The 899,496-nt window shown below is 62.6% G+C and carries 861 protein-coding genes, 15 tRNA genes, 6 pseudogenes and 3 riboswitches (2 of these 885 cut by a window edge); of the genes and pseudogenes, 502 read left to right on the top strand and 380 right to left on the bottom strand.

Features of this window, described 5'->3' with window-relative positions; translation table 11 throughout:
• Both NN662_RS14745 and NN662_RS14740 read left to right on the top strand, forming a co-directional pair.
• Positions 1-108: the 3' end of a PIN domain-containing protein gene (locus NN662_RS14745; RefSeq protein ID WP_261930986.1), read on the top strand. 213 nt of this gene lie to the left of the window's left edge; only the last 108 of its 321 coding nucleotides appear in the window; its start codon lies beyond the left edge, outside the window; its stop codon occupies positions 106-108.
• Positions 109-174: 66 nt separating this feature from the next.
• Positions 175-1,131 carry a glycine--tRNA ligase subunit alpha gene (locus NN662_RS14740; RefSeq protein ID WP_261930985.1) on the top strand — a complete coding sequence of 319 codons (957 nt, stop codon included), beginning with the start codon at positions 175-177 and terminating at the stop codon, positions 1,129-1,131.
• Positions 1,132-1,156: 25 nt separating this feature from the next.
• On the opposite strand, the gene NN662_RS14735 is transcribed toward NN662_RS14740, so the two are convergent.
• Positions 1,157-1,378 (bottom strand): hypothetical protein, encoded by a 222-nt coding sequence (locus tag NN662_RS14735; protein ID WP_261930984.1) that lies wholly within the window; start codon positions 1,376-1,378, stop codon positions 1,157-1,159.
• A gap of 223 nt (positions 1,379-1,601) precedes the next feature.
• Here NN662_RS14735 and NN662_RS14730 point away from each other — a divergent pair, with 223 nt between their 5' ends.
• From NN662_RS14730 to glyS, 5 genes are all read left to right on the top strand, one after another.
• The gene (locus NN662_RS14730; protein WP_261930983.1) at positions 1,602-2,153 is read left to right on the top strand and encodes a LemA family protein; all 552 of its coding nucleotides are present in this window, start codon (positions 1,602-1,604) and stop codon (positions 2,151-2,153) included.
• A 46-nt stretch (positions 2,154-2,199) separates the two neighbouring features.
• On the top strand, positions 2,200-3,453 hold the full coding sequence (locus NN662_RS14725) for a 3-phosphoshikimate 1-carboxyvinyltransferase (RefSeq protein WP_261930982.1): 1,254 nt from the start codon (positions 2,200-2,202) through the stop codon (positions 3,451-3,453).
• A 293-nt stretch (positions 3,454-3,746) separates the two neighbouring features.
• Positions 3,747-5,627, top strand: coding sequence for a DUF2207 domain-containing protein (locus NN662_RS14720; RefSeq protein WP_261931987.1), 1,881 nt, complete (start codon positions 3,747-3,749; stop codon positions 5,625-5,627).
• Positions 5,628-5,633: 6 nt separating this feature from the next.
• The gene (locus NN662_RS14715; RefSeq protein WP_261930981.1) at positions 5,634-6,197 is read left to right on the top strand and encodes a hypothetical protein; all 564 of its coding nucleotides are present in this window, start codon (positions 5,634-5,636) and stop codon (positions 6,195-6,197) included.
• Between the two features lie 106 nt (positions 6,198-6,303).
• The gene (gene glyS, locus NN662_RS14710; protein ID WP_261930980.1) at positions 6,304-8,691 is read left to right on the top strand and encodes a glycine--tRNA ligase subunit beta; all 2,388 of its coding nucleotides are present in this window, start codon (positions 6,304-6,306) and stop codon (positions 8,689-8,691) included.
• 284 nt (positions 8,692-8,975) lie between these two features.
• Here glyS and NN662_RS14705 read toward each other — a convergent pair whose 3' ends face one another.
• The 3 genes from NN662_RS14705 to purD all read right to left on the bottom strand — a co-directional run bounded on the left by NN662_RS14705 (position 8,976) and on the right by purD (position 11,371).
• On the bottom strand, positions 8,976-9,485 hold the full coding sequence (locus NN662_RS14705; protein ID WP_261930979.1) for a plant virulence effector HPE1-like domain-containing protein: 510 nt from the start codon (positions 9,483-9,485) through the stop codon (positions 8,976-8,978).
• 137 nt (positions 9,486-9,622) lie between these two features.
• Complete coding sequence (locus NN662_RS14700; RefSeq protein WP_261930978.1) at positions 9,623-9,970, bottom strand: hypothetical protein; 348 nt, start codon at positions 9,968-9,970, stop codon at positions 9,623-9,625.
• Between the two features lie 129 nt (positions 9,971-10,099).
• Positions 10,100-11,371: a phosphoribosylamine--glycine ligase gene (gene purD / locus NN662_RS14695; RefSeq protein ID WP_261930977.1), complete on the bottom strand. Its 1,272-nt coding sequence runs from the start codon at positions 11,369-11,371 to the stop codon at positions 10,100-10,102.
• A gap of 135 nt (positions 11,372-11,506) precedes the next feature.
• On the opposite strand from purD, the gene NN662_RS14690 reads away from it, so the two are divergent.
• The 5 genes from NN662_RS14690 (at position 11,507) to ubiA (ending at position 16,910) form a co-directional block, all read left to right on the top strand.
• The gene (locus tag NN662_RS14690) at positions 11,507-11,752 is read left to right on the top strand and encodes a BrnT family toxin (protein WP_261930976.1); all 246 of its coding nucleotides are present in this window, start codon (positions 11,507-11,509) and stop codon (positions 11,750-11,752) included.
• On the top strand, positions 11,749-12,060 hold the full coding sequence (locus NN662_RS14685; protein WP_261930975.1) for a BrnA antitoxin family protein: 312 nt from the start codon (positions 11,749-11,751) through the stop codon (positions 12,058-12,060). Before NN662_RS14690 ends, NN662_RS14685 begins: the two co-directional genes overlap by 4 nt.
• Positions 12,061-12,153: 93 nt before the next feature.
• Positions 12,154-14,457, top strand: coding sequence for a Tex family protein (locus NN662_RS14680; protein WP_261930974.1), 2,304 nt, complete (start codon positions 12,154-12,156; stop codon positions 14,455-14,457).
• 186 nt (positions 14,458-14,643) lie between these two features.
• A complete protein-coding gene (locus NN662_RS14675; protein ID WP_261930973.1) occupies positions 14,644-15,900 on the top strand; it encodes an SAM-dependent methyltransferase in 1,257 nt (418 codons plus the stop codon).
• Between the two features lie 56 nt (positions 15,901-15,956).
• Complete coding sequence (gene ubiA / locus NN662_RS14670; RefSeq protein WP_410010939.1) at positions 15,957-16,910, top strand: 4-hydroxybenzoate octaprenyltransferase; 954 nt, start codon at positions 15,957-15,959, stop codon at positions 16,908-16,910.
• Positions 16,911-16,977: 67 nt separating this feature from the next.
• Here ubiA and NN662_RS14665 read toward each other — a convergent pair whose 3' ends face one another.
• A complete protein-coding gene (locus NN662_RS14665) occupies positions 16,978-17,544 on the bottom strand; it encodes a DUF6101 family protein (RefSeq protein WP_261931985.1) in 567 nt (188 codons plus the stop codon).
• Positions 17,545-17,842: 298 nt separating this feature from the next.
• Between NN662_RS14665 and NN662_RS14660 the strand changes: the two genes are divergently transcribed.
• Positions 17,843-20,020, top strand: a complete 2,178-nt coding sequence (locus NN662_RS14660) for a DUF1217 domain-containing protein (protein WP_261930972.1) — start codon at positions 17,843-17,845, stop codon at positions 20,018-20,020.
• Here NN662_RS14660 and NN662_RS14655 read toward each other — a convergent pair.
• The 3 genes from NN662_RS14655 to NN662_RS14645 all read right to left on the bottom strand — a co-directional run bounded on the left by NN662_RS14655 (position 20,017) and on the right by NN662_RS14645 (position 23,197).
• A complete protein-coding gene (locus NN662_RS14655) occupies positions 20,017-21,450 on the bottom strand; it encodes an FAD-binding oxidoreductase (RefSeq protein ID WP_261930971.1) in 1,434 nt (477 codons plus the stop codon). The two genes, NN662_RS14660 and NN662_RS14655, sit on opposite strands and share 4 nt — an antisense overlap.
• Positions 21,440-22,447, bottom strand: a complete 1,008-nt coding sequence (locus NN662_RS14650) for an L-threonylcarbamoyladenylate synthase (RefSeq protein ID WP_261930970.1) — start codon at positions 22,445-22,447, stop codon at positions 21,440-21,442. Before NN662_RS14650 ends, NN662_RS14655 begins: the two co-directional genes overlap by 11 nt.
• A 93-nt stretch (positions 22,448-22,540) precedes the next feature.
• A complete protein-coding gene (locus NN662_RS14645) occupies positions 22,541-23,197 on the bottom strand; it encodes a DUF6656 family protein (protein ID WP_261931984.1) in 657 nt (218 codons plus the stop codon).
• Positions 23,198-23,374: 177 nt separating this feature from the next.
• Positions 23,375-23,572, top strand: a riboswitch (cobalamin riboswitch).
• 106 nt (positions 23,573-23,678) lie between these two features.
• Here NN662_RS14645 and NN662_RS14640 point away from each other — a divergent pair.
• Both NN662_RS14640 and NN662_RS14635 read left to right on the top strand, forming a co-directional pair.
• Entirely contained in the window at positions 23,679-24,923 is a 1,245-nt protein-coding gene (locus NN662_RS14640; protein ID WP_261930969.1) for an aromatic ring-hydroxylating oxygenase subunit alpha, read from the top strand.
• The gene (locus tag NN662_RS14635) at positions 24,923-26,017 is read left to right on the top strand and encodes a hybrid-cluster NAD(P)-dependent oxidoreductase (RefSeq protein WP_261930968.1); all 1,095 of its coding nucleotides are present in this window, start codon (positions 24,923-24,925) and stop codon (positions 26,015-26,017) included. Before NN662_RS14640 ends, NN662_RS14635 begins: the two co-directional genes overlap by 1 nt.
• Before the next feature lie 22 nt (positions 26,018-26,039).
• Here NN662_RS14635 and NN662_RS14630 read toward each other — a convergent pair whose 3' ends face one another.
• The 5 genes from NN662_RS14630 to NN662_RS14610 all read right to left on the bottom strand — a co-directional run bounded on the left by NN662_RS14630 (position 26,040) and on the right by NN662_RS14610 (position 33,395).
• The gene (locus NN662_RS14630) at positions 26,040-27,410 is read right to left on the bottom strand and encodes a cytochrome-c peroxidase (RefSeq protein WP_261930967.1); all 1,371 of its coding nucleotides are present in this window, start codon (positions 27,408-27,410) and stop codon (positions 26,040-26,042) included.
• An 11-nt stretch (positions 27,411-27,421) separates the two neighbouring features.
• Positions 27,422-29,053 (bottom strand): phospholipase C, encoded by a 1,632-nt coding sequence (locus tag NN662_RS14625; RefSeq protein ID WP_261930966.1) that lies wholly within the window; start codon positions 29,051-29,053, stop codon positions 27,422-27,424.
• A gap of 269 nt (positions 29,054-29,322) precedes the next feature.
• Positions 29,323-30,660 carry a putative bifunctional diguanylate cyclase/phosphodiesterase gene (locus NN662_RS14620; RefSeq protein ID WP_261930965.1) on the bottom strand — a complete coding sequence of 446 codons (1,338 nt, stop codon included), beginning with the start codon at positions 30,658-30,660 and terminating at the stop codon, positions 29,323-29,325.
• 175 nt (positions 30,661-30,835) lie between these two features.
• Positions 30,836-31,588 carry a crotonase/enoyl-CoA hydratase family protein gene (locus NN662_RS14615; protein WP_261930964.1) on the bottom strand — a complete coding sequence of 251 codons (753 nt, stop codon included), beginning with the start codon at positions 31,586-31,588 and terminating at the stop codon, positions 30,836-30,838.
• 25 nt (positions 31,589-31,613) lie between these two features.
• On the bottom strand, positions 31,614-33,395 hold the full coding sequence (locus tag NN662_RS14610; RefSeq protein WP_261930963.1) for an acyl-CoA dehydrogenase: 1,782 nt from the start codon (positions 33,393-33,395) through the stop codon (positions 31,614-31,616).
• A gap of 395 nt (positions 33,396-33,790) precedes the next feature.
• On the opposite strand from NN662_RS14610, the gene NN662_RS14605 reads away from it, so the two are divergent.
• The gene (locus tag NN662_RS14605) at positions 33,791-36,118 is read left to right on the top strand and encodes an alpha/beta hydrolase (protein ID WP_261930962.1); all 2,328 of its coding nucleotides are present in this window, start codon (positions 33,791-33,793) and stop codon (positions 36,116-36,118) included.
• Between the two features lie 293 nt (positions 36,119-36,411).
• Here the strand turns inward: NN662_RS14605 and NN662_RS14600 are convergent, their stop codons facing one another.
• Positions 36,412-37,662: a class I SAM-dependent RNA methyltransferase gene (locus tag NN662_RS14600; RefSeq protein WP_261930961.1), complete on the bottom strand. Its 1,251-nt coding sequence runs from the start codon at positions 37,660-37,662 to the stop codon at positions 36,412-36,414.
• Positions 37,659-38,414, bottom strand: a complete 756-nt coding sequence (locus NN662_RS14595) for a TlyA family RNA methyltransferase (RefSeq protein WP_261930960.1) — start codon at positions 38,412-38,414, stop codon at positions 37,659-37,661. The genes NN662_RS14600 and NN662_RS14595 overlap by 4 nt, the downstream gene beginning before the upstream one ends.
• A 234-nt stretch (positions 38,415-38,648) precedes the next feature.
• Here NN662_RS14595 and NN662_RS14590 point away from each other — a divergent pair, with 234 nt between their 5' ends.
• Together NN662_RS14590 and NN662_RS14585 are read left to right on the top strand one after the other, a co-directional pair.
• Positions 38,649-40,595: a methyl-accepting chemotaxis protein gene (locus tag NN662_RS14590; protein WP_261930959.1), complete on the top strand. Its 1,947-nt coding sequence runs from the start codon at positions 38,649-38,651 to the stop codon at positions 40,593-40,595.
• Positions 40,596-40,690: 95 nt separating this feature from the next.
• On the top strand, positions 40,691-41,701 hold the full coding sequence (locus tag NN662_RS14585) for a DUF4424 domain-containing protein (RefSeq protein ID WP_261930958.1): 1,011 nt from the start codon (positions 40,691-40,693) through the stop codon (positions 41,699-41,701).
• Between the two features lie 10 nt (positions 41,702-41,711).
• Here the strand turns inward: NN662_RS14585 and NN662_RS14580 are convergent, their stop codons facing one another.
• The 3 genes from NN662_RS14580 to NN662_RS14570 all read right to left on the bottom strand — a co-directional run bounded on the left by NN662_RS14580 (position 41,712) and on the right by NN662_RS14570 (position 45,043).
• Positions 41,712-41,975: a hypothetical protein gene (locus NN662_RS14580; RefSeq protein ID WP_261930957.1), complete on the bottom strand. Its 264-nt coding sequence runs from the start codon at positions 41,973-41,975 to the stop codon at positions 41,712-41,714.
• Between the two features lie 130 nt (positions 41,976-42,105).
• Complete coding sequence (gene dxs / locus NN662_RS14575; protein ID WP_261930956.1) at positions 42,106-44,022, bottom strand: 1-deoxy-D-xylulose-5-phosphate synthase; 1,917 nt, start codon at positions 44,020-44,022, stop codon at positions 42,106-42,108.
• A gap of 97 nt (positions 44,023-44,119) precedes the next feature.
• On the bottom strand, positions 44,120-45,043 hold the full coding sequence (locus tag NN662_RS14570) for a pirin family protein (protein ID WP_261930955.1): 924 nt from the start codon (positions 45,041-45,043) through the stop codon (positions 44,120-44,122).
• A gap of 192 nt (positions 45,044-45,235) precedes the next feature.
• Between NN662_RS14570 and NN662_RS14565 the strand changes: the two genes are divergently transcribed.
• From NN662_RS14565 to NN662_RS14555, 3 genes are read left to right on the top strand one after another with little or no spacing between them, the layout of a single operon-like run.
• On the top strand, positions 45,236-45,688 hold the full coding sequence (locus NN662_RS14565; RefSeq protein ID WP_261930954.1) for a MarR family winged helix-turn-helix transcriptional regulator: 453 nt from the start codon (positions 45,236-45,238) through the stop codon (positions 45,686-45,688).
• Between the two features lies 1 nt (position 45,689).
• A complete protein-coding gene (locus NN662_RS14560) occupies positions 45,690-46,868 on the top strand; it encodes an HlyD family secretion protein (RefSeq protein WP_261930953.1) in 1,179 nt (392 codons plus the stop codon).
• On the top strand, positions 46,861-48,423 hold the full coding sequence (locus NN662_RS14555; RefSeq protein WP_261930952.1) for a DHA2 family efflux MFS transporter permease subunit: 1,563 nt from the start codon (positions 46,861-46,863) through the stop codon (positions 48,421-48,423). The genes NN662_RS14560 and NN662_RS14555 overlap by 8 nt, the downstream gene beginning before the upstream one ends.
• 19 nt (positions 48,424-48,442) lie before the next feature.
• Here the strand turns inward: NN662_RS14555 and NN662_RS14550 are convergent, their stop codons facing one another.
• From NN662_RS14550 to NN662_RS14530, 5 genes are all read right to left on the bottom strand, one after another.
• A complete protein-coding gene (locus NN662_RS14550) occupies positions 48,443-48,697 on the bottom strand; it encodes an exodeoxyribonuclease VII small subunit (protein ID WP_261930951.1) in 255 nt (84 codons plus the stop codon).
• Positions 48,698-48,699: 2 nt separating this feature from the next.
• Positions 48,700-49,629, bottom strand: coding sequence for a histone deacetylase family protein (locus NN662_RS14545; RefSeq protein WP_261930950.1), 930 nt, complete (start codon positions 49,627-49,629; stop codon positions 48,700-48,702).
• 130 nt (positions 49,630-49,759) lie between these two features.
• A complete protein-coding gene (locus NN662_RS14540) occupies positions 49,760-50,323 on the bottom strand; it encodes a biotin transporter BioY (protein WP_261930949.1) in 564 nt (187 codons plus the stop codon).
• Positions 50,324-50,355: 32 nt separating this feature from the next.
• Positions 50,356-50,961 (bottom strand): energy-coupling factor transporter transmembrane component T family protein, encoded by a 606-nt coding sequence (locus NN662_RS14535; RefSeq protein ID WP_261930948.1) that lies wholly within the window; start codon positions 50,959-50,961, stop codon positions 50,356-50,358.
• Positions 50,955-51,635 carry an energy-coupling factor ABC transporter ATP-binding protein gene (locus NN662_RS14530; RefSeq protein WP_261930947.1) on the bottom strand — a complete coding sequence of 227 codons (681 nt, stop codon included), beginning with the start codon at positions 51,633-51,635 and terminating at the stop codon, positions 50,955-50,957. Before NN662_RS14530 ends, NN662_RS14535 begins: the two co-directional genes overlap by 7 nt.
• Positions 51,636-51,735: 100 nt before the next feature.
• On the opposite strand from NN662_RS14530, the gene NN662_RS14525 reads away from it, so the two are divergent.
• From NN662_RS14525 to NN662_RS14515, 3 genes are all read left to right on the top strand, one after another.
• A complete protein-coding gene (locus NN662_RS14525; RefSeq protein WP_261930946.1) occupies positions 51,736-52,197 on the top strand; it encodes a DUF1284 domain-containing protein in 462 nt (153 codons plus the stop codon).
• 68 nt (positions 52,198-52,265) lie between these two features.
• Positions 52,266-53,459, top strand: a complete 1,194-nt coding sequence (locus tag NN662_RS14520) for a winged helix-turn-helix domain-containing protein (protein ID WP_261930945.1) — start codon at positions 52,266-52,268, stop codon at positions 53,457-53,459.
• Positions 53,460-53,583: 124 nt separating this feature from the next.
• A complete protein-coding gene (locus tag NN662_RS14515) occupies positions 53,584-54,366 on the top strand; it encodes a gamma-glutamyl-gamma-aminobutyrate hydrolase family protein (RefSeq protein WP_261930944.1) in 783 nt (260 codons plus the stop codon).
• Positions 54,367-54,370: 4 nt separating this feature from the next.
• Here the strand turns inward: NN662_RS14515 and ribB are convergent, their stop codons facing one another.
• The gene (gene ribB, locus NN662_RS14510; protein ID WP_261930943.1) at positions 54,371-55,462 is read right to left on the bottom strand and encodes a 3,4-dihydroxy-2-butanone-4-phosphate synthase; all 1,092 of its coding nucleotides are present in this window, start codon (positions 55,460-55,462) and stop codon (positions 54,371-54,373) included.
• Between the two features lie 10 nt (positions 55,463-55,472).
• Positions 55,473-56,570: a chorismate synthase gene (aroC, locus tag NN662_RS14505; RefSeq protein ID WP_261930942.1), complete on the bottom strand. Its 1,098-nt coding sequence runs from the start codon at positions 56,568-56,570 to the stop codon at positions 55,473-55,475.
• Between the two features lie 273 nt (positions 56,571-56,843).
• Between aroC and NN662_RS14500 the strand changes: the two genes are divergently transcribed.
• Positions 56,844-57,128 (top strand): DUF1344 domain-containing protein, encoded by a 285-nt coding sequence (locus tag NN662_RS14500; protein WP_410010938.1) that lies wholly within the window; start codon positions 56,844-56,846, stop codon positions 57,126-57,128.
• 105 nt (positions 57,129-57,233) lie between these two features.
• On the opposite strand, the gene NN662_RS14495 is transcribed toward NN662_RS14500, so the two are convergent.
• The 4 genes from NN662_RS14495 to NN662_RS14480 all read right to left on the bottom strand — a co-directional run bounded on the left by NN662_RS14495 (position 57,234) and on the right by NN662_RS14480 (position 60,604).
• A complete protein-coding gene (locus NN662_RS14495; protein ID WP_261930941.1) occupies positions 57,234-57,857 on the bottom strand; it encodes a histidine phosphatase family protein in 624 nt (207 codons plus the stop codon).
• Between the two features lie 87 nt (positions 57,858-57,944).
• Positions 57,945-58,763, bottom strand: coding sequence for an enoyl-ACP reductase FabI (fabI, locus tag NN662_RS14490; RefSeq protein ID WP_261930940.1), 819 nt, complete (start codon positions 58,761-58,763; stop codon positions 57,945-57,947).
• Between the two features lie 154 nt (positions 58,764-58,917).
• Entirely contained in the window at positions 58,918-60,039 is a 1,122-nt protein-coding gene (locus NN662_RS14485) for a DnaJ domain-containing protein (protein WP_261930939.1), read from the bottom strand.
• A gap of 181 nt (positions 60,040-60,220) precedes the next feature.
• The gene (locus NN662_RS14480; RefSeq protein WP_261930938.1) at positions 60,221-60,604 is read right to left on the bottom strand and encodes an RT0821/Lpp0805 family surface protein; all 384 of its coding nucleotides are present in this window, start codon (positions 60,602-60,604) and stop codon (positions 60,221-60,223) included.
• 125 nt (positions 60,605-60,729) lie between these two features.
• On the opposite strand from NN662_RS14480, the gene pdxH reads away from it, so the two are divergent.
• Positions 60,730-61,350 carry a pyridoxamine 5'-phosphate oxidase gene (pdxH, locus tag NN662_RS14475; protein ID WP_261931982.1) on the top strand — a complete coding sequence of 207 codons (621 nt, stop codon included), beginning with the start codon at positions 60,730-60,732 and terminating at the stop codon, positions 61,348-61,350.
• Positions 61,351-61,382: 32 nt separating this feature from the next.
• Here the strand turns inward: pdxH and NN662_RS14470 are convergent, their stop codons facing one another.
• Positions 61,383-62,426, bottom strand: coding sequence for a polysaccharide deacetylase family protein (locus NN662_RS14470; protein ID WP_261930937.1), 1,044 nt, complete (start codon positions 62,424-62,426; stop codon positions 61,383-61,385).
• A gap of 162 nt (positions 62,427-62,588) precedes the next feature.
• Here NN662_RS14470 and NN662_RS14465 point away from each other — a divergent pair, with 162 nt between their 5' ends.
• Positions 62,589-63,350: an SDR family NAD(P)-dependent oxidoreductase gene (locus tag NN662_RS14465; protein ID WP_261930936.1), complete on the top strand. Its 762-nt coding sequence runs from the start codon at positions 62,589-62,591 to the stop codon at positions 63,348-63,350.
• Positions 63,351-63,357: 7 nt separating this feature from the next.
• On the opposite strand, the gene NN662_RS14460 is transcribed toward NN662_RS14465, so the two are convergent.
• The 3 genes from NN662_RS14460 to NN662_RS14450 all read right to left on the bottom strand — a co-directional run bounded on the left by NN662_RS14460 (position 63,358) and on the right by NN662_RS14450 (position 65,807).
• On the bottom strand, positions 63,358-63,780 hold the full coding sequence (locus tag NN662_RS14460) for a bleomycin resistance protein (protein ID WP_261930935.1): 423 nt from the start codon (positions 63,778-63,780) through the stop codon (positions 63,358-63,360).
• Entirely contained in the window at positions 63,777-65,192 is a 1,416-nt protein-coding gene (gene tldD, locus NN662_RS14455) for a metalloprotease TldD (RefSeq protein ID WP_261930934.1), read from the bottom strand. The genes NN662_RS14460 and tldD overlap by 4 nt, the downstream gene beginning before the upstream one ends.
• 72 nt (positions 65,193-65,264) lie before the next feature.
• Complete coding sequence (locus NN662_RS14450; protein ID WP_261930933.1) at positions 65,265-65,807, bottom strand: invasion associated locus B family protein; 543 nt, start codon at positions 65,805-65,807, stop codon at positions 65,265-65,267.
• 477 nt (positions 65,808-66,284) lie between these two features.
• On the opposite strand from NN662_RS14450, the gene coxB reads away from it, so the two are divergent.
• The 7 genes from coxB (at position 66,285) to NN662_RS14415 (ending at position 71,954) form a co-directional block, all read left to right on the top strand.
• Positions 66,285-67,169 carry a cytochrome c oxidase subunit II gene (gene coxB, locus NN662_RS14445; protein ID WP_261930932.1) on the top strand — a complete coding sequence of 295 codons (885 nt, stop codon included), beginning with the start codon at positions 66,285-66,287 and terminating at the stop codon, positions 67,167-67,169.
• Positions 67,170-67,183: 14 nt separating this feature from the next.
• Positions 67,184-68,851, top strand: coding sequence for a cytochrome c oxidase subunit I (ctaD, locus tag NN662_RS14440; RefSeq protein WP_261930931.1), 1,668 nt, complete (start codon positions 67,184-67,186; stop codon positions 68,849-68,851).
• A 78-nt stretch (positions 68,852-68,929) separates the two neighbouring features.
• On the top strand, positions 68,930-69,886 hold the full coding sequence (locus tag NN662_RS14435; RefSeq protein WP_261930930.1) for a heme o synthase: 957 nt from the start codon (positions 68,930-68,932) through the stop codon (positions 69,884-69,886).
• The gene (locus tag NN662_RS14430) at positions 69,886-70,023 is read left to right on the top strand and encodes a hypothetical protein (RefSeq protein WP_261930929.1); all 138 of its coding nucleotides are present in this window, start codon (positions 69,886-69,888) and stop codon (positions 70,021-70,023) included. The genes NN662_RS14435 and NN662_RS14430 overlap by 1 nt, the downstream gene beginning before the upstream one ends.
• Before the next feature lies 1 nt (position 70,024).
• The gene (locus NN662_RS14425) at positions 70,025-70,660 is read left to right on the top strand and encodes a cytochrome c oxidase assembly protein (protein ID WP_410010937.1); all 636 of its coding nucleotides are present in this window, start codon (positions 70,025-70,027) and stop codon (positions 70,658-70,660) included.
• A 65-nt stretch (positions 70,661-70,725) separates the two neighbouring features.
• On the top strand, positions 70,726-71,604 hold the full coding sequence (locus NN662_RS14420) for a cytochrome c oxidase subunit 3 (protein ID WP_261930927.1): 879 nt from the start codon (positions 70,726-70,728) through the stop codon (positions 71,602-71,604).
• Between the two features lie 65 nt (positions 71,605-71,669).
• Entirely contained in the window at positions 71,670-71,954 is a 285-nt protein-coding gene (locus NN662_RS14415; protein ID WP_261930926.1) for a GNAT family N-acetyltransferase, read from the top strand.
• On the opposite strand, the gene NN662_RS14410 is transcribed toward NN662_RS14415, so the two are convergent.
• A complete protein-coding gene (locus tag NN662_RS14410; protein WP_261930925.1) occupies positions 71,941-72,585 on the bottom strand; it encodes a phosphotransferase-like protein in 645 nt (214 codons plus the stop codon). The two genes, NN662_RS14415 and NN662_RS14410, sit on opposite strands and share 14 nt — an antisense overlap.
• Before the next feature lie 91 nt (positions 72,586-72,676).
• Here NN662_RS14410 and NN662_RS14405 point away from each other — a divergent pair, with 91 nt between their 5' ends.
• The 6 genes from NN662_RS14405 to rnhA all read left to right on the top strand — a co-directional run bounded on the left by NN662_RS14405 (position 72,677) and on the right by rnhA (position 76,744).
• On the top strand, positions 72,677-73,078 hold the full coding sequence (locus NN662_RS14405; protein ID WP_261930924.1) for a DUF983 domain-containing protein: 402 nt from the start codon (positions 72,677-72,679) through the stop codon (positions 73,076-73,078).
• A gap of 16 nt (positions 73,079-73,094) precedes the next feature.
• Positions 73,095-73,820 carry an SURF1 family protein gene (locus NN662_RS14400; protein WP_261930923.1) on the top strand — a complete coding sequence of 242 codons (726 nt, stop codon included), beginning with the start codon at positions 73,095-73,097 and terminating at the stop codon, positions 73,818-73,820.
• Positions 73,817-74,182: a DUF1304 domain-containing protein gene (locus tag NN662_RS14395; protein ID WP_261930922.1), complete on the top strand. Its 366-nt coding sequence runs from the start codon at positions 73,817-73,819 to the stop codon at positions 74,180-74,182. Before NN662_RS14400 ends, NN662_RS14395 begins: the two co-directional genes overlap by 4 nt.
• Positions 74,183-74,193: 11 nt before the next feature.
• Positions 74,194-75,186, top strand: a complete 993-nt coding sequence (ispH, locus tag NN662_RS14390) for a 4-hydroxy-3-methylbut-2-enyl diphosphate reductase (protein WP_261931981.1) — start codon at positions 74,194-74,196, stop codon at positions 75,184-75,186.
• A gap of 152 nt (positions 75,187-75,338) precedes the next feature.
• Positions 75,339-76,304 (top strand): homoserine kinase, encoded by a 966-nt coding sequence (locus NN662_RS14385; RefSeq protein ID WP_261930921.1) that lies wholly within the window; start codon positions 75,339-75,341, stop codon positions 76,302-76,304.
• Positions 76,304-76,744, top strand: a complete 441-nt coding sequence (gene rnhA, locus NN662_RS14380; protein ID WP_261930920.1) for a ribonuclease HI — start codon at positions 76,304-76,306, stop codon at positions 76,742-76,744. Before NN662_RS14385 ends, rnhA begins: the two co-directional genes overlap by 1 nt.
• A gap of 15 nt (positions 76,745-76,759) precedes the next feature.
• Here rnhA and NN662_RS14375 read toward each other — a convergent pair whose 3' ends face one another.
• The 3 genes from NN662_RS14375 to NN662_RS14365 all read right to left on the bottom strand — a co-directional run bounded on the left by NN662_RS14375 (position 76,760) and on the right by NN662_RS14365 (position 80,438).
• Positions 76,760-78,736, bottom strand: coding sequence for an EAL domain-containing protein (locus NN662_RS14375; protein WP_261930919.1), 1,977 nt, complete (start codon positions 78,734-78,736; stop codon positions 76,760-76,762).
• A 311-nt stretch (positions 78,737-79,047) separates the two neighbouring features.
• The gene (locus NN662_RS14370) at positions 79,048-79,533 is read right to left on the bottom strand and encodes a peroxiredoxin (protein ID WP_261930918.1); all 486 of its coding nucleotides are present in this window, start codon (positions 79,531-79,533) and stop codon (positions 79,048-79,050) included.
• Between the two features lie 71 nt (positions 79,534-79,604).
• Positions 79,605-80,438 (bottom strand): protein-disulfide reductase DsbD domain-containing protein, encoded by an 834-nt coding sequence (locus NN662_RS14365; protein ID WP_261930917.1) that lies wholly within the window; start codon positions 80,436-80,438, stop codon positions 79,605-79,607.
• 168 nt (positions 80,439-80,606) lie between these two features.
• Between NN662_RS14365 and NN662_RS14360 the strand changes: the two genes are divergently transcribed.
• On the top strand, positions 80,607-81,212 hold the full coding sequence (locus NN662_RS14360) for a YqgE/AlgH family protein (RefSeq protein WP_261930916.1): 606 nt from the start codon (positions 80,607-80,609) through the stop codon (positions 81,210-81,212).
• Positions 81,213-81,249: 37 nt separating this feature from the next.
• Here NN662_RS14360 and NN662_RS14355 read toward each other — a convergent pair whose 3' ends face one another.
• The 4 genes from NN662_RS14355 to thrC are packed head-to-tail and all read right to left on the bottom strand — an operon-like array spanning position 81,250 to position 87,550.
• Positions 81,250-84,165: an EAL domain-containing protein gene (locus NN662_RS14355; RefSeq protein WP_410010936.1), complete on the bottom strand. Its 2,916-nt coding sequence runs from the start codon at positions 84,163-84,165 to the stop codon at positions 81,250-81,252.
• A 20-nt stretch (positions 84,166-84,185) separates the two neighbouring features.
• Complete coding sequence (locus NN662_RS14350) at positions 84,186-84,776, bottom strand: GNAT family N-acetyltransferase (protein ID WP_261931979.1); 591 nt, start codon at positions 84,774-84,776, stop codon at positions 84,186-84,188.
• 58 nt (positions 84,777-84,834) lie between these two features.
• Entirely contained in the window at positions 84,835-86,133 is a 1,299-nt protein-coding gene (locus NN662_RS14345; RefSeq protein WP_261930915.1) for a M16 family metallopeptidase, read from the bottom strand.
• 19 nt (positions 86,134-86,152) lie between these two features.
• Complete coding sequence (gene thrC / locus NN662_RS14340) at positions 86,153-87,550, bottom strand: threonine synthase (RefSeq protein ID WP_261930914.1); 1,398 nt, start codon at positions 87,548-87,550, stop codon at positions 86,153-86,155.
• Between the two features lie 277 nt (positions 87,551-87,827).
• Between thrC and NN662_RS14335 the strand changes: the two genes are divergently transcribed.
• On the top strand, positions 87,828-88,370 hold the full coding sequence (locus NN662_RS14335; protein ID WP_261930913.1) for a hypothetical protein: 543 nt from the start codon (positions 87,828-87,830) through the stop codon (positions 88,368-88,370).
• Positions 88,371-88,388: 18 nt separating this feature from the next.
• Positions 88,389-89,318 carry a diacylglycerol/lipid kinase family protein gene (locus tag NN662_RS14330; RefSeq protein WP_261930912.1) on the top strand — a complete coding sequence of 310 codons (930 nt, stop codon included), beginning with the start codon at positions 88,389-88,391 and terminating at the stop codon, positions 89,316-89,318.
• A 3-nt stretch (positions 89,319-89,321) separates the two neighbouring features.
• Here NN662_RS14330 and NN662_RS14325 read toward each other — a convergent pair whose 3' ends face one another.
• Complete coding sequence (locus NN662_RS14325) at positions 89,322-90,011, bottom strand: HAD family hydrolase (protein WP_261930911.1); 690 nt, start codon at positions 90,009-90,011, stop codon at positions 89,322-89,324.
• Positions 90,012-90,252: 241 nt separating this feature from the next.
• Between NN662_RS14325 and NN662_RS14320 the strand changes: the two genes are divergently transcribed.
• Positions 90,253-91,383, top strand: coding sequence for a site-specific DNA-methyltransferase (locus NN662_RS14320; RefSeq protein ID WP_261930910.1), 1,131 nt, complete (start codon positions 90,253-90,255; stop codon positions 91,381-91,383).
• A gap of 140 nt (positions 91,384-91,523) precedes the next feature.
• On the opposite strand, the gene NN662_RS14315 is transcribed toward NN662_RS14320, so the two are convergent.
• A complete protein-coding gene (locus tag NN662_RS14315) occupies positions 91,524-92,537 on the bottom strand; it encodes an acyltransferase family protein (RefSeq protein ID WP_261930909.1) in 1,014 nt (337 codons plus the stop codon).
• A 178-nt stretch (positions 92,538-92,715) separates the two neighbouring features.
• Between NN662_RS14315 and NN662_RS14310 the strand changes: the two genes are divergently transcribed.
• Positions 92,716-94,578 (top strand): hypothetical protein, encoded by a 1,863-nt coding sequence (locus NN662_RS14310; RefSeq protein WP_261930908.1) that lies wholly within the window; start codon positions 92,716-92,718, stop codon positions 94,576-94,578.
• A gap of 121 nt (positions 94,579-94,699) precedes the next feature.
• Here the strand turns inward: NN662_RS14310 and NN662_RS14305 are convergent, their stop codons facing one another.
• Both NN662_RS14305 and mutY read right to left on the bottom strand, forming a co-directional pair.
• Entirely contained in the window at positions 94,700-95,314 is a 615-nt protein-coding gene (locus NN662_RS14305; protein ID WP_261930907.1) for an HAD-IA family hydrolase, read from the bottom strand.
• Between the two features lie 9 nt (positions 95,315-95,323).
• The gene (gene mutY / locus NN662_RS14300; RefSeq protein WP_261930906.1) at positions 95,324-96,418 is read right to left on the bottom strand and encodes an A/G-specific adenine glycosylase; all 1,095 of its coding nucleotides are present in this window, start codon (positions 96,416-96,418) and stop codon (positions 95,324-95,326) included.
• An 83-nt stretch (positions 96,419-96,501) separates the two neighbouring features.
• On the opposite strand from mutY, the gene NN662_RS14295 reads away from it, so the two are divergent.
• From NN662_RS14295 to NN662_RS14280, 4 genes are all read left to right on the top strand, one after another.
• Positions 96,502-97,011, top strand: coding sequence for a DUF721 domain-containing protein (locus NN662_RS14295; RefSeq protein WP_261930905.1), 510 nt, complete (start codon positions 96,502-96,504; stop codon positions 97,009-97,011).
• A gap of 153 nt (positions 97,012-97,164) precedes the next feature.
• Positions 97,165-97,926 carry a DsbA family protein gene (locus tag NN662_RS14290; RefSeq protein ID WP_261930904.1) on the top strand — a complete coding sequence of 254 codons (762 nt, stop codon included), beginning with the start codon at positions 97,165-97,167 and terminating at the stop codon, positions 97,924-97,926.
• Between the two features lie 270 nt (positions 97,927-98,196).
• Positions 98,197-101,658, top strand: a complete 3,462-nt coding sequence (locus NN662_RS14285; protein ID WP_261930903.1) for a chromosome segregation SMC family protein — start codon at positions 98,197-98,199, stop codon at positions 101,656-101,658.
• Between the two features lie 274 nt (positions 101,659-101,932).
• Positions 101,933-102,307 carry an inhibitor of vertebrate lysozyme family protein gene (locus NN662_RS14280; protein ID WP_261930902.1) on the top strand — a complete coding sequence of 125 codons (375 nt, stop codon included), beginning with the start codon at positions 101,933-101,935 and terminating at the stop codon, positions 102,305-102,307.
• 110 nt (positions 102,308-102,417) lie between these two features.
• Here NN662_RS14280 and NN662_RS14275 read toward each other — a convergent pair whose 3' ends face one another.
• The 5 genes from NN662_RS14275 to NN662_RS14255 all read right to left on the bottom strand — a co-directional run bounded on the left by NN662_RS14275 (position 102,418) and on the right by NN662_RS14255 (position 107,540).
• The gene (locus NN662_RS14275) at positions 102,418-103,254 is read right to left on the bottom strand and encodes an SDR family NAD(P)-dependent oxidoreductase (RefSeq protein WP_261930901.1); all 837 of its coding nucleotides are present in this window, start codon (positions 103,252-103,254) and stop codon (positions 102,418-102,420) included.
• Positions 103,255-103,369: 115 nt separating this feature from the next.
• Positions 103,370-104,131 (bottom strand): ABC transporter ATP-binding protein, encoded by a 762-nt coding sequence (locus tag NN662_RS14270; protein ID WP_261930900.1) that lies wholly within the window; start codon positions 104,129-104,131, stop codon positions 103,370-103,372.
• On the bottom strand, positions 104,125-105,195 hold the full coding sequence (locus tag NN662_RS14265) for a FecCD family ABC transporter permease (RefSeq protein ID WP_261930899.1): 1,071 nt from the start codon (positions 105,193-105,195) through the stop codon (positions 104,125-104,127). Before NN662_RS14265 ends, NN662_RS14270 begins: the two co-directional genes overlap by 7 nt.
• Positions 105,192-106,343 carry an ABC transporter substrate-binding protein gene (locus NN662_RS14260; protein ID WP_261930898.1) on the bottom strand — a complete coding sequence of 384 codons (1,152 nt, stop codon included), beginning with the start codon at positions 106,341-106,343 and terminating at the stop codon, positions 105,192-105,194. Before NN662_RS14260 ends, NN662_RS14265 begins: the two co-directional genes overlap by 4 nt.
• A 57-nt stretch (positions 106,344-106,400) precedes the next feature.
• Positions 106,401-107,540, bottom strand: coding sequence for an ABC transporter substrate-binding protein (locus NN662_RS14255; protein WP_261930897.1), 1,140 nt, complete (start codon positions 107,538-107,540; stop codon positions 106,401-106,403).
• Positions 107,541-107,687: 147 nt separating this feature from the next.
• On the opposite strand from NN662_RS14255, the gene NN662_RS14250 reads away from it, so the two are divergent.
• The 5 genes from NN662_RS14250 to NN662_RS14230 all read left to right on the top strand — a co-directional run bounded on the left by NN662_RS14250 (position 107,688) and on the right by NN662_RS14230 (position 113,802).
• Complete coding sequence (locus NN662_RS14250) at positions 107,688-108,485, top strand: class I SAM-dependent methyltransferase (protein WP_261930896.1); 798 nt, start codon at positions 107,688-107,690, stop codon at positions 108,483-108,485.
• Between the two features lie 132 nt (positions 108,486-108,617).
• A complete protein-coding gene (ppdK, locus tag NN662_RS14245; protein ID WP_261930895.1) occupies positions 108,618-111,293 on the top strand; it encodes a pyruvate, phosphate dikinase in 2,676 nt (891 codons plus the stop codon).
• 90 nt (positions 111,294-111,383) lie between these two features.
• A complete protein-coding gene (locus NN662_RS14240) occupies positions 111,384-111,980 on the top strand; it encodes a HupE/UreJ family protein (RefSeq protein WP_261930894.1) in 597 nt (198 codons plus the stop codon).
• Positions 111,977-112,816, top strand: coding sequence for a hypothetical protein (locus NN662_RS14235; RefSeq protein ID WP_261930893.1), 840 nt, complete (start codon positions 111,977-111,979; stop codon positions 112,814-112,816). Before NN662_RS14240 ends, NN662_RS14235 begins: the two co-directional genes overlap by 4 nt.
• A 107-nt stretch (positions 112,817-112,923) precedes the next feature.
• Complete coding sequence (locus tag NN662_RS14230) at positions 112,924-113,802, top strand: DUF1499 domain-containing protein (RefSeq protein ID WP_261930892.1); 879 nt, start codon at positions 112,924-112,926, stop codon at positions 113,800-113,802.
• Positions 113,803-113,808: 6 nt separating this feature from the next.
• Here NN662_RS14230 and NN662_RS14225 read toward each other — a convergent pair whose 3' ends face one another.
• Complete coding sequence (locus NN662_RS14225) at positions 113,809-114,723, bottom strand: MBL fold metallo-hydrolase (RefSeq protein WP_261930891.1); 915 nt, start codon at positions 114,721-114,723, stop codon at positions 113,809-113,811.
• A gap of 17 nt (positions 114,724-114,740) precedes the next feature.
• Positions 114,741-115,037, bottom strand: coding sequence for a cupin domain-containing protein (locus NN662_RS14220; protein ID WP_261930890.1), 297 nt, complete (start codon positions 115,035-115,037; stop codon positions 114,741-114,743).
• Positions 115,038-115,217: 180 nt separating this feature from the next.
• Between NN662_RS14220 and NN662_RS14215 the strand changes: the two genes are divergently transcribed.
• Positions 115,218-115,292: transfer RNA gene (locus tag NN662_RS14215), tRNA-Gln, on the top strand.
• A 145-nt stretch (positions 115,293-115,437) separates the two neighbouring features.
• Here the strand turns inward: NN662_RS14215 and NN662_RS14210 are convergent.
• Positions 115,438-115,776 carry a hypothetical protein gene (locus NN662_RS14210; RefSeq protein WP_261930889.1) on the bottom strand — a complete coding sequence of 113 codons (339 nt, stop codon included), beginning with the start codon at positions 115,774-115,776 and terminating at the stop codon, positions 115,438-115,440.
• Between the two features lie 210 nt (positions 115,777-115,986).
• On the opposite strand from NN662_RS14210, the gene NN662_RS14205 reads away from it, so the two are divergent.
• Positions 115,987-116,063: transfer RNA gene (locus tag NN662_RS14205), tRNA-Pro, on the top strand.
• Positions 116,064-116,160: 97 nt separating this feature from the next.
• On the opposite strand, the gene NN662_RS14200 is transcribed toward NN662_RS14205, so the two are convergent.
• On the bottom strand, positions 116,161-116,814 hold the full coding sequence (locus NN662_RS14200; protein ID WP_261930888.1) for a YceI family protein: 654 nt from the start codon (positions 116,812-116,814) through the stop codon (positions 116,161-116,163).
• A 120-nt stretch (positions 116,815-116,934) separates the two neighbouring features.
• Positions 116,935-117,642, bottom strand: coding sequence for a hemerythrin domain-containing protein (locus tag NN662_RS14195; protein WP_261930887.1), 708 nt, complete (start codon positions 117,640-117,642; stop codon positions 116,935-116,937).
• A gap of 211 nt (positions 117,643-117,853) precedes the next feature.
• Here NN662_RS14195 and NN662_RS14190 point away from each other — a divergent pair, with 211 nt between their 5' ends.
• Entirely contained in the window at positions 117,854-118,327 is a 474-nt protein-coding gene (locus tag NN662_RS14190) for a hypothetical protein (RefSeq protein WP_261930886.1), read from the top strand.
• Entirely contained in the window at positions 118,324-119,673 is a 1,350-nt protein-coding gene (locus NN662_RS14185; protein ID WP_261930885.1) for a GAF domain-containing protein, read from the top strand. Before NN662_RS14190 ends, NN662_RS14185 begins: the two co-directional genes overlap by 4 nt.
• 10 nt (positions 119,674-119,683) lie before the next feature.
• Here NN662_RS14185 and NN662_RS14180 read toward each other — a convergent pair whose 3' ends face one another.
• Complete coding sequence (locus NN662_RS14180) at positions 119,684-121,297, bottom strand: sulfatase (RefSeq protein WP_261930884.1); 1,614 nt, start codon at positions 121,295-121,297, stop codon at positions 119,684-119,686.
• 131 nt (positions 121,298-121,428) lie between these two features.
• Here NN662_RS14180 and NN662_RS14175 point away from each other — a divergent pair, with 131 nt between their 5' ends.
• On the top strand, positions 121,429-122,355 hold the full coding sequence (locus tag NN662_RS14175; protein ID WP_261930883.1) for a YbhN family protein: 927 nt from the start codon (positions 121,429-121,431) through the stop codon (positions 122,353-122,355).
• A 14-nt stretch (positions 122,356-122,369) separates the two neighbouring features.
• On the opposite strand, the gene NN662_RS14170 is transcribed toward NN662_RS14175, so the two are convergent.
• The 3 genes from NN662_RS14170 to ribA are packed head-to-tail and all read right to left on the bottom strand — an operon-like array spanning position 122,370 to position 125,018.
• Positions 122,370-123,122, bottom strand: a complete 753-nt coding sequence (locus tag NN662_RS14170) for an FkbM family methyltransferase (protein ID WP_261930882.1) — start codon at positions 123,120-123,122, stop codon at positions 122,370-122,372.
• The gene (locus NN662_RS14165; RefSeq protein ID WP_261930881.1) at positions 123,113-123,901 is read right to left on the bottom strand and encodes a CDP-alcohol phosphatidyltransferase family protein; all 789 of its coding nucleotides are present in this window, start codon (positions 123,899-123,901) and stop codon (positions 123,113-123,115) included. The genes NN662_RS14170 and NN662_RS14165 overlap by 10 nt, the downstream gene beginning before the upstream one ends.
• Positions 123,902-123,911: 10 nt before the next feature.
• Positions 123,912-125,018 carry a GTP cyclohydrolase II RibA gene (gene ribA / locus NN662_RS14160; protein WP_261930880.1) on the bottom strand — a complete coding sequence of 369 codons (1,107 nt, stop codon included), beginning with the start codon at positions 125,016-125,018 and terminating at the stop codon, positions 123,912-123,914.
• A gap of 221 nt (positions 125,019-125,239) precedes the next feature.
• Here ribA and NN662_RS14155 point away from each other — a divergent pair, with 221 nt between their 5' ends.
• The 4 genes from NN662_RS14155 to NN662_RS14140 are packed head-to-tail and all read left to right on the top strand — an operon-like array spanning position 125,240 to position 128,481.
• Entirely contained in the window at positions 125,240-126,238 is a 999-nt protein-coding gene (locus NN662_RS14155; RefSeq protein ID WP_410010935.1) for a zinc-dependent alcohol dehydrogenase, read from the top strand.
• A 13-nt stretch (positions 126,239-126,251) separates the two neighbouring features.
• Entirely contained in the window at positions 126,252-126,650 is a 399-nt protein-coding gene (locus tag NN662_RS14150; protein ID WP_261930879.1) for a 6-pyruvoyl trahydropterin synthase family protein, read from the top strand.
• A complete protein-coding gene (locus NN662_RS14145; protein ID WP_261930878.1) occupies positions 126,647-127,690 on the top strand; it encodes a glycosyltransferase in 1,044 nt (347 codons plus the stop codon). The genes NN662_RS14150 and NN662_RS14145 overlap by 4 nt, the downstream gene beginning before the upstream one ends.
• Positions 127,687-128,481, top strand: coding sequence for a class I SAM-dependent methyltransferase (locus NN662_RS14140; RefSeq protein ID WP_261930877.1), 795 nt, complete (start codon positions 127,687-127,689; stop codon positions 128,479-128,481). The genes NN662_RS14145 and NN662_RS14140 overlap by 4 nt, the downstream gene beginning before the upstream one ends.
• Here the strand turns inward: NN662_RS14140 and NN662_RS14135 are convergent.
• The 12 genes from NN662_RS14135 to NN662_RS14080 all read right to left on the bottom strand — a co-directional run bounded on the left by NN662_RS14135 (position 128,437) and on the right by NN662_RS14080 (position 139,257).
• Positions 128,437-129,249: a RibD family protein gene (locus NN662_RS14135; protein WP_261930876.1), complete on the bottom strand. Its 813-nt coding sequence runs from the start codon at positions 129,247-129,249 to the stop codon at positions 128,437-128,439. The genes NN662_RS14140 and NN662_RS14135 overlap by 45 nt on opposite strands.
• 8 nt (positions 129,250-129,257) lie before the next feature.
• Positions 129,258-129,773 (bottom strand): cytochrome b, encoded by a 516-nt coding sequence (locus tag NN662_RS14130; RefSeq protein ID WP_261931977.1) that lies wholly within the window; start codon positions 129,771-129,773, stop codon positions 129,258-129,260.
• 220 nt (positions 129,774-129,993) lie between these two features.
• Positions 129,994-131,175: a S8 family peptidase gene (locus NN662_RS14125; protein WP_261930875.1), complete on the bottom strand. Its 1,182-nt coding sequence runs from the start codon at positions 131,173-131,175 to the stop codon at positions 129,994-129,996.
• Positions 131,172-131,795 (bottom strand): zf-HC2 domain-containing protein, encoded by a 624-nt coding sequence (locus NN662_RS14120; protein ID WP_261930874.1) that lies wholly within the window; start codon positions 131,793-131,795, stop codon positions 131,172-131,174. The genes NN662_RS14125 and NN662_RS14120 overlap by 4 nt, the downstream gene beginning before the upstream one ends.
• Entirely contained in the window at positions 131,788-132,387 is a 600-nt protein-coding gene (locus tag NN662_RS14115) for an RNA polymerase sigma factor (RefSeq protein WP_261930873.1), read from the bottom strand. Before NN662_RS14115 ends, NN662_RS14120 begins: the two co-directional genes overlap by 8 nt.
• 205 nt (positions 132,388-132,592) lie before the next feature.
• A complete protein-coding gene (locus NN662_RS14110; protein WP_261930872.1) occupies positions 132,593-134,359 on the bottom strand; it encodes a chloride channel protein in 1,767 nt (588 codons plus the stop codon).
• Positions 134,360-134,376: 17 nt separating this feature from the next.
• A complete protein-coding gene (locus tag NN662_RS14105; protein WP_261930871.1) occupies positions 134,377-135,297 on the bottom strand; it encodes an aminotransferase class IV in 921 nt (306 codons plus the stop codon).
• Between the two features lie 47 nt (positions 135,298-135,344).
• Positions 135,345-136,121 (bottom strand): amino acid ABC transporter ATP-binding protein, encoded by a 777-nt coding sequence (locus NN662_RS14100; protein WP_315972600.1) that lies wholly within the window; start codon positions 136,119-136,121, stop codon positions 135,345-135,347.
• A 25-nt stretch (positions 136,122-136,146) separates the two neighbouring features.
• Entirely contained in the window at positions 136,147-136,812 is a 666-nt protein-coding gene (locus NN662_RS14095) for an amino acid ABC transporter permease (RefSeq protein WP_261930870.1), read from the bottom strand.
• A 12-nt stretch (positions 136,813-136,824) separates the two neighbouring features.
• The gene (locus NN662_RS14090) at positions 136,825-137,490 is read right to left on the bottom strand and encodes an amino acid ABC transporter permease (protein WP_261930869.1); all 666 of its coding nucleotides are present in this window, start codon (positions 137,488-137,490) and stop codon (positions 136,825-136,827) included.
• 110 nt (positions 137,491-137,600) lie between these two features.
• The gene (locus NN662_RS14085; RefSeq protein ID WP_261930868.1) at positions 137,601-138,434 is read right to left on the bottom strand and encodes a transporter substrate-binding domain-containing protein; all 834 of its coding nucleotides are present in this window, start codon (positions 138,432-138,434) and stop codon (positions 137,601-137,603) included.
• A gap of 112 nt (positions 138,435-138,546) precedes the next feature.
• Positions 138,547-139,257, bottom strand: a complete 711-nt coding sequence (locus NN662_RS14080; RefSeq protein WP_261930867.1) for a GntR family transcriptional regulator — start codon at positions 139,255-139,257, stop codon at positions 138,547-138,549.
• A 394-nt stretch (positions 139,258-139,651) separates the two neighbouring features.
• On the opposite strand from NN662_RS14080, the gene NN662_RS14075 reads away from it, so the two are divergent.
• From NN662_RS14075 to NN662_RS14040, 8 genes are all read left to right on the top strand, one after another.
• A complete protein-coding gene (locus NN662_RS14075) occupies positions 139,652-140,839 on the top strand; it encodes a transporter substrate-binding protein (protein WP_261930866.1) in 1,188 nt (395 codons plus the stop codon).
• Positions 140,836-141,426: an ANTAR domain-containing response regulator gene (locus NN662_RS14070; protein ID WP_261930865.1), complete on the top strand. Its 591-nt coding sequence runs from the start codon at positions 140,836-140,838 to the stop codon at positions 141,424-141,426. The genes NN662_RS14075 and NN662_RS14070 overlap by 4 nt, the downstream gene beginning before the upstream one ends.
• 31 nt (positions 141,427-141,457) lie before the next feature.
• Positions 141,458-142,351 (top strand): proline iminopeptidase-family hydrolase, encoded by an 894-nt coding sequence (locus NN662_RS14065; protein WP_261930864.1) that lies wholly within the window; start codon positions 141,458-141,460, stop codon positions 142,349-142,351.
• A gap of 68 nt (positions 142,352-142,419) precedes the next feature.
• Positions 142,420-144,117, top strand: a complete 1,698-nt coding sequence (locus NN662_RS14060) for an ABC transporter substrate-binding protein (protein WP_261930863.1) — start codon at positions 142,420-142,422, stop codon at positions 144,115-144,117.
• A 186-nt stretch (positions 144,118-144,303) separates the two neighbouring features.
• On the top strand, positions 144,304-145,329 hold the full coding sequence (locus NN662_RS14055; RefSeq protein WP_261930862.1) for an ABC transporter permease: 1,026 nt from the start codon (positions 144,304-144,306) through the stop codon (positions 145,327-145,329).
• Between the two features lie 10 nt (positions 145,330-145,339).
• Positions 145,340-146,311, top strand: coding sequence for an ABC transporter permease (locus NN662_RS14050; protein ID WP_261930861.1), 972 nt, complete (start codon positions 145,340-145,342; stop codon positions 146,309-146,311).
• A 4-nt stretch (positions 146,312-146,315) separates the two neighbouring features.
• Positions 146,316-147,341, top strand: a complete 1,026-nt coding sequence (locus NN662_RS14045; protein ID WP_261930860.1) for an ABC transporter ATP-binding protein — start codon at positions 146,316-146,318, stop codon at positions 147,339-147,341.
• Positions 147,338-148,330 carry an ABC transporter ATP-binding protein gene (locus NN662_RS14040; protein WP_261930859.1) on the top strand — a complete coding sequence of 331 codons (993 nt, stop codon included), beginning with the start codon at positions 147,338-147,340 and terminating at the stop codon, positions 148,328-148,330. Before NN662_RS14045 ends, NN662_RS14040 begins: the two co-directional genes overlap by 4 nt.
• 64 nt (positions 148,331-148,394) lie before the next feature.
• Here the strand turns inward: NN662_RS14040 and NN662_RS14035 are convergent, their stop codons facing one another.
• The 3 genes from NN662_RS14035 to NN662_RS14025 form a co-directional block, all read right to left on the bottom strand.
• Complete coding sequence (locus tag NN662_RS14035) at positions 148,395-148,931, bottom strand: copper chaperone PCu(A)C (protein WP_261930858.1); 537 nt, start codon at positions 148,929-148,931, stop codon at positions 148,395-148,397.
• Positions 148,932-148,990: 59 nt separating this feature from the next.
• Positions 148,991-149,680 carry a helix-turn-helix domain-containing protein gene (locus NN662_RS14030; protein WP_261930857.1) on the bottom strand — a complete coding sequence of 230 codons (690 nt, stop codon included), beginning with the start codon at positions 149,678-149,680 and terminating at the stop codon, positions 148,991-148,993.
• A gap of 94 nt (positions 149,681-149,774) precedes the next feature.
• Positions 149,775-150,140, bottom strand: coding sequence for a hypothetical protein (locus NN662_RS14025; RefSeq protein WP_261930856.1), 366 nt, complete (start codon positions 150,138-150,140; stop codon positions 149,775-149,777).
• Between the two features lie 147 nt (positions 150,141-150,287).
• Positions 150,288-150,510, top strand: a riboswitch (cobalamin riboswitch).
• 47 nt (positions 150,511-150,557) lie between these two features.
• Here NN662_RS14025 and NN662_RS14020 point away from each other — a divergent pair.
• The 3 genes from NN662_RS14020 to NN662_RS14010 all read left to right on the top strand — a co-directional run bounded on the left by NN662_RS14020 (position 150,558) and on the right by NN662_RS14010 (position 153,071).
• Positions 150,558-151,238 (top strand): energy-coupling factor ABC transporter permease, encoded by a 681-nt coding sequence (locus NN662_RS14020; RefSeq protein ID WP_261930855.1) that lies wholly within the window; start codon positions 150,558-150,560, stop codon positions 151,236-151,238.
• 183 nt (positions 151,239-151,421) lie between these two features.
• The gene (locus NN662_RS14015) at positions 151,422-152,639 is read left to right on the top strand and encodes an NAD(P)/FAD-dependent oxidoreductase (protein WP_261930854.1); all 1,218 of its coding nucleotides are present in this window, start codon (positions 151,422-151,424) and stop codon (positions 152,637-152,639) included.
• A 171-nt stretch (positions 152,640-152,810) separates the two neighbouring features.
• On the top strand, positions 152,811-153,071 hold the full coding sequence (locus NN662_RS14010) for a PilZ domain-containing protein (RefSeq protein ID WP_261930853.1): 261 nt from the start codon (positions 152,811-152,813) through the stop codon (positions 153,069-153,071).
• 330 nt (positions 153,072-153,401) lie between these two features.
• Here the strand turns inward: NN662_RS14010 and cysN are convergent, their stop codons facing one another.
• The 3 genes from cysN to NN662_RS13995 all read right to left on the bottom strand — a co-directional run bounded on the left by cysN (position 153,402) and on the right by NN662_RS13995 (position 156,758).
• Positions 153,402-154,880, bottom strand: coding sequence for a sulfate adenylyltransferase subunit CysN (gene cysN / locus NN662_RS14005; protein ID WP_261930852.1), 1,479 nt, complete (start codon positions 154,878-154,880; stop codon positions 153,402-153,404).
• Between the two features lies 1 nt (position 154,881).
• Positions 154,882-155,832: a sulfate adenylyltransferase subunit CysD gene (gene cysD, locus NN662_RS14000; RefSeq protein WP_261930851.1), complete on the bottom strand. Its 951-nt coding sequence runs from the start codon at positions 155,830-155,832 to the stop codon at positions 154,882-154,884.
• A 176-nt stretch (positions 155,833-156,008) separates the two neighbouring features.
• Complete coding sequence (locus NN662_RS13995) at positions 156,009-156,758, bottom strand: phosphoadenylyl-sulfate reductase (protein ID WP_261930850.1); 750 nt, start codon at positions 156,756-156,758, stop codon at positions 156,009-156,011.
• Positions 156,759-157,016: 258 nt separating this feature from the next.
• Between NN662_RS13995 and NN662_RS13990 the strand changes: the two genes are divergently transcribed.
• From NN662_RS13990 to NN662_RS13970, 5 genes are all read left to right on the top strand, one after another.
• On the top strand, positions 157,017-157,457 hold the full coding sequence (locus NN662_RS13990; RefSeq protein WP_261930849.1) for an RrF2 family transcriptional regulator: 441 nt from the start codon (positions 157,017-157,019) through the stop codon (positions 157,455-157,457).
• 206 nt (positions 157,458-157,663) lie between these two features.
• A complete protein-coding gene (locus NN662_RS13985; protein WP_261930848.1) occupies positions 157,664-158,683 on the top strand; it encodes a sulfate ABC transporter substrate-binding protein in 1,020 nt (339 codons plus the stop codon).
• Between the two features lie 4 nt (positions 158,684-158,687).
• A complete protein-coding gene (gene cysT, locus NN662_RS13980) occupies positions 158,688-159,548 on the top strand; it encodes a sulfate ABC transporter permease subunit CysT (protein WP_261930847.1) in 861 nt (286 codons plus the stop codon).
• On the top strand, positions 159,541-160,425 hold the full coding sequence (gene cysW / locus NN662_RS13975) for a sulfate ABC transporter permease subunit CysW (RefSeq protein ID WP_261930846.1): 885 nt from the start codon (positions 159,541-159,543) through the stop codon (positions 160,423-160,425). The genes cysT and cysW overlap by 8 nt, the downstream gene beginning before the upstream one ends.
• 9 nt (positions 160,426-160,434) lie before the next feature.
• Complete coding sequence (locus NN662_RS13970) at positions 160,435-161,466, top strand: sulfate/molybdate ABC transporter ATP-binding protein (RefSeq protein WP_261930845.1); 1,032 nt, start codon at positions 160,435-160,437, stop codon at positions 161,464-161,466.
• A gap of 4 nt (positions 161,467-161,470) precedes the next feature.
• Here NN662_RS13970 and NN662_RS13965 read toward each other — a convergent pair whose 3' ends face one another.
• Both NN662_RS13965 and betA read right to left on the bottom strand, forming a co-directional pair.
• Positions 161,471-162,850, bottom strand: a complete 1,380-nt coding sequence (locus tag NN662_RS13965; RefSeq protein WP_261930844.1) for a chloride channel protein — start codon at positions 162,848-162,850, stop codon at positions 161,471-161,473.
• Between the two features lie 132 nt (positions 162,851-162,982).
• Positions 162,983-164,632, bottom strand: coding sequence for a choline dehydrogenase (gene betA, locus NN662_RS13960; protein WP_261930843.1), 1,650 nt, complete (start codon positions 164,630-164,632; stop codon positions 162,983-162,985).
• A 130-nt stretch (positions 164,633-164,762) separates the two neighbouring features.
• Here betA and NN662_RS13955 point away from each other — a divergent pair, with 130 nt between their 5' ends.
• Together NN662_RS13955 and NN662_RS13950 are read left to right on the top strand one after the other, a co-directional pair.
• Positions 164,763-165,008, top strand: a complete 246-nt coding sequence (locus NN662_RS13955) for a type II toxin-antitoxin system RelE family toxin (protein WP_261930842.1) — start codon at positions 164,763-164,765, stop codon at positions 165,006-165,008.
• A gap of 6 nt (positions 165,009-165,014) precedes the next feature.
• The gene (locus NN662_RS13950) at positions 165,015-165,365 is read left to right on the top strand and encodes a helix-turn-helix domain-containing protein (protein WP_261930841.1); all 351 of its coding nucleotides are present in this window, start codon (positions 165,015-165,017) and stop codon (positions 165,363-165,365) included.
• 20 nt (positions 165,366-165,385) lie between these two features.
• Here the strand turns inward: NN662_RS13950 and betB are convergent, their stop codons facing one another.
• The 3 genes from betB to betI are packed head-to-tail and all read right to left on the bottom strand — an operon-like array spanning position 165,386 to position 168,974.
• The gene (gene betB, locus NN662_RS13945; RefSeq protein ID WP_261930840.1) at positions 165,386-166,849 is read right to left on the bottom strand and encodes a betaine-aldehyde dehydrogenase; all 1,464 of its coding nucleotides are present in this window, start codon (positions 166,847-166,849) and stop codon (positions 165,386-165,388) included.
• Complete coding sequence (gene betC, locus NN662_RS13940; RefSeq protein ID WP_261930839.1) at positions 166,849-168,375, bottom strand: choline-sulfatase; 1,527 nt, start codon at positions 168,373-168,375, stop codon at positions 166,849-166,851. The genes betB and betC overlap by 1 nt, the downstream gene beginning before the upstream one ends.
• Complete coding sequence (gene betI / locus NN662_RS13935) at positions 168,372-168,974, bottom strand: transcriptional regulator BetI (RefSeq protein ID WP_261930838.1); 603 nt, start codon at positions 168,972-168,974, stop codon at positions 168,372-168,374. Before betI ends, betC begins: the two co-directional genes overlap by 4 nt.
• A 332-nt stretch (positions 168,975-169,306) precedes the next feature.
• On the opposite strand from betI, the gene NN662_RS13930 reads away from it, so the two are divergent.
• From NN662_RS13930 to NN662_RS13895, 8 genes are all read left to right on the top strand, one after another.
• Positions 169,307-169,561 carry a type II toxin-antitoxin system ParD family antitoxin gene (locus NN662_RS13930; RefSeq protein ID WP_261930837.1) on the top strand — a complete coding sequence of 85 codons (255 nt, stop codon included), beginning with the start codon at positions 169,307-169,309 and terminating at the stop codon, positions 169,559-169,561.
• A gap of 108 nt (positions 169,562-169,669) precedes the next feature.
• Positions 169,670-171,463, top strand: a complete 1,794-nt coding sequence (locus NN662_RS13925) for a bifunctional diguanylate cyclase/phosphodiesterase (RefSeq protein WP_261930836.1) — start codon at positions 169,670-169,672, stop codon at positions 171,461-171,463.
• Positions 171,464-171,549: 86 nt separating this feature from the next.
• Complete coding sequence (locus tag NN662_RS13920) at positions 171,550-172,548, top strand: NAD(P)H-quinone oxidoreductase (protein WP_261930835.1); 999 nt, start codon at positions 171,550-171,552, stop codon at positions 172,546-172,548.
• Positions 172,549-172,626: 78 nt separating this feature from the next.
• A complete protein-coding gene (locus tag NN662_RS13915; RefSeq protein ID WP_261930834.1) occupies positions 172,627-173,124 on the top strand; it encodes an antitoxin Xre-like helix-turn-helix domain-containing protein in 498 nt (165 codons plus the stop codon).
• Complete coding sequence (locus tag NN662_RS13910; RefSeq protein WP_261930833.1) at positions 173,121-173,615, top strand: RES family NAD+ phosphorylase; 495 nt, start codon at positions 173,121-173,123, stop codon at positions 173,613-173,615. The genes NN662_RS13915 and NN662_RS13910 overlap by 4 nt, the downstream gene beginning before the upstream one ends.
• A gap of 40 nt (positions 173,616-173,655) precedes the next feature.
• Entirely contained in the window at positions 173,656-174,132 is a 477-nt protein-coding gene (locus tag NN662_RS13905) for a DUF2127 domain-containing protein (protein WP_261930832.1), read from the top strand.
• Between the two features lie 102 nt (positions 174,133-174,234).
• The gene (locus NN662_RS13900; RefSeq protein ID WP_261930831.1) at positions 174,235-175,242 is read left to right on the top strand and encodes an asparaginase; all 1,008 of its coding nucleotides are present in this window, start codon (positions 174,235-174,237) and stop codon (positions 175,240-175,242) included.
• 296 nt (positions 175,243-175,538) lie between these two features.
• Positions 175,539-176,315, top strand: a complete 777-nt coding sequence (locus tag NN662_RS13895; RefSeq protein WP_261930830.1) for a hypothetical protein — start codon at positions 175,539-175,541, stop codon at positions 176,313-176,315.
• Between the two features lie 12 nt (positions 176,316-176,327).
• On the opposite strand, the gene NN662_RS13890 is transcribed toward NN662_RS13895, so the two are convergent.
• Both NN662_RS13890 and NN662_RS13885 read right to left on the bottom strand, forming a co-directional pair.
• Positions 176,328-176,993, bottom strand: a complete 666-nt coding sequence (locus NN662_RS13890; protein WP_261930829.1) for a glutathione S-transferase family protein — start codon at positions 176,991-176,993, stop codon at positions 176,328-176,330.
• A 107-nt stretch (positions 176,994-177,100) separates the two neighbouring features.
• The gene (locus NN662_RS13885; protein ID WP_261930828.1) at positions 177,101-178,468 is read right to left on the bottom strand and encodes a TIGR03808 family TAT-translocated repetitive protein; all 1,368 of its coding nucleotides are present in this window, start codon (positions 178,466-178,468) and stop codon (positions 177,101-177,103) included.
• A gap of 604 nt (positions 178,469-179,072) precedes the next feature.
• Here NN662_RS13885 and NN662_RS13880 point away from each other — a divergent pair.
• From NN662_RS13880 to NN662_RS13860, 5 genes are all read left to right on the top strand, one after another.
• Complete coding sequence (locus NN662_RS13880; RefSeq protein WP_261930827.1) at positions 179,073-181,331, top strand: EAL domain-containing protein; 2,259 nt, start codon at positions 179,073-179,075, stop codon at positions 181,329-181,331.
• Positions 181,332-181,398: 67 nt separating this feature from the next.
• Positions 181,399-181,977: a TMEM175 family protein gene (locus tag NN662_RS13875; protein WP_261930826.1), complete on the top strand. Its 579-nt coding sequence runs from the start codon at positions 181,399-181,401 to the stop codon at positions 181,975-181,977.
• 104 nt (positions 181,978-182,081) lie between these two features.
• Complete coding sequence (locus tag NN662_RS13870; RefSeq protein WP_261930825.1) at positions 182,082-182,273, top strand: hypothetical protein; 192 nt, start codon at positions 182,082-182,084, stop codon at positions 182,271-182,273.
• An 88-nt stretch (positions 182,274-182,361) separates the two neighbouring features.
• Positions 182,362-183,117, top strand: coding sequence for a GGDEF domain-containing protein (locus NN662_RS13865; protein ID WP_261930824.1), 756 nt, complete (start codon positions 182,362-182,364; stop codon positions 183,115-183,117).
• Between the two features lie 83 nt (positions 183,118-183,200).
• On the top strand, positions 183,201-183,614 hold the full coding sequence (locus tag NN662_RS13860) for a hypothetical protein (protein ID WP_261930823.1): 414 nt from the start codon (positions 183,201-183,203) through the stop codon (positions 183,612-183,614).
• Here the strand turns inward: NN662_RS13860 and NN662_RS13855 are convergent.
• Entirely contained in the window at positions 183,547-184,014 is a 468-nt protein-coding gene (locus tag NN662_RS13855; protein WP_261930822.1) for a MarR family winged helix-turn-helix transcriptional regulator, read from the bottom strand. The genes NN662_RS13860 and NN662_RS13855 overlap by 68 nt on opposite strands.
• A 128-nt stretch (positions 184,015-184,142) precedes the next feature.
• On the opposite strand from NN662_RS13855, the gene NN662_RS13850 reads away from it, so the two are divergent.
• Entirely contained in the window at positions 184,143-184,568 is a 426-nt protein-coding gene (locus tag NN662_RS13850; RefSeq protein WP_261930821.1) for an organic hydroperoxide resistance protein, read from the top strand.
• A 15-nt stretch (positions 184,569-184,583) separates the two neighbouring features.
• Here the strand turns inward: NN662_RS13850 and NN662_RS13845 are convergent, their stop codons facing one another.
• Positions 184,584-185,030: a MarR family winged helix-turn-helix transcriptional regulator gene (locus NN662_RS13845; protein WP_261930820.1), complete on the bottom strand. Its 447-nt coding sequence runs from the start codon at positions 185,028-185,030 to the stop codon at positions 184,584-184,586.
• Between the two features lie 198 nt (positions 185,031-185,228).
• Between NN662_RS13845 and NN662_RS13840 the strand changes: the two genes are divergently transcribed.
• From NN662_RS13840 to NN662_RS13830, 3 genes are all read left to right on the top strand, one after another.
• The gene (locus tag NN662_RS13840) at positions 185,229-186,017 is read left to right on the top strand and encodes a VOC family protein (RefSeq protein WP_261930819.1); all 789 of its coding nucleotides are present in this window, start codon (positions 185,229-185,231) and stop codon (positions 186,015-186,017) included.
• 122 nt (positions 186,018-186,139) lie between these two features.
• Positions 186,140-186,334 (top strand): winged helix-turn-helix transcriptional regulator, encoded by a 195-nt coding sequence (locus NN662_RS13835; RefSeq protein ID WP_410010982.1) that lies wholly within the window; start codon positions 186,140-186,142, stop codon positions 186,332-186,334.
• A gap of 285 nt (positions 186,335-186,619) precedes the next feature.
• Complete coding sequence (locus NN662_RS13830; protein ID WP_261930818.1) at positions 186,620-188,017, top strand: hypothetical protein; 1,398 nt, start codon at positions 186,620-186,622, stop codon at positions 188,015-188,017.
• A gap of 120 nt (positions 188,018-188,137) precedes the next feature.
• On the opposite strand, the gene NN662_RS13825 is transcribed toward NN662_RS13830, so the two are convergent.
• Positions 188,138-189,709: a helicase HerA-like C-terminal domain-containing protein gene (locus NN662_RS13825; RefSeq protein WP_261931975.1), complete on the bottom strand. Its 1,572-nt coding sequence runs from the start codon at positions 189,707-189,709 to the stop codon at positions 188,138-188,140.
• A 217-nt stretch (positions 189,710-189,926) separates the two neighbouring features.
• On the opposite strand from NN662_RS13825, the gene NN662_RS13820 reads away from it, so the two are divergent.
• Entirely contained in the window at positions 189,927-190,316 is a 390-nt protein-coding gene (locus tag NN662_RS13820) for a hypothetical protein (RefSeq protein ID WP_261930817.1), read from the top strand.
• Positions 190,317-190,383: 67 nt separating this feature from the next.
• Here the strand turns inward: NN662_RS13820 and NN662_RS13815 are convergent, their stop codons facing one another.
• On the bottom strand, positions 190,384-191,280 hold the full coding sequence (locus NN662_RS13815) for a DMT family transporter (protein ID WP_261930816.1): 897 nt from the start codon (positions 191,278-191,280) through the stop codon (positions 190,384-190,386).
• A 169-nt stretch (positions 191,281-191,449) separates the two neighbouring features.
• On the opposite strand from NN662_RS13815, the gene NN662_RS13810 reads away from it, so the two are divergent.
• The 5 genes from NN662_RS13810 to NN662_RS13790 all read left to right on the top strand — a co-directional run bounded on the left by NN662_RS13810 (position 191,450) and on the right by NN662_RS13790 (position 195,587).
• A complete protein-coding gene (locus NN662_RS13810; RefSeq protein ID WP_261930815.1) occupies positions 191,450-192,340 on the top strand; it encodes a LysR family transcriptional regulator in 891 nt (296 codons plus the stop codon).
• Between the two features lie 140 nt (positions 192,341-192,480).
• The gene (locus NN662_RS13805; protein WP_261930814.1) at positions 192,481-192,981 is read left to right on the top strand and encodes a YchJ family protein; all 501 of its coding nucleotides are present in this window, start codon (positions 192,481-192,483) and stop codon (positions 192,979-192,981) included.
• Positions 192,948-193,739 carry a YkgJ family cysteine cluster protein gene (locus NN662_RS13800; protein WP_261930813.1) on the top strand — a complete coding sequence of 264 codons (792 nt, stop codon included), beginning with the start codon at positions 192,948-192,950 and terminating at the stop codon, positions 193,737-193,739. Before NN662_RS13805 ends, NN662_RS13800 begins: the two co-directional genes overlap by 34 nt.
• Before the next feature lie 72 nt (positions 193,740-193,811).
• Positions 193,812-194,528 carry a winged helix-turn-helix transcriptional regulator gene (locus tag NN662_RS13795; RefSeq protein ID WP_261930812.1) on the top strand — a complete coding sequence of 239 codons (717 nt, stop codon included), beginning with the start codon at positions 193,812-193,814 and terminating at the stop codon, positions 194,526-194,528.
• A gap of 201 nt (positions 194,529-194,729) precedes the next feature.
• Positions 194,730-195,587 (top strand): class I SAM-dependent methyltransferase, encoded by an 858-nt coding sequence (locus tag NN662_RS13790; protein WP_261930811.1) that lies wholly within the window; start codon positions 194,730-194,732, stop codon positions 195,585-195,587.
• Between the two features lie 219 nt (positions 195,588-195,806).
• On the opposite strand, the gene NN662_RS13785 is transcribed toward NN662_RS13790, so the two are convergent.
• Positions 195,807-196,775 (bottom strand): nucleoside recognition domain-containing protein, encoded by a 969-nt coding sequence (locus tag NN662_RS13785; protein ID WP_261930810.1) that lies wholly within the window; start codon positions 196,773-196,775, stop codon positions 195,807-195,809.
• A 117-nt stretch (positions 196,776-196,892) separates the two neighbouring features.
• Here NN662_RS13785 and NN662_RS13780 point away from each other — a divergent pair, with 117 nt between their 5' ends.
• Positions 196,893-197,345, top strand: coding sequence for an Lrp/AsnC family transcriptional regulator (locus NN662_RS13780; protein ID WP_261930809.1), 453 nt, complete (start codon positions 196,893-196,895; stop codon positions 197,343-197,345).
• A gap of 70 nt (positions 197,346-197,415) precedes the next feature.
• On the opposite strand, the gene NN662_RS13775 is transcribed toward NN662_RS13780, so the two are convergent.
• Together NN662_RS13775 and NN662_RS13770 are read right to left on the bottom strand one after the other, a co-directional pair.
• Positions 197,416-198,531, bottom strand: a complete 1,116-nt coding sequence (locus NN662_RS13775) for an acyltransferase family protein (RefSeq protein ID WP_261930808.1) — start codon at positions 198,529-198,531, stop codon at positions 197,416-197,418.
• Between the two features lie 268 nt (positions 198,532-198,799).
• Positions 198,800-199,609 (bottom strand): pseudouridine synthase, encoded by an 810-nt coding sequence (locus NN662_RS13770; RefSeq protein WP_261930807.1) that lies wholly within the window; start codon positions 199,607-199,609, stop codon positions 198,800-198,802.
• Between the two features lie 132 nt (positions 199,610-199,741).
• Between NN662_RS13770 and prmB the strand changes: the two genes are divergently transcribed.
• Positions 199,742-200,662, top strand: a complete 921-nt coding sequence (gene prmB / locus NN662_RS13765) for a 50S ribosomal protein L3 N(5)-glutamine methyltransferase (protein ID WP_261930806.1) — start codon at positions 199,742-199,744, stop codon at positions 200,660-200,662.
• Positions 200,663-200,680: 18 nt separating this feature from the next.
• Here prmB and NN662_RS13760 read toward each other — a convergent pair whose 3' ends face one another.
• Positions 200,681-201,334 carry a haloacid dehalogenase type II gene (locus NN662_RS13760; RefSeq protein WP_261930805.1) on the bottom strand — a complete coding sequence of 218 codons (654 nt, stop codon included), beginning with the start codon at positions 201,332-201,334 and terminating at the stop codon, positions 200,681-200,683.
• Between the two features lie 188 nt (positions 201,335-201,522).
• Here NN662_RS13760 and NN662_RS13755 point away from each other — a divergent pair, with 188 nt between their 5' ends.
• From NN662_RS13755 to NN662_RS13725, 7 genes are all read left to right on the top strand, one after another.
• Positions 201,523-203,667 carry an EAL domain-containing protein gene (locus tag NN662_RS13755; protein ID WP_261930804.1) on the top strand — a complete coding sequence of 715 codons (2,145 nt, stop codon included), beginning with the start codon at positions 201,523-201,525 and terminating at the stop codon, positions 203,665-203,667.
• 188 nt (positions 203,668-203,855) lie between these two features.
• Entirely contained in the window at positions 203,856-204,737 is an 882-nt protein-coding gene (locus NN662_RS13750) for a branched-chain amino acid aminotransferase (protein WP_261930803.1), read from the top strand.
• A 128-nt stretch (positions 204,738-204,865) separates the two neighbouring features.
• Positions 204,866-205,465: a superoxide dismutase gene (locus NN662_RS13745; protein ID WP_261930802.1), complete on the top strand. Its 600-nt coding sequence runs from the start codon at positions 204,866-204,868 to the stop codon at positions 205,463-205,465.
• A gap of 182 nt (positions 205,466-205,647) precedes the next feature.
• Complete coding sequence (locus tag NN662_RS13740; RefSeq protein ID WP_261930801.1) at positions 205,648-206,094, top strand: c-type cytochrome; 447 nt, start codon at positions 205,648-205,650, stop codon at positions 206,092-206,094.
• A gap of 102 nt (positions 206,095-206,196) precedes the next feature.
• Positions 206,197-207,111: a cytochrome c gene (locus tag NN662_RS13735; protein ID WP_261930800.1), complete on the top strand. Its 915-nt coding sequence runs from the start codon at positions 206,197-206,199 to the stop codon at positions 207,109-207,111.
• A gap of 87 nt (positions 207,112-207,198) precedes the next feature.
• Positions 207,199-207,513 carry an addiction module antidote protein gene (locus NN662_RS13730; protein WP_261930799.1) on the top strand — a complete coding sequence of 105 codons (315 nt, stop codon included), beginning with the start codon at positions 207,199-207,201 and terminating at the stop codon, positions 207,511-207,513.
• Between the two features lie 25 nt (positions 207,514-207,538).
• Positions 207,539-207,772: a hypothetical protein gene (locus NN662_RS13725; RefSeq protein WP_261930798.1), complete on the top strand. Its 234-nt coding sequence runs from the start codon at positions 207,539-207,541 to the stop codon at positions 207,770-207,772.
• Positions 207,773-207,813: 41 nt separating this feature from the next.
• On the opposite strand, the gene NN662_RS13720 is transcribed toward NN662_RS13725, so the two are convergent.
• Both NN662_RS13720 and NN662_RS13715 read right to left on the bottom strand, forming a co-directional pair.
• Positions 207,814-208,314, bottom strand: a complete 501-nt coding sequence (locus tag NN662_RS13720; protein WP_261930797.1) for a GNAT family N-acetyltransferase — start codon at positions 208,312-208,314, stop codon at positions 207,814-207,816.
• Between the two features lie 264 nt (positions 208,315-208,578).
• Complete coding sequence (locus NN662_RS13715) at positions 208,579-210,672, bottom strand: S9 family peptidase (RefSeq protein WP_261930796.1); 2,094 nt, start codon at positions 210,670-210,672, stop codon at positions 208,579-208,581.
• A gap of 253 nt (positions 210,673-210,925) precedes the next feature.
• Between NN662_RS13715 and NN662_RS13710 the strand changes: the two genes are divergently transcribed.
• Positions 210,926-211,345 carry a DUF930 domain-containing protein gene (locus NN662_RS13710; RefSeq protein ID WP_315972599.1) on the top strand — a complete coding sequence of 140 codons (420 nt, stop codon included), beginning with the start codon at positions 210,926-210,928 and terminating at the stop codon, positions 211,343-211,345.
• Between the two features lie 45 nt (positions 211,346-211,390).
• Here the strand turns inward: NN662_RS13710 and NN662_RS13705 are convergent, their stop codons facing one another.
• Positions 211,391-212,674: an NAD(P)/FAD-dependent oxidoreductase gene (locus NN662_RS13705; protein ID WP_261930795.1), complete on the bottom strand. Its 1,284-nt coding sequence runs from the start codon at positions 212,672-212,674 to the stop codon at positions 211,391-211,393.
• Between the two features lie 260 nt (positions 212,675-212,934).
• On the opposite strand from NN662_RS13705, the gene NN662_RS13700 reads away from it, so the two are divergent.
• From NN662_RS13700 to NN662_RS13685, 4 genes are all read left to right on the top strand, one after another.
• Positions 212,935-213,345: a universal stress protein gene (locus tag NN662_RS13700; RefSeq protein WP_261930794.1), complete on the top strand. Its 411-nt coding sequence runs from the start codon at positions 212,935-212,937 to the stop codon at positions 213,343-213,345.
• A gap of 19 nt (positions 213,346-213,364) precedes the next feature.
• Complete coding sequence (locus tag NN662_RS13695; RefSeq protein WP_261930793.1) at positions 213,365-213,688, top strand: TraR/DksA family transcriptional regulator; 324 nt, start codon at positions 213,365-213,367, stop codon at positions 213,686-213,688.
• Between the two features lie 151 nt (positions 213,689-213,839).
• Positions 213,840-214,505, top strand: a complete 666-nt coding sequence (trhA, locus tag NN662_RS13690; protein ID WP_261930792.1) for a PAQR family membrane homeostasis protein TrhA — start codon at positions 213,840-213,842, stop codon at positions 214,503-214,505.
• Between the two features lie 43 nt (positions 214,506-214,548).
• Positions 214,549-215,049 (top strand): N-acetyltransferase family protein, encoded by a 501-nt coding sequence (locus NN662_RS13685; RefSeq protein ID WP_315972598.1) that lies wholly within the window; start codon positions 214,549-214,551, stop codon positions 215,047-215,049.
• Between the two features lie 12 nt (positions 215,050-215,061).
• On the opposite strand, the gene NN662_RS13680 is transcribed toward NN662_RS13685, so the two are convergent.
• The 3 genes from NN662_RS13680 to NN662_RS13670 form a co-directional block, all read right to left on the bottom strand.
• Entirely contained in the window at positions 215,062-215,736 is a 675-nt protein-coding gene (locus NN662_RS13680) for a spermidine synthase (protein WP_261931973.1), read from the bottom strand.
• Between the two features lie 179 nt (positions 215,737-215,915).
• Positions 215,916-216,428 carry a hypothetical protein gene (locus tag NN662_RS13675; RefSeq protein ID WP_261930791.1) on the bottom strand — a complete coding sequence of 171 codons (513 nt, stop codon included), beginning with the start codon at positions 216,426-216,428 and terminating at the stop codon, positions 215,916-215,918.
• 23 nt (positions 216,429-216,451) lie between these two features.
• Complete coding sequence (locus tag NN662_RS13670; RefSeq protein WP_261930790.1) at positions 216,452-216,901, bottom strand: cupin domain-containing protein; 450 nt, start codon at positions 216,899-216,901, stop codon at positions 216,452-216,454.
• A gap of 190 nt (positions 216,902-217,091) precedes the next feature.
• On the opposite strand from NN662_RS13670, the gene NN662_RS13665 reads away from it, so the two are divergent.
• Positions 217,092-218,006: a LysR family transcriptional regulator gene (locus NN662_RS13665; protein ID WP_261930789.1), complete on the top strand. Its 915-nt coding sequence runs from the start codon at positions 217,092-217,094 to the stop codon at positions 218,004-218,006.
• 75 nt (positions 218,007-218,081) lie between these two features.
• Here NN662_RS13665 and msrB read toward each other — a convergent pair whose 3' ends face one another.
• Complete coding sequence (gene msrB / locus NN662_RS13660; protein ID WP_261930788.1) at positions 218,082-218,498, bottom strand: peptide-methionine (R)-S-oxide reductase MsrB; 417 nt, start codon at positions 218,496-218,498, stop codon at positions 218,082-218,084.
• Between the two features lie 227 nt (positions 218,499-218,725).
• On the opposite strand from msrB, the gene NN662_RS13655 reads away from it, so the two are divergent.
• The 11 genes from NN662_RS13655 (at position 218,726) to NN662_RS13605 (ending at position 228,143) form a co-directional block, all read left to right on the top strand.
• The gene (locus NN662_RS13655) at positions 218,726-219,676 is read left to right on the top strand and encodes a DUF3405 domain-containing protein (protein WP_261930787.1); all 951 of its coding nucleotides are present in this window, start codon (positions 218,726-218,728) and stop codon (positions 219,674-219,676) included.
• A 112-nt stretch (positions 219,677-219,788) separates the two neighbouring features.
• On the top strand, positions 219,789-222,164 hold the full coding sequence (locus NN662_RS13650; RefSeq protein WP_261930786.1) for a putative monovalent cation/H+ antiporter subunit A: 2,376 nt from the start codon (positions 219,789-219,791) through the stop codon (positions 222,162-222,164).
• On the top strand, positions 222,161-222,580 hold the full coding sequence (locus tag NN662_RS13645) for a Na+/H+ antiporter subunit B (RefSeq protein ID WP_261930785.1): 420 nt from the start codon (positions 222,161-222,163) through the stop codon (positions 222,578-222,580). The genes NN662_RS13650 and NN662_RS13645 overlap by 4 nt, the downstream gene beginning before the upstream one ends.
• On the top strand, positions 222,580-222,957 hold the full coding sequence (locus NN662_RS13640) for a Na+/H+ antiporter subunit C (RefSeq protein ID WP_261930784.1): 378 nt from the start codon (positions 222,580-222,582) through the stop codon (positions 222,955-222,957). The genes NN662_RS13645 and NN662_RS13640 overlap by 1 nt, the downstream gene beginning before the upstream one ends.
• A gap of 19 nt (positions 222,958-222,976) precedes the next feature.
• Complete coding sequence (locus NN662_RS13635) at positions 222,977-224,542, top strand: Na+/H+ antiporter subunit D (RefSeq protein ID WP_261930783.1); 1,566 nt, start codon at positions 222,977-222,979, stop codon at positions 224,540-224,542.
• Position 224,543: 1 nt separating this feature from the next.
• Positions 224,544-225,017, top strand: a complete 474-nt coding sequence (locus NN662_RS13630; RefSeq protein ID WP_261930782.1) for a Na+/H+ antiporter subunit E — start codon at positions 224,544-224,546, stop codon at positions 225,015-225,017.
• A complete protein-coding gene (locus NN662_RS13625) occupies positions 225,017-225,361 on the top strand; it encodes a cation:proton antiporter (protein ID WP_261931972.1) in 345 nt (114 codons plus the stop codon). The genes NN662_RS13630 and NN662_RS13625 overlap by 1 nt, the downstream gene beginning before the upstream one ends.
• Positions 225,362-225,364: 3 nt before the next feature.
• On the top strand, positions 225,365-225,703 hold the full coding sequence (mnhG, locus tag NN662_RS13620) for a monovalent cation/H(+) antiporter subunit G (RefSeq protein WP_261930781.1): 339 nt from the start codon (positions 225,365-225,367) through the stop codon (positions 225,701-225,703).
• A 431-nt stretch (positions 225,704-226,134) separates the two neighbouring features.
• On the top strand, positions 226,135-226,563 hold the full coding sequence (locus tag NN662_RS13615) for a MucR family transcriptional regulator (RefSeq protein WP_261930780.1): 429 nt from the start codon (positions 226,135-226,137) through the stop codon (positions 226,561-226,563).
• A gap of 292 nt (positions 226,564-226,855) precedes the next feature.
• Positions 226,856-227,296 (top strand): helix-turn-helix domain-containing protein, encoded by a 441-nt coding sequence (locus NN662_RS13610; protein ID WP_410010934.1) that lies wholly within the window; start codon positions 226,856-226,858, stop codon positions 227,294-227,296.
• Positions 227,289-228,143: a DUF6456 domain-containing protein gene (locus tag NN662_RS13605; protein ID WP_261930779.1), complete on the top strand. Its 855-nt coding sequence runs from the start codon at positions 227,289-227,291 to the stop codon at positions 228,141-228,143. The genes NN662_RS13610 and NN662_RS13605 overlap by 8 nt, the downstream gene beginning before the upstream one ends.
• Before the next feature lie 22 nt (positions 228,144-228,165).
• Here NN662_RS13605 and NN662_RS13600 read toward each other — a convergent pair whose 3' ends face one another.
• A complete protein-coding gene (locus NN662_RS13600; protein WP_261930778.1) occupies positions 228,166-228,588 on the bottom strand; it encodes a SufE family protein in 423 nt (140 codons plus the stop codon).
• 190 nt (positions 228,589-228,778) lie between these two features.
• Positions 228,779-229,183, bottom strand: coding sequence for a DUF5330 domain-containing protein (locus tag NN662_RS13595; RefSeq protein WP_261930777.1), 405 nt, complete (start codon positions 229,181-229,183; stop codon positions 228,779-228,781).
• A gap of 507 nt (positions 229,184-229,690) precedes the next feature.
• Here NN662_RS13595 and NN662_RS13590 point away from each other — a divergent pair.
• From NN662_RS13590 to NN662_RS13575, 4 genes are all read left to right on the top strand, one after another.
• Positions 229,691-231,193, top strand: coding sequence for a sensor histidine kinase (locus NN662_RS13590; RefSeq protein WP_261931970.1), 1,503 nt, complete (start codon positions 229,691-229,693; stop codon positions 231,191-231,193).
• On the top strand, positions 231,165-232,166 hold the full coding sequence (locus tag NN662_RS13585) for a peptidoglycan-binding protein (RefSeq protein WP_261930776.1): 1,002 nt from the start codon (positions 231,165-231,167) through the stop codon (positions 232,164-232,166). The genes NN662_RS13590 and NN662_RS13585 overlap by 29 nt, the downstream gene beginning before the upstream one ends.
• A gap of 94 nt (positions 232,167-232,260) precedes the next feature.
• A complete protein-coding gene (locus NN662_RS13580; RefSeq protein ID WP_261930775.1) occupies positions 232,261-233,697 on the top strand; it encodes a methyl-accepting chemotaxis protein in 1,437 nt (478 codons plus the stop codon).
• 109 nt (positions 233,698-233,806) lie between these two features.
• On the top strand, positions 233,807-234,145 hold the full coding sequence (locus NN662_RS13575; protein ID WP_261930774.1) for a DUF1491 family protein: 339 nt from the start codon (positions 233,807-233,809) through the stop codon (positions 234,143-234,145).
• Between the two features lie 9 nt (positions 234,146-234,154).
• On the opposite strand, the gene NN662_RS13570 is transcribed toward NN662_RS13575, so the two are convergent.
• The gene (locus NN662_RS13570) at positions 234,155-235,168 is read right to left on the bottom strand and encodes a DUF2336 domain-containing protein (RefSeq protein ID WP_410010933.1); all 1,014 of its coding nucleotides are present in this window, start codon (positions 235,166-235,168) and stop codon (positions 234,155-234,157) included.
• A 311-nt stretch (positions 235,169-235,479) separates the two neighbouring features.
• Here NN662_RS13570 and NN662_RS13565 point away from each other — a divergent pair, with 311 nt between their 5' ends.
• Positions 235,480-235,641, top strand: a complete 162-nt coding sequence (locus tag NN662_RS13565; protein ID WP_261930772.1) for a hypothetical protein — start codon at positions 235,480-235,482, stop codon at positions 235,639-235,641.
• An 18-nt stretch (positions 235,642-235,659) separates the two neighbouring features.
• Here NN662_RS13565 and NN662_RS13560 read toward each other — a convergent pair whose 3' ends face one another.
• The 4 genes from NN662_RS13560 to NN662_RS13545 form a co-directional block, all read right to left on the bottom strand.
• On the bottom strand, positions 235,660-236,217 hold the full coding sequence (locus NN662_RS13560; RefSeq protein WP_261930771.1) for a DUF1254 domain-containing protein: 558 nt from the start codon (positions 236,215-236,217) through the stop codon (positions 235,660-235,662).
• Positions 236,210-236,797 carry a DUF1214 domain-containing protein gene (locus NN662_RS13555; RefSeq protein ID WP_261930770.1) on the bottom strand — a complete coding sequence of 196 codons (588 nt, stop codon included), beginning with the start codon at positions 236,795-236,797 and terminating at the stop codon, positions 236,210-236,212. Before NN662_RS13555 ends, NN662_RS13560 begins: the two co-directional genes overlap by 8 nt.
• Positions 236,798-236,981: 184 nt before the next feature.
• Positions 236,982-239,552, bottom strand: coding sequence for an autotransporter domain-containing protein (locus NN662_RS13550; RefSeq protein ID WP_261930769.1), 2,571 nt, complete (start codon positions 239,550-239,552; stop codon positions 236,982-236,984).
• A 179-nt stretch (positions 239,553-239,731) separates the two neighbouring features.
• Positions 239,732-241,894 (bottom strand): transglycosylase domain-containing protein, encoded by a 2,163-nt coding sequence (locus NN662_RS13545; protein ID WP_261930768.1) that lies wholly within the window; start codon positions 241,892-241,894, stop codon positions 239,732-239,734.
• A 172-nt stretch (positions 241,895-242,066) separates the two neighbouring features.
• Between NN662_RS13545 and NN662_RS13540 the strand changes: the two genes are divergently transcribed.
• The 38 genes from NN662_RS13540 to NN662_RS13355 all read left to right on the top strand — a co-directional run bounded on the left by NN662_RS13540 (position 242,067) and on the right by NN662_RS13355 (position 278,481).
• Positions 242,067-242,540, top strand: a complete 474-nt coding sequence (locus tag NN662_RS13540; RefSeq protein WP_261930767.1) for a YcgN family cysteine cluster protein — start codon at positions 242,067-242,069, stop codon at positions 242,538-242,540.
• A gap of 73 nt (positions 242,541-242,613) precedes the next feature.
• Positions 242,614-243,666: a hypothetical protein gene (locus NN662_RS13535; RefSeq protein ID WP_261930766.1), complete on the top strand. Its 1,053-nt coding sequence runs from the start codon at positions 242,614-242,616 to the stop codon at positions 243,664-243,666.
• A gap of 79 nt (positions 243,667-243,745) precedes the next feature.
• On the top strand, positions 243,746-244,795 hold the full coding sequence (locus NN662_RS13530; RefSeq protein WP_261930765.1) for a hypothetical protein: 1,050 nt from the start codon (positions 243,746-243,748) through the stop codon (positions 244,793-244,795).
• Positions 244,796-244,881: 86 nt separating this feature from the next.
• Positions 244,882-245,514, top strand: a complete 633-nt coding sequence (locus NN662_RS13525; protein WP_261930764.1) for a LysE family translocator — start codon at positions 244,882-244,884, stop codon at positions 245,512-245,514.
• 85 nt (positions 245,515-245,599) lie between these two features.
• Positions 245,600-245,962 (top strand): carboxymuconolactone decarboxylase family protein, encoded by a 363-nt coding sequence (locus NN662_RS13520; RefSeq protein ID WP_261930763.1) that lies wholly within the window; start codon positions 245,600-245,602, stop codon positions 245,960-245,962.
• Between the two features lie 256 nt (positions 245,963-246,218).
• Positions 246,219-246,491: a hypothetical protein gene (locus tag NN662_RS13515; protein WP_261930762.1), complete on the top strand. Its 273-nt coding sequence runs from the start codon at positions 246,219-246,221 to the stop codon at positions 246,489-246,491.
• Positions 246,492-246,605: 114 nt separating this feature from the next.
• Positions 246,606-247,250: a hypothetical protein gene (locus NN662_RS13510; RefSeq protein WP_261930761.1), complete on the top strand. Its 645-nt coding sequence runs from the start codon at positions 246,606-246,608 to the stop codon at positions 247,248-247,250.
• A gap of 428 nt (positions 247,251-247,678) precedes the next feature.
• Positions 247,679-248,251, top strand: coding sequence for a hypothetical protein (locus tag NN662_RS13505; protein WP_261930760.1), 573 nt, complete (start codon positions 247,679-247,681; stop codon positions 248,249-248,251).
• Positions 248,252-248,444: 193 nt separating this feature from the next.
• Positions 248,445-249,695, top strand: coding sequence for a DNA-packaging protein (locus NN662_RS13500; RefSeq protein WP_261931969.1), 1,251 nt, complete (start codon positions 248,445-248,447; stop codon positions 249,693-249,695).
• Positions 249,696-249,805: 110 nt separating this feature from the next.
• A complete protein-coding gene (locus tag NN662_RS13495; RefSeq protein WP_261930759.1) occupies positions 249,806-250,435 on the top strand; it encodes a hypothetical protein in 630 nt (209 codons plus the stop codon).
• 254 nt (positions 250,436-250,689) lie between these two features.
• Positions 250,690-251,838 (top strand): phage portal protein, encoded by a 1,149-nt coding sequence (locus NN662_RS13490; RefSeq protein ID WP_261930758.1) that lies wholly within the window; start codon positions 250,690-250,692, stop codon positions 251,836-251,838.
• A 366-nt stretch (positions 251,839-252,204) separates the two neighbouring features.
• Entirely contained in the window at positions 252,205-252,519 is a 315-nt protein-coding gene (locus NN662_RS13485) for a DUF6107 family protein (protein ID WP_261930757.1), read from the top strand.
• A 202-nt stretch (positions 252,520-252,721) separates the two neighbouring features.
• A complete protein-coding gene (locus tag NN662_RS13480; protein ID WP_261930756.1) occupies positions 252,722-253,420 on the top strand; it encodes an HK97 family phage prohead protease in 699 nt (232 codons plus the stop codon).
• Between the two features lie 21 nt (positions 253,421-253,441).
• A complete protein-coding gene (locus NN662_RS13475; protein WP_261930755.1) occupies positions 253,442-254,686 on the top strand; it encodes a phage major capsid protein in 1,245 nt (414 codons plus the stop codon).
• Between the two features lie 261 nt (positions 254,687-254,947).
• Entirely contained in the window at positions 254,948-255,517 is a 570-nt protein-coding gene (locus NN662_RS13470; RefSeq protein ID WP_261930754.1) for a head-tail connector protein, read from the top strand.
• 2 nt (positions 255,518-255,519) lie between these two features.
• Positions 255,520-255,855: a phage head closure protein gene (locus tag NN662_RS13465; RefSeq protein WP_261930753.1), complete on the top strand. Its 336-nt coding sequence runs from the start codon at positions 255,520-255,522 to the stop codon at positions 255,853-255,855.
• A complete protein-coding gene (locus tag NN662_RS13460; RefSeq protein ID WP_261930752.1) occupies positions 255,852-256,250 on the top strand; it encodes a DUF3168 domain-containing protein in 399 nt (132 codons plus the stop codon). The genes NN662_RS13465 and NN662_RS13460 overlap by 4 nt, the downstream gene beginning before the upstream one ends.
• Before the next feature lie 186 nt (positions 256,251-256,436).
• Positions 256,437-256,844: a phage major tail protein, TP901-1 family gene (locus NN662_RS13455; protein WP_261930751.1), complete on the top strand. Its 408-nt coding sequence runs from the start codon at positions 256,437-256,439 to the stop codon at positions 256,842-256,844.
• The gene (locus NN662_RS13450; RefSeq protein ID WP_261930750.1) at positions 256,844-257,212 is read left to right on the top strand and encodes a gene transfer agent family protein; all 369 of its coding nucleotides are present in this window, start codon (positions 256,844-256,846) and stop codon (positions 257,210-257,212) included. The genes NN662_RS13455 and NN662_RS13450 overlap by 1 nt, the downstream gene beginning before the upstream one ends.
• 14 nt (positions 257,213-257,226) lie before the next feature.
• Complete coding sequence (locus NN662_RS13445) at positions 257,227-257,436, top strand: rcc01693 family protein (protein WP_261931968.1); 210 nt, start codon at positions 257,227-257,229, stop codon at positions 257,434-257,436.
• A 189-nt stretch (positions 257,437-257,625) separates the two neighbouring features.
• Positions 257,626-258,198: a phage tail tape measure protein gene (locus NN662_RS13440; protein WP_261930749.1), complete on the top strand. Its 573-nt coding sequence runs from the start codon at positions 257,626-257,628 to the stop codon at positions 258,196-258,198.
• Between the two features lie 13 nt (positions 258,199-258,211).
• On the top strand, positions 258,212-258,853 hold the full coding sequence (locus tag NN662_RS13435; protein WP_261930748.1) for a TIGR02217 family protein: 642 nt from the start codon (positions 258,212-258,214) through the stop codon (positions 258,851-258,853).
• A complete protein-coding gene (locus NN662_RS13430) occupies positions 258,850-259,722 on the top strand; it encodes a DUF2163 domain-containing protein (RefSeq protein ID WP_261930747.1) in 873 nt (290 codons plus the stop codon). The genes NN662_RS13435 and NN662_RS13430 overlap by 4 nt, the downstream gene beginning before the upstream one ends.
• The gene (locus NN662_RS13425) at positions 259,719-260,162 is read left to right on the top strand and encodes an NlpC/P60 family protein (RefSeq protein WP_261930746.1); all 444 of its coding nucleotides are present in this window, start codon (positions 259,719-259,721) and stop codon (positions 260,160-260,162) included. Before NN662_RS13430 ends, NN662_RS13425 begins: the two co-directional genes overlap by 4 nt.
• A gap of 33 nt (positions 260,163-260,195) precedes the next feature.
• Positions 260,196-264,059, top strand: a complete 3,864-nt coding sequence (locus NN662_RS13420) for a glycoside hydrolase/phage tail family protein (protein WP_261930745.1) — start codon at positions 260,196-260,198, stop codon at positions 264,057-264,059.
• A 23-nt stretch (positions 264,060-264,082) separates the two neighbouring features.
• Positions 264,083-264,289, top strand: coding sequence for a hypothetical protein (locus NN662_RS13415; protein ID WP_261930744.1), 207 nt, complete (start codon positions 264,083-264,085; stop codon positions 264,287-264,289).
• 113 nt (positions 264,290-264,402) lie between these two features.
• A complete protein-coding gene (locus NN662_RS13410; protein WP_261930743.1) occupies positions 264,403-264,651 on the top strand; it encodes a hypothetical protein in 249 nt (82 codons plus the stop codon).
• Between the two features lie 68 nt (positions 264,652-264,719).
• Positions 264,720-265,406, top strand: coding sequence for a response regulator transcription factor (locus tag NN662_RS13405; RefSeq protein ID WP_261930742.1), 687 nt, complete (start codon positions 264,720-264,722; stop codon positions 265,404-265,406).
• A 5-nt stretch (positions 265,407-265,411) separates the two neighbouring features.
• The gene (locus NN662_RS13400) at positions 265,412-266,797 is read left to right on the top strand and encodes an ATP-binding protein (protein ID WP_261930741.1); all 1,386 of its coding nucleotides are present in this window, start codon (positions 265,412-265,414) and stop codon (positions 266,795-266,797) included.
• Between the two features lie 150 nt (positions 266,798-266,947).
• A complete protein-coding gene (locus NN662_RS13395) occupies positions 266,948-267,358 on the top strand; it encodes a hypothetical protein (protein ID WP_410010932.1) in 411 nt (136 codons plus the stop codon).
• Positions 267,359-267,479: 121 nt separating this feature from the next.
• The gene (gene ccmI, locus NN662_RS13390) at positions 267,480-268,619 is read left to right on the top strand and encodes a c-type cytochrome biogenesis protein CcmI (RefSeq protein ID WP_261930739.1); all 1,140 of its coding nucleotides are present in this window, start codon (positions 267,480-267,482) and stop codon (positions 268,617-268,619) included.
• The gene (ccmE, locus tag NN662_RS13385) at positions 268,616-269,068 is read left to right on the top strand and encodes a cytochrome c maturation protein CcmE (RefSeq protein WP_261930738.1); all 453 of its coding nucleotides are present in this window, start codon (positions 268,616-268,618) and stop codon (positions 269,066-269,068) included. The genes ccmI and ccmE overlap by 4 nt, the downstream gene beginning before the upstream one ends.
• Entirely contained in the window at positions 269,065-271,056 is a 1,992-nt protein-coding gene (locus NN662_RS13380; RefSeq protein WP_261930737.1) for a heme lyase CcmF/NrfE family subunit, read from the top strand. Before ccmE ends, NN662_RS13380 begins: the two co-directional genes overlap by 4 nt.
• Positions 271,053-271,508 carry a cytochrome c-type biogenesis protein CcmH gene (locus NN662_RS13375; protein ID WP_261930736.1) on the top strand — a complete coding sequence of 152 codons (456 nt, stop codon included), beginning with the start codon at positions 271,053-271,055 and terminating at the stop codon, positions 271,506-271,508. Before NN662_RS13380 ends, NN662_RS13375 begins: the two co-directional genes overlap by 4 nt.
• Before the next feature lie 162 nt (positions 271,509-271,670).
• Positions 271,671-273,221, top strand: coding sequence for a Do family serine endopeptidase (locus tag NN662_RS13370; RefSeq protein ID WP_261930735.1), 1,551 nt, complete (start codon positions 271,671-271,673; stop codon positions 273,219-273,221).
• 79 nt (positions 273,222-273,300) lie between these two features.
• Positions 273,301-274,050 carry a response regulator transcription factor gene (locus NN662_RS13365; protein WP_315972596.1) on the top strand — a complete coding sequence of 250 codons (750 nt, stop codon included), beginning with the start codon at positions 273,301-273,303 and terminating at the stop codon, positions 274,048-274,050.
• Positions 274,051-274,057: 7 nt separating this feature from the next.
• Positions 274,058-275,470 carry a sensor histidine kinase gene (locus NN662_RS13360; protein WP_261930734.1) on the top strand — a complete coding sequence of 471 codons (1,413 nt, stop codon included), beginning with the start codon at positions 274,058-274,060 and terminating at the stop codon, positions 275,468-275,470.
• A gap of 50 nt (positions 275,471-275,520) precedes the next feature.
• Positions 275,521-278,481 carry a bifunctional [glutamine synthetase] adenylyltransferase/[glutamine synthetase]-adenylyl-L-tyrosine phosphorylase gene (locus tag NN662_RS13355; RefSeq protein WP_261930733.1) on the top strand — a complete coding sequence of 987 codons (2,961 nt, stop codon included), beginning with the start codon at positions 275,521-275,523 and terminating at the stop codon, positions 278,479-278,481.
• Here NN662_RS13355 and NN662_RS13350 read toward each other — a convergent pair.
• Together NN662_RS13350 and pepN are read right to left on the bottom strand one after the other, a co-directional pair.
• Positions 278,426-280,810: a PAS domain-containing sensor histidine kinase gene (locus NN662_RS13350; protein WP_261930732.1), complete on the bottom strand. Its 2,385-nt coding sequence runs from the start codon at positions 280,808-280,810 to the stop codon at positions 278,426-278,428. The two genes, NN662_RS13355 and NN662_RS13350, sit on opposite strands and share 56 nt — an antisense overlap.
• A 241-nt stretch (positions 280,811-281,051) precedes the next feature.
• Complete coding sequence (gene pepN, locus NN662_RS13345; RefSeq protein WP_261930731.1) at positions 281,052-283,700, bottom strand: aminopeptidase N; 2,649 nt, start codon at positions 283,698-283,700, stop codon at positions 281,052-281,054.
• A gap of 298 nt (positions 283,701-283,998) precedes the next feature.
• Between pepN and NN662_RS13340 the strand changes: the two genes are divergently transcribed.
• Entirely contained in the window at positions 283,999-284,937 is a 939-nt protein-coding gene (locus tag NN662_RS13340; RefSeq protein ID WP_261930730.1) for a DMT family transporter, read from the top strand.
• 6 nt (positions 284,938-284,943) lie between these two features.
• On the opposite strand, the gene NN662_RS13335 is transcribed toward NN662_RS13340, so the two are convergent.
• Positions 284,944-286,182 carry an MFS transporter gene (locus tag NN662_RS13335; protein WP_261930729.1) on the bottom strand — a complete coding sequence of 413 codons (1,239 nt, stop codon included), beginning with the start codon at positions 286,180-286,182 and terminating at the stop codon, positions 284,944-284,946.
• Positions 286,183-286,547: 365 nt separating this feature from the next.
• Here NN662_RS13335 and NN662_RS13330 point away from each other — a divergent pair, with 365 nt between their 5' ends.
• Positions 286,548-287,483 (top strand): hypothetical protein, encoded by a 936-nt coding sequence (locus NN662_RS13330; protein ID WP_261930728.1) that lies wholly within the window; start codon positions 286,548-286,550, stop codon positions 287,481-287,483.
• A 52-nt stretch (positions 287,484-287,535) separates the two neighbouring features.
• On the opposite strand, the gene NN662_RS13325 is transcribed toward NN662_RS13330, so the two are convergent.
• The 7 genes from NN662_RS13325 to NN662_RS13295 all read right to left on the bottom strand — a co-directional run bounded on the left by NN662_RS13325 (position 287,536) and on the right by NN662_RS13295 (position 292,740).
• The gene (locus NN662_RS13325) at positions 287,536-287,691 is read right to left on the bottom strand and encodes a hypothetical protein (RefSeq protein WP_261930727.1); all 156 of its coding nucleotides are present in this window, start codon (positions 287,689-287,691) and stop codon (positions 287,536-287,538) included.
• A 45-nt stretch (positions 287,692-287,736) separates the two neighbouring features.
• Positions 287,737-287,919, bottom strand: a complete 183-nt coding sequence (locus NN662_RS13320; RefSeq protein ID WP_261930726.1) for a hypothetical protein — start codon at positions 287,917-287,919, stop codon at positions 287,737-287,739.
• 193 nt (positions 287,920-288,112) lie between these two features.
• Positions 288,113-288,994, bottom strand: a complete 882-nt coding sequence (locus NN662_RS13315) for a uracil-DNA glycosylase (protein ID WP_261930725.1) — start codon at positions 288,992-288,994, stop codon at positions 288,113-288,115.
• A 38-nt stretch (positions 288,995-289,032) separates the two neighbouring features.
• Entirely contained in the window at positions 289,033-289,227 is a 195-nt protein-coding gene (locus NN662_RS13310) for a hypothetical protein (RefSeq protein WP_261931966.1), read from the bottom strand.
• Between the two features lie 109 nt (positions 289,228-289,336).
• Positions 289,337-290,380, bottom strand: a complete 1,044-nt coding sequence (locus NN662_RS13305) for a diguanylate cyclase domain-containing protein (protein WP_261930724.1) — start codon at positions 290,378-290,380, stop codon at positions 289,337-289,339.
• A gap of 198 nt (positions 290,381-290,578) precedes the next feature.
• Complete coding sequence (locus NN662_RS13300) at positions 290,579-291,367, bottom strand: SDR family oxidoreductase (protein WP_261930723.1); 789 nt, start codon at positions 291,365-291,367, stop codon at positions 290,579-290,581.
• A 77-nt stretch (positions 291,368-291,444) separates the two neighbouring features.
• Entirely contained in the window at positions 291,445-292,740 is a 1,296-nt protein-coding gene (locus tag NN662_RS13295) for an Hsp70 family protein (RefSeq protein ID WP_261930722.1), read from the bottom strand.
• Positions 292,741-293,020: 280 nt separating this feature from the next.
• Here NN662_RS13295 and NN662_RS13290 point away from each other — a divergent pair, with 280 nt between their 5' ends.
• Complete coding sequence (locus NN662_RS13290; RefSeq protein WP_261930721.1) at positions 293,021-294,685, top strand: electron transfer flavoprotein-ubiquinone oxidoreductase; 1,665 nt, start codon at positions 293,021-293,023, stop codon at positions 294,683-294,685.
• Positions 294,686-294,727: 42 nt separating this feature from the next.
• Here the strand turns inward: NN662_RS13290 and NN662_RS13285 are convergent, their stop codons facing one another.
• Positions 294,728-294,874, bottom strand: coding sequence for a hypothetical protein (locus NN662_RS13285; protein WP_261930720.1), 147 nt, complete (start codon positions 294,872-294,874; stop codon positions 294,728-294,730).
• Between the two features lie 198 nt (positions 294,875-295,072).
• Here NN662_RS13285 and NN662_RS13280 point away from each other — a divergent pair, with 198 nt between their 5' ends.
• From NN662_RS13280 to NN662_RS13270, 3 genes are all read left to right on the top strand, one after another.
• Positions 295,073-296,179 (top strand): branched-chain amino acid aminotransferase, encoded by a 1,107-nt coding sequence (locus tag NN662_RS13280; protein ID WP_261930719.1) that lies wholly within the window; start codon positions 295,073-295,075, stop codon positions 296,177-296,179.
• 184 nt (positions 296,180-296,363) lie between these two features.
• On the top strand, positions 296,364-297,008 hold the full coding sequence (locus NN662_RS13275) for a hypothetical protein (RefSeq protein ID WP_261930718.1): 645 nt from the start codon (positions 296,364-296,366) through the stop codon (positions 297,006-297,008).
• Between the two features lie 161 nt (positions 297,009-297,169).
• Complete coding sequence (locus NN662_RS13270) at positions 297,170-298,123, top strand: AEC family transporter (RefSeq protein ID WP_261930717.1); 954 nt, start codon at positions 297,170-297,172, stop codon at positions 298,121-298,123.
• 19 nt (positions 298,124-298,142) lie between these two features.
• Here NN662_RS13270 and NN662_RS13265 read toward each other — a convergent pair whose 3' ends face one another.
• Positions 298,143-299,045, bottom strand: a complete 903-nt coding sequence (locus NN662_RS13265) for a DMT family transporter (protein WP_261930716.1) — start codon at positions 299,043-299,045, stop codon at positions 298,143-298,145.
• 142 nt (positions 299,046-299,187) lie between these two features.
• On the opposite strand from NN662_RS13265, the gene NN662_RS13260 reads away from it, so the two are divergent.
• On the top strand, positions 299,188-299,667 hold the full coding sequence (locus NN662_RS13260; protein WP_261930715.1) for an Lrp/AsnC family transcriptional regulator: 480 nt from the start codon (positions 299,188-299,190) through the stop codon (positions 299,665-299,667).
• Here the strand turns inward: NN662_RS13260 and mgtE are convergent.
• On the bottom strand, positions 299,664-301,034 hold the full coding sequence (gene mgtE, locus NN662_RS13255) for a magnesium transporter (protein WP_261930714.1): 1,371 nt from the start codon (positions 301,032-301,034) through the stop codon (positions 299,664-299,666). The two genes, NN662_RS13260 and mgtE, sit on opposite strands and share 4 nt — an antisense overlap.
• Positions 301,035-301,492: 458 nt before the next feature.
• On the bottom strand, positions 301,493-302,506 hold the full coding sequence (locus NN662_RS13250; protein WP_261930713.1) for a zinc-binding alcohol dehydrogenase family protein: 1,014 nt from the start codon (positions 302,504-302,506) through the stop codon (positions 301,493-301,495).
• A 104-nt stretch (positions 302,507-302,610) separates the two neighbouring features.
• On the opposite strand from NN662_RS13250, the gene NN662_RS13245 reads away from it, so the two are divergent.
• Both NN662_RS13245 and NN662_RS13240 read left to right on the top strand, forming a co-directional pair.
• Complete coding sequence (locus NN662_RS13245) at positions 302,611-303,030, top strand: winged helix-turn-helix transcriptional regulator (RefSeq protein ID WP_261930712.1); 420 nt, start codon at positions 302,611-302,613, stop codon at positions 303,028-303,030.
• Positions 303,031-303,148: 118 nt separating this feature from the next.
• Complete coding sequence (locus NN662_RS13240; protein WP_261930711.1) at positions 303,149-303,589, top strand: EF-hand domain-containing protein; 441 nt, start codon at positions 303,149-303,151, stop codon at positions 303,587-303,589.
• A gap of 43 nt (positions 303,590-303,632) precedes the next feature.
• On the opposite strand, the gene NN662_RS13235 is transcribed toward NN662_RS13240, so the two are convergent.
• Both NN662_RS13235 and NN662_RS13230 read right to left on the bottom strand, forming a co-directional pair.
• A complete protein-coding gene (locus NN662_RS13235) occupies positions 303,633-304,226 on the bottom strand; it encodes an HD domain-containing protein (RefSeq protein WP_261930710.1) in 594 nt (197 codons plus the stop codon).
• A gap of 81 nt (positions 304,227-304,307) precedes the next feature.
• Entirely contained in the window at positions 304,308-304,883 is a 576-nt protein-coding gene (locus tag NN662_RS13230) for a helix-turn-helix domain-containing protein (protein ID WP_261930709.1), read from the bottom strand.
• A 119-nt stretch (positions 304,884-305,002) separates the two neighbouring features.
• On the opposite strand from NN662_RS13230, the gene NN662_RS13225 reads away from it, so the two are divergent.
• The gene (locus NN662_RS13225) at positions 305,003-306,361 is read left to right on the top strand and encodes an aspartate aminotransferase family protein (RefSeq protein WP_261930708.1); all 1,359 of its coding nucleotides are present in this window, start codon (positions 305,003-305,005) and stop codon (positions 306,359-306,361) included.
• On the opposite strand, the gene NN662_RS13220 is transcribed toward NN662_RS13225, so the two are convergent.
• The 4 genes from NN662_RS13220 to NN662_RS13205 form a co-directional block, all read right to left on the bottom strand.
• Complete coding sequence (locus NN662_RS13220; RefSeq protein ID WP_261930707.1) at positions 306,358-307,863, bottom strand: glycosyltransferase family 39 protein; 1,506 nt, start codon at positions 307,861-307,863, stop codon at positions 306,358-306,360. The genes NN662_RS13225 and NN662_RS13220 overlap by 4 nt on opposite strands.
• The gene (locus NN662_RS13215) at positions 307,860-309,383 is read right to left on the bottom strand and encodes a glycosyltransferase family 39 protein (protein WP_261930706.1); all 1,524 of its coding nucleotides are present in this window, start codon (positions 309,381-309,383) and stop codon (positions 307,860-307,862) included. Before NN662_RS13215 ends, NN662_RS13220 begins: the two co-directional genes overlap by 4 nt.
• 54 nt (positions 309,384-309,437) lie before the next feature.
• Positions 309,438-310,433 (bottom strand): glycosyltransferase family 2 protein, encoded by a 996-nt coding sequence (locus tag NN662_RS13210; RefSeq protein ID WP_410010981.1) that lies wholly within the window; start codon positions 310,431-310,433, stop codon positions 309,438-309,440.
• Between the two features lie 177 nt (positions 310,434-310,610).
• The gene (locus NN662_RS13205; RefSeq protein ID WP_261930704.1) at positions 310,611-312,152 is read right to left on the bottom strand and encodes an ArnT family glycosyltransferase; all 1,542 of its coding nucleotides are present in this window, start codon (positions 312,150-312,152) and stop codon (positions 310,611-310,613) included.
• A 109-nt stretch (positions 312,153-312,261) separates the two neighbouring features.
• Between NN662_RS13205 and NN662_RS13200 the strand changes: the two genes are divergently transcribed.
• Complete coding sequence (locus NN662_RS13200) at positions 312,262-313,233, top strand: flippase-like domain-containing protein (RefSeq protein WP_261931965.1); 972 nt, start codon at positions 312,262-312,264, stop codon at positions 313,231-313,233.
• 119 nt (positions 313,234-313,352) lie between these two features.
• Positions 313,353-314,612, top strand: a complete 1,260-nt coding sequence (locus tag NN662_RS13195; RefSeq protein ID WP_261930703.1) for a D-alanyl-D-alanine carboxypeptidase — start codon at positions 313,353-313,355, stop codon at positions 314,610-314,612.
• Between the two features lie 43 nt (positions 314,613-314,655).
• Here the strand turns inward: NN662_RS13195 and NN662_RS13190 are convergent, their stop codons facing one another.
• Complete coding sequence (locus tag NN662_RS13190) at positions 314,656-316,137, bottom strand: multicopper oxidase family protein (RefSeq protein WP_261930702.1); 1,482 nt, start codon at positions 316,135-316,137, stop codon at positions 314,656-314,658.
• A 113-nt stretch (positions 316,138-316,250) separates the two neighbouring features.
• Complete coding sequence (locus NN662_RS13185) at positions 316,251-316,622, bottom strand: hypothetical protein (RefSeq protein WP_261930701.1); 372 nt, start codon at positions 316,620-316,622, stop codon at positions 316,251-316,253.
• Positions 316,623-316,815: 193 nt separating this feature from the next.
• On the opposite strand from NN662_RS13185, the gene gfa reads away from it, so the two are divergent.
• The 3 genes from gfa to NN662_RS13170 all read left to right on the top strand — a co-directional run bounded on the left by gfa (position 316,816) and on the right by NN662_RS13170 (position 318,738).
• Entirely contained in the window at positions 316,816-317,388 is a 573-nt protein-coding gene (gene gfa / locus NN662_RS13180; RefSeq protein WP_410010931.1) for an S-(hydroxymethyl)glutathione synthase, read from the top strand.
• A gap of 158 nt (positions 317,389-317,546) precedes the next feature.
• Positions 317,547-318,320 carry a hypothetical protein gene (locus NN662_RS13175; RefSeq protein ID WP_261930700.1) on the top strand — a complete coding sequence of 258 codons (774 nt, stop codon included), beginning with the start codon at positions 317,547-317,549 and terminating at the stop codon, positions 318,318-318,320.
• 139 nt (positions 318,321-318,459) lie between these two features.
• Complete coding sequence (locus NN662_RS13170; RefSeq protein ID WP_261930699.1) at positions 318,460-318,738, top strand: hypothetical protein; 279 nt, start codon at positions 318,460-318,462, stop codon at positions 318,736-318,738.
• Positions 318,739-318,757: 19 nt separating this feature from the next.
• Here NN662_RS13170 and NN662_RS13165 read toward each other — a convergent pair whose 3' ends face one another.
• The 3 genes from NN662_RS13165 to NN662_RS13155 form a co-directional block, all read right to left on the bottom strand.
• Positions 318,758-320,257: an AMP nucleosidase gene (locus NN662_RS13165; RefSeq protein WP_261930698.1), complete on the bottom strand. Its 1,500-nt coding sequence runs from the start codon at positions 320,255-320,257 to the stop codon at positions 318,758-318,760.
• A 72-nt stretch (positions 320,258-320,329) separates the two neighbouring features.
• Positions 320,330-320,500, bottom strand: a complete 171-nt coding sequence (locus NN662_RS13160) for a hypothetical protein (RefSeq protein WP_261930697.1) — start codon at positions 320,498-320,500, stop codon at positions 320,330-320,332.
• Between the two features lie 263 nt (positions 320,501-320,763).
• Positions 320,764-321,099 carry a DUF2147 domain-containing protein gene (locus NN662_RS13155; RefSeq protein WP_261931963.1) on the bottom strand — a complete coding sequence of 112 codons (336 nt, stop codon included), beginning with the start codon at positions 321,097-321,099 and terminating at the stop codon, positions 320,764-320,766.
• Positions 321,100-321,622: 523 nt separating this feature from the next.
• Between NN662_RS13155 and NN662_RS13150 the strand changes: the two genes are divergently transcribed.
• Positions 321,623-321,889 (top strand): sel1 repeat family protein, encoded by a 267-nt coding sequence (locus NN662_RS13150; protein ID WP_261930696.1) that lies wholly within the window; start codon positions 321,623-321,625, stop codon positions 321,887-321,889.
• A gap of 267 nt (positions 321,890-322,156) precedes the next feature.
• Here NN662_RS13150 and NN662_RS13145 read toward each other — a convergent pair whose 3' ends face one another.
• Positions 322,157-323,755 (bottom strand): hypothetical protein, encoded by a 1,599-nt coding sequence (locus NN662_RS13145; RefSeq protein ID WP_261930695.1) that lies wholly within the window; start codon positions 323,753-323,755, stop codon positions 322,157-322,159.
• Positions 323,756-323,854: 99 nt separating this feature from the next.
• Positions 323,855-324,835 carry a helix-turn-helix transcriptional regulator gene (locus NN662_RS13140; RefSeq protein WP_261931962.1) on the bottom strand — a complete coding sequence of 327 codons (981 nt, stop codon included), beginning with the start codon at positions 324,833-324,835 and terminating at the stop codon, positions 323,855-323,857.
• A gap of 302 nt (positions 324,836-325,137) precedes the next feature.
• On the opposite strand from NN662_RS13140, the gene NN662_RS13135 reads away from it, so the two are divergent.
• Positions 325,138-325,614: an HXXEE domain-containing protein gene (locus NN662_RS13135; protein ID WP_261930694.1), complete on the top strand. Its 477-nt coding sequence runs from the start codon at positions 325,138-325,140 to the stop codon at positions 325,612-325,614.
• Positions 325,615-325,719: 105 nt separating this feature from the next.
• Here the strand turns inward: NN662_RS13135 and NN662_RS13130 are convergent, their stop codons facing one another.
• The 5 genes from NN662_RS13130 to NN662_RS13110 all read right to left on the bottom strand — a co-directional run bounded on the left by NN662_RS13130 (position 325,720) and on the right by NN662_RS13110 (position 328,364).
• Entirely contained in the window at positions 325,720-326,319 is a 600-nt protein-coding gene (locus NN662_RS13130) for an ATP-dependent Clp protease proteolytic subunit (RefSeq protein WP_315972595.1), read from the bottom strand.
• A gap of 50 nt (positions 326,320-326,369) precedes the next feature.
• Positions 326,370-326,726: an SRPBCC domain-containing protein gene (locus tag NN662_RS13125; RefSeq protein ID WP_261930693.1), complete on the bottom strand. Its 357-nt coding sequence runs from the start codon at positions 326,724-326,726 to the stop codon at positions 326,370-326,372.
• Complete coding sequence (locus NN662_RS13120) at positions 326,723-327,037, bottom strand: ArsR/SmtB family transcription factor (RefSeq protein ID WP_261930692.1); 315 nt, start codon at positions 327,035-327,037, stop codon at positions 326,723-326,725. Before NN662_RS13120 ends, NN662_RS13125 begins: the two co-directional genes overlap by 4 nt.
• Before the next feature lie 156 nt (positions 327,038-327,193).
• Positions 327,194-327,937, bottom strand: a complete 744-nt coding sequence (locus NN662_RS13115) for an SDR family oxidoreductase (protein ID WP_261930691.1) — start codon at positions 327,935-327,937, stop codon at positions 327,194-327,196.
• A 31-nt stretch (positions 327,938-327,968) separates the two neighbouring features.
• Positions 327,969-328,364, bottom strand: a complete 396-nt coding sequence (locus tag NN662_RS13110) for a cupin domain-containing protein (RefSeq protein ID WP_261930690.1) — start codon at positions 328,362-328,364, stop codon at positions 327,969-327,971.
• A gap of 105 nt (positions 328,365-328,469) precedes the next feature.
• Here NN662_RS13110 and NN662_RS13105 point away from each other — a divergent pair, with 105 nt between their 5' ends.
• Positions 328,470-329,363 (top strand): LysR family transcriptional regulator, encoded by an 894-nt coding sequence (locus tag NN662_RS13105; RefSeq protein WP_261930689.1) that lies wholly within the window; start codon positions 328,470-328,472, stop codon positions 329,361-329,363.
• A gap of 38 nt (positions 329,364-329,401) precedes the next feature.
• Here the strand turns inward: NN662_RS13105 and NN662_RS13100 are convergent, their stop codons facing one another.
• Entirely contained in the window at positions 329,402-330,253 is an 852-nt protein-coding gene (locus NN662_RS13100; protein ID WP_261930688.1) for a LysR substrate-binding domain-containing protein, read from the bottom strand.
• 101 nt (positions 330,254-330,354) lie between these two features.
• Between NN662_RS13100 and NN662_RS13095 the strand changes: the two genes are divergently transcribed.
• Together NN662_RS13095 and NN662_RS13090 are read left to right on the top strand one after the other, a co-directional pair.
• Complete coding sequence (locus tag NN662_RS13095) at positions 330,355-331,254, top strand: DMT family transporter (RefSeq protein ID WP_261930687.1); 900 nt, start codon at positions 330,355-330,357, stop codon at positions 331,252-331,254.
• 123 nt (positions 331,255-331,377) lie between these two features.
• On the top strand, positions 331,378-333,405 hold the full coding sequence (locus NN662_RS13090; protein WP_261930686.1) for a hydantoinase/oxoprolinase family protein: 2,028 nt from the start codon (positions 331,378-331,380) through the stop codon (positions 333,403-333,405).
• Here the strand turns inward: NN662_RS13090 and NN662_RS13085 are convergent.
• The 12 genes from NN662_RS13085 to wecB form a co-directional block, all read right to left on the bottom strand.
• Positions 333,398-334,510 (bottom strand): pyridoxal phosphate-dependent aminotransferase, encoded by a 1,113-nt coding sequence (locus NN662_RS13085; protein ID WP_261930685.1) that lies wholly within the window; start codon positions 334,508-334,510, stop codon positions 333,398-333,400. The genes NN662_RS13090 and NN662_RS13085 overlap by 8 nt on opposite strands.
• A 123-nt stretch (positions 334,511-334,633) precedes the next feature.
• A complete protein-coding gene (locus NN662_RS13080) occupies positions 334,634-334,870 on the bottom strand; it encodes an Lrp/AsnC ligand binding domain-containing protein (RefSeq protein WP_261930684.1) in 237 nt (78 codons plus the stop codon).
• 138 nt (positions 334,871-335,008) lie between these two features.
• The gene (locus NN662_RS13075) at positions 335,009-335,383 is read right to left on the bottom strand and encodes a PilZ domain-containing protein (protein ID WP_261930683.1); all 375 of its coding nucleotides are present in this window, start codon (positions 335,381-335,383) and stop codon (positions 335,009-335,011) included.
• Between the two features lie 134 nt (positions 335,384-335,517).
• Entirely contained in the window at positions 335,518-335,799 is a 282-nt protein-coding gene (locus NN662_RS13070; RefSeq protein ID WP_261930682.1) for a MoaD/ThiS family protein, read from the bottom strand.
• The gene (locus tag NN662_RS13065; protein ID WP_261930681.1) at positions 335,786-336,865 is read right to left on the bottom strand and encodes a WD40/YVTN/BNR-like repeat-containing protein; all 1,080 of its coding nucleotides are present in this window, start codon (positions 336,863-336,865) and stop codon (positions 335,786-335,788) included. Before NN662_RS13065 ends, NN662_RS13070 begins: the two co-directional genes overlap by 14 nt.
• A gap of 143 nt (positions 336,866-337,008) precedes the next feature.
• Positions 337,009-337,158, bottom strand: a complete 150-nt coding sequence (locus NN662_RS13060; RefSeq protein WP_261930680.1) for a hypothetical protein — start codon at positions 337,156-337,158, stop codon at positions 337,009-337,011.
• A 145-nt stretch (positions 337,159-337,303) separates the two neighbouring features.
• The gene (gene iolB, locus NN662_RS13055) at positions 337,304-338,101 is read right to left on the bottom strand and encodes a 5-deoxy-glucuronate isomerase (RefSeq protein ID WP_261930679.1); all 798 of its coding nucleotides are present in this window, start codon (positions 338,099-338,101) and stop codon (positions 337,304-337,306) included.
• Positions 338,102-338,177: 76 nt separating this feature from the next.
• The gene (iolE, locus tag NN662_RS13050; RefSeq protein WP_261930678.1) at positions 338,178-339,095 is read right to left on the bottom strand and encodes a myo-inosose-2 dehydratase; all 918 of its coding nucleotides are present in this window, start codon (positions 339,093-339,095) and stop codon (positions 338,178-338,180) included.
• 105 nt (positions 339,096-339,200) lie between these two features.
• Positions 339,201-341,063 (bottom strand): 3D-(3,5/4)-trihydroxycyclohexane-1,2-dione acylhydrolase (decyclizing), encoded by a 1,863-nt coding sequence (gene iolD / locus NN662_RS13045; RefSeq protein WP_261930677.1) that lies wholly within the window; start codon positions 341,061-341,063, stop codon positions 339,201-339,203.
• Between the two features lie 50 nt (positions 341,064-341,113).
• Positions 341,114-343,048, bottom strand: a complete 1,935-nt coding sequence (gene iolC, locus NN662_RS13040) for a bifunctional 5-dehydro-2-deoxygluconokinase/5-dehydro-2-deoxyphosphogluconate aldolase (RefSeq protein WP_261930676.1) — start codon at positions 343,046-343,048, stop codon at positions 341,114-341,116.
• Positions 343,049-343,152: 104 nt separating this feature from the next.
• On the bottom strand, positions 343,153-344,019 hold the full coding sequence (locus NN662_RS13035; RefSeq protein ID WP_261930675.1) for a MurR/RpiR family transcriptional regulator: 867 nt from the start codon (positions 344,017-344,019) through the stop codon (positions 343,153-343,155).
• Between the two features lie 181 nt (positions 344,020-344,200).
• Positions 344,201-345,352 carry a non-hydrolyzing UDP-N-acetylglucosamine 2-epimerase gene (gene wecB / locus NN662_RS13030; RefSeq protein WP_261930674.1) on the bottom strand — a complete coding sequence of 384 codons (1,152 nt, stop codon included), beginning with the start codon at positions 345,350-345,352 and terminating at the stop codon, positions 344,201-344,203.
• A gap of 241 nt (positions 345,353-345,593) precedes the next feature.
• Between wecB and NN662_RS13025 the strand changes: the two genes are divergently transcribed.
• The gene (locus NN662_RS13025) at positions 345,594-347,486 is read left to right on the top strand and encodes a heparinase II/III-family protein (protein ID WP_261930673.1); all 1,893 of its coding nucleotides are present in this window, start codon (positions 345,594-345,596) and stop codon (positions 347,484-347,486) included.
• A gap of 27 nt (positions 347,487-347,513) precedes the next feature.
• Here NN662_RS13025 and NN662_RS13020 read toward each other — a convergent pair whose 3' ends face one another.
• Positions 347,514-348,956, bottom strand: coding sequence for a hypothetical protein (locus NN662_RS13020; RefSeq protein WP_261930672.1), 1,443 nt, complete (start codon positions 348,954-348,956; stop codon positions 347,514-347,516).
• 233 nt (positions 348,957-349,189) lie between these two features.
• On the opposite strand from NN662_RS13020, the gene NN662_RS13015 reads away from it, so the two are divergent.
• From NN662_RS13015 to NN662_RS13000, 4 genes are all read left to right on the top strand, one after another.
• Entirely contained in the window at positions 349,190-350,881 is a 1,692-nt protein-coding gene (locus NN662_RS13015) for an alpha/beta fold hydrolase (protein WP_315972594.1), read from the top strand.
• Positions 350,882-351,009: 128 nt separating this feature from the next.
• Positions 351,010-352,254, top strand: a complete 1,245-nt coding sequence (locus tag NN662_RS13010; RefSeq protein ID WP_261930671.1) for a glycoside hydrolase family 5 protein — start codon at positions 351,010-351,012, stop codon at positions 352,252-352,254.
• A gap of 131 nt (positions 352,255-352,385) precedes the next feature.
• On the top strand, positions 352,386-353,828 hold the full coding sequence (locus NN662_RS13005) for a polysaccharide biosynthesis C-terminal domain-containing protein (RefSeq protein WP_261930670.1): 1,443 nt from the start codon (positions 352,386-352,388) through the stop codon (positions 353,826-353,828).
• A 111-nt stretch (positions 353,829-353,939) separates the two neighbouring features.
• The gene (locus NN662_RS13000) at positions 353,940-355,286 is read left to right on the top strand and encodes a hypothetical protein (RefSeq protein ID WP_261930669.1); all 1,347 of its coding nucleotides are present in this window, start codon (positions 353,940-353,942) and stop codon (positions 355,284-355,286) included.
• On the opposite strand, the gene NN662_RS12995 is transcribed toward NN662_RS13000, so the two are convergent.
• The gene (locus NN662_RS12995; RefSeq protein ID WP_261930668.1) at positions 355,267-356,568 is read right to left on the bottom strand and encodes a VpsF family polysaccharide biosynthesis protein; all 1,302 of its coding nucleotides are present in this window, start codon (positions 356,566-356,568) and stop codon (positions 355,267-355,269) included. The genes NN662_RS13000 and NN662_RS12995 overlap by 20 nt on opposite strands.
• Before the next feature lie 191 nt (positions 356,569-356,759).
• On the opposite strand from NN662_RS12995, the gene NN662_RS12990 reads away from it, so the two are divergent.
• The 6 genes from NN662_RS12990 (at position 356,760) to NN662_RS12965 (ending at position 364,813) form a co-directional block, all read left to right on the top strand.
• Entirely contained in the window at positions 356,760-358,244 is a 1,485-nt protein-coding gene (locus NN662_RS12990; protein ID WP_261930667.1) for a GumC family protein, read from the top strand.
• A 6-nt stretch (positions 358,245-358,250) separates the two neighbouring features.
• On the top strand, positions 358,251-359,363 hold the full coding sequence (locus tag NN662_RS12985) for a glycosyltransferase (protein ID WP_261930666.1): 1,113 nt from the start codon (positions 358,251-358,253) through the stop codon (positions 359,361-359,363).
• A 548-nt stretch (positions 359,364-359,911) separates the two neighbouring features.
• Positions 359,912-361,246 (top strand): UDP-N-acetyl-D-mannosamine dehydrogenase, encoded by a 1,335-nt coding sequence (gene wecC, locus NN662_RS12980; protein ID WP_261930665.1) that lies wholly within the window; start codon positions 359,912-359,914, stop codon positions 361,244-361,246.
• On the top strand, positions 361,243-362,034 hold the full coding sequence (locus NN662_RS12975) for a WecB/TagA/CpsF family glycosyltransferase (RefSeq protein WP_261930664.1): 792 nt from the start codon (positions 361,243-361,245) through the stop codon (positions 362,032-362,034). The genes wecC and NN662_RS12975 overlap by 4 nt, the downstream gene beginning before the upstream one ends.
• Before the next feature lie 34 nt (positions 362,035-362,068).
• Complete coding sequence (locus tag NN662_RS12970) at positions 362,069-363,190, top strand: glycosyltransferase family 4 protein (protein WP_261930663.1); 1,122 nt, start codon at positions 362,069-362,071, stop codon at positions 363,188-363,190.
• A gap of 186 nt (positions 363,191-363,376) precedes the next feature.
• On the top strand, positions 363,377-364,813 hold the full coding sequence (locus NN662_RS12965; RefSeq protein WP_261930662.1) for a hypothetical protein: 1,437 nt from the start codon (positions 363,377-363,379) through the stop codon (positions 364,811-364,813).
• Positions 364,814-365,005: 192 nt separating this feature from the next.
• On the opposite strand, the gene NN662_RS12960 is transcribed toward NN662_RS12965, so the two are convergent.
• Positions 365,006-365,096: transfer RNA gene (locus NN662_RS12960), tRNA-Ser, on the bottom strand.
• 709 nt (positions 365,097-365,805) lie between these two features.
• On the opposite strand from NN662_RS12960, the gene NN662_RS12955 reads away from it, so the two are divergent.
• A complete protein-coding gene (locus NN662_RS12955) occupies positions 365,806-366,834 on the top strand; it encodes a porin (protein ID WP_261930661.1) in 1,029 nt (342 codons plus the stop codon).
• A gap of 162 nt (positions 366,835-366,996) precedes the next feature.
• Here NN662_RS12955 and NN662_RS12950 read toward each other — a convergent pair whose 3' ends face one another.
• Complete coding sequence (locus tag NN662_RS12950; RefSeq protein WP_261930660.1) at positions 366,997-367,893, bottom strand: alpha/beta fold hydrolase; 897 nt, start codon at positions 367,891-367,893, stop codon at positions 366,997-366,999.
• A 335-nt stretch (positions 367,894-368,228) separates the two neighbouring features.
• A complete protein-coding gene (locus tag NN662_RS12945; RefSeq protein WP_261930659.1) occupies positions 368,229-370,298 on the bottom strand; it encodes a lytic transglycosylase domain-containing protein in 2,070 nt (689 codons plus the stop codon).
• Positions 370,299-370,529: 231 nt separating this feature from the next.
• On the opposite strand from NN662_RS12945, the gene dapA reads away from it, so the two are divergent.
• Both dapA and smpB read left to right on the top strand, forming a co-directional pair.
• Positions 370,530-371,414 carry a 4-hydroxy-tetrahydrodipicolinate synthase gene (gene dapA / locus NN662_RS12940; protein WP_261930658.1) on the top strand — a complete coding sequence of 295 codons (885 nt, stop codon included), beginning with the start codon at positions 370,530-370,532 and terminating at the stop codon, positions 371,412-371,414.
• A gap of 103 nt (positions 371,415-371,517) precedes the next feature.
• Positions 371,518-371,997 (top strand): SsrA-binding protein SmpB, encoded by a 480-nt coding sequence (gene smpB / locus NN662_RS12935; RefSeq protein ID WP_261930657.1) that lies wholly within the window; start codon positions 371,518-371,520, stop codon positions 371,995-371,997.
• Here smpB and NN662_RS12930 read toward each other — a convergent pair.
• Positions 371,981-372,904: a DMT family transporter gene (locus NN662_RS12930; protein ID WP_261930656.1), complete on the bottom strand. Its 924-nt coding sequence runs from the start codon at positions 372,902-372,904 to the stop codon at positions 371,981-371,983. The two genes, smpB and NN662_RS12930, sit on opposite strands and share 17 nt — an antisense overlap.
• 113 nt (positions 372,905-373,017) lie before the next feature.
• Between NN662_RS12930 and NN662_RS12925 the strand changes: the two genes are divergently transcribed.
• Entirely contained in the window at positions 373,018-373,692 is a 675-nt protein-coding gene (locus NN662_RS12925) for a helix-turn-helix transcriptional regulator (protein WP_261930655.1), read from the top strand.
• Between the two features lie 7 nt (positions 373,693-373,699).
• On the opposite strand, the gene NN662_RS12920 is transcribed toward NN662_RS12925, so the two are convergent.
• Positions 373,700-374,278, bottom strand: a complete 579-nt coding sequence (locus tag NN662_RS12920; RefSeq protein ID WP_261930654.1) for an NYN domain-containing protein — start codon at positions 374,276-374,278, stop codon at positions 373,700-373,702.
• A 279-nt stretch (positions 374,279-374,557) separates the two neighbouring features.
• Here NN662_RS12920 and rpoZ point away from each other — a divergent pair, with 279 nt between their 5' ends.
• The 8 genes from rpoZ (at position 374,558) to era (ending at position 381,421) form a co-directional block, all read left to right on the top strand.
• Positions 374,558-374,965, top strand: a complete 408-nt coding sequence (rpoZ, locus tag NN662_RS12915) for a DNA-directed RNA polymerase subunit omega (protein WP_261930653.1) — start codon at positions 374,558-374,560, stop codon at positions 374,963-374,965.
• 143 nt (positions 374,966-375,108) lie between these two features.
• Positions 375,109-377,319, top strand: a complete 2,211-nt coding sequence (locus tag NN662_RS12910) for a RelA/SpoT family protein (RefSeq protein ID WP_261930652.1) — start codon at positions 375,109-375,111, stop codon at positions 377,317-377,319.
• Positions 377,320-377,468: 149 nt separating this feature from the next.
• Positions 377,469-377,621: a DUF3563 domain-containing protein gene (locus tag NN662_RS12905; RefSeq protein ID WP_261930651.1), complete on the top strand. Its 153-nt coding sequence runs from the start codon at positions 377,469-377,471 to the stop codon at positions 377,619-377,621.
• Positions 377,622-377,843: 222 nt separating this feature from the next.
• Entirely contained in the window at positions 377,844-378,431 is a 588-nt protein-coding gene (locus NN662_RS12900) for a DUF2062 domain-containing protein (RefSeq protein ID WP_261930650.1), read from the top strand.
• A gap of 55 nt (positions 378,432-378,486) precedes the next feature.
• The gene (gene acpS, locus NN662_RS12895) at positions 378,487-378,891 is read left to right on the top strand and encodes a holo-ACP synthase (RefSeq protein ID WP_261930649.1); all 405 of its coding nucleotides are present in this window, start codon (positions 378,487-378,489) and stop codon (positions 378,889-378,891) included.
• Positions 378,892-379,021: 130 nt separating this feature from the next.
• Entirely contained in the window at positions 379,022-379,768 is a 747-nt protein-coding gene (gene lepB, locus NN662_RS12890) for a signal peptidase I (RefSeq protein ID WP_261930648.1), read from the top strand.
• Positions 379,765-380,493 (top strand): ribonuclease III, encoded by a 729-nt coding sequence (gene rnc / locus NN662_RS12885; RefSeq protein ID WP_261930647.1) that lies wholly within the window; start codon positions 379,765-379,767, stop codon positions 380,491-380,493. The genes lepB and rnc overlap by 4 nt, the downstream gene beginning before the upstream one ends.
• Entirely contained in the window at positions 380,486-381,421 is a 936-nt protein-coding gene (gene era / locus NN662_RS12880) for a GTPase Era (RefSeq protein WP_261930646.1), read from the top strand. The genes rnc and era overlap by 8 nt, the downstream gene beginning before the upstream one ends.
• A 12-nt stretch (positions 381,422-381,433) precedes the next feature.
• On the opposite strand, the gene NN662_RS12875 is transcribed toward era, so the two are convergent.
• Positions 381,434-382,534, bottom strand: coding sequence for an AbrB family transcriptional regulator (locus NN662_RS12875; RefSeq protein ID WP_261930645.1), 1,101 nt, complete (start codon positions 382,532-382,534; stop codon positions 381,434-381,436).
• The gene (locus NN662_RS12870; RefSeq protein WP_261930644.1) at positions 382,531-383,106 is read right to left on the bottom strand and encodes a hydrolase; all 576 of its coding nucleotides are present in this window, start codon (positions 383,104-383,106) and stop codon (positions 382,531-382,533) included. The genes NN662_RS12875 and NN662_RS12870 overlap by 4 nt, the downstream gene beginning before the upstream one ends.
• Positions 383,107-383,230: 124 nt before the next feature.
• On the opposite strand from NN662_RS12870, the gene NN662_RS12865 reads away from it, so the two are divergent.
• Both NN662_RS12865 and recO read left to right on the top strand, forming a co-directional pair.
• Positions 383,231-383,851, top strand: coding sequence for a TetR/AcrR family transcriptional regulator (locus tag NN662_RS12865; protein ID WP_261930643.1), 621 nt, complete (start codon positions 383,231-383,233; stop codon positions 383,849-383,851).
• Between the two features lie 50 nt (positions 383,852-383,901).
• Complete coding sequence (recO, locus tag NN662_RS12860) at positions 383,902-384,660, top strand: DNA repair protein RecO (protein ID WP_261930642.1); 759 nt, start codon at positions 383,902-383,904, stop codon at positions 384,658-384,660.
• A 189-nt stretch (positions 384,661-384,849) separates the two neighbouring features.
• Here the strand turns inward: recO and NN662_RS12855 are convergent, their stop codons facing one another.
• From NN662_RS12855 to NN662_RS12845, 3 genes are all read right to left on the bottom strand, one after another.
• A complete protein-coding gene (locus NN662_RS12855) occupies positions 384,850-386,067 on the bottom strand; it encodes an MFS transporter (protein ID WP_261930641.1) in 1,218 nt (405 codons plus the stop codon).
• Positions 386,068-386,175: 108 nt separating this feature from the next.
• The gene (locus NN662_RS12850) at positions 386,176-387,024 is read right to left on the bottom strand and encodes an MOSC domain-containing protein (RefSeq protein WP_261930640.1); all 849 of its coding nucleotides are present in this window, start codon (positions 387,022-387,024) and stop codon (positions 386,176-386,178) included.
• Between the two features lie 10 nt (positions 387,025-387,034).
• On the bottom strand, positions 387,035-387,679 hold the full coding sequence (locus tag NN662_RS12845) for an HD domain-containing protein (protein ID WP_261930639.1): 645 nt from the start codon (positions 387,677-387,679) through the stop codon (positions 387,035-387,037).
• 395 nt (positions 387,680-388,074) lie between these two features.
• On the opposite strand from NN662_RS12845, the gene NN662_RS12840 reads away from it, so the two are divergent.
• Positions 388,075-388,869, top strand: coding sequence for an EF-hand domain-containing protein (locus NN662_RS12840; protein ID WP_261930638.1), 795 nt, complete (start codon positions 388,075-388,077; stop codon positions 388,867-388,869).
• Between the two features lie 108 nt (positions 388,870-388,977).
• On the opposite strand, the gene NN662_RS12835 is transcribed toward NN662_RS12840, so the two are convergent.
• The 8 genes from NN662_RS12835 to NN662_RS12800 all read right to left on the bottom strand — a co-directional run bounded on the left by NN662_RS12835 (position 388,978) and on the right by NN662_RS12800 (position 394,060).
• On the bottom strand, positions 388,978-389,898 hold the full coding sequence (locus NN662_RS12835) for a mechanosensitive ion channel family protein (protein WP_261930637.1): 921 nt from the start codon (positions 389,896-389,898) through the stop codon (positions 388,978-388,980).
• A gap of 109 nt (positions 389,899-390,007) precedes the next feature.
• Positions 390,008-390,526, bottom strand: a complete 519-nt coding sequence (locus tag NN662_RS12830; RefSeq protein ID WP_261930636.1) for a tyrosine phosphatase family protein — start codon at positions 390,524-390,526, stop codon at positions 390,008-390,010.
• On the bottom strand, positions 390,526-391,137 hold the full coding sequence (locus tag NN662_RS12825; RefSeq protein WP_261930635.1) for an HD family hydrolase: 612 nt from the start codon (positions 391,135-391,137) through the stop codon (positions 390,526-390,528). Before NN662_RS12825 ends, NN662_RS12830 begins: the two co-directional genes overlap by 1 nt.
• Complete coding sequence (locus NN662_RS12820; RefSeq protein ID WP_261930634.1) at positions 391,134-391,979, bottom strand: YgfZ/GcvT domain-containing protein; 846 nt, start codon at positions 391,977-391,979, stop codon at positions 391,134-391,136. Before NN662_RS12820 ends, NN662_RS12825 begins: the two co-directional genes overlap by 4 nt.
• A 95-nt stretch (positions 391,980-392,074) precedes the next feature.
• On the bottom strand, positions 392,075-392,848 hold the full coding sequence (locus tag NN662_RS12815; RefSeq protein WP_261930633.1) for a hypothetical protein: 774 nt from the start codon (positions 392,846-392,848) through the stop codon (positions 392,075-392,077).
• A 17-nt stretch (positions 392,849-392,865) separates the two neighbouring features.
• On the bottom strand, positions 392,866-393,075 hold the full coding sequence (locus tag NN662_RS12810; RefSeq protein WP_261931959.1) for a hypothetical protein: 210 nt from the start codon (positions 393,073-393,075) through the stop codon (positions 392,866-392,868).
• 151 nt (positions 393,076-393,226) lie between these two features.
• Positions 393,227-393,640: a TIGR02301 family protein gene (locus NN662_RS12805; RefSeq protein ID WP_261930632.1), complete on the bottom strand. Its 414-nt coding sequence runs from the start codon at positions 393,638-393,640 to the stop codon at positions 393,227-393,229.
• 9 nt (positions 393,641-393,649) lie between these two features.
• Positions 393,650-394,060, bottom strand: coding sequence for an NUDIX hydrolase (locus NN662_RS12800; RefSeq protein WP_261930631.1), 411 nt, complete (start codon positions 394,058-394,060; stop codon positions 393,650-393,652).
• 194 nt (positions 394,061-394,254) lie between these two features.
• Between NN662_RS12800 and NN662_RS12795 the strand changes: the two genes are divergently transcribed.
• Positions 394,255-395,439, top strand: coding sequence for a multidrug effflux MFS transporter (locus NN662_RS12795; RefSeq protein ID WP_261930630.1), 1,185 nt, complete (start codon positions 394,255-394,257; stop codon positions 395,437-395,439).
• A gap of 18 nt (positions 395,440-395,457) precedes the next feature.
• Here NN662_RS12795 and rpsU read toward each other — a convergent pair whose 3' ends face one another.
• Positions 395,458-395,679, bottom strand: a complete 222-nt coding sequence (rpsU, locus tag NN662_RS12790) for a 30S ribosomal protein S21 (RefSeq protein WP_261931958.1) — start codon at positions 395,677-395,679, stop codon at positions 395,458-395,460.
• Between the two features lie 484 nt (positions 395,680-396,163).
• On the opposite strand from rpsU, the gene NN662_RS12785 reads away from it, so the two are divergent.
• Entirely contained in the window at positions 396,164-396,958 is a 795-nt protein-coding gene (locus NN662_RS12785) for an SOS response-associated peptidase (RefSeq protein ID WP_261930629.1), read from the top strand.
• A 108-nt stretch (positions 396,959-397,066) separates the two neighbouring features.
• On the opposite strand, the gene NN662_RS12780 is transcribed toward NN662_RS12785, so the two are convergent.
• The 5 genes from NN662_RS12780 to NN662_RS12760 all read right to left on the bottom strand — a co-directional run bounded on the left by NN662_RS12780 (position 397,067) and on the right by NN662_RS12760 (position 403,330).
• Entirely contained in the window at positions 397,067-397,198 is a 132-nt protein-coding gene (locus tag NN662_RS12780) for a hypothetical protein (protein ID WP_261930628.1), read from the bottom strand.
• Positions 397,199-397,354: 156 nt separating this feature from the next.
• A complete protein-coding gene (locus NN662_RS12775; protein WP_261930627.1) occupies positions 397,355-398,203 on the bottom strand; it encodes a CDP-alcohol phosphatidyltransferase family protein in 849 nt (282 codons plus the stop codon).
• Between the two features lie 16 nt (positions 398,204-398,219).
• The gene (locus NN662_RS12770; RefSeq protein ID WP_261930626.1) at positions 398,220-398,918 is read right to left on the bottom strand and encodes a phosphatidylserine decarboxylase; all 699 of its coding nucleotides are present in this window, start codon (positions 398,916-398,918) and stop codon (positions 398,220-398,222) included.
• Between the two features lie 127 nt (positions 398,919-399,045).
• Positions 399,046-400,932, bottom strand: coding sequence for an ABCB family ABC transporter ATP-binding protein/permease (locus NN662_RS12765; RefSeq protein ID WP_261930625.1), 1,887 nt, complete (start codon positions 400,930-400,932; stop codon positions 399,046-399,048).
• Positions 400,933-401,077: 145 nt separating this feature from the next.
• Positions 401,078-403,330 (bottom strand): LysM peptidoglycan-binding domain-containing protein, encoded by a 2,253-nt coding sequence (locus tag NN662_RS12760; RefSeq protein WP_261930624.1) that lies wholly within the window; start codon positions 403,328-403,330, stop codon positions 401,078-401,080.
• A gap of 155 nt (positions 403,331-403,485) precedes the next feature.
• On the opposite strand from NN662_RS12760, the gene NN662_RS12755 reads away from it, so the two are divergent.
• On the top strand, positions 403,486-404,109 hold the full coding sequence (locus NN662_RS12755) for a TIGR00730 family Rossman fold protein (RefSeq protein WP_261930623.1): 624 nt from the start codon (positions 403,486-403,488) through the stop codon (positions 404,107-404,109).
• On the opposite strand, the gene rarD is transcribed toward NN662_RS12755, so the two are convergent.
• From rarD to alr, 15 genes are all read right to left on the bottom strand, one after another.
• On the bottom strand, positions 404,098-405,042 hold the full coding sequence (gene rarD, locus NN662_RS12750; RefSeq protein ID WP_261930622.1) for an EamA family transporter RarD: 945 nt from the start codon (positions 405,040-405,042) through the stop codon (positions 404,098-404,100). The genes NN662_RS12755 and rarD overlap by 12 nt on opposite strands.
• A gap of 80 nt (positions 405,043-405,122) precedes the next feature.
• The gene (locus tag NN662_RS12745) at positions 405,123-405,326 is read right to left on the bottom strand and encodes a hypothetical protein (RefSeq protein ID WP_261930621.1); all 204 of its coding nucleotides are present in this window, start codon (positions 405,324-405,326) and stop codon (positions 405,123-405,125) included.
• Between the two features lie 5 nt (positions 405,327-405,331).
• Positions 405,332-406,948 carry a citramalate synthase gene (gene cimA / locus NN662_RS12740; protein ID WP_261930620.1) on the bottom strand — a complete coding sequence of 539 codons (1,617 nt, stop codon included), beginning with the start codon at positions 406,946-406,948 and terminating at the stop codon, positions 405,332-405,334.
• A 23-nt stretch (positions 406,949-406,971) separates the two neighbouring features.
• Entirely contained in the window at positions 406,972-407,928 is a 957-nt protein-coding gene (gene pip, locus NN662_RS12735) for a prolyl aminopeptidase (protein WP_261930619.1), read from the bottom strand.
• A complete protein-coding gene (locus tag NN662_RS12730; protein ID WP_261930618.1) occupies positions 407,925-408,413 on the bottom strand; it encodes a GFA family protein in 489 nt (162 codons plus the stop codon). The genes pip and NN662_RS12730 overlap by 4 nt, the downstream gene beginning before the upstream one ends.
• Complete coding sequence (locus NN662_RS12725; RefSeq protein WP_261930617.1) at positions 408,410-408,886, bottom strand: GFA family protein; 477 nt, start codon at positions 408,884-408,886, stop codon at positions 408,410-408,412. The genes NN662_RS12730 and NN662_RS12725 overlap by 4 nt, the downstream gene beginning before the upstream one ends.
• Positions 408,887-409,213: 327 nt before the next feature.
• Positions 409,214-409,690 carry a GFA family protein gene (locus NN662_RS12720; RefSeq protein ID WP_261930616.1) on the bottom strand — a complete coding sequence of 159 codons (477 nt, stop codon included), beginning with the start codon at positions 409,688-409,690 and terminating at the stop codon, positions 409,214-409,216.
• A complete protein-coding gene (locus NN662_RS12715) occupies positions 409,687-410,055 on the bottom strand; it encodes an endonuclease domain-containing protein (protein WP_261930615.1) in 369 nt (122 codons plus the stop codon). The genes NN662_RS12720 and NN662_RS12715 overlap by 4 nt, the downstream gene beginning before the upstream one ends.
• Before the next feature lie 239 nt (positions 410,056-410,294).
• Positions 410,295-411,770, bottom strand: coding sequence for a cysteine--tRNA ligase (gene cysS / locus NN662_RS12710; RefSeq protein WP_261930614.1), 1,476 nt, complete (start codon positions 411,768-411,770; stop codon positions 410,295-410,297).
• 237 nt (positions 411,771-412,007) lie between these two features.
• The gene (locus NN662_RS12705) at positions 412,008-413,819 is read right to left on the bottom strand and encodes a methyl-accepting chemotaxis protein (protein ID WP_261930613.1); all 1,812 of its coding nucleotides are present in this window, start codon (positions 413,817-413,819) and stop codon (positions 412,008-412,010) included.
• 129 nt (positions 413,820-413,948) lie between these two features.
• On the bottom strand, positions 413,949-414,719 hold the full coding sequence (locus NN662_RS12700) for an SDR family NAD(P)-dependent oxidoreductase (protein WP_261930612.1): 771 nt from the start codon (positions 414,717-414,719) through the stop codon (positions 413,949-413,951).
• A gap of 70 nt (positions 414,720-414,789) precedes the next feature.
• Positions 414,790-416,280, bottom strand: a complete 1,491-nt coding sequence (purF, locus tag NN662_RS12695; protein WP_261930611.1) for an amidophosphoribosyltransferase — start codon at positions 416,278-416,280, stop codon at positions 414,790-414,792.
• A gap of 131 nt (positions 416,281-416,411) precedes the next feature.
• Positions 416,412-417,005 (bottom strand): CvpA family protein, encoded by a 594-nt coding sequence (locus NN662_RS12690; RefSeq protein ID WP_261930610.1) that lies wholly within the window; start codon positions 417,003-417,005, stop codon positions 416,412-416,414.
• A gap of 98 nt (positions 417,006-417,103) precedes the next feature.
• Entirely contained in the window at positions 417,104-418,507 is a 1,404-nt protein-coding gene (gene radA / locus NN662_RS12685) for a DNA repair protein RadA (RefSeq protein ID WP_261930609.1), read from the bottom strand.
• A 280-nt stretch (positions 418,508-418,787) separates the two neighbouring features.
• Positions 418,788-419,945: an alanine racemase gene (alr, locus tag NN662_RS12680; protein WP_261930608.1), complete on the bottom strand. Its 1,158-nt coding sequence runs from the start codon at positions 419,943-419,945 to the stop codon at positions 418,788-418,790.
• 115 nt (positions 419,946-420,060) lie between these two features.
• Between alr and NN662_RS12675 the strand changes: the two genes are divergently transcribed.
• From NN662_RS12675 to NN662_RS12665, 3 genes are all read left to right on the top strand, one after another.
• On the top strand, positions 420,061-420,918 hold the full coding sequence (locus NN662_RS12675) for an AraC family transcriptional regulator (RefSeq protein WP_261930607.1): 858 nt from the start codon (positions 420,061-420,063) through the stop codon (positions 420,916-420,918).
• Between the two features lie 133 nt (positions 420,919-421,051).
• Complete coding sequence (locus NN662_RS12670) at positions 421,052-421,705, top strand: AzlC family ABC transporter permease (RefSeq protein ID WP_261931957.1); 654 nt, start codon at positions 421,052-421,054, stop codon at positions 421,703-421,705.
• Positions 421,702-422,007 (top strand): AzlD domain-containing protein, encoded by a 306-nt coding sequence (locus tag NN662_RS12665; RefSeq protein WP_261930606.1) that lies wholly within the window; start codon positions 421,702-421,704, stop codon positions 422,005-422,007. The genes NN662_RS12670 and NN662_RS12665 overlap by 4 nt, the downstream gene beginning before the upstream one ends.
• An 8-nt stretch (positions 422,008-422,015) precedes the next feature.
• Here NN662_RS12665 and NN662_RS12660 read toward each other — a convergent pair whose 3' ends face one another.
• The 12 genes from NN662_RS12660 to NN662_RS12605 form a co-directional block, all read right to left on the bottom strand.
• Positions 422,016-422,675, bottom strand: coding sequence for an amino acid ABC transporter permease (locus tag NN662_RS12660; RefSeq protein WP_261930605.1), 660 nt, complete (start codon positions 422,673-422,675; stop codon positions 422,016-422,018).
• Positions 422,672-423,343 carry an amino acid ABC transporter permease gene (locus NN662_RS12655; RefSeq protein ID WP_261930604.1) on the bottom strand — a complete coding sequence of 224 codons (672 nt, stop codon included), beginning with the start codon at positions 423,341-423,343 and terminating at the stop codon, positions 422,672-422,674. The genes NN662_RS12660 and NN662_RS12655 overlap by 4 nt, the downstream gene beginning before the upstream one ends.
• Before the next feature lie 89 nt (positions 423,344-423,432).
• Complete coding sequence (locus NN662_RS12650; RefSeq protein WP_410010930.1) at positions 423,433-424,227, bottom strand: transporter substrate-binding domain-containing protein; 795 nt, start codon at positions 424,225-424,227, stop codon at positions 423,433-423,435.
• A gap of 272 nt (positions 424,228-424,499) precedes the next feature.
• A complete protein-coding gene (locus tag NN662_RS12645; protein ID WP_261930603.1) occupies positions 424,500-425,996 on the bottom strand; it encodes a replicative DNA helicase in 1,497 nt (498 codons plus the stop codon).
• Positions 425,997-426,335: 339 nt separating this feature from the next.
• Positions 426,336-426,935 carry a 50S ribosomal protein L9 gene (rplI, locus tag NN662_RS12640; RefSeq protein WP_261930602.1) on the bottom strand — a complete coding sequence of 200 codons (600 nt, stop codon included), beginning with the start codon at positions 426,933-426,935 and terminating at the stop codon, positions 426,336-426,338.
• A 25-nt stretch (positions 426,936-426,960) separates the two neighbouring features.
• Complete coding sequence (locus tag NN662_RS12635) at positions 426,961-427,935, bottom strand: DUF2232 domain-containing protein (protein ID WP_410010929.1); 975 nt, start codon at positions 427,933-427,935, stop codon at positions 426,961-426,963.
• A 167-nt stretch (positions 427,936-428,102) separates the two neighbouring features.
• Positions 428,103-428,348 (bottom strand): 30S ribosomal protein S18, encoded by a 246-nt coding sequence (gene rpsR / locus NN662_RS12630; RefSeq protein ID WP_410010928.1) that lies wholly within the window; start codon positions 428,346-428,348, stop codon positions 428,103-428,105.
• Positions 428,349-428,360: 12 nt separating this feature from the next.
• Entirely contained in the window at positions 428,361-428,810 is a 450-nt protein-coding gene (gene rpsF, locus NN662_RS12625; protein WP_261930601.1) for a 30S ribosomal protein S6, read from the bottom strand.
• Positions 428,811-429,162: 352 nt separating this feature from the next.
• Positions 429,163-431,040, bottom strand: a complete 1,878-nt coding sequence (locus tag NN662_RS12620; RefSeq protein WP_261930600.1) for a methyl-accepting chemotaxis protein — start codon at positions 431,038-431,040, stop codon at positions 429,163-429,165.
• A gap of 199 nt (positions 431,041-431,239) precedes the next feature.
• Positions 431,240-432,136 carry an RTX toxin gene (locus tag NN662_RS12615; RefSeq protein ID WP_261930599.1) on the bottom strand — a complete coding sequence of 299 codons (897 nt, stop codon included), beginning with the start codon at positions 432,134-432,136 and terminating at the stop codon, positions 431,240-431,242.
• Positions 432,137-432,268: 132 nt separating this feature from the next.
• Entirely contained in the window at positions 432,269-433,192 is a 924-nt protein-coding gene (locus NN662_RS12610; RefSeq protein WP_261930598.1) for a calcium/sodium antiporter, read from the bottom strand.
• Positions 433,193-433,237: 45 nt separating this feature from the next.
• On the bottom strand, positions 433,238-434,281 hold the full coding sequence (locus NN662_RS12605) for an aldo/keto reductase (protein WP_261930597.1): 1,044 nt from the start codon (positions 434,279-434,281) through the stop codon (positions 433,238-433,240).
• A gap of 176 nt (positions 434,282-434,457) precedes the next feature.
• On the opposite strand from NN662_RS12605, the gene fabD reads away from it, so the two are divergent.
• The 7 genes from fabD (at position 434,458) to gmk (ending at position 441,082) form a co-directional block, all read left to right on the top strand.
• Entirely contained in the window at positions 434,458-435,402 is a 945-nt protein-coding gene (gene fabD, locus NN662_RS12600; RefSeq protein WP_261930596.1) for an ACP S-malonyltransferase, read from the top strand.
• Positions 435,403-435,428: 26 nt separating this feature from the next.
• Entirely contained in the window at positions 435,429-436,166 is a 738-nt protein-coding gene (gene fabG, locus NN662_RS12595; RefSeq protein WP_261930595.1) for a 3-oxoacyl-[acyl-carrier-protein] reductase, read from the top strand.
• Between the two features lie 290 nt (positions 436,167-436,456).
• Positions 436,457-436,693 (top strand): acyl carrier protein, encoded by a 237-nt coding sequence (locus NN662_RS12590; protein WP_027675866.1) that lies wholly within the window; start codon positions 436,457-436,459, stop codon positions 436,691-436,693.
• Between the two features lie 224 nt (positions 436,694-436,917).
• Positions 436,918-438,180, top strand: coding sequence for a beta-ketoacyl-ACP synthase II (gene fabF, locus NN662_RS12585; protein ID WP_261930594.1), 1,263 nt, complete (start codon positions 436,918-436,920; stop codon positions 438,178-438,180).
• A gap of 119 nt (positions 438,181-438,299) precedes the next feature.
• Positions 438,300-439,490, top strand: a complete 1,191-nt coding sequence (gene mltG / locus NN662_RS12580; RefSeq protein WP_261930593.1) for an endolytic transglycosylase MltG — start codon at positions 438,300-438,302, stop codon at positions 439,488-439,490.
• A gap of 36 nt (positions 439,491-439,526) precedes the next feature.
• The gene (locus NN662_RS12575) at positions 439,527-440,414 is read left to right on the top strand and encodes a YicC/YloC family endoribonuclease (RefSeq protein ID WP_261930592.1); all 888 of its coding nucleotides are present in this window, start codon (positions 439,527-439,529) and stop codon (positions 440,412-440,414) included.
• An 8-nt stretch (positions 440,415-440,422) separates the two neighbouring features.
• The gene (gene gmk, locus NN662_RS12570) at positions 440,423-441,082 is read left to right on the top strand and encodes a guanylate kinase (RefSeq protein ID WP_261930591.1); all 660 of its coding nucleotides are present in this window, start codon (positions 440,423-440,425) and stop codon (positions 441,080-441,082) included.
• 60 nt (positions 441,083-441,142) lie between these two features.
• Here gmk and rsmA read toward each other — a convergent pair whose 3' ends face one another.
• The 7 genes from rsmA to NN662_RS12535 form a co-directional block, all read right to left on the bottom strand.
• Positions 441,143-441,970 carry a 16S rRNA (adenine(1518)-N(6)/adenine(1519)-N(6))-dimethyltransferase RsmA gene (gene rsmA, locus NN662_RS12565; RefSeq protein WP_261930590.1) on the bottom strand — a complete coding sequence of 276 codons (828 nt, stop codon included), beginning with the start codon at positions 441,968-441,970 and terminating at the stop codon, positions 441,143-441,145.
• A complete protein-coding gene (pdxA, locus tag NN662_RS12560) occupies positions 441,970-442,995 on the bottom strand; it encodes a 4-hydroxythreonine-4-phosphate dehydrogenase PdxA (RefSeq protein WP_261930589.1) in 1,026 nt (341 codons plus the stop codon). The genes rsmA and pdxA overlap by 1 nt, the downstream gene beginning before the upstream one ends.
• Before the next feature lie 18 nt (positions 442,996-443,013).
• Positions 443,014-443,961, bottom strand: a complete 948-nt coding sequence (locus tag NN662_RS12555) for a SurA N-terminal domain-containing protein (protein WP_261930588.1) — start codon at positions 443,959-443,961, stop codon at positions 443,014-443,016.
• Positions 443,962-444,122: 161 nt separating this feature from the next.
• Positions 444,123-446,480, bottom strand: a complete 2,358-nt coding sequence (locus NN662_RS12550) for an LPS-assembly protein LptD (RefSeq protein WP_261930587.1) — start codon at positions 446,478-446,480, stop codon at positions 444,123-444,125.
• Complete coding sequence (gene lptG / locus NN662_RS12545) at positions 446,480-447,568, bottom strand: LPS export ABC transporter permease LptG (RefSeq protein WP_261930586.1); 1,089 nt, start codon at positions 447,566-447,568, stop codon at positions 446,480-446,482. Before lptG ends, NN662_RS12550 begins: the two co-directional genes overlap by 1 nt.
• Entirely contained in the window at positions 447,565-448,743 is a 1,179-nt protein-coding gene (locus tag NN662_RS12540; protein ID WP_261930585.1) for an LptF/LptG family permease, read from the bottom strand. The genes lptG and NN662_RS12540 overlap by 4 nt, the downstream gene beginning before the upstream one ends.
• A gap of 69 nt (positions 448,744-448,812) precedes the next feature.
• Positions 448,813-449,832 (bottom strand): phosphatase PAP2 family protein, encoded by a 1,020-nt coding sequence (locus tag NN662_RS12535; RefSeq protein WP_261930584.1) that lies wholly within the window; start codon positions 449,830-449,832, stop codon positions 448,813-448,815.
• 317 nt (positions 449,833-450,149) lie between these two features.
• On the opposite strand from NN662_RS12535, the gene NN662_RS12530 reads away from it, so the two are divergent.
• Positions 450,150-451,640 (top strand): leucyl aminopeptidase, encoded by a 1,491-nt coding sequence (locus NN662_RS12530; protein WP_261930583.1) that lies wholly within the window; start codon positions 450,150-450,152, stop codon positions 451,638-451,640.
• Positions 451,641-451,648: 8 nt separating this feature from the next.
• Positions 451,649-452,098 carry a DNA polymerase III subunit chi gene (locus tag NN662_RS12525; protein WP_261931953.1) on the top strand — a complete coding sequence of 150 codons (450 nt, stop codon included), beginning with the start codon at positions 451,649-451,651 and terminating at the stop codon, positions 452,096-452,098.
• Between the two features lie 16 nt (positions 452,099-452,114).
• On the opposite strand, the gene NN662_RS12520 is transcribed toward NN662_RS12525, so the two are convergent.
• The 3 genes from NN662_RS12520 to NN662_RS12510 form a co-directional block, all read right to left on the bottom strand.
• Positions 452,115-452,705 carry a TadE/TadG family type IV pilus assembly protein gene (locus tag NN662_RS12520; protein ID WP_261930582.1) on the bottom strand — a complete coding sequence of 197 codons (591 nt, stop codon included), beginning with the start codon at positions 452,703-452,705 and terminating at the stop codon, positions 452,115-452,117.
• Entirely contained in the window at positions 452,705-453,220 is a 516-nt protein-coding gene (locus NN662_RS12515; protein WP_261930581.1) for a TadE/TadG family type IV pilus assembly protein, read from the bottom strand. The genes NN662_RS12520 and NN662_RS12515 overlap by 1 nt, the downstream gene beginning before the upstream one ends.
• A gap of 242 nt (positions 453,221-453,462) precedes the next feature.
• Positions 453,463-455,352, bottom strand: a complete 1,890-nt coding sequence (locus tag NN662_RS12510) for an ABC-F family ATP-binding cassette domain-containing protein (protein WP_261930580.1) — start codon at positions 455,350-455,352, stop codon at positions 453,463-453,465.
• Positions 455,353-455,717: 365 nt separating this feature from the next.
• On the opposite strand from NN662_RS12510, the gene NN662_RS12505 reads away from it, so the two are divergent.
• Both NN662_RS12505 and NN662_RS12500 read left to right on the top strand, forming a co-directional pair.
• A complete protein-coding gene (locus NN662_RS12505; protein WP_261930579.1) occupies positions 455,718-457,652 on the top strand; it encodes a methyl-accepting chemotaxis protein in 1,935 nt (644 codons plus the stop codon).
• 212 nt (positions 457,653-457,864) lie between these two features.
• The gene (locus tag NN662_RS12500; protein WP_261930578.1) at positions 457,865-458,656 is read left to right on the top strand and encodes a CPBP family intramembrane glutamic endopeptidase; all 792 of its coding nucleotides are present in this window, start codon (positions 457,865-457,867) and stop codon (positions 458,654-458,656) included.
• 26 nt (positions 458,657-458,682) lie between these two features.
• Here the strand turns inward: NN662_RS12500 and NN662_RS12495 are convergent, their stop codons facing one another.
• Positions 458,683-459,726 (bottom strand): GGDEF domain-containing protein, encoded by a 1,044-nt coding sequence (locus NN662_RS12495; protein WP_261930577.1) that lies wholly within the window; start codon positions 459,724-459,726, stop codon positions 458,683-458,685.
• A gap of 119 nt (positions 459,727-459,845) precedes the next feature.
• A complete protein-coding gene (locus tag NN662_RS12490; protein ID WP_261930576.1) occupies positions 459,846-460,358 on the bottom strand; it encodes a DinB family protein in 513 nt (170 codons plus the stop codon).
• 156 nt (positions 460,359-460,514) lie between these two features.
• Between NN662_RS12490 and NN662_RS12485 the strand changes: the two genes are divergently transcribed.
• Both NN662_RS12485 and ndk read left to right on the top strand, forming a co-directional pair.
• Entirely contained in the window at positions 460,515-461,204 is a 690-nt protein-coding gene (locus tag NN662_RS12485) for a glutathione S-transferase family protein (protein WP_261930575.1), read from the top strand.
• A 119-nt stretch (positions 461,205-461,323) separates the two neighbouring features.
• A complete protein-coding gene (ndk, locus tag NN662_RS12480) occupies positions 461,324-461,746 on the top strand; it encodes a nucleoside-diphosphate kinase (protein ID WP_261930574.1) in 423 nt (140 codons plus the stop codon).
• Between the two features lie 72 nt (positions 461,747-461,818).
• Here ndk and NN662_RS12475 read toward each other — a convergent pair whose 3' ends face one another.
• The 5 genes from NN662_RS12475 to NN662_RS12455 form a co-directional block, all read right to left on the bottom strand.
• A complete protein-coding gene (locus NN662_RS12475) occupies positions 461,819-462,289 on the bottom strand; it encodes a molybdenum cofactor biosynthesis protein MoaE (protein WP_261930573.1) in 471 nt (156 codons plus the stop codon).
• 133 nt (positions 462,290-462,422) lie between these two features.
• Positions 462,423-462,677: a molybdopterin converting factor subunit 1 gene (gene moaD, locus NN662_RS12470; protein ID WP_261930572.1), complete on the bottom strand. Its 255-nt coding sequence runs from the start codon at positions 462,675-462,677 to the stop codon at positions 462,423-462,425.
• Positions 462,674-463,270 carry a CDP-diacylglycerol--glycerol-3-phosphate 3-phosphatidyltransferase gene (pgsA, locus tag NN662_RS12465; protein WP_261930571.1) on the bottom strand — a complete coding sequence of 199 codons (597 nt, stop codon included), beginning with the start codon at positions 463,268-463,270 and terminating at the stop codon, positions 462,674-462,676. The genes moaD and pgsA overlap by 4 nt, the downstream gene beginning before the upstream one ends.
• Positions 463,271-463,372: 102 nt before the next feature.
• A complete protein-coding gene (uvrC, locus tag NN662_RS12460; protein WP_261930570.1) occupies positions 463,373-465,400 on the bottom strand; it encodes an excinuclease ABC subunit UvrC in 2,028 nt (675 codons plus the stop codon).
• A complete protein-coding gene (locus NN662_RS12455; protein ID WP_261930569.1) occupies positions 465,397-466,164 on the bottom strand; it encodes an SDR family oxidoreductase in 768 nt (255 codons plus the stop codon). Before NN662_RS12455 ends, uvrC begins: the two co-directional genes overlap by 4 nt.
• 359 nt (positions 466,165-466,523) lie before the next feature.
• On the opposite strand from NN662_RS12455, the gene NN662_RS12450 reads away from it, so the two are divergent.
• Positions 466,524-467,168: an outer membrane protein gene (locus tag NN662_RS12450; protein WP_261930568.1), complete on the top strand. Its 645-nt coding sequence runs from the start codon at positions 466,524-466,526 to the stop codon at positions 467,166-467,168.
• A gap of 98 nt (positions 467,169-467,266) precedes the next feature.
• On the opposite strand, the gene NN662_RS12445 is transcribed toward NN662_RS12450, so the two are convergent.
• From NN662_RS12445 to NN662_RS12435, 3 genes are read right to left on the bottom strand one after another with little or no spacing between them, the layout of a single operon-like run.
• Complete coding sequence (locus NN662_RS12445; RefSeq protein ID WP_261930567.1) at positions 467,267-467,863, bottom strand: glutathione S-transferase; 597 nt, start codon at positions 467,861-467,863, stop codon at positions 467,267-467,269.
• Between the two features lie 24 nt (positions 467,864-467,887).
• Positions 467,888-468,625, bottom strand: a complete 738-nt coding sequence (locus NN662_RS12440; RefSeq protein WP_261930566.1) for a ribonuclease T2 family protein — start codon at positions 468,623-468,625, stop codon at positions 467,888-467,890.
• A 3-nt stretch (positions 468,626-468,628) separates the two neighbouring features.
• Positions 468,629-469,489, bottom strand: coding sequence for a 23S rRNA (adenine(2030)-N(6))-methyltransferase RlmJ (locus tag NN662_RS12435; RefSeq protein ID WP_261930565.1), 861 nt, complete (start codon positions 469,487-469,489; stop codon positions 468,629-468,631).
• Between the two features lie 85 nt (positions 469,490-469,574).
• Here NN662_RS12435 and NN662_RS12430 point away from each other — a divergent pair, with 85 nt between their 5' ends.
• The gene (locus tag NN662_RS12430) at positions 469,575-471,716 is read left to right on the top strand and encodes a molybdopterin-dependent oxidoreductase (RefSeq protein ID WP_261930564.1); all 2,142 of its coding nucleotides are present in this window, start codon (positions 469,575-469,577) and stop codon (positions 471,714-471,716) included.
• On the top strand, positions 471,713-472,330 hold the full coding sequence (locus NN662_RS12425) for an NUDIX domain-containing protein (protein WP_261930563.1): 618 nt from the start codon (positions 471,713-471,715) through the stop codon (positions 472,328-472,330). The genes NN662_RS12430 and NN662_RS12425 overlap by 4 nt, the downstream gene beginning before the upstream one ends.
• Before the next feature lie 10 nt (positions 472,331-472,340).
• On the opposite strand, the gene NN662_RS12420 is transcribed toward NN662_RS12425, so the two are convergent.
• From NN662_RS12420 to purM, 4 genes are all read right to left on the bottom strand, one after another.
• Positions 472,341-474,200 (bottom strand): ABC transporter ATP-binding protein, encoded by a 1,860-nt coding sequence (locus NN662_RS12420; protein WP_261930562.1) that lies wholly within the window; start codon positions 474,198-474,200, stop codon positions 472,341-472,343.
• A 157-nt stretch (positions 474,201-474,357) separates the two neighbouring features.
• Positions 474,358-474,642 carry a BON domain-containing protein gene (locus NN662_RS12415; protein ID WP_261930561.1) on the bottom strand — a complete coding sequence of 95 codons (285 nt, stop codon included), beginning with the start codon at positions 474,640-474,642 and terminating at the stop codon, positions 474,358-474,360.
• 104 nt (positions 474,643-474,746) lie between these two features.
• Positions 474,747-475,367: a phosphoribosylglycinamide formyltransferase gene (gene purN / locus NN662_RS12410; RefSeq protein WP_261930560.1), complete on the bottom strand. Its 621-nt coding sequence runs from the start codon at positions 475,365-475,367 to the stop codon at positions 474,747-474,749.
• Positions 475,364-476,437: a phosphoribosylformylglycinamidine cyclo-ligase gene (gene purM, locus NN662_RS12405; RefSeq protein WP_261930559.1), complete on the bottom strand. Its 1,074-nt coding sequence runs from the start codon at positions 476,435-476,437 to the stop codon at positions 475,364-475,366. Before purM ends, purN begins: the two co-directional genes overlap by 4 nt.
• A gap of 324 nt (positions 476,438-476,761) precedes the next feature.
• Here purM and NN662_RS12400 point away from each other — a divergent pair, with 324 nt between their 5' ends.
• The 4 genes from NN662_RS12400 to ppx all read left to right on the top strand — a co-directional run bounded on the left by NN662_RS12400 (position 476,762) and on the right by ppx (position 482,402).
• Complete coding sequence (locus NN662_RS12400) at positions 476,762-477,895, top strand: AI-2E family transporter (RefSeq protein WP_261930558.1); 1,134 nt, start codon at positions 476,762-476,764, stop codon at positions 477,893-477,895.
• Position 477,896: 1 nt separating this feature from the next.
• On the top strand, positions 477,897-478,601 hold the full coding sequence (hdaA, locus tag NN662_RS12395; RefSeq protein WP_261930557.1) for a DnaA regulatory inactivator HdaA: 705 nt from the start codon (positions 477,897-477,899) through the stop codon (positions 478,599-478,601).
• Between the two features lie 90 nt (positions 478,602-478,691).
• Positions 478,692-480,866 carry an RNA degradosome polyphosphate kinase gene (locus NN662_RS12390; protein WP_410010980.1) on the top strand — a complete coding sequence of 725 codons (2,175 nt, stop codon included), beginning with the start codon at positions 478,692-478,694 and terminating at the stop codon, positions 480,864-480,866.
• A gap of 12 nt (positions 480,867-480,878) precedes the next feature.
• Complete coding sequence (ppx, locus tag NN662_RS12385) at positions 480,879-482,402, top strand: exopolyphosphatase (RefSeq protein WP_261930555.1); 1,524 nt, start codon at positions 480,879-480,881, stop codon at positions 482,400-482,402.
• Between the two features lie 9 nt (positions 482,403-482,411).
• Here the strand turns inward: ppx and NN662_RS12380 are convergent, their stop codons facing one another.
• On the bottom strand, positions 482,412-483,311 hold the full coding sequence (locus NN662_RS12380; protein ID WP_261930554.1) for an AraC family transcriptional regulator: 900 nt from the start codon (positions 483,309-483,311) through the stop codon (positions 482,412-482,414).
• On the opposite strand from NN662_RS12380, the gene NN662_RS12375 reads away from it, so the two are divergent.
• Positions 483,310-483,717: a DUF2000 family protein gene (locus tag NN662_RS12375; protein ID WP_261930553.1), complete on the top strand. Its 408-nt coding sequence runs from the start codon at positions 483,310-483,312 to the stop codon at positions 483,715-483,717. The two genes, NN662_RS12380 and NN662_RS12375, sit on opposite strands and share 2 nt — an antisense overlap.
• Before the next feature lie 41 nt (positions 483,718-483,758).
• A complete protein-coding gene (locus NN662_RS12370) occupies positions 483,759-484,304 on the top strand; it encodes a hypothetical protein (protein WP_261930552.1) in 546 nt (181 codons plus the stop codon).
• 10 nt (positions 484,305-484,314) lie between these two features.
• On the opposite strand, the gene rnd is transcribed toward NN662_RS12370, so the two are convergent.
• From rnd to NN662_RS12350, 4 genes are all read right to left on the bottom strand, one after another.
• Positions 484,315-485,460, bottom strand: coding sequence for a ribonuclease D (rnd, locus tag NN662_RS12365; protein WP_261930551.1), 1,146 nt, complete (start codon positions 485,458-485,460; stop codon positions 484,315-484,317).
• Positions 485,461-485,521: 61 nt separating this feature from the next.
• Complete coding sequence (locus tag NN662_RS12360; protein WP_261930550.1) at positions 485,522-486,781, bottom strand: MFS transporter; 1,260 nt, start codon at positions 486,779-486,781, stop codon at positions 485,522-485,524.
• A gap of 122 nt (positions 486,782-486,903) precedes the next feature.
• A complete protein-coding gene (locus NN662_RS12355) occupies positions 486,904-487,755 on the bottom strand; it encodes a hypothetical protein (protein ID WP_261930549.1) in 852 nt (283 codons plus the stop codon).
• Between the two features lie 3 nt (positions 487,756-487,758).
• A complete protein-coding gene (locus NN662_RS12350) occupies positions 487,759-488,190 on the bottom strand; it encodes an ABA4-like family protein (RefSeq protein ID WP_261930548.1) in 432 nt (143 codons plus the stop codon).
• 101 nt (positions 488,191-488,291) lie between these two features.
• Here NN662_RS12350 and NN662_RS12345 point away from each other — a divergent pair, with 101 nt between their 5' ends.
• Both NN662_RS12345 and aspS read left to right on the top strand, forming a co-directional pair.
• Complete coding sequence (locus tag NN662_RS12345) at positions 488,292-488,906, top strand: TetR/AcrR family transcriptional regulator (protein ID WP_261930547.1); 615 nt, start codon at positions 488,292-488,294, stop codon at positions 488,904-488,906.
• Positions 488,907-489,051: 145 nt separating this feature from the next.
• Entirely contained in the window at positions 489,052-490,842 is a 1,791-nt protein-coding gene (aspS, locus tag NN662_RS12340) for an aspartate--tRNA ligase (RefSeq protein WP_261930546.1), read from the top strand.
• A gap of 76 nt (positions 490,843-490,918) precedes the next feature.
• Here the strand turns inward: aspS and NN662_RS12335 are convergent, their stop codons facing one another.
• Entirely contained in the window at positions 490,919-492,124 is a 1,206-nt protein-coding gene (locus tag NN662_RS12335; RefSeq protein ID WP_261930545.1) for a hypothetical protein, read from the bottom strand.
• A 250-nt stretch (positions 492,125-492,374) separates the two neighbouring features.
• Between NN662_RS12335 and parC the strand changes: the two genes are divergently transcribed.
• Positions 492,375-494,621 carry a DNA topoisomerase IV subunit A gene (gene parC, locus NN662_RS12330; protein WP_261930544.1) on the top strand — a complete coding sequence of 749 codons (2,247 nt, stop codon included), beginning with the start codon at positions 492,375-492,377 and terminating at the stop codon, positions 494,619-494,621.
• A 46-nt stretch (positions 494,622-494,667) separates the two neighbouring features.
• On the opposite strand, the gene NN662_RS12325 is transcribed toward parC, so the two are convergent.
• The 4 genes from NN662_RS12325 to hemB all read right to left on the bottom strand — a co-directional run bounded on the left by NN662_RS12325 (position 494,668) and on the right by hemB (position 499,068).
• Positions 494,668-495,450 (bottom strand): arginyltransferase, encoded by a 783-nt coding sequence (locus tag NN662_RS12325; RefSeq protein ID WP_261930543.1) that lies wholly within the window; start codon positions 495,448-495,450, stop codon positions 494,668-494,670.
• Between the two features lie 30 nt (positions 495,451-495,480).
• Entirely contained in the window at positions 495,481-497,307 is a 1,827-nt protein-coding gene (locus NN662_RS12320; protein ID WP_261930542.1) for an SLC13 family permease, read from the bottom strand.
• A 212-nt stretch (positions 497,308-497,519) separates the two neighbouring features.
• A complete protein-coding gene (locus NN662_RS12315; protein WP_261930541.1) occupies positions 497,520-497,978 on the bottom strand; it encodes an RDD family protein in 459 nt (152 codons plus the stop codon).
• A gap of 76 nt (positions 497,979-498,054) precedes the next feature.
• On the bottom strand, positions 498,055-499,068 hold the full coding sequence (hemB, locus tag NN662_RS12310; RefSeq protein ID WP_261930540.1) for a porphobilinogen synthase: 1,014 nt from the start codon (positions 499,066-499,068) through the stop codon (positions 498,055-498,057).
• A gap of 120 nt (positions 499,069-499,188) precedes the next feature.
• On the opposite strand from hemB, the gene NN662_RS12305 reads away from it, so the two are divergent.
• The 3 genes and pseudogenes from NN662_RS12305 to NN662_RS12295 all read left to right on the top strand — a co-directional run bounded on the left by NN662_RS12305 (position 499,189) and on the right by NN662_RS12295 (position 501,895).
• Positions 499,189-499,626: a DUF6163 family protein gene (locus NN662_RS12305; RefSeq protein ID WP_261930539.1), complete on the top strand. Its 438-nt coding sequence runs from the start codon at positions 499,189-499,191 to the stop codon at positions 499,624-499,626.
• A 119-nt stretch (positions 499,627-499,745) separates the two neighbouring features.
• A pseudogene (gene ldtR / locus NN662_RS12300) lies at positions 499,746-500,270 on the top strand (transcriptional regulator LdtR); the annotation flags it as partial.
• Positions 500,271-500,569: 299 nt separating this feature from the next.
• Entirely contained in the window at positions 500,570-501,895 is a 1,326-nt protein-coding gene (locus tag NN662_RS12295; RefSeq protein WP_261930537.1) for a murein L,D-transpeptidase, read from the top strand.
• 85 nt (positions 501,896-501,980) lie between these two features.
• On the opposite strand, the gene NN662_RS12290 is transcribed toward NN662_RS12295, so the two are convergent.
• A complete protein-coding gene (locus NN662_RS12290) occupies positions 501,981-503,240 on the bottom strand; it encodes a glycosyltransferase (protein WP_261930536.1) in 1,260 nt (419 codons plus the stop codon).
• Positions 503,241-503,471: 231 nt separating this feature from the next.
• Between NN662_RS12290 and glyA the strand changes: the two genes are divergently transcribed.
• Genes glyA through NN662_RS12270 form a run of 4 tightly spaced genes read left to right on the top strand, consistent with a single transcriptional unit; the run spans position 503,472 to position 506,949 of the window.
• Positions 503,472-504,761 (top strand): serine hydroxymethyltransferase, encoded by a 1,290-nt coding sequence (gene glyA, locus NN662_RS12285; protein ID WP_261930535.1) that lies wholly within the window; start codon positions 503,472-503,474, stop codon positions 504,759-504,761.
• Between the two features lie 9 nt (positions 504,762-504,770).
• On the top strand, positions 504,771-505,247 hold the full coding sequence (gene nrdR, locus NN662_RS12280) for a transcriptional regulator NrdR (RefSeq protein WP_261930534.1): 477 nt from the start codon (positions 504,771-504,773) through the stop codon (positions 505,245-505,247).
• A gap of 4 nt (positions 505,248-505,251) precedes the next feature.
• Positions 505,252-506,343, top strand: a complete 1,092-nt coding sequence (gene ribD / locus NN662_RS12275; RefSeq protein WP_261930533.1) for a bifunctional diaminohydroxyphosphoribosylaminopyrimidine deaminase/5-amino-6-(5-phosphoribosylamino)uracil reductase RibD — start codon at positions 505,252-505,254, stop codon at positions 506,341-506,343.
• Positions 506,344-506,949: a riboflavin synthase gene (locus NN662_RS12270; protein WP_261930532.1), complete on the top strand. Its 606-nt coding sequence runs from the start codon at positions 506,344-506,346 to the stop codon at positions 506,947-506,949.
• A gap of 98 nt (positions 506,950-507,047) precedes the next feature.
• On the opposite strand, the gene NN662_RS12265 is transcribed toward NN662_RS12270, so the two are convergent.
• Positions 507,048-507,407 carry a hypothetical protein gene (locus NN662_RS12265; RefSeq protein WP_261930531.1) on the bottom strand — a complete coding sequence of 120 codons (360 nt, stop codon included), beginning with the start codon at positions 507,405-507,407 and terminating at the stop codon, positions 507,048-507,050.
• Positions 507,408-507,796: 389 nt separating this feature from the next.
• Between NN662_RS12265 and NN662_RS12260 the strand changes: the two genes are divergently transcribed.
• The 4 genes from NN662_RS12260 to NN662_RS12245 all read left to right on the top strand — a co-directional run bounded on the left by NN662_RS12260 (position 507,797) and on the right by NN662_RS12245 (position 512,305).
• The gene (locus NN662_RS12260) at positions 507,797-508,249 is read left to right on the top strand and encodes a 6,7-dimethyl-8-ribityllumazine synthase (RefSeq protein ID WP_261930530.1); all 453 of its coding nucleotides are present in this window, start codon (positions 507,797-507,799) and stop codon (positions 508,247-508,249) included.
• 2 nt (positions 508,250-508,251) lie between these two features.
• Positions 508,252-508,731, top strand: a complete 480-nt coding sequence (gene nusB, locus NN662_RS12255; RefSeq protein WP_261930529.1) for a transcription antitermination factor NusB — start codon at positions 508,252-508,254, stop codon at positions 508,729-508,731.
• Between the two features lie 35 nt (positions 508,732-508,766).
• Positions 508,767-509,990, top strand: a complete 1,224-nt coding sequence (locus NN662_RS12250) for an MFS transporter (protein WP_261930528.1) — start codon at positions 508,767-508,769, stop codon at positions 509,988-509,990.
• A gap of 179 nt (positions 509,991-510,169) precedes the next feature.
• Positions 510,170-512,305, top strand: coding sequence for a sodium-translocating pyrophosphatase (locus NN662_RS12245; protein WP_261930527.1), 2,136 nt, complete (start codon positions 510,170-510,172; stop codon positions 512,303-512,305).
• Between the two features lie 81 nt (positions 512,306-512,386).
• Here NN662_RS12245 and NN662_RS12240 read toward each other — a convergent pair whose 3' ends face one another.
• A complete protein-coding gene (locus NN662_RS12240) occupies positions 512,387-512,866 on the bottom strand; it encodes an outer membrane protein assembly factor BamE (RefSeq protein WP_261930526.1) in 480 nt (159 codons plus the stop codon).
• Between the two features lie 299 nt (positions 512,867-513,165).
• Here NN662_RS12240 and NN662_RS12235 point away from each other — a divergent pair, with 299 nt between their 5' ends.
• The 7 genes from NN662_RS12235 to NN662_RS12205 all read left to right on the top strand — a co-directional run bounded on the left by NN662_RS12235 (position 513,166) and on the right by NN662_RS12205 (position 517,674).
• Entirely contained in the window at positions 513,166-513,702 is a 537-nt protein-coding gene (locus NN662_RS12235) for a ubiquinol-cytochrome C chaperone family protein (RefSeq protein ID WP_261930525.1), read from the top strand.
• Between the two features lie 9 nt (positions 513,703-513,711).
• Positions 513,712-514,269: a YceD family protein gene (locus tag NN662_RS12230; protein ID WP_261930524.1), complete on the top strand. Its 558-nt coding sequence runs from the start codon at positions 513,712-513,714 to the stop codon at positions 514,267-514,269.
• 96 nt (positions 514,270-514,365) lie between these two features.
• Positions 514,366-515,415: a phosphate acyltransferase PlsX gene (plsX, locus tag NN662_RS12225; RefSeq protein ID WP_261930523.1), complete on the top strand. Its 1,050-nt coding sequence runs from the start codon at positions 514,366-514,368 to the stop codon at positions 515,413-515,415.
• A gap of 19 nt (positions 515,416-515,434) precedes the next feature.
• Entirely contained in the window at positions 515,435-516,406 is a 972-nt protein-coding gene (locus NN662_RS12220) for a beta-ketoacyl-ACP synthase III (RefSeq protein ID WP_261930522.1), read from the top strand.
• Positions 516,407-516,524: 118 nt separating this feature from the next.
• Positions 516,525-516,863, top strand: a complete 339-nt coding sequence (locus NN662_RS12215) for an integration host factor subunit alpha (RefSeq protein WP_261930521.1) — start codon at positions 516,525-516,527, stop codon at positions 516,861-516,863.
• A 122-nt stretch (positions 516,864-516,985) separates the two neighbouring features.
• Positions 516,986-517,516, top strand: a complete 531-nt coding sequence (locus NN662_RS12210; RefSeq protein WP_261930520.1) for a MerR family transcriptional regulator — start codon at positions 516,986-516,988, stop codon at positions 517,514-517,516.
• An 81-nt stretch (positions 517,517-517,597) separates the two neighbouring features.
• Positions 517,598-517,674 (top strand) — tRNA-Pro (locus NN662_RS12205).
• 144 nt (positions 517,675-517,818) lie between these two features.
• On the opposite strand, the gene NN662_RS12200 is transcribed toward NN662_RS12205, so the two are convergent.
• From NN662_RS12200 to NN662_RS12180, 5 genes are all read right to left on the bottom strand, one after another.
• Positions 517,819-518,076, bottom strand: a complete 258-nt coding sequence (locus tag NN662_RS12200; RefSeq protein ID WP_261930519.1) for a DNA-binding protein — start codon at positions 518,074-518,076, stop codon at positions 517,819-517,821.
• A 118-nt stretch (positions 518,077-518,194) separates the two neighbouring features.
• A complete protein-coding gene (locus NN662_RS12195) occupies positions 518,195-519,469 on the bottom strand; it encodes an O-antigen ligase family protein (protein WP_261930518.1) in 1,275 nt (424 codons plus the stop codon).
• Positions 519,466-521,019 (bottom strand): undecaprenyl-phosphate glucose phosphotransferase, encoded by a 1,554-nt coding sequence (locus NN662_RS12190; RefSeq protein ID WP_261930517.1) that lies wholly within the window; start codon positions 521,017-521,019, stop codon positions 519,466-519,468. The genes NN662_RS12195 and NN662_RS12190 overlap by 4 nt, the downstream gene beginning before the upstream one ends.
• A 138-nt stretch (positions 521,020-521,157) precedes the next feature.
• Positions 521,158-522,294: a glycosyltransferase family 4 protein gene (locus NN662_RS12185; protein WP_261930516.1), complete on the bottom strand. Its 1,137-nt coding sequence runs from the start codon at positions 522,292-522,294 to the stop codon at positions 521,158-521,160.
• A 6-nt stretch (positions 522,295-522,300) separates the two neighbouring features.
• Complete coding sequence (locus NN662_RS12180) at positions 522,301-522,873, bottom strand: polysaccharide biosynthesis/export family protein (RefSeq protein WP_261930515.1); 573 nt, start codon at positions 522,871-522,873, stop codon at positions 522,301-522,303.
• A gap of 268 nt (positions 522,874-523,141) precedes the next feature.
• Between NN662_RS12180 and NN662_RS12175 the strand changes: the two genes are divergently transcribed.
• Positions 523,142-525,568: an exopolysaccharide transport family protein gene (locus NN662_RS12175; protein ID WP_261930514.1), complete on the top strand. Its 2,427-nt coding sequence runs from the start codon at positions 523,142-523,144 to the stop codon at positions 525,566-525,568.
• A gap of 9 nt (positions 525,569-525,577) precedes the next feature.
• On the opposite strand, the gene NN662_RS12170 is transcribed toward NN662_RS12175, so the two are convergent.
• Positions 525,578-526,840 (bottom strand): GNAT family N-acetyltransferase, encoded by a 1,263-nt coding sequence (locus tag NN662_RS12170; RefSeq protein ID WP_261930513.1) that lies wholly within the window; start codon positions 526,838-526,840, stop codon positions 525,578-525,580.
• A gap of 115 nt (positions 526,841-526,955) precedes the next feature.
• The gene (locus tag NN662_RS12165) at positions 526,956-527,174 is read right to left on the bottom strand and encodes a DUF2842 domain-containing protein (protein WP_261930512.1); all 219 of its coding nucleotides are present in this window, start codon (positions 527,172-527,174) and stop codon (positions 526,956-526,958) included.
• Between the two features lie 110 nt (positions 527,175-527,284).
• On the opposite strand from NN662_RS12165, the gene NN662_RS12160 reads away from it, so the two are divergent.
• Complete coding sequence (locus NN662_RS12160; protein WP_261930511.1) at positions 527,285-528,385, top strand: COX15/CtaA family protein; 1,101 nt, start codon at positions 527,285-527,287, stop codon at positions 528,383-528,385.
• A 6-nt stretch (positions 528,386-528,391) separates the two neighbouring features.
• Here the strand turns inward: NN662_RS12160 and NN662_RS12155 are convergent, their stop codons facing one another.
• Positions 528,392-529,207 (bottom strand): DODA-type extradiol aromatic ring-opening family dioxygenase, encoded by an 816-nt coding sequence (locus tag NN662_RS12155; RefSeq protein ID WP_261930510.1) that lies wholly within the window; start codon positions 529,205-529,207, stop codon positions 528,392-528,394.
• 170 nt (positions 529,208-529,377) lie between these two features.
• Here NN662_RS12155 and NN662_RS12150 point away from each other — a divergent pair, with 170 nt between their 5' ends.
• Positions 529,378-529,659 carry a YrhK family protein gene (locus tag NN662_RS12150; protein ID WP_261930509.1) on the top strand — a complete coding sequence of 94 codons (282 nt, stop codon included), beginning with the start codon at positions 529,378-529,380 and terminating at the stop codon, positions 529,657-529,659.
• A gap of 2 nt (positions 529,660-529,661) precedes the next feature.
• Here NN662_RS12150 and NN662_RS12145 read toward each other — a convergent pair whose 3' ends face one another.
• From NN662_RS12145 to rplM, 8 genes are all read right to left on the bottom strand, one after another.
• The gene (locus NN662_RS12145) at positions 529,662-530,531 is read right to left on the bottom strand and encodes an aminoglycoside phosphotransferase family protein (protein ID WP_261930508.1); all 870 of its coding nucleotides are present in this window, start codon (positions 530,529-530,531) and stop codon (positions 529,662-529,664) included.
• Positions 530,532-530,541: 10 nt separating this feature from the next.
• Complete coding sequence (locus tag NN662_RS12140; RefSeq protein ID WP_261930507.1) at positions 530,542-530,931, bottom strand: VOC family protein; 390 nt, start codon at positions 530,929-530,931, stop codon at positions 530,542-530,544.
• A gap of 160 nt (positions 530,932-531,091) precedes the next feature.
• Entirely contained in the window at positions 531,092-532,024 is a 933-nt protein-coding gene (gene argC, locus NN662_RS12135; RefSeq protein WP_261930506.1) for an N-acetyl-gamma-glutamyl-phosphate reductase, read from the bottom strand.
• Between the two features lie 151 nt (positions 532,025-532,175).
• Positions 532,176-533,123, bottom strand: a complete 948-nt coding sequence (gene speB / locus NN662_RS12130) for an agmatinase (protein WP_261930505.1) — start codon at positions 533,121-533,123, stop codon at positions 532,176-532,178.
• 3 nt (positions 533,124-533,126) lie between these two features.
• Positions 533,127-533,459 carry an antibiotic biosynthesis monooxygenase family protein gene (locus tag NN662_RS12125; RefSeq protein ID WP_261930504.1) on the bottom strand — a complete coding sequence of 111 codons (333 nt, stop codon included), beginning with the start codon at positions 533,457-533,459 and terminating at the stop codon, positions 533,127-533,129.
• 23 nt (positions 533,460-533,482) lie between these two features.
• Positions 533,483-533,965 carry a hypothetical protein gene (locus NN662_RS12120; protein WP_261930503.1) on the bottom strand — a complete coding sequence of 161 codons (483 nt, stop codon included), beginning with the start codon at positions 533,963-533,965 and terminating at the stop codon, positions 533,483-533,485.
• Between the two features lie 125 nt (positions 533,966-534,090).
• Positions 534,091-534,564: a 30S ribosomal protein S9 gene (gene rpsI, locus NN662_RS12115; RefSeq protein WP_261930502.1), complete on the bottom strand. Its 474-nt coding sequence runs from the start codon at positions 534,562-534,564 to the stop codon at positions 534,091-534,093.
• A 2-nt stretch (positions 534,565-534,566) separates the two neighbouring features.
• A complete protein-coding gene (gene rplM, locus NN662_RS12110) occupies positions 534,567-535,031 on the bottom strand; it encodes a 50S ribosomal protein L13 (protein WP_261930501.1) in 465 nt (154 codons plus the stop codon).
• 409 nt (positions 535,032-535,440) lie between these two features.
• On the opposite strand from rplM, the gene NN662_RS12105 reads away from it, so the two are divergent.
• Positions 535,441-535,872, top strand: coding sequence for a VOC family protein (locus tag NN662_RS12105; protein ID WP_261930500.1), 432 nt, complete (start codon positions 535,441-535,443; stop codon positions 535,870-535,872).
• Positions 535,873-535,993: 121 nt separating this feature from the next.
• A complete protein-coding gene (locus NN662_RS12100; RefSeq protein ID WP_261930499.1) occupies positions 535,994-536,434 on the top strand; it encodes a CoA-binding protein in 441 nt (146 codons plus the stop codon).
• 18 nt (positions 536,435-536,452) lie between these two features.
• Here the strand turns inward: NN662_RS12100 and NN662_RS12095 are convergent, their stop codons facing one another.
• Positions 536,453-536,782: a hypothetical protein gene (locus tag NN662_RS12095; RefSeq protein WP_261930498.1), complete on the bottom strand. Its 330-nt coding sequence runs from the start codon at positions 536,780-536,782 to the stop codon at positions 536,453-536,455.
• A gap of 93 nt (positions 536,783-536,875) precedes the next feature.
• Here NN662_RS12095 and NN662_RS12090 point away from each other — a divergent pair, with 93 nt between their 5' ends.
• Positions 536,876-537,304: a CoA-binding protein gene (locus NN662_RS12090; protein ID WP_261930497.1), complete on the top strand. Its 429-nt coding sequence runs from the start codon at positions 536,876-536,878 to the stop codon at positions 537,302-537,304.
• 10 nt (positions 537,305-537,314) lie between these two features.
• On the opposite strand, the gene NN662_RS12085 is transcribed toward NN662_RS12090, so the two are convergent.
• A complete protein-coding gene (locus tag NN662_RS12085; RefSeq protein ID WP_261930496.1) occupies positions 537,315-537,725 on the bottom strand; it encodes a DUF6455 family protein in 411 nt (136 codons plus the stop codon).
• A gap of 160 nt (positions 537,726-537,885) precedes the next feature.
• On the opposite strand from NN662_RS12085, the gene NN662_RS12080 reads away from it, so the two are divergent.
• From NN662_RS12080 to NN662_RS12065, 4 genes are all read left to right on the top strand, one after another.
• Positions 537,886-539,169, top strand: a complete 1,284-nt coding sequence (locus NN662_RS12080; RefSeq protein ID WP_261930495.1) for an O-acetylhomoserine aminocarboxypropyltransferase — start codon at positions 537,886-537,888, stop codon at positions 539,167-539,169.
• A gap of 29 nt (positions 539,170-539,198) precedes the next feature.
• The gene (locus NN662_RS12075; protein WP_261930494.1) at positions 539,199-539,543 is read left to right on the top strand and encodes a cupin domain-containing protein; all 345 of its coding nucleotides are present in this window, start codon (positions 539,199-539,201) and stop codon (positions 539,541-539,543) included.
• A gap of 101 nt (positions 539,544-539,644) precedes the next feature.
• Positions 539,645-540,043 carry a MarR family winged helix-turn-helix transcriptional regulator gene (locus NN662_RS12070; RefSeq protein WP_261930493.1) on the top strand — a complete coding sequence of 133 codons (399 nt, stop codon included), beginning with the start codon at positions 539,645-539,647 and terminating at the stop codon, positions 540,041-540,043.
• A 61-nt stretch (positions 540,044-540,104) separates the two neighbouring features.
• Entirely contained in the window at positions 540,105-541,409 is a 1,305-nt protein-coding gene (locus NN662_RS12065; protein ID WP_261930492.1) for an MFS transporter, read from the top strand.
• Between the two features lie 161 nt (positions 541,410-541,570).
• On the opposite strand, the gene NN662_RS12060 is transcribed toward NN662_RS12065, so the two are convergent.
• Entirely contained in the window at positions 541,571-542,224 is a 654-nt protein-coding gene (locus tag NN662_RS12060; protein WP_261930491.1) for a glutathione S-transferase family protein, read from the bottom strand.
• Between the two features lie 112 nt (positions 542,225-542,336).
• On the opposite strand from NN662_RS12060, the gene NN662_RS12055 reads away from it, so the two are divergent.
• The gene (locus tag NN662_RS12055) at positions 542,337-543,323 is read left to right on the top strand and encodes a helix-turn-helix transcriptional regulator (RefSeq protein ID WP_261930490.1); all 987 of its coding nucleotides are present in this window, start codon (positions 542,337-542,339) and stop codon (positions 543,321-543,323) included.
• A 15-nt stretch (positions 543,324-543,338) separates the two neighbouring features.
• Here NN662_RS12055 and NN662_RS12050 read toward each other — a convergent pair whose 3' ends face one another.
• Positions 543,339-544,583, bottom strand: coding sequence for a cytochrome P450 (locus tag NN662_RS12050; RefSeq protein WP_261930489.1), 1,245 nt, complete (start codon positions 544,581-544,583; stop codon positions 543,339-543,341).
• 52 nt (positions 544,584-544,635) lie between these two features.
• Positions 544,636-545,898, bottom strand: coding sequence for a GGDEF domain-containing protein (locus NN662_RS12045; RefSeq protein ID WP_261930488.1), 1,263 nt, complete (start codon positions 545,896-545,898; stop codon positions 544,636-544,638).
• Positions 545,899-546,319: 421 nt separating this feature from the next.
• Here NN662_RS12045 and clpP point away from each other — a divergent pair, with 421 nt between their 5' ends.
• The 6 genes from clpP (at position 546,320) to NN662_RS12015 (ending at position 555,481) form a co-directional block, all read left to right on the top strand.
• Positions 546,320-546,949 carry an ATP-dependent Clp endopeptidase proteolytic subunit ClpP gene (gene clpP, locus NN662_RS12040; protein ID WP_261930487.1) on the top strand — a complete coding sequence of 210 codons (630 nt, stop codon included), beginning with the start codon at positions 546,320-546,322 and terminating at the stop codon, positions 546,947-546,949.
• 299 nt (positions 546,950-547,248) lie between these two features.
• Positions 547,249-548,526, top strand: coding sequence for an ATP-dependent Clp protease ATP-binding subunit ClpX (gene clpX / locus NN662_RS12035; protein ID WP_261930486.1), 1,278 nt, complete (start codon positions 547,249-547,251; stop codon positions 548,524-548,526).
• A 390-nt stretch (positions 548,527-548,916) separates the two neighbouring features.
• On the top strand, positions 548,917-551,340 hold the full coding sequence (gene lon, locus NN662_RS12030; protein WP_261930485.1) for an endopeptidase La: 2,424 nt from the start codon (positions 548,917-548,919) through the stop codon (positions 551,338-551,340).
• Between the two features lie 215 nt (positions 551,341-551,555).
• A complete protein-coding gene (hupB, locus tag NN662_RS12025; protein WP_261930484.1) occupies positions 551,556-551,828 on the top strand; it encodes a DNA-binding protein HupB in 273 nt (90 codons plus the stop codon).
• Positions 551,829-551,996: 168 nt separating this feature from the next.
• Positions 551,997-552,146, top strand: a riboswitch (FMN riboswitch).
• Between the two features lie 100 nt (positions 552,147-552,246).
• On the top strand, positions 552,247-553,140 hold the full coding sequence (locus NN662_RS12020; RefSeq protein ID WP_261930483.1) for a DMT family transporter: 894 nt from the start codon (positions 552,247-552,249) through the stop codon (positions 553,138-553,140).
• 139 nt (positions 553,141-553,279) lie between these two features.
• On the top strand, positions 553,280-555,481 hold the full coding sequence (locus NN662_RS12015) for an esterase-like activity of phytase family protein (RefSeq protein WP_261930482.1): 2,202 nt from the start codon (positions 553,280-553,282) through the stop codon (positions 555,479-555,481).
• 61 nt (positions 555,482-555,542) lie between these two features.
• Here the strand turns inward: NN662_RS12015 and NN662_RS12010 are convergent, their stop codons facing one another.
• Positions 555,543-556,529 (bottom strand): aldo/keto reductase, encoded by a 987-nt coding sequence (locus NN662_RS12010; protein ID WP_261930481.1) that lies wholly within the window; start codon positions 556,527-556,529, stop codon positions 555,543-555,545.
• Between the two features lie 166 nt (positions 556,530-556,695).
• Between NN662_RS12010 and NN662_RS12005 the strand changes: the two genes are divergently transcribed.
• From NN662_RS12005 to NN662_RS11985, 5 genes are all read left to right on the top strand, one after another.
• Positions 556,696-557,934, top strand: coding sequence for an exonuclease SbcCD subunit D (locus NN662_RS12005; RefSeq protein WP_261930480.1), 1,239 nt, complete (start codon positions 556,696-556,698; stop codon positions 557,932-557,934).
• 4 nt (positions 557,935-557,938) lie between these two features.
• Positions 557,939-561,400: an ATP-binding protein gene (locus NN662_RS12000; RefSeq protein ID WP_261930479.1), complete on the top strand. Its 3,462-nt coding sequence runs from the start codon at positions 557,939-557,941 to the stop codon at positions 561,398-561,400.
• A 280-nt stretch (positions 561,401-561,680) separates the two neighbouring features.
• Complete coding sequence (locus tag NN662_RS11995; protein WP_261930478.1) at positions 561,681-566,288, top strand: calcium-binding protein; 4,608 nt, start codon at positions 561,681-561,683, stop codon at positions 566,286-566,288.
• Positions 566,289-566,586: 298 nt separating this feature from the next.
• Positions 566,587-568,269, top strand: coding sequence for a PAS domain-containing methyl-accepting chemotaxis protein (locus NN662_RS11990; RefSeq protein WP_261930477.1), 1,683 nt, complete (start codon positions 566,587-566,589; stop codon positions 568,267-568,269).
• Between the two features lie 119 nt (positions 568,270-568,388).
• Positions 568,389-568,736: a VanZ family protein gene (locus NN662_RS11985; RefSeq protein WP_261930476.1), complete on the top strand. Its 348-nt coding sequence runs from the start codon at positions 568,389-568,391 to the stop codon at positions 568,734-568,736.
• A gap of 73 nt (positions 568,737-568,809) precedes the next feature.
• On the opposite strand, the gene NN662_RS11980 is transcribed toward NN662_RS11985, so the two are convergent.
• Positions 568,810-568,885 (bottom strand) — tRNA-Val (locus NN662_RS11980).
• Between the two features lie 292 nt (positions 568,886-569,177).
• Here NN662_RS11980 and NN662_RS11975 point away from each other — a divergent pair.
• The 27 genes from NN662_RS11975 (at position 569,178) to NN662_RS11845 (ending at position 594,284) form a co-directional block, all read left to right on the top strand.
• Positions 569,178-569,254 (top strand) — tRNA-Asp (locus tag NN662_RS11975).
• A gap of 24 nt (positions 569,255-569,278) precedes the next feature.
• Positions 569,279-569,355: transfer RNA gene (locus NN662_RS11970), tRNA-Asp, on the top strand.
• 111 nt (positions 569,356-569,466) lie between these two features.
• Positions 569,467-570,060, top strand: coding sequence for an AAA family ATPase (locus NN662_RS11965; RefSeq protein WP_261930475.1), 594 nt, complete (start codon positions 569,467-569,469; stop codon positions 570,058-570,060).
• 280 nt (positions 570,061-570,340) lie between these two features.
• Positions 570,341-570,706, top strand: coding sequence for an NADH-quinone oxidoreductase subunit A (locus NN662_RS11960; protein ID WP_261930474.1), 366 nt, complete (start codon positions 570,341-570,343; stop codon positions 570,704-570,706).
• Positions 570,697-571,281 (top strand): NuoB/complex I 20 kDa subunit family protein, encoded by a 585-nt coding sequence (locus tag NN662_RS11955; RefSeq protein WP_261930473.1) that lies wholly within the window; start codon positions 570,697-570,699, stop codon positions 571,279-571,281. Before NN662_RS11960 ends, NN662_RS11955 begins: the two co-directional genes overlap by 10 nt.
• 18 nt (positions 571,282-571,299) lie before the next feature.
• A complete protein-coding gene (locus tag NN662_RS11950; protein WP_261930472.1) occupies positions 571,300-571,902 on the top strand; it encodes an NADH-quinone oxidoreductase subunit C in 603 nt (200 codons plus the stop codon).
• 18 nt (positions 571,903-571,920) lie between these two features.
• Positions 571,921-573,111, top strand: coding sequence for an NADH-quinone oxidoreductase subunit D (locus NN662_RS11945; RefSeq protein WP_261930471.1), 1,191 nt, complete (start codon positions 571,921-571,923; stop codon positions 573,109-573,111).
• A 54-nt stretch (positions 573,112-573,165) separates the two neighbouring features.
• Entirely contained in the window at positions 573,166-574,206 is a 1,041-nt protein-coding gene (gene nuoE, locus NN662_RS11940; protein ID WP_261930470.1) for an NADH-quinone oxidoreductase subunit NuoE, read from the top strand.
• A gap of 10 nt (positions 574,207-574,216) precedes the next feature.
• The gene (gene nuoF, locus NN662_RS11935) at positions 574,217-575,521 is read left to right on the top strand and encodes an NADH-quinone oxidoreductase subunit NuoF (protein WP_261930469.1); all 1,305 of its coding nucleotides are present in this window, start codon (positions 574,217-574,219) and stop codon (positions 575,519-575,521) included.
• Between the two features lie 9 nt (positions 575,522-575,530).
• Positions 575,531-576,298 (top strand): helix-hairpin-helix domain-containing protein, encoded by a 768-nt coding sequence (locus NN662_RS11930; protein WP_261930468.1) that lies wholly within the window; start codon positions 575,531-575,533, stop codon positions 576,296-576,298.
• Positions 576,298-576,786 (top strand): DUF3291 domain-containing protein, encoded by a 489-nt coding sequence (locus NN662_RS11925; protein ID WP_261930467.1) that lies wholly within the window; start codon positions 576,298-576,300, stop codon positions 576,784-576,786. The genes NN662_RS11930 and NN662_RS11925 overlap by 1 nt, the downstream gene beginning before the upstream one ends.
• Positions 576,786-577,247, top strand: coding sequence for a DUF3291 domain-containing protein (locus tag NN662_RS11920; RefSeq protein ID WP_261930466.1), 462 nt, complete (start codon positions 576,786-576,788; stop codon positions 577,245-577,247). Before NN662_RS11925 ends, NN662_RS11920 begins: the two co-directional genes overlap by 1 nt.
• Before the next feature lie 34 nt (positions 577,248-577,281).
• Positions 577,282-579,363 carry an NADH-quinone oxidoreductase subunit NuoG gene (nuoG, locus tag NN662_RS11915; protein WP_261930465.1) on the top strand — a complete coding sequence of 694 codons (2,082 nt, stop codon included), beginning with the start codon at positions 577,282-577,284 and terminating at the stop codon, positions 579,361-579,363.
• Positions 579,364-579,375: 12 nt separating this feature from the next.
• On the top strand, positions 579,376-580,419 hold the full coding sequence (gene nuoH, locus NN662_RS11910; protein ID WP_261930464.1) for an NADH-quinone oxidoreductase subunit NuoH: 1,044 nt from the start codon (positions 579,376-579,378) through the stop codon (positions 580,417-580,419).
• Between the two features lie 40 nt (positions 580,420-580,459).
• Positions 580,460-580,951 (top strand): NADH-quinone oxidoreductase subunit NuoI, encoded by a 492-nt coding sequence (gene nuoI / locus NN662_RS11905; protein WP_261930463.1) that lies wholly within the window; start codon positions 580,460-580,462, stop codon positions 580,949-580,951.
• 136 nt (positions 580,952-581,087) lie between these two features.
• On the top strand, positions 581,088-581,702 hold the full coding sequence (locus NN662_RS11900) for an NADH-quinone oxidoreductase subunit J (protein ID WP_261930462.1): 615 nt from the start codon (positions 581,088-581,090) through the stop codon (positions 581,700-581,702).
• A gap of 32 nt (positions 581,703-581,734) precedes the next feature.
• Positions 581,735-582,043 (top strand): NADH-quinone oxidoreductase subunit NuoK, encoded by a 309-nt coding sequence (gene nuoK / locus NN662_RS11895; RefSeq protein ID WP_261930461.1) that lies wholly within the window; start codon positions 581,735-581,737, stop codon positions 582,041-582,043.
• A gap of 7 nt (positions 582,044-582,050) precedes the next feature.
• Complete coding sequence (gene nuoL / locus NN662_RS11890) at positions 582,051-584,042, top strand: NADH-quinone oxidoreductase subunit L (RefSeq protein WP_261930460.1); 1,992 nt, start codon at positions 582,051-582,053, stop codon at positions 584,040-584,042.
• Positions 584,042-585,553 carry an NADH-quinone oxidoreductase subunit M gene (locus tag NN662_RS11885; RefSeq protein ID WP_261930459.1) on the top strand — a complete coding sequence of 504 codons (1,512 nt, stop codon included), beginning with the start codon at positions 584,042-584,044 and terminating at the stop codon, positions 585,551-585,553. The genes nuoL and NN662_RS11885 overlap by 1 nt, the downstream gene beginning before the upstream one ends.
• Before the next feature lie 17 nt (positions 585,554-585,570).
• Positions 585,571-587,013, top strand: coding sequence for an NADH-quinone oxidoreductase subunit NuoN (gene nuoN / locus NN662_RS11880; RefSeq protein ID WP_261930458.1), 1,443 nt, complete (start codon positions 585,571-585,573; stop codon positions 587,011-587,013).
• A 1-nt stretch (position 587,014) separates the two neighbouring features.
• Positions 587,015-587,779, top strand: coding sequence for a biotin--[acetyl-CoA-carboxylase] ligase (locus tag NN662_RS11875; RefSeq protein ID WP_261930457.1), 765 nt, complete (start codon positions 587,015-587,017; stop codon positions 587,777-587,779).
• A 17-nt stretch (positions 587,780-587,796) separates the two neighbouring features.
• Positions 587,797-589,464 carry a ribonuclease J gene (locus NN662_RS11870; RefSeq protein ID WP_261930456.1) on the top strand — a complete coding sequence of 556 codons (1,668 nt, stop codon included), beginning with the start codon at positions 587,797-587,799 and terminating at the stop codon, positions 589,462-589,464.
• A 23-nt stretch (positions 589,465-589,487) separates the two neighbouring features.
• Entirely contained in the window at positions 589,488-589,892 is a 405-nt protein-coding gene (gene mce / locus NN662_RS11865) for a methylmalonyl-CoA epimerase (RefSeq protein WP_261930455.1), read from the top strand.
• Between the two features lie 74 nt (positions 589,893-589,966).
• Positions 589,967-590,251, top strand: a complete 285-nt coding sequence (locus tag NN662_RS11860) for a DUF1467 family protein (RefSeq protein WP_261930454.1) — start codon at positions 589,967-589,969, stop codon at positions 590,249-590,251.
• Positions 590,252-590,918: 667 nt separating this feature from the next.
• Positions 590,919-592,241: a proline--tRNA ligase gene (proS, locus tag NN662_RS11855; RefSeq protein ID WP_261930453.1), complete on the top strand. Its 1,323-nt coding sequence runs from the start codon at positions 590,919-590,921 to the stop codon at positions 592,239-592,241.
• 41 nt (positions 592,242-592,282) lie between these two features.
• On the top strand, positions 592,283-593,584 hold the full coding sequence (locus NN662_RS11850) for a lipoprotein-releasing ABC transporter permease subunit (protein ID WP_261931952.1): 1,302 nt from the start codon (positions 592,283-592,285) through the stop codon (positions 593,582-593,584).
• A 16-nt stretch (positions 593,585-593,600) separates the two neighbouring features.
• Positions 593,601-594,284: an ABC transporter ATP-binding protein gene (locus NN662_RS11845; protein ID WP_261930452.1), complete on the top strand. Its 684-nt coding sequence runs from the start codon at positions 593,601-593,603 to the stop codon at positions 594,282-594,284.
• 91 nt (positions 594,285-594,375) lie between these two features.
• Here NN662_RS11845 and NN662_RS11840 read toward each other — a convergent pair whose 3' ends face one another.
• Complete coding sequence (locus NN662_RS11840) at positions 594,376-594,984, bottom strand: hypothetical protein (RefSeq protein ID WP_261930451.1); 609 nt, start codon at positions 594,982-594,984, stop codon at positions 594,376-594,378.
• A 320-nt stretch (positions 594,985-595,304) separates the two neighbouring features.
• Between NN662_RS11840 and dnaE the strand changes: the two genes are divergently transcribed.
• Positions 595,305-598,805 carry a DNA polymerase III subunit alpha gene (gene dnaE, locus NN662_RS11835; RefSeq protein ID WP_261930450.1) on the top strand — a complete coding sequence of 1,167 codons (3,501 nt, stop codon included), beginning with the start codon at positions 595,305-595,307 and terminating at the stop codon, positions 598,803-598,805.
• A 104-nt stretch (positions 598,806-598,909) separates the two neighbouring features.
• On the opposite strand, the gene NN662_RS11830 is transcribed toward dnaE, so the two are convergent.
• The 3 genes from NN662_RS11830 to NN662_RS11820 form a co-directional block, all read right to left on the bottom strand.
• A complete protein-coding gene (locus tag NN662_RS11830; protein WP_261930449.1) occupies positions 598,910-600,091 on the bottom strand; it encodes an MFS transporter in 1,182 nt (393 codons plus the stop codon).
• A 247-nt stretch (positions 600,092-600,338) separates the two neighbouring features.
• Entirely contained in the window at positions 600,339-601,604 is a 1,266-nt protein-coding gene (locus NN662_RS11825) for a L,D-transpeptidase (RefSeq protein ID WP_410010979.1), read from the bottom strand.
• A gap of 137 nt (positions 601,605-601,741) precedes the next feature.
• On the bottom strand, positions 601,742-603,046 hold the full coding sequence (locus NN662_RS11820; RefSeq protein ID WP_261930447.1) for a DNA polymerase IV: 1,305 nt from the start codon (positions 603,044-603,046) through the stop codon (positions 601,742-601,744).
• An 80-nt stretch (positions 603,047-603,126) separates the two neighbouring features.
• Here NN662_RS11820 and NN662_RS11815 point away from each other — a divergent pair, with 80 nt between their 5' ends.
• On the top strand, positions 603,127-603,762 hold the full coding sequence (locus NN662_RS11815; protein ID WP_410010927.1) for a GNAT family N-acetyltransferase: 636 nt from the start codon (positions 603,127-603,129) through the stop codon (positions 603,760-603,762).
• Here the strand turns inward: NN662_RS11815 and NN662_RS11810 are convergent.
• Together NN662_RS11810 and NN662_RS11805 are read right to left on the bottom strand one after the other, a co-directional pair.
• Positions 603,707-604,378, bottom strand: a complete 672-nt coding sequence (locus NN662_RS11810) for a hypothetical protein (protein ID WP_261930445.1) — start codon at positions 604,376-604,378, stop codon at positions 603,707-603,709. The two genes, NN662_RS11815 and NN662_RS11810, sit on opposite strands and share 56 nt — an antisense overlap.
• Positions 604,375-604,677, bottom strand: a complete 303-nt coding sequence (locus NN662_RS11805; protein ID WP_261930444.1) for a DUF3572 domain-containing protein — start codon at positions 604,675-604,677, stop codon at positions 604,375-604,377. Before NN662_RS11805 ends, NN662_RS11810 begins: the two co-directional genes overlap by 4 nt.
• Positions 604,678-604,804: 127 nt before the next feature.
• On the opposite strand from NN662_RS11805, the gene NN662_RS11800 reads away from it, so the two are divergent.
• Both NN662_RS11800 and NN662_RS11795 read left to right on the top strand, forming a co-directional pair.
• Positions 604,805-605,176, top strand: a complete 372-nt coding sequence (locus tag NN662_RS11800) for a response regulator (protein ID WP_261930443.1) — start codon at positions 604,805-604,807, stop codon at positions 605,174-605,176.
• Positions 605,177-605,209: 33 nt separating this feature from the next.
• Complete coding sequence (locus tag NN662_RS11795) at positions 605,210-606,580, top strand: PleD family two-component system response regulator (protein WP_261930442.1); 1,371 nt, start codon at positions 605,210-605,212, stop codon at positions 606,578-606,580.
• An 810-nt stretch (positions 606,581-607,390) separates the two neighbouring features.
• Here NN662_RS11795 and rpmG read toward each other — a convergent pair.
• From rpmG to topA, 5 genes are all read right to left on the bottom strand, one after another.
• Positions 607,391-607,558: a 50S ribosomal protein L33 gene (rpmG, locus tag NN662_RS11790; protein ID WP_261930441.1), complete on the bottom strand. Its 168-nt coding sequence runs from the start codon at positions 607,556-607,558 to the stop codon at positions 607,391-607,393.
• Between the two features lie 93 nt (positions 607,559-607,651).
• Positions 607,652-608,833, bottom strand: a complete 1,182-nt coding sequence (locus tag NN662_RS11785) for an MFS transporter (protein WP_261930440.1) — start codon at positions 608,831-608,833, stop codon at positions 607,652-607,654.
• A gap of 220 nt (positions 608,834-609,053) precedes the next feature.
• On the bottom strand, positions 609,054-609,488 hold the full coding sequence (locus tag NN662_RS11780; RefSeq protein WP_261930439.1) for a DUF983 domain-containing protein: 435 nt from the start codon (positions 609,486-609,488) through the stop codon (positions 609,054-609,056).
• 11 nt (positions 609,489-609,499) lie between these two features.
• Positions 609,500-611,821 carry a ribonuclease R gene (gene rnr / locus NN662_RS11775; protein ID WP_261931951.1) on the bottom strand — a complete coding sequence of 774 codons (2,322 nt, stop codon included), beginning with the start codon at positions 611,819-611,821 and terminating at the stop codon, positions 609,500-609,502.
• Between the two features lie 28 nt (positions 611,822-611,849).
• Complete coding sequence (topA, locus tag NN662_RS11770; RefSeq protein ID WP_261931950.1) at positions 611,850-614,489, bottom strand: type I DNA topoisomerase; 2,640 nt, start codon at positions 614,487-614,489, stop codon at positions 611,850-611,852.
• A 358-nt stretch (positions 614,490-614,847) separates the two neighbouring features.
• Here topA and NN662_RS11765 point away from each other — a divergent pair, with 358 nt between their 5' ends.
• Positions 614,848-615,072, top strand: coding sequence for a hypothetical protein (locus NN662_RS11765; RefSeq protein ID WP_261930438.1), 225 nt, complete (start codon positions 614,848-614,850; stop codon positions 615,070-615,072).
• Positions 615,073-615,087: 15 nt separating this feature from the next.
• Here NN662_RS11765 and dprA read toward each other — a convergent pair whose 3' ends face one another.
• From dprA to NN662_RS11745, 4 genes are read right to left on the bottom strand one after another with little or no spacing between them, the layout of a single operon-like run.
• Entirely contained in the window at positions 615,088-616,242 is a 1,155-nt protein-coding gene (dprA, locus tag NN662_RS11760) for a DNA-processing protein DprA (RefSeq protein ID WP_261930437.1), read from the bottom strand.
• Between the two features lie 4 nt (positions 616,243-616,246).
• Entirely contained in the window at positions 616,247-616,846 is a 600-nt protein-coding gene (plsY, locus tag NN662_RS11755) for a glycerol-3-phosphate 1-O-acyltransferase PlsY (protein WP_261930436.1), read from the bottom strand.
• 38 nt (positions 616,847-616,884) lie between these two features.
• Positions 616,885-618,174: a dihydroorotase gene (locus tag NN662_RS11750; RefSeq protein ID WP_261930435.1), complete on the bottom strand. Its 1,290-nt coding sequence runs from the start codon at positions 618,172-618,174 to the stop codon at positions 616,885-616,887.
• The gene (locus tag NN662_RS11745) at positions 618,171-619,112 is read right to left on the bottom strand and encodes an aspartate carbamoyltransferase catalytic subunit (RefSeq protein WP_261930434.1); all 942 of its coding nucleotides are present in this window, start codon (positions 619,110-619,112) and stop codon (positions 618,171-618,173) included. The genes NN662_RS11750 and NN662_RS11745 overlap by 4 nt, the downstream gene beginning before the upstream one ends.
• Positions 619,113-619,260: 148 nt before the next feature.
• Here NN662_RS11745 and NN662_RS11740 point away from each other — a divergent pair, with 148 nt between their 5' ends.
• Positions 619,261-620,910 carry an acyl-CoA dehydrogenase family protein gene (locus NN662_RS11740; RefSeq protein WP_261930433.1) on the top strand — a complete coding sequence of 550 codons (1,650 nt, stop codon included), beginning with the start codon at positions 619,261-619,263 and terminating at the stop codon, positions 620,908-620,910.
• A gap of 7 nt (positions 620,911-620,917) precedes the next feature.
• On the opposite strand, the gene NN662_RS11735 is transcribed toward NN662_RS11740, so the two are convergent.
• On the bottom strand, positions 620,918-621,841 hold the full coding sequence (locus tag NN662_RS11735) for an AEC family transporter (RefSeq protein WP_261930432.1): 924 nt from the start codon (positions 621,839-621,841) through the stop codon (positions 620,918-620,920).
• Between the two features lie 87 nt (positions 621,842-621,928).
• Positions 621,929-622,426 carry an acyl-CoA thioesterase gene (locus NN662_RS11730; protein ID WP_261930431.1) on the bottom strand — a complete coding sequence of 166 codons (498 nt, stop codon included), beginning with the start codon at positions 622,424-622,426 and terminating at the stop codon, positions 621,929-621,931.
• A 152-nt stretch (positions 622,427-622,578) separates the two neighbouring features.
• On the opposite strand from NN662_RS11730, the gene NN662_RS11725 reads away from it, so the two are divergent.
• Genes NN662_RS11725 through NN662_RS11705 form a run of 5 tightly spaced genes read left to right on the top strand, consistent with a single transcriptional unit; the run spans position 622,579 to position 624,717 of the window.
• Positions 622,579-622,941, top strand: a complete 363-nt coding sequence (locus NN662_RS11725; protein ID WP_410010926.1) for an ArsR/SmtB family transcription factor — start codon at positions 622,579-622,581, stop codon at positions 622,939-622,941.
• Entirely contained in the window at positions 622,935-623,363 is a 429-nt protein-coding gene (gene arsC, locus NN662_RS11720; RefSeq protein ID WP_261930430.1) for an arsenate reductase (glutaredoxin), read from the top strand. The genes NN662_RS11725 and arsC overlap by 7 nt, the downstream gene beginning before the upstream one ends.
• A complete protein-coding gene (gene arsH, locus NN662_RS11715; RefSeq protein WP_261930429.1) occupies positions 623,356-624,078 on the top strand; it encodes an arsenical resistance protein ArsH in 723 nt (240 codons plus the stop codon). The genes arsC and arsH overlap by 8 nt, the downstream gene beginning before the upstream one ends.
• A 13-nt stretch (positions 624,079-624,091) precedes the next feature.
• Positions 624,092-624,439 carry a hypothetical protein gene (locus NN662_RS11710; protein WP_261930428.1) on the top strand — a complete coding sequence of 116 codons (348 nt, stop codon included), beginning with the start codon at positions 624,092-624,094 and terminating at the stop codon, positions 624,437-624,439.
• A gap of 8 nt (positions 624,440-624,447) precedes the next feature.
• Positions 624,448-624,717, top strand: a complete 270-nt coding sequence (locus NN662_RS11705; protein WP_261930427.1) for a type II toxin-antitoxin system death-on-curing family toxin — start codon at positions 624,448-624,450, stop codon at positions 624,715-624,717.
• Positions 624,718-624,832: 115 nt separating this feature from the next.
• Here the strand turns inward: NN662_RS11705 and NN662_RS11700 are convergent, their stop codons facing one another.
• Complete coding sequence (locus NN662_RS11700) at positions 624,833-625,687, bottom strand: urea carboxylase-associated family protein (RefSeq protein WP_261930426.1); 855 nt, start codon at positions 625,685-625,687, stop codon at positions 624,833-624,835.
• Positions 625,688-625,801: 114 nt separating this feature from the next.
• Here NN662_RS11700 and NN662_RS11695 point away from each other — a divergent pair, with 114 nt between their 5' ends.
• From NN662_RS11695 to NN662_RS11680, 4 genes are all read left to right on the top strand, one after another.
• Entirely contained in the window at positions 625,802-626,680 is an 879-nt protein-coding gene (locus tag NN662_RS11695) for a LysR substrate-binding domain-containing protein (RefSeq protein ID WP_261930425.1), read from the top strand.
• Between the two features lie 83 nt (positions 626,681-626,763).
• A complete protein-coding gene (locus NN662_RS11690) occupies positions 626,764-627,417 on the top strand; it encodes a TetR/AcrR family transcriptional regulator (protein WP_261930424.1) in 654 nt (217 codons plus the stop codon).
• A gap of 108 nt (positions 627,418-627,525) precedes the next feature.
• Entirely contained in the window at positions 627,526-627,696 is a 171-nt protein-coding gene (locus tag NN662_RS11685) for a hypothetical protein (protein WP_261930423.1), read from the top strand.
• Positions 627,693-628,070 (top strand): DUF6105 family protein, encoded by a 378-nt coding sequence (locus NN662_RS11680; protein ID WP_261930422.1) that lies wholly within the window; start codon positions 627,693-627,695, stop codon positions 628,068-628,070. The genes NN662_RS11685 and NN662_RS11680 overlap by 4 nt, the downstream gene beginning before the upstream one ends.
• Here the strand turns inward: NN662_RS11680 and ruvX are convergent.
• From ruvX to NN662_RS11665, 3 genes are all read right to left on the bottom strand, one after another.
• The gene (gene ruvX / locus NN662_RS11675; protein WP_261930421.1) at positions 628,021-628,494 is read right to left on the bottom strand and encodes a Holliday junction resolvase RuvX; all 474 of its coding nucleotides are present in this window, start codon (positions 628,492-628,494) and stop codon (positions 628,021-628,023) included. The genes NN662_RS11680 and ruvX overlap by 50 nt on opposite strands.
• A 22-nt stretch (positions 628,495-628,516) precedes the next feature.
• Entirely contained in the window at positions 628,517-628,819 is a 303-nt protein-coding gene (locus NN662_RS11670; protein ID WP_410010978.1) for an alkylphosphonate utilization protein, read from the bottom strand.
• A gap of 105 nt (positions 628,820-628,924) precedes the next feature.
• Positions 628,925-631,459: a methyl-accepting chemotaxis protein gene (locus tag NN662_RS11665; RefSeq protein WP_261930419.1), complete on the bottom strand. Its 2,535-nt coding sequence runs from the start codon at positions 631,457-631,459 to the stop codon at positions 628,925-628,927.
• A 226-nt stretch (positions 631,460-631,685) separates the two neighbouring features.
• On the opposite strand from NN662_RS11665, the gene NN662_RS11660 reads away from it, so the two are divergent.
• Positions 631,686-632,390, top strand: coding sequence for a metal-dependent hydrolase (locus tag NN662_RS11660; protein ID WP_261930418.1), 705 nt, complete (start codon positions 631,686-631,688; stop codon positions 632,388-632,390).
• 2 nt (positions 632,391-632,392) lie between these two features.
• Positions 632,393-632,773, top strand: coding sequence for an ACT domain-containing protein (locus NN662_RS11655; RefSeq protein ID WP_261930417.1), 381 nt, complete (start codon positions 632,393-632,395; stop codon positions 632,771-632,773).
• A 6-nt stretch (positions 632,774-632,779) separates the two neighbouring features.
• Here NN662_RS11655 and NN662_RS11650 read toward each other — a convergent pair whose 3' ends face one another.
• Positions 632,780-633,613 carry an arylamine N-acetyltransferase family protein gene (locus tag NN662_RS11650; protein WP_261930416.1) on the bottom strand — a complete coding sequence of 278 codons (834 nt, stop codon included), beginning with the start codon at positions 633,611-633,613 and terminating at the stop codon, positions 632,780-632,782.
• 140 nt (positions 633,614-633,753) lie between these two features.
• Between NN662_RS11650 and NN662_RS11645 the strand changes: the two genes are divergently transcribed.
• From NN662_RS11645 to gatA, 3 genes are all read left to right on the top strand, one after another.
• Positions 633,754-634,644 (top strand): LysR family transcriptional regulator, encoded by an 891-nt coding sequence (locus NN662_RS11645; RefSeq protein ID WP_261930415.1) that lies wholly within the window; start codon positions 633,754-633,756, stop codon positions 634,642-634,644.
• A gap of 134 nt (positions 634,645-634,778) precedes the next feature.
• Positions 634,779-635,066: an Asp-tRNA(Asn)/Glu-tRNA(Gln) amidotransferase subunit GatC gene (gene gatC, locus NN662_RS11640; protein WP_261930414.1), complete on the top strand. Its 288-nt coding sequence runs from the start codon at positions 634,779-634,781 to the stop codon at positions 635,064-635,066.
• Between the two features lie 58 nt (positions 635,067-635,124).
• Positions 635,125-636,606: an Asp-tRNA(Asn)/Glu-tRNA(Gln) amidotransferase subunit GatA gene (gatA, locus tag NN662_RS11635; protein WP_261930413.1), complete on the top strand. Its 1,482-nt coding sequence runs from the start codon at positions 635,125-635,127 to the stop codon at positions 636,604-636,606.
• Between the two features lie 20 nt (positions 636,607-636,626).
• On the opposite strand, the gene NN662_RS11630 is transcribed toward gatA, so the two are convergent.
• The 6 genes and pseudogenes from NN662_RS11630 to NN662_RS11605 form a co-directional block, all read right to left on the bottom strand.
• Entirely contained in the window at positions 636,627-636,875 is a 249-nt protein-coding gene (locus NN662_RS11630) for a BrnA antitoxin family protein (protein WP_261930412.1), read from the bottom strand.
• Positions 636,850-637,095, bottom strand: a pseudogene (locus tag NN662_RS11625) (BrnT family toxin); the annotation flags it as partial. The gene NN662_RS11630 and the pseudogene NN662_RS11625, both read right to left, overlap by 26 nt.
• Positions 637,096-637,212: 117 nt before the next feature.
• Positions 637,213-637,473 (bottom strand): YjhX family toxin, encoded by a 261-nt coding sequence (locus NN662_RS11620; RefSeq protein WP_261930411.1) that lies wholly within the window; start codon positions 637,471-637,473, stop codon positions 637,213-637,215.
• A 206-nt stretch (positions 637,474-637,679) separates the two neighbouring features.
• Positions 637,680-638,300: an SRPBCC domain-containing protein gene (locus tag NN662_RS11615; protein WP_261930410.1), complete on the bottom strand. Its 621-nt coding sequence runs from the start codon at positions 638,298-638,300 to the stop codon at positions 637,680-637,682.
• Positions 638,297-638,635, bottom strand: coding sequence for an ArsR/SmtB family transcription factor (locus tag NN662_RS11610; RefSeq protein WP_261930409.1), 339 nt, complete (start codon positions 638,633-638,635; stop codon positions 638,297-638,299). Before NN662_RS11610 ends, NN662_RS11615 begins: the two co-directional genes overlap by 4 nt.
• 101 nt (positions 638,636-638,736) lie before the next feature.
• Positions 638,737-640,065, bottom strand: coding sequence for a mechanosensitive ion channel family protein (locus NN662_RS11605; protein WP_261930408.1), 1,329 nt, complete (start codon positions 640,063-640,065; stop codon positions 638,737-638,739).
• 168 nt (positions 640,066-640,233) lie between these two features.
• On the opposite strand from NN662_RS11605, the gene NN662_RS11600 reads away from it, so the two are divergent.
• Positions 640,234-640,743 (top strand): GNAT family N-acetyltransferase, encoded by a 510-nt coding sequence (locus tag NN662_RS11600; RefSeq protein ID WP_261930407.1) that lies wholly within the window; start codon positions 640,234-640,236, stop codon positions 640,741-640,743.
• A 10-nt stretch (positions 640,744-640,753) separates the two neighbouring features.
• On the opposite strand, the gene NN662_RS11595 is transcribed toward NN662_RS11600, so the two are convergent.
• The 4 genes from NN662_RS11595 to NN662_RS11580 all read right to left on the bottom strand — a co-directional run bounded on the left by NN662_RS11595 (position 640,754) and on the right by NN662_RS11580 (position 643,806).
• A complete protein-coding gene (locus tag NN662_RS11595; RefSeq protein ID WP_261930406.1) occupies positions 640,754-642,199 on the bottom strand; it encodes an ArnT family glycosyltransferase in 1,446 nt (481 codons plus the stop codon).
• Positions 642,196-642,525, bottom strand: coding sequence for a lipid-A-disaccharide synthase N-terminal domain-containing protein (locus tag NN662_RS11590; RefSeq protein ID WP_261930405.1), 330 nt, complete (start codon positions 642,523-642,525; stop codon positions 642,196-642,198). The genes NN662_RS11595 and NN662_RS11590 overlap by 4 nt, the downstream gene beginning before the upstream one ends.
• The gene (locus NN662_RS11585) at positions 642,522-643,274 is read right to left on the bottom strand and encodes a glycosyltransferase family 2 protein (RefSeq protein WP_261930404.1); all 753 of its coding nucleotides are present in this window, start codon (positions 643,272-643,274) and stop codon (positions 642,522-642,524) included. Before NN662_RS11585 ends, NN662_RS11590 begins: the two co-directional genes overlap by 4 nt.
• A 175-nt stretch (positions 643,275-643,449) precedes the next feature.
• Positions 643,450-643,806: a DUF1294 domain-containing protein gene (locus NN662_RS11580; protein ID WP_261930403.1), complete on the bottom strand. Its 357-nt coding sequence runs from the start codon at positions 643,804-643,806 to the stop codon at positions 643,450-643,452.
• A 147-nt stretch (positions 643,807-643,953) separates the two neighbouring features.
• Between NN662_RS11580 and gatB the strand changes: the two genes are divergently transcribed.
• The 4 genes from gatB to NN662_RS11560 are packed head-to-tail and all read left to right on the top strand — an operon-like array spanning position 643,954 to position 647,541.
• Complete coding sequence (gene gatB, locus NN662_RS11575; RefSeq protein ID WP_261930402.1) at positions 643,954-645,456, top strand: Asp-tRNA(Asn)/Glu-tRNA(Gln) amidotransferase subunit GatB; 1,503 nt, start codon at positions 643,954-643,956, stop codon at positions 645,454-645,456.
• Complete coding sequence (locus tag NN662_RS11570) at positions 645,456-645,956, top strand: GNAT family N-acetyltransferase (protein WP_261930401.1); 501 nt, start codon at positions 645,456-645,458, stop codon at positions 645,954-645,956. Before gatB ends, NN662_RS11570 begins: the two co-directional genes overlap by 1 nt.
• Positions 645,957-645,976: 20 nt before the next feature.
• Positions 645,977-646,477, top strand: a complete 501-nt coding sequence (locus NN662_RS11565) for a GNAT family N-acetyltransferase (RefSeq protein ID WP_261930400.1) — start codon at positions 645,977-645,979, stop codon at positions 646,475-646,477.
• A 23-nt stretch (positions 646,478-646,500) separates the two neighbouring features.
• Complete coding sequence (locus NN662_RS11560) at positions 646,501-647,541, top strand: zinc-dependent alcohol dehydrogenase family protein (RefSeq protein ID WP_261930399.1); 1,041 nt, start codon at positions 646,501-646,503, stop codon at positions 647,539-647,541.
• 30 nt (positions 647,542-647,571) lie between these two features.
• Here NN662_RS11560 and NN662_RS11555 read toward each other — a convergent pair whose 3' ends face one another.
• The 5 genes from NN662_RS11555 to NN662_RS11535 form a co-directional block, all read right to left on the bottom strand.
• The gene (locus tag NN662_RS11555; protein ID WP_261930398.1) at positions 647,572-647,880 is read right to left on the bottom strand and encodes a hypothetical protein; all 309 of its coding nucleotides are present in this window, start codon (positions 647,878-647,880) and stop codon (positions 647,572-647,574) included.
• A 67-nt stretch (positions 647,881-647,947) separates the two neighbouring features.
• Positions 647,948-648,430, bottom strand: a complete 483-nt coding sequence (locus tag NN662_RS11550; RefSeq protein ID WP_261930397.1) for a hypothetical protein — start codon at positions 648,428-648,430, stop codon at positions 647,948-647,950.
• Between the two features lie 346 nt (positions 648,431-648,776).
• Positions 648,777-650,153, bottom strand: a complete 1,377-nt coding sequence (locus tag NN662_RS11545) for a virulence factor family protein (RefSeq protein WP_261930396.1) — start codon at positions 650,151-650,153, stop codon at positions 648,777-648,779.
• On the bottom strand, positions 650,150-652,771 hold the full coding sequence (mprF, locus tag NN662_RS11540; RefSeq protein ID WP_261930395.1) for a bifunctional lysylphosphatidylglycerol flippase/synthetase MprF: 2,622 nt from the start codon (positions 652,769-652,771) through the stop codon (positions 650,150-650,152). The genes NN662_RS11545 and mprF overlap by 4 nt, the downstream gene beginning before the upstream one ends.
• Positions 652,772-652,900: 129 nt before the next feature.
• Positions 652,901-653,329 (bottom strand): hypothetical protein, encoded by a 429-nt coding sequence (locus NN662_RS11535; RefSeq protein WP_261930394.1) that lies wholly within the window; start codon positions 653,327-653,329, stop codon positions 652,901-652,903.
• 150 nt (positions 653,330-653,479) lie between these two features.
• Between NN662_RS11535 and NN662_RS11530 the strand changes: the two genes are divergently transcribed.
• The 3 genes and pseudogenes from NN662_RS11530 to NN662_RS11520 all read left to right on the top strand — a co-directional run.
• The gene (locus NN662_RS11530) at positions 653,480-653,884 is read left to right on the top strand and encodes a GNAT family N-acetyltransferase (protein WP_261931948.1); all 405 of its coding nucleotides are present in this window, start codon (positions 653,480-653,482) and stop codon (positions 653,882-653,884) included.
• A 115-nt stretch (positions 653,885-653,999) separates the two neighbouring features.
• Positions 654,000-654,395 carry an NADH:ubiquinone oxidoreductase subunit NDUFA12 gene (locus NN662_RS11525; protein ID WP_261930393.1) on the top strand — a complete coding sequence of 132 codons (396 nt, stop codon included), beginning with the start codon at positions 654,000-654,002 and terminating at the stop codon, positions 654,393-654,395.
• Between the two features lie 146 nt (positions 654,396-654,541).
• Positions 654,542-654,976 (top strand): annotated as a pseudogene (locus NN662_RS11520) (DUF2155 domain-containing protein); the annotation flags it as partial.
• A 177-nt stretch (positions 654,977-655,153) separates the two neighbouring features.
• On the opposite strand, the gene aat reads toward NN662_RS11520, so the two are convergent.
• From aat to NN662_RS11500, 4 genes are all read right to left on the bottom strand, one after another.
• The gene (gene aat, locus NN662_RS11515; RefSeq protein WP_261930391.1) at positions 655,154-655,768 is read right to left on the bottom strand and encodes a leucyl/phenylalanyl-tRNA--protein transferase; all 615 of its coding nucleotides are present in this window, start codon (positions 655,766-655,768) and stop codon (positions 655,154-655,156) included.
• A 9-nt stretch (positions 655,769-655,777) separates the two neighbouring features.
• Positions 655,778-657,124 (bottom strand): acetyl-CoA carboxylase biotin carboxylase subunit, encoded by a 1,347-nt coding sequence (gene accC, locus NN662_RS11510; protein WP_261930390.1) that lies wholly within the window; start codon positions 657,122-657,124, stop codon positions 655,778-655,780.
• Between the two features lie 11 nt (positions 657,125-657,135).
• The gene (gene accB / locus NN662_RS11505) at positions 657,136-657,618 is read right to left on the bottom strand and encodes an acetyl-CoA carboxylase biotin carboxyl carrier protein (protein WP_261930389.1); all 483 of its coding nucleotides are present in this window, start codon (positions 657,616-657,618) and stop codon (positions 657,136-657,138) included.
• A 231-nt stretch (positions 657,619-657,849) separates the two neighbouring features.
• Positions 657,850-658,611 carry a DsbA family protein gene (locus NN662_RS11500; protein ID WP_410010925.1) on the bottom strand — a complete coding sequence of 254 codons (762 nt, stop codon included), beginning with the start codon at positions 658,609-658,611 and terminating at the stop codon, positions 657,850-657,852.
• A gap of 253 nt (positions 658,612-658,864) precedes the next feature.
• On the opposite strand from NN662_RS11500, the gene NN662_RS11495 reads away from it, so the two are divergent.
• A complete protein-coding gene (locus NN662_RS11495; RefSeq protein ID WP_410010977.1) occupies positions 658,865-659,977 on the top strand; it encodes a pyridoxal phosphate-dependent aminotransferase in 1,113 nt (370 codons plus the stop codon).
• Between the two features lie 141 nt (positions 659,978-660,118).
• On the opposite strand, the gene NN662_RS11490 is transcribed toward NN662_RS11495, so the two are convergent.
• Positions 660,119-662,908 carry a ribonuclease E/G gene (locus NN662_RS11490; protein WP_261930387.1) on the bottom strand — a complete coding sequence of 930 codons (2,790 nt, stop codon included), beginning with the start codon at positions 662,906-662,908 and terminating at the stop codon, positions 660,119-660,121.
• A 668-nt stretch (positions 662,909-663,576) separates the two neighbouring features.
• Between NN662_RS11490 and NN662_RS11485 the strand changes: the two genes are divergently transcribed.
• From NN662_RS11485 to NN662_RS11470, 4 genes are all read left to right on the top strand, one after another.
• Entirely contained in the window at positions 663,577-664,785 is a 1,209-nt protein-coding gene (locus NN662_RS11485; RefSeq protein ID WP_261930386.1) for an N-acetylmuramoyl-L-alanine amidase, read from the top strand.
• Between the two features lie 254 nt (positions 664,786-665,039).
• Positions 665,040-667,487, top strand: a complete 2,448-nt coding sequence (locus NN662_RS11480; protein ID WP_261930385.1) for a penicillin-binding protein 1A — start codon at positions 665,040-665,042, stop codon at positions 667,485-667,487.
• A 102-nt stretch (positions 667,488-667,589) separates the two neighbouring features.
• Positions 667,590-668,721 (top strand): peptide chain release factor 2 gene (prfB, locus tag NN662_RS11475; protein ID WP_261930384.1). Its coding sequence is split into 2 segments (ribosomal slippage): positions 667,590-667,658 and positions 667,660-668,721, totalling 1,131 coding nucleotides; the frame shifts between segments, so codons are not numbered across the junction.
• A 136-nt stretch (positions 668,722-668,857) separates the two neighbouring features.
• Positions 668,858-669,451, top strand: a complete 594-nt coding sequence (locus NN662_RS11470; RefSeq protein WP_261930383.1) for a LysE family translocator — start codon at positions 668,858-668,860, stop codon at positions 669,449-669,451.
• 6 nt (positions 669,452-669,457) lie between these two features.
• On the opposite strand, the gene NN662_RS11465 is transcribed toward NN662_RS11470, so the two are convergent.
• Positions 669,458-670,231: an NAD kinase gene (locus NN662_RS11465; protein ID WP_261930382.1), complete on the bottom strand. Its 774-nt coding sequence runs from the start codon at positions 670,229-670,231 to the stop codon at positions 669,458-669,460.
• 195 nt (positions 670,232-670,426) lie between these two features.
• Here NN662_RS11465 and NN662_RS11460 point away from each other — a divergent pair, with 195 nt between their 5' ends.
• The 4 genes from NN662_RS11460 (at position 670,427) to NN662_RS11445 (ending at position 675,024) form a co-directional block, all read left to right on the top strand.
• Positions 670,427-671,968, top strand: a complete 1,542-nt coding sequence (locus NN662_RS11460; RefSeq protein ID WP_261930381.1) for a glycosyl hydrolase — start codon at positions 670,427-670,429, stop codon at positions 671,966-671,968.
• 72 nt (positions 671,969-672,040) lie between these two features.
• Positions 672,041-673,102 (top strand): pyridoxal-phosphate dependent enzyme, encoded by a 1,062-nt coding sequence (locus NN662_RS11455; protein ID WP_261930380.1) that lies wholly within the window; start codon positions 672,041-672,043, stop codon positions 673,100-673,102.
• Positions 673,099-674,259 (top strand): M24 family metallopeptidase, encoded by a 1,161-nt coding sequence (locus NN662_RS11450; RefSeq protein WP_261930379.1) that lies wholly within the window; start codon positions 673,099-673,101, stop codon positions 674,257-674,259. The genes NN662_RS11455 and NN662_RS11450 overlap by 4 nt, the downstream gene beginning before the upstream one ends.
• Positions 674,260-674,277: 18 nt before the next feature.
• A complete protein-coding gene (locus tag NN662_RS11445; RefSeq protein WP_261930378.1) occupies positions 674,278-675,024 on the top strand; it encodes an Asp/Glu racemase in 747 nt (248 codons plus the stop codon).
• Between the two features lie 65 nt (positions 675,025-675,089).
• Here the strand turns inward: NN662_RS11445 and NN662_RS11440 are convergent.
• Positions 675,090-675,165, bottom strand: a tRNA-Thr gene (locus NN662_RS11440).
• A 270-nt stretch (positions 675,166-675,435) separates the two neighbouring features.
• Here NN662_RS11440 and NN662_RS11435 point away from each other — a divergent pair.
• From NN662_RS11435 to NN662_RS11425, 3 genes are all read left to right on the top strand, one after another.
• A complete protein-coding gene (locus NN662_RS11435; protein ID WP_261930377.1) occupies positions 675,436-676,680 on the top strand; it encodes an MFS transporter in 1,245 nt (414 codons plus the stop codon).
• Positions 676,661-677,077, top strand: coding sequence for a hypothetical protein (locus NN662_RS11430; protein WP_261930376.1), 417 nt, complete (start codon positions 676,661-676,663; stop codon positions 677,075-677,077). The genes NN662_RS11435 and NN662_RS11430 overlap by 20 nt, the downstream gene beginning before the upstream one ends.
• Positions 677,078-677,200: 123 nt before the next feature.
• Entirely contained in the window at positions 677,201-677,686 is a 486-nt protein-coding gene (locus NN662_RS11425; RefSeq protein WP_261930375.1) for a hypothetical protein, read from the top strand.
• Positions 677,687-677,728: 42 nt separating this feature from the next.
• Here the strand turns inward: NN662_RS11425 and NN662_RS11420 are convergent, their stop codons facing one another.
• Genes NN662_RS11420 through NN662_RS11405 form a run of 4 tightly spaced genes read right to left on the bottom strand, consistent with a single transcriptional unit; the run spans position 677,729 to position 681,327 of the window.
• Positions 677,729-678,952 (bottom strand): glycosyl transferase, encoded by a 1,224-nt coding sequence (locus NN662_RS11420; RefSeq protein WP_261930374.1) that lies wholly within the window; start codon positions 678,950-678,952, stop codon positions 677,729-677,731.
• A gap of 44 nt (positions 678,953-678,996) precedes the next feature.
• The gene (locus NN662_RS11415; RefSeq protein ID WP_261930373.1) at positions 678,997-679,770 is read right to left on the bottom strand and encodes an HAD-IIB family hydrolase; all 774 of its coding nucleotides are present in this window, start codon (positions 679,768-679,770) and stop codon (positions 678,997-678,999) included.
• Positions 679,767-680,654: a TrmH family RNA methyltransferase gene (locus NN662_RS11410; RefSeq protein WP_261930372.1), complete on the bottom strand. Its 888-nt coding sequence runs from the start codon at positions 680,652-680,654 to the stop codon at positions 679,767-679,769. The genes NN662_RS11415 and NN662_RS11410 overlap by 4 nt, the downstream gene beginning before the upstream one ends.
• Positions 680,655-680,706: 52 nt before the next feature.
• Positions 680,707-681,327, bottom strand: coding sequence for a TetR/AcrR family transcriptional regulator (locus NN662_RS11405; RefSeq protein WP_261930371.1), 621 nt, complete (start codon positions 681,325-681,327; stop codon positions 680,707-680,709).
• A gap of 163 nt (positions 681,328-681,490) precedes the next feature.
• Between NN662_RS11405 and NN662_RS11400 the strand changes: the two genes are divergently transcribed.
• From NN662_RS11400 to rpoC, 18 genes are all read left to right on the top strand, one after another.
• Positions 681,491-682,717 (top strand): multidrug effflux MFS transporter, encoded by a 1,227-nt coding sequence (locus NN662_RS11400; protein ID WP_261930370.1) that lies wholly within the window; start codon positions 681,491-681,493, stop codon positions 682,715-682,717.
• 195 nt (positions 682,718-682,912) lie between these two features.
• Positions 682,913-682,997, top strand: a tRNA-Tyr gene (locus NN662_RS11395).
• A gap of 26 nt (positions 682,998-683,023) precedes the next feature.
• Positions 683,024-683,097 (top strand) — tRNA-Gly (locus tag NN662_RS11390).
• 248 nt (positions 683,098-683,345) lie between these two features.
• Positions 683,346-684,521, top strand: a complete 1,176-nt coding sequence (gene tuf / locus NN662_RS11385; RefSeq protein ID WP_261930353.1) for an elongation factor Tu — start codon at positions 683,346-683,348, stop codon at positions 684,519-684,521.
• Positions 684,522-684,711: 190 nt separating this feature from the next.
• Complete coding sequence (locus NN662_RS11380; protein WP_261930369.1) at positions 684,712-685,344, top strand: LysE family translocator; 633 nt, start codon at positions 684,712-684,714, stop codon at positions 685,342-685,344.
• Between the two features lie 128 nt (positions 685,345-685,472).
• Positions 685,473-686,294, top strand: coding sequence for a class I SAM-dependent methyltransferase (locus tag NN662_RS11375; RefSeq protein WP_261930368.1), 822 nt, complete (start codon positions 685,473-685,475; stop codon positions 686,292-686,294).
• Positions 686,295-686,430: 136 nt separating this feature from the next.
• A complete protein-coding gene (locus tag NN662_RS11370; protein WP_261930367.1) occupies positions 686,431-687,324 on the top strand; it encodes an NAD-dependent epimerase/dehydratase family protein in 894 nt (297 codons plus the stop codon).
• 173 nt (positions 687,325-687,497) lie between these two features.
• A complete protein-coding gene (locus NN662_RS11365) occupies positions 687,498-688,187 on the top strand; it encodes a hypothetical protein (protein WP_261930366.1) in 690 nt (229 codons plus the stop codon).
• 176 nt (positions 688,188-688,363) lie between these two features.
• Positions 688,364-689,032: a hypothetical protein gene (locus NN662_RS11360; RefSeq protein ID WP_261930365.1), complete on the top strand. Its 669-nt coding sequence runs from the start codon at positions 688,364-688,366 to the stop codon at positions 689,030-689,032.
• Positions 689,033-689,188: 156 nt separating this feature from the next.
• A tRNA-Trp gene (locus NN662_RS11355) sits at positions 689,189-689,264 on the top strand.
• A gap of 174 nt (positions 689,265-689,438) precedes the next feature.
• Positions 689,439-689,639 (top strand): preprotein translocase subunit SecE, encoded by a 201-nt coding sequence (gene secE / locus NN662_RS11350; RefSeq protein ID WP_261930364.1) that lies wholly within the window; start codon positions 689,439-689,441, stop codon positions 689,637-689,639.
• 19 nt (positions 689,640-689,658) lie between these two features.
• The gene (nusG, locus tag NN662_RS11345) at positions 689,659-690,189 is read left to right on the top strand and encodes a transcription termination/antitermination protein NusG (RefSeq protein ID WP_261930363.1); all 531 of its coding nucleotides are present in this window, start codon (positions 689,659-689,661) and stop codon (positions 690,187-690,189) included.
• Between the two features lie 154 nt (positions 690,190-690,343).
• A complete protein-coding gene (gene rplK / locus NN662_RS11340; protein WP_261930362.1) occupies positions 690,344-690,772 on the top strand; it encodes a 50S ribosomal protein L11 in 429 nt (142 codons plus the stop codon).
• Positions 690,773-690,776: 4 nt separating this feature from the next.
• A complete protein-coding gene (gene rplA / locus NN662_RS11335) occupies positions 690,777-691,478 on the top strand; it encodes a 50S ribosomal protein L1 (protein WP_261930361.1) in 702 nt (233 codons plus the stop codon).
• A gap of 333 nt (positions 691,479-691,811) precedes the next feature.
• Positions 691,812-692,330: a 50S ribosomal protein L10 gene (rplJ, locus tag NN662_RS11330; RefSeq protein WP_261930360.1), complete on the top strand. Its 519-nt coding sequence runs from the start codon at positions 691,812-691,814 to the stop codon at positions 692,328-692,330.
• A gap of 57 nt (positions 692,331-692,387) precedes the next feature.
• Positions 692,388-692,768, top strand: a complete 381-nt coding sequence (gene rplL, locus NN662_RS11325; protein ID WP_261930359.1) for a 50S ribosomal protein L7/L12 — start codon at positions 692,388-692,390, stop codon at positions 692,766-692,768.
• A 259-nt stretch (positions 692,769-693,027) separates the two neighbouring features.
• Positions 693,028-697,170, top strand: a complete 4,143-nt coding sequence (gene rpoB, locus NN662_RS11320) for a DNA-directed RNA polymerase subunit beta (RefSeq protein ID WP_261930358.1) — start codon at positions 693,028-693,030, stop codon at positions 697,168-697,170.
• A gap of 187 nt (positions 697,171-697,357) precedes the next feature.
• Positions 697,358-701,569, top strand: a complete 4,212-nt coding sequence (gene rpoC, locus NN662_RS11315; protein ID WP_261930357.1) for a DNA-directed RNA polymerase subunit beta' — start codon at positions 697,358-697,360, stop codon at positions 701,567-701,569.
• Between the two features lie 116 nt (positions 701,570-701,685).
• Here the strand turns inward: rpoC and NN662_RS11310 are convergent, their stop codons facing one another.
• Entirely contained in the window at positions 701,686-701,979 is a 294-nt protein-coding gene (locus NN662_RS11310) for a transcriptional regulator (RefSeq protein ID WP_261930356.1), read from the bottom strand.
• 589 nt (positions 701,980-702,568) lie between these two features.
• Between NN662_RS11310 and rpsL the strand changes: the two genes are divergently transcribed.
• The 31 genes from rpsL to rplQ all read left to right on the top strand — a co-directional run bounded on the left by rpsL (position 702,569) and on the right by rplQ (position 721,758).
• Positions 702,569-702,940, top strand: a complete 372-nt coding sequence (rpsL, locus tag NN662_RS11305; protein WP_003507760.1) for a 30S ribosomal protein S12 — start codon at positions 702,569-702,571, stop codon at positions 702,938-702,940.
• Positions 702,941-703,019: 79 nt separating this feature from the next.
• The gene (gene rpsG, locus NN662_RS11300; RefSeq protein ID WP_261930355.1) at positions 703,020-703,490 is read left to right on the top strand and encodes a 30S ribosomal protein S7; all 471 of its coding nucleotides are present in this window, start codon (positions 703,020-703,022) and stop codon (positions 703,488-703,490) included.
• A 30-nt stretch (positions 703,491-703,520) separates the two neighbouring features.
• Positions 703,521-705,620: an elongation factor G gene (gene fusA, locus NN662_RS11295; RefSeq protein WP_261930354.1), complete on the top strand. Its 2,100-nt coding sequence runs from the start codon at positions 703,521-703,523 to the stop codon at positions 705,618-705,620.
• A 69-nt stretch (positions 705,621-705,689) separates the two neighbouring features.
• On the top strand, positions 705,690-706,865 hold the full coding sequence (tuf, locus tag NN662_RS11290; protein WP_261930353.1) for an elongation factor Tu: 1,176 nt from the start codon (positions 705,690-705,692) through the stop codon (positions 706,863-706,865).
• Between the two features lie 116 nt (positions 706,866-706,981).
• Positions 706,982-707,290 carry a 30S ribosomal protein S10 gene (gene rpsJ / locus NN662_RS11285; protein ID WP_003547547.1) on the top strand — a complete coding sequence of 103 codons (309 nt, stop codon included), beginning with the start codon at positions 706,982-706,984 and terminating at the stop codon, positions 707,288-707,290.
• Between the two features lie 162 nt (positions 707,291-707,452).
• Positions 707,453-708,094 carry a 50S ribosomal protein L3 gene (rplC, locus tag NN662_RS11280; RefSeq protein ID WP_261930352.1) on the top strand — a complete coding sequence of 214 codons (642 nt, stop codon included), beginning with the start codon at positions 707,453-707,455 and terminating at the stop codon, positions 708,092-708,094.
• A 13-nt stretch (positions 708,095-708,107) separates the two neighbouring features.
• The gene (gene rplD / locus NN662_RS11275) at positions 708,108-708,728 is read left to right on the top strand and encodes a 50S ribosomal protein L4 (RefSeq protein ID WP_261930351.1); all 621 of its coding nucleotides are present in this window, start codon (positions 708,108-708,110) and stop codon (positions 708,726-708,728) included.
• The gene (locus NN662_RS11270; RefSeq protein ID WP_261930350.1) at positions 708,725-709,018 is read left to right on the top strand and encodes a 50S ribosomal protein L23; all 294 of its coding nucleotides are present in this window, start codon (positions 708,725-708,727) and stop codon (positions 709,016-709,018) included. Before rplD ends, NN662_RS11270 begins: the two co-directional genes overlap by 4 nt.
• An 11-nt stretch (positions 709,019-709,029) precedes the next feature.
• Positions 709,030-709,866 (top strand): 50S ribosomal protein L2, encoded by an 837-nt coding sequence (gene rplB / locus NN662_RS11265; protein ID WP_261930349.1) that lies wholly within the window; start codon positions 709,030-709,032, stop codon positions 709,864-709,866.
• Between the two features lie 15 nt (positions 709,867-709,881).
• The gene (gene rpsS, locus NN662_RS11260) at positions 709,882-710,160 is read left to right on the top strand and encodes a 30S ribosomal protein S19 (protein ID WP_261930348.1); all 279 of its coding nucleotides are present in this window, start codon (positions 709,882-709,884) and stop codon (positions 710,158-710,160) included.
• 2 nt (positions 710,161-710,162) lie between these two features.
• Entirely contained in the window at positions 710,163-710,552 is a 390-nt protein-coding gene (gene rplV / locus NN662_RS11255; protein WP_261930347.1) for a 50S ribosomal protein L22, read from the top strand.
• Positions 710,552-711,265 carry a 30S ribosomal protein S3 gene (rpsC, locus tag NN662_RS11250; protein ID WP_261930346.1) on the top strand — a complete coding sequence of 238 codons (714 nt, stop codon included), beginning with the start codon at positions 710,552-710,554 and terminating at the stop codon, positions 711,263-711,265. Before rplV ends, rpsC begins: the two co-directional genes overlap by 1 nt.
• Positions 711,266-711,303: 38 nt before the next feature.
• Entirely contained in the window at positions 711,304-711,717 is a 414-nt protein-coding gene (gene rplP / locus NN662_RS11245) for a 50S ribosomal protein L16 (RefSeq protein WP_261930345.1), read from the top strand.
• Positions 711,718-711,729: 12 nt separating this feature from the next.
• The gene (rpmC, locus tag NN662_RS11240; protein WP_261930344.1) at positions 711,730-711,930 is read left to right on the top strand and encodes a 50S ribosomal protein L29; all 201 of its coding nucleotides are present in this window, start codon (positions 711,730-711,732) and stop codon (positions 711,928-711,930) included.
• A gap of 14 nt (positions 711,931-711,944) precedes the next feature.
• Positions 711,945-712,181: a 30S ribosomal protein S17 gene (gene rpsQ, locus NN662_RS11235; RefSeq protein ID WP_261930343.1), complete on the top strand. Its 237-nt coding sequence runs from the start codon at positions 711,945-711,947 to the stop codon at positions 712,179-712,181.
• A gap of 243 nt (positions 712,182-712,424) precedes the next feature.
• Positions 712,425-712,793 carry a 50S ribosomal protein L14 gene (gene rplN / locus NN662_RS11230; RefSeq protein ID WP_261930342.1) on the top strand — a complete coding sequence of 123 codons (369 nt, stop codon included), beginning with the start codon at positions 712,425-712,427 and terminating at the stop codon, positions 712,791-712,793.
• Between the two features lie 12 nt (positions 712,794-712,805).
• Entirely contained in the window at positions 712,806-713,117 is a 312-nt protein-coding gene (gene rplX / locus NN662_RS11225; protein WP_261930341.1) for a 50S ribosomal protein L24, read from the top strand.
• Entirely contained in the window at positions 713,110-713,667 is a 558-nt protein-coding gene (rplE, locus tag NN662_RS11220) for a 50S ribosomal protein L5 (RefSeq protein ID WP_261930340.1), read from the top strand. Before rplX ends, rplE begins: the two co-directional genes overlap by 8 nt.
• Positions 713,668-713,700: 33 nt before the next feature.
• On the top strand, positions 713,701-714,006 hold the full coding sequence (gene rpsN, locus NN662_RS11215; RefSeq protein ID WP_261930339.1) for a 30S ribosomal protein S14: 306 nt from the start codon (positions 713,701-713,703) through the stop codon (positions 714,004-714,006).
• 12 nt (positions 714,007-714,018) lie between these two features.
• On the top strand, positions 714,019-714,417 hold the full coding sequence (rpsH, locus tag NN662_RS11210; protein WP_261930338.1) for a 30S ribosomal protein S8: 399 nt from the start codon (positions 714,019-714,021) through the stop codon (positions 714,415-714,417).
• A gap of 42 nt (positions 714,418-714,459) precedes the next feature.
• On the top strand, positions 714,460-714,993 hold the full coding sequence (rplF, locus tag NN662_RS11205; RefSeq protein WP_261930337.1) for a 50S ribosomal protein L6: 534 nt from the start codon (positions 714,460-714,462) through the stop codon (positions 714,991-714,993).
• A 12-nt stretch (positions 714,994-715,005) separates the two neighbouring features.
• Entirely contained in the window at positions 715,006-715,368 is a 363-nt protein-coding gene (rplR, locus tag NN662_RS11200; protein WP_261930336.1) for a 50S ribosomal protein L18, read from the top strand.
• A gap of 158 nt (positions 715,369-715,526) precedes the next feature.
• Complete coding sequence (gene rpsE / locus NN662_RS11195; RefSeq protein WP_261930335.1) at positions 715,527-716,096, top strand: 30S ribosomal protein S5; 570 nt, start codon at positions 715,527-715,529, stop codon at positions 716,094-716,096.
• A gap of 14 nt (positions 716,097-716,110) precedes the next feature.
• Positions 716,111-716,314 (top strand): 50S ribosomal protein L30, encoded by a 204-nt coding sequence (rpmD, locus tag NN662_RS11190; protein WP_261930334.1) that lies wholly within the window; start codon positions 716,111-716,113, stop codon positions 716,312-716,314.
• A gap of 16 nt (positions 716,315-716,330) precedes the next feature.
• On the top strand, positions 716,331-716,804 hold the full coding sequence (gene rplO / locus NN662_RS11185) for a 50S ribosomal protein L15 (protein WP_261930333.1): 474 nt from the start codon (positions 716,331-716,333) through the stop codon (positions 716,802-716,804).
• 241 nt (positions 716,805-717,045) lie between these two features.
• Positions 717,046-718,386: a preprotein translocase subunit SecY gene (gene secY, locus NN662_RS11180; RefSeq protein WP_261930332.1), complete on the top strand. Its 1,341-nt coding sequence runs from the start codon at positions 717,046-717,048 to the stop codon at positions 718,384-718,386.
• Positions 718,383-719,033: an adenylate kinase gene (locus tag NN662_RS11175; RefSeq protein WP_261930331.1), complete on the top strand. Its 651-nt coding sequence runs from the start codon at positions 718,383-718,385 to the stop codon at positions 719,031-719,033. Before secY ends, NN662_RS11175 begins: the two co-directional genes overlap by 4 nt.
• Positions 719,034-719,274: 241 nt before the next feature.
• Positions 719,275-719,643, top strand: a complete 369-nt coding sequence (rpsM, locus tag NN662_RS11170) for a 30S ribosomal protein S13 (RefSeq protein WP_261930330.1) — start codon at positions 719,275-719,277, stop codon at positions 719,641-719,643.
• A gap of 136 nt (positions 719,644-719,779) precedes the next feature.
• A complete protein-coding gene (gene rpsK, locus NN662_RS11165) occupies positions 719,780-720,169 on the top strand; it encodes a 30S ribosomal protein S11 (protein ID WP_007766864.1) in 390 nt (129 codons plus the stop codon).
• Positions 720,170-720,275: 106 nt separating this feature from the next.
• Positions 720,276-721,286 (top strand): DNA-directed RNA polymerase subunit alpha, encoded by a 1,011-nt coding sequence (locus tag NN662_RS11160; protein ID WP_261931946.1) that lies wholly within the window; start codon positions 720,276-720,278, stop codon positions 721,284-721,286.
• A 49-nt stretch (positions 721,287-721,335) separates the two neighbouring features.
• Positions 721,336-721,758: a 50S ribosomal protein L17 gene (rplQ, locus tag NN662_RS11155; protein ID WP_261930329.1), complete on the top strand. Its 423-nt coding sequence runs from the start codon at positions 721,336-721,338 to the stop codon at positions 721,756-721,758.
• A 127-nt stretch (positions 721,759-721,885) separates the two neighbouring features.
• Here rplQ and NN662_RS11150 read toward each other — a convergent pair whose 3' ends face one another.
• The 3 genes from NN662_RS11150 to NN662_RS11140 all read right to left on the bottom strand — a co-directional run bounded on the left by NN662_RS11150 (position 721,886) and on the right by NN662_RS11140 (position 724,125).
• Positions 721,886-723,175 (bottom strand): RNA polymerase sigma factor, encoded by a 1,290-nt coding sequence (locus tag NN662_RS11150; protein WP_261930328.1) that lies wholly within the window; start codon positions 723,173-723,175, stop codon positions 721,886-721,888.
• Positions 723,176-723,239: 64 nt separating this feature from the next.
• Entirely contained in the window at positions 723,240-723,662 is a 423-nt protein-coding gene (locus NN662_RS11145) for a VOC family protein (RefSeq protein WP_261930327.1), read from the bottom strand.
• A gap of 46 nt (positions 723,663-723,708) precedes the next feature.
• Positions 723,709-724,125 carry a YciI family protein gene (locus NN662_RS11140; RefSeq protein WP_261930326.1) on the bottom strand — a complete coding sequence of 139 codons (417 nt, stop codon included), beginning with the start codon at positions 724,123-724,125 and terminating at the stop codon, positions 723,709-723,711.
• 228 nt (positions 724,126-724,353) lie between these two features.
• Between NN662_RS11140 and NN662_RS11135 the strand changes: the two genes are divergently transcribed.
• Complete coding sequence (locus tag NN662_RS11135) at positions 724,354-724,953, top strand: DoxX family protein (protein WP_261930325.1); 600 nt, start codon at positions 724,354-724,356, stop codon at positions 724,951-724,953.
• Between the two features lie 61 nt (positions 724,954-725,014).
• On the opposite strand, the gene NN662_RS11130 is transcribed toward NN662_RS11135, so the two are convergent.
• From NN662_RS11130 to NN662_RS11115, 4 genes are all read right to left on the bottom strand, one after another.
• Entirely contained in the window at positions 725,015-725,149 is a 135-nt protein-coding gene (locus NN662_RS11130) for a hypothetical protein (protein WP_261930324.1), read from the bottom strand.
• Between the two features lie 125 nt (positions 725,150-725,274).
• Positions 725,275-725,985, bottom strand: a complete 711-nt coding sequence (gene msrQ / locus NN662_RS11125; protein WP_261930323.1) for a protein-methionine-sulfoxide reductase heme-binding subunit MsrQ — start codon at positions 725,983-725,985, stop codon at positions 725,275-725,277.
• Positions 725,986-725,987: 2 nt separating this feature from the next.
• Positions 725,988-726,932, bottom strand: a complete 945-nt coding sequence (msrP, locus tag NN662_RS11120; protein WP_261930322.1) for a protein-methionine-sulfoxide reductase catalytic subunit MsrP — start codon at positions 726,930-726,932, stop codon at positions 725,988-725,990.
• A 153-nt stretch (positions 726,933-727,085) separates the two neighbouring features.
• Positions 727,086-727,490, bottom strand: coding sequence for an OsmC family protein (locus tag NN662_RS11115; protein ID WP_261930321.1), 405 nt, complete (start codon positions 727,488-727,490; stop codon positions 727,086-727,088).
• A gap of 271 nt (positions 727,491-727,761) precedes the next feature.
• Between NN662_RS11115 and ilvD the strand changes: the two genes are divergently transcribed.
• Complete coding sequence (gene ilvD / locus NN662_RS11110; RefSeq protein WP_261930320.1) at positions 727,762-729,597, top strand: dihydroxy-acid dehydratase; 1,836 nt, start codon at positions 727,762-727,764, stop codon at positions 729,595-729,597.
• Between the two features lie 249 nt (positions 729,598-729,846).
• On the opposite strand, the gene NN662_RS11105 is transcribed toward ilvD, so the two are convergent.
• Together NN662_RS11105 and NN662_RS11100 are read right to left on the bottom strand one after the other, a co-directional pair.
• A complete protein-coding gene (locus tag NN662_RS11105; RefSeq protein WP_261930319.1) occupies positions 729,847-730,695 on the bottom strand; it encodes a glycosyltransferase family 8 protein in 849 nt (282 codons plus the stop codon).
• 197 nt (positions 730,696-730,892) lie between these two features.
• Entirely contained in the window at positions 730,893-731,219 is a 327-nt protein-coding gene (locus NN662_RS11100) for a lysozyme inhibitor LprI family protein (protein WP_261931945.1), read from the bottom strand.
• A gap of 255 nt (positions 731,220-731,474) precedes the next feature.
• On the opposite strand from NN662_RS11100, the gene NN662_RS11095 reads away from it, so the two are divergent.
• A complete protein-coding gene (locus NN662_RS11095) occupies positions 731,475-732,869 on the top strand; it encodes a DegQ family serine endoprotease (RefSeq protein WP_261930318.1) in 1,395 nt (464 codons plus the stop codon).
• On the top strand, positions 732,866-734,179 hold the full coding sequence (locus NN662_RS11090) for a replication-associated recombination protein A (RefSeq protein WP_261930317.1): 1,314 nt from the start codon (positions 732,866-732,868) through the stop codon (positions 734,177-734,179). The genes NN662_RS11095 and NN662_RS11090 overlap by 4 nt, the downstream gene beginning before the upstream one ends.
• Positions 734,180-734,206: 27 nt before the next feature.
• On the opposite strand, the gene NN662_RS11085 is transcribed toward NN662_RS11090, so the two are convergent.
• Complete coding sequence (locus NN662_RS11085; protein WP_261930316.1) at positions 734,207-734,515, bottom strand: DUF1883 domain-containing protein; 309 nt, start codon at positions 734,513-734,515, stop codon at positions 734,207-734,209.
• A 330-nt stretch (positions 734,516-734,845) separates the two neighbouring features.
• Between NN662_RS11085 and NN662_RS11080 the strand changes: the two genes are divergently transcribed.
• A complete protein-coding gene (locus NN662_RS11080; RefSeq protein WP_261931944.1) occupies positions 734,846-735,418 on the top strand; it encodes a DnaJ domain-containing protein in 573 nt (190 codons plus the stop codon).
• Between the two features lie 556 nt (positions 735,419-735,974).
• On the opposite strand, the gene NN662_RS11075 is transcribed toward NN662_RS11080, so the two are convergent.
• The 4 genes from NN662_RS11075 to uvrB form a co-directional block, all read right to left on the bottom strand.
• Positions 735,975-736,538 carry a DUF922 domain-containing protein gene (locus NN662_RS11075; RefSeq protein WP_261931943.1) on the bottom strand — a complete coding sequence of 188 codons (564 nt, stop codon included), beginning with the start codon at positions 736,536-736,538 and terminating at the stop codon, positions 735,975-735,977.
• A gap of 1,860 nt (positions 736,539-738,398) precedes the next feature.
• Positions 738,399-740,741 (bottom strand): NACHT domain-containing protein, encoded by a 2,343-nt coding sequence (locus tag NN662_RS11070; protein WP_261930315.1) that lies wholly within the window; start codon positions 740,739-740,741, stop codon positions 738,399-738,401.
• Between the two features lie 211 nt (positions 740,742-740,952).
• Entirely contained in the window at positions 740,953-741,156 is a 204-nt protein-coding gene (locus NN662_RS11065; RefSeq protein ID WP_261930314.1) for a hypothetical protein, read from the bottom strand.
• A 586-nt stretch (positions 741,157-741,742) separates the two neighbouring features.
• Positions 741,743-744,679 (bottom strand): excinuclease ABC subunit UvrB, encoded by a 2,937-nt coding sequence (uvrB, locus tag NN662_RS11060; RefSeq protein WP_261930313.1) that lies wholly within the window; start codon positions 744,677-744,679, stop codon positions 741,743-741,745.
• A 213-nt stretch (positions 744,680-744,892) separates the two neighbouring features.
• Here uvrB and NN662_RS11055 point away from each other — a divergent pair, with 213 nt between their 5' ends.
• Entirely contained in the window at positions 744,893-745,939 is a 1,047-nt protein-coding gene (locus NN662_RS11055; RefSeq protein ID WP_261930312.1) for a potassium channel family protein, read from the top strand.
• Between the two features lie 695 nt (positions 745,940-746,634).
• On the opposite strand, the gene NN662_RS11050 is transcribed toward NN662_RS11055, so the two are convergent.
• Positions 746,635-747,075: an Ltp family lipoprotein gene (locus NN662_RS11050; protein WP_261931942.1), complete on the bottom strand. Its 441-nt coding sequence runs from the start codon at positions 747,073-747,075 to the stop codon at positions 746,635-746,637.
• 206 nt (positions 747,076-747,281) lie between these two features.
• Complete coding sequence (locus NN662_RS11045) at positions 747,282-747,632, bottom strand: cupin domain-containing protein (protein ID WP_261931941.1); 351 nt, start codon at positions 747,630-747,632, stop codon at positions 747,282-747,284.
• Between the two features lie 187 nt (positions 747,633-747,819).
• Here NN662_RS11045 and NN662_RS11040 point away from each other — a divergent pair, with 187 nt between their 5' ends.
• Positions 747,820-749,049 carry an endonuclease/exonuclease/phosphatase family protein gene (locus NN662_RS11040; protein WP_261930311.1) on the top strand — a complete coding sequence of 410 codons (1,230 nt, stop codon included), beginning with the start codon at positions 747,820-747,822 and terminating at the stop codon, positions 749,047-749,049.
• Here NN662_RS11040 and NN662_RS11035 read toward each other — a convergent pair.
• Positions 749,046-749,888: an RDD family protein gene (locus NN662_RS11035; protein WP_261930310.1), complete on the bottom strand. Its 843-nt coding sequence runs from the start codon at positions 749,886-749,888 to the stop codon at positions 749,046-749,048. The two genes, NN662_RS11040 and NN662_RS11035, sit on opposite strands and share 4 nt — an antisense overlap.
• Positions 749,889-750,130: 242 nt before the next feature.
• On the opposite strand from NN662_RS11035, the gene NN662_RS11030 reads away from it, so the two are divergent.
• The gene (locus tag NN662_RS11030; RefSeq protein WP_261930309.1) at positions 750,131-750,484 is read left to right on the top strand and encodes a DMT family protein; all 354 of its coding nucleotides are present in this window, start codon (positions 750,131-750,133) and stop codon (positions 750,482-750,484) included.
• Positions 750,485-750,498: 14 nt separating this feature from the next.
• Here the strand turns inward: NN662_RS11030 and NN662_RS11025 are convergent, their stop codons facing one another.
• Positions 750,499-751,056, bottom strand: a complete 558-nt coding sequence (locus NN662_RS11025; RefSeq protein WP_261930308.1) for an NADPH-dependent FMN reductase — start codon at positions 751,054-751,056, stop codon at positions 750,499-750,501.
• Positions 751,057-751,406: 350 nt separating this feature from the next.
• On the opposite strand from NN662_RS11025, the gene NN662_RS11020 reads away from it, so the two are divergent.
• Entirely contained in the window at positions 751,407-752,672 is a 1,266-nt protein-coding gene (locus tag NN662_RS11020; protein WP_261930307.1) for an MFS transporter, read from the top strand.
• 94 nt (positions 752,673-752,766) lie between these two features.
• On the opposite strand, the gene NN662_RS11015 is transcribed toward NN662_RS11020, so the two are convergent.
• Entirely contained in the window at positions 752,767-754,740 is a 1,974-nt protein-coding gene (locus tag NN662_RS11015; RefSeq protein WP_261930306.1) for a putative bifunctional diguanylate cyclase/phosphodiesterase, read from the bottom strand.
• A 236-nt stretch (positions 754,741-754,976) separates the two neighbouring features.
• Here NN662_RS11015 and NN662_RS11010 point away from each other — a divergent pair, with 236 nt between their 5' ends.
• Positions 754,977-756,446: a DUF1800 family protein gene (locus NN662_RS11010; RefSeq protein WP_261930305.1), complete on the top strand. Its 1,470-nt coding sequence runs from the start codon at positions 754,977-754,979 to the stop codon at positions 756,444-756,446.
• Positions 756,447-756,456: 10 nt separating this feature from the next.
• Complete coding sequence (locus NN662_RS11005; protein ID WP_261930304.1) at positions 756,457-757,626, top strand: DUF1501 domain-containing protein; 1,170 nt, start codon at positions 756,457-756,459, stop codon at positions 757,624-757,626.
• Between the two features lie 14 nt (positions 757,627-757,640).
• Here the strand turns inward: NN662_RS11005 and NN662_RS11000 are convergent, their stop codons facing one another.
• Positions 757,641-758,393 (bottom strand): competence/damage-inducible protein A, encoded by a 753-nt coding sequence (locus tag NN662_RS11000; RefSeq protein WP_261930303.1) that lies wholly within the window; start codon positions 758,391-758,393, stop codon positions 757,641-757,643.
• A gap of 251 nt (positions 758,394-758,644) precedes the next feature.
• On the opposite strand from NN662_RS11000, the gene wrbA reads away from it, so the two are divergent.
• Positions 758,645-759,244, top strand: a complete 600-nt coding sequence (gene wrbA, locus NN662_RS10995; RefSeq protein WP_261930302.1) for an NAD(P)H:quinone oxidoreductase type IV — start codon at positions 758,645-758,647, stop codon at positions 759,242-759,244.
• A gap of 42 nt (positions 759,245-759,286) precedes the next feature.
• Here the strand turns inward: wrbA and NN662_RS10990 are convergent.
• From NN662_RS10990 to NN662_RS10975, 4 genes and pseudogenes are all read right to left on the bottom strand, one after another.
• A pseudogene (locus tag NN662_RS10990) lies at positions 759,287-759,388 on the bottom strand (pyrophosphatase); the annotation flags it as partial.
• A gap of 83 nt (positions 759,389-759,471) precedes the next feature.
• A complete protein-coding gene (locus NN662_RS10985) occupies positions 759,472-761,718 on the bottom strand; it encodes a KAP family NTPase (protein WP_261930301.1) in 2,247 nt (748 codons plus the stop codon).
• Between the two features lie 207 nt (positions 761,719-761,925).
• A tRNA-Leu gene (locus tag NN662_RS10980) sits at positions 761,926-762,010 on the bottom strand.
• Positions 762,011-762,104: 94 nt separating this feature from the next.
• Entirely contained in the window at positions 762,105-763,130 is a 1,026-nt protein-coding gene (locus tag NN662_RS10975; protein ID WP_261930300.1) for a LacI family DNA-binding transcriptional regulator, read from the bottom strand.
• A gap of 101 nt (positions 763,131-763,231) precedes the next feature.
• Between NN662_RS10975 and NN662_RS10970 the strand changes: the two genes are divergently transcribed.
• Positions 763,232-764,425: a phytanoyl-CoA dioxygenase family protein gene (locus NN662_RS10970; protein WP_261930299.1), complete on the top strand. Its 1,194-nt coding sequence runs from the start codon at positions 763,232-763,234 to the stop codon at positions 764,423-764,425.
• Positions 764,422-765,243: an SDR family oxidoreductase gene (locus NN662_RS10965; protein WP_261930298.1), complete on the top strand. Its 822-nt coding sequence runs from the start codon at positions 764,422-764,424 to the stop codon at positions 765,241-765,243. The genes NN662_RS10970 and NN662_RS10965 overlap by 4 nt, the downstream gene beginning before the upstream one ends.
• Before the next feature lie 53 nt (positions 765,244-765,296).
• Here the strand turns inward: NN662_RS10965 and NN662_RS10960 are convergent, their stop codons facing one another.
• Positions 765,297-765,707 carry a GFA family protein gene (locus NN662_RS10960; protein ID WP_261930297.1) on the bottom strand — a complete coding sequence of 137 codons (411 nt, stop codon included), beginning with the start codon at positions 765,705-765,707 and terminating at the stop codon, positions 765,297-765,299.
• A gap of 71 nt (positions 765,708-765,778) precedes the next feature.
• Positions 765,779-767,233: a TrkH family potassium uptake protein gene (locus tag NN662_RS10955; RefSeq protein WP_261930296.1), complete on the bottom strand. Its 1,455-nt coding sequence runs from the start codon at positions 767,231-767,233 to the stop codon at positions 765,779-765,781.
• 113 nt (positions 767,234-767,346) lie between these two features.
• On the opposite strand from NN662_RS10955, the gene ilvA reads away from it, so the two are divergent.
• From ilvA to amt, 3 genes are all read left to right on the top strand, one after another.
• A complete protein-coding gene (gene ilvA, locus NN662_RS10950) occupies positions 767,347-768,609 on the top strand; it encodes a threonine ammonia-lyase (RefSeq protein ID WP_261930295.1) in 1,263 nt (420 codons plus the stop codon).
• 89 nt (positions 768,610-768,698) lie between these two features.
• Positions 768,699-769,019, top strand: coding sequence for an HlyU family transcriptional regulator (locus NN662_RS10945; RefSeq protein ID WP_261930294.1), 321 nt, complete (start codon positions 768,699-768,701; stop codon positions 769,017-769,019).
• A gap of 192 nt (positions 769,020-769,211) precedes the next feature.
• A complete protein-coding gene (amt, locus tag NN662_RS10940) occupies positions 769,212-772,358 on the top strand; it encodes an ammonium transporter (RefSeq protein ID WP_261931940.1) in 3,147 nt (1,048 codons plus the stop codon).
• 135 nt (positions 772,359-772,493) lie between these two features.
• On the opposite strand, the gene NN662_RS10935 is transcribed toward amt, so the two are convergent.
• Complete coding sequence (locus NN662_RS10935) at positions 772,494-773,111, bottom strand: FMN-dependent NADH-azoreductase (protein WP_261930293.1); 618 nt, start codon at positions 773,109-773,111, stop codon at positions 772,494-772,496.
• Between the two features lie 138 nt (positions 773,112-773,249).
• Between NN662_RS10935 and NN662_RS10930 the strand changes: the two genes are divergently transcribed.
• Complete coding sequence (locus NN662_RS10930) at positions 773,250-774,203, top strand: LysR family transcriptional regulator (RefSeq protein WP_261930292.1); 954 nt, start codon at positions 773,250-773,252, stop codon at positions 774,201-774,203.
• A gap of 33 nt (positions 774,204-774,236) precedes the next feature.
• On the opposite strand, the gene NN662_RS10925 is transcribed toward NN662_RS10930, so the two are convergent.
• A complete protein-coding gene (locus tag NN662_RS10925; RefSeq protein ID WP_261930291.1) occupies positions 774,237-776,225 on the bottom strand; it encodes a bifunctional 2',3'-cyclic-nucleotide 2'-phosphodiesterase/3'-nucleotidase in 1,989 nt (662 codons plus the stop codon).
• Positions 776,226-776,530: 305 nt separating this feature from the next.
• On the opposite strand from NN662_RS10925, the gene NN662_RS10920 reads away from it, so the two are divergent.
• Both NN662_RS10920 and NN662_RS10915 read left to right on the top strand, forming a co-directional pair.
• Positions 776,531-777,580, top strand: coding sequence for an NAD(P)-dependent alcohol dehydrogenase (locus NN662_RS10920; RefSeq protein WP_261930290.1), 1,050 nt, complete (start codon positions 776,531-776,533; stop codon positions 777,578-777,580).
• Between the two features lie 167 nt (positions 777,581-777,747).
• A complete protein-coding gene (locus tag NN662_RS10915; RefSeq protein WP_261930289.1) occupies positions 777,748-778,542 on the top strand; it encodes a hypothetical protein in 795 nt (264 codons plus the stop codon).
• A 3-nt stretch (positions 778,543-778,545) separates the two neighbouring features.
• On the opposite strand, the gene NN662_RS10910 is transcribed toward NN662_RS10915, so the two are convergent.
• Positions 778,546-779,007, bottom strand: a complete 462-nt coding sequence (locus NN662_RS10910; protein ID WP_261930288.1) for an Lrp/AsnC family transcriptional regulator — start codon at positions 779,005-779,007, stop codon at positions 778,546-778,548.
• Between the two features lie 158 nt (positions 779,008-779,165).
• On the opposite strand from NN662_RS10910, the gene ald reads away from it, so the two are divergent.
• Positions 779,166-780,284, top strand: coding sequence for an alanine dehydrogenase (gene ald, locus NN662_RS10905; protein ID WP_261930287.1), 1,119 nt, complete (start codon positions 779,166-779,168; stop codon positions 780,282-780,284).
• Positions 780,285-780,493: 209 nt separating this feature from the next.
• Positions 780,494-781,162, top strand: a complete 669-nt coding sequence (locus NN662_RS10900; RefSeq protein ID WP_261930286.1) for a PadR family transcriptional regulator — start codon at positions 780,494-780,496, stop codon at positions 781,160-781,162.
• 74 nt (positions 781,163-781,236) lie between these two features.
• Here NN662_RS10900 and NN662_RS10895 read toward each other — a convergent pair whose 3' ends face one another.
• Positions 781,237-782,094 carry a LysR family transcriptional regulator gene (locus NN662_RS10895; RefSeq protein WP_261930285.1) on the bottom strand — a complete coding sequence of 286 codons (858 nt, stop codon included), beginning with the start codon at positions 782,092-782,094 and terminating at the stop codon, positions 781,237-781,239.
• A gap of 115 nt (positions 782,095-782,209) precedes the next feature.
• Here NN662_RS10895 and NN662_RS10890 point away from each other — a divergent pair, with 115 nt between their 5' ends.
• The 4 genes from NN662_RS10890 to NN662_RS10875 all read left to right on the top strand — a co-directional run bounded on the left by NN662_RS10890 (position 782,210) and on the right by NN662_RS10875 (position 785,427).
• Entirely contained in the window at positions 782,210-782,614 is a 405-nt protein-coding gene (locus NN662_RS10890) for a tautomerase family protein (RefSeq protein ID WP_261930284.1), read from the top strand.
• Complete coding sequence (locus NN662_RS10885; RefSeq protein ID WP_261930283.1) at positions 782,614-782,925, top strand: YdhR family protein; 312 nt, start codon at positions 782,614-782,616, stop codon at positions 782,923-782,925. Before NN662_RS10890 ends, NN662_RS10885 begins: the two co-directional genes overlap by 1 nt.
• A gap of 186 nt (positions 782,926-783,111) precedes the next feature.
• A complete protein-coding gene (locus tag NN662_RS10880) occupies positions 783,112-784,176 on the top strand; it encodes an AraC family transcriptional regulator (protein WP_261930282.1) in 1,065 nt (354 codons plus the stop codon).
• Positions 784,177-784,365: 189 nt separating this feature from the next.
• Entirely contained in the window at positions 784,366-785,427 is a 1,062-nt protein-coding gene (locus tag NN662_RS10875; RefSeq protein WP_261930281.1) for an alpha/beta hydrolase family protein, read from the top strand.
• 76 nt (positions 785,428-785,503) lie between these two features.
• Here NN662_RS10875 and NN662_RS10870 read toward each other — a convergent pair whose 3' ends face one another.
• Entirely contained in the window at positions 785,504-786,709 is a 1,206-nt protein-coding gene (locus tag NN662_RS10870; protein ID WP_261930280.1) for an MFS transporter, read from the bottom strand.
• A gap of 83 nt (positions 786,710-786,792) precedes the next feature.
• Here NN662_RS10870 and NN662_RS10865 point away from each other — a divergent pair, with 83 nt between their 5' ends.
• The 3 genes and pseudogenes from NN662_RS10865 (at position 786,793) to NN662_RS10855 (ending at position 789,466) form a co-directional block, all read left to right on the top strand.
• On the top strand, positions 786,793-787,638 hold the full coding sequence (locus NN662_RS10865) for an AraC family transcriptional regulator (protein WP_410010976.1): 846 nt from the start codon (positions 786,793-786,795) through the stop codon (positions 787,636-787,638).
• A 179-nt stretch (positions 787,639-787,817) separates the two neighbouring features.
• A pseudogene (locus tag NN662_RS10860) lies at positions 787,818-788,678 on the top strand (MBL fold metallo-hydrolase); the annotation flags it as partial.
• Complete coding sequence (locus NN662_RS10855; RefSeq protein ID WP_261930278.1) at positions 788,675-789,466, top strand: sulfite exporter TauE/SafE family protein; 792 nt, start codon at positions 788,675-788,677, stop codon at positions 789,464-789,466. The pseudogene NN662_RS10860 and the gene NN662_RS10855, both read left to right, overlap by 4 nt.
• Before the next feature lie 28 nt (positions 789,467-789,494).
• Here NN662_RS10855 and NN662_RS10850 read toward each other — a convergent pair whose 3' ends face one another.
• From NN662_RS10850 to NN662_RS10830, 5 genes are read right to left on the bottom strand one after another with little or no spacing between them, the layout of a single operon-like run.
• The gene (locus NN662_RS10850) at positions 789,495-789,965 is read right to left on the bottom strand and encodes a DUF1203 domain-containing protein (RefSeq protein WP_261930277.1); all 471 of its coding nucleotides are present in this window, start codon (positions 789,963-789,965) and stop codon (positions 789,495-789,497) included.
• Positions 789,966-790,014: 49 nt separating this feature from the next.
• Positions 790,015-790,605, bottom strand: a complete 591-nt coding sequence (locus NN662_RS10845; protein ID WP_261930276.1) for a GNAT family N-acetyltransferase — start codon at positions 790,603-790,605, stop codon at positions 790,015-790,017.
• A 4-nt stretch (positions 790,606-790,609) separates the two neighbouring features.
• Entirely contained in the window at positions 790,610-791,464 is an 855-nt protein-coding gene (sseA, locus tag NN662_RS10840; RefSeq protein ID WP_261930275.1) for a 3-mercaptopyruvate sulfurtransferase, read from the bottom strand.
• Between the two features lie 18 nt (positions 791,465-791,482).
• The gene (locus tag NN662_RS10835) at positions 791,483-792,214 is read right to left on the bottom strand and encodes an alanyl-tRNA editing protein (RefSeq protein ID WP_261930274.1); all 732 of its coding nucleotides are present in this window, start codon (positions 792,212-792,214) and stop codon (positions 791,483-791,485) included.
• Between the two features lie 24 nt (positions 792,215-792,238).
• Positions 792,239-793,276, bottom strand: a complete 1,038-nt coding sequence (locus tag NN662_RS10830; RefSeq protein ID WP_261931939.1) for a cysteine synthase A — start codon at positions 793,274-793,276, stop codon at positions 792,239-792,241.
• A gap of 276 nt (positions 793,277-793,552) precedes the next feature.
• Between NN662_RS10830 and NN662_RS10825 the strand changes: the two genes are divergently transcribed.
• Positions 793,553-794,383 (top strand): SDR family NAD(P)-dependent oxidoreductase, encoded by an 831-nt coding sequence (locus tag NN662_RS10825; protein WP_261930273.1) that lies wholly within the window; start codon positions 793,553-793,555, stop codon positions 794,381-794,383.
• A 60-nt stretch (positions 794,384-794,443) separates the two neighbouring features.
• Here the strand turns inward: NN662_RS10825 and NN662_RS10820 are convergent, their stop codons facing one another.
• From NN662_RS10820 to putA, 3 genes are all read right to left on the bottom strand, one after another.
• Positions 794,444-796,351 carry a methyl-accepting chemotaxis protein gene (locus NN662_RS10820; RefSeq protein WP_261930272.1) on the bottom strand — a complete coding sequence of 636 codons (1,908 nt, stop codon included), beginning with the start codon at positions 796,349-796,351 and terminating at the stop codon, positions 794,444-794,446.
• Between the two features lie 187 nt (positions 796,352-796,538).
• Entirely contained in the window at positions 796,539-797,984 is a 1,446-nt protein-coding gene (locus NN662_RS10815) for a cryptochrome/photolyase family protein (RefSeq protein ID WP_261930271.1), read from the bottom strand.
• A gap of 127 nt (positions 797,985-798,111) precedes the next feature.
• Positions 798,112-801,813, bottom strand: a complete 3,702-nt coding sequence (gene putA, locus NN662_RS10810; RefSeq protein WP_261930270.1) for a trifunctional transcriptional regulator/proline dehydrogenase/L-glutamate gamma-semialdehyde dehydrogenase — start codon at positions 801,811-801,813, stop codon at positions 798,112-798,114.
• 128 nt (positions 801,814-801,941) lie between these two features.
• Here putA and NN662_RS10805 point away from each other — a divergent pair, with 128 nt between their 5' ends.
• On the top strand, positions 801,942-802,406 hold the full coding sequence (locus NN662_RS10805) for an Lrp/AsnC family transcriptional regulator (RefSeq protein WP_410010924.1): 465 nt from the start codon (positions 801,942-801,944) through the stop codon (positions 802,404-802,406).
• On the opposite strand, the gene NN662_RS10800 is transcribed toward NN662_RS10805, so the two are convergent.
• On the bottom strand, positions 802,403-803,296 hold the full coding sequence (locus NN662_RS10800; protein WP_261931937.1) for a LysR family transcriptional regulator: 894 nt from the start codon (positions 803,294-803,296) through the stop codon (positions 802,403-802,405). The two genes, NN662_RS10805 and NN662_RS10800, sit on opposite strands and share 4 nt — an antisense overlap.
• A 153-nt stretch (positions 803,297-803,449) precedes the next feature.
• Between NN662_RS10800 and bla the strand changes: the two genes are divergently transcribed.
• Positions 803,450-804,349, top strand: coding sequence for a class A beta-lactamase (gene bla, locus NN662_RS10795; RefSeq protein ID WP_261930269.1), 900 nt, complete (start codon positions 803,450-803,452; stop codon positions 804,347-804,349).
• Positions 804,350-804,398: 49 nt separating this feature from the next.
• Here bla and NN662_RS10790 read toward each other — a convergent pair whose 3' ends face one another.
• On the bottom strand, positions 804,399-804,650 hold the full coding sequence (locus tag NN662_RS10790) for a hypothetical protein (RefSeq protein WP_315972592.1): 252 nt from the start codon (positions 804,648-804,650) through the stop codon (positions 804,399-804,401).
• Positions 804,651-804,835: 185 nt separating this feature from the next.
• Between NN662_RS10790 and NN662_RS10785 the strand changes: the two genes are divergently transcribed.
• Positions 804,836-804,910, top strand: a tRNA-Asn gene (locus NN662_RS10785).
• 76 nt (positions 804,911-804,986) lie between these two features.
• Here NN662_RS10785 and NN662_RS10780 read toward each other — a convergent pair.
• Both NN662_RS10780 and NN662_RS10775 read right to left on the bottom strand, forming a co-directional pair.
• Positions 804,987-806,123 carry a hypothetical protein gene (locus NN662_RS10780; protein WP_261930267.1) on the bottom strand — a complete coding sequence of 379 codons (1,137 nt, stop codon included), beginning with the start codon at positions 806,121-806,123 and terminating at the stop codon, positions 804,987-804,989.
• A gap of 248 nt (positions 806,124-806,371) precedes the next feature.
• Positions 806,372-806,445 (bottom strand) — tRNA-Cys (locus tag NN662_RS10775).
• A gap of 234 nt (positions 806,446-806,679) precedes the next feature.
• On the opposite strand from NN662_RS10775, the gene NN662_RS10770 reads away from it, so the two are divergent.
• From NN662_RS10770 to NN662_RS10745, 6 genes are all read left to right on the top strand, one after another.
• On the top strand, positions 806,680-807,330 hold the full coding sequence (locus NN662_RS10770) for a protein-L-isoaspartate O-methyltransferase family protein (protein ID WP_261931936.1): 651 nt from the start codon (positions 806,680-806,682) through the stop codon (positions 807,328-807,330).
• Between the two features lie 403 nt (positions 807,331-807,733).
• Complete coding sequence (locus tag NN662_RS10765; RefSeq protein ID WP_315972591.1) at positions 807,734-809,062, top strand: TolC family outer membrane protein; 1,329 nt, start codon at positions 807,734-807,736, stop codon at positions 809,060-809,062.
• A gap of 213 nt (positions 809,063-809,275) precedes the next feature.
• Positions 809,276-810,256, top strand: coding sequence for a DUF2497 domain-containing protein (locus NN662_RS10760; protein ID WP_261930266.1), 981 nt, complete (start codon positions 809,276-809,278; stop codon positions 810,254-810,256).
• 120 nt (positions 810,257-810,376) lie between these two features.
• Complete coding sequence (locus tag NN662_RS10755; protein ID WP_261930265.1) at positions 810,377-813,304, top strand: valine--tRNA ligase; 2,928 nt, start codon at positions 810,377-810,379, stop codon at positions 813,302-813,304.
• Between the two features lie 364 nt (positions 813,305-813,668).
• Positions 813,669-814,877, top strand: a complete 1,209-nt coding sequence (locus NN662_RS10750) for an OmpP1/FadL family transporter (RefSeq protein WP_261930264.1) — start codon at positions 813,669-813,671, stop codon at positions 814,875-814,877.
• Between the two features lie 511 nt (positions 814,878-815,388).
• A complete protein-coding gene (locus tag NN662_RS10745; RefSeq protein WP_261930263.1) occupies positions 815,389-816,186 on the top strand; it encodes a tetratricopeptide repeat protein in 798 nt (265 codons plus the stop codon).
• A gap of 41 nt (positions 816,187-816,227) precedes the next feature.
• On the opposite strand, the gene xth is transcribed toward NN662_RS10745, so the two are convergent.
• The gene (gene xth, locus NN662_RS10740) at positions 816,228-817,013 is read right to left on the bottom strand and encodes an exodeoxyribonuclease III (protein ID WP_261930262.1); all 786 of its coding nucleotides are present in this window, start codon (positions 817,011-817,013) and stop codon (positions 816,228-816,230) included.
• 65 nt (positions 817,014-817,078) lie between these two features.
• Positions 817,079-817,411 (bottom strand): iron-sulfur cluster insertion protein ErpA, encoded by a 333-nt coding sequence (gene erpA / locus NN662_RS10735; protein WP_261930261.1) that lies wholly within the window; start codon positions 817,409-817,411, stop codon positions 817,079-817,081.
• A 161-nt stretch (positions 817,412-817,572) separates the two neighbouring features.
• Here erpA and NN662_RS10730 point away from each other — a divergent pair, with 161 nt between their 5' ends.
• The 14 genes from NN662_RS10730 to NN662_RS10665 all read left to right on the top strand — a co-directional run bounded on the left by NN662_RS10730 (position 817,573) and on the right by NN662_RS10665 (position 833,970).
• Positions 817,573-818,793 (top strand): deoxyguanosinetriphosphate triphosphohydrolase, encoded by a 1,221-nt coding sequence (locus NN662_RS10730; protein WP_261930260.1) that lies wholly within the window; start codon positions 817,573-817,575, stop codon positions 818,791-818,793.
• Positions 818,794-818,857: 64 nt separating this feature from the next.
• On the top strand, positions 818,858-820,615 hold the full coding sequence (gene argS / locus NN662_RS10725; RefSeq protein ID WP_261930259.1) for an arginine--tRNA ligase: 1,758 nt from the start codon (positions 818,858-818,860) through the stop codon (positions 820,613-820,615).
• Positions 820,616-820,677: 62 nt separating this feature from the next.
• Positions 820,678-823,608 (top strand): SPOR domain-containing protein, encoded by a 2,931-nt coding sequence (locus NN662_RS10720; protein WP_261930258.1) that lies wholly within the window; start codon positions 820,678-820,680, stop codon positions 823,606-823,608.
• Between the two features lie 82 nt (positions 823,609-823,690).
• Positions 823,691-824,704: a beta-N-acetylhexosaminidase gene (gene nagZ / locus NN662_RS10715; RefSeq protein WP_261930257.1), complete on the top strand. Its 1,014-nt coding sequence runs from the start codon at positions 823,691-823,693 to the stop codon at positions 824,702-824,704.
• A 58-nt stretch (positions 824,705-824,762) separates the two neighbouring features.
• Entirely contained in the window at positions 824,763-825,566 is an 804-nt protein-coding gene (locus NN662_RS10710; RefSeq protein WP_261931934.1) for a segregation and condensation protein A, read from the top strand.
• Between the two features lie 79 nt (positions 825,567-825,645).
• Positions 825,646-826,320 (top strand): SMC-Scp complex subunit ScpB, encoded by a 675-nt coding sequence (scpB, locus tag NN662_RS10705; protein WP_261931933.1) that lies wholly within the window; start codon positions 825,646-825,648, stop codon positions 826,318-826,320.
• 61 nt (positions 826,321-826,381) lie between these two features.
• A complete protein-coding gene (locus NN662_RS10700; protein WP_261930256.1) occupies positions 826,382-827,494 on the top strand; it encodes an ABC transporter ATP-binding protein in 1,113 nt (370 codons plus the stop codon).
• Positions 827,495-827,526: 32 nt separating this feature from the next.
• Positions 827,527-827,721: a twin-arginine translocase TatA/TatE family subunit gene (locus tag NN662_RS10695; protein ID WP_261930255.1), complete on the top strand. Its 195-nt coding sequence runs from the start codon at positions 827,527-827,529 to the stop codon at positions 827,719-827,721.
• A gap of 148 nt (positions 827,722-827,869) precedes the next feature.
• On the top strand, positions 827,870-828,577 hold the full coding sequence (gene tatB, locus NN662_RS10690; RefSeq protein ID WP_261930254.1) for a Sec-independent protein translocase protein TatB: 708 nt from the start codon (positions 827,870-827,872) through the stop codon (positions 828,575-828,577).
• The gene (gene tatC / locus NN662_RS10685) at positions 828,574-829,422 is read left to right on the top strand and encodes a twin-arginine translocase subunit TatC (protein WP_261930253.1); all 849 of its coding nucleotides are present in this window, start codon (positions 828,574-828,576) and stop codon (positions 829,420-829,422) included. The genes tatB and tatC overlap by 4 nt, the downstream gene beginning before the upstream one ends.
• Before the next feature lie 99 nt (positions 829,423-829,521).
• Positions 829,522-830,814, top strand: coding sequence for a serine--tRNA ligase (serS, locus tag NN662_RS10680; RefSeq protein WP_261930252.1), 1,293 nt, complete (start codon positions 829,522-829,524; stop codon positions 830,812-830,814).
• Between the two features lie 28 nt (positions 830,815-830,842).
• Positions 830,843-831,616, top strand: a complete 774-nt coding sequence (gene surE / locus NN662_RS10675) for a 5'/3'-nucleotidase SurE (protein ID WP_261930251.1) — start codon at positions 830,843-830,845, stop codon at positions 831,614-831,616.
• Positions 831,613-832,266: a protein-L-isoaspartate(D-aspartate) O-methyltransferase gene (locus tag NN662_RS10670; protein WP_261930250.1), complete on the top strand. Its 654-nt coding sequence runs from the start codon at positions 831,613-831,615 to the stop codon at positions 832,264-832,266. Before surE ends, NN662_RS10670 begins: the two co-directional genes overlap by 4 nt.
• 150 nt (positions 832,267-832,416) lie before the next feature.
• Positions 832,417-833,970, top strand: a complete 1,554-nt coding sequence (locus tag NN662_RS10665; protein WP_261930249.1) for a peptidoglycan DD-metalloendopeptidase family protein — start codon at positions 832,417-832,419, stop codon at positions 833,968-833,970.
• 85 nt (positions 833,971-834,055) lie between these two features.
• Here the strand turns inward: NN662_RS10665 and NN662_RS10660 are convergent, their stop codons facing one another.
• Positions 834,056-834,925, bottom strand: coding sequence for an ATP-binding protein (locus tag NN662_RS10660; protein ID WP_261930248.1), 870 nt, complete (start codon positions 834,923-834,925; stop codon positions 834,056-834,058).
• 211 nt (positions 834,926-835,136) lie between these two features.
• Between NN662_RS10660 and yajC the strand changes: the two genes are divergently transcribed.
• The 5 genes from yajC (at position 835,137) to NN662_RS10635 (ending at position 839,907) form a co-directional block, all read left to right on the top strand.
• Positions 835,137-835,484: a preprotein translocase subunit YajC gene (gene yajC, locus NN662_RS10655; protein ID WP_261930247.1), complete on the top strand. Its 348-nt coding sequence runs from the start codon at positions 835,137-835,139 to the stop codon at positions 835,482-835,484.
• A 77-nt stretch (positions 835,485-835,561) separates the two neighbouring features.
• Entirely contained in the window at positions 835,562-838,117 is a 2,556-nt protein-coding gene (gene secDF / locus NN662_RS10650; protein WP_261930246.1) for a protein translocase subunit SecDF, read from the top strand.
• A gap of 4 nt (positions 838,118-838,121) precedes the next feature.
• Positions 838,122-838,511, top strand: coding sequence for an Mth938-like domain-containing protein (locus tag NN662_RS10645; RefSeq protein WP_261930245.1), 390 nt, complete (start codon positions 838,122-838,124; stop codon positions 838,509-838,511).
• Positions 838,512-838,529: 18 nt separating this feature from the next.
• The gene (locus tag NN662_RS10640) at positions 838,530-839,384 is read left to right on the top strand and encodes a phytoene/squalene synthase family protein (protein WP_261930244.1); all 855 of its coding nucleotides are present in this window, start codon (positions 838,530-838,532) and stop codon (positions 839,382-839,384) included.
• Positions 839,385-839,469: 85 nt separating this feature from the next.
• The gene (locus tag NN662_RS10635; protein WP_261930243.1) at positions 839,470-839,907 is read left to right on the top strand and encodes a hypothetical protein; all 438 of its coding nucleotides are present in this window, start codon (positions 839,470-839,472) and stop codon (positions 839,905-839,907) included.
• A 47-nt stretch (positions 839,908-839,954) separates the two neighbouring features.
• Here NN662_RS10635 and trmFO read toward each other — a convergent pair whose 3' ends face one another.
• The 4 genes from trmFO to NN662_RS10615 all read right to left on the bottom strand — a co-directional run bounded on the left by trmFO (position 839,955) and on the right by NN662_RS10615 (position 842,616).
• The gene (gene trmFO, locus NN662_RS10630) at positions 839,955-841,391 is read right to left on the bottom strand and encodes a methylenetetrahydrofolate--tRNA-(uracil(54)-C(5))-methyltransferase (FADH(2)-oxidizing) TrmFO (protein WP_261930242.1); all 1,437 of its coding nucleotides are present in this window, start codon (positions 841,389-841,391) and stop codon (positions 839,955-839,957) included.
• A 108-nt stretch (positions 841,392-841,499) separates the two neighbouring features.
• Positions 841,500-841,643: a DUF1127 domain-containing protein gene (locus tag NN662_RS10625; protein ID WP_261930241.1), complete on the bottom strand. Its 144-nt coding sequence runs from the start codon at positions 841,641-841,643 to the stop codon at positions 841,500-841,502.
• Positions 841,644-842,088: 445 nt separating this feature from the next.
• The gene (locus NN662_RS10620) at positions 842,089-842,232 is read right to left on the bottom strand and encodes a DUF1127 domain-containing protein (RefSeq protein WP_261930240.1); all 144 of its coding nucleotides are present in this window, start codon (positions 842,230-842,232) and stop codon (positions 842,089-842,091) included.
• A gap of 240 nt (positions 842,233-842,472) precedes the next feature.
• Positions 842,473-842,616, bottom strand: a complete 144-nt coding sequence (locus tag NN662_RS10615; protein ID WP_261930239.1) for a DUF1127 domain-containing protein — start codon at positions 842,614-842,616, stop codon at positions 842,473-842,475.
• A 599-nt stretch (positions 842,617-843,215) separates the two neighbouring features.
• Between NN662_RS10615 and NN662_RS10610 the strand changes: the two genes are divergently transcribed.
• From NN662_RS10610 to NN662_RS10590, 5 genes are all read left to right on the top strand, one after another.
• Entirely contained in the window at positions 843,216-844,322 is a 1,107-nt protein-coding gene (locus NN662_RS10610; protein WP_261930238.1) for a DUF2157 domain-containing protein, read from the top strand.
• Complete coding sequence (locus NN662_RS10605) at positions 844,319-844,918, top strand: GDYXXLXY domain-containing protein (protein WP_261930237.1); 600 nt, start codon at positions 844,319-844,321, stop codon at positions 844,916-844,918. Before NN662_RS10610 ends, NN662_RS10605 begins: the two co-directional genes overlap by 4 nt.
• A gap of 185 nt (positions 844,919-845,103) precedes the next feature.
• Positions 845,104-845,188, top strand: a tRNA-Leu gene (locus NN662_RS10600).
• 202 nt (positions 845,189-845,390) lie between these two features.
• Complete coding sequence (tig, locus tag NN662_RS10595) at positions 845,391-846,887, top strand: trigger factor (RefSeq protein WP_261930236.1); 1,497 nt, start codon at positions 845,391-845,393, stop codon at positions 846,885-846,887.
• A 187-nt stretch (positions 846,888-847,074) separates the two neighbouring features.
• Entirely contained in the window at positions 847,075-848,784 is a 1,710-nt protein-coding gene (locus NN662_RS10590) for a PAS domain-containing methyl-accepting chemotaxis protein (protein ID WP_261930235.1), read from the top strand.
• A gap of 91 nt (positions 848,785-848,875) precedes the next feature.
• Here NN662_RS10590 and sthA read toward each other — a convergent pair whose 3' ends face one another.
• From sthA to NN662_RS10560, 6 genes are all read right to left on the bottom strand, one after another.
• Positions 848,876-850,294, bottom strand: coding sequence for a Si-specific NAD(P)(+) transhydrogenase (gene sthA / locus NN662_RS10585; RefSeq protein WP_261930234.1), 1,419 nt, complete (start codon positions 850,292-850,294; stop codon positions 848,876-848,878).
• 226 nt (positions 850,295-850,520) lie between these two features.
• The gene (locus NN662_RS10580) at positions 850,521-851,948 is read right to left on the bottom strand and encodes an aldehyde dehydrogenase family protein (RefSeq protein WP_261930233.1); all 1,428 of its coding nucleotides are present in this window, start codon (positions 851,946-851,948) and stop codon (positions 850,521-850,523) included.
• Between the two features lie 151 nt (positions 851,949-852,099).
• Positions 852,100-852,873 (bottom strand): amino acid ABC transporter ATP-binding protein, encoded by a 774-nt coding sequence (locus NN662_RS10575; protein WP_315972590.1) that lies wholly within the window; start codon positions 852,871-852,873, stop codon positions 852,100-852,102.
• 21 nt (positions 852,874-852,894) lie between these two features.
• Complete coding sequence (locus NN662_RS10570) at positions 852,895-854,049, bottom strand: amino acid ABC transporter permease (protein WP_261930232.1); 1,155 nt, start codon at positions 854,047-854,049, stop codon at positions 852,895-852,897.
• A 4-nt stretch (positions 854,050-854,053) separates the two neighbouring features.
• On the bottom strand, positions 854,054-855,250 hold the full coding sequence (locus NN662_RS10565; protein WP_261930231.1) for an amino acid ABC transporter permease: 1,197 nt from the start codon (positions 855,248-855,250) through the stop codon (positions 854,054-854,056).
• A 115-nt stretch (positions 855,251-855,365) separates the two neighbouring features.
• On the bottom strand, positions 855,366-856,391 hold the full coding sequence (locus NN662_RS10560) for an amino acid ABC transporter substrate-binding protein (protein ID WP_261930230.1): 1,026 nt from the start codon (positions 856,389-856,391) through the stop codon (positions 855,366-855,368).
• A gap of 383 nt (positions 856,392-856,774) precedes the next feature.
• Between NN662_RS10560 and NN662_RS10555 the strand changes: the two genes are divergently transcribed.
• On the top strand, positions 856,775-857,965 hold the full coding sequence (locus NN662_RS10555) for a cystathionine beta-lyase (protein WP_261930229.1): 1,191 nt from the start codon (positions 856,775-856,777) through the stop codon (positions 857,963-857,965).
• Between the two features lie 12 nt (positions 857,966-857,977).
• Here NN662_RS10555 and NN662_RS10550 read toward each other — a convergent pair whose 3' ends face one another.
• Together NN662_RS10550 and NN662_RS10545 are read right to left on the bottom strand one after the other, a co-directional pair.
• Positions 857,978-859,135 (bottom strand): FAD-dependent monooxygenase, encoded by a 1,158-nt coding sequence (locus NN662_RS10550; protein ID WP_261930228.1) that lies wholly within the window; start codon positions 859,133-859,135, stop codon positions 857,978-857,980.
• Positions 859,136-859,205: 70 nt separating this feature from the next.
• The gene (locus tag NN662_RS10545; protein WP_261930227.1) at positions 859,206-859,451 is read right to left on the bottom strand and encodes a zinc-finger domain-containing protein; all 246 of its coding nucleotides are present in this window, start codon (positions 859,449-859,451) and stop codon (positions 859,206-859,208) included.
• Between the two features lie 161 nt (positions 859,452-859,612).
• Between NN662_RS10545 and NN662_RS10540 the strand changes: the two genes are divergently transcribed.
• The 8 genes and pseudogenes from NN662_RS10540 (at position 859,613) to NN662_RS10505 (ending at position 866,482) form a co-directional block, all read left to right on the top strand.
• Positions 859,613-860,398 carry an alpha/beta fold hydrolase gene (locus NN662_RS10540; protein WP_261930226.1) on the top strand — a complete coding sequence of 262 codons (786 nt, stop codon included), beginning with the start codon at positions 859,613-859,615 and terminating at the stop codon, positions 860,396-860,398.
• Between the two features lie 108 nt (positions 860,399-860,506).
• Positions 860,507-861,331, top strand: a complete 825-nt coding sequence (gene cysE / locus NN662_RS10535; protein ID WP_261930225.1) for a serine O-acetyltransferase — start codon at positions 860,507-860,509, stop codon at positions 861,329-861,331.
• Positions 861,332-861,432: 101 nt separating this feature from the next.
• Positions 861,433-861,636 (top strand): DUF3126 family protein, encoded by a 204-nt coding sequence (locus NN662_RS10530; RefSeq protein ID WP_261930224.1) that lies wholly within the window; start codon positions 861,433-861,435, stop codon positions 861,634-861,636.
• Between the two features lie 299 nt (positions 861,637-861,935).
• A complete protein-coding gene (locus tag NN662_RS10525) occupies positions 861,936-862,277 on the top strand; it encodes a phasin family protein (RefSeq protein WP_261930223.1) in 342 nt (113 codons plus the stop codon).
• A 228-nt stretch (positions 862,278-862,505) separates the two neighbouring features.
• Entirely contained in the window at positions 862,506-862,859 is a 354-nt protein-coding gene (gene clpS / locus NN662_RS10520) for an ATP-dependent Clp protease adapter ClpS (protein ID WP_261930222.1), read from the top strand.
• 10 nt (positions 862,860-862,869) lie between these two features.
• A pseudogene (gene clpA, locus NN662_RS10515) lies at positions 862,870-865,302 on the top strand (ATP-dependent Clp protease ATP-binding subunit ClpA); the annotation flags it as partial.
• 95 nt (positions 865,303-865,397) lie between these two features.
• Positions 865,398-866,135: an AzlC family ABC transporter permease gene (locus tag NN662_RS10510; RefSeq protein ID WP_261931931.1), complete on the top strand. Its 738-nt coding sequence runs from the start codon at positions 865,398-865,400 to the stop codon at positions 866,133-866,135.
• Positions 866,136-866,137: 2 nt separating this feature from the next.
• Entirely contained in the window at positions 866,138-866,482 is a 345-nt protein-coding gene (locus NN662_RS10505; protein WP_261931930.1) for an AzlD domain-containing protein, read from the top strand.
• A 7-nt stretch (positions 866,483-866,489) separates the two neighbouring features.
• Here the strand turns inward: NN662_RS10505 and NN662_RS10500 are convergent, their stop codons facing one another.
• From NN662_RS10500 to NN662_RS10475, 6 genes are all read right to left on the bottom strand, one after another.
• The gene (locus tag NN662_RS10500; protein WP_261930221.1) at positions 866,490-866,810 is read right to left on the bottom strand and encodes a type II toxin-antitoxin system RelE/ParE family toxin; all 321 of its coding nucleotides are present in this window, start codon (positions 866,808-866,810) and stop codon (positions 866,490-866,492) included.
• Positions 866,797-867,042, bottom strand: a complete 246-nt coding sequence (locus NN662_RS10495) for a type II toxin-antitoxin system ParD family antitoxin (protein ID WP_261930220.1) — start codon at positions 867,040-867,042, stop codon at positions 866,797-866,799. The genes NN662_RS10500 and NN662_RS10495 overlap by 14 nt, the downstream gene beginning before the upstream one ends.
• A 91-nt stretch (positions 867,043-867,133) precedes the next feature.
• Entirely contained in the window at positions 867,134-867,562 is a 429-nt protein-coding gene (locus NN662_RS10490) for an HIT family protein (RefSeq protein WP_261930219.1), read from the bottom strand.
• 88 nt (positions 867,563-867,650) lie between these two features.
• On the bottom strand, positions 867,651-868,835 hold the full coding sequence (locus NN662_RS10485; protein ID WP_261930218.1) for a GNAT family N-acetyltransferase: 1,185 nt from the start codon (positions 868,833-868,835) through the stop codon (positions 867,651-867,653).
• Positions 868,832-869,560, bottom strand: coding sequence for a glycerophosphodiester phosphodiesterase (locus NN662_RS10480; RefSeq protein WP_261930217.1), 729 nt, complete (start codon positions 869,558-869,560; stop codon positions 868,832-868,834). The genes NN662_RS10485 and NN662_RS10480 overlap by 4 nt, the downstream gene beginning before the upstream one ends.
• On the bottom strand, positions 869,557-870,027 hold the full coding sequence (locus tag NN662_RS10475; RefSeq protein ID WP_261930216.1) for a RidA family protein: 471 nt from the start codon (positions 870,025-870,027) through the stop codon (positions 869,557-869,559). The genes NN662_RS10480 and NN662_RS10475 overlap by 4 nt, the downstream gene beginning before the upstream one ends.
• Before the next feature lie 108 nt (positions 870,028-870,135).
• On the opposite strand from NN662_RS10475, the gene NN662_RS10470 reads away from it, so the two are divergent.
• The 14 genes from NN662_RS10470 to lpxB all read left to right on the top strand — a co-directional run bounded on the left by NN662_RS10470 (position 870,136) and on the right by lpxB (position 884,368).
• Positions 870,136-870,990: a cell envelope integrity EipB family protein gene (locus NN662_RS10470; RefSeq protein WP_261930215.1), complete on the top strand. Its 855-nt coding sequence runs from the start codon at positions 870,136-870,138 to the stop codon at positions 870,988-870,990.
• Between the two features lie 204 nt (positions 870,991-871,194).
• A complete protein-coding gene (gene rpsB / locus NN662_RS10465; RefSeq protein ID WP_261930214.1) occupies positions 871,195-871,962 on the top strand; it encodes a 30S ribosomal protein S2 in 768 nt (255 codons plus the stop codon).
• 271 nt (positions 871,963-872,233) lie between these two features.
• On the top strand, positions 872,234-873,160 hold the full coding sequence (tsf, locus tag NN662_RS10460; protein ID WP_261930213.1) for a translation elongation factor Ts: 927 nt from the start codon (positions 872,234-872,236) through the stop codon (positions 873,158-873,160).
• Positions 873,161-873,261: 101 nt separating this feature from the next.
• Complete coding sequence (gene pyrH / locus NN662_RS10455; RefSeq protein WP_261930212.1) at positions 873,262-873,984, top strand: UMP kinase; 723 nt, start codon at positions 873,262-873,264, stop codon at positions 873,982-873,984.
• Positions 873,985-874,044: 60 nt separating this feature from the next.
• Entirely contained in the window at positions 874,045-874,605 is a 561-nt protein-coding gene (gene frr / locus NN662_RS10450; protein WP_261930211.1) for a ribosome recycling factor, read from the top strand.
• 48 nt (positions 874,606-874,653) lie between these two features.
• A complete protein-coding gene (locus NN662_RS10445) occupies positions 874,654-875,397 on the top strand; it encodes an isoprenyl transferase (protein ID WP_261930210.1) in 744 nt (247 codons plus the stop codon).
• Positions 875,397-876,233: a phosphatidate cytidylyltransferase gene (locus NN662_RS10440; protein WP_261930209.1), complete on the top strand. Its 837-nt coding sequence runs from the start codon at positions 875,397-875,399 to the stop codon at positions 876,231-876,233. The genes NN662_RS10445 and NN662_RS10440 overlap by 1 nt, the downstream gene beginning before the upstream one ends.
• A 21-nt stretch (positions 876,234-876,254) precedes the next feature.
• Positions 876,255-877,391, top strand: a complete 1,137-nt coding sequence (rseP, locus tag NN662_RS10435; RefSeq protein ID WP_261930208.1) for an RIP metalloprotease RseP — start codon at positions 876,255-876,257, stop codon at positions 877,389-877,391.
• Positions 877,392-877,583: 192 nt separating this feature from the next.
• Positions 877,584-879,914 (top strand): outer membrane protein assembly factor BamA, encoded by a 2,331-nt coding sequence (gene bamA, locus NN662_RS10430; protein WP_261930207.1) that lies wholly within the window; start codon positions 877,584-877,586, stop codon positions 879,912-879,914.
• A gap of 52 nt (positions 879,915-879,966) precedes the next feature.
• A complete protein-coding gene (gene lpxD / locus NN662_RS10425) occupies positions 879,967-881,031 on the top strand; it encodes a UDP-3-O-(3-hydroxymyristoyl)glucosamine N-acyltransferase (RefSeq protein ID WP_261930206.1) in 1,065 nt (354 codons plus the stop codon).
• Positions 881,028-881,498 (top strand): 3-hydroxyacyl-ACP dehydratase FabZ, encoded by a 471-nt coding sequence (gene fabZ, locus NN662_RS10420; RefSeq protein ID WP_261930205.1) that lies wholly within the window; start codon positions 881,028-881,030, stop codon positions 881,496-881,498. The genes lpxD and fabZ overlap by 4 nt, the downstream gene beginning before the upstream one ends.
• Positions 881,495-882,304, top strand: coding sequence for an acyl-ACP--UDP-N-acetylglucosamine O-acyltransferase (gene lpxA / locus NN662_RS10415; protein WP_261930204.1), 810 nt, complete (start codon positions 881,495-881,497; stop codon positions 882,302-882,304). Before fabZ ends, lpxA begins: the two co-directional genes overlap by 4 nt.
• Positions 882,305-882,312: 8 nt before the next feature.
• A complete protein-coding gene (locus NN662_RS10410) occupies positions 882,313-883,185 on the top strand; it encodes an LpxI family protein (RefSeq protein ID WP_261930203.1) in 873 nt (290 codons plus the stop codon).
• Between the two features lies 1 nt (position 883,186).
• Complete coding sequence (gene lpxB / locus NN662_RS10405; protein ID WP_261930202.1) at positions 883,187-884,368, top strand: lipid-A-disaccharide synthase; 1,182 nt, start codon at positions 883,187-883,189, stop codon at positions 884,366-884,368.
• 33 nt (positions 884,369-884,401) lie between these two features.
• On the opposite strand, the gene gltA is transcribed toward lpxB, so the two are convergent.
• Positions 884,402-885,691, bottom strand: coding sequence for a citrate synthase (gene gltA, locus NN662_RS10400; RefSeq protein ID WP_261930201.1), 1,290 nt, complete (start codon positions 885,689-885,691; stop codon positions 884,402-884,404).
• Between the two features lie 298 nt (positions 885,692-885,989).
• Between gltA and NN662_RS10395 the strand changes: the two genes are divergently transcribed.
• Positions 885,990-888,458: a ComEC/Rec2 family competence protein gene (locus NN662_RS10395; RefSeq protein WP_261930200.1), complete on the top strand. Its 2,469-nt coding sequence runs from the start codon at positions 885,990-885,992 to the stop codon at positions 888,456-888,458.
• On the opposite strand, the gene lexA is transcribed toward NN662_RS10395, so the two are convergent.
• Positions 888,452-889,162: a transcriptional repressor LexA gene (gene lexA, locus NN662_RS10390; protein WP_261930199.1), complete on the bottom strand. Its 711-nt coding sequence runs from the start codon at positions 889,160-889,162 to the stop codon at positions 888,452-888,454. The two genes, NN662_RS10395 and lexA, sit on opposite strands and share 7 nt — an antisense overlap.
• Positions 889,163-889,307: 145 nt before the next feature.
• Positions 889,308-890,990, bottom strand: coding sequence for an ArnT family glycosyltransferase (locus NN662_RS10385; protein WP_261930198.1), 1,683 nt, complete (start codon positions 890,988-890,990; stop codon positions 889,308-889,310).
• 158 nt (positions 890,991-891,148) lie between these two features.
• Between NN662_RS10385 and NN662_RS10380 the strand changes: the two genes are divergently transcribed.
• From NN662_RS10380 to NN662_RS10340, 9 genes are all read left to right on the top strand, one after another.
• The gene (locus NN662_RS10380; protein ID WP_261930197.1) at positions 891,149-892,048 is read left to right on the top strand and encodes a VOC family protein; all 900 of its coding nucleotides are present in this window, start codon (positions 891,149-891,151) and stop codon (positions 892,046-892,048) included.
• Positions 892,045-892,893, top strand: coding sequence for a 3-deoxy-8-phosphooctulonate synthase (gene kdsA / locus NN662_RS10375; protein WP_261930196.1), 849 nt, complete (start codon positions 892,045-892,047; stop codon positions 892,891-892,893). Before NN662_RS10380 ends, kdsA begins: the two co-directional genes overlap by 4 nt.
• A gap of 142 nt (positions 892,894-893,035) precedes the next feature.
• Complete coding sequence (eno, locus tag NN662_RS10370; RefSeq protein ID WP_261930195.1) at positions 893,036-894,310, top strand: phosphopyruvate hydratase; 1,275 nt, start codon at positions 893,036-893,038, stop codon at positions 894,308-894,310.
• Positions 894,311-894,472: 162 nt separating this feature from the next.
• A complete protein-coding gene (locus NN662_RS10365) occupies positions 894,473-894,793 on the top strand; it encodes an FtsB family cell division protein (RefSeq protein ID WP_261930194.1) in 321 nt (106 codons plus the stop codon).
• Positions 894,794-894,940: 147 nt separating this feature from the next.
• Positions 894,941-895,990 carry a pyruvate dehydrogenase (acetyl-transferring) E1 component subunit alpha gene (gene pdhA / locus NN662_RS10360; protein WP_261930193.1) on the top strand — a complete coding sequence of 350 codons (1,050 nt, stop codon included), beginning with the start codon at positions 894,941-894,943 and terminating at the stop codon, positions 895,988-895,990.
• Between the two features lie 18 nt (positions 895,991-896,008).
• A complete protein-coding gene (locus NN662_RS10355; protein ID WP_261930192.1) occupies positions 896,009-897,391 on the top strand; it encodes a pyruvate dehydrogenase complex E1 component subunit beta in 1,383 nt (460 codons plus the stop codon).
• A gap of 17 nt (positions 897,392-897,408) precedes the next feature.
• Positions 897,409-898,767, top strand: coding sequence for a pyruvate dehydrogenase complex dihydrolipoamide acetyltransferase (locus tag NN662_RS10350; RefSeq protein ID WP_261930191.1), 1,359 nt, complete (start codon positions 897,409-897,411; stop codon positions 898,765-898,767).
• A gap of 15 nt (positions 898,768-898,782) precedes the next feature.
• The gene (locus tag NN662_RS10345; protein WP_261930190.1) at positions 898,783-899,421 is read left to right on the top strand and encodes an SGNH/GDSL hydrolase family protein; all 639 of its coding nucleotides are present in this window, start codon (positions 898,783-898,785) and stop codon (positions 899,419-899,421) included.
• A 67-nt stretch (positions 899,422-899,488) separates the two neighbouring features.
• Positions 899,489-899,496 carry the start of a YdcH family protein gene (locus NN662_RS10340; RefSeq protein ID WP_261930189.1) on the top strand. 271 nt of this gene lie beyond the right edge of the window, so the window shows 8 of its 279 coding nt (coding positions 1-8); the start codon lies at positions 899,489-899,491; the stop codon falls past the right edge of the window.

Here is an 899,496-nt window from a genome sequence, read left to right as displayed (position 1 = left end):
TTCTACTCGGAGGACTTGCACAACGGCTTGCTGATCAGGGGGCGGCTGCGGATCCTGGATCCTTTCCAGTCGCCAGCAGGGCCCGCCTCGCAAAACGCCGCCCCTTGACCCCGGCGGCGGGCCATGGCACTGACCGCAGCCAGAATTTCAAGCCATAAACCACCGGTTTTGCCCATGTCCGCGACGTCCGATCTTCCCGACCACATGAACCCGAAGCGCTCGTTTCAGGCGCTGATCCTGACGCTCCACAATTACTGGGCGGACAAGGGTTGTGCGGTTCTGCAGCCCTACGACATGGAAGTCGGTGCCGGTACCTTCCATCCGGCAACGACGTTGCGTGCGCTGGGTCCGAAGCCGTGGAAGGCCGCCTATGTGCAGCCCTCCCGCCGCCCGACGGACGGCCGTTACGGGGAGAACCCGAACCGCCTGCAGCACTATTACCAGTATCAGGTGATCCTGAAGCCGAACCCGTCGAACCTGCAGGAACTCTATCTCGGCTCGCTGGCCGCGATCGGTCTCGATCCGCTGCTGCATGACATCCGCTTCGTCGAGGACGACTGGGAAAGCCCGACGCTCGGCGCCTGGGGGCTCGGCTGGGAATGCTGGTGCGACGGCATGGAAGTCTCGCAGTTCACCTATTTCCAGCAGGTCTGCGGCATCGAATGCGCGCCGGTTGCCGGCGAGTTGACCTATGGTCTCGAGCGCCTCGCCATGTATGTCCAGGGCGTCGACAATGTCTACGACCTCAACTTCAACGGCCGCGAAGGCGATGAGAAGATTTCCTATGGCGAGGTCTTCCTGCAGGCCGAGCAGGAATATTCCCGCCACAACTTCGAATTCGCCAACACTGAAATGCTGCACCGGCACTTCATTGATGCCGAAAAAGAATGCCAGGCCCTCCTTTCCGCCGGCAGCCCGTCGGAGCCCGGCGCTCTGCACAAATGCGTGCTGCCCGCCTACGACCAGTGCATCAAGGCGAGCCACGTCTTCAACCTGCTCGATGCCCGCGGCGTGATCTCCGTCACCGAACGCCAGAGCTACATCCTGCGCGTGCGCACTCTGGCTAAAGCCTGCGGCGAAGCCTTCCTGCTGACCGATGCCGGCGGCGCCAACTGGAACAAGGCTGCCTGATATCGGGCAGCCGGTGTTTGGCGGATCACAGGACCTGATCCGTCACCGTCACGGCGGGTTGCCATGAGGGTTTAAGCGTCGGATAGGCGCCAGTCGGCACCTGTTTCGACATGGTCCTCAGGCAGCGCCGCATCCCCATCGGCTCGACCTTCTGCATCGCGACCGCATAGTCGACAAACAGGATCATCAGCGCGGCGGCATTGATCGTTTTTACGAGCGACAGCATGTCCATGACCCCCTCGGCCATCCGCGTTTCCCGGCCTTTCTGCCGGATCGCGGAATTGATCTGAGGTGATCCTGGGCCCTCGCCCTTGAACCCGTGCTGAAGCGGCCGTTCATCCGGCGTTCGGGTTGCGGGTCTCGCGTCGCAGCTTTGCACTCGTCTCCGGCTTGCAAATGATGTATGCGGCATTCATACGGGGGCGATCGGCATGACAGGTGTCGGGCCCGATCCGAGCGGAGGGAATTCGATGTATGTGATTATTGCCATCATCGTTGTCGTCGGGCTTTACGTCATGATGACCTATAACGGCCTCGTGCGCTTCCGGCAGATGACGGAGGAGGCCTGGTCCGGCATCGACGTGCAGCTGAAGCGCCGCGCCGACCTGATCCCCAACCTGATCGAGACCGTCAAGGGCTATGCTGCGCACGAGAAATCGACGCTCGAAGAGGTCGTCGAGCTGCGCAACAAGGCACAGGCCATGCCGGCAGGCGATGTCGCCGGCCGCGCGCAGGTCGAAGGCATGCTCTCCCAAGCGCTTGGCCGGGTGATGGCGATCGCCGAGGCCTATCCGGATCTCAAGGCCAACCAGAACTTTCTGGAACTGCAGAAGTCGCTTTCCGAAATCGAGGGTGAAATCCAGATGTCGCGGCGCTACTACAACGGTGCCGCCCGCCAGCTGAACGTCAAGGTCGACAGCTTCCCGTCGAACCTGATCGCCAACCAGTTCGGCTTCCAGAAGGCCGGCTATTTCGAGATCGCCGATCCGGCCGATCGCGCCGTGCCGCAGGTGAAGTTTTAAGACAGAAGAGGCCGGGCTTGAGCGCTCGGCCATGCAAGAGAAGAGAATGAACAAGGACCGTCTGACCGTCATCCCGCCCGGCCATCCGCTTTCCGGCAAGGTGAGCCCTCCCGGCTCGAAATCGATCACCAATCGTGCGCTGCTGCTCGCCGGCCTCGCCAAGGGCACCAGCCGCCTGACCGGCGCGCTGAAGAGCGACGACACGCGCTATATGGCCGAAGCGCTGCGCGCCATGGGCGTTGCCGTCGAAGAGCCGGACGCGACGACCTTCGTGGTCACCTCGTCGGGCCGTCTGAGCGCGCCTGCAAATCCGCTCTTTCTCGGCAACGCCGGCACGGCGACCCGCTTCCTGACGGCCGCTGTCGCCATGTTCGACGGCACCTTCGTGGTCGACGGCGACGAACACATGCGCAAGCGCCCGATCAAGCCGCTTGTCGCGGCGCTGAACGCGCTCGGCGTTGACGCCGAAGCCCCGACAGGTTGCCCGCCGGTCACCGTCAAGGCCGCCGGCGGCTTCAGGGCCGACCGCGTCGTCATCGATGCCGGACTGTCGAGCCAGTACGTCTCGGCCCTCCTGATGGCGGCTGCCTGCGGCAGCCGTCCGCTCGATATCGAGCTCGCGGGAACGGCGATCGGCGCGCGCGGCTATATCGGCCTGACGATCGCTTCGATGGAGGCCTTCGGCGCCAGCGTCGAGCAGCCGACGCCATCCACCTGGCGGGTCTTGCCGACCGGCTACAAGGCCGCCGATTATCACATCGAGCCCGATGCATCCGCCGCCACCTATCTCTGGGCCGCGGAAGTGCTGACCGGCGGGCGGATCGACATCGGCACGGCCACAGTGGACTTCACCCAGCCCGACGCCAAGTCGCATGATTTCATGGCGAAGTTCCCGCATATGCCGGCGGAAATCGACGGCAGCCAGATGCAGGACGCCATCCCGACACTCGCCGTTCTCGCCGCCTTCAACGAGACGCCGGTGCGCTTCGTCGGTATCGAGAACTTGCGGGTCAAGGAATGCGACCGCATCCGCGCGCTTTCGACCGGGTTGAACAACATCCGCCCCGGTCTCGCCGTCGAAGAGGGCGACGATCTCGTCGTCAATGCCGATCCGGCCCTTGCCGGCCAGCGCCTGCCGGCCGATATCGACACCTTTGCCGATCACCGCATCGCCATGAGCTTCGCGCTGGCCGGCCTGAAGGTCGAGGGTATCACCATTCTCGACCCCGGCTGTGTCGCCAAGACCTATCCCGCCTATTGGGACGCGCTCGGCTCGCTGGGGGTCAAGTTCGAGGGGTAGGAGCATTTTGACAGGGCAGGGCAACCCGAACAGGGTGGGTTTTGCTCCAACAAAGGTCTGATGAGATGAGAGCAGGACGGTTCTACTGCATGATACGTCGCCTTTTCCCCTTGGGGAGAAGGTGGCCCGCAGGGCCGGATGAGGGGTTCCCATTCGGCATTTACGGGGGAACCCCTCATCGCCTCACTTCGTTCGGCACTTCTCCCCAGGGGGAGAAGGGGAAAAAGGCGACCATCCTGCGAGGGCTTCTTGCCTGTTTCGCACTGTTGTCGGCATTTCTGTCCGTCCCGGCTATGGCCAACGAGGTCATCACCAATTTCCATTCGGACATCACCCTCAACAAGGACGCAACGATGCTCGTGCGCGAGAACATCGACGTCATTGCCGAGGGCGATCAGATCCGTCGCGGCATATTTCGCGATTTTCCGCTGACATTCCTGGATGATCGGGGCCGCGAGGTTAAAGTCGATTTCGATCTGATTTCGGTCACCCGCGACGGTCACGACGAGCCGTTTCATATGGAATCGATCAGCGGCGGCATCCGCATCTATGCCGGCGATCCGAATGTCTTTCTGGATTTCGGTGCGCATTCCTACGTCTTCACCTACGAGACCAGCCGCCAGGTCCGCTATTTCGACGATCACGACGAACTCTACTGGAACGTGACCGGCAATGGCTGGATCTTCCCGATCCAGCGGGCGAGCGCCACCGTCACCCTGCTGGAAGGCGCCAAGGTGGAGGACACCGTCGCCTTCACCGGCGCCTATGGCGAGACGGGCAGGGATGCCCGCGCCTCCGTCTCCGGCAATGTGGTGGAGTTCACGACGACCCGACCGCTTGGAGCGGAAGAGGGGCTGACCATCGGCGTCAAGCTTCCCAAGGGCGTGGTCGCCGCGCCTTCGCAGGAGGAGCAGACCTGGTGGTTCCTCAAGGACAACCGCAATTACATCTTCGCCTTCGGCGGCCTCATCCTCGTCCTCGGCTTCTATTTCAAATCCTGGGCCAAGGTCGGCAAGGATCCGGAGCGCGGCGTCATCGTGCCGCGCTGGGACGCGCCTGAGGGCATCTCGCCCGCGCTCGTCAACTACATCGACAACAAGGGGTTCTCCGGCGCCGGCTGGCAGGCCTTTTCCGCGGCCGCCATCAATCTCGCCGTCAAGGGCTACATCATACTCGATGACCTGAAGAGCTCGATCATCATCCGCCGCACGGCAAAGCCGGTGGACGAGGTGCTTCCGGCGGGCGAGAAGGTGCTCTTGATGGGGCTGAGCCGCGAAGGGCAGGAATTCCTGATCAACAAGGCGAACGGTCCGGCCGTCCAGAGCCGCGGCTCGAGCTTCCGCTCGGCGATCGAGAAGGAGCATCGCGGCCGCTACTACAAGTTCAACACCGGCTACATCGCCGCCGGCGTCATCCTTTCCGTCCTGTCGATCGTCATCCTCGTCGTCTTCGGCACCTTCGATAGCGATACGCTCGGCGCCTTGTTCGGCCTCGGCATCGCCTCCACCGTCCTCGGCGTCTTTGCCACCGTTATCGGCCGCAACCTGATCAACGCCCGGTCGCTGGTCCAGAAGGTGGCCTCGGTCATTTCGCTCGCCTTCATCGGCATGTTCGGCCTCACCATGCTGACCGGCATCCTGAGCACGTTTTCCACGTCGTTCGCAGAGATGCATGAACTGCCGGTGTTCTTCGCGATCGGCGGCATCGTCGTCGCCAATGTCGTGTTCTTCTTCCTGATGGGCGCGCCGACCCCGCTCGGAACGAAGATGATGGACGGCATCGACGGGTTGAAGATGTATCTGACGCTCGCCGAAAAGGACCGGCTGAACATGCAGGGCGCGCCCAAAATGTCGCCGCAACATTTCGAAAAGCTGCTGCCCTATGCCGTGGCGCTCGGCGTGGAAAAGCCCTGGACGCGGACCTTCGACGCCTGGCTTGCCGCCGCCGTTGCCGCCGGCACCGCATCGGCCGCCTATCACCCCGCCTGGTATTCCGGCGGCAGCTTCGACGGCGGCCGGTTCGGCGACAGTTTCAGCCGCTTCCCCTCCGCCATGGCCTCGACGGTCGCCTCCACCATTCCCGCGCCGAAATCCTCCTCGTCGTCCTCGGGCTTTTCGTCCGGCGGCGGCTTCTCCGGCGGCGGCGGTGGTGGTGGTGGCGGCGGTGGCTGGTAAGGGCCGATGAGCCGACAGGCAGACAGGCTCCTGGCCGTCGTCTTTGCGATGCTCATCGTCGCGCTGCTCTTCGTGTTCTTCACCCATCAGCCGTTCTTCGACTGGGCCTTCGAACGCCATCGCAATACCGCCTCCTGGGCCGCCCGCCCGCTGCTTGTGCTGCCACTCTGCTATTTTGCCTGGCGTCGGTCCCTTGCCGGTATCATGGCCTCGGTGCTGGCAATCCTCAGTTCGATGTTCTGGTTTCCGCCGCCGGCCGAACCCAACGCCGAGGTGACGGAATTCCTGGCGATGGAACGGAGCCTGCTTTCTCAGGGCTGGACGGTGCAGACGGCATTCGGCGCCGTTGCCGTCATCACCTATTGCGTCGCGCTTGCCGCCGCCTTCTGGAAGCGTTCATGGCTTCTCGGCCTGATCGTTGCCGCCGCCGGTGCGCTTTTGAAAATGCTCTGGAGCGTCCTGTTCTCGCCGGAAGCAGGCCACGCGGTCTTTCCCTTCGCGCTCGGCGGTCTTGCGGTCCTCATTGTCATCGTGCTGGCCATCCGCCGCTTCGCCTCCCAACGTCGCTGACACCCCTCGAACCCGAGAAATCTCCGGCTTTTCTGGTGACAAGCCCGCGTCTCCTTGCTAAGTCCCGCGCACCTGCTTTTTCCGACAATCATGAAGTCTCATACCCATGCCCGATCTTCTGCTTGAACTCCGCTCCGAGGAAATCCCAGCCCGCATGCAGCGCAAGGCGGCTGGCGACCTGAAGAAACTCGTCACCGACGCACTGGTCGAGGCGGGCCTGACCTATGAGGGCGCACGCGAATACTGGACGCCGCGCCGCCTGACGCTCGATATCCGCGGCCTCAACGCCCGTTCCGCCGACAGCCGCGAAGAGCGCAAGGGCCCGCGCACCGACGCGCCGGAAAAGGCGATCGAAGGCTTCCTGCGCGGCGCCGGACTTTCCTCCGTCAGCGAGGCGCAGGTCGTCAGCGATCCGAAGAAAGGCGAATTCTATGTTGCCGTGATCTCAAAGCCCGGCCGGCCGGCGGAAGAGATCATCGCCGACGTCATGCCGGGCATCATCCGCAATTTCCCCTGGCCGAAGCCGATGCGCTGGGGCGCGGCCTCGGCCAAGCCCGGCTCACTGCAATGGGTGCGCCCGCTGCAGTCGATCGTCTGCCTGTTCGGACCGGAGCACGAGGAAACGCAGGTCATCCCGTTCGAGATCGACGGTCTCGTCGCCGGCAACATCACCTATGGCCACCGCTTCCATGCGCCCGAGCCGATCACCGTGCGCCGCTTCGATGATTACGTTGCCAGCCTTGCCGCCGCCAAGGTCGTGCTCGACGCCGAGCGCCGCAAGGAGATGATCGCCCAGGACGCCCGCAATCTCGCCTTCGCCAACGGTCTCGACCTGGTCGAGGACGAGGGCCTGCTTGAGGAAGTGTCCGGCCTTGTCGAATATCCCAACGTCCTGCTCGGCACGTTCGAGGAAGAGTACCTCACGATCCCCGACGAGATCATCCGCCTGACGATCAAGACCAACCAGAAATGCTTCGTCTGCCGCAAGCAGGGTGGCGAACGGCTCTCCAACCACTTCATCCTCGTCTCCAACATCGAGGCGAAGGACGGCGGCAAGGAAATCATGCACGGCAACGGCAAGGTCGTGCGCGCCCGCCTTTCCGACGCGCTGCACTTCTGGAAGCGGGACCAATCGGACCTGCCGGACCTCGGCGAACTGACTGCCTCGGCCGAAAAATTCGGCCTCGACCTGAAGAAGCCGCTCGACCAGCGCATGGCCAAGCTCGACCACCTGAACGTCACCTTCCACGCCAAGCTCGGCACGCAGGGCGACCGCGTCGCCCGTATCCGTGCGCTTGCTGCCGAACTGGCCAAGGCGACAGGCGCGGATAAGTTACTCGTCGACCGCGCCGTGGTGCTGGCGAAGGCCGACCTGCGCACCGAAGCCGTCGGCGAGTTCCCGGAACTGCAGGGCATCATGGGCCGAAAATACGCCCTCCTGCAGGGCGAGGACGATGCTGTCGCCATCGCCATCGAAGACCATTACAAGCCGCAGGGCCCAACGGACACCGCACCATCGAACGCGGTTGCAACCACTGTCGCACTAGCCGATAAACTTGACACATTGCTGGGCTTTTGGGCGATTAACGAAAAGCCAACTGGCTCAAAGGATCCCTACGCGCTTAGGCGGTCGGCCTTAGGCGCGATTCGAATTCTCCTAGCTCTAAAGAGTCGGTTGCCTTTATTGAAAGTTTTGGCGAACCACTACGGTTGGGTTGTCTTCGTGGGTGGGCTATTTTCGGTAGATAAGAAAAATTCCGCAGGCCAATCTGGCTTTGCTATGATTTCTTTGCCGACTCTTGGGCAAGTGCGCGCTATTTCTGGAAGTAACTCTCAGCTGGATTATTCAAGTAAATTGAATATTGAGTTTTCGCAGGCACAAACCAGAGTTGGTGCTTTGTATAGCTATCTCGCTGAAGGATATAAGTTACGACTTTCTGGTGACAACACAGTCATCGATCCGGATGCTACCATCCAAGATCTCCTCGCCTTCTTCCATGACCGCCTGAAGGTCTATCTCCGCGATCTCGGCGCCCGCTACGACATCATCGATGCCGTGCTGACGCCGGAATCCGACGATCTGCTGATGGTCGCCCGCAAGGCAGAAGCTTTGACGGCCTTCATTACCTCCGAGGATGGCATCAACCTGCTCGCCGGCACCAAGCGCGCCACGCAGCTTCTCGCCGCCGAGGAGAAGAAGGGCACGAAGGTCGCCGCCTCCGTCGATGACGTGCTGTTCACCGAAGAGGCCGAAAAGGCGCTGTTCTCGGCGATCAGCGTCGCCGCGCTGGAAGCCTCCGAGGCCGTCAAGCGCGAGGATTTCCGCGAGGCGATGGAAGCCCTGTCGAAACTCCGTGCGCCCGTCGACCGCTTCTTCGACGAGGTTCTGGTCAACGACGAGGACGAGGCGATCCGCGCCAACCGACTCGCGCTCCTGAAGCTCATCCGCGAAGCCACCGGCACCGTCGCGGATTTCTCGAAGATCAGCGGCTGATCGACTTCCCGGGTTGGCATGGAGGGCGGAGTTCTTAGGGCTCCGTCATCCCGGACTTGATCCGGGATCCAGCGACCCGGCGTCTGCCGGGTCTTGAGACTCCTTTCGGCCCAAGGACTTGGGCCGTCTGGATGCCCGATCAAGTCCGGCATGACGTCTGTTGGCAAGCACCCAAAGCGCACATAAGAAAAGCGCCCCCGTCTTCTCTCGGGAGCGCTTTTTTGTCGCCCAGGGACTGGCGACGGCCCGTCAACTCGTTGAAGTTGGTGGGGGCAGGGATCGGGTCACTTCATGCGAAGCTGGAAGTCGTCCGGGTTGATTTCCTTCACCGGCTGTTCAGCCGGGCCCGAAAGGTCGGCGATGCTGGCGGCGACCGGTTCTCCGGGAGCGATCTTCGGCGCGCCGACGGCGGTGGTCATCATCTCGTCGACACCGTCCTTGCCGGCTTCGGCCAGCGCCCGACCGTCGATCGGGGCGTTGCCAAGCGCAGCCATGATGTCCGGCGTCGGCGTGGAGACGAGCTCGACGGGCGAACCGCCCATCATCGCCTCGGTGCGCACCAGCTTCTTCTCGCCGTTGATTTCGCGGATCTCCAGCTTCTGCGCCGCGCCCTGAAGCACCGGCACCTTGTAGAGCATGTTGATCTGCGGATCGGCAGCCTGGCAGGTCGTGCAGGTGATTGCCTCGACGCTGCGGCTTTCCGCCAATGGCTTGGTCTTGATGTCCACGATGGAAGACGCCTGCGCCTGGAAGGCGAGGGCGGTCATGGCGGCGGTCAAAACGAAGTAACGCATAGGATCATCTCCCGTCATTCTTTAAGGGGAGAGTAGCGCGCGAATATTTCCATCCCGTCAGGGGATTAGGTAAAATTTGAATGAATCGCATCGTTTTCGTGCGATTTGTCCGGCTCAGCAATATTTTGAGGCCCTGTTCAAGGCCCCGTGGTACCATCTTTGGTCACTGTGGACTGTCCGGTTTGTATGATCGTCGTATCGCGCAGCTCTTTCCAAAGGAGATAATAGAAAGGGTTTCCTGTTCTTTCAAACCAGTCTGGGCCGGACGCATTGGAGATCATCGCTGTTCCCATCGATGCGAAAATTGAGAAGAAGATGAAAAGCCCAGCGAGGAAATTGGCGGCGAAAGCGGCTCCAAAGATCACCGCAAGGGGGCCTCCGCGGGCATGAAAATAGATGTCGGAGATATAGCCGAGAAGGCACAGACCGACAAATGTCAGAAGGAGAAACGGAACGGCAAGAAGGGTCTGCTTCTTTGTCAGCAATACGGGCTCTCCCGGCGGTAGCAATGCTCAGCCTGCAGCCCAACATTATCCATCGGACATGTGGACGGCAACCATAAATAGGACTTTATAAGCAATATTCGCGAGGGTTGCGTAAGCTGCCGACGCTGATCAGCCCTGTTCGCGGGCGATCGCGCGCCAGCCGATGTCGCGGCGGCAGAAGCCGTTGTCCCATTCCACCCGGTCGACCAGCGCGTAGGCTTTCGCCTGTGCTTCGGCGACGGTCTTGCCGGTCGCGGTCACGTTCAGCACGCGCCCGCCGGTTGCGACCAGCCGGCCGTCCTTGAGGGCTGTTCCGGCATGAAACACCTTGCCGTCGCTGCCGGCCGCGGGAAGCGAGGCGATCGGCGTGCCCTTGTCGTAGGAGCCGGGATAGCCCTTTGAGGCCATGACGACGGTCAGCGCCACGTCGTCGCTCCAGTCGGCCGTCACCTGGTCGAGCGTGCCGTTCGAGCAGGCGTAGAGGAGCGGCAGCAGATCGCTCTTCAGCCGCATCAGCAGCACCTGGCATTCCGGATCGCCGAAGCGGACATTGTATTCGATGAGCTCCGGACCCTTGTCGGTGATCATCAGTCCGGCAAAGAAGATGCCGGAGAAGGGATAGCCGCTTTCAGCCATGCCCTTGATCGTCGGTTCGATGATCTCCTTCATCGTGCGCGACACCATCTCGTCGGTCATCACCGGGGCTGGCGAATAGGCGCCCATGCCGCCGGTGTTCGGGCCGGTGTCGCCGTCGCCGACGCGCTTGTGGTCCTGCGCGGTGGCGAGCGCCAGCGCCGTCTTGCCGTCCGACAGGCAGAAGAAGCTCGCTTCCTCGCCATCGAGAAACGCCTCGACCACGACTTCCGCGCCGGCGTCCCCGAAGGCACCCTCGAAGCAATCGTCGATGGCGGCCAGCGCCTCGTCGACCGTCATCGCCACCGTCACGCCCTTGCCGGCGGCAAGCCCGTCGGCCTTGATGACGATTGGTGCGCCCTCTGCCCGGACATAGGCCTTGGCCTTCGGAGCATTGTTGAAGCGCTGATAGGCGCCGGTCGGAATATTGTAGCGCGCGCAGATGTCCTTGGTGAAACCCTTGGAGCCCTCGAGCTGCGCCGCGCCGGCCGACGGACCGAAGACGGCGATGCCGGCGTCGCGAAGTGCATCGGCGATGCCGGCGACGAGCGGGGCTTCCGGCCCGACGACGACGAAGTCGATCGCCTTGTCCTTGCAGAAGGCGACGACGGCGGCATGATCGTCGATGTTGATATCGGCGAGCGTCGCATGTTCGGCGATGCCGGGATTGCCCGGTGCAGCATAGAACTCTTCCATCAGCGGCGACTGCGCCAGTTTCCAGGCCAGCGCATGCTCGCGTCCGCCGGATCCGATCAGAAGAACTTTCATCGCCTGCTCCCGAAGTGTTTGTAAACGTGCCCCGCGCGTAGCGACCGAGGCCGGAAAGGTCAAGCAGAAAGCCGGTGTCGAGGCGTTGCATTTGCCGATAGCAGCGCCCAGATTAAATGTGCTACATTAATTGCCATGGAGATAGTCTTCGACGAGAACAAGCGCAAAGCGAACGTGGAAAAGCACGGGTTCGACTTCGCCGATCTCGATCTGGACTTCTTCGGTTCGGCAATCACCTTCCCGGTGGAAAAGGGTCGGTTCATGGCGGTTGGACTATTCCGTTCGACAGCGATCGCCGTCGTCTTTTCTGTGCTTGGCAGAGAGGCGATTTCGATTGTTTCCATGCGTCGCGCAAGCCGGAAGGAAAGGAGAGTACTATGACAGGCAAGCTGAAACCGCTTCGACCACTTTCGGACGACGAAGAGGCCGAAATTCAAAGAGCAATTGCGCTGGACCCTGATGCGCGCGAGGCTACGGACGAACAGCTAGCAAAGGCCCGTCCCTTCTCGGAAGTCTTCCCGGATCTCCACGAGAGCATTCAGCGCTCGCGCGGCAGGCCGCCGGTCGACAATCCCCGCAAGCATGTCTCGCTGCGGCTGGATGCGGATGTGCTCGATCACTTCAAGGCCACCGGCAAGGGCTGGCAGACGCGCATCAACGAGGCCCTGCGCAAGGCGGCGGGCCTGTAGGCGCATTTCTGTGGAATGCGGGACGCCTTTCTGTTGCCACGGTTTGAAGTCTCGTTATGGTCGCGCCTCTGATTTGCAGAAACCGGGAAGACCATGACAGCAGACAACAGGAAACTCGCCATCCTCATCGCCGCCGAGATCAGCGCCCGCCCCGAGCAGGTGACGGCGGCGGTCGACCTTCTGGATGGTGGCGCGACCGTGCCTTTCATCGCCCGGTACCGCAAGGAAGTGACCGGCGGTCTCGATGACGGCCAGCTGCGCACGCTGTCCGAACGCCTCGTCTACCTGCGCGAACTGGAGGGCCGCCGGAAGACGATCCTCGACAGCATTTCCTCGCAGGGCAAGCTGACCGATGAACTTGCCGGCAAGATCGCCAATGTGACCACCAAGGCAGAACTTGAAGACATCTATCTTCCCTATAAGCCGAAGCGGCGCACCCGCGCCGAAATCGCCCGCGAGCGCGGCCTCGGTCCGCTGGCCGATGCGATCCTTGCGGACCGCATGGCCGATCCGGCGAAGCTTGCTGAAGGCTACATCACCGCCGATGTGACGGACGTGAAGACGGCGCTCGACGGTGCGCGCGACATCGTCGCCGAAGGCATTTCCGAAAATGCCGACCTTCTCGGCAAGCTGCGCAACTACATGAAGGACAAGGCCATGCTCCGCGCCCGGGTGGTCGACGGCAAGCAGGAAGCGGGCATGAAGTTCTCGGATTACTTCGATCATTCCGAGCGCTGGGCGACCGCGCCCGGCCACCGCGCGCTGGCCATGCTGCGCGGCTGGAACGAGGAGTTCCTGACGCTGACCATCGACGTCGATGCCGACGATCCGGCGCCGATCAAGCCCGCCCAGCGGATGATCGCCGCCGAATATGAAATCCGCGGCGAGGGCGCCGGCAATCAGTGGCTGATGGAAGTGGCCGGCTGGACATGGCGCGTGAAGCTCTCCATGTCGCTGTCGCTCGACCTCATGCGCGAACTGCGCGAGCGGGCGGAAGAGGAGGCGATCCACGTCTTCGCCCGCAATCTGAAGGATCTGCTTCTCGCCGCTCCCGCCGGTTCCAAGACGACGATGGGTCTCGATCCGGGCATCCGCACCGGCGTCAAGGTCGCAATCGTCGACGGCACCGGCAAGCTGCTCGACACGACCACCGTCTATCCGTTTCCGCCGAAGAACGATGTGCGCGGCACGCAGGCCGAACTCGCCTCGCTCATCCGCAAGCACAAGGTCGAGCTGATCGCCATCGGCAATGGCACCGGCAGCCGCGAGACCGAGAAGCTGGTGGCCGACATGCTCGCTGCCCTGCCTGCGCCGAAGCCGACCAAGGTCATCGTGTCGGAGGCCGGCGCGTCGGTCTATTCCGCGTCGCAAACCGCTGCCACCGAATTCCCCGGCCTCGACGTGTCGCTGCGCGGCGCCGTCTCGATCGCCCGCCGCCTGCAAGATCCGCTTGCCGAACTCGTGAAGATCGAGCCGAAGTCGATCGGCGTCGGCCAGTACCAACACGATGTCGACCAGATGAAGCTTGGCCGCTCGCTCGATGCGGTGGTCGAAGACGCGGTGAATGCCGTCGGCGTCGATCTCAATACCGCATCCGTGCCGCTGCTCGCCCGCGTGTCCGGCCTCGGTCCGTCGATTGCGGAAGCGATCGTCCTGCACCGCGACACCAACGGTGCCTTCGCCAGCCGCCGCCAGCTTCTCGATGTCGCCCGCCTTGGCCAGCGCACCTTCGAGCAGTGCGCCGGCTTCCTGCGCATCCCGGACGGCAAGGAGCCGCTCGACGCTTCCGCCGTACACCCGGAAGCCTATGGCGTCGCCAAGAAGATCGTCGCCGCCTGCGGCCGCGACCTGCGCACGCTGATGGGCGACAGCGCGGCGCTGAAGGCGGTTGACCCACGCAAGTTCGTCGACGAGACCTTCGGCCTGCCGACGGTCAAGGACATCATCGCCGAACTGGAGAAGCCCGGGCGCGACCCGCGCCCGGAGTTCAAGACGGCTACCTTCGCCGACGGCATCGACGAGATCACCGACTTGAAGCCCGGCATGCTGCTGGAAGGTACGGTGACCAATGTCGCCGCCTTCGGCGCTTTCGTCGATATCGGCGTCCATCAGGACGGGCTCGTGCACGTGTCGCAACTCGCCGATCGCTTCGTCAAGGATCCGCACGAGGTGGTAAAGGCCGGTGATGTGGTCAAGGTCCGTGTCGTCGAGGTCGACGTCAAGCGCAAGCGCATCGGCCTGACCATGCGCAAGGACGATGGCGGCGTTGCCGCCGAGCGCTCGGCCCGGCCGCAACCGAATACAGCCCGGCCGGCGGCCCGCGACACCCGCAAGCCGCAGCCCGCCCAGCAGGGTAGCCTTGGCGCCGCCCTAGCCGAGGCCATGAAGCGCAAGTAACGGAAAAATCAGACGAATTTCATGTCTGGCGACGGCTGCATCCACGCTGGGTGATGCAGCCGTGCAACATCTGTGCTTTTCAGGTCAAAACGGGCAAAATCTGCCGCTTGCTTCTCCCGGCAAACGCGCTAGCTTTTCGTCATGCCAATTTTTTAGGCAGGGTTATTTGAGCGTGCGAGGGCGGCAATGGCATTGGATTTTAATGCTTTAGTCCGGCAGATCATACGTGTCGGCACTTTAAGAGTTCAGCATTCAGACGGATCAACTGAAATTTTCGGCGACGGTTCGGGAGCGCCGGTAGCAATCCGGTTTACGGACGACAAGGCGGCAGGGGAAATTGCCGCCGATCCCCCCTTGAAGCTCGGCGAAGTCTACATGGACGGCCGAATGGTCTTCGACGAAGGCGACATCTATTCCTTCCTCGCGCTGGTCAAGAGCAACACGGTCAACGAGGTCTTCAGCCCGCTGATGATGGCGCGGCTGTTCTGGCGCATGGGCCTGTCGCAGGCGCTGGCGCGCCTCCCGGTCAATCACAACCGGCAGAACGTGTCGCATCACTACGACCTGTCGGCGAAGCTCTTCGATCTCTTTCTCGACCCGGACTGGCAGTATTCCTGCGCCTATTTCGAGCCGGCCGACATCAGCCTTGAAGAGGCGCAACTGGCCAAGAAGCGCCACATCGCCGCCAAGCTCCTGATGGAGCAGGGCCAGAAGGTGCTGGAAATCGGGTCCGGCTGGGGCGGCATGGCCATGTATCTGGCCGAGGCCTACAACGCCGACGTCACCGGCATCACGCTGTCGCACGAACAGCTCGATGTCTCCCGCCGTCGCGCGGAGAAACGCAACCTTGCCGACCGCGTCCGGTTCGAGCTTCAGGATTACCGCTATTACAAGGACAAGACCTTCGACCGCATCGTCTCGGTCGGCATGTTCGAGCATGTCGGTGTCGCCAATTATGCCGGCTTCTTCCGCAAGTGCGCCGAACTTTTGGACAAGGACGGCGTCATGGTCCTGCATTCGATCGGCCGGCCGAAGCCCTCCTATGCGACCAATCCCTTCATCGAAAAGTACATCTTCCCCGGTGGTTATATCCCGTCGGTCGGCGAGGTGGCTCCCCACGTCGAAAAGGCAGGTCTTCTCGTCAAGGACGTGGAGATACTCTCCATCCATTATGCCGAGACGCTGAAAGCCTGGCGCGAACGTTTCCTCGCCCGCAAGGAAGAAGCGGTGGCGCTCTACGATGAACGCTTCGTCCGCATGTGGGAATTCTATCTCGCCGGATCGGAAATCGCCTTCCGCTATGACGAACTCTTCGTCTTCCAGATGCAGATCGCCCGGCAACAATATGCGGTTCCCAACAACCGCACCTACATCGCCGAACGGGAAGCCGGCCTGAAGACCTTTGAAGCAAGCCGAGCGCCACTGGAGAAGGTGGAATTCTGATCTCGCGGCGGGGGCACTGCTTGACCGGGCAGCCGTCCGGGCGGTAGTCCTTCGGCATGAGTGAGATGCAACATACGCAGCGCGTCTCGGATGCGCCTTCCGACAATTTCGTCTACCGGCTGCTGCCGCCGGGGCTCTGGCCCTATGCGCAGCTCGCCCGCTGGGACCGGCCGATCGGCTGGCAGCTCCTGATGTGGCCATGTTTCTGGTCGGCGGCGCTCGCCGCCAATGCCAGGGCTGCGGTTCACACCTTTTCCGGCAGCCAGCTCGTCTGGCATCTGCTGCTGTTCTTCATCGGCGCGGTCGCCATGCGCGGCGCTGGCTGCACCTACAACGATCTCGTCGACCACAAGATCGACGCCAAGGTGGAGCGCACCCGCTCGCGGCCGCTGCCGTCCGGCCGCGTGACACGCATGCAGGCGAAGGCCTTTATCGTCCTTCAGGCGCTCGTTGGTCTTCTGGTGCTGCTGCAGTTCAACTGGTTCACGGTGGTCCTTGGCGTCTGCTCGCTTGTGGTCATCGCGATCTACCCCTTTGCCAAGCGCTTCACCGACTGGCCGCAATTCTTTCTCGGGCTTGCCTTTTCATGGGGCGCCCTGATGGGATGGGCCGCCGCCTTCGGGTCGCTGTCGGCCGCACCGCTGGTTCTCTATGCCGCGGCCATCTTCTGGACGATCGGCTACGACACCATCTATGCCCATCAGGACAAGGAGGATGACGCCCTGATCGGCGTGCGCTCCACCGCCCGCCTGTTTGGCGAAAACACGCGTATCTGGCTTGCCGGCCTCTACGGCGCGACGGTAGTCCTGATTGCTGCGGCATGCATTCTCGCCGGCGCCGGCTTCGTCGTCTATCTCGGCCTGATCGTCGGCGCCGGGCTTCTCGCCTGGCAGATCGCCGTCATCGACATCGACGACGGCGAGCAGTGCCTGAAGCTGTTCAAGTTCAACAACAAGGTCGGCGCCGTCATCTTCCTCGGCATGCTGATCGCCATTCCCACCGCGATCTAGAACCGCGACACGGAAAAGCCCGGCTCCGTTTCCGGAACCGGGCCTCACCTCCCGATGGGGCGCCCGATCAGGTGCGGGCGATGATTTCCTTGCCGTCGATCTTCATCGTCACGCCAAGCTTGCCGGTCTGGCGGCGGACGAGGAAGCGCGGACGACGGTTGGCGAAGTAGGAGTGGCGGCGGCGCTGGCGTGGCGGGCCGACCTGGAAGCCGGTCAAATGGTCGTCGAGAGGACGAGCGACGCCGTCGGCCTCGACCATCAGCATCGGGATGCCGTAGGCCTGCGCCCAGCCGCGCCAGTCGGCGGCGATGTCGCAGAGGTCGTGGGCAACCAGCAGCGGAACGCAGAGTTCCGGATCGGAATGGTGCAGTTCGAGGGTCACGGTGACGTGGCCGTCGCCGTGGTCGATGGCACGGGCCGCGACGCCGGTGAAGACGCGTGAGGGGAGTGCTATGGAGATCGGCAGGCCGCTGCCCGGCAGGACCTTGCGCAGCACCGCGCCGCGCTCGTCCAGACTGATGGTCACGGTGCTTGTCGAACCCGAGGGGGCGTAGGTTACCTGCTGGGGAAAGCGCATCGGATCGAGCCGAAGCGTGGTGCCTGCCCAGATTGGTTTGAGAACCGTTGTTGTCATCGTCATTACTACCCTGTTTTATCCTGAGAGCCGGTTTTCCAGTCTTCTCTTCGGGACTTTTGTCCCTTGTTGTGAGGGTAGAGTACGGATTTTCCTTTCCGGACCGCTTAAGAGGTTCGGTTAAAAAAGGCTTGAACTGTCAGATGGTTATCAAAACCCAACGGAGCAGGGTTGCGAAAAAATGAACGGCGCACGCCAAGGTGTGTCATTGCCGAATAGGCGTTCACAGCCTGAGGCAAGGCTGGGCAGGGATAATCGGTGAAGCTCCGTCTACGCCTCCTGCCGATCGCGAATTGATATGATCTCGACCTTCCTCAGCTACAATCTCGTCACGCGCGACATGAAGGCGAGTCTCAATCGGGTCGCCGCCGACACCAATGTCAGCCGGGATGCGAAGTACTACGAGGAGAACATCGGCAAGGTCACCTCCGTCAAGGAGTTCATGGATGACTACCGGCTCTATTCCTATGCCATGAAGGCCCATGGCCTGGAGGACATGACCTACGCCAAGGCCTTCATGCAGAAGGTGCTGGAAAGCGATCTCTCCGACGAGAACAGCTATGCGAACAAGCTGACCGACGATCGCTATCGCAATTTTGCCGCCGCCTTCAACTTCACGCCGGATACCGCTGACGTCCAGTCCGATGCCCAGGAAGAGGACACGATCGGCCTCTACAAGCAATCGCTGGCTGACGAGGCCACCTCGGTCGCCGACGAAACGGCTTACTACAAGGATACGATCACCCGTATCAGCTCGGTAGACGATCTCCTCGGCAACACACGGCTGAAGAATTACGTCCTCGACGCCTTCGACATTGAGAAGGATCATTATTCGAACGACTATCTGCGCTCGATCCTGACCAGCGATCTGAGCGACCCGGCGAGCGTCGCCAACCAGACCGGAAAATCCAATTTCAAGGCGATGGCTGCGGCCTTCTCCTTCGACGCCAGCGGCAACATGACCGGGTCCGCGGTGCAGACGGACGAGCAGCAGCACACGGTCATCCAGGCCTACACCTTCAACGTGCCGTCCTACACGATCCCGGCCGCCGCCGAGATGAACAAGGAATATTTCGAGGAGCAGATCAAGAACATCACCTCGGTCGATCAGCTGACCTCGGACAGCCGTCTCTTCAGCATCGTCAAGACGGCGCTCGGGCTCGACCAGTACACGCTGAAGTCAACGTTCTCCAACATCGTGACCAGCGACCTGTCCGATCCGAACAACTACGCCAAGACGTTTGGCGGGGCGCAATACGTCCAGATCGCCCAGATGTTCAATTTCCAGACGGATGGCACGGTTGCGAGCGGCGAATTCGCCATGACCGACGACAACATCAAGGCGATCACCAACAAGTACATGTCGACCTATGACGACCAGGACCAGGCGACGCTCTCCGACCTGACGGACTATTATTCGAGCAACATGAAGCGCGTCGAATCCGTCGATGAGCTGATCAGCAACAAGAAGATCCACGACATGGTGCTGAAGGCCTACGGTTTCGGCGAGGACGAGATCTCCGACAGCGAGCTTCGCAAGATCCTGACGAGCGACCTGTCCGATCCGGCGAGCTTTGCCAACAAGGCCAAGGACGACCGTTTCGTCAAACTCGCGCGGGATTTCAACTTCGACACCAAGGGCGACGCATCGGCACCGCTGCTCGCGCAATCGGAAGCGGCGATCACCAGCACGGCGAAGGATTACATCGTCGCCAAGACGAAGTTCGCCGATGCCAAGGAGAAGGACCAGATCAAGAAGGACGCCGAGGCCGAGTCGAAATACTACCAGGAGACCATCACCAAGACGACCAGCGTCTCGGAGCTTCTGTCCGACAGCCGCATGGTCAATTTCATCCTGGAGGCGAAGGGCATCGACCCGAAATCGGTGACCACCGAAGACCTGAAGAACATGTTTGCGTCCGATCTCGACGACCCGAAGAGTTTCGTCAATCAGCAGCCCGACGAACGCTTTGCCGAGCTCGTGGCCTCGTTCAATTTCGATCAGGACGGCCAGTTGACCCGCGATACGCTCGGTACGATCCAGCAGCGCGGCGCGGTCAAGGAGACGCAGGATCTCTATCTGCACCAGTCGCTGGAGCAGGAGCAGGGCGATGACGATCCCGGCGTGCGCCTGGCGCTCTACTTCGAACGCATGGCGCCGACGATCACATCGGCCTACGACATTCTCGGCGACAACGCGCTGCTGGAAGTGTTCCGCACCGCCTATAACCTGCCAGCCGAAATCAGCTCGATGGACATCGACAAGCAGGCGGCGCTTGTAAAGAAGACGATGAAGCTGGAGGACCTCGACGATCCGGAAAAGCTCCGCAAGTTCGTCCAGCGCTTCATCGCGATGTACGATCTGCAGAACGACGACGGCTCATCGAATGCCGCCGTATCCGTTCTTTCCGGCACCGGCGGCTCGATCAGCGCCGACACGCTTTTGACCCTCTCCCAGTTGAATACCGGCGGCTAGTCGATCTTCACGACCTTGCCGGGGTTCATGATGCCGGCGGGGTCGAAGGAGCGCTTGATGCGACGCATCAGGTCCATCTCGATCTCGGAGCGCACGGCCGCGAGCTTGTCGCGCTTCAGCTGGCCGATACCGTGTTCGGCGGAAATCGATCCGCCATACTTCAGCACGATGGCGTGCACGGCGTCGTTGACCTCGTCCCAGCGGGCAAGGAAGGCGTCGCGGTCGGCGCCGATCGGTTGGGAAATGTTGTAATGGATATTGCCGTCGCCGATGTGGCCGAAACCGCAGATGCGGGCGCCGGGGATCATCTCGAGCACCTTCGCGTCTGCTTCGTGCATGAAGGCCGGGATCGCCGAAACGGGCACCGAGACGTCGTGCTTGATCGAGCCGCCCTCCGGCTTCTGCGCCGGCGACAGGCTCTCGCGCATGTGCCACAGCGCCTGTCCCTGCGCGTCCGAGCTGGCGATCACCGCATCCTCGACCAGTCCGTCTTCAAAACCCTTTTCCAGCAAAGCCTCCATCATGCGGGCCGCCGCCTCGCTGGTGTCGGAGGTTGAAACGTCGATCAGCGCATACCATGCATGGCTTGATGCAAGCGGATTGCGCACGCCTGGAATGTGCCTGACGGCAAAGTCCACCGCAATGCTCGGCATCAGTTCGAAGCCGGTCAGCGCCGCACCGCAGACCTCGCCGGCGATCTCGAAGAGGCGGAGCGTGTCTTCGACGGAGTTCAGTCCGGCAAGCGCCACCTGGTGGCCGAGCGGGCGCGGGAACAGCTTGAGCACCGCGCCGGTGATGATGCCGAGCGTGCCTTCGGCGCCGATGAACAAGTCGCGCAGGTCGTAGCCGGTATTGTCCTTCTTCAGGCGGCGCAACCCGTTCCAGATTTCGCCGGTCGGCAGCACCACTTCGAGCCCGAGGCAGAGATTGCGCATGTTGCCATAGGCAAGCACGGCGGTGCCACCGGCATTGGTCGACAGGTTGCCGCCGATCTGGCAGCTGCCCTGCGAGCCGAGCGACAGCGGAAACAGGCGGTCGACCTTTGCCGCGGCCGTATGCAGGTCGTCGAGCACGACGCCCGCATCGGCGACGACGACATTGGCCACCGGATCGATGTCGCGGATGCGGTTCATGCGCTTCAAGGACAGGATGATCTCGCCGCCGTCGGTCGCCGGTACCTGGCCGCCGACATGGCCGGTATTGCCGCCCTGCGGCACGATCGGCGTGCCGGTCTCGGTCGCAAGCTTCAGGATCTCGGAGACCTCCTCGATCGAACCCGGCAGCAGCACCAGCGGCGACTTGCGGAAATACAGGCCGCGGTCTTCGGTGATGAACGGCTGGATGTCGGAAGCCTCGGTGATCGCATGGCGCTCGCCGACGATGGCGGCAAAGCGGCTCAAGATCGCGGGCGAAAGGGGCTCACTGGTCATCGTGTTTCTGTCCTGTGGTTTCGGGCGTGCGCGGCGCTGCGGCGCGCGCCAGCCGGTCGTTGATCGCTTCGCCGAGTCCGTGGCTTGGGATGGCGGTGACGGCAATCGTCTTCGCGCCGGTGGCGTCCGCATCCTTCATCATGCCGAACAGGCTGGCCGCCGCTTCGGCCAGATCGCCGGAGGGGCTGAGGTCGAAGATGCCGAGCGCATATTCGATGCCGGGCAGGCGCTTGCCGCCGAAGGTCAGCAGCGCTTCGCCCGGCAGCAGCATGTCGGCCATCAGCCGCATGGAGGCGCCCGGCGCATAATGGGATACCAGCATGCCCGGCGCTTCGATTTCGGCATTCGTGCCATCGTGGCGCACCACCTCGAGGCCTGTCGCCGCGGCGATCTCGTCGGCACTGATGCCGCCCGGACGCAGCAGCCGGATGACGTCTCCGTCCACCTTGACGATGGTCGATTCCAGCCCGACCTTTGCGGGGCCACCGTCGAGGATCAGGTCGATCCGCTCGCCGAGATCCTGGTCCACATGGGCGGCGGTCGTCGGGCTGATCTTGCCGGAGGTGTTGGCGGAGGGGGCCGCAAGGGGCCGGTCGAAGGCCTTGATCAGCGTGGCGGAAAAACCGCGTGGCACGCGCACGCCGACGGTCTCGAGCCCGGCGGTCGCGAGCGGGTGGATGCCGGAACCTTCCTTCAGCGGCAGGATGAGCGTCAGGGGACCAGGCCAGAACCTATCCGCCAGTTGCGCCGAAACGGGATCGAATGTCGCGTAGCGCTCAGCCATCGCCTTGTCGGCCATATGGCAGATCAACGGATTGAAGCGCGGACGCCCCTTCGTCTCGTAAATCGCCGTCACGGCCGCCGGATTGGTCGCATCCGCAGCCAGTCCGTAGACCGTCTCGGTCGGCATGGCGATCGGCTTGCCGGCTTCAAGCAGAGGCAACGCGGCGGCTATCGCCTCGTCGGGATTCTTGGTGATGTCGATAATGCGGGCCATGGCTCACCGGACTTCGGATTGGCCCTGTCCTTAGCCCGGAACGCCCGGGTGTTCAACTGCGTCCGATCGGAGCAGGCGAGGGGCGCGAAGCGGTCAGAGCGCCTGGATGATGCGCCGCAGGGCCTCGTCGCGGGCGCCAAGCAGGAGGACGTTCTTGACCGCTTCCTTCTTCTCGTGCGTCTGGAACAGGATGCCGCCATTGTTGACGCTGCGGTCGATCTGCAGGCGGGGCGGGGGCGGCAATTCCGCAATCGACCTCTGCGGCTTGGTTTGCGCCGGCTTGTCGGCCGGCACCGGCTGGTTCTGGTTGACCGCCACGGCGAAATACATGCGCGGATATTTGAGGTTCAGACGTCCGAAGAAGGCGTCCGAGCCGCCGATTTCGGAGAAGAAGTTGGCGATGTAGAACGCCCAGATGACGTCGTTGAAGCGCGGATAGTTCGTCCGCGCCGCCGTGATGTGGCAATAGCCGAGATGCGGGCTCTGTTCGAAGGTACGATGAAAGATGATCTTCGGGAACTGGATCGATTTGTGAAACCGGTTCAGGCGCTCATGGGTGCGTTCGCCGGCGGCCGTCAGCATCTTGCCCGTGCGCTCTGCGACCTCTTCATAGGTGAGGTAGCGCCGCTCCTCTTCCAGCCAGTTTTCCTTGCCGCGCACGATGCGGCCGGTGCGCAGGAACTCGGTATGAACCGCCTGTCCGGGAAGCTTCGGCTTTTTCTCCGCTGCCTGGTAATATCTGGTCTTCATGGCTTCGGACACGTGCAGGGCTCCGCTATGGTCCATCATCGTCGCAAAACGTGGTTAACCGCCGGTTAAAGGGCCGCCGCGTGCCCTGTCCCTGTCCTGTCTGCGACTTGGTTGCGTGTCGTCAATTGTCGTGTCGCGTGTCGCTGGCAGCGTGTCTGCGACATCGGTTCCCAATTATAGTCTCCACAGGCTCAAGGTCTCGCCCTGATAGGGAGGGCGAAAAATTGGGAAAGCCGGTGAAAATCCGGCGCTGCCTAGCAACGGTATAAGAGCTTGAAATCGGCGAAAGAACCACCGGCAAGATCCGGAACTGCCGATGCCCCAGGGTCGGGGAGCTCTTAAGCCCGGAAACCAGCCTGAAGCATGGATTTTGAAACTTGGCCGCAGCAACCGGCCAGGGTCTCCAACTGTCGGTACTCCCAGCCGGCCGTGACCTCTCGGTTGTCTGCATCACTGATTTTTTGGCGCATGAGGATGGGTCATGGATATTCGTAACACTGTGCTGCGGCAATTGAACAACCGTCGCGAAGGCTTCAGCCTGGAGCAGGCCTTCTACACCGACCCCGACTATTTCAAGCTGGATATGGAGACGATCTGGTATCGCGACTGGCTGTTCATCGGCCATGACTGCGAGATCCCGAAGGCCGGCAATTTCTTCACCGTTCAGATCGGTGACTATCCGGTCGTCGTCGTGCGTGGCCGTGACGGCGTCATCCGCGCCCTGCACAATTCCTGCCGCCACCGCGGTTCGCGCGTCTGCAACACAGAGCGCGGCGCCTCCGCCAAGCTTGTCTGCCCCTACCACCAGTGGACCTACGAGCTCGATGGTTCGCTGCTGTTTGCCCGCCAGATGGGCGAAGACTTCGACAAGTCGCAATTCTCGCTGAAGAAGGTGCACTGCGAGTCCGTCGCCGGCTACATCTTCGTCTGTCTCGCCAATGTCGCGCCCGACTTTGCTCCGGTTCGCGCCATGCTCGATGCCTATGTCGGGCCGCATCGCCTGGCGGAAGCCAAGGTCGCCCACCAGTCGACCATCATCGAAAAGGGCAACTGGAAGCTCGTCTGGGAAAACAACCGCGAGTGCTACCATTGCGCCGGCAATCATCCGGAGCTCTGCCGCACCTATCCGGAAGCGCCGTCGGTCACCGGCACGCAGGGAGCGGGCGACGACCCGGTCATTGCCGCCCATTGGAAGCACTGCGAGGATGCCGGCCTGCCGAGCCAGTTCAAGATGCATGAGAGCGGCCAGTTCCGCGCCGCCCGCATGCCGCTGATCGAAGGCGCCGTCAGCTACACGATGTCCGGCAAGCCGGCGGTCAAGAAGCCGCTCTCGTCCGACGTCACGGTCGGCAACATCGGCACCATGCTGCTGTTCCATTATCCGACAACCTGGAACCACATGCTCGGCGATCATGCGATCACCTTCCGTGTGCTGCCGCTCGGCCCCGAAGAGACCATGGTCACAACCAAGTGGCTGGTCAACAAGGATGCCGTCGAGGGCGTCGATTACGACCTCGAGGAGCTGACTCACGTCTGGAACGAGACCAACGACCAGGACCGCCGCATCGTCGAGGAAAACGCCTTCGGCATCCGGTCTCCGGCCTATGAACCGGGCCCCTATTCGCCGGACCACGAAGGCGGCGTCATGCAGTTCGTCGAGTGGTACACCAATTTCATGATCGACCGCCTTGAAGGCGATCGCACCAAGCTGTCGGTTGTCGCGTGATGAGCAGCGTGAAGAAAGCCCCCTTCAAGCATGTCGACGAAATGCTCCCCTGGAGCGACAAGGAAGACATGCTGGAATGCGTTGGCTGGACGCCCGAGGCGCCGGACACGATGACCTTCACTTTCCGGGCAGACAAGGAGAACCGCTGGTTCCGCTACCTGCCCGGCCAGTTCGTCACGCTCGAACTGCCGGTCGGGCAGGAGACGGTGATGCGCACCTATACGCTGTCGTCGAGCCCGTCGCGGCCCTTCATGCTGGCCGTCACGGTCAAGGCGCAGAAGGACAGCGTCGGCACCCGCTGGATGCAGGAACACCTGTATCCGGGCATGAAGATCAAGGCGCACGGTCCGCGCGGCGACTTCTCCTATGTCCGCCATCCGGGTGAGAAATACCTGTTCATCTCGGCCGGTTCCGGCATCACGCCGATGATGTCGATGACCCGCGACCTCGGCGACCGCGAACCGGATAGCGACATCGCCTTCATCCATTGCGCCCGCTCGCCGAACGACATCATCTTCCGCTCGGAGCTGGAGTACAAGGCGCGCTACATGCCGAACTTCTCGCTCGGCCTGATCGTCGAGCAGCTGGAGCGGTCGCAGTTCTGGTCAGGCCTGAAGGGCCGGGTCGACAAGGCCAAGATCGCGCTTCTGGCTCCCGACTTCCTCGACCGCACGGTGTTCTGCTGCGGCCCTGAACCGTTCATGGCGACGGTCCGGGAATCGCTGGAGACGGCCGGCTTCGACATGAGCCGCTATCACCAGGAGGCATTCGCGACGGCCGCTCCGATCGCCGACATGCCGATCGTCGTCAACGAGGACAAGGACGCGGAACCTTCGTTCAAGGTGCGCTTCGCCGACAGCGGTAAGAACGTCGACTGCCAGCCGGGCTTCACCGTGCTGCAGACGGCACGCGCCAACGGCGTGCGCATAGGTGCCGCCTGCGAATCCGGCATCTGCGGCACCTGCCGGGTCAAGTGCCTGTCGGGCAAGGTCGACATGCAGCACAATGGCGGCATTCTCGACGACGAGATCGACGAGGGCTACATCCTCGCCTGCTGCTCGCGCCCGCTGACGGACGTGGAAATCGAGGCCTGACACGGGTCTCGATCCGGCGCGCTCATCTGGCCGCGGCTTCGCTCTTCGGATCGTAGCCGTCGGTCAGCGTTCCGAGAAACGCCACCAGATCCCTGATCTCCGCCTCGGTGAGAACCGGCGTGTCACCGGGTTTGCCGCCGAACGGCTTGTCGATCACGTCGATATTGCCGCGATAGCGCGGCGGCAGGTCGTCATATTGGTCGACCGTTCCGTCCGGCTTCCTGGGATAGATCGCTTCTGGCCGCGCATCCCGATCGACGTAGAACCGGACCGCATCCTCCAGAGTGTCGTAGACGCCGTTGTGGAAGAAGGTGTGCCGGGTCGCCACGTTTCGCAGCGTCGGCGTCTTGAACAGGCCGCAATTGCCCGGCTGCTCTGCATAGTCGTCGTTGCGGAACGGGCCGCAGATGCCGAGGTCGTGGTAATTCGGGTCGGCATTGGCGGCAAGATGCGGATTGCGCGGCACGCCGAGCGCCTCGTATTCGAAATCGGTGAATATCGGCGGCCGCCCGTCTGCATCGATCTGGTCCAGATGGCAGGCGGCGCAATTGCCCTTGTTCTCGTCGTCGAAGAGCTTCAGCCCGTGCGCCTCGGCCGGGGAAAGCGTCGCCTGACCTTTCAGGTAATAGTCATATTTGCTGGTGAAGGGATGGAAGGAAACCTCCTCCGTCTCGTAGCGGGCGATGGCGAAGCCGGCCTCGTCGACGGTCGCCTTCTCGTCGGCGAGAACGGTCTTGCCGAACAGCTTTTCCATTTCCGGCGCATAGGCGGCCGCCAGCTTCTCGTAGAGCGTATGCCGGTCGGGGAGCGCCATCTCAAAAGGGGAGTAGAGCGGGCCGAACACCTGTTCCTGCAGCGTGTCGGCGCGACCGTCCCAGAACATGCCGCCTTCCGGAACGATATCGTTGCCGTTGCCGGCCTTGGGCGCCAGATTGTGGGCTGCCGCGGTCAGCAGCGGCTGCGCATCGGCGGCATTTCCGGCCGCAACGGCCGCCACTTCGGCCATCGGCGTTGCTTCGTTCTGCTCGGTGGCTGCCGTCTCCGGCCCGACCTCGAAGGACGGCGTCAAATATTTGTAGGTGAGCGTCGGCACCGGCCGCATGCCCGGCTGGTCGAGATGCGGACCGCCGAGCTGGACCGACAGGGCGTTGGCGGGCGCATAGTGATGCGCCGGATCGTGACAGCTGGCGCAGGACATGCGACCGGACGCAGAGAGTGCCGTGTCGTAGAACAGCGACTTGCCGAGCGTCGCCATGGCGCTGAGCGGCTGCGTTCCCGCCGGAGAGGCGGTGTCACGATGTTCTGCCCGTGCGATCGGCGCGGATGCGCCCGCAAGCACGAGGCCCGCGAGCGCAACGGCCGGCACGAAAGGCGTGAGAGGGCGCCGTTTCATGCCGGTCCTCCTCAGCTCTTCACTTCGCCGGTCTTCGGGTCGAGCATCAGCGCAGGCGTGTTGCCCTTCGACCAGTCGAACATGCCGTTGAGCGAACCGGCAACGGCATCGAAGGATCCGCCGCCGAGACGCTGGCCGGCCATCCAGTTGTCCTCGATGAAGCGCATGACCGAGGTCTGGTCGGTCAGCGTGTGGTCGACGAAGTTGGACTTGGCATAGGGCGAGAGGACCATCAGCGGCTGGCGGGTGCCGTAGCCGCAGCGGCCTTGCGCCGGCAGGCCGTTGACGCCGGGCATCGGCGTGCCGGTGCCGCAGGCGTCGCCGTTCAGGACGTCGTAGCCCTTCACCGGAATGTTGGACGGATTGACAAGCGCATGAGCGTGGTCGTACCAGCCGTCGGAATCGTCATAGAGGATGACGATGGCGGTATCCTTCCAGAACGGCGACTTCTCGATCGCATTGACCGTTTCGGCGACGAATTCCTGCTCATCGATCGGATCGGAATAGCCGGCATGGCCATCCTGATAGGCAGGCGCCTTCAGGAAGCTGACGGCAGGCATGTTGCCGGCCTTCAGGGCGTCGGTGAAGTCGTGCATGTCGTACTGGTGGTTGGCGCCGCCGTCGTCGGACGTGCCGATTGCCGCGACGGAGGACGGACGCACATGCTGCGGATTGGCCGTCGACGGATAGTACTGGAACGGCTGATGGTGCGGGATGTAGTCGGCCTTGTGCTCGTTGGTGACGGTCGAGGTCGTGGCGCGGTCGCAGCCCGTCGTGCTGTCGGCGTTCTTCAGCGTCAGGTCGAAGCCGCCTTCGAAGAAGCCCCAGCTGATGCCGCGATCGTTCAGCATGTCGCCGATGTTGCGGCCGGTCATGAGTGCCGTCTGGCCGGTGGAACAGACGTCCCCGGTCGGATCGAGGTCGGAGATCATCGTCCAGTTGCCGTTGCCGTCCGGCACGACCCGGCCCTTGTCATAGGTGCCGTCCTTCTCGAGCGCATAGCCCGGCGGCAGCGAGAGGCCGTTCGTCTGACCGGACACGAGGTTGATCGCGCCGGGCGTCGAGGGACCGAAATTGGTCGAGAACGAGTTGTCGTTCATCGCAAAATGCTGGGCATAGTTCCACAGGGCCGTGACGGTGTTGCCGTCGTAGTAGCCCATGACCTGGCCCTTGGTGCCGAAAGCGCCGGCGCCGCCCTTGGTGGCGCGGCCGGTGCTGGCCGGAAACAGGTCCATCTTGAAGTCGTCATAGGCGGCCTGTTCGGCGGTGTAGCCATGGTTCTGCGACTGGGTCGCGGCCTGTGTGCGGTCGAGGCGGAAGGGAGCAGCTGCGTCGGCGCCGTTCTTGTCGTCCGTCTTGTTGGGGTTGTTGTCGAGCAGGCCGGCATTTTCCAGCGTGTTGATGTCCTTCGGCGTTCCGGCGGACGCGGCAAACTTCGGCTCGCCATCGGGATTGGTCGCCTTGGGATAGGTGGCGAAGTAGTGATCGAAGGAGACATTCTCCTGGAAGATGACCACCAGATGCTTGATCGGCGTTGCCGTGTTGTTGGCGGCAGGTGCGGCGCTGACGGCCGAAGAAAGCGACACGAGCAGCATGGCGCTGCAGGCCGCAAGTGCGGTTGCACGACGGGAAATTTCAGACATAGGCTTGTCCCTCGAAGTGTGGATGAAGACGCCCGGAAGAGCCGTTGGGGCGGACGGGCACGTCCCGGCTAGCAACGCCGCATGACACTTCCGTGAACCTTTTTGCGGTCCGGAACGGCAGCCGTCGACACGCCGCAAATCGGCAAGGATCTGTTTTTGCGGGTGTAATTTGATGGCAAGATCTGCCCGGCAGCGGCTCTTCGGGACATTTTGCCACGCGGTCCGTCAAATTGCCGCACCGGCTCGCGACGGCGACAGTCGAACCCGTTTCAGATGGTGGTCGGGAGGCGCAATTCGAAGTCGGCCAATGTCATCGGCCGTCCAAAATAATAGCCCTGCAGCGCGCTGCAGCCGCAGTCGAGCATGAAGCGGTATTGCGCTTCCGTTTCAACGCCTTCGGCCAGCACGTCGAGGCTGAGGTCGTGGCCCATCTGGACGATGGTCTTGGCCAGCGACGCGTCCGTTTCGTTTTCCGAAACGCCGCGCACGAAGCTGCGGTCGATCTTCAATTGCGTCAGCGGCAGTCGGCGAAGATAGCTCAAGGACGAATAGCCGGTCCCGAAGTCGTCGAGCGCGACGCCGATGCCGATATCCTGTAGGGCGGTCATCTTGGCGACCAGCCCCTCGACGTCGGCGACGAAGACGCTTTCCGTCAGTTCGAGCTTCAGCCGCTTGGGATCGACGCCGTATGTTTTGACGGTTCCTTCGACCAGCTGGACAAAGTCCGTCAGCAGGAACTGATCGGCGGTGATGTTGATGGAGAGCGTCAGGTGTTGCCTTGCGGTGTCGTCGTTCCATGCCGCCAGCGTCTGGCAGCCTTCCTTGAGCACCCAGCTGCCGATCTTCGGCATGATGCCGCTGCGCTCGGCGAGCGGAATGAACTCCGCGGGCGACACGTAGCCGCGCTTCGGATGATTCCAGCGCAGCAGCGCCTCGGCGCCGATCGTCCGGCCTTCCCGATCCACCTGCGGCTGGTAGAAGAGCTCGAATTCGCCGCGGCTGACACCCAGCAGCAGCTCCCGCACAAAACTGCCGTTATTGGCGGCGTCGGACTGGATGACGACGAAAATGCCCGAAAACAATGTTGCCAGGATGCCGGCATTGACGAGCGCGAAAGGTCCCCGGATCGTCCCGGTCAACGGCGTTTCGGCCGCCAGGGTGAAGTTGCTGCTGGCGAAGATTGCGAACCCGGCGAGACAGGCGACGATGATGCCGATCTGCAACCACGAGCGCTGCCGCTGATAATTGACGTAGCCGACAAGCGCGATCACCAGCAGATAGATATGCAGGATGCGCGGCGTGTCCGCGTCGGGAATGTCGAAACAGAGCGCGAAATTGCAGATGAAGAGAAAGCTCGTCACCTGCGGGAAAATCAGCCCCGCATGCACCATGCCCGCCTTCAGCATCATGAGCGAGACGATCATCGCCACGCCCATCATCCCGACGCTGACGGCGATCAGCGTGTATCCGGCAACGATATAGAACGCCAACCAGCCGGCGCACAGCGCGATCGCGATCCAGGTGAGGGCTTCACAGATCTGCAGGATGCGGGGCGAAGACAGCGATGTGATGCTTGGAGGTTTCGTGTTCAGCGACGGGCTGTGCATAGGTCCTTGCTCATTGTGCCGTGAACCGGAGGGCGGCGATCAGGTCGTGAACCGTTTCATTTGGCACAGCTTTGGCGAGCAAGGGTTAAGAATTGGCTGAGACGGAATCCGAAATGTGGCAATCAGAACCAGCCATGTCGCGTGCCGGTTCATGTGTTCCATCGCAGGACACCGGTCAGCGTCGCATGAAGGCCTCGAAGGCGGCGCGCGCCTCGGCGCTTCGCAGCCGTTCGCCGAAATGCCTGGCTTCCTCGTGGATGCGCCGCGACAGCGCCGTCTTGTCGCCGCGCAGCAGGGCGCGGGTAATCTTCAACGCTTCCGGCGGCTTGGTCGCCAGCTTGCCGGCGGTGGCGAGCGTTGCCGCTTCGATCTCGGCTTCCGGTACGATCTTCCATATGAGCCCCGCCGCATGGGCCTCTTCCGCCGAAAAGCCTTCGCCGGCCGCCAACAGGGCAAAGGCCCGCTGATGGCCCGCGACATTCGGCACGATGAGGCTGGAGCCTGCCTCCGGCACCAGTCCCAGGTCCACGAACGGCGTCTTGAACAGGCTGCGCGGAGTGGCAAGCGTCAGGTCGCAATGCAGGTTCAGCGTCGTGCCGATGCCGACGGCCAGTCCGTCGACGCCCGAGACGAGCGGCTTTTCCGAATGCAGGAGGGCAGCGAGGAAATCGAGCACCTCGGTCCCCATGTTGCCGCCCATGGCGACGGCCAGGAAGTCGGCGACGTCGTTGCCCGCCGAAAAGCAGCCTTCGGTGCCGAGAAAGGCCGTGACCCGGATGCGCTCGTCGCCGTTTGCCATGTGCAGCGCGTTGGTCATGCGGGCATACATGTCCCGCGTAAACGCGTTCTTCTTTTCCGGCCGGTTGAAGAGGATCACCTGGACGCCGGGATAGGCTTCGGGACGTTCGATCAGGATATGCTCGGTCATGGTCTTGTTGTCTCTGTCTTCCGTCTCAAAGGCAGGAACGGGCGGCGGCAAGGCTTGCCGCACCGGAAATCACCCGGTGTTTGAGCGTCGAGGTTTCGCCGATCATGTTTTCGGCGGCAAAGCGGCAGAGCGCGATGCGCTTGTCCTGCTTGCCGTCATCGGCCGCGGCAAGCCCGCCCGTGGCGAGGTAGCAGCCGGTCAGCGCCAGACCGAACAGCCGCTGGTAGGGCGTGGCGCCGGCGAGCGCGTCGGCTGTCCTGCCGGCGGCAAGCGCCGCAAGCAGCCAGTCGGTCGCCGCCTCCAGGTCGTCGAGCGCGGCGCTCAGCGCCTCCGCCGTATGGCCGAAGCCGCCGATATTGGAAGCCCGGACTGCCGACGCCGTCGTCCGCAGCTCGGCGATGAAGCCGCGCACCTGCTCGCCATCCGACAGCGGCAGCTTGCGGGTCACGAGGTCGATCGCCTGGATGCCGTTGGTGCCTTCGTAGATCGGCGCGATGCGGGCGTCGCGGTAGAGGCGGGCCGCCCCCGTTTCCTCGATGAAGCCCATGCCGCCATGCACCTGGATGCCGAGCGAGGCCGCCTCGACGCCGGCATCGGTGGAGAATGATTTTGCGATCGGTGTCAGAAGGGCGGCGCGCTCGCCCCAATGACTGGCATTTGCTCCCGACAGCCTATGCGAGAGGTCAATCGCATGCGCGCAGGCATAGCTGATCGCCCGGGAACCCTGTGTCAGCGCCTTCATGGTCAAAAGCATGCGGGCGACGTCCGGATGCTCGATGATAGGGCTCATGCCCGCTCCCGTCCACCCCGGAGCCTTGCCCTGGGTACGTTCGCGGGCATATGCGGTCGCCTTCTGGGTCGCCGCCTCGCAGATCGCCACCCCCTGCATGCCGACCGCGAGGCGGGCATTGTTCATCATCGTGAACATGCAGTTGAGGCCCCGGTTCTCCTCGCCGATCAGCCAGCCGACCGCGCCCTTTTCATCGCCGAAGCGACCGTCGCCATAGATCATCGTGCAGGTCGGCGAGCCGTGGATGCCGAGCTTGTGTTCCAGCGAATGGCAGAAGACGTCGTTGCGGGCCCCGAGCGAGCCATCCTCGTTGACGAGGAATTTCGGCACCAGGAACAGCGAGATGCCGCGCGAGCCGGCCGGCGCGTCGGGCAGGCGCGCAAGCACCAGATGGATGATGTTGTCGGTGAAATCGTGCTCGCCATAGGTGATGAAGATCTTCTGGCCGAAGATGCGGTAGGAGCCGTCGTCGCGCCGTTCGGCGCGCGTCTTCATGCCGCCGAGATCGGAGCCGGCGGAGGGCTCCGTAAGGTTCATTGACGCCATCCACTCGCCGGAGATCATCTTCGGCAGGTATCTGGCCTTCAGATCGTCCGAGCCGTGGGCGGCAAGCGCTTCCGCGGCGCCCTCCGTCAGCGTCGGGCCGAGCGTGAAGGCCATCGAGGCGCCGTTCCACATTTCCAGCGTCGCGACGTTCAGCATGTGCGGAAGGCCCTGGCCGCCATGCTCCGGGCTGCCGGTCAGCGAGTTCCAGCCGCCTTCCATCCAGTGGCGGTAGCATTCCTTCCAGCCGTCCGGAGTCTTCACGCTGGCGTCGTCCTGAAGCCGCGCACCCTGCCTGTCGCCGACCTCGCCGAGCGGCGCAAGTTCGTCGCTCGCAAAACGACCGGCTTCCGTCAGGATCGCGTCCACGAGATCGTCGGAAAGGTCATCGAACACGCCCTTGTCGATCGCCTCGCCAAGCCCGGCGACGTGTTTGAGGGTGAAGACGATCTCCTCGACCGGTGCCTTGTACATTCCGTTCCTCCTCCGAACAGACGAATTCGACGCTAGAGCCTTCCTCGCGCAGCCTGAGCGCGCACGGTGTCATTTCCATGGGCTAATTGATTTTTACGTAAACGTCAATTTGAAAATGGGGGGGTAGGGGGAGTGGAATAAGGTGGCACGTAAATCGCAATAGCAGGTATACCACTCGCACAGGTTTCGTCATTGCCAAGGTAACCGCACTACAACCAAATAATCGACATAACGGTCACGAATAATCGCTGCTTTCCGAATACGGACTGTCATATTCTCAGTAGAAATCATAAGCCTCGAAAGAGGCAGGCAGGTCATTTCATGATTTGAAAAACACTCGACATTCTGATCGAGTCAACTAAACTTCGCTCTTGGACACCTTAAGGGAGGCGCAAGTGCGTCTATCACGGTTCGCGATAGTACTGATTTTAATTTCAGTCTCCCCTTGCGGCTACGCGCAAGTTCAATCAATTGCCGTGCCGCCGGGATCTTCAGAAAATTGGAATAAGCAGCCAACGGCGCTTCCACCATCGGTTCTCGGCAACCTATCTCGGTTCAATGGGGGCTTCCAAACCACCAGTCCGAATTTATCTTCATTCCCAGACATGAAGTGGAACAGCCCGCAGAGCGTCGACCACCTAGTATTTGGAGATACGTCTGTCGATGTAAAGCAAAAAGGCATCGCCATAATAAGAGCGGAGGCTGCCGCTGGGGACGCGGAGGCAAAGCTGCGGCTAGGTGCAGCCTACGAATTCGGCCTTGGAACCGACAAAGATCCTTCTAGTGCGTTTGTCAATTATCTCGAAGCGGCCCGCGAGAACAACTCTGCCTCCCAGTACGCGGTTGGGCGAGCCTATCTCTCTGGGATCGGCACTGACCCGAACTTTCTCCAGTCGTTCACTTGGCTTAATTCGGCCTATGGCAACGGACAAACTGAAGCTGCTATGGAATTGGCAAAGGCATATCAGTTCGGAGTCGGAACCTCGGAAAATGTCGACAAAAGCGAGCTATATTGGCAAGAGGCACTTAGGCTCAATTCCCCCGACGTCTATTTGGGATATGCTAGTTTTCTTGTTGATAAAAAAGCAAAAAGCCCTGCTGATGATGCTGTGAAAAACCTAATCTGGAAGGCCGCTGACTTAGGCGACCCACTGGCCTTATCTGCAGCATTTGACATAGCGGTCAGCACTGACGACAAAGCGCGACAAGGCAGGTGGATAGACAAGTTGAGAGAGCAATCCGAGGGTGGCAACATCACCTCATCGCTCGAACTGGCTGACGCATATCTTACTCAAGGGAGTCCGCATTTCAGTCCAGTTGAGGCTCTTGGCCTTTACAAGGCCGCTGCAATGAATGGGAACGCCTACGCTCAGGCCAAGTATGGTGGGCTACTTCTGCGTCAGCCAGCGTTAGACAACACCGTACTCAAAGACGACGTTATAGCCATGATAAATCAGGCGGCAGCACGGGGCCAGCCGGACGCTCTGCTCGATCTTGCCGATATCGCAAGAGAGAAGCATGACTTGAGATCGGCTTACGCGTATGCCGCTTCCGCTTCGGAACTAGGGGGCGCGAAATATTCAGAAAGTGCAAAGAGAATACAACTTAGTGTCTGTGCGGAAATGGTCGATGAAGTGTGTCAGCCCGTTCCGGTATTTTACATTACTAATCGGGCAGAGCTAGGAAAAGAACCGCTGGCGTTTGCGAACCGGCTAGCGCCCGACCGGTCACTCACGATGGGCCATTCATTGGTCTCCATCCCCACGAAGCGCGCGGTGGAGACTGAACAGCGTTCGATGTGGAAAATCCTAGCGAGCTATATCGGGTTTGGTAGCAATAATCCAAGCCATAGTGGGCAAAGGCCTGCCAAAGGTGATGTCGCCAACTTTGCCTACGATGGATCGTTAGAGAGCTTCCTTGACTCTGTTCAGCAGGCTGGCGTCGACAACGGTCGCAATAAAATTATTGTGTTCATTCACGGCTTCGCAAATACATTTGAGGACGCCACCCGAAGAATGGCCATTCTGTCGGAAAGTCAAAAGTACCCTGGAATTCCAATAGTCCTCAGTTGGGCCTCTGCTGGTGAATCTTCCATTAGGCTTGGAAGCGGAGGTGGATACACAGGCCTCGGTTATAATAATGATCTGCTGACTGTTGGACAGAGCTGCCGAGGTTTCAAGAACGTTCTTGAAAAGGTAGTCGAGAGATTTGGAGCGGCGAATGTGACCGTGTTTGCCCATAGTATGGGCGCACAACTCGTCGACTATATGTTGTCTGGTTGCCCTAATTACCCTGTACCATGGTCAGGGAAGGACAAGATTGGAAATCTCGTGTTTGCAGCGCCCGACGTAGATCTCTCTAATTTTGTCGATCATGTCGATTCCCTGCGATCCGCAACCGATAGTTTTACTATCTACGTCTCTGCGAACGATATGGCTTTGCGGGCTTCACAAGAGGCAGTTGGAGGAAGGCGCCGTCTAGGTCAAGGTGGTTCAGACCGCTATGTTGCCGAAGAGATTGTGACAATCGACGCAACGACCGTCGAAGTAGAAGGTGGCTTAAACCACTCCTTCGTGTTTGACGTTGCACAGGTGAGACGAGACCTTTCTGACCTATTCCGAGGCAATACTGATCCCAGCAGCCGCGCCTGCCCGAAGGCATATCCGGACGAGCGGTCGCCTTCTCTAAAATACTGGATCATTCAGCCGAGTTGCACAGAGTAGGCAGAAAGGTGTTGGATGACGTGAATGCCTACCCGTAATCGTGCTCTCAGAATACCAACCGATTAATACCAATGAGTGCTCGATACATCCGTCTATCACGAGCGAATCTGATGCTGCCATACCCCGCGACTTAGTCTGCTAATTTAATGGTTTTTTGGATTTGCGGTATTCCGAACATCACCTATCCTGGCACAGGTCGGGGCCAGCAATGTTCGCTTTTGAAGCGCTGTGAAGATCGCAGGAGCATACAATTTCGGGGGGGCGCGAAGCCGCCCCCGCCATCATCCCCAAACCTACCTTCTCAATACCGCCACAGCCTCCACATGCCCCGACCACAAGAATTGGTCGATCGGCGTCACGCTTTCGATTTTATACCCGCCGTCGACCAGCAGCGCGAGGTCGCGGGCGAGCGTGATCGGGTTGCATGACACCGCGATCACCTCCGGCGTCTTGGCCCGGGCGAGCTCGCGACACTGGGCTTCGGCGCCGGCGCGGGGCGGGTCGAAGACGATGGCGTCGTAGCGCGACAGGTCCTTGGCAAGAAGCGGCCGGCGGAAGAGGTCGCGCCGTTCGGTGGTGATCGGCTTCAGCCCTTGCGTGTTGCGCATGGCCGCATCGAGCGCCTTCAGCGCCTTCTCGTCGCTTTCAACCGCATGCACCTTGGCCTTCTTCGCCAGCCGGAAGGTGAACGTTCCGGTGCCGGCGAAGAGATCGGCGACCTGCTTGGCCTTGCCGAGATTGTCGGCGACGAGCCGCGCCATCGCCTCTTCGGCGGCCCGCGTCGCCTGGGTGAAGCCGCCCGGATGCGGGCTCACGCCGGCGCCTTCGAAGTCGAGCAGCGGCTTGCGCATCTCGATCAGGATCTCGCCATTGACCGAAACGCGGGCGACCGGCTTGCAGGCCAGCGCGACATCGACCGTGCGCGCCCGGTTGGCATCCGATAGCGATTTCAATTCGTCGAAGGCGATGTCGAGGCCGGTCAGCGTTTCCAGCACGGTCACGCGGAAGGGATTGGCCCCTTGCGCCACCGCCGCCGCGATCTTGCGGATGTCGCCGAGATGGGCGGTGATGCCGGCGGATGCGACGGGACATTCGGCAATGGCGACGATGTGGTGCGAACCGGCCTGGTTGAAGCCGAGCAGCAGGCCCTTTTCGGTGGCGCGGGCGGTCATCACCATGCGCCGCCGCTCGCCGGCATGGGCCGGTACGAGGTCGTTGACGGTCGGCGTCAGCCCTTTCGATTTCAGCGCGTCGACGACCAGCTGGCGCTTGAAGGCGCGGTAGGGCGCGTCGGCGTAATGCTGCAGCGTGCAGCCGCCGCAGGTGCCGTTCTCGCCCTCCGGGCCGAAATGCCGGCAGACGGGCGCAATCCGGTCGGGCGAGGGCGCTTCCAGCGACATCACCGTCCCTTGCGTCTTCACCCGCGCGATGGCGACCGTTTCGCCCGGCAGCGCGAAGGGCACATAGACCGGCCCGTCCGTGGTATGCGCGATGCCGTCGCCCTGTGCGCCGAGCCTGCTGATGGTGACCGTTTCGGTGCTCATCTTTTCCGTCCTGCCAAGAGAAATTCCTGATTGCCGTCGCCGCCCGCAATCGGCGAGGGGATGACGCCGAGGCTTTGAAACCCCTGCTCGCCTTCAAGCCATACCTCGATATCAGCGGCGATCGTTGGCCCGAGCGTGGGATCCTTCAAAAGCCCGCCCTTGCCGATTGCCTGCTTGCCCGCCTCGAACTGCGGCTTGACGAGCAGGACGCAGAAGCCGCCCGGCTGGCAAAGCGAAAGCGCCGGCGGCAGCGCAAGCTTCAGCGAAATGAAGGAGACGTCCGAGGCGACAGCCTGCACCGCCCGCCCGCCAATATCGTCGGCGGAGAGGTTGCGGGCGTTCAGCCCTTCGAGGTTCGTCACATCGGGGTGGCCAGCGATCCGCTCGTGTAGCTGACCGTGGCCGACGTCGACGGCGGTCACATGCGCCGCCCCGCGTTCGAGGAGCACCTGCGTGAAGCCGCCGGTCGAGGCGCCGATGTCGAGACAGTGGAGCCCGGCCGGATCGAGGTCGAAATGGTCGAGTGCCGCGATCAGTTTCAGCGCGGCGCGCGAGACATAGCCATGCGCCGGATCGTCGATGGTGATGGTCGCGGAAGGGGCAACCGTCTGTCCCGGCTTTGCCGCCTTGCGGCCATCGACCGACACCGTGCCGCGGCGCACCGCATCGGCGGCGCGCGAACGCGTCTCGAAGTGGCCCAGCGTCACCAGAAGTTGGTCCAGGCGTCGCGATGTCGTGTCGTCGGCAGTCATGCCCTGTCCATGACCTGCATGGGGCGATTGCGCAAGGGGGAAATGGCGACCACGGGCGAAGGCGTGATTTCGCTATTCTTGACAGTCGTCAAGAATAGCGGGAGTGCCGACATCTTTATTCATCAGAAGTTGCAAATAGACGACTTTGTTAGGAGGGCGTTAACCGGCTTTTTCTTAACTGCGTGAAGTCGAATTTCAGCATGGTCCGGCTGTCCGGCCCGTTGGTTGCATCCCATGTTCTCATATCTCAAGCGCATTCCTCTCACCGTCCAGATCGTCTTGAGCGTCGTCGTCGTCCTGATGGTCGGCGAAAGCGCCAAGGTCGCCTACGACATCAGCCAGGACTGGACGCGCATTCGCGAGAGCGGCGAGATGCGCGGCAATGCGGCGCTCGATCTCCTGGAAGCGATGCACATCCAGGCGATGCTGAACCGCGGCCAGATCGAGGACGGCGACCCCGCCGTCATGACGCTCGACGGCGCCATGAAGCAGTTTTCCGAAGCCAATGACGACGTCGACATCTGGGTGGTGATGGCCGAAAAGATCGAGGCCTTCCAGAAGGAAAACGGCGGCACCATCCTGCCGCCAAAGGATACGGTCGATACGGCGGCTCTGACGTCGATGCAGCGCCAGTCGACCGTCGAGGGCGAGAGCCTGCGCCTGTCGCGCCCCGTGGTGCTGGGCCAGGGCGACGCCGCCGACGAGCGCTGCGCCGGCTGCCACACCGGCTTGATGAACATCGAGCCCGGCGAGATCATGGGCGCCTATTCCGCCTCCATCAATCTGGCCCCGCAGATCGCCAGCTGGAAAAGCCGCATCATGCTGAAGGTGCTGGCGGGGCTCGGGACGCTGACGGTCGCCGCCCTGCTGATCATCACGCTCCTGCGCTCCAACACGCTGAAGCCGCTGCGCCGTCTCAGCGAAGTCACCGAAAGGCTCGCCAGCGGCGATGCCGATACGGCGGTGACCGGCGCCGAGCGCAAGGACGAGATCGGCGCGCTGGCCCGTTCGCTCGGCATCTTCCGCGAGGCCGTGATTGCCAAGAAGCGGTTGGAAGACGAGGCCGAGGAGCATCGCCTGCACGCCGAGGAGCAGCGCCGCGCCGCCGAAGAGGAAGCCGAACGCCAGGCGGCCGAGCGGCTTCGCATCGCCACGTCCGGCCTTGCCACCGGCCTGAAGAAGCTTGCCGAGGGCGACCTCACCTATCAGCTGAACGAGCGCTTCGCGCCGGAATTCGAGGAGCTGCGCGGCGATTTCAACGCCTCCGTCCGCCAGCTCGGCGACACGCTTTCGGTGATCTACCGGAGCTCCGGCAACATCGACAATCACAGCCGCGAGATCGCCGATGGCATCGCGGACCTCTCGAAGCGCACCGAGCACCAGGCCTCGTCGCTTGACGTGACCACGGTGGCGCTGGAGCAGATCACCGGCAATGTCTCCGAATCCGCCAAGCGCGTCGATGAGGCCCGCGCGGTCTCCAAGCAGGCCAACGAGAACGCCCGCCAGTCGGCAAGCGTCGTCGTCAATGCCGAGGACGCCATGCGCCGGATCGAGGAATCCTCCGGCAAGATCGCCTCGATCATCTCGGTGATCGACGAGATCGCCTTCCAGACCAACCTGCTGGCCTTGAACGCCGGCGTCGAGGCAGCGCGTGCCGGCGATGCCGGCAAGGGGTTCGCCGTCGTCGCCCAGGAAGTCCGCGAGCTCGCCGGACGGTCGGCGAGGGCCGCCCGCGAGATCAAGGAACTGATCGACAATTCGTCCGCCGAAATCGAGGGCGGCGTCGCGCTTGTCCGTGATGCCGGTCAGGCATTGAGCGACATCGGCGAGCTGATCGTCTCGATCAACGGCTATATGGACGCGATCACCGCCAACACGCACGAGCAGTCGACCGGCCTCGGCGAAGTCAACAAGGCCGTCCGCAGCCTCGATCAGGTCACGCAGCAGAACACCGCCATGGTGGAGGAGGCGAGCGCCGCCAGCATGAGCCTTGCCAGCGAGGCGACAAGGCTGCGCGAGATGATCTCGCAGTTCAGGATTGCCGGAGCCGACAACGCACTGTCCGCCGCTCAGCCGGACGCACGCACCGCGCCGGCCGGCAAGGCGGCGACAGCCAGGCCGGCTGTACCCCCGTCCCGTGGCAATGCCGCCGTCAAGGTCGACGACTGGCAGGAATTCTGATGGCGGCAGGGCACTGAGCCGAAATTCTCCACCTTTTGCGAATGCCGGGAATTGGATAAGTTCCCGGCATTGTCTTTCGGGCGGGGAGGGGTTCCATGTGCGTTTTCGATTGCGCTCTTCTGGCCGGTCTGCTGGCGTGTGTGGCGCCGGCGATAGCCAATGATTCGATGAGCGAGCTCGGCACCGGCGGGCTGACCTTCGTGAAAAGCTACGACGTGACGATGGCCCGCGAGGATCTGTTCATCTCGCAGGAAGAGGTGCGGGTCGACTACACCTTCCACAACGGCTCCGACAAGGACGTCCGCGGCATGGTCGCCTTTCCGATGCCGGATATCGAGGGCGGTATCGACGCCAACATCGCGCTGAACGACACGGACGATGCCAATTTCCTGGAGTTTTCCGTGACCCAGGATGGCAAGCCGATCGAGGCGAGCCTGCAGCAGCGCGCCTATGTCGCGGGCATCGATATGACGGAGGAGCTACAGTCGAAAGGCGTGCCGCTTCTGCCCTTCGCCGATGCGACGTTCAAGGCACTGCAAGCCATGCCGAAGGAAACGCAGGAGGACTGGTTGGCAAAGGGCCTGATCGTGCCGGATGAATACGACAATGACGGCACCGGCATGAAGGTGCATCTGACGCCCAGCTGGACGCTGAAGACGGTCTACTGGTGGAACACCACGTTTCCGGCCGGTACCGATGTCCACGTGTCGCACCGCTACCGCCCGAGCGTCGGCGGCACGGTACAGGTCGCCTATCTCCATTATGACGGGACGCGCAGCGAAGAGTTCCGCCGCTATCAGGACAAGTACTGCCTCGACGACACATTCGAGAAGATCGGCCGCAAGTCGCTCGCCGACATGAATGCCGGCAAGCCCTTCTACACCGAGCAGTGGCTGTCCTACATCCTGACCACGGGTGCAAACTGGAACGGTCCGATTGGCACCTTCCACCTGACGATCGACAAGGGCGCGCCTGAAAATTACGTCAGCTTCTGCGGCGACGGCGTCAAGAAGACCGGGCCGACCACCTTCGAGATGACCAAGCAGGATTTCTATCCGGAGCGGAACCTCGATGTGCTGTTCCTGGTGCGCTCTGCGCAGCCCTGAAGGCCGCGCTTCAAAGCCAGGAAATGTGGCCGTAATAGGCGGGTTCGGCCTCCTCGGCCAGCGCGTGCAGGCCCGTCGGCTTGTGCTGCACGGCCGCGTGGACGAGGCGGGCGCGTTCATGAATGCCGAAGGTCGGCCTGAGCTCCGGCAGCTTCGGCTGCAGGCGTTCGATCATGATGCGCTCGAGCATCGGATCATGGTCCGGAAAGTCTTCGGCGAAGACCGGCGCGGCGACAAGCACCGCCGCGGCGATCAGCAATCCCCGTTTCAGCATGGTCTGATTTTCCCTGTCATTTCTTTTTGTTGACAGGGACAATACCCGGAAGAATTTCAGAAAATGCCAAGGAAACTGGTTAGTTGAAACCGAACGGCCTTGGTTTCCGATAGGTTAGTTTCTGGTGCCGTCAGGCACGCGAACCGCTCTCCACCCGGTCCTGACCAAGTGCCTTGAAGACGGTCGATACGATGCCGGCCTTGTCGAGCCCGGCGCGGCTGTACATCGTTTCCGGCTTCATCTGTTCCATCCAGATGTCCGGCAGAACCATGGAGCGGAATTTGAGGCCGGTATCGAGCAGGCCTTCATTGGCGAGGTAATGGGCGACATGGCTGCCGAAGCCGCCGACTGCGCCTTCCTCGATGGTGACGAGCACTTCGTGATGGGCGGCCAGCTGGCGGATCAGGTCGTGATCGAGTGGCTTGGCGAAACGGGCGTCTGCAACGGTGGTCAGCAGGCCGGAGGCATCCAGTTCTTCGGAAGCCAGCAGACATTCGGCCAGCCGCGTGCCGAAGGAAAGGAGGGCGACCTTGGCGCCCTGCTTGATCACCCGGCCCTTGCCGATCTCCAGGATCTGGCCGCGCTCCGGCAGTTCGACGCCGACGCCTTCGCCGCGCGGATAGCGGAACGAGATCGGGCCTTCGTCGAAGGCTGCAGCGGTGCGCACCATGTGCTTCAGCTCAGCCTCGTCGGCGGCGGCCATGACGACGAAATTCGGCAGGGTTGCAAGGAAGGTCGTGTCGAACGAGCCGGCATGGGTCGGCCCGTCGGCGCCGACGAAACCCGCCCGATCGATCGGGAAACGCACCGGCAGGCCCTGGATCGCCACATCGTGGACGACCTGGTCGTAGGCGCGCTGGAGGAAGGTCGAATAGATCGCCGCAAACGGCTTGTAGCCCTCGGCGGCGAGGCCGGCGGCGAAGGTCACGGCATGCTGCTCGGCAATACCGACGTCGAAACAGCGGGCAGGGAAGGCCTCGGCCAGCTTGTCGAGGCCGGTGCCCGACGGCATGGCAGCGGTAATCCCGACGATCTTGTCGTCGAGACCGGCTTCCTGCACCAGCGCATTGGCAAACACGGAGGTGTAGCTCGGTGCATTCGGCTTGGCCTTTGCCTGGGCGCCGGTGATGACGTCGAACTTGTTGACGCCGTGATACTTGTCGGCGGCCTCTTCGGCCGGCGGATAGCCCTTGCCCTTCTGGGTCACGACGTGGATGAGGACCGGGCCCTTCTGGTTGTCGCGCACATTGCGCAGCACCGGCAGAAGGTGATCGAAGGAGTGACCGTCGATCGGGCCGATATGGTAGAAGCCCATTTCCTCGAACATGGTGCCGCCGGTCACATAGCCGCGGGCGTGCTCGACGGCGCGCGTGATCGCCCGGTCGATGTTCTTGCCGAGATAGGCGGTCAGCTTCTTGCCGAATTCCCGGAAGCCCATATAGGTGCGGCCGGAGGCGAGGCGGGCGAGATAGGCGCTCATCGCGCCGGTCGGCGGCGCAATCGACATGTCATTGTCGTTGAGGATCACGATCAGCCGTGCATCCAGCGCGCCGGCATTGTTGAGCGCCTCATAGGCCATGCCGGCGGACATCGCGCCGTCGCCGATGACGGCGATCACCTTGCGGTCCTTGTGGTCCAGTTCGGCGGCGACCGCCATGCCGAGGCCGGCCGAGATCGACGTCGAGGAATGCGCGGCACCAAATGGATCGTATTCGCTTTCGGCCCTGCGGGTGAAGCCGGACAGGCCGCCTTCCTGGCGCAGCGTGCGGATGCGGTCGCGCCGGCCGGTCAGGATCTTGTGCGGATAACACTGATGGCCGACGTCGAAGATCAGCCGGTCGTCAGGCGTGTTGAAGACCTTGTGGATGGCGATCGTCAGCTCGACGACGCCGAGGCCAGCGCCAAGGTGGCCGCCGGTACGCGAAACAGCCTCGATCATCTCGTCGCGCACTTCGCGGGCGAGCTGCGGCAAATCCGCATCCTCCACCGATTTCAGGTCGGCGGGAATGGTGATCCTGTCCAGAAGAGGCGTGTCTATTTCGGTCAATTTCGGCGGTCTCGTTTAGCGTTATCTGGTGCGCCGGAAGCGATATTCAATATGACGGCTTAGCACAAGCCGCCCCGTGCCGTCTTGCTTTTCCTCGTCACCCCTGCGGCAATGGCACGAATTCCTCCTCGTCGCCCGGCACGATATCGAAGCGGCCGGTGCGCCATTCTTCCTTCGCCTGTTCGATGCGTTCCTTGGAGGAGGAGACGAAGTTCCACCAGATATAGCGCTTCGACGACATGGCCGCTCCGCCGAACAGCATCAGGTGGCAGCCGCGCTCGCCGGCTTGCAGGGTGATCGCGTCGCCCGGCCGGAAGACGAGAAGCTGGTCGCTGGCGAAACGGTCGCCGGAGACGATCAGATCGCCGGAAAGGATATAGGCGGCGCGCTCTTCCGCCTGCGCGGCAAAGGGAAAGCGTGCGCCGGGTTCGAGCGTCAGATCCACATAGAGCGTGTCGGAGAACACCTTCACCGGCGAGGCAAGGCCTTCGAGGCTGCCGATCACGACGCGCGCATGGGCGCCGTCGGCATTGATCTCGGGCATGTCGGCGCGGGTCGTGTGGGCAAAGGCCGGATCGATCTCCTCCATGTTGTCGGGCAGCGTCAGCCAGGTCTGCAGGCCGGAAATCGAGAAGGCATTGCCGCGCAGCTTTTCCGGCGTGCGCTCGGAATGGACGATGCCGCGGCCGGCCGTCATCAGATTGATGTCGCCGGGCTCGATGACCATTTCCGTGCCCAGGCTGTCACGGTGCTTGATCTCGCCGTCGAACAGGTAGGTGACGGTCGAAAGCCCGATATGCGGATGCGGCTTGACGTCCAGCGCGTCGCCGGCGCGCAGCACCGCCGGTCCCATGCGGTCGAAGAAGATGAACGGCCCGACCAGCCGGCGCCGGGCCGTCGGCAGTGCGCGGCGAACCTCGAAGCCGCCGATGTCGCTGGTGCGCGGGATGATCAGCTGCTCGATGGCGTCGCAGGCAAAGGCGTCTCCGGCAACCGGATCCTTTCCGGGAAAGAAGGACATGGGGCTCACTCCGTTCTGGATGTCGATGGCGAACGCTACCCTTCATCGGCGCCGAGGCATAGGGCGAAAAACCGAACGCTGTTCCTCCGAAAAATTGACAGTCTACCGCCCCGGACCACTTGCCAGATGCGAGGCCAATAATATATAGGTCTACTTATCATAAGGATGCTTACTTTTTCAGGACGTAAACGATTGGGTACCAATCCGACACTCGGATTTTTATTGCATGATGTGGCTCGCCTGCTGCGCAAGCATTTTGAGCAGCAGGCGAGGCACATCGGTTTGACGCGGTCCCAGTGGCAGGCGCTTGCCTACCTGTCCCGAAATGAAGGCATTCACCAGAAGGCTTTGGCCGAGATGATCGACGTCGAGCCGATTACCTTGCAGCGGATCATCGAAAAACTGATGGAGCGCGGCCTCGTCCAGCGCCGGCGCCACGAAACCGACCGACGGATCTGGCTGCTCTTCACGACCGAAGAGGCGCGCGACCTGCTTGGCGACATGCGTGTCATCGGCGACGCCACACGCAACGAAGCCCTGAAATCCATATCCCCGGCAGATCGTCAAAAGCTCTTCGAGATGCTCGAAACGATGAAGTCCAATCTCGTCGAGGCCTGCCGGTGCACGGCCGACAAGGAAAACTGACATGAGCGAACCGACCCCTTTGCGCCCGACCGCCAATGAAAACATCGAGACCGCCGAAGCGCCGGCAAAGGCCGCTGCGGCTCCGGCGCCCGAGCAAGGGCCCCCTGCGCAAAAGCCGCGCAGCAACACGCGCCGCCGTGTCCTGTTCTCACTGTTGCCGATCGCCCTTGTCGTCGGCGGCTATGTCTATGTGACTGGTGGCCAGGAGGTCAGCACGGACAACGCCTATATCGCCGCCAACATCGTCGGCGTTTCGACGGATGTGGCGGGCACGGTGCAGTCGATCGAGGTTCACGAGAACGAGACGGTGAAGGCAGGTGACGTTCTCTTCCGCCTGAAGCCGGACACGTTCCAGATCGCACTCGAAGGTGCTGAGGCAAAGCTCGAATCCGCCCGCAACGACCTTCTGACCCTGCAGGCAAGCTATCGTCAGGCGCAGGCGGAGATCGCCCAGGCCAAGGCGGATCTTCCCTATTACCAGTCGGCTTTCGACCGGCAGCAGAAGCTGGTGTCGATGAACACCGCCTCGCATGCCGAATTCGACCAGGCCAAGCATAATCTCGACGCGGCCAAGCAGAAGGTGATCGTTGCCGAAGCGCAGGCCGCCGAAATGCTCGCCAAGCTCGGCGGCGACGCCGATACGCCGGTCGAGCAAAATCCGGTCTACCTGCAGGCGAAGGCCGCTGTCGATGATGCCAAGCGGCAGCTCGACGATACGGTCGTGCGCGCGCCCTTCGACGGCATCGCCACCAATGTGAGCGCCGTCCAGGTCGGCAGTTACCTCGATGCCGCGCAGGCGGCTTTCTCGCTCGTTTCCACCGAGAACATGTGGATCGCGGCCAATCCTAAGGAAACGCAGCTGACCTATGTGAAGCCCGGCCAGCCGGTGACGATCAGCGTCGATGCCTATCCGGGCGTCGAATGGACCGGCAAGGTTGCCAGTGTGAGCCCGGCCTCCGAGTCGAGCTTCTCGCTGCTTCCGGCACAGAATTCGTCCGGCAACTGGGTGAAGGTCGTCCAGCGCATCCCGATGCGCATCTCGATCGATGACACCAAGGGCAAGCCGCCGCTGCGAGCGGGCATGAGCACGGAGATCGATATCGACACCGGCCATGCGCGCGGACTGCCGCAGTTCGTCGACAACCTCCTCGGCAAGAGGCCTGCTTACGCCAATGAGTAATGCCGCCACCATGGCAGCGGTGGACGAGCCGGTGGCCAATCGCGGTGCGATTGCCGCCTGCGTCATCCTTGCCGTCATCATGCAGGCGCTCGACACCACGATCGCCAACGTCGCGCTGCCCTATATCCAGGGCAGCGTCGCGGCCAGCGCCGACCAGATCAACTGGGTTCTGACATCCTACATCGTTGCCGCCGCGATCATGACGCCGCCGTCCGGCTTTCTCGCCGCCAAGTTCGGCCGCAAGCGGGTATTGTCGACCGCGATCTTCGGCTTCGTTGCCGCATCCGTCCTCTGCGGTCTGGCGCAATCGCTGACCCAGATCGTCGGCTTTCGCCTGCTGCAGGGCCTGTTCGGCGCGTCGCTCGTGCCGCTGTCGCAGGGCATCCTGCTCGACATATATTCCGTCGAGGAACGCGGTTCGGCGATGGCCATGTTCGGCGTGTCGGTCATGGTCGGGCCGGTCCTCGGTCCCGTCCTCGGCGGCTGGCTCACCGAGAATCTGAGCTGGCGCTGGGTCTTCTACATCAACGTCCCGATCGGCATACTTGCCTTCATGGGCATCGGCATGTTCGTCAAGGAAACCAAGGTGGACGCCAGGGCGCGGCTCGACTGGTTCGGCTTCGGCATGCTGAGTGTCGCCATCGGCGCGCTGCAGCTCCTGCTCGACCGCGGCCAGCAGCTTGACTGGTTCTCGTCAGGCGAAATCATCGTCGAGTCGATCGTCTGCGGCGGGGCGTTCTACCTGTTTCTCGTCCACACGTTCACGGCAGACAAAACCTTCGTCAATCCGAGGCTGTTTCTCGACCGCAATTTCGCGATCAGCATCCTGTTCATCTTCGTCATCGGCGTCACCTATCTCGCCTCGCTGGCGCTGATGACGCCTTATCTGCAGACGCTGATGGAATATCCCGTTATCACGGCCGGCATCGTCATGGGCCCGCGCGGGCTCGGCACGATGGCCTGCATGTTCCTCGTCGGCCGGCTGATCGGCAAGGTCGATACGCGCTATCTGCTGTTGACGGGACTCGGGGTTACCGCCTGGGCCATGTACGAAATGACCATGTGGACGCCGGACATTTCCCAGTGGACGATCATCTGGGTCGGTTTCGTCCAGGGCGCAGGTCTCGGTTTCCTGTTCGTGCCGCTGACCACGATCGCCTTCGCGACGCTGCCTGCCGAAATGCGCGGCGAAGGAACGGGCATCTACAATCTGTCGCGCAATATCGGTTCCAGCGTCGGCATTGCCGTGGTCTCGGCTCTTCTCGTCCAGAACACCCAGATCAACCACGCGCAGATCTCGGCCTTCGTCACGCCGTTCAACCACGCCTTCGACGCGCCGGCGGCGGCCGCACTCAACCCGCATACGGTGAGCGGCATCTCGGCGCTCGACGGCATCGTCTCGCTGCAGGCGACGATCATCGCCTATGCCGACGACTTCAAGCTCCTGATGCTGATGTCGATTGCGGTGATGCCGCTGATCTTCCTCTTGCGCAAGCCGGCAAAGACCGGAAGCAGCAGCGATCAGGAAGAGGCGATCGAAATCGCCTTGGAATAGGAAGGGGAAGGAGAACCGCTCACTCGGCGTCGAGCGGCTCGACGCCCTGCGGCTGGCCGGAACGGTCGAGGCGGATCTTCTCGATACGCTTTTCGGCGACCGTCAGCAGTTTCTCGCAATGCTTCTTCAGCGCCTCGCCGCGCTCGTAGATGGCAATGGATTCCTCCAGCGCCACGTCGCCGCGCTCCAGCCGGCCGACGATTGTCTCAAGCTCGGCGACCGCCTTTTCGAACGGCAGGCCCGCGATATCGTCGCCCTTGGTCTTGTCGCTCATGGTCATCCTTTCATCAGTCTCGAAATGTGCATTCCGGCGGACTCGGCGAGTCCCTCCAGATCATAGCCGCCCTCCAGGACGCTGACGAGGCGGTTTCCGGCATGCTTGTCGGCAAGCTCCATCAGCTTTGCCGTCGCCCAGTCGAAATCCTCGCCAACGAGGTTGATCTGCGCCAGCGGATCGCGGTGATGGGCGTCGAAGCCTGCCGAGACCAGAATGAGGTCGGGGGAGAAGTCGTCGACCGCCTTCAGCACGCGCGACCGGAAGGCCTCGCGGAAATGGTCGCTGCCGTCATTCGTGGAAAGCGGCGCATTGACGATGGTGTTGTGCGTGCCCGTCTCGTTCTTGGCGCCGGATCCGGGATAGAGCGGCATCTGGTGGGTCGAGCAGAACAGCACGTTTGGATCGTCCCAGAAAATGTCCTGTGTGCCGTTGCCGTGGTGCACGTCCCAGTCGACGATGGCGACCCGTTCGGCGCCGTGCACCTTCTGCGCATGCCGTGCGGCGATCGCCACATTGTTGAACAGGCAGAAGCCCATGGCCGTCTGCTTTTCCGCATGGTGACCGGGCGGGCGGCAGGCGACGAAGACATTGTCGGCGGCGCCCGAAAACACGTCGTCGACGGCGGCCATGGCCCCGCCGATACCGGTCAGCGCCGCCTGCAGGCTCTTCGGGCTGGCATAGGTGTCGGCTTCGATCTGGTGGATACCTTCCTCGGGGATCTGCCGCATGACCGAGAACAGGTGCGCTTCCGGATGGGCGAGCAGCACGGCGTCTTCGTTTGCCTGCGGCGCCTGCTTGCGGTCCAGCGTTGAGAAGAAGGGGTGTTCGAGCGCCACATTCAGCGAGCGCAGCCGGTCGATCCGTTCGGGATGGCCGGGCGGTGTCTCGTGTTCGAGGAAGATGGTGTGCTCGTAGAGGCGCGTCGTCATGTCCGGACCCTACTGATCGAGGAAACTGTCGTCCATGCAAATGGCGCATCGCGGTGTAATTTTCAACAGCGCATGGAAAAGCCCCGGTTTTGGACCGGGGCTTGAATGTGTCTGCTTGTGGCCGGTTGTATCAGGCGCGCGAATGCAGCAGCGGGTAGCCCGACAGCACGATACGGCCGGCAAGCGTTGCGATGACCGCCTTGACGAGGTCGCCGGGGATGAAGGTCAGGTTGCCGGAGATCAGCGCCATCAGGTCGGTGCCCGTCGACACCTTCAGCCAGGCGATGCCCATCAGGTAGACGACGCCGATGCCGCCGATGACGGAGGCGGCGAAGAAGGCGGCAAGCTGGCGGCCTTCCGACTGGCCGTCACGCACGAAGCGCTCGGCGATCAGGCCGGTGACATAGGTAGCGACGATCCAGCCGAAGATGTAGCCGGCGGTCGGGCCCATCAGGATGTTCATGCCGCCGCGTCCGCCCGACAGCACCGGCAGGCCGATGGCGACCATCAGCACGAACAGCACATAGGCAAGCGCCCCGCGCTTGGCGCCGATGATGCAGCCGGCCAGCATGACGCCCATCGACTGTGCCGTGATCGGCACCGGAATGAAGGCGAGCGTGATCGGCGGAATGAAGCCGAGCACCACGATGATCGCCGTGAAAAGTGCAATGAGAACCAGGTCCCTGCTGTTCATAGATGTGTCTCCCAACACGAAATGTCGCGATTTCATTGACCGCGAATGCCGCGGGCGTCAATGGCGGAGGCGATCATGTCCGCGTCTTTGAGCGTCAAAATGATCAGCGGGCCAAGGATCGTTCGTATGCGAACTCTGATGCCGCGAGCCTCATGCGCCTCCTTCAGCGTCTGGTAGCGGGCGAAGATGTCCGGCACGAATCGCAGCACCAGTCCCAGCGCCAGGCTGACGTCGCGCGCCTTGACGAGCCCGATGCGTTCCAGCGGTGTGAGCAGGATCGTGATCTCGTCCATGAAGGCGTCGATCGTCGTCGTGGCGGTCACCGCGGCGGCGAAGAGGACGACGGCGATCAGCCGGAAGGTCGTCGCGACGGCTTCATGCCACGGGCCGATATAGAGATTGACGAGCATTAGCACGAGGATGGTGAAGAGCACGAAGCCTATGCGCGACAGCGCGTCGCGGAAGGAAAGGCCGACGGTCAGATAAAGCGCCGCGGCGATGAGAAAGACGGGAACGAGCACCCAGAAACTGCTGATCGGAAACAAGACGATGCCGAGAAGGAGGAGAGCGATCAGCTTCACCCGTGCCGAAAGCCGGTGAAAGAGCGTGTCGCCCTCGACATAGAGGCTCTTCAGCATCCGGCGATCTCCCGGTAGCGGGCAATCACGTCGGCGGGCGCGCCGTCGGCTTCCAGTTGCCCTTCGTGAAAGAGCAGGACCCGGTCGAAATCCTCGATGAAGGGCAGGTCATGACTGATGACGACGGCCTGCTGGTCAAGCTTTGCGATCGTCTCCTTCACCAGCTTGCGGTTCTTCAGGTCGAGCTGGTTGGCCGGCTCGTCGAAGATCAGCAGGCCGGGACCGGTCACCGTCACGCCGGCGATCGCCGCCAGCTGCGTTTCACCGCCGGAAAGCTCGTGGACGCGGCGGTCCGCCAGATGCGCGATGCCGAACCTGGACAGGATGGCGGTCGTCCGCGCGGCGACATCCTCCTTGGCCACGCCATGGGCCTTCAAGCCGAAGGCGATGTCGTCTTTCAGGATCGGCATGATCAGCTGCTGCTGCGGGTTTTGGAAGATGAAGCCGACCTTGCGCAGCACGGCGCCGGCATCCTTGACCGTATCGAGACCGTCGACCGTCACGTGGCCCTCGGTCGGCTCGACGAGACCGTTGATCAGCTTGGCGAAGGTGGTCTTGCCGGAACCATTCAGCCCGACGATGCCGATGCGCCGCTCCGCAAGCGTCACCGTCAAAGGCTGAAGCGCGGTCCGGTTGCCGAAGGTGACAGATGCGCCGGAAAAGCGGATTTCCAAAGTTTTGCTCCGTATGCTACCGGCAGGCTCTATAGACCAAGCGCGGCCAAAGGGAAACGCACGGCAGCGGAGAAGCGAGAGGCAAGGGTAGGTGGATCACGTGGCTGGCAAAACGGTGGACGACCACCCCGCCATCGCTCTTCGCGGACATCATTTCCTCTGCCTGCTGACCTACAAGGGTTACGGCTATACGCCGGGCTTCGTCGACAACATGACTGCCATTGCCGGCGCCATCAATTCCGGCCGTCCGGTCCGGTTGGTCATAGGGCCGGACGACATTTGCGGCGCGCTCTCCGCCGACGACCGCATCGCCTGCGATCACGATTGCTTCCGGGCCGAGACGATGATGATCGACGAGCGGGCGCTCAAGGCGGTCGAGCCGTTCTTTCCGGACGGAATGGCGGGCGAGTTTTTCATCACCCCGGATATCGCCGCCCGCCTGCGCTCGGCCTTTGCCGAAGGTTCGATCCGGGCCGCCTGCAGCAACTGCCGGTGGAAGGTGTTTTGCGATGATATTGCCGCCGACGGATTTACCGGGACGCTGCTGCAGCCATCACCGTAATCCGGGCCATGGATCAGCAGCGAACGAAACACCCTTGAACAAATCAGGAACGTGTGCATGGATAGGTCATGGCGATTCCGGTTTCCAATTCGATCGCGCGCAGGATCTTCCTCGCAAAGCAGGGTCTTTCGGCCGCGCCGTCGCGCGCCATGTCGAAGGATGACCTGCTGCAGCTGATCCACGATATCGGTTTCGTCCAGGTCGACAGCATCCAGACCGTGACGCGTGCCCACGACCAGATCCTGTTTTCGCGCAACCAGACCTTCAAGCGCGAGCATCTGCGCGCGCTTCTGGAGAAGGACAGGGCGCTCTTCGAGCACTGGACGCATGACGCCTCCATCCTGCCGACGGCCTTCTTTCCCTACTGGAAGCATCGCTTCCGGCGCCGTGAAGCGGGAATCCGCGAACGCTGGGCCAAGTGGCAGGGCAAGGATTTCGACAAGGCGTTCGACGAAACCTACGAGCGGATTGCCGCCGGCGGCTCCATATTTGCCCGCGAGGTGAAGGCCGAGGACCACAAGTCCGGCGGCTGGTGGGAATGGCACCCGTCGAAGACGGCGCTGGAATTTCTCTGGCACACCGGCAAGCTTTCGATCTGCCATCGCGAGAATTTCCAGAAGGCCTACGACCTGACCGAGCGGGTCATCCCCGGCCACATCCTCAAGGCCGAGGTCTCGCACGAGGATTTCGTGGACTGGGCCTGCACGAGCGCGCTGGAGCGGCTTGGCTTCGCCACCCATGGCGAGATTGCCGCCTTCTGGGACCTGATCTCGCCGGAGGAAGCGCGCTGCTGGGTTGCGGCAAACCGCGACCGACTGGACGAGGTGGAGATCGAGACGGTGGACGGCGGCAAGCCGCGCAGCTCCTACTGCCTCATCGACTTCTCCGCCCATCCGGACGACTGGCCGGAGCCACCGGGCCGTGTCCGTGTCCTGAGCCCTTTCGATCCGCTGCTGCGCGACCGTAACCGCGCCGAACGCCTGTTCGGCTTCCGCTACCGCATCGAGGTCTTCGTGCCGGAGCCGAAGCGGGAATACGGCTACTATGTCTTCCCGCTTCTGGAGGGCGACCGGATGATTGGCCGGATCGACATGAAGACGGACCGCAAGGAGGGAAACCTGAACGTCCGCCGCCTGTGGCTGGAACCCAGGGTGCGCGCCTCGGCGGGCCGCCTCGAAAAGCTGGAAGCCGAACTCGCCCGCGTCGCCCGTTTCGCCGGCGTCGAGCGGGTTTGCTACGATGCGGACTGGATGGCGGGCTGATCGCGCCTGCCTTGCGCTTCATCAATATTTTTGATCATGAACCGGTTGCTCCTTCGAACCCCTTATGGGAATGTTGAATGTGCATTGCGCTGCAATATTCAAGGCAAGGGACGGCAGGATATTCATGAGAAAGCCCGTGATCGGCATCATCGGAAATGCCTTTCGTGTGGAGGACCGCTTCTCGGTGCAGATGGTCGGGGAGCGCAACATGCAGGCGGTCGCCGAAGTGCTTGGCGCCCTGCCGCTGATGTTTGCCGGCGATCCGGCGCTCACCGATATCGATGATCTTCTCTCCGTCGTCGACGGCGTGCTTCTGACTGGCGCGCGTGCCAACGTCCATCCGAGCCGCTTCCACACCGAGCCCAGCGAAAAGCATGAGCCCTATGACGAGGCGCGCGACGCCGTGGCTCTGCCGCTGATCGACGCCTGCGTCGAGCGCGGCGTGCCGCTCTTCGGCATCTGTCGCGGCTTTCAGGAAATGAACGTCGCCGGCGGGGGATCGCTGCATCCGGAGATCCGGGAATTGCCGGGCCGCATCAACCATCGCATGCCACGATTGGAGACCGGCGAAATCCATCCGGACCCCGAAGTCGTCTTCGCCGACCGGCATTCGGTCAAGCTCGAGACGGGCGGCGTGTTCGCGCGCATTTTCGGCAGTGACACGATCCGGGTCAACTCGCTGCACGGGCAGGGCATTCTCGCTGTCGGCGACCGCATCGTCGCCGAAGGCATTGCCGATGACGGCACGATCGAGGCGATCCGCTTCCGCGATGCCAAGGGTTTCGCGCTCGGCGTCCAGTGGCATGCGGAATACGATCCGGATCGCAATCCGGTCAATCGCGCGCTGTTCGATGCTTTCGGCGATGCCGTCAGGGCCTACAGGGACGGCACGGTCGCCGCCGCCTGAGGTCTCAGCAGACGATCGTCTCGCTGATCGTGATGCCGAATCCTTCCAGACCGACATAGTGTCGTTCGCGCGAGCTCAAAAGCTTGATCGATTCGACGCCGAGATCCTTGAGGATCTGCGCGCCGAGGCCGATTTCCAGCCATTCGCTTTCCCGGGACTGTGCCGTCTCATGGCTCTCGCGGCCCTTGCGTCCGGTGTCGTGATGGCCGACGCCGACAGACCCTTCGCGCAGATAGACGATGACCCCACGCCCTTCGGCGGCAATGCGCTGCATGTGCGGCAGGACCGCCGGCACCTTGCCGAAGACGTCGGTCGCGACGTTTTCCGGATGCAGGCGCACCGGAATGTCCGCGCCGTCACGGATATCGCCGAAGACGACGGCCATGTGCTGCATCGGATCCCAGGGCAGGGAATAGGTGTGCGCCTTGGCGCGGCCGACCGGGGTTTCGATGTCGAAGGAGGCGATCTCCTCGATCAGCCGTTCCTTGCGCTGGCGATGGGCGATCAGGTCGGCAACCGAAACCTGCTTCAGGCCGTGCGTCTTGGCAAAGCTTGCCACCTGCGGTCCGCGCATCACGGTGCCGTCGTCATTGACCATCTCGCAGATCACGCCGACCGGCGGAAGGCCGGCGAGCCGGCAGAGGTCGACGGCCGCTTCCGTATGGCCTGAGCGCATCAGCACGCCGCCCTCGCGGGCGATCAGCGGGAAGATGTGGCCGGGACGGACGAAATCGGCGGGTCCGACATTCGGATTTGCGAGATTGCGCACCGTCAGCGTCCGGTCTTCGGCCGAAATGCCGGTGGTCGTGCCGTGCTTGAAGTCGACGGTCACCGTGAATGCGGTCGTGTGGGCGCTGTCGTTTTCCGCCACCATGGCGTTGAGATTCAGCCGCTTGGCTTCCTCGCGCGGCATCGGTGCGCAGACGATCCCGGACGTGTGGCGGACGATGAAGGCCATCTTTTCCGGCGTGCAGTGGACGGCGGCGACGATCAGGTCGCCTTCGTTCTCGCGGTCGTCATCATCGGTGACGACTACGATTTCGCCCGCCTCGAAGGCGCGGATGGCGTCGACGACGCGCTTCTGATCGTATGCCATGGAAACTGTCCTAGCGTGTCTTGCCGGTCTGGCCCCGGTCCCTGAGATAATGGTCGGCGATGATGCAGGCGAGCATCGCTTCGCCGATCGGCACGGCGCGGATGCCGACGCACGGATCGTGGCGGCCCTTGGTGCGCACGTCGACATTGTTGCCGTCGGAATCGATCGACCGCCGTTCGGTCAGGATCGACGAGGTAGGCTTGATGGCGAAGCGGGCGACGACCGGCATGCCGGTCGAAATGCCGCCGAGAATGCCGCCGGCATGGTTCGACAGGAAGATCGGTTTGCCGTCATTGCCCATGCGCATTTCGTCGGCGTTTTCCTCGCCGGTGATCTCGGCGGCTTCGAAGCCGTTGCCGATCTCCACGCCCTTGACGGCGTTGATCGACATCAGCCCGGACGCGATGTCCTGATCGAGCTTGCCGTAGATCGGTGCACCTAGACCGGCGGGAACCCCCTCGGCGATCACTTCCACCACGGCGCCGACGGAGGAGCCCGCCTTGCGGATGCCGTCGAGATACTCTTCCCATACCGGAACGATCTCCGGATCAGGTGCGAAGAACGGGTTCTCGCCGACCTGATCCCAGTCCCAGTTGGCGCGGTTGATCTTGTGCTTGCCGATCTGGACGAGGGCGCCGCGGATGGTCACGCCCGGGATCACCTTGCGGGCGATGCCGCCGGCTGCCACGCGGGCGGCCGTTTCGCGGGCCGAAGAGCGGCCGCCGCCGCGATAGTCGCGAATGCCGTATTTTTCGTCATAGGTGAAATCGGCATGGCCGGGCCGATAGCGCTTGGCGATCTCGCCGTAGTCCTTGGAGCGCTGGTCGGTGTTCTCGATCATCATCGAGATCGGCGTGCCGGTGGAAATCATCGTCTCGCCGTCTTCGTCCAGCATGACGCCCGAGAGCACCTTCACGAGATCGTCCTCGCGCCGCTGCGTCACGAACCGCGACTGGCCGGGCTTGCGCTTGTCGAGCCAGGCCTGCAGTTCGGCAAGCGTGAAGCGGATACCCGGAGGGCAGCCGTCGACCACGCAGCCGAGCGCCGGCCCGTGGCTTTCACCCCAGGTGGTGACGCGGAAGAGATGACCGAATGTGTTATGCGACATGGTTCTGTCCGTAAGGCTTGGCGGCTGCCGTGACGGCCGTTTGTCTAAGGCGGGTCACTCATAGTGGAAAAACGGCGCAAGGCAAATTCCTTTGTGCTCCCTTGCAGCGTCTCTTTGCGACAACGGCCTTTTTCGGGTGCACGCCAAAGGGTCGCCAAAGTTTCACTTGCCAACCCTGGAAAAAAGATCATCAATCCTGTCGCAAATCCGCCCGGCAAGGGCAAAAAATCCGCCACATTCGACGTGCTCCATGGCCAGCGAAGGACGATGCACATGATAAAGACTGAAAGGCGTCACATGAATTATCTGTTTGCTGCGTTGATTGCTGTCGCCAGCCTCCTGTCTCCGCTCGCCTCTTTCGCGCAGAGCGCCGATGTCGAGGCAACGATCACCAAGGTCGACACCTCCGGCCTCACCCTGGCGCTCGATGACGGCAAGACCTATCAGGTGCCGTCCGAATTCGACTTCGACGGACTGGCCGCCGGCGTGAAGGTCACCGTGTTCTACACGGTCGTTGACGGCAAGCGTGTCGTCGATGATCTGGAAATCGAGCAATAGGCGCCTATATCCTTATATACAGGACATTTGTTCAGCCCCTGACAATTGCAACGGCCCCGCGGAAATCCGTGGCGGCCGTATTTTTTTGGCCGGTTTGATATGGGCCTAGAAGGGGGCGCGGAGCGACGGGGACGTCCCGCCTATCCACTCGATGACGTTCTGGCGCATAACGATCCTGAGGATACGGTCCTGCGGCACGCCCATCGTGGCGGCTTCTTCCTTGTCCGTGCTGGCGATCAGGCGGAACAGCGTCCGGATCACGCCGCCATGGCAGACGCATACCGTCGGAAGGTTGACCGATTGCAGCCAGGAGCCGATGCGCCACGACAGGATTTCGTAGCTTTCGGCGTGATCGCCCGGCGGGATGAAGTCCCATTTATTGTCCGCGCGGGCGGCAACCCTGTCGGGGGCTTTCTCCTGGAGTTCCCGCAGCGTAGAGCCTTCCCAATCGCCGAAGGAAACCTCTACCAGCCTCTCGTCGGTCCGGTAGGCATGCGGGTTCAGCCCCATCTCCGTCCGGAGCAGCTCCATGGTCTCGCGAGTGCGGCCGAGCGGACTGGAGACAAAGTCGAAGCTTGGCGCGTCATCCCCCAGAATGTCCTTCAGGGCACGTCCATTGCCGCGGGCCTGGGCGCGGCCCTTGTCGTTGAGCGGAATATCCTTCTGACCCTGCATGCGCAGTTCGGCGTTCCAGTCCGTCTGGCCATGGCGAACGACGTAGATGATCAAGAAATCAGCCTCGAAAAGAAATGAAATCGGCGCTTGAAATGCGAACGGAGCCAACCGGCTCCGCTCTTTTTGTCTGTCTTGAAGGTCTCAGTCCTTCGCGACGCTGATATCCGGAGCATCCACCGACTTCATGCCGATCGTATGGTAACCGGAGTCGCAATGGTGGACTTCGCCGGTGACGCCGGTCGACAGGTCCGACAGGAGGTAGAGCGCGGAATTGCCGACCTCGTCGATCGAGACCGTGCGCTTCAGCGGCGCGTTGTACTCGTTCCACTTCAGGATGTAGCGGAAGTCGCCGATGCCGGAAGCGGCCAGCGTCTTGATCGGGCCGGCCGAGATCGCGTTGACGCGGATGCCGCGGTCGCCCATGTCGACGGCGAGGTAGCGCACGCTCGCCTCGAGTGCGGCCTTGGCCACGCCCATGACGTTATAGTGCGGCATCACCTTTTCGGCGCCGTAATAGGTGAGGGTGACGATCGAGCCGCCATCGTTCATGATCCGCTCGGCGCGCTTGGCGACGGCGGTCAGCGAATAGACGGAGATGTCCATGGTCCGGGCGAAGTTTTCGCGGCTCGTCTCGATGTAACGGCCGGTCAGTTCGTCCTTGTCGGAAAACGCGATGGCGTGGACGACGAAATCGATCTTGCCCCATTCCTTTTCCAGCGTCTCGAAGACGGCGTCAATGGAGGCAAGGTCGGTCACGTCACAATGGCCGGCCATGACAGCGCCAAGCTCTTGCGCCAGCGGTTCGACTCGCTTCTTCAGGGCGTCGCCCTGCCAGGTCAGCGCCAGATCCGCACCGGCATCCGCACAGGCCTTGGCAATGCCCCAGGCGATGGATCGATTGTTGGCCACACCCATGATGACGCCGCGTTTGCCGCTCATGAGGCCGGTTACTTCAGCCATGCTATGCTCCCAAGATCAAGAATTGCGAATTTGCCTATGGCATAGCGTGACGGGCGGTTCAAGCTTCCCCGAGATCAGGAACTGTTAGGAACCGTAACAAACAGTGCGCCACCGGCGGTTGGCCGGTTGCCGGGGTCTTGGAGGACATGTCTGGCTAGAGATACAGGCCCTGACGCATGACGCGCATCAGGTCGGTGACCTTTTCATCCGGCTTCTCGCCGAGAAAAATGCGCAACCCCACGACGAAATCGCCGTACCCGCCATCCTCGGTCTTCAGGCCGTGGCCGGAAATCCGGATGGTTTTTTCCGAGCCGGACCAGGGTTCCACCGTGACCGGAACGGACCCCAGCGGCCCCTCCACTTCGGTTTTCAGGCCGAGCACCGCATCTTCCAGGGAGATCGGCAGAATTGTGTGGATGTCGAACCTGTCGACGGAAAAGGCGATGTCGCGGGCGACACGGAGCGTGACGAACAGGTCGCCGTTGCGCATGCCTGTCAGCCGCGAACCATGGCCCTTCAGTTCGACGACATGGCCCTCGGTCATGCCGGGCGTGAGGTAGAAGCCGACCTCGCGCTCGTCCGGCGTGGTGACGGTGGTCCAGCGGCCGGCAAGCAGGTCGCCGATGGTGACTTCCGTGTCCACATAATAGTCGGGCGCCTGTTCCGGCGGCGGTCGATAGCCGGTGATCCGGCGATAGAAGGAGACCAGCAGTTCGGCGGCCTGCAGCTTCAGCCTGTTGGCGGATGCGCTCGTGGTACCGGTTTCCGCACCGGCTTCCGGCAGGTCTTCGACGTCTGGCGAGGCGGCGTCGGACGGCTTGCCGGGCTGGCTTTCACTCTTGCCGGTCGAGCTGGCCTTTGGGGTGGCAGAACTAGCTCCTGATGGAGCGCCGGTGCTGGCCGCTGTTGCAGATTGGGCCGCGCGCGCGGCGGTATTGGCTTGCCTTGCGATTTCAGCCATTTCCTCGGCCTCGCGCGCCTGCCTTTCCGCCTCGCGTCTGGCCGCTGCGGCGCGTGCCTCTTCACGCTTCTGCATGAAGGTCGCTTCGCCGTCCTTGCCTTGGCGCGCGCCGCGCGCCTGATCGAGCAGATCGCGCTTCGCCGGGTTTTTCAGCATGTCGTAGGCCTTGCCGAGTTCGGCAAACTGCGAGGCCGCATCGGGATTGTCGCGATTGCGATCGGGGTGAAACGCCTTGGCGGCCGACCGCCAGGCCGACTTGATCTCTTGTTCGCTGGCATTGCTGTCGACGCCAAGCACTGCGTAAGGGTCGCGCATTCTTTTGAACCCGCTCGTGGACGGCCTGTCTTTCCCAGGCGCAAATGAAACCTCTGGCCGGTGCTTTGGGGCCACGGCAAAATTGTGAACAGCGATTATGCGCAAAGACTCGCTAATCAGTCGTTACGTTCGCCTGAAGGAAATCGGGAAAATTTGAACGGATGCGTGAAATTCGGACGGCTTACAGCTGTTCGAAGCGCAGCACGTTCCAATTGCCGTCGCTGCCAAGGCAGGCAAGCCCGGAAAATTTGGCGATGCCGGAATAGGAATGGCGCGTCGTCGTGAACTGCCGGCAGGTCATGCCCTCGGCCATCTGTTCGGCAATCGAGGTCACGACGCCGGAGCTGCCGGTGGCCGTGTTTGCCCAGGGCAGCGGATCGTTGCCGAGCTTGCCGAGGTCCGCAGACGTGACGGCATTGCTGACCGTCGTCTCGTCGGAATTGACCGTCTTGGCGCGCACATCGCTGATCGAGCGCGTGTTGATTGACGAGTCCGTCGCCGCGCTGGTGAGATAATCCTGTCCAGCACCGAAGCAACCGGATAGAACGACCGGAGCGGCCGCCATCACCAGAAGCAGAACGGATTTGCCAATCCGGCCTGTTTTCTTGAAAGATGGTCGTGCTGGATGAATCAAAACGAAACCTGTTACCTACGCGCTACAGAACCGGAAAAAGAGGCATTTTAATCAATATGTCGCACGATGAGTTAACAAGCGGTGACTTTACCGAGGCTGAACATCCTGTCGAATTGTTCGACAGCTGGTTGAAGGATGCGCAGGCCTCCGAAATCAACGATCCGAACGCCGTCGCGCTGGCGACGGTCGATGCCGACGGCATGCCCAATGTCCGCATGGTCTTGCTGAAGGGGTTTGATACCAACGGCTTCGTCTTCTATACGAATTGCGAAAGCCGGAAAGGGCAGGAACTTCTTGGCCAGAAAAAGGCCGCCATGTGTTTTCACTGGAAATCCCTACGCCGTCAGGTGCGCATTCGCGGTCCGATCGAGGTCGTGACCGATGCCGAGGCGGACGAATATTTCGCATCCCGCCCGCGCGGCAGCCGAATCGGTGCCTGGGCATCCAAGCAGTCGCGTCCGCTGGAAGGCCGCTTCGCGCTGGAGAAGTCGGTCGCCGAATACACGGCGCGCTACGCCATCGGCGACATTCCGCGCCCGCCTTATTGGTCCGGCTTCCGCATCCGTCCCGTTTCGATCGAGTTCTGGCATGACCGCAAGTTCCGCCTGCACGACCGCATCGAGTTTGCCCGCGAGACCCCGGAGGGTGGCTGGACCAAGACGCGGATGTATCCCTGACGGTTTTGGTGCGGATGAAGGCCGGCTGATCGTCAGATCAGGAACGGAAGGCCCGAGGCCAGCGCCGAAACATAGCGCGGCTTCTGGTAGTGGCCGTTCAGCGAAATGCGGGGCAGGGCGAAGAGATTGTCCCGCCCCTTGCCGCGCAGCAGGCCCGGCGACGTGGTGACGGCAAGCGAGAAGCCCGCTTCCGCCGCCAGCCTGTGTTCGCGGGCCGACACGGCCTTCGCAAAGCCGTAGGGATAGGCAATGGACGTCGGCCGGATGCCGGTGATCTTTTCCACATAGTCGGCGGATTCGATCATTTCGCCGCGCGCCGCCTCCTCGTCGAGCAGGGCCAGCGCCGGATGCGTAACGGTGTGGGCGCCGAGGCTGACGAGCGGATGAGCGGCGAAGCGCTTGAGCTCGTAGGCATCCATCGTCTCGTCATGGACGATGGATTGCGGATGAACATTGAGCGCGCGCGCCGCCTGGTCGATCTTGCGCACGAATGCAGCTTCGTTCTCCAGGAACGCCGCGTCCTCCAGCCGCTTGAACGCCGCCATCTTGCCGGCGACCGTCCTGATTTCCAGCGTCTCCCGGCCCTTGCCGAAATCGAACTGCAGCCGGTCGGCATATTGCAGCATGGCCGCCGCGGTCTCCCACCAGATCGTCTGGCGCCGCTCGGCAAAACCCTTGGTCACGAAGACGGTGAGGGGAACATCGGCGTCCTCGAACACCGGCAGGGCATACTGGGCGTTGTCGCGGTACCCGTCATCCAGCGTGAAGGCGGCGAAGGGCCTCCGCCGATTGCCGTCGGCGAGAAGGGCGGGAACCTCGTCGAGGCGGACGAAGTCGAAACCCTCCTGGCGCAGCCGGTCGATGGCATCGGCGAGAAAGTCGGGGGTGATGTCGAGATGCGCGTTCGGATTGAAGCCCTGCTCGGTCTTCGGCCGCACATGATGCAGCGTGAAGATCGCGCCGCGGGCGCGAACACGCGCTCCCAGACGCGCGGCAAGGGCTGCCGCCTCCAGCCCGCCTGTAATGGCCGCGCGCTTGATCGCCCGCTTGGCGCTGTTCCTGATGATCGTGAACAAGGCTATCCCCCGCCTGCATCCGCAATAAACTATAGGCTGCGGCCTGCAGCGCAATTGAAATAGAATGCCACTATATGGATAAAGTCTTAAGCATGTTTCATGCGGCGGTGCCGTCCTGGGACGACCAGAACGGTTTTTGCAAAGGAAAGCAGGGGATCGCTCATGGCGCTTCGTCAAAGAATGGCCGGCCGTGTCTGCCTTGTGACCGGCGGTGGCAGCGGTATTGGCCTCGCCACGGCCCTTCAGCTCGCCTCGGAAGGGGCCGATGCAGTGGTGATTGCCGGCCGCAGGCCGGAAGAGGGTGAGGCGGCCGCCGAGGCGTGTCGCCAGCGCGGCGCTCGCAGTGCGTTCATCCGCACCGACGTGACCGTCGAGGATGACATACGCGGCCTCGTCGAGGCGACGCTCGACCGGTTTTCCGTTCTCGACGTCGTCTTCAACAATGCCGCATTCCAGGAAAAGCGCGCACCGCTGGAAGAGCAGGACAGCCAGACCTATGCACAGGTCTTCGACACCAATGTCCGCTCCGTTTTCCTTTGCCTGAAGTATCAGCTGCCTGTCATGGCCGGGCGACCGGGCGCTTCGGTCGTCATAAACGCCTCCGTCAGCGGCATCCGCAATCCCAATCCGGGCTTCGCGCTCTATGCCGCTTCCAAGGCTGCCGTGATTTCGATGACCCGCTCGGCGGCGATGGAGTGGGCGCCGAAAGGGGTCCGCATCAATGGCTTTGCGCCGGGCCGGGTGTTGACCGAGATGATGCGCGGCTCGGGTGTCGATCTCGATACGGTGGCGGCGAATTTGCCCTTGCGGCGCATGGGAACGCCGGAGGAGGCGGCCGAGGCGGTCGTCTGGTTGTCCTCCGACGAGGCTTCCTACGTGGTCGGCCACATCCTGGCGGCAGACGGCGGCTTCCTCAGCGCCTGAGGCGATGTCAGGAGGCAGGTCGCTCGCCACATTCCTCGAACAGGCGCAGCAGATAGCCATCAGGATCGGCGACAATGAACTGGCGGTTGCCGACCTCATGATCGTTGCGTCGATACCACTTTTCTTCCAGCGGCAGGAAAAGCTCCACACCTGCCAGCCGCAGCCTTTCCAGGATTGCCGTCAGGTCTGTCACGAGAATCTGGAAATTGACGCCGCGGCCGAGCGGCGCAATGAAGGGCGCAGGTTCGAAGGTGCGGCCCTTGCCGATTTCGTCGATCATCAGTTGCGCATCGCCCTTGGCAAGGAAGGCGAAACCTTCCTCTGGGCGCTCGTAAACCACGGCAAAGCCCAAAAGATCGCAGTAGAAGGATAGGCTTGCGGCGCAGTTTGTCACCGCAAGCTCGGGAATGAGCGCGTTGTTGCCGCTCACGTCCTGGTGCCGCCGACCGTCACCTGATCCATCCTGAGGTGCGGCTGGCCGACGCCGACCGGCACCCACTGGCCGCCCTTGCCGCAATTGCCGATGCCGGTGTCGAGCGACATGTCGTTGCCGATCATCGAGACGCGCTTCATCGCCTGCGGACCATTGCCGATCAGCATGGCGCCCTTGACCGGCGCGCCGATCTTGCCGTCTTCGATCATGTAGGCCTCGGTGCAGCCGAAGACGAACTTGCCGGAGGTGATGTCCACCTGGCCGCCGCCGAAGGAGACGGCATAGAGGCCCTTCTTGACCGAGGAGATGATCTCTTCCGGCGTCTTGTCGCCAGACAGCATGTAGGTATTGGTCATGCGCGGCATCGGCACGGAGGAATAGCCCTGCCGGCGGCCGTTGCCGGTCGGCTTCATGCCCATCAGTCGGGCGTTCTGGCGGTCCTGCATGTAGCCGACGAGCCTGCCGTTCTCGATCAGGACGTTGTAGGCCGACGGCGTGCCTTCGTCGTCGATGCTGATCGAACCGCGGCGGTTCTCGATCGTGCCGTCGTCGACGACGGTGACGCCCGGCGCTGCGACCATCTCGCCCATCAGCCCGGCGAAGGCGGACGTCTTCTTGCGGTTGAAGTCGCCTTCCAGCCCGTGGCCGACGGCCTCGTGCAGCATGACGCCCGGCCAGCCATTGCCGAGCACCACATCCATGGTGCCGGCCGGCGCCTCGATGGCGTCAAGATTGACGAGCGCCTGGCGCAGCGCCTCGTCGGCGCCGTACTGCCAGTTCTCTTCCGTCAGGAACTCGGTGAAGCCCACCCGGCCGCCCTGGCCGAAGGAGCCCGATTCCTGCCGGTCGCCGTCGCCGGTGACGACGGAAATGTTGAGGCGGGTCATCGGCCGGATGTCGCGCACCCGGTGGCCATCGGCGCGCAGGATGTCGACCACCTGCCAGCTGGCGGAGACGGACGCCGTCACCTGGCGGACCTTCGGATCCTTGGCGCGCAGATAGGCGTCGATATCCTGCAACAGCTTCACCTTCTCCTCGAAGGTCGGCTGGCCGATCGGGTTCTCGTCGCCGTAAAGCTTCTTGTTGGTCCGCTGCGGGGCGGCGGCGTAAGTGCCGGAATAGCCGCGCGTCACCGCGCCGACCGCGTCGGCCGCACGTTTCAGCGCCGCAACCGACAGGTCGCCCGCATGCGCGAAGCCGACGGCCTCGCCGGCAACCGCGCGCAGGCCGAAGCCCTGGTCGGTGTTGAAGCTGCCGCCCTTGAGGCGGCCATTGTCGAAGGAAAGCGATTCCGCCTGGGCGTGCTCGATGTAGAGCTCGCCGTCGTCGGCATGCTTCAGCGCATCGGCGATGACGGCGCGAACCTCTGCTTCGTCTGCGTCGAACAGGGTGAGTAGATCGTCATTCATGGGCTGAAGCTCCGCAATTGGTGTTTGCACACGCATTTAGGACGCGACAGCGGTAAGAGCAAGGCAACGCCCTCAGGGCAGATTGTCGTAGCCTTCGCCGAAGCCCTTGAGATCGACAGGGATGCCGATGCCGTTTTCCTCGTCGATCGATTCCTTGACGGAGAAGACGGCGGTCTTGCCGTTGCGCAGCACCTTCAGGAGATCTTCGTCCAGGTTCACCTCGGCGTAACAGCCGTCGGAGAAGCAGCGGACAAACTCGGTGCGGCCGATATACTTGTCGTCGATCGTCAGGCCGAGGCCGCCGCGATAGGGCTCGAAGGGGCTCAAGAGCACGCCGAGCGGCGCCAGCACGCGCAGGATTTTCGACTTGCGGTCGGCCGTCTTCAGGATAGCGACGGACAGCCCGATCTCGGGCCTGTCTTCGGCCAGCACGTTCTGCATCAGAACGCACTGTTCGGCCTGCGCGCCGGCGGGCTTGTCGCAGAGCACCGACCAGGCGCCGTAGGTCGCCTTGACGGTTCCCGACTGTTGGGCGGACGCCGGCTGGGCGGCGAGGAGCGCAGTGGCGAGCAAAGCGGTGGACAGAGCCACGCACGACCGGGAGATGAGACCCATCAAAAACCCTCTAGCATTCGAATCAGTCAGGCCATTCTTGAAGCCTTCGCCTCCAAATGGAAAGCCCGAGTCGCCGCGCCTGCCTGCAGACGTTGCATCTGGAGCCGCATATTCAAGGCAATGCAGGCAAAATTGCGCCGCACGGCATGCCCCGGACAAAGTGGCCGCAAAAACCTTGGCATGATTGTCGCGCGCAAGCAAATCTCTTTGACGCGGGCGGGCAGACCATTAGAATGGAGCCGGATTGTGGACGCTCCCGCATGCCGTTGCCTTCGACTTTCCGGAAGGCCGACTTGCTGCTCTAGGAGGGTTTTGGGGAAAAGAAAAGGTCCGCAAGCGGTTTTGCGTGAATATGCCGCACCGGCATATCGGCGCAGGTGTTGCAGCCAGCGGGAAACTGTGATTTTAAGCAACACGAATAGCAGGATTCTGTTTTTTCTGTTTGACTTAGGTCAAACGCTGAGGGGAGATTTAATTGTGACAAAGAGGGCTTTTGCAGCGTTGGCCGGTCTGGCCTGTCTGCTCTTTGCTTCTGCTGGCTTTGCTGACCAGCCGGCGCCGTGGCAGATGGGTCTGCAGCCGGCCGCCACGCCGGTCATGCATGAAATTCGTTGGTTCGAGCAGTACACGCTGTGGTTCATCGTTCCGATCACGCTTCTGGTTCTGCTGCTGCTGATCATCGTCGCCGTCAAGTTCCGCGAGAGCGCCAATCCGGTGCCGTCGAAGACGAGCCACAACACGGCGATCGAGGTCATCTGGACCGTCGGTCCGGTGGTTATCCTTCTTTTCCTCGCCATTCCGTCGTTCAACCTGCTGTCGTCGGAACTCGTGATGCCGGCCAATCCGGACATCACCGTCAAGGCGACCGCCACGCAGTGGCAGTGGAACTACGAATACGAGATGGACAATCCGGTCTCCTTCGATTCCTACATGCTGAAGGACGGCGACCGCGCCGCCGCCGGCAAGGAAGACCTGAAGGCCTATCCGCGTCTCCTGGCTGTCGACAACGAGCTGGTTCTGCCGGTCAACAAGACCGTGCGCGTCCTCGTCACCGCTGCTCCGACCGACGTGATCCATTCGTTCGCCATGCCGTCCTTCGGCATCAAGGTCGACGCCGTTCCGGGCCGTCTCAATGAGACCTGGTTCAAGGCTGAGCGCGAAGGCATGTTCTACGGCCAGTGTTCCGAACTCTGCGGCAAGGACCATGCGTTCATGCCGATCGGTATTCGCGTCGTGTCCGAAGACAAGTACAATGCCTGGCTCGCCGAGGCTGCTAACGACCTCGACAAGGCGAACAAAGACCTTATGGCCGCTGTCGATGGTGTGAAGACCGTCGACGTCGCTGACAACGTTTCGAACTGAGGGGAGTGAGGACAATGGCTGGACCTGCCGCTGGCGAACACGTCGCCCATACCGATCACCACGATCACAAGCCGAGCTTCTTTACCCGCTGGTTCTTCTCGACGAACCACAAGGATATCGGAACGCTCTATCTGATCTTCGCGATCTTCGCCGGCATCGTCGGCGGAACGCTGTCCGTCTTCATGCGCATGGAGCTGCAGGAGCCGGGCATCCAGATTTTCCACGGCCTTGCATCCATGATGTATGGCGTCGACGGCGACTCCGCCATCGATGCGGGCAAGAGCATGTACAACATGTTCACCACCGCCCACGCCCTGATCATGATCTTCTTCATGGTCATGCCGGCGATGATCGGCGGTTTCGCCAACTGGATGGTGCCGATCATGATCGGTGCGCCGGACATGGCCTTCCCGCGCATGAACAACATCTCCTTCTGGCTGATCGTTCCGGCCTTCCTGCTGCTCGTGCTCTCGATGTTCGTCGACAGCGCGCCGGGCGCATGGGGTGTCGGTGGCGGCTGGACCATCTACCCGCCGCTGTCGACCACAGGTCAGCCGGGTCCGGCAGTCGACCTCGCGATCTTCTCGCTCCACATTGCCGGTGCGTCGTCGATCCTGGGAGCGATCAATTTCATCACCACGATCCTGAACATGCGCGCGCCGGGCATGACGCTGCACAAGATGCCGCTGTTTGCCTGGTCCGTTCTGATCACCGCATTCCTGCTGCTTCTGTCGCTGCCGGTTCTGGCGGGTGGCATCACCATGCTTTTGACCGACCGCAACTTCGGCACGACCTTCTTCGCTCCGGAAGGCGGCGGTGACCCGATCCTGTTCCAGCACCTGTTCTGGTTCTTCGGTCACCCGGAAGTGTACATCCTGATCCTGCCCGGCTTCGGCATCATCAGCCACATCATCTCGACCTTCTCGAAGAAGCCGGTGTTCGGTTATCTCGGCATGGCCTACGCCATGGTCGCGATCGGCGCCGTCGGCTTCATCGTCTGGGCGCACCACATGTACACGGTCGGCCTGTCGCTCGACACGCAGCGCTACTTCGTGTTCGCCACGATGGTCATCGCGGTTCCGACCGGCGTGAAGATCTTCTCGTGGATTGCCACGATGTGGGGCGGTTCCATCCAGTTCCGCACCCCGATGATCTGGGCGATCGGCTTCATCTTCCTGTTCACCGTCGGCGGTGTCACGGGCGTTCAGCTGGCCAATGCCGGTCTCGACCGCTCGCTGCACGACACCTACTACGTGGTGGCTCACTTCCACTACGTTCTGTCGCTCGGCGCCGTGTTCGCGATCTTTGCGGCCTGGTACTACTGGTTCCCGAAGATGACCGGCTACATGTATTCGGAAACGCTCGGCAAGCTGCATTTCTGGGTCATGTTCGTTGGCGTGAACCTGATCTTCTTCCCGCAGCACTTCCTGGGTCTTGCGGGCATGCCGCGCCGCTACATCGACTATCCGGATGCCTTCGCCGACTGGAACCGTATTTCGTCCTACGGCTCCTACATCTCGGCCGTCGGTGTCCTGATCTTCCTCTTCACGGTCTGGGAAGCCTTCTCCAAGAAGCGCGTTGCCGGCGACAATCCGTGGGGCGAGGGTGCCACCACGCTGGAATGGCAGCTGTCTTCGCCGCCGCCGTTCCACCAGTGGGAACAGCTTCCGAAGATCAAGTAAGCTTCGGTAGCAGGAACGAAATTGGGCCGCCCGCTGTTATGGGCGGCCCGTCCTGTCAGATTGAATGCGGAATTCGCAATGAGTGTCATGGATCATCACGACGGTGTAGCAACGGAAGCGGGCGTCCGCCTGTCCGAGGCCAGTGCCGGCGATTACTTCGCGCTTCTGAAGCCGCGGGTGATGTCGCTCGTCGTGTTCACGGCGCTTGCCGGCCTGGTGCTTGCGCCCGGCCACATCAATCCGGCGATCGGCCTGATCGCCATCCTGTGCATCGCGGTCGGCGCCGGTGCGTCCGGCGCGCTCAACATGTGGTATGACGCGGACATCGACGCCGTCATGAGCCGCACCGCCACCCGTCCCATTCCGGCCGGCAAGGTCATGCCGGAAGAGGCGCTCGCCTTCGGCATCACGCTGTCGGCCTTCTCGGTCGCCATTCTTGGCCTCGCCGTCAACTGGATCTCGGCCGGCCTGCTGGCCTTCACCATTTTCTTCTACGCTGTCGTCTACACGATGTGGCTGAAGCGCTCGACGCCGCAGAACATCGTCATCGGCGGAGCCGCCGGCGCTTTCCCGCCGATGATCGGCTGGGCCTGCGTGACCGGCGGCGTTTCGATCGAGAGCATCGTTCTCTTTCTGATCATCTTCCTCTGGACCCCGGCGCATTTCTGGGCGCTCGCGCTCTTCAAGATGCGCGATTACGGCGCCGTCGGCGTGCCGATGCTGCCGAACGTCTCCGGCGAGGCGACGACCAAGCGGCAGATCGCGCTTTACGCGGTGCTGACGGCGCTGACCGGCGTCGTGCCTGTCGTCATCGGCCTGTCGAGCGTCTGGTACGGTGCTGCCTCGCTCTGTCTCGGCCTGGCCTTCGTCTGGTATGCCGCCGGCGTGCTGCGGATGGCGGACGGCGACGAGCGCATGCTGCCGGCCAAGAAGCTCTTCGCCTTCTCGATCATGTATCTCTTCGTCATCTTCCTGGCACTGATGGTCGACCACCTGGCAATCGCCTACGGGCTGACGCAGGGAGGTCTCCTGTGATGGAAACCGTCGAACTCAACGAAAAGCAGAAGAAGTCGCGCCGCGGCCGCAACATCGCGCTCGGCCTCGTTCTCGGCGGTCTGGTCATTCTGTTCTATGTCGTGACGGTCGTTAAGATCGCCGGCGGCGCGCAGTAATATGGAGGACGATGTGGCTGAGGAGACGAACAAGGCACCGGCGGCAAGGAAGCCCCGCAACAACGGCGCGGTCGTCGCCGTCTGCCTGACTTTCGTGTTCGGCATGATCGGCATGAGCTATGCCGCCGTGCCGCTCTACAAGATCTTCTGCCAGGTCACCGGCTATGGCGGCACCACCAAGCGCGTCGAGCAGCAATATGCCGATCGCGTTCTCGAGCGGCGCATGAAGGTCACCTTCGACGCCAACATGGCGCCGGGTCTCGACTGGTCGTTCAAGCCCGTGCAGCGCTCGGTCGATCCGAAAATCGGCGAGACGGTCGAGGTGCGCTTCATCGCGACCAACAATTCCGGGAAAGAGCAGACCGGCCAGGCGACGTTCAACGTCACGCCACAGGCGGCCGGTGCTTATTTCAACAAGGTAGAATGTTTCTGTTTCACCGAGACCACGCTTGAGCCGGGTGAAACGCTGGAAATGCCCGTCGTCTTCTACATCGACCCCGATATTGTCAACGAGGTCGAGACAAAGGACATCGGAACGCTTACGCTGTCTTACACAATGTACCCGCACGAGAGGGAAAAGCCGGTTGCTTCGAAGGCACCGGTCAAGGGCGGGAAACAGGACGCAGCGCAACTGTAGTGGGAATGGGATGCCGCTTCGGCGGTCGTCTCGAGAGGAAAGTTTGACATTCGGGGATAGCTGATATGGCCGATGCGCATCAGAAAAATCACGACTACCACATCATCGACCCAAGTCCGTGGCCGTTCCTGGCTTCCGTGGGTGCCTTCATCCTGACCTTCGGCGGCGTGTGCTACATGCGCTACCTGAACGGCGGTTCGATCAAGCTGTTCGGTGCGGAACTCGCCAATCCGTGGCTGTTCTTCATCGGCCTTCTGCTGACGCTTTACACCATGTTCGCCTGGTGGGCCGACACGATCAAGGAAGCGCATGAGGGTGCGCATACCCGCGTCGTTTCGATGCATCTGCGTTATGGCATGATCATGTTCATCGCGTCAGAAGTCATGTTCTTCGTGGCATGGTTCTGGGCCTTCTTCGACGCCAGCCTGTTCCCGGCCGAGGCCATCCAGGCCGCCCGCGTCGAGTTCACCGGCGGTCAGTGGCCGCCGAAGGGCATCGAGGTTCTCGATCCCTGGCACCTGCCGCTCTACAACACGGTTATCCTGCTTCTGTCCGGCACCACGGTCACCTGGGCGCACCACGCGCTGCTGCACAACGACCGCAAGGGCCTGATCTCCGGCCTGACGCTCACAGTCCTGCTCGGCGTCCTGTTCTCCTGCGTCCAGGCCTACGAGTACATGCACGCTCCGTTCGCATTCAAGGAATCGATCTACGGCGCGACCTTCTTCATGGCGACCGGCTTCCACGGTTTCCACGTTCTGGTCGGTACCATCTTCCTCCTGGTATGCTTGTTCCGTGCCATGGGTGGCGACTTCACGGCAAAGCAGCATTTCGGCTTCGAGGCGGCTGCCTGGTACTGGCACTTCGTCGACGTGGTCTGGCTGTTCCTGTTCTTCGCCGTCTACATCTGGGGCGGCTGGGGCGCACCACTCGCGCACGGCTGATCGGGCGCTGATACATTCGGGCGGCGGTGAAATCACCGCCGCCTTTTTCTTTTGAAGGAAATGCAATGGATATTCGCGAAGACAAGGGCCAGTCGGGCGGACGTTACGTCGCCACGGTCGAAGGGCATGAAGGCGAGATGACCTATTCGCGGGCGTCCGCCCACCTGATCATCATCGACCATACCGGCATTCCGGACGCGCTTCGTGGCAAGGGCGTGGGCCAGGCGCTGGCCGTCCATGCGGTCGAAGAGGCGCGGGCAGGGGGCTGGAAGATCATCCCGCTCTGCCCGTTCTTCAAGGCGCAGCTTGCCCGCCACCCCGAATGGAATGATGTGATCAGCGGCCGCTAGCGCGCATCTGCGCGAGGCCAAGCGTCGGCGTGACCGCCACGCCCTGCAGCCGGTCCTCGATGATGGCGGCGCATTCGAGTGGGGTCAGCACGCTGGTATCGAGCGTCAGGTCGTAGTCGGCGGCGCGGCGGATATACTCCTGCCACCGCGCGACGGGCAGCGGCACCGGATCGTCGGCGCTGGCCTTGACATAGTGATGCGAAGGGTCGCTGTCGGCTGCGCGCCGCTTCATGATGTCGGCAAGCGGGCAGGTGACGCAGACGACGAGATGCGGCAGCCCCTCCAAAAGCTTGAGGCCATTTTCCATCAGGTGCAGCGATCCCGCATGACCGTCATGAATGCCGAAGTCGGCGACGACGTTGATGCCGCGGCGGCTGTGGGCGGCGATCGATTCGAACCAGGCGCCGTAGAGCGACGGCAGATGCTCTTCCAGATCGGGCCGCTCCCCTCCGGGGCGAAGCCCGATCCCGGGACGCAGACGCTCCGGCAGCATGTGCATGTGGCCGTCGACGCCGATGTTCATCCAGATGCCGTCCCAGTGGGTCTGGATCGCTCGGGCGATCGACGTCTTGCCGGATCTGGGGGCGCCGTTGAGGATGATGATCTGTCCAAGAGGCTCATGCTTTTTCATTCGTCACTCCATCTTTCTGCGGGGTCGAGGGAAAAATTTGCCTGCCAATTGCGGATATCCTAAGGAAGAATGATGGCGCGAGGAAACAGGCATGAGCGATAACTTGAACGAGCACGAAGACACCGCGCATTTTGCGCCGGTCGATCCCATCAAGACCGGGCTGCAGGGCTGCTGCCCGCGCTGCGGCCAGGGCAAGCTGTTTCAAGGCTTGCTCTCCGTCAAGCCGCGTTGCGCCAGCTGCGGTCTCGACTATTCCTTTGCCGATGCGGGCGACGGGCCGGCGGTGTTCGTGATCCTGATCGTCGGCTTCGTCGTGGTCGGTCTGGCCCTGTGGATGCAGGTCACCTACAACCCGCCGTTCTGGGTTCATCTGCTGCTGTGGGTTCCGCTGACCATCGGCCTCTCGCTCTATCTCTTGCGGGCCCTGAAGGGCGTTCTGATCTCCCTGCAATACAAGCACAAGGCCGCCGAGGGCCGCATCGACCGTGGTTGATATCGCTGGAAAACGGGTGAGGCCGGTAGCCGCGGTCTTGCTGCTGCTCGCGCTCGCCATCCTGCTCTCGCTCGGAACCTGGCAGGTGCAGAGACTGCACTGGAAGGAAGGCCTGCTTTCCGACATCGAATCGCGCCGCCATGCCCCGCCGGTCTCGATCGATGCGATCGAGACGATGGCGAAGGACGGCGAGGACATCGAATACCGGACGGTGACGCTGACCGGCACCTTCGACAACAGCCGCGAGCGCCACTTCTTCGCCACCCATGACGGCGCCAGCGGCTTCTATGTCTACACGCCGCTGACGATGGCCGATGGCCGCATCGTCTTCGTCAATCGCGGCTTCGTGCCCTACGACCTGAAGGACCCCGCCAAGCGCCCCGAAGGCGAGTTGCAGGGCGTGCAGACCGTCACCGGCCTGGCGCGCACCAAGCTTGCCGAAAAGCCTTCGATGATGGTGCCGGACAACGATATCGCCAAGGATATCTTCTACTGGAAGGATCTGGATGCGATGGTGGCGAGCACGGGCCTCGATGCGTCGAAGGTCCTGCCGCTGTTCGTCGATGCGGATGCAACGCCCAATCCCGGCGGCCTGCCGGTCGGCGGCGTCACGCAGGTCGATCTGCCGAACGACCACCTGCAATATGCCTTCACCTGGTATGGTCTCGCCGCCGTGCTGGTGGTCGTCACCGCAATCCGTTTTTTCGACGGCAAGCGCAAGTCCGAAAAGGAAGAGACATGAGCCTGCTTGCATCCGTTCTGGTGGCGCTCGTGGCGCTGCTGCACGTCTACATTCTGGTCCTGGAAATGTTTCTCTGGACGAAGCCGCAGGGGCTGAAAGCCTTCCGCATGCGGCCGGAACAGGCCGAGGCGACGAAGGTCATGGCCGCCAATCAGGGGCTCTATAACGGCTTTCTCGCCGCCGGCCTCATCTGGGCGCTCGTCCACCCCAATCCCGACTTTTCTTACCAGCTGAAGCTGTTTTTCCTTGGCTGCGTCTTCGTCGCCGCCCTATATGGCGCGGTAAGCGCCAACCGCCGGATCCTGTTCATTCAGGGATTGCCGGCCCTTGTCGCGGCAATTTGTGTTCTTTCTGCAGGATAGACGACGTGGCGATGGCGAAACCCGAACTGACAATCAGGCTGTGCGGCCCGCGCGGCTTCTGCGCCGGCGTCGACCGGGCGATCCAGATCGTCGTCCTGGCGCTGAAGGCCTATGGCGCGCCCGTCTATGTCCGCCACGAGATCGTCCACAACCGCTATGTCGTCGAGGGGCTGGAGGCCAAGGGCGCGATCTTCGTCGAGGAGCTCGACGAGATCCCCGCCGAGCACCGCGAGCAGCCGGTCGTCTTCTCCGCCCATGGCGTTCCGAAGTCCGTGCCCGCCGATGCCGAGGCCCGCAATCTCTTCTACCTCGACGCCACGTGCCCGCTCGTCTCCAAGGTCCACAAGCAGGCCATGCGCCACCAACGGCTCGGCCGCCACGTCGTGCTGATCGGCCATGCCGGCCATCCGGAAGTCATCGGCACCATGGGGCAGTTGCCGCAGGGCTCCGTGTCGCTGATCGAGACCGTCGAGGATGCCGAGGCCTATCAGCCGGCCGATCCCGACAATCTCGGCTATGTCACCCAGACGACGCTTTCGGTCGACGACACCGCCGGCGTCATCGCCAAGCTCGCCGAGCGCTTTCCGAACCTGACGGCGCCGGCGGCCGATTCGATCTGCTACGCCACGACCAACCGTCAGGAAGCCGTCAAGGAGGCCGCGCCCGGCTGCGATCTCTTCATCGTCGTCGGCGCGCCGAATTCGTCGAATTCCAAGCGCCTCGTCGAGGTCGCGCTGAAGGCCGGCGCCTCGCGCTCCATCCTCGTCCAGCGCGCCTCCGAGATCGACTGGGATAGCATAGGCGACATCCGCACGGTGGGCCTGTCGGCCGGCGCCTCCGCGCCGGAGGTGATCGTCAACGAGATCATAGAAGCCTTCCGCGAACGCTTCGACGCCAAGGTCGACCTTGCGATTACGGCGGAAGAAAACGAGCACTTCCTCGTCAACCGCGAACTTCGCGAGATCGAACTCACCCATCAGGACATGGCCTGGGTGAACGGCTGAGGGATTGTCTCATCATTTGAGACTTGCCAGTATCTTTGTTTCTCGGACGGGAAAGGCGAATTGCCGGTTGATTTCATCCGTCATTTTGCTGCAGTAAATGCCTCGACGCATTCACAAGATTTCCACCTCCGCGCACCGCAGGAAACCCGCCCTTGGCCGTCTACACCGATATTTCCGAGGATGACCTCCGGCAGTTCCTCGCTGCCTATGATGTCGGCGAGCTCTTGTCTTACAAGGGCATCGCGGAGGGCGTCGAGAATTCCAATTTCCTGCTGCACACCTCGAAGGATCCGCTGATCCTGACGCTCTACGAAAAGCGCGTAGACAGGAACGACCTGCCGTTCTTCCTCGGGCTGATGCATCATCTCTACGAGGGTGGCCTGAATTGCCCGCTGCCGCTGCCGCGCAAGGACGGCGAGCTTCTGGGCGAGCTCTCTGGCCGACCCGCTGCGCTGATCTCCTTCCTGGAAGGCATGTGGCTGCGGAAGCCGGAGGCGCGCCATTGCCGCGAGGTCGGCCGGGCGCTGGCGGAAATGCATGTCGCCGGCGAAGGCTTCGAGATCCGCCGCGAGAATGCGCTGTCGCTCTCCGGCTGGCGCCCGCTCTGGGAGAAGTCGGCCGCCCGAGCGGACGAGGTCGAGGAGGGGCTTGGCGCGGAAATCCCGGCCGAACTCGACGACCTCGAGGCCAATTGGCCGAAGGACCTGCCGACGGGCGTCATCCATGCCGACCTCTTCCAGGACAATGTCTTCTTTCTCGGCGACAGGCTGTCCGGTCTGATCGACTTCTACTTCGCCTGCAACGACCTGCTCGTCTACGACGTCGCCATCTGCCTCAATGCCTGGTGCTTCGAGAAGGACGGCTCGTTCAACGTCACCAAGGGCATGGCCCTACTGCAGGGCTATGAGAGCGTGCGGCCGCTTTCCGACGCGGAAGCCGCTGCCCTGCCGATCCTCGCCCGCGGGTCGGCGCTGCGCTTCTTCCTCACCCGTCTTTATGACTGGCTGACGACGCCGGCCGGAGCTCTGGTCGTCAAGAAGGATCCGCTCGAATATCTGAAGAAGCTGCGCTTCCACCGCCAGATCCGCTCTGCCGCCGAATACGGACTGACACGCTGATGAAACATGTCGATATCTTCACCGACGGAGCCTGCTCGGGCAATCCGGGCCCGGGCGGCTGGGGCGCCATCCTGCGCTATGGCGAAACCGAAAAGGAACTGTCGGGCGGCGAGGCGGAAACGACCAACAACCGCATGGAGCTCTTGGCGGCGATCTCGGCGCTCTCCGCCCTGAAGAGCGCCTGCGAGGTCGATCTCTATACCGACAGCAAATACGTCATGGACGGCATTTCCAAGTGGATCTTCGGCTGGAAGAAGAACGGCTGGAAGACCGCCGACAAGAAGCCGGTCAAGAACGGCGAACTCTGGCAGCAGCTCGATGCCGCCAACCAGCGCCACAAGGTCAAATGGCACTGGGTCAAGGGCCACGCCGGCCATCCGGAAAACGAGCGCGCCGACGAGCTCGCCCGCATGGGCATGGAGCCCTTCAAGCGCCGCTAGGCCGATGAGCCGCGATCAGACCGCCTCTTTCAAGGGGGCGGCACTGGCCTCTTCGGCGAGCACGCTCTGCAGCTGTGCGACCTGCTTGTCGATCATCCGCACATGTGCCGCATCGTCCGCGAGGATGCTTCTCATCGGGGCAGGGCGTCCGAGCAGATAGCCTTGCGCGGCGTCGCAGCCTTCGTGGTTGAGGATGTCCAGCTGGTTTTTCGTCTCGACACCTTCGGCGAGAATTGGAATTTCCAGGCTTTTGCCGAGTGCAAGGACGGCGCGGATGATGGCGCGTGCCTGCTGGTCGTTCTCGATTTCGTTCATGAAGGAGCGGTCGAGCTTGATCTTGTCGAACGGGAACGCCCGGAGCGTTTCCAGCGAAGAGTATCCGGTGCCGAAGTCGTCCAGCGCGATCGTGACGCCAAGCGCCTTGATTTCCTTCAGCATCTCCAGGGTGCGCTGACGATCCTGCACGATGGTGGTCTCCGTCAGTTCCAGTTCCAGCCTTTCGGCGGGAAGTCCCGTCTTTTGCAGAATGCCTGCGACGGTTGCCGGCAGCTTCCGGTCGGCAAATTGCAATGGTGAGAGGTTGACGGCGATCTTTGCCGCGGCCGGCCATGTGACCGCCTGCTGGCATGCCGTCAGGAGCACCCATTCGCCGATGGCGAGGATCATGCCGCTCTCTTCCGCAATCGGAATGAATTCGCTCGGCGGCACGTAGCCGCGTTCGGGGTGTTTCCAGCGCAGCAGGGCTTCGTAGCCCCGCACGGCGCCGGTCGAGACCGAGGTCTGGACCTGGTAGAAGACCTCGAACTGCTCGAGCTCGATGGCCTGACGCAGGTTGGCCATCAGTTCCTTGCGGTTGCGCACTGCCTCGTCCATGGAGGCGTCATAAAAGCAGATGGAGCGGGTGATGTCGGACTTTGCCCGGTACATCGCCAGGTCGGCATTGTTGACGAGATCATGGCTGTTGTCGCCGTCTGCCGGGTAGAACGCCGCGCCAAGGCTGACGCCGACCGACACCTCGCTGCCATCCGGCAGCCTGACCGGCTTGCAGATTTCAGCCTTCAGGTGCACCATGAAGTCGTAGGCTTGTTTCTGGTCGTCCAGTCGTCCGATGGCGGCAAACTCGTCGCCCCCGAGTCGGGCAATGAAGTGGTTTTCATCGACGAGCTTCTTCAACCTTTCGCCCAGCGCGCACAACAATTCATCGCCGACGGCATGTCCACGGATATCGTTGATTTCCTTGAACCGATCGAGATCGAAGGCGACGATCACAAAGCGCGAGCCCTCAATCTCCGCACGGTTGATCTCGGCGGCCAGATGGTCACTGAAATTCTGGCGGTTGGCGAGGCCCGTGAGGCTGTCGTAAAGCGCGAGGTGATGGAGCTTGCGGAAGGATTCGCGCCGGTTGCGGTCGTCCAGAACGAAGGTCGTCAGACCCGTGCCGACGATGGCCATGACCGCGAGGGCGACCGCGAAGGCCATGGCGATCAGCGTGCCGCCCTGCGCCGTGGGCGCGCGCAGCACCATCGGCGTCACTTCGAGCGCCGTCATGCCGGTGAAATGCAACGCGACGATCGCAATCACGAAGAGGCCAGAGGCGATGACGGTCTTCCGCGACAGGGTCTGAGAATTCGCAGCCAGGAAGGCAAGCGGGGAGATGGTGACTGCCAACACGATGGAGGCGATGACGTAGCTCATCTTCCATGCCAGCAGGCCATCGATGCGGTAGCCCATCATGCCGGTATAGTGCATCGCCACCACCGCGATGCCGGAAAGAACACCGCCGCAAATCGTCGCTGTCATTGATTTATTGGATGCCACAGTCAGTCCCACGAACATGCCGCAGATGGCGACAAGCAGCGAGACGATGGTCAGCACCGGCTCGAAGAAGATCGGACCGCCGCTCTTGTAGGCAAGCATGGCAATGAAGTGCGTCGACCAGATCGAGGAGCCTGCAGCCGTTGCCGCCAGGAATTGCCAGCCAATGTTCGGCAAGCCGCGGTCATCCGCGCCTCGTATGAACAAGCGAAAGGCAATGAAGCTGCCAAAGGCGCAAATTGCGGCCGCGAGCCCGACGAGCCAGAGATTGTGTTGACCCGTGATGCAACTGATGACGCTCAAGATGGTATTCCTCGAAGTGTGGCGAAGCGACGTTCGTACGGAATACGTTGAAATTGTTTGAATAGTTTGCCCGCAGGACCGCCGAACGTCAGGTCCGGAGATTTATTCGGACGCCATAGTTAAAAATGTGCGCACAGCTTCGACTTGAAGTTGTGCGCACAACAGTCGCGCAATCGGTGTTGGTCTCAAAGCTGTTCGAGGATCGCCGCGGCACCCGAGGTGACTGCCTGGCCGGGCTGTTCTTCGACATTCAGCTTCTTCACGACGCCATCGTCGACGATCATCGAATAGCGCTTGGAGCGCACGCCGAGGCCGCCGGCCGACAAATCCATGTCGAGGCCGAGCGCCTTCGTGTAGGAGGCGTCGAAGTCGGCGAGGAAGCGGATCTTGCCGGCGCCACCGGTCTTGTCGGCCCAGGCGTTCATCACGTGCCAGTCGTTGACGGAAACCACCATGATGTCGTCGATGCCCTTGGAGAGGATCGCATCGCGGTTCTCGAGGAAGCCCGGCAGATGGTTGAGCGAGCAGGTCGGCGTGAATGCGCCGGGCACGGCGAACAGGACGACCTTCTTGCCGGCAAACAGCTCATCGGTCGAGAGCTTGGCCGGGCCGTCGGGGGTCTTTTCCATCAGGGTGGCGGCGGGCAGCTTGTCGCCTTCGGCAATCGACATGTGTAACTCCTGGATTTATGGGGGCCTCAGTCCCGCCTTCGGCGGGGTTCGGTTTGGAATATATGGGCTACTTAGTGGAAGGCAAGCGATGACTCGATGGCCCTGTCGCCGGACTTGACGAGCACACGCCATTGACTGCCCTTGAAGTCGTAGCCGTTGGGCAGATAGTCGAGGTTGAGATCGCCCACATAGGTCGTGCCGTCGCGGTGGCCGTTGCGGAAATCGGCGAAGACGTACCCCGACGGTCCGGTGGCGATGACTTCAGGCGCGTCGTTTCCCACGGACGGAAGCGTCAGCGTCAGGTGCAGCGCCTTCCTGTCCGGGGACAACTCGTAGCTCGCTATATTGAAATCCGGACCGGCTGCGACGGGCACCTTCGCCTCGGCGTCGCGAATGATCGCCTCTTCCTCCGACGTGTCGTGGCCCGTGGCGGCAACGTCGATCTTGAACTCCGACTGGAACGGTACGCAGATCTCGCGGCAGACACCGATGAAGGCGCTGAGATCGATAGTGCCCGTCTCGCCGTTCAGTGCGATCGTGAACGGCAGCGTCACCGGCTGGTCATAGGCAATGTCGTCTATGTCTCCGAGCCTGATGTGCTTGGGTACGGGAAAATCAATGCCGGTGATCTCTGCCTTGCTGCCTGCAGCGGGGGTGATTTGCGGGGGAATGCCGCTGCCGCCCGGCTCCCGCCAGTAGGTGATCCATCCGGGATTGAGATCGACCTGCAGGGCTGCCGTTACGATGCCCTTGTCGTCGGGGGCAAGGGTGACGATCCGCATGCGGCCGCCTTCGCTGGTCGCCCAGTCGGTTTCGGCGGCGTGTGCTTTTGCACCCACCGATAGAACGGTGGCGACAAGGCAAGCAAGAAGAGCGGGTTGCGGGAAGAAGCGCTTGATTTTCATAGCGTCAGATCTAGTTGGACAAGGATGAGTTTTCCAGTCACGCTTTTCTGATCGCCATCATTTCCGGTTGATTGATCCGTGACATTGGCCCATCCTCTCTATGGTCAACTCAAATCCGATACCGTCATTTCCCCGCCCCGAGGACAATGGCGCGAGTGAGGAGGACGCATGACTATTTCGGCGCTGAGCAGTGACCGCGAACGCGGTTTTCTCGATGGGCAGTTCCTTATCGCCATGCCCGGCATGGCCGATACGAACTTCGCCCGGTCGGTGGTCTACATCTGCGCCCATTCGCCCGCGGGCGCCATGGGCTTCATCATCAATCGGACCCAGGACCTGGCTTTCCCCGACATTCTGGCCCACCTCGACATCATGGATGAGACCTCCCGCCTGATGCTGCCGAAGCCGGTGCGCGACCTGCCGATCCACACCGGCGGTCCGGTCGAGACGGGCAGGGGTTTTGTCCTCCACTCCGATGATTTTTCCTGCGGGTCCAGCATCCCGATCAGCGACGAGATTTCGCTGACGGCGACCCTCGATATCATCCGGGCGATCAGCCAGGGCTCAGGACCGAAGCGGGCGGCGCTGCTGCTCGGCTACGCCGGATGGTCACCCGGCCAGCTCGAAGAGGAAATCGCCAACAATGGCTGGCTCAACTGCCCGGCCTGCGAGGAACTGATCTTCGACGCCAATATCGACACGAAATACGAGCGGGCCCTGGCGCTGATGGGCGTCAACCCGGCCGCACTGTCGAGCGAGGCCGGCCACGCCTGAGGCGTGGCCCGACGGTCGCTGGCTTCCATCATATCCGTCAGGAGAAATTCGGTTCCTTGCTGATGCCGCGACGGCGGTCGGCGACGAACCGCTCCTTCAGGAGCTTCAGCACGGAATCAGATCCGATCGGCGGACCGAAGATGTTGGCTTGTCCAAGCTGGCAGCCGAGCTCGGCGAGGTGGATCGCCTGTTCCTCGTCCTGAACGCCCTCGGCCACCACCGTCATTCCGAGTTCCTGCGCCATGGCGAGAACGGACTTCAATAGTATTTCATGCTTGGTCGTGCTGCCGGCAATCAGCGAGCGGTCGATCTTCAGCGTGTCGAACGGCAAGTCCATCAGGTAGGACAGCGACGAGTATCCGGTACCGAAATCGTCGATCGCCAGGCTGACGCCGATCGACTTCAGCTTCTCGAAGATGATCCGCGACTGTTCCGGATTTTCGAGCATCGTCGATTCCGTCAGCTCGAGCTTGATGCGCGACGGCTCGCAATGCGTCTTGGCCAGGAGGTTGCGGACGTCGTTGAAGAACGTGTTGCCGATAAGCTGCGAGCTGGACAGGTTGATCGACATGAAGATCGGCAGCTTGGTGGTCCGCGTTTCCCAGTCCATCAGGTCCGTGGTCGCCCGTTGCAGGGCAAACAGGCCGAGCTGCTCGATCAGGCCGGTCTTTTCGGCAAGCTGAATGAATTCCGACGGCGGCACCTTGCCGCGCTTGGGATGATCCCAGCGCATCAGCGCCTCGAAGCCGGCGATTTCGCCATCCTCCAGCCGCACGATCGGCTGATAGACCATCGACAGTTCCTTGCGCTCCAAGGCCCGCTTCAGATCGGCATCGGTCAGGCGACGGTCGTAATTGGCGTTGCGGAAGGCGGGACGGAACGGCTCGACGCGATTGCCGCCGGCGCGCTTGGCGCGATACATGGCGAGTTCGGCGTCGTTCAGGAGATCGTTGGCGCTTTCCTTCTGGTCGGCCCAGGAGACGAGGCCGATCGAGGCGTTCAGGTTGATGTCATTGCCGGCAAAGCCGATCGGTGCGCTGATCGCGTGGCTGAGGCGTTCGGCAAATTCGGCGATCTTGGCCGGGTCGCGCTGCGATAGCAGGATCAGGCCGAACATGTCGCCGGAAATGCGGGCAAGCGTGTCCTGCGGATGCAGGAGACGACGCAGGCGACGCGTGAGCGCGATCAGCACATTGTCGCCGGCCGCAATGCCGAGCTTCTCGTTGACCAGCGCATAGCGGTCGATGTCGATGACGATGACCGTCGGCTGCACGGGCGAATTCGGCGCCGCAAGGGTCAGAGCCGTTTCCAGCCGGTCGAGGAACACCTTGCGGTTTGGAAGGCCGGTCAGGTTGTCGAACAGCGGATCGTTGAGCAGCCGCTCCATCGAATTGCGCTGCTCGGTGATGTCCTCGGCTGTGCCGACGCAGCGGATGATCTCGCCATTGGCGCCAAGCACGGGCCGCGCGCGGATCTGCAGCCAGTGATAATGGCCGTCTTCGGCGCGGATGCGGAATTCGTGGCTGAGACGTCCGCGCCGGTGTTCGACCAGCACGTCGAGCGAGGCGCGGAAGCGGTCGCGATCCTCCGCATGCAGTCGCGGCAGCCAGTTTCTGACCGGTCCGTGCATGGCGCCCGGCGCCAGCCCCAGCTTGTCGGAAATGTCGGGAATGGTCGTGACGCGGTCGCGTGCGACATCCCAGTCCCACACCGTATCGCCGCCGCCGATCAGCGCCAGCGCCTGACGCTCGAGATCGGAGAACAGTCCCAACTGGTAGGCGCCGCCGGAAAAGGCGTGCAGCATGACGGTGAAGGCAATCAGCAACACGAACAGCACGAGGCCGCCGCCAAGCGCCGACTGGATGATGTCGTTGTTCAGTCGCCCCGTGACTGTCAGCCATCCGCCGACGAGCCAGACGAGAATGACCGCCCAGGCGGGCACCAGAAGAATGGCGCGGTCGAACCGGTTGAAGCCGAGATAGATGATCAGGCCGGTGCCGGCGACAGCTGTCAGCGCGAAGGAGAAGCGGGCAATGCCGGCCGCCACCGACGGATCGTAGATCGCCACGCCGAACAAGAGCACGAGGCCGAGGATCCAGGCGAAGGTCGCATGCGCCAGATGGATGTGCCAGCGGTTGAGATTGAGGTAGGTGAACAGGAAGATCACGAGGCTCGACGCGAGCGCCACCTCCGCGCAGGCGCGCCATATTCGCTGGTCGGAAGCGGTAATGCTGATGAGCTTTTCCAGAAAGCCGAAGTCGACGCAGATATAGGCGAGCACCGCCCAGCCGAGCGTCGCCGTCGCCGGCAGCATGGACGTACCCTTGACGACGAAGAGAATGGTCAGGAACACCGCCAGCAGGCCGGCAATGCCGAGCATGATGCCGCGGTAGAGCGTGAAGGCGTTGACCGTGTCCTTGTAGGCGTCGGGTTCCCACAGATAGAGCTGCGGCAGTTCCGGCGAGGTGAGCTCGGCGACGAAGGTGATGACGGCGCCCGGATCGAGCGTGATGCGGAAGACGTCGGCCTCGGTGCTCTGCTGGCGGTCGAGCGCAAAGCCTTCGCTCGGCGTGATCGAGATGATTCGCTGCGAGCCGAGGTCCGGCCAGAACAGGCCCGAATTGACCAGCCGGAAATGCGGCGCGACGATCAGCCGGTCGAGCTGTTCGTCCGAGACGTTGGCGAGCGCAAAGACCGCCCAGTCGCCGTGATGGTCGGGTGACGAGGAGCGCACCTCGATGCGCCGGCGGATGCCGTCGGCACCGGCTGCGGTCGACACCTGAAAGGCTTCGCCCTGGTCGGAATAGATCTCGGTCGTCGCCGTCAGGTCGAGCGCCGTATCGTCGCGCGAAATCTTGACCGGTTCCGCGGCGAGCGCCGGAAGGCTCACGGCCGTGACGATGATCGCCATCAGTGCGGCAATCAGGGCGGCCGGGCGCAAACCCCGGTGCATTGATGCTTTGAGTGCGCGCATCATGATGTCGGCGTCGCCCCTGCGGTGCGCCGGTCGCTTTCCAGCAGCGAGAACATCACGTGGTCCTGCCACCGGCCATTGATTTTCAGATAAGCGCGCAAGAGGCCTTCCCGTTTGAAACCGGACTTTTCAAGCAACCGGATGCTGCGATGATTTTCCGGAATACATGCCGCCTCAATTCGGTGCAACCGCAGCTCGGAAAAGATATATTCAATAACCATACCAAGTGCGGCGAACATATGGCCTTGCCCCGCATGCTTCTCGCCCATCCAGTATCCGATCATGCAGTTTTGTGCGACACCGCGGCGGATCAGGCCGATGGTGATGCCGCCGAGCAATGCCATATCACTTTTCCGGAAGATGAATAAAGCGATAGCTTGTCCATTGGTAAACTCGGCCATGTTGCGGTCGACCCGCGAATGGAAGGAACGCTCCGTGAAGTCGCTGTTGTTCCAGGCCGGTTCCCAAGGCTCCAGAAAGCTGCGGCTGATGGTCCTGAGCGCCGCCCATTGCCCGAAATCCTTCCGCTCCGGAAGCCGCAGCAGATAGGTATCGTTCTCGACCAGCGCCCGCCGCTCCGGTCGCAGGATCGATCGGACGAATGCCGAAACTTTGGTGGTTCCCGGCGTACCCACCGGCGTAGGCGGCCTAGCCGACCGCCCCGGCTGAGACCGGAGCCTTCGTGGAAAGGGATGCCGCGATCTCGTCGAGCGATGCGAGGCTGGTCAGTGCCCCGACTGCCGAGAGCGTCGGAACCGTATCGAAAAACAGCCGCCCGGCGAGGTCGGTCAGCCGGTCTGTGGTGATGTTCGACAGCCGGTCCATCAGTTCCTGATTGGTGATCAGGTGGCCGTAGAGCATCATCTGCCGGGCCATCTGGCCGGCGCGGGCGGCAGGGCTTTCCTGTCCCATCAGAAGCTGTGCGCGGATCTGAGCCCGGGCGCGCTCGATTTCCTTCTGGTCGACCGATTCCGCGACGCGCCGCAGTTCCTGCAGGATCAGTGGCACCAGCTGCGGCAGCTGCTCGTCGCCGGTCGCGGCATGGATGCCGAAGATGCCGGTATCGGAGAAGCCCCAGTGGAACGAGTAGATCGAGTAGCAGAGGCCGTGATGCTCGCGCACTTCCTGGAACAGTCGCGACGACATGCCGCCGCCGAGCACATTGGCCAGAATCTGTGAGCAGTAGAAGTCGCGCACATGGTAGGCGCGGCCCTCGAAGCCGAGCAGGACCTGCGAATCCATCAGCTTGCGCGTCTCGCGCACTTCGCCGCCGCTGTAGATGGCCTTGGCCATCTGCGGCGTGGAGGAGGGCTTCTGCGGCAGGCCGGCAAAGCGTTCCTCGACCTGGCGGACGAACGCATCATGGTCGACGGCGCCGGCGGCAACCACGAACATGCGGTCCGTCGTGTAGTTGCGCGAAAGGTATTCGCGAATGTCGGCCGGCGTGAAGGACATCACCGTTTCAGCCGTGCCGAGGATCGAACGGCCGATCGTCTGGTCGCGATAGGCGGCGGCGGAAAACTTGTCGAACACGACATCGTCCGGCATGTCGTCGGCCGCGCCGAGCTCCTGGAGGATGACGTTCTTCTCGCGGGCCAGTTCCTCCTCGTCGAAGACGGAATCGGTCAGGATGTCGGCGAGAATGTCGACCGCCAGCGGCACATGATCTTTCAGGACACGGGCGTAATAGGATGTCGTTTCGGTCGAGGTGGCGGCGTTGACTTCGCCGCCGACATCCTCGATCTGCTCGGCGATCTGGCGCGCGGTGCGGCTGCGGGTGCCCTTGAACGCCATATGCTCGAGTAGGTGGGCTATGCCGTGCTCGTGTTCCAGTTCATTGCGGGAACCCGACTTGATCCACACACCGAGTGCGACGCTTTCAAGATGCGGCATTTTCTCGGTGACGACGGTAAGACCCGACGGAAGGCGGGTGCACTCAACTTTCATACTTCGCTCTTTCTGCGCCTCAGTCCTTTGCCCTGGCCCGTTTCTCGATAAAGGTCTGGAGGCCTTTAAGGTCGGCGGCAAGAATTTCGAAGCGCTCCTCCCTGTCCATCAGATCAGCAAGCCACGCCGGTAGCGCCGGGTCAAGCCCGCAGGCGGATTTAACGGCCGCGGGGAATTTCGCGGGGTGCGCCGTGGACAGCGTGACCATGGGACTATTGGACTTTTCATGCTTTTTTGCAACATGCATGCCGACGGCGGTGTGCGGATCTGCGAGATAGCCGGTCTCCGACAGCGTGTCGCGAATGGTCTTGGCGACCTGCGATTTCGTCGCCTTGCCGGCGCGGAATTCCTTGCGGATCGCCTTCAGCGCGCCAGGTGCGATCTCGAAGGCGCCGGACTGCTTCAGCCCGTTCATTGCCGAGCGCACGTCGGCCGCGTTGCGGTCGTAAGCTTCGAACAGCAGGCGTTCGAAGTTCGAGGAAATCTGGATGTCCATCGACGGCGAGGTCGTCGCCGAAACCGTCCGCATTTCGTAGCGGCCGGTCTTCAGCGTCCGCGCCAGGATGTCGTTCTCGTTGGTCGCGACCACCAGCTTGTCGATCGGCAGGCCCATGCGCTTGGCGACGTAGCCGGCGAAGATGTCGCCGAAATTGCCGGTCGGTACGGTGAACGAGATCTTGCGATCGGGACCGCCGAGCGAAATCGCGGTGGTGAAGTAGTAGACCACCTGCGCCATGATCCGGCCCCAGTTGATCGAGTTGACGCCGGAAAGCTTCACCGAGGTCCGGAACTTCGCATCGTTGAACAGCGCTTTGACGAGGTTCTGGCAGTCGTCGAAATTGCCTTCGATGGCGATCGCGTGGACGTTGGAGGCGGTCGACGTCGTCATCTGGCGCTGCTGCACCGGCGAGACTTTGCCATGCGGAAACAGGATGAAGATGTCGGTGCGGTCGCGCCCGGCAAAGGCGTCGATGGCAGCGCCGCCGGTGTCGCCCGAGGTGGCGCCGACGATGGTCGCCCGCTCGCCGCGAAGGTCCATCACATGGTCCATCAGCCGGGCGAGCAGCTGCATTGCCACGTCCTTGAAGGCGAGCGTCGTGCCATGGAAAAGCTCGAGGATGAAGGCGTTCGAACCGGTCTGCACGATCGGGGTCACGGCAGGATGGCGGAAGGTCGCATAGGCCTCGTCGATCATCGCCTTCAGGTCGGCGTCCGGGATCTCTCCGTCGACGAAACGGGAGGTCACCGCAAAGGCGATCTCCTGATAGGTCTTGCCGCGCAACGCCTTGATGTCCTTCTTGGTGAATGTCGGCCAGCTTTCCGGTACATAAAGGCCGCCGTCGCTGGCCAGGCCGGCCATCAGGGCATCGCAGAAACCGAGCGAAGGGGCTTCGCCCCGGGTCGAAATGTACTTCACGTGTCACCAATCCTGACTTTGACCGGCGGGGCTCGCCCCGTGGTCTTTGCTTTTGCGCTGCCGCTTCCGTCCGAAGCGCGCCGACGGCCCTATCAATCCTCAGTTTTCCGGAGAAAAATCTGACGTAACGTTAGATAGCTGATCGATTTTTTCTTGCGCGGCTGATATAGACCAGCCGGCATGGGCATGAAAAGGCCCAAATGACAGTTTGAAGCTGCGTTTTGAGCCTTTCGAGGCGTCACGCGCAAGGCGAGAAGATGAAGGGGAGGGAAGTTCCGTGTTCAAAGGTATTTCGCGCGGATTGTTCTCGGTTGTGGCCTTTGCAGCGATTGCAGGGTGCAATTCCACGGATGTCAACGGTCTGAAGCCCACCGGCGACCAGGCGCAGACGGCACAGCCGGCCGTCATCCAGGGGGCTTGCCCCCAGGTCTACCTGCGCGACGGAACCGCATCGCTCGACAAATACGCCAATGGCGGCAAGGGCGATCCCTCGAAGATCGTCTACCAGGCCTCGATCGCCGCGACCACGCGCCAGTGCACGCTTGGCCAGAACAGCATGACGGTGACCGTCGTCGCCCAGGGACGTCTCGTCGGCGGACCGCTCGGCAAGCCGGGCAAGATCGTGCTTCCGATCCGCGTTGCCGCAACCGACGGTGAGACGACGCTCTACTCCGAACTGACGAACTTCGAGGTCGAGCTTCCCGCGACCATGACCACGCAGTTCATCTTTACCAAGGCCGATGTGACGATCCCGGGCGGCGCCGGCAATCTGGCCAAGATCTATGTCGGCTTCGACGAAGGCCCGTACAAGACGAAGTAGCACCGGCGGAAGCGTGCGTTGCAGCGCATCGGCATAGTCGTCAATCCGAAGGCGGGCAGGGGCGCGGCGCGTCCGCTTGCCGAGGCGCTGGAGGCGTCCTTTCGAGGCCGCGCAATTGCCGTTGACCATCGCGAGACACGCGGCAACGGCGATGCCGCCCGTCTCGCCCGCGCATTTGCCGATGACGGTTTCGAGCTGATTGTGGCCGTTGGCGGGGACGGGACTGTCGGCGGCGTGGTCGACGGACTGATGACCTCCCGAAATCCCGACGCTGCCTTGTCACTGGCTGCCGCCGGCACCGGATGCGATTTCGCCCGGCAGTTCGCCATGCCGACGGCGCCCGACAGGCTGGCCGCTCACATTCTCGATGCCCCGATACGACGCTTAGATGTCGGCAGGATCACCTCGATCGGCCGCGACGGCGCGCTCTCGACCGTCCATTTCGTCAACGAGGCGACCGCCGGCATCTCTGGCGAGGTCGTTCGGTCGGTCAATGCCAGTCCGCTGCGCGGCATCCTTCCGGGACGGCATCTCTTCACCTTGCATTCCGTCACCAACATTCTCGCCTGGCGCTCGAAGAACCTGCTGGTGTCTCTCGATGACGGGGCTCCAGAGCGCATGACGGCCGATCTGGTGGCGGTCTGCAATGGCGCCTATTTCGGCGGCGGCATGCATGTCGCGCCCGGAGCGGAGCTTTTCGACGGCCTGTTCGACGTGGTGATCCTGACGGCGGGAAGCCGGATGAAGCTGGTGTCGCTGCTCGGTCAGATCCGTGCTGGCCGGCACCTGAACGATCCGTCCGTCCGGATCGTGCGTGCCGCAAGGGTGCGTGTCGAACCGGCAGCCGGTCCGACGGCCGGCATTCCCGCCGAGGCCGACGGCGAGGAGACCGGCTTCATGCCCGTCGAATTCGAGATGCTGCCGGGGGCGTTGAGCCTCAAGGTCTGACGGTCAGACGAGCCCGGCCCAGCCGACCAGTGCTTCGGCGACGCCCGGCAGGTCGCTCATTCGCGAGATCACCGTTTCGGCGCCGGCATCCATCAGCCGGTCGGCATGCGACGGATAGGTGTGCGAACCGCCGGTAAAGCCGATGACGCGCATGCCGGCGGCACGGGCGCCATGAATGCCGTGTACCGAATCCTCAATGACCAGCGTGTTTTCCGGCTTGGAGTTGAACTGCGAGGCGCCGTGCAGGAAGATGTCCGGCTTCGGCTTGACGCGGTCGGCGCCGAGATCCTTGGCGGAGAAGATGTGCGGGGCAAACAACGGCTTCAGGCCGGTCTTCGTCAGCATCATGTCCAGGCGATGGCTGCTGGAATTCGAGCAGATGCAGCGCGGACCGCTGAGCCGCATGATCGCCTGGCCGACGCCTTCGATGGCGCGCACGTCACGGGCCAGCCGGTCGTCCAGGAGCTTCTCGGACTTGTCGAGCAGCGAGGCGGAGAGGGGGATGCTGGCTTCGCTTTCGATGGCCAGAAGAATGTTCTTCCAGGTCATGCCGGAAAAGCGCTCGCCCATCTCCTCGACGCTGATCGGGTAGCCGGCTTCCGTCAGGAGCTTCGACTCCACCTGGGCCGCGATGATTTCGGAATCGACGAGCACGCCGTCGCAATCGAAAATGATGAGATCGAATCCGTTCATGGATAGGGGTCTTTCGAACGTCTTGGGAAGGGGCAGTCCCTATATGATCGCGGCCCTAAACGCAATCAATGGCGCTGCCGTGTATTTCAACGTTTCGGGGCAGGCCTTCATTATTTTGCGATTTCGCTCGCCCCTTTCAGCATTTGGTAACCAAGATCAGTAACCCTAATGCTCAGTTAAGCGTGTCTCCTTTCGGTGTGCTTGGCTGTCCGTACCGAGTAAGCGTATCAGTGAGTATCAGATGGCATCAGTATTTCCGCTTGCCGAGCTGAAGCGTGCCGAAGGCACGAAGGCCTGGATCAACACCATCATCAAAGGCGACTGCGTGGCAGCGCTCGAGGCACTTCCCGATCATTCGGTCGACGTCATTTTCGCCGATCCGCCCTACAATCTCCAGCTTGGCGGTGCGCTGACCCGTCCCGATCAGTCGGCGGTCGACGCCTGCGACGATCACTGGGACCAGTTTGCTTCCTTCCAGGCCTATGACGCCTTCACCCGCGCCTGGCTGCTCGCCTGCCGCCGCGTCCTCAAGCCGTCCGGCACGATCTGGGTCATCGGCTCCTACCACAACATCTTCCGCGTCGGCGCGATGATGCAGGACCTCAATTTCTGGATCCTGAACGACATCGTCTGGCGCAAGACCAACCCGATGCCGAACTTCAAGGGCCGTCGCTTCCAGAACGCCCACGAGACGATGATCTGGGCCTCGCGCGACCAGAACGGCAAGGGTTACACCTTCAATTACGATGCGATGAAGGCCGCCAATGACGACGTCCAGATGCGCTCCGACTGGCTGTTCCCGATCTGCAATGGCGGCGAGCGCCTGAAGGACGGTGACGGCAAGAAGGTGCATCCGACCCAGAAGCCGGAATCGCTGCTCGCCCGCGTCATCATGTCGTCGACCAAGCCCGGCGACGTCATCCTCGATCCGTTCTTCGGCACCGGCACCACCGGCGCCGTCGCCAAGCGTCTCGGCCGCAACTTCGTCGGCATCGAGCGCGAGCAGGACTATATCGACGCCGCATCGGCCCGTATTGCCTCGGTCGAGCCGCTCGGCAAGGCGGAACTGACGGTCATGACCGGCAAGAAGGCCGAAGTCCGCGTCGCGTTCAACGTGCTGATCGAAAGCGGACTGATCAAGCCTGGCCAGGTTCTGACCGACGCCCGCCGCCGCCATTCGGCGATCGTGCGCGCCGACGGCACTCTGGCTGCCGGCGGCGAGGCCGGCTCCATCCATCGGCTTGGCGCGAAGGTGCAGGGCTTCGACGCCTGCAACGGCTGGACGTTCTGGCACTATGAGGACGGCGGCGAACTGAAGCCGATCGACGAGTTGCGCGCAATTGTCAGGCGGGAGCTTGCCGCCGCCGGCTGACAAGAGATTGCGATATAGGCTCTTTCCGGTTTTTGTACCTCCAGTTACGGAAAGAGCTTGCTGATGATGCCCGGGGAAGGAGAAGGCCCCGGGCATCATTCTTTTGCGGTGCCTCGAATGCCGATGCACCGCGCGGGAACTCACCTTGGGCTCGCGACCGCATGGCGCTGTCTCAGCGCCAGGACCGGCCGTTCGATCAGCCGGTAGGAGAGCATCGCGGCGAGGATCGCAAAGGCCGAGGTGATGACGAATGTCACCAGCGGAGAGGTCTCCGCTCTCAGCGCCTTTGCGACCGGATAGTGCCAGAGATAGATCGAGTAGGAGATAACCCCGATATAGACGAGCGCCGGATGCGACAGCATGCGGTAATGGCGCGTCTGCTGCGTGGCGGTCAGCGACAGGATGAGGCCGGCTGCGGCGAAATCGGCCGTCAGGCTGCCCCATGTCATCGAGCCCGCCGTGCCGAATTGCAGCGACACGCTGAGCGCGACCAGCACGCAGATCGACAGGGCGCCGATGGCGCCGGCAAGCGGCGCTCGCGGTTTCCAGTCGACGAAGGCCATGAGGCTGCCGAGGATCAGGCCGCTCAGCCGCGTGTCGAAGCGGAAATAGGTCCGGTACCAGTCGTCCCAGATCAGCCGGTCGGCCATGCGCCAGCAGGTGGCAAAGAGAAAGCTCGCCGCCAGCAGGGCGATTGCGGTGCCGACCGAGACCTTCCGCAAGGCAAGCAGGGCGAGGGGCCAGAGCAGGTAGAACTGTTGCTCGACCGCCAGCGACCATGTGTGCGACACCGCTGAAGGCATGCCGAACAGGATGTGGGAATAGTCCGACAGGTACAGGCCGGCCAGCAGCACCTCGAGATTGGCGTCGTCCTTGGGAAAGAGGAATGGCGCCGCAAGATAGAAGGCCACGAGGAAGGCGATGAGCGGCGGCCAGAGCCGCATGAGGCGTCGGCCATAGAAAGTGGTCAGGGAGAGCGTGTCCTTCCGTTCGATTTCCTGCCGGAGAATGGCGGTGATCAGGAAGCCGCTGAGGACGAAGAAAATGTCGACGCCGATCATGCCGCCCGGAACAAGCGGCAGGTTGCTGTGGAAGGCGACGACGAGAAGCACCGAAATGGCACGCAGTCCGTCCAGCGCTGGATTGTATTTCATGGCTCTTTCCGCGTTTGATTGGTCCTTGCGCCGGCCGTGTGGCTGGCCGGTTCGCCCGAAAGTTGGTCGGGCGCTCTTATCGGCAACCGCAAGCGGCGCCATTTTGTTCCCGTTTGCAAACAGGCTCGGGCAAGACCGGTGATCTATGCCGGGCCGATCTTGGAATGGGATGACCAGTATGACGATGCTTCTGGCCAAAGCGCGGCGGGAATATGAAAGTGGCGACCACAATTCCGCGTTTCAGACCCTGAAAGCTGTGCTGGCAAGCGAAGAGGACAATGCGCAGGCGCTGATCCTGACGGGGCTCATCGAGGAGAAGCGTGGGCATGGCGAAGCCGCCGCGCGCCACTTCGTTCGCGCCGCCGATCTCGATGCCGGCCGCTACAAGTCGCTGATCTTCAAGGCCGTGGAAAACCTGCTCTCCGCTTCAAGACAGAACGAGGCCGTCTCGCTGCTGAAGTCCGCCGGCGACAGAAAGCCGGAAGACTATGATGTCGCCTACACGCTGTGCGCTCTCTTGCGCGAGGCCGGGCGCTATGACGAGGCGCTGCCCTATGCCGAGTTTGTCGCGCCGCGCGCCATGGACTTCAACGGCTGGCTGAATGCCGGCATCGTCCTCTCCGGCCTCGGGCGCTACGACCAGGCCTATCCGCTGTTGCTGAAGGCCTACGGCGCCAATCCCTCGGAACGGCTGGCGCTGAGCGAGGCCTTCTGGTGCGCGAGCTGCCTCTGCGATTTCGACATGGCCGACCGGCTGCAGGCGGAACTGGAAGCTGCCTATGCCGCCGAAGGGGCCGTCGCCGACATCCGTGAAAACGCCTTCCGCAATCTGGCCTGGTGCAGCGATGAAGAGATCAATGCCCGCACCAGCCGCCGCATGGCGGAGGTGCTTCTGCCGCCCGTTGCGCCGAAATGGAAATCGACGCGTGAGCGCACAGCGGACGAGCCGGTTCGGATCGGCTATCTCTCCTGCGACTTTCACGATCACGCGACCATGGCGCTGTTTGCCGGAGTCCTCGATCACCATGACCGCGAGCGTTTCGAGGTCTACGGCATCTGCCACACCGCCCGCAGCCGCCGGCACGAGAAGATGCACCTGCGCTTTCTCGACAGCGTCGACTACTACATCGATATTCTCGACATGGACGACGACGCGGCGGCAGCCGCCATCCGCGATTGCGAGCTGGATATCCTCGTCGACCTCAAGGGCTATACGCAGGGAAGCCGGATCGCCATCTTCTGTCGTCGTCCGGCGCCGGTGCAGGTCACCTATCTCGGCTTTCCCGGCAGCGTTGCCGGCGCCGGCATCGATTACGCCATCACCGACCGGATCGTGACGCCGGACTTGAGCGCGGCCTTCTATCAGGAAAGGCTCCTGCGCATGCCGGGAAGCTACCAGGCAAACGATGCGACCCGGCCACAGATTGTCCGAAAGGGCGCGCGCGCCGATCACGGCCTTCCGGAGCACGAGATTGTCTTCTGCTCGTTCAACCAGTCACAGAAAATCCGCGGCTCGGTCTTCCGTGGGTGGATGCGGATACTGCAGCAGGTCGAGGGCTCTGTTCTCTGGCTGGCGGCGCAGACGCCAGTGGCGGAGGAATTCCTGTGCCGGGCTGCGGAGGCGCAAGGGATCGACCGTTCGCGCATCATCTTTGCGCCTAAGATTTCGATGGCCGATCACCTGCAGCGCATCGCCATGGCGGACATCGCACTCGATACCGGCCCCTATAACGGTCACACCACCACGTCGGACGCGTTGTGGGCCGGCGTGCCCGTGCTCGGCTGGAAGGGCAGCAACTTCGCCGGCCGGGTGACGGAAAGCCTGCTCGCCGCCGTCGGCTTGCGCGAGCTTGTTGCCCCGGATCTGGACACATTCGTGCAAACCGCAGTCGAACTGGCAGAAAACGAGACGCGCCGGAGCGAGCTCAAAAAACATCTTGTGAATTGCCGCAAGTCTGCCCCGCTTTTCGACACGATTTCCTTTACACGTGACTTCGAAAATTGCCTTATGGGCGCCATGACTGACGTAGCGTCAGCTTGAGGCAAGTTATCGGGAATACTTGCATTTCCGTCGACAAGAATACCGGCCACCTCGCAATTGGTCGGCATGACGGAGGAAGGGAACCGCCTTCCCTTCCTCCGTCACAAACCATCCCGAATGGTCAGGCCAGAAGGCCGTATTTGCCCAATTCTTCCTTGAGAGTGTCAGCGCCGGTGAAGTGGATGGCGTTCCAGCCGTAAGCTCTCGCGGCCGCGATGTTGGCGGCGGAATCGTCGATGAAGAGCGTCGCCGACGGCGCCAGGCCGAAGTCCTTCGTGTGCCGGTCGTAGATCGCCACGTCGGGCTTGATCAGCCCGATATCGCCGGAGACGGTCACGCCGCGCGGCAATGTCAGAAAGGGGAAGATCTCCTGCGCCAGTCGGAACGTGTCGGAGGCGAAGTTCGTCAGCATGGTGACGTCGCGGCCCTCGTCGATAAAGCCTTTCATGATCGCAACGCTGCCGTCATAGGCATGCGGCACCATCTCGTGCCAATGCTTGCGGAACGCGCGGATACTGTCTTCATGGTCCGGATAGACCGCGATCAGGACGTCCTCCGCCTCTTCCCAGGTGCGCCCGCGGTCCTGTTCGACGTTCCAGTCATGCGTGCAGACATTGGCGAAGAACCAGTCGCGCTCCTGCGGATCGGGAATGATGCGTGAGAAGGGGATTTCGGCGTCATAGTGTATGAGCACGCGGCCGATGTCGAAGACGATGTGGCGAATGTCTGCGGTCATGCGTTTGTCCTACCCTTTGGTCTTGAAGGCGTCCGGTATAGCGGCGCTGACTGCTTTTTTCATGACCGTCGGCAGGGCCTCGGCATCAAGATTTGTAACCGGCGCCCACCATCCGTCATTTCGCTCCACGCGCGTGACATCGGCCCGGAAGACGGAAAGCCTGAGCTCGAAATGGGTGAAGACATGGGTGATTTCGCCGGCCGCCCGCCAGTCGGCGACAAAGGGGGCGGCATCCGTGCCGGTTTCGCCGTCCCGCCTCGATGTCCACTCGGTCGTCGGCACTTCCGTCATGCCGCCGAGCAGGCCGCGGTCTTCGCGGCGTTTGAGAAAGACGGTGCCGTCGCCGGCCACGGCGACAAAGGCCGCGCCGCGCCGCAGCGGTTTCGCCTTCTTCGCCGCCTTGACCGGATAGCGCTCGGGATCGCCGTCGGCGAGCGCAAGGCAGCTCTCCTTGAACGGACAGAGGATGCAGCTCGGCCGCTTCGGCGTGCAGGTGGTGGCGCCGAGATCCATCATTGCCTGGGCAAAGTCGCCGGGCCGGTTTGAAGGCGTCAGCGCCGCCACCTTCGCCTTCATCTGCGGCTTGGCGCCGGGCAGAGGATCGGAAATCGCGTAGAGCCTCGAAATCACCCGCTCGACATTGCCGTCCATCACCGCTGCCGGCCGGTCGAACGCGATCGCCGCGACGGCCGCCGACGTGTAGTCGCCGATGCCGGGCAGTGCCTTCAGCCCGTCCTCCGTATCGGGAAAGCGTCCGCCATGCTCGTAGGCGACGGCTTCGGCGCATTTCTTCAGGTTGCGGGCCCGGGCGTAGTAGCCGAGCCCGGCCCAAGCCGCCATCACGTCGGCGGTCTCCGCATCGGCAAGGTCGGTGACGGTCGGCCAGCGCGAGGTAAAGACCTCGAAATAGGCTTTGACCGCCTGCACCGTCGTCTGCTGCAGCATGACCTCCGACAGCCAGACGCGGTACGGATCCGGCTTGATGCCGCGCGCCGCCATCGGCGGCGAGACCCGCCACGGCAGGTCGCGGTGGTGCCGGTCGTACCAGGCGAGAAGGTCGGAAGACTTCGGGGAACTGGGGATTTCTGTTTTCCTGGGCGTCATTGTTTGCGGCGGATTCGCGAAAGTGCGATAGTTGTGGCCGAACGTGCGTCGCCGATCAAGGCAAAGACGTCGAACGGGATAACATGCGACCGCCGAAACAAAGTGGCAAATACGGAGCCAGACAGATCGCCGAGGCCGCCAACGGCATCATCGATCCGTTGCTGGCCAAGCGCGCCGGCATTTCGTCCGCGCTTCTGGCCGGCTGGGACGGCATCGTCGGCGAGGAGTTTGCCGATTGCACCCGGCCCGAGAAGATCGCCTGGGACCGCCGCGTCTCTGAAACCGGCAATGGCGGCGGCTATCAGCCGGGAACGCTGATCATCGCCTGCGAAGGCGCCCGCGCGCTGTTCCTCACCCATGCGCAGGGCGAACTGATCGGCCGGATCAACAGCTTCTTCGGTTTCCCGGCGATCCGCCAGATCCGCATCGTCCAGAAGCCGGTCTCGGCTGCACCGGTCAGGCGTCCGTTGCCGGCCCTGCGTGGCGAGGCCGCCCGCAAGCTCGGCGATATGATGGAAGGCATCGAGGACGACAAGCTGCGCCAGGCGATCGAACGGCTCGGCCGCGGCGTTCTGGCAAAACGCCGGCGTTGATCCGCGTTGCGGCAGGCGATAGGTTGATGGCCGTGTTGCGGTCACAATTGTTTGAAGATAGTCCGCTCAAACAATCCTTGTAAGCTGCCGGTCGCCGCGATATCCGGATGCCGACAGTTTTTTCGCGAATTCGATTACACGATGGGTGAATATATGCCGAAAGCCGAACTTGAAATTTCCAAGCGCCGCCTGCTCGGGGGCATCGCCGTCGGTGCGGTTGCACTGGCGCTCGCCGCCTGCTCCGACAGCAAGGACGAAAGCGCGCAGAAATCCAGCGATCCGGCTGCCGCCAAGACCGATCCGACTGAAACGGCATCCACCGACAACGCGGCCGCCGACAAGAAGGTGGACGTGCCGGAAGCCGAAGGCTCCGTCGATATCGCCAAGCTGATGGAACCCGGCCCGCTGCCGGAAGAGTCCATCGGCAAGGCCGATGCCCCGGTCACCATCGTCGAATACATGTCGATGACCTGCCCGCATTGCGCGCGCTTCTCCAACAATGTCTTCGAAGACATCAAGAAGAAGTATATCGACACCGGCAAGGTGCGCTTCATCCTGCGCGAATTCCCGCTCGACAACCTCGCCGCCGCCGCCATCATGCTGGCGCGCTGCGCCCCGCAGGAACAGTACTTCCCCTTCGTCGAAATGCTGTTCAAGCAGCAGATCACCTGGGCGACGGCCGACGACAAGAGTGCGGCACTGCTCCAGATGTCGAAACTCGCCGGTTTTACACAGGAGAGCTTCCAGGCCTGCTTGACGAACCAGAAACTTCTCGATGATGTGACCGCAGTGAAAAACCGGGCTGTCACGGAGTTTGGCGTCAACGGCACCCCGACCTTCTTCATCGACGGGAAGCGCTATTCTGGAGAAATGTCGGTTGAACAAATGTCAGCGCTCATCGACCCGCTGCTTTGATCCGTCCGATGTCTTGACAAAGACGGGCCACGGCCACCTCCGTGCGCCCGTTTTTTTGCGTCTTGGCGCTATCAGTGATGCGCGTGGGGCATACCCCTCCCCAACCCCTCCCCACAAGGGGGAGGGGCTTAGGCGGACGCTATCGCTTCACCTGGAATTGGGCCGCGACATGGCCACGAGCCTTCTCCCCCCTCGTGGGGGAGATGCCCGGCAGGGCAGAGAGGGACTTTATTCGAAGCATGCACGATTGATCCATGGAGCTCCGGCCCCATGAAGTTCAACAAGCTGCGCCTGGTGGGCTTCAAGTCCTTCGTCGAACCCTCCGAATTCTTCATTGAGGAGGGGCTGACCGGCGTCGTCGGGCCGAATGGCTGCGGCAAGTCCAATCTGGTCGAAGCGCTGCGCTGGGTGATGGGGGAAAACTCCTACAAGAACATGCGCGCCTCCGGCATGGACGACGTCATCTTCTCCGGTTCCGGCAATCGTCCGGCCCGCAACACGGCGGAAGTCGGCCTCTATCTCGACAACTCGGACCGCACCGCGCCTGCCGCCTTCAACGATGCCGACGAGATCCAGGTCACCCGCCGCATCGAGCGCGAGCAGGGTTCCGTCTACCGCATCAACGGCAAGGAGGCGCGCGCCAAGGATGTGCAGCTGCTCTTCGCCGATGCCTCCACCGGCGCGCGCTCGCCCTCCATGGTCGGGCAGGGCCGCATCGGCGAGCTGATCCAGGCAAAGCCCCAGGCCCGCCGTCAGTTGCTCGAAGAAGCGGCCGGCATTTCCGGTCTGCATTCGCGCCGCCATGAGGCGGAGCTGCGTCTGCGCGCCGCCGAATCCAATCTCGAGCGTCTGGACGACGTCACCTCGCAGCTCGAAAGCCAGATCGAGAGCCTCAAGCGTCAGGCCCGCCAGGCATCGCGCTTCAAGTCGCTGTCGGCCGACATCCGCGCCCGCGAAGCCATGCTCCTGCATATACGATGGGTGCAGGCGAAGGACGCCGAGGCGGAAGCGACCAGCGAACTCAACCAGACGACGGCGGTCGTCGCCGAGCGCGCGCAGGCGCAGATGGAGGCCGCCAAGTCGCAAGGCGTGGCGAGCCTGAAACTGCCTGAACTACGCGAGAACGAGGCGGCAATGGCCGCCGCCCTGCAGCGCCTGCAGATCGCCCGCACGCAGCTTGAAGAGGACGCCAATCGCATCCTGCGCCGGCGCGAGGAACTGACCCGACGTCTGGCACAGCTCGCCCAGGACATCGAACGCGAAAGCCGGCTCGTGGCCGACAATGCCGCCATTCTTGCAAGGCTCGATGCCGAGGAAGCCGAGCTGAAGGCGGTGCTTGCCGATTCCGGCCGCATGTCGCAGGAGGTCAAGGAGGCCTTCGTCGCCGCCTCCGATACGCTCGCCGCTTCCGAAAAGACGCTGGCCTCCCTGACCGCCGAACGCGCCGAGGCGGCGGCGCTGCGCCATCAGCTGGAGCGTGCCATCCGCGATCTCGCCGATCGCAAGCTCAGGCTCGACCGGCAGATGCAGGAAACGAACGCGGAAGTCGCCGCGATCGCCGAGCGCATGTCGGCGCTTCCCGATCCCGCCGAAAAGCAGGAACTGGTCGAAGCGGCCGAGATCGCCCTGGAAGATGCCGGCATTGTCGTGCAGGACGCCGAAAGCCGTGTTACGGACGCCCGCCGTCACGAGGCCGAAAGCCGCCAGCCCGTGGAAGCCGCGCGTTCGCGCGTCAATGCGCTGGAAACCGAAGCCCGCACCATCGCCCGCATGCTGTCGGCTGGCGAGGCGGCGGGCGAGTTCGCCCCAGTCGCCGATGCGCTGACAGTGACCAAGGGCTACGAGACGGCGCTCGGTGCCGCGCTGGGCGACGATCTTGATTCTGCGCTTGATCCGGCCGCTCCCTCCTACTGGTACGAAAACGGCGATGGCGCCGGCGATCCAGCATTGCCCGCGGGGGCGGAGCCGCTGCTGACGCATGTCGCGGGACCGGTGGCGCTGACCCGCAGCCTGCGCCAGATCGGTCTGGTGGCCGACGCCGATGCTCCAGGGCTTGCCGCCCTTCTGCAGCCCGGCCAGAAGCTGGTGACGAAGACCGGCGCCGTCTGGCGATGGGACGGCCATGTGACCGGCGCCGACGCGCCGAGCGCTGCGGCCCTCCGTCTTTCCCAGAAAAACCGGCTTGCCGAACTGGAAGCCGAGACCGATGAGGCCCGCATCGTGCTCGAAGACGCGGAGTTCGCCCTTCGCGCGGCCGGCGACCGTATTCGAGCGGAAGAAGGCCAGCTCAACGCCGCCCGCGATACGGTGCGGCTGGCAACGCGTCGTGTCGCCGAAGCCCGCGAGGCACTCGCCGCTGCCGAACGCGCCTCCGGCGATCTCATTCGCCGCCGTGACGTGTTGAACGAGGCCCTGGGACAGATCCGCGCGCAGCTGGAAGAGGTTGTCATCCGCGAGGAGGACGCCCGCATCGAGATCGAGAACGCCCCGGACCTGACCGAGCTTGATGAAGCCCTGCGCGCCCAGCAGCTCGACGTCGCCAATGGCCGCAGCGTGCTCGCCGAGGCCCGCGCCCGGCACGAGAGCCTGAACCGTGAAAACGAGGCGCGCGAGCGGCGTATATCCGCCATCGCCGAGGAGCGCGCCGCCTGGAAGGCGCGGGCGGCCAATGCCGAGGAGCATATCCAGACACTGCGTGACCGCGAGGAGGAGGCCCGCGAGGAGGCCGCCGACCTCGATGTCGCGCCGGAAGAGATGGAAGAGAAGCGCCGGGCGCTGATGACGGAATTGCAGAAGGCGGAGGCAAACCGCCGCGATGCTGCCGATCGCCTTGCCGAGGCCGAGGCCATGCAGCGCCAGGCCGATCAGTCCGCCGCCCGCGCGCTTTCCGAACTTGCCGAAGCCCGTGAGAAGCGCGGCCGTGCCGAGGAGCGGCTGGTGTCCGCCCGCGAGCGCCGGCAGGATAGCGAAAGCCTGATCCGCGAGGCCCTGCAATGCGCTCCGCACGAGGCCTTCCGCCTGACTGGCCTCAAGGCGATGGACGAGATCCCCGACTCGCGCGAGGTGGAGCGTGAACTGGAGCGGCTGAAGATCGAGCGCGAGCGGCTCGGCGCGGTCAACCTGCGCGCCGAGGAAGAGCAGAAGGAACTTTCCGAAAAGCTCGCGGCGCTGATCAAGGAGCGCGACGACATCATCGATGCGATCCGCAAGCTGCGCGGCGCGATCCAGAGCCTCAACCGCGAGGGCCGTGAACGGCTGCTGGCCGCCTTCGACGTCGTCAACGAGCAGTTCCGCCGTCTCTTCACCCACCTATTTGGCGGCGGCACGGCCGAGCTGCAGCTGATCGAATCCGAGGATCCGCTGGAAGCCGGCCTCGAAATCCTCGCCCGCCCGCCCGGCAAGAAGCCGCAGACCATGACGCTGCTGTCGGGCGGCGAGCAGGCGCTGACGGCGATGGCGCTGATCTTCGCCGTCTTCCTCACCAATCCGGCGCCGATCTGCGTGCTCGACGAAGTGGATGCGCCGCTCGACGACCACAATGTCGAGCGCTACTGCAACCTGATGGACGAGATGACGCGCTCGACCGACACCCGTTTCATCGTGGTGACCCACAATCCGATCACCATGGCCCGCATGAACCGCCTGTTCGGCGTCACCATGGCCGAGCAGGGCGTGTCCCAGCTCGTCTCCGTCGACCTGCAGACCGCCGAGCGCCTGCGCGAGCCGGCCTGATCGGCGCCCATCAAAGATCCTCGGGAGAAGGCCTTTGAAGAAGACCCTGTTTGCCGCCTCGTGCCTTCTCGTCGCGTCTGCCGCCACGGCCTTTTCCTCGCCCCGCTTGCGGGGAGAGGATAGCTTGCCCCAGGAGGCGAAGCCGATTGGCTCGGCAAGCTTGGTGAGGGGGAGTTTTGCTGCTCCGGCGAACCGGCATTTGCCCCTCACCCTGGCCCTCTCTCCGCAAGCGGGGCGAGGGGATGCTTACAGTGGTGAGAGTGCGACCGTCATCATGGTCGCAGACGACGCAAAGTCGCTCGCAGGCCAGAACCTTGGAGAGGTACTGGACAAGTCAGAAGCCCGCCGCAAGGTGGTGGAGAAGCTGCGCTTCGGCATTCCCGGCCTGCCGAGCTGGGCGCGCTATTTCATCCGCCGCAACGACTATGTCTCCACGCCATCGGAAGAAGTCGAGATCGGCGGCACGAAATACCAGCTCTTCCACACCTGCCAGCCCGGCAATTGCGCCGGCATGCAGATGCACATCCTGTTCTCCGCCGACGGCAAGCAGGCCTGGATGCGGCTCTTTGAGAAGGGCAAGCCCGACATCTTTCTTGGCGACCCGGACGAGGGCCAGAAGAAGGTGCTGATGGAGAAGAACGGGCTGTAGCAGACGACGGAGGCGCGGCGCCTTATGAAGCTATTGCGCTGCATCCGCTGTGTGCATCAAAAAAACGTTTGATGCACACAGGTTGAAAATGACGGCACGCGCCTTGCCGGTCACCCGCCGATAAACGCCTTGAACTTGTCCGCCCAGTCCTTGTGCCAGCGAGAAAGGGCAGGGCGGTTTTCGATGATGTCGCCGATCGCCCAGCCCATGCGCTTTTCGTCGAGCGCGCGCGGCGTGTCATTGTCGGGGCAGAGAATGTAGAAGTCGCCGCGCTCCAGGCTTTCCAGCATGAAATCGACCGTCTGCTCGGCCGTCCAGGCGCCGTGGGGCTTCGGGCCGCCATTGGCGGCGGTCAGCCCCGTATGCACCCAGCCGGGGATCAACAGATGGGCTTCCATGGCGCTGCCCGGCAGGTTGCGCAGCTCGTGGGCGAGCGCCTCGGTGAACGCCTTCACGCCGGCCTTCGAGACGTTGTAGGCCGGGTTGCCGGGCGGCGTGGTGATGCCCTGCTTGGAGCCGGTGTTGATGATGACGGCGGGCTTGCCATGCGCCTTCATCGCCGGGCCGAACACCTGCGTACCGTTGATCACGCCCCAGAGATTGACGCCGAGAATGCTTTCGAACGGTCCCGCCTCGCCAAGACAGGCGGATGCCGGGCCGATACCGGCATTGTTCATCAGCACGGAGATTGGCGGCAGGTCTGCGGCGATCTTTTCGGCCGCCTGTTCCAGCGTCTTGCGGTCGGAAACGTCGACGCCCAGTGCCAGAACGCGCGCGCCGGCGGCGGAAAGTGCGGCGGCGGATTTCTCCAGCGTCTCGCCCGGCAGGTCGAGCATGGCGATCGCCATGCCTTGTGCGGCAAGCGCCTTTGCTGCGGCGAGACCGATGCCGGATGCGGCGCCGGTGATGACGGCCGTCTGGCCGGAGACGATGGCGGGATGGCTCACGGTGGTTTCCTCCTTGCGATGTTGCCGCGCCGCCCGTCGATCGGGGATCTTCGGAACGGCACTGGTCGTTGACCATCAACATAGGCAAGAGCGGTGCGGAGGCAACCGCAAAGCGTCAGGCGGCGAGCGAACCGTCGACGATGATCACCGGCCGGTTCTGCGAGCAGCGCTCGATGCGGGCCTCGACGCGATAGACGTCACGCAGGAGCTTTTCCGTGATCACGTCCTCGACCGGACCGGACACGATCATGGTGCCATTAGCGATCACGATGGCGTTGTGACAGTAGCGCAGCGCGTGATTGATGTCGTGCAGCGCAATCATCACCGCCATGCCTTCCGTTGCCGCCAGGCGGCGCATGAAGGTCAGCACCTCGATCTGCCGTGACAGGTCGAGCGCCGAGGTCGGCTCGTCCATCAGCAGGATTTCCGGCTTGCGCACCAACGCCTGGGCGATGGCCGCAAGCTGCCGCTGGCCACCCGACAATTCGCCGAGATTGCGGAAGGCGAGGTCGGTGATGCGCAGCGCCTTCAGGATCATGTCGATCAGCTTCAGTTCGCCATCGGCCACGCGCCAGCCGCCGGTTTTCTGCTTGGCGGCGAGAAGGATGGATTCGTAGACTGTCAGCACGGCATTGGCACTGGTGTCCTGCGGCATGTAGCAGGCGGCTTCGCCGGGATCGGCAGCCCCGGTGATGGTCACCGTGCCGGCGCCGGGCAGCAGGCCGGCGATACGCTTGAAGAGCGTCGACTTGCCGGCGGCGTTGGGGCCGATGACCGCCGTCAGTTCGCCGCCCTTCAAAAGGTCGGCAGACACGCCGGAGACGATCTCGCGCCGGCCGTAGCGGGCGCCGACGTCGGAGAGAGTAAGGGTTACCATGCGCGTCTCCTGTTGGTGAAGATCAGCGAGAAGAAGAAGGGCACTCCGACAAGCGCGGTGATGACGCCGATCGGCAGGACGGCGCCGGGGATCAGCATCTTCGACAGGATCGAGGTCAACGACAGCATCAGCGCGCCGGAGAGCAGCGAGGCGGGCAGGAAGAAGCGCTGGTCCTCGCCGACGATCATGCGGGCGATGTGCGGGCCGACGAGGCCGACAAAGCCGATCGTGCCGACGAAGGCGACCGGTATGGCGGCAAGTAGGCTGACCGTCAGCATGGTCTGCAGCCGCAGTCGGCGGACATTGATGCCGAAGCTCGCCGCCTTGTCGTCACCGAGACGCAGCGCCGTCAGCGCCCACGAGTTGCGGATGAACAGCGGAATGGTGACGACGAGCACGGCGGCGGTGATATAGACCTTCGGCCACGTCGCCTTCGTCAGCGACCCCATGGTCCAGAAGACCACGGCGGCAAGCGCCTGCTCGGAGGCGAGATACTGCATCAGCGCCAGGAGAGCGTTGAAGGTGAAGACGAGCGCGATGCCGAGCAGCACCATGGTCTCGACGGTGACCCCGCGCATCGACGAGGCGAAGTGGATGAACAGTGCCGCCACCATCGCCATCAGGAAGGCGTTGATCGGGATCATGTATTCGACGGCACCCGGCACGAAGGCGACGCCGGCGACGAGCGCCAGTGAGGCGCCGAAGCCGGCGGCTGCCGAAATGCCCAGCGTGAAGGGGCTGGCTAGCGGATTGGCGAGGATCGTCTGCATCTGCGCGCCCGATGCCGACAGCGCCGCGCCGACGGTGATCGCCATCAGCGCCACCGGCATGCGGATGTCCCAGATGACGACGCGCAGCTGCACGTCGGAGCCGGAAGGATCGAGAAGGGCGGAGAAGACCTGGGCCAGCGTGTAGCGCGCCGGCCCGAGCGCCATGTCGGTGGCGACCGAGAGGATGAGGGCGATCGCCAGGCCGGCAAGGATCAGCAGCCGGCGCGTGACGAGGCCGCGATAGAGGAGGCGGCCTTCACTCACCGTATCTGCCTCTGCGTTGGCAAGGGTCATCCGTTCGTTCCTTCATTGAGCGCAACCGCATAGCCGGGCTTGTAGTCGACCGGCAGGAAGGTCTCGTGCAGTTTGCGGAAGGTCGCGTCCGGATCGATGTCGGCGAACAGGTCCGGATGGAACCACTTGGCAAACTGCTGGACGGCGACGAAATCGTAGGGCGTGCCGTAGAACTGGTGCCAGATGGCGTAGACATGGCCCTTCTTCACCGCATCGAGGCTGGCGAAGGGCTGGTCTTCCATCAGGCCTTCAAGCCGCACCCGCGCCTTGGCGAGATCGGCGCCCGGTCCGAGGCTGACGAAGCGGTTGATGTCGGAGGAACCGGTCCAGTTGGCGCCGGTGACCATGACGATGTCGGGATTGGCGGCGATCAGCTGCTCGGGGTTGAGGTCACCGAAAATAGTCTTGAAATAGTCGGAGCCGACATTGTGTCCACCGGCGAGCGCGATCATCTTGCCGAAGTTCAGCGGACCGAAGGTGCGGCAGCAGCCAAAGGCGCCGTAGATGCCGGGCGCGCGTTCCAGATAGACGGATGGTTCCTTGAGGTCGGGATGCTGCTTCAGCCGGTCGGCGACGACGGCCAGCTGTTCGCGGCGAAAGTCGATGAGCTTCTCGGCCCGTTCCTCGTTTCCGAAGATGTCGCCGAGCGCGCGGATCGAGCGTTCCATATTGGCGTCGGGATCGGCGCGGAAATCGATGTAGACGAGCTTGATGCCGGCAGCGGCCAGTTTTTCCTCGAGCCCGCTTTCCTCCGCCGCCTTTTCGGATTCGAGATTGAGCGTCATGACGTCGGGTTTGAGCGCGATCGCCGCTTCCAGATTGAAGGTCCCGTCGCCGACATAGCCGAAGCGCGGCAGATCGGCGATCTGCGGGAACTTTTCGAGATAGCTGTTGTAGGTGTCGAGATCCTTGCTGATCAGGTCGTCGCGCCAGCCGACGATCGTGTCGAAGGTCTGCGCGCCCTTGATCGCCGCAACCACGCTCACCTGCCGCGCCTCGCCAAGCAGCACGCGCTTGGCCGGCGCGTCGATTTCAACGGTGCGGCCGGCGGCATCCTCGATGGTGACGGTCCTGGCCGACGCGAAGTGGGGCGCCAGAAACGCAAAAGCCGCCAGAGCGGCAGCCGGCAGAATACGGATTAATGTCATGTCATGCTCCAGAAAATGAACCCGGCGGGATGGAGTTCCCGCCGGGTGGTCGTCGTGTCAGCCGCCGTAGTTCACGGACACGAAATATCCGCTCTCATACGGGACGGGCAGGAAACGCTTGTGCAGTTCGGAGAAGGTCGCCTCCGGATCGAGGTCCTTGAAAAGGTCCGGATGCAGCCATTTGGCGATCTGCTGGATGGCCACGAACTGGTAGGGGTTGTTGTAGAACTGGTGCCAGATGGCGTGGACATTGCCGTCCTTCACCGCCTTGATGCCGGTGAAGCCCGGGCGGTCCATCAGGGCGGAAAGCTTGCGGGCCGCTTCCTTCTTGTCCGCGCCGGCGCCGAGGCCGACCCAGTTGTCGCCCGGAACATAGAGTTCCCAGTTGGCGCCGGTGACGATCACCTGGTCGGGGTCGGAGGCGATGATCTGCTCCGGATTGACCGTGCCGAACGTGCCGGGGATGATGTCCTTCGCCATGTTGATGCCGCCGGCAATCTCGACCATCTTGCCGAAATTCTCGTTGCCGAAGGACATGCAGCAATCGTCGGAATAGCCGCCGGCGCGTTCCATGAAGACCACCGGCTTCTTGACGTCCGGATGGGCGGCGAGAACGTCTGTCACCTTGGCGATTTCTTCTTCGCGGAACTTGATGAAGTCCTCGGCGCGGTCTTCCTTGCCGTAGAGCTTGCCGATCAGTCGCATGCTCGGTTCGGTGTTTTCCATCGGCTTTTCACGGAAGTCGACATAGACGAGCGGAATGCCGACCTTGGCGAGCTTGTCGATGTAGCCGGCTTCCTCGGTCGCCGCCTTCGCGTCGATGTTCATGATGATGACGTCGGGATGCAGCGCCACGGCCTGTTCGACGTCGAACGTGCCGTCCTTCATGCCGCCGAAAGTCGGCAGCTTGTCCATCTCGGGAAACTTGCGGAGATATTCGTTGTAGCCGTCGAGATCGGCCTTCTTGAAATCGTCACGCCAGCCGACGACGCGCTTGAAGGGGGCATCCGTGTCGAGCGCGGCGGTGAAATAGATCTGCCGACCCTCGCCGAGGATCACCCTTTCAACCGGCACTGAAACCTCGACCTTGCGGCCGGTAATGTCGGTGACGGTGACCATGTCGCCGGCCCATGCGGCGGTCGCGGCAAGCGTGGCGTAGACGGTCGCGGCAAGTGCCGCGCGGCTCAAAAACTTCATCGTTTCCTCTCCGGAAATTGCACTGGACCTCGAAAATCAATGCTGATAATCAGGCTCAAGTTTCGCCATATTTAAGATGACTAAAATGGTCAAGAAATATCTTTTTGAGCGGTTCTAAACTGCCGCTTGCCCCCACTGGAAGAGACGATGACGGACGCACTGGCCAACTTCGATTTGCGTGATGAAATAAAGGCTTACTGGTCCGAGCGGGCCGCAACTTTCGATGACCAGCCGGGCCACGAGATTTTCTCGGAAGCTGAGCGCGCCGCCTGGCATAACCTCATCCGCAAGCATGTCGGCGAGGGGCGTGGCCGGACTGCGCTGGACCTTGCCTGCGGCACCGCCGTCGTCTCCCACCTGATGGACGATCTCGGCTTTCATGTCACCGGCATGGACTGGTCGGACGCGATGCTGGAGAGGGCCCGCGCCAAGGCTGCGAACCGCAAGCGTGGCATTCGTTTCGTCATGGGCGACGCCGAGAACACGATGGAGCCGGACGCGAGCTACGACGTCATCATCAACCGCCACCTCGTCTGGACGCTGGTCGATCCGCAGGCGGCTTTCCGCGAATGGTTCCGCGTCTTGAAGCCCGGCGGCAAGCTGCTCGTCATCGATGGCGACTTCGTCAACAAGGGCCCGGTGGCGCGCTTCGCCTCGTGGCTGGCGTCGAAGCTCAATGGCCCGCAGGACGGTCACGGCGCGGTGCGCAGCGCCGAGATGATGAAGACCCATCGCAGCATCCTGTCGCGCGTCCATTTCTCTGAAGGTGCCAGGGCCAAGGCCGTCGCCTCGCTGCTTTCCGAAACCGGCTTCTCGCCGGTCAAGGTCGATTATGCGATGCGCCCGATCCATCGTGCCCAGGCCGCCAATTTCTCCTTCCTGAAGGGGCTGGAGCGCAGCACCCAGCACCGCTACGCAATCCTCGCCACCAAGCCGCAGGACTGACCGTCGCGCGCCCCATTCGTCGCAGGGTTGAAACAATATTTTGTGCGACGCAGCATTTTGCCACAGTTTTGATTTTTCATTTGCAGTCGAATGCATTAGGCTCCGGCTTAAAATGACAAAAGGCAAATGGGAATGACGAAGTGGGTCTACACGTTCGGGAACGGAAAGGCCGAAGGGGGAGCGTCTGATCGCGATCTGCTGGGAGGCAAGGGCGCGAACCTGGCGGAGATGGCGAGCCTCGGATTGCCCGTACCGCCCGGCATGACGATTGTCGCCGACGCCTGTTCCTGGTTTTACCAAAACGGTCATACTCTGCCGGAGTCGCTCGCCGGCCAGGTTCTCGAAGCGCTCGCCGCGATCGAGGCCGATACCGGCCGCAAGTTTGCCGGCTCCGAGCGTCCGCTTCTCCTGTCGGTGCGCTCCGGCGCGCGTGTTTCCATGCCCGGCATGATGGACACCGTCCTCAATCTCGGCCTCAACGACGAGACCGTGCAGGCGCTCGGCCACGACGCCGGCGATGCGCGCTTCGCTTGGGACAGCTATCGCCGCTTCATCCAGATGTATGCCGACGTGGTGATGGGCCTCGATCACGAATTCTTCGAGGACATTCTCGAGGAGGAGAAGGGCCGCCTCGGTCTCGAACACGACACCGACATCACCGCCGTCGAATGGCAGTCCATCGTCACGCGCTACAAGACGCTGATCGAGGATGAACTCGGCGAACCCTTTCCGCAAGACCCGGTGGAGCAGCTCTGGGGCGCGGTCGCCGCCGTCTTCAAAAGCTGGATGAACCCGCGTGCCGTCACCTATCGTCACCTGCACGACATTCCGGAAGCCTGGGGCACGGCGGTCAACATCCAGTCGATGGTGTTCGGCAATCTCGGCAATGCCTCGGCGACCGGCGTCGCGTTTACCCGCAACCCGTCGACCGGCGAAAAGATGCTCTACGGCGAGTTCCTGGTGAACGCCCAAGGCGAAGACGTCGTCGCCGGCATCCGCACCCCGCAAAGCATCACCGAGGCCGGTCGCATCGCCTCCGGCATGGACAAGCCGTCGCTCGAAAAGCTGATGCCCGAGGCGTTTGCGGAATTGAACGCCATCGCCACGCGGCTCGAGGAACACTACTGCGACATGCAGGACCTGGAGTTCACCATCGAGCGCGGCAAGCTGTGGATGCTGCAGACGCGGTCCGGCAAGCGCACCGCCAAGGCAGGCATGAAGATCGCCGTCGACATGGTCGATGAGGGCGTTATCGACCTCGACGAGGCGATCATGCGCGTCGAGCCGTCCTCGCTCGACCAGTTGCTGCACCCGACCGTCGATCCGCGCGCCAACGCGCCGGTGATCGGATCCGGTCTGCCGGCTTCTCCGGGGGCTGCAACCGGCGAGATCGTCTTTTCCGCCGAAGAGGCCGTCGCCGCCCAGAACGAAGGCCGCAAGGTCATCCTCGTGCGCGTCGAGACCAGCCCGGAAGACATTCACGGCATGCATGTCGCCGAAGGCATCCTGACGACGCGCGGCGGCATGACCAGCCACGCGGCGGTTGTCGCGCGCGGCATGGGCATCCCTTGCGTCACCGGCGCCGGCACCATGCGCGTCGATATGCGCAACGAAGTGCTGCTCGGGCTCGGCGTCGTCTTGAAGCGCGGCGATGTCATCACCATCGACGGCTCGTCCGGCCACGTCATGAAGGGCGCGGTGCCGACGCTGCAGCCGGAACTTTCCGGTGATTTCGGCCGCATCATGGGGTGGGCCGACAGCGTGCGCCGCATGACAGTGCGGACCAATGCCGACACCCCGACCGACGCCCACTCGGCCCGCTCCTTCGGCGCCGAGGGCATCGGCCTTTGCCGTACCGAGCACATGTTCTTCGAAGGCGACCGCATCCACGCCATGCGCGAGATGATTCTTGCCGAGACGGTCGAGGGCCGTCAGGCGTCGCTCGACAAGCTTCTGCCGATGCAGCGCTCGGACTTCACCGAGCTCTTCACCATCATGCACGGCATGCCGGTGACGATCCGCCTGCTTGACCCGCCCCTGCACGAGTTCCTGCCGAAGAACGACGAGGAGGTGGCCGAGGTCGCCGCCGCCATGGGCATGGACGCGATCACCATGCGCGAGCGCATCGACGCCCTGCACGAGTTCAACCCGATGCTGGGCCATCGCGGCTGCCGGCTGGCGATCTCGCATCCGGAAATCGTCGAGATGCAGGCGCGTGCCATCTTCGAGGCCGCCGTTGCCGCGGCGAAAGAAACCGGCGCACCCGTCGTCCCGGAAATCATGGTGCCGCTCGTCGGCCTGCGTGCCGAACTCGACTACGTCAAGGAACGGATCGACACGATCGCCCGCGCCGTGATGACCGAGAGCGGCACCGAGCTTTCCTATCTCGTCGGCACGATGATCGAGCTGCCGCGTGCCGCACTGCGCGCCCACGAGATCGCCGAGGCGGCCGAATTCTTCTCCTACGGCACCAACGACCTGACGCAGACGACGTTCGGCATCTCCCGCGACGATGCCGCCGCGTTCTTGAACACCTATCAGCGCAAGGGCGTCATCGACCACGACCCGTTCATCTCGATCGATCTCGACGGCGTCGGCGAACTGATGAAGCTCGCCTCCGAGCGCGGCCGCAAGACGAGACCCGACATGAAGCTCGGCATCTGCGGCGAACATGGCGGCGATCCGGTGTCGATCCACTTCTGCGAGACGATCGGCCTTGATTACGTCTCCTGCTCCCCCTTCCGCGTACCGATCGCAAGGCTCGCCGCAGCGCAGGCGGCGATCAGGGTGAAGCGGGGTGAGGGATAAGGCCGTGACAATTGCCCGGTTGAAACCGGCCTTTGATTGCGTATCCATGTCGCTATGATGCCGCGAGCGAATCGAGGAATTGCCGATCTCATGCATGTTCGAAGACTGGTCAGCCAAGGTGTCTTCCCGCTTGCCGTCCTGATGGCGCTGGCGACGACCGCCTCCGCCCACCAGCTCGGCGGGCCGATGGGCGGTTTCGGCAGCGGCTTCGAGCATCCGCTTCTGGGCGGCGACCATTTCCTGGCGATGCTGGCCGTCGGTCTCTGGGGCGCGCAGATGGGCGGCCGCTCGGTCTGGACGCTGCCGGCGACCTTCCCGATGATCATGTGCGTTGGCGGCGTACTCGGCATGATGGGGCTCGTGCCAGACAACATCGTCGTCATGGCGATCGCCATTTCGCTGATCGTGCTCGGTGGCGTCATCGCGCTCAAATGGAAGGCGCCGGAAGCCGTCGCCATCATCATCATCGCCTTCTTCGCCATTTTCCACGGCTATGCCCATGGCCGCTTCCTGCCCGCTGCCGCCGATCCCGCGGCCTATGCGGTCGGCTTCGTGGTCTCGACCGGCCTCATCCACGTCGCCGGCGTCGGCATCGGCCTCTTGCTCGGACGCTATTACCAGGGCCGCATCATTCGTCTCGGCGGGGCTTTCATCGCGCTCGCCGGCATCTATTATCTTCTCGCATGACGGCAAGACGAACCAGCAAGGGCAGCCAGAACCGGCCGGCGACGAAATCTAGGCCGAAGCTCTCCGCGCCCATGCCCGCCATTCCGGAAAAGGCCTGGCACCAGCGCGACAGCTTCCGTTTTTCGGCCGGTTTCCTCGGCATCGGCTTCGTGCTCCTGTTCTTCTCGCAGGTCTTCCCGCACGACTACGGCTTCACCGAACTCGGTTTCCTGTTCACCTTCTCCGTCTACGACCTTGTCCTGGCGATGATCGGCCTCGGCGTGGTCTGCGCGCAGGCCACGGCGCGGCAGTTCGCCCGCATCGCGCTCACCTTCTTCGGTGTGCTGGTGGTGCTGCTGAGCCTCTTCCCGCCGATCTTCCGGCTGATCCAGTCGACCGGTGCGTCCGGCTACCTGTTTCTCGTCGCACCCTCGGCCCTGATGATCTCCGGTGCGGTCTTGTGGCTGCCGGGCGAGCGGCGCTTTCCGTTCGCGATTGCTTCCGCCGTCATCATCGCCTTCTCGCTGTCGCTCTTCATCGGGCTCGATGACTTCGGCACCAGCGTCTTCCAGTTCGCCATGGGCGCGGTGCTGACCGCCCTGTGGATGGTCCTCGCGCCGGCCTTTCTGCTGCGGCAGTTTCCCGGCCCGTGGATCCGCATTGCAGGCCGCATCATCGGCAGCTGGCTTATCGTCATCGGCATCATCGAGCTTGCCGCCATGTATGCGCCGGAACTCGGCGCCAAGCTGCCGGCGCCGCAATTGCCGACGCCGGGTGCGGTGGAAAACCCGGCCTTCCAGACGCTGCAGGTGCCGCTCGATCCGTCCGCCGCGGACGACATCGCGCCGGAGGAGTGATCCGTCGCCGGTCGCGCTTGCCTGTTTGCCGTTGAAATTCTAAGACTTTGCGGGAGCAGGGGTTCAAAGCCGGTTCGGCTTGGAATGGGGAAAAGGCAGGGAAATCTTTGAAGACAGTCCGCTTCGACCGGCCACAATCCTATTCGGCGCGTCTCGCGCTGCGCGTCGCCCGTTTCGCCCTGCTCCTGTTCCTCGTCGTTGCCGTGCTGCACCGCTTCGGCTTCATCCTGACGCCGAATTTCGTTGTCCTCGCCATGCTGAGCGCCGCCGCGGCGCTGATCGCCGTGTTTCTCGCCGCGATCGGTTTCGTCCGCCTCTGGTACTGGGGCGCCAAGGGCGGCGTCGCTTCGGCCAAGGCGCTGCTCTATGCCGCCATCCCGCTTGCCGCCGCCGGTGCCGCCATCTACGCCTATGTGACGCTGCCGCCGATCTATGACGTGCAGACCGAACTCGTCGAGGAAATTCCCTGGCTGAAGCCGCCGGAGGCCAATCAGTTGACCCTGCCGCGCCCGCCGGAGGATTTCGCCCGCGACCGCACACTGCAGATCGCCGCCTATCCGGGCCTCAACGGCCGCCGCTACGAAGGCGCGCTCGACCGCGTGCAGGAGGCGGTGATGCGCGTCGCCGCCGCCGAGCGTATCGCCATCGTCGCAACCAAGGGCACCGATTTCGCACCGCCATCCTCGGACCAGCCGGAAACGCCGGCCGTTCCCATTCCCTCGCCACGCCCCGAGCCCTCCGGCGATGACGCCAGCATCGCCGCGCTGCGCCCGCCGGACGTGCTGCTGCAGGGCTCCGTGCGCACGCTGGTCTTCGGCTTTCCCTTCGACGTGATGATCCGCCTGCGCGAGGATTTCGACACCACCATTGTCGATGTGCGCACCATGTCGCGCTACGGGCCGCACGATCTCGGCTACGGCGCGCGCATCACCGACAGTTTCCTGCGCGCGCTCGACGCCGATCTCCTCGGCATCGCCGCGAAATAGTCCGGACTAGGCCGGGAAGTAGACGCCCGTCAGCCGCGGCGGCCCGTCGGTCGTCACCATGCCTTTTTCGATCATCTCTTCCAGATGCGACAGGACCGACAGCGCCGCGGCGCCATGCAGGCGCGGATCGGTCTCGCGGTAGATGACCTTCACCATCTCGGCGATCTGCCGGTCGCCGGCCTTCAGCCGCTCCAGGATGGCGCGCTCGCGCATGCGCCGGTGGGTCTTCATGCCGCGCACGAAGCTCCTCGGCTCGCGCACCGGCCCGCCATGGCCGGGCAGATAGAGCACGTCGTCGCGGGCAATGAGCGCGTCGAGCGAGGCCATGTAATCGGCCATGCTGCCGTCCGGCGGCGCGACGATCGAAGTCGCCCAGGCCATGACGTGATCGGCGGAAAACAGGATGCCGGTGCCCTCGAGCGCGAAGGCCGCGTGGTTGGCGGTATGGCCGGGGGTGAGGACGGCCGTCAGGCTCCAGCCGTCGCCCGCCAGCGTCTCGCCGTCGCCAAGCGCCCGGTCGGGAACGAAATCCGTGTCCGAGCTTTCGGCAAACGGATTGGTTTCGCCGGCATGCAGCGGCCGGGAAGGGCGGTGCGGCCCCTCCGCCACCGTCATCGCGCCGGTCGCCTCCTTCAGCCTTCTGGCGAGCGGCGAGTGGTCGCGATGCGTGTGGCTGACGACGATGTGGGTGACCTCGCGGCCGGCCAGTGCCTCCATCAGCGTCTGGAAATGCGCCTCATCCTCCGGCCCGGGATCGATCACCGCCACGGATGTCCCGCCGACGATATAGCTGTTGGTGCCGTGGAAGGTGAAGGGGCTCGGATTATTGACCGTCAGCCGTTGGACCCCCGGCGCCACATCGACCGCCCGGCCATAGGCCGGCTCGAAGGCGCGGTCGAAGGAGATGTCGTCGCTTGCCATCGTCGCGGTCCGGTCCCTTACTTGTACTCGATCTCGATGAAGGACATCGGGCTCTCGCCGCCATTGACGACATTGTGCTCGACGCCGGCGTCGCGCCTGTAGACCTCGCCGGCCTTCGATGTCACCCGCCGCTCGCCGTCCTTGTCCTCGATCAGGAAATGGCAGTCGGTCATCGGCACCACCACATAGCCCATGCCGTGCACATGATGGCCGGTATCGGCCCCCGGCTCGAAGTCCCAGCGCGTCACGCGCACGACGGCGTCGTCGAGGAGGACGGTCGGAACGGCAGGCGGTCTGGCGCGGAATGTCGACATGGGGGCTCCGGTGCGGGCGGGTCTTGTTGCCGAAGACGTAGCAAGCGCGCCGCTGATAGACCAATGAATTCTGCTGAAAAAGAAAATGCGGAGGCAGCCGTCACAAACCGTTGCCGCCGTCGCCGCTTCTTGCTAATAGCCCGTCACCGCTTCGCAGTCATGTGCGCGTCACGGATCTGTTGGGGTGTAGCCAAGCGGTAAGGCAGCGGTTTTTGGTACCGCCATTCCCTGGTTCGAATCCAGGCACCCCAGCCACCGATTTCAGATTACATTCGAACAGGTTTCAGCAAGCAAAGCAGGGACAGCGTTCGCCGTTTTCCATTCGCTGATAAAACAATCCCGCCGAGTTTCCCCGGCGGGACCGTATCAATTGAGTCAGGCCTCTCAGCCCACGCCATCTTCAGTTCGAACCGACCAGCAGTTCCTCGCAGTAGGACGGGCCGTTGACGCCGGGGCGGTCGCCGAGGACGCGGATCGAGCGGATGGTGTAGCTCTTGTCGACGCTGATGACGGCCGAGCAGCGGTAGGAGCGGCCCTTCACGGTCTTGTAGCCGCCGGTCCAGTTGTAGACGGTGAGGCCAGCTTCCGAACGGTCGGAAGAGGGCGGGCCGTAGGCGGCGAAGAACTTGCCGGCTTCCTTGCCGCTCCACGCGGCTTCAATCGGGGTGGCCGCGCCCGTGGTGGCGCAGGCGGAAAGGGTGGCAGTCATCAAAGCGGCGGCAAGGATGCGAACGCGCATGGAAAAGGATCCTGTTGTTTGAAGTCCGGTACAATCGGTGATGTGTCCCTTAGCAGGTTTTGCCGAGCGTGTTTGTGTGGTTGACGGCACACAGCAAAAATTTGTGACACGAAATCGCCCCGTTTCGGCCGCTTTGAAATTCCTTCGCAAAAATGTCGTCAGGGCGCTTGTGCAATCAAAATTGCTGGTCTATAGAGGCGCCGTTGGTCACGGAGTGTAGCGCAGCCTGGTAGCGCACCTCGTTCGGGACGAGGGGGTCGAGTGTTCGAATCACTCCACTCCGACCAGCCGAAAAGCCCGCGAAAGCGGGCTTTTTTCATGTCAGGCCGCCGGCCGTCTCGCGAAGGCCAGCGGCGCGCGCATTTTCCCGATATCGTCCCCGATCTAGTCAATGATGCTCTTCCGGCGCACGACCTCCGGCAGCGCCGCCTGCCGTTTCGGCTTTTCCGGCTTGAACTCGGTTTCGATCGCGACGTCGATGTCGTCGCTGAGGGCGGGAATCGCGAAGGTCAGCCCCCATTGCGAGCGCTTGACGACCATGTGCCCCGAAAAGCCGAGCTTGGCGATCTTTTCGAACGGGTGTTCGGCCATCGAGCCGTTGAGGGTGACGTCCATCACCGCCGGGTGGGTTTCCCCGCGCAGCGTCAGGTCGCCGAAGACGCGGCCGGTCTTCTCGCCGTCGATGACGATCTTCGTCGAGACGAAGCGGATCGGGGCTCCGGCGAGGAAATCCGCGTTGCCGCCGATCTTCGCGTCGAAATCCTCGACCTCCGGGAACGGAAAGTCGGTACGGACCTGTAGTGGGTCGATTTCGACGGTCAGCCGCGATTGCTCGGGGCTCTCGCTGTTCCAGTCGAGCCGTGCCTTGGAATTGATGAAACGGGCGGTGAAGTGCGACAGGCCGAAATGGTCGATCCGCCAGGTTACGCTGGTGTGCGGGCCGTCCTGTTCATAGCGCCCGCTCGGGGCAGCGTCCGCCGCGATGGCTGCGGCCGGGCAGGCGATGAGGATCGCGCTCAGAAGGGATTTGATGGTCATGGTCATTCTCCTTGAAGGGAAGGGAAAAGAGGCTGCGGCAACCGCGGCCGCGCCGGGCGCAATCCCGGCAGCGGTCGGCTTCGAAGCCGTTGATGAGAGGTCTCGCGGCTGAAGGCGCGCTCATGCGGCAAGCCCGATGTCGGCACGCAGTGCCTGGAAATCCGCATCGGTCAGCGCCGGACGGATGGCGAACTCGACGATGGCGTTGAAGATTTCCGGCGGCAGGCTCTGCTGCATGCCGCCGACCATCATGCGCCGCTGCGCGGGGTTCATCGCCGGCAGCATCATCCGCGTGAACGCCATGTTTTCTTCCGGCGGCAGGGCGCTGATGATGCGCATCTCGATGCCGAGCAGCTCGTCGTCGGAAAAGGTCTGCCACAGGATCGGGCAGAGCACGGTTTCTTCTTCGTGCATGTGAGCGAAGTCGTCGGCGATATAGGCGGCCATCGCGAGATAGAGCCCGCGTCCCGCTTCCGCCCGCGCCGCGCCGGAGGTTGTCTCGACGGCGACGATCTTGTCTTCGAGCACCTGGAAGGCGGCGCGGTGATCGTCGTGCTGCTCGTCGACGAGGCCGGTCTCGACGCCGCGGCGGTGCAGGGCGGCGTGGATTTCGGTGTCTTCGTGCTTCACATGGGCCGAGGCCATCGACAGGAGCCGGCGCATGTCGGCCAGAAGCTTTTCGGTCGTCTCGGCATTGCCGAAGTCGTTGGCGCCCAGCCGGGCGAGCAGCAGGCATTGCGTGCGGCGGAGGCCCTTGTGGATATTGCCGTAGATATCGTAGCGTCCGTTGAGCGCAGGGATGTGCGCCATGGTGTCTGCATGGGTCATGATCTGTTCCTTGAAGGTGTGTTTCGGGCCGCGCCGACTGCCGGTGCGGCGGAACAACCAGATAGCCGTGGCTGCCCGTCCGGGCTTCCTAAAAGCTTGCTAAGCGCGCAGGCCGCTTCCTAAATATTTCCTATCGCGGATGGTGGTGCGTGCCGGAGAATTGCAACCGTGGTAAAAGGGTGCCGGTTGATCGGGTTGGGCTCAGGGACCTATGCTTGAAGACGATGTCGCATCTTTCATTGCCGGCAATGTGATGATGATCGCGGCGACGCGCGACGGCGCGTTGCGCGCCCATGTCGGCCGTGGTTGCGGCGCCTATTTCGACGCCGACACCGGTGAACTCGTGCTTCTCGTCTCCTCCAGCCAGTGGCCGGATTTCTTCGCCAATGCCAGGAAGGGCGGTCCGATCGCCATGACCGTCTGCCAGCCGGACAATTACCGGGCCCTGCAGATCAAGGGAACGATTGCCGGCGTGGACGTGGCGACGGAGGTCCAGTCAGCCAAGGCCAGCGACTATCGCGACCGCATGCTGGCGATCATGGATAGGCTCGGCGTCAGCCGGCTGCAGCTTTCCACCGTCTTTTCGAATGTCGATCTGGCCGCCATCCGCTTCTGGCCGGTCGACCTTTTCATCCAGACGCCCGGTCCGGAGGCCGGCGAGCGGGTTCAGCGGAGCCAGTCATGACCGGCGTGCCGCTCGAAGCCATCCGCGACAGTTTCGAAGGCATCATGCCGTCCGTCATCGCAACGACGGATGCGAGCGGCATTCCGAACCTTTCCTACCTGTCGCATGTCTACTACGTGGACAGCCACCACGTGGCGCTGTCCAACCAGTTCTTCTCCAAGACGGCGGCCAATGTCGCCGCCAATGGCCGGGCGACCGTCGTCGTGCTCGACGGCCGCATGGGCCTGCAGCACGTGCTGGATCTGGTCTTCGTCAGTTCGTCCCGGTCCGGCCCAATCTTCGACCGCATTTCGGCACAGCTCGATGTGATGGCGAGCCTGCAGGGCAAGTCGCACATGCTGAAACTCCGCGCCGTCGACATCTACCGGGTCGAACGCTGCCGGCGCATCGATCCGGTCGCCCCGATCGAGACCGCGCCGGAAAACCCGGTCGTCGCTCGCGACTGGCTGGCGGAGGCCGCTGCGGCAACAGCGGAACTTTCGGCCATAGCCGACCCCGAAACGCTCTTGGACCGCAGCCTGGAAACCCTCGAGGAGCGCTGCGGCTTCCGCCACTCGATGATCCTGGTCGCCGACGGCGAGGGGCGCAAGCTGTCGACCGTCGCCAGCCGCGGCTATCCGCGTTACGGCTTCGGCGCCGAAATCGCCTTCGGCGACGGCATCATCGGGGTGGCCGCCGAACGCGGCCTGACGCTGCGCATCGCCGACATGCGCCGCAGCCAGCGCTATGTCTCGGCCGTGGCTTTGGCCGCGGGCCTGAACCGGGACGACATCCCCATGCCGGCCATCGAACAGGTCCAATGCCAGATCGCCGTGCCGCTGATCGCCAGCGGCCGTCTTTCCGGCGTGGTCTTCGCCGAATCCGAGGAGAGCTTCGCCTTTTCCCACGCCCATGAGGCCGCACTAGAGATCATCGCCCGCCAGATTGCGGCCGGTCTTGCCATCTTCGAACTTGCCGATGCCGCGAGCGACGCGGCCGGACGCGGCGTGGCCCCGGTATCGAGCGCCGACAAGGGGCAGGCGTTCAGCTTCCAGTATTTCCCGCGCGACGGCGGTGTCTTCATCGACAACGACTATGTCATCCGCGGCGTGCCGGGCCGGCTGCTCTACCATTTCGTCCGCAGCTATGTGGAGACGGGCCGGGCCGAATTTTCCAACCGCGAAATCCGCCGCGACCGCACCTTCAACCTCCCCGACTTCAAGGACAATCTGGAAACGCGCCTGATCCTGCTGCGCCGCCGGCTGGAAGAGCGCGGCGGCCCCATCGGCATCGAGCGCCCCGAACGCGGCCAGATCCGGCTGGTCATCGACGGCACGCCGCAGATTGCGGTGATGGAGGATGCCTGAGAGGGCGTGCCTACCCGCCGGCTGTCGTGTCATTCGCTGAGAACACCCGGATCAGCCGGTCGCGCATCGTGTCCATCGGCAGCTCGGGGCTATCGGGCGAGGGCAGCATGCCGTTGACGAAGCCTTCCTTTTCGAAGCGGGCGACCAGTGCTGCATCGCGGCTGATGATGTGCACGGGCACTGCCCTTGACGCATCCGGCCCGGTGACGATCGGCGCCGGCTGGTGGTCGCCGAGGATGATGAAGATGGCATCGTCGCCGAAGCGGGAGATATAGTCGCTGAGCGTCTGCAGCGAATAGTCGATGGTGGCGATGTAGTGACGGCGGACATTGTCGCCGTCCGACCAGACGGCGCGGGGGCTCTCGTCGCTCTCGGCCTGACCGTTGAAGACCGTTCCGTCGCCGACTTCGTTCCAGTCGATCAGTTTGGCGACCGGGGTCCAGGGCGCATGGCTCGAAATCAGCGCCATTTCCGTCATCACCGGCTGGCCCTTGGCGCGGGCCGGATCGCGCACCAGCCGCTGGAAGGCCGACAGGGTGTACTGGTCCGGCATGGTGATCCAGTTGAAGGGCTTGCCCTTGTAGCGGAGATCCTTCGCGACGAAGATGTCGTCGTAACCGAAATAGCGCGCCTCCGGCCAGTCCATGGTGATCGCCGGCATCACCGCCGCCGTCCGCCACCCGGCCTTGCGAAACAGGCTGTTGAGGCTCGCCCGCTTGCTGATCATCAGCCGGTCGTACCGCGCCTGATTGTCGGTCCAAAGTCCGGAAAGAAATGTCCCGTGCGCCAGCCAGCTGAGCCCTCCCATGGTCGGCGAGCGCGACCAGCCGGAGGCCGAAGCAAAGCCGGCGGCCGACAATTGCGCCTCGGATGCCGCCAGCCGCGGCTTGATCAGCGGACTGTAACGCGGATCCTCGACGGCGCTGCGGCCATAGGATTCGACGAAGATCAGCACCACGTCACGGCCCTTGATGCCGGAAAACAGGTTAGCCTCGCCGGCTGCCGGATCGTGGGCGACGAGATCGCGCTCATACTGCCGCATGTCGGCAATGGATTGCTGCACCAGTGTGAGCCGGTTGCCGAGATAGGAGACGGCGCGCAAATCCGCGCGCACGCCGGCAAACGGACCGGCAAGCCAGAGCCCGACACCGAGCACAAGCAGTCCGGAGGCGGCAACCGTCGCGCTGCGCCTCATGCTCCCGACAAGGCCGGCGATCCGGCACTGCGAGCGGTAGAACAGAAAGAGCAACAGGCAGAAGACACCGATCACGGCACCGACGGCGAGGCCGGCCGGCACGAGCCCGATGGAGCCGGAGAAGATATTCCAGCCGTCGCCGAGCATCTTGACGTCGAGATAGGGATTGAAGCGGCGCTGGAAGGCGGACTGCACGCCGATATCGGCGATCTTCAGGAACAGGAGCGCGAAGACCGCCACGGACGACGCAGCAGCGAGGATCTTTGCCGGACGGCGGGGAAGCAGGAGCAGGAGAAGAAGAAGTAGCGGAATTTCCAGCGGCAGGCGCAGGAAGGCGCCGAGCGAGAAGGCACCTGGATGATCCGGCAGGGTCAGTGCGGCAAAGCTGATGAGGAGGAAGAACAGGCCTGCGAGCAGCAATCTGGTCATTGATGCATCGCCGCTCTTGCCCGGCGCGTCATTTCTTGTCATCGACAGGGTCTTTCAAATGCTGGGCCGACCGATTGGCTTTCGGCGGTAGTCTGGTCATCGTCACGCGGCAGTCCGGGAAAGGTGGAACGTTGCGCAAGCTTGCCGTCATGTCGGCGTTTCTCTGCCTCGCGCTGCTGGCAGCCCTGATCTGGGCGACCGGCACCACGCAACTCATCGACACCCTCAAGAAGGTGCCGCCCGGCCACATCATCGCCGCGCTTGCCGCAGTGCAGGTGCAGATCGTCGCGTCCGCCTGGCGCTGGCGCTTTACCGCGCGGCGGCTCGGTCAGGAAATGCCGTTGTCGGTGGCGATCCGCGAATACTATGTCAGCAGCGCGTTGAACCTCGTCCTGCCGGGCGGCATGGCCGGCGATGCGGTGCGTGCCTATCGCAGCCGTGCCGAAGGCGAGGGCGGCTGGAAGCGTCCCGCCGCCGCCGTCTTTCTGGAACGGCTGTCTGGCCAGCTGGTCTTCTTCGCGCTGGTCTGCGGCGGTCTCATCGCCTGGCCGCTTTTCCTCGGCGGGAAGCTTCCCGGCAATTTCGGTGTGGTGATCTGGATTGCGGCCGCGCTTGTGATTGCCGGTCTCGGCCTCGCCATTGCCCTGCGGAACGCCCGGCTGCCGGCCCGCTTTCGCGGTCTCGGACCGGACCTCGCCGCCGTGTTCTGGAAGGACGGCGCGTGGCTGGTGCAGGCCGGCCTCGGGGTGCTGATCGTCGGCGGCTATATCGCCACCTTCATGATCGCCTCCGACGCCGTGGGCGCCCCGCTGCCGCCGATCGCCGCCTTCACCGTCATTCCGCTGTGCCTTCTGACCATGCTGATACCCGCCGGTATTGGCGGCTGGGGCACGCGGGAAACGGCGGCGGCGGCACTCTGGCCGCTGTTCGGCTATGCGAGCGTCGATGGCCTGGCGGCAAGCCTTGCCTACGGCCTTCTCTCGCTGGTTGGCGCCGCCATACCGGGACTGATCTCGGTCGCCGTCTCGCTCTGGCAGGGCCGCATCGGAAAGGCTTGAGGAATGCCTCGCCATCAGGATTCCAGCCGGGCGTAGATGTCGCCCGACGGACTTGCCGGCGGCAGTTCCGCCAGTTCCCTCAGCATGGCGATGGCATCCTTCCAGCCGCTGTTGATGAACTGGTGCTTTTCGCCGACGACGCGGTTGAAGCGATAATCGCCAAGCGCCGTCAGCCGCGCGATCGCCTCGCGCGTCACCGATGGCATGGCCGGGATATATTCGAAGGCAATCAGTCTGACCGGACTGGAAAGGCCCCGAAGGATATCCGCCTCTGCGCCTTCGCAATCGATCTTGCAGAAATCCGGTCGTCCGTAGCGCTCGATAAGCAGGTCGAGCGTGGTCATCGGTACGGTGATCTCCCGGTCCCATCTGACCTGCCGGAAACCGTCGGCATCGCGCACGCTGTCGATGAAGCGGCGCGACGTGCTGGTGACCGTCGGATGGCGGCTGGATATCCGCAGCGATATCTCTCCCACCTCCGCGCCGACGGCGACGCGCTCGAAGCCCGCCAGCCTTCCGGCGAAATGCTTCTCGATCAGGTCGGCGAAGACAGGCTGCGGCTCGACGGCCACCACCTGCGCGCCAAGCGACAGCAGCGTCTTGCTGCGGCTGCCGGCATGGGCGCCGATATCGAACACCAGATCGCCCGGCGAGACGAGCCCTTCGTAGAAGCGTCTCAGCGCCTGCCGGCGCCAGGGCTGGCCGTAATAGATGGCAAGCGACCGGGCGAGACCGGCGGCGGTATCCAGTCGCGTTTTCATTTGCATGGCCGTGGCGCTCCTTTCCCAAGCAGGAAGGAGGTGTCAACCGCAAAGGAATAGGCGAGCAGGGCCAGCGCCGCGGCGGCGATGGCGCTGGAAAATGGCGGCTGAACGATTGGAACGAGAATGATGCAGAGAGCGGCGACCTGCACCACGCAGATTGCCTTCCTGCGGGTGGATGGCGGCAGCGGTGCGCCAAGCGCCGGCATCGCATATTGCGCGGCGATGAAACCGTAGCGCATCAGCCCGATCGCCAGCACCCAGACGCCGGCCTTGTCGAGAAACAGCGCCGCCGCCGACAGGACGAGAATGAGGAGGGCGTCGACCTCCATGTCGAAGCGGGCCCCGAGATCGGATTCCTGCGCCAGCGCACGCGCCAGATAGCCGTCGAAACCGTCGAGAATGAGCGCCAGCATGACGAGGCCGATCATGATCCACAGCACCGAGGCGGGAGCGTGCATGTCGATGGCGAAGAACACCGTCGCGGCCAGAAGGCTGACGATGGCGGTGCGAATGGCGGTCACGGCATTGGCGGCGCCGAAGACCTTGTGCCGGTGATAGGGCAGGCCGCGCACCACAAGCGCGAAGATGACGAGCGTCAGCACGCTTGCGAAGGCGAGCGCGCTGGCGCAGAGCGCCAGATGCGGCCGCAGGATGTAGGAGAGCACGATCGACGATACGAAGACGCTTGCAAGGATTGCAATCGCATTGGCGAAGAGGTGCGGCGGCAGCGCTTGGCCAGGCTGCCGTCCGTCGTTCGGGGGAGAGGGAAATGTCAGGTCCATCGCCGCCCGCCTATTCCGCCGCGATCATCGCGCTGAGGTCGATCATGTGGCCGGCGCGGAGCCTTTTCGTCTCCAGATAGCGGACATTCTCGTCATTGACCGTGCCGGTGACGGCGACCCGCGCCTCGACGGAAATCCCTCCCGCCTTCAAGGCGGCGATCTTGCTCGGATTGTTGGTGTGCAGCACCACCTTTGCGATGCCGAGCAGCCTCAGCATGGCGATCGCCGCCTCGTAGCGGCGGTGGTCTTCGCCAAAGCCCAGCATGGCGTCGGCATCGATCGTGTCGAGGCCCTTATGCTGGTAGCCATAGGCGCGCATCTTGGCCCCGATGCCGGTGCCGCGACCTTCCTGGTCAAGATAGAGGAGCACGCCGCCGCCCGCTTCCTTCAGCTGGCGAAGGCCGTTGCGCAGCTGGTCGCCGCAATCGCATTTCAGCGATCCGCAGAGATCGCCCGTCAGGCAGGAGGAGTGGATGCGCACCGGAACGGGCCGGGACGTGTCCGGCTTGCCGACGACGATCGCGACCTGGTCCTTCTGCGCCAGCCCGCCACGGAAGACGACGAAGTCTGCCCGCCCCAGATCCTTCAGCGGAACGGGCGTGCGCACCACGATCTCGAACGTCTGACGGGCCGCGCTGACCTTTGCCAGCAAGCCATGGTCGAGCGAGCAACAGGCGGCGAAACGGTCTTCGATTTCCGTGACGTCGGCGCAGATGACGGCCGGCAGCAGCAGGGCGGTGCGGGCAAGCTCCGCCGCCGCCTGCATGGCCGCATCGCCGTCCTGCCAGAGGCGCGGCTTGTCGACATCGAGGGCATAGGCCAGTCGGGATGCCTCGGCAAAGGAGACGTCCTTCAACGGCACGGCGATGCCATCTTCGGCGGATAAACCCAGCTTTGCGGCGCGCTCTGCGGTCAGAAACAGCGCCTGTGTGTTTCCGACGGCGGCTGCGAACTGGTCGTAGAGATCCGGCGCGACGCTGTCGAGCGCCAGCGCCGCCAGCCGCTGCTTGCCGTCCCTGATGATCACCGGGCGGCCGTACCGAAGTTCGGCAACGGCCCGCTCCACATCCATTGCCGGCGTCGAAAATTGAAACGGAGTGCTCGCTGCCATTGCCATGTGTCGATCCTGTCTTGGCGGATATTGTCGTGCATAAGTGCCTGAACGCCAGTCAAAGGTTCATTCGCCGGCAAAAAAAGTGACGGCCGCGGCAACGGGCTTGTTTACGGGGTCGCCTTGACGCGTCCGGCAAATAAATGTCGGCTGCACCGAACCATTTTCCGGCTGAAGCGTACTTACGATGTGAAAAGCACAGCGGATTGGATTGGAGAAACGCGAAATTGGATGGTCAGACTGTGGCGGCGAATGTGATTGAAGGTCAGGCCAAGGCCCTGTGGTTCTCCTCCGCGGGGGAATGCGAGCTGCGCCCGGAAATGCTCCGCGCGCCCGAAAAAGGCGACGTGCTGGTCCGCGCCCTTTTCAGCGGCATCAGCCGAGGCACGGAATCGCTGGTCTTCGCCGGCAAGGTGCCGGACGCGGAACGCCAGCGCATGCGCGGACCGCATATGGCCGGCGATTTCTCCTTTCCGGTCAAATACGGCTATTGCCTCGTCGGGCGTGTCGAAGCAGGGGATGGCGATCTCCTGGGCCGGACCGTCTTCTGCCTGCATCCGCATCAGTCGGCATTCGTCACGACCGCGGATATGGTCGTGCCGCTGCCGGACAATCTGCCGCCCGAGCGCGCCGTTCTGGCCGCCAACATGGAAACCGCGCTGAACATCGTCTGGGATGCCGGCATCCTGCCCGGCGACCGGGTGGCGGTCTTCGGCGCCGGTGTCGTCGGCTCGCTGGTCGCATACCTCGCAAGCCGCATCATCGGCACGGACGTTGTGCTGGTCGACCGCAATCCGGACCGCCGCGATCTCGCTGGCAGCCTCGGCATACCCTTCGCGGAAAGCGAAAGCCTTTTCGGCGAATTCGACGTCCTCATCAATGCCTCCGCCTCCGGCGCGGCACTTGCCCAAGCGCTCGAGCATGCAGCCTTCGAGGCCCGCATCGTCGAGGCGAGCTGGTATGGCGATGCAGACGTGTCGCTGCCGCTCGGCGGCGCATTCCATTCCAGACGGCTGTCGCTCATCAGCTCGCAGGTCGGGGCAGTTCCCCCGGCAAGGCGTGCGCGCTGGAGCTTTGCCAGACGGCTCGCCAAGGCGCTGGACCTGCTGGCCGACGATCGCCTCGATGCCCTGATTTCCGGCGAGACCGCCTTCGCGGACATTGCCTCCGCCTATCCGAACATCCTGTCCGACCCCGGCACGCTGTGCCACCGCATCCGCTACTGAAGAAAGAAGAGACATGTTTGCAGTCGAAGTCCGCGATCATATCATGATCGCCCACAGCCTTCCCCGTCCCGTATTCGGTCCAGCCCAGGCAACCCACGGTGCCACCTTCGTGGTCGATGCCGCATTCTTCACCGCCGACGTCGACGAGGACGGGCTTGCCGTCGACATCGGCGCCGCGACGACGGTGCTGGGCGAGGTGGTCAAGCCGCTCAACTACCAGAACCTCGACAATCTCGACGCCTTCAAGGGCAAGGTGTCGACGACGGAAGTGATCGCCAAGCACATCTTCGACGAGCTCAAGAAGGCGGTCGGCGAAAAGCGCCTCGGCCCCGGCAGCCATCGCATCGCAAAAATCCGCGTGACCCTGCATGAATCGCATGTTGCCCGCGGCTGGTACGAGGCCGAGCTTTGAGCCGGGATCTCGTCTTCGCCTATCCCGGCGACCTGCAATTGAAGACCGGCGGCTACGGCTATGACCGCGAGATGATCGTTGGGCTGCAGGCGCTCGGCTGGTCCGTCAGCCTGCTGCCCCTGGGCGAGGGGTTCCCGGCACCGACGCCGGAGGCAAGGCGCGAAGCCGAAAGCCGGCTGTCTGCTCTCGACGATGGCACCCTCGTGTTGATCGACGGTCTCGCCTTCGGTGTTCTCGACGAATGGGCGGGGCGAGAGGCGGCGCGGCTGAGGATCGTTGCTCTCGTCCACCACCCGCTTGCGCTCGAAAGCGGCATCGACGCGCAAACGCAGGCGCGTCTGCATGAAAGCGAACAACGGGCGCTGTCCGTCGTGCGCCATGTCGTCGTGACGTCCAACGGCACGGCCCGCGAACTGATTGCCAATTTTGGCGTGGAGCGGGAGCGGATCACCGTCGCGCCGCCCGGCACCAGTCCGGCCCCGCTCGCGCCCGGAAACGGCGAGCCACCGCATATCGTTGCCGTCGGCACGCTGACGCCGCGCAAGGCCCATGACGTGCTGATCGATGCCTTGAAGAGCGTTGAAGACCTGCCATGGCGGGCGACGATTGCCGGCAGCAGGACATTGCATCCCGAAACGGCGGCGGCACTTGCCGCGCAGATCGAAAGGCTTGGTCTTTCGGGTCGCATCTCGCTCATTGGCGAGCGCGAGGACATTCGCCAGTTGATGGCGACCGGCGATATCTTCGCGCTGGCGAGCCGCTATGAGGGCTACGGCATGGTGTTCGCCGAGGCCCTGTCGCAGGGCCTGCCGATCGTCGCCTGCCGGGCCGGGGCCATTCCCGAGGTGGTGCCGGAGGAGGCGGGCTTCCTGACGCCGGCCGACGACGTCGAAGCCTTCGCCGGATCGCTCCGCACGCTGCTGTCCGATCAAGCCTTGCGCCGCCGAATGGCCGATGCCGCCCGACGGGCCGGTGAGAAACTGCCTGATTGGCCGGAGACGGCGCGGATCATCTCCCAAACCCTGGAGGCGCAGCTATGAGCGGCTTCGATAAGGACTGGCTGGCGCTGCGCGAACCGGCCGACAGGGCGGCCCGTGACCCCGTCCTTACCGGCATGCTTGCCGGTCATCTGCACGATGCCGAAGATCCGGCCATTCTCGATATCGGCTGCGGCACGGGCTCGACATGGCGCAGCCTCGTCGACCATCTGCCTGCCGATACCCGCTGGCTCCTGCTCGATCACGATCCGCTGCTGCTTGAAGAAGCGGAACGCCGGATCGGTGCAGCGGACAACGTCGGCTACCGGCCGTTCGATCTCACCGATCTCGACGCCCTGCCTCTCGAGGACATCTCCGTCATCACCGCCTCGGCGCTGTTCGATCTGGTGTCGGACGAGTTCTGTGCAGCCTTCGTACAGCGACTGGCCGAGCATGGCTGCGGGCTCTATGCGGCGTTGAATTATGATGGCGTCGTTTCCTGGTCGTACGCCCATCCGCTCGATGGCGACATGGTCGCTGCCTTCAACCGGCACCAGCAGACCGACAAGGGTTTTGGTCCGGCTCTGGGGCCGGGTGCGACCGCCTGTCTGGAAAGACATCTCGGCGCAAGCGGCTACGCGGTGTTCACGAGACCGAGCCCGTGGCGGATGGATGCGTCGTCGGCCGCGCTGCAGGAGGCTTTTCTCCTCGGCTTCCACCAGCCGCTCGTGGAAATGTCCGGCAGGTCGACCGACGAGATCGAGGACTGGTTGTCCTTCCGCATCGAGGCGATCGGCAGGCCCGGCAGCCTATGCGAAGTCGGTCACCTGGACCTCATCGCCTTTCGAGGGTGATGGGCTTCCCGGCTTCAGCAGACAGTCGAACAGGATGTCGCTGCCGAGACTGTAGACTTTCGTGTCCGGGCGATGGGCGCTCGCGAGGCGTTCGATCGGCGGCAGGCTGATGCCGCTTGGTCCGGAGCCGATGATGATCGGCGACACCGCGACGTGCAGGCGGTTGACGAGGCCGGCCTCGATGAAGCGGGCAATGGTCCTGGCGCCACCCTCGACCAGGATCCGGTCGAGACCGCGTGCGCCAAGCGCGTCCAGGATGTCCTTCGTCGCCAGCCCGTTTTCGCAGGGCGAGAGGCGGACCACCTCGGCATTGCCGAGCGGCGCGCCTTCGGCCTCTGCGCTGCGAAACACGATGACCGGCGCTCCGCCATCGGAAAACAGGCTCTCCGTGCCCGTCAGCCGCGCGTGACAGTCGATGACGACGCGAACCGGGCTGGGGCCGGCAACGAGGCGGACAGACAGCCGCGGATCGTCTGCCGAGACCGTGTGTTCGCCGACGATGACGGCATCGACCAGCGCTCGGCAACGGTGCAGATGGGCAAGCCCGTCCGGTCCGGAAATGTCGCGGGCGTCGCCCGCCGGGGTTGCCACGCGGCCGTCGAGCGACTGGCCCACCTGGGCCAGCACGAACCGGCCTTTCGCCTCCGCGATCGGGCCATAGACGGCAAGCGCCGGATCATGCGCCTGCGGACGGGCCGCGGCTCTCTGCCTCAAGGCAAGGAGCCGTTTCCAGGTTTCGTCTGTCATGTCGATCGACTGTATCGCCAAGGTCTTTCCTACAGAATCCGGTAGAGCGTCACGTCGCGCTTGATGACATGATGCATAAGCACGGCGCCAATATGTAACGCAAAAAGGGCCAGCAGGATCCATGCGCTCCAGTAGTGGATGCCGGAAAGCGTCCAGGCGATGCTCGGTGTCTTGCCGATCGGGCTCCAGACCTCGAAGAGGCCGAACCATTCCAGCGGAAATCCATGCGCATTGGTCGCCAGAAAGCCGGTGACCGGCATGATGATCAGGAAGGCATAGAGCAGACCGTGCACGGCATTGGCCGCGAATTTCTCGATGGCCGGACCTTCGTGCTCCGGGCTGCGGGTCAGCAGCTTGTTGCCGACCCGGACCAGCATCAGCCAGAGGATGATGAAGCCGAAGCTTTCATGCACGTTGTAGAAGCTCAGGGAGGATTCGTTCTTGATGAAGTGGATGACGAAGCCGAGGGGCCATGTGATGAGCACGAGGGCGGAGATCGCCCAGTGAAGAATGCGCGTCGTCGCCGGATATCGCTGCACGCGGATAAACGCCTGCGACGGCCCGGTGACGCCTTCATGCGCCTCTGTTTCGATCGTGTTCAGCACTCTGGTCTCCAATATGTCCCCGAAGTGATAGACGACCGCCCCTTGCCGTCGTCATCTGCAACTGAGTACCCATTGCGCCCCTGATGGTTCATCACCGGCAAGAAAAAGTAGCGGAAAGACAATCAGGACGCGAATCGTCGGTCGCCGTCGGTCGCACCGCTCATTCGCAAGCCGGCGCGTCCGGCATGACCGAATGCAGCGCCTTGCAAGCATCCAGCATCGGCGCCCCGTCGCGCGTCGTCACACCAGCTTCCAGCGCCTGTTTCACCTGCTGGGGGCTCAGCCCCGGTTTTGCGGCGAGCAGCAGGGCGGCGACGCCGGTCACATGCGCAGTCGCCACCGACGAGCCGGATACGTAGCGGTAGTCGTCATGCGGCGCCGTCGAGATGACGTCGACGGCCGGGGCCGGAATGCCCTCGTCGGCGGATTTTCCGGCGGCAATGACGCCGGGTCCCGAGGCCGGGAAGGCGGGCGTCTTGCCGTCTCCCCAGGCGGCGATGACGACGACACCCTTGCCGATCGCCGACTGGACAAGTTCCTCCAGAAGCGGATCGGCCGGCCCGCCGAGGCTCATGTTGATGATGTCGAAGTCGTTGACGATCGCGAAGTTGAGCGCTCGGGCAAGCGAGAAGCTGTTGCAGTGACCGGGACCGCCCGGCGATTGCCAGCAGGCTCGAAATTCGCTGAGATTTGCCTCCGGCGCGACGCCGACGATGCCGGTGGCGTTGGCCGCATCGGCGGCGATGATCCCGGCCATCGCGGTGCCGTGGGCTTCGGCCAGCGTGTCGGCCGGCTGCGTGTCGACGAAATTGTGAAACGACGCCAGCCGTCCGGCAAGGTCGGGATGGGATCCGTCGATCGCCGAATCCACCACCGCGACCTTCACCCCGGCGCCTTTCGAAATCTTCTGCGCCGGTCCGGCATTGATCTCGGCAAGCGCATACTGCGCAGGATAATAAGGATCGGAGTAGGGCGTCTCGAACGTGTCGAAATCCTGGACGCGCTGCACGGTCCTGATCCTAGGGTCGGCGCTGAGGTCGGCCATCAGCCGGTCGACGTCCGTGTTGCGGTCGATATCCATCACCAGGCAGTGCACGCCGATGGCGGAAAGCGGCCATTCCGCCGTCAGCGTGACGTGATACGTCGCCTCCAGCGCGTCGGCCAGCGCATCGATGCCATTGCGATCGGCAAGCGGCACGGTGAGGATCAGATGCGTGTTTGCCGCAATCGAATTGGCCGGAACCAGCCGGTAGGGCGGCTCGGGCGGCGCGGACTGGGCAGCAGCCGAAAACGCTGTGGCAAGGCTGATCAGGGCGGCTAGAGCGGTGCGGGTCATGGTCATTCGGCCGGTGCTGCAAAGATGATTTCGGGCGAGGACATCAGCGATTTCGAAAGGGCCGCCAGATCGGTGCCGCTCTTCGCTTTCGTCGTGTAGACGCCGGCTTTCGACGGACCGCTTTCCAGTTCCAGGCCGTATTTTCCGAGAACGGACTGCAGCTCGCTGGCACTGACGCCGGGCGTCGTCTGGAACTTGATGGTGTCGTTGGCCGCAGTGCCGCTCGCCGTCAGGGTCCGGAAGTCGGCATTGGTCGGCATCATCATCACCGCGACCAGCACGCAAGCCGCAGCACCGACGCCCGAGAGCATCATGCCAGCCTGGTGCTGCCTGAGCCAGGTCCAGAGGCTGAAGGCCGGCTGGCGAACGCGGTTTTCGGAGGCGATCCGGTCACGCAGGGTCTCCCAGCTGCGGGCGACCGGGGCCTCGAACGCTTCCTCCGTCGCGACATGGCCGGCGAGCCTGCGCTGGCGGGCAATTTCATCGGCGCATGCGGGGCAGGTGAGCGCATGGCGCTTCACGGCATCCGCCTCGTCCTTCGGCAGGGAGCCGTTCACATACCACGGGACGAGCTCCATGATGCCTTCGTGACTGTCAGTGGGCAGGAGGGGGCGACGGTCAAGCAACGGCGTTCTCCGAATAGGTGGGCAAATCGTCGGACAGCATGGCGTGCAGGCGTTGGCGCGCGGTCATCATCCGCGTCTTCACGGTGCCGACGGGACAGCCGAGGATGTCGGCGATCTCCTTGTAGAGATAACCGTTGTAATAGGTGAGCTCCACGACGGCGCGCAGCTCTGGCGTCAGCTGCTGCAGGGCCGCGTGGATATCCTTCTGGTTCATGATGGCGTCGGCGGTGTCCTGTTCGTCCTGCGCCATGTCTTCCTCCAGTGCCACCGTTCCCTTGTGCCGGCCGTTGCTGCGCGCCTGTTTCAGCGCCAGCCGGTAGGCGATCCCGAAGATCCACGATGAGGGTTTCGAGCGTCCCTCGAACCGGTCGGCGGTCCGCCAGACCACCATCAGCGTGTCATTGGCGATCTCTTCGGCGGCCTCTTCATTGTCGATGACCCGCTTGGCGAAATGCATCAGCTTCGGAAAATACTGACCATGCAGCCGCTCGAACGCGGTCACGTCACCGGCCGCGATCGCTTTCAGAAGGCGCAGATCCGCGTCGGCGGAGCCTGCCTTGAATGTCGACCGGACGGCTTTGAGTATGCCCATTCTGATGTGTCGCCTTGCTGTCTGCACCGTTAAGTGTTCCCGGATGGCCGAAAGGTTCATTACCACGGCACATTTATTTGCATCCGCGCCGCATGTCTTCGGCCGGAGGCAGGATCGTTCGCGATCCGGACGCCATTTTCCGTTGTTCCCGCCGATCCTGCAAGCGGAAGTGGGCAATTGCCTTGGTGGGATGGTGCGGAACGGCCTAGCGATTGGTTTCGTTGGCGCGGCGATCGAGTTCTTCGCTGTAACGGCGGAGCGCGTGCTGTTCGGTCAAAAGACCGAGGACGCGCATCGATGACCGGTTCTCGACGACGGCCAGCGCGTCGCATTCGGCTTTCTCGAAGAGGTCGATCGCCTGGCGGACATTCTGGTCGGGCGTCAGCATGGTTTCGGTGAACCGCAGCAGATCGGAAAGGCTTTCCGCCACCTCGCCATCGTCGCGGTGCAGGTCGGGGACAAAGACCATGCCGCAGTAGCGGCCATCGTAATCCGTGACGATCACGCGCTGCGTGGCACCCAGCGGAAAGTCGCGTCGAACGCGCTCGAGAGGCGTATCGACGAGGACGGTCCGCACGTCCTTGCGCATCATCCGCCCGACGCTCAATTCCCTGACCCAGCCGACATCGGCGGCGCTGCGGATGGATTCCCCGCGCAGATGGAAGCGCCAGGTGGCGAACGAATAGCCGAACACCCGCCGCGCCGTCAGCGACGAGACGACCGCCGCTGCGAGCACCGCCGCCGTCAGCGGCAGGCTGCCGGTGGTCTCCAGCGCCAGGAAGGACATGGTCAGGGGCGCGCCGAGGACGGCGGTCGCCATCGCGCACATGCCGATGATTGCCACCACCATGGCCGGGATCTGCAGGCCGAAGGCGAGCATCCAGCCGATGGCGACGAGCTTGCCGAGCATGGCGCCGAGAAACAGCGAGGCAAAGAATAGTCCGCCGCGAAAGCCGCTGGCGATCGAGGTCGCCGAGGCGAGGATCTTGAGGACGATCAGCAGGAGCAGGAAGGGGGCGGTATAATAGGCGCCGAAGCCGACATGCAGGGCCGAGTGGCCGGACGACAGCACCGCCGGCGTCACCAGCGCCATCGCACCGACGCAGATGCCGCCGACGACGGGTCGGGCCCACACCGGCAACCGGCTCGCCGCAAACAGCCGCTCCATGAAGGTGACCGTCATCATCATGGCGATCGCCACGAGCGAGCTGAGGAAGGCCATGAAGAAGACGAGCGTATAGTCCGACAGCGACAGCGCACCGGCGAAGCCGACCTGGAAGGAGGGCAGCGGCATGACGAGTTTCATCACGCCGAAGGCCGAGATGGCGGCCACGACGACCGGCGCCAGCATGCCGATGGAATAGGTCGAGATGATCAGTTCGAACGCATAGAACGCGCCGGTCAGCGGCGCATCGAAGGCTGCCGCGATGGCGCCGGCCGCCCCGCAGCCGACCAGCGTGCGCAAGTCGTTGCGGCGCACGTGAAAGAGCTTGCCGATCTTAGAGGCGAGCGCCGAGCCGATCTGCGTATAGCCGGCTTCCATGCCGATCGAGCCGCCGACGCCGTTCGACACCATGGTCTGCAGGACGAGAAACAGGCTGCCGCGGATCGGCATGCGGCCGCCATAAAGCGCGTTGGCTTCCACCGGGTCGATGATCTGCAGGGTCTTGCGGCGCTGGTGGATGAAGGCGAGCAGGCCGACGAGAATGCCGCCGAGCGCCGGCACGAAGAACGCCCGCAAGGGCTCGACGAATTCCGCGCCACTGACCTCATGGCCCTCGACGGCGAAGAGAACGTGGTGAACCCACTGGATGACGAACACCATGCCGGCCACGCACAGGCCCGCAATCGCCCCGATGACGGCGGCGAGCAGCGCCAGTGACGTCTCGTCGCTGCGAATGAGCGCACGGACCTTGCGTGGGATTATCGAGTGCCGGGAGGTGTCTGTCTCGGCGCTCCTGTCGTCTGGCACGGTAATTTCGGACATCGTCAGGTGTGGATGTAGCGATCGTAAAGCTCCGCTATATACGCCGTTACCGGGCCGGGGCAACCGTCCCCGACCTGTCTTCCGTCAATCTTTGTCACGGGCGTGATGCCGCCGAGCGTGCCGGTCACGAAGGCTTCCTGCGCGCCGTAGACTTCCGCGAGCGTGAAGTCGTGCTGGCGCACCGTCTTGCCGGCCCCGGCATAGAGGCTGATCACCTTCTTGCGGGTGATGCCGCAGAAGTTGAAGCGCCCGGTCGAGGTCCAGACTTCGTCGCCGCGCACGATGAAGAAATTCGTCGAATTGCAGCTTGCGACAAATCCGCTCTGGTCCAGCATGAGCGCCTCGTCGGCCCCGGCATTGATCGCCTGGATCAGCGCCTGGATGAAGTTGAGACGGCTGTGCGAATTGAGGCGCAGGTCGAAGACATCCGGCGTGCTGCAGCGGATGGTCGAGGTCAGCAGCGACAGGCCCTTCTGCTTCGATTCCGGCTTCGGCTTCTTGAATTCGGCGACGACGACGATGGTCGCCTGGCCGAGCGCGAAGCGCGGGTCCTGGTTCGGCGTCTTCTTCTTGCCGCGCGTGACCATCAGGCGGATATGCGCGCCGTCGGTCATGGCATTGCGATTGAGCGTCTCCCACAGGATGTCGGTCATCTGCTGACGGGTGACGCCGATGTCGAGCTGGATCGAGTTGGCCCCCTCGTAGAGGCGGTCGAGGTGTTCGTCGAGCGCCAGCAGCTTGCCGTTGATGAGCCGCAGGCCTTCCCACACGCCGTCGCCCAGCACGAAGCCGGCGTCGAAGATCGATACCTTGGCCTCGTTGCGGGCGAAGAACTCGCCGTTGACGTAGATCTGGACATGCTCGTTGCGCTCGTCGTCGACATATCCCTGGGAGCTCGTATTGCTGGCAACGGTCGGGTTCATGTGTCTTTCCCTTTCGGACATATGCTTGGGGCTGAGAGGCTCGGCTCTCAGAATGAGAATTCGGTGAAGCGCTGGAGGAAGGCCTGGGTGCGTTCCTCTCTCGGGTTTTTGAGCACCTCGTCCGGCGTGCCCACCTCGTGGAAGACACCGTCGGCGAGGAAGATGACCTTGGTGGCGAAGTGATAGGCGAAGCCGAGCTCGTGGGTGACGAGCAGCATGGTGCGGCCTTCCTCGGCTAGCTTGCGGATGACGCGCAGCACCTCGCCGACGAGTTCCGGGTCGAGCGAGGAGGTGGGTTCGTCGAAGAGCAGGATTTCCGGCTCCATCGCCAGCGCCCGGGCGATCGCCACGCGCTGCTGCTGGCCGCCAGACAACCGACCCGGATAGGCGTCGACCTTGTCAGAGAGCCCGACCTTGTTGAGCTCCGCCATGGCGATCTCGCGCGCCTCGGCCTTCTTCATCTTCTTGACGGTGAGGAGGCCTTCCATGACGTTCTCGATGACCGTCATGTGCGGGAAGAGGTTGAACTGCTGGAACACCATGCCGACGCGCTCGCGCACCTCGCAAAGCTGCTTCTCGCCGTAAGTGCGCTGATCGCCGTTGCCGGACGGCTTGCCGAGAACATTGCCGTCGAGCTCGATCGTGCCGGAGGTCGGCATCTCCATGAAGTTGAGGCAGCGCAGGAAGGTGCTCTTGCCCGACCCGCTGCCGCCGATGATGGCGATTCGCTCGCCCGGCTCGACGGCAAAGTCGATGCCCTTGAGGACGTGGTGGTCACCGAACCACTTGTTGAGGCCGGTGACGCGGATGATGGCGTTGGACATCGGAATTCTCCCGTTCTCGCCGCGCTCAGTCCCTGGCCGCCATCCGCCGCTCGAGGCGTGCGGACAGATAGCTGCCGGGATAGATCAGGACGAAATAGACAAAGGCGACCGTGGTCAGGATTTCGAGCGGCCGGTAATAGGTCGAGCTCAACAGCCGGCCCTGGTACATGAGTTCGTGCACCGACAGCACGGAGGCGAGCGAGGACATCTTGGCGACCTCGATCGCCCGGTTGGTGAAGGCCGGCAGCATGCGCTTGAAGACCTGCGGCAGGATGATCCGGCGGAGCGTGGCCGCCCCGGTCATGCCGAGCGCCTTGGCGCCCTCCCACTGGCCGCGGACCACCGACTGGATGCCGCCGCGGAAGATCTCCGCCGCATAGGCCGAGGTATTGAGCGTCAGGCCGAGCAGGGCGGCCTCGAACGGCGTCATCTGCAGGCCGATCAGGATCGGCAGCGCATAGAAGAACCAGATGAGCTGGATCAGGACCGGCGTATCGCGGAACAGCTCGATATAGACGAGGCTCGGCCACCGCAGGGCGGCAAAGGGCGACAGCCGGGCAAGGGCCAAAAACAGGCCGAGCGAAACGCCGATCGCCACGCTCGGCAGCCAGAGTTCGATCGTGACCACCAGTCCGCGCATGAGGACCGGGAAGCTCTGCAGGATGAGGTTGAAATCGATCTGATAGGACATCGCGTCACCCCCTCATCGATAGGCCGTCAGCCGCGCTTCGGCGAACCGGGCAAGCGCACTGGCCGTGACCAGCAGGGCGACGTACATGAGCGCAATGGTCGTGTAGACCTCGAGCGGGCGGAAGGTCTCGCTGTTGACCAGCATCGCCTGGTAGAGGAGGTCGGCATAGGCGAGCGTCGAGGCGAGCGCCGTCGTCTTCAGAAGCTCGAAGGAGCGTTCGACGAAGGGCGGTATCATCCGGGTCATCGCCTGCGGCAGGATGATGCGCCGCATCAGCGCCGACCGGCTCATGCCAAGCGCGCGTGCGCCTTCCCACTGGCCTTTCTCGATCGACACGATGCCGCCGCGGAAGACCTCGGCGTAGAAGGCGCCCGACTGGGTCGACAGCGCCAGGACGGCAGCCACGAACGGGTCGAGGCTGATGTTCATCACCACCGGCAGCGCATAGAAGAACCAGAAGAAATGGATGATCGGCGGCGTGTTGCGGTAGAACTCGATGAAGGCGATCGCCGGCGCCCGGACGAGCCGCTTGTCGGAGAGCCGCATCAGGGCGAGCAGCATGCCGACCGCCACGCCGAAGACGATGGAGACGGCGGCGATCTTGACCGTGTTCGCGAGGCCGATCAACAGGATGTCCGATCTCTCCAGGACGGGAGAGAAGTCCCATTTGTAGCTCATGATCTGGAATTCCGGTGCCGGGTCGGCGGCGCGGCGACGCGCCTGCCGAACATCAGGAGAACAATGCGGTCCGGGCCAGGGGAGGAACTGGCCCGGACCGCGTCAGCGCATCAGTTCCAGGCTTCCTTGACGAGGCCCGGTATGCCGCTGGGATCGATGCCCTTCGAGGTCATGTAGGCCTTGAAGAGTTCGTCGGGAACGCCGACCTTGTAGAGCTCGGCGAACTGTTCGCTGACCCAGTTCTTGAAGGCCGGGTTGTCTTCCTTGCGCATGCCGGCGCTGGTGGCGACCGGGGTGACGGGCTGCGGCAGGATGACCTTGCCGAGCTTCAGGCGGGCGTACTGGACGACCAGCGCCGGGTGGAACAGCACGACGACGTCGACGCGCTTGGCTGCGAATGCCGCGACGGCCTCGTCATTGTTGGAGAAGCGGCTGATCTCGGCATTCTTCATCATGGCGGTGACGTTCTTGTCGACCGACGTGCCGAGCACGACGCCGACGCGGGTGCCGGCCTTGTCGAGGTCCTCCCAGGTCTTGGCGTCGGAATCTTCGGCAACCAGCGCGCCGAGCGCATAGTAGAACAGCGGCGCTTCCGGGAAATCGACGGCCTTGCGGCGCTCCTCGGTCGGGTCGAGGACGAACATCAGGTCGATCTGGTCGGCCTGCAGGGCGGCGACCGCATTGGCCCATGTGGTTTCGACCGGCACCAGTTCGACGCCGAGCTTGTCGGCGAGCTTCTGGCCCATGGCGACGCCCACACCGGTCCATTTCTCCGTCATCGGGTCCTTGAAGAACCACGGCTCTGCCGACGTGACGCCGATGCGCAGCTTGCCGCTGGCCTTGATCTTGTCGAGCGTCGACGGATCGTCTGCGAATGCCGGCACGGTGAGCGCGGCGAGCGAAAGGCCGGTGACGACCATGAAATTGCGGCGTGTGGTGTTCATGACTTCAATCCTCTGTCAGGTTTCGTGAATTCGGCCGCTTCGGGCTTCTCATTCAATTGGCAAAGACCGAAGGGCGCATCCATGCGGCCATTGGTCCGGAATTCGTCTTTTGTCACAGGGCCTTGCCGGCCTTGGTCGGTGCAATCGGCTGCAGATGCGCGACGAAGGCCTCGGTCTGGCTGCCGCCGCGCGCCATGTGAGCGCGGATTTCCGTGCGCAGCGCCTCGATGTCGTCGCCGAGCGCGGTCGCGACATAGTTGTCGTGGCTGTCGCGGCGCGGGCCGCGAATGCCATGCGCGCGATGATGTGCCGCCCAGTAGAGCTGCAGCCGTCCTTTCAGGCTTTCCCATGATTTCAGGAGAATGCTGTGACCGGAGGCCTCGTAGACATAGCCGTGCAGCTGCAGCTCGGCATGGATGCTCGCCGCATCGTCCTGGGCGTCGATCGTCCGGGTCAGTTCCGCATGGCGGGCCAGCAATCCGTCGCGAAAGGCATTGTCGCGCCGGTCCCAGACCAGTTCGAAGGCGAAGATCTCCAGCGTCACGCGCATGGAGTAGATTTCCCGTATGTCCTCGAGCGACAGGCCGACGACATGCGTGCCGGTATAGGGAACGGCAATCAGCAGGCCGTCGTCGATCAGCTGGCGCATTGCCTCGCGCAACGGCCCGCGGCTGACGCCGAACTTGTCGGCCAGGCTGGACTCGGTCACCTGCGATCCGGGTGCCAGGTCGCCGTTGAGGATCGCGGCCTTGAGCGCGTCGGCGATGTGATCGCGAAACGTCGCCTTTTTCACGCGATTGAAGGCCTGCGCGTCTGAAGCCATCCTGATTTCCCTCGATGATCGATTGTCAACAATCAATCACTACCGAGCTCATCCGTCAAGAGCAGGATGCGATCTTCGCAATCTGACGGGCTGAAGCGCAAGGAATTGCAGGGAATTGCGGGGAAGCGATTGCGGAGGCCATGAGTTTCAGCCCCTCGGAAGAGGCGTGAAGCTTCAATTGCGGTGCGCGGGCGCTGTCGGCCCGCGCTGCGGTTGTGCTAAAAATAAGCAAAAATCCATATTGACCGAAATTTAATCTGGTCCTATCGTTTGACCCAACATAGGCACTGGACGCCACGGCAAGTGAGCCTCGATTTACGTTCCCAAAGAACGTGTCGGGGCTTTTGTCGTTTCTGGGCCTGCTGTTTTCGTTCTTCTTGTGAAAGTGAACCGCTTGAGCACGCGTGACCTGATCCCCGTCTGTCTTCTCTACTCCTCGTCGGGTCCCTATGCGGCGTTGGGGCAGGAAGCCATCGACGGTGCGCTTGCGGCGATCGCGGAAGTCAATGCGGATGCCGGCTTTGCCTTTCGGCTGGAGCCGGTGATCGCCGATCCGCGCGGCAGCGCCGAACAGTATGCCGTGCTCGCCGATGCCGCGATCCGCAATGCCAATTGCCGCCATGTGATCGGCACCATCACCTCCTGGAGCCGCAAGGAAGTGCTGCCGGTCGTCGAGCGCCACGGCGCACTGCTCTGGTACGCCTTCCCCTATGAAGGTTATGAAGCGAGCGATCAGGTCATCTATCTCGGAGCCTGTCCGAACCAGCATCTGCTGCCTCTCTTCGAATATGCCTTCCCGCGCTTCGGCGGCCGGCCTTTCGTGATCGGGTCGAACTATATCTGGGGCTGGGAGATCGGCCGCATCGCCCGCGAATTCACCGAGGCTGCCGGTGGCGAGGTGCTTGCCGAGCGCTACGTCCCGCTGGGCTCGGCCGAGGTCGAGCATCTGATCGCCGAAATCCGCGAAAAGAAGCCCGATTTCATCCTCAGCAATCTCGTCGGTCAGTCGTCGAACGCCTTTATCAAGGCCTATAGCGCGCTCGGCCGACAGGACCCCGAATTTTCACACGAGGTCCGCCCGGTCATTTCCTGCAACCTGACCGAAAGCGGGCTTGCGGGCCTCGGAGACGCGGCGGCCGGCCACATCACCACCTCGACCTATTTCGACGGGCTGGACACGCCCGAGAACCGCGATTTCAAGGCCCGCATGGCGGCCCGCAACGGCGCCCGGCCCACGACTTCGCCCTATGTCTCCGGTTATATGGCGGTGTCGATCCTCGCTCAGACGATTGCCGATGCGGCGACCGACGATCCCCGCGTGATCCGCGAAATGGTGACGTCGCGGCTGTACTCGACGCCGCTCGGACCGTTGAAGATCGATCCGAAGACCCATCACGCCGCCCTGCGTCCGCTTCTCGGCCGTTCGAACGGCCGGTGCGAGTTCGACATTCTCGAAAGCGCTCCGGAGGCGGTGCCGGCCGATCCCTATCTCGTCTGCGCCGACGTGCACTTTCCACCCCTGAAGATCCGTGACGAAGCGTCGGCCGGTCTTTCACGGCCGCCGCTGAAGGTGGTCAAATGAACCAGCGTAAGAGACCCACGCTCGCCGGCTGGCACGCCGTCATTCTCCACCGCCCGCATCCGGCCGTCGATGCGCTGCAGCGCCAGCTCGAAGCTCTGCACATTCATGTCCGGGTGGTCTGGCCGCAATTGCTGGAAACGGACGTCGACGCCGATGTCGTCTTCTTCGATGCTGATATGGGCCATGACGGACAGTTTCCCTGGCCCGCCGGCCATGCGCCGATGCCGGTCATCGCGCTGATCGGCTCGGAAGCGCCGGGACGGATCGAATGGGCGCTGTCGCAGGGCTCGAATGCCCATCTCCTGAAGCCGATCGGCTCGACTGGGGCCTACAGCGCGCTGCTGATTGCCGCGCATGCCTACGAGAACGCCCGCGCCCAGGAAGACGACATCCGCTCGCTCGAAGGCAGGCTGCGCCAGCGCCCCGTGGTCGTGCGCGCCGTCGTCAAGCTGATGCAGGAATGCGGCGAGGACGAAGCCAGCGCCATGAAGCGCCTGCGCGCCTTCGCCATGACCTGGCGGATCACCGTCGAGGAAGCGGCGGAAGCCATTTGCAACAATGACGGGCGCACCCTGACGGGCGCCTGAAAAACGGAAAAAGACAGAGGAGACATCGTTCGTGTCAGTCGTTGAAGGTTATGCGCCCTATGGAGACTACAAGACCTGGTATAGGGTCACGGGAGACTTGAAATCCGGCAAGCCGCCGCTGATCGTCGCCCATGGCGGTCCAGGCTGCACGCATGACTATGTCGACAGCTTCAAGGATATCGCCGAAACCGGTCGCGCCGTCGTCCATTACGATCAGGTCGGCAACGGCAAGTCGACGCACCTGCCGGAAAAGGGTGGCGACTTCTGGACCGTCGAATTCTTCAAGAAGGAACTGCACAACCTCATCGACCATCTCGGCATCCGCGACGGCTACTGCCTGCTCGGCCAGTCCTGGGGCGGCATGCTTGGCGCCGAGTTCTCGGTCGACCGCCCGGCCGGCCTGAAGGCGCTGGTGATCGCCAATTCGCCCGCCGCGATGAAGACCTGGATCTCGGAGGCCAACCGCCTGCGCGACGAACTGCCGGCCGAAGTGCAGGCTGCGCTTCTGAAGCACGAACAGGCGGAAACGACCGACACCGCCGAATACAAGGCGGCGACCGACGTCTTCAACGAGCGCCATGTCTGCCGCGTCGTGCCGATGCCGGCGGAGGTCAAGCGCACCTTCGATGCGATCGACCAGGACCCGACCGTCTATCACACGATGAACGGCCCGAACGAATTCCACGTTATCGGCACGATGAAGGACTGGTCCATCGTCGGACGGCTTGGCACCATCAACGTTCCCGTACTGCTGATCTCCGGGCGCTATGACGAGGCGACCGAAGCCTGCGTCCAGCCCTATGCCGACGAGATTCCGGACGTGCGCTGGACGATTTTCGAACAGTCCAGCCACATGCCGCATGTGGAGGAACGGGAGGCCTGCATGGCCGTCGTCGGGGCATTCCTCGACGAGAAGGCAGCATAATCACGAGCACCGCCAAGGCGCCGCGACGTTTCAAACGAGAAGCTCACGAACGATAAGGAACAGGGAACATGATGCACCACAGAAAATGGACTTCACTGAAAGGCGCGGGCCTTCTGGCCGCAGCGCTTCTTGCCCAGACGGCGCTTTCCTCAGGCGCCCGCGCCGAAGACCGCGCCCAGCTGATGCAGGAGCACCGCGGCGGCACCATGACGCTGTCAGCCGTCTCCGCCGCCGGCACCGTCGATCCGATGATCAACTACACGGCGCAGTTCTGGCAGGTCTTCCAGATGACCTATGACGGACTGCTGAAGTTCAAGCAGGCGGACCGCAAGGAAGGCTTCGAGATCGTCCTGGACCTCGCCGAAGCGCTGCCCGAGCCGCAGGATGACGGCAAGACCTATGTCTTCAAGCTGCGCAAGGGCATCAAGTTTTCCAACGGCAAGGACGTCACCGCCTCCGACGTCGTCGCCTCGTTCCAGCGCATCTTCAAGATCAACGGCCCGACCTCCGGCAGCTTCTACAACAATATCGTCGGCGCCGATAAATGCCTGAAGGACGGCGCCACCTGCACGCTCGAAGGCGGCATCGAGGGCGATGACGCGGCCGGCACGGTCACCTTCCATCTCGTCGAACCGGATTCCGAATTCTTCGACAAGCTCGCCGTCCCGCATGCCACCATCCTGCCGGCCGACACCGCCGCCAAGGATCTCGGCACGGAAGCCCCTCCCGGCACCGGCGCCTATGTCATCGCCAGCTACGATCCGAACGACAAGATGGTGCTGAAGCGCAATCCTGAATTCAAGGAATGGAGCGTCGACGCCCAGCCGGACGGCTATCCGGACGAGATCGTCTACCGCTTCGGCATGACCGAGGAAGCCGCGATCAACGCCATCCAGAACGGCCAGGTCGACTGGATGTTCGACACCCCGCCGGCCGACCGTCTGCCGGAGCTCGGCACCAAGTATGCGAGCCAGGTCCACGTCAATCCGCTGGCCGCCTTCTGGTATGCGCCGATGAACACCAACCTGGCGCCGTTCGATGACGTCCGCGTCCGCCAGGCCGTCAACTATGCGATCGACCGCGATGCGCTCGTCGGCCTGTTCGGCGGCGACGTGCTCGCCCAGCCGGTCTGCCAGATCCTGCCGCCGGACTTTCCCGGCCATGTCGACAACTGCATCTACACGCAGGACCCCGGTCCGGAATGGTCGGCGCCCGACATGGAGAAGGCCAAGGAACTGGTCAAGGAATCCGGCACGGCCGGCCAGAAGGTCACCGTGATCGCCGAGGACAATGCCACCTCGCGCGCCATCGGCACCTATATCCAGAGCGTTCTGTCCGAACTCGGCTACGACGCGACGGTGAAGGCGATCTCGCCGAACATCCAGTTCACCTACATTCAGAACACCGAGAACAAGGTGCAGATCAGCGTTTCGCAGTGGTACATGGACTATCCGGCCGCTTCGAACTTCCTGAACGTGCTCCTGTCCTGCGCGTCGTTTACCCCGGGCAGCGATTCCTCGATCAACATCGCCGGCTACTGCAACAAGGATCTCGATGCGAAGATGAAGGCCGCCATGGCCCAGTCGATCACCGATCCGGACGGCGCCAATGCCGAATGGGCGAAGATCGACACCGCCTTCATGGAACAGGCACCGCTGGCGCCGCTGTTCACGCCGAAGAATGTCGACTTCACCTCGGCCCGCGTCGGCAACTTCATCTTCTCCAACCAGTTCCGCTGGGTCATCAGCCAGTCCTGGGTGAAGTGATCATACGCGGAGACGCCCGGGCTTTCGGGCGTCTCCCTCTGCTTGATCTGATGAAGGCTGTCACGCTGGATTCAGCTCAGCCTCGCAGGTCCCCCACCCCGATTTGCGAGGGGTCCGGTCCGGTTTCGGACCGGACCTTCGAACAGCCGGCCCTTCAAGGAAGATACAGTGTCGCAAGCATCAGCAATGACTGACGATATGGAAGACGGTGGAGCCGCAGGAGCGCCTGTGGCAAGGGGCGGTCAAAGCCCGTGGCAGAGGGCCTGGCGGATCCTCAAGTCCGACAGATCAGCGATTGCCGCCGCCGTCATTCTCCTCATCATCATTCTGTCCAGTCTCGCCGCTCCCCTCTATGCGAGCCACGTTTCCGGCACCGATCCGTTCCGCTCGAACCTCAGCGGCAAGATCATGATCGACGGCAAGCGCACGAAGATCATGCAGGCCTCGACAGAAGGGCTCGGTCTTGGCGTCACGCCGATCGGCCCGACATGGCAGGCGCAGTATCTCCTGGGCGCCGATGCGCAAGGCCGCGACGTCGCCGCCCGGCTGCTCTATGGCGGCCGCAACTCTCTGCTGATCGCCGGCTCGGCCACCGCCATCTGTCTTGTGCTCGCCGCGCTCGTCGGCATTTCCGCCGGCTTCTTCGGCGGCTTAACCGACATGGTCCTGTCGCGCATTCTCGACATCCTGTGGGCCTTCCCGGTTTACCTGCTGGCGATCTCGCTTTCCATCGTCCTGATCTCGCAGGGGATCTCCATCGGGCCGATCGAGATCACCTCCGGCAGTCTTCTTCTGCCGATCGGCATCATCGGCATCATCTACGTGCCCTACATCGCCCGGCCGATCCGTGGGCGGGTGCTGACGCTCAAAGAGAGCGAGTTCGTGCTCGCCGCCAAGGGGCTCGGCATTCCGCGCTGGCGCATCCTCTTCAAGGACATCCTGCCGAACGTCACGACGACGCTGATCGTCTACATCCCCTTGATGATGGCGCTCAACATCGTCACCGAATCCGCGCTCTCCTTCCTGTCGATCGGCGTACAGGCTCCGGATGCGAGCTGGGGCACCATCATCCAGGACGGCCAGACGCTGCTATACAGCCGCCCGGTCGTAGCCCTTGCGCCCGGTCTCGCCATCGTCCTGACCGTGCTGGCCCTCAACGTGCTTGGAGACAGCGTGCGCGACGCGCTCGACCCCAAGACCAAGATCGGCTGAGGAGATCACCATGGCCATAGCTCTCTTCCAGCGCCTTCTGCAGATGATCTTCGTGATGTTCGGCATCTCGGCACTGGTCTTCCTCATCTTCTTCGCCACGCCCGGTGCCGATCCCGCCGCCCGTATCGCCGGCCGCAATGCCGCGCAGGAGACCGTCGAGGCGATCCGCAAGGACTTCGGCTTCGACCGGCCGCTGCCGGTGCAATACGCCATCATGATGAAGCGGCTGTTCGTCACCCAGGACCTGACCTCCTTCGTCAATCGCGGCCTGAAGGTCGTCCCGCAGGTGCTGTCGGCAGCCCCCATCACGCTGTCGCTGGTCTTCGGTGCCGCGGTCTTGTGGGTCGTCGGCGGGGTCGCGGTCGGCGTCATCGCCGCCATGACGCGCGGCACCTTCATCGACCGGGGCCTGATGGTGCTGGCGCTGATCGGCGTGTCCATGCCGGTCTTCTGGTTCGGCGAGATGATGAACCTCGTCTCGCAGAGCCGCTTCCACGACACCTGGCTGTTCTCCTGGGTTCCGGGCCTCGGCTACAAGCCGTTCTCGACCGATCCCTGGAGCTGGTTCAAGACGCTGATCATTCCGTGGTTCACGTTGGCCGCCCTCTACATCGGCATCTACGGCCGCGTGCTGCGCGCCAATCTGGTGGAGGCCTATCAGGAGGATTTCATCCGCACCGCCCGCGCCAAGGGTCTCGGTCCGATGCGCGTCATGCTCCGCCATGCGCTGCGTACCTCGCTCATCCCCTTCGTCACTATGTTCGGTCTCGATTTTGGCGTCCTCGTCGGCGGTGCTGCGCTGCTGACGGAGGTAGTCTTCGGCCTGAACGGCATTGGCCGGCTGACCTACCAGGCGCTGCTCAACCTCGACCTGCCGATGATTCTCGCAACCGTGATGTACGCCTCGTTCTTCGTGGTCGTCGCCAATGCCGTCGTGGACATGGTCTATGTCCTCATCGATCCGCGGGTGAGGGGAGTCTGACGCCATGACCAACAACGAACCCCCCGTTCTGCTCGACGTGCAGGGCCTCTCGGTCTCCTTCGCCACCGATCGCGGTCGTGCCCGCGCCATCCAGGACATCTCCTTCAAGGTCAGGGAAGGCGAGATCCTGTCGATCGTCGGCGAATCCGGTTCCGGCAAGTCGGTGACCCTGCTGTCGCTGCTCGGCCTGCACGATCCGCGCACGACTTTCGTCGACGGCGCCGTCTCCTTCCGCGGCAAGCGCATCCTGGAAATGAGCGAACGGGAAATGCGCCGGGTGCGCGGCAAGGAGATCGGCCTCATCTCGCAGGACCCGATGACGGCGCTGACGCCGGTCTACACGATCGGCTGGCAGATCGCCGAACAGATCCGCGCCCATGAGGACATCTCGAAGCGCGCCGCACGGCTGCGGGCGATCGAGCTGCTCGGCGAGGTCGGCCTCGCCAACCCGTCGGAAGCCGTCGACCGCTATCCGCACCAGCTTTCGGGCGGCATGCGCCAGCGGGCCGTCATCGCCATGGCGCTTTCCTGCAATCCGAAGCTGCTGGTCGCCGACGAGCCGACCACGGCGCTCGACGTGACCGTTCAGGCGCAGGTGCTCGATCTGCTCCTGAAGCTGCGCAAGGACTTCGGCTCAGCGATCATCCTGATCACCCACGACATGGGCGTCGTCGCCGAAGTCGCCGACCGTGTGCACGTCATGTATGCTGGCCGCATCATCGAGCGCGGCACGACGGAGGAGGTCTTCTCCAACCCCATGCATCCCTATACCTGGGGCCTGCTTGCCTCCATTCCGCCGCTGACGGGCGCGCGCATGGACAACCTGCCGGCAATTCCCGGCATGCCGCCGACGCCGGAAACCATCCCGTCGGGCTGCGGGTTCCAGCCGCGCTGTCGGTTTGCCCGGCCGGAATGCGCCGAGCGGCCGCCGCTTCAGACATCCGGCCACCAGTCGGCACTTTGCGTCCTGCAATCGCCGGAATGCGAAGACCTGCGCGCCTCCATTCTCTCCCTCGAGGAACCCGCATGACCTTGCATGCCGAAAAAGCGCCGCTCCTGTCCACGCAGTCGCTGACCAAGCACTTTACCGTCGGCAAGACGATCATGCCAGGCTCCGGCCGGACGCTCTACGCGGTCGAGGACATCTCGCTCGACGTCTATCCGGGCGAAACGCTGGGGCTGGTGGGTGAATCCGGCAGCGGCAAGTCGACCCTCGGCCGCTGCCTGACAAGGCTCTACGACATCACCTCCGGCACGCTGACCTTCGACGGCGCGGATATCACGAAAGCCGGCGAGGGCGAATTGAAGCCCGCCCGGCGCAAGATGCAGATGATCTTCCAGGATCCCTCCGCCTCGCTCAATCCCCGCCGCCGCGTGCGCGACATCCTCGGCGAGGTGCTGACGATCCATAAGCTGAGGCCGCCGGGCGAGATCGAGACGCGGCTTGCCGAGTTGATGGACCTCGTCGGCCTGCGGCGCGAATATCTCGACCGCTATGCGCACGAGTTTTCCGGCGGCCAGCGCCAGCGCATCGGCATCGCCCGTGCGCTTGCCGTCGAACCGAAGCTGATCGTCGCCGACGAACCTGTTTCGGCGCTCGACGTCTCGGTGCAGGCGCAGATCGTCAACCTGTTCAGCGAATTGCGCGAACGGCTGAACCTCACCTATGTCTTCATCGCCCACGACCTCGCCGTCGTGCGCCACGTCTCGACCCGGGTGGCGGTGATGTATCTCGGCTCGATTGTCGAACTGGCGGATGCCGACGCGCTGTTTGCCGCGCCGCGCCATCCCTACACCCAGGCGCTGATCTCGGCGATCCCTCAGCCGAAGAACCGCGGCAAGCGCCAGCACATCATCCTGACCGGCGAAATTCCGAGCCCGCTCGATCCGCCCAAGGGCTGCAAGTTCTCGCCGCGCTGTCCCTATGCGACGGACAAATGCCGCAACGAACGCCCAGCTCTCTCGACAATCGACGGCAATCGCCGCGTCGCCTGCCATTATCCGCTGGCGACATCCTGACGTTCGGCAACAGACAGCCGCCGATGCGCTCGGCGGCTGTCGTTTTCAGCAGTCGTATTCCGGCTTACTTGCCCATTTTCGGCATGGCGTCGTGGTTCATGCCGTCCATCGACTTCATGTCCATGCCCTTCATGTCGCCATTGTCGTTGCCGCTGGCATCTCCGACCTTGAATTCGACGTCGACGGGGCCGGCCTTTTCGAAGACCAGCGTCGCCTTGACCATCTCGCCTTCCTTGAACGGCTGGGTAACATCCATGAACATCACATGCAGGCCGCCCTTCTTCAATTCGACGGTCTTGCCGGCCGGAATGTCGATGCCGTCCGGCAGTTCGCGCATCTTCATCACATTGTTTACGACCGACATCTCATGCAGCTGCACATTGTCGGAGCGGTCAGACTTGATCGCCACGAGGCGATCATCGGTGGTGCCATGATTGATGATCTTCAGATAGCCGCCGCCGACCTTGGCGCCGGGGATCATGGCACGGGCATTCGGGTGGATGATTTCGAGATCGCCGACCTTGAACTCGTGCCCCCAGGCAAGCGGCGCCGTTATCAGCGCGACGATGAGGGTGAGAATGCGGATTGTCGTGGTTTTCATGGTGTTTCCTTTTCTTTCGATGGGTGAGGGTGGATTTGGTTGAAATCGTGATGGACAGATCATGGCTGCGACGCGCGCCGTTCGGGCGCGCCGGCGATGGCGGCAATCCGCTTGCGGTCGTTGATGGTCACGAGTTCAGGTGTCGAGAAGTCGATGAGCCCGGCGCGCTTGAAGCCGTTCAGGTTGCGGCTGACCGTTTCAAGCGTCAGGCCCAGCCAGTCGGCAAGGTCGACCCGTTTGAGGTAGAGGCGGAACGTGCTTCGGCACGAGCGCGGATCGTGATTGCGACGTTCGAACTGGCTGGCGAGATCGAGGATCGCCACGGCGACCCGCTCCTGCGCCGTCCTTCGCCCGAGCAGCGTGATGTGATCCTGCAACCTTTGTGTGAACGTGATGAGCGCAGCCGACGGTTCGGCGGGGGTGCCGTCCTCGGCGGAGACCATCTCCACCCTGGTGAAGGCGAGCGCCTCGACCTGACAGTCGAGATGATCCGTCACGCCTTTTCCGAACATCCGGCCGGGGCCGAGAATGTCCAGGATCTGGCGGCGGCCGTCCTGCAATGTCTGGTGAAGCGCCACGCAGCCGTCGCGGATGGCGAGGAGGCCAGGTCGTCCTCTGCGAGCGATCGAAATCGCCTCACCGGCTGCGAAGCGGCCGAGCGCCTGGTTATGGGATACGGCGACTGGCCGTTGCGGCCGTGTCGTCGATCGGGCGGACGGAACGGGGTCCGCGGTGATCCTCTGTAACATGATGTGTCGATCCGGCATGGGCGCCGGCAGAGCCCGTCAGGAGACGGAAATCCGGCGCGAACTGTGAAAGCGGCCGTCGTTAGACGGCTGCGGTTCAGACAGGAATGCCAGTGAAGGGTGGTGCGCGCGGTGCGGCGTTGGGCGGGAACAGCTGGCGGTAGAAGGCTTCGCGGTAGGCGGGCAGGCGTTCCGAAGCGGAAACGCAGACCTGCGGCCCGCCGACGGACGGCGGGACCACGAGCATCGTGCCGGCGCTGATCCGGCAGGCTTCGCAGCCATGGTCGTGTACATGCTTCTTGCCGCCGGTCTCGTCGCCGAGAGCGCTGTCGCAGATGAACGGGATGGAGCCGTCCGGCAGCGCATAGGCGGCTAGCTCGGAGGCGGGTATCTGCGAAGCAAGGACAGGGGACTTGTGCGCGAAGCCGATGGCGAACACGGCCAGCGCACACAGAATGTGCAACAGGTTCCTGATCGTCCCGTTCCGCCGTTTCATCGATGCCCCACTCGAAATATGCGCATCCGAATATCACCCGTCGGCCCCGATGACAATGCGGCAAGTTGGACGTGCATTTCCGCAATCCAGCGGTTGCATCGGCAAAATTCGTGCTCTACGACTGACGCCGATGGTTCCGCCGAACCCCAATCAAGGGGAGGGCGGATAAAAAGGGAACATGGTGAGGCGTACCCATCAGGGACCGAGACCATGGCTGCCCCCGCAACTGTGAGCGGCGAATGACGCCTTGATGCCACTGGCTTCGAAACGAAGTCGGGAAGGCAGGCCGAATGAAGACCCGCGAGCCAGGAGACCTGCCATCATCGCCGGGCATTTCGCCCATTTTATTGACTTGCCGCGCGGTGGGCGCGGAAAGGAGCCAACATGCATATCGAACCCGGCGTCGTCGACGGCGCCAAGATCGTTCTCTCCTACGCAACGGCAGCCGGAGCCCTCGGGCTCGGCCTCAAGATGGCGGTGGATACCGTCCGTCGCGATGGCGGCATTGCTGCCCTTGCCATGCGCAGCACGGTTACGACCGCGCTGGTCTTTTCCTTCTTTCAAGTTCTCCCGCATCATGCGGTCGGCGTTTCCGAGGTGCACCTGATCCTCGGCTCGACGCTGCTGTTGATGTTCGGGGCGGGGCCGGCGGCGATCGGCCTGGCATTGGGTCTGTTGATCCAGGGCGTCTTCTTCGCGCCCTTCGACCTGCCGCAATACGGCATGAACGTCACGACGCTGCTCGTGCCGCTCTGGGCCATCGGCGCGGTCGCCCGCCGCATCGTTCCGGCCCGCACGGCCTATGTCGATGTGACCTACAAACAGGCGCTGGCGCTCTCGACCACCTATCAGGGCGGCATCGTCGCCTGGGTGGCCTTCTGGGCGCTCTACGGCCAGGGCTTCGGCGCTGACAACCTTGCCGCCGTCGGCTCTTTCGGCATCGCCTATATGAGCGTCGTGCTCATCGAGCCGCTGATCGATCTCGCCGTGCTTGCTGCCGCCAAGTCCTTCGACAAGGCGAGCCGCGGTCCGCTCTTCGCGCGCCGCCTGCATCAGGCCGCCTGAGACCGCCGGCATGAGACAGGAAGGGCGCAGCGTGTCGGCTGCGCCCTTCTTTTTTGGAAGGCCTTGGATCTCACGCAGGGCACACGTCCCTTTGATGTCCGGCCTCTTGGCGTTTGACCGGCGATGCGCTAGACCTTCATGTCGGTAAATTCGTTTCTATACTAACGATATTCGGAGAGTGGCATGGCTGGCAGGCTGGTGATCGTCGGAGCAGGGCAGGCGGGCTTCGCGCTGGCGGCCAAATTGAGGGCATTGAAGGACGAGCGTCCGATCACGATCCTCGGCTCCGAGACGAGCCTTCCCTATCAGCGCCCGCCGCTCTCCAAGAAATATCTGCTCGGCGAGATGACCTTCGACCGGCTCTTGTTTAGGCCGGAAAGCTGGTTTGCCGACAACAACGTCGAAATCCGGCTCTCCGCCTGGGTCGAGGAAATCGACCGGACGGCGAAGACCGTCCGTCTTCAGGATGGCGAGCGGGTCGAATACGAGACGCTGGCGCTTGCCACAGGCGCGACCCCGCGCCGGCTGCCGGAGGCCATCGGCGGCGAACTTGCCGGCGTTTTCACCGTGCGCGACAAGGACGATTGCGACCGGCTTGCCGAAGCGATGACGCCGGGCCGCCGGCTGCTCGTCATCGGCGGTGGCTATATCGGCCTGGAAGCGGCAGCCGTTGCCCGCAAGCTCGGCCTCGAGGTCACCGTCATCGAGATGGCCGACCGCATCCTGAAGCGCGTCGCGGCGAAGGAAACCGCCGACATCATGCGCGCCGTTCATGAAAGCCACGGCGTCACCATCCGCGAGGAAACCGGCCTGCACCGCCTGATTGGCGAGGGCGGCCGGGTGACCGCAGCCGAACTGTCGGACGGCTCCAACCTTCCGGTCGATCTCGTCGTCGTCGGCATCGGCGTCACGCCGAACGATCGTGCCGCCGCCGAGGCCGGCCTCGCGGTTGCCAACGGCATCGTCGTGGATGCTTTCTGCAGGACCTCCGATCCGTCCATCTTCGCCATGGGCGACTGTGCGGTCTTCCCCTGGCAGGGCGAGGAAATCCGGCTCGAAAGCGTCCAGAACGCGGTCGACCAGGCCGAGGCGGCCGCCGCCGTCATGGCCGGCGGCGAGACGGCATATGATCCCAAACCATGGTTCTGGTCGGACCAGTACGACGTCAAGCTGCAGATCGCCGGCTTCAACAGGGGCTATGACGAAACGCTGCTTCGCCCCGGCCAGCGGGAAGGGGCTTCTTCGGTCTGGTATTTCCGCGAAGGACGACTGATCGCCGTCGACGCGATCAACGACGCCAAGGCCTATGTCACCGGCAAGAAGATGCTGGAAAGCGGCATCAACCCCGACAAGGCCGCCCTTGCCGATCCGGCTTCGGACCTGAAGACTTTGCTTGGCTAGGGGCCGCACACGTTGCCCATTGTGCCGATTTGCAACCTTTATCGTCGCCCGGGCGCCTGAACCCGGGCAAATTAAGGGTGTCATTAAAATCCTGCAACCGGTGTTTGCGGATCGTTAAGCTATGCGGTCTTACATCGGTGGCGTGCATGACATGAGGTCAGGAGCGGTCAGATGGATAGCGCAAACACGGAAGACAGACGCAGCGAACACCGCATGCGCTCGCTGAAGGCGGGCCGCATCGTCTTCAATCACGAGTATAGCACGATCAATTGCACGGTGCGCAACATGTCGGCGAAGGGCGCCAAGTTGCTCGTCGAAAATGCCATGCAGCTTCCCGAAACCTTCGAACTCGTCTTTTCGGACGACACACGCCACTCTTGCGAGATCAAGTGGCGCAAGCTGAAGGAAGTCGGCGTCTCCTTCAATTCCTGACGCCTTTTTTCCGGGCGCCCTCAAAAAAATACATCAGACACGGAACCAACCGCTCACAAGCGCGTTTTCCCACCGAACTCGAAAGAGAATGGGAAAGGAAAACAAGTTGATCCGCGCTTTGATACTCTGGCTCCTGGGCGTGCCCTTCGTGCTCGTTCTGCTGATCTGGTATTTCTTCTTCTAAAAGAGACGCGGAACGACAACGGTCCCCGTCAGGAAGTGGATCTGCCATATCGCCCCCCCCTCCGCCCCGGCAGATACTGTTCCTGAAATGAAAACCCCGCAGACATGATGTCTGCGGGGTTTTCTTCATCCTTGGGAGGAGGTTTGTCAGTCGAGCTTGTCGAACACTTCGGCTGCCTTGCCGGCGCTGACGCGGCGGATTTCGGCCTCGTCGCGGCGGTTCGCGAAGATCTCCGTCGCCATCAGTTGGTCGGCGAGATCGGTCGGCAGCGACACGAGCACGCGGGCATCGGCGGCATTGATGCCGGAGAGATCGGAACGCTTGGCGGTGATCATGCCGCCGGCCACCGTGTTGTTGGTGTCCGGGTCGATCAGGATGAAGGCGCCGGTGAACCGGTTCTGCTCGTAGGGATCGAAGATCGCCGCCTCGTCGAAGGAGAGATGCACCTTGCCGATGGCGTTCATGGCGAAGGCGTCTTCGGTCTGCTCCCACTTGCCGCTCTTCAGGTCCAGCCGGCTGACCGGCTGCACCTGCACGCGCTGGCGGCGCGAGCCCGACTTCAGCCAGTAGCGCTTGCCCGGCTGAATGCCGTCCGGCTGCAGCGCGACGATCTGCGCGTCGAAGGCGAGACCCGTCTGCGGCTGGCTGTCGAGCGAGACGATCATGTCGCCGCGCGCCACGTCGACCTGCCGGTCGAGGACGAGCGTGATCGCATCGCCGGCGACGGCGGCATTGCGCACGAGGTCGAAGGTGACGATCTGCTTGACGTTGGCGATCATGCCCGACGGCAGGATGGCGACGCTGTCGCCCGGCTTCACCGCGCCACCGGCAACCGTGCCCTGGTAGCCGCGGAAGCTTTCTCCGGGACGCGACACGCGCTGAACCGGCAGGCGGAAGCCGACCGTCTGGGCGGAGCGAACGGTTGCAAGCTCCAGCGTCTCGGCCAGCGTCGGGCCGTCATACCACGGCATCGCGGCCTTGCCGTCATAGACGACGTTCTCGCCCTTCAGCGCCGACATCGGAATGGCGGTCACCTGCTTGACGCCGAGCGACAGCGCCAGCTCGCGGAACTCGTGGGCGATGCGCTCGAAGCCCGCCTTGTCGTAGCCGGTCAGGTCGATCTTGTTGACGGCGAGCACGAACTGGCGGATGCCCATCAGCGTCGCGATGGTCGCATGCCGGCGAGTCTGTTCCAGAATGCCGGTGCGGGCATCGACCAGCAGCACGGCGAGATCGGCCGTCGAGGCGCCGGTCGCCATGTTGCGGGTATACTGCTCATGGCCGGGCGTGTCGGCTACGATGAAGGAGCGCTTGTCGGTCGAGAAATAGCGATAGGCGACGTCGATCGTGATACCCTGTTCGCGTTCCGCCTGCAGGCCGTCGAGAAGCAGGGCGAAATCGGGCAGGCCGAGATCGTTCTGCTTGCCCTTCGAATCGCGTTCGAGGGTGGCGGCCTGGTCTTCCTTGACCGCCTTGGTGTCCCAGAGAAGACGGCCGATCAGCGTCGACTTTCCGTCATCGACCGAACCGCAGGTGATCAGGCGGAGCGGGCGCGAATCGCGGGTGGCTTTTTCCGGTGCGGTTTCCGGGATGGCGGAAACGGCTGCTGCTGCAATGGCGGTCATCTCAGAAATATCCTTCGCGTTTCTTCTTTTCCATCGAACCGGCCTGGTCCCTGTCGATCGCTCGGCCCTGGCGTTCGGAGACGGTGGCGATCTCCAGTTCGGCGATCACCTCGTCGAGTGTCGTGGCATTGGAGCGGATGCCGCCGGTCAGCGGCCAGCAGCCGAGCGTGCGGAAGCGCAGCATGCCTTCCTGGATCTGCTCGCCCGGCAGCGCCTCGAAGCGCGGGTCTTCCGCCCACATCAGCATGCCGTCGCGCTCCACGTATTTTCGCTTCTTGGCGTAGTAGAGCGGCGGCAGCGGAATGGCTTCGGCCTGGATGTAGCGCCAGATATCGACTTCGGTCCAGTTGGACAGCGGGAAGGCGCGCACGCTTTCGCCGCGGCGGATCATGCCGTTATAGACGTTCCAGAGCTCCGGACGCTGGTTGCGCGGATCCCATTTGTGGTCGGGCGTGCGGAAGGAGTAGATGCGCTCCTTGGCGCGGCTTGCCTCCTCGTCGCGGCGCGCGCCACCAAAGGCGGCGTCGTACTTGCCGGCGTCGAGCGCCTGGCGCAGCGCTTCCGTCTTCATCACGTCGGTGTGGTAGGACGAGCCGTGGGTGAAGGGGCCGATGCCTTCGCTCGCGCCGCGCGGATTGGTGTAGACCACCATGTCGAGGTCGAACCGGCGGGCCATTTCGTCACGGAACGAAATCATCTCCGGGAACTTCCAGCCGGTATCGATGTGCAGGAGCGGGAACGGAACGCGGCCCGGATAGAACGCCTTGCGCGCCAGATGCAGGAGCACGGAGGAATCCTTGCCGATCGAGTAGAGCATGACCGGGTTCTCGAACTCGGCGGCAACCTCGCGGAAGATATGGATCGCCTCGTTTTCCAGCGCCTTCAGGTGCGGATCGAGCGGCGCCTTGGTCGGCGGATCCTGGATATGGGCATCGAACTCTGAAATGTGCATCTGTCTTGCCTTTTTCGGAACCGGAAATGCCGGTTCAAACAGTCGGTGTTTCTTGCTGCCCCTCATCCGCCTGCCGGCACCTTCTCCCCGCCTGCGGGGAGAAGGAGGCACAGCCTCGGCGTCTTCTTTCCCTCGCCCCGCAAGCGGGGAGAGGGCCAGGGTGAGGGGCTATGTCCTCAAAGCGAACTCGAGGTGATCGACGAGGACGCCGCTTCCGGCACGTGCAGGCCGCATTCGCGCTTCTCGTCGTTTTCCCACCACCAGCGGCCGGCGCGCTCCGGTTCGCCGGGCTTGATGGCGCGGGTGCAGGGCTCGCAGCCGATCGACGGATAGCCGCGTGCATGCAGCGGGTTGACCGGTACCTCGTGGTTGGCGACGAACTCGCGGATGGTCTCGATGTCGAAATCGGCCAGCGGATTGACCTTGATGAGCCCGCGTTCGGCATCATACTCGGCGAACGGCGTGTCGGAGCGGTTGCCCGACTGGCCGCGGCGCAGCCCGGTGATCCAGACGGAGGCGCCTTCCAGTGCGCGACCGAGCGGCTTCAGCTTGCGCACCGCGCAGCAGGCGTGCCGCGCCTCGACGCTTTCGTAGAAACCGTTCATGCCGTACTTGGCGGCGTATTCGTCGATATCGGCCTTGTTTGGCTCGAAGCGGCGAATGTTGATGCCGTAGCGCTCTTCGGTCTCGCCGATCAGGTTGACGGTTTCGGGAAACAGCCGGCCGGTCTCCAGCGTCACGACGTCGATCGCAAGACAGTGCATGCCGATCGCGTGCGTGATCACCTGGTCCTCGATGCCGAGGGAGGTGGTGAAAACGGCGCGGCCGCCGAGTTCGGACACCAGCGCCAGCCGGCCCGCGAGGTCCAGGCCTGCAAGCTTTTCGTTCAGCGATTCCGCGGCTGCATTCTTGCCAATGGCCGTCATGTGCTCGTCCCGTCTTTTGCAATTCAATTCCGATTGGACCGAAGTATTTCAGGTCGACCGGGTGAAAGACAGAAAAACGGATTTCCAAACCGCAGGCCGGGAGAGCAAATATCTCTCCAGAGCGCCGAGAACGCGCAAAAGCGTGACCGCGGCCGCTTTGCGTTTCCGTGCGCACTTGATTTGACAGGCATTCGCAGGCACACCGGCCATAGAGGGAATGACGACGTGCCGGCATCAGGCGGCAAACGATTGGCTGCGATGATCTCACAAAAGGCAAAATATGCATTGAGAGCGCTGGTCGCCCTTGCAAGGGCGGACAACAGCAAGCCGCTGATGATTTCCGAGATCGCCGAAGGCCAGAAGATCCCGAAGAAGTTCCTCGAGCAGATTCTGCTGAGTCTGCGGAACCAGGGCATCGTCGAAAGCCGGCGCGGACGCGACGGCGGCTACCGTCTGCTGCGCCCGGCCGATCAGATCACCTTCGGCGAAATCCTGCGCATCATCGACGGCCCCATCGCGCCGTTGCCCTGTCTGTCGCTGACGGCTTATCGCCGCTGTGAGGACTGTTCGGGCGAGGACAGCTGCGAAATCCGTCAGGTCTTCGCCCGTGTCGCGGATGCGACTCGACAGGTGCTTTTTCACACCACCATCGCCGACGCGATCGTCGGTGAAGCCGGCACGATCGACGCCCTGGCGTAAGCTTTCGGGCGTCTGACGGCTGAAACGGCTTTCTTCCGGCTGCCGACCTTTCACCTTCGCCGTTGCCGCGAAAGCCGATTTTCAGGGAATGTTTTTCGACGCCGACCCGAGCGGCGGGAACCTCTTTTGCGTTGTGAATGCCGATTGTTGACTAACTCTACCTAGTAGATAGAGTTTTAGTGCAATCAACAAACGGAGGTAACAGCATGTCACGCAGAAAGCTGAAATACGGTGTCTTCACCCTGGCGATGTATCTGGCCGCCGGCACCATCATCCCAGCCATCGCCGGCCAGGAAATCCTCAACGTCTCCTATGATCCGACCCGCGAGTTCTACAAGGACTACAACGTCGCCTTCGAGACCTACTGGAAGGGCAAGACCGGCGAGGACGTCACCATCGATCAGTCGCATGGCGGTTCCGGCAAGCAGGCGCGCTCGGTCATCGACGGCCTCGACGCCGATGTCGTGACGCTGGCGCTGGAGGCCGACATCGACGCCATCGCCGCCAGGACCGGAAAGATCCCCGAAAATTGGCGAACCCTGCTGCCGGACGACAGCGCTCCCTACACCTCGACGATCGTGTTCCTGGTCCGCAAGGGCAATCCGAAGGGCATTCACGACTGGGCCGATCTCATCAAGGACGGCGTTCAGGTGGTCACACCCAATCCCAAGACGTCGGGCGGCGCCCGCTGGAACTTCCTGGCCGCCTGGGCCTGGGCCGAGAAGCAGTATAGCGGTGACGACGCCAAGGTTGGCGACTACATCACGAAGCTCTTCCAGCATGTGCCGGTGCTCGATACCGGCGCCCGCGGCGCCACCCAGACCTTCGCGGAGCGGGGAATCGGCGACGTGCTGATCTCCTGGGAGAACGAGGCCTTCCTGGCGCTCGACGAGCTCGGGCCGGATGAATTCGAGATCGTCGCACCTTCCGTCTCAATCAAGGCGGAACCGTCGGTGGCGCTGGTAAAGGGCAATGCCGATGCCAAGGGCACCACAGCGGTCGCCGAGGCCTATCTCGAATATCTCTACTCGCCGGAAGGCCAGTCGCTGGCGGCAAGTCATTATTACCGGCCGTCCAATCCGTCCGGTGTCGATCCGAAGCTGCTCGCCCGCTTCCCCAAGCTCGACCTGGTGACGATCGCCGATTTCGGCGGCTGGAAGATCGCGCAGCCGAAATTCTTCGGTGACGGCGGCGTCTTCGACAGCCTCTACAAGCCGGGGAACTGATCGCATGGCTGCCGCTCTTTCCTTGAAAGGCTGGCAGTGGCGAAAGCCGAGCGTCATTCCGGGTTTCGGACCGGCGCTCGGCCTCTCGCTCGCCATGCTCGCTCTCGTGGTGCTCATCCCGCTCTCGGCCCTGGTGCTGAGAGCCGGATCGATCGGCCCGGCCGGGATCCTTGCCCTGGCCGCCGAGCCGCGCATCGCCGCTGCATTGAAGATCAGCTTCCTGTCCGCGCTCATCGCCGCGGCGGTCAATGCTGTCTTCGGCACGCTGACCGCCTGGGCGCTGACGCGTTACCGCTTTCCCGGACGCCGTCTCGTCGACGCGATCGTCGATCTTCCCTTCGCCCTTCCGACGGCGGTGGCCGGCATCGCGCTGACCGCCATCTACGCGCCGAAGGGGCTCGTCGGCCAGGGTTTTGCCGCGTTCGGCATCAAGATCGCCTATGCGCCCCCCGGCATCGTCGTCGCCCTGATCGCCGTCGGCTTTCCCTTCGTGGTCCGCACCGTGCAGCCCTTGATCGAGGAGATCAGCCGCGAGACCGAGGAAGTCTCCGCCACACTCGGCGCGACGCGGCTTCAGACACTGGTGAACGTGGTATTTCCCCACCTTCTGCCAGCGATCCTGACCGGCTTCGCACTGGCGCTTGCCCGCGGCATCGGCGAATACGGGTCGGTCATCTTCATCGCCGGAAACATTCCCTACGTCTCCGAGATCGCGCCGCTGCTGATCGTCATCCGTCTGGAGGAGTTCAACTATCCGGCCGCAACCGCGATCGCGACGATCATGCTGGTTATCTCCTTCCTCATGCTCTTCCTCATCAATCTCATCCAGAGCTGGAGTCAGAAGCGGGGAGGCGCTCATGCTTGATGAGACAATCTCCTCTGCACCATTGCCGGCCCCGAAGGTGCAGGACCCGGTATCGGAACCCCTTGCCGTCCGCGTCACGATCATCGCGCTGGCGCTTGTCTTCCTGACGCTGTTCCTGATCCTGCCGCTCGGCACGGTCATCGCCGAGACCGTGCGCGCCGGCTGGCCGAGCTTCGTCGAGGCGATCGGCGATCCCGATACGCTCGCTTCCATCCGCCTGACGCTCGCCGTCGCCGCCGTCGCGGTGCCGTTCAACCTCGTCTTCGGCATTTCCGCCGCCTGGGCGATCGCCAAGTTCGATTTTCGCGGCAAGACCTTCCTGACGACGTTGATCGACCTGCCGTTCTCCGTTTCGCCGGTCATTGCGGGCCTCGTCTACGTCCTCCTCTTCGGGGCGGATTCCTGGCTCGGGCCGCGGCTCAAGGATCTCGGTTTCCCGGTGATCTTTGCCTTTCCGGGCATCCTGCTGGCGACGATCTTCGTGACCTTCCCGTTCATCGCCCGCGAGGTCATCCCGCTGATGGAGGCGCAGGGAACCGGCGACGAGGAGGCGGCGATTTCGCTCGGCGCATCCGGCTGGCAGACCTTCTTCCGGGTCACGCTGCCCAATATCAAATGGGCGCTGCTCTACGGCGTCCTCCTCTGCAACGCCCGCGCCATGGGCGAGTTCGGCGCCGTGTCGGTCGTCTCGGGCCATGTGCGCGGCAAGACCAACACCATGCCGCTGCAGATCGAGGTTCTCTACAACGACTACAACATCGCCGGCGCCTTCGCGGTCGCCTCGATGCTTGCCGTGCTGGCTCTGGTGACGATGGGGCTGAGGGCCGTCCTCGAACTGAAATTCGGCAATGACGTCGGCAACGGCGCACACAGATAGGAGAGGATGATGGATATCCGCATTGACAAGATCCGCAAGGAATTCGGGGATTTTCCGGCACTGCACGACGTGTCGCTGAACATCCGTTCCGGCGAACTGGTGGCGCTGCTTGGGCCGTCCGGCTCCGGCAAGACGACATTGCTCCGGCTCGTCGCCGGCCTCGAACAGCCGACCCAGGGGCGCATCCTGTTCGGCGGCGAAGACGCCTCCTGGAAAAGCGTTCAGGAGCGTCAGACCGGTTTCGTCTTCCAGCACTACGCACTGTTCCGCCACATGACGGTGTTCGACAACATCGCCTTCGGCCTTGATGTGCGCAAGCGACCGGATCGCCCGCCGAAGGCCGAGATCCGCCGCCGCGTACTGGAACTCCTCGACATGGTCCAGCTTGCCGGCCTCGAAGGCCGCTATCCGGCGCAGCTTTCGGGCGGCCAGCGCCAGCGCGTGGCGCTCGCCCGCGCCATGGCGATCGAGCCGAAGGTGCTGCTGCTCGACGAACCGTTCGGCGCCCTCGATGCCAAAGTCCGCAAGGACCTGCGCAAATGGCTGCGGGAGTTTCACGACCGCACCGGCCACACGACCCTGTTCGTCACCCACGATCAGGAGGAGGCGCTGGAGCTGGCCGACAGGGTCGTCGTCATGAGCAATGGCCGGATCGAGCAGGTGGGCTCGGCGGACGACATCTACGACCAGCCGGAATCGGCCTTCGTCTTCTCCTTCGTCGGCGACAGCGCCAACCTGCCGGTGCTGGTCGATGGTTCGGAGGTTCTCTTCAACATGGGCCCGAGCGGTGTTCATGCCGACAGGCGCCATGCCGGCTCGACGCGCATCTATTTCCGTCCGGCGGATGTCGAACTGGTGGAGGAGGGGCCGTCCCTCAGGGGCAGGGTGGTTTCGGTTCGCCGGCTCGCCGGCACCCGCATCGCCGAAATCGACACCGGCATCGGCGAGGAGGGCTTCATCGAGATCGACGTGCCGCTGAACCTCGCGGTCGAGCCGGGCGGGGAGATCGCCTTCCGGCCGACGCGCTGGGAGCTTTTCTGAGCAGTTACTTCGCCGGGGCCGCTTCGGCCGCCTCGGCGGGATCCTGCTCGGCGCGCTGGCTGGCGCGCGTGTGACGGATGCTGTCGGCGATGAAGGCGCGCGACAGGCCGTGATAGAGCGGCTCGGGCGACAAGAGGCGCGAGGTGATGTAGCCGAGCATGGCCGTTGCCATGATGGCGATCACGCTTTCATGGTTGCCGGTCATTTCCAGGATGATGACGAAGGCGGTCATCGGCGCCTGCACGACACCGGCGAAATAGCCGGCCATGCCGAGCAGGGCGGCAAGGCCGATATTGGTGCCGAGCACCATGCCGACCGTCGAGCCGAAGCCGGCGCCGACGGCGAGCGACGGCGCGAAGATGCCGCCAGGAATGCCGGAAATCATCGACAGGAAGCCGGCGACCAGCTTGCCGACGAAGAAGAACGGATCGGCCGCCTGGCCTTCCAGCGCGCCGCGTGCCACGTCATATCCTGTGCCGAAGGTGGTGCCGCCGAAAGCGACGCCGATGACGGCAACGCCGAGGCCGCAGAGGCCTGCAAGCAGAAGCGCGCGCTTCAAGGGCGCTGCGAGCGACCAGCGCTTGATGCGGATCGTCAGATAGAGCGCGCCGCCGGAGAAGGCTGCGCCAAGGATGCCGCCGCCGATGCCGCAGATGAAGACGAGCGCCCATTCGACCATGCCGACGGATACCTCGTTCATGGTGCCGAAATAGGTGTAGTGGCCGACAAGGCCGAGGGCCGCCAGACCGGAGAGGATGACGGCGGTGAGCACCGCGCCGTTGGCGCGCGATTCGAAGCTGCGGCTCATCTCCTCGATGGCGAAGACGATGCCGGCGAGCGGCGTGTTGAAGGCGGCGGCGATGCCGGCGGCAGAGCCCGAAAGAATGAGGCCGCGCGCCTGCGCCATGCCGCCGATCCTGGCGGCATACTGCATGATTGCCGCGCCGACCTGAACGGTCGGGCCTTCACGGCCGATCGAGGCGCCGCAGAACAGGCCGACGATGGTGAGCGCCACCTTGCCGACGCCGACCTTCATCGACAGAAGCCGCTCGCGGGCTTCGTGCGAGCGCAGGTGCCGCGCGGCGATCGCCTGCGGAATGCCGGAGCCTTGCGAATTCGGAAAATAGACGATCGCCATGTAGGCACAGAAGATGAAACCGGCCGGCGTGATGATCAGCGGCAGATAGGCATGCCATGCCGGACCGCCGACGGTGAGCAACTGGAAGTAATGCTGCGCCATGTCGGCCGCCTTGGCAAACAGGACGGAGACCACGCCGATCGCCAGCGCGCCGATCCAGAACACCGCGCGCGGTTTCCAAATCCGGGCGGACCCCCAGAAAACGCGTGACCGTCTGAGGAGTTTCGCTTTCCGGTAGTTTGGCATTTTTTATGGCGCTTTCAGGCGATTGGAGGGCTGCTGCAGAGTGGCTGATAGCAGCGGTTAAACTCCCCTTGTTCCTCGGTTTCAAGGTTAGTTCCGGAATTTTTCCAAAAAACTTCAGCCGTTACCCCGATTCTACCGGTCGCTCGTCTCCCAGCGCGGGTTGATCCACGGTTCCTGGTTGGAGCGGGGCAGGGGATCGCGGCCGAGAATGTGGTCGGCGGCCTTCTCGCCGGTCATGATCGACGGGCCGTTCAGGTTGCCGTAGGTCACGTGCGGGAAGATTGACGAGTCGGCGACGCGCAGGCCCTCGACGCCGATCACCCGGCAATGCGGATCGACGACCGCCATCGGGTCGTTCGCCGACCCCATCTTGCAGGTGCCGCAGGGATGATAGGCGCCTTCCAGATGCTCGCGCAGGAAGCCGTCGATCTGCTCGTCGCTCTGCACGCGCGGGCCGGGCGAAAGTTCCGGGCCGCGATAGGGGTCGAAGGCCGGTTGCGAGAAGATCTCGCGGGTGATGCGGACCGCATGGCGGAACTTGATCCAGTCCTCCTGCTCGCTCATATAGTTGAACTGGATGACCGGCGGCGCCGCGACATCCGGCGAGCGCAGCGTCACCTGGCCGCGCGATTTCGACATATTGTAGCCGACATGGGCCTGGAAACCATGTGCCTTGGCCGGCGACGAGCCGTCATAGGAAATCGCCATCGGCAGGAAATGGTACTGGATGTCCGGCCATTTGACGCCGGGCGCCGAGCGGATGAAGGCGGCCGCCTCGAACTGGTTGGACGTGCCGATGCCCTTCTTGAAGAACAGCCACTGCGCCCCGATGACACCCTTCCAGAACCAGTTATTCTTCGAATAGAGCGTGATCGGCTGCAGGCAGTGCTGCTGCATGTAGAACTCCAGGTGGTCCTGCAGGTTCTGGCCGACGCCGGGACGGTCGGCGACGACCTCTATGCCCATCTCCTTCAGGTGTTCGGCCGGGCCGATGCCCGACAGCATCAGCAGCTTCGGCGAGTTGAAGGCGGACGCCGCCACAATCACTTCCTTGCGGGCGCGCACCGCATCGACATTGCCGCCGCGTTCGATCTCGACGCCGACCGCACGGCCGTTCTGGATCATGATGCGGCGGGCAAAGCAGCGGATCAGGTGGCAGTTCTTGCGTTTGAGCGCCGGCCGCAGATAGGCGTTGGCGGTCGACCAGCGCCGACCCTTCCAACTCGTCTGCTCCATCAGGCCGAAGCCTTCGCCCTTCTCGCCGTTATAGTCTTCCGTGCCCTCGAAGCCGGCCTGCTGTCCGGCCTCGATGAAGGCCTGGTAGAGCGGGTTTTCTGCCTTGCCGCGGCGCACATGCAGCGGCCCGTCGGTCCCCCGCCAACCCTCCTGGCCGCCATGGGAACTCTCCATCCGCTTGAAGTAGGGCAGCACGTCGGCATAGGACCAGCCCTGCGCGCCAAGATCTTCCCACCGGTTGAAGTCTTCCGCATGTCCGCGCACATAGACCATGCCGTTGATCGAGGAGGAGCCGCCGATCACCTTGCCGCGCGGCGCGATCATCCGCCGGTTGTTCAGATGCGGCTCGGGCTCGCTGACATAGCCCCAGTTATAGCGGTTCATGCCCATCGGATAGGCGAGCGCTGCCGGCATCTGCACGAAGGGGCCGACGTCGGAGCCGCCGAATTCCAGAACGATCACAGAATTCTTGCCGTCCTCAGACAGCCGGTAAGCCATGGCGGCGCCCGCCGAACCCGAACCGATGATGACGTAATCTGCCTGCATGTTATTCTCCGGAGCCTGCTGCCCTTGGGACCTGAATTCCGGGCGCTGGGAAAGGATCTTCAGCGGTCGGATAAGCCGACTGCCACGTGAAGAGATTGATTGAGATATAGCGATTGGCTATATTGTTGTTATGAAGGCTATCCAGTACAGCCGCGACGCGAAGAAAAGCCTCGACCGTATGCAGCCGAAACGCAGGTTGGCGATAATCGCGAAGCTGGAAGCCTACGCACGCGGCGAAAGCGTGGACATAAAGAAGATGCAGGGTAGCCAATACTACCGCATCCGTGTCGGCCAGGACCGCGTCATCATTGACGATCAGGGTATCGTCGTCATGGTTATCGATGCCGGCCCCCGCGGCGGCATTTACAAGGAGTGACGAGACATGGGCGACATTCAGCGGCTGACCATCGACGGCAAGAACTATATTCTTCTGAGCGAGGAAGATTATGAGGATCTCGTTGATGTCATCCACGCCAACAAGATCATGGCGCGCGTCGCTGCGGGCGAGGAAACATGGCCTCACGAGTTGGTTGCTGAACTCGCGGAAACCGACAGCCGCATCCGCACCTACCGCAAATATCGCGGCTTGACCATAACGGCGCTGGCGGCGGCGGCGGGCATTTCGCAACCCTATCTGTCCGACATCGAGACCGGCAAGAAGACGGGATCGGTAGACGTGCTGAAACGCATCGCCACCGCGCTGTCCGTCGATCTGGACGATCTGGTTGTCTGATCCGGCCATCGTTTTGAACCTCAATAAGGCGCGTCGACCGGGCCCATGGAGACGTAGACGGTCTTCAGCTCCGAATAGTGGTCGAGTGCTGCGAGCGAATTTTCGCGGCCGAAGCCGGAGCTCTTGACGCCGCCGAACGGCATTTCGACCGGGGTCAGGTTGTAGGCGTTGATCCACACCGTGCCCGCTTCGATCTGGTCGGCGACCCGGTGGCCGCGGGTGATGTCGGCGGTGAAGACGCCGCCGGCGAGGCCGAATTCCGTGGCGTTCGCCCGGGCGATCACTTCCTCTTCCGTGTCGAAATCGAGGACGGACATGACCGGGCCGAAGATTTCCTCGCGGGCGATCGTCATGTCGTCGGTGACGTCGGCAAACACGGTCGGCTGGATATAGAAGCCTTCAGCCGGCACATCGTTCGGAATGCCGCCGCCAACGATCAGCCGCGCGCCTTCCTTCTTCGCCGTCTCCATGTAGCCGAGCACCTTCTCGCGCTGCGCGCCCGAAACCATCGGGCCGAGCTGGGTCGCTTCGTCCATGGGGTCGCCGAGCTTGATGACCTTGGTGCGTTCCTTCAGGCGGGCGAGGAACTTTTCCTTGATGCCCTTCTGCACGAAGACGCGGGTGCCGTTCGAGCAGATCTGCCCGGTCGAATAGAAATTGCCGAGCATCGCGCCGCCGATCGCATCTTCCAGCGACGCGTCGTCGAAGACGATCAGCGGCGACTTGCCGCCAAGCTCCATGGTGACGTGGCGCAGGCCGGAAGCAGCCGCCTCATAGACCTTGCGGCCGGTCGGCACCGAGCCGGTGAGCGACACCTTGGCGACGTCCTTGTGGTTGACGAGCAGCGGCCCGGTCGTCCGGTCGCCCTGCGCGACGTTGAAGACGCCCTTCGGCACGCCGGCCTCGATGAAGATTTCGGCGATCTTCAATGCCCCGAGCGGCGTCATTTCCGATGGCTTGAACACCATGGCATTGCCGCAGGCGAGCGCCGGCGCCGCCTTCCAGCAGCAGATCTGCTGCGGATAGTTCCAGGCGCCGATGCCCACGCACACGCCGAGCGCCATGCGCTTTGTATAGGCGAAGCTCTCGCCGAGCGGGATATAGTCGCCGTTCAGACCGGCCGCTGCGACGCCACCGAAGAATTCGAGCGAATCCGCGCCGGATGAGGGATCGGCGACGATCGTTTCCTGGATCGGCTTGCCGGTGTCGAGCGTTTCCAGCTCGGAAAGCGCGCGGTTCCTCTCACGGATGATGTCGGCGGCCTTGCGCAGGATGCGGCCACGCGCGGACGGCGCCATCGCCGCCCATTCCTTCTGGGCGCGCTTGGCACTGGCGACAGCCTTTTCGACGATCGCCGGCGTCGCGGCATGCAATCTGGCGATCACTTCGCCGGTGGCTGGATAGATGCTGTCGAACGGGGTGCCGGCGGTGTCCTCGACATACTCTCCGTCGATGAAGTGGCTGGCTTTCGGTTGTGCTCGCATTATTCGCCCCTTGGGTAACGCTTTGATTCTTCGAGGATGTTCAAATCCATGTGGTTGCGCATGTAGCGCTCGGATGCCTTCTGCAGCGGCTGGTGGTCCCATGGATAGTAGGCGCCGTTACGAAGCGCCTCGTAGACCACCCAGCGGCGCGCCTGGCTTTCGCGCACGGCCGCGTCGAACGCATCCATGTCCCAGCGTGCCGCGCGCTTGGCCCGGAAATCGGCAAGGACGGCAGCATGCGCCGGATCGCCGGCAAGGTTGGTCATCTCACGCGGGTCGGCGTCGACGTCGAACAGCTGGTCCGGGTCGAGCCCACAATGGACGTATTTCCACTTGCCCTCGCGGATCGCCACCATCGGCGCGTAGGAGCCTTCGGCGGCATATTCCATCAGCACCGGCGAGGTGCGTTTTCCGCCGTCAATGACGGGCTTCAGGCTTTCGCCGTCCGTCCACGGCATGATATCGTCGAGCGAGATGCCGGCGAGATCGGCGAGCGTTGGCGTCACGTCGAGATTGGAGACCGGAGCCAGATGCTGGCCCGCCGCAATGCCCGGTCCGGCGACCATCAGCGGCACGCGGGCGGAGCCTTCGAAGAAGTTCATCTTGAACCACAAACCGCGCTCGCCGAGCATGTCGCCATGGTCGGAGCAGAACAGGATGTAGGTGTTGTCCAGCATGCGCGTGCGCGTCAGCGTGTCGATCAGTTCGCCGACCTTCTCGTCGAGATAGGAAATGTTGGCGAAATAGGCTTGGCGCGAGCGGCGGATGTTCTCCTTCGTGATCGCGAAGTTCTCGTAGTCGCAGGCCAGCATCAGCCGCCTGGAATGCGGATCCTGCTCCTCGAACGGAATGTCGCCGATGACCGGGTCGAGATGCTCGCACTCCTCGTAGAGATCCCAGAACTTGCGCCGGGCCACGTAGGGGTCGTGCGGATGGGTAAACGAGACCGTCAGGCACCACGGGCGACGCGTGGCATCGTCGTTCTCGCGGGCGAGGTGATAGAGCTTCTGGTTGGCGAGGAACGCGACCTCGTCGTCATATTCCATCTGGTTGGTGATCTCGGCGACGCCGGCGCCGGTGACCGAGCCGAGATTGTGGTACCACCAGTCGATCCGCTCGCCGGGCTTGCGGTAGTCCGGCGTCCAGCCGAAATCCGCCGGGTAGATGTCGGTCGTCAGCCGTTCCTCGAAACCGTGCAGCTGATCCGGGCCGACGAAATGCATCTTGCCGGAAAGCGCGGTGTAATAGCCGGCGCGGCGCAGGTGATGCGCATAGGTCGGGATCGAGGAGACGTATTCCGCCGCATTGTCGTAGACGCGGGTGCGGCTCGGCAATTGCCCGGCCATGAAGGAGGCGCGCGCCGGTGCACAGAGCGGCGACGAGGTATAGTTGTTGGTAAAGCGCGCCGAGCGGGCGGCAAGCGCCTTGAGGTGCGGCGCATGCAGGAAATCGGCAGGGCCATCCGGGAAGAACGTGCCGTTCAGCTGGTCGACCATGATGATCAGGATATTGGGACGTTCCGTCATGCTGCGCCTCCCGCGCGTTCAAACGGTCTCAGTTTGACCGTCAGGTAATCCTCGATGAGCGCGACGGAGGCACCGGACGACACCGGCGCCGACCTCAGGCTCTGGCGAATGTACAGCCCGTCGATCATCGCCGCTGCGCCTTCCGCGATCCTGACCGCATCGTCGGGCGGGCAGATGCGCTTCAGGCCCGACAGCAGGTTGGAGCGCAGCCGCTTGGCGTAGATCACCAGCAGCCGTCGGGTTTCCTCGGAGCGCTGCGCCTCGGCGTAGAAGGCGAGCCAGGCGGCGATCGTGCCCGGCGCGAACTGGTCTTCCTGGAAGCTGACGCGCAGGATCGCCGACAGGCGCTCGCGCGGCGAGGCGGCATTCGTCAGCGCCGCGGTCACGTCGTTGCGCAGATCGCGCAGCAGCGATCGCACGGTTTCCAGCAGCAACTGTTCCTTCGAACCGAAATAGTGGTGCGCGAGCGCCGACGAGACGCCAGCCTCCCTGGCGATTTCCGCCATGGTCACGCTCAGCGACCCGTGCTGGCCGATGGTCAGCAGTGCGGCGTCGATCAGCGCCTTGCGGCGCACCGGTTCCATTCCGACTTTGGGCATGATGGGGTCCTTTCCGCGGCAGGATATTTTTTATTGACTGATCAATCAAGAAAAAATTCGCCGACTGTTCCGGTTGCCCACGCGCTGCGACACTGCGTGTTTTGACAGGCCTTTCGATTGGGACCATAATGACTGTGGCGTTTGTAGAGGATGTGTCAGAACCCTGTCCGCGATGGGACGGCACTCGCACCGGAACCTTCCGGAGACGAGATAAGCCCGCAACGCCATCCCCGGACGATGTCCCGGGCACCGGGCCGCAAGGCCTGTCGCCCGGATCCAAACGGCGGCAAAGCGCCTGGTCGCGGCCGCTAGATCGGGATAGGAGACAAGCCATGCCCATGATCGCAGTTTCGGTATCGCCGCAGCAGGCCGCGCAAATCCGCGCCGCCGTCGAGAACGGAGGCTATGCCTCCGGCAGCCAGGTCGTTCGCGAAGCGCTGCACCTCTGGTCGGAAAGCCTTCGGGCGGAAGGGCAGGTGGAACCGGACGACAAGGCCCCCACCATCACGCTGGGCGACAAGGCCTATGCCGGGCGCGTGTGCATCGCCGAACTGTTCGACGCGCATCGCAACCGGTCTCGCGCCTGAAGTGTCGCAAAATCTTCATCAAACTGTCATGTTGACATAAGGGTTTGTTGACGCCTTTTGGTCAGGCTGCCCCGGTATTTAATGTATTTCATACCGGGAGCCCTTCTCATGTCCGCTTTAGCGACTGTCGGCGCGGAAGTCGTGCGCCGTTTTGCCGACGACCAGTTGGTGTCCCTGGCCAAGCTGGTCGTGGAAACGGCATTCCAGCCGATCGTCGAGGCCGGCACCGGCGCCGTCTTCGGCTATGAATCCCTGCTGCGCGGCTTCGATCGCATCGGCTTTGCCAGCCCGATCGATTTCCTCGATCATGCCGCAAGCTCTGGCCATCTGGCCGCCCTTGAACAGATGCTCGCCAGCCGCTCGCTGGCCAAGTTCGCCACCCTTCCGGATTTTGCCTCAACGACGCTGTTCCTCAATGTCGATGTCCGGCTGATCCCGCAGGGCGAGGACATCATCGAGCGCCTCGTGCGCCACCTTTCCAAGAACGCGATCCCGCCATCCTCCATCTGCTTCGAGCTTTCCGAGCGCTTCGACAACACCAGCGTTCCGGAATTCGGTGCCTTCTTCGAGAAAGCCCGCAAGGCAGGCTTCAAGCTGGCGATCGACGATTTCGGCGTCGGCCATGGCGAGACCAAGCTGCTCTGCGACTATCCGGTCGACTACCTGAAGATCGACCGCCACTTCGTCTCCGGCATCGACAAGAGCGGCCGAAAGCGCCATCTCTTCAAGCACCTTGTCAACATGGCCCACGTCCTGGGCGTGCGCGTCATCGCCGAGGGCGTGGAGACGGAGGCCGAGTTCCTGGCCTGCCGCGAATACGGCGCCGATCTCGTGCAGGGCTGGTACATCGCGAAGCCGACCACGGCGATCGCCGAACTGCGACAGTCGTTCCCGCATTTGCAGGAGGTCGGCCGTCCCAAGCCTGCCCTGCAGTCGCTCGACGAGATCCTCATCCGCAAGCAGGTCGAAGTCCTGCCGGTCGTCCACGAGAACGACGGCATCGAGGGCGTGTTCAACCATTTCCGCCAGAACCCCAAGCAGGCCTTCTTTCCGGTGCTGAACGCCAATGACGAACCGCGCGGCGTCATCCACGAGCACCATCTCAAGGAATATATCTACCAGCCATACGGCCGCGACCTGCTTAAGAACCGGCTCTACGAGCGCACCATCGCCAATTTCGTTGACCGCGTGCCGGTGGTCGGCCTCGACAGCAATGCCGAAAGCCTGATGGCGACATTCGCCAATGTCGAGGGCGCCGACTGCATCATCCTGACGGAAAACATGCGCTATGCCGGCGTCATCTCCGCCGCCTCGCTGATCAAGATCATCAACGAGAAGCAGGTGCGCATCGCCCAGGACCAGAACCCGCTGACGGGGCTGCCCGGCAACCGTTCGATCCGCGACTTCATGCAGATGAGCGCGCGTGACGGCGATGAGACCCGCTTCTTCTGCTATTGCGACTTCGACAATTTCAAGCCTTTCAACGATCACTACGGCTTCCAGGCCGGCGACCATGCGATCGCGCTCTTCGCCCGCCTGATGCATCGCTATTTCTTCTCGCAGGGCGATTTCCTCGGCCATATCGGCGGCGACGACTTCTTCATCGGCTCGTCGACCCGCAACCGGGCAGAAATCGCCGCCGTGCTCGCCCGCCTGCAGCAGGACTTCAGCTCGGACGCCGCCGAACTCTACTCCGAGGCCGACCGCGCTGCCGGCGGCATCCTGGGCCATGGGCGCAATGGCGAGCGGCAGTTTTTCCCGTTGCTGCGCTGCTCGATCGCCGTCATCGAGCTCCCCTCGGGCCTCGTCATCGAGGACATCGGCCGCATCAGCACGGCCATTGCCGACATCAAGGGCGAGGCCAAGGAGAGCGACGCGGGTCTCGTCTTCCGCGTCATCTGAATTTCGATTGACGGGTGAAATCGCCGGTCAGCGCCCTATAGTCTCTGTCAGGACGTGTGAGTCGCAGCCTGAAAGGGGATTAGCCCGTGTCATTGCCCGAAAAGATGCGCTACGTGGCGCTTGCCGCGCCCGGCGCGCCGGAAGTCATGCACCTTGCCGACGGACCGCTGCCGGAGCTGAAAGCCGGCGAAATCCTCGTCAAGGTCGAGGCGGCGGGCGTCAACCGTCCCGATGTCGCCCAGCGGCAGGGCACCTATCCGCCGCCGAAAGACGCAAGTCCGATCCTCGGCCTCGAGGTTGCCGGCACGGTTGCGGCGATGGCGTCCGATGTCGAAGGCTTTTCCATTGGCGATCCGGTCTGTGCGCTCGCCAATGGCGGCGGCTATGCCGAGTATTGCGCGGTTCCCGCCGGCCAGGCGCTGCCGTTCCCGAAGGGCTACGATGGGTTGCGCGCCGCCGCGATCCCCGAAACCTTCTTCACCGTCTATGCCAACCTGTTCATGATGGGCGGGCTGAAGGCAGGCGAGAAGGTGCTGATCCATGGCGGGTCGAGCGGCATCGGCACGGTTGCGATCCAGCTCGCCAGCGCCTTCGGCGCCGAGGTCTACACGACCGCGGGCTCGAAGGAGAAATGCGATGCATGCGTCGAACTGGGTGCGAAGCGCGCCATCAACTACCGCGAGGAGGATTTCGCCGCCGTCATCCGCCAGGAGACCGGCAAGGCCGGCGTCGACGTCATCCTCGACATGATCGGCGCCTCCTATTTCCAGCGCAATGTCGGCTCGCTCGCCCGCGACGGCCGCCTCGTCATCATCGCCTTTTTGGGAGGCGCGGTTGCCGAAAAGGTCGACCTGACCTCGATCATGGTCAAGCGGCTGACCGTCACCGGCTCGACCATGCGTCCGCGCACGACCGACGAAAAGCGCGAGATCCGCGACCAGCTCCTGATGAAGGTCTGGCCGCTGCTCGACGAAGGCAAGGTCGCCCCGGTCGTCCACACCACCATGCCGTTTTCCGACGTCGTCAAGGCCCACCGCCTGATGGAAACCAGCCGCCACATCGGCAAGATCATGCTGGAGATGTGACACGAGCCTGCTGTCTTGAAAATTTGCTCATATGCGCTACATTAAAGCTCAATTGAGTTTTAAGCGGGGAGGCATTCCATGATCGAACCGGCATTGGCAAAAGCGCGGCACCCGGCCGAAGACGCCGGGCCGGACGACGTAATCTCCATCGCCGCCCCCCTCGACCTCTTCCATTCGCCCGCCTGGATGCGCGTCGGCCTAATCAGGTCCGGCGTCCCGGCCAGCGATCTCAAGGCGTTGCAGGAAAGGCTGAACATGCCGCAGGGCGTGCTCCTCGACAGCCTGCGGATTTCCCCGGCGACGCTGAACCGCAAGGTAGGCCGCAAGGACAACCTGTCGCCGGAAGACAGCGAGCGCGTCGTCGGCATCGCCAAGATGATCGGTCAGGTCGAGGAGATGGTCCGCCAGTCGGGAGAGATCGACGGCTTCGATCCCGCCAGATGGCTCTCCGAATGGTTGCAGCAGCGGGCACCGGCGCTCGCCGGGGCAAGGCCGCTCGACTTCCTCGACACGGTCGAGGGACAGGCCATGGTCTCCGGCCTGATCGCCCAGATGCAGAGCGGGGCCTACGCATGACGGCAAGCGTTTGGCGTATCGCCACCGATACGCCGGACTACGAGGCCGACGACCTGTCCGGCGCCGGCGCCAAGGCGACCGGCGGCCGCTGGAACGAGAAGGGCGCAGCCGTCCTTTACTGCTCCGCCTCCATCGCGCTTGCCGCACTGGAAACGCTGGTCCATCTCGGTTCCGCCGGCCTGCCGCTCAATCGCTATCTGGTCCGCATCGACATTCCCGACCATATTTTCGCCGCCGCCGAGGTGCTGGATGCGGCAACGGCGCCGGTCGGCTGGGATGCGCGGCCTGCCGGCCGGGCAAGCATCGCCTGCGGCACGCGCTGGCTCGCCGGCCGCAAGACACTCTGCCTTGTCGTACCGTCGATCGTCGCACCGGAAGAAAGCAACATTCTCATCAACCCGCTACATCCCGACATCGGCAGCATCACCGCCACCAAGCTGCGCCGCTGGGACTATGACCCGCGCCTGCGCGGCGGTCCCGGTCCGGCATGAAGTCGCGCGCATCAATATGGGCCAGGAGCCTCGTTCGAGCATGAATGAAAAGAACATCCACCGCCTTTTCGAGGTCAGCGTCATCCTCAAGGGCCTGCACGCGGCGGTCGAATGCATCGGCGGCCTCATCCTCGCCTTCGTCAGCACCGGCTCTATCGTCGGCCTGGTCAGATGGATGACGCAGAGCGAACTGATCGAAGACCCGCACGATTTCATCGCGTCCCATCTCTTGATTTGGGCGCAGGGCTTTTCCGTCGGCACCAAGACCTTCTACGCCTTCTATCTCTTGAGCCACGGACTGGTGAAGCTGCTGCTCGTTGCCGGGTTGTTGAAGGAAAAGCTCTGGGCCTATCCCGCCTCGCTCGTGGTCATGGGTCTCTTCATCGCCTACCAGCTCTACCGCTTCACCTACACCCACAGCCTCTTCCTGATCGTGCTGACCGTCTTCGACATCGTCGTCATCGCCCTCATCTGGCACGAATACCGCCTCATGCGCCGCCATCTGCCGGTGCGGTGAGGGGGAGGGGAGGGGCACGCACCACCCTTCCCAAGCCGCGGGCGATCCTCTATGTACGCGGCCAAAACGCCCCGACATAACGTCCGTTGAAGGAAGTCCGCCATGGAAAATCCGGTTCTCGTCGAAGTCACCCGCGGCAATCGCGTCGAAAGCCGCCACCGCGGCATGGTCGCCGTCGTCGATGGCGATGGTTCGGTGGTCTGGTCGAAGGGCGATATCGACAGCGCCGTCTTCCCGCGCTCGGCCTGCAAAGCGATGCAGGCGCTGCCGCTTGTGGAAAGCGGCGCGGCGGATGCCTATGGCTTCGGCGACAAGGAACTTGCCTTTGCCGGCGCGTCGCACTCGGGCGAGGCCGCACACGTGTCGCTGGCCGCGTCCATGCTGGCGCGCGCGGGCCTGTCCGAAGACGATCTTGAATGCGGCGCCCACTGGTCCTTCTACCAGCCGGTCGCCATCGAGCAGGCGCGCGAACTGGCCGCCCCGACCGCACTCCACAACAACTGCTCGGGCAAGCATTCCGGTTTCCTCTGCGCCTGCGCCCATTCCGGCACGCGGTTGAAAGGCTATGTCGGCTACGAGCACCCCTTCCAGGGCGAACTGCGCGGCATCATGGAAAACCTCACCGGCTCCGTCCATGACGCCGACATCTGCGGCACCGACGGCTGCTCGATCCCGACCTATGCCATTCCGCTGAAGAACCTCGCCCAAGGTTTCGCGAAGATGGCGACAGGCACGGGGCTGGAGCCGGTGCGCGCCAAGGCAGCGAAGCGTCTCCTGAGCGCCGCCATGGCCGAACCCTTCTATGTCGCCGGCACCAAGCGCTTCTGCACGCGGCTGATGGAAGCCGTGCCGGGCAAGGTCTTCGCCAAGGTCGGCGCCGAGGGCGTCTACTGCGCCGTGCTGCCGGAAAAGGGCATCGCCATCGCGCTGAAATGCGAGGACGGCGCCGAGCGCGCGGCAAACGCCATGGTGGCCGGCACGCTCGCCCGCTTCTTCGAGGACGGCAGCGAAGAGCAGACCGCTCTTCTCTCCCTCGCCAACCACGCGATGCACAACTGGAACGGCATCCATGTGGGCGACGTTCGCATCGCCGGACCGCTCGCAGACTGATTGTCGGCTGAGCCCGAGCTGATCGTGTCCGGCTGTATCGGCATCGCCCGGTTCATCTTCCGGTAGCGGATTGTTTCATTCCGGTACGCTTTTGCCCGCTCGGACGGCAAACCCGGTCCTCGCCGTCGTGATCCGTCAACCAGCCGCACAGGCTGTCCTGCAGGCGTTTGGCGAAGATGATAGGCTCTCCATCGTCAAGCAGCCCTGTTCGGCCCCGTGGCCCGCCGCGCTGCATCATTGTGGCACGATGGCCGGGCACTCGCCCGGGCCGGGCGCTGGGAGAGGGAGACCCGCCGGTGTTTGCAGGACGCTATGTCTGGTGGATGTTGATGGCGGTCACCGCGTTCCTGTTCTTCGCGGTCTACTATCCCCATGTTGTCTGGTTCTTCGCGGCTCTGACCGAATGCTCCGCCACGCCCGACGGCTGTGCCGGCCAGAGCGCCTTCTTCAGCGGCTTTTTGAAACCCGTCGGCCTGACCATGACGGCGCTCCTCGTGCTCGGCTGCAGCGCCGCACGCGTGCTCTACCTGCGTCTGGCGCCGGCCTGGATCGCGGCGATCGGCATCTGGTTTGCCGCCTCCGCCGGCAAGCTCGTGACCATCGCGTCGCTGTGGAGCGGCGCGCCCCGTCCGGCGACCCTGATCGAGGTCATGCCGCAGCAGCTCGTCTTCCTCATCGTCCTCCTGGTCTTCCTCGCCTTTCCGCTCGAAAGCTTCAGAGAGGCCAGGCATCCCCTGTGGCGGGTGGCGTCATCGCTGGCGGGCCTTGCCGCGGTCTGGTCGTGCCTCGTCGCCATTGCCGGTCTCGAGGCGCTGCCGACGCTCCTCTTTCGGCTGGCCGATCCCGCCATTGCGGGCCCGATTGCAGCCGAGCTTCAGGCGGTGAGCGCCTTCCTGGCCAATCCCGCCGGCAGGTTCGCCGATCCGCTGCTGGCGATGTTCATTGCCTATGCCGGCGTGCTCGCGCTCTTCCTTGTCTGCCGGAGACGGCCGGCGCTCTCCGCGCCGGCGCCGCAACCGGTGGAAAGGCCGAAGCGCCGCCACCATCCGGTTCCGTTGCGAGAGGTGCGCTGAGGACGGCAGCCGCTAAACCGGCAGGATTTCCGCCTCGCGTTTTGCCATCATCGCCCTGAAGGCCGGGCGCGACTGGCAGCGCGCCAGCCAGTCCTTCACCTTCGGGTGGCTGTCGAACATCGCCGTCTGCGACTGCGCATAGCGCAGCACCTCGGCCATGTTGAGGTCGGCGACGGTAAACCGATCTGCCGCCAGCCAGGGGCTTTGTTCCAGGCGCTTTTCCAGGAGTTCGAACGGCCGGCCAAGCAGGAGCACCGCTTCGCGGATCGTCCGCCTGCCGTCGTCGGAGCCTTCCTTGCCGGTGTCGTAGGTCAGCACGATCCTGACCGTCTGTGGTTCCACCTGTGCGGCGGCAAACAGCGTCCACTGGTCGATCAGGCCTTCCTCTTTGGCATTCGCGCCGGCAAGCGGCCCGCCATGTTTGCGGGCCAGATACAGGTTGATCGCCAGCGATTCCGACAGGACGAGGCCATCGTCTTCGATCGCCGGTATCTGGGCGGCCGGATTGAGTGCGAGAAAATCGGGCGAGCGGGTGTTGAACGGCGCATCCGGGCTTAAGGGGTCGGCGAGGAAACGCGCCTGCAGCACCGGTACCGAGCGGTGTTCGAGGCCAAGCTCCTCGGCCATCCAGTAATTGCGCGAGGCGCGCGAGTGATAGACGCCGTAGATCGTCAGCATGCGGGAGGGCTCCTGTTGGTTGGAGCGAGACTAGCCGCGCAGGCGGCGCGCGGGAAGCGGTCAACCGATGACATTTTGAACAGGCGCCCATCACCGGCGCTGATGGGTCAGGCCTTGACGACCCGGTTGCCGTTGACCGTCAGATTGTCGAACCCGCCGGCGCCGTCGGCCAGTTCCGCGCTCGCCTTTTCCAGCCAGCGGAAGCCGACGACCCCGCCGTCTGCGACGTCGGCAAACAGGTTGTTTGCGATAAGTGCGCTGCCAGCGCCTTCGGCGACGCTGACAGCGCAGCCAACCGGCGTACTGCGGACCATGTTGCCGGTGGCGACGAGATTGCGCAGATAGGGCCCCCAGCCCAGCGATATGCCCCAATGCGGCGCATTCTCGACGACGTTGTTGGAAATGACCGTGTCGGCCTCCGCCGCAATGCCGTAGCCGAAGCCGCCGTCCTGCTCATAAGGGCCGGTTGCCGACAGGTTGCGCACGATATTGCCGGTGACGACCGCAAGCCGGCCGCCATTATCGAAATTGACGATGGAAATGCCGTTGGCCGCCCTGTCGATGAGGTTGCCCGAGACCAGCGCGCCCTCGAAGCCGAATTCCGAGTAGATCGCCGTCTCGCCGGAGTTGAGGCACTGGTTGTTGAGGATCTGCACGTCCGAACCGGCGTTCGAGCGGATGGCGGAAAACGCGCAGTCGGAGACGTGATTGCCCGTAATCAGCACGTTGTCGGCGCGAAAGATGTTGATGCCGTTGCCGTTCTCGCCGGTGCCGCCGGCCTTGGCGCCGATCCGCTGCACGCGGTTGCCGGCGACCATGGTCGCATCCGGACCCTTGGTCCAGCGATGCACGAGAATGCCGCCATTGCCGCAGTCCTCGACCGTGTTGTCGGCGATCGCCATGCCGGTGCTCTCCACCGCATAGATGCCGGCGTCGGCCGCACCGGCGATCCGGCAGTTGCGCACATGCCCGCCGGAGCGCTCCAGCTGCAGAGCATGCTTCGAGGAACCGCGGATCTCGCAATTGTCGAAGGTGACTTCGCTGACCGCGCGGGCATGGATCAGCGCCGGCGCATAATCGGCGAGCCATCGTTGCCCTCCGTCGATGACGAGATTGGAGAAACTGACGCGCTGCACCTCGTTGGCGGCAAACAGGTAGCCGTCGCCGGCATAGAGGATGCGCGTCTTGCCGGCCACGCCGGTGATGTGCACGCCGTCCGGCAGTTCGATGTTCGAGATCGCATAGTCGCCCGGCGGCAGGAACACCGGCGCACGGTTGCGCGTCGCCTCCCTTAAAAGATCGCTGAACGTCTTGCTCTTGCGGTCGCTTGCGGCCGGTAGGTAGTCGGCCGTCGCCTTGCCGATCGGCCCGCGCAGCACCGTATCGGCAACGCCGGGCGCCTGGGCGCTCACCCGGCCGGCAAACCCTGCTGCTGCGGCGGCAAGCCCCGCCATGAACGTGCGTCTTTGAAACATTCCGTCACTCCTTGGCTTCAAGTGAGCACAAAGCGTGCCAGACGGATCTGTGCCGGAATGGCACGAAAAGGACGGGAAAGACGACTTTCCCGGGAACGGTTGATCTATGTCAACGAGCGCCGCTCGGGAGCCGCTAGAGTGAAATCCGCAATGACCGGGACGCAATGACGACGACCGTTAGGTCGATGTCCTGCGCGTTTCCTGGGAGCGGCCGGTGCCCTTCGAAAGGGCGCGGGCCTGCTGGAAACAAGGTGTCATTCGCGCTGTTGTGGCGACGGCGTCGAATGATGGTGCCAGTGATACTGCCGACAGGAATGGGGCTTCCTGTTCGGCGAGATTGTCGGCTACCGGTCATTGCGTCCTTTCTCCCGGCGCTTTCGCGGTTCACGCGGGCGCCGGTTTCTTTTTTTCTTCTTAACCACGATGTAATTTGCCGCCTGTTCCATGTAGGTGGCACTGTATTTTGCAACCTTGGATTAATCTGGCGAAACTATAACTCGGGTTCGAAACCGTATTTCGCTGGTTGGTCATGAAGAACAAATCGCGTGAATCCTTGAAATGGAAAGCAATGGGCCGAACCGGGCCTGACCGGCTGGCCGACGTCATGACGGACCGCTTGCTGTCCGCCGGTCGCGCGCTCAACAGCCATGCGATGGTGATCGGCAACCATGAGGTTTCGGCTCTGCCGCGGGAAGCCTGGCTGGAAGAGATCTTCGAGGTGACGCCGGACTATCTCTGGGCCAAGGACCGACAGAGCCGTTACGTTGTCGCCAATGCGGCGATGCTGGCCGACACGCCCTTCAGGACGGCCGACGAGATCGCCGGCAAGACGGATTTCGACATTCACGACAAGAGCCTCGCCGACGTGTTCTTCGCCCGCGAACAGGCGATCATGGAGAGCGGCGAGGCGGAGATCGGCCGGACAGAACAGATCGTCGGCGCCAATGGCAAGACGAAGTGGATACTGACGAGCAAGGTCCCGGTCTGGTCGGAAACCGGTGAGGTGATCGGCGTCATCTGCTGCGGCCATGACATCACCGCCCGCAAGCTTGCCGAAGATCTGCTCAAGGGCCAGTCGGCGCTCCTGGAAATGATCACCCTCAGCAAACCGGTCGAGACCATTCTGGAAGAGTTGCTGCACCTGATCGAGAGGCTGCTCGACGGGCTCATGTGCTCGCTTCTGCTTCTCGATGAAACCGGAATGCATCTGCGCAAGTGCGCCGCACCGACGCTGCCCGCAGCCTGGAGCGACTTGATCGACGGCGTCAGGATCGGCCCATCCGTCGGTTCCTGCGGGACGGCCGCTTGGACCGGAAAGCCGGTCATCGTCGAGGATATCTTCACGAGCCCGCTCTGGAAGGACTATTGCGAGCTGGCACGGCCGTTCGGGTTCCGCTCGTGCTGGTCGACGCCGATTTTCTCGCATGACGGGCGCGTGCTCGGCACGTTTGCCCTCTATTCCTCCCGTGCCGCGGTGCCGGACGATTACGCCCGGTCGCTGATCCGGTTCGCAACCGACATCGCCGGCATCGCGCTTGACCGTAAATATGCCGAGGATCGCATCCGCTTCATGGCGTTGCACGACACGCTGACCGGCCTGCCGAACCGGGCGACGCTGCAGAAGAACCTGCAGGAAACGATCGATGCGGCCCGCATGAGCGGCGAAGGCGTCATGGTCGCCTATGTCGACGTCGACAACTTCAAGATGGTTAATGACAGCCTCGGCCATGCCGCCGGCGACGAGGCGCTGCGCAGCGTCGCCGCCAGGCTCAGCCAGTCCCTGCCGTGCCTGGAAGCGGCCTACAGAATGGGCGGCGACGAATTCCTGGTCGTCATGCGCGACCGCGATCCCTCCTGTTCCAATGCCTGGGAGAGCCTCCTCGCGATCCAGCGGAAGCTCGCCGATCCGATCCTAGCGGCCGGTACGGATTTTTCCATTACCTGCAGTGTCGGCGCATCCGGCTTTCCGGCCAATGCCGGCGACATGGAGGCGTTGCTGGCCCAGGCCGACGCCGCCATGTACCGGGCCAAGGCGTTCGGGCGCGACAATTGCCAGCGCTACAATTCGGACATGGAAACCAATGTGCGCGAGCGGCTGGAGCTGCACGAGGAACTGCGCATCGGGATCGAGAACGACCAGCTCCGGCTCGTCTACCAGCCGCAGATCGAGCTTGCCACCGGCCGCATCGTCGGCCTGGAAGCGCTGGTGCGCTGGCAGCATCCAAAGCGTGGCCTCATCCCGCCGGCAATCTTCATCCCCGTCGCCGAGGAATCCGGGCTCATCTCCCAACTCGGCAGCTGGGTGGTTGGGGAAGCCTGTCGCCAGAGCCGGCTCTGGCAGGACGCGGGACTGCCGCATGTCCCGGTGTCCGTCAACGTCGCCGCGCGCCAGTTCCGCGAGCATGGCTTCATCACGGTCGTGCGCGACGCGCTCGCGGCAAACGGGCTGGGACCGGCGAGCCTCGAGGTCGAGATCACCGAAAGCCTGATCATGCAGGACCTGCCGCGCGCGATCGCAACCATGCAGGAGCTGGATGCGCTAGGCGTGCGGATCGCCATCGACGATTTCGGCACCGGTTATTCCAGTCTGAGCGCGCTCAAGCGCTTTCCCGTCTCGCGCCTGAAGATCGACCAGTCCTTCGTCGCCGGTCTGCCGGGCGATGAAAGCGATGCGGCGATCTGTGCCGCCGTCATATCGATGGCGCAGAAACTCAAGCTCAAGGTCATCGCCGAGGGCGTGGAGACGCCGGCGCAGGCCGCATTCCTGCGATCAGCCGGTTGCGACCAGATCCAGGGCTTCCTGCTGTCGCGGCCGCTGCCGCCGCAAGGCATCGAGGATATTTATCGTCAGCGCCGCTTCTGAGCACTCTTGCCAGAGATGCCGCTTTGTCGCAGCTTGGGCCAAACAGATTGTGTGCGGGGGCAGGGCAATGACGAAGGGTAGGCTGGAAGCGTTTTCGGATGGCGTAATCGCCATCATCATCACCATCATGGTGCTCGAACTGAAGGTCCCGCATGGAGAGGAGCTGAGCGATCTTCTGCCGCTCTATCCCATCTTTCTCTCCTATGTCCTGAGCTTCGTGCACATCGGCATCTATTGGAACAACCACCATCACATGCTGCACGCCGCCCACCACGTCAGCGGCGGCGCGCTGTGGGGCAATCTGCATCTTCTGTTCTGGCTGTCGCTGGTGCCGTTTGCCACCGACTGGATGGGCGAAAGCCATTTCGCGGCGGTGCCGGTCGCCGTCTACGGTTCTGTCCTGCTGATGAGTGCGATCGCCTACTATATCCTTACCCATTGCCTCCTCTCGCTGCACGGTCCGGATTCCGAGTTGGCACGGGCGCTCGGCAGCGACCGCAAGGGGCGCTGGTCCGCCGTCGCCTATGTCGTCGCGGTGCCGCTGGCGCTTGTCGCGCCCTATCTCTCGCTAGCCATTTTCGTCGGTGTCGCCGCAACATGGCTCATCCCCGACCGCCGCTTCGAGCGCGTCCTGGCCGGTAAGTGATCTTCAGACGTATATAAAAAACAATATTCGTTTGTCCTGGATCAATGCCGCCGGCGCGCGGGCGCCTAGCCTCGTTCCGTCAACGATGGAATGGAGGGTGTTACATGTTCCGTCTGGCTGCAATCCTGTATGTTCTGATCGCGTCCACGCTGGCTGGTATCGGCGTCGTCGCGGTCGTATCCATGTCGATGATGGATGCCCGCTCGATCGTCACGGCTGCGGTCGTCGGCGCAATCATCGCCTTGCCGGTGACATGGCTCGTCGCCCGGCGCATATCGGTGGTAACGTCGCGCTAAAGCGTCTGGCGGCAACCCAATATTCAGCAATTTCGTCTATCCTTCCCGCAAAGAAGGAAGAGTGAAATTGTATAATATCAAGTTGCAAATGGCAGACTGGTGGCATGTGGCCGCGGCTTCGGCGGTCGGCACTCTGGTCTGCATTTTGTTGTCGCTGCTGTTCGATCTGGATGCGGTGATCGCCTTGCCGGAGGACCGGCGCGCGACTGAGTTGCTGAACCATGCGGTGGTCCCGTTCGTGATCGCATTCCCGAATTTTCTGCTGGCGTCGTGGAAGATCACCCAGCTGCGCGTGGCGCGACGTGCGCTCGAGGTTCTGGCGATGACCGACGGACTGACCGGCACGCTGAACCGCCGCGCCTTCGCCTGCCAGGTGGACGAGAAGCTGAGCCGGCCGCTCAAGGGCGGCAGGCCCGCCCGCGTCGACGCACTGATGATCATCGACGTCGACCACTTCAAGCGCGTCAACGATACGTTCGGCCACGAGGTTGGTGATCAGGCGCTGCAGGCCGTCGCAAGCGCGGTTGCGACAAGCCTGCCGCCGCGGGCGCTGTTCGGTCGCCTCGGCGGGGAGGAATTTGCCATCTTCATGCAGAATACGGAGCAATCCGTCGCCACGCTTGCCGCCGAGAAAATACGGCTTGCCGTCGCTGCATGCGACTTCAAGGCCGACGGCGCCATCTATCCGCTGAGCGTCAGTGTCGGTGTTGCAAGCGCGCACGACGCCCACAGCTTCCGCGACCTGTATCATCACGCCGACGCCTGTCTCTATGCGGCCAAGGATGATGGGCGCAATCGGGTCGTCGCCAGGCATCTTGGCGAAAGGATGCATGCCGTCGCCTGACACCGCGACCGGACCACGTCAGTTTCGCGCCAGCGCAGCATGGAAGAGTGCCGCCGGAACATATCTGGTGACAGTGGGCACATATGCTTTGCAATCTTTCTTTTCGGCGTCATGGACTGCGCTTTGCCGCAGTCCTTGCGATCTGCAACGGCCTGCAGGGATGTTATGTCCTTCCCGACACCGGCGCGACGGATCCCGACCGCTTCGTCGCCGAAACCTGGCCGGTCTATTACGAGCAGACGCCGAAGCAGAAGAAGCATGTCGCCGATGCCGTCGTCGATTCGGTCACCTCGACCTTCGGTCTCGATCAGGTCGTCTGGGACGACGAGTATCGCGGCCGCAAGCTCCTGTCGAAGGAGACCTATGCGGCCAATGGCGGGCAGGTCTATCAGCCGGCTGGCGCCGGCGCACCATATTCGACGCTGCCGATCATTCCGGGCGATCAGCCGGTTTACAAGTCTGCGGAAGAAGCATCAGGCTGCGACGTAGTGTGTTGAGCGCGTCGCGGATCTCTGGCGGGCTGTCGAGCGCGCAGCCGACCGCCTCCATCACCGGCTGAACGGCCTTCCGGGTCGTAGCCTCCAGCGCCTTGCCCTGGTCGGTCAGCGTGATCACCACCTGCCGCTCGTCCTTGCTGTCACGCCGGCGGACGATCAGTCCGACCTGCTCCAGGCGTTTGAGAAGCGGCGACAGCGTACCGGAATCAAGCATCAGCGCCTCGCCGATCGCCTTGACGGTGAGGGGGCCTTTTTCCCACAGCGCCAGCATGACCAGATACTGCGGATAGGTTAGCCCCAGCGGTTCGAGCACGGGCTTGTAGGCGCGGGTGAACGCATGGCTCGCGGAATAGAGCGCGAAGCACAGCTGGTTTTCCAATGTGAACGGGTCTTTGCTCATCGTCTTGTCCTGGCAGGCTCTCCCTGCCGATCTTTCATGTCGTCATTGTTTCAGGCTTGACTCCCGAATGCAACGCGGTAAATTGAATTGTGTCCAATTTAATTTTGAGCAACTGAAGGAGTTTCGATATGGCAATTCTCTACCGGACCCAGGCCACCGCCGTCGGCGGTCGTGCCGGCAATGCGAAGTCGGATGATGGCGTTCTCGACGTGACGCTGACCGTGCCGAAGGAACTCGGCGGTGACGGTGCGCGCGGCACCAATCCGGAGCAGCTGTTTGCCGCAGGCTACTCCGCCTGCTTCACCGGCGCGCTCGGTGCGGCTGCCCGCAATGCCAAGGTGAAGCTGCCGGCGGATACGACGGTGACGGCCAAGGTCGGCATCGGCCCGCGCGACGACGGCACCGGTTTCGGTATTGAAGTGTCGATCGAGGCGAGCCTGCCGGGCATGGAACGCGAACTGGCCGAAAAGCTGGTGGCCGACGCCCACATCATCTGCCCCTACAGCCACGCCATGCGTACCGCGACCGAAGTCAGCGCCACGCTGGCCGGCTGAGGTTTCTGATAAATCTCAGGACAATTCCGCGAGATCATGCCGCAGCTGGTCGAAATCCAGCTGCGGCTTTTCCTTTTCCAGTTCCTGGTGAACCGACTTCCATACCCACAGAGCATCGGCAAGCACGGACGCGCCGTCTTCCGTCAGCACCAGCAGCCGCGAGCGGCGGTCCTTCGGGTCGGCCTTGCTGGTGATCCATCCTCGCTTTTCGAGCGGTTTGAGGGCTGCCGTCAGCGTGGTGCGGTCCATGGCCAGGAGATTGGCGACCGAGCCGAGCGTCGGCGGTTCCGGCCGGTTGAGCGACATCATCAGGGAAAACTGCCCGTTCGTCACGCCATAGGGTTTCAGCGCATTGTCGAAGCGCCGGGCAAGCGCCCGCGCGGCGCGCTGCGCATGCAGGCACAGGCAATGATCGCGGACATGGATCGTGGTGGAATAGGGAACGGGTTGCTTGTTTGACATTGTCATATTATGTTGATATCAACTCAAAAGTCAAGTGAAACATATCGCATCCACTATGCATCATTCCGCTGCCTTGCGCGAGGGTCGGAATGCACGGATTTGCGAACGCATACCCTTTCAGGGAAACGGTTCCCGAACAAGCCCTTGGGTGCCCTCGAGTGCCCATGAGGCGCGATCAGATGTCTGAAGGAGACGGTCATGAAGGAAGGCGGATTTATCTGGTACGAGCTGATGACCTCCGATACCGAGGCTGCGGCCGCGTTTTACGGGACGGTGATCGGCTGGACGGCGAAGAAGGCCGACAACACGACCGCCGGCGGCATGGACTACACGACCTTCCACGTGCCGGGCTATGAAGCGGGAACGGCCGGCATGATGGCGATAACGCCGGACATGGCGAAGAACGGCGTCCGCCCTGCCTGGGTCGGCTATGTCTGCGTCGACGACGTCGACGCCAAGGCCAACGACTTCTGGGAAGCGGGCGGCCGGGTGCACATGCCGGCGACAGATATTCCCGGCATCGGCCGTTTCGCCGTCGTCGCCGATCCGCATGGCGCGGTGATCTATCTCTTCAAGCCGCAGATGCCGGACGGTCCCGTGCCGGAAATGCCGAAAATGCCGACGCCCGGCACCTTCGGCTGGCACGAACTCTACGCCGGCGACGGCCCGGAAGCCTTCGACTTCTATGCCAAGATGTTCCGCTGGAAGAAAGGGCAGGGCATGGATATGGGGCCGATGGGCACCTACCAGCTGTTTCAGTACGAAGGCGCCGATCTCGGCGGCATCATGACCAAGATGCCGGACATGCCGGTTCCCTTCTGGAACTACTACATCTGCGCCGACGCAATCGATGCGGCCAAGGACCGGGTCGAAGCCGCCGGCGGCAAGGTCGTCAACGGCCCGATGGAAGTGCCCGGCGGCTCCTGGGTCATCCAGTGCCTCGATCCGCAGGGCGCAACCTTCGCACTGGTGGCGCCGAAGCGCTGAGGAATGTAGGCAAGGCCCGGCCCGCGGCAAAGGTCTGGCTTTTCCTTTGCCACAGGCCGCGTGGATGCCTACCACTGGTTTCGTGACGCGCACCGCACCACGACGTCAGCAATTGCTTTGCCCTGACGCTGCGCCGGCTGGAACGCAACGGCCTGATCGAGCGGAAGGTGACGGTCACCTCGCCGATCGCGGTGGAATACTCCATCACCCCGCTCGGCCGCACCCTGCAGGACCCGTTCCTCGCCCTCTACGACTGGGCGCTGGACCACCGGCAGGACCTGGCCGACGCACAGACCCGTTTCGATGACAGGGGGTAGGGGGAGGGGCGTGCGGTGGGGCTGATCAATATCGGTTGCGGATTTTGGGGACAACAGATCGATATCGATGGGGCCGCAGGCATCTGGAGAATTTTCTGACGCGCTGACCTTGTCCTGATAGAGGTTCGGGGCTCCCAATGAAATATTCCACCTATTTATTTTTGTGAATCGAGGTTGACGCCCAAAGGTTGTGGTTGACTTAATTGTATTGATTAATACTCATTAAGTATGCTTCCGATTTCAACCGAGTTTCCTGTTTCTTTGTCCAAAAGCCTTGCTGATTTCATGGCTGAGGTAATCGCATGGCTGCGGGGAATTCCCAGCAGTACAGTACTTGCAGAAAGCTCTGAACAGAACTTCGATGGAGAAAATCCACATCTTCGCGCAGCGACTGGGGAAGAGCTTCGGTTTAGGGAGCTCAAGACGGAACGTGGACTGCATGCGGTTGGGTTTCGGCATGATCTACCTGACATGGAGGGGAGGCTGTGGCGCACCGAAGGAGTGTTGCGGTACGCCTCGTCTCAGGCAGAGCAAGATGTCCTTCGCATTCGAACCCAGTGCATTGCTACAGTAGCGGGCGCGCGCCTAGAAATACCGAAAAAGCCATTTCTAATAAAATCGCTTCTGAATGGCGGTTGGGGAGGTGATGATGGTCTGATAGCTGTATCAGATCAGCCAACTTGGCTTTCAGAAGCGCAGGATGATTTGGCGATAGCAAGGGCAGTCACGGTAGGCGCTGCCAGCAAGTCTTTACCTGCAATATATGTATCCGCATCGGCTAAAGGTGCATGGCTGCTTTCTGAGGCTGATATTGAATCATTGGCCTATGAACTGGGTGGGATTGCCCATGTGGTAGTTGAGCCTAGCAGAGCGTTTTCCTACGATCTGCGTGATTTGACGAAGGGGCGGAACGTTTATGCGGGAACTGTTGGGATAGTAGTTCCCGGGCAAGGGATCGTCAGGCGTTATCATTTGGGTATGCAAGCCTATGACAGTAAAGAATTGCGAGCAATAATTCGCGTTGCTGCCATTAATCTTCGTAGCCAAATGCCAGCTACAGGCTGGGATTGGACTGACTTACAGGAACAGGCTCTTAGGACACAACGTGAGCGTGACAAAAACCGACTGACAAGTGCTGAAAAGGAGCAGCTTTACCAGGACGAAATAGACAACTTGCAAGACAAGATTCGTCAACTTGAGTTGCAGCTCTGTATGCTTCCCAAAGAGGCGCTAAATGATAGCTATAACGAATTTTCCAACGAAAATTTCGTGCGCCTTATTGGGCCGGAGATATACTCTGGAGAGGTTTTTGATCGCGTCCGCCTTGCCGCCCGAATAGCGCTCAATAATGCGGACCGAATCGGCCTTGATACGCGGTCTACTTCCATAATGCAGCGAATTTCTAATAAGCTTCCTGCATCTCCCGCGTTGGACGAATTGCTGCAAGACTTGTCCCGAGCGACAAAAGATCCCAAACGTTTGGCCAGCGAATTAACAGCACTTCTCACTCGTCATGGTTATGTCGAGAAATCGGATAACAAGCATATACGTCTCGAGGCTGTAGCCGGTTATGAAGGTCTAGAAGCAATTACCGTGCCGAAAACACCGAGTGACAGTAGGGGGCTCAAAAACCTGCGCAATCAAATTCAACGCACTCTTGGGCTCTCTAAGCTAACTGATTAAACAAGGATTATATCCTCCTCAGGAGAAGTGCTGCCGTATTTCCTGTTTGGAAAATGGCAAATTGAGTTTAGTACTTTGAAGAAGGTTAGTGGCATAGCATGCGAGTAATATAATGCCCCCCTACCTTTTCAAACTCCCCAAAATCCCCCTCACGATCGCCCGGCCGACCGACGAGGCCACCGACCTTGCGGCGCTCTTCATGGCCGCCTCGATCACCGTTTCGCGCTGGTAGCTGCGGCGCGTCGTTGTCGTCTTGCGGTTGGAGCTGGTAGTGGAGCTGTCCTCGTCGTCGCCGAAGCCGGGCAGGGTCCAGCGCTTCGAGGCGCTCGCCTCGGCCTGTTCGGCCTCTTCTTCGGCTTGCCTCTGGGCGGCTGCCTGTTCGGCGGCCTTCTGGGCGCGGGCGGCGAGGATTTCGAAGGCGGATTCGCGGTCGATGTCCTTGTCGTAGACGCCGGCGACCGGGCTGACGGACATTACCTGCGTGCGTTCGGCGTCGGTCAGCGGGCCGAGGCGACCGGCCGGCGGGCGGATCAGCGTGCGCTCGACGATCGACGGCGCGCCTTTCGTCTCCAGCATCGAGACCAGCGCCTCGCCGGTGCCGAGCGTGGTGATCGCGGTGGCGCAGTCGAAGGCCGGGTTGGGACGGAAGGTGTCGGCCGCCGTCCTGACCGCCTTCTGCTCGCGCGGCGTATAGGCGCGCAGCGCATGCTGCACGCGGTTGCCGAGCTGGGCGAGCACGGTTTCCGGCACGTCGAGCGGGTTCTGCGTGACGAAGAACACGCCGACGCCCTTTGAGCGGATCAGGCGCACCACCTGTTCCACACGCTCGATCAGCACCTTCGGAGCGTCGTTGAAGAGGAGATGCGCCTCGTCGAAGAAGAAGACGAGCTTCGGCTTCTCCGGATCGCCGACTTCCGGAAGCTCCTCGAACAGCTCCGAGAGCAGCCAGAGGAGGAAGGTGGCGTAAAGCCTGGGGTTCATCATCAGCTTGTCGGCGGCGAGCACCGAGACCGCGCCGCGCCCGTCATTGGTCACGCGCATGATGTCGGAAATCTTCAGCGCCGGCTCGCCGAAGAATTCTTCCGCGCCCTGCTGCTCGAGCACCAGAAGCCCGCGCTGCAGCGAGGCGACGGAGGAGGCGGAGATGAGGCCGAACTGCTTGGAAAGCTCGGAAGCCTGCTCGGCCATGTAGTTCAGCAGCGATTGCAGGTCTTTCAGATCGAGAAGCGGCAGCCCGCCCTGGTCGGCGATCTTGAAGGCGATGTTGAGCACACCTTCCTGCGCTTCGGACGCATCCATCAGCCGGGCGAGCAGCAGTGGGCCCATTTCGGCGATCGTGGTGCGCACCCGGTGGCCCTTCTCGCCGAACAGGTCCCAGAAGATCACCGGAAATTCCTGGAAATCATAGGGTTCGAGGCCGATCTGCTCGGCGCGTTTCAGAAGAAAATCCTTCGGCTGGCCCATGGCGGCGATGCCGGACAGGTCGCCCTTGATGTCGGCGCAGAACACCGGCACGCCGGCATTCGAAAAGCCTTCCGCCAGGATCTGCAGGCTCACCGTCTTGCCGGTGCCGGTCGCCCCGGTCACCAGCCCGTGCCGGTTGCCGTATTTCAGGTCGAGATATTCGCCCTTGTTGATGCTGTCGTCCGGGTTGCGGCTGGTTCCGACATAGATCATCCCGTCTTTCAGCATCATGCGCCTTCTCCCTTGTCGCCGCCCGTGCCTGCGCCGGTGCGTCATCGAACCATCGTCACTCCCTTATAAGTATCGACGCGGAAGGCGGCAACGCCCTTGCGGTGGCAGGTGGGAAAAGGGCATGCTGCCCACAGGCCGTTCGCAAATCCGCTTGCGCGAAGCACGCGGATGTTTTACGTGAACGTTAACGTCAAAAACGCTTCGAGGAGGCAGCATGAACGACATCGTCACCCAGATCGCCGACAAGGTCGGCATCGACAAGGAACTGGCCGAAACCGCGCTCGGCATGATGCTCGGCTTCCTGCAGCGCGAAGCCGATGACGGCGCGGTCGCCCGCATGATCGAGGCGATCCCGGGCGGGGCGGAACTGGTCGCCCAGCACAATGGCGAATCCAAGGGCGGCGGTCTTCTCGGCGGCCTGATGGGCGCGATGGGCGGCGGCGGCGTCATGGCGCTCGGCCAGCAGCTGATGAGCGAAGGCCTCGGCATGGGCGAGATCACCTCGCTCGCCAGGGAAACGATCGCCATGGCCAAGCAGTATGCCGGGGAAGAGGTCGTCGACGAAGTCGTCGCCTCGGTACCGGGCCTCAGCCAGTTCGTCTGATCGGGTTGCCTGCAATTTTCCGAAAGGGCCGGGGAGCGATCTCCGGCCTTTTTCTTTTCCGTGTGGTTCAGCCGTTCGAAGTCAGCCAGACGCCGACAAAGGTGATCGCCAGGCCGACGAACATCGTCGCCGTCAGCGGTTCGGAAAACATCGCCCAGCCCCACACCATGGTGACCGCCGGGCTGAGATAGATCACCGCACTCACCTTGGCGACGGGGAACAGGCGCAGGCTGGTGTAATAGATCGAGTAGGCCGCGAAGGTGGCGATCAGCACCAGCCACGCCATGCCGATGGCGAATTCCGCGGTCAATGGTGGCGCAAGGCCGCCCTGCATGGCGGCGACGGTGCCAAACAGCGCCGCGCCGGTCAGCATCTGGATGGAGATGCACTGGTGGACCGGCATGTGGATGGTCCGCCGGCGCTTCTGCAGCACGGAGGCGAGCGCGAAGATCAGCATGGAACCGACGGTCAGCCCGTAGGCCCAGATCGGCGCGGTGCCGAAGGTGAGGCTGTCGAATGAGACCACGAGCACGCCGGCAATCGCGATCGTGGTGCCGAGCCATTGCCGTGCGCTCAGCCTTTCGCCGAGAAGCGGCTGCGCCAGGGCGGCGATCGCCAGCGGCACGAGATCCGAGATCAGCGCCACGAGCCCTGTCGGCACGTGCTGTTCGATCGCCAGCGCGAAACCGCCGAGATACAGAAACACGATCATGACGCCGTATGCCATCTGCTCCAGCACCGCCCGCGCCCGCATCCGCGGCCCGATCGTCAGCGCGAACGGCAGCAGGATCAACCCCGACAGCAGCGTGCGCCAGAACAGGACCAGCATCACGCTCGCCTGGTCGCTGGCATAGCGCGTGCCGACGAAGCCGGAACTCCACGCGATCACCAGCAGCGTCGCTGTCAGCGGCCACAGGAGCCGGCGGGAAACGGGGGCGGGAAGAGTGAGCGACGGATCGGTCATGCGGGTCTCGGACAATGTGTGTGCCGGCAGCCATAGGACACGGATCGGAGACACGCACATGACAAATATCGATGACATCATGACAAGTCATGCCAATAATGAATGAGGACTTGCCAGCCGCCGCCGGCAGCCGCATAGAGGATGAAGAACATCGGCGGATGGACGGGACGTGAACGAACTCAATGGTCGGCGACTGGAAATAGATGCCTTGCGCGCCCTTTGGGCGATCCGCCAGCATGGCGGCATCACCCGCGCGGCCGATGCCCTCGGCCTGTCGCAGTCGGCGGTCAGCCGCAAGATCAGGCGGCTGGAGACCAATCTCGATTGCGAATTGCTGTCGCGCAAGCCCGGCGCCCCGGTATTCACCGTCGCCGGAGAGGATCTGCTGAGCTATGCCGCCCGCATCCTCGTCCTGCACGACGAGGCGCTGTCGAGCCTGTCGAAGACCGCGCTTGCCGGCCGGCTCGCGCTCGGCTTCACCGAGGATACGGCCTGCACCGACATCGCCCGCGTTCTCGGCCGCTTCCGGCGTCTGCATCCGCAGGTGGCGGTCCGCACCAAGGTCCGCATGAGCCTTCTGCTGAGGGCGATGCTGGAGCGCGGCGAGCTGGACGCCGCCATCATCCAGGTCTTCGCCCACGACGTTCGCCCGACCGACATCGTGCTGTTGCGGGAATGCCTCCATTGGGTCAAGCATCCGGAACTCGCCTTGCCGCGGTCGGAGCCCATTCCCTTCCTCTCCTTCGACAATGATTGTTTCTATCGCCAGTGGGCGCTCGACATCGGCCAGGATGGCGGCGTGGCGCTGGATACGGTCTTCGAATGCTCCAGCGCCGCCGGCATCGTTTCTGCCGTCAATTCCGGCCTCGGCGTCGCGCTTCTGAGTGATCGCCATCTGCGTCCGGACATGCAGGTCGTAACCGACGGCCTGCCGCAGCCGCCGGCGCTCGCCTACGTGATCCGACGCGCCCGAAAGGGTCGCAACCCGGCGCTCGACACCCTCGTCGCCGAAATCGAGACCGAGATCAGCCGCTACGGCGGCCTCGTCCTGGCCGGCTGATTGGCGCGCACAGCCGTGAGCCCGCCTTCTGTCATCCTGTCGCAATTGCGCGACAACAGGGGATATCGGCCGCCGGCACTGGAGGCTCCATGGGGCGGATGGTAAGACCGGGCGGAGGAATCGATACGGAGGAACCTTCCATGACGTCCTGTCCCTGCGGCTCCGGTCGGGCATTTGCAGACTGCTGCTCGCCTTATCTCAACGGCGAGCCGGCGCCGACGGCCGAAGCGCTGATCCGCTCGCGCTACACCGCCTTCACGCTCGGCGATCTCGATTATGTCGAGCGCACGATCACCGACCACGCCGCCGCCTCCTTCAACCGCGTCGACATGGAAAGCGCGCTGCCGGGCACCGAATGGCTGGGGCTGGAAATCCGCGACACGGAGGCCGGCGGCGAGGGCGACGACACGGGCACCGTCCGCTTCGCCTTCAGCTTCCGCGCCAATGGCCGCCCGTTCACCCAGGTCGAGCGCGCCACCTTCCTGCGCGTCGATGGCGAATGGCGCTTCCACGACAGCGAGATCAACCCGAAGTCCGAGCCCGTCCGCGTCGCCCATGTCGGCCGCAACGATCCGTGCCCCTGCGGCTCGGGCAAGAAATACAAGAAATGCTGCGGGTCCGCCGCGGCCTCTGCCGGCTGATGAGCGAACAGCGGTTCCTCTGCACCGCCTGCGGCCTTTGTTGCCACGGCCTGCTGCCGCTGACGATCGCCGAGGCGCTTTCGGGCGCCGGCCGCTTTCCGCTGGCAATCAGCATCACGCCGGTCAAGGTCAAGACCCCGGGCCATGCGGGCGTCGGCGAGATCGCCGCGACGATCGCCGTCACCCGCAAGAAGACCATGCCGATCCTGGTGACGCCGGTCTCCTTCGTGCCCGCGCATCTTCCCTGTCCGGAGCTTGACGGCGACGGCCTCTGTTCCATCCACGCGACCAAGCCGCTGCGCTGCCGCACCATGCCCTTCTATCCCTACAGGGACGAGGCGCATCAGGCCAACATGCTCACCCCGCGCCCCGGCTGGCTCTGCGAGACCGGCGAGGAAGCGCCCGTCGTCTACCGCGACCGCCGGATCGTCGACCGCACCGATTTCGACGCCGAACGCGACGCCCTCGTCGACCAGGCCCCGGCGCTGCGGCGCTATGCTGACCTGCTTCTCAAACACGCGCCCGCCCACCACGCCCGCGTCCTCAAGGCTGCCCAATCCCCCGTCCCCGGCCGCGTCATCGTCAGCTTCGTCTCGTACCTGCGCTACGACAACCGCCTCGACCTCCTGGATTTCGCCGCCCGCCAGCTGCCGGTTCTGGAGGTCTGGGCGGAGAAGACGGCGGGAGACCCGAAGGCGGCGGAACACCACCGATACTACACCGAAGCCATGGCCGAGCTGCAGCGCTACAGGCGGTGAGGGACGCTACACTCTTTGTACTGGACGCCGGCCCGGCCTTGGCGGAATATCCGCAGTCTGGAGGGTGCCGTCATGTCGAAAGATGGGTACAATCAGTTTTGTCCGGTCGCCAAGGCCTGCGAGCTTCTCGAGCCGCGCTGGACGCTTCTTCTGCTTTGCGAAATGTGGTCGGGCTCCACGCGCTTCAACGAGATCCGACGCGGCGTGCCCGGCATGTCGCCGACATTGATGTCCAAGCGGCTGAAGGAGATGGAGGAGAACGGCCTCATCGTCCGGCACTGCAACGAGCGGACGGGCGACATCAACTATCTGACGACGCCGCTCTGCGACGAATTGCAGCCGATCGTCCACGCCCTGGGGGAATGGGCCCACCGCAACATCGACGCCGAGGTGACATTGGAGCATCTCGATGCGCGCCTGCTGATGTGGAACATGCGCCGGAAGGTCGATGTCACCGCTTTGCCGCCCGGCCGGCGCTCCGTCATCAAGTTCACCTTCCAGGAGCTGCCGCGCGAAGAGCAGGATTACTGGCTGATCTCGCGGCCCGGCGGCGTCCCGGACTTGTGTGTCATCGATCCCGGCCACGACGTCGACCTCTTCATCCTCGCCGACCTGAAGGCCCTGACGTCGGCTTGGATGGGCCATGCCAGCCTTGCCGCCGAAATCGCCCGGGAGCGGATCGTCCTCGTCGGCGATCAGGAGATTGCCGCCGCGATCGGTCGCTGGATGGTGCGCAGCTCCTATGCCGGTGATCGGCGGCCGATGACCGATTGCCGGCGCGTGGTCTAGTTTCTGTACCGCTTCGCTACTGTTTCTGCACTGGCCGCTTGGCCGCTCTATGGTGCACTCATACCCCTGCAAGGCAAAGGAACCGACCCCCTGAAGGGCCGGAGTATCCGGTCCTGCCCATGACCAACGCCACGCTCATGCCGGAGCCGGTTGCGACCAGCGGTCGCGCCGCCGGCGGAGCTGTACCCAAGGAGAAACGAGATGGACGCTTCAACAGCAGCCACCCCAAAAGCCTCGAATGCCAATGATGACAGGCTGGCGCTTCTCGCCACCGTCAAGACCCGCCAGCAATCCGCCTGGTCCTCGGGAAACTATGCCGTCGTCGGCACCACGTTGCAGATCGTCGGCGAAAGCCTGTGCGAGGCGCTCGACCTGTCGTCCGGCGAGCGCGTTCTCGATGTCGCCGCCGGCAACGGCAACGCGACGCTTGCCGCCGCCCGCCGCTTCTGCGAGGTCACCTCGACCGATTATGTGCCGGCCCTTCTGGCGCGCGGACAAAAGCGCGCCGAAGCCGACGGACTGGAGGTGACCTTCCGGGAAGCGGACGCCGAGGCGCTGCCGTTCGCCGATGGCAGCTTCGATGCCGTCATGTCCACCTTCGGGGTGATGTTCACGCCGAACCAGGAAAAGGCCGCGGCCGAACTGCTGCGCGTCGCCCGGCCGGGCGGTCGGATCGGCCTGGCCAACTGGACGCCGGCCGGCTTCATCGGTGAACTGTTCAAGACGATCGGCCGCCATGTGCCGCCGCCGGCCGGCATCAGTTCGCCGGCCCTCTGGGGGACGCGGGAGCGTCTCGAGGAGTTCTTCGGTGCGTCGGGAACGCTGACGGTCACGCCGAAGCATTTTTCCTTCCGCTACCGCTCGCCGGAACACTTCCTCGACGTGTTCCGCACCTGGTACGGGCCGGTTCTGAAGGCGTTTGCCGCACTTCCCGATGAGAATGGACGGGCAGCGCTTGCCGGCGACATTCTCGCGCTCGCCACCCGCTTCAATCGTGCCAAGGATGGAACGCTAGTGGCCCCGGGCGAATATCTGGAAGTGGTCTTCGTCAAGGACTGACCCGTCACCGCCCGCCGGTCCCCTTGTCCGGCGGGCGGTCTTTCTGTGGTCCATGCGACGCCGGAAAGGACCAAGGCACATTTCTGCCCGGCGTCTGTCGCGTCTCTCAACCCCGCAAAACCGTCAGGCAATCCGGATCGGCAGTAGCGCCGTCCGAAGACGCTGGCGGCAGACGGTGCGGATACCATGGGTATATACGCACCGTTTTCCGGTTCATGATCAAGCCTCTGATGCCTGCCGGCGAAAGGCTCTCGCAAAGAAGGCTTGGTCTGGCGTGCGGTGCAGGAGAGACGCGACCAGCGCAGTTGCAGCAATGGCGAAGACGAGCCGTCCGATGAGGACACCGTAAATGTCGGCGCCGAGCGAGAGCACCACGATCGTGTCCTCGATCACGCTGTGAGCGAAGCCCATGAAAACGCAGGAGAGGAAAATCTGGCGCGGGGAAATGGCGCCCGACCGGGCCTCCTGGATCAGGAGCCCGGCGCCATAGGAGATGCCGAGGAAAAGTCCCACCGCCGTCAGGTGGCCTGCCTCTCCTCGAATGCCGGCCAGGCGCAGGACGGGCGACAGGATTTTCATCATCAACTTCATGAGCCCGGTGATTTTCAGCAGCTCCAGGCCCCAGGAAAGCGCAAGGAGGATGACCAGCATCACGGCCATCGTTTCGCAAAGGCCCAGCAGATAGTCGGACCACGCCTGGGTCTGCGCCAGGGGAATCCAGGCCGGGTTTGCGGGCGATGACAGCCAGCCGGTGGCGGCCAGAACATGGCGCAGCAGAAGAGCGTAGATGAAGCCGCCGGCGATCCGCAGCACGGTCGTCACCAGCATGCCGGGTCCCGCATGCTGGATGATCTTCTGTTCGATCGGCAGTCCGTGGGCGAAGAGAATGAGCGCGGAAAACACGGTGATGTCGGCTGTGCTGAGCGAATTGGCAGGCACCAGCGAGAAGATGAGCGGCACCGCACCCCAAATTCCGACGATCATGCCGGTCAGCCAGGCAAGACCAAGCTCGGGCGGCAGGCCGACGAGGTTCATCAGCGGTCTGAATGCCGGCGCGACCGCCTTGATGACCCCCAGTCGCGACAGGACTTCCGTCAGGATGGCGATCGGCACGGTGATCTTCACCAGCACCCAGTAGATGGTCAGAGTTTGTCGTGTCTTGTGCAGGATGGGTCTCACGAAACGCATGCGTTGCTCCTTCAGTCGTGACTTACGACTACTCCGGCTCGCTTCGCAGTTTCGGTCAAAAATTGCACTAAGATGCAATATTATTGCAAAGTTCGATACCGCGATTATGCTCTAGGCATGGACAGGATAGACCGCAAGCTTCTCAATTTGATGCAGCGCGACGCGTCGCAGACCAATGTCGCGATTGCCGACGCTGTGGGGCTGTCGCCTTCGAGTTGCCTTCGCCGAGTTCAGCGGCTGCGCAAGTCCGGCGTGATCGATCGTGTCGTCGCCATCCTGAATCCTGCCAGGTCGGGACGGCCGATCAAGGCTCTGGTCACCGTCGAGCTGAAACTGCACGGCGAGCAGCACATGCGGCGGTTCCTTGAGCGGGCAGTTGCAGAAGAAGCCGTGTCTCAGGCCTATGCGGTCACCGGCGAAACCGATGTCGTGCTGATGTTGCGTCTGCGCGACATGGAGGAATTCGACAGGCTCTGCGACACACTTTTCCGCGACGACAACAATGTCGCCCGGTTCTTCACGATGGTGGTCATTCGAACTGCCAAGGAAGAGACGGCGATAGGCCTTTAGCCTGTCGCCGTCTCGTTGTCCCCTGCCTGGGCTTCTGGAGCAATGCTCAGACGCTAAATCATGCGGGATGTTATGAAGTCGCCGCCACCTGTGCCTTGATCGCCTGTTCCTCGTGCAGCCGCGATCCGTACCGCCGGCGGAGAGCAAAGAAGGGGCGTTCGACAAACTTGTATGAGAGCACCGCCACCAAGAAGGTGATCATCCAGCCGAACATCCTGCCGGAAACGGCCGGGAGACCGAAATACGTTGCGGCCGCAACGCCGAGTTCCAGGCCGGCCAGATGCCACAGATAAAGCGAATAGCTCAGGACACCGATCTCCACGAGTGGCCGACTGTCGAGCAATTTCCGGATCCAGGCGTAGCGGTTGGTGCTGGTCACGGCCAGGATCGGTGGGATCAACGCGATGCTCTGAATTGTGTAGCGAAATGTACTGCGAAAGAATGTGTCACGGACGAGGAAAGTTGCGAGTAAGATCACCAAGGCGGTCACGACAACGGATGGACGGCTCACGCGATCCAGCAAACGGTTGGCTTGTGGCCCATCGCGAAGAATGGCCGCAATAGCACCGAAAAGGATTGCATCGATACGGCATTCCGTTGCCACGCCATTGTAAAGGGTTGCCGCTTCCGGCCAGGTCAGTGCCACGATGACGCGCACCATCAGCGACATCACACATAGCGCAAGAAACGTGGGAATGACGATCCTGGGGCGGGCCAGAACGAAAAGCATCAACCAGGGAAAGAAGAGGTAAAAATGTTCTTCAACGGCAAGGGACCATAGCTGGCCACCAATGCCATCCATGATCTGCGGCACGAATATCACAAGATAATTGGTCATATAGGCGAGGGCGCCAAGAACACCCAATGGGTGCAATCGTTCTCCCACGGCCACCCATATGGCGCCGGTCACTGCAACCATCACGAACAGCGGCGGAAATAGGCGTAACAGGCGGCGCATGTAAAACATACCAACTGCGATATCCGTGTGAGCTCTATACTCGTCAGCAAGCAATGTGGTGATGAGAAAGCCGCTGATGAAGAAGAAGACGGTGACGCCAAAAACGCCGGGGATTCGGTCCTGCAAGCCCGAATGCGACAACATGACGACAAGGATACTTAGAGCCCGTAGGCCATCTAACGACGGTATCTTATGTGTTGCCCGTCGGATGAACTCTTGTTGTGGCATTTGGAAATCCAGAAATTCAATGCATTTCCGCCAGTAATATTGCAAAAATCGTTGAGGAAAATATGAAACGAGATTTATAGTAACTTTTTAAGATTAACTTCAAATTGACCTTCGGCGGGCGGCCCACCCCCTGCCTTTGGCATGAATAGTGCTACCATTCCCGGCCACGTCACTGGCTCGCATGCAGGATTGATTTACAGGCATGAAATCTGGTGATATTGGTCTCCGGTGTCGGTCATGGCTGCGTATTGACCGATGACAGTAAATATCACCCCCGCAACCCCTTCACCTCATCCTCCGTCAGCGCCCGCACCGCACCCTTCTCCAACTCCCCGAGCGGCAAATTCCCGATCGCCACGCGCACCAGGCGCAGGACCTCGATGTCGAGCGCTTCGAGCATGCGGCGGATCTGGCGGTTCTTGCCTTCGTCCAGCGTGATTTCCAGCCAGGAGGTCTTGTCGCCTTCGCGCAGCTTTGTCGCCCGCGTGGCGCGCATCCGCTCGCCGTCATGCTCCACGCCCTCCGCAAGCGCGTCGAGAACGGCCTGGTCGGCGATCCGGTCGATCTGCACGTGATAAGTCTTCGGCACATGCGTCTGCGGGTCGAGGAGCGCGTTGGCGAACTCGGTGTCGTTGGTAAAAAGCAGAAGGCCCTCGCTCGCCTTGTCGAGCCGCCCGACCGGCGACAGGTGCGAGGTGAGGTGTTCCTTCAGGCAGTCGAAGACGGTCGGCCGGCCCTCCGGGTCGTGGCGAGTGGTCACCAGTCCGCGCGGCTTGTTCAGCATCAGGTAGACCGGCTTTTCGGCAGCAACCGTCCTGCCGTCGACGGCGATCTTCGCGCTGGCGAGATCCACCCAGGTCGCCGGATCGGTCGTAATCTTGCCGCCGATCGTCACGCGGCCCTCGGCAATCAGCGCCTCGGCCTGCGTGCGCGAGCAGAAGCCGAGCTTGGAGAGCGCCCGCGGCAGCGTCACCCGCTTGCGGTCCGACGCTGCCGGTTTCCGGCTCTCGGGCCGCGCCTTGCCGCCCGTCGCCGGCCGCCTCGTGCCGCCTTTGTAGTGCCTGATGCCCTTCGCCACTGTCCTTGACCCTTCGGATCGGTTGACCGGCCACCCCTCGTCATTCTAGAGCGAAGTCTGGCCAGCCGCATCCTGTCTTCCTGCCGTCAGACCGGCAATAGGACAGCTGCGCGAACATTGGAAGAGACGAGCATGTCGAACCTCGACGAGACGATCCGCGAACTTCAGACCCTGCGCGACTACTGGCGCTACGCCATTTCCCGCTTCAACGCCGCGGACCTGAGCTACGGCCACGGCACGACGACCGCCGGCGATGACGCCGCCTTCCTTCTGCTCGACAGTCTCGACCTGCCGATCGACGCGCTCGATCCCTTCCTCGACGCCCGCCTGCTGCCGGCCGAGCGCCGGCTGCTCGCCGAACGCATCGAGGCGCGCGTGACCACCCGCAAGCCATCCGCCTATCTCACCGGCCGCTCCTATATCCAGGGCGTGCGCTTCCTCGTTGACGAACGGGTCATCGTGCCGCGCTCGCATATCGGCGAGATCCTGTTCAACGAATATCTGAACGGCCAGGGCTCGGCGCTGCTGCCGGACCCGATGTCGGTGGAAAGCGCCGTCGACATCTGCACCGGTTCGGGCTGCCTCGCGGTCATCGCCGCGAAATTCTTTCCGATGGCCTCCGTCGATGCCGTCGATCTCTCCGCCGATGCGCTGGAGGTCGCGAAGCTGAACCTCGCCGAACATGAGGTGGAGGATCAGGTCGAGTTGCACCAGGGCGATCTCTTCGCGCCGCTTGCCGGCCGCACCTACGATCTCATCATCACCAACCCGCCCTATGTCGATCACGAGGCGCTAGACGGCTATCCGCCGGAGTTCCGCGCCGAGCCGCAGATGGCCCATGATGGCGGCGCGGACGGGCTCGATCTGGTGCGCCAGATACTGGCCGATGCGCCCGCCCATCTCAATCCGGGCGGCGGCATGATCTGCGAAATCGGCTCCGGCCGCGAAATCCTCGAGGAAGAGTTCCCGCATCTCGAATTCCAGTGGATCGAGACGGCGGAATCGCAGGACGCGGTCTTCTGGATTTCGGCCGAAGCGCTCGGCGTTTCCTGATCGCGGATGCGGGCTGGCTCAGGCGAGCCCGTCGAGCGTCGGCAGGATCAGCGATGGCATGCAGTCGCTGTATTCGTCGGGCATCTTCAGCCGGTTGATCCAGACGGTGCGGAAGCCGAAGGTGGTGGCGCCCGCCACGTCCCAGCGGTTGGATGACTGGAACGACACGGCGTCCGGATAGAGCCGGTAATTGGTCGTCACCAGTTCGTAGACCGGCGGCGCGGTCTTGTAGGTCTTCAGGAGATCGACGGAAAAGATGTCGTCGATGACGGTGTCTAGCTTGGAATTCTCCACTGCCGCCTGCAGCATGGCCGGCGAGCCGTTCGAGAGGATCGCCACCTTCGTCCCCTGAGCCTTCAGCTGCTTCAGGACCTTCGGCACTTCCGGATAGAAGTCGAGCTTCCAGTAGGCGTCGAGCAGGTCCTGCCTCAGCCCCTTGTCCACGGTCTCGACACGCGCCAGCGCATAGTCGAGCGCCTGTTCGGTCAGCGACCAAAAGTCCTGGTAGCGGCCCATCAGCGCCCTGACCCAGGAATATTCCAGCTGCTTGGCGCGCCAGATTTCCGAAAACATCCGGTAGTCCGGGCCGGCCCGGTCCGCATGCTTGCGCGCCGCTGCATGCACGTCGAACAGGGTGCCGTAGGCATCGAATACATAAGCGGCGAAAGTCATGAGGGCATTCCGTGGAAGTGAAGAACGGGGCGATAGTCAGATCGATGCAACCTCGTCGTGCAGATTACCAAGGTTGCTCCCAGATCAATACGGTTTCAATGCGTTACGGGCAAGTCATGGGTTTAACTTTAACTTAGAAAAATAGCACTATCACTATATGAAACGATACGCGGGAAATCGGTCGATTGATGATATCACAGGTCTTGTCCAGGTCCGGGATTGCCGACAGCCAGCGCCCGCGGATTGCCTTCATTTGGGCGGTGACCGCATCGGCCTGCGCCGCCTTCGCCGTCGGCTTCACCGCTCTTGCCCTCTACCTTCCGGGCGCCATGACCGCCGGCACGCGCGACATGAGCGCCGCCAGCGGCGTCTCCATGGCGCATGACATCGCCGCGGTGCGCAATTTCTATTCGTCGGCGGTCGTCGCCAAGGCCAAGCCCTATCTGACGCCGAAGGTGGATCATGCCGACGACCCGCATGGCATTCCGCTGCCGGCGACGTTCGTCATGGACATTTCCGCGCTCCTGTCCGGCAACGGTGTCAGCGTGGCGCTGACAAGTCCCTATCCCTGGCCGAACAGGGCAGGGCGCAAGCTCGACGCGTTCGAGACCATGGCCTGGGATGCCTTCCAGTCGGATCCTGAGACGCCGGTCGTTCGCGAGGAGACGGTCGACGGAAAGCGCTACCTCCGTGTCGCCATCGCCGACCGGCTGACGAGCGAGGCCTGCGTGACCTGCCATAACACCCAGCCGAACTCGCCGAAGACCGGCTGGAAGCTCGGCGATGTGCGCGGCATTCTGGAGATCTCCCGCCTGATCGAGCCGAGCCTCGCCTCGGCTGAAAACAAGTCGAAGCTGATCCTGCAGATCATCGGCATCACGGCCCTCGCCAGCATGGCGGTCATGGTCATCGTCGCCTTCTTCTTCCATCGCCGGCTGGTCGAAAGCGCCGAAGTGCACAAGCACATGGAACGTCTGGTGCATCACGACCCGCTGACGGGCCTCCTCAAGCGCCAGAGCATTCTCGACCTGATGCAGGAGATGGCGAAGGAGAAGGCGGGCGGCGTCTCCACCCTCTATTTCATCGGGATCGACCGGACCGGTGAGCTCAACGGCTCCTACGGGCGTCCCAACGGCGACCTGCTGATCCGTGCGGTTGCCGAGCGGCTGAACGCGATCGCCGGCAAGGACGTCCTGGTCGGTCGCGGCGATGGCGACGAATTCATCATCGTCCAGCCGGGCTCGGCCTCGGCCGAGCGGGCGCAGGCATTTGCCGCCGACGCCGTCGAGGCGTTCGCCACGCCGATCACGGTCGGGCGCGAGCAGGTCTCCATATCGGTCAGCGTCGGCGTCGCGCTCTGTCACGGCGGCGACATGGCGCGCAGCGACCTTCTGCAGCGCGCCGACATTGCGCTGCGCGAGGCGAAGTCCTGCGGCGGTGGACGGTATCGCCTGTTCCAGCCGCAGATGCTCGCCCAGTTGAAGCGCCGCCGCGACCTCAAGAGCATGATCGAGCGGGCCATCCGCGAGGACGGCTTCGAACTGCATTTCCAGCCCGTTCACAATGCGCAGTCCGGCAATATCGAGGGCTTCGAGGCGCTGCTGCGGCTGATGGACGGGGAAGGGGGCCTTGTTCCTCCGTCGCAATTCGTCCATCTCGCCGAGGAAAGCGGTCTGATCCGCCAGATCGGCGCCTGGGTCATTCGCAAGGCCTGCTTCTTTGCCGCAAACCTGCCCGACGACCTGTTCGTCGCCGTCAATCTGTCGCCGTTGCAGTTCTCGACCGGTGGCAGCAAGGGACAGCCGGCGATCAGCGAGATCGTTCGCGCTGCGCTGACAGATTCCGGCCTCGCCGCGAACCGCTTCGAACTCGAGATCACCGAGAACGTCTTCGTCGAGCGTTCGGAGGAGACCGTCGCCGAGTTGATGACGTTGCACGATATGGGCGTTTCGCTCGCCATGGACGATTTCGGCACGGGCTATTCCAGCCTCAGCTATCTCTGGAGCCTGCCCTTCGACAAGATCAAGATCGACCGCTCCTTTGTGGAAGGATGGTCGGAAAACCATGCGCAGGTCGCGCCGATCGTCGAGACCATTGCCGGCCTTTGTCGCACGCTCAATCTGCGCGTCACCGTCGAAGGCATCGAAACGGAGAAGCAGGCGGATTTTTTCCGCTCCATCGGCTGCAACCAGTTCCAGGGCTATTATTTCGCCCAGCCGATGCCGGAAGGCGAGGTACCGTCCTCGATCCTGGCAAACTTCATGCGCCAGTCGGAAATCGCCGGTCCGAACATCGATTTCGATCTGCCGAACGTCGTTCAGGGCACCGCCTGAGAGCGCATGTCCGCCGCCTTTCATCAGTGGATTTGATGCACCCATCAGCGGCGGCGTCTGCTGCGTGCGCATTCGGCAACGCCTCCTGCATGCGGGTTTCGCGATTTGAAATCCGGTTGGCTTTTCCGCTTGACCGCCGCCGCTGACTGTCCTTCAGTCCAGCCTTTGAAAAATCAAGGAGGCAGCAGATGGCCGTCGATACGTCCGCCAAAACGACAACCTGGACCTATGTGGATGGCGAATGGCTTGCCGGCAATCCGCCGCTGATCGGCCCCGTTTCGCATGCCGCCTGGCTCGGCTCGACCGTGTTTGACGGCGCCCGCTGGTTCGACGGCATTGCCCCGGATCTCGACCTCCACTGCCAGCGCATCAACCGCTCCGCAACCGCCATGGGCATGAAGCCGACTTTTACCGCCGAGGAGATCGAGGCGCTTGCATGGGAAGGCCTGAAGCGCTTTTCCGGCGAGATTGCCGTCTACATCAAGCCGATGTACTGGGCCGAGCACGGCCTTCCCGGCAATGTCGTCGCCCCGGACGGCCGCTCGACGCGATTCGCGCTCTGCCTGTTCGAGGCACCGATGAACACCGCCAAGCCGGTGACGCTGACCGTCTCGCCCTTCCGCCGCCCGACGCCGGAAACCGCGATGACGGACGCCAAGGCCGGCTGCCTCTATCCCAACAACGGCCGCATGATCATGGAGGCGAAGTCGCGCGGCTTCGACAATGCGCTGGCGCTCGACATGAACGGCAATGTCGCCGAAACCGCCTCTTCCAACATCTTCATGGTCCGCGACGGCGTTGTCATGACGCCCGCCGCCAACCGCACCTTCCTCGCCGGCATCACCCGCGCCCGGGTAATCGCGCTTCTGCGCCAATCCGGCTTCGACGTCATGGAAACGACCCTGTCGGTCGAGGATTTTCTCGCCGCCGACGAGGTGTTCATGACCGGCAACTACTCCAAGGTGATGCCCGTCAGCCGGCTCGACGGCCGCGATTACCAGGAGGGTCCGGTGACCCGCAAGGCATTGGAACTTTACATGGAGTGGGCGCATTCCTCTGTAGACGCCTGAGGATGCAAAAGCGGCGCGTCGGATTAAAAAATCATGGTGCCGAATGGTTCCAATTGACCGGCAACCGCACTATGTTCCCGCTCGGGTTTGCATCTTGGCTGCAATCAACAAGATAAGGAGAGACCGCAATGGCCTTTGAACTTCCGCCCCTTCCGTATGACTACGACGCGCTTGCCCCCTACATGTCGCGCGAAACGCTCGAATTCCACCACGACAAGCACCACAATGCCTATGTCACGACCGGCAACAAGCTGGCCGAAGAAGCCGGCATGGGTGGTCTGTCCGTCGAGGAAGTCGTCAAGAAGTCCTACGGCAACAACCAGCCGCTCTTCAACAACGCTGCCCAGCACTACAACCACGTCCATTTCTGGAAGTGGATGAAGAAGGGCGGCGGCGGCAACAAGCTGCCGGGCAAGCTGGAATCGGCCTTCGCGTCCGAACTCGGCGGCTTCGACAAGTTCAAGGCGGACTTCATCGCCGCCGGCGTCGGCCAGTTCGGTTCTGGCTGGGCCTGGGTTGCCGTCAAGGATGGCAAGCTGCAGATCATGAAGACCCCGAACGGCGAAAACCCGCTGGTTCACGGCGCGTCCCCGATCCTCGGCGTCGACGTCTGGGAGCACTCCTACTACATCGACTACCGCAACCTGCGTCCGAAGTACCTGGAAGCCTTCGTCGACAGCCTGATCAACTGGGACTACGTCCTGGAAATGTACGAAGCCGCCGCCTGATTTCAGGCGACGCATCGCACCACGTTTCAAGCCCCGGTCTCGGCCGGGGCTTTTTCGTGTCCGCTCATCACATCCCCTTCAATTCTTTGTGACTTCATTCGTCGGCCCATATTCGGCAATGATGCCACCGGCTGGATAAACGCGTCGGCTATTCGCCGACCGAAAACCATGGAGAGAGCCTGATGAAGTTTGCAAAGATCTGTCTTGCCGCCGGTCTGCTGGCCGGCGCCACCGCCGTGATCGCCGTTGCCGCCGACGAGCCGCAGGTGGTTCGCCAGGAGCTGATGAAGAAGAACGGCGCGGCCATCGGCGCCCTCGTCGCCATCGCCAAGGGTGAAAAGCCCTATGATGCCGAAACGGTGAAGACTTCACTCTCCTCGCTGTCCGAAGATGCCAAGGCGTTTCCGGAATACTTCCCGGAAGGCACGGAAACCGGCTTCAAGACGGAAGCATCGCCGGCCATCTGGGCCAACATGGATGACTTCAAGGCGCTGTCCATGAAGCTTGCCACCGACGCGGACACGCTGCTCGCCGAACTGCCGGCCGATCAGGCCGCCGTCGGTGCCGCGGTCAAGACGCTCGGCGGCGATTGCGGCGCCTGCCATCAGAAATACCGCCTGAAGAACTGATCTTTCTCGAATTGACGGCGAGGGCCCGATGACAATGCCGGCCCTCGCATTCTACCTGTCCCCCGCAGGGAGAGGCGAACGAAACGATCGACGGGAGACGTGATGGCTGGTCGGCTGACGAAAGTTCTGGTGTCGCTGGTGGGGTTAGGCGCAATCGGCGCCGGCACCTTCCTTTATGTCACCGCACCCGATCCGCTGCCCGAAAGCCATTGGCAGAACCTCGGCCCTGCCGATCCGGCAAACGGCGAACTGGTCTTCTGGGAAGGCGGCTGCGCCTCCTGTCACGCCGCCCCCGGCGCCAAGGACGATGCGAAGCTCGTTCTGGCGGGCGGCCTCGCCATCAAGAGCGATTTCGGCACCTTCCACGCGCCCAACATCTCACCCGACCCGAATGCCGGCATCGGCAAATGGACGCTCGCCGACTTCGGCAACGCCATCAAGCGTGGCGTCGGGCCGGGCGGCGAACATCTCTATCCGTCCTTTCCCTACGGCTCCTACGCCCGCATGAGCGACAAGGACGTCAACGACCTCTGGGCCTACATGCAGACGCTTCCGCCAAGCGACAACCGCCCGCCGCCGCATGATCTGCCGTTCCCCTTCAACGTCCGGCTTGCCGTCGGCGGCTGGAAGTTCCTCTATTTCAACGACCAGCCCCGCGTCGCGCTCGACAATCCGTCCGATCAGGTCAAGCGCGGCCAGTACATCGTCGAAGGCCCGGGTCATTGCGGCGAATGCCACACGCCGCGCGACGCGCTCGGCGGCTTCAAACCCGGCGAATGGCTGGCCGGCGCGAAGAACCCGGACGGCGAGGGCATGATCCCGAACATCACGCCCGGTTCGAAGGATATCGGCTCGTGGAGCGAGTCCGATATCGTCGAATACCTGACCTCTGGCTTCACCCCGGATTTCGATTCCGTCGGTGGCTCCATGCTCGAGGTCCAGCAGAACATGGCAAAGCTGCCCGCCTCCGACCGCGAGGCAATCGCCGCCTATTTGAAGGCGGTTCCGGCGCGGTAAGATCGAATAGCCAAGGAAGTCCCAAAGGGGTCTCCGACTCCCGCAGACTGCCTTGCAATGTTGTAGTTTTAAAACTACATTTTCGTCATGATCAAACCACAGTTCATGGAATTTCCCTTCGATCCCGCCGAAGGCCTGACGTCGGACGAGGCGATTGCCGGTTTCATGGCCGAGGCCTTTGCATCGGAAGACGCGGGCTATATCGCTCACGCGCTCGGCGTTGTCGCCCGTGCAAAGGGCATGACACAGATCGCCAATGAAACGGGCTTATCGCGCGAACAGCTCTATCGTTCCTTCAGCGAGAACGGCAATCCGACGCTGAAAACTACCTTGGCGGTGATGAAGGCGCTCGGCATCGAGTTGACCGCTAGGCCGCTGGAACGGCGATCGGAACCGGCGTGAGCTGTTATGACGAAGTGAACACCGTATGAGCGCTGCATCCGACAAGGCGGAGGCTGCCATCCTGCGGCTTCAGGCGAAGTTTTCAGGGCGTCGGGATCCGATGGCGGTCTGGGTGAGCGATACGCTGGCCGCGCTCGAGAAACGCCTGGAAGCTGTTACGGACGAGAGACAGAAGGCTGAGGCGCGGCGGGCGGGGCTCGCATTTATTCGCGCGACGCTGGAGGAATGGGCGAAGAAACCGCCGCATTCCTCCCGGTAGCGAAGGATGCTTGAGGGGAGGCCAACCCCTCATCCCTGGTATCAGGCCAGCGCCTGATGATAGCGCATGCCGGTGACCGGACGTGGCACGAAGTCGAGATGCTCGTAGAAGCGGTGGGCGCTGATATTGCCGGTGGCAGCCGAAACCGAGAGGTAGTCGCAGCCCGCGGCTTTCGCATGGGCGCGCGCATGGGCGACCAGATGCTCGCCGATGCCGTGGCCGCGGTGGCCGTCGCGAACGAAGAGGTGGTGCAGTTCCATGCCGCGCTTGCCTTCCTGCGCCCTGTAGAGCGGCACGAGAATGGCGTAGCCGATCAGGCCGTCGCTGCCGGCGTCGGCGACGAGGGCGGTGATCCACGGGGTGGCTGAGAAGAGGTCGCGCTCCAGCTGTTCTTCGGTCATGGCCGCGATGTCGCCGTGATGGGCGGCGAGTGCGGCGATCATCTCGGTGAGCGAAGGCAGGTCGCGGTGTTTCGCCAGGCGGATATTGACCACCGGCGGACGATCCAGGCTGATTTCGGTATCTTCGGGCATTTCAAGCATCCTTCTGGTCTCTTTGCCGTCAGGGTGCTTGGAGTTCCTCTAGAAACAAAAGCCGCCCTGAAACGGCGGCCTTGTTTGAGTTGAGATCAAGCGGGCCGCACCTTAGAGGTACAGCCAAAAATACATCGGAGTGTGGGTCGCGATCTTGATCATGGTCGCTTGTGTCTTCCAAAATTCGATCCTTGTCAATCGGAATCTTGGTCGCACGGTTTCGAGCCATGCGGTCGCAGGTGCCGCCGTCGCGGGCAGCACCTGCGAAACGCCTTAAAGCTTGCCGGCCGCCTTGATCGCGAAGGCATATTCCAGCGCGATCTCTTCCAGCCGCTGGAAGCGGCCGGACGCGCCGCCGTGTCCCGCTCCCATGTTGGTCTTCAGGAGGATCGGCGCCTCGCCGGTGGTCTTCTCGCGCAACAGCGCCACCCATTTCGCCGGTTCCCAGTAGGTGACTCGCGGATCGGTCAGGCCGGCGAGAGCCAGGATCGGCGGGTAGGGCAGCCCGACGACATTGTCGTAGGGCGAATAGGCGATGATGTAGTCGTAGGCCTCGCGCGAGGTGATCGGATTGCCCCATTCCGGCCATTCCGGCGGAGTGAGCGGCAGCGTGTCGTCAAGCATCGTGTTCAGGACGTCGACGAACGGCACGGCGGCGACGAAGCCGCCGAACTTTTCCGGCGCCATGTTGGCGACCGCGCCCATCAGCATGCCGCCGGCCGAGCCGCCCTGGGCGATGATCTTGCCGTAGCGGGTGAAACCTTCGGCCACCAGATGGTCGGCGGCGGCGATGAAGTCGCTGAACGTGTTCTGCTTGTTCATCATCTTGCCGTTCTCGTACCAGGCAAAGCCCTTGTCCTTGCCGCCACGGATATGGGCGATGGCATAGACGAAGCCGCGATCGGCGAGCGACAGGCAATTGGTGTTGAACGAGGCGGGGATGGAAATGCCGTAGGCGCCGTAGCCGTAGAGCAGGCAGGGCGCCGAGCCGTCGAGCGGCGTGTCCTTGCGATAGAGCAGGCTGACCGGCACCAGTTCGCCATCCCCGGCGGGCGCCATCACCCGGCGCGTCACATAGTCGTCCGGGTTGTGGCCGGAGGGCACTTCCTGCGTTTTCAGGAGCGTGCGCTCGCGGGTCACCATGTTGTAGTCGTAGAGCTGGCCGGGCGTCGTCATCGACGAATAGGAGAAGCGGATGACGTCGGTGTCGTATTCGGCAGCGCCCTGCAGGCCAAGCGAATAGGCCTCTTCGGCAAAGGCGATCGCGTGTTCCTCGCCGGTCTTGCGGTCGCGGATGATGATCTGCGGCAGGCCGTCATTGCGCTCCAGCCAGATCAGATGACGGGCATAGGCGGCATGCGAGAGAATGAGCCGGCCCGGCTTGTGGACGACGACCTCGCGCCAGTTGTCGCGGCCCGGCGCCGTCACCGGCGCTTCCATGATCTTGAAGTCCTTCGCGCCGTCGGCATTGGTCAGGATGTAGAAGACGTCGCCGCCCTCGCACATCGTGTATTCGATGCCGGTTTCGCGCGCGGCGACCAGCTGCGGCTCGGCGGTCAGGTTCGAGGTCGAAAGCAGGCGATACTCGCTCGTCTCGTGGTCATGGATGTCGATGAAGATGAAGTCGTCCAGCAGCGAAGCGCCGACGCCCATGAAGAAGCCCGGATCGGTTTCCTCGTAGACCAGCCGGTCGTCGGACTGCGGCGTGCCGAGAATGTGGTGGAAGATCTTTGACGGGCGATGGTTGTCGTCGAGTTCGGTGTATAAGAAGCTCTTGCCGTCAGGCGCCCAGGCACCGCCGCCGCCGGAATTCTCGATCACGTCGGCAAGGTCCTCGCCGGTCGAAAGATCGCGCACCTTCAGCGTGAAATATTCCGATCCCTTGTCGTCATAGCCCCAGATGCCGAGCGCATGGTCGGTCGAATGGTCGAGGCCGGCGAGCTTGAAATAGGCCTTGCCGTCAGCTTCCTTATCCCCGTCGAGCAGCACGTCGCGCTCGCCGCCGCCGCGCGGCACGCGGAAATAGCGGGGCTGCTCGCCACCGGTGACGAAGAACGTGCCGTAGGCATAGGGGCCGTCCGGCACGGGGACGGACGAATCGTCTTCCTTGATGCGGCCGCGCATTTCGGCAAACAGCACCTTCTGCAGCTCTTCCGTATCGGCCATCGCCGCCTTCATGTAGGCGTTCTCGGCCTCCAGGTGGCGGCGGATGTCGTCGTCGAGGATCGAGGGATCCTTGAACATCGCCTGCCAGTTGTCGGCCCGCAGCCATGCGTAGTTGTCGGTCCGGGCGATCCCGTGACGGACATCTTCGGTCGGACGCTTCTGGGCGCGCGGAGCGTCGGGCAAATTCTTGAAAATCGTCACTTTTGGGATCTTTCGCATTGCATTTTTAGCGCTACGAGAGATAGGCGCAATGCTCTCCCGCATCAAGCAGGAAACGGCGGTGGGAAAGAATGGATTGTCCCAAGGTTGACAAATTTTTGCCGGATTGCGCGCCCACCTCGTGCCGGTCTTGAAATTTTGACGTGGCGGCGTTGAAATCTTCGGCCTATAGACATCCACAAGAAACGGCAAAAGTAGAGCCGGCCATCGATGCCGGCCCACGGGGAAGAGATCAATGCGCAGATTTTCCGGATATCTCGCCTGGGCGGCTACGATTCCCGCCCTTCTTCTGGCACCGCTTTCGGCGGCCCATGCCGGCTCCACGCCGACCGTGCAGGTGGAAAAGCAGCTGAACCGGCTGGCGCCGGAAGAGGAACTCGAGCAGCGCTGCGACATCGAGGCGATGAACCGCATCGACAAGGACGACGCCAAGTTCGACCCGGACAAGGTTATCGCTTATGCCTTCGGCCCGACGCAGGTCAAGGGCACGACGATCAAGGCCAAGGGCGCCGTCTTCCGCTCGCATGAACATTGGTACCGGCTGAGCTATACCTGCCAGACGGGCGCCAAGCGCCTAGAAATCGAGAAGTTCGACTACAAGATCGGCTCGGAAGTGCCCCGCGACCAGTGGGAAGCGCATTACCTCTACGATTGAAGCGGGCGAGGGCCGGCGAGCGAAGGGCGTGCCGGCCCTGTCGTCTCAATCGAAGCTGATCGCCTTCAGCTTGTCGATGCCGAGCGCCTGCAGGGCGAGCCGCTCGTAGAAGGGTTCGGCCTTGCCGAGCCGGATCTTGTAGAGAAAATACTTCTCGAAGCCGATCTTGGCGGCATGCACCCACTTGCCTTGCGACGACCAGTTGACGTTGCGGGGCGGGATCTGCGGCTGGGCCACGAAGGCGATGCCCCCGTCGCCGAAGTCGGCGAGGCACACGGCATTCCACGAGCCCTGCGCATTCGGCTCCTCGCCGGCGACCAGCCGGGCAATGTTCTTCGCCGTCGCCGTTACCATCGATTCGATCATGAACCCGGTCTTCGGCACGCCGACGGGAACCGCCGTCTTGCCGGTCGGCGGGATGGCGACGCACACACCGATCGAGAAGACATTCTTGAACGTCGGGTTCTGCTGATGCTTGTCGGCGAGAATGAACCCGCGCGGATTGGTGAGCCCCTCGATGCCGCGCACCGCCTCGACGCCGCGAAAGGCCGGCAGCATCATCGAGAAGTCGTGCGGCAGTTCGTGGACGGTCTTCAGGCTGCCGTCGTCGTTCAGTTCCTCGACGGTCATCACGCCGGCGTCCACCTTCTGCACCTTGGCATTGGTGATCCACTTGATGTGCCGGTTGCGCATGGTGCTTTCCAGAAGTCCCTTCGTGTCGCCGACGCCGTCGAGGCCGAGATGGCCGATATAGGGCTCGGAGGTGACAAAGGTCATCGGCACGCGGTCGCGCACTTTCGCGTCGCGCAGCGCCTTTTCCAGGATGAAGGCGAATTCGTAGGCCGGGCCGAAGCAGGATGCGCCTTGCACCGCGCCTATGATCACCGGTCCCGGCTTCTTCACCAGCGCGTCGAAGGCCGCTTTGGCACCGAGCGCGTGATCGACCTGGCAGACCGATTGCGTGTGTCCGTCGGGGCCGAGGCCGGGGATCTCGTCGAAGGCGAGTTCCGGGCCGGTGGCGATCACCAGATAGTCGTAGGAAAGCGACGAGCCGTCATTCAGCTCGATCCGGTTTTCTTCCGGATGCAGCCGTTTGGCACCTTCCGGGCGCAGGGCGATCTCGCGCCGGGCGAAGGCCGGCACCAGGTCGACCTCGACCGACTGGCGATCACGCCAGCCGACCGCCACCCACGGGTTCGACGGCACGAAAGAATAGGTCGAACCCTTGTTGACCACGGTGATCTGATGGGTCTTTCCCAGCACGTCTCTCAGCTCGTAAGCCATGATCGTGCCGCCCAGACCGGCTCCCAACACTACGATATGCGCCATCTTGTTCTCCTCCGCGCAAAGCCTCACGACGCCGGATCACCGGCGCTCCTCAATACATATAAATAATCATATTTATTAATATAACAAGCCTGCCTGCGTGATCCGCCGATCTTCCGGCAGCTCCGATCGCAACGACCGCAAGAAGAGAGTGAACGCAAACCGCGGCGCTGTTCTTGATCCTGATCAATGCGGCGGCCATGGCGAAGGTCAAAACTTCCCCTATATTCTGATAACAGCAGCCCAATTCAGGGAGGTTAGCCATGTACAAGACAATCATCGTTCCCGTCGACGTCGGAGCCCTCGACAAGGGAGAGCGCATCCTGACGAAAGCCTCGACGCTGCTGGATGACGGCGGCGAGATCATTCTGGTCAACGTGGTGGAGGAGGTGCCCGGCTATCTGGCGATCGACCTGCCGACCGATCTGATCGAGAAGGCCGGCAAGGAGGCGATGGACCGCCTGGCGACCCTCAAGCAGAAGACCGGCATCAACGCCCGCACCTTCATTCGCCGCGGTCCGGCCGCTCGCGAAATCATCGCGCTTGCCAACGAGAACAACGCCGACCTCATCATCGTCGCCTCGCACAAGCCCGATCTGTCGAACTATCTGATCGGCGCGACGGCCGACCGCGTCGTCCGGCATTCCAAATGCTCGGTTCTGGTCGACCGATAACGGGAGGAATTGAAATCCGATGAACCTGATTGACACGTATGAACCGATCCTCAAGGCGCGCCGCGACGAGATCAATGCGCGCCTGCAGAAGATCGACAGCGATCTCGGCAAGCAGCGCCCCGCCGACAGCGAGGAGCGGGCGACCGAAAGCGAGAACGATGAGGTTCTGGAGGAGTTCGGCAGCACCGGCCAGGCGGAGCTGAAGGCGATCGACGCCGCACTGTCGCGCATCAAGGCCGGCACATTCGGCACCTGCGTGAAATGCGGCGATCCGATTTCGCCCGAGCGCCTCGAGGCGGTGCCCTATACACCGTTCTGCAAGACCTGCGCGGCCAGTCTTTGACGGAAAGCGAGCCTTTGAGGAAAAGCAAGCGCCGTCCCGAGTGCGGGGCGGCTTCACAATGTCGCGCCGACTGTCGCTTTTTTTGATCGCCGCGCCCTTGCGATAATCCGGCCGCGATGTCACCTTCCGCGTGACTTCGCGAGGATGATGCATGGCCGAATTCAAGGGTATTCCCTGGCCTTATGACAGAATAGAGATCATAGCGGACGCCATCGTTCATGGCGTCGGCATCGTGTTCGCCCTCGTTGGCGCGACGGCGCTGATCTTCTATGCCACCGTCTGGGCCAGCAGCGGCGATCTCGCCGCCGCCTGGATCTACGGCATCGGCCTTGTCCTCACCCTGTCGATATCCTTCACCTACAACATCTGGCCGGTCTCGCGCACGAAATGGATCCTGCGCCGCTTCGACCATTCCTCGATCTTCATCCTCATTGCCGCCACCTACACGCCCTTCCTGCAGCGCGGCGCCAGCGACCCCTATATTCTCGCCGTGCTGATCGGCATCTGGCTCGCGGCGATCGGCGGCATCGTGCTCAAATGCGCCTTTCCGGGCCGCTACGATCGCCTCGCCATCGTTCTTTATCTCGCCATGGGCTGGGCCGGCGTCGTGGTCGCCGGGCCGATCGCCAGTCACATCCCCTTCGCCTCGCTGCTTCTGATCGTTATCGGCGGCGTCATCTATTCGCTCGGCGTGATCTTCCACGTCTGGGAAAAGCTGCGCTTCCAGAATGCCATCTGGCACGGTTTTGTGGTCACGGCGGCGGCGGTTCATTACTCGGCGGTGGTTGCCTGTCTTTCGGTCCAGCCCGTAGTGTGATCCAGTCCGGCCCCGAGCCATTCTGATTCCCGGAGCAACCGCCTTGAGCGAGCCTTTGATCATTCGAGACGCCGTCGAGGCGGATCTCGCCGCCATCCGCGACATCTACAATCACGCCGTCGAGCACACCACCGCCATCTGGAACGAGGTCCTCGTCGATCTCGACAACCGCAAGGCATGGTTCGACGCCCGCCTGAAGCAGGGCTATCCGGTTCTGGTCGCCGAACGGGCGGGCAGGGTGGCGGGCTATGCCTCCTATGGCGACTGGCGCGCCTTCGACGGCTACCGCCACACGGTCGAGCATTCCGTCTATGTCGACAAGGACGCCCGCGGCGGCGGCATCGGCCGTATGCTGATGGAAGAGCTGATCCGCCGCGCCGCCGCTCAAGGCAAGCATGTGATGATCGCGGCGATCGAGGCGGAAAACCAGGCCTCCATCCGCCTGCACGAGACACTCGGCTTCCGCGGCGTCGGACGGTTTACCGAAGTCGGCCAGAAATTCGGCCGCTGGCTGGATCTCTATTGCATGGAAAAGGTGCTCTGAGCGGCCCGGCCGTCAGCGCTTGACCGCCAGCCAGATCACATGCCGCGCACCGCCACGCTTGGCATTGGCGCGGACATTGACGGCAGAAGCTGAAAAGCCGCCCTGCTGCAGCCGGCGGGTAAAGGCCGCATCCGGTCCCGACGACCACACCGCCAGCACGCCGCCCGCTCGCAAGGCCTCGCGTGCCGCATTCAGCCCGCCGTGATCGTAGAGCCGGTCGTTCGACGTTCGCGTCAGCCCGTCCGGCCCGTTGTCGACGTCGAGCAGGATGGCATCGAAGCCGTTGGTCGAGCGGCGGATCAGTTCGCCGACATCGCCTTCGTGGATGGTGACGCGCGGATCGTCGAGACAGCCGTCAAACACCTCCGCCATCGGACCCTTGGCCCAGGCGACGACGGCCGGCACCAGTTCGGCAACGGTAACTTCCGCATCCGCCGGCAGCACGGCCAGCGCCGCGCGCAGCGTAAACCCCATGCCGAGCCCGCCGATCAGGATTTTCGCTTTTGGCCGGCCCTTGATCTTCTCCCAGGAAAGCGTCGCCAGAGCCTCTTCCGAACCGCTCAGCCGGCTGTTCATCAGCTCGTTGGCGCCGAGCATGATCGAGAATTCCCGGCCGCGCTGCTTCAGGCGCAATTCGCCGCCGTCTCCGGGTATCTTGGCGGAATCGAGCTGGATCCATGGAAGCATCGGCTTGCCCTCGTTCGGGATGACACGCGCTGAAGAGCGCATTCAGGACGGCCGGCGTGGTCTCGCGGCAGCCGCCTGACGTCAATCAGCAGCCCGACCCCGTTCTCAATTTAACGGCGGTCGCGTCCCGACGCGGCTTGTGACAGAGCAAAACGCGTTCGTCCAGTTTTTTGGTGGCGTCAGGCAACGTCGGTTATCCTCAGCCGGGACGGTTCGTCGACCGTCAGGCTGATGCAGCCACGGTTCCGGCGGGCCACGCGAACCGGCAGTTGCTTCTGGGCCAGCCTCCTTTCGAGAAGGATCAGGCGCGCTTCCAGATTGTCCTTGTCTGCCGGCAGCAACAGCGATTGCTGGCGCCTGACATCTCGATTGAAGAACTCCGTCGTGCCGTTCTCGGCATAGGCGCAGAGGAAGTGGCGAAGCAGGCGGCCGGCCACGCCGCGTATGACATATTCATCGTTGACGAACAGCGCGCCGTCGCGCCGGTGACAGCGTACATGCAGCTGCCGACGGCGCCTGTGCGGACTCTCCGCATGGAGCGCGCTCTCAAGCCATCGCCGCATGCGGCCAAACGGCAGAGAGTTCCAAAGGTCATTTTCATTCACCGTCATGTTCGGCACCTCGTTGCGCAGTTTTTCCCTTCTGGCTTCCGGAGTGATGGTTGCGATCCGCATCGGCGCGGGCGCAACCATCACAATTCCCGCCTGTGTCTCCGTCAGTCGATCGGTGGTCCGACGAATTCGATGCCGTTGCGATTGCAGAGCATGGCGAGTTTCTGCTGGTCCTCCGTCGTCATTGGCACCTGGGGTGGCATGCCCGGATGCGTTGCCGGCACGGAGAAAGCGCGCACCATGGATTCGAAGTTTCCGTTGGTGACCGTCAGGAAGCGCGCCCGGGGGGACAGCACCTTGAGGGCGTGTCGTTTGCCGCCTGGGACATGCAGGGACTGGCCGGCGACGCGTTCGACGATGTCGCCCTCCATCATGAACCGGACCTGGCCCTCCAGCATGTAGAAGGTTTCGTCTTCGGTGTGGTGGACGTGCGGCGGTACGAAGAAACCGCCGAGCATGTCGTGCTCGATGATCGAGATCCCTGCGGCGTTTTCGGACTGCGCAAGCAGGATTTTCAGATATGCGTTCATGAACCAACGGCCGTTCTCGGACATGGTGATAACCTTTGCTGATGGCGTCCGCCTATGGCGGCGCGCGCTGATGTGATCGGAGAGAGTCCGGCTTGCTGCGGTCCGGTCCGCATCCGCCGATGCCGGCCGTCATCGTTGGAATGGGTATCTTCTACCCAAACTCGCCAGCGATGATAAGATCGATCATCGCGCATCACTGTTTGGATAAGCGGACATGAAAACACTCGATCCCTTTGCCGGCATTGCCGCCTTCCTCAACGTCGCGCAAAGTCTCAGCTTCTCGCAGGCGGCAGAGGAGCTCGAAATGTCCAGGGCGACCGTCAGCGCGCAGATCCAGGCTCTGGAGAAGCGGCTCGGTACCCGCCTGCTCCAGCGCACAACGCGCGCAGTCAAGTTGACAGAGGCCGGCACGGCCTATCGCGATGCATTGCAGGGTGTGCTGCCGCAGATCCGCGAGGCTGAACGCGCCGCCGGTTCCTTCCAGCACGAAGCGGTCGGTCGCATGCGCATATCGGCGGCGCCAGATCTCGGGCCGGATCACATCGCTCCGGCCATCGCCGAATTCCTGAAGCTCAATCCCGGGCTGTCCATCGATCTCGACCTCTCGCTCGACGTGGTCAATCTGATCGAAGGCAATTTCGATCTCGCCATTCGCGGCACGGTGTCAGTGGAGCCGAACATCGTGACCCGGCAGATCGGCGCCTCGCCGATGATCGCCTGCGCATCGCCGGCGTATCTGCAACGCTTCGGGGCGCCCGAAAGACCCGATGATCTGATCCGGCACGCCTGCCTGAATTTTTCGAGATTGCGCTGGGGCAGGGTCTGGCAGTTCCATAAGGGGGACGCAAGTCTGCGCGTGCCGCTGCTGCCGAAGATGGAGTGCAATGACAGCCGCAGCCTCGTTGTCGCGGCCGTTGCCGGCGCCGGCATCATGCTGGCCCCGGCCTTTGTCGTCGGGCCTGAGATCCGCTCGGGCAGGCTTGTCCCCGTCCTGCCGGACTGGTCGGTCGCGACGATACCGATCCACGCCGTCTATCCCGCCAACCGCCACATCGCCATGAAGGTGAAAAGCTTCGTCGCTTTCCTCGTCGAGCATCTCGCGGGGCATCCGGACCTTCGGGCCGAATGAGCTGAGACGGAGGCCACGAATCGAAACGCCATACGGCTGCCGGCGTCGCTGGACGCCGGCGTCTTGTCTTGCGGCCTACTTCGCGCCTTCCGGCTCGAACGTCATCGAATGGCCGTTGATGCAGTAGCGCAGGCCCGTCGGCGGCGGGCCGTCGGGGAAGACGTGGCCGAGATGGCCGTTGCAGGTGGCGCAGCGGATTTCCGTGCGCACCATGCCGTGCGACGTGTCGCGCAGTTCGATCACCGCATCCTCGCTCACCGGCTCGAAATAGCTCGGCCAGCCGCAGCCGGAATCGAACTTCGTGTCGGAGTAGAACAGCGGCTCGTTGCAGCCGGCACAGCGGTAGAGGCCCTTCTCGTGGCTGTTCCAGAACGGGCCGGTGAATGCCCGCTCGGTGCCGGCCTGGCGCAGGATGCGGTACTGCTCCGGCGAAAGGTCCTCGCGCCATTCCGCATCGCTCTTGGTGACCTTGGGGCGAACCGTTTCAGACATGCTGGGACTCCTGTTGTTGGCGGGGACGGACCCGGCATCGACACCTTAACGCCAGTCAGCGTCAAGACGTCGTGCGGCAGACCCAGAAATGGAACTTTGAGGTCCGCCCGGGACGCTAGAAATAATGTTCGGCCTTTCTCCAGGCAAGCACCACACCCTACACATTCGCGCGAGTATGATTTGACGCAACAGCCTGTCATCCCGGGTCGAAGATCTCGCCGGACCACATGATATCGCAAGCCGACACGCATCCGGAGCCGCCTGTGGCGCCCCGCATTTCCGCGACGGGAAGGACTGCCGTCGCCTTCATCGCGCATCGGTTTGACGAAGAGGTTGTCGCCCGGTTCGACAGTCTGCGCCGCGCCTGCCTTGCCGGCGGCCGCGATGTCTTCATCGTCACGGAACCCGATGCCGTCGTCCCGGAGCATTTGCTGCCGTTTGCCAGCCGCTTTGATTTCGCTGAATTGCGGCAGATGGCGGCGAAGGTCATCGCCGACGAGATCGTGCCGGGCAGCGGCCATCTCCGCTTCATTGCCTTCTCGCACAGGTTTCCGGGCTATCGCCACTACTGGTTCATCGAATACGACGTGGTCTATCGCGGCGACTGGACCCGGTTTTTCGATGCCATGGATGAAGACGACAGCGACCTTCTGGCCTGTTCCGTCCGGCGCCGCCGCGACGTGCACCGCTGGTACTGGCGCCGAACGCTTGAAACGCCCGGAGAGGAGATCGCCGCCGCCGCTCAGGTGGTGGCGCATTTCTGGCTGGCGAGGTTCAGCCCGGGTGCACTCAATGCGGTTGCCGATGCGGTGGCGCGCGGCTGGTCCGGACATTATGAAATTGTAGTGCCGACAGCGGTGGTCAGGGCCGGTTTCAGCCTCGCCGATATCGGCGGCAGTGGCGAATGGGCTCCTGCCGGCCGCCGCAACCGCCATTATCTCGACTGCAATCTGCCGCGCGGACAGGAGCCCTTCGGAACCATGCGGTACCGGCCGGAGATCGGATCGTTTCCGATCGAAGGAATGCTTTATCATCCGGTCAAGACCAGCCAGACCCCGGCCGGGCCGGGATGGCCGATCTCCTATGCGCGCGTGATACGGAATCGGCCTCTTCCCTGCCTGCGCTATTTTGCGTCCTTCGCCTTCGCCTTCGTCAGATCCCGCATATTCAACCGTTGAAGCCGGTCATCTTTTTGACACCCGCCTCTTGAGACGGGGGTTTGTTTATCTTAAGTGGGATCGGGGTCCCGGCCGTAAGCCGCCTTGCGAATGACAAGAAGAAGGAGACGGCATGAACGCCGGTGCCGATGCGCTGACATTTGTGGTCTTGTGCCTGCCGTTTATCGGCGCCCTTGCTGCCCCCATCCTCACGCGTCTGCTTGCCGAAAAGGCAGCCTGGCTTCTGGCCATTCTTCCGGCGCTCGCCTTCTGGCATTTCCTTTCCATGCTCGATACCGTGTCGACCGGCGGCACGGTGACCGGCGGCTACGACTGGATCTCGAGCTACGGCATCCGCTTTTCCTGGATGATCGACGGTCTGTCGGCGACCTTCGCGCTACTGATCACCGGCATCGGCACGCTGATCGTGCTCTATTCCGGTGGTTACATGAAGGGCCATCTCCAGCAGGGCCGCTTCTTTTCGTTCATCCTCATGTTCATGGGCGCGATGCTCGGCCTCGTCGTCTCCGACAGCCTGCTGACGCTGTTCGTCTACTGGGAGCTGACCTCGATCACTTCCTTCCTGCTGATCGGTTTCGATCACGGCCGCGAAGCCTCGCGCCGGGCGGCGCTGCAGGCGCTGGTCGTCACCGGCGGCGGCGGGCTGATGCTGCTCGCCGGCCTGCTGCTGATCTGGAACCTGACGGGCGCCACGCAATTGTCTGACGTGCTGGCAAGCCATGATCTCCTGCGCGAAAGCCCGCTCTATCTCGCCGTCTTCGTCCTCATTCTCGGCGGGGCGTTCACCAAGTCGGCGCAGGTGCCGTTCCACTTCTGGCTGCCGAACGCCATGGAGGCGCCGACGCCGGTGTCCGCCTACCTGCATTCCGCCACCATGGTGAAGGCCGGCGTCTACCTGCTGATGCGCCTCAATCCGGTGCTCGGCGAAACAGCTCTCTGGGAAACCGTGTTGCCGCTCTTCGGCGGCGCGACGCTGATCATCGGCACGCTACTCGCCGTCCGCCAGACCGACCTCAAGCTGATGCTCGCCTACACCACCGTCTCCTCGCTCGGGCTTCTGGTCATGCTGACCGGTTTCGGAACGGAAAAGGCGATCGAGGCGGCGGTCCTCTATCTGCTTGCCCATTCCATGTTCAAGGGCTGCCTGTTCATGGTCGCTGGCGTCGTCGATCACGAATCCGGCACGCGCGACATCACCCGGCTGTCGGGCCTCGCCAAGGCGATGCCGGTCACGTTTGCCGCCGCTCTTGCCGCAGCCTTTTCCATGGGCGGCCTGCCGCCCTTCGTCGGCTTCCTCGCCAAGGAAGAGATCTATGCCGGCATCGCCGCCGGCGATCCGTGGTCGATCTTCATCACCGTCGTCGCCATCATCGGCAATGCGCTGATGTTCGCGATCGCCTTCGCCGTGGCCCTGAAACCCTTCCTCGGCCCCAAGGTGGAAACCCCCAAGCACGCGCATGAAGGCCCGATCCTGCTGATCGCCGGCCCGGTGGTTCTCGCCGCAACCGGCCTGCTGGCGGCCATCTTCTCCGGCGCCTTCCATCATGCCATCTCGTCGCCCATGGCCTCGGCCGTCGCCGGCGAACCGGTCGACATCTACGTCTCGCTGATCCCGCATGTCGGCCTGCCGCTGGCGCTGTCCGGCATCACCATCGCGCTCGCTGTCGCCATCTATCTGGCCTATGACCGCGCCCGCGCCGGCCTGGAGGCGATGTTTACCGCGCTCGGCGATGGCCCCGACACATGGTTCGACGGCTTCATCTCCGGGCTCGCCGCCTTTGCCTACCGCGTCACGCGCTTCATCCAGTCCGGCAAGCTCGACGTCTACATGACGGTGACCTTCATCGCCGTGGCCCTCGTTCTCCTTGTGCCGCCCTTCGTCTTCGGCGAACTGCCGTCCTTCCCGCTGCCGCCGGAAGACGTGATGTTCCACGAATGGGCGATCATCTTCATCGCCATCGTCGGTCTTCTCGCCGTGCTTGGCGCCAAGAACCGCCTGACGGCCATCGTCTCGCTCGGCATCCAGGGCTTTGCCGTCGCCGTCATCTTCCTGCTGTTCGGTGCGCCCGACCTGTCGTTCACCCAGTTCATGGTCGAGACGCTGTCGGTCGTCATTCTGGCGCTGGTGATGACAAGGCTCCGCCTGTCGCCGAGCGATCATCGCCCGACGCGCGAAAAGATCATCGACGGCACCATCGCGGCGGCCTGCGGCCTCGGCTTCGGCATGCTGCTTCTGAAGGCGACGGAAGTCTCCTTCGATGCATCGCTGACCCGCTTCTTCAACGAGTTCTCCAAGACCGTTGCGCATGGCAAGAACGTCGTGAACGTTATCATCGTCGACTTCCGCGGCACGGATACGCTGGGTGAGATCGCCGTGGTGACGATCACCGGTCTCGCCATCCTGGCGCTGATCCGCATCCGCGTGGCCGGACGCCGGCCAATCGCCGACAACACGCCCGACAAGCCGGCGGAGGCCGCCCGTCCATGAACACCGTCATCTTCCGCACCGCCGCGCCGTTCCTGACCAGCCTCATGCTGCTGTTCTCGGTCTTCGTTCTGCTGCGCGGACACAACGAGCCGGGTGGCGGCTTCATCGGCGGGCTGATCGCTGCCTCCGCCCTGGCGATCTACGGCATTGCCTGCGGTGTCGCGACGGTGCGCCGGGCGATCCGCTTTCATCCGATCACGATCGCCGCCGCCGGGCTGCTGCTCTCCTGCTGCGCCGGCCTGCTGTCGCTGTTCCCGGACGTGCCCTTCATGACGGCGCTCTGGATCTATCCGTCGATCTTCGGCGTCGAGGTGCCGCTGTCGACGGTGACGGCCTTCGATACGGGCGTCTACCTCGTCGTCGTCGGCTCGATCACCTCGATCGCGCTGGCGCTCGAAGAAAGGGATAGCGACTGATGGAAGCGCTGTTTTCCGTACTCGTCGGCCTGTTCTTCGCCGCCGCCATCTACCTGATGCTCTCGAAGCGCATCGTCCGTGTCATGCTCGGCATCGCCATCCTCGGCAATGCGGTCAACCTGCTCCTGTTCACCTCGGGACGGCTGACGCGCGAAGTGCCGCCGATCATTTCCGATACGATGGACACGCTGCCCTCGACCACGGCCAATCCGTTGCCGCAGGCGCTGATCCTGACGGCGATCGTGATTTCCTTCTCCTTCTTCGCCTTCCTGATGGTGCTGACCTATCGCGCCTTCCAGGACCTTGGCACCGACGACACCGACAACATGCGCGTCGCCGAACCCGAACATCCCGAACCGCCCCCGGCCGGATACTGAAGTGGAACGCTGAAACCTCATGGCTGCAACGTCACACACCCCGACCGTCGATCTCTCGCTTGCCTGGGTCATGGAGCCGGTACCGACCGCGCACTGGCTCGTCATCCTGCCGGTTGCGCTCTGCATCGCGCTTGGCGCCATCCTCCTGATGATGCGCGGCCGCATGCACCTGCAGCCGCTCGTCGCCATTCCCGGCTTTGCCGTCGTCGTGCTGATGGACGCGCTCCTGTTGGCGCAGGTGGTTCAGAACGGCCCGGTCACCATGGTCATGGGCCGCTGGCTGCCGCCCTTTGGCATCGCGTTTACCGTCGATGTGTTCGGAGCGCTGATGGCGCTGACGGCCGCCATCGTCGCGCTCTGCGGCTCGGTCTATGCGTTGCACGACATCAATGACAGCGGCCGCCGCTACGGCTTCTATCCGTTCCTCATGCTGCTGCTCGCCGGCGTCACCGGGGCCTTCCTGACGGGCGACATCTTCAACCTCTATGTCTGGTTCGAAGTGCTGCTGATCTCGTCCTTCGGCCTGCTGATCCTCGGCTCCGAGCGCGAACAGATCGACGGCGCCATGAAATATGCCGTGCTGAACCTGATCGGCACGACGCTGTTCCTGATCGCCGTCGGCTATCTCTATTCGATCTTCGGCACGCTCAACATGGCCGATATCGCCGAAAAGGCGAGGGCGGGCATCGACGGCGCCCCGCTCTTCACGCTCTCGGCCCTTTTTATTCTCGCCTTCGGCATGAAGGCCGCTGCCTTCCCGGTGAACTTCTGGCTGCCGGCCTCCTACCACACGCCGCGCATCGTCGTATCGGCGCTGTTTGCCGGCCTGCTGACCAAGGTCGGCGTCTACGCGCTGATCCGCGTCATGGTCATGCTGCTGCCGATGGGGCTTGCCGGCCTGTCGGGCGTGCTGGCCGTCTCCGCCGCACTCACCATGGTGCTTGGCGCTCTCGGCGCCATGGCCCAGAGCGACCTGCGCCGCATGTTCGGCTATCTCGTCATCTCCGGCATCGGTTCGATGATGGCCGGTGTGGCGATCGGCACTCAGGCCGGCCTCTCCGGCGCCATCGTCTATGCGCTGCATTCGATCGTCCTGATGACGGCGCTCTACCTGATGGCCGGTGCCGCCGCGCGCATCGGCGGCAGCTTCTCCATGACCGGGCTCGGCGGCATCTATGCGACCAGTCCGTGGTTTGCCGGCCTGTCGCTGTCGCTGGTTTTCGCGGCCTCCGGCCTGCCGCCGTTCTCCGGCCTGTGGCCGAAGATCATGCTGGTCGAAGCCTCGATGAAGACCGGCTCGTGGTGGCTCGCCGCGGCCATTCTGGTGAGCGGCTTCCTGACCACCATCGCGCTCGGCCGCATGTTCCTGATCGCCTACTGGCGCCCGGCCATGGACCGCGAGGAAGAGGCGCCGCCCGTCTCGCTGCCAGCCGGCATGTGGCTGCCGATGATCGCGCTCTTCGCGCTGGTCGTGTTCTTCGGCATCTTCCCGGACGGCATCATCCGTCTGGCGCAGATCGCCGCCGATGGTGTCCTGAACCCGCAGGCCTATCTGCACTCGGTCTTCCCGGCGGGAGGTGCGTGACATGCGTCTGTTCGTGATCAATCTCATCCTGGCGCTGATCTGGGTTTCCGTCACCGGCAACGCCTCGCTGCTCAATCTCGGCTTCGGCTTCGTTCTGGCGCTGCTAGCGCTCGGCGTCGTGCGTGAACAGATCGGCGGCGCCGGCTATTTCATGCGCGGGCGCAACGTCCTGTCGCTGCTTATCCTGTTCCTCAAGGAACTGGCGCTGTCGGCCTGGGGCGTCGCCCGGCTGGTGCTGCGCCGCGACATGAACCTGAAGCCCGGCATTTTCGCCTTTCCCCTGACCGTCGATCGCGACTTCGAGATCGTGCTGCTGGCCAACATGATCACCCTGACCCCGGGCACGCTGTCCGTCGATGTCTCGGAAGACCGCAAGACGCTCTACGTCCACGCGGTCGACTGCTCGGATCCGGAAGGCACGGTCCGCTCGATCGCCGACGGCTTCGAACGCAAGATCATGGAGGCATTCCGGTGATCACGCCCGAAAACATCATCTATGTCAGCACGGAAATCGCCCTTGTCCTTCTGGCGGTGTCCTTCCTCATCACCGTCTACCGGGTGATCCGCGGCCCGACCCTGCCGGACCGGGTGGTGGCGCTCGACATGCTCGTGGCGACCGCCATGGGCTTCATCTGCGTGATCGCCATCAAGACCGGCTTCACGCTCTACATCGATATCGCCATCTCGCTCGGCCTCGTCGGCTTTCTTGCGACCGTCGCCTTCGCCCGCTTCATCCTGTCGCGCAACAGCATGGTCGAGAGCGAAAGCGAGGATGATCATCCCGACGCACCGGTCGCGGTGCGCACCGAGGAGGGCTGACCCATGGAGCTTGTCTTTGCCATCGTCATTTCGCTGATCATCCTTGGCGGCGTCTTCTTCACGCTGACCGCCTCGATCGGTCTCATCCGCCTGCCGGACGTCTATACCCGCATGCATGCGGCCTCGAAGACCGGCACGGTCGGCTCGGGCCTGATGTTCCTGGCGGTCGGCCTGCATTCGGGTGACATCGCCACCTTCGAGCGCGCACTGGCCGGATTTGTCTTCTTCATCCTGACGGCGCCGATCTCGGCACATCTTCTCGCCAAGGCGGCGCACAAGGCCGGTTACCCGCTTCACAGTGTGTCGGTACGGGACGATCTCGAGAAAGACGACGCGCATTAATCGATTACATTGCCTTTCTTTAGCCAAATGCGATTAATACACACGAAAGTATTCGCCGCCGCCGGCGAGAAATTATGATTTAAAATTACAAGAAATAATAATTGGCGATCTCCAAGAATAGTGATATTTGATTTTCGCGGATCATCAGTATCGAAATCCCACAACGCTGAATTTTCACGTATCTAGAAGCACAGGTCATGGTGCTGATTGCGGTAATTTGACCTGGTTTTGGTGGAAATTCGGATAAAAATATGGGCAATCGCTGCTGTATCGGGCGTCGGAATGTCATAGCGAAGCTTGGGGTGGGCGTCGTTATATTAGGGATAGATGATCTATCCGGTCCGGCGTGCGAAGTTCGCGTTATTGATTCGTCGCTTTGCTATGAAGCGGGCGGCGGATTGGGCGAGATATTGAACAGGAGATAGTCAATAATGACGGAGCTTGCTTTGGACAGCAATCAGGATTTGCTAGTGGAATTGACGGCCGATATTGTCGCCGCCTATGTCGGTAATCACGTTGTTCCGGTCAGCGAACTGCCTGGCCTGATTGCGGATGTTCACAACGCATTGCATAACACGTCCACTCCCGCTCCTGCGGCCGCCATGGCCGAGAAGCAGAAGCCTGCCGTTTCCGTGCGCAAGTCCGTTCAGGACGACCAGATCACGTGCCTGGAATGCGGCGGTACCTTCAAGTCGCTGAAGCGTCATCTGATGACCCATCATGACCTGACGCCGGAAGACTATCGCGAAAAGTGGGAACTGCCCGCCGATTATCCGATGGTGGCTCCCGCCTATGCGGAAGCGCGTTCGCGCCTCGCCAAGGAAATGGGCCTCGGCCAGCGCCGCAAGCGCGGCAAGTAATATCCACCATGCCTCTCGATGAGGTGTGATGTTGTCAGAACCCGGTCCCTGCGACCGGGTTTTGCGTTTTGGCGCGGGGTTTGCCCGGCGCGATGCGCCCCGCCGACGGTATCGACGCCTCCGCAAAGGAGCCGCTTCGCCGTGAAGGCGAGGAAATAAATCCCAAAATTTGTTGCCTCCTCTTGCATTTTCATCGTAAAAACAAGGCCAGGTTGTGGCGCAGAGGTTTCTTGCATCCCCGCATTTGCCATAGGGTGTATGAATAAATTCCTATTCGCAAAGGAGTTGTTTCATGCTTCCGATTGTCCCGCCTGCTGTCAGTCAAACCAGAGAACCGCCACCGCCGGCCGTCCGCCACCGGTCCTTCCCCGTCAACGGCCCCGTCCGCTCGATGGCCCTGCCGCTGTCGCGCGAAAGGGCGCTCTGCCGGGTGGTGCGCAACATCATCGCCGAGCTTTTCCTGCTAACCGGCGAGCGCATTCTCGTCCGCCGCGAGCGCCGTCGCACCGCCTGCCACATCCGCCAGATCGCCATGTATGTCTGCCACGTGTCGCTTAGCCTGCCGATGAGCGAGATCGGCATCGCCTTCGGCCGCGATCGCACGACCGTTTCGCATGCCTGCGCCAGGGTCGAGGACCGGCGCGACGACCGCGCCTTCGACGAATTCGTCGGCACCGTCGAGCGCATCGTCCTGTCGATCGCCGCGGTCACGGCGGGAGGCGGCGATGACTGAGGCGTCACGCATGATGAACGACTGGACGCCGCGGCGCCGGGCGCGGACCCTCAAGCTTCTGGAGTACATCGGCGCTGTCGGCGTGACGGTGGATCAAGCGACAGCCGGCATGCCGGCGATGATGCGGTTGACGCAGGCCGCCGGAACGGGTGGCACGCGCGCCTTTCCGACGGACCTTGTCGATGCGCTTGTCTCCGATGGCGTGCTCGAGCGTGCCGGCGCGCGGCTGACATTGCGAGCGGAGGCCGGAACGCTTCTCGCCCGCCTGCGCGCGCTCGCGGAACAGGGGGAGGGCGCTGATGTCTTCTCCGCCCAGCACCGTGATCTCGACCGCATGTCGGTCGAATGCCAGGGTGTCCGCGAGACCGTCACCGTCAACCGCAGCGAGACGCCGCTGGCGCCGCTCCTGCGGTTGAAGGAGAAGGACGGCAAGCCGTTCCTGCCGCCGGAGGCCGTCTCGGCCGGGGAAAGGCTGGCTCACGATTTCGAACGCGCCGGTCTGCAGCCGCGCGTCACTGCCTCATGGGAGCCGCGTCTGCAGAGCCGGGGCAGGGGACAGGCGGGCGGCATGGCCGATCTGGCCGCAAGCGCCATCGAGGCCCGCCGCCGGCTCAACCGTGCGATCGATGCGCTCGGGCCGGAACTCTCCGGCATTGCGCTCGATGTCTGCTGCTTCTGCAAGGGCCTCGAAACGGTCGAACGCGAGCGTCAGTGGCCGGCGCGTTCGGCCAAGCTGATGCTGCGTACCGCGCTTCTGGCGCTCGCCCGTCACTATCATCCGCCGGCGGCAAGGAGCCACAGCGACATCCGTCATTGGGGAGCGGAGAATTATCGGCCAGACCTGTAATGGCGCCGGCTCAGCCTAAGCCTTACGCAGCGATCCGCAGCGCTGCCTCGTTGCGGATCCGCTGGACCATGGAGCGCAGGCCGTTGGCGCGTTGCGCGGACAGATGCTCCACGAGGCCGATTTCCTTGAACGTGTCGAGGGCGTCGAGCTTGGCGATCTCGGAGGCATGCTTGCCGGAATAGAGCGCCAGCACGATGGCGACCAGGCCGCGCACGATATGGGCGTCGGAATCGCCTGCGAAGGTCAGCACCGGATCGGCCGTGTCGTCGGCCGGGTTGACGACCAGCCACACCTGGCTCGCGCAGCCCTGCACCTTGTTCTCCGCCGTCTTCTGGCTGTCGGGCAGGTCGGGCAGCGCCTTGCCGAGTTCGATCACATAGCGATAGCGGTCTTCCCAGTCTTCCAGGAAGGCGAAGTCGTCGATGATCTGGTCGAGTGCGGTCATGTCGGCCCGTTGTCTCTTTTGTCGGTTGTGTCTGGCATATAGGCCAAACGGGCCGACAAATGAACCATGGCCGGGAAAAAAGAAAACGCCATGGCGGATGGGCTCCCCATGGCGCTGGCAACAGATTGCCGAGGTGGTGTGACAGGCAGTCACGGAAGGATGAAGGCGGCACCCGCCTTCAATGAAAATCTCAGCGCTGAGGCTTGGGGATGGGATGCGGCACGACCGTGCCGGTGATGATGGCGCCGACCGGATCGTCGGTGGCGGCCGTTGTATCGTCGAGAGCGGCGGTTTCGGTTTTGGTGCCGTCCTTCTTGTCCAGATAGGTGTCGAGCATCTCGTAGGCAACCTTGGCGCCTTCGCGGGCCCTGACGCTGAGCGCTGCAAATGTCCTGGCGCCCTTTTCGCAGACGTCCGGCTGTTCCGAGCAGATCGCGCCCATGTAGCGGATCGCGCCGCTCGCCGCGGTAAACGCATTGGCGAATTCAACTCTGGTCTCGCCCTTGGCCATTTCCTCGCCCGGATCGGTGCCGAAGAATGATAACGCCACAAGGACGATCGAGAACCAGAACGCTCCTTTGATCAGAAACCACATGATGCCCATCCTGTTTTGTCGTCCGGTCTATCGCCGGTTCAACCTGACCATTTACCGGTCTTGTGGGGCACTATAGGGGCGAGAAGCGAATCGCCCTTTGCAGAATTCACTCACATTTGCCGCGAATTTTGCTCAAATGCCGTATTTTCAAATTTTCCGAAACTTTGATTAGAATTTGAACGACCGGTGTTAATCATATGGGCGGCGCAGCGCCTGAAAACACTGGGCAAGCGTGTGGATAACCCTGCCACAAATCTTAACGCGAAACGAAAAATCAAGCCAAATCCGTCGCTTACCCCTCGTTAACCACGAATTGCAAAGCACCGTTGAATCGTCCCAAATCGGGATTTTTATGGTTTGGCCGGCCCTTCCGGACACCCCCTTTTATACTTTCCTTAAGCCGCCGCCCTGTACATTTGGCGCATAAGAAAGAAGCGTTTCACAGGGCTCGTTTAAGTGCTGGTATTGCGTAACATTGCTGATCGGGCCGTTGGCCTCGCCGACCGGATGGCCACTGCGTGGCTTGCCGGTTCGAATGCGGGCCAGGACGCCGAGATTGCCGAAGTCGCAGTGCTGCGCCGGTTGATCCTGGTCTCGTCCACGGCCCTGCTTGCCGTGCCTGCTGGCCTGTCGCTCGTCACCAGCCCTGCCGTCGCCTTGCCTGCCGGTGTCGCCGCCGTTGCCGCCGGCTTCCTGTTTTCCGCCGTCGGCGCCATTGCGCTGTCGAGGCTGAGCGCACGCGAGGAACGTCCCGCTGCCGTCAAGCCCGCCCAGACGGATGAGGCGAGCCTGTTTGCCGCCTATCCCGGCTTCCTCATCCTCTTCGATCTGCAGGGACACGTGACGGTCGTCGGCGGTCGCGGCGCCGATGACCAGTCCGAGCAGGCCGCCCGCTATCCGGGCCGCGGCTTCGTCGAGCACATCCACGTTTCCGACCGGATCCATTTCCTCAAGGCCATCGACGTCCTGCGCCAGGGCACCCGCCAGAGCGCCTCCGTCGATCTGCGGCTGGAGCGCCGCGGTCTCGGCGAGGGACAGTTTTCGCATGTCCGTCTCGACCTCAGCGCCGGCGATATCAAGGATGGCCGTCCGGCCCGCATCATCGGCGCGCTCACCGACGTTTCCGCCGAAAAGGACATGGCGGCCGAGCTGCAGGTGAAGAGCGAAGAGGCCGCATCGGCGCATGAGGCGAAGTCGCGCTTCCTGGCTGCCGTCAGCCACGAGCTGCGCACGCCGCTCAACGCCATTCTCGGTTTTTCCGACATTCTGGCCGGCGAATATTTCGGCCGCTTCGAAAACGAGCGCCAGCGCGAATATGTCCAGCTGATCCGCCAGTCGGGCGGTCATCTCCTGTCGGTCGTCAACACCATGCTCGACATGAGCAAGATCGAGGCCGGCCACTACGAGCTGATGCTCGAGCCTTTCGCGCCCGGTCGCGCCGTCAAGACCTGCGAGGAAATGCTCGGCCTGCAGGCGAAGGAAAAGGGCGTCGCGCTCACAAGCCGCGTCCAGCGCGAGATCGGCGAAGTGGTCGCCGACCAGCGCGCACTGAAGCAGATCCTCATCAACCTCGTCGGCAACGCCATCAAGTTCACCGATGCCGGCGGCGTCGTTACCGTCGATGCGGTGCGCGAGGGCGAGAATTTCAAGTTGACGGTCAGCGACACGGGCATCGGCATTCCGGCCGACAAGATCGCCCTGATCGGCCGTCCGTTCACCCAGATCCAGAACGATTACACCCGCCAGTACGAAGGCACCGGCCTCGGCATCTCGCTGGTGAAGGGGCTCGTCGCGCTGCATGGCGGCGAGTTCCTGATCGACAGCACGCCCGGCGAGGGCACGGTGATTTCGATCGTTCTGCCGGCAGATGGCAGCGGCGCGGCACGCGCGGCCGCCGAGGGCGATGGGCGCATGGTGGAGTTTCCGCCGCGCCTGAAGTCCAGCGACACGCCGGCAGCCAGCCAATGCAAGGAAGAGATCAATGGCCGCTCGCAAGCGAAAACCGCCTAAGAAGCAGGGAGCAGGCGCCATCCTGCTGCGCCTTGCCGTTCGGGGCGGGGGGCGCACGGCTGCCGTCATCGGCCGTCATCCGTCGCTGTTTGGCGGCACGCTGGCCTTTGCCGTCATCTTCGGCTTCGTCGCCGCCAACGCGCTCTGGTACCAGCCGAACGAACATCCGGCGCCGATCCTGAGAACCCGCACGGACAAGAACCCGAACGGCATTGCCGGCCTGGTGCGCAAGCCGCACGAACTGCCCGAAAACAATGTCACGACGTTCAGGATCGAGCGCGAGACCGCAAACGACCTCGACAGCACGCAGACCGCCGCCGTCCATCCGCTCGAGCGCCCCGCGCCGGACGATGCCGGGGTGACCGCATCCGTGCCGAAGCCGGATGTTCTGGTCGGCGAGATCCAGGGCGAACTCGCCAAGCGCGGCCTCTATGACGGCGCCATTGACGGCATTGACGGTCCGCGAACCTCGGCGGCGATCTCCAGCTTCGAGCAGCGCATCGGCCTGAAGCCGAGCGGCGAGGCGCGCGACGACATTCTCGTGCTCCTGAAATCCGGAATCGGCAAGACGTCGGACGTCGAGCCGAAGCCGACGCCACCGGCACCGGTGGTCGTTCCCGCGTCGCGGCCGACGCCGGAACTGGCAAAGGCCAGGCAGCAGCCGAAGCCGCAGCCCAAGGTCCCGGTATCCGATCCGGTTGCCGACGCGATCCGCCAGGCCTCCGCAAAGCCGCCGGCCGCCGTCCCGGTGACGAAGGTATCCGCCCCTGCCAAACAGCCGGCGTCCGATCTGGTCACCAGTATCCAGCGCGGTCTTTCCAACATCGCCTATGCCGATATCAAGGTCGATGGCGTCGCCGGCGACCAGACGCGGGCCGCGATCAGCCATTTCGAGAAGCATTACCGCCTGCCGGTCACCGGCGAACCCAACGCCGCCGTCCTGAAGAAACTGCAGCAGATCGGCGCGCTCTGAGTATTGCGCGCTGCCCCCGTAGTTACGCCTTCTCTAATATTATGTATTGGTTAACCATGATGGGTCTATTCTTGCCAGTGGTGAGGAGATCGTCATGCAATCCTTGGTGCAGCGACAGGAAGACGTCGGCGGCGAAGCCGGGCCCGACGCACGGGAATTGAAGGCAATCATTGGCCAGTTGGCGCGCGAGGCCTCGAACCTCGGTATCGACCTCGTCGATATTGCCGGTGCGGTTCATGATACGGCGGCCATGTCGTCGCGCCACGCGGCGACATTTTCCGAGATCACCGATGTCGCCTTGCAGATCGCCAGCACCAACAACAAGCTCGCCGAAAGCCTCAGGCGCACCGACGACGACGCGGCACGCGCCCGCACCATGATGCAGGCATCGTCCGAGCGCTTGACCCGCTCGGCCGTCGAGATCGACAAGATGCTTTCCAGCACTGGCGAGATCTCCGCCGAGATCGGCAGCTTTTCGCAGTCGCTCGCCAATGTCGACGGCATCGCCCAGGAAATCTCCATCATCGCCCGCCAGACCAACCTGCTGGCGCTCAATGCCGCGATCGAGGCGGCGCGCGCCGGCGAAAGCGGCAAGGGCTTTGCCGTGGTCGCCGCCGAAATCCGCGCCCTGTCGCTGCAGACCTCGAAGGCGACCGAGGCGATCCAGACGATGCTGAACGAACTCGGCAGCAAGATCGAACGGCTGACCGGCTCGGGCGCCGGCGCGGCCGAAAGTGCCCGCGAGGTGCAGGAGACCTCGTCCGCCGTCCGCGCCTCGTTCGGCGAGATGGAGGGGGTGATGTCCAGCATCCTCGATTCCGCCTCCGAATTCGCCCGCACGACGGAGACCGTCGATCGCCAGTGCGCCGCCTTCGTCGAAACGCTCGGCGGCATGGCCGGCGAGATGCTGAAATCGAACACCGGCATGCAGAAGGCGAGCGAACGCCTGGATGATCTCGTCGGACTGTCGGAGACCATCATCCAGCTCACCGCCAGCGCCGGCATCGAGACCGCCGACAGCCGCTGGATCGGCATGGCGACCGATGTCGCCGGCGCCATTTCCGCAGCACTCGAAGGCGCCGTCGCGGCTGGACGGATTTCCGAAGCCGATCTCTTCGACCGCGACTACCGGCCGGTGCCCGGCAGCGACCCACAGCAATTCGTGACCGCGTTCAACGCGATCACCGACGATTTGCTGCCGGCGATCCAGGAGCCGGTCCTGGCCGAGGACGAGCGCATCGCCTTCTGCGCGGCCGTCGACAACAACGGCTATCTCTCCACCCACAATCGCAAGTTCTCGCAGCCGCAGAAGCCCAACGATCCGGTCTGGAACACGGCCAACTGCCGCAACCGCCGCATCTTCAACGATCGCGTCGGTCTTGCCGCCGGCCGCTCCACCGCGCCCTTCCTGGTGCAGACCTATCGCCGCGACATGGGCGGCGGCAATTTCGTGCTGATGAAGGACATTTCCTCCCCGATCACTGTCAACGGTCGGCACTGGGGCGGGCTGCGGCTCGCCGTCAAGGTCTGATCGAGCCTTCCGGATCAGGCCCGGCATAGGCATTGCCATTGGCCTCGGCTTGCAGATTGCGCGCTCGCATGCGATCCCGTTGTCTCATGTTTCTGAGCGGGACAAAGCCATGCGCCTGAAAACCGAAATCTTCGTCTCGGCCCTCATCCGCCGCGTCTTCTCCGCCGGCGGATTTGCCGCCGTCGAGCGCAAGGGGGCAGACGCCGCCGGCGCGATCTTCATCCGCCAGCGCTTCCGCGACGGCCGCGAAAATCTCTACGGCCCCGCGCCGCAGAGCTTTTTCGAGGAAGACGAGGCCATGGGCCGGATGTTCGAAAAGCGTCTGGACCTTGCCGAAGCCGCCGACGTCGACGCCCTGCTCAAGCGGGAAACAAACTTCGATTCCGACCTCTGGATCGTCGAACTCGAATGCGACAGCGTCGAGGGCCTGTTCGAAGTGGAGGGGTAGGGGGCAGGCCTAGGCCGCCCGCTCGTCCTTCTTGGCCGGTTCTTGCGGTGCGATGGCTCTCTCGTCGTCCGAGAAGGTGTAGCGGTCGGCGCGGCACCAGGTTTCGACGCGCTCGAGGCTGTCCCACGGATCCAGTTCCCCGACCAGTATGTCCGCCATCGTCTTGCCGTCGCGCTGTTCGGAAAGGTGCGGGTAAAGGGCGGTCAGGATCATGCGGATGTCGTCTTCGGCCATGCCGACGCCGATCAGCGTCGTTGCCAGCTGGTGGCCGGAAATGTCCAGCATGATGCGCTCGGCAAGCCAGCGGCTCGACGTCAGCGTATCGGAGAGCGTCGTGGCGAAGTGGCCGGCTTCCATGTTGCGCGCAAAGCGGACGAGGAGGGCCGCCTGCATGTCGGAGATCGTGCGCAGGCCGAGCCTGTCGGTTTCGGGTCGGGCCATATGCCGGGCAAGCTGCTTCAGCTGCTCGCGCAGAGCTTCCTCGCGCGCCAGACGCAGGATCTCTTCATCCTCGGCTGCGGGCACCGTTGCCGCCGCAGTCGGGACCGTTTCCGTCTGGGTTGTGGCCGGACGGGAGGCCTCGGTTGCCTGGGGTTTCGCGGCCGTTGCCGGATGCGGCATGCCGCGGCCCGTCTGTTCGCCGCGCGGCTCGGTGTGGCGCAGGCCGACCAGCGCGTCGACGACGCGCGGCGACAGGTTCTCGCGCCGGACGATGGCGCGCGCATGCGCTCCGCCTTGCGTGCGGGCGATCATGATCAGCGTGTCGTCATGGATTGCCGGTGAACTGGTGAGGAAGGGGGCGGCGAGGCTGATCGGCTGGCTGCCGATGAAGAGGGCGACGGCCTGGGGAACGTGCTCGCACTGCGACAGGGCGGCGATCGCCTGGCGGCGGGTTTCCTCGGACGAGGCGTGAAAGAACGGCGTGAAAAGCTCGGCGAACTGCTGCAGCTCCGTCCGCGTCGGCTGTTTGAGCGACTCGAAACTCGTCACGGTCGCCATCAGCACCACATCCTTCCTACGCACACCCAATGGTCCTTCCAGCTCTCTGTACCGGTCACTCACGGCCCTACCCACGCTACGCACAACATCTGAAAGAGCAAATTAGACCAAATTCGCTAACGACCTGTTAACTATGCTGTGTCTGAATGGAACCATCACCATCGGTGATCCGTTTGAAGCATCAAGGCGAAACGGAAACCGGTGGACGTGAGAACGGCGCAGATGCCTCCGAAGGTTCGAGGTCCCCAATCTGGAGATGCGCCAGCCCGGCCGAAACGGCGGGCAGGATGAAATCGCTCTTCATCCGTCTCGATCGCCTTATCAAGGAGACGAGCATGGCAGAGATAGTTCGTTTGCAGGACCACAAGTCCACCAAGAAGCCGCCGGTCAATCGCCGGCCGGTCACCGGCGACGCCAAGGTGCTGCTGTTTACAGGCATCCGCTACGAGCGCCGCGACAATTTCGTCATCGGCAGCCTGTCGCAGAACCGCGGCTGACGGAAATCGATCGACGGCTTACGCCGGGCGGGTCACCGTGCAGCGCGCCTCCTGAAGGAAGGCGCGGACAAGCGGTCCGTAGCTCGGCATCGGCGCCATCGCCCGCAGCACCGCATAGCCGTCCGACACCGGCATTTCGACGAGGATCGACTTGGCGAAGTCTTCCGGCAGTTCCTTGCGGATCGACGCGAGATCGACGGGCGTCGCCAGCACCACATCCATGACGCCGCCGGACGACGTCCGGTCGTTGATCGAGAACACCTCGTTGCTGTCGGAATCATAGACTGCCAGCGACCAGAAGGGCAGGTCGCCGACGGCCTGCAGCCGCACCGGCCCATCTGCCGCGTCGAAGCCGCAGACCGCTTCGCTGAGGAACGGATCGCCGTTTGCCAGCCCCGCCGCATCCGGCTGATCGGAGAGCGGGTGGAACTGGTAGAAGTCACCCTCGGCGATCACCCGCGTGAACGCGTCGCGGCCGGTGAATTCCGGCAGCCACAATATGGTGATCAGATGCAGGATCGCCGCGCCGACCAGCCCGATGATGACGGCGAAGGGCACGCCCCGGAAATCAGGCATTCTTGCACCCCAGTCTCTGCACTTGCGGCATGGTGAGGTCCATCAGACCTGCACTGCCGGCCGTCGGCGTGTCGAACAGCGTCAGCACCAGTCGGAACGTGCCGGTCGGCAGCAGCGCCAGCCAGTTGCCGGGCTTCGCCTCGGTCGCCGCGACGATGTCGAACATGCCGTCCGTGCCGCGCAGCACGACCCAGGAGTTGAGCGCCATCGGCAGGGACTTCGCCACCGTGAAGGGCCGCCCGTCCGCGCCGCCGACATAGAGCGTCCAGAGCCGGGTCTGCGGCGTCTGGCCGGAAATACGATAGGTGCATGCGGTGGAGAAGGCCTCGCCTGAATCGTCGCGGTCGGCGATGAAGCGCAGCGCCTCCGCCTCGCCATAGGTCAGCCGTCCGGCATTCGCCCGGTGCGCCTTGGCATAGGGATCTGCATCGGCGGTCTGGGCGCGGGGGAAGGCGGTCCAGGCCCCGAGCCGGATGGCCCCGAACCCCTCGGTCGCCTTCAGCGCGTAAATCGACGACAGGATGCCGACGCCGAAAGCGACCATAAGGCCGACCGCCACAAGGAATGGAATTCTGAACACCTGGAGCTGGACCCTCTGACCCCGAATTGCCGCGAGCCTAAAGCGTTCATATTCAAATGGGAACAAGCCAGTTGCCGCAAACCGCGGCTTTCCACTGTGGGCGAGGAAAAAGTCCGGTACGCGCAATGCAATCGGCCCGGGACGATGCCCCGGGCCGATCATCATTTCATCGGTTAGCGGTCGGTCAGAAGGCGACCTTCACGCCCATCCGGCCGGAATAGGCCTTGGACTTGTCGGTGTAGAGCCAGCCTTCCACCCCGCCATAGACGCTGACGTTCGACCTGACCTGAACGTCGATGTTCGCGCCGATGCCGACGCCGGCGACATTGCGTGCGCCGCTGTCGGCGACGCTGAACTCGGTGTTGTCGAGGCTGGCATGAATGCTGTCGGAGCCGAGATACTGCACGTCAGAGACAGCGCCCGTCAGGGTAAAGGTGAGCGGCTGGCCGGTCGAAAGCTCGGTCCGCTTGGTCAGTTCGCCCATCAACCGACCCTCCAGCGACTGCGAGGTACGCGAATCGTAGTCGATATTCTGGGAGGAACCGCTTTCGTCATAGCTCTCGTACCAGGCGCCGGTATAACGCAACTTGGCGCGGCCGGTCAGCGTCCAGTCGTCGGCCAGCGACCGCGATGTGCTGAGCGCGATTTCCGGCGAGGCATACCAGCCGTTGAAGCTGCCGACGGCATTTTCCTCGCCATTGTTGATCGAACGCTTCGACCGGTTGCGAATGCCGCCGAAGGCAATGGAGGCGTCCAGCTGGAAGCCCTGCATCTGCTGTGCGCCGTAAAAGCCGAAGAAGCCGGTATTTCCGGTGATGGAGGAGGTGCCGTCATCGGCCTTGCTGGACACGTGCCCGCCACCCATGAACATGCCGAGGCGTGTCTTGTCGAACTGATGGTCGACACCGGAAATCGCGCCGTAGTGGAAGGATTCGCTGCCCGTCTGGCCATCGTCGCCCGGCAGGAACTTCTGTCCGCCGAATGCTCTCATCCAGAAGAGATTGCCGTTGCCGTCGAGTGCGAGGTCGCCGGTCTGGCTCTTGATCGCCTTTACGGCGGCGGTGTCGGCCTTCGTCTCGGCGTAGCCAAGCGCACCGGTGGTGCCGGGCATGTCGACCTGCACGGAATCGGGCCGGGCGACATCGAGAGCCAGAATGCTGCCGACCACGTCCGACACCGACGAAGTGTACTGCGTGGCCATCTTGCTCGCCGAGGGAAGGGCAACGACGTTGATCGTCCCCGTGGTGTCCGCGTTGGTGATGATCAGGGTCTGGCCGTCATTGTCGAGATTGATCGTGTTCAGGCCGGAGAGATAGTTCGACGCTTCGACACGGTAGCTTCCCGCGCCAAAATTCGTGGTGTTGCCCGTCGTCTCGTTGTAGTCGACGACGCCCGAGAAGAAGGAACTGGGCGAGATGTTCAGCGTGTTGGAGCCGCTTGCGAAATAGACCGACGCGATGCCGCCTGTGATGCTGCCTGTATTGCTGATCGTGTTGCCGGAACCCTCCAGGTAGACACCGTATTTTTCGCCGTTGATCGTGCCCGAATTGTCGAGCGAAGCCGTTTGCGAAAGGGTGACGCCCGTGCTGGTCAGGCCGGTGATCGTGCCTGTGTTGGTGATGGAGATCTTGCCGTTGAGGGTTGTCGCCTCGATGCCGTCTGCTCCGGTGACGGAGCCGGCGTTGACGATGTTGATGTCGCCGCCGCCATCGATGTCTTCTTCGTCGCTCCCTTGAGCAGTGGCCGAGATCGCCGCATCGTCGGGAGCATAGATGACGCCGGTCTTGGTGTTGGTGATCGTCGTGGTGCCGAAGCCCTGTATGAGCGTGTGAATGCCGTTGTGGCCCACACCCTGGTCCGTCAGTTCATCATTATCATAAGCATAGACGGTGCCGCTGTTGACCACCGTTACACCTGTCGCGCCCCACGCCTGCAGGCCGACCTCGTCATACGCTGTGACCGTTCCCGAGTTCGTCACACTGGCGGTGCCGGTGTCGGACCAGGCCGTGATCGCCTGGCGGGTTGTGGAATAGACGGTTCCGCTGTTGGTGACGCTGGTATTGGCCACATAGCCGATGGCGCGAATGCCGGCGAGATAGCCGTTGACGGTACCGCTATTGGTAATCGAGATCGATTGGGTCTCGGTCGAGAACTTACCGCCATCGGCATAGAGACCCCAATTGGTGGTCGATGTCACGCTGCCGCTGTTGGTGAGGCTGATGCTGCCGTCATTGGTCGAAGCCGAAATGCCGGGACCCACATAGGCGGTGACCGTAGCGGCGCTGTCCACCGTGATGTCGCCGGATGTGGCGTTCCTGAACCACTCCGCGCCGAAGCCGCCACCATCCGCCGTGATCGTCACGCCGGCGTCGATGATGATCGTCGCGTCGTGGTCGGCGGCATCGGTGGAGAAATAGACAGCGCTGTATGTGGTGTTGTTGATGACAGTGCCGCCGGTAATTCGCAAGGTCTGGGCGGTCGGCGTGGTCTCCTCGTCATAGGTACCGATGTAAACTGCGCTCGCCGAGCCGCCGGTGACCGTCAGGGTTGACGTTCCGACGCCGCCGATCATCGAGATATACCCACCATCGTCGCAATTGGAGGAGGTGACGTTGCCGGACGTGCTACAGATCGATGACACCGGTTCGGCCAAGCCATAAGTCGGCAGCGAAAGTTGCGCTGCAAATGGCACCGCGGCCATGCAGGTGGTGCTCAACAGGGCGCGGACACGCGAGGAACTCGGAAGCTTTGACATCTTGAATCACATCCAGTGCGGGAATTTTGATACCTTTGAGTGTATTTCGCAACTGATGGGATTCTTCTCCGGATGGCAACGTGACCAGAGGTGGTTTTTCGTTATTTACCAAAAATGGTTGCGCATATCCAGTTGTGCAACCCGTCGCACCTCGGCTGTCCATCAGGCGAGGAGGCGGATCACCGGACGCTGGCGACCTTTTGCGGGTCGGGCGAGGTGAGCGGCGGGGCCTTGATGAGGTCGTCGCGGAGCGTGCGGATGAGCGTCGTCGTTTCCGGCGACAGGGAGCGGGGGCGCACGAGCGGGGGCAGGGAGCCGTCGTCGGGGGTGTTGTTCTTGCCGGCGGCAACGGTGATCGGCGTGCGGTCGCCGGTCGGTAGCGGATCCTCGATGCCGGGGATGGGTTTCAGCTGGATGCCCTGATGGGCGTAATCCATCAGCCGCTTGAAGGTGCGGGCCGGAATGGAGCCGCCGGTCATACGGTTGGTCGAGGTGTAGTCGTCGTTTCCGAACCAGATGGCGGTCGTGTAGTTGCCCGTATAGCCGACGAACCAGGCGTCGCGGTAGGCCTGCGTCGTGCCGGTCTTGCCGGCGGTGACGATGCCGTGGTCGAGGGCTGCGGCACGCGCCGTGCCGGAGACCGGCACCTGGGTCAGCATCTGGTTCATGTAGGCGTCGGCCTGTTCCGAGATCACCCGCTTGGCCGGCGGCTCGTCACGCTCGAAATCGTAGAGCAGGCGGCCGTCATAGGAGAGGATCTGCGAAATGCCGTGCCGGCGCGACTGGTAGCCGCCGGCGGGGAAGACCGCATAGGCGGTGGCCTGGTCGAGCACGGTGACTTCCGACGTACCGATCGGGATCGTCTTGTTGGCCCGGATCGGCGTTTCGACGCCCATGTCCTTGGCCATCTTGACGATGCCGTCGATGCCGAGCTTTTCCTTGGCGAGGCGAACCGGGACAGTGTTGATCGACTTCTTCAGCGCCGTCTCCAGCGTGACTCGGCCGGCATAGCTGCGGCCGTAATTCTGCGGCGACCAGCCGTTCCAGGTGATCGGCGCGTCGACGATGGTCGACTGCGGCGTTAGCCCGCTCTCCATCGCCAGCGCATATGTGTAGACCTTGAAGGAGGAGCCCGGCTGGCGCAGCGCCTTGGTGGCGCGGTTGAACTGGCTTTCGCCGTAGTCTCGGCCGCCGACCATGGCGCGCACCGCGCCGCCGTTTTCGATCATCACCAGCGCCGCCTGCTTGGCGCGGTAGCTTTGGCCGTATTCCCTCAGGCTTGCTTCCGTCGCCTGATCGGCGGCGTGCTGCAGGCCCATGTCGAGCGTGGTGCGCACGATCAGCGCGTGTTCGGGGAAGCGGAAGGCGAGGCGCTGGACCTCGTCATAGGCCCAGTCGAGGAAATAGTCGGGCGATTCATTGGCGTCGCGGTCGATCGCGGTCGCCGGATTGCGCCTGGCGGCGACCACCTGGCCCTCGGTCATGAAGCCGCCCTGGACGAGATTGGTCAGCACCTCGTTGGCGCGGGCGCGGGCTGCCGGCAGGTTGACATGCGGCGCGTATTTCGCCGGCGCCTTGAACAGGCCGGCGAGCATGGCCGCCTCGGCGAGATTGACCTCGCGCACATCCTTGCCGAAGTAGAAGCGCGCCGCCGCCGCCACGCCGAAGGTGCCGCCGCCCATATAGGCGCGGTCGAGATAGGTGGCCAGAATCTGCTTCTTGGTGAGGTTCGCCTCCAGCCACAGCGCCAGGAAGGCTTCCTTGATCTTGCGCTCGATGGAGCGCTCGTTGGACAGGAAGAGGTTCTTGGCGAGCTGCTGGGTCAGCGTCGAGCCGCCCTGGACGACGCCGCCGGCGCGGGCATTCTCGCTCATGGCGCGCACCAGGCCGAAGATGTCGATGCCGAAATGGTCGAAGAAGCGGCGGTCTTCCGTTGCCAGCACCGACTTGATGAGATAATCCGGCATCTCCTCGATCGGGACCGAGTTCTGGTGGATGACGCCGCGATGGCCGATGACGTTGCCGTAGCGGTCGAGGAAGGTCACCGCGTAGTCGCCGCTGTTGCGCCAGTCCTTGTCGGTCGCCTGGAAGGCCGGCAGCGCCAGCGTCAGCATCAGGACGGCGCCGACGGTGCCCCAGGTGGCAGCCTCGCCGAGGAGTTCGAAGACCACCCGCTTCCAGCCATACATGCGGAAGCGGCGGAAGAAGATGGTGATGCGTTCCCAGGTGTCGGCGATGCGGAAGCCGGCATTCCAGAGGAAGGAATCGAGCGCGGCGTCGATCTTGAGCAGGACGAAGCGCTTCTTGCGCGGGCGCTCGTCTGGTGAAAAAGGATCCTGCACGCTGCCTCAACTCCCTCCGACCGGTTCGCTGGCGAAGGCAGCAATGTCCGGCGGTTAACCCCGGCCCGGATTATAACGGTTGGGGTCGGTTTGGAAAGTGCCGCCGATGCCACACCGGCAGAGAAGACAGACGAGGGTTAACCGGGGTTTCCCCAGATGCCGAGGCGATAGAGTGACGGATAAACTGCCTTTCTGGAAAACGAAGACGCTGACCGAGATGAGCCAGCAGGAGTGGGAATCGCTCTGCGATGGCTGCGGCCTGTGCTGTCTCAACAAGCTCGAGGACTGGGATACCGGCGAGGTCGCCTTCACCTCGGTCGCCTGCACGCTGCTCGACGATCAGAGCTGTCGCTGTCGCCACTACGAGAGCCGCAAGGATTTTGTGCCGGAATGCATCCAGCTGACGCCGGAAAGCGTCTCTGAAATCCCGTGGCTGCCGCCGACCTGCGGCTATCGCCTGGTCGAGGAGGGCCATGATCTCTACTGGTGGCATCCGCTGGTCTCCGGTGATCCGGAGACGGTGCATGCCGCCGGCATTTCGGCGCGCGGCCGCACGGTGAGCGAGGACGTCGTCGATGTCGAGGACTACGAGGACTATATCGTCGACTGGCCGCTGACGGTGGGCGAGGGCGCCGAGAAGGCGTAGGCCGCCGCAATGGCCAGCTTCGGGCCAGTTCTTTGTGCGAAGCCGGTTTCCGGTTGACGGGGACAGGCGGGACATGCTCGACGAGGTACAGGACAAGGTCAGGATTTTCCTGCGCGGCTTTGCCGTGATGTCCGACCCCGTTGCGGTACGCGAGAAGGGCCATGCGCTGATCGCCAAGTTTCCCGACGACGAGATCGTCAGGGTCGCAGCACTTCTGACCGCCCACAATCCGCTGTTCCTGCCGGACTTCGGAAATGTGGCGGGGCTCAAGGCCTCGCAGGACCAGTTCATGGACTGGGTGATGCGGCTGAAGATGACGGCGGCGAATGCGCGCCAGCCGAACATCCTGCTCGCCGCCGCGCCGAAATCCGCCTCCTCCTTCATCTTCGCGGCGATCGCGCGCTCGGCAAAACTGCCGACCGTCTATCTGGGGGCGAATGTCGCCACGCCGCAGACGCTTGGCGTGATGCAGGGCATCCTGCGGGAAGACGAGGTGGACGAACTGGCGCTGATCCGCAACGGGCTGAACGGCACCGGCTACATTGCCCAGCACCACATCAAGCCGACGCCCTTCCTCTGCCGGCAGCTGGCGCAATACAAGGTCCGGGTGATCGTCACCGTGCGCAACATTCTCGACACGTTCGTGTCGATCGACGACCAGTTCCGCCGCATGCAGAAGGCTTCACGCGAGGCCGGCGAGGCGCCCGAGGAGAGCTATTTTTCGCAAGGTTTTCCAAGGAATTACACGGAAATGAGCGACGAGGATCGCTTCGATTTTCTTGCCGACCGGGCTGCCTGGTACGTGCAGTTCCTGATGCACTGGCAGAAGCTGGAGCGGCGCGGCATGGTGGAGCCGCTGTGGATTTCCTACGAGCGCGATCTGCTGGGCGACCGCCAGGCGATGGCCGAACGGATCGCCGCCCATGTCGGCTTCGGGCTGACGGCCGAGGCGGTGCTGGCCGAGCTTTCCGCCGATCCCGAGGCCGGGCGGCTGCAATGGAACAAGGGGGTTGCCGGTCGCGGCGAGGCGATCCCGACCGGACCGCGCGAGCGGATATTGAAGGCCTTCGCGCCGTTTCGAGACGAGGCGGATTTTTCGCTGATGCTGGGGCCGGAGAGGGCGTGAACGAGACGCGGACAGGCGCGGGCGTAGAACGTCCCGATGTCCGTCTCGGTTCGACATGGATGAAAGGACTGAGGGACCTATGAGCGCGGAATTGAACGCACTGATGCTGAAATTTGCCGAGAAGATCTCGGAAAGTCCGGACCTCGCCTATGTCCAGGAGAAGTGCAACGAGTTTCTCGGCAAGATCGACGCGAACCGGCAGCTCTCGGCGGCAAGCCTCTTTTCGCTGACGAACCCCTTCTTTCTGCCGGACGTCGGCGACGACGTCGTCGCCCGGCTCTCCTTCAATCTCGATCAGTTTTCCGAACTGCTGATGCGGGCGAAGCTGTCGGCCGCGCGGGCGAAGCAACCGAACATCCTGGTCGCCTGCGCGCCGAAATCCGCCTCGACCTTCATCAGCGGCACGCTGAAGCGTTCTATGAACCTGCCCGGCGGCAATCTGATGGCAGCAACACTCTACATGCAGACGATCTATGCAATGGGCATTGGTTTGCGCGAGCAGGAGACGGACGAGCTGGCGCTGATCCGCTACGGGCTGAACCAGCGGGGCTACGTGGCGCAGCACCATGTGCGGGCGACGCCCTATCTCTGCCGGCAGCTGAAGACCTACAACATCATGCCGATCGTCACCTACCGCAACCTGTTCGATTCGATCGTCAGTCTCGACGACATGTTCCGCAAGGCGCGGCGTGCGGGCTCGACCGGAAATCCCAGCGTCGACTATTTCCTCGACGCGCTGCCGGACCGCTATCACGAGATGGAGGACGAGCCGCGGCTGACGGCGCTGGTGCACCTGCAGGCGCACTGGTTCCTGCAATTCTATCTCTCCTGGAAGAAGTGCGAGCGGATGGGCTTCGTGAAGCCGCTCTGGGTCTCCTACGAGAAGGATTTCCTGAACGACAAGCCGGGGCTCGCCGAACGGATGGCAGCCTATGTCGGGCCGGACTATCTCGATGCGGCGAAGCTGGCGGAGGCCTTCGCCGACACCGAGACCGCCAAGGGCGAGCGGCTGAACAAGGGGGTGGCCGGGCGCGGGGCGTCGATGCCGGAGAGCGTGCGCAAGCTCATTCTGGAGATTGCTGAGCCCTACCGCGCGGAAGAGGACCTTTCCGAACTCGTGGGTGATTGAAATCAACGACGTTTCGACGGCAAGGTGCGTAAGAGCATGACGCGGGCCGGAACGATCTCCGGTGATTTCCCCATTTCGGAGTGTGCGTGACGTTCCTTGCCGATACCCTGCCGGACCAGTTGCCGGCCTTTGTGCTCGCCTCCGTGCTGATCGAGCTGACGCCGGGGCCGAACATGGCCTGGCTTGCCATGGCGGCGGCGACCGAGGGGCGGGCCAAGGGCTTTGCCGCGGTTGCCGGCGTGGCGCTGGGGCTGGCTGCGATCGGCATTGCCGGCGCGGTGGGCGCGGCCGAACTGGTGCAATCCTCGGCGTTCGTCTACGAGACGCTGCGCTGGGCGGGCATCGCCTTTCTCTTCTATCTCGCCTGGGACGGCTGGCGCGACGGCGGCAGCGAGACCGGCACCGACGCCCATGACGGCTATGGCCGCTTCTTCCGGCGCGGGCTGGTGACAAACCTCCTCAATCCGAAGGCGGCGATCTTCTATGTCGCCGTGCTGCCGGCCTTCATCGATCCGTCCGGCGCCGTACTCGGCCAGACGCTTGTCCTGACGGCGGTCTATGTGGCCGTGGCGACCGGCATTCATGCCGGCATCGTCGGTGCCGCGGGCTTCCTGACGCCGATCCTGACCGACGAGCGGCGCGAGCGCTTCGCCCGCCGCGCGCTCTCCTTGATGCTTGCCGCCGTCGCCGTCTGGTTCGCCTTCTCGACGGCGCGCTGAGCCGCACTTGATCTTTCGCAAATGCGGCCGGCCGGTGCTCCTGTAGAAATATATCGGAAAACGAATATGTCTACAGGAGCTCCGCATGACGACGAAATACTACCCCGACATCACCCGGGATATTTCCGCCCACACCAAGACGCTGCGCCGCGACATTCCCGACGTGATGAAGGGCTTTTCGGCGATGGCGGCGGCCGCGACCGCAGACGGCGCGCTCGACAAGAAGGTGAAGGAACTGGTGGCGCTCGGCATAGCCATCGCCACGCGCTGCGACGGCTGCATCGGCTTTCACACCGAGACGCTGATCAGGCTCGGCGCGACCAAGGCCGAATTCGAGGAAACGCTCGGCATGGCCATCTACATGGGCGGCGGCCCGTCGCTGATGTACGCGGCGCACGCCATGGCGGCGTGGGAGCAGTTTTCGGTGCCGCTTGAGGCGGCGGAGTAAGGGTGGGGGCTTGCAAGGCGGCTTGATGTGTAGCTCAATCATTTTCTTCAAGATTAGCGATGCGGAACGTACCGAAGACTTGTTCTAATAAGTTCGCGAAAACTGTCTTACCCGTCGCTGGGTTGGTGAAGCTGCTCACGCCTAAGTAAAATGATAAGCATCTCTTTTTGATGCGCAAAAAGACTCGATAACTCTGAATGGCTCGCCTAGTCTATCTGCCGCGTACATCACACCGGGAGAGAGAAAGGCATTTGTTATGAGTAACGAACCGCCGTTATTGCACACCCCGCATTCCCCAGATGTTTTTGCGGACTCTGCAATCGGCTTTTTCACCTTTAACGGCTGCATGAGAATCACCTTTGACTCTGTTCGATCCGACTACCGCACCAACCCAGCAAACTTAGACCGCGTAGTAATTGGACGGCTTGTAATGCCTATAGCAGCGGCAGAAGCGATGGCTCACGCCATTCTCCAACAAGTGGAGCAACTAAAAAGTGAGCCGCCGGCTGTCACCGGTTCGGTTCAGTAGCCCTATCTTTCCCAGGCCTCATTTTTGGGAGGGGTTTTCGGTTCCGGCGGGGTCTTGAGCATCCGCTTCAAGATCTCGTCGCCCTTTTCCTAATCGAACTTAGGATACCGGTTCATGTCACCAATGCCTCTAAGTCAAATAGATGAATCCAGTCCCGTACTCTTTCACCCAAAGGCTATTTCAGACCGTCCAGAACTCGCAATTCTAATAGCAAGGGCTATAGCAGGGTGGGCAGAAATAGAGGCCCGGATGGCTGAGTCTATCGTAAACATGCTGGGGGCAAATGCTGAACCCACATTGGCCATGTTCTCTGCAATAAACAGCGCAAGCGCACAGCTAGATGCGATAAAGGCAGTAGCGTCATCTGTCCTTGATGTAAGGAAGAAGAGAATATTTGACTCCGTTATGGCCCGCGCCAAAATTTCCTCTAGGAATAGAAATCATCTTGCTCATCGAGTTTGGGGGCTTTCCGAATCTCTGCCTGATGCAATTCTATTAATAGACAATAAATATCTTGCTGCGTTCGAATTGAAATCGAAAATTCATTTTGAAGAATTCGTACGCGGAATTTACGCGCCTCATATTGACTATCCAAGGGAGAAAATATTTGTCTACAAAGAACGCGATTTAATTGAAATAATATCTGAAATGGATTCATTGAGCCGGCTATTTTATCACATGAATGCCCTTATTTATCCTGGCTGCCCTTGGCCTGACGAAATGTCGTCCCTGCTAGAGGGCGAGATTAATCTTAGATGAATAATTTTATATTGTATCATTTCAGTAAAAATTCTTCAGCAAGGCTGAGAAAAGCGAGATCCCCTAAATCTCTCATGGGAATGCTGGCAATTTCACTTTTATCAGGCGTGTCATGCATGCAAGGCCCGCCAACTTGATTGGGGACAACTCAGGACAAGATAGGAAAATAATCCTTGACGGCGTCACGGTGGTCTGGTAGGGTTCTGGCATAGTCGGAAAGTTGCGACCGGATGCGGCGTTTGGCCGGGAAGGTCGGGGCTGGGGCCGGTGTCGGGAATTAGGGTTTTCAGAGGTCGGTTTTGCCGGCCTTTTTTGTTGGGCGGGTGAGGGGGATTACCCCCCTCTGCCCTGCCGGGCATCTCCCCCGCAAAGGGGGAGATTGGTCGGGGTTGGGCTTGTGCCATCCGGCGCATGCCATCGGAGGTTTCATGGACAATCTGGACAGGATCGATCCGGGGCTTTTCGGGCTCTGGCCGGAGCGGCGCGTCTATGGGGACGGGCTGCCTAGGGCCGGGGTGGCGGATGCGCCGGAGGTGAAGTCGGGCGAGGGCGGCGACGATCTGCGTCGGTTGCTCAACGACATGACACGCGAGATGCGGGCGCAGTTTGATTATTTCCGCAGGCTGCGCGGCGAGAGCGATGCGGACGGGGCGGCGAGCCGGGCCGACGCAAAGGCGGCGGTGGATGCGATGTCGCTCATTGTCCGGACGCTCGAAAAGATCGATGCGCTGCAGCGCCAGCTTGCCCGCGACCGTGAAGAGGAGGCAGACCGTCATGCCGATCCGGCCGAACTGGAGCGCGCCCGCGCCGCGCTGCTGGCGCTTATCGACGAGCGGGCCGACGAACGGGCGGCGCGCCTTGCTGATGAGCGGGACGGCGGATATTCGCCGGCCGGGGCGGCTGCCGATGGCGGTGGAGATCGTCCGAGGACCGGGGCCGAGGAGGTCCACGGATCACGGGATGGTGGCACCGGCCAGGTTCCGGGTGCTGGCGACCGTTGAGCGGACGTCGTTCGGGCAAATCGCACATCAGCGGATGACCGGAGGGCAGGCGCAGGTCGAGCATGGGAATTCGATCCCGGAAGGGGTTGCGGTGGCGCCTTGGATGGGGCCGCTGGCCGATGCGGTGGCGGCAATCGCTCGGCTCGTATTTGCGCCGAAGGCGGTGAAATGGATTGCCCGCCATGAGCGGCGGATGGCGGTGCTGCTGGCCGATCCGGCGATTGCGGCGGCGCTGCTGAAGGACTGGGCGATTGCCGGGCGCGACGAACAGCAGCCGCCGAAGGGCGACTGGCGCAGCTGGCTCCTGATGGGCGGGCGCGGCTCCGGCAAGACGCGGGCCGGCGCCGAATGGGTGCAGGCACTGGCAAGCGGTGCCGGGGCGTCGGAGCTCCGCATCGCGCTGGTGGCGGAGACGCTGGGCGACGCCCGCGAGGTGATGATCGACGGTGTGTCCGGCATATGCCGGATTGCCCGGCGCAACGTGCCGGTGTTCGAGATTTCGCGCCGCCGGCTGGTCTGGCCGAGCGGGGCGAAGGCATACATCTTTTCGTCCGAAGATCCCGAAAGCCTGCGCGGACCGCAGTTTCATTTCGCCTGGTGCGACGAGCTCGCCAAATGGACCCATGCAGCGGAGACCTTCGACATGCTGCAGTTCGGCTTAAGGCTCGGGGCGCATCCGCGCCAGCTGGTGACGACGACGCCGAGGGCGGTGCCGGTGCTCAAACGGCTGATTGCCGATCCGGGCACGGTGGTCCGCAGGATTTCGACCGTCGCCAATGCCCGCAACCTGGCGCCGGGCTTCATCAGCGCACTCGAGGCCCGCTATGGCGGGACACGGCTCGGGCGGCAGGAGCTCGGCGGCGAACTGATCGAAGATCGCGAGGATGGGCTCTGGCGGCGCGACCAGCTGGAGGCGCTCACCATCAGGGCGGCGGGACCGATGCGGCGCATCGTCGTCGCCATCGATCCGCCGGCTTCGGCCGGCAAGACCTCGTGCTGCGGCATCGTGGTCGCCGGGATCGACGAGGCGGGACGCGGCGTCGTGCTGGCCGACTGCTCGGTGGAGGGTGCGAGCCCGTCCGGCTGGGCGGAGGCCGCGGCGCGGGCCTATCGCCGTTTCGACGCCGACCGGATCGTCGCCGAGATCAACCAGGGCGGCGACATGGTGGCCGCCGTGATGCGCTCGGTCGATGCCTTGCTGCCGGTGACGACAGTGCGGGCGACGCGGGGGAAATACCTGCGCGCCGAACCGGTCGCAGCCCTCTACGAGCAGGGCCGGGTGGTGCATGCCGGGCGGTTTACCGCGCTCGAGGACCAGATGTGCGACTTCGGCCCGGACGGATTGTCGAACGGCCGCTCGCCGGACCGGCTCGACGCGCTGGTCTGGGCCCTGACGGCGCTGATGCTGGAAGGGGCGGGCGAACCGAAGGTGCGCGGAGTGTGACCGGCGGGGTTGCAGCCATAGCATGTACAGCATTCAAAACGCATGTTAAGATTGCAATCCGCGGACGAATGCACGCAAATGGGGAAGTCCGCACCAAACCGGGGGACATCATGAGCATCAATCGCAAGTTCTTCTACGATCACCTGCATGACACGTTGTTTTCGACCGGGCTCAGCCAGTCGCAGGTGGACGGCCACACCGCCATTCTGGACGCCTGGGAAGAGGGCTACGCCAAGGAGGACGACCGCTGGCTGGCCTACATGCTGGCGACCGCCTATCACGAGACGGCGCGCACCATGCAGCCGGTGCGCGAGACGCTGGCGCCGACCGACGACAAGGCGATCGCCCGGCTGGAAAACGCCTGGAACGCCGGCAAGCTCTCCTGGGTGAAGGAGCCTTACTGGCGCAAGGACAAGGACGGCAAGAGCTGGCTCGGCCGCGGGCTGGTGCAGCTCACCCACAAGGGCAATTACGAGAAGATGAAGAAGGAGACCGGCGTCGATCTGGTGTCGCATCCGGAGCTGGCGATGGAGATGGATGTGGCGATCAAGATCATGTTCATCGGCATGATCAAGGGCTCTTTCACCGGCCACAAGCTCGCCGACTATTTCTCCAAGTCGAACGAGGACTGGGTGCATGCCCGCCGGATCATCAACGGCATGGACCGGGCCCAGCAGATCGCCGGCTATGCGAAAACCTATTATTCGGCGGTGAGCTATACGATCGCCGAGGCGGCGTGAGGCCTTTTCCCTCTCCCCGCCCGCGGGGAGAAGGGCGATGCATCCGAACCGTCATCCCGGACTTGATCCGGGATCCGGCGGCGCGATTTCGATCGCGCGTGAGACCCATTTGACCGTTTTGCAAGCCTCGGGTCTGCCAGAGTCTTTCCACCGCGCGGACGCGCGGTGGCTGGATGCCGGATCCGGTCCGGCATGACGGAAGTGTTTTGTCGCTGTGCGACGCCGGCATTCAGAAGTCAGGGAAAAACCACGACATGAAAAACATCTTTCGACTGCCGTTCAGGACGGCGGCGCCGGTTGGCGTGTCCGAGGAGAAGGCGCAGTCCGGGCTGGTCGCGATTGCGGCGGGCGGCGAGGCGCACTGGAGCGGGCGATCCTATGGCGAACTGTCGCGAAACGGCTTCATGCGCAATCCGGTCGCCCACCGCGCCGTGCGGCTGGTGGCGGAGGCGGCCGCGGCGGTGCCGTGGCTCATCTACGAAGGTGCGGAGGAGCTGTCCGATCATCCGCTGATCGACCTCGTCCGCCGGCCGAACGCACGCATGGGCGGGCCGGAATTCTTCGAGACGCTGTTCGGCCAGCTGATGCTCTCCGGCAACGGCTTCGTCGAGCCGGCCATCCTGGATGGTGCGGTGCGCGAACTGCATCTGTTGCGGCCCGACCGCATGAGCGTGGTTGAAGGGTCGGACGGCTGGGTGGCGGCCTATGACTACCGCGCCGGCGGGCGCACGCGGCGGATTGCGGCGGACGGCGAGGGCATATCGCTCCTGCACATGAAGCTCTTCCATCCGCTCGACGATCACCTGGGTTTCGCGCCGCTGGCCGCCGCTCACATGGCGCTCGATCTTTCGAATGCGGCGGCGCGCTGGAACAAGGCGCTGCTCGACAATTCCGCACGGCCGTCCGGCGCGCTGATCTACCAGCCGAAGGAGGGCGGCAACCTGACGCCGGAGCAATATCGCCGGCTGAAGCAGGAGCTGGACGACGGCTATTCCGGCCCGATGCGGGCAGGGCGGCCGCTGCTTTTGGAAGGTGGGCTCGACTGGAAATCGATGGGGCTGTCGCCGCGCGACATGGATTTCGTGGCGGCCAAGGACGGCGCGGCGCGCGACATCGCGCTTGCCTGCGGCGTGCCGCCGATGCTGCTCGGCATTCCCGGCGACAACACCTATGCCAATTACCAGGAGGCGAACCGCGCCTTCTACCGGCTGACCGTGCTGCCGCTGGTGGCGCGCACCATGAGCCGCTTCTCGCAATGGCTTTCGCCGGACGGGTCCTTGCGCTTCGAGCCCGATCTCGACCAGGTGGCGGGGCTCGGCGCCGAGCGCGGCGAACTCTGGAGCCGCATCGGCGCGGCGGATTTCCTGTCGGACGACGAGAAGCGTGAGGCGGTGGGGTATTGAGGGGCGGTGGCTGCGCGCCCCGTCTGTCACTTCGTGACATCTCCCCCACAAAGGGGGGAGATTGGTCCACGTCGCCGGACATGAATCAATCTCTGAAGACGGGCCACTGCTGGAAAGCGATTCAGGATCAGGGCTTTGTGCTGGCGTCCTGAATCAAATTGTCGGCTTTCGTGATTCGATGTCTGAAGAACCGGACTCTTTTTGTGAAGTGGCTGACTCAGACTGTCAGCGGATCGACGCAAGCGATTCAAAGGATTCTGCAATCCTTCGTCCTGACTCAGCGTGACGTGGGGCTTTTCGCCCCTGTGCACGGCTCGTGCAGCGTTCAGGCGAGTAAAAGCAGTATCGCACCAATAGGTTAACAATATGTCCGACTTTGCCAACGAGCCCGGCATGTGGGCCGCGCGGGCGGCGGGTGCCGCTGCCGGTGCTGCGGTCTCTCTCATCTATCTGCTGCCGAAAAGCAAGCGGGAAGCGGCGACCAGGTTTCTGACCGGGCTTGCCTGCGGGATCATCTTCGGCGGTCCGGCCGGCCTCTTCCTGATGGAGAAGCTGGGCCTGGCGGGCGAACTCTCCGGCAGCGAGATCATGCTGTCGGGATCGGCGGCCGCCAGCCTCTGCGCCTGGTGGGGGCTCGGCATCCTGTCGCGGCTCGCGGAACGCTACGGCGCGCGGCGGTAGGGGACGAGGAACGGCGAGAAAAACCCCCTCTGGCCTGCCGGCCATCTCCCCCACAAGGGGGGAGAAGACAAGTGGCAGGCGCCCCGCTTCATTTGAAACGTGGTGGCTGAGGCGGGGCTAGCCCCTCCCCCTTGTGGGGAGGGGTTGGGGAGGGGCGCTTCGCCATCTGAACACACAACAATCTTTCTATGGAGATCTGTCCATGAACCATGCTCACGGGCCGGGTGCGGCGTCGTGCAAGTTTGCCAATCTGACGCTGAACGGCGTGACCGGCGACGGACGCTTTTCCGGTTATGCCAGCGTTTTCGGTGAAGTCGATCTCGGCAAGGACCGGATCGAGCGCGGGGCGTTCGGGAAATCGCTTTCGGCACGCGGGGCTGGCGGGGTGCGCATGCTGTTCCAGCACGATCCGGCCGAGCCGATCGGCGCCTGGACCCGGCTCGTCGAGGATGCCCGCGGGCTCTTCGTCGAGGGCGTGCTGTCGACCGGGGTGACCCGCGCCCGCGAGGTGCACCAGCTGATGAAGAGCGGTGCGCTGGACGGGCTGTCGATCGGCTTCCAGACGGTGAAGGCGAGGACGGACGCCAAGACCGGCATCCGCTCGATCGTCGAGGCCGATCTCTGGGAGATTTCGGTGGTGACCTTTCCGATGTTGCCTTCGGCGCGGGTGGAAAGTGTGAAGCATCTCGCCGGCCATCTGCCGACCAAGCGGGAAATCGAGCGCAGGCTGACGCGGGATGCCGGCCTGACGCGCAAGGAGGCCCGGCGGCTGATCGCCAGGGGCTATGACGACATGGCCGGTCTGCGGGATGCGGCGGGCAATCCTGACATCGACGGGGACGAGGCCCGGCTGCTGGCGCTGATGCGCCGGGCGGCGCGGCTGATGTCGCCCCGACACTGATCCAATCCAAAGGAGACAAGCATGACCGACATGCAAAGACGCACCGCGCCCGAGATCAAGGCGGCGCCCGACACGATGACCGAGGCCTTCGAGGAGTTCATGGAAACCTTCGAGGCCTTTCGCGAGACAAACGACCGCCGGCTCGGCGAGGTCGAGAAGAAGCTGACCGCCGACGTGGTGACGCGCGACAAGGTCGACCGCATCAACAAGGCGCTCGACGACCAGAAGCGCACCGTCGACCAGTTCCTCCTGAAGAAGGCGCGCCCGCGGCTTGGCGGCGGGTCGCCGGAGGCGGGCGAACACAAGGCGGCTTTCGAGAGCTATATCCGCCGTGGCGACGAGGGCGGGCTGCGCGAACTGGAGGCCAAGGCCTTTGCCGCCGGCACCAATTCCGACGGCGGCTATCTGGTGCCGGACGAGACGGACACCGAGATCGGCCGGCGGCTCGCCACCGTCTCGCCGATCCGGGCGCTGGCGACGGTGCGCCAGGTCTCCGGCTCGGTGCTGAAGAAGCCGTTCATGGCCTCGGGGCTTGCGAGCGGCTGGGTCGCCGAGACGGCGGCAAGGCCGCAGGACGCGACGCCGGATTTCTCCGAGCTGTCGTTTCCGACGATGGAACTCTACGCCATGCCGGCGGCGACCCAGACGCTGCTCGACGATGCGGCGGTCGATATCGAGGCCTGGATTGCCGGGGAGGTGGATATCGCCTTTGCCGAGCAGGAGGGCGCAGCCTTCGTCGCCGGTGACGGCACCAACAAGCCGACCGGCTTCCTCGCCTACACCAAGGTCGACGATGCCGGCTGGAGCTGGGGCAATATCGGCTACTACCCGACGGGCGCCGCCGGCACGTTTGCCGCCTCCGGCCCCTCAGACGTGCTGGTCGATACGGTCTATGCGCTCAAAGCCGGCCACCGGCAGAACGGCACCTTCGTCATGAACCGCAAGACGCAGGGGCAGATCCGCAAGTTCAAGGATGCCGACGGCAACTATCTCTGGCTGCCGCCGGCCGGACCCGGCCAGGCCGCCTCGCTGATGGGCTTCCCGATCGCCGAGGCCGAGGACATGCCGGACATCGCGGCCGACGCCTTCGCGATCGCCTTCGGCGACTTCCGCGCCGGCTATCTGGTCGTCGACCGGATGGGGGTCCGCGTCCTGCGCGATCCCTATTCGGCCAAGCCCTACGTCCTGTTCTACACCACCAAGCGCGTGGGCGGCGGCGTGCAGAACTTCGAGGCGATCAAGCTGATCAAGTTCGCGGCGAGCTGATTGGGAGCGCCTCAAGCAATTGCCCCTCATCCGCCTGCCGGCACCTTCTCCCCGCTTGCGGGGAGAAGGGACCAGAACGCCGACATTTCCTCTCCCTCTCCCCGCCTGCGGGGAGAGGGTTGGTGTGAGGGGCAAATCAGGCGGCTGCCATCGGCAATCGTTCGAGCATGCCGCCCGGTCGTTGTACGTCGGGCGGTGGGCGGCTCCGGTTTTCCTCCCCGCCGGGGCCGCCATCTTCCTTCCATCCTCCGGAGACATTTCATGACCTATCTCAGACTGTCCGGCCCCGCCGGCGAGGCGGTGACGCTGGCCGAGGCGAAGGCGCATGCGCGGATTGACGGCGACGACGAGGACGCGCTGATCGAGAGCCTGATCGCCGCGGCCCGGGAATACCTGGAGGCGGTCACCGGGCTCTGCCTGATGACGCAGCGGTTCCGGCTCTATCTCGACCGGTGGCCGGCGGACGGGGTGATTCAGATTGACAGGGGACCGGTGCAGGCCATTGAAACCGTGACGGTTTACGGCGCTGACGGCACGCCGTCGGAGGCAGCACTTGCCGGCCATGTTCTCGACGGCGCGGCGCGTCCGGCGCGGCTGATGCTCGCCGATCCGCCGCAGCCTGGGCGGATGGCAAACGGCATAGAGATCGACTTTTCCGCCGGCTTCGGCGACGCGGCGACCGATGTGCCGGACGGGCTGAAACGCGCCATGCTGCTGCATGTCAGCGAGATGTTTTCCTATCGCGGGGCGATTGCAATCGCGGACCAGCCGGCATCGGTGCCGGCAGGCTACGAGGCGCTGATCGCACCCTACCGGATGCGGAGGCTCTGACGATGGCGCTAACCGCTCCCGATCCCGGCGCAATGACGGCGCGGCTTGCGCTGGAGGCGCCGGAGGAGATTTTCGACGGGCAGGGTGGCGTGACCCGGACCTACGGCGTCGCTGCGTCGCTCTGGACGCGCATCGAGCCGGTGTCGCTGCGCGAGAGCGAACAGGCCGGCGCCGCACTCGGCATCGCCGCCTACCGCATCTGGATGCGCTACCGCGACGACATCACGCTTAACAAACGCTTCCGCAAGGGTGCGCGCATCTTCCGCATCCTCGGCTACCGCGATCCGGACGAGACGCGGCGCTTTCTCGTCTGCGACTGCGAGGAGGAAAAGCCATGAGCGCGGCCAATGCTCTTCTGCAGGCGGTTCATGCGGCGCTTTCCGGCGACGCGGCGCTGACCGGGCTGATCGGTGCGAATGCGATTCACGACCGCCAGCTGACGGGCAGGGCGCGGCCCTATCTCGTGATCGGCGAGATGGTGTCGCGGGACAATTCGACCTCGACGGAGGCGGGCGAAGTGCACCTGATGGCGATCGAGGCCTGGTCGGACGCACCGGGCCGGCGCGAGGTGGACGCGATCGCAGGGGCCGTGCTTGGCGTCCTGCACGACGCGGCTTTGACGCTGACGGGGGCGACGCTGGTCAGCCTGCTGCATCAATCGACGCGGGTGAAGCGCGAGGCAAAGGGCCGGTCGTTCAAGGCCGAGATCGTGTTTCGGGCGGTGACGGAGTGAGGGCAATTCCCCTCCCCAACCCCTCCCCACAAGGGGGAGGGGCTTGAGCCGCCGGCGTAACGGCAAAGGTGGCACCAGTTCCAGGTCTGAGCAGGTCTTAAAGGCTTGGAATGCGCATCCACAAGGGAGCCCCTCCCCCTTGTGGGGAGGGGTTGGGGAGGGGGTCTTTGAAGGAAAGGACAGATCATGGTGGCGCAGAAGGGCAAGGACCTGTTGCTGAAGGTCCATAATGGCGCGGGCTACGAGACCGTGGCGGGGCTGAGGTCGAAGAAGCTTTCGTTCAACGCCGAGACGGTGGATGTCACCGACGCGGAGAGCGCCGGGCGCTGGCGGGAACTGCTGGCGGGCGCCGGGGTGCAGCGGGCGTCGCTTGCCGGCTCGGGGATCTTCAAGGACCAGGCGTCCGATGCGACGATCCGGGAGGCGTTCTTCAATGGTGCGATCCTGCCCTGGCAGATCGTGGTGCCGGATTTCGGCACGCTGACCGGGCCGTTCCAGGTGACCGCGCTCGAATATTCCGGCCAGTACAATGGCGAGGTGCTGTTCGAGATCGCCCTGGAATCGGCCGGCGAACTCTCGTTTGGAGCGCTGTGATGGCGGACTATGCGGACGGACGGCGGGCAAACCGGCATCGCGGTGAGATCGAGGCCGAGATCGACGGCGAGCGGCGGGTGCTGTGCCTGACGCTTGGCGCGCTGGCGGAGCTGGAAACGGCCTTTGCGGCCGACAGCCTCAACGGTGTCGCCGAACGCTTCGCCTCGGGCCGGCTGAAATCCGCCGACATGATCCGCATCATCGGCGCCGGACTGCGGGGTGGCGGCAATCTCTACACCGACGACGAGGTGGCGGCGGCAAGCGTCGAGGGCGGCGTGGCAGGGTTTGCCCGGATTGCCGGCGAACTGCTGGCCGTCACCTTCGGCAGTGCAGAGAGTGAGGCCGGGCCGCGCCCTCCGGGGCCGTAGCGGGCGGAGAACGACTGGCGGCGGATGCCTTTCCCTGGAGAGGCGTCATGCATGCCGGGCTCTGCCTGCTGCGGCTGTCCCCCGAGGCATTCTGGGCGCTGACGCCGATCGAGTTCCACGCCATGACCGGCGGGCTTGCCGAACGCGGCAACGGGCCGGGACGGGCGGAGCTTGAAGGAATGATGGCGCGGTTTCCGGATGTGGCTCCCCCTCTCCCCGTTTGACGGGGAGAGGGTTGGGGTGAGGGGCAAGCCGCAAAAAGTAGATTGCCCCTCACCAAGCTTGCCGCGCCAATCGGCTGCGCCTCTTGGGGCAAGCTATCCTCTCCCCGCAAACGGGGCGAGGAGGAGGCCTCCGGTGAGCCGGGCGCTCTTGCCGTTTCCGTATCACCTATTCGACAGGAATGATTTCCCATGGACATCGAAGACACACGGGATCTCGCGGCAGAGGCGTGGGATTTGAATGATATTCTGGCCGGGCTGGAGGCGCGGTCGAATGCGTTCGGGTCGGCGCTGACGGGGGCGCTGAAATCGGCGACCGTCAGCGGCAAGAGCCTCGACGATGTGCTGAGGGGGCTTGCGACGCGGCTGTCGACGGTGGCGCTGAACAGCGCGCTGAAGCCGCTCGAAACGCTGGTCTCGAATGCGGCCGGAAGCCTGACCGCCGGGCTCGGTTCGCTGTTCGGCTTTGCCGATGGCGGGGTGGTGCGCGGCATCACGCCGTTTGCCGCAGGCGGGATCGTGTCGCAGCCGACCTATTTCGCCCATGGCGGCGGGCTTGGCCTCATGGGCGAGGCGGGCGCCGAGGCGATCCTGCCCCTGAAGCGCGGCAGCGACGGGTCGCTGGGGGTCGCGGCGGCGGGCGGCGGGTCGACGCAGATCGTCTTCAACGTGACGGCGAGCGATGCGGCGAGCTTCCGCAAATCCGAGGCGCAGATTTCGGCGATGCTGGCGCGGACCGTGAGCCGCGGACAGCGCAACACGTGAGGGACAGGGCAGCATGACCGCAAGCTTTCACGAGGTCCGCTTTCCGCTGCGCCTGTCGCTGACGGTGACCGGCGGGCCGGTCAGGCGCACCGATATCGTCAACCTTTCCAACGGGCGGGAGAGCCGCAACCAGCGCTGGCAGAATTCGCGGCGCAGCTATGACGCCGGTTCGGGTATCCGCTCGGTTGCAGACCTTTACGAGGTGCTGGAATTCTTCGAGGCGCGCGCCGGCGAGATGTACGGCTTCCGCTTTCGCGATCCGGTCGACTGGAAATCCTGTGCGCCCGGTCATGCGGTTGCCGCGACGGATCAGGCTCTTGGGGCGGGCGACGGGACGACGGCGGCGTTCCAGCTGATCAAGGCCTATGGCGACGGTGAGGGTGCGTGGCTGCGGACGATCGCCAAGCCGGTGGCGGGCAGCGTTTCGGTAGCGCTCGACGGCGTGACCGCTGACCCGGCGGCCTACGGGGTCGATCCTGCCACGGGCCTCGTCGTATTTTCGGCCGGACATGTGCCGGCGGAAGGCGTGGCGGTGACGGCGGGCTTCGAGTTCGACGTGCCGGTGCGCTTTGCCACCGACCGGATCGACGTCAACCTGCAGGCCTTCAATGCCGGACGCATTCCGACCATTCCGCTGATGGAGATCCTGCCATGAGAATGATCGACACGGGCTTCGCGGCCCATCTCGGCGGCGACGTGACGACCGTCTGCCATGCCTGGCGGGTGACGCTGGCCGATGGCGCAATGCTGGGCTTCACCGAGCATGACCGCGACCTGAATTTCGGCGGCACGCTGTACCGCGCGGCGAGCGGCTTTTCCGCGAGTGAAGCGGAGGCGGTGAGCGGGCTTGCGGCGGAAACATCGGATGTCGCCGGCGGCTTTTCGAGCGAGGCGATCACCGAGGCGGACTTGACCGCCGGACGCTATGACGGGGCGAAGGTCGAGGTCTATCTGGTCAACTGGGCGGCGCCGGAGCAGCACCTGCTGCTGCGCGTGCACGAGATCGGCGACGTCCGGCGGACGGACGGATATTTTTCGGCGGAGCTCCGGAGTTTCGCCCACAAGCTGTCGCGGCCGCAGGGCCGGACCTACAACCGCCGCTGCGACGCAACGCTCGGTGACGGACGGTGCAGGGTCAATCTCGCCGCCTACCGGGCGACGGGAAGCGTGGTGACGGTGGTCGACGCGGCGAAACTGGTGGTCTCCGGCGTCTCGGGATTTGCGCCGGGGTTCTTTCGCCAGGGCGTGGTCAGCCTTGCCGACGGGACGAAGGCCGATATCGACGATCTGACGCAGGAGGGCGAAAACCACGTGCTGACGCTGTGGCTGCCGCTCGCCGTGCCGCCGGCGGAAGGCAGCGCGCTGACGCTGACGGCCGGCTGCGACAAGGCCTTTTCGACCTGCAAGGCGAAGTTCGCCAATCATCTGAATTTTCGGGGTTTCCCGCACATGCCGGGAAGCGATTTCGCCTATTCCTACGCCACAGGCGAGGCGAACCATGACGGTGGGGTGCTGTTCGAATGAACGATATCCGCAATGACGTGCTGGCGATCGCCCGCTCATGGATCGGCACGCCCTATCGCCATCAGGCCTCGCTGAAGGACGTCGGCTGCGATTGCCTGGGACTGGTGCGCGGCATCTGGCGGGAACTCTATGGCCGTGAGCCGGAACCGGCGGGTGCCTATGCGCGCGACTGGGCGGAACGCTCCGGCGAGGATCGGCTGATGGCGGCCGCACTTTCCCACTTCGGCGATGCGGTCGGCCTTGAGGCGGCCATGCCCGGCGACCTTCTGATCTTCCGCTGGAAGGCGGAGATGGCGGCCAAGCATCTCGGCATACTGGAGGAGGGCGGCCGCTTCATCCACGCCTATGAGCAGGCCGCCGTGGTCTCCTCGGCGCTCGTGCCGTCCTGGCGGCGGCGGATCGCCGGCGTGTTCGTCTTTCCCGACCCTTCGCGGCTCTGATTTCCTGTTCTCTTTCGAAGGCATGAGGTCCTGATGGCAACGCTTCTGCTTCAGGCCGCGGGCGCCGCACTTGGCAGCGTCTTCGGTCCCGTTGGCGCAATCATCGGCCGGGCGGCCGGCGCGCTTGCCGGCAATGCGATCGACCGCGCCGTGATCGGCGGCGGGAGTTCATCGACGATCAAGGGCAGCCAGCTGTCGTCCGCGCGCATCGCGGGGGCGGAAGAAGGCACGGCGGTCAATCGCGTCTACGGCACGATGCGGATCGGCGGGACGCTGATCTGGGCGACGCGCTTTCAGGAGGAGGTGACGACGACGACGCACCGCAGCGGCGGCAAGGGCTCGTCCGGTTCGTCCTCCAAGGTGACGACCTACAGCTATTACTACTATGCCAATCTCGCGATCGGGCTTTGCGAGGGGCCGATTGCCGGCGTGCGCCGGGTTTGGGCGGACGGGCAGGAACTGGATCTGACGACGATCGAGATGCGGGTTCACATTGGCGCCGAAGACCAGGCGCCGGATCCGCTGATCGAGGCCAAGCAGGGGGCGGGCAATGCGCCGGCCTATCGCGGGCTCGCCTATGTGGTGTTCGAGCATTTTCCGCTGGAAACCTACGGCAACCGTATTCCGATCCTGCAGTTCGAGGTGATGCGGTCGGCCGGACGGCTGGAAAGCCTCGTCAAGGCGATCACCGTGACGCCGGGGGCCACCGAATACGGCTACAGCCCGGTGGCGATCAAGGAGCAGACGGGGCAGGCGAGTGCGAGGACGATCAACCGTAATGTGCTGACCCGGGCGACCGACTGGGAAGCGTCGATCGACGAGCTGATGGCGGTCTGCCCCAACCTCGAGCGGGTGGCCCTCGTCGTCGCTTGGTTCGGCACCGATCTCAGGGCCGGCGAATGCCGGATCGTGCCGGGGGTAGAACTGTCGTCGCGGCAGAAGGAAAGCGTGACCTGGAAGGTTTCGGGGATAGCGCGCGGCGCGGCGCATCTCGTATCGCGCATTGACGGTGAACCGGCGCTTGGCGGCACGCCCGATGATGCCAGCGTGGTGGCGGCGATCGCAGATCTGAAGGCGCGGGGGCTGGAGGTGTTCCTCTATCCCTTCGTGATGATGGACATTCCCGCCGGAAACGGAAAGGCAGACCCCTATGGCAGGGCGGAGCAGGATGCCTATCCCTGGCGCGGACGCATCACCTGTCATCCGGCGGCAGGGATTGGCGGCAGCGTCGACGGGACGGCGGCGGCGCGCACCCAGGTCAACGGCTTCTGCGGCAGCGCGACGGGGGCAAATTTCACGACCAGCGGCACGACGGTCACCTATCACGGCAGCGATCAGGGCTACCGGCGGATGATCCTGCATTACGCCAAGCTCGCCAAGGCGGCGGGCGGCGTGGCCGGCTTCATTCTTGGCTCCGAACTGCGCGGACTGACGCGGGTGCGCGACGAGACCGGCAGCTTCCCCTTCGTTTCTGCGCTGGTGACGCTTGCCGCCGATGTGAGGGCGATCGTCGGGGCGTCGACGAAGCTCACCTATGCCGCCGACTGGAGCGAGTATTTCGGCTATCATCCGGTGGACGGCAGCGGCGATGTGTTCTTCAATCTCGATCCGCTCTGGGCGTCGCCCGATATCGACGCGGTCGGGATCGACAATTACATGCCGCTTGCCGACTGGCGCGACGACGACCTCGTGGCGGCCAATCCAGACGGATTGCGGCTGGCCGACGATGCCCAAGGGCTGAAGGCGGCGATCACCTCGGGCGAGGGCTACGACTGGTATTATGCCGGGGCGGCGGCACGGGCTGACCGCACGCGCAGCCCGATCAGCGATGGGCTCGCGGGCAAACCGTGGATCTATCGCTACAAGGATATCGCGGGCTGGTGGTCGAACCGGCATTACGACCGGCGCGATGGTGCGGAAGTGGCAGTGCCGACCGCTTGGCTGCCGGAGATGAAGCCGGTCTGGTTCACCGAGCTTGGCTGCGCGGCGATCGACAAGGCGGCGAACCAGCCGAACGTCTTCTTCGACCCGAAATCCTCCGAAAATGCCGCGCCGTATTTTTCCAATGGCACGCGTTCCGACAGCATCCAGCGCCGGTTTCTGGAGGCGCATCACGACTGGTGGACGAGCGCGGACGCGCCTGCCGGCATGGTCGATCCCGACCGCATGTTTCTCTGGACCTGGGACGCGCGGCCGTTTCCGACCTTTCCGTTCGACACCTCCGTCTGGTCGGACGGGGACAACTGGCGGACGGGCCACTGGCTGAACGGCCGGCTGGGGACCGGGACGCTGGCCGACATTATCGGAGCGGTGCTGACGGACCACGGCTTTGCCGATTTCGACGTGTCGCAGGTGACCGGCAATCTGACCGGCTATGTGCAATCGGACGTGACGACGGCGCGCGCGCTGCTCGAACCGCTGATCGACGTCTTCCAGCTCGACGTCTTCGAGGATGGCGGGCGGCTGACATTCCGGTCGCGGGCCAGGGCGAGCCTGCCGGCAAACGACATCGCGGTGCTGGCGGACGAGGCGGAGCAGCCGCTGTGGCAGGAGACGCGCGGACACGTGGCCGATTATGCCGGCGAGGCGCTGGTGACCTATTACGACGCGGCGCTGGACTATGAACAGGCGGGCGCCCGCTCGCGACGCGTGGCGGCGGCCAACGACCGGGTTCTGGCCTACAGCCTAGTGGCGGCGCTGCCGCAGGAGGAGGCGCTGCTGGCGACCGACGGGTTGCTGCGCGACCACCGGATTTCCAGGCGGTCGGTCACCTTTGCGGTGTCGCCTTCGATGGCGGGACTGCAGCCGGGCGACGTGGTGCGTCTGCCGGATGGGCCGGAAGGGCGGTTTCTGGTGACCCGGATCGAGGATGGCGACAGCCGGCGGGTGGAGGCGCGCGAAGTGGTGAGCGCGCCGGGACTGGCGCCGCCGGCCGAAAGCGGGCGCAGGAATGCCTCCGGTTCGGCATCCGCAAGCTTTTCGCCGATCGTCGAGCTGATGGACCTGCCGCGCTATGGTGGCGGCGAGGCGACCGAATATGCACGCATCGCCGTGACGGCAAGTCCGTGGAAGACGGTGACCGTATCGGCTTCGGCGACGACCGAAGGCTATGCGGCCCGCGCCCTGCTGACGCGGCCGGCCATCCTCGGCACGTTGAGCGTGGCACTCGCTGGTGGCGTTTCGGGCCGCTTCGACCGCTCGCAGGCGCTGGAGGTGGACCTGGCCTTCGGCAGTCTTGCTTCGGCGGAAAAGGCGACGGTGCTGAACGGCGGCAATCTGATCGCCATCCGGTCCTCGGCGGGAAGTTGGGAGCTCTGCTCCTTCCTCGCAGCGGAGGAAACGGCGGCGGACCACTGGCGCCTGACCGGTCTTCTGCGCGGGCTTGCCGGCACCGAGGACGCAATGGCCGCGGGCGCCGACGAGGGGGCGGCGGTGGTGCTGATCGACGACGCGGTCGCGGCGCTCGGACTGACGGCTGCGGAACGGGGGCTCGAACGCAACTTTATCGTCGAGACCGCCGACGGCATGGCCGGACCCTTCGCCTTTACTGGTGGCGAGCGGGCAGAAACGCCGCTGGCGCCGGTGCATCTGCGCGCCATCCGCCGGCCGGGCGGGGATATCCGCATCACCTGGGTCCGGCGCGGCCGGATCGAGGCCGACAGCTGGTCGTCGACCGACATTCCGCTGGACGAGGAGACGGAGGCTTACCGGCTGGAGATCCTCTCCGGAGGATCGCCGGTCCGCACCGTCGAGGTCGAAAGCCCGGCCTTCGACTATTCCGCCGCCGCCGAGCTCGCCGATTTCGGCGCACCGCAGGCCGCACTGACGATCAAGGTTCGCCAGCTCGGGCGCAAGGTGCCGCTCGGCATTCCGGCCGAGAAGCATATTTCCCTTTGAAAACAGAGCGAAAGGAGAAGAGCATGGAAAGCGAGAAGAACTGGTATCAATCGAAGGCGGTCTGGGGCGCGCTGGTTGCGATCGGCGCGTCGCTGGCCCAATATGGCGGCCTCGAACTGGGCGTATCCGACCAGGGACAGGTCGTGGAATCGATCACGGCAATCACCGGTGCAGTCGGCGGACTGGTCGCGCTCTATGGTCGCGTCACCGCCAAAAAGGCGCTGAAATAGCCGGCTGCAACCGAATTGCGGCGCAAATTGGGCTTCCCTTGCCATTCATTTGCTGTTCAGGTGGGATCGGTTAGAACCGGCTTCAATATCGTTTAATGCCGAAAGGGATAGCAATGGCGTCTCCCCTGATCATCGCCGCACTCACTGCCGGACTGTCGGGCATGGCCTTCGAGCCGCCGCAGACGACCCGCTATGTGGTCCAGGCGGGGGGCAATTGCCAGGCTGCCGCCTCGCAGGTGGTGTCCGAGACGGGAGGGCAGTTGCTCTCCGTCCAGGCGTCTGGCAATTCCTGTGTCGTGACCGTTCTCGTGCAACGGGACGGCGAACGACCGAAGAAGGTGACGAAAAAGGTCCCGATGTAATAGACTGCAACCTCCCGCCCGGTGATTCCGGGCGGGAGGTTTTTTTATGTGAAGAGGGTGGGACCGCCATGCGCATTCTGGTCGTCGAGGATGACGAAAATCTCAACCGGCAGCTGAGCGAGACGCTGAAGGAGGCCGGCTATGTGGTCGATCAGGCATTCGACGGCGAGGAAGGCCACTTTCTGGGCGAAACCGAGCCCTATGATGCGGTGGTTCTCGATATCGGCCTGCCGGAGATGGACGGCATCACGGTGCTGGAGAAGTGGCGCGCCGAGGGCCGGGCGATGCCCGTGCTGATCCTCACCGCCCGCGACCGCTGGTCGGACAAGGTGGCCGGCATCGACGCCGGCGCCGACGACTACGTCACCAAACCGTTCCACGTCGAGGAAGTGCTGGCGCGCCTGCGCGCGCTGATCCGCCGGGCGGCGGGCGTCGTCACCTCCGAAATCAGCTGCGGCCCGGTGCGCCTCGACACCAAGAGTTCGAAGGCGACCGTCAACGGCATGACGCTGAAACTCACCTCGCACGAATACCGCCTCCTGTCCTATCTGATGCACCACCTCGGCGAGGTGGTGTCGCGCACCGAACTGGTCGAGCACATGTACGACCAGGACTTCGACCGTGATTCCAACACGATCGAGGTTTTTGTCGGCCGCCTGCGCAAGAAGCTCGGCGTCGACCTTATCGAAACGGTGCGCGGGCTCGGATACCGGATGCAGGCGCCCGGTGACGCCAAAGCCGCCGACGCGAAATAGGGGCGATGCGCAACAGTTCCCTGACCTTCCGCGTTCTGCTGCTGGCGACCATATGGTCGGCGGTGGCGATCGTGGTGATCGCGCTCGTCATCTCGACGCTCTACCGGCGCGGCGCCGAACGCGGTTTCGAGGGACTGCTGCACGCCCAGCTCTACAACGTCATCAACTCGGTTTCCGTTGACGATGCCGGAAAGCTGACCGGCTCGCCGCAATTGGGAAATCTCGATTTCCAGCAGCCGGCCAGCGGCTGGTACTGGATGGTCGAGCCGATCGGCGACTACAAGGCCGAACCGCTGGTTTCCTCGTCGCTTGGCGACATCAAGCTGCCGGTGATCTCGACCACGGCGGTGCCATTCGACGCCAATTACGAACGGCTCTATTCCGAACCGGACGGCGCCGGCAACACCGTGATGATCGCCGAAACCGAGGTCATCATGGACAACGACGGCCGTATCGCGAGGTTCCGCGTGGCCGGCAATACGCAGGTCGTCGAGGATGACGTGCGCTATTTCTCGCATCGGCTCTATCTGGCGCTCGGCGTCTTCGGTTTCGGCAGCCTTGTCATCAACGCGCTGGCGATCCTGCTCGGCCTGCGACCGCTCGATCGGGCCAGGAAGGCGCTGGAGAAGATCCGCGGCGGCGAGAGCGAGAAGCTGCCGGAGAATTTCCCGCGCGAAATCCAGCCGCTCGCCAACGAGGTCAACGCGCTGATCGAGAGCAACCGGCGCATCGTCGAGCGCGCCCGCATGCAGGTCGGCAACCTCGCCCATTCGCTGAAGACGCCGATCGCGGTGCTGTTGAACGAATCGCGGGTCATCAACGGCGCGCAGGGCGAGCTGGTGCGCAACCAGGCCGACACGATGCAGGCGCAGGTGCAGTCCTACCTCAACCGCGCCCGCATCGCCGCGCAGCGCGACACGGTGCTGGCGCGAGCCGAGATCGAACCGGTGCTGGAGCGGCTGGTGCGCGTCATGCGGCGGCTGAACGACGGCGTCGAGTTCACGCTCACGGTGGAGCCGAAGGACCTGATGCTGGCGATGGAGGCGCAGGATCTCGAGGAGACCGTCGGCAATCTTCTGGAAAACGCCGCCCGCTTCGCCAAGGGCCGGGTGGCGATTTCGGTCGCCCGCGCGGTCGAGGAGACGGGCTCCCGACCCAAGGTGGAGATCGTCGTCGAGGATGACGGGCCGGGGCTGGAGCCGGGCGAGATCAAGGAAGCGATGAAGCGCGGCCGGCGGCTCGACGAGAGCAAGCCCGGAACGGGGCTCGGCCTTTCGATCGTCAAGGAGATCGCCACGGAATACGAAGGCGATTTCGCATTGTCGCGCGGCGCGATGGGAGGGCTTCGCGCCCGCCTGCTGCTGCCGGCGCTGATCCGCGAAAACACTTGAGATGCAATGACACGGTTCAGCTTTGCCGGGATTGTGTTAAAAGCGTGAAGACTTCGCCACAATGACGCCATGGACGAAAGCCAAGTCCTTTGGGCAAAGTCACTTTCGACCAAATACAGACATCAGCTCAGTTCCCGGTATTCCAGTCTCATGAATTTCATCAGGTCTTCGTTCGCCACGTCCCTTTGCCTTACTGCCATGGTCCTGAGCGGATGCCAGGCGCTGAACGGGCCGAAGATCGGCAGCGCCGAGCAGCCGGGCCGCTTCATCTCTGCGCTGAACGGCGGCATCGTGCGCCTGACCGGCGCCGATCTCGGCGATGGCGACAAGCAGCGGGCGCTGGAAGCGGAGTATCGGGCGCTGGAGGCGGCGCCCGGCGGTCAGGCCGTCACCTGGACCGGCCGCAGCTTCAGCGGCAAGGTTGTCGCCGCGGCGCCCTATCAGGTCGGATCGCAGAACTGCCGGCAATATTCCCATACGCTGCAGACGCCGAACGGCGAGAAGGTCGCCAAGGGCGTCGCCTGCCGCAACCAGGATGGCAGCTGGACGCCTTTGATATGAATCATGGTGGCGCAAGGCTGAAGGCTTAAAAGCGTGTCCGATTGTGGCCAAACGCAGCAATTTGCCGCGTCCGCCACTTTGTGCGTTGGAAAGCCCCCGCGCTTGCAGTATTTGGATCGCCATGGATTTCTGGATTCTTGCCACACTTCTGACCGTCCTCGTCGCGGCCTTGCTTGTCATGCCGCTTTTGCGAAAGGGACGACAACCCGATGAAACGCATGCGGGCGAAGCGGCCGTCTATCGCGACCAGCTCTCCGAACTGGAGCGGGACCGCGCATCCGGCCTGATTTCGGCGGAAGAAGCCGAATATGCCCGCGCCGAGATCGGCCGGCGGCTGATCGCCGTTTCCAAGGACAAGGCGCAGCAGCGGAAGGCCGGCGGCCGGCATGTGCTGGTCTCCGCCGTCGTCGTGCTCGCCGTCGCCGGCACTGCGATCTATCTCTATGGCCTGACTGGTTCACCCGGCGCGCCGGACGAGCCGCTCGAGGCCCGGATGGAAAATCCCGGTAACGACGTCGGCATCCTGATCGCCAAGGCCGAACGCCATCTTGCCGACAATCCCGATGACGGCGGCGGCTGGGACCTGCTGGCGCCGATCTATTTCCGCAACATGCGCATCGGTGACGCCGAACTCGCCTACCGCAACGCAATCCGGCTTCTCGGCGAGAATGCCGAACGTCTGTCCGGCCTCGGCGAGACGCTGGTCGCCGGCAATGACGGCATCGTCACCGACGAGGCGCAGCAGATCTTTCAGAAGTCGGTCGCGCTCGACGGCAACAATCCGAAGGCGAAATACTATCTTGCGCTGGCGCTGGAAGAGAGCGGCAAGCGCGAAGAAGCACTGGCGGCCTTCAAGGCTCTGGCGGCGGAAAGCCCCGCCGACGCGCCATGGATGCCGCTGGTAAACCGCCACATCGCCCAGGTTGGCGGGGCGCCGGCAATCGCCGAAAATGACGGCAAGGCACCGGGCAATCCGACCGCAGACGATGTCGAAGCCGCCAAGGACATGTCGTCGGGCGATCGTCAGCAGATGATCCAGTCGATGGTTGCAAGCCTCGCCCAGAAGCTCGCCGACGACCCGAACAATTTCGAGGGCTGGATGCGGCTGGTACGCTCCTATGCGGTGCTGAACCAGAAGGACAAGGCCGAGGAAGCCCTCAAGACCGCGCTGAAGACCTTTCCGGCTGATGGCGACCAGCGCAGGGAGCTCGTTGCGCTCGGCAAGGAAATGGGTCTGACGGTGGATGGAGCAAGCCAATGACACGCAAGCAGAAACGCCTCGCGGTGATCGGCTGCGGCATGGGGTTCATCATCGCCGCCGTTCTCCTCGTTATGTTCGCCTTCGGCCAGTCGGTCGCCTATTTCTACGTCCCCGGTGATCTGGCCGAGGCGCATGTGCAGCCGGGCACCCGGATCAGGCTTGGCGGACTGGTCGAGGAGGGTAGCTGGGTGCGCGGCGCCGGAACGACCTCGACCTTCGTCGTGACCGATACCCAGGCCAATGTTAAGGTGACCTATACCGGCATCCTGCCGGACCTGTTCCGCGAGGGGCAGGGCGTGGTGGCCGAAGGCAAGTTCGAGCCGGGCAGCGATGTTTTCGTTGCCGATACCGTGCTTGCCAAGCATGATGAGACCTACATGCCCAAGGATGTCGCCGACAGGCTGGAGGCGCGGGGCGTAACGCTTTCTGGCAAGGAAACCATCAAATGATGACCGAGCTTGGACATTATGCGCTCGTATTGGCGCTCGGCGTGATGCTGGTCCAGTCGATCCTGCCGGTCGTCGGCGCCAGACGCGGCGATGCGGGACTGATGGATCTTGCCTCCTATGCGGCGCTGACCGGTTTTGCGCTGGTCGCCTTTTCCTTCGCCATGCTGGCGCGCGCGCACATGACGTCCGACTTCTCGGTCGTCAACGTCTGGGAGAATTCGCACTCGCTGGTGCCGGCGCTCTACAAGTTTTCGGGCGTGTGGGGCAACCACGAAGGCTCGATGATGCTGTGGCTGCTGATCCTCGCCTTCTTCAGCGCCCTCGTCGCCCTGTTCGGCCGCAACATTCCTGATACGCTGAAGGCCAATGTGCTGGCGGTGCAGGCCTGGATCGGCTTCGCCTTCACCCTCTTCATCCTCCTGACCTCGAACCCTTTTGCGCGGCTTTTCCCGCCGCCGGCGGAAGGCAAGGATCTGAACCCGGTGCTGCAGGATGTCGGCCTCGCCATTCATCCGCCGCTTCTCTATCTCGGCTATGTCGGCTTCTCGGTCTGCTTCTCCTTTGCCGTTGCGGCGCTTCTCGATGGCCGCATCGATGCGGCCTGGGCGCGCTGGGTTCGTCCCTGGACGCTGACGGCATGGACGTTCCTGACGGCGGGCATCGCCATGGGGTCCTACTGGGCCTATTACGAGCTCGGCTGGGGCGGCTGGTGGTTCTGGGATCCGGTCGAGAACGCCTCCTTCATGCCATGGCTCGCCGGTACGGCGCTCCTGCATTCGGCACTGGTCATGGAAAAACGCGAGGCCCTGAAGATCTGGACGGTGCTGCTTGCCATCCTGACCTTCTCGCTGTCGCTGCTCGGCACCTTCCTCGTGCGCTCCGGCGTCCTGACCTCGGTGCATGCGTTTGCCTCCGACCCGTCGCGCGGCATCTTCATCCTCTGCATCCTGATCATCTTCATCGGCGGCTCGTTGAGCCTGTTTGCCTTCCGCGCGCCGCTGTTGAAAGCCGGCGGGCTGTTCGCGCCGATCTCCCGAGAGGGCGCGCTGGTGCTCAACAATCTGATCCTCACGGTGTCGACCGCAACGGTTCTGATCGGCACGCTTTATCCGCTGCTGCTCGAAACGCTGACCGGCGAGAAGATCTCCGTCGGCGCGCCGTTCTTCAACCTGACCTTCGGCCTGTTGATGGTGCCGCTGATCGTCGCCGTGCCGTTCGGGCCGCTGCTGGCGTGGAAGCGGGGCGACCTGTTGGGCGCCTTCCAGCGGCTCTACATCTTCGCGATCGTCGCCTTCATCGCTGCGGCGATCCTGTTCTACATGCAGAACGGCGGGCCGCTCATGGCGCTCCTTGGCCTCGGGGCGGGCTTCTACCTGATCTTCGGCGCATTCGCCGATCTCTTCTACCGCGCCGGTTTCTCCAAGGTCGGGCTGAGCGTCGGCTGGAAGCGCCTGACAGGCCTGCCGCGCTCGGCGTTCGGAACGGCGATCGCCCATGCGGGCTTCGGCGTCTCGGTCCTCGGCGTTGTCGCCGTCACGACATTTGCGACGGAGAACGTCGTGGAGATGAAACCGGGCGCGACGACGGAAGCGGGCGGCTATCAGATCACCTTCGACGGGATGAAATCCGGCAAGGGACCGAACTACACCGAGGATTCGGGCCATTTCTCCATTGCCCGCGGCGGTGTGCAGGTCTCTGATTTCTTCTCCTCCAAGCGGCTCTACACGGCCCGCCGCATGCCGACGACGGAAGCCGGCATCCGCACCTTCGGCCTCAGCCAGCTTTACGTTTCGCTGGGCGATCCGACGGATGACGGCGGCATGGTCGTGCGCATCTGGTGGAAGCCGTTCATCCTCTGCATCTGGGGCGGCGCCCTGATCATGATGGTCGGCGGTTTTGTGTCGCTGAGCGACCGTCGCCTGCGCGTCGGCGCGCCGAAGCGGCGGGCCAAGGTGGCGGCGAGACCGGCAGTGGAGGCGGCCGAATGATCCGCCGTCTTCTCCTGATTATCGCGTTCCTGATCACGGCGGCGCCGGCTTTCGCCGTCAATCCGGATGAGGTGCTGTCCGATCCCGCGCTCGAGGCGAGGGCGCGGACGATTTCTGCCGAGCTTCGCTGCATGGTCTGCCAGAATCAGTCGATCGACGATTCGAACGCCGATCTCGCCCGCGATCTGCGATTGCTGGTGCGAAACCGGCTGACGCAGGGCGATACCGACCAGCAGGTCATCGACTATATCGTGTCGCGCTACGGCGAATTCGTTCTCCTGAAGCCGCGGTTCGGCGAGAAGACGCTGATCCTGTGGGGCGCGCCTGTGCTGCTCGCCGTTGCCGGAGGTTTCGCGTTGTTCATCTACGGCCGCAGGAACCGCGCTCGCCCGACCGGCAAGCCACTCTCCGAAGCGGAAGCCAAGGAATTGGAAAACATACTGAAAAGCTGAATTTTCGGGGATGTTGGACGGCGATCTCGACGGGCGCCGAACATTACCAAAAATTCATCGCCCGGTCAGTTGTCCGTAAGGTCTCACCCCTTATACCTTTCTTCATCGATTGTTCCTGCCGACCCCCAAGGCAAAATGACAAAGGAAGAGAAGGTAATCCCCATGTTGAGCACTCAAAACGGTCGCACCACCCTGAAAACCGTCCTGAAGTCCACGACTGTCGCGGGTCTTGCGGCGGTGCTCCTGTCGACCGGCATTCCGGCTCTCGTCGAACAGAGCTATGCGGCCCCGGTCGAAGTCGACGCGCCACACGTTGCAAGCTTTGCCGATGTCGTCGATGCCGTTTCCCCTGCCGTCGTTTCCGTTCGTGTCGAATCCAAGATCCAGCCGGCAGCCGACGATGGCGGCTTCTACTTCAACTTCGGCGAACGCGGCTTCGACAACCTGCCCGACGACCATCCGCTGAAGCGCTTCTTCCGTGATTTCGGCGGCCCGAATGGTGGTCCGAACGGCGGCCCGCAGGATGGCGGTCCGATGCCGAAGGGCAAGCCGCACCTGCGCCCGACCGCCCAGGGTTCCGGCTTCTTCATCTCCGATGACGGCTACATCGTCACTAACAACCACGTCGTTGCCGACGGCTCCGCCTTCACGGTCGTCATGAACGACGGCACGGAAATGCCGGCCAAGCTGATCGGCACCGATCCGCGCACTGACCTGGCCGTGCTGAAGGTCGATTCCAAGCGCAAGTTCACCTATGTGCAGTTTGCCGATGACAACAAGGTGCGCGTCGGTGACTGGGTCGTCGCTGTCGGCAACCCGTTCGGTCTCGGCGGTACGGTGACTGCAGGTATCGTTTCGGCCCGTGGCCGCGATATCCATTCTGGTCCCTATGACGACTTCATCCAGATCGACGCTGCCGTGAACCCCGGCAACTCCGGTGGCCCGGCCTTCAACCTGAACGGCGAAGTGATCGGCATCAACACCGCGATCTCCACGCCATCCGGCGGCAACGTCGGCATCGCTTTCGCCATCCCGGCATCGGTCGCACAGGGCGTCGTCAACGATCTGATCAAGAGCGGCACGGTCGACCGTGGCTGGCTCGGTGTTCAGATCCAGCCGGTGACCAAGGATATTGCCGAATCGCTCGGCCTCGCCGAAGCCAAGGGTGCGCTGGTGATCGAGCCGCAGGAGAACTCTCCGGGCATGGAAGCTGGCATCAAGAAGGGTGACGTGGTCACCGCCGTCAACGGCGATCCGATCAAGGACTCCCGTGATCTTGCCCGCCGCATCGGGGCCATGGCTCCGGGTGCGAAGGTCGACGTGACGATCTGGCGTGACGGCAAGTCGCAGGATCTGAGCGTCAAGCTCGGCACGCTGCCGGCTGAAAAGGTTGCCAGCGCCGATCAGGGCTCCTCCGACCAGGCAACGCCGTCCACCGACAAGGCGCTCGCCGACCTCGGCCTCAGCGTGGCGCCGTCCGACGACGGTAACGGCGTGACCATCAACGACGTCGATCCGAACTCGGATGCCGCCGACAAGGGCATCCGCGCCGGCGACAAGATCACCTCGGTCAACAACCAGGAGATCTCCAGCGCCGACGACATCGTCAAGGCCCTGAAGGAAGCCAAGGACAACGGCCGCACCAAGGCGCTGTTCCAGATCGAGACCCAGCAGGGCAGCCGCTTCGTGGCACTGCCCGTCAGCCAGGGCTGATCGGTTCCGACACACCGGGCGTCGCGCAGCACCAACCGCTGCGCGGCGCCTTTTTCGTTGCGGAGAATGGAGTGAGCGGATGTCTGAGGTTGAAATCGTCACCATCGAGAAGGACTGTGCGGAGACCGGAAGACCGGCTAATGTCGCGCACATGAAGATTCTGCTGATTGAAGACGACCTGGAGGCTGCCGCCTACCTGGTCAAGGCATTCCGGGAAACCGGTATTGTGGCCGACCATGCCAGCGACGGCGAAAGCGGCCTGTTCATGGCATCCGAGAACCCGTATGACGTGCTTCTGATCGACCGCATGCTGCCGCGCCGCGACGGTCTGTCGGTGATCAGCGAGCTGCGCCGCAAGGGCATCCATACGCCGGTCCTGATCCTCTCCGCGCTCGGTCAGGTCGACGACCGCGTCACCGGCCTTCGCGCCGGCGGCGACGACTATCTGCCAAAGCCCTATGCCTTCTCCGAGCTGCTCGCCCGTGTCGAAGTTCTCGGACGCCGCAAGGGCACACCGGAACAGGACATGGTCTACCGCGTCGGCGACCTCGAGCTCGACCGCCTGTCCCATCAGGTGCGCCGCGACGGCAAGGAGATCCTGCTGCAGCCGCGCGAGTTCCGTCTCCTCGAATATCTCATGAAGAATGCCGGCCAGGTGGTGACCCGCACCATGCTCCTGGAAAACGTCTGGGATTATCATTTCGATCCGCAGACCAATGTCATCGACGTGCATGTCTCGCGGCTTCGCTCCAAGATCGAGAAGGATTTCGACCGGCCGCTCCTGAAGACCATCCGCGGCGCCGGCTACATGATCCGGGACGAAGGATAACGTCCGCATGGCGCGACTGGTGCTGCTCTTCCGCTCGACTGCCGTCAGGCTCTCTGCGCTTTATATCCTGCTGTTCGGTCTCTGCGCCGCCGTGCTCGTCTTCTATGTGACGTCGATGTCCGGCCAGCTGATCGGCCGGCAGGTGCAGGAATCGCTTGCCGACGAGATCAAGGATTTCAGCGAGATCTATGCGCGGGCAGGGGTCAACGGCATCCTGAAGACCATCGAGCGTCGCGCCCGCCAGCCGGGCGCCAATCTTTACGTCATCGCCGGGCCGGTCGGTCAGGTGCTGGCCGGCAACGTCCAAGCCGTCGATCCGGGTGTCCTCGACGCGACCGGCTGGGTCGATCATCCGTTCCGCTACACGCGCTATGCCGATGACGATGTGAAGAAGCCGCAGCATGTCGCCGTCGGCTATGTCTTCGTGCTCGACAACGGGCTGCGCATCCTGATCGCCCGCGATCTCGGCGAACCGCAGCGGTTGCGCTATCTCGTGCGCCGGGCGCTGATGCTGGCGCTGGCGATCATGGGGGCCGGCGCGGTGCTGATCTGGTTCGGCATCGGCCGCAATGCGCTCAAACGCATCGACCGGATGTCGGCGGCAAGCAAGAAGATCATGGCCGGCGACCTGACGCAGCGGCTGCCGGAATCCGGCTCCGGCGACGAATTCGACCGGCTGTCGGTGTCGCTGAATGCGATGATCGGCCGGATCGCCAAGCTCAACGAAGGCCTGCGGCAGGTGTCCGACAACATCGCCCATGACCTGAAGACGCCGCTGACCCGGCTGCGCAACAAGGCGGCCGATGCGCTTGCCAATCCGGAGCCGGAAGCCCGCCAGCACGCGCTGGAAGGAATCATCGCCGAATCCGACCAGCTGATCCGCACTTTCAATGCGCTCCTGATGATTTCCCGCGTCGAGGCCGGTTCGGTCGCCGCCGAGATGAGCCCCGTTGACCTCGCCGAGATCGTCGCCGACAGCGCCGAACTTTACGAACCCGTGGCGGAGGATTTGGGACTGGCGCTGGAGACCGATATCGCCGAAAAGCTCTCGCTGCTCGGCAATCGCGAGCTGATCGGCCAGGCACTCACCAATCTGATGGACAATGCCATCAAATACGCCGTTGAAGGCGAGGGCGAGCGCAAGATTTGCGTGCGGGCCGTCAGCGACGGCGGCGAAATCCGTCTCTCCGTTGCCGACCACGGACCGGGCATCCCTGCCGACCGTCGTGACGATGTCGTCAAGCGCTTCGTCCGCTTGGACGAGAGCCGTACGAAGCCGGGCACCGGTCTCGGCCTCTCGCTGGTCGAAGCGGTCATGCTGCTGCATGGCGGGCGGCTAGAACTGTCCGATACGGAACCGGACGCCGAGGCCGCGAAGGGTCTGACCGTGACGATGATTTTCCCCGCCGCCAGGTCCTGACGGTCGCAATCGCCGTTCCCGGCTGCTATACCGGCTGAGGGAGGAATGGCATGGACGTGAATGAAGACAGGCGACGTCTTTCGGACGTTGCGGCAGATGTGATCAGGCCCTTCAATCAGACCGAGCTGAAATCGGCAACGATGGACCTGAAGGAGTGGATGGCGGAGACGCCGGAGCTCGCTCCGGTGTTCGATGCGAACGCAGATCTGAAGTCCTTCTTTCTCTCAGCCATGACGCTTTCCCCGCATCTTCGCGACACGGCAAGGCTGGAGGTTTCGTTCCTGCCAATGGCTTTCGGCGAGCCCCTCGCCGGCATGATCCGTTCTCTGGTGGATGACGCCCTTGGCAGCTGGAAGGCCGATGAGGATGGCGCGCTGCCGTCCGAGGCCGAGGTCATGACGCGGCTGCGGGTCGCCAAGCGCCGCGTCGCCTTCCTGCTGGCGCTCGCCGACCTCGGGCGGGTCCTTTCGACCGCGGAGGTGACCGCCTGGTTGAGCGCGCTGGCGGATGCGGCCGTTTCGGCAACGATCGATTATCTTCTGGCATCCGCTGCGGCCGATGGCCGGCTGACGCTGAAGGATCCGGCCGAGCCTTCCAAAGGCTCCGGTCTCGTCGTCCTCGGCATGGGCAAGCTCGGCGCCGGTGAACTCAACTATTCCTCCGACATCGACATCGTCGTCTTCTTCGATCCGGCATCCGGGCTCGTGGCCGATCCGGACGATGCGATCGATCTCTTTCCACGGCTGATGCGGCGGCTGGTGCGCATCCTTCAGGAACGCACGGCAGACGGTTATGTTTTTCGCACCGACCTGCGGCTGCGGCCGGATCCCGGCTCGACGCCGCTGGCGATCCCGGTCGAGGCGGCTCTCCTCTATTATGAAAGCCGGGGCCAGAACTGGGAGCGCGCGGCCTTCATCAAGGCGCGGCCCTGCGCCGGCGATCTCGAGGCCGGCGCCGCCTTCGTCAGGGAGCTGCGCCCCTTCGTCTTCCGCAAGTATCTCGATTATGCGGCGATCTCCGACATCCATTCGATCAAGCGGCAGATCCATGTCCACAAGGGGCACGGCGAGATCGCGGTGAAGGGCCATAACGTCAAGCTCGGACGCGGTGGTATCCGCGAGATAGAGTTCTTCGTCCAGACCCAGCAGTTGATCGCCGGCGGCCGCATGCCGGAACTGCGCATCCGGCCGACGCAGGAGGCGCTCGATGCGCTTGCGGAGGCGCAATGGATCGGCGCGTCGACGCGCGACGAGATGACGGCCGCCTACTGGTTCCTGCGCGAGGTCGAGCATCGCATCCAGATGGTCCGGGACGAGCAGTCGCACGTCCTGCCGGACAGCGAGACGGAACTCAAGCGCATCGCCTTCATGTGCGGCTTCGAGGACACCAAGGCCTTTTCGCAGAAGCTGACATCGGTGTTGAAGCGCGTCGAGCATCGCTATGCGCGGCTGTTCGAACGCGAGGCGGAACTGGCGAGCGATGCCGGCAACCTCGTCTTCACCGGCCAGCAGGACGATCCGGCGACCCTCGAGACACTGCGCAAGCTCGGCTTCGAGCGGCCGGAGGCGATCTCCTCCGTCATCCGCGGCTGGCACTACGGCCGCTATCGTGTGACGCAGTCGGCGCCGGCCCGCGAACGGCTGACGGCGCTGACGCCGCAGCTTTTGAAGGCCTTCGGCGAGAACCGGCGCGCCGACGAGGCGCTGCTGCGTTTCGACCAGTTCCTGTCCGGCCTGCCGGCGGGCGTGCAGCTCTTCTCGCTGCTGGCCAGCAATCCAGCCCTTCTCGACCTGATGGTGACGATCATGGCGTCGGCGCCGCGGCTTGCCGACATCATCGCCTCGCGGCCGCACGTCTTCGACGGCATGCTGGACCCGGCGCTGCTGTCGGAACTGCCGACGCGCGAATACCTGGAAACGCGGCTCGATGAATTCCTGTCGGGTGCGGTGGTCTACGAGGACGTGCTCGACCGGCTGCGCATCTTTGCCGCCGAACAGCGCTTCCTGATCGGTATCCGGCTTTTGACCGGCGCGATCAGCGGCGCGGACGCCGGCAAGGCCTTCACCCATCTGGCGGATCTGGCGATCGCAGCCGCACTGAAGGCGGTGATCGACGAGATGGAGGCCGCCCATGGGGCGTTTCCCGACAGCCGGGTGGCGATCCTCGGCATGGGCAAGCTCGGCAGTTTCGAACTGACGGCGGGCTCGGACGTCGATCTGATCCTGCTTTACGAATATGACGACGACAGCGCCGAATCCGACGGGGCGAAGCCGCTCGATGCCCAGCGCTATTTCACCCGGCTGACCCAGAGGCTGATGGCCGCATTGTCGGCGCCCACTGCCGAGGGCGTGCTATTCGAGGTCGACATGCGGTTGCGGCCGTCCGGCAACAAGGGGCCGCTTGCCACCCGATTCCGGTCATTCGTCAAATACCAGGAGGAGGAGGCCTGGACCTGGGAGCACATGGCGCTCACGCGCGCTCGCCCGGTCTGCGGCGACCAGCGGCTGAGCGACGAGGCGGTCGCCGTCATCGAGGCGATCGTGGCCCGCCGCCGCGACGTTGCGGCGCTGGCCAAGGATGTCGCCGAGATGCGCGGCATGATTGACAAAGAGAAGCCGCCGCAAAGCCTCTGGGACATGAAGCTGATTGCCGGCGGCCTGATCGATCTGGAATTCATCGGCCAGTATCTGGCGCTGGCGGCAGGGGCCGAGGACATCAAGGTCCGCACCGCCGGCATAACCACGCAGGAGGTCTTGGAGGAGCTGGGGTCGCGGATGATGAACCGCGATGATCTCGATACCTGCCTGGAGGCATTGCGGCTTTACGGAGAGGTGTCGCAGATCGTCCGGCTGTGCATCGACGATGCCTTCGATCCGAAGGAAGCGCCGTCAGGCCTGGTGGATCTCGTCTGCCATGCCGGCGGCTGCCCGGCCATCGGCCAGCTCGAAGCCGAGATCAAGCGCTGCGCAAAAGCCGTACGGACGATTTTTCAAAGGACTTTGAAAGCCTGACGAGATCGACGGAAGTGCCGAGATCGGGGATGCGTAGGCAGATGATGGTACCCTCGTTTTCGCGCGAGACGATCTTCATCTTGCCGCCGTGAAGGGCCGCGAGAGAGCGGGAGATGGCAAGCCCGAGGCCCGAGCCGCCCTTGCTCTTGGCATACTGGTTCTGCACCTGTTCGAACGGCTGGCCGATCTTCTGGATCGCCGCGCGCGGGATTCCGATTCCGCTGTCGGCGAAGGTCAGGTAGACGGCGCCGCCGGCCTTGCGGGCCTTGACCGAAACCCGGCCGCCCTCGTTGGTAAACTTCACCGCATTCGACAGGATGTTGAGCATGATCTGCTTCATCGCCCGGCGGTCGGCGACCAGCGTCAGCCCGGAAGAGATGCAGGGCATGACCTCGATGTTCTTCTGGCTGGCGGGGATGGTGATGAAGCGCAGGCTCTCCTCGATCAGCGGCGCAAGGTCGATCGCTTCGCAATGCAGCCGCATGTGGCCGGCCTCGATCTTCGACATGTCGAGAATGTCGTTGATGACGTTGAGCAGGTGCTTGCCGCTGTCGTGAATGTCGCGGGCGTATTCGTTGTATTTCGGTGAGCCCAGTTCGCCGAACATCTGGTTGAGCAGGATTTCCGAGAAGCCGAGGATGGCGTTCAGCGGCGTGCGCAGCTCGTGCGACATGTTGGCGAGGAAATCGGACTTGGCGATGTTGGCGGCTTCCGCGCGTTCCTTTTCCGCCTGGTAATTGGAGTTGGCGATGGAGAGTTCCGCCTTCTGTTTTTCCAGCGTCTGGCGGTAGGCGGAGAGGTCGTTGATGGTCGCCATCAGCCGGCGCTCGGACTTGCGCAGCCGCTCGGTATTGCGCTTCAGCTGGGTGATGTCGGTGCCGACCGAGACGAGGCCGCCGTCGCGCGTGCGGCGCTCGTTGATCTGCAGCCAGCGCTCGTCGGCGAGCTGGACTTCGGCCGTCTGCGACCGGCCGTTACGGTCCGGGTCGGCGATGCGGCGGGTGACGACCGGACGGGCGGCCGCGGCCATGACCTTCTTGCGGTCGGTGCCGGGGACGAGAACGGTGTCCGGAAGCCCGTAGGCCTGCTGGAAGTGGGCATTGCACATCACCAGGCGGTCGTAGCGATCCCAGAGCACGAAAGTTTCCGAGGTGCATTCCAGGGCATCTGCGAGACGCTGGTCGGCTTCCGCATAGCGCTGGGCGAGACGGTGCTGTTCGGAGACGTCCATAGCGATGCCGATCAGGTGCATCTGGCCGGAGGCCGTGCGCACCAGCTGGGCGCGGGCCCGCAGCCAGACATAATGGCCGTCGGCGTGGCGGACGCGGAAGACTTCATCGATGTTGCGGGCTTCGCCATGGGCGACCGAACGGGCGATGGCGTAGAAGTTCTGGTCTTCCGGATGCATGCGCCGGGCGGCGTCGGAGAAGGTCAGGATGCGATCGGACGGGGGCAGGCCGAGCATCTGGTACATCGAGCGCGACCAGTAGAGGCGGCGCGTGGAGAAGTCGAAGTCCCAGAGGCCGCTGCGGCCGCGCGACAGGGCGGTTTCGACCCGAAGACTCGATTCCTGGAAGACGAGGTCCGCATCGCGGGCGCGCTTGATCTGGGTGTAATAGGCGTAGAGGACGACAAGCAGGATCGCCGACGTGCCGGCAAACAGCGTGACGTTGAGCGCCACCTCGTTGCGCCATTGCTGGCCGATCCATTCGCGCGAGGAGGCGACGAAGATCATGCCGCCATTGTCGCCGGCGAGACTGATGGCGGCGTCATAGGGCACGGAGCCGATCATCGCCTGGATGATGCCGGTGCTCTCGCCATAACGGCCGACCGTCATCATTTCCGGCAGGAGTTCGGATAGCTTCATGCCGACGAAGCCGGCGCCGGTCGGCGAACTGGCGAAGATCGTGCCGTCGGCGTGGATCAGCAGGATGAACGTGCCGGATGGCAGGCTGGCAGCGGGAAGGCGGGCGCGAAGCAGCTCTTCGGCCTGGTCGCGATCGCCCCAGGCTGCCGTGGCTTCCGCGCTGCCGAAGGCGGAGTTGGCGGCGGAAAGGGTAAGCACCGTCGACTGGCGCAGGCTTTCTTCAAGTCGGTCCTGTTCGGACACGACGCCGATGACCCGCGAGGCGGCGACGATCGAGAGGAAGATGACGATGAGGATCGGGATCGAGCGCTTCAGAACCGGCTCGATCTGCGGCATGCGGCCCGCCCTTGCCGTAACCATCTGTTCCGCCCCCCGCTTCAGCCAGTCCTGAAACATGCTGAAATCTGGCGCCTTGAGACGCAGCCGCCCATCGGCCGCGGTAACCCGCCGCACGTTCGTCATTCTTTGCCTGCCCTGGTTCCCCGCACGATTCGCAAGAACTGCCATGCGAATCTGGGTCCATGGAATCAAAGGTGATTCGGGAAGTCCAGCCCAAAAAGTAACGATTTTTTAACCGCTTGTTATGACTCGCATTTTTTCGGGAGCCCTGCGCTGCAGGCTCCGACCCGCGCCTGTCAAGGCGAGGGGAGGCGGGAATCACAGATGTTTGGCGAGCGTCTCCGGCCTCTGCCGAGGGCCTCGATCAGGCCTTCAGCATGCGCTCGACGATGTCGCGGACATCGGTCGAAAGGCCGCTCGCCGCTTCGATCCTTTCGAGGGCGGCGCGGGCATGCGCGCTGCGCGTCGCCTCCAGCGATTGCCAGGATCGCATCGAGGTCAGGAGACGGGAGGCAAGCTGCGGGTTCTTGCCGTCGATCGCGAGGATCTCGGAGGCGAGGAAATCGTATCCGGCGCCGTCCTTGCGGTTGAAGCCCGTCGGGTTGCCGAAGGCGAACGAGCCGATCAGGGAGCGGACGCGATTCGGGTTGCCGGCATTGAAGAGCGGGTCGGCCTTGAGCGCCTTGACGCGAGACAGCGCGGCGTCGCCGGGCGCTGTCGCCTGGATCGAGAACCACTTGTCGATGACGAGCGCGTTGTCCTGGAAGCGGTCCTTGAAGGTTTCGAGCGCCTGGCGCGTCTCGTCGGCATCCGGATAGGCATGCACGAGCAGGCTCAGCGCGTGCGCGAGCTCGGTCATGTTGTTGGCCCCGGCAAAAGCGGCGGCGACACGCTGAGGGGACGCCTCGGCATGGGCGAGATAGGTGAGGGCGCAGTTGCGAAGTGCGCGCTTGCCGGCGCTGGCCGCGTCGGGGCTGAAGGCGCCGGAGGTTTCCATCGCCTCGTAGAGCGAGACGAAGCGCGCCGGATCATGGCTGGCGATCGCTGCAATGACGGCGACGCGGGCGGCGTGGATCGCATCCGGATCGTTGTCGGCGCCGAGTTCGCGGGCAATGTCGGATTCGGTCGGCAGCAACAGCGCCTGGGCCCGGAAGGCCGGCTCCAGCGTGTCGTCGGATGCGATGGCATAGAGCGTGTCGATCAGCGCCGGGTCGCAGCTTGCCGGCTGTCCGGCGCGGACATCCCTGGCGGCAGCCGTGAGGATCGACAGGGCGATGTCGGTAATCGCCTGCCAGCGGGCGAAGAGGTCGGTGTCGTGGCGGGCGATGTGGATGAGGTCGGGAACCGGCATCGGGAAATGCAGGTTGACCGGGGCCGAGAAACCGCGGTTCAGCGACAGGACAGGGCGGGCCGAGATGCCGGAGAACACCACCTTCTGCTTGCGCTTCACGAGATGCAGCACGTCGTCGGTCACGGTCGCGCCGGTGACCTTCGACGGCTCGGCAATGCCGCCGTTCGGCAGGATCAGCGCGAATTTCAGCGGGATATGCGCGGGCGACTTGTTCGGCTGGCCAGGCGTGGCCGGGATCATCTGCTCGAGCGACAGCGAGAAGGTCTTCCTGGCTGCGTCATATTCCGCCGAAGCCGTGACGAGGGGCGTGCCGGCTTGATTGTACCACAGCGAAAACTGGCCGAGATCGCGGCCGCTGGCATCCTCGAAGCATTTGACGAAGGTCTCGACGGTGGTCGCTTCGCCGTCGTGGCGGTCGAAATAGATGTCCATGCCCTTCTTGAAGAGGTCGGGGCCGAGGATGGTCGAGATCATCCGGGTGACTTCGGACCCCTTCTCGTAGACGGTCGTCGTGTAGAAGTTGTTGATCTCGCGATAGGTCGTCGGCCTTACCGGATGGGCAAGCGGCCCGGCATCTTCCGGGAACTGCTCGGCTCTGAGGTGACGGACCTCGGCGATGCGCTTGACGGCGCGCGAGCGCTGGTCGGCGGAAAACTCGTGATCGCGATAGACCGTCAGGCCTTCCTTGAGGCACAGCTGGAACCAGTCGCGGCAGGTGATGCGGTTGCCGGTCCAGTTGTGGAAATATTCATGCGCGATGATCGCCTCGATATTGGCGTAGTCGGCATCGGTCGCCGTTTCCGGATCTGCAAGGATGTACTTGTCGTTGAAGACGTTGAGCCCCTTGTTCTCCATGGCGCCCATGTTGAAGTCGGAGACGGCGACGATCATGAAGATGTCGAGATCGTATTCGCGACCGAAGCGCTCCTCATCCCACTTCATCGAACGCTTCAGCGCGTCCATGGCATAGGCGGCGCGCGGCTCCTTGCCGTGCTCGACATAGATCTTCAGCGCGACCTCGCGGCCGGTCATGGTGGTGAACGTGTCTTCGACAACGCCGAGATCGCCGGCGACCAGCGCAAACAGGTAGCTCGGCTTCGGGTGCGGATCGAACCAGGCGGCGAAATGCTTGTCCGGCCCGAAGCCGGCGCCGCCGAGGAAATTGCCGTTCGACAGAAGCAGCGGATTGGCCTGCTTGTCGGCGATGATGTTGACCGTGTAGAGCGCCAGGACGTCGGGCCGATCGGGGAAATAGGTGATCCGGCGAAAACCTTCCGCCTCGCACTGCGTGCAATAGATGCCGTTGGTCCGGTAGAGGCCCATCAGCTGCGTGTTGGCTTCCGGGTTGATGATTGTGGTGACGCAGATCTCGAACGGCTCTGCCGCCGGCAGGCCCCTGACCTCGAGCCGGTCCGGGGTCGCGGTGTAGCGTTCGGCGTCAAGCTCGATCTGGTCGATCAAGAGGCCCTGGAGCGCGAGGCTGTCGCCGTCGAGCACCAGCGGTGCTGCGGGATCCGTGCCTTCGCGGCGATGGAAGATCAGCCGCGCCTCGACCTTCGTCTCGGTTGGATCCAGTTCGAACGTCAGGTCAACGCGCTCAAGAACGAAATCTGTCGGCTGGTAGTCTGCCAGACGAATGACCTGGCCCGTATCTGTTCGCATAAGAAATCCTGGAGTGGTTCCCGTTTGGAATTCCTTGGAAGGCAGCTTCCCTTCGGAATCTTTATTTCGCTCGCCGATGTTCCCATGAAAGTCTGAACCAAAGCTAAAATTTTATTCATTCGCCATGAAAAAGTTCCTGACAGTCCGCATGCGGGAAATATCCGGCAACGGCGCCAGGTTTTCTTTTCTTTGGGCTGGAAAAACCTGCCCAAAGGTTTAGGACCTTTGACGAGCACAACTCACCTTCCATCGCCCGCCTTTCGCATGGTGCCCCGAAATACAATCAAGAAGTCCAGTCATGAGCGCCGAACTCCTCAATCCCATGCGGGGAATTCTTCTGAAATTGCTGTCGGTCGTCTTCTTCGTGGCCATGCAGACCTGCATCAAGGCGGTGGGTGACGCAGCCGCCACCGGTCAGATCACTTTCTACCGCTCGGCCTTCGCCATGGTGCCGATCTTCTCCTATCTCGCCTATCGCGGCGCGCTGAGAACCGCGTTCGCGACCGCCAATCCGGCGGGCCACCTCAAGCGCGGCGTCCTCGGCATCGTCTCCATGGGGCTCGGCTTCTACGGGCTGGTGCTGCTGCCGCTGCCCGAGGCGATCGCCATCGGTTACGCCATGCCGCTGCTGGCGGTGGTGTTCGCGGCGCTTCTGCTGCACGAGACGGTGCGGGTCTATCGCTGGACGGCCGTCTTCTTCGGCATGGTCGGGGTGATGATCATCTCCTGGCCGAAGCTCACCCTTTTCCAGTCCGAGGGCTTCGGCTCGCTGGCAGCACTCGGCGTGCTCGCCGTGCTGGCGTCGGCGACCCTCGGGGCGCTCGCGCAGATGCAGGTGCGCCAGCTGGTGGGCTCGGAAAAGACCGCGACGATCGTTCTCTATTTCTCGCTGACGGCGGCTGTGTTTTCGCTGGCGACCATTCCGTTCGGCTGGCCGCACCTTTCCTGGAACCACGCCACGCTGCTGATCGCGTCCGGCTTCCTCGGCGGAGCAGGGCAGATCCTTCTGACCGAGAGCTATCGCCAGGCCGATGTTTCGACCGTCGCCCCGTTCGACTATTCGTCGATCCTGCTGGGGATCGCGATCTCCTACTTCCTCTTCGACGAAGCGCCGACGCTGACCACCATCATCGGCACCGTTTTCGTCGTCTCGGCCGGCATCTTCATCATCTACCGCGAGCACAAGCTCGGGCTCGAGCGCCGGGCGGCGCGCGAAGCGGGCGCGCAGCGGGTCTGACGGCGATCAGATCTCTTCGCTGAGCGCCGAGCCGGGGCTGTTGACCGGATCGGTGGCATTGATCGGAACGGCCATCGCCTGGAAGTCCGTCTTGTCGACGACGCCTTCGAGATCCGCGCGCCGGGTGCGCCGCCAGGCGGCATAGGCGGCGTAGATGACGAACAGGATCATCATCAGCCAGATCATGCCGATCGGCCCTGTGGCGTTCATCACGACGCCGGAGAGAAGGGGTCCGCCGACGGTGCCGAGGCCGTAGAGGATCATGATGCCGCTGGAGATTGTCACATATTCCTGAGGGTCCGCGAGGTCGTTGGCATGCGCGGCATTGAGCGCGTAGATCGGGAAGAGGCCGATGCCGAGGACGAAGGCGGCGATGTAGGTGACGACGTTGGCGCCGACGAGGCCCATCACCACGCAGGCAAGGCCGCCGATCAGTCCGCAGCCGATCATCACCAGACGGCGGTCGAACTTGTCGGAGAGGCGGCCGATCGGGATCTGGAAGATCGCGCCGCCGGCAAGGCAGGCCGCCAGCAGTGTGGCGCCCTCGGCGGTGGTGAAGCCGATGCGCTGAGCGAACACGCCGCCGAGGCTGCCCCAGGTGCCCCAGAGGGCGCCGGACAAGAGCGAGCCGATGAAGGCGATCGGCGAGCGGCGGAAGAGCTTCGGCAGGTCGAACTTGCCCTGGCTGATCGGCATCGGCGACTGTGCGCTCGACAAGGTGGTCGGCAGCAGCGCGAACGAAAAGATGATGCCGCAGGTGATGAACAGGCCGGTGGTCAGCGGATCGCCGAGCGGCACGAAATACTGGCCGGCAATCGAACCGACCAGCGACGTCACCATGTAGAAGGAGAACAGCGAGCCGCGATTCTCGTTGTTGACCCGCTCGTTGAGCCAGCTTTCGATGATCATGTAGGCGCCGGCGATGGCGAAGCCGGCGAGGCCGCGAAAGGCGAACCATGCGAATTCGTTGACGACGAGCGAGCAGCTGAGGCAGGAGACGGTCAAAAGGGTGATCACGGCACCGAAGACGCGCACATGGCCGACCCGCTGCACGAGCTTCGGAACGACAAGCCCGGCGACCACGAAACCGCATGTATAGCCGGTGGCGATGATCGAGATCGAAAGCGTCGACCAGCCTTCCGCCAGCGCGCGGATCTGAACCAGGTAGTTCATCAGCCCGTATCCGGTCATCATGAGCAGCGTGGAAGCCATCAGGCTGGCAACGGAAATGAGGCTATTGAGCATCCGGTTCGCTTTCTTGTTACGGCGGGGCTGTCTGCGCGAATTGGTGCGATTGGATCATTGCGCGGGGGCGCAGGTCAACCGGCTTGCCGATGCTTTCAGACCGCCGGTTCGGAATCCATGCAATTCTATCAAGTGGCGCCCAACTCCATGGGCCGGATTGCGACACCGCCCGGCGGTGCTGAGACGCGCGGATCGTAACATCTGCGGATTGCGGCCATGTGCTTTTTTTGGGAAACCGCGGTAGAAGTTCTCTATCGCCACAGAGATTTTCGGACCGCGCTGATTTTTTCAAACGGTATTTGCCCATGCCCATTGGTGTTCCGACGGGCGTATTTCATTTTTGGATTGGAGTTGAATAGACGCTGATGCCCCGGAGTGTCGAAGAGCTGTCGCAGCACCCCGCCTTCCTGAATGCCCTGGCGCAATGGTCATCCACTTGCCGGTCGATGTTCGAAAGCTCGCCGCGGCTGACTCTGTCCATGGCGACGCACCAGCGCTGGCTGATGATCCAGGCGGCCTATGCCCTCTACATGGAAGAACTCGATCGCGCCGATGACGGTTTCACGCTGACGGACATCAAGGATCTGCTGCTGCCGTTGAAGGTGGTCAGCCGCAACACGCTGCTGGCCTTCATCGACGAGCTGGTCGCCTACCAGCATGTTCTCGACGTTACACCTGACGGCCGTCGGCGTCCGCGCCGGTTTGCGGCATCGGATTTCAGCAGTTACCTGCTGTTTCTCTGGTATGGCGCCAATCTCTCCTCGCTCGATTCGATGGACGGCGGATCACGGGCGACCAGCTTGTTCGAGAAGCCCGAACTTTTTTGCATTGCCCAGCCGAGAATGGCGCGCAACTGCCTTGCCGACGCGCGCTGGCGTCACCCGACGGACCGCGTGGGCCATTTCCTGTGGACCGTTTCGGGCGGGCTCGTGGTCGACGAATTCATTCAGAAGATCGGCGGTCTGAAACCGGCGGACGGCCGGTTCGATCTTGGTGCGGTGGATATCGAGGAGATGTCGGCAGCCTTCATGATCTCGACGACTCATCTGCGCCGGATCCTCCGCAATGCGATCAAGGCGGAACTGATCGGCTGGCAGGGGACCTCAAACCGTTCGCCGATGTGGATCAGCGAGGCATTCGTTGACGAATACATGCGCTGGCAGGCAGTCAAGTTCCATTATGTGGAAGAGGCGTTCGAATGGGCTCAGGCGAAGCCAGCGGTCAGCGTCGCCGCCCGCAACACGATCTATTCAGCGCTGCAGAGCGGCGATCAGGCGAAGAGCATGGGTAGCGCACGGTAGGGCGGACCCGTCATAGAAAGCGACCGCCGGACAATAATCCCCGACCAGAACGTCAAAGAGGAACGGCGGCGGCCGGGTCGTTGACGGTGCTGCGGCGCTTGGCCTTCGACGAAAGCTCGTCGGCAAACGCCTGCGAGGCCCTGACGGCCTGATTGATCGCCGACAGCTCGTTCCAGCTGTGCAACATGTCCCTGATGGGTTTAAACAAGGTCATTCTCCTTCGCCGCAGGCATTCCAGAAACGGCCAGTTGGCTCAACGTTCCTGGAAATCAGCAAAAATGGCAGCGGGTCGAGTGATGTGGCCGTAGCCGCGTGCGGTCAGTTGCTCGTTGGCGACAGCGCCGAACTGGTGATAGGACCGAGCGGCGTGAAGCCGGTCGCCCGCGATGCGGAGGGTTTCGAAGCCCGAATGGATAGGGCGAAAACGGTTGGACATTGCCTTGGTTCCTAATTCGATTCGTTCCTCCCAAGACACAGGCCGTATATTGCGGTGCGAAGTTCGTTTTGCAATGCAGCATTTCGCGCAACAGCCATGCACCCGGCGCATGGCAGGTTTCATAAAACTTTAACCAAATGCAGTCGGTGAGTGGTCGGCAGGTGGGCGTCAGCGATGGAAGAGCCGGAAAAGCTCAGTTCATCGCTTTCGCGAGCCGCTCAGAAAGCTTCTGCAGGTCCTGCCATGCCATGCGCTTGCTGAGCGGCGCGGCGATCAGATCCTGCGGATGGAAGGTGGCGATTGCGGGCACGGGCTTGGCGCCGCCAAGGTCGAGATCGCGCCATTCGCCGCGCAGCGCATGGATGGGGCGGTTGCCGCCAAACAGCATGCGTGCCGCGAGATTGCCCATGATGAGCAGCACGGGCGGGTTCACCAGCGCGATGGCGCGCTCGATGAAAGGTCGGCAGATGTCCGTCTCGGCAGGGGAGGGCGCGCGGTCGCCCGGCGGCCGCCAGGGGATTGACGAGGTCAGAAGAACGTCGTCGCGGGAAAGCTGGATCGCCGCGAGCATGCGGTCGAGGAGCGCGCCGGCCGGGCCGCTGAAGGGGGCTCCTTCGCGGTCGTCGTCGGCGCTCGGCGCCGAACCGACGATCATCAGCCGGCAGGCTGTGGTCCCAGCAGAAAAGACGCTGTTGCGCGCACTGTTCTTGAGGTTGCAGCCGGAAAACGCTTTGATGGCCTCTTCGAGCGCTTCGAGCGAGCCGGCGCCTTCAGCGGCAAGCCGCGCCTGGGCCACGGCCTGTTCGTCGGGTATGGCGACCGGCTGCGATGACGGCCGCGCCGCGGGTTCGGCGCGCTGCACGCTGTTGCGCGCGGGCCGTTCCTGCCTGGTCGGTGCCTGGCTTTCCCGGATCGCCGCCCTTGCGGCCTGCTGCGCCCTGAACTCCGCGAAACGATCCTGCGGCTCGTCCTCAAGCAACCATTCAACGCCCGATTCCGCATAGAAATGCAGGAGTGCGGCCAGTTCGTCGGGCTGATAGAGGTCGATGGGGGTGGTGTTCATGGTCGATACCATAGACCAACAGCCTCACGGCTGAAAGGCCACCGGTTCCCTCAGCGCAGGTAACGACGGGAAACCCACAGGAGGACGATGCCGGCCACGGCGAGGATCGCGCCGTTGGTGATCCACGGGCTCTGGTCGATCATGAAGCTGGAGGCAGGATAGGGGAAGTATCCGCTGCCCTGACCCATCCAGACGATGCCCATGAGGATAGCCAGAACGGCAATGACGGTTGCGACCTTGCGGATCATGTGTGACGCCTTATCGAAAGAGCCTGTAGCTCATGACAATATGGGCGCAACCCCATGCGAGGGCAAGTGCGACGCCTCGGGCTTGTTCCGGCGAACCGGATCGAGCCTAGACCGTGAAACCCTGCCGGCCGTAGAGCGCGTAGTTGCGACCGTCGCCGCCGACGTCATTCATGTCGGCATGGAAGACGGTTTCGGGCTGGCCGGCCGACTTTGCGCTTTCGAGTGCCAGTTCGGCGTTGCGGATCAGCATGGCGGCCGTGCCGGCCCCGAACGTGTCGGCGCAGCCGAACGAGATCTGCAGCGGCGGCGCCTTTGGCAGGAGCGGTCGTACGGCCTCGACCTGCCGGGTCAGGTTGTCGCGCAGCGTGTTGCAGAACTGCACGATGCCCTGCTTCTCACCGGACGTGATGAGGAAGGCCATCTGTGGCTGTTCCAGCCAGTAGCCCTCATCATCCTGCTCCAGTCTTTGCAGAACAAAGGCGCCGAATTTCTCGAGGATCATCGTCTTCGGCTTGAGAAGTTGCGGGGCGTCGAGATATTCGAAATTGCGGACGCTGCCGAGGATCAGCGTGATGCTCTGTGTGAAGCGCTCCTGACGGTAGATTTCGGCTAGCTGCTTGTTGTAGGCGCGCCGGTTGTTGAGGCCGGTCATCGGATGCAGGAATTTCGCCTTGGCGACGTCCGACATTTCGTCCGACAGCTGATCGACGGAACGCATCTGCTCGCCGACGGATCGCAGCACGCCGGCGGAATAGGCGCTCTGCTCCTCGGTCGCCGAGGTGACGCGGGCAAGTTCCTTGCGGATGGCGGCAGTATCGGCCGGATTGATCCGGTCGAAGCGTTCGTTGGCCGTCTTCAGCGTCTCGCTGTATTCCTTGAGTTTGGACTGACCCTGATGGAGCAACTGCTGAAGGGTGCTCAGTTCGTCGCGCAGCGTGTCGGCGGATTGTTCGTAGATCGAATCGCCGAAATGGTGCGGCAGGAATTCGCGGGCCAGCGCTTCGACGGCTGCCGGCGTGATATTCTTGCCGAGTTCGGAAAAGCGGCGACGCAGCTCCGGATTGTTGCCGGAGACGATGTCATGAATGAGTTCGAAGTTGACCGGGCTTGCTTCGAGCCGGAAGCGCTCCAGGAGGGCGAGCGTGCTCATGCTCATCTCCTGTCTCGGATTGCTTCTTACCGGCTGCTTCATGGTCATGCCCCGCATTTAGAACTGGTTATGCTATGGGGTTATATCTAACGCCGGTACTTTAAGAATCTCTTGAGATTTACACCATGCCGGCGGCAGCATTCCGGCATGGTTAAGCAATAGAGACGGGCACTTGTTGAAGTCGATCGATTTCTCTTGTCAGATCGACTTCGCCGCGCCGCCGTCGCATCGGATCAGGCTGCCGGTGATATAGCTGGCGGGCTCCGAAACGAGGAATGCGGCGGTTGCCGCGAACTCCTCGACACGCCCGTAGCGGCCCGCCGGAATGGCGGCCTGGGATGTCGAGCGAACGTCCTCGAACGGACGCCCGGACCGCTCGGCATTGGCGCGGTCCAGCTGATCGAGACGCGCCGTGGCGATGCGTCCGGGAAGAAGCAGGTTGGCCGTTACGCCATGCCTGGCGATTTCCGAAGACAGCGTCTTGTTCCAGCCGACCAGTGCCGAGCGCAGCGTGTTGGAGAGCGCGAGATTGGGGATCGGCTCGAACACGCCGGAAGAGGCGACCGTCAGGATGCGCCCCCAGCCATGCTCCTTCATCGACGGCAGCAGCGCCGAGGTCAGCGAGATGATGCTGACCACCATCGACTGGAAATAGGTCTGCAGGTTTTCCGCCGACATCTCTTCCGCGCTGCCGGGCACCGGGCCGCCGGTATTGTTGACGAGGATGTCGACGCGGCCGAGCTTGTCCTTGACGGCGGACACCAGTCTTGCGGTGGCCGCGGGATCGTTGAGGTCGACGGCGACCCAGTCCGCCTTGCCGGCCTTCTCGGCATTGATCGCATCGCAATTGGCTTCGAGTTTTTCGCCGTTGCGTCCGCAGGTCAGCACATGCGCGCCTTCGCGTGCCAGCGCCTGGGCAATGCCGAGGCCAAGGCCGCTCGACGAGGCCAGAACCAGCGCCCGCTTACCCTTCAATCCGAGATCCATCGCCACTCTCCCTGAACGATCATTTTCGCGTGCAAGTGGTTATAGGCGATCGAAGATGGATTGGAAGGGGGAGGGCGTCAGGCCGTCCATCGTTCGATATCGGCGACATCGCCGATCAGCGCCAGGCCGTGGGCGATCGACAGCAGTTCCTCGCCGGTCTCGATCTTGCCGGCATCGAAGCGGTTGGTGAAAATCCGCCGCACGGCGGGCACGAAGGATGTGCCGCCCGTGAGGAACACCTTGTCCACCTGGCTTTCGGCCGTCCCGGTCTTTGCCAGCACTTCGTCCAGCCCTTCCTCCAGCCGTGCCAGATCGTCGGAAATCCAGCCGTCGAAGTCGCCTCTGCGGATGGTGCGGCGGCTGTCCGGACCGAGCGGCGCGAAGTAAAATTCCGTTTCCTCTTCGTGCGACAGCGCCATCTTGGCCGCCGACACCGCCTGATAGAGCGGGTAGCCCTCGTCGTAGTCGATCAGGTCGATGAAGCGCTCCAGCTTCTCCGGCTCAAGGCTGGAGGAAACCAGTTTCTGCAATTCGGAAAATTCGCGACTTGCCTTGAACACCGACAGCTGGTTCCAGCGGCCGAACTGCGCGTAATAGCTGGTCGGCACTTCCAGCGTCTTGCCGAAGCTCTTGAAATGGCTGCCCTTGCCGATCTGCGGCGAAACGACATTGTCGATGATGCGGAAATCGAAATTGTCGCCGGCCACGCCGACGCCGGACTGCCCGATCGGCGTCGCGCGCAATTCTCCTGCGACGAATTCGAAGCGGATCAGCGAATAGTCGGTCGTGCCGCCGCCGAAATCCGCGACCAGGACGGTCGCATCGCTCTTCAGCCGGCGGGCGAAGTAATAGGCCGCGGCGACCGGCTCGTAGACGTAGTGAATTTCCGGGAATCCGAGGCGACCGAGGGCTTCGTTGTAGCGCTGCACGGCCAGGGCCTCGTCGGGCCGCGCGCCCGCAAAGCGCACCGGGCGGCCGGCGATCACGCGGCTGACATCGGTTGGCCAGCCATCGCCGGCATAGTGTTTGAGACGGCGGATGAAGATTTCCATCAGGTCTTCGAAATCATGCCGCCGCGCGTGAACCAGCGTGCCCTGGAAGAGCGCGCTTGCCGCAAAGGTCTTGATCGACTGCAGGAAGCGGCATTCGCCCGGATTGTCGATGAATTGGCGGATCGCCGCGTGGCCCGCCTCGACGGTGAGCGCATGCACGCCGAGCTTCCGGTCCTTCATGAAGGACAGTGCCGTGCGCATGCTGTTTGCCGTCTGCGTCCCGTCGGAAAAGGCAAGCGACGCCGTGCCGCCGCCATCCTGACTGGCAAGCGCTATCACCGTGTTCGTCGTGCCAAAATCGAGACCCAGCGCGGACGCCATCGTCGCACTCCCATTTTCTTGAATTGTCGTTTCGGAAATCGCACCGGCAAATCGCGCCGCGAATGCCGGGGCAGGTACCATCGCTGCCGTCGCGCCGCAACCACCCGCGACCCGATGACGCCGACTTCATTCCGCAAATATATTGACGTTTACGTAAAAGTTATTGTAGCTTTTGCGGAAAAGGGCACACCACTGTCGCACTGCGGCTCGACAAGGGGGTGCGCTTTTGACAAAGGATAATGCCCAGAAAGACAGGCATGCCATACCAGGGGTGGACGGAATGAGTGAAGCGATGGAACTTCCCGAACGCGAAAGCATGGAATTCGACGTTGTGATCGTCGGCGCCGGTCCTGCCGGCCTGTCGGCGGCGATCCGGTTGAAGCAGCTGAACGAGGAGCTTTCCGTCGTCGTTCTGGAAAAGGGCGCGGAGGTCGGTGCGCATATCCTGTCGGGCGCCGTCGTCGATCCGGTCGGCATCGATGCGCTGCTGCCGGGCTGGCGCGAGGAGGAGGGGCATCCCTTCAAGACCGAGGTCAAGGACGACCACTTCCTGTTCCTCGGCCCCGCCGGTTCCATCCGTTTGCCGAACGCCTTCATGCCGCCGCTGATGAACAATCACGGCAACTTCATCGTCTCGCTCGGCAATGTCTGTCGCTGGCTGGCCGAGAAGGCCGAGGCGCTCGGCGTCGAAATCTATCCGGGCTTTGCCGCGACCGAAGTGCTCTATAACGAGGCCGGCGCCGTCTACGGCGTTGCGACCGGCGACATGGGCATCGAGAAGAACGGCGAGCCCGGCCCGAACTTCACCCGCGGCATGGAGCTGCACGGCAAATACGTGCTGATCGGCGAAGGCGTGCGCGGCTCGCTCGCCAAGCAGCTGATTGCCAAGTTTGAGCTCGACAGGGATTCGGACGTGCCGAAGTTCGGCATCGGCCTCAAGGAACTCTGGGAGGTCAAGCCGGAGAACCACAAGCCGGGCCTCGTGCAGCATTCCTTCGGCTGGCCGCTCGGCATGAAGACCGGTGGCGGCTCCTTCCTCTATCACCTGGAAGACAATCTGGTGGCCGTCGGCTTCGTGGTGCACCTCAATTACAAGAACCCCTATCTCTACCCCTTCGAGGAATTCCAGCGCTTCAAGACGCATCCGGCGATCGCCGGGACGTTTGCGGGCGGCAAGCGCATCTCCTACGGCGCCCGCGCCATCACCGAAGGCGGCTACCAGTCGGTGCCGCGCCTGTCCTTCCCGGGCGGCGCGCTGATCGGCTGTTCGGCGGGCTTCGTCAACGTGCCGCGCATCAAGGGCAGCCACAATGCCGTCATCTCCGGCATGATGGCGGCGGAGAAGCTGGTGGACGCGATCGCCGCCGGCCGCGCCAATGACGAACCGGTCGAGATCGAGAACGCCTGGCGTTCGAGCCTGATCGGCAAGGACCTGAAGCTGGTCCGCAACGTCAAGCCGCTCTGGTCGAAGTTCGGCACGGCGATCGGCGTCGCGCTCGGCGGTCTCGACATGTGGACCAACACGCTGTTCGGCTTCTCCTTCTTCGGCACGCTGAAGCACGGCAAGACCGATGCCCAGTCGCTGCAGCCGGCCGCCAACTTCCAGCCGATCGACTATCCGAAGCCGGATGGCGTCCTGACCTTCGACCGCCTGTCCTCGGTGTTCCTGTCGAACACCAATCACGAGGAAGACCAGCCGGTGCACCTGAAGGTCAAGGACATGGCGTTGCAGAAGGCGTCGGAACTCGGCGTCTATGCCGGCCCGTCGAACCGCTACTGTCCGGCGGGCGTCTACGAATGGGTGGAAAAGGACGGCGAGGAAACCTTCGTCATCAACGCCCAGAACTGCGTCCACTGCAAGACCTGCGACATCAAGGACCCGAACCAGAACATCACCTGGGTCCCGCCGCAAGGCGGCGAAGGCCCCGTCTATCCGAATATGTGATTTCGGATGTGGCGGGATGGTGCAGCCGTCCCGCCCGTTCGTTCAGTGGCAGTGAACCTGGCCCGCCTTGTTGTCCATGTGGCAGCACTGCCCGGCCGGTGAGCTCTTGCGGCAGCCGCCGCCATGGGCGAATGCGGCATTGGCGATGACCATGCCCAGGACCGTCATTGCGGCAAATGCTGTTTTCATGTTTTCTCCCCCCTGCACCGGTTATGGTGACACCTCGATCGCCGTGAGGCAAATTTGCCGGTAACGTCTATCCTTGAGCGCACTTGGATGTTCCTTCAAAAGAGACTTGCAGACGCGCGGCCCGAGGGATATGCGAGTACCCGAATTTAAAGGTCAGCAAGGCTGACCGACCGAGAGGAAACGAAAGGTTTGCCTGCGATGCCTGCCGATACCGCGTCCCTGACATTCTCCATCAAGCCGAATGCGAACCCCATGCCGGCGGCGGAACGGGCCAAGCTGTTTGAAAATCTTGGCTTCGGCACGGTCTTCACCGACCACATGGCGGTCATCCGCTGGACCGAGGGCAAGGGCTGGCATTCGGCCGAAGTGACCGCCCGCGCGCCGTTCCCGATCGATCCGGCCAGCGCCGTCCTGCATTACGCCCAGGAAATCTTCGAGGGCATGAAGGCCTACCGCACCGGCGACGGCCGCGCGGTGCTGTTCCGTCCCGAGCAGAACGCCCGCCGCTTCAACGAATCCGCCCGTCGCATGGCGATGCCGGAGCTGCCCGAGGCACTCTTCCTCGAGGCGGTCGACAAGCTTGTGCGCCAGGACGGCGACTGGATCCCGGCGGGCGAGGGTGGCAGTCTCTATCTGCGCCCATTCATGTTCGCCAACGAGGCCTTCCTCGGCGTTCGTCCGGCCCGCGACTACATCTTCTGCGTCATCGCCTCGCCGGTCGGCCCCTACTTCAAGGGCGGCGCCAAGCCGGTTTCGATCTGGGTATCGGAACATTACAGCCGCGCCGCTCCGGGCGGCACGGGCGCAGCCAAGTGCGGCGGCAACTATGCGGCCAGCCTGCTTGCCCAGGCCGAAGCCTACAAGAATGGCTGCGATCAGGTCGTCTTCCTCGATGCCGCGGAAAAGCGCTACATCGAAGAGCTGGGCGGCATGAACGTCTTCTTCGTCATGGATGACGGCTCCGTCGTCACCCCGCCGCTCGGCGGTTCCATCCTGCCCGGCATCACCCGCGCCTCGATCATCCAGCTTGCCCGCGACGCCGGCGCCACCGTCGTCGAGCGTCCCTACACCTTCGAGGAATGGCAGGCGGACGCCAAGAGCGGCAAGCTCAAGGAAGCCTTCGCCTGCGGCACCGCTGCGGTCGTCGCCGCCATCGGCACGGTCAAGTTCGACGGCGGGGAGTTCAAGATCAGCGGCGGCGAGACCGGCCCGCTGACCGAGAAGCTCCGCACCCAGCTGGTCGGCATCCAGAAGGGCCAGACCAACGACCCGCACGGCTGGGTCAAGGTCATCGACGGCATCTGACATCGTTTCCCTAGGCTTTATGAAAGGCCGGAGCGGCTTCGCTCCGGCCTTTATTTATGTCGACTGCGGGATGTTCTTGATCGATCGAAGTATAGTCCGGGGATGAACGCCACATTCACTCGCAGTTCAGGCAGGCGTCGATATCACCTTCCTCGTCAACAAGACGAACCGGAGAGGGAACATCATGACACGCAGCATTATTATCGCAGCTGCCTCATTCGCACTGGCCAGTGGGGTTTTCGCATCGTCGGCATCAGCGGCTGACTGGATCGACAAGGTCGACGTTACCAGGGCCGGGATCGACGTGATCCCGATTGAAGTGACCGCCGGGGACAGCGGTTACAAGGCGCTGAAGCCCACCTCGCACAAGTTCTCATTGCACCTTTACGCCAAGGCGAAGACCGGCAAGCGCATCGTCGCGGGCGCGCTCGGCACGTTCAATGGCGTCGAGTTCTTCGAAAGCCCCGGCAATCTCTGGCAGCAGAGTTTTACGGGCCGCGATATCGGTGGCGGTGAGGCCAAGACCTTCAGCCGTGACCATTCGGTCTCGATACCTGTCGTCAAGCTCGGCTGGCAGGGCAAGGATCCGGTCGCCATCTGCAATGCATTCCTGCAGCAGAAGGTCGCCGGCGGCATGAAGAAGTCGGATGTGCTGGCGAAGAACTGGAGCGTGCAGGCGCATGTCTTCTTCCAGTTCCAGGCCGTCGCCGCAAGGACCGGCAAGGCCAAGAATGACAAATGGAGCCTCGCGAACACGGAAAGCGAACGCAAGTCGCTGAGCTATCCGGTGTCGGTCACCTGCCTGTCCTCGGCGAAGATCGAGATGTGATCGCCAGAGGCGGATCATGAGCAGTCGCTGCCGGAGGCTTCCGGCGGCGGCTGCTTTTTTATGAGAAGCGGGATAGAGGCGACGGTTTCGCGGCGGATCGCCCTTGCAATCCATGGGATTTTGCTTGCAGTTCGGGTCATCCTCGCACGCCCGGACCTTCAATGCTCGATGTCGTCAATGTGACCGGTGTGGTCTTCGTCCTGATCGCGCTCGGCTTCTTCGCCGTCAAGATCTCGCTCTTTTCCGAGCGCGACCTCGGCGTCCTGATCAAATATGCCGTCAACTTCGCCCTGCCGGCGCTGCTGCTGCGGGCATTCGCGCTTCGGGATTTCTCCGAAATCGTCGACGGCGGTTATCTCGTCGCCTACGCCGCCGGTTCGCTGATCAGCTTCACCTTCTTCTACCTGGCAAGCCGCTACCTGTTGAAGCGCTCGGCCGGACAGGCGACCTTCCGCGCCGTCGGCACCAGTTCATCCAACAGCGGTTTCGTCGGCTATCCCATCGTTCTGGTGCTGCTGCCGGAGGTCGCCGACCGGGCGCTGGCCTTGAACATGATGGTCGAGAACATCCTGATCCTGCCGCTGACGCTGCTTCTCGCCGAACGCGCGACCAATGCCGAGATCGGCGGCCTGCCGCTTGCCCGCAAGATCGCCGGCAGGCTTCTCGGCAATCCGATGATCGTCGCGATCTTCGTTGGCCTCGCCATCTCCATTGCCGGCATTCCGCTGCCGCGGCTGATCTCTGGCCCGATTGACCTGCTCGCCTCGTCCAGCGCCGCCGTGTCACTGGTCGTCATCGGCGGAACCCTTGCCGGCCTCTCCCTCAATACCTTCAATTTCGACGTGTTCATGGTCACGGTCGGCAAGCTCGTCATCCACCCACTGGCGGTCTTCGCCATGGTCGCCCTGTTTGCCGGGCTCGGCTTCGGGATTGCTAATGGTGAGCTGGCGACGGCGGCGATCATCTATGCTGCGCTGCCGCCGATGTCGATCTATCCGATCCTCGCCGCCCGCTATGGCTTCCAGCATGTCGCCGCGCCGGCCCTGTTTCTGTCCACCTGTGCCTCGTTCTTCACGCTCTCCATCCTGATCTGGTTTCTGATGGGCGGCGCCTGAAGCGGCCCTCGCACATGGCTCAGCGGCGTGAGAGGATACCGGTCGAAAGCATGACGCCGAGGCCGGTGACGATCGTCGCGGCAATGCCTGCGATGCCCAAATCTTCCCCGAGGATCAGCGCGCCGCCAATGGCCGCCGACACCGGCGTCAGGGCCGTGAAGGCCGCCGCCCGCGTGCTGCCGAGTATCCGGATCGCCGTGCCGTAGGCAAGCGTGGCGACAAGCCCGGAAAGGATGCCCTGGCTGATGATCTGCGGCGTGATCTCGGCGATCGAGGCGGTGAAGAGATGCGTGCCGAACAGGGCCGCCAGCACGAGGTTGATGATTGTCGACCAGACGCAGATCAGCGCGCCGCCTTCTGTGGCGCTCAGGCCCGAATGGCGGAAGGCGTGGGAGTAGATCGCCCAGCAGGTGGCGGCGATCGGCAGGACGACATAGCTCCGCCAGCCGAGCGTTCCGGTCGCGGCACCCGCCAGAAGCAGGATCAGCCCGCCCAGGAATATGGCGAACATGCCGAGCTTGCGCGTCGCGTCCGGCCGTTCCCCGAGCACGGCCATGCCGATCAGGGCGGTCGCAAGCGGCATGGCGCCGGGCAGCAGCACGCCGGCGGCCGATGCCGGTGTCGCATGCAGGCCGTAGGCGGCGATCTGGAAGAATGGCGCGCCGGAGCCGATCACCATCAGGAGAAGCGGCAGCTTCGGCTTGCCTTTCGGCAGAAGGCCGGTCCTCAGCCAGACGGGAGTCAGCACGAGGGCGGGGATGCCATATCGCAGCAGGCTGAGATCGATCGCGCCGAGCGAGGTCGTCGCACTGTAGCGCGTAGCCAGCAGCCAGGCGGTCCAGACCATGACGGTGATCAGCGCACCGCCGGCGCCAATCAGGGCAGGGGCAGTCGTTTCGCGCTCGGCATTCAGCATCGCCATGTCATCAACTCCAGGAGGGGTGGGGGGACGTTCCGGGAGAGGAGAATAAGGTGAGTGGCTGCAGCCTGTCCTTGCTATCTGTGCCGCGAAGGCGCTATCAATTGGCACAATTGCAAAGATAAGGGCATCCGTTGTGAAGAATATGCCAAATCTGGACAGATTCGATATCGCCATCCTTGAGGCGTTGCAGCGGGATGCGCGGGCCACCAACGTGGAGATCGCCGAGAAGGTCAACCTCTCGCCATCGCCCTGTCTGCGTCGCATCCGCAATCTCGAGGCGGCTGGCATCCTGCGCGGCTACCGGGCGGATATCGACCGCACCGCGATCGGCCTCGAGCTCACGGTCTTCGTGGGCTTCAAGGTGGAGCGGCACAATTTCGAGAACGCGGCGGCCTTCCAGGACAGCCTGCTCGCCATACCCGAGGTGGTGTCCTGCTTCATGATCTCCGGCGAGACCGATTTCCTGGCCGAGGTCGTAGTCGAAAACCTCGCCGCCTACGACGCACTGCTGACGGAGCGCCTCCTGACCCTGCCTGCCGTTGTCGACATCCGCTCCAACTTCGCGATCCGCACGATCAAGACCGGCGGACCGCTGAAGCTGCCGAAAGCGGGCAGGGCCTAGAGGAGCGTGCCGCTGAGGATGACGACGGCGACGCTGAAGTAGATGACGAGGCCGGAGACGTCGACCAGCGTCGCGACGAACGGTGCCGAGGCGCTGGCCGGATCGAGCTTCAGCCGCTGCAGGAGGAAGGGCAGCATGGAGCCCGCCATCGAGCCGAAGGTGACGATGCCGACAAGGGCCGAGAACACGGTCAGTCCGACCAGCAGCCAGTGCGGGCCGTAATCGTAGAGGCCGATCTGCTGCCAGAGCGTGATGCGGGCGAGACCGACGAGACCGAGGATCGCGCCGAGCGACAGGCCGGCCGGCAGTTCGCGCAGCGCCACCCGCCACCAGTCGCCAAGCTTCAGCTCGCCGAGCGCTAGTGCGCGGATGATGAGCGAGGTCGCCTGCGAGCCGGAATTGCCGCCCGAGCTCATGATCAGCGGAATGAACAGGGTCAGCACGACGGCCTTTTCCAGTTCGCCCTCGAAATGCTGCATGGCGCTCGCCGTCAGCATTTCGCCGAGGAACAGGGCAGAGAGCCAGCCGGCCCGTTTGCGGATCATGTCGAGGAGGCCGATCTGCATGTAGGGCTTGCCGAGCGCTTCCATGCCGCCGAACTTCTGTGCGTCTTCCGTCGTGTCGGCGATCATTGTGTCGATGACGTCGTCGACGGTGACGATGCCGAGCACCCGGTCGGAGGCGTCGGTGACGGGCAGCGCCAGCAGGTCGTGCTTGCGGATGAGGCGGGCGACGTCTTCCTGCGGCATCAGCGGGCTGGCGCAGACCATCGCGCCGCGCTGCGACAGCGACAGGATGGGATCGTCCGGCTCGGCGGCGATCAGCCGGCGCAGCGTCACCACGCCGGCGAGATGCCGGTCGGCGTCGTCAAGCACGTAGATCGCATAGACAGTCTCGCGGGAATGGCCGACCTCGCGGACATGGGCAAGCGTCTCGGCGGCCGTCCAGTTTGACGGCACGCTGAGGAACTCCGTCGTCATCATCGCGCCGGCAGTGCGCGGCGGATAGTCGAGCAAATGCGTGACGGCACGGGCGGTTTCCGGGTCAAGCCGGGCAAACAGCGTGGCGCGGGTCGCAAAATCCGCCGACTGGAAGATGTCCGTCACCCGGTCGTTGGCGACCAGCTTCAGGAGATGTGACGAGCGTGCACTCGGCAGCGCAGCCAGAATGGCGGCGGCGTTTTCCAGCTCCGGCATGGACAGGATGCGCACGGCCTTGCGTTCGGGTAGGCTCAGAAGAACGGTTGCGGCTTCATTGGCGCCGGTCGTGTTCAGCCGTTCGACATATTCGGCGACGGTGACCGGGGTGATGGTGCCTAGAAAGCGGGCAGCATTTGCGGCCCTGCGGGGGATGCTGTTGATGTTCATGGGGTTCGCCTTTCCGTCGATCAGCCAATGACGGCCGATCAGGCGAACCGACGGAGGCGTCAGTCAGTGATGGCCGCGGGGGGACTTGGACAATCGACTACTACTGTCGCTTGGCATCTGGGATGATGGCTCCGTTGATATCCGCCCGGCAGAGGTAAATTGCGGGCGTGGCGAATAAATCGGTCTGAAATTGCCCAATGTCAATCGGGTCAAACCTGCGTCATGATGTCCAATTGGGGCAGGCATTAGCGCTCCGGATCGTCCCTTCTCCCCGCGAGCGGGGAGAAGGTGCCCGGCAGGGCGGATGAGGGGCAGTGGGAGGCGAGTGAACCCCGCGTTTGCAGGGGCTTGGTACGTTCATCGTCGGTGCGTGGACGGGATTGGGGCCGCCTTTGCCCCTCACCCTGGCCCTCTCCCCGCAGGCGGGGAGAGGGGAAGCCTTGTGGGTTCGGTCGACGTCAGAAGCCGGCGAGCACCAGCTTGCCCCTGGTCTTGTTGGTCTCGATCAGGGCGTGCGCCTTCTTCAGCGTCGCCGCATTGATCGGGCCCAGCACATCGGTCAGCGTCGAACGGATGGCGCCGGCATCAACGAGGTCGGCGACCTGGTCCAGCAGCCTGTGCTGCGCCTCGATGTCGCCGGTCTGGAAGACCGGGCGGGCGAACATCATTTCCCAGTGGATTGAGACCGCCTTCATCTTGAACGGCATGATGTCGAAGCTTGCCGGGTCGTCGATCAGCGCCACACGTCCCTGCGGGGCGATCAGGGCGGCGACGTCGCCGCCATGCCGGCCGCTGTCATTGGTAATGAAGGCAAAGCCCGGCGCCGGAATGCCGAGCGCCTCGACCTGCGGCGCCATCGCCTCGCTGTGGTCGATCACGTGATGGGCGCCGAGTTGCTTGACCCAGTCCTTGGTCTCCGGTCGGGACGCGGTGGCGATGACGGTGAGATCCGTCAGCGCGCGGGCGATCTGGATGGCGATCGACCCGACACCGCCGGCGCCGCCGACGATGAGGATGGAGCGGTGCTCGCCGGGCACCGGATCCTGCACCTTCAGCCGGTCGAACAGCGCCTCATAGGCGGTGATGGCGGTCAGCGGCAGGGCGGCGGCAGCGGGGAAATCGAGGCTCTTCGGCTTGCGCCCGACGATCCGTTCGTCGACAAGGTGGAACTCGCTGTTGGTGCCCTGGCGGTTGATCGCGCCGGCGTAATAGACCGCGTCGCCCGGCTTGAAGAGCGTGGCGTCCGGACCGGTGGCCTTGACGATGCCGGACGCATCATAGCCGAGCACCGTCTGCGGACCGTTGCGGGGCGGGCGATGGCCGCGGATCTTGACGTCGACCGGATTGACCGAAACGGCCTTGATCTCGACCAGCAGGTCACGGCCGGTCGGCTCGGGAACGGGCATGTCGATGTCGACGAGGGACTGTTCATCGGTGATCGGAAGCGGGGCGGAATAGGCGACGGCGCGCATGGCGAAACTCCTTGGTTGATTGGACAGGCCCCATTAAAGTGCTAGGATCAGTTTACGCAAGAATGCACAATTTATGTACGTAGTACCCAAAAGGATACTGTAAAATGTCGAGGCCGCGCGCGAAACTGACCAAGAATTTTCCCGGCTGCTTCGTCGAGGCGACGCTGTGCTTCCTCGATGGCAAGTGGAAAGGCGTCATCCTGTTCCACCTCATGGGCGGCACCCAGCGCTTCAACGCGCTTCGCCGCAAGATGCCGGGCATCACCCAGCGCATGCTGACGAAGCAGCTGCGCGAACTGGAGGATGCCGGCCTCGTCTCGCGCACCGTTCATCCGGTGGTGCCGCCGCATGTCGATTATGACCTGACGCCGCTCGGCCGCTCGCTGGAACCGGTCGTCCGGGCACTGGCCGCTTGGGGCGAGGCGCATGTCTTCTGCAATGACGGACGTCAGGAGTTGAAGGAACCCCAGCCGAAGACCGAGCTGCAGAAGGCGGCGCTCAAATATTTCGAGGCGGCGGAATAGCGTCGCTGCATCGGAGATTGATACATATCAAAGTTTGTATGTGTATTGTTGGATACCTTTGCGGAGTGGCTGGTTGGCGGGAACCGAACCAGACTTCGAAACCGGAAAGGAACTCGACATGAAACTCAGGAACACGACCGTGGCGGCGCTCGCCCTTGCCATGACGCTCACCTCTTCGCTGGCGTTCGCCCAGCAGGGCAGGGGCCAGATGGGCCGCTTTGCCGACATGGACGCCAATGGCGACGGCCAATTGAGCCGCCAGGAACTCCTCGACAGCGCCGAAAGCGTCTTCTACGCGATGGACGCCGACAGTGACGGAAAACTGACGCTTGAGGAATACATGTCGGTGCGCATGGGCCAGCAGCAGGGCAATAACGGCGCCATGCAGGCGGCGCGGCAAGCCGACAAGGAAGCCCGCTTCCAGCCGATGGATGCCGATGGCGACGAGCTGGTGAGCCTTGCGGAATTCACCGATGCCGCGGCGGCACGTTTCGATGCGGCCGACAGCGACGGCAATGGCCGGCTCATGCGTCCCGAATGGGGCAACGGAGGATTTTGAGCCGCCGTCGAGGGGGCGGACCGTCGTCGGCCCCTTCTTCCATTCAACGGGCCATGCGATCCCGTGTCGCTGCATCGACAAGGACGCGGATCTGCCTCGTGAGCGGGTGCCTTTCAGTCTGCGTCACGCCGTAGCCGAGATTGAAAGCATAATCGAAATCGGCCCTGTTCTGGCCGATGGCATGCTGCAGCATCGTCTCCAGCTTGTCGAAACCCTTGGCAAGGATCGCCTCCGGCGTCGCCGCTCCATCATATTCGTCCCACAGCGCCATGATATCCCGACGCAGGTCGTCGGGCAGAGACGCGGCAAGCGTTTCCATGTCCGCCCGCTCGCGTTCCGCCTTGCCGTCGTCCGGCGACTGGTCCGTTGCCGGCACGTCGCCGGAAATCGCCTCGCCGAGATCGTGGACGATGCAGAGCTTGACGAGTTTCAGCATGTCGCAGCCGGCCAGCTCCTTCTCGAACATCAGCACCATCAGGCAGAGCCGCCAGCTGTGCTCCGCCGTGCTTTCCGGCCTGCCACCGGAGGTGCAGCCGCTGCGCAGCGTGTCCTTCAGTTTCTCGGCGGCCTGCAGGAAGGTGATGATGCCGGCAAGGCGGTCTTCGGCGATCGGCGGAGGGTTGGCGGCATCGGTCATGGCATGATTCCAGGCGCATTGATTTGACGCCTTGCATCATGCGCAGCCGGGACCGGAGAGAAAGGCCGGCGGTCGCATAAGTTATGCGTGGGCGCTGCGCACACCATCGGTGACGAGCCGGGCAAACGTGCCGTCCGAGAGTGGCATGCGGGTCCAGCGGATCTCTCCGGCCCGGATCGCCACCTCCGGCCGGTTGGCGGCTTCGCTGATCACGGTGATTTCCGGCGAGACCGTCTCGAACCAGCCCTGCCGTTCCAGAAGCGCCTCGCCGCGGCGGATGCCGGGCGTGGCGTAGCGCCAGAGCGATTTTCCCTGCAAATCCTCCATGCCGAGCCGCCACTCCGCTGTCCTGCCCTGCGAGGCGGCGAGCAGCCGGTGCGTCAGGTCGCAGACGAGATGCATCGGCACGGCGGCATGGGTGACGAGCGCCATCAGCGCCGCATCTGCCGCCGAGTTCGGCCTGGCGGAGAGGAGGCGTTCGATGCGGAGCGCGTCCTCGCCGGTCGGCACCAAAAGGCCGGATTCCCAGCGCGAAACGGTGGTCTGCGCCACGCCGAAATCGGCGGCGAGCGCCGACTGCTTGACGCGATTGACCAGCCGCCAGCGCTTGAGGCCGGCGCCGATATTCCTGGCGATCCGTGGTGTGTCTTCCTGCATGACGATCAGATTAGTCCGGGCGCGTTATGCGCGCAATCGGCGATCGGATCGCGGCTTGCCAAACCGGATTTCTGTGGCCAATCTGCGGGCGCATTCCAGCCCAACAGTCAGTGAGCATCATGCCAGCACTTTCCAATCTTGCCGCAATCGACGCCGCCCACCATTTTCATCCCTTCTCGGACATGAAGAAGCTGAATGCCTCGGGCAGCCGCATCATCGAGCGGGGAGAGGGCTGCCATATCTTCGACAATGCCGGCAAGCGCTACCTCGACGGCTTTGCCGGCCTCTGGTGCGTCAATGTCGGCTACGGGCGCAAGGAAATCACCGAGGCGGTGATGCGGCAGATGAACGAACTGCCCTACTACAACACCTTCTTCGGGACCACGACGCCGCCGGCTACGCTCTTGGCCGAGAAGATCTCCGCCCATGCCGGCGAAAAGATCAATCACGTCTTCTTCACCGGCTCCGGCTCCGAGGCGAACGACACCTGGTTCCGCATGGCCCGCGTCTACTGGGCGGCGATCGGCAAGCCGACCAAGAAGGCGGTGATCGCGCGCGTCAACGGCTATCACGGCTCGACGGTCGCCGGTGCGTCGCTCGGCGGCATGAAATGGATGCACGAGCAGGGCGACCTGCCGATCGCCGGCGTCCACCATATCGGCCAGCCCTACTGGTATGCCGAGGGTGGTGACATGAGCCCGGAGGAATTCGGCCTCGCCCGCGCCCGGGAGCTGGAGGCCAAGATCGATGAACTTGGTGAGGACAATGTCGCCGCCTTCGTCGCCGAGCCGATCCAGGGTGCCGGCGGCGTCATCGTGCCGCCATCGACCTACTGGCCGGAGATCGCCCGCATCTGCCGCGAGCGCAACATCCTGCTCGTCTGCGACGAGGTGATCTGCGGTTTCGGCCGTCTCGGCCACTGGTTCGGCCACCAGCATTTCGGCGTCGAACCGGACCTGGCGCCGGTCGCCAAGGGCTTGTCGTCGGGCTACCTGCCGATTGGCGGCGTGCTGATCTCTGACCGCGTCGCCGACGTGTTCCTCAATGAGGTCGGCGACTTCAACCACGGCTTCACCTATTCCGGCCATCCGGTCTGCGCCGCGGCGGCGCTCGAAAACCTCCGCATCATCGAGGAGGAAAAGCTGGTCGAGCGGGTCCATGACGATATCGGCCCCTATTTCGCCCGCGCCTGGAAAAGCCTCGAGGACCACGACATGGTCGGCGAAGTCGTCTCCGTCGGCCTGATGGGCGCGGTCCAGCTGGCAAAGGACAAGAAGACCCGCCAGCGCTTCGAAAAACCGGACGAGATCGGCACGATGGTGCGCAACGAATGCCTGGAGCGTGGGCTCATCCTGCGCGCCACCGGCGACCGCATGCTCGCCTCGCCGCCGCTGGTCATCACCGAAGGCGAAGTCGACCGCATGGTCGCCGTCCTGCGCGAAGGCCTCGATGCCGTCTGGGCGAAGATGAGGGGTTAGTTGCTGCCGGATGGCGGCGGGATGATCCAGGCGTAGCCGAAGAGTTCAGCGTCGTTGCCGCGTGCATAATGATAGGGGATAGCGACCTGCTTCATCTCCTGATCCGTCGGCTGCGGCAATCCCGCCTTGTCGAGCCAGCCCAGAAGACTGGCCGGCATGCCGACATCGCTGCTCTTCTTGATCCAGAAGAGCAGGATCGGATGGTCGGCATCGGCGTGATGGGGCGTCTCGAACAGCGAGAATTCCGAGGTCGCGAAGGGGATGTCGGGATGCTTGAGCCGCAGGCTGCCGGCGTAGAGCTTGCGGTCGGTGACCACAAGGCCGGGCGTCCTGTCCACCGTCATGGTGTCGAACGCGCCGGTATAATTCGTGCTCGGCCGCTGGTAGTCGCCGGTGAAATGGGCGAGCGGCATGCGCAGGAACAGGGCTGCCGGAATGACGGTCATGATCACGGCAGCCGTCCGCCAGAATGGCTTCAGCAGTGCCGAGCCGGCCAGTCCCGAGGCTTCCATTTTCAGGCAGAAATAGAGCGGCAGCAGGAAGAGAAGCGGCGTCAGCCAGCGGTCCTTGATGTTGTCGGCGCCGGCGAGGATCATGATGACGATGAAGACGAGGATCGCCAGCATCACCCGCTCGAAGAAGCGCGTCCACGGGGTTCCAGCCGAAAAGGAGGCAAACAGTGCCTTCCGGAAGATTGCCGCGTAGACGAGGAGCGTGACACCGGCAAAGCCGATCAGCGCAACGGCCAACGACCCGATGCCTTCCAGCCAGCCCGTCACGATGTTCGAGTGAGCGTCTCCGGAGGTCAGCTTGCCGATCGTGTTGGCGCTGGCGGCCTGCAGGTTTTCGGCAAGCCAGACGCCATGCGGCAGGAAGAGAAGGATGGCGATCGCCGCCGAAACGAGGATGCGCCAGTCGAAGAGGCGAGCGCGCAAATCCCTGTCCGCCAGCACGGCGACGAAGACGGCCGCCGGCAGCAGGGCGAAGTTATATTTGGCGAGCAGCCCGAGCCCGCTTGTGAGCCCAAGCAGGACATAGCTCGAAAGGCTCGGCCGCTTCAGCGTGAGGACGGTGGCAAACAGGAAGAAGGAGGCGGCAAAGGTCACCGCCACCGTATGAGAGAGGTCGCGCTGCGCCTCGAAGCTGATCTGCGGGATCGTCAGCAGCGACAGGACAACGATCGGCAGCCAGCTCCGGTCCTTGAGCAGCATGCGCGCGGTCAGCCCGTAGAACAGGTAGATCAGGAACAGGAGCACGCATTTGGTTGCCGACAGCGCCAGCATCGATACGCCGAAGAGATCGAACACGGCATGCTGCAGCCAGTTGTAGAAGGGCGGCTGCGGGCCGTAGCCGAGCGCCCACCACTGCGCGAAGAAGACCTGCTCGGCCTCATCCGACTCGAGCGCGTGCGGCATGGCCATGCGCACGATGACGTTGAGCGCGAAATAGGCGGCGACGATCAGGAAGACGCGTTCCGGGCGTGCTTTCAGCCACTCCGTCATGGCTTCGCCGTTCCGTCGGTGCCGGGGGATGGCAGCCAGGCATAGCCGAACGTGTAGGTCTCGCCGTCCCAGCCGAAGTGATAGGGCAGGGTCATGGATCGTGGCTCGATGTCGCTCGCTTCAGCACCTGCCAGCGTCTTGGCAGAATTCAGGATACCTCCCGGAATTTCGCCGGTGTGCTTGTTGTCGGTCCAGACCAAGAGAAGCGGGTGCCGGCTGTCGATCGTCGTTGCCGGCTGCAGTTCGTCGCCGGATCCGGCGAGCACTGGCACGCTCGGGAAGGCCTGCCGTAGATTGCCGGCCTCGAGCCAGCTTTGCGTGACGATCATCGCCGGCTTCTCTGCGCTTTCCATCTTCAGGCTCTGCAGGAACGGGCCGTAGGGAATGTTGATCCGCTTGTAGAGCCCGGCGACGGGCAGCACGGTCACCTCGATGATAGTGAAGGCGGCGACGCCGATCAGGATCACCGCAGCCGTCGTCGACAGGCGCTTCAGCCCAGCGGCGATATCCATGCCGGCGGCTTCCATCTTGGCGGCAAGATAAAGAGGCAGCACCAGCAGGAACGGATCGAGCCAGCGCTCGTTCATCTTCGTCGTGCCGGTGACGAGCACGATCAGGACCAGTGCCACGGCCGTCAAGACGAACATGCGCTCGATCACTCGGGTGATCGCGTTGCCGCTCTTCAGGCTGTCGAGGAAGGGCTTCTTGAAGATCGCCGCGAAGACCACCAGCGTCAGCGCCGAGAAGGCGAGAATGCCCATGATCAGCGCGCCGATGCCCTTGAAGAACCGCAGCATGTGGCCGCCCGTCGCCGACCCCTGCATCTTGCCGAGCGTGCCCTGGGTCGCGAGCCCGGCATGGTCCAGGAACCACAGCGCATGCGGCAGCACGATCAGCCCGGCGAGCAGTAGCGCCGCAACAAGCCGCCAGTCGAACACCCGCTTGCGCAGTGCCGGATCGGGCAGGAGCGCCAGGATGGCGACGACCGGCAGCAGCGCGAAATTGTACTTCGACAAAACACCCAGCCCGACGGTCAAACCGGCCAGCAGGTAGGACGCAAGGCTTGGCGCCGTTAGCGTGCGGAAAAAGGCGTACAGGAAGGCTGCTGTGACCGCGAGAAGCACGATCGTATGGGTGAGATCCTGCTGCGCCACAAGTGACACCTGCGGCAGCGTCACAAGCCCGGCAATCGTGGCGAGCCGCAGCGCCGGATCGCGGATCACGGTCGAGGCGGCGAGCCAGTAGAAGATGAAGCAGGCAAACAGCAGGGCATTCTTGAGAATAACGATGCCGACAATTGACGGGCCGGTGATGGCGAAGACGGCCTGCTGCAGCCAGTTGTAGAGCGGCGGCTGTGCGCCGTAGCCCCAGGACAGCCACTGCGACATGTAGATCTGCTCGGCCTCGTCGAGCCGCAGCGAATGCGGCAGCGACAGGCGGATGATCGCCGACAGGACGAAATAGAGGAACAGCAGCGCGAAGGCCCGTGCGGCCGGCGGCGGCGCGGGGCGAGCGGTCATGCGGACAACGCCTCGTTCGATCGTTGCGTCTCCGTTGTCCGGAATGGACGCGGCTTACGCATTGCCATCCTTCTTGAACACCGCCCTGACGATGTAGTTCGGCTTCTCGATGCTGCCGAAGGACGTGCGGGTGATGAGTTCGGCCAGAATGCCGGTGGTGATGAACTGCACCGACGACAGGACGCCGACGACGCCGACCGTCAGGAGCGGACGCGTGCCGATGTCTTCGCCGAAGGCGAATTTCTGGATGAACAGCCAGAGGAAGATCAGCGCGCTGAGTGCGCCGACGGCAAGCCCGATCGAGCCGAAGAAATGGCCCGGCCGCGCCTTGTAGCGCATGAAGAACAGGACCGACAGCAGGTCGAGAATGACGCGGAAGGTGCGCGAAATGCCATATTTCGAGACGCCGTGCTGGCGGGCATGGTGGGTGACCGGCATTTCGCCGATACGCGAGGAGGGCACGACGGCGGCGACCCAGGCCGGGATGAAGCGGTGCATTTCGCCGATCAGGCGCACCTGCTTGATCACCGAGGCGCGGTAGATCTTCAGCGAGCAGCCATAGTCGTGCAAGCGCACGCCGGTGATCTTGCCGATCAGGTAATTGGCGCATTTCGACGGGATCTTGCGCAGCACCAGCGCGTCCTGGCGGTTCTGACGCCAGCCCTGCAGCAGGTCCAGTTCGCGCTCTTCGAGCGCCTGGACCATGGTCGGAATATCGTGCGGATCGTTCTGCAGGTCGCCGTCGAGCGTGGCGATCAGCCGGCCGGTGGCCGCGTCGATGCCGGCCTGCATGGCGGCGGTCTGGCCGAAATTGCGCTGCAGTTCGACGATCTTCAGGTCGAGGCCGTCGCGGTCGAGGAACTTGCGGGCGCCGACAAGCGTCGCATCCGCGCTTCCGTCGTCGACGATGATCAGTTCCCAGCTCTTCGGAAACGCCTTCATAGCATCGGTGACGCGCTCGATCAGCGGCGCAATGCTTTCCTGCTCGTTGAACACCGGAATGACGACGGACAGCTCGATGCCGCTTTCCAATGCGGTTTGCACGGGCATGGGTTCAATGGACGCGGACAAATTCATCACTCCGGAAAATTGCTCTTGAAGGCCGGCCTTGCCGGCGCTTCCTGTTATATCAACCCGCATGGGAGGGCAACCGCGACGCAATGTTGCAACGGGCAAGGCCCATGGAGTGTTGCCGGCAGGCCATCGTCGGTCCGTCTGCCATCTCTGCTAGTTGCCAGGATAGATGACCGTATAGGCAAACTGATAGACGTCTCCGGGCCGGCCGTAGATATAGGGAAGCTTGACGACGCGCCTTTCCGCCGCCGCCGGTGAAATCCCCTTTGCCTCCAGCCACGCCTTCAGGTCGTCCGGGAAGGGCGGCGGCGTCTTGCCCTTGCTTTGCCGCCAGACGAGCACGATCGGATGCTCGGCAGTCCAGTCATAGGCCGGCTGGTATTGTGGATAGGAGAGCGCGATGGCCGGCACGCCGGGCCGCTGGAAATGCAGGTTGCCGCTCAAGTGCGTTTCCGACGTCACATAGACGGCCGGCGTCCCGGCCTGCTGTTCGATATCGTCGGCCAGCGCCGCAAACGGTGTGTTGATGTATTCGTACTTGCCGTTGACGTGGACGGTCGCGAGCAGTCCGACCAGCAGCAGCGGAATGAGGACCATCAGACCGGTGGCGATGATCCTGAACCGGTGGCGTCCGAGTTCCAGCGGCGCACCGGAACGGTCGAGCCGCAGGCAGAGATAGAGCGGGAAGGTGACGAGATAGGGCGCCAGCCAGCGGTCGCGGATGCTGTCGACGCCGCCAAACACGACCATCAGGATGAGCCCGGCAATCACGAACAGCGTCGTGCGCTCGAAGAAACGGATCCACGGATCGCGTGCGGCCCACGCCGCCCGGAGGTTCTCCCGGAAGGCGGCCGCGAAGCAGACGGCGGTGAGCGCGCAGAAGCCGATGACGGCGACGGCAAGCGAGCCGAGTCCCCAGAAGACGGTCGACGCGTAGCTCGTGTCGTCGTTCACCATCTTGCCGAGTGCCGTTCCGGTGGCGCGGCCCATATGTTCGAAGAACCAGAGCCCGTGCGGCAGGACGATGGCGGCGGCCACCAGTGCGGTCAGCGCGAGGCGGATGTCCAGCACATGCCGGCGCATGTCGCGGTCGAGCAGCAGGGCAAGGCAGGCGGCGACCGGCAGCAGCACGAAATTGTATTTCGAAAGCGCACCCAGACCGATCGCGAAGCCCGTGAGAGCATAGTTGAAGGCGTTCGGATGCTTGACCGTGCGGATCAGCGCATAGGCAAACAGGGTCGCCGAGAAGAAGACCGCGACGGTATGCGTCAGATCCCGCTGCGACTCGAAGGCGAGCTGCGGGATCGTCAGTAGCCCGAGCGTCGCGGTGATCGCCAGCTTGCGGTTGTCGAGGATCAGTCCGGCCGTCTTCCAGAAGACGAAATAGGTGCCAAACAGCACGAGGTTCTTCAAAAGCGCCAGCGAAACGAGCGACACGCCGAAGAGATGCACGGCGCCGTATTGCAGCCAGTTATAAAGCGGCGGCTGCCCGTCATAGCCGACGGCGAGGAACTGCGAGACGAAGATCTGCTGCGCCTCGTCGTGCTGCAGCGTATCGGGCATCCACAGCCGCAGCAGCGTCTGGCCGATGAAGTAGCAGGCGAGAATGATCGGAAACAGTGCTTCGCCGCCGGTCTTTCCGGCGTTGTCGCTGTCGGCGGACAGGGGCCGCGGGGATGTGGTGGGAGCGGGCAAATCCGGTACTCCGGGGCTGGTCTTTTGGCTGGCGCTGCCGGTGGCATCTGTTATATCAAGCGGCATTCAAGAGCAACCGCGACGGAAAGCAGCATTGGAAACGAACGAGATGAATGGGGTGGCCGAGAAAAGCCTGTTCGCCCGCCTGCGCATGCCGCTTTTCACGTTGGTCGTGGTGCTGGCCTATGCCGCCTTCATCGAATGGTTCTGGGGCTGGGCGTCGATCATCGACGGCTGGAAACATGCGGGCCTTTCGGTCGTCGTCATCGCCATGGTGCTGCTGATCGCGACCTATGTCATCCGCGCCTGGCGCATGCACGACTATTTCCCGCGCCAGACGAAGGGCCGTTTTCTTGCCCTGTTGCGCGTCACGCAGGTCCACAATCTCCTCAACATCATGATGCCGTTCCGCACCGGCGAGACGAGTTTCCCTCTGCTGATGCGCTCGGAATTCGGCATTCCGCTGGCGCGCGGCACCTCGGCGCTCCTGGTTCTCCGCCTTCTCGACCTTCATGCGCTGCTGGTCGCAGCCGGCATCGGTCTGGCGCTGGGGTCGGACAGGCCGGTTCTCGCCTGGGGGCTCTGGGCCATCGTCCTCGTCGCGCCGCTCGTTCTCTTCGCCCTGAAGCGGCCGATCATCGGCTTCACCCGCCGCGTCCTGCCCGCAAGGCTCGAGGCGCTGATCGAGGAGGTCGATGCCGGTACGCCGGCGACCATGGCAGCCTTCATCCGCGCCTGGGCCTTTACCGTCGTCAACTGGTCGACCAAGGTGGTCGTGCTCGCCTGGGTGCTGGCGCTGATGGGCGTCACGCCGATCGCCGCGGCCTTCGGCGGCGCGCTGGGCGGGGAACTGTCATCGGTCCTGCCTGTCCATGCGCCGGGCGGCATCGGCACCTATCCGGCCGGCATTGCCGCGGGCGCGGCCGCACTCGGCGCGGATGCATCCGATGTGCTCGGCACGCTCGCCAAGGCGGCGATCAACGTGCATCTGCTGGTCGTCGTTTCCGCTTTGGCGGGGACGGCGCTCTCCCTCGTCTTGCCCGGCAATGGCAAACCGGGCTATACCGGTGACCGGCGTTAAGCTTTCGCTAACCATAAGCGAATTGCTTAAAATTTTATGAATGCCGCCATTCTCGAATGCGTCTATAAGTGCATTCGCTGTCATGTGGGGCGGCTGGCGACGAAAAAGCGGGTACATTCATGCAAAGAGAAAAGGCTTTTAAGGGCCTCTCCTCCTTTTTGATCTCGGCAATACTTCTGTTCTTCACCGCCTCGATTGCCACGGCCGGCAATGCCTATCTGGTATTGGACGCGAAAAGCGGAAAGATTCTCGCCGCCGAAAATGCCGACGTCATCAACCATCCGGCCTCGCTGACCAAGATGATGACGCTCTACATGACGTTCGAGGCGATGCACAAAGGCCGCCTCGGCTGGAATTCGCGGATCGTCATGTCGCCGACCGCTGCCGCCAAGGTTCCGACCAAGCTTGGTGCCAAGGCGGGCGAGACGATTACGGTGCGCGAAGCCGTGCAGGGCATGATTGTCGTCTCCGCCAATGACGCCGCTGCCGCCATGGCCGAGGCGCTTGCGGGGTCCGAAGAGGCCTTCGCCGCCCGGATGACTGCCAAGGCGCGCGATCTCGGCATGCGCTATACGGTCTTCACCAATGCCTCCGGCCTGCCTGACGACCGACAGATCACCACGGCCCGCGACATGTCGATCCTGGCGGTCGCGCTGATGAACGACTATCCGAAGGAATACAAGCTCTTTGCGCTCGACCGCATGGAGTTCCGCGGCAAGGTGCGCGGCGGCCACAACCGCCTCATGTACCGTTATGACGGCATGGACGGCATCAAGACCGGTTATACCAATGCGTCCGGCTACAATATCGTCACAGCCGTGAAGAAGGGCAGCCGCCGGGTCATCGGTGTCGTCATGGGCGGACGCACCGCCAAGGCCCGCGATGCGCAGATGGCCGAACTGCTCGACCGCTATGTGCCGAAGGCCCGCTCGCGCTGGTCGAACACGCTGATTGCCGCCCGCGAATCCGGTGCGGCGACCTATGCAACGGCCTCCGTTTCCGACGACGACCTGCCGAAGCCGCTGATCCGGCCAACGCCGTCGGCGCTGGCATTCGCGACCGCCAGCGAGCCGAGCGTGCCGCCGGAGCTGGCGCCCGAGCCCGCCGCAGCGGCCAGCACCGCGCCGGAAGGCTGGAAGGTGCAGATCGCCGCCGCCCCGACGCGCGAGGCGGCCATCGATCTGCTCGCCAAGGCGCAGCCGACGCTGTCCGCCAGTTTCAACGGCGTGACCTATTACACCGAGAGCGTTGCCACCATGGCCGGCATTCTCTATCGCGCCCGGTTTGCCGGCTTCGACAGCCGCGATGCGGCGGCCTCCGCCTGTGAGGCGCTGAAGGCCCGCTCGTTCGCCTGCATGCTGGTGCCCGACAACGGCTGAACCGGGCTTTTCGCCCGGCCCGGCCCGCCGTCGGCCGGTTCGCTCAGCCGATACCCTCGTAATGAACGTGGGTCATCATGCCATTCGCCATGTGGTAGAGATGGTGGCAATGCAGCGGCCAGACGCCGGCATTGTCGGCATCGAAGGCGATCTTCGCGGTCACCATGGGCGGCATGATCAGCGTGTCGCGCAGCGCACCGGCAAGCGGCTTTCCGTCCAGTTCGACCACCTGGAAATGATGACCGTGCAGGTGGATGGGATGCGCCATCATCGTCATGTTGCGCAGGCCGATCTCGATCCGCTCCCCGCGCCGGACCTTCGGCTGATCACCTTCGATCGCCCACCGATAGCCGTTCATCATCGAACCCGTGAGGTCGAGGTTGAACTGCCGGGCGGCAGGGTTGTCGGCAAGCGGCCGTAAGGCCCGAAGCCGCGTTTCCAGCGTCAGTCCGACGGTCGGGCCGGCCTCGTCGGCGAGACTGCCGATCTTTTCGATCGCGGCATTGGCCGAGGCGAGCACGATGCCGGTTCTCTGCCGGGCGCCTTCGCGCTGGGCAAGGATCGGGAATGCGCCGCCACCCGCCGGGATCTGCAGGCGGATATCGATCCGCTGACCCATCGAGATCGGGAAGGCGCGATCCTCGACCGGTTCCACCGGCTGGCCGTCGACGGCGACGACCGTGCCGGCAAGGGCGCCGGTCGAAAGCATGAAGGCCGTCGAGGCGGCGGCATTGATGATCCGCAGCCTGACGTGTCCGCCCTTGTCGATCCGAATGACCTCCGGATCGTCCAGCGTCCTGTCATTGGCGAGATAGGCATCGTATTCGATGTCGTTGAAATCCATCATCGCCATTCCCTGCATGCCGGACATCCCGGACATGCCACCGACGCCCATCGTGTGGCCCATCTTCGAGTGGTCCATTCCGCCCATCGACATCCCGCCCATGGACATGCCGCCATGATCGGCATCTCCACCGGAAAGGCGCGCGAGCAACTCTTCCGCGGGCGTGAAGGAGAAATCGTGCAGCAGGATGACGACTTCCTGCTCGTCAGTCGACCGGTCCTCCGCCGTATGGACGATCAGCGGCGCGGCGAGCAGGTTCTGCTCCTGCAGCGTATGGGCGTGCATCCAGTGCGTGCCGCCGGAGGCGAGTGCGAAGGCGTATTGGCGCGTTTCGCCCGGTTCCAGCATCGCGGCGGGATTGCCCGGCACGCCGTCCTGTTGCCAGGGTGGCGTCAGGCCGTGCCAGTGAACGAGCGTCGGCTCGTCGATCCCGCTCTCAAGCTGGACGTCGAAGCCATCTTCCCTGTCGATGATGAGCCCCGGCCTGCCGTCCGGGCCGGCGAGGCTGAAGACCTTGGCGGCGCGCCCGTTGACCTCCAGCGTCCGGCTGCCGATCAGCAGCTTCTGACGGGCAGGGGAGGCCGGCGTTTCCGCGGCGGCATTGGCAAAGCGGGGGAGGGATGACGCGGCAAGCGCGGTGGTGGCACCCAAGGCGGTGCGCAAGAAGTCTCTGCGATCCATGATGAGATCCTCTGATATGTGCCGGATGGTCCGGCATGACCGATGGCCCGCGCGTCAGTCGCTGCGGGTCGTGAATGAACCGGCCTGCAGGGCAGGCGGTCTCAATCGGAAGATCAGAGGCGGGGTGGTTGGAGATCAGGTGGCGCGCGGTAGCCGACCAGCGTCTTCATGGCGGCGGCAACATAGACGGGCCGGGTGATCTCGAAGGCGACAGGCGCTTCGACCGTCTGGAGCGACGCGGGCAGCTGGCTGCAGGCGCCGACGCAGGCGAGCTTGTGGATTGGCGCCATGTCGCCATGACAGGGCTTGGCGTGTTCCATCTGCATGGACTGATGCACCATGCGCTGAGGAGCTGCCATCGCATCCGGCGTGCTCATGCACAAGGCGGCCAGAAAGCCGGCCAGCGGCGCGAACGCGATCATGGCGGCCAGCATCATGGAGAGGCTGCGCCTGTGACCGGACCGGGAAAACCGAGCAATCGCCATCAGGAAAACCGAACGTTTCGATACCCGTGAATATGCGCCCGCACCCGGCGATCTTCAAGGCTCGTGACCAGCCATTGTCAGCGATCGGATCAACTTTCCGTCATGCTGCACTGCTCGTTGAAACCGGCCCGGCGCTGTGAAAGACTTCCTCCCGCAATAAAGCTGAATGCCTGACAATGTGGGAGGAAATCACATGGGCGGAATGGCTTTGCATCCCTCTATCGACAATGGAGTTTCAAAGGGCAGCGGCAGCTTTGCCGGCGGTACGCTCTCCTGCGGCTGCACCGAGCGGACGGTGCGGCTGAAGATCACCGGCGACGTCGCCCACAACCATGCCTGCGGCTGCACCAAATGCTGGAAGCCGAACGGCGCCATGTTCTCGGTCGTCGCGGTCGTGCCGAGCGACAATGTCGAGGTCGCGGAAAACGGCGACAAGCTCGCCGTCGTCGATCCTTCCGCACTGATCCAGAGGCACGCCTGCAAGGTCTGCGGCGTCCACATGTACGGCCCGGTCGAACGAGACCACGCCTTCAAGGGCCTGTCCTTCATCCATCCGGAGCGCTTTGCCGAAAACGGCTGGTCGGCGCCGGGTTTCGCCGCCTTCGTCTCCTCGGTCATCGAATCGGGCGTCAGTCCGAAGAAGATGGACGGCGTGCGCGCGCGGCTGAAGGAACTGGGCCTGGAGCCCTATGACTGCCTCAACCCGCCGCTGATGGATTACCTCGCCTCCTTCGCCGCCAAGAAGGCCGGGACCTACGTCGAATAGGGCGATCGTCCATCCATCGACGACAGTAAAAATATTGAACAGATGCCGGATTGCTCCGGCTGTGAGTGGTTGTTTGTCTTTCGAAAAACAATCTTCGATTGACAAATCTAATGGGGAGCAAGCATAGTCGGAGTCCTGTTGCGCATTTGGGGTGGGTGATGTGTGACGAAGTCGGTGGCGTCAAGGAAAAATCATGCCGTTGGTGTGCCAATAAAATCGGCGCCTCCGCAATATATTGCTCCCACTGTGGCAAATATCAGAAACCGTGGACAGAGCATGCTCTGAATTTTTCCAAGTATGCCGGAATTGTCTCCGCAATATTCGCCGGGCTCTCGTTCTCTTTCGTGACGCTACGCGATATCTATAGGAACGAGTTCGGTGCACTGAGCGCCGCCCTTGTCAGCTTCGATATCGCCGATGCCGTCATTTTCAAGAATGACGGAGACAAAGACGTATTCATTTCGAATGTCTCTTACGACTTTTCATCCGTCGTAGAGTTTCAAAGGGGAGTAATTCCTGTCAATGCGATCGTGAAGGCTGGTGAACTTTTTACAAAGGCCTTATGCGACGACAACTCCAAGGCGGAACGCTGCCGACCAATCTACTCACTCCCAATCGACAACATCGCAGGGGAACCGTTCCCGAGCGCGAGGTTTTTCTCTGCCGCCTCGGCTGGAAGCATTCCAAACTTCCGGCTGAAGATATTCGATGCTCACAATGAGAACCTGACAACGATTTATGCACATGCCCGGGCGATCGATGGCGATTGCAGCTTTTCATACTCTGCTCCGGCGGTTGCCAGGTTTGAGAAAAAGTCCTTCGACTGCAAGGCGCTCGCCGGATTTGTCGGCGACAATATGCAGGATGCTGCCAGCAAGTTTTTGAACTCCTACAACAAGGCCAGGGAGAGTGATAATGTCGGTAAACCATGAAGGCATGCCCGGCCATTTGGCGAGGCCGAAAAGAGGTATGGCAGCCTGCATAGGCTTGCGATCAGGGGATATTGGCAGATGTGTGATTGCAGTGACAATAACCTGTCTTGCCGCATTTGCTTGGCCGTGGTCAGCCGCCATGGCTCAGGAAGCCGAAATATATCAGTCTTTCGGTCTTAAAGATCTTTCCGGCTTGGGAAGCGATCCCGCCCGCTTGGGACTGCCTTCAGGCTCCCGGCTCTCGGACTATGTCATCCTCAATAAGGGGGGCGGCAGTCCAATGCAGGTATTGAAATTCCCGTCGATACCCGACGACCTAAAGAAGCAGGAGATGTGTCAGGTGGTATGCATTCCCGATGGCAATGGCGGGAAAATTTGTATCCCGATGTGCGGGGATGGCATTCTCACGGCGAATTAAATGCGGCGCGTGAATGCCCCTACTGGAAAGCCGTCTCGAAGAAGCTTCTGAGCTTGCGCGAATGCAGCCGTTCCGGCGGCATGGCGCCGAGCTTTTCGAGCGCCGCGATACCGATCTTCAGGTGCTGGCTGACCTGCGTCTTGTAGAAGGCGGTCGCCATGCCCGGCAGCTTCAATTCGCCATGCAGCGGCTTGTCGGAGACGCAGAGCAGGGTGCCGTAGGGCACGCGGAAGCGGAAGCCATTGGCGGCGATCGTCGCCGATTCCATGTCGAGCGCGATCGCCCGCGACTGCGACAGCCGCTTGACCGGGCCGGCCTGGTCGCGCAGTTCCCAATTGCGGTTGTCGATGGTGGCGACCGTACCCGTGCGCATGATGCGTTTCAGTTCGAAGCCCTCGTAGCCGGTCACTTCCTCCACCGCCTCTTCCAGCGCCAGCTGCACTTCGGCAAGCGCCGGGATCGGCACCCAGACGGGCAGGTCGTCGTCGAGCACGTGATCCTCGCGTACATAGGCATGCGCCAGCACATAGTCGCCGAGCCGCTGTGAATTCCTGAGGCCCGCGCAATGGCCGAGCATCAGCCAGGCATGCGGGCGCAGGACGGCGATGTGGTCGGTGATCGTCTTGGCGTTGGATGGTCCGACGCCGATATTGACCATGGTGATGCCGGCATGGCCCTTCTTTTTCAGGTGATAGGTCGGCATCTGCGGCAGGCGGCCGGGGGCGCTACCCTCGCTCGGCTCCGTCTGGCCGGGCAGGGTGACGACGTTTCCGGGCTCGACGAAGGCGGTGTAACCGCCGCCGCCATCGGCCATCAGCTTGCGCGCCATGGCGCAGAACTCGTCCATGTAGAACTGGTAGTTGGTGAAGAGCACGAAGTTCTGGAAATGCTTCGGGCTGGTCGCCGTGTAGTGCGCCAGCCGGGCCAGCGAATAGTCGATGCGCTGGGCGGTAAACGGCGCGAGCGGCAGCGGCTCGCCCGGCGCCGGCTCGTATTCGCCATTGGCGATCAGGTCGTCCGTGGTATTGAGATCCGGCGTGTCGAAGATGTCGCGCAGCAGGATGTCGGCCATGGCCGGCGTTGCTTCCACATGGCTGTCCTCGCCGAAGGCGAAGTGCAGCGGGATCGGCGTCGCCGATTCCGAGATCGTCAGCGGCACGCGATGGTTCTTCATCAGCAGGCCGAGCTGCTGCTTCAGATAATAACGGAACAGCTCCGGCCGTGTGATGGTGGTGGTGTAGACGCCGGGCGCCGTCACATGGCCGTAAGAGAGGCGGGAATCCACATGGCCGAAGCTCGTGGTCTCGATCGACACCTGCGGATAGCAGGCGCGGAACCGGCCCTGCGGCACGCCGCTTTCGGCAAGCGCGGCGAATGCGTTGGTCAGGAAGCGGGTGTTGCGCTCGTAGAGCGCCGACAGCGTTTCGACGGCCTCCGCCGGATCATCGACGGTCAGCGGCGCAAAGGGCGGCGGCGTGAGAATTTGGGAGACGGACATGGGAGAGATTCGCTTGTTCATGCGCCATTATAGATTGGCCTCGATGACAAGCAAACGGCAGCGCACAGCTGCCGTCGAAATTTCGTTTCCAACTTAGCGGATGACCGGCCGGCAGCCGATATCGTCGCTGAAGATGCAGGAGGTCGAGGTGCCCGCCTGATGGACGAAGCCGCGGCGGGATCCGTTTTCGACGGCCATGGAAAACAGCATCGCGAAGACTGCTGCGATAAGACCGACGATCGTCATGCGTCTAGCCAGGATCATTGTTTTGCCCCTTCCAATGTGTTGACGCAGTTACAATGACCGAACCCGTCTGAATGGGTGCTGAGACCGGCATTCATCTGGAATTCAGTTTTATTAACACCCTTGAAAGGCAGGGAAACGTCATCCTGCCAGCGGAATGGGACCAATTTTGGGGGAGATTGTGATCATCAGCATGTGAGCGGGCGATCGGGGTGCGCCGAGCGCATAAGAAAGGCGGCGGGCCGATGGGCCCGCCGCCTTTTGCAGGGATCAGATTTTCGGGATCAGAGCCGCGTCCAGGTCTGCGACTTGCAGAGGATCTTCAGCACGCAACCCTTCATCTTCAAGGCCGCGCCGGAGACGGTGCCGTAGCCGGTATAGGTCTTGTCGTCTTTCGGGTCGGTGATCTGGCCGGAATAGTCCGCGCCGCTGCCGCTCATCTTGCCGATGCGCTTGCCGGCGAATTCGCCTGTCTTCAGCGTCACGCAGAACGCACCGCCGCACGAGCTGATCTCGGCGGTTTCGCCGCTCGCCGTCTTCCACTTGCCCTCGATCGGTTCGCCCGCATGGGCCGAGGCCGAGGCTAGCGTGATCGCCGCCGCAGCCAGAAGTGTCTTCATTGCCATGGATCCTCCAATCCCGTTTCACCGCGCCGGGCACGTCCGGGCGGTGTTGCTCTCCTCCAGGAAGCCGCCGGCCACCGGCCTGCATACTCCAGCGCAGAAATTATCTTACCTAAACGTAAAGGTAAATAGGCAATTCGGACGGATTTCCTGGCCGCGGAACCGCCATTTGCGGCGGGCGTTTCCGTGCCAATTTCTGCCTTGGTTATTAAAGGGTTGAGGCGGGCGCGTGAAATTTTCGTAAAATTCGAGACAAAGGCGAATGATTTCAAGCACTCGCATGCTTAACGAAAATCCGCGTTTACCGGGCGTTTGGATTTTGTTTGCGGGCCATTAATCATGCGGCTTAAGCGCCTGTTGAAAGCCGTCGGCGATAGTTGGGTCATCAAACGAGCGGGGAAAACCCGGCCGGTCCTGACCGGTTCCGCAAGACAGGAAATGCAGCGGAGCCTCTCGGGCAGCCTCGAAAAAAACAGGGGCAAGCATGGCAACTGAGACAGGCAAAACAGGAACTTGACCAATGGCACGCTTTGAAATCAATCCGGTTGAAATGGCCACGATGGGTGGCGAAACCAAGGCCGACGTCTTCTGCGAGATGGGCCTCATGTATGCAACGGGCCGCGGCTGCGGCATCGACCTCGTCGCCGCCCACAAATGGCTCAACATCGCCGCCATCAAGGGCTGCGAACGCGCCGCCGAACTGCGCCAGGACGTCGCCCAGACGATGTCCAAGACGGAGCTCGCAGAAGCGCTGCGCGCCGCCCGCGAATGGATGACGATGCACTAATTCAACGACTTCGACGCCTTCGTTGACTCAACTCGCGAAGGCCTTGAATCGAATTCTCCGCCGCAACCCGGCGGGAAAACCTCGACAAGAGGGGGACGGGCGGGGCCTTTTGGACGGGGCGGACGCCACTTGAAAAAACCGCGACCGGCAGGAACAAGGCTGGCGCGGTTTTTTTGTTCTTGGACGGGCGAAGTGTCGTGGACTATGGCCGCCGCGAGTTCTGACCGTCACTGGTCACATCGCTGCGGCCAAGACCATCCTTGACCCTCATCGCGCCACACAGACGAAGCGGCGATTGCCGACCTTCTTGGCGACCTTCGCCTTGCCGCAGTGGCACTTGCCGCCGCGCGCCTTGCCACCCTTGCAGATCAGGCCCTGCTTCTTCTGCGCCGGGCTGACACGAGCCGGCTTGCTTGTGGAAGAGTGAGTGGTCCTGGGCTTCGTGTTGAGCGTCTTCGGCCCTTCCTTCTTGTTGTCGGGCTTCGGATTGGCGCGCTGCGGGCACCCCACTTTCAACTGCGCCCACTTACTGTGAATGCCGGACTGCCCCTTTATCTGCGCGCGAAATTTCTTGTCCGTATCCCGGTCGATCGAGAGAACGCGCTGGTTGACCAACGTGTATTTCCCGTTCTTGAGGATTGTCCTGAGCGTCTTCTCATAAAAGACGGAGCCGTTTTCCTGGACAAGCTGCAGGGTTGCCTCGCCCGGGCCCGTGGCCAGGAACGTTGCCGTTTCCCAGACCTTCTTCGGGCATGTGCCACCATTGGCGACAGTGTATTTGAGGTCCGAGAACAGCACCTGAAACGGCGCGCATTCGACATTGGCGACCTTCATGGCGCTCTTTCCGCCGCCTCTGACGACGATGCGAAACTGGTTCTGGCCCGCCTTGGCCTCCACCTGGTCGATCCGGTCGATGACCCATTGCCTGGAGCCATCCGAGAGAGCCTCGCGCCGCGCCTTTATCTCGACCGTCTTGAGCACCTTGCCGTTTCGAACGATGTCGAACTTGGCGGTCTTGGGGTGGTCGTAGACGATCCGTGTCGTCACCTTGGTGTTACGTGGACACGCATTGCCGCCGGCAACATCGATAGCGATCTTGACCTCGACCGGATCGCCATTTGAAGCCGTATCGGCATTCGAGGGCAACGGTATGCCGCCGTCGCTCGGCTTTGACGTTTGCGAGCCGTCGCGTGAATATTTGGTATCGGCCCCCATGCACATCACAGTGACACCGACAAATCCCGTGGCAGTCGCCCGCGCAAAATCACCATATCCCTTGTATATGCCGTCGTCCGAACTCGTCATCGATTGCAGGCGCCGGTGCTGCCTTGCATCTGCATGCATGGCCAGCGGCAGATTGTATTGAAAGCTGTGGCCGTGCTCGGTTTCATTCGGCTTGGCATTGCAGCCATCGACAATCGCTTGCCTGTCGGTGGCGTTAAGCGTGGCATTGTTGATGAATACGTGCGTGGATTTGTCGACACGTTCCTTGGCATCGACATCATTGTCTCTGCCCGGGATGGCGTTTCCTCCCCATTGACTGGTTGCGATATAGCTCTCACGGACCGCGCCATTGGTGAGCGTGCGCCCTATCCGGTAGAAGACGATATAGCCGCGCGACATTTCGATCTTCAGGTGAAACGGGATTTTGACTTCGGTGCTGTTCAGTCGGGTCCAATGGCCGTCCTGCTGGTCCACATAGACGGGTGCCACGTTCATGCCGCCGCCGATTTCGATCGTTCGAAATCGCGGCTTTTCGGCCATGGCCGAAGTTGCAATTATGCTGGCAAGTCCGAAGGAAAGGGCCAGGGGCGTGAGACAGGTCTTCAGGCCGGCCCGAGAGATCAAGGCAAGTTCACGTATCATCGGTTTAATCCTCATCGCGTCCCTGATCACGAGGGATAGTGCGTCGAGGTGATCCTGACTTGGGGAATGCGGCCGGGGTGAGAGCCGGTCTCATGGCCTTTAGACGGAATACGTTTCCTGTTCGGATCTCCGCAATTCGGATGGCGTCATCCCGTAGCGGCGGCGGAAAGCCTGATTGAACCACGACAGGTCGCCGAAGCCGCAGTCATAGGCGATGGACGTGATGTTGCGATGCACGAGGTCCGGATCGCCAAGCAATCTGCGCGCGCGCTCCAGCCTCGCCGCGAGCACATGATCGGTAAAATTCGTGCCGGCTCCGTAGAAAAGGTCGCGGATCGCGCGCGGCGATAGGCCTTGCCGGCGGGAAATCCAGTCGAGCGAGAATTCCGGATGGGCCAGATGGGCGTCTATGTCGGCCTTGACGCCGGCGAGCCTCGCCGCCCGCGCGCTGCCCTCCGCCGCTTCTGCCGCGTCCCGGGTGGGGCCTAGCGCGAGGATGAAGAGATCGGTCAGCGTCTTGCCGGCGTGGAGGAGCATGCCAGTATCGAGCGGCCCGATATCGCTCGCCAGCGTCTTCGCATAGCCGCACAGGAGGTTGAGGGCGGCGGACTGCGGCACGCCGCGATGCAGGACCTGGTCAAGGTCGTCGATAGAGGCGGCGACCTTTGAACGCGGGACGCAGACGACCTGGCTGTCGCTGCCGAGCGACCAGGCGTGATAACTTTCCTCATTGCCTCTCAGATGCGCCGGACCGCCGGCGTGCAGGACGACTTCGTCCGCACCGTGGTGGCGATCGCTAAGGCGCAGGTGTATCGGTAGCCCGCCGCGGGGAACGAGCAGGCACAGGTCGTCATTTCCGTCCCGTATGGCATGTGTCTTCTGGCGCCGGGCGGCAACGCCAGACAGAAACTGCGAACTGGTATAGGCGTCCGGCATGATGCGCAGCGAAAAATCCATCGCCATCCGCTCGTCTTCGTGCCGATCCATGAAAAAGCTGATGCTGGGCTCAAGGACGTCCAGCAGCCTGCCCATGTCCCCCGGGTCGGCCTCCGCGAACGCCAGTCGATGAAAGTCCCCCATGCTCACATGCAATCACTCCATGCCGGATGCTTGCAGATCATTCCTCAAGAGTAGTCGTCGGGGCGACTTTGTGCAAATCGCTGGCGGGCAAAGAGGATAGCGGCGGTTATGTTTCGCAACGTCACACATGCCGCGGAAATCCAGGAAAGCACGGAATTCCTTGCAAAAACACCGGCGTCATTCACGAAGCGTGAGGCGCATGGACTGCCGTTCACGAATGGGGGCTGCAGACTGCGTAAGCGGGTTTGATGTGTTAGCGGGCGCAGTGTTTGACGGGCTTCATTCAACAATGGAGACCCGTTATGAACGCCGACATACTTCCTTATCTGCCGCTCGCCGCTTGCTTTTTTCACCTGATCGAGGAGTTCGCATGGCCCGGCGGGTTTGGGCGGTGGTATGCCGAATATCGCCCGGAAATCGCAAAGAGCCTGACGGTCGGTTTTCTCGTGCGCATCAATGCGGGCATGGTTGCCGTCGCGATATGGATCGCGTGGCGCGGCCCGACGACGGCCGGCTATCTCTCGGCCTGGGTTGTCCTTGCCGCAATCCTGATGAGCAACGCATTCTTTCACCTGCGCGCGGTCTGGATCATGCGCCGCTATTCTCCGGGCGTGGTGACGGGAACGCTTCTCTATCTGCCGCTCTATTTTGTCGGCGTGCCCGTCCTCGTCAGCCACGGCATGGCGACCACGACCCAGGTCGTCTTCTCGACCGCGCTTGGCCTTTGCTACCCGCTCTGGTCGCTCACAAACCATCGCCGGCGGGCGCGGGCGAGCTGAGAGATGCGTCTGTCTTGGGGTTTCTGGACACCTGCAACGAAAGAGGGTTTCAGTCTCGTTTCCGGCCCCTCTCAATGTCCGAAAGGAAGGCGCAAAGCAGCCCCCTCAATCCTCCCGCACCTTCAAGATCTTGTCGATCAGCCCCCAGTCCAGCGCTTCCTCGGCGGTCATGAAGCGGTCGCGGTCCATGCCGGCTTCGAATTCCTCGTAGCTGCGCCTGCAGTGTTCCGAATAGAGCCGCGTCATGCGGTGCTTGGTGCGGCGGATTTCCTCGGCGTGGATGAGCATGTCGGAGGCCTGGCCCTGGAAGCCGCCCAGGGGCTGATGGATGTGAATGCTGGCATTCGGCAGCGCCGCGCGCTCGCCCGGTTCGCCGGCCATCAGCAGGAAGGAGCCCATCGAGCGGGCCGTGCCCATGCAGAGCGTGTGCACGGGCGCGCGGATATATTGCATCGTGTCGTACATGGCGAGCCCGCTGGTCACCACGCCGCCCGGCGAATTGATGTAGAGGTGGATCGGCCGCTTCGGGTTCTCGGATTCGAGCAGCAGGAGCTGGGCGCAGACGAGCGCCGCCATGGCGTCGTTGACCTCGCCGTTTAGAAAGATAATCCGCTCGCGCAGCAGGCGGGAATAGATGTCGAACGACCGCTCGCCGCGGCTCGACTGTTCAACGACCATGGGGACGAGTTGCATCGCTTCGCGCATCGGCGAACTCCAATCATGTCTGGTTTTGGGAAGGGTGGGGCGGAGGCCCGTCAGGCGGCGAGCATCAGCATCGGTCCGTTGTTGTTGGCCGCCGCCCGCCGCAGCCGCTCAAGGCTTTCGGCCGTCAGTTGCTGGACGATCTGCAGCGAGGTGCCGCCGGCCGGATCCGGAGTGATGCGGAAGGTGACGTCGCTTTCGAGGAAGGGCGGGGCGCTGTCGCGCAGCCGGTAGCGCACCTCGCGGCCCGGCACGATCGTCGTGCCGTCCTCTTCGGCAAGCGCACCGTCCGGCAGCCAGCGCCGGCGGAACTCCGCCAGGCTGATGGCGCGCCAGACCTTTTCCGGCGGTGCGTCGAGTGCGTAGTCGAGGCGGAGGGGCGGGGTCTTGTCGGGGCCGGCGTCTGTCATTGGTCCATCTCCTTCAGGAGGTCCTTGAGCGCTTCGATGCGGGCGGGCCAGTAGGCCCGGTATCTGGCGAGCCACTGCGCGATCGCCGCCAGCCCGTCGGGGTCGACCTCGTAATGGACGAAGCGGCCCTGCCGCTCCTCGCGGACGAGGCCCGCGTCGCGAAGGGCTGCGAGATGCTGTGACATCGCCGGCTGGCTGATCGTCATGCCCTCGCGCAGCGCGCTGGCATTCTGCCGGCCATGGGCGAGCTTTTCGAAGATGGTGCGGCGGGTCGGGTCGGCGAGCGCCCGGAAGATGTCGTTCTCGATCATGCGAAATAGATAAGCGCATACTTATGCGATTCGCAAGAGGCAATGCGGGATTTTTTCGGAGGGAGAAGGGCAGATCGCCCCGACATCGACATGAAAAAGCCCGGCTGCGGGGGGGCAGCCGGGCTTCCTGTCTCGGGCGGGGCGCCGGCTTTCGGCCTACCAGGGCTGGTTGGCCGGGCCGACGGTGAATTCGTTGACCGTGGTGTCTTCCGGCATGTCGAGCGCGAAGGCGACGACATCGGCGATCCGCTCGGGCGAGATGCCGTAGGTTTGGTAGAGCTTGCGGTAGGCCTCCGACGTCGCGCCGTCGCTGATCGTGTCGAGCAGCTCGGTGTTGATCGCGGCCGGATAGATGGTCGCCGTGCGGATGTTCGTGCCTTCATTGGCCGATTCCATTCGCAGCACTTCCATGAAGGAGCGGACGAACCACTTCGTGCCGCAATAGACGCCGTTGCCGGGATAGGCCTTGAGCCCGGCGACCGAGGAGGTGGCGATCACATGGCCCGACTTCTGCGCGGTGAAGGTCGGCATGACGGCGGCAACGCCGTTCAGCACGCCCTTGATGTTGACGTCGACCATCTGGTCCCATTCGCCGGTCTTCAGCGCCGAGACGGAGGAAGCGGGCATCAGGCCGGCATTGAGGAAGATGGCGTCGACGCGGCCGAACTTCTCCTTCGCCAGCTTGACGATGGCGTCGTTGTCGTCCTGCTTCGTGACGTCGACGGCCCGGTAGGCCGCTTGCCCGCCGGCGGCGGTAATGGCGTCGGCAATCTCCTTCAGCTTGTCTTCGCGGCGCGCGCCGAGAACGACCTTGGCGCCCTTGGCCGCGATAAGCTTTGCCGTTGCTTCGCCAATGCCGGAGGAGGCGCCGGTGATGATGACGACCTTGTCCTTGATCATGATGCTGTCTCTCTTTCAGTCGTGAACCGGCTCAGCCGGCATATTGCTCGTCGGAAACCTTTTCCATCCAGTCGACGGTCTTGCCGTCCTTTGCTTCCTGAATGGCGGTATGGGTCATGGCCGTGTTGGCGGCAGCGCCGTGCCAGTGCTTTTCGCCCGGCGGAAACCAGACGACGTCGCCGACCCGGATTTCCTCGATCGGTCCGCCCCAGCGCTGCACCCGGCCGGTGCCGGCGGTGACGATCAGCGTCTGGCCGAGCGGATGCGTGTGCCAGGCGGTACGCGCGCCCGGCTGGAAGGTGACGCTGGCGCCCTGGACCCGTTCCTTCTCGAAGGGGTTGAACAGCATTTCGACCTCGACGGCCCCGGTGAACCAGTCCGTCGGTCCCTGGCCGGCCTTGCGGCTTTCAGCGCGTGTGATTTCCATGGGACGCTCCTTTCCTGTGTCGTTGCGTATGGGAGGAAGATAGGGCCTGGGATGCTATTCGATTAGGCGCTATAAATTGCATGGACTATTGAATGGGATTCAGTAATGGCGCGCGACGAACTGAGTGAACTGAAGGCTTTCGTGGCGGTTGCCGCCGATCGCAGCTTCACCCGCGCCGCCGCGAAACTGGGGCTCAGCCCATCGGCCCTCAGCCACACGGTGCGCGGGCTGGAGGAGAGGCTCGGCCTGCGGCTCCTGAGCCGCACGACGCGCAGCGTGTCGATGACGGAGGCCGGCGAACGGCTCTATCGCTCGGTGGCGGCGCATTTCGACGAGATCCGCGCCGAAATCGATGCGCTGAGTGAACTCAGGGACAAGCCCAGCGGCACGATCCGCATCAATTCGGCGATCCATGCCATGGAGACGGTGCTGCGCCCGAAGCTGGCGGCGTTCCTCGCCGAATATCCGGACATCACGGTGGAGGTCTCCGTCAATGACGGTTTCGTTGATATCGTCGGCGAGCGCTTCGATGCCGGCGTCCGGCTCGGCGAATCGATCAGCAAGGACATGATTGCGGTACGTATCGGACCGGACTGGCGCTTCGTCGTCGTCGGCACGCCGGACTATTTCGCCCGCCGCTCACCGCCCGCGCATCCCGGCGAACTGACCAACCATCAGTGCATCAACCTGCGGCTCGCCTCGGCCGGCGGCCTCTACGCCTGGGAGTTCGAGAAGGCCGGGCGCGAACTCGAGGTCCGGGTCTCCGGACAGGCGGTGTTCGACAGCATCCTCCCGGTGGTCAATGCTGCCGTCGACGGTCTCGGCCTCGCCTTCGTGCCGGAAGACCTCGCCCGCCCTCATGTCGATGCCGGCCGCCTTCAGGTCGTGCTCGAGGACTGGTGTCCGCTGATCCAGGGCTACCACCTCTATTACCCCAACCGCCGCCTTGCCTCGCCTGCCTTCGCGCTGTTCCTCGACGCCATGCGCCACCGCGGCTAGCACCGCCAACCGGCCACACTGACCAGGCTATGCTTCATTCAGAGCGGGGCGTCGGCACGCTGGCAGATCGCGTCCGCCATCTCGTCGCCGAGCCGGTTGTTGGAACCAGCGCTGCGGATCAGGGCGATCTCCACCGAGTCGACCGCCGGTAGGCCGTCGGCCTCGGTCAGGTGCGCGACGCTTGGCGGCGCCGACATGCGCGCCACGCTGGCCACCGCCAGCCCGGCCTCGACAACCGTCAGCAGCGCCGACTGACTGACATTCTCGTAAGCGGCGCGAAACGGGATGTTGCTGCGCGTCAGCGCGGCGAGCACCACATGCCGCGCCTGGCTGCCGGGCTCGAACAGGGCCACGGGCAGCGGCCGCCGCTCCAGCGCCACGCGGTCGTGCGAGGCAATCCAGATCATCGGTTCGCGCCGCAACAATTGTCCCTCGACGCCGCGCGAGCGGGTGACGACGGCAAGGTCGATCTCACCGTTTCGAACCTGCGGAACGAGCACCGTCGACTGCGCGCAGACGACCTTGATCTCCACCTTGGGGAAGGAAAGGCTGAAGCGCCGGAGCACCGGCGGCAGGATGTTGGCGACATAGTCTTCCGGCGCGCCGATGCGGATCGAGCCCGCCACGTCCGGCTTGCGGAAGGCCTCCACCGCCTCGTCATGCAGCCGGAGAATGCGCCGCGCATGCGCCTCCATCTGCTCGCCGGCCCGCGTCAGCGCCAGGTTGCGGGTGTCGCGGACAAACAGCAGCGTGCCCACCTCTGCCTCCAGCCGGGCGATCTGGCTCGAGATCGTCGCCGGCGAGCGATGCACTCTTTCCGCCGCCCGCGTGAAGCTCATGGTGTCGACGCAGGCAACGAAGGTGCGGAGCAGGACATGGTCGAGCTGCATAATTGCCTCGATAAGCTGAAGAATTATGTCAGATTATATTGATTGTGAAATGAATCAACGGCGCTAGGATTTTCATCGGCAGCACGCAAGAGGAGAGGCCGATGATGACCCGCCAGACACAAGGCATTCTCGGTGTCATGGCCGCGCAGACGCTGCTCGGCACGCTCGGCGTCTGCGTCGTCGAAAGCGGCGCCGATCCCATGTCGGTGACCTTCTACCGCTGCCTGATCGGTGGACTGGCGCTGGGGCTGCACGCGGCCTGGCGCGGCCGGTTGACTGCACTGCTGCGCCTGCCGGCCAAGGTGCTCGCCCTGGCATTTGCCAGCGGCGTCTTGATGATCGGCAACTGGATCCTGTTCTTCACCGCCATCGAGCATATCGGCATCGCCGTCTCCACCATCGTCTTTCACGTCCAGCCCTTCATCGTCGTGCTGCTCGGCTCGTTTCTCTTCCGCGAGAGGCTGCATGTCGCGACATTCGCGTGGATCGTTCTGGCGCTGGCCGGACTGGTGCTCGCAACGGATATCGCCGAGGGTGGCGGCGCGGCCGGCGGCTCGTATCTTCTCGGCCTCGCCTGCGCGCTCGGCGGCGCGGTGCTCTATGCGCTGGTGACACTGATCGCCAAAGGGCTGAAAGGCATCGACGCACCGCAACTGGTTACCATCCAGTGCTTCTGCGGCACGCTGCTGCTGTTCGCCGCCGCGCCCCTCGGCCCGCTGCAGGTGACATCCAGCCAGTGGGGCTGGTTCCTGCTGATCGGCCTGGTGCATACGGGCGGGGTCTATTTCCTGCTTTACGGCGCGCTACCGAAGCTTTCGACGCCGCTCGCAGCCGTCCTCCTGTTCCTCTATCCGGTCAGCGCCATCCTTGCCCATGCCGTCGTCTATGGCCATCATCTCGCCCCGGTGCAGTATGCCGGCTTCGTCGCCATCCTGATCGCCAGCCTCGGCGTCACCCTGCGCTGGGGCGTCCGCTCTTCCGTGGCGGTTCCGGCCGAATAGCGCCACAGATCGGCGATCCACGCAAAACTCCCCCATTGCCAAGGAAAAGCCGGGCGCAGTATGTCTGGTGATCGCCATCATGCCGCGTCAGCCCCGCGCCACCAGGAGCCTGTCGAATTGGAAATGCTGCATACCCTCAAGGCTCCGCTGTTTCTCGGCATCGACACCGGCGGCACCTATACCGATGCCGTTCTCTGGTCGGAGGCGAGCGGTATCGTCGCCAAGGCCAAGGCGCTGACCACCCGTCATGATCTTGCCATCGGCATTTCCAACGCTGTCGAGGCCGTGCTGGCGCAGTCGCACTGTCCGCCGCATCAGATCCGCCTCGTGTCGATCTCGACGACGCTCGCCACCAATGCGCTGGTCGAAGGGCAGGGCGGGCGCGTCGCGCTGGTGCTGATTGGCTTCGGCGAGGCGGAGCTTTCCAAGAACGGGTTGAAGGAGGCGCTGGGCTCCGATCCGCTTATCGTCTGCCCCGGCGGTCACGATGTCTTCGGCAATGCCCAGCCGCTGGTGATGGATGCGCTCGATACGGCGCTGCCGGCGCTTGCCGACAGTGTGTCCGGTTTTGCCGTCTGCGGCCAGTTCGCGGTCCGCAATCCCGCCCATGAGAACGCCGTGCGCGACCGGATCGTTGCCGCGACCGGCCTGCCGGTGACGATGAGCCACGAACTGTCGGCCAAGCTCGGCGGCCCGAAGCGGGCGCTGACGACGCTTCTGAATGCGCGGCTGATCTCAATGATCGACCGGCTGGTCGATGCCACCGAAGGCTATCTTGCGACGCGCGGCATCGATGCGCCACTGATGATCGTGCGCGGCGACGGCGCGCTGATTTCCGCCGCTTCGGCGCGGCTGAAACCGGTCGAGACGATCCTCTCCGGACCGGCCGCAAGCCTCGTCGGCGCGCGCCACCTGACCGGCCTCGACGATGCTATCGTCTCCGACATCGGCGGCACCACGACCGACGTCGCCGTGCTCGCCGGCGGCCGGCCGCGGCTCAGCCCGGAAGGTGCGACCGTCGGCGGCTACCGCACCATGGTCGAGGCTGTCGCCATGCGCACCTTCGGCCTTGGCGGCGACAGCGAGGTGGCGATGGAGCAGGGCGGCTTGAAGCCGAAGCTGTTGCTCGGTCCGCGCCGCATCGTGCCGCTGTCGCTCGCCGCGCATCTGCATGGCGATGCCGTCACCGCAGTCCTCGAGCGCCAGCTGCGTGCCGCCGGCAATGGCCGGCACGACGGCCGTTTCGCGGTCCGCACCGGCGTTCCCGCCCGTTTTGCCGCCGGCCTGTCGCAGAGCGAGAGCGCGGTCTACGCCAAGGTCGGCGACGTGCCGCAGCCGCTTGAAACGCTGCTTGCCTATTCGGCGCAGACGGCGGTGCTCGCCCGCCTTGTCGGCCGCGGGCTGGTGCACATCGTCGGCTTCACCCCGTCGGACGCCGCCCATGCGCTGGGCCTCCAGTCGATCTGGAATGCCGATGCCGCGAAGATGGGCGCCGAGCTCTTCTGTCGCCAGAAGGACGGGCGTGGCCAGCCGCTGGCGGCCTCCGGTGAGGTCTTTGCCAGGCTGGTGTTGAAGCAGCTGACGCGGCTTTCGGCGGAAGTCATCTTCGAGACGGCCTTCGGCGAGGATGGGCTCGATGGTTCGGCCATGGTTGCCAGCCAGCTGGTGCAGCGGGCGATCGACAAGGTTCCGGGCGTCGCCAAACTATCGGTTTCGCTCGACCGGCCGGTGATCGGCCTCGGCGCGTCGGCCGGCCTGCACTACCGCAACCTGCCGGCGCTTGTCGGCGGCGACTGTCTCGTGCCGGAGGATGCGGACGTGGCCAATGCCCTCGGTGCGGTCGTCGGCCAGGTGCGCGTGTCGGCGGAGGCGCAGATCAGCCAGCCGGTCGAAGGCCTGTTCCGCGTCATGGGGCCGGACGGCATCGAGGATTTCACCGCTGAGGAGCAGGCGCTCGCCGCCGCCGAAGCCCGCCTGCGGGCGATTGTTGCCCGCCGCGCCGTGGATGCCGGCACGGACGAGGCCGACATTCAGGTCACAACGGATCTGAAGACGGCGGAGATCGAAGGGCGCCGGTCCTTCATCGAAGCGCATATGGTGGCGACCGCCAGCGGCCGGCCGCGCATCGCGCATCCGGAAGCGGTTAGCTGATCGCTTTCAGGACCTTCGGCAGGGCTTCCGCCAGAAGCGCCATGTCGGCCTCGACGCCGCAGCTGATGCGGATGCAGCGGTTGAGCGGCGCGACGCCCGGCATGCGGATGAAGACGCCGTGTTCCATCAGCCCGTCGACGATGGCGCGCGAATAGCTGCCGTCGCGGCCGCAGTCGATGGCGACGAAGTTGGTCGCCGAGGGCAGGGCGGAAAGACCGTTCTCGCCGGCAATCCGGGCGATTTCCGTCCGCGAGGCGGCGATCCGTCCGAGGACGTCACGCAGATAGCTCTGGTCGGCGAGCGCCGCGAGAGCGGCTTCCGTCGCCAGCTTGTTCATTCCGAAATGATTGCGGATCTTGTCGAAGGCCTGCGCCGTGCCGGGCGTGGTGATCGCATAGCCGATGCGCATGCCGGCAAGCCCGTAGGCCTTGGAGAAGGTGCGCGTGCGGATGACGTTCGGCAGGTCGATCAGCGCCTCGATCGGCGGGATGCTGCCGGCCGGCGCCGTCTCGCTGTAGGCCTCGTCCAGCACCAGAAGCGTGGTTGCCGGCAACGCCCTGGCGAAGGCGACGATGCTGTCGGCATCCCACCAGCTGCCCATAGGATTGTCGGGATTGGCAAAGTAGACGAGCGGCGCGTTCTCGCGGCGCACGGCGTCGAGCAGCGCATCGAGATCCTCGCGGTCGTCGCGATAGGGAACGGTCACCAGCCGGCCGCCAAAGCCGGCGACATGGAAGTTGAAGGTCGGGTAGGCGCCGAGCGAGGTGACGACCGGCATGTCCTTCTCGATGACGAGACGGACGATCTGGCCGAGCAGGCTGTCGATGCCTTCGCCGATGGCGATGTTCTCCGCCTTCGTGCCGAGAAAGCCGGCAAGCGCCTGCTTCAGCGCGAAGTTTTCCGGGTCGTTGTAGGTCCAGACCGAGGGTGCATGCTCGCGCATGGCGGCGATGACGGAGGGGGCCGGACCGAAGCCGCTTTCATTGGCGCCGATGCGTGCCTTCACCTTGAGGCCCCGGTTGCGCTCGATGGCTTCCGGGCCGACGAAGGGCACGGTCGCGGGCAGGCTCTCGATCAGCGGTGTGAAGCGCGAAAAGGCGGACATGTTTGAGGTGTTTCCCGGATGTTTGTCTTTGCGTCAACAATAGGGGCAAATTTGACCGGCGCAAGCCGGCGTCAGCGCCTCGTGGGCTTGACGCCGAAAGCCGTGTCTGGACCTATGCCCCGGTCAGAAGGCGTGGAAGGTCAGCGTCGTCAGCGTCCGCTCGACATGGGCGATATCCTGGAAGATATCGTTGACGTAGCGGCCGACGTCATGGCCGTCGGGAACGTAGATCTTGGCGATCAGGTCGTAGTCGCCACTGGTCGAATAGAGTTCGGAAACGACTTCCTTCTCATAGATTCGGTCGGCGACGGTGTAGGTCTGGCCCGGCTTGCAGCGGACCTGAACGAAGATGCAATCCATGGTTCCTCCAGAGGGCGCAGTCGTGGGGACTTGCGCCGGAAACGATGTCGGGCCGGGGCAGCGCGTCCTGCGGACTCACCCGGCGGTTCGACCGACTTTAGAGAAATAGAATGGGAAATGAAACGCCGGACGAACCGCTCAGTTGCGATGCTTGTCGGCGGCGTTGCGGAAGTCGCTGTGGATGATCTCGCTCAAGAGCAGTTCGGAAATCGGCTGGATGAACTTCACGCCGACGCGCTCGCCCTGCCGGTAGACCTCGGCACAGCCGATGCGGTTCGAAAGGCCGATGATGGTGAGGTAGTAGTGCGGCGGCAGGCCATGCAGGCCATCCATGACGAGACCGGCGCCGCCGCGCGAGATATCGACGACATGACAGCTGCGGGTGAAGGTCTTGCGCAAGCCGACGTCGACGGCGGTAATCCGCGCCGGACGCTTCACCTGAAAGCGCTCCCATTGCCGCTCGTAGAAGTCGGACTTCACGAACGAGAGGTGTGATGATCCACCAGCAGCCATAGGGTTCCTCAAAGGGTTTGCGTCAGAGAAGGATGCTGCCATGCAACAATTGCCGCGACCTCAACGAAACCCCTAAACTTTTACGGGTTCCCAAGATATCGGGATGCACGGTGTGCGAATATGGCAAGGGTCGATCAGCCGCCGGAGATCGCGGTGATGATGAAGACGTCGCTGCGGGGCGAAAGCGGCGTTTTCAACGTCGCCCGTTCGCCGTCGACGAAGATCGCCATGTGCTTGCGGATCGCCGGGCGGGAGTCGCGGATGAAGCCGCCCATGCCCGGCCAACGGCGCTCCAGCCCGTCGACGAGGTCCCGGACGCTTGCCGCCTCCATGTCGAAGCGGCGAGGGGCGCCCGGAAACAGATCGGCGAGCGCCGCCGGCAACACGACATGGACGGTCGTTTCAGTCGATGACATAGGTCTCGACCGAGTGGACGACCGGCAGGTTGTCGAAGATTTTTCTCCAGCTGTCGCCTTCGTCCGTGCTGGCATAGAGTTCGCCGGTATTGGTGCCGAAATAGACGCCGGCCGGTTCCAGCCGGTCCGTCGCCATCGCCTGGCGCAGCGCGTTGAAGAAGCAGTTTTCCTGCGGCAGGCCGTCGCGCAGCGCCTCCCATGTCTTGCCGGCGTCGCGGGTGCGCCAGACGGCGGCCTTGCCGTCGGGCACGTAGCGGCCCTGTTCGGCGCCGTTGAGTGGAATGAGGTAGAGCACGTCCGGATCGCGCGGATGGGCGGCCGCCGGGAAGCCGAAGGGGGAGGGCAGGCCTTCTTCGATACTGGTCCAGGCCGCATCGCCGTCGTCGCAACGGTACATGCCGCAATGGTTCTGCTGGTAGAGCCGGTCCGGCTTGCCCGGCGCCATGATCAGACAGTGGACGCACTGGCCGGTTTCCGGATAGCGCTGGTCTTCCGGCATGAAGTCGGCACGCGTGCCCTTGTTCTGCGCCACCCAGGTTTTGCCGCCGTCTTCCGTGTAGAACACGCCGGCGGCAGAGATCGCCACCCATATGCGATCCGGATCATCGGGATGCGGAACAAGCGAGTGCAGGATGAGACCGCCGGCGCCGGGCATCCATGTCGGCCGCGAGGGGTGCTCCTGCAGGCCGTCCACATGGGCGAATGTCTTGCCGCCGTCGCGGCTTCGAAACAGGCCGGCGGGCTCGACACCCGCATGCAGCGTGCCATGGGCGGCAGCGAGGCTCCAGACCGATTTGACCGGATCCTGGCCCTCGGGATAGGCGAAGCCCTGGTTGGAATGTGTCCAAGTCTTGCCGCGGTCCGACGTCTGCCAGACGGCGGGACCGAACCATTCATTGCCACCGCCGGCATAGATCGTGCCGGTCGCCGGATCGGCGATAACGTGATTGATCGGCCAGGCATCGCAGAACGGGCCGGAAAGCGTCCAGTCGCGCCGGCTCATGTCGCTGGTGGCTATGAAGGCGCCCTTGCGGGTGCCGATGAGAAGCAGGACAGTCGAAGGCATGTGGCGCATCCTCCCAAATGAGCTCGTGAGGAAATGCTAGCCAAGAAAAACGGCAATTGAAATGACGATTTGGCGGTCGTCATATTCAAATTGCCGTTTTTCCTTCAGGATTTAATTTTGCAATTTAAGTAGAAATTTTGTGGTTATTTCTTTTCGACGGAGATGCCGCCCTTGCCGATGCTGAGTTCGACGCCTTCGGGCTGACGTTCCTTGTCATAAATATAATAGGCCATTCCGGCCACGACGACGACGAGAGCGCCGACGACGAAGTAAAGAACGTTATTGGATCGCATTCATGCCCCCAGAATTGATGTTACAGCGCGAATTAAATGCGCGGCGGGGCGAATTGTTCCGTGCAGCACGCCTTGAATGTTGCGGTGCGACAAAAAAGCCCCGCCGGCTTTCGCGGGCGGGGCTTCTCGTTTCGGTCTTGAACGCTCAGGCGTTCACCAGCCACTCGTGTTCCTTCTGGTTGTGGAACTTCCAGACCCGCTTCGGTCCGGCCATCACGTTGAGATAATAGAGATCGTAGCCGTGAATCGTGGCGCAGGGGTGGTAGCCCTTCGGCACCAGCGTCACGTCGCCGTCCTCGACAGCCATGGCCTCGTCGAGCGAGCGGTCGTCGGTGTAGACGCGCTGGAAGGCGAAACCCTGCGGCGGGTTGAGGCGGTGGTAGTAGGTCTCTTCGAGCATGCTTTCGTTGGGCAGGTCGTCCTGGTCGTGCTTGTGCGACGGATAGGACGAGGTATTGCCGTTGGGCGTGATGACCTCGACGACCAGCAGCGAATGGGCCGAATTGTCGTCTTCCGGCATGATGTTGTTGACGTGGCGGACGTTGGAGCCCTTGCCGCGCGTCAGCGCCGGATGCGTGCCGGGCGGGATCAGCTTGGCCTTGTGGTCGCCACCGCCGGGCGCCGAGCAGACGGCAAGCTCGAGATCGGTCTCGGCCGTCACCGACCAGCTGGAACCGGCCGGAACGTAGAGCGCGTGCGGCGCGCCCTCGAACGGGCTCATGCGCTCGCCGACCGAGCCGAAATCCTCGCCGCCAGCCTTGGCCTTGCCCTTGCCGGCAACCCAGACGAGGCACACTTCGCGCGATCCGGTGTCGGCGGAAACCGTTTCGCCGGCCTTCAGTCTGTGGAGATCGAAGCCGACATAGGTCCAGCCGGCGCTTTCCGGCGTCACATGGGTGACGCGGCCTGTGTCGCCCTTCGGCTTGACGAGAAGGTTGGGCATGGTTTTCTCCCTTTCAGTCGCTTTTTTCAGGTTTCCGGCGGCGCAGGCCAGGGCGCGCGCCGCCGTTCAATCTCGGTCAGCCCTTCGGGAAACCTTCGGTCTCCACGGTATAGCCGGCGGCGGTCATGACGCGCATCAGTTCGGCATGGCCGATCTCCGCCATCTTCTGCGGCGGCGCAGTCTTCGGGTCCTGCTCGGCCTCGACGACGAACCAGCCCTCATAGCCGTAATCGGCGAAGCGCTTGACGATGGCGCCGAAATCGAGCGAGCCGTCGCCCGGAACGGTGAAGGCGCCGAGCGCCACCGCATCGAGGAAGGACTGGCGGCTGCGGTCGAGACCGTCGACGACCGAGCGGCGGATATCCTTCACGTGCACATGGTTGATGCGGGCGTGATGGTTGTCGATGGCGCGCAGCACGTCGCCGCCGGCAAAGGCCAGATGCCCGGCATCGAGCAGCAGCGGAATGCCTTCGCCGGAATTGCGCATGAAGGCGTCGAGCTCCGACTCGGTTTCGACGACGGCGGCCATGTGGTGGTGGTAGGAGAGCGGCATGCCCTGGTTGGCGCACCATTCGCCGAACTCGGTAACGCGGCGGGCATAGGCCTTCATCTCGTCATCGGCAAGCTTCGGCTTGGTGGCGAGCGGCTTGGAACGGTCTCCCTGGATGGAACGGCCGACTTCGCCATAGACGATGCAGGGCGCGTTGACGGCCTTGAAAAGCTCGATCATCGGCGCGATGCGATCCTTGTTGGCCGCAAGCTCCTCGTCGACCAGCGTGCCGGAGAACCATCCGCCGCACAGTGTCACGTCGGCGGCTTTCAGGATCGGCAGCATGACGTCGGGATCGTCGGGGAAACGGCGGCCCTTTTCCATGCCGGTGAACCCGGCGCTGCGCGACTGGCGCAGGCATTCCTCGAGCGACACGTCGTCGCTCAGGTCCGGAAGGTCGTCGTTCCACCATGCGATGGGAGACATGCCGAGCTTGGCTTTCATCGAAACTCTCCTGAGAGCGGCGGAGACGTGCGTTTCAGTGGCGTCTCCGGACATGGACAATGATCAGAATTGCCGGCCCCGGTCTGTCACCGGGGCTCGAATGGCTCAGCCGAGGCGCTGGGCCGCGCGGGCGGCCTCGTAGCGCTTGCGGGCTTCGTTGACTTCGCTGCGCGGGCTGACTTCGGGGACCGCGACATCCCACCAGTAGCCGCCGTCTTCCGTGGTCGTCAGCGGATCGGTGTCGATGACGATGACGGTCGAGCGGTCGTTGGCCTCGGATGCCTTCAAGGCTTTTTCAAGGTCGGCGATCGACGACACCTTCACCGCGACGGCCCCCATCGCTTCGGCATGGGCGCGGAAGTCGATATGGGCCGGAACGACATGATAGCTGTCGTCGAGCAGGTTGTTGAAGTTGGCGCCGCCGGTGCCCATCTGCAGCCGGTTGATGCAGCCGTAACCGCGATTGTCGAGGAGGACGACGGTGATCTTCTGGCCGATCATGACCGAGGTCGCGAGCTCCGAATTCATCATCATGTAGGAGCCGTCTCCGACCATGACGACGACGTTCATGTCCGGACGCGCCATCTTGGCGCCGAGGCCGCCGGCAACCTCGTAGCCCATGCAGGAGAAGCCGTATTCGAGGTGGTAGCTGCCCGGCGTCGTTGCCGGCCACAGCTTGTGCAACTCGCCCGGCAGTCCGCCGGCGGCGCAAAGCACCATCGAGTTTTCGAGGTCGACCGAACGGCTGACCGCCCCGATGACCTGCGCGTCGGAGGGCAGGCCGGTACCGGTCTTGAACTCCGGCGAGAACATCTTGTCGACGCTCGCAAGCCAGGTCTTCTTGACCTCCGCCGCCTTCGCCGCCAGCGATGCCGGTGCCTTCCAGTCGCCGAGACCTTCGGAAAGAAGCCGCAAGCCTTCGCGGGCATCCGCGATCAGCGGCTGGGCGTCATGCTTGCCGCCGTCGAACGGCGCGACGTTGAGCGACAGGATCTTCAGGTCCTCGTTGCCGAACAGCGCCCACGAGCCGGTGGTGAAATCCTGGAAGCGCGTACCGATGCCGATCACGAGGTCGCAATCCTCGGCAATCGCGTTGGCAGCCGACGTACCGGTGACGCCGACCGAGCCGAGCGCCAGCGGGTGGCGTTCGTCGATCGCCGACTTGCCCGCCTGACTGACGGCGACCGGAACGCCGTGCTTTTCGGCGAATGCGGTGAGTTCGGCGCTGGCGACGGAGTAGAGCACGCCGCCGCCGGCGATGATGACCGGCTTCTTCGCCGCCTTGATCAGCGAAATGGCGTTCGCCAGTTCATCCTGATCGGGCAGGGCGCGGCGGTTTGTCGTCCAAATGCGCTCCTCGAAGAAACTTGCCGGATAGTCGAAGGCTTCCGCCTGCACGTCCTGGCAGAGCGACAGCGTGACCGGTCCGCATTCGGCCGGGTCCGTCAGCACCTGCATGGCGCGCCTCAGAGCGGTGATGATCTGCTCCGGGCGGGTGATGCGGTCGAAATAGCGCGATACCGGTTTGAAGGCGTCGGAAGCGGAGACGGTGCCGTCGCCGAAATTCTCGATCTGCTGTAGCACCGGATCGGGCGCGCGGTTGGCGAAGACGTCGCCGGGCAGGAAGAGGACGGGCAGGCGGTTGACATGCGCAACGCCTGCCGCCGTCACCATGTTCAGCGCACCCGGGCCGATGGAGGTCGTGCAGGCCATGAAGCGACGGCGGAACGACGCCTTGGCAAACGCGACGGCCGAATGGGCCATGCCCTGTTCGTTATGCGCCCGGTAAGTCGGGAAATCGTTCTTCGCCTGGTAGAGCGCTTCGCCCATGCCGGCGACGTTGCCGTGGCCGAAGATCGCCCAGCAGCCGGCGAAGATCGGCATCTTGACGCCGTCGATCACCGTCATCTGGTTCTGCATGAACTTCACGACGGCCTGGGCCATCGTCAGCCGGATTCTCTTGCCCATCGGGGCCTCCCAAAATTCGTCTTCTTAACTCTTCGTTCGGTCCGCCGCGATCAGAGACCGCGGGTCTTCAGCCAAGCCGAGGTCAACTGCTCGAAGCGTCCAGCCATGTCCGCGATCGCGGTCTCGTCGTCCATCTCGCCGGCCAGCCACTGGCGCGCGGCATGGGCGAATATCGTCCGCCCGACCGCAAAACCCTTGACCGTCGGAGCCGCGAGCGTCGCCGAGAAGGCCTTTTCGAGCTCTTCCGCCGGCGCTTCGAGACCGAGAAGCACGATGCCGCGGCAGAACGGGTCATTCTCGCTGATCACCGCGTCGATCTTCTTCCAGGCTTCCGCGGAGGCCTGCGGCTCCAGCTTCCACCAGTCCGGCTTGATGCCCAGAGCATAGAGCTCCGACATCGCCCGCGAAATGGTGTCATCCTTCATCGGGCCGTTCTTGCCCGCGATGATCTCGATCAACAGTTCGCGCCCGACCTTGCGCGCCGCTTCGAACAGCGACAGCAGCTTCTGCTGCTGCTCTTCCTTCAGCGCCGCCGGGTCGTCCGGATGATAGAAGCACAGGCATTTGATGCAATGCCCGACCGGCCAGGAAACCAGCTGCGAGCCGATATCCTGCGAGAATTCGAACCGGAGCGGCTTCGAGCCCGGCAATTCGACCGGCCGGCCGATCCAGCTGAAATTTTGCTTCGCCGCATCGAAGAAGGCGTCGCGGCCGAAGCGCTCGTCGATCAGCATGCCGTAGCCGGGACGGCCCCTGGCGACGCGGGCAGCCGCGGCGACCGCCAGTCGCTTGAATTCGGAAATCCTGTCCTCGCCGACGCCGAGCGCATTGGTGATGTCGGTGAGCTGCGACCGGTGGTCGATGGCGAGCGCCATCAGGAGCGGAATGTCGCCCGCCACCCGCGTGGTTGCCCAGTGGATGTGGTTGATGTCCGCATCCTTGCGCAGCGCCCGGTGCGGGCTGCCGTGCTTGAGGAAATACTGCAGTTCGGTGAAGGTCGGGATTTCCGGTGAGCAGAGCAGGCGGGAGACGGCAAAAGCACCGCAGGCATTCGCCCAGGTGGCCGATGTCGCATGCTCCTCGCCCTTCAGCCAGCCGCGCAGGAAGCCGGACATGAAACTGTCGCCGGCGCCGAGCGTGTTGTAGACCTCGATCGGAAAGCCCTGGCCGACAATGCCCTGTTCCAGGTCGTCGGGAATGGCGCCGTCATAGACGATGCAGCCCATCGGCCCGCGCTTCAGAACGATGGTGGCAGCCGAATTGGCACGGATGGTTTTCAGTGCGGCGAGCAGATCGTCTTCGCCGGACGCGATCAGCACTTCCTCTTCCGTGCCGACGATCAGGTCGCAATCGGCCAGCACCGGCTTCAGCCGGCTGGAGACGGTGTCGGAGGCGATGTAGCGCTCCTCGCCGGCGCGGTGACCGGCAAGTCCCCAGAGATTGGGGCGGTAGTCGATGTCGAAGATGACCTTCGCGCCGTTCTCCTTGGCGATGCGGATCGCCTTCTTCTGTGCGGCTTCCGTGTTCGGCTTGGAAAAATGCGTGCCGGAGACGAGGACGGCGCGCGACGACTTGATGAAGCCTTCGTCGATATCGCCCTCGTCGAGCGCCATGTCGGCGCAGTTCTCGCGGTAGAAGATGGTGGGGAAGGTCTTGTCGTTTTCGACACCGAGCAGAACGAGCGCCGTCAGCCGCTTGTCGTCGGTGGCGATCCCGTCGATGCAGACACCTTCGCGCGCCATCTGCTCCTTGATGTAGGAGCCCAGCTGCTCGTCGCCGACGCGGGTGATGACGGCGGACTTCAGGCCGAGGCGTGCGGTGCCGATGGCGATGTTGGACGGGCAGCCGCCGACGGAGCGGGCGAAGGTTGCGGTGTCTTCCAGCCGCGCGCCGATCTGCTGGCCGTAAATGTCGACCGAGGAACGGCCGATGGTGATCACGTCGAGTGCCGCCTCCGGTTTGAAGCCGGGGTCCAGTCGAGACATGTCTTCCTCCCATGCGTGGCGCTGTGCTGCGCCAGTCAGATGAAATTTTGACGGAATAAAATACCCATTCCGAAAATTCGTCAAGATGGAATGAGTGTTTCAATTTATGTCTTGGCGGGCGTTCCACCCGTTTTCATTCGGCGTTCGGCGATCGCCACGGGCAGGGCGCTGGCAAGGGCGACGGAGGCCGACAGCGAGCGGAAGCCGGCGAAATCGGCTTCCGCAACCTCGAACCAATGGGTGGCGCAGGCGGCAAGCGGCGAAAAGGCCGAATCGGTGATGGCGATGACCGGCACCTTTCGCGTAAACAGCGCCCGCGTCTGAGCCAGGCTTTCGGCCGCATAGGGTGAGAAGGAAGCGCAGATGGCGGCGTCGCGCGGCGTGGCGAATTCGATCGTTTCGGCATCGACGCCGTTCGGCGAGGCGACGACGCAATGGCGGATCTTCAGCTTGGAAAACGCGTAGGCCATGTGCGAGGTCAGCGGATAGGAGCGCCGCTTGGCGACCAGGTAGATCGTCTCCGCCTTCGCCAGGACCTCAACCGCGGCGATGAAGGTTTCCGGATCGATGGTCGCCGCCAGCTTCGCGATCGAGGCGCTGGCGGCATTCAGGAACCCCTTGAGCATGGCCGCCTCGGCGCCGTCGAAGGTGCTCTCCTCCAGCGCGTGCAATCGCTCCTCATAGCTCGACGTGCGCTCCCGCAGCCGCTCGCGGAACACCCGCTGCATGTCGGAAAAGCCGTCGAAGTGGAAATGATAGGCAAGCCGCACCAGCGTCGACGGCTGCACGTCGGCGGCAGCGGCAATGCTGGCGGCGGTGCCGAACGCGATGTCGTCCGGCCGCTCCAGCGCAAAGGCCGCCACCTGCGCCAGCCGCTTCGGCATCGTGTCCTTTCGCTGCAGGATGACGCTGCGCAGGCTTTCGAAATCACGCGGAGGCTCCGCCGCGGGCTTCGTCTTGCTGTCTGCCATCGTCTCCACCGCCTTCCGCCGCCACGCCGTCATGGAACGGCATCATTGAAACAAATATTCCAATTTTGCTGCAGGTGCAAAGTGGGTGGCAGATGTGGCATTGCGGGCAGGCGAAAGTCGCCTCAAAAGCGGCTTGGTGAAGGGTCGACCGTCAATGGCCCGCTAGGCATCGGCCTTGATGTCAGGCATTGAGCAGTTCCTCGAGGATGCGCTGGCTGGCCTTGCCGTCGCCGTAAGGGTTGTGCCGTTCCGCCATGCTCTTGTAGGCCGCCGGATCATCCAGCAGGCGGTTGGCATGCGTCAGGATGGCGTCGATGTTCGTGCCGACGAGGCGGGCCGTGCCGGCGGTCACACCTTCCGGCCGCTCGGTGTTTTCACGCATCACCAGCACGGGCTTGCCGAGCGAGGGCGCTTCTTCCTGCACGCCGCCGCTGTCGGTCAGCACCAGCGTACTTTTCTTCTGCAGAAACAGGAATGGCAGGTAGTCCTGTGGCTCGATGAGGTGGACATCGGCGACACCATTCAGTGTCCGTTCGACGACGCCGCGCACATTGGGATTGGGATGCACCGGAAAGACGATCTGAACGTCGCCGCGGGCGGCGAGCGTTTCAAGAGCCTTGCAGATGCGCTCGATCCCGCCGTCGAAATTCTCGCGCCGGTGTCCGGTGACGAGAATGAGCCGCTTCTGCGGATCGAGAAAGCCAAAGCGCTCCTCCAGGTCCCGCTTCCTGGCTTCATCGGTGTCGAGCATGTTCGAGAAATGCAGAAGTGTATCGATCACCGTGTTGCCGGTGACGAAAATATGGGAGTCCGGCGTGCCTTCCGCGATGAGATTTGCGCGCGCCTCCGGGGTAGGCGCAAAATGCCAGCGGGCGATGTCGCCGATGACCTTTCGGTTCAGCTCTTCCGGAAACGGCGATCTGATGTCGTGACTGCGCAATCCCGCCTCGATGTGCGCCACGTCTATCCCCTTGTAGAAGGCGGCGAGCGCAGCGCTCATCGCCGTCGTGGTGTCACCCTGAACCATCACGATATCCGGTTGCGCCTTGTCGAGCACGGACTGCATGCCGACAAGCACCCTGGCCGTCACGTCGAACAGCGTCTGGCCCGGCTGCATGACGTTGAGGTCGTGGTGAACCGGCAATTCGGTCAGTTCGATGATCTTGTCCACCATCTCGCGGTGCTGGGCAGTCAGGCAGATCTGGGTGTCATAGCCTGCATGCGACAAGGCCGCGCGCGCCACCGGAAAACACTTCAGCGCTTCCGGCCGCGTGCCGAAGACGATGAGCAGCCGCTTGCCTTGTCGTGTGTCGATATGGGGGGTGATGATCATGAACGGCATCCAAATTCGCGCGAAGGAATGCTCGCCACGTTAGAAGAGATGGCTTTCCAACTGGTTGACGCAGTCGCAAGAATTCGCCTCATCTGTGCGAAAACGGGATGGGCTGTCGAGGCTCTTCGTCGATGCACGATGTCGATCGGCACGCAATGGGGCTGCTGCAGGATGCGTTAACATCCGTATGCGAGAAAGGCATGCAGGGCATCGACAACGCGCGACGGCAAATGGCTCAGTGATGAAACTCAGTTGGTATTTCAACAGGCTCCGCAGCATGGATGCGGGCGAAGTCCTGCATCGGATCGGTGACGCCGGACGCAAGGCGATCTCGCGCCACCATCGCAATGGCTGGCAGCATTATCGGGCCGCGCGCATGCAAACCGTGTTTGCCGGCCTCGCAGAGCGGCTGGCGCAGGCCTCGCCGGCACAGCGCGGCGCGATCGCGCATGGGGCCGAAGAAGCTCTGTCGGGTCGGTTTTCAGCGCTCGGCCGCAGCTGGCCCGTTCGGACCCCGGATGCGCTCTTTCCGGCCAGCCTCTGGCGTCTCGACCCTGTGAGCGGGACCCTCTGGCCGGGGTCCGATACCTACACCTACGATATCGACTACCGCCACGACCGGACACGCGGCGATATCAAATATGTCTGGGAAATCGGCCGGCTGCAGCAGCTTCCGGTTCTGGCCGCCCATGCCGTGATCACCGGTGACGGCCGTGCCATCGGGGCGATCGAGACCGCCGTCGAGAGCTGGCATGCGGCCAATCCGCCTTTCCGCGGCGTGGCATGGGCGTCGGGAATCGAGGTTGCGCTGCGGTCCATCAGCCTGATCCTGACGCACGATATCCTGCAGTCGCAGTTGAGCGAACCATGTCGCCGGCAGATCCGCGAAATCTGCGCCGCCAGTGCCTATTGGCTGCCCCGGTTTCCATCCCGCTTCTCCTCGGCCAACAATCATCTCGTTGCCGAACTGGCCGGTGAATATCTGTTGGGCCTGGCGCTCGGACAGCCGACGGAGGTAGCGCAACGGCAGCTCGCCGAGGAGGCGGTGAAGCAGATACTGCCGGACGGATCTGCCGCCGAGCAGAGCCCGACCTATGGCGCGTTCACCGCCGAATTCATCCTCCTTTGCATGGCCGCCGCGCGCGAAGGCGGACAATCGTTCGGCGCCGCGGTGGAGCAGAGGCTCGCATCCTTCGCCGACTTCATCGGCTGGCTTCCCGAAGGTGCAGGCTTTGGCGACGACGACGAGGGGCGTGTCGTCACTCTGGGGGAGGAAGCCTGCTACGCGACCTCGGTCGCGCAGGCCATCAACGGGTTCCTTGGCGGGGTCGACGGAGAGGGCGATTTTCGATCCATAGTCACCGGAGGCAAGGCCGGTGCGCTCAAGCGCCCGGGCGGGCTGAAGGTCTTCATCGACGGTAGCCTCAGCCTCTGGCGCGGGCCCATGGCGGGACGGCAGATCGAGCTCACCTTCGATCACGGGCCCCTCGGCTACCTCAGTATCGCCGCGCATGGACATGCCGATGCGCTGTCGCTCACCTTGCGTTCGGACGGGGAACCGGTTCTGGTCGATCCGGGAACGTTTCTCTACGGTTCCGGCGGCGTCTGGCGCAACTGGTTCCGTTCGACCTGCGCGCACAACACGCTCAACATCGGTGGCGCCGACCAGAGCATCATGTCGGGAGCGTTCAACTGGTCGCACAAGGCGAAGACCGCACTGATCGAGTGCAAGGATGGACCGTCATGGTCGATCACCGCCGAGCACGACGGATATCTCCGCCGCTTCGGGGCAGTTCACCGCCGCCGGATCCGCCGCGCCGGCGAAACCATCATCGTGACGGACTGGCTGAACGGCGGGCCGCGCGATGCCGAGCTCGTCTTCCAGGTGGCCCCTGGCCTTCGTGTCGCTACGTCCGGCCGCATGGCACAGGTGGCAAAGGACGAACACGTTCTCCTCGAGATGACGTTTCCTTCGGACACCCTCACGATCCTCAGCGGCGGCGAGACTCCGGGGGAAGGGGGCTGGGTCGCGACACGGTTCGGGATCAAGCTCCCGGCAGCGCGCATTGCCTGGCGCGGCAAAGTCGGTCCCGACGGAGTGGAAACAATCTTGAAGCCGGTTTCCGGGCTTTAGGTCGCAGCAGCTCTTGCCGCTTGCGGCTCAGCGGTCGCCGTCCCGCTTGCGACGGCGGCGCCAGCGTGGCACCGAGACCTTGCAATCGATCACCTCCAGGCGTCCGCTACGGTTGAAGGTGTGTATCGCCGGCGTTGCCTGTTCCGGTGCGGCAAGCGGCGTCGGCGCGGAGAGGCGGACCCGCTCTTCGTTCAGTTCCAGCAATTCGGCCACTCCCAGCCCGTCGCCATACCCGGTCGTGCCGTTTTGCAAGGGCAGCAGGATTCGGTCGCCGATGCGCAGGAATTGTCCGCCGGGACGCGCCGCGGCGCGATCGATGCGCACTGGGTTGCCACGATGTGGTGTCCACGGGCCCTGTAGGGTGTCGGCATAATAGACCACCATCATGTCGGAGGCGCTGCCATAGCCGTCACGTTCGCTGGCAAACAGCCACAAACGCCCGTCATGCTCCAGCAGCGTCGCATCGAAAAGTGTTCGACCGGGGACGAGAACCGCATGCCGTACCCAGCGATCCGGGAAAGACTCGGCCCGGTACAGAACCAGGTCGTTGCCCTCCGCGCCCTCCGGCAGCATCCAGATCTCGCCATCGCGGCTGAAAACCTGCGGGTAGGAGAGATGATAGGGTTCATCGATGACCGTGCGCGGCACGGTTGCGGTGCCGTCGGCAAAGACCTCGGCAACGGAAAGGACCGCCTTCGTGTCCGTCCTGGCGAAATCCTCCACGAATATGAAGTGGCGCCCGTTCCAGTCGAACGGGAAGGGGTCGGCATAGAAGTGACATCCGTCATCGGGCAGTACCGTCCAAGGGCCGCCTTCCGACAACGCCAGAGCGGAGGCGGAAGTATCCGTGCGAAACCGGTACAGCGTATGCCAATGGTGTATGTTGAAAAGCGTGCGCTCGATCGCGCCCATCAACTGCCGCGGCATCATCGCGAACAGGTAGCCGGTCACGAGCTTTCCGGACGTGGGCGGGGACGTTGGGTTCGAAGAGGTCTTGAGGGCTTTCACCTCCGGCTCGCTTTTCAGATAGCGATCGGCAGCATTGACAAGCAGGCTCACCTTGCGGGCCAGGACATCGTTCAGCCCCCGAAGCAGCGACAGGCGGCTGTCGATCATCGGTGCGGCTTGCGCAACGATCTCCTGCCCGTCGAGGACGATGTCGATGTCCGGCAGGCGGCCCTGCATGAGCATGTGCGCTGCGGTTTCCATCGAGGCGCCGCCGCCGACATGGGGTGTGAGGGTCGGGGCTGCAAACTTCCGCCCGCTGCCGGTCAGATCGAGACGGAGACTTGCATGCTCGCGAAGCGATGACACTGGCACGTCCGAGAGCCGCTCGAACAGGACGTTGCCGCGCAGCCGCTGCACTTTTCTCTCGAAGGCAAGGATGTCGTCGATGACGCGAGACCCGGAAGGCAGGTTGATTGCCACGAGCGCCGCGTCGTAGCCCTTTTCAACGAGACGTTCAGCCACAACAAGATGGAAGCGCCGGACCATGTTTGCTGGAACTAAAATGTCTATTGTCTGCATCCGTTACCTCAAATTTCATAATAGTCTGACTATTGCTTACCTCTTGGCTTTGTCGGCATGAAACATAGGCGTGATTTGTGCACGTTAGATTAAATTCCTATTGATAAACTACTGATTGTGCCAAAAAAGATCATGGCACTCATTCGTCAGAGGATGCTTGAAATGAGAACGACACCGTGAATCCGATTGTTTTCGATGGCAGGGTGGGGTGGATTCATCCCGCGCAAGGCGATGTCGGCGTTGTTATCGCCGGGGCACAGGGATTTGAGGATCTGTGCAGTCGGCGTTTCCTGACGGTCCTTGCAGGGCAACTCGCCGAGGCGGGCATGCCGGTCTTGCAATTCGACTATTCGGGCTGCGGCAACTCCGCTGGCGACCATGCCGAACCCGGCCGCCTGTCCGCATGGATATCGGACATCGGCGCGGCCATCGACTGCCTGAAGACTGAAGCCTCCGTGCGCAACGTTGTGGTGATAGGCTTTCGGCTGGGCGCGCTCCTTGCGCCCGTCGCCGTCGCCGGTCGTGACGATGTTTCGCGCATGGCGCTGCTCGCGCCGCCGGCATCCGGAAAGGGCTATGTGCGCGAATTGATCGGCCTCTCCCGGATCGTCGATGCAGACATCCAGCCACATCCGGGACAATCGGATTTCGACGGTGTCGAGGCTTCCGGCTTCCGCTCGAGCGCGGAGACGATCGAGGATTTGCGCGCGCTTGCCTGGGGCGAGAATGCGATACCGCCCGCGGGACTGGACCTGCTGTTGATGTCGCCGCAACTGGGGGCGGCGCACGAGGCTTTCGCAAGCCGAGTGGTCGCGGCCGGCGGAAAGGTCGAAACGAAGTCGTTCGACGGTTACACCCAGATGATGAGCCGGCCATCGCACGACTACCCCCGGTCTTCGCTCTCCGAGATCCTGGAGTGGGCGGCTGGACACCGTGAGCGCGAGGCAGGCGGAAACAGTCCCGCGCCGCATCCGGACATGGTTGTCCTGGACGGCGACGGATACAGGGAACGGCCGTTGGTTCTCGGCTCCGCGCCACGGATCTGCGCGGTTCTGTGCACACCCGCCGAGCCGCCCGTCACCGACACGGTTGTTCTTCTGCTCAACGCCGGCGCGATACCGCATATCGGCGCCGCCCGCAGCGCTGTCGACATGGCGCGCTTTCTGGCCGGCAACGGCATCGCCTCGATGCGCGCAGATCTGCCGGGACTGGGGCAAAGCCAGGCCTATGCCGAAAAGCGGACGCCGCTTTACGACGAGCGGACGAGCCAGGACGTCATCCGTATCGTCGATTGGCTCCATGACAACGGCTTTCGGCGTATCTGCGTCGCCGGCCTGTGCGCGGGCGCCTTTCAGGCGTTTCATGCGGCGCGGTCGGATGCCCGGATCCATGATCTGGTCTTGGTCAATCCGCTCTGCTTCGCCTGGGACAGTTCCTATGCCTTGCATCTCGAACTGTCGAACATCCGCGACAGGGCGCGCGCCTCGCTACCGGCCGATGATCCGCAGGCTGATCAGCCCCGGTCTTCGGGGCAGGCGAAAGCGCTGGCCGTGAACCTCGTCAAATCGACACTGCGCTTCTCGCTGGAAAGCGCGAAGACGCTCTCGCTGCTCTGGAAGCGTTCGACGGGGCGATCCGTCGAGGCCTGGATGCGGGATCTGACACGGCGTGGCACGCGCGTGCTCGTCGTCAGCAGCGAGGGTGATCTCAGCCTACAGGAGATCGCCCGCCATTTCGGACCCGACGGCGAGAGGCTGAAGCAGATGTCAGGGGTCAGCACAGCGCTCATTTCCGGGGCGAACCACACGCTGACACCGCTGCACGCACGGCAACGGCTCAACGAACTGATCCGCCAGTTCCTGTCCTGACGCAGCCACTTCCGAAGTGCCGGGTTGGGCAAAGAAGATTGAGTGTCTCGCCCCATCGTCATTCGGGCGAAATCGGGTAGTCTGAAGCATGGTCTCGGGCAATGTCAGGTTTTGAGTGGAAGGATCACATGAGATTTATCGCGATGATGGCCGCGACATTGTCGCTGGCGACCGCCTGTCTCGCTGCACCCTTGCCGCTCAAGCACGGCGTTGGCCTGCATGGTTGGCTCAATTGGTCGCCCTTGGAAAAGGACGGACACTATCGGCGCCCGCCCTACCGCAGCGTCGACGAGTGGTTGTCCTCCGAAAGGCCGCGCTCGGACTGGCCGCCAGGCAACGAATTTTCGCGCATCCGGAAGATGGGCTTCGATTTCGTCCGCCTGAGCGTCGACCCGGGGCCGCTTCTCGACGGCGGACCCAAGGACAGGAAGGAAGCGCTGAACACGCTGTCAAAGGCCGTCCGGAAGGTGACGGAGGTTGGCCTTCACGTCGTCTTCGATCTCCATGCCGTCAGCCAGGTGCCGGCATACAGTGTCGAGATCTTCGACGGGGCCAGCGATAGCGAGGGCGTCCGGCGCTACCGGGACATGGTCAAAGCGGTCGCGGGGATGCTGGTCGGGATCGGTTCCGACAAGGTGGCGCTTGAGCCATTTAACGAACCGGCTCACTATCCCTGCGATAAGGACGGCACGGGGGATTGGCAGCGGATCATGGCCGACACGATTGCCGACATCCGCGTTGTCAGCGCCGACCTGACCGTCGTCGCCACCGGCGCCTGCGGCGGCCAGGTGAACGGTCTCGTCGATCTGGATCCGTCTTTCGACGATCCCAATATCCTCTACAGTTTCCACATGTATGAGCCACACAGCTTTACCCACCAACGAGGGGAGACGAGCGACGAATTCGCCTCCGGGCTGCCCTGGCCGGCGCGAAATGGCTCGCCCGAAAGTGTCCGCCGGCACCTCGCGGGCGCCATGCAGGCTGCCGGCCTCAACCCGCTTGAGCAACGAGTGGAGATGGCCAAGGCCGAAAAGCGTATCGCCGATTATTTTCAGCGAGGTTGGGATGAGGCGATGCTGAAAGCACGCATCGGCGAGGCGGTCGACTGGGCAAAACGTTACGGCATACCGCCGTCGCGCCTGTTCATGGGCGAGTTCGGCGTGATCCGCATGACTGCCGACGGACGCTCGGGCGCCTTCGACGCCGACAGATTGCGCTATCTGCGCACGGCTCGGGAAACGGCCGAAGAATACGCCATGCCCTGGGCTGTATGGGAATATTCCAACCCCTATGGAATGACGGTCATCGCGCCAAGGGGAGACGCGGTGCCCGACACCCGTCTGCTGGAGGCGCTCGGGCTGGAGCGACAGTAGCGCTCGATGCCATGGGAATTCACGATAGCCGCGTGATCCGTAAATGCGGCTGTTAATAATTTCTCGCTAGTTTTGCGGTAATGACCACCCAATAGCGCGGCTGTTGCAGCCGCTTTTCCAAGGAACTGGCCTTGCTGCTCAAATCCACGCTCATCTACGGTCCGGCCATCCTGCTGACACGCATTTCGGCATTGCTTTTTCTGGTGATCGCAACGCGCCTGATCGACAAGACGGAATATGGTCTGCTGACGCTTGTCGTCACTGTGGGGGAAATGACGGACGCGGCGGTCACGAACTGGCTGCGCATCTCGCTGTTGCGCCTCGGTGGCAAGGGCGCGGTGAGCAAGGGCAGCCTGACGCGCGCCGGCTTCATCCTCTTCGTCATGACCATGATCGCCTTCGCCGTCGCGGTCGTGGCCAGCAATTATGTGGCCCCCGAAAGGTGGAGCGAGTTCTCGATCGCCGTCTGCGCTTATCTTTCTGCCGGTGCCGTCGCGCGCTACAGTCTCATCGTTCTGCAAATGCAGCAGCGGCACACGACCTTTGCCATGATGGAATTCCTGCGCGCCTTGCTGCAGCTCGCTCTGCCGGTTCTGGCGGTGCTGACGCTGAGCCATTCCTTCCTGGTCGTTTCGCTGGCTTCCAGCCTCGGAATGCTGACGGCCGGCACCTTTGCAGGCTTCGCCGCCGCGTCAAAGATCGTGCCCGGGCCGCCGCGATTTACCCATCGGGAATTCTTCGCCCTTGGTGTGCCGATCATTGTCATCGCGTTCGTGAGCTTCGGCCTCGTCAACGCGGAGCGGGTTTTCCTCAAGGTGTATCACGGCGCTGCTGCCGTTGCGGTGTTTGCCGCCGCTTACGCGCTGGCGCGTCAACCGGTCGACATGATCGCCAATGCCATCAACATGGGCGCCTTTCCCGAGGCCATCGGACGGTTTGACGAAGAGGGGCCTTCCGCCGCAGCGGCCATCTTCACGCAGTTTATCGTCCTGTTGCTCACTCTCAGCCTGCCGGTCGCCGCTCTTCTCGCAGCACTCGGTCATGACCTGACGGAACTGCTGCTGCCCGCGAGCTACGATGGTCCGTACAATATCCTGTTCGGCATGGTCGCCGGCAGCGTGCTCTGCACCAATCTGACGGATTTCGTCTACGACTCGGTCGTCCTTGCCCACAAGCGCCCCTGGTTGCTCATCGTCAGCAAGATCCTTGGCTCCGCCGTCACCGTCAGTCTGTCCTTCCTCCTCATCCCGTCGCTGACCGAAATCGGCGCAACGATGGCGCTTGCGGGCGGTGCCATCACGAACCTTACCGTCGCCTTGCTGATCAGCCGGCGTCTGACGCCGATCCCGTTCCCGTGGCGTGCCTTCGCCATTTCGCTTCTGACGTCGGGCGCAATGGGTCTCGTCGCCGCGTTCATCAGCCGCTCTCTCGGCGCTGATGTGAATGTCGTCATCCGTCTGGCGCTGGCCGGATCGGCTGCGGGCCTCATCTTCATCACGGCAAACGCCCTGTGTTATCCAAGCCAGACCCGGCAAGGCATCGCGCTTGTGCGGAGCCGGCTGTCGAAAGCGTGAGGACCAGATGACCGGTATAGCGCATTGAAAATAAGGATCGTCTCGTTCAGCAACGACATCCTGCGATGGGAGAGAGGCCTGGCGTCCGCGCTTCAGTCGGCGGGATATCAGGTGCAGATCGACTATCGCGGCAATGCTCCCGCGGCCCGTTTCCTTAAAACCGCGCTCGCCATGGAACGCTTGGCAGGCAAAGCATCGGCCGAGCCTCCGGCTTTCGCGTCTTCTGACGTCTTCTCCGGCGAACCTGATGTGATTCTGGATCTGACCGGAAATGTCGCACCGGGGCAGGTGCCTGTCCTGAGCGCAAGGATTGACGGCCGGCCAGCCATGTCCGATGGCCTTCTGCGCTTAAGGGCGGGCTCCGGCCTTGTCGAGATCGTTGCCTATCGGGACGACCGGCCGGTCGGTCGGGCAGCTCCCATGATCCATGACAAGGTCTGGCTGTCGCGCGACATCGACATGCTTCTGGTGAGTGTGCACGCGCTGTTCATACAAACCCTGGCCCGCCTGCGAACCGGCTGTCTGGAGGAGATCGTCCTGCCACCGGTCGGGCCAATGACCGACTGGCCGGCGCTGACCTATGCGCGGCGCTTTGCCGGCGGTATCGCTGCGCGGATGATGAAGCGACTGACGCCGGGAAGCCGGGACTTTTCCTGGCGAACCGGCTACAGGTTCATCGACGGCCCGGGCATTGCCGACACCCTTCGTATCGACGGTCCCTCTTTTTCCATGCTTGCCGACGACGGCGAGCGTTTCTATGCCGATCCGTTTCCGATCATGCACGATGGCCGGTGTTTGCTATTCGTGGAGGAATATCCGTATGCGCTTGGCCGAGGTGTCATCTCGGTCGCCGAGCTCGGGGCCGATGGGCAGTTCGGCCGTCCGCGCGTGGTGCTGGAAGAGGCGCACCATCTCTCGTACCCGAATGTCTTTGCGCATGACGGCGCGGTGTTCATGATCCCCGAAAGCGGCGCCGCGCAGGAGGTGGTCCTCTATCGCGCCGATCCCTTTCCCGATCGCTGGCTGCGGGAAGCGGTGCTCATCGAAGGCAGGACTTTCAGCGATGCGACCCTGTTTTTCCATCAGGGCAGATTCTGGATGTTCGGCACCGAACGGTTCGTTGGCGGCAATCCCTCCGATACGATGGCCGTCTATCATGCAACAAACCTTCGTGGCCCCTGGCTGCCGCATCCGCTGAACCCGGTCCTGATCGACAGATCGGGCGCACGACCGGGTGGCCGGGTCATCGAAAAGGACGGGAAATTCTTTCTGCCGGTGCAGGATGGTGCCGAGGCCTATGGCGCCGGGCTCGGCCTGCGGGAGATTTTGGTGCTCGACGCCTCCGACATCAGGCTCGGCCCGGTTCAGCCGATCCAGGACGCCGCTGGCAAAGGTCCTGCCAGCCTGCACACGCTCAACCGCGTAGGACGTCTGGAAGTCATCGATATGCGTGCGTGACCTCACGTGCGGGCTGCATCGTCCGGGATGCCGGGGCGGTCCGAAGGCTGTTGCGCATTCCGATCACCAGAATTGCAAGCAGCATCATGTCGGCCGTCTTCGTAGCGAGCGCATTATTCGTCAGATCGACGATCAGGAAGACGGTGGCGCCGATCTTTGCCGGTATCGGTGCGCCTCTCAGAAGACGTTGGATGAAGCCGATGACGATGACCGTGAAGGCGATTGCCATTGGCAGGCCCATCAGCATGATGAAGAAGACCGGCGCGCTTTCGATATAGTCGAGTCCGACCTTTTCCTTGACGATCCGCGCCAATTCGGCGCCGTCCATGCCGAGGAGGATATCCTTCCAGGATACGTAGTGAAAGATCTCGTAGATCTGCACGCGTGCCAGTGAGCTGGAATCGACGACACTGTCGAAGCGGCTCAGGAAACCCAGCGACAGCAAGGCGGTGATGAATAGCACGCCCAGCAGCAGCGTCGCGAAGAGGGTTATGGCTTTTGCACGCCATGCGCGGCCAGGCGTAAGGTTCGGCCAGGGCATGATCAGGATCAGGAGCAGTATCTCGAGGCACGATGCGGCAAGTGCGGAGCGCGCATTGGCGGAAACGCAACCGAGGAGCAGGATGAGGATGGACGCAATCTTGATCCAGAGCGGCCAGCGCACCAGCGGCACGAAGCTGATCGCGACCACGCATTGTGCGCCCAGCGACAGGGGATGGTCGGTAAGCCCTGTTGCGCGCTGGACAAGGATATCCTTGTCGAAGGGCAACAGACGATGGCGGAGGATAACCTCTCCGAGGCCGATGACGGCACTGACGACAAGGACAAACAGCACTGTCGTGGCGACCATCCTGCGGCTCTGTTCGTTGAGCGCCAGCAAAAGGACCGCCACCAGCACCGCGCTGAGATAGGTTTCGACGATGAAGCCGATCGCGCTGAGCCTGCCCGTGATCGCGAAGTAGAGGACGAAAGTGCTGATGACCGCGCCATAGCGCAGCACCGAGCGAAGCAGGAGAGCGTCCTTGTCGGAAAGTGCGAGGCGGCGTGTCGAAAGGACGACGAAGGTCAACGCCACCAGGGCGTAGGTGCCGACATGGAGCTTCTGATAGAAGGGACCACCTTCCTCCGTATAGAACATCACCAGGTTCATCAGGTTCGACGGCACGAACAGTCGCAGCAGGCAGACTGCGACGGTCAGCAGCAGGAACAGGATTCCGATCGCATTATCCCGAAGATCAATGCCCGCTGATTCCCGGTCCGTCGAACTATTTGGATAGGCCATTGAATTCCCAACAGATATTGCGTGGTGCGATCCGCGCCCGAGCACCGCGCGGGCGGACGGGAAATGGTTCGTTAACAATGCTTGTTTATGAGTATCACCAATATGGCAAACGAGGCGTTAATCGGATGACATCGTCCCTTCTCAATCACCTAACGAATACGCCGCGCGTGCGTGTGTCCACGAAGGGGTATATGAAGGAAGAGACGCTGGGTCCGGGCGAAGAACAGCCTCGCCCCAGCGAAGAAGAGCCCCACCACACCCAGGAGCAGCTTCGCCCTGGCGACGCCGTGACCCTTGACCATATCGCCAACTTCATGGAGCTTGATCTTCGTCGCATCCTGACCTGGCTTAATGCCGGGCGGAAGACGACCTTGGCGCTCGCCGTGATTGGCGCCATCGCCGCCTTTTCGTGGGGTCACCTTGTTGCGCCCAGCTATACCGTGACGACCGATCTTCTCATCGATCCGACAAATCTCCAGGTCATCCGCGATGATCCGTTCGCTGCGCCTACCGGCAACAACAGCCAGTTGTTCGATTTCGGCAGCCGGGTGAGGATGCTGGACTCAGGCAATGTTCTGCTGCGCGCCGTCAAGGAACTGGACCTCGCCAAGGATCCGGAATTCTACAAGCCGTCATCGCCCGGCCTGCTGGCCTTTCTCCGGGCGAAACCGGCGGACAAGCCGGACCCGGATGCGGGAGCGTTGAAAAGCCTGCAGAAACAGGTGTCCATAACCACCGACGAAAAATCATTCATCGCGAGCCTTCACGTGTCCGCCCAGACCCCTGACAAGGCGGTCACGATTTCCAACGCTATTGTCGATGCCTTTCGCGCCGAGCTTGCAGCGGGTGACTCCCAGAATGCCGCCCGAACGGCTGCCGCGCTGGACGACAGGTTGGGCGAGTTGAAACGGGATGTGCTGGCAGCCGATGCCAGCGTCGAGGACTACAAGCGCAAGCATTCGCTCCTGGCTGGAGAGAACGGACAGCTGGTAAAGGCGCAGACCGTAAACGAGCTCAACACGGAAATCATCGCGGCCCGCTCGCGGGTCATCAACGCGCAGGTCAGCTATGATGCGCTGCTCAAGGCAGGCGACGCCCCGCTGGGCAGCCAGTCGGCCGGTTCCCCGGCGCTCGCAGCAATGCTGCAGACGGCGGGCGTGCTGCAGCAGCAGTATGACGACCAGTCATCGGTTCTCGGCGCACGCCATCCATCGATGGTCCGCCTGCAGGCCCGGCTGTCTTCGATCCGTTCACAGATCAGGGATGAACTTGAGCGAGCAAGAAGCACCGCGAAGGACGAACTCAGCAAAGCGCAAGCGGCACTGGATGAGTTGACCGCCAGAATGCAGGAGGTCGAGGGATCGACGTTCGACGACAACCAATCGCAAGTCGAACTGCGCGAATTGCAGCGCGACGCAACGGCCAAGGCACAAGTCTACGAAAGCTTCCTGACGCGCATGCGGCAGATATTGGAACGCGAGCAGATCAACACCAACAATATCCGGGTGATCAGCGAGCCGATGCCGCCGGCAGGGCGTTCGTGGCCACCGGGGTCGGTGATACTGTTGCTTCTCGGCGGTATCGTTGGCTTCGTCCTGGGTATCGTTCTTTCCATCGCAATTGGTGTTGTTTCGGATATCAGGTCGGCGCCTCGCTCTGCGACGCGGGTGCAGTGAGGCTTCATGAATAAGCGGATTGTCTTCCACGTACCGACTTTGGGTGGAGGCGGGGCCGAACGTGTTTTCGTCCTGATGGCCAACGAGATGGCCGCACGGGGTCACGCCGTGACCCTTCTCGTTTGGAGCGCCAAAGGCCCCAATGCCGAACTTTGTGATCCTCGCGTCAGGCTGATCAGTCTCGATCTGCCCGTTGTGGAAGGTGGCTTCGGCAAGGCCGGAACCCTGAAGGGCCTGGCGCGCTCCGCTGCATTTCTGCGCCGCGAGCAACCCGATGTCGTTTTTTCCGGTCCGAGTTTCGCCAACCTCATCATGGCTCTTGCGCTTGCGGCCGGCGCCAGCCGGGCCGCTTTTTTCCCGAGCTTTCATGCGGCGGCCTCATTGGTCAGCAACAGCATCGGCTCGCGCATTGCTACGGCTGCCTTTTCATTGGTTGTGCGGCGTGCCACACGGTTGATCGCTGTGTCCGAAGGGGTGGGGCGCGATCTGTTCGAGCGCGGTGCTAAGAAGGAGCGGATCACCGTCATTCACAATCCGCTCACGCCGAGCTCCGGCATGTCCGGCCCGTATCCCTGGAGGGAGACACTTGCGGCAATGGGCGGCGGACCGGTGATTATCACGCTCGGCCGTCTCATCCCCCTGAAGGACCACCGCACTCTGCTCAAGGCCTTCTCCCGGCTCGATCCCGTGCGCGGCTATCGTCTCGTCGTCTTCGGAGACGGCCCTCTGAAGGACAGTCTTGTCGCCGAGGCTGAAAGACTGGGTATCGCGGAACGCACGCTGTTCCCCGGCTACGTGAAGGAACCGGACGCCTGCTACGCCTGCGCCGATCTCTTCGTTCTCTCTTCGGTCAGCGAAGGGTTCGGCAACGTGCTTGTGGAAGCGATGGCGGCCGGGGTGCCGGTCGTATCGACGGACGCGCCTCATGGTCCCCGGGAAATCCTCGCAGATGGCCGTTTTGGCGCTCTGGTTCCCGTCGGAGACGCAGCCGCGCTCGCCGCCGCCATCGAGGAAACCTTGGCCCGGCCGCCGGCAGCGGACGAATTGCGCGCGCGCGCGGCGGATTTCAGTATCGACATCGTCGGCGATCGGTACGAGGCCCTGCTGAAAGACGTTTAGTGTGGGGATGCGCCTGGCCGGAGTTCCGCGAAGGGCCGTCTTTGTCGTTATGTCGGCGGGTGAGGGAAGTTGGGCGAAATCGCCTCGAAACCTCCATGCCCGTCCGCCGTTCACCATTTTTCGAAGTTTCTGAAGGGCCGGGTTCCGCTTTTCCCATTATGGATTACAATTTCATCCAGTCGAACGAGTGGAAGCGAATGCGGAGTAAGCTGGGATCTAGAGCATCGTTAACAGAGGATGTATCGCCCGGTTTTATCTCGTTTTTGTACATTCTTTTAAAAATCTACCGAATTTATTGCATGAATCGAAAGGTAGCATTTCTAGGGTGCTGTCATCATGCGGTAACGCGGGTTCGATGATGACAGTGACGCGTGTTTTGGAGCCTGATGACATTTTCGCGCACGTCCATGCGCAGGCTGGTCAGGGCACGAAACGCGCGGGAAGCGTGAAGGCAGCGGGTGCAACTCCGCCTTCCGGAAGCGTGACGGAAAGACCTCACCCTCGGGGTGACCACAACACCAGACGGCAGCAGATGGAGGGTACAATTCATGTTTGAGATCAAGACCGTTTCGGTCATGGGCATGGGCTATATCGGCCTTCCCACCTGCGCCATCTTTGCCAGCCGCGGCTTTCAGGTCATCGGCGTCGACATCAACGAGAGCGTGGTCGAAAAGGTCAATCGCGGCGAGATCCATATCGTCGAGCCCGACCTTGACGGCCTTGTGCAGAAAATGGTCGCCAGCGGAAGGCTGTCCGCCTTTACCACGCCGCAGCCGGCGGACGCCTACATCATCGCAGTTCCGACGCCGATCACCGAGGACCGCAAGCCGGACATCAGCTATGTGCTCACCGCGGCCCGCATGATCGCTCCGCTGCTGAAGAAGGGCGATCTGATCGTGCTCGAATCGACTTCGCCGGTCGGCACCACCCGGGCCATGAACCGGCTTCTCGCCGATCTCCGTCCCGATCTCACGTTCCCGCAGACGATCGACGGCGACACCGACGTCTACGTCTCCTATTCGCCCGAGCGCGTGCTTCCCGGCAACGTGCTCAACGAGTTGATCAACAACGACCGCTCGATCGGCGGCCTGTCGCGCCGCTCGTCCGAACGCACGGCCGCGCTCTATTCGAGCTTCGTCGCAGGCGATCTGTTCATCACCATCGCGGAAATCGCCGAACTGGTGAAACTGACCGAGAACGCCTTTCGCGACGTCAACATCGCCTTTGCCAATGAATTGGCGGCCGTCTGCCAGGATTTGTCGCTGAACGTCTGGGAGGTCATCGATCTCGCCAACCGTCATCCGCGCGTCAACATTCTGCAGCCTGGCCCCGGCGTCGGCGGCCACTGCATCGCCGTCGATCCCTACTTCATCATCGATGCTGCTCCCGGCAGCAGCCCCTTGATGCAGTCGGCGCGCGCGATCAATTCGAGCCGCCCGCATTCGGTGGTGAAGGATATCGAGGCGCTGTTCGAGCCCGGCCGGCGCCATACGGTGGCTTGCCTCGGGCTGAGCTTCAAGCCCAACATCGACGATCTGCGCGAAAGCCCGGCGGTGGAGGTTGTCCGCCTGCTGGCCAAGCGCAAGGATATCGACATCGTCGCTGCCGAACCCAACGCACGCGCGCTGCCGGACGAGCTGCGCGATCTCGGCGTGGGATTCACCGATGCGCTTTCCGCGATTGACCGGGCCGATATCGTCGTGCTGCTGGTTGATCACCGCCAGTTCAATTTCGTCGATCCGGAATCGCTGAAGGACAAGAAGCTGGTCGACACGCGCGGTCTGTGGACATGGCGCAAGGCGCGCAAGCCCGACGCCCGCATCGAAGGGCGCAAGAACAAGGCCGGACAGTCGGACAACCTCTCTCCGGAGAAAGCGGCATGAGCATTCAACAGGCGGACTGGGGAAGCCATCCGCTGCTGGCGGCCCGCAGGGTCGATTTCCTCGATTGCCCGATGCACGGCCTCACCATGGCCGAGACGCTCGGCCTTGCCGAGGAGGCGATGCGGGAGAAACGCCCGCTCCACCATGTCGTCGTCAACGTCGCCAAGCTGGTGACGATGCGGCGGGACGGCGAGCTGCGCGATGACGTGACCGGAGCCGACGTGATCAATGTCGATGGCGTCGGCGTGCTCTGGGGCGCAAAGCTGTGCGGCGTGCCGCTGCCCGAGCGTGTGGCCGGCGTCGATATCATGCTGGAACTGTTCGCGCTGTGCGCGAGGGGCGGCTACCGACCTTATCTTCTGGGGGCCGAGCAGAGCGTGCTGGAAGCGGTGGCGGCGCGGCTGCAGAAGGAGCATCCGGGCCTCGTCATCGCCGGCATGCGCAACGGCTATTTCAAGCCGGAGGAGGAAGAGGCGATCGTCGCGGACATCAACCGGTCCGGCAGCGATTGCCTGTTCGTTGCCATGCCGACGCCGCGCAAGGAGCGGTTTTTGAAGAAATACCGCGCGATCCTGCAGCCGTCTTTCGTCATGGGCGTCGGCGGCAGCTTCGACGTTTATGCCGGCAAGGTGGCCCGCGCGCCGCGGCTGGTTCAGGCTCTGGGCATGGAATGGCTGTTCCGGCTGTTGCAGGAGCCGAAGCGCCTGTGGCGCAGGTACTACCAGACGAACACGGCCTATGCGCTGCTGCTCGGGCAGGAACTTCGCAAGCGCCATTTCGGCCGCTGACCAAGAAGGCGCCGGCGTGAGACAGGAGAAGAGTGTGTCAGCTGATAGCCATGCGGCCCGCGTCGTCAACGTCCTTGTCACGGTGCCGGCCGGCACCAGCGGGCAGGGGGGCATCGACAGGCTGATGGCGTCGCTGAAACAGGCCCTCGCACAGCGGCCGCGCACCGATGTCAATGCGCGCTTCCGCACCACGCGCGGAATGGGGCACATCGCCTTCTCACCCCTCCATGTCGCCGCCTTCTGCCTCGACATGCTGACATCGCGGCTCGGCGGCTGCGTTGATGTCGTCCATATCAACCTTGCCAGCCACGGCAGCACCTATCGAAAGCTGATGATCGCCGCCTGGGCGCGCATCCTCGGCATTCCCTATGTCCTGCATCTGCACAGCGGCGAATACAAGACATTCTGGCCGGCGAATGGCGGGTTCCTGGATCGGCGCATCCGGACCATGTTCGGGAAGGCGAGCCGGATCATCGTTCTCGGCCGGGTCTGGAAGGAATTCGTCCTGGCCAGGGTGCCGGAGGCCGGGGACCGCGTCGTGGTCGTCCCGAATGCGGCCGAGGCGCCCTCCCGGCCACACAGGGGCGGTGGCGACGCGGCGCACATCATCTTTCTCGGTCGGATCGGCGAGAAGAAGGGAACGCCCGAACTCTGCGAGGCCCTCTCCGCGATGGCCGGTCTGCCGGGTTGGCGGGCGACGATCGCCGGTGACGGCAATGCGGAGGAATTGCGCCGCCGCGTGGAGCAGCTGGGGCTTGCGGACAGGATCAGGGTTCCCGGATGGCTGGGACCCGCAGACACGGCCGATTTGCTGTCGGAGGCGGACATTCTCGTTCTTCCTTCGCATGTGGAGAACCTTCCGATGTCGGTGATCGAGGGCATGGCGGCTGGCCTTGCGGTCGTGTCTACGCGGGTCGGCGCGGTGGAGGATATCGTCAGCGACGGCGAGACGGGATTTCTCGTTTGGCCTCGGGATGTGCCGGCGCTCAAGCACGCGCTCACGCGTCTGGTGGAGGAGCCGGACCTGCGCCGCCGGATGGGAGAGGCCGGCCGCGCCGTACACCGCGCGCGCTTGGATTTGCAGCCCTTTGCCGATACCGTCTGCGAGGTCTGGCGGACGGCGGCGGGCAGGAGGATGGGAAGCGATGAATCTTAGGGAGTTGCAGGTGGCGCCCGTGCCGGCGGCGCCGTGTGTCGATCGGCAGTGTTCCGGGCGCCCGCTTAGTCATCAAACGGGAAGCATTCCATTCGTTTGCGCAGGAATTGCCGCAAGCGCGAAAGACACCTTTTTGAGTCTCTAGGGCGTGAAGGGGAGAAGGTCAGGTGGCGGACGGGGGGCGACATGACGAAAATCTTTGATGTCCTGCGTGGCCTTTATGTGCGCGGCCCGCGCGTCCTGCGCGCGGCGGCCTCGCCTCTGGCCGCGCTTCTGCCCCCGGGCATGAAATTCGGCCGCACTTATGCCGACTGGCGCGCCCGCATCGATAGGGCGGCGCACGATCCGCAATTCGCGCATGAGCAGCACATCGCATCGCTGCGTGCGCTTCTCGCCAAGGCGCATCGCGGCAGTCCCTTCTACCGCGCGATGATCGACGATGCCTTCGGTGCCGGCTTCGATGCGGCAAGCTTCACGCTGGACGATCTGCGCCGCCTGCCGGTGATCGACAAGCGCTGCCTGCTGCAGGCGGGCGAAGCGGCCTTCGCGGTGCCGCGCGGGCAGCTCGACCGTGTGGTCACCAATGGCTCGAACGCCGAACAGCCTTTCGCCTTTTTCCTCGACAAGGACCGCAGTCCGCGGGAAATGAGCTTCGTCTATGACGTCTGGTCGCGGGCGGGCTATTGCGAACGCAGCGCGCGGGCGAGCCTGCTGGGCTTCCGGCTTCCCGGCAACGAGGCCGCCACCCACACCTGGGATCCCGCTCTGCGCGAATTGAGACTGGCAGTCTACCCGATGACCACCGAGGATGTGGTCACCTATCTCGACGAAATCGACCGGCGGCAGATCCGCTTCATCCGCGGCTATCCGTCGGCGATCGAACTCCTCTGCCGCGGCATGCGGCGGATCGGTCGGACCCCGAAGCTTTCCATCCGCGGCATTCTGCCGATCTCCGAGCCGCTGCACGACCATCAGCGCGCGCTCATTTCGGATGTCCTGGGCGACGTGTCCTTCGCCGTCTTCTACGGTCTCAGCGAAAAGGTGGCCTTCGCCGCGGAAGTGCCCGGCGAAAACGGACTGTATGAATTCAACCCGCTCTACGGGGTGACGGAACTCTTGGACAATGACGGCAGGCCCGTGACGGAGGTGGGAGCCGAGGGACGAATTGTCGGCACCGGGTTCCTCTCCACCGGCATGCCCTTCATCCGCTACGACACCGGCGATTTCGGCACGCTCGTCGAGCGTCCGACGCCGCAAAACGGCCAGCGGCTGCGCATCCGGGCGCTGGCGCCGCGCCGCAAGCCGCATTTCCTGATTTCCGCCTGCGGCCAGCGCATCGTCTCCGTCAACATGACGCCGAAGGATCCCGCGCTGTTTCACGGCATCGCCGAGTTCCAGTATTATCAGGACACGCCGGGCGAAGTGGCGATCCGTTACATCCTCGACCGCGAAGGCTCGCTTGCCGACATCGAGCGCCTGCATGCCTATCTCAGCCAGCAGTGCCGCGGCAGTCTCAATTTCCGCCACGAGGCGGTAAGCCGCATCGCCTGCGGCAGCGGCGGCAAGCGCGCCTTCATCGATCAGCGCCTGGACGTGCTCAGATACGGATCCTCGCACGGCTGATGCCGCGGGCCGCGGTGGGGCGGTTGCTAACAGGCGTCCCCGATCTGAAGATATTGGCCTGACGCCTGGGCGACGACTATAAAAAGGACTGATCCGCGGAATCGATCGGCATCAGCCGCAATCCACGTTCCGAACCCGCGCAAGCGTGACGCTGCCGGCCCATGTCCATAAAGCTCATCATCTGAAGGAAAATGGCGGAGAGGAAGGGATTCGAACCCTCGATACGCTTTTGACGTATACTCCCTTAGCAGGGGAGCGCCTTCGACCACTCGGCCACCTCTCCGGTGCGGCGGTGATATTGGTGTTTGGTCCGGCGATCAAGATGTTTTTTGGATGTTCCGGCATTTTCGCGCGTTGGGCGCGATGATGCGCGGCCGGTCTGGACTTGGTCGCCCGAGTGCGAGTCTGCGGTGAGGTTGCGCACGGAAAGCCGGCCGGACCCGAATCGTCTCTGGCGCAAACATGCGGGTCGGCGGATACCGGCCCCCGGGCTCATCGGGACGCGCCCATCGTGGGTGCGGACCGGTGGCGCAGAAAGGGCCGAAATGCCGGCCGGAACGCACCTTATATATAGGGGTATGAAAACGAGGGCGGAAATGCGGAGTGAAACGGCCGCCTGAAACGCCCGAATCCCTGATTGCGGCAAACCGAATCCCTCCGGCGCGGAAACAGGCTGAATGCGTGTCGATTCGACTAAATTCGTCCTCTGCCTCGACTTTTCGGCCTCGCAGCGGCCCTTTGCCGTTAACATCCCGTTTACGAATGGGCCGCCGGGTGGGGTCGTTTGTGTTGTTTCGGCAACAGCCGTCATATGCGCGGCTTTTTAACGGCTCGGCTTTGGCTTTTTCTGTTGTGCGGATTTCCTGCCTTTGTAAATGTCTCCCCAGAAGCACGGCGGCACGTCGCAAAGCTTCTTGAAACTTGGGGATGGGGCAGGGATGCCGAAAGGCAAAATCCCAGACCCGACTGAAAACCTTAATTGGAGGTCACACATGAACATCAAGAGCCTTCTTCTCGGCTCCGCTGCTGCTCTCGCAGTAGTATCCGGCGCCCACGCTGCCGACGCAATCGTCGCTGCTGAGCCGGAGCCCATGGAATACGTCAAGGTCTGCGACGCTTTCGGCGCTGGCTACTTCTACATCCCGGGCACCGAAACCTGCCTCAAGATCGGCGGCTACGTCCGTCTCGAAGAGCAGTTCACGTTCTGGGACGACGCTGACATCAACGACGTTGACGGCTACGCTCGTGGCTACGTCAAGGTTCTGACCGCTGCCGACACCGAAATGGGCGTCCTCAAGACGAACATCTCCTTCTACGGTGCAGCAACGAACACCGGTCCGTCCAGCTTCACGCTTGACCGCGCTTACATCGAGCTCGGCGGCTTCGGCATGGGTTACACCACCAACCCCTTCGATGACGGCATTGCTGGCGAAACCGACAACCTCGGCAACGACACGGTCAACTTCCGTACCTACTACAACTTCAACGCTGGTTCCTTCGCTGGCAACATCGGCGTCGATCAGTTCGACACCATTGGTGACAACGGCCAGGACGGCTGGGGCATCTCCGGCAAGGCCGGCGCAACGTTCGGCGCTGTTACGGCTACCCTGTACGGCGGTTACGACTTCAACACGGATGAAGTTGCAATCGAAGCCATGCTCGCTGCTGCCATCGGCCCGGGCACTCTGAACGTAGCTGGTGCTTACCAGTCTGGTTCGACCGCTTACTGGCTCGGCACCTTCGCAAACGCTGACGTTCCGGCTGCTGCTGGCGAAGCTTGGGGCATCGCAGCTTCTTACGAAGCCAAGATCACCGACAAGCTGAGCCTGACCCCCGGCGTTCAGTACACGAAGTACACCGATCTTGACGCTGACGTTTGGGATGCCGGCGCACTGCTCGCATACACCGTCACCGACGGCCTGACGGCTTCGCTGAGCGTTCAGTACCACGACTGGAGCTTCGACAACGGTGGCGACACCAACTTCGTCGACGGCTGGTTCCGCCTGCAGCGCGACTTCTAATCTGATCTGATCAGATTGAACGGAAAGCCCGGCCTTTGGCCGGGCTTTCTGCTTTTCGGGTTTCCTTCTCATGAAATTCCGGAGCGGCGATGCGCCCGCGAGGCAAAGCCGCAACTGACAGTCCGATCGGATGGGATTGAGTCCGGGGTGGATTGAGGCTTGCTATCCGATATCGCCGGTAAAGCCGGCAATCTGCTGCGGCAGTCCGCCGAGATGCAGCAGCGGCGCATGGCCCTGGGCCTCGACCGTGATGGCTCGCACCTTTGGATTACGTGTCTGCATCTCTTCCAGCGTCGCCGCCGACAGCAGCGTCGAATTCGCGCCGCGGATCACCATCATCGGAAAGGCCTTGAGACCCTCGAATTGCGGCCAGAGCGCCGGCAATGGCTGGTCGAAGTTGATTTCCATCAGCTGCCTGGCGATGGCCGGATCGTAATCGGCGGCAATCTTGCGCCCGCGCGGCGCATAGATGGCATGCGCCATGTCCTGCCAGTCCGCATCCGTCAGTGTGGTGAAGCTGCCGCCATGGGTTTCTTTCAGGATATCGGCGGCTTCCTTCCAGTTCTTCGGTCGTGCGCCGCGTGTCAGGTAGGAGCGGATCTGTGCAAGTCCTGCCGCCTCGATCACCGGGCCGATGTCGTTGAGGATGGTGCCGGCGATCAGCGTCGGGCGCAGGCCGGCCAGCACATGCAGGATCAGCCCGCCGCGCGACGTGCCGATGAAGATGGCCTTGTCGATCTGCAGCGCGGCACAGCCTGCCACCACGTCATCGGCTTCCGTCAGGATGTTGTAGGTCGCCTTGTCGCTCGCCCATTCGGAACGGCCCCGGCCGCGATAGTCGAAGGCGTAGACCGTGCGGGCCGCGCCGTACCGGCCCTCGGCGAGCATGAGCGCCAGCTGATGGAAATCGCGACTGTTGCGGGTAAGTCCCGGCAGGCAGACGACCGGCGTCGCGGTGCTCTCGCCATTGGTCGCCGCATAGCGCCGGACATAAAGCTTCAAGCCGTCATTGGTGCGATAGTGATGCTCGCTGAAGCCCGTATCGTAGTCCGCCGCCATCAATGTCTCCCGAATTCGCATGCCTGCAGCGCTGCCGCCGCCTTGTTCGAAGACAGCCGAAGCGCCGCCGCAACAATGCGTCACTGTCAAAGGCGGAGCAAGGGCCGAACATCGTAGGGCATCGCATAAGGAGTTTTAGCGTGGCGCCTATCGTCTCCGCCCTCATCCTCGGCCTTTTGCCGGGGATCCAGCCACCGCGCGTCCGCGCGGTGAGAGAACTGCCCTTGTTCGAATCATGTGACGGTAGACGGAGGAGGGGAGTCTCTCGCGCGATGCACATCGCGCTGCTGGATCCCCGGGACAAGCCCGAGGATGAGGGGGTCGTACAGGACGCCCTATTTCATGCGGATATTGGCGCCGGCCATGAGATCGGCGACGATGTCGGCGCGTTCGCCGAGCCGCGCCTTGTAGACTTCGTAATTCTCCATGATCCGCTGCACGTAATTGCGCGTTTCCGGATAGGGAATCATCTCGATCCAGTTGATCACGTCGTCGAGTGGCATGCCGCGCGGATCGCCGAATCGCGAAATCCATTCCGGGATCTTGTTCGGACCGGCATTGTAGGCGGCGAAGGTGAGGATGAAGGAGCCGCCGAAACTGTCGATCTGCTCGCCGAGGAAATGCGCGCCGAGCGTGGCGTTGTAGCCGGCATCGGTGGTCAGCCGGTCCTGCGAATAGGCAAGACCGTAGCGCCCGGCGATCTCCTTGGCGGTTCCGGGCAGGAGCTGCAGCAGGCCGCGCGCGTTTGCCGGCGAGATCGCCGCCGGGTTGAAGGCGCTTTCCTGCCGGGCAATGGCATAGGCGAGCGCCTTGCCGGAGCGGGAAATGTCGGCGTCATCGGGAATGGCGCCGACCGGGAAGGCCAGCGCGGTCACGTCGACGCCGCGCGACTGGGCGATCTTGCCGAGTTGCAGCGACAATTGATGGCTGTGCTCGCGCTCCGCCCGTTCGCAGAGCAGCGCCAGTTCGCCGGAACTGGAGAACTGCCGGGCGAGCGCGCGGTACAGGCTCTCCGCCCGCCAGCCGTATCCTGCCGCCTCGAGCCGCGCGATGGCCTGCACCGCCTCGTTCGACTGAAAGCGGTGGCGATCTTCCATCGTGGCTGATGGCGGCACCACGGCGAGGCCCGGCTGTTTCAGCCGCGCGGCGGCGAGCTGCCCGTAGAATGTGGCGCCGTAGCCGGCCGCCTTGCTGTAGTAGTCGTCGGCCTTGCCGGGACCGCCGGCCTCTGCCGCGCGTCCGAGCCAGTACCAGGCGCGCGACTGCGAGATCGGTCCGTCGGACGCCTCGAGGATCTTCTGGAAATGCGGGGCGGCCAGCGCGCCGTCTTTCAGGCCAACCAGCGCGAACCAGCCGGCGTGAAATTCGGCATCCGCCCTATCGACGGGCCGTGCGGCGGTGTGGGCCGCCACCACGTCATAGGCTTCCCGGGCCTTGCCATCCTCGAAAAGTCCGCGCGCGACGATGCGCTGCTCGTCCCACCATTCGCCCGGCACGACGAGGGCGCTAAGGTCGTCCGGCATCGACTTCAGAAGCCTTGCGGCCTCTTCGTACTTGTCCTGCCGCTGCGCGTTCGCGACGCGCAGATAGAGATAACCCGGATCCTTGGCCCAGGAGCTGTCGACGGCGGCAATCAGCGCCTCGGCATGCGAGGACTTGGCGGCAACCGCCTTCCACGCCTGATAGAGCGACCACGCCTTGCCGAGCCGGGCGAAGCGCTCCGCCTGCTGCACCTTGCCGCGATAGAGCAGGTATTGCATGCGCGTGCGGTTGTCGGCTTCGCTGACGAGATCGGGGAATTCCTTGAGAATGGCGTCTTCGGTGCTCGTGTCCAGCGTCTCGGAGGTCCAGAGCCGCGCCAGAACCTTGTGGGCTTCATCCGTCTTGCCAAGCGCGACATAGGCGCGGGCAAGCAGCCGTGCGCCTTCGGGTGTGCCCGGCGTCTTGCCGCCGAGTTTCGCGATCACCGTTTCGGCCGGCGGGTTTTCGCGAAACAGCGCCTGCTCGTAGCGATTGGCCAGCAGATCCTGGCCCGGCCAGTGGATGAGCTCCTCGGACGCGGCGGCAATTTCGTCCGACGTCATGGCGTCGGCAGACGACATGGCGATCGACCAGGTGAGGATATGGCGGTCGATCGAGTGCAGGGCGAGGCCGTCGCGAATGGCGCGGGCGCCCGCAATGTCGCGGTTCGACAGCGCGTCGAGCCCGCTTTTCAGGTCGCTGACGGTGGTGGAGGCGAGTTGAAGCGTCGGAATGGCGCCGGTCGTTTCCATCGAGGGCGGCAGTGCTTTCTGGTCCGCAGCCGTCGCAGCGCTCGCCAATACCTCGGTCGAACCCTGTGCCGGTCCCTCGATGACGGTATAGAGGAGGCCTGCGCCAAGCAGCGCCAGGGCCGTCGTTCTCATCCAGTGCTTGCGTAGCAGGTCGGTCATTCCTTGATTGAGCAACAGGGTGGTTAACGAAACCTTATGCAATGCGTACCGGCCCGGAAAATATTCGCTTAAACAGCGGTAAACCCGCTGGATATCTCCGAAATCGGCGCTTGTCGCGGCTGACGCCGCACACTATGGTGCGCGAGTTTTACACAGCGAATGCGGCTGAAGGATGAACGTTCTTGCGGCCGTGGGGAGTGATGCATGTTCAAGGGGTCTATGCCCGCTTTGGTCACACCGTTCAAGGAAACGGGTGACGTCGATGAGGACGCTTTTACCAGACACGTGGAATGGGTGATCGCGGAAGGCAGCAACGGTGTTGTTCCAGTCGGAACCACCGGTGAATCGCCGACCCTTTCGCATGCCGAACACAAACGTGTCGTGGAGCTCTGCATCGAGGTCGCGGCCAAACGCGTGCCGGTCATTGCCGGCGCCGGCTCCAACAACACGCGCGAGGCGATCGATCTCGCCCAGCACGCCGAAAAGGCGGGCGCGGATGCCGTTCTCGTTGTCACGCCCTATTACAACAAGCCGACGCAGAAGGGCCTGATCGCCCATTTCTCCGCGGTTGCGGAGGCGATCAGCCTGCCGATCATCATCTACAACATCCCGCCGCGCTCGGTCGTCGACATGAGCGTTGCGACGATGGCGCACCTGGCGAAGACCTACAAGAACATCGTCGGCGTCAAGGATTCGACCGGCAACATCGAGCGCGTGTCGGAACAGCGGGCCGCCTGCGGCAAGGATTTCATCCAGCTCTCGGGCGAGGATGCTGCGGCTCTCGGTCACGCCGCCCATGGTGGCGTCGGTTGCATTTCGGTGACCGCCAACGTTGCGCCGCGCCTCTGTTCGGAATTCCAGGCGTTGCTCGGCAAGGGCGATTTCGCCGGCGCGCTGGCCTATCAGGACCGCCTGCTGCCGCTGCACAAGGCGATCTTCATGGAGCCCGGCGTCTGCGGCGCGAAATACGGACTGGCCAAACTCGGCCGCATGGGCCGCACGGTGCGCTCGCCGCTGATGAGCACGCTCGAACCCGCGACGGAGGCTGCCATGGATGCGGCGCTCAAGCATGCGGGACTGTTGAACTGACCGGGGTTTAAAAAGCAGGGTCAGCGACATATCTATACTGCCTGGACGCCCGTGTTCTCGTCGGAATACGGGCGTCGGCATTCGAGAGACTGGAATTGGAAAGATGGCACCGAAGGGAAGCGAGAGACGGGTCGGACGGATCGTTGCGGAAAACCGCAAGGCCCGCTTCAACTATGAGATCGTCGACACCTACGAAGCCGGCCTTGTCTTGACGGGCACGGAGGTCAAGTCGCTGCGCGAGGGCAAGGCGAACATCGCCGAATCCTATGCCTCGGACGAGGATGGTGAGCTGTGGCTGATCAATTCCTACCTTCCCGAATACCTGCAGGCCAACCGCTTCAACCATGAACCGCGCCGCCGCCGCAAGCTGCTGTTGAACAAGCGCGAGATCAACCGCCTGCGCGCCGCCGTCAATCGCGAAGGCATGACGCTCATTCCGCTGAAGGTCTATTTCAACGACAAGGGCAGGGCCAAGATGGAGCTGGCGCTCGGCAAGGGCAAGAAGCTGCACGACAAGCGCGAGACCGAAAAGCAGCGCGACTGGAACCGCCAGAAGAGCCGTCTGCTCAAGGATCACGGCTGAGCGGCGCGCCGGCCGCCTTCTGCCGTTTCAGACCCACAGTGAGATAGCCGATCACGGCCGCCATCACGACCAGCCCGCCGATGAATGTCCGGCCGGTCGGCGTCTCGCCGAAGGCGAGCCACACCCAGAGCGGCGCAAGCGGCGTTTCGATCGTTCCCACCAGAGATGTCTCCGCCGGCGCCAGCAGCCGCGCGCCGCGAAAGAAGACGACCGGTGCGATCGCCAGCGCCGTCAGCGCAAACAGGCTGATCAGAACGAGATCGGTCAGGCTGGTGGTGGCGGGGCTGGCGAGGGGAAAAGACGCCAGCGCCGTGAGGAAAGTAGAAATTGCCGTCACCTGCAATGCCGGGATCGCCTTGTATCGGCCGGAGACGATCGTCATCAGCGCAAAGCCGATGGTCATGCCGAGCGCCTCGATGTCACCGCTCAGATGGCCGCTGCCGTCCGGCGCCGACATGATCACGACGCCGATGACGACGAACGCGCCGGCGACCAGCGCCGCCGGTCTCAGCCTTTCCCGGAACAGCACGAAAGCGAGGATTGCCGTGATCACCGGCACCGTCGCGTAGATCACGGCAACCCTTGCAATGCTGGTGTGGCGCATCGACGTCAGGAACAACAGCATGCTGAGCGCCGTCAGCGCCACGTAAAGCCAGCCCTGCCAGGGCATCGCCGAGACGGCCTTCAGCGATTGCCGACCTTCGCGAACGGCAAGAAATCCGACGATCCAGACCGTTGCCAGCGTCGAGCGCCAGAACAGCAACGTCATCGTGTCGGCCTCGATCGCGCGTGTGAAGAAACCGGCAAGGCTCCAGAGCGCCGCCGCTGACACCGTCAGCAAAATGCCCTCGACCCGCCTTGCGCGCAGGCCGGCAAGCGCCGCTGCGTCGGTTTCCATCAGCACCATGTGTCGTTACCTCGTCGTGTCGGCAGCAATCAAACACACCAGTGCTGACAGCATACTGTCAGCAGGGCCTGTGATAGATTGCAAATGAATTTTGCGGACGGGAGAGGAATGCGGTGAGCCGATCGGACCGGATGTTCGAAATCATCCAGATCTTGCGAAGCGCGCCCGGCGCCATGACCTCGGTCGAGCTTTCGGCGCGCCTGGAAGTGCATCAACGCACCGTCTACCGCGACATTGCCGCCTTGCAGGCCATGCGGGTGCCGATCGAGGGGGAGGCGGGGATCGGCTATATCCTGCGCTCGGACTACAGCCTGCCGCCGCTGACCTTCGAGGCCGGCGAAATCGACGCCATCCTGACCGGACTGGCGCTGGTTGGAAGGACAGGGGACGGGGAACTCGTCTCCGCTGCCGCGCGGGCGCGCGACCGGATCGCCGCAGGGCTTGCGGGCAATCTGAAAACCCTGGTCATGGATCCGATCGTGGCGGCGTCTGCCTGGCACGAGATCCCGCCCGGCTGCTTCGATCCGGCGATGCTGCGGGCCGCGATCCGCGAGGAGCGGATGCTGGAAATCACCTACCGGGACGAGCTGGGGAACGAGACGGTCCGCCGCATCCTGCCGCTGATGCTGGCCTATTTCGTCGGCGCCGTGGTTCTGGCCGCCTGGTGCGACCTACGCCAGGATATCCGTCATTTCCGGCTGGACCGGATCTGGACATTGGACGTGCTGCCGGAGCGAAGGCAGGGCGCCGGCCACCGGTTGCGTAAATTGCTTCCCGACATCCAGTAAGCGGCGATCAGTCCTCGTATTCGTTGGCAACCGGCTCGGCCTGACGAACCGGGCGGTCTGCGGCATCGCGACCGACTTCGGCCTTCAGCGACATCAGGTCGATGAAATGATCGGCCTGGCGACGCAGGTCGTCGGCGATCATCGGCGGCTGGGTCGACATCGTCGATACGACGGACACCTTGCGGCCCTTGCGCTGAAGCGCTTCGACCAGCGTCGTAAAATCGCCGTCGCCGGAAAAGATCACCAGATGGTCGACAGTCGATGCCTGTTCCATCGCGTCGATGGCCAGTTCGATGTCCATGTTGCCCTTGATCTTCCTGCGGCCCATAGAATCCGTGAACTCTTTCGCAGGTTTGGTGATGACCTTGTAGCCGTTATAGTCCAGCCAGTCGATCAACGGACGGATAGACGAGTATTCCTGGTCTTCAATCAGGGCCGTGTAATAGTACGCCCTGAGAAGATAGCCACGCTTCTGAAAAGCTTTCAAGAGCTTTCGATAATCGATATCGAAGCCGAGGCTCTTCGAAGCTGCATAAAGATTGGCACCGTCTATAAAAAGTGCAATCTTCTCTCTTGGGTCAAACATGTTTCCTCATCCTTTTTTAATCAATTAGTTAAATTTTTGTTGGTTTACCTGCTAATCGATACTTTGCTAAAGCTTGTCGCACAATCGTAATTATTAGGGGTTCTCTGTTTTCATCTAGGGCAGGCGGGGCATCATTCCAAGCCCGCTCTGGTTGCGATATGCGGATTTCCCTATGAATTTGTCGCTTTCGTGCAGACAGGGCAGGAAAAACTTGAAATTTTCCGCAAGTGCCTGTATCGCGGGGGCAACTCCTGAAATTTCGACCACAAAGGACAGGCAATGGCCCGTGTCACAGTAGAAGATTGCATCGATAAAGTTGATAACCGCTTCGAGCTGGTATTGCTCGCAAGCCACCGCGCCCGCCAGATTTCGCAGGGCAATGCGATCACGATCGACCGCGACAACGACAAGAACCCGGTCGTGGCCCTTCGCGAAATCGCCGACGAGACGCTTTCGCCCGACGATCTGAAGGAAGACCTGATCCACTCGCTGCAGAAGCATGTGGAAGTGGACGAGCCGGAAGCCGACGTCGAAACCCAGTCGGCGAGCCGCCCGGAAGACGTGTTCGGTTCGGCCGACGCGGAAGAGGATGCGCCCGAGCAGATCACTTTCGACAGCATGTCGGAAGAAGAGCTGCTGGCCGGTATCGAAGGCCTTGTGCCGCCGGAAAAGAACGACGACTATTGATCGTCGCCCGCGGTGCATCGTGCACCCGGCTTTTGCATTTGAATTTCCGTGCGCCAATCCTATGATTGGCGCACTTTTTGATTTGCGCATGCCGGCGTCCGCCGGCGGCGCGGCATGTGAAATGTCTCCGGAGTTGCCTTGGGATGATGCGTCAATACGAGCTCGTTGAGCGCGTACAGAAATACAAGCCGGACGCCAACGAGGCGCTACTCAACAAGGCCTACGTTTACGCCATGCAGAAGCATGGCCAGCAGAAGCGGGCGAGCGGCGACCCCTACATCTCCCATCCGCTCGAAGTTGCCGCCATCCTGACCGAAATGCAGCTCGACGAGTCGACCATCGCGGTCGCCCTGCTGCACGATACGATCGAGGACACCACCGCCACCCGCGCCGAAATCGACGAGCTCTTCGGCGAGGACATCGGCGCGCTGGTCGAGGGGCTGACGAAGCTCAAGAAACTCGATCTCGTCACCAAGAAGGCCAAGCAGGCGGAAAACCTGCGCAAGCTCCTGCTGGCGATCTCCGACGATGTGCGCGTGCTGCTCGTCAAGCTCGCCGACCGCCTGCACAACATGCGCACGCTCGAACACATGCGTGAAGACAAGCGCATGCGCATCTCCGAGGAGACGATGGATATCTACGCGCCGCTCGCCGGCCGCATGGGTATGCAGGACATGCGCGACGAGCTGGAGGACCTGTCCTTCCGCAATCTCAATCCGGAAGCCTATGAGACCATCACGCGACGGCTGGCGGAGCTTTCCGAGCGCAATGAGGGCCTGATCCGCAAGATCGAGGACGAGCTGCGCGACCTCCTGATCGCCAATGGCATCACCGAAGCCGTGGTCAAGGGCCGGCAGAAGAAGCCCTATTCGATCTTCAAGAAGATGCAGTCGAAGTCGCTGTCCTTCGAACAGCTTTCGGACGTCTATGGTTTCCGCCTGATCGTCAACGACATCCCGGCCTGTTACCGGGCGCTCGGCATCGTCCACACCCGCTGGCGCGTGGTCCCCGGACGCTTCAAGGATTACATCTCGACGCCGAAGCAGAATGACTACCGGTCGATCCACACGACCATCGTCGGTCCGTCCCGGCAGCGCATCGAGCTGCAGATCCGCACGCGGCGCATGCACGAGATCGCCGAATACGGTATCGCCGCCCACGCGCTCTACAAGGACGGGGAGGGCGACGGCGATCCGCTGTCGCGCGAGACCAACGCCTATTCCTGGCTGCGCCACACGATCGAGGCGCTGGCCGAGGGCGACAATCCGGAAGAGTTCCTCGAGCACACCAAGCTGGAACTCTTCCAGGACCAGGTCTTCTGCTTCACGCCGAAGGGCAAGCTGATCGCGCTTCCGCGCGGCGCCACGCCTATCGACTTTGCCTATGCCGTCCATACCAATGTCGGCGATACCTGCGTCGGCGCCAAGATCAACGGCCGCATCATGCCGCTGGTCACGCGGTTGTCGAACGGCGACGAGGTCGAGATCATCCGCTCCGGCGTGCAGGTGCCACCTGCCGCATGGGAAGAGATCGTCGTCACCGGCAAGGCGCGCGCCGCCATCCGCCGTGCGACCCGCATGGCGATCCGCAAGCAGTATGGCGGCCTCGGCTACCGTATCCTGGAGCGCACCTTCGAGCGTGCCGGCAAGCAGTTTTCCCGCGAAGCGCTGAAGCCCGTCCTGCACCGGCTCGGCCACAAGGACAGCGAAGACGTGATTGCCACCGTCGGCCGCGGCGAGCTGTCGTCGCTCGACGTCCTGCGCGCCGTCTTCCCCGATTACCAGGACGAGCGCGTGACCGTGAAGCCGGCGAGCGACGAGGGCTGGTTCAATGTGCGCAGCGTCACTGGCATGGCGTTCCGTGTCCCCGGTCACGAAAAGGGCAGGGCGGACGATCCGGACGCCGGTATCCTGCCGATCCGCGGCCTGTCGGGCGACATCAATGTCGGCTTCGCCGCCTGCGGCGCGGTTCCGGGCGACCGCATCATCGGCATCATGGGCGACGACAAGCAGATCACCATCTATCCGATCCAGGCGTCCGCCCTGCAGAAGTTCGACGACCAGCCGGAGCGCTGGATCGATGTCCGCTGGGATCTGGACGAGGCCAACAAGACCCGGTTTACCGCCCGCGTGCTGCTGAATGCGCTGAATGAGCCGGGAACGCTGGCGCGTGTCGCCCAGACGATCGCCACCCAGGACGTCAACATCAAGACGCTGAACATGGTGCGGATTGCCACCGATTTTACCGAGATGGCGATCGATCTCGAAGTCTGGGATCTGCGCCAGCTGAACCAGCTTCTCGCCCAGTTGAAGGACCTTGACTGCATCGCGACGGTCAAGCGCGTCTACGACTGATCGGATGCTGCGCTGCACACATTAACGGAGCGTGTATTGTGCTATGCAGCAAACGCAAGGCTGCCTTCGATAACCGGCTGTAGTAAAATCGGCCTTGAGACCTCATATTCCTCTTCGAGACAAGAAATTGATGACAAGAGGAAAGCAAGATGTTCAAGTCGATCCGCAAGTTCGCCAAGAGCCTTCGTCCTGAAAGTATTCATGAGATGGAGCTCAAGTATCTGAGCCAGGCACGCGACCGCGTTGATCTGGAAATGCGTCAGCGCACCATCGACCGCGGCGATTTCAAGCACTTCTACTAAGAGTGCGCGGGCATCGGCCCGAAAATCCGCATGAAAACTGACGACCGGCAAGCGCCTCCCTCGCGGGAGGCGTTTGCCGTTTCGGGCAAGCGAAACACTTTCTTTGCAAAGCGCGCCGTAAGAAGATATGAGCGGCGGGACTGGTTTGACCAAAGATGCGTCACGCGCACTTTTGCGTTAACGAACCTTGCCAGAGGTATGGCTGCAAACATAAATGACATCATGCTGTTCAGACGACGTAAACCGGCCGGCTTTCTAGACGGTGTCAAAGGCCTTTTGTGGCCGCGCAAGGGCTTCCTGCGTCCATTTCATTATTTCCGCATGCGCGTGCTGCGTCTGACGGCGTCGCCGCACGCGGTGGCGGCCGGTGTCGCTGCCGGTGTCATCTCCTCATGGACACCCTTCATGGGCTTCCATTTCATCCTCGCCTTCCTGATCGCCTATCTGGTCGCCGGCAACATGGTGGCAGCGGCGCTTGGCACGGCCTTCGGAAATCCGCTGACCTTTCCCTTCATCTGGGCGTCGACCTGGGAAGTGGGGCACATGATTCTCGGCCATGGACACCGCGGCGGCGGTGGCCGGCTCGATCTCTTCCGCATGTTCGAACACCGCGATTTCTTCGCGCTCTGGGATCCGGTGCTGAAACCCATGCTGATCGGTGCGATCCCGCTCGGCGTTGTCAGCGGCGTGGCGATCTATGTCGCGACCTACTATGCCGTGCGCGGCTTCCAGAGCCGCCGTCGTCAGCGTCTCGCCGAGAGGGCGAAGGCGCGCATGGCCGGCGGCGTCGGCAATGTCCAAAGTGTCTGATCGCTCGCGTGTTGCGGGCGGCCCGTGAAAGGCCCCGCCGGATGAAGGCCATCGCATGATCATAGGAATTGGCAGCGACCTCATCGATATCCGCCGCGTGGAGAAATCGATCGACCGTTTTGGCGACCGCTTCACCGACCGCATTTTCACCGAAATTGAAAAGCAGAAGGCCGGCCAGGGGCGCAATGCCGCCGCAGCCTATGCCAAGCGTTTCGCCGCCAAGGAGGCCTGCGCCAAGGCACTCGGAAGCGGGATCGCCATGGGCGTGTTCTGGAAGGAAATGGGCGTCGTCAACCGTGCCGATGGCGGACCGGTCCTGGAATTGTCCGGAGGGGCGGCCGCGCGGCTCGCCGCTCTGACCCCGCCGGGCCACAGGGCGTTCATCCATCTGACGATGACGGACGAACCGCCCTATGCCCAGGCCTTCGTCGTCATCGAGGCGAGGCCAACCTCGGATTGAAGGTGGCAGCGCCGCGGGCGGGTGGGACATAGTGCCCCATTTAGCGGCTTGCCGCGGGTGACGCGCCTTGCCCGGCGCAACCGAAAAGACTACAGAGAAGCTCAAAATTCATTGCAAAGGAAAGAGACGCGTGTTCGAGAAAGCTGAGAAGAAGGAGCAAAACGCTCTGTGGGAGAACATCAAGGTTTTCGTACAGGCATTGCTGCTTGCTGTGATTATCCGCACGGTGCTGTTCCAGCCGTTCACCATTCCGTCCGGCTCGATGATGCCGACGCTGCTTGTCGGCGATTACATCTTCGTCAACAAGTTCGCCTACGGCTATTCGCGCTATTCTCTGCCCTTCTCTCCGGACCTGTTCTCCGGCCGCATCTTCTCGAGCGAACCGAAGCGCGGCGACGTCGTCGTCTTCCGCTATCCGCCGAACCCGCAGGTCGACTACATCAAACGTCTGGTCGGTCTTCCGGGCGATCACATCCAGGTCAAGGACGACATTCTCTACATCAACGGCCAGCCGGTTCCGCGCCAGCCCGACGGCACCTTCACGTCGGACTACCGCAACGATCCGGGCGTCGACGTGCCGGTCTACCGGGAGACGCTGGACGACGGCAAGACCTATGACACGCTCGATGCGCGTCCGGATTCGGCCGGCGACAACACCCGCGAATTCATCGTTCCGGCCGGCCACTACTTCATGATGGGCGACAACCGTGACAACTCGCTCGACAGCCGTTTCGACGTCGGCTACGTGCCGGCCGAAAACCTCGTCGGCCGCGCCAGCTTCATCTTCTTCTCGATCGGCAACGACACCTCGTTTCTCGAGTTCTGGAAGTGGCCGGCGAACATGCGCTGGGATCGCCTGTTCAAGGGCGTTCAATGACGAGGAGCCCCCGGCTCACCGAAGCCGATCGCGTTGCGGTCGAGACATTGCTCGGACATGAGTTCCGTGACAGGGCGCATCTTGAACGCGCCCTGACGCACGCCTCTGTCGGGCAGGCCAAGACTGCCAATTACGAGCGCTTCGAATTCCTCGGCGACCGGGTCCTCGGCCTCTGCATCGCCGAACTCCTGTTCGAACTCTATGAGACCGCGAACGAGGGCGAACTCTCGGTGCGCCTCAACCAGCTGGTCAGCGCCGGCACTTGCGCGGAGATTGCCGACGAACTGCAGCTCTATCGCTTCATACGCGCCGGGTCCGACGTCAAGAAGCTGACGGGCAAGCGGATGATGAACGTGCGCGCCGACGTGGTCGAAAGCCTGATCGCTGCTCTCTATCTGGACGGAGGCCTGGAGCCCGCCAGAAGCTTCATCCTGAAGAACTGGAAGAAGCGGGCCGCGAGCGCCGACGGCGCGCGGCGCGACGCCAAGACCGAATTGCAGGAATGGGCGCACGCGAAATATGCGGTGACGCCGTCCTATCGTATTGAAGACAGATCCGGACCGGATCATGATCCCCGCTTCACGGTCGTCGTCGAGATACCGGGCCTTGAGCCCGTGACTGGCATCGACCGCTCCAAGCGCGCGGCCGAGCAGGTTGCCGCCGCGCGACTTCTGGAGCGCGAAGGGGTTTGGCAGCCGGAAGACGGCGGAAAAGCAGATGACTGAAGAAAACAACACACAGAACGAAGCCGTAGACCGGCCGACCCATTCCGGCTTCGTCGCCCTGATCGGCGCCACCAATGCCGGCAAGTCGACGCTGGTCAACCAGTTCGCCGGCGCCAAGGTGTCGATCGTCAGCCACAAGGTGCAGACGACGCGCGCCATCGTGCGCGGCATCGTCATCCACGACAATGCGCAGATCGTGTTCATGGACACGCCCGGCATTTTCAAGCCGCGGCGCAAGCTCGACCAGGCGATGGTGACGTCCGCCTGGGGCGGCGCAAAAGATGCCGACCTGATCATGTTCGTGGTCGACAGTGAGCGTGGCCTGAAGGGTGATGCCGAGGCGATCCTCGAAGGCCTGAAGGAAGTCCATCAGCCGAAGATCCTCGTCCTCAACAAGATCGACCGGGTGCGTCCGGACGCGCTGTTGAAGCTCGCCTCCGAAGCCAACGAGCGCATCGCCTTCGAGGAGACCTTCATGATCTCCGCCGCCAATGGTTCGGGCTGCAAGGATGTTCTCGATTTCCTGGCCAAGCGGTTGCCGGAAGGTCCCTGGTACTATCCGGAAGACCAGATCTCCGACCTGCCGATGCGCCAGCTCGCGGCCGAGATCACCCGCGAGAAGCTGTTCCTGCGCCTGCACCAGGAGCTGCCCTACGCCTCGCATGTCGAGACGGAGAAGTGGGAAGAGCGCAAGGACGGCTCGGTGCGCATCGAGCAGGTGATCTACGTCGAGCGCGACAGCCAGAAGAAGATTGCGCTCGGCAAGAATGGCGAAGCCATCAAGGCGATTTCCATGGCCTCGCGCAAGGAGATCTCCGACATCCTCGAGCAGCCTGTGCACCTCTTCCTGTTCGTAAAGGTGCGCGAGAACTGGGGCGACGATCCGGCCCGCTTCCGCGAGATGGGCCTCGATTTCCCCACGGGCTGACCGCCGCGCCTTTCAGACGCGGCTGGCGACGAAGCGCGATATGCTCGGCGACAGCGTTAGGATGAAGACGAACCGCACCGTCTGGATGGTCATCACCAGCGGCAGGTCGACATGTGTCGACGCCGCGATGATGGCGATAGAATCGAGCCCGCCCGGACTGGTGGCGAGGTAGGCCGTCAGCGGATCGACGCCGAGGATCAGCCACAGCAGGCTGCCGAGCAGCGCACCGAACGCAATCAGCAGCACGATCGACAGGAACACCTGCGGGAAGGCGCGAGCTGCATGGCGCAGCAGCCGACGCGTGAAGGCGAGACCAATCCGCCAGCCGATGATGCCGTATGCGATCGCCAGCAGCCACGGTGGGAGCGTGATGGCGATGATGCCGAACGAGTTCAGCGCGCCCATGACGAACATCGGCACCAGCATGTTGCCGGCAGGGACGCGCAGCTTGAAGCCCGCATACGCGGCGATGGCGGTCACGGCGATCGTCTCGACGAAGCCGAGCCAGTCGACGGGCGGAAACAGCACGAAGGCCGGCGCGTGTCCGCCCTTCAGGTGGAAGACGAAGGCGGCCACGGCGGCCGCCGTGCTGGCGACGCAGACGACCCTGAGATACTGCATGAAGGCGACGAGCCGCGCATCGGCTCCGTAGGCTTCCGCCATCAACACCATGGCGGAGGCACCGCCGGCAGATGTGCCCCAGACCGCCGTGCTGCCCGGCAGAACCTGCCGTTTGGCAAGCACGTACCCGAGAAACGAGGTGGCGAGGATGATGGCGAACACGACCGACACAAAGATCGGCCAGTCCTGAAGAAATCGGTGCACCACCTTGCCGTCGAGCGACTGGGCGATCATCGCACCGAGCAGCGACTGGCTGGCGAGGTAGGGCAGGCGGGGAACGGCCATGCGGGCGCTGTTGACCGCAAACAGGATCGCCACGATCATCGGCCCCAGCAGCAGGGCGGCCGGCATGTGCAGATATTCCAGCACACCGGCGAGCGCCGCCGAAAGGACGAGCAGCATCAGCCATTTTACCGGCACCGGCAGATGTGTGAGGAGACCGGCAGAGGGAGCAGGCTCCTGAGGGGTGCCGGTCGGATCGGGGATCGTCATGCCTGCGCAAGTTCCATCGTCGAGGAGGTGGCGATGCGGGCAATCCTCGGGAAGACGTAGCGGAAGGGGAAGGCGTGCATGTCTTCGCTCATGGTCGAACAGGCGTCCTCCAGGATCACCAGTTCGTAGCCGAGCTCATAGGCCTGCCGCGCGGTCGATTCCACGCCGAAATTGGTGGCGATGCCGCCAAGCACGATCGTCCTGATGCCGCGACGGCGCAGCTGAAGGTCGAGTTCCGTGCCGTTGAACGCACCCCACTGGCGCTTGGTGACCCTGAGGTCGCCCGGCTCGGCCAGTCCGTCGACAAGCTCGCTCCAGTCTGCTGGCAGGCCGCCCGGCGGGCGCGCCATCGGCTCGTCGACCGGCTGCTTCAAGCCGTCGCCGAGATCCGCGTGCCAGCCGACATTGACCAGCACCACCGGCGATCCCGCCTCGCGAAAGCGTGCCGCGAGCGCCTTGCCGCGGGCAATCACGTCGTCGCCGCTGTGCGGCGCCAGCGTGCGGCCCTGGGCGATGCCCTTTTGCAGATCGATGAGAACGAGGGCGGTTGTCTTGGGATCAAGCGATATCATGGGGCAATCCGTGCTTGGTAGAGGTGATGGGCAGAGGCTGGGTGGGGCTGGACCTCGGGCGGGACATGTCGTTATATGAGACTATCCTCGCAAAAGTTATATGAAGATAGCCTCACAAAAGTCAATGACCGACATCCAGCCAGACGAAAATTCCCCGGCCGTTGCCAAGGCGCCGAAGCGCAAGCGCGGCAAGGAGCGGGTGGCCCAGCTTCTGGAGGCAGGTGCGGCGGTCTTCGAGGAGCGCGGGTTCGCGGCGGCGACCATGACGGAAATCGCCGCCCGCGCCGGCGCGCCTATCGGCTCGCTGTACCAGTTCTTCCCCAACAAGGACGTGCTGGCCGACGCGCTGATCGAGCGCTACGGCGAGCATGTGTTCGAGCGGCTCGACCGGATCGCGGCGAAGGCCGGCGGCCTACAGTCGGCGCAGCTCGCCTACGCCCTGCTGGATGTCTTTCTGGCGCTCTCCAGCGAGCGGCGTCTGGCGATCGGGCTTCTCGACATCCGATGGCGTGGTCCGGATGCGAGGCCGGGCTATTTCCGCGGCGCGATCCGCGCCCGCATTGCCGGTATCCTGCGCCTGTGGCGCCCGTCGCTTTCGAAGGACGCTGCCGAATCGTCGGCCATTGTCGTGCTGCAGCTCATGAAGGCGCATGTGCAGTTGGACGAGGACAGGCCTGGCGATGCCAAGGAAAAGGCCATGGCCGACTGGCGGCTGATGCTGGAAACCTATCTCGCCGGTCTCTGATACGACGTTTTGCCGGTGCTTTGGCGGCCCGGCGGTGATAAGGATTGCCCATGCAATGGCAGGATCAGGCGATCGTTCTGGGCGTCAAGCGGCATGGCGAAACCAGCGTCATCGCCGAGGTGATGACGCGCGCCCGCGGCCGCCATCTCGGCCTTGTCAGGGGAGGCCGCTCGCGGTCCATGCAGCCGGTGCTGCAACCGGGCAATCTCGTCGAGGTCACCTGGCGCGCTAGGCTCGACGAACATCTCGGCGAGTTCCGCGTCGAGCCGGAGCGGCTGCGCGCCGCCCGCCTGATGGAGGCGGCGACCTCCGTCTACGGCGTTCAGGCAATGGGGGCGCTGCTGCGCCTGCTGCCCGAACGCGACCCGCATCCGCATCTCTTCGACGCGCTCGACGTGATCCTGGAAAACATGGAAGACCCGGCCGATGCCGGCGAACTCTTTGTGCGCTTCGAGCTTGCCGTGCTCGACGATCTCGGTTTCGGACTCGATCTCGAACGCTGTGCGGCGACCGGCAGCCGCGAGGAACTGGTCTATGTCTCGCCGAAGTCGGGCCGGGCGGTCAGCCGCCCGGCGGGTGAGCCCTACCGGGACCGCATGCTGGCCCTGCCGCCCTTCCTGCGCACCGATCACCGCAAGGCCGCCAACTGCGATACGCTGGCCGAAGCCTTCCGCCTGACCGGCTACTTCCTCAACCGCCACGTCTACGAGCCGCGCGGCATCGAGGTCGCCAGCGCCCGCGACGGCTTTGTCCAGGCAGCCCTGAAGGCGTTGAAGGCGCGACAGTCAGCAACCGGCGAGAACGCCTGAGGGCGTTGAAGCGCTCCGGATTGCTTCGAAGTGGCTTTTCACTGCTTCCCTCTTCTCCCCTTGGGGAGAAGGTGGCCCGAAGGGCCGGATGAGGGGTTCCCTCGCTTTGCTCCAAATGAGAACCCCTCATCGCCTCACTGCGTTCGGCACTTCTCCCCAGGGGGAGAAGAGGGATTGCGATCCGGAATATCAGGCCGCAGCCAGCGGCCGGGCGATCGCTTCTTCCTTGATCGGCCAGTGAACGACGGCGGCAAACAGGCCGAGCGCCACGCCGAGCCACCAGACGGCGTCGTAGGAGCCGAACTTGTCGTAGAGATAGCCGCCCATCCACACACCAAGGAATGAACCGATCTGGTGCGACAGGAAGACGATGCCGCCCAAGAGGCCGAGGTGGCGGGTGCCGAACATGATGGCGACGAGACCGTTGGTCGGCGGCACGGTCGACAGCCACAACAGGCCCATGACGATGGCGAAGATGATCACCGACAGCGGCGTCTGCGGCAGCAGCAGGAACGCCGTCACCGCAATCGACCGGCCGATATAGATCAGCGACAGCATGTAGGGCTTGGAGCGACGCTGGCCGATGGCGCCGGAGGCGAGCGAGCCGATGATGTTGAAGAAGCCGATCAGCGCCATGGCGATCACCGCATAGCGCGCGTCGATGCCGATGTCGCCGATATAGGCCGGGAAATGCGCGGTGATGAAGGCGACCTGGAAACCGCAGACGAAGAAGCCGCTGGTCAAAAGCAGGTAGGAGCGGTGCCCGAGCGCCTCCTTGAGCGCCTCGGCGACCGTCTGCTCGAACTGCGCCTGCGACTGGCTGCCGGATTTGGCGTTGCCTTTCAGCGGAATGGCGAGGAACGGCACGACGATCATCATGCAGGCGAAGATGATCAGCGATTCCGACCAGCCGAAGGTGTCGATCAGGCCCTGTGTGAGCGGCGCGAAGAGGAACATGCCAGCGGAGCCTGCGGCCGTCGCGATGCCGAAGGCAAACGAGCGCTGGTCGGCCGTCACGTTGCGCGCAAACGCCGACAGGATGACGCTGAACGAGCCGGCGGCAATCGCAAGGCCGATCAGCACGCCGCCGCCGAGATGCAGGAGCGCGATGGAATGCCCGCTCGCCATCATGACCAGACCGGCGGCATAGAGCAGGGCCGACATGATCAGCACCTTGGCGGTGCCGTATTTATCCGCCAGCGCGCCGAAGAAGGGCTGTCCGAGGCCCCAGAACAGGTTCTGGATCGCCATTGCCAGCCCGAAGGTGGAACGGTCCCAGCCGGTCTCCGACAGCATGGGCAGCTGGAAGAAGCCCATGGCGGAGCGCGGGCCGAAGGTCATCATCGAGATCAGCGATCCGGCGAGGATCAGCACCCATGGCATCGGGTGTGTGGCGGTCTTCTGCATGGAACTGTCCCCCTCAGGCAGTCGGAATTCCCTGAGGGAGAAGTATAGACGCAGCACTGATCACGCCAAGCGATAACTATTGAAGGTCCGATCAGGATATTTGATATTTCAGGCTGCTCTGAGTTTCCAGCCCGTCTCCCGTTCATCAATGACGCGCACCTCGTCGCCGGCCGAAATGCGGCCTTCGCCGCGCGGCACGGCATTCCAGCCGAACAGCACGCCACGAATGCGCTCGTCCGCCGACATGCGGAGCTTGCGCAGCGCCGGCATGGGATCGGCGACGTCGCGCGACCCGGTCTTCTGGTCCTGCGTGGTCATCACGCAGCGTACGCAAGGCTTGACGAAATCGAAGCGGATGCCGCCGATCTCGATCGCTGCCCAGCGGTCCTCGGCAAAAGGCTCCTCGCTGTCGATGACGATGTTCGGCCGGAACCGGTCCATCGGCACCGTCGGAAGCCCCTGGCCGTGCAGGTTGGCATTGATGGCATTGAGCGAACCGGTGGTGGTGACCAGCACCTGGAACCCGTCGGCGAATGCGACCGGCGTGCCTTCGCCGGCCCAGTCGCTGCTCGCCTCGCGGTGCGCGTCGGCGTCGAAGAAGGCAAGCTTCACCTCGGTTCCGAACCATTGCGAGAGCTTGGCATTGACACCGTCATCGGCGATCGCGGCATTGACGCGCGACTTCCATACCATGACCTCCATGCGATTGCCCGGCTGCGGCGGGGCCACCAGAAGTTCGCCCTTGCCGTCCATGGACAGGAGCAGGGAGGTCGCACCCGGGCGGGCGTCGATGCGGGCCAGCGCCGGTAGTTCGCGCTGGGTGATGAAACGGCCATTGCCGTCGACGATCATCATCCGGCGGTCGCCGGACAGGCCGAAGGCATCGACCTTCGAGTAGGGCAGGCGGATGCCGCGCGCGCTCTTGAGCGGGTAGATGAAAAGATCACTGACCTGCATGGGGACCGTCCTATAGTTCGTCGAGAAAGTGTTGAAGGAATTGTGCCAATCGGTCGTGGCGCTCGCGGGCGAGCCGTTGACCGGTGTCCGTCTGGAAACCGTCGGCGAGTTTGAAAAGCTTGGCTTCGAAATGGTCGATCGCAAAGGTCTTGTCGTCGAGCGGACGATTGTCCGCCCGCGGATCGGCGGGATCGTAGAGCGACGAGCCCATGCGCCCGGCCACATAGAAGCAGCGCGCCGCACCGATGGCGCCAATCGCGTCCAGCCGGTCGGCGTCCTGAAGGATCTTCGCTTCCAGCGTTTGCGGCTGGTGCCCGGCCGAAAAGCTGTGGGTAAGGATGGCGTGCGCCACCGCCTCGACATCGGCATCGTTCCAGCCGAGATCGCGCAGAATACCGGAAGCCTTCTCGGCGGCGAGCCTCGAAGCCTGCGTCCGCAGCGGTGAGTTCTTCTCCACCGAAACGCAGTCGTGCATCAGCACGGCAGCCGCCAGCACCTCGGCATCGCCGCCTTCTTCGGCCTGGATCCGCAAGGCATTTCGGAAGACGCGCTGGATATGCGCGAGATCATGCGACCCGTCGGTGCCGGCGTCGAGATGGTGCAGGAGCTGTTCGGCAATCGCCTGATGCGGCGCAAAGGCCAGGGCAGTCAGCATCGGTGGATCGTTCCTCCCAATCGGCGAATCTGACCCCGATTGATTATAGATCGCTCGCTTCAAACGCAATGCGGCGCAATCGCAGGATGGCAGTCGTGGGGCGGGGCGTATGCACGAAGGCGTGATATGCCTGCGTCATATTGACACAGATAGGGTAGCATCCTTTGCGACGACGGAGGGAATTGCCCCCAAGATCCAAGGGGTATTTTCGGAGATGACGGGTGCTATGGTTAATGAAGGTTAACGAAGGTATGATTCGTTGTGTGTCAATTGCAGATTGTGGCAATTAACAATTATTTTTGCCTCGTTTGGCGACTCAAATTAGCGATTCATCAGTCCTGTTTTTTTATGCTGTGTCTCAGGATTTCAGAACGCATTTTTACGGGGGCTTTTTCATGACCAGCGTTTCGGCTGCCGGAAGCAGCAGCTATCTCTATTTCTCCAGGATCACCGGAACCGATAAGGACAGCACGGATGCGGCTGCCTCGGCCGCGGCATCCGCCACGTCCACCATGCCGCCACCGCCGCCGCCGATGGAGTTCGAAGGCGACAGTGCGACGTCCAAGTTCTCGGGCAACATGATGTCGATGATGATGAGCATGTCCGACACGCTTGCCGCACCGCAGCTGTCGACGGCCGACCTCGTGTCTTCGATGGATGCCGACGAAGACGGCAGCGTCTCCCTCGACGAATTCGTCGCATCACGTCCGGACGATGTGTCCGAAGAGGACGCCACCACGCTCTTCAACTCCTTCGATAGCGAAGGCGCGGGAACGCTGACGACGGACGCGCTAGCCGACGCCATGGATGCCAGCCGGCCGGCGCCGCCGATGGGCGGACCGGGTGGTCCGCCTCCCGGACCGCCTCCGTCCGACGATGGTGACGGCGACGATGACCTGCTGACGGCGCTCGACACCGATGAGGATGGCAATGTCACCCTGGAGGAATTCGTCGCAGCCCGTCCTGACGACGTCTCCGAAGAGGATGCCACCACGCTGTTCAATTCGTTTGACAGCGAGGGCACCGGCTCCCTGACCACCGACGAATTGAGCGACGCCATGAAGAGCAACCGTCCGGGCCCGCCGCCCGGCGGCTTCCAGATGATGTCGCTCGGTGAGGACGCCACCTATTCGCTGGCCGATCTTCTCGGCGCAATCTCCGGTTCGTCGGAAGAGGTTGCCGAAGCCTGATCGGCTTCAGCTTGAAGGTGGCAATGCCGTGAAATGTGGAACCGGCCGCGGTGCGCGCGGCCGGTTCTTTGCATCTTGCAGGAAGACCGGACGACGGGAGCCGACGCTCTACGCGCTCGGCTGGTTCGGTTCCTTCTTCTCCGCCGTAGAGACTTGCGCTTCGCTCGGGGGCACGGTCGTGTAGGTGACCTGCGGGAACGGGATGGAGATGCCCTTCTTGTCGAATTCCAGCTTCGCCGTCTTGATGAAATCCCGGCTGGTCGCCCACCAGTCCGCGCTCTTCGTCCAGTATCGCAGCGTGATCGACACGGCGCTGTCGCCGAGTTCGGCCACGAAGCTGTCGGCCGGCGGGTCGGCCAGCACGCGCTCGTCGCCATGGGCCATGTCCATCAGGATCGTCTGCGCCAGTTCGATGTCGTCCTCGTAGCCGATGCCGATCGTCAGGTCGTTGCGGCGGGTCGACTGCCGGCTGTAATTGGTGATCGAGACGTTCCAAAGGGAGGAATTCGGTGCCAGGCGGTAAAGCCCGTCCGGCGTTCTGAACTCGGTCGCAAAAAGGCCGATCTGCTGAACGATGCCCGATACGTTTCCGGCATCGATATATTCGCCGTTGCGGAACGGGCGCAGCACCAGCAGCATGATGCCGGCGGCGATGTTCTGCAGCGTGCCCTGCAGGGCGAGGCCGATGGCGAGACCGGCGGCGCCGAGGGCGGCGATGATCGATGTCGTCTGGACGCCGAACTGGCCGAGCACCATCACCACGACGATGATGAGAACGCCGTAGCGGACGATGTTGCCGAGGAAGTTGATGACGGTGGCGTCGAGCCCGCGCACGCGGCCGAGCGCGCTTTCGGTCCAGCGGCTGAACAGGCTGGAGGCGATCCAGCCGACGATCAGGATCAGGATCGCGCCGACGGTCGAGAACGCGTAGGAGACGATCAGTGTGGCCAGGGAGTCGATGAGAGTCGATGTGGAGAGCAGAATGTCATTGGCCTTCGTGCCGATGGCATCCGCGGAGAGGTTTTCCATATTCCTTCGTCCTCAGTTGGTCTTTCGGGCGGAGTCTGAGACCTATAAAGGGCGCAGGTACATGGAAGTCAAACAAGCTGAAGGTTTTATTGGCGTTTTCCGGCCGAGTTCAGCCAAAATCCAGCGAAAACGGCGAGTTGCCGTCGGCGTCCGCACCCCGGCCAATCGCCGTCATGGCCTCGATCAGCCTGCCATTGCGGCCGAGCACCGCATCGCCGATGGCGATCAGCCGGCTGTTGGGCGTTGCAAACGGCGAGGCGCGCCTGAGTTCTTCGGCAAGGGCGAAATCGTCGAGATCGGGCCGCAGGGCGAGGGCGACGATCGCCGCCGCCGCCGGTGAGCGCGAGACGCCCATCCAGCAATGGACGAGCAGCGGCGCGCTCTGGTCCCAGTCCCTGGAAAAGTCGATGATCGCCCGCACATGCGCCTCCTGCGGCGCGATCAAGCCTTCGGTCTTCGAGGCAAAGGTGATGTCGTTGACGTCGAGCCGCAGGTGACGATCACCGGAGATCACCGCCGGACGATGAAAGTTCTGGCTCTCGCCGACGAGGCTGATCATTTCGCGCGAGCGATGCCGGACGGCCATTTCCGCGATGCGCGCGAGCGGCGACACGACGATCCGCGGCATCAGGCGCCCTCGACCTTCCGCTCGGCCTCGATCGCTTCGAATCGGGCGCAGAAAATCCGCTCGACTTCCGTTGCCGGCAGCGGATCGAGCAGCAGCATGTCGCGGGTGATGCCGCGCGGCTGGCCGAAGAACTGGCGCGCTTCGGAGGGATCGAAGCCGGCAAGCTCCGTCGCCTCGAAATAGGCGGCGACCTGGTCGGCCTTCTTGATCTTCGCCTTGAGATCGGCGGTCGGGTGCGGGGGCAGGCCGAAGCGCAGGTGCACGGCGGCCTCCAGCCGCTTTTCGACGGTCTTGTAGCCGCCGCCGACCACCGCCTTGAACGGCGAGATCATGTCGCCGATCACATATTCCGGCGCGTCGTGCAGCAGCGCCATCTGCCGGTCGCGCGCCGACGACTTGCAGCTTCTGGTGAAGATCGTTTCGACGATCAGGCTGTGCTGGGCGACCGAGAAGGCATGGTCGCCACGCGTCTGGCCGTTCCAGCGGGCGACGCGGGCAAGTCCGTGGGCAATGTCGGCGATCTCGACGTCGAGCGGCGAGGGGTCGAGGAGGTCGAGCCGCCGTCCGGAAAGCATGCGCTGCCAGGCGCGAGGGGATGTCGCCGGTTTCAAGCGTCGGCCTCATCGGCGGCATCGGTCGGGAAGGAGAGGCCGGACCATTGGGGCAAGGCAAGCGTGACGGGCGTATCTCCGGCCAGGATCGGCGTGCCGGCGGCAAGTGCTACACCGACGCGGTCGATCCTGACGATGGCGATCGCCGAGGAGCCGGAGACGCTGCCGATCGTGCCGACCGGCTTGCCGGCCGCCGTCAGCGGCGTATCCGGAGATAGCGAGCCGCTCTCGGCGGTCACGATCGCCGGACGCCGGCGTGCCGTTCCACGGTGCTGCATGCGGGAGACGACTTCCTGGCCGACATAGCAGCCCTTCTTGAAGGACAGCCCGCCGTTCCGGTCCATCAGCACGTCATGCGGAAAGGCGTCCTGCAGGGCAAAATCCTTGCCCGAAACCGTGATGCCATGGCCGATCCTGAGCACTTCAAAGGCCTGACTGTCGCCATCGCACAACTTGCCGGGCAGGCGGTAGAGCGGCGTGCCGGCCGTGACAAACCGGCTGTCGGCGACAGCACCTTCCGGAGCATCCTCGCCCCAGACGACGGTGACTCCGTCATTGTCTTCGGCGGCAAGCGTCACGTTCGCCCTGAGCTTGTACATCATCAGTCGTCGCAAGAGCGTCTCGACCTGCGTCGCATCCGTCTCGATCATGAACCCGTCGCCGGTCCGGAAGATCATGAAGTCGAACATGATCTTGCCCTGCGGCGTCAGCAGCGCGCCCGGCCGGGCCTCCGCGGCACCGAGCCCGGCAATATCGGTGGTGATCAGGTTCTGCAGGAATGATTCGGCGTCAGGTCCGGAAATCCGGATCAGTCGACGGTCTTCGAGATGGGCTTTGGGCATCGCAGTTCCCGGCATAGTTTCCTGGGACTCACAAGAGTGCGCGTCCGCTCAGAGGGAACAGGTAGGACGGGACCCGCAAAGGAGCAAGGCTGTTGTTATTCGCCGGCGAGCAGATATTTCCAGGTGCCGTCGGGCGCAATGCCCATCCGGTAGAAGTTGTAGCTGCCGTAATCCAGCATGTTGGCGTAGTCGCCGGCCGTGACGATCCTCAGCAGTTCCACCACTTCCGGCGGCGTCAGCTGATCGAGATCCTTTTCGGCGAAATAGGGCCATTCGTAGATTTCGTCGGGCGTGCCCTTGTTGAAATGCGCGGCGCCGGCCTGCAGCAGGTCGAGAACGATCGCCAGAATTTCGCGGCCGTCCGGGTCGCCGGCGAAGGATTTCAGCGTTGCGGTCGGATCCTCGCCCGCACTGCCGCCAACGCCAAGCTGCGTCTGGTCGGGACCGGGATTGGTGAGCTGCGCCAGACGCGAGACGTCGCCGGAGGCAGCAGCCTCGACGATCAGCTGGCGCATCCGCTGCACCGGCTCGGGAAGCTTTGAGGCGTCGAAGATGTATTCGACATCCTTCTTCGGCTGATCGGCGTCAGCCTTCTGCTTGACCATCGGGTCCGGGGCGGGAAGCTGACCGGCATCGCTGCCGTCGCCGCCATCCTCGTCGCTCTCGCCTTCGTCCGTGGCAGCGCCGTCATCCTGAGCGCCCGGCTGCTCGGCCGTGCTGTCGCCGGCCTGATCGATGGGTTTGCCCTGAAGTTCCGAAAGTGCAAAGGCCGACTGGGTGTGGGCCGTCGCAAAAAGCACGGGAAGCGCGATCGCGGCAGTCCGCAAAAGAAGACGTGTCGACACCAGAAGCGTCGCGGTCCTTGGCATGGATATGATGTCCCGTTCTACTGAATGGTTCGGCTCGGAGAAAACTCCCCCGACCGGATGCGCTCGCGCAGCGATTCGAGCATCGCTTCCGCTCCGTCTTCGCCGTGCAGGCGCACCGTCTCGCGCATGGCGAGGGCGATAGCGGCATCGGCGATGATTTCGGGTTCGATGCCGTCGGCAACGCCGTCGGCCCAGGCTTCGTTCTGGTATTCGAGAGCAGCCTGCATCTTTTCGTGGACGATGATGTCGTCGAGTTCGTTGATGCTTCTTTCCACTGCCCTTACCCCTGTACTTACTCTGGGTTCTTACCACACTCTTAAAGACGTTATCAGTTTTTTCCCAAAACGGCACTGCGCGCTAGGGAAAGAGGTAAATAAATCATAAATTTCCAAAACGCGTCGCGATTTCTGTCGCCAGTGTTGCGCCGTCGATACGATATTGCTCCTCGGCTTTGACCGCCGCAGGGGTGCAGCTCGTATGAATCGCGGCAAATGCGCGGTATCCGCGGTTGAAGGCCGCCGTCAGCTTCTCGGTCCGGTCCGGTTCGCCTGCCGTCTCCAGATCCAGGAGCTTCTGCATCGAATCACGCCAGTCGGTGTCCTTGTCGGCGCCGCAGAGGCTTCGCAGATACTGAACCGACCCGAGGATTTCGGAAAGCCGCACCAGCTTGTCCTCATAGGGAGGCGGCGGCGAGGGGGCGACCGGCGCCGGTGATTCGGCTGCCTTGCCGGCCGCAAGCGCTGCGGGGGCGGCCAGGGAAGCGAGGAGGGCGAACAGAACAGGCAGGCGCATCGGTCGGTCCTAGGATATCGTGCCGGCGATCCGTTCGGCGCATTCGAGAACGCTCGGCAGAACGGCGATCTGCCGCATTTCCTCAACGCTATACCAGCCGAGCGCGTCGGCGTCATCGGCTGCCTTCGCCGTTTCCGGCCATTCCGCATCGATCTCGAAGACGGAGAGATAGAAGCCGACGCCGCCGTCGGCGGAAGGCGGCAGGTCATAGGCGGTGAAGAACCGTGGATTGCGTCCGCGAAGCCCGGTCTCTTCCTCGAGTTCGCGGATCGCCGTCTCTTCCGGCGTCTCGCCGGCCTCGGCCCGTCCGCCCGGAAAGGCGTAGACACCCTTGCCCGGCGGATTGGCCCGCAGCACGAGAAGGAAACGGCCCTCATGAACCACGATTGCCGATGAAGCTTGAAGGGGGAGCGTTGTCATGGCCGCACTCTGCCACGAAAGCGCGGCGACTGCGAAGAGGCGAGACGAGAAAAAGCAGCATGACCGCAGACCGCGGCCGGGCATGCGAAATCTGGCACTTTTCAGCGTGATCCGGCTGATATAAGGAGAAGTTCCTTTTTTGTTCCGGCGTGCTTTATGCCCGCTTTGTCTCCATTGCATCGCGAGAGGCCATCATGAAGGTTGAAATGATCAAGCTCGCCGGCATTCTCGGCCTGCTCGCCGCCGTCGGTCCGGTGGCAATCGACATGTATCTGCCGGCCATGCCGGTGATCGCGCAGGACCTGCAGGCGCCGGTGGCGCTGTCGCAATGGACGCTGATGGCCTTCTTCCTGTCCTTCGGCGTATCGCAGCTCTTCTACGGGCCGGCCTCCGACATGTTCGGCCGCCGGCTGCCGCTCTATTTCGGGCTGACGCTGTTTGCCGCCGCATCGATAGGCTGCGCACTGGCGCCGAGCATCGGCTGGCTGATCGCGCTGCGCTTCATCCAGGGCATCGGTGCTGCCTCCGTCATGTCGATCCCGCGCGCCATCATCCGCGATCTCTACACCGGCAATGCCGCCACGCGGCTGATGTCGACTGTCATGCTGGTGATTTCCGTCTCGCCGATGTTGGCGCCATTGATCGGCTCGGCGCTGATGGTTCCGTTCGGCTGGCAGGCGGTGTTCTATTGTTCGGCGATAACGGCGGTGACCAGCCTTCTCCTGACGCGCTTCGCCCTACAGGAGACCTTGCCGCCAGAGCGCCGCGTCGCCTTCCGGATGGGCGCGATGCTGAAGGCGTTCGGCATCCTGCTGCGCGACCCGTCCTATATGGGCCAGACATTGATCGGCGGTGCCGGCATGGCGAGCTTCTTCGCCTTCCTGTCGACGGCGTCGTTCCTCTATACCGGCTACTACGGTCTCACGCCGACCGAGTTCAGCCTTGCCTTCGCGCTGAACGCGCTCGGCTTCTTCTCGTCGAGCCAGTTCGCGGCCAATCTCGGCGGCCGGTTCGGGGCGCTGACGGTGGTGCGCGTTTCCGTCGCCGGCTTTGCCGCGGCATCGCTGCTCATGCTGGCGCTGTTTCTGATCGGGTTGGGGAGCTTCTGGCTTCTGGTCTTCATGCTGATCGTCGCCAACGCGTTCCTCGGTCTCGTCATTCCGACGGCCATGGTTCTGTCGCTGGAGGAGCATGGAGAGATTGCCGGCAGCGCCGCCGCCCTTGGCGGGACGCTGCAGATGCTGGTCGGCGCGGTTGCGATCGCGATCGCCAGCCTGGTGTTCGACGGAACGCCGCTGCCGGTGGTGGCAAGCATTGCCGGCTGCGGCGTTATCGCCTTGACGCTGTCCTTCCTGACGCTTGGGCGCAGGACGACCTGAGGCATAAGCCTTAAAGGGTTAGCGACCCGCTCCGGGGATAAGCCCGTCGCGCTTCATCTGCTTGCGGACATATTTGCGGTGACGCTTGATTGCCTGCGCCTTCTGCCGGTTGCGCCGTTCAGAGGGCTTTTCGTAGGTTGCGTGCGCCTTCATCTGCTTGAAGACGCCCTCGCGCTGGAGCTTCTTCTTCAGGACGCGGATGGCCTGTTCGACGTTGTTGTCTCGCACGATGACTTGCAAAGCGGATCCTTTCTCTTTGGCGATGCGTGGCGCACCGCTGTGGGAAGAAGGGGAGGGAACTGCATCCAGCCCTGACGCCGATTGCGGACAATCATTGTCCGTTCCAACGTGGGCGGCATCCGGTTTTTCAATGCGGGACGCCAGCCTCAAGGCCGGCCAGTCCCCTCCCGTCGATCGAACGCGTGGCTGCCAGTACATCCGTGGTCAACCACGCGCGAACGCGAACCGGCGGGTCCTTTCAAGTCAGCCACACTCTGGTTTGTTTCCCTTGGCCATGCCGGGAGAGGTGCAGATAAAGCACTCGGTCCGTCGCGGCATCGTCGACTGTTAAGGGAAAGTGCGGCGAGGCTTGCACCTCGGAAAAGACCCGCAAAGAAGGTTCGATGAGGCTAATTTAAGCATCCTTGTCGCAATTTCAAGGGCAGGCGCGCCGCACGCGTCCCGTGCTTGACCAATCCGGCACGCGGTGCGATCACTCGAACCCATGTGTGGACGATATGCGCTGGCCGCCTCGGCGGAGAATATCCTGGAGTTCCTCTCGGTCATCATGATCGAGGATTTTCCGGCGCGCTATAATATCGCCCCCACCCAGCCGATCCTCATCGTCACCGCCGGCGATGGCGCCGAGCCCGGCTCCAACCTTCCCGATCGGAGGGCGATGCTGGTGCGCTGGGGCTTCACCCCGTCATGGGTCAAGGATCCGCGCGAATTTCCGCTGCTGATCAACGCCCGGTCGGAAACGGCGGCAGAGAAGGCATCCTTCCGCGCCGCCATGCGCCATCGCCGCATTCTCGTGCCGGCCTCCGGCTTCTATGAATGGCATCGGCCCGCCAAGGATAGCGGGCGAAAGTCGCAGGCCTACTGGATCCGGCCGAAGAACGGCGGTCTCGTCGCCTTTGCAGGGCTGATGGAAACCTGGTCGTCGGCCGACGGATCGGAAGTGGACACCGGCTGCATCCTGACGGTCGGCGCCAATGCCACCATGGCCCCGATCCACGACCGCATGCCGGTCGTCATCGAACCGGAGAATTTTTCCCGCTGGCTCGATTGCCGCAACCAGGAGCCGCGTGACGTCGCCGACCTGCTGAAACCCGCCGATGACGGCTTTTTCGAAATGATCGCCGTCTCCGACAAGGTCAACAAGGTCGCCAATATGGGGCCGGACCTGCAGGAGCCTGTCACGCCCTCCGACGCCAGCCAAGCGCCGAACGAAAAGCCGAAACGCAAGAAGTCGCCCGACGAAACATCCGGCGGCGACGGCCAGATGTCCCTGTTCTAGCGGCACCTCTTTTCACGGGTGCCACACGCCGGCGATTGCCGCAAAACGACAAACCCGCCTCGAGGGCGGGTTTGCGGTTGTCTTCCGATTGAGATCCCTGACGGTGTCTCAGGCAGCCTTGGGCTTTCTTATCATCATGGCTGCGGCCAGCACGGCCTTCAAGCCGAGCGGCTTGTAGAGCGACTGGAGCTCCGGCTTTTCTCGCTTCTGCGTGTCTGCCGGAGACGTTTCCTTGGTCATTTCCCGTTCCTTTGATTCCACCCCGATTAGGTCGCCGGCTCTCTCGCGCCGGATCATGACAAAATAAAGGCGGAACGGCTTTGCTGGAAATCAATTACCAAAACGACGTGTAATATTGCTCGCGCGCGGGAAATATTGCGAAAGACGAATATTTCCTCAGATGCCGCCGCTGTCGATACTGTTGCCGTTGTCGTCGGTCTCTTCGGAGATGGTCAGCGTCCCGTATTTCCGCCGCCAGGCGCGCGCACCGAAAGGCAGGGTAACGAGATACAGGATCACGGAGGCGACCAGCACTTCCCAGGTGAAGCTCATCAGCAGCGCCACGTAGAGCACGACGACCAGGATCATCGGCAGCACCAGATCGCGCCGGATGCGTGCAGTCGCCGACTTGCCCGACCAGACCGGCAGGCGGCTGACAAGCAGCACGGCAATGATCACGGTGTAGAGCGACGAGGCATAGGCGAAGGTGGCGCTCGGCGCCATGCCGAGGAAGCCGAAATAGACGGGCAGCAGCACGAGGCAGGCGCCCGCCGGCGCCGGCACGCCGACGAAATATTCCGACTGCCACTTCGCCTTCACGTCACGCTCGGCCATCACGTTGAAGCGCGCAAGCCGCAGGCCGGCGGCAATCGTGTAGATCAGAGCCGCCGCCCAGCCGAGCGAGCGCCCCTGGTCGAGAATGAAGACGTAGGAGACGAGGGCAGGGGCGACGCCGAAATTGATGATGTCGGCGAGCGAATCCATCTGCGCGCCGAACTTCGACGTTGCCTTCATCAGCCGCGCGATGCGCCCGTCGATGCCGTCTAGAAAGGCGGCGAGCAGCACCATGCCGACCGCCAGCTGGTACTTGTTCTCGAAAGCAAGCCGTATCCCCGTCAGGCCGGCGCAGATCGCCAGCACCGTGATCAGGTTGGGGATGACCATCCGAAGCGGTATTTCCCGAAGGCGGGGGCCGCGGGCGGCGTCCGGACCGTTCGGTTCATGCGGTGGGAATGGCGTCTCCATGATCGCTTCCTGTCGACTACGAACGCTTCGCGATGACCGGACCCTTCAGGGCCCCGAATTCCGCGAGCACGGTTTCGCCGGCGATCGCCGTCTGGCCGAGGCTGACGCGCGGCTGCGCACCGGCCGGCAGGAAGACGTCGAGGCGCGAGCCGAAGCGGATCAGGCCGAAGCGTTCGCCGGCTTCGATCGGCTCGTCGGGATGCACCCAGCAGACGATGCGGCGTGCCACGAGGCCGGCAATCTGCACGACGCCGATATCGCCATGCGAGGTTTCGACGACGACGCCGTTGCGCTCGTTCTCCTGGCTCGCCTTGTCCAGTTCGGCGTTCAGGAAGCTGCCTTCCGTGTAGGTGATATGCGTGATGCGGCCGCGCATCGGCATGCGGTTCACATGGCAGTTGAAGACGTTCATGAAGACGGAGATGCGCAGCATTTCGTCGGAGCCGAGACCGAGTTCGGCCGGCGGCACCATCTTCTGAATGGAGGAGACGCGGCCATCGGCCGGGCTGATCACCAGATCGTCGTCCTGCGGCGTCATGCGCTCGGGATCGCGGAAGAAGTAGGCGCACCACAGCGTGAGGATGAGGCCGATCCAGAACAGCGGCTTGAACAGCCAGCCCAGCACCAGCGACGCGACGAAGAACGCCGCGACGAACGGATAGCCTTCCTTGTGCACCGGAACGATGGTGTTGCGGATGGTGTCGAAAAGGCTCATGTCGGCCAAACTCCCTGACGAAACTCGAACTGCTGACTACATTCAATTGGCTTGCGGGGCAATGCGCTGCCCCGCCGCAAGCCGCGTTGCGCACGCTATTTTCCCGGCAAACCGGCGATCGGCGATCTCAGCGCGCCGGGTCGAGACGCACCACGATACCCATATCGTCGCTCTCGCGCATCTGCTTGAGCTGCTCTTCGGCCATGGTCGCCTCGCGCTGGCGGTTCCACATGGACGCGTAAAGACCGCCCTGCGCGAGCAGCTCGTGGTGGGTGCCGCGTTCGGCGATCTCGCCGGCGCGAAGCACGATGATCTCGTCCGCATCGACGACGGTCGACAGACGGTGGGCGATGACGAGCGTCGTCCGGTTCTTCGACACGACGTCGAGGGCCGCCTGGATTTCCTGCTCGGTCGTCGTATCGAGCGCCGAGGTCGCCTCGTCGAGGATCAGGATCGGCGGCGCCTTGAGGATTGTGCGGGCGATCGCCACGCGCTGCTTCTCGCCGCCCGAAAGCTTCAGCCCGCGCTCGCCGACCTTGGTGTGAAAGCCTTCCGGCAGGGCGCGGATAAAATCGCCGATCTGCGCCGCTTCGGCGGCCTCCATCGCCTCTTTCTCGCTCGCGGCCGGCCGGCCGTAGCGGATATTGTAGGCGATCGTGTCGTTAAACAGCACCGTGTCCTGCGGCACCATGCCGATGCCGGCGCGCAGGCTCTCCTGGGTAACGTCGCGGATATCGCGGCCGTCGATGGTGATCGAGCCGGAATTGACGTCATAGAAGCGGTAGAGCAGGCGCGAGATCGTCGACTTGCCGGCACCGGAGGGGCCGACGACGGCGACTGTCTTGCCGGCCGGGACCTCGAAGGAAATCCCCTTGAGGATCGGCCGCGCCGGATCATAGGAAAAATGTACGTTGCGGAAGGCGATCGCGCCCTCTGTGATCTGCAGCGCGGTCGCGCCCTCCCGGTCGGTGACTTCGGGCGCCACGTCGAGGAGGTCGAACATCTGCTCGATGTCGGTCAGGCCCTGGCGGATTTCGCGGTACAGCATGCCGATGAAATTGAGCGGCACGGAAAGCTGCAGGAGCAGCGCGTTGATGAAGACGAAATCGCCGATCGTCTGGTCGCCGCGCTGCACGGCCAGCGCCGACATGACCAGCATGATCGTGGTGCCAACGCCGAAGATCGCGCCCTGGCCGAAGTTCAGCCAGCCGAGCGAGGTCCAGACCTGAGTGGCCGACTTCTCGTAGCGCGCCATGGATTCATCGAAGCGCCGCGCTTCCATGTCCTCGTTGCCGAAATATTTGACGGTTTCGAAGTTGAGGAGCGAATCGATCGCCTTGGTGTTGGCCTCGGTGTCGGAATTGTTCATGGCGCGGCGGATGCCGATGCGCCAGTCGCTCGCCTTCACCGTGTACCAGATGTAGACCGCGACGGTGATCGCCGTGACGGTCAGGTAGGAAAGGCCGTAGCCCCACCAGAAGATGATCGCTGTCAGTGCGAATTCGAGGATGGTCGGGATGGTGTTGAGAATGGTGAAGCGCACCACCGTCTCGATGCCCTTGGTGCCACGTTCGATGATGCGCGACAGGCCGCCGGTCTTGCGCTCGAGATGGAAGCGCAGCGACAGGCGATGCATGTGGACGAAGGTCTTGTAGGCAAGCTGGCGCACCGCATGCTGGCCGACGCTGGCAAAAAGCGCGTCGCGCAGCTGGTTCAGGCCCCATTGCAGCAGCCGGGCGAAATTGTAGGCGATCACCAGCATGACCGCGCCGAGCAGGAATGCCGGCAGCAGACCCGGCTCGTCGATCCGGCCGTTCAGCGCGTCGGTCGCCCATTTGAAGAAATAGGGCACGAGGATCAGGATGAACTTGGCCGCGACCAGGAAGACGGTTGCCCAGACGACCCTGAGTTTCAGGTCGCGTCGGGTCTGCGGCCACATGTAGGGCCACAGGTTGATGATCGTCTGCAGCGGATTGCCGGAGTCCGCCGAAACGGTTTTGCCCCTGGAATTCATTCTGTCACTGTCCGTGTTCTTGTCGATTTCTCAGCCTGCGGACCCGCACGTCGCCGCTGAAATGGAACGGCGGCCCGAAGGCCGCCGCAATAGGTGAAGTAGGTAGATCGGCCCTGCATTGCAATGCTTGGAACCGAAATTCGGCTCACTTCGACGCGGGGTCGATCGGCAGACCCTTGAGGTGACGCTTGTGCATTTCCTCCGCATTCGGAGCCGCCTTGTCCGGCAGGCCGAACACCTGGCCAGGCTCGATCATGTCCGGGTCGCGGATCTTGTCCTCGTTGGCCAGATAGATCGTCGTGTAGCGCACGCCCTTGCCGTAGACGCGGCGGGCGATCTGCCAGAGCGTGTCGCCACGACGGATGATGACCGACGTGTCGCTGTTCTCGAGCGGTGCCTGGACGATGGTCTTCGGCTCTGCCGTGTCGGTCGCGGACGTATCGCTTTTCGCGGCCGCTTCCGTGTTCGTCATCGTCTCCGGCGCCTTGCCGGCGAGGTCGGCGGAGCCTGCCGGCAGCGGCGGCGTCTCGATCGCCTTCTGCTCGGCCAGGGCGGCGGGCTGAGCGCTTTCGGCGGCTGCAGGTGCTGCCGTGCCGCCGATGTCGGGCGCCTTGGTGGCGAGATCGGTCGAACCGGCAGGCATGGGCGGGACTTGCGTCTCCGTCGGTGCGGGCGCAGGAGCCGGCTTCGGCTCGGCCGGCGCTGCAGACGCGTCGGGCTTGGCATCCGGCACGGCTATGTCAGGTGCCTTGGTCGCAAGCTCGGTCGAGGCCGCCGGCAGAGCCGGGGTCTGGGCCGACGATTCGGATGCCATTTCGATCGTGCCGGTCAGCGTGCCTTCGATGGCGGCAAGCTTCGGTCCGAGCGCCTTGGCGTCCGCCGGCAGCGCCTTCAGTGCAGCGAGCGCCTTGGCAGCGTGGGCGGCGACCTTCTGCAGGCTGGCCTTCGTCTCGGCGTCGGTCTCGTCGGCGAACTTATATTCGGCGACGGACTTCAGCGCGATTTCCAGAGCGGAGCGCGCGGCCGCGAGCTCTTCCGCTGACGGCGTCTTGCCGTCGGCGTATAGACCCTTCAGCAGATTGAGCGCCTTCATGGCCTCGGTGGACAGCTTCTCGAACTGCATCTTGTCGAAATTCGCCATCGAGGTGACGTCCGGTCCGGCTGCATCGGTCTTGGCCGCTTGCGCGACCTCGGTCGGGGCAGGCGCCGGCGTGGCAGGCGTCTGGCCTGCGACCGCGGCGACGGCTTCGCCCTCCGGACGGTTGAACGGTACGGTGGCCCGAACCAGAACCTTGCCGTCGGCATCGACGACGTCGGTACGGATCTCGTGATCGCCCACGCTGAGCTTCATGGCGCCGTCGATGACGAAGCGGCCCTTGTCGTCGGCCGGATATTCGCCGATCAGCTGGCCGTCGGCATAGGCGCGTACACGGGCGCCGGGCGCGGCCGATCCGGCGACGAACACCTTGTCGCCTTCGAGTTCCACGGCGGAGATGCGGACATCCGGCTCGGTCGCCGCAACGGCAGGCTCGGTTGCCGGCTTTTCGGTCGCAGCAGGAGCAGGCGTTTCCGGCTTGGCGGCGGTTTCTGCCGCAGCAGGAGCTTCCGGCTTGGCGGCGGATTCCATCGCCGTCGTAGGCGCCTCGGGCTTGGCTGCCGCCGGTTCGGCGGAGGCCGTCTCCGTGGCAGGCGCCTTCGGCTCGGCTGTGGCCGGTGCCGGGGCAGGCGCTTCAGCAGCCTTGGGTTCTTCGGTCGGCGCGGTGATGATGCGGCTTGCCTCGCCCGGCTTGGTCACCATGGCGAGCAACTGGCCCTTGTCGTCGGACGGAACGGAGATCGTCGCGACTTCTTCCGATGAGGCGGTCTTGCCGTCCTCGGCGGTGGTCTTCAGCGTCAGTTGGTGATCGCCCGGGGGCAGGGGATTGTCGAGAACGGCGGCGAAGTCACCGGAGCTTTCGACCTTCGAGGTCGTCAGAACCTTGTCGCCATCCATGATTTCCAGCTTGGCGCCCGGCTGCCCGTTGCCGGCAATCACCGTCGAGCCGTCGGGCTCGACGCGCAGCACGTCGAAGGACGGCGTCTTGTCTTCGGCGTTTGCCTCTTCCTTGGCGGGCTCGGTCGCCGCGGGCTTGGCCTCGGCTGTCTCGGTCGCCGGCTTCGCCGGCTCGGTGCCGGATGCCACCGCGTCAGCGGGCTTTTCCGCTTCCGGCTCGGCGGTCTTGGCTTCGTCATTGCCCGTGACGAGATCCTTGGACGCCTTCAGCGCATCCGCGGCGACGTCGGCGATCGACACCGACTCGCCGTCCCGGTTCATGCGAGGCAGCCCAAAAACGACCATGATGATGGTAGCAAAGAATACAACAATAAGCGCCAGCCAGCCGGCGGATAGCTTCTTCATAATTCGTCTCCGCGCGGAAATCCCCCTTCCGCCAAGGAAATTGCTAGCCTCTTATTCCGCGTCGCACAAGTATTCATCACGGGCGCGCAAACGGGCATTGGAAGTTTTCCTTCTATTTTCTTGACTGCCCCGCCGCCTCATAGTTCCTTCATCCCATGAGCCAGAACAAACCTTCGATTCGATCCATCTGCGTCTATTGCGGCTCCCAGCCGGGACGCGATTCCGCCTATGTCGAGGCAGCCCGCAAACTTGGCCGCGCCATGGCCGAAAACGACATCCGTCTCGTCTATGGCGGCGGCACCAAGGGCATCATGGGCGCCGTTGCCAGCGGCGTGCTTTCCAACGGCGGCAAGGTGACGGGCATCATACCCGAATTCCTGATCGACATGGAGGCCACGAGGCATTCCCTCGGCCAGCTGAACGATCTGATCGTCACCAAGGACATGCACGAGCGCAAGCACCGCATGTTCGAGCAGTCGGACGCCTTCGTGACCCTTCCGGGCGGGATCGGCACGCTGGAGGAGATCGTCGAGATCATGACCTGGGGCCAGCTCGGCCGTCATGAAAAGCCGATGGTTCTCGCCAACATCAACGGCTTCTGGGACCCGATGCTGGAACTGATCGGCCACATGCGCGCGGAAGGCTTCATCCATACCGCCCACAAGGTGCAGCCGATGGTGATCGGCGACGTCGAGGACATCGTTCCCGCCCTCATCGAGCGGACCTCGGCCAGCGCACCTGTGGCCGCCGGCGACGAGGCGGTGATTTCAAAGCTTTGACGTCACCGTCGGTTCGGTGATGACCTTCATGCGCGACTGGCGCAGCATCGACCATGTGTAGAGGACCAGCGCACCCCAGATCAGCGGGAAGGCGATGGCCTTGGCCGGCGTGAAGGCTTCCCCGAAGGCGAAGACGGCGATCAGGAAGATCATGGTCGGCGCTATGTACTGCATGATGCCGATCGTCGACAGCTTCAGCAGCTTGGCGCCGTTCGCGTAGATGACCAGCGGCACGGCCGTCACCAGACCCGCGGACGCGAGAAGCAGGGTGTCGAACGGGCCGTCCGACAGGAAATGATTGTTGCCTGTCGCCGTGAGGTAGATGAGGTAACCGGCCGCAAACGGCGTCAGCAGCAGCACCTCCAGAAAGAACCCCTGGTTCGGGCCGATCGGCAGCGTCTTGCGGAAAAAGGCGTAGAAGCCCCAGGAGAAGGTCAGCACCAGCGATACCCAGGGCAGGCCGCCCGAATCGAAGGTCAGTACGACAACGGCGGAGACCGCCATGACGATGGCGGCGATCTGCAGAGGCGTCAGCTTCTCCTTCAGCACGATCGCGCCGAGAAACACGCTGAAAAGCGGGTTGATGTAGTAGCCGAGCGCCGTATCGAGCGTCCGTCCGACCGAGATCGCCCAGACATAGGTGCCCCAGTTGATGCTGATCAGGATGGCGGTCAGGAGCGCCATGGCCAGCATCTTCGGCTGGCGAAGCGCGGCCTTGAGATCGGCAGTACGCCGAAGCGCGACCAGGATCAGCCCGGCGACCGGTACAGACCATACGATGCGGTGAGCGATGATTTCGGCTGCCGGAATGTGCCCGAGCGCCTTCATGTAGAAGGGAAGAAAACCCCACATGACATAGGCCGTCAGCGCGAAGGCAAAACCGCGCGGCGTATCCTCGCCCTTGATCGGCACTGCGGCTTCCGTGGTCGCCATGATGTCTCTCCCCGAAAATGGAAGCGTGAGCGGTAGTCGAACTGCCGCTGATGCACAAATTCAAACTATTGAAGGATGGTTCAGAAGCAGTTGGAGAAGCCGTTTTCCGCCATCGTCAGGAAGATGTCGGTGCCATAGGCGAGCCAACCGGAAAAGGCCGCACCCAACAGAGCCGCCATCACGGTGAGCGCGAGGGCGGGCAAAAGCAGGCGGTGCGCGGATGGCGCGGTCGGTTGCGGTTGCTCCATGATGTCGAGAGTAGCGCTGCCGGCGGTGGCCGGCAAGGCTTCTATTCGGCTGCGATGCGGCCGGCGAGTTCCCGGTTCTTCATCAGCTTGTAGACGACGGAATCGCGCAGCGCCTCGTAGGACGCGTCGATGATGTTGTCCGATACGCCGACGGTCCGCCAGCGCGCGCCGGTTCCATCCGTCGATTCGATCAGGACGCGGGTAATGGCCTCGGTGCCGCCATTGAGGATGCGCACCTTGTAGTCCACCAGTTCCAGGTCGGCGATTTCGCCCTGATACTTGCCGAGATCCTTGCGCAGCGCGATGTCGAGCGCGTTGACCGGGCCGTGGCCTTCGGCGACCGACATGACGTATTCGCCGTCGATCAGGATCTTCACGACGGCTTCCGACACCGTCTTCTTGCGGCCATTGGCATCGAACCGGCGCTCGACGATGACCCGGAAGCTCTCGGTGTGGAAGAATTCCGGCACGGCGCCGAGCGTCTGCAGGGCCAGGAGCTCGAAGCTCGCATCCGCCGCCTCATAGGCATAGCCCGATGCCTCGCGCTCCTTGACGATGGCGATGAGGTCGTCGAGACGCGGATCGCCCTTGCCGACGGAAATGCCGCGCTTCTTCAATTCGTTCAGAAAGTTCGACTTGCCGCCCTGGTCGGAGACCATCACCCGCCGGCGGTTGCCCACACTTTCCGGCTCGACATGCTCGTAGGTCTTCGGATCCTTCAGAAGCGCCGAGGCATGGATGCCGGCCTTGGTGGCAAACGCCGACGAGCCGACGAAGGGCGCCTGCTCGTTGGGCTGACGGTTCAAGAGTTCGTCGAAGGCATGCGAGAGCTTGGTCAGCCCCTCCAGCCGCTCGCGGTCGATGCCGGTCTCGAAACGACTGCTGTAGGTGTCCTTCAGCACCAGCGTCGGTACGAGGGTGATCAGGTTGGCGTTGCCGCAACGTTCGCCGATGCCGTTCAGCGTTCCCTGGATCTGCCGTGCGCCGGCCTCGACGGCAGCCAGCGAATTGGCGACCGCCTGGCCGGTGTCGTTGTGGGCGTGGATGCCGAGCGAGGCGCCCGGCACGCCGCTTGCGATCACCGTCTCGATGATGGCGCGGATTTCGGCGGGCTGCGTGCCGCCATTGGTGTCGCAGAGCACGACCCAGCGTGCGCCGGCTTCATAGGCCGTCTTCGCGCAGGCAAGTGCATAGTCCGGATTGGCCTTGTAGCCGTCGAAGAAGTGTTCGCAGTCGACCATCGTCTCCTTGCCGGCGGCGACCGAAGCCGTCACGCTGTCATGGATAGAGGAGAGGTTCTCCTCGTTGGTGCAGCCGAGCGCCACTTTCACGTGGTAGTCCCAGCTTTTCGCGACGAAACAGATGGCGTCGCTCTTCGACTGGATGAGCGCGGCAAGGCCCGGATCGTTGGACGTCGAAACCCCGGCCCGCTTGGTCATGCCGAAAGCGACGAAGGCCGCATCCCGCGTCCGCTTCTTCGCGAAGAACTCCGTGTCGGTCGGATTGGCGCCCGGATAGCCGCCCTCGACGTAATCGATGCCGAAATCGTCCAGCAGGGTGGCAATCGCGATCTTGTCCTCGACCGAAAAATCGACGCCCGGCGTCTGCTGGCCGTCGCGCAATGTCGTGTCGAAGAGATAGAGTCTTTCGCGTGTCATGGTGTGTCTTCCCGTATGCGGCCTTATCGGTTGTTCGCGAACATGTCGGTCGTCCGGACGAGCCTGTCCAGGATGCCGGGTTCGGATGAGGCGTGGCCTGCGCCTTCGATCAGATGGAATTCGGCCTTCGGCCATGCCTTGTGGAGCTGCCAGGCGTATTTTGCCGGGCAGGGCATGTCGTAGCGACCGTGGACGATGAGGCCCGGAATGTCTTGCAGCTTATGCGCGTCGCGCAACAGCTGCCCTTCATCGAGCCAGCCGGCATGGACGAAATAATGGTTCTCGATGCGGGCAAACGCTTCCGCGAAATCGTCTTCGCCGAAACCGGTGCTGGTCTCGGGCTCGGGCAGCAGCGTGATCGTCTCACCTTCCCAGAGGCTCCAGGATTTTGCCGCGGCAATCCGCGTGTCGCGGTCCTCGCTCGTCAGTCGCTTGCGGTAGGCGGCCATCATGTCGCCGCGCTCTTCTTCCGGGATCGGCGCGATGAAGCGTTCCCACTTGTCGGGAAACATTTCCGACACGCCGAACTGGTAGTACCAGAGGAGCTCGGCGCGCGTCAGCGTATAGACGCCGCGCAGTACGAGTTCCGTGACGCGATTCGGGTGCGTCTCCGAATAGGCGAGCGCCAGAGTCGAACCCCAGGAGCCGCCGAACACCATCCACTTGTCGACGCCGACCATTTCGCGCAGCCGCTCGATGTCGGCGACCAGGTGCCAGGTCGTGTTGGCTTCCAGCGAGGCGTGCGGCGTGGACTTGCCGCAGCCGCGCTGGTCGAACAGAAGCACGTCGTAGAGCTTCGGATCGAAGAAGCCGCGATAGGCCGGCCGAATGCCGCCGCCGGGACCGCCATGCAGGAAGACGGCAGGCTTTGCGCCCGGCGTGCCGACCCGCTCCCAGTAGATCCGGTGCCCGTCGCCGACATCGAGATGGCCTGAGGCGTAGGGTTCGGTGATCGGATGGTAGGTCTTGAGCTCGCTCATGTGGGGCTGCCGTTCCAGTGGTCGGTATCGTGATCGGGGTGCTGGTGGTTGGTCGAGCGCACGTCTTCCAACCCGCCCGGCAGATCGGGGCGGTCCGTCAGGTTCTCAGGCAATCCCGTCAACACGTGAAAGAAGCTGACACGCCCCTCGACGCCGTCCTGGCTTTCGGGCGTATAGGCGGATGGATCATCTAGGCTGCCGAGCGTGATGGCGATCGTGTCGCTGCCGACGGTCTTGAAGAACAGCGGCGTGCCGCAGCGGGCGCAGAAGCCGCGCTTGACCGGATCGGAGGAGTGAAACCAGGACGGTTCTCCGCGCGTCAGTTCGAACTCGTCTTCCTCGGCGCTGGCAAGCGGCATGAAATAGTTGCCGGCCGCCTTCTGGCACATCCGGCAATGACAGAGATGCGGGTTGGAGAGGCGGCCGGAAACGCGGTAGCGCACCGCGCCGCACTGGCAGCCGCCTGTGATGGGGGCGTTCGTCATGCTTCGTCCTCCGGTGGCCATTCGGTCGTGTCGTGGTCCGGGTGCTGCCAGGAGACGACGCTTTCATGGAATTCCGTCATGGCCGGCGTGCTGTAGGCGGGCTTGTCGAACAGATGATCGATCCAGGGCAGGCGATGGGCATGATTGACCTGGATCAGCGGTTCGAACAGCTCCGGATGATCGAGCGCGCCGATCGCCAGTTCCAGCGAGCCTTCGAAACGATAGGCGAGCGGCGTGCCGCATTTGTTGCAGAAACCGCGATGGACCTTGCGCGAGGAGCGGAACCAGCTCGGCTGGCCGCGCGTCCATTCCACATGCGCCGGATCCGCTGTCACGAAGGCCGCAAAGAAATTGCCGAACTGTTTCTGGCACATGCGGCAGTGACAGATCGACGGCCGCCCGAGCTTGCCCGCCCGAAACCGCACCGCCCCGCACTGGCATCCGCCCGATTGAGTGTCCGTGGTGTTGGTCATTGTGCGTCTCCTTGGCGGTTGGATTTGTCGAGGAGTTTATGGCATTCGAGCAAAGGCCCCCTCTGGCCTGCCGGCCATCTCCCCCACAGGGGGGGAGAAAGCGCGCGGAAGGCTTTTGCCTCGATCGCAGCAATGGCGGCTGGGTCAGCCCCTCCCACTTGTGGGGAGGGGTTGGGGAGGGGTGAACGTTTCAATACTGTATCGTTCGCCATCAGATCACCCCCGCATAGATCAAGAGTGCGATCAGCACGACGACGATGAAGACGACCTTGCCGATGATCCCGTAGACCATCCATTTCGGCATTTGCGTGTTCGGGTTCTTCTCCGTCATGCCTGATCCTCCGGCGGCCAGTGGTCGGTGTCGTGGTCCGGGTGCTGGTAGGAGACGAGATCGGCGAGGAAGGGGGCATCCTCGAGATCGTCCTCGGTCGGATGACCGGGCAGCAGGTGCAGGCTGTCGGCAAAGGGCAGCTTGGCCTCGATGCCGAACTGTTTTGTCGGGGGCAGGGCGGCCGGGTCGTCGAATGCGCCGGCCGCCAGCGCCACGCCGTCCGGCGCCTCATAGGTCAGCGGCGTGCCGCAATCGGCGCAGAAGCCGCGTTGAACGAAATTCGAGGATTGGAACGTCTTCGGCGCCCCGCGCGTCCATGTCAGCACCGCCTTGCGGCTCGAGACCAGCGGCGCGTAATAGGCGCCGAATGCCTTCTGGCACATGCGACAGTGGCAGATCGACGAGTCGCTCAAATCCCCTTCGACGCGAAACCGCACCGCGCCGCACTGGCATCCGCCGGTGTGAATGGTCATTCCCGATCCTTTCCGATGGCGCGCAGGATGTGGGTGCAGACACCGTCGACGTCGCAGTGGATGTCATGATTCCAGAAACGAAGAACCCGCCAGCCCGCGCGTTCAAGGGCTGCGGTTCTATCCAGATCGGCCTGGGCAGTTTGACCGTGGCCATGCTGAGAGCCGTCCACTTCGACGATGAGGCGATATTCCGGGCAGGCGAAGTCGGCGATATAGCCCACGACCGGCATCTGTCGTCGAAAGCCAAGACCCATCAGGCGATGCGCCCGCAATTCATTCCAGAGCTTAAGTTCCGCGTCGGTCATGGCCTTCCGCATGCGGCGTGCATTGGCACGTAACTTTGGTGGCACTCTACCGTGCGGCATGTCACCCCCCTCTGTCCCTTCGGGACATCTCCCCCACAAGGGGGGAGATTGGACGCCGGCGAACCTCAGCGCATCGCCGCAAATGTTGACCGGATGAGAATAGGAACGAATTCTTGCTGCAGATGCAACCCTGTGGCGAGAGCTGCGGAAGTCGGAGTGTGGACGGTTGATCTCGCGCACCCTCGATCTCCCCCCTTGTGGGGGAGATGTCACGAAGTGACAGAGGGGGGTGGATATCGTCACCGCTTGACCTCCCACGTCGTCACCCGTTCGCCGGTCTCCGGGTCCTTGCCGTCCTTCAGCTGGATGCCCTTCGCCAGCAGATCATCGCGGATCTTGTCGGCCTCGCCCCAGTTTTTCGCCTTGATCAGCTCGAGGCGCTCTAAAATCTTCTCTCTAATGAGAATTTGCTCAAAGGCTTCGACATCCGCACTCGCGAAGAAATCTTCCAGTTCAAAGCCGAGAAATATGAAGCTGTTTAGTACGTTGAACGCTGCATCAGCGTCGCCCTTATGGGCTTTCTTCGCTTCCGCTTGCACATAGGCTATCGCACCTGCGGTGTTTAAGTCATCGGCAAGCGTCGAGATGAATTCATCTGTGACAATCGGATCAACCAAACGATTTGCTAGCGCCATCCAGTCATGATCAGAGGCAATCTTCTTTATGTCAGCCCAAGTCTGAAGGATGTTTTCGGCTTCAATCAGCCTCTTTACAGAAAAGTCGATCGGCTGGCGGTAGTGCGTCATCAGCATGGCAAGCCGCAGCACTTCGCCCGGCCACGTGCGGCCGCCGAATTTTTCTGTCGCCAGCAGCTCGTGAATGGTGACGAAATTGCCCTCCGACTTCGACATCTTGCGACCTTCGACCTGCAGGAAGCCGTTGTGCATCCAGACATTCGCCATCACATGCGTGCCATGGGCGCAGCGCGACTGGGCGATCTCGTTCTCGTGGTGCGGGAAGATCAGGTCGAGCCCGCCGCCGTGAATGTCGAACGTGTCGCCGAGATAGCGGCCACTCATCGCCGAGCATTCGATATGCCAGCCGGGACGACCGTAAATGTCGGTCGTCGTGCCATCGACCGTGAAGTCGGCATGCCAGCCGGGCTCGGTGTTAGCCGATTGCTTCCAGAGCACGAAGTCGGCCGGATTTCTCTTGTGCGCCTCGACGGCGATGCGGGCGCCGGCCTGCTGGTCGTCGAGATTGCGCTTCGAAAGCTGGCCGTAATCGGCCATGGAGCGCACCTCGAACAGTACCTCCCGGCCTTCCGATCCCTCCGCCACATAGGCGTGGCCCTTGTCGAGTAGCGATTGGATGATCGCCACCATCTGGGTGATGTTGTCGGTCGCCCGCGGCTGCACGGTCGGCTCCAGCGTGCCGAGCGCGTTCACGTCATCGAGGAACTGCGTTTCCGTCTTCTCCGTCACCAGCCGGATTGCCTCGTTCAGAGGCAGGTTCGGATGGTCGCGCAGTGCCCGCGCGTTGATCTTGTCGTCGACGTCGGTGATGTTGCGGACATAGGTGACGTGGTCGGCACCATAGACATGGCGCAGCAGCCGGTAGAGCACGTCGAAGACGATGACCGGGCGCGCATTGCCGATATGGGCAAAGTCATAGACCGTCGGGCCGCAGACATACATGCGGACATTATCCGGATCGATCGGCTGAAAGACCGTCTTTTCCCGTGTCAGCGTGTTGTAGAGCTTCAGCTCGGTCATTCCCTGGTCTCCAAACAAAAGATTTCACCCGGCGGGCCGGGACGTTTGTTCTCTTGCGGGTATCGGGAGACGAAAACGGCCAGGCCAGCGGAAAGCTAGCGAATAATAATCCGGCAGATAATGCAGGCGCGCGTTTTCATGCGCCGACTTATCGCGCGACGAAGGGGATTGGTCAAGCGCCAAAAAGAAAACCGCCCGGACTGGCCGGGCGGTTTAGCATACGTCATTGGTGACGGATCAGGCCGCCCGCTTCGCCCTTGCCGTACCGCTCGAAAGCGTGAAGCGGGAGAGCATGTCGCGGAGCTTGCGGCTTTCCTCGGCCAGCGTCTGGCTGGCGGCCGAGCTTTCTTCCACCATGGCGGCGTTCTGCTGGGTCATCTGGTCCATCTGGTTGACGGCCGTGTTGACCTCCTGCAGGCCGGTGGCCTGTTCGCGCGAGGCGGTCGCGATCGTCTGGACGTGGTCGTTGACCTTGTTGACGAGGACCTCGATCTCGGCCAGCGCTTCACCCGTCGAGCGCACCAGGCCGACGCCGCCCTGGACCTCGCCAGCCGAGGTCTGGATCAAGTTGGCGATTTCCTTGGCGGCATTGGCCGAACGCTGGGCGAGTTCGCGCACTTCCTGCGCGACGACGGCAAAGCCGCGGCCCGCTTCGCCGGCACGCGCCGCCTCGACGCCGGCATTCAGCGCCAGCAGGTTGGTCTGGAAGGCAATCTCGTCGATCACGGTGATGATCTGGCTGATCTTGCTCGATGACGTCTCGATGCGGCCCATGGCTTCGATGGCGTTGCGCACGATGCCGCTCGACTTGCCGGTGCTCGACTTCGTCTCGCCGACCATGCGGCTCGCCTCGGCCGCGCGCTCCGAGGCGGTGCGTACCGTCGAGGTGATCTCGTCCAGCGCCGCCGCGGTTTCCTCGAGCGAGGCCGCCTGCTGTTCGGTGCGGTAGGAGAGGTTGCCGGTCGCCTCGCTGATGGAGGAGGCGCTGCCGTCGATGATCTGGCCGGTAGAAACGATCGCCTCGATGACCGACTGCAGCGATTCCGCCGTCTTGTTGAAGTCGGTGCGCAGCTCGGCATAGTCGGCGCCGAGATCGCCGACGCGGACGGTCAGGTCGCCATCGGCAAGCCGCGACAGGGCCGCACCGAGAGCCGACATCGCGTTGGCCTGGCGTTCGCTGGTGGCGCGGTTCGTATCTTCGTTGCGTGCGCGGGTCTCGTCGAGCGTGCGGCGCTGCTCGGCCTCGCTCTCGCGCAGCATGGCGGCTTCGCGCACCGACTGGCGAAGCGTCTGCAGCGTACCGGCCATCTGGCCGATCTCGTCCTTGTTGCCGGATGCGGCGATCGCGACATCCGTGTCGCCGGCGGCAATCGAGCGCATGGCGGACTGCAGCTCGCCGATCGGTCCCGTGACGCTGCGCACGATCGCATAGGCAGCGGCCATGACGACGGCCATGGCGCCGAGCCAGAGGGCGCCGTAGATCATGGCATTGCGCCAGAAGAGTGCGGCGAGATCGTCGCCGTAGACGCCGGTGCCGACGACCCATCCCCACGGCGCGAAGCCTGCAACGTGAGAGAACTTCTCGACCGGCTTGTCGGCGCCCGGCTTCGGCCAGTAATAGTCGACGAAGCCCTGGCCATGCGCCTTGACCGTGTTGACGAACTCGACGAACAGCAGCTTGCCGTTCGGGTCCTTGTTCTGCGACAGATCCTTGCCGACCAGCTCCGGCTTGATCGGATGCATGACCATCTTCGGCTGCATGTCGTTGATCCAGAAGTAGCCACTGCCGCCGCCGTAGCGCATCGCGCCGATCACCGCCATGGCTTCCGCCTGCGCCTGTTCGCGGGTCAGCTGACCCGATTGTTCCAGCTTGTAGTACTTGTCGAAGATGGCAAGCGCGTTGTCGTCCATCGCCTGCAGGCCGGCCTTCCGCTCATTCACCGACGCGTCATAGCTCTGGAAAAGGCTGAAGGTGACGCAACCGCCGAGAATGACCAGCGTCAGGGCGACCAGGGCAAAGAGCCTGGCCGAGATTTTCATGTTTCGCATTGGGGGCCCCAGTATTCTTGAACGTTGCCAAGAATATCCAGGGAAAACCTTACCGATCGCTGAAGATCATTTTAGTCAAATGCCGGGTAAGATTTTGGGTCTCGGGGCATTGTTCGCAAATCATGACGTTTATGCCTGCGCATTGAGCAAAAGCTCAATTGAGTTCGGCATGTGATAGTCGAGGAAGCGGCCTTCGCGCACGGAGTAGAGCTTGCCGGTTTCCGTCACATCGGATCCGGTCAAAGGCAGCAGCGCCTGCGCCACGGTCGAGGGATGCGGCAGCGTGTCCTTGTCCTCGCCGGGATAGGCGAGCGCCCGCATGGCGGTCCGGGTTGCGCCCGGATCGACGCTGTTGACGCGCAGGGCGGTGTTTTCGGTTTCTGCAGCCCAGGTGCGGGCGAGCGCCTCGACGGCTGCCTTGGAGGCGGAGTAGGGGCCCCAGAAGGGCCGGCACTTGTGGGCGGCGCCGGACGACAGGATGACGGCGCGGCCGGCGTCGGAGAGCTTCAAAAGCGGCTCCAGCGAGCGGATCAGCCGCCATGTGGCGGTGACGTTGATCGTCATGACCTTTTCGAAGGTCTTGGCTTCCACATGGCCGATCGGTGAAATGACGCCGAGGATGCCGGCATTGGCGACGAGAATGTCGAGCTTTCCCCAGCGTTCGAAGATCGAACCGCCGAGCTTGTCGATCGCCGCCATGTCGGTGAGGTCGAAGGGCACGAGCGTTGCCGAGCCGCCGACGGCCTTGATGGCGTCGTCGAGCTCTTCCAGGCCGCCGACCGTGCGGGCGCAGGCAATCACATGTGCGCCGGCCTTCGCGAGCTCGATGGCGGTGAAGTAGCCGATGCCGCGCGAGGCGCCGGTGACGAGTGCCAGCTTGCCGTTCAGATCCACGCTCATGTCCTGTCCCCCATATGCAACGAAGCGGCCCGGGGCCGCTTCGCAATGTCAGCGATCTTTCAAGTGCCGTTTAGCCGCTACCGGCCAGAACGGCAAGCGGGCGCACCTTGTCGGTTGAGTCCTGGTCGACAAGGCGGGTCGGGTAGTCACCGGTGAAGTAGTGGTCGGTGAACTGCGGGTTCTTCGGGTCGCGCGGCTTGCCGCCGACGGCCGTGTAGAGCCCGTCGAGCGAGATGAATTCCAGCGAATCCGCTCCGATATACTTGCACATCGATTCCAGCGTGTCGTGCTGGTTGGCCAGCAGCTTGTCGCGGTCCGGCGTGTCGATACCGTAGAAGTCCGGATAGTAGATCATCGGGCTGGCGACGCGGATATGCACTTCCTTGGCGCCGGCTTCGCGCAGCATCTGCACGATCTTGACCGAGGTGGTGCCGCGCACGATCGAATCGTCGACGAGGACGATGCGCTTGCCGGTGATCACGCCACGGTTGGCCGAATGCTTCAGCTTCACGCCAAAAGCGCGGATCTGCTGCGTCGGTTCGATGAAGGTGCGGCCGACATAATGGTTGCGGATGATGCCGAGCTCGAAGGGGATGCCGCTTTCCTGCGCATAGCCGATGGCCGCCGGCGTGCCGCCGTCCGGAACCGGCACGACGACGTCGGCCTCGACAGGCGCTTCCTTGGCGAGGTTGATGCCGGCATTCTTGCGCGCCGTATAGACGTTGCGGCCGGCGACGGCGGAATCGGGCCGGGCGAAATAGACGTATTCGAACAGGCAGATGCGTTCCGGCTTCGGATTGGTCGCCTTGCGGCTTTCGATCGAGATCGAGCCGTCCGGCTGCTCTTCACAGATGATCAGCTCGCCGTTCTCCACGTCACGGACGAACTTCGCGCCGATGATGTCGAGCGCGCAGGTTTCCGAGCAGAAGATCGGCTTGCCGTCGAGTTCGCCCATGACGAGCGGACGGATGCCGTTCGGGTCGCGCGCGGCGATCAGCTTGGTGCGGGTCAGCGCCAGCATCGCGTAGCCGCCCTCGATATGCGAGATCGCATCGGCGAAGCGATCGGCAGACGAGGTGTGCCAGGAACGGGCGATCAGGTGCAGGACGACTTCGGTGTCCGAGGTCGACTGACAGATCGCGCCGCTGGCGATCAGCTGGCGGCGGAGCGTCAGGCCGTTGGTGAAATTGCCGTTGTGGGCAATCGCGATACCACCGTTCTGCAGTTCGGCAAACAGCGGCTGGACGTTGCGCAGCACCGTCTCGCCGGTCGTCGAATAGCGCACATGGCCGATCGCCATGGAGCCGGGCAGGAGCGCCAGCGTCGCCGGATCGGTGTAGTGGTCGCCGACGAGGCCCATGCGGCGCTCGGAGCGGAACTGCTGGCCGTCGAAGGAGACGATGCCGGCGGCTTCCTGTCCGCGGTGCTGCAGGGCGTGCAGGCCGAGCGCGGTCAGCGTGGCAGCATCGCTGTGCCCCAAAATGCCGAACACCCCGCACTCTTCGTGCAGGGTGTCGCCATCGAGGTCATCATCGATGTCTGCATGGATTGGGAGATTCATGGCCGCCGGTCCTTGGGTCACAAAAGAAATAGTGCGGTGAAGGGCGGCGCTATACACCGTCCTGATCACGAAGTGGAGTCCTTATATGGGGCTTCCGCCCCATATTTTGAGGGTCGAATTTATCGCAGGCCCTAATTGCCTGTCGTATCGGCCGGTGCGTCTTCCGCCGGCGCCTGGTCAGAGGTCGCATCGGCGCCCTGATCCGTATCCTTTTCGTTGAACACGCTGGCGCGGATCACCTGGGCAAATTCCGTCGGCAGCACGGCCTCGAGCTTCGTCACCATGTCATCGAGGAACGGCTTGGACTTGGCGTTGTTGACCCAGTCGGGGCGCTGTTCGGGCGCCACCAGCCAGTTCCAGAAGGCAACGGCGACGACGAGCAGCAGAATTCCGCGGGCGGCGCCGAACAGGAAGCCGAGCGTACGGTCGAGCGCGCCGATGCGGCTGTCGATGATGAAATCGGCAATCCGCATGGTCAGGAAGGAGATCACGATCAGGGCGATTAGGAAGACGACCGCCGCCGAGCCCGCCGTGGCGATGCGCGTGTCGTCGGTATACTTCATCGCGTAGGGCATCAGCAGGCCGTAGAGATAATAGGCCGCTGCGGCCGCACCCAGCCAGCTGGCGATCGACAGGATTTCCCGCGAAAAACCGCGTACCATGGCCAGAACGGCCGAGAACAGCACAACGACGAGAACGATACCGTCGAAAATCGTGATGGGCATTCAATTCACTCCATGACTTCGCGCCATGTGCCACCGCATGGGCCGCGGCCGCTCACAGCCTGCACCTATAGCATCGCCCTGCAGAAAGAATAAAGGGGTCAATCCTCATCATCCCCTTGTCTTAACGCGGCTTTCGAGCCGGCGATGCGCGCAACCAGATCGGGAAGGCTCTCGATCTCGCTCCACCGGCGACTATTGCCCTTCGGAAGGTCGGGAGAGCCCTGCGGCAAGACGGCGGAGGAGAAGCCGAGCTTCTCGGCTTCCTTGAGCCGGTTCGCGGTGTGCGCCACCGGTCGGATCGCGCCCGACAGGCTGACTTCGCCGAAGTAGACGCAGTCGGCCGGAAGCGGCGCACCGGCAAGCGATGAGACCAGCGCCGAGGCGACCGCGAGGTCGGCGGCGGGCTCGGTGATCCGGTAGCCGCCGGCGACGTTGAGATAGACGTCGTGCTGGCCGAGCCGTACGCCGCAATGGGCTTCCAGCACGGCGAGGATCATCGACAGGCGCGCCGAATCCCAGCCGACGACGGCGCGGCGCGGCGTGCCGAGCGAGGTCGGGGCGACCAGCGCCTGTACCTCGACGAGCACGGGCCGAGTGCCCTCCATGCCGGCAAAGACGGCGGCGCCCGGCGATTTCTCGTTGCGCTCGCCGAGGAAGAGTTCGGATGGATTGGACACTTCGCGCAGGCCGATGTCCGACATTTCGAAGACGCCGATCTCGTCCGTCGGGCCGAAGCGGTTCTTGACCGTGCGCAGGATGCGGTAGTGGTGGCCGCGGTCGCCCTCGAAGTAGAGTACGGCGTCGACCATATGCTCGACGACACGCGGGCCGGCGATCTGGCCTTCCTTGGTGACGTGGCCGACGAGCACGATCGCCGCACCCGTCTGCTTGGCAAAACGGATCATCGCCTGCACGCCGGTCCTGACCTGTGTCACCGTGCCGGGCGCCGAATCGACGATGTCGCTCCAGAGCGTCTGGATGGAATCGATGATGACGAGATCCGGCCGCTTGCCCTCCGAAAGGGTCGCCAGAATGTCCTCGACATTGGTCTCGGCGGCGAGCAGCACGTCGGTCGAGGCCGCGTTCAGCCGCTGGGCACGCAGTCGGACCTGCGCGACCGCCTCTTCGCCGGAAACGTAGATGATGCGGTGGCCGCCACGCGACAGCGCCGCCGCCGCCTGCATCAGCAGCGTCGACTTGCCGATGCCCGGATCACCGCCGATCAGCACCGCCGAGCCGCGCACGAAGCCGCCGCCGGTCGCCCGGTCCAGTTCCGAAATGCCGGTATGAACGCGCGGCGCCTCCTCGATCTCGCCCGACAGCGTCGTCAGAGCCACGGGGCGGCCCTTCTTCGGCGTCTTGCCGGGCCCGCCGCCGATGCCGCCGGTCGGATCTTCCTCGACAATCGTGTTCCACTCGCCGCAACCGTCGCACTTGCCCGCCCAGCGCGAATGCACTGTGCCGCAGTTCTGGCAGATGAATTGGGTGCGGGGCTTGGCCATGGGCAGAAGGTTCCTCAAGAATCGGAGGGATTCTTAGCGGTTGATCCGTCGAGGGGGCAATGGGGTGAGCATGTTTTGCGTGGAGCAGTTGGCTATCTGACGTCGGCGGGCCTACATTATATGGCAACGCTTGAAATGAATGATCTGGAGGCAGAGTGATGCAGCAGACGCTTTTCCCTTATCTGCCGGGTGACACCTATACGCAGGCCGGCATCGTCCTGATGCTGGTGGTCGGTGTCATGATCGCCTTCAAATTGGCCCGCCAGCACTCCTAACTTCTTCAAAAGAGATAACGGCGCTCGTGCCGCAATCCGAGGCTGGTCAGCACCTCGTAGCCGATCGTGCCGGCGGCGCGGGCGACGTCGTCCAGCGCGATGTTGCTGCCGAACAGTTCCACATAGTCGCCCGCCCTGACCGCAGTTTCCGGAACATCAGTCACATCGAAAATGCTCATGTCCATGGTGATGCGGCCGAGGAGCGGCACATGGTGGCCGGCGACGAAGGCCATCTGGCCGGGAATGCCGGTCGTCCGCAAAGGCACGCCCGCGCCGGACCCGGCGCGCAGGTAACCGTCGGCATAACCGGCGGCGACGACGGCAAGCCGGCTGTCGCGCGTCAGCGTGTGGGCTGCGCCGTAGCTCACCGTTTCGCCGGCCTTCGCATGCCGGATCGTCAGGATACGCGCCTCGGCGGTTGCCACCGGGCGCATGGGGTTTGCCACTCCCGAGACGGCTTCGCCGCCGTAAAGGGCGATGCCGGGCCGGGTCAGGTCGAAGTGGAAATCGGGCCCATGGAACACGCCGGCGGACGACGACAGACTTGATTCGACACCTTCGAAAGCGGCGCTAACCGCCCGGAAAGACTCAAGCTGCTTGCGGTTCATCGGATTGGCCGGATCGTCGCCGCAGGCGAGATGGCTCATCACCAGGACCGGCGAGAAGCTCGACGGGCGCGACGCGTCGTCGGCCAGCATCATCGCTTCGTCCACCGACAGGCCGAGACGGTTGAAGCCGGTATCGACCTGTATGGCGCATGGGTAGTCGCCGAGCTCGGCCGACAGTGCCATGAAGAAGGCGAGCTGTTCTTCCGAGGCGATCACCGGCACGAGGTCGTTTCCGAAGAAGGTTGCCTCCGTGCCCGGCCAGATGCCGGAGAGCACGTAGATGCGGGCATCCGGCGCATAGGGACGCAGGCTTGCGCCTTCGTCCGGCGTGGCGACGAAGAAGTCGCGGGCGCCGGCCGCATAGAGCGCGCCGCCGCAATCCTCGATGCCGAGGCCGTAGGCGTCCGCCTTGACAACGGCGCCGGCGCGAGCCGAGCCGGAGCGTTCGGCCATGTCGGCCCAGTTGTCACAAAGGGCTGCAAGGTCGACCGTCAGCCGCGCGGTGGCGGCGTCGAAAGCGTCGGTCTCTTCGGTGAAGTCGTCGATATCGTCCATGCCTCCCTGATTACAGATCGTCCCGGCCTCTGACAACGGCAGTGCAGCATAAAGGTCGGACGTATGCGCACTTTTGTTCAAGACGCTCTTGGCGAGAGAGGTGTATAGGACGGTCATGGAAATCGTGACGCAGGAACAGGCAACGGAAGCGATGCCGCTGGAAAAGGGCGAGGCCGCCCGGTTCTGGCGCGCCCGGCATTTCCGCGACATGGAATGCCTGAGCGCCACCTTCATCACCCATGCCTTCGCCCCGCATGCGCACGACACGCTCTGTATCGGCGCCATCGAGGCCGGTTGCCAGATCGGCCGCATCCGCGGCGAGAGCAAGGCCGCGGGGCCGGGCGACATCTATCTCATCAATCCGGAAGAGGTGCATGACGGCCATCCCGGCGAGGTCGGCTATCGCTACCGGATGATCTATCCGTCCGCCGAGCTCCTGGCGGAGATCATCGAGGACGTGACCGGCAAGGCCTTTCACGGCACGCCGTCCTTCTCGCGCCAGATCCTCAAGGACGAGCCGCTGGCCAATGCCTTCCTCAAGGCCCAGAAGCGGCTGGAGGAAGGGCAGGGCGCGCTGGAGACGGACGAGGGCATGTACGGCGTGCTCGCCGCGCTGTTCATCCGGCACGGCGACGCCGTGGTGCGCCTTCCGGAAAACCGCGACCAGTCGGCCGTGGGCCGCGCGCGGGCCTATCTGGAAGAACACTTCGACGAGGACATCAGCCTCGAGGAACTGGCGCGCGTCGCCGGCCTGTCGCGCGCCCATCTGATCCGCGCCTTCCGCAAGGCCTTCCACATGACGCCGCACGCCTATCTCACGCATCGGCGCGTGCGGGCGGCAAAACAACTTCTCGCCAACGACATGGCGCCCGCCGAAGTGGCGCTCGCCTGCGGCTTTGCCGACCAGGCGCATTTCACCCGCCACTTCAAGGCGCGTGCCGGCGTGACGCCCGGCGCATTCCGCGCCGCCTGATTGTCCGACGTCACTTTCGTTCAAGACCCTGTCTCTCCACCCGGCCTATGTCCGTCGCAACGACAACGCAGACGACGGGACGAACGACTTGGCCGAAAGACATCTCACCGAATTTCTCAACGGGTCGAAGGCGATGGCGCCGCTGATCGTCGCCGTCATCCCGATTGGCGCGCTCTTCGGTGCGGCGGCCGCCGCCAAGGGTCTCTCGGCGCTGGAAGCGACGCTGATGAGCGCGCTGGTCTTTGCCGGCGGCTCGCAATTCGTCGCCGTCGATATCTGGACGTCGCCGCCCGCCTGGGCCGCCCTCGGGCTTGCGGCCCTGCTCGTCAATGTCCGCCATGTGCTGATGAGCTTCTCGCTCGCCCCCAAGCTCGAAGCCTTCCGCGGCTGGCGCAAATATGTCGCCGTCCTGTTCCTGACCGATGAGGGCTGGGCGGTCGCGGAGGGCCATGCCGCTCGGGCGAGACTGACGCCCCTGTGGTTTGCCGGTGCGGTGCTGCCGTTCTATGCCGCCTGGGTTTTATCCGGCCTCGTCGGAGCGATCGCCGGCGCCTTCCTCGGCGACCCCAAGGCCGTCGGACTGGATTTCGCCTTCTGCGCCGTCTTCATCGTCCTCGTGATGCGCTTCTGGAAAGGCCCGAGCACCGGGCTGGTGCTGCTGGCCAGCGGCGCGAGTGCCGTCGCCGTGCATCATTTCGTCCCCGGCGTCTGGTACATCCTCGCCGGTGCGCTGGCCGGCCTTGCCGCGGCCCTCGTTGCCCCGGCGCCGGAAGGGGTGGAGGCATGACGCTCGATCCCGCCACGCTTCTCGCCATCCTCGCCATGGCGGCCGCCACGGTCGCAACCCGCGTTGCCGGACTGGTCCTCTACAGGTTCGTGACACTGGGGCCGCGCCAGACGCAGGCGATGCAGGCAATCCCGCCCGCCGTGCTGATGGCCGTCATTGCGCCGACGGCGCTGGCCACCGGACCGGCGGAAACGATAGCCGCCGCCGTCACCGCACTCGCCGCCACCCGCCTGCCGCTGCTGGCTGCAGCCGGGCTCGGCGTCGTGACGGTTGCCGCACTACGGATGCTTCTGCCATCCTGACAGGCCGGTCAGTGGCGCCCATAGGCGGCGCTGAACTTGCGCTCCAGATATTTCGAGTATTTCGACAGCGGGAAACAGATGGCGAAATAGAGGAGCGCAACCAGCCCGTAGACGGTGAAGGGCTGGAAGGTGGCATTGGTGACGATCGTGCCGGCCTTCGACAGTTCCACGAAACCGATGATCGAGGTCAGCGCCGTACCCTTGACCACCTGCACGGAAAAGCCGGCGGTCGGCGCGATGGCGATGCGCATCGCCTGCGGCAGGATGATGAGCCGCATCTGCTGGATATAGTTGAGCGCCAGGCTGCGCGCCGCCTCCCATTGCCCGTTCGGAACCGCCTCGACGCAGCCGCGCCAGATTTCCGCGAGGAAGGACGCCGTCCAAAGCACGAGGGCGACGCCGGCGGCAAGCCAGGCGGGAACATCGATGCCAACCAGGCCGAGGCCGAAAAAGGCGAGAAACAGCTGCATCAAGAGCGGCGTGCCCTGGAAGAGCTCCACATAGCCGCGGGCGAACACCTGGCCCGGCTTGAACCTGGCGATCCTGAGCATGAGGATGCCGAGCGCGACGACCGCGCCGCCGACGAAGGAGACGATCGACAAAACCAGCGTCCAGCGGGTGGCAAGCAGCAGGTTGCGCAGGATGTCCCAGAAGGTGAAATCGGTCATCGCATCTGGCCTTTCGGGAAGAGGGCACGGCCGATCAGCGCCAGCACCTGGCGCAGCAGGATCGCCAGCGCCAGGTAGATGGCGGTCGACACCGTGTAGGCCTCGAAGGCGCGGAAGGTGCGTGACTGGATGAAGTTGGCGGCGTAGGTCACGTCCTGCGCGGCGATCTGCGAAACGACGGCGGAGCCGAGCATGACGATGACGATCTGCGAGGAGAGCGCCGGCCAGATCCTCTGCAGGGCAGGGATGAGGATGACGAGGCAGAAGGTCTGCAGCGGTCGCAGTGCCAGAGCGGCGCCCGCCTCGTATTGCCCCTTGGGCGTCGCCTCGATGCCGGCGCGGATGATCTCGCAGCTATAGGCGCCGAGATTGATGATCATCGCCAGGTTGGCGGCTTGAAGCTCCGTCATCTTCACGCCGATCGACGGCAGGCCGAAGAAGATGAAGAAGAGCTGTATCAGGAACGGCGTGTTGCGGATCAGCTCCACATAAGCGGCGACCGGCGGCTTGGCCCAGTCGGGGCCGTGCGTGCGCGTCCAGGCGCAGAGGATACCGAGCAGCACGCCGCAAATGCCGCCGACGACGGTCAGTTCGACCGTGATGCCGATGCCCTTGAGGACGACCGGATAATAGTCGGCAATCCAGCTGAAGTCGAAGATATAGGTCAATGGGGTCTGTCCGGAATGGGGCTGAACCGGTTGCCGCCCCGTCCGGATGGAACGGGGCGGCGGTGTGTCATGGTGTCAGGCCTTCGACCTTACAGATCGGCCGGCAGGGCAACGCCGAGCCACTTTTCCGAGATCTTGTTCAGCGAACCGTCCTTCTTGGCCTCTGCGATGATGGCATTGACCTTTTCCATCAACGCCGGCTCGTTCTTGTTGAGGCCGACATAGCAGGGCGAGTTCTTGATCAGGAACTTCGGCTCCGGGCGCTTCGGCGGGTTCTTGGCGAGGATCGCGGCGGCGACGACGTTGCCGGTGGCGACCGCTTCGACCTGACCGGACAGGAAGGCCGAGATCGTGCCGTTATTGTCTTCGTAACGCTTGATGTCGGCATCGGCCGGAGCGACCTTCGTCAGTTCCAGATCCTCGATCGAGCCACGCGTGACGCCGACGGTCTTGCCGGAAAGGTCGGCCGCCGATTCGATCTTTTCGTCGGCCGGCGCGAAGACGCCGTTGTAGAACGGCGCATACGGATCGGAGAAATCGATGACCTTCTCGCGGTCCGGGTTCTTGCCGAGCGAGGAGATGACCAGATCCACCTTGTTGGTCTGCAGATAGGGAATGCGGTTGGCGCTGGTGACCGGCACGATCTCGACCTTCACGCCGAGCTTTTCGCCGATCAGGTTCGCCATGTCGATGTCGTAGCCCTGCGGCGTCATGTCGGAGCCGACGCTGCCGAAGGGCGGAAAGTCCTGCGGAACGGCCACGCGGATGGTGCCGGACTTGGTGATGGTCTCCAGCGCATCGGCATGGGCAGGGGCTGAAATCGCCAGCGTGCCGAACATGGCGGCAGCAGCGGCGGTCATGGCGAGGAATTGTCTGCGGATCATAGGGCTCTCCTTCATTGTCCTGCCTCATTGAAAGCAAGCGGCGTGCCAGCGACCACCCGCAGGATCGAATACAATTCCTACGGGTGATTGTCGGCGATTTCCGGCGGTGCCGTCCGGAAACCGGTTGCTTTTGGCGCCGCGCGCCGGCCGCGTCTGCACACGGAGAGGGCAGGCGGCGCGAAATTAAGCAACCGGCAGGCGGCCTCGCACAAAGACAAAGGCCGCCGGACCGGATGGTCGGCGGCCTTTCCAAAGGCGATGGCGATCGCGGATCAGGGTTCTTCGTACTGCGTGAACGACGGATCGGCGAGGTCGGCGAAACGGGTGTATTCCGACTGGAAGGCGAGCTTGACGGTGCCGGTCGGTCCGTGACGCTGCTTGGCGATGATGACGTCGGCTGTGCCGCGCACCTTGTCGAACAGCGCTTCCCACTCGGCATATTTCGGGTCGGCCGGATCGCGCGGCTCCAGGTTCTTCACATAGTATTCCTCACGAAACACGAACAGCACGACGTCGGCGTCCTGCTCGATCGAGCCCGATTCACGAAGGTCGGAGAGCTGCGGGCGCTTGTCTTCGCGGCTTTCGACACCACGCGACAGCTGTGACAGCGCGATGATCGGCACGTTGAGTTCCTTGCCGAGCGCCTTCAGGCCCGTGGTGATCTGGGTGATTTCCTGCACGCGGTTTTCGCCCGACTTGCCGGATCCGGTCATGAGCTGGATATAGTCCACCACCAGGCAATCGAGGCCGCGCTGGCGTTTGAGGCGTCGGGCGCGCGCCGAAAGCTGGGCGATCGAGATGCCACCGGTCTGGTCGATGAACAGCGGCACTTTCTGCATCATCTGCGAGCAGGCGACCAGCTTTTCGAAATCCGCTTCGGTGATGTCGCCGCGGCGGATCTTCGAGGACGAGACTTCCGTCTGCTCGGAGATGATACGGGTGGCGAGCTGTTCGGACGACATTTCGAGCGAGTAGAAGCCGACGACGCCGCCGTTCTTCGCCTTCGGCGTGCCGTCCGCCTGGATTTCTGGCTCGTAGGCCGCGGCGATGTTGTAGGCGATGTTGGTGGCAAGAGAGGTCTTGCCCATGCCTGGACGTCCGGCAAGCACGATCAAGTCGGAGCGCTGCAGGCCGCCCATCTTGCTGTCGAGCGACATGATGCCGGTCGAGATGCCGGAAAGGTGTCCGTCGCGCTCGAAGGCGGCGCCGGCCATGTCGATTGCCTGCGCCACGGCATCGTTGAACGACTGGAAGCCGCCGTCGTAGCGGCCGTTTTCCGCTAGCTCGAACAGGCGGCGCTCGGTGTCCTCGATCTGTGTCTGCGGCGGCATGTCGAGCGGCGCGTCATAGGCGATGTTGACCATGTCCTCACCGATGGTGATCAGCGCGCGGCGCAGCGCCAGGTCGTAGATCGCCCGGCCGTAGTCTTCCGCGTTGATGATGGAGACGGCTTCGGCCGCCAGACGGGCGAGGTACTGCGCCACCGTCATGTCGCCGACCTTCTCGTCGGCCGGCAGGAAGGTCTTGATCGTCACCGGGTTGGCGGTCTTGCCCATGCGGATGATGTCGCCGGCGACCTCGAAGATCTTGCGGTGCAGCTCCTCGTGGAGGTGGTTCGGCTTCAGAAAGTCGGAAACGCGGTAGTAGGCGTCATTGTTGACGAGAATGGCGCCGAGAAGGGCCTGCTCGGCCTCGATGTTGTGCGGCGCTTCGCGGTAATGCGGTTCCGCCGTGTTCACCGGAGCGAGTTTGCGCGCTGCGTCGTTCATGTTCCCTGCCGTCTTTCCGTTTGTGCCGGCCGGATGCCGGCATGCACGGTTGCGTGCGCCCCGACCCGTTACTTCGGGCGCTCGTCCGTGTTCCGTCCTGCCTAGTGGACCCCCGGTTTATCGTAAAATGGCGGAGACGAAACCGTCATTCACACAACCCACAGCGATTCACAGGTGTGAAAAAAAGAATCCTGAAAAAGCGCCCGTCACGATTGACTCGAATCATCGCCGACTCGGGCTCTCCGCCATTTTACAGTTGATGGCGCCGGAGGAAAAAGAAAAAGCGCCCGCGGGACTGTCGTCCGCGGGCGCTTCCTCAAAGAGGCGCAGTCGAAGGGATTATTCTTCGGTTGCTTCTTCGGCGTCGTCAGCTTCGTCGTCGTAGTCGGCTTCCGGGTTGAAGAAGTCTTCCGGACGCAGGGCGTCTTCGTCCACGCCGTAGATGGCGTCGACGGAGGTGAGGTCTTCACCCTTGGACTGGCGCTCGGCTTCTTCGGCCGAACGGGCAACGTTGAGCTCGACGTGGATTTCGACTTCCGAGTGGAGGGCGATCTCGACCTTGTGGATGCCGATGGACTTGATCGGCTGGTTCAGGTGAACCTGGTTGCGGCCGATGGTGAAGCCTTCGCCAGCCAGGGTCTCGACGACGTCGCGGGCAGCGACCGAACCGTAGAGCTGGCCGGTTTCGCCGGCAGCGCGGACGACGATGAAGGACTTGCCGTCGAGAACGTCGGCAACCTTCTGGGCTTCGGACTTGCGCTCGAGGTTGCGGGCTTCGAGAACCGAACGCTCGGCTTCGAAACGGGCCTTGTTGGCAGCGTTGGCGCGCAGCGCCTTGCCGAGCGGCAGCAGGTAGTTACGGGCGTAGCCGTCGCGAACCTTGACGGTTTCGCCCATCTGGCCGAGCTTGGAGATGCGTTCGAGGAGAATGACTTCCATGATGTTTATCCTTTCAGGTCTGTTTCTATTGGTTACTGTCGTTTGCTGAATTGTCGTTCTTGGCCGGGGTGAGGGCGACGGCACGGCGCGTGTCGATCAGGCCCAGGACCAGAATGAAGAAGGCGGGCAACACGAAGGTTGACGCCAGATAGGCAAGCACCAGCGCCGGGAAGCGCCACGGCTTGCCGCGGGTGCGCAGGTGAAGCGATGCGTAGCCGGCAAGCAGGAAACCAGCGCCGAAGGCGCCGCAGACCGCAGCGCCGATCATGGCCGGAACGCCGCCGACGAACATCGCCGCGAGACCGGCGAGAAAGACGAAGATGCCGATCTGGTTCATGCGCAGCGCCGAAGGCATGTCTTCACGTGGCCGCTTTGCCCGGCCCGACGCGTTGACGATCAGGGTCGCGAAATAATAGGCGGCAAACAGGAAGATGACCCAGGTCGCACCCTGCGCAACCGGCAGGACGAGCACCAGCGATGCCTTGGTCTGCGCCAGCGTCTGGGCTTCGGCGACCAGCGCCGGCTCCTGGTTTTGCAGGTTGGTGACCATGACATCGACCAGATTGCCGGCGAGTTCCGGGCCGTAGCCGATCATCATGCCGACGATGACGAGCGCCAGCGTTACCACGGCGCAGAGATGCAGCATGATGTCCGACAGCGGATACCAGGCGGTCAGGTGTTCCGGTCCGCCGAGTTCGCTTGCGGGACGGGCAAGGCTCGACAGATGGCTGAGCCATCCGGCCGGCGCCAGCGTCGTGACGGTCATCAGGAGCGCGAATTCGGTGGAAGAGCTGGCCGCGCCGAAAACGAAGGCGGTCACGATCGCCGCGAGCGAGGCGACGTTGCCCCAGCCGAGCCCGACGATGAAGATCGGCAGCGCCGAGGCCGCGTAAAGAAGGGTCGCATAGGCAGGCTGAACGGTCGCGCCCAACACCAGGAAGGTGGCGGTCAAGCCGGCAAGTGCGCCGGTAGCCAGCAATGTGAGCATCGATCGGTTCAAGGTCGCTGTCCTGCTTCATTCAAGCAGTTAGAGGAGGTTCCTGACTCAAGGTCTCATTGGAACGGCTCCCCAACATGGGGTTTTCAGAAGGTCCGATCCGCGCCCATCGCGGAAGGGAGAGTGGAGGGCGCCCATCGGGCGCCCTCCGATATTCCAGAGGCCGTTCCTTAGGAAACGACGTAGGGCAGCAGGCCGAGGAAACGGGCGCGCTTGATGGCACGAGCCAGTTCGCGCTGCTTCTTCTGGGAAACGGCCGTGATGCGGGACGGAACGATCTTGCCGCGCTCGGAAATGTAGCGCTGCAGGAGGCGAACGTCCTTGTAGTCGATCTTCGGAGCGTTGGCGCCGGAGAACGGGCAGGTCTTGCGGCGGCGGTGGAAGGGCCGGCGAACGGGAGTGGAAGCAATAGCCATCAGATCTTCTCCTTATGCACGGTCTTCGCGCGGACGGCGCGGGCGGTCGTCGTCGCGGCGCGGGCCACGATCGTCGTCACGGCGCGGACGGTCGCCACGCGGGCCACGGTCGTCGTCACGACGCGGACGGTCGTCACGGTCGCGCTTCTGCATCATGGCAGACGGGCCTTCTTCGTGGGCTTCGACGGCGATGGTCATGTAACGAAGAATGTCTTCGTTGATGCGCATCTGACGTTCCATTTCGTGGATCGCCGCTGCCGGAGCAGTGATGTCCATCAGTGCGTAGTGAGCCTTGCGGTTCTTGCGGATACGATAGGTGAGGGACTTGAGGCCCCAGTTCTCGATGCGCCCGACCTTGCCGCCGTTGCCTTCGATCACACCCTTATACTGTTCGATAAGAGCGTCGACCTGCTGCGGCGTAACATCCTGCCGGGCAAGGAACACGTGTTCGTAAAGTGCCATTGTGGACTTGCCTTTCTTGCGTTTATCTCAAACCCGGAAACCGGCGCTAAGCCTCAACGACTGTTCTTTGGCGGGCATATGGCCCAAGCAAGAAAAGCGTTGTTCGAGACGGTCGAGAGCGGAGACACGGGAGGCCGGAACGCTTTTCGTTCCTGTCGGCAGAACAAGTCTGCCGGCCCTCCGTTCAGCCACCAGCCGAATGACCGGGTGTTGTGAACAGCGCGCTTATACGCATTTCTGCCGGGAATGCAAGCACGGACTTGCCGGATATCGGGGCTGCCGAGGGCTGAACGAAAAAAGCGCTGCTCGTCTGGCAGCGCTTTTGATCATTGTCAGACGTGTCGCGACCGGCTCAGGCCACGCGGCCGTAGCTCACCGTTTCGGTCGGTGCGTTGGTGTCGCGGATCGCCTTGCGGCGGTTGAGCTTGAAGCGGGCAATGAGGCCGTTCAGGTTTTCCGCCTCTCCGGCAAGGCTGGTGCTCAGGGCGTTCGTCTCTTCGGCCATGGCCGAATTGCGCTGCGTCATGGTGTCGAGTTCGTGGATGGCGGAGGTGATCTCCTGCAGCCCGATCGACTGTTCCCTGGAAGCAACAGAGACTTCCTCGGCCTTGAGGTCGATTTCCGACGTGATCGCGTCGATCTTCTGCAGCGCTTCGCCGGTTTGGCCGACCAGCCGGACGCCCTCGGCGACTTCCTGAGCCGACTTGACCACGAGCTCCTTGATCTGCTGCGCCGCCTGGGCGGAGCGCTGGGCGAGATCGCGGACTTCCTGGGCGACGACTGCGAAACCCTTGCCGGCATCACCCGCACGCGCCGCTTCCACGCCGGCGTTCAAGGCCAGCAGATTGGTCTGGAAGGCGATCTGGTCGACGACGCTGATGATCGTGCCGATTTCGCTCGAGGCGGCCTCGATACGCTCCATCGCGACGACGGCGTTGCGGACGATATCGCTGGACTGTGCCGTCTGGCTCTTGGCGGTCTTGGCGAGATTGCGGGTCTCGACCGTCTTTTCCGACGATGTCTTCACCGTGACGTTGATCTGCGAGATGGCGGCAGACGTCTGCTCGAGGGCGGCTGCCTGCTGGACGGCCCGCTTGGCGAGTTCCTCGGAGGCGTCGCGGAGCTGATTGCTGCTGTCCTCGACATAGCGGGTCTTTTCCAGGACGAGTTCCAGCGTTTCCTGGAACGTCCCGATCGAGTTGTTGAAGTCACGGCGAAGCGCTTCGAAATCCTGGGAGAAGGGCTCGTCGATCGTCATGCGGATATTGCATTCGGCAAGTCGCCCGAGGCCTGCACCGAGGCGTTCGACCACTTCCTTCAGGCTTTCGGCTTCCGCTTGACGCAGACGATCACGGTCCGCGCGCTCCTGTTCGGCCTGCTGACGCTGCCTCTCAATTCTTGCATTCAGTTCGCGGTTCTCGAGGCCCGACTGGCGGAAGGTTTCCAGCGCGCGCGCCATGCTGCCGATTTCGTCACGGCGGTGGGTGTCCGGGGTCGCGGTATCGAGATTGCCGCCGGACATGTCGGTCATCAGGTTGGTCATCTTCACAACCGGGCTGACAAGCCGGCGGTTGACGAACCAGGCGATCGCGATGCCAAGGGCAAAAAGCAGTCCGCAGACCCCTAGCATCATGTTGCGATTGGACAGTGACTGCTGCTCGAGACTGTCCGCCTCACTCGCAGCCTTGGCGGCCATGTTGGCGACAATTCCGTCAAAGATCTTGTGTGTTGCCTCGATCTGCGCCTGCAATTCGTCAGAGATGCCGTCGAATGTAGGCATCAGTTTGTTGCCCGCTTCCGGTCCGTCCTTCACATAGGCCGCCGTCATTTCCTGGCCCTTGGCATAAAATGTGTCGAAGCGTTTGCTCAGCTCGTCGAGCGCCGTCTTCAGCGCCGGAACGTTGAGCGGGCCGGAAATGTCGTTGACCCGCTGAACCTTCTCCTTCAGCGCCTTGGCGCTCTCGGCGGCCAGTGCCACGCCATCGTCGAGGCCGTCGAGGCCACGGGTTGCCGACATGTCCGTCAGCGATTCCTGCGTGCTGACGATGTCGAGCTCGATGCCCTTCTGAAGCCGTATCAGTTCTCGGGAAATCTCGTCGGCGGCCTGTTCCTGGCGCATGATCGCGACGGAACGTTCGAGCTGATATTCGGAAAATAACGTCGATTCGACGAGCGCTCCGCCGCTGATCAGCACAAGACCGATCACTGCAGCCGGCACAGACTTACGCAATGGCAATTCCCGCATGCTTTTCCCCGCAATGTTATGAAGAGATGTCGATGACCCCGAAAAGGCTGGAGTTCGGACAACCCGACTACAAGATTTAGTCATGGAGAGTTGATAAAAGATAAATGTTTCCTGGCTGCCGGATGCCGGAACAAATATTTCGTGAGCGAGGGTTTTGGAGGCCTTAGATCGTCCGGTCAGGACTTCAGCCGATATGCAGCGATAGGGTGCCGTCCTTGGCGCTCCAGCTGTATTGCGGCGTCTTGCCAGCGAGATCCCCGGCGAGATTGATGGTGATCGTGTCCCCGTCCGCGCCGTTGATCTGCATCTTGTCGCCTGAAACCTTGATGTCGAGGTCATCCTGAATGTAGCCGGCCGTGAACCGGACCGTCAGCGGCAAATTGACGTTCAGCGTGTCCTTGCCGTCGCCCTTTGCGAAATCATAGGTCACATCGCCCTTGCCGTCGCCGTTCAAGGTGAAGGTGTCGTCGCCCTTGCCGCCGGACGCGGTGATGCGGCTGCCTTCGAGATAGAGCGTATCGTTTCCGTCGCCGCCGTCGACGCCGAGAATGGTGCGGGCGGAAATCTTGATGTCGTCGTCGCCGGCGCCGCCGGAAATGCCGAGCGCCAGGTCGGCGGCGATCTTGACGGTGTCGTTTCCGTCGCCGGCCTCTATGTCGGCGGTGAAGCTTGCGGCGATGTTGAGCGAATCGTCGCCTTCGCCGGTATCGACCGTCGAGACGGCATCGCTTTTCACGATCAGCGTGTCATCGCCCTTGCCGGTGTCGGCATTGTAGATCGCCCGCCCGGTCAGCGTCATCTTGTCGTCGCCGTCGGTGCCGTAGGCGCTGGTGATGTAGCCCATCGCCTCGCTGACGCCCGCGTCGCCGCTGCCGGCATCGTCGCTCGTCGAGAGGATGTCGACGATCCGGGCGAGCGCCCGTTCGGCCGCGTTCGAATAGCCAGGCTGTTGGCTGCCGTGGAACGACGGTTGCGAGGAGTTGACGGAAGCCGACAGGTTGGCCGACGGTCCCCGCGAGAACAGCTGTGAGGCATACTGCGCCGCATAGGCGCCCTTGAAGAATGAACTGATGCCGACCATAGGTTTTCCCGACCATCGAACGATGTGACGATCATACGGTCAGTCAACGCTCGCGGCGATCATTATCGCCCGTCGAGGTAACCAAAGACTAAATGGCCGGCTATATTGTCGATGTTGCTTCAGTGCACCGGCTTACACCAGCAACGCAATGTAGACGGCGTAGCCGGCGAGCATCGCATAGGCGGCCTTCCTGCCGATTTCCCTGGCGAAGATCAGCAGCGTGGCGAAGGCGACGGTGGCCGCCAGCATGACCGGCGCGTCGAAGGTCGCAAACTGCGAGGCGACGCCGATCGGCTTTATCACCGCGGTGATGCCCAGGATGCAGAGCACGTTGAAGATGCAGGAGCCGACGACATTGCCGATGGCGATGTCCGAATGCCGCTTCAGCGCCGCAATGACGGCGGTTGCGAGTTCCGGCAGGCTGGTGCCGAGCGCGACGACGGTGAGGCCGATGACGGCTTCCGAAACGCCGTAATCGCGGGCGATGTTGGTTGCGCCACGGATCAGGAGCTCCGCGCCGACGAACAGGAAGGCGAGGCCGGCAACAACCATCACCACGCTGAGCCACATCTTCTGTCCGGCGCTTTCGATGTCGACATCGCTCTCCGTCGGTGCGTCGCGTCCACGCCGGTAGGCATGGAAGAGGTAGGCGCCGAGCAGCAGGAGCATGATAAGCCCTGTCAGCCGGCCGATATGCTGGAACTGCACCGCGACGAGGACAAACAGGGCGGCGAGCACCATCACGATGGCATCGTGGCGGACGTTGCCGTCCCATTGCCGCATCGGGAAGATGACGGCGCTGACGCCGATGATCAAAAGGATGTTGGCCGTATTCGAGCCGATGACGTTGCCGAGCGCCAAGTCGGGCGCACCGGCAAAAGCCGCTCTCAGCGAGACGAGAAGCTCCGGCATGGATGTGCCGAAGCCGACGATGACCAGGGATACGATCAGGTGCGGCAACCCGAGCCGGGCGGCGATCCGCACGGAACCGCCAAGCAGCCATTCCGCGCCGAAGTAGAGCCCGACGAGACCGCCGGCGATGAAGAGAAAATCCATGGTCGAGATGCCGCCTTGTCTGGAGCAGTGACGTTGTTCGGCGTCTTATATAGGCATGGGATAGAGCCGATGCACCTTCCGGATATCATTAAGTACAGCGTCGCTGAGCGTGACGTCGGCGGCACTGATATCGATCGCCAGCTGTTCCATCGTCGTCGCCCCGATGATGACGGATGCCATGAACGGACGGGTCAGGAGGAAGGCGAGTGCCAGGACGGACGAGTCGAGGCCGTGTTTCTTCGCAAGCTCGACATAGGCGCGTACGGCCGGTTCCTGTTGCGGCTGGTAGCGGCCGCCGAGATCGTTGTTGATCGTCAGGCGCGAGCCGGCCGGACGCTGGCCGTCGAGATACTTGCCGGAGAGCAGGCCTGCGGCGAGCGGCGAATAGGCAAGCAGCCCGACATCTTCGTGATGCGACAGCTCGGCCAGATCCAGATCATGATGGCGGTAGAGCAGGTTGTACTCGTTCTGGATTGACGCGACGCGCGGGAGATTGTGCTGTTCGGCAAGCGTCAGGTACTTCTGCGTGCCCCAGGTCGTCTCGTTGGAGAGGCCGATTGCGCGGATCTTGCCGGCCTTGACGCATTCGTCGAGCGTTTCGAGGATCGAGAGGATATCACTCGCGACCTTTTCCTTGTCCTGCTTCGACGGATCGTAGGACCAGTTGCTGCGGAAATGGAAATGGCCGCGGTTCGGCCAGTGGATCTGGTAGAGGTCGATGTAGTCGGTCTGCAGGCGCTTGAGGCTGGCGTCAATGGCTTCGCGGATGCCGGCGGCATCGGTCGGACGGCCGTCACGGATGTAGGGACGGCCCGGGCCGGCGACCTTGCTGGCGAGAATGATGTCGGAACGCTTGCCGGTCTTCTTGAACCAGGTGCCGATGTAATCTTCCGTCAGCCCTTGCGTTTCAGCCGAAACGGGCGTCGTCGGGTAGAGTTCGGCGGTATCGAAGAAGTTGATGCCCTTCTCGACGGCGTAGTCCATCTGCACGTGGGCTTCCGCTTCCGTGTTCTGCGTGCCCCAGGTCATGGTGCCGAGGCAGATTTCGGACACGGAAATGCCGGTACGGCCAAGCGTATTATACTTCATGAATATGATTTCCCCATGTGAAAGCTGAGCGGAATGTAGGCAGATGGCTGCAATTCGCAAGCGCCATCAGCGCATTTTTGGCGGTGGTGAAAGAAGTTGGCATCCCCGGCTTACCCTTGACTTCCGGTCTGGTAATGTGAATTGGAGGGAAAAAACGATCAGGGAGTACACGACCCGTGGCAATCGCATTCACATTTCCAGGCCAGGGCAGCCAGTCCGTCGGCATGGGCAAGGACCTCGCCGACAATTTCGCCGAAGCCCGCGCCGTCTTCGAGGAAGTCGACGAAGCGCTCGGCCAGAAGCTGTCCGACATCATGTGGAACGGTCCGGAAGAGACGCTGACGCTGACCGCCAATGCGCAGCCGGCGCTGATGGCCGTGTCCATGGCCGTCATCCGCGTGCTTGAAGCCAAGGGGCTGTCGCTGAAGGATAAGGTCGCCTATGTCGCCGGCCATTCGCTCGGTGAATATTCCGCACTCTGTGCAGCCGGCACCTTCTCGATTGCCGATACCGCGCGGCTTCTGCGCATCCGCGGCAATGCCATGCAGGCGGCGGTACCCGTGGGCGAGGGCGCCATGGCGGCCATCATCGGTCTCGAACACAGTGATGTCGAAGCGGTCTGCGCCGAGGCGTCCGCTGCCGGCTCCTGCCAGATCGCCAACGACAATGGCGGCGGCCAGCTCGTCATCTCCGGCGCCAAGGCTGCCGTCGAGAAGGCCGCGGCTCTGGCATCGGAGAAGGGTGCCAAGCGCGCGCTGATGCTGCCGGTCTCCGCACCTTTCCATTCCGCCCTGATGGGCCCGGCGGCCGACGCCATGCGCGCGGCGCTTTCGAAGGTCGAGAAGCATGCCCCGGTCGTGCCGGTGATCGCCAATGTGCGCGCCGCGCCCGTCAGCGACGCCGACGAGATCGCCTCCCTGCTGGTCGAGCAGGTGACCGGCCAGGTGCGCTGGCGCGAAACGGTCGAATGGTTCGCCGCCAACGGCGTCGACACGCTTTATGAAATCGGCGCCGGCAAGGTCCTGACGGGTCTCGCCCGCCGCATCGACAAGACCATCAGCGGCGTTGCCGTCAATTCTCCCGCAGACATCGATGCCGCGATTGCGGCGCTGATGGCCTGAGCGGGACACAGGAAGGAATGGGACACATGTTTGATCTGACCGGCCGCAAGGCCCTCGTCACCGGCGCCACCGGTGGCATCGGCGAGGAAATCGCCCGCACGCTCCACGCCCAGGGCGCCATCGTCGGCCTGCACGGCACCCGCCGCGAGAAGCTCGATGCGCTGGCCGCCGAGCTCGGCGACCGCGTGCACGTCTTCCCGGCCAACCTCTCCGACCGCGCCGAAGTCAAGGCGCTCGGCGAAAAGGCGGAAGCCGAGATGGGCGGCGTCGATATCCTGGTCAACAATGCCGGCATCACCAAGGACGGCCTGTTCGTGCGCATGAGCGACGAGGACTGGGACGCGGTTCTGGAAATCAACCTGACGGCCACCTTCCGCCTGACGCGCGAACTGACCCATCCGATGATGCGCCGCCGCTTCGGCCGCATCATCAACATCACCTCGATCGTCGGCGTCACCGGCAATCCGGGTCAGGCCAACTACTGCGCCTCCAAGGCCGGCATGATCGGCTTCTCGAAGTCGCTTGCCCAGGAAATCGCCACCCGCAACGTGACGGTCAACTGCGTGGCTCCGGGCTTCATCGAAAGCGCGATGACGGGCAAGCTCAACGACAAGCAGAAGGATGCCATCATGGGCGCCATTCCCATGAAGCGCATGGGCACCGGCGCGGAGATCGCCGCCGCAGTCGCCTACCTCGCATCCAATGAAGCCGCCTACATGACGGGCCAGACGCTGCACGTGAACGGCGGCATGGCGATGATTTGACGAATTCAGGCCGGTTTGGACCCGTTGACGGCTGAAAAGCCCTGTTGAGCGGCTAAATCGGTTTGATTTTCTGGCTTTGCTACGGGCTGAAACCGTGTTAAGCGGGCCGGGACTGAGACGCGCTGCGTAAGATATGAGAGCTTTCCGAACGGGTTGGTTCTTGTGTTGGCGCGGTCCGGGTCTTAAAGAGTTTGCAGGCCCCACTTTGATTTCGAGGTGTGGTCGGCTTTCCAGCAATAGGGAATGCTCATGGGCATTCCGGTGAAGATCAAGAGGTCGAGGAAACCGACATGAGCGATATCGCAGAACGCGTAAAGAAAATTGTAGTGGATCATCTCGGCGTTGACGCCGACAAGGTTGTCGAAGGCGCAAGCTTCATCGACGACCTCGGTGCCGACTCCCTCGACACCGTTGAGCTCGTTATGGCGTTCGAAGAAGAATTCGGCGTTGAAATTCCCGACGACGCCGCAGACTCGATCCTGACTGTCGGCGACGCCGTCAAGTTCATCGAGAAGGCTCAGGCCTAATCCTGCGATATGGATTGTGATAGAGCGGGCCCTGCGCCCGCTCTATGTATTCTATGCGCCTTGCGCGCGACTGCCGCACCAGCGGCGCGGCGGGTGGGATGACCCGGTCCGGAGCGTGGCGCCTTTTGAACCGTTGCTGGCGAAGCGGTCCGTGTAATTGGTACAGGCGATTTGCCGCCCAGCAGCAATAACAAAGACGGTAATATTGGGGTAGGTTGCAGTCGATGAGGCGTGTCGTTATCACCGGGACCGGCATGGTATCCCCCTTGGGTTGTGGCACCGAGATCACCTGGCAGCGTTTGCTGGCAGGTCAGAACGGTGCCCGCAGGGTTACGGAATTCGAAGTCGATGATCTGCCCGCGCAGATCGCCTGCCGTATTCCCACGGAGGCCGGCGTTGAAGGGGCTTACAATCCGGATGACTGGATGGAGCCCAAGGAACAGCGCAAGGTCGATCCCTTCATCGCCTACGGCATGGCCGCCGCCGACATGGCGCTTGCCGATGCCGGCTGGCATCCCGAGACGGATGAAGACCAGACCTCGACCGGCGTCCTGATCGGTTCCGGCATCGGCGGACTGGAAGGCATCGTCGAGGCCGGCTACACGCTTCGCGACCGCGGTCCCCGCCGTATCTCTCCTTTCTTCATTCCCGGCCGGCTGATCAACCTGGTTTCCGGCCAGGTCTCGATCCGCCACAAGCTGCGCGGCCCGAACCATGCGGTCGTCACCGCCTGCTCGACCGGCGCGCATGCGATCGGCGATGCCGCCCGCATGATCGCTCTCGGTGACGCCGAGGTCATGGTCGCCGGTGGCGCGGAATCGCCGATCTGCCGGATTTCGCTCGCCGGCTTCGCCGCCTGCAAGGCGCTGTCGACACAGTTCAATGACGATCCGCAAAAGGCGTCGCGTCCCTATGATCGCGACCGCGACGGTTTCGTCATGGGTGAGGGCGCCGGCATCGTCGTCCTCGAAGAGCTCGAGCACGCCAAGGCACGTGGCGCCAAGATCTATGCCGAAGTCATCGGTTACGGTCTGTCCGGCGACGCCTATCACATCACCGCGCCGAGCGAGGACGGCGACGGCGCGTTCCGCTGCATGACGATGGCGCTGAAGCGCGCCGGTCTGTCGGCCGCCGATATCGACTATGTGAATGCACACGGCACCTCGACCATGGCCGACACCATCGAACTCGGCGCCGTCGAGCGCCTCGTCGGTGAACACGCGTCGAAGATCTCGATGTCGTCGACGAAGTCGGCGACCGGCCACCTGCTCGGTGCGGCCGGTGCGATCGAGGCGATCTTCTCGGCGCTGGCAATCCGCGACAACGTCGCGCCGCCGACCTTGAACCTCGACAATCCCGAGGTCGAGACCGCAATCGATCTCGTGCCGCACAAGGCCCGCAAGCGGGAGATCAACGTCGCCCTGTCGAATTCCTTCGGCTTCGGCGGCACCAACGCTTCGCTGGTTCTGCGTCGTTACGAAGCGTGACGAATTCTGGGGAGGAGCGTCAGCGCCTCCCCGATACGTCTTTTTTGCCGCAATCGCGGACATTACGATAGTGGAAGTCATGGGGGCGCTGGCCTGCCTGGCCAATCGAGGATGGACGGATGAGTGACGGTTACGGAAATTCCGGCTCCGGTTACGGGCGGGGCGGACAAACACCAAGGGAACCCTTCATTCCCAAGTCGCCATCCGATGCGTTGCGCCCCGAAAAGGTGCCGGAAGTCCAGAAGCGTTCCAAGAAGGCGCGCAGCCAGTTCGTCATCTTCCTGAATTTCGTCATGTCGATGATGGTCATTCTCTGCATCGCGGGCGTGGCGGTCTTCTATTATGTGATTTCCACTTTCGAACAGCCGGGTCCGCTGGCGGTCAACACCACGTTCAGCGTTCGCAACGGCGCCGGCCTCGCCGAAATCGCCCGCGACCTGGAGCGCAAGGGGATCGTCGAGGATGCCCGCATCTTCCGTTATGTGACCGCGACGCATCTGCGCGACGGCAGCACGCTGAAGGCGGGTGAGTACGAGATCAAGGCACATGATTCGATGATGGAAGTCATGGAACTGCTGAAGTCCGGCAAGTCCATCCTCTACTCGATTTCCTTCCCGGAAGGCCTGACCGTGGCGCAGATGTTCGACCGGCTGAGAGCCGACGAGACGCTGACCGGCGATCTGCCGGCGATCCTGCCGCCGGAAGGCAGCCTGATGCCGGACACCTACAAGTTCTCGAAGGCCACGTCCCGCGAAGAGATCGTCGCCCAGATGCGGGCGGCACAGACCCGGCTGGTGGATGATGTCTGGAGCCACCGTGATCCCGACCTGCCGATCAAGACGAAGGAAGAACTGGTCATCCTCGCCTCGATCGTCGAGAAGGAGACCGGCCGCGCCGACGAGCGCCCGCATGTGGCGTCCGTCTTTATCAACCGGCTGCAGAAGGGCATGCGACTGCAGTCCGATCCGACGATCATCTACGGTCTTTTCGGTGGCGAGGGCAAACCGTCCGACCGGCCTATCTACCAGTCCGACCTGAAGAAGAGCACGCCTTACAACACCTACATCATCAAGGGCCTGCCGCCGACGCCGATCGCCAATCCGGGCAGGGCTGCCCTCGAGGCCGTCGCCAATCCCTGGAAGACGAGCGACCTCTATTTCGTTGCCGACGGCACCGGCGGCCATGTCTTTGCCGCGACGCTCGAAGAGCACAACGCCAATGTCAGGCGTTGGCGCAAGGTCGAGGAAAACAAGCTGAAGGAAGAGGCCGAGCAGGCCAACGGCGACGCAGCGGATACGACGGGCCAGTAAGCGCCGGTCGGGCGCGCGGGCGAAAGGGGACGCGACATGCCATTGCAATCGATGACGGGCTTTGCCCGCAGCGAGGGGGCCGTCGGGCGCTACCGCTGGAGCTGGGAACTGAGATCGGTCAACGGCAAGGGGCTCGATATCCGTTTTCGACTGCCGAACGGCATGGAGCGGCTGGAGGGTGAGCTTCGCCGCATTGCGTCGGAGCGCGTCAGCCGCGGCAACATTCAGGCAGCCTTGACGCTGACGGCCGAAAGTGCCGGCATGCAGGCGGTTCTCAATCGCGATGCGTTCGATGCGGTGCTGAGGCTCAGGGATGAGCTCGGCGATCTGGTCGACACGGCACCGTTGCAGCTCGACACGCTGCTGTCGATCCGCGGCCTCGTCGATTTCCGTGAAAGCGAAGACAGCGAGGAAGCCATTGCCGAACTCGACCGAGCAGTCCTTGACAGCGCGCGGGTGGCATTCGAGCGACTGCAGGCGATGCGCGAGCGGGAAGGGACGTCTCTTGCCGACCTCTTCGAAGCGCAGCTGACGAAGATCGCTACGCTTGCCGACATGATCGAAGCCGACCCGGCCCGCAGCCCGCAGGAAATCGTCAGGAAGCTCTCGCAACAGCTGCAGACGTTGATGGAGGCCGGCCCGTCGCTCGACAGCGATCGTCTCTATGCCGAAGCCGCCATGCTGGCCACCAAGGCCGATATCCGCGAGGAACTAGACCGACTCAAGTCCCATGTCGTCGCCGCCCGCGAGCTTTTGGCCGAAGGCGGACCGGTGGGTCGCAAGCTCGATTTTCTCGCACAGGAATTTAACCGCGAATCGAATACCATCTGCTCCAAGTCAAATTCCGCTGCGGTCACCGCCGCCGGCATCGAACTGAAGGTCGTCATCGACCAGTTCCGCGAGCAGATACAGAACCTGGAGTAACTCGAACAATGGCAAATGCGGCAGAGATCGCAGGCAACATCAAGCGCCGCGGGCTGATGCTCGTCATTTCGTCGCCGTCCGGCGCCGGCAAGTCGACGATCGCCCGCAATGTGCTGGAGGCGGACAAGGCGATCGGCCTGTCCGTGAGCGTCACCACCCGCAAGCGTCGTCCGAGCGAGATCGAAGGGGTGCATTACCATTTCATCTCCATCCGCGAATTCGAGCGCATGCGTGACACGGATGCGCTTCTGGAATGGGCGGAAGTGCACGGCAATTTCTATGGTACGCCGCGCGAGCCGGTCGAGACGGCGATGGCCGAGGGCCGCGACATGCTGTTCGACATCGACTGGCAGGGCGCCCAGCAGCTGCAGGAAAAGATGTCGGCCGATGTCGTGTCGATCTTCATCCTGCCGCCGTCGATCGACGAGCTGCAGGCGCGGCTGCATCGCCGCGCCGAGGACACGGAAGAGGTCATCCAGACGCGGCTTGCCAACGCCCGGGCGGAAATCGAGCATTGGCGGGAATATGACTATGTCATCGTCAATGACGATCTCGACCGCGCCTTCAGCTCGCTGAAGTCGATCGTTTCGGCAGAGCGTCTGCGCCGTGATCGCCGGCCGGGCCTGTTCGAATTCGTCAATGCGCTGATGGAGGAAACGCGGCGCTGACCGCCTTTCCCCTTTTAGATCAGGCGCATCGCGCCGTCCCCTGACTCGGATTGTCAGCCGCTACAGGCAGTTTGCCAGGCGGCAAAATTCCTCGACGCTCAGCGTTTCGGCACGCCGCGACGGATCGATATCGGCCTGTTTCAACAGGGCCTCTCCACCCAGCGATTTAACGCTCTGGCGCAGCATCTTGCGGCGTTGCCCGAAGGCCGCATGGGTCACCTTTTCCAGTGCCGCGGCCTCGCAGGCAATCGGCGACGCGATCGGCGTCAGGTGGACGACGGTGGACGTCACCTTCGGCGGCGGTGTGAAGGCCTGGGGAGGCAGGTCGAACATCATGTGCGCATCCGTACGCCAGCCGCACAGCACGCCGAGCCGGCCATAATGATTGTCGCCTTCCTGGGCGACGATGCGCTGGCCGACTTCCTTCTGGAACATCAGCGTCATCGATTGCCAGAAGGGCGGCCACTCGCTCGGCAGCAGCCAGTTGACCAGCAGCTGAGTGCCGACATTGTAGGGCAGGTTGGCGATGATCCGAGTCGGCGCGCCGTCCGCAAGCGACGCGAAATCCACCTTCAGCGCATCCGCCTCGATGACCGTCAGCTTGCCGGGATAGTGTTCGCCGATCTCGGCCAGCGCCGGCAGGCAGCGCGGATCGCGTTCGATCGCGATGACCTTCTCGGCACCGAGCGCCAGGATGGCCCGGGTCAGGCCTCCGGGACCGGGGCCGACCTCGATCACCGTCATGCCTGCAAGAGGCCCGGCGGTGCGTGCCACCTTCTGGGTGATGTTGAGGTCGAGCAGGAAGTTCTGTCCGAGCGCCTTCTTCGCGTCGAGCCCGTGGGTGCGGATGACGTCGCGCAGAGGCGGGAGGCCGTCGAGCGCCGCCATTACGCTGAGGCCTTTGAAGCGTGCCCGGCGAGTTCTCCGGCAAGCCGGATCGCCGCAATCAGGCTGTCCGGGCGGGCGACACCCTTGCCGGCCAGCGAAAACGCCGTCCCGTGATCAGGCGATGTGCGAATGAAAGGCAATCCGAGCGTGACATTGACGCTGTCGTCGAAGCCGAGCGCCTTTGCCGGGATCAGCGCCTGGTCGTGATACATGCACACGGCGACATCGTAGCCCTCGCGCGCTCTGTCATGGAACATGGTGTCGGCGGGCAGGGGCCCAATGGCATCGATGCCGGCGGCGCGCAGGGCGTCGATCGCGGGCCGGATGACGGCAGCGTCTTCTTTCCCGAGCGCGCCGTCCTCTCCGGCATGCGGATTGAGACCAGAAAGCGCCAGGCGCGGCGCTGACACCGCAAAACGCGTTTTCATGTCATGGTCGATGATCCGGCACGTGTCGACGATGAGTTCGGTCGTCAGCGCTTCCGGGACGTCCTTCAACGGAATGTGGATGGTCACCGGAACGGCTTTCAGCCGCGGACCGGCCAACATCATCACCGGCCGATAGGCTTCGCCGGAAACGGTCAGCCCGGAAAGGTGCGCAAGGAATTCCGTATGCCCCGGAAAGGCAAAGCCGGCTGCATAAAGGACCGATTTGGCGATGGGGTTGGTGACGACGGCGCCGGCCCGTCCGTCCCTTACCAGCGAGACCGCCGTTTCGATGGCCGCGATCGTGCCTTTGGCGGTGCTGCTGTCGGGAACGCCGGGCGTCACGTTTGCGCCGGCTTGAACCGGCATGACGGGCAGGGCATTGGGGAAGGCAGAGATCGCGCCGGACGCATCGGTCTCAGCGATCTCGACGCGGATGCCAAGGCTTGCGGCACGCGCGCCCAACACATCCGGATCGCCGATATAGAGAAAAGGCGGCAATCCCAGGCTGTCGCGCGAGATATATGCCGACAAGGCGATATCCGGCCCAATTCCGGCCGGATCGCCCTGCGTCAGGGCAAGTGGGGTAGGGTGAGACATGGAGAGGGACACCGGTCGTCAGGGATAGACGATCCGGGCCTTCTTCCGCAGCTCTTCGATATACTTTGCGTCGTTCGGATCTTCGCCCTTGTTCTTGCTCATGGCTTCCTGCTTCTGCTCGCGGAAGACGACTTCGGCGGCCTTGTCGTCGGAAACCTGACGCTCGGAGCAGATGGCGAGGAATTCGACGCCGCGGTCCGTTACCCGCGTACCGGTCGTTCCATTGCTGGCCTTCTCGATGAGCGGCTTCCAGTCCGGTGGCAGTTCCTGCAGCATGAACCGGCCGAGATCCTTGACCGCGACGTCCAGCATCGTGGCCGCGAACACCTTGGCCTGGTCGCAGCCAGGGAACCTGGCGCGCGCCGCTTCGGCTTCCGCCTTGCGCTTGGAAAGGATGGCGTTGCGACGGGATTCGGGCACGACGAAGATGATCTGCTTCAGGACATATTCGGTCGTGACCGGCTTCTGCTTCGTTTCCTGCAGCTTCTGGATCAATTCGTCCTGCGACAGGCCTTCGCTCTGACCATAGCGGGCGCGCACGACGCGGCCCCAGCTCATGGACACGGCGATATAGGCCTTAAAGTGTTCCTTGCCGACGCCTGCCTGCTGGAGAATCTTGTCGAGCTGTGCGGTCGACATCTTGTTGCCGGCGGCAAATCGTTCATAGGCAGCGTCGACGTCCGCAGTGCTGACCGACATCTTGACGCGCAGGATTTCCTGGCGCTTGAGCACCTGGTCGATCATGTCCTGCAGGGCCATCTTCTTGAGATTGCCCTTCTTGTGCTGCAATTTCAGGAAGGCGACACGGCGCGCGACATCGCCACTGGTGATCACTTCGTCATTGACGACGACTTCCACCGAACTTGCCGCATAGGCAGGACGGATCGTCGATTGAACGGTGAAGCTAAGCGTCAGCGCGGCCAGCGACAGCGCCATAGCCGAAAACGCCTGTCTCACGAATCTCATGAATGTTCCTTTCCCTGCGGTATTGCCCCGATACCGTATCCCTGCCGGATATCTACAGCAGAGCAGACGAAATGTACAATGGTTGCGGCAAAACGATGACATTACAGGAGCCTCGGCCGGGAAACTGCCCGGCAGAGGTCATTTGACGCAGGCGCGTCCTGTCAGTCGAAACCGGTCAGCTTCGTACTGCCGAGCGAGACGTCGCCGAGTGTCCTGAACACGAGGCGGGCCCCGATGGACCAGTCCACCGCCGATTCATTGTCCGTGTCGCGCTTGTCGTAATAGACGAGCGAAAATTCGGTGCATTCGTCCGCGTAGGTGACCCCGACGCCGCGGCGGCTCAGCGCGTTCTCGTTGATGTCCCAGGTCAGCGAACCGAAGACCGACCAGCGGTCGTTGATCTTGAGCGCACCGGCTGCCTGCAACTCGTCCTGATCCCGGTCAAACCCGTAATCTGGCTGTGCAGTGATATGGGTATACGTCAGATCGGACTGCCAGCGGTCGCTGCGGTAGCTCAGCGATGCATCGGCACGGCGCAGGTCCAGGCTCTTCTCGTCGAGACGATACCCCGTCGACAGAGAAAGACCGGTTGGCAGATCCACTGCAAGCATGCCGACAAAGTCGGATGCGGTGCTTTCAAGACCTGAGTCCCGGCCCGCCCCGACCAGATCCTCGGAGCCGAAGGAGTTCGTGCCAGCAAGCTGATAGGACTGGCCGAATATGCTCCGGATCGAGTAGCCGGCGTCGAACGTGCCGGTGTAGCGGAAGCCGACATTGGCGCGGGTGCCGCCTTCAATACGGTCATAGCCGGAGAATTTGTCGCGTTCGAACAGGTTGGTCGCGTCGAAGACGAAGCTCTGCGCATCCTCGTTCGGCAGTCCGCCGATCATCTGCTCGTTCGGACGAATGAATATCTGCGCAATCGGCTCGAGGACGTGCGAACTGTTCTGCGTCGAGATCAGGATCGGATAGCGGGCTTCCAGCCCGGCTGTGACCATGCCTCTCGTCGAGGCACCATTGCCCTGCCAGTCACCACTGTAGGTTCCAAGGGCGTTAGGGTCGGACATGTCGACGTTGAAGGCGTCACCACGTGCGGCCGCGATCGGCGTCAGCAAAAGGCCCTGCGGCGTCGTGAAGGTGCGCTGCCATTCCAGTTCGGCGGACAAGCGGTTGTAATCGCCGCTGAGGCCGCGGAAACGGTCACGCCCGGCCACGCTATAGAAGTCCGAACTGGACCGCGTCAGGTGCGTGTAGTTCGCGTCAAGCGAAAGCTCTCCGCCTGCAACGGACTCGGGAGCGATGTAACTGTAGTCGATGATCGGTCCGGCAATAGCCTGCTTCTTTTCGGCAACGCTATCCGTATCGGCGTCCTGGACGTCGAAGTAGTATGCGTTTGCCTCGAAGGAATTCCGCTGGCCGATCCCTTCAAGATAAACCTTGTTCGTGTGGACCGTGCTGTCGAGGTTGTCGAGGCCATAGGTCTTGGCGAAGTTGTTGTCGCTCTGCAGCATGGCGTCCCAGCCGAAGGTCCAGCGGGGATTGATCTTGAATTCGCCCTTCGAGGCCACCATTCCGCGGAAATCGTGCTCCGAATCGCTCGTATCGGCGGAGAAACTGCCGGGGTGCATCTGGTCGATGCCCGCAAAGCGGAACACATGCGTGCCGTTCTCGAACCGCTGACGATATTCGGCGTCCAGCAGGAAGCCCTGATTGGTATAACCGGTTGCGTTGACCGTCATGTCCCGGTCGGGCGCAATCGCCCAGTAATAGGGAACCTTGACGCCGAAACCTAGATTTTGCGACGTGCTCATCGACGGGAACAGGAAGCCGGACTTCCGTTTGACCGTATTGTCAGGAACCTCGATCGACGGGAAGAAGGCGATCGGGTGGCCAAAGAGTTCGAACTTGGCCTTTTCCAGTCGGATCGTGTGCGTCTCGCCGTTCTGGACGACCCGTTCTGCCTTGATCTGCCAGATCGGTGGTTTGCTCGGATCGCTCTCGCAGGGCAGGCAGGCAGTATAGATGCCCTTGTGAAGGATCGACACCTTGCCGTTGACGCGTTCGGCCGTCTCCGCCGCCAGTCGCGTATTGTCCGTCGTTTCCACGCGCAACGCGTTGACGAAGCCGTTGGCGAAATCGTCGGTGATGTCCATCTTGTCGGCATAGACGCGGTTGCCGCCGGGCTCGACGAGCTCGATGCCGCCGGTCGCGATCAGGCGGCCGTTCTTCTGGTTGTATTCGACTTCGCGGGCGACCATCTTGTAGCCGCCGTAATAGATTTGCACCGCGCCGCGAACGATCACGCGGTCGTTGTCTCTGTCGTAAATCAGCTCATTGGCGGAAAGGAGGAGTTTCGATCCCTCCGGAATCTTCGCGGAAACAAGCTCGGTGCCTGCATTCTGCGCAGAAGACGTCTGGGAATAGGCACTCGTCGCCACAACCGGATTCGCTGTAAGCGCGGTGGTGGTGAGAAGGATAGCCCCCAGCTTTCCCCAATGTCTGCGGTCCCTAGCCGCCACTAGCCATCCTCCTGATGCAGCAGTACTGTCGCCCCGGCAGCCAGAGCCACGATTACAGGAATCCACGCGGCAACGAACGGCGGCAGAATACCACTGCTTCCGAAAGCCTTAACCAATGCGGTCACCACATAAAGCACGAACCCGGAAATGATTCCACCGAGAATCATCGACCTCGATTGCGCGAACCGGCTGAACTTTAACGATACGGTTGCGGCAATCAATGTCATCGCCACGAGAAGCACAGGCAATGACAACAAATAATGATACTGGGTCTGTAGCGGGTAGGGCGGTACGCCGTAGCTCTTCGCCGCATCGATCTTGCGTGAAAGTTCAAAAAAACCAACATCTTCCGGCGCAGTCAGGCGCTCGGTAAGGTATTTCTGTTCCAGATTGGTACGAACCTTGACCTCCGGCAGCGTCTTGACGATCTCGCCGGGACGAAGCTCGGAAACCTGGTTAAGAAGCCAGTAACCATCTTCCAACTTTGCTGTGGCTGCGTCCTGTCTGAGAACGATGCGGCCATCGGCGTCAAAATGGAATATCGTCGCCTTGTTCAGCGTCGTGCCGTCGTCGGAGACCGAAGCGGCGCCGATGATCATGTCGTCGGAACCGACCGTCTGGCGGAACCACGGAATGACAAATTTTTCCTTCAGGCGTCCCGCGTCCATTCGCCAATCGGTCTCCAGCGTCTGCGATTGACGCATGCCGAAGGCTGCAAGCGGGTTCAAGAGGAAGGTGGTGGCCAGTCCCATCGCCAGTGCGCCGAAAATGAAAGGCTGCATGAACTGCCACGCCGAAATCCCGGCAGCGCGGGTCACCACCAGTTCATATTTCCGGTTCAGCGCAATCAGCACCGTCATGCCGACGAAGAGAGCGAGGAACGGGATTGTCTGCTGCAGGATGAGCGGCAGGCGCAACAGCGTCATCGCCGACGCGCCGAGCAGGGAGTAGCTCGACATGTAGGACAGGCGCCTCGTGGTCTCGCTGAAGTCGGCCAGGAAAATGATGGCCGAAGTTCCCAGTGCGAACCACAGAAAGGTCGTGACATAGAGTTTGAAGAAGTGGCGGCCGAGCGTCGTGAAGATCATGCGACACCTTCGTCTTCGTCGTTCGTTCGCGAATCCAGCCGCCGGATGACGCTTTGCCATGCCGTGCTCACGCGCTGGCCGATCCTCTCCGCAAATCTCAACCTCCGACCGGACACCAGCAGATAGATGGAGACTGCGATACAGACCGCCGGCACCACGTAGTACCATGCTACGCTGGCGGAGCCACGGCCCGTCTGGTTGGTCACGTAGAAGAGAACGCCACGAACCAGGAAGGACACGATGAGCGCACCGATCATCGGATGGAGCCTCGCCTCCCGGTGCGAGCGGGCATCGGCGGCAAAGACCAGCGAGATGAGGCCGAAGACAAGCGGGGTCGTCCAGTCGCTCAAGCGCCGGTGCAGTTCCGACCACGTCCGGTCAGCCGTCGCCTTGTAGCGATCATCGTTGGCGGGCGGGTTCAACAGATAGGAGGTCGGCTGGTCGCCTTCCTTGAGGGATGCGCCGTCGTCCGATGCGGTCAGTTCCGACAGGTCGAAGGCATAGGTGTCGAAGCTGATGACGGACACCTCGCCGTTCGGCAGCTTGCGGTAGATCTGGCCGTTGTTCATGATCAGCGACGTGCCGTCGCTGTTAACGGCGCCTTCCCGCGCATAGTAGATCAGGCTGACCGTCGGATCGCGTTCGTCGACGACGAAGAGACCCTTCAGTATGCGTCCGGAAAGACGCTGGGAGATTTGCACATAAAGACCGCCCTCGATTTGCCGGAATGTCTTCTCCTCGATGACGGTGGAGAGAAGGTCCGCATAGGTTTCGGCGATCATGTCCTTGGCTGCCCGGCTGGAAGCGGGCGCAGCGTAATTGGTGATGCCGAAGGAAACGACGCTGAAGAGCAGCGACAGCAGGATGACGGGCATGAAGATTGTCGATCGCGGCCCGCCGGCGGCGTCGATGACCGCCAGCTCCGAATCGTTGTTCATGGACGTCAGCGTCTGCGTAATCCCGATCACCAGGCCGAACGGCAGCACCAAGGGCACGATGCTCGGCATGATCAGCGTTGCGAGCAGCATGAACGAGCCGATCGATTGCCCGCTGTCGGTGACGAGGTCGACACGTCTGAGGACCTGGGTCGTCCAGATGATCGCAAGGATCGGCAAGAATGCCGCAAGCGACATCTGCATCACGCGTCCGAATATGTACGACTGCAGGGTCTTCATGTTCGCCTTTGATACATAACGGCACGGGAGAGGCAAGCGCGAACTGCGCTCGCTGATACCCCGCCGGGTTCAAGTTTCGGTGGCTGTTGCAGAAATGGAAACGGCCCGTCCCGCGAGAAGCCTTTTGCCGACCTGCAGATACAGGAAGGCGCCGAGCGTCGCGTAGAACACGACGACGGAGAGCAGCCAGCCGAGCATGGCATCGGACAGGTAGTGACCGCCATAGAGAACGCGCAAGCCCCCGGTCAGCAAGGAACTCGCGACAATCGGAATGAACAGCCTTTTGCGCCATTTTGGTGGCAGGATGACGAGGAGGCAGATGAGCCATCCGGCACCCGACGCCTCACCGGAAACGAACGAGCAATTGTGATGGCATTCGCCCCCGAAGACGCCCGCCGGCATGAATGTCATGTCGCCACCGAAGAGGTCGGTCACGCGCGGCCGCGGTCGTCCGGATATCTCCTTGAGGACGAGATTGACCAGAACATAGGGGCCGGCAAGCATGGAGACGACGCCGGCGGCCATGGCGCTGACCCTGTACTGCTTGGCTCTCGGCTTGCCCGTGGTCGAGAGCAGGCGGATGATCGCAAGCAGGAGCCGATAGGCGAGAAAGGCCGGCGCGTAGACGAAGATGACCCTGCAGGCGTCGATGAAGCGGGGGCGCCGTGCGCGATTGAACTCCTCGGTCATGACGGCGCCGAGCAGTTGCGGCCCGATGAGCATGGCCTGCGTCAGCCGGGCCGCCTGGTCCGTCTTGATTCGTGGCGTGTGGTCGCGTGAGAGTTGATGGATCAGGGCGAACAGCACGCCGATCGCCGAGAGCGCCGGGAGATAGAAGAGTATCTGCCGGATGAAATTCAGAAATCCGTTCGTCTGCAGCGCAAAGGTGCCGCACACCGTGCCGGGGGCAGATGTTGCCGGGCAAGGGGTGCTCGTGAAGAACTGCCGGGCGGCGGCAATGTCGATCTGCGGAAACAGGTAGAACAGGGCAAGCAGCAGCCACCATGCGACAAGCAGCACCAGGGAAATGGTGATCGCCTGCCGGGCATTCGGGCGCAGCCACGTTTTCCCGCTCCGCAGCGGTTCCATGCGGTTAGCGGCATGCCGCCACGCGTCGCTTCGTCTGATGTCTTCCAACAGGCTCGATACCGACAATGCCAAACGATATGCTCCCTCTGCCTGTCCCGGCGCAGCGAAAATTTGGCGACCGGTATCACATTCCGATTTCCATTTCGACCTGCCGGGATGACGCGGGTCCTTCACGTTCGCGTGCCCGCTGTCTATGAAGTGTCCGAGGGCGGCAAACACCGTGGAAGAGTGCCACAATTCCACGACTTGCCCTTGTTTTCGTCGGCGATTGTCCCATGATTTCGCAAAAGCCAAGCTCAAAACAGTCGGGAGACGACATGTCGGATAAATTGGAAGTCGGTTTCGCACGGTCGGTGTCGGTCAAGGGCGGTCTTGCCGTTCTTCTGCAGGCAAAGGATGGTGACGGACCTTCCTCGGCAGACGGCGCGATTACTGCGGGGGCTGTCGCGCGCGCTGCCGGCATCGCCGAATTCAAGGCCAAGTCCATGGGCGTTCTCGATTTCATCGCCCCGGAAGACGCCGCCGCGGACCGCGTGGTTGTCGTCGGTCTTGGCGCGTCGTCCGACCTCGTCGCGTATGACTGGTTCAGGGCAGGCGGTACCGCTGCCTCAAAGATCGGCTCCAGCAGTGCGGTCGCGGTTTTTCTGGATGCACCGGGCGTCGAGGTTTCCGCAGCCAATGCCGCCGACTTCGCCGCTGGCATGCTGCTGCGCGCCTACAAGTTCGACAAGTACAAGACCAAGCGGGACAAGGACGGCGAGGAAAAGGACAAGAAGGTCAAGGTGACGATCGTGACCGCTGCGGCGGCCGACGCGAAGAAGGCATTCGCCGACGCGCAAGCGGTCGTCGCCGGCGCCATCCTGGCGCGTGATCTGGTCAACGAACCGCCGAACGTGCTGGGACCGGTCGAGTTCGCGGCCAAGGCCAAGGAACTCGAAAAGCTCGGCGCCGAAGTGGAAATTCTGGACGAGAAGGACATGCGCAAGCTCGGCATGGGCGCGCTTCTTGGTGTTGCGCAGGGCTCAAGCCGGCCGCCGCGTCTTGCCGTCATCCAGTGGAAGGGCGGCAAGGCAAAGGCCAAGCCGGTCGCCTTCGTCGGCAAGGGCGTGGTGTTCGATACCGGCGGCATCTCGATCAAGCCGGCCGGCGGCATGGAGGACATGAAGGGTGACATGGGCGGGGCTGCCGCCGTGATCGGCCTCATGCATGCGCTTGCCGCGCGCAAGGCGAAGGTCAATGCCGTCGGCATCCTCGGCCTCGTGGAAAACATGCCGGACGGCAACGCCCAGCGCCCCGGCGATATTGTGACCTCCATGTCTGGCCAGACGATCGAGATCATCAACACCGATGCGGAAGGGCGTCTCGTGCTCGGCGATGCGCTCTGGTACTGCAACGAACGCTTCAACCCGGCCTTCATGATCAATCTCGCGACACTGACCGGCGCCGTGCTCGTGGCGCTCGGAACCCAGCATGCGGGGCTCTTCTCCAATGACGACACGCTGTCGGACAATCTGCTGAAGGCTGGCCTGCACACGCAGGAAAAGCTCTGGCGCCTGCCATTGGCGCCCGAATACGACAAGCTGATCGACAGCAAGTTCGCCGACATGAAGAACACCGGCGGACGCAATGCCGGCGCCATTACCGCGGCGCAGTTCCTCCAGCGCTTCGTCAAGGATACGCCCTGGGCCCATCTTGATGTCGCCGGAACCGCGATGGCCTCGCCGGCAACGGAGATCAGCACGACCTGGGCTTCCGGCTTCGGTGTCCGGCTTCTCGACGAGCTGGTCCGCGCCAATTACGAAGGGTGAACGCGTCCGTGACCGAGGTGCTCTTCTACCATATGACGGAATCGAAGCTGGAGGATGCCCTGCCGCCGCTGCTCGAAAAGAGCATCGAGCGGGGCTGGCGGGTGTCCGTCCAGTTTTCCAATGCCGACCGTCGCGATGGCATGGACGCGCATCTGTGGACCTTTCGTGCGGACAGCTTCCTGCCACACGCCACGGAGGAGGCAGAGACCCGCGAGGCTGAGCCGATCCTGCTCAGTGTCGCCGATACCAACCCGAACGCCTCAAGCGTTCGCTTCTATGTCGACGGTGCAGCGCCGCAGGACGTGGGCGGGTACGAGCGCGTCGTGCTGATGTTCGACGGCTACGAGGAGATGGAGGTGGGCGCGGCGCGCGCCCAGTGGAAGCGGCTGAAGGAGGAGGGGCACGCCCTGACATATTGGCAGCAGAGTTCGGACCGCCGCTGGCAGCGCAAGGCCTAGCCCGACTGCTCCCGCCTCAGTTCAGTGTCAGCGTGTCGCCGATACGCGGGCGTGTGAAGTGGAACTTGTCGTAACTGTAGCTCGTGACGCCGGTCGCCGCGGACAGCAGTGACGTGAAGGGCGTGACAAGCGAATATTTGGTCTCGACCACGATCATCTGCACGCCGGCTGTCTTGACATCGGTCGGGATATCGAGCGGCGACGCGGCGCCCTTGGCCAGCGCGGTGGTCTGGTAGCCCACGGACCAGTTCACCTTCGTGCTCAGGTCGGCCGCCACGTCGACAACGGCCAGCTGAATGGTCAGGCCGGTCGTCGAGAATGGCTGCATGATGGTGGCAGAGCCGGCCAGGATGACGTTGACGTCGGCCGTTTTCCACGAAGAAGAACGGGAAATCATGTCGGCGACAGTAGAGGAGATCTGGCTGACCTTGCGGTTGGCAATCAGCGCCTGGCCGAGATCGACCGTGCCGGCGAGCAGAACGACGAGAATGGGCATGATCAACGCAAATTCGATTGCGGATACGCCGCGCCTGTCGGCGCGCAGCCTTTCGACCAAACGGCCAAGCCGTCCGAATGTGCCGGCAATGATGGCTGCTGAAAGGATCATCAGAATGGCTCGTTCTTGAACAGAGTGGCGGCAGCGAGCACGTAGCGGCCGTCGGCAAGCGTCGCGTCATTGGTGCCGTACATGGTGAGGATCCGGCTCCAGGGCAGGAAGGCCTGAACCAGTACGAAATCGCCTGTCCCGCCGATGTTGAAGCCTTCCGTCACGGAGATCGTACCGGCCGAGACCGCGGTGGCGTAGTTGACTGACGACATGTCCGTCAGCACATCCGCGCGGATCAGAAGGTCGGTGCTGCAATTGAAGGCATACGCCATGTTGTCGCAGACCTTCGCCTTGAAACTGTTGATATTCAGGGCGGCGCTTTGTGCCGACCCCGTGCGGATTTCGCGCACGGAAGCCTGCAAGGCGGCGGACAGCGTCGAGTCGGTGAAGAACATGAGGGCGACTTCCATCACGCCGAAAAGCATGATGAAGAAGGGCAATGCCAGAAGCGCGAATTCGATCGCGGTGGCGCCTTCCTTGTCCTTGACCAGAAAACGCCGGAAAAGCTTTCTCATTGGTAAGCCTCGATGTCGCTGGATGCCGGCGACGGCAGACGCGGGTGACCGACCGAAAGCTGCACTGCATTCCGATGCAGGAAAGAATTGGCGAATGCTGTCGTCATGGAAACCCGGAAGTCGCCCGAAATTGGAACTTGTCGCACCATATCGCGCAAGCATTTCCCATCCCTTAAGGCGGTCGGAAAAATTATATCAATTCCGGGAAACCAAGGCTCGGCAGGGGCTTGGATGTGCCGAAATCAACCTGCCATCGCGGTTTCATACTCATCGGAGAGCAACAGCCACTGCTCCTCGGCCTCCGACAGCTTGCGTGCGGCGTCGGAACGTTCCTTTGCCTTGGCGGCGGCCTTGGCGGGCGACTTTTCATAAAGCGTCGGGTCGCCAAGCTCCATGTCGAGCGCCTGAATCTGTTTCTCAAGCTTCGCGGTCAAGGATTCGATTTCGTTGATCTTCTTCTTCAGCGGAGACAGGGCAGTGCGCTTGTCGGCCGCCCGCTTGCGGGCTTCGGCCTTGGAAACCCCGTCGTCGGCTTCTGCCGTTGCGGTCTTGTCCTCGCGGCTCTTTCCAGACTGCACCACGAGGGCCTTGTAATCTTCCAGGTCGCCGTCATAGGCGGCGACGGTACCGTCCTTGACCAGCCACAGCCGGTCGACCGTCGCCTCGATCAGGTGGCGATCGTGCGAGATCAGGATGACGGCGCCGGGATAGTCGTTCAGGGCCTCGACAAGCGCGCGACGGCTGTCGATGTCGAGATGGTTCGTCGGCTCGTCGAGAATCAAGAGGTTCGGCGCCTCGAAGGCTGCGAGGCCCATCAGAAGCCGCGCCTTTTCGCCGCCGGATAGATCCTTCGAGGGCGTGTCCATCTTTTCCGTTGCCAGGCCCATCTGCGCGACGCGAGCGCGTACCTTCGCCTCAGGCGCGTCGGGCATCTTCGCCCGGACATGCTCGGCCGCCGACTGGCCGGGGATCAGGTCGTCGATCTGGTGCTGGGCGAAGAAGCCGGTCTTCAGGTTGGTGGCGATCTTCAGGTTGCCGCTTTCGGCGGCAAGCCGGCCCGAGATGAACTTGGCGAAGGTCGACTTGCCGTTGCCGTTCGAGCCGAGCAGCGCGATACGGTCGTCGGCGTCGATACGCAGGTTGAGGCGTTTGAGGATCGGCTTGCCGGGCTGGTAGCCGACCGCGCCGCCCTCGACCGCGATGATCGGCGAGGCGAGTTCCTTGTCCGGTACGGGGAAGGTGAAGCCCTGCACGTGATCGTCGACCACGGCAGCGATCGTTCCCATGCGCTCGAGCGCCTTCAGCCGCGACTGCGCCTGGCGTGCCTTTGACGCCTTGTAGCGGAAGCGCTCGACGAAGGCCTCCATGTGCTTGCGCTTGGCGTCGCTCTTGGCCTTCGCCTTCATCTGCAACTCGTCGGCTTCCGCCTTCTGCCGCTCGAACTGGTCGTAGCCGCCGCGATAGAAGGTGAGCTTCTTCTGGTCGAGATGGATGATCGAGTTGACGGCGGTGTTCAACAGGTCGCGGTCGTGCGAGATGATGATCACGGAATAGGGGTAGCGGCGGATGTAATCCTCCAGCCACATCGTGCCTTCGAGGTCGAGATAGTTGGTCGGTTCGTCGAGGAGCAGCAGGTCCGGCTCGGAGAAGAGGACGGCCGCGAGTGCGACGCGCATGCGCCAGCCGCCGGAGAAGGAGGAGGCCGGCCGCTGTTGCGCCTCGTGATCGAAGCCGAGGCCGGCCAGAATGCTCGCCGCCCGTGCTTCCGCCGAATGGGCGCCGATATCGGCGAGCCGCGTCTGGATCTCGGCAATGCGCAGCGGGTCGGTCGCCGTCTCGGCCTCGCGCATCAGGCTGGCGCGTTCCTTGTCAGCGGCCAGCACGATCTCGATCAGCGGGTCCTCGGTACCGGGCGCTTCCTGCGCTACCTGGCCGATGCGGGCATTGCGCGGCAGCGTCACATTGCCGGTCTCTGCGGCCATATCACCGGTCAGCACCTTGAAGAGCGTCGATTTGCCGGTGCCGTTGCGTCCGACAAGGCCCGCCTTGATCCCGTCGGCAAGCGAAACGGAGGCGTTCTCGATGAGCAGGCGTCCGGCGATGCGGACCGTGAGGTCGGAAATCGTGATCATGCCGGCGTTTTGGCGGAGGACTTCGCGCAAAGCAAGAGGGCGCATGCCCGTTCGGTCTCGAAATCGGTAACCATGAACCTAGGGATGATCTTGGTTTCTGGGTATTAGAAGAACTCAATCTCGGATCGCAGTCGAAAAGAGAAAGTACCGTAACCGCTCAATTTATTTGCGCACCGGAGAATTTGTTGACGATTCTTTAAAGCTGAATGCCTAGATCTGATAGTGAACCGTCTGTTGCTCCTTCTTGCGATCTGAATGGCGCGTGACGCCTCTTGCGCCCCGCGGCCCCTCCACCTTCGGGTCTATTCATTGCGGAGCGGATGACTGTTGATATTGCCATATTCGACCGTTGGAGGACCGAATCCATGAAAAGACCGAGTATCAAGGCGTCGCTGACCGCTGTGTTCGCGTCGATCGCCATCATGTCCGCAGCTCTCGGCTACATCGCCGTCAAGGGGCTCGCCACCACGAACGAGGCCACCACGGAGATTTCGACGAACTGGCTGCCCAGCGTCGAGGTGGTGAATACGATCAATACCGCGACGTCTGACTTCCGCATCGGCGAAGGCGCGCACATCATGTCCACCAACGAGGCGGAGATGGCCTCAGCCGAAGCCGACATCAAGGCCGTCGGCGATAATATCGTCACGTTGCGCAAGCAGTACGAGGCCCTGATATCCTCCGAGCACGAACGTCAGGTTTATCAGGAGTTTGCGAAGGAATGGGCGGATTATCTTGTCCTTCACGAGAAACTGATGACGCTTTCGCGCGCCAACCAGAACGAAGAAGCCGCGACCCTGTTCAAGGGCCAGATGGATGCCGACTACGACGGGGCCTCCAATCTGTTGGTCGAACTCATCAAGATCAACCATGATGGCTCGCAACTGGCTTATGCCGCTAGCGGTGAAGCCTATTCCTCGACGCGGGCGATCATGTTTGCGTCGCTTGGCGTGGTGGGGCTCGTCGTCCTCGGGTCCATGATCTTCGCCCTGACCGGCATCGCCCGCCCGATCAACCGCATCACCGATGCGATGAAGGCACTGGCCGCCGGTGATACTGCCTCGGATGTGCCGTTTGCCGGCCGCGCCGATGAAATCGGCTCCATGGCCGGCGCCGTTGAGGTCTTCCGCCAGGCGGCCATCGCCAACAAGCGTCTAGAGGCCGAAGCCGAAGAAAATCGTCGCAAGGCCGAAGCTGATCGCATTGCTTCGCAGGAAAAGGCAGAGGCCGATGCCGCTGAACGGCTGCGGATCGCCACCTCCGGGCTTGCCGCGGGCCTGAAGCGCCTTGCCGCCGGCGACCTTGCCTTCCAGCTGACAGAGGCTTTCGCTCCGGATTTCGAGGCGCTGCGCCACGACTTCAACCAGTCTGTCAGCCAGCTCGGCGCCGCCATGTCGTCGATTGCCGGAACCGCATCCTCGATCGACAACGGCACCCGCGAGATTGCCGCCGGCGCAAACGATCTCTCCAAGCGCACCGAACAGCAGGCCGCCTCGCTTGAGGAAACAGCCGCCGCGCTTGACGAGATCACCGCCAACGTTACGAGCTCGACGAAGCGCACGGAAGAGGCCCGCTCGGTCGCAACCCGCGCCAACCAGTCAGCCGTCAAATCGGCGCAAGTCGTTTCCACGGCCGAAGAGGCGATGAAGAAGATCGAGGCGAGTTCGCAGCAGATCTCCAACATTATCGGCGTCATTGACGAGATCGCCTTCCAGACGAACCTGCTTGCACTGAACGCCGGCGTCGAGGCGGCGCGTGCCGGCGATGCCGGCAAGGGCTTCGCCGTCGTTGCCCAGGAGGTGCGCGAGCTTGCGCAGCGCTCCGCCCAGGCTGCCAAGGAAATCAAGGCGCTGATCCAGACCTCGTCCACCGAAGTCGAAGGCGGCGTCAAGCTCGTTCGCGATGCCGGCGAGGCGTTGAAGACCATCGGCGGGTTCATCGTAGAGATCAACGGCCATATGGAAGCCATTGCCACCTCGGCCAGGGAGCAGTCCGTGGGCCTCGCCGAAGTCAATACGGCGGTGAACTCGATGGACCAGACGACGCAGCAGAATGCCGCGATGGTGGAGCAGTCCAACGCCGCCTCCAATTCGCTTGCTCAGGAAGCCATGCGGCTTCGCGACCTCGTCGGCCAGTTCCAGCTGGACGGCATCGCCACGGCGCAATCGTCGACCCTTCGCCAGACCGCGCGCACCATGGCGCAGGCTCCGGCAAGGCAGGCATATGCAGCGCCGGCTAAATGGGTAAGTGCATCCGGCGGCGCGGCTGTCGCAACCAAGGATGACTGGCAGGAATTCTGATCGGGTCGACCGGCTATCGAATTCACGGGGCCTCGCGGCGTGACAGCCGCGGGGCCCCGTTCCTGTTCGACCGATGTCTGCGGAGGCGCTCCCGGAACCATATACCGCCAATGGCATTCTGTGTCTGTGGTATTTCCGACCATTTCCCCCTATGTCCTTGATGCCGGTGCGCAACGCTATTGGCACAGGGTCCCTCGAAAGCCGGAGCAAGCATGAACGCCAAGTCCTGGAGCCGCACCGAAGGTACGCTCCCCATCGCGATCGCGGCGTTCGTGCTGTGGATTGCCGTCACGTCACTGACCGGCGTCGCGCCGGAGGGCGCAACCGACATTTCCGAGCTCGTGTCCGCAGGCGTTGCCTGGCAGTTTTTCTATGCGTCGGCGTTCATTCTGCTGATCGCCGTGATTTTTCGCTGGCGCGATCTCGGCTTCAATAGGCCTCGGCCGGGCCTGTTCGGCATCGTGTGGCTGCCGGCTGTCTATATCGCCGTCATGTTCGCCTCGGCCGTTTCGCTCGGCCTGCCGCCGCCGCACATCGTCCTGCTCGTGCTCATCAACACGATGCTGGTCGGTATTTCCGAAGAGACGATGTTTCGCGGCGTCTTGTTCAGCGGCGTGCGGCGGGTGATGCGCATCTGGCCGGCGATCATCGTCGTCACGCTGGTCTTCGGCGTCGTCCACGTCCTGAACGCCCTGTTCACGGGCAATCTGCTCGGCGCCGCACTCCAGGCACTGGCGGCGACCATGAGCGGATTGTTGTTCCTGGCGGTGCGGATACGCTCCGGCTCGCTCTATCCAGCCATGATCCTGCACGCACTCTGGGACTTTTCACTTCTGACGATCGTCCGTTCCGCGTCCGCGCAGGCAGAGGGCCAGTCGCTTAACGAGGTCGCGGCAAACATTCCCTGGTATCAGCAACTGGTACCGGTTCTGGTGGTCCTGCCGCTGCTGCTGCATGCGATGTATCTGCTGCGCAAGGTCGGGCGGGACCCCGAACCGGGCTAGGGTCGCAGCGTGGCCCGCTTGCGCGTTCAGGCGACGCTGTTGCGCATGTTGGCGCGGGCGATATCCGGCCCGAAGGCGACCACCGGCGTACGCTCGTTTGCGCGTGCGGCGGCAAGTGCCGCCTCCGCCTGGGCCCGCAGATGGGCCGGCGAGGGTGCGTTCGCCGTCATTGCCAGCCCGAAGGACAGCGTCAGCGGCGGGCCGACCATTTCGGACGCGAAAATCAGATTGTCCTCGACCTGGGTACGCAGCCGCGCGGCAATGCCGACCGCGTCCTCCTTGCTGACGTCATGAAGGATGAAGGCGAATTCGTCGCCGCCGGAACGAGCCGCGAAATCGTCCTTTTTCACTGCCTTGCGGAAGATCGTGCCGAGTTGCTTGAGGACGCGGTTGCCGGCGCTTGCGCCATAGGTGCGGTTGAACAGCGCGAAGCCGTCGACGTCGGCGATGATCAACGCCATGTCCTGCGGCACGGTCGCGCCGTCATAGGCGTCGGCGAGCTTGCGCTGCAGGGCCGCGCGGTTCGGCAGGCTGGTCAGCCGGTCGCGGAGCGTCGCTTCCGCCGCGCGTTCGCGGAACCGGTCGCCGGCGTCCAGCTGTTCGAGGCCTTTCTCAAGCTTCTCGACGAGCTGCTGCTCGAAGCGGGTCACGTCCGACAATGCCTCGCCGAGAAACGCGGCCTGGGCGATGATGGCTCTTGCCTCATCCTCCGTCGCGCCATCGAGCGCGCCGGTGACGGTCTCGAGCGAACGCAGGAAGTTGGTCTTGCCGGTGCTCGCAAGGCCGATATGTTCGGAGAGAGAGCGGATCACCCGTGACTGGTTGGCGGCCGCCTGCTCGGCGCGGTGCCCCCAGAAGCCGGGCAGGCGGTGTTTCAGCCCGACCTCGTCGATCAGCACCTGGCCAGGACCGACGCCGAGCGCGGTGATGTCCTTGCGCAACTCGTCCTGGGCGCCGTAGAGCGCCTCGTAGAAGAGCTCGTAATTGCGCGGCAAGCCCCGGACCTTGAGCCGTTGCATCAGGGCATTGATATTGTCCGCTTCCGTCTTCTTCCGGTCGATCGACCACATGACGCGCCTCCGCCACCTAAAGCTTTTGCGGCAGTAGGGGCGCGAGCCGTTTAATTTCGCGTGAAAATCAAGGCGTTGCTCGCCGAAAAGCTGATCTGACGGTTAACGGTCCGTTGGCATCAGGCGTAGGCGGCGCCGTCATCCGATCGCAGGAAATAGATGAGGTCGAGGGCGAGTGACGGCTTTCCGAGCGCCGTCAGCGTCATATGCGCCTGGCCGCGATGATGCGTGTGATGGTTGAAGAAATGGAACAGGGTCGGGGTAAGGCTCTGCGTGATCGTCACCGGATTGGTGATCGGCGTGTAGGTGATCTCGGCGGCGAGCTGTTCTTCCGTCAGGCTGGCGATCCAGTCGAAGATCCGCTCGTCTTCCTGCCTGCGGGCATTCGAAAGATCGGCGAACTCCGGATAGAGGACGCCATCGAGCCGCGCCGGGACGTCGCCCGTGCCGGTGAAGCGCTTCATCCAGATCCGGTCGGCCAGCAGGACATGGTTGAGCGTGCCGCAAAGCGAACCGAAGAAGGCGCCCTTGTCGGCGTTGAATTCCTCTGTCGTCAGATCGGACGCCGCCGCGTAGAGCAGGCTATTGGCCCAGCGGTTATAGGCGGCAAACATCTTGAAGTGATCGCGCATGAAATCCTCCGTTTCTTTGTGGCGGATTGTCAGCCGGGCGGGGCGGTTTGGAAACAGCCGGATCCATGAAAAATACTGATTGGATTATCATGTCGCGATGACCTGCTATGATTGCCCCGCCCAAAACATTGCCGAAACCATTGGAGCCCCCGTTTGATGACCAGATTGCTTTACTCGCTGTGCGGTGCCGACGAGACACGTCCCTTTTCTCCGCATGTGTGGAAGACCAAGATGGCGCTGGCCCACAAGGGGCTCGCCTACCGGGAAGTCCCGACGCCGTTTACCGGCATCCCGCATATCGAGGGCGGCGCGACCAAGACGGTTCCGCTTCTCGTCGACAACGGCACGGTGGTGATCGACAGTTTCCGGATCGCTCTCTATCTGGATGCGACCTATCCCGAGACGCCGTCGCTGTTTCGCGGGGAAGGCGGCAAGGCCCTGTCGCGCTTCGTCGAGGGCTATTCGCAGTTCGTCGTGCATCCGGCGATCACGAAGATCGCCATTCTCGACATCCACGACATGCTGGCCCCCAAGGATCAGGCCTATTTTCGTGAAAATCGCGAGCAGCGTTTCTCTCGCTCGCTGGAAGAGGTGGCGGCCGGCCGCGAGCAGGAAATCGCCGGCTTTTCCGCCAAGCTCGAGCCGATGCGGCACATGCTGAAGTTCCAGCCCTTCCTCGGCGGCGACAGCCCGCTGTTTGCCGATTACATCCTGTTCGGCGCGCTGCAGTGGCTGAGGATCGTCTCCGATGCCAAGGTGCTGGCGGCCGGCGATCCGGTCAATGACTGGTTCGAAGGTTGCCTCGACCTTCACGACGGGCTCGGTCGCTCGGTCGATGCCGCTTGATAGCCTCGCCGGGCCGCTCGTCGGCCGGCGATTCTGTCCTCGTCCCTCTTGTTTTGCAGGCGGAAGGCGGCTATTGAGCCGCCCAAACCTCCTCAATCAATGCAAGGGATGAAACCGAAATGGCGATTGAACGCACCTTCTCCATGATCAAGCCGGACGCCACCAAGCGCAACCTGACCGGCGCCATCACCAAGATGCTCGAAGATGTCGGCCTGCGCGTCGTCGCATCCAAGCGCGTCTGGATGAGCCGCCGCGAAGCCGAAGGCTTCTACGCCGTTCACAAGGAACGTCCGTTCTTCGGCGAACTGGTCGACTTCATGTCGTCCGGCCCGACCGTCGTTCAGGTTCTCGAAGGTGAAAACGCAATCGCCAAGAACCGCGAAGTCATGGGCGCCACCAACCCGGCAAACGCTGCCGAAGGCACCATCCGCAAGGTTCACGCCCTGTCGATCGGCGAAAACTCCGTTCACGGCTCCGACGCTCCGGAAACCGCTGCCGAAGAAATCGCCTACTGGTTCTCCGGCACCGAAATCGTCGGCTGAATCACTCTGTGAGCCGGTCTTCGGACCGGTTTGAAAAGACTCGTGAAAACGGCGCCGCTCGGGTGCCGTTTTTTATTGTGTCTGCCATTTTTCCTGCGCGCGGTCGTCGGCGTCCTTTGCCGACACCCAGTCACCGAGCTTTCCGTCCGCCTGATATTCCTTCTTCCAGAAAGGGGCGGAGGTCTTGAGAAAGTCCATCACGAAATTGGCGCCGTCGAAGGCGGCCTGGCGGTGCGCGGCGGCGGCAATGACCAGGACGATATTCTCGCCGGGCGAGATCTTGCCGAAGCGGTGGATCGCGGTCAGGCCCTGCAGCTCAAAGCGCTCGATCGCCAGCCCGGCGATGCGGGAAATCTCGGCCTCCGCCATGCCGGGATAATGCTCGAGCTCCAGAGCCGAAAGCGTACCGCCTTCATCACGGCAAAGCCCGGTGAAGGTTACCACCGCGCCGATGTCGGCACGGCCCGCCGTCAGCCTCGCGCATTCGGCGGCAAGGTCGAAATCCTCGCGCTGGACGCGGATGGTGGGGACGATCTTGGTCATGGCCGTACTGTCTTCAGATTCGGTTCTAGATGTTGCGCGCAAGGCGACGATTTCCTGGCCCTTCGCATGGCTCCAGGCGTTCGACGCTGCAATCGACTCACTGGATCGATTGCTCCGCTTTGCGGATCGCGGCTCACCCACCCGTCATTGGTGGGAAGATGCCGATTTCCCGGGCGCCGGCAATGCGTTCGTCGTGTTCGACATGCTCCTGGTTGATCGCCACCCGGATCGCTTTCGGGAACTGCAGCGCCGCGTCATATTCCTCGCCCTGCGCCTTCAGATAGTCGATGAGGTCCGAGACCGTCTCCACCTCGGCAGGCAGGGCGAGATCCTCCTCCGCCTTGCCGATCTTTTCGCGCACCCAGGCGAAATAGACGAGCTTCGTCACACTTCATCTCCGACGACGTGCTTCAGGCCGGCCCGGAAATAATCATAGCCGGTGTAGACCGTCAGCAGGGCGGCGAGCCACAGCAGCGCGATGCCGAGATCGGTGGTGTAGGCGAAATACTTGTCGCCGGCCGGACCGGCCAGCAGGAAGCCGAGTGCAATCATCTGCACGGTGGTCTTCCACTTGGCGATCCGCGTCACCGGTACGCTGACCTTCAGTTCGGCCAGATATTCGCGCAGACCCGAGACCAATATTTCGCGGCAGAGAATGATGATCGCGGCCCACAGCGACCAGCCGGCAATCGTCTTTTCCGTGTCGGCGGCGAGCAGCAGCAGGCAGGTGGCGACCAGAAGCTTGTCGGCGATCGGATCGAGCATGCGGCCGATATTGGAGGTCTGGTTCCAGATGCGCGCCAGATAGCCGTCGAAGAAATCCGTGACCGAAGCCGCGATGAACAGGCCAAGCGCCGTCCAGCGCGCCACGTCCGTCATGTGCAGCGATCCTTCGGCGAAGAAGCACAGCACGATCAACGGCACGGCCAGAATGCGGCCGTAGGTCAGGAGGTTGGGGATGTTGAGAGCGGGAGAGGCCATGGTGTCCTGTATTCTCTTTTCGGCAGACGCTGACGCTAGATGAAAACTTTGAAGGTAAGGCGTCAACTCTTCTTTGCGGCGTTTTTACGATGAAGCCCGACCTCAGCCGGACCGTTCGTCGTGAAAGTGATTGTATATCTGCTTTGCGACAGTTTCCGAAATGCCGGAGACGGTCATGAGATCGGCAAGTCCCGCGCGAGAAACGGCCTTTGCCGTGCCGAAATGCTGCAGGAGCGCGCGTTTGCGGCCGGGGCCGATGCCGGAAATCTCGTCGAGCGGATTTTTCACCATCTCCTTCTTTCTGCGGGCGCGGTGGGATCCGATGGCAAACCGGTGCGCCTCGTCGCGCATTCTCTGGATGAAATAGAGCACGGGGTCGCGCGGGGGGAGGGTGAAGTCGTCCTTCTTTCCGGCGAAGAACCGTTCGCGGCCGGCCTCGCGGTCGGCACCCTTGGCGACGCCGATGGCGGTCACGCAGTCGCTGATGCCGAGTTCGTCGAGGATGGCGCGCACGGCGCTCATCTGCCCCTTGCCACCGTCGATCAGGATAACGTCCGGCCAGGCGGGAAAGTTGGCATCCTCGTCGGTCGCCACCGCTTCCGGCGAGCGGTCCGGCTTGCCTTCCTCCTTCAGGAGACGCGAGAAGCGCCGGGTCATGACTTCCTTCATCATGCCGAAGTCGTCGCCCGGCGTGATGTCCGTCGATTTGATGTTGAACTTCCGGTACTGGTTCTTCACGAAGCCTTCCGGCCCGGCAACCACCATGCCGCCGACGGCGTTTGTACCCATGATGTGCGAGTTGTCGTAGATCTCGATGCGCCGCGGCACATAGGCAAGCTCGAAGGTCTCGGCAAAGCCCTGCAGGAGACGGGACTGCGACGCGGTTTCGGCAAGCTTGCGGCCATGCGCCTCGCGTGCGTTTGCCAGAACCTGGTCCGTGACGTCCTTCTTCTCGCCGCGTTGCGGAACGGAAACCGTCACCTTGTAGCCGGCCTTTTCGCCGAGCGCCTGCGACAGCAGTTCCATTTCCTCGATCTTTTCCGACAGCAGGATCTGCCTGGGGCAGGGCTTGTCGTCATAGAACTGGGCCAGGAAGGCATTGAGTACTTCGGCGCCGGTCAGCGCCGGATCGGCCTTCGGGAAATAGGCGCGGTTGCCCCAGTTCTGGCCGGTGCGGAAAAAGAACACCTGGATGCAGGACAGGCCGCCTTCGTGGTGGATGGCGAAGATGTCCGCCTCCTCGATGCCGGCCGGATTGACGCCCTGATGGCTCTGGACATGCGAGAGTGCCGCCAGCCGGTCGCGGTAGACGGCGGCGCGCTCGAAATCGAGGTCCTCTGCGGCGGCGTTCATGGCAATCGCCATCGCCGCCTTCACGTTCTGGCTCTTGCCCGAAAGGAAGTCCTTCGCCTCCGACACCAGCTCGGCATAGTCCTCGTCGCTGACTTCGTGCGTGCAGGGGCCCGAACAGCGCTTGATCTGGTGCAGCAGGCAGGGGCGGGTGCGGCTTTCGAAGACGCTGTCGGTGCAGGTGCGGATCAGGAAGGCACGCTGCAGCGAATTGATTGTCCGCCCGACGGCAGACGCCGACGCGAAGGGACCGAAATAGTCGCCCTTTCGGGCACGCGCGCCGCGATGCTTAAAGATGGCAGGCGCCCGATGGTCGCCGGTGATCAGGATGTAGGGGAACGACTTGTCGTCGCGCAGAAGCACGTTGAAGCGCGGCCGCAGCCGCTTGATGAGGTTCGCTTCGAGCAGCAGCGCCTCGGTCTCCGTCCGGGTCGTGACGAATTCCATGTGCGCGGTTTCGCGAATCATCCGTGTGATGCGGTTCGAATGGCCGCGGCCCTGGGCGTAGTTGGAGACGCGCTTCTTCAGCGAGCGGGCCTTGCCGACATAGAGCACGTCGCCGGCCTCGTTGAACATGCGATAGACGCCCGGCGCATTCGGCAGGTGCTTGACGAACGCGCCGATCAGTTCGGCGCCCTCGAGCCCGTGCGCCCGGCCGTCGCCCTCGTTCCAGTCGATGCTCGCGCCGACGGAGGCGCCGGCATCGGGGGCGATGTCGTCGTCGTCTTCGTCGTCCGTCTCTCCGTACAGGATGCCGCCGTCATCCGGCTTGCCGCTCATTCCCTGATCTCCATGATGTCCGGCGTCTGCCAGGCGAGATGCTGCCCGCCGTCAAGCGCGATCATCTGCCCGGTAATCGACGGCGTGTCGATCAGGAACTTGATGGTCCGGCCGAATTCGTCAAGTTCCGGCCCTCTTTGCAGCAGCACCGCCGCCACCTGCTTGTCGAAGTCTTCCTGCTCCTGCCTCGTGTTGGGAAGGGTCGGTCCGGGACCGATGGCATTGACGCGGATGCGCGGTGCGAGCGCCTGCGCCATCGTCTTCGTGGCGGTGTAAAGCGCCGATTTCGACAGCGTGTAGGAATAGAATCGCGGATTGAGCGCCAGCACGCGCTGGTCGACCATGTTGACGACGAGCCCTTCGGCATCCGCCGGCAATTGCCGGGCAAGTGCGGCGGCGAGCTGGGAGGGCGCGCGTACATGCAGCGCGAAATGCAGGTCCCATGCCTTGGCGTTCATCTCCTTGACGCTGTCGTGAACGAAGACGGAGGCGTTATTGACGAGGACACCAACCGGCCCCAAACGTGCCTTGACAGCATCGACAAGCGTCTCCGTTTCCTCGGCGTCGGAAAGGTCGGCCTTGACGGCGATCGCCCGGTGCCCATCGGCGACCAGGGCGGCGGCGGCCTCTTCGGCTTCGTCAAGGGAAGTATTGGCATGAATTGCGACGGCAAAGCCATCTTTCGCCAAGTCTTTCGCCATGGCCAGGCCAAGCCTTTTTGCGGCCCCGGTGACCAGGGCGACACGTGGAATATTTGCCGTCAAAAGTCGTTCCTCGCATGAAAACAGAGTCTCAATGCCATGATATAGGCGTTCGATCCGGATGATAAAGAGTGCGGCAAGTGTCGTCCGCTTTTAATTTCGTTTTTTACTTTCAGTATATTTGTGTATTAATTAAATATTAAATTGGAGATTGCTCGATTAATCTGTATTAAGATATGTAAAATATGCGTTGCGTAAAAGCAACACCGTAAATACACCATCATTGTGCCGCAAATATTTCACATTTCGGCTCTGGCAATTCCTCATTCGCGATCCAAATTCTCATTCGTCCTGGCGGGGGAAACTGAATTTCGCTGGGTTGCCGCTAAGGCAGTCGGCATCAATCCGAAAGGAAATAAAATATGCGTACTGTGTTGATCACTCTTCTCACGTCCACCGCAATGATCGCGGGGATTGCTCAGGCCCAGGCAGCTGATGCCATCGAATCTCCGCCGGCTCCGCCGCCGGTCGCCAACGACGTCGCTCCGGTGACTCCGACCTGGCAGGGTTTCTACCTCGGTGGTGAAGGCGACTATAACTGGGCCCGCTTCGGCGACGGCAGCAAGCTGAACGGCGATGGTATCGGCGGCGGCTTCTACGGCGGCTACAATTGGCAGGCTGGCCAGATGGTCTACGGCGTCGAAGGCGACATCGGTTATTCCGGCGTTGACGGTGAGGTCGCTCCCGGCTTCAAGGGCAAGACCGGCTGGAACGGCGCCATCAAGGGCCGCGTCGGTTACGACCTGAACCCCTTCCTGATCTACGGCACGGGCGGTCTCGCAATGGCCGACGGCAAGATCTCGGGCAACGGCGATTCCGAAAGCAAGATCCAGTACGGTGCGACCGTCGGCGTCGGTGCGGAAGCCTTCGTGACCAACAACATCACGGCCCGCGTCGAATACGACTACACCAACTACTTTGACCGTGACTATGATGTCGGTGGCAGCTCGTTCTCGCGCGGCTTCGACGAGCACTCCGTCAAGGTCGGTATCGGCGTCAAGTTCTGATTTCCGCAGAGGAAATCGACAGACGGAAAAGCCGGGGTTCTGCCCCGGCTTTTTTGTGTCCTGCTTCCTGTCAGTCCTGAGACGTCGGGCCCGCGCCGTCAGCCCTGGGATTTCAGCGCCGGGAATTCCGGGAAGCGCTTCTCGAATTTCACCGGCCAGGCCGTGAGATTCTCGCGGCCCTCTTCCCAGCGGCCTTCGAAGCGAAGCTGCAGGTAGCCGACAAGGGCTGCCAGCGCGAAATGTCCGCCATGCAGGGTCTTCGGCGTCTTCGGCAGATTCTTGTCGAGATAGTCGAGCCCGCGCTGAACCTTCGTCCACTGCCATTCGAGCCATGGCTCGTGCACCTTCTCCTCCGGCCGGAACCGGCGTTCGTAGATGCTGGCGACGAGGCAATCGGTGATCCCGTCGCAAAGGGCTTCGAGCACCAGCGCCTCGGCCCGCTTCTTCTTCTTGTGCGGATAGAGCTTGCGGCCGTATTCCTGATCGAGGAACTGCATGATCGCCCGGCTGTCATAGACGGCGTCGCCATCGGTGGTCACGATCGTCGGGATCTTGCCGAGCGGATTCTGCTCGACGAGTTCGGCCGGCGCGGTGGTCGTGTTGACCTTCACGGCGTCGACGTCGATTCCCAGATAGCGGATCGCCATATGCACCTTGGCAGAGTAGGGCGAGGTGGTGGAGTAGAGCAGCTTCATGGGGTCTCCCTTGGTGTTGCCGGTTCAGCGGACCGGCGGAACGGTGATCTGGCCGGCGCGGCAGGACTGTCGGTCGACCTCCGGGCACGTCCGGAATTCGAGGTCTTTGGTAAGGCAAATCCGGATTTCGTCAAGCTGCCCGCGCTCGCAGGTGACGGCGACGCCTTGCGGCTTGAGGCCGGGGTTCGCAGCGATCATCTGGCGCTCGATCTCGTTGACGGCGAGGGTCTGGCGCTGGCGCGGCCGCTCCAGCGATTTCGGCACGGCGATCTTGCCGCGCGCGGTTTTCAGCACGTCGAAATAATCCTCGCGGCTGAGGCCCGAACAGGTGCCGTGCTTTTCCCATTCGTGCCGCATCAGCCCCGCCGATGGCATGATCGGAGCGAGTTCGCGCACCAGACCGTCGGGAATGCGGCCCGTCTCAGCCGTCGAGCACGACTCGGGATAGCCTTTTTCATATTGCGGCCACAGGCCGTGGACGATGAAGCCGAAGGATTTACCGGGGCCGCATTGCTGGCCAGAATTGCCACCGGACGGACCCGCGCAGAAGGTCGGCGACCAGGAGAGCGAGAGGACGTAGAAATCGAAGCCGGAGCCGACCGGCACGGCGCTCGCCGGCGTATCGGATTTCGCGACCTTGGCCACCGGCGCCGGGGCTGTTTCGTTTATGCCTTCGCCATCGCTGCCGCCACGCATCAGCCCGGTCGCTCCTCCGGCTGCAATGAACAGCGCAAGCAGGAGGAAACCGGCATAGCGTCGCATCGTTCAGCCTTCCTCGCCTTCGCCGCGAATCCAGAAGGCCTTGCCCGAGGCGAAGCGGTCCTGCGCCAAGGTTTCCTTGAGGAAGGGCAGGAGCGTGTGCAGCTCGTCCTTCAGGGTGAACGGTGGATTGACGACGATCATGCCGGTGCCGCTGAGCCCGGTCGTGTCGCGGTCGCTTTTGACCGAGAGTTCGGCTGCCAGCATCTTCTGGATGCCGGTGTCGCGTAGCGCCTGGTGAAAGTCCTTGATCGGCGCGCCCTGCTTGATCGGATACCAGAGGCAGTAGGTGCCGCCGGGAAAGCGCTTGTAGGCCTTGGCAAGGCCCTCGACCAGGCGTTCATACTCGCCCTCCTCCTCGAAGGGCGGGTCGACCAGGACAACACCGCGCTTTTCCTTCGGCGGCAGATGCGCGCCGAGCGCCAGCCAGCCGTCGAGCTCGGTCACCCGCACCTGATAGTCGCCCTCGAAGACATATTTCAGGACCGCGGCGTCCGTCGGATGCAGTTCCATCGCCGACAGCCGGTCCTGCGGACGGAACAGGATACGGGCAAGTTTTGGCGAGCCGGGATAATGGGTTACGCCGCCTTCCGGATTCAGGCTCTGAACGGCCGAAAGGTACGGCTCAAGGATTTCAGCCACCTTTGGCGGCAGGTTCGCGCCGATCAGCCGGCCGATGCCGTCGCGCCATTCGCCGGTCTTCTGCGCCTCCTCGGAGGTGAGGTCGTAGAGCCCGATGCCGGCATGGGTGTCGATCAGCCGGAAGGCCTTGTCCTTGGCCTGCATATAACGAATGATGCGGGCGAGTAGGGCGTGCTTCAGGACATCGGCGAAGTTGCCGGCATGGTAGATGTGGCGGTAGTTCATTCGCTGACGTGATCGCTCCGATGATTTCTTGGAATGCGGACATTTCCGACTTTGGGGCGTCCGGTCTCTCCTCTATAAGAGACGTATGAACATCGCCGCACCCATCCGCTCGCAATCCTCCACCGGTCATACGGCCTGTCCGCACGACTGTCCATCCACATGCGCGCTCGACGTCGAGCTGACCGCCGACGGCAAGGTCGGCCGCGTGCGCGGGTCCGCCGACAACAGCTATACCGCCGGCGTCATCTGCGCCAAGGTCGCCCGCTATTCCGAGCGGCTCTATCACCCGGACCGGCTGATGGCGCCGAAACGGCGGATCGGCGCGAAAGGCGAGGGGAACTGGCAGGAGGTTTCCTGGGACGCAGCGCTCGACGAGATCGCCGAGGCCTTCGTCAAGGCGGAGGCAAAGGACGGCTCCGAGGCAGTCTGGCCGTATTTCTATGCCGGCACCATGGGGCTAGTGCAGCGCGATTCGATCGAGCGCCTCCGCCACGCCAAGCGCTATTCCGGCTTCTTCGGCACGATCTGCACCAACATGGCTTGGACCGGCTACACCATGGGTACCGGCACCTTGCGCGGACCGGATCCGCGCGAGATGGCCAAGTCCGATTGCGTGGTGATCTGGGGCACCAATGCGGTTGCCACCCAGGTCAATGTCATGACGCACGCGATCCGCGCCCGCAAGGAACGCGGCGCCAAGATCGTCGCCATAGACATCTATGACAACCCGACCATGAAGCAGGCGGATCTGAAGCTGATTCTGAGGCCCGGCACGGACGCAGCACTCGCCTGCGCCGTCATGCACATCGCCTTTCGCGACGGTTATGCCGACCGCGACTACATGGCCCGCTTTGCCGACGATCCGGCCGGCCTTGAGGCGCACCTGAAGACCCGCACGCCGGAATGGGCGGCCGGCATTACCGGTCTCACCGTGGACGAGATCGAGACCTTCGCCAAACTCGTCGGCACGACGCCGAAGAGCTATTTCCGCCTCGGCTACGGTTTCACCCGCCAGCGCAACGGCGCGGTCGCCATGCACGCGGCGCTTTCGATCGCCACGGTTCTCGGCTCCTGGCAGCACGAGGGTGGCGGCGCGTTCCATTCGAATTCCGACATCTTCAAGATCAACACGGCGATCGTCAAAGGCACGGCGATGGTCGACCCGGACATCCGCATGCTCGACCAGTCGCAGGTCGGCCGGGTGCTGACCGGTGACGCCGAGGCGCTTCGTCACCGCGGCCCGGTGACGGCCATGCTGATCCAGAACACCAATCCGGTGAACATCGCGCCCGAGCAGCGGCTTGTGAAGCAGGGCTTTCTGCGCGACGACCTGTTCGTCGCCGTCCACGAACAGTTCATGACGGATACCGCCGAGCTTGCCGACATCGTTCTGCCGGCCACCATGTTCCTCGAACATGATGACATCTATCGTGGCGGCGGTCAGAGCCACATCCTGATCGGCCCGAAGGTGACGGAGCCGCCGGCGACCGTGCGCACCAATCTCTTCGTCATCGAGGAACTGGCAAAGCGGCTCGGCGTCGCCGACCGTCCGGGTTTCGGCATGAGCGAACGCGAGCATATCGCCGCCATGCTGACGGCGTCCGGCCTGCCGGACTTCGATACGCTGGCCGAGGAAAAATGGTTCGACCGCCAGCCGGCCTTCGAGGATGCCCATTACCTGAACGGCTTTGCCCATCCGGGCGGCAAGTTCCGCTTCCGGCCTGACTGGACCGGCACGCCCGCGCCCAACCGCCCGCCGGAATCGGTCGGCGTTCTCGGAGCCGTCGATCGCCTGCCGGTCTTTCCCGATCACGTCGAACTGATCGAGGAAGTGGATGAGGCCCATCCCTTCCGCCTCGCCACGTCGCCCGCCCGCAATTTCCTGAACTCCACCTTTGCCGAGACGAAGACGTCGCGGCAGAAGGAGGGTCGGCCGGAACTTATGATCCATCCCGACGATGCCGCGCGGCTTGGTGTGGAAGACGGCGCGGTCGTGCGCATCGGCAACAATCGCGGCACGCTGCGCATCCATGCCAAGGTGACCGACGAGATGAAGCGCGGCACGCTGATCGCCGAGGGGCTCTGGCCCAACAGCGCCCATCTCGACGGCGAGGGCATCAACGTCCTGACCGGCGCCGACTGCGTCGCCCCCTATGGCGGCGCGGCCATCCACGACAACCGCGTCTGGCTGGAAAAGGTGACAGCCGAGCAACCGGAATTCGCATGAGCAAGTTTGAGAGGACGAAGATCGAGATCGTCGAGGACAGGACGATCTGGCAGGGCTGGAGCCGTTTGAGCGAGGTGACCTTCGACTACACCCGCTCGGGTGGCGACACGTCGCGCATCACCTGGGAAATATACGATCGAGGCCGGGCGGTGGCGGTGCTCCTGTTCAATCGCGAAAGCGAGACCATCACCTTCGTCCGCCAGTTCCGGCTTCCCGTCTATCTGCAGAAGCTGCCGCATTTCCTGCTGGAAGCGCCGGCCGGCAATCTGGAGGAGGGCGATCCCGCCGACGGCATGCGCCGCGAAATCCTCGAGGAGACGGGTTACCGGGTTGAAGATGTCGTGCCGCTGTTCGAAGTCTACATGTCGCCGGGCGCCTATATGGAGCGCATCCAGTTCTTCGCCGCTTTCGTCGATCCGTCGATGAAGGTCGCCGAAGGCGGCGGCCTCGACCATGAGAACGAGGATCTGGAACTCGTGGAACTGCCGCTGGAGGAGGCCTACGCCATGATCGGCCGCGGCGAGATCGTCGATGGCAAGACGGTGATGCTGCTGCAATGGGCGATGCTCAACCGCGAAGCTCTCAAGGCCGGCAGGATTCCCGTTCCCGGCTGATCCCCGGCCGTCAGAGGGCCTCTTCCCTGTCGGCGATATAGCCGCCGGTCTGGCGGTTCCAGAGGCGGGCGTAAAGCCCGCCCATCGCCAGCAGTTCGTCGGGCCTTCCTTCCTCCACGATCCGCCCCTTGTCGAGGACGACGATCCTGTCCATCTGCGAAATTGTCGACAGGCGATGGGCGATGGCGATCACCGTCTTGTTCTCCATCAGCAGGTCGAGGTTCTGCTGGATCGCCGCTTCCGCCTCGCTGTCGAGCGCCGAGGTCGCCTCGTCGAGCACGAGGATCGGCGCATCCTTGAGCAGCACGCGGGCGATCGCAACCCGCTGCCGCTGCCCGCCGGAGAGCTTGATGCCCCGGTCGCCGACATAGGCGTCGTAGCTGCTGCGACCTTCGCTGTCCTTCAGTTCAGGGATGAACGTGTCGGCCTGCGCCAGACGCGCCGCATTCTCCATCTCCTGGCGGGAGGCGCCGGGTCGGCCATAGAGAATGTTGTCGCCGACCGAGCGGTGCAACAGCGACACGTCTTGCGTGATAACGCCGATCGCGTCGCGCAGGCTCGCTTGGGTGACGCGGGTGATATCCTGTTCGTCGATCAGGATACGTCCGCCCTCCAGGTCGAAGAAGCGCAGCAGCAGGCTGACGAGCGTCGTCTTGCCGGCGCCCGACAGGCCGACGACGCCGATCTTCTCACCGGCTTTCACGATCAGCGACAGGTCGCGAATGACGCGCTGGTCCTTCTGGTATTCGAAGCGGAGGGCTTCGAAGCGAATTTCGCCATGCGTCACTTCCAGCCGGTGGGCATCGGGGGCGTCTCGGATGGTCGGCGGTGTGGTCATCACCGGCATGGCGTCGCGGATCGTGCCGATCGCCTCGAAGATCTGCTGGCCCATGTTGAGGAAGGCGCGGGCATTGGAAGATAGCCGCTGGGCAATCGTGATCGAGGCGACGAAATCCCCAAGCGTGACGAAGGACGCCGTCATTCCCCAGATGCCGACGATACAGGTGGAAAGCAGCAGGAGCACGTTCAGGGTGATGATGGTGATGTCCGCCGTCAGCATGACACGACGTTCTGTGTGCTGGGCGGCGAGCGATTTGCCGAGGGCCTTGCGGATTGCACCCGCCTCGCTGTCTTCCGCCGAGAACAGCTTGACCGTCTGGATGTTGGAATAGAGGTCCGCCATCGTCCCGACCACGCGGCTGCGGGTCTTCGCGGTGCGGCGGGCGAGATCGGAAAACAGTGGCACCGCCTTGCGGGCGACGAAGAGGTTCGCGACCGCCCAGACGAGCACGGGAATGGCGAGTGGCCACGATATGGCCGCGACAAGGATCAGCGAGCCCGTCACCTGCACGATGAAGTTCGGCAGGACCCACGCCGCCACCGCCAGTTGCTGCTTGATGGCCGAGGCGACCTGGGCGATGCGCGTCGCCACTTGTCCGGCAAACAGGTCGTGGAAGAAGGCGAGGTCCTGGCGCTCGACCGCCTTGTGTCCGTGCCATTGCATGAGGACGGATAGGCTGACGGATATGACCTCCGAGCCCAGCGTGTTGCAAAGGAAGGCAAGCAGCGGCATCACCGGGAAGAACAGGACACCGAAAGCCACGATCGCCGACATGTGGCTCTCGACAAAAGCGGCGGCCCCTTGCGTCGTCACACCGTCGACCAGTCGCGAAATGCCCCAGATGACGGCCAGATTGCAGGCTTCCGTCGCCATGCTGAGCAGGAGTATGGCGATCAGCGCCCCGCGGCACATGCGTGCGAAATGCAGGAGAAGCGCCAGCGGTCCGTCGGAGGGCAGGGGCCGAAACGGTATCTCCAAGGGGCGGACAAGCGTCTCGAACGGGTGAAAGACGCGGTCTGACAGCGACATGGCAACCTGCTTTTTGATGATATCAGGGCGGGCGGTTGTGTCTGTTCACTAAACCATGAGTCGTGCTGACGGACGAAGCCAATCGCGTGTCATTCACCAGGGTATGTCTTCAAACTGTCTTTGTCTCCCGTCTTGCTGCCGGGAGACGACCGTGGCGTCAGAACTCTTCGCCCTTCGCCACGGTGATGCGGGTATCGACGCGCTCGACGCCTTCGACGGAGCCGGCGGCCTTGGTGGCGATTTCGATTTCGCGTTCCTGCGGCACGGTTCCGCTGACGCGCGCGGTATCGTCGTGAACCTCGACCTCGAGCGCCTCGGCATGAACGCCTTCGGTCGTGGCGAGCACGCCGGCGACGCGGGTTTCCGTAAGCTTGTCCTTGACGGCGCGGATTTCGGCGCCTTCGTTATGCTCGTCGAAGAATGACGGAAGTTCGTATTTCATGGCAATCCTCCTTTCGCTTTCCAGGATGCGGGGCATGAGCCCTGCCTAAGGAAAGCGCTTCACGGTCTGGATTGTTCCATGATGATCCCGGAATGGGGCAGGGATCAGACGGAAATGAGGAAGTCTCCGCCGTCCGTCGCCGAGATCGCGCCGCCGGCGACTTTGGCGAGTGCGCGGGCGTAGATCTTGTGCTCTACCGTCAGAACGCGGTGGGCAAGATCGTCGGCGGTGTCGCCAGCAAGGATCGGCACGACGCCCTGGGCGATGACCGGCCCTTCGTCCATGCCTTCGGTCACCACATGCACGGTGCAGCCGGCCAGCTTCATGCCGGCGTCGATCGCCCGCTGGTGGGTGTGAAGACCCGGGAAGAGCGGCAGCAGCGACGGGTGAATGTTGAGGATGCGTCCGTCATAGGGCCGGATGAACTCGGCCGAGAGCAGGCGCATGTAGCCGGCGAGACAGATCAGATCCGGCTTGATTTCGGCGAGGCGGGCGAGGATGGCGGCTTCATGAGCAGCCTTGCTGTCATAGTCCTTGCGCACGAAGACATGTGTGGCGATGCCGAGCGCTTCCGCCTTTGCGAGCCCGCCGGCATCCGCCTTGTCGGAAATGACGGCAACGATCTCCGCCGGGAAGTCCGGTGCCTGCGCGGCCTTGGCAAGCGCCACCATGTTCGAGCCGGAGCCCGAAATGAAGATGACGACGCGCTTCTTCGCTAAACTCATAGGGCGAGCGTACCCTTGTAGACCGTGCCGGGCGCACCTTCGCTGCGCTCGACCATCCGGCCGAGCGGGAAGACCGTTTCGCCGGCGTCGGCGAGCGCCGCACTGACGGTGTCAGCCTTGTCGGCAGGAACGACGACGATCATGCCGACGCCGCAGTTGAACGTGCGCAGCATCTCGTTGGCGGCAACGCCGCCCGTTGCCGAAAGCCAGGAGAAGACCGGCGGAACGGCAATCGACGCCAGGTCGATTTCGGCCGCCAGCGTCTTCGGCAGCACGCGCGGAATGTTCTCCGGGAACCCGCCGCCGGTGATGTGGGCGAGCGCCTTGATCGCGCCGGTGTCGCGGATGACTTTCAGCAGCGGCTTCACATAGATGCGGGTCGGGGTCAGCAGCGCTTCGCCGAGCGTCTTGCCCTCGGCGAACGGTGCCGGCGCATCCCACGAGAGACCGGAGAGTTCGACGATCTTGCGCACCAGCGAGAAGCCGTTGGAATGCACGCCGGAGGAGGCGAGGCCGAGAATGACGTCGCCCGCCTCGATATTGTCCGACGGCAGCAGCTGGCCGCGTTCGGCGGCGCCGACCGCGAAGCCCGCGAGGTCGTAGTCGCCGGAGGAATACATGCCGGGCATTTCCGCCGTTTCGCCGCCGATCAGCGCGCAACCGGCTTCCAGGCAGCCGGCGGCAATGCCGCCGACGATCGCCGCGCCCTGGTCGGCGTCGAGCTTGCCGGTGGCGAAATAGTCGAGGAAGAACAGCGGCTCGGCCCCCTGGACGACGAGGTCGTTGACGCACATGGCGACGAGGTCGATGCCGACGGTGTCGTGCCGGTCGGCGTCGATGGCGATCTTGAGCTTGGTGCCAACGCCGTCATTGGCGGCGACCAGCACCGGATCGGTGAAGCCTGCGGCCTTCAGGTCGAACAGGCCGCCAAAGCCACCGATCTCACCGTCGGCGCCCGGACGGCGCGTCGACTTCACAGCGGGCTTGATCTTCTCTACCATGAGATTGCCGGCATCGATGTCGACGCCTGCATCGCTGTAGGTAAGGCCGTTTTTGCCGGACTGGCTCATCGATCGCTCTCCACTGGCTCGGAACGGTTTTTCGTGCGGCTGGCAATTGCACGGGTCAGCGCGATATGCAAGCCGGATGAGGCTGAAAACCCCGGTTTTTCACCGCAATGCGGGCGGTTTGCGGTCGAGCGGCCGCGTCCGTCCCATACCACGTGATACGTTGTACAGCATGGTGCCGCTCCGGTTGATGCACCGGATTTCGATTGTGGGGGCGGCGATGACGGGCGGACTTGACCAGTCTCCCACACGCATCCTATCTCCTGTGAACGGGAATATCTGCCGGACCGGTTCAGTTCGCGGCGCAAGACGAGGAAACCGAAGCTCTTGGAACACAAACACATCAGCAGTGCGAGCCTCAGGCGGCAGGCGATCTTCTGGCTTTGCGCCCTGCTGGTTCTTGTCGTGTTCCTCGCCGTCTTTCATTCGATCCTGCTGCCCTTCGTGGCCGGCATGGCGCTCGCCTATTTCCTCGATCCGGTCGCCGACCGTCTGGAGAGGATCGGGCTCAGCCGGATGATGGCGACCATCGTCATCCTCATCATGTTCATCGTCGTCTTCGTGATCGCCCTGATCATCCTGATCCCGATCATCGCCGGCCAGTTGTCAGACTTCATCTCCAAGCTTCCGGGCTACATCAACCAGCTGCAGGACTTCATCACCCGCCAGCACGGCACGCTGATGCCCGACTGGATCGCCAATCAGGTGACGACGGTGAAGGAGAACTTCTCGAACTTCATCACCGAGGGCGCCGGCTTCCTTGCCAAGCTGCTGGGCCAGATCTGGAGTTCCGGCAAGGCGCTGGTCGATATCGCCTCGCTGTTCGTCATCACCCCGGTCGTCGCCTTCTACCTGCTGCTCGACTGGGACCGCATGGTCGCCAAGGTCGACAGCTGGATCCCGCGCGACCACGTCGCAAATGTCCGCCTGATCGCCCGCGAAATGGACGGTGCGATTGCCGGCTTCGTGCGCGGGCAGGGCTCGCTCTGCCTGATCCTCGGCCTCTATTACGGCATCGGCCTGTCGCTGACGGGGCTGAATTTTGGCCTGCTGATCGGCCTCTTCAGCGGTGCCATCAGCTTCATTCCCTATATCGGCTCGACCGTCGGCCTGGTGCTCGCCTTCGGAGTCGCCGTCGTCCAGTTCTGGCCGGATTACCTCCATATCGGCCTGGTGCTGATCGTGTTCTTCTCCGGCCAGTTCCTCGAGGGCAACATCCTGCAGCCGAAGCTCGTCGGCCAGAGCGTCGGCCTGCACCCGGTCTGGCTGATGTTCGCGCTGTTTGCCTTCGGCCTTCTGTTCGGCTTCGTCGGGCTGCTGGTGGCGGTGCCGGCCGCGGCCGCCGTCGGCGTTCTCGTCCGCTTTGCCCTCAACCGCTATCTGGAAAGCGATCTTTATCACGGACACAACGGCATGAAGGTCATCGAACACGATACCGCTCCGGAGGAACTGGAGCCGTAAGATGAAGAAGAGCGACCGTCAAAGGCGCGAGACCGGCCAGTTGCCGCTGGCCTTCCAGCATGCCGCCGCGCGTGGCCGCGACGACTTGCGTGTATCCGATCCCCTGAGTGCTGCCGTTTCGATCATCGACGAATGGCCGCGCTGGCCGTCGCCCGTGGTCATCCTGGCGGGCCCGGAAGGCGCGGGCAAATCGCATCTGGCCGCCATCTGGCGCGAGCGCAGCGGCGCCGTGCCGATCACCGCCGACACCTTCGCGAAGGCCAGTGAACTGGCGGCCGAAGGGCCGGTGGTCTTCGAGGATGCCGACCGTGCCGGCTTCGACGACGACATGCTGTTCCATGTGATCAATTCGGTGCGCGAAAACGGTACCAGCCTCCTGATGACGTCGCGCCTCTGGCCGATGTCCTGGCCGGTGACGCTGCCCGATCTTGTCTCGCGGCTGAAGGCGGCGACCGTCGTGGAGATCGGCGAGCCGGACGAGGAACTGCTGTCACAGGTGATCGTTAAACTGTTCGCCGACCGGCAGCTTCTCATCGAAGACAGGCTGGTGCTCTACATCGTCAATCGGATGGAGCGCTCCATGCGTGCGGCCCAGAAGATCGTCGAGAGCCTCGACCATCTGGCGCTCGCCAGGGGGACGCGGATCACCCGGGCGCTCGCCGGCGAGGTCATAGACGAAATGAGCGGCGGACAGGGTGTCGAGTGATTGTCACATAACCGTCGTTAACGTGTTATAATTCGCGGGAAATCAAACGAAGGCAGATACATGGACACGTTCGCATCCGACAACCAGAACATGGAACAGCAGGAAGGAACGGTTGTCGACGATCCGTTCGAGACCCTGATTGCCAGCCCCGAGCGCTTCGTCAATCGTGAATTTTCCTGGCTCCAGTTCAATCGCCGGGTGCTTGAGGAAACGCTGAACTCCGCGCATCCGCTCCTCGAACGTGTCCGCTTCCTGTCGATTTCGGCCGCCAACCTCGATGAATTCTTCATGGTCCGTGTCGCCGGCCTCGAAGGCCAGGTGCGACAGGGCATGTCGATGAAGACGCCCGACGGCAAGACGCCGGCCGAACAGTTGGACGAGATCCTTAAGGAAATCGACAAGCTGCAGATGGAGCAGCAGGCCTCGCTCGCCGTGCTGCAGCAGGCGCTTGCGCAGGAGGATATCCTGATCGTTCGCCCCGGCGCGCTGTCGGACGAGGATTCGCAGTGGCTGAGCAATGAGTTCGCCGAATCGATCTTTCCGGTGCTGACGCCGCTGTCGATCGATCCGGCGCACCCGTTCCCCTTCATTCCGAACCTCGGCTTCTCGGTCGGGCTCCAGCTCGTCTCGAAGACCGGCCGCGAGCCGATGACGGCGCTGCTTCGTCTGCCGCCGGCGCTCGATCGTTTCGTCCGTCTGCCCGACGCCGGAACGACGATCCGCTACATCACGCTTGAAGACGTGGTGTCTATGTTCATTCACAAACTCTTCCCCGGTTACGAGGTCCAGGGCTCGGGTACCTTCCGCATCATCCGCGACAGCGATATCGAAGTGGAGGAAGAGGCCGAGGACCTCGTGCGCTTCTTCGAAACCGCACTGAAGCGCCGCCGCCGCGGTTCGGTGATCCGCATCGAGACGGATTCCGAGATGCCGGCCTCGCTGCGCCACTTCGTGGTGCACGAACTCGGCGTCCCGGACAACCGCGTCGCGGTTCTGCCCGGCCTGCTGGCGCTCAACACGATCTCCGAGATCGTCAAGGCGCCGCGCGAGGAGCTGAAGTTCGAAACCTTCAACCCCCGCTTCCCCGAACGGGTCCGCGAACATGCCGGCGATTGCTTCGCCGCCATCCGCGAGAAGGACATGGTGGTCCACCATCCTTACGAATCCTTCGACGTGGTCGTCCAGTTCCTGTTCCAGGCCGCCCGCGACCCGGACGTGCTGGCCATCAAGCAGACGCTGTACCGCACCTCCAACGACAGCCCGATCGTTCGCGCCCTGATCGATGCGGCCGAAGCCGGCAAGTCGGTGACCGCGCTTGTCGAGCTGAAGGCCCGCTTCGATGAGGAAGCCAACATCCGCTGGGCGCGCGACCTTGAGCGCGCCGGCGTGCAGGTGGTGTTCGGCTTCATCGAACTGAAGACGCACGCCAAGATGTCGATGGTCGTGCGGCGCGAAGATGGCAAGCTGCGCACCTACTGCCACCTCGGCACCGGCAACTACCATCCCGTGACGGCGAAGATCTATACTGACCTGTCGTTCTTCACCTGCAGCCCGAAGATCGCCCAGGACATGGCCAACGTCTTCAACTTCATCACCGGCTACGGTGAGATGGAGGAGGGGATGAAGCTGGCGGTTTCGCCCTATTCGCTGAGAAAGCGCATCCTCACCCATATCGACGAGGAGATCGAGAACGCCAGGAACGGTCGCCCGGCGGCGATCTGGATGAAGATGAACTCGCTCGTCGATCCCGACATCATCGACGCGCTCTACCGGGCGAGCCATGCCGGCGTCGAGATCGATCTCGTCGTGCGCGGCATCTGCTGCCTGCGCCCGCAGGTGCCGGGCCTCTCCGACAACATCCGCGTCAAGTCGATCGTCGGCCGCTTTCTCGAGCACAGCCGCATCTTCTGCTTCGGCAACGGCCACGGCCTGCCATCGGCAAAGGCGCTCGTCTATATCGGCTCTGCCGACATGATGCCGCGCAATCTCGACCGCCGCGTCGAGACGCTCGTGCCTCTCCTCAACCCGACCGTGCACGAGCAGGTTCTTCAACAGATCATGCTGGGTAACCTGATTGACAACCAGCAGAGCTACGAGATACTGCCCGACGGGACGTCCAGACGCATGGAAGTGCGCGAGGGCGAGGAGCCGTTCAATGCGCAGCACTATTTCATGACAAATCCCAGCCTCTCCGGCCGGGGCGAAGCCTTGAAGTCCAGTGCGCCGAAACTGATTGCCGGTTGGATTTCCGGCAAGAAGAACTAGAACTGGGACTTAATGGTTGAATCAGAAGCCCAGGGGCGCCTTCCGGGTATTGCTCCTGTCTCGGTGATTGACATCGGGTCGAATTCCATCCGCCTCGTCGTCTACGAGGGCCTTTCCCGCGCACCCGCCATCCTTTTCAACGAAAAGGTGCTCTGCGGTCTTGGCCGCGGGATCGCGTCCACGGGCAAGATGCACGAGGAGGGCGTCGAGCGGGCGCTCGCCGCGCTGCACCGTTTCAAGATCCTGTCTGCGCAGGCGCGTGCCCGCACCACCTACGCGCTGGCGACGGCTGCCGCGCGCGAGGCGAGCAACGGTCCGGATTTCATCCAGGCCGCCGAAGAAATCCTCGGCCAGAAGATCATCATCCTCTCCGGTGCGGAAGAGGCGCGCTATTCGGCGCTCGGCATCATCAGCGGCTTCCACGAGCCGGACGGCATTGCCGGCGATCTTGGCGGCGGCTCGCTGGAACTCATCGACATCAAGGGCCAGAGCTTCAGCGACGGCATTACCCTGCCGCTCGGTGGCCTGCGCCTGTCGGAATATGCCAAGGGCTCGCTCGATCGGGCGGAAAGCTTCACCCGCAAGCAGGTTGCCACCGCGACCTTCCTTTCCAAGGGGCAGGGGCGGACCTTCTATGCGGTCGGCGGCACCTGGCGAAACGTCGCCAAGCTGCACATGGAAAAGCGCGGCTACCCGTTGCACATGATGCAGGGCTATGACGTGCCGTTCGAGGACATGATGCAGTTCCTTGGCGAGATCATCGACACCAAGGATCCGGGCAAGGATCCGGCCTGGTCCAGCATTTCCCGCAACCGCCGTGCATTGCTGCCCTATGGCGCGATCGCCATGCGCGCGGTTCTCGAGGAAATGAAGCCGAAGTCGATTTCCTTTTCGGCCCAGGGCGTGCGCGAAGGCTATCTCTATTCGCTCCTGTCCGAGGCCGACCAGGCGCGCGACCCGCTGCTCTCGGCTGCCGATGAACTGGCGATCCTGCGCGCCCGCTCGCCGGAACATGCCCGCGAGCTTGCCGAGTGGACCGGCCGCATGATGCCGCTCTTCGGCATCAGCGAGACGGAGGAAGAAAGCCGCTACCGTCAGGCGGCCTGCCTGCTGGCCGACATCTCCTGGCGCGCGCATCCCGACTATCGCGGACTGCAGGCGCTGAACATCATCGCCCACTCCTCCTTCATTGGCATCACCCATCCCGGCCGCGCCTTCATCGCGCTGACCAACTACTTCCGCTTCGAAGGACTTCGCGAAGACGGCGCGTCGCAGCAACTGGCGGAAATCGCCACGCCGCATTTCCTCGATCGGGCGAAGCTTGTCGGCGGGCTCTTGAGGGTGGTCTATCTTTTCTCCGCCTCCATGCCGGGCGTGGTGAAGAACCTGAGCTTCGTTGTCTCCGACAATCCGGATCTCGACCTCGAATTCGTCGTGCCGGCGGAATATCACGATTTCCGCGGCGAACGGCTCGACGGCCGCTTGCAGCAGCTCGCCAAGCTCACCGGCAAGCGGCTCGCCTTCCGCTATCTCTGAGGTCTGGTCTCAGGACGCCGACTGCAGCGCCAGCCAGCGGCCGGGCGTCATGCCGTAGGTCTTCTTGAAATGCCGGGTCATGTGGGCCTGGTCGGCAAATCCGCTGTCGAAGGCGGCGTCGGCCAGCCCATGGCCGTTGCGCATCGACCTGCGGGCGACATCCAGCCGGCGCAACACCTGAAACCGATGCGGGCTGGTGCCGTAGGCCGTGCGGAATTGGCGGGCCAGCGTGAAGCGATCGACGCCGGCGATCGTTTCGAGTTCGCCGGATGTAATCGTCCTGCGGCAGTTCTCGGTCAGGAAATCGCGGCAGATGGACACCGCGCGGCCATCAAGACGCGATGCTGACCGCCGGCGATCGTCGCTGTGGCGGTTGAGGCCCGCCGCGACCTCCGCCAGAAAGCAATCGAGTTTCAGATCGCCGATTTCCCGGTCCAGATCGTCGAGAACGTCGGCAAGGCTTGCGCGCAGGTTCGGGTCGTCCATCACCGGCGCCGGCACGAAGGGCAGGCGGCCGCCCGCTCCACCCGCGGCGTCGGCAATGCGGTCCGGCGGGATGTAGGCCATGCGGTAGCGCAAGCCGCTTTCCGTGCCGGCACCGCCGTCATGCAGCTCGTCCGGATGCAGGATTATGAGCTGTCCCGGCATGGAAAAACGCGCGGCACCGCGATAGCGGAAGGTCTGCACGCCACTGACGGTGATCCCCAGAGCATAGGTGTCGTGCCGGTGCGGGGCGAAGCCGTTGCCGTGAAACCGCGCCTCGATCCGCTCGATGCCGCCTTCTTCCGGCGCGGCGCGGATCTCGTCCGTCTCGATCCTGCACGAACCTTCAAGACCATCCGGCGCGGGTGCCGTTAGGGTCGCGGTCGAACCCGTTTTCTGAAAGCCCTTCGTGGAGTTGCCGTGCATGTTTGAAACCAAGTTCGTTGTCGTCGTTCGCGAGGATCTGGCCGTCTGGCAGAAGCTCAACGTCACCGCCTTCCTCGCCACAGGCATCGCCGCCGCGAAGCCGGAGATCATCGGCGAAGCTTATCGGGATGCTGCGGGCCATGTCTATAACGCGATGAGCGTGCAGCCGATCATCGTGCTGGCCGCCGACGGCGACACGCTGTCGAAGATCCATCGCCGGACGCTGGAGCGCGACATCGCCTCGACGCTCTATATCGAGGAGATGTTTTCGACCGGCCACGATGCCGCCAACCGGGAAGCCTTTTCCGCCTTCGGGCCGGATGACGCCAAGGTGGTCGGCCTCGCCTTCCATACGGACAGGAAAATCGCCGACAAGGTCTGCAAGGGCGCCCGCATGCACCCCTAAGGCGCTTGAGGTCGGCGGTGAGGAACGCTATAGCGTCGGCCATGGCGGATAGGACGATAGGATCGGACAGCGTATCGCTCGTGGCGGATTGCAGCCGTTGCGCGGCGCTCTGCTGCGTCGCCTTCCCTTTCGACAAGGGTGACGAGTTCGCCTACAACAAGGACGCCGACGCGCCCTGCCTGCATTTGTCCGCACGGCATTCCTGCACGATCCACAGCATGCTGGAAGAGCAGGGGTTCTCCGGCTGCGTCGCCTTCGATTGCAAGGGCGCCGGTCAGCGTGTGACGCAGGAGGTGTTCGGCGGTCGCTCCTGGCGTGACGATTCCGGCATCGCACCCACCATGTTCGAAGCCTTCCGGATCATGCGCCGGGTACACCAGAACCTCGATTATCTGGGCATGGTGGCGGAGCTGCCGCTGACCGCCGAGCAGGAAGCGCGGCGCGTCGACCTTTTACGCCAGCTGAGCCCGGAAGGCGGCTGGACGGTCGAGACGCTGAAAGACTACCAGCACGGCCCGCTGCCGCGCGCCGTCGCCGGCTTCCTTGCCTCGCTTAAAGACGCAGCCGCGGGGCTGCGTCACCGTTAGAAGGCCGTGATCACAGCTCGACGGCTTCCACCTTCTTGCCGGTGAACCGGAGACCGATCTCGCCGTTGATCAGCTTCAGCGCGACGTCGCCGAACAGTTCCTTGCGCCAGCCGTGCATGGCGGCGGCATCGGCCTTCTCGCCGTCGGTCGCGATCTTTTCCAGATCGTCGCTGTTGGCGATCACCTTCGGCGCGACACCGTGCTTTTCCGCCGTCAGCTTCAGGAGAACCTTGAGCAGTTCGACCGCAGCACCCGAACCTTCCGGCGACTGCTGCTGGCGCGGCATGGCCGGCAGTTCGGACTTCGGCAGGGCAAGCGCCTGATTGACGGCGTCGAGCAGCTGCGCGCCGGCCGACGACCGTTCCCAGCCCTTGGGGATCGAGCGCAGCTTGCCGAGCGCCTCGACGTCCTTTGGCTGCTGCTGGGCGATCTCGTAGATCGCGTCGTCCTTCAGGACCCGGCCGCGCGGCACATTGCGGTTGCGCGCCTCGCGCTCGCGCCAGGCGGCGACACTCTGGAGGACGGCGAGTTGCTGCGGCTTCTTCACCCGCATCTTCAGCCGCTGCCAGGCATCGTCCGGATGCAGGTCGTAGGTTTCCGGCGCCTCGAGGATGTCCATCTCTTCCTTGAGCCAGGACGTGCGTCCGTCGCGCTCCAGCCGTTCCTTCAGCGCCATATAGACGTCGCGCAGATAGGTGACGTCGGCGATCGCGTAGTCGAGCTGCTTGTCGGAGAGCGGCCGGTGCCGCCAGTCGGTAAAGCGCGAGGTCTTGTCGATATGGGCCCCGGTGATCCGGGCGACGAGCTGGTCGTAGGAGACCGAGTCGCCATAGCCGCAGACCATCGCCGCGACCTGCGTGTCGAACAGCGGATGCGGGATGAGACCGCCGAGATTGTATATGATTTCGAGATCCTGGCGGGCGGCGTGAAAGACCTTCACGACGCTGGCATCGGCCATCAATTCGAAGAAGGGTTTGAGATCCAGCCCCTTCGCCAGCGGGTCGATCAGCACTTCCATCGATGGATTGGCGATCTGGATGAGGCACAGTTCCGGCCAGAACGTGGTCTCCCGGATGAACTCCGTATCGACTGTCACAAATTCGGATTTTGCAAGCTTCTGGCAGGCGGCTTCGAGGTCCGCGGTGGTAACGATCATGTTCTTCTTACATTCTTGAAGACGGGAAACGGGCTATTCCTTGTCGCTTTCGGCCGTGATGTCAATCGCTTGGCCCGCTTTTGCGGCCACCGTCGCGTTCGGCGGGCGGCGTGGCAAGCTTGCTGAAGTAGAGAGACGTCCGCAAAAGCGCGCGGAAACGCGAGCGCCGCTCGCCGGCCGGGATCGCAGCCCGCGCCGACATGCGATAGACGGTGTAGCCGATGAAGGCGGCCTGAATGACGGACGTGTACCAGAAGAGCGCATGCGGTCCGAAGAATTGCAGCATCACGGAGGCGAGGAACGGGCCGATCGTTGCCCCGACGGACCAGAAGAACAGAAGCCCCGCGGCAATCGAGGCATGCTGGCCGTCCTTTGCGAAGTCGTTGGCGTGGGCGGAGCAGAGCGAGTAGAGCGGCATGGCGAAGGCGCCGAAGATGAAGACGCCGGCAATGTTGCGCCACTCGCTGTTGCCGGCGCCGATCGCCAGATAGAGGCCGGCAATCAGAGCGCCGGCCGTGGTCACCAGCAGGATCTTGCGCCGGTCGATGCGGTCGGAAAAATGCCCGAGCGGATATTGCAGCACGACGCCGCCGATGATGCCGGCACTCATGAAGCTCGCGACCTCGGCGACGGAGAAGCCGACATTCGAGGCGTAGAGAGGCCCGACATAGCGGAAGGCGGCCATAGTCAGGCCCACCACGACGACGCCGACGACGGCGAGCGGCGAAACCTGCCAGATGGTGCGCACGTCGAACTTGACGGCGCCCGGCGGTGCCGGGCTCGACTTGTCGGCAATCGAGATCGGCACCAGCGACAGCGTCGTCGCCATCGATATCACCGCAAAGGCGGCAAAGCCCGGAATGCCGGCGACCGGGATCAGATACTGCCCGGCGGTGACGGAGAACAGGTCGACGAAACGGTAGATCGACAGCGTGCGCGCCCGCGTCTGGTTGGTGACCTTGGCGTTGATCCAGCTTTCGACCGTCGCGAACAGGCCGGCGACGCAGATGCCGGTCAGGAAGCGCATCAGGAACCAGAAGGCCGGATCGATCAGCAGTGCCATGGACAAGGACGCGCTGGCCGCAATGGCGGCGAGCGCGGCAAACAGGCGGATATGGCCGATCGCCCGCAACAGCCGGGTGATGTAGATGCAGCCGATGGCAAAGCCGAGCGAATAGCCCGCGCCGATGATGCCGATCAGGGTGACGGAAAAGCCTTCATAGGCACCGCGCAGCGGAATGTACGTGCCCTGCATGCCGTTGCCGCCGATCAGGATGCCGGCGGCGATGAGCAGGGGGATGAGGGCGCGGATCTGTGGCATGGCATGCTTTGCAGAGGGTCAGCGCCTGCGGCGCACGGTCAATGTCTATAACCGGAAACGATGTCGGTTGTCTCGCTGGAATGTCATCATTTCCCGACACCGCTTCGCCCTGCCATGAGGCTTCACAGGAACGGTCGCCCCATGACCGCCTGAATGAAGGTGCCGGCGACGACCGCGATGCTGAACAGGCTGCCGGCAAACAATCCTGGAATCAGCAGTCGCGGCGCAATCGCCTCCAGCAAAACCCCTAGGATCGGCAAGGCCTGCATGATGTGGGTGGCAAAGAAATGCGGCACCCTGAGATCTCCGCCGCTTCGCGACCAGCCGAAGAGCATGAGACCGCCGGCATCGCTGCGAACCCCGCCGACCCAATGGCCCGGACCGCCGATCTGGCCGCTGCCGAGGGCAAAGGCCGTGATGAGCGTCAAGATGCTGCCGAGCACCAGTCCCCAGCCGCCGCCAAGCTGCAATCCGCGCGAGGCATCCGCTGCCGGCCTTGTCAAAAGGTAGAGGCCGAGCACGAGACTGGAGAGCACCAGCAAGGCCGCACCAATCCCCATCAGGCTATAGGCCAATCCTTCGATCTGTGTCTCGGAATTGAAATGTGAGGCCCGGCCGCGGGCAGCCTGAAGGGTGATGTAAAGGATCTCTCCCGTCGCCGTCATTGCCGCGACCAGGCAGGCGATCCATACGCCCCAGCCGTTTCTCGACGTGGTCTCGATTTGCGGCAGCAGAACGGCGAGCGTGCCCAGCATCATGATCAGCGAGGCCTGGAACTTCAGCGGTTTGCTCCAGACGCTGACGCCGTTGAGCAGTCTGTCGTCCAGCACCAAGGCGGCAAGGCTCGGCAACATCAGCGCAAGCTGGATGCCGATGGCGATCATCAGCAGGTTGTGAGCGCTGGAAGTGTCGGAGCGGAAGGCCCAGACTTGCCCGGACAATGGGGCAGGGGATTGACCAGACAACAGGCTCATGGCTCAGGCCTTTCTCTTGCTGAGCGCCATGTCCGCGGCGCGCGTGACGTAGAAGATCAAAAGCCCCAGGGGGCCGAACAGGAATGTGGCAATCAGGATTGGCGCCTGCAGGATGCGGTTGGTGCCATGCTTGTCCGCTTCGAGCGCGATCCATGTTCCGATGAAGAGGTCAAAGGCGAGATAGTGTATCCAGCCGGCAAGCAGTATCGCGTCGCTGGAAAACAGCGTCCGAACCTCGGCAATCGAACCGAAGCCGCCCCCTTGTATGCGAAAGAAGTAGACAAGGATGAGCGTGGCATAAGCCAGCGCGAGAATGCCGATCACTGCGTATCGCAGGAAAGCGATCAGTGCCGGCCAGCGTGGCAGCAAGACAAGCGCCAGCCACCCGCACATGGCGAGCGTGCTAGCCGCCGAGAACACCATATCGAAGGACATCGAAACCTCATCTTGGCAGTGACAAGATTAGCCTATCGTAAATCTGGGCGCTGTCAAGATAAGGTTTTGACAGTGCTCCCGTCTCCGGACTATGAAGTGGCATGGCGCGCAAGACAGCATATCATCATGGTGATCTGAGGCAGGCCCTGTTCGACACGGGTCTGGCCATGCTGGAGGAAGTGGGGCTGGAGGGAACATCCCTGCGCAAGATCGCCGCCCGCGTCGGGGTATCCCATGCCGCGCCGGAGCATCATTTTCCCACACTCCGTCACCTCTTCAATGCGATGGCGATCGAAGGCTTCATCCGGTTTCGGGCATCCATGCTGGACGCCATGCGGATGAGTGATGCCAACGATGCCGATCAACTGCGCGGCGCCATGCGCGGCTATCTGGCGTTTGCAGTGTCCCATCCGAATCTGTTTCGGCTGATGTTCAACAAGAACAGTCTCGATTGGGACGATCCGAGACTCGGCGAGGCGGCGCAGCCCGCACGTCAGGTGCTGGCCGACATCTGCAAGCCGGCTGCCATCCGGATGGGTGTGGACACGCCGCAAGGACGCATATCCATCGAACATCTGGTCTGGTCGCACATTCATGGTTACGCGCATCTGGTGATCGACCAGAAAATTGCGGCCGACAGCGCAGTCACCGGCGCGGCGCTTGCGCCGCCTTTCGATCTGGCCGGACTGCTGTTGCCCATGGACGTCAAGGACTGAGGGCTTGGCTAAAACAGCGCCTACCAGCATCGGTTTTGACCGCGAGCCTTGACAAATCCGGCGTGCCATGCGCTTGTCCGCGCGATTTAAAACGCCCGAGACTCCGCCTTTGCGGGTCCCCATCAAGAATATGCAGGATCAAACCATGCACCGTTACCGCAGCCATACCTGCGCCGCCCTTCGTAAGTCCGACGTCGGATCGACCGCCCGCATTTCCGGCTGGGTTCACCGCGTTCGCGACCATGGCGGCGTTCTCTTCATCGATTTGCGCGACCATTACGGCATGACCCAGGTCGTCGCCGATCCGGACAGTCCGGCCTTCAAGATGGCCGAAACCGTGCGCGGCGAATGGGTGATCCGCATCGACGGCAAGGTGAAGGCGCGCACCGAAGATACCGTCAACAAGAACATGCCCACCGGCGAGATCGAGGTCTATGCCGAGGAAATCGAAGTCCTGTCGGCGGCCAAGGAACTGCCGCTGCCGGTCTTCGGCGAGCCCGACTATCCGGAAGACGTTCGCCTGCGCTACCGCTTCCTCGACCTGCGCCGCGAGACGCTGCACAAGAACATCGTCAAGCGCACGCAGATCGTCGCCGACATGCGCAACCGCATGGCCTCTGCCGGCTTCACCGAATACACGACGCCGATCCTGACGGCTTCTTCGCCGGAAGGCGCGCGCGACTTCCTGGTGCCGAGCCGTATTCATGAAGGCAAGTTCTTCGCGCTGCCGCAGGCTCCGCAGCAGTACAAGCAGCTTTTGATGGTCGCCGGTTTCGACCGCTACTTCCAGATCGCGCCGTGCTTCCGCGACGAAGACCCGCGCGCCGACCGTCTGCCGGGCGAATTCTACCAGCTCGACCTGGAAATGAGCTTCGTCACCCAGGAAGATGTCTGGAACACCATGACGCCGGTCATCACCGAGGTCTTCGAGCGCTTCGCCGAAGGCAAGCCGGTGACCAAGGACTGGCCGCGCATTCCCTATGACGTCGCGATCCGCAAGTACGGCACCGACAAGCCGGACCTCAGAAACCCGATCGAAATGCAGGCCGTGACCGAGCATTTCGCCGGTTCCGGCTTCAAGGTCTTCGCCGGCATGATCGAGCGCGACCCGAAGGTAGAGGTCTGGGCGATCCCGGCCAAGACCGGCGGCAGCCGCGCCTTCTGCGACCGCATGAACGCCTGGGCCCAGAGCCAGGGCCAGCCCGGTCTCGGCTATATCTTCTGGCGCAAGGAAGGCGAGAGCCTCGAGGGCGCCGGTCCGCTTGCCAAGAACATCGGTCCGGAACGCACCGACGCGATCCGCACGCAGCTCGGCCTTGATGACGGCGACGCCTGCTTCTTCGTCGCCGGCGTGCCGGAAAAGTTCTACAAGTTCGCAGGCGAAGCCCGCACCCGCGCCGGCGAGGAACTGAACCTCGTCGATCGCGACCGTTTCGAACTCTGCTGGATTGTCGACTTCCCGTTCTACGAATGGAATGAGGACGAGAAGAAGGTCGACTTCTCGCACAACCCGTTCTCCATGCCGCAGGGCGGCATGGAAGCCCTTGAGAACCAGGATCCGCTGACGATCAAGGCCTACCAGTACGACGCGGTCTGCAACGGCTTCGAAATCGCTTCGGGCTCGATCCGTAACCAGTCGCCGGAAACCATGGTCAAGGCGTTCGAGATCGTCGGTCTGTCGAAGGCGGACGTCGAAGAGCGCTTCGGCGGCATGTACCGCGCCTTCCAGTATGGCGCGCCGCCGCACGGCGGCGCCGCATTCGGCATCGACCGCATCGTCATGCTGCTCGTCGGTGCGAAGAACCTGCGCGAGATCACGCTGTTCCCGATGAACCAGCAGGCCCAGGACCTGCTGATGGGCGCTCCTTCGGAAGCAAGCCCACAGCAGCTGCGCGAACTGGCGCTGCGCGTCATCCCGACGGCCAAGAAGGACTGACCGTCCTTTCAGTGAACACAACAAAACCCCGGCGGATCGCTCCGCCGGGGTTTTTCATTTGTCGCTCGTTATCCGTTCAGTCGTTCGCCGTAACCGTGACGCCGAGCACCTGCGGCAGCGTCTTCGGCGCGCCCATGGCAGCGCCCATAATCATCGGGAAGGGGACGGCGTCGGCGGGCTTTGCCGAGATGGTGATGTTCTGCGGGTTGTCCAGATAGGTGTTCACCGCCTGGCTGACCATGTTCTGCAGTTCCGGAATCTGCAGCTGCGCCATGCCGATCGGCACCATGGCCTTGAGCATCTGCCCCATCTGCTCGCCCGACATGCCCTGTTCCTTGCCGGCGACGTCCAGCGCCCGCTTGGTGATCGAGTGATCGTCGAAGCGGATCGTCGCGCCAACGAAGCTCAGCTGCTGCATCAGGCCGAGCATGGCCATGCCGGCAGCCTGTTGGGATTCCGGCGTGTTGCCGCCGGCCTGGGCAGTCTTGGTGGCTTCCTGCAGGGCTCTGACGAATTCCAGCGTGTAGCCGGAAATCGACAGGCCGATATCGAGCTTGCCGACCTTGTCGAAGTCGTAGGCCATCGACTGCATGTCGAGCATGCCGCTCGCCGAGTTCCAGCTGCCGTTGCCCGAGAACGTCCCGGTGACCTGCATGAGATCGAGCGCCTGCATCTTGTCGCGCGCCTTGGGATCCATGTCCTTGACGTTCGACATGTCGATGAACACGCCATTGCCGGTGTAGTCGAAGGTCAGCGTGCTGTTGTCGCTGTCGACGCCAAGGTTCATGTCCATGCCGTCCATGGAGAAGACCTTCGCGCCTTTGTCCTCGGCGGTGATCGGGCCCACATGGATGTTGCGATAGAGCAGCATGTCCGACAGGCTGGTCGGGTTCTGGCTGGCCTCGGCCGGTATGGTGATGTACGAAACCTCGATATCGCGCGCCTTGAACGAGGACTTGTCGTCGCTGAAGTCGACATTGTCGAATGTCGCCTTGCCGATCGTGTAGCCGCCGTCGCCGGCTTCCTCGACATCCGTGAGCTCGATCTTGCCGAGCGGAATTTCCTTGGCTTCGCCGGGTACGGTGATGCTGACGCCGGACAGCGTCACGTTCGACCCGCTGGTCGACACGTCCTGTGCCTTCAGGGTCAGGCCGCCCTGGGCCTCGTAGCTCTTGCTCAGGTGATCGAAGAGCTTGTTGCCGTCGACCGCTAAGGCGGACGAGCTCATGGCCGCGAAAGCAACGCCGGCCAGGAGCAGTCTTGTTTTTCTGTAATGGAACATGAAACCCCCAGAATAGAATGGTGTACGGGTACAGTATTGCCCGTCGCGTCATCTCCGCTATACGCGATCAGATGCAAACCAGTATGTCACCAACGAATACGGCGCAATAGCGGCGAGCGAGACGTCGGCGGGCGGGTTTAACGAAGCCTTAAGCGGCGCCAAAACCGGGCCGGAATGCCGAACGCCTTAATCCACAGGGGATTGCGTCACCTTTCTTGCTCCCGCTGCCGATCCCGGATAGTCAGGAAACATGGGGAAATCGCTTGTACCGCCGGGTGACGGCGGCGATCACATTCAGCCGGTCGATCTGAAGGCGGCGCTCGAGGAGCGCTACCTCGCTTACGCGTTGTCGACCATCATGCACCGGGCGCTTCCGGACGTGCGCGACGGCCTGAAGCCGGTCCACCGCCGCATCGTCCATGCGATGAGCGAAATGGGCGTTCGGCCCAATTCGGCCTACAAGAAGTGCGCCCGCATCGTCGGCGACGTCATGGGTAAGTTCCACCCGCATGGCGACGCCTCGATCTACGATGCGCTGGTGCGACTGTCGCAGGATTTCGCCATCCGCTATCCGCTCGTCGACGGCCAGGGCAACTTCGGCAATATCGACGGCGATGGCGCGGCCGCCATGCGCTATACAGAAGCGCGCATGACGGAAGTCGCGGCGCTCCTGCTGCAAGGCATCAACGAGGATGCCGTCGACCTGCGCCCGACCTACAACGAGGAAGACGAGGAGCCGGTCGTCCTGCCGGGCGCCTTCCCGAACCTGCTCGCGAACGGTGCGTCTGGCATCGCCGTCGGCATGGCGACCTCGATCCCGCCGCACAACGCGCACGAAATCTGCGACGCGGCACTGCACCTCATCAAGCATCCGGACGCCACGATCGAGAAGCTGATCGAGTTCATGCCCGGCCCGGACCTGCCGACCGGCGGCATTATCATTGAGAGCCGAGAGAGCATCATCGAATCCTACAAGACCGGCCGCGGCGGCTTTCGCGTCCGCGCCAAGTGGGAAACGGAGGATCTCGGCCGCGGCGGTTTCCAGATCATCGTCACCGAAATTCCCTATCAGGTGCAGAAGTCGCGCCTGATCGAGAAGGTCGCCGAACTCTTGATCGCGCGCAAGCTGCCGCTTCTGGAAGACATTCGCGACGAATCGGCCGAGGACGTGCGCATCGTGCTGGTGCCGAAGAGCCGCACCGTCGATCCCGTGCTCTTGATGGAGTCGCTGTTCAAGCTGACCGATCTCGAAAGCCGCATCTCGCTCAACATGAACGTGCTGTCGATGGGCAAGGTGCCCAAGGTGATGGCGCTGAACGAGGTGCTGCTGGAATGGCTGGCGCATCGCCGCGACGTGCTCATCCGCCGCTCGCGCTTCCGTCTTGCCGCCATCGAGCGCCGGTTGGAAATTCTCGGCGGCCTGCTGGTCGCCTACCTCAACATCGACGAGGTGATCCGTATCATCCGCGAGGAGGACGAGCCCAAGCAGGTGATGATGGAGCGCTTCTCCATCACCGACATCCAGGCCGAAGCCATCCTCAACATGCGGCTGCGCTCCCTGCGCAAGCTCGAGGAATTCGAGATCCGCAAGGAACACGACGAGCTGTCGCTGGAAAAGGCCGGCATCGAAGCTCTGCTCGGATCGGAAGAAAAGCAGTGGCAGACGGTTGCCTGGGAGATCGGCGAGGTCAAGAAGACCTATGCCAAGGCGACCCCGCTCGGCCGCCGCCGCACCCAGTTTGCCGACGCCCCGGAGGCCGATGACGAGGCCATCCACCAGGCGATGATCGAGAAGGAACCGATCACCGTCGTCATCTCGGAAAAGGGCTGGATCCGCGCGCTGAAGGGCCACATGTCCGACGTCTCGTCGTTGACCTTCAAGGAAGGCGACAAGATGGGCGTGTTCTTCAACGCCCAGACGACCGACAAGATTCTCGTGATTACCACCGGCGGCAAGGCCTATACGCTCGGCGCCGACAAGCTGCCGGGAGGCCGCGGCCACGGCGAGCCCTTGCGCCTGATGGTGGATATGGAGGCCGGGCACGACATGCTGACCGCGTTTGTCCATGATCCGGAGCGCAAGCGGCTGATGGTCTCGACGGCCGGCAATGGTTTCGTCGTCGCCGAAAGCGACATGATCGCCAATACCCGCAAGGGCAAGCAGATCATGAACGTGTCGCTGCCGGACGAAACGCGACTTGCCGTGGACGTCAAGGGCGACCACGTCGCCGTCGTCGGCGAGAACCGCAAGATGCTGGTCTTCCCGCTGGTGCAGGTGCCGGAAATGGCGCGCGGCAAGGGCGTACGCCTGCAGCGCTACAAGGATGGCGGCGTGTCCGATGTCCGTTGCTTTGCGATGGAGGAGGGGCTGACCTGGGACGACAGCGCCGGCCGCACCTTCGTGCGCAAGCGCGAGGAGCTCACCGAATGGCTCGGCGACCGCGCCACCGCCGGACGGCTCGTGCCGAAGGGCTTCCCAAGGTCAGGCAAGTTCTGAAGACGTTGAGGGACGGCCGCTGAGATATTGAATAGCGGCCTTCGCCTTACTCCTGGCTATCGTCGAATTCCTGTTCGGCATCCGGTACGAACCGCTGCCAGCCTCTGGGCATCAGGTGTTCCTGCGGCTGGAAGCGGGTCTTGTAGTGCATCTTCTTCGAGCCGTTGACCCAGTAGCCGAGATAGACATGCGGCAGGCCCATCGCCTTGGTGCGGCGGATATGGTCGAGGATCATCAGCGAGCCGAGCGAACGACGCTCCAGTTCCGGATTGAAGAAGGAATAGACCATCGACAGGCCGTCGCACATGACGTCGGTCAGGGCTGCCGCGATCAGTTCGCCCTTCTTCTCGCCGCCCAGCCCGTCGCCGGGCTCGCGGATGCGGTACTCGATCAGCCGCGTCGTCACATGCGTGTCCTCGACCATGATCGCATAGTCGAGCGAGGACATGTCCGACATCCCGCCCTTCTGGTGGCGATCGTCAAGATAGCGGCGGAAGAGCGAGTATTGCTCGGGGGTCGGCTGCGGCGGCAGTTCGGTCGCGACCACGTCCTTGTTCGCCGCTAGGATGCGCTTCATCGAGCGTGTCGGCTTGAACTCGTCGGCGAGGATGCGCACGGAAACGCAGGCCCGGCAGGTCTCGCAGGCCGGACGATAGGCGATGTTCTGCGACCGGCGGAAGCCACCCTGCGTGAGAAGGTCATTGAGCTCGGAGGCACGCGGGCCGACGAGATGCGTGAAGACCTTGCGCTCCATTTCGCGCGGAAGATAGGGGCATGAGGCTGGCGCTGTCAGGTAGAACTGCGGGGAGGTCGCGACTCGTGTGTTCATCTGAGGCTTGCGGATCCTTGGTTTCGAAGATCAGAAACCATAATACCATGGCGCAACTATTGAAAACGTCAACCAAATGATGACGACGAGCGGCGTGCCGGCCTTGATGAATTCCGCGAAACTGTAGTGGCCCGGGCCCATGACGAGCAGGTTCGTCTGATAGCCGATGGGTGTGGCAAACGAGCAGTTGGCGGCAAAAATAACAGCCATCGCAAAGGCTTCGCGCGAAACGCCGACCTTGTTTGCGATGTCGAGCGCAATCGGCATGAACAGCGCTGCGACCGCATTGTTGGACAGGACGTTTGTCATCACCGCCATCAGCAGGAACAGGACCGAGAGGATGACCGACGGCGGCGCACCGTCCATCAACGACACGGTTTCGGTGGCGATCAGGTGTGCGCCGCCGGTTGATTCCAGCGCCGTCGCCATGGCGATGGATGTGCCGATCAGAAGAAATATCTGCTTGTCGAAGGCGCGGCTCGCCTGATTGATGGTCAGGCAGCCCGTGGCGATCATCAGGACGGCGCCGGCAATGGCGTTGACGACGATCGGCGACACGTCGAAGGCTGACAGCAAGACGATGCCGGCGAAGATCAGCGCGGCGAGGATCGCCTTCTGCCGCTGCGGTACGGCTTCGGCCGAATGTTCCAGCAGCAGGATGTCGTGGTTGCCGCGCATGGATTCGATGGCTTCCAGCGGCCCGCCGAGCAGCAGCGTGTCGCCGGCCTCGAGACGGACTTCGGACAGCGCCGTTCGTGCCATGCGGCTCTTGCGCTGAACGCCGAAGACGGCCACCCCGAACTGCGGCTGCAGGCCGGAGAGCTGGATGGTGCGGCCCTCGAAGCGCGAGCCGGGTGCGATCACCGCTTCCACCAGATGGTAGTCGGCGGCAGGCGGTGCCGGATCGGCAAGCGTTTCGCCCGGAGCATTGGAGTGTTCGAGCGCCGGGCCCTTCTCGCCCTTGGCGATCGCTTCCATGAAGGCCTTGCGTGTGCCGGTGACGATCAGCTTGTCGCCGGGCTCGAGGATGACGCCGTCATAGGGCGGCAGGATCGGCACGTCGCGGCGAAGCAGAAGGCGCGGCGTCAGGTTCTTGATGTCCGGAAAGAAACCGGCCTTGGACTGCATGCCAGCAAAGCGATGGCCGCTGGTGATGACGATTTCGCCGAGGAACTGCGCGCCGCTCATCGTCTGCTGCGTCGATTGCGACGGCCGCTCCTTCAGGAGTTTCGGCAGAAGGAAAAGCACATAGATCGAGCCGACCAGTGCCAGGATGAGCCCGATCGGGCTCATGTCGAACATGCGGATGTCGACATGGTATTTCGAGGCGATGCCGGCGGCGATCATGTTTGTCGACGAGCCGATCAGTGTCGTCATGCCGCCGAGAATGGTGATGAAGGACAGCGGCATGAAGACCTTGGCCGACGGCACCTTCTGTTTTGCGGCAATGAAGGCGAGGATTGGAATGAAGATCACCACCACCGGCGTGTTGTTGAGGAAGGCGCTGGTGAAGCCGGTGACGCAGAGAATGATGATGACCGTTCGCCACGGCTTGTTGCCGCCGAGCTGGCCGAGGAAGCGGGCAGGGGCCTCCAGCGCGTCGGTGGCAAAGAGCCCCTGGCCGATGATCAGGAGCGCGATGACCGTCGCAAGCGCCGGATTGCCGAAGCCTTCGAGCAGGGCGTTGACGCTGAAGGTGCCGCCGCCGTCGAGCGGCATCGGGAAGAGCCCGAAGGTGATCAGCAGTGCCGCAAGCGTGCCGAGCGACACCGCTTCGATGGAAAAGCGGTCCGAGGCAAATGCAAGAATGGTGGCAGCAATGATGAGAAACGTAACGACAATATGAAAATCAGCCATTCAAGCCTTCCGCCAAAGTCCCCGTACGGTGTCCTGATGCCGAATATGAATGCCCCGGTATCTGCAGAGATATTTAATGTCAGGGCACGAGCCGGGACAGACTATCCGTTTCCACCGGCGCGGCAAACGGAAAATTCTTTTTCAAAAATGACGAAAGCCGTCCGATTGTGATCGGGCGGCTTCGGCTTGGGAGGCAGGTTGGTATCTTTTCGTCAGTCGGTGCGCATGACGACGGTTCCGAGCAGCAGGTCGTGCAGCAGGCGGCCACGCTCGGTGAAGAGACCGGCCAGCAGGATCAGCGGCGTCAGCACCGAGTTGAAGATCCAGAACAGCACGAGGTGTACCAGGGCCGTCAGGAAATCGATCCGGCGACCGTCAAGGCGGACCATGCGGGTGTTCATCGCCCGCATGCCGAGGGAAGCCTGCGACGGGCCTGACAGCGTCATGCCGAAATAGAGACCGGCAACCAGGAAGAACAGCACCGGATACAGGAGAAAGCCAAGACCGAGCGTCACGACGCCGATGAAGGCGACGATCACCGCTGCCGGAATGCACAGCAGCAGAACGATCAGGTAGTCGAGCAGGAAGGCAAGCACGCGGCGGCTCAAGATGCCGCTATAGGCTTGCCATTCGTCGCGCGGGCCATAGGGTTGAACTTCGGGCAGTGCCATTTTCGTCTCCGGACTATCGTTCTCGCCTCTATTTGGGAACGATGCCGGGCAACTGCAAGTTCCTCGGCGGGCTCCGCTATCCCTTCGCCAGGATTTTTGCTACCTCGACCGAGAAATAGGACAATATCCCGTCGCAGCCGGCGCGCTTGAAGCAGAGCAGCGTCTCCAGCATCATGCGCTCGCCGTCGATCCAGCCATTGGCGGCGGCCGCCTTGATCATCGAATACTCGCCCGAAACCTGATAGGCGAAGACCGGCAGGCCGAATGCCTCCTTCATGCGCCAGCAGATATCGAGATAGGGGAGCCCCGGCTTGACCATCAGCATGTCGGCGCCTTCCTCGACGTCGAGCGCGGCGTCGCGGATCGCCTCGGTGCCGTTGGCCGGATCGATGTAGTAGCTCTTCTTGTCACCCTTCAGCAGGCCGCCGGTCGAGATCGCCTCGCGGTACGGGCCGTAGCAGCCCGAGGCGAATTTCGTCGCATAGGACATGATGCCGACATTCTGGTGCCCGGCCGCGTCGAGTGCGCGGCGAATGGCGCCGATGCGCCCGTCCATCATTTCGGAAGGCGCGATGATGTCCGAGCCGGCATCGGCCTGCATCACGGCAGCGCGGGCGACGAGGTCCACCGTCTCGTCGTTGACGATCTCGTTGCCGCGCAGGATGCCGTCATGACCGTGGCTGGTGAACGGATCGAGCGCCACGTCGGTGATCACCCCGATGTTGGGCACGTGCTTCTTGAAGGCAGCCGTCGCCTGGTTCAGGAGGTTGTTGGCGTCGAGGATGTTCGATCCGGTCTGGTCGCGCAGGTCCATTTCGATGTTTGGGAAGGTGGCGACGGCCGGAATGCCGAGATCGGCGGCTTCCTTAACCGCTTCGACGGCGACATCGACGCTCATGCGGTTCACACCGGGCATGGCCGGGATCGGCTCGGAGATGTTGGTTCCGGGAACGAGGAAGATCGGCCAGATCAGGTCGTCGACCGTCAGCCGGTTCTCCTGCACCAGGCGGCGCGTCCAGTCCGCCTTGCGGTTGCGCCGCATGCGGCGGTGGCCGGTGATCTCATCGACGATATGGGTCTTGTCCGTCATCTTGTTCCGTCCGTTCTGCTATAGTGTGTCGGTTCATTATCACGGGCAAAACCAGAAAAGAACCGCAGGGGGAAGGGGAGGCAATAGGCATGATGCCGCATTATCCATTATCGTTCGGCCATGTACTCTGATTCTCACGCCAAGGCGCAGCCGACGCTCACGGAGCGACTCTTCCTTCTCTTCCTGAGATTGATCGCGGTCGCATGCTTCTGGTTCGGCCTGCAGTATTGGGCCATGCTCGTCGGCTTTTCGCTCGATGGTCGCGGGCGCTTCGATCTCCTGTCCGTGCCGTGGCGCACGGCGGCAAGCGCGCTCGCCGTGCTGTTTCCGATCGCCTCTCTGGGGCTGTGGGTGAATGTGTCGTGGGGCGTCGTGGTCTGGGTGCTGGCCGCCAGCACGCAGATGCTGATGTACAGTCTCTGGGCGTCGTCTTTTGGCTCGAACTGGGTCATTTTCCCGATGCACGCCACCGTCGTCGTGGTCTACTGTCTCTTCCGTTTCCTGATCTGGCGCGAGCAGGACAAGCATGGTCGGGATGTAACGGTTGATTCACCCTGAAACGCACTCGGCTTTTGGTAACAGCCTGTTAAGCCTGCGTTTTAAGTAGAATTTTATGTGTATTCGATAGGGTCTCACTCAAGGCGGGAAGAACCAGACACCGCCAAACAAAACAGTGAGGCAGTATCATGAACACCAATCTTCAGACCAAATCTGTCGGCCAGACCGATGCCAATGCCGAAGACGCGATCCGCGACCTCTACATGGAATCCCTGCACCTGGTCGAGCGGCTACACCGCCGTCTCCTCGACGTCATCAAGGACGAGTTCGACCGCCAGGGCCGCAGTGATGTCAACGCCGTTCAGGCGCTGCTGCTCTTCAACATCGGCAACTCCGAACTGACCGCCGGCGAGCTGCGCTCGCGGGGCTACTACCTCGGCTCGAACGTCTCCTATAACGTCAAAAAGCTGGTCGACCTCGGCTTCATCAACCACCAGCGCTCGCGTGTCGACCGTCGTTCGGTCCGCATCAGCCTGACCGACAAGGGCCAGGAGATCGCCGAAGTGGTCGGAAAGCTCTACGAACGCCATATCGGCTCGATCCAGAAGGTCGGCGGCATCGGCGAAGACGAATTCGGCCAGATGAACCGTCTGCTGCAGCGCCTCGACCGCTTCTGGAACGACTCGATTGCCTACCGCATGTAATCTGCTGTCGGCAGGCCTTTGATGAAAGCCGGGGGACACCCCGGCTTTTCGCGTTTTTGGCGCTTCGCCCGACTGGGCATGCCCGCAGGCAGACACGAAACGGCCATATTGCCGTGTGAAACAGCGAGCGAAATTTCCCCACGCGAAATTGACGAAATGCATTCGTCGCTTATTTCCGGATAAGGGTGGCCATTCGCCGCCCGTCGGGGTAGAAAATGCGCATGAAAATCCGCTTCGCGAGCCTCTCGCGGCGGTACGACCGAACAGCCAAACGCGAATGAATTGAAGAGCCTCATCTGATGTCGAGAAAAAATTCCAATCCGTTCTCCCGCCGCGCGTTCCTCGGCACTGCCGCAAGCATCGGCGCGCTGGCAGCGACCGGCCGCGCCAATGCCCAGTCGGTGCTCGACAGTCTGATCAACGCCCCGGAGCGCGGCAACTGGGACGACCAGTTCGACGGCAACTCGTCGCGTCAGGCCGTTGCGGTCGTCTCCAACAATCCAGTGCTGGGCCCGTCCGCGGTCTCCAATATCAGCCAGGCGATTTCCGATTACCAGATGATCGTCGCCAATGGGGGCTGGCCGATGGTCGACGGCAGCCAGAAGCTGCGTCTCGGCTCGGTCGATCCTACGGTGCGCAACCTGCGCCAGCGCCTGATCGTTGCCGGCGACCTGCCGCAGTCGGCAGGCGTTTCCGACGCCTATGACAGCTACGTCGACGGCGCGGTGAAGCGCTTCCAGGGCCGCCACGGCCTGCCGGAAGACGGCGTTCTCGGCGAATACACGCTGAAGGCCATGAACATCACCGCCGATGTCCGTCTGGCGCAGCTCAATACCAACCTGAAGCGCCTTCAGGAGATGTCGCCGGATCTCGGTCAGCGCTACGTCATGGTCAACATTCCGGCCGCCTATATTGAAGCCGTTGAGAACGATCGGGTGGCGCTCCGCAACACGGCGATCGTCGGCCGCATCAGCCGCCCGACGCCGATCCTCGATTCCAAGATCTACGAAGTGATCCTCAACCCCTACTGGACGTCGCCGCGCTCGATCATCCAGAAGGACATCATGCCGCTGATGCGTAAGGATCCGGAATATCTGACGAAGAACAACATCCGTCTGTTCGACGCCAAGGGTACGGAAGTCGATCCGTCGACCGTCGACTGGAACGCCGAGAAGGCCCCGAACCTGATGTTCCGCCAGGACCCGGGCGCCAACAACGCCATGGCCTCGACGAAGATCAACTTTCACAATCAGTATTCCGTCTACATGCACGACACGCCGCAGCAGGGCCTGTTCAACAAGCTGATGCGCTTCGAATCCTCCGGCTGTGTGCGTGTTCAGAACGTGCGCGACCTCATCACCTGGTTGTTGCGCGACACGCCCGGCTGGTCCCGCCAGCAGATCGAGGCGGTCATCCAGAGCCGCCAGAACAATCCGATCGAGCTGACCCAGGAAGTGCCGGTCCATTTCGTCTACATCACCGCATGGTCCGCCAAGGACCGCGTCGTGCAGTTCCGCGACGACATCTACAAGATGGACGGCGCCAACGAGCTGGCGCTCAACACGACCTCCGGCATTGAGCAGATCTCCGGTTCGGTCGAGGACGACCAGGTGCCGCAGCAGTAAGGCTGCGGTCTCCGGGAAGACCTGAAGTTCAAAAAGGCAGGTTTCCGCGAGGAGCCTGCCTTTTTTGCGTTACGGTGAAAAAGGATCAGGAGGGCAGCGCGTCGGCCTTCTTCTCCGCATCTGCAAGCGTTGCGGCCAGAATGTCGACGATCTCGAAAACCGCGCGGTTCTCGGGAATGTTGGTGCGGATATTGGCCCTGTAGCTGTCGAGATTGTCGAGCAGCCGTTCGGTCGCCTCGGTGATGCCGCGCCGGAAGCTGCTGACGACGATCCCGAGTCGGTTTTCGTCCACCCAGTCCGGATTGGGCTTTTCCTGCGGCATCGTGTGGGTGTTCTTCTCGACGATCACCGGCAGGCCCATATGAACGGCCTCGCTGATGCTGCCGGGGCCGGGCTTGCCGATGAAGAAGTCCGCAAGCCGCATGTAGTCGGCGACGTTGGAGACAAAGCCCACGGCATGGCAGCGGGGCCGGTCGGCGAGCGCTTCCAGGAGCTTGCCGTTCTTGCCGCAGAGCACGATCGCCTGGATCTTTCGCTTCGATTGCGAGAACTGCTCGAGGATCGCCTCCGTCGCCTTCGACGAACCGTTGCCGCCGAACATGATGAGGGCCGTCGGCAGGTCGGGATCGAGGCCCAGCGACTGGCGCGACAGCCCGTTGTCCTGGGAGGGCGCGTAGAAGGAGTGCTTGAGGATCATGCCGGAGACAAGGTGGATCCGGTCTTTGGCGTAATAACCCGTCGAGACGGCCTGCTCGAAGGCCTTCTTCGTGCCGCAGACCATGATCTGGTCCTGGTCTTCCATCCAGAAATGCGGCGGGCAGTCAACCATGTCGGTGATCACGGTCACATAGGGCACATGCCCGTGGACCTTGCGCAGCGCTGCGAACATCACCCGGTTGAAATTGGGAATGACGGAAACGACGAGATCGGGGCGGGGAGTGTGGGGATCGCTCCAGCGCGCCGCCAGCAGCCGCTCGATGTCGGCCGATTGCCGGCGGATGAAGGCCTGAAGGACCGGCAGGATCGTGCCCATGCCGCGGGTGGCGCCGCGTTTCAGCGCGTTGTTGTAGATGTCCTGCGCCTGCCAGGGCTCCATGGAGATGCGTGGCGCGACCGGGGTCAGGAGCTTCGACAGCGATCCGGTCACCGCCCGCGTCAGCCGGTGGACCGGGTCGATCGGTTCGAGCTGCTTTTGCAGATCCACGGGGATGACGGTCCAGTCGGGGTGCCTGTCGGCAATCAGGCGGCTGAGCGCCGTCATTGCGTTGCGATGGCCGCCGCCGGCATCGAAATAGAAGATTTCGACGACCTTGGGCGATGCTGTGGCAGTCTCGATCAAATTCATGCCCTCATCGTAGCTCGCGCGCATATTTGAGGTTTTGCGTTGTCAGTCAAGGGTGTGGAGCGCTCTTGCCGGGTGCGTTTAGACGCATGCGGGGCGGGCGGGTGACGCAAACGGGCGCATGCGCTGCGGATTGATGCGCAAATATCACGCCCTGTATTGCTCTTGCCCGGTCCGGGCGGTAATACGCCATTCGCCTACTTCAGTTTCAGGCCACAGCAGGAGCCACCCACGATGACCGCATCAGACGCCTTCTTCACCCGCACGCTTGCCGAAACCGATCCGGATATCTTTGGCGCGATCGAGAAGGAGCTGGGCCGCCAGCGTCACGAGATCGAACTGATCGCCTCCGAGAACATTGTCTCGCGCGCCGTCCTGGAAGCGCAGGGCTCGATCATGACCAACAAATATGCCGAAGGGTATCCGGGCAAGCGCTATTACGGCGGCTGCCAGTTCGTCGACATTGCCGAGGAGCTGGCGATCGAGCGCGCCAAGAAGCTTTTCGGCGTCGAATACGCCAACGTCCAGCCGAACTCCGGCTCGCAGATGAACCAGGCCGTGTTCCTGGCGCTGCTGCAGCCCGGCGACACCTTCATGGGCCTCGACCTCAACTCCGGTGGTCACCTGACACACGGTTCGCCGGTCAACATGTCCGGCAAGTGGTTCAACGTCGTTTCCTACGGCGTGCGTGAAGGCGACAACCTGCTCGACATGGACGAAGTCGAAGCCAAGGCCAAGGCAAACAAGCCGAAGCTCATCATTGCCGGCGGCACCGCCTATTCCCGCATCTGGGACTGGAAGCGCTTCCGCGAGATCGCCGATTCGGTCGGCGCCTACCTGATGGTCGACATGGCGCACATCGCCGGCCTCGTCGCCGGTGGCGTCCATCCGTCGCCGTTCCCGCATTGCCACGTCGCCACCACCACGACGCACAAGTCGCTCCGCGGCCCGCGTGGCGGCATGATCCTGACAAACGACGAGACGATCGCCAAGAAGGTTAACTCGGCCGTATTCCCCGGCCTGCAGGGCGGCCCGCTGATGCACGTCATCGCCGCCAAGGCCGTCGCCTTCGGCGAAGCGCTGCAGCCGGAATTCAAGGACTATGCCGCACAGGTCGTCAAGAACGCCAAGACGCTATCCGACACCCTGATCGCAGGCGGCGTCGATGTAGTCTCCGGCGGCACGGACAACCACCTGATGCTGGTCGACCTGCGCAAGAAGAACGCGACCGGCAAGCGCGCCGAAGCAGCCCTTGGCCGCGCATACATCACCTGCAACAAGAACGGCATTCCCTTCGACCCCGAAAAGCCCTTCGTTACCTCCGGTATTCGCCTCGGCGCGCCGGCCGGCACGACGCGCGGCTTCAAGGAAGCCGAGTTCAAGGAAATCGGTAACCTGATCATCGAAGTGCTCGATGGCCTCAAGGTCGCCAATTCGGACGAGGGCAATGCCGCCGTCGAGGAAGCGGTGCGCGGCAAGGTGGTCAGCCTGACCGACCGCTTCCCGATGTACCCCTACATGTAAGGAGCGAGGATGCGCTGTCCCTTCTGCGGATCGCTCGACACGCAAGTCAAGGACTCCCGTCCGGCGGAGGATGGCACGGCCATCCGCCGCCGGCGCATATGCCCGGATTGCGCCGGACGCTTCACCACGTTCGAGCGCGTCCAGCTGCGTGAACTGACGGTTTTGAAGAAGACCGGCCGCAAGGTGCCGTTCGACCGTTCCAAGCTGGTCCGCTCCTTCGAGATCGCGCTGCGCAAGCGCCCGGTCGACGAGGAGAGGATCGAGCGCGCCGTTTCCGGCATCGTCCGGCGGCTGGAAAGCTCCGGCGAGGTCGAGATCCCGTCCGAGCAGATCGGCCTGCAGGTATTGGAATCGCTGAAGGCGCTCGATGACGTCGCCTTCGTGCGTTACGCGTCGGTCTATCGCGATTTCTCGCATGCGGAAGACTTCGAGAAGGTGATTGAAGAGATCAACGCCAAGATCGGCCGCGATCACGCATTGGATTGAGCCCATGGGCTTCACGCCGGACGACAGGCGGTTCATGGCTGCGGCGCTCAGCATCGGACGCCGCCACCAGGGCCTGACCGGTTCGAACCCCTCCGTCGGCTGCATCATCGTCAAGGATGGCAGAATCGGCGCGCGTGCGGTGACCGCGCGTGGCGGCCGACCGCATGCCGAGACGCAGGCGCTGGACATTGCCGGTGAGGCGGCGCGGGGCGCGACCGCGTACGTGACCCTTGAACCCTGTTCCCATCACGGTCGCACGCCCCCTTGCGCGGATGCGCTGGTGGTTGCCGGCATCGTCCGCGTCGTTGTCGCCGTCGCTGATCCGGACGCGCGGGTGTCCGGCCGCGGCCTGAAGCGGCTGGAGGAGGCCGGCATCAAGGTCGAGACGGGCCTCCTGGAGCGGGAAGGGGAGCGGGACCTTTCCGGCTACCTGTCGCGGCAGTTGAAGCGGCGCCCGCAAGTGATTCTCAAGATGGCGATTTCCGCCGACGGCAAGATCGGCCGGCACGGCGCCGGGCAGGTGGCGATCACCGGTGACAAGGCGCGCGCCGAGGTCCATCGTCTGCGGGCAAAATGCGATGCCATCATGATCGGCATCGGCACTGCGCTTGCCGACGATCCGGAGCTGACCTGCCGCCTGCCGGGCTGGGAAGACCGCTCGCCGCAACGCATCGTCATCGACCGCAGGCTCGACCTGCCGCTCGGCTCCAGGCTGGTCCAGTCGGCTCGCCGCGTCCCGGTCATCGCCGTCGCCGGCAGCGAGGATTTTCCGGAGTTCGAGGCACGCAGGGCCGCACTCGCCGAGGCCGGGGTCGAGGTGGTGTCCTGCACGCCGGACGATCCGCTGGCGCTCCTGGAGGCGCTTGCCTCGCGCGGCATTTCCTCGATCCTGCTGGAGGGTGGCGCGAAGACCGCCGAACGGTTTCTGGCAGCAAACCTCGTCGACTGCGCCATTCTCTATTCCGGGCCGGCAGAGATCGGAGAGGACGGTATTGCCGCGCCGCTCGATCCGTCCCATATGCCGGACGATTTCCGTCTCGTGAAGACGGGCCATGTCGGCGCCGACCTGCGGCGCGTCTATGAAAGGGTCGCCTGAATGTTCACCGGAATTGTCACCGATATCGGCACCGTCGTTTCCGCAACACCGATGAACGAAGGCGTGAAGTTGCGGGTTGCCACCAATTACGACCCGAAGACCATCGACATGGGCGCGTCGATTGCCCATTCCGGCGTCTGCCTGACGGTGACCCGCCTGCCCGAAGACGGATCGAACGACCGCTGGTTCGAGGTCGAGGCGTGGGAGGAAGCGCTGCGGCTGACCACCATCGCCGGCTGGGGCGAGGGCACGAAGATCAATCTCGAACGCTCGCTGAAGATCGGCGACGAACTCGGCGGCCACATCGTTTCCGGTCACGTCGACGGGCGCGCGAAGATTTTGTCGATCGAACCGGAAGGCGACGCCGTCCGCTTCCGTCTGCGTGCGCCGCAGGGGCTCGCCCGTTTCGTCGCTCCGAAGGGTTCGATCGCGCTCGACGGCACCTCGCTGACGGTCAACAAGGTCGACGGCACGGACTTCGACGTGCTTTTGATCCGCCACACCCTGGAGGTCACCACCTGGGGCGAGCGCAAGGCGGGTGACGAGGTCAATTTCGAGGTCGATACGATGGCCCGCTACGCGGCTCGGCTGGCGGAGTTCAAATAGCGCATTCCGCACGCGAAAACCCCCGCATTCCGAGGAATGCAGGGGTCTCCGAAAGGAACGCTTATGCGTTTATGTGCACCCTCGGGTGCGGGGTCCAACTATCTGAGATAGAAGGTTACGGTGCCGTCGGCGGCCTTTTGCGCGCCGGCAATGTCATCGATGTTGACGTTCTGGGACTTCAGCGCACGGTCCAGCGACCGGTTGGCTTCCACCGACCGGTGGAGCATGGCCACCTCGCCGGCATGGGCCGAGGCATTGTCCTGGAAGGCGGTCTTGGCGGCGTCACCGGTGTCGAGCGAACCAAGCGTGACGACGTTGAACTGGCTGGGGCCGAGCGTCCTGACGGTTGCGTCGAGGCTCGAAGGGCTTTCCATGGACATGGTCGCAGCGCTCGCAACGCCGGCCAGCGGCAATGCGGAAAGAAGAATGATGACGGGCATTTTGGCAATACGGTTCATGATAGGTCTCCTGTCAAAATCAGGCGGAACCGGGTGGGGTGAAAAGAAGTTCCGTCGTGTTACAGATGAAGAAATGGAGCAGTAAAAACCCACTTCAATGCTCCTAACGTTCTGAAATCTATTAAATATTGTTCATGAAATCCGCCACGGAAACGCCATGTTTCGCGCGTTGCGGGCGGTCTGCTGAAGGCGCTTTATGTGTCGATTGGCCAACGGCGAATGCACCGGAATGTCCTGCCTCTTCGCAAGTGGGCGTCTTGCTTCATCCTCTCGGATCGCGACGCCCGGCGGGGCGGTCAAGAAAAAGACTTGCCAATTGCCCGTCGGCATGGTTTGACCGGCGCCTCACAGTCAGCCGCCTATAGTCGTCGAAGAACGGAAGGTCCATCATGTCCGAGCCCACGCCGCATCTCCTTATTATCGAAGCGCGCTTTTACGACGACATGGCGGACGCCTTGCTCGACGGTGCGAAGACGGCCCTTGAAGAGGCCGGCGCCACCTATGACATCGTGACCGTTCCGGGTGCCCTGGAAATCCCGGCGGCGATCGCCTTCGCGCTCGACGCTGCCGACAGCGGCGCCGTCGTCTATGACGGCTACGTGGCGCTCGGCATGGTCATTCGCGGCGAGACCTATCATTTCGACATCGTCGCAAATGAATCCTCGCGGGCGCTGATGGACCTCGCCGTTTCGGAATCGCTGGCCATCGGCAACGGCATCCTGACGGTCGAGAATGAAGAACAGGCCTGGGCGCGTGCGCGTCGCAGCGATAAGGACAAGGGCGGGTTTGCCGCCCGTGCGGCGCTGACCATGATCGCGCTGAAGGAAAAACTTGGTGCATAAGAATGCCTGAAGCTGAAAACGAAAGACCGGTCAAACCGGCAAACCAGCGCGGCGCGGCGCGGCTCGCGGCCGTGCAGGCGCTCTACCAGATGGACATCGGCGGGACCGGCGTCCTCGACGTGGTCAGCGAATACGAGACCTATCGGCTCGGCCAGGAGCTGGACGGCGAGACCTACCTGAAGGCGGATGCCGCATGGTTCCGCTCGATCGTCGCCGGTGTCGTGCGCGACCAGCGCAAGCTCGATCCGATGATCCGTTCCTGCCTGCAGGAAGACTGGCCGCTGTCGCGTCTCGATACGACGGTGCGAGCCATCCTGAGAGCCGGCGCCTTCGAACTGCTGGAGCGCAAGGACGTTCCCGTCGCCGTCATCGTCACCGAATACATGGAGATCGCCCAGGCGTTCTTCGAGGACGATGAACCGAAGCTGGTCAATGCGGTGCTCGACCGCTTTGCCAAGAAGGTCAGGGACGGCGGCAGGTAAGCCGCACGCCGAGCGCTCCGGGAGAGCAAACGCAGATGAACATGGCGGCCACGCAGGGGATTGAAGAACAACTGCGGCTGGCCAAGCGCAAGGTCGCCGCGCTCGCAGTGGCCCAGGCGATCCAGGGCTCTGTTGCTCCCGTTTCCATATCGCTCGGCGGTCTTGCCGGCTATCAGCTTCTTGCCGACGACAAGTCGTTCGCCACCCTGCCTGTGACCGGTTTCAATCTCGGCACAGCCTGCGGCGCGGCGCTGATCGCCATCCTGTCGCGCATGATCGGCCGCAAATACAGCTTCATGGCCGGCGCCGTGCTCGGCGGATGCGGCGGCACGCTGGCCGCCATTGCCCTGATGCGGCAAAGCTTCTGGCTGTTCGCCCTGGCGCTCATGCTGATCGGCATCGCCAGCGGCTTCAACCAGAAGATCCGCTTCGCCGCCGCCGACGTTTCGCCTTCCTTTTACAAGCCGAAGGCGATTTCCTGGATCCTCGTCGGCGGTATCGTCTCGGCGGTTCTCGGTCCGCAGATCGCCATCTGGCTGAAAGATGCGCTGCCGACCGTGCCGTTCGCCGGCGCCTACATGGCGCTGATCCCGCTCTGCGCCATCGTCTTCGTGCTCTTTGCCTTCCTGCAGCTGCCCGACATGCGCAAGCACGAGCCGGGCACCGCCGCGCCGCGCCCGCTCTCCGAGATCGTCAAGACGCAACGCTTCGTTACCGGCATGATCTGCGGCATCTCCACCTATGCGCTGATGACCTTCATGATGACCGGCGCACCGCTGGCCATGGTCTATGGCTGCGGCATCTCGACCGAACTGTCGACGCTCGGCATCCAGTGGCACGTGCTGGCGATGTTCGGCCCCAGCTTCTTCACCGGCATGCTGATCATCCGCTTCGGCGCGGAAAAGGTTGTGGCGATGGGGCTGGTCATCCTGATGGGCTGCGCGCTGGTCGCTCATGCCGGCATTGCGCTCTGGAATTTCTGGGGCGCATTGATCCTGCTCGGCGTCGGCTGGAACTTCGGCTTCATCGGCGCGACATCCATCGTTGCCTCGAGCTACCGCCCGGAAGAGGCCGACAAGGTACAGGGTTTCCACGACATCGTACTCTTCGGCTTCGTCGCCATGTCGTCCTTCCTGTCGGGCAAGGTCTACTTCGCCTTCGGCTGGTCCGTGATGACATTCGTCATCTGGCCGGTGACGGGTCTCTGCCTGATTCTGCTCGCCTTGCAGGTGCGCAAGGCCGCCAGACGGACCATCTGATCCCTTTCCACAATATCTGAGTGCCGAATCGTCGCGTTCCCGTGGCGGGACTTGACGGCCCCTGTAGTGCAACGCAATCTCCCCTTGTGCGGCGGATTTCTCCTGGGGAGTGGCAGGGTCGTCGTGCTTTGTTCCGGGGCACGTTCACTGTGGCTCCGGCTTTGGGAGGAAAATGCGATATGACAATTCTTATTGGCGTAATCGTGTGCGGGTTGCTTTCGGTGGTTTACGCCATCTGGGCAACGCAGTCGGTGCTTGCTGCCGACCAGGGCAACGCCCGCATGCAGGAAATTGCGAGTTACATCCGGGAAGGGGCGCAGGCCTATCTCACCCGTCAGTACAAGACGATCGCCATCGTCGGCATCATCGTCTGCATTGCAGCCTGGTTTCTTCTGTCCGGTGAAGCGGCGATCGGATTCCTGATCGGTGCGATCCTTTCCGGTGCCGCCGGCTTTATCGGCATGCACGTCTCGGTCCGCGCGAACGTCCGCACGGCGCAGGCGGCCTCCAACAGCCTCGCCGCCGGCCTCGACATCGCCTTCAAGTCGGGCGCGATCACCGGCATGCTGGTCGCCGGCCTGGCGCTGCTCGGCGTCTCGATCTATTTCCTGATCCTCACCGGGGTTCTTGGCCATGAAGCCGGTTCGCGCGACGTCATCGACGCGCTCGTGGCGCTCGGCTTCGGTGCCTCCCTCATCTCCATCTTCGCCCGTCTCGGCGGCGGTATCTTCACCAAGGGTGCGGACGTCGGCGGTGACCTCGTCGGCAAGGTCGAAGCCGGTATTCCGGAAGACGATCCGCGCAATCCCGCCACCATCGCCGATAACGTCGGCGACAATGTCGGCGACTGCGCCGGCATGGCGGCCGACCTGTTCGAGACCTATGCCGTGACGGTGGTCGCGACAATGGTTCTCGCCGCGATCTTCTTTGCCGGTACCGACGTGCTCGGCTCGGCGATGATCTATCCGCTGGCCATTTGTGGCGCCTGCATCATCACCTCGATCGCCGGCACCTTCTTCGTCAAGCTCGGCACCAACGGCTCGATCATGGGCGCGCTCTACAAGGGCCTGATCGTGACCGGCGGACTGTCGATCATCGGCCTTGGCGCCGCGACGTCGCTGACCGTCGGCTGGGGCGATTTCTCCACCGGCGACGGCGTCGTCATTTCCGGCCTGAACCTCTTCCTGTGCGGACTGGTCGGTCTCGTGGTGACGGCTCTGATCGTTGTGATCACCGAGTACTACACCGGCACGGACAAGCGGCCGGTCAACTCCATCGCCCAGGCCTCCGTCAGCGGACACGGTACCAACGTCATCCAGGGCCTTGCCGTATCGCTTGAATCGACGGCCCTGCCGGCGATCGTCATCGTCGGCGGCATCATCGCGACCTATCAGCTCGGCGGCCTTTTCGGCACCGGCATCGCGGTCACCGCCATGCTGGGTCTTGCCGGCATGATCGTCGCGCTCGACGCCTTCGGCCCCGTCACCGACAATGCCGGCGGTATCGCCGAAATGTCGGACCTGCCGCCGGATGTCCGCAAGGTCACCGACGCGCTCGATGCCGTCGGCAACACCACGAAGGCCGTCACCAAGGGTTACGCGATCGGTTCCGCCGGTCTCGGCGCGCTGGTGCTCTTCGCGGCCTATTCGAACGACCTCCGATACTTTGCCGCACATGGCGATCAGTACCCGTATTTCGCCGACATGGGGCAGGTCTCCTTCGACCTGTCGAACCCCTATGTCGTCGCCGGTCTGATCTTCGGCGGCCTGATCCCCTACCTTTTCGGCGGCATCGCCATGACGGCGGTCGGGCGTGCGGCAGGGGCTGTGGTGGAGGAAGTCCGCAAGCAGTTCCGCGAAAAGCCCGGTATCATGCAGGGAACGGAGAAGCCGGACTACGGCCGCGCCGTCGACATGCTGACCAAGGCCGCGATCCGCGAGATGATCGTGCCTTCGCTGCTGCCGGTGCTCGCACCGATCGTCGTCTACTTCGGCGTGCTGCTGATCTCCGGCTCCAAGGCGTCTGCCTTCGCCGCGCTCGGAGCATCGCTGCTCGGCGTGATCGTCAACGGCCTGTTCGTGGCGATCTCCATGACGTCCGGCGGCGGTGCGTGGGACAATGCCAAGAAATCCTTCGAGGACGGCTTCGTCGACAAGGACGGCGTCCGCCATGTCAAGGGTTCCGACGCCCACAAGGCGTCGGTCACCGGTGATACGGTGGGTGACCCTTACAAGGATACGGCCGGTCCGGCCGTCAACCCGGCGATCAAGATCACCAACATCGTGGCGTTGCTGCTGCTGGCGATCCTCGCCTGAGGCGAGCTGACACGGTCCAAAAGAGAAAGGCCGCGGATCGGATCCGCGGCCTTTCTGTCATTACTGTCTCTGCTTTTCTTGTCAGCCGCCGAGCGCGTTGCGCGCCGCTGCGGCTGCGCCGTTCCGGCCACCGCCGGACAGCAACTGCTGCAGGAAGGTGAGGTCCTTGCCGCCGGTCGGCGTCGTGCGGGAGATCATGTCGAACACCTTGCCGTCCTGCATGGTGTAGTTGGCCTTGCGCTCGACTGTGCCGTTCTTGTCGAAATAGATGGCGAGAATGGTCTGGCTGACGAGCTTCTGCTTCATGAACGCAGCGCCGCGTTCGCGGGTCTGCGAGATGTAATAGAAGACTTCTGTGTCGAAGGTCGCTGTCGTCGAGGGTGAACCGAGCGCCAGCATGACCTGCTCGCGGCTGGAGCCGACCGGGACGAGCGCCAGCGACTGTTCGTCGACGATGTAGCCCTGATGAAAGACTTCGCTCGTCGATTCACAGCCTGCAAGTCCGGTGCTCACGGCGAGCGCAAGAGTTGCGGCCAAGTAGATGCGTTTCCTGTCAGACATGAAAGACCATTGCCTCAACGATGTTCCCCCTCGGTTTTCCCTCAAGGCTTTAAGCTCAAGGTTCCTTGCTGCGCACATGATTGTGGCCTTTCCGGGGAGACCGGACCGAACGGTGACGCCTCAGGCTGGGTTCTACCAGCCGCGGACCCTTCACGGGGAAGGTCTCCGGTGGCATTCGCCGAATTCAGGCACAATGGCATTGCAATTCGCGACTGCTTCGGTAAACCAGCTTGCTCAATCATGCAACATGGGCATCCGGCCTTTGCGGTCGTTTGCCCGATGCTTGCCGGGAAAATTGAATGATTTTCAGTCTGTTTCGCAACAAGAAGACCAACAGGGCGATTTTGGAGCGGCAGTATGCAGCGTTGACCGCGACGGCGCGCATACCATATTTCTATTCCGATCTGGGCGTGCCGGACACGGTGATGGGCCGCTTCGAAATGCTGAGCGTGGTCCTGATCCTGTTTTTCCGGCGCACCGCCAGTGCGATGACGAGCGGACAGGAATTGGCCCAGGCCGTCGTGGATGCCTTCTTCGAGGATGTCGATCATTCGATTCGCGAACTCGGTGTCGGCGATACGGGCGTCCCGAAGCGGATGAAGAAGTTTGCCGGCATGTTCTACGGTCGGCTGGAAAGCTACGCGGCAGCGCTCGAGGCGAGAGATGTCGAGTCATTGTCGTCCGCGCTGAAGCGCAACATTCATCCGGGCAGGGAGGACGCGCCCGTGATGACCGGACTGGCCGAATGGATGATCGAGGCCGAGAAAAACCTCGCCGCCGTTTCGGAAGACATGATTGCCACGGGGTCGGTTGTCCTGCCGGTGCCCGGGCAATAGGAAAAGACCATGCAGCACAGTGAAGACGAGATTCCCTTCTCCTACCGGCTCAAGGTGGGACATATTTCCGCCAACCCTGTCGAGGTGAAGCTGGCAGCCGATGCCGAAGAGCTGAAGGCGCTGGCCGATTTCTGGAACGTACGCTCGGTGGACGCCCTGAGCGCCATCCTGACCGTTTCCCGCTGGAAGAAGGACGGTGTTCGGGTCAAGGGTGAGGTGCATGCGGAACTGACGCAGTCCTGTGTTGTGACACTGGAGCCGGTGGCAAGCGTCATCGACGAGCGCTTCGAGCAGATCTTCGTGCCGGAGGGTTCCAAGCTTGCCCGCATCATGACCGACGCCAGTGGCGAGATGGTGCTCGATCCGGAAGGTCCGGATTTGCCGGAAGAGTTTTCGGGCGACGAAATCGATGCCGGTCAGGCGGTCTGCGAATGCGTTGCGCTGGCGATCGATCCCTATCCCCGCAAGGAAGGCGTCGCCTTCGATGCCCATATCGAGGATGACGCAAAGGAAGACAAGAAACAGTCGCCGTTCGCTGTGCTGAAGGACTGGAAAAAGGACAGCTAGTCCGGACGCACTTCACAATCAGGTTGTATGCGTTGGTAAAACCGCTATTTTGGCCGAACTTTCGCTTCGACGCGGAACAACAAGGATCAGGGACGCGTGATCAGAATTTCTCTTGATGTCATGGGTGGCGATTTCGGTCCTGAGGTCGTTATCCCCGGAGCTGCCATCGCGCAGGAACGTCATCCCGAAGTGACATTCATTCTCTACGGAATCGAGAGCGAGTGCCGGCCGATTCTCGACAAGTATCCGAAACTCAAAGAGCGCTCGGTTTTCCACGATTGCGAGATCGCCGTCGGCATGGACGAGAAGCCGAGCCAGGCGCTGCGCCGCGGCCGCTACGTTTCCAGCATGTGGCGGGCGATCGAGGCCGTGAAGGCGGATGAGGCCGACGTCGCCGTGTCCGCCGGCAACACCGGCGCGCTGATGGCGATGGCCAAGTTCTGCCTGCGCACCATGGCCAATGTCGAGCGCCCGGCAATTGCCGGCATCTGGCCGACGAGCCGCGGCGAAAGCATCGTTCTGGATATCGGTGCGACGATCGGCGCCGACGCACAGCAATTGCTCGATTTCGCCCTGATGGGCGGCGCCATGGCGCGGGCCCTGTTCGAACTCAAGCGTCCGACTGTCGGCCTGCTCAATGTCGGCGTCGAGGAGGTCAAGGGTCTCGAAGAGGTCAAGGAGGCCGCGCGCCTGCTGCGTGACGCTGATCTCGATACGATCCGCTATGCCGGCTTCGTCGAGGGCGACGACATCGGCAAGGGCACCGTCGACGTCGTCGTCACCGAGGGCTTTACCGGCAACATCGCGCTGAAGGCTGCCGAAGGCACGGCCCGCCAGATCGCCGAACTGTTGCGCGGCGCTCTGTCCCGGACATGGATGTCGCGCTTAGGCTATCTGCTGGCCAAGAGCGCCTTCAACGTGCTGCGCGAGAAGATGGATCCGCGCAAGGTCAATGGCGGCGTCTTCCTCGGCCTCAACGGGATCGTCATCAAGAGCCATGGCGGTACCGATGCCGAGGGCTTCGCCGCGGCGGTCGACGTTGGCTACAACATGGTGCGCAACAATCTCACCGAGAAAATAGAAAAAGATCTGAAGATCTATCATTCCAAGCATCCGGTCGCGCCGGCCGGAACGGATGTGGCATGAAATTCGAGGTAAACTGACAATGATCCGTTCCGTAGTGCGTGGCTTCGGCAGCTGTCTGCCGAAACGTATTGTGACCAACAAGGACCTCGAGGAGCAGGTTGCGACCTCCGACGAATGGATCGTCCAGCGCACCGGCATCCGCCAGCGCTACATTGCCGGCGAGGGCGAAACGACCGCATCGCTCGGCGAAGGTGCTGCCCGCGAAGCGCTGGCAAGCGCCGGCCTTTCGGTCGACGACATTGACATGATCATCGTTGCCACCTCGACCCCGGACAACACCTTTCCGGCCGTCGCCGTGAACATCCAGAACCGCCTCGGCATGCATCACGGCTTCGCCTTCGACGTCCAGGCCGTCTGTTCGGGCTTCGTCTTCGCCATGACCACGGCCGACAACTATATCCGCTCCAGCATGGTCCGGCGGGTGCTGGTGATCGGCGCGGAAACCTTCTCGCGCATTCTCGACTGGAACGACCGCACGACCTGTGTCTTGTTCGGTGACGGCGCCGGCGCTGTCGTCCTCGAGGCGATGGAAGGCGACGGCACGGCGGCTGACCGCGGTATCCTGTCGGCGAGCCTCCGCTCCGACGGCGCACATCAGGACAAGCTCTACGTCGACGGCGGCCCGTCGACGACCGGAACGATCGGCCATCTGCGCATGCAGGGCAGGGAAGTCTTCAAGCACGCCGTCGGCATGATCACGGACGTCATCATCGACGCCTTCGACCGTGCGGGCCTGACGGCTGCCGACCTCGACTGGCTGGTGCCGCACCAGGCGAATCGACGCATCATCGAGGGCTCGGCCAAAAAGCTGGACATTCCGATGGAGAAGGTGGTGATCACCGTAGACCTCCACGGCAACACATCGGCGGCCTCGATTCCGCTGGCTTTGGCCAGTGCGGCGGCGGATGGGCGAATCAAGCAGGGTGATCTGGTCATGCTCGAAGCCATGGGGGGTGGCTTCACCTGGGGGGCGGTCCTGCTGCGGTGGTAGGACGTCCATGCAAGGAAACGCTGAAAATTCATATACGACAGGTGCTTGACCACCCGCGTTAACGACAATAGTCTCTCCGTTATTTTTTGATCAAGAGATAAATACAGGGCGGACAATCATGACCGGCAAGACTGTGACGCGCGCGGACCTGGCTGAATCGGTTTTTAGAAAAGTCGGCCTGTCGCGAACCGAGTCGGCGGAGCTGGTGGAGACCGTCATCGACGAGATTTGCCACGCGATCGTCCGCGGCGAAACGGTGAAGCTCTCTTCTTTCGCGACCTTCCAGGTGCGCAACAAGAAGGAGCGCATCGGCCGCAATCCGAAGACCGGGGAAGAGGTGCCGATTTCTCCCCGCCGCGTCATGACCTTCAAGGCCTCCAATGTGCTCAAGCAGCGGGTTCTGAAGTCGCATCTGTCGCGCAAGGCGAAGAAAAAGCCGGTCAGCCCGGAAGCCTGATCCTTCTTTTCATGACAATTTCTGCCGTTGTGCTGTCTGCGCACTTGAACTGATTGGCTCAAGTGCATTGAATCGCATGCGATTCGTCGTAATCTGGTTTTCCGAGCCGTGGGAGAGGAACTGTGGACAAGAGCCCCGATGCATTTCGCACCATCAGCGAAGTGGCCGACGATCTCGACCTGCCGCAGCATGTGCTGCGCTTCTGGGAGACGCGGTTTCCGCAGATCAAGCCGATGAAGCGTGGTGGCGGCCGGCGCTACTACCGGCCGGACGACGTCGATCTCCTGAAGGGAATACGCCATCTGCTCTATGATCACGGCTATACGATCAAGGGCGTGCAGAAGCTTCTCAAGACGAACGGCAACAAGTTCGTGATCGCCGTCGCCAATGGCGAGGCAGCCCTGACCGAGGTCATCGCCGCGGCCGCCGAGGAACCCGCGCCGAAGCAGGTGGCACAGCATGTCAGCCTCGACGATGACCAGCTGGTCGGCCGGCCGAAGCCGACCCGCCGCCTGTTCGGCTTCGGCGGCAGCGATAACGGATCGACGGACGAGCTGCGCGCCGGCGGCGTCGGCAAGGAGGATCGTGTCCTCCTGCAGGAAACCCTCTACGACCTCCTGGAGTGCAAGCGCCTCCTCGATCAGGTGCGCTGAGTTTTTTCTGCGAACCGCTGGCAATTTGTCCTTGCGTCGAAAATCCGAAAAGACTAAGGAGTGCATGCCTTTATGGCTGGTCGGAATGTAGCGCAGCCCGGTAGCGCACTTGACTGGGGGTCAAGGGGTCGTGGGTTCGAATCCCGCCATTCCGACCATTTTAAAATCACCTTCCCCCTCAGAGGTGATTGAATTTCCTCAAAATTTGCGCTGAATTCCGTCTTGCGGATCGGCCGGTTCATGTCGCGGAACAAGCCTTCGGCTTGTCTGCCGCTCGTCAGGCTGTTGCGGATCGAGTGAGCTCAGCCGTCGTTTGCGGAATTGAGGTTTTCCGGGCGGATGCCGTCATCCGGGCCGTTCAGCGATTTCAGACGGATACCCGGACCGCCGTCCTGTCCCTGTCCACCCGACAGGAAGACGACGCCCCTGGATTCGAGGGCGCGGCCGAGACACTGGAAAATTCCCTCGTCATAGCTGGCACTTTCGCTCTCGACGGCCCGTATGGTGGCTACGTCGACGCCCGAAAGGGCGGCAAGATCGTCTTCGGTAAGCGCAAGCATGGCGCGGGCGGCACGGATTTGAGACGGCATAAGCATAGGTTTGAATATAGCTTCAGGCCTCGGGGAATCAAATCGAAATATCCGACAGCCTGGCGGCCCCGCCTGGGAGCGGGAGGCATTATGCCGAGACAGGCTTTGCCTTCTGAACCGACGTCCCGCGCCCCCGGCGCTTGTCCCTTTGCCAGCGGTATTCCAGCGCGCCACATCCCCAGATGATGCCGTAGAGCAGATAGACATGGCGCCAATGGTCGATGTCGATCACGTTGGCGATGCCGATATGGCCGAGCATGGTGATCCACGCGATCATCAGATAGGGCTGCCAGGGTCGGTTTCTCAGCATGTAGCGGAAGCCGATGGTCAGCGTCGAGATGACCAGCGTGACATAGGCGACGAAGCCCAGCCACCCGTACGTCGTCAGCGACTTCAGCCAGATGTTGTGCTCGTCTTCCGTATAGATCTGGCCAAACACCATGGGGCCGAGCCCGAGAGGCTTCTCCATCGATAGCAGGAAGCCGATCTTGTGGCGCTCGAACCGGCCGAGATGGTCGCTGTCATATTCCTGTTCCAGCTTGGCGCGCGAGCTGAAGAGATCGGAAACCTTTTTCGATTGCAGGACCGCGAAGAGCGCGCCGCTCATCAGCACCGCGGCCGCCATGGCGAGGATCAGGATCTTCATCCGGAAGAGGGCGGTCCGCTCCTTGAGCAGCATCACAAAGACGAGCATGATGCCACAGAACAGGAACAGCGCCCAGGCGGCGCGTGAAAACGACAGGAACACGCCGAGCACGATGATCAGCAGTGCGGCGACGCGCAGCGGCGCATGCATCGCCCGGCCGGTCAGCAGGCCGTGGACGAGATAGAGACCGGGTGCCACGAGGAAGGGGCCGAACACGTTCGGGTCCTGGAAGGCGCCCATGGCGCGGTCGTAGCGTGTGAAGACCTCGGCGCCGGGAAAGGCATGGAAATAGCCAAGAATGCCTAGAATGGAGGTAATGACGGCGGCGAGCGTCCAGGCATTGAAGATGAGCGGCAGGCGTGCGGGTCGAGCCTCGACGATCGCCGCGTAGAAGATGGCGGTCAACGCCAGGAAGGTCGATACGGCAATGTACATGGGGCCGACGTCGAGATCGTCCATGACGGTAAGCGACAGCATGCCTCCGACATTGAAGACGAGGAGCAGGGCTAGCAGCGGTGCCGTGTAACGCGATATCTTGAGCCCGAGAATGAAGGAAATGCCGACGAGGCCGGCGAGATAGAGTTCATAAGGGGCGGGTTCGGAAATGACGAAGCCGGACAGGAAGACGCCGAACGCGACAAGGCCCGACCCGAGCAGACGGAGGCCGGCGGTCTGCGGCCGGAAGACCGGCCTGATATCGGCGGTGGTCGCGGTCAATAGGCGCTGTCCGTGTTCATCAGGCGGATTGGTGTCAGGACGAGGATTTTCAGGTCGAACAGCAGCGACCAGTTCTCGATGTAGTAGAGGTCGTAGGCCGTCCGGTTGCGGATCTTGTCATCGCTGTCGATCTCGCCGCGCCAGCCGTTGATCTGGGCCCAGCCGGTAACGCCTGGCTTGACCCGGTGGCGGGCAAAATATCCGTCGACGACTTCGTCATAGATGCGGCTATGGCTCTGCGCATTCACCGAATGCGGTCGCGGTCCCACCAGCGACAGCGAACCGCCGAGCACGTTGAAGAATTGCGGCAACTCGTCGATCGACGTCTTGCGGATAAAGCGGCCGACCGGGGTGACGCGCGGGTCGCCCTTGGTGACCGGAATCTTGGCGGTCGGGTCGCACATTTCCGTATACATCGACCGGAATTTCAGAACGTCGATTTCCTCGTTGTTGAAGCCGTGCCGCTTCTGGCGGAAGAGGATCGGCCCCTTGGAGGTGGCCTTTACGGCAATTGCGGCCCCGAGCATGACCGGCCACAGGAGGGCGATGGCAATCAGGCTGAAAACGATGTCGAAGACGCGCTTGGCAACCCAGTCCCAGTCGCGGATCGGCCGGTCGAATATGTCGAGCATCGCGACGCTGCCGACGCGGGAGTAGGAACGTGGGCGGAAGCGCAGCTTGGCGGCGTGGGCGGCAAGGCGGATGTCTACCGGCAAGACCCACAGCTTCTTCAGGAGAGAGAAAATGCGCTCCTCGGCGCTGAGCGGCAGCGAGATGATCAGCATGTCGATATGTGCGAGGCGGGCAAATTCGACCAGTTCTGCAAAGGTGCCGAGCTTCGGATAGCCGGCCAGCACCTCCGGCGAGCGCTTCTCGCTACGGTCGTCGAATATGCCACAGATGCGGATATCGCTATCGGCCTGGCGCTCCAGGTCGCGGATCAGGTTCTTGGCCGATTCACCTCCGCCGACAATCACCGCGCGCCGCTCGACCAGTCCGTTGCGCGTCCAGTTCCTGATACCGTAGCCAATCAGGTAGCGCTCGGTGAGCAGCAGCAGGCATCCAAGGCTGAGCCATGTAATGCTTTCGGGAAAGTTGGCAGGCCAATTGCCATGGAAGATGACGAAGAAGAGACGAATGCTGAGAAAGCCGATTGCAAAGGATGTGGCTATCCGGATCAGCATGGAGGAGGGTTTGCGTAGAGTGGACGCAAGATAGCAGTCGGAGAGCTGCAGCAGGAAACAGGTGATGGATGCAGCGACCGCGGCACCGCCAAGCTTGCCTGCGAAATGGAGCGCACCAGACGCCGAGAAGACAGAGAAGAACATCAGGTGCAGGACCAGCAGAAACACGAGTTCTGCGAGCCTGATCTGGCCGATCACCATCTGCGGCGAATGGCTTTCCTCCTGGAACTGTCGGGCGATCTGCAGGGCGAGCGGGTTGAGCTTGGTGCGGTTGTCACGGTCGCCCGAGCCCTTGTTCGCCACGTCGGACACTCTGCGGCGCAGGTTCTCGACGTCGAAATAGTCTTGTTCGGGCGGCTGGGTCATGGTCGCAACTCAATACTCCGGGACCGGCAGAGTATAAAATCCAGGCACTAAGAAACACTTACGCTTTGGGGTGAAAAGTGTCTCATTCGAGGGCGCGGACTGTTGCGTCTGAGAATTGCTTCTGAGCGTCTCGGATTGTCAGGGGGCGATCTCGCGGTAAAGCTGCAGGAGAGACGATGCCATCGCCTGCGAGGAGAAGACCTGTTTGAGCGTGTCCGGCTGCGGCAGGAAATTGCGGCCCCAATCGGGATCATTTGCGGCATCGGCCATCAGCCGCGCAAAGCCGTCGATGTCTCCCGGTGTGACAAGGGCGGCCGACTGGCTGCCAAGCACTTCGGGAATGCCGCCGACGCGCGAGGCGATGATCGGTTTTCCGGCCGCAAGCGCCTCGATGACGATATACGGCATGGATTCCGCCCGGGACGGTACGACGATGGTTCGCGCCAGGGAAAATGCCACGCGCGCTGGCTTGGCGGAATGCATCGTCACGCGATCGGTGAGTTGTCGCTGTACGAGCGTTGCGGCGTATTTATCGCGGTCGGGGCCGTCGCCGACGATATGGGCGCTCAGCCGTCGGCCGGTGATCTCTTCTGCCTTCATGAAGGCATCGATGAACAGGTCCGGACCCTTCAGGTCCCGCAGCATGCCGATGTAGAGAAAGTCGGCCGGCGCATCAACGAGCGGCACAGGAGCAAACTCCCGGCCGTCAATGCCGTTATAGATGCGCCGCGTCAGCGTCTTCGGCTTTCCCACCTTGCGCTCGTAGGTCTGTTGCTCATAGTCACAGACGAAGGTTATGGCGTCCGTCGCATGGCCGAGCAAGCGTTCGATGCCGAAGACGAGACTGCCCGAGAACGTTGACTCGTCAAAGTGCAGGCTGCCGCCATGCGGCGAATAGAGGCGGGACACGCGATACCTTTGTACCCGCAGGAGTGAGCCGATCGTCCTTGCCAACACGCCGCCTTTGGCGCCGTGTCCGTGCAGGATGTCCGGCCGCAAACTCTTGATTTCTTTGTAAGCGGAAAGAAACGCCGCCATGTCCGACGGGCCGATCGCCCGCTTGATTGGAGTCCGCGTCAATCCGAGCGCCAGGTACGGCCTGATCGTGTCGAACAGGTCGTCCTCGAACTTGCTTCCCGTCAGGCTGTCGCAAACGATGCCCACCTCGTGTCCGGCGGCGCTGTGTTCACGCGCTAGATCGCGCACATGTCGGAAAATCCCACCGAGCGGCGAGCGGAAGCAATGAACGATGCGGAGGGGTTTGTCCTGCGACATGGTCGATCAGAACAGCCGCTCGCGTACGTAAATGGTGTCTCCGGCCATGATCGGATCGGTGATCGGGACGCGGCCCGTGATGATGTCGCCGTTGATCTTGCGCGTGACATCGGTATTTTGCTGTTGCGCACGGCTGGTGAAGCCGCCGGCTATGGCGATCGCGGTCTGCACCGTCATCCCGGGGACGTAGGTATACTGGCCCGGCTGGCCGACTTCACCCATGACGAAGACGGGGCGATAGCGGTCGACCTCGATGCTGACATCGGGATCGCGCAGGAAGCCCTGTTTCAACTTCTGGGCGATCAGCCCTTCGAGCTGGGTAAGCGTGTGGCCGCGTGCCGGAACCTGGCCGATCAGCGGGAAGGCGATATAGCCGGCCTGGTCGACGCTGTAGGTGTTTGTCAGGCCCTGCTGGTCGAACACGGTGATCCGCAGCCGGTCGCCGCTGTCGAGGATATAGGGCTGGATCGTGGCTTCATGGAACGCGCGGGGGGCAGGGCGATAGGAGGCGCAGCCCCCCAATACCGACAAGCAAGCCAGCGTCACTGCCAGAACGTGTTTCGATTTGGCGATCGTCATTTTCAGCCCAATCCCATGATGCGCGATTGAGCCTGTTATCAATCCATTAGGGTTAATGCCGGGTAAATTGCGCTTGAAAAAGATTGCGATGTTGTTTGCGGACGGCACCATGAGAGCAAATTAACGGTTGCGTTACTATAAATGTTTACCTTGACGCTCGATCAGTTTGCCTGTCCTGCGTGTTCATCGCGGGAAAGGGCGAAAGTTTTACTCTTTGAGCGACCGGCCGGAACTGCTTTACCGCCGCCGGCGCATTTTGGAGCCCTGCATGTCCGGTTTTCGCAATGCTTCCGAAGATGTCGATATCGATCTGCGCGAACTCTTTTCGGCGGTCTGGGCGAGGCGAGGGCGGGTGCTTGTCATCACTGCCGCCGCCGCCGGGCTGGCATTCGCCGCTTCCAGCATCGTCACGCCAAGCTACCGGGCAGAGACGCGTCTTCTGATTGAATCGCGGCAGCCGGACTTCAACGGCATCAACCAGGCGAATTCCGGCCAGACACAGCCGGTGTTCGACGAACTGAGCATCGCCAGCCAGGTCCAGGTCCTGCAATCGGCCGATCTGATCAAGCAGGTGGCGAAGGATCTGAAGCTCTACGACAAGGAAGAGTTCGACCCCACGCTCCATCCCTCGGCATTTTCCGACATCCTGGTCATGATCGGCCTGAAGAAGAGCCCGCTGGAACAGGCGCCGGAAGACCGCGTGCTGGAGGAATTCCGCAAGAAGCTGACCGTCTATCAGGCCACCAGTTCACGGGTGATCGGCATTCAATTCGAATCGCATGATCCGAAGCTCGCCGCCGAAATTCCGAACCACATGGCCGAGGTCTATATGGCCATCCAGAGCGGCGCCAAGCTCGATTCCAACGTGGAAGCGGCGCGCTGGCTGGAGCCGGAGATCGCCAACCTCCGCGACAAGGTGAAGACGGCCGAGGAGAACGTGGCCAAATATCGCGCCCAGCGCGATCTGCTGCCGGCCGGCCAGACATCGAGCTTCGCAGAAGCGCAGCTGAACGACATCTCGCTGGAACTCGCACGCGTCCGTACCGAAAAGGCGACCGCTTCCGCACGGGCCGAAAACGTCCGCTCCGCCCTTGCCGCCGGTGGTTCGCCCGATACGCTTTCGGATGTCGTGGGTTCGCAGATGATCCAGCGGCTGAAGGAGCAGGAAGCCAATATCCAGTCGCAGATTTCCGATCTCTCGACCACCATGCTCGACGGCCACCCGCGCCTCAAGGCGCTGCGCGCCCAGCTTGCCGGCATCCGTCAGCAGATCAAGTCGGAGACCGGCAAGATCCTGGCGAGCCTGGAAAACGACGCCAAGGTCGCCGACCTGCGCGAAAAGCAGCTCCTGCAGCAACTCGATGTTCTCAAGGGCCAGTCGGCGAAGGCCGGCGAGGACGAGGTGGGGCTGAAGGCGCTCGAGCGCGAAGCCGCCGCACAGCGCCAACTTCTGGAAACCTATCTGGCCCGCTACCGTGAGGCGACGTCGCGGTCGGCCGGTGCGGCCACGCCCGCCGACGCCCGTGTCATCTCGAACGCCGTTACTCCGGCCGAGCCGTATTTCCCGAAGGTGGTGCCGATTGTCATTGTCGCGGCACTCGCAGCCTTCATCCTCTCCGCGGTCGTCATCATGCTCGCTGCGCTCTTCAGTGGACAGGCTCTGAAGCCGGTCGACGAGATCGAGGCGGATGAAGAGGAATACGACGAAGAGATCGATGACGATGTAGAAGACGATGCCGACGTCGAAGAAGTGGTTGAAAACGACGGTGCCGATGCGGAAGACGACGCGGTTCACCTCGAAGGTCCGGCCACCCATGTCGATGAAATTGATGATGACGTCCGGGAACAGGCCGTCGCCGACGATGAGTGGGAGATTGTCGAACCGGTAGCCCCGCTGCCCGCCGTCGAGATTCGCGAAGAACGCGCGGAGATTGCCGATCCGGCAGACGAGCCGCTGCAGGACGAAACGGAGGAATTGGCGGCTTCGTCCGAAGAGGCCATCGCCGAAGACGCCGAGCTCGACGCGATCGCGGCCAGAGAGTTCGAAGCGGATGAGGACCTGCCTGTCGCCGCCGGCACGATCCAGGACCGTGCTCCCGAAGAGGAGTTCTCCATCGGCGCGGTTGCCCGCTACCTCATTGCCTCGCGTATCGAATCGGCCATCTGCGTGTCCCCGTCGGGCGACGACGGTTCGACCGCAACAGTCATGCTCGCCCGCGAAATCGCGGAGCGCGGCAAACGCGTGGTGATGGTCGACATGACGGGATCGGCTTGTCCGACCCGCCTGATGTGCAACAGCCGGGACCTGCCCGGCGTCACCGATCTGCTGTGCGGTGAGGTCTCCTTCGGCGAGACGATCCACTCCGATCGCTTGTCTGCCGTTCACATCATTCCGCAGGGCATCTCCGACGTCAGCAAGGCGCAGGCAGGCGCACGGCGGCTGACGATGATCATAGACGCGCTGACGCAGGCTTATGACATTGTGATCGTCGAGTGTGGTCCGGCGGACGCGGCTTCTGCCGTGAAGCTGGTGGGCGCGCGCGATGGCGCGATCGTCCTGTCATTGCCGCACCCGAAGGAAGGTCAGCTGGCCGAGGCGCTCGCCGATCTCGAAAGGGCGGGCGTGGAAGATGTCGTGCTGATGTCCGAAGTTCCCGATCCGGGCAATGGCAACGGCCACAGCCGGGCGGCCTGAGGATTTGTTTTAGTCGGACGTCTGTTCCTCACCCTGAACCGGCTTCTTGGCGCGCAGGCGCTGAATGGTCGCATAAAGCTTCCTGTTGGCCTTGATGGCAGCCTTGGCTCTGGTGAGGGCATGGAAGAAACCGGCGGCAAAACGGCCCCTCAGGGTTACCGGCATTAGAATGTCGTGCTGAACGGTCTCCATGGTGCACCAGGACCGTTTGTAGCCCTGGTCGCCAAGGCCGAAGTCGAACAGCGATACGCCGTCGCTGACGCATTGTTCGATCATCAGCCAGAACAGCAGTTCCCCTGGGCTCGCTGCCATGGCCGGCCCCTCGGTGATCGAGCCGAACTGGCAGATGACATGATCGCCCTTGCGGGACAGACCGGCAATGGCCGCAATCTGCCGGTTGTCAGGCGCCGTCAGACGGATTGCGTGCAGTTCGAGGCCATAGTCCTTGCCGGACCGTTCCTTCTGCAGAAGCGCATGGAAGAAAGCCTGCGTCTCCCCCGGCTGGAAGACGTTCGGCAGTCCGAGTGACCGGAAGCGGCTGGCCTTCTGGGCAAAGAACGTCTCGAGTAGCTCTGCCTTCTCTTCCGGCGTCTGCGGCTGATAGTGCTCAAACCCGCCCAGTTCCTCCAGGCCGCGCACCTGATTGCGGTGTTTCTTGCGCCGGCGTTTGCCGTTCAGTTGGGAAATGGTCGCCTCGAAAGTCGCGGCGATTGGCAATTGATAGGTCCGGTTCTGATTCTCGACCGTCGCCAGGCTTCCAAGCGGATGGGCCTTGTCGCGCCAATGGAGCGGAATGTTGGTGAGCCGGATGAGGTCGGCTTTGCCAGACAGAAGGCGCTTCATTTCTGAGGCGATGAATGCACCGGTGGCTGCGTCCTCGCCGTCGAGGAACGCGGCGGAAAAGAGCCCCGTATTGATATTGGTGAAGGGGTTCGCCATGAAGCGTGCGACGCGGATGCCGCGTTCACGGACGATTTCGAGCGGCAGCAGGAAAAGCGGCGTCGTGCCGCAGCGGCCGTAAAGAATGGCGCGCGGAAGCTCATGCGTGTCAGCCCAGGCTGTGCACCAGTCGAAGGTTTGATGAACCGAACCGGAGAGATCGGTCTCGAGAACCTTCCAGGCCTCGCGAACCTCCGCGAATTCTGTGTGCAGCGTCACCGTCACGCCGGCTGGAGATTTGCCGGGGGTGGTCGCAAATGCCAAGGCGCTTTCCTCCGATGCGAGGGCGTGGTCCGTCGCCGTGTCGAAACACAGTTGCCGAACGTGCGCCATGGTCCCGTCTCCCGCCTTTTGCTGTAGGATCGGGAAAAAATGGTCCTCTGCAGATAAGATTCGATTAAATTGTCGGTCGAGGCGGGAAATCGCCGTGAACGCGGTTAATCGCCGCTTAAGGGCTGTGATCCGCCTTTGGGCCGGCCATCCACTTGATGATCAGCATGGCCGGAAGCACCCACAGGAGCCCGGTGATGAAGAAGTAGAGAAGATGCACCCAGACCGGCGCGGAAGCGAGCAGGAGTTCGGCGAAGGTAATTGCGGCCAGCGCATAGACGATCACCAGAATGATGATCAGAACCGTTCCGATGAACCTGCGTAGACGGATGGGCATTGCATGAACGTCCGAGAATTGGCGCGGCGCGACGGCATGCCGCAAAGCATTGGGGCTTGTTTTGCCTGTCGAGGTCGGGCAAATCAAGCCGGAAGTATCAGGGAATTGTGATGAGCACCGCAAATATCGCCACCGAAGCCAATCTCGCTGCTGCAATTGAAAAGACCGAGCGCAACCGCAAGGCCATCCGCATCTGGCTCGGGATCGTCGTTTTCGCGCTCTTCTGTCTCGTGCTGGTCGGCGGCGCGACGCGGCTGACCAACTCCGGCCTGTCGATCACCGAATGGAAGCCGATCCACGGTGTGATCCCGCCATTGAATGCCGCCGAGTGGGAGGAGGAGTTCAAGCTCTACCAGCGCATCCCGGAATATCAGCTGCTGAACCAGGACATGACGCTCGATGGCTTCAAGTCGATCTTCTGGTGGGAATGGGCGCATCGGCTGCTTGCCCGCTCGATCGGCGTCATCTTTCTCCTGCCGTTCCTCTTCTTCCTGTTTACCGGTCGCATCGAACGTCGGCTGCGGGCACCGTTGGCGGGTCTGTTCCTGCTGGGCGGCTTTCAGGGCTTCGTCGGCTGGTGGATGGTCTCTTCGGGTCTGGCGGTCCGCACCGATGTCAGCCAGTATCGTCTGGCCACCCATCTCGTCATTGCCTGCCTGATCTTTTCCGCCTGTGTCTGGATCATGCGGGCGCTGAGCCTGCATTCGGCCGACCGGGCACCCGACGGTGCAGGGCGCTTTGCCGCCATCGTCGCCTGCCTGTCGCTGTTCCAGATCTATCTCGGCGCGCTGGTCGCCGGGCTTGACGCCGGTTTCTCCTACAATACCTGGCCGCTGATGGATGGCTCGCTGATCCCGGGCGGCCTGTTCGTCCAGCACCCGGCCTGGATCAACCTGTTTGAAAACCCGAAGACGGTGCAGTTCGTCCACCGCTGCGGCGCCTACCTGCTGTTTGCCGTCGCGCTCTGGCAGATGGTCTGGTTCGCCAAAAAGGCGCCCGGCACCACGCATGCACGCCGGGCGGCTGTCTTCTTCGGGCTGGTGACGATCCAGGCGGCACTCGGCGTCGCAACCCTGCTGACCCAGGTCGACCTGCACACCGCGCTGACCCATCAGGGCGGTGCGCTGATCGTCCTCGGCTTCGCCGTCGCCCACTGGCGCGGCATCTACGGCGAATATCCGCGCCCGATCGAAGTGGCCGTTCGCGACTGAGACACCTTAGCCGAAGCGGTAGCCCGAATAGGCCTTGCCGAGAATGCGTCCGTCGAAGACGTGGCTGACCGCATCGCTGCCGCCGGCCCCGGCCGCGACCATCACCGGCAGGAAGTGCTCCGGCGTCGGCCAGTGGCAGGCCCGCGCATCCGGATTGTCGAGCCATTGGACGAGCTTCTCGTCACGCGCGTCGCCGGACAGCGTATCCGTCAGCCAGTCGTCGAAGCGCTTGGCCACGTCCATGTGGCTTTCGTCGCGGCTGCCGAACATGCGCATGTTGTGATAGCTCATGCCGCTGCCGATGATCAGGATGCCTTCGTCGCGAAGGGGCGCCAACGCCTTTCCGAGCGCGATATGGAAGGCCGGGTCGAGATCGCGACGGATCGACATCTGCACGACCGGGATGTCCGCATCGGGAAACGCCACCATCAGCGGGATGAAAGTGCCGTGGTCGTAGCCGCGGCGATCGTCGGTCTTAACGGCGATGCCGGCGGACTTCAGCTGCTCGACAACCTTCGCCGCGACTTCCGGCGAGCCGGGTGCGGAATATTTGAGTTCGTAGGTGTGGGCGGGGAAACCCGAGTAGTCGAACAGCATGCCCGGCTTCTCGGCGGTCGAAACCGTCACCGTGTCCTCGTCGTCCCAATGCGCCGTCACCATCAGGATCGCCTTCGGCTTTTCCTCGATCTCGCTCTTAAGACCGGACAGAAAGTCGTGCAGGTCCTTCCAGGCGTCGTCGCCGAAACGTCCCATGTTCATGAACGGCCAGGGGCCGCCGCCGTGGGGGATGAAATAGACGGGTTGTCTGTGTGTGCCGGTCATGATGTCACCTCGGAGTAATCGTGTTGGGAAAAAGATAGGTCATTTGCGGCCCGCGCACGAGAAGCTGAACGCCTGACACATCGTCAGGCAAAAGTAGACGACCCGAGGTTTGCCGCCCTCGACGATGCTGTGCGATAGAGGGCATGACTGCCGATGACGAAGGAGAACCGATGCCCCTGTTCCAACCTGAAAACGCCACCGCAACGCCGCGCCGCCGCCGGCTCTACGCGATCTACGAGCTCGTCTACACCGCCATAGACCTTTCGGCAGCGCTGCTCTTCATCGTCGGCTCCGTGATGTTCTTTTCCGACGCCTGGCAGACCCCCGGCACATGGTGCTTCCTGGTCGGTTCGATCTTCTTCGCCTTCAAGCCGACGCTGAGGGTCGTCCGGGAAATTCACTTCTACCGCATCGGCGACCTCGAAGACCTGGCAAAGCGCGCCCGCGGCTGAGTTCAGCTGATCAAACCGCGGACGAGCTGGCCGAAGGCCAGGCGCTCCGAAATGTTCAGCGCCGCAGAAGCGCTGCCTGGCCTTGCCGATGACCAGCAGATCGACAGCGCGGCATGCGTCGCCGCGTAAGTCAGTATCTTCTCCTCCGTCATGTCCAGCGCGCTGGCAAAGCGGGAAGCAAGGTGCCTTGCCCGGGCCGGATCGAGGATCAGGTCCGTTGCGCCGAGCGGATTGCCGAAGACGTTGGCGACATCATAAGCGGGGTCGCCGATCAGCCCCTTCGGATCGATGATCCGCCATGTGCCGGCATCGTCGCAGATGATGTTGTCATGGTGCAGGTCGCCATGCAGCGGGCGGATGTCCTGCTGATCTGCCAGCAGGTCGCGCGCGGTCACCTTCGCCCATCCGATGAATGCTGCGAGCGCCGGATCGCCGCCGGATTCGGGATAGGCGAAGAGTTCGCGGAAGTTCGTTTCCAGAGGCACGAGCGATGCCGGTGGCGCTTTTGCCGGATTGGCGAGGCCGCCGACGATGCCAGCGATCACATCGGTCGCGAGATCGTCGCCGCCAGCCCGCACGACGTCACCGAGCGTCCGTAGTCCGGCATCCTCGATCAGGAACGTGTCGCGGACAGCCTCGAGCACGCGCACCGCGCCGTGACCGTCCAGCCAGTCGAGATAGGCCATGCCCGGAAGCTCGCCGAGACCGGCCGGCTTCAGCGCCTTGACGATCGCAGTCCCGCCCGTGCGAAAGGCCCGCCAGACATGGCTCGTATGGGTGTCGGCGATCAGCTCTGCGTCGCGAATATCCCACCGGGCGGCAAGGTCGGCCGGAAAGGCGAGGGGGGGTGCCGGCTGCGCGATCTTCGACATCCGTCACGGTCTATTCCGGCTTGTGGCAGACAGCCTCGATATTGTGGCCGTCCGGGTCGAGTACGAAGGCGCCGTAGTAGTTGGGGTGATAGTGGGGGCGCAGGCCGGGCGGGCCATTGTCTCTGGCACCGGCTGCCATGGCGGCGGCGTAGAAGGCATCGACTGCGGCGCGGCTTTCGGCGACGAAGGCGACATGCAGGCGGCCCTGCAGCGGCCCGCCGGTGCCGATCCAGAAATAGGGCTTGCCGTCCTTGCCGTATCCGGCGCCCTCATAGGTGCCGCCGGTCTCTGCCGCGGTCACCTCCATCAGGCGCCCGCCGCCGATCGCCGGCATCACGGCATCGTAGAAGGCCTTCGCTGCGGCATAGTCTGAAACGGATAGTCCCATATGGTCGATCATGACGGCTCCTCACGTACATAGCGTCTAAAAGACCCCCTCTGCCCTGCCGGGCATCTCTCCCACAACGGGGAGAAGACTCCCGGAAATGTCGCGGGTCTATCGCAACGGGTACGGGGTCCAGTCCCTCCCCCTTGTGGGGAGGGGTTGGGGAGGGGGCACCTCAGGCCGAGAGCATGAGGTCCATGTTCTGGACGGCAGCGCCGGACGCGCCCTTGCCGAGATTGTCGAGGAGCGCGACGAGATTGACGTGGCTCTGGCCAGGCGTGCCGAAGACGAACAGCTTCATCGTGTCCTTGCCGACGAGTTCGACCGCGTCGACACGGGCCATCTTGGAGGAGACCTCCAGCGGCACGACTTCGACGATGTCCTGACCGGCATAATGCTCGACCAGCGCGGCATGTACCGTCTCCAGGCTCTGGCCGTCCTTGAGATCCTCGAGGAACAGCGGCACCTGCACGATCATGCCCTGGGCGAAGCGGCCGACGGACGGCGAGAACAGCGGCGCGCGGTCGAGCAGGCCGTGCTTCGTCATCTCCGGCACGTGCTTGTGCTTCAGCGTGAGACCGTAGAGGAAGTTGGGCGAGGAGATGTGCTCCGGATGCCCTTCGTCTTCCATCTGCGCGATCATGCCCTTGCCGCCGCCGGTGTAGCCGGAGACCGCATTGACGCTGACCGGATAGCCGTCGGGCAGGATGCCGGTGGCCCGCAGCGGCCGGATCAGGCCGATGGCGCCGGTCGGATAGCAGCCGGGATTGGAAACGTGCCGGGCCGAACGGATCTTCTCCGCCTGGCTCCTGTCCATCTCCGCAAAGCCGTAGGCCCAGTCCGGATGCACCCGGAAGGCGGTGGAGGCGTCGAGGAGGCGCACATTGTTGTTCGCGGCCGTCATCTCGTAGGCCTGCTTGGACGCGTCGTCCGGCAGGCAGAGAATGGCGACATCGGCGCTGTTCAACAGGTCTTCGCGCATCTTTTCGTTGCGCCGTTCGGCTTCCGGGATCGACAGAAGCTCGATATCGCGGCGGTCGGCCAGGCGCGTGCGGATCTGCAGCCCCGTTGTGCCGTGTTCGCCATCGATGAAGATCTTCGCTTTCATATCCTTCAGCCTTTTCAGACAGTTGTGCTTGTTTTCGGAATCAGTCCGGCAGCCGGTTGACTCAATTTCTGCGCATGGTTGCCACCGCAGGCGGCTTCGATGCTGCCCTCATATATATCGCACCATTGTGACATGCAATGAACGGCTGCAATCAGCCCTTCATCTTCGCCGCCTTCAAACCCAGCATGTACATGGCGATCGTCGATCCGGCGATGGCGGTGATGTCGGCGTGGTCATAGGCCGGGGCCACCTCGACGACGTCCGAGCCGCGGACATCGAGCGGCCCGAGCTTCTGCAGCACGGAGAGAATTTTCGCCGTCGACGGACCACCCGCCACCGGCGTTCCCGTTCCGGGGGCGTAAGCCGGGTCGAGGCAGTCGATGTCGAAGGTCATGTAGCAGGCTGCATCGCCGACATGATCGAGGATCAGCGCTGCGATTTCGCGCGCGCTCATGTCTTCGACCTCGTGGCCATAGACGATGCGGATCCCGCAGGTTTCCGGCGCATGGGTGCGGATGCCGATCTGGATCGAACGGGCGGGATCGATGACCCCGTCGCGCACGGCACGGCCGACGAAGGACCCGTGATCGATGCGATTGCCATCATCCGGCCACGTATCCTGATGGGCATCGAATTGCACGAGGGCGAGCGGCCCGTGTTTGGCGGCATGGGCCTTCAGGACCGGCCAGGTGACAAAATGGTCGCCGCCAAGCGTAAGGAGATAGGCGCCGTCCTTGATGAGCTTCGCCGCCTCGCGCTCGATCGTCGCCGGTGTCTTCTGGTGGTTGCCATAATCGAGCAGGCAGTCGCCATGGTCGATGACGGCCATCTGTTCGAAGAGATCGGCATCGAAGGGATATTGCGGATCATTGTCGAAGATCGCCGACGCGCGGCGGATCGCCTGCGGCCCGAAGCGCGCGCCCGGCCGGTTGGAGACGGCGGCGTCGAACGGAATGCCCCAGACGATCGCATCGGCACCCTTCGTCGTCTTCGAATATTTCCGCCGCATGAAGGACAGAACGCCCGCATAGGTCGGATCGGTCGCAGCCGATGTCAGGCTTCTCGCAGTGATCGCGTGGTCGATGGTCTTCTTGGCCAAAATCTACTTCCTCTCGAATCCATACGCCCGCTCCACCCGGGCGACGCGCAGTTCGTAACACTGGTACCATTTCTCGCGGCCGAGATCGCGCGCCAGCGTGTGCTCGGCATTACGCTTCCAGGCGAGAACCGATTCCTCGTCGCGCCAGTAGGAGTTGGTGATCCCGAAACCGGAGGCATCGCGCACGCTGTCTATGCCGAGATAGCCGGGCTGCTCGGCGGCTAGCGCGTCCATCTTCTCGGCCATCGCGGCATAGCCGTGATCGCCATCCGTGCGCAGGGTGGAGAAGATGACGACGTAGTAGGGAGGGGGAGGGGTCTTGGCGAGCTTGGTCATGGCGGGATCTGATATCCGGTTCGTCAGTGGCAATGTGCGGCAACGGTCTCGATCGCGGCCGAGGAGCCCGTGAGCGGGAAGGCCGCGGGCGGAATGCGGCCTTCGACCTCGGCAATCGAGAGGCTACGCCCACTCTTCAGGATGTTCGTCAGCGGGTCGCCGGACTTCCAGTAGACCGCCATGGCGCCGTCCATCGCCTCGAACACGGCGTCGTGCCTGACCTCGAGGTCGCCGATGACAAGCGTCAGGACCGTGGAGAAATCCGGATTGCCGTCCGGCGGATAGTTTTTGGCATTTTGCGGCGGATACCAGCGCAGCGCGAATTCGCCGCCACCGCAGGTCAGATCGAGCGTCTGCCGGTCTTCGCCTTCTCCCGAACAGACCTCGCCGGTCATCTCTGATCCGCCTTCGGCCTCCAGCATGCGCGCCGACCATGTGCCGCTGCACTCCTCGGCGGCAGCAGAGAAGGGCAGGGCGAGAAGCGGCAGGAGAAGGAGACGTTTCATCTGCATCAGCCGGGTGTTGAACGATTGCCGTCCAGCATTGGCCAGATTCGCCGGCCCGTCCACCAAAAAGAAAAGGCGGAGCCGAAGCCCCGCCTTTCCGAGATAGTCCATATTCCAGGAAGCGATTAGCGCTTCGAGAACTGGAACGAACGGCGGGCCTTGGCCTTACCGTACTTCTTACGCTCGACGACGCGGCTGTCGCGGGTCAGGAAGCCGCCCTTCTTCAGAACGGAGCGCAGGCCCGGTTCGAAGTAGGTGAGCGCCTTGGAGATGCCGTGACGAACAGCACCGGCCTGGCCGGAGAGACCGCCGCCGGTAACGGTGGCGACGACGTCGAACTGGCCGTTGCGGGCTGCCGCTGCGATCGGCTGCTGCAGGATCATCTGCAGAACCGGACGGGCGAAGTAGCCGGTGAAGTCCTTGCCGTTGACGGTGATCTTGCCGGTGCCGGCCTTGACCCATACGCGTGCGACGGCGTTCTTGCGCTTGCCGGTCGCGTAGGAGCGGCCGAGATTGTCGACCTTGCGGACGTGAACCGGTGCTGCGTTTTCAGCGGCGGTTTCGCCTGCGAGGTCCTTCAGGGAAGAAAGATCAGCCATTATCAGGCGCTCCTTACGTTCTTCTTGTTCAGCTTGGCCACGTCGAGGGAGACCGGCTGCTGGGCTTCATGCGGATGGTTCGTGCCGGCATAGACGCGCAGGTTCTTCATCTGGCGACGGCCGAGCGGGCCGCGCGGGATCATGCGCTCAACAGCCTTCTCGATGACGCGCTCCGGGAAGCGGCCTTCGATGATCTGGCGAGCCGTACGTTCCTTGATGCCGCCCGGATAGCCGGTGTGCCAGTAGTACTTCTTGTCGGTGTACTTCTTGCCGGTCAGGACGGCCTTCTCGGCGTTGATGACGATAACGTTGTCGCCGTCGTCCACGTGAGGGGTGTAGGTAGCCTTGTGCTTGCCGCGCAGGCGCATCGCGATGATGGAAGCGAGGCGACCGACGACGAGACCTTCGGCGTCGATGATGACCCACTTCTTCTCCACCTCAGCGGGCTTCTGGGAGAAAGTTGCCATAATAATTCTCTCTTTGTCTGGTCCCCTGCAGCCGAAGCCACGGGGGCGTTTCTTGTTGCTTGATTTGGCAGCGCAGTGCGCACCAAAAAGAATGCGAGCCGAAGGAGGCCCGCAATCTGGCGCGCTTATAGGCGAAGTCGAGACACTGGTCAACATGCGCGAATTCCGCGGTCGTAAAATAAAGCATTTGAAAACAATGCTTTAGATTTGTGGTATTATAAAACCACACTTTTGTGCGTCGTCTCGTCGCGCGGTGGCGACGTTGGGCCCATGCCCTTTGGGAGCTTTTGCAGCGCGCCTGCGAAGAATGAGCGCGAAGTGCATCGGTCAAAAATGGCGTGGGTTTGCGAACGTAAATAGAACGTAATACACACATATGCAGAACAAAATTGCCAAGGGAGTAAGGCCAATGTCGCTCGATCGTCGCATATCGCTCGTCACGCTCGGAGTGGAGGACGTGGCCCGCTCCACCGCCTTTTACGAAAGGCTCGGCTGGAAGAAGTCTTCCGCCTCCCAGGATGCTGTGACCTTCATCCAGCTCAAGGGTACTGTGCTCGGCCTGTTTTCGCGCGCGTCGCTGGCCGAGGATGCCGGCGTCGAGGATACCCCGCCCGGTTTTTCCGGCGTCACGCTTGCACACAACGTCGCCAGTCCGGCCGGCGTCGATGCGGTGGTCAAGTTCGCCGTCGCAAATGGCGCGACGCTGGTCAAGTCGCCACGCAAGGTCTTCTGGGGCGGCTATTCGGGGTATTTCGCCGATCCGGACGGCCATCTGTGGGAAGTGGCCCACAACCCTTTCTTCCCGCTCGACGAGAGCGGCCACGTCGTCCTGCCGGACTGAGTGTGGGCGGTTCCGGCGGGGCGTAAGCAATTCGTTAGGAAATCGGCTTATGCTAACAGGCAGGGAAATGGACGGGGAGCCATCGCGGTTCCGGTTGTGACCGGGACGGGAAGGAGTTGCCATGAACCATGATGCCTATTCTTCCGACTATATCCGGGACATCCTGACGTCCTGCAAGACGATGGCGCTCGTCGGCGCATCGGCTGACGAGCATCGCCCGAGCTACAATGTCATGGGCTTCCTGCTCGGCAAGGGTTACCACGTCCTGCCGGTCAATCCGGCCCATGCCGGCGAGCAGATCCTCGGCCAGTTCTGTTATGCAAGCCTATCCGAACTGCCCGAGCCGGTCGACATGGTCGACGTGTTCCGCGAGGCCAGCCACTTCAAGGACGTGGTCGACGAGGCGGTGGCGATGATCCCGCGGCCTAAGGTCATCTGGGGCCAGTTGACTGTGCGCGACGACGTCGCCGCGGCCAAGGCGGAAAGGGCAGGCATCAAGGTCGTCATGGACCGCTGCCCGGTCACCGAGTTTCCGCTGCTCTATCACGCCCTGCACGGCTGATCGCTGGAAAAGCCTTGCTCAGTTGTCCCGGTTGAACGGGAAACGGAACAGCCGCTGTCGCTCCTTGCACAGCCTGACGGGGCAGGCGGATGTGTCCCTGGCCGGAACCGTCACGCGCTTGGCGTATTCCCGCGGATAATCACAATAGCCGCTGTCGCGCACGTAACGATCATAGCGCGTCAGGCCCGCCACGTTCTTCGACGGATAGCGCAGAATCGCCGCACCCTCGCGCGCCAGCTTCGACTGGATCGCGGCGCACTGCATCTGGGTCGTGTTGTAGCGTGAAATCGCCAGCGCCGGCGTCGCGGCTATGGCAAGTGTGAGTGCTGAAAGAACGAGGCGGTTCATGATGGTCTTCTCCCAGAGCAAGGTCATGCCTAGATAGAGCTATAACTGTCATTGAATTGTGGCGGTTCCATAGATTGCTGAAAGGCCCGACACATGAACCATGATCACTATGACGACACCTATATCGCCGACATTCTGAAGAGCGTCAAAACCATCGCTCTGGTCGGAGCCTCGCCGAACACCGCGCGCCCCTCCTATCGGGTCATGCGCTTCCTTCAGTCGAAGGGATACCGCGTCATCCCGGTCAATCCGGGCCAGGCAGGCAAGGAGATCAACGGCGAGATCGCCTATGGTCGGCTGGCCGATGTTCCAGAAGCGGTCGACATGGTCGACGTCTTCCGGGCGAAGGAGTTTCTCGATGGCGTCGTCGACGAGACGCTCGCCATAGAGCCGAAGCCTGCCGTGATCTGGGGGCAGCTCGAGATCCGCGACGACAAGGCGGCCGCCAAGGCAGAGGCCGGCGGACTGAAGGTCGTCATGAACCGATGCCCGGCGATCGAATATCCGCGGCTGATCGGCTGACGCCGGTCACCTATTCGTACAGCATATCCGGTTCGGCGCGCATGCCGTTCAGTGCGTCCGAGTTTCCGCAATAGCTCTTGAAGTGCTGGTCCGCCTGGCCCTGTCCCAGGTCGCGCCGGCATTGGGCCTTGGAAGGGCAAAGCGCGCATGTGACCTGCATGTCGCGGAATTCGGCAGGATGTTCGAGCTCGACCTCCACCGGATCGATATTGAGCGCGCGCATCATCTCCGGCATTTCCGCCGCCGCATTCGGCGGTTTGCGGGCGAGTTCCAGGAAGTCGGTAGCCGGCAGTCCGCAGTCGTGCGCCAGCCGGTGGAGATCGTACTCGCAAAGGCCCGCAAGTTCGCTGCTCTGCCGCGCCGGGCGGCTTTCCCACCATTCGCTGATGCGATCGAGAATGTTCTGCTGCGCGTGTGTCATGCCCTTCTCCTTCAGATGTGCAGAGAATGGAGGCGATGGGCGGCGCCGGCATTGATCCGTGTCAAATCGGCAGCATGCGTGAAGGCGGATTGCAATTGCCGTTTGAGGGATAAATGGCTACACATCCAGCAACACAAAAAAGATCGAAAGGGAGTATCGCATGAGTTCGGAAAATCCTGGTTTCAGCACGATGGCAGTCCACGCCGGCGCGGCCCCCGACCCGACGACGGGAGCCCGCGCGACGCCGATCTATCAGACCACGTCGTTCGCCTTCCGCGACGCCGACCATGCGGCCGCTCTCTTCGGCCTGCAGGAATTCGGCAACATCTACACCCGCATCATGAACCCGACGCAGGCCGTGCTCGAAGAGCGTGTCGCAGCGCTCGAAGGTGGCACGGCGGCTCTCGCGACCGCTTCCGGCCATGCCGCCCAGCTCCTGATCTTCCACACGCTGATGCGCCCGGGCGACAACTTCATCGCCGCCAACCGGCTTTACGGCGGCTCGATCAACCAGTTCGGCCACGCCTTCAAGAGCTTCGACTGGCAGGTCCGCTGGGCAGACGCGTTCAATCCGTCGTCCTTCGAGGCGCTGATCGACGAGCGCACGCGGGCGATCTTCATCGAAAGCCTTGCCAATCCGGCTGGCACCTTCACCGACATCGCAGCGATCGCCGCCGTCGCCCAGAAGCACGGCATTCCGCTGATCGTCGACAACACCATGGCGACGCCTTACCTCGTGCGTCCGCTGGAACATGGCGCCGACATCGTCGTCCACTCGCTGACGAAGTTCATGGGTGGCCACGGCAATTCCATGGGCGGCATCATCGTTGACGGCGGCGCCTTCGACTGGTCGAAGTCCGGCAACTACCCGATGCTGTCCGAGCCGCGTCCAGAATATGCCGGCATCGTCCTGCATCAGACCTTCGGCAACTTCGCCTTCGCGATCGCTTGCCGCGTCCTCGGCCTGCGTGACTTCGGACCGTCGATCTCGCCGTTCAACGCCTTCATGATCCAGACCGGCATCGAGACGCTGCCGCTGCGCATGCAGCGCCATTGCGACAACGCGCTTGCCGTTGCCGAATGGCTGAAGAAGCACGAGAAGGTCGCCTGGGTCAGCTATTCCGGCCTTTCCGACGATCCGAACAACGGCCTGCAGCAGCGCTACTCGCCGAAGGGCGCAGGCGCCGTCTTCACCTTCGGCGTCAAGGGCGGCTACGAGGCCGGCAAGAAGCTGGTCGAGACGCTGAAGCTCTTCTCGCATCTCGCCAATATCGGTGACACCCGCTCGCTGGTCATCCATCCGGCATCGACCACGCACCGGCAGCTGTCGGAAGAACAGCAGATTGCCGCCGGCGCCGGTCCGGACGTCATCCGCCTCTCGGTCGGCATCGAGGACGTGAAGGACATTATCGCCGATCTCGACCAGGCGCTGGCAGGCGTGTGAGCAAAGACAAGGAACGCCGGAGACAATCGATGGACAAGATGCTGCGCTTCGATCTTGATAGCGTCGAGCCGGAGGAGGGCGCTCCGGCGCCCGACCGGCTGATCTCCGGCGATCCGCAATTCCGCACCTGGAACCTGGAGGAGGCCGATGGCGGCCTCTATGCCGGCGTCTGGGAAGCCACCCCCGGCAAATGGAAGATCGTCTATGACGAGTGGGAATATTTCCACATCCTCGCCGGCCACTCCATCGTGACGGAAGAGGGCGGCGAACCCGTCCACCTCAAGACGGGTGACAGCATGGTGCTGCGACCCGGCTTCAAGGGAAGCTGGGAAGTCGTTGAAACGACTCGCAAGGATTACGTCATCCGCCTCTGAAGCCTCCGCTCCGGATCAGGCCGAAATACTCAGTCTGGCGCAAGGGCGTCCGCCGCCTTTGCGACTTGCCATGGACAATTTGTGGGTATATACCCGTACCGATGAGCCATGAGTGTTATTGCATCGCGCTGCGCAAGATCTCCAGACGTCTGACCGCCATCTACGATGAGGCTCTGGCACCGTTTGGCATCAACGTATCGCAGTTCAGCCATTTGCGGACGATTAGGCGACGGCAACCGGTATCGTTAAGCGATCTGGCGGTGGCGCTCGATCTCGACCGTTCGACCGTCGGGCGCAACACCAAGGTCCTTCAGCGCATGGGGCTGCTCGCCGTCGTGCCGTCGGAGGATTTGCGCGAAAGCGCGCTGGCGTTGACCGGCACGACCGAAAGCCTGCTCGAGGCGGCCGGACCCGTCTGGGATGCGGTGCAGGCGCGCGTGGAAGAACACATCGATGCCACGGAGCTGGACCGGTTGCTCGGCAACCTGAACGCAATGTGACCTGCGCAGATAGAATTTGCTTGTTTACGGGTATATACCCGCACCTAGAAGGGACAATCTGATGATTTCGACAAGAGTTGCGGGATATTTGCAGGCGAGGGGCATTCACTACGGCTGGGTGGTCGTTGCCATCACCTTCGTCACGATGCTGGCAACCGCCGGCGCCATGGGATCGGCCGGCGTGCTCATTCGACCGCTGAGCGTCGAATTCGGTTGGACGACAGAGGAGATTTCCACCGCCATGGCGATCCGCCTGATGCTGTTCGGGCTGCTGGGCCCGTTCGCCGCGGCGCTGATGAACCATTTCGGCATCCGCAACGTGGTCATGACGGCCATCGTGCTGATCAGCGGCGGAATATTCCTGTCATTCTTCATGACCGAGCTGTGGCAGCTGATCGCGCTCTGGGGCTTCGTCGTCGGCATCGGAACCGGCATGACGGCCCTGGTGCTGGGGGCAACGGTCGCGACCCGCTGGTTCAATGCCCGCCGTGGCGTCGTCGTCGGGCTGATGACCGTCAGCAATGCCACCGGGCAGTTGATTTTCCTGCCGCTCCTGGCAAGCGTCACCGAAGCCTATGGCTGGCGCACGGCCCTGTCGCTCATCGTCGTCGTCCTCCTGCTCGCCATGCTGGCGATCCTCGCATTGATGCGCAATTATCCCGCCGATCTCGGTCTGGCTCCCTATGGCAGCCAGGAGATCGAACCTGCGCCGGCGCGCACCGAGGACTTCGCCCATCTGGTCAGCCGCCCGATCGAGGTCCTGCGGGAATCGATCCGCCGTCCGGTCTTCTGGGCGCTGTTCTTTTCCTTCTTCGTCTGCGGCCTCAGCACCAACGGCCTTATCCAGACCCACTGGATATCGATCTGCGGCGACTACGGGATCGTCGCGGTGGCCGCAGCCGGCATGCTCGCCATGATCGGCGTCTTCGACTTCATCGGAACGCTGGGCGCCGGCTGGCTTTCGGATCGGTTCGACAACCGTTGGCTCCTGTTCTGGTTCTACGCTCTGCGCGGCCTGTCGCTGATCTTCCTGTCCTTTTCGGGTTTCGATTACGTCACCCTGTCAGTCTTTGCGGTCTTCTACGGACTGGATTGGGTGGCCACCGTGCCGCCGACGGTCAAGCTGACGGCTGCAAATTTCGGGCGCGAAAAGGCCAATATCGTCTTCGGCTGGGTGTTCGCCGCGCATCAGCTGGGTGCGGCGACGGCGACATTCGGGGCCGGCTTCATCCGCACTGACTTCCAGACCTTCATGCCGGCCGTCTATATCGCCGGCTTCGCCTGCCTGCTCGCCGCCGTGGTGGTCCTCGGCATCGGACGGGTCAGGAGGGCCGGCGGCCGCGTCGTCGAGGCTCCGTCGGCATGACGGGCCTGCACCACTGACTGATGACGTCGGGTCCACCTGAAGTGAAGCCGGGCGGCTGTATGGCGCTGCGGCCCGGCTTCAACTTGGCCTGGGAAGTCTTTGAAATGACTCCCAAAGACTATGTCATCAGACTGTGATGCCTTTACCTCGGCATCGAGCGCTCACGCCGCGCTTTGCGCCGCAGCCTTTTCGTGTTCAGCCGCCATGACGGCGTCTTCCTCCGTGACCTTCTTGAAGGACGGACGGGCGGTGACGCGGTCGATATAGGCGCGAAACACCGGCCGCTCCTCGACAATGCCGAACATGGTCGTCCACTGCAGGGCAATCCCCCACAGGACATCCGCGACGCTGAACCGGTCGCCGAGCAGATAGGGACCAGACGTCAGCGCGTTTTCGATTGCACCGAGCATGCTGTCATAATCGCTGTAGACCGTGAAGTTCCGCATTCCGGGCTCCCGGTTCATCGACTTGTCGACGACGGCGGGTTCGAAGCAGCTGCCATAGTAGACGATCCAGCGCAGGAAGGCGGCACGGTCGACCTCGCCGATCGCCGGCGTCAGCCCGGCTTCCGGAAAGAGGTCGGCAAGGTACAGATAGACCGCCGGCTGTTCCGTCACGAATGCGTCGCCGTGACGGATCGCTGGCACCTTGCCGAGCGGGTTGATGGCGAGATACTCCGGCCTGCGCTGCTCCTCGGCCTTCATGTTCAGCACATGCAGCCGGTAGGGTGCGCCGAGCTCTTCCAGTAGCACCCGCACGCCGGTCGCCCGGGTCTGCGGCGAATAATAAAGGGTGATCGGTTCCCTGGTGGGCATGGTCTTGTCCTTTCCCGTTTGTGAAGGTCGATGAGGGCAGGGTACGGCGCCATACCTGTCAGTTTTTGTCAGGTTGGTTTAGGATAATCTCCGCACACGGAGATTTTTCGCTATGCGGGCAAGCCGTCTCATCAACATACTGACCACCCTGCAGGCCCGGGGGCTGGTGACGGCCGAGACGCTCGCGGCTGAAAACGAGGTGTCGGTCCGGACCATCTACCGCGATGTCGATGCGCTGTCGGCGGCCGGCATTCCCGTCTATTCGGAGCGCGGATCGGAAGGCGGCTACCGACTGCTGGACGGCTATCGCGTCCGGCTGAACGGCCTGTCTCCGGGAGAGGCGGAAGCCATGTTCCTCTCCGGCTTGCCGGGAGCGGCGGCCGACCTCGGGCTCGGCACGCTGATGGCCGGTGCGCAGAAGAAGCTGACGGCGGCGCTCCCCGAGGAACTGCGCCAGAGCGCCGCCCGCATGCAGCAGCGCTTCTATCTGGACGCTCCCACCTGGTTCGGGGAGAGCGAGCAGCCGCTGCATCTCCAAGCGATCGCGGACGCGGTCTGGAACATGAAGCGGGTACGCATGCGCTATCGCACCTGGGAGGAGGAGAAGACCCGCGCGGTAGAGCCTCTCGGCGTCGTGTTGAAGAGTGGCGCCTGGTACATGGCGGCGAACGCGGGCACGGGCGAGCGGGCAGGCGTGCGGACCTATCGCATTTCCCGCATCCAGGACCTCGTCGTCACGGAAGAGCGCTTCGAGCGACCGGCCGATTTCGACCTCACGGACTACTGGGACGAGAACACCCAGCGCCTCGAGGCGGAGCTTCATCCCAACATCGCAACCTTGCGCGTTTCAAGATGGGGCCTGAGGCTCCTGGAACATATCTCGCCCTTCTATGTCCGTAGCCGCATTGCCGTGACGGAGCCGGAAGATGCGGACGGCTGGCGGACCATCACGCTGCCCTGTGGCGGCATTCAACAGGCGACGTCGGAATTCCTGCGACTGGGCAGCGAGGCGGAGGTGGTCGCACCGCGGACCTTGCGGGAGGCGATCGGCGAGCAGGTCAACGCATTACAGAAGCGCTATTCGGCGGAAGCCTCATAGCGGGGACGCCCCTTCTCACCACTCCAGGTCCAGCCTTTCGAGCCCGTGAAAATGGTAGACGTCCTTGACCACCGGCGTTTCGGCGATCCGCATGCCCGGCAGCCGTTCGAAGAGGATCGGCAGGGCGATGTTGAGTTCAAGTCGGGCAAGCGGCGCGCCGATGCAGAAGTGGATGCCGGCACCGAAGGAAAGGTTCGGCGCTTCCTTGCGGTCCGGCTTGAAGGTCAGCGGATCGGTGTATTTCTTCGGATCCAGGTTGGCGGCGGCGAGGATCAGGGCGATCTCGTCGCCGCGCTTCAGGTGCACGCCATCGATCTCGACGTCCTCCAGCGCCCAGCGCTCGAACACATGCACGGGCGCGCAGATGCGCAGGCATTCCTCGACGGTCAGTTCCGTCGCCGCCGCATCGCCAAAAAGCGCTTTCGGGTCGAGGCCGCTTTCTAGGATGACGCGCATCGAATTGCCGATCTGATGGACCGTCGCCTCGTGGCCCGCGTTCAGGAGCACGATGGTCGTCGAAATCAGCTCGTCCTCGGTCAGGTACTGGCCTTTGTGCTCGGTGTGGATCATGTGCGACATCAGGTCGTCGCGCGGGTGCGCGCGACGTTCGGCGATCACTGTGCGCAGATAGTCGGAGAACTCCTTTGCCACCCGGTTGGCGGCGATCTCGTCCGCCTCGGTGCGGTTGAACATGTACATGCGCACATAGGCGTGCGACCAGTCGAGCAGGGTGCGGCACATATCGTCCGGGATGCCGATCATCCGCGCGATGATCGTCACCGGTATGATCTCGGCAAAGCGCGACAGCAGTTCCGTCCGGCCATCCTTCTCGAAACCGTCGATCAGCGAATGGGCGAGGGCGGCAATCTCCGGGGCCAGTTTCTCGATGTGGCGCGAGACGAAGGCGCGGTTGACCAGTGTTCGCAGCCGCGTGTGCTCAGGCGGCTCGATGGCCAGCAGCGAGTGCGCCTCGGACTGCACGAAGTCGGCGATATGCGGCGGGTCGGCCGCCAGTCCGAGTTCCTCACGGCTGGCGATATGGGTGATCTGCCGACCGAACCGCCGGTCGCGAAGCAGTCCGTTGACGTGATCATAGCTCGAAAAGAACCATTGCTTTCGCTCCTCCCAGTAGAAGGTGGGGCAGGCGGCCTGAATGCGGGCATAGACTGCATTCGGGTTGCCGTAGAAGGCCGGGTTTGCAGCGTCAAGCGAGACGCGACGGCTCTCGCCGTCGATTGTGAGGAAGTCTGGTGATGTCATGGCGAGCGGTGTAGCGGATTTTGAAAACGGCCGATAGCGCTCACGCCGTTTTTCAACCGGCCTGCAGAACGGGCGGACGAAGCGGTGGCCGTTCCTTTGCATCCAGGCCGAACTCGGGGCCGCCCGGGTCGTTGGCCACCGTGTCTTCGCCGGCCTCGCGGCGGACGACATGCACCGCGCCGTCATGCAGCACGGCGCAGCGATTTCGGCCGCGCGCCTTCGCCTCGTAGAGGGCGGCATCGGCGGCGTGCATCAGGTCGCTGACGTCGGCTTCATCGTTCGGCATCAAGGCGATGCCGATGCTGACCGTCGCTCTGATGGTGCCCGATTTCGTCTGATGGTGGGTCGATCCGAAACGCATGCGGATGGCTTCCGCATGGGCCACGGCTTCGTGATGGCCGGAAACCGGAATGGCGGCGACGAACTCCTCGCCGCCGCTGCGGGCGAAAATGCCACGGTCGCCGATTGCGTCCCGGGCCAGCGTCGCAAACGACGTCAGCACCTGGTCGCCCGCATCGTGGCTGTGGAGGTCGTTGATCTGCTTGAAATGGTCGAGGTCGAAGACAAGGATCGCGACGAGCGGCACGTGCCTGCCGTGCTCGAGCATCGGCGCGAATGCCTCCTCGAGCCCGCGCCGGTTCAAGGCGCCGGTCAGCGGATCGCTGCTCGCCAGGTGTCGCAGGCGGGTCTGGGACATGTCCATGACGATGCTGGCCCAGGTGACGACCATGGCGATCAGCCCGGCCGCGCCGATCCCGCCGCACAACGGACCGACGGAAAGGTCGAGAATGTCTGCCGGCTGCTCGATCGCAACACAGACCGAAACGACGGCGGCGTTGACGGCAAACATGATCCACAAGCCGCTGATGATGTGCCGCTGGACAGTGCGTCCGACAGGAATGGAAAGCGACGACCAGGCGAGCATCACGCAGCCGCCGGCCATGGATACGCCGTAAAGGGCCGCTCTGTAGACGAGATTGTCGTGAGCGCCGGGCAGTTGCATGCCGATCAGCCAAACGGCGACGGGAAAGAGGATGTTCGGCGGCACGGCGCGGCCCGACAGCTTGTGCATGCCGACCAGCCAGAAGCTGATGCTCCACAGTGTCAGGGCGTTGGGAAACTCGACCGGCAACAATCCGGGCGTCTGGCTGTTGATAGCCAGGGCAATGATGCCGGCGGTTCGAAACGCAAAGCCGATGCTCCAGTAGAGATAGAAGGAACTGCGCCGCGAATTCAGCCATACGACGAGAAGCAGCACTGACAGTGTCAGTGTTTCCACCGTCAGAAACAGCAATCCGATGCGGAGGTCGGGCAAAGTCGTCAGGGGCCTGTTCGTTGCGTAACGTAAGGCTACGACCGTTTGCATTGACAGATGCTTAAAGCGGCCGGATGGCCCCGATTAAAATTTGACAACAGGTCCACGAAAGCCCACGCGTGTCTCGTTGGCGGACAGGGTGCCCGTATACCGGAGGCCGCATGTGGAAATTCAGTCTTGCTTAACCACGTCCGGAGTGAAAACCGGTGGGGTGGTTTCTGCGTAACTGGTAATTAATGCAGCACTTGGGAAAAAGACCGCGACCACTGGAGCCGATTTGCCTGCAAAAAGCCGGGATAACGCTTTTCAAGCTTATCGGGCGCATCTCTTGAAGTTGCGTACCCCGACACTCTATGTAGGGATTGGATGAATTTACTGATTCCGGGCGCGAGCCGGGAATACGTTGGATAAAAGGAAGCAAATGAGAAACCCAGTTGATACCGCCTTGGCCCTGGTGCCGATGGTCGTCGAGCAGACCAACCGCGGGGAACGCTCCTACGATATCTATTCCAGGCTTCTCAAAGAGCGGATTATCTTTCTGACGGGCCCCGTGGAAGATCATATCGCGTCGCTGGTCTGCGCGCAGCTGCTGTTCCTGGAAGCGGAAAACCCGAAGAAGGAAATCGCTCTCTACATCAATTCTCCGGGCGGTGTCGTCACCTCCGGCATGGCGATCTACGACACGATGCAGTTCATCCGGCCGGCCGTGACGACGCTCTGCATCGGTCAGGCCGCGTCCATGGGCTCGCTGCTGCTCGCCGCCGGCGAGAAGGGCATGCGGTTCGCCACCCCGAACGCCCGCATCATGGTCCACCAGCCGTCCGGCGGGTTCCAGGGCCAGGCGTCCGACATCGAGCGTCACGCCCGCGACATCCTGAAGATGAAGCGTCGGCTTAATGAAATTTACGTGAAGCATTGCGGGCGTACCTACGAGGAAGTTGAAACTTCGCTCGACCGCGACAATTTCATGGATGCCAATGAAGCCCAGGATTGGGGCCTCATCGACAAGGTACTGACGTCGCGCGCCGAGATCGAAGGCGACGCTGCGTGAAATGACGATTGACCGGCGCCCGGGCCGCCCTCGAAATATTTTGGGGGATGGCCTCGGCTCAAAAACCGGTTAATAGTGCGTCTTAAGGCTATGTTGAAGTTTTGTGACATAGCTTTTGGGTTTCAGGGGAATGCGTTGCCTCCGGAATTCAAACACGAAAAGGTTTGGTTCCGGTCAGTGCCCCTGAAAACGAGGCTGGTGGTGGCGAAGAGACCGAATGGGCCCCCATCAGCGGCGATTAATGTGCGCGAAACCTTTTCGTTCGGAAAGCGTCGCGTCGTGCTGGAAGGGAATAGGATATGAGCAAGGTCAGCGGCAGCAACGGCGGTGACTCCAAGAACACCCTCTATTGTTCGTTCTGCGGCAAGAGCCAGCACGAAGTCCGGAAACTGATTGCCGGACCGACGGTGTTCATCTGCGATGAATGCGTCGAATTGTGCATGGATATCATCCGTGAAGAGAACAAGTCCTCGATGGTCAAGTCCCGTGACGGCGTTCCCACGCCGCAGGACATCATGGAGGTCCTCGACGAATACGTGATCGGTCAGAAGGGCGCCAAGCGCATCCTGTCGGTCGCGGTACACAATCACTACAAGCGCCTCGCGCATGCCTCGAAGGGCAGCGACGTCGAGCTTGCAAAGTCGAACATCCTGCTTGTCGGTCCGACCGGCTGCGGCAAGACCTACCTTGCGCAGACGCTAGCCCGCATCATCGACGTGCCGTTCACCATGGCCGACGCGACGACGCTGACCGAAGCCGGCTATGTCGGCGAGGATGTCGAAAACATCATCCTGAAGCTTCTGCAGGCTGCCGACTACAACGTCGAGCGGGCGCAGCGCGGCATCGTCTACATCGACGAAGTGGACAAGATCAGCCGCAAGTCCGACAACCCCTCGATCACCCGCGACGTGTCGGGCGAGGGCGTTCAGCAGGCGCTTCTGAAGATCATGGAAGGCACTGTCGCTTCCGTACCGCCGCAGGGTGGCCGCAAGCATCCGCAGCAGGAATTCCTGCAGGTGGACACGACCAACATCCTGTTCATCTGCGGCGGCGCCTTTGCCGGCCTCGACAAGATCATCTCCGCCCGTGGCGAGAAGACCTCGATCGGCTTCGGTGCCACCGTCAAGGCTCCGGATGATCGCCGCGTCGGTGCCGTCCTGCGCGACCTCGAGCCGGAAGATCTGGTGAAGTTCGGTCTCATCCCGGAATTCATCGGCCGTCTGCCGGTTCTGGCGACGCTCGAAGACCTCGACGAGGATGCGCTGATCCAGATCCTGTCGGAGCCAAAGAACGCGCTCGTCAAGCAGTACCAGCGCCTGTTCGAGATGGAAGACATCGAACTGACTTTCCACGAGGATGCGCTGCGCGAGATTGCCCGCCGGGCGATCATCCGCAAGACGGGTGCCCGCGGTCTGCGCTCGATCATGGAGAAGATCCTGCTCGACACCATGTTCGAACTGCCGACGCTCGAAGGCGTTCGCGAAGTTGTGATCTCCGACGAGGTCGTGACCGGTGCGGCCCGTCCGCTCTACATCTATGCCGACCGGCAGGAAGAGAAGGCCAACGCGTCCGCGTAAGGCCCCGTCTCTCAGTAAAGATCAAAAGGCCCGCCACTGCGCGGGCCTTTTGCTTTGAATATGTCGCAAAACGGGTTGGAATCTGCGCTTAGCCATTGAAAAGCCGAGCTTTGCCGTTGCGGTCCACCACCAATCCGGTGAAAGATGGACCGAATCCATTTGCGGCCTGTGCGGGTGCTGTGCGTGTGATATCGGCAAGCTCCGGAACAGGTGGCTCGGTTAGCCTTCATTTGAGGCTTCGGGCTCGGGGAGACCAGGGTCGTGGGGACGGGCGATGCCCTTGAAAACGACCATGCGATACTCCAACTGTTAGGAAACAACCGATATCGCCTGGAAGCCTCCCAAGCCTTGGCGATTGTTCCGGAAACGGAACCCTTGAAAGGACATGAAATGACGAAAGAAACGTCAGCTGCAAAACAGGCAACGCTGTATCCGGTGCTGCCTTTGCGCGACATCGTGGTGTTCCCGCACATGATCGTGCCGCTCTTCGTCGGCCGTGAGAAGTCGATCCGTGCGCTTGAGGAAGTCATGGGCTCGGACAAGCAGATCATGCTTGTCACCCAGCTCAATGCCGGTGACGACGATCCGGATCCGTCCGCCATGTACGATGTCGGCACTGTCGCCAATGTGCTGCAATTGCTGAAACTCCCCGACGGCACCGTGAAGGTGCTGGTGGAAGGCAAGGCGCGCGCATCGATCAGCGGCTATGGCAGCCGCCCGGAATACTACGAAGCCGTTGCCGAAGTCCTGCCCGAGCCGGGCGACGATCCGGTCGAGGTGGAAGCGCTTGCCCGCTCCGTCGTCTCCGAGTTCGAGAACTATGTGAAGCTCAACAAGAAGATTTCGCCGGAAGTGGTGGGCGCCGCCAGCCAGATCGACGACTATTCCAAGCTCGCCGATACGGTCGCCTCGCACCTGTCGATCAAGATCACCGAGAAGCAGGAGATGCTGGAAACCACCAGCGTCAAGGAACGCCTCGAAAAGGCGCTCGGCTTCATGGAAGGCGAGATCTCCGTCCTGCAGGTGGAGAAGCGCATCCGCTCGCGCGTTAAGCGCCAGATGGAGAAGACCCAGCGCGAGTACTATCTCAACGAGCAGATGAAGGCGATCCAGAAGGAACTGGGCGACGCCGAGGACGGCCGTGACGAGATGGCCGAACTGGAAGAGCGCATCAAGAAGACGAAGCTTTCCAAGGAGGGCCGCGAAAAAGCGGACGCCGAACTGAAGAAGCTGCGCCAGATGAGCCCGATGTCGGCCGAAGCCACCGTCGTGCGCAATTACCTCGACTGGCTCCTGGGTCTGCCCTGGGGCAAGAAGTCGAAGATCAAGACGGACCTCAACCTCGCCGAAAAGGTGCTGGAAGAGGATCACTTCGGTCTCGACAAGGTCAAGGAACGCATCGTCGAATATCTCGCCGTGCAGGCCCGCGCCTCGAAGATCAAGGGGCCGATCCTGTGCCTCGTCGGCCCTCCCGGCGTCGGCAAGACCTCGCTTGCCAAGTCGATCGCCAAGGCGACCGGCCGCGAGTACATCCGCATGGCGCTCGGCGGCGTTCGCGACGAAGCCGAAATCCGTGGCCACCGCCGCACCTATATCGGCTCGATGCCCGGCAAGGTCATCCAGTCGATGAAGAAGGCGAAGAAGGCCAATCCGCTCTTCCTGCTCGACGAAATCGACAAGATGGGCATGGATTTCCGTGGCGATCCGTCCTCGGCACTTCTCGAGGTGCTCGATCCGGAACAGAACTCGACCTTCATGGACCACTACCTGGAAGTCGAGTACGACCTGTCGAACGTGATGTTCATCACCACGGCCAACACGCTCAACATTCCGGGTCCGCTGATGGACCGCATGGAGATCATCCGGATCGCCGGCTACACGGAAGACGAAAAGGCCGAGATCGCCAAGCGGCACCTGCTGCCGAAGGCCATCCGCGAACATGCGCTGCAGCCGAAGGAATTCTCGGTCAGCGACGACGCGCTGATGGCGGTCATTCGCCAGTATACCCGCGAGGCCGGTGTGCGGTCCTTCGAGCGCGAGCTGATGAAGCTCGCCCGCAAGGCCGTGACCGAGATCATCAAGGGCAAGGTCACCAGCGTCAACGTGACGGCGGACAACATCCATGACTACCTCGGCGTGCCGCGGTTCCGTCATGGTGAAGCCGAGCGCGAGGATCAGGTCGGTGTCGTCACCGGTCTTGCCTGGACGGAAGTCGGCGGCGAACTGCTGACGATCGAAGGCGTGATGATGCCGGGTGGCAAGGGCCGCATGACGGTGACCGGCAACCTGAAGGACGTGATGAAGGAATCGATTTCGGCAGCGGCCTCCTATGTCCGCTCGCGGGCGATCGATTTCGGCATCGAGCCGCCGCGTTTCGACAAGGCTGACATCCACGTCCACGTTCCGGAGGGTGCTACCCCGAAAGACGGCCCGTCGGCAGGCGTTGCCATGGCGACCGCCATCGTCTCGATCATGACCGGCGTGCCTGTCTCCAAGGACGTCGCGATGACGGGTGAAATCACGCTCCGCGGTCGTGTCCTGCCGATTGGCGGCCTCAAGGAAAAGCTGCTCGCGGCTCTTCGCGGCGGCATCAAGAAGGTTCTCATTCCGGAAGAAAACGCCAAGGATCTGGCCGACATTCCGGACAATGTGAAGAACAACATGGAGATCATTCCGGTCTCGCGGATGGGCGAGGTGCTCGAGCACGCGCTCGTTCGCAAGCTCGAGCCGATCGAGTGGGAACCGCCGGCAGACGTGCCTGCAATCGCAGGCAAGGACGCTGCCGACGATTCGGCCGGCACGATCGCGCATTGAGTGCGGCGCGGCCACCTCGTGACCGCTCTGTGACCGAAGTGATACATTTTACCGAAAGGCCGGCATTCATGCCGGCCTTTTTTGTGAAATACGAACGAAAAACGCTTGCTTTTCCCTGCGTAGCAAGGCTTTTGGCTTGCAGCAGGCGATAGCTCCCCTATGCTCTCGCCGAGCTTGATAATGAGTCGTTTCATACCAATGAAAGGGGTGGAAACATGAACAAGAATGAACTCGTGTCCGCAGTTGCAGAAAAGGCCGGTCTGACCAAGGCAGATGCAGCTTCCGCAGTCGACGCGCTCTTCGAAACCGTTCAGGCTGAACTCAAGAACGGTGGCGACATCCGTCTCGCCGGCTTCGGCAGCTTCACCGTTTCGCATCGTGCAGCCTCCAAGGGCCGCAACCCGTCCACGGGCGCGGAAGTCGACATCCCGGCTCGCAACGTTCCGAAGTTCACGGCCGGCAAGGGCCTGAAGGACGCCGTCAACTAATATGGTTGACGCTGTTCCCGGCGCTCCGCAGGGAAGCAGGAATTGAGTTTCAAACCCGGTGCAGCAATGCACCGGGTTTTTCTATTGTGTCCTATCCTTGAGAACACAGCGTCAACACCGCCGGGACCCCCGCGCTCTTGCCCGGTGCGTCGGGATATCCTATCTGTGGGCTGTTCTCAGGGCGGGGTGCAAGTCCCCACCGGCGGTAAGGGGTTCGTCCCCAAGCCCGCGAGCGCCGTTGGACAGGTGTCCGGCGGGTCAGCAGATCCGGTGCAATTCCGGAGCCGACGGTGATAGTCCGGATGGAAGAGAATGAGAGAGACGGTCGCAATCCGGGCGGGGTTCCTGCGCGGGATTGAAGCCGTTTTCCACCTCATGCGTCCTGATTTGTGTTGGTCTCTTTTGGAGAAACAAAGACATGAATCAGAGCTCCCTCGTGCTCAACCCGTCCCGCCCGGTGGCGGCCGCGATCCTGATGGTCGCAGCCGGTGTCGCCTTTGCGGGCATCAATACCGCCACCCAATGGGTGACGATGCGGCTCGGCTTCCCGCCGGCGTCTGCCGCCTTCTGGCAATATGCCTTCGCTTCCGTCCTGTCCGTGCCGGTCATCTGGCGGCTCGGTCTCAGTGCCATGCGCACCGACCGGCCGTGGCATCACCTTCTGCGTGTCGTCCTCTCGGCGCTCGGCGTCGAAGCGTGGGTCGTCGGCCTTGCCTCCGTGCCGATCGGACAGGCGATCGCACTCGTGATGACCTCGCCCTTCTTCATCATCCTTGGTGCCCGCTTCTTCCTTGGCGAGCGGGTAGGGGTGGTGCGCTGGCTGGCGACTGCGACCGGATTTACCGGCGCGATGATCATCCTGCAGCCCTGGTCCGAAGCCTTCACGCCGGCGGCACTCCTGCCGATCATCGCGGCGCTGCTCTGGGGTGGCGCGTCGCTGATCACCAAGAACCTGACGGCCTATGAGAAGCCGGAGACGATCACCATCTGGCTTCTCGTCCTGCTGACGCCGGTCAACGGCGTTCTGGCGGCCGGCGCCGGGTTCGTCGTGCCGACGGACCTGGCGCTGGGGCTTCTGGTGCTGATGGGCGTCCTGACGGCCGCCGCACAGTATCTCCTGACCTGGGCCTACCGCGCCGCCGATGCCGCCTATGTGCAGCCCTTCGACGATCTGAAACTGCCGCTGAACGTGCTCGCCGGCTGGATCGTCTTCGGCTATGCGCCGACCGTCTCCTTCTGGGTCGGTGCGGTCCTGATCCTCGGCGCCTCGCTGTTCATCATGCAGAACGAACGGCGGCGCCGTTCCGCCTGAGCTTCGAGAACCCGGCCCAGAGCCGGGTTTTCTTTGGGTCCTGTGCGAAATTGTCGCATATTGGCGCGCTCTGTCATGCGCCTGTCATGCAGGATGCGCAAAACCGCCTGGTTCCAATTCGAGGAGACAGGGGGTCCCCATGACGACGACTTTTTCCCGCGCGGCGCTGACCGCAGCATTGCTGGCATCGACTGCCGCTGCCGCATTCGCCGAACCCGTGTTCAACCGCATCGCAGCCTTCCCGGTCGCGGAAAACCTGCCGGCCGACAAGGACGTCAAGACGCCGACCTCGTCGGAAATCATCACCGCGACGGAAGACGGTAACACGCTCGTCTATTCCGACAGCCCGCTCGGCGCAGTCGGCTTCGTCGACATCACCGATCCGAAGGCCCCGAAGCCGCTCGGCGCGGTCATGGCCGACGGCGAGCCGACCTCCGTCGCCGCCCGCTTCGGCAAGGTTTTTGCTGCCGTCAACACGTCCGAGGATTACGTCAAGACCGGCGGCAAGCTCCTGACCATCGACGTCAAGAGCCATGCCATCGAGGCCTCCTGCGATCTCGGCGGCCAGCCGGATTCGATCGCCATCGCGCCGGACGGTTCCTTTGCCGCGATCGCCATCGAGAACGAGCGCAATGAAGAGCTGAACGACGGCAAGCTGCCGCAGATGCCGGCGGGCTATCTCGTCACCATTCCCTTCAAGGATGGCGCTGCCGATTGCGGCGGCCTGAAGAAGATCGACGTCACCGGCCTCGCCGAGATCGCTCCGGAAGATCCGGAGCCGGAATTTGTCGACATCAACGACAAGGGCCAGATCGCCCTGACGCTTCAGGAAAACAACCACATCGTCATCGTTGACGGCAAGACCGGCGAAGTCACCTCGCACTTCAGCGCCGGTGCAGTTGACATCGACGGCGTCGACATCAAGAAGGACGGCAAGCTCGACTTCACCGGCTCGCTGAAGGGCGTCAAGCGCGAACCCGACTCCATCCAGTGGCTGGACGACAACCGCGTCGTCGTTGCCGATGAAGGCGATTACGAAGGCGGTTCGCGCGGCTTCACCATCTTCGACACGACCGGCAAGGTGCTCTACGAGTCCGGCCCGAGCCTCGAGCGCGAGATCGCCAAGCTCGGCATGTTCCCCGACAAGCGCGCCGGCAAGAAGGGCGTTGAGCTGGAAGGCCTGGAAGTCGCCAAGTTCGGCGATCAGAACTACATCTTCGTGATGTCCGAGCGCGCTTCCGTCGTCGGCATCTACAAGGACACCGGCGCCGAGCCGGAACTGATGCAGATCGTGCCGTCGGGTATCGCTCCGGAAGGCATCATCGCCGTCCCGCAGCGCAACCTGATCGCCACGGCCAACGAGGCCGACCTGGTGGAAGATGGCGGCGCCCGCTCGCATGTCATGCTCTACGAACTCGGCGAAGGCGAGAAGGCCTTCCCGGAGATCGTTTCGGCCGACGACAAGGACGGCAATCCGATCGGCTTCGGAGCGCTTTCGAGCCTCGCCGCCGACGCCAAGGAACCCGGCAAGCTCTACGCCACCAATGACAGCTTCTATTCGGCTCAGCCGACGATCTTCGTCATCGACGCGACGCAGAAGCCGGCCGTCATCACCGACGCCATCCGCATCACCAAGGACGGCGCGACGATGGAGCACCGCGACATGGAAGGCCTGACGCTGGACGGCAAGGGCGGTTTCTGGATCGCCAACGAAGGCAATCCGGAAAAGGACGTGCCGCACCAGATCTTCCACGCCGGCGCCGATGGTGCCGTCGACCAGGTGATCGACATTCCGGAAGGCATGAACGCCAACCAGGTGCGCTTCGGCTTCGAAGGCATCACCCGCGTCGGCGAAGGTGACGACGAGACGCTGTGGATGGCTGTGCAGCGCGAATGGAAGGATGACGAGAAGGGCTTCGTCAAGCTCGTCTCCTATAAGCCGTCCTCGAAGGAATGGGGCGCCGTACGCTACCCGCTCGACAAGGGCGAAGCCGGCTGGGTCGGCCTGTCGGAAATCACCGCCAATGGCGATTACGCTTACATCGTCGAGCGCGATAACCAGATCGGCGAAGCCGCCAAGATCAAGAAGATCTACAAGGTTGCTCTTTCCGAACTGAAGCCGGCGCCGCTCGGTGGCGAACTGCCGACCGTCAAGAAGGAACTGGCCTACGATCTGCTGCCGGACATGCTGGCCGCAACCCACGGCTATGCCGTCGACAAGATCGAAGGCTTCACGATCGACGCCTCGGGTCAGGCCTATGCCGTGACCGACAATGACGGCGTCGACGACTCTTCGGGCGAAACCCTGTTCTGGGCCGTCAACCTGAACAAGACCAACTGATCTCATATCAGGCTCATCGAAGAAGAGGCCCGGCAGCAATGCCGGGCCTCTTTGACGTTTCCTACCAGCGCTGGTGGACGTGCGGGGCGATCAGCCGGCCGTAGACGTCCTCGGCGGCCTTCATCACGTCGGCGGAAAGCGCCGAAAGCTCGGCTGCCGCAGCGTTCGACTTCGCCTGCGTGGCGTTGCGCGCACCCGGGATGACGACGGTGACGGCATCATGCATCAGGATCCATTTCAGCGCGAAGGCGGCCATGCTTGCACCTTCCGGCACCAGCTTGCGGATCTCATCGACCGCCTGCAGGCCGGCTTCAAACGGCACGCCGGCAAAGGTCTCGCCGACATCGAAGGCTTCGCCGTTGCGGTTGAAGTTGCGGTGGTCCTCGGCGTCGAACTTGGTCTCGGCGGTGATCTTGCCGGTAAGCAGGCCGCTTGCCAGCGGCACGCGGGCGATCACGGCGACGTTCTTCCTACGCGCCTCGTCGAAGAACAGGCCGGCGGGGCGCTGGCGGAACATGTTGAAGATGATCTGCACGCTGACGACGCCCGGATATTCGATGGCCTTCAGCGCTTCCTCGACCTTTTCGACGCTGACGCCGTAATCGCCGATCTTGCCGGCGGCCTTCAGCTCGTCGAGAGCGGCAAACGTCTCGGGGCGATAGAAGACGTCGGTCGGCGGGCAGTGCAGCTGCACGAGGTCGAGCCGCTCGACTCCGAGATTGGCAAGGCTGCGATCGACGAAGGCTTCGAGGTTTTTCTTGTTGTAGCCATCGGCGACATGCGGGTTCAGCCGCCGTCCGGCTTTGGTGGCGACCATGGGGCGCTCGCCGCCGCGTGCCTCCAGCACCTCGGCAATGATCTTCTCCGACCGGCCGTCGCCATAGACGTCGGCCGTATCGATGAAGGTCACGCCGTTGTCGAGCGCGGCGTTCAGCGCCTCGCGGCCATCGGCCTCGCTGACATCGCCCCAGCTGCCGCCGATCTGCCAGGCGCCGAAGCCGATTTCAGAAACAGTGAATGACGTCCGTCCGAATGGGCGGTAATGCATGACAATCCTCCTTGTCTTTCGTTGGCTGCGGCATAGCAGCGGCCTGCGGGCCGCACAAGATTTGCCGGTTCCCGGGGGAATATGGTGGAGGAAGGCCCGATGACCATAGGCATGACCGTCGCAATTGCCTAAAACGGGGGCGCATGCGCTATCGATCGAAGGACGAATGACCTCTTTCCGCTTCATCCACGCCGCCGACCTGCATCTCGGCAGTCCCTTCCAGGGGCTGGCGCTGAAGGATGCCGACGTGGCGAAGCTCTTCGTCGAGGCAAGCCGCAAGGCCTTCACCAATCTCGTCGACCGGGCGCTGGAGCTTGAGGTCGACTTCGTCATCATCGCCGGCGATGTCTATGACGGCGACTGGCCGGACAATTCGATCGGTCTCTTCTACAACCGACAGGTGGCGCGGCTGACGCGGGCGGGCATTCCCGTCTACTTTCTGCGCGGCAACCACGACGCCGAAAGCGTGATCACCAAGACGATCACTCTGCCGGAAAACGTCTTCGAATTCTCCACCCGCAAGCCGGAGACCTTTCGCATTGACGGGCTCAAGGTGGCGCTGCACGGTCAGGGCTTCGCCAACCGTTCGGCAAACGACAATCTGGCGATCGCCTATCCTTCTGCCGAATCTGGCGTCTTCAACATCGGCGTCCTGCATACGTCGCTGACCGGCCGCGAGCCGCACGCGCCCTATGCGCCGTGCTCGCTCGATGATCTCAAGTCGAAGGGCTACGATTACTGGGCGCTCGGCCATGTGCACGAGTACGAGGTGGTCGCCGAGGATCCGCCGGTCATCTTCCCCGGCAATATCCAGGGCCGCAGCATCCGTGAGCAGGGGGCGAGGGGCGCCGTCCTAGTAACCGTCGAGGATGGCGCACTCCGCCACGAGCGGCTGATCGTCGACGAGGCCCGCTTTGCCGCCGCGACCGTCGAGGTCATGCCGGACGATACGATGCCGGCCCTGCTGCTGAAGATCGAGCAGGCCGTTGCACCGGTCGCGGCCGCCATGGAAGGCCGGCCTGCGGCGCTGCGGCTGCGGCTCTTCGGCCATTCGCATCTCAAGCACGACATTGCCGCAGCAGGTCCGGATTTCCGCGACGAGGTGCAGGCGGCCTGCCACAGGGCCGGGGCCGATCTCTGGCTGGAAAAGCTGGAGCTTGCGATCGAGCTTCCGCAGGAGGAGACGACGCGCGATCATTTTGACGGGCTCGATCTCGAAGGCCTGATCGACGGTCACGTGTTTTCGCCCGAGATGCTGGCATTGGCGCAAGCGCGCATCGGCGAGATCGCGGTGAAGATGCCGCCGGGCAGCACGGCGGGTGACCAGCCGCTCGGTGCCGATGCCCGCACGCTTCTCGAAGAGGCCCGCGAACTGCTGATCGCCTCGGCACGGCGGGGAGACTGACGCGATGCGCTTCAAGTCCCTCGACCTCCTGCGTTACGGCAAGTTCTCCGGACGGCATCTGGAGTTTCGCGCGGATGCCGGCCTGCACATCGTCTACGGCCCGAACGAGGCCGGCAAATCCTCGGCGCTCTCCGCCATTTCCGATCTCCTCTTCGGCTTCCCGGACCGCGATTTCCGTTATGGCTTCGGCCATGACAACCGCGACCTGCGCGTCGGCGCGCAACTCGTTGCCCGCAACGGGGCGGAAATTCGCTTCCGCCGCCGCAAGGCGCGCAAGAACGCGCTGGTCGCCGCAACAGACGCCGAGGAGCCACTCTCCGACGACGCGCTGAGCCCCTATCTCGGGACGCTTGGTCGCGACGTCTTCGAGCGTGCCTTCGGTCTCGATACAGAGGCGCTGCGCAAGGGCGCCGACATCATGCTGCATTCCTCCGGCGAGATCGGCAGCCTGCTGTTTTCCGCCGCCTCCGGCATGATGGGGATGCGCGACCTGCGCCAGAAGCTCGACCAGCAGGCCGACGGCATCTTCGCCGAGCGCAAGTCGCAGAACCGCCTGTTCTACCAGGTGCTCGACCGCTACGAGGCGGCCCGCAAGGCGGAGCGCGAGCATACGCTGCGGGCAGATGCCTGGAAGAAGCTTTCGGACGCGCGCGCCGAGCTGGACGCGAAAATGGCCGCGCTCGCTTCCGAGCGCAAGGAAACGGGTCACGCCATCGACCAGCTCTCCCGCCTGAAACGCTGGAAGCCGCTGATCGACGACATCGACGCGGAGGCCCGCGCATTGGAGGCCTTCGCCGATCTCGACGGGATGGAGGACGATGCGGCGGACAGGCTGCGCCAGCTTCTGGAGCGCCAGGAGCGGCTGAAGGAAGCCATTGCCCGTCTTGAGGCGGAAACGCGCGAACGTGCCGGCAAGCTGGAGGGCATCGAGGTCGACGACGGCCTGCTGGCGGCCTCGGCGCGTATCCAGGAGCTCTATCGCGAGCTTGGCAATTACAACGGCCTGCGCAAGGATTTGCCGGCTGTCGACCGTGAACTGGCGCAGCATGACGCCAAGCTTTCGCAGCTTTCCCGTCAGCTCGGGCTCGCCGGACTGGAGGAGCTTGAGGCGAAAATCCCGGACGAGATTTCGCTGACCGAACTGCGCCGGCTCGCCGAGCAGGGCAGGGAGCTGCAGCGCCGCCGGCTGGAAACGAACGAGGCGGTGACTGCGGAGCGCGACACGCTGGAGCGGCTGACGGAGAACAGGGGCGGTCATCTCATCGACCCGAAACCCTGGCGCGATCAGCTGGCAACGCTGGCACCCGATATCGAGGACGTCGCCAAGCGGGAGCAGATGGCGGTACAGGTGGCGCGCCTTGCGGAAGACCTGCGGGCCATGCTGGGCCGGATGCGCCCGTCCGTGGATGCGCTCGACCGTCTCGCCGCCGCACCGCTGCCGGACGCGGCGGAGATCGCGGCATTCGGCGAGCGGCTGGCAGCCGCCCGCAATCTCGTGAAGGAGGCGTCGCGCGAGCGGGACCGGATTGCCGCATCGCTGGCCGAACTCGACGACGAGATGCAACGCCTCGGCGCCGGCACCACCATGGTGACGCAGTCCGACATCCGCGACGCCCGAGAGAAGCGCGATACGGACCTCCGCTTGCTTGCTGAAGCATCGAACAGCCAGAAGCCCGCCGAGCCTGCCGCGGTGAACCGGCTCGCCGACCGCATCGCCGATGCGGATCGGCTGTCGGATGCTGCACTCGCCGATGCCGAGCGCTTGTCTCGTCATGCAGCACTTGCCAAGCGCCGCGAGCGGCTGACTGGGGACTTGCAGAAGGCAGAGGCTGCCGTGGCAAGAAGTGAAGCGGCGCTGTCCGCCGAGAAAGACGCCTATGAAGGCCTGTACGGGGATTGTGAAGTCACCCCGCTCGATCCGGAGGCAATGCTCGCATGGCGGCGGTCGCTTGATCTCGCCTTCGAGCGGCAGCGGGAAGTCGATGCGCTGAAGGATCGCTGCGCGGTTGTCGATCGCCTTGAGGAGACGCTTTTGCCGGCCATGAAGGCGATTGCCGCCGGGACCGGGCTTGCCGCCGTCGAGGCCCTTCCGGCGGTCGCTCTCGGCCGCGCCTTGCAGCGCCATCTCGGCGAACTGGCCGACCGCTGGCAGGAAAGCCGCACGCTTGAGGGCGAGAAAAGTGCGGCCCGTCGGCGGCTGGAAATGCTGGAGGCCCAGAAAGCGGCTCTGGAGAGCGAAGAGGGGCAGTGGCGGGCGCCGTTCGCCGCAGCCGTTGCAAGGCTCGGCTATCCCGACGGCATTTCCGCCGAGGCGATCCTCGCCGGGCTGGACCTGTGGGCCCGCGTCCCGGATGCGCTCGTCCAGCGGCAGAGCTACATGCGCCGGGTTGCCGGCATCAACCGCGATATCGGGACCTTCGAGAAGGCGGTTGCGGCGCTGGTTTCCGAGATCGCGCCGGATCTGGCGGCGACGAATGCGGCGGCGGCCGTCGAGACATTGACGGAGCGCGCGGCAACGGCCCGAAGCCGCAACGAAGCGCGCCTCACGCTTACGCGATCGCTGGAAGAGGGACGGCAGAAGCTTGAGGATCTGCGCCGCAAGGATGACGAGACCGCAGCGGATCTGCAGGCGATGACGATCGCGGGCCAGGGGGAGGGTGACGGCCGCGCGCTGCTGCGCCGTCTCGACGAGCGCGAGACCCGTCGCCTGCGTCTGGCCGAGGCAAGAGACCGCTTTCGCCAGCAGTCCGAGGGTGTCGACGAGGCGGAGGCCCGTGCGGCGCTCGACGGTTTCGATCCGGTGGAGGCGGGCCTGTCTCTCGAGCGGCTGACCGCCGACAGCGAGGCGCAGTACCGCACCTTCGGCGAACTCAACGCCGCACTTGCCGACAATCGTGCGGCGCGGGAGGCCGCCGAAACGGGAGAAAGCGCCGAGATGGCCGCTTTCGAGAAGCGTGCGGCTGAAGAAGAGGCGAGGGAGCTTGCCCGCCGCTGGGCAGTCACGAAGCTCGCCTCCGACATCCTGCAATCCTCGCTCGACAGCTATCGCCAGTCGCAGGCCGATCCGATGATCTTGCGGGCCGGAGAGCGCTTTTTTAGCCTGACGGACGGCGCCTTCGTCCGTCTGCTGCAGGATTACGATGACAAGGACGAGCTGCAGCTTCTGGCCGAGCGGTCTAACGGTGAGAAGGTGCCGCTCTCGGGCTTGAGCGAGGGCACCGGCGATCAGCTCTATCTCGCCTTGCGTCTGGCCTTCCTGGAAGATTACTGCAGCCGCAACGAGCCGGTGCCGCTGATCGCCGACGATATCTTCCAGACCTTCGACGACGAGCGCACCGCTGCCGGGCTGAAGACGCTGGCGCTCGGCGCCGTCACGTTCCAGACCGTATTGTTCACCCACCAGCAGAGTGTTGTGGACATCGCCGGCGACGTACTCGGAAAAGCTGTCGACGTCATTCGCCTCTAGTTCTGCCTGCAGAGCCCACCCTCTCTTCCAGCTTCGCACAAGTCCCTTTCCCTAACGTCAACGCGAGGATGGGTCTGGGCTGTCTGTTTCGCATTTGTCGGCTGCCGATATTCCAGGTCTGCTTCCAGGGGAATTTCATTAGGAATTTTTGCATCGTGGGCCGAGATGATCTTGGTCTGCAAGGCCTCTGTCAGGAGTGTGACGCTCGAGATTGGTCGCCGGCCGCGACCATCTCGCAAGAGTGCCGCTTCGTTCAGTGGGCCGCAAGCGAGGGACAGGCATGGCGAGATCATCCGGCATAGGTCAAACGGCAGTCGTTACCGATATTTCGCAGATCACGGCGACATCCTACACCGACGTGATCACGGCGGCCGTCCAGATCACCGGCGCCTACATCGATCTCGGCAATGGTCGCGACTCCCTCACGCTTTCCGATTCCGGGCCGAACACGCTGACCCTTGCCAATGTCGAGACCGTAACCGGTGGCGCCAGCGCCGACAGCGTCTATTTCGACGCCAAGGTCACCTCGACAAAGGTCGACCTCGGCGGCGGCGACGATCATCTCTACCTCTCGGACGAAGGCGCGACGCTGACGGCGGCGAATGTCGAGAACATCACCGGCGGCTCCAGTACCGACAAGATCATCTTTTCCGAGCAGGTGACCGGCGGTACCTACGATCTCGGTGACGGATCCGACAGCGTCACGCTCTCCCGCTTCGACAACACGCTGACATTGTCCAGCGTCGAGTATGTGTCCGGCGGCTCCAGTTCCGACGTGATCACCATTACCGGCGAGGTCACCGGCGGGCGCTACGACCTCGGCAGCGGCAGCGACTCGCTGACCTTCGGCGATGCCGGGGCGACAGCGGCTGTTCTCAATACCGAGACGATCATTTCCGGCGCCGGCGATGACCGCATCACGCTGGCAAGCTATGCCACGACGAAGAACAGTGTCGATCTGGGCGCCGGCCAAGACACGCTGATCCTCGGCAACTACAACAACAAGCTCAGTGTCTCCAATGTCGAGACCATTCTCGGCGGTCGCTCGACAGACATCATCTATCTTGCCGAGTCGACGACAGGTGCCGACATTGATCTCGACCGTGGTCGCGACCAGGTGACCCTCGCCGACGGCGGCAACACGGTGACGATGACCGGTGTCGAGACCATCATCGGCGGTGCCGGCGACGACCGGATCCTCTTCGACGAGGCGCAGTCCGGCGGCAAGATCGATCTTGGCGACGGCCAGGATACGCTCGTCTTCTCGGAAAGCCGCGGCGGCACGGCGACCCTCTACAATATCGAATCGATAATCGGCGGCGACGGCTCCGAATACCTGACGTTCGGCACGCAGCTCACCGGATCGACGCTTGATCTGGGCGAGGGCGGAGACCGCGTCTATCTCGGCAATTACAACAACACCGCCACCTTCAAGAATGTCGAAACGATCGTCGGCGGGCGTTCGGACGACTATGTCGTGGTCGAGACCGAAATAACCCGCGGCACCATCAATCTGGGCAAGGGCAACGATACGCTCTACCTCGGCAACGGCACCAACACGATCAACGTCTCCGACGCGGAAACGGTGATCGGCGGCAGCGGCGACGATCGCATCGCCATGGCGGTGTCTTCCTCCGGCTCGTATGTCGATCTCGGCGCCGGCGACGATTACTTGTCTATCACAGCGGGCAACAACAAGCTGACGGTGGCCAATGTCGAGACGGTGATCGGCTCCAGCAGCACGGACACTGTTACGGTGTCCGGTCAGGTCACCGGCGGGCTGTTCAATCTCGGTTCCGGCAACGACGTCCTGAAGCTCGACAACTACAACAACACGCTGACCGTATCCCTGGTCGAATCGATCAATGGCGGTTCCAGCTCTGACTACGTGCTGATCTCCAACCAGACCACCGGCACCATCATCGACCTGGCCGACGGCAACGATACCGTCATGCTCTATTCCGGCGGCACGGTGACGGCGCGCAATGTCGAGACCGTGCTGGGCGACGCGAGCGCCGATTACGTGATCTTCGATCAGGCCGTGACCGGGGCAACGATCGACCTTGGCAAGAATTCCGACCGCGTGAAGTTCGGCGACTTCAACAACACCGCGACTATCTCCAACGTGGAAACGATTACCGGCGGCAAGTCCTCCGATGTGATTACGCTCGGCGAAGGCTATACCGGCGGCGTCATCAGCCTAGGTCGCGGCAATGACAAGCTCGTCATCTCCGACAGCGGCGCCACCGTGACGGTCAGCGATGTCGAAACCGTGATCGGCGGGGCAGCGGACGACATCGTCCGTCTCGGCGGAACGATCGATGAAGGTTTCATCGATCTCGGTGATGGCCAGGATACGCTGCAGACGCTCGGCAACGTCACCATCACCGTCGCCAATGTCGAGACGATCAACGGTTCCAGCGGGATCGAGAAGATCTATATCTCCGCTCCGTTCACCGGGGACATCGGTCTCGGCTCCGGCAACGACACGGTCATCATGGCCGATGGCGGCAACACGATCACCATGTCGGGCGTCGAGACCATCGTCGGCGGCGCCGGTTCCGATATCATCACCATCGATTCGATCGACGGCGCGACGACGGTTGATCTCGGCGCCGGCAATGACACGCTGAAGATCAGCGACAACGGCGCATCGCTTTCTGTCGCCAACGTCGAGACCATCACGGGTGGTCGCTCCGACGACACGATCGTCTTCAGCGATACGGCGGCAGGTGTCAGCATCGATCTGGCCGACGGCAACGACACGGTCATCTTTGCCGACCGCAACAACACTGCGACAATCAGCAATGCCGAGACGATCATCGGCGGTCGCTCGTCCGACACCGTCACCTTCGGCTCCGAGGTGACCGGCGCCTATGTCGATCTCGGTCGCGGTTTCGACACGCTGACCTTCTCCTCGGAAGGGGCGACGGTGACGATCGACAATGTCGAGACGGTGATCGGCAGCCAGTACGAGGACGTCGTCAATCTCGCGACCTACACGACGGGCGCGTTCATCGACCTCGGCGACGGTGAGGACCAGGTTGTCTTCTCAGACGACGGCGGCACCATCACGACCGCCCATGTGGAGAGCATCGTCGGCGGCGCCGGCAAGGATAAAGTCACATTGTCGGACGGCGACGTCGGATATGTCTCATTGGGCGACGGCGACGACACGCTGAACCTGTCAGCCGCCGGCAATACGGTGACGGTTTCCGGCACCGAGACGGTTCTCGGCGGCGCCGGCGACGACGAGGTCCGGCTCACCGATGAGATGACCGGCGGCGTCATCAAGCTCGGCGACGGTCAGGACACCCTGCACATTTCCGAGTATGGCGCCACGCTGTCCGTGTCCGGTATCGAATCGATCATGGGCAATGCCGGCTCCGACGTCATTTCCATCATCGAGCAATATACGGGCGGCGTCATCAACCTGATGAGCGGTACCGACCAGGTCAAGTTCGCCAACTACAACAACACCGCGACCGTCCAGAACATCGAGACGGTCATCGGCGGCACGCTCTCCGACACCGTGACGCTGGAGGGCAGTTACGAGCAGGGCTATGTCGATCTCGGCAGCGGCTACGATACGCTCAATCTCGGCACCAGCGGGGCGACGGTCACCATTGCCGGCGTGGAAACGCTGGTCGGCTCCGACAGCGACGACGTGATCACCATCGACGGCTCGAATGTGGGCGCGGTGATGGATTTCGGGGCAGGCTCCGACCGGTTGACCTGGACCGGCGGCCTGACCGCCACCATTTCCAATCTCGAATCGATTTCCGGTGGAAGCTATTCCGACCGCATCACGCTCGCCACGCAGATGACCGGCGGCTACATCGATCTCGGCGACGGCAACGACAAGCTGACGCTCGCCGACGCGGAAAACACCGTGACGATCAGCAATGTCGAAACCGTCGTCGGCGGTTCGACGGATGATCTGGTGGTCATCAACAGCGATACCTATTCCGGCCGTCTCGATCTCGGCGATGGCTATGACGAGGTGAAGCTTGCCGCCAGCGCCAGCACGGTGTCGCTGACCGGCGTCGAGACGGTGCTTGGCGGCGGCGGGGCCGATCGCGTGACGATCCTCGATGCCGCCACCGGCATGGAAATCGATCTCGGCGACGGTTCGGACACGCTTGTTCTCGGAAACTACACCAACACGGTGTCGGTCTATTCGGTCGAATCGATCGTCGGCGGCTCGAACGCCGATACGGTCTTCGTGAAGGAGGCGGTCACCGGTGGCCAGTTCAATCTGGGAACGGGTGTCGACAGCATCACCTTTGCCGAGGGCGCGACCGCGACGTTGACCAGCATCGAAACCATCAACGGTTCGAGCTATGCCGACAACATCACCATTTCCGGTACCTTCACCGGAGCGCCGATCGATCTCGGCGGCGGTGAGGACTACCTGACGCTCGGTTCCGCCTCCACACTGACCGTCTCGAACACCGAAAACATCACCGGCTCGTCGGGTGCTGACGTGATCGTCCTGACCGGCTCGACCAACACCATCGTCGATCTCGGCGCCGGCAGCGACACGATCGTCTTCGGCGCCGGCATCGATACGGTGACCGGCGGGGCCGGTTCCGATCTCTTCACCTTCACCTCGACCTCGCAATCGAGCGGCGCCACGGCGGACAAGATCACCGACTTCGTTGCCGGCACCGACAAGCTGGTGTTCTCCGGTCTGCAGTCGGGTACCTTCAACTGGCTCGGCAGCAATGCGACGTTCAGCGGCAACGGCAACTCCGAGGCCTATTTCGTCAACTCGACGGATACGCTGTATGTCGACGTCAATGGCGACGGTGCCGTGGACATGCAGATCACGCTCAGCGGCACGTCGGCGTCCGATCTGGCGAGTACCGATTTCAAGTGGAGCTGACCGGGTTTGCTTACGTAAGGTAAGGTCATGAAGTCTCTGGGGGCCCGTTGCCCCCTCTGTATCGTTTGCAGTTTAACGATTGTACTGGACGCCATCGTTTTCATGGGCGTTTGTGTACGAATATTAATAGCCGATATTGATAAAAGCCAAAATATACTAGGGTGGACGTGATATACCACATGGTATTTACTGTCATTATTTTTATAAATCACGCAAATTAGGATGTCCTTTAATACCGAATTTTAACATTTGGGGCAAAACATGGCTGCAATCCAGGGTGGGAATGCAGGGGTGCCCCATGTTTGTGAATGCAGCAGCGCAGGATATGGACGCGATTGGCAAATCGCATGCGGTCATTGTCTTCAAACCGGACGGCACCATTCTCGAGGCGAACGAGAATTTCTGTCACGTCATGGGGTATGCGCCGGCCGAGATCGTCGGTCGCCATCATTCGATGTTCGTCAGCGAGGACTATGCCGCAAGCCAGGACTACAGAGCCTTCTGGGACAGCTTGAGAAAGGGTGATTTCGACCGTCGGCAGTACAAGCGCATTGCCAAGGGCGGGCGCGAAGTCTGGATCGAGGCGTCCTACAATCCGGTCGTCAGGAACGGCAAGGTGCTGCGCGTCGTCAAGATCGCCACCGACATCACCGCCTTCAAGCTGAAGGCGCTGGACGACGCCGCAAAGCTCGATGCAGCATCCAAGTCCCAGGCCATCATCGAATTTACGCCGGACGGAACCATCATTGCCGCCAATGCCAATTTCTGCGCGACGCTCGGCTACAGGGCCGAGGAGATCGTCGGTCGCCATCACCGCATCTTCTGTGAGCCGTCCTATGTCTCCTCCGCCGACTATGCGGAGTTCTGGCCGCGTCTGGCGCGTGGCGAGCACTTCAACGGCGAGTTCGTCCGCTTCGCCAAGGATGGCCGGGCCGTATGGATACAGGCCGTCTACAACCCGGTCTTCGACGACCGGGGCAGGGTGGTCAAGGTCATCAAGTTCGCCGTCGACGTCAGCGAGCGCATGACCTGCCTTGAGAAACTCGGCCGCGCCATCGAGGCGGTGGCCGACGGCAATCTCGCCGTCTCGCTCGACGACCGCTTCACGCCGAGCATGGAAAAGACGCGGGAAGACTTCAATAACGCCGTCGGCGTGCTGCGATCCTTCATGGAACAGGTCCTGCAGAACGCCCGCGGCATCTCCGCAAGCGCCGGTCAGCTGAAGGAAGCCTCCGATGATCTCGCCCGCCGCACCGAACAGCAGGCGGCCTCCGTCGAGGAAACCGCGGCGGCGCTGACGGAGATTACCGAAACGGTGTCGAGCACCAGCGAGAGGGCACGCCAGGCCGGCACGTCGTTGACGCTGACGCGCAAGACGGCGGAGGAATCCGGTCGCGTCATGCGCGATGCCATGGGCGCCATGGCCGAAATCGAGCGCTCGTCCGGCGAGATTTCCAAGATCCTGAGCGTGATCGACGGCATCGCCTTCCAGACCAATCTGCTCGCCTTGAATGCCGGCGTCGAGGCGGCGCGGGCAGGCGAGGCTGGCAAGGGTTTCGCCGTCGTCGCCCAGGAGGTGCGCGAACTGGCGCAGCGCTCGGCGACGGCCGCCAAGGAGATCAACGCGCTGATCGGCGAATCGGCCGGCCATGTCGAAAAGGGCGTGTCACTGGTCAAGGCGACCGATGCGTCGCTGTCGGGAATCATCGATCAGCTCGCCAGCATCGACACGAATGTTTCGGCGATCGTCGAGGCCTCCAGCGAACAGTCGAGCGGCATCCGCGAGATCAACACGGCGATCAACGTGATCGATCACGGAACGCAGCAGAATGCGGCCATCGCGGAAGAATCGACGGCGGCCAATCATTCGCTGTCCGGCGAACTCGACACGCTGATGCAGCAGCTCGCCCGCTTCCGCACGACCGCCGAGCCCCGTGACCGCGCCGCCCGCCCGGCGCTGGCGCTCGCCGCATCGCGTTAGGGCCCGTCGCCAGGCATACCTTCGGCCGGTGGATGCGGATTGATGCCGCGCGCCGGCAACTCTCGCGAAGGCGAGAGGTAGCTCTTGCATGTTTCGCGTGGCGCACTAATTTGCGCAGCATGATAAGAGTAGTTTTCAAGGTGGCCGCCTGGGCATTGCTGGCGGCCATTGTTTTGGTCACCGTTTCCCCGATCGGCCTTCGCCCCCACACCATCACGACGGTCAACCTCGACCGGGCGGCGGCCTATGCGCTGACGACCTTCGTCTTCACCTTCGCCTATCCCAGGCATTGGAAATGGGTGCTGCTCTTCTCGGTCGTGGCCGCCCTCGGCCTCGAACTGGCACAGGAACTCTCGCCCACTCGCCACGCCCGCCTGCACGACGCCGTCATCAAGGCCGGAGGCAGCCTCTGCGGCAGCGCCGCCTGGTGGGTCCTCACGCAGCTCCGCGCGCGGCGGGCGGGGTGAGCAGCGGCAAGCGCGCTAAGCCTACCGCAATCACCTGAGATGCCGCGGACACAATAGGAGAATTTTGGGAAAATGGTGGGCGATGAGAGACTCGAACTCCCGACATCCTCGGTGTAAACGAGGCGCTCTACCAACTGAGCTAATCGCCCGTGCGCGTTGTGCGGATCAGTCGTCCGCCGCGTCGGTGGCCGTGATCTATGCGCATCGGAAAAATTCCGCAAGAGGGTCCAATCGATTTTTTTGCTTTTTTCAACGCTTCCGGTGTGCGCAGGGCAGGGAAGGTGGCGGGCCGCGGGTGATCGCATTATAAAAAGAATGCGTTCTCCGTTTTTGTCTCCCAAACCTGCTTGACACCCCCATTCGAACCGCTTAGTTAGCCGCACACCAAACGGCAACGCCGCTTGGCGGGGGGCGGCAACGTTCCCGAAGATTTCGAAAAGTGCGGGTGTAGCTCAGTTGGTTAGAGTGCCGGCCTGTCACGCCGGAGGTCGCGGGTTCGAGCCCCGTCACTCGCGCCACTTTCGACAGTCTTCAAACAATGCGCGGGTGTAGCTCAGTCGGTTAGAGTGCCGGCCTGTCACGCCGGAGGTCGCGGGTTCGAGCCCCGTCACTCGCGCCATTTTCTTTCTCGAGCCAGGCTCGATTTTCCTCCTCCATTTCCGTCAATGCGCTTCGCCTCATCCGGAGGTGCGCGTTTCGAGCCGTTCCCTGTGAGCGGTGGAGAAAGACCGTGAACTTATCCGATTATGACCTTGAATCGATTCGCCAATGTGCGGATCGCGTTTTCCTGCTGACCGGATGCTCGGGCGGCGGTAAGTCGACGCTTCTCGAGGCGCTCGGCCAAAAGGGGTTTGCCATCTATCCGGAGCCCGGCCGCCAGATCGTGCGCGAGCAGCTGGCGATCGGCGGCGATGCGCTGCCTGAGGAAAACCCGCTGCGCTTCGTCGAGCTGGTGGTATCGCGGGCGATCGCGCAGCGCGTGGCGGCGGCGCGGGAAGGGCGGATCGCCTTTTTCGACCGCGGGCCGATCGACGCGCTCGCCTATCTGGAGATGAAGGGGCTTCCCGTGCCGGTCTGGCTGGTCAATGCCGTCGGGCTTCTCGCGCACAACAGTCTGGTCTTCGTGCTACCACCCTGGCCGCAGATTTTCCGCCAGGATGCCGAGCGCCGCCACGATCTCGCCGCAGCGCAGGCCGAGTATGAGGCTTTGCTGCCCGCCTACCGCCGCTTCGGCTACCGCCTTGAGGTGGTCGACCAAGCGCCTGTGGAGGTGCGGGCGGAAAAGGTGGCGGCCACGGTCGCGAGGATGGTCCGGCCGGCCTGACGTGAGTCGTCGGATTCATGACGGCTATCAATCAGATCGATTTAAACGCTTGTGACCAAATCTGTTGCAATCGTGATGCTGCATTGCGAAGTTTTGTCGCGACTCCGAGATCAAGCCTTGATAAAGTCGTCCGCGTAGTGGTTCAAAGGCCGCTAACGGCTTGCGCGGCAGCGCAGGCTGCGCTAACCACGGCTCGTTGCAACACAGACAAATACGGCCTGTCGAATTTGGACGTTCGCGCCGCCCGGCGCAGATCCTGAGACAGGCAGGGACGGACTGAATGACTGACCTTCTCGGTTCCTATATTCCGATCGCAATCTTTATCGGCATTTCTCTGGTAATCGGCCTCGCTCTGCTGATCGCGCCGTTTGCCGTCGCCTTCAAGGCGCCCGATCCGGAAAAGCTGTCGCCCTTCGAATGCGGCTTCAACGCCTTCGACGACGCGCGCATGAAATTCGACATCCGCTTCTATCTGGTGTCGATTCTCTTCATCATTTTCGACCTTGAAGTCGCCTTCCTCTTTCCGTGGGCCGTTTCCTTCGGCGATATCGGCTGGTTCGGCTTCTGGTCCATGATGGTCTTCCTCGGCGTATTGACCATCGGCTTCATCTACGAATGGAAAAAGGGAGCTCTGGAATGGGAGTGACCGCGGAAAACACGACGCTCGTCGCGCCGCAGCCCAAGGGCATCATCGATCCGGCAACCGGCAAGCCGGTCGGCGCCGACGATGCATATTTCGGCGAGATCAACGACGAGCTGGCCGACAAGGGCTTTCTGGTCACCTCGACCCGCGACCTGATCACCTGGGCGCGGACCGGCTCGCTGATGTGGATGCAGTTCGGCCTGGCCTGCTGCGCCGTCGAAGGCCTGATGCAGGTCTCCGGCCCGCGCTACGACATGGAGCGCTTCGGCGTCGCCCCGCGCGCCTCGCCGCGCCAGTCGGACGTCATGATCGTCGCCGGCACGCTGACCAACAAGATGGCGCCGGCTCTGCGCAAGGTCTACGACCAGATGCCCGAGCCGCGCTACGTCATCTCGATGGGCTCCTGCGCCAATGGCGGCGGCTACTATCATTATTCCTATTCGGTGGTGCGCGGCTGCGACCGTGTCGTCCCCGTCGACGTCTACGTACCGGGCTGTCCCCCCACGGCAGAAGCCCTGCTGTACGGGGTTCTTCTGCTGCAGAAGAAGATCCGCCGCACCGGCACGATCGAACGCTAAGGGTGAAGGGCAGAGCGAATGACTGAAGTCTTCAACGAGCTTGCGTCTCATATCAAGGACGCGCAGAGCTCTCACCTCGTCGGCGTCGAAATCAAGCACGGCGAGCTGACGGTGACGGCTACCACCGCCGGCATCATCCCGCTTTTGACGTTCCTGCGCGACGACGTGCAGTGCGGTTTCGTCAACATCGTCGACATCTGCGGCGTAGACTATCCGCAGCGCGCCGAGCGTTTCGATGTGGTCTACCACCTGCTGTCGCCGCGCCAGAACGTGCGCATCCGCGTCAAGCTCGCGGTCGCTGAGGACGTGGCCGTGCCGTCGGCAACCGCTGTCTATCCGGGCGCCGACTGGTTCGAGCGCGAAGCCTGGGACATGTACGGCATTCCCTTCTCGGGTCATTCCGACATGCGCCGCATCCTGACGGACTACGGTTTCGAAGGCCATCCGCTGCGCAAGGACTTCCCGGTCACCGGCTTCGTCGAAGTGCGCTACGACGACGAGCTAAAGCGCGTTCTCTACGAGCCCGTCGAACTCAAGCAGGAATTCCGCAGTTTCGATTTTCTGTCGCCATGGGAAGGAACGGATTACGTTCTGCCCGGCGACGAAAAGGCCGCGAAGTAAGGACGGAAGGCTAGCTCCATGACTGAACACAACGTCCGCAACTTCACCATCAACTTCGGACCCGAACACCCGTCCGCGCACGGCGTTCTGCGTCTCGTGCTCGAGCTCGACGGCGAAATCGTCGAGCGTGTCGACCCGCATATCGGCCTGCTGCACCGCGGCACCGAAAAGCTGATCGAGACGAAGACCTACCTGCAGGCCGTGCCCTATTTCGATCGCCTCGACTACGTGGCGCCGATGAACCAGGAACACGCGTTCGCGCTGGCGGTCGAAAAGCTCCTGAAGCTCGAGATCCCGATGCGCGGCCAGCTGATCCGCGTTCTCTTCTCCGAGATCGGTCGCATCCTGTCGCACATCATGAACGTCACGACCCAGGCCATGGACGTCGGCGCCATGACGCCGCCGGTCTGGGGCTTCGAAGAGCGTGAAAAGCTGATGGTGTTCTATGAGCGTGCCTGTGGCGCGCGCATGCACGCCGCCTATTTCCGTCCGGGTGGTGTCCATCAGGACATTCCGCAGAAGCTGGTGGAAGACATCGGCAACTGGTGCGATCCCTTTATCAAGGTGCTCGACGACATCGAGGGTCTTCTGACCGACAACCGCATCTACAAGCAGCGAAACGTCGACATCGGCGTCGTCAAGCTCGAGGATGCCTGGGCCATGGGCTTCTCCGGCGTCATGGTGCGCGGTTCGGGCGCTGCCTGGGACCTGCGCAAGGCGCAGCCCTACGAATGCTATTCCGATCTCGACTTCGACATCCCGATCGGCAAGAACGGCGACTGCTATGACCGCTATCTGGTGCGCATGCACGAGATGCGCCAGTCGATCCGCATCATGAAGCAGTGCGTCGACCTGCTGCTCGGCAAGCATGCCGTCGGCCCGGTCTCGTCGCTCGACGGCAAGGTCGTTCCGCCGAAGCGGGCCGAGATGAAGCGCTCGATGGAAGCGCTGATCCACCACTTCAAGCTCTACACCGAGGGCTACCACGTGCCGGAAGGCGAGGTTTACGCCGCCGTCGAAGCCCCGAAGGGCGAGTTCGGCGTCTATCTGGTGTCGGACGGCAGCAACAAGCCGTACCGCTGCAAGATACGCGCTCCGGGCTTTGTGCACCTGTCGGCCATGGACACGATGAGCCGTGGTCACCAGCTCGCCGACGTGACCGCGATCCTCGGTTCGCTTGATATCGTATTCGGAGAAGTGGACCGCTGATTTCGGGCGGTCCTGAACCCGTTTTTTGGAATTTGAGATAAGGCGCGAAGAAGAATGTCCGTTCGTCGATTAGCCGAAGATAACATCCAGCCAGCCGCATTCGCCTTCACGGCGGAAAATGCAGCCTGGGCCGAGGCGACCATCAAGAAATATCCGGAAGGCCGTCAGCAGTCCGCCGTCATTCCGCTTCTGATGCGGGCGCAGGAACAGGATGGCTGGGTCACCAAGGCAGCGATCGAAGGCGTCGCCGAAATGCTCGGCATGGCCTATATCCGCGTGCTCGAAGTCGCGACCTTCTACACCCAGTTCCAGCTGAAGCCGGTCGGCACCAAGGCGCATATCCAGGTTTGTGGCACGACGCCCTGCATGCTGCGCGGCGCCGAGGACCTGATCAAGGTCTGCAAGAAGAAGATCCATGCCGAGCCCTTCCACACCAATGCCGACGGCTCGCTGTCGTGGGAAGAGGTCGAATGTCAGGGCGCCTGCGTCAACGCGCCGATGGTGATGATCTTCAAGGATAGCTACGAAGACCTGACGCCGACGCAGCTTGAGCATATCATCGACCGTTTCGAAGCTGGCCGCGCCGACGAAATCCGTCCCGGCCCGCAGATCGATCGCATCTATTCCGCTCCGATCGGCGGCCTGACATCGCTGACCGGCGACACGACCCCGTCGAAGAAGGCCGATTCCGCCAAGGCTGAAACCGCCTCCAAGGAAACGGAAGCCGAAAAGCCGGAACAGAAGGGCAAGCCGGACGGCTCGACCCCGAAGCCGGTCGAGGGTGAGATTGCCGCTTCGCAGCAGCCGGCGCTTGACGACGCCAATCGTCCGGCCGCCATCGACAAGCCGGAAAGCCCGGACGACCTGAAGCTGATCTCCGGCGTCGGTCCGGTGCTCGAAGGCAAGCTCAACAGCCTCGGCATCTACACCTATGCGCAGGTTGCCGCATGGACGAAGAACGAGATCGACTGGGTCGACGGCTATCTGAGCTTCAAGGGCCGGATCGAGCGCGACGAGTGGATCAAGCAGGCCGATGCGCTGGCGCGCGGCGGCGAGGAAGAATATGTCCGCGTGTTCGGCAAGAAGCCGCGGTAAGGGGTGAGACATGCTTAAAGATCAAGATCGCATCTTCACCAATATCTACGGCCTCAAGGACAAGTCGCTGAAGGGCGCCATGGCCCGTGGCCATTGGGACGGCACCAAGCAGCTTCTCGAAAAGGGCAGGGACTGGATCATCAACGAAGTGAAGGCCTCCGGTCTTCGCGGACGTGGCGGCGCCGGCTTCCCGACCGGCCTAAAGTGGTCCTTCATGCCGAAGGAATCGGACGGCCGTCCGCATTACCTCGTCGTCAATGCCGACGAGTCCGAGCCCGGGACCTGCAAGGACCGCGACATCATGCGCCACGATCCGCACACGCTGATCGAGGGCTGCGTTGTCGCGTCCTTCGCCATGGGTGCGCATGTGGCCTACATCTATGTCCGCGGCGAGTTCATGCGTGAGCGTGAAGCCCTGCAGGCGGCCATCGACGAGTGCTACGATGCCGGCCTTCTCGGCAAGAACAACAAGCTCGGCTACGACATCGACATCTTCGTCCATCACGGCGCCGGCGCCTATATCTGCGGCGAGGAAACCGCGCTGCTGGAAAGCCTGGAAGGCAAGAAGGGCCAGCCGCGCCTGAAGCCGCCGTTCCCGGCCAACATGGGTCTGTACGGCTGCCCGACGACCGTCAACAACGTCGAATCGATCGCCGTCACCCCGACCATCCTGCGCCGTGGCGCCGGCTGGTATTCGAGCTTCGGCCGTCCCAACAATGCTGGCACCAAGCTGTTCTCGATCTCCGGCCACGTCAACCGTCCGTGCACGGTCGAAGACGCCATGTCGATCACCTTCGAGGAGCTGATCGAGAAGCACTGCGGCGGCATTCGCGGCGGCTGGGACAACCTGCTCGCCGTCATCCCGGGCGGTTCTTCGGTTCCCTGCGTTCCCGGCGCCCAGATGAAGGACGCCATCATGGACTATGACGGGCTGAAGGAACTCGGCTCGGGTCTCGGCACGGCTGCCGTCATCGTCATGGACAAGTCGACGGACATCATCAAGGCCATCTGGCGCCTCTCGGCCTTCTACAAGCACGAGAGCTGCGGCCAGTGCACGCCGTGCCGCGAAGGCACTGGCTGGATGATGCGCGTCATGGACCGCATGGTGAAGGGCAATGCGCAGAAGCGCGAAATCGACATGCTGTTCCAGGTGACCAAGCAGGTCGAAGGCCACACCATCTGTGCACTTGGCGATGCAGCCGCATGGCCGATTCAGGGCCTCATTAAGCATTTCCGTCCGGAAATCGAAAAGCGTATCGACCAGTACACCTATAATGCCATTGACCGTGGCGTTCCGATGGAAGCCGCGGAGTAAGGGCAGGGCATGACGAGCAAGGCGCCAGGCAACGGCAGAAAGACGCCCGCGGAAGTTTCCGCGGACGATTTCGGCCGTGCTGCCGCCAAGCTGTTGCGTGATGCGCCCGCCGCACCGCTCTATCCTCTGCTGGCCCATCCGACGGCGGCCATGGCTGCCGCCACGGCAATCGGCTTCGGCCTGACGACGCAGATGGCGAGCGCCTTCCTCGGCGCAATGCAGGGCGCGTTCGACACGGCCGACCGTCTCTCGAAGGCGGCCGAAGCCGACGCGGCGAAGGTGGCGCCCGAGCCCGAGATTGCGCCCGAGCCAGAGGCCAAGGTCGAGCCCGCTGCGTCTGTTCCGGTCGCAGAACCGGCGAAGGCCGGGCCGGCTGTTGTCGCCAAGACAGAAAAGCCTGCGGCAAAGAAGGCCAAGCCTGCTGTGAAGTCTGCGAAGCCTGTTGCCGGCAAGGCACCGGGGAAGAAGGGCGCAAACGCCAAGGCTTCGTCTGCGGCCAAGGCGCCGGCTGCAAAGGCCGCGCCAAAGCAGGCGCTCGCACCGAAGGCCAAGACACGGGCCGCTTCCGGCAAGGCGGACGACCTGAAGCAGATTTCGGGCATCGGTCCGAAGCTCGAGGAAGTCCTGAACTCAATGGGCTATCGGCGCTTTGCCGATATCGCCAAGCTCGACGAGAAGGCAATCGCCAAGCTCGAAGCCGATACGGGCCTGACAGGCCGCATCGGCCGGGACGACTGGGTCGGGCAGGCAAAGACATTGTTGGGAAAGGAGGGGTAATGCAATTGGCACAGGTCAATATCGCCGAACTTCTCCATCCCCCCGGGGATCCCCGGGTTGCTGCCTTTGTCGACAACGTCGCGCTGATCAATGGTCTTGCCGAGCGCGCCGACGGTTTCGTCTGGCGCCTGCAGGACAAGGGCGAGGTCGAGGCGATCTTCGACAATCCGCTGATGACGGCGACGCTCAGCATCTGGCAGAGCCCCGAGCATCTGGAACGCTTTGTCTGGAAGACGGTGCACAAGAAATTCTACGGTCGCCGGGCCGAATGGTTCTCGCATCTGAAGAGCCATTACCTGGCGATGTGGTTCGTCGAGGATGGCGAGCGTCCGACGCTTCAGGAAGGCAAGGCGCGTCTCGATCACCTCGATGAGCACGGTTCGACCGACTACGCCTTCGACTGGCCGTATCTGAAGTCGTCGGAGATGTGGAAGTCCTACCGGCTGGAAAGCCAGCTCGAACGCATGCCGGCGGAGGGCAACGCCTGATGCATCTCGCCGAGCTCAACATCGCCCGTCTGAAATATCCCACCGACGATCCGCGCGTCGCGCCCTTCATGAATGCGCTCGATCTCGTCAACGGGATTGCGGAGCGTTCCGAAGGCTTCGTCTGGCGGCTGAAGGACGACAGCGGCAACGCGACCGACATGAAGGCGTTCGACGACGAGCGCATCATCGTCAACATGAGTGTCTGGCGCGATGTCGCCAGCTTCGAGAATTTCGTATGGAAGACCGTCCACAAGCAGTTCTATGCGCGTCGCGACGAATGGTTTTCCATCATGGATAAGCAGCACTTCGCCATGTGGTGGGTCGAGGACGGACATGCCCCGACAATCGCCGAAGCGAAGGAGCGGCTGGATTATTTGAACGAACACGGCAACAGCGACCATGCGTTTTCATGGTCGCATTTGCCGGAGGTGAAACTCTGGCAAAGCGCCCGTTGTGCTTGAGACACAAAGGCGTGCGTGAAGCAGGAAGGCAGATATGGCAAAGCTGAAGGTCGACGGTAAGGAAATCGAGGTTCCGGATCATTTCACGCTGCTGCAGGCGTGTGAGGAAGCCGGCGCTGAGGTACCGCGCTTTTGTTTCCACGAGCGGTTGTCGGTCGCCGGCAACTGCCGCATGTGCTTGATCGAGGTGAAGGGTGGGCCGCCGAAGCCGGCAGCCTCCTGCGCCATGGGCGTGCGCGACATCCGCGGCGGCCCGAACGGCGAGCTTCCCGAGGTCTACACCAACACGCCGATGGTCAAGAAGGCCCGCGAAGGCGTGATGGAATTCCTGCTCATCAACCACCCGCTCGATTGTCCGATCTGCGACCAGGGCGGCGAATGCGACCTGCAGGACCAGGCCATGGCCTTCGGTATCGACAGTTCGCGCTACACCGAGAACAAGCGCGCAGTCGAGGACAAGTATATCGGCCCGCTGGTCAAGACGGTCATGAACCGCTGCATCCATTGCACGCGTTGCGTCCGCTTCACCACCGAAGTCGGCGGCATTTCCGAACTCGGCCTGATCGGCCGTGGCGAAGATGCGGAAATCACCACCTATCTCGAGCAGGCGATGACCTCGGAACTGCAGGGCAACGTCGTTGACCTCTGCCCGGTCGGCGCGCTGACCTCCAAGCCCTTCGCCTTCACCGCCCGTCCGTGGGAACTCGGCAAGACCGAAACGATCGACGTCATGGACGCGCTCGGCTCGGCCATCCGCGTCGACACGCGCGGCCGCGAAGTGATGCGTGTCATGCCGCGCGTCAACGAGCAGGTGAACGAGGAGTGGATCTCCGACAAGACCCGCTTCATCTGGGACGGCCTGAAGACACAGCGTCTCGACAAGCCTTACGTCCGCAAGGACGGCCGTCTGCAGCCCGCAAGCTGGGCAGAAGCCTTCGCTGCCATCAAGGGCGCGGTTTACGCCACCAGCGGCGACAAGATCGGCGCGATTGCCGGCGATCTCGCCTCGGTCGAGGAAATGTACGCCCTGCAGGAGCTGGTGAAGTCGCTCGGCTCTGAAAACCTCGACTGCCGCCAGGACGGCGCGCAGCTCGACCCGGCGCTGGGCCGTTCGAGCTATCTCTTCAACACCACCATCGAAGGCATTGAAGACGCTGACGCTTTGCTGATCGTCGGCGCCAATCCGCGCTACGAAGCGGCTGTCCTGAACGCCCGCATCCGCAAGCGCTGGCGTCGCGGCAACTTCCCGATCGGCGTGATCGGCGAAGGCGGCGAAATGCGCTACGGCTACGAGTATCTCGGCGCCGGACCGGACACGCTGAAGGAAATCGCCGATGGATCGCATCCCTTCGCCGAAGTGCTGAACAAGGCTGAGCGTCCGCTGATCATCATCGGCCAGGGCGCCCTGTCGCGCACCGACGGCGCCGGTGTTCTGGCGACCGCCGCCAAGATCGCCTCGGCCTGCAACGCCGTCGTCGACGGCTGGAACGGCTTCTCGGTCCTTCACACTGCCGCCTCGCGCGTCGGTGGTCTCGACCTCGGCTTCGTGCCGGGTGCCAACGGCCAGGATGCTGCCGCCATGCTCGAAAGCATGGATGTGCTCTTCCTGCTCGGCGCTGACGAGCTCGACTTCTCCAGGAAGGCTGCGAAGTTCACGGTCTACATCGGCTCGCACGGCGACAACGGCGCGATGAGCGCCGACGTCATCCTGCCGGGTGCTGCCTACACCGAAAAGTCGGGCACCTGGGTCAACACCGAAGGCCGCGTCCAGATGGGCAACCGCGCCGGCTTCGCACCGGGCGATGCCCGCGAAGACTGGGCGATCATCCGCGCGCTGTCCGACGTTCTCGGCAAGAAGCTGCCGTTCGACTCACTGGCCGCACTTCGGTCCAATCTCTACGCCGCGCACCCGCATTTTGCGGCGATCGACGAGATCGCCGTCGGTGGCAGCGGAGAAATTGCCGCACTTGCGAAAAAATCGGGCAAGATGAACAAATCCGGGTTTGCAAGCACCGTCAAAGACTTCTATTTGACGAACCCGATCGCCCGGGCATCCGCCGTCATGGCCGAATGCTCGGCATTGGCCCGCAACAATTTCAAAGTCGCGGCAGAGTAAGGGCAGGGGACTATGGATTCTTTCGTTTCAACCTATGTGTGGCCGGCGGCCATCATGATTGGCCAGTCTCTGCTGCTGCTCGTCTGCCTGCTGGTGTTCATCGCCTACATCCTTCTCGCCGACCGCAAGATCTGGGCTGCCGTTCAGCTGCGCCGCGGCCCGAACGTTGTCGGTCCCTGGGGTCTTTTCCAGTCGTTTGCCGACCTTCTGAAGTTCGTCTTCAAGGAGCCGATCATTCCGGCCGGCGCCAACAAGGGCGTCTTCCTTCTGGCACCGCTCGTCTCCGTGACGCTGGCGCTTGCCACCTGGGCCGTCGTGCCGCTCGCCGATGGCTGGGTCGTCGCCAACATCAATGTCGGCATTCTCTACGTCTTCGCGATCTCGTCGCTGGAAGTCTACGGCATCATCATGGGCGGCTGGGCCTCCAACTCGAAGTATCCGTTCCTCGGCGCGCTTCGATCGGCAGCGCAGATGGTGTCCTATGAAGTCTCGATCGGCTTCGTCATCGTCACCGTGCTCCTGACGGCCGGTTCGCTGAACCTGACCGACATAGTCAATTCGCAGCAGCACGGCATCGGCACGATGATCGGCCTGCCGAACACGCTGCTCGACTGGAACTGGCTCGCCCTGTTCCCGATGTTCATCATCTTCTTCATTTCGGCGCTGGCCGAGACCAACCGTCCGCCCTTCGACCTTCCGGAAGCGGAATCGGAACTGGTTGCCGGCTTCATGGTCGAATACGGCTCCGCTCCGTACATGATGTTCATGCTCGGCGAATATGCCGCCATCGTCCTGATGTGCGCGCTGACCACGATCCTGTTCCTCGGCGGCTGGCTGCCTCCGGTCGACGTCTGGTTCCTGAACTGGGTCCCGGGCATCATCTGGTTCGTGATCAAGGCCACGATGGTGTTCTTCATGTTCGCCATGGTGAAGGCATTCGTTCCGCGCTACCGCTATGACCAGTTGATGCGTCTCGGCTGGAAGGTCTTCCTGCCGATCTCGCTCGCCATGGTCGTCATTGTCGCATTCGTCCTGAAACTCGGCGGCTGGGCATGATCATGCCGGCTGTTGGTTTCAAGAAAACTGGAGAATAAGGATGGCAAGCATTTCCCAGGCCGTCAGTTCCGTGTTCCTCAAGGAGTTCGTCGCCGCCTTCGGTTTGGCGCTGCGCTACTTCTTCAAGCCGAAGGCGACGGTCAACTATCCGTTCGAGAAGGGCCCGGTCTCGCCGCGCTTCCGTGGCGAGCATGCGTTGCGCCGCTATCCGAACGGCGAAGAGCGTTGCATCGCCTGCAAGCTCTGCGAGGCGATCTGTCCTGCCCAGGCCATCACGATCGAGGCCGGCCCGCGCCGCAACGACGGCACGCGCCGCACGGTCCGATATGACATTGACATGGTGAAGTGCATCTATTGCGGCTTCTGCCAGGAAGCCTGCCCGGTCGATGCGATCGTCGAAGGTCCGAATTTCGAATTCGCCACGGAAACCCGCGAAGAACTCTACTTCGACAAGGCGCGGCTTCTCGACAATGGCGACCGCTGGGAACGGGAAATCGCGCGCAACCTCGCGCTCGACGCTCCTTACCGCTGAGGTTCGACAAGTGAATGAAACGCTGCGGCTCCATCTGCCGCAGTTAACATAAACGGAGTACCGGCCCCTTGAACGGGGAGGGCTCCAGATCGGGCAGGGACCTCCCCGGCCCGGGGGAAGACAAAAAGGCACCATCATGGGTCTGCAGGCTCTTTTTTTCTATCTCTTCGCCTTCGTCGCAGTCGCGTCGGCGTTCATGGTCATCTCGGCACGGAACCCGGTTCACTCGGTTCTGTTCCTGATCCTGACCTTCGTTAATGCGGCGGGGCTGTTCCTGCTCACCGGCGCCGAATTCCTGGCGATGATCCTGCTGGTCGTTTATGTCGGCGCCGTGGCGGTCCTCTTCCTTTTCGTCGTGATGATGCTCGATATCGATTTTGCCGAGCTGCGCTCCGGCATCATGGAATATGCGCCGGTCGGCGCTCTGGTCGGCCTGATCCTGGCTGCCGAGCTGATCATCGTGGTCGGCGGTTCGATGATCTCGCCGACGATCGCCCAGTCGCCCGCGGTTCCGATCCCTGCGCTGACAGAGCGGACCAACACCGCCGCCCTCGGCGACATCCTCTACACCAATTACGTTTTCTTCTTTGAAATCGCTGGCCTTGTGCTTCTCGTTGCGATGATCGGCGCCATCGTCCTGACGCTGCGTCATCGCCAGCATATCAAGCGCCAGAACATCTCGGCCCAGGTCGCCCGCACGCCCGAGACCGCCGTTCAGGTGGTCAAGGTCAAGCCGGGGCAGGGTATCTGAGCTGAGAAGCGCGAGGCACAAGGAATATTCATATGGAAATCGGACTTTCCCACTATCTGACGGTCAGCGCCATCCTCTTCACGCTTGGCGTCTTCGGTATCTTCCTCAACCGGAAGAACGTCATCGTCATCCTGATGTCGGTTGAGCTCATCCTGCTCGCCGTCAACATCAACATGGTCGCCTTCTCGCACTTCCTGAACGACATGGTCGGCCAGGTCTTCGCCCTGTTCATCCTGACGGTGGCGGCGGCGGAAGCGGCGATCGGACTTGCAATTCTGGTTGTCTTCTACCGAAACCGCGGCTCGATCGCCGTGGAAGACGTCAACATGATGAAGGGCTGATAAGGCTATGATGTATAAGGCTATCGTCTTTCTTCCGCTGATCGGCTTCCTGATCGCAGGCCTCGGCGGCCGCTCGATCGGCGCAAAGGCGTCCGAATATGTGACCACCGGCCTGATGGTCCTCGTTGCCATCCTCTCCTGGATCGCCTTCTTCACGGTCGCTCTCGGCCATGTCGACGAGCCGATCAAGGTCGAGGTCTTCCGCTGGATCCAGTCCGGCGCGATCGATGTCACCTGGGCCTTCCGGGTCGACACGCTGACGGCCGTCATGTTCGTCGTCGTCAACACCGTCTCCTGCCTGGTGCACCTCTACTCGATCGGCTACATGCACCACGATCCGCACCGTCCGCGTTTCTTCGCCTACCTGTCGCTGTTCACCTTCGCGATGCTGATGCTGATCACCTCCGACAACCTGCTGCAGATGTTCTTCGGCTGGGAAGGCGTGGGTCTGGCCTCGTACCTGCTGATCGGCTTCTGGTTCAAGAAGCCGTCGGCGAGTGCCGCCGCAATGAAGGCCTTCATCGTCAACCGCGTTGGCGACTTCGGCTTCATCCTCGGCATCTCGGGTGTCTTCGTGCTGTTCGGCTCGATCAACTTCGACACGATCTTCGCAGGCGCCGCCGGCTTCACGCCGGAAGAGGCAGCCAAGTCGACCGACGTCGTCCTCACCCTGTTCGGCATGCATCTCGATAAGGCGCACGCGCTGACCGGCGTCTGCCTGCTGCTCTTCATGGGTGCGATGGGCAAGTCGGCGCAGTTCCTGCTGCACACCTGGCTGCCGGACGCCATGGAAGGCCCGACCCCGGTTTCGGCCCTCATTCACGCCGCCACCATGGTCACCGCCGGCGTCTTCCTCGTCGCGCGCATGTCGCCGCTGTTCGAACTGTCGCCCGATGCGCTGACCGTCGTCACCATCATCGGCTCGATCACCGCATTCTTCGCGGCGACCGTCGGCCTCGTGCAGAACGACATCAAGCGCGTCATCGCCTATTCGACCTGTTCGCAGCTCGGCTACATGTTCGCGGCGCTCGGCGTCGGAGCCTATGGCGCGGCCATCTTCCACCTGTTCACGCACGCCTTCTTCAAGGCGCTCCTGTTCCTTGGTGCCGGCTCGGTCATCCACGCCGTGTCCGACGAGCAGGACATGCGCAACATGGGTGGTCTGAGGAAGCATATTCCTTGGACGTTCACGGCGATGACCATCGGCACGGTCGCACTGACCGGTCTCGGCATTCCCGGCACACTTGCAGGCACCGCTGGCTTCTTCTCCAAGGACGCGATCATCGAGACGACCTATGTTTCGAACAATCCGGCCGCCGGCTTCGCCTTCGGCATGCTGGTCATCGCAGCCCTCTTCACCAGCTTCTATTCCTGGCGTCTGGTATTCATGACCTTCTTCGGCAAGCCGCGCGCTTCCGCTGACGTCATGCACCATGTTCATGAATCGCCGATGGTGATGCTGCTGCCGCTGGCGATCCTGTCGCTCGGCGCTCTCTTTGCCGGCCTCATCTTCCACGGTGCCTTCTACGGTGAAGGTTATGCCGAGTTCTGGAAGGGTGCGCTCTTCACGTTGCCGGAAAACGAGATCCTCGAGCTGCACGAGCATGTGCCGGTCTGGGTGCACCTCGCACCGTTCACCGCCATGGCCGTCGGCTTCCTCGTAGCCTGGTGGATGTACATCAAGTCGCCTGAGCTGCCGGGCAAGCTCGCTGCCCAGCACCACGTCCTCTACCAGTTCCTTCTGAACAAGTGGTACTTCGACGAGCTCTACGACATCCTGTTCGTACGCTCCGCCAAGGCGCTTGGCCGGTTCCTCTGGAAGAAGGGCGATGTCGCCGTGATCGACCATTACGGTCCGAACGGTGTCGCCGCCCGCGTCGTCGACGTGACCAACCGCGTCGTGCGCCTGCAGACCGGTTACCTCTATCACTATGCGTTCGCGATGCTGATCGGTGTCGCCGCCCTCGTTACCTGGATGATGCTCGGGAGTTCCTTCTGATGACCGATTGGCCCATTCTCTCAACGGTCACCTTCCTGCCGCTCGTCGGCGTGGCGCTGCTGCTGCTGACCAACGAGAACAGCACCTACGGACGCCGCAACATCCTCAATGTTGCGCTGCTGACGACCGTCTTCACCTTCGCGCTCTCGCTCTTCATCTGGGCCGGGTTCGACAATGCCAATCCCGGTTTCCAGATGGTCGAGAAACACGACTGGCTGAACACCGGCATTGCCTACCATGTCGGCGTCGACGGGATCTCGATGCTGTTCGTCATCCTGACCACCTTCCTCATGCCGTTCTGCGTGCTGGCAAGCTGGGTCGCGGTCGAGAAGCGCATCAAGTCCTACATGATCGCGTTCCTGATCCTCGAAACGCTGATGATCGGGGTCTTCACCTCGCTGGATATCGTGCTGTTCTACGTCTTCTTCGAAGGCGGCCTCATTCCGATGTTCATCATCATCGGCGTCTGGGGTGGCAAGGATCGCGTCTATGCGAGCTACAAGTTCTTCCTCTACACGCTGCTCGGCTCGGTGCTGATGCTGCTCGCCATCATGGCGATGTACTGGCAGGCCGGCACGACGGACATCACCGAACTGCTCGCCTACAACTTCCCCGCCGGCATGCAGAAGTGGCTATGGCTGGCCTTCTTCGCCTCGTTCGCGGTCAAGATGCCGATGTGGCCGGTCCACACCTGGCTTCCCGACGCGCACGTTCAGGCGCCGACGGCCGGTTCGGTCATCCTGGCCGGCATTCTCCTGAAGCTCGGCGGCTACGGCATGCTGCGCTTCATGCTGCCGATGTTCCCGCTGGCCTCCGATGCGTTCGCGCCTTTCGTCTTCGCGCTGTCCGTCATCGCCATCATCTACACCTCGTTGGTGGCGATGATGCAGGAAGACATGAAGAAGCTGATCGCCTATTCGTCGGTCGCCCACATGGGTTACGTGACCATGGGTATCTTCGCCGCCAACGTTCAGGGCGTGCAGGGCTCCATCTTCCAGATGATCTCGCACGGCTTCGTCTCCGGCGCGCTCTTCCTCTGCGTCGGCGTCATCTATGACCGCATGCACACCCGCGAGATCGCGGCCTATGGCGGCCTCGTCAACAACATGCCGAAATATGCCGTCGCCTTCATGATCTTCACGATGGCCAACGTCGGTCTGCCCGGCACCTCCGGCTTCATCGGCGAGTTCCTGACGCTGATCGGCGTGTTCCAGGCAAACTCCATGGTGGCCCTGTTTGCCGCCACCGGCGTGATCCTCTCGGCAGCCTACGCACTCTGGCTTTATCGCCGGGTCATCTTCGGTGCGCTGGAGAAGGAGAGCCTGAAGGCGCTTCTCGATCTCTCGCCGCGCGAACAGATGATCCTCTATCCGCTGATCGCGGTCACCATCTTCTTCGGCGTCTATCCGGCTCCGATCTTCGATGCGACGGCGGCTTCGGTCGATCTGCTGGTAAATCACTATTCCGCAGCCCTGCAGGCGGCGCATAATCTTGCGCTTGCGGTGAACTGACGACAGGACCCTTGGAAATGACCGCTGAAACACTAATCGCGAGCCTGCAAATCACCACGCCGGAACTGATCCTGGCCGTGGGGGCTCTGGTTCTCCTGATGATCGGCGTTTTCTCGGGCGAGCGCTCGGGTCTGACCGTCACCGGACTGGCGGTGGCGCTTCTGATCGCCGCCGGCCTGTGGATCGTCCTCGTACCCGCCGACGGCCAGGCCTTCGGCGGCGCCTATATCGCCGACCCGTTCTCCCGCTTCATGAAGGTGCTGGCGTTGATCGGCGCGGTGACCGCCATGATCATGTCCGTCGGCCACGCCCGCTCCGAACATCTCGACCGCTTCGAGTTTCCGGTGCTTCTGGTGCTGGCGACGCTCGGCATGCTGCTCTTGATCTCGGCCAACAACCTGATCTCCTTCTACCTGTCGCTGGAATTGCAGTCGCTGGCGCTCTACGTCGTCGCCGCCATCAACCGCGACAGCCTGCGCTCGACGGAAGCCGGCCTGAAGTATTTCGTGCTCGGTGCCCTGTCTTCCGGCATGCTGCTTTACGGCATGTCGCTGGTCTACGGCTTCACCGGCCACACCGGCTTCGACGGCATCGCCCAGGCGCTGACGGCCGAAACCCGCTCGCTCGGCCTCGTCTTCGGCCTGGTCTTCATCCTCGCCGGCATGTCCTTCAAGATCTCGGCCGTGCCGTTCCACATGTGGACGCCGGACGTCTATGAAGGCGCACCGACTCCGGTCACCGCCTTTTTCGCCGCCGCGCCGAAGATCGCCGCCATGGCCATCTTCATCCGCATCGCCGTCACCGCCTTCGATCCGGTCGTCAAGGACTGGCAGCAGGTCGTGGTGTTCATCTCGATCGCCTCGATGGTGCTCGGCGCCTTCGCCGCGATCGGCCAGAAGAACATCAAGCGCCTGATGGCCTATTCGTCGATCGGCCACATGGGCTACGCGCTGGTCGGTCTCGCTGCAGGCTCCAAGACCGGCGTTACCGGCGTCATCCTCTACATGAGCATCTACATGGTCATGACGCTCGGCACCTTCGCCTGCATCATGGCGATGCGCCGCAAGGAAGAGGGCAATGTCGAGAACATCGACGATCTCGCCGGCCTGTCTTCGACCAACCCCTTCATGGCCGTCGTGCTGACCGCGCTGATGTTCTCGCTTGCCGGCATTCCGCCGCTCGCCGGCTTCTTCGGTAAGTACTTCGTCTTCGTCGCCGCCATCGAAGCCAAGCTCTATGCGCTGGCCGTCATCGGTGTGCTCGCCTCGGTCGTCGGTGCCTACTACTACCTGCGCATCGTCAAGCTAATGTGGTTCGATCAGCCGAAGGGCGAGTTCACCCGCGTCGCCGGTGAGTTGCGCCTGGTGTTTGGCCTGGCCGGTCTCTTCGTCGCCGGCTACGTGCTGATTGGCGGACCGCTCGGTGCCGCCGCCGAAGCTGCTGCAGCGTCGTTCTTCTGATATGACGGATAGAAATGCGTGGCGGATGTCGATCGACGACTTCCGCCACGAATCGTTTTCGGAACTGGATTCCACCAATACGGCCTGCATGGAGCGGGGCAGGGCCGGCGATCCGGGCAACCTCTGGATCACGGCCGGACGGCAACTCGGCGGCAAGGCCCGCCGCGGCCGCTCCTGGGTGTCCGAGCGCGGCAACCTCTACGCCTCGCTGCTTCTCGTCGATCCGGCCCCGGTCACCAAGCTCGCATCCCTGCCGCTCGCCGTCTCTCTGGCCGTCCATGATGCCGTGCGCAAGGTCATGCCTCCGGGGAGCGAAGCGGTCGAGATCAAATGGCCGAACGATATCCTGATCGGACGCAAGAAGACCTGCGGCATCCTGCTTGAGGGCGGCGCCTTACCCGAGGGCCGCCACGCCGTGGTCATCGGCATCGGCATCAACATCGTCACCAAGCCGGACAACGTTCCCTATGATGCGACCTGCCTCGCCGAACATGGCGCGGCCGTTTCGCCGGATGAATTGTTCGCCCATCTCTTCGCCACCATGGTGGACGCGCTCAATCTGTGGGATAAGGGTCGTGGTGTCCGTGCCGTGGTGAAACGCTGGCGCGAGAATGCCTGCGGGATTGGGGAGAGGATCCGTGTCAATCTGCCGGATCGCTCGTTGACCGGGCGGTTCCTCGACATTGACGACAACGGCCTGCTTCTGCTGCAGACGGACGACGGCGCGGGAATTCCCATTGCTGCCGGCGACGTTTTTTTTGAATGATTGGAAAAATTTAGAGAATGGCAAAGAAAGACGAACTGGTGTTTCTGCCGCTGGGCGGTGTTGGCGAGATCGGTATGAACCTCGCCCTCTACGGCTTTGGCCCTCCGGACCATCGCGAATGGATCATGGTGGATTGCGGCGTCACCTTTCCCGGACCGGACCTGCCCGGCGTCGATCTCGTGCTGCCCGACATCCGCTTCATCGCGGAACAGCGCAAGAACCTGAAGGCGATCTTCATCACCCACGCGCATGAGGACCATTACGGTGGCCTCAACGAGCTGTGGCCAGGCCTCAACGTGCCGGTCTACGCGTCCGGCTTCACCGCCGGCATGCTGGAAGCCAAGCGCGATTACGAAGGCGATCGCCGCGAGATTCCCATCTCGCCCTTCAAGGCCGGCGATCGCGTCACTGCGGGGTCGTTCAGCGTCGAGGGTGTGTCGGTCAACCACTCCATTCCGGAGCCGATGTCGCTCGTGATCCGCACCCCGCTCGGCAATCTGATCCATACCGGTGACTGGAAGATCGACCATCATCCCTCGCTTGGTCCGCTGACCGACGAGGCGCGCTTCCGCGCGATCGGAGATGAGGGCGTGCTGGCGATGATGTGCGACAGCACCAACGCCATGCGCGATGGCATTTCGCCGTCCGAGGAGGAAGTCTCCGAAGGGCTGCGCAAGGTCATCGAAAGCGCCGAGGGCAGGGTGGCGATCACCACCTTCTCGTCGAATGTCGGCCGTATCCGCTCGATCGCGCAGGCCGCCGAGGCCGCCGGTCGCGAAGTGCTGCTGCTCGGAAGCTCGCTGAAGCGCGTCGTCAATGTCGCGACCGATATCGGCCTGATGGAAGGCGTCAAGCCGTTCATCGCCGAAGACGAGTTCGGCTATATCCCGCGCGACAAGGTCGTGGTGATCCTGACCGGCAGCCAGGGCGAGCCGCGCGCCGCTCTCGCCAAGATATCGCGCGATGAGATGCGTCACGTGGCGTTTGCCGCCGGCGACACGGTCGTCTTTTCCTCCCGCGCCATTCCCGGCAACGAGAAGGAAATCAACAATATCAAGAACGGCCTGATCGAGCAGGGTCTGCACATCGTCACCGATGCCGAGGCGCTGGTGCATGTCTCCGGCCATCCCCGCCGGAACGAGCTGAAGCAGATGTACGAGTGGGTGCGCCCGCAGATCCTCGTTCCCGTTCACGGCGAAGCTGCGCATCTGACGGCCCAGGCCGAGCTCGCCGCCCAGTCCGGCATCGCGCAGGTGCCGAAGGTGCGCAACGGCGACATGCTGCGTCTGGCGCCGGGGCCGGCCGAAGTCATCGACCAGGTTGCCCACGGACGTCTGTTCAAGGACGGCAAGCTGCTCGGCGACATGGACGAGATGGGGATCTCCGAGCGCAAGAAGCTCTCCTATGTCGGCCACGTCGCTGTCAGCATCCTCATCGACAGCCGCTACGAGATCATCGGCGATCCGGATATCGTGCCGCACGGCCTGCCGGAATATGACGATGAAGGCGAGGACATGGACGATACGCTGTTCGACGCGGTGGTCGGCGCGGTGGAAAGCATTCCGCGGGCAAAGCGCAAGGACATGGAAATGGTGCGCGAAGCCGTGCGCCGCGCCGTGCGCTCGACCATGAACCAGAGTTGGGGCAAGAAGCCCGTCGTGACCGTGTTCCTGAACAAGGTCTGAGGCAAGGGCAGGGGGAGGTTCGCATGCTGGGCAGGGTCAATCACATCGCCATCGCCGTGCCGGACCTCGCTGCGGCGACCGCGTCCTATCGAGACACGCTCGGAGCCGTGGTTTCGGCTCCGCAGTCGCTTCCCGAACACGGCGTCACTGTCGTGTTCGTCGAACTGCCCAACACCAAGGTCGAATTGCTGGAGCCGCTTGGCGAAGGCTCGCCCATTGCGCCCTTTCTGGAAAAGAATCCGGCGGGCGGCATGCACCACATCTGCTACGAGGTCACCGACATTCTGGCTGCTCGCGACCAGTTGAAGGCGAGCGGGGCCCGGGTTCTCGGCGATGGCACGCCCAAGACCGGCGCCCATGGCAAGCCGGTCCTCTTCCTGCATCCCAAGGATTTCTTCGGCACACTGATCGAACTCGAGCAGGTGTGACAACAGGGCGCTGTGCGCACCTTTGAAACCCGACTGCCGTCAGGCTATAAGGCGGCAAATGGAGGAGACTTTTCGTGCCCTGGTTTTCCATCTTTGCGGTCTATTTCATCATCTGGTGGCTGACGTTGTTCATCGTTCTGCCGATCGGCATGCGCAGCCAGGCGGAGGAAAACGACGTGACGCTGGGAACCGTCGAAAGCGCGCCGGCGCATTTTCGCTTCTGGCGGGTGATGCTGATGACGACGGTGGTCGCCGCGTTCATCAACGCGGTATGGTGGATCGCTTCCAGCTATTTCGGGATCAGCATCGACTCCATCCCGCGTTTCGTCCCGGTTTTTGACGAGAGCATCGGTCGCTGATCGGCGTTGGAAGGCGGAGCCTGAACGAGGGCAAAAAAAAACAAGGCCGAAGCCTTGTTTTCAAGTGTCGCGTGACCTGTTTCCGTTTCCGGGGCTGCGAACGAGCGCGCCGAGATCAAAATCCTCCCAAGACTTTAACCGCGAGATGGCAAAGAATTTAACCTCTCTGCCTGTTTTGTGGGCTGACACTAGCCAAAACTTTAGGCTTTGTCATCCGGTTTTTTGCAATTTTGTTACAGTTCTGGACTTTTTTTGGTATTGACAAAATCGTGACCGGCGATCTCGCAAGTTAATCTTGGCAGTTGACGATTTTAGTCGCCGGCTTGCTGTAAGCCCTTGATTACATTGACTGTGGTTTTGCCGTTTTTGAAACGTTTCATTGTCGCCATGTCTGTTTGCGTGTCTTCGGTGGACGTCGAAGGGGTGGTCGTGAGCCCGTGCGCGGGGCCGCAATGACAGCTTCGTGACAGGTGGATATGCGTGGTGCGCCGCCCGTTGATTGCGCCGGACGCATAGCCGGGCCTGAACCACGTGAAATCCCGCTGGCTGACGTTGGTCGCCGGGTTTCATTCTTGCCCCGAAGCGGCTATGAAAGCGCCAAATTTGTAGCTCAAATGCGCGATTCCCGAAGCGTTCGGGAAAAGCATTGTTTTGGAACCTGAAGCCCATGCGTCTGTCCCGCTATTTTCTGCCAATCCTCAAGGAAAATCCCAAGGAGGCCGAAATCGTCTCCCATCGCCTGATGCTGCGCACCGGCATGATCCGCCAGCAGTCGCAGGGCATCTATTCCTGGCTGCCGATGGGCAAGCGCGTGCTCGACAAGGTGAACGCGATCATCCGCGAGGAGCAGAACCGCTCGGGCGCGATCGAACTCCTGATGCCGACGCTGCAGTCGGCCGAGCTCTGGCAGGAAAGCGGTCGTTACGACGACTACGGCAAGGAAATGCTGCGCATCAAGGATCGTCAGGATCGTCCGATGCTCTATGGTCCCACCAACGAGGAGATGGTCACCGACATCTTCCGCTCGTCGGTCAAGTCCTACAAGAGCCTGCCGCTCAACCTCTACCACATCCAGTGGAAGGTGCGTGACGAGATCCGCCCGCGCTTCGGCACCATGCGTTCGCGCGAATTCCTGATGAAGGACGCCTATTCCTTCGACCTGACCAAGGAAGGCGCGATCCAGTCCTATAACAAGATGTTCGCGGCCTATCTGCGCACCTTCGATCGCCTCGGTCTGCGCGCCATTCCGATGCGCGCCGACACCGGTCCGATCGGCGGCAACCACAGCCACGAATTCATCATCCTGGCCGATACCGGCGAATCCGAAGTGTTCTGCCACAAGGATTTCGTCGACTTCGACATTCCGTCCGCCGATACCGATTTCAATGATGCCGAAGGCCTGCAAGCGATCTTCGACAAGTGGACCTCGGTCTATGCGGCGACATCGGAAATGCACGACGAGGCAGCATTCGACGCCATCCCCGAAGGCGACCGTCTGTCGGCCCGCGGCATCGAAGTCGGCCACATCTTCTATTTCGGCACGAAGTATTCCGAGCCGATGGGCGCAAAGGTGCAGGGACCGGACGGCAAGGAACACCTTGTCCACATGGGCTCCTACGGTATCGGCCCGTCGCGCCTTGTTCCCGCCATCATTGAAGCCTCGCATGACGACAATGGAATCATCTGGCCGGCCTCCGTCGCGCCGTTCGATGCCGTGCTCATCAACATGAAGCCCGGCGACGAACTCTGCGATACAGCCTGCGATAAGCTTTATCAGGCATTGTCGAATGCCGGTAAGGACGTGCTCTACGACGATACCGACGAGCGCGCCGGCACCAAGTTCGCAACGGCGGATCTGATCGGTGTGCCGGTGCAGGTGATTGCCGGCCCGCGCGCCCTTGCCAATGGTGAGGTCGAGCTGAAGGACCGCAAGACCGGCGCCCGCGAAACCATGACCGTGGAAGCGGCGCTGAACAAGATACTGGGCTGAAGGCCGCCTCCGGCCTTTTGGGAGTTGTCTGAATGACGAGCATGACGGCCGAAGAAACCTCGACCGAAGCCGCCGGCAAGGGAAATGCCAACCGTCCGTTCTCCGCGTTCGAGCGGATGGTCGCATGGCGTTATCTGCGGGCCCGCCGCAAGGAAGCCTATATCTCGGTGATCGCCGGCTTTTCCTTCATCGGGATCATGCTGGGTGTCGCCACCCTCATCATCGTCATGGCGGTGATGAACGGCTTCCGCACGGAGCTGATCTCGAAAATCCTCGGCCTCAACGGTCACATGATCGTCCAGCCGATCGACCAACCACTGTCGGACTATGTCGACCTCGCCAAGAAGTTCGAGGCGGTCGACGGCGTCAAGATGGCCCTGCCGCTGGTGGAAGGCGAGACGCTGGCCTCCGGCAAGCAGGGGGCGGGCACCGGTGCGCTGGTGCGCGGCATCAGCGCCGACGATCTCTCCAAGCTCAAATCCGTTTCCGACAACATCAAGTCGGGCGACATGGTGTCCTTTGCCGCCGGCGATGGCGTACTCATCGGCTCGCGCTTGGCCCAGCAACTGGGCCTCTTCGTCGGCGACAGCATCACGCTGATCTCGCCGGAAGGCGACGTGACGCCGATGGGGGTGACCCCGCGGGTGAAGACCTACAAGGTGACCGGCATCTTCGAGATCGGCATGTCGGAGTATGATTCCTCGATCATCTTCATGCCGCTGAAGGAAGCGCAGCTCTATTTCAACGCCGAAGGCCTGGTCCAGTCGATCGAGATCTTCGTCGACAATCCCGACGACGTCGGCGATCTGCGGCCGAAGATTGAGGAGGCGGCCGGCCGTCAGGTGTTCATTACCGACTGGCGCCAGCGCAACCAGACCTTCTTCTCCGCCCTGCAGGTGGAGCGCAACGTGATGTTCATGATCCTGACCCTGATCGTCATCGTCGCCGCGCTCAACATCATCTCCGGCCTCATCATGCTGGTGAAGGACAAGGGCCATGACATTGCCATCCTGCGCACCATGGGTGCCACGTCCGGGGCGGTGATGCGCATCTTCTTCATGACGGGGGCGGCGATCGGCACCGTCGGCACGTTTGCCGGCGTCGTGCTCGGCGTCATCGTCTGTCTCAACATCGAATCGATCCGCCAGTTCTTCTCCTGGGTGTCCGGCACCGTTCTCTTCGATCCGGAGCTCTATTTCCTGAGCAAGCTGCCGGCCGATATGAGCGCAGGCGAGACGATCGCCGTCGTCGTCATGGCGCTGGCGCTCTCCTTCCTGGCGACGATCTTCCCGGCCTGGCGCGCATCCCGGCTCGATCCGGTTCAGGCGCTGCGCTACGAATAAGGACACGCTTTCCTCCATGAACAACGACACCGCATTGCGCCTCGAGGGCATTTCCCGCAGCTATGGGCAGGGCGACGCCGTTCTGTCGATCCTGAAGAACGTCGATTTTTCGCTGAAGCGTGGCGAGACGGTCGCGCTGGTCGCGCCGTCGGGCACCGGCAAGTCGACGCTCTTGCAGATCGCCGGCCTGCTCGAACATCCCGACGAGGGCGACATCACCATCAACGGCGTCTCCTGCGCCCACATGTCGGATGACCGGCGCACCGCGGTTCGCCGCAGCGACATCGGCTTCGTCTACCAGTTCCACCATCTGCTGCCGGAATTCTCGGCGCTGGAAAACATCATGATGCCGCAGCTGATCGCCGGCCTTGACAAGAAGGAGGCGGCCGAACGCGCCAGCCAGCTTCTCGACTACATGCGCATCGGCCATCGCGGCTCGCACCGCCCGGCGGAGCTTTCGGGCGGCGAGCAGCAGCGCGTGGCGATCGCCCGTGCGGTTGCCAATGCGCCGATCGTGCTTCTCGCCGATGAGCCGACCGGCAACCTCGACCCGGAAACCGCCCACTACGTCTTCGACGCGCTGGAAGCGCTTGTCCGCCAGTCCGGCCTTGCCGCGATGATCGCCACCCACAATCACGACATCGCCGCCCGCATGGACCGATGCGTGACGATCGAGGCCGGGCAGATCAAGGAACTCTGAGGCCGGATTTCGGCGTGGAGGCAAGGCGTTAGGGACACTTCCGGAATCGGTTTCTGAAACCGACGGAGGGGCACATCCGTGGCCAGTTTTCCTATTGCAGATCCAGCCCGCAGGCCTTCAGGCCTGTTTCGTCGTCCCAGTCTTCCAGCGTGACGCGCTTGGCTTCCATTTTCTCCGGCTTGCCGTCCACCATGCCCTTGCCGGCAAGAAGATTGATGTCGCAGGACCCGTTCCGGTCGGGATCCAGCGTGTCGTAGTAGTCATAGGTGAAGCCCGCGACGACGAACGCACCGTCGCGATAGGCGATGGTGAGCACCTGCTGCCAGCGGTCCCGGCCGATGGCGTCGTTACGGGTTGCGACCGTGATGGAGCCTGACTCGGTCGCCTTGATCGAAGGCTCCTGGCCATAGATGCCGTCATCACCCACCGGTGCACTTCCCCAGACCTTGTCCGGAACGATCGCCGCCGGCACTAGCAGGTCTCGCTCGCCATTGCGCAGGTAGATGCCGATCCCGATCTCGCCCGTATCACTCTCCTCCGTCCCGTCGTCCGAACGCACAAACAGGACGGCGAGGTCGTTCAACCCATCCTTGTTCCAGTCACCGACCGCCGCATCGACGATCCGGTCGGCAGCCGCCGCAGGCGTGATGGCAGTCCCGATGATGAGGAGAAGACTGAGGGCGATACTTTGAAGGCGCATCATGGGCTCCGCAGCAAGAGGTTTCCGGCCACAGATAAGCACAACCAAAAAAGTGGCAAAAGGGTGTTGACGTGAGAACTAAAATAGAACATAAAAAGAACAGATAGGAAAAGGAGAGGGAAATGTCATACTTCATCAAAGACGTAGCAGCATTTGCATCGATTTCCGTGTTTCTGGCCGGCTTCGCCGCCATCGTCATGTCGGTCTGATCGGGGCCGTATTCTCTTCTGGAAATTGACATCATCCGGGCGCGCGGTTGTGGACATCGGGCGCTCACCGGCAGACAATCCGGCGATTGAAAGAATCGTCTGGAAGGTGACATGTCGGAAGCAGGAATTGGCAAGAAATCGGATGGTCTGACGCAGTCTGTCGGACCCGGATTTGTGCATCTGAGGGTGCATTCCGCCTATTCGCTTCTCGAGGGTGCGCTGCCGCTGAAGAAGATCCTCGGCAAGGCCATTGCCGATGAACAGCCGGCGATCGCCATCACCGATACGAACAATCTCTTCGTCGCGCTCGAATTCGCCCAGAAGGCGACCGGCGACGGCTTGCAGCCGATCATCGGCTGCCAGCTCTCCATCGACATGGAGGACGGGCAGGAGACGGAGCGGCGCGGAAACCAGGCGCTCGCCAAGCTGCCGTCGATCATCCTGCTGGCAGCAGATGCCGACGGCTATGAACGGCTGGTGGACATCGTCAGCCGCGCCTATCTCGACGGCGAGAGCAACCACGCCGTTCACATGATGGCCTCCTGGCTCGATGAGCTCGGCACCGGCGGTCTGATCGCGCTGACGGGTGCCGGCGGCGGTCCAGTCGACATGCCGTTGAAGGACAGCCATGCGGCGGTTGCCGAAGCGCGGCTTTTGAAGCTGAAGGCCCTGTTCGGCGACCGACTCTATATCGAGCTGCAGCGCCAGCGCGGCTACGACAAGCGTCACGAAAAGCGGATGATCGATCTGGCCTATCGCCATGACATTCCGCTGGTTGCCACCAATGAGGCGTTCTTTCCGTCTCCGGATGATTACGACGCGCATGATGCGCTGATGGCGGTCGCACACAATGCCATCGTGTCCGACGACCGCCGCTTCCGGCTGACCCCGGATCATTATCTGAAAAGCCGCAAGGAGATGATGCAGCTCTTTGCCGATATTCCGGAAGCGCTCGCCAATTCGGTCGAGATCGCGCAGCGCTGCTCGTTCATCCTGAAAACCCGCAAGCCGATCCTGCCGCGCTTCACCGGCGCTTCCGACGATCCGGAAGAGGCGGAACGAGCGGAAACGGAAGAGCTGAAGCGTCAGTCGCGCGAAGGCCTTGAAAGCCGCATCGCCGCGCTCGGCATCGCGCCGGGATACACCGAGCAGGATTACCGCGAGCGGCTGGAATACGAGCTCGGCATCATCGAGCGGATGAAGTTTCCGGGCTACTTCCTGATCGTTTCCGACTTCATCAAATGGGCCAAGCAGCAGGATATTCCGGTCGGTCCCGGCCGTGGTTCGGGCGCGGGCTCGCTCGTCGCGTATGCCCTGACGATCACCGACGTCGATCCTCTGCGCTTTTCTCTGCTCTTCGAACGCTTCCTCAACCCGGAACGCGTCTCGATGCCCGACTTCGACATCGACTTCTGCCAGGAGCGGCGCGAAGAGGTGATCCGCTACGTCCAGCGCAAGTATGGCCGCGAACAGGTGGGCCAGATCATCACCTTCGGATCGCTGCAGGCCCGCGCGGCGCTGCGCGACGTCGGCCGCGTGCTGGAAATGTCCTACGGCCAGGTCGACAAGATCTGCAAGCTGGTGCCCAACAACCCGGCGAACCCGACGCCGCTGCACAAGGCGATCGAGGAGGAGCCGAAGCTGCAGGAGGCCGCCGCCGAGGAGCCGGTCGTCGCCCGTCTTCTGGAAATCGCCCAGAAGATCGAAGGCCTCTACCGCCACGCCTCGACGCACGCCGCGGGCATCGTGATCGGTGACCGGCCGCTCTCCAAACTCGTGCCGATGTATCGGGACCCGCGCTCCGACATGCCGGTCACCCAGTTCAACATGAAATGGGTCGAACAGGCCGGCCTCGTGAAGTTCGACTTCCTCGGTCTGAAGACGCTGACGGTTCTGAAGACCGCCGTCGATTTCATCGCCAAGCGCAAGATCGAAGTCGACCTGCCATCCGTCCCGCTCGATGATCCGCCGACCTACGAAATGCTGTCGAAGGGCGACACGGTCGGCGTGTTCCAGGTGGAAAGTGCGGGCATGCGCAAGGCGCTGATCGGCATGCGGCCGGACTGCATCGAGGACATCATCGCGCTCGTGGCGCTCTACCGTCCGGGACCGATGGAAAACATCCCGGTTTATAACGCCCGCAAGCACGGCGAGGAGGAAATCGCCTCCATCCACCCGAAGATCGATTACCTCCTGAAGGAAACCCAGGGCGTTATCGTCTACCAGGAGCAGGTGATGCAGATCGCCCAGGTGCTTTCGGGCTATTCGCTCGGCGAAGCCGACCTGCTGCGCCGCGCCATGGGCAAGAAGATCAAGGAGGAGATGGACAAGCAGCGCGCCCGTTTCGTCGAAGGCGCGGTCGCCAATGGTGTCTCCAAGCCGCAGTCCGACATGATCTTCGACCTGCTGGCGAAGTTCGCCAACTACGGCTTCAACAAGTCGCACGCCGCCGCCTACGCCATCGTCTCCTACCACACCGCCTATCTGAAGGCCCATTACCCGGTCGAGTTCCTGGCCGCGTCGATGACGCTCGACATGTCGAACACCGACAAGGTCAACGACTTCCGCCAGGACGCCAAGCGCCTCGGCATCGAGGTGATCGCGCCGTCGGTGCAGACCTCGTTCCGCCATTTCGAGACGGGCGAAAACCGGATCTATTATTCGCTCGCCGCCATCAAGGGCGTCGGCGAAGCGGCGGTCGACCACATCGTCGCGGTGCGCGGCGACAAACCCTTCGAAAGCCTGGAAGATTTCTGCCTGCGGATCGACCCGAAGCAGATCAATCGCCGTGTGCTGGAAAGCCTGATCTATGCCGGCGCCTTCGATTGCTTCGGTCACGACCGTGCCGCACTCGTCGCCGGCCTCGACCGGATCATCGGCTATGCGCAGAGCGCGCAGGAGGACAAGGTCTCGGGGCAGGGCGGCCTGTTCGGCCTTGGCGGCGGTGGCGGACCGGAAAAGATCGTCCTTCCGGCCTTCAACCCCTGGCTTGCCTCCGAACGGCTGATGAAGGAATTCCAGGTTCTGGGATTCTACCTGACGGCCCACCCGCTCGATTCCTACCAGCAGGTGCTCGACAAGATGCGGGTGCAGAATTTCGCCGACTTCTCCGCCTCGGTAAAGCAAGGCGCCACCTTCGGCCGGCTGGCCGGCACCGTCATATCGAGGCAAGAGCGCAAGACCCGCACCGGCAACAAGATGGGCATCGTCACTTTCTCCGATGCCTCCGGCCAGTACGAGGCGGTCCTCTTTTCCGAAGGTCTGAACCAGTATCGCGACCTGCTCGAATCGGGAAAGTCGCTGGTGATCACCGTTGCGGCCGAAGAGCGTCCGGAAGGTATCGGCCTGCGCATCCAGACGGCCCAGTCGCTGGAAGAAAAATCGGTGCAGATGCAGAAGGCGCTGCGCGTCTTCGTGCGCGACAGCGGACCCCTGAAGACCGTTGCGGCGCATCTGAATGCCAAGGGCGACGGTCTCGTCTCCTTCGTCGTCATCAAGGACGACGGCAAGCGGGAGGTCGAGGTGGAGCTCAACCAGCGCTACCGCATCTCGCCGGATATCGCGGCGGCACTGCGCGCAGCGCCCGGCGTCATCGATGTGGAACTGGTCTGAGCCGTTGGGCGATCACCGGAATTGAGTCTGAAATCAGCGGCTTGCTCGCCGTTTCTGAATCAGGTCCTCAAGCGCTTGAATCACATTGTGAAAGGCGGAGGCTATCAGGTCTCCGCCTCCGTATCACGCCGCCGCGTCAGATAGAGAACCGTCATCGCCCCCATCATCGCCAGGCTAGCGGCAGCGAGCACGCTGCGGAAGTCGAACAGGCTGGCGATCAGCCCCATTCCGGTCGTTGCCGTCATAGAGCCCAGGAACAGGCTGTTCATGTAGAGCGACGTCGCCCGGCCCAGCCGTCCGCGTGCAAACCCTTGCGCGAACATGATCGCCACGCCGGCGAAGATGCCGAAATAGAGCCCCTCGACGAAGGCGGCCACCATCATCATTTCGACCGAAGAAGTGATGGCGTAGAGGAAATACGCCGCAAAGCCGCCACCGCTCGACAGAAACAGCGCATTGCGCCGGCCGATCATCGACGTCAATGCGGGCGAGCCCGTAATGGCAATGATTTCGGCCGCGCATTTCAACGTGAAGGAAAGGCCCGGCGTATAGGCCGGCAGGCCGAGTTCCTGGGTGAGATAGAGCGGCAGGGTGGAACTGCAGAGCGTCGACGACAGCGAGAACAGGAAACAGAAGATCGCCGCCGCCCAGAGCGCCGCATTGTCGAACCAGGCCCTCCAGCCGCCGATCAGCGGTCGTGAAACCGCAGACGTGATGAAGTCGCGCGGCAGCGCCAGGAAACTGGTCACCCAGCCGGCAAGCGCCAGGAGAAAGACGAAATGGAAGACGGCGACGCTGCCGAAACGGTCGGCGATCAGAAAGGAGCAGGCGGGTCCGAACATCCAGCCGGTCGAGGTCATGGATCGCATCAGCGCATTGTAGCGGGCAAGCGGCAGGCCTTCGCGCTCGGCATAGAGCCGCCCGAAAATGAACATCGACGAAACACCGGCACTCGAAAAGGCGATGCCGGGCGCCGAGATCAGCAGCAGGATCGCATAGGACTGGTAAATCGACAGCACCGCGCTGGAGACAACGATGCCGCCCGCCGAAATCACCATCATCGGGAAGATCCGGATGCTGCGGTCGATCCGCTCGCCGAAATAACGCGTGCAGGCCATGGTCAGCAGGCTGGCGGTGATGGCGTAGACACTGATCGCCCAGGGCGCCATGTGCAGGTCTTCCACGATGAAATAGCCCATGAAGGGAATGATCGCGGAGTTGCACAGCGAGCTGATCAGCATGGCTAGCAGGATCAGTATCGGCTGACGGCCAAATACGGAGGGCATGACGGCAGTTCTTCTTAAAAATGCGAAGGCAAGGAAGCGAGAAGACGGCGGAATGAGGAGGGAGTTTTATCCAGGCCACTCCGGTCCGGTCGTCTGCACGACCGGCGAGTCCAAGGCTGATCATAATACGACCAAGCCGCTTTCAAAGCCGCAATTTTAAGGCATGCTTACGGAATTGCCGCCGGGGGACCTTTTTGCAACAGCTAGCGGTTGTCGCCGGTCTTCTGTGAAATTCCGCCGGGGGAGATCAACCGCCCTTGGACGCTGGCGACTGGCGCACCGTCGTGACGAAATCCGTGCCGGGACCCGTGTTCATCTCATAGCCGGTATCGGCAATGGTCAGCGACAGGCCCGGCACGACCATCGCCGCGATCTTCTCGCGGATGTCGTCCGGAATGCTGATCCGGTCGAGCATTCGCTTTGCGGCGTCCGGTGCCGATGCGTCGGCTTCGCTCTGAAGTCCGAGCCGCTTCATCGTCTTTTCCGGCAGATGATTTGGCAGTGTCAAAGCGTTCCATTCCGCCGCGCCATTGGCCGGGTCGACGCCGATCACTTCGAAGAAATGCGTGCCGAGCGCCATCTCGGGGTCGCGAATGTCGATGGGGGCGGAAAAGACTTCGGCAAAGTTCTGCCGGGCGATGATCTGCCCGCGCGGCGGCGCCTGTTTGCCGGCGGCCTCATAGAGCGCCTTGAGTACGGCGTCGGAGAGCAGTTCCGGCTGCGGTCCGATCTGATGGGCCGTCTTGAACTGGTTGACGGCGTCCACGGTCTTCCGCCCGATCAGCCCGTCCGGCAGGCCGACATCATATCCGAGTTCGGACAGCAGCGCCTGCGCGTCGCGCGTGTCGTCGGCCTTGCTGCGCCAGGTGATGAGGATCCGCAGCGGCGCCACGTCGGGCAGGGGCGACGCGACGGTTTCCGGCTTCGGCAGCGAGCCGGTCACCGGACCGTTCATGGCGACTTCGACGGGAGCCTTTCCGTCCAGCGAGACGGTCGGGCGCAGCGTCGCGTCGGACAGCATCTGCACCGGCCGGTCGAGGTTGAAGAGAACCGGATGGCTGATCGGCGCGGGCGTGACCGGCGCCTCCGAGATGATCACATGCGTGCCACGGGCGGTCATGCCGTAGAGTTCCTTGGCGAAGGCGCGCGGCATGCGCACGCAGCCATGCGAAGCCGGATAACGCGGCACATGGTTCGATTCGTGCAGGGCGACACCCGACCATGTGATGCGCTGCATGAAGGGCATCGGCGCGTCGTCATAGAGATTGGAGCGATGGAACTTCTGCTTTTCGAGGATCGAGAAAATGCCCGCCGGCGTGGTGTGGCCGGCCTTGCCGGTGGAGACGTTCGACGTGGCGACCGGCTTGCCGTTCTCGTAAACGGTCAGGCTCTGCGTTTCCTTCGAAACGATGATCTGCAGCACGGAGTTTTCGCCCGCGAAAGCGGGGGAGTAAAGGGATGTGGCGGCGGCAAGAAGGCCGGCGACGACCGCAAGAGACAGACGCATGAACAGGAACCTCTATTCGGGATCGGATCAAGCGTAGGAGTGGTGGTTTAAGAAAGTTCAACCGCGCATGCCCTGCGGAGGCCTTTGCAGCGCAAATGGCCGGAAATCCCGCAATTGAGGTAAATTTTACGTAAATTGATGAGCTACTTCTGGCGTCCGTCGCCGGGGCTCTTGCCGCTTCCGAACGTATAGCCGGTCTCCACTGTTGCCTTGCCGAATTTCGCGCGGAGCTTGTCCATGGCCGCCTCCGCCTTGGCCCGCCGTGTCGACTGAACGTCGATCAGGTCCGGCGGGTCGGCCCGTTCCGCGTCGGAGAGGTCGCTGACGCCGATGCCGATCAGGCGGAAACGCGTGCCGTCCGTCTCCTTTTCGAGAAGACCGAGGCCGGTGCGGAAAATCCGGTCGGCAAGCTGTGTCGGATCTTCCAGCTGCCGGTTGCGGGTGCGCAGCTTGAAATCGGCCGTCTTCAGCTTGAGCACCACCGTCCGCCCGGCGATCTCGCCGGTCTTCAGCCGCCAGGCAACGCTTTCCGACAGCCGCCGCAGGATCGGGACCAGCTCGTCGAAGGAGGAGACGTCTTCGAAAAAGGTAGTTTCGGAGGAAACGCTCTTGGCGCCCTCGTTAAGATGCACCTTGCGGTTGTCGATGCCGCGCGACAGGCGATAGAGCCGCTGCCCGATGACGCCATAGCGGCGCATCAGCTCGTTCTCCTCCATCGGCTGCAATTGCCCCACCGTGCGTATGCCGTCCTTCTCCAGCGTCGCCGCAAAGGCCTTGCCGACGCCCCAGATGGTCGTGACCGGACGCGGGGCGAGGAATTCGACCGCCTCTGCCTGTCCGATGACCGAAAAGCCGCGCGGCTTCTGCAGATCGGACGCCACCTTGGCGAGGAACTTGCAGTAGGAGAGGCCGACGGACACGGTGATGCCGATCTCTTTCTCCACGCGCTTGGCAAATTTCGCCAATGTGCGCGCAGCCGGATCGTGGTGCAGCCGTTCGGTGCCAGCCAGATCGAGAAAGGCCTCGTCGATGGAGATCGGCTGCACCAGCGGCGTCAGGTCCAGCATCATCTGGCGGATTTCCTTGCCGACCCGGCTGTATTTCTCCATGTCGGGCCGGATGACGACGGCACTCGGACAGGCCTCCAGCGCCTTGAACATCGGCATGGCGGAGCGCACGCCGTGGATGCGGGCAATGTAGCAGGCGGTGGAGACCACGCCGCGCTTGCCGCCGCCGATGATCACCGGCTTGTCGGCGAGCTCCGGATTGTCACGCTTTTCCACCGACGCGTAGAACGCGTCGCAATCGATATGGGCAAGCGAAAGCCGGTTGATCTCCGGATGATACACGAGCCTCGGGCTGCCGCAGGCATGGCAACGCTTCCGCCCGGCAGGAAGGCCGGTCAGGCAGTCGCGGCAGAAACCTGGATACTCTTGCGCCTGCATCATCCAAATAGAACAAATGTTGAACATCCTTAAGTTACGCCGTAAGCTCGCGAGTCTCAAGGGCTGCTTTCGGGGGGATAAGGATGCCAATGACCGGCAGAACGAGGGTGGCGCATCCGCTGACGGCGGACCGATGGCCGGATTTCGAGCGCCTCTTCGGCCCGCAGGGCGCCTGCTACGGGTGCTGGTGCACCTATTTCCGCATACCGTCGTCGCAGCGCAAGTCATACGACGCCGACGCCAAGAAGGATTTCATGCGGGCGCGGGTCGAGGCCGGCCCGCCGCCGGGCCTTCTCGGCTATCTTGATGGTGAGCCGGTCGCCTGGGTGCAGGTCTGTCCGCGCTCGGAACTGCCGCAATGGAACAGCCCGCGCACCGTTTCGAGACCGCTGGAGGAGGGGGATGCCGCTGATCCCGGCATATGGGCCGTCAGCTGCTTTTTCATGGCCTCGCGCCAGCGTGGTCATGGGCTCAGCCACTGGATGCTGGAGGAGGCGATCGCCTTTGCCAGAGAGAACGGTGCGCGACACCTGGAAGCCTGCCCGATAGAGCGCACCAAGCAGTCGAAATCCGTTGGCCTCTATGTCGGTTCGAAAAGGATCTTCGACGCTGCCGGTTTTGCCGAAGTCGCTTTACGCAAGGAGGGCAGGCCGTTGATGCGGCTCAGTTTTTCTCCGGCTGGCAACGCGCTTGCCGCAAGTGGAAATGGGAACGGATGATGGCCTCGGCCTCCGCCCAGTCCCGGGCAGGAACCACGCCGTCGCCGGCGGGAGGGGCGAATGCGAAGACCGCTGCCGGAGGCTTCAGATGAATGAGCAGACATTCGGGCACGCGCTCGGCCACGGAGGCGAGGTTGCGCGCCATGTCGTCGAGAAAGACGACGGGCTGGTCGCGGCCGCCATGCAGCCGCTCGACGACCGGTCCCTTCGCCGTCTCGGTGGCGATCATCGGAAAGGTCAGGCCGAATCGGTCGAGCAGCGCGCGCCGTGTGGCGGCATAGACCGGCGGCATCGCGGTCAGGAAGACGATATCGGCAGCCTTAGCGAGGGATTGCAGCGTTTCGCAGGCGGTTTCGAACGGACGCTGCCAGTCATGCTGCAGCCGGTAGAAATCCTGGATGAGCGCGCTCACCCGCGCGTCATCGAGGACGCTGCCGTCGGCAATCGAGACGATATTGCCGTGCAGGCGGAAGGAACGGGGGAGATGGCGGTGGCCGAGGCTTTCGAGATAGAGATTGAACGGGTCGATGAACTGCAGCACGACATCGTCGATGTCGCTGACGATCAGCGGCCGGTCGGAAAGCCGGATGTCGTCCGGGTCGGCGACAAGCGTCACGGCTGGAAATCGCCCCAGGCGCCGGAATCCGCGCCGAAGGCTCTGGCCGCGGCCACGACGGCTTCCGGACGTGTGCCTGTTTCGCTGCAGAAGGCCATCAGGCTGGGCTCGTGGTTCATCAGGAACTCGATCAGGGCGGCGAAGAAGCCGGGCTTGGCCGCCGCTTCGCGCAGCTGGTCGGCCCTCATGCCGGAGAGCGCAAGGAAGCGTCCAAGCATATCGGGCTGGGCCGCCAGCCAGGACAGTACCGCGATGGCGGTTTCCTGCGGGTCGGCGGAGACTTTGGAATCATTCTTCATTTCTATTTCCGAGTTACCTATTTCTCAACCAAATCAAACTAACATCGCAAATTCAGGGGCCGGAGAACAGCGCCGTGAGTGGCAGATTGTTCACGGTACCTCCCGACAGGGGCAGAGGACACTTGGAATGCCGAAGAAGGTTATGATCGTAGAAGACAACGAGCTCAACATGAAGCTCTTCAAGGATCTGATTGAAGCTTCGGGATACGAGACGATCCAGACCCGCAATGGCATGGAAGCCCTTGATCTTGCTCGCGAACATCGGCCGGACCTCATTCTCATGGACATTCAGTTGCCGGAGGTTTCCGGGCTTGAAGTCACGAAGTGGCTGAAGGAAGATGACGAGCTGCATGTGATTCCGGTGATTGCGGTCACCGCCTTCGCCATGAAGGGCGATGAGGAGCGCATCCGACAGGGTGGCTGTGAAGCATATATCTCCAAACCGATTTCCGTTCCGAGGTTCCTCGAAACGATCAAGACCTATCTCGGCGACGCATGACGATCGCGCGGCAATAGGGGCTGGAAGGCGAAGATGACGGCACGAATTCTGGTTGTTGACGATATCCCGGCGAACGTGAAGCTGCTCGAAGCGCGGCTGGTCGCGGAATACTTCGAGGTGCTGACCGCCGAAGACGGCATGACGGCGCTTGAGATCTGCGACCGCACGCATGTCGATGTCATCCTGCTGGACGTCATGATGCCTGGCATCAACGGCTTCGAAGTCTGCGAACGGCTGAAGGCGAACCCGAAGACCGCGCATATTCCCGTCGTCATGGTCACGGCACTGGATCAGCCGGAAGATCGCGTGCGTGGCCTGAAGGCCGGTGCCGACGATTTCCTGACCAAGCCCGTCAACGACCTGCAGCTGATCTCCCGCGTCAAGAGCCTCGTGCGCCTGAAGACGCTGACCGACGAACTGCGCGCCCGCGCCGAGACCGCCAAGCATGTCGGCATTGCCGATGTCCTCAGGGCCGGCGACGGACAGCTGGAGGACAAGGGCAGCATCATGGTGGTCGACGGCCGCGGTAGCTCTCAGGAGCGGCTGGTCCGCACCCTGCAGCCGATCGCCGAGGTCCATTCCATGTCGGATCCGCAGGCGGCACTGTTCGAGGCGGCCGAAAACAGCTTCGACCTGATCATCGTCAATTCCAATTTTGACGACTACGATCCGCTTCGCCTGTGCTCGCAGCTGCGCTCGCTGGAGCGCACCCGCATGATCCCGCTGCTGATCGTCACGGAGCAGGGCGATGAGCAGATGATCATCCGGGCTCTCGAACTCGGCGTGAACGACTACATCATCCGTCCGGTCGATCCTAATGAGTTGGTGGCCCGCAGCCTCACCCAGATCCGCCGCAAGCGTTATAACGACCGCCTGCGCGCCAACGTCACGCAGAGCATCGAGCTGGCCGTGACGGACGGGCTGACCGGTCTCAGCAACCGCCGTTACCTCGACAGCCATCTGAAGGTGCTGTTCAACCGTGCGCTGGTGCGCGGACGCCCGATGTCGCTCTGCATCACGGACATCGACCGCTTCAAGATGGTCAACGATACCTACGGCCACGATGCCGGCGACGAGGTTCTGAAGGAGTTCGCATCCCGCATCCGCTCGGCGGTACGCGGCGCCGATCTCGCCTGCCGCTACGGCGGCGAGGAATTTGTCATCGTCATGCCGGACACGCCGCGCGATGTGGCGGCGCTCGTTGCCGAGCGGCTGCGCCAGGCGGTCGAAAGCAAGCCCTTCACCATCAGAAGCCGTGATGAGGAAGTCAGCGTTACGGCATCGGTGGGCATTTCCACCACGTCGGCGTCGCTCTCCGGTCCGGAAGAACTGCTGAAACTTGCCGACCAGGCGCTGTACACTGCAAAGAACAGCGGCCGCAATCGCGTGGTCGAGGCTGCCTGATAGCCGGCAAGGCGATTCCGTCGAAGTATAATGGGTGACGTCTGGCCCGTGTGCTCAGTCCCTGTTTGGCAGGGCTTGCTCAGTGCGCGGTCAGATTTCGGTGATTCTTGCGGCCGATGCGCGCAATTCCCGCAGGCAGATGCCGAAAAAACAGTCACGGACTGTGGATATCCTCATATTTTCCGAGCTGAATGAATTTTCGCGGAGTTCAGTATAGTTTTGAGATTTGCGGAAAATGCAAATTATTGAATCATGATTTTCATTATATTTTTGCCCGAAAACGCTGTCGTCCTGAATAATTCATAATTTTAGAATATAATTATGTACATACGTTGTGGAATTCCAGGGATATATTGATTTAATCCGACGGATGGACGTGTTTTGTCTTTTCGAATGCGGATGGAAATTGAGTATTTATCAAGAAGGGGTAACGGCCGGCGATTCTTCGGCGGATGGACGTCTGCCTTGCGCAAACCTTGAAAACTACTCAGAGTATTGATCTATAAAATATTTTTAGTATTGTGTTGCTCATATACACAAGGCCCTTGAAGGGCTGACGGTTACCCCATGATGCTCAGGTCCGCCGCATCTCCTGGGTCGTGGGGCTGGTCAGCTGGTCATGCACAAGCGGTTCCTCGTGCCGCGCATGGCCAGCTGACCCTCTTGATAGAAGGCCGCTACCTCGAACGGGTGGCGGCCTTTTTCATTGGGGCCGGGGAGACCGATAAGTTTCTGCCGGGGCGCTAGAGGCAACAAAAAAAGCGCCAACCGCTCGGATGGCGCTTTCCCGGTGAAAACCGATCAAGCAGATTACTTGATCTTGGTTTCCTTGAATTCGACGTGCTTCTTGGCGATCGGATCGTACTTGGTCTTCGTCATCTTGTCCGTAAACGTACGGCTGTTCTTCTTGGTGACGTAGAAAAAGCCCGTGTCAGCGGTCGACAGCAACTTGATCTTGATGGTGGTAGCTTTCGCCATTGTAGTCCTGCCTTATATAAAAATGAAGCCGTGGACAGCCGGTTCGGGTCCACGGCAAATTCTGGCGCGAAACTACAAATCGACGCCGAAAAGTCAAGTCCGTTTTGGTCTAAAAAGCAAACGGAGCAGGGATAGTATCACGTAGAGTGCGAAGAATCCCGCAATTGCCCACGCAAAACCGCTGTTTCCGCCGATATCCATCGCCGCGCCGATGACCTGTGGACCGGCCACCGTGCCGACGGCGTAGCAGAATATGAAGGCTGCATTGGCGGCTGCAAGGTCTGAACCGCTGAGCCGCGCGCCCATGTGACTGAGTCCCACCATGTAGAGCCCCGACACGCTGCCGCCCCAGAAGAGCAGCACTGCGGCCATCACCATCCAGTTGTGGGTGAGGACGGGCAGCGCCGTGGCGCCGATCAGGCCGATGAGAGCCAGCAGCGACAGCAGGCTGCGCTTGTCGCGGATCTTGTCGGAAAGCAGCCCGATCGGGATCTGGAAGACGACATTGCCGATGCCCATGATCGTCAGAAGCAGCGCGCCCTGCGCCTCGGTGAAGCCTGCCCGCGTCGCATAGATCGGGAACAGCGACAGTCCGCCTGCCTCCACCGCACCGAAGACGAAGACGGCGGCCGTCGCCGTCGGCACGAGGAAGATATAGCGGAAGAAATGCATCTCCGGCTTTTCGTCCAGCCTCGGGCTTTCGGCACGCGCGATGAAGATCGGCACGGCGGACAGGAGGATTGCGCCGCCCGCCACCAGGAAGGGCAGAATGCCTTCACTGCCGATCAGCGAATAGAGCAGGGGTCCGAGCGCAAAGCCCAGCGCCAGCAGCGTCGCGTATATGCCGAGAACCAGGCCCCGCTTTGAGGGCGGCGAGGCTGCATTGATCCAGAATTCGGAGAGGATGAACAGCGTGGTGATGGCGCCATGGAAGAAGAACCGCAGCGGAAACCACAGCCAGAAATTCTCGACATAGTAAAAGCCGAAGCCGGAAATGGTGGCTATCACGACGGCGACCAGCATCGTGCGGGCGACGCCGAAATCATGCGCAAGCTTGGTGGTGATCGGAGCGGCGGCCATCGAGGCGAGGCCGGCCATGGCCGTGTTGAGCCCGATCAGGGTGGAAGGAATGCCGCGCTTTTCCAGAATGATGCTCAACAGCGGCAGGCCGAGGCCGATGGCAATGCCGACCGAGGTAATCGACGCGACTGCGGCAATGAGCGATGGCCAGCGAATCTTGTCGGGGAAACCTGTCCCCGCGGTCTGCTCGGTCATCGGGGCATCCTCATCCGGCTTGTCTGTCGCCGGCGGCACGGCGCCGATGCATGGGCTCGGCAAGCGTTCGGTGGTCCGGCAGCATAGGTCATGTCCCCCTTAAAGATGCAGACGGGTTCGAAAGGATCGGCCCGTCTGGTCTTCCATCCTGCGATGTACAGCCAAGAAATCGCGCGAAAGTCAAGCTGTTATAGTCTCGGCGAACATTCCGGGATGCTTCTCAGATGTCTCGCGCCTCGTCGGGCTCGCCGCCGAAGCCGTGCATCTTCAGCGCCCATTGCAGGCCGATGACACCACCCTTGATCGGCTGGATGATCAGCAGCGCGATGATGATCGTCAGCGGCACCCATATGGCGAGATGTACCCACATCGAGACCTGGAAGACGAGATCGGTCATCATGAAGCCGCCGACCATGACATGGCCGAGGACGAGAATGACGAGGTAGGGCGGCAGGTCGTCGGCGCGCTGGTGCGAGATGTCCTCACCGCAGGCCGCGCAATTGTCGACCGGCTTCAGGTAGGCCTTGAACAGCCTGCCGCTGCCGCAGGCCGGGCAGCGGTTCAGCATGCCGCGCATGATCGACTGGCCGAGCGGCCGCTCCGCCTTGTCCACGCCACCGAATTCCATCGGCTGTGCTCCGCTGTCCGTGGTCATCGCCTTCACTCCTATCGTCTGCCGCGGGGCGGGCGGGTGCCCGGCCGCTTGCCGGGGCCGCCGGCCCGGCGACGGGTTGTCTTGTGGAAGGAGCGCGTTGCCGTCGGCATCTTGCGCCCTTCGCTGAGCATTTCGAACTGCAGGGAGCCGGCAAGCGGCTGTGCGTGCACCAATTTTACCTCGACCTCGTCGCCGAGCCTGTATCCAAGCCCGCTTCGCTCGCCGGTCAGCGCCTGATGCGCCTCGTCATAGATGAAGTAATCCATCCCCAGCGTAGATATGGGGACGAATCCGTCGGCTCCAAATTCCGGAAGCGCGACAAATAGTCCGGCCTTCGTCACGCCGCGCACCCGTCCCTTGAATTCCTCACCGACCCGGCCGGCAAGGTGGTGGGCGATCAGCCTGTCGACCGTATCGCGCTCGGCCGCCATGGCACGCCGCTCGAAGGTCGAGATCTCGGCGGCGATATCGTCGAGCTGGCCTTCCTCTTCCGGCGTGATGCCGCCCTGGCCGAAACCGAGAGAGCCGACAAGCGCCCGGTGCACGATCAGGTCCGCATAGCGGCGGATCGGCGAGGTGAAGTGCGCGTATTTCATCAGGTTGAGGCCGAAATGGCCGATGTTCTCAGGGCTGTAGATCGCCTGGCTCTGCGACCGCAGCACCATCTCGCCGACCATCGTCTCGAACGCCTTGCCGCTGGCCTGCGCTAGGATGCCGTTGAACGAGTTCGCGCGCATGTGCCCGCCCTTGGTGAGCGACATGCCGAGCGTGCCGAGAAACTCGCGCAGCACCTCCTGCTTGGCGAGCGACGGCTGATCGTGGACGCGGTAGATCAGGACCTGGCGCTTCTTCTCCAGCGTCTCGGCGGCCGCGACGTTCGCCTGGATCATCATTTCCTCGATCAGCTTGTGGGCGTCGAGGCGAGGCGGCACGAACACGCGGTCGACGGTGCCGTCCTCCTTCAGCAGGATCTTGCGCTCGGGCAGGTCGAGGTCCAGCGGCTGGCGGCGATCGCGACCGCGCTTCATGACCTCGTAGGCGTGCCACAGCGGCTTCAGGATCGGTTCCAGCAGCGGTCCGGCCTTGTCGTCCGGATTGCCATCGATCGCCGCCTGTGCCTGTTGGTAGGCCAGCTTGGCGGCGCTCTTCATCATGATGCGGTGGAAGGTGTGGCTGCCCTTGCGACCATCCTTGGAGAAGGTCATGCGCACGGCAAGCGCCGGCCGGTCTTCACCTTCGCGCAGCGAGCAGAGATCGTTGGAAATCCGCTCCGGCAGCATAGGCACGACGCGGTCGGGGAAATAGACGGAATTGCCACGCTTCAAGGCCTCGCGGTCGAGCGCCGAGCCGGGGCGCACATACCAGGAGACGTCGGCGATCGCGACGGTGACGATGACGCCGCCCGGATTGTCCGGAGACGGATCGTCTTCGGCATAGACCGCGTCGTCATGGTCCTTGGCGTCTGCCGGATCGATGGTGATCAGCGGCACGTCACGCCAGTCCTCGCGCTTTTCCATGGTCGCGGGCTTGGCGCTGTCGGCTTCGGCCAGAGCCGCCTGCGGGAAGATGTAGGGAATGCCGTGCGCATGGATGGCGATCATCGAGATCGCCTTTTCGGACGCGACCGAGCCGAGCACGGACATGATCTTGCCGCGCGGCAGGCCGTAGCGGCCGGATCGCACGACGTCGACTTCGACGAGGTCGCCGTCCTTGGCGTTCTCCACTGCATCCGGATCGATCACGAGTTCATTGTCGCGCCGGTCGACAGGATCGACGCGTCCGCCGCCGCCGGGCGTTTCGCGAAACACGCCGAGCGCTGCCGTCTTGCGCTTGTCGATGACCTTGATGACGCGGGCCGTGTAGGCCGGGCCAGCGCGATCCTTGGCCGGGAATATCTTCGCAAGGATGCGGTCGTTGAGGCCGGCCGCCGGCGCCTTGTTGCGGCCGTTTGTGGACTGCTTGATCAGGACGGCCGGCGCGACGCCGGCTTCCTCCGGCCACTCCGCCGGGCGGCCGATCAGTTCGCCGTCCTTGTCGCGGGTGGTGATGTCGAGCACGGTGACCGGGGGCAGGGCGCCCGGCCGCATCAGCGACTTGCGCTTCTTCTCGAGCAGCCCTTCGTCCTCGAGATCGCGCAGCAGATCCTTCAGTTCGACGCGGGCCTCGCCCTTCAGCCCGAATGCCTTGGCGATTTCCCGCTTCGAGGCCCGGTCCGGATAATCGGCGATGAAGCGCAGCAGAACGTCACGCGGCGGCACCGCGCCGTGAATGATCGTGTCTTCCTTGCCGCTCGCCGCAGTCCGATCGCGCCCCGGCTTGTTCGATTTCGGCATGTCGGCGCGGGGTTTCTTGCTCACGGTCTTAGCTCTTCTTGGCCTTTGCGGCCGGTTTCTTCGCTGCCGGCTTCTTCTTCGCCGCAGCGGTTGTCTTCTTGGCGGCTGCCGGTTTCTTGGCCGGAGCCTTCTTGCCGCCGCCACCCTTGCCGGCCTTCTCGGCGATCAGAGCGAGCGCTTCCTCGACGGTCACCGTCTGCGGATCCTTGCCCTTGGGCAGGGTCGCGTTGACCTTGCCCCAGTTGACATAGGGGCCATAGCGGCCGTCACGCACGGTGATTGCGCCCCCGTCCGGATGGTCGCCGAGCGCTTTCAGAGCCGCTGCTGCCGTCCGCCCGCCGCGCTTGCCGCCATTGGCCTGCTTTTCGGCAATGACGGTGACGGCCCGGTTGAGACCGATGGAGAAGACATCCTCGATGCTTTCGAGATTGGCATAGGTGCCGTCATGCAGCACGAACGGTCCGTAGCGGCCGAGACCGGCGGAAATCATCTTGCCGGATTCCGGATGCTTGCCGACGTCGCGCGGCAGGTTGAGCAGCGCCAGCGCCTTCTCGTGATCGATGTCCTCGACCTTCCAGCCCTTGGGCAGCGAGGAGCGCTTGGCCTCCTTGCCGTCGCCGCGTTGGACGTAGGGTCCGAAGCGGCCGGAACGCAGCGTGATTTCCTCGTCGGTCAGCGGATCCTTGCCGAGCGCCTTCGGCTCGTTGCCGAGGGCTTCCGCCTCGGAACCGCCTTCGGTCGACAGCTGTCGGGTGTAGTTGCAGTCCGGATAATTGGAGCAGCCGACGAAAGCGCCGTACTTGCCGAGCTTCAGTGACAGCTGGCCGGTGCCGCAGACCTGGCAGACGCGCGGATCGCTGCCGTCTTCGCGCTTCGGGAAGACCAGCGGCGCCAGTGCCTCGTTAAGCGCGTCCAGAACGTCGGTGACGCGCAGTTCCTTGGTGTCCTCGATCTGGGCGAAGAAGTCGTTCCAGAAATTGCGCAGCACGTCCTTCCAGTTGAGATCGCCGGCCGACACCTGGTCGAGCTTTTCCTCAAGATCGGCGGTGAAATCGTACTCGACATATCGCTTGAAGAAATTCTCCAGGAACGCCGTCACCAGCCGACCCTTGGCCTGCGGGATCAGCTTGCGCTTGTCGATCGTCACATAGTCGCGGTCGCGCAGCGTCGCGAGCGTCGCGGCGTAGGTCGACGGACGGCCGATGCCGAGCTCTTCCATCTTCTTGATCAGCGAGGCTTCCGAATAGCGCGGCGGCGGCTCGGTGAAGTGCTGCGTCGAGTTGATCTTTTCCTTGGCGAGCTTTTCGCCGGCGTTGATCTCCGGCAGACGGCCATCCTCGTCACCGTCGTCCGACTGTTCGCCATCTTCCTTCTGGTCGGTATAGGCGGCGATGAAACCGTCGAAGCGGATGACAGAACCGGTGGCCCGCAGGCCGGCAACGCGTCCATCGGCGCCCTTGGCGGAGATTTCCACCGTCGTGCGCTCGATTTCGGCGGACGCCATCTGGCTGGCGATGCCGCGCTTCCAGATCAGGTCGTAGAGCCTCAGCTGGTCGCCGTCGAGATGCCGGCGGACCTTGTCGGGCGAGCGGTTGAAGTCGGTCGGACGGATGGCTTCGTGCGCTTCCTGGGCGTTCTTCGCCTTAGTGGAGTAGAAGCGTGCCTTTTCCGGCAGGTAGCGTTCGCCGAACTGGTCGGCGATCGCCCGACGCGAGGCGTCGATCGCTTCCGGCGCCATCTGCACGCCGTCGGTACGCATGTAGGTGATAAGGCCGACGGTCTCGCCGCCGATGTCTATGCCTTCATAAAGCTTCTGCGCCACCTGCATGGTGCGCGAGGCGGAAAAGCCGAGCTTGGAGGAGGCGGCCTGCTGCAGCGTCGAGGTGGTAAAGGGCGGCGACGGGTTGCGCTTGACGGGCTTCGCCTCGACCGTGTCTGCCGAAAAGCTGGCGCTGTCGAGGAGCGCCTTCAGCGAGCCCGCCTGTTCGCCGTTGGTGACGGAGTTGCGGTTGAGCCGCTTTCCGTCGGCAGAGACGAGGCGTGCCTGGAATTCTTCGCCGCGCGGCGTCTTCAGATCGGCCGAGAGGTTCCAGTACTCTTCGGCGACGAAGCGTTCGATTTCCGATTCGCGATCGCAGACAAGGCGCAGCGCAACCGACTGCACACGGCCGGCCGAGCGGGCGCCGGGCAGCTTGCGCCACAAAACCGGCGACAGGTTGAAGCCGACGAGATAGTCGAGCGCACGGCGGGCGAGATAGGCGTCGACCAGCGAGACGTCGATGTCGCGCGGATTGTCCATCGCGTCGAGCACCGCCTTCTTGGTGATCGCGTTGAAGACGACGCGCTTGACCGGTTTCTTGCCGATCACCTTGCGCTTGTTGAGCAGGTCCAGCACGTGCCAGGAAATGGCCTCGCCTTCGCGATCCGGGTCGGTCGCCAGAAACAGGCTGTCGGAGGACTTCATCGCATCGGCGATGTCCTTGACGCGCTTGGCAGAATCCTTGTCGACCTCCCACAGCATTTCGAAGTCCTGGTCCGGCAGCACCGAGCCGTCCTTGGCCGGAAGGTCGCGCACATGTCCGAACGAGGCGAGCACCTTGTAGCCCGGCCCGAGATACTTGTTGATCGTTTTGGCCTTGGCAGGCGACTCCACCACTACAACATTCATCATACTACTCTGGTATCCGTTCTCGTTCCGGCATGTCTGGTGAAAACGACCGCATTCGGATGCGACATGTCAATCGTGCCGGATCGTCTCCACACGCAGTCCCACACCTTCTTTTGAAGGAGGCCCCTCGGCATTTGAAGGATGCCCGCCGGTTTGGCAGGCTGAATTTCGCGTATTTTCCCGCATTTCGGCCTCTCGAAATGGACAGTGATTTCGTTTCGGTCAAGAGCAAACCTTCAAATTCCGGCGAATACACGGAAATACAACCTATGGACGAATACGTTACGGTTGCAATTTTAGATAAACAATTTATGATCATGCAAGCAGAAAGACACGGACCCGAGAAGGCTCTCTTGCCATGCAGGAAACGCGCAAGACCGCGAAGCTCCCAGGAAGTGCGAAGCCGGGCGATCCTGAGACGGACGGGATCGTCTATGTTCGCCAGATGCTCGGCGAATTGCGCCGCGTCGCGGACGAGCAGGGGGCCGACATGCTCTGCTATCTGATCGAGATGGCCTATGAGGAGGCGGGCGATGTCCTGTCCGGTCACCGGCCGCGTTCGATCGTCTTCAATGGCCGCTGACGGAGAAGGCGGCGTTCAGCCGACATCGATCAGCGAAACCATGCCGCCCGCATGCCGCTGCAGGCGCCCGGCGAGATCCAGTTCCAGCAAGATGAGATAGACCGCCGACGCCGGTAGCCCGGTATGGCGGATGACGTCGTCGATTTCGACGGGTGTTGGGCTGAGCGCATTGACGAGACGCGAGCGGTCGCTGTCATCGGGTGGCGGCGCAATCGGCCGCTCGTCGTCGTCGCCGTAGGGCTCGCTGACCGTCGGCGGGGAAAAGAGGTCGATGTCAGACATCGGCGCCAGCGCCTCCAGGATATCCTCGGCCGACGTGGTGACGATGGCGCCGTTCTTCAAAAGTCCGTTGGTGCCTTCGCAACGCGGATCGAGCGGCGAGCCGGGAACGGCAAACACCAGCCGGCCGAACTCGGCGGCGAGCCGGGCGGTGATCAGGGATCCGGAGCGGCTCGCGGCTTCGATCACCGTCAGGCCGAGGGCTACGCCGGCAATCAGCCGGTTGCGCCGCGGAAAATCGCGCGCCCGCGGTTCCCAGCCGAAGGGCATTTCGGTGATCGCCACGCCGCCGCCGTCGCAGATGGCGTCCAGCAGCGGCTGGTTTTCTGGCGGGTAGGTCTGGTCGATGCCGCCGGCCATGGCGGCGATCGTTCCGGTCGCAAGGCTGGCGCGGTGGGCCGCCGTATCGATGCCGCGGGCAAGCCCGGAGACGATCGCATATCCGGCGCGCCCGCATTCGCCGGCGATCAGGGCGGCGAACTTCGCGCCGCTGATCGAGGCGTTGCGCGAACCGACGATGCCGACGGCGGGTCGGGTCAGGGTGGTGGCGTCGCCCTTGACGGCGAGAAGCGGTGGCGCGGCGTCGATGTGCCTGAGGGATGGCGGATATTCCGGTTCGCCGATGCCAACGAAGCGGCCACCGAAACGGGAAAGCGCGTCCAGTTCCCGTTCGGCCTCGCCGACGCTTGCCACCCGCATTGGTCTGGTCGACCCGCCTCTTGATGAGAGTTCGGGCAGGGCGGCGAGCGCCGCCTCGGCGGTGCCGAAATGATTGATGAGATCGCGGAAGGTGGCGGGTCCGACATTGTCGGAGCGGATCAGTCGCAGCCAGCAGATCCGTTGTCTGTCGGTGAGTGCGATGCCCTTGCGTCTTGCACTCACCTCTTCCATGGACCTAGCCCTTCTGTCCGATTTTCCCCTCGGTGCCGGAAATGAGCCGTTCGATGTTCGCCTTGTGCTTCCACCAACTGATCAGCGTCAGCACGGCCATGACGAGCGAGATTTCCGGTTGCCCAGTAATCCACAATGCAACCGGAATGACAAGCGTTGCAACCAAGGCGGACAGGGACGAGTAACGGCTGAGGTAGGCGATCGAGATCCAGACGACGGCAAACACAAGCACCATGACCGGCGCGAGGCCGAGCAGGATGCCGATATAGGTCGCGACACCCTTGCCGCCCTTGAAGCCGAGCCAGACCGGGAACAGATGGCCGAGGAAGGCACCGACGCCCGCTGCAAGCGCGCCGTGCAGGCCGAAAAGCTCGGACGCCATCAGGACGGCAGCCGTGCCCTTGAAGGCATCGAGCAGCAGGGTCAGCGCAGCGAGCTTCTTGTTGCCGGTGCGCAGCACATTGGTGGCGCCGATATTGCCGGAGCCGATGCTGCGCACATCGCCGAGGCCGGCCATCTTCGTCAGGATGAGACCGAAGGGGATCGAGCCGAGCAGGTAGCCGCCGATCAGCGCGGCGGCGAGCGCCAGAAGTCCAGGGGACATTGATGCGGTATCCAAGGCGGGCTCCTCCTCAAGTTTGCCTAGACTTCGAAGACCTTGCGGCCCTTCACGTAAGTTGCGACGGCGCGGCCGCTGAAGCGCGCGTCCTCGAACGGCGTGTTCTTCGAGCGCGACTGCAACTGCTCCTTGAAAACCAGCCAGGGCTCGTCGACATCGATCAGGATGATGTCCGCATTCGCGCCGGGCTTCAAGGTGCCGGCGTCGAGGCCGAAGATTTCCGCCGGTCGCGTCGACATGGCCGAAATCAGACGCGAGAGCCCGACCTGACCGGAATGATGCAGGCGAAGTGCCGCCGACAGCATGGTTTCCAGGCCGACGGCGCCGTCGGCAGCGTCAGAGAACGGCAGCCGCTTGGTGTCGACGTCCTGCGGATCGTGAGACGAGCAGATGAGATCGATCGTGCCGTCGGCGAGAGCGGCGACCATGGCCATCCGGTCTTCCTCGGTGCGAAGCGGCGGCGACAGCTTGAAGAAGGTGCGGTACTCGCCGATGTCGTTCTCGTTGAGCGACAGGTGGTTGATCGAGATGCCGCAGGAGACGTTGGCGCCGCGCGACCGGGCGACCCGGATCGCGTCCGCCGACTCCGGCACCGAGATCTTTGCCGCGTGATAGGCGGAACGCGTCAGCTTTGCCAGACGCAGATCACGTTCGAGCGGAATGATCTCCGCTTCCTTCGGGATGCCGGAAAGACCGAGCCAGCTTGCGAGAAGCCCCTCGTTCATAACGCCGTTGGCGCCGAGATAGGTGTCGCGGGTCTCGAGCGCGATGACCGCGCCATGCTCGCGCGCATAGGTCATGGCGCGGCGCAGCACCTGCGCGTCCGGCATCGCGCGCCGGCCATTGGTGAAGGCGACCGCGCCGGCTTCCTTCAGCATGCCGATCTCGGTCATTTCCGTGCCGTCGAGATGCTTGGTCAGCGCGGCAGCGGGATGGATGTTGACGATCGCTTCGTCGCGGGCGGTCTTCTTGATGAATTCGACAAGCGCGATGTCGTCGATCACCGGATCGGTGTCCGGCATCATGATGAAGCTGGTGACGCCGCCGGCGGCAGCGGCTTTCGAGGCGGACGCGATCGTCTCGCGGTGTTCGGCGCCGGGCTGGCCGACATAGACGCGGGCGTCGACGAGGCCGGGGGCGGCGATCAGGCCGCCGCAGTCGTGCACCTCGGCGCCATCCGGCGTGCCCTGGTTTTGTGCATCGGCGCCGGCGGCAACGATCTTGCCGTCCTTGACGATGATGGTCCCGGTCTCATCAAGATTGCGGGAGGGGTCGATGATGCGGACATTCTTGAGGACGAGGGCGGAAGTCATGCGCGCGGCCCCTGGTTTTGAGAGAGAAGAAGGGTTTCCATGACCGCCATGCGCACCGCGACCCCCATTTCGACCTGGGCTTCGATGACGCTCTGCGGACCGTCGGCGATCTCGGAGGCGATTTCGACGCCGCGGTTCATCGGACCCGGATGCATGACCAGCGCGTCGTCTTTGGCCGCTTTCAGCTTTTCGGCATCGAGGCCGTAGAAGTGGAAGTATTCGCGCACCGAGGGCACGAATGAGCCCGCCATGCGCTCGCGTTGCAGGCGCAGCATCATGACGACGTCGGCGTCCTTCAGGCCTTCCCGCATGTCGTGGAAGACCTCGACGCCCATGTCCGCCATGCCGGCCGGAAGCAATGTGGCCGGGGCGACGACGCGCACGCGGGCGCCCATCAGATTCAGAAGGATGATATTGGAGCGGGCGACGCGCGAATGCAGCACGTCACCGCAGATTGCCACGATGATGCGCGAGAGCTTGCCCTTGGCACGACGGATCGTCAGCGCGTCGAGCAGCGCCTGGGTCGGATGCTCGTGCTGGCCGTCGCCGGCATTGACCACGGAGCAGGAGACCTTCTGCGCCAGAAGGGCGGCGGCACCGGCCGAGGAGTGGCGCAGCACCAGCACGTCGGGGTGCATGGCGTTCAGCGTCATCGCGGTGTCGATCAGCGTTTCGCCCTTTTTCACCGACGAATTTCCGACCGACATGTTCATGACGTCGGCACCAAGGCGCTTGCCTGCCAGTTCGAAAGAGGCTTGAGTGCGGGTGGACGCCTCGAAGAAGAGGTTGATCTGCGTCAGGCCGCGGAGGGTAGAGGTCTTTTTCTCCCGCTGCCGGCTGATCTGGACGGCCTCGTCGGCCTTGTCGAGAAGCAGTTCGATATCGAGCGGGGAAAGGCCCTTGATGCCGAGGAGATGGCGATGGGGGAAGAAGACCATAAAACGTCCTCCTTGCTTGGTCAGGCGGTCTATAATGACTGCGGGGTCCCGCCGCAAGCAGCCTTTCGGGATCAATGTCGACGATCCCCATGCAATTTGAAACGAATCCGGATAGAAGCCGGACAAAACGAACAGTGAAAAGAAGCCAATGAACCGGACCGAAGAAAAACTCCTGGAACTGAACCAGCCCAAACCCTGGTCCGGCATCAACGCCTACCGGTCCGATCCGCTGCTTCTCGATCTCACCTCTTCAATGCACCGGTCGCTGCGCGAGGACTTCGAGGCGCTTGGTCGATATGTGACCTCGCCGGAAGCCCAGGAGCTGGCCCGCATGGCCAACCAGGGGACGCCGCAGCTGAGAACCCACGGCCCGCGTGGCGAGCGTCTGGACGTCGTTGAGTTCCATCCGGCCTGGCACGCGCTGATGCGCCGTTCGATGTCGGCCGGCCTGCATTCGTCGATCTGGGATTCGTCCGCCGATCCGGACGCCAAGGGCATGGCCCACAAGGTGCGCGCCATCCGCTTCTATCTGACGGCGCAGCTCGAATGCGGCCATCTCTGCCCGCTGACCATGACCAGCGCTTCGGTCGCCGCGATGATGTCCAACCCGCAGGTGCAGCGCGAATGGGGCCCGAAGATCCTGTCGCGCAAATATGACTCCGCGAACAAGCCGGCCAAGCAGAAGTCCGCCGTCACCATCGGCATGGGCATGACGGAAAAGCAGGGCGGCACGGATGTGCGCGCCAATACGAGCCGCGCGGAAAAGGTCAGCGAGGGCATCTACCGTCTCTCCGGCCACAAGTGGTTCATGTCGGCGCCGATGAGCGACGCCTTCGTCATGCTGGCGCAGACCGGGCAGGGGCTCGGCTGCTTCCTCGTGCCGCGTCTTCTCGAAGACGGCTCGACGAACGGCCTGCAGTTCCAGCGCCTGAAGGACAAGATCGGCAACCGTTCGAATGCGTCCTCCGAGGTCGAGTTCACCGATACGTTCGGATATCTGCTCGGCACGCCGGACGGCGGCATCCGCACCATTCTCGACATGGTGACGCTGACCCGGCTGGACTGCGCGCTGGCCTCGGCCGCCATCATGCGCGCCTCGCTGGCCGAGGCCGTCCATCATTGCCGTGGCCGCAAGGTGTTCGGCAAGGAACTGGTTTCCCAGCCGCTGATGACCCGCGTGCTCGCCGACATGGCGCTCGATGTCGCGGCCGCCACCGCGCTCTCCTTCCGCGTCGCCGACGCCTTCGACCGCGCCCGCGACAATCCGGAAGAATCCGCTTACGCCCGCGTCATGACCCCGGTCGCCAAATACTGGGTCTGCAAGATCGCGCCGTCGCTGATCTACGAGGCGATGGAGTGCATCGGCGGCTCCGGCTACATTGAGGAACGCAATATCGCCCGCCATTACCGCGAGGCTCCGGTCAATGCGATCTGGGAAGGCTCCGGTAACGTGATGGCGCTCGATGTGCTGCGTGTGCTGGAAAAGGGCGAGGGCCTGTTCGAGCAGGTGTTTGCCACCCTGTCGCGCGATCTCGGCCCGTCCGGTCCGAAGACCGTGCAGGTCCTTCGCGCGGCAATCGCGCTCTGCCAGCGGGACGAGGGCGCGGCCCGCATGCTGGTCGAACAGCTGGCGCTTGCAGGTGCGGCTGCAGAACTCTACCGGATCGGCGCGGGCAAGATTGCCGACGCCTTCCTGGAAACGCGTCTCGCCGGCGGCTGGCGCACCACCTACGGCATGCTCGACGCCCGCTTCGACGCCCGCTATTTCGTCGACATCCTGTATCCGGCCGCGAGCTGACGGCGGCTCAGCCGCCGACCATCAGCAGGATCAGCGGGATGGAAATGAAGGAGACCGCCGTCTGCACGGTTGCGACGGCGGAGTAGAGCTGCGCGTCGCCGCCCATTTTCTTGGCCAGCAGATAACCGTTCATCGCCGTCGGCACGCTGGCGGCAAGCGCGAGCATGGAGAGTTCCATGCCCTTAACGCCGGCGAGCATGCCGATGCCGACCATCAGAGCCGGGAAGGCGAAGAGCTTCAGGATCACCGGGATCACCACCAGCCGGCTTGGCCTAAGCGCATCGGCAATCACCAGGCCGGCGCCGACCATGATCAGGCCGAGGCTGAGTGCCGAGCGCGAGACGAGATCGATCGCCGTCATCAGCGGCTCGTAGATCGAAATCCCGCTGAGGCTGACGACGACGCCGGCGAGCGATGAGAGGATGAGCGGATTGGTGACAATGCGGATCATCAGCGCCTTGTGATTGCGCGGCCGGCCGGAAAACCACTCCAGCATCACGACGTTGATGATGTTGATCGGCACGATGATGACCGCCATCACCAGAGCGATGATCGTCAGGCCCGCCTGTCCGACCAGCTTGTCGGCAACCGCCAGCGCCACGAAACCGTTCCAACGCGTTGTCGTCTGGAAGATGGTGGTGAACGACGAGGCGGGAACGCCGATCCGCTTGAACAGCGGCCAGCTGAGCCAGGTCAGGGCGCAGGTGATCAGCACGGCCGACAGCGTGACGACGGTGATGACGCCGGTGGGAATGGCGGCGAAATCCGTCCGCGCCAGCGTGATGAACAGGAGCGAGGGAAAGAGGACATAGAAGCCCAGCTGCTCAAGCCCGGTCCAGAGGTTCTGGTCGATGAACGGCGCGCGCCGGAGAGCGATGCCGAACAGCACAAGCAGAAAGATCGGCAGAACGCTTTCGAAAATCAGCAGCATGAGGAGGGCTCCGGGGCGGGGTGGCGCAGTGATACCGCCCGCCGCCCTCTTGTGCAATGCAAGATCTGGCCCTCTGCCGGAGCCGGATCAGACGTCGGCCGCTTCCTTGACCTCATGCAGCCGCGTTTCGAATTCGCGCCTGAGCTCGCGCCGGGCCTCGGCCGCCGTGTTGCGCCGCTTCTTGGCATCCGTATCGAGACAGAGTTCCGGAACGCTCGTCGGCCGGCCGTGTTCATCGACCGCGACCATCGTGAAATAGCAGGAATTGGTGTGCCGGCGCGTTCCGGTGCGGATGTTTTCTGCTTCGACCCGGATGCCGATCTCCATCGATGTCCGGCCGGCATGATTGACGGAGGCGCGGAAGGTCACCAGCTCGCCGACATGGATCGGCTGGCGGAACACCACCTGGTCGACGGAAAGCGTGACGGCATATTGCTTGGAAAAGCGCGAGGCGCAGGAATAGGCCACCCGGTCGAGGAGGTTCAGAAGCGCGCCGCCATGCACCTTGCCGGAAAAATTCGCCATGTCCGGCGTCATCAGGACGACCATTTCGAGCTGGCTGGGATCATGGGCGTGGTGGTTCATCTGGCGCTGGTCCTTGTGTGGCGACGTGTTTGGGATGTTTTGACAGCCGGCGAAGGGAAGGGCAAGCGGCCTCGTTGCAAGCCTGCAATTTGGACTTGCGCAGTCAGACTGCGCGCAGTATGAGTCATTTCAATGTTTCAAGGATTGTTGAAATGATATCGGAGCAAAATGCGCTGCTGGCCTTCTCGGCGCTTTCGCAGGAAACCCGGCTGAGGATCGTCCGCATGCTGGTGGTGGCCGGCGCGGAAGGGCTGGCGGCTGGGGCCATCGCCGAAAAGGTCGCCGTCTCGCCCTCCAATGTGTCGTTTCATCTGAAGGAGCTGGAGCACGCCGGGCTCATCGTCGCCAGGCGTGAGTCGCGCTCGATCATCTACGCGGCCGATTATGCGGCGCTCTCGGGCCTTCTTCTGTTCCTGACGGAAAACTGCTGCGCCGGCCAGCCGGAGATTTGCGGCCCCGTTGTCCAGGCGCTCGCCTGCGCGCCTGCCGGAAAAACGAAAGAGAGGACATGCTGATGGACGTGACGATCTACCATAACCCCGCTTGCGGGACTTCGCGCAACACGCTGGCGATGATCCGCAATGCCGGCATCGAGCCGACCGTCGTCGAATATTTGAAGACGCCGCCGTCGCGTGATGCGTTGGTGAAGATGATCGCCGATGCCGGCCTGACGGTGCGCGAGGCGATCCGCGAGAAGGGCACGCCCTACCTCGAGCTGGGTCTCGACAATCCGGATCTCGGCGACGATGCGCTTCTCGATGCGATGCTCGCCCATCCAATCCTCATCAACCGTCCCTTCGTGGTCACCCCCATGGGCACGCGGCTGGCGCGCCCCTCGGAAGTCGTCCTCGACATTCTGCCGGAGACGCACAAGGGCGCGTTTGCAAAGGAGGACGGCGAGCAGGTCCTCGACAGCGAGGGCAAGCGCATTGTCTGACACGCCGTTCGATCTGCCGGCCGCCAATCCGGACCATCTGCGCAAGCCCGATCTTGCCGTCCTTCGCCCGGCCTTTTCCCCGCACAAGCCGCGCATCCTCATTCTTTACGGCTCGCTGAGGCCGGTCTCCTACAGCCGCCTGCTGGCGCAGGAGGCCGGGCGTCTGCTGGAACACTTCGGCTGCGAGGTGCGCATCTTCGATCCCGCCGGTCTGCCATTGCCCGACGGCGAGCCGGCAACGCATCCCAAGGTCAAGGAACTGCGCGACCTTTCGGCATGGTCGGAAGGGCAGGTGTGGGTGAGCCCCGAGCGCCATGGCGCCATGACCGGCATCATGAAGGCGCAGATCGACTGGATTCCGCTCTCGCTCGGTGCGGTCCGCCCGACGCAGGGGAAGACTCTTGCCGTCATGCAGGTCTCCGGCGGCTCGCAATCCTTCAACGCCGTGAACCAGTTGCGCGTTCTCGGGCGCTGGATGCGGATGATTACCATCCCCAACCAGTCCTCCGTCGCCAAGGCCTGGCAGGAATTCGGCGAAGACGGCCGCATGAAGCCATCCGCCTATTACGACCGCGTCATCGACGTCTGCGAGGAACTGGTCAAATTCACCCTCCTGACCCGCGACGCCTCCGCCTATCTCACCGACCGCTACAGCGAACGCAAGGAAACCGCAGAGGAGCTGATGGCCCGCGTAAACCTGAAGACGGCGACGTGAGCCGGATAAGGTGATGGTCGGGCAACAAGTGGGCCTGATTGGAACCCACATCGCTTCATGCTATATTGAGATTATGGCAAAGAAACTTGGATCAGCGAAGTCGATATCGGTTGAGGGCAATGCAAAGGTTGTCCGCAATGCACGTACTGGTCGGTTCGTCTCTGCGAATAAGAGTACAGAGTTTTCCTCAAAGACCACGTACACGCCGGCATCGCTTGATATCGATAATCGACAGCTAAAGTCATCTGGCGCAGTGGCCAAGGACTCTTCTCTTCCCGACGACACCTACGCCATCTCCATGGAAGCTGGCGAGGATGTCTTCGCCCGTTTCGATTGGGCTTTGACCCAGCTCGCCAAATAATGAGGACGGTGTCGCTTGAGGCGCTGATCGAGCTTCAGGCGAAAACAATCAAGGTGCATGGCGGCTTGCCGGGCATCAAGGATGACAGCCTCATCAAAGGCGCTCTAGAACGTCCACTCAACATCATCGCTTACGAGCCGGAAACCCTGCCTGGTCGGCTCGCAGCCGCCGTTTGTCACGGCATCGCCAGAGGCCACGGCTTCAACGATGGCAACAAGCGGGCTGCTTTCCTCGCACTCAACATCCAGCTGAGATTGCTCGGCTATTTTCTGGACTGATCACAGCGCGACGCCGTGCGGGTCATTCAGGACGTCGCAAGCGGCGGCATGAGCGAGGGGACACTCGCTACCTGGGTCGATGACCACCTTCTTCCGCTACGCTATCGCTGAGCCCTCACGGTCTTCCTCGATACGCGCTCGGTTCCGGAAACGCCCAGTCTTTCAGCAACGCCATGTCCGGCCTGTAGATCTCGACCTTGAGCGGATAGCAGGCGGCGGTGTCGCTGGAATGCTCGGAACTGCAGTCGCCGCCCGGGCAGGCGGACAGCGCACCGAGAAGATCGATTTCGGCGAAGAGTTCCAGATAGTCGCCGGGCCTGACCGGGCTCGCCTTCATGAAGTACTGGTGCGTGTCCCTGGTAAAGCCGGTGCACATGAAGACGTTCAGCACGTCATGCACATGCGGTTCAGCCTCCTTCAGGCTGATGCCTTTTTCGTCTGCCAGCGCGCCGCAGAGGTTCGAATGGCAGCAATGGTGATAGTCGGTTCCCGAGAGCAGGCGGTTGGTATAGGGATCGCAGCGCGTGCCGATGACGTCGTGCACGCCGCCGCCGTCCTCGTCGAAGCCGTACCAGCCGAGCGTATCATGGCTGATCGTCGCCATTGGCCTGAGATACGGCATGTTGCTCCAAAGCCGGTTGCCGGTGGTGACATGCGTGGCGTGCAATTGCCGCGTCTTGCCGGAGAAGAAGCGCTCGGAAAGATCGTTGGCGTTCCAGAGATTGAGGTCGCCGACCTGCGGTCCCTCGATGCTGACCATCCGGATGAAGTGACCCTTCGGCGCCGAAAACGTCTTGCCGTCGCGCGGCGGCACGATCACTTCGTCCACCTTCTCCATGGTCTGCCGCAGCGTGCGCAGGAGCGCCATGTCCCGCTGCGGCAGCGTCTCGTTCGGATAGCAGACAACGGGCCGCGCGGCGCGGCGTGCCGCGGCGTCGGACGGAGTCTTGAGGGTGTCGTCGATCTGCATGTGCCGGCTCCGGATGCTCGCGGGGTAAGAAGAGCCGAAGATGCCGTCTGCCGACGGCAATGACAACAGGTCATCCACTTGCGCGTTGGATAAGCAGCGCTTAGCCTTGACGGCATGAAGCTGCCGCCGCTCGCCCATCTCCGCGCCTTTGAGGCCGCCGCACGCCGGCAGGGTTTTCTGCAGGCTGCCGAAGAGCTCGGCATGAGCGCCGCAGCCGTCAGCCAGCATGTGCGGGCACTGGAAAACTGGCTTGGCCTTCCGCTGTTTGAGCGCCGGCCGCGCGGTGTCGTCTTGACGGCGGCCGGCCGAGAGTTCGGCGCCGCATGTTCTCATGGGCTTGGCGAAATTGCACTCGCCGCAGAGGGGCTCCGTCGCACGCAACGCCAGAAGAAGGTGAGCCTTGCTTGTCAGGCCTCATTGGTCACCCATTGGCTTCCGTCGCGTCTGCCTCGTTTTCGTGCCGCGCATCCGGAAATCCAGGTCTCTGTCGTCTATCCGCTCGGCGCCCGAACGCCGGAGGAGGCCGGTGCCGATCTGTTGATCCGCCATGTTGCCGGGGCGGACGGAGCCGGCGACCGGATACTGAGCGCCGCCGTGCGTCCAACCTGTTCGCCCGCCTATCTTGAGCGTCACGGACCGATCGAAAAGCCTGAGGACCTGCTGCGCGCAGATCTGCTGCATGACGAGACGGAAGCCGCATGGCGCGACTGGTTTTCCCTGTCCGGCATAAAAGCTGGGAAGGACAACGGTCCGATCTTCGAGGATTTCAATCTGCTGGTCGGTTCGGTCAAGGCTGGTCTTGGCGTTGGTCTTTGCCCAACGGCGCTTGTGCAGGAGGATGTTCGCCGCGGAAATCTGTGCGTCCTGTTCGACACTCCGGGTGATGCTGATCGGAGTTACTGGCTGATCGCGGCCGGGCGTTTGAGCGATGAGGCTGCCATCCTGCGCCGCTGGCTGCTTTCGGAGGCGGATGCCGCTGCCACAATCCTGTGAATCCAACGCTGTCACAATTGTCATGATCCCGCCGGCCACCTAATCACCGGTAAGTGACGTTGATAAACAGGGCAGGTGCTTTGATGGCGAATTTGGCCGTTCTGGAGCAGGCGATAGCAAACGATGATGTGGCGAGGCGGCCGCGCGGCAGGGCAGGGACCGAGAAGGTCATTCTCGCCGCCGCCAAGGGCCTGCTCGCCGAGGCCGGCTTCCAGGGCTTCGGCATCAATGCGATCGCGCGGCGGGCCGGTTGCGACAAGCAACTGATCTACCGCTACTTCGGCGGGCTCGACGGCCTGATCGAGGCGATCGGGGCGGACCTCAGCTCCTGGGTCGGCGACAATATTCCGGAAGACACGGGCGGCATGTTCCTGCTGACCTATGGCGACCTGATGGAGCGGCTGGCGCTGCTGTTCCTCGAGGCACTGCGCGCCGATCCGCTGATGTGCCGCATCGTCGTGTGGGAGGTGGCGGAAAGCTCCGAGACCGTGCGCCGGCTGAGCGATGCCCGCAACAAGGCGCTCGCCGACTGGCTGAACCGCATGCGCGGCTCGCTGTCGGCACCGAAGGGCGTGGACGTCAACGCGGTCAACGCCGTCGTCATAGCCGCCATCCAGCACCTCGTGCTCTCCGCCGTCACCAGCGGCCAGTTCGCCGGCCAGCCACTGAAGTCGAAGAAGGACTGGGAGAAGGTGGAGGCGGCGCTGAAAAGGGTCGTGCGCGCCGTTTACGGGTGAGACAGTTAAAATTTTCCACAAGCCGTTAACCTTAACAAATGGTTTACGTTGCGCGCCGGACTTTAACGGTTCACTCTCGGGAGACCTTTAAAGGACCGGTCGGAACGCATGCGGAAAAAGCTTGAAAAACTGGCAGTTATGATGGCGGGAACGGCATTTTTCGCCCTTGTTGCGCGCGATATCGCGGTGCCGGCTGCAATCCTGTCGGCCATGGCTGCGCTTCGCCAGCTCGCCTTCATCGATCTCGGCATGGTTAACCGCGCAAGGACAGCCTCATGAAATGGGTCCTGATCTTCTGGGGCGGGCCGATCGCCTTTCTTGGCAGCTGGTACTGGCTTTCCTACTACAACATCAGCTTCGGCTATTTCATGCTGACCCGCGACGCGCATGACCTGGTCTTCCAGATCTACGGCCAGATTCTCGGCATCAGCCCCGAGATCATTCCCGGCCTAGTTCTCGACGTCATCCTGTTCGATTCGGCGATCGTCTTCGGCCTGCTGGCGCTACGCCGCCATCGTCAGATCTTTGCAAGCCTTCGCCGGCTGCGGGATTGGTGGCGCGGGGAGAGGGGCGATCGGACCGCGGTTGCCGAAGAAAGACCGATCAGTTCCGCTGCAGAAACGCCAGCCTATCGAGTGCACCCTGCAGAATGAAGCTGGCGGCGGCGGAATCGATCCGCTCGGCGCGCTTGGCGCGTGAGACGTCCATTTCCAGAAGCGCCCGTTCGGCGGCCACCGTCGACAGCCGCTCGTCCCAGTAGACGAAGGGAATCTCGGTCTTCTCACTCATAGTGCGAACGAAGGCGCGGGTCGCCTGGACGCGCGGACCTTCCGAGCCATCCATGTTGACCGGCAGGCCGATGATGAAGGCGGCGACCTTTTCCTTGGTCGCAAGCGCCAGCAGCACCTCGGCATCCTTGGTAAACTTGACGCGCTTGATGACGGGGCGCGGATTGGCGAGACGGCGACCGAGATCGGAGACCGCAATCCCGATCGTCTTCGTGCCGAGGTCGAGCCCCGCCACCGGCTGACCGGGTTGAAGGGCTGTGGCCAGTTCCTCGATCGTCAGTGTCGCCATCCGTGTTTCTCCCGCCTGAAGCCTAGCGCTTGCGGACGAATTCCGTGCGCAGCACGAGACCCTTGATGGCGTCGTGGCGGCAATCGATTTCTTCCGGATTGTCGGTCAGGCGGATCGACTTGATCACCGTGCCCTGCTTCAGGGTCTGGCCGGCGCCCTTGACCTTCAGGTCCTTGATCAGGACGACGCTGTCGCCGTCGGCAAGCACGTTGCCGCTGGCGTCGCGCGCCGTGTTTGCGGCCGCGGCCTCGGCTGCCATTTCAGAGGCCGGGCGCCATTCGCCCGTCACTTCGTCGTAGATGTAGTCGTCATTGTCAGCCATGATTGTCCCCTCGAAAAGCCCGGCTTGCCGTCATAAAGCAAGAAGGAGGCCGCAAGGCCTCCTCTGCATGGCTGTCGCTTACAGCACTTGTTAGGCTTTCGCAATTCGTCAGGCCGCGCGGCTGTCGTTGCCCGCATAGGCGCTGCCGGCCGCAAGCCGGAACTGGTTGACGAGCTGCATGAGCATGTCCGCCTCTTCCGCCAGCTGCTGCGAGAGCGCGTTGCTTTCCTCCACCATGGCAGCGTTTGCCTGGGTCATCTGGTCCATCTGGTTGACCGTTCCGTTGACCTCGTGGAGGGCGGACGCCTGGTCCTGGGCGGCCGTGGCGATGCCGTTGACGTGGTTGGATATCTCGGTGATCTGCCCGCTGATCGCACCAAGTACCTGGCCGGTTTTCTGGACATGGGTGACGCCCGAAGACACCTCGCTTGCGGCCTGCTCGATCAGCGCCTTGATTTCCTTGGCAGCACCGCCGGAACGCTGCGCCAGTTCGCGGACTTCCTGCGCCACGACGGCAAATCCCTTGCCGGCTTCGCCCGCCCGCGCCGCCTCGATCCCGGCATTGAGCGCCAGCAGGTTGGTTTGGAAGGCGATGTCGTCGATCACCTCGATGATCTGTTCGATCTTGCCGGATGCATCCTCGATGCGCGCCATGGCGTCGATTGCGTTGGCGACCACGACGACCGACTCGTCCGTCATCTGGCGCGTGCTGGCAACGATCGTATTGGCGTCGCGGGCGCGCTCGGCCGAACCGCGCACGGTGACCGTGATCTCGTCGACCGCGGCAGCCGTCTGCTCCAGCGAGGCGGCCTGCGCCTCGGTGCGGCGTGACAGGTCGTCCGCCGACGAGCGCATGACGGCGCCGTTCGACTGGATGGAGTAGGCGTTCGACTGGATATGCGTCAGCGTTTCGCGCAGCCGTACCAGCGAACCGTTGAAGTCGGACCGCAGACGGTCGAGCGAGCCGGCGAACGGCGTGTGGATTTCCTGCGTCAGGTCGCCCTTGGAGAGACGTTCGAGGCCGGAAGCGAGCGCGTTGACGGCGAACGTGACCTGCTCTTCGCTGGCGCGCTTTTCCGCCTCGTTGCGGGCCCGCTCCTGTTCGGCCGCAGCCCTCTGCTGGCTGCTGGCCTGTTCCATGCGCTCCTTTTCGAGCGCGTTTTCCTTGAAGACGCCAAGCGCGCGCGCCATGTCGCCGATCTCGTCGGCGCGTGAGTCGCCGTCGATGCGGGTGTCGAGCGCGCCTTCGGCCAGCCGGCGCATGGCCGAGGTGATGCGGCCAATCGGACCCTTGAAGGTGGCAACGAGGCCGATGCCGGCTAGGATGGCGATGACGACGCCGACGAGCGTTGCGGTGATCGAGATCCGGTTCGCCCGTTCCCGCTCGACGCCGGCATTTTCCTTCTGCGTCTTGGCGAAATCGGTAAGCTTGGCCCATATCTTGTCGACGCCGGCGGCCGCATTTTCGAAGGCGGACATGCGCTTGACGTTGATGTCGACCAGGGCTGCGCTTTCCGTGGTCATCTTCTCGATGGCCGGAACCAGCTTGGCCGTGAGGTCGTCGAAGAATTTCTCGCCCTTGGCTGCGCCCTGCAGGGCTTCCATGTCCTTGGTGATGATCTGGAACTGCTGGATCAGGCTGTCACGCGTTTCCTTGTCCGGCTTGGCGAGGAACTGGGCCAGTTCAATCTGCACCGCATAGATGGATTTCGAGACGCGCCCCGAATCGCCGCGAATGCCGTCGGCCTTGACCTTCACGGACTCGAGATCGGCGAGCGACTGGATCGCTGCAAGCAGGTTCGGCGCGTTGAAGGCGGCGATCGCCTGCTCGGCGGAATGAACCTTCTCCATGGCGGCGTTCAGCACCGGCAGGGTCGTGTCCTCGATGAGGCCGGCGTCGGCGATCGGCTTGAGGGTGTCGAAGGCGTCCTTGATGTCGCCGGCCAGCGGCTTCTTGTCGGAGGGCAGGGCGGAATTGAGCTTGCGAAGGGTCTTTTGCGACTTGGCCAGCGCCTGCGAAAGGAACTTCAGCTTGTCCTCGGCGGTGCCGGCAGACTTGTAGCCATCGTAGATCGCCGCGACTTCGGCATTGACGTTGGCGACCCGGCTCGCATCGTAAAGAGCCGTCTTCGCCGTCCCTTCCTTGGTCAGGATGCTCCGGTCGTTCTGCGAACCGGCTTCGTCGATGATCAGCTGCGCGGAAATGATGGCGGAAACTGCATCGTTGATTGCCTTGCGGCTGGCCTGGTCTGCCTGCTGTAGCTGCCAGAGGCTGGCCATGCCGTCCTCGACCCCGGTTGCCGTGTCGATCGCGACCTTGAGATCGTCCTTGCCATCCGTCTTTTCGCCAAGGCCGTCAAGCGTGTTCTCAAGGATCTGCTTCTGCTCGCCGAGCCTCGTCTTGACGTCGGAAAGATTGGTCTCGGTGGTTTCTTCGAGGAAGCGGTTCATCGAAGCCGAGACGTCGCGGAAGCCGGACAGTGACGTCATCACACCGTTCGAAATCGTCAGGCTGCTCTGCAACAGGCTGGACGCGTAAAGTCCAAGCACGCCGACAGCCGAGATGCTGATGACGAACGGAAAGATAAAGGCGAGAACCTTGGTCTGGATCTTGAAGCGGGAAAGCAGAGAGTCGATGTTCATGGCGTAGACGATCATGTTCCATTTGGGACCGGCGAAGTGATCGACCCTAGCAAGATTGATCTAAATAAAGCTTGAAGATTATCCTTGCGTTGTTCTGTCTTGAAACGGAAACGGGTGGAGAAGGCGCAATGCATTCCGGACACGCTCAAGATCGCGTCTGCCCCTTGCGGTTACGATCTCCTGTTCCATATCTTTGGCTTCGAAACAGATCATTGGGAGACAAGCAATGAAAATCACATGGCTCGGACACGCGGCATTCCGGATTGAGACGTCGAAGGCGACTGTCCTGATCGACCCCTTCCTGAACGGCAATCCGGGATTCAACGGCCTGGATCTGAAGGATGCGACCAGTGGCGTCACGCAGATCCTCCTGACTCACGGCCATGGCGACCATGTCGGCGACACCGTGGCGCTCGCCAAGGAAACCGGCGCGACTGTTCTCGCCAATGCCGATCTCGCCTCGTGGCTGGGGTCGAAGGGCGTCGAGAAGCTTGAGCCCGGCAATACCGGCGGCACGATCTCCTTCGGCGGCTTTTCCGCCACCTTCACCAATGCCCTGCATTCCTCCGCCATGCTGACCGAGGACGGCGTGTCGCATTCGCTTGGCAACGCCAACGGCCTGATGCTGCATTTCGAAGATGGCCCCACCGTCTACCACATGGGCGACACCGACATCTTTTCCGACATGGGGCTGATCAACGAACTGCACCAGCCCGACATCGGCATCGTGCCGATCGGCGATCGCTTCACCATGGGCGGCGCGGTGGCGGCACTCGCCTGCCAGCGCTTCTTCAACTTCAAGACGGCCATCCCCTGTCACTACGGGTCGTTCCCGATCGTTGACCAGACGCCGGAGAAGTTCGTGACCGGGCTGGAAGGCTCGAAGACCAAGGTCTCCGCGCCGAAGCCCGGCGAAGTCCTGGAATTCTGACCTTGGTCAGCGTGACCTTGAAGGAATTGCCGGGCGATTACGCCGTCGCCCGGCTGCCGCGCGGCTCTGCTATACCGGACTGGGCCGATGGAGAAGGCTTCGTCTCGATTGGCCGCACGGAAGACGAACTCTCGGTCGTCTGCCTTGCCGTCCGCGTCCCGGATGGCGTCCGTTCCGATGCCGGCTGGACGGTCTACAAGTTTGAAGGACCCTTCGAATTCACGGAGACCGGCATCGCGCTCTCCGTCATCCGCCCGCTGTCGGAGGAGGGCATCAGCATCTTCCTCGTCTCCACCTTCGACACCGACTATCTGCTGATCAAGACGGCAGACCGCGAAAGGGCAGGGCCGCTGCTTGTCGCAGCGGGTCACAAACTTATTTGAATGTCATCATCCTGCATGCGCCGTGGTGGGGGCCGTAAGCCGGTCCCAGGCCTTCCTGTAAAGCGGCTCGTCCTCCGGAAGGCCGAATAGATCCCTCATCGCCTCCTTGAACCGCGCGAATGAGGTCAGGTCTTCCTGCTCCGTTTTCCCCTCCCTGACACGTTTCAAGGTGCGGTTGAACAGGCTGTTTCGCCCGCCTTCAGTAACGATCGTCATCATCAGGTTATGCGGGAAGGGGGATTTGTCCCAGCGCGCGCAGACAAAATTGGCCGCTTCGTAGTCCGGTGGGCTGACCGCCACCCGATCGAAGCCGTAGAGCGAGAACCAGTCCTCGCCATTCAGTCTCTCCAGCACCTCTTCGCCGCTCGTTTCGTCCATGCGAATGCGGAAGGTCTCTCCGCGAAGGTTCTGCGGCTCCTGCGTGCCAAGCCGAACGGGTAGCACCGGAGCCGGGCCGCCGAAACCGGTGTCGGCGAGGTATTCCTCTCCGTTGATTGTCACCACGAAGGCATGATGTGCTCGCGGGCCACCATGGGGCGCACCCATACGCACACGTCCAAGAACCGGGGTTGCTTCAAATCCGAACGCCTCGAGCGCCATTCCAAACAGGCTGTTGAGTTCCAGGCAATAGCCGCCACGGCGATCAGCGACGAGTTTCTGCCAGAGGGATTGCCCGTCGAGGGCTGGAACCCCGCCTGTCAACGGCTCGAAGTTCTCGAATGGTATGGTGCTTGTCTGGGCCAGTTGGAGGCGGGTAAGCCCATTGGCATCGGGCGTGATATCGCCCGCCTTGAGGCCAACCCTTGCGAGATAGCGGTCCGGATTGAATGTCATGTTCATGTTCCTTCTTGAGTGATGCCTTCTCGCTTGATTGACAGGGTTTTATCAATCAGCGAATTTGCATGGACCTATGCGGCTCCGCCGGACACGGCGGTATAGCAGGATGTACGAAGCTTCGGCGATGGACGTAGGATTGCGGGATGATTTCGGACTGGAGTGATCTGCAGACAATCCTGGCCATCGCGACGGAGGGCACACTTTCCGGCGCGGCGCGCAGGCTTGGCCTCAATCAGTCCACGGTGTCGCGCCGCCTTCAAGCGGTTGAGCAATCGCTCAATCGCCAGCTCTTCCTGCGGGCCAACGACGGCAGGCTGGTCGCCAATCAGACCGGGGAGGCGCTGGCACAAGCCGCCGGCAAGATGCAGGCCTGCGTTGAGGAAGCGAATGCAGTCGTTGCCGGATCGTCAATGCCGCTCCGCATTGCCACCTGCGAGATCCTTGCCAGCCGGTTCGCCGCGCCGATGCTCGCCGCCTGGTCGGAAAAGTCTGGGCAGGCTGGTGACATCGCCGTTCATGACAATCTCTTCGTGGTTCCCGACAGCGAATTCGAGGTGATGGTCACGCCGCTCGATTCTGCTCCTGCGGACATGGTCGGCCGGCGCGTCGGGACCCTTGACTGGAATCTGTACGCCACAAGCGCATATCTTGCAGAGAAACCGATTGATCAGCCATTGCAAAACCTTGACGGCCATCGGGTGATCCGCGCCTCCGGTTCGTTGGAGGAAATTGGTGCCTTCCGCTGGCTTTCCGGCTTTGGAGGTTCCGTTGCTTTTACCTCCAGCAGCGTATTTTCCCAACGCGATTTCGCATTGACCGGCAAAGCTGTCGCCATGTTGCCGGAAACCGTGGCCGAGTTGACCCCCGCGTTGAAGCAATTGCCGACTGCCGTTGATGGCCCCGTCAGCGAAGTCTGGATGGTGGCACGAAAGTCCGTAGCCGGCCAACCGCGCGTTCGTGCTTTTCTCGACTGGGCAAACAAGCTTTACGGTTCCCGCGGCGGGGCGTCAGCGGTGTCGAAGATACCGGCATGACAAGCCGGACGGGCAGGGCTGCTCCGCAGCGTATTTCGTCACTTCCCCGTTGCATCGCGGCAAGCGCGCCTCTATAGCAACGGACAAAATTCCGCATATTCTGCGGCAAAGTCCGTCCGTAATGGAGAATTTCGATGTCCGTTGATCTTGCCACCGTCAAACGCGTCGCACATCTGGCCCGCATTGCCGTGACCGAGGATGAAGCTGAGAAGATGATGGGCGAGCTCAATACCATTCTCGGCTTCGTCGAGCAGCTCTCCGAGGTCGACGTCAAGGACGTCGAGCCGATGACGTCGGTCACGCCGATGGCGATGAGGAAGCGCATCGACGAGATCACCGACGGCAACAAGGCCGAGGACGTGGTCGCCAACGCGCCGGTGACCGACAAGAATTTCTTCCTGGTGCCGAAGGTCGTCGAATAAGCGAACGCGCTTGCGACCCAGCCGCTCTCGAAAATCAAACGTTTTGCAAGTGACCGATATGACCGACCTGACGAGCCTGACCATTGCCGAAGCCCGCGACAAGCTGAAGGCGAAGGAGATCACCTCCCTGCAGCTGACGGAAGCCTATCTGGACGCGATCGCTTCCGCCAACGACAAGCTCAATGCCTACATCACCGTGACGCCGGAAAAGGCGCGCGACATGGCCAAGGCATCTGATGCCCGCATTGCCGAAGGCAAGGCCGGCGCGCTGGAAGGCATTCCGCTCGGCATCAAGGACCTCTTCGGCACCGAAGGCGTCCACACGCAGGCCTGCTCGCACATCCTCGACGGCTTCAAGCCCAGATACGAATCGACCGTCACCCAGAACCTCTGGAACGACGGCGCGGTGATGCTTGGCAAGCTCAACATGGACGAGTTCGCCATGGGCTCGTCCAACGAGAGCTCCTATTATGGACCGGTCATCAACCCGTGGCGGGCCGAAGGGTCGAACCAGCAGCTCGTTCCCGGCGGTTCCTCGGGCGGTTCGGCTGCTGCCGTCGCCGCGCATCTCTGCGCCGGCGCCACGGCAACCGACACCGGCGGCTCGATCCGCCAGCCGGCAGCCTTTACGGGTACCGTCGGCATCAAGCCGACCTATGGCCGCTGCTCGCGCTGGGGCATCGTCGCCTTTGCCTCTTCGCTCGACCAGGCCGGCCCGATTGCCCGCGATGTGCGTGATGCCGCGATCATGCTGAAGTCGATGGCAAGCGTCGACGCCAAGGACACGACCTCGGTCGATCTTCCGGTGCCGGATTACGAAGCCGCGGTCGGAGGCTCGGTCAAGGGCATGAAGATCGGCATTCCGAAGGAATACCGCGTCGAGGGCATGCCGGCGGAAATCGAGAAGCTCTGGGAACAGGGCATCGCCTGGCTGAAGGATGCTGGCGCCAAGATCGTCAACATCGAGCTGCCGCACACGAAATATGCCCTGCCGGCTTACTATATCGTCGCTCCGGCCGAAGCCTCGTCCAACCTGGCCCGTTACGACGGCGTCAAATACGGCCTGCGCGTCGAGGGCAAGGACATCGTCGACATGTACGAGAAGACCCGTGCGGCTGGTTTCGGCACCGAGGTCAAGCGCCGCATCATGATCGGCACCTATGTTCTCTCCGCCGGCTACTACGACGCATACTATCTGCAGGCGCAGAAGGTCCGCACGCTGATCAAGCGCGACTTCGAGGATGCGTTTGCCAAGGGCGTCGACGCCATCCTGACGCCGGCCACCCCGTCTTCGGCCTTCGGCATCGCCGACCAGGACCTCGCCGCCGATCCGGTGAAGATGTACCTCAACGACATCTTCACGGTCACGGTCAACATGGCCGGCCTGCCGGGCATCGCCGTTCCCGCCGGCATCGACGGTCGCGGTCTGCCGCTCGGCCTGCAGCTGATCGGCAAGCCCTTCGACGAGGAAACCCTCTTCAAGACCGCCCACGTCATCGAGCAGGCGGCCGGCAAGTTCACGCCGGCGAAGTGGTGGTAACAATCGCCTTTGGCGTCAGGTTACTTTGACTGGGATTCCATGAAGGCTTTCAGAACTGCGTTCATTCGCGTCTGATAGCCTTTTCCTCGTGCCTTGAACCAGTCAAGGACATTGGCATCGATGCGCATTGTCACCTGCTTCTTGGAGGTCGGCTCGACCAGCTTTGCCGTTCGGAAGAATGCCTCGTCAAGTTCAGGAACATCGCTGAAGTCGATGGCATCTTCGGAGCGGTTGGCGAGCTGCTTAAGTCTCTCGGCCGACATGCTCATGGTAGAGTTTCCTTTCTTTCCTGCTCGCCAGTCTGGCGGAGATGATGCGGATTGATCCTTCACGGTCCGTATGAACAACCACCACGACGATGAGTTGCTGAATGGATCCAATGCTGATCTCTCGCTCTTCGCCATAGTCGCGGCGGTTGTCGGGACCTGTCAGAACAGGGCCGTCGAAGATCAGGCAGGCTTCCTCGAAGAGGATCGCGTGCTTCTCGAAATTCTGGGCGTTCTAGGCCGGATCCCACTCGAATTTCATAACGACAAATGTAGTTACATTTTTGAAGTCCGGCAATAGCGACGGCGCGGCCTTGGGTAAGGGCCGCGCCGCGTGCTTTCACCTGTTGTCCAGCTGAGATCGCACCAGCTCCAGACCGCGCGTGGTGATGCGGTAGGGCTTGCCCCCGGAAGATGCTATGGCGCGTTTGGCCTTCAGCTTCCGGAAGAGGCGCATCGTGATGTCGGGGAACCGCCAGCCCTCGCGGGTGAAGCAGCCGATTTCCTCGATCTTGCCGGTGTCGTCGTTGCGGGTGATTTCAATGCGTCCGCCCTGCGCCATGAGGTGCAGGATGCGCTGTTCTGCGCGGGAAATATCCATGGTGTCCAAAAGTCCGGTATGCGCTGAAACGGGCGCGCAAAAACTCTTTCCGCCTGCCATTTTGGAAGGCGGGATTTCGAGGGAGGGCCGGGCCGAGCGTGTTTCCTGCGCGGGGCCGGCCTTTACCGGGTCTCGGACGAGTTAGACATGAACACTCCAGAATTGCGAAGCGGATAATATGACGGTTGTCCTGGTTTGGGAAGCCTTCAGTGTTGCGGTGGCGGCACCATGGATTTCCGCGCTTCTACGCTCGGCGGAACCGTGTCGCCGGGCCGTTCCCGCAAGTCCTGTTCGGCGCGTCTGCGGGCCTCCGCTATATCCTCGGCAACTCCGTCCGGTCGTTCGATCCTGAAGATGTCCATGTTGAGGATTCCAATGCTGTACATGCGCGAAATATGGTCTGCCAGCTTGTCGAGCGCGCTGAGCCAACCCCAGCTGTGGTCGGCGCAATCGTCGTCCGTCAGGAACTCGGACTGCCGGAAACGCATCAGCGTGGCGTCGCCAAGATCCTCGAAGGCGATGGAAACCAGCGTCTCGTGGCGATGCCAGTCCATGCTGTAGGAGAATACCAGTCTCTCCGGCGCGACGATCTCCCGGTAGATCCCCCAGGTCCAGGTGGGGGAGGAACCATCCGCACCGGCGATTGCGAAGCGCCAGCGTCCGCCAACCCGGAAATCCTGTTCGCAATGGTCGAGGAAATGCCCGCGCGGCCCCCACCATTGAACGATCTGCCGAGGCGAGGTCCACAGTGCAAAAACAACGTCGCGGGGCGCCTCGAAGCGCCGCTCGATTTCGAGGACCCTCCCTGTGGTACGTGCGCCGTTCATGTCCTGTCCTCCTTGTTGCGGACAATGGTCGCAAGATATTCGTCCATGCGATCGAAGCTCTCATCCCAGAAGGACCGCATTCGAACGGTCCAGTCGGCAACCTCCTGCAATCGCCCGGGCGCCAGCTGGCAGGGACGGGTCTGGGCTGCACGGCCACGGGTGATCAGGCCCGCCTGTTCGAGCACCTTGAGGTGCCGCGATATGGCCGGCGGGCTGATGTCGAAGGGCTCCATCAGCTCCTGTACGGTCGCTTCGCCGCGCGAGAGCCGCTCGATCATGGCGAGACGGGTCGGGTCGCCGAGTGCGGCGAAAACCTGGGAAAGTTGCTCGTTCATTGGTTCGCTTTTTTGTTAATTAACTTTTTTGTTAATTAACTCTTCGCAACATTCTTGTCAATGAGCGCACCTACCACCTGCTGAAGGCTTGAAACCTCGCCTCAATCCGGTGTCTGCGGCTGAGCGGGTGGCGAGGCGGGCTTTTCGGCATACCGCACATCCACGGGCGCGCGCATGATGATCTCCCGGTGCGGATAGGGAATGCTGATGCCGGCTTCCTTGAACGAATCCCACAGCGCCAGCAGCACTTGGCCGCGGACATTGGTCAGGCCGTTGTTCGGGTCGGTAATCCAGAAGCGGAGTTTGAAGTCGAGGGAGGAGGCGCCGAAGGCCGTCATCCAGCAGACGGGCGCCTTGTAGTCGGAGACGCGGGGGATCGATTTTGCCGTCTCGATCGCGATCTTGACGACCTCGTGCGGATCGCTGTCGAAGGAAACGCCGAAATCGACGTCGATGCGGACATAGGCGCTGGAAAACGACCAGTTGACCACCTGCTGGGTGATGAAGTCTTCGTTCGGGATCAGGTATTCCCGCCCGTCGCGGGTGATGACGGAGACGAAACGGGCGCGAAGCTCGCGGATCCAGCCGAATGTTTCGCCGAGTGAGATCGTGTCGCCGGGTTTGATCGACTTGTCCATCAGGATGATCATGCCGGACAGGAAATTCGACACCACCTTCTGCAGGCCGAAGCCTACGCCGACGCCGACTGCGCCGGAGAAGACGGTGAAGGCGGTGAGGTCGATCCCCGTCGCCGACAGTGCGAAGGCGCCGGCAAACAGGATCAGTGCGATCTTGATGAGCTTGCCGAGGAGGACACGGAAGGCGGGCGAGATGTCCTCGACCCGGTCGATCCGGTTCGACAGCACGTTGCCGATCAGGACCGCCAGCCAGAGGAGCGAGGCGGTGATGATGACGCCCTTGGTGATCGACAGCAGCGAAATGCGCATGCCGCCCATCGTCAGCGCCGCCCGGTCGAGCGTATGGCCGACGGAGGTCTCGAAGCCGAGAACGATGATGGCGATGTAGACCCAGGCGACGATGGCGACGAAGCGGGAAAGCGACCGGTTGCGGATGATCCGGGTCAGCACCGAGACGATCCACCAAGCGGCCGTCAGGAGCAGCATCAGCCGCACCATCCACGACCGGCTCGGCCATGTCTCGTAGACGAGGATCGTGTAGGCGATCCACAGCCATAGCGTCATGAACATCCATTTGAGGCGCCGCATGAAAGCGACGATCACCCTCAGGAGATCCGGATTGCCTTTGATCTCCCGCGCCTTGGCCTCGAAGATCGGTTCGGCATAACGGCCGAGGACGAGGCCGAAGATGTAGCCGCCGACGATGATGGCGAACTGATACGCGCCCCAGCGGCTGAGGACGAAGATGTCCGCCCAGTCGTACCACTTCTGCAGGGTGGCGTAGAAATCCAAGCCGTCCTCCGGGCCGCCCCAGCGCGGCGATGCCAGTTTCGGCTTTAACTGTAGCACGGAACGTCGAACTCAAGGAAATTGTTGAAAAACAACGCCAGGCTGCACCACCGGGCTATCTCGCGAGCGGATTTGGTCCAATATGTGGATTGGTGGCGGAAGAGGCGCGGCATGATCCATATTCGCAATGCCAGGCTGGACGAAGCGGATCGGCTGACCGAGATCGGCCTTCGCGCCTGGGAGCAGGCGATGGCGCCGATCGGCGAGACCGCCTCGATGCTGCAGAGCGCCGCCGCCGCCTTCCGCAATTTCACCCATTCCGCCTGGATCACGATTTCGGTGATCGACAAGAACGGCGAACCGGCCGGCTGGGCGTCGCGCGAGCGGCTGGACGAGGAAATCACCGACTTCTGGATCGATCCGGATTTTCAGGGGCAGGGGCTGGGCTCCGCGCTGCTGGCGGCGCTTGAGGAGGAAATGGCCGGGCAGGGGCTCGATCAGGCAAGGCTTGAAACCCATGCCCGCAATCAACGCGCCATCGGCTTTTTCGAGAAGCATGGCTACCGCATCCACGCACTGACGACGACCTATTCGCCGAAGCTCGATCGTGACATCGATACGGTCAGCCTGTCGAAACCGCTGGCGAGCAGCGAACCGGAGACCTACGGCCCTCGGTTCTGAACTCTGACGGTCAGGGCTTGACCGCCAGGCAGCCGGCCTCGATCCGGTAGAAGTAGAGCGAGCGCCCGGCCATGAAGCCGCTCTCCGGCGTCAGCGTCTCGACCAGGTTCGGCTCGTCATTCGCGCAGGTCTGCTTGTTGCGCGTCACCAGCAACACAGGGCCGGGATCGCGCGCGGGATCGAGCGTGAATTCCTGCTGGTAATAGTTGTCCGGGAAACGGCCGGTCGGACGCGCCTTGATCGGCATGCTGCTGTCGCGCAGCGTGTAGAAGAGATCGGCCATGATGTTGCGATCCTCGCCGACGATGGCGGTGACCTGCTCGCTATCGGCGACCCTGGCGATCTCGCGGCTGACCTCGTCGCGCCCGACATAACGCTGCATCAGCCGCGAATGCGAGAGATCGACGATCTGGACGACGAAGACGGTGGCGATCGGCAGCAGGATGGCGGCGGCCGTGTTGATCCACAGCGATACCTCCAGCGTCTTCTCGCTCTTCTTCAGAAGCAGGACGACCGCCAGCAAGATGCCGGCAATGTAGGCGGTGGCGGCCCAGTTGGCATTGGCATCCGACATCAGCGCCTGGAAGATGATCACGCCGATGATCGGCCAGGAGAGGATGAAGAGATGCGTCTCCAGCCGGCCGTCCTGGCGCAGGATCCGCCGGTAGAGCGCCCAGAGGAGGGCTGCGAAGATGACCGGGCCGACGACGCCGAACTGGCTGCCGAGGAATTCCGCCGCCGTGCCGAACTTGAAGTGCAGTCCGTTCCAGTCGGCGTTCTGGGAGGTATGGCGGAAGGTGACGTCACCGTGGGTGTGGTTCCACCAGAGATTGGGCGAAACGACGACGACGGCAACGAAGGCGGCGATCAGGCTGTCGCGGATGGCGATGCGCGCCTGCGGCAGGACGAGCGCTGCGATCAGCGCCGTGCCGGCAAAGTAGAGCATCGCGTATTTCGACAGGACCCCGAGGCCGATCGCCAGGCCGAGCAGCAGCGCATGCTTGACCGAGCGCTTTTCGATGAGCCGGCTGTAGGCGAACAGTGCTAGCGCATAGAAGAACAATAGGAACGTGTCTGTCGACAGGAACACCGCCGAGAGCGTGACGCCGGGGATGGTGATGTAGGTGACGCCGACCCAGGCGGCGACCAGATCATCCTTCGCCAGCCGGCGGGCGGCCGCCATCAACGTGATGGCCGTGGCCATGTGGAAGAGCGGCGAGCTGAGCCGCACCCAGAAGGTCGAATCGGAGGCGCCGAGCGCGGTGGTCGCATTGATCACCCAGGCGATCATCGGCGGCTTGGAATAGTAGCCCCAGTCGAGGTTCTGCGCCCAGAGCCAGTATTGCGCCTCGTCGACATAGAGGTCCGTATGGTCGAAGGCGAGCATGATGACGCGGTAGAGCGTCACCAGACCGATGAAGGCCAGGGCGGCGTGTGGGCGGCGGATGAAGGTCATTCTGCGGGGATCGACGGTGGGTTCTGTTCGGCCTTGCGCTCATTGTAGATGAGCACGAGGTTGCGCATGTAGACGACGATGCCAAAGAGCTGGCCCATCATGATGACCGGCTCGCGGCGATGGACGCCATAGGCGAAGAGCGCAATGCCGCCGGCGAGCGAAAACCACCAGAAGGCGACCGGGATCACCGACTTGCGCTGCTTTTCGGAGCTCAGCCACTGGATGATGAAGCGGAGCGAGAACATCAGCTGCGCGAACATGCCGAAGATCAGCCAGACGAGATCCGTCACGCTGTCGATCTTGAAATAGGCCAAAAGGTCACTCACACGACGCCCTCCGTCTCGGTCGGCGAAACCGTCTTGCGGCGCTTGATCAGCCAGGTCACCCCGATCAGATCGTGTATGCCGACCAGCGCACGCTGCAGGTTGTTGTAATTTGATTGTCCTGCATGGCGTGACCGGTGGGAAACGTCAACATGCGCGACCGTGTAGCCATGGGCCGAAAATAGGGCCGGAAGATAGCGATGCATATGATTGAAGAACGGCAGTTGCAGAAATGCATCACGCCGGAAGGCCTTGAGGCCGCAGCCGGTGTCGCGCGTCGCATCCTTTAAAATCCACGAGCGGATCGCATTGGCCGCTTTCGAGGCAAGCTTCTTGGAAAGCGTATCCTGACGCTTCTGGCGCTGTCCGGCGACAAGACCGAGCGTCGCAGGGGCGTCTGCCGCAAGCAGCGGCGCCACCAGCTTCGGGATTTCCGCCGGCGGGTTCTGCCCGTCGCCATCCATGGTGCAGATGACCGGCGCGCGGGCGAGCTGCACGCCGGAATGGACCGCCGCCGACTGGCCGCCGGACTGCGCGTGCCGCACGATGCGCACCCAGGGATACTGCAGTTGCGAGGCCTTCAGCACGCCGACGGTGTCGTCGGTCGAGCCGTCATCGATGAAGATCGCCTCGAACGTCTGCCCGGCACAGGCCTCGGCAATCTCGGAGACGAGCAGACCCACGTTTTCGGCTTCGTTCTTCATCGGAACGACAATGGAAAAACTGGGGTTCAAGACGGCTTCGCGTGTCATTCGCTGAGATTTCTATCGTGCGGACGGCGCCGGTATTGGCTATGCGGTCCAGGTTGCGCCGGAGCGGTCCGCCGCCCGTCATCAAATTGCGGGGCCGTTGCCGACCCGGATATGTGACCGCTTTTATGCCATTGCGTGGGCTTTTGCCAAGCCCGTTCGCGCCGTTCGGCCCTCGTCATGCAGCGGTACCTGCGATCTCGGCCACGAGGCGGGTGGTGAGATCGTAAAGCCTGTCCGCAAGCTCGGGAAAGGCGAGGCAGAACAACAGGGCCGCGGCGAGCACGATATGCAGATAGGCGATCGCGGCGAGATAACTGCGGAACGGTTCCTTCCGCGTCTTGTGGCGCAATCGCTGCTGGGCGATCAGCGCGCCCGGACTGCCGCCGAGGAAGGCAAGCCACAGAAGCGTGCTTTCGCGGATGCGCAAATGGCCATGAATGGCTGCCAGCTTGTCCCACAGAAAGGTGAGATAGACAGCCGCATTGTAGGCGATGGCAGCGGCAAGTCCCGCCAGCACGTATGATATCGGCATTCCCGCTGTTCTCCCTGCCGCCTCTGCCGCGCGACACTGCACCGGCCGCTCCCGACCTTGCAACAAGCCTTGCACCATCGCCATATTTGCTCTACCTGACGGCATCATAAACAGCCGCATTTTGACGAGAATTCCAAAGAGCACGCCATGACCCTAGTCGACGTCCGCACGCCCGATCCCAAACGCTTCATCCCCGGCGCCACAGGCGACTGGGAAATCGTCATCGGCATGGAGGTTCATGCCCAGGTCCTGTCGAATTCCAAGCTCTTTTCCGGCGCGTCCACCGAGTTCGGCAAGGCCCCGAATGCCAACGTTTCGCTCGTCGACGCCGCCATGCCCGGCATGCTGCCGGTCATTAACGAGGAATGCGTCCGCCAGGCCGTGCGCACGGGCCTCGGCCTGAAGGCCAAGATCAACCACCGTTCGGTCTTCGACCGGAAGAACTATTTCTATCCGGACCTGCCGCAGGGCTACCAGATTTCGCAGTTCAAGGACCCGATTGTCGGCGAGGGCAAGATCGTCATCTCGCTCGGTCCCGACCGTCAGGGCAATTTCGAAGACGTCGAGATCGGCATCGAGCGCCTGCACCTCGAACAGGACGCCGGCAAGTCGATGCACGACCAGCATCCGACCATGTCTTACGTCGACCTGAACCGCTCCGGCGTGGCGCTGATGGAAATCGTTTCCAAGCCGGACATGCGTTCGGCCGATGAGGCCAAGGCCTACATGACGAAGCTGCGTTCGATCTTGCGCTATCTCGGCACCTGCGACGGCAACATGGACGAAGGCTCGATGCGCGCCGACGTCAACGTCTCCGTGCGCAAGCCCGGCGGCGAATTCGGCACGCGCTGCGAGATCAAGAACATGAACTCGATCCGCTTCATCGGCATGGCGATCGAATATGAGGCCCGCCGCCAGATCGACATTCTGGAATCGGGCGGCGAGATCGACCAGGAAACCCGCCTGTTCGATCCGGGCAAGGGCGAGACCCGTTCGATGCGCTCCAAGGAAGATGCGCACGACTACCGTTATTTCCCCGATCCGGACCTGCTGCCGCTCGAATTCGACAACGCCTTCGTCGGCGAACTCCTGAAGGATCTGCCGGAGCTCCCGGATGACAAGAAGGAGCGTTTCGTCAAGAATCTGGGTTTGACCGTCTACGACGCTTCCGTCCTCGTCTCGGAAAAGGCGATTGCTGCCTATTTTGAGGCCGTCGCCGAAGGTCGCGACGCCAAGATTGCCGCCAACTGGGTCATCAACGACCTGCTGGGCGCCTTGAACAAAGCCGGCAAAGACATTGAAGAGACTCCGGTTTCGCCCGCCCAGCTCGGCGCCATCCTCGACCTCATCAAGGAAGGCGTCATCTCCGGCAAGATCGCCAAGGACCTGTTTGAGATCATCTGGAACGAAGGCGGCGACCCGAAGGAGATCGTCGAAGCCCGCGGCATGAAGCAGGTGACCGATACCGGCGCCATCGAAAAGGCCGTCGACGAGATCATCGCAGCCAATCCGGACCAGGTCGAAAAGGCGAAGGCAAAGCCCTCGCTTGCCGGCTGGTTCGTCGGTCAGGTGATGAAGTCGACCGGCGGCAAGGCCAATCCGCAGGCCGTCCAGGCGCTGGTCAAGGCCAAGCTCGGGATCGAGGAATAATGTTCTTCGTCCGCTCCGCCAGCGAAGCTGACCTTTCAAAGGTCCAGGCGCTGCTGGCGGACACCTGGCGCGCGACATACACGCCGTTCTACGGGGTGGAGAAGGTCGAGGCCTTGATCGCCGACTGGCATTCCATGCCATCGCTGAAGGCGCGGCTGAAGACGCCGCATTCGGAATATCTGGTGGCAGACGACGGCCGCCGTATCGGCGGCATGACGTTCGCGTCGATGTCGGATACCCTTGCAAAGACGGTTCTGCTGCATCAGCTTTATGTCCATCCGGACTGCCAGAGACAGGGCATCGGCCGCGATCTGTTCGCCGAGCTCGAAACCTGCTTTCCCGATGTCGACACCATGCGGCTCGAGGTGGAGCCGGCAAACGCCGCGGCCATCGACTTCTACCGTGCGCATGGATTTGAAGAGGCCGGCACGGTCGACAATTGCGGCGGATGCGGTTCCGGCATTCCGGCGCTGATCATGGAAAAGCGGCTGGCAGGCTGATCAACCAACCGGGAGCAGGCATGTTCTACATTCGCTCCGCCAACGAAGCCGATCTCGAAGCGATCAGAGTGCTTCTGGTGGAAACCTGGCGCGAGACCTACACGCCGTTTCATGGGCCGCAGAAGATAGAGGCGATGATCGACGGCTGGCTGTCACCCGAGGCGCTCGAACGGCGTCTGCGTCGGCCGAAGTCAGAATTCCTTGTCGCCGACGATGGCCGCCAGATCGCCGGAATGGCCTTTGCCGCAATGGCAAAGGATCGTCCCAACGTCGCCAACCTGCATCAGCTCTATGTCCATCCCATCTGGCAGCGGCAGGGCATCGGCACCGATCTCTTCGCCGAGATCGAGACCTGCTTTCCCGATGCCTCCGTCATGCAGCTTGAAGTGACGGCTGAAAACGACCGGGCGATCGCCTTCTACGAGGCGCTCGGCTTTGCGCCGGTCGGCCGCATCGACAATGTCGGACCGCCGGGAGCCGCGATCCCTGCCATCCTGATGGAAAAGCAACTCGACTTCTGAGCCATGCCCAACGGAGACCGTGCATGAAGGCCGTCTACTACGAACATTTCTGTGAGCCGCCGCGCCTTGCGGACCTGCCCGATCCGACCCCCGGCGATCATGCCGTCGTCGTCAAGGTCGAGGCGACCGGCCTCTGCCGCTCCGACTGGCATGGCTGGATGGGTCACGATCCCGATATCGTCCTGCCGCATGTGCCGGGCCACGAGCTTGCCGGCATCGTTGTCGCCCGCGGTTCGCAGGTCAGCCGTTTCCGCGAAGGTGACCGTGTCACGGTGCCGTTCGTCGGCGGCTGCGGCCATTGCCACGAATGCGCGACCGGCAACCATCAGGTCTGCGAAAGCCAATTCCAGCCGGGCTTCACCGCCTGGGGTTCGTTCGCCGAATATGTCGCGATCGACTATGCCGACACCAATCTCGTCCGCTTGCCCGACAGCATGGCGTTTGCAACGGCTGCTGGGCTCGGCTGCCGTTTCGTCACCTCGTTCCGCGCCATCGTCGATCAGGCGCGCGTCATGCCGGGGGAGTGGGTGGCGGTGCACGGCTGCGGCGGCGTCGGCCTGTCGGCGATCATGATCGCGGCTGCCATGGGCGCCAATGTCGTTGCCGTCGATCTCGACGATGACAAGCTGGCGCTCGCGAAAAGCCTCGGTGCCGTCGCCGTGGTCAACGGCCGGTCCGTCGACAACGTGCCGGCCGCGATCCGCGAAATCACCAATGGCGGCGCCCATGTCTCCGTCGATGCGCTGGGCCATCCGACGACGCTGTCCAATTCCATCCTTTGCCTGCGCCGCCGCGGCCGGCATGTTCAGATCGGCCTGCTTCTGGCCGACCAGTCCCGTCCGCCGGTACCGATGGACCGGGTGATCGGCTGGGAACTGGAGCTGAAGGGCAGCCACGGCATGCAGGCCCACCGCTACGGTGCGATGTTCGCGATGATTGAGACCGGCAAGCTGCAGCCGGAAAAGCTGATCGGCAAGACGCTGACGCTCGCCGAAGCCCCCGAAGCGCTGATGAATATGGATCGCTTCGAAGGCACCGGCATCAGCATTATCACCGGCTTCTGAGGAAAGTTTGATAGAGTAGGTATCTGATCTTCATTCACCAGATGCTTCGATTTTGGAAAACAAATATACAATATTGCCTACTGAATAAGCGAAAAAAAATACCATAGCTATAGCAAAAAAATAATAACTCGGCTTAAAGTCAACATAAATTGTCGAATTCCAAAGGATTTGATCATCAAAATATTCACCTGGATAAATGTATTCTGTTTTGATTGTTAACAATAAAAGAGAAATTGCAGTGCTTGTTGCAAGAAGTAATAATAAATTTGAAAAATTTTTAAATATTTTTAAATTTTTTCCGTGTATTGTTAAAAATATAAAAATGAACAATGAATGCATTAGAAATATATCACCAATCTTTATTGGGTTTTCACTAACTATTGGCATTCTTGGAACTAAAAAATAACTAATTGCCCATGTCGATGCTATGAATATAGATAAAAGTATCGTAAAAAATTTCCTGATGTTTTCGATATTTCTTATAAAAAAAACTGAAAATATTCCGATGAAGCTGCCGTAAAGCATGCCGTAGATGACAACGATAAAGATCCTTCGCAAGAAAAAAATCGTCTGAACTAGTTGCTGCGTTTGGAGCGAAAAGCAGCGCTGAAATGGTGAAGCTTGAAAGTAAGCCAGATACCAGTCCATCTGCCAATCCGCCGAGGGTAGAAACTTGAAAAATACGATCTATTGTTGAGATTAATAGTAATGCTAGGCCTATTAATAGTGTTGCAAAGCCTGATATTTGTAAAATTCCTCTCTCTGATACGCCTAACGGTATCTTTTCTGAGAAGTATACAACAATAAATCCAATCAATACCAAAATTACATAAATCTTGGAATTTTCCACTTTTTCGCTAGTTAGTATATCAAGAATTTTTTCCAGCATGATATGCCCCCGTCATGACATTCATCCGTAGACTGAGCATACAATACCAAATAATTGGTGCAAATGAATTTTTCTCAAGATTCAATAAGGAACGGATTTCGCTGAAATTATTAAGACACTTTTGATGTCAGTTTCAAAAATGCCCTGTGATAACGATATTTATCTATAACTTGGGAGTTTACGCTTTCAATCAACATAAAAAATGACTTACTTCCTGAATTAGATGGGTAGTAGGCCTGAATATCTAACGTGATGTGGTTGAATGAGCATCGCGATTTGCCGACAGCTGCTTCGTTCAAAAATTCTGCTACCGGAAAGTTATCTGTGACCAAGAAGGGCGGGGCAGTTACTGCCCCAGTCGCTTCGTCAGTCCGTCAAGGATCGTCTTGCCGACATCCTCGTAATTGCCGTCGAAGTGATGGCCGCCGTCAAACGCGATGGTCTCGTATCCCTTGGGTTTCAGGTCCGGACAGGCGTCGTCATCGTCATCGTCGGTGCCGTACATGCACTGGATGAGCTTCGGATCGATCTTCTCGACGGCGTCGACGGTCTTGCCGCCGGCGCCTTCGCCCTTGGCACCAAGCCAGCCGGTCACCGAGATCACGTAGTCGATCTCGTGCGACAGGGCGAGCAGCGAGATCTGCTTGACCTCCGCCTTCTGCGCCGGGCTCAAGAGATCATAGGCGGACGGCAGGACATCGGCGCCGAACGAGTAGCCGACCAGCAGAACATTCTTGACCTTCCACTTCTTGCGGTAGGTCTCCATGATGCGGGCGAGATCCGATGCCGTCTGCTGGGCCGAGCGCTCCGACCAGAAATACTTGAGTGAATCGACGCCGACGGTCGGAATGCCGTTCTGCTGCAGGTAGGTGCCGAGCTGCATGTCGATGTCGCGCCAGCCGCCGTCGCCGGAATAGACGATGGCGAGCGTGTCATGCGTCGGCGTCGTTTCCAGTTCGGTGAGCGGCAGGCCCAGCGGGTTGGCGTTGCTCTCCTGCGCGTCGATATGGTCGGTCACCGTGCCTGTCAGCAGCTGGCCGTCCGTATCGTCGCCGCTTTCGACGTCGATGTCGGGGTGGGCGGCAACCAGTGCATCGATATGGGCCTTGCCGGCCTTCGTCAGCTTGGCCGTCTCCATCACAGTCACCGGCGCCGGCAGGGGACCCTCGGTCAGCCCGTAGACGATGCCGCCGGAAACCGGCGTCTTGTCAGCCGGCGTACAGAGTTCCTTCGTCAGCGGCACCTTGTCGGTCGGATCGACGGCGACGGCCTCGCCGATCGTCGCGAACGGGCTCTGGGCGATCATCGCCAGCACCAGCGCGCCGCCGGCGCCTTCGCCGGCCAGGATCGGCAGGTGATAATTCGTGTTGCCGATCGCGCGCTGCACCTGCTGGGAGAGCGATTCGATGTCGGAGATCATATAGATGCAGTCGCCGTCGTCCTTGGCGAGCGAGGCCATGTAGGCCTTGTAGTCGATGCCGACGACCGCCGCGCCATCATCGACGAGGGCCTGCGACCGCTTGTCGTCGGCCGCACTCCAGCCGTCCTGACCGGAGATCAGGAAGACCATGGCGGAAATGTCCCCGTCCGGCCTGGCGATGTGCGGCGAGGGAATCATGCCCGTGTCGTAGCTTGCGGGCTGGACGGTGGCCCAGTCGGCCTGCGCGGCCAGCGGTGAGGCCGTTGCCAGCGCCAGAGACAGAAATAATGCTGTTTTCGTCATTTCCCGACGACTCCTCTGAGGCCGCCGCCGATCAGGACCGTGACATCCATCATCGCGATCATCGGCGAGGTGCCGCCCGATATGGCGATGTAGCGCGGTTCCCACTTCGGCGCGAATTTCGATTTGTAGGCCTTTAGGCCCTTGAAGTTGTAGAAGCGCTCGGCGTGCTCGAAGATCACCCCGCCGACCCGGTCCCAGACGGGAGCCGTCTCGCGGCGCGACATTCCCGAAAGCGGCGCCATGCCGAGGTTGAAGCTCTGGTAGCCTTCGTCGCGCATGTACTCGATGATGCGGACGAACAGGAAATCCATCGCTCCGTTCGGCGCATCCGGCGAAAACCGCATCAGATCCACCGAACCCTCTGCCTTGCTGTCTGTCACAAGAAGGGTGGCGAATGCAACCATCCGGCCGCCGACACGCAGCACCGCGACCGGTTGCGAAGCGATATAGTCGGGCTGGAAGGACCCGAGCGAGAAGGTCTTTTCACGGGTCTGATGCTCGTCCAGCCAGGCGTCCGAGACGCTCTTGAGGTCCGCCAGGACCGCCGGCACCTCCTCGCAGGCAATGACGGAGAATTCAAGCCCTTCGCGCAAGCCCTTGTTGATCGCCTGGCGGAGGTTGGCCATCTTCGAGCCCTTGAGCTCGAAGCCGGGCAGCGAGACGTGCGCCGCTTCGCCGAGCTTGTAGGCGCGCAAGCCCATGTCGGCGCAGAAGGGAAGCACGGCAGGCGAGATCTGGTAGAGCACCGCGCGTCCGCCGGCGGCATGTGCCCGTTCGACGAATCGCCACAGCAGTTCGCCGCGCTCGGTGTCGGGGCCGATCGGATCGAACAGCGCGACCCAGGAACGGCCCTGGACGGCATACATGATGAAGGCGTTGCCGCTGTCGGAAAACAGCACCTGCTTGTCGCCCATCCGCACCATGTTGCCATCGGCCATGTTCTGGCCTTTGACGATGGAAATCGCCTGCTGCAGTTCGACGCCGCGGATCGGTGCCGTCTTCAGCCGTGCCGGCCGCAACAGGCTGAAGAGCGCGACGGCCGTTCCGCCGATGGCAAGGCCGAGTGCCGCGCGCAACGCCCGCGGCGCCTGGTCGGTGATCTCGAACTGCCACCACAGGTCATTGCTGTAGTCGACGTCGCGATAGACGAAGAGCATCAGCGTAACGGTCGAGGCGATGACCACCAGCATGGCGGCGATCCAGCTCGGGCTCCAGGCCTGGCGGATCAGCGAGGCTGGTCGGCGGAAGCGCTTCGGGGTCAGCGCCAGACCGGCGATCAGCACGATCAGCAGCGTCGTCTCGATCGGCGAGATCGTGCGGATGATCGAGAAGAACAGCGCGGCCGCCGCGGTGATGATCGCCATCCACCAGGCGGCATCGAGCCGATGAGCAAGCCCGCGCGATGCAAGGAACAGCACGAGGCCGAGAATGCTCGAGATGAAATGCGCGCCCTCGACGACGGCGAGCGGCACGAAGGCTTCCAGCGCCTCGATCTTGGTGTCGCCGATCGGCGTGACGCTGGAAAAGATCAGGATGGCGCCCGCCACCAGCGCCAGCGTCGACAGAAGCGTCGGCGCCAGCCGCGATTCGATCTGCCGGATCGCCTTGGCCACCGGATAGTGCGAAAATCGCCGCGCCTCGATGAAAATCATCGCCAGCGCCGCGATGACGAGCGGCAGCAGGTTGTAGATCAGCCGGTAGAGGATGAGGCTGCCGAGAATGCGGTCGACATCGACCTCGCCGCTTAAGGCCGAGACGATGATCGTTTCGAAGATGCCGAGACCGGCGGGAACATGGCTCAAGACGCCGAGGCCGATGGCCACGGAAAAGACGGCGAAGAAGGCCGGCCAGCCGATCGAGGAGTGCGGCAGCAGCACATACAGGATGCTGGCCGATGCGGCCATGTCGAGGGCGCTGACGAGGAACTGCCGCGACGACGTCTTGCTGTCCGGCAGGCGGACGACGAAGCCGGCGATGCGGATCTTGCGGCCGTTGCGGCCGGCATAGACGAACGCGCCCATCAGCACGATGACGATGATGGCGATCAGCCGGACATGCCAGGCGTGCAGTCCGACAAGCGAGGCGATCCGGGGCGCGGTGATGAGCGCTGCGAGTGCGGCGACGCTGAGGAGCCCCAGCCCGAACGAGAAGGTGACGAAGGCGATGACGCGGCCGATTTCTTCCGGTGTCAGGCCGAGCCGGGTATAGGCCCTCAGCCGGATCGCGCCGGCGCTGAGCGCGCCGAAACCGGCGGTGTTGCCGACCGAATATGCCATGAAGGAGGTCACGGCGACCGCAAGCGTCGACGGTTTTTCATCCTTCTTCACATAGTCGATCGCGTTGAGATCATAGCCGATCAGGGCCGCAAAGCTCAGCGCCGTAAAGATGAGGGCGAGACCGATCGAATGCAGGGGCGTGTCGGCAAGCGCCGTCTGCACATCCTCCAGACGGACTTCTTCCGTCATTGTATAGATTGCGTAGGCAGTCGCCGCGGTGATCGCGACGATGGAAACCAGAAGTATCTGGTCGCGGAATCGTTCGAAGAAGCGCTGCAGCCGGGAGGTGCGCGGTGCGTCTTCTTCAGTGTCCTGGGCGGTTGAGGGGCCGCTGTGCTTCATGTGGGGCGCGTTTTTCTTTAGGCAGAGAGAAATGGGGCGAGTGTCAGGCCGCACTCAATTTCCCGCATCACGACAAAATTGGGGCGATCGCCCTGGCGACCGGCGGCTGCGACAAAATGCCGAGCGGATTCACGGGGTGACTTCGACCGTGTTTCCGTCCGGATCGTAGAGCTGCGCCGCAGCGCATTCCATCAGGTACGGCCTGCGGCCCTTGTCGCAGAGATCGGCCGCGACCGCCATCGCCGTCTCGCGGCTGTCCAGTCCGCATAGCACCTCGTGCCAATGCGGCCCTTCTTCGTGCTGGACGAAGACGTCAACGCTCCACCCGGCCGGAAAGCACCAGGTGCGCGACAGACAGTCCTCTTCCGCCGCACCGCTCTCCGCCACGCATTTCTCCCGGGCGCAGGCAAATGCCGTTTCCGGATCTCTGCCGGTGCACACGCCGCCGCCCTGTTCCGGCGCCTCGACGAAGGCGATGCCGATCGGGCCTTGCTCCTCGGCAAGCGCCGGGCCTACCGACGCTAGCATCATCAGGAAAACCGCGTAAAACTGGCGCATGCCTATGGCTCCGGAAGCAGTGGGAAGTGTTGGATGAATGATAGCGATGATGCCGTGACTCGGGGCCCGACAGCAAGCGGGGCCGCGCTTGGCGCCGATACTATTCTTGTCCGCTTGGCGCGGCCGGAGGATGTGCCGGCAATCGTCGCCATGCTGGCCTCCGACGATATCGGCGGGCATGGCGATACGCTGGACGAGGAGGCAATGTCGGACTATCGGCTCGCCTTCTCGGATATAGACGCATCGCCTCATCAGAGCCTCTACGTCGCGGAGGTGAATGGGGATTTGGTTGGTACGTTCCAGACGGTGATCAGCAGGACGCTGACCGCGCGCGGCGGCCTGACAATGACGCTTCGAGCCGTCCAGACAAGGGCCGATTGCCGGGGCAGGGGAATCGGTGCCGCGATGATGCGCCACGCTCTTGCCGAGGCGGAAAAGGCCGGCGTCCGGCTCGTTGATCTTTCGTCGAACGGCAACCGCAAGGACGCACACCGCTTCTATGAGCGGCTCGGCTTCGTCGCCAGCCATGTCGGTTTCAAGTTGAAGCTGAAATGACGGGATGCGGCGTCCCGCCACTGGACATCGCGGGCGTATGATTGCATAAGCGGGAGCATGAATTTCTTTATCCTGCATGCGCCGCCATGCAGGCGGCTCTCAAGGGACCAAAAGCATGAAGTTTCTCCTGCAGCTCTTCACATGGTGGAACGGCCAGACGCTCGGCACGCGCTTCTACACGTGGCGCAAGGGCAAGCGCGTCGGTGAAGACGAGTTCGGCAATGTCTATTACGAAGGCGGATTGTCGACCTACGGCCTGCAACGCCGTTGGGTGATCTATAACGGTTACGCCGAAGCGTCCGCGATTCCCCCGGGTTGGCACGGCTGGATGCACCACCGCACCGATACGCCGCCGTCGAAGGAAGACTACAAGCCGCGCGAGTGGCAGAAGGCGCACAGGTCCAACCCGACCGGCACGCCTGCGGCCTACCGTCCGCCGGGCTCCCTGTCCCACGTCGGCGAGCGTCCGCGCGTGACGGGCGATTACGACGCCTGGACGCCGGGTTCCTGAGTGGCGGACCGATGCCGCGGCATTGACCGCCGCGGTCACGCCTCGGATTGCCAATTGCTCCTTTTGGCCACAATTGTCGAATAGTGCGGATCGACGGGCGTGACAGCCTACGCACTTTCAAGACGCCGCGCCGGAGAATGCCTGCAATGAACCAAGTGAAGCGGATCGCAGCCGCCCGCAGCCTCGCAAGAGCCGGCCTTGTGGCCGTGGCTGCAGCGTTGCCGCTGGTGCTGCCGCATCAGGCCGCCGCCAACCGGCTCTCCAACGCGGTTGCCGTCTTCTCCGGTCTCGACAAGATCACCGGCCGCATCACCACATTCGACGTCTATGTCAACGAGACCGTCCAGTTCGGCGCCCTTCAGGTGACCCCGAAGGTCTGCTATTCGCGCGACGACGAGGAAGCCCAGAAGATCGATTCCTTCGTTGAGGTCGACGAAATCACCCTCAATCGCAAGATCCGCCGCATCTTCACCGGCTGGATGTTTGCCGACAGCCCGGGCCTCAATGCCGTCGAGCATGCGATCTACGACGTCTGGCTGAAGGGTTGCAAGCAGACCTCCGACGTTCCTCCGCCGGACGGTTTCGTGCCGCCGAAGAACGAAGTTGCGCCGCCGGACACGACGGCCGACAGCGTCAAGAGCCTCGGCACGATCGAGACCCCGAACCCGGATGGCCAGACGCTGGCGCCTCCGCAGGCAGACCCTGCGCAGCAGGACAAGCCGGCCGACGGCGTCGAACTCAAGTTCTGATCAGTCTTTTCAGTTGAACGGCAGGTTTTCCGACTGCATGGCCCTGGTCAGCAGTGCGGCATAATCGCCCTTGGGCACGTCGATCGCGCCGAAAGTCTTCAGGTGGTCGGTGGTGAACTGCGTGTCGAGAAGGGTGAAACCGCGCGTCTTCAGGCGCTCCACCAGGTGCACGAGGCAGATTTTCGAGGCATCGGTCGCCCGCGAGAACATGCTCTCGCCAAAGAACGCTGATCCCAGGGATACCCCGTACAGACCGCCGACCAGTCCGCCATCGCGCCAGGCTTCGACCGTGTGCACATGGCCGAAGGAGAACAGTGCGGCGTAGAGGTCGCGGATCGTTGAATTGATCCAGGTGCTGGGCCGGTCTTTGGTCGCCTCCGCACAGCCGGAGATCACGCCATCGAAGTCCGTGTCGAAGCGGATGTCGAAGGGGTTCTTCGCCATCGTCTTCTTCAGGCTTTTGGAAACGTGGAAACCGTCGAGGGGAATGACGCCCCGCATGTCGGGCTCGACCCAGAAGATTTCCGGATCATCCGCCGACTCGGCCATGGGAAACAGGCCGATCGAATAGGCGCGCAGCAGGATTTCCGGTGTGATTCGGTCTTTCCTGCTGCGCTTTGTCATGGCCGCTCTTTAGCTGTCGGCGCTTTTCGCCAGATACTCTTCCAGCCAGTGGATGTCGTAATCGCCATTGGCGATGTCCTGGTTGCCGATCAGGTCCTGGAACAGCGGCAGCGTCGTCTTGATGCCGTCGATGACGAATTCGTCGAGAACGCGGCGCAGGCGCATCATGCATTCGACTCGGGTCCGTCCGTGAACGATCAGCTTGCCGATCAGGCTGTCGTAGTAGGGCGGGATCTTGTAGCCCTGATACGCGCCCGAATCGACACGCACGCCAAGCCCGCCCGGAGCGTGGAAATGCGTGATCGTGCCCGGCGAGGGGACGAAGGTGCGCGGATCTTCGGCGTTGATGCGGCACTCGATCGCGTGACCGGAAAAATGCACCTCGTCCTGCGTGACCGACAGTCCGCCGCCGGAGGCGACGCGGATCTGCTCGTGCACGAGATCGATGCCGGTGATCGCTTCGGTGATCGGATGCTCCACCTGCAGGCGGGTGTTCATTTCGATGAAATAGAACTCGCCGTTCTCGTAGAGGAATTCGATCGTGCCGGCGCCGCGATATTTTAGCTTCTTCATGGCGTCGGCGCAGACCTGGCCGATCTTCATGCGCTGCTCGTGGTTCAACGCAGGCGAATTCGCCTCTTCCCAGACCTTCTGGTGGCGGCGCTGCAGCGAGCAGTCGCGTTCGCCGAGGTGGATGGCATTGCCTTCACCGTCGCCGACGACCTGGATTTCGATATGCCGCGGCTTGCCGAGGTATTTCTCCATGTAGACCGCGTCATTGCCGAAGGCGGCAAGCGCTTCGGAACGGGCGGTCGAGACGGCTTCTTCCAGCTCGGCTTCGGTCTTGGCGACCTTCATGCCGCGGCCGCCGCCACCGGCAGTGGCCTTGATGAGGACGGGGAAGCCAATCTGGCGGGCGACCGCCAAGGCGTTTTCCGGCTTCACTTCGCCGTCGGAACCGGGAACCACGGGAATGCCGAGCTCCTGCGCCGTCTGCTTGGCGGTGATCTTGTCGCCCATGATGCGGATGTGATCCGCGGTCGGGCCGATGAAGGTGATGCCGTGGGCGTCGAGAATGTCGGCGAACTTGGCGTTCTCCGACAGGAAGCCGTAGCCCGGATGCACCGCATCGGCGCCGGTGATTTCACAGGCGGCGACGATCTGGTGAATGTTGAGGTAGCTGTCGCGTGACGGCGGCGGGCCGATGCACACGCTTTCGTCTGCGAGGCGCACATGCATGGCATCGGCGTCCGCGGTCGAATGAACGGCGACCGTGGCGATGCCGAGCTCCTTGCACGCACGAAGCACACGGAGCGCGATTTCTCCGCGGTTCGCTATGAGGATCTTGGAAATCATGGTGCCGGAACCTATTCGATGACGACGAGAGCTTCGCCGTATTCAACCGGAGTTGCGTCGTCGACCAGGATCTCGGTGACCTTGCCGGAACGCGGCGCCGGGATCTGGTTCATGGTCTTCATCGCTTCGATGATCAGCAGCGTCTGGCCTTCCTTGACCGTCGCGCCGACTTCGATGAACGGACGGGCGCCCGGAGCCGGCGACATGTAGACCGTGCCGACCATCGGTGCGCTGACGGTGTTTGCCGGGTTGCGGGCCGGTGCTGCGGCCGGGGCGGCTGCGGTGGCAGCCGGTGCGGCAGGAGCCGGCGCAGCGGCAGCCGGTGCCGGTGCGTAATACGGCATCTGCATCGCCGGAGCTGCGGTGACATTGCGCGAGACGCGAATGCGCAGGTCGTCCTGTTCGACTTCGATCTCGGTCAGGTCGGTGTTGTTGAGGATATCGGCAAGATCGCGGATCAGCTCTTTATCGATGCCGGATTTCTTTTCAGCCATGGGTTTGCCCTGTGTTCTTTTCTTATTCAGCAGTGGAGGGAAGCATGGAGCCGCTCCCCTGGTAAAGCCATGGGGCGGGCGCGATCATACGCAATGCCTTGGCCCCGTTATGTAACGGCCACCTATAGACCGGCCTGAGGGCGAGGAAAAGCCCAAAGACGGTCCAATGGTAAACTCCCGCCTTTCATCCAAAGAAGAAAGGCGGTTTGAAGGCAGCGCGAATGGGAGAGGTCAGCAGGTGGCCTTGCCGCAGGCCCTGACATTGGAAATCTTTTCCTCGAGCGAATCCTTGCCGACCGCGCCATAGACCGCTTCGTCGCCGATCACGTAGGACGGGGTGCCGGAGACGCCGAGGTTCTGCGCGAGCTCGATGTTCTGGTCGACCAGCTTGTCGTTCGGGAATTTCTTGATCGTCTCTTCGATCTTTTCCTTGCTGACACCCATGGAGACGGCGAGCGCGGTGGCGGTCTCGGCGGTGGCACGGCCCTTGCCGCCGAGCAGCTTCAGATGGAATTCGCCGTATTTCTCCGGAGCGATCTGGCGGAAGGCGTCGGCGACCTTGTGGGCCGCAGTCGAATCGGGCCCGAGGATCGGCAGTTCCTTCAGCACGAAGCGGACGTTCTTGTCCTCCTTCAGGATGTTGGTCATGTCGGGCAGGGCGCGGCGGCAATAGCCGCAATTGTAGTCGAAGAACTCGACGACGGTGACATCACCGGTCGGATTGCCGAGCACGAGGTCGGCCTTCGAGGCGAAGATCTCGTTCTTGTCCTTCTCGATGGCCTGCTGGGCGGCGGCGACCTGTGCCTGCTCCTGCTTGGCCTGCAGGGCCTTCTGGACGTCGATCAGGATCTCCGGGTTTTCAATCAGGTACTGCTTGATGAAGGCGCCGAATTCCTGCTTCTGCTCATCGGACATCTCGGCCCGTGCGGGCGTCTGCGCCACGATCATGGCGGTCATGGAGAGAGCGGCGACTGTTTTCCTGATCAACGTCATATAATCCTCTTGGCGTACGCGGGGATGCGGATCAATCCCGGGCGTTTTCGAATGGCGTAGCGCAAAATAACCGGCAGGTACACGGGGAGCAAACATCAAAATCTGGGCGGATAGGTGTCCTCGCGGGATTGTGATGGCGGGCCGGATGCGGCAAAGGTCGGTTCCCGGCCTTTTGTCCGGGCTGAATGCAAGCCGAAAGAGAAAGCCAGTGCCCGCCATTTCCAAGCGCTCCTCCGTAGAACCGTTCCATGCCATGGATGTCCTTGCCGAGGCCACGCGCCGGCGCAAGGCCGGACGCCCGGTGATTTCCATGGCCGTCGGCCAGCCCGTCCATCCCGCCCCTCAGGCGGCGCTGGCGGCGGCGCGCGCCGCGCTCGATCACGGTCGGCTGGGCTATACCGAAGCGCTCGGCACGGCGGAGCTGAAGGCGGCGATCGCCGACATGTATCGCGCGCGTCACGGGCTCGACATCGCCCCGGAACGCATTGCCGTCACCACCGGTTCGTCCGCCGCCTTCAACCTTGCCTTCCTGACGCTGTTCGACGCCGGCGATCATGTGGCGATCGCAAGGCCCGGCTATCCGGCCTACCGCAACATTCTCGGCGCGTTGGGCCTCAACGTGCTCGAGGTCGCCGCCGGGCCGCAGTCTGGCTTCACGCTGACGCCGGAAAGCCTGGAGGAGGCGCAGAGCCGGGCAGGGGTGAAGCTCAAGGGCGTGCTCTTGGCCAGTCCCGCCAATCCGACCGGCACCGTCACCGGCCGCGCGGCCCTGAAGGCCGTCATCGACTATTGCGCGGCCAACGACATCGCCTTCATTTCCGACGAGATCTATCACGGCCTGACCTTTGCCGGCGAGGAAGTCAGCGCGCTGGAACTGACCGGCGATGCGGTGATCATCAACTCCTTCTCGAAATACTATTGCATGACCGGCTGGCGGATCGGCTGGATGGTGCTGCCGGAAATGCTGGTGCGCCCGACGGAATGCTTGGCGCAAAGCCTCTATATCTCGGCGCCCGAGATTTCGCAGATCGCGGCAACGGCGGCGCTGACGGCGAGCGCCGAACTGGACGTCTACAAGCAGGCCTATGCCCAGAACCGCGCCTTCCTGCTGGAACGTCTGCCGGCGCTCGGCTTCGATCTGGCGTCCCCGATGGACGGCGCGTTCTATGCCTATGTCGATGTCAGCCGCTTCACCAATGACAGCATGGCCTTTGCCCGCAAGATGCTCGCCGACATCGACGTGGCGGCAACGCCCGGCCTCGATTTCGATCCGCTGGAGGGCAATCGCACGATGCGCTTTTCCTATGCCGGTTCCTACGAGGAGATGGTCGAGGCGACCGACCGGCTGGCGCGCTGGATCGCCTGAAGGTGATTCGATTACAACGGCTTGCGCGGCGTGCCTGACTCATTTTGTCAGCCGCCTGAATCAATCTCTCAACTGATCACAAGCCAACAAAAAAAGCCCGCTGTCGCCAGCGGGCTTTTTCAATTCACTGGCCGGATCGGCTTATAGGAAGCCGCGGCGCTGCCACCAGCCGCCCTTCTTGGTCGGAGCCGGCTGTTCGCTGTCCTGCGTCGGCTTGGCGGAGGTGACGACCGGCTCGGAGACGGCGAGGTTCGATCCGCGGTTGGCGCGAACCGGCTTGTCCTCGCCATCGTCGGACGCCGTCTCTTCCTCGGCGGCATTCTCCTCGACGGGCTGCGGTTCGGTCGCCGCAGCAACCTCTTCCACGACCGGCGTTTCCTGTACGGGCTCGGCTTCTGCTTCTGCCTTCGGGGCTTCGGCGACCGGTTCGATCGCGGCTGCTTCCGGTTCGGCGCTCAGGTCGGCGATCGCCTCTTCGGTCTGCTCGGTGGCCTCGTCGCCGTCGTCGCTGGCGCCGTCATGGCCTTCGACGTCTGCGGCTGCCTGTTCGTTGGCGTCGAGACCGTCGCGGTTGCGGCGACCGCCACGCTTGCCGCGCCGGCGACGCTTGCGGTTGCCCTTGTCTTCGCCGGCTTCGTCGGCGGATGCCTCGGTGCCTTCAGACGCCTGTGTATCGGTGCTGTCGTCGTCGTCACCATCATTGTCGTCGTCGCCGTTATCCGACTGGTCGCCGTCCTGGCTGGCTTCGGCGCCTTCGCGATTGCCGCGGCCACGACGCCGGCGGCGACGCTTGCGCTTGCGGCCATTGCCCTGGTCGTCGGAGCGGGCTTCCGACGTCTCGGCTTCTGCCTTGACGTCTTCTTCGGCCTCATCCTCGTCTTCGATGAACGGAATGTCGTCGTCTTCCTCGGGCTCGACCTTGAAGGCCATCAGGCTTTCGATCTTGACCGGGTTTTCGACCGGCTCGCCCCGTTCGACGTTGAAGTGGTTGCCGCCGACGCTGTCATCCGCATCGATCGCGATCGCGACGCCGAAGCGGGCTTCGTATTCGATGATCGACTGACGTTTGTGGTTCAGCAGATAAAGCGCAATGTCCGGCGTGGTGTGCACGGTGATATTGTGCGTCGTGTTCTTGAGCAGATATTCCTCGATGCCGCGCAGCACATGCAGCGCGATGGAGGACTGCGACCGGACGTGGCCGGTGCCGCCGCAATGCGAGCAGACCTGCGTAGTCGATTCCAGAACGGAAGCGCGGATACGCTGGCGTGACATTTCTAGAAGGCCGAAATGCGAGATGCGGCCCACCTGGATACGGGCGCGGTCGTTCTTCAGGCAATCCTTCAGACGCTTCTCGACGGACCGGTTGTTGCGCTTTTCCTCCATGTCGATGAAGTCGACGACGATGAGGCCGGCAAGGTCGCGCAGGCGAAGCTGGCGGGCGACTTCTTCCGCCGCCTCGAGGTTCGTCTGCAGCGCGGTGTCCTCGATCGAATGCTCGCGGGTCGAACGGCCGGAGTTGACGTCGATCGCCACCAGCGCTTCGGTCTGGTTGATGATGATGTAGCCGCCGGACTTCAGCGTCACCTGCGGCTGCAGCATGCGGTCGAGCTGGGCTTCGATGCCCGAGCGCGAGAAGATCGGGTGCAGGTCGCGATAGGGCTGAACCACCTTGGCGTGGCTCGGCATCAGCATGCGCATGAAGCTCTTGGCTTCCTTGTATCCTTCCTCGCCGGCAACGATGATCTCGTTGATGTCCTTGTTGTAGAGGTCGCGGATCGAACGCTTGATCAGCGAGCCTTCCTCATAGACGAGGCAGGGGGCGGTGGAGTTCAGCGTCAGCGTGCGGACGTTTTCCCACAGGCGCATCAGGTATTCGAAGTCGCGCTTGACCTCGGCCTTGGTGCGGTTGGCGCCGGCGGTACGCAGGATGACGCCCATGCCCTTCGGCACTTCGAGGCCGCGGGTGATTTCCTTCAGCCGCTTGCGGTCGGCCGGATTGGTGATCTTGCGGGAGATCCCGCCGCCACGGCCGGTGTTCGGCATAAGGACGGAATAGCGGCCGGCAAGCGACAGATAGGTGGTCAGCGCCGCGCCCTTGTTGCCGCGTTCTTCCTTGGCCACCTGCACGAGCAGGATCTGCCGGCGCTTGATGACTTCCTGGATGCGGTACTGCTTGCGCGGACGGCGGCTGCTGCGACGCTCCGGCAACTCTTCCATCGCGTCTTCGGCGCCGATGCTTTCGATCTCTTCCTTCTCGTGCGGGTGATCGTCGTCATCATCATCGTCGTCACCGTCGGTGTCGACTTCTTCCGAAATCGTGTCGGTGTCGACCATGGCGGCCATTTCGTCGCCATTGCCTTCGCCGTCTTCGCCGGCGGATGCCGCTTCGCCCGAATCCTCGGCGGCTGCCTCCTCATCGGCTTTCGCCTTCTTCGGCTTGGCGCGGCTGCGGCGGGGCTTCTTGGCCTTCTTCGGCTCTTCCTCGGTGGCGGCGGCTGCCTCGGCTTCCGCCGGAGCTTCAGCGGCTTCCGCCTCGATTTTCTCCGACGAGGTCGCCTCGGAGGTGGCTACCGCTTCGGCAACCACAGCCGCAGGCGTTTCCGCCGTGTCGTGATCTGAGCCGGTATCGTCGTCATGATCGTCATCGGCCTCGTCGTCGCGCAGCAGCGCCTGACGATCGGCCAGCGGGATCTGGTAATAGTCCGGATGGATTTCCGAGAAGGCGAGGAAGCCGTGACGGTTGCCGCCGTAATCGACGAACGCCGCCTGCAGCGAAGGTTCTACACGTGTGACTTTTGCAAGGTAGATATTGCCGCGCAGCTGCTTCTTGTGCTGCGATTCAAAATCGAATTCCTCTATGCGGTTTCCACGTACAACGACAACGCGCGTCTCTTCTTCGTGAGACGCGTCGATAAGCATTTTGTCTGCCATTTAAGTTGTGCTCCTCGGCGCGGACGCACAAAAAAACACCCCACATTCGTATTCGGAATGCCGGGGGTGTCGGTTGCGGTTCGGGCGCCGGAATTTGGGTGCCTCGCTAGGCGTGTATGGGCGGGCAGCAGTGTCGCGGCAACGGGATGAGTAATCCTCCGCTGCTCTGAATATCTCTGCACTGTCCGCTGCAATTCCATCAACTATGCCAAAACGAGTTTTGCGGTTCTATGGACCTTTTTCAAGGCCCGATGAGTGTGCTCCCTCGGGAGCGGGTGGCGATAATTCGCCGGGAATGGTTCCGGATCATTCCGGAAAATCAAAAGTGTTCACAGTCGGATAGATCTACCTGTGACGGCGGACGTCTCACCGCTTGCGGCGCCAGTCTTCGTTTGAACAACGGCTGGCAGCCTGTCTGTGATTCTGTCCCGTCGGTACTTCTAACCTAAATCGCCTTTTATGTTTTCTCGCGCGGGATAGCAAGGAAAAAGCCGAGCGTGCCATAATATGGATGGAATCAGCGTGTTAGCCGGACATGTTGATTCTGCCTTCGAAGCCAGGTGTATTTGGCAGTTGAGGGCATGTATTGTGTTTTGAGGCGAAACACCGGATCGTCGATCCGCATTCTGCCTCTGTTTTTGGGCGACTGGACTGGACGGGGATACTTGATGCGGCTTTTCCGCCTGTTGCGGTTTCTGCTGGCATCGGCGGCAATGATGCTTCCGATGCTTGGCGCATCCGCCAAGGAGAGCGCCTTGACGGCCTATGATGCGCGCATTGCCGGCGACGACGCCCGCACGCGCATCGTCATCGATTTCAATCAGAAGCCGGACTTCAATGTCCATTATCTCGACAATCCCGTGCGGGTCGTCGTCGATCTGCCGGAGACGAGTTTTACATTTTCGAGCGGCGAGCTGAAGCCGCGCGGGCTGTTTTCCAACATCCGCTATGGCGCGATCGACGCCGGCAATGCCCGTCTGGTGCTGACTGCGCCGAAGCCCGTGCGTCTCGCCATGTCCGAGGTTCAGGACAACGAGCAGGACAAGGGCTACCGGCTCGTCCTCGATGCCGAAGCGATCTCGAGGGATCAGTTCGTCGCCCTGATGGGGGCGCAGGACAAGGGCGCTTCCGCCGATGAGGCTTCCGCCGTCGCCGACCGCGAGCCGCTTGCCGCCAATGCATCCGATTTCGTCATCGCCGTCGACGCCGGCCATGGCGGCATCGACACCGGCGCCATCGGCCTCGGCTCGAAGGTCGTCGAGAAGGACATCACGCTCGCCTTCGCCAAGGTCGTGGCGGAGCGGCTGGGCAAGATTTCCGGCGTCAAGGTGGTCATGACCCGCGACGACGACGAGTTCCTGTCCCTGTCCCGGCGGGTCCAGATCGCCCGTCAGCAGGGCGCGCGGCTGTTCATCTCGCTGCATGCCGATACGCTGCGCCAGCACAACATTCGCGGCACCACGGTCTATACAATCTCCGACAAGGCGTCGGACAAGCTCGCCGACGATCTTGCCAAGCGCGAGAACCTTTCCGACGAGATGGCCGGCTTCACCATCGCCGACGAACCGGACGACGTCACCGACATCCTGCTCGATTTGACGCGGCGCGAGACGCAGGCGTTTTCGATCTCGCTCGCCAAATCCGTGGTCGGGTCGTTCGACGGCAAGATCCGGCTGATCAACAATCCGTTGCGCTCGGCCGGTTTCCGGGTGCTGAAGGCGCCGGACATTCCGTCGATCCTTATCGAGTTGGGTTTCCTCTCCAACAAGGAAGACGAGAAGCTGCTGATGGACCAGTCATGGCGGGAGAAGGTGGCCGATCTGATTGCCGCAGGCGTGACCGGTTACAAGGCCACGGTGCTGGCGAATGGAGGCTGAACCGCAACACACCGTGTGTGGGTGCGTCGAACGGCGCGGGCCGTAGGTCGTAATTTGCTCACATTCAGGGGATGGATTGGTGCGGAAGCATTGCGCGGGGCAGGGGAATGCGGATAAGCCGACTTGAATTAGCGGCCCTGCCGTGCAAAACGCGGCGTCATGTGCGATTGTGGCGCCCGGCGACCAGGCGAGCAACGCTTTTATGCCTGAATTCCGGTATAGGCGACCGGACGGGAAATCGATAGCGCGGAAACATGATCAGACTCATTGGATATTTCTTCGGACTGGGCAGCATGCTTTATCTTGCTGTCGCCACTGTCGTTGCTGTCTATCTCTCCGATATCAGCAAGGATCTGCCGAATTACGAGGTGCTGGCGAACTACGCGCCGCCGGTCACCACCCGCGTGCATGCCGGCAACGGTGCGCTGATGGCCGAATACGCCAAGGAGCGTCGCCTGTTCCTGCCGATCCAGGCCATTCCCGATCGCGTCAAGGCGGCCTTCATCTCGGCCGAAGACAAGAATTTCTACACCCATCCCGGCATCGACGTTCAGGGCCTGGGCCGCGCCGTTCTGGTCAACTTCAAGAACCTGAGCACCGGCCGCCGCCCGGTCGGCGCGTCGACGATCACCCAGCAGGTCGCGAAGAACTTCCTGCTCTCGGCCGACCAGACGATCGACCGCAAGGTCAAGGAAGCGATCCTGTCCTTCCGCATCGAGCAGACCTATTCCAAGGACAAGATCCTCGAGCTCTATCTCAACGAGATCTTCTTCGGTCTCAATTCCTACGGTATCGCCAGCGCCGCGCTGACCTATTTCGACAAGTCGGTGACGGAACTCACCATCGCCGAAACCGCCTATCTCGCAGCCCTGCCGAAGGGTCCGGCGAACTACCATCCATTCCGCCATCCGGAAGCCGCGCTGGAGCGCCGCAACTGGGTCATCGACCGCATGGTCGAGAACGGCTACGTCACCCAGGCCGACGGCGACAAGGCGAAGAAGGAGCCGCTCGGCGTCAATCTGCGTGGCGGCGGTGACAAGGTGTTCGCGTCCGAATATTTCTCCGCCGAAGTCCGCCGTCAGATCATCGCCCGCTACGGCGAGGATGCGCTCTACGAGGGCGGCCTGTCGGTGCGCACCTCGCTCGATCCGCAGCTGCAGGATTATGCCCGCAAGTCGCTGCAGGACGCGCTCATCGAATATGACGAACGTCGCGGCTTCCGCGGTCCGGTCAAGACGATCAAGCTTGGCGACGACTGGGGCGTGCCGCTCTCGGATATCTCGCCGCTCGACGACATGCCGGAATGGCATCTCGCCGTCGTTCTCAACGTCTCGGACAAGGGTGTCGATATCGGTATCCGGCCCGGCAAGGAGCCGGACGGCAAGACGCTTCCCGACCGTGTGAAGGGCTCCATCAGCGCCGACAACATGAAATGGGCCTACCGTTCGGCCAGCAAGGACAAGAAGAACGCCAAGTCTCCGGACGGCGTTCTCTCGGTCGGCGACGTCGTCTATGCCGAAGATGCCGGCGACGGCCAGTACAAGCTGCGGCAGGTGCCGAAGGTCGAGGGCGGCCTGGTCGCCATGGATCCGCAGACCGGCCGCGTGCTCGCCATGGTCGGCGGCTTCGATTACTCTGTGTCCCAGTTCAACCGCGCCACGCAGGCCATGCGTCAGCCCGGCTCCTCGTTCAAGCCGTTCGTCTATGCCGCCGCGCTCGACAACGGCTACACGCCGGCATCCGTGATCATGGACGCGCCGATCGAGATCAAGTCCGGCGGTGAGATGTGGAAGCCGGAAAACTACGGCGGCGGCTTTGCCGGTCCGTCGACGCTGCGCACCGGCATCGAGAAATCGCGTAACCTGATGACCGTTCGCCTTGCCAACGACATGGGCATGAACATCGTCGCCGAATATGCCGAACGCTTCGGAATCTACGACCACATGAACCCGGTTCTCGCCATGGCTCTCGGCTCCGGCGAAACCACGGTGCTGCGCATGGTGTCGGCCTATTCCGTGCTCGCCAATGGCGGCAAGCAGATCAAGCCGACCCTGATCGACCGGATCCAGGACCGTTACGGCCGCACGATCTTCCGTCATGAGGAACGCCTCTGCGAGGCCTGCAACACGGACGAGTGGGACAATCAGGAGGAGCCGACGCTGGTCGATAACCGCGAACAGGTGCTCGATCCGATGACCGCCTACCAGATCACCTCGATGATGGAAGGCGTCATTACCCGCGGTACCGCCTCTGCCCACGTCAAGCTCGATCGTCCGGTGGCCGGCAAGACCGGTACCACCAACGACGAAAAGGATGCATGGTTTGTCGGCTACACGCCGAACCTCGTCGTCGGCCTCTATGTCGGCTTCGACACTCCGGCGCCGATGGGCCGGGGTGCGACGGGTGGCGGCCTTGCCGCACCGGTGTTCAACGAATTCATGCAGGATGCGCTGAAGGATACCCCGCCGGCCAAGTTCAAGGTCCCGGACGGCATGCAGCTGATCGCCATCAACCGCAAGACCGGCATGTGGGCCAACGAGGGCGATCCCGATACGATCATCGAGGCCTTCAAGCCCGGCACGGGTCCGTCCGACACCTTCAACGTCATCGGCATGGACGGCTACATGACGCCGGACGAAATCATGCAGTCCTCGCCGCAGGCCAACCAGGCGGTGACGTCGGGCAAGAGCGGCCTTTTCTGACAACGGCCGTCACAGGGCAAACCGGCGGGCGGGTCTTTACATCCGCTGCCGGTCTGACTATGCACGGGGCCAATTCGAATTTTCACTGAAAAGAAACGGAAAATGCGAGCAGAAATCGAGAACGTAGTCGACGAAATCAAGCAGGCCATAAGCCTGCTGAGGAGGCATCTTTGACTGGGATCAGGCTATACGGCGCCTTGATTGGCTGAACAACAAGGCCGAAGATCCCAATCTCTGGAACGATGCCACGGAAGCGCAGAAGCTGATGCGCGAACGCCAGCAGCTCGACGACAATATTTCCGGCGTGCGCTCGCTCGAGCAGCAGCTCAACGACAATATCGAGCTGATCGAACTCGGCGAGGAAGAAGACGACCAGTCTGTCGTGACCGAAGCCGAGGATGCCCTGAAGGCGCTGCTTGCGGAAGCGGGCAGGCGGCAGGTCGAGGCGATGCTGTCCGGCGAGGCCGACGGCAACGATACCTATCTCGAAGTCCACTCCGGCGCCGGCGGCACCGAGAGCCAGGACTGGGCGAACATGCTTCTGCGCATGTACACGCGCTGGGCCGAGAAGGAAGGCTTCAAGGTCGAGCTTCTCGAAGTTCATGACGGCGAAGAGGCCGGCATCAAGTCGGCGACCATCCTGGTGAAGGGCCACAATGCCTATGGCTGGCTGAAGACCGAATCGGGCGTTCATCGCCTGGTCCGCATTTCGCCCTATGACAGCAATGCCCGTCGCCACACGTCCTTCTCGTCGATCTGGGTCTATCCGGTCGTCGACGACTCGATCAACATCGAGATCAACGAAAGCGACTGCCGCATCGACACCTATCGCTCGTCGGGCGCCGGCGGACAGCACGTCAACACGACCGACTCGGCCGTGCGTATTACGCACATCCCGACCGGCATCGTGGTCGCCTGCCAGCAGGAACGCTCGCAGCACAAGAACCGGGCGAAGGCCTGGGACATGCTGCGTGCCCGCATGTACGAGGCGGAGCTGAAGAAGCGGGAGGAAGCGGCAAATGCCGAGGCCGCGTCGAAGACGGATATCGGCTGGGGCCACCAGATCCGCTCCTACGTCCTGCAGCCCTATCAGCTCGTCAAGGACCTGCGCACCGGCACGGAAAGCACCAGCCCGGACGACGTGCTCGACGGCGACCTGAACCCGTTCATGGAAGCCTCGCTCGCCCACCGCATTTCCGGCAAGGGCAATGCCGAGGTCAGCGATATCGACTGACCGAGGTCGACTGAGATGGATCGAGCCCCGTTCGCGGGGCTTTTTCGTTCGTGAAGGACGCGCACATTCGTTCAAGACGGTGCGTTCGTCGGCGTGCTACCGCCAGGGAAACCGGCTGGGCAAAGGAGGATCGAGCTTGGAAAACCTGATGCCATTCCTGTTTGCCGCTTTCGCGCTCACCGGCAGTCCGGGGCCGAATACGCTGAGCCTCGCTGCCGCCGGGGCTGCATTCGGCGCCCGCCGCAGCGTCGGCTACATGCTCGGCCTTCTCGTCGGCATGATTCTCGTCATGAGCGCGGTCGCCGCGGGCATCACCGGTCTCATCCTCGCCATTCCCGGCGCGCTGCCGATCGTCACCCTGCTGGCGGCCGCCTATTTCCTCTATCTCGCCTGGAAGATCGCGACCGCGCCGCCGGTCGGAGCCCGGACGGGCGAGGGGGCCGCGCCCTCGTTCAAGGCCGGCATCTTCCTGTCGCTGGTCAATCCGAAGGCCTATGCGGCGATGGGTGCGCTGTTTTCGGGTTTCATCCTCGTCCACGTCTCGCCGCAAAGCGATGCGCTTGCCAAGATCGTTGTGCTGACGGCCGTCATCGCCATCGTCAACTGCCTCTGGTTGTCGCTTGGTGCGGCGTTCACGCGGCTTTTCCGCGATCCGAAGGCGAGCCGCGTGATCAACATGATCTTCGCCGCAGCGCTGCTTGCCTCGCTGTCAGTGACGCTTTTCGGCTGACGCCGATCAGTAGGTGAACTGTTCCGCCAGGATGCGCTCCGACCAGGAATGGTCCGGATCAGACAGCACGCGCGCCGTCTTGTCGTCCGACTGCGCGATCCTGACATGAATGACCGACTTGATCTCCGTGTGATCGGCAACCGCGTTGACCGGCCGCTTTTCCGCTTCGAGGATGTGGATGTCGACGGTCACCTTGTCCGGCAGCAGCGCGCCGCGCCACAGGCGGGGGCGAAAGGCGCTGACCGGGGTCAGCGCCAGAAGCGGCGCTTCCAGCGGCAGGATCGGCCCGTGGGCGGAATAGTTGTAGGCGGTCGAGCCGGCCGGCGTCGCCACCATCACGCCGTCGCAGATCAGTTCGTCGAGCCGCACCTGCCCGTCGATCTCGACGCGCAGCTTGGCCGCCTGGTAGGACTGGCGCAGCAGCGCGACTTCGTTGATGGCCAGCGCCTCGGCGACCAGCCCTTCGGCGTCCGTTGTCGTCATCTTCAGCGGCCGCAGGTCGTTTTCCACCGCCTCGGCCACCCGCTCGGGCAGGTGTCCCGCCCTGTAGTCGTTCATCAGGAAGCCGACGGAACCGCGGTTCATGCCGTAGACCCGCTTGCCGGTGTTCATGGTCTCGTGCAGCGTCTGCAGCATGAAGCCGTCGCCGCCGAGCGCGATGATCACGTCCGCATCCTCTTCCGAGGCATTGCCGTAGATCGCGATGAGTTCCTCACGCGCCGCCATCGCCTCCGGGGCCGTGGAGGCGATGATGCGGAAGGAACCGGTCGAATGCTGCATGAAACATCCCGCATGTGGAGGGCCGGCCTTCGCCGGCGGCTGACTGTTGCCCTTGGTAGCGGAAAAAAGCCCGTTGCCACAAGTGCATGCAGGGGCGTCGCGGTACGTTTTGATGGTCCTCCATGAGCTTCAACAAGGAAGAACGCGTCAATTGCGCCCTTGAAACCGCCGCCAAAGCCGGGCAAATTTGCCGCCATGTATGCTTCTCACGGATTTCTTCGCTCGGACATCGGCGATGTCGATGTGGTCTACCACGACGGGCTCTACCATCTCTTTCACCTGGTTCTGCCCAACCACGATTTCATAGCCCACGCCGTCAGTACCGACGCCATGACATGGCGGCGGGTCAAGAACGCGCTCTTCGTCGGCGATCCTGGCGAATGGGACGACGACATGCTATGGACCATGCATGTCTCGCCGGACCCGGACGAAGAGGGTACATGGCGGATGTTCTACACGGGCCTTTCCCGGTCAGAATACGGTCGCGTGCAGCGCATCGGCATGGCGCGCTCGAAAGACCTGATGACATGGAAGCGTTGCCGGAAGGGCGCCTATCCGCTCGAAATCGACGGCGCCTATTACGAATCGAGCATCGACGAGGGCCGCCACTGGGTGAGCTTCCGCGATCCCTATTTCTTCATCGACCCGGCGACCGGGCAGCGGCTGCTCCTGAGCTCGGCGCGCGTGCGCCACGGACCGGTGATCCGCCGCGGCTGCGTCGGGCTTGCCCGCGAGGTCGAGCCGGACAAGTTCGTCTTCGACCCGCCGCTGCACCGGCCGGGCCTCTACGACGATGTGGAAGTGCCGAATCTCTTCGTGCTCGATGACCGCTACTATCTGCTCGGCTCCATCCGCGAGGACACCAAGATCCACTACTGGTATGCCGACAGCGCGTCGGGGCCTTTCGAGAATTTCTTCAACAACGTGCTTCTGCCGAACGGCAACTATGCCGCCCGCGTCTGCAGGAACGGCAGCAAGCTGCTGCTCTTCAACTTCTTCGCCAAGACGGAATACGTCTATGGCCGCGAGGTCGTCAAAAAGCTCCTGCCGCCTCCGAAGGAACTGGTGGTCGCCAAGGACGGCCGCCTTCTGCTGCGCTCGCACAGCGGCTTCAACGATCTCGTCACCGGCAGCGACAAGATCGATGCCGCCGGCCAGTGCCGCATGCTCTACGGCAACCCGCATGCCGGCATCGAAGATCATGACGGCGCGATGTTCATGAAGTGTCGCAGCGGCTACGAGGCCTTCCTGCTGCCGGGCCGGCACGAGGAATTTCGTCTCAGCGCCGAGATGACGCTCGAAGGCTCCGGCAAGGGCGGTCTCGTGCTCCGCATCAACGAGGAGGGGGACGGCTATTACCTGTCGCTCGACCTCATCAACGGCATCGCCCAGATGCGCGCCTGGGGTGCCAATGCGACGCCGGAATTCGAACACGCCTTCCGTTACCAGCCGCTGCAGGAAGCCCATTTCCGCGGCAGCAAGCACGGTCCGTGGAAGATCGAGGTGGTCGCCCACGGCATGTATCTCGAGGTGTCGATCGATGGCTTCGTCGTGCTGAGCCTCGTCGATGATACTTTCGCCGACGGCGCTGTCGGCTTCTACGCCGAATCGGCGACGCTCGGCGTGCGCAACGTCATCCTCGAGCGGCTGACCCGTCCGGTCATCGAGCATGCGTCCGAAATGGTCTATACGGCGACCCATCCACCGGAGGAGCATGCGCCGGTTCCGGGGATCTGATCCCCACCCGGCGTTCCTTCTCGTTGCCGGGTGACCGGCGGTGTGTCGCCCTTGTCGAGGAGGAGTGCCGGCGTGCATCTGCTGAACAATCCGTGGCGCCGGTCGGCGCGTGATTTTCCGATCGCTGCCGAGATACCGTTTCCGAGCACCGATGCCGAGCGCGTCGCTGCGCTTCTGAAACACTGTCCAGCCCATGGCGAAACGCCGCTGCGACGCTCGCTGGAACTCGCCGCCCGTGCCGGTATCGCGGATGTCTTCGTCAAGGACGAGCGCGGCCGGATGGGGCTCGGCAGTTTCAAGGCGCTGGGCGCCGCATACGTCATCGTGTCCGAGGCGGCCGCTACCGGTGATCCGCACCCGCAAAGCCTCGCCGGGCGCACCTATGTCACCGCCAGCGCCGGCAATCACGGTCTTTCGGTCGCCGCCGGAGCAAGACTTTTCGGCGCGAAGGCCAAGGTGTTCATTTCCGAGACCGTGCCGGATAGCTTCGCCGCCCGTCTTGCCGCCAAGGGCGCTGACGTCGTCCGCGAGGGTGAGACCTATGAGGCGAGCATGGCGGCGGCCGAAAAGGCCGCCACCGACAATGGCTGGCAGCTTCTCTCCGACAGTTCCTGGCCGGGCTATATCGACCGGCCTTGGCGGCTGATGGAAGGCTACCTGCAGCTTGCCGCCGAAGCCGCAGCCGCCATGGATGAGCCGCCGACCCACATCTTTCTGCAAGCCGGCGTCGGCGGTCTTGCCGGCGCGGTCGCGGCCTATGGCCGGCGTGTCTGGGGTGATGCGCCGATCATCGTGGTCGTCGAGCCGGAGCTTGCCCCGGCCCTGATTGCCAGCATCGAGGCGGGCAAGCTTGTGAAAACCGAAGGCGGCGTCTCCGCAATGGGCCGGCTCGACTGCAAGGAGGCGTCGATGATTGCCTTGAAGGGCCTTGCCCGCGATGCCGATCTCTTCATGACCATCAGCGAGGTGGAAGCCGAGGCTGCCATGCAGCCGCTGGCGGATGCCGGCTTGGCGACAACCCCGTCCGGCGGTGCGGGTCTTGCCGGATTGCTGGCGATCGGCGGACAGGCGTCCGACTTCGGTCTTGACAGTCAAAGCCGCGTGCTGGCGATCCTGAGCGAGGAACCCCAATGACGCCCACGCCCGCACGCGGTTTCGATGTCGGCGAATATAAGGGCCGCGTGGCCCGTGCTCAGGCGCTGATGCGGGAGCAGGGGCTTGCCGCGCTGCTTCTGACCACGGAACCCGAAATCCGCTATTTCACCGGCTTCCTCACCCGTTTCTGGGAAAGCCCGACCCGTCCCTGGTTCCTCGTCCTGCCGGCGGACGGAGCGCCGATCGCCGTCATTCCAGCCATCGGCGAAGCGCTGATGCGCAAGACATGGATTACCGACATCCGCACCTGGCCGTCGCCGGCACCCGATGACGGCGTCAGCCTGCTTGCCGATGCGCTGCGTGAATTGGGTGGCAACAGCGGCCGCATCGGTGTGCCCTCCGGTCCCGAGACGATGCTTCGCATGCCGCTTGCGAGCTTGGAGGCGGTCAAGGCGCGTCTGGCCGGCCTCGAATTCGGTGGCGATGCCGACATCATGCGGCGGCTGAGGATGATCAAGTCGGCGGCCGAGATCGACAAGATCCGCGAGGCCTGCCGGATTGGCAATGCCGCCTTTGCCCGCGTCGGGGAGATCGCCTCGCCGGGGCGGCCGCTCGAGGACGTGTTTCGCCGTTTTCAGATGCTCTGTCTGGAGGAGGGCGCCGACCACGTGTCCTATCTCGCCGGGGGTGCCGGACTGCTCGGCTACGACGATGTCATCTCGCCCGCCGGTCCGACGCCGCTTTGCGCCGGCGATGTTCTGATGCTGGACACCGGGCTCGTCTGGGACGGCTATTTCTGCGACTTCGACCGCAACTTCGCCATAGGCTCGTCTTCGGCTGCTGTTTCGCGCGCCCACCGACAACTGGTGACGGCGACCGAGGCGGCCTTCGCGGCATTGCGGCCGGGCATGACTGCGGCCGAATTGAAGGCGGTCATGGTGAACTCGATCGTTTCAGATGGCGGCACGCCGTCGGGTGGACGCTTCGGCCATGGGTTGGGCATGCAGTTGACGGAGTGGCCGTCGCTGATCGAACATGACCACACTGTCATTGCGGAGAACATGGTGCTGACGCTGGAGCCCTGCATCGAGCTTGGCGGTGGCTCGATCCTCGTTCACGAGGAAAATGTCCGGGTGACGGCTGCGGGCGGCGAGCGGCTGACGCGCTTCGCGTCCCCGGAAATCCAGGTGGTCTGAAACGAGGTGGTGCAAGCAATGACGGTCTTTCCCTTTATCCTCGACCGCCGCGACAGCGAACGCGCCCGGCTCGGCCTCGTCGTCCTGCAATCGGATGAGACGATCGAACGCGATTTTCGCCGGCTCATGCCGAACGGCGTGTCGCTCTACGTCACCCGCGTCGAAAGCGATCCGGAGGTGACGACCGAGACGCTTGCCGGGATGCGCGACCGCATTGCCGGTGCCGCCGGGCTCCTGCCGCGGCCGGTCTGCTTCGATTCTGTCGGATATGGCTGCACGTCGGGAACGTCGGTGATCGGCGTCGGTGCCATCGCCGAACGGCTGCGGGCCGGCTGCGACACAAAGGCGACAAGCGAGCCGGTCTCCGCGCTGCTGGCGGCTGCCGGTGCCCTCGGCCTCAAACGCATCGCCTTCCTGTCGCCCTATGTCGCCGAGGTCTCGGCGCGCCTGCGCGGCGTGCTCTCCGATGGCGGTCTGGAAAGTCCCGTCTTCGGCACGTTCGATGAAGCACGGGAGGAAAATGTCGCCTGGATCGACCGGGCCTCGATCATCGAGGCGGCGACATCACTGGTCGGTGACTCCGATGTCGATGCGGTGTTTCTCTCCTGCACCAATCTCAGAACGCTCGATTGCCTGGCGGCGATCGAATCGGCCATCGGCCGCCCGGCGCTCTCCAGCAATCAGGTTCTCTGCTGGCAGATGCTGCGGCTCGCCGGCATCGACGATCGCATGAGCGGCTACGGCCGGCTCTTCGAGATGGCGTGAAGGCTGGTAGATATCGGCAAACAGACGTTCGCGAAGAGCAAATCTGGAAAGATTCAAGGAGAAGATGGTGCCCCCGCCAGGGTTCGAACCCGGGACCCCCTGATTACAAATCAGGTGCTCTACCAACTGAGCTACAAGGGCATTCAATGTGGACATGGCAACTATCAGATTCTCGGAATCTGTAAAGCACAAATAACATGGATTGCTTAATTTGCCGAGCATTGTCCATTGCTCCGGGCGGTTCGTCTGCCCGATTTGAAAGCGGGAGCGCCGCCGGCTTGAAGCCCGCTCGCGCGCAAATTGCCAGGCGGTGGCCTTGACGCGATGCCGTTGCGGTAGTTGACTCCGGAAATCCTCACACATCCCGCGGTCGCCTCTTCCTTGCGATCTGCCATCGCCACAGAGACCGAAATGCCGATCATCGCCTTTTTCCGCGAGAATGCCCGCTGGATTGCCGGCGGCTTCCTGCTGAATTTCTTCTCCGCCTTCGGGCAGACCTTCTTCATCTCGCTGTCGGCCGGCGGCATTCGTGGCGAGTACGGTCTCTCGAATGGCCAGTATGGCGTCATCTACATGATCGCCACGCTCGGCAGCGCCCTGACGCTGCCGATGCTCGGCCGCATCGTCGACCATTTCTCGGTGGCGAGGGTGACGCTGATGATCATGCCGGTGCTGGCGCTCGCCTGCGCGCTCATGGCGGTTTCCACCTGGCTGCCGCTGCTGCTCTTCACCATCTATTTGCTGCGCCTCTTCGGCCAGGGCATGATGACCCATACGGCGCAGACGGCGATGGCACGCTGGTTTTCGGGCCAGCGGGGCAGGGCGGTATCGTTCACCAATCTCGGCCTGCAGGGCGGCGAGGCGGCGCTGCCCTTCCTGTTCGTCATCCTCGGCGGCGCCTTCGGCTGGCGCAACACCTGGTTCTTTGCGGCCTGCGCCATCGTCGCCGTCGGTCTGCCGGCGATCCTCATGCTGATGCGGGTGGAACGCACACCGCGCCAGACCGACCGGCCGGTGCGCCACAGCGGCGCGCGTGACTGGACGCGAGGCGAAGTCGTGCGCGATCCGGTCTTCTGGATGACCATGCTCGGCGTTCTGGCGCCGGGCTTCATCGCCACGACGATCTTCTTCCATCAGGTCTATTTGGTGGAGCTTCGCGGCTGGTCGCTTACCGTGTTTGCCGGCGCCTTCGTCTTTTCGTCGGCCTCCTGCGTCGTCGCAGCCCTCATCACCGGCCAGCTGATCGACAAGTTCTCGGCCGTCGATCTGATGCCATACTTCCTGCTGCCGATGGCCTGCGCCTGTGCGGTTCTGGCGGCGTTTAGTGGCGAATGGAGCGCGTTCGCCTTCATGTGCCTGCTCGGCATCTCCAACGGCGTCGCCGGCACGCTCCTGGGCGCGCTCTGGCCCGAGGTCTATGGGCTCAAACATCTCGGCGGTATCCGCTCGATCATCATCGCGCTCACCGTATTCGGCACGGCGATGGGTCCGGGGATTACCGGCTACCTGATCGATTTCGGCGTCTACTATCCGTTCCAGATCGCTGCCATGGGCGTCTACTGCCTGTTGGCGACCGGACTGATGGCGCTCGTCCGGCAGAGGATTGTCGCCCGCAACGCCACAGAACCGGCACACGGTGTCGATCCCGCGGCATGACGATCGCCGCCTGCATTTTGGGCAGGCGGTAGAGTGCGACGGTTTCGAGGCAACTCAAGATTTACATTTGTCAGGATCGGCGTATCATCGCCGCATGAGCTGGAATTTGCCCCATGGACTGACCAGAGCGGGCTCGGCCATGATCCTCCTGGCCGCGGGCTCTGTTGCTGCGCCGGCCTTTGCCGATTGCACCTGCAGCATCAAGGACGGAACGAAACTTTCCCTTGGGCAGGTGACCTGCATACGCATCAATGACACCGCCTATCTGGCGCGCTGCGAAATGGTGCTGAACAATACGTCCTGGCAGAAAATTCAGGATGGCTGCCCGATGACGCAACTGCAGCCGGTCGACCATGGTTTCAGCCAGAGCGCCTGGCCATCGCCTGCATTGAATTGACTGTCTGATGGCGTGACATGCCCGGATTTCTGCCGGTTCTCTTTGACACTTGCATTGAATGAATTTTCTGAAACCGTCGTCGCCGGGTTTGGGTCCGGCGTTCGAAAGCGCGGGGGCGTTCTCATGTCGGGTCTGGCACTGTTCACATTGTTTCATGTCATCTTGAGCCTGATCGGCATCGTCGCCGGTCTCATCGCGCTCAATCGCTGGATCCATGGCGACAGGGCGGCGCGGATGACGGCCATCTTCCTTGGCATGACGCTGGCGACCACCGTCACGGGCTTCCTGTTTCCCTTTCACGGCTTCACCCCGGCGATTGCGGTCGGCATCCTGACGACAGTCCTGCTGCTCGTCGCCATGCTCGCCTATTACCGCCTCGGTCTGTCGGGACGTTCGCGGCCCGTATTTGTCGCATGCGCGGTCGCGTCGCTCTATTTCAACGTCTTCGTGCTGATCGTTCAGGCCTTTCAGAAGGTGCCGCCCTTGCATGCGCTGGCGCCCGCCGGCAACGAACCGCCCTTCGCCATCACCCAAGGCCTGGTCCTCGTGGTGTTCCTGCTGCTCGGCTATGTCGCCCTCGGACGCTTTCGCCCCGGACTTCCGGCATGAATGTCACCAAGAGGTGATGCGCCTCCGGCGTTCGCCCGGTGACTACTTGCCGGCGTCCTCTGCATCGCGGCGCACGGCCGCCTGGATTTCCTCGAAAATGCCGGGCAGAGCGCTCTGCACGCGGTTCCAGCTCGGCATGAAAGGCGTCGCGTTCGGATATTCGAGGAAGATGTTGCCGGCCTCGACGAGATTGGCGGCGAACAGTTCGACACCTTGCTCTTCCTTGTGCCGGTCCGTCGAGAAGCCGTTCATCTTGGCGTCGTTGTGGTAGATCTCCACGAGATCGAGCGCCGTGCGGTAATAGGTGGCCTTGAGCGTCCGCAGCGTTTCGTGGCTGAAGACGACGCCGTCGGTCGCAAGCTTCCGCAATACCGCCTTGCAGATGTCGATCGACATGCGCGACAGCCCCTTGGCCGCATCCTCCGGCGACAGCGGCTGGTGCTTGTGGTCGTAGCGGTCGGCGATGTCGACCTGGCAGATCGCCGTGTTCGAATAGTTACGCCACAGCTCGGAAAGCACGCCGATTTCCAGTCCCCAGTCGGACGGAATCCGGATGTCGGCGAGAATGTGCGAGCGCATGGCGAACTCGCCGGCGAGCGGATAGCGGAAGGCCTTCAGGTAGTCGATATAGGGATGATGCCCGAGCACGCGTTCCAGGCTGAGCAGCAGCGGCGTCACCAGAAGGCGCGTCACACGTCCGTTCAGCGAACCATCGGCGATGCGCGGATAGTAGCCCTTGGAAAAGACGTAGGGGAAGCCGGGATTGGTGACCGGATAGACGAGGCGGGCGAGCATGTCGCGCTTGTAGGTGACGATATCGCAATCGTGCAGCGCCACCACGCCGGCATTGCGCTGGCCGAGCACGAAGCCGATGCAATACCAGACATTGCGGCCCTTGCCGGGCTGGTCGGGCGCCAGATTGGCCTCGGCCAGCCGTTCGTCGACGGCCCTCAGCCGCGCGCCGTCGTTCCAGAGGATGTGGTGCTCCTGCGGCAGGCGGGAGAAATACTCGCGGGCATGCAGATACTGTTCGCGCGTCGCCTGATCGAGGCCGATGACGATCGAGGAAATGTAGTTCGCCCCGGAAAGCTCATCGACGATCTTTTCCAGTGCCGGCGCTTCCAGTTCCGAATAAAGCGAGGGCAGGATCAGGGTGATCGGCCGGACCTTGGAAAAAAGTTCGAGGTCCTTTTCGATCTCGGCGGTGCTGCGTTCGCGAAAATTGTGGAGCGTCGCCACCACGCCGTTCTGATGAAAATCCGCCAACGCCTGTCCCCTTTGTTGTCCCGTGTCGGTTCGATCCTGTCGTTTTACGGACCGATGATTTGCAGAATTATGTCATTCCAGCCCTGCGGGCCGGGTTTTGTCGTTCTCAGAATGCGTCCGTCCGCCTCTCCCGCCAGAGGCGGAAGGGGCGCATGCGCCGGATTGGCGACAATGACGCCGGTATCGGCCGCCTCGATCATCGCCACATCGTTCTGCGCATCGCCGAGCGCGATCGTCCGGACGGCGCTGCCGCTTGTCTCGGCGTACCAGTCTGCAAGCGCGCGCATGCGCTCGGCTTTCGATGTCTTTGGCATGATCGTGAAGAAGCGCCCGCCCTGAACCGCCATCAACCCCTCGTCATTCAGCAGCGCCTTGAAGGCTTCCTTCTGCTCCTCGGTCCCGGACCAGAGACCCGGTTCGGAAAAGCGGCGCATTCTGGCGAGCCTGGCGCTTTCGATGGGAAGACCGGTCCGTTCGCTGACGGTTTCGGCATCCCAGTCACCGAAACTCGCAAACAGGCCTTTGAGTTCCGTCGGCAATGCGGCAAGGACGCTGCGGATCTTCGCGTAGGTGTCATCCGTCTGATGTGTGGTCGCGGCGGGATGGCGGGCGATTCCGGCACCATTCTCGACGATCAGCGGATAGTCGATGCCCATCGCCTCGGCGATCGGCAGCATTTCGGCCTCGGTCTTGCTGGAGGCGAGGATCAGCGGAATACCCTTGTCACGAAACCGCTCGAGCGCGGGCCGTGCCGCGTCGAAGGAATAGGTCTCATGGTCCAAAAGTGTTCCGTCGAGATCGGAAAAGACGAGAATCATCCTTTGGAGGATAGCAAAAACTGCCTCGTGGCATAGAGCGCGATTGCCGCGGCGTTCGAAACATTGAGCGACTTGATCTCGCCGGGCATGTCCAGCCTTGCGAGTGCGCTCACGGTCTCGCGCGTCTTCTGCCTGAGACCCTTGCCTTCCGACCCCAGAACGAGGGCGATCTTCTCGCCGGAGAAGGTGCCCTCGATGGCCGCTGGTCCTTCCGAATCGAGGCCGATCGCGAAGAAGCCGAGCTTGTGCAGTTCGCCGAGCGCGTCGGCGAGATTGGTGACCTGAATGTAGGGGATCATCTCCAGCGCGCCGGATGCCGATTTGGCAAGCACGCCCGATTCGGTCGGCGAATGGCGCTGCGTGGTGATGACCGCACCGGCGGCAAATGCCACGGCCGAACGCATGATGGCGCCGACATTGTGCGGATCTGTCACCTGATCGAGGACGAGGATGAGTGGGCTTTCCTTCAGCGCTTCCAGCTTGCGCACCGGCAGCGGCCGCGTCTCCAGCATCACGCCCTGGTGGATGGCATCGGGCCCAAGCATCTTGTCAATGTCCGACGGCTGGACGATCTCGACCGGGCAGCGAAGTGCGCCCGGGTCGTCGATTTCGAGACGGGCAAGCGCATTCTGCGTGACCGATAGCTTGATCAGCGTGCGGGCCGGATTGTCCAGCGCGGCGCGCACCGTGTGCAAGCCGTAGAGGAACACCTGGTCCGGCTGCAGGGAAGGGGGCGACCATTGCGCAGCGGCCGCCTGGCGGCGATCCTTCGGCGATGGCGTCGGGATCTCGCCCCGCTCGCGCTTCTTGTCGCGATGCTGGCGGCGCAGGCTGGCGTAATGGCTGTCCCTGGCGGACCGGTCGTCGTTTCTGTCTTTGCTCATGCCGCCTTATAGCGGCGCCCGCAGGCGGCGTGAAGATGCGGAACTGCCGAAATTAGCGGGGTCCGGTTTCGGGCAGGAACCCCTGCAGCAGCGCATTCAGCCGCAGGCCGATGTCCCGTTCCAGCGTCCGCGTGGAGATCCCGACATCGCTGTTCCCCATCATCAGTTGGCTGAGATGCGACATGGCAAAGGTGCCGCCGACCAGAACATCCGCGAGCGTTTCTGCATCGACCGTCGCGGCCAGGAGCCCCTGTTTCTGGAAATGTCCGATGAATTCGGCGATCTGCCGTCGCCCGCGCTCGACGCATATCCCGAAAAACAACCGGGACATCTCTGGATGGTGGCTGGCCTCGGAAATGACCAGCCGGGTCAGCGCTATCTGCGGCCCCGACAGCACATAGGAGGCGAATTGGACGAGACCGCGCCGCAGGGTCTCCGTGAGGTCATCCCTGCCTGTTTCGGCCGGCATCTCCAGCCGTGGCGGCAGGTCCTGCGCCTCGACCAGTGCCTCGAAGATCTGCGCCTTGTCGCTGAAGAACTGGTAGAGCGTCTTCTTCGACATGCCGCTGTTGCGTGCGATCTCCTCCATTGTCGCCCGTCCGTAGCCGGACGTCATGAAGGTCTTCTCCGCCGCCGCCAATATGCGCGCCCGCCGTTCCTCGCTCGTCAACACCGGTGGGCGCCCTGCCGCCGGCCTTTTTTTTGCGATTTCTCCGCTCATTTCGGTCCTCTTCCCGGAATCTGCTTGACAAATAAGAAACGATATCGTTTCCAAATGCAATCGAAAGATTTTGCATACGCCACCGTTTCTGAATTATTGGAAGAAAGTTTCAGTCATGTCCGACAAAAATCATATCGCAATCGCCATATGCCTGGGGACGCTGACCGCATTCGGTCCTCTCGCAATCGACATGTATGTCGCCGCCATCCCCACGATCGCCCGCAGCCTCGCGGTGGGTGAGGGGGAAATCCAGATGAGCGTGATGAGCTTCTTCGCGGGCTTCACGCTGGGCCAGCTCTTCTGGGGCCCGGTTTCCGACCGCTTCGGCCGCAAGACCTCGTCGCTGACCGCGCTGGCCGTGTTCGCGCTGGCCTCGCTCGGCTGTGCCATGTCGGTCGATCCCGCCCAGTTGATGGCCTTCCGCTTTCTCCAGGGCATTGCCGGATCGGTGGGCATGGTGGTCGCCATGTCGGTCGCGCGCGACATGTTTTCCGGCCTCGAAGCCGTGCGCATGATGGGCATGATTTCGCTGGTCAGCGGTCTCGCACCAATCATTGCGCCGATGGCCGGCAGTCTGGTGCTGCGTCTGAGCTATTGGGAGATGATCTTTGTCGTTCTCGCCATTCTTGCCGTCGCGGCAGCGCTTCTGATCGCGCTCAAGCTTCCAGAAACGCGCAAGAAGGAAGATCGCACCAGCGCCCATCCGCTGAAGGTCATGCGCAACTATGGGATCATCCTCACGCAGAGGAGCTTCTTCGGCTATGCCGTGCCCTTCGCATTTCTCCAGGGCGGTTTCTTCGCCTATATCGCCGGCGCGGCAAGCGTCTTCGTCAGCGTCTATGGCATGACGCCGCTGCACTTCTCGATGCTCTTCGCCGTCAACGCCGTCGGTCTCGCTGTCGGCGTTCAGGTCAACTCGAAACTCGTTGCCCGGACATCGGCGCGCTTCATGGTCAAGATGGCGGCGGCCCTCAATCTTGTGAGCGCGGCCGCGCTGGTGCTGTTGCAACTGGCCGGTCTGGCGGACCTCGTTGCCGTCAGCATCCTGATGTTCCTCTTCGTCTTCAGCATGGGGGCGATCCTGCCGAACTGCAACGTGCTGGCCATGGAAGAGCAGGGGGCAAATCCCGGCGCGGCGGCCGCATTGATCGGGGCGATGGGATTTGGCGGCGGTGCGCTGTCCGGCGCCGTCCTCGGCCTGCTTGCCGATGGCACGGCGATGCCGCTCTTCGCTGTCATGGCCGTCTGTGGCGGTGCCGGCCTCGCAACCGCACTCACGCTGTTTCCCCGTCTGCGTCCGGAGGAGGCCACCCAGCTGGCATCGGTCGGCCATCCGGGCTGATCGCATTGCCGGCTCGGCCGGACGATCATCCGGCCCCTCGGCCGATGCCTGTGGGCTCCGATCAGAAAATCGAATTTTTCTGATCGGACCGTGTTGACAGACGCGAAACGGGCGGTCATATACCCGGCGCAGATTGCGGGGCGGCAAAAACCCCGTAAGCTTCAAAAGCTTGGTCGCTTGATCCGGACTGATACTGGAGGGATGCCCGAGTGGTTAAAGGGGACGGACTGTAAATCCGTTGGCTTAGCCTACGTTGGTTCAAATCCAACTCCCTCCACCATCAGGACCGTCAAATGATCGATCGCCGCGGGTATAGCTCAATGGTAGAGCAGCAGCCTTCCAAGCTGAATACGCGGGTTCGATTCCCGCTACCCGCTCCACTTTCAGAACTGCCTTGAAGCATTGGTTTAATCTATTGCAGCAAGGGATTGTTTTTGCCTTTGTATGGCAATTTCCCGGCACACGCCCTCCGCGCCGCGCCCTGTTCGCGGAACAATATTCGCCACAAATTCCATTTCGTGGGACGTGCCCGCAATTTGGTCTTGCGCAATGCGTGCGAAAGCCTTAAACGGCGGCACTAATCCGGCTGGCCGGCAACTACCATCTGACGTTCACAGGAAGAAATCAAATGGCAAAGAGCAAGTTTGAGCGCAACAAGCCTCACGTAAACATTGGCACGATTGGTCACGTTGACCACGGCAAGACGTCGCTGACGGCAGCGATCACGAAGTTCTTCGGCGAGTTCAAGGCGTACGACCAGATCGACGCTGCTCCGGAAGAAAAGGCGCGTGGCATCACCATCTCGACGGCACACGTCGAGTACGAGACGGCCAACCGTCACTACGCCCACGTTGACTGCCCCGGCCACGCCGACTACGTCAAGAACATGATCACCGGTGCTGCCCAGATGGACGGCGCGATCCTGGTTTGCTCGGCTGCCGACGGCCCGATGCCGCAGACCCGCGAGCACATCCTGCTCGCCCGTCAGGTTGGCGTTCCGGCAATCGTCGTGTTCTTGAACAAGGTCGACCAGGTCGACGACGAAGAGCTCCTCGAGCTCGTCGAGCTGGAAGTTCGCGAACTTCTGTCGTCCTACGACTTCCCGGGCGACGACATTCCGATCGTCAAGGGTTCGGCTCTGGCCGCTCTCGAAGATTCCGACAAGAAGATCGGCGAAGACGCGATCCGCGCCCTGATGGAAGCTGTCGACAGCTACATCCCGACGCCTGAGCGTCCGATCGACCAGCCGTTCCTGATGCCGATCGAAGACGTGTTTTCGATCTCGGGCCGTGGTACGGTTGTGACCGGCCGCGTCGAGCGCGGTATCGTCAAGGTTGGCGAAGAAATCGAAATCGTTGGCATCAAGCCGACGACGAAGACGACCTGCACGGGCGTTGAAATGTTCCGCAAGCTGCTCGACCAGGGCCAGGCCGGCGACAACATCGGCGCGCTGCTTCGCGGTGTCGACCGTAACGGCGTCGAGCGTGGCCAGATCCTGTGCAAGCCGGGTTCTGTCAAGCCGCACCGCAAGTTCAAGGCCGAAGCCTATATCCTGACGAAGGAAGAAGGCGGCCGTCATACGCCGTTCTTCACGAACTACCGTCCGCAGTTCTACTTCCGCACGACGGACGTGACGGGCATCGTGACGCTTCCGGAAGGCACGGAAATGGTCATGCCTGGCGACAACGTCACCGTTGACGTCGAGCTGATCGTTCCGATCGCGATGGAAGAAAAGCTGCGCTTCGCTATCCGCGAAGGCGGCCGCACCGTCGGCGCCGGCATCGTCGCTTCGATCGTCGAGTAACAATCGATAGCTACTGAATCCCGAACGGGAACAAGAAGAGCCCCGCCGGCAACGGCGGGGCTTTTTTCATGATGTGCAGGCACCCTGGACGGACTGGTGGCGGACCGCTGTTTATATCCGGCTTGCGTTTTCCAGGATTAGCTGTCTTCAGTTGTGGACAGCTTGGGTCGGATCGCAAGAGGGGCATGCCATGCCGTCATCGGACATTCTCATCGCCTTCTTCCTGACAACGCTGGCATTCGCCTATCTGCCGGGGCCGGCCATGCTTTACGCAGCGGCGCAGACCGTTGCCCGCGGACGGTTTGCAGGCCTCATGGCCGCTCTTGGCATCCACCTTGGCGGCTACGTGCATGTCGCCGCCTCCGCCGCAGGCCTGTCCATTCTGTTTCATGCGGTTCCACCGCTCTATGTCGCCGTCAAGCTCGCCGGTGCTCTCTATCTTGTCTGGCTCGGTGTCTGCTTCCTCCGCGCCAAGGCGGGTTCCGGTGTCGATATTCCCGAGGCTAACCTGAGGACCGGCCGGCAGGCATTCATGCAAAGCGTCGCGATCGAGGTGTTGAACCCGAAAACTGCACTGTTCTTCCTGGCCTTCCTGCCGCAATTTGTCGACGCCGCGGCGTCCTTTCCCATCTGGTTGCAACTGACGATCCTGGGCACGATGGTGAACCTCATCTTTTCGTCGGCTGATATCGTTTGCGTGGGAATCGCCGGCGACCTGGTTGCCCGGCTTCGCAGAAGCGGACGCGTGCAACTGATGGCGCGGCGTGCCGGTGGTGCCATGCTGGTGGGTCTCGGAGTGCATCTGGCCTTGCAGAAAAGCTGATCCAGCACTGGCGGGGGCGTCGGGGAAAGACCCGTCTGTTGGCGAGAGCTTGTCTCAAAATTCGATTCGCCAGTTTTCTCCGGCAGAGTTAATATGCTGGCCCAATGCGGTTGGGGGGAGCAGCGGCGATGAACACGTCGATTTCAGAGCATTGGGGCAGTGGCGATGTCTATGGCCGTATCATCGATGCGATGAAGGCCTCTTCAATATCGCCGGAGACGGTGACGATCGAGCAGTTGTCCTCCGTCGACCATCTTCACGCACGCGGCTTTCCAGCCACCGTCGAATTGGCGGATGCATTGCCGATCAAAGCCGGCGACCATCTCGTCGATATTGGCTGTGGCGTTGGCGGCCCGGCGCGTTACATCGCCAAACGGTTCGGATGCAAAGTGAGTGGCATCGACATCACCGGGCCTTTCATTGACGCCGCCAACAGGCTGACCGCGCTCCTCGGCATGCAGGATGCGGTCCATCTCGAGGTCGGGGATGCGCAGGCTTTGCCCTACGGCGACTATCAGTTCGATGGCGGCTATTCGCAGCATGTGACGATGAACATCGCCGATCGCGACCGCTTCTTCTCCGAGGCCTTTCGTGTCCTCAAACCCGGCGCCTTCTTCGCCCTGACAGAGCACGGCCTCGGACCGACCGGGTCGCCGCATTACCCGTGCCCCTGGTCGGACGACGGCAGCGGCGCCTTTCTGATGATCCCGGAAGAGACCTTGCGGCATCTGGGCCAGGCGGGCTTCACCGATTTTCAGCTGGTCGATACCGGCGAGAAATATCTCGCGGGCTACAACAGGGCGATGGAACTTGCCCGGCGCGGAGAGTTGCCGTCCTTCGGTGTCCAGCTCCTGCTGGGCGAGGGGGCACCGGCGAAGATCGCCAACGCCGCCCGCAACATTGCCGAGGGGCGGACGCATCCGATCCAGGTGATCTGCCGCAAGCCCTGATCGGGCGAGTGCGCATGTGCGGCGCCGCCTTGCCGACGGTGGATCGGATCACATTTGTTGGGCTGATCCTCAAACAGGCTCTTCCTTCGCGTCGTTTGTCTTCTATGTAGAGGGCTGACATTCGAGGAGGATATTCATGAAAAAGCGCATTCTGTTCACCGGTGGTTCTGGCAAGGCGGGTCGGCATGTCGTGCCGTGGCTGATCGAGGCGGGCTATGAGGTGCACAATATCGATCTCGTACCGCTGGACTGTCCCGGCGTGACCAACCTGATCGTCGATATCGCCGACTCCGGCCAGGTCTTCAACGCGCTCTCCATGCATCGAGATTTCCCCGATCTCGAATCGGGCAAGGGCGTGCAGCCCTTCGACGCCGTGGTGCATTTCGCCGCCATCCCGCGCATCCTCATCAAGCCCGACAACGAGACGTTTCGGGTCAATGTGATGGGCACTTATAATATCATCGAGGCGGCGGTGAAGCTCGGCGTCCGCAAGGTCATTATCGCCTCCAGCGAGACCACCTACGGCATCTGCTTTGCCGAAGGGGATCGCGAGCCGCACTACCTGCCGCTCGACGAGGAGTATGATGTCGATCCGATGGACAGCTACGGGCTCTCCAAGGTCGTCAACGAGAAGACGGCCCGCGCCTTTTCCGAACGCACCGGCGCCGACATCTATGCGCTGAGGATCGGCAATGTGATCGAGCCGAACGAGTACGACCGCTTCCCGGGCTTCGTCGAGAAGCCGGAGACCCGCATACGCAACGCCTGGTGCTATATCGACGCACGCGACCTCGCCCAGATCGTCGATCTTTGCATCAAGAAGGACGGCCTCGGCTTCCAGGTCTTCAACGCCACGAACGACACCGTGACGGCCGACCTGACGACGCAGCAACTAGCAGCCCGGTTCTTCCCGAACACCCCGTTCAAGCGCGAGATGGGCGCCGATGAGGCCGTCATCTCCAACCGCAAGATCCGCGAAGTCCTGGGCTTCAAGGAGCAGCACAACTGGCGCAAGTATGTCGGCGGCTGATGCAGCCGTGTAACGCTTGACCGTTTTGTCCGCCTCGATCGCGGGAGTGGCAACATCCCGCGATTGATCCTTCGTTAACCATCATGCAACCTTGATGGGTGAACCTGTATGTGGTTCGCCGCGCCGCTCCGTATCGAGCGCCGCCTCTCCTTGCCGATCAAGATGATGTGTCGATGTTTGTCCTTTGCCGGAATAGTCTTGTCCTGTGCGTGATGCTGGCGGCCTTGTCGCCGGCGAGCGCATCCGCCATGGATGGCAGCCGGATCATCTGGTCGGCGACGAAGACGGACGAGAATTCATATAAGTTTCGCACCGGGGTCCGCTGGCCTGCCACGTTTCAGCCCGCGACCGGAGCGGAAATGCAGGTCAAGGCCGATGCGGGCGGCAACATTGAGGCGGTTCCGGTGGCGCTATGGGCCGATATCAAGCTTCGCGACGTTCACAACGTCGTCGAGAATCACGATCTACAGCTGCAGGCCCGCCTTTATGGCGATGACCAGGGCCAGTCGCTCCTGCAGGCGGCATCGCTGCGCTACTATGATTCGGCCAGCTGGGTCGCAACGCCCTACGTTACGCTGACCAGCTCGCGATCCGTTACGGCGCGAATGGGCAGGGCAGGGGACGATTCGGTTGACGCACGGCAATCCTTCGGCGTCAGTCTGCCGGACTGGAGGGTGAAGGCGATCGCCTCGGTCGCCGCCGCTCTCCCCGCGCAGACCTGTAGCGCAAGCCTCAGGATGGAAAGCCGATTGACGACCCACTGGACGTTTACGGCGGCATTGACCGACATCCAGCGCCTGGCGCAACAGACCGACGCCGAGCCGGACATGAGCATGCGGCTTTCCTATAGTCGCCGGTGGTAGTGCCGGGAAATGGCCACTGGCGCCTGACTTGAGGCGCTTCATTCCGGAAGTGTAAGCCGCTTGGCCGGCTCTCACCGGTTGAAAACGGCAAATGCACCCCGCAGATGGTTGACTTTCCCTGACCCTGATATGACACCAAGTTTGAGAGAACAATTGCACAAAACGGATGCCACTGGATGAAACGACTTATTCTGCAGCACTACACCGGCACGCCGGGAGAGCTGGAACTGTTGTCCATGCGGAACATCCAGGACTTTGCCAAGCGGGAAGCAGCGGACTACCTCTTTCTTGAAGGCAACGTGTTCGCAGAGGGGCTTTCCGCTCCCATGCAGAAACTTGCCATGCTGGATGAACGATTCGATGCGTACGATGTCGTGGTCATGCTCGACATGGACATGTTCGTGCGCAAGGGCCTGCAGGAAAGCCTTTTCGATCAGCCCGGCATCGGTGTTTCGGGATATTCCCAGCGCCGCTTGAAATGGCGGCATTTGCGCAAGTTCAGCGGGCTCGTCCATTGGCGTTACCCTTACTGGAATGGCTCTCTGTGGAAGCTGGACCGCTGGCACCGGCAGACCTTCAGGTCGAAGCTCGATCTGGTCGAGCTCTCGAGATACTCCGCCGGCGAGCTGGAGGACGAGGGCGTCATGCACCAGCTGGCACGCCACAACCGTTTCCATGGCGGCATCCTGCCGGGGGGAGAGAAGTGGGCGATGTCGAGCTGGTGGCCCAATCTGGAGGAGGGCGCCATGTATCATATCCGCCCGCGCGTCACCAAGAATGGCCCTGTCCGGCCGAAGCTCGAGAATCTCAGGAAAATTGCGGATATGGGGCTGATCGACATCTGATTGCGGCGGAGGGTGGAGGCCCGGTTCGGTGTTCGTTGTTGTCAGCAAAAAATGTCGAACAAAAAGCGCAAACCTGCTTGTCATCCTCCGACAACTTCAATATGAACCGCCCACGGTCCTGATCGGGTGATGATTGTGTCGCCGGATTTCGATTGTAGGGGTATAGCTCAGTTGGTAGAGCGGCGGTCTCCAAAACCGCAGGTCGGGGGTTCGAGCCCCTCTGCCCCTGCCATTTTATGAAGGTCCTGGCGCGTAAGCGCGACTTGGCCGGCACGATGGCACTTTCGCTAAACGCTCGAAATGCTCTTGTTAATTGAGGGCAGAGTGTTTATGTAGGCAAAAACAGACACGCGGCGCGTGGGGCTGGCAGGGCTGGCTTTACGCGTCGTAAGCGCGTGAGCAGTCAATGGCATCCAAAGCAAATCCATTTACATTTTTGCGTCAGGTCCGGTCCGAGACGCAAAAGGTTACCTGGCCGTCACGCCGCGAGACGATGATCTCCACGGTGATGGTTCTGGTTATGGTGATCCTGGCCGCGCTGTTTTTCTTCGCCTCGGATCAGCTGATCAGCTGGATACTCGGCCTTGTGCTGAATGTTGGTAACTAAGTCGGACGGAGAGGCAGTCATGGCAGCGCGCTGGTATATCGTCCACGCATATTCGAATTTCGAGAAGAAGGTCGCCGAGGATATCGAGAACAAGGCCCGTCAGAAGGGTCTCGATCATCTCTTCGAAAAGATCCTCGTTCCGACCGAAAAGGTCGTCGAGGTGCGCCGCGGCCGCAAGGTCGATTCGGAGCGCAAGTTTTTCCCGGGTTACGTGCTGGTGCGCGCCAACCTGACGGATGAGGCCTATCACCTCATCAAGAATACCCCGAAGGTTACGGGCTTCCTCGGTTCCGACTCCAAGCCGGTTCCGATTCCCGACTATGAGGCCGATCGCATTCTCGGCCAGGTCCAGGAGGGCGTCGAGCGCCCGAAGTCGTCCGTCTCCTTCGAGATCGGCGAGCAGGTGCGCGTCTCCGACGGTCCGTTCGCCTCGTTCAACGGCGTCGTTCAGGATGTCGACGAGGAGCGTTCGCGCCTCAAGGTGGAAGTTTCCATCTTCGGTCGCGCGACCCCGGTCGAACTGGAATACGGTCAGGTCGAGAAGGTCTGATCGCGGCGGGTTCGCTCGTCAATCCGCGTGGAAGGTGAGGGTGCTCTAAGCCGGCACTCATTGATCCGCACCACGCAACCGCAGCCGCCAGGCCATCAACGGGTCTGGCATCGAAGGGTCCGGGAAACCGGCCCGTTTTTGGAAAGGCAGAGAAATGGCTAAGAAAGTTGCAGGCCAGCTCAAGCTGCAGGTCTCGGCAGGTTCGGCAAACCCGTCCCCGCCGATCGGTCCCGCACTTGGTCAGCGTGGCATCAATATCATGGAATTCTGCAAGGCGTTCAACGCCGCCACGCAGGAAATGGAAAAGGGCATGCCGATCCCGGTCGTCATCACCTATTACCAGGACAAGTCGTTCACCTTCATCATGAAGCAGCCGCCGGTCTCCTACTTCCTCAAGAAGGAAGCGAAGATCAAGAGCGGTTCGAAGACCCCGGGCAAGGCATCTGCCGGCTCGATCTCGAAGGACCAGGTTCGCTCGATCGCAGAGGCCAAGATGAAGGACCTCAACGCGGCCGATATCGAAGGCGCAATGGCAATGGTCGAGGGCTCCGCCCGCGCCATGGGCCTGCAGGTTGTGGGCTAATATCATGGCGAAGATTGCAAAGCGTATTCAGAAGACCCGTGAAGGTGTCGATCCGACGAAGCTCTACGGCCTGAGCGATGCCATCGCCATGGTCAAGGAACGTGCCGTTGCCAAGTTCGATGAAACCATCGAAGTTGCGATGAACCTCGGCGTCGACCCGCGCCATGCCGACCAGATGGTCCGCGGCGTTGTCAATCTGCCGAACGGCACCGGCCGTACGGTTCGCGTCGCCGTGTTCGCACGTGGCGCCAAGGCTGACGAAGCCAAGGCAGCCGGCGCAGACGTCGTCGGTGCGGAAGACCTCGTTGAAATCGTCCAGGGCGGCAAGATCGATTTCGATCGCTGCATTGCGACCCCGGACATGATGCCGCTCGTCGGCCGTCTCGGCAAGGTTCTCGGCCCGCGTGGCATGATGCCGAACCCGAAGGTCGGTACCGTGACCATGGACGTCAAGGCCGCTGTCGAAGCCTCCAAGGGCGGCGCAGTCGAGTTCCGCGTCGAAAAGGCCGGTATCATCCAGGCTGGCGTTGGCAAGGCTTCGTTCGATGCCAAGGCACTTGAAGAAAACATCCGCGCTTTCGCTGATGCCGTCATCAAGGCCAAGCCGGCAGGCGCCAAGGGCAACTACGTCAAGCGCGTAGCCCTGTCCTCGACCATGGGTCCGGGCGTCAAGATCGAGGTTGGCACGCTTCTCGCGTCCGCCTGATTGATATTTGCGCGGCTCTGCTTTATAGAGCCGCACTTCAAAAGAATTTCCGGTCCGCTCGCGGGCCGGAATATCCGGGGCAACCCGGAGCTCCTGTCCGAGATTGCAGGTGGTTATACCTTAATCACTTTGCCTGCATGAGACGGGTGAGACCGTACTTCACTGTTGCGGTTCGAACCTAGTGTGCCTTGTGCCTGCCAGCCTGACAGTTGGGAGCGCGAGGGGGCAGGATCCTCAAGCGTCGCTCGGGATCCATTTGAAACGGATCCCTTGAGGCAAAGGCAAACCCGGCAGGCTCTTGAGTATTTGAGGCCTGCCAACTGGAGATAGGCAGTGGAAAAAGCGGAAAAGCGCGAATTCGTTGCGGAACTGAACGAAGTCTTCAAGGCTTCTGGCTCGGTTGTCGTAGCCCACTATGCCGGTATCACGGTTGCGCAGATGAACGACTTCCGTTCGAAGATGCGCGCAGCCGGCGGCACCGTCAAGGTCGCGAAAAACCGTCTGGCCAAAATTGCCCTTCAGGGTACCGAGTCGGAAGAGATGTCCAATCTCTTCACCGGACAGACGCTGATTGCATACAGCGTTGACCCGATCACGGCTCCGAAAGTCGTCATGGATTTCGCCAAGGGCAACGACAAGCTCGTCGTCCTCGGTGGCGCCATGGGTGCAACCTCTCTCGACGCCGAAGGTGTGAAGTCGCTTGCGACCCTGCCTTCGCTGGACGAGCTGCGTGCGAAGCTGGTGGGCATGATCCAGACCCCGGCTACCCGTATCGCAGGCGTTGTACAGGCACCGGCAGCTCAGCTCGCCCGCGTGTTCTCGGCTTACGCCTCGAAGGACGAAGCCGCTTAAGGCGGTTTTTTGCTGTAATCAAACAAACCAGTTCGAACCGAACAAAGGAACTTTAAAATGGCTGATCTCGCAAAGATCGTAGAAGACCTCTCCTCTCTGACCGTTCTCGAAGCGGCTGAGCTGTCCAAGATGCTCGAAGAAAAGTGGGGCGTTTCCGCCGCTGCTCCGGTTGCTGTTGCTGCCGCTGCTGGTGGTGCTGGCGCTGCTGCTGCTGCTGAAGAAGAAAAGACCGAATTTGACGTGATCCTCGCCGACGCCGGCGCCAACAAGATCAACGTCATCAAGGAAGTCCGCGCCATCACCGGCCTGGGCCTCAAGGAAGCCAAGGACCTGGTCGAAGGCGCTCCGAAGGCTGTCAAGGAAGCTGTTTCCAAGGGCGAAGCTGCTGACCTCAAGAAGAAGCTGGAAGACGCCGGCGCTAAGGTCGAAGTCAAGTAATCTTCGGATTGCTTCGGGAAGCGGCCTCGTGCCGCTTCCCGTTTACGCTATTGAATTCCATTACCCAAAAGCCGGGTGAAATCGGCTTTTGGGTAATGGGCTCTTCAAGAGCATAGTAGCGCACTGAAGGGCATGGCAATCCGGCCATGCGGAGTTCAGGAGTGCTACGAGATTGAACTGACCCATGTCGACGGAGCCGCCTGGCCAGCGGTGATCCGTTCGTTGCAGGCCCGGATGCAAAAAGATTGAAGGAGCGACGATGGCTCAGACCCTTTCGTTTAACGGTCGTAGGCGCGTACGCAAGTTTTTTGGTAAGATCCCCGAAGTAGCAGAGATGCCGAACCTCATCGAGGTCCAGAAGGCGTCTTATGATCAGTTCCTCATGGTCGACGAGCCCAAGGGCGGCCGTCCTGACGAGGGACTGCAGTCCGTTTTCAAGTCCGTTTTCCCGATCACCGATTTCTCCGGTGCGTCGATGCTGGAATTCGTGTCCTACGAATTCGAACAGCCGAAGTTCGACGTCGACGAGTGCCGTCAGCGCGACCTGACCTATGCTGCGCCGCTGAAGGTGACGCTGCGCCTCATCGTGTTCGATATTGACGAGGATACCGGCGCCAAGTCGATCAAGGACATCAAGGAACAGTCCGTCTACATGGGCGACATGCCGCTCATGACCAACAACGGCACGTTCATCGTCAACGGCACCGAGCGCGTCATCGTTTCCCAGATGCACCGTTCGCCGGGCGTGTTCTTCGACCACGACAAGGGCAAGAGCCATTCTTCGGGCAAGCTGCTGTTTGCTGCCCGCGTCATTCCGTATCGCGGCTCCTGGCTCGACATCGAGTTCGACGCCAAGGATGTTGTCTACGCGCGTATCGACCGCCGCCGCAAGCTGCCGGTCACCTCGCTGCTGATGGCGCTCGGCATGGACGGCGAAGAAATCCTGTCGACCTTCTACTCGAAGGACATCTTCGAGCGTGACGGCGACGGTTGGCGCGTTCCCTTCCAGCCGGATGCGTTGAAGGGCTCCAAGGCCATTTCCGAGATGATCGACGCCGACACCGGCGAAGTGGTTGTCGAGGCCGGCAAGAAGCTGACCCCGCGTCTCCTGAAGCAGCTGAAGGACAAGGGCCTGAAGGCTCTCAAGGCCACCGACGAGGATCTCTACGGCTCCTACCTCGCCGAAGACGTCGTCGACCTGGAAACGGGTGCGATCTACCTCGAAGCGGGTGACGAAATCGACGAGAAGACCCTCCCGGTCATCCTCGACGCCGGCTTCACCGAAATCCCGGTTCTCGGCATCGACCACATCAATGTCGGCGCCTACATCCGCAACACGCTGGCCGCTGACAAGAACGAGAACCGTCAGGACGCTCTGTTCGACATCTACCGCGTCATGCGTCCGGGTGAGCCGCCGACCATGGAATCGGCCGAGGCCATGTTCCAGTCGCTGTTCTTCGACGCCGAACGTTACGACCTGTCTGCGGTCGGCCGCGTCAAGATGAACATGCGTCTCGACCTCGACGCTCCGGACACCATGCGCGTTCTGCGCAAGGACGACATCCTGGCCGTGGTCAAGATGCTGGTCGACCTGCGCGACGGCAAGGGCGAAATCGACGACATCGACAACCTCGGCAACCGCCGTGTCCGTTCGGTCGGCGAGCTGATGGAAAACCAGTATCGTCTGGGTCTGTTGCGCATGGAGCGTGCGATCAAGGAACGCATGTCGTCGATCGAGATCGACACCGTCATGCCGCAGGACCTGATCAACGCCAAGCCGGCCGCCGCCGCCGTCCGCGAATTCTTCGGCTCCTCGCAGCTGTCGCAGTTCATGGACCAGGTGAACCCGCTTTCGGAAATCACCCACAAGCGCCGTCTCTCGGCACTTGGACCGGGTGGTCTGACCCGCGAGCGCGCCGGCTTCGAAGTCCGCGACGTTCACCCGACCCACTACGGCCGTATCTGCCCGATTGAAACGCCGGAAGGCCCGAACATCGGTCTGATCAACTCGCTGGCCACCTTCGCCCGCGTCAACAAGTACGGCTTCATCGAAAGCCCGTACCGCAAGATTGTTGACGGCAAGGTGACGAGCGACGTGATCTACCTCTCCGCCATGGAAGAGGCCAAGTATTACGTCGCACAGGCCAACGCCGTCCTGAACGAAGACAACTCGTTCTCGGAAGAGTTCGTCGTCTGCCGTCATGCCGGTGACGTTATGCTCGCTCCGCGCGACACCATCAACCTGATGGACGTCTCGCCGAAGCAGCTCGTCTCGGTCGCAGCCGCGCTCATTCCGTTCCTGGAAAACGACGACGCCAACCGCGCTCTCATGGGCTCGAACATGCAGCGTCAGGCCGTTCCGCTTCTGCGCGCCGAAGCGCCGTTCGTCGGCACCGGCATGGAGCCGATCGTTGCCCGCGACTCCGGTGCTGCCATCGGCGCCCGTCGTGGCGGCGTGGTCGACCAGGTCGACGCGACGCGTATCGTTATCCGCGCCACCGAGGACCTCGATCCGTCGAAGTCCGGCGTTGATATCTATCGCCTGCAGAAGTTCCAGCGTTCCAACCAGAACACCTGCGTCAACCAGCGTCCGCTGGTTTCCGTCGGCGACGTTCTGAACAAGGGCGACATCATTGCCGACGGTCCGTCGACGGATCTAGGCGACCTGGCGCTCGGCCGCAACGCGCTCGTCGCGTTCATGCCGTGGAACGGCTACAACTACGAAGACTCGATCCTGATGTCGGAACGCATCGTCGCTGACGACGTGTTCACCTCCATCCACATCGAGGAATTCGAAGTGATGGCCCGCGACACCAAGCTCGGTCCGGAAGAAATCACCCGCGACATTCCGAACGTTTCGGAAGAGGCTCTGAAGAACCTCGACGAAGCCGGCATCGTCTATATCGGCGCCGATGTTCAGCCGGGCGACATTCTGGTCGGCAAGATCACGCCGAAGGGCGAAAGCCCGATGACGCCGGAAGAAAAGCTTTTGCGCGCCATCTTCGGTGAAAAGGCCTCCGACGTTCGCGACACCTCCATGCGCATGCCCCCGGGCACCTTCGGCACCATCGTCGAAGTTCGCGTTTTCAACCGCCACGGCGTTGAAAAGGACGAACGCGCCATGGCGATCGAACGCGAAGAGATCGAACGTCTGGCCAAGGACCGCGACGACGAGCAGGCAATCCTCGACCGTAACGTCTACGGCCGCCTGATTGACATGCTGCGTGGTCAGGTTTCGATCGCCGGTCCGAAGGGCTTCAAGAAGGGCGTCGAGCTTTCCAACGCCGTCGTCTCCGAATATCCCCGCTCGCAGTGGTGGATGTTCGCCGTCGAGGACGAGAAGGTCCAGGGCGAGATCGAAGCCCTGCGCGGCCAGTACGACGAATCCAAGTCGCGCCTTGAACAGCGCTTCATGGACAAGGTCGAAAAGGTCCAGCGTGGCGACGAAATGCCTCCGGGCGTCATGAAGATGGTCAAGGTCTTCGTCGCTGTGAAGCGCAAGATCCAGCCGGGCGACAAGATGGCCGGCCGTCACGGCAACAAGGGCGTGGTTTCGCGCATCCTGCCGATCGAGGACATGCCGTTCCTCGAAGACGGTACGCATGTCGACATCTGCTTGAACCCGCTGGGCGTGCCGTCGCGCATGAACGTCGGCCAGATCCTCGAAACCCACCTTGCCTGGGCTTGCGCCGGCATGGGCAAGAAGATCGGCCAGCTGCTCGACGACTATCGCAAGACGATGGACATCAGCGACCTGAAGAACGAACTGACGACGGTTTACGCCAGCGACGCAAAGGACGAAGTCTCGTCCTTCGACGACGAAGCACTGGTCAAGCTCGCCGAACAGTCCCGGAAGGGCGTTTCGATCGCCACCCCGGTCTTCGACGGTGCGCATGAGCCGGATATCGCCAGCATGCTCGAGCGTGCAGGTCTCAATGCGTCCGGTCAGTCGGTTCTCTACGATGGCCGTACGGGTGAGCCCTTCGACCGCAAGGTGACTGTCGGCTACATGTACATGATCAAGCTGAACCACCTTGTCGACGACAAGATCCACGCCCGTTCGATCGGTCCGTACTCGCTCGTGACCCAACAGCCGCTGGGCGGCAAGGCGCAGTTCGGCGGTCAGCGCTTCGGGGAAATGGAAGTCTGGGCACTGGAAGCGTATGGCGCCGCCTACACGCTGCAGGAAATGCTCACCGTCAAGTCGGACGACGTGGCGGGCCGTACGAAGGTCTACGAGGCCATCGTGCGCGGCGACGACACGTTCGAAGCGGGCATTCCGGAATCGTTCAACGTTCTGGTCAAGGAAATGCGGTCTCTGGGTCTCAGCGTCGAGCTCGAGAACTCCAAGATCGGCGAAGGCCAAGACGGAACCGATCAGCTGCCGGACGCGGCCGAATAATCAAACGTTGGATGTGCGCGGGTTCGCCGGCGCACATCTTCCCCCTTGCCGGTGCTGGTCGCCGGGCGAGGGGAGGCCGCCGCACTCACATGCGGCGTGACGTTGTTTCGAGGCGCCGGACCGGCACCCGGGAAAGCCGGATCCGCCGCGCCAAATAGAGGGCCCAGAGCCCTAGAAGGAGATAGGCATGAACCATGAGGTCATGAATCTTTTCAACCCGCAGGTGCCTGCACAGCACTTCGACCAGATCCGGATCTCGATTGCGAGCCCCGAGAAGATCCTGTCGTGGTCGTACGGTGAGATCAAGAAGCCGGAAACCATCAACTACCGTACGTTCAAGCCGGAACGTGACGGACTCTTCTGCGCGCGCATCTTTGGCCCGATCAAGGACTACGAGTGCCTGTGCGGCAAGTACAAGCGCATGAAGTACAAGGGCATCATCTGCGAAAAGTGCGGCGTCGAAGTCACGCTGTCGCGCGTTCGCCGCGAGCGCATGGGCCACATCGAGCTCGCTGCGCCCGTCGCCCACATCTGGTTCCTGAAGTCCCTGCCGTCGCGCATCTCGACCCTGCTCGACATGACGCTGAAGGATGTCGAGCGCGTTCTCTATTTCGAGAACTACATCGTCACCGAGCCGGGCCTGACGGCGCTGAAGGAAAACCAGCTTCTTTCCGAAGAAGAATACATGCTGGCCGTCGATGAATATGGTGAAGACCAGTTCACGGCGATGATCGGCGCCGAAGCCATCTACGAAATGCTCGCCAGCATGAATCTGGAAAAGATCGCCGGCGAACTGCGTTCGGATCTTGCCGACACGACGTCCGATCTGAAGCAGAAGAAGCTGATGAAGCGTCTGAAGATCGTCGAGAACTTCATCGAGTCCGGCAACCGTCCGGAATGGATGATCATGAAGGTCGTTCCTGTGATCCCGCCGGACCTGCGTCCGCTCGTCCCGCTCGACGGCGGCCGTTTCGCGACGTCCGACCTCAACGATCTGTACCGCCGCGTCATCAACCGTAACAACCGTCTGAAGCGGCTGATCGAACTGCGCGCACCGGGCATCATCATCCGTAACGAAAAGCGCATGCTGCAGGAATCTGTCGATGCGCTGTTCGACAACGGCCGCCGTGGCCGCGTCATCACCGGCGCCAACAAGCGTCCGCTGAAGTCGCTGTCCGACATGCTCAAGGGCAAGCAGGGCCGCTTCCGTCAGAACCTGCTCGGCAAGCGCGTCGACTATTCCGGCCGTTCGGTCATCGTGACCGGTCCGGAACTCAAGCTGCACCAGTGCGGCCTGCCGAAGAAGATGGCGCTCGAACTGTTCAAGCCGTTCATCTACGCCCGCCTCGACGCTAAGGGTTACTCCTCGACCGTCAAGCAGGCCAAGAAGCTGGTTGAAAAGGAACGTCCGGAAGTCTGGGATATCCTCGACGAGGTCATCCGCGAGCATCCGGTTCTCCTGAACCGCGCGCCGACGCTGCACCGCCTGGGCATCCAGGCCTTCGAACCGACCCTGGTCGAAGGCAAGGCCATCCAGCTGCATCCGCTCGTCTGCACCGCCTTCAACGCCGACTTCGACGGCGACCAGATGGCCGTTCACGTGCCGCTGTCGCTCGAAGCCCAGCTTGAAGCCCGCGTGCTGATGATGTCGACGAACAACATCCTGCACCCGGCCAACGGTCAGCCGATCATCGTGCCGTCGCAGGACATGGTTCTCGGCCTCTACTACCTGGCGATCATGAACCAGAACGAGCCGGGCGAAGGCATGGTGTTCTCCGACATGGGCGAACTGCACCATGCTCTGGAAACCAAGGCCGTCACCCTGCACGCCAAGATCCGCGGCCGCTTCAAGACGGTCGACGAGAACGGCAACCCGGTTTCGAAGATCTATGAAACGACCCCGGGCCGCATGATCATCGGCGAACTCCTGCCGCGCAATGTCAACATCCCGTTCGACATCTGCAACCAGGAAATGACCAAGAAGAACATCTCCAAGATGATCGACACGGTCTATCGCCATTGCGGCCAGAAGGACACGGTCATTTTCTGCGACCGGATCATGCAGCTCGGCTTCACGAATGCCTGCAAGGCCGGCATCTCGTTCGGCAAGGACGACATGATCATTCCGGAAACAAAGGCGAAGATCGTCGGTGACACCGAAACCCTGGTCAAGGAATACGAGCAGCAGTACAACGACGGCCTGATCACTCAGGGCGAGAAGTACAACAAGGTCGTTGACGCCTGGGGCAAGGCCACGGAAAAGGTCGCCGAGGACATGATGGCTCGCATTAAGGCCGTGGAGTTCGACGACAACGGTCGCCAGAAGCCGATGAACGCTATCTACATGATGTCGCACTCGGGGGCCCGTGGTTCACCGAACCAGATGCGTCAGCTGGGCGGCATGCGCGGCCTCATGGCCAAGCCGTCGGGCGAAATCATCGAGACGCCGATCATCTCGAACTTCAAGGAAGGCCTGACCGTGAACGAGTACTTCAACTCGACGCACGGTGCCCGTAAGGGTCTGGCCGACACCGCTCTGAAGACCGCGAACTCCGGTTACCTGACCCGTCGTCTCGTCGACGTGGCCCAGGACTGCATCGTCATTCACAACGATTGCGGCACCGACACCGGTCTGACCATGACGGCTATCGTCGACGCCGGTCAGGTCGTGGCTTCGCTCGGAGCGCGTATCCTTGGCCGTACGGCGCTGGACGACATCGACAACCCGGTCACTGGCGAGCGCATCGTCGACGCCGGCAAGATGATCCTCGAAGCCGACGTCGTCGAAATCGAGAAGGCCGGCATCCAGTCCGTCCGCATTCGTTCGGCATTGACCTGCGAAATCCAGACGGGCGTCTGCCAGGTCTGCTACGGTCGCGACCTTGCACGCGGTACGCCGGTCAACATCGGCGAAGCCGTTGGCGTCATCGCCGCTCAGTCGATCGGCGAGCCGGGCACGCAGCTCACCATGCGTACGTTCCACCTTGGTGGTACGGCAACCGTGGTCGACCAGTCGTTCCTGGAAGCCTCGTACGAAGGTACGGTGCAGATCAAGAACCGCAACATGCTGCGCAACTCCGAAGGCAACCTGATTGCCATGGGCCGCAGTATGGCCGTCACGATCCTCGATGAACGCGGCGTTGAGCGTTCCTCGCAGCGTGTGGCCTACGGTTCGAAGATCTTCGTCGACGATGGCGACAAGGTGAAGCGCGGCCAGCGTCTCGCCGAGTGGGACCCCTACACCCGTCCGATGATGACGGAAGTCACGGGTACCGTTCACTTCGAAGACGTTGTCGACGGCATCTCCGCCCTCGAAGCGACCGACGAATCGACCGGCATCACCAAGCGTCAGATCATCGACTGGCGTTCGACCCCGCGCGGGACGGACCTCAAGCCGGCCATGGTCATCAAGGATGCTTCGGGCAACATCATCAAGCTGCCGCGTGGCGGTGAAGCTCGCCTGATGCTCTCGGTGGACGCGATCCTTTCGGTCGAACCCGGCCAGAAGGTTTCCCAGGGCGACGTGCTTGCACGTATCCCGATGGAAAGCGCCAAGACCAAGGACATCACCGGTGGTCTGCCGCGCGTTGCCGAACTGTTCGAAGCACGTCGTCCGAAGGATCACGCCGTCATCGCCGAGATCGACGGTACGGTTCGCTTCGGCCGCGACTACAAGAACAAGCGTCGTATCGTCATCGAGCCGGCGGAAGATGGCGTCGAGCCCGTCGAGTATCTCATCCCGAAGGGCAAGCCCTTCCACCTGCAGGATGGCGACTACATCGAAAAGGGTGACTACATCCTCGACGGCAACCCGGCACCGCACGACATCCTGGCGATCAAGGGCGTGGAGGCTCTGGCTTCCTACCTCGTCAACGAAATCCAGGAAGTCTACCGACTGCAGGGCGTTGTCATCAACGACAAGCACATCGAAGTGATTGTCCGTCAGATGCTCCAGAAGGTCGAGATCACCGACGCCGGCGACAGCCAGTACATCGTCGGCGACAATGTCGATCGTATCGAGCTCGACGACGTCAACGATGCGCTGATCGAAGAAGGCAAAAAGCCGGCTTCGGGCGATCCGGTTCTGCTCGGCATCACCAAGGCTTCGCTGCAGACGCCGTCGTTCTTCTCCGCGGCTTCGTTCCAGGAGACGACGAAGGTTCTCACCGAAGCGGCGATCGCCGGCAAGACCGACACGCTGCAGGGCCTGAAGGAAAACATCATCGTGGGTCGTCTGATCCCGGCAGGTACGGGTCGCACCATGACGCAGATCCGCCGGATCGCAACGTCGCGCGACGATCTGATCCTCGAGGAACGCCGCAAGTCGACCGGCGCGGACACGGCAACGCCGATGCTGCGCGACATGGCCGCAAGCGACGCGACGCCGGCCGGCGAATAAGACGGCCTACAGTCCTGAGAACAAAAAAGCCGCCGGTTTCGACCGGCGGCTTTTTCAATTCTGGAAGAGCAGGGGGACCGGAAGGGCAGGGCGCCGCCAGTCCTCTTTATAAGATGTCAGTCGAAGCGGATGATCGCCACTTCGCCTTCGAGGACGCCCTGATAGGCGGAGGCGTGCGGCTCTTCGTCCGGCATGCCGTCGAGGGTGCCGATCTGGTCGAGGTCGGCTTCGGCGAAACCCTCCTGGGCCAGCGCGTCGAGAGCGGTGCGCACCGCGGTATCGTCGTCGGGTGCGGCCAGCATGATATGGATCTCCATGCCTTCGTCGCCCTTGATGCGATACGCCTTGCCGATGATGATGAAGACGATCGGCTCGTCGGGCGCATTGTCGTTGTCCGGAAATGCAATCATGCTCTGCTCCTTGGCATTCGCCCTTGGGAAGGTCGGCCGACGGTCGATTCTGGCCGGAGATTCGTTCGGGCGGGGAAAAGGGGAATCGCTGCAAAAGCGATTCTTGTCTGGTGGTTTCGAACGGGCTATGGAGGTCACTCTCCCGTCGCTCATTGCCTTATTTAGGGCAAGTTCGGGCCTTAGCCCAACGGAAAATGGCAAGCGCGCGATCAAAATCGCCGAAATACGGTTTCGGGATGGTCGCAAGCGGCTCCAGGCCCTGCGTTTTAAGAATTTCTTGGCGCCCGGTCTTGACGGAGAGGGCTTTACGCAGTAGTACCCGCGCCATCGGTCCCGATGTGAGGCTTGACTGTTCGGCGCGACACGCTCTGGAGTTCGTCTCAAACACGGTTCCTAAAATACGTTGAGACTTCGAAATGCTGTACGCATGACGCGAGAGCTTGCGTCCTCTGCTTTTTCTGGTCCATCCGCAAGCGAGCGGGTCGGGCCATATTTTGCGCATTATGACGTCGATCGTGTTGAGCCGTTATCGGCAGCTTAGATCCGCCCGCAAGGGCATGAGACAGAAGATTTTGTAAGGGATGGTTGTATGCCTACCGTAAACCAGCTGATCCGCAAGCCGCGTCAGGCACAGGTAAAGCGCAATAAAGTGCCTGCTCTGCAGGAAAACCCTCAGAAGCGCGGCGTTTGCACCCGTGTTTACACCACGACCCCGAAGAAGCCGAACTCGGCTCTGCGTAAGGTCGCCAAGATCCGCCTGACCAATGGCTTCGAAGTCATCGGCTACATTCCGGGCGAAGGTCACAACCTGCAGGAACACTCCGTCGTCATGATCCGTGGCGGCCGCGTGAAGGACTTGCCGGGCGTGCGTTACCACATCATCCGCGGCGTTCTCGACACCCAGGGCGTCAAGAACCGCAAGCAGCGCCGTTCGAAGTACGGTGCGAAGCGTCCGAAGTAATTCGGGCTTTATCGTTTTCCAGGCGCTGCGCGAGGTTCTCCGCGTGATGAAGCGTCATAACTGTTGAGAGACAAGAAGTATGTCCCGTCGCCATAGTGCAGAAAAGCGTGAGATCAACCCGGACCCGAAGTTCGGTGACCTCGTCGTTACCAAGTTCATGAATGCCATCATGCTTCATGGCAAGAAGTCAGTTGCTGAATCCATCGTCTACGGCGCGTTCGACGCCGTCGAAGGCAAGATGAAGCAGGAGCCGGTTGCGATCTTCCATCAGGCACTCGACAACGTTGCTCCGCACGTTGAAGTGCGTTCGCGCCGCGTCGGTGGTGCGACCTACCAGGTTCCGGTCGACGTTCGTCCGGAGCGCCGCCAGGCACTCGCGATCCGCTGGTTGATCGCTGCTGCCCGCAAGCGCAACGAGCCCACCATGATCGATCGCCTCTGCGGCGAACTCATGGATGCGGCCAACAACCGTGGTTCTGCAGTGAAGAAGCGCGAAGACACGCACAAGATGGCTGACGCTAACCGCGCATTCTCCCACTATCGCTGGTAATCGGCGGCAATTTTCGAAAGGCAGACCAAAATGGCCCGCGAATATAAAATCGAAGACTACCGCAATTTCGGTATCATGGCGCACATTGACGCCGGCAAGACGACCACGACCGAGCGTATCCTTTACTACACCGGCAAGTCGCACAAGATCGGTGAAGTTCATGACGGCGCTGCCACCATGGACTGGATGGAGCAGGAGCAGGAGCGTGGCATCACGATCACGTCCGCTGCCACCACGACCTTCTGGAAGGGCCGTGACGGCAAGATGCGCCGCTTCAACATCATCGACACCCCCGGCCACGTTGACTTCACCATCGAAGTCGAGCGTTCGCTGCGCGTTCTCGACGGTGCCATCGCACTGCTCGACGCCAACGCCGGCGTTGAGCCGCAGACGGAAACCGTCTGGCGTCAGGCTGAGAAGTACCATGTTCCGCGCATGATCTTCTGCAACAAGATGGACAAGACCGGCGCCGACTTCTACCGCTCGGTCGAGATGATCAAGACCCGTCTCGGCGCGACTGCTGTCGTCATGCAGCTGCCGATCGGCGCTGAGGCCGATTTCAAGGGCGTCGTCGACCTGATCGAAATGAACGCTCTCATCTGGCGCGACGAATCGCTCGGCGCTCAGTGGGACGTCGTTGAGATCCCGGAAGACATGAAGGCCAAGGCTGAAGAATATCGCGAAAAGCTGATCGAGACCGTTGTCGAGATCGACGAAGAAGCGATGGAAGCCTACCTCGAAGGCGAAATGCCCGACAACGACAAGATCCGCGCTCTCGTTCGTCGTGGCACGATCGACGTGAAGTTCCACCCGATGTTCTGCGGCACCGCCTTCAAGAACAAGGGCGTTCAGCCGCTTCTCGACGCCGTCGTCGACTACCTGCCGTCGCCGCTCGACATTCCGGCGATCAAGGGCGTTGACGTCAAGACCGAAGCCGAGATCGAGCGTCACGCTGACGACGAAGAGCCGCTGTCCATGCTCGCGTTCAAGATCATGAACGACCCCTTCGTCGGTTCGCTGACCTTCGCCCGCATCTACTCCGGCAAGCTCGAAAAGGGCTCGTCGGTCATGAACACGGTCAAGGAAAAGCGCGAGCGCGTCGGCCGCATGCTGCAGATGCACTCCAACTCGCGTGAAGACATCGAAGAAGCCTATGCAGGCGACATCGTTGCTCTCGCTGGCCTCAAGGAAACCACCACGGGTGACACGCTCTGCGATCCCCTGAAGCCGGTTATCCTCGAGCGCATGGAGTTCCCCGAGCCGGTCATCCAGATCGCCATCGAGCCGAAGACCAAGGGCGACCAGGAAAAGATGGGCCTCGCGCTCAACCGCCTGGCAGCCGAAGATCCGTCCTTCCGCGTGAAGACGGACCACGAGTCGGGCCAGACGATCATCGCTGGCATGGGCGAACTGCACCTCGACATCATCGTCGATCGCATGCGTCGTGAGTTCAAGGTTGAAGCATCCGTCGGCGCGCCGCAGGTTGCCTACCGCGAAACCATCACCCGCACGCACGAAGAAGACTACACGCACAAGAAGCAGTCGGGTGGTACCGGCCAGTTCGCGCGCGTCAAGATCATCTTCGAACCGAACCCGGATGGCGAAGATTTCGTCTTCGAATCCAAGATCGTCGGTGGTGCTGTTCCGAAGGAATACATCCCGGGCGTTCAGAAGGGTATCGAAAGCGTTCTGTCTTCCGGTCCGCTGGCTGGCTTCCCGATGCTCGGCGTCAAGGCGACGCTCATCGATGGCGCCTTCCACGACGTCGACTCCTCGGTCCTGGCATTCGAAATCGCTTCCCGCGCCTGCTTCCGTGAAGCAGCCAAGAAGGCCGGTGCTCAGCTCCTCGAGCCGATGATGAAGGTTGAAGTTGTCACGCCGGAAGATTACGTCGGTGACGTGATCGGCGACCTGAACTCCCGCCGTGGTCAGATCCAGGGCCAGGAAAGCCGTGGTGTTGCCGTTGTCATCAACGCCAACGTTCCGCTGGCCAACATGTTCAAGTACGTCGACAACCTGCGTTCGATGTCTCAGGGCCGCGCCCAGTACTCGATGGTCTTCGACCACTACGCACCGGTTCCGTCGAACGTCGCGACCGAAATCCAGGCGAAGTATTCCGGCCAGAAGTAATTGGCCGGACTACTGGAAACCAAATTGTAGGACATTCCCCCGTAAGAGGGGCAAATTGGAGAGCCGAAAATGGCAAAGAGCAAGTTTGAGCGCAACAAGCCTCACGTAAACATTGGCACGATTGGTCACGTTGACCACGGCAAGACGTCGCTGACGGCAGCGATCACGAAGTTCTTCGGCGAGTTCAAGGCGTACGACCAGATCGACGCTGCTCCGGAAGAAAAGGCGCGTGGCATCACCATCTCGACGGCACACGTCGAGTACGAGACGGCCAACCGTCACTACGCCCACGTTGACTGCCCCGGCCACGCCGACTACGTCAAGAACATGATCACCGGTGCTGCCCAGATGGACGGCGCGATCCTGGTTTGCTCGGCTGCCGACGGCCCGATGCCGCAGACCCGCGAGCACATCCTGCTCGCCCGTCAGGTTGGCGTTCCGGCAATCGTCGTGTTCTTGAACAAGGTCGACCAGGTCGACGACGAAGAGCTCCTCGAGCTCGTCGAGCTGGAAGTTCGCGAACTTCTGTCGTCCTACGACTTCCCGGGCGACGACATTCCGATCGTCAAGGGTTCGGCTCTGGCCGCTCTCGAAGATTCCGACAAGAAGATCGGCGAAGACGCGATCCGCGCCCTGATGGAAGCTGTCGACAGCTACATCCCGACGCCTGAGCGTCCGATCGACCAGCCGTTCCTGATGCCGATCGAAGACGTGTTTTCGATCTCGGGCCGTGGTACGGTTGTGACCGGCCGCGTCGAGCGCGGTATCGTCAAGGTTGGCGAAGAAATCGAAATCGTTGGCATCAAGCCGACGACGAAGACGACCTGCACGGGCGTTGAAATGTTCCGCAAGCTGCTCGACCAGGGCCAGGCCGGCGACAACATCGGCGCGCTGCTTCGCGGTGTCGACCGTAACGGCGTCGAGCGTGGCCAGATCCTGTGCAAGCCGGGTTCTGTCAAGCCGCACCGCAAGTTCAAGGCCGAAGCCTATATCCTGACGAAGGAAGAAGGCGGCCGTCATACGCCGTTCTTCACGAACTACCGTCCGCAGTTCTACTTCCGCACGACGGACGTGACGGGCATCGTGACGCTTCCGGAAGGCACGGAAATGGTCATGCCTGGCGACAACGTCACCGTTGACGTCGAGCTGATCGTTCCGATCGCGATGGAAGAAAAGCTGCGCTTCGCTATCCGCGAAGGCGGCCGCACCGTCGGCGCCGGCATCGTCGCTTCGATCGTCGAGTAATCGACGGGACAAAGTCTCGGGGCAGGGGCTCACAAGGGTCCCTGTCCTTGTTTGAATAAGAACAAAGATTCAAAACAGCTCTCTTGTTGAGAGCATGTTGAACAAGGACAAAACGTATGAACGGCCAGAATATCCGCATCCGCCTGAAGGCGTTTGATCACCGGATCCTCGATGCCTCCACGCGCGAAATCGTGTCGACTGCCAAGCGCACCGGCGCCTCCGTCCGTGGTCCGGTTCCGCTCCCGACGCGGATTGAAAAGTTCACGGTCAACCGTTCGCCGCACATCGACAAGAAGAGCCGCGAACAGTTCGAGATGCGCACCCACAAGCGTCTTCTCGACATCGTCGACCCGACCCCGCAGACGGTTGACGCGCTGATGAAGCTCGATCTGGCCGCCGGCGTCGACGTCGAGATCAAGCTCTAAGAATTCCGGCGAGAGCCGAAATTACAAGGAAGGTACGTGGCTTCGGCCAACGGCTTCTTAAAACGGGAAACCCGAAGGCGATGAGCCGGAGCGGAATCCTTAAACAAAGTGCCAAGGGACTGGCCGTCAATGCCTTTCCCTACTCGCAAGAGGAATGAACCAATGCGTTCAGGTGTGATTGCACAGAAAGTGGGAATGACCCGGGTCTACAACGACGCCGGCGAACATATCCCGGTAACAGTATTGCGCATGGACAGCTGCCAGGTTGTCGCACAGCGCACCAATGACAAGAACGGCTACACCGCAGTTCAGCTCGGTGCAGGCCATTCGAAGGTCAAGAACACGTCGAAGGCGATGCGCGGCAACTTTGCTGCTGCGAACGTTGAGCCCAAGGCGAAGCTCGTCGAGTTCCGCGTCTCCGAGGACAACCTCATCGACGTCGGCACCGAGCTCACCGCCGCTCACTTTGCCGCTGGCCAGCTGGTGGACGTCACCGGCACTACGATCGGTAAGGGCTTCGCAGGTGCGATGAAGCGCCACAACTTTGGTGGTCTTCGCGCAACCCACGGCGTGTCGGTGTCGCACCGTTCGCATGGTTCGACGGGTAACAACCAGGACCCGGGTAAGGTCTGGAAGGGCAAGCGCATGGCTGGTCACATGGGCCAGACCCGCGTCACCACCCAGAACCTGGAAGTCGTCTCCACCGACGCCGACCGCGGTCTGATCCTGGTCAAGGGCGCCGTTCCCGGCTCCAAGGGTTCCTGGATCATCGTGCGCGACGCCATCAAGTCGGCATCGAAGTAAGGGAGCCATTGATATGGAATTGAACGTCAAGACCCTCGAGGGAAAAGACGCCGGCAAGGTCTCCCTGTCGGATGCTATTTTCGGCCTCGATCCGCGTGAAGACATTCTTGCACGCGTCATCCGCTGGCAGCTCGCCAAGAAGCAGCAGGGCACGCACCAGACCAAGACCCGCGGCGAAGTTTCCCGCACCGGTGCGAAGATGTACAAGCAGAAGGGTACGGGCCGCGCTCGTCACCATTCCGCACGTGCACCGCAGTTCCGCGGCGGCGGTCGTGCACACGGCCCGCAGACCCGCAGCCACGCTCACGATCTTCCCAAGAAGATCCGCGCGCTCGGCCTGCGCCATGCGCTGTCTGCCAAGCTCCAGGCTGAAGACCTGATCATCATCGACGATCTGGTCGCCAAGGAAGCCAAGACGAAGGCCCTGTCGGGCGCTCTGGCATCCCTCGGCCTCGAAAACGCACTGATCATCGGTGGCGCCGAGCTCGACAACAACTTCAAGCTCGCAGCCCAGAACATCCCGAACATCGATGTTCTGCCGGTTCAGGGCATCAACGTTTACGACATCCTGCGCCGTGGCAAGCTCGTGCTCTCCAAGGCCGCTGTCGAAGCTCTGGAGGAGCGGTTCAAATGACTGATCTTCGTCACTACGATGTGATCCGCACGCCGGTCATCACGGAAAAGTCGACCCTGGTATCTGATAACAACCAGGTCGTATTCAACGTCGCCAAGGACGCCAGCAAGCCTGAAATCAAGGCAGCTGTCGAAGCGCTCTTTGGCGTGAAGGTCAAGGCTGTGAACACGCTCGTCCGCAAGGGCAAGACCAAGCGTTTCCGCGGCTTCTCCGGCAAGCAGTCGGACGTCAAGAAGGCAGTCGTCACGCTCGTTGACGGCCAGTCGATCGACGTCTCCACCGGCCTGTGAGGTAAAAGACAATGGCATTGAAAAGCTTCAACCCGATAACCCCGAGCCAGCGCCAGCTGGTCATCGTCGACCGTTCGGGCCTGTACAAGGGCAAGCCGGTCAAGACGCTGACGGAAGGTCTGACCTCCAAGGGCGGCCGCAACAACGCCGGTCGCGTCACTGCCCGCTACAAGGGCGGCGGTCACAAGCGCACCTACCGTATCGTCGACTTCAAGCGTCGCAAGTTTGACGTCGAAGGCACGGTCGAGCGTCTGGAATACGACCCGAACCGCACGGCGTTCATCGCTCTGGTCTCCTACGCCGACGGCGAGCAGGCCTACATCCTGGCCCCGCAGCGTCTGGCTGCTGGCGACAAGGTCATCTCTTCGGAGAAGGGCGCCGACGTGAAGCCCGGCAACACCATGCCGCTTCAGTCGATCCCGGTTGGCTCGATCGTTCACAACGTCGAAATGAAGCCGGGCAAGGGCGGTCAGATCGCCCGTTCGGCCGGCACCTACGTCCAGCTGGTTGGTCGTGACCAGGGCATGGCGATCCTTCGCCTGAACTCGGGCGAGCAGCGTCTCGTTCCCGGCTCTTGCCTTGCAACGATCGGCGCTGTATCGAACCCCGATCACGGCAACATCAACGACGGCAAGGCCGGTCGTACGCGTTGGCGCGGCAAGCGTCCGCACGTTCGCGGCGTCGTCATGAACCCGGTCGACCACCCGCACGGTGGTGGTGAAGGCCGTACTTCCGGTGGTCGTCACCCGGTTTCCCCGTGGGGCAAGCCGACCAAGGGCAAGCGCACGCGTTCGAACAAGTCGACCGACAAGTTCATCATGCGCTCGCGCCACCAGAAGAAGAAGTAAGAGAGGTAGTCTGATATGGCTCGTTCAGTATGGAAAGGTCCGTTCGTTGACGGCTATCTTCTCAAGAAGGCTGAGAAGGTCCGCGATGGCGGTCGTCACGAAGTAATCAAGACGTGGAGCCGTCGCTCCACGATCCTGCCGCAGTTCGTCGGATTGACCTTCGGCGTCTACAACGGCAGCAAGCATGTTCCGGTTTCCGTCTCGGAAGAAATGGTTGGACACAAGTTCGGCGAATTCTCTCCGACCCGTACCTACTACGGTCACGGTGCCGACAAGAAGGCGAAGAGGAAGTAACGATGGGCAAGGCAAAAGCCGAACGCCGGCTGAAGGACAATGAAGCGCAGGCAGTTGCGCGCACGATCCGCGTCAGCCCCCAGAAGCTGAACCTGGTTGCCGCGCTGATCCGCGGCAAGAAGGTCGACCGCGCGCTGGCAGAACTCGAGTTCTCCCGCAAGCGGATCGCAGGCACGGTGAAGAAGACTCTTGAGTCTGCTATCGCCAACGCCGAAAACAACCACGATCTCGACGTGGACGCTCTGATCGTCGCCGAAGCCTATGTCGGCAAGTCGATCACCATGAAGCGCTTCCACGCCCGTGGCCGTGGCCGTGCATCGCGTGTTGAAAAGCCGTTCTCGCACTTGACGATCGTTGTTCGTGAAGTCGAAGAAAAAGGGGAGGCCGCATAATGGGTCAGAAAATCAATCCGATCGGCTTCCGCCTCGGCATCAACCGCACCTGGGATAGCCGCTGGTATGCAGACAATGCCGAATACGGCCAGCTGCTGCACGAAGACCTGAAGATCCGCGCCTACCTGATGAAGGAACTCAAGCAGGCCGGTATCGCCAAGGTCGTCATCGAGCGTCCGCACAAGAAGTGCCGCGTCACGATCCACTCGGCTCGCCCGGGTCTGATCATCGGCAAGAAGGGCGCGGACATCGAGAAGCTTCGCAAGAAGATCTCCGAGATGACCAGCTCCGAAACGCACCTCAACATCGTTGAAGTGCGCAAGCCGGAAACCGATGCCACGCTCGTCGCACAGTCGATCGCTCAGCAGCTCGAGCGCCGCGTAGCATTCCGTCGCGCCATGAAGCGTGCCGTTCAGTCTGCGATGCGTCTTGGCGCCGAAGGCATCAAGATCACCTGCGCCGGCCGTCTCGGCGGCGCGGAAATCGCCCGTACCGAATGGTATCGTGAAGGTCGCGTTCCGCTTCATACGCTGCGCGCCGACATCGACTACGGCACGGCCGAAGCTGAAACCGCCTACGGTATCTGCGGCATCAAGGTCTGGATCTTCAAGGGCGAAATCCTTGAGCACGATCCGATGGCTTCCGAGCGCCGTGCGCTTGAAGGTGATAACCAGGGCGGCAACGCCGGCAATCGCCGCCGCGAAAACGCTTAATTCCGCGTTGCGCGTGGTAGAGATTTGGAGAATAGAAAATGTTGCAGCCAAAGCGTACGAAATACCGTAAGCAGTTCAAGGGCCGCATCCATGGCGTTGCCAAGGGCGGCAGTGATCTGGCTTTCGGCGAGTTCGGCCTGAAGTCCCAGGAGCCCAACCGCGTCAACGCACGCGAGATCGAAGCGGCCCGCCGCGCGATCACGCGTCACATGAAGCGTGCAGGCCGTGTGTGGATCCGGGTGTTCCCCGATGTTCCGGTTACGAAGAAGCCTACCGAAGTCCGCATGGGTAAGGGTAAGGGCTCTGTCGAATACTGGGCAGCCAAGGTCAAGCCCGGCCGTATCATGTTCGAGATCGATGGTGTCAGCGAAGAGATCGCCCGCGAGGCGCTGCGTCTCGGCGCTGCCAAGCTTTCGGTCAAGACGCGCTTCATCCAGCGCATCGCAGAGTAAGGAACGAAAGCCATGAAAGCCGATGATGTTCGCGCTCTGAGCGCCGATCAGCTGAAAGATGAGCTTGCCAAGCTGAAGAAGGAGCAGTTCAATCTGCGCTTCCAGAAGGCGACCGGCCAGCTCGAAAAGTCTTCGCGCATCCAGGAAGTCCGCCGGGATATTGCACGCATTAAAACCATAGCCGCCCAAAAGGCGACTGAAGCCAAGGCCTGAAGGACCGAATAACCATGCCGAAACGTATTCTGCAGGGTACTGTCGTCAGTGACAAGAATGACAAAACGGTAGTTGTCCGCGTTGAGCGTCGATTCGCTCACCCGCTGCTTCAGAAGACCGTTCGTCGTTCCAAGAAGTACAAGGCACACGACGAGAGCAACCAGTACAAGGTTGGTGATGTTGTTTCCATCGAGGAATGCGCACCGATCTCCAAGGACAAGCGCTGGACGGTGGTTTCCGCCCAGGCTTAATCATCGGAATTTTCGCCAGGCCCTTGCGTCTGGCGCAGAATTCTGTATGAAGCACTGACTTGGCGCAAAGGACGCCCGTTCCGCGGGCGTCTTTTGCTTTGAATTTAGCGCAGGGCAGGTCCGTTTGGGATACCACCTTGGCAACTTTTCCCCGCGCGAAAAAAAACCAAGAGATTCGTTCATAAGCCGGCATAGGGGGCTTTGCGCCCAACCGTGCCGGTTACAACAAGAAGGCGACCTGACATGATTCAGATGCAAACAAACCTCGACGTGGCGGATAATTCCGGCGCACGTCGTGTCATGTGCATCAAGGTGCTGGGCGGCTCCAAGCGCAAGTACGCTTCCATCGGCGACATCATTGTCGTTTCGGTCAAGGAAGCGATCCCGCGCGGCCGCGTCAAGAAGGGTGACGTGATGAAGGCGGTAGTCGTTCGCACCGCCAAGGACATCCGTCGTCCGGACGGCAGCGTTATCCGCTTCGATACCAACGCAGCAGTTCTTATCGACAACAAGAAAGAGCCAATCGGCACCCGTATCTTCGGACCGGTTCCGCGCGAACTCCGCGCCAAGAGCCATATGAAGATCATCTCGTTGGCTCCGGAAGTACTGTAAGGAGCGATGGCTATGCAGAAGATCAAAAAAGGCGACAAGGTTGTCGTTCTGACCGGTAAGGACAAGGGTCGTACCGGTGAAGTAATCCAGGTAATGCCGAAGGACGACCGTGCGGTTGTTCGTGGCGTCAACGTCGTCAAGCGCCACCAGCGCCAGACGCAGACCCAGGAAGCCGGCATTGTTTCCAAGGAAGCGTCGATTCATCTGTCGAATCTCGCGATCGCCGATCCCAAGGACGGCAAGCCGACCCGCGTTGGCTTCAAGGTCGAAGGCGACAAGAAGGTCCGCTTCGCCAAGCGTTCGGGAGAATTGATCGATGGCTGATAACAAGTATGAGCCGCGGCTGAAGGCCGAGTACGTCAGCCGCATCCGTAAGGCGCTGATGGAGCAGTTCTCCTACGACAACGAAATGCAGATCCCGAAGCTTGAAAAGATCGTGATCAACATGGGCGTTGGCGAAGCGACTGCCGATTCGAAGAAGCCCACGATTGCTGCCGCCGACCTGGCCGCCATTGCTGGCCAGAAGCCGGTCATCACCCGTGCACGCAACTCGATCGCCGGCTTCAAGGTTCGTGAGAACATGCCGATCGGCGCCAAGGTGACGCTGCGCGGCACCCGCATGTACGAGTTCCTGGATCGTCTCGTGAACATCGCTCTTCCGCGCGTTCGCGACTTCCGCGGTCTGAACCCGAAAAGCTTTGACGGCCGTGGCAACTTCGCCATGGGCATCAAGGAGCACATTGTGTTCCCTGAGATCAACTACGACAAGGTTGATCAGATGTGGGGCATGGACATCATCGTTTGCACGACGGCCAAGACCGACGACGAAGCACGCGCTCTTCTGAAAGAGTTCAGCTTCCCGTTCCGTCAGTAACCGTAACGACGAGCGTAGAGAAGGAACACCGATATGGCGAAAGTCAGCGCAGTTGAAAAGAACAAGCGCCGCCGCAAGACGGTCGCCCAGCAGGCAGCCAAGCGCGCCGGCCTGAAGGCGATCATCATGAACCAGGATCTTCCGATCGAAGACCGGTTCAAGGCCACCCTCAAGCTGGCAGAACTGCCGCGCGACGGGTCCAAGACACGTATCCGCAACCGTTGCGAAGTCACCGGTCGCCCGCGGGCATTCTATCGTAAGCTCAAGATGTCGCGTATCGCGCTTCGCGAGCTGGGCAACCTCGGCAAGGTGCCGGGCGTCGTCAAGTCGAGCTGGTAAGGAGACGGGCACATGGCTATGACTGATCCTTTGGGCGATATGCTCACCCGTATCCGCAACGGCGCCGCCCGCAAGAAGTCGTCGGTTTCGACCCCGGCTTCCAAGCTGCGCGCCCGCGTGCTCGATGTCCTGCAGGCCGAAGGCTACATCCGTGGCTATTCGGAAGTGCAGTTCGAAAACGGCAAGGCCGAGCTTTCGATCGAGCTGAAGTACTACGAAGGCGCTTCCGTTATCCGTGAGATCGGACGCGTATCCAAGCCGGGCCGCCGAGTTTACGTCTCGGTTAAGTCCATTCCGCAGGTCGCGAACGGTCTCGGCATCACCATCCTTTCGACTCCGAAGGGTGTGATGGCTGATCACCAGGCTCGCGAACAGAATGTTGGTGGTGAGGTTCTGTGCTCCGTCTTCTAAGGCGGTGCATAGATCTCCATAGCGAAACAGACAGGATTTAAAATGTCTCGTATCGGTAAAAAACCCGTTCCGGTTCCTGCGGGCGTGACCGCCTCGGTCGACGGCCAGAAGGTTACCGCGAAGGGCCCTAAGGGCGAACTCTTCTTCGTTGCTAATGACGAAGTCGCCCTCAAGCTGGAAGACAACAGCGTTGTTGTCACTCCGGTCAACCAGAGCAAGGATGCTCGTTCGAAGTGGGGCATGTCCCGCACGATGATCGAGAACATCTTCCGCGGCGTCAAGGACGGCTTCGAGCGCAAGCTCGAAATCAACGGCGTCGGCTACCGTGCATCCATGCAGGGCTCGAACCTGCAGCTGGCGCTCGGCTTCAGCCACGACGTCGTCTACGAACCGCCGAAGGGCATCACGCTTGCCTGCCCGAAGCCGACGGAAATCGTCGTCACCGGCATCGACAAGCAGATCGTCGGTCAGGTTGCAGCGGAAATCCGCAGCTACCGTGGCCCCGAGCCCTACAAGGGCAAGGGCGTCAAGTATGCCGAAGAGCGGATTGTCCGCAAAGAAGGCAAGAAGAAGTAAGGAACACGCGAAATGGCTAGCAGGAAAGAATCCCTCCAGCGTCGCGCCAGCCGCGTGCGTCGCCAGCTCAAGAAGGTGGCCAACGGCCGTCCGCGCCTGTCGGTTCATCGCTCGTCGAAGAACATCTACGCTCAGGTCATCGATGATGTTGCAGGCCGTACGCTTGCAGCAGCTTCCACTCTGGAAGCCGATCTGCGCAAGGATCTGAAGACCGGCGCCGACACTTCGGCAGCTGCCATCGTCGGCAAGCTCGTTGCAGAGCGCGCCGTCAAGGCAGGCGTCAACGAAGTCGTCTTCGACCGTGGCGCCTTCATCTATCACGGCCGCATCAAGGCACTTGCCGATGCAGCCCGTGAAGGTGGTCTGAGCTTCTGATCAAGGTTTCTGCCCGGCCTTCCAATCAAGGCCGGGCAGTTTCGGGCTTTTGCCCACATCATGAAACCGGGCCGTACCGACCCCCTTATGCGTAAGGGGAGGTGGGGTCTAATTGCATATCTGCCGATTGCACCCGGAAAAGAAAAAGGAACAGGACAATGGCACAGGAAAAGCGTGGCTCGCGCGAAGATCGCCAGAGCCGTGAAGAACGCGATAGCGAATTCGTCGACAAGCTGGTCGCGATCAACCGCGTCGCAAAGGTTGTTAAGGGTGGCCGTCGCTTCGGCTTCGCCGCTCTCGTCGTCGTCGGCGACCAGAAGGGCCGCGTAGGCTTCGGTCACGGCAAGGCACGTGAAGTGCCGGAAGCGATCCGCAAGGCAACCGAATCCGCCAAGCGCGACATGATCTTCGTACCGCTGCGCGACGGCCGTACGCTGCACCATGACGTTCACGGCCGTCACGGCGCCGGCAAGGTTCTGCTGCGAGCCGCCAAGGCTGGTACCGGCATCATCGCCGGCGGCCCGATGCGCGCCGTCTTCGAAACGCTCGGCATGCACGACGTCGTTGCAAAGTCGACCGGTTCGTCGAACCCGTACAACATGGTTCGCGCCACGTTCGACGCCCTGAAGCACCAGGTTCATCCGAAGGATGTTGCTGCTCAGCGCGGTCTCAAGTACGCAACCCTGCAGGCTCGCCGCGTCGCAGCCGGCATTGCCTCTGAAGAATAAGGGGAGACTTGACCATGGCCAAGAAGCCCGCAGAGAAGAAGATGCTGACCGTCGAACAGATCGGCAGCCCCATCCGCCGCCCGGAAGTCCAGCGCAAGACGCTGATCGGCCTGGGCCTCAACAAGATGCACCGCCGCCGCCAGCTGGAAGATACCCCGTCTGTTCGTGGCATGATCCGCGCTGTGCAGCATCTCGTTCGCATCGTCGACGAGAAGTAAGCCGGAGGATTGATCGATGAAACTGAATGAAATCAAAGACAACGAAGGCGCAACCAAGTCGCGCAAGCGTATCGGCCGCGGCATCGGCTCGGGCACCGGCAAGACCGGTGGTCGCGGTGTAAAGGGTCAGAAGGCACGTTCGGGTGTAGCCGTTAACGGCTTCGAGGGCGGCCAGATGCCGATCTACCGCCGTCTGCCGAAGCGCGGCTTCAACAACATCTTCGCGTCCGAGTTCGCTGAAGTGTCGCTGGGCCGCCTCCAGGCAGCCGTCGACGCCGGCAAGCTCGATGCCAAGAAGACCGTTGATGCCGAAGCCCTCAAGGCAGCTGGCGTGATCCGTCGTATGAAGGATGGCGTTCGCGTCCTTTCCGACGGCGAACTGAAGGCCAAGCTTTCGATCGAAGTCGCCGGCGCCTCCAAGGCCGCCGTCGAGAAGATCGAAAAGGCCGGTGGCTCGATCAAGCTTCTCTCTGCAGAAGCTGCCGAATAAACATTTTGCGAAGTTGTCGCCCGGGGTGCTTCACACCGGGCGATTTTGCTCTCATATAAGAGCCTCACAATTCCGGTCGCTTTAATGTTGCATTATTGGACCGGGCACAAACGGAAAACGAGGGTGAGGCGTTTGGTTGCGTTGCAATCCGTCCTTGGCTTTGCTTTCTGGAATGTCATGAAGACTGAGTCTCGACCCCTCTGAGGACAGAGGCGTGAGGCGAAGTCGCGCGGAGATATGCATGGCTTCTGCAGCTGAACAACTGGCTTCGAACCTGAACTTTTCGACCTTCGCCAAGGCCGAGGATCTGAAAAAGCGCCTCTGGTTCACCCTGGCGGCACTCCTTGTCTATCGGCTCGGCACCCACATCCCGCTTCCGGGCATCAATCCCGGCGCCTATGCGGCGGCCTTCCAGGGTCAGTCGAACGGCATTCTCGGCCTCTTCAACATGTTTTCGGGCGGCGCCGTCCAGCGCATGGCGATCTTCGCGCTCGGCATCATGCCCTACATCTCCGCATCGATCATCGTTCAGCTGCTGACTTCGGTCATTCCGTCTCTGGAAAACCTGAAGAAGGAAGGCGAGCAGGGCCGCAAGATCATCAACCAGTACACCCGTTATGGCACGGTCATTCTCGGCACGCTGCAGGCCTACGGCATTGCGGTCGGCCTCGAGAACGGCAACGGGCTGGTCAACGATCCGGGCATGTTCTTCCGCATTTCCACCGTCATCACGCTCGTTGGCGGCACCATGTTCCTGATGTGGCTCGGTGAGCAGATCACCTCGCGCGGCATTGGCAACGGCATTTCGCTGATCATCTTCTCCGGCATCGCCGCCGGTCTCCCGACCGCCGTCGTCAACCTGCTCGAGCTCGGCCGCACCGGCTCGCTGTCGACCGGCATCATCCTGTCGGTTCTCGTCGTCGGCATTCTGGTCATTGCCCTTATCGTCTTCATGGAGCGCGCCCAGCGCCGGCTGCTGATCCAGTATCCGAAGCGACAGGTGGGCAACCGCATGTTCCAGGGCGATACCTCGCACCTGCCGCTGAAGCTCAACACCTCGGGCGTCATTCCGGCGATCTTCGCATCCTCGCTGCTGCTTCTGCCGGCGACGCTTGCAGGCTTCTCCGGTTCGTCCAACATGCCCGACTGGGCGACGCGCATCATCGCGCTGCTCGGCCACGGCCAGCCGCTCTACATGGTGATGTACGGCGCTCTGATCGCGTTCTTTGCCTTCTTCTACACGGCGATCGTCTTCAATCCGTCCGATACCGCCGACAATCTGAAGAAGCACGGTGGCTTCATTCCTGGCATCCGTCCCGGCGAGCGCACCGCTGAATACATCGATTTCGTTTTGACACGCATTACCGTGATCGGCGCGATCTATTTGGTGTTTGTTTGCATTCTTCCGGAAATTCTCGTGTCTCAGACGGGTGTACCGCTCTCTCTCGGCGGAACGTCGCTTCTGATTATTGTCAGCGTGACCCTCGATACGGTAGCACAGATCCAGGGGCATCTGATTGCCCAGCAGTATGAAGGCATGATCAAGAAGTCGAAGTTGCGTGGAGGAAAGAGGGGACGATGAGACTTATTCTTTTGGGGCCGCCGGGTGCAGGGAAGGGGACCCAGGCCCACCGTATCGTGGAAAAGTATGGCATTCCCCAGCTTTCCACCGGTGACATGCTGCGTGCGGCGGTTGCCGCAGGTACGGAAGTCGGCAAGAAGGCGAAAGCCGTCATGGACGCCGGCAACCTCGTCTCCGACGATATCGTGATCGCCATCGTCTCCGAGCGAATCGATCAGGACGATTGTTCCAAGGGCTTCATTCTCGACGGCTTTCCGCGGACGCTCGTCCAGGCGGATGCGACCGAGAAGATGCTGGCCGCCAAGGGTCTCGACATTTCGGCCGTCATCGAGATCCGCGTCGACGACGCCGTGCTTGCTGACCGAATCGCCGGTCGCTACACCTGTGCGACCTGTGGCACCGGCTATCACGACGAGAACCTGAAGCCGGCCGTCGAAGGCGTATGCGACAAATGCGGTGGCACGACGTTCAAGCGCCGTCCCGACGACAACCGCGAGACGGTCCGCACGCGCCTGCAGGCCTACTACAAGGAAACCTCGCCGCTGATCGGCTATTACTATGCCAAGGGCAAGCTGAAGGGCGTCGACGGCATGAAGGATATCGACGCGGTCAGCGCCGACATCGAAGCCATTCTGTCCACTCTCTGATTTCACGGGGAAATCGGCAGGAAAATAAACTTGGCGGGGCCGGTTGCTTTTGGCCGCTGATTCCGCTAAACACCGCGCCAACTCGCAATAAGTTAACGCGATCGGTGCGGATTTCGAGAAGGAAGTCCGGCTTCGGTCGTTTTCACTTGTGACGAACCTGGATTTTTAAAGAACAACGGTGGCAGGGTACGCGTAGCTTTTGCGTTTTTCCGGCCGGAACATGAAACTAAGGAGAAGAGACGTGGCACGTATCGCTGGCGTCAACATCCCGACTGCAAAGCGCACCGTTATTGCGCTTCAGTACATTCACGGGATCGGTCCGAAATTCGCGCAGGAAATCTGCGACAAGGTCGGCATTCCGGCCGAGCGCCGGGTTCACGAACTGACGGACGCTGAAGTCCTGCAGATTCGCGAAGCCATCGACCAGGACTATCAGGTCGAAGGTGACCTGCGTCGTGAGACCTCGATGAACATCAAGCGTCTCATGGACCTCGGCTGCTACCGTGGTCTGCGTCATCGCCGTGGCCTTCCGGTCCGCGGTCAGCGCACGCACACCAATGCCCGCACCCGCAAGGGTCCGGCAAAGGCGATCGCCGGTAAGAAGAAGTAATTTCCGGGAAACCGGGAAGGGGAGGCTGGTGGTTTCCACCGGCCTCTTTTTGAGTTTGACAGGGTAGGCTTCCGGTCTGCCCTGTCGGTGTAGCCGCTGGGATTACGGCGGCGATGAGATCAACGAAAGGAATAGCATGGCCAAGGAAGCCACTCGCGTTCGCCGTCGCGAACGTAAAAACATTACGTCCGGTGTTGCCCACGTCAACTCCACCTTCAACAACACGATGATCACCATCACCGACGCACAGGGCAACGCCATTGCCTGGTCGTCTGCCGGTGCCAAGGGCTTCAAGGGTTCGCGCAAGTCGACCCCGTTCGCCGCACAGATCGCCGCTGAAGACTGCGCCAAGAAGGCTCAGGAACACGGCATGAAGTCGCTGGAAGTCGAAGTCTGCGGTCCGGGTTCGGGTCGTGAGTCCGCACTGCGTGCGCTCCAGGCTGCTGGTTTCATGATCACCTCGATCCGCGACGTGACGCCGATCCCGCACAATGGTTGCCGTCCGCGCAAGAAGCGCCGCGTCTGACATTGGTCATTCATCAAGCCGGAGAGCGCGCATTTCGCGCTCCTCCCGGCGCTTCTGAAAATCGGCCATCACGATTGGATGGTGGTGTCCAATGGAAGGTAGAAATATGATCCAGAAGAACTGGCAGGAACTCATCAAGCCGAACAAGGTGGAATTCACCACCTCCGGCCGCACCAAGGCGACGCTGGTTGCCGAGCCGCTGGAACGCGGTTTCGGCCTGACGCTTGGCAACGCGCTGCGTCGCGTTCTCTTGTCGTCGCTGCGCGGCGCTGCGGTCACCGCCGTCCAGATCGACGGCGTGCTGCACGAGTTCTCGTCCATCCCGGGCGTCCGGGAAGATGTGACGGACATCGTGCTCAACATCAAGGAAATCGCCATCAAGATGGACGGCGATGACCCGAAGCGCATGGTCGTGCGCAAGCAGGGCCCCGGTTCGGTAACCGCTGGTGACATCCAGACGGTTGGCGATATCGAGATCCTCAACCCCGACCATGTGATCTGCACCCTCGACGAGGGCGCTGAAATCCGCATGGAATTCACCGTCAACAACGGCAAGGGCTATGTTCCTGCCGAGCGCAACCGCGCCGAAGATGCACCGATCGGCCTGATCCCGGTCGACAGCCTGTATTCGCCGGTCAAGAAAGTGTCCTACAAGGTGGAAAACACCCGTGAAGGCCAGGTTCTCGACTACGACAAGCTGTCCATGACGATCGAAACCGACGGTTCTGTTTCCGGTGAGGACGCTGTTGCATTCGCCGCGCGCATCCTTCAGGACCAGCTCGGCGTCTTCGTCAACTTCGACGAGCCGCAGAAAGAAGCAGAAGAAGAATCGGTCACCGAACTCGCGTTCAATCCGGCGCTTCTCAAGAAGGTCGACGAACTGGAGCTCTCCGTCCGTTCGGCCAACTGCCTCAAGAACGACAACATCGTCTACATTGGCGATCTCATCCAGAAGACCGAAGCCGAAATGCTGCGTACGCCGAATTTTGGTCGCAAGTCGCTGAACGAGATCAAGGAAGTCCTCGCCTCCATGGGCCTGCACCTCGGCATGGAAGTGCCCGCATGGCCGCCGGAGAACATCGAAGACCTCGCCAAGCGTTACGAAGACCAGTATTAACCGAGTATCATACTGCGGGCGGGATGCCTGCAAGTGAAGGAGAAAAGCAATGCGCCACCAGAAAGCCGGCCGCAAGCTGAACAGAACCGCCAGCCACCGCAAGGCTATGTTCGCTAACATGGCGGCCTCGCTCATCACCCATGAGCAGATCGTCACCACCCTGCCGAAGGCAAAGGAAATCCGTCCGATCGTCGAGAAGCTCGTAACTCTCGGCAAGCGCGGCGACCTGCACGCTCGTCGTCAGGCCATCTCGCAGATCAAGGACCAGGACGCCGTCCGCAAGCTGTTCGATGCCATCGCTTCCCGTTACGCTTCGCGCAACGGCGGCTACCTGCGCATCATGAAGGCTGGTTTCCGTCAGGGCGACAACGCCCCGCTCGCCGTCATCGAATTCGTTGACCGCGACGTGGACGCCAAGGGCGCAGCCGACAAGGCCCGCGTCGAAGCCGAAGCTCAGGCAGAAGCTGCTTAATAGCACTTAGGTTCCAGGCAACGGGAACTGAAAAAGGCCGGGTGCCGCTGGGGCGCCCGGCCTTTTTGCGTGGGCCCCCTAACGGTCAGGTTCGCTCGAAGACGGCCTGGCATGCCTTCGGTGGCGATCACGAATTGCCAGACACGGAATTGGTTTGATGTAGTCGCTGCAGCAGGAATGCCTTCTCCTGTTCATTCCGGCTCAGGTCCGCCGCCCGTGCAAATTCTGCCGCCGCTTCCCTCAGGCGGCCGGCGCGGAAAAGAAAGTCTCCCTTCGCCGCATGAAGCGGCATGAAGCCGGCAAGCGCGGGCTCCGCCTCCAGGGCCGCTAGCAGTTCGAGCCCGACATCCGGGCCAGCGGCCATGCTGTAGGCGACGGCGCGGTTGAGGTCGACAACGGGCGAGGGCATCACATCGCGCAGCCTGTCGTAAAGCGTGGCGATCTGCCGCCAGTCGGTGGCCTCGGCATTGGGCGCGCGCGCATGGCAGGCGGCGAGCGCTGCCTGCAACGTGTAGGGCAGGTTCGCACCGCCAAGCCGGATGGCATTGTCGAGCGCTGCCAGCCCCCGCTGGATCAGCAGCCGGTCCCATCGCGCGCGGTTCTGTTCGGTGATCGGGATGGGCATGCCGTCTGGCGTCGTACGGGTGTCGAGCCGAGAGGCCTGTATCTCCATCAAGGCCAGCAGCCCATGCACCTCGGGCTCCTCCGGCATCAGGGCGGCAAGGATACGGCCGAGCCTGCGCGCCTCGGTGCAAAGCTGCGGTCGGATCAGGTCCTCGCCGGTGCTCGCCGCATATCCCTCATTGAAGATCAGGTAGAGGACCTCGAGAACCGAGGCGAGGCGGGGCATGCGCTCGCTTCCGCGTGGCACCTCATAGGCAATCTCTCCGGAGCCGAGCGTCTTTTTCGCGCGAACGATCCGCTGGGCGATCGTGGTCTCGCTTGAAAGGAAGGCCCGGGCGATCTCACCGATCGTCAATCCGCCGATCAGCTTCAGCGTCAGCGCCACCCGTGCATCCGTCGAAAGCGCAGGGTGGCAGGCGGTAAAGATCAGGCTCAGCCGTTCGTCGCCGATATCGTCGTCCATGGCGGCTTCGATCTCCTCGATCGAATTGTCGTGCGCGCCATCCGTCTCGCTTGCCATCTCTCTGGCGATTTCCGCATGCTTGCGCTCCAGCATCTGTCGCCGGCGAAGCGCATCGATCGCCCGGCGTTTCGCCGCAGCCATCAGCCATGCACCGGGATTGTCGGGAATCTTCGTCCGCGGCCATTCGGACAGCGCGGTCACCAGCGCGTCCTGCGCCAGTTCTTCCGCAAGGCCGACATCGCGGACCATGCGGGCAAGCCCGGCAATCAGCCGGGCCCGCTCTATGCGGAAGACGGTCTCGACCGCCTTGTGGGATTCGCAAGCCTCCATGGGCGCGGATTATGGTGGGCTTCCGCATTCCGTCAACGGCTGGTTTGGTTGGTCCGATCCCGCCTCAGCCGACAGGGCCGTCTCCTGCCGCAACGGCCGGATCCATCCACATGATTTCCCAGATATTGCCGTCCGGGTCTTCCGCGCTGCGGCTCAGCATGAAGCCGTGGTCCTGCGGCGGGGTCGGGTCCGCCCTGCCTCCGGCCGCTGTCACCTTCGCAAGCGTCTCGCCAACGCCATTCCGGCTGTCGACGCTGAGCGCAAGCAGCGCGTAACTCTTCTCGCGCGCATCGCCAATCGTCCGGGTGGTGAAATCGCCGTAGCGATCGTGGGTCATCAGCATCACGCCGATTGCGTCCGACAGCATCATGCAGCGCGACCGGTCATCGGAAAACCGCGGGTTCTTGTTGCCGCCAAGGGCCGTGTAGAAGGCTTCCGCGGCGTTCAGGTCGCGAACCGGCAGGTTCACGAAGATCATTTTCGTCATTGTATCTGTCCTTCGGGCAAGGGTGCCAGGGTGGTTCGCGGAACTGTCAGGAGAGCTTCTGACGCGTCCTCTCGTGGATTTCGGCGGCTTCGTCCGTGATGATCTCGGCGAAATCCGCCATCTCGTAGAATGGCCTGATTTCGAGTTCGCTCGGACCCGGCATCGGGTTCGGGCAGCGCTTCGCCCATTCCACGGCTTCGGCCATGTCCTTGACCTCCCAGATCCAGAAGCCGGCGACCAGTTCCCGCGTTTCCGCGAAAGGTCCGTCGATGACCCGCCGGCTTGCGCCGTCAAAGGCGATCCGCTTGCCATGAGAGGAAGGCTTCAGCCCGTCGCCCGACAGCATGATGCCGGCATTGACCAGTTCCTCGTTGAATTTCCCCATTGCCTCCAGAAGGTCGCTGGAGGGCAGGATGCCCTGTTCGCTGTCTTCCGTTGCCTTCACCATGACCATCACACGCATCGTTCATTCTCCTCTTTTTGAGTGTCGCATTAGTCGCGCATATCCAGACGTCGAACGAGAGCAGCCGGATTCGACACGACCTTCGAAAAAAAATCAAAAAATATCAGGCAGCAGAATTCTGCGATCAAAAAAAGGGCCATGGCCCGAAGTTCTTGATGTACGTCAATTGCGGATCGGCGTTGTCGCTTATCCTGTGTCCATTGAGATTTTGACGCAAGGATTTCCAAAATGACCGATCAGGCAGCATTTCAGCATCACGAAAATGTCTTCGATACCGATCGCGACCACCTAGTCCTGCCCTTTCTCGGCGGATTTTACGATCGCGTCGCCCAGCCCATGGCATGGAGCATCTTCCGCCTCGCTGTCGGCGGCATGCTGATGATCGAGGGATGGCCCAAGATCATGGCACCCATGGCGCAGGTCGGCTTCGTCGAAAACCTGCATTTCTATCCGGGATGGTTCTGGTCGCCGCTTCTGGCCGCCATGCAGTTCTTCGGCGGTTTCCTGATCGCCATCGGCCTCTTCACCCGGCCGATCGCGCTCGCCAATGCGGTCATGCTCGCCATCACGCTCTGGTTTCACTGGTCGCATCCCTATGGCGATGCGTTCCTGACCCAGGCCGGCATCGACGCATTGAAGGCCGGCAGCGACTTCTTTACCGCCAATGGCGTTGCCCGCCTTGCCGATGGCGGCACGACATTCGTCCACCAGGTCCAGGAAAAGGCCGAACTCGCCTCGCTGTTCTGGACCGGCGGCGCCTTCCTGTTCGCAGCCTTCGGCGGCGGCTACCTCTCACTCGACCGGCTGTTCTTCAAGAAGCGGTTCTGAGCATAAGAAGATAACAAAAAGCCGGGGCATGCCCCGGCTTTTTTGTGTGTCAGTGATCGGCTTATCGCAGACCGTGCTTGCGCGTGATGCGGTCGGCTTCCTGCTTCACTTCCTGGTAGGTGCGGTAGTAATCGACGCAGCCTTTGCGGAAGCGGGTGAAGAAGCTGCCGTCGGCGGGATTTCTATCGTGTCTCATGATCTTGTCCTCTCGAATGTGCTTCGTTGAAGACAAGGTAATCCTTGATTGTGCGCCGCACAATGGCCGGGCCGCGCTCATTCGCCATGCCAGCCATGCAGCCAAGGCAAGGCTTTGGCGCTATCTCAGATCCCGCCGCGCGCGTGCTCCATGCTGCCGGAGCGCGCCGAAAGCTCGTGCGCCTTCTGCCGTTCGCGATCGGCCAGCCGCGCCGCCTTGCGGCGCTCGTTCTTCCACGTCCGAATCCTGGGACCTACGAGGCGGTAGGCGAGCAGCAGGGCGATGATGGCGATGTAGGTCGCCGGTTCCAGCGTGATCGACTTGCGCGACATGGCGAAGTGGAGGACGCCGGCGGCGGCGATCACATAGACGAGCTTGTGCAGCGTTGCCCATTTCGATCCCAGCCTGCGGATAGAGAACTGGTTCGAGGTCAGCGCCAGCGGGATCAGCATGACGAAGGCCGACATGCCGATGATGATGAACCAGCGTCGCGTGATGTCCTGCAGCACGACCCCGAGATTGAGGTTCTTGTCGAGGATCACGTAGACGAGGAAATGCATGACCACATACCAGAAGGCCATCAGGCCGAAGGCGCGCCGGTAATGCATCAGGTTGAGATCGGCCAGATCGATCAGTGGCGTGACGAGCAGCGTGGCGATCAGGAAGCGCAGCGCCCAGATGCCGAGCAGGTGTTCGTAGGTCTTGATCGGATCGGCACCCAGCGCGCCGGTCGCGGCCTGATAGAAATACCAGGCCGCCGGCACGAAGCTGACCGCATAGAGAAGCCATATGACGGCCGAGCGCAGCGTCCGGTTGCGGGGGGCGAGAACGATCATGGTCAGAAGTTCGCTTTCAGGTCCATGCCGGCGTAGAGGCTTGCGACCTCGTCGCCATAGCCATTGAACATCAGCGTCTTCTTGGTGACCGGCGACAGGAACGAGCCTTCGCCGATGACCCGCTCGGTCGCCTGGCTCCAGCGCGGATGGTCGACCTCCGGGTTGACGTTGGCATAGAAGCCGTACTCGTTAGACGCGGCGTTGTTCCAGCTCGTTTCCGGCTGCTTGTCGGTCAGCGTGATCCTGGTGATCGACTTGATGCCCTTCAGCCCGTATTTCCACGGCACGACAAGACGGATCGGTGCACCGTTCTGGTTCGGCAGGGTTTCGCCGTAGACGCCGACGGCGAGGATCGTCAGCGGATGCATGGCTTCGTCGAGGCGCAGGCCTTCGAGATAAGGCCAGGGCAGGGGCTGCGCCCAGCCCGACTGGCCCGGCATTTCCTCGGGCCGCACGACACCCTCGAAGGCGACATATTTGGCGCTGCCCAGCGGTTCGGCCATCTTCAGGAGTTCCGAAAGCTGGAAACCGTCCCACGGAATGACCATCGACCAAGCCTCGACGCAGCGCATGCGGTAGATGCGCTCCTCGATCGGCATCTTCGCCATGATGTCTTCATAGCTGATCGTCAGCGGTTTCTGCACCATGCCGTCGATCTTGATCGACCAGGGCAGGGGCTTGAAGTCGCCGGAGTTCTGGGCCGGGTCGCCCTTGCCGGTCCCGAATTCGTAGAAGTTGTTGTAGGTCAACACGTCCTTCTTCGGCGTCAGCGCGTCGTCGACGGTATAGTCTGTCTTCTTGGCGTCGAGCGGCTTGGCGAAGGCGGAGGAGGCACCGGTGATGGCGATACCAGCGGCCGCGGCGCCTTTGATGATCTCGCGGCGGGTGAGGTAGAATTTCCGCGCGGTAATCTCGGAAGAGGGGATACGGGGCGGATGATAGGTCATGGCGTTCTTCCGTTTCGGTCGTTGGGGTCCTGTCATTCTATACGAAATGGAACCCGGAACAGTTTCGAAAAGAGAAGACCAAATGTCGTCTTCACATGAAAGGGGGGTGTCGGGCACGTTTTCGTGTAGTGCGTTTGATCGCGGCGCCCGCCTTCAGGAATCTGTGAAACGGGTCGGCACGCCGCGGTTCAGCGAGTTCGCCACGGTGCAGATCTCGCGCGCCCGGCGGATGACGGGCAGGGCGTCCTCGCCGCTTTCCGTTTCCGCCGTCGCATCGATGTCGATCGCGGTTGCCAGCAGCGGCTCGCCGCCAAGTGCGACGGACACGCTCACGCGAACGGATTTCAAAGGAATGCCGAGCTCATGCGAGGCGTAGCGCAGGTCGTTGCAGAAGCAGCCGCCCGCCGCGAGCCCGAGAAGCTGCGCGCCGTTGAAGCCGAGGCCCATTCCACCGGCCCGGCCTTCGGGCCTGTCGACGACGACCGTATGTGCTCCCGCCCAGCCGAGCGCCGCTTCGGTCTCGTCTATGGAGCGCAGTTCCACCGTCACGGATGCCATCGCAGCGCCTCTCGAAAGTCTGGATCGAGAGGGATTCCATCACGCCGAAGCGGAAAAATCCAGTGGCTTGCCATCATCGCCGGAATTGACAAACGGCAAGCGCTGCCGGGTGGAACCAGGCGTACCGAAACGGCCTGTCCTGATAGTGACACCCGGTCGCTTTTGCGTTAGGAAGTCCCAAAGATCAGGCCGTTTGGCGCATTTCCATCGAGATTTTCGTCGCCTGGAACCGCCTGATAAAAAAATCACGTCAGATGTGAGGAAACTGCAGATGCCCGCTTATCGTTCACGCACAACCACTCACGGCCGCAACATGGCCGGCGCCCGCGGCCTGTGGCGCGCGACAGGCATGAAGGACGGCGACTTCGGCAAGCCCATCATTGCGGTCGTCAATTCGTTCACCCAGTTCGTGCCGGGCCATGTGCATCTGAAGGATCTCGGCCAGCTCGTCGCCCGCGAAATCGAGGCGGCCGGCGGTGTCGCCAAGGAGTTCAACACGATCGCCGTCGACGACGGCATCGCCATGGGCCATGACGGCATGCTGTATTCGCTGCCGTCGCGCGAGGTCATCGCCGACTCGGTCGAGTACATGGTCAACGCCCACTGCGCCGATGCCATGGTCTGCATCTCCAACTGCGACAAGATCACCCCCGGCATGCTGAACGCCGCCATGCGCCTCAACATCCCGGCCGTCTTCGTCTCCGGCGGCCCGATGGAGGCCGGCAAGGTCGTCATGAACGGCAAGACGCAATCGCTCGACCTGATCGACGCCATGGTCGCTGCCGCGGACGACAAGGTGAGCGACGAAGAGGTTCAGGCCATCGAGCGTTCGGCCTGTCCGACCTGCGGCTCCTGCTCAGGCATGTTCACCGCCAACTCGATGAACTGCCTGACGGAAGCGCTCGGCCTGTCGCTGCCCGGCAACGGCTCGACGCTCGCCACCCATGGCGACCGCAAGCGTCTGTTCGTCGAGGCCGGCCATCTGATCGTCGATCTCGCCCGCCGTTACTACGAGCAGGACGACGAAACCGTGCTGCCGCGCACCATCGCCTCGAAGGCAGCCTTCGAGAACGCCATGTCGCTCGACATCGCCATGGGCGGCTCGACCAACACCGTGCTGCACATCCTGGCGGCTGCCTATGAAGGCGATGTCGACTTCACCATGGAAGACATCGACCGCCTGTCGCGCAAGGTGCCGTGCCTGTCCAAGGTCGCACCGGCCAAGAGCGACGTGCACATGGAAGACGTTCACCGCGCCGGCGGCATCATGCGCATTCTCGGAGAGCTCGACCGCGGCAACCTGATCAACCGCGATTGCCCGACGGTGCATGCCGCGACCCTCGGTGACGCGATCGATCGCTGGGACATCACCCGTACCAATTCCGAAACGGTCCGCAACTTCTTCCGCGCCGCGCCGGGCGGTATTCCGACCCAGGTCGCCTTCAGCCAGGAAGCGCGTTGGGACGATCTCGACACCGACGACGAAAAGGGCGTCATCCGCTCGGTCAAGCATCCCTTCTCGAAGGACGGCGGCCTTGCCGTTCTTCAGGGCAACATCGCGCTCGACGGCTGCATCGTGAAGACGGCCGGCGTCGATGAATCGATTCTGAAGTTCACCGGCCCGGCCAAGGTCTATGAAAGCCAGGACGCCGCCGTGAAGGCGATTCTCAACAATGAAGTGGTTGCCGGCGACGTCGTCGTCATCCGCTACGAAGGCCCGAAGGGCGGCCCCGGCATGCAGGAAATGCTCTATCCGACGAGCTACCTGAAGTCGAAGGGTCTCGGCAAGGCCTGCGCGCTGATCACCGACGGTCGCTTCTCCGGCGGCACCTCCGGCCTCTCCATCGGTCACGCTTCGCCGGAAGCGGCCCAGGGCGGCGCCATCGGTCTCGTGAAGGATGGCGACATCATCGAGATCGACATCCCGAACCGGACGATCAATCTCAAGGTTTCGGCTTCGGAACTTGAGGCGCGTCGCGCCGAACAGGACAAGGCCGGCTGGAAACCCGCCCATCCCCGCAAGCGCAATGTCACCACGGCCCTCAAGGCCTACGCCGCCTTCGCCTCGTCCGCCGACCGCGGTGCAGTGCGCATCCTGCCGGAATAAGACCGCCGCCGAACGAAGCGTTCGCGCCGACACAAGAGGTGCAGCGTCAGCCATGACGCACACCTCTTTGTTGGTACGAACGGAGATCGGAGATCGGGAGTTTCGGGCTTCGACCGCTGGGGCATATCGTCAGGGTGTGAAACTGTAAGTGGCTGCGAACAGGGTCGACTGGCTTATTGATGCAGCAATCTTTTCAGGCTGTGCCACCCGAGGGGGAGGCGCAAAACGGTTCCACGGTTTGCAGACCGGTCAAATCTGGCTCGAGAACCGCTTTCTCAGCGACTGTTTCAATCGCCTGAACGGGTTTTCCTTTTTAGCTTTTCTGCGTGAATAGACCAGAGGCCATGGCGTCTTCTGGGTGGCCTCGAGATATAACCCGTCCCAGATGGTGCCGCCGTTCAGCCAAGGCTTTCTATGGCCTGCGTAATGCAGGATGGTCGGCACAACGTAGTGTCCGCCGACCGGCGGCCTGTTGACCAAGTGATTGTATTCGCTGTCCAACGGCGCCGTTTTACCGGCAAGGACGATGTTGAGGGCGCATTGGTCCCACATTTTCAGCCGGGGACCGTGTGCCGCCAGAACATCGAATGTTTCGGCTTCAACCCTGCTCTTGCGCCAGAGAGCCAGGTCTATCAGCATGACGCCGCTGTTGAAGTATTCGTTGGCGTCCACCCCCATGTCGCTCAAGTGATCCAGGGGCGTTCTGTGTGCCGCTGCGATTTTTCCATCAAGGTCGGTATTGTACAATCGATCCAGGGGTTTAAGGACCAGGGTATCGCAGTCGATGTATAGGATCTTCTCCACGGTGTCTGGAAGCAAAGATCCCATGGCGCAACGATAAAGCGCGGCGTCGGATACGTGTCCCTCCCGCATCCTCTGACGCAGATGCACAAAATGCGTCGCATCGATTTCCAGAAAATGAACCTTGCCGATAAGCCTGCCGCAAAAGTCTATCAATCTATCCAATTCTGCTTTTTCAATCGGGCTGTGTATAATGAATACAGTGATTTCAGCCGCCGTTTTGCTCAGCGAAATAGATCTGATACATGCAGAAATCGGCCCCAGCATGTTTTTGTCGACAGTCAGCAGTATGTTCATGCGTCTCTCGGTGCGTCGCTTTATTTAAGTTTCGTCTTGATAAGCCGGCATCAGTATTGTGGGCCGTAAAACTGTCATCTGGCTTTGATGGAAGACGGAATACACGCATTGTCTAAATATAGCGATATCATGTTGTATTTTAATTTTACAAGGACAGCATGACCTTTCGTTTCGTCGCGGATTGAGTGCCTCGGGGCCTATTGCCAAACGGCCGGCCGCTCGAGCTTGTTGTAGAGGTCGTCGAACTGCTTCAGTCGCGCCTCATAGGCGGCCTTTATGCAGTCCTTGTCGGCATTGCAGGCCTGGCGGGTGGCGAGCCATGCCGTCTGCTCGTCCCGGAGCGCGCCTCTGCCGCCCATGGCCATCAGGCCTTCGAAGAAATGGAATTCCGTCACCATCTTGACGTCGAGATCGTTCAGGTCCCGGTTGTCGCAGATCACCTGCTCGTCGGCGGCGAGCCCCTTGGCATCGCAGTCGAAGCTTGCGGCATGGGCGAGGGGTGCCGGCGCTGCAAACAGCAGCATGGGCAACAGGGCGTGGCGTGCGAAGCGGGGCAAGGCGATGGAAATCTTCATAATGGCGATCCTTCCGTTGGCAATCATCTGTCGAATCTAACATGGAATTAAGTTGACCCTCGGGAAGAGGGTTGCGACATCCCTATGTCGTTCGAGCCGTCTTCACGCGACATGCGTCCGCTGTCGCGTCGTCTCGCCGGTCTACCGTTCCGATTGCCGGAACCCTAGATAAAGTGTAGCCAGAACTGGGATTCGGAAAACAAGATGATCAAGAAAGCCTCATTCGCCCTTATCGCCTGTCTCGTGCTGTCATCGCCGCTTGCCTATGCGCAGGATGCCAAGACCGTTCCCGCCACCCGCGAGGAAATGCAGCTCTCCTTCGCGCCGCTCGTCAAGCAGTCGAAGGACTCTGTGGTCAATGTTTATGCCGAACGGCTTGTCCAACGGCGCTCGGCGCTGTTCGACGATCCGTTCTTCCAGCAGTTCTTCGGCCAGCGATCGCCGAACCGCACCGAAAAGCAGTCGTCGCTCGGCTCCGGCGTCATTGTCGCGGCCGACGGCTTCGTCGTCACCAACAATCACGTCGTTGACGGCGCCGACGACATCAAGATCGCGCTTGCCGACGGTCGCGAATATCCGTGCAAGGTGGTACTGAAGGATGCCGGCGTGGATCTCGCCGTCCTGAAGATCCAGTCGAAGGACACGTTCACGCCGATGCCGATCGGCAATTCCGACAATGCCGAGGTCGGCGATCTGGTCCTGGCAATCGGCAATCCGTTCGGCGTCGGGCAGACGGTGACCAGCGGCATCGTCTCGGCGCTTGCCCGCAACAAGCTGCAATCCTCCGACTTCTCCTTCTTCATCCAGACCGACGCCTCGATCAATCCGGGCAATTCCGGCGGCGCGCTGATGAACATGAACGGCGAACTGATCGGCATCAATTCGGCGATCTTCACGCGCGGCGGCGGCTCCAACGGCATCGGCTTCGCCATCCCGTCCAATCTCGTCCGCGTCTTCGTCAAGGCGGCCGAAAGCGGCGCCAAGACCTTCGAGCGCCCCTATATCGGCGCCTCTTTCGAGCCGGTGACCTCCGACGTCGCCGAAGCGCTGGGCCTGCCGGTGCCGCGCGGTGCTCTGGTGACCAAGGTCATCAAGGACGGTCCCTCCGACAAGGCGGGTCTCAAGACCGGCGAAGTCGTGGTCGCGGTCAATGGCGAAGAGGTCGAGCATCCCGATGCGCTCGGCTACCGGCTGACGACGGCGGGGCTCGGCCAGACGGTTGACCTGACGGTGATCGACAACGGCAAGAAGCGCGACATGAACCTGAAGCTCAGCGTCGCACCGGAAACGGTGCCGCGTGACACCCGCACGCTCGACGGCAACAATCCGCTGGCCGGTGCGATCGTCGAGAACCTGTCGCCGCGGGTTGCGACCGAATTGCATCTTCCCGCCGACCAGACCGGCGTCGTCATTTCCGACTTCACCGACAACGCCATGGCTGTGCGCGCCGGCTTCAAGCCGGGTGACATCATCGTCGCGATGAACGGCCAGAAGGTCGACAGCACCAAGACGCTGGCCGCCATGCTGGCCGACGACCCGGGCTTCTGGTCCTTTGATATCAACCGCGGCGGTCAGGAGATGAGGCAATCCTTCCGATGAGCGACCTCTTCGCCCCGCAGATCCCCGAGGATGTGGCGAACCGGCGGCCTTTGGCCGACCGGTTGCGGCCGCAGACGCTGGGCGATGTCACCGGCCAGTCGCATCTGACCGGTGACGACGGGGTGTTGAGACGCATGATCGCGTCCGGATCGCTCGGCTCGATGATCTTCTGGGGGCCGCCCGGGACCGGCAAGACCACGGTCGCCCGCCTGCTCTCCGGCGAGGCGGGGCTGGCCTTTGAGCAGATCTCGGCGATCTTCTCCGGCGTCGCGGACCTCAAGAAGGTTTTCGAGGCGGCGCGCACACGGCGCATGAACGGCCGCCAGACGCTGCTCTTCGTCGACGAGATCCACCGCTTCAACCGAGCCCAGCAGGACAGTTTTCTGCCGGTCATGGAAGACGGCACGGTGATCCTCGTCGGCGCGACGACGGAGAACCCGTCCTTTGAACTCAACGCCGCTCTTCTGTCGCGCGCCCGGGTGCTGACCTTCAAGCCGCACGACGAGGAAAGCCTCGGCGAGCTCCTGAGCCGGGCGGAGGCGACGGAGGGCAGGGCGCTGCCGCTCGACGAGGACGCCCGCGCCAGTCTGGTGCGCATGGCCGACGGCGACGGCCGGGCGGTGCTGACGTTGGCCGAGGAAGTCTGGCGGGCGGCGCGCGAGGGCGAGGTGTTCGACACCGAAGGCCTGACGCGCATCGTCCAGCGCCGCGCCCCGGTCTACGACAAGGGCCAGGACGGCCACTACAACCTCATCTCGGCGCTGCACAAGTCGGTGCGCGGTTCCGACCCCGATGCGGCGCTCTATTATCTCGCCCGCATGTTCGACGCCGGCGAGGATCCGCTCTATCTCGGACGACGGCTGGTGCGCATGGCGGTCGAGGATATCGGCCTTGCCGACCCGCAGGCCCTCGTGATCGCCAATGCCGCCAAGGACGCCTACGATTATCTCGGGTCGCCGGAGGGGGAGCTCGCCTTTGCCCAGGCCTGCGTCTATCTGGCGACGGCGCCGAAGTCGAACGGCGTCTACACGGCCTTCAAGGCGGCGATGCGGGCGGCCAAGGAGAACGGCTCGCTGCTGCCGCCCAAGCACATATTGAACGCCCCGACCAAGCTGATGAAGGGCGAGGGCTACGGCGACGGCTACCGCTACGACCATGACGAGCCGGACGCTTTTTCGGGCCAGGACTATTTCCCGGAGAAGATGGGACGCCAGACCTTCTATGATCCGCCGGAGCGCGGTTTCGAGCGCGAGATCCGCAAGAGGCTGGACTGGTGGTCGAAGCTCAGGCGCGAGCGCTCCGGCAAGTAGACCGGCAATCGCCGGTTATGTTGATGTTTACGACGCCTTGCTCATGCGCGGCGGCGCGGCCGGCGGCGCCACCAGCTTGACGGCGGAATTGGCAAAGCCCTTGTGGCCCTCCATGTCGACGACGACATGCCAGTGGCCGTCTTCCGGCACGGCGAGCCTGAGCGGCGACTTGCGGGCAATGCCGCCCTTGAACTTGAACGGCCGCGTCTGCTTGAACAGCTCGAAATTCTCCGGCGTCATCAGCCGGACATTGGCGACCGCCGACAGCGTCACCTCGATCAATTGCCCGGCCTTCATGCGGCCGAGATCGTAATGCGTAAAGCGGAAGGCAACCATGCCCTCGGTCTCCCTGAAATGCCTTGCGGAGCTGAGCTTAGCCCGCGCCGGTTAAGGAAGCGTTGGTTGGATGACCGACCGTCGCCGCCATTGTCTGTGCCGGGAATTATCCCACGAAATTTGTCGGCGGGGAAAATACGCGGTAATTTGCTGATTTGATTGCCGTGACCACAATTTCGCCGCCGGTCTTGGCCGATGATGGCGGCGATTGCCGGCGCTTCGCGGCCCGGCGGACGACCCGGCGGGCTTGCGGCAGGCGGCCCGCCGGAGTAGGTGAAGGTAACGGACGGAGCCCGGAAGGCAGGTGGCAGATTGATCGATCCCTATCAGATGCTTGGCATTGACCGTGATGCGCAGGAGCCGGCCGTCAAGGCGGCCTACCGCAGCAAGGCCAAGACCGCGCACCCGGACCAGGGCGGCGATCCCGGCGAGTTCGAGCGCCTGCAGGCGGCCTACGACCTGCTGAAGGACCCGGTGCGCCGCAAGGTCTATGACGACACCGGCTACGACCCGCAGCTGGCCGACCCGAAGGACCTGAAGGGCGTCATGATGCTGGAGACGCTGATCAACGACGTCATCCTCGACGAGCGCGATCCCGGCTCCTTCGATCCGCTGGCCGCCATGCGCCGCAAACTGTCCGACGACATTCTCAAGAACCGCTTCCACATTCTCGAGCTGGAGCGCCACCGCACCCGCATCCGCCAGCATGTCGACCGCCTCGGCCGCAGGCCGGAAACCGACGTGCTCGGCTCCATGCTGCGCGCCCGCTCGCAGGCGATCGCCGAGGCGATCAAGAATACCGAGAACCAGATCGAGGCGATCGAGAAGGCCTATTCGCTGCTCGAGGGCTATTCCTACGAGCTCGAAGCGCTGGAAGCCCAGCCCGCCAAGGCGGCGGAGTAGGACGTTTTTCCCCTTCTCCCCTCGGGGAGAAGTGCCGAACGCAGTGAGGCGATGAGGGGTTCCCCCTTGCGCCGCCTGAGAACCCCTCATCCGGCCCTTCGGGCCACCTTCTCCCCAAGGGGAGAAGGGGTTGCCGCGCTGGCGTCGCCCGATCTCCCCCCTTGTGGGGGAGATGTCGGCGAAGCCGACAGAGGGGGGAGTTCGCCGAAGCTTCCGCCATCCTTCGTATTCTCCGCCTTGCCCCCCTTTGTCCCTTTCGGGACATCTCCCCCACACGGGGGGAGATTGGTGGTTGGCTGCAACGCTGCCTGAGAACCCCTCATCCGGCCCTTCGGGCCACCCTCTCCCCAGGGGGAGAAGGGGTTGCCGCGTCGGCGTTCTGCCCGATCTCCCCCCTTGTGGGGGAGATGTCGGCGAAACCGACAGAGGGGGGGGGCGATGCTTCCGCCATCCTTCCATATTCTCAGCCTTACCCCCCTCTGTCCCTGTCGGGACATCTCCCCCACAAGGGGGAGATTGATGCGTTCCCCCACACGGGGGGAGATTGGCCGGTGCCTCACGGGCCGTTGACGAGGGTGAGGATTAGCTGGTGGACGGTGCCGCCGGGGGAGAGTTCGGCGCGGTCGAAATCCTGCTCGCGGGCGACGCGCTCGTCGGAGAGCACTTTCAGCCGGGCCTGCAATGTGGCGCGGACCTTCGCGCATTTCGGGTCGTTTTCCGCAGACAGCCCGATGCTGGCCGCCTCGATCTTCTCCACCAGCTCGCGGATATGCTGGCCATGCACGCGCTCATGCGTGGCCACGCCGTCGATGAAGGTCTTCCAGCTGGCCGCGACCTCGGGCGACAGCCGGCCCTTGGCCTTCGGCAGCGTATAGGTGATGACAAGCTTCGGCACGGCGGAGGCGAGAACGCAGGCGCTGCCGCGGTTCTGGTAGTCGCGACGCCAGGTGAGCTTGAAGCCGGTATGGGCGATCGCCCGCCCGCCGCCGGCCTTCGGGCCGTGAAGGCCGATCGATTCGTAGAGCGCCGCGCCGGTGGCACCGGAAACGGCATAGGTCTCGACCCGCTCGCTGACGCTGCCGCCGGCGGCAGCCGCGGCGGGCAGGAGCGCCGACAGCAGGGCGAGCGCGGCCGGCAGGGCGGGACGCCGGATGGGTTTCGGGCGGCTGGCGCTGCCCGAACCTGAACCGGTGTCGGGTGTTGCGGCGGGGCGGTGGATCACGGGCGGGCTCCGTCGGTGTCGGTCGGCGCGACACTAGAGCGCTCCGCCGGCCAAGTCCATCGGGCGCCGGCCCCGTACCCGCAGGCCTCGTCCTCGCCGGCACAGCGCGGATAGCCCGCCGCCGTCAGCGCCCCCTCGCACCGCCGCGCCCGCCGACAGCGCCGCGTCGGACAGGCGAGGGGATCGCCCCAGATCTCGGCCAGCCGCCGGAGTTCGGTCAGGATGGTTTCGGATGCCGTGATGCGCATGGGGGTTCCTTTCGGGGTTTGGGGTTGGGGCTCATCTCCCCCTTGGCGGGGGAGAATGGAATTTCAACGTCTTAGCGCAGCGAAGTGTTAGAAATTCCAAGAGAGGGGGTGGGGTCAGGTCGACGTCCCCGACCCTCCGCTTGATCTCCGGGCGTTCATCCTTCGATATCATTCGCAGCATCGTTTCATCGACAAAGCCGACCGCATCTCACCCCCTCACCTGAAAAATCTAGCACTTAGCCTGTCGGCTAAGACGCTGATTTTTCGTCCTCTCCCGCAGGAGGAGAGGTGGGGTCGGCGCCGTCGCGTCCTCATTCTGCCCTCATCCTCGGGCTTGTCCCGGGGATCCAGCCACCGCGCGTCTGCGCGGTGAGAAGACCGTCTGGAAGGCTCTCTGGTGACGCGCAAAAGTGAGTCTCCCGCGCGATGGACATCGCGCTGCTGGATCCCCGGCACAAGGCCGAGGATGAGGGTGGTGGGTGCGGCCTCGGAGCCTGCCGTTACCGGTGTCATTGCCGTGGTCCTCTTCTTTGCCACCGTCGCCGCACTCTTCTTTTCCGTCATGCCGGACCTGATCCGGCATCCAGCCACCGCGCGTCGGCGCGGTGAGGGAAGGGGCGGCGGACGCCAACCTTGGAAGGGAGTCTTTCGCGCGATGGACATCGCGCTGCTGGATCCCGGATCAGGTCCGGGATGACGGGTGTTGTGGCCTGTGGCCGTCACGGTCATCGTTCGCATCCTCATCCTCATCACCTTTCTTCACTCCGGACACACCTTCCCCTTCACGCGCCGTTTCCGGCCGTGGCATGAAGGGTATGAAGGACGAAGCGCCCGGGGTGCCTCATCTTTTGTTTGGTATCATGGCCCTTCCGGGCGCCTCGTTCGGCGGTTTATGCCCGCGGATCCCTCTGCGGCACTGCCTTGCGGCAGGGCCTTGCGTGCCTCGAAGGCACATCGTTTGAGGGCGCGCCGGCGGGGCGTCTTCACGCCCGACCGGTCTGCCCACCCGCCAGCACGCAACGGCTTGCGTCCTGTATGGCCCCCGCATCGCGGGAACCGCACGGGCCGAGGTGGACCGTTCGCGAACCCCGACGGATAGGGGCCTGCGATCGCCCGCACCCGTCAGCGCCGGTTCCGCTCGCCAGGTTCGCTCCCCCGGCCTATCCACACGGAACGGGATGAGTATGGCACGGGTTTTGGGGAGGGGGATTTTGGGGGGTGAGCTGCGGTCGGCTTTGCCGATGAAACGATCCAGTGGATCGTTTCAAGCAGCGAACGCCCGGAGCCATGCGAAGGGCCGGGGATGGCGGCGGCTGTTCGCCTCTCCCTTCGCGGAAGAGGTTTCCGAACGAACACCCGAGTCTAGAAATTGTTGAAGTCGATTTCATTGAATAGAGACCTGGGCGCGACACCATACGAAGGCAGATAAGCATCGTTATAAAAAAGATAATGACTATATAATTCAGTAAAAGAAAATAATTAAATTATTAACGTAATTGTATAGTACCGTTTATCCAACGATCTCTTGGTACTTTTTATCAGATGGTGAACTTAAAAATTCATTCACAACATCCAACTTGTCTTTAAGTGGGCGCCATCTATTCTCGTTGTCAACCCGCTCTCGGGTCAAAAAATGATTATGTTGTAGTTTCTCTAGTAATTCATGAACTGTCATCGTTTGGTGGTTTTTTATTCCAGAAAGAATAGCCTTCTCAAGCCGACCCGTCATAGATTGTCGATAAGTTTTTTGAAAAATGGACGCCAAAAGTGATGCTTCTTCCGATAGATCGGATAGGAGGTATGAGTTTGTGTTGAATCTCTGAAAATGAAAATATTCAACGCTACAGTTGAAGAAGCCAAGTCCATTAAGTATTTTCTCATCGAATTTGGATTCTTCGCAATCTATATAAAGATTTCCGAATATACAATTTTCAAAGTTGGGCCGATTTGCGACTGATGTATTAATAGACATTTCAAATGTCTCAATATAACAGTTGGCAAATCGAAATTTAGAATAATTATATGAGTCTTCTGAAAAATTAAGATAATCAATGTGAAGATCATCAATGGTAAGGCTTTTGTTTGTGTACGGAAAGTTATTGTATATAAGACATGATATAAGATCGATCTGAGCATAGTTTTCAGTATTTTGTGAATTTATCTCAGATATAAAATATGGAATGTGATTTGCTTCATGGGATATCTTTGTTATCGTCCCGAGGCCTGACTCGCTTATAGTAGATTTTACACCAACGTAATTTTTTATGATATCGCGATTTGATGTTTGTATAAATTTTCCAAGGTAGCGACCGCTCGCTATGTCAACTAACTCCCTATTGATGAATCTCTTTTGCTGTATTTTGTTTAAGTCAGTGACGTTGTACAAATCGTTTAATGTAGAATTATTGTGCGATAAATTGACTGCATCTGTCGGAACAAGTCCTGGCATGCGCATTAGTTGTCCCAGAGCGCTTCCTGTGGGTTCATCCTTAAAGAGGTGTCTGTATGCGTTCACTATATCATTAAGGTCGATTGGCCCCGTTCCATCATTCCTCTTCCTGGCGGTGATGGCCAATTCGCCATACAGATCGAACAGGTCTTCTTTAATCATGGGTAGTGTATCAATCTGCTTTACCTCACGCTCGCAGAATCTATTTAACAGATGTAGCCATCCATTGCTGGAATCGGAGTAATCGGAAACTATTTCGGGGTTCTCTTGAAGCCACTCTATGAAATAGCCAATTAACAGCGGTGTCCTTGGTATCCATTGCGGTATGGTTATGTTGGTGCCCATCTGGCCCTGTAAGTTTTGAATCTGGTTTTCATCAAATTCAGTCGATTCCAACTGTTCCCATTTACTGCTGACGCCGATTGCATCTTCCATTTCCTGTAGGCTCTGGAAAAAGCCTGTTCGGCCGGAAATGAGTATAGGCGTGTCGGTTGGAGTGTTTTCTACAAAGCGCTTTACGATCTGCAGAGCCTGCTGCTTCAGGTCGCGTTGGCGCTTGACTTCCCTAGCTGTATTTCTTGGAGAAACTTCGTCAAATCCGTCGATAATTAGTGAAGTATAGTCAGCCTTCCAAGCCCCGATTAGTTTTTCGCCAAATTCAGATAGGCCTATGCGCCTAGCGTGTCGTCTCAGTGCTTCATCCGGGTGTTCCAATTCTGCAAAATCGCGCAGATTCAGATATATTGGAAATCTGAGTTCCTCATTACGTATATGACTTTGTACAATTTTATCATATAACAACTTCAGAAAGGTGCTTTTCCCTGATCCAAAGTCACCAGTAACAATAAAGTGTTTTTTATGTCCCTGCTTTATCCAATTGTATACTTTGTCTGCGTCTGCAAATTTTCCTGTATTTTTCAATATTTTGAATGGAGCATTAACAAATACATCAGTTTTGTCTTTTTTCTTGAGGGGGTCAAAGCTGCCAAATCTATGTTGTTGTCTCCTCTCAAGAAATAAATGGGTGTCAATTAACTTGGAAACAAGTTCTTTGTATGTAATGTGGGTTATGTGCGATCTATACTGTTTTATTAGCGAAAACTGTTCATGCGTCAGTGAGTCTCTTGTAATTGTCCAGCATCTTATACTCTTTTTCCCAGAGGTTTGCTTAGAGTAATAATTGTGTAGCCAATCTAATTTCTTGAGATCATGATCCAATTTTGATGCTTTTTGTGAAACTGTTATTTCTACACAATGTATGATGAACTCCCCTTCGTAATAAGCATCGAATTCAATATCGGAATCAATTTTGTAGTTATGTCTATGGCTAGTATAAGGAGAAAATACCTGATCTGTTATCTTCAGCGCGGCCGCTTCGAAGGTTTTTTCATCATATAGAGCCATGAATATTTCCTGCGTGGAAATTTAAGGTTGAACCGAGGCAATCATTGCCGTCCTGCGTTGTCAATAGGATTGTTCGGGCGCTGACAGTTAGTTCAGGGTGTGCGTTAACATTGATGAAGGGTTAGGGTGGAGTGTATTTCGATACCAAATGGACGAATTTCCGTTGCAACTCTCACGGACACCGATCACGCTCAGGAAATTCGTTGTGCCCTCACTTCACCACTGCAAAATACGCCGCCCATGCGCCGAACGACACGGCGAAACCGGCGATGAAGCCGACGAGGCCGCCTGTGATGCGGTGGCGGGGGTAGACCCAGGCGCCGATGGCGGTGCCGAGCAAGGTGCCGGGGGCGCAGGCAATCAGGACCATGAGGAGGAGATCGGTGGGGGAGAATATGCTGCCGATGTCTGACATGGCGTGCCTTTCGCTGCTGGTCCGTCGCTAAAGTGCCACGGATTCCCTGCGCGGACTATGCGGCATTTTCCTGACATTGTGAGGCGCGGTCCGCGCAGCGGAGCGATCGATCCAGTGAATCGATCCCATCGCCGAACGCCCGAAGCCACGCGAAGGGCTGGGCGCGCCTGGCGGCGGCTCCGGTGGCGGGATCCGGGCGCCGAATGCGGCGGGCTGGGCGGTGGGCCGGGCGCGGAAAGGACTCCGATTTGAACGGCTTGGCGGCGTTTCCGGAATCGGTTTGGCAGGGCGTTGAATCAGTTTGTGAAGAGCGGGGTGCCATCTCCCCCTTGGCGGGGGAGAATGGAATTTCAGCGTCTTAGCGCGAAGCGGTAAGTGCTTGAAATTCCAAGAGAGGGGGTAGGCTGGCAATTGTCATCCCCGGAGCTGCGCCTGAGCTCCGCGCGTTCGCGGCTTCAAACGGCTCTCAGGATCGGTTCATCGGCAAAGGCGGCCGCGTATCACCCCCTCACCAACAAAATCTAAGACTTGGCTGCGCCAAGGCCTTGATTTTGTATCCTCTCCCGCAAGGGGAGAGGTGGGGCACTCACCGCCCCGGGCGGCCGGTCTTGCCCTTGGTGCGGGACTTGCGCTTGACGTCGGCCGGGTCCTCGTAGGAGCCGGCGCCGACCTTGCCGCGGATGAGCGGCCGGGGGTCGTCCTTGTCCTGCCCGTCGGCAACCTTCCCCGTGAGGGGGGAGATCGATCTATCCGCCGGCTTCGGCGGGATCTTGCCGGTCACCGGCTTTTCGGTGCGGCCGACGGTCATTTCGTCGAGGGAGTTCTTGCGGAAGTAGGTGGCGGTGTCTCCTGACCCCTCCCCAACCCTCCCCACAGGGGGGAGGGAGTCCGTCGTGCGCGGGGCTGCCGCTCGCGCCCTGTCTCCCCCCTTGTGGGGGAGATGGCCCCCAGGGCCAGAGGGGGATTTCTCCACGCTCCGCGCCTCCTCGCGCGCCATGGGATCGTCCATCGAGGCGAGCTCGACGGCCTTGAGGCGCTTGATTTCGTCGCGCAGCCGCGCGGCGGTCTCGAAGTCGAGGTCGGCGGCGGCGTCGCGCATCTGCTTTTCCAGCGCGTTGAGGTGGGACTGCAGGTTGTTGCCGACCAGATGGCCGCTATCGGCAAAGCCCTTGCCCGAACCGCCGGAAATGTCGGCGCGCACATGGTCGCGCTCGTAGACCGAGTCGAGGATGTCGGAGATCTTCGCCTTGACCGATTCCGGCGTGATGCCGTGCTCCTCGTTGTAGGCGAGCTGCTTTTCGCGGCGGCGGGTGGTCTCTTCCATGGCGCGGGCCATGGAGCCGGTGATGTTGTCGGCGTAGAGGATGACCTTGCCGTCGACGTTTCGCGCCGCGCGGCCGATGGTCTGCACCAGCGAGGTTTCGGAGCGCAGAAACCCTTCCTTGTCGGCGTCGAGAATGGCGACGAAGCCGCATTCGGGAATGTCGAGGCCTTCGCGCAGCAGGTTGATGCCGACCAGCACGTCGAAAGCGCCGAGGCGGAGATCGCGGATGATCTCGATGCGCTCCAGCGTGTCGATGTCGGAATGCATGTAGCGCACGCGCACGCCCTGTTCGTGCAGGTATTCGGTGAGGTCTTCGGCCATGCGCTTGGTGAGCACGGTGACGAGCGTGCGGTAGCCCTTCTGCGCGGTCTCGCGGATCTCGCCGAGCACGTCGTCGACCTGGGTGCGGGCCGAGCGCACCTCGACCGGCGGGTCGATGAGGCCGGTCGGGCGGATGACCTGTTCGGCAAAGACGCCGCCGGACTGCTCGAGCTCCCACGAGCCGGGGGTGGCCGAGACGGCGATGGTGTCCGGCCGCATGGCGTCCCATTCCTCGAAACGCAGCGGGCGGTTGTCCATGCAGGAGGGCAGGCGGAAGCCGTATTCGGCCAGCGTCGCCTTGCGCCGGAAGTCGCCGCGATACATGCCGCCGATCTGCGGAATGGTGACGTGGCTCTCGTCGATGAAGATCAGCGCGTTGTCGGGGATGTATTCGAAGAGGGTGGGCGGCGGCTCGCCGGGATTGCGGCCGGTCAGATAGCGCGAATAGTTCTCGATGCCCTGGCAGACGCCGGTCGCCTCCAGCATCTCGATGTCGTAGCGGGTGCGCTGCTCGAGCCGCTGGGCTTCCAGAAGGCGGCCGGCCTTTTCCAGCTCGGCGAGGCGGCCCTTGAGCTCCTCCTTGATCGACTTGACGGCCTGGTTCAGCGTCGGGCGCGGCGTCACATAGTGCGAATTGGCGTAGATCTTCACCGATTTCAGGTCGCCGGTCTTCTTGCCGGTCAGCGGATCGAATTCTGTGATCTGCTCGACCTCGTCGCCGAACATGGAAATGCGCCAGGCGGCATCCTCCAGGTGGGCCGGGAAGATTTCGATGGTATCACCGCGCACGCGAAAGGAGCCGCGCTGGAAATCCATATCGCGGCGCTTGTACTGCTGGGCGACGAGATCGGCGAGAAGCTGGCGCTGGTCGATGCGGTCGCCGAGCTGGATCTGGAAGGTCATTGCCGTATAGGTCTCGACCGAGCCGATACCGTAGATGCAGGAGACCGAGGCGACGATGATGACGTCGTCGCGCTCCAGCACGGCGCGGGTGGCGGCGTGGCGCATGCGGTCGATCTGCTCGTTGATCGACGATTCCTTCTCGATGAAGGTGTCGGTGCGCGGCACATAGGCTTCCGGCTGATAGTAGTCGTAATAGGAGACGAAATACTCGACCGCATTGTGCGGGAAGAAGTTCTTGAACTCCGAATAGAGCTGCGCGGCGAGCGTCTTGTTGGGCGCCAGGATGAGGGCCGGGCGCTGGGTGGCCTCGATCACCTTGGCCATGGTGAAGGTCTTGCCCGAGCCGGTGACGCCGAGGAGCACCTGCGACCGTTCGCCGGTCTCCAGCCCCTCGACGAGATCCTTGATCGCCGTCGGCTGGTCGCCGGCCGGCTGGTATTCGCTGACCATCTCGATGGCGATGCCGCCCTCGGATTTCTCCGGCCGTGCCGGCCGGTGCGGCGTCCACAGCTTGCCGTCCTTGAACAGCGGATTGCCGCTCTCGATCAGCTTGGACAGCGCCTCGACGGTGGCGGTGACGCCGGAATTGGAGAGCGCGGCGGCATCCTCTAGCGACACGTCGAGACCGGCGACCGGATTGAGACCGGCGGCGGCGCGCGTCTTCGGGTCGGAGGACGCGCCGATGGAGACGCCGCGCGAGGTCTTCGCGACGGTGGCGTTCTTGTTGGCGCTGGCCGTCTTATTCGCTTCGACCTTCTCGGCGTGCTTGCGGGCCTCGTTCTCGACCTTCTTGCGGTGCTTGCCGGCCTTCGACGCGATCTCGCGCTGGCTCTCGACGGCCGCCGCCTCGGCTTCCGCCTCCAGCTGCCGCACCCAGTCGGACACGTCGCCTGTGAGCGGTGCGCCCTCAAAGGAGGATTGCGGCGCCTCTTCAAAACCGGAGGGCGGAGCGGATTTTTTCGGTGATCTGGCCATGGCCGGAATATGGAGGCAGCCGGGTGAAAAGGAAAGGGGCGGGGAAGTACAAAATGGCAACAGGCATGGCGCTGCTGACAGAAACTGTCACCCGGTTTTGTCAAGCGCGCCGGCATCTTGCGCCCGCCCGCGTCTTGCATTCCCATCGGGTGGTGAAATACTGGCCGCGGACCCGGCGAAAGAGGGAATCGGCTACGGTCCGGGGGATGACGCATGAACCTTCTGGGGCAACCCGGGCGCACGCTGAACCGCATCATCGCGTTCAACCTTCTGGTCGTCGCGGTGGCGACGCTCGCCTACATGCATGCCGGCTGGAGCTTCGTCGATGCCTCTTACATGGTGCTCTTGACGGTCTACACCGTCGGCTACGGCGAGGTGCACCCGATCGACACCTCCTACCTGCACACCATCACCATCCTGACCATGATCTTCGGCTGCACCGGCACCATCCTCTTGACCGGTGCGCTGGTGCAGTTCCTGACCATCAGCCAGTTGCAGCAGATTTTCGGAGGAAAGCGCATGCAAACGGAAATCGACAAGCTCCGCGACCACGTCATCATCGTCGGCTTCGGGCGCATCGGCCTGATGCTCGCCAAGGAGCTGAAGACTGCCGGGCGAAAGTTCGTCATCCTCGAGGTCGACGAACACCGGGCGGAGGCCGTGCGCGAACTCGGGCATCTGTGCATGGTCGGCGACGGCACCAGCGAGGAGACGCTGAAGAGCGCCGGCATAGAGCGGGCGCGCACGCTCGCCTGCGTGTTGCCGGACGATGCCGCCAACGTCTTCATCACGCTGTCGGCCCGCAGCCTCAATCCGGCAATCGAGATCATCGCCCGCGGCGAGGTGCCGTCGACGGAAAACAAGCTCAAGCAGGCCGGCGCCGACAAGGTGGTGCTGCCGGCCCATATCGGCGCCGAGCGCATCGCCGAGATGATCCTCTATCCGCAGACCTCGCGCTTCCTGCGCTCGAGCATCGAGATGCAGGAACTCGACCATTCGCTGCACGGCCTGGGGCTGGAAATGGAAGTGGTGGTGGTGCCGCACGACAGCGCCGCCGACGGCATCACCGTCGAGACGGTCGAGCGGCGGGCCAACGGCCAGTTCTTCGTCGTGCAGATCAACCGCCGCGACGGCGACGCCGTGACCGCCCCGGCGCCGGCGACAAAACTCTTCGGCGGCGACGGCATGGTCATCATCGGCCGCAGCGGCTCGGCGGCGCGGGCGCTGTTCGAGGCCGAGGCGCAGGCGGGTGAGGGGTAGGGGGTAGGACGCGGTGCCGGCGGCGAGGTCTCTCAGCGATGCGGCAGGAGACAGGGTCCGTCCCCTCTCCCTGCTCGCGGGGAGAGGGCCAGGGTGGGGGGCAAGGCCGCACGAAGTGAGGGTATTTTTGGCGGAGGCCAGCGGCGGCTTGACAGACGACGCCTCCTATCTGCCCCTCATCCACCCTGCCGGGCACCTTCTCCCCGCAAGCGGGGAGAAGGGGACGTTCCGCAATCGCGGTGCCAGCTTTCATCGGTTTTGCGCCGCACTCAGACCCAAAGCCCGTTCTGCGCGGTGGGTTCGTTGCCGGCGTGGCCAGTGTTCAGCATGACGCAGCGGATCGGTGGCGGGGCATCTCAGCAACGCGGCAGGAAACGGGTGATGCCGTCCCCTCTCCCTGCTTGCGGGGAGAGGGTCAGGGTGAGGGGCAAGGCCGCACGAAGTGAGGGTATTTTTGGCGAAGGCCAGCGGCGGCTTGATGTATGGCGGCTGCCGCCAAGCCCCTCATCCGCCCTGCCGGGCACCTTCTCCCTGCAGGCTGGGAGAAGGGATGGTCCGACATTGTTATTTCGACCCGAAAAGGGGAGAAGGCAAAGGTCGGCTAAGAAAGGGGCGTTGCGCCGCTCTCGATATGCACCAGTCGTTCAGTCAATCAAGGCCGGCCTTTCACAGGTGACAAGGGTAATGATGATGGTTTAGCAGGCTCCGGCATGTTGAGCTCCGTAGGTGGCCTGACTTTTAGTGTATTTATCACCAGAATTTGCGGAAAGCTGCTGAACGAGGCCCTTGCACGAAAATCCCATCATTTGCAGATACTGCTTCGCAGACCGTACCGCCTGCTCATTCCAATCGATGGACAGGCTATCCACTGCAGCTGTAGCGTCGGCAACGTCATACTGATCTCCGTAGGATGACGACAGCTGCTCGATAAGACCCGCTCGGGAAAATCCCGTCATGCTTAGGTAATTCATAGCTGATCTAGCGGCATTTTGCTGTGGGCCGGTTAAATCTTCTGCGGACGCAATTGAAGTTCCCATGAGGGCTATCCAGAAAATAATCTTGCCAATATGGTTGCACATCATTGTCACATGCCTCTCTCTGATCTTTGCAGGTCTCAGGATCGTACGTGCTCCCATGATGATCAAGTATTATTCCCGCTGAAATTCCTAAGACTGCCAGAAGCTCAAATTCTGCCGTCAAGCTATTATTGGCATGTTGGACAGTGCCAGTATGTCCTGTGCCCAGCCCCTCATCCGCCCTGCCGGGCACCTTCTCCCCGCTGGCGGGGAGAAGGTGAGGCGGCGCAAGCGTCTTGCCATCTGTCGTCGGTTTTGCGCCGCACTCACACCCAAAGATCGTTCTGCGCGGTGCGTTCGCCGCCGGCGTGCCCGGTGTTGAGCGTGCCGCGCGGTTCGATCAGCAGCATGTGGACCTCTTCCGCCGCATAGGGCTTGTGCTCCATCCCCTTCGGCACGACGAACATCTGTCCCGGCTCGACCGTCGCCGCGCCGTCGCGGAAGTCGATCTGCAAGCTGCCCTTGAGGACGATGAAGGTCTCGTCGGTTTCGGGATGGTCGTGCCAGACGAAATCGCCTTCGATGCGTACGATCTTGAACTGGTAGTCGTTCATTTCGGCAATGACGCGCGGTTGCCAGAGGTCCGTCAGTTTGACGATCTTGTCTGCGAATGTGATTGCCTCCTAGGTCTTGTTCATGTGGCCGTTGCTCCGATGTCGATACGGGCAGGCTAGCGGACTGCCGCTCGTCCATCTTGAACGTTCGTGCAAGCGGGGAGAAGGAGAGACCCCGCCATCGTCAAACCGCCAAATCCCGGCTATACTCTCCGTTGCAATCTCGCGCGGTCCACAACGGGGGTGGGACATGGTTGCTTACTGGCGTCTGAAACATGCGTTTCGCGATCTGCCGGAGCCGGAGCGGGGGCTTCGGCTCAAAGGGGCGATCGAGGGGCTGGCGCGGCTTCGGGCGTCGCTGCTCGAAAAGATCCCGGAACGCAAGGTCGGCAAGACGCTGTTGCTCGGCACCTGGAACATCCGCAATTTCGACGACAACCGCTTCGGTCACGGGCCGCGCCATCCCGAAAGCTTCTTCTATCTGGCCGAGATCATCTCCGCCTTCGACATTCTGGCGGTGCAGGAGATCTGCGCCGATCTTACGCCCTTCGAGCGGCTGATGGATACGCTCGGGCCGGCCTATGATTTCATCATGACAGATGTGACGCTCGGCCCCGGCGGCAACCGCGAGCGGCTGGCCTTCGTCTTCGACCGCAACAAGGTGCGCTTCAGCGGCATAGCGGGTGAACTGGTGCTGCCCTTCGACGACCAGATTTCCGACGGCACGAAGCAGCGGCAGTTCGCCCGCACGCCGTTCTCCTGCACCTTCCAGGCCGGCTGGTTCAAGTTCGCCTTCGCCACCGTGCATATCTATTTCGGCGACGACGCGCCGAACTCGCCGCAGTTCGAACGGCGCGTGAAGGAGATCGACGCGGTCGCCAAGTTCATCGCGGGACAGGCGAAGGCGGATACGGAGCGCGCCCATATCCTCGTCGGCGATTTCAACATCGAGGGCTACAAGGACCGGACCTTCGACGCCTTGGAAAAGCATGGCTTCGAGGTTTTCCGCAACAAGATCGGCTCCAACACCGACGAGACCAAGTTCTACGACCAGATCTCCTTCATGCCCGATCCGAAACGGGTGATGCTGGCCGACCCGGCATCGGAGAAGGCGCATGGCGTCTTCAACCCGTTCATCTCGGTGTTCCGACCGGAGGATTTTGCGCTGTTCGACGAGGTGATCATCGACCTGACCGAACGCCGCAAGGCCGAGGCACAGGCGGAGATCACCGCGCTCACGGAAAAGCTCGAGAAGCCGGACCTGAGCGCCAGCGCCCGCAAGCGCGCCGAAGGGCAGAGGAAGACAGCCGAAAATGCGCTCGCCTTGCAGGAGGCGCGGCTGGCCGATGCCGCGCTGCGCGAGGATTATTACCTCGAGGAATGGCGGACCTTCCAGATCAGCGATCATTTCCCGCTTTTCGTCGAACTGGATATCGACTTCGCCGACGAATATCTGGCCGGGCTGGCCGGGGCGGGTTAGCGACGCACCACCCGGCAGCCGATGGTGGAATCGTACCACATGCGCCCGCGCCAGAAGAGGAGCGGGCCGAGCCACCAGATCAGGCAGAGCAGGCCAAGGGCCGCAAGTACGATGCTGAAGAGGCTGATCTCGACCGGAACCGCCAATGCGCGCGCCGCCGCGACGAGGCCGGCGACGGTATCCGGCTTCCCGGAGGCGGCAAGAAACAACGCGCCGAAGGAAATCGCGATGATACCCAGATAGGGCCAGAACTTGACCAGTTCCCGGGCAATGGCGGTCGTCACGTCCGGATGGTTGTCGAACATGTATTTGCCGTTCTCGATCACCTTGACGCGCATCAGGCGCTTGCCAGGCGTTCGGCCGCTGAAACCGGTGAAAAGGCCAATGACGACGGGTAGGAGAAACGGCGGAAGATAGGTGACGAACGCTCCCACCAACGGGTTCGGGAAGGCCGGCTGGCCGTTGGGCATGATGAAAACGGACAGGGTGCGGGTCTGGACGATGCCGTCTTCCGTCCGGGTCGTGCCGCTGTGCAGTATGCGCCGTGGCGGAGCGAGAACGCCGTTCATGCTGCAGACGGTGTGAAACCGGGTTTCTCCCTCGGCCAATGGCCAGAGCTCCTCGATCGTACGGGTGAGCGGCTCCCCTACGTTGGCGGGTTCGCAATGATTGCCCCAAGGAATAAGGGCATTGTTGTAGAAATGCACGGCTGGAACGGCAAAGCCCAGGATATAGAATAAAATACTGGCCACAGCACCCCACAGCATGCCGTCTACGAGGAAGGCGAAGAAGCGGCGGAACGCCAGACGTGGCGGCATGAAATCCTGATCGAAAGACATAGGGCGGGGAGACTCCGGCGGGTGATGTCCATGCGACCATGGCGCAACCGCAGCGGGTAATCAAGTGTCGGTTCTTGCGGTCTGGCGTTGTGAAAACATTCATCATTATCGCGTTTCGAGGTCGGGCAAGACGCGCCGTCGCATGCGTGTCAGGTGGTCGCGAGCCTCACATTGCGCTTGCCGGAATTTGCCGCCGTGCTATTTGCTTGCCGGCACATTCCTCAAGTCCCCGGAGCCCCGCAATGGCATTCAGCTTCTCCCCGGCCTATCTCTGGCCGATCCTCATGTTGTGCGCGTCGAACGTCTTCATGACCTTTGCCTGGTACGGCCATCTGAAATTTCGCGGTGCGCCGCTCTATATCGTCATCCTGGTGAGCTGGGGGATTGCCTTCTTCGAATACTGCCTGGCGGTGCCGGCCAACCGCATCGGCTCCTACGCCTATTCGCCGGCGCAGCTGAAAACGATCCAGGAAGTGATCACGCTGACCGTCTTCTCCGGCTTCTCCTATTTCTGGCTGAAGGAAAGCCTCACCTGGAACCACGCCATCGGCTTCGCGCTGATCGCGATCGGTTCGGGCTTCGTGTTCAAGGGGTAGGGCGGAAAACCGGTTCAGCCGCGCCCTGCCACATGCGCGGCAAAACCGGCAAGGAAACCCTTGAGCTGCTCGGCGATCTTCTCGTCTGAAAGCCTGCCGTCGGCATCGAACACGCCGCCGGCGCGCGAGACGAGGAGGCGACCGCCCGACCAGTGTTCCGCGCCGAGCGTGTGCAGGACCGGCAGCCAGGCGTTCTGCGAGAGGATGGTGCCGAAGCCGCCGGGCGAGGCGCCGATGATCGCGGTCGGTTTGCCCCTGAAGACGCGAGCGATATCGGCAGGCGGGCGCGACAGCCAGTCGATCGCGTTCTTGAAGACGCCCGGCATCGAATTGTTGTATTCCGGCGTCACCATCAGGAGACCGTCGGCGGCGGCGATCTGGTCTTTCAGCGTCGCGACGGCGTCGGGAATGCCGTGCTCGGCCTCGAGATCGGCGTCATAGAGCGGAATGCCGCGGATCGTGCCGACCTCCAGCGTCGCCCCCTCCGGCATCAGGCCGGTGGCGGCGGCCAGCAGTGCCGCGTTGAACGAGCCCTTGCGCAGGCTTCCTGAAACGCCAATCAGCTTTACCATTCCGATCTCCTTCTGCCGTTTTCCGGCGGTTGCGACGCACCGCACGACAAGGAATACCGGCTGAGGCGGCGGCGTCAACGGCTGTCGTTTTTCCGGCCGTTGGCGCGTCGGCGGAGCGTGGTGTCGCGGCCATTTTGTCGCAGTCGGTTGCCGGCCCACCAAATCGCCCCAATTGCTGATTGTTTCCTCCCGGAAACGCGGCCCGTCGCCCGACTGACCTCCGCCCGTCACACCTCCGAAGGCGAGCCGGCACCCGCCGCCACATTGTTTCAGATTTTTAATCCATGCCCCAGTGGCGGCATCCGGAGCTCAAGCTTCGGTGTGCCGGTCGCAACAGGAGGAGTTTTGCCATGTCCATTTTGGAGTCCCTCAGGGCGCTGAACCCGCAGCAGCGCCGAACCGTCATCGCCAGCTTTCTCGGCTGGACGCTGGACGCGTTCGATTTCTTCATCCTCGTTTTCGTCATCAAGCACATTGCCGATGAATTCCACACCAGCGTTCCGGATGTGTCGATCGCGATCTTCCTGACGCTCGCCATGCGGCCGCTCGGCGCACTGTTGTTCGGGCTTGCCTCCGACCGCTTCGGGCGGCGGGCGACGCTGATGGCGGACGTGGCGCTCTATTCGCTGTTCGAACTCCTGTCCGGCTTCTCCACGGGGCTGACCATGTTCATCGTGCTGCGCATGCTCTACGGCGTCGCCATGGGCGGCGAATGGGGCGTCGGCGCATCGCTGACGATGGAGACCGTGCCGGAAGAATCGCGCGGCGTCGTCTCCGGCCTGCTGCAGGCGGGCTATCCGACCGGCTACCTGCTCGCCTCGCTGGTGTTCTTCTTCCTGTTCCCGATCGTCGGCTGGCGCGGCATGTTCTTCGTCGGCGCGCTGCCGGCGCTGCTGGTGCTCTACATCCGCCGCAACGTCGAGGAATCGCCGGCCTTCGTGGCGCAGCAGAAGCGCGGCCGCGAGCCGTTCCTGACCGTTCTGAAGCGCAACGTGCCGCTGTTCGTCTGGGCCGTGTTCCTGATGACCGCCTTCAATTTCTTAAGCCACGGCACGCAGGACATCTATCCGACCTTCCTCGAAACCCAGCGTGGCTATGACAGCTACACGGTCGGCGCCATTGCCATCGTCTACAATATCGGCGCCATCATCGGCGGGATCGTCTTCGGCGCCTTCTCGCAGAAGATCGGCCGCAAGCGGGCGATCGTGCTTGCCGCCATCCTCGCCATTCCGGCATCCTGGCTCTGGGCCTATGCACCCAATGCCGTGCTGCTTGCCGTCGGAGCCTTCATCATGCAGTTCTTCGTCCAGGGCGCCTGGGGCGTTATCCCGGTTCACCTGAACGAACTGTCGCCGGACGAGGTTCGCGGCACGTTCCCCGGCTTCGCCTATCAGCTCGGCAATCTGCTCGCCTCCGGCAACGCGACGCTGCAGACAGGCCTTGCCGCCCATTGGAACGGCGACTATGCGCTGGCGCTGATCGTCGTCGCCGTCGTGGTGGCTGTTGCTGTCGCGCTGCTGGCAGGCTTCGGCTACGAGAAGCACAACGTCGCCTTCGGCGAACCCCGCCCGGTGCCGGGCCCGGCTCCTGATATCGGGCATGCCGCCCGGAGTTGAAGCGTCGATTGAAAGGAAAATGCAGCGGGAGCGCCCATGGCCTCCCGCTGTTTTCGTGTCCTGGTGGGGCGGGGGCGCCTCTCTGTTCGGGCGATCAGGTCTTGGCGAAAGGATGGTGCGCGGACGTGCTCTGGTCGAGCCAGCCCTCGATGTCCTCGATCCGCATGGGCTTGCCGTAAAGATAGCCTTGGGCAAGGCGGCAGCCGAGCAGCCGCAGCGTTTCCGCATCCTCAACGGTCTCGACGCCTTCCGTCAGGACATCGATGTCGAGCGCCCGGCCGGCACTGATCAGCGCGGTTACCAGTGCCTGATTGTGGCGATTGGTGGTGATGCCGTGGACGAAGGAGCGATCGATCTTCAGGACGTCGATCTTGAAGTCGAGGAGATAGGCGAAGGAGGAGTGACCCATGCCGAAATCGTCGACGGCGAGCTTGAAGCCGGCCTGGTCGAGCGCCTTCAGCTCGGCTTCGCTGGACTTCGTGTCGAGCAGCGCCTCTTCCGTGATCTCCACCTCGATGCGCGAGGCACGCACGCCATGGCGTGCAATCGTCTCGGTCAGCAGCGCCGACGGCGAGTAGCTGGCGAATTCGCGCGGTGACAGGTTGACGGCAACGGTCGCGTGCGGAAGACCGCGACGGTCGAGAAGGGCGACAAGCCGGCAGGCCTCGTTGGCCATCAGGCCGGTCAGCGCCCGCGAGTGATGGACGACGTTTGCCGCGTCGACGATCTCGGCCGGCTTGACTTCGCCGAGCGTCGGGCTGGTCCACCGCACCAGTGCCTCGAAGCCGATGACTTCACCGGTGCCGATGACCACCTGAGGCTGGAAGACGGCGCGGATCTCGCCGCTGGAAATCGCCTGTTCGAGGCTGGATTCGATCAGCCGTTCGCGCTGGACGCGGTTGCACAGCGTATCGTTGAAGGACACGACCCGACGGCGACCGAGCGCCTTGGCCTCGTAGAGTGCCATGTCGGCAAAGGTGAAGAGGTCCGAAGCATTCGAGGCATGCTCGGGATAGTGGGCGATGCCGACGCTGGTGCCGATGGTCGCGCGACGCCCGGCAATGGTGACGGGGTCGGCAGCGCGGCTGACGATTGCCTCGGCAACCTGCCGCGCCCGGCCTGGCGCATCCGGGCCGGCGATCACGATGGCGAATTCATCGCCGCCCAACCGGCCGACCAGATCGTCCGGCGTGACGCACTCCATGATCCGTTCGCTGAATTCGATGAGCACCCGGTCTCCGGCATGGTGCCCGTAGATGTCGTTGATCGACTTGAAGCGATCGAGGTCGAGCACCAGCACAGCCAGTTTGCATCGATTGTCCTGGCACGCCTCCACCATCTGTTTCAGGCGGTCGTGAAACACGGAGCGATTGACCAGGCCTGTCAGCGGATCGCGGTTTGCAAGAACCTCGAGCCTGCCGTTCTTGCTCTGGATCTCCCGGTTGGCCTGCGACAGGGATCGGGCAAGGGAGGTTGCCGTCAGCGCCGCGTTCTGGGCCGCGACATAGGCGGCCTCGCTCTTCAGGCTGGCGCGGGTCATCAACATCAGCAGCATGGAGGCGTTGATGCCGACGACGGTCTGCAGCATGTCTCCGGCCTGGAGGAAGGTGAAGACGGTTGCCAGCAGCACGGGTCCGAAAAAGGCGATGGCGTGGCGTGCATAGGCTGTGCTCTGGATCATCGCACCCGCTGCCACGCCGGTGATGATGAAGAAGATCTGGCCGTGATAGGTGCCGCTCGCGGCGTCATGGAAGAAGAGCGGAATACCCGCCCAGCACAGTCCCGAAGCGAGGGCGCCGGCGACCAGGGCCCGCAGCACGCGATCCGGATCGCGGCGCATCAGCTTGTAGCGTTTGCACGCCTGAAGGAATGCATATCTGGCGCCGTTGATGAAAACGACGCAGCCGAGCCAACTGGCGATTTTCCAGTCGTCTGCCGCGCCATGAAGCACCAGTCCCAGAGAGATGGCGATGAAGCCATTCACCGCCAGCGTGAGATACATGTTGCTTGCAATAGATTCGGCCTGTGCGGTTCTCAGTTTGCGCCGCAGATCTTCCGCTTTTGCCATGTTGGATTTGTTGCCCGATTCAAACGCGTCGCATCGTACAAACCGCGCCGGAGCCTGATTGCAGCGATTGGATGCAGTCAAAAATTGTAGGGGCCGATTCACAACAGAATATTAACATTTGGCGGGTCTCCCCAGATGTTGGGATGCCGAAGGCAGGCGACCGGCTTCAATTTTGTCGCATTTGTCGGCGACCATAAACGTGTGTGGGGCATTTTCCGTCAATCGGGAGGCGAGCAGTGCCCTTGGAATTTTCGACAATTGCATCCATGCGCTTTGGCTTCGGCCGGTCGGCGACGACGCCGGTAACCGCCAATGCCGACCAGCTGATGGCGGAACTGCAGACCGCCGCCGGCGAGCCGCCACTGTTCATGCCGTCAATCGAAGCGTACCGGTCGCAGGCCCTTGACGCAGCTGCCGAGATGGCCGATCTCCAGCGTGCGGCCAAGGACGATCCGACGCAGCGCGCGGCCGTCCGGGATTATCGCAGGACGTTGGTGCGGGCCGGGCGCAAGACGCTGTCGCAACGGCTGTTGCAGCCGGTCGTCTCGCCGAACGCCTTTTACGAACGGCTGGTCGCGTTCTGGTTCGACCATTTTTCCGTCAGCACGGCCAAGAACCTGATGACGGCGGCCATGGTGCCTTTGTTCGAGGCGGAAGCGATCCGGCCGAACGTCGCCGGCGACTTCGTGACCCTGCTGACGGCGGCGGTGACGCATCCCGCCATGCTCTTCTATCTCGACCAGGCGACATCGGTCGGTCCGGATTCACTGGCTGTGGCCGATGGCAAGGGCAAGCGCGGCATCAACGAGAACCTTGGCCGCGAGATGATCGAACTGCATACGCTCGGCGCCCATAGCGGCTACACCCAGACGGATGTGCGCCAGGCGGCCATGGTGCTGACAGGGCTGACCGTCGACCGGAAGGCGATGGAGGCCGTCTATCGTCCGCGGCTGGCCCAGCCGGGCGACTTTACCGTACTCGATCGTGACTATGGCGGCAAGAAACGCCAGATGGCCGACACGACGAACCTTCTGGCCGATCTCGCCGCCGATCCGCGCACCCGCCACCACATCTGCCTGAAGCTCGCCAGCCATTTTGTCGCCGACGATCCGCCGCAGTCCCTGGTCGGTGACATGGAGGCCGCATGGGAGAAAAGCGACGGAGACCTGAGCGAAGTCTACAAGGTGCTGCTGACCCATCCCGATCAGCTGAAGGCGCCGCTGACCAAGGCCAAGCGGCCGTTCGAATTCGTCGTCTCGGGACTGAGGGCGCTCGACGTCGCCGCGTCGCCGCTGATGGCCGGGATGACCGACGAGGACGGCGCGGAGGCGATGGGCGGCAACGACATGTCGATGATGGCGCCGCAGCCGACCGGAAAGGATGACGTCAAACGCCGGCGCCGGCTGCGCAACCTGACGGTGGCGGCCATCAACCGCATGGGCCAGCCGATCTGGAACCCGTCGAGCCCGGCCGGCTTCGGCGACCGCGCCGAGGAATGGATCAACGCCTCGCAGCTGACCGAGCGCATCGCCTGGTGTCGCAACGCCGTACAGCTGTTCGGGGGCGACCGGGATCCGCGTGCCTTCGTCGATGCGGTGCTGGCGGATGCTGCCGGCGACAACACCCGCAAGGTCGTCTCGCAGGCGCCAAGCCGGCCTTATGGCCTGACGCTGGTGCTTGCGTCCCCCGAATTCAACCGTCGCTAGGAAGACCGTCATGAACGCCATTCCCTTTTCGCTCACCCGCCGGGGTCTGTTGGCCGGCGCCTGCTGTGCGGCCGCTTCGCCGCTGCTGACCAAGGTGACATTCGCCGCAGCCCCCGGCGACAACCGCTTCATCGCCATCGTGCTGCGCGGGGCTATGGATGGGCTCGACCTCGTGCAGCCTTACGGCGATCCGCTGTTGAAGACGCTGCGTCCCGATCTGGCGCTGTCGCCCGATGCCGGGCTGATCGATCTCGACGGCTTCTTCGGGCTCAATCCGGCCGCTGCGGGGCTTGCCGATCTCTGGAAGGCGAAGGAACTGAGCTTCGTGCATGCGGTGTCGACGCCGTACCGCGACGGGCGCAGCCATTTCGACGGCCAGGATATCCTTGAAACCGGCTCGGAGGGCGTCAACGGCGAGCGGACCGGCTGGCTGAACCGGACACTGTCCGTCATTCCCGGCAGCGGCAAGGCCAATGCCATCGATGTTGCCGCGTCGTCGGAACTGATCCTGTCCGGCGCCAACCGCGCCGCCAACTGGTCGAGCGATGCCGACCTGTCGCTGAACGACGACCAGATCCAGTTTCTGAAGCGGCTCTACCGCTCCGATCCCGCCTTCAGCGCGGCAATCGAGGAGGCAACCAGCGCCGATAAATACAGCGACCTCCTGCGCGGCCCCGACAAGGGCAAGGGCGTTGCCGCAACCGCCAGGCTGGCGGCGGGCTTTCTCCTGAAGGAATTCCGCATCGCCAGTTTCTCGATCAACGGCTGGGACACGCATTTCAGCCAGAAGGCACAGTTTCAAAAGGTCGCCGGCGATCTTGCCGATGCGATCACCACCATCAAGGCGACGCTCGGTCCGCAGGTCTGGTCGAAGACGGTGGTGGTGGCGATGACGGAATTCGGCCGTACGGCGCGCCAGAACGGCACCGGCGGCACGGACCACGGCACCGGCGGCGTGGCGGTGATGGCCGGTGGCGCCATTCCCGGCGGCCGGGTGATCGGCAAGTGGCCGGGTCTCGACGACGCGTCGCTGTTCGAGCAGCGCGACCTGATGCCGACAGCCGACGTGCGCGAGGTGGCGGCGGCAGCCCTTTACAGCCAGTTCGGCGTCAGCGCCTCGGCGCTCGGCCGGGACGTCTTTCCCGGCCTGCAGTTTTCCGGCAGCGCGCCCTACATCTGAGCGCTAAGGAAGGCTCAGCCCGCCTTCTTGCGGTCGAGCGCCGCGATCATCTGCCGGACATCGGCAGCCGCTGCGGCGACGGCTTCCGTGGTGCGGCCACGCACGACGATCTCGGTGGAGAAGCGGTTTTCCGAAAAGCGCGGATAGGAGCCGATCGAGGTGTCGGGATGGGCCTTCTGGATATCGCCGAGCGGGCCGCCGATATCACCTTCGCCATGCGGGCAGGGGACGGATTCCGACAGCATCTTCGAACCGGTGGCAAGCGTCGGCACGACGGCGTCGAGCATCGCCTCGAACACCGACGGCACGCCGGCCATGACATGCACGTTGCCGACGATGAAGCCCGGCGCCGTGGAGACCGGATTGGGGATGTGGGCCGCACCCTCGGGCATGCGCGCCATGCGCTTGCGGGCGTCGGTGAATTCCAGGCCGCGGCGCTCGTACATGGCGCCCAAGAGTTCCATTGCCTTGTCGTCGTGGACGCAGGGCAGGCCAAAGGCCTTGGAGATCGCATCCGCCGTGATGTCGTCATGGGTCGGGCCGATGCCGCCGGAGGTGAACACATAGGTGTAGCGCGCCCGCAGCGCATTCAGCGCCTCGACGATCGCCTCCTCGTCGTCGGCGACGATGCGCACTTCCTTCAGGTCAATGCCGGCGAGCGTCAGCACCTCGGCGAGTTGGCCGATGTTCTTGTCCTTGGTGCGGCCGGAAAGCAGCTCGTCGCCGATGGCGAGCATGGCGGCGGTGACGACGGTGGCAGTGGTCATGAGAAGTGTCCTGATGAAATGTTGCGCCATAGGTAGCGCCGTTTTGCCGATTTGCAAATGCGGCATGAAGGCGGCGGGCGGGGCGAAGAGGCGGCAGGAATGGGGTGCGACCATGCGCGCAAGTGAAACTTGGCGTTGCCGGTGTGAACAGTGCGTCACCGTTTGCGGCTCTAGGAATGGCGGACGAAAGCCCTAGATTGCCGTCAACAGATCTCGACCCACACAGTTCTGACAACGAAGGATATTTTGAAATGGCAAAGGTACTGGTTCTTTATTACTCCGCATACGGCCACATCGAAACCATGGCCTATGCCGTCGCCGAAGGCGCGAAGTCCGCCGGCGCCGACGTCACCGTCAAGCGCGTTCCGGAACTCGTTTCCGAGGAAGTCGCCAAGGCCTCCTACTACAAGATGGACCAGAAGGCGCCGATCGCCACCCCGGCCGAACTGGAAGAATACGACGCCATCATCTTCGGCGCCGGCACCCGCTACGGCACGGTCGCCTCGCAGATGCGCAACTTCATCGACCAGACGGGCGGTCTCTGGGCTGCCGGCAAGCTGGTCGGCAAGGTCGGCTCGGTCTTCACCTCGTCCGCCACCCAGCACGGCGGCCAGGAATCGACCATTCTCGGCTTCATCCCGACCCTGATGCACCACGGCATGGTCGTCGTCGGCCTGCCTTACGCCTTCCAGGGCCAGATGGGCCTTGAGGAGATCAAGGGCGGCTCGCCCTATGGCGCCTCCACGATCACCGGCGGCGACGGCTCGCGCCAGCCCTCCGAGATCGAACTCGAAGCCGCCCGCTACCAGGGCGCCCACGTCGCCAAGATCGCCGCCAAGCTGTCGGCATAAGCCGGACTGCGACAACGCGAAACGATGATCAGGCCGGGACGCTCAGGGGCGTTCCGGCCTGAATTTCCATTTGCGCTCGATGGCGGGGGCGAGGTCGATGTCGTGTGCAAGGGCGAAAAGCAGCACATGGCCGATGAGATCGGCCTATAAATTCGGCCCGGTCCGAAGCCTGTGGCTCGTCTCTCTTCAGCAAGACAGTCCGCAGGCGGCTTCCGGAAAATCGGCTCTCAATCTCGCTCGCGGATTTCGGAAACAAGTTCTTGAGCCAGTCGAGTGATTGAGGGGTCTTCTGACGTATTTCCAGCAAGCTGTTTAAGCCGAATCTTAGTTTGCTCCCAATCCGTGAAAGGAGCTACATCTCTTCTGTTCAAAGGGCGTGTTATTCCGTCTGTCGATGAACTCCAGCCACGCATTCTATTGAGAATTCGCACAAATTGCTCGTTCGATCTTGTATGTTCAAGGAACCATTTCTTAGGTTCTTCAAGGCTATTATTGTCGAGCTCTTTCCATCTAAAAAGCGTGGATGCCAAATCAGGTACTTGCTCCAATTTTTCGCGCACGTTCGCATCCTTCAAGCGACCGAGTAGCCTTTCTATTGCGAAAGCGAGCTCTTGAGTTGTTAGGAATGTGTTTTCCGGTTGCGGGTTATCGCCGACTTTTCCATGACGCCGCAACTCGGAATTGATGAATTCCTCCACCAGCCAACCGATCGCAGCCCCATTCTGAACGAGTTGCCTGAAAGTTGCGTCAAAAAGCTTGGTGTCTTGCTGCCGCAGTATCGAAAGCATGTTATAGACAAGGATGCGTGCTTGCTGAGAAACTTGGTTCCTTCCTAGAAATCTTACAACCACATTTGAGTTTCCGACGACATCCATCACATCTGCAATAACTTGACAGAAGTGTACGAGGGTATCAGTTTCCCATTCGTGGATATTTTGACGGCGTACCCTGTCGATGAAATAGTCGAGCCAAGAGCCACCTACGGGACGGCGCTCCAGTGACATAGCGACAAGTTTGCTACGAAACTCATTCGTCCCGATTTTGGCAAGGGCAATCATAGCTTCGAATTCGCTCTCAGTCTGCGACCCCTTGGGAGGAGAAAACGCAAAATAGTAGCGATAATGAGAAGGGCTGCCTAAACGCTTGCGGGACTCTAACGCTTGTATTTCCTTGTCTGAAATCTCAGCGAATATGTCGTATTTCCTTTCCTGCGTACTGCTTTTGCGGATTCCTGGCACATAGTCCGTAAGCGACCAGATGGAGTGCAATGAATCGCTATCGTCGTTAGTCAGCCTCCTTTCCAGATCGTCGGTGAAAGCTTTCGTCTCATCAGAGGATGGTCGTGCATAACCTTGGCTTATGACGGCCCACTCGGGAAGATAGCGCTCGATCAAAGCATAGAGTTCGGTATCTAAGATTCTTCTGAGGTGGAGCCAACAAAGATCGGGATAGTAGACGCTGTCTTTCACCGGGGGGAAATGGAATTTGACCGAGTTGAGAACCATTTTTACATCGCGGGGCGTTTGAAGAAGTGACCCAACGGTGCTCACAGCGGTTTGGAGGTCATCCAGCAAATCTTTGGCAGGTTCGACTCCCGTTTCTTTTTCATAGAGAACCAGCAATTCCTCTTGCAACCATTGCCGAAGATCGAAGGGCTCTGGTCGCGGAATGCTAAAGGACACTTGAATTATTTTTTGCAGATAAGCATTGCCGTCTTTTACCCCCAAGCTCTGCTCAATTGCGTGAGACAGAATTTCTTTGTCATGGCAAAGAACATAAATGACGTTAGGGAAGTCGGCCACCGATCGGACAAGCCGAATAACTTCGTTTGCCTGACTTGGCTCCAATCGATCCATGTCATCTATCAACACGACAAAGCGGTGAGATAGTGCATTTAGCTGCGCTGAAATGTCTGCCTTCTTTTTATCGAGGGAGTCGTCGGCCGCCCACGCGTCTAACAGGTCTCCTCCCTTGGATACGGCAGCACCCGCGACGGCCAAGGCCGGATTGAATAGGCCAGCCATGCTGAGAAGGGGTGAAATGCGCCTGCTGGTCGCAACTCCAAAGGATCTGAGGTTTTCCGCAAGTTTTGGAGAATGTTTCCTAGCCCTTTGGAGCAAACTTTCATCTTGGAACTCTGGCGATCGCTTCTCAAGTTCTTCGCAGGTTTTTGCTATAGCCCCTATTAGAGCCACGACCATACTAGCCTTATCGCCAATAAGCCAAGGTGAGAACGATATCACAGAGACGTTGTTCGTGGTATCGCCGTCTATTTCAAGCTTAAGCAAGTTGGTAAGACTGGATTTTCCGGAGCCCCACTTTCCCTCAATCGCGATGACCATGCCTTGCTGAGCTGCCGCTGACACCACGGATTGTGCCAATTTTTTAGCGACATCGCAAAAGCCGAACCGATCCAACGCGGTTGAGTTGATGGGCCGGTCCGCATCCAATTTACGATGCTGAATGTCATCCAACTTAAATCCCCCGTATTCAATTCTTAATGCTATCCTACTGTCGCGCAACACGCAGCAGGCAGAAAGTTACGTCAGGGATAGCATCTTTATTCCGGCAGACCTTTGCGAATGTTGATTTTCTGCATGACCCTAAGTTGATTTTTCGAGGCGCACAAACCACCTTTTTATTCAAGGCTTTAGCAGTCGCTGTGGCCGAAAACCTAAAATTGGTGCGGACGACGGGGGTCGAACCCGTACGACCAAGGTCGAGGGATTTTAAGTCCCTTGCGTCTACCAGTTTCGCCACGTCCGCACTGAGGCGCTATCAAATGCGCCGTATTCTTCTTTGACGACGGTATCGGATTCGTCAAGGCTGGTTGGCGCGGGAAGTGATCGGGCGGGTTGTGTCAGTCGCCGGCCGACACGTCATAGGGGGTGGCGACCGCGACGCGGGAGGGGGCGATCCGGAATTCGGCGGGCAGCATGCGGTGATAGGCGAGCACAGTCTGGCAGGCGCTGCGGGCGTCCTGGCGCAGGTCATGATGGATGACGAAGGTCAGCCGGCCGGCGGAAAGCAGCGCACGGTTGTCGGCGTCGAGATCGTGGGCGGCGAACACCTGGCAGGCGCGCATCTGGTCGTCGAAGGCCTCGAGGATGGCGCGGTTGCCGCCGCCGGCGGAATAGACCGCGCGGATGTCGGGATGGGCTTCCAGCGCCTTCAGGGCGAGCGTCTTCGTCGTGCGGTCGACGCCGTGTCCCTCAGAGATCGTCACGGCTTCAAGATGGGGGAAGCGCTCGCAGAGCGCGGCGCGGAAGGCCTTCTGGCGCTCGTCCTCGCCGGAAAACAGCGCGCTCGACAGCGTGACCAGCACCTTGCCCGGTTCTGGGCCGGCCATGCGGCCAAGAAGATAGGCGGCGGTGGCGCCGGCGACGCGGTTGTCCATGCCGACATAATCGGTGCGGACATCGGCGGGCAGGTCGGTGACGAGGGTGACGACCGGTATCTTCGCCTCCAGGAACTGCCGCGCCATGTCGGCCATGGCCGGCGTCGACGGCACCTTGAGGATGACGCCGTGGCTGCCGCGCCGGCGGATGGCGGCAAGCACCGAGACGAGATCGCGCTCGCTCATCGTCTCGGCCACGTGGAAGCGGGCGGAAAAGGAGGCCGGCCGCATGCCCGGCAGCTCCGCCTCGAAGGCGGCACGCACGGCATTGGAGAAGCGCGTCGGGGTTTCCATGACGATATCGATGACGAAGCGGCGTCCGGCGAGGCCGGCGGTCGAATACTGGCGCTCCAGCTCGGCAATGGCCGCCTCGACCTGGCGCCGGGTGACGCTGCGCACGCCCGGCCGATCGTGCAGCACACGGTCGACGGTGGCGAGGCTGAGGCCCGCCTGGAACGCAATGTCCTTCAGAGGGTAGGGCGGCTTCATGGGACGACCTTGAGGTGTTTTTGAGGTGTTTTGCGCCTATGATTAGGGCCGGCCTCGGCTAGGATCAAGCTGACAGACGTCAAGAATGGGAGGATATCATCATGGACGCACAGACGGTCGCCAGCCGGCGGCGCAACAAGGTCTGGCTTTCGGCCGACAGCGGCAGTTTCGAGACATTCAAGGCCGAGGTGATGCGGGCGACCGACATCGCCGAATGGCCCTATGCCGCGGCAGTCGAGAAGAACGTGCTGATCTATGACGGCGAGCGGGTGCGCGACGTGGCGCAGGACGCGGAGAGCCGTCGCGAGCTGATGGCGGAATGGGTCGAGGTTTTTGCCACCGGTCCGGGCGTCATCGCCATCAAGAATGCGCTGCCGGATGCCGCCGTGGTCGACCGCGCGACCGAGGTCTTCAACGCCATCGTCCTGGAGGAACGCGAGAAGGGCAAGGTCGCGGCTGACCATTTCGCCAAGCCGGGCGCCAACGACCGCATCTGGAATTCGCTCGAGAAGCATTGCCTGGCGGACCCGGAGAATTTCGCCCGCTACTATGCTTCCGAGGCGATCGCCATGGCCTCCGAAGCCTGGCTCGGCAAGGGCTACCAGATGACGGCGCAGATGAACCGGGTCAATCCCGGCGGCACGGCGCAGAAGCCGCACCGCGACTATCACCTGGGCTTCATGTCGCCGGCGCAGATGCAGGCCTATCCGGGCCATATTCACGGCATTTCGCCGCTCTTGACGCTGCAGGGGGCGGTCGCCCATTGCGACATGCCGCTCGAAAGCGGGCCGACCCTGTTCCTGCCCTATTCGCAGACCTTCTTCGAGGGCTATCTCGCCTTCGGCCGGCCGGAATTCCAGGCCTATTTCCAGGAGAACCATGTGCAGCTGCCGCTTGCCAAGGGTGACGCCGTGTTCTTCAACCCGGCGCTGATGCATGGTGCGGGCAACAACGTCTCGCCCGACATCTACCGCATGGCAAACCTGCTGCAGGTGTCGTCCGCCTTGGGCCGGGCGATGGAAAGCGTCAACCGCACGCGCATGGTCGAGACCCTCTATCCGCATCTGCTCGCCGCCCTGGAAACCGGCACGCTGGGCATGGGCGAGGTGGCGAACGCGATTGCCGCCAGCGCCGAGGGCTATGCCTTCCCGACCAATCTCGACAGCGATCCGCCCGTCGGCGGGCTTGCGCCAAAGACGCAGGCTGCGATCATGAGGGAGGCGCTGGAGAGCGGCATGGAGCCGGAGGCGTTCGCCAGGCTCGTCGCCGACCACGCCGCCAGACGGGAGGCATGAGGCAGGACATGGGCAGACTGGATGGAAAACATGCCGTCGTCACCGGCGGCACGCAGGGACTTGGCGCGGAAATCGCCAGGCTCTTTGCCGAACGCGGCGCCGGAGGCATCACGATCTGTGGCCGCTCGGTCGAAAAGGGCGAGGCGAAGGCGCGCGAAATTTCGGAGCGCTATGGCGTGCCGGTGCACTTCGTCGCCGCCGATCTGGCCGAGGTCGAGGATTGCCGCAAGGTGATCGCGGCGGCGCGCGAGGCGTTCGGCACGATCGACGTGCTGGTCAATGTTGCGGCGATCACCGACCGCGGCACGATCCTCGACACCGATCCGGCGCTCTTCGACCGGATCTTCGCGATCAATGTCCGGGCACCCTTCTTCCTGATGCAGGAAGCGATCAAGGCCATGCGCGAGACCGGCACGGAAGGAGCGATCGTCAACATCTCGTCGATGTCGTCCATGGCCGGCCAGCCTTTCATAGCCGCTTACTGCGCGTCCAAGGGTGCGGTCGACACGCTGACTCGCAACACCGCCTTCGCGCTGTTGAAGAACCGCATTCGGGTGAATGCGCTCAACATCGGCTGGATGTCGAGCGACGGCGAGGACCGCATACAGCGCGAACATCACGGCGCGCCGGAAAACTGGCTGGAGGAGGCGGCCGCTCGCCAGCCCTTCGGCCGGCTGGTCGACCCGGCCGAGGTGGCGCGCGCCGCCGCCTATCTCGCCTCGGCGGAATCCGGCCTGATGACGGGCGCGACGATCAACTTCGACCAGTCCGTCTGGGGCGCCTATGAGGACAGCCCGCATCCGAAGAGCGCGTTGTAGGGAAACGAAGGCCGGCCGGCGCAATGGCAGCGCCGGTCCCGGTGGTGTCGAGACTAGCCTGGGAGACCGTCCAGTTTCGGGATGGTGTCCAGATCCGCGTCCCAATCCGCCCGGCTGGCGCAGCAGATGTGTGCGTTAGGGCGGATAGTGATCGCGCTGTCGACGCTCCCGGCAGGAACAACCAGCACGGCACCATTCATTTGAACGCTCGGCAGGGCGGACCCGCATTCGATGCAGAAGCTTCTCTCATGCCGGGTTTCCGGAACGCGGTAGGTCTGGATGCTTTCCTCACCGGACAACCACGTCAGCGTCGCCGTCGATGAGAACAGGTTGGCCGCGTGCGCCGAGCCCGTGTCCTTCTGGCAGCGCTTGCAGTGGCACAGGAAGAAGTTTTGGAACTCACCAGACATCTGGAACCTGACGGTGCCGCACAGGCAGGAGCCGGAAGTGATCGGGGTCATCATGAAATACTCCTAATCGCTTGACGCGGGTTCGCGGCTGGGGCCGCAGTCCGCCAGATCAATTGCTCCCGAGCCTAGTTCTTCCAGAACATCGGCATCAGGAGGACGAGGACGGTGAGGATTTCGAGGCGGCCGAGCAGCATCATCAGGGTCAGCAGGTAGAGCGGCGGATCGGCGAAGGTTGAGAAGTTGCCGGCCGGGCCGACGATGTCGCCGAGGCCGGGGCCGACATTGGAGAGCGCCGTGATGACCGCCGAGACGGAGGTCACGAGGTCGAAGCCCATGGCGCCGAGCACGAGGCTGCCGAAGGCCCAGAGCAGCATGTAGAGAAAGAAGAACAGGAAGACGGCGCGCTGCGTGTCAGCTTCGACGATATTGCGGCCGTAACGCACCGAATAGATGGCGTTCGGGTAGAGGAGCTTCTTCAGCCCCGTGCGCAACAGGTTGAACAGAACGGTGAAACGGTAGGCCTTGATGCCGCCGGCCGTCGAGCCTGAGCAGCCGCCGACGAACGTGGCGATGAAGGCGGCCATGATCGCGAACGGTCCCCACAGCGAGTAGTCCTCGCTGGCATAGCCCGTGGTCGAGAAGATCGAGGCGAAGTTGAAGAAGGAATGGGTGAGCGAGCGCGAGAACGGCACGTCAGACTGAAAGTGGTGGTAGACAGCGACGGCCACCGCAAAGGCGGAGACATAGCCGAGGAAGACCAGGATCTGCGGATCGCGCAGCGAATCGAGCCGGCCGCGCACGATGAACAGGATCAGGATCGAGAACGGTAGCGAGCAGACCATCATGAAGAAGGTCGAGGCCCAGAGCAGCGCCGGGTTGCGGAAGAAGCCGAGCGAGGCGTCATGGGTGGAGAATCCACCGGTCGCCACGGTGGACATGGCGTGGTTCAGGGCATCGAAATGGCCCATGCCGAGCACGTCGTAGGTGATCGCACAGACGATCGTGATGCCGACATAGACGCCGACGAAGGCGCGGGTGAAGCTGGCGATGCGGGCGAACGGCTTGTCGTTGGTATCGGACGATTCCATCTTGAAGAAGGACATGCCGCCGACGCGAAGATAAGGCAGCACGAACAGGCCGAGCGCGACGATGCCGACGCCGCCGAGCCATTGCAGGAGCGACCGCCAGAGCAGGAGGCCGGGCGGCATGTTGTCGAGGCCGACAATGACAGTCGATCCGGTCGTCGTGATCGCCGAGACCGATTCGAACAGCGCCTGCGCGAAGGTCAGCTTGGCGGCGGAGAAATAGAGCGGTATGGCGCCGGTCAGCGAGAAGGTGGCCCACAGGATGTTGACCAGCAGGAAGCCGAAGCGCTTGTTGAACGGCGTGGAATTGCCGCGCGTCGCCATGGCGGTCGCCAGCGAGAAACCGAACGTCATGAAGCCGCACATGGCGAAGATGCGCCAGTCCGGATGGCCGAAATAAAGATCGACCATCGCGGGAATGAACATGACCGTTGCGAGATAGAGGCCGCAGATCGCAGCAATATGGATCGCGGAACGAAGAAGGTTGGCATTCAATGCGGTGGCTTCCCGGCTTTCGCAGACAAGATTGGCGGCAAAGAAACTTTTGTCACCGCTTTCCGCATATGTCATAGCGGGTACGACCGTTAAACTCAATGAGCCCAGTTTTGATGACCAGAACCTTTGCCACCCGCGATGTTGATAATGCCGCCGAGGCGATGCGCGCGGTGTTTCCCGCGACACCGTTGCAACTGAACGAACACCTGAGCGGGCTCTACGGCGCGAAGGTGTGGCTGAAGCGCGAGGATCTCTCGCCGGTGCGCTCCTACAAGATTCGCGGCGCCTTCAATTTCTTCCGCAAGGCGATTGCCGCCGGCGGCTCGGACCACACCTTCGTCTGCGCGTCCGCCGGCAATCATGCGCAGGGGTTTGCCTTCGTCTGCCGGCATTTCCAGGTGCCGGGCGTGGTCTTCATGCCGGTGACGACGCCGCAGCAGAAGATCGACAAGACGCGCATGTTCGGCGGCGAGTTCATCACCATCCGGCTCTTCGGCGACTTCTTCGACCAGTGCTACAAGGCAGCCCAGGATCATGTCGCCGAAACCGGGGCGATCATGGTGCCGCCGTTTGATCATCCCGATATCGTCGAGGGCCAGGCGACGGTCGCCGCCGAAATCATGGAGCAGCTGCCGGACGGCACGGTGCCGGACCTGATGATCCTGCCGGTCGGCGGCGGCGGTCTCTCGGCCGGGATCACCGGCTATCTCGACGGCGTGGTGAAACGCGAGGACTTCCTGTTCGTCGAGCCGGCCGGTGCGCCGAGCCTCAAGAAGAGCCTCGAAGCCGGCGAGATCGTCACGCTGCCGAAGGTCGACAATTTCGTCGACGGCGCGGCGGTGGCCAGGATCGGCGACCTGAATTTCTCCATGCTGAAGGGCTTTTCCGACGGGCAGGTGATGCTGCTGCCGGAAAACGCCATCTGCGTGACCATGACGTCGATGCTGAACGTTGAGGGCGTGGTCCTCGAGCCGGCGGGGGCCATGTCGATTGCGGCACTTGCCCAGTTGGGTCCGGAAAAGCTGGCAGGAAAGACGGTGGTTGCCGTCGTCTCCGGCGGCAATTTCGATTTCGAACGGCTGCCCGACGTCAAGGAGCGGGCGATGCGCTATGCGGGCGTGAAGAAGTATTTCATCCTGCGGCTCGCCCAGCGCCCCGGCGCGCTGCGCGACTTCCTCAACCTGCTCGGGCCGGAGGACGACATCTCGCGGTTCGAGTATTTGAAGAAGTCGGCGCGCAACTTCGGCTCCATCCTGATCGGCATCGAAACGGTGAAGCCGGAGAATTTCGACCGGCTGAAGGCCAATTTCGACGCGGCGGGCATGGGCTACGAAGACATCACCGACAATGAGATCCTCGCCAACCTGATCATCTGAGTGACTCTACGTCATGCCGTATGGTGAGGTTGGCTCACGCGGCAGCCGCTGCCTTTGCCTCGACGTCAATTCATGCTAGGACCCCGGACATGAGCTCGATATTTTCCAAGATTGCCTCCATCTTCTCCTCCGGCGACAAGGGGGCGGCCGCACCGTCCGCGACCCAGACCGAGGACTATCAGGGTCTGACCATCTTCGCCGAGCCGATGAAGGAAGGCGGACAGTATCGTCTGGCCGGCCGTATCGAGAAAAGCTGCGAGGGCAGCCCGATGGTGCGTTCCTTCATCCGTGCCGATCTGTTCTCGTCTTCCGACGAGGCGATCGAGTTCACGCTGCGTAAGGGACGCCAGATCATCGACCAGAACGGCAAGCACCTGTTTGCCGATGGCGCGGAGACGCGTTCCGTCTGACCAAAGCGTCAACCAGGGGCGCTTACCCTGACGATCCGGGGCATACGCTCTGCTCTGGTTGCAGTGCGCCGCACACACAATGTTAACGCTTGGTGCTTAGCATCCGTCAAAATTTAATGTTTTTCGGATGAAGCCATTTCTATGCGCCTTGGTGTCCCTGGAGCAATTTTCAGCGGTTTTGTGTTGGCCCTGATGGGCCAGGAGGCGCAGGCTGCCGAGACTTCGAGGGACATCACGCTCGGGCTGGACTTGAGCTGGATGCTGCTGGCGGGCGCGCTCGTCATGATGATGCAGGTCGGCTTCCTGCTGCTCGAGGCCGGGCTGGTCCGATCGAAGAACTCCGTCAACGTCGCCCAGAAGAACCTCCTCGATTTCGTCTTCGGCGTCGTCGCCTTTGCCGCGATCGGCTTCATGATGGGGTTTGGCCATGATCACGGCCTTGTGGTCGGGTGGGACACCGATTTCTACTTTCTCAAGAACATCGACTCCTGGCAGGCGGGGTTCTTCGTTTTCCAGGTGATGTTCTGCGGCACGGCCGCGACGATCGTGTCCGGGGCCGTCGCCGAGCGGATGCGACTCTGGGTCTACGTGATGGGGTCGCTGTTCCTGTCGGGTATCATCTATCCGGTCTTCGTCCACTGGGCCTGGGGCGCGGCGCTGTTTGAAAACCCTTCCGCCTATCTCGCCAATCTCGGCTTTGTCGATTTCGCGGGCTCGACGGTGGTGCATGCGACCGGCGGATGGGTGTCGCTCGCCGCCTGTATCGTCATCGGCCCGCGCATCGGACGGTTCGATGCCCGCGGCAACCCGATCCGCATCACCGGCCATTCGCCGGTGCTGGCGACAACCGGCGCCCTGCTGCTCTATATCGGCTGGATCGGCTTCAATGGCGGCTCGACGCTGAAGGCGGTGCCGGACATCGCCCGCATCATCTTGAACACGGTGCTGGCCGGCGGTGTCGGCGCCTGTGTCGGCTACTGCGTCGGCTATTTCCAGGACGGCGTCATCTATCCGGAAAAATCGCTCTCCGGCCTGCTCGGCGGCCTCGTGGCCGTCACGGCAGGATGTCACGTTCTCGGAACGGATGGCGCCATGCTGATCGGCGCTGCCGGGGCACTTGCGGCCGTCTACGGCAACATCTGGGTCGAGCGGCGGTGGAAGATCGACGACGCGGTCGGCGCGATCGGCGTGCACGCCTTCGCCGGTGTCGTCGGCACCGTCGGTCTCGCCGTGCTTGCGCCGGCGCATCTGCTTCCGGCAGGCAGTGCGGTGGGACAGCTGTATATCCAGGCCTTCGGCTCGCTGCTCAACTTCTACTGGACCTTCTGCACCGGTTTCCTGTTTTTCTGGCTCCTCAACAAGGTGACGTCGATCCGCGTCACCGCGGAGCAGGAAGAGATGGGGCTCAACGTCGCCGAGCACGGAACCCGTCTGGGCGTCGGCCACGTCGAGGATGCGCTCGGTGGTCTTCTGGGCGGCGCCAAGGATTTCAACAAGCGTCTGCCCGTCGTTGCCGGCGACGAAGCGGAAAAGCTGACCGATCTCTTCAACCGCCTGATGGACAATCTCGAGGAGGAGGAACGCGAGCGCGCCGAGCTCGAAAAGCTGAAGAGCCAGACGGAGGAAGCCGAGCGCGTCTCCGCGCTGTCGAATGCGACCTTCGAGGCGATCGTCATGCTGCGCGACGGCATTGTCGTCGATGGCAACGAACAGCTCGTCACCCTGGCCGGGCGGCCGATGGAAGAATTGATCAACCGGCCCGTCTTGGACTTCATCGCGCCCGAGGACCATGAACGCGTCCAGGCGATCATCGATGCAAACGGCACCGAGGAATACGAGTATCACTTTCTGCATGCCTCCGGCGAACGCATTCCCGTTGCCGCCCGCGGCCGCAACATCAAGTACAAGGGTGAAGCCGTTCGCATCGGCTGCATCGTGGATCTGCGCGAACGCAAGGCGGCCGAGAAGAACATCATTCATCTCGCCCAGCATGATCCGCTGACCGGACTTGCCAACCGCAGCCTGTTCAACCACCAACTGGCAAAGGCGGTGGAAATGGCGCTGGAAAGCGAGCAGACGGCGCTGCTGCTGATCGACCTCGACCGGTTCAAGCTGGTCAACGACATTCATGGCCATCCCGCCGGCGACGAAGTCATCCGGGAAGCGGCGCGCCGGCTGAAGCAGACATCGGGGCAGGGCAGTGTGGTCGCCCGTCTCGGCGGCGACGAGTTCGCCGTCATCGTCAAGGGCGTGACATTCCAGAACCAGATGACCGATCTCGGCATGCGGATCGTCCGGGAGCTCTCCCGGCCCATCCAGATCCGCGAAGGACTGGAGGTGCAGGTCGGCGCCAGCGTCGGCATCAGCCTCAGCCCCGAGCACGGCCTCGATCCGGAACTGCTGGTCGCCCGTGCCGACATCGCGCTCTACCATTCCAAGGAATCCGGTCGCAACATCTGGCACATGTACCGGCCCGGCATGAGCGAGTTGACCGAGAAGCGTCGCCAGCTGGAGGCGGATCTCGTCGCCGCGATCGACCGCAACCAGTTCGAGCTGCATCTGCAGCCGCGGGTCGATTCGGCCACCGCCAGGATCGTCAGCTACGAGGCGCTGCTGCGCTGGCATCACCCGGACAAAGGCACCATCAGCCCGGCGGATTTCATTCCGGTGGCCGAGGCCTCCGGCAAGATCGTGCAGATCGGCGAATGGGTGATCGAGGAAGCCTGTCGGATCGTCAGGAGCCATCTCGGCGACCGGCACATCTCGATCAATGTCAGCCCGATCCAGTTTCGCCAGATGGATTTCCTGCCGCGGCTGATCGAGATCGTCGAGGCGAATGGGGTAAGCCCCGCGCAGATCGAGCTGGAAATCACCGAAAGCACGCTGATCGAGGACGACAAGCGGGCGCTGCATCTCCTGAAGGCGCTGAAGGCCAAGGGCTTTTCCATCGCGCTGGACGACTTCGGTACCGGCTATTCCTCGCTTGGCTATCTCAGCCGCTATCCGTTCGACACGATCAAGATCGACCGCGAATTCGTCAAGAACCTCGCCGTTTCCGAAAATGCGACTCTGATCATCCGCACGATCATTGCGCTCGGTGCCGGGCTCGGCATGCGCGTCGTCGCCGAGGGCGTCGAAACGGTGGACCAGGCGGTGTTCCTGTCGCTGTCGGGATGCGACCAGCTGCAGGGCTATCTGCTCGGACGGGCGATGCCTGTCGACGAACTGCTGACCGAGATCGAGCCCGCCATCGTGAACCAGATCATGACGAGCGTCCGGCACGAGAGGCCGCATGTGTCGGGCCGCAACGATGTCGCCCAGATGTCCAAGCCGGCCTGACCAAGAGGCAAGCCGGTTGCTCGGCCGGATACCGTTTTGCGAGCAAGGAATAAAAAAGGGCGCGGTCTCCAATGAGGCCGCGCCCTGACATTATGAATGTTTGAAAAGATCTATATTGAATTCAGGTTTGAAAAATCAGGCTGCTTCAGAAAATTCCTGGACCTTGGCCTGCGCCGTGGCGATCGCCTTTTCGGCGGCTTCCGGTCCGAAGGCGAGGCCTTCGACATAAATCACTTCGACATCGGTCATGCCCATGAAGCCGAGAACCGTCTTGAGGTACGGAACCGCATGGTTCATCGGGGCTGCCGGGCCTTCGGAGTAGACGCCGCCGGACGACAGGACGATGTAGACCTTCTTGCCGGTGGCCAGACCCTGCGGGCCGGTTTCGGTGTACTTGAAGGTGTGGCCGGCGCGGGCAACGTTGTCGATCCAGGACTTCAGCGTCGAGTAGATGTTGAAGTTGATCAGGCCGGTGGCGAGGATCACCGTGTCGGCGGCCAGCAGTTCGGCGACCAGCTTGTCGGAGTAGTCGGCAGCAACGGCTTCGTCGGCGCTGCGGTCGGCCGGAGCCTTGCGGATCGCATTGGTCGAAACGGTGTCGAGGTGCGGGACCGGCTCGGAGCCGAGATCGCGGTGGATGATGCCGTTGTTGGCGGCCTTGGCTGCGAGCTTTTCGGCCAGATCGGTGGCGACCTTGGTGGACAGCGAGTCAGAGCCGCGCGGGCTAGAGGTAACGAGAAGAATATTCGACATTTTAAGTGCCTTTCGTCATTGAAATCAATGGCCGAGTGATGTCCCCCGGCGCTGTTGACGAATTAGATAAGTCAGATGATTAATATATAAAACCATGATAATATGGATTGATATCATCGAATTATTGGATGGGTAGACATGCAGCCAAATCCGACGCTCGATCAGCTTCAGGTGCTGATCGCCATTGCCGATACGGGCTCCTTTTCGGCCGCCGCGCGCCAGCTGAACAAGGCCCAGTCGGTGGTGAGCTATGCCATATCAAACCTGGAAGACCAGTTGCAGCTGGCACTGTTCGATCGGTCAGGATCGCGCCAGCCGGTGCTGACGGAAGCCGGCAAGGCCGTGCTTGAAGATGCACGGCGAATGGCGGCGCAGCTCAATTCGTTGCGCGGCCGGGCCGCCGCCCTGCGGGAGGGGCTCGAGGGCGAACTGAAGCTCGCCGTCAGCGTCATGGTGCCGGAACAGGCCTTCGTCGCTGCCTTGTCCGCGTTCCAGAAGACCTTTCCGACGGTGCAGCTGAACGTCAACTGGGGCTCCGGCTTCATGGTCAGCGACCTGGTCGAGCATGGCAATGCGCATCTGGGCATAGGCGGGGCCTTGATGAAGGTCGAGGACGGGATCATCGTCGAGCGCTTGAGCCAGTCCTTCATGTATCCGATGGCTGCCGCAGATCATCCGCTGGCGAAGCTCGACCGGCCGCTGACCGTTGCCGATGTCCGCGACGAGGTGCAGATCGTCGTCTCCGACGCCACCGGCCAGACGCGCGGCCGGGATTTCAACGTCTTTTCCATGCGCACATGGCGGGTGGGCGACATGATGACGAAGCACACGCTGCTGCGCGCCGGGCTCGGCTGGGGCGGCATGCCGGGGGCGGTCGTGGAGAAGGATATTCAGGAAGGGCGGCTGGTGCGGCTGACGATGGACATGTTCGAGACGTCCAACTTCCCGATCTTCGCCATGTGGCGGTCGGCAAGTCCGCCCGGGCCTGCCGCGCGCTGGATGATGGAGCGGTTCCGCCTGCTTCTGAGCCAATGCCCCGCGGGATCGCACGACGTGCCTGGCAAGAAGGATGCTCCGGCCGCCGCGGAATGATCCGCAGCGGCCCTGGCATGTCTTGTTTGCCCGTCAGAGCACCAGGCGGAACTTGGCGAAGCCGTCGGCGCCGTCGCCGGCATCTTCGATCTTTGCGCTCTTGACCGACGATGCATACTGCCGGCCCTTCGGCCCGGTGTCGAAGACGGCGGTGGTACCTTCCATCGGCTTGAACGACCAGTTGTCGTCCGCCGACGGATTGATGGTGCCCTGATCGATGATGTAGCGCACGATCACGTCGCGGTTGGTATCCGGACCCACGAAGACGATCTTGCTGTCGTTGATGTCCGGGAAGTTGCCGCCGCCGCCGGCGCGGTAATTGTTGGTGGCGACCACGAACTTATTCTCCGGATCGATCGGCTTGCCGTCGAACTTCAAATCGACGATGCGGCCGGCGCCGTTGGAGACCTTCTTGCCGTCCTTGTCGAACATGGCCGGCTGTGACAGGTCGATCTGGTAGGTGACGCCGTCGATGACGTCGAAATTGTAGGACGGGAAATCGGGGTTGAGCAGCGGCGCATCCTTGGCGCCGGGCTTGACCTGGTTGAACATGCCGGCCGACATTTCCAGCCAGTTCTTCACTTCGGCGCCGGTGATCAGCACGGCGCGCACGGTATTGGGATAGAGGTAGAGGTCGGCGACGTTCTTGATGGCGATATCGCCGGCCGGAACGTCGGTGTAATAGTCCGCACCGCCGCGGCCGCCGGCCTTGAACGGGGCTGCCGCCGAGAGCACCGGATAGTCCTTGTATTCCGTGTCTTTGAGCATGTCCTTGATGTACCAGGTCTGGGCGATCGAGACGATCTGCACCGACGGGTCGTCGGCGACCAGCGCGAAGTAGGAGTAGAGCGGCGCGGATGTCTTGCCGACCGGCGTGCGGACGTAGGCGAGCGTTTCCTCGTGCTCCTTTTTCACCGCATCGGTGATGCGTTCGTCGCTCTTGACGTCGGCGACGATCTTCCGGTCTTCGGTACGGTGATAGATCGGCCGCGCCTCGGTCGTAAAATCGACGACCTTCCAGGATTTGCCGTCCTTTTCGAGAAGCAGATCGATCAGGCCCATGTGCGAGCCCCAGAAACCGCCCATGACGGCGGGCTTGCCTTGCAGCGTGCCGCGCACCGGATCGACGCCGGCCATGCCGTCCCAGGTCTTCGGACCGGGGAAGACGAGATGCTGGTGGCCCGTGAACACCGCATCAATGCCCTCGACGCCGGCGACATAGAGCGAGGCGTTTTCCATGCGCTCGCCTGGGCCGGTCGCATCGATGCCGGAGTGGGAGAGGGCGATCACGATATCCGCGCCTTCCTCCCGCATGGCCGGCACCCAGGCCTTGGCCGCTTCGACGATGTCGCGGGTCTGCGCCTTGCCCTCAAGGTTTTTGGCATCCCAGACCATGATCTGCGGCGGCACGAAACCGATGAAGCCGACCTTGACCGGGCTCATCTCGCCGGAGCCGTCCTTGATCTGTTTCTCAAGGATCACATAGGGCTTGAAGAAGAGCTCGTCGTCCTTCGGGTTGGACGCCAACTGACCCTTGGTCAGGTTGGCGCAGACGATCGGGAAATTGGCGCCGTTCAACACGTTGAACATGAAATCGAGGCCGTAGTTGAACTCGTGATTGCCGAGCGTGCCGCAATCATAGCCGAGCATGTTCATGGCCTTCATCACCGGATGCATGTCGCCGGCCTTCATGCCCTTCTTGTAGGCCATGAAGTCGCCCATGGGATTGCCCTGCAGAAGGTCGCCATTGTCGATCAGCATGGAGTTGCCGGCCTCGGCCCGGATCCCGTCGATGATCGAGGCGGTGCGGGCCAGACCCATCGTGTCGTTCGGCTTGTCGGCGTAATAGTCGTAGGGCAGCAGGTTCACATGGATATCGGTCGTTTCCATGATCCTGAGATGCGCCTGGTTGGCGGCGGCGTGCGCGGCGAACGGGTGCAGCATGATGAAGGCCGAACCGGCGGCAAGCCCACCGAGCAGCGAGCGGCGGGTGAGCGCGGTGGAGGAGAGGAGGTGGGGCATTGTCTGTCTCCCAGATCGAATTCGATGACGATTGGTCGGGCGCTAGGCCTTCCCGGCTTGGTTGTCGTTACGTCGGAATTGATGGCGGGATGATGACAGTGACGGTCCGGGATGGCCAGATGAATTATTGTCCCTTTGGTAAAATAAATCGTCGCAGGGGAAAGCATGCGGCGAACGCCGATCGCTTGATTTTAGCCGCTCCACGCCTAGGTTTTCGCCGGGAGCCTCCGCCATCCGGCGAGGTCGCGCGATCGCGCAAGCCTTTCCATCTCCAGGGACCACAGTTTGATCAAGGGAAACCAGACATGACCTTCGTTTGCACCGGCTATGCTGCCTCCGCCGCCGACAAGCCCCTCGGACCGTTCTCGTTCGACCGCCGCACACCGACCGACGAAGACGTCGAGATCGACATTCTCTATTGCGGCGTCTGCCATTCGGACCTGCACATGGCGCGCAACGAATGGGGCGGCACGACATTTCCGATCGTCCCCGGCCATGAGATTGTCGGCCGAGTGAAATCGGTCGGCTCCAAGGTCACGAAATTCAATGCCGGCGATCTCGTCGGCGTCGGCTGCATGGTCGATTCCTGTCGTACCTGCCCGAGCTGCCAGGAAGGCCTGCAGCAATATTGCGAGACCGGCGGCATGGTCGGCACCTACAACGGCAAGGACAAGTATCTGGGCGGGATCACCCAGGGCGGCTATTCCAAGGCGATCGTCGTCTATGAGGGTTTCGTGCTGAAGGTCTCGGAGAAGCTCGACCTTGCCGGTGCCGCACCGCTGCTCTGCGCCGGCATCACCACGTGGTCGCCGCTGCGTCACTGGAAGGTCGGCAAGGGCCAGAAGGTCGGCATCATCGGCCTTGGCGGGCTCGGGCACATGGGCCTGAAGTTCGCCCACGCCTTTGGCGCCCATACCGTGCTCTTCACCACGTCGCCGTCGAAGGCCGAAGACGCCAGGCGCCTCGGCGCGGACGAAGTGGTCGTCTCGAAGGACGCCGAAGCGATGGCGGCCCAGCGCGGCAGCTTCGACTTCATCCTCAACACGGTTTCCGCCGACATCGACCTCTCCGTCTATCTCGGCCTGCTGAAGCGCGATGGCGCGATGGTCAATGTCGGGCTGCCGGAAAAGCCCTACAGCTTCAGCGGTCGGCCGCTGATCGGCGGACGCCGCACGCTGGCCGGCTCGATGATCGGCGGCACCCCGGAAACCCAGGAAATGCTCGACTTCTGCGCCGAGCACGGCATCACCGCCGATGTTGAGGTCATACGCATGAACGAGATCAACGACGCCTATGAGCGCATGCTGAAGAGCGACGTGAAGTATCGCTTCTCGATCGACATGGCGAGCCTGTAAGGCTTCGCGAAGTACCTTCTAAGGTGCGCCGGTGCATTGCGGCACCGGCGCTTCAATGTTGTTTTAAATTGGTTGCATATTTGTAAATATAATATATCTTTAGTTGTATTGCATTCATTGTTTCGGGGGATTCAATGTCGCCAGTGCAAACAGCGGGAATATGGAGCGTGGCTGGGCTCGCGGCCATCCTTGGAGCATCCTTTGACAAGGTGTTCGATTACGGCAAGCAGTTTTACGACATCTACATAGAGGGTAGGTCGCGCGACTACGACAAGAAGCGTGAAAATCTCCACGAGATCATATCTTATTGGAAGGAAAGTGATGGTTTGGAGAAAAATCTTCTCTTCACCTCTCTCTATATAAAAGGCGGGCTGATAGAGGAGGATAATTACTGCACTGTTATCGCCTACGCCCAGCACTTTGGCGATTTCCAGAGAGCTCAGTTGGTTCTTTCATCCATTTTCGATGAGGATGAAAAACGCAAGTACTTCGCCAAGCCGCTTTGCAATATAGCTTCATATGCCCCAATGGCCGCGAATAAGGATGAGGCAGGGGTCGAACCTTCTTCGGTAGAAGAACGAATTCAGTCTGATGCCGCAGTTCCATGTCCCGCGGGAACACTCTTTACACAGTTTGGAAAGCAGGAGTCAGTGGACTTTGGGAAAAGGCTGGCACAGCTTTCCGTCACGAACGCCACCATAAACCTGCCCGAGTACATTCCGGGCTTTGATGCCAAGAATGTTGTTATCCGATACTTCCATTCTGAGGACGAGGCTGCGGCTCTGGCATGGCATGATTACTTCCAACTTGCTTGGCCGGATATTGATTTCAAATACGCTCGGTTGAGTGGCTATGAGAGCAAGATCGGGCCCAAGCGTTTCGAGCTCTGGTGGCCTGCCTCGGTTCCGGTGCCAGACAGCACTGATAAACTGAAGTGTGGAACGCAGCGTCCCAACATGTAGCCCTCAAAGCCCCACGTTCGGCCGTTCGATGATTTCTCGGAGCGCAAAGGACGAGTTGATCTTGACGACGTGGGGAAGGGCGGAGAGCCAGTCGCGGTGGATGCGCTCGTAGTCTTCGAGATCCTTCGCCGCGACCCGCAATATGTAGTCGTACTCGCCCGACATCAGGTAGCAGACCAGCACGTTGGGGCAGCGTTTGACAGCCGCCTCGAATTCGGAAAGCGTCTTGGCGAACTGTCCGGAGAGCGAGATGTGGACGATCACCATCATCTTGTAGTCGAGCGCCTTGTGCGACAGGCGGGCGTGATAGCCGGAGATCACGCCGGACTTTTCCAGGATGTCGAGCCGCCGGGAACAGGCCGATGCCGACAGGCCGACGCGCTCGGCAAGCTCGGCATTGGTGATCCGTCCCTCCTTCTGGAGGACGCGCAGGATCGAAATATCGACGGTATCCAATTCGTTCATTCGCACACTCTTCGAAATTTTTGATTTCAGCGCAATTTTCGTCGAAAAATGTGTTTTGGGCAACCATCCTTTGCAAGGACATTGCCCGGCCGGAATGGTTCACTCGCCGCATCTGAAAAAGCAGGCCGGCTCGAAACCGGCAAGAGAGAGGAACCAAGATGATCGTCGGCTGTCCCAAGGAAATCAAGAACCACGAATACCGCGTCGGCCTGACGCCGGGTGCCGTGCGCGAATACGTGGCCCACGGCCATCAGGTCATCGTCGAGACGAAGGCCGGGGCCGGCATCGGCGCGGACGATGCGGCCTACATGGCGGCCGGCGCGAAGATCGCCGCCAGCGCCAAGGACATCTTCGAAAAGGCCGACATGATCGTCAAGGTCAAGGAACCGCAGCCGTCCGAATGGGCGCAGCTGCGCGAAGGTCAGCTTCTCTACACCTATCTGCACCTTGCGCCCGATCCGGAGCAGACGAAGGGTCTTCTGGAATCTGGCGTCACCGCCATCGCCTATGAGACCGTGACCGACGAGCGCGGCGGCCTGCCGCTGCTCGCACCGATGTCGGAAGTCGCCGGCCGTCTGGCGATCCAGGCCGGTGCCACCTCGCTGCAGAAGGCCAATGGCGGCCTCGGTATCCTGCTTGGCGGCGTGCCGGGCGTGCTGCCGGCGAAAGTCACCGTCATCGGCGGCGGCGTCGTCGGTCTCCACGCCGCCAAGATGGCCGTCGGCCTCGGCGCCGACGTGACGATCCTCGACCGCTCGATCCCGCGCCTGCGCCAGCTCGACGACATCTTCAACGGCCGCATCCACACCCGCTATTCGACGATCGATGCGCTGGAAGAGGAAGTCTTCGCCGCCGATCTCGTCATCGGCGCCGTGCTGATCCCCGGTGCCGCCGCGCCGAAGCTCGTCACCCGCGAAATGCTCTCGGGCATGAAGAAGGGGTCGGTCATCGTCGACGTCGCCATCGACCAGGGTGGCTGCTTCGAGACCTCGCACGCCACGACGCACTCCGATCCGACCTACGTGGTCGACGGCGTTGTGCATTACTGCGTCGCCAACATGCCGGGCGCGGTGCCGGTTACCTCGGCGCACGCGCTGAACAACGCCACGCTGCACTATGGCCTGGCGCTGGCCGATCGCGGTCTGGCCGCCATCACCGAGGACAAGCATCTGCGCAACGGCCTCAACGTCCACAAGGGCCGCATTACCAACAAGGCCGTCGCCGAAGCGCTCGGCTACGATCTGGTGCAGCCGGAGGCAGCGATCCGGGCTGCATAAGAAAGACGGGCGCAAGTCCGCTTAGAAATCGTCGACCACGACACTGGGCCAGCCGCCTCCCATGCGGCTGGCTTTTTTGTTGCTTGGTATTCAAGGGCTTGCCGCATTCCGATACGGAAAGATAGGTTTTAGATATATCGAACATCTTGCAGCAGCGCCATAGTTGGATTATCTACGATATATCGAAAACATATCTTAAAGGAAAAATCATGTTCAAGCACATGCATGACAGGGACCACGACAAAGGTGAGGGGCATTGCGGTCACGGCCGCCATCGCCGGCACCGGGAAGCCTTCGTCGAAATGCTGGCGGCCAAGGGCGGTCACTTCGGGCGCGGCTTCATGGGCGGCGGCCGCGGCGGACGTGGCTTTGGTGACGACGGCGACGGACCGCGCGGCGGACGCTTCCTCGGCCAGGGCGACATTCGCACGCTGGTCCTGATGCTGATCGAGGACGAACCTCGCCACGGCTACGAGATCATCAAGCAGATCGAGGAACTGAGCGCCGAAGCCTACGCGCCGAGCCCGGGCGTCATCTACCCGACGCTGACCTTCCTCGAGGAAGCCGGCTATGCGGCGATCACCGAGTCGGAAGGCGCCAAGAAGCGCTACGCGATCACCGATGAGGGCAGGGCCTATCTCGAGGAAAACCGGGCGCTCGCCACCATGCTGTTCGAGCGGCTGAAGGCGATCGGCGAAAAGGCAAGCCGCATGCGCAAGTGGCGCGACGAGATGCGCGGCGGACCGGATCTGCCGAAGAGCGTCGAGGCGGCGATGATGAACCTGCGCGAAGTCGTCGCCCGCAAGCTGGAGAAGGACCCGGCCGCCGCCACCGACATCGTCCGCCGCCTGCTGGAGATGGCCGACGGGGTTGAGTGATCCGGGACGTCTTTGATCTCACCAAACTACCCGGAGCGAACCTTCGTTCCGGGCGGTTTCGTTTGCGCGAACGCCTATTGCAGCTGTTCGGCGAGAATGGTGCGCACGTCGGTGACGAAGGCCGCTTCGCCGGACTTCGGCGGCGTCAGGAAGAAATCGACGTCGCGCATGGCCGGCAGGCCGAATTTTTCGCCGACGGAAACGGCGCCGGGTGGCACGGCGGAGGCGTTGAGGCAGGTGACACCGAGCCCGGCCGATAGCGCCAGTTGCGCGCCGGCAATGCCGGAGGCCGAATGCGCCATGTCGAAGGCGATCTCATGCGCCGTCAGCTGTTCGATCACGTGCTGGCGCAGGCGGCAGGACCCCCTGAGCGCGATGACGGGCACCGGCGCGTTGCCGGGGTGGACAAAGGCCTCGTCGGCAACCCATCGCAAGGTTTCGCTGCGCACGGGGCGGCCGATGGGCGGATCGGGCGAATCGGGGTCCGGAATGCGCATGAACAGGCCGATATCGACGTCGCCGGGAGCCGTCTCGATCACCGAACTGCTGACGACGGCGACGTGCAGGCGAAGATCGGGATAGGTAAGGCGGATCTTCTTCAGCGTCGTGGCGATCGTGGCCGGCTCGAAATAGTCGGTGATCGCAAACCGGACCTCGCCGGCCAGCCGCAATCCCTTCATGTCCTGCATCGCCGTGTCGTTCAGCGCCAGGATGCGACGGGCATGGCCGAGCAACCGGTCTCCCGCCGCCGTCAACTGGGTGCCGGCCTTGCTGCGCAGGAAAAGCGCCGTGCCGCAGGTCTCCTCCAGCTTGCGGATCTGCTCGCTGACCGCCGATTGCGATCGGCAGAGCCGGGGTGCGGCCGCCGTCAGGCTGCCGGCGTCGGTGACGGTCACGAAGGCATGCAGGAGATCGAGGTCGAAGCGGGTCATTTTATTCACCAGTATATCCGATGGATGATATCATATATTCCCGGTTTTCCGATGAAAAGACCCGCGCTAGCCTTTCTTCAGCCCAGTCAAAGAGGCTTGAACGAAGGAGACTCATATGCCCGGTATCACCCTGACTCTGTCCGCAAAGACCGATCCGACCGAAACCGCGCGGCTGGCGGATGCCGTCGCGGAACTCACCTGCCGCGTGCTGCGCAAGGAGCTCGAGCGCACCACCGTCATCGTCCGCCATGTCGCCCGCGAGGACTGGTTCATCGCCGGCCAGTCGCTCGTAGCCCTCGACCGCAACGCCTTCCGCCTTGAGGTTGCCATCACCGACGAGACCAACACGCGCGAGGAGAAGGCGGCCTTTCACCGCGAAGCCTTCGCGCTTCTGTCGGAGCGGATCGGCAATCTGCATCCGCATTCCAACATCCACATCATCGACTGCCGTGCCACGGCCTATGGCTATGGCGGCGTCACGCAGGCGGAATACGCCTTCCGGCGCATGGCGGGCGCGTGATGATCGTCGAGATCGTCACCTTCGACCTGCCGCCCGGCACGGGACGGGCCGAGGCGATGACGCTCTACCGCCAGTCGGCCGGGAAATGGCTGATGAACAGCGACCTTGTCGGGAAATACTATTTTCTCGACGAGGACCGCTCCGTCGGTGGCGGCGTCTATCTCTGGCGCTCGCGGAAAGCCGCCGCCCATTGGCACGGCGAGGCCTACCGCAAGATGGTCGCGTCGCTCTACGGGTCGGCACCCAGGATCGAGATCTTCGACGCCCTGATCCGCGTCGATCCGGTTGCGGGGCAACTGAAGGAATTCTGAGGTTACGCCTGGCATTCTGACGGGGCAGGGCGAAGTTGCGGGTGGCGGCCAATCCGGTGATCTCCGGCGGCAACAGCGTCGCAATAGTCGCTCTTTTGCCCAAGCCCGTCGCGTGGGGTTTGCGCTCTGCGCCGCAGTCGGTATCAGATGGGGGGACCGAGTGATGATCCGTGATAATGGATGCCTATGCCTTCGATACCGCTGCCATTTGTCATCTGCCTTGTTCTTTGCCTCATCCTGGTGCGCATGCTCCGGCAGGCGGATCGCAGTCTAGGGCTTTTCCCGCTGCTCGTGGCATCCTTTGCCTTGCAGGCGGCAATGTCGGGTTTGAGCTGGAATATCGGCTGGCATCCCGCGCATCTGATCCAGCCGGTCATCGCTGCATGGCTGCCGGCGCTCTCCTTTGCAGCCTTTCGTCAGCTCAGCCGAAATGGCCGGGTGAGGCTTTCGGATTTGCTGCCGCACCTGCTGCCGGCGGTGCTGACGGCCCTTCTCGTCGCCTTTTGGCGGGAGCCACTCGACGCTGTGCTTTTTGTCATTTACCTCGGATACGGCCTTGCCCTGCTGCGGATTGCCCGACAGGGACCGGAGGCATTGTGCGCTGTACGGATCGCTGACGAGTGGACGGCGTACAGGGCGCTGGTGGCGATGGCAATCATGCTGATCGTGACGGCCTTCCTAGACGCTCTGGTGTCGCTCGATTTCGCCTTCGGGGATGGCAGGCAGGCGCCCACACTTCTGGGCGTGGCAAGCGTGCTCTGGCTGGCCATTGCCGGTTACGCGGCGACCATCGCCGATAACGCCCGTCCGGAAGGTGAGACCGATGGCGCTTCCGAGGGACCTTCCGCATCGTCGCAGCCGCCTCCTCAAAGCATCGAAGATGACCAGGCGATTGCAAGCCGCATCGATCTGCTGATGCGCGAGCAACATCTCTATCGCGATCCGGACCTCACGCTGGAGCGTCTGGCCAGACGTGCCGGTATCCCCGCCCGACAAATCTCCGGCGCGCTGAACCGCGTACACGGTCGCAACATCTCGCAGATCGTCAATGAATATCGGGTCGGCGATGCCAAGCACCGATTGGCCACGACCAGCGAGCCGGTGACGACCATCATGCTGGAATCCGGATTCGGCACAAAGTCGAACTTCAACCGGGAATTCCTGCGCGTCACGGGTGTCACTCCAAGCGCTTTCCGGCTCGCCGCTCACGACGCCACATCCGCGGCTGCGGCGAAAGCATCGGCCCCCTAGGCAGTCCATCAACATCATCTGCGATCTGACCTTAATCGCGATCATGGACGTCCGAGATCGTGATCGAGGACGCGGCCGTTTCGGATTCGGGCAAGTTGCAGCCGACCGGCGATCGCGTTCCGCCTCGGACCATGGCTGGGCGGCGCAGAGCGCCGGGGTATCCTGGATTCAGCACAGATGAGGAATGAGATGAACCCCTTGATGAGAATGGCCGCGATGATCTGCCTCGCAGTCTCGGCGGTACTGACGGTTGACGGTACCGCCCTTGCCGGTGACGTCGTTGGCGTCCGGCAGATCACGGCTTCGTCGAAGGCGCGCGGAGGCGACCTGGCCGTGACGGTCTGGTACCCCGCGGACAAGGGCGGCACGCCCGTCACGCTGGGCGAGAGCGCGTTCTTTCTTGGCACTCCGGCCATGGCCGATGCGCCGATTTCGGCAGGACGATATCCGCTGGTCCTTCTCTCCCATGGCGCGGGCCTTGGCGGCACGCCGCAGGCGATGAGCTGGATTGCAACACCACTGGCGAAGGCTGGCTTCATCGTGGCAGCCCCCATGCATCCGGGAAACGGCGGCGCTTATCGATCCGCCGAAGAGACGATCAAGCTTTGGCTGAGGCCGGGGGACATCACGGCGACACTGGATGCGGTGGAAAGCGATGCAGCATTCAAGCGAGGGCTGGAAGCGGGCAGGGTTGGCGTGCTGGGGCTTTCCATGGGCGGCAACACCGCCCTGGTGCTGGCCGGCGCGCGCATCGATCCAGCGCTTCTGGCCGGATATTGCGACACGGATGGTCTCAATGCATCGCTTTGCGGATGGTTGCGACAGAGTGGCGTCGATCTTCACACCATCGACATCTCATATGCCGGTCGCGACTATGGCGACAAACGGATCTGGTTTGCCATGGCGATCGATCCGGCACCGGTCGACGTCCTGCGGGCCGATTCATTTGCAAACGTCGATATCCCGGTCGAGATCGTCAATCTCGGTCAGCCGGGACATATCCCCCGGACCGCACTTGCCTCGGGCGTAGCAAAGGCCATTCCGGAGGCGACATATTCGACGATCGCGGATGCAAGCCATTACAGCATGTTCGGCGTGTGCAAGCCGGGGGCGGCCGAGCTTGCCGAGGCTGAGGAGATCGGCGATCCGATCTGCTCCGATGGCACGGGACAGTCACGCCTGAAAATCCATGAGAAGATGATCAGGATGGTGACGGACGCCTTCGACCGGGCCTTGAAGCCAGGCCGCTGACCGTCTGTCATCACTGTCGCGAAGATCTGGCCTGGACCCCGGATTTTCGCGACAGGTGCTGGTTGCGCGGCCCGTCCTATGCCGACTTCCGCTTCTCGATGTCCGGCAGGAACATCGTCAGGATGCCGAACGCGGGGAGGTAGGCGCAGAGGTGATAGACGAACTCGATGCCCTTGACGTCGGCGAGTTCGCCGAGGAGGGCGGCGCCGATGCCGGCGATGCCGAAGGCGAAGCCGAAGAACAGGCCGGCGATCAGCCCAACCTTTCCCGGCACCAGTTCCTGCGCGAAGACGATGATCGCCGAGAAGGCGGAGGCGAGCACGACGCCGATGATGACGGTCAGGACGACGGTCCAGAACAGATTGGCATAGGGCAGCGCGAGGCTGAAGGGCAGCACGCCGAGGATCGAGATCCAGATCACCACCTTGCGGCCGATCCTGTCTCCGACCGGTCCGCCGATCACGGTGCCGGCGGCGACCGCGCCGAGGAAGACGAAGAGCAGCAGCTGCGATTCGCGGATGGTCATGCCGAATTTCTCGATCAGGTAGAAAGTGTAGTAGTTCGTCAGGCTGGCGAGATAGATGTATTTGGAAAAGACCAAAAGGCCGAGAATGGCGATTGCGGTCAGAACCTGCTTGCGCGGCAGGCCCTCGCGCACGGTGCTACCGGCGCTTTTTGCCCGCTTCAGATGATTGCCGGCATACCAGCCGCCAACCCGCCACAGGATGAGGATGGCAAGCAGGGCGGCTGCGGAAAACCAGGCGATGCTATTCTGGCCGTTCGGCAGCACGATGAAGGCGGCGAGCAGCGGCCCGAGCGCCGTGCCGAAATTGCCGCCGACCTGGAAGAGCGACTGCGCCAGCCCGTGCCGGCCGCCGGACGCCATGCGGGCGATGCGCGACGATTCCGGATGGAAGACCGACGAGCCGAGGCCGATCAGGGCGCTGGCGAGAAGCATCAGCTCATACTGATGGGTGTTGGCGAGCAGGATCAGCCCGACCAGGGTGAAGCCCATGGCCGCCGCCAGAGAATAGGGCTGCGGGTGCTTGTCGGTATAGATGCCGACGAGCGGCTGCAGGAGGGAGGCGGTGACCTGGAAGGTCAGCGTCATCATGCCGATCTGGCCGAAATCGAGACCGTAACTGGATTTCAGGATTGGATAGACGCCGGCCAGCAGCGACTGCATCATGTCGTTGAGCATGTGGCAGAAGCTCAACGCTGCGATGATGGTGAAGGCGGTGGTGCCGGCCGCGGCGCGGTCGGCGGTTGTGGCGTCGGTCATGGGTGTCTCCGTCGGGCTGCCTGCTTTCGAGGCTGTTCTTGACCGGCAAGATACAGGCGGTTGTATCGGCCTGCTTTCGTGGTATGGTCTATCACTATCGCAACTGGGCCAAATCCTTGCACTTCCGCATCCTTAATTCGCCGGTTCCGGAGAGCCAGGAACAGTCGCTCGAGCGGCTGGAACGGACAACGACGCCGCTGGTCGCCAAGGCGAGCGAATTGCCGGACGGCTTCGTCGTCGCGCCACATGCCCATAGCCGCGCACAGCTGATCCATGCGCTGACGGGGGTGATTACCGTGACGACCGCGTTCGGCCGCTGGATGGTGCCGCCCGGCCATGCGCTCTGGATCCCGGCCCATGTCGTGCATTCGGTCGTCGCCAACGGCGATGTCAGCCTGCGCTCGCTCTATGTCATGCCCGGGGCCGTGGAAGGCCTGCCGGCGACGAGCCGGGTCGTCGGCATGACCGATCTGATGCGCAGCCTGATGATCGAGGCGGTGAAATTTCCGATGGGCTGTGAAGCCGAGGGCCGGGCCGGCCTGATCATGGCGCTGATCCTGGAGGAAATCCCCCATCTGCCGGAACTGCCGCTCGGCCTGCCGTTTCCCGCCGACCCGAAACTTGCCGGCCTCTGCGGCCGGTTCGTGCAGAATCCCTCGGCCGGCGCCTTGATCGACAGTTGGGCGGACCGGATGGGCATGAGCCGGCGGACCTTCACGCGCTTCTTCCGGCGCGAGACGGGCGTGAGCCTGTCCGACTGGCGCCAGCAGGCGAGCATTTTCGCAGCCCTGCCGCGCCTTGCGCGCGGCGATCTGGTGACCAATGTCGCGCTCGACCTTGGCTATGACAGCCCGGCGGCCTTCACCGTCATGTTCAAGCGCATGACCGGGGTGGCTCCGAGCAGCTATCTGCGCAACGCCGAAGGGTGACGGTCGTATAATTGCCTTTCCGCCCCTTGAAAGCGCCGTCAGCCTGAAATAGATATAAAAAATAATATGTATTAGGGAGGTATCGAAGCCGGTGCCTTCGCGCCCGTCATCGACCGGTGGATTGCCGGCCATGCGCAGGCAGTTCAGGAAAGGCCCCATTCATGCCCCAGAAGCCCGCCGTCACCGCCTTTTTCGACAGGCGCACCTTTTCCGTCCAGTATGTCGCGGCTGACCCGGCAACGGGCAAATGCGCGATCATCGACCCGGTGCTGGACTATGACGAGAAGTCCGGCGCGACCTCGACAGAGAATGCCGACGCGATCCTGAAATTCGTTGCCGACAACGGCCTGACGGTCGAATGGATCCTCGACACGCATCCGCATGCCGATCATTTCTCCGCCGCCCATTACCTGAAGGAAAAGACCGGTGCGCCGACGGCCATCGGCGCGCGTGTCACGGAGGTGCAGGCGCTGTGGAAGGCGCTCTACAACTTCCCGGACCTAGCCACCGACGGCTCCCAGTGGGATCGCCTGTTTTCGGCCGGTGACCGGTTCAAGGTCGGTAATATCGACGCGACGGTACTGTTCTCGCCCGGCCATACACTGGCCTCGATCACCTATGTGATCGGCGACGCCGCCTTCGTCCACGACACGCTGTTCATGCCCGACAGCGGCACGGCACGCGCCGATTTTCCCGGCGGCAACGCCAGCCGGCTCTGGCAGTCGATCGAGGAGATCCTGTCGCTGCCGGAAGATACCCGCATCTTCACCGGCCACGACTATCAGCCCGGCGGCCGCGAGCCGAAATGGGAAAGCACGGTCGGCGAGGAGAAGCGCGACAATCCGCATATTGCCGGCAAGGACGAGGCCGCCTTCATCGCCCTGCGCGAGGCGCGTGATAAAACGCTGCCGATGCCGAAGCTCATCCTGCATGCCCTGCAGGTCAACATTCGCGGCGGCCGTCTGCCCGAACCGGAGGGGAACGGCAGGCGCTATCTGAAGATCCCGCTGAACGCGCTTGAAGGCGCTGCCTGGGAATGAGCGCGGGGCTGGCCGGCACGCTGACGGCGCTGTTTTCCGGCAGTCTCGTCGGCTTCACCCTCGGGCTGATCGGCGGCGGCGGGTCCATCCTGGCGACCCCGCTGCTGATCTACGTCGTGGGCGTGGCGAGCCCGCATGTGGCGCTCGGCACCTCGGCTTTGGCCGTCGCGGTCAATGCCTATGCCAATCTCGTCAGCCATGCCCGCAAGGGCCATGTGCGCTGGCGCTGCGCGGCGGTGTTCGCCGGCATGGGCGTCATCGGCGCCTTCGGCGGATCGAGCCTCGGCAAGATGGTCGACGGCCAGAAGCTGCTCTTCCTGTTCGGACTGCTGATGATGGTGGTCGCGGCGGCGATGCTGCGCGGCCGGAAGAAAACGTCGACCTCGGACGCGCCTGTCGAGCCGCCGCATGTCTGCCTCCGCACGTCGGTCGTCGCGATCGGCACCGGCATGCTCTCCGGCTTCTTCGGCATCGGCGGCGGTTTCCTGATCGTGCCGGGCCTGATGTTTGCGACCGGCATGCCGATGATCAATGCGGTCGGCTCGTCGCTGCTCGCGGTCGGCACCTTCGGCCTGACGACGGCGGCCAATTATGCTGTCTCTGGCCTCGTCGACTGGACGATCGCCTTCGAGTTCATCACCGGCGGCATTCTCGGTGGCGTGATCGGCATGCTGGCGGCGTCCAGGCTGTCGACGAAGGGCCAGACGCTCACCAACATTTTCGCCGGCATCATCGTCGTCGTCGGCATCTACATTCTGGCGCGAAGCGGCATGGCGCTCTGGGGCTGAGCCGCCACAAAACCGCCATCTCCCGCCGTCAGGCGCGGTCGATCCGGCACTGATAGCAATTGTTGCGCGCCGAGCGGACATGCAGATAGGCGATGTCGTCGCGCGCCAGGAGGTCAGCGGCACGGGTTGGTATGTCACCGGTCGGTGTCACCGCGCCGCTGCCATAGACGATACGGTCGTTCGCGCCATAGCCGCGCACGATATAGTCGGGACTTTCCAGCATCGGCGGGACGATCTCCTCGGCCGCATAGCGCTCGCAGGGTTCCGCATGCAGGAAGATCGGACCGGTCTCGGCATAGGGCTGGAGGGCCGGGAAGGGACGATAGGCCAGCACCAGATAGGCCTCGCCCTTGCCGACGGTCTTCAGGCAATGCCGGCACGGCACGCCGTCGCCGTCGGAAATCTGCCGTTCTGGGGTCAGGCCATAGGCGTCCGGCCCGCCGGCCCAATAGGTTTCGGCGTCACCCGTGGGCATGGCGGAAAAGTGGATGGCGGTCATGCTGGTCTCCTTTGCGGTACGGAGGCCATGATCCGCCGTCAGAGGTGCTTCAGCCACCCGATACTTGCGCGACATCCCGCCTTGCCAGCTCCAGCAGTTCCTTGTCGCCTAAGGGGCGGACGAGGGCGTCGGAGGTGGAGACGGGCGTGAAGCCGTAACGCTGGTAGAGCTGCAGCGCGCGCGGGTGATCGAGCGTATTGGTCTGCACGGTCACGCGCTTCGGTTCCAGCATCCAGGCGGCGGTGATGGCCTGCAGCAGGAACCACTTGCCGACACCGAGGCCGAGGGCGTGTTCCATCAGGCCGAAATAGGAGAGTTCGACCGTCTCCTCGCTCTCGTGGAAAAGCTCGAAGAAACCGGCCGGCGCACCGTCGACATAAAGAACCGTGACGGAGACGCGCGGATCGCGCAGGATCGCCTCCAGCTTCTTGTCGGCGAGGCGCAGGCGGTTGACCCAGTGCCAGCGGCTGCCGACCTGCCGGTAGAGATAGCGGTAGAAGGGCAGCGGAATGTTCTTCGTCCGCATCAGCGCCGTATGGATGTTGACCGGGATCGGCAGGTTGGCCTTCGGCGGCGCGGTCATTTCCAGATGCGTGATATGGGCTTTCAGCGCCCGCGGCGATTTGGTCTGCTCGGCCATGCTGTCAAGCCTTCCCGGTGACGACCGGCGTGTCTTCCTTCGATCCCCATTCCGACCAGGAGCCGTCATAGAGGGTGTGATCTGCATGGCCGAGGCTTTCGAGCGCCAGCGAAATGATCGCCGCCGTTACGCCCGAGCCGCATGTGGTGGTGACCGGCCTGGAAAGATCAATGCCGGCGGCCTCGATCGTTTCGCGCAGCGCGGCGAGATCCTTCAAGCGGCCGGCCTCGGAAAAGACGCCGGCCGGCAGGCTCCTCGCCCCCGGCATATGGCCGGAACGCATGCCGGCGCGGGGCTCCGCCTCTTCGCCAGTGAAACGGCCGGCGCCGCGGGCGTCAGCAATCTGCCGGCTGCCGGAGGAGACGATCTCCTGCATGGCGGCAAAGGTCGTCACCTTGTGGAGACTTGGGCTGAGCTTGAAGGTGCCGGGCGCCGGTTCCGGAATGTCGGTCTCGAGCGGCCGGCCTTCCTTCTTCCAGCCGTCGATGCCGCCATCCATGATGAAGACCTTGGTGGCGCCGTACAGGCGGAACATCCACCAGACGCGCGGGGCGGTGAAGATGCCGGGGCCGTCATAGACGACGATCGTGTCGGTATCGGAAATGCCGAGCTTTTCCGCGGCGGCGGCGAATTCTTCCGCCGAGGGCAGGGTGTGCGGCAGGCCGGAGGACTGGTCGCAGATGGCGTCCTGGTCGAAGAAGACGGCGCCGGGCACATGGCCTTCGGCATATTCGGCGGCACCGTTGCGCTTCTGGGCCGGCAGATACCAGGAGGCGTCGACGATCCTGAATTCCGGTGCGCCCAGCTGCTTTTCAACCCAGTCGGCGGAAACGACGAACGGACTCTTTCCCTCGGTCATGATGGCTCCCTTGCCCAATCAGGCTTCCGGCGTTCCGAAACGGATGCGGAAGCGACGGTTTTCCTTACCCTTCTTGTCGATCTTGGCGATGTGAATCGCCCCGACCTCCTGGGTCTCGGATACATGGGTACCGCCGCAGGGCTGACTGTCAACGGAAGAATTCTCGCCGATGCAGACGAGGCTGACCCGGCCCATGCCGATCGGCGGCCGGACGTTCTTCGACTTGACGAGACCGGGATTGGCCTGGAGTTCCTCGTCGGTGATCCATTGCACGAAGATAGGATGGTTCTCGTTGACGAGCGCCATCAGCTTTGCCGTCACCTCGTCCTTGTCGATCGTCTCGGACATGTCGAAATCGACCCGGCTGTCGTCCTCGTTGACCGCCGCGCCGGTGATCGGGAAGGGGCAGACGACGGAGAGCAGGTGGCAGGCCGTGTGCATGCGCATCAGCTTGTAGCGTCGCGGCCAGTCGATGTGCAGGACCAGTGGCTCGCCGACGGCGGGCAACGCCTCGCCCTCCAGCGGCCGGTGCAGGATGATGTCCTTGGTCTCGCCATGGGTGGTGACGCCAAGCATGATCTTCGAGCCGTCGGCCCGCTCGAAGAAGCCTGTGTCGCCCGGCTGCCCACCGGAAGTGGCGTAGAAGCAGGTCTGGTCCAGCTCGACCGCCCCGTCTTCATGAACCGCGGTGACGACCGCCTCGCAGGTGGAGAGATAGAAGTCGTCGCGAAACAGAGGCTTGACGGGCATCGGGCATTCCTTTGATGGCGGACTTCACGCCGCCTGGAAAGGAACCTCGATCTCCGTCGGCTTCGTCAGCCATTGCGGGACCGGCAGATCCTTCGATGCAAGGAAGTCCGGATTGAAGAGTTTCGACTGGTAGCGGTTGCCGTAGTCGCAAAGAATGGTCACGACTGTATGGCCCGGCCCGAGGTCTTTGGCAAGGCGAATGGCGCCGGCGATGTTGATGCCGGACGAGCCGCCAAGGCAGAGGCCTTCGTTTTCGACGAGGTCGAAGATCAGCGGCAGGGCCTCGCGGTCGGGGATCTGGTAGGCGTAGTCCGGCGTGAACCCCTCGAGGTTCGCAGTGATGCGGCCCTGGCCGATGCCCTCGGTGATCGAGGAGCCGGACGACTTGAGTTCGCCGTTGTTGTAGAACTCGTAGAGCGCCGCACCTTCCGGATCCGCGAGACCGATCTTGATGGCCGGGTTCTTCGCCTTCAGCCCCATGGCAACGCCGGCGAGCGTTCCGCCCGAGCCGACCGCGCAGATGAAGCCGTCGACCTTGCCGGCGGTCTGCTCGAAGATTTCCGGCGCGGTGGTGGCGATATGGGCCTCGCGGTTGGCGACGTTGTCGAACTGGTTGGCCCAGATCGCCCCGTTTGGCTCTGTCTTTGCGAGTTCTGCGGCCAGCCGTCCGGAGACCTTCACGTAATTGTTCGGGTTCTTGTAGGGGACGGCGGGCACTTCGACGAGTTCGGCGCCGAGCAGCCGCAGCGCGTCCTTCTTCTCCTGGCTCTGGGTTTCCGGGATGACGATGACGGTGCGGTAGCCGAGCGCCTTGGCGACGACCGTCAGACCGATGCCGGTGTTGCCGGCGGTTCCCTCGACGATGACGCCGCCGGGTCTGAGCAGCCCCTTCTTTTCTGCGTCGCGGATGATGAAGAGCGCTGCGCGATCCTTCACCGACTGACCGGGGTTCAGAAACTCCGCCTTGCCGAGAATGGTGCAGCCGGTCGCATCCGATGCGCCTTTGAGCTTGATCAGCGGCGTATTGCCGATCGCGTCCAGAACGGTGGGGAGAAAGGTCATGGGGATCGCCTTCATGTCGTCGGGGGTCATAGATTCCATCGTCGGGTTTTCGGCGAGCGGCGGCAATAAAACAAGGAATTCTGTTTTACGCTGGCCAAGGAACGCGCCAAATTCATCTTATTTTTCGGGGCGCCTTTCCTCAATACATAGCGAAAACACGATTCCGGCTTGGTACCGCCATACTGCTGCTCCATATCTTCCGGAGAATACAAGAATGGCGAAGAGGGGATTTCGGAAAGCGCGCCGCAAGAGCTGCGCAGTTTGGAGATGTACCGGATGACCTCGTTCAACGCAAAACCCGAACATGGCGTAGTCTGGATCACGGGCGCGAGCTCGGGCATAGGCCGCGCACTGGCGCTGGAAATGGCCCGTCGCGGTTATACCGTCGCTGCCACCGCGCGCGATCATGACCGTCTCGTCGAATTGCAGGAAGAAGCCGGCGCCCTGAAAGGCGCCATCCATGTGCTCGACGGCGATGTCACCGAGCGCCAGGACATGGAGCGCGTGATCGCCTCGATCGAATACGAACACGGGCGCATAGCGCTCGCCGTCTTCAATGCCGGAATTTTCGAGATGGCGAAGCCGGGCGTCGAGCTGCGCCGGGCATTCGAGAAGTCGATTGCCGTCAACCTGACGGGCGTCGTCAACTGTCTCGTTCCGGCGCTCCGCCACATGCAGACCTATTCGCACGGCCAGATCGCCTTCATGGGCTCGGCGGCGGGCTATGCCGGGCTGCCGGGCAGCGCGGCCTATGGCGCGACCAAGGCGGCCCTCATCAACATGGCGCAGAGCCTGGCGCTGGATCTGGAAGGCTCCGGCATCTTCGTGCAGCTGATCAATCCGGGTTTCGTGGAAACGCCGATGACGGCGTCGATGCGCACACTGGCCGCCGGCCGGATCACGGCGGAGGAGGCTGCGAGGCGCATTGCCGACGGCTTGCAGGGCCACGCGTTCGAGATCGCGTTCCCGCGCCGTCAAGCTTTCGCAGCCAAGCTTCTCGGCATCCTGCCCTATGCGCTCTATTTCCCACTGCTGCGTTGGTTGCGCGGCAAGAGCGTCGCGCGCCAGCCGAAGTCGGTGGAAAGCACGCTTCACGCCGCCGAATAGCCCAAACGAAAACCGCCCGGCATGACCGGGCGGCTTCGTTTCTGCTCGCGGTCGAACCTGTCAGGCGGCGCGCGAGACGCGGTGCGACGGGACGGACGAACCCGCGTCGAGCCGGAATTTTTCCAGCATCTGCTGCAGGCTGCGGCTTTCTCCGGCCAGCGTCTGGCTGGCCGCCGTCGTCTCCTCGACCATGGCGGCGTTCTGCTGCGTCATCTGGTCCATATGGTTGACGGAGGTGTTGATCTCCTGAATGCCGGTCGCCTGCTCGCGCGCCGCCGTGGCGATCGTCGCGACATGGTCGTTGACGCGGTTGACCAGCTTCTCGATTTCCAGCAGGGCATCACCGGTGGAGCGGACGAGCGCCACGCCGTTGCCGACTTCGGAGGCCGAGGCGGAAATCAGCGTCTTGATCTCCTTGGCGGCATTGGCCGAGCGCTGTGCGAGTTCACGCACTTCCTGGGCGACGACGGCAAAGCCGCGGCCGGCCTCACCGGCACGCGCCGCCTCGACGCCGGCGTTTAGCGCCAGCAGGTTGGTCTGGAAGGCGATCTCGTCGATGACGCCGATGATCTGGTTGATCTTGCTGGATGATTCCTCGATCCGGCCCATCGCCTCGACCGCGTTGCGGACGATCTCGCCGGAGCGGGCGGCACTGTTCTTGGTCTCGACAACCATCTCGTTGGCCTCGACGGCGCGCTGCGATGCGGTGCGCACGGTCGAGGTGATCTCGTCGAGTGCGGCGGCCGTTTCTTCAAGCGCCGCGGCCTGTTGCTCCGTACGGCGCGACAGGTCGTTGGCAGCCGAGCTCAGTTCGGCGGAGTTGCTGTTGATCGTCGAGGTCGCGGCACGGACGTTCTGCATGGTCGAGCGCAGCGTCGCCATGGTCGTGTTGACGTTGGTCTTGAGTTCCGCGAATGCGCCCTGGAAGTCGCCCTGCATGTCCTGCGTCAGGTCGGCCTGGGCAAGCGCTGCCATGACGCGGCGCATTTCGGCGAGACCGAGATCGACGGTGCCGATCAGTTCGTTGACGCTGGCGGCGAAGCGGTTGAGATCCTCGTCGTCATACGCCTTGGAGATGCGCTTGGAGAAATCCCCGGCGACGGCGGAGGCGACCACATGGCTGATGCTCGACTGAAGGTCGTCGCTCTGCGCCTGGATGGCGGCTTCCTGGGCCTTCATGTCGCGCAGGCCGAGTTCGTTGCGGCGGAAGATTTCCAGCGCCCGCGCCATCTCGCCGATCTCGTCCTTGCGTTCGGTGTCGGAAGCGCGGCCATCAAGGTCGCCGCGGGCAAAGCGGCTCATGATCGCGGTGAGGTCGGCAATCGGGCCGACGATGCCGCGGCGGGCGACGAGGAAGCTGATCATCAGGCCGCCGAGGATGCCGACGGCAGCGACGATGATCTGCGCCATCATCGTGACGGTCGAGGCGGAAATGGCTTTGGCGCGGGCATTGGCGAGCGTCTCGCCGGAATACTTGCTGTATTCCTTGACGGCGGAGGTGACGGTCTTCTGGCCGTCGAGCGCCTTGTCGAGCGCGGCCTTGATGGCGCCCTGGTCGCCCGGATTGGCGGCGACCGTCTTCACCATGGCGCGGATGTCGTCGAAATAGCTGGCGAGCGTCGCGCGGATCGTATCCAGCATGGCGCGCTCGTTGGCATCGGCAGTGGACTGGATCTTCGGCAGCCGCTCGAGCATTTCCTTGGCGCGACGCTCGGTCTCGTCGGCGAAGTCGGCCGCCTTCTCGGGCGCCTGCGCCAGCTGATAGGTCATGCGGCTGATCGCGACGATGTCGATGCGCAGGTCCATCGCCTCGCGGGCGACTTCCTCGCGGGCGCCGGTGTCGGCGATCGCGTGGCTGAGGGAGTTGAGGCCGGTCGCGCCGGTGGCGGCGATGATGGCCGAGCTCAATCCCATGATGGCGACGGCGATGCCGATCTTGTGGAGGATGGAAAGGTTCTTGAAATTCATGTCCGGGGCCTCGAGAGGACGTCGATACCGGCGATCATCGGCGATATCGGAAACGGTGGCCGGCAAGACATCATGTCCATGGCTGGGAAGGAATGGGGATGTTGCGGTGCAGCAACCCCTTCGCTGCCTTGTACGTGGACAATTTTAAATATCGGTAAAACCGCGCGCGGACTGGCCGCGCGTCATGTCAATCGTCGGAAAGCGCCGAATGGGTGGAGAGTGCCTTCTCGCGCGCCTTCATGTGATCGACGATCGGTTCGGGATAGGTTTCACCGATCCGCACGCCGGCCTTTTCGAGGAAGGCCGGCGGCGACTTGTCCGGCACGTTCTTGTACTTGCTCGGCAGCTTCGCGAGGATCGGTACGTAGCGGCTGATGTAATCGCCGTCCGGATCGAACTTCTCGCCCTGTGTGATCGGATTGAAGACGCGGAAGAACGGTGCGGCGTCGGCGCCCGACCCGGCAACCCACTGCCAGCTCGCGGCATTCGAGGCCGGATCGGCGTCAACCAGCGTGTCGCGGAACCATTTCTCGCCGTGCCGCCAGTCGATCAGGCAATGCTTGATCAGGAAGGAGGCGACGACCATGCGCACGCGGTTGTGCATCCAGCCGTGCTTCCAGAGCTGACGCATGCCGGCGTCGACGATGGGGTAACCGGTCTCGCCCTTCTTCCAGGCCTCGAACAGCTTCTCGTTGAACTCCCAGGGGAAGTTGTCGAACTTGCTGTTCCAGTTCTTCTCCGCCAGTTCGGGGAAGTGGAAGAGGAGGTGGTAGGAAAATTCCCGCCAGATGATCTCCTTGCGGAAGCGCAGCACCCCATCCGTGCCGTAGCGGTCCATCAGGCCGTTGGTCGAATGCCAGATGCGGGCCGGCGAAATCTCGCCCAGCGCCAGATAGGGCGACAGGCGCGACGTCGCATCGACGCCCGGGAAATCGCGCAGGCTATCATAGTCCTTCACGTGGCTGTCGAGGAAGAGCTTGAGCCGCTTGTGGGCGGCAGCCTCGCCGGGCTCCCACATTTCCGGAAAATGCTCCGCCCAGTTGGGCTTCGTCGGCAGGTATCCCCAGTCGGTGACATCTTCGGATTTCGGCCACTTCTCCGGGCTTTTGAGCGATTTCGGAGGATCGACCGGATCGCGCGGACCGTCCTCGCTATTAAAGGCCTTCCAGAACGGCGTGTAGACCTTGTAGGGCGTGCCCTGTCCGGTCAGAAGATGGGTGGGCTCGTGCAGGAGCTGGCCGGCGAAGCTTTTGACCTCGATGCCTGTCTCGGCGAGGCTCTTCTTCAGCGGCGTGTCGATGGCGATGCCCGGCGGGTCGTAGCGCCGGTTCCAGTAGACCGCGCCGGCGCCGGTCGCCTTGATAAGGCGGGGCAGGAGGTCTTCAGCGGAACCGCTCGCCAGGATCAGGCGCGAGCCGAGCTTTTCGAACGATTTCTGCAGGGTCGCCAGTGAGTGATGCAGCCACCAGGCCTGCGCGGCGCCGAGCGGCCCGGTGCCGGCTTCCTCCGGTTCGCGGATATAGACAGGGATCACCGGCCCTCCGCTTTGCGCGGCTGCCGTCAGCGCCAGATTGTCGTCAAGACGGAGATCCTTGCGGAACCAGACGAGGACGGGCTTGGCGGATGCAGTCAAGGAGAACTCCGTATCAGATCATCGCGAGGGAAGGCGGCAGGCTGGTCGCGAACCTGACCAACCTGCCGCCTACGCGGTACTTACACTCTAATACGATTCCAGGCCCGGATTGGTTCAGGAATAAATCTCATCCGATCGTCATCAGGCTGGCATTGCCGCCGGCTGCCGTCGTGTTGATCGATGTCGAGACCTCCTCCAGGAGCCAGTTGAGGCAATAGCAGTCGGCCTTGGCGGCGATCTCGCCGGCCGATGCCGCCTGCACCAGAACGAGCGGGCCGGGCAGGGTGGCGATCTTGCCGTTGACGTCCCGCACGCGCTCGCCGTCGCCTTCGATCAGCGCGCCGGCAAACGGACCGTCGGCGGCCCAGTCCTGCGAGAGCGATACCTGCGCGGCAATGCTGGCCGGTAGATCCTTCAGTGCTGCCTCCAGGCCTGCGCCGGCGTCGATAACCGCGTGGTTGCCGGTAGCAAGCGCGGCCGCCAGCTGGCGGTACAGGCCGCTTTCGGTTTCCGGAGCGAGCAGCACCCGGCCACGCGCATGCAGCTGGTAGAGATTGCGCTCGCCGACAGGGCCGGGGAGTTCGATTTCGAGACCGAGCGCCGAATTGCCGCCGAGCGTGCGGGCGGCTTCGGCATCGGCCGTGCGGCCTTTCTCGTCAAGCCAGTTGACGAGGTCGAGAAGCGCCGGCGCCTGGTGGACGGAGCTCAGCATCGGCGGCAGCGGAGCGGTATCGACCAGACGGCCGAGATAGAGCGGTCCGCCGGCCTTGGGCCCGGTGCCGGAGAGGCCGCGCCCGCCGAACGGCTGAACGCCGACGACGGCGCCGATGATGTTGCGATTGACGTAGATATTGCCGACCTTCAAGCGGCTCGTGACATGCGCGATGGTTTCGTCCAGCCGGGTGTGCAGGCCGAAGGTGAGGCCGTAGCCGGTGGCGTTGATTGCATCGATCAGCCGGTCGAGGCCGCGACGCTGGTAGCGCACGACATGGAGGACGGGGCCGAAGACCTCGCGCTCGAGGTCGGAGAGCTTGCCGATCTCGATGATCGTCGGCGGTACGAAGGTGCCGTTGGCGGTCGTTTCCGCCAAGCCGATCTGCTCGACCTTGCAGCCGAGCGCGCGCATGCGTTCGATGTGCTTCTCGATGATACCCTTCGCTTCCGCGGTGATGACCGGGCCGATGTCGACGCTGAGCCTGTCCGTGCGACCGATCGACAGCTCGTGCAGGGCGCCCTTCAGCATGGCGAGGATACGGTCGGCGACGTCTTCCTGCAGGCAGAGGACGCGCAGCGCCGAGCAGCGCTGGCCGGCGCTGTCGAAGGCCGAGGCGATGACGTCGGCGACCACCTGTTCGGCAAGTGCGGATGAATCGACGATCATGGCGTTCTGACCGCCGGTTTCGGCAATCAGCGGGATCGGCTTGCCGGCAGCCGAAAGCCGGCCGGCAAGCTGCGATTGGATGAGGCGGGCGACTTCGGTCGAGCCGGTGAACATGACGCCGGCCACTTCCGGGCTGCCGACGAGTGCGGCACCGACGCGCCCGTCGCCGGGCACGAACTGCAGGGCTGAGGCCGAAACGCCGGCCTGATGCAGGATTCTGACACCCTCGGCGGCGATCAGCGGCGTCTCTTCCGCGGGCTTGGCCAGCACCGGGTTGCCGGCGACGAGGGCCGCCGCCACCTGTCCGGTGAAGATCGCCAGCGGGAAGTTCCACGGGCTGATGCAGACGATGGGACCGAGCGCCTTGTGCGCCGGGCCGAAGGTGGCGCGGGCCTGCTCGCCGTAATAGCGCAGGAAATCGATCGCCTCGCGCACTTCGGCAATGGCGTTCGGCAGCGATTTGCCGGCCTCGCGGGCGATCAGCCCGAGCAGCACCGGCATGCGCGCCTGCATGATGTCGGCGGCGCGTTCCAGGCAGGCGGCGCGTTCGGCCGGCGGCGTTTCCGCCCAGGAGGCGGCGGAGCCTGCGGCAAGCGCGACGGCGCGGCGGGCGTCATCCTCTGAGGTTTCCTTGACCGAGCCGACAACGTCCGCGTGGTCGCCGGGATTGAGCACGGGACGCGTTTCGCCATCAGCCTTGCCGTCGGCAAGCTGAGGGGCGGACTGCCACTGCGTGGCAGCGCTTTCCTTCAGTGAGTCGGTGAGATCGGCGAGCACCTGCTCGTTGGAAAGATCCAGGCCTGCCGAATTCGGCCGGCCGGCGCCGAAGATGTCTTCGGGCAGGGCGATCTGGTCGTGCTGCGCGCCGGGGCTCGCCATCGCGCGGACGACCTCGACCGGGTCGGCGATGAGTTCGTCGATCGAGACGGTGGGATCGGCGATGCGGTTGACGAAGGAGGAGTTGGCGCCGTTTTCCAGAAGTCGGCGGACCAGATAGGCGAGCAGCGTTTCATGCGTGCCGACCGGCGCATAGATGCGGGCCGGACGGTTGAGCTTGCCGCGGCCGACGACCTCGTCATAGAGCGGTTCGCCCATGCCGTGCAGGCACTGGAACTCGTACTTGCCGGAATGAAAGTCCTTGCCGGCCATGTGATAGATCGTGGCGAGCGTCTGGGCATTGTGGGTGGCGAACTGCGGGAAGACCGCGTCGCCGGCGGCGAGCAGCTTCTTCGCGCAGGCGATATAGGAGACATCGGTGTGGACCTTGCGGGTGAACACCGGAAAGCCGTCGAGGCCGTCGACCTGCGCGCGCTTGATCTCGGCATCCCAATAGGCGCCCTTGACGAGACGAACCATGATGCGCCGCTCGGCGCGACGGGCGAGATCGATGATGAAATCCAGAACGAAGGGGCAGCGCTTGCCATAGGCCTGGACGACGAAGCCCATGCCGTTCCAGCCCGCAAGATCGGGGTCGAGGCAGAGGCATTCGAGGAGGTCGAGCGACAGTTCGAGACGGTCGGCTTCCTCGGCGTCGATGTTGAGGCCGATGTCGTAGTCCTTGGCGATCAGGGCGAGCGCCTTCACCTTCGGCAAGAGCTCGCCCATCACGCGTGCGGCCTGGGCGCGGGAGTAGCGGGGATGCAGCGCGGAAAGCTTGATGGAGATGCCGGGGCCTTCATAGATGCCGCGGCCGTCGGAGGCCTTGCCGATCGCATGGATGGCGGTCTCGTAGTCGCGGTAGTAGCGCTCGGCGTCTGCCGCCGTCGTCGCCGCTTCGCCGAGCATGTCGTAGGAATAGCGGAAGCCGCGCTTTTCCAGCACGCGGGCGCGTTTCAGCGCCTCGTCGATCGTTTCGCCGGTGACGAACTGCTCGCCCATCATGCGCATCGCCATGTCGACACCGCGGCGGATGACCGGCTCACCGGCGCGGGCAACGAGGCGGGTAAGCGCCGCTGACAGCGAGCGGTCGTTGACGGTCGCCGTCAGCCGGCCGGTGATCGCCAGTCCCCAGGTGGCGGCATTGACGAACAGCGACCGGTCGCCGCCGACATGCGAGCGCCAGTCGCCATCGGAAATCTTGTCGCGGATCAGCGCGTCGCGGGTCGCCGTATCCGGAATGCGCAGGAGCGCTTCGGCAAGGCACATCAGGGCAACGCCTTCCTCGCTGGAGAGGGAGTATTCATGCACGAGGCCTTCGACGCCGGAATCGCGATGCTTGCCGCGAAGTGCGGTAATCAGCTGCCGGGCGGTGATCGCGATCACCTCGCTGCGTGGGCCTGTCTGCGTCGCCTGTTCGAGCAGCGGTACGAGGCATTCGGCCTCGTCGCGGCGATAGGCGGCGGTGATCGCCCGGCGCAGCTCGCTCTGCTCGGCGACCGGCGGCGCAAACTGCTGGAAGGCGTTGGAAATCGGGGTCTCGGGGGCAACAATCGACTGCGGCTGAGGCATGCTTCACACTCCATGGCAAAGGCTGTGAGGATGATAGCAAAACGACCTTGGGAAATCTGACTTGATTTCAGAGCTTCATGATGAGATTTTCCTATTTAATGAAGCTAAAATAGAGAAAGTGAATTGCCGTGGCGACTGAGCAAAGGGAATTCGACGCGTTCGATCGAAAAATCCTCGATATTATCGGCGATGACGGCCGCATCTCCGTGACGGATCTTGCCAAACGCGTCGGCCTGTCGAAGACGCCGTGCCAGGTGCGGCTGAAACGGCTGATCGACGACGGCTACATTCTCGGCTTCAAGGCGGTGCTCGATCCGGTCAAACTCGGCCTCGACCATGTCGCCTTCACGGAAGTCAAACTTTCCGACACCCGCGAGGCGGCGCTGAAGGAATTCAACACCGCCGTGCGCAAGATCAAGGAGGTCGAGGAGTGCCACATGATCGCCGGCTCCTTCGACTATCTCCTGAAGGTCCGCACCGCCGACATCCGCAAGTATCGCCACGTGCTCGGCGAGAAGATTTCCGCTTTGCCGCATGTGGCAAGCTCCTCCACCTTTGTCGCCATGCAGACGGTGAAGGAGAGGGGGATCTAGGCTTCCAGGGAAAGCGATGCGTCGCCGGCGATTTCGGCGGTGATCCACTCGCGAAACGCCTTCATGGCGGGTGATTCCGGCCGCGATTTCAGCCGCGTCATCCAGTAACCGCCCATATCGACCTCGGTGGTGAACGGTTTGACGATGCGGCCGGCGGCAAAATCATGCCCGAACATGGAGACCGGCACGAGCGCCACGCCGACGCCGCGGGCAGCGGCTTCCACCAGCGCCAGCGACGAATCGAACATCCAGCCGCGCAGGCTCGGCGGCGCCATGCCGGCGGCGCGAAACCATTTCGGCCATTCGTCGACCCGGTAGGAGCGCAAGAGCTCCATGCCGGCGAGTCCCTCGACGGAATTCAGCGCCGGCAGGAGTTCGGGCGCGCAGACCGGGGACAGCGGCGCATCCATCAGGTGAACGGCCTCCGTGCCATGCCAGGCGCCGTCGCCGAAGCGGATCAGGAAGTCGAGACCGTCGCCGAGAATGTCCGAGCGGTTGTTGTTGGTCTTGATGCGCAGGTCGATATGCGGCTGTTGGCGCTTGAAGTCGGCAAGCCGGGGCAAGAGCCAGCCGATGGCGAAGGTGCCGACGACGCCGACGGTCAGGATTTCGTGAAAATTGCCCTCCTCGAACTGGCTGAGCGTGGCGCTCATCCGCTGGAAGGCGTCGGTCAGCACCGGCAGCAGGGCGTGTCCCTCGTCGGTCAGCGCCAGTCCGCGCGGCAGCCGCTTGAACAGGCTGACGCCGAGGACGGCCTCCAGCGTCTTGACCTGATGACTGATCGCCGTCTGGGTGACGCGCAGTTCCAGCCCGGCCCGGGTGAAACTGCAAAGCCGGGCGGAGGCCTCGAAGGCGCGCAGCGAGTTGAGCGGCAGTTGCGAGACGTCCATCATTCAAGCCCAAGATTTTCTCATGTCTCTCCCTATAAATCGTCGTTTGTACGAGGGCAACGCTCGCCCTAGGGTCCCAACGCAGCCCACCTGAACGGCCAGCGCCATGGGCAGGGCATTTGCATCGTACACTCCAAGACAGGACGAATTTTCATGACGACATCATTGTCCCGCCGTCAGGCGCTTGCCGCATCCCTGCTTGTCGCCCCGGCATTGACCGCCTTTTCCGGGCCGGCCTTTGCCGCCGGGGACGTTGGCAATCCCGAATCCCGGCTCGCTGAGTTGGAGAAGCGCCATGCCGGGCGCATCTGCGTCAGGATCGTCAATCTCGGAACGGGCAAGACCGTGTCGCACCGGGCGGACGAGCGCATATTGATGTGCAGCACCTTCAAGGCGATCCTTGCGGCGCAGGTGCTGAAGGCGGTGGATGAGAAGGCGGATGCGCTCGACGCCCGCATCCGATTCACGAAGAAGGATGTGAGCACGGCCTGGTCGCCGGTGACGGAAAAGCGTGTCGGCGGCGCCGGCATGACGGTCGCTGAACTTTGCGAGGCGGCGGTCTGCTGGAGCGACAACACCGCAGCCAACCTGCTCTTGAAGCGGTTCGGCGGTCCGAAGGCGGTGACAGAATTATTCCGTTCGATCGGCGACGACGTCTCGCGACTCGACCGCATCGAGCCGGGGCTCAACTATCACGAGGGCCCGGACGACCAGCGCGACACGACAACGGCGGCGGCAATGGCCGAAGACCTGCGGAAACTTCTGTTCACGGATGTGCTGTCGTCCTCCTCACGCGCGCAGTTTGCTGCCTGGCTGATCGCCAACAAGACCGGTGATGCGCGCCTCCGGGCCGGCCTGCCGGCGAGTTGGCTGGTCGGCGACAAGACCGGGACCAACACCAACAAGTACGGCAACGCCAACGACGTCGCCGTGGCGTGGCCGAGCGACCGCCCGCCGGTGATCGTGACGGCCTATTGCGAAATACCGAAAATCGAATCGGAGGAGCGCGATGCGGTCATCGCGGAGATCGGCCGCATCGCCTCGGAGGTCTGAGGCTGCGCGCCGCCATGATGTCTGTGCGTGGCGGCGTTGCCCGGACGGGTCAGCGGGAATTGCCCTTGCGCTTCTTGCGGCCCCACCAGACTTCGGTGCGCCGCCGCCAGCGCCGGACCGGCGGCAGGTCCTGCGAAAGCACCAGGAGACCGAGCGGGATCATCCAGAAGCCCAGCACCGGCAGGAAGCCGAGGCAACCGCCGAGGATCAGCAGGCAGCCGAGCGTGATGCGCGGCCATTTGGAGCGGGGCAGGCGGACGCTGCGGCCCATCACCACGAACGCACCGTTTTTATGATCCATGCTGAACATTGTATTGCGATTACCCGTTTGGTCATGAAAACGCGCCGTTTGCAGCGCTTCGTTTGTCCACAGGACATGACGACGGCGGCAAATTTAGGCAAGGGGTTCGAACTTTTTTGAAAAAACCGCTTGGCAAATCGGCAAAGCGTTTGTATTAGGCCACCCACACCGCCGCGAGGCGATGTTCCCTGGTAGCTCAGCGGTAGAGCATTCGACTGTTAATCGACAGGTCGCCGGTTCGAATCCGGCCCGGGGAGCCAGTTTCAAAAAAAACGCCGGCGCGGATTTCCGCTGCCGGCGTTCTTCGTTTCGGGGCCATGCTGGTGGGCCCCGCGGTTAACCGCCGAGCTTTTGTGCGAGGGTGGCGTCGAGCAGCGCCTTCTGTTCTTCCGTCAGCGGCCGGCCATTGTTTGCACTCAGGAGTGCGTCACCGGCCTGGACCTCGGCGTCGGCCGCCGCCTGGTCCGCGTCCTTTGCCGCCTGCAGGTCGGCTGCCGACTGTTCCAGGTCGATAATATCCTGTTCCGTTGCGCCGGAGTCGGCCAGCGCCTGCTGATACGCCGTGTATGCGGTGTTGGAGTTGAGGTCGGTGTAAGCCGTATTCAGCGCGTCGAACTGCTCCTGTGTCAGGCTGGCTGCCGTCAGAGCGTCCTGGTAGGCCTGCTCGGCGGTCGGATCCACCGTCGGATCGGATGCCTGGGCCGCTTCATAGGCGTCGCGCAGCGACTGGAAGTCGGCTTCCGTCAGGCTCGTGCCGGCGAGGGTGGAGTTGTAGGTGTCGAGGAGCGTCTTGGCATCCGGGTCGGCGATATAGGCGTCGTAGGCTGCGACGGTGGTTTCACCGACCTTGCCCAGCAGCGCGTCATAGGCTTCCTGCAGTGCCGCCGCATCCGTCTGGTCCGCCAGCTCCTGCAGCGAGGCATAGGTACCGTTCAGTTCGAAATAGCTCTTCAGCTTGCCGAGGCGTGAATCGGGAGACGCATGCGCGAATGCCGTCGCCGAAGCGTGTGCCGCGGCGATTGCTCCGGTGAGCTTCACCTTGGCGGTCTTGGCGCCCTTCTGCTTCGACTTGCCGGTTTCGGTTCCGGTTGAAACGAGCGTGGTATTGGCCTTCTTGCCCTTGGTTTCCGACTTCTTGCTGCTCGAGAAGGCGGAGGAGAACAGCGACTGGAAGGTGGCGTGCGACTTGCCGCTGGAGGAACCGTTCGCGGTGCTCTTGCTCGACGCGTTGGCCGACTTGCTGCTGGAGCCGCCGCCATTGCCACCGGAATTGCCACCGCTATTGCCGCCACCATTGCCACCGGAGTTTCCGCCGCCACCGGAATTGCCACCGCCATTGCCGGACGAATGATCGCTTTTGGCCCATGCACTCTTGATGATCGAGGCCTGGCCGTCGAGGACGGACAAGGGCAGGGCGGCGACAAACAGGACCGCAACGGTGGAACAGAACAACTTCTGGACACGGTTCTTCATGGATTTCCCTCTCACATTGCATTTACCCCTGAATTTTAAGGGGTTTATGGAGATGGAGCCGTTGAACCCCTGAAGAATTGGTTAATCCCAGTGGCGGGTGTCCCAAACGGTTAACGATGAGATGCCGATGAATTGTGGATGTGTGCCGATTGGAGACAGTTTTCCCAAACCGGTACGGCGCCCTGAAACGGGCACGAGACCGACCGAAGGCGACTAAATACTGATACACAAAGAGGATATGGAAGAGTTGGAGGCCTCGCCCGGAATCGAACCGGGGTGCAAGGATTTGCAGTCCTCTGCGTAACCACTCCGCCACGAGGCCGTCCGTATCTCTCAAAGGTGCGAGAGCGGGTGGTGACGGGGCGTTTAGAACGGATCAAAGGAGAGCGCAAGAGGGTAGGGACGGAAAATCTTTGAGCCCCCGCAGGAAACGCCGTGACACACCGCCGCCGGGCAAAAACGGAGGAAACCGTCGCAAACTCTTGCCAGCCGCTGCAGGCGGAACTAAGAGACATTGAGCAAACCGGAACCGTTTATCACAGGCATACGAGATATGATGGACTTTGAAGCAGCCCGCGTCAAAATGGTCGACAACCAGATCAGGACCACCGACGTGACGTCGCATTCGGTGCTGAACGCCTTCCTGTCCGTGCCGCGCGAGGAATTCGTGCCGGCCGGAGCGCGCGCGCTTGCCTATGTCGATACCGACGTCGAGGTCGCACCCGGACGATTCGTGATGGAGCCGTCGCCGCTCGCCAAGCTTCTGCAGCTGGCAGCGATCACCCGCAACGACGTCGTCCTCGAGATCGGCTGCGGCACCGGCTATACGGCCGGCCTGCTGTCGCTGCTGGCAAGCTCCGTCGTGTCGCTGGAAGTCGACGAGACGCTGGCGGCAACCGCCACGGAAACGCTGTCGCGGCTCGGCTATGACAATGTCGCCGTCGTCACCGGCCCGTTGGAAAAGGGTTACGCGCCGGAAGCGCCCTATGACCTGATCTTCGTCGGCGGTGCGGTCGACCACGTTCCGGCCGACATTCTTGCGCAGCTGCGTGAAGGCGGCCGCCTCGTTGCCGTGATCGGTCACGGCAATGCCTCGCGCGCCAAGCTGTTCGTAAAGGAAGGTGGCGCTGTCGCCGAGAATTCCCATTTCAATACGGCGGTGAAGCCGCTGCCCGGCTTCGCCAAGGTTGCCGAGTTCGTTTTCTGACAAGGGGTCGCCCGCAGGCGACACTCCGATACCTGAGAGATCGAGGCGGGCCCTGTGTCCGCCTCTTTGTTTTTAATCAAAGTCGTTCGAAACTGTTGCACTGCGGCAACGCCCGCCAAGGTCCGGCGTTAACGCTCTGATAAGGTGTTGATCGTTTGACTAAAAACAATCATGTTCCGCGGACCGTGCCGGCATTATCCGCGGGCCTGGAGATTGTTGTTGTGTGCCGTACGCGCGGTGTTGTTGAAATTTGCATGCATTTCTGCAGTGTAGCATCCGGGACTGGCCGAGCCGGAACGGGCACACCGTTTTCAGGCGATGCGGCCAAAATAAATTTAGGAGTGGGTTGATCGTGTCTTTTTATCGGAAAGCGGTTGTAGCCGCCGCTGTTGCGCCATTGTTGATGCTTCAGCCCGTCCAGGCGAGCGCCGAGACCATTTTTGGCGCCATGGCGAAGGCCTATGAAAACAATCCCGATCTCAACGCCGCCCGTGCCGGGCTGCGGGCGACCGACGAAGGCGTGACGATCGCCAAGGCCGGTTATCGTCCGCAGGTGTCGGCAACCGCGTCGGCGAGTGCGATCGACGTTTACGGCATGAATGGCGGTGCCACCGAAAACAGCTATCATCAGGCGAATGCCGGCTTCACCATCACGCAGACCATTTTCGACGGCTTCCAGACGCTCAACAATGTGCGTTCAGCCGAGGCAGGCGTCGTCGCCAGCCGCGAAAGCCTGAAGGCCAATGAGATCTCCATTCTGCTGTCGGCAGCCCAGGCATATGCGGATATCGCCCGCGACATGCAGATCGTCTCGATCCGCCAGCAGAACCTGAAGTTCCTGCGCGAGCAGTTGAACTCGGCCAATGCCCGTCTTCAGGTCGGTGAAGGTACCCGCACCGACGTCAGCCAGGCCGAGGCACAGCTCGCGTCCGCCGACGCCCTGTTGGCCGCCGCACAGGCGCAGCTGGCCATCAGCCAGGCGACCTATGTGCAGATCGTCGGCGACACTCCGTCTGGCATCAAGCAGCCGTCGCCGGCGCGAAAGGCCATGCCCGCCAGCGTCGATCAGGCCGTCGCGATCGGGGTCGTGGAGCACCCGTCGGTCAAGGCCGCCTTCGCCCAGGTTGACCAGGCCGACTACAACACCAAGGCAGCAGAAGGTTCGCTTCTGCCGGGCGTGACTTTGCAGGGTGGCGTAACACGGCACGTGACTTCTAGCTCTTCTCCGAGCGATATAAATAACACCTCTGCGAGCATAACGGCACAGTTGACCATCCCGATCTATCAGGGTGGCGCCGAATACGGCAGGGTTCGCCAGGCCAAGGAGCTTGCTGGCCAGCGCCGCATCATGGTCGACTCGGTCCGTGCCAGCATCCGCCAGCAGATCGTCTCTGCCTACGCTCAGCTTCGTGCCGCGACGGCCTCGATCTCCGCCAACGGCAAGTCGGTCAATGCTGCGCAGTTGGCACTGAAGGGTGTGATCGAGGAACGCAATGTCGGTCAGAAGACGACGCTCGACGTTCTGAACTCCCAGCAGACGGTTCTGAACGCCAAGGAAAATCTCGTGGTCGCACAGCATGACGCCGTCGTGGCAAGTTATGCCGTCATCGCTGCGACCGGTCGCCTGACGGTGTCGAGCCAGGGACTTCAGGTCGCCGAGTATCGTTCGGAAGACCACTATGAGGCGGTCAAGGACAAGTGGTTCGGCCTCCGGACGGTTGACACGAAGTAGTCTTTCCGTTGCATTATTGACTGTGACAGCGGGGCCGGGGGATCACATCAACCTCCGGCCTCCGACGTTTACCATGCCGGCGAACAAAGCTGTGCATCAGTCCGGATAATTGATTCGCAGTGATTTTTTTCCCCTTTTGAGTATCCTAAGGTGACCATGATTCGGACTTTGTTTCGCTGGTCCGATCGTTTGTTCGGGAAAACGGGGATGAGTATGGCCCAGCCAAATGTAGCGCGTGAACCGTCGATGGAAGAGATCCTGGCTTCGATCCGCAAGATCATCGAGAACAATGATCCGGAGAGTGACGGCCAGCAGAACTCCCTGCAGACGCCGTCGCTGCACACGTCTTCCTCCGAGATGCCGGACGACGGCGGCGATCCCTTCGCGGCCTTCTCGATGGAGCCGGAGGCGCCCCCGGCGTCCCGTCCGGCCGCAGAGATCGTACCGGCGCCGGTTGCTGTCGAGCGGTCTCCGTCGAGCTACACGCCGTCCATGTCCGCTGCCAACCAGGGTGCACCGGCGCGCATGGCGCCGCAGCCGGTTCGCGAGGTGCGGGAAGCCGCACCGCAGCAACAGGCAGATCCGTCAAGAAACCTGTCTCTGGCCGATGTCGCCGCACGCGTTCGTGCAGCCTCCGAACGCAATGCGGAAATGATGCGGTCGCGGGCGCCCGAACCGGCAGCACCCGAACCCGTGGCGATGCGCGAGCCGACGCCAGTGGCGGAAAAGCCTTCGGAAACCCCGGTTGTCCGGCCGGCAGCGGTAACCGCGGCATCCGAGCCCAAGCGGGTGCTTGCCACCCCGGCACTGGCTGCCGTCGAGACGCCGAAGGCCAACCCGGCCCCCGCGATTGCCACTATGGCCGTCGGCGAGCCGGTCGATGCAAAGCCGGCGCCCGCCGTCGTTGCTGCGCCGGAGACGAAGCCGGCGCCTGCAATGCCCGCAGCCGTGGCCCAGTCGACGGCACCGAACCGGGGCGGGCTGATTTCGGCCGTGGCCGGCCAGCAGGTCGCCCGTTCGTTCGAGGATCTCGCCCAGGCGGTTGACGGCGCGCAGAAGCGCTCTCTCGACGAGATCGCCGAAGAAATGCTGCGCCCGATGCTGCAGGACTGGCTGGACAACAACCTGCCGACCCTTGTCGAGCGTCTCGTGCGGGAGGAAATCGAAAGGGTGGCGCGGGGTCCGCGCCGCTGATCGGCGGTCCTTCGTCACACCTCATGAAGCCGCCGCATTTCCGGCGGCTTTTTTGTTGACTTCATTCAGACCATCCGGTTTACAACCTCGAACCCTAGAAATTCCGGAAGCGATCAGAAAATGCTTGAAAAAACCTACGATTCCGCAGCCGTCGAACCGAAAATCGCTAAGGCATGGGAAGAGGCGGACGCCTTCAAGGCGGGCGCCAACGCCAAGCCGGGCGCCGAAAGCTTCTGCATCGTCATTCCGCCGCCGAACGTCACGGGTTCGCTGCACATGGGCCATGCGCTCAACAACACGCTGCAGGACATCATGATCCGCTTCGAGCGCATGCGCGGCAAGGACGTGCTGTGGCAGCCGGGCATGGACCATGCCGGCATTGCCACGCAGATGGTCGTCGAGCGCCAGCTGATGGAGCGCCAGCTGCCAGGCCGTCGCGCCATGGGCCGCGACGCCTTCATCGACAAGGTCTGGGAATGGAAGGACCAGTCCGGCGGGCTGATCTTCAACCAGCTCAAGCGCCTTGGCGCTTCCTGCGACTGGTCGCGCGAACGCTTCACCATGGACGAGGGCCTGTCGAAAGCCGTTCTGGAAGTCTTCGTCTCGCTCTACAAGGAAGGCCTGATCTATCGCGGCAAGCGGCTGGTCAACTGGGACCCGAATTTCGAGACGGCGATTTCCGACCTCGAGGTGGAGAACCGCGAGACCGACGGCCACATGTGGCACTTCAAGTACCCGCTGGCCGGCGGCGAGACCTACACCTATGTCGAGAAGGACGCCGACGGCAATGTCGTGCTGCAGGAAGAGCGCGACTACATCTCGATCGCCACGACCCGGCCCGAAACGATGCTCGGCGACGGCGCGGTTGCGGTTCACCCCTCCGACGAACGCTACGCACCGATCGTCGGCAAGCTCTGCGAAATTCCGGTCGGCCCGAAGGAACACCGCCGCCTGATCCCGATCATTACCGACGAGTATCCGGACAAGGATTTCGGCTCCGGTGCGGTCAAGATCACCGGCGCGCACGACTTCAACGACTATCAGGTCGCCCGCCGCAACCACATTCCGCTCTATCGCCTGATGGATACGAAGGCGGCCATGCGCGAGGACGGCGAGCCCTACGCCGTTTGTGCCGCGCAGGCCCTGGCGATCGCAAAGTCCGGCAAGCTGCCCGGTGAAGCGGATGTCGACGCCATCAACCTGGTGCCGGACGATTATCGCGGCCTCGACCGTTACGAGGCGCGCAAGCGGATCGTCGCCCAGATCAATGCCGAGGGCCTCGCCGTCACCGTCAAGGACGCCGAAGGCAACGACATCCCCTATGTCGAGAACAAGAAGATCATGCAGCCCTTCGGCGACCGCTCCGGCGTCGTCATCGAGCCGATGCTGACCGACCAGTGGTTTGCCGACGCCAAGACGCTGGCCAAGCCGGCGATCGACTCCGTCCGCGAAGGCCGGACGAACTTCGTTCCGAAGAACTGGGAAAAGACCTATTTCGAATGGATGGAGAACATCGAGCCCTGGTGCATCTCGCGCCAGCTCTGGTGGGGACACCAGATCCCGGCCTGGTACGGCCCGGATGGTCAGGTCTTCGTCGAGAAGACCGAGGAAGAGGCGCTCGACGCCGCCATCCAGCATTACATCGCTCATGAAGGCCCGTGGAAGGCCTGGGTCGAGGAGAAGCTCGAGAACTTCGCGCCGGGCGAGATCCTCACCCGCGACGAGGACGTGCTCGACACCTGGTTCTCGTCGGCGCTGTGGCCCTTCTCGACGCTCGGCTGGCCGGACGAGACACCGGAGCTGAACAAGTATTATCAGACCGACGTCCTGGTCACCGGTTTCGACATCATCTTCTTCTGGGTCGCCCGCATGATGATGATGGGCCTGCATTTCATGAAGGATGAGGACGGCAATCCGGTCGAGCCGTTCCACACCGTTTACGTCCACGCCCTGGTGCGCGACAAGAACGGTCAGAAGATGTCGAAGTCGAAGGGCAACGTCATCGATCCGCTGGAGTTGATCGACGAATACGGCGCCGACGCCCTGCGTTTCACGCTGGCGATCATGGCCGCTCAGGGTCGCGACGTGAAGCTCGACACCGCCCGGGTCGCCGGCTATCGCAATTTCGGCACCAAGCTCTGGAATGCGACCCGCTTTGCCGAGATGAACGGCGTCAAGCGCGATCCGGACTTCATTCCGGAAGACGCCACGCAGACGATCAACCGCTGGATCCTGACCGAACTCGGCCGGACTGCGAAGGAAGTGACCGAAAGCATCGAGGCCTACCGCTTCAACGATGCGGCCGCGAGCCTATACCGTTTCGTCTGGAATCAGTTCTGCGACTGGTATCTCGAGCTGCTGAAGCCGGTCTTCAACGGCGAGGACGAGGCCGCCAAGAAGGAAGCGCAGGCCTGCGCCGCATACGTGCTGGACGAGACCTACAAGTTGCTGCATCCGTTCATGCCCTTCATCACGGAGGAGCTGTGGGCGCATACGGTGGGCGAGGGCAGTCAGCGCGACAGCCTGCTCTGCCATGCCGACTGGCTTGTACCGTTCTATTTCGACGATAACGCCGCAGATGAGATCAACTGGCTGATCGACCTCGTCTCGGGCATCCGTTCGGTGCGTTCGGAAATGAACGTTGCGCCGGCTGCAACCGCACCACTGGTCATTGTCGGGGCAAATGCGGTCACGCGCGAACGCGTCGGGCGGCATACGCCGGCGATCCAGCGTCTGGCGCGCGTCGAAACGGTGACGTTTGCCGATGCCGCACCCAAGGGGGCGGCGCAGATCGTCGTTGGCGAAGCCACGGCCTGCCTGCCGCTCGGCAACCTGATCGATCTCGGCGCCGAACGTGCCCGGCTCGAAAAGGCGATCGGCAAGGCGGAACAGGACAAGGCCCGCATCGCCGCCAAGCTCGGCAACGAGAAGTTCGTCGCCAACGCCAAGCCCGAAGTGGTCGAGGCCGAGCGCGAGCGTTTCGAAGAGCTCGAAACCCAGCTCAAGGGCCTGGAGATCGCGCTGAGCCGGGTCAACGAATCGGTCTGATCGCACAATCAGTTCTGCAACTCTGAACACCCGGTCAACTTGGCCGGGTGTTTTCGTATGTGCACGAATGGGTTAGGGCAGAATCAGCTGCCAAAACGATGTCTTACGTGCACGTAAAGGAAAGAAATCTGATTGTTGTCAATTTGACACAAGCGGCTTTGTTTAGAAAATAAAATTCCAAGCAGTGAACGTGTTGCTGTCTTCGCGTGGAATGAATTTCCACCACGGAATTTATTAACCACTTTCGATCAGAATCTTACGTAAGGTTTTGATCGCGATACGAATTTTAGCGGCAAGAGTTCAGCGTTGTCTCCTCTCGCGATCATGGCAATGATCCGCTCAGTAATGCGGGAGAGAGGACATTATGACATCGAAATCCATGATCAGGGGCGCTCTGGCTGTACTTCTGGCGACGAGCGCCTTCACGGCAGCACATGCGGGAGGGCTTGAGGAGGCCGGCTACAATATCGACCAGCTGTTCGACCCATCGGTCGTCACCTTCGGCGGTCAGGTGACCTATGTGCATCCGGACCGGAAGTTCAAGAATGTCCAGGATACGGACAACACAAACGGGACGTCCACGGGTACCTCAACTGCGGACGGTGCCGAGGATTACACCAACTATTATGCCGGCTTGAAGTTCGGCATGGGCAAGAATGTCGACTGCTTGCTCGACTACTCCGAGCCATGGGGCGTGCACTCGAATCCGGGCACCGCATGGGCTGGCGCGAACGATATCACTGAGATCAAGATTTATAGTCACAACTATGCGGGAACATGCTCGGTTAAATTTGACATGGGCCCGGGGCAGTTGCGACTGATCGGTGGTGGCTTCTATCAGGAGGTGGGTGGCTTCAAGGAGGCCATGGTTTATGCAGCCGATCCCACCAGTATTGGGCGTCTCGATCTGAAGGGCGACGGTTGGGGCTGGCGCGCAGGTGTGGCCTACGAGATTCCCGAGTATGCGATGCGAGCCAGCCTAGTTTACAACAGCGCTGTCGATCTCGGAACGATTTCCGGTACTCTCGACATGTCTTCAGTCAACAGCCTCTACACTGCCTTGGGCGGTAATGTCTGGGATGTACATGGAACCGCACGTATGCCCGACTCCGTGGAGCTTAAGGTTCAGAGCGGTATTGCTCCCGACTGGTTGGCGTTTGGATCTGTAAAATGGACCGATTGGAGTCAGCTTCAAAGCATTCCTTTCTATCTCAATGCCAACGGCGTCGAAGCTACTTCCCTCGATCTCCTCTACCGCGACGGTTGGACCATTACCGGCGGTATCGGTCACAAGTTTAACGATCAGTGGAGCGGTGCCGTCAGCCTGACCTGGGATCGCGGTACGACCACGGGCCTGAGCTCGCAGACTGACTCCTGGTATATGTCCGTCGGAACGGCCTGGACCCCGACTGAGAATGTTGAATGGCGTCTTGGCGGTGCGATCGGCATCCTGACCAGCGGTAGCGTTGGCGAAGTCACCAAGAATGGCAAAACCTATGGCGAGGATGCCTCCTACGACTTCGGCAACGATCTGGTGCTCGCCCTCTCGACCTCCATCAAGGTCAAGTTCTGATCCTGCTTTCCACATTTCCGAAAAACCCGGCCACTCGGCCGGGTTTTTTGTTGCCTGCGGATTGTGTTGCAACGCAAACGCATTGTGACGAAATCGCAACACATTTTTATGACAGTTGTTCTATGATGCGTGGCGAGGGGGAATGTCTATTTCCCGCCACAAACGAAGAGCAAATGTGACGTCAGACACAGCGCGGCAAGAAAGCGCAGCGTAAAAAATGGGTGGTGGCAATTGAAAACCGGATACCGGAAGGCTTGTTTGCAGCCGGTGGAGGTTTGTGCTTCGCAGAAAACTGCGGAGCTGGCGGAGGCAAAAGAACTTTGCTCCGCAGCGACTCTGTCGCGACGGGCCTTGGCCGGTCGCCGTGACGGGTCCGCAGATGAACCCAGCATTTTTCGCAGCAGGGCCGAGTGTCATCCCCATCGCCGGAGAAGCGAGGGAACGGACATGAACATTAGCGCTGTAGGATTGCTCCCCCGTCCGGAGCAGCAGAAGAAACGGCTTGTTGTTAATGGTAACGCTTGAGTTGAAATCCCTGAAGGTCCTGCTGGTCTCCCTGCCGCTGGCGTTTTGCGCCGCCGGAGGCAGCGCGTTGGCCTTCGACATTCCCGAGGCCGACAGCGCCTCGAAGCCTTTCGACGTGTTCAAGCTCGGCTTCAAGGCCTATCAGAGCGGTCACAAGGACGAGGCCGTCGAGGCCTATCGCTACGCCGCCGAGAAGGGCCACACCGGGTCGCGCTGGGCACTGGCCAGCATGTATGCCTATGGCGACGGCGTCGCGGAAGACGATTACGAGGCCTTCAAGATCTATTCCGAGATCGCCTCGGAAGACGTCGAGCCGGGCTCGGAAGACACAGGCTTCTTCGTCTCGGCGCTGATGTCGCTCGCCAACTACTATCACAACGGCATTCCCAACAGCCCGGTCACGGTCAACCTGCCGATGGCGCGCCAGCTCTATCAGGCCGCGGCAACCTTCGGCGTGGCTGAAGCGCAGTTCCAGCTCGCTCGCATGATTCTCGCCGGCGAGGGCGGCAAGGTGAACGTCAAGCTCGCCAAGAAGTGGCTGAACCAGGCCCGCAAGAAGGGCCATCCCGGCGCCATGGCGGTGTTCGGCAACCTGATCTTCGAGGAAGGCCAGAGCGTTCTCGGACTGGCCTACATGACGGCCGCGCTCGATCTCAGCGCCCCGCAGGATCATGGCTGGGTCCAGGAGATGCAGGAGCAGGCCTTCTCGGTCGTGAGCGAGGACGATCGCCGCAATGCGGTGGCGCTGGCCCAGAAGTTCGAAAAGTCGGGCGCGACTCAGTAGCCGTCGACGACGGCCCGGCGTTGTTGTCGCCGGGCAATCCTTCAGAAATCGAAACGACCGATGACCGGCACATGGTCGGACGGCTTTTCCCAGGCCCGGACCTGGCTGTCGACTTCGACGGCCTGCAGCCGGTCGGTCGCTTCCGCAGACAGGAGAAGATGGTCGATGCGGATGCCGTTGTTCTTCTGCCATGCGCCTGCCTGGTAATCCCAGAACGTATAGGCCGGAACGCCGTCCGTCGTGGCGCGCAGCGCATCCGTCAGCCCGAGATGCTCCAGCCGGCGAAACGCTTGGCGCGTCTGCGGCAGGAAAAGCGCATCGCTTTCCCAGGCCTTCACGTCGTAGCAATCGTGCGGTTCCGGAATGACATTGTAGTCGCCGGCGAGAATCAGCGGCTCCTCGAGCGCCAGCCGGTCTTCGGCAAAGGCTCTCAGCCGTTCCATCCAGGCGAGCTTGTAGGGGTATTTCACCGGGTCGTCGGCCGGATTGCCGTTCGGCAGGTAGATCGAGCACACACGGAAGGCGCCACCCTCAAACGAGAAGACCGCCTCCATGAAACGGGCCTGCTCGTCGCTGTCGTCGCCCGGCAGGCCGCGATTGACCTCGTCTGGCTTCATCTTCGACAGGATGGCCACGCCGTTGAAGCCCTTCTGGCCGTGGGTTTCGACGTGATAGCCGAGCGCCTCGATTTCCATCCGCGGAAAACCCTCGTCGACCGACTTGATTTCCTGCAGGCAGACGATGTCGGGCGCGGCGTCTTTCAGCCAGGTCAGCAGATTGTCGATCCGCGCCTTGATGCCGTTGATGTTCCAGGTGGCGATTTTCATAAGCCGGGCTCCCGTCTGCGTTGGAAACGGGGTACCCGGCTTTGAACGAGCTGTAAAGACAGCCGTCAGATCGCGAAGCTGGTGCCGCAGCCGCAGCTGGCCACCGCATTCGGGTTGGCGATCTGGAAGGACTGGCCGAGCAGGTTGTCGACGAAGTCGATCTCGGAGCCGGCCATGTAAATCAGCGACATGCTGTCGATCAGCACCTTGGCGTCGTTCTTCTCGATGACGAGGTCGTCTTCCGTCTGGTCGTTGACCAGATCGAACTTGTAGGAAAAACCGGAACAGCCGCCGCCTTCGACGGAGACGCGCAGTGCCGTCTTGCCGGGATCGGAGCCGAGAATGGTCGCGATGCGTTTCGCGGCGGAATCGGAAATGGTTACCTGGGGTTCGCTCATGCTGTCCTCCTGCCGGGGTCAAGGTCCGGAGAGTAAAAGTCTTCATGTCAGGCCCGCGTCAGATAGCCGTCTTAGACCGCTCACTGTTGCATGCCCTGCAGGGCTATAGGTATGAAGACAGGCAGGCGGCGTCAATGGTTGAAGAGGCGGCAGGAGCAGGAATGACATTCGACAGGCATGCATTGGGATTTGGAGCGGGCGAGCGGGCGATCTATGCCGCCGACCCGTGGACGACGCGCGGCCGGCTTTATAATGAGAACGCCAGCCCGACGCGCTCCGACTTCCAGCGCGACCGTGACCGCATCGTCCACACGACCGCTTTCCGGCGGCTGAAGCACAAGACCCAGGTCTTCATCGCCAATGACGGCGATCATTACCGCACCCGCCTGACGCACACGATCGAGGTGGCGCAGATCGCCCGCGCGCTCGCTCGCGCCCTGCGTCTCGACGAGGATCTCGCCGAAGGTGTGGCCCTGGTCCACGATTTCGGCCATACGCCGTTCGGGCATACCGGCGAGGACGCGCTGCACGAGGAGCTGGCGCCCTATGGCGGCTTCGACCACAACGCCCAGTCGCTCAGAATCGTCACCAAGCTGGAGCGCCGCTACGCCGAGTTCGATGGTCTCAATCTCACCTGGGAGACACTGGAAGGGCTGGTCAAGCACAACGGCCCGCTGATGGCCGCGGACGGAACAGGCCTGAACGGCCATCCGGTGCCGAAGCCGATCCTCGATTACTGCGAGTTGCACGATCTGGAGCTTTCGACCTTTGCCAGCCTTGAGGCCCAGGTCGCGGCGATTTCGGACGATATCGCTTACAACACCCATGACATCGATGATGGCCTCCGGTCAGGCTACCTGACCTTCGACATGCTGGAGGAGATCCCGTTTCTGGCCGGTCTCATGAAGGAGGTGCGCGACCGCTATCCGTCGCTGGAAGCCAGCCGCTTCACCCACGAGATCATGCGCCGGCAGATCACCCGCATGATCGAGGACGTCATCGGCGTCGCCCAGGCCCGACTGACAGAGGTAAAGCCGGAGAGGGCGCAGGACATTCGGCTTGCGCCGCGGGTGACGGCGACGTTCTCGGAAGCGATGGCGAAGACCGATCGCGAGATCAAGGGCATGCTGTTCACGCGCATCTATCGCCACCCGGAGATCATGCGCATCCGCGCCGGTGCCGCGCAGATCGTTAAGGACCTGTTCCGCGCCTATATGAACGATCCCGGCCTAATGGAGAAGCACTACTGGGTGGACCAGCTGCCGAACCTCAACGAGGGCGCCAAGGCCCGCCATGTCGGCGACTATCTGGCCGGCATGACCGATACTTTCGCCATCAAGACCCACCAGCGCCTGTTTGACCATACCCCGGAATTGCGATAGGCAGCGGGCAATATGCCGGGAACGGGGCGTTCGCCGGCTTCTTTTCATGCGTGGACCACAACAGATGAACCTTTTCAGCGACTTCGACAAAAGAATTAAAAAAGCTTTGGAAGAAATTGACATCGTTTCTGAAAAGCGAAGCGAAGTGGATCTTTCCCGCATCACGGTCGAGCCGCCGCGCGATTCGGCCCATGGCGATGTCGCCACCAATGCCGCCATGGTTCTGGCAAAGCCGCTCGGCACCAATCCGCGCGCGTTCGCCGATGTCCTGATCGCCAAGCTGAAGGAAGATCCCGACGTCGCCGACATTTCCGTCGCCGGCCCTGGCTTCGTCAACATTCGCCTGTCGACGGGCTACTGGCAGCGCCTGCTCGCCTCGATGATCGCGCTCGGCGAGGACTACGGCCGTTCATCCATGGGTGAGGGCCGTAAGGTCAACGTCGAATATGTGTCGGCTAATCCGACCGGGCCCATGCATGTCGGCCATTGCCGCGGCGCCGTCGTCGGCGATGCGCTGGCGAACCTGCTGGCCTATGCCGGCTATGCTGTCGAGAAGGAATACTACATCAACGACGCCGGCTCGCAGATCGACGTTCTGGCGCGCTCGGTCTACCTGCGCTACCGCGAAGCGTTGGGCGAAACCATCGGTGAAATCCCGGCCGGGCTTTATCCGGGCGATTATCTCGTTCCGGTCGGCCAGGCGTTGGCCGCCGACTACGGCACCCGGCTTCTGGAAATGCCCGAGGAAGAATGGATGCCGATCGTCAAGGATCGCGCCATCGACGCGATGATGGTGATGATCCGCGAGGATCTGGAGGCGCTGAACGTCAAGCACGAGGTGTTCTTCTCCGAGCGCACGCTGCATGCCAATGGGGCTGCCCCGATCCGCACCGCGATCAACGACCTGACCTTCAAGGGCCATGTCTACAAGGGCGTGCTGCCGCCGCCGAAGGGTCAGGTTCCGGAAGACTGGGAAGACCGTGAGCAGACGCTGTTCCGCTCGACGGAAGTCGGTGACGACATCGACCGTCCGCTGATCAAGTCGGATGGCAGCTATACCTACTTCGCCGCCGACGTCGCCTATTTCAAAGACAAGTTCGACCGCGGCTTCGGCGAGATGATCTATGTGCTTGGCGCCGACCATGGCGGCTACGTCAAGCGGCTGGAAGCGCTGGCCAAGGCCGTGTCCGGCGGCACCGTGAAGCTGACCGTGCTGCTCTGCCAGCTTGTGAAGCTCTACCGCAATGGCGAGCCGGTTAAGATGTCCAAGCGGTCGGGCGATTTCGTCACTCTGCGTGAGGTCGTCGACGAGGTCGGCCGCGACTCCGTCCGCTTCATGATGCTTTACCGCAAGAGCTCGGAACCGCTCGACTTCGATTTCGCCAAAGTAACGGAACAGTCTAAGGACAATCCGGTGTTTTACGTGCAGTATGCGCACGCCCGCTGCATGTCGATCTTCCGGCAGGCCCGGGAGGCTTTCCCGGACGTCGACATCGAATCACTTGATCTTGGCAAGGGGGTTTCGCTGATCGAAGATCCGAGTGAACTGGCGCTGCTCGCCAAACTTGCGGAGTTTCCGCGTCTGGTCGAGACGGCAGCCGGCATTCAGGAGCCGCACAGGGTCGCTTTTTACCTCTATGACCTGGCAAGTTCCTTCCATGCGCACTGGAATAAAGGTAAAGATGCACCTGAATTACGGTTTGTTAACGATAAAAACCGAGAATTGAGCATTGCCAGACTAGGGCTGGTGTATGCCGTTGCATCGGTCCTGCGGTCGGGTCTTGCCATCACTGGTACGGCGGCACCCGAGGAAATGCGATAACGGCCAACATTTGCCCACAAAGTCTTGGCAGTTATGCGCGTAAATACATGACTGGATGAGTAATGGTGGACAATAACTACTCGGGTCAGGGGAACAAGAGGGCGGCTGTATTTGCCGAAGACGATCCGTTGGCCGAGCTGGCCCGGATTGTCGGTTTCGACCCCCAGCCGGTGAAGCCGCGGTCTGAGCCCGTATCCGAGGAACCGGCCGTGGACCATGGTCCGGCGGTCATCGAGCCCGTGGAAGCACCTTCCCAGCATGCCGAGCCGGTCATCGACCTCGAAGCCGAGTTGATGCGCGAACTCGCGTTTGAGGACGCGGACGACGAGCAGGGTCAGCCGCAACTTGAAAGCGAGCCCTCGGTCGCGCTTGAACCTGTTTCTGCGGATGTTTACGCCGCGCCGGAGGCCTATGCGCCGCATCCGGCGGAATATCTGCAACAGGCCGATGAGCCTGAAGTCGCGGAAGAGCATTGGCCGTCCGATGAGGCTTCGGTTGAAGAACCGCGTGCCTACGAAAACGAGCGCGTATCTGCTGAAGCCGACTACGAGGTCTATGCTGAAGAGCCTGCCGCCGTTGAACCGGTCACCGATTTCGAGGACGACGATCGGCTGGAGGCAGCCGAGCCCGCGTCTTCCGAGACGGATGCGCTGGAAGCTTTCGACGAAAACGAGCTGACGCGGGAACTCTATCTGTCGATCGGCGCCTTCGCCGACGAGCTCAATGCCGACGAGCCGGAAGAACCGCACCATGAGGACGAGGCAGTCGCCGAAGACGCCGCGCATCTGCACCAGCAGCCGGAAATGCCTTACGATCAGCCGGCGATCCGTCTGCCCGTGTCGAATTTCCGCGATGGCGTGCCAGCCGAACCGGTGATCGTCGACGAGCCGATCGAGGAAGAAGCCGTGTCGCAGCCGCCATCAATGGGCTTTGCTGCCGAGCACGATCGGCATGACGACCTGGAACAGCATGTGTCCGGCCATTGGCGCAGTGGCAAGGATGACCTGCTCGACGACATTTCCCGCTATCCGATCCCGTTCGCCACCAATGCCGCGGCGTCCGACGTGTCCATCAATGCGTCCATGACGCATGATTTCGGACGCGCGCTCGAAGACGAGATCGCCATGCCGGCCATCGTCGACGATGGTAGCGATCACGACGTTACTCCGGTCGCAGCCCCGAGCATCGAGGCCGAGCAGCGGAGGCCTGCATCGACTGTTGCGGCAACAGCCGCCGGCGCCGCCGCCGCCGTATCCATTCCCAAGTTCGTGTCCTCGGCCTTCATGCGGTCCCGGCAGGATCCCGCTGCAGACGAGACCACGGTGCGCGCACCGGTTTCCCAGCCCGTTCGCCAGGAGCCGGTCATTCCGGCTGCGGCAGCCGCGCCGGAGCCCGACTATGGAACGGAAGACGAGGCGCCTCCGAGGGACGTCACCCCCGACGAAACGGCTTTCGATCCGGCAATGATCACGGAAACGGAAGAGCAGCCGGAAGTGATCGCGCCGCTCGATGTGCCGGCACTGCCGGAAGTTCCGGAAGAGGAACCGCGGCCGACCGTCAGCGCCTATGAAGTGGATGTCGACGCCGAGATGGCGGCAATGATTGCGGATTATCCCAAGCAGACGACCCCGGCAGCGCCGGCAGCGAAAGTAACGGAGCCGGGCCAGGCGCCCGACATGTTCGACGCCGAGTTCGAGTTCGACGATTTCGAAACCGCATTGAACGACGATATTCATCGCGAGCTGCAATCGGCTGCCATGGCCGGCATTGGCGACGAACGCGATTTCGAGGAGGAACGGCTTGAGCGCCAGCCCTCCGTCTCCGCGATTTCGGCCAACCGGCCGAAGCGCAGCATGCTGGTCGTTGCCTCGCTGGTGCTTCTCGCAGGCGCAGGCGCTGTCGGCGCCTATACATGGATGGCGGGCGGCATCAGCCTGCCGGAACTGTCGAGCGAGCCGGAGATCATCAAGGCCGACAAGGAAGCCTATCGCACAGAGCCGGCCAACAAGGGCGGCAAGACGGTGTTGAACCAGGACCAGGCGGTTTACGACCAGGTCTCCGGCAAGACGGAGAACCAGCCGACGCAGGGAACCCTGATCTCAAGCGACGAGGCGCCGGTCGACGTGGTGCAGCGGACGCTGCAGCCGAACACGATTCCGATGGAAGGCGAAACGGATGACACCGCGGATGCAGGCGCCAGCGATGAACGCCTGACGCCGGCAACCGACGCGCAGTCGGGCGACGCAACGCAGGCCGCGACCGAAAACGCCAGTGTCGCGCCCCGCAAGGTCAGAACGCTGATCGTTCGGCCGGACGGCACGCTGGAGACCCGCGAGGAAGCGCCGGCGACGCCGCTGACGGTCACCCAGAAGAATGACGGCACGCAACCGTCGGTCATGGCCCCGGCAGAGGCTGCCGGCACGACGATGCACGCCGACGGCACCCAGCCGCCGGTGGCAAGCGAGGCATCGCCCGAGGCGCTCCAGCAGGTTGCCAACAGCAATGCCGCTGCCGACGCCAATTCTCCGGATATGGCGCCGGATACGCCGGAAGAGGCCGGTCCGGCGCTCTCGAATGCGCCGGTACCGGTGCCGCGCCCCGGTGATCAGCCGGTCCGTGTCGTCAACAACCAGACGACGGCGCCGGCGGCCAAGCCGGTCGAGACGGCAGCAGCCCAGCCGGTGTCGCCGGCCGAGCAGGCGCCGGCTGCTGCAGCGACGCCAGCCGCAGGACAGACGACGATCCCTGCTGGAACCTATTCGATCCAGATCGCCTCGTTGCCGTCGGAAGCGGAAGCGCAGAAGTCCTACAAGAACCTGTCGACGAAATTCGCGTCCGTGATCGGCGGTCGTGCCATGCAGATCGTCAAGGCGGACATTGCGGGCAAGGGCACCTATTATCGTGTCCGGATCGCCGGTGGCAGCAAGGACGAGGCCGTGGCCTTGTGCGAACGCTATCGGGCCGCGGGTGGAAGCTGCCTCGTCGCCCGATAATCGGCGATCGACTGATTCTTTAAGCTGTGAATGAGCCCGTGGCGCCCTCGCCACGGGCTCTTCTGCTTTTTATGATCGGCGGATGACCGACTCAAAAGCAATGATCCTCGGCTGCAGCGGCCTGAAGCTGACGGAAGACGAAAAGGCCTTCTATCGCAATGAGCGCCCTTGGGGCTTCATCCTGTTTGGCCGCAACATTTCCGAACCGCAACAGGTCGCCGACCTCACCGCCGAGATGCGCGACTGCGTCGGCCGTAAGGCGCCGGTGCTGATCGACCAGGAAGGTGGCCGCGTTCAGCGCATCAAGCCGCCGATCCTGCAGGCCTATCCGTCCGCTGCCGTTATCGGCGCGCTCTACGACGAGGACCGGGAGAAGGGTCTGCGTGCCGCATGGCTGATGTCGCGCCTGCACGCCTTCGACCTGACGCGGTTCGGCATCGACGTCGACTGCCTGCCGGTGCTCGACGTGCCGGTCGAGGGCGCCAGCAATGTAATCGGCAATCGCGCCTATGGCACGGATCCGCTGAAGGTCGCCGCACTCGGCAAGGTAGCGGCGGATGGTTTGAAGGCCGGCGGCGTCCTGCCGGTCATGAAGCACATTCCCGGTCACGGCCGCGGTATGGTCGACAGCCATCACGACCTGCCGGTGGTCGAGGCATCGCTTTCCGAACTCGAGGCGCACGATTTCATCCCCTTTGCGGCGATGAAGGACGAGCTGATGGGGATGACCTGCCATCTCGTCTTCAAGGCGATCGACCCGGACAATCCGGCGACCACGTCGCGCAAGGTGATCGACGGCATCATCCGCGAGAAGCTCGGGTTCGACGGCCTGCTGATGTCCGACGATTCCTCGATGAATGCGCTGAAAGGCACGCTCGGCGAGCGGGCGGCCAATATTGCCGCCGGCGGCTGCGATATTGTCTTGCATTGCAACGGCGTCATGGATGAGATGACGGCAGTGGCGCGCGAGGTGCCGGCGCTTGCCGGTCGTGCGCTGGAACGGGCGCAGAAGGTCGAAGCGGCGATCGGTGCTGCAACCGACGGCGACGAGGCGGCGCTGAGGGCGGAATTCAACGCCATGCTGCCGACGGCCTGACCGGGAGAGGCGATTGAACAAGGAAAACATCATCGGCAACAAGGCGGCGGCGATCCCGATGGACAAGCTTTGGCAGGACGCCAAGGCCGACCGGGCGACCGACGACCCGACCCTGCTGATCGATGTGGCGGGGTTCGAAGGCCCGCTCGATCTGCTGCTGCATCTTGCCCGCACGCAGAAGGTCGATCTCGCCCGCATCTCCGTTCTGGCGCTGGCCGAACAGTATCTCGAATTCATCGAGCAGGCTCGGCGCATTCGTATCGAGCTCGCGGCTGACTATCTGGTGATGGCCGCCTGGCTTGCCTATCTGAAATCGCGTCTGCTGATCCCGCAGCAGCCGAAGGACGGCGGCCCCTCGGGCGAGGAAATGGCCGCGACGCTGGCCTTCCGTCTGAAGCGGCTGGAGGCCATGCGCGAGGCGGCGACGCGGCTGATCAACCGCGACCGGCTGGGCCGCGACGTCTTCCAGCGCGGCGCGCCCGAACACATCGCCGAAAGCCGCAAGTCGGCCTTCGATGCGAGCCTCTACGACCTCCTGACGGCCTACGCGTCGCTGCGCCAGCGCCAGGCGATCACGCAGGTGACGATTGCCCGCCGGCGCGTCTGGTCGCTGGTCGATGCCCGCCAGATCTTGACGCGGATGATCGGCGAGATCGCCGACTGGACCGGGCTGGAGCAGTATCTGATCCGCTACATGGTGGCGCCCGAAGATCGGGTGACGGCGATCGCCAGTGCGTTTGCGGCATCGCTGGAGCTTGTGCGCGAGGGCAAGATGGAGATACGTCAGGAAGGCGCGTTCGAGACGATCTACATGCGGCGGGGCCAAAGGTATGGGCCCGCGGCGGGCGAACCGGCGGAATAGAAATCCTAGGCGGGGGCATCAGGGGTTGGCGGCAGACGAAGACGATATCGAGGATGACGACGGCGAGCAGGGGAACGTCTTGGCGCACGCCGCGCCGGCGTCTGTCCTCGTCGAGGCCGAGCGCATCGCCGAGGCGCTCGTCTTCGCATCCGCCGGTCCGGTCTCGGAAAGCTTCATTGCCGAGCGGCTGCCGCGCGGCGTCGAGGTCGCCCCGATCATGGATAACCTCCAGCGCGCCTATGCCGGACGCGGCGTCAATCTGCTGAAGATCGAGAACGCCTGGGCCTTCCGCACCGCTTCGGACCTCTCCTTCGTCATCCGCACCGACGAGAACGAGGTGCGCAAGCTGTCGCGTGCCGCGCTCGAAGTGCTGGCCATCATCGCCTATCACCAGCCGGTGACGCGCGCCGAAATCGAGGAAATCCGCGGCGTGCAGACATCGAAGGGCACGCTCGACGTATTGATGGAGGCCGGCTGGGTGCGCTTCCGCGGCCGCAGGCGCACGCCGGGCCGGCCCGTGACGCTCGGCACCACCCGCGACTTTCTCGACCATTTCGGCCTCGAGGAACTGCGCGACCTGCCGGGTCTCGAGGAACTGAAGGGGGCAGGGCTCTTGTCCGGCCGTATTCCACCGAACTTCGCCGTGCCTTTGCCCGGCGGGGACGACGATCTGGCGGAAGACGAGGATCCGATCACGCAGATGGATCTCGAAGAGCTTGGCCTCTTGACACCGGGCGGGCAAGCGGATGATTAGAGTCAGGTTTTAAAGGAGTTTCCGGCTGTCGCCCCGTGTTGCAGCCTGGCAGAGTGAACGCATGGCATCTGAAACGGCGGCGGTGGCACAAGAAGGCGCCAGGCGAACAGCGGGAGTGACCTTCGCCGCGCGGTTGGCCTTCGAGGGCATCCGGCACAGCTATCACGGCAAGGAAACGCTGAAAGACGTCTCATTGACGGCCGAACCGGGCGAGGTGTTGTGCCTGCTCGGACCCTCCGGCTCCGGCAAGACGACGCTGTTGCGGATCGCGGCGGGCATCGAGGCGCAGAGCCATGGCCGCATCGTCATCAACGAACGCGAGGTGGCTGGTCCCGATGTCTTCCTGCCGCCGGAGCGGCGCGGCATCGGCCTGATGTTTCAGGATTTCGCGCTGTTCCCGCACATGACGATCCTCGACAATGTGAAGTTTGGCCTGACCGCCATGCAGAGCAAGGCGGCGACCGCCGAGGCGATGGCCGCGCTCGACCGCGTCGGGCTCTCCCATTACAGCGACAAATACCCGCATGTGCTGTCGGGCGGCGAACAGCAGCGCGTGGCGCTCGCCCGTGCATTGGCGCCCCGGCCGAGCGTTCTCCTGATGGACGAGCCGTTCTCGGGTCTGGATTCACGGCTCAAGGATACGATCCGAGCCGATACGCTGGCGATCCTGCGCGAGACGCGGGCGACCGCCATCGTCGTCACCCATGACGCGGAAGAAGCCATGCGCATGGGCGATCGGATCGCGCTTTTGAAAGATGGACGGCTGGTGCAGTCGGGCACGTCCGACGACCTCTATCGCCGTCCCTGCAACCTGTTTGCGGCTGCTTTCTTCTCTGAAATCAACGAGTTCTCCGGTGTCGTGCGCGACGGCCGGGTGATGACGCCGGTGGGCGAGGCGAGGGCGCCGGCGCTGGCCGATGGCGCTCCGGTCACGGTCGCGGTTCGGCTCTCCGGCATCGGTGTCCAGGCGGAAGGCGGCGCCATACCAGCGCGTATCCTGTCGCGGCGGTTTCTGGGCGTCGTCGAGCTCTTGAGCCTCGCCGTTCCGGGCAGCGAACGCACGGTCAGGGCACGCATTCGCGCAGACCAGTTGCCGTCCGGCATTAAGGATGTGACACTGACAGTCAATGAACAGGACATTTTGGTGTTTGAAAAACAAAGCCAAACGTCTTAAATCGAATTCAAGATCCAATCGAGGAGAGTATTATGGGTTCTTTTAGTATGTGGCACTGGCTGATCGTTCTGGCGATCGTTCTGCTGCTGTTCGGCCGCGGCAAGATTCCGGAACTGATGGGCGACGTCGCCAAGGGCATCAAGAACTTCAAGAAGGGCATGTCCGACGAGGATACGTCCGATGCACCTTCGAAGACGGTCGATCACAAGGCTGACGAGGTGAAGTAAGTCTTCAAAGGCGCGTTGCGATCCGCCCGGGTGGCGAGCTATGCGCCTTTTTCATGAACAGCAGGCATGACGGTGGCCGGATCACAGGGTGAGCCGGCCGCAGCCCACCTCCGCTAGAATTGAAGCGATCCGCTTCAGGAGCCCTTTCATGTTGGATATTGGCTGGACCGAACTCCTGGTCATTGCCGTCATTCTGATCGTCGTGGTCGGTCCGAAGGATCTGCCGCCCATGTTGCGCGCATTCGGCAAGATGACCTCGAAGCTTCGCGGCATGGCCGGCGAATTCCGTCAGCAGTTCGACGAGGCGCTGAAGGAAGCCGACATGGAAGATGTCGGCAAGGCGGTCCGCGACCTCAAGAGCCTCAATCCGGCCAACACGATCCGCGAGGCGATGAGCCCGCTGCGTGATGCCGGCAATTCGATCCGGTCCGACCTGCAGAAGGCGACAAGCGGCACGGCTCCGAAGGCGGACGAGCCGATCAAGATGCCGGATCCGGCCGTTTCGCTGCCGAGCGATCCGCCGCCGATCATGGCTTCGCCCGAACCGGCGCCGAGCCCGGAACCGGCAAAGTCCGAGCCGGCCAAGCCGGAAATCGTCGCCGCCGAGCCGGTGAAGAAGCCTGCGGTTCGCAAGCCGCGCGCCGCAGCCCGTGTCGCAGCTAAGGCGGCTCCGAAGACGGACGTTGCTGCCGCCAAGGCGGCGCCGGCAAAGACCGCCGGCAAATCGGCAGCACCGAAGAAGCCAGCCGCCAAGAAGGCCGTTGCTGACGTGGCGGCGACTGCGCCCGCCGCCAAGGCGCCGGCCAAACGCAAGACCGCCGCTACGGCCAAGGACAACAAGAAGGGTGACGCATGAGCGGCGAAAACATCGACGACAAGCCGCAGCCGCTGATCGAGCACCTGATCGAGCTGCGCACGCGCCTGATGTGGGCGATCGCCGCCTTCTTCGTGGCCTTCATCGTCTGTTTCTTCTTTGCCAAGAAGCTCTTCAACCTGCTGGTCGTTCCCTATCGCTGGGCGGTCGGCTGGGCCGGTCTCGATCCGTCGAAGACGGAGCTGATCTACACGGCGCCGCAGGAATTCTTCTTCACCCAGCTCAAGGTGGCAATGTTCTCGGCGCTGGTGATCTCGTTCCCGATCATCGCAGCGCAGATCTACAAGTTCGTCGCCCCCGGCCTCTATAAGAACGAGCGGGCGGCCTTCCTGCCGTTCCTGGTGGCATCGCCGCTCCTGTTCCTGCTTGGCGGCGCGATGGTCTATTTCTTCTTCACGCCGATGGTGATGTGGTTCTTCCTGTCCATGCAGCAGCAGGGCGGCGCCGACGACATCGCGATCTCGCTGCTGCCGAAGGTCTCGGAATATCTCAGCCTGATCATGACGCTGGTCTTTTCCTTCGGCCTCGTCTTCCAGCTTCCGGTCGTCACCACGCTTCTGGCGCGGACCGGCTTCCTGACCTCGGAGGGACTGGCGGCCAAGCGCAAGTATGCGATCGTTGCGGCCTTCATCGCAGCCGCGATCCTGACGCCGCCCGATCCGCTCTCCCAGATCGGTCTTGCACTGCCGACGATCCTTCTCTACGAGGTGTCGATCTATTCGGCGCGGCTGGTGGAGCGCAAGCGGGCTGAACAGGCGGCTGCCGACGAGGCGGAGGCTGACGAGGCGGAAGCCTCATCCGAAGACTCTACCACCGGCAGCGCCTGATTATTCGGTCAATGCCCGGTAACTGACGGCGCTGCCAGGCCGCTCCCGACTGGAGCGGCTCGTTCACAGCGAAAACGGTAGAACAATTCGGATAAGACAATGCTCGATATCAAATGGATTCGTGAAAACGCCGAAGCCCTCGACGCCGCGCTGAAGAAGCGCTCGGCCGAGCCGCTTTCGGCTCAGTTGATCGCGCTCGACGAAAAGCGTCGCGCCGTCGTCCAGAAGCTGCAGGACATGCAGGCCCGCCGCAATGCCGCCTCCAAGGAGATCGGCCAGGCGATGGCGACGAAGAACACGGAGCTGGCCGAGAAGCTGAAGGCGGAGGTCGCCGACCTCAAGACCACCATGCCGGCAATGGAAGAGGAAGAGCGTCAGCTCAACTTTGAACTGACCGACGCGCTCGCCCGCATCCCCAACATTCCGCTCGACGATGTGCCGGTCGGCGCCGACGAGGGCGACAATGTTGTCAAGCGCATGGTCGGCGACAAGCCGACGTGGAACCACAAGCCGCTCGAGCACTTCGAGATCGGCGAAAAGCTCGGCTGGATGGATTTCGAACGGGCGGCGAAGCTGTCTGGCTCGCGCTTCACGGTCTTGAAGGGCCAGATCGCCCGCCTCGAACGCGCCCTCGGCCAGTTCATGATCGATCTGCACACCAGCGAGCACGGCTATCTCGAAGTCATGCCGCCTTTCCTGGTGCGTGACGATGCGCTCTACGGCACCGGCCAGCTGCCAAAGTTCGAGGAAGACCTGTTCTTCACGCCGCACGCCAACGCCCGTCTCGCTCTCATTCCGACGGCGGAAGTGCCGCTGACCAACCTCGTGCGCGAGGAAATCCTCGATCAGGAGACGCTGCCTCTGCGCATGACGGCGCTGACGCCGTGCTTCCGTTCGGAAGCGGGTTCGGCCGGACGCGATACGCGCGGCATGCTGCGCCAGCACCAGTTCTGGAAATGCGAGATGGTGTCGATCACCGACGCCGAATCGTCGGTCGACGAGCTGGAGCGGATGACCGCCTGCGCCGAAGAGGTGCTGAAGCGCCTCGGCCTGCATTTCCGCACGGTAACGCTCTGCACCGGCGACATGGGCTTTGGCGCCCGCAAAACCTATGACATCGAGGTCTGGCTGCCGGGGCAGGATACCTACCGCGAAATCTCGTCCTGCTCGGTCTGCGGCGATTTCCAGGCGCGGCGCATGAATGCCCGCTACCGCGGCAAGGACGACAAGGCGACGAAGTTCGTTCACACGTTGAACGGTTCCGGCACCGCCGTCGGTCGCGCGCTGATCGCCGTTCTGGAAAATTACCTGAACGAAGACGGCTCGGTCACAATTCCGGACGTTCTGCTGCCCTATATGGGTGGACTGAAGAGAATCGAACGCGCTGCCTGACAAGGGCGGCGCCTGCCTCGGGGGCATCATGCGCATTCTTCTGACGAATGACGACGGCATTCATGCCGAAGGTCTGGCGGCACTCGAGCGGATCGCCCGCGAGCTGTCCGACGACGTCTGGATCGTCGCCCCCGAGACCGACCAGAGCGGGCTTGCCCATTCGCTGACGCTGTCGGAGCCCTTGCGGCTTCGGCAGGTCGGCGAAAAGAAGTTCGCGCTGAAGGGTACCCCGACGGATTGCGTGATCATGGCGATCCGCAAGCTGATGGCCGACGGAAAGCCGGATCTCGTGCTCTCCGGCGTCAATTCCGGCGCCAACATGGCCGAGGACGTGACCTATTCCGGCACGGTTGCCGGCGCCATCGAGGGCGCGTTGAACGGCGTGCGGTCCTTTGCGCTGAGCCAGGCCTACACCTATGACGGGCGGCGCATCGTGCCGTGGGAGGCCGCCGAAACGCATGCGCCGGGCATTCTGCGGCAACTGATGCATGTCGACCTTCCCGAAGGAAGCTTCCTCAACATCAACTTTCCCAATTGTCGCCCGGAAGAGGTCGCCGGCGTGACCGTGACCAAGCAGGGCAAGCTCGACTACGGCGTCGGCGTGGAAGAGCGCCAGGACGGCCGCGGCTTCCCGTATTACTGGCTGACGCTCGGCGGCCGCACCCCGCGTGAGGGCGAAGGCACGGATCTTGTGGAATTGCGCAACCGGAAGATCTCGGTGACGCCGCTGAAGCTCGACATGACCGACTACTCCGTGCAGGATCGCGTTGCTCGGGCTCTTGCTGACGGAGGGAATGCTTGACGGCTGCCATGGTCGAAAAGGAAGGCTTTGCCGCTCTCGTGCTCAGATTGCGGGCCGAAGGCATTTCGGACATCGATCTCCTGACCGCCGTCGAGCAGACGCCGCGCTCGCTGTTCGTGCCGCCGCAATTCGCCGACAAGGCCTATTCCTCCCGCTCCATTCCGATCGAATGCGGCTCCTTCATGGAAGGTGTCGATTTCGCCGTCCGGCTTCTCGACCGGCTGAAGGTGAAGCCCGGCCACCGGGTGCTCGAAATCGGCACAGGCAGCGGTTTCATGACCGGCGTCCTGTCACGGCTCGCCGAGCGCGTGCTGTCGATCGACCGTTACCGCACCCTGACCGAAAATGCCCACGCACGGATGGAGAAGCTGCAGCGATTGAACGTCGTCATCCGCCAGGGCGACGGCCGCTCGGGCGTGCCGGGCGAGGGGACGTTCGACCGCATCATCTGCACCGCCGCCTTCAAGGAGACGCCCCGCTTCTATGCGGAGCAGCTGGTATCCGGCGGCACGATGATCGCACCGCTCATGCAGGAGAACGGCACCTGCCGCATGGTGCAACTCGGCAAGGTCGGCAGCCGCTTCGAGCGCGAGGACCTGTTCGAAGCGCCGTATCTGCCCTTCGTCGAAAACACCGCCTCGTTCCTCTGACGTCCGGATTTTCATGCTCCACCTCCAATTGTGGCGGCATGGTTAGTTTTTTGACAAAAATCTTCCTTCCGAGTCCGCGTCTTAACCGGGCGGTAACATTAACGCGGTTTAATTTGCTCATAACCTGTCGCGTATCGAGTAGGTCCAGTTATGAGTATCAAAGTGTCGCAAAAATTTGGAAACTCAGTTCTTCGGCTTGTCGCCATAGCCTTGCTGGGTTCGACTGTTGCGGGGTGCAGTTCGGATGCGATGCGGTTTTCCGGTGGCTATTTTGGCACCGATAACCTGACCACCAGCTCCGTACGCCCCGTCACCAACACACCTGGCGCACCCGTTCCGAGTGCCAGCGTCGGCATGGCGCCGGCCCAGGATTATTCGACCGCCAACCAAGCGCTCAACCAGCCTTATCCGGCCCGTCCGGCCAACAGCAGCTACGATCCGATGAGCACCGGCACGGTCGCTTCCGGAGCGCGCATGTCGGCAACGCCGATGAGCGTCCAACAGCAGAGCCTGCCGCCGGTCTCCTCGCAGAGTGCGTCGCTGGAACAGCCGATGCCGGCAAGGGCGCCCGCACAGACGACGCTCTCGCACGCCACGCTGCCTGCCGATCCGATCAAGACGGCGACCACGCGTCCGGCTGACAACAGCATGGGCGGTCAGAAGGTCGTCTTGAAGCCGGGCGACACCATCGCGGCGCTGTCCCGTCGCTACAATGTGTCGATGTCCGCCATCATGCAGGCGAACGGCCTGACAAGCGGTGCTGTCCAGGCTGGCCAGACCCTGATCATTCCGTCCTACAGCGTCAGCCCGAACTCGGCAAAGGCCTCCGCAACGGCGGAAGACTTCTCCAAGGGTGGCAGGTTGCCTGAACTGCCGAAGAAGACGGAGCAGAAGGTCGCCCTCCTGCCGAAGCCGGTCGACAATCGTGACAAGTCTGCCTCGGTCGAACCGAAGAAGACGCCCGCAGGCGGCGACGGTGGTACCTACAAGGTCGTTGCCGGCGACACGCTCACCAAGATTGCCCGCCAGACCGGCAGCAACATCGACGAGCTGAAGCGTCTGAACGGTCTCGATACCGCCAGCATCCGCATCGGCCAGGTGCTGAAGCTGCCGAACGGCTCGACCTCGACACCGGATCCGGTCCAGACCAGCGCCGTCAAGCCCGCTGCTGTCGCAAGCGCTGCCAAGCCGGCCGCGCAGGCACAGCCGAAGGCGACCGAAACGGCATCGAACAACGATCCGAAGCCCTATGTGGCACCCGCTGCGACCAAGTCCGTGACGGAAGTCGCATCGAAGGATCCGTCGGTTTCGGCTCCGGCCTCGACGGGCATCAGCAAGTATCGCTGGCCCGTTCGCGGTCAGGTGATTGCCGCCTATGGTTCGAACGTCAACGGCAGCCGCAACGACGGCATCGACATCTCCGTGCCGGAAGGCACGCCGGTCAAGGCTGCTGAAAACGGCGTCGTCATCTATGCGAGCAACGGCCTGAAGGAACTCGGCAACACGGTTCTCCTGCGCCACGACGACGGCACGGTCACGGTCTATGGCCATGCCGGCAGCCTGAACGTCGCTCGCGGCCAGAAGGTCACCCGCGGCCAGGTCATCGCTTCCTCGGGCATGAGCGGCAATGCCAGCCGTCCGATGCTGCACTTCGAAGTGCGCAAGGACGCCACGCCGGTCAATCCCATCTCATACCTCGAATAGTGGTTTTGCGTATCGGGGGATAAAGAAAGGCCCGGCGGGGGATCCAGCCGGGCCTTTTTGCGTGTGTGTTATTCCGAACTCGGGATCAGCGGTCGATGCGCACCCTGAGGCGTCCGGCCAGATCCTGGATGAACTGCCAGGCGACGCGGCCGGAGCGTCCGCCTCTGGTGGTCGCCCATTCGAGCGCCTGCTTGTGCAGGTCGTCGTGGTCGATCGGCAGGGCGAAATGCTCGGCATAGCCGTCGATCATCAGCAGATAGTCGTCCTGGCTGCACTTGTGGAACCCGAGCCACAGGCCGAAGCGATCGGACAGCGATACCTTTTCCTCGACCGCCTCGGACGGATTGATCGCCGTCGAGCGCTCGTTGTCGATCATGTCGCGCGGCAACAGGTGCCGGCGGTTCGACGTAGCATAGAACAGCACGTTGTCCGGCCGGCCTTCGACGCCGCCGTCGAGCGCGGCTTTCAGCGACTTGTAGGCCGTGTCGTCATGATCGAAAGACAGATCGTCGCAGAAGATGATGACCCGGTGCGGGCCGTCCTTCAGCATGTCGAGAAGGAGAGGGAGGCTGGATATGTCTTCGCGATGCACTTCGATGAGTTTCAGCGAGACGCCGGAGGAAGCCCGCACGTCGTCATGGACGGACTTGACCAGCGAGGACTTGCCCATGCCGCGGGCGCCCCACAGAAGCACGTTGTTGGCCGGATACCCTTCGGCGAAGCGCTCGGTGTTTTCGTGAAGGATATCACGCACATGGTCGACGCCCTTGATCAGTTTCAGGGCGATCCGGTTCGGACGCTGCACCGGCTGGAGCTTCTGGCGCGTCGGTTGCCAGACGAAGCAATGGGCGGAGTCGAGATCGTTGTCGGCCGGCGCCGGTCCGGCAAGCCGTTCGACGGCATCCGCCAGACGGCGGAGTTCTGAAAGCAGGGCGTGTTTGGTCTTGTCTTTCATGCGGGGCCTCCCTTCCAAGCGGCCGGTCTGGCCGATCTGTCATTTTTAAAGCGCGGTAGCATGGCGTTTCAGACCGGAAAAGGCTAATAGGGCGGGAAATCGTCCTGTCCGGCCGGGCGTGCTGTTGCAATCACTGCGATCGCGCCTATATTCCGGCGGCTTTCTGTATGGCCGGAAACGGCACAGTGTTTTGGAATTCGAGGAGTTTTTGATGTTCTTTACCCAGGCATTCGCCCAAGACGCGGCCGGTGGTGCAGCCGGTTTCGGTTCCGGCATGGAAATGCTGTTCCTGTTCGTGCCCTTGATGGTCGTCTGGTACTTCCTGCTGATCCGTCCGCAGCGCCAGCAGATGAAGAAGCGCGAAGAAACCCTGAAGGCCATTCGCCGCGGCGACCAGGTCGTCACGGGCGGCGGCGTGCTCGGCAAGGTCACGAAGGTGATCGATGACAACGAACTCGAAGTGGAAATTGCCGACGGCGTGCGCGTTCGTGTCGTCCGCGCCCATGTCTCCGACGTCCGGGTCAAGGGCGAGCCGGTCAAGGCCGACAGCGGCAATTGATGCCTTCATTCAGGCGTGCGAACCAACCGGTCCGCACGCCTTTCGCATGATAAAGATACTCTGAAGCCGAGAAACCGATGCTCTATTTCTCCCGCTGGAAAACCACCTTCATCTGGCTCGCCGTTCTTGTGGCCTTCCTGACCGCAGCGCCGAACCTTTTCAGCGACAAGCAGCTGGCGGAGCTTCCGTCCTGGCTTCCCGACAGCAAGGTGACGCTCGGTCTCGACCTTCAGGGCGGCTCCCATATCATGCTGAAGATCGAGCGCTCCGACATCATCAAGGAGCGGCTTGAAACGACGGTCGCCGACGTGCGCGCCAAGCTGCGCGCCGCCAAGATCCGTTATACCGGCCTCTCCGGCGCCGGGCAGACGGTTCAGGTGAAGATCACCGACCCGAACGAATACGACGCCGCCAAGGAGGCGCTGCGTCCGCTGACCGAACTGATCAGCGCCGGCACGTTGACTGGTGGCTCGATCCAGGAAGTCAACATGGAGGATGGCCAGAACAACACCATCCGCCTCGACCTCACCGACCAGGGCATCAATTACCGTCTCTCGTCTGCGCTCACGCAGTCGATCGAAGTCGTTCGCCGCCGCGTCGACGAACTCGGCAACACCGAGCCGCTGATCCAGCGCCAGGGTGACGACCGCATCATCGTCCAGGTTCCGGGCCTGCAGGATCCGCAGCGCCTGAAGGCGCTCCTGAACCAGACGGCCAAGCTTTCCTTCCACATGGTCGACGATTCGATGCCCGTGCAGGAGGCGATCAACGGTCGTCCGCCGGTGACGTCCGAAGTGCTTTACTCGACCGACGATCCGCCGGTCCCGTACCTGATCGAAAAGCAGGCGCTGGTCTCGGGCGATGAACTCGTCGATGCGCAGGCAAGCTTCGACCAGCGCTCCAACGAACCGGTCGTCAACTTCCGCTTCGATTCCAAGGGCGCCACCGCATTCTCGCGGGCGACCACCGCCAATGTCGGCAAGCCATTCGCGATCATTCTCGACGATCAGGTGATTTCGGCTCCGGTCATTCGCGAACCGATCACCGGCGGCACGGGCCAGATTTCCGGCAACTTCACCATTCAGTCCGCCAACGATCTCGCCGTTCTGCTGCGCGCCGGCGCGCTTCCGGCAACACTGACGGTCGTTGAGGAACGCACCGTCGGCCCGAGCCTCGGCGCTGACTCGATCAATGCCGGTATCGTCGCCGGCATCATCGGCGCGGCCGCGGTTGTCGTCTTCATGCTCGGCTTCTACGGCTTCTTCGGCGTCATCGCCAACGTCGCGCTGTTCGTCAACATCGTCATGCTGATCGCCGTCCTGTCGCTGATCGGCTCGACGCTGACCTTGCCGGGTATTGCCGGTATTGTGTTGACCATGGGTATGGCGGTCGACTCAAACGTCCTCATCTATGAGCGCATACGCGAAGAGGTGAAAAACGGCAGGCCGCTGATCCAGGCGATCGATACCGGTTTCTCCAAGGCTTATGCGACCATCGTCGACGCCAACGTCACGACGCTGATTGCCGCCGTCATTCTCTTCTATCTCGGTTCGGGTCCGGTCCGCGGCTTTGCCGTCACGCTCGCCATCGGTATCCTGACGACGGTCTTCACCGCCTTCACGCTGACCCGCTGGCTGGTGGCCGAATGGGTCCGTCGCCGTCGTCCGAAGCACCTGCCGAACGGTATCCGTACCGGCATCTTCGACGGAGCGAACATCCGCTTCATGGGCTTCCGCCGCTACACGTTCATCATCTCGGCAGCGCTGTCGATTGCCGCGCTGGTCGGCTTCGCCACCGTCGGCATGAACCTCGGCATCGACTTCAAGGGCGGCTCGATCATCGAGCTGAAGGCGAGAAGCGGCAATGCCGATATTGCCGACATCCGCGACCGTCTGTCCGAGTTGAACCTCGGCGACATCCAGGCGCAGGAATTCGGCGATCCGTCCGAAGTGCTCGTCCGCCTGCAGGCGCAGGGCGGCGGCGACAATGCCGAACAGTCGGCGCTGGCGCTGGTGCGCAACGAACTGGAGAGCACCTACGAGTTCCGCCGCGTCGAAGTCGTCGGTCCTGTCGTCTCCAGCGAATTGACGCAATCGGCAACGCTTGGTGTTCTCGTCTCGCTGGCGGCGATCCTGATCTACATCTGGTTCCGCTTCGAATGGCAGTTCGCCGTCGGCGCGATCATCGCGACCGTGCACGACGTCATATTGACGATCGGCCTGTTCGTGCTGACCGGGGTCGAATTCAACCTGACCAGTATCGCGGCGGTGCTGACGATCGTCGGCTACTCGCTGAACGACACCGTCGTCGTCTATGACCGAATGCGTGAAAACCTCAGGCGCTATCGCAAGATGCCGCTGCCGCTGCTGATCGATACCTCGATCAACCAGACGCTGTCGCGTACCGTACTGACGTCGGCGACGACGCTTCTGGCTCTGACGGCTCTCTACCTCTTCGGCGGCGAAGTCATTCGCTCCTTCACCTTTGCCATGCTGTTCGGTGTCGCCGTCGGTACCTTCTCGTCGATCTACATCGCCGCGCCGGTCCTGATTGCCTTCAAGCTGCGTCCGGAGAGCTTCCAGGACGATGCCGAGGGCGCGGAAGACGACGACCAGAGCAAAGTGACGGCCTGAGGTCTTGGCGAAGGGCATCATCATCCGGGAGGCACATTTTCCGGGGCGTCCGCCGATCGACGCCTACGGAAACGGGGGCTTCCGCTTTGCCGACATGTCGCACCGTGGCTCTCTGCTTTGCCTGCCGTCCGGCGTCTATGGCTGGGACGTGGCTGACGGAGATGAACTGACTGCCGAGCTGTTCGAACGTGTGTTTCAGGACGCCGACGACATCGAATTCCTTCTGCTGGGTACTGGCACGGGTCTCCGCCTGTTGCCGGCGCCGCTGAAAGCGAAGCTCAAGGCCCACGGCATCGGCAGCGATCCGATGAACACCGGCGCTGCCGTTCGCACATACAATGTCATGCTGTCGGAAGACCGGCCCGTGGCCGCCGCCCTGATTGCCGTCGACTGACAAACCGGGATTGTCCCCATGAGTGCAGAGCCTGCCTCGAACGAAACCATCTGCCTGTCGACGCTGCGCGAGACCGACCGCGACCGCTATCTGGTGGCGCTGTTGTCGCCGGAGGCGCGCCGGCGGGCACTCGTCGCGCTCTATGCGTACAATGCCGAAATCGCCAAGGTACGCGATCTTGTGCATGAACCTCTGCCGGGCGAAGTCCGCCTGCAGTGGTGGCGCGACATCATCGAGGGCCAGAACCCCGGCCAGGCCGAAGCCAATCCGCTCTCGGCCGAGCTGATGGCGGCGATCGCTGCCCATCGGCTTCCAACCGCGCCGCTGATCGCCATGAGCGAGGCGCGCATCTTCGACCTTTATGACGATCCGATGCCCGACGTGGCGACGCTGGAAGCTTATGCCGGCGAGACGGCGTCGGCGCTGATCCAGTTGGCAAGCCTGGTGCTGTCGCCGGAAAAGGCAGGCGACAGTGCCGCCGCCGCCGGTCACGCCGGCGTTGCCCAGACGATTGCCGGCCTGCTTCTCCTGATGCCGCGTCACCGCCAGCGCGGGCAGCTTTATCTGCCGCTCGATATCCTGTCGGCGACCGGTCTCGACCGCGACGGTTTTCTCGAAGGGCAGGACAGGGAACGGATCGGCGCCGCCATCTCCGCCTTTGCGGGGCTCGGCATCGATCATCTGAAGAAGGCGAGGGCGGAGCAGCGCCCTTCGCCCGATGTCTTCGCGGCTTTTCTGCCGGTGGCGCTTGCCGAATCGGTCCTGCAGAAGGCCGTGAAGCTGAAGGCGTCCGTGTTCGATCAGCCGTTGCAGCCTTCGCAATGGCGTCGCCAGCTCACGCTCGTCAGGGCGATGGTGACCAAACGCTTCTGAGCGTGGGCCGATTTCATATTCGCGCAAGCCTCGTCCCGTAATCTGGTACAACCTGTAGCGTTGCGCAGGAGATTGGAGATTATCCGTGGGATTGATCATCTGGGGCGTTGTCTTTGGTGCGCTGGTTCTGCTGGCGATCGTTGCGACACGTATGGCCAAGCAGGATGACGAGGACGGACTGCACGATACCGGCATCGCCATCATGGAGTTCGGCCGTGCCTATCCCGACGAGGCGATCCGGGCCTTGCATTCAACCGCCGACGGCAATGCCGTCTTCGTGCGTCTGCATGACGACAAGGCCGGCTTCATGCGCAGCCTGAAGAATCACTTCGCCTGCCACCTGATCCAGCCGGGCCGCGTGCGCGCCGGCGAGGGCGCGGCAAAAAACAGCCTGAAGGTGGAATTCCTGGATGCGCCCTATCACAATGGCACATACCAGTTCAAAAGCGCCAAGGAGGCCTCGGAGGTCTCGCTCTGGCTGCTCGGCAATCTCCTGAAGGATTCCGACAAGAAGGCGAGCTGAGGAAGACCTTCGGGCCTTCCTCGCGTCACCTGCGTTGAAACGAGGGGTCAGACGGCCTGCTTCTCGCGCGTTTCAAGGCCCAGCCAATCGGCGCAGTCGGCCAGCGCGCGCTCTGCCATCAGCCGCTTCTTCATTGCCGCCTTTTCCTTGCCACGGAACCGCTTGCCCTCGACCGGCTTGACGATCGAGCCGGGGGCGAGTTCGGGAAACAGTCCGAAATTGATGTTCATCGGCTGGAAGGAGCGTTTGCCCGGCTCATCGTCAGAGACGATGTGGCCTCCGGTGATGTGGTTGAGCAGCGATCCGAGGGCGGTCGTCGCCGGCGGCAGCGAGATCGGCTCGCCTTTCTGCTCGGCAGCGGCGAAGCGGCCGGCCAAAAGCCCGATCGCGGCGCTTTCCACATACCCCTCGCAGCCGGTGATCTGGCCGGCAAAGCGCAGGCCGGGACGGCCCTTCAGCGTCAGCGACGGATCGAGCAGGACGGGCGAATTGATGTAGGTATTGCGGTGCAGGCCGCCGAGACGCGCGAATTCTGCGTTCTCGAGGCCCGGAATCATCCGGAAGATCTCGGCCTGCGTGCCGTATTTCAGCTTCGTCTGGAAACCGACCATGTTGTAGAGCGTGCCGAGCGCATTGTCCTGGCGCAGCTGGACGACGGCATAGGGCTTGACGGTCGGGTTGTGGGCATCGGTGAGCCCCATCGGCTTCATCGGACCGTGGCGCAAGGTCTCGCGACCGCGCTCGGCCATCACCTCGATCGGCAGGCAGCCGTCGAAATAGGGCGTACCTTCCCATTCCTTGAAGCCGACGGTGTCGCCGGCGATCAGAGCGTCGACAAAGGTATTGTACTGCTCTTCGTTCATCGGGCAGTTGATGTAGTCCTTGCCCGTGCCGCCCGGACCGACCTTGTCGTAACGCGATTGGTACCAGCAGATGTCCATGTCTATGCTGTCGGTATGCACGATCGGGGCGATCGCGTCGAAGAAGGCAAGCGCATCGGCGCCGGTCTCCTCCTGGATGGCGGCGGCGAGCGAGGGCGCGGTGAGTGGCCCGGTGGCGATGATCGCCTGTCCCCAGTCGGAAGGCGGCAGGCCGCTGATTTCCTCGCGCACGACGGTGATCAGCGGATGACCGGCAATCGTGGCGGTGACGGCGTCGGAAAAGCCGTCGCGGTCCACGGCCAGCGCACCACCGGCCGGCACCTGATGCGCATCGGCCGAGCGCATGATCAGCGAACCGGCAAGCCGCATTTCGGCATGGATGACGCCGACGGCATTGCTCGTCGCATCGTCGGAGCGGAAGGAATTGGAGCAGACGAGTTCGGCGAGCCCGTCGGTCTTGTGGGCGTCCGTGCCGCGCACGCCGCGCATTTCATGGAGAATGACGGGAATGCCGGCGCTGGCGATCTGCCAGGCCGCTTCGGATCCGGCGAGGCCGCCGCCAATGACGTGGATGGGTGTGTCGGTCGAGGATGTCTTGCTCATGGGCGCCTCCTTAACATGACGTGCGGCATGCGCAAAAGCCCGCAAACGAAAACGGCGCCACTCGGGCGCCGTTTTGGGGTAGGTCCAGGCAGTAGGCCTTAGCGCTTATTAGCGGAAGGACTTTGCTGCAATAGAGCGGATGTCATAGCGGCTGAGGCCAATGTCATCCAGGGTTTGGCTGGAGAGGTTGCCGAGTTCTTTGAGAGTGCGGCGATAATTGATCCAATTTTTGGCATAGCGAATCGGGCTCATGTTGGTTTCCTCAAGGTCTTCGCGACAGCCTCTGCATCAATCTCTGTGCGGCTGTTCGTTGCCTTTTATGTAGCTCTTCTGCAGTGCAATAACGAGTGCAAAAAATAGGCTACTGCTATGCAATTGTGCAGTGGGTTGAATAAAAAACAGGCTTTCTATTTGATCGGATTAAAAAAGAGGCCGGGCGGCCTCGGGCATATCCTGTCCGCCAGAGGTGCGGAAAAGATGAATTATTTCATGTGTTTGCAATGAATGGGAATGTGGTGTGGCGGCGCATTCGCGGGCGTTTGTGCAAGTAGTGCCCCGATTAATACTTGCGGCGGCAATATGGCTGCAAATTTAGGCATGTGTCCGGCATGCGAAAGCGCATGCCCGGGCGCAAAAGAAAACGCCCCCGGCTCGTCAGAGCAGAGGGCGATTTTGGAAGACCTTTGAGGGTCTGGAATTAGAACGCTGCAGCGCGGGCAACGCGACGGATGTCGGGCCGGCTGATGCCGAGGTCTGCGAGTTCGCGGTTGGACATGCGATCAAGCTCGCTGACGGTCTGACGGTACTTGCGCCAGCTGGAAAAAGAGCGGGTCAGGTTCATGGCGATGTTCCTTTCGTTTCGATCAATTGGCAGCGATTGCTGCCGCCCCATCTGTTGATCCCAATGTATGTTGCATCGCAGCATTGAGCTAGAGGGTCTTCGGCATGGCACCTATGCATTCTTGCAAGGCTCAGGGGTGCCTGGGGGCGTTCGGGAGGGCGGAAGGACCGCCTGATTCACACACAAAAAAGCCCCCGCCGAGGCGGAGGCATTTTGAAAGTCCCGGTAAATGAGGAGACTTTAGAGGACTGCGCCGCGGGCAACGCGGTTGATGTCAGCGCGGTTGATGCCGAGGTCGGCGAGTTCGCGGCTGTTCATCTTCTGCAGTTCGTTGACGGTCTGACGATACTTGCGCCAGTTTGCGAAAGAGCGGCTGATGTTCATGATCGTGTTCCTTTGGTTCGATTTGAAAGCGGTGTGTTCCGCGTTCCGATGATGAGCGAGATATATGTTGCACTGCCGCATTCAGGTAGAGGGGCAACGGCATATCCGTCATGCGCCGAGCGCAAGGCTGGCGAAAAGGATCAGCAATGACAGGAGGATAGACAAAAAAATAACGCTCACCGGGGGAGGAGATCCGGTGAGCGTCATTTTGGTCGACTGGATAGCTGGGAGGAGGAGTGCTAGCCAGTCTATATCGGAAGAGCGCTGGGAGGAGGAGCGCGCTTCATCCGAATTCTTTTCGATGAGGGGAAGCGAGAGAGAGTGTTTCCGCCGTCATCCGATGATTGGAATATAGTATGATCATTCCGTTTTGTGCAGTGCAATAATCGCATGCAAGATATGCGCTCAGTGCATGGCTATGTTTCCCACAATCATTCGTAATCTATTGAAATGTCTCAACAACCGTCGGGTCACGGAGCCATGCCGTTCTGGGCGCGATCGCCGGTCTTGTTGATTTCCCCGATGTGGTTCATGTTTCCGCCAATGGCGGTCAACGGAATTTTTGTTTCCGAAGGCCATGTTTGAATCGGGTGAGGGGCATGTACAGGAATCGCTTGCAGCAGGATATGGAGCGCTGGGTGGCGCAGGGGCTGGTCGGCAGGCCCGCCGCCGATGCCATGCTCGCGGAGTATGACGCGCGACCCTCCGGCGCCTTCAGCGTCGGCCGCGTGCTGATGGTTCTCTCTGCGCTGCTGATCGCGGCCGCGATCGCCATGCTGATCGCCTCGAACTGGGATGCGCTGCCGCGTGGCGTGCGGCTTGTTTCGATGCTGGCCCTCGTCACGGCCTTTTATATGGGGGCCGCAGCCTTCTTCATCAGAGGGGCCGACTATCTCGGCGGGGCGCTCCTGATCCTCGCGGTTCTGTGCTTCGGTGGCACGGTGTCGCTGACGGCGCAGATGTATCACATCTCCGGCGACAGTCAGACCTTCCTGATGACCTGGTTCCTGTTTGCCATGCTGGCAGCGGTGCTGTTCAGATCCGGCGGGCCGACGGTGATCGCTGGCTTTCTCTCCTGGGCCTATTTCAGCAATCTGATGTTCGACGATTATTCGGCCTGGAACTCGGTCCAGGGCCTGATGCCGCTTGCGATGGCGGCTGCGATCATTGCACTGGTCTACTACACAGGCCCGGCGCGGGCGCGGCATTTCTCCTATCTGCTGATTCTCGCCTGGTTGTTCTGGTTCTATTTCGAGCACGAGAATGACGCGCTGGCGATTGTCTATACGCTGGCCGGCGCGGCGGCGTTCCTGACGGCGGTCCTGCCGATATCGCCGTTGCGCAGTGCCAACGCGGCTGCCGGAGGCATTCCGGCGACCTATGTCTTCCTGCTGATGATTGCCGGCCTCGCATTCCTGCATGACCGGTTTGATGGAACGGCCGGCAGGATTTCCGTCGCGGTCGCGGTGATCGTCGCCACGGTCGTCGCCCTGATGCTGAACGGCCGCGACAACGGCATCGTCCGCTATCTCGCCTACCTCATCTTTGCCGCCGAACTCATCTATCTCTGCAACGAGACGATCGGGAGCCTGATCGGCACGTCCGGCTTCTTCCTCCTGTCCGGTGTCTTCGTCGCGCTGGCCGCCTTCGCCGTCATCCGGCTGGAGAAACGGCTGGCGGCCAAGCCGAAGGAGGTGTCGGCATGAGCGAGGCAACATTCGGCATGTCGAATCGCACCCGGACAAGGCTCGTCGTCGCTGCCCTCTGCATGGTGGTCCTGCAGATCGGCCTGATCGGCTACATGACGTGGGCGAGGGCGGCGATCCTGCGCGATGGCGCGGAAGTGTTGCTGCAGACCCGCGCCGTCGATCCGCGCGATTTCCTGCGCGGTGACTACGTGACCCTGAACTACGACATTTCCACCGTGCCGAGGGCGCTGGTGGCGGGGCCGAAACCGTCACCGGGCGACGCCGTCACCCTGTCGGTGCGGTTGAAGAAGCAGGAGGACGGGACATACGGCGTCGCTGGTGCGACCTTCGGCGATTCCGGGCCGGCAGCCGACGGCGAGGTGGTCATCAGGACATTGCCGTTCCGCTACACGGATTACCAGTACGCGACGGATTTCAGGGTCACCTACGGCATCGAACGCTATTATGTTCCCGAAGGCGAGGGCAAGGCCCTTGAGGATCTGCGCAACGAAGGCAAGCTGCAGGTGGCCGTACGGGTCTCGAGAGACGGCAAGCCGCAGATCCGCGCACTTTATAATGACGGCAAACCGGCCTACGAAGAGCCGCTCTACTGACGCAACGGCAAGGCGAAACGACGATTTACGTTACGTAATGTCCGCCTTTGAAAGCAAAGGATCGCGGGACCGCGCCGATCCTGTTGCCAAACCGTCATTTTTCCTTTGCGCTTGGCAGTTCGGATGATATAGAGACGCCGCTTCCCGGAGGGCCCATGTTTTCATGGCCTGCGGCAATCTGGAGAGCGGGTATGGTGAAATTGGTAGACACGCCAGATTTAGGTTCTGGTGCCGCAAGGCGTGGGAGTTCAAGTCTCTCTACCCGCACCACTATTGCGATCGGGCTGGGAGGAACGGAACTCTTGATAGCATTGAGAGCGTATCCGGGATAAGCGCGGCATCCGGCTGAGGCTTACGTCAGCCCGCTGGAATGCCTAGGAATTTGACACGTCGCGGCAGGACGGACGCTCCCGCATCGGCAGAGAAACGATCGGCTGTCCCGTCACGGCCGCTACGAAGTGAAGGTAAGACAATGCAGGTTATCGAAACGCTCGCTGAAGGGCTGAAGCGCGAAATCAAGGTCGTCGTTCCGGCGAAAGACATGGAAGCGAAGATGAACGAGCGCCTGGCGGAAGCCAAGGACAAGGTTCGCATCAACGGCTTCCGCCCCGGCAAGGTGCCGGTCTCGCACCTGAAGAAGGTTTACGGCAAGTCGATCATGGCCGAACTCGTCAACGAGATCGTTCGTGAAAAGCCGACCGAAATCCTCTCCGAGCGTGGCGAAAAGTCTGCGACCCAGCCGGCCGTCGCCATGACCGAAGACGAAGCCGAAGCCGACAAGATCCTGTCCGCTGAAGCCGATTTCGAATTCACGCTCTCCTATGAAGTCATCCCGCCGATCGAACTGAAGTCGGTCGATGGCATCAAGGTGACCCGCGAAGTCGTCGAGATCGAGGAAGAGGAAGTTACCGAGCAGATCCTCAAGATCGCCGAGAGCGCCCGTTCCTTCGAAGCCAAGAAGGGCAAGGCCGCCAATGGCGACCGCGTCACCATGGATTACCTCGGCAAGGTTGACGGCGAAGCCTTCGAAGGCGGCGCTGCAGAAGATGCCGATCTGGTTCTCGGCTCCGGCCGCTTCATCCCGGGCTTCGAAGATCAGCTCGTCGGCGTCAAGGCCGGCGACGAGAAGACCATCACCGTGACCTTCCCGGAAGAATATCCGGCGGCAAACCTTGCCGGCAAGGAAGCCACCTTCGACGTCAAGGTCAAGGAAGTGGCGGCCCCGGGCGAAGTCGAGATCAATGACGACCTCGCTTCCAAGCTCGGCCTCGAATCCGCCGACAAGCTGAAGGAAATCGTCCGCAGCCAGATCGAGGGCCAGTACGGTCAGGTCACGCGCCAGAAGGTCAAGCGTCAGATCCTCGACCAGCTTGACGAACTCTACAAGTTCGACACGCCGCAGTCGCTCGTGGACGCCGAGTTCGAAAACATCTGGCGCCAGATCAACACCGACCTGGAACAGTCCGGCAAGACCTTCGAAGACGAAGACACGACGGAAGAAAAGGCACGCGAGGAGTACACCAAGCTTGCTGAACGCCGCGTCCGTCTCGGCCTCGTTCTCTCCGAAATCGGCGAAAAGGCCGGCATCGAAGTGACCGAAGACGAAATGCAGCGCGCTCTCTACGACCAGCTGCGCAACTTCCCGGGCCAGGAGAAGGAAATCATCAACTTCTTCCGCAACACGCCCGGCGCTTCCGCCTCGCTGCGCGCCCCGATCTTCGAAGAAAAGGTGGTCGACCACCTGCTCGGCGAAGTGAAGGTCACCGACAAGACCGTCAGCAAGGAAGAGCTGATGGCCGACGATGAAGCCGAAGGCTCGGAAGAGAAGAAGGCAGCGCCGAAGAAGAAGGCAGCCCCGAAGAAGGCAAAGGCTGAAGCAGCCGACGCCGCCGAGGCCAGCGAAGAAGAAGCCGCTCCGAAGAAGAAGGCGGCTCCGAAAAAGAAGAAGGCGGACGACGCCGCTGAGTGATCAGACATTTGGGAGGCTTCGGCCTCCCAAATTGTTTCTGCCTCGCCCCCGTCGCGACGGATATCTGACGTGCTTTTTGCAGGGCATCTGGCGGATAATTATTTTCATTGTGAAACAATTGGTTAATGACTTAGTAAGGCAAACATAACAGTCTCTCCAGCAACAAGTGATGGAGTGAAAAAGGCCCATGTTTCCAATTGATTTCGGCGGATATGAAAAGTCGCTGCTGGCGGCCGTTGACAAATCCCATGCGGTCATCGAATTCGATCTGACCGGAACGATCCTCAATGCCAATAAGAACTTCTGCGATGCGCTCGGCTATCAACGTGCCGACATCATCGGGAAGAAGCACCGGTTGTTTGTCGATCCTGCCGAAGCGGAATCGAATGCCTATCGGGATTTCTGGCAGAGGCTTGGTGAGGGCCGATACGAACAAGGCCAGTTCAAGCGCTATGGCAAGGGCGGACGTGAGGTCTGGATCGAGGCCACCTATAATCCGATCTTCAAGCGTGGCAAGCCCTACCGGATCGTGAAGCTTGCCACCGACATCACCGCCAAAAAGCTGGCGAGCATCGAGAACGAGGGGAAGTTGGAGGCTCTTGACAGGGCCCAGGCCATCATCGAGTTCACACCGAAGGGTGAGATCATCACCGCCAATGGCAATTTCCTCAAGACATTCGGCTACGAACTGTCGGAAATTCGCGGCAAGCACCACTCGATGTTCTGCGAGGCGGACTATGTCCGCAATCCACAATACACCGCTTTCTGGCGGGATCTGGCGGCCGGCCATTTCAAGTCCGATCAGTTTACCCGTATCGCCAAAAATGGTGAGAAGGTCTTTATCCAGGCGTCGTACAATCCGGTGATGGGCGCGGACGGCCGCGTGATCAAGGTGGTCAAGTTTGCGAGCGACGTCTCGGGACGCGTCAAGGCGTTGGAAGCGGTCGGCGCCGGCCTCAACCGCCTGTCGGATTGCAATATCCGCATCACGATCGACGAGCCGTTCATTCCGGAATTTGACCATCTGCGCACAGACTTCAACACGTCGATCGCCAAGTTCCAGGAGACGCTGGTTGAGGTTCTCAAGCAGACCAATGACCTTGCCGGCGAGAGCCAGCAGATGAGCAGCGCCTCTGAAGGCCTGGCACGGCGCACCGAGCAGCAGGCCGCGGCGTTGGAGCAGACATCGGCCGCGCTGGAGGAAATTACCGTGACGGTCCGTCAATCCTCCGAGCGCACCCATGAGACGCGCCGCCTGGTCGGCGATGCCCGCAAGGCTGCCTCCGCGTCGGTAGACGTCGTGGGGAATGCCATCCAGGCAATCAACCGGATCCAGAGTGCCTCGCAGGAGATTGGCAAGATCATCGACGTGATCGACCAGATCGCCTTTCAGACCAACCTCCTGGCACTCAACGCCGGCGTCGAGGCGGCGCGTGCGGGCGACGCGGGCAAGGGCTTCGCCGTCGTCGCGCAGGAGGTCCGCGACCTGGCGCAACGATCGGCGAACGCTGCCAAGGAAATTGCCGGGTTGATCAACAATTCGTCAAAGGAAGTGGGCGAGGGGGTCCGGTTCGTCGGCGAAACCGGTGAGGCGCTGAAGAAGATCGAAGAGTTGGTCGAAGCCATCGACCGCAATGTCGATGCCATCAACACGGCGGCCAGAGAACAGTCGACGAGCCTCGGAGAAATCAACTCCGCGGTCAACCAGCTCGACCAGATGACACAGCAGAACTCCGGCCTCGTGGGCAATACGGCCCACATCAGCGAGCGTCTTGCCTCTGGAGCGGCGCGCCTTGCCGAACTGGTCAATCGCTTCAAGCTCAACCGGCGCGGTACGATCCGCGAACCGGGTTCGGATGCAGCCAATCACAAGCCGCGCCGTCAGAACGCCGCCTGAGCACAAGGCAAGTCGCCCAAATACAGACGGCCTCCCTCCCGTATGCGGGAGGCCGTTTGCATGCAATTACCTCGCAGAGGTGTGTTCTGGCTTATTCCGCTGCCTTGGCTTCGTCGCGCAGCTCGCCCATGCGGTTCCAGGCGTCGAGACCGGCGATCTTGTAGGCCTCCGCCAGCGTCGGGTAGTTGAAGGTGTTCTCGACGAAGTATTCGACCGTTCCCTTGAGGTTGAGCACGGCCTGGCCGATATGGACGAGCTCGGTCGCGCCTTCGCCGACGATGTGGATGCCGAGCAGGCGGCGCGTCTTCAGCGAGAAGATCAGCTTGAGGAGACCGGTGTCGAGGCCCATGATATGGCCGCGGGAGGTCTCGCGGAAACGCGCAATGCCGCATTCATAGGGAATGCCGCGCTCCTTTACTTCTTCCTCCGTCAGGCCGCAGGTGGAAATTTCCGGCACGGCATAGATGCCATAGGGGAAATAGTGCGGCGGATCGGCATGGCTCGCTCCGACCGCATGGCGGGCGGCAATCCGCCCCTGTTCCATCGAGGTCGAGGCAAGCGACGGAAAACCGACGACGTCGCCGGCGGCGTAGATGTGCGGCACATCGGTCTGGAAGGTCGTCGGATTGACCTTGAGCCGTCCGCGGCTGTCCGCCGTCAGGCCCGCAGCCTCCAGCCCGATCGTATCGGTCGCGCCCATGCGCCCGGCCGCAAACAGCACCATGTCCGCGGTGATCAGCCGGCCGGTCTTCAGCGTGATCCGGCATTTTCCGCCCGGCTCGCGCTCGATCTTCTCGGCCGTTTCGCCGAGCATCAGCTTCATGTTGCGGTCGCGCAGCTGGTAGATGAAGTCGTTGACGATTTCCTTGTCGATGAAGTCGAGCATCGTGTTGCGCGGCTCGATCAGCGTTACCTGAACGTCGAGCGCCGAAAAGATCGTCGCATACTCGATGCCGATGACGCCGGCGCCGATAACTGCCAGGGAGCGGGGCAGGGTCTTCAATTCCAGCAGCTCGTCACTGTCGATGATGGCGTCGTTGTCGAAGGGAATGTAATCCGGTCGGAACGGCCGCGTACCGATCGCGAGCAGGATCGCTCTGCCCTCGACCCTTAAGATCTCGCCATCGCTCTTCTCGATTTCCAGCGTGTGCGGATCGACGAAATGCGCCTTGCCGCGCAGGTGGTGCACGTGGTTGCGGGCAAACTGATGCTCCAGCACCTCGACTTCATAGTCCAGCGTCTTCAGGAGCCGCATGCGCAGGTCCTCGGCGCTGATTTCCTGCTTGACCCGGTAGGAGCGGCCATAGAAGCCGCGCTCGCGCCAGCCGGTCAGGTTGAGGGCCGTTTCGCGCAGAGTTTTGGAAGGGATGGTACCCGTATGCACGGACACCCCGCCGACGCGGCGGCCCTGCTCGACCACCAGCACATCCTTGCCGAGCTTGGCGGCCTGGATGGCAGCGCGACGGCCTGCCGGGCCGCTGCCGATGACGATGAGATCATATCGGTTCATGGTGGTGTCCGTGGCTGACAATGTGATTCCTCCACATATCAACAAGAATCATGCTGCGATGCAATATGACCAGCGCAACGATATCCCGCCGATCATCGTGATCTAGCGGGATTCTGTGACGGGCATATGCCGACTGCCTGAAACTAGGGCTTGAACCGGACGGCGGCGCGCTGATTGGCGACAGACAGTTGAACGGTGGCGAATTCGTCCCGACGCTCCGGGAGCGTCATTGCCCCCAGCCGACGACGCCCTTGATCTCCAGAAAGTCGTGGATGCCCCAGCCGGCATATTCGCGCCCGTTGCCGGACTGCTTGTAGCCGCCAAACGGCGCAAACGTGTCCCAGTCGGGATAGTTCAGATAGACCGACCCGGCCCGCATGCGCTTTGCCACCGCGCGGGCATGCTCGATGTTGCCGGACTGGATGTAGGCGGCGAGCCCGTAGACCGTGTCGTTGGCAATGCGGATTGCCTCCTCTTCGTCTTCGTAGGAGAGGATTGAGAGCACCGGTCCGAAGATTTCCTCCCGCGCGATCGTCATGTCGGGAGTGACATGGCCGAAGACCGTCGGACGGACATAGTAGCCGCGATTGAGGCCCTCCGGCCGGCCGGGGCCGCCGGTCACGAGCGTCGCGCCTTCGGCGATGCCGGCTTCGATCAGCCGCTGGATCTTGTCGTACTGCACCTGGCTGACGACCGGGCCGAGATCGGTCTCCGCCTTGCGCGGATCCCCGGTGGTGAAAGCCTCCGCGGCGGTCCTGGCGAGCGCCAGGGCCTCGTCGTGCCGGTCCTTCGGCACCAGCATGCGCGTCGGGGCATCGCAGGATTGCCCCGAATTGCCGAAACAACCCTTCACGCCTTCGGTGACGGCGGTGTCGAAATCGGCATCCGGCAGGATGATGTTGGCCGATTTGCCGCCGAGCTCCTGTGCGACGCGCTTGACGGTGTCTGCCGCCGTTCGGGCGACGATGATGCCGGCCCGCGTGGAGCCGGTGAAGGACACCATGTCGACGTCGGGATGACCGGCCATGACCTGGCCGACATCGGGGCCGGTGCCGTTGATCAGATTGAACACGCCCTTCGGCGTCCCGGCGGCCTCCATGACCTCGGCGAAGATGATGCCGCTGATCGGTGCGATCTCGGACGGCTTCAGGACCACCGTGCAACCGGCGGCAATAGCCGGCGCGACCTTGCAGACGATCTGGTTCAATGGCCAGTTCCAGGGCGTGATCAGCGCGCAGACGCCGATCGGTTCGCGAAGAACGGTCGTCGTCCCGATCGTTTCGGAAAAGTGCATGGCTTCGAAGGCGGCAATGGTTGCCTCCAGATGGGCGCGGCCGGCCCATGCCTGGCTGTCGCGGGCAAAGGCGATCGGCGCCCCCATTTCCCGGCTGACGGCCCGAGCGATGTCTTCGAAGCGGTCGTTGTAGGCCGCGAGGATCCGCTTGAGCAGCGCGAGGCGGTCTTCCCGCGTGCTGAAGGCAAACGTCTCGAACGCCCGTCTGGCCGCCGCCACCGCAGCGTCGACGTCGGCCGGCCCGCCAATCGCAATCTGCGTGAAGGGCTCCTCTGTCGACGGATCGATGACGTCGAGCGTCCGCGCCTCGTCCGGGTCCACCCATGCGCCGTCGATGAAGAACTTGAGATGGTGGGACATGGTGCCTCCGGGAACGGGTCAACTGGAGGGGGCAGTATGCATGAGGCTGGCACGACCGCAACTGCCGGGGCGGGCGGGAAGGGAACTCTGCACGCAAACGAAAGCGGGGCCTGTGAAGGCCCCGCCGTAATGCCTGAATTAAAGCCGCAGACTAGTGCAGGATCTGGCTCAGGAAGAGCTTGGTGCGCTCGTGCTGCGGATTGTCGAAGAATTCGGCCGGCGAATTCTGTTCGACGATCTGCCCCTGGTCCATGAAGATGACGCGATCGGCGACCTGGCGCGCAAAGCCCATTTCGTGGGTCACGCACAGCATGGTCATGCCTTCTTCGGCGAGACCGACCATGGTGTCGAGCACTTCCTTGACCATTTCCGGGTCGAGCGCCGAGGTCGGTTCGTCGAACAGCATGATCTTCGGCTTCATGCACAGCGAGCGGGCGATCGCCACGCGCTGCTGCTGACCGCCGGAGAGCTGGCCCGGATACTTGTTGGCCTGTTCCGGGATCTTGACGCGCTCGAGGAAGTGCATGGCGATCTGTTCGGCCTCACGCTTCGGCATCTTGCGCACCCAGATCGGCGCCAGCGTGCAGTTTTCCAGAATCGTCAGATGCGGGAAGAGGTTGAAGTGCTGGAACACCATGCCGACTTCCCGTCGGATTTCGTCGATCTTCTTCAGGTCGTTCGTCAGCTCGATGCCGTCGACGACGATCTTGCCCTTCTGGTGCTCTTCCAGACGATTGATGCAGCGGATCATTGTCGACTTGCCGGAGCCCGACGGACCGGCGATGACGATGCGTTCGCCCGACGTCACCTTCAGATTGATGTCACGCAGCACGTGGAACTCGCCGTACCACTTGTTCATGCCGGTGATTTCGATGGCCGTATCGGTCTTGGGCTTGGCAGCGCCAGTTGTTTGAACTTGTGCCATTTCAGTATTCCCCTGAGGTTTTTAGCGTTTGTGACCGGTGTCGAGGTGACGTTCCATGAACTGCGAATACCGCGACATGCCGAAGCAGAAGATCCAGTAGACCATGCCGGCAAAGACAAAGGCGGTAATCGGCGTCACGGGGGTCGCCCAGTTCGCGTCCGAGAAGTTCAGCGTGACGATGCCGAGCAGGTCGAACATACCGATGATGGAGACGAGCGAGGTGTCCTTGAACAGACCAATGAAGGTGTTGACGATGCCCGGGATGACAAGCTTGAGGGCCTGCGGCAGGATGATCAGCCGCATTTTCTGCCAGTAGCTCAACCCGAGCGAATCGGCGCCTTCGAACTGACCCTTCGGGATGGCCTGCAGGCCGCCGCGGATCACTTCCGCCATATAGGCGGACGAAAACAGCGACACGCCGATGAGCGCGCGCAGGAGCTTGTCGAAGGTCCAGCCGTCAGGCAGGAACAGCGGCAGCATGACGCTCGCCATGAACAGGACCGTGATCAGCGGAACGCCGCGGATGACCTCGATGAAAACGACGCAGAGCAGCCGGATGACGGGCATGTTCGACCGTCGTCCGAGTGCCAGCACGATGCCGACCGGCAGCGAGACAACGATACCGAAGAAGGACAGGATCAGGGTGATCATCAGTCCGCCCCAGAGCGGCGTTTCCACGTGCGGGAGACCGAAGCCGCCGAGCAGCAGGAAGAACGACACGAAGGGCAGCACCAGGAAGAGAAGAAACGCGTTCCAGCCCTTGTACGGCGCCTTCGGGATCAGCATCGGGATCAGCAGCACGACGAACATCGCCATGACCAGCATCGGCCGCCAGCGCTCCACATACGGATAGCGACCGAAGATGAACTGCTGGAATTTCGCACCGACGAAGGCCCAGCATGCGCCGCTCTGGCCGTCCGGCAGGACGCCGCCCTGCGCGATGGTGGCGCAGGCGGTACGATCGCTGCCGGTCCAGACGGCATTGATCAGCAGCCAGTCGATGATGCCCGGCAGGATGTAGGCCAGCAGCGCCAGGGCGACGATCGTCAGTACGACGTCCTTGGGCGTTGCCAGCAGGTTCTCGCGGAGCCAGTGAATGGGGCCGACGGCGCTGGATGGCGCCGGCTGGGCCGGTGCCATTTCGCCACGCACGTAGGCAAGGTTTTTCGTAGCCATGTGCTTACCTCTCGACCAGTGCCATCTTGGCGTTGAACCAGTTCATGAACATCGCCGTGCTGATGGACATCGACAGGTAGATCAACAGCCACAGTCCGACGATTTCGACGGCCTGGCCGGTCTGGTTCAGCATCGTCCCACCGACGGCCACCACGTCGGCGAAGCCGACGGCGACGGCGAGCGAGGAGTTCTTGGTGAGGTTCAGGTACTGGCTGGTCAGCGGCGGAATGATGATCCGGAGCGCCTGCGGGATGATGATCAGCCGCGTGGTGACGCCGGACCTTAAGCCAAGTGCATTGGCGGCTTCCGTCTGGCCCTTGGCGACCGCCTTGATGCCGCCGCGGACGATTTCCGCGATGAAGGCTGCCGTGTAGAAGGAAAGCGCCAGGTAGAGCGACATGAACTCCGGACCGATCAGCGATCCGCCCTGGAGGTTGAAGCGGCCGGCGACGGGAATGTCGAAGGTGACCGGCATGCCCATGACGAGGAAGACCAGGATCGGCAGGCCGATGATCAGGCCCAGGCTGGCCCAACCCTTCGGAAACTGCTGTCCGGTCGCCATCTGCCGCTTGGTCGCCCAGCGGGAGACGACGATCGCGGCGATGATGCCGATCACGAAGGCCGCGAGCACGAACAACATGCCTTCGCCGAAGATCGCCTTGGGATAGGCAAACCCGCGGTTGCTGAGGAAGATGTCGAAGGGAAGCTTGATGGCATCCTTCGGCTGCGGAAGGATCGCCAGCACGCCCTTGTACCAGAAGAAGATGACGAGGAGCGGCGGGATGTTGCGGAAGATTTCCACATAGACCTGGCAGATCTTAGCGATCAGCCAGTTGTGGGACAGCCGACCGATGCCGACCAGGAAGCCGATGATCGAGGCAGTGACGATGCCGAAAACCGCGACCTGGAGGGTGTTGAGGATGCCGACGACGAGCGCCCGGCCATAGGTCGAGTCGCTGGAATATGCGATCAGGTGCTGGCCGATATCGAAACCGGCGCGGCCGTTCAGGAAGCCGAAACCTGAGGCGATGTTGGCTTTCTGAAGATTGTGAATGGTGTTGTTCGTCACGGTCCAGACGAAAAGGACCAGCAAGGCGACGGTGACGACCTGATAGAAAATCCCACGGACTTTCGGGTCGTAGATGAGTGACGTGCCACTGCTGGATCCGGCGTTTGGCGAGCTTAACGCATGGTCAGCCATTTTGCCTTTTCCCCTTATTCTCCCTTTGCGGGAGTCTTCATTGCCCTTGCGGGGTTGCACATGGGGAGGCAGCGTTGCCACTGCCTCCCCACATCAAGTCAGTAATGAACTTGTCTTAGCGGATCGGCGGAGCGTACTGCAGGCCGCCCTTGGTCCACAGTGCGTTGATGCCGCGGTCGATCTTCAGGGGCGTTTCCGGACCGACGTTGCGGGCGAAGACTTCACCGTAGTTACCGACCTGCTTGATGATGTTGTAGGCCCAGTCGTTGGAGACGCCGAGATCGGTACCGATCTTGGTGCCTTCTTCGGAACCGAGGATACGCTTGATGTCCGGGCTGCCGTTGGCCTTCATGTCGTCGACATTGGCCGAGGTGATGCCGAGTTCTTCAGCATTGACCATGGCGTAGTGAACCCAGCTGACGAGGTCGAACCACTGGTCGTCGCCCTGGCGGACGGCCGGGCCAAGCGGCTCCTTGGAGATGACTTCCGGCAGAACCATGTTGTCGTCCGGGCTGCTCAGCGTCAGACGGATGGCATAGAGGCCCGACTGGTCGGTGGTGTAGACGTCGCAACGGCCGGCGTCATAAGCGCCGGTGGCATCGGCTTCCTTTTCGAACACGACCGGCTTGTACTCGAGGCCGTTGGCCTTGAAGTAGTCGGCGAGGTTGAGTTCGGTCGTCGTGCCGGTCTGAACGCAGACGGCGGCGCCGGAGAGTTCGAGAGCGGACGAAACGCCGAGGCTCTTCTTCACCATGAAGCCCTGGCCGTCATAGTAGTTGACGGTACGGAAGTTGAAGCCGAGCGAGGTGTCGCGGCTGATCGTCCAGGTGGTGTTACGCGTCAGGACGTCGACTTCGCCGGACTGCAGGGCCGGAAAGCGGTCCTTGCTGGAGAGGGGCGTGAACTTCGCCTTGGTTGCGTCGCCGAAGACGGCGGCTGCGATGCCACGGCAATAATCAACGTCGAGACCAGACCATTCCCCTTTGTCGTTCGGGTTCGAGAAGCCCGGAATACCCTGGCTCACACCGCACTGCACGAAGCCCTTGGCCTTGACGTCGTCCAGCGTCGTAGCAGAAGCGGCGTGTGCGCCGAGGCCAAAGACTGCTGCGCCGAGAGCGGCGGACAGAAGTGTCTTTTTCATTTTTCCCAACCTTATGTTTGTCTGTTGTCTTAAGACTGTTTGGCGCAAGGCCGATCCGTTTTCAGACCAGCCCCGCACGTCTCGCGAAACCTCCCGGTGCGAGTACCGCTATCACAGTCGCAAAAAATGCTGAGGGTCAACCCTTATCTAATATTTCGCCTTCGCAATTGCGGCTTTTGGTAAAAACAGGCGGCAAAACAGGCAGAAACCGTCAAATGAGGCAGTTTGCTGCATAAAAAAGTGACAAGTCGGCCATTCCAGCCCATCTGACGTTACGGCAGTTTACCGGGACATCTCGCGCTTGACGGGACTGTCCATCCGGGCCATGTCTGACATCGACATCCTCCCCGTATCCACAGTTTTTCTATGATAGGCAGACCCCGATGAACGATATGAAGTCAAAGCTGGATGGTGCCGGCATCAACACCCGCCTGGCGCACAGCGGAAACAATCCGCGCGAGTTTCATGGATTCGTCAATCCGCCGGTCGTCCACGCCTCGACGGTCCTGTTTCCCGATGCGCACACCATGGAGACGCGCGGACAGAAATATTCCTACGGCACGCGCGGCACACCGACCTCCGATGCGCTGGCCGATGCGATCAACGCGCTGGAAGGCTCCGAGGGGACGATCCTGCTGCCGTCCGGCCTTGCCGCCGTCACGGTTCCGTTCCTCGCCTTCCTCTCTTCCGGCGATCACGCCCTGATCGTTGATTCGGTCTACGGTCCGACCCGCCACTTCTGCGACACCATGCTGAAGCGTCTGGGCATCGAGGCCGAATATTACGACCCGGAAATCGGCGCCGGCATCGAAACCCTGATGCGCCCGAACACGAAGCTCGTCCACACCGAGGCGCCGGGCTCCAACACGTTCGAGATGCAGGATATCGGCGCGATTTCAGCCGTCGCCCACCGCCACGGTGCTGTCGTGACGATGGACAACACCTGGGCCACGCCGCTCTTCTTCCGTCCGCTCGACCATGGTGTCGACATTTCAATCCATGCCGCGACCAAGTATCCGTCCGGCCATTCCGACGTGCTCTTCGGCACGGTTTCAGCCAACAAGGAATGCTGGCCCCGTCTCTGGGACGGCAACTTCACGCTCGGCATGTGCGCCGCGCCCGACGATGCCTACCAGATCCTGCGCGGGCTACGCACCATGGGCATTCGCCTCGAACGCCACCAGGACAGCGCATTGGAGCTTGCCCGCTGGCTGGAGACGCGCGACGACGTGGCGCGGGTGCTCCATCCGGCGCTCGAAAGCTTCCCCGGCCATGAGATCTGGAAGCGGGACTTCACCGGCGCCAGCGGCATCTTCTCCATCGTTCTGGCCGCCGGCGACCCCGCCCGCTTCAAGGCCAAGGCGCATGCCTTCCTCGATGCCCTGCGGCTGTTCGGCCTCGGCTATTCCTGGGGCGGCTTCGAAAGCCTCGCCGTGCACGTCAACCTCTCCGACCGCACGATCCGCAAGGCACCGACCGAAGGGCCGGTGCTGCGCCTGCAGATCGGTCTGGAAGATGTCGCGGATATCAGGAAGGACATCGAGGCGGGGCTTGCCGCAGCCGCGGTGGTCTGAGGGACGGGGGCGTCAGCCCCCGATCCGGTAGCCGTAGATCCAGTCGAGATCTCCGGCAAGTGACTGCGGCGATCGCATGGAGAGGATGAGGTCCCGGCCGATACGGACAGGACCGGTCGCGTGATAGGCGAACTTGTTGAAGGCGGCCCGGCGCGACAGTTTTGTGGCCCGCTCGCGGCGGCGGCTTTCGAAGGTCGCCAGTGCCGGGACCGGCTGCAGGCGGGCAACCAGGGCGGCGAGTTCGAACGCATCCTCGATCGCCATGGCAGCCCCCTGTGCGGCAAACGGCATCATCGCATGCGCCGCATCCCCGATCAGCACGGTGTCGACGCCATTCTGCCAGCGGCCGGAGCCAACCTCGTTCAATGGCCAGAAGACGGGCCGTTCGGCGTCGCCGAGGAGCTTGCGGATCGTGCCGTGCCAACTCCTGAATGCGCTCTCCATCAAGGCGCGGCCGGCCGGATCGCTGGGCGCGTTCCACGTTTCGCCGGGATTGATGCCGGAGGTGATGGCGACGAGGTTGAAGCCGCCGGCTTCCTTCAGCGGATAGCAGACGAGGTGCGCCGAGGGTCCGAGCAGGGCGGTTACCGAATCGCGACGCAGGACTTCCGGCGCCTGATCGGCCGGCACGACGAAGCGCCAGGCGACATTGCCGGAAAAACGCGGCACGGGCGCGCCGGGAACGCGGCTTCTGACCCGCGACCATACGCCATCCGCCCCGATAAGGAGGGCGGCGCCGCTCTCCGCCATCGCGGCCTCAAGCGTTTCAGGTTCCAGCCGATGGCCGAGCTCCAGCCGGCACAGCGTATTGTCCCGCACGGCTTCGACAAGCGCCTTCTGCAGCGTCGCGCGGTGCAGAACGCCATAGGGTGCGCCCCAGCGGCGGCGACCGGCAGCTCCTAGCGGCACACTTGCCAGTGTCGCCAGCGACTGGCCGGAGACCAGGTTGATCGCCTCCGGTTCCAGCCACACGCTTTCCAGCCTCGAGAGAACGCCGACGTCGGCCAGAAGCCGCGATGCGTTTGGCGAAATCTGCAATCCTGCGCCGACCTCCTGCAGGTCGACTGCCTGCTCGATGATGCGCGAGGAAATGCCGGCGCGCGCCATTGCGAGCGCCGCGGTCAGGCCGGCAATGCCGGCGCCGGCGATCAATACGGATTTGATGGTCATGGAAGTGCCGCCGTTCTCTTGTCGCGGCCGGGGCGCTGGGGCAGGCGCCACGCGGCCGGAGACCGCCTGATCAGGCGGCGTTCATATGAAAGGTGCAGCCGGCCGGAACGGTTTCGTCCGCCTTCAGCGCCGGATTGTACTTGTAGAGCGTTGAGCAGTAGGAACAGACCTTCTCGTTGTCGTCGCCCATGTCGATGAAGATGTGCGGATGGTCGAAGGGAACGGACGCGCCCGTGCACATGAACTCCTTCACGCCGATCTGGATTTCGCGGTATCCGCCGTCGTTCTGGAAGTGCGGAATTGAGTGGCCGGCCATGATGGTCTCCGTAGCGGTTATCGATTGCGCCGGACATTATCGCCGATCATTTGAAATGTGTAGGGTTGAAATCGCGTGTTCGCCGTGGTTTTTCACCGCATCTTCCAAGCGCTGGCCGGCGAGAGCGGCCAGATCGTCAAGACCGGAGCCCCCGTCACGCCATGAACCTCAATGCGCCGAGCTTTTCGTCCTTCGTCCATGACGGCCTGAATATCGCCTATTTCGATGAAGGCGACGCGAGTGGGGAGCCGATCCTGCTGATCCACGGCTTCGCCTCGACCGCAACGGTCAACTGGGTGCATCCCGGCTGGCTGAAGACGCTGGGCGATGCCGGCTACCGGGTGATCGCGCTCGACAATCGCGGCCATGGCCGGAGCGACAAGCCGCATGATCCCGCCGTCTATCATCCGGAGATGATGGCCGGTGATGCGCTGGCGCTCCTCGATCATCTCGGCATTCACCAAGCGCATGTCATGGGCTATTCCATGGGCGCGCGGATTTCGGCCTTCCTGGCGCTTTCCGATCCGCATCGGTTGCGGTCCGTCATCTTCGGCGGTCTCGGCATGGGCATGTGCGACGGGGTTGGGGACTGGGACCCGATCGCCGACGCCCTGCTTGCCGCCTCAATCGACGACGTCACGCATGAACGCGGCCGCATGTTCCGCGCCTTCGCCGACCAGACGAAGAGCGACCGTCTGGCGCTTGCCGCCTGCATCGCCACCTCGCGGGATCTCGTCTCCCGCGAGAAGATCGCCAAGCTCGATCTGCCGGTGCTGATCGGCGTCGGGACAAAGGACGATATCGCCGGTTCGGCGCAGGAACTCGCCGACCTGATCCCCAATGCCGTGGCGCTCGACATTCCCGGCCGTGACCATATGCTGGCCGTTGGTGACAAGGTGTTCAAGAAGGCCGTTCTGGAGTTTCTGGAGCGCGTCTCCGGTCAGTGACATGCCGGCATGCAAACCGACCGTTAATCGCGTTCGCGCCGGCTATTTGTAAAAGCTCCGGCGTCCTCTATATTGAGCCGATGCTCGTTGCCAGCAAGGAGACGACCGATGGTCGCACAACACGACGCCCGCAGGGCCGAACAGGTCAAGTCGATGGACCCGATCTGGGATAGCATGCGCCAGGAGGCCAGCGCCGCCGCGCTCAGCGATCCGGTCCTGACGGCTTTCCTGTATTCGACGGTTCTCAATCACAAGAGCCTCGAAGATTGCGTCATCTATCGCATCTGCGAGCGGCTCGATCATCCCGACCTGCAGGCGACGCTTCTGCGCCAGACGTTTGAAGAAATGCTCGCCGAGGAACCGGAGTGGAGCAGCACCCTGCGCGTCGACATCCAGGCCGTCTATGACCGCGACCCGGCCTGCACGCGCTTCCTCGAGCCGGTGCTCTACTTCAAGGGTTTCCATGCCATCCAGACGCATCGGTTGGCCCATTGGCTCTGGCACAAGGGACGCCGTGACTTCGCGCTCTATCTGCAGTCACGCTCGTCCAGCGTCTTCCAGACGGACATCAATCCGGCCGCACGGATGGGCAAGGGCATCTTCCTCGATCACGCGACGGGACTGGTTGTCGGTTCGACTGCCGTCATCGGCGACAACGTGTCGATCCTGCAGGACGTCACCCTTGGCGGCACCGGCAAGGAAAGCGGCGACCGTCATCCGAAGATCGGCAACGGCGTGTTGATCGGTGCCGGCGCCAAGGTGCTGGGGAATATCGAAATCGGTTGCTGCTCGCGTATCGCATCGGGCTCGGTGGTGCTGAAGCCGGTGCCGCCAAGCTCGACCGTTGCCGGCGTGCCGGCCAAGGTCGTGGGCGAGGCCGGCTGCTCGGAGCCGTCGCGGTCCATGGACCAGACACATCTGCCTGGCGACTGATCGGCCCTGCTTTTCCGCCGCAGGCCGGATCGGGCCTTTACAGCCCGTACCCTGCATGCGAGAAGCGCGGCAAATCTGTGGACCCCGATGGAGAAAGTTCAGTGAAACCTGAAGAGATCAAGAAGCTCGACGCCTATTTCAAGAGCAATTTCAATCCGACCATGGTCGTCAAGGCGCGTCCACGCAAGGACGACTCGGCGGAAGTCTATCTCGGCGAAGAGTTCCTCGGCGTCGTCTTCCGCGACGACGAGGACGGCGATCTCTCCTACAATTTCTCGATGGCGATCCTCGACATCGATCTCTGATCCGGCCCTGATCGGTCAGACCTTTATGAACACGAAACGAAAGCCGGTGGTCCTGCCACCGGCTTTCGTCGTTTCGGCCGCCGTATCGCCGGGTCACCTGCGAAACCTTGTCGCTGCTGCCGGCGGCGCGGCGGTGCCGGACCCGGCTTTCACGTCATCTTCCTGACGCAGGCCACGTGGACAATGGCGGTGCGGATAACACGTCCCGTCAAATTGCTGCATTGCACAAAAAATCTTGACTTTGATTGTGCGATGCATTATCTCCATCAGCAACAGTCGTTATCGAAAGGAACTGCATCATGTATAATTTCGAGGAAGCAAGCCTGAAGGGCAAGGAAGCCATGGATGCGATGCTGAAGACCTATTCGGACATCACAAAGGGCTTTCAGGGTATCGCTGCCGAAGCTGCCGATTATTCCAAGAAGTCCTTCCAGGATGGCGTTGCCCATATGGAAGCGCTCGCCGGCACCCGCAGCATCGAAGCTGCGATGGAGCTGCAGACCAGCTTCCTGAAGTCCTCCTACGAAGGCTTCGTCGCTCAGTCGACCAAGATGAGCGAAATGTATGCCGACCTCGCCAAGACGGCCTACAAGCCGTACGAAGGCGCAGTTGCCAAGGCTGAGGAATACGTCGCGGCCTGATAAGGTCGGCCGACCCGACTTTGACGGTTCTCATTCGAGAGGCCGGTTGCTTTGATGCGACCGGCCTCTTGGCGTTCTGGAAGGGCCAATTGCAACATTCCACACGCAAATATGTTCGCGGCGCCGAAATGGGGACTTAAAATTTCGCGGCAATGATCTAAGTTAGTAGGATGATTTGAACGGCAGCCATTCAGGCGGCCGCTCATGCGCCAACAGGAAAGTGAAAGAATGATCGCTGAGCCGATCCTTATGCAACAAGATGACGATGGCCGCGGCGACGGCGCGGGGCGCGGGACCTCTGTCATCACCAAGACGAAACCGAAGACCAAGAAACCCAGTCTGTATCGCGTTCTTCTCCTCAATGACGACTACACTCCCATGGAGTTCGTCATCCACATTCTCGAACGGTTCTTCCAGAAGGACCGGGAGAGCGCGACCATCATCATGCTTCATGTCCACAATCACGGAGTTGGAGAATGCGGTGTCTTTACCTACGAAATCGCTGAGACCAAAGTCAGTCAGGTGATGGACTTCGCCCGCCAGCACCAGCATCCGCTGCAATGTGTCATGGAAAAGAAGTGAGGAACCAAGCGTGCCAACATTTTCGCCGAGCCTGGAAAAGGCACTGCATCAGGCACTGACCTACGCAAACGAGCGTCATCAGGAATATGCGACGCTCGAGCATCTGCTTCTCGCCTTGATAGACGATCCGGATGCGTCAGCGGTCATGGGTGCCTGCAATGTCAATCTCGACACCCTGAGAAAAACACTGGTCGACTATGTCGACACCGAACTCGCCAATCTGATCACCGGATATGACGAGGATTCCAAACCGACCGCCGGCTTCCAGCGGGTGATCCAGCGCGCAGTCATTCACGTCCAGTCCTCCGGACGGGAAGAGGTGACCGGCGCCAATGTTCTCGTCGCCATCTTCGCCGAGCGGGAAAGCCATGCGGCCTTCTTCCTGCAGGAGCAGGAGATGACGCGCTACGACGCGGTCAACTACATCTCGCACGGCATCGGCAAGCGCCCCGGCGCCTCCCAGCCGCGTTCGCCGCGTGGTGCCGATGACGGTCCTGCCGAAAGCAAGCCGTCCGCCTCCCGTTCAGGCGATGAGGACGGCCCGAAGAAGCAGCAGGATGCGCTGAAGGCCTATTGCGTCAACCTCAACGAGAAGGCGCTGAAGGGCAAGATCGACCCGCTGATCGGCCGTGAGGCCGAAGTCAACCGGACGATCCAGGTCTTGTGCCGCCGCTCGAAGAACAACCCGCTCTATGTCGGCGATCCCGGCGTCGGCAAGACGGCGATTGCCGAAGGCCTTGCCAAGCGGATCGTCGAAGGCAAGGTGCCGGAAGCGCTGGAAGATGCGACCATCTTCTCGCTCGACATGGGTACGCTCTTGGCCGGCACGCGCTACCGCGGCGATTTCGAAGAGCGGCTGAAGCAGGTCGTCAAAGAACTCGAGGAGTTCCCGGGCGCCGTGCTGTTCATCGACGAGATCCATACGGTGATCGGCGCCGGCGCCACCTCGGGCGGCGCGATGGATGCGTCGAACCTGTTGAAGCCGGCTCTGTCCTCCGGGGCCATCCGCTGCATCGGCTCGACCACCTACAAGGAGTACCGCCAGTTCTTCGAGAAGGACCGGGCGCTCGTCCGTCGCTTCCAGAAGATCGACGTCAACGAACCGTCGATCGACGATGCCGTCGCCATCATGAAGGGCCTGAAGCCGTATTTCGAGGAGTATCACAACCTTCGCTATACGAACGAGGCGATCAAGGCGGCTGTCGAACTGTCGGCCCGCTACATCTCCGATCGCAAGCTTCCGGACAAGGCGATCGACGTCATCGACGAGACCGGTGCCGCACAGATGCTTCTGCCGGCCTCGCGCCGCCGCAAGATGATCACAGAGAAGGAGATCGAGGCGACGATCGCGACCATGGCCCGCATCCCGCCGAAGACGGTGTCGAAGGACGACGAGATGGTGCTTGCCAATCTCGAGCAGGAACTGCGTTCTGTCGTCTACGGTCAGGACAAGGCGATCGAGGCGCTCTCGACCTCGATCAAGCTCGCCCGGGCGGGCCTTCGCGAGCCGAACAAGCCGATCGGCGCCTATGTCTTCTCCGGCCCGACCGGCGTCGGCAAGACCGAGGTCGCCAAGCAGCTGGCGTCGTCGCTCGGCGTCGAACTGTTGCGCTTCGACATGTCGGAATACATGGAACGCCATACGGTCTCGCGACTGCTCGGCGCGCCTCCCGGCTATGTCGGCTTCGACCAGGGCGGCCTTCTGACCGACAGCGTCGACCAGCATCCGCATTCGGTCGTGCTGCTCGATGAAATCGAGAAGGCGCATCCGGACATCTTCAACATCCTGCTGCAGGTCATGGACCACGGTTCGTTGACCGATCACAACGGCAAGAAGATCGACTTCCGCAACGTCATCCTGATCATGACGACGAATGCCGGCGCATCGGAAATGTCGAAGTCGGCGATCGGCTTCGGCTCGTCCAGGCGCACCGGCGAAGACGAGGAGGCGCTCAACCGCCTGTTCACGCCGGAGTTCCGCAACCGTCTCGATGCGACGATCCCGTTTGCTCCGCTGCCGACGTCGATCATCCATCAGGTCGTGCAGAAGTTCATCATGCAGCTGGAAGCCCAGCTCTCCGAGCGCAACGTCACCTTCGATCTCGAAGAGGACGCAATCGCCTGGCTGGCCGAGAAGGGCTACGACGAAAAGATGGGCGCGCGTCCGCTCGCCCGCGTCATTCAGGAGCATATCAAGAAGGAACTCGCCAACGAGATCCTGTTTGGCAAGCTCAAGAAGGGCGGCGTCGTGCATGTGACGACCGGCAAGAAGGCGGATGGATCCGTCGGCCTGATCCTCGAGGCGATCCCGGACGGCGCGCCCGTCCAGCCCAAGAAGGAAGAGGTCGCGAGCGAGGCCGAGCCGGATCTCGACGACCCCAAGGGCGACAAGGATGGCGAAACGGCGACCAAGCCGAAGCGGTCCTCCAAGGCGTCCGCGAAGAAGTAATCGCCACCCGAATCGTAAGGGTCACAAATTAAAATGCCGGGCTCTCTTGCCCGGCATTTATGTTTTGAGCTAACGACTTATCCATGGAAATGGCGACAGCGACGACGGCCGGACGATCGAACGCATACTGGTTTGCGACCGGCATGCGCGGCATCTATTCGTTGCCGGCCTTGATCCTGATGTCGTCTTTCGTCGGCTTCTGCGCCTTTGCCGTGCAATCGGGTGTGAGCCGCGGCGAGGCGGCCTTCATGGTCGGCGCCGTCTGGGCGCTGCCGTCCAAGATGATCCTGGTCGGCTCGGCGACCGGCGGGGCCGGCCTGCTGGCGAGCTTCATCGCCGTGGCGCTCTCGGCCATCCGACTGATGCCGATGGTCGCCGCCCTGATCCCCGAGATCAAGACGGAACGCACGCCGACATGGCTTCTCCTGTTCCTGTCGCATTTCATCGCGGTGACCGCCTGGGTGTTCACCATGCAGCGCATCAAGGATGTGCCGCGCGACCGGCGGATCGCCTTCTTTGCCGGTTTCGGCATGACGCTGACGACCGCCAACATCATCTTGGTGACCGTCTGTTTCGGCGTCGTCTCCGATCTGCCGCCGATCCTCGCCGGTGCGCTGTTCTTCCTGACGCCGATCTACTTCCTGACCTCTCTCTGGGCTTCGGCGCAGCATCCGGTGGTCAACATCGCGCTGCTGACCGGCCTTGTTGCCGGTCCCGTCTTCACCATCCTCGCGCCGGGTTTCGACATCCTCTATGCGGGTCTCGCCGGCGGCACCGCCGCCTATGTCATCGACCGCGTGCGGCGCAAGGGCTGGGGGACGCGCTGATGATGGTGCCCGGACCCTGGTGGTGGCCCTATGTCTTCATCCTGATTGCCGGCTGGCTTGCGACCGACATCTGGCGCTGGCTCGGCGTGCTGATCGGCAACCGGCTGGACGAGAATTCCGAGAGCCTGCAATGGGTGAGGGCGGTCGCCACTTCTCTCGTGGCTGCCGTGATCGCCAAACTGATCCTGTTTCCCTCGGGCACGCTTGCCGGCACGCCGCTCTGGCTGCGCCTCGGTTCGGCCGTCATCGGCTTCGGCATCTTCCTCGCCACTGGCCGCAAGCCGGCCATCGGCATCGCCGCCAGTCTGGGACTGCTGATCGCCGGGCTCTACGTGCTGGGTTACTGAGGGCACATCAGGGATCGATCGCCTTGAGTATGGCGTGCCAGTTTTGCCGTCCGCCGAGAACACGCAGCACGACGATTCCGCCTTGCTCCGGCAAATAGACGATCAGATGCGATCTGTGGACGTGGATGTGCACGGGCGGCTCAATGTCGCTGTATTGACGCCCCAGCTTCGGCGACCGAACCAGAAGTACGAAAATACTGTTAAGTTCATCGATATAGCGATCAGCCTGATCGAGCGACCATGTCTCCGCCGTGTAGCGCCAGATGTCTTCGATATCCTGCAGGGCCTTTGGCGAAAGCCTGAAGCCGCTGGATTTATCGGGCTCCATGACCTTCACGCATGCGCTGTTTGAAGGTCGCAGCATCGAATGGCTTCGGCTCGCCGCTTTCGACGCCTTCGCTAACGGCCGCCTGAAGAGTTGCCAGTGCCTGATGGCGCTCCTGATCCTTGCGGATCAGGTCTCGCACGTAGTCGCTTGAATTGCTGTAGCGGCCGTTGCTGGCCTGCTCTTCCACCCAGGACTTCATCTGTTCGGGCAGTGACACATTCATCGTTGCCATGAGAGCCTCCAGATTACCGAGGCACGATAGAGCCGATCGGGAGGACAGTCAAAGCAAATGGCAAACTTTGCCAATTCTCGTCGTCCCACTTTCAAAGCGCCGATTTGAGCTTTTCCGCGTTGGCGGCGAGCACGGTGTTGTCTTCCATCGTCCCGGTGTGCGGCTTCAGCGGGATGCCGTCGAAGCGCGGGATGACGTGGAAATGCAGGTGGAACACCGACTGGCCGGCCGGCGCCTCGTTGAACTGGACGATCTGCACGCCGTCGGCCTCGAAGGCGACCTTGGCGGCGACGGCGATCTTCTGCACGACCGGCAGCAGCTTTTCGAGCGTGCGCGCGTCGGCGTCGAGAAGGTTGCGGGACGGAGCCTTCGGCACGACCAGCGTATGGCCCGTACCCTGCGGCATGACATCCATGAACGCGACCGTGTCGGCATCCTCGTAGACGCGATGCGATGGGATTTCACCGCGCAGGATCTTCGCAAAGATATTGTCGGCGTCGTAGACTTGGCTCTTCGGCATGGTGCCTCTCTCCCTGTTCTCGTTTGCTCCTGTCTATCAAGCCGACGGGCAGGCCTTCAAGCGGATAGTGGCGGGTGTGGTGGGTGGATCAATCCTGCTCGGGCGCGCCCTTCTTGAACGGGCTGTGCGCCGTTAGGATTTCGCCCATGTGCTCGACGTCCTGGCGCTCGTGGACGAGATAGTTGGCGACGGCATCGCGCAGGCCCTTGTGAGCGATGTAATGGGCCGAATGGGTGGTCACCGGCACGTAGCCGCGGGCAAGCTTGTGTTCGCCCTGCGCGCCGGCCTCGACCCGCTTCAGCTTCTTTTCCAAGGCAAAGTCGATCGCCTGGTGATAGCAGACTTCGAAGTGGAGGAACGGGTGGTCCTCGATGCAGCCCCAGTGACGGCCGAAGAGGACGTCGCCGCCGATAAAATTGATCGCGCCGGCGATATAGCGGCCATCGCGTTTGGCCATCACCAGCAAAATGTCGTCGGCCATGCGTTCGCCGATCAGCGAATAGAACTCGCGGGTCAGGTAGGGGCGGCCCCATTTGCGGCTGCCGGTGTCCATGTAGAAGGCGAAGAACTGGTCCCAGATCTCTTCCGTCAGGTCGCTGCCGGTCAGCCAGTCGATCTCGATGCCGCCTTCCAGCGCCGCCCGCCGTTCCTTCTTCAGCGCCTTGCGCTTCCGCGAGGCGAGCGTGTCGAGGAAGTCCGCGTGATCGCGGTATCCCTCGTTGATGAAATGGAACTGCTGGTCGGTGCGGTGCAGGAAGCCGGCCTCCTCGAAGACGCCGACCTCGTCCTCCGGAACGAAGGTGGCATGCGCCGAGGAGACGCCAAGGCGCGTGGCGACCTCGCCATAGCCGGCTGCCAGCGTCTCGCGCACCATGGTCTTGTCCTGGCCGCTTGCGGCGAGCAGGCGCGGCCCGGTTGCCGGGGTGAAGGGGATCGCCGACTGGAGTTTCGGATAGTAATCGCCGCCGGCCCGCTCGAAGGCATCCGCCCAGGCATGGTCGAAGACGTATTCTCCCTGGCTGTGGCTCTTCAGGTAACAGGGAAGGGCGCCGAGAAGTTCACCGGCGTCGGTCTCCATCACCAGGTGGTGACCCAGCCATCCGGTCCGCCGTGTCGCTGATCCGGACTCCTCCAGAGACGACAGGAACGCATGCGACAGGAAGGGATTGTAGGGCGTTTCCTGGCCCTTGGAGGCGCCCGAAAGACGCCCCCAGCCCTCCGGCGAAATGGCCGGAAAGCTCTGCTCGACACGAATGGATACCGTTCCGGTCATGAAACGCCGGCTACTTCCCTTGGATCGAAACCTTCGAAGGTCATCTGGTCTGCGTAAAGCGCTGTCTGCTGTCGCCCGTATTCGTCGCGCACCGTCCAGGTGATGATCGGCACACCGCGCTTCTTCTGTCCTTCAATGAAAGCATTGGGAAGGTGTGCAGCGCAATAGGAAATGAAGTCCAGCCCGTATTGCATCGCCTCGTCGTGCTTGAAGAAGTCCTCGGGCTTCACGCCTTCGGCCGTCAGGCCGACAGGACGGGGCGAACCGAGCGCCTTCAGATCCTTCAGCAGCCAGTGGTCGAAGCTCATCAGCGCCACCGGACCGTCATAGCCTTCCAGCTCCTCGAGCACCGTTTCCGGAAAACCCTCGTCGTCGCCTTCGCTGCCCTTCAACTCGATGACGAGCGGAACGCGTCCCTTGACCAGCTGCAAGAGCTGCTTGAGCGTCGGCACCTTGTCGGCCGTGCCGCCGATCGACAGGAGGCCGAGTTCGCCCGACGTGCGCTCGCGCACATTGCCCGGAATGCCACAGAGACGGTCGAGCGTATGGTCGTGGAAGACCACCGGCACGCCATTCGAGGCGTAATGCAGGTCGCACTCGATGGCAAAGCCCGCGTCGACGGCGCGCTGGAAGGCCGAAAGGGTGTTTTCCCAGACGGTTTTGTTGGTGTCGTGATAGCCGCGATGGGCGATCGGTCGTTCGGTCAGCCAGCCGATGTCGCTCATGCTTCGATCTCGATGATGGCGTCGATTTCGACCGAAGCGTTCATCGGCAGGGCGGCCATGCCGACGGCGGCGCGGGCATGTTTGCCGGGTTCGCCCAGCGCATTGGCGATCAGGTTGGAGGCACCGTTGATGACGAGGTGCTGCTCCGTGAAATCGGGCGTCGAGGCGACGAAGCCGTTGAGCTTGATCACGCGCTTGATGCGGGAAAGGTCGCCGCCGAGCGCAGCGCTGGCCTGAGCGAGAATGTTGAGGGCGCAAAGCTCTGCCGCACGCTGCGCGGCGGAGACGTCCTGATCGCGGCCGACAAGGCCGGTCACCGCAATTTTGCCGCCTTCCATCGGCAATTGGCCGGAAAGATAGAGAAGGTTGCCGCTGACGACATAGGGAACATAGTTGGCCGCCGGAGCAGCGGCGACGGGAAGTTCGTATCCCATTTCCTTAAGGCGGGCTGTAATTGTCGCGGACACTTGTTGACTCCCTTTTTTGCTGTACAGTGTTCGAGGAACGGCAGACTTTTATGCCGGACGGCTGATTGCTTCTATCGCATCGGGCGTGAGTCCAACAGGAGGAATTGAATGCATCATCTGCGCCTGGCCGCCACTGTCACCATGGCTCTGTCCTGTTCTCAGGTCGCAGCCTTCGCCGCCGTCGATGATGCAAACCAGAATGCCGGTCTCGCGCCGCACCGTGCCGTCTACGACATCAGTCTGCTGCGCGCATCCGAGCGCTCCGGCATATCCGGAATGGCCGGACGGATGGTCTATGAATTCGACGGTTCCAGCTGCAAGGGCTATTCGACGAAGTTTCGTTTCGTCACCCGCATCACCACTGATGAAGACACCAAGACGAGCGACCAGCAGAGCATCACCTTCGAAAACCCCAGCACTGGCGACTTCGCCTTCCAGACGAAATCCTTCACCGGCTCGCAGCTGGACAAGGAGGTCAAGGGTGAGGCGCATGAGAAGCCGGACGCGCTGAGTGTCAAGCTGTCCCAGCCGGAGAAGAAGTCCGTGGAGCTCGCCGCCAGCCAGTTTCCGACCGAACATCTGATGGAAGTGATCCGCGAGGCCAAGCAGGGCAAGACGCTCGTGCAGTCCCGGCTTTTCGACGGCACGGACGATGCCGCCGAAAGCCTGCTGACCACGACCGTCATCGGCAAGCAGATCGGTCATGTCGCGGATGCCGGCGATGTACCCGGCAAGGGGCCGGTGGACGAACGCCTGCTCGACACCGTGCCGTCCTGGCCGGTGACGATCGCCTATTACAAGGACAACAACAGCCATGACGCCATGCCGGTCTACCGGATGTCGTTCCGGCTTTTTGAAAACGGCATCGTTGACGATATCGCCATGGACTACGGCGACTTCGTGCTCGGAGGTCGTCTGAGCCGCCTCGATGGCCTGAAGACCAACGTCACCCTGTGCAAGTGACGCCAAACGACTGAATCGTCACGAACGTCCTGTTTTTTCGCTGCCAAGACTTGATTTTCCGGGCCGGAGCCGGTAACGGCACGACCATTCCACACGTGGAGCTTGGGAATGTCCGGGAGAAATCCGGTCCTTTCCGCCGGTGGCGCCGTTCCAAGCGGTGTTCATTGCTTTACGGAGGTTCAACCGGAAAAGGAGTAACAAGGCATGGCATTGCCCGATTTTTCCATGCGCCAGCTGCTTGAAGCAGGCGTCCATTTTGGTCACCAGACTCACCGCTGGAACCCGAAGATGAAGCCGTACATCTTTGGTGACCGCAACAACATCCACATCATCGACCTCGGTCAGACCGTTCCGATGCTGTCGCGCGCCCTGCAGGTCGTGTCCGACACCGTCGCCCGTGGCGGCCGCGTTCTGTTCGTCGGCACCAAGCGCCAGGCGTCCGAAATCATCGCCGACAGCGCCAAGCGTTCGGCCCAGTACTACGTCAATTCCCGCTGGCTCGGCGGCATGATGACCAACTGGAAGACCATCTCCAACTCGATCGCACGTCTGCGCAAGGTCGACGAGATCCTGGCTTCCGACGCCCAGGGCTTCACCAAGAAGGAGCGCCTGAACCTCGAGCGCGAACGCGAGAAGCTTGAAAAGGCTCTCGGCGGTATCCGCGACATGGGCGGCGTTCCGGACCTGATGTTCATCATCGACACCAACAAGGAAAAGATCGCGATCGAAGAAGCCAAGCGTCTTGGCATCCCGGTCGTTGCAGTCATCGACTCCAACTGCGATCCGGACCACGTCGACTTCCCGATCCCGGGCAATGACGACGCCTCGCGCGCAATCGCTCTCTACTGCGACCTGATCGCTCGCGCTGCCATCGACGGCATCGCGCGCCAGCAGGGCGCTTCCGGCCGCGACCTCGGTGCTTCGGAAGAAGTTCCGGTCGAGCCCGCCCTGGAAGGCGAAGCAGAAGCCTGATCCGGCGATATGGCGGACGTTCGCGAAGAATGTCCGCCATCGAAAGTTCAGCATATCCCGGGCAAGGCCGTTTGCAGTGTCTTTTGAAAGCGCCAGCGGCCTTGTTCCATTTCTGGCCTGATGTCCGGCCGGCAAACGCCATTCAGGCGACGCCACTGTCATCACGCCGTCATACTTCCGGGTACAGTCGTGCCCAAAACGAAATGCGGTGCCGGTTCACCCGAAAGGGATAGAGGGCAGGGCACCCGCCGAACGCTGAAAGAGGCATTACATGAGCAACATTACCGCAGCTATGGTGAAGGAACTGCGCGAGAAGAGCGGCGCAGGCATGATGGATTGCAAGAAGGCGCTTGCCGAAACCAACGGCGACATGGAAGCCGCAATCGACTGGCTGCGCGCCAAGGGCATTGCCAAGGCCGACAAGAAGTCGGGCCGCACGGCTGCTGAAGGCCTGATCGGCGTTGCGACTGCCGGCCACAAGGCTGTTCTCGTCGAAGTCAACTCCGAAACCGACTTCGTTGCCCGCAACGATGCCTTCCAGGACATCGTCCGCGGCATTGCCGAAGTTGCGCTCGACACCGACGGTACCGTCGAGGCGATTTCGGCCGCGACCTACCCGGCAACCGGCAAGTCCGTTGCCGACTCGGTCAAGGACGCCATCGCCACGATCGGTGAAAACATGGCTCTGCGTCGTTCGGCCATGCTCGAAGTCGAGCACGGCGTCGTCGCCACCTACATCCACAACGCTGCCGGCGAAGGCATCGGCAAGCTCGGCGTTCTGGTCGCCCTGAAGTCGGTTGGCGACAAGGCCGTCCTGAGTTCGATCGGCCGTCAGGTCGCCATGCACGTTGCCGCAACGGCACCGCTCGCCGTTCGCGCCGAAGACGTCGATCAGGCAGCCGCTGACCGCGAACGCGCGATCTTCATCGAGCAGGCCCGCGAATCCGGCAAGCCGGAAGCCATCATCGAGAAGATGGTCGAAGGCCGCATGCGCAAGTTCTTCGAAGAAGTCGCCCTTCTCTCGCAGGCTTTCGTCATCAATCCGGACCTGACCGTCGCCGCAGCGCTGAAGGAAGCCGAAAAGGAAGCCGGCGCCGCGATCGAAGTGACCGGCATTGCCCGCCTGCTGCTCGGCGAAGGCGTTGAAAAGGAAGAGAGCGACTTCGCAGCCGAAGTTGCAGCAGCCGCCAAGGGCTGATTGACGGTTCAAACCGTTTCTTGATGGAAAACGAAGGGCATCGCGTGACAACGCGATGCCCTTCGTGTATCCGGCTTTGAAATCGAAATTCGGGAGATCACATGTCCGTGCAGCCGCTTTATAAACGCGTTCTGTTGAAAGCCTCGGGCGAGGCGCTGATGGGCAGCCAGGGGTTCGGGATCGATGTCGCGGTTGCCGACCGGATCGCCTCCGACATTGCCGAGGCGAAGGCCATGGGCGTCGAGGTCGGCGTGGTGGTCGGCGGTGGCAATATCTTCCGCGGCGTGGCCGTCGCCTCCAAGGGCGGCGACCGGGTAACCGGCGACCACATGGGCATGCTGGCAACCGTGATCAACGCGCTGGCGCTGGCGACGTCGCTGCGCAAGCTCAACGTCGATACCGTCGTGCTCTCCGCCATAGCCATGCCGGAACTCTGCGAAAGCTTCTCCCAGCGCGCGACGCTCTACCATCTCCAGATGGGTCGCGTGGTGATCTTCGCCGGCGGCACCGGCAACCCGTTCTTCACGACCGACTCTGCAGCGGCGCTGCGCGGCGCCGAAATGGGCGCCGAGGCGATCTTCAAGGGCACGCAGGTCGACGGCATCTATTCGGCCGATCCGAAGAAGGATCCGACCGCCACGCGCTTCGATCACTTGACCCACAACGAGGTGCTGAACCGCGGCCTGGCCGTAATGGACGTCGCCGCCGTTGCGTTGGCGCGAGAAAACTCCATTCCGATCATCGTTTTCTCGATCCACGAGAAGGGTGGCTTTGCCGATATCCTGAGGGGCGGCGGTCGCAAGACGATCGTTTCCGACAACTGACAATGATTTTGGGGCAACGCCCGCGTGACGGGCGGCCCGAGACTAGACAGGAGAATGACCATGAGTGAAGGGATTGACTTCAACGATCTGAAGCGCCGCATGGAAGGCGCGATCAATGCGTTCAAGAGCGACATTGCCTCGCTGCGCACCGGTCGCGCTTCTGCCAACGTTCTCGATCCGGTGGTGGTGGAAGCCTATGGTTCGCGCGTGCCGTTGAACCAGGTCGCCAACATCACCGTGCCGGAACCGCGCATGCTGGCCGTCAACGTCTGGGACAAGCAGATGGTCGGCGCCGTCGATCGTGCGATCCGCGAATCCAACCTCGGCCTGAACCCGATCATCGACGGCCAGAACCTCCGCATTCCGCTGCCGGAACTCAACGAAGAGCGCCGCAAGTCGCTGGTCAAGGTCGCGCATGATTATGCCGAGAAGGCAAAGGTTGCGATTCGCCACGTGCGCCGCGACGGCATGGACGGCCTGAAGAAGGCGGAGAAGGACGGCGACATCAGCCAGGACGACAGCCGCACGCAGTCGGAAAGGGTGCAGAAGCTGACAGACGAGACGATTTCTCAGGTCGACCACTTGCTCGTCGACAAGGAAAAGGAAATCATGCAGGTCTAATGCGCGCGGTCTGCACAACAACACCGCGCTCTGTTCGATGGATAGCGAATGTCTGAGCCTCTAGTGCCGCCTGTACCGGAGCACGTGGCCATCATCATGGATGGCAACGGGCGGTGGGCCAATGCGCGGGGGCTTACCCGCACAATGGGTCACCGCAAGGGCGTGGAGGCCGTGCGCGACGCGGTCAGGGCTGCGGGCAGGCTCGGCATACGCTATCTGACCCTCTACGCCTTCTCGTCGGAGAACTGGCGGCGGCCGGAGACGGAGATCAACGATCTTCTCGGTCTCCTGAAGCTTTTCATCCGTCGCGACCTCGCCGAACTGCACAACGAGAATGTCCGCATCCGCATCATCGGAGACAGGACGGGCCTGCGCGGCGACATCCTGCCGCTGCTGCTCGAAGCGGAAGAGACGACGCGCAACAATTCAGGCCTGACGCTGGTGATCGCCTTCAACTACGGCTCGCGCGACGAGATTACTCGTGCGGTTGTTTCACTCGCCAAGGACGTCGAGGAAGGCCTGTTGTCAGCGGACAGGATTACCGCAGACCTGATTTCCTCGCGGCTGGACACGGCCGGCATTCCCGATCCAGATCTCATCATCCGCACGAGCGGCGAAGAGCGGCTTTCCAATTTCCTGCTCTGGCAGGCCGCCTATTCGGAACTTGTGTTCATTCCGGAATTCTGGCCCGATTTCACGGAGGCACTGCTGGTCGAGGCATTGAAGAAATTTGCCATGCGCAACCGGCGCTTCGGCGCGCTCGCCGAACCCGGCAAGATGGCGGGAACCTGATGCAGCGGGAATTGCAGCTCAGAATCATCTCCGGCATCCTGATGGCTGCCGTCGTGCTCGTCTTGACCTGGTTCGGCGGTTTGCCGTTCCGCATCATGGCGGTCGCCATCGGCCTGCTGATCTATTACGAATGGTCGACCGTGACGCGCCTGCCGGATGTCGACATTCAGGGCAATGCCTGGGGCTGGATATCCGTTGCGGTGATCGGGCTCAACGTTCTCTTCGGGGATGATTCCCACGCCGTTCCGCTTCTTCTCGGCGCCGTCGTGGCCGCCGCGCTGCTGGTTATCGCGCGAAAGCGGAGCTGGTGGCTGCCGGGCGGAATTCTCTATGCAGGTCTGTCGTCGATCGCGCTTGCCGCCATCCGCGGCGACAGCCAGCCCGGCTTCGTGGCCATGCTGTTCGTCTTTGCGGTCGTGTGGGGCACGGACGTGCTTGCCTATTTCACCGGACGGGCGATCGGTGGACCCAAACTGGCTCCGCGCATCTCCCCCGGCAAAACCTGGTCGGGCGCCGTCGGTGGCGCCGTTTTTGGCGTGCTGGCCGGTTGTGCGGTCATCTACGCGGAATTCGCCGTGCCCGGCCTCTGGATCATTGCCATCGCCTTCGCGCTTTCCGTCTGCAGTCAGGCCGGTGATCTGTTCGAATCTTTCGTGAAGCGCCGTTTTGGCGTAAAGGATTCAAGCCATCTGATCCCGGGGCACGGCGGCGTCATGGATCGGGTGGATGGGCTGGTATTTGCCTGTTTCGCGGCATTTCTGATGGGCGCCGCCTATGCGGCAAGCGGCGGAGCAATCGACTCCGTCGGCGCCTACCTGATTGGCCTCAGCGGCTGAGGCCGAAAGGATCGTGTAAGCATGCTCGACAATATCCTGGGCGTTCCCGGCTTCCTGATCAGCTACATCCTGCCTTTCGTGCTGGTTCTGTCGCTGATCGTCTTCGTCCATGAGATGGGGCATTATCTGGCGGGCCGCTGGTCCGGTATCCGGATCCTGGCCTTCTCGATCGGCTTCGGTCCCGAGATTGCCGGTTTCACCGACAGGCACGGCACGCGCTGGAAGCTTTCGGCGATCCCGCTGGGGGGCTATGTCCGCTTCTTCGGCGACGAGGATGCGGCGAGCAAACCGGATCAGGAGGGGCTCGCGGCGATGACGGATGAGGAGCGGGCCCGCAGCTTCAGCGGCGCCAAGCTCTGGAAGCGCGCGGTCACGGTGGCCGCCGGACCCATTGCCAACTTCATCTTCGCCATTCTCGTCTTCGCGGTGATGTTCACCTTGTATGGCAAGCCGGTCGCCGATCCGGTCGTGGCCGACGTCCAGCCCGGCAGCGCGGCGCAGGCCGCAGGCATCGTGCCGGGCGACAGGTTCGTTTCCATCGATGGCGTGCATATTTCCACCTTCGATGACATCCGGCGCTATGTGAGCGTGCGTCCGGGAATCACTATGTCCGTGGTTCTCGAACGGGATGGTCGCGAGATCACCGTGCCGCTGACGCCCAAGCTCCAGGAGATGACCGACCGGTTCGGCAACAAGGCGGAAGTCGGCCTCATCGGTGTCATCACCAACGAGCAGGTGGGCAAGTTCCGCACAGAGTCGTTTGGCCCGGTCGCGGCGGTTGGTGCTGCCGTGCAGCAATGCTGGCACATCGTCACCGGTACGTTCGACTATATCTCGAACATCGTCACGGGACGGATGAAGGCCGATCAGCTGGGTGGACCCATCAGGGTGGCGCAGGCATCAGGCCAGATGGCGACGCTCGGTGTTGCTGCCTTGCTACAGTTGGCGGCCGTGCTGTCGGTATCTATCGGATTGCTGAACCTGATGCCGGTTCCGGTGCTGGACGGTGGCCATCTGTTGTTTTATGGAGTCGAAGCACTACGCGGTAAACCGATTGGGGGGAGGACGCAGGAAATTGCATTTCGTATCGGCCTGGTGATGGTCTTGATGCTGATGCTGTTCTCGACCTGGAACGATCTGAGTTCACTGGTCGGTTAACCGAAGGGACGGTCGGAAAAACCAACTGTTTACGATAATTGCAAACGATAGTGGCCTCCAGGCCACTTGCTGATTTGAAAGTAAATGGATTTTAACCCGCGATCTTGCTTGTGAAGCAAAAGCGGTTAAAACGGCACATGTGGCCAGAGTCGGGTAGGGCGACTTTGGGGCAACGGAAAAGGTAAGTTAAAAATGAAGGCTGGTTCAAAGTTCTTGAACGCGGTGTCAGCGGTTGCACTGTCCACGAGTTTGGTGGTTACCGGTACTGCAGCTGTCGTGATCGCGTCCGCAACGGTGGCAGAGGCCGCAGTCGTCAAAAATATCGTGGTCCGGGGTGCTGGCCGCGTTGGCGCCGATACCGTTCGTTCCAACCTGACGATCAAGCCCGGCAAGAGCTTCAGCAACGCCGACATCGATCAGTCGATCAAGAACCTTTATGCAACCGGCTACTTTTCCAATGTGAGCATCAGCGTCTCCGGCAGCAGCCTGGTCGTGAACGTCGCCGAAGGCCAGCTGGTCAACCAGGTCGTCTTCAACGGCAACCGCAAGATCAAGGACGAGAAGCTCGCCGCATCCGTCCAGACCAAGCCGCTTGGTCCGTACAATCAGGTCATGATCGAGAGCGACATCCAGACGATCAAGGACGCCTACGCCTCGATCGGCCGCAGCGATGTCACCGTCACGACCCAGACCTTCGACGTCGGTGAAGGCCGTCTCAACGTTGCCTTCGTCATCAACGAAGGCGACCGTACGAAGATCGACCAGATCAATTTCGTCGGCAACCACGCCTTCTCCGACGGCCGTCTTGCGGCAATCATCAACACCAAGAAGTCCAACTTCCTGTCGTTCCTGACGCGTCGCGACGTTTACAACCCCGACAAGCTGAAGGCCGACGAAGCCGAGCTTCGCAAGTTCTATTACAATCATGGTTATGCGGACTTCCGCGTGGTGTCGTCCGATGCCGTGCTGGATGAGGCGAGCAACACCTACACGATCACCTTCACGGTGGACGAAGGCGAGAAGTACAACTTCGGCGCCGTGAACGTCGAATCGAGCGTCGAGGGCGTCGATCCCGCGACATTGCAGTCGCTGGTCGAATCGCGCTCCGGCAAGACCTACAGCGCCGACGACGTGCAGAAGACCATGGAGGCGATCGCAGCCAAGGTCGCGTCTGAAGGCTATCCCTTCGCTCGCGTGACGCCGCGTGGCGACCGTGACTTTGCCAACAACACCATTGGTGTGAGCTATCTCATCGACCAGGGCGAACGGGCTTACATCGAGCGGATCGAGATCCGCGGCAACACCCGGACCCGCGACTATGTCATTCGTCGCGAATTCGACATCAGTGAAGGCGATGCGTTCAACCGCGAACTGATTTCCCGTGCCAAGCGCCGTCTGGAAGCGCTTGGCTACTTCACGTCCGTCGACATCACCACGCAGCCGGGCAGCGAGCCCGATCGTGTCGTCGTGGTCGTCAACGTCGAAGACCAGCCGACCGGTTCGTTCGGCGTCGGTGCCGGCTATGCGGCCGGCGGTGACGGCGTCATGCTGGAAGCCTCCATCGAGGAGAAGAACTTCCTCGGTCGTGGCCAGTACATCAAGGTGGCGGCAGGTGCCGGCACGCAGGGCGCGCGCACCTATTCGCTCAGCTTCACCGAGCCGTATTTCCTCGGCTATCGTCTCGCAGCCGGTTTCGACATCTTCAAGAGCGAAAGCAATGGCGGCGACAACTACGATTACCAGGAACAGGGCTTCACGCTGCGCGTGACGGCACCGATCACCGAGGACCTGAAGACGACATTTGCTTACAACTTCAAGCAGATGAAGTATGATGCGAGCTCGTCGGATTATGCCGATCTGTCGCAGCCCTACCAGGACTTGGTCGACAAGAGCCCGTGGACGAAATCCTCGATCTCCAACACGATTGTCTACAACACGATTGACGACATGCAGATGCCGCATGAAGGCATCTATGCAAGCGTGACGAACGAAGTGGCAGGCCTTGGCGGCGACTCGCAGTTCTACAAGATCTCGGGCAAGGCGAAGATGTTCTACACCGTCTCCGATTACGCTGACGTCGTCGCGTCCATCGGCGGTACGGCCGGTTACGTTGCTCCGCTCGGCGGCAATCTGAACGTCTTCGACCAGTTCCAGATCGGCGGCAAGGAAATCCGCGGCTTCGAGAACAACGGTATCGGTCCGCGCATGCCGAACGGCGATGCCCTCGGCGGCACGACCTATATCACGGCGTCGGCTGAAGCATCCTTCCCGCTGCCGGGCATTCCGACGGACCTCAACCTGCGCGGTGCTGTCTTCGCGGATGCCGGCACGCTGTTCGGCAACGAAGTTAGCGGGGCGAGTGGTGCCGAGGGCACGAATGCATCGCTGCGTGCCTCCGTCGGTCTCGGCATCGTCTGGGGTTCGCCGTTCGGTGCGATCCGCTTCGACTACGCCGTTCCGGTCCTGAAGGAAGACTTCGACAAGACCCAGAATTTCCGGTTTGGCATCGCCAACCAATTCTGATATCGGCAGACCAGAACTGGGGGCATCTCCGCTCCGGAGCTTTGGCTGACTTATGATGCATAATGAATTCTTTCCGCCCCATGAGGGCGTAAGCTTGAAAGAGCTTGCGGCGTTTCTTGGGGCGGAACTCGATAATCCTGAACATGGCGAATTGCGGGTGCGGACGGTTTCTCCGGTCGCCCGCGCCAAGCAGGGCGAGATTTGCTACATTCTCGCTCGCCGCCACAAGGCCGATTTCGTCACATGCAACGCGACGGCCGTCCTGTGCACTAAGGCATTGCGCCCCCTGGTCCCTGACCATATCCCGGTGCTCATCAGCAATCATCCGCATACCGATTTTGCGCGAACGGGCGCCCTTCTGCATCCTGATGCCATGCGTCCGGAGCGTATTGCTCCGATCGAGGACCGTGTGTCCCGGCAGGCGGCAGTCGATCCTTCCGCACAGCTGGAGGGTGACGTGGAGGTGGAGCCTTTTGCCGTCATCGGCGCCGGTGCGGTCATCGGTACCGGAACGCGCATCGGCGCGGGCGTCGTCATCGGTCCGAATGTCAAGATCGGCCGTAATTGCACGATCGCGGCCGGTGCGAGCGTTCTCTGCTCGTTGATCGGCGACAATGTCATCATCCATAACGGCGCGCGCATCGGCCAGGATGGTTTCGGCTATGCGCCCGGTCCCCGCGGTCTCCTGAAGATCGTTCAGATCGGTCGGGTCATCATCCAAGACAATGTCGAGATCGGCGCCAACACGACGATCGACCGCGGCACGATGGACGACACGGTGATCGGTGAAGGGACCAAGATCGACAATCAGGTCCAGATTGCCCACAATGTGCGAATAGGACGCCATTGCGGCATTGCCAGCCAGGTCGGCATTGCCGGCAGCACGACGATCGGCAACGGCGTTCAGATCGGCGGACAGTCCGGCTTTAACGGCCATATCGTCGTTGGCGACGGCGTTCAGATTGCCGGCGCCAGCGCGGTTGCGGCCGACATTCCTGCCGGGCAGGTTTATGGTGGCTTCCCGGCGCGCCCGATCCGCGATTTCCTGAAGGAGTCGGCGGAGATCATGGCGCGATCGATCAATCGGCAGAGGGCTCAAGAGGGGAAAGAGGAATGACTGAGGGCAACACCGCAAGCGAACTTTCGACGATCGACATCATGGAGCTGATGAGGCTCCTGCCGCATCGTTATCCGTTTCTGCTGGTCGACAAGATCATCGAGGTGGATGGGGACAGCTCCGCCATCGGCATCAAGAACGTCACGGTCAACGAACCGCATTTCACCGGCCATTTTCCGGAAAACCCCATCATGCCGGGTGTTTTGTTGATCGAGGCCATGGCTCAGACCGCCGGCGCCATCTGTGCGCATAAGAGCGGATCGACCGACAATCTCGTCTACTTCATGACCATCGACAATGCCCGGTTCCGCAAGCCCGTCGTTCCGGGCGACCAGGTCAGGTTCCACGTCGTCAAGCAGAAGCAGCGCGGCAATATCTGGAAATTCCATTGTGACGCAAAGGTCGATGGTCAGCTTGTCGCTGAAGCCGACGTCGGCGCCATGATGGTCCAGAAAGGTGATAAATGACCCTGATTGCGGCATCAGCCAGGATCCATCCGACCGCCGTCGTTGAGGATGGTGCCGTCATCGGCGAAAACGCGTCGATAGGGCCGATGGCCTATGTCGGCCCGCGCGTGGTTCTCGGTGACAATGTTACGCTGCACAATCATGCGGTGGTGACCGGCATCACCCGGCTTGGCGCCGGCTGCACGGTCCATCCGATGGCGGTGATCGGCGGAGAGCCGCAGAGCGTTCATCACCATGGCGAGGAAACGACGCTTGTCATCGGCGACAATTGCACAATGCGCGAGGGCGTGACGATCAATGCCGGGACGGCCCAGGACAAGGGCAAGACCACGGTCGGCAGCAACAACCTCTTCCTTGCAAACTCGCACGTCGCCCATGACTGCGTGCTCGGCGATCACATCATCCTGTCGAACAATGTCATGCTGGCCGGTCACGTGACCGTCGAGGATCGGGTCATTTTCGGTGGCGGTTCTGCCGTTCACCAGTTCTCGCGCATCGGCCGTCAGGCCTTTGTCGGCGGCATGACAGGCGTCGCCTACGATGTCATTCCCTACGGAATGGCCAACGGCAATCCGGCTGTGCTCGGCGGACTGAACATTGTCGGTATGACCCGCGCCGGGCTCGACCGGGCGGTGCTGCACACCGTTCGCCGCGCCTTCAAGCAGATATTCGAGGGTGAACAGTCGATCCGGCTGAATGCTGCCGCGATCCGTGACGAATATGCCGATTGCCCGCAGGTGATCGAGATCCTGGACTTCATCGCGGCGGATAGCGATCGGGCCCTGACGTCGCCTGCCCGGAAATAGGGGCGGTCATGGACGGCGAGCCCTCCCGCAAGACCGGCCGTCTGGCGATTATTGCCGGTGGAGGGCTACTGCCGGTGTATCTTGCCGAAGCGGCCAGGGAGCAGGGTGAGGATCCCTTCATTCTCGCCCTGCGCGGCGAATCCGAACGCGACTGGCATTCCTTCGAACACATCGATATCGATACTGGCAATCTGGCCGGTCTGAAGACGACGATCGGCGAAAAGGGCATAGACCGCGTGGTCATGTCCGGCGCCGTCAAGCGGCGTCCCGATTGGCGTGCCGTTCGACCGGATATCAAGGCACTTTTGAACTTTCCCCGCATCATCCGGTCGCTGGCGTCCGCCGGCGACGACAAGCTGCTGCGGCTGGTGATCGAGGTCATCGAACTTTACGGCTGCAAGGTGATCGGCGCGCAGGATATTGCGCCGAACCTCTTGGCCGAGGTCGGACCGCTCGGCGCGGTCCAGCCGACCGACGAGGACCGGGCGGACATCCGTCAGGCAAGGCAGGCTGCCGAGGCGCTCGGCCGGCTCGACGTTGGGCAGGGCGCGGTCAGCGTCAAGGGCAGGGTGGTCGCGCTGGAAGGTGCGGAGGGCACGGACCAGATGCTGGAGCGCGTCGCACGCATGCGCCGTGAAAGCCGCATATCGAGCCGCGCCAGGGGCGTTCTGGTGAAGCTCTGCAAGCCGCAGCAGGATCTGAGAGCCGATCTCCCGTCCATCGGTCCATCGACCGTCGCCAATGCGGCGGCCGCGGGTTTGGCGGGGATTGCCGTCGAGGCCGGCCGGTCGCTGGTCCTCGACCGAGAGGAGATGGTGAGGGAGGCCGACAGGCTCGGTCTTTTCGTCATCGGGTTCGAGCCCACGAAAAGGGAGAGCTGACTTGGCACCGGAGCCTCTGAAGATCGCGGTTGTCGCAGGCGAAGTCTCGGGCGATCTCCTGGGCGCGGACGTGCTCTCGGCCTTGCGTCGCCGTGTAGACGGACCGCTGGAGATCATCGGCGTCGGCGGCGAGGCGATGGAGGCCCAAGGGCTGAAATCGCTGTTCGACTTTTCCGAACTGTCGATCATGGGCATTTCCGCCGTCCTCGCCAGGCTGCCGCAGCTTGTCCGCCGGATCCGTCAGACGGCGGATGCCATCGTCGATGCCAGGCCGGACCTGCTGCTGATCGTCGACAGCCCTGATTTCACCCATCGTGTCGCCAAGCGCGTGAAGAAGGCACTGCCTGACCTGCCGGTCGTCAACTACGTCTGCCCCAGCGTCTGGGCCTGGAAGGAGTACCGGGCGACGAAGATGCTGTCCTATGTCGATCGCGTTCTGGCATTGCTGCCGTTCGAGCCGGCCGTGATGGAGAAGCTCGGCGGTCCGAAGACGGATTTCGTCGGCCATCGACTGACCAATGACAAGGATCTTCTGGCGGTGCGCCGCGCCCGGATGGACAGGCCGGCGCTCGAGACCGAGGGGCGGAAGACCGTGCTGCTGATGCCGGGTTCACGTGGCGTCGAGATCAAGTTCCTGCTGCCGGTCCTTGGTGAGGCGATGCGCGGCCTGCGCGAACGCCATCCCGACATGCGCTTCATCCTGCCGGCGGTGCCGCGCCAGGAGGCGCGCATTCGCGGGATCGTCGCCGGCTGGCCGGAGAAGCCGGAGATCGTCGTCGGTCCGGATGAGAAATGGAAGGCGCTCGCCATTGCGGATGCCGCCATCGCCGCGTCCGGCACCGTGATTCTTGAGCTGGCGCTCGCCCGCGTGCCGGTCGTCTCCATCTACCGCGGCGACTGGATCATCAACCTGGTCGCCAACCGCATCAAGGTGTGGAGCGCGGCCCTGCCGAACCTGATTGCCGACTACACCGTCGTGCCCGAATATTTCAACGACATGCTGCGGGCGGGCCGGCTTGTGCGATGGATCGAACGCCTGATCGTGCCGAGTCTCGAACGGCAGGCCATGCTGCAGGGATATGACGCTGTCTGGGAGCGACTTTCGACGGAAAGGCCGCCCGGAGAGAAGGCCGCCGAAGTCATCATCGATGTGTTGAAAACGAAAAAACCCGGCCAGAACTGACCGGGTTTTTTGAATTCGCCGTGAAGCGAGGTCTTAGCGCTTGGAAACCGGGATGTAGTCGCGCTTCGGCGAGCCGGTATAGAGCTGGCGCGGACGACCGATGCGCTGCTGCGGATCCTCGATCATTTCCGCCCACTGTGCGATCCAGCCGACGGTGCGGGCGAGAGCGAACAGAACAGTGAACATCGTCGTGGGGAAGCCCAGCGCCTTCAGCGTGATGCCGGAATAGAAGTCGATGTTCGGATAGAGCTTCTTCTCGATGAAGTAGCTGTCGGTGAGCGCGATGCGCTCCAGTTCCATCGCGACTTCCAGAAGCGGATCGTCCTTGATGCCAAGTTCGCCGAGCACTTCATGGCAGGTCTTCTGCATGATCTTGGCGCGCGGGTCGTAGTTCTTGTAGACGCGGTGGCCGAAGCCCATCAGACGGAACGGATCGTTCTTGTCCTTGGCGCGCTCGACATATTCCTGAATGCGATCGACTGTGCCGATTTCCGAGAGCATGTTGAGTGCCGCTTCATTGGCGCCGCCGTGCGCCGGGCCCCAGAGGCAGGCGATGCCGGCCGCGATGCACGCGAACGGATTGGCGCCCGAGGAACCGGCAAGACGGACCGTCGAGGTCGAAGCGTTCTGCTCGTGGTCGGCGTGCAGGATGAAGATGCGGTCCATGGCGCGCGAGAGCACCGGATTGACCTTGTATTCTTCACACGGCACGGCAAAGCACATGCGCAGGAAGTTCGACGAGTAGTCGAGATCGTTCTTCGGATAAACGAAGGGCTGGCCGATATGGTACTTGTAGGCCATGGCCGCGATCGTCGGCATCTTGGCGATCATGCGCAGGCTTGCGACCATGCGCTGATGCGGATCGGTGATGTCGGTCGAGTCGTGATAAAACGCCGACAGTGCGCCGACGCAACCGCACATGACGGCCATCGGGTGGGCGTCGCGGCGGAAACCGGTGAAGAACCGGCTCATCTGCTCGTGAACCATCGTGTGATGCGTCACACGGTAGTCGAAGTCCTTCTTCTGCGTTTCGGTCGGCAGTTCGCCGTACAGCAGCAGATAGCAGGTTTCGAGGAAGTCACCGTGTTCGGCGAGCTGCTCGATCGGATAGCCGCGGTGCAGCAATACGCCTTCATCGCCGTCGATGAAGGTGATCTTCGACTCGCAGGCCGCGGTCGAGGTAAAACCCGGATCGTAGGTAAAGGAGCCGGTGTGCTTGTAAAGCGTGCCGATATCGACGACGCTCGGGCCAATGGTGCCTTCTCGAACCGGCAATTCGACCTGCTTGTCTCCAAGTGTCAAGGCAGCGCTTTTGTCTGTCATGCTCTTCCTCCAGATATGGCGGGCTGGCGCCTCTACGTAGCGCCACGGTTATTAGCGTCAACCGCTTAGCTATATGATCCTGGCGCGTATGCCAAGCTATGCGTCGGCCAAATTGTGCATCGCGAAATCAACTTTGCGACTTTCCCGTGGCAGAGATTGGCTTCATCCCCGAACATTTGCATCCCCGGCCGCGATCATGTCCATCCAACCGGCGTTCGGGTTGATATTTCGTTTGGTGAAATCACGTAAAGATTGCAGAATGGGCGTCTGTCAGCGTGATCTGGGACGGGGGCCTCAGATGGCCTATGCCGGTGAGAAAGGGCGTGTCGTCGAACGGGCACCGGAGCGGGTCACGACGCATGCGCCGCCGCCTCTTCCGCCGATCGACTATGTCGGAAGGGCAGGGGGCCGCGGCCCGTGGCGTTGCGCGGATCTTCGCGAGAAATTCCGCGGGGCGCTGACCGAAGAGCGTCGCTTTCGCCACGACTTTCTCTTTGCACCGGTCGCGCTGGGGCTGGGTGCGGTCATCTGGTTCAGCCTGACGCGGGATCTGCCGTTACCCGCTATCTTTCTGCTCGGGGCATTGGCGCTTGGGGTCGTCCTTGCAGCCGGCCATCACCGGCCCTTGGTACGATATGCCGCAATCGCCGTCCTGCTGCTGGCGCTCGGCATGGGCCTTGCTGCATTCGAGACCTGGCGAACCGAAACCGTCATGCTGGACACGCCGATTGTCACCCGCGTGACCGGCCGCATCGTGAACCGCGAAATCGACGACAATGGCGGATGGCGCTACCTGGTGGACATTTCGGCAACCAGCGAGCCTAACCTGCGGCGGCCCCCGGAAAGAGCGGCCATACTGGCGCGCAACGACCACGAGCCGTTGCTGCCGGGAGAGGGGATCAGCGGCAGGGCCCGGCTCTCGCCGCCCTCCGGTCCGGCGCTGCCGGATGGCTATGATTTTGCATTCTTCTCCTATTATCAGGGGATTGGCGCAGTCGGTTTCTTCTACGGGTCTCCCGACCGCGTGGCGTCGGGGGAGCGCGCGTCCCTTTCCGATCGCCTCCATCTGGCAATCGAGATGCTGCGCGACACGATTTCCGCCCGCATTCGGGCGACTCTTTCGGGAGACACGGGTGCCTTTGCGTCCGCCATTGTCACCGGCCAGAGACGGGCGCTCTCGGACGAGACGGCGGAAGCGCTGCGCATGTCCGGACTGGCGCATGTGATTGCCATTTCGGGCCTGCACATGGCGCTCGCGGCAGGCCTGTTCTTTGCCGGATTGCGCATGGGGTTCGCGCTCTTTCCGTCGCTCGTGCATCGGTTCCCGGTCAAGAAATGGGCCGCCGCCGCGGCTCTGGCCGGGTCGTTCGGGTATCTGCTGATTTCCGGATTGCAGGTATCGGCCATACGCGCCTTCATCATGCTGGCTTTGATGCTGGTCGCGGTCCTCATGGACCGCCCGGCGATCAGTCTCAGGAATGTCGCGCTCGCGGCGCTGATCATCCTCGCCATAACGCCGTCCGCCGTCATGGGGCCGAGCTTCCAGATGTCGTTTGCCGCGACTGTGGCGCTGGTCGCGGGATACCGCTGGTGGCGGATGCGGCCGCGCGGTCGGAGCGCTCCGGGCAGCCATTCCGGGCTCCTTGCCCTGGCCGCGAAGGCCGGCGGCTTTGTGTCGGCGCTGGCGCTCACATCGGCGATCGGCGGTGTGGCGACAGCGATCTTCAGCCTCGAGCATTTCCACCGCCTCGCTCCCTATGGACTTGTCGCCAATCTCGTCGCCATGCCGGTCGTCACCTTCGTGGTGATGCCGGCCGGGCTGGTTTCGGTCCTCGCCATGCCGTTCGGTCTCGAAGACTGGCCGCTTCGCCTGATGGGCGTCGGCCTCGACATGGTCATCGCCGTGGCAAAGGAGGTTACCAGCTGGGGCGGCGGCGTGTCGCCCGGCCGCCTGCCGCCCTATGCCTTCGAACTTTCCGTCGCCGGTTTCCTGCTCCTCGTGCTGCTGCGCAGCCGGCTGCGCTATCTCGGTCTGCCGCCAATGGTCGCGGCGGTTGCGTTGATCGCTGTCGGGGCGAAGCCTTCTGTTCCGGCCTTGATCATCAGCGAGGACGGCAGCCTGGGAGCCATGATTGCCGGTGGAGGACTGGAAATGAACCGCGGCCGCCCGCCATCCTTCATCTTCGAGCAATGGCAGCGGGCACTGGCCATGCCGAAAGGCGAGGGGCCGGACATGCTAACGGGAACAGGTCCGGATCCGCCCAAGACTGAGAAAGGCGATCCGGTGCGGTTGCCAACCGCGGCATTGAAAGCCGAGCGCCTGGCGATGGAAGAAGCCTTGAAGCCTGAGAGCAATCGCTTCCATTGCCGGAAAGCCGCATGGTGCGCCGCTCAGTTCATGGCGTCGGATGGACCCGCACTCAGGGTGGTGACAGTGGAGAAGCCCGCTTTTGCCGGGCCCGCCTGTGATATCGCCGATCTGGTCATCGCGCCATTCCGTCTCGGCTTTGATACCTGCCGTTCCGGCGCGGCATTGATCAGCGCGGAAAGGCTGCGGCAAACCGGCTCGATCGAACTGCATGTGCTGCCTGACGGCAACGGCTTCGAGGTGAAAACCGCACTCGGTTCCACCGACCGGCCTTGGACCCGACACCGATACTACGACTGGCGAACAAACAGCTTCGTGAGCCCGGAGGAACCTGCCACCTGGCATCTCGTGCCGCGTTCGCACGATAGGGATGCGGACATGCGTGTCACCGGTCAGTGATAGCGGCGAATGAGGCCGACCAGCTTGCCCTGAACCTTGACCCGGTCCGATGCGAAGATACGCGTTTCGTAGGCCGGGTTGGCGGCTTCCAGCGCGATCGACGCGCCCTTGCGGCGGAAGCGCTTGAGCGTTGCTTCTTCGTCGTCGACGAGAGCGACGACGATCTCGCCCGGATTGGCGCTGCTGACATTCTTGATGATGACGGTATCGCCATCGAGGATGCCGGCCTCGATCATTGAGTCGCCCTTGACCTCCAGAGCGTAGTGCTCGCCGGAGCCCAGCATTTCCATCGGAACCGACAGGCTGTGCGTATTGTTCTGGATGGCGGAGATCGGCACACCGGCAGCAATGCGGCCCATGACCGGGACACTGACGGTGTCGTTGGCCGGTTCCGGCGCCTTGGGGGCGGGAACCGGTTTCGGCTTGCCGAGACTGCCTTCGATGACGCTCGGCGAAAAGCCGCGTCGCGGCTGCAGGCTCGGCGAGTAGGCTTCGGGAAGCTTGATGACTTCCAGCGCACGCGCCCGGTTCGGCAGGCGCCGGATGAAGCCGCGCTCCTCGAGTGCCGTGATCAGCCGGTGAATGCCGGATTTGGACGCGAGATTGAGCGCATCCTTCATCTCGTCGAAGGATGGCGGAACGCCGGATTCCTTCATCCGCTCGTGAATGAAGAGAAGCAGTTCCTGTTGCTTTCGCGTCAGCATGAATCGGCACCTTCCAGAATCATGAAACAAATACAGAACGGACACTATATGTTCCCACTGTGTTCCGCAAGTGCCTAAAATAGCGTGAAGATCCGGGAGTTCGGCGACGCTGGCCGCAAATTTGTCTTTCGTGGAGGTGTCTGCGCTATTGATCCGCAGCGATTGCGATATATGCCTTCTCGGCTTCCCTTGCCTTCGTCTCGGCAAGCGATCCGTTCAAGACAGCACTCAGCAGCACGCGCGGATCGATCTTGCGCCATCCGCCGCTGACCACCTTGATCCGGTAACCCTGGGCAGCCAGTATCTCGGCTTCCTCAGGCTTGAGGGTGACGATAATCGGGTAATTGTCGTCCGGGTCCCTATCGCCCAATTGACTGCGCTGCAGGAACGGGCGTGCGGTTCCGCTGTGGAGGCGCGCTTCCGAGGCGACAATATCCGCTCCGAGAAACAGGACATCGTCCGGCGGGTGGCCGAGCTTCGCCAACTCGTCCGAAATCGGTTTCCCGAGGTCCGGCATGCCGAAGGCGGCAACGACGGGATAGAGCGCGAGAAGGATTGCCATCGGCAGTGCGGCAATCGCCAGAATCATGCGCGCGTAGACCTGTCGCTTCGCGATGCGCCAGACGAGCAGCAGGCCGAGCGCGATGGCAACGGCGATCGCAACCGTCACCTTGACGTTCAAAAGCTGTGCGGTAACGCCGTAAAGCACGGCGAAGGCAAGTGCGAGCCCGATCGCCGAGAACTTGAGGAACAGGCTCAGATAGCGCGATGTCGTCTCGCGATCGAAGGAGGTGAGCGCGACCGCCATCAGGATCGACAGGTTGGGAAGCGACGGAATGATGTAGCGGTGATCCGGCTTGAAGGCGGGCGCGAACATGGCGATGTTGAGTGCGATCCAGCCCGAGAGCAGCAGAGCCGATGCGCCGAGCCGCTTGACGTCCGGCAGCCTGCGGGTGGCAATCGCCGTCGCCCCGATCACAAACAGCCAGCCGAGCACCGGCAAGAGCAGTCCTGCGAGGCTCAAGCCCAAAGAATCAATGACTGCGAGAACAGAGAATTCCAGCTTGGTGCGCACCTGGTCGCCGACGAACTGGTTGTCGAGCGCCGAGCTCGACCGCAGGATCTGGTAGACGAACCACCAGCCGGCCAAAGCGGCGGAAAAAAGAATCGGCAGCGGCGCGATCAGTCGGCGGAAATGAACGCGGCAGGAGGGAAAGAGGACGATCAGACCGAAGACGCAGGCGGGTGGCGCCAGCGCCGGAATGCCCTTGGTCAGGATCGCCATCGCCGTCCCGCCATAGGCAAGCCAGGCGTCCCATCTGTCTTCTTCGTCGGCGAAGAGCAGGCCGGCAAAGCCGTAAAGGGCGATCAGCATGAACAACGTCAGCGGAATGTCGGGGATCGCCGTGACGGCGGAGCGCAGGAAGACGAAATTGCCGGCGAGCATCGCTAGCGAGAAGAGGGCGATCTCATCGTCTCCCGTCAGCCGTTTTGCCAGCCTGTAGGTGACGAACAGAATGGCGGCGCCGCCGAGCAGCCAGAAGATACGTGAACCGATGACGCCGATGCCGAAGATCTCCATGCCGGCGACGCTCATCCAGTAGGCGAACGGCGGCTTCTTCAGCCGGACCTCGTCCTCGCCGGTGCGCGGTGTCAGGTAGTCACCGCTCTCCATCATCAGCGCCGCGCCCTGAGAATAGTGGCGCTCGTCCGGATAATGCAGGATCATGCTTTCGGCGAAGGGAAAGATCGCCACCAGGAAGGCGACGACGAAGATCGCCGCGATCGTGCGGTTCGAACTCGCAATGGCGGCAAGCGTCTGCGGCATGTCGGCACGGTTTCCCATTGATGCGTTGTCAGGCCACCTGTGTCCACATTTTCGCCGGCAAATCAACCGATGGCGGGCTGTCGCGACGAATGTTCGCGCCAAGACTTGCAAATCGGCCACGGATGAAGCACATCAGCGGCAAATGGAGGAAGTCGCATATGGACGCAACCGGGTCTGCCGGCCGCCGCCTTCTGGATCATCTGGTTCTGCCGGTGACGTCGATCGCGATGTCCCGCGCGCGGCTCGCCAAACTCGGTTTCACCGTCGCCCCCGACGGCCTTCATCCCTTTGGCACCGAAAATTCCTGCGTCTTCCTGTCCGACGGCACCTATCTGGAACCGCTGGGCGTCGCCGATCGTGAGGTCTGCGAGGCGGCAGCGCTTAATGGCAACACCTTCATCGCCCGCGATCAGGCCATCCGCTTTCGCCATGGCGACGAGGGTCTGTCGGCTATCGTCGTCAACACGGACGATGCGGATGCCGATGATCAACGTTTTGCCGAGAACGGCATCTCCGGCGGGCCTATGCTCTCGTTCTCCCGCGTCGGCCGCTTGCCGGACGGCACGGAGCGGACGGCCAGTTTCAAGCTCGCCTTTGCCGCCGACCTCAGGTCGCCGGATTTCTTTGCCTTCTCCTGCCAGCGCATCGCGGCCCTGCCGTCCGGCGGCAAGGCGCTGGAAACGCATGAGAACGGCGTGACCGGCATTGCCCAGGTTGTGCTGTCCGAGCCGAACCCTGCAGATTTCAAGGCCTTCCTGCAGACGGTCGCCGTCAGCAACGAGGCCGTCGAGCATCCGTTCGGCATGGATGTCGGGCTTGAAAACGCCAAGATCTCTGCGCTCGATCCCGCCGGACTGAAGGATGGGTTCGGCCTCAAGGGTTCCACCCATGCCCGCGGTTTGCGCGGCCGGGCGGTCGTGTTCGCGGTCGCCGACATTGCGCGGTTGAAGACCTGCCTTGCCGAAAACGGCGTTGCCTTCGAGGAGCGCGCCGGCCGCGTTTTGGTGCCGCATGAGCCCGGTCAGGGCGTTCTCTTTGCATTCGAGGAAGAAAAATGAACGATCAAACCAATTCTGCAGTGGTTGTTGGTGCCGGCGCCGGGCAGGTGACGTTTTCGAATACGGGTAAACTGTCGCTGATTGCCGGCCCGTGCCAGATGGAAAGCCGCGATCACACCTTCATGATCGCCGGCCGGCTGAGCGAGATCTGCAAGCGCCTCGGAATTGGCCTCGTCTACAAGTCTTCCTACGACAAGGCCAACCGCACCTCGATCGGTGCCGAGCGCGGCATCGGGCTCGACAAGGCGATGGAAGTCTTTGCCGACCTCAAGACGGAATACGGCTTTCCGGTCCTGACCGACATTCACACCGAAGAGCAGTGCGCGCTGGTCGCGCCGACCGTTGACATCCTGCAGATCCCGGCCTTCCTCTGCCGGCAGACCGATCTTCTGGTCGCGGCTGCGAAGACAGGCCGGGTGATCAATGTGAAGAAGGGGCAGTTCCTCGCGCCCTGGGACATGAAGAACGTCCTGAAGAAATTGAACGTCAGCGGCAATCCGAACGTGCTGCTGTGTGAACGCGGCGCGTCCTTCGGCTACAACACGCTGGTCTCCGACATGCGCTCGCTGCCGATCATGGCAGCCATGGGCGCGCCGGTGATCTTCGACGCCACCCATTCCGTGCAGCAGCCGGGCGGGCAGGGCGGTTCTTCCGGCGGACAGCGCGAATTCGTCGAAACGCTGGCGCGCGCGGCAGTTGCCGTTGGCGTCGCCGGCGTCTTCATCGAGACGCATGAGGACCCCGACAATGCGCCCTCCGACGGCCCGAACATGGTACAGATCGACAAGCTGGAGACGCTCCTCGAAAAGCTGCTCGCCTTTGATGCCATCGCCAAGTCCGGTTGATGACGGAGAGATGAAATTATGCCGCCGTCGGGCCGTTGCGGGCCGGTGGCATTGAAATTCCGGCCTGTTCGATTATGACAGGCTATTCCCCGGAAAACTTCGTGACGGAAGTTCCACAAACGACCCCAGGCAGGAAACGAAAATGACCGCTATCATCGATATCATCGGCCGTGAAATCCTCGACAGCCGCGGCAATCCGACGGTTGAAGTCGACGTCTATCTCGAAGACGGCAGCATGGGCCGCGCCGCGGTTCCGTCGGGCGCATCGACCGGCGCGCACGAAGCCGTCGAACTGCGTGATGGCGGCGAGCGCTATCACGGCAAAGGCGTCGAGAAGGCGGTCGAGGCGGTCAACACCGAGATCTTCGACGCGATCGGCGGTTTCGACGCCGAGAACCAGATCCAGATCGACAAGGCAATGATCGAGCTTGACGGCACGCCGAACAAGTCGCGCCTCGGCGCCAACGCCATCCTCGGCGTATCGCTGGCCGTCGCCAAGGCTGCCGCCGAATCGTCCGGCCTGCCGCTCTACCGCTACGTCGGCGGCCCGAACGCCCGTCTCCTGCCGGTGCCGATGATGAACATCATCAATGGCGGCGCGCATGCCGACAATCCGATCGACTTCCAGGAATTCATGATCATGCCGGTCGGCGCCGACACGCTGCGCGATGCCGTGCGCATGGGCTCGGAAGTCTTCCATGTCCTGAAGAAGCAGCTGGCCGCCGGTGGTCACAACACCAATGTCGGCGACGAAGGCGGTTTCGCGCCGGGCCTGAAAAGCGCTCCGGAAGCCCTCGACTTCATCATGAAGTCGATCGAGAAGGCCGGCTATCGTCCGGGCGACGACATCCAGCTGGCGCTCGACTGCGCCTCGACCGAATTCTTCAAGGACGGCAAGTACGTCATGGAAGGCGAAGGCCGCACGCTGGAGCCGGAAGCCATGGCGGATTACCTCGCCGAACTGGCTGCCAAGTACCCGATCATCTCGATCGAGGACGGCATGGCCGAAGACGACTGGGATGGCTGGAAGTACCTGACCGACAAGATCGGTTCCAAGTGCCAGCTCGTCGGCGACGACCTGTTCGTCACCAATTCGGCCCGCCTGCGCGACGGCATCAAGATGGGTGTCGCCAACTCGATCCTCGTCAAGGTCAACCAGATCGGCTCGCTGACCGAAACGCTGGACGCCGTCGAGACCGCGCACAAGGCCGGCTATACCGCCGTCATGTCGCACCGCTCGGGCGAAACCGAAGATTCGACGATCGCCGACCTGGCCGTTGCCACCAATTGCGGACAGATCAAGACCGGCTCGCTGTCGCGTTCGGACCGGATCGCCAAGTACAACCAGCTGATCCGCATCGAGGAGCAGCTGGGCCTGCAGGCCGAGTTTGCCGGCCGCTCGATCCTGCGCGGCTGATCCTTCCGTCCGGCACACAAGCCGAGACCATCCGAGACAATCCCGACCGCGTCCCGAAAGGGGCGCGGTTTTTGTTTTGCCTGACGCTATGGTCAACGGACGATTAATCAATCCGCGCTAATCTGACGATCAGTAAGCGTATTGCGTTCCAGGTTCGTGAGTATGTGGACAAAACATCACAAGCAGAAAAAGACTGTCCGTCTTATCATTCCGGTCATTTCGGTCGCCTTCCTCTCCTATTTCGGCTATTATTGCATCCACGGAACCTATGGTCTCGAGGCCGGGCAGAAGCTGGACGGCCGGATCGCGGCATTGCAGGGTGAGCTTGACACGCTCACGCACCAGGCCGAAGGTCTGCAGAAGCGTGTCGCGCTCCTGAGCGACGGTTCGATCGACAAGGACATGCTGGACGAGCGCGCCCGCTATGCGCTCAACATGTCGCGTGCGGACGAGATCGTCATTTTTCGCACTGCGAAGAATTAACCGATATCCGGTTAATTGAATTTTTCACAGATAAAACAGAAAGTTATAAGAATAGTAGCTATGCATTTATGGCATTGCTGACAGGCGCTTTCTTCCCTATGGTATTTCGCGACAAGAACAGTCGAAGCACCTTTAAGGGAGGGCTACATGGCGCCGCGAAAAACCGCGTCTGCTTCCAGCCGCAAGCCAGCGGCGAAGTCTCAAGCTAAAAAAGATACCGCATCGGGCTCGATCATCGAGTTCTCGAAGGAGCAGGAGCTTTCCGCCTATCGCGAAATGCTTTTGATCCGCCGGTTCGAGGAAAAGGCCGGCCAGCTCTATGGCATGGGCTTCATCGGTGGCTTCTGTCACCTTTACATCGGCCAGGAAGCGGTCGTCATCGGCATGCAGATGGCGATGAAGGATGGCGATCAGGTCATCACCGGCTATCGCGACCACGGACACATGCTGGCAACCGGCATGGAAGCGCGCGGCGTGATGGCGGAACTGACCGGCCGGCGGGGTGGATACTCCAAGGGCAAGGGCGGCTCCATGCACATGTTCTCCAAGGAGAAGCAGTTCTATGGCGGTCACGGGATCGTTGGCGCCCAGGTGTCGCTCGGCACCGGTCTCGGCTTCTCCAACTGGTACCGCGAGAACGGCAACGTCTCGATCGCCTACTTCGGCGACGGTGCGGCCAACCAGGGCCAGGTCTATGAAAGCTTCAACATGGCGCAGCTGTGGAAGCTTCCGGTCGTCTACGTGATCGAGAACAACCGCTACGCCATGGGCACCTCGAACGCCCGTTCGACGGCGCAGACCGATTATTCGCAGCGTGGCGCCTCCTTCGGCATTCCCGGCTTGCAGGTCGACGGCATGGACGTCCGCGCCGTCATGGCGGCCGGCGAGGCAGCCCTCGAACATGCCCGCAGCGGCAAGGGTCCCTTCATTCTCGAAATGATGACCTATCGCTACCGCGGCCACTCCATGTCCGACCCGGCGAAATACCGCTCCAAGGACGAAGTGCAGAAGATGCGCTCCGAACACGACCCGATCGAACAGGTCAAGGCACGGCTCCTGGAAAAGGGCTGGGCCAGCGAAGACGAGCTCAAGGAACTGGACAAGGACGTCCGCAACATCGTCGCCGACAGCGCCGATTTCGCGCAGAACGATCCGGAGCCGGATGTGTCCGAGCTCTACACTGACATCCTGCTTTGATCTCGGGGAGGGATATCCATGACGATTGAAATTCTTATGCCCGCCCTTTCTCCGACGATGGAAGAAGGCACGCTGTCCAAATGGCTGAAGAAGGAGGGCGACACCGTCACCTCCGGCGACGTGATCGCGGAAATCGAAACCGACAAGGCGACGATGGAAGTCGAGGCCGTCGATGAAGGCGTGATCGGCAAGATCCTGATCGACGCCGGCACCGAAGGCGTCAAGGTCAATACGCCGATCGCCGTCCTCTTGCAGGAAGGCGAGAGCGCCGACGCGATCTCCGACACGCCGAAGGCGGCCCCGGCTCCGGCCGAAGCGCCTGCTCCGGCTGAAAAGCCCGCGCCCGCAGCCGCACCGGTTCCGGCGGCCCCGGCTCAGGCAGCCGTTCCGTTCGACCCGTCCATTCCGGAAGGCACCGAGATGGTCCCGACGACCGTGCGCGACGCGCTTCGCGACGCCATGGCCGAGGAAATGCGCCGCGACGGCAATGTCTTCGTCATGGGTGAGGAAGTTGCCGAATATCAGGGCGCCTACAAGGTAACCCAGGGCCTGCTGCAGGAATTTGGTGCGAAGCGCGTCATCGACACGCCGATCACCGAGCACGGCTTTGCCGGCGTCGGCGTCGGTGCAGCCATGGCTGGCCTGCGCCCGATCGTCGAGTTCATGACCTTCAACTTCGCCATGCAGGCGATCGACCAAATCATCAACTCTGCCGCCAAGACGCTCTACATGTCCGGCGGACAGATGGGTGCTCCGATGGTGTTCCGCGGCCCGAACGGTGCCGCTGCCCGCGTCGCCGCCCAGCACAGCCAGGACTACGCCGCATGGTACAGCCATGTCCCGGGCCTCAAGGTCATCCAGCCCTACACGGCTGCGGATGCCAAGGGCCTGCTGAAGGCGGCGATCCGCGATCCGAACCCGATCATCTTCCTCGAAAACGAAATCCTTTACGGCCAGACCTTCGACGTGCCGAAGATGGACGATTTCGTGCTGCCGATCGGCAAGGCCCGCATCCACCGCTCCGGCAAGGACGCGACGCTTGTCTCCTTCGGCATCGGCATGACCTATGCGGTCAAGGCTGCCGCCGAACTGGAGAAGGAAGGCATCGACGTCGAGATCATCGACCTGCGCACCATCCGTCCGATGGATCTGCCGACGGTCATCGAATCGGTCAAGAAGACCGGCCGTCTCGTCACCGTCGAGGAAGGCTATCCGCAGTCGTCGGTCGGCGACTTCATCGCGAACCGCGTCAGCCGCGAGGCCTTCGACTATCTTGATGCCCCGGTCATCACCATTGCCGGCAAGGACGTTCCGATGCCCTATGCGGCAAACCTCGAAAAGCTGGCTCTGCCGACCGTTGGCGAAGTCGTCGAGGCGGTCAAAGCCGTCTGCTACAAGTAACGGGGAGGGATAGAGACATGCCGATCAATATTACGATGCCGGCGCTTTCGCCGACCATGGAAGAAGGCAATCTCGCCAAGTGGCTCGTCAAGGAAGGCGATGCGGTCGCTCCCGGTGATGTCATCGCCGAAATCGAAACCGACAAGGCGACGATGGAAGTCGAAGCCGTCGACGAGGGCACGGTTGCCAAGATCGTCGTTCCCGCCGGCACCGAAGGTGTGAAGGTGAATGCCCTGATCGCCATTCTCGCCGGTGAAGGTGAAGATGTGGCCGACGCTGCCAAGGCTGGCGGCGGTGAAGCCAAGGCCGAAGCGCCGAAAGCGGACGCGCCGAAGGCAGAAGCTCCAAAGGCAGAACCGGCACCGGCTGCCGCTGCTGCACCCGCGGCCGCTGCCGCCACGCAGACCGCCGGCCCCGCGCCGACGGCCCATGGCGAGCGCATCTTCTCCTCGCCGCTCGCCCGCCGTCTGGCCAAGGAAGCCGGTCTCGATCTCTCTGCCATTTCCGGTTCCGGTCCGCATGGCCGCATCGTGAAGGCTGACGTCGAAAAGGCGAAGTCCGGTGGTGCCGCCAAGCCGGCAGCAGCCGCTGCCGCTCCGGCCGCAGCAGCAGCCCCGCAGGCCGCAGCGCCCAAGGGCATGTCGGAAGAAGCCGTCCTCAAGCTCTTCGAGGAAGGCTCCTACGAGCTCGTGCCGCATGACGGCATGCGCAAGACAATCGCCAAGCGCCTGCAGGAATCCAAGCAGACGATCCCGCACTTCTACGTTTCGGTCGATTGCGAACTCGACGCGCTTCTGGCGCTGCGCTCGCAGCTGAACGATGCGGCTCCGCGCAAGGACGACCGTCCGGCCTACAAGCTCTCGGTCAACGACATGGTCATCAAGGCCATGGCGCTGGCGCTGCGCGACGTGCCGGATGCCAACGTCTCCTGGACCGACACCAACATGGTCAAGCACAAGCATGCCGATGTCGGCGTCGCCGTGTCGATCCCTGGCGGCCTGATAACGCCGATCATTCGCAAGGCCGAGACCAAGGCGCTGTCCACCATCTCCAACGAGATGAAGGACCTCGGCAAGCGGGCCAAGGAACGCAAGCTGAAGCCAGAGGAATACCAGGGCGGCACGACTGCGGTCTCCAACATGGGCATGATGGGCGTCTCCAACTTCGCAGCCGTCGTCAACCCGCCGCATGCGACGATCCTCGCGGTCGGCGCCGGCCAGAAGCGGGTCATCGTCAAGAACGACGAGATGGTCATCGCGCAGATGATGACGGTCACGCTGTCGACCGACCACCGCTGCGTCGACGGCGCTCTCGGCGCCGAACTGCTCGGGGCGTTCAAGGGCTACATCGAAAACCCGATGTCGATGCTGGTCTAAGGGCGGTCACCGGCCATGAAGACCGTCCTCTGCTACGGCGATAGTCTCACCTTCGGGCATGACGCCGAAAATGCCGGCCGTCATGCCTATGAGGACCGCTGGCCGACCGTCCTGCAGAAGGCGCTCGGCGAGGGGGCTGTCGTCATCGCCGAGGGGCTGAACGGCCGCACGACGGCGTTCGACGACCACATGGCCGATTGCGACAGAAACGGCGCGCGGGTTCTGCCGACGATTCTGCATTCCCACGCGCCGCTCGACCTGGTCATCATCATGCTGGGCACCAACGACATGAAGCCGGCGGTTGCCGGGTCCGCCCATGCCGCCACCCGCGGCATGGCGCGGCTTGTCGATCTGGTGCGCTATCATGCCTGGCCGTTCGACTATGACGCGCCGGAAATCCTCATCGTCTCGCCGCCGCACTTGGTGGATACGGCAAACGAGGATTTCGCCGCCGCCTTCCGCGGCGGTATCGAGCAGTCGAAGATGCTCGGCACGCTCTATCGCGATCTGGCTGACGACAAGGGCTGCGGTTTTTTCGACGCTGCCTCGGTCGCCAGTGCCACGCCGGTCGACGGCGTGCACCTCGATGCCGAGAACACCCGGGCGATCGGCCGTGGACTGGAGCCGATCGTTAGAATGCAGCTTGGTATTTGACGCAGATCAAGGAGGACTGGACGGAGTGCAATAGCCTGAATTCCATCGGAAACGAAGGGCTTTCACCATGGCGCA

This window comes from Rhizobium sp. NRK18 (assembly GCF_024385575.1).
Classification (GTDB): domain Bacteria; phylum Pseudomonadota; class Alphaproteobacteria; order Rhizobiales; family Rhizobiaceae; genus JANFMV01.
Note: the sequence above shows the minus strand (reverse complement) of the source record. Positions and strands in the feature narration are given on the sequence as shown.

What these genes read in the sequence shown, in the direction of transcription:
- msrP (WP_261930322.1), bottom strand. Translation starts at nt 726,932, where the DNA reads ATGACCTATCATCCGCCCCGTATCCCCTCTTCCGAGATTACCGCGCGG.
- NN662_RS12815 (WP_261930633.1), bottom strand. Translation starts at nt 392,848, where the DNA reads ATGCCAAGGACCGCGACGCTTCTGGTGTCGACACGTCTTCTTTTGCGG.
- pdhA (WP_261930193.1), top strand. Translation starts at nt 894,941, where the DNA reads ATGGCGCCGCGAAAAACCGCGTCTGCTTCCAGCCGCAAGCCAGCGGCG.
- cysS (WP_261930614.1), bottom strand. Translation starts at nt 411,770, where the DNA reads ATGACCGAGCTGAAGCTCTACAACACGCTGACACGGGAAAAGACGGTC.
- NN662_RS13295 (WP_261930722.1), bottom strand. Translation starts at nt 292,740, where the DNA reads ATGGCGTCCGCGCTGGGTCTCGATTTTGGCACGACGAACACGGTGATA.
- NN662_RS14315 (WP_261930909.1), bottom strand. Translation starts at nt 92,537, where the DNA reads ATGAAATACAATCCAGCGCTGGACGGACTGCGTGCCATTTCGGTGCTT.
- NN662_RS11725 (WP_410010926.1), top strand. Translation starts at nt 622,579, where the DNA reads ATGATATCGGAGCAAAATGCGCTGCTGGCCTTCTCGGCGCTTTCGCAG.
- gltA (WP_261930201.1), bottom strand. Translation starts at nt 885,691, where the DNA reads ATGACAGACAAAAGCGCTGCCTTGACACTTGGAGACAAGCAGGTCGAA.
- NN662_RS13805 (WP_261930814.1), top strand. Translation starts at nt 192,481, where the DNA reads ATGACGTCCTGTCCCTGCGGCTCCGGTCGGGCATTTGCAGACTGCTGC.
- NN662_RS11650 (WP_261930416.1), bottom strand. Translation starts at nt 633,613, where the DNA reads ATGAACATGACATTCAATCCGGACCGCTATCTCGCAAGGGTTGGCCTC.
- mce (WP_261930455.1), top strand. Translation starts at nt 589,488, where the DNA reads ATGCTGGGCAGGGTCAATCACATCGCCATCGCCGTGCCGGACCTCGCT.
- rplN (WP_261930342.1), top strand. Translation starts at nt 712,425, where the DNA reads ATGATTCAGATGCAAACAAACCTCGACGTGGCGGATAATTCCGGCGCA.
- prmB (WP_261930806.1), top strand. Translation starts at nt 199,742, where the DNA reads ATGTCGAACCTCGACGAGACGATCCGCGAACTTCAGACCCTGCGCGAC.
- surE (WP_261930251.1), top strand. Translation starts at nt 830,843, where the DNA reads ATGCGCATTCTTCTGACGAATGACGACGGCATTCATGCCGAAGGTCTG.
- rpsQ (WP_261930343.1), top strand. Translation starts at nt 711,945, where the DNA reads ATGCCGAAACGTATTCTGCAGGGTACTGTCGTCAGTGACAAGAATGAC.
- tatB (WP_261930254.1), top strand. Translation starts at nt 827,870, where the DNA reads ATGTTGGATATTGGCTGGACCGAACTCCTGGTCATTGCCGTCATTCTG.
- NN662_RS13505 (WP_261930760.1), top strand. Translation starts at nt 247,679, where the DNA reads ATGGACAATCTGGACAGGATCGATCCGGGGCTTTTCGGGCTCTGGCCG.
- rplC (WP_261930352.1), top strand. Translation starts at nt 707,453, where the DNA reads ATGCGTTCAGGTGTGATTGCACAGAAAGTGGGAATGACCCGGGTCTAC.
- NN662_RS12105 (WP_261930500.1), top strand. Translation starts at nt 535,441, where the DNA reads ATGTCGCTCGATCGTCGCATATCGCTCGTCACGCTCGGAGTGGAGGAC.
- NN662_RS13615 (WP_261930780.1), top strand. Translation starts at nt 226,135, where the DNA reads ATGACGGAGCTTGCTTTGGACAGCAATCAGGATTTGCTAGTGGAATTG.
- NN662_RS12305 (WP_261930539.1), top strand. Translation starts at nt 499,189, where the DNA reads ATGTACTCTGATTCTCACGCCAAGGCGCAGCCGACGCTCACGGAGCGA.
- NN662_RS11780 (WP_261930439.1), bottom strand. Translation starts at nt 609,488, where the DNA reads ATGACCACGGACAGCGGAGCACAGCCGATGGAATTCGGTGGCGTGGAC.
- NN662_RS14305 (WP_261930907.1), bottom strand. Translation starts at nt 95,314, where the DNA reads ATGACCGCAGACATTCGCCACATCGTCTTCGACATCGGCCGCGTGCTC.
- NN662_RS10960 (WP_261930297.1), bottom strand. Translation starts at nt 765,707, where the DNA reads ATGATGACCCCGATCACTTCCGGCTCCTGCCTGTGCGGCACCGTCAGG.
- sthA (WP_261930234.1), bottom strand. Translation starts at nt 850,294, where the DNA reads ATGAACCGATATGATCTCATCGTCATCGGCAGCGGCCCGGCAGGCCGT.
- NN662_RS12220 (WP_261930522.1), top strand. Translation starts at nt 515,435, where the DNA reads ATGATCCGTTCCGTAGTGCGTGGCTTCGGCAGCTGTCTGCCGAAACGT.
- NN662_RS13515 (WP_261930762.1), top strand. Translation starts at nt 246,219, where the DNA reads ATGAGTAACGAACCGCCGTTATTGCACACCCCGCATTCCCCAGATGTT.
- NN662_RS12700 (WP_261930612.1), bottom strand. Translation starts at nt 414,719, where the DNA reads ATGAGCGTGGATCTGAACGGCAAGCTGGCACTCGTCACCGGCGCCTCG.
- nuoF (WP_261930469.1), top strand. Translation starts at nt 574,217, where the DNA reads ATGCTTAAAGATCAAGATCGCATCTTCACCAATATCTACGGCCTCAAG.
- NN662_RS14450 (WP_261930933.1), bottom strand. Translation starts at nt 65,807, where the DNA reads ATGGGTCTCATCTCCCGGTCGTGCGTGGCTCTGTCCACCGCTTTGCTC.
- NN662_RS10790 (WP_315972592.1), bottom strand. Translation starts at nt 804,650, where the DNA reads ATGGATCATAAAAACGGTGCGTTCGTGGTGATGGGCCGCAGCGTCCGC.
- NN662_RS14620 (WP_261930965.1), bottom strand. Translation starts at nt 30,660, where the DNA reads ATGCACAGCCCGTCGCTGAACACGAAACCTCCAAGCATCACATCGCTG.
- NN662_RS13645 (WP_261930785.1), top strand. Translation starts at nt 222,161, where the DNA reads ATGAACACCGTCATCTTCCGCACCGCCGCGCCGTTCCTGACCAGCCTC.
- NN662_RS13665 (WP_261930789.1), top strand. Translation starts at nt 217,092, where the DNA reads ATGAAAACACTCGATCCCTTTGCCGGCATTGCCGCCTTCCTCAACGTC.
- NN662_RS14615 (WP_261930964.1), bottom strand. Translation starts at nt 31,588, where the DNA reads ATGACCGAGCATATCCTGATCGAACGTCCCGAAGCCTATCCCGGCGTC.
- NN662_RS10930 (WP_261930292.1), top strand. Translation starts at nt 773,250, where the DNA reads ATGCAGCCAAATCCGACGCTCGATCAGCTTCAGGTGCTGATCGCCATT.
- NN662_RS13815 (WP_261930816.1), bottom strand. Translation starts at nt 191,280, where the DNA reads ATGACCGATCCGTCGCTCACTCTTCCCGCCCCCGTTTCCCGCCGGCTC.
- NN662_RS13115 (WP_261930691.1), bottom strand. Translation starts at nt 327,937, where the DNA reads ATGATCAAGGACAAGGTCGTCATCATCACCGGCGCCTCCTCCGGCATT.
- NN662_RS12415 (WP_261930561.1), bottom strand. Translation starts at nt 474,642, where the DNA reads ATGAAATACGAACTTCCGTCATTCTTCGACGAGCATAACGAAGGCGCC.
- nusG (WP_261930363.1), top strand. Translation starts at nt 689,659, where the DNA reads ATGGCAGCGCGCTGGTATATCGTCCACGCATATTCGAATTTCGAGAAG.
- NN662_RS13840 (WP_261930819.1), top strand. Translation starts at nt 185,229, where the DNA reads ATGAAGGAAGGCGGATTTATCTGGTACGAGCTGATGACCTCCGATACC.
- NN662_RS13105 (WP_261930689.1), top strand. Translation starts at nt 328,470, where the DNA reads ATGGCGCGCGACGAACTGAGTGAACTGAAGGCTTTCGTGGCGGTTGCC.
- rsmA (WP_261930590.1), bottom strand. Translation starts at nt 441,970, where the DNA reads ATGGCGGCGCTCGACGGCCTCCCGCCTCTGCGCGACGTCATCCGCACC.
- NN662_RS13565 (WP_261930772.1), top strand. Translation starts at nt 235,480, where the DNA reads ATGGCAGAGATAGTTCGTTTGCAGGACCACAAGTCCACCAAGAAGCCG.
- NN662_RS12165 (WP_261930512.1), bottom strand. Translation starts at nt 527,174, where the DNA reads ATGCCCATCCGTCTACGCAGGTTCATCGGAACGGTTCTGATCATCATT.
- rnhA (WP_261930920.1), top strand. Translation starts at nt 76,304, where the DNA reads ATGAAACATGTCGATATCTTCACCGACGGAGCCTGCTCGGGCAATCCG.
- NN662_RS13355 (WP_261930733.1), top strand. Translation starts at nt 275,521, where the DNA reads ATGGACGTGAATGAAGACAGGCGACGTCTTTCGGACGTTGCGGCAGAT.
- NN662_RS12670 (WP_261931957.1), top strand. Translation starts at nt 421,052, where the DNA reads ATGGCGCCGCTGATCGTCGCCGTCATCCCGATTGGCGCGCTCTTCGGT.
- rplD (WP_261930351.1), top strand. Translation starts at nt 708,108, where the DNA reads ATGGAATTGAACGTCAAGACCCTCGAGGGAAAAGACGCCGGCAAGGTC.
- NN662_RS10665 (WP_261930249.1), top strand. Translation starts at nt 832,417, where the DNA reads ATGAGTATCAAAGTGTCGCAAAAATTTGGAAACTCAGTTCTTCGGCTT.
- NN662_RS12215 (WP_261930521.1), top strand. Translation starts at nt 516,525, where the DNA reads ATGACCGGCAAGACTGTGACGCGCGCGGACCTGGCTGAATCGGTTTTT.
- frr (WP_261930211.1), top strand. Translation starts at nt 874,045, where the DNA reads ATGAGTGAAGGGATTGACTTCAACGATCTGAAGCGCCGCATGGAAGGC.
- NN662_RS14260 (WP_261930898.1), bottom strand. Translation starts at nt 106,343, where the DNA reads ATGACATTAATCCGTATTCTGCCGGCTGCCGCTCTGGCGGCTTTTGCG.
- NN662_RS13065 (WP_261930681.1), bottom strand. Translation starts at nt 336,865, where the DNA reads ATGCCTTCGACTGTCCTGCTTCTCATCGGCACCCGCAAGGGCGCCTTC.
- NN662_RS13365 (WP_315972596.1), top strand. Translation starts at nt 273,301, where the DNA reads ATGTCTGAGGTTGAAATCGTCACCATCGAGAAGGACTGTGCGGAGACC.
- NN662_RS12155 (WP_261930510.1), bottom strand. Translation starts at nt 529,207, where the DNA reads ATGACCGGCACACACAGACAACCCGTCTATTTCATCCCCCACGGCGGC.
- NN662_RS13155 (WP_261931963.1), bottom strand. Translation starts at nt 321,099, where the DNA reads ATGAAGACACTTCTGGCTGCGGCGGCGATCACGCTAGCCTCGGCCTCG.
- NN662_RS12445 (WP_261930567.1), bottom strand. Translation starts at nt 467,863, where the DNA reads ATGAAGCTGCTCTACTCCACCACCTCGCCCTACTCTGCCAAGGTGCAT.
- NN662_RS12150 (WP_261930509.1), top strand. Translation starts at nt 529,378, where the DNA reads ATGCCCCTGTTCCAACCTGAAAACGCCACCGCAACGCCGCGCCGCCGC.
- gfa (WP_410010931.1), top strand. Translation starts at nt 316,816, where the DNA reads ATGGGCGGAATGGCTTTGCATCCCTCTATCGACAATGGAGTTTCAAAG.
- NN662_RS12065 (WP_261930492.1), top strand. Translation starts at nt 540,105, where the DNA reads ATGATTTCGACAAGAGTTGCGGGATATTTGCAGGCGAGGGGCATTCAC.
- rplI (WP_261930602.1), bottom strand. Translation starts at nt 426,935, where the DNA reads ATGGAAGTCATTCTCCTCGAACGCATCTCCAAGCTCGGCCAGATGGGC.
- NN662_RS10800 (WP_261931937.1), bottom strand. Translation starts at nt 803,296, where the DNA reads ATGGACGTCTCGCAACTGCCGCTCAACTCGCTGCGCGCCTTCGAGGCC.
- NN662_RS10355 (WP_261930192.1), top strand. Translation starts at nt 896,009, where the DNA reads ATGACGATTGAAATTCTTATGCCCGCCCTTTCTCCGACGATGGAAGAA.
- tatC (WP_261930253.1), top strand. Translation starts at nt 828,574, where the DNA reads ATGAGCGGCGAAAACATCGACGACAAGCCGCAGCCGCTGATCGAGCAC.
- NN662_RS10580 (WP_261930233.1), bottom strand. Translation starts at nt 851,948, where the DNA reads ATGTCCCACCATCTCAAGTTCTTCATCGACGGCGCATGGGTGGACCCG.
- NN662_RS10965 (WP_261930298.1), top strand. Translation starts at nt 764,422, where the DNA reads ATGAGGCAGGACATGGGCAGACTGGATGGAAAACATGCCGTCGTCACC.
- NN662_RS14125 (WP_261930875.1), bottom strand. Translation starts at nt 131,175, where the DNA reads ATGACCATGACCCGCACCGCTCTAGCCGCCCTGATCAGCCTTGCCACA.
- ribB (WP_261930943.1), bottom strand. Translation starts at nt 55,462, where the DNA reads ATGGCATACGATCAGAAGCGCGTCGTCGACGCCATCCGCGCCTTCGAG.
- NN662_RS13120 (WP_261930692.1), bottom strand. Translation starts at nt 327,037, where the DNA reads ATGATCGAGAACGACATCTTCCGGGCGCTCGCCGACCCGACCCGCCGC.
- NN662_RS14085 (WP_261930868.1), bottom strand. Translation starts at nt 138,434, where the DNA reads ATGAACACCACACGCCGCAATTTCATGGTCGTCACCGGCCTTTCGCTC.
- NN662_RS14060 (WP_261930863.1), top strand. Translation starts at nt 142,420, where the DNA reads ATGATGCACCACAGAAAATGGACTTCACTGAAAGGCGCGGGCCTTCTG.
- NN662_RS13095 (WP_261930687.1), top strand. Translation starts at nt 330,355, where the DNA reads ATGATGACCCGCCAGACACAAGGCATTCTCGGTGTCATGGCCGCGCAG.
- NN662_RS14655 (WP_261930971.1), bottom strand. Translation starts at nt 21,450, where the DNA reads ATGACCAGTGAGCCCCTTTCGCCCGCGATCTTGAGCCGCTTTGCCGCC.
- NN662_RS12430 (WP_261930564.1), top strand. Translation starts at nt 469,575, where the DNA reads ATGAACATCGCCGCACCCATCCGCTCGCAATCCTCCACCGGTCATACG.
- NN662_RS13710 (WP_315972599.1), top strand. Translation starts at nt 210,926, where the DNA reads ATGCGCAGATTTTCCGGATATCTCGCCTGGGCGGCTACGATTCCCGCC.
- NN662_RS11435 (WP_261930377.1), top strand. Translation starts at nt 675,436, where the DNA reads ATGCCGATCATCGCCTTTTTCCGCGAGAATGCCCGCTGGATTGCCGGC.
- NN662_RS14370 (WP_261930918.1), bottom strand. Translation starts at nt 79,533, where the DNA reads ATGTCGATTGCCGAAGGCGACAAGCTGCCCGCCGCCACCCTGATGGAA.
- NN662_RS12645 (WP_261930603.1), bottom strand. Translation starts at nt 425,996, where the DNA reads ATGAACGACGCAGCGCGCAAACTCGCTCCGGTGAACACGGCGGAACCG.
- NN662_RS12755 (WP_261930623.1), top strand. Translation starts at nt 403,486, where the DNA reads ATGAGCCAGAACAAACCTTCGATTCGATCCATCTGCGTCTATTGCGGC.
- NN662_RS11805 (WP_261930444.1), bottom strand. Translation starts at nt 604,677, where the DNA reads ATGAAGAATGATTCCAAAGTCTCCGCCGACCCGCAGGAAACCGCCATC.
- NN662_RS11550 (WP_261930397.1), bottom strand. Translation starts at nt 648,430, where the DNA reads ATGCTGGAAAAAATTCTTGATATACTAACTAGCGAAAAAGTGGAAAAT.
- NN662_RS10605 (WP_261930237.1), top strand. Translation starts at nt 844,319, where the DNA reads ATGAGCGAGGCAACATTCGGCATGTCGAATCGCACCCGGACAAGGCTC.
- hupB (WP_261930484.1), top strand. Translation starts at nt 551,556, where the DNA reads ATGAACAAGAATGAACTCGTGTCCGCAGTTGCAGAAAAGGCCGGTCTG.
- NN662_RS13845 (WP_261930820.1), bottom strand. Translation starts at nt 185,030, where the DNA reads ATGTCAAACAAGCAACCCGTTCCCTATTCCACCACGATCCATGTCCGC.
- NN662_RS12870 (WP_261930644.1), bottom strand. Translation starts at nt 383,106, where the DNA reads ATGATATCGCTTGATCCCAAGACAACCGCCCTCGTTCTCATCGATCTG.
- tuf (WP_261930353.1), top strand. Translation starts at nt 683,346, where the DNA reads ATGGCAAAGAGCAAGTTTGAGCGCAACAAGCCTCACGTAAACATTGGC.
- sseA (WP_261930275.1), bottom strand. Translation starts at nt 791,464, where the DNA reads ATGACCGAGGGAAAGAGTCCGTTCGTCGTTTCCGCCGACTGGGTTGAA.
- NN662_RS13150 (WP_261930696.1), top strand. Translation starts at nt 321,623, where the DNA reads ATGGCACGCTTTGAAATCAATCCGGTTGAAATGGCCACGATGGGTGGC.
- NN662_RS13740 (WP_261930801.1), top strand. Translation starts at nt 205,648, where the DNA reads ATGAAGTTTGCAAAGATCTGTCTTGCCGCCGGTCTGCTGGCCGGCGCC.
- NN662_RS11040 (WP_261930311.1), top strand. Translation starts at nt 747,820, where the DNA reads ATGGTTGCTTACTGGCGTCTGAAACATGCGTTTCGCGATCTGCCGGAG.
- fabI (WP_261930940.1), bottom strand. Translation starts at nt 58,763, where the DNA reads ATGGCTGAAGTAACCGGCCTCATGAGCGGCAAACGCGGCGTCATCATG.
- NN662_RS11680 (WP_261930422.1), top strand. Translation starts at nt 627,693, where the DNA reads ATGAAATGGGTCCTGATCTTCTGGGGCGGGCCGATCGCCTTTCTTGGC.
- NN662_RS13915 (WP_261930834.1), top strand. Translation starts at nt 172,627, where the DNA reads ATGATCGAACCGGCATTGGCAAAAGCGCGGCACCCGGCCGAAGACGCC.
- NN662_RS10825 (WP_261930273.1), top strand. Translation starts at nt 793,553, where the DNA reads ATGACCTCGTTCAACGCAAAACCCGAACATGGCGTAGTCTGGATCACG.
- NN662_RS11795 (WP_261930442.1), top strand. Translation starts at nt 605,210, where the DNA reads ATGACGGCACGAATTCTGGTTGTTGACGATATCCCGGCGAACGTGAAG.
- NN662_RS12345 (WP_261930547.1), top strand. Translation starts at nt 488,292, where the DNA reads ATGGCGCGCAAGACAGCATATCATCATGGTGATCTGAGGCAGGCCCTG.
- rplQ (WP_261930329.1), top strand. Translation starts at nt 721,336, where the DNA reads ATGCGCCACCAGAAAGCCGGCCGCAAGCTGAACAGAACCGCCAGCCAC.
- NN662_RS14295 (WP_261930905.1), top strand. Translation starts at nt 96,502, where the DNA reads ATGCGACCGCCGAAACAAAGTGGCAAATACGGAGCCAGACAGATCGCC.
- NN662_RS11585 (WP_261930404.1), bottom strand. Translation starts at nt 643,274, where the DNA reads ATGACACGCGAAGCCGTCTTGAACCCCAGTTTTTCCATTGTCGTTCCG.
- NN662_RS14560 (WP_261930953.1), top strand. Translation starts at nt 45,690, where the DNA reads ATGAGCGAACCGACCCCTTTGCGCCCGACCGCCAATGAAAACATCGAG.
- NN662_RS12575 (WP_261930592.1), top strand. Translation starts at nt 439,527, where the DNA reads ATGCCATTGCAATCGATGACGGGCTTTGCCCGCAGCGAGGGGGCCGTC.
- betI (WP_261930838.1), bottom strand. Translation starts at nt 168,974, where the DNA reads ATGCCCAAAGTCGGAATGGAACCGGTGCGCCGCAAGGCGCTGATCGAC.
- NN662_RS14720 (WP_261931987.1), top strand. Translation starts at nt 3,747, where the DNA reads ATGGCCAACGAGGTCATCACCAATTTCCATTCGGACATCACCCTCAAC.
- NN662_RS10830 (WP_261931939.1), bottom strand. Translation starts at nt 793,276, where the DNA reads ATGACCTTTCTCCCCACCGTTCTGGACGCGATCGGCAATACGCCGCTG.
- NN662_RS13595 (WP_261930777.1), bottom strand. Translation starts at nt 229,183, where the DNA reads ATGTGGTTTCTGATCAAAGGAGCGTTCTGGTTCTCGATCGTCCTTGTG.
- NN662_RS13200 (WP_261931965.1), top strand. Translation starts at nt 312,262, where the DNA reads ATGAATGGGGTGGCCGAGAAAAGCCTGTTCGCCCGCCTGCGCATGCCG.
- NN662_RS13605 (WP_261930779.1), top strand. Translation starts at nt 227,289, where the DNA reads ATGACTGAGGCGTCACGCATGATGAACGACTGGACGCCGCGGCGCCGG.
- NN662_RS10620 (WP_261930240.1), bottom strand. Translation starts at nt 842,232, where the DNA reads ATGAACCTGACCCGCTCTTTTTCCAGCTGGCGCAAGTACCGTCAGACC.
- NN662_RS14610 (WP_261930963.1), bottom strand. Translation starts at nt 33,395, where the DNA reads ATGTACAAGGCACCGGTCGAGGAGATCGTCTTCACCCTCAAACACGTC.
- ald (WP_261930287.1), top strand. Translation starts at nt 779,166, where the DNA reads ATGATCGTCGGCTGTCCCAAGGAAATCAAGAACCACGAATACCGCGTC.
- NN662_RS12800 (WP_261930631.1), bottom strand. Translation starts at nt 394,060, where the DNA reads ATGACAACGCTCCCCCTTCAAGCTTCATCGGCAATCGTGGTTCATGAG.
- NN662_RS14090 (WP_261930869.1), bottom strand. Translation starts at nt 137,490, where the DNA reads ATGAGCTACAAATGGGACTTCTCTCCCGTCCTGGAGAGATCGGACATC.
- NN662_RS13125 (WP_261930693.1), bottom strand. Translation starts at nt 326,726, where the DNA reads ATGACAGACGCCGGCCCCGACAAGACCCCGCCCCTCCGCCTCGACTAC.
- wecB (WP_261930674.1), bottom strand. Translation starts at nt 345,352, where the DNA reads ATGATCATCACCCCCCATATCGACACACGACAAGGCAAGCGGCTGCTC.
- NN662_RS12855 (WP_261930641.1), bottom strand. Translation starts at nt 386,067, where the DNA reads ATGCAGAAGACCGCCACACACCCGATGCCATGGGTGCTGATCCTCGCC.
- NN662_RS11785 (WP_261930440.1), bottom strand. Translation starts at nt 608,833, where the DNA reads ATGACCGAGCAGACCGCGGGGACAGGTTTCCCCGACAAGATTCGCTGG.
- NN662_RS11005 (WP_261930304.1), top strand. Translation starts at nt 756,457, where the DNA reads ATGAACGCCATTCCCTTTTCGCTCACCCGCCGGGGTCTGTTGGCCGGC.
- NN662_RS13585 (WP_261930776.1), top strand. Translation starts at nt 231,165, where the DNA reads ATGGCCGCTCGCAAGCGAAAACCGCCTAAGAAGCAGGGAGCAGGCGCC.
- clpP (WP_261930487.1), top strand. Translation starts at nt 546,320, where the DNA reads ATGAGAAACCCAGTTGATACCGCCTTGGCCCTGGTGCCGATGGTCGTC.
- NN662_RS11095 (WP_261930318.1), top strand. Translation starts at nt 731,475, where the DNA reads ATGATCAAGAAAGCCTCATTCGCCCTTATCGCCTGTCTCGTGCTGTCA.
- rnc (WP_261930647.1), top strand. Translation starts at nt 379,765, where the DNA reads ATGACGAGGAGCCCCCGGCTCACCGAAGCCGATCGCGTTGCGGTCGAG.
- NN662_RS11620 (WP_261930411.1), bottom strand. Translation starts at nt 637,473, where the DNA reads ATGGATATTTCCCGCGCAGAACAGCGCATCCTGCACCTCATGGCGCAG.
- NN662_RS11645 (WP_261930415.1), top strand. Translation starts at nt 633,754, where the DNA reads ATGATTTCGGACTGGAGTGATCTGCAGACAATCCTGGCCATCGCGACG.
- NN662_RS13635 (WP_261930783.1), top strand. Translation starts at nt 222,977, where the DNA reads ATGGCTGCAACGTCACACACCCCGACCGTCGATCTCTCGCTTGCCTGG.
- NN662_RS13010 (WP_261930671.1), top strand. Translation starts at nt 351,010, where the DNA reads ATGAGATTTATCGCGATGATGGCCGCGACATTGTCGCTGGCGACCGCC.
- NN662_RS10920 (WP_261930290.1), top strand. Translation starts at nt 776,531, where the DNA reads ATGACCTTCGTTTGCACCGGCTATGCTGCCTCCGCCGCCGACAAGCCC.
- NN662_RS10700 (WP_261930256.1), top strand. Translation starts at nt 826,382, where the DNA reads ATGGCATCTGAAACGGCGGCGGTGGCACAAGAAGGCGCCAGGCGAACA.
- rpsK (WP_007766864.1), top strand. Translation starts at nt 719,780, where the DNA reads ATGGCCAAGGAAGCCACTCGCGTTCGCCGTCGCGAACGTAAAAACATT.
- NN662_RS13400 (WP_261930741.1), top strand. Translation starts at nt 265,412, where the DNA reads ATGCGCAACAGTTCCCTGACCTTCCGCGTTCTGCTGCTGGCGACCATA.
- NN662_RS12440 (WP_261930566.1), bottom strand. Translation starts at nt 468,625, where the DNA reads ATGCGACGCTATGCCGGTTTCCTCCTGCTTGCGCTGTTCATTGCAGCC.
- NN662_RS13340 (WP_261930730.1), top strand. Translation starts at nt 283,999, where the DNA reads ATGAGCGCCGAACTCCTCAATCCCATGCGGGGAATTCTTCTGAAATTG.
- NN662_RS11270 (WP_261930350.1), top strand. Translation starts at nt 708,725, where the DNA reads ATGACTGATCTTCGTCACTACGATGTGATCCGCACGCCGGTCATCACG.
- NN662_RS12760 (WP_261930624.1), bottom strand. Translation starts at nt 403,330, where the DNA reads ATGAAGAAGCTATCCGCCGGCTGGCTGGCGCTTATTGTTGTATTCTTT.
- NN662_RS12920 (WP_261930654.1), bottom strand. Translation starts at nt 374,278, where the DNA reads ATGTTTGACCCAAGAGAGAAGATTGCACTTTTTATAGACGGTGCCAAT.
- NN662_RS14725 (WP_261930982.1), top strand. Translation starts at nt 2,200, where the DNA reads ATGAACAAGGACCGTCTGACCGTCATCCCGCCCGGCCATCCGCTTTCC.
- NN662_RS14435 (WP_261930930.1), top strand. Translation starts at nt 68,930, where the DNA reads ATGAGTGTCATGGATCATCACGACGGTGTAGCAACGGAAGCGGGCGTC.
- iolE (WP_261930678.1), bottom strand. Translation starts at nt 339,095, where the DNA reads ATGAAAGCCAAGCTCGGCATGTCTCCCATCGCATGGTGGAACGACGAC.
- NN662_RS11995 (WP_261930478.1), top strand. Translation starts at nt 561,681, where the DNA reads ATGGCGAGATCATCCGGCATAGGTCAAACGGCAGTCGTTACCGATATT.
- ccmE (WP_261930738.1), top strand. Translation starts at nt 268,616, where the DNA reads ATGACACGCAAGCAGAAACGCCTCGCGGTGATCGGCTGCGGCATGGGG.
- rpsH (WP_261930338.1), top strand. Translation starts at nt 714,019, where the DNA reads ATGGCTATGACTGATCCTTTGGGCGATATGCTCACCCGTATCCGCAAC.
- NN662_RS10640 (WP_261930244.1), top strand. Translation starts at nt 838,530, where the DNA reads ATGAGTGCAGAGCCTGCCTCGAACGAAACCATCTGCCTGTCGACGCTG.
- cimA (WP_261930620.1), bottom strand. Translation starts at nt 406,948, where the DNA reads ATGACACGCGAAAGACTCTATCTCTTCGACACGACATTGCGCGACGGC.
- rpsG (WP_261930355.1), top strand. Translation starts at nt 703,020, where the DNA reads ATGTCCCGTCGCCATAGTGCAGAAAAGCGTGAGATCAACCCGGACCCG.
- NN662_RS12375 (WP_261930553.1), top strand. Translation starts at nt 483,310, where the DNA reads ATGTTTGAAACCAAGTTCGTTGTCGTCGTTCGCGAGGATCTGGCCGTC.
- NN662_RS12765 (WP_261930625.1), bottom strand. Translation starts at nt 400,932, where the DNA reads ATGAATTCCAGGGGCAAAACCGTTTCGGCGGACTCCGGCAATCCGCTG.
- NN662_RS12520 (WP_261930582.1), bottom strand. Translation starts at nt 452,705, where the DNA reads ATGATCCTTTCAGCAGCCATCATTGCCGGCACATTCGGACGGCTTGGC.
- NN662_RS14170 (WP_261930882.1), bottom strand. Translation starts at nt 123,122, where the DNA reads ATGCAAATGAAAACGCGACTGGATACCGCCGCCGGTCTCGCCCGGTCG.
- NN662_RS12235 (WP_261930525.1), top strand. Translation starts at nt 513,166, where the DNA reads ATGATTTTCAGTCTGTTTCGCAACAAGAAGACCAACAGGGCGATTTTG.
- NN662_RS11960 (WP_261930474.1), top strand. Translation starts at nt 570,341, where the DNA reads ATGACTGACCTTCTCGGTTCCTATATTCCGATCGCAATCTTTATCGGC.
- NN662_RS13755 (WP_261930804.1), top strand. Translation starts at nt 201,523, where the DNA reads ATGATATCACAGGTCTTGTCCAGGTCCGGGATTGCCGACAGCCAGCGC.
- NN662_RS14015 (WP_261930854.1), top strand. Translation starts at nt 151,422, where the DNA reads ATGGCTGGCAGGCTGGTGATCGTCGGAGCAGGGCAGGCGGGCTTCGCG.
- NN662_RS13455 (WP_261930751.1), top strand. Translation starts at nt 256,437, where the DNA reads ATGGTGGCGCAGAAGGGCAAGGACCTGTTGCTGAAGGTCCATAATGGC.
- NN662_RS11070 (WP_261930315.1), bottom strand. Translation starts at nt 740,741, where the DNA reads ATGGCTCTATATGATGAAAAAACCTTCGAAGCGGCCGCGCTGAAGATA.
- serS (WP_261930252.1), top strand. Translation starts at nt 829,522, where the DNA reads ATGCTCGATATCAAATGGATTCGTGAAAACGCCGAAGCCCTCGACGCC.
- NN662_RS14405 (WP_261930924.1), top strand. Translation starts at nt 72,677, where the DNA reads ATGAGCGATAACTTGAACGAGCACGAAGACACCGCGCATTTTGCGCCG.
- amt (WP_261931940.1), top strand. Translation starts at nt 769,212, where the DNA reads ATGGGCCAGGAGGCGCAGGCTGCCGAGACTTCGAGGGACATCACGCTC.
- NN662_RS14730 (WP_261930983.1), top strand. Translation starts at nt 1,602, where the DNA reads ATGTATGTGATTATTGCCATCATCGTTGTCGTCGGGCTTTACGTCATG.
- NN662_RS14550 (WP_261930951.1), bottom strand. Translation starts at nt 48,697, where the DNA reads ATGAGCGACAAGACCAAGGGCGACGATATCGCGGGCCTGCCGTTCGAA.
- NN662_RS11660 (WP_261930418.1), top strand. Translation starts at nt 631,686, where the DNA reads ATGAAAATCACATGGCTCGGACACGCGGCATTCCGGATTGAGACGTCG.
- NN662_RS13190 (WP_261930702.1), bottom strand. Translation starts at nt 316,137, where the DNA reads ATGGATCGCAGAGACTTCTTGCGCACCGCCTTGGGTGCCACCACCGCG.
- NN662_RS13245 (WP_261930712.1), top strand. Translation starts at nt 302,611, where the DNA reads ATGTCGAGGCCGCGCGCGAAACTGACCAAGAATTTTCCCGGCTGCTTC.
- mltG (WP_261930593.1), top strand. Translation starts at nt 438,300, where the DNA reads ATGAGTGACGGTTACGGAAATTCCGGCTCCGGTTACGGGCGGGGCGGA.
- NN662_RS13465 (WP_261930753.1), top strand. Translation starts at nt 255,520, where the DNA reads ATGGCGCTAACCGCTCCCGATCCCGGCGCAATGACGGCGCGGCTTGCG.
- NN662_RS12690 (WP_261930610.1), bottom strand. Translation starts at nt 417,005, where the DNA reads ATGCCCATCACGATTTTCGACGGTATCGTTCTCGTCGTTGTGCTGTTC.
- NN662_RS10975 (WP_261930300.1), bottom strand. Translation starts at nt 763,130, where the DNA reads ATGAAGCCGCCCTACCCTCTGAAGGACATTGCGTTCCAGGCGGGCCTC.
- NN662_RS11480 (WP_261930385.1), top strand. Translation starts at nt 665,040, where the DNA reads ATGATCAGACTCATTGGATATTTCTTCGGACTGGGCAGCATGCTTTAT.
- NN662_RS11145 (WP_261930327.1), bottom strand. Translation starts at nt 723,662, where the DNA reads ATGACGAAAATGATCTTCGTGAACCTGCCGGTTCGCGACCTGAACGCC.
- NN662_RS11850 (WP_261931952.1), top strand. Translation starts at nt 592,283, where the DNA reads ATGACGGCCGAAGAAACCTCGACCGAAGCCGCCGGCAAGGGAAATGCC.
- NN662_RS14635 (WP_261930968.1), top strand. Translation starts at nt 24,923, where the DNA reads ATGAGCAGCGTGAAGAAAGCCCCCTTCAAGCATGTCGACGAAATGCTC.
- acpS (WP_261930649.1), top strand. Translation starts at nt 378,487, where the DNA reads ATGATCATAGGAATTGGCAGCGACCTCATCGATATCCGCCGCGTGGAG.
- argS (WP_261930259.1), top strand. Translation starts at nt 818,858, where the DNA reads ATGAACCTTTTCAGCGACTTCGACAAAAGAATTAAAAAAGCTTTGGAA.
- NN662_RS11900 (WP_261930462.1), top strand. Translation starts at nt 581,088, where the DNA reads ATGGGTCTGCAGGCTCTTTTTTTCTATCTCTTCGCCTTCGTCGCAGTC.
- NN662_RS13880 (WP_261930827.1), top strand. Translation starts at nt 179,073, where the DNA reads ATGACGGACCGCTTGCTGTCCGCCGGTCGCGCGCTCAACAGCCATGCG.
- NN662_RS12795 (WP_261930630.1), top strand. Translation starts at nt 394,255, where the DNA reads ATGAAGGTTGAAATGATCAAGCTCGCCGGCATTCTCGGCCTGCTCGCC.
- betB (WP_261930840.1), bottom strand. Translation starts at nt 166,849, where the DNA reads ATGCGAGCACAACCGAAAGCCAGCCACTTCATCGACGGAGAGTATGTC.
- NN662_RS13450 (WP_261930750.1), top strand. Translation starts at nt 256,844, where the DNA reads ATGGCGGACTATGCGGACGGACGGCGGGCAAACCGGCATCGCGGTGAG.
- NN662_RS11160 (WP_261931946.1), top strand. Translation starts at nt 720,276, where the DNA reads ATGATCCAGAAGAACTGGCAGGAACTCATCAAGCCGAACAAGGTGGAA.
- NN662_RS14680 (WP_261930974.1), top strand. Translation starts at nt 12,154, where the DNA reads ATGACAGCAGACAACAGGAAACTCGCCATCCTCATCGCCGCCGAGATC.
- NN662_RS10625 (WP_261930241.1), bottom strand. Translation starts at nt 841,643, where the DNA reads ATGAGCCCGATTCGCTATGCCAAAAATTGGATCAATTATCGCCGCACT.
- pyrH (WP_261930212.1), top strand. Translation starts at nt 873,262, where the DNA reads ATGTCCGTGCAGCCGCTTTATAAACGCGTTCTGTTGAAAGCCTCGGGC.
- NN662_RS12535 (WP_261930584.1), bottom strand. Translation starts at nt 449,832, where the DNA reads ATGGAACCGCTGCGGAGCGGGAAAACGTGGCTGCGCCCGAATGCCCGG.
- NN662_RS13780 (WP_261930809.1), top strand. Translation starts at nt 196,893, where the DNA reads ATGGACAGGATAGACCGCAAGCTTCTCAATTTGATGCAGCGCGACGCG.
- NN662_RS12060 (WP_261930491.1), bottom strand. Translation starts at nt 542,224, where the DNA reads ATGCCCACCAGGGAACCGATCACCCTTTATTATTCGCCGCAGACCCGG.
- NN662_RS14185 (WP_261930885.1), top strand. Translation starts at nt 118,324, where the DNA reads ATGACCGGCGTGCCGCTCGAAGCCATCCGCGACAGTTTCGAAGGCATC.
- rplE (WP_261930340.1), top strand. Translation starts at nt 713,110, where the DNA reads ATGGCTGATAACAAGTATGAGCCGCGGCTGAAGGCCGAGTACGTCAGC.
- NN662_RS13130 (WP_315972595.1), bottom strand. Translation starts at nt 326,319, where the DNA reads ATGCGCGAAGCGATGCAACTCGTCCCCATGGTCGTTGAACAGTCGAGC.
- NN662_RS10365 (WP_261930194.1), top strand. Translation starts at nt 894,473, where the DNA reads ATGTGGACAAAACATCACAAGCAGAAAAAGACTGTCCGTCTTATCATT.
- NN662_RS13610 (WP_410010934.1), top strand. Translation starts at nt 226,856, where the DNA reads ATGCTTCCGATTGTCCCGCCTGCTGTCAGTCAAACCAGAGAACCGCCA.
- NN662_RS11985 (WP_261930476.1), top strand. Translation starts at nt 568,389, where the DNA reads ATGATAAGAGTAGTTTTCAAGGTGGCCGCCTGGGCATTGCTGGCGGCC.
- NN662_RS12335 (WP_261930545.1), bottom strand. Translation starts at nt 492,124, where the DNA reads ATGTTCCATTACAGAAAAACAAGACTGCTCCTGGCCGGCGTTGCTTTC.
- NN662_RS11545 (WP_261930396.1), bottom strand. Translation starts at nt 650,153, where the DNA reads ATGACGAAAACAGCATTATTTCTGTCTCTGGCGCTGGCAACGGCCTCA.
- NN662_RS13240 (WP_261930711.1), top strand. Translation starts at nt 303,149, where the DNA reads ATGAAACTCAGGAACACGACCGTGGCGGCGCTCGCCCTTGCCATGACG.
- NN662_RS12780 (WP_261930628.1), bottom strand. Translation starts at nt 397,198, where the DNA reads ATGACCAAGGAAACGTCTCCGGCAGACACGCAGAAGCGAGAAAAGCCG.
- NN662_RS13080 (WP_261930684.1), bottom strand. Translation starts at nt 334,870, where the DNA reads ATGGATTGCATCTTCGTTCAGGTCCGCTGCAAGCCGGGCCAGACCTAC.
- NN662_RS10590 (WP_261930235.1), top strand. Translation starts at nt 847,075, where the DNA reads ATGTTTCCAATTGATTTCGGCGGATATGAAAAGTCGCTGCTGGCGGCC.
- NN662_RS12610 (WP_261930598.1), bottom strand. Translation starts at nt 433,192, where the DNA reads ATGGATTTTCTCTTCATCGCCGGCGGTCTCGTCGGGCTCTACTTCGGC.
- NN662_RS11490 (WP_261930387.1), bottom strand. Translation starts at nt 662,908, where the DNA reads ATGGCAGACAAAATGCTTATCGACGCGTCTCACGAAGAAGAGACGCGC.
- NN662_RS13420 (WP_261930745.1), top strand. Translation starts at nt 260,196, where the DNA reads ATGGCAACGCTTCTGCTTCAGGCCGCGGGCGCCGCACTTGGCAGCGTC.
- NN662_RS11020 (WP_261930307.1), top strand. Translation starts at nt 751,407, where the DNA reads ATGTCCATTTTGGAGTCCCTCAGGGCGCTGAACCCGCAGCAGCGCCGA.
- NN662_RS12270 (WP_261930532.1), top strand. Translation starts at nt 506,344, where the DNA reads ATGTTCACCGGAATTGTCACCGATATCGGCACCGTCGTTTCCGCAACA.
- NN662_RS10885 (WP_261930283.1), top strand. Translation starts at nt 782,614, where the DNA reads ATGATCGTCGAGATCGTCACCTTCGACCTGCCGCCCGGCACGGGACGG.
- iolC (WP_261930676.1), bottom strand. Translation starts at nt 343,048, where the DNA reads ATGTCTCGACTGGACCCCGGCTTCAAACCGGAGGCGGCACTCGACGTG.
- NN662_RS12665 (WP_261930606.1), top strand. Translation starts at nt 421,702, where the DNA reads ATGACGCTCGATCCCGCCACGCTTCTCGCCATCCTCGCCATGGCGGCC.
- NN662_RS12850 (WP_261930640.1), bottom strand. Translation starts at nt 387,024, where the DNA reads ATGCAGGTCAGTGATCTTTTCATCTACCCGCTCAAGAGCGCGCGCGGC.
- NN662_RS14685 (WP_261930975.1), top strand. Translation starts at nt 11,749, where the DNA reads ATGACAGGCAAGCTGAAACCGCTTCGACCACTTTCGGACGACGAAGAG.
- NN662_RS13475 (WP_261930755.1), top strand. Translation starts at nt 253,442, where the DNA reads ATGACCGACATGCAAAGACGCACCGCGCCCGAGATCAAGGCGGCGCCC.
- NN662_RS11415 (WP_261930373.1), bottom strand. Translation starts at nt 679,770, where the DNA reads ATGATTCTCGTCTTTTCCGATCTCGACGGAACACTTTTGGACCATGAG.
- NN662_RS14225 (WP_261930891.1), bottom strand. Translation starts at nt 114,723, where the DNA reads ATGGCAAGCGACGACATCTCCTTCGACCGCGCCTTCGAGCCGGCCTAT.
- rpsB (WP_261930214.1), top strand. Translation starts at nt 871,195, where the DNA reads ATGGCATTGCCCGATTTTTCCATGCGCCAGCTGCTTGAAGCAGGCGTC.
- NN662_RS14430 (WP_261930929.1), top strand. Translation starts at nt 69,886, where the DNA reads ATGGAAACCGTCGAACTCAACGAAAAGCAGAAGAAGTCGCGCCGCGGC.
- NN662_RS10380 (WP_261930197.1), top strand. Translation starts at nt 891,149, where the DNA reads ATGGACGCAACCGGGTCTGCCGGCCGCCGCCTTCTGGATCATCTGGTT.
- NN662_RS12290 (WP_261930536.1), bottom strand. Translation starts at nt 503,240, where the DNA reads ATGAATTTGATCGAGACTGCCACAGCATCGCCCAAGGTCGTCGAAATC.
- NN662_RS11065 (WP_261930314.1), bottom strand. Translation starts at nt 741,156, where the DNA reads ATGTCAGACATCGGCAGCATATTCTCCCCCACCGATCTCCTCCTCATG.
- NN662_RS11530 (WP_261931948.1), top strand. Translation starts at nt 653,480, where the DNA reads ATGCTGGCCTCCGACGATATCGGCGGGCATGGCGATACGCTGGACGAG.
- glyA (WP_261930535.1), top strand. Translation starts at nt 503,472, where the DNA reads ATGACCGCATCAGACGCCTTCTTCACCCGCACGCTTGCCGAAACCGAT.
- NN662_RS11830 (WP_261930449.1), bottom strand. Translation starts at nt 600,091, where the DNA reads ATGCCCTCCGTATTTGGCCGTCAGCCGATACTGATCCTGCTAGCCATG.
- NN662_RS13725 (WP_261930798.1), top strand. Translation starts at nt 207,539, where the DNA reads ATGAGCGCTGCATCCGACAAGGCGGAGGCTGCCATCCTGCGGCTTCAG.
- NN662_RS12900 (WP_261930650.1), top strand. Translation starts at nt 377,844, where the DNA reads ATGCTGTTCAGACGACGTAAACCGGCCGGCTTTCTAGACGGTGTCAAA.
- putA (WP_261930270.1), bottom strand. Translation starts at nt 801,813, where the DNA reads ATGCCTCAGCCGCAGTCGATTGTTGCCCCCGAGACCCCGATTTCCAAC.
- NN662_RS12615 (WP_261930599.1), bottom strand. Translation starts at nt 432,136, where the DNA reads ATGGTCGGCATCAGTTCATTCTTCAAGGGCGCCTATGCGGCGCAGTAT.
- NN662_RS13215 (WP_261930706.1), bottom strand. Translation starts at nt 309,383, where the DNA reads ATGACCGCTCGCCCCGCGCCGCCGCCGGCCGCACGGGCCTTCGCGCTG.
- NN662_RS13165 (WP_261930698.1), bottom strand. Translation starts at nt 320,257, where the DNA reads ATGAACAAGCGAATCTCTCCCATGTCCGTCTCCCAAATTCTCACGCCG.
- NN662_RS13750 (WP_261930803.1), top strand. Translation starts at nt 203,856, where the DNA reads ATGGCCGTCGATACGTCCGCCAAAACGACAACCTGGACCTATGTGGAT.
- NN662_RS12605 (WP_261930597.1), bottom strand. Translation starts at nt 434,281, where the DNA reads ATGAAGTATAATACGCTTGGCCGTACCGGCATTTCCGTGTCCGAAATC.
- NN662_RS11375 (WP_261930368.1), top strand. Translation starts at nt 685,473, where the DNA reads ATGAACACGTCGATTTCAGAGCATTGGGGCAGTGGCGATGTCTATGGC.
- rpsR (WP_410010928.1), bottom strand. Translation starts at nt 428,348, where the DNA reads ATGGCTATTGCTTCCACTCCCGTTCGCCGGCCCTTCCACCGCCGCCGC.
- NN662_RS14220 (WP_261930890.1), bottom strand. Translation starts at nt 115,037, where the DNA reads ATGTCGACATTCCGCGCCAGACCGCCTGCCGTTCCGACCGTCCTCCTC.
- NN662_RS12250 (WP_261930528.1), top strand. Translation starts at nt 508,767, where the DNA reads ATGAACATGGCGGCCACGCAGGGGATTGAAGAACAACTGCGGCTGGCC.
- NN662_RS14540 (WP_261930949.1), bottom strand. Translation starts at nt 50,323, where the DNA reads ATGAACAGCAGGGACCTGGTTCTCATTGCACTTTTCACGGCGATCATC.
- lexA (WP_261930199.1), bottom strand. Translation starts at nt 889,162, where the DNA reads ATGCTGACGCGAAAGCAACAGGAACTGCTTCTCTTCATTCACGAGCGG.
- NN662_RS11920 (WP_261930466.1), top strand. Translation starts at nt 576,786, where the DNA reads ATGCATCTCGCCGAGCTCAACATCGCCCGTCTGAAATATCCCACCGAC.
- rpoC (WP_261930357.1), top strand. Translation starts at nt 697,358, where the DNA reads ATGAACCATGAGGTCATGAATCTTTTCAACCCGCAGGTGCCTGCACAG.
- NN662_RS14195 (WP_261930887.1), bottom strand. Translation starts at nt 117,642, where the DNA reads ATGACCCATGCAGACACCATGGCGCACATCCCTGCGCTCAACGGACGC.
- NN662_RS13560 (WP_261930771.1), bottom strand. Translation starts at nt 236,217, where the DNA reads ATGCCTGATTTCCGGGGCGTGCCCTTCGCCGTCATCATCGGGCTGGTC.
- NN662_RS13950 (WP_261930841.1), top strand. Translation starts at nt 165,015, where the DNA reads ATGGGCGACATTCAGCGGCTGACCATCGACGGCAAGAACTATATTCTT.
- NN662_RS12265 (WP_261930531.1), bottom strand. Translation starts at nt 507,407, where the DNA reads ATGAACCGTATTGCCAAAATGCCCGTCATCATTCTTCTTTCCGCATTG.
- rplM (WP_261930501.1), bottom strand. Translation starts at nt 535,031, where the DNA reads ATGGCAACTTTCTCCCAGAAGCCCGCTGAGGTGGAGAAGAAGTGGGTC.
- aroC (WP_261930942.1), bottom strand. Translation starts at nt 56,570, where the DNA reads ATGTCGCATAACACATTCGGTCATCTCTTCCGCGTCACCACCTGGGGT.
- rplO (WP_261930333.1), top strand. Translation starts at nt 716,331, where the DNA reads ATGAAACTGAATGAAATCAAAGACAACGAAGGCGCAACCAAGTCGCGC.
- NN662_RS12145 (WP_261930508.1), bottom strand. Translation starts at nt 530,531, where the DNA reads ATGTCGAAGATCGCGCAGCCGGCACCCCCCCTCGCCTTTCCGGCCGAC.
- NN662_RS12095 (WP_261930498.1), bottom strand. Translation starts at nt 536,782, where the DNA reads ATGAACCGCCTCGTTCTTTCAGCACTCACACTTGCCATAGCCGCGACG.
- NN662_RS13910 (WP_261930833.1), top strand. Translation starts at nt 173,121, where the DNA reads ATGACGGCAAGCGTTTGGCGTATCGCCACCGATACGCCGGACTACGAG.
- NN662_RS11560 (WP_261930399.1), top strand. Translation starts at nt 646,501, where the DNA reads ATGAAGGCCGTCTACTACGAACATTTCTGTGAGCCGCCGCGCCTTGCG.
- NN662_RS12950 (WP_261930660.1), bottom strand. Translation starts at nt 367,893, where the DNA reads ATGGCGGCGGACTACGATACGGGCTTCAGCGAGCATCACTATCGCACC.
- NN662_RS10755 (WP_261930265.1), top strand. Translation starts at nt 810,377, where the DNA reads ATGCTTGAAAAAACCTACGATTCCGCAGCCGTCGAACCGAAAATCGCT.
- NN662_RS12965 (WP_261930662.1), top strand. Translation starts at nt 363,377, where the DNA reads ATGACGAAAATCTTTGATGTCCTGCGTGGCCTTTATGTGCGCGGCCCG.
- purN (WP_261930560.1), bottom strand. Translation starts at nt 475,367, where the DNA reads ATGAGTTTAGCGAAGAAGCGCGTCGTCATCTTCATTTCGGGCTCCGGC.
- NN662_RS13485 (WP_261930757.1), top strand. Translation starts at nt 252,205, where the DNA reads ATGTCCGACTTTGCCAACGAGCCCGGCATGTGGGCCGCGCGGGCGGCG.
- lpxD (WP_261930206.1), top strand. Translation starts at nt 879,967, where the DNA reads ATGATGCATAATGAATTCTTTCCGCCCCATGAGGGCGTAAGCTTGAAA.
- NN662_RS11400 (WP_261930370.1), top strand. Translation starts at nt 681,491, where the DNA reads ATGTCCGACAAAAATCATATCGCAATCGCCATATGCCTGGGGACGCTG.
- tldD (WP_261930934.1), bottom strand. Translation starts at nt 65,192, where the DNA reads ATGAATGACGATCTACTCACCCTGTTCGACGCAGACGAAGCAGAGGTT.
- NN662_RS13870 (WP_261930825.1), top strand. Translation starts at nt 182,082, where the DNA reads ATGTTCCGTCTGGCTGCAATCCTGTATGTTCTGATCGCGTCCACGCTG.
- NN662_RS10855 (WP_261930278.1), top strand. Translation starts at nt 788,675, where the DNA reads ATGAGCGCGGGGCTGGCCGGCACGCTGACGGCGCTGTTTTCCGGCAGT.
- NN662_RS12435 (WP_261930565.1), bottom strand. Translation starts at nt 469,489, where the DNA reads ATGAACTACCGCCACATCTACCATGCCGGCAACTTCGCCGATGTCCTG.
- NN662_RS12170 (WP_261930513.1), bottom strand. Translation starts at nt 526,840, where the DNA reads ATGGCGCACGTTCGGCAACTGTGTTTCGACACGGCGACGGACCACGCC.
- NN662_RS10610 (WP_261930238.1), top strand. Translation starts at nt 843,216, where the DNA reads ATGTACAGGAATCGCTTGCAGCAGGATATGGAGCGCTGGGTGGCGCAG.
- NN662_RS14590 (WP_261930959.1), top strand. Translation starts at nt 38,649, where the DNA reads ATGTTCTCATATCTCAAGCGCATTCCTCTCACCGTCCAGATCGTCTTG.
- NN662_RS12770 (WP_261930626.1), bottom strand. Translation starts at nt 398,918, where the DNA reads ATGAGCCTTTTCGACACCATCCGCAACACCATCGTTCCGGTGCACAAG.
- rpsE (WP_261930335.1), top strand. Translation starts at nt 715,527, where the DNA reads ATGGCACAGGAAAAGCGTGGCTCGCGCGAAGATCGCCAGAGCCGTGAA.
- NN662_RS14365 (WP_261930917.1), bottom strand. Translation starts at nt 80,438, where the DNA reads ATGAAAATCAAGCGCTTCTTCCCGCAACCCGCTCTTCTTGCTTGCCTT.
- NN662_RS12190 (WP_261930517.1), bottom strand. Translation starts at nt 521,019, where the DNA reads ATGACCCAGCCGCCCGAACAAGACTATTTCGACGTCGAGAACCTGCGC.
- nuoK (WP_261930461.1), top strand. Translation starts at nt 581,735, where the DNA reads ATGGAAATCGGACTTTCCCACTATCTGACGGTCAGCGCCATCCTCTTC.
- NN662_RS12910 (WP_261930652.1), top strand. Translation starts at nt 375,109, where the DNA reads ATGATGCGTCAATACGAGCTCGTTGAGCGCGTACAGAAATACAAGCCG.
- rplP (WP_261930345.1), top strand. Translation starts at nt 711,304, where the DNA reads ATGTTGCAGCCAAAGCGTACGAAATACCGTAAGCAGTTCAAGGGCCGC.
- NN662_RS11580 (WP_261930403.1), bottom strand. Translation starts at nt 643,806, where the DNA reads ATGCCGATATCATACGTGCTGGCGGGACTTGCCGCTGCCATCGCCTAC.
- NN662_RS12200 (WP_261930519.1), bottom strand. Translation starts at nt 518,076, where the DNA reads ATGCTTGCGCTTACCGAAGACGATCTTGCCGCCCTTTCGGGCGTCGAC.
- NN662_RS12845 (WP_261930639.1), bottom strand. Translation starts at nt 387,679, where the DNA reads ATGCTGACTGCCCTGGCCTTTGCGCCGCATCAGGCGATTGCCGAACAG.
- NN662_RS12720 (WP_261930616.1), bottom strand. Translation starts at nt 409,690, where the DNA reads ATGACCATTCACACCGGCGGATGCCAGTGCGGCGCGGTGCGGTTTCGC.
- NN662_RS14050 (WP_261930861.1), top strand. Translation starts at nt 145,340, where the DNA reads ATGGCCATAGCTCTCTTCCAGCGCCTTCTGCAGATGATCTTCGTGATG.
- NN662_RS13320 (WP_261930726.1), bottom strand. Translation starts at nt 287,919, where the DNA reads ATGTCCAACCGTTTTCGCCCTATCCATTCGGGCTTCGAAACCCTCCGC.
- NN662_RS14105 (WP_261930871.1), bottom strand. Translation starts at nt 135,297, where the DNA reads ATGAACCCGACCGTTGCCAGCAATACGAGCTCCCAGGGATATGTCGAC.
- NN662_RS10470 (WP_261930215.1), top strand. Translation starts at nt 870,136, where the DNA reads ATGCATCATCTGCGCCTGGCCGCCACTGTCACCATGGCTCTGTCCTGT.
- NN662_RS14735 (WP_261930984.1), bottom strand. Translation starts at nt 1,378, where the DNA reads ATGGCCGAGGGGGTCATGGACATGCTGTCGCTCGTAAAAACGATCAAT.
- NN662_RS13675 (WP_261930791.1), bottom strand. Translation starts at nt 216,428, where the DNA reads ATGGTTGCGCCCGCGCCGATGCGGATCGCAACCATCACTCCGGAAGCC.
- radA (WP_261930609.1), bottom strand. Translation starts at nt 418,507, where the DNA reads ATGGCCAAGCCCCGCACCCAATTCATCTGCCAGAACTGCGGCACAGTG.
- NN662_RS14595 (WP_261930960.1), bottom strand. Translation starts at nt 38,414, where the DNA reads ATGACTGCCGACGACACGACATCGCGACGCCTGGACCAACTTCTGGTG.
- NN662_RS11500 (WP_410010925.1), bottom strand. Translation starts at nt 658,611, where the DNA reads ATGACGTTGATCAGGAAAACAGTCGCCGCTCTCTCCATGACCGCCATG.
- NN662_RS14570 (WP_261930955.1), bottom strand. Translation starts at nt 45,043, where the DNA reads ATGTCCTTCTTTCCCGGAAAGGATCCGGTTGCCGGAGACGCCTTTGCC.
- rplX (WP_261930341.1), top strand. Translation starts at nt 712,806, where the DNA reads ATGCAGAAGATCAAAAAAGGCGACAAGGTTGTCGTTCTGACCGGTAAG.
- rplF (WP_261930337.1), top strand. Translation starts at nt 714,460, where the DNA reads ATGTCTCGTATCGGTAAAAAACCCGTTCCGGTTCCTGCGGGCGTGACC.
- NN662_RS10695 (WP_261930255.1), top strand. Translation starts at nt 827,527, where the DNA reads ATGGGTTCTTTTAGTATGTGGCACTGGCTGATCGTTCTGGCGATCGTT.
- NN662_RS14035 (WP_261930858.1), bottom strand. Translation starts at nt 148,931, where the DNA reads ATGAAAACCACGACAATCCGCATTCTCACCCTCATCGTCGCGCTGATA.
- NN662_RS14500 (WP_410010938.1), top strand. Translation starts at nt 56,844, where the DNA reads ATGATAAAGACTGAAAGGCGTCACATGAATTATCTGTTTGCTGCGTTG.
- mgtE (WP_261930714.1), bottom strand. Translation starts at nt 301,034, where the DNA reads ATGAACATCAACAGCATCCCCCGCAGGGCCGCAAATGCTGCCCGCTTT.
- NN662_RS13650 (WP_261930786.1), top strand. Translation starts at nt 219,789, where the DNA reads ATGAACGCCGGTGCCGATGCGCTGACATTTGTGGTCTTGTGCCTGCCG.
- gatB (WP_261930402.1), top strand. Translation starts at nt 643,954, where the DNA reads ATGACCCTAGTCGACGTCCGCACGCCCGATCCCAAACGCTTCATCCCC.
- era (WP_261930646.1), top strand. Translation starts at nt 380,486, where the DNA reads ATGACTGAAGAAAACAACACACAGAACGAAGCCGTAGACCGGCCGACC.
- nuoE (WP_261930470.1), top strand. Translation starts at nt 573,166, where the DNA reads ATGTCCGTTCGTCGATTAGCCGAAGATAACATCCAGCCAGCCGCATTC.
- mnhG (WP_261930781.1), top strand. Translation starts at nt 225,365, where the DNA reads ATGGAGCTTGTCTTTGCCATCGTCATTTCGCTGATCATCCTTGGCGGC.
- NN662_RS11175 (WP_261930331.1), top strand. Translation starts at nt 718,383, where the DNA reads ATGAGACTTATTCTTTTGGGGCCGCCGGGTGCAGGGAAGGGGACCCAG.
- NN662_RS10410 (WP_261930203.1), top strand. Translation starts at nt 882,313, where the DNA reads ATGGACGGCGAGCCCTCCCGCAAGACCGGCCGTCTGGCGATTATTGCC.
- ribD (WP_261930533.1), top strand. Translation starts at nt 505,252, where the DNA reads ATGGGCTTCACGCCGGACGACAGGCGGTTCATGGCTGCGGCGCTCAGC.
- NN662_RS10345 (WP_261930190.1), top strand. Translation starts at nt 898,783, where the DNA reads ATGAAGACCGTCCTCTGCTACGGCGATAGTCTCACCTTCGGGCATGAC.
- NN662_RS12500 (WP_261930578.1), top strand. Translation starts at nt 457,865, where the DNA reads ATGAACGCCAAGTCCTGGAGCCGCACCGAAGGTACGCTCCCCATCGCG.
- purF (WP_261930611.1), bottom strand. Translation starts at nt 416,280, where the DNA reads ATGAATCTCCCAATCCATGCAGACATCGATGATGACCTCGATGGCGAC.
- mprF (WP_261930395.1), bottom strand. Translation starts at nt 652,771, where the DNA reads ATGAAGCACAGCGGCCCCTCAACCGCCCAGGACACTGAAGAAGACGCA.
- NN662_RS13275 (WP_261930718.1), top strand. Translation starts at nt 296,364, where the DNA reads ATGACACGCAGCATTATTATCGCAGCTGCCTCATTCGCACTGGCCAGT.
- NN662_RS13865 (WP_261930824.1), top strand. Translation starts at nt 182,362, where the DNA reads ATGGCAGACTGGTGGCATGTGGCCGCGGCTTCGGCGGTCGGCACTCTG.
- NN662_RS14545 (WP_261930950.1), bottom strand. Translation starts at nt 49,629, where the DNA reads ATGACGACGCGCCTCTACGAGCACACCATCTTCCTCGAACACGAGACA.
- mutY (WP_261930906.1), bottom strand. Translation starts at nt 96,418, where the DNA reads ATGACGCCCAGGAAAACAGAAATCCCCAGTTCCCCGAAGTCTTCCGAC.
- NN662_RS11055 (WP_261930312.1), top strand. Translation starts at nt 744,893, where the DNA reads ATGAACCTTCTGGGGCAACCCGGGCGCACGCTGAACCGCATCATCGCG.
- NN662_RS13060 (WP_261930680.1), bottom strand. Translation starts at nt 337,158, where the DNA reads ATGCGATCCAATAACGTTCTTTACTTCGTCGTCGGCGCTCTCGTCGTC.
- NN662_RS11310 (WP_261930356.1), bottom strand. Translation starts at nt 701,979, where the DNA reads ATGATTGCATTTCCGGACAACGACAATGCGCCCGACGAGCCGATCGTC.
- NN662_RS13860 (WP_261930823.1), top strand. Translation starts at nt 183,201, where the DNA reads ATGCTTTGCAATCTTTCTTTTCGGCGTCATGGACTGCGCTTTGCCGCA.
- NN662_RS13720 (WP_261930797.1), bottom strand. Translation starts at nt 208,314, where the DNA reads ATGCTTGAAATGCCCGAAGATACCGAAATCAGCCTGGATCGTCCGCCG.
- NN662_RS12450 (WP_261930568.1), top strand. Translation starts at nt 466,524, where the DNA reads ATGCGTACTGTGTTGATCACTCTTCTCACGTCCACCGCAATGATCGCG.
- parC (WP_261930544.1), top strand. Translation starts at nt 492,375, where the DNA reads ATGGGGAAATCGCTTGTACCGCCGGGTGACGGCGGCGATCACATTCAG.
- ilvA (WP_261930295.1), top strand. Translation starts at nt 767,347, where the DNA reads ATGACCAGAACCTTTGCCACCCGCGATGTTGATAATGCCGCCGAGGCG.
- clpX (WP_261930486.1), top strand. Translation starts at nt 547,249, where the DNA reads ATGAGCAAGGTCAGCGGCAGCAACGGCGGTGACTCCAAGAACACCCTC.
- nuoG (WP_261930465.1), top strand. Translation starts at nt 577,282, where the DNA reads ATGGCAAAGCTGAAGGTCGACGGTAAGGAAATCGAGGTTCCGGATCAT.
- aspS (WP_261930546.1), top strand. Translation starts at nt 489,052, where the DNA reads ATGCACCGTTACCGCAGCCATACCTGCGCCGCCCTTCGTAAGTCCGAC.
- NN662_RS12080 (WP_261930495.1), top strand. Translation starts at nt 537,886, where the DNA reads ATGAGTTCGGAAAATCCTGGTTTCAGCACGATGGCAGTCCACGCCGGC.
- NN662_RS14645 (WP_261931984.1), bottom strand. Translation starts at nt 23,197, where the DNA reads ATGAAGACCAGATATTACCAGGCAGCGGAGAAAAAGCCGAAGCTTCCC.
- NN662_RS10850 (WP_261930277.1), bottom strand. Translation starts at nt 789,965, where the DNA reads ATGACCGCCATCCACTTTTCCGCCATGCCCACGGGTGACGCCGAAACC.
- NN662_RS14325 (WP_261930911.1), bottom strand. Translation starts at nt 90,011, where the DNA reads ATGAACGGATTCGATCTCATCATTTTCGATTGCGACGGCGTGCTCGTC.
- NN662_RS11360 (WP_261930365.1), top strand. Translation starts at nt 688,364, where the DNA reads ATGAAACGACTTATTCTGCAGCACTACACCGGCACGCCGGGAGAGCTG.
- NN662_RS14165 (WP_261930881.1), bottom strand. Translation starts at nt 123,901, where the DNA reads ATGGACCTGACATTTCCCTCTCCCCCGAACGACGGACGGCAGCCTGGC.
- smpB (WP_261930657.1), top strand. Translation starts at nt 371,518, where the DNA reads ATGGCACCGAAGGGAAGCGAGAGACGGGTCGGACGGATCGTTGCGGAA.
- NN662_RS10910 (WP_261930288.1), bottom strand. Translation starts at nt 779,007, where the DNA reads ATGAACGAATTGGATACCGTCGATATTTCGATCCTGCGCGTCCTCCAG.
- bla (WP_261930269.1), top strand. Translation starts at nt 803,450, where the DNA reads ATGACGACATCATTGTCCCGCCGTCAGGCGCTTGCCGCATCCCTGCTT.
- nuoI (WP_261930463.1), top strand. Translation starts at nt 580,460, where the DNA reads ATGGCAAGCATTTCCCAGGCCGTCAGTTCCGTGTTCCTCAAGGAGTTC.
- rseP (WP_261930208.1), top strand. Translation starts at nt 876,255, where the DNA reads ATGCTCGACAATATCCTGGGCGTTCCCGGCTTCCTGATCAGCTACATC.
- rplV (WP_261930347.1), top strand. Translation starts at nt 710,163, where the DNA reads ATGGGCAAGGCAAAAGCCGAACGCCGGCTGAAGGACAATGAAGCGCAG.
- NN662_RS11710 (WP_261930428.1), top strand. Translation starts at nt 624,092, where the DNA reads ATGGTCGGGCAACAAGTGGGCCTGATTGGAACCCACATCGCTTCATGC.
- NN662_RS12240 (WP_261930526.1), bottom strand. Translation starts at nt 512,866, where the DNA reads ATGTCTGACAGGAAACGCATCTACTTGGCCGCAACTCTTGCGCTCGCC.
- NN662_RS14150 (WP_261930879.1), top strand. Translation starts at nt 126,252, where the DNA reads ATGTTTGCAGTCGAAGTCCGCGATCATATCATGATCGCCCACAGCCTT.
- NN662_RS10510 (WP_261931931.1), top strand. Translation starts at nt 865,398, where the DNA reads ATGGCGACAGCGACGACGGCCGGACGATCGAACGCATACTGGTTTGCG.
- NN662_RS13905 (WP_261930832.1), top strand. Translation starts at nt 173,656, where the DNA reads ATGAATGAAAAGAACATCCACCGCCTTTTCGAGGTCAGCGTCATCCTC.
- NN662_RS10495 (WP_261930220.1), bottom strand. Translation starts at nt 867,042, where the DNA reads ATGGCAACGATGAATGTGTCACTGCCCGAACAGATGAAGTCCTGGGTG.
- NN662_RS11495 (WP_410010977.1), top strand. Translation starts at nt 658,865, where the DNA reads ATGGATGTCCTTGCCGAGGCCACGCGCCGGCGCAAGGCCGGACGCCCG.
- NN662_RS11800 (WP_261930443.1), top strand. Translation starts at nt 604,805, where the DNA reads ATGCCGAAGAAGGTTATGATCGTAGAAGACAACGAGCTCAACATGAAG.
- NN662_RS13300 (WP_261930723.1), bottom strand. Translation starts at nt 291,367, where the DNA reads ATGGATCTCGGATTGAAGGGTAAGCGGGCGCTGGTTCTGGCCTCGTCG.
- NN662_RS13395 (WP_410010932.1), top strand. Translation starts at nt 266,948, where the DNA reads ATGAATTTCATCAGGTCTTCGTTCGCCACGTCCCTTTGCCTTACTGCC.
- NN662_RS14040 (WP_261930859.1), top strand. Translation starts at nt 147,338, where the DNA reads ATGACCTTGCATGCCGAAAAAGCGCCGCTCCTGTCCACGCAGTCGCTG.
- lptG (WP_261930586.1), bottom strand. Translation starts at nt 447,568, where the DNA reads ATGATCTTCACGACGCTCGGCCGCCACTTCTTCAAACTCTATGTCACG.
- NN662_RS10925 (WP_261930291.1), bottom strand. Translation starts at nt 776,225, where the DNA reads ATGCCCCACCTCCTCTCCTCCACCGCGCTCACCCGCCGCTCGCTGCTC.
- NN662_RS12945 (WP_261930659.1), bottom strand. Translation starts at nt 370,298, where the DNA reads ATGAGAACGACGGCCCTGGCGCTGCTTGGCGCAGGCCTCCTCTATACC.
- NN662_RS11140 (WP_261930326.1), bottom strand. Translation starts at nt 724,125, where the DNA reads ATGCGTGTGATGGTCATGGTGAAGGCAACGGAAGACAGCGAACAGGGC.
- rpsI (WP_261930502.1), bottom strand. Translation starts at nt 534,564, where the DNA reads ATGGCTGATCTTTCTTCCCTGAAGGACCTCGCAGGCGAAACCGCCGCT.
- NN662_RS14485 (WP_261930939.1), bottom strand. Translation starts at nt 60,039, where the DNA reads ATGCGCGACCCTTACGCAGTGCTTGGCGTCGACAGCAATGCCAGCGAA.
- NN662_RS14395 (WP_261930922.1), top strand. Translation starts at nt 73,817, where the DNA reads ATGAGCCTGCTTGCATCCGTTCTGGTGGCGCTCGTGGCGCTGCTGCAC.
- NN662_RS13085 (WP_261930685.1), bottom strand. Translation starts at nt 334,510, where the DNA reads ATGTCCGCCTTTTCGCGCTTCACACCGCTGATCGAGAGCCTGCCCGCG.
- NN662_RS12705 (WP_261930613.1), bottom strand. Translation starts at nt 413,819, where the DNA reads ATGCGAAACATGAAAATCTCGGCCAGGCTCTTTGCCCTGGTCGCCCTG.
- NN662_RS12675 (WP_261930607.1), top strand. Translation starts at nt 420,061, where the DNA reads ATGGAAATCGTGACGCAGGAACAGGCAACGGAAGCGATGCCGCTGGAA.
- NN662_RS13700 (WP_261930794.1), top strand. Translation starts at nt 212,935, where the DNA reads ATGTACAAGACAATCATCGTTCCCGTCGACGTCGGAGCCCTCGACAAG.
- NN662_RS13220 (WP_261930707.1), bottom strand. Translation starts at nt 307,863, where the DNA reads ATGACGGAGTGGCTGAAAGCACGCCCGGAACGCGTCTTCCTGATCGTC.
- plsY (WP_261930436.1), bottom strand. Translation starts at nt 616,846, where the DNA reads ATGTCCCCTGGACTTCTGGCGCTCGCCGCCGCGCTGATCGGCGGCTAC.
- ctaD (WP_261930931.1), top strand. Translation starts at nt 67,184, where the DNA reads ATGGCTGGACCTGCCGCTGGCGAACACGTCGCCCATACCGATCACCAC.
- NN662_RS11955 (WP_261930473.1), top strand. Translation starts at nt 570,697, where the DNA reads ATGGGAGTGACCGCGGAAAACACGACGCTCGTCGCGCCGCAGCCCAAG.
- nuoL (WP_261930460.1), top strand. Translation starts at nt 582,051, where the DNA reads ATGATGTATAAGGCTATCGTCTTTCTTCCGCTGATCGGCTTCCTGATC.
- NN662_RS12000 (WP_261930479.1), top strand. Translation starts at nt 557,939, where the DNA reads ATGCGCTTCAAGTCCCTCGACCTCCTGCGTTACGGCAAGTTCTCCGGA.
- NN662_RS11690 (WP_261930424.1), top strand. Translation starts at nt 626,764, where the DNA reads ATGGCGAATTTGGCCGTTCTGGAGCAGGCGATAGCAAACGATGATGTG.
- NN662_RS11750 (WP_261930435.1), bottom strand. Translation starts at nt 618,174, where the DNA reads ATGACTTCCGCCCTCGTCCTCAAGAATGTCCGCATCATCGACCCCTCC.
- NN662_RS13305 (WP_261930724.1), bottom strand. Translation starts at nt 290,380, where the DNA reads ATGAGCACGCTCGCCCTCCTGGAGCGCTTCCGGCTCGAAGCAAGCCCG.
- NN662_RS13985 (WP_261930848.1), top strand. Translation starts at nt 157,664, where the DNA reads ATGTCACGCAGAAAGCTGAAATACGGTGTCTTCACCCTGGCGATGTAT.
- NN662_RS14020 (WP_261930855.1), top strand. Translation starts at nt 150,558, where the DNA reads ATGCATATCGAACCCGGCGTCGTCGACGGCGCCAAGATCGTTCTCTCC.
- NN662_RS10770 (WP_261931936.1), top strand. Translation starts at nt 806,680, where the DNA reads ATGGACTTTGAAGCAGCCCGCGTCAAAATGGTCGACAACCAGATCAGG.
- NN662_RS13230 (WP_261930709.1), bottom strand. Translation starts at nt 304,883, where the DNA reads ATGCAGGAAGACACACCACGGATCGCCAGGAATATCGGCGCCGGCCTC.
- eno (WP_261930195.1), top strand. Translation starts at nt 893,036, where the DNA reads ATGACCGCTATCATCGATATCATCGGCCGTGAAATCCTCGACAGCCGC.
- NN662_RS12830 (WP_261930636.1), bottom strand. Translation starts at nt 390,526, where the DNA reads ATGCCGCGGATCGTCGTGTCGCCGCTCGCGCGCATCGCGGAAATGGCC.
- NN662_RS11080 (WP_261931944.1), top strand. Translation starts at nt 734,846, where the DNA reads ATGCTTGGCATTGACCGTGATGCGCAGGAGCCGGCCGTCAAGGCGGCC.
- rpmC (WP_261930344.1), top strand. Translation starts at nt 711,730, where the DNA reads ATGAAAGCCGATGATGTTCGCGCTCTGAGCGCCGATCAGCTGAAAGAT.
- NN662_RS10545 (WP_261930227.1), bottom strand. Translation starts at nt 859,451, where the DNA reads ATGGCCGGCCACTCAATTCCGCACTTCCAGAACGACGGCGGATACCGC.
- hdaA (WP_261930557.1), top strand. Translation starts at nt 477,897, where the DNA reads ATGAAGAAGAGCGACCGTCAAAGGCGCGAGACCGGCCAGTTGCCGCTG.
- NN662_RS12140 (WP_261930507.1), bottom strand. Translation starts at nt 530,931, where the DNA reads ATGATCGACCATATGGGACTATCCGTTTCAGACTATGCCGCAGCGAAG.
- fabZ (WP_261930205.1), top strand. Translation starts at nt 881,028, where the DNA reads ATGACTGAGGGCAACACCGCAAGCGAACTTTCGACGATCGACATCATG.
- kdsA (WP_261930196.1), top strand. Translation starts at nt 892,045, where the DNA reads ATGAACGATCAAACCAATTCTGCAGTGGTTGTTGGTGCCGGCGCCGGG.
- NN662_RS10480 (WP_261930217.1), bottom strand. Translation starts at nt 869,560, where the DNA reads ATGAGCGACATCGGCTGGCTGACCGAACGACCGATCGCCCATCGCGGC.
- NN662_RS13110 (WP_261930690.1), bottom strand. Translation starts at nt 328,364, where the DNA reads ATGGAAATCACACGCGCTGAAAGCCGCAAGGCCGGCCAGGGACCGACG.
- cysE (WP_261930225.1), top strand. Translation starts at nt 860,507, where the DNA reads ATGGTCGCACAACACGACGCCCGCAGGGCCGAACAGGTCAAGTCGATG.
- NN662_RS10570 (WP_261930232.1), bottom strand. Translation starts at nt 854,049, where the DNA reads ATGGCTACGAAAAACCTTGCCTACGTGCGTGGCGAAATGGCACCGGCC.
- NN662_RS14640 (WP_261930969.1), top strand. Translation starts at nt 23,679, where the DNA reads ATGGATATTCGTAACACTGTGCTGCGGCAATTGAACAACCGTCGCGAA.
- NN662_RS13730 (WP_261930799.1), top strand. Translation starts at nt 207,199, where the DNA reads ATGATCAAACCACAGTTCATGGAATTTCCCTTCGATCCCGCCGAAGGC.
- NN662_RS11465 (WP_261930382.1), bottom strand. Translation starts at nt 670,231, where the DNA reads ATGCAGCATTCGACCGGTTCCTTCCGCATCATCGCCTCCACGGCCCCG.
- NN662_RS14585 (WP_261930958.1), top strand. Translation starts at nt 40,691, where the DNA reads ATGTGCGTTTTCGATTGCGCTCTTCTGGCCGGTCTGCTGGCGTGTGTG.
- rpsJ (WP_003547547.1), top strand. Translation starts at nt 706,982, where the DNA reads ATGAACGGCCAGAATATCCGCATCCGCCTGAAGGCGTTTGATCACCGG.
- NN662_RS12090 (WP_261930497.1), top strand. Translation starts at nt 536,876, where the DNA reads ATGAACCATGATCACTATGACGACACCTATATCGCCGACATTCTGAAG.
- NN662_RS14705 (WP_261930979.1), bottom strand. Translation starts at nt 9,485, where the DNA reads ATGCGTTACTTCGTTTTGACCGCCGCCATGACCGCCCTCGCCTTCCAG.
- NN662_RS10440 (WP_261930209.1), top strand. Translation starts at nt 875,397, where the DNA reads ATGCAGCGGGAATTGCAGCTCAGAATCATCTCCGGCATCCTGATGGCT.
- cysD (WP_261930851.1), bottom strand. Translation starts at nt 155,832, where the DNA reads ATGCACATTTCAGAGTTCGATGCCCATATCCAGGATCCGCCGACCAAG.
- NN662_RS13025 (WP_261930673.1), top strand. Translation starts at nt 345,594, where the DNA reads ATGAAACTCAGTTGGTATTTCAACAGGCTCCGCAGCATGGATGCGGGC.
- NN662_RS14100 (WP_315972600.1), bottom strand. Translation starts at nt 136,121, where the DNA reads ATGTCCAACGCCATCATCCGCGTCACCGGCCTCAACAAGTGGTTCGGT.
- NN662_RS13875 (WP_261930826.1), top strand. Translation starts at nt 181,399, where the DNA reads ATGACGAAGGGTAGGCTGGAAGCGTTTTCGGATGGCGTAATCGCCATC.
- NN662_RS12515 (WP_261930581.1), bottom strand. Translation starts at nt 453,220, where the DNA reads ATGAGAAAGCTTTTCCGGCGTTTTCTGGTCAAGGACAAGGAAGGCGCC.
- NN662_RS14140 (WP_261930877.1), top strand. Translation starts at nt 127,687, where the DNA reads ATGAGCGGCTTCGATAAGGACTGGCTGGCGCTGCGCGAACCGGCCGAC.
- nuoN (WP_261930458.1), top strand. Translation starts at nt 585,571, where the DNA reads ATGACCGCTGAAACACTAATCGCGAGCCTGCAAATCACCACGCCGGAA.
- proS (WP_261930453.1), top strand. Translation starts at nt 590,919, where the DNA reads ATGCGTCTGTCCCGCTATTTTCTGCCAATCCTCAAGGAAAATCCCAAG.
- NN662_RS11610 (WP_261930409.1), bottom strand. Translation starts at nt 638,635, where the DNA reads ATGAACGAGCAACTTTCCCAGGTTTTCGCCGCACTCGGCGACCCGACC.
- gatA (WP_261930413.1), top strand. Translation starts at nt 635,125, where the DNA reads ATGACCGACCTGACGAGCCTGACCATTGCCGAAGCCCGCGACAAGCTG.
- NN662_RS12085 (WP_261930496.1), bottom strand. Translation starts at nt 537,725, where the DNA reads ATGACACACGCGCAGCAGAACATTCTCGATCGCATCAGCGAATGGTGG.
- NN662_RS12355 (WP_261930549.1), bottom strand. Translation starts at nt 487,755, where the DNA reads ATGAGCCTGTTGTCTGGTCAATCCCCTGCCCCATTGTCCGGGCAAGTC.
- NN662_RS11090 (WP_261930317.1), top strand. Translation starts at nt 732,866, where the DNA reads ATGAGCGACCTCTTCGCCCCGCAGATCCCCGAGGATGTGGCGAACCGG.
- NN662_RS13185 (WP_261930701.1), bottom strand. Translation starts at nt 316,622, where the DNA reads ATGGCGATTGCTCGGTTTTCCCGGTCCGGTCACAGGCGCAGCCTCTCC.
- hemB (WP_261930540.1), bottom strand. Translation starts at nt 499,068, where the DNA reads ATGACGGACAAGACCCATATCGTCGATGAGATCACCGGCCACCGCCGC.
- NN662_RS10970 (WP_261930299.1), top strand. Translation starts at nt 763,232, where the DNA reads ATGGACGCACAGACGGTCGCCAGCCGGCGGCGCAACAAGGTCTGGCTT.
- NN662_RS13330 (WP_261930728.1), top strand. Translation starts at nt 286,548, where the DNA reads ATGCCCCGGAGTGTCGAAGAGCTGTCGCAGCACCCCGCCTTCCTGAAT.
- NN662_RS13225 (WP_261930708.1), top strand. Translation starts at nt 305,003, where the DNA reads ATGCCAGCACTTTCCAATCTTGCCGCAATCGACGCCGCCCACCATTTT.
- NN662_RS12495 (WP_261930577.1), bottom strand. Translation starts at nt 459,726, where the DNA reads ATGTGGTCGATCGACCGGAAGAAGACGGAAGCGGACAATATCAATGCC.
- accC (WP_261930390.1), bottom strand. Translation starts at nt 657,124, where the DNA reads ATGATTTCCAAGATCCTCATAGCGAACCGCGGAGAAATCGCGCTCCGT.
- NN662_RS11695 (WP_261930425.1), top strand. Translation starts at nt 625,802, where the DNA reads ATGAAGCTGCCGCCGCTCGCCCATCTCCGCGCCTTTGAGGCCGCCGCA.
- NN662_RS13530 (WP_261930765.1), top strand. Translation starts at nt 243,746, where the DNA reads ATGAGCGCGGAATTGAACGCACTGATGCTGAAATTTGCCGAGAAGATC.
- NN662_RS10870 (WP_261930280.1), bottom strand. Translation starts at nt 786,709, where the DNA reads ATGACCGACGCCACAACCGCCGACCGCGCCGCGGCCGGCACCACCGCC.
- NN662_RS13350 (WP_261930732.1), bottom strand. Translation starts at nt 280,810, where the DNA reads ATGACGAACGTGCGGCGGGTTACCGCGGCCGATGGGCGGCTGCGTCTC.
- tig (WP_261930236.1), top strand. Translation starts at nt 845,391, where the DNA reads ATGCAGGTTATCGAAACGCTCGCTGAAGGGCTGAAGCGCGAAATCAAG.
- NN662_RS13270 (WP_261930717.1), top strand. Translation starts at nt 297,170, where the DNA reads ATGCTCGATGTCGTCAATGTGACCGGTGTGGTCTTCGTCCTGATCGCG.
- rpsS (WP_261930348.1), top strand. Translation starts at nt 709,882, where the DNA reads ATGGCTCGTTCAGTATGGAAAGGTCCGTTCGTTGACGGCTATCTTCTC.
- NN662_RS13290 (WP_261930721.1), top strand. Translation starts at nt 293,021, where the DNA reads ATGAGTGAAGCGATGGAACTTCCCGAACGCGAAAGCATGGAATTCGAC.
- NN662_RS13480 (WP_261930756.1), top strand. Translation starts at nt 252,722, where the DNA reads ATGAACCATGCTCACGGGCCGGGTGCGGCGTCGTGCAAGTTTGCCAAT.
- NN662_RS10615 (WP_261930239.1), bottom strand. Translation starts at nt 842,616, where the DNA reads ATGAACATCAGCCGCTCTTTCGCAAACTGGCGCAAGTATCGTCAGACC.
- NN662_RS14675 (WP_261930973.1), top strand. Translation starts at nt 14,644, where the DNA reads ATGGCATTGGATTTTAATGCTTTAGTCCGGCAGATCATACGTGTCGGC.
- NN662_RS13520 (WP_261930763.1), top strand. Translation starts at nt 245,600, where the DNA reads ATGACGACGAAATACTACCCCGACATCACCCGGGATATTTCCGCCCAC.
- rpsC (WP_261930346.1), top strand. Translation starts at nt 710,552, where the DNA reads ATGGGTCAGAAAATCAATCCGATCGGCTTCCGCCTCGGCATCAACCGC.
- NN662_RS11600 (WP_261930407.1), top strand. Translation starts at nt 640,234, where the DNA reads ATGATCCATATTCGCAATGCCAGGCTGGACGAAGCGGATCGGCTGACC.
- NN662_RS14740 (WP_261930985.1), top strand. Translation starts at nt 175, where the DNA reads ATGTCCGCGACGTCCGATCTTCCCGACCACATGAACCCGAAGCGCTCG.
- NN662_RS11990 (WP_261930477.1), top strand. Translation starts at nt 566,587, where the DNA reads ATGTTTGTGAATGCAGCAGCGCAGGATATGGACGCGATTGGCAAATCG.
- NN662_RS14410 (WP_261930925.1), bottom strand. Translation starts at nt 72,585, where the DNA reads ATGAAAAAGCATGAGCCTCTTGGACAGATCATCATCCTCAACGGCGCC.
- NN662_RS14070 (WP_261930865.1), top strand. Translation starts at nt 140,836, where the DNA reads ATGAACCAGCGTAAGAGACCCACGCTCGCCGGCTGGCACGCCGTCATT.
- NN662_RS12260 (WP_261930530.1), top strand. Translation starts at nt 507,797, where the DNA reads ATGTCCGAGCCCACGCCGCATCTCCTTATTATCGAAGCGCGCTTTTAC.
- NN662_RS14055 (WP_261930862.1), top strand. Translation starts at nt 144,304, where the DNA reads ATGACTGACGATATGGAAGACGGTGGAGCCGCAGGAGCGCCTGTGGCA.
- NN662_RS11035 (WP_261930310.1), bottom strand. Translation starts at nt 749,888, where the DNA reads ATGTCTTTCGATCAGGATTTCATGCCGCCACGTCTGGCGTTCCGCCGC.
- NN662_RS10395 (WP_261930200.1), top strand. Translation starts at nt 885,990, where the DNA reads ATGGCCTATGCCGGTGAGAAAGGGCGTGTCGTCGAACGGGCACCGGAG.
- NN662_RS13360 (WP_261930734.1), top strand. Translation starts at nt 274,058, where the DNA reads ATGGCGCGACTGGTGCTGCTCTTCCGCTCGACTGCCGTCAGGCTCTCT.
- NN662_RS10835 (WP_261930274.1), bottom strand. Translation starts at nt 792,214, where the DNA reads ATGCCCGTCAAGCCTCTGTTTCGCGACGACTTCTATCTCTCCACCTGC.
- nusB (WP_261930529.1), top strand. Translation starts at nt 508,252, where the DNA reads ATGCCTGAAGCTGAAAACGAAAGACCGGTCAAACCGGCAAACCAGCGC.
- NN662_RS14355 (WP_410010936.1), bottom strand. Translation starts at nt 84,165, where the DNA reads ATGCACCGGGGTTTGCGCCCGGCCGCCCTGATTGCCGCACTGATGGCG.
- xth (WP_261930262.1), bottom strand. Translation starts at nt 817,013, where the DNA reads ATGAAAATCGCCACCTGGAACATCAACGGCATCAAGGCGCGGATCGAC.
- NN662_RS13500 (WP_261931969.1), top strand. Translation starts at nt 248,445, where the DNA reads ATGGCGGTGCTGCTGGCCGATCCGGCGATTGCGGCGGCGCTGCTGAAG.
- NN662_RS13600 (WP_261930778.1), bottom strand. Translation starts at nt 228,588, where the DNA reads ATGACCGCACTCGACCAGATCATCGACGACTTCGCCTTCCTGGAAGAC.
- NN662_RS12835 (WP_261930637.1), bottom strand. Translation starts at nt 389,898, where the DNA reads ATGGAAAACCTCTCCGCGGATGCCATCGGCACGAAGGCCAATGACATT.
- msrB (WP_261930788.1), bottom strand. Translation starts at nt 218,498, where the DNA reads ATGTCTGAAACGGTTCGCCCCAAGGTCACCAAGAGCGATGCGGAATGG.
- NN662_RS11765 (WP_261930438.1), top strand. Translation starts at nt 614,848, where the DNA reads ATGCAGGAAACGCGCAAGACCGCGAAGCTCCCAGGAAGTGCGAAGCCG.
- rpoZ (WP_261930653.1), top strand. Translation starts at nt 374,558, where the DNA reads ATGGCCCGTGTCACAGTAGAAGATTGCATCGATAAAGTTGATAACCGC.
- NN662_RS14235 (WP_261930893.1), top strand. Translation starts at nt 111,977, where the DNA reads ATGACGGCAAGACGAACCAGCAAGGGCAGCCAGAACCGGCCGGCGACG.
- NN662_RS13175 (WP_261930700.1), top strand. Translation starts at nt 317,547, where the DNA reads ATGTGTGACGAAGTCGGTGGCGTCAAGGAAAAATCATGCCGTTGGTGT.
- NN662_RS11130 (WP_261930324.1), bottom strand. Translation starts at nt 725,149, where the DNA reads ATGAGACACGATAGAAATCCCGCCGACGGCAGCTTCTTCACCCGCTTC.
- NN662_RS14415 (WP_261930926.1), top strand. Translation starts at nt 71,670, where the DNA reads ATGGATATTCGCGAAGACAAGGGCCAGTCGGGCGGACGTTACGTCGCC.
- NN662_RS10890 (WP_261930284.1), top strand. Translation starts at nt 782,210, where the DNA reads ATGCCCGGTATCACCCTGACTCTGTCCGCAAAGACCGATCCGACCGAA.
- NN662_RS12230 (WP_261930524.1), top strand. Translation starts at nt 513,712, where the DNA reads ATGCAGCACAGTGAAGACGAGATTCCCTTCTCCTACCGGCTCAAGGTG.
- NN662_RS12530 (WP_261930583.1), top strand. Translation starts at nt 450,150, where the DNA reads ATGTCGGATAAATTGGAAGTCGGTTTCGCACGGTCGGTGTCGGTCAAG.
- accB (WP_261930389.1), bottom strand. Translation starts at nt 657,618, where the DNA reads ATGGCTGAAAAGAAATCCGGCATCGATAAAGAGCTGATCCGCGATCTT.
- NN662_RS11460 (WP_261930381.1), top strand. Translation starts at nt 670,427, where the DNA reads ATGTATGCTTCTCACGGATTTCTTCGCTCGGACATCGGCGATGTCGAT.
- NN662_RS12785 (WP_261930629.1), top strand. Translation starts at nt 396,164, where the DNA reads ATGTGTGGACGATATGCGCTGGCCGCCTCGGCGGAGAATATCCTGGAG.
- NN662_RS13490 (WP_261930758.1), top strand. Translation starts at nt 250,690, where the DNA reads ATGAAAAACATCTTTCGACTGCCGTTCAGGACGGCGGCGCCGGTTGGC.
- rpmD (WP_261930334.1), top strand. Translation starts at nt 716,111, where the DNA reads ATGGCCAAGAAGCCCGCAGAGAAGAAGATGCTGACCGTCGAACAGATC.
- NN662_RS13825 (WP_261931975.1), bottom strand. Translation starts at nt 189,709, where the DNA reads ATGCTGAAAGACGGGATGATCTATGTCGGAACCAGCCGCAACCCGGAC.
- NN662_RS11845 (WP_261930452.1), top strand. Translation starts at nt 593,601, where the DNA reads ATGAACAACGACACCGCATTGCGCCTCGAGGGCATTTCCCGCAGCTAT.
- pdxA (WP_261930589.1), bottom strand. Translation starts at nt 442,995, where the DNA reads ATGTCTCACCCTACCCCACTTGCCCTGACGCAGGGCGATCCGGCCGGA.
- NN662_RS11730 (WP_261930431.1), bottom strand. Translation starts at nt 622,426, where the DNA reads ATGAACCACCACGCCCATGATCCCAGCCAGCTCGAAATGGTCGTCCTG.
- NN662_RS12715 (WP_261930615.1), bottom strand. Translation starts at nt 410,055, where the DNA reads ATGCCGCACGGTAGAGTGCCACCAAAGTTACGTGCCAATGCACGCCGC.
- NN662_RS11735 (WP_261930432.1), bottom strand. Translation starts at nt 621,841, where the DNA reads ATGCTGCTGATTTTCGAAAGCGTTCTGCCGATCTTTCTGCTTGTGCTG.
- NN662_RS13575 (WP_261930774.1), top strand. Translation starts at nt 233,807, where the DNA reads ATGCGCCTGAAAACCGAAATCTTCGTCTCGGCCCTCATCCGCCGCGTC.
- ubiA (WP_410010939.1), top strand. Translation starts at nt 15,957, where the DNA reads ATGAGTGAGATGCAACATACGCAGCGCGTCTCGGATGCGCCTTCCGAC.
- rnd (WP_261930551.1), bottom strand. Translation starts at nt 485,460, where the DNA reads ATGATCGTTACCACCGCGGACCTCGAAGCCGCCTGCCAGAAGCTTGCA.
- arsC (WP_261930430.1), top strand. Translation starts at nt 622,935, where the DNA reads ATGCTGATGGACGTGACGATCTACCATAACCCCGCTTGCGGGACTTCG.
- NN662_RS13640 (WP_261930784.1), top strand. Translation starts at nt 222,580, where the DNA reads ATGGAAGCGCTGTTTTCCGTACTCGTCGGCCTGTTCTTCGCCGCCGCC.
- NN662_RS13745 (WP_261930802.1), top strand. Translation starts at nt 204,866, where the DNA reads ATGGCCTTTGAACTTCCGCCCCTTCCGTATGACTACGACGCGCTTGCC.
- NN662_RS12505 (WP_261930579.1), top strand. Translation starts at nt 455,718, where the DNA reads ATGAAAAGACCGAGTATCAAGGCGTCGCTGACCGCTGTGTTCGCGTCG.
- NN662_RS14080 (WP_261930867.1), bottom strand. Translation starts at nt 139,257, where the DNA reads ATGGCTTCAGACGCGCAGGCCTTCAATCGCGTGAAAAAGGCGACGTTT.
- NN662_RS13285 (WP_261930720.1), bottom strand. Translation starts at nt 294,874, where the DNA reads ATGAAAACAGCATTTGCCGCAATGACGGTCCTGGGCATGGTCATCGCC.
- NN662_RS11535 (WP_261930394.1), bottom strand. Translation starts at nt 653,329, where the DNA reads ATGCGCCAGTTTTACGCGGTTTTCCTGATGATGCTAGCGTCGGTAGGC.
- NN662_RS10880 (WP_261930282.1), top strand. Translation starts at nt 783,112, where the DNA reads ATGCCTTCGATACCGCTGCCATTTGTCATCTGCCTTGTTCTTTGCCTC.
- NN662_RS11820 (WP_261930447.1), bottom strand. Translation starts at nt 603,046, where the DNA reads ATGATGCAGGCGCAAGAGTATCCAGGTTTCTGCCGCGACTGCCTGACC.
- NN662_RS14280 (WP_261930902.1), top strand. Translation starts at nt 101,933, where the DNA reads ATGGTCGCAGACGACGCAAAGTCGCTCGCAGGCCAGAACCTTGGAGAG.
- NN662_RS12015 (WP_261930482.1), top strand. Translation starts at nt 553,280, where the DNA reads ATGACGACGACTTTTTCCCGCGCGGCGCTGACCGCAGCATTGCTGGCA.
- NN662_RS13470 (WP_261930754.1), top strand. Translation starts at nt 254,948, where the DNA reads ATGACCTATCTCAGACTGTCCGGCCCCGCCGGCGAGGCGGTGACGCTG.
- argC (WP_261930506.1), bottom strand. Translation starts at nt 532,024, where the DNA reads ATGAAAGCGAAGATCTTCATCGATGGCGAACACGGCACAACGGGGCTG.
- NN662_RS13170 (WP_261930699.1), top strand. Translation starts at nt 318,460, where the DNA reads ATGGCTCAGGAAGCCGAAATATATCAGTCTTTCGGTCTTAAAGATCTT.
- NN662_RS14480 (WP_261930938.1), bottom strand. Translation starts at nt 60,604, where the DNA reads ATGGCGGCCGCTCCGGTCGTTCTATCCGGTTGCTTCGGTGCTGGACAG.
- NN662_RS13210 (WP_410010981.1), bottom strand. Translation starts at nt 310,433, where the DNA reads ATGCCCGTGCAAACCGCATTGGAAAGCGGCATCGAGCTGTCCGTCGTC.
- ccmI (WP_261930739.1), top strand. Translation starts at nt 267,480, where the DNA reads ATGGATTTCTGGATTCTTGCCACACTTCTGACCGTCCTCGTCGCGGCC.
- rarD (WP_261930622.1), bottom strand. Translation starts at nt 405,042, where the DNA reads ATGGCGACCACGGAAGCCGCAGTGCCGATCAAGGGCGAGGATACGCCG.
- NN662_RS13955 (WP_261930842.1), top strand. Translation starts at nt 164,763, where the DNA reads ATGAAGGCTATCCAGTACAGCCGCGACGCGAAGAAAAGCCTCGACCGT.
- NN662_RS11445 (WP_261930378.1), top strand. Translation starts at nt 674,278, where the DNA reads ATGACGGTCTTTCCCTTTATCCTCGACCGCCGCGACAGCGAACGCGCC.
- rpsF (WP_261930601.1), bottom strand. Translation starts at nt 428,810, where the DNA reads ATGGCACTTTACGAACACGTGTTCCTTGCCCGGCAGGATGTTACGCCG.
- NN662_RS12650 (WP_410010930.1), bottom strand. Translation starts at nt 424,227, where the DNA reads ATGATCCGCAGACAATTCCTCGCCATGACCGCCGCTGCTGCCGCCATG.
- NN662_RS10935 (WP_261930293.1), bottom strand. Translation starts at nt 773,111, where the DNA reads ATGTCGAATATTCTTCTCGTTACCTCTAGCCCGCGCGGCTCTGACTCG.
- NN662_RS14465 (WP_261930936.1), top strand. Translation starts at nt 62,589, where the DNA reads ATGGCGCTTCGTCAAAGAATGGCCGGCCGTGTCTGCCTTGTGACCGGC.
- NN662_RS14180 (WP_261930884.1), bottom strand. Translation starts at nt 121,297, where the DNA reads ATGACCAGATTGCTGCTCGCAGGCCTGTTCTTCCTCCTCATCAGCTTT.
- NN662_RS10865 (WP_410010976.1), top strand. Translation starts at nt 786,793, where the DNA reads ATGGTCTATCACTATCGCAACTGGGCCAAATCCTTGCACTTCCGCATC.
- NN662_RS14310 (WP_261930908.1), top strand. Translation starts at nt 92,716, where the DNA reads ATGACGATGCTTCTGGCCAAAGCGCGGCGGGAATATGAAAGTGGCGAC.
- NN662_RS13820 (WP_261930817.1), top strand. Translation starts at nt 189,927, where the DNA reads ATGAACGACATCGTCACCCAGATCGCCGACAAGGTCGGCATCGACAAG.
- NN662_RS12420 (WP_261930562.1), bottom strand. Translation starts at nt 474,200, where the DNA reads ATGTCGCTGTCAGACCGCGTCTTTCACCCGTTCGAGACGCTTGTCCGC.
- rplR (WP_261930336.1), top strand. Translation starts at nt 715,006, where the DNA reads ATGGCTAGCAGGAAAGAATCCCTCCAGCGTCGCGCCAGCCGCGTGCGT.
- NN662_RS12510 (WP_261930580.1), bottom strand. Translation starts at nt 455,352, where the DNA reads ATGATCACGATTTCCGACCTCACGGTCCGCATCGCCGGACGCCTGCTC.
- NN662_RS10765 (WP_315972591.1), top strand. Translation starts at nt 807,734, where the DNA reads ATGCTTCAGCCCGTCCAGGCGAGCGCCGAGACCATTTTTGGCGCCATG.
- NN662_RS11570 (WP_261930401.1), top strand. Translation starts at nt 645,456, where the DNA reads ATGTTCTTCGTCCGCTCCGCCAGCGAAGCTGACCTTTCAAAGGTCCAG.
- NN662_RS11410 (WP_261930372.1), bottom strand. Translation starts at nt 680,654, where the DNA reads ATGAGCAAAGACAGAAACGACGACCGGTCCGCCAGGGACAGCCATTAC.
- secY (WP_261930332.1), top strand. Translation starts at nt 717,046, where the DNA reads ATGGCTTCTGCAGCTGAACAACTGGCTTCGAACCTGAACTTTTCGACC.
- NN662_RS14555 (WP_261930952.1), top strand. Translation starts at nt 46,861, where the DNA reads ATGAGTAATGCCGCCACCATGGCAGCGGTGGACGAGCCGGTGGCCAAT.
- NN662_RS13280 (WP_261930719.1), top strand. Translation starts at nt 295,073, where the DNA reads ATGCCTGCCGATACCGCGTCCCTGACATTCTCCATCAAGCCGAATGCG.
- NN662_RS10500 (WP_261930221.1), bottom strand. Translation starts at nt 866,810, where the DNA reads ATGGAGCCCGATAAATCCAGCGGCTTCAGGCTTTCGCCAAAGGCCCTG.
- NN662_RS13160 (WP_261930697.1), bottom strand. Translation starts at nt 320,500, where the DNA reads ATGATCCTGGCTAGACGCATGACGATCGTCGGTCTTATCGCAGCAGTC.
- NN662_RS10525 (WP_261930223.1), top strand. Translation starts at nt 861,936, where the DNA reads ATGTATAATTTCGAGGAAGCAAGCCTGAAGGGCAAGGAAGCCATGGAT.
- NN662_RS13075 (WP_261930683.1), bottom strand. Translation starts at nt 335,383, where the DNA reads ATGGCTGCTGGTGGATCATCACACCTCTCGTTCGTGAAGTCCGACTTC.
- ruvX (WP_261930421.1), bottom strand. Translation starts at nt 628,494, where the DNA reads ATGGCGACACTGACGATCGAGGAACTGGCCACAGCCCTTCAACCCGGT.
- NN662_RS13590 (WP_261931970.1), top strand. Translation starts at nt 229,691, where the DNA reads ATGGCCACTGCGTGGCTTGCCGGTTCGAATGCGGGCCAGGACGCCGAG.
- NN662_RS12775 (WP_261930627.1), bottom strand. Translation starts at nt 398,203, where the DNA reads ATGGAGACGCCATTCCCACCGCATGAACCGAACGGTCCGGACGCCGCC.
- NN662_RS12875 (WP_261930645.1), bottom strand. Translation starts at nt 382,534, where the DNA reads ATGACGATCCCCGATCCGACCGGCACCCCTCAGGAGCCTGCTCCCTCT.
- NN662_RS13370 (WP_261930735.1), top strand. Translation starts at nt 271,671, where the DNA reads ATGTTGAGCACTCAAAACGGTCGCACCACCCTGAAAACCGTCCTGAAG.
- ppdK (WP_261930895.1), top strand. Translation starts at nt 108,618, where the DNA reads ATGACGAAGTGGGTCTACACGTTCGGGAACGGAAAGGCCGAAGGGGGA.
- NN662_RS10445 (WP_261930210.1), top strand. Translation starts at nt 874,654, where the DNA reads ATGTCTGAGCCTCTAGTGCCGCCTGTACCGGAGCACGTGGCCATCATC.
- NN662_RS10485 (WP_261930218.1), bottom strand. Translation starts at nt 868,835, where the DNA reads ATGACCGGAACGGTATCCATTCGTGTCGAGCAGAGCTTTCCGGCCATT.
- NN662_RS10895 (WP_261930285.1), bottom strand. Translation starts at nt 782,094, where the DNA reads ATGACCCGCTTCGACCTCGATCTCCTGCATGCCTTCGTGACCGTCACC.
- NN662_RS12905 (WP_261930651.1), top strand. Translation starts at nt 377,469, where the DNA reads ATGTTCAAGTCGATCCGCAAGTTCGCCAAGAGCCTTCGTCCTGAAAGT.
- NN662_RS10900 (WP_261930286.1), top strand. Translation starts at nt 780,494, where the DNA reads ATGTTCAAGCACATGCATGACAGGGACCACGACAAAGGTGAGGGGCAT.
- fabG (WP_261930595.1), top strand. Translation starts at nt 435,429, where the DNA reads ATGTTTGATCTGACCGGCCGCAAGGCCCTCGTCACCGGCGCCACCGGT.
- NN662_RS12865 (WP_261930643.1), top strand. Translation starts at nt 383,231, where the DNA reads ATGACCGACATCCAGCCAGACGAAAATTCCCCGGCCGTTGCCAAGGCG.
- NN662_RS14095 (WP_261930870.1), bottom strand. Translation starts at nt 136,812, where the DNA reads ATGTCCTATCAGATCGATTTCAACCTCATCCTGCAGAGCTTCCCGGTC.
- NN662_RS11745 (WP_261930434.1), bottom strand. Translation starts at nt 619,112, where the DNA reads ATGGTCTTCTTCCCCCATCGCCATCTCCTCGGCATCAAGGGCCTTTCC.
- NN662_RS13550 (WP_261930769.1), bottom strand. Translation starts at nt 239,552, where the DNA reads ATGTCAAAGCTTCCGAGTTCCTCGCGTGTCCGCGCCCTGTTGAGCACC.
- NN662_RS12020 (WP_261930483.1), top strand. Translation starts at nt 552,247, where the DNA reads ATGAATCAGAGCTCCCTCGTGCTCAACCCGTCCCGCCCGGTGGCGGCC.
- NN662_RS13705 (WP_261930795.1), bottom strand. Translation starts at nt 212,674, where the DNA reads ATGGCGCATATCGTAGTGTTGGGAGCCGGTCTGGGCGGCACGATCATG.
- NN662_RS12070 (WP_261930493.1), top strand. Translation starts at nt 539,645, where the DNA reads ATGAGCCATGAGTGTTATTGCATCGCGCTGCGCAAGATCTCCAGACGT.
- fusA (WP_261930354.1), top strand. Translation starts at nt 703,521, where the DNA reads ATGGCCCGCGAATATAAAATCGAAGACTACCGCAATTTCGGTATCATG.
- NN662_RS10540 (WP_261930226.1), top strand. Translation starts at nt 859,613, where the DNA reads ATGAACCTCAATGCGCCGAGCTTTTCGTCCTTCGTCCATGACGGCCTG.
- NN662_RS12360 (WP_261930550.1), bottom strand. Translation starts at nt 486,781, where the DNA reads ATGCCACAGATCCGCGCCCTCATCCCCCTGCTCATCGCCGCCGGCATC.
- NN662_RS12995 (WP_261930668.1), bottom strand. Translation starts at nt 356,568, where the DNA reads ATGGCCTATCCAAATAGTTCGACGGACCGGGAATCAGCGGGCATTGAT.
- NN662_RS14200 (WP_261930888.1), bottom strand. Translation starts at nt 116,814, where the DNA reads ATGACCATCAAATCCCTTCTGAGCGCGATCCTCATCGCCTGCCCGGCC.
- recO (WP_261930642.1), top strand. Translation starts at nt 383,902, where the DNA reads ATGCAATGGCAGGATCAGGCGATCGTTCTGGGCGTCAAGCGGCATGGC.
- NN662_RS12245 (WP_261930527.1), top strand. Translation starts at nt 510,170, where the DNA reads ATGACAATTCTTATTGGCGTAATCGTGTGCGGGTTGCTTTCGGTGGTT.
- NN662_RS14360 (WP_261930916.1), top strand. Translation starts at nt 80,607, where the DNA reads ATGACTATTTCGGCGCTGAGCAGTGACCGCGAACGCGGTTTTCTCGAT.
- NN662_RS12425 (WP_261930563.1), top strand. Translation starts at nt 471,713, where the DNA reads ATGAGCAAGTTTGAGAGGACGAAGATCGAGATCGTCGAGGACAGGACG.
- NN662_RS14285 (WP_261930903.1), top strand. Translation starts at nt 98,197, where the DNA reads ATGAAGTTCAACAAGCTGCGCCTGGTGGGCTTCAAGTCCTTCGTCGAA.
- NN662_RS13415 (WP_261930744.1), top strand. Translation starts at nt 264,083, where the DNA reads ATGGAAAGCGAGAAGAACTGGTATCAATCGAAGGCGGTCTGGGGCGCG.
- NN662_RS11875 (WP_261930457.1), top strand. Translation starts at nt 587,015, where the DNA reads ATGACGGATAGAAATGCGTGGCGGATGTCGATCGACGACTTCCGCCAC.
- NN662_RS10720 (WP_261930258.1), top strand. Translation starts at nt 820,678, where the DNA reads ATGGTGGACAATAACTACTCGGGTCAGGGGAACAAGAGGGCGGCTGTA.
- NN662_RS12120 (WP_261930503.1), bottom strand. Translation starts at nt 533,965, where the DNA reads ATGAAACGTCTCCTTCTCCTGCCGCTTCTCGCCCTGCCCTTCTCTGCT.
- NN662_RS11930 (WP_261930468.1), top strand. Translation starts at nt 575,531, where the DNA reads ATGACGAGCAAGGCGCCAGGCAACGGCAGAAAGACGCCCGCGGAAGTT.
- NN662_RS12075 (WP_261930494.1), top strand. Translation starts at nt 539,199, where the DNA reads ATGGACAAGATGCTGCGCTTCGATCTTGATAGCGTCGAGCCGGAGGAG.
- NN662_RS14660 (WP_261930972.1), top strand. Translation starts at nt 17,843, where the DNA reads ATGATCTCGACCTTCCTCAGCTACAATCTCGTCACGCGCGACATGAAG.
- betA (WP_261930843.1), bottom strand. Translation starts at nt 164,632, where the DNA reads ATGCAGGCAGATTACGTCATCATCGGTTCGGGTTCGGCGGGCGCCGCC.
- NN662_RS11615 (WP_261930410.1), bottom strand. Translation starts at nt 638,300, where the DNA reads ATGAACGGCGCACGTACCACAGGGAGGGTCCTCGAAATCGAGCGGCGC.
- NN662_RS12475 (WP_261930573.1), bottom strand. Translation starts at nt 462,289, where the DNA reads ATGACCAAGATCGTCCCCACCATCCGCGTCCAGCGCGAGGATTTCGAC.
- NN662_RS10820 (WP_261930272.1), bottom strand. Translation starts at nt 796,351, where the DNA reads ATGAATTTCAAGAACCTTTCCATCCTCCACAAGATCGGCATCGCCGTC.
- pip (WP_261930619.1), bottom strand. Translation starts at nt 407,928, where the DNA reads ATGAGCGAGCTCAAGACCTACCATCCGATCACCGAACCCTACGCCTCA.
- NN662_RS13380 (WP_261930737.1), top strand. Translation starts at nt 269,065, where the DNA reads ATGATGACCGAGCTTGGACATTATGCGCTCGTATTGGCGCTCGGCGTG.
- NN662_RS13495 (WP_261930759.1), top strand. Translation starts at nt 249,806, where the DNA reads ATGAGCATCAATCGCAAGTTCTTCTACGATCACCTGCATGACACGTTG.
- NN662_RS14515 (WP_261930944.1), top strand. Translation starts at nt 53,584, where the DNA reads ATGAGAAAGCCCGTGATCGGCATCATCGGAAATGCCTTTCGTGTGGAG.
- bamA (WP_261930207.1), top strand. Translation starts at nt 877,584, where the DNA reads ATGAAGGCTGGTTCAAAGTTCTTGAACGCGGTGTCAGCGGTTGCACTG.
- NN662_RS12350 (WP_261930548.1), bottom strand. Translation starts at nt 488,190, where the DNA reads ATGTCCTTCGATATGGTGTTCTCGGCGGCTAGCACGCTCGCCATGTGC.
- NN662_RS13760 (WP_261930805.1), bottom strand. Translation starts at nt 201,334, where the DNA reads ATGACTTTCGCCGCTTATGTATTCGATGCCTACGGCACCCTGTTCGAC.
- NN662_RS14345 (WP_261930915.1), bottom strand. Translation starts at nt 86,133, where the DNA reads ATGAAAGTTGAGTGCACCCGCCTTCCGTCGGGTCTTACCGTCGTCACC.
- NN662_RS13510 (WP_261930761.1), top strand. Translation starts at nt 246,606, where the DNA reads ATGTCACCAATGCCTCTAAGTCAAATAGATGAATCCAGTCCCGTACTC.
- NN662_RS11030 (WP_261930309.1), top strand. Translation starts at nt 750,131, where the DNA reads ATGGCATTCAGCTTCTCCCCGGCCTATCTCTGGCCGATCCTCATGTTG.
- NN662_RS13435 (WP_261930748.1), top strand. Translation starts at nt 258,212, where the DNA reads ATGACCGCAAGCTTTCACGAGGTCCGCTTTCCGCTGCGCCTGTCGCTG.
- NN662_RS14270 (WP_261930900.1), bottom strand. Translation starts at nt 104,131, where the DNA reads ATGGTAACCCTTACTCTCTCCGACGTCGGCGCCCGCTACGGCCGGCGC.
- purM (WP_261930559.1), bottom strand. Translation starts at nt 476,437, where the DNA reads ATGAGCCAGTCCGGCAAAAACGGCCTTACCTACAGCGATGCAGGCGTC.
- NN662_RS13090 (WP_261930686.1), top strand. Translation starts at nt 331,378, where the DNA reads ATGCTGCATACCCTCAAGGCTCCGCTGTTTCTCGGCATCGACACCGGC.
- secE (WP_261930364.1), top strand. Translation starts at nt 689,439, where the DNA reads ATGGCATCCAAAGCAAATCCATTTACATTTTTGCGTCAGGTCCGGTCC.
- nagZ (WP_261930257.1), top strand. Translation starts at nt 823,691, where the DNA reads ATGACCGACTCAAAAGCAATGATCCTCGGCTGCAGCGGCCTGAAGCTG.
- NN662_RS13670 (WP_261930790.1), bottom strand. Translation starts at nt 216,901, where the DNA reads ATGTCCGAGAACGGCCGTTGGTTCATGAACGCATATCTGAAAATCCTG.
- NN662_RS13795 (WP_261930812.1), top strand. Translation starts at nt 193,812, where the DNA reads ATGTCGAAAGATGGGTACAATCAGTTTTGTCCGGTCGCCAAGGCCTGC.
- NN662_RS13260 (WP_261930715.1), top strand. Translation starts at nt 299,188, where the DNA reads ATGCCAAATCTGGACAGATTCGATATCGCCATCCTTGAGGCGTTGCAG.
- NN662_RS14715 (WP_261930981.1), top strand. Translation starts at nt 5,634, where the DNA reads ATGAGCCGACAGGCAGACAGGCTCCTGGCCGTCGTCTTTGCGATGCTC.
- NN662_RS11150 (WP_261930328.1), bottom strand. Translation starts at nt 723,175, where the DNA reads ATGGAGGCTTGCGAATCCCACAAGGCGGTCGAGACCGTCTTCCGCATA.
- NN662_RS12180 (WP_261930515.1), bottom strand. Translation starts at nt 522,873, where the DNA reads ATGACGATCGCCAAATCGAAACACGTTCTGGCAGTGACGCTGGCTTGC.
- alr (WP_261930608.1), bottom strand. Translation starts at nt 419,945, where the DNA reads ATGGACGATATCGACGACTTCACCGAAGAGACCGACGCTTTCGACGCC.
- trhA (WP_261930792.1), top strand. Translation starts at nt 213,840, where the DNA reads ATGGCCGAATTCAAGGGTATTCCCTGGCCTTATGACAGAATAGAGATC.
- NN662_RS11015 (WP_261930306.1), bottom strand. Translation starts at nt 754,740, where the DNA reads ATGGCAAAAGCGGAAGATCTGCGGCGCAAACTGAGAACCGCACAGGCC.
- NN662_RS11085 (WP_261930316.1), bottom strand. Translation starts at nt 734,515, where the DNA reads ATGGTTGCCTTCCGCTTTACGCATTACGATCTCGGCCGCATGAAGGCC.
- trmFO (WP_261930242.1), bottom strand. Translation starts at nt 841,391, where the DNA reads ATGAGCAAGACATCCTCGACCGACACACCCATCCACGTCATTGGCGGC.
- NN662_RS11485 (WP_261930386.1), top strand. Translation starts at nt 663,577, where the DNA reads ATGCGGCTTTTCCGCCTGTTGCGGTTTCTGCTGGCATCGGCGGCAATG.
- lpxA (WP_261930204.1), top strand. Translation starts at nt 881,495, where the DNA reads ATGACCCTGATTGCGGCATCAGCCAGGATCCATCCGACCGCCGTCGTT.
- yajC (WP_261930247.1), top strand. Translation starts at nt 835,137, where the DNA reads ATGTTCTTTACCCAGGCATTCGCCCAAGACGCGGCCGGTGGTGCAGCC.
- tsf (WP_261930213.1), top strand. Translation starts at nt 872,234, where the DNA reads ATGAGCAACATTACCGCAGCTATGGTGAAGGAACTGCGCGAGAAGAGC.
- NN662_RS13785 (WP_261930810.1), bottom strand. Translation starts at nt 196,775, where the DNA reads ATGCGTTTCGTGAGACCCATCCTGCACAAGACACGACAAACTCTGACC.
- NN662_RS12555 (WP_261930588.1), bottom strand. Translation starts at nt 443,961, where the DNA reads ATGAGATTCGTGAGACAGGCGTTTTCGGCTATGGCGCTGTCGCTGGCC.
- iolB (WP_261930679.1), bottom strand. Translation starts at nt 338,101, where the DNA reads ATGCCCAACCTTCTCGTCAAGCCGAAGGGCGACACAGGCCGCGTCACC.
- dapA (WP_261930658.1), top strand. Translation starts at nt 370,530, where the DNA reads ATGTTCAAGGGGTCTATGCCCGCTTTGGTCACACCGTTCAAGGAAACG.
- NN662_RS12005 (WP_261930480.1), top strand. Translation starts at nt 556,696, where the DNA reads ATGACCTCTTTCCGCTTCATCCACGCCGCCGACCTGCATCTCGGCAGT.
- NN662_RS13630 (WP_261930782.1), top strand. Translation starts at nt 224,544, where the DNA reads ATGCGTCTGTTCGTGATCAATCTCATCCTGGCGCTGATCTGGGTTTCC.
- NN662_RS11885 (WP_261930459.1), top strand. Translation starts at nt 584,042, where the DNA reads ATGACCGATTGGCCCATTCTCTCAACGGTCACCTTCCTGCCGCTCGTC.
- secDF (WP_261930246.1), top strand. Translation starts at nt 835,562, where the DNA reads ATGCTCTATTTCTCCCGCTGGAAAACCACCTTCATCTGGCTCGCCGTT.
- NN662_RS12930 (WP_261930656.1), bottom strand. Translation starts at nt 372,904, where the DNA reads ATGGTGCTGATGGAAACCGACGCAGCGGCGCTTGCCGGCCTGCGCGCA.
- rplK (WP_261930362.1), top strand. Translation starts at nt 690,344, where the DNA reads ATGGCTAAGAAAGTTGCAGGCCAGCTCAAGCTGCAGGTCTCGGCAGGT.
- NN662_RS12315 (WP_261930541.1), bottom strand. Translation starts at nt 497,978, where the DNA reads ATGGCACTGCCCGAAGTTCAACCCTATGGCCCGCGCGACGAATGGCAA.
- NN662_RS13655 (WP_261930787.1), top strand. Translation starts at nt 218,726, where the DNA reads ATGATATCGCAAGCCGACACGCATCCGGAGCCGCCTGTGGCGCCCCGC.
- NN662_RS11700 (WP_261930426.1), bottom strand. Translation starts at nt 625,687, where the DNA reads ATGCAGATCGACGACACCCTCAAGACTCCGTCCGACGCCGCGGCACGC.
- NN662_RS11840 (WP_261930451.1), bottom strand. Translation starts at nt 594,984, where the DNA reads ATGCGCCTTCAAAGTATCGCCCTCAGTCTTCTCCTCATCATCGGGACT.
- NN662_RS13890 (WP_261930829.1), bottom strand. Translation starts at nt 176,993, where the DNA reads ATGCTGACGATCTACGGCGTCTATCACTCGCGCGCCTCGCGCAATTAC.
- NN662_RS11665 (WP_261930419.1), bottom strand. Translation starts at nt 631,459, where the DNA reads ATGAACATCGACTCTCTGCTTTCCCGCTTCAAGATCCAGACCAAGGTT.
- NN662_RS14665 (WP_261931985.1), bottom strand. Translation starts at nt 17,544, where the DNA reads ATGACAACAACGGTTCTCAAACCAATCTGGGCAGGCACCACGCTTCGG.
- cysT (WP_261930847.1), top strand. Translation starts at nt 158,688, where the DNA reads ATGGCTGCCGCTCTTTCCTTGAAAGGCTGGCAGTGGCGAAAGCCGAGC.
- NN662_RS13135 (WP_261930694.1), top strand. Translation starts at nt 325,138, where the DNA reads ATGAACGCCGACATACTTCCTTATCTGCCGCTCGCCGCTTGCTTTTTT.
- NN662_RS11105 (WP_261930319.1), bottom strand. Translation starts at nt 730,695, where the DNA reads ATGAACATACTGCTGACTGTCGACAAAAACATGCTGGGGCCGATTTCT.
- NN662_RS12175 (WP_261930514.1), top strand. Translation starts at nt 523,142, where the DNA reads ATGTCCGGTTTTCGCAATGCTTCCGAAGATGTCGATATCGATCTGCGC.
- NN662_RS13265 (WP_261930716.1), bottom strand. Translation starts at nt 299,045, where the DNA reads ATGGCGATGCTGAATGCCGAGCGCGAAACGACTGCCCCTGCCCTGATT.
- NN662_RS12990 (WP_261930667.1), top strand. Translation starts at nt 356,760, where the DNA reads ATGAAGGAAGAGACGCTGGGTCCGGGCGAAGAACAGCCTCGCCCCAGC.
- NN662_RS10385 (WP_261930198.1), bottom strand. Translation starts at nt 890,990, where the DNA reads ATGCCGCAGACGCTTGCCGCCATTGCGAGTTCGAACCGCACGATCGCG.
- NN662_RS14320 (WP_261930910.1), top strand. Translation starts at nt 90,253, where the DNA reads ATGGCATCAGTATTTCCGCTTGCCGAGCTGAAGCGTGCCGAAGGCACG.
- nuoH (WP_261930464.1), top strand. Translation starts at nt 579,376, where the DNA reads ATGGATTCTTTCGTTTCAACCTATGTGTGGCCGGCGGCCATCATGATT.
- uvrB (WP_261930313.1), bottom strand. Translation starts at nt 744,679, where the DNA reads ATGGCCAGATCACCGAAAAAATCCGCTCCGCCCTCCGGTTTTGAAGAG.
- NN662_RS10550 (WP_261930228.1), bottom strand. Translation starts at nt 859,135, where the DNA reads ATGACCATCAAATCCGTATTGATCGCCGGCGCCGGCATTGCCGGCCTG.
- NN662_RS12320 (WP_261930542.1), bottom strand. Translation starts at nt 497,307, where the DNA reads ATGGCTGATTTTCATATTGTCGTTACGTTTCTCATCATTGCTGCCACC.
- NN662_RS11525 (WP_261930393.1), top strand. Translation starts at nt 654,000, where the DNA reads ATGAAGTTTCTCCTGCAGCTCTTCACATGGTGGAACGGCCAGACGCTC.
- NN662_RS12985 (WP_261930666.1), top strand. Translation starts at nt 358,251, where the DNA reads ATGAATAAGCGGATTGTCTTCCACGTACCGACTTTGGGTGGAGGCGGG.
- NN662_RS13930 (WP_261930837.1), top strand. Translation starts at nt 169,307, where the DNA reads ATGCCCATGATCGCAGTTTCGGTATCGCCGCAGCAGGCCGCGCAAATC.
- NN662_RS10745 (WP_261930263.1), top strand. Translation starts at nt 815,389, where the DNA reads ATGGTAACGCTTGAGTTGAAATCCCTGAAGGTCCTGCTGGTCTCCCTG.
- NN662_RS12125 (WP_261930504.1), bottom strand. Translation starts at nt 533,459, where the DNA reads ATGACCAAGCTCGCCAAGACCCCTCCCCCTCCCTACTACGTCGTCATC.
- pgsA (WP_261930571.1), bottom strand. Translation starts at nt 463,270, where the DNA reads ATGGCCTCTCCCGCTCTCAACATCCCCAACCTCCTGACCTACGGCCGC.
- ppx (WP_261930555.1), top strand. Translation starts at nt 480,879, where the DNA reads ATGGTTGAATCAGAAGCCCAGGGGCGCCTTCCGGGTATTGCTCCTGTC.
- NN662_RS11950 (WP_261930472.1), top strand. Translation starts at nt 571,300, where the DNA reads ATGACTGAAGTCTTCAACGAGCTTGCGTCTCATATCAAGGACGCGCAG.
- iolD (WP_261930677.1), bottom strand. Translation starts at nt 341,063, where the DNA reads ATGGGCAAGAGAATCCGGCTGACGATGGCCCAGGCCGTCGTGAAGTTC.
- rnr (WP_261931951.1), bottom strand. Translation starts at nt 611,821, where the DNA reads ATGCCGAAATCGAACAAGCCGGGGCGCGATCGGACTGCGGCGAGCGGC.
- gmk (WP_261930591.1), top strand. Translation starts at nt 440,423, where the DNA reads ATGGCAAATGCGGCAGAGATCGCAGGCAACATCAAGCGCCGCGGGCTG.
- NN662_RS14250 (WP_261930896.1), top strand. Translation starts at nt 107,688, where the DNA reads ATGACGGACGCACTGGCCAACTTCGATTTGCGTGATGAAATAAAGGCT.
- NN662_RS13775 (WP_261930808.1), bottom strand. Translation starts at nt 198,531, where the DNA reads ATGCCACAACAAGAGTTCATCCGACGGGCAACACATAAGATACCGTCG.
- NN662_RS13250 (WP_261930713.1), bottom strand. Translation starts at nt 302,506, where the DNA reads ATGCGCGCCGTCGCCTATTCCGCCCCGCTTCCGATCACCGATGAACAG.
- NN662_RS11630 (WP_261930412.1), bottom strand. Translation starts at nt 636,875, where the DNA reads ATGAGCATGTCGGCCGAGAGACTTAAGCAGCTCGCCAACCGCTCCGAA.
- NN662_RS13850 (WP_261930821.1), top strand. Translation starts at nt 184,143, where the DNA reads ATGGCAATTCTCTACCGGACCCAGGCCACCGCCGTCGGCGGTCGTGCC.
- cysW (WP_261930846.1), top strand. Translation starts at nt 159,541, where the DNA reads ATGCTTGATGAGACAATCTCCTCTGCACCATTGCCGGCCCCGAAGGTG.
- NN662_RS10780 (WP_261930267.1), bottom strand. Translation starts at nt 806,123, where the DNA reads ATGAAGAACCGTGTCCAGAAGTTGTTCTGTTCCACCGTTGCGGTCCTG.
- fabF (WP_261930594.1), top strand. Translation starts at nt 436,918, where the DNA reads ATGAGGCGTGTCGTTATCACCGGGACCGGCATGGTATCCCCCTTGGGT.
- NN662_RS13375 (WP_261930736.1), top strand. Translation starts at nt 271,053, where the DNA reads ATGATCCGCCGTCTTCTCCTGATTATCGCGTTCCTGATCACGGCGGCG.
- NN662_RS14190 (WP_261930886.1), top strand. Translation starts at nt 117,854, where the DNA reads ATGCTTGAAGACGATGTCGCATCTTTCATTGCCGGCAATGTGATGATG.
- NN662_RS14210 (WP_261930889.1), bottom strand. Translation starts at nt 115,776, where the DNA reads ATGCGCGTTCGCATCCTTGCCGCCGCTTTGATGACTGCCACCCTTTCC.
- rpsL (WP_003507760.1), top strand. Translation starts at nt 702,569, where the DNA reads ATGCCTACCGTAAACCAGCTGATCCGCAAGCCGCGTCAGGCACAGGTA.
- NN662_RS11115 (WP_261930321.1), bottom strand. Translation starts at nt 727,490, where the DNA reads ATGGCATCCGTGACGGTGGAACTGCGCTCCATAGACGAGACCGAAGCG.
- NN662_RS14625 (WP_261930966.1), bottom strand. Translation starts at nt 29,053, where the DNA reads ATGTCTGAAATTTCCCGTCGTGCAACCGCACTTGCGGCCTGCAGCGCC.
- dnaE (WP_261930450.1), top strand. Translation starts at nt 595,305, where the DNA reads ATGTCGGAAGCAGGAATTGGCAAGAAATCGGATGGTCTGACGCAGTCT.
- NN662_RS14630 (WP_261930967.1), bottom strand. Translation starts at nt 27,410, where the DNA reads ATGAAACGGCGCCCTCTCACGCCTTTCGTGCCGGCCGTTGCGCTCGCG.
- NN662_RS12840 (WP_261930638.1), top strand. Translation starts at nt 388,075, where the DNA reads ATGACCAGCGTTTCGGCTGCCGGAAGCAGCAGCTATCTCTATTTCTCC.
- pepN (WP_261930731.1), bottom strand. Translation starts at nt 283,700, where the DNA reads ATGCGAACAGATACGGGCCAGGTCATTCGTCTGGCAGACTACCAGCCG.
- NN662_RS11740 (WP_261930433.1), top strand. Translation starts at nt 619,261, where the DNA reads ATGAACCGGACCGAAGAAAAACTCCTGGAACTGAACCAGCCCAAACCC.
- NN662_RS14425 (WP_410010937.1), top strand. Translation starts at nt 70,025, where the DNA reads ATGGAGGACGATGTGGCTGAGGAGACGAACAAGGCACCGGCGGCAAGG.
- NN662_RS12010 (WP_261930481.1), bottom strand. Translation starts at nt 556,529, where the DNA reads ATGCATTACCGCCCATTCGGACGGACGTCATTCACTGTTTCTGAAATC.
- NN662_RS13315 (WP_261930725.1), bottom strand. Translation starts at nt 288,994, where the DNA reads ATGGTATCGACCATGAACACCACCCCCATCGACCTCTATCAGCCCGAC.
- NN662_RS10575 (WP_315972590.1), bottom strand. Translation starts at nt 852,873, where the DNA reads ATGGCACAAGTTCAAACAACTGGCGCTGCCAAGCCCAAGACCGATACG.
- NN662_RS11000 (WP_261930303.1), bottom strand. Translation starts at nt 758,393, where the DNA reads ATGACCACTGCCACCGTCGTCACCGCCGCCATGCTCGCCATCGGCGAC.
- gatC (WP_261930414.1), top strand. Translation starts at nt 634,779, where the DNA reads ATGTCCGTTGATCTTGCCACCGTCAAACGCGTCGCACATCTGGCCCGC.
- NN662_RS13195 (WP_261930703.1), top strand. Translation starts at nt 313,353, where the DNA reads ATGCAAAGAGAAAAGGCTTTTAAGGGCCTCTCCTCCTTTTTGATCTCG.
- NN662_RS10490 (WP_261930219.1), bottom strand. Translation starts at nt 867,562, where the DNA reads ATGCCGAAGAGCCAAGTCTACGACGCCGACAATATCTTTGCGAAGATC.
- NN662_RS10750 (WP_261930264.1), top strand. Translation starts at nt 813,669, where the DNA reads ATGACATCGAAATCCATGATCAGGGGCGCTCTGGCTGTACTTCTGGCG.
- NN662_RS12540 (WP_261930585.1), bottom strand. Translation starts at nt 448,743, where the DNA reads ATGAAGACCCTGCAGTCGTACATATTCGGACGCGTGATGCAGATGTCG.
- NN662_RS13995 (WP_261930850.1), bottom strand. Translation starts at nt 156,758, where the DNA reads ATGACGGCCATTGGCAAGAATGCAGCCGCGGAATCGCTGAACGAAAAG.
- NN662_RS12485 (WP_261930575.1), top strand. Translation starts at nt 460,515, where the DNA reads ATGACCAGATTGCTTTACTCGCTGTGCGGTGCCGACGAGACACGTCCC.
- NN662_RS14240 (WP_261930894.1), top strand. Translation starts at nt 111,384, where the DNA reads ATGCATGTTCGAAGACTGGTCAGCCAAGGTGTCTTCCCGCTTGCCGTC.
- ndk (WP_261930574.1), top strand. Translation starts at nt 461,324, where the DNA reads ATGGCGATTGAACGCACCTTCTCCATGATCAAGCCGGACGCCACCAAG.
- NN662_RS10565 (WP_261930231.1), bottom strand. Translation starts at nt 855,250, where the DNA reads ATGGCTGACCATGCGTTAAGCTCGCCAAACGCCGGATCCAGCAGTGGC.
- wrbA (WP_261930302.1), top strand. Translation starts at nt 758,645, where the DNA reads ATGGCAAAGGTACTGGTTCTTTATTACTCCGCATACGGCCACATCGAA.
- NN662_RS14265 (WP_261930899.1), bottom strand. Translation starts at nt 105,195, where the DNA reads ATGACCCTTGCCAACGCAGAGGCAGATACGGTGAGTGAAGGCCGCCTC.
- NN662_RS11595 (WP_261930406.1), bottom strand. Translation starts at nt 642,199, where the DNA reads ATGACCTTCATCCGCCGCCCACACGCCGCCCTGGCCTTCATCGGTCTG.
- NN662_RS13430 (WP_261930747.1), top strand. Translation starts at nt 258,850, where the DNA reads ATGAGAATGATCGACACGGGCTTCGCGGCCCATCTCGGCGGCGACGTG.
- NN662_RS12805 (WP_261930632.1), bottom strand. Translation starts at nt 393,640, where the DNA reads ATGCGCCTGCCTGTTCTGTTCGCCCTCCTCGCTTCCCTGGCCGCCCCC.
- NN662_RS12050 (WP_261930489.1), bottom strand. Translation starts at nt 544,583, where the DNA reads ATGACATCACCAGACTTCCTCACAATCGACGGCGAGAGCCGTCGCGTC.
- purD (WP_261930977.1), bottom strand. Translation starts at nt 11,371, where the DNA reads ATGAAAGTTCTTCTGATCGGATCCGGCGGACGCGAGCATGCGCTGGCC.
- nrdR (WP_261930534.1), top strand. Translation starts at nt 504,771, where the DNA reads ATGCGCTGTCCCTTCTGCGGATCGCTCGACACGCAAGTCAAGGACTCC.
- rplB (WP_261930349.1), top strand. Translation starts at nt 709,030, where the DNA reads ATGGCATTGAAAAGCTTCAACCCGATAACCCCGAGCCAGCGCCAGCTG.
- NN662_RS14535 (WP_261930948.1), bottom strand. Translation starts at nt 50,961, where the DNA reads ATGCTGAAGAGCCTCTATGTCGAGGGCGACACGCTCTTTCACCGGCTT.
- NN662_RS14420 (WP_261930927.1), top strand. Translation starts at nt 70,726, where the DNA reads ATGGCCGATGCGCATCAGAAAAATCACGACTACCACATCATCGACCCA.
- NN662_RS11870 (WP_261930456.1), top strand. Translation starts at nt 587,797, where the DNA reads ATGGCAAAGAAAGACGAACTGGTGTTTCTGCCGCTGGGCGGTGTTGGC.
- NN662_RS11925 (WP_261930467.1), top strand. Translation starts at nt 576,298, where the DNA reads ATGCAATTGGCACAGGTCAATATCGCCGAACTTCTCCATCCCCCCGGG.
- NN662_RS12730 (WP_261930618.1), bottom strand. Translation starts at nt 408,413, where the DNA reads ATGACGAACGCCCCCATCACAGGCGGCTGCCAGTGCGGCGCGGTGCGC.
- NN662_RS12390 (WP_410010980.1), top strand. Translation starts at nt 478,692, where the DNA reads ATGGAACAGCAGGAAGGAACGGTTGTCGACGATCCGTTCGAGACCCTG.
- betC (WP_261930839.1), bottom strand. Translation starts at nt 168,375, where the DNA reads ATGACGGAACGTCCCAATATCCTGATCATCATGGTCGACCAGCTGAAC.
- NN662_RS12810 (WP_261931959.1), bottom strand. Translation starts at nt 393,075, where the DNA reads ATGCAGGCTGCTCTCGAATACCAGAACGAAGCCTGGGCCGACGGCGTT.
- rplA (WP_261930361.1), top strand. Translation starts at nt 690,777, where the DNA reads ATGGCGAAGATTGCAAAGCGTATTCAGAAGACCCGTGAAGGTGTCGAT.
- NN662_RS13790 (WP_261930811.1), top strand. Translation starts at nt 194,730, where the DNA reads ATGGACGCTTCAACAGCAGCCACCCCAAAAGCCTCGAATGCCAATGAT.
- NN662_RS11025 (WP_261930308.1), bottom strand. Translation starts at nt 751,056, where the DNA reads ATGGTAAAGCTGATTGGCGTTTCAGGAAGCCTGCGCAAGGGCTCGTTC.
- NN662_RS13410 (WP_261930743.1), top strand. Translation starts at nt 264,403, where the DNA reads ATGGCGTCTCCCCTGATCATCGCCGCACTCACTGCCGGACTGTCGGGC.
- rpoB (WP_261930358.1), top strand. Translation starts at nt 693,028, where the DNA reads ATGGCTCAGACCCTTTCGTTTAACGGTCGTAGGCGCGTACGCAAGTTT.
- NN662_RS10555 (WP_261930229.1), top strand. Translation starts at nt 856,775, where the DNA reads ATGAACGATATGAAGTCAAAGCTGGATGGTGCCGGCATCAACACCCGC.
- NN662_RS13990 (WP_261930849.1), top strand. Translation starts at nt 157,017, where the DNA reads ATGATCTCACAAAAGGCAAAATATGCATTGAGAGCGCTGGTCGCCCTT.
- NN662_RS10505 (WP_261931930.1), top strand. Translation starts at nt 866,138, where the DNA reads ATGGTGCCCGGACCCTGGTGGTGGCCCTATGTCTTCATCCTGATTGCC.
- NN662_RS11370 (WP_261930367.1), top strand. Translation starts at nt 686,431, where the DNA reads ATGAAAAAGCGCATTCTGTTCACCGGTGGTTCTGGCAAGGCGGGTCGG.
- NN662_RS14600 (WP_261930961.1), bottom strand. Translation starts at nt 37,662, where the DNA reads ATGAGCACCGAAACGGTCACCATCAGCAGGCTCGGCGCACAGGGCGAC.
- NN662_RS11380 (WP_261930369.1), top strand. Translation starts at nt 684,712, where the DNA reads ATGCCGTCATCGGACATTCTCATCGCCTTCTTCCTGACAACGCTGGCA.
- NN662_RS13335 (WP_261930729.1), bottom strand. Translation starts at nt 286,182, where the DNA reads ATGCTCAATAGCCTCATTTCCGTTGCCAGCCTGATGGCTTCCACGCTG.
- NN662_RS11450 (WP_261930379.1), top strand. Translation starts at nt 673,099, where the DNA reads ATGACGCCCACGCCCGCACGCGGTTTCGATGTCGGCGAATATAAGGGC.
- clpS (WP_261930222.1), top strand. Translation starts at nt 862,506, where the DNA reads ATGATCGCTGAGCCGATCCTTATGCAACAAGATGACGATGGCCGCGGC.
- NN662_RS11565 (WP_261930400.1), top strand. Translation starts at nt 645,977, where the DNA reads ATGTTCTACATTCGCTCCGCCAACGAAGCCGATCTCGAAGCGATCAGA.
- NN662_RS13970 (WP_261930845.1), top strand. Translation starts at nt 160,435, where the DNA reads ATGGATATCCGCATTGACAAGATCCGCAAGGAATTCGGGGATTTTCCG.
- uvrC (WP_261930570.1), bottom strand. Translation starts at nt 465,400, where the DNA reads ATGAGCGGCAAGCCGGATGACGGCGGCATCCTGTACGGAGAGACGGAC.
- cysN (WP_261930852.1), bottom strand. Translation starts at nt 154,880, where the DNA reads ATGACCGCCATTGCAGCAGCAGCCGTTTCCGCCATCCCGGAAACCGCA.
- topA (WP_261931950.1), bottom strand. Translation starts at nt 614,489, where the DNA reads ATGAATGTTGTAGTGGTGGAGTCGCCTGCCAAGGCCAAAACGATCAAC.
- pdxH (WP_261931982.1), top strand. Translation starts at nt 60,730, where the DNA reads ATGTCGCACGATGAGTTAACAAGCGGTGACTTTACCGAGGCTGAACAT.
- NN662_RS14690 (WP_261930976.1), top strand. Translation starts at nt 11,507, where the DNA reads ATGGAGATAGTCTTCGACGAGAACAAGCGCAAAGCGAACGTGGAAAAG.
- NN662_RS13140 (WP_261931962.1), bottom strand. Translation starts at nt 324,835, where the DNA reads ATGGGGGACTTTCATCGACTGGCGTTCGCGGAGGCCGACCCGGGGGAC.
- NN662_RS11815 (WP_410010927.1), top strand. Translation starts at nt 603,127, where the DNA reads ATGCCAATGACCGGCAGAACGAGGGTGGCGCATCCGCTGACGGCGGAC.
- NN662_RS13680 (WP_261931973.1), bottom strand. Translation starts at nt 215,736, where the DNA reads ATGCTTCCATGGATCCAGCTCGATTCCGCCAAGATACCCGGAGACGGC.
- NN662_RS13535 (WP_261930766.1), top strand. Translation starts at nt 242,614, where the DNA reads ATGCTCGACGAGGTACAGGACAAGGTCAGGATTTTCCTGCGCGGCTTT.
- NN662_RS13855 (WP_261930822.1), bottom strand. Translation starts at nt 184,014, where the DNA reads ATGAGCAAAGACCCGTTCACATTGGAAAACCAGCTGTGCTTCGCGCTC.
- NN662_RS12055 (WP_261930490.1), top strand. Translation starts at nt 542,337, where the DNA reads ATGCGGGCAAGCCGTCTCATCAACATACTGACCACCCTGCAGGCCCGG.
- NN662_RS14030 (WP_261930857.1), bottom strand. Translation starts at nt 149,680, where the DNA reads ATGTTACAGAGGATCACCGCGGACCCCGTTCCGTCCGCCCGATCGACG.
- NN662_RS13460 (WP_261930752.1), top strand. Translation starts at nt 255,852, where the DNA reads ATGAGCGCGGCCAATGCTCTTCTGCAGGCGGTTCATGCGGCGCTTTCC.
- NN662_RS12955 (WP_261930661.1), top strand. Translation starts at nt 365,806, where the DNA reads ATGAACATCAAGAGCCTTCTTCTCGGCTCCGCTGCTGCTCTCGCAGTA.
- NN662_RS13425 (WP_261930746.1), top strand. Translation starts at nt 259,719, where the DNA reads ATGAACGATATCCGCAATGACGTGCTGGCGATCGCCCGCTCATGGATC.
- NN662_RS10660 (WP_261930248.1), bottom strand. Translation starts at nt 834,925, where the DNA reads ATGAAAGACAAGACCAAACACGCCCTGCTTTCAGAACTCCGCCGTCTG.
- rpsN (WP_261930339.1), top strand. Translation starts at nt 713,701, where the DNA reads ATGGCGAAAGTCAGCGCAGTTGAAAAGAACAAGCGCCGCCGCAAGACG.
- NN662_RS12370 (WP_261930552.1), top strand. Translation starts at nt 483,759, where the DNA reads ATGGCGGATAGGACGATAGGATCGGACAGCGTATCGCTCGTGGCGGAT.
- msrQ (WP_261930323.1), bottom strand. Translation starts at nt 725,985, where the DNA reads ATGATCGTTCTCGCCCCCCGCAACCGGACGCTGCGCTCGGCCGTCATA.
- NN662_RS13440 (WP_261930749.1), top strand. Translation starts at nt 257,626, where the DNA reads ATGGACATCGAAGACACACGGGATCTCGCGGCAGAGGCGTGGGATTTG.
- NN662_RS14010 (WP_261930853.1), top strand. Translation starts at nt 152,811, where the DNA reads ATGGATAGCGCAAACACGGAAGACAGACGCAGCGAACACCGCATGCGC.
- NN662_RS12325 (WP_261930543.1), bottom strand. Translation starts at nt 495,450, where the DNA reads ATGAACACACGAGTCGCGACCTCCCCGCAGTTCTACCTGACAGCGCCA.
- NN662_RS11365 (WP_261930366.1), top strand. Translation starts at nt 687,498, where the DNA reads ATGTTTGTCCTTTGCCGGAATAGTCTTGTCCTGTGCGTGATGCTGGCG.
- ispH (WP_261931981.1), top strand. Translation starts at nt 74,194, where the DNA reads ATGGCGAAACCCGAACTGACAATCAGGCTGTGCGGCCCGCGCGGCTTC.
- ribA (WP_261930880.1), bottom strand. Translation starts at nt 125,018, where the DNA reads ATGGCAATGGCAGCGAGCACTCCGTTTCAATTTTCGACGCCGGCAATG.
- NN662_RS10760 (WP_261930266.1), top strand. Translation starts at nt 809,276, where the DNA reads ATGGCCCAGCCAAATGTAGCGCGTGAACCGTCGATGGAAGAGATCCTG.
- NN662_RS14255 (WP_261930897.1), bottom strand. Translation starts at nt 107,540, where the DNA reads ATGAAGTTTTTGAGCCGCGCGGCACTTGCCGCGACCGTCTACGCCACG.
- NN662_RS14115 (WP_261930873.1), bottom strand. Translation starts at nt 132,387, where the DNA reads ATGGGCATACTCAAAGCCGTCCGGTCGACATTCAAGGCAGGCTCCGCC.
- NN662_RS12100 (WP_261930499.1), top strand. Translation starts at nt 535,994, where the DNA reads ATGAACCATGATGCCTATTCTTCCGACTATATCCGGGACATCCTGACG.
- NN662_RS13070 (WP_261930682.1), bottom strand. Translation starts at nt 335,799, where the DNA reads ATGTCATCGACTGAAACGACCGTCCATGTCGTGTTGCCGGCGGCGCTC.
- NN662_RS13925 (WP_261930836.1), top strand. Translation starts at nt 169,670, where the DNA reads ATGTCCGCTTTAGCGACTGTCGGCGCGGAAGTCGTGCGCCGTTTTGCC.
- NN662_RS13235 (WP_261930710.1), bottom strand. Translation starts at nt 304,226, where the DNA reads ATGACCGATGCCGCCAACCCTCCGCCGATCGCCGAAGACCGCCTTGCC.
- NN662_RS13965 (WP_261930844.1), bottom strand. Translation starts at nt 162,850, where the DNA reads ATGCCAAACTACCGGAAAGCGAAACTCCTCAGACGGTCACGCGTTTTC.
- NN662_RS12295 (WP_261930537.1), top strand. Translation starts at nt 500,570, where the DNA reads ATGTCGAGAAAAAATTCCAATCCGTTCTCCCGCCGCGCGTTCCTCGGC.
- NN662_RS12725 (WP_261930617.1), bottom strand. Translation starts at nt 408,886, where the DNA reads ATGACCAACACCACGGACACTCAATCGGGCGGATGCCAGTGCGGGGCG.
- NN662_RS13145 (WP_261930695.1), bottom strand. Translation starts at nt 323,755, where the DNA reads ATGATACGTGAACTTGCCTTGATCTCTCGGGCCGGCCTGAAGACCTGT.
- erpA (WP_261930261.1), bottom strand. Translation starts at nt 817,411, where the DNA reads ATGAGCGAACCCCAGGTAACCATTTCCGATTCCGCCGCGAAACGCATC.
- NN662_RS11050 (WP_261931942.1), bottom strand. Translation starts at nt 747,075, where the DNA reads ATGGGAGCACGTACGATCCTGAGACCTGCAAAGATCAGAGAGAGGCAT.
- NN662_RS12185 (WP_261930516.1), bottom strand. Translation starts at nt 522,294, where the DNA reads ATGTCGCAGGACAAACCCCTCCGCATCGTTCATTGCTTCCGCTCGCCG.
- NN662_RS12160 (WP_261930511.1), top strand. Translation starts at nt 527,285, where the DNA reads ATGAGCACCGCAAATATCGCCACCGAAGCCAATCTCGCTGCTGCAATT.
- NN662_RS10875 (WP_261930281.1), top strand. Translation starts at nt 784,366, where the DNA reads ATGAACCCCTTGATGAGAATGGCCGCGATGATCTGCCTCGCAGTCTCG.
- NN662_RS10710 (WP_261931934.1), top strand. Translation starts at nt 824,763, where the DNA reads ATGGACAAGCTTTGGCAGGACGCCAAGGCCGACCGGGCGACCGACGAC.
- NN662_RS13580 (WP_261930775.1), top strand. Translation starts at nt 232,261, where the DNA reads ATGCAATCCTTGGTGCAGCGACAGGAAGACGTCGGCGGCGAAGCCGGG.
- NN662_RS12380 (WP_261930554.1), bottom strand. Translation starts at nt 483,311, where the DNA reads ATGCACGGCAACTCCACGAAGGGCTTTCAGAAAACGGGTTCGACCGCG.
- lon (WP_261930485.1), top strand. Translation starts at nt 548,917, where the DNA reads ATGACGAAAGAAACGTCAGCTGCAAAACAGGCAACGCTGTATCCGGTG.
- dprA (WP_261930437.1), bottom strand. Translation starts at nt 616,242, where the DNA reads ATGGAAGAGGTGAGTGCAAGACGCAAGGGCATCGCACTCACCGACAGA.
- rpmG (WP_261930441.1), bottom strand. Translation starts at nt 607,558, where the DNA reads ATGGCGAAAGCTACCACCATCAAGATCAAGTTGCTGTCGACCGCTGAC.
- NN662_RS11945 (WP_261930471.1), top strand. Translation starts at nt 571,921, where the DNA reads ATGACTGAACACAACGTCCGCAACTTCACCATCAACTTCGGACCCGAA.
- NN662_RS11425 (WP_261930375.1), top strand. Translation starts at nt 677,201, where the DNA reads ATGTCGGGTCTGGCACTGTTCACATTGTTTCATGTCATCTTGAGCCTG.
- NN662_RS13800 (WP_261930813.1), top strand. Translation starts at nt 192,948, where the DNA reads ATGCTGCGGGTCCGCCGCGGCCTCTGCCGGCTGATGAGCGAACAGCGG.
- NN662_RS11555 (WP_261930398.1), bottom strand. Translation starts at nt 647,880, where the DNA reads ATGCATTCATTGTTCATTTTTATATTTTTAACAATACACGGAAAAAAT.
- NN662_RS13695 (WP_261930793.1), top strand. Translation starts at nt 213,365, where the DNA reads ATGAACCTGATTGACACGTATGAACCGATCCTCAAGGCGCGCCGCGAC.
- NN662_RS13900 (WP_261930831.1), top strand. Translation starts at nt 174,235, where the DNA reads ATGGAAAATCCGGTTCTCGTCGAAGTCACCCGCGGCAATCGCGTCGAA.
- ilvD (WP_261930320.1), top strand. Translation starts at nt 727,762, where the DNA reads ATGCCCGCTTATCGTTCACGCACAACCACTCACGGCCGCAACATGGCC.
- wecC (WP_261930665.1), top strand. Translation starts at nt 359,912, where the DNA reads ATGTTTGAGATCAAGACCGTTTCGGTCATGGGCATGGGCTATATCGGC.
- NN662_RS11135 (WP_261930325.1), top strand. Translation starts at nt 724,354, where the DNA reads ATGACCGATCAGGCAGCATTTCAGCATCACGAAAATGTCTTCGATACC.
- NN662_RS13885 (WP_261930828.1), bottom strand. Translation starts at nt 178,468, where the DNA reads ATGTTTCAAAGACGCACGTTCATGGCGGGGCTTGCCGCCGCAGCAGCA.
- NN662_RS12490 (WP_261930576.1), bottom strand. Translation starts at nt 460,358, where the DNA reads ATGCGCGATCACTTCAAGATGTTTGCCGCCTATAACCGCTGGGCCAAT.
- NN662_RS12975 (WP_261930664.1), top strand. Translation starts at nt 361,243, where the DNA reads ATGAGCATTCAACAGGCGGACTGGGGAAGCCATCCGCTGCTGGCGGCC.
- NN662_RS10350 (WP_261930191.1), top strand. Translation starts at nt 897,409, where the DNA reads ATGCCGATCAATATTACGATGCCGGCGCTTTCGCCGACCATGGAAGAA.
- NN662_RS11685 (WP_261930423.1), top strand. Translation starts at nt 627,526, where the DNA reads ATGCGGAAAAAGCTTGAAAAACTGGCAGTTATGATGGCGGGAACGGCA.
- NN662_RS10945 (WP_261930294.1), top strand. Translation starts at nt 768,699, where the DNA reads ATGAGCTCGATATTTTCCAAGATTGCCTCCATCTTCTCCTCCGGCGAC.
- NN662_RS12820 (WP_261930634.1), bottom strand. Translation starts at nt 391,979, where the DNA reads ATGCCCAAAGCCCATCTCGAAGACCGTCGACTGATCCGGATTTCCGGA.
- rplL (WP_261930359.1), top strand. Translation starts at nt 692,388, where the DNA reads ATGGCTGATCTCGCAAAGATCGTAGAAGACCTCTCCTCTCTGACCGTT.
- NN662_RS10730 (WP_261930260.1), top strand. Translation starts at nt 817,573, where the DNA reads ATGACATTCGACAGGCATGCATTGGGATTTGGAGCGGGCGAGCGGGCG.
- NN662_RS13405 (WP_261930742.1), top strand. Translation starts at nt 264,720, where the DNA reads ATGCGCATTCTGGTCGTCGAGGATGACGAAAATCTCAACCGGCAGCTG.
- NN662_RS13735 (WP_261930800.1), top strand. Translation starts at nt 206,197, where the DNA reads ATGGCTGGTCGGCTGACGAAAGTTCTGGTGTCGCTGGTGGGGTTAGGC.
- NN662_RS11100 (WP_261931945.1), bottom strand. Translation starts at nt 731,219, where the DNA reads ATGCTGCTGTTTGCAGCGCCGGCACCCCTCGCCCATGCCGCAAGCTTC.
- glyS (WP_261930980.1), top strand. Translation starts at nt 6,304, where the DNA reads ATGCCCGATCTTCTGCTTGAACTCCGCTCCGAGGAAATCCCAGCCCGC.
- NN662_RS14650 (WP_261930970.1), bottom strand. Translation starts at nt 22,447, where the DNA reads ATGGCCCGCATTATCGACATCACCAAGAATCCCGACGAGGCGATAGCC.
- NN662_RS10845 (WP_261930276.1), bottom strand. Translation starts at nt 790,605, where the DNA reads ATGGCCGAGCAGACCAAATCGCCGCGGGCGCTGAAAGCCCATATCACG.
- NN662_RS13830 (WP_261930818.1), top strand. Translation starts at nt 186,620, where the DNA reads ATGGCTGAGGTAATCGCATGGCTGCGGGGAATTCCCAGCAGTACAGTA.
- NN662_RS13100 (WP_261930688.1), bottom strand. Translation starts at nt 330,253, where the DNA reads ATGCAGCTCGACCATGTCCTGCTCCGCACCTTCGTTGCCTGCGTCGAC.
- NN662_RS12660 (WP_261930605.1), bottom strand. Translation starts at nt 422,675, where the DNA reads ATGACCGATTTCACCTTCTGGGACATCCTGCGCAACCTGCTGCTTGCC.
- tuf (WP_261930353.1), top strand. Translation starts at nt 705,690, where the DNA reads ATGGCAAAGAGCAAGTTTGAGCGCAACAAGCCTCACGTAAACATTGGC.
- NN662_RS14580 (WP_261930957.1), bottom strand. Translation starts at nt 41,975, where the DNA reads ATGCTGAAACGGGGATTGCTGATCGCCGCGGCGGTGCTTGTCGCCGCG.
- NN662_RS14520 (WP_261930945.1), top strand. Translation starts at nt 52,266, where the DNA reads ATGGCGATTCCGGTTTCCAATTCGATCGCGCGCAGGATCTTCCTCGCA.
- NN662_RS12590 (WP_027675866.1), top strand. Translation starts at nt 436,457, where the DNA reads ATGAGCGATATCGCAGAACGCGTAAAGAAAATTGTAGTGGATCATCTC.
- NN662_RS13035 (WP_261930675.1), bottom strand. Translation starts at nt 344,019, where the DNA reads ATGGCAGACAGCAAGACGAAGCCCGCGGCGGAGCCTCCGCGTGATTTC.
- NN662_RS10560 (WP_261930230.1), bottom strand. Translation starts at nt 856,391, where the DNA reads ATGAAAAAGACACTTCTGTCCGCCGCTCTCGGCGCAGCAGTCTTTGGC.
- NN662_RS14045 (WP_261930860.1), top strand. Translation starts at nt 146,316, where the DNA reads ATGACCAACAACGAACCCCCCGTTCTGCTCGACGTGCAGGGCCTCTCG.
- aat (WP_261930391.1), bottom strand. Translation starts at nt 655,768, where the DNA reads ATGACAAAGCGCAGCAGGAAAGACCGAATCACACCGGAAATCCTGCTG.
- NN662_RS14290 (WP_261930904.1), top strand. Translation starts at nt 97,165, where the DNA reads ATGCCGAAAGCCGAACTTGAAATTTCCAAGCGCCGCCTGCTCGGGGGC.